Origin of the sequence: Dysosmobacter welbionis, assembly GCF_005121165.3 — a bacterium.
In the GTDB taxonomy this organism is placed as follows: Bacteria; Bacillota; Clostridia; order Oscillospirales; family Oscillospiraceae; genus Oscillibacter; species Oscillibacter welbionis.
This window is the reverse complement of record NZ_CP034413.3, coordinates 2540154-3450022: the sequence shown is the minus strand read 5'-3', so window position 1 is coordinate 3450022 and position 909869 is coordinate 2540154. Positions and strand designations below refer to the sequence as shown.

Here is a 909869-nt window from a genome sequence, read left to right as displayed (position 1 = left end):
ATCCCGGAGCTGGGAGACCGTGACGGAGGGCTCCTTCGCCAGCGGGTGGCTCTTGTGAAGCAGCGCCACGTTCCTCTGGGTGGAAAAATGACAGTAAGCAAAGGAGGACAGGCGTTTGGAATTGAGCGTGACGGCGATATCCACCTCGCCGCGCTCGATCCGCTGGTCGATGCGGTAGGCGCCGTCCTCAATCATCTTGATCTCAATATTGGGATACTCCATGGAGAAATTGGGGATCAAGTCGCCGAAAAAGCAGGCGCCGAACAGCGGAGAGAGGCCCAGGGTGAATTTGCCGGAGCTGTTTTTGTTGGTGGTCTTCATATCGTCCAGCGTCTCCTGATACAGGTCCAGGATCTGCTTGGCCTTGGTCCACAGGCGCAGACCCTCGTCGGTCAGGTGCTGCTCCCGGTTGAAGGCGTAAAAGAGCTGAACACCCAGCTCCTCCTCCAGTTTTTTGACCGTGACGGACAGCGTGGGCTGCGACACCGCCAGACTCTCTGCTGCCTTGGAGTAGCTGCCCGCCTGTGCCACCGCCGTAAAATAATACAACTGTTTGATATCCATAGGAACGCCTTTCTGCCCTGTGCTGGTATCGGGGCCCATTTTGTTTCATCATAGCCCAATTTTCCCAAAATGGAAACCCCAAAATGCGGAGCCGCAGTCTTTTTCGGTAACATACCGGGGTGGATCATGGCACCCTTCCGGTTTGAGAAACGGTCCCGGGCACCTACAAGGGCGGCCTTCTATGCTTGATTGGAGGCGGGCGCATGGGCCAGCGGGCCGCAGCGTCCGGGTGCTTCCAACCGGCCCTCCAGGATTTCAGCTCCCTTCCCGGCAGCTCCTGTCGGGAAGGCGGCATCCCCACAGTCTTCCGCCGCTTCCACCCAAGAAAAGCAGCCCCGCGCCGGTCCGGCGCAGGGCTGTCATTCAGACAGGAAACGGAACGCCGGGTCCGGCGGACCTCCTCCCTCACATTTGAAATCCCTGCAGCAGCTTGGCGGTAAACGACCGCGTCAGCTCCCGGACAGAAATCCGGACATAGCCGACGCCCGCCAGCTCCATAGCCGTACGCTGCTGCTCCGTTACTGCGGTATAGGGGTAAATACCGAACATGAACGGGAAAAAAGCATAGAGGAATCCCTGCACGTCCTCATCCGTCATCCGGGGGAAAAACTTCTCCAGGCAGTGGGTCACGGCCAGCAGGGAGCCGCCATACGCCTTCTTGAACGCCACCAGATTTTCGATCCGGCTGTTGGCCTCCATATCATAGTGATTCACGGCCATCAGCTTCAGCAGCCGCTCCCGCCGCTCCAGTGTGCGGGCCAGCTCGTCGGAGAAAGCATCCACGGACAGCTTCCGGTGTCCGCAGCGCAGGGCGTCCAGATCCTCGATCCATGCCTCGTACTCCCGCTGGAACAGAGCCAGAAAGATCTCCTCTTTTGTCTGGAAATAGTTATAGATCGACGTTCTGGTGAAAGAGGTCTTCTCCCCGATCTCCTTCAGCGTGATCTCCTTGAAGCTCCTGGTCTCATAGAGTACGGCACAGGCATTGACAATCTCCGCTTTCCGCGCGTTCGTCAGCTCTTCTGATCCTCTCGGCATGGCAGTTCCCTCTCTTGTTTCCATGGGTTTCCGGCACGCATTCCGCGCCTATGGTCCCAGTGCTGTTCAAACACATGATACCGGTTTCCCATCGCTGTGTCAAATAGAACACGGGGCGTCCGTCCACAGCTCTCACCCAGCCGGATGTGCCGGGTATTGGGAACGCCTGCTCAAGGCCGGTGTCCTGCGGCCCCGGCGCTTCAGCACCCCGAATTCAGCACGCTTTTGGTCCAGGCGGCCGCATCCATGTGGTTGAGCAGCTTGCCCTTCTTCCAGTTGGCCTGGGGACAGTGGGACTTCAGGCTCCGCTCCGCCTTCTCGATCCCGCTGCCGCCGGAGGTGGCGAAGGGAATCACCGTCTTGCCGGAAAAATCAGATCTCTCCAGGAACGTGTCCACGATACGGGGCTCCACATACCACCAGATGGGGAAGCCGACGAACACGGTGTCGTACTGGTCCAGATCCGCCGCCGGTGCCGCGATGGCGGGGCGGCAGGCTGGATCGTTCATCTCCAGCGTGCTGCGGCTCTTCTGGTCCATCCAGTTCAGGTCCGCAGCGGTATAGGGCTCTGCCGGACAAATCTCATACAGATCCGCTCCAGCGGCCTTTGCCATCTCCTTCGCCGTGCGGGCCGTGACGCCGCTGGCGGAAAAATAGGCGATCAATATCTTGCTCATTGCAGGTTGCTCCTTTCAATGCTTACAGTTCGGTCAGATCATACGCCCGGGAGCCGAAGCCCAATTCCGCTGCGGCCTCGATGGTGTGGATGCCGTTGCGGCTGTTCACCCGCTCCATGAAGTGTTCCCTGCCCGGATCATCGGATTGCATTACCAGGTCAATACAGGCCTGGTCGATGGCCACTGGGTCCAGAGAGGCCAGGATGCCGATGTCCTTCATGCAGGGATCCTCGGCCACGGCGCAGCAGTCGCAGTCCACGGACAGGTTCTTCATCACATTGATGAAGGCAATCTTGCCCCGAAAGTGCTCTATCACGCTGGAGGCAGCATCCGCCATGGCCTCTGGAAAGACCACGGAGCTGGCGTGCTGCTCCCAGGTCTTGAAGCGGTCATCGGTTTTCCCGGCGGAGTGGATCAGCGCCTTCCCCGCCCGGGAGGCGCAGCCGATGGCCAGTTGCTTCAGGGCGCCGCCGTAGCCGCCCATGGGGTGGCCCTTGAAGTGGGCCAGCACCAGCATGGAGTCATAATGCAGGATGTGTTTGCCCACGTGGTTCTCCTTCAGGACCTTGCCATTGGGGATGGGCCACACCACGTCGGGGCCCTCGGCGTCCATCAGGTCCACGTCGAAGTACTTGGTCCAGCCATGCTCCTGCAGCAGCTTCCGGTGGGACTCCGTATGATCCCGGACACCGCCGGCCGCATCACCATAGGCGGTATTGCACTCCACGATGGTGCCGTGGACCTCCTCTACCATGGGACACCAGAATTCCGGACGCAGGAAATTCTGGTTGCCCTTCTCCCCGGAGTGGACCTTCACGGCCACCTTGCCGGGCAGCTCCACGCCCAGGGCACGATACAGCTCCACTACTTTTTCAGGCGTGATCTCCCTTGTGAAATAGACATTCGCTCTCATATTGCAGGTCTCCTTATTGACATAGTGTCAGTATCTGCATTATAGCCGTATTCTGACACGATGTCAATAGATTTTCAACAGAAATTCCGCTCTCCACCCAGGTGATTCCCAGGATAGCCTTCTGTGTGTCATCCGTTTCTTGCATTTAAAAAATTTTTGAATAAAATGTTAACTTTTTTCTGTTTGAGGACAGAAAAATTAACCTGTGTTAATGCAATCTTCCCTGCAATTTTGTATAATTGTGGCGAAAGAAAGGAAGATGCGATGCATATTCAGGATTGTTTGGAGGAGATCCTCCACCTTGAGGATACAGATCTGGCCGCCAGTCTCGCAGATGCCTCAAGGCTTTTTTCCTGCAAAAAGAGGCAGCTTGTCGCCAAGCCGGACGCCTGCTCTGACTGGATCCCGTTTCTGGTCAGCGGAGTCATTCGGGGTTACCTGACGGATGAAAAAGGGCGGGATATCACGGATTGCTTCCTCTACCGGCCTGGAGAGGCCGTGCTGAGTCTCAGCATCTTGACAGCTTCCTTCCCGATCAACTTTGAGGCGTTGACGGACTGTGTGCTCTTGTCCATCCCTACCCAGCTCCTTGCGGAGCAGTTCCAGCAGTCCGCAGAGCTGCAGCAGCTGTATAGTTCTTACCTGCTGGAGAAACTGAAGCTGGAACGGGAGCTGAAGCTCCTTCTCGGCATCAGCTCCGCCATGGAGCGGTACCAGTGGTTTCTCCGCCGCTATCCCGAGCTGGCGGACGTGGTCAGCATCAAGCACATCGCATCCTTTTTATGTATGTCCCCAGTGTCTCTGAGCCGCCTGCGCGGGCAGCTGCGCAAGCGCGGCGAGGAGCCTCCGGTCAAGCAGAGCCGACTCTCAGAAAAGAGCGGGCTCTTTTGATGTCCGCCGCCAGAATATGGGCGGCCCAGCTTGTGGAAGATGTTCTCCCGCGCTCCCCGGCGGAACAGCGGGAGCTTCTTGAATACGGCCCTGCGGCCAACGGAAAGAAGGCGATCCCCGGAACTGAGTGACTTCCCCCTGCACCTGTGTGAAATTAGGAAAGACCAAGGAGAAAGCGAAATGAAAAAGAGATTTTTTGCACTGTTCCTGACCATGGCGCTGCTGCTGCCCGCCGTGCTGCTGTCCGGCTGCGCATCTGCCGACAGCGGCATCATGGACACCGCGAATCTGAACGCCACCGCTGCCGGCGGCGACAGCAGCCTGCCTGTCGTGACCTGGAAGATGGGTTCCGTTTGGGGCGCTGGTAACGTCCACTTCACCGTGGACCAGCGCTTCGCGGAGCTGGTGAGCCAGCTGACCGACGGCCGGTTCATCATTACCAATTACTCCGAGGGCGAACTGTGCTCCGCCAGCCAGCTGTTCGACTTTGTCAGCCAGGGCACCGTGGAGTGCGGCGGCGACTGGGGCGGCTACTGGTCCGGCAAGGACACGGCCTTTGAGCTGCTGTCCACTATCATGGACGACTTCACCGCCCTGGACTACTACACCTGGATCTATGAGGCCGGCGGAATGGACTGCTATAAGGAGATGTACGGCCAGTACAACATGGAGTACTTCCCGCTGGTTACCAACCCCTCCGAGTCCGGCATCCGCTCCGTGTCCCCCATCACCTCCATCGAGGATATGCAGCACATGAAGATCCGCCTGGGCGGCGTCATGGCCGGCAAGGCAGCGCAGAAGCTGGGTATCAACATCACCACCGTGGCCGCCTCCGAGCTGTATGAGTCCCTGCAGCGCGGCGTGATCGACGGCGGCGAGTTCTCCGGCCCCAAGGCCGACGACTCCCTGAAGCTGCAGGAGGTCGCCCCCTACTGGTGCGCCCCCGCCTGGTATCAGTCCGCCGGTGTCAACGGCGTCATGGTGAACAAACAGGCCTGGGAAAGCCTGCCTGAGGCCTATCAGGTGGCCTTTGAGAGCGCCGCCCGCCTCTGCTGCGGTGAGCAGCTCTCCCGTTACATCTACAATGATATGACCGTCACCAATCAGATGATCGAGGATCAGGGCGTCACGGTCACCAGCCTGTCCGACGAGGACATGCAGCTTATCCGCGAAACCTGCATCGAGACCTATAAGGAGGAGTGCGAGATCAACCCCAACTTCAAGATGGTCTATGAGTCCATGCAGGCCTACCGTGAGACTGCCAACAACTACCGCGACTGGACCGGCGACTACGGCTTCGGCTTCAACCGCGGCGAATGAACGCCTCTTCAACAACTGATGAGAGAGTTTATGAAAGAGGTGTGAATTTCTGATGAAAGCCATCAAAGCAATCTACAATGGCATCGACAAGTTCAACGACTTCCTGGGCCGGATCTTCTCCGTCCTGTCGCTGGCAATCCTTGCCGTCATCATGTGCGAGGTCATCCTGCGCCGTATTTTCAACCGGCCGCAGATCTGGACTCAGGACCTGATCGTGATGCTGTTCGCCTGCTATATCATTCTGATCAGCGCGTACGGCCTTCAGAAAAAGGCCTTCGTGGCGGTGGACGTGGTCTACGCCATGTTCCCTGTCCGGGTCCAGCACATCCTGCATATCGTCACATACGCGATCTTCCTGGTCCCCTTCCTGATGGGTCTCGTTCCCGCCAGCTGGACCTTCTTCCTGAACGCGTATACCACCGGTGAGCAGACCTACTCCGTGTGGGCCGCGCCCACCTGGCCGGTGAAGCTCTGCCTGTTCGTGGGGCTGGTGCTGCTCGCCATCCAGGCCGTCTCTGAGATCCTCAAGCATGTGGAGGGACTCGTCACGGCTTCCGCGAACGGAAAGGAGGCGCAGGGATGACTGCGATTTTGGAACAACTGCAGGGGCTGGTTGCAGCCGCTGAGATCCCCGCCGGCACGCTTGGCGTGGCGCTGATCCTCGGCCTGTTCGGCCTGATGGTCGTGGGCCTTGTCCTGGGCCAGGAGCTGGCCTTCGTGCTGGGCGGCGCCGGCGTCATCGTCGGCTGGCTGGCCTGGGGTACCCCCGGCGTCACCATCGCCATGACAAAGATCTACGACCAGATGCAAAGCTACTCCATGGTGGCCATCCCTATGTTCGTGCTGATGGCCAACTTCCTGACCCACTCCAAGGTGGCGGACGGCCTGTTTGAGTCCATCCGTTACCTGCTGGGGCCCCTGAAGGGCGGACTGGGTCTGGCCGTGATCCTGGTTTCCACCGTGTTCGCCGCCACCACCGGCATCGTGGGCGCCTCCGTTGTCACCATGGGCATGCTGTCTCTCCCCGTGCTGCTGCGCAGCGGCTACAAACCCTCCCTGGCCTGCGGCATGGTGTGCGCCGGCGGCTCCCTGGGCATTCTGATCCCGCCCTCCATCATGCTGGTCTCCATGGGCTCTTACGCAGAGGTCTCCGTCGGCAAGATCTTCTTCGCCGCCATGGTCCCCGGTCTGAGCCTGTCCCTGGGATACATCATCTACCTGATGGTGGTCTGCCACATCCATCCCGACTGGGGCCCGGCCATGAGTCCCGAGGAGCTGGCGGAGATGCCCCTGAAGAAGCGCATCACCGGCTCCCTGATCAACCTGATCCCGCCGCTGATTCTGATCTTCGGCGTGCTGGGCTCCATCTTCGGCGGCATCGCCACCCCCACGGAGGCCGCGGGCATCGGCGCCCTGTTCTCCCTGATCCTGGCGATCTTCTACAAGCAGTTCAGCTGGAAGATGCTCTATGAGTCTCTGATCGACACCGCTAAAACCACCGCCATGGTGTTCATCATCCTCTTCGGCGCAGCTGCCTTTACCGGCGTGTTCATGTCTCTGGATGGTGACCAGATCATCGCGGACTGGGTCCTGAGCATGGGTATCGGCAAGTGGGGCGCCTTCGCCATCATGATGGTCATCATGTTCCTTCTGGGCATGTTCATCGACTGGCTGGGCATCGTCATGATCGTGTTCCCCATCTTCTTGCCGATCATGGATACCTTCGGCTTCGACCGGCTGTGGCTGGTGGCCGTCAGCGCCACGTTGCTGCAGACCTGCTTCATGACGCCGCCCTTCGGCTTCGCCCTGTTCTATGTGAAGGGCATCCTGCCTCCGAGCATCAAAATCCAGGAGGTCTACAGGGGCGTTATACCGTTCATTATCATCATCTGTATCGTGACCGCGCTCTGCGCGGTGTTCCCGCCGCTGGTCACCTGGCTGCCCAGCATGCTGGCAAGCTGATCCCCATAAGCGAAGAGGTCCGAAGGACGTACGTCCTTCGGACCTCTTTTCTCTTTTGTCCATTTCCAGCGGACGGCCGGTCTGCCGGAGACGTTACGCCCGGGTCTGAAACACCCGGCTGCGGCGGACCAGCCGCTCCACAAAGGACGTGGCCGGGTGCGCCAGGAGGCGGCTGGGCGCGTCATACTGCTGGATCTGCCCGGCGTCCATCACCAGTGTGCGGGTCCCCAGTTTCAGGGCTTCCGCGATGTCGTGGGTCACAAACAGGACGGTGATGCCGCTCTCCCGGTGGATGCGCAGGAGCTCATCCTGCAGCTGGCCCCGGGTGATCTCGTCCACCGCGCCGAAAGGCTCGTCCATCAGCAGAAGCTCCGGACCGGCGGCCAGCGCCCTGGCGATGCCCACCCGCTGGCGCTGTCCGCCGGAGAGGGCGCGGGGATACCGCCCCGCCAGCGCCGGGTCCAGCCCCACCTGCTTCAGCAGGGCAGCGACTTTTTCTCTGCACTGCTTCCCCTTCCATTCCTCCATGCCGGAGATGGCGGGCACATAGGCAATGTTCTTCTCCACGGTCATGTGGGGAAACAGGCCCACGTTCTGGATGGCGTAGCCGATGCGGCGGCGCAGGGCCACCGGGTCGATTCGGGCCACATCCTGCCCCTGGATCAGGACTCGGCCCGTGTCCGGCGACAGCAGGCCGTTTACCAGCTTCAGCACGGTGGTCTTTCCGCAGCCGGACCGGCCGATGATCGACACAAATGCGCCCGGCTCCACATCCAAAGAGAAGTCCCGCAGAACGGTCTGGGTGCCGAAGGCCTTGGAGACGCCTTCAAAGCGAATGATCGGCTGGGTCATATCACGCCTCCAGCAGGCCCTTCTGGAGCAGGAAGTCCCTGGCCGCATCCCGCTCGTCCCGGCCCTCCACCTCCACCTGGTAGTTGAGCGCGGCCATCTCCCCGTCTGAGAGAATACCGTCCATCTGCATCAGCACCTCCTCCAGACCGGGGAATTTTTCCAATGCGTCCCGGCGGACCACCGTGGAGCAAAAGTAGTTCACCTGCAGATGCTTGTCATCCTCCAGCGTCACCAGGTCTGTGTCCGGATTCGCCAGTTGGGCGTCGGTGGTGAAGGCGTTGGTCACGTCGATATCTCCGCCGGCCAGGGCCTGGTATTTCAGGCCGATGTCGATGTCCACCACATTCCGGAAGTCCAGGCCGTAAGTCTTGCACAGGGTTGGAAAGCCGTCCTCCCGCTCCAGATAGTCCGGGTTTCCGCCGAAGGTCAGCTCACCGGCCGCCCCGGCCAGGTCGCTGGTGGTCTCCAGGCCGTACTGCTCCGCCACATCGCCCCGGACGGCGACGGTGAAGGTGTTGTTGAAGCCGTACTTCCCCACCCAGGTCATGTGGAACTTCTCCTCGTACTCCTGCTGAAGCCGGGTGAACATCTCTGCATCATCCACACCCTCGGCCTGGTGGTCCAGCACCAGTACCCAACCGCTGGAGGTATACTCCGGATAGAGGTCGAACTCTCCGCTCTCCATGGCGGGCTGGATGTTGCTGGTGCCGCCGCCCACGCCCTTAGTGATCTCCACGTCATAGCCGGCCTGCTCAATGAGAAGGCCCAGCATCTCTCCCAGGATGTACTGTTCCGTCATGGGCTTGGTGGCGATCCGGACAGGGTCGCCAGAGCCGGTCTCCCCTCCGGAGGCGGCGCCTCCGCCGCAGCCGGTCAGGGTGCCCAGCATCAGGATGGCTAGGACGGCCGCCTGCAGTCGATTCAGGATGTTCATAAGTTCAGCTTCCTCTCTTTTTGAAATAGCGCTCCAGCGCGCCCAGCGCCAGATCGCAGACAATGGCCAGCAGGGCGATCAGGATGCTGCCCGCCGCCGTCATGGCCGGATCGTAAATGGTGATTCCCCGGTAGACGGCCACGCCCAGGCCACCGGCCCCCACAAAGGAGGCAATGCCAGCCACGGAGATGGTCATGACCACCATGTTCCGCACGCCCGCCAGGATGACTCCGGCGGCCATGGGCAGCTTCACCCGAAACAGCGCCTGTGTCCCCGTACTGCCCATGCCCCTGGCTGCCTCCAGAATATCCGGGTCCAGTGTGGTGAGTCCCACGTAGGTGTTGTGCACCATGGGCATGATGCCGTAAACCGTCAGGGCAATAACGGCAGTCTTGTTGCCGATCCCGCTGAAGGGGATCAGGATGCCCAGCAGGGAGATGGCGGGAATGGTGTACAGCACGTTGCAGACGCCCATCACCGGCGGCGCGATACGGGGATGCTCCGCGATCCAGATGCCTGTCAAAAGACCGATCATGCCGGACATGGCGATGGCGGTCAGAGCCAGGCCGATGTGGGCCTGCAGCAATCCCGCGAACCAGTCTGCCCGCTGGGCGTACAGGCCCAAAATCCCTTGCAGCAGTTCCATGAGCCGCTTACGGGTGCAGGCGGCGCACTGCGTCTGCCGGACAGGCCTCCGCGCAGCGGCCGCACTGGAGGCAGTGCGCCCAGTTGATGACATAGGGCGTTCCGGGAGTGATGCACTTCTGGGGACAGGCTGAGGCACAGGCGCCGCAGCCGATGCATGCATCCTGGATCACAAAGCCGTTGTACTCCTCCGTGTCCCCGCCGTAGGCAAATGTCTCCCGGCTGATGGGATAGTGGAGCAGGTCGAACCACTCGCCATGGCCCGCGTAGATGTGGAAGGCGTCCAGGATATAGCGGCTCTCACCGGGGTAGACCTCGTTCATACCGGGATTCTGCGCAAAGACCTTGTCCACCCAGCTTTTGTCCACGACCCGCAGCTTCCCGGTGAATTTCAGGGACTGGCAGTCTGGACACATGGCTGCCAGGGCGATCTCTCCCGTCTCCACCAGCTGCTTGTAGAAGGGCTTGCCTCTGGAGGTGACAATATACATCCCATCGTCCTCTGCCAGCATCACGTTGATGATCCGGGCCTGGGGATGGCCCTCCGCATCCACCGTGGCGGCGGCTGCGATCTTCACCCGGCGGAACAGGTCCACGTATTTTTTTGCTTTTTCGTTCATGGAGAACACCCTTTCGTTTTCTGATCTGTGCCCCCATGGTAGCGCGGCAGGCGGCTTTCGTAAAGTACGCACAATCTTGTGGCATAGGCACCAACAGGTAACGAATGGGCAGCTGCAAGGTATCGCGGCATTTTGAGACCGGGAAAATTTTTCCCAGGATACGGCTTCACAGGGGCGTCTGCCTTGGCGCTTCAGGAGGCTTTCCCCGCCGCAGGCAAAAAGCCAGCCCCGCGCCTGCTGAGCGCGGGGCTGGCTCTCCTGCAAGATCGCATTTGATGCCGGTGTGTTCAATGCCATCCGGAGGCTGGTGAAGATCTCCGCGGGACCTCCGCCCCGCTCAATATCCGGCCTTGCCGCTGCCGGGCTGGCCGTAGGACCTGAATCGCTCCATGACCTCCGCCATCTGCTCATCCGTCAGGATATTGGGCGTGCCGATGCACATGGTCCGGTACTGCAGCTCCGCGACGTACTCCAGATTACAGGCCAGGCCGTAAGCACTTTTGAGGTCCCTGCCGCAGGCCACCAGGCCGTGGTTGCCCAGCAGAACGGCGTCGCTGCCGCCGCAGGCCTCTATGGCGGCCTCTGCCAGCTCCGCTGTGCCGAAGAGGCGGTACGGCGCGCAGGGGACGGTGGCTGCTCCGGTGTCGCCGATTGCATAGTGGACAGCCCGAAGGGGCTGGCCCAGCACGGCAAAGGTGGTGCAGTACATGGAGTGGGTGTGCACCACGGCCCTGGCGTGGGGCTTGTGGCGATAGAACGCGGTGTGCAGCGCCCACTCGCTGGAGGGCTTGCGGACGCCGTCCACAATGTTGGCCTCCAGGTCCGTGATGACCACGTCCTCCGGCGTGGTGGAGAAATAGTCCATGCCGGAGGGGCTGATGGCCATCAGTCCCTTTTCCGCGTTGCAGACGCTGATATTGCCGCTGGTTCCCGTGCTCAGACGGTCGGTGCTCATTTTCCTGCCGTATTCAACAACCAGCTCTCTTTCCTCCTGCATCAGCATAATTTGCTGCCTCCTGTTTTCATTTTCATTTTTAATTTCTGATATAGCTGCCCGTATGATTCCGGTTTTGCGGACACGCCGGAAAAGGCGGGCGGGGCTTCCGTCCCTTGCCTGATATGCAGCAGAGCACATTTCTCCCGGCGGAGAGGACCTACCCAGATTCCTTCCACACAGCCGGATCGGCCTGCCGGGGGTGCTCTTCGGCATCCGACCCAGCGCCGCAACCGGCATACCGTCCCCCTGCGTTTTCCAATTCTTCCGCCCGGCGGCCCTTTGCCGTCAATAGAACGGCTTGACGTCAGAGTCAAAATAGTTTCCCAGCAGATACGGCACATACACGCCCTTGTCCGTCACCACGCCGGAGATCAGATGCGGCGGCACTACGTCGAAGGAGGGGTAGATGGCCTTCACCCCGGGGAGCGTGTTGGGGATCCCCCGATAAGAGAGGACTTGGGCGGGGTCCCGCATCTCGATGACGATGTCGTCCTTCGTCCGCTTCTCCCGGTCCGGGATGCCGGTGACATAGTAGGGCACCCCGAAACACTTGGCCAGGATGGCGATCTGGAAAGTGCCGATCTTGTTGGCGATATGGCCGTCCCAGGCGATGGAGTCCGCCGCTGAGGTGAAGAGGTCGATGCCCTCCCGCTCCATGGCGTAGGCGATCATATTGTCTGTCAGGACCGTGGTATCGATGCCCATCTGGGCAAAGCAGCTGGACGTGAGCCGGGCCCCCTGTAAATAAGGCCGTGTCTCCGCGCAGTAGGCCCGGAAGGTCTTGTTCTGCCGCCTGGCGGCCCGGATCACTGTGCCGATGATGGTTTCGCCGAAGCACTGGGTCAGGATGGCGCCGCCATTGGGGATCAGATTCGCCAGATAATCCCCCACCACCTGCATGGTGCTGTACCGGCGGTTCAGGGACTCCACGGTGGATGCCACGATGGCCTCCACCGGATCCCGGCCCGCAGCCAGGGTCTCCTTCGCCACATCGGCACAGCGGCAGGTGATCTGGCCGTACCGGTTGGCGGTGGTGGGCCGGGCGTGTGCCAGGTCATAGGCCGCCTGCCGCAGGAACTCCTCCTGCTCCCGTGCGCCCTTGTCCCGGACCTGCCAGGCAGCCAGGGCCATGCCCATGCCCACGGCGGTATAGGGGCCCGCGCTCTGGGTCACCATGTCCGCGATGGCCTGTACCACCTCGTGGTAGTCCGTGCACACCACGAACCGGACCTCTGTGGGATAGACCCGGCGGTCCAGAATGCGGACTTTTCCCTTCTCAAACCACGCCACATGCTCATATTGCAGCAGGAACGGCATATCCCGGTCCATACGTTCCATCTTGCCGCCTCCTTTACGCCAGTATCCCGCGGAAAGCTCTGGTCACAGCGGAGCCATTCAGGCCGCTCTCCCGCTCCCGGATTAGGAAGATACCCATTTTAATCAGGGCCCGCTCCATGGGAATCCGGATGTCCGGGTCTGTGACGGAGGTGACCTCCATGACCTTGGAGTCGCCCACCACCCGTCGGATGATCTCCGTGCCCGCATAGCCGTAGGAGTCGGCCATGACGCCGTCCAGATACGCGCGGCAGAACCCCTCCGCCCGGTACAGGGGGAAGGTCACCAGCTCGTCGTACCTGGCGGTCAGCTTCTCCGCCGTCAGGTCGCACACGCCGCGGATGGTATCCTCCAGCGCCCGGGCAGCCGCCGTGTCCTGCGGCGCGGTAAAACAGCGGTTGGCCCAGGAGAAGAACAGGTTCCCGATGACGTTGCCGATATCATATCCCATGGGACCGTAAAAGGCGAATTCCGGATCAATGACCTTTACGCCCTGTTCGTTGGCAAAGATGGAGCCGGTGTGGAGATCCCCGTGGAGCAGCGCCTGGGCGTTGTTCATGAAGCCGTTTCGGAGCCTGCCCACCTCCCTGTGAAGGGCATCATTTTCATAGAGAAAGGTCCTGACAAAGTCCTCGTTCCCGGGGGTAACGATGTTGCGGCCCTTGTAGTTCCAGTAGGGTTCCGTCAGGACCAGATCCTCCGTGATGTCGCACAGCTCCGGATTGGTGAAGAACTGCACCCGGCGCTTTTTCTCCCGGCGGTCCAGCACCAGATCCGTGGTGGGCAGCAGGGACTGGGCCAGGAAGGTGGAGATGTTCTCCGCCAGATGGCCGTATATCCTGCCCGCCAGCAGCTCCTTGCGGAGGTTCCGATAGGCGGAGATATCCTCCATGGACAGAGCCGCCATGGTCTCGTCATAGTGGTAGACCTCCGGGATGTAATCCGGCGCCAGCCGGGACTCCAGCTGCAGGGCCTGCGCCTCGATCCTGCTCCGATAGATGTCCAGCGGCCGCCCGGAGGAGCGCAGCCGCTTGTCCGCCTGCTTGACGATGACCGAGCGGCCATCCCGCAGAGAGCGGACCCGGAAGACGTAGTTGATGTTGCCGTCGCCGATCTCCGTACAGGTGGTCTCCTCATCCGGGTCGAACCGGTGAAGAACCTCTGCCGCATAGCGCTTGACGTCATCCGGCTTCATGAGGAAAAATTCGCTGAATGCAGACATGGATCAAAGGACTCCCTTCTCATTGCGGACCGAAACGGACAGGCGCGGCTTTTACCCTCTCTTTTCAACCCGGGCAGGATTTCCCGCGTGTTTGAAAATGATGGGTAGACCGGGGCAGCGCCGTTTTGCAGCGGCCAGAGCCTGCCCGGCGGCCAGGGATGATCGGCCCTTCCCCGATTGACCATAGATACTTGTTTCTCTTGCCCCGGCCTGCCGGGATATTCCCCAGGCGTTCTGCCGGACAGGCCAAGGAAGCGTGGCATCTCCCTGTCCGTGGGCGATCAACCAAATCATACCATAAGACAGGGCCATTCTCAACAATATGTCCGGTATAACCGCTTAACTTTCAGGATTTCAACCGCCTCAATCATGCACACAAGCAGCTTGCGGCCGTCCCGCCCCGGCTGTCCGGTCCGGGATGCGATGCCGCGCCATTCCCAGGCGAGGATTCTGCTGACGGGGCCGCCTGCTTCCCTCCGGTGCCAACGCACGCTCCGGCAGCCCGGTTCCGCCTGTCATCATTCTGCCGGAACTCCTCCGGCGGAAGTCCGCCAGGACAGAGATTGCCAGGAGAATCCCCGGCCGTTGTCCGTCCATGCGGCGTGGCGCACAGCCATCCGCGAAACGCGAATCGCCGCATGAACGGCAGAAAAGGCATGGCAGCTTGCCATGCCTTTTCCGGCACCGGGTCCGGGGAACCCCAAAAGCGGCATACGGACCGCATCTCCATTCTCCGGCAGAGAGCGTGCCATATCGTGCTTTGTCTCCTCCGCACACGGCCGCAGGTCAGTGTTTGCGTCCTGCCGCAGTGCCTTTCCGCCGCCAGCGGATGAGCCAGCAAAAGCCGATCAACAGCCCGGCAAAGCCGACGGCCAGAATAACGACCGCCAGAGGACCGGCCCGCTCCGTCAGGCAGAAGGTGACCGTCCCGGTCTGGCTCTCCAGCAGCAGATACTGGCCGTCCAACCGGGCATCCGTCTTGGTCCAGCCATCCTCACTCAGCACCCAGAGGTCGTACCGCTTGCCGGGGTCCGGCAGGCGGCAGTGGACCGTGTAGGCCGCCTGTTCCAGGTCCGGGTCCTCCACCGTCACGGTATAGGCGGTGCCCGCATACTCCGCGCCGCCGTCCGTCCAGGCCACCTCTTCCGTGGTGTGGGAGACCTGTGCCCGGCTGCTGAAGCTGCCGTCCACCAGGATCTCCGGCAGCTCCCCGCCATCCGTCAGGGCGGAGGTGTAGGGGGTATACTCCGCCTCCAGGGTCTGGCTGGCGGTGAGGCAGGTGTAGTCCAGATCCGGCCAGGAGGCAGAGCAGCCCTTTTTCGCCGGAATCTCCGGCAGGGCGTCAATCCCCTCTCCGTACTGGAAGGGGACGACCTCTACCACCACGCCGTCCGCCACAAAGGTCAGCTCCAGCCGGGAGAAGGATTCCGGTACGCCGGGCGTGGTGCACAGGGTGTCAAAATCCACCGGTTCAGCATGGCCGGCGTAGCTGATCCCATCCAGAGCCCCCAGTCGTTCACTGGTAAAGGTGTTGTCGGATACGGCGGCATCGGCGTCCACATCTCCCGCCACGGCGCCCAGATAGGCGGAGCCCTCTTCGATTTCCACCAGCGTATGGCAGTTTTCCAGGGTGGCTCCCAGTCCGGCCACGCCGCCGATATAATCGCCGCCGGAGAGATGACACTTGACCCAGCTGTCCCGGATGGTCCCCCAGGAGGCGCCGGCGATACCGCCTACATAACCGCCGTCCGTGCTGGCGATGTCCCCATAGTTCTCGCAGGCGCTCACCCGCCCCAGGTCCATGAGACCCACCACGCCGCCGGCATAGTCCCGTTTTCCGGTGATGCCGCCCCGGTTCATGCAGGCGCGGACCACGGCCTTCGTCTGATAGCGGAAGTCCAGGGAGCGGTCTCCCTCTTCGATCAGGTCATCCTCGGGGTCGAAGTCGTATTCAATGGCCATGGACCCTACGATGCCGGCCACGTTGATGTCTCCCTCCACGGTCCCTGTGTTCCGGGAATTGGCGACACATCCGGTATCCGGTCCACTGGTCTCCTGGTCCGAGATGTCCTCGAAACGGTCCGACAATTCCTCTCCAGTTTGCTCCAGCAGATCCCGCAGCAGATCCGTGATAACCCGGAACTGGTCTCCGATGGCTTCCAGATCGTCCAATAGTGTATCCGTGGCCGCGGACATGGTCTCCCGCAGGGCGTCGCCGTCCTCCAGCAGACCGGCAAAGACGTCCCCCAGGGCGTCCCCCTGCTCCCGAATGGCACTGTCAATGGGACGGATGGTGATGGTGGGCTCCTCGGCCAGCTCCCAAAAGACGTCGGCCAGGTCCTCGCCGAGACGGGATGCCCGGGAAGCCACTTTCTCCAACGTCCTGCCCGGGTCCCGAAACGCTTCCGCCAGGTCTCCGCCCTGTGCCAGAAGCTTTGCCAGCAGCGCTGCCGCGTCGGTGGCGTGTCCGGCGGCGGCCCGCAGGGCCTGAGCCGCCTCTCCCAGTGCCTGCCATGCGGCCGCCGCGTCCTTCCCGGCCTCTTCCAGCTCGCCGCTGTCCATGTGGGCCGCGACGGCGTTCGCCGCCTGTTCCAGCGCATCCCCCGCCCTGGCCAGTGTATCCGCCAGGGCTTGAGCCGCCTCTCCCAGCGCCGCTTCGTCGCCGCCGTTCCACAGAATGCGGGCGATCTCTGCCAGCGTGTCGGACATGTCCCCGAGGGCGGCTGCCAGGTCCCCGGCGGCAGCCCGAACCTCTTCCATGGCCTCCTGGCTCTGGAGGGCGCTGCCCAGGGCCGCGCCCAGATGCTCCAGCGCCGACAGCAGGCGGGCAACGGCCTCTTTTCCACTGGAGGCCGCCCGGCGGAGGGACTGGACTGCCGCCCGCAGCTCCTGTTCCGCCTGATCTCCCAGCCCTGATGCCGCGCCGACTTCATCCAGCGCATTCCCAAGCTCGTCGGCCAGGTCCTCCACCAGGTCCATCACATCGACGGCGTCATCCAGGATCGGCGCCAGCTGGTCGATGAGCCAGGAGATCCGGGCCGTGAGGCTGTTGAGCTCCTCGATATTCTCATTGGTCCAGTCCGCGGCGGAGTCCGCCAGATCGCCCACTGCCTCCCGGGCCTCGTCCGTCCGGGCGGAGATGGCGTCCATCCGGTCCGACAGAGCGTCGGAAGTGCCCCGCAGATCCTGCTGCGTCTGGTCCAGCAGATCCCCCAGACCGTCCAGGGCATCCAGCAACTCCCCCATCTGCCCCTGGTCATAGAGCAGCCGCACTTCCGGCTCCAGCTGACCGGCGACGCCGCCCACGTCCTTCCGGCCCAGAATGTCGCCGGAGTTGGCACAGCCGTCCAGATATCCGGACTGCCGCCCCACGATGCCGCCGATGTTGTAGCCCACGTGGTCATAGCCCACGCTGCCGGAATTGGTGCAGCTCTGGATGATACCAGAGGAATACCCGGCGACGCCGCCGATATCGGTGCATACCGGCACGTTTTCCGCCGCGTTCAGCTGTTCCCGGTTGATGGCGTCCAGATCCAGCTCCGCATCCACCTCCGTGGTGTTGATGCTGCCGCTGTTCCGGCACTGGATAACGGCGCCGTAGTTCTGCCCGGCGATGCCCCCGGCATAATGCTCTCCCGTGACGGCTCCGGAGAAAGTGCAGTTGACGATCTGTCCCGAGCTCTCGTTGATCCCCACAAGACCGCCTATGCTGTCCGCTCCCCGCACCGTCCCGTGGAAGGTGCAGCCGGCAAGAAGGCCCCGGTTGCTGCCGGCAATGCCGCCCAGGGTATTCTTCCGGTCAGAGGGATCGACCCGTCCCTCCACCGACAGATCCCGCACTACGCCGGAGGGCTGTATGTACCGGAACAGTCCCCGGACATTGCCGCTGCCCGTGATGGACAGACCGGAAATGGTGTGGCCCTGCCCCTCAAAGGTCCCCCCAAAGGTGGGGATGGGGGTGAAGTCCGTGCCGGACAGGTCGATATCCGCCTGCAGGCGGACAATTCTTCCCTGGGACCAGCTGTCCAGGGTGCAGTTCTCTGCCAGTTGGACCAGGTCCTCCGCCGTGCGGACGAAAACCGTGTCCCCGCCTTCGGCGGCCAGGGCAGCAGGCGCCGCCAGGGACGCCAGCAGCACCGCCGCCAGAAGGAAGCTCAGGCATTTATGAATCTTCCGTCTCATGGGCGGGCTCCTCCTCTTTCTGATAAGCTCCCGTCTCCAGCATTCCGGAGACGTCCCCGTAAATCACGCCCTGGATCTGGGCATCCACTACGCCGGAAATACGGCCCCGAACCCGGCCGTTGACATAGACGGTGCCATGGGCACTCCTGGCAACCTCCGGCACCTTGAGATCGAACCGGGTCCGCTCCACGATCCCGTCGCCCAGGAACAGGATCTGGGGCAGGATGAACATGACCAGGAACATGGAGATCAGCGTCCCCCGGCACAGGCACTCGCCGATGCCCACGATGGCAGGCTCTGTGGTGATTTGGGCGATGAGGAATCCGGCAGAGGACAGGATACTCCCCGAGGTCAGTACCGTGGGGAAGGACAGATTCAGCGCCTGGACGATGGCGTCCCGTCGGGACATCTCCGCCTTCAGCTCATTGTACCAGGAGGAGATCACGATGGCGTAGTCGATATTGGCGCCCATCTGGATGGCTGTCACGATCAGATAGCTCAGGAAGAAAATGGGCTTCTGGGCCATGCCGGGGAAGGAAAAATTGATCCAGATGCTGCCCTGGATCACCAAAATCAGCAGGATCGGCAGTCCCACAGACTGGAAGGTGAACAGCAGCACGATGATGACGAACACCACCGACAGGACACTGATCATGATGTTATCCCGGGCAAAGGAGACGGACAGGTCATAGTCGCTGGTGGAATCCCCCACCAGATAGACGCTGTCCGCGTCGTAGTACCGCTCCGCCTCCCGGTGGATGGTCTGGAGGAAAGCAAAGGTCTCCGCCCCCTCCTCCGGCAGGTTCAGATTGATGAGCATACGGGTGTAGTTTTCCCCCAGCATCTGGACCCGGGCGTTGTCGAGCTGTTCATAGAGATCGTCCAGGTCCGCCTGCTGCCCCTCGTCCAGATCCACATAGCCCCCCTCCGCCTTGTCGTAGGCGAAGAAAAACATATCCATCAGAGGGACCGCATAGTCGTCCAGACCGCCCACGATCCGGCCGTAGGCCTCCTCCTCCGCCGCGTAGGCAGTGTACAGCAGGCAGACGAGCTCGTAGTCCAGGTCTGTCATTTCGGAAAACTGCCGGGGCGTCAGGGCATCGGTGAGGGTGTGTCCGTCCATCACCTCGATATTGGAGAGGCCCATGGCGTAGTCCACCTGATCGCAGGCCTCCAGCCGTTCCAGCAGGGCTTTCTCACTGTCATAGTCTCCCCGGGGCACCAGCAGAGCGATCACGTTCTGGGTGCCGAAGGTGTCGCTGACCCGCTGCTCCGCCACCTGGGACTCGTTCTGCCGCGCAGTCTCGATCTGGGTATAGCCGTACACATAGGGGCACCGGTTGGAGAGGAAAAAGCCCCCCACCAGGGCCACAATGAACAGCGGCACTCCCACATGGCGCAGCTTCAGGACAAATCCGCCCCAGCGGTCGATCCTGGGGATGAAGCTGCGGTGGCGGGTCCTCTCCATCGCCTTGGAAAAGAGCATCAGCAGCCCCGGCATCAGGGTGAACACCGACAGCATACTGAACAGAATGGACTTGATCAGCACGATGCCCATGTCGAAGCCGATCTGAAACTGCATGAACATCATGGCCGCCAGGCCGGAGATGGTGGTGAGGCTGCTGGCGGAGATGGAGGGAATGGCGGCGCTGACCGCCGCAATGCACGCCTCCCGGTCTCCGGCGTGCTCCCGCTCCTCCAGGAAGCGGTGCAGCATGATGATGGCATAGTCGATGGCCAGAGCCAGCTGGAGCACCACCGTCACAGAGTTGGAGACAAAGGAGATCTCTCCGAAGATGAAGTTCGTGCCCAGATTCAGCAGGGCCGCCGCGATAAAGGTCAGCAGCAGCACCGGAATCTCCGCATAGGAGCGGGAAGTCAGCAGCAGCACCAGCACGATGATAACCGCCGCTACCGCCAGGATGATCCCCATCTCATCGGCCAGGGAGTCCGCCTGGGAATCCCCCACAGAGCTGTCTATATAAAAGTCATAGGGGGCCAGCAGCTCCCGGATGGCCTCCATGGCGGCCAGGGCGGATTCGTCATCCTCCTCCCCCGCAAAGGTCACGGAGATCAGCGCGTCCGCGCCCTTGAAATACGATGCGATGTCCTCCGGCGTCTCGGCCTCCCCGTCCTCCTCTGCGCCGATGCTGTCTCCCAGGGACGCGGAGGAGACGCCCTCGATCTCCCCGATCTGTTCCGCCAGATCCTCCGCGATGCCCCGCGTCACGTGGGACACCATCACCCGGGCGGTACCGAAGGTGGTGAATTCCTCCTCCATCAGGGTCAGCCCCTGGCGGGTCTCTGTGGAGTCCGGCAGGTACTCCGTGATGTCGTTGCAGACGCTGACCCAGTTCCGGGAGAACAGGCAGAACAGCAGCGCACACGCGTACAGGAAAAAGATCAGCTTCCGCTTATCCACGATCACCGTGGCCAGCCGCACAAAAAAGGATGGTTTTTCAGTGTCTTTGCGCACAGTTTCAGCTCCTTCCGGCAATCCCGGTCCCATCACGGCTCAGGGGAGATCCGGCTCCCCTCCCATCGCATCCGGCAGACGTCCGCCGTGGTCACTCCAGTAAGGCGTTCCCCATGGAGCTCCAGCGCCGTCTCGCAGAAAAGGGTGCTGACCGCCGTCCGGATAGCATGAGAGAGGCACAGATGCCCATCCTCCGACCGTACGCCATGGACGGGGTTGCGGCGTCCCATCAGTTCCAGGGATCCTGTGACGGCAGAACCCTCGTATTGGAGGTCCAGGCGACCCTCCCTGGGGCCCATCTGGCTGTACAGCGTGACGTGATACTCTTCCCGCATCTTCCTCCGCTCCTTTCCGCATTTCCTCCAGCATACTGGAAACAGGCCCGGAGATGCAAGGTGCAGACCTTGGGCAGATGTCAGAAATCTGACACTTGCCCCCATTCTGCATAGATGCACTCCTCTGGAAAATGTGTTATACTGGACTGCAATGGACTGGAGTCTGCCGGTCCATGGAGGTCGATATGAAAAAACGGACATACGAGGCCAGCAATGCGGCCAAGCGGCAGATCTGCACTGTACTCAAGGAGCTGATGACCCAGAAACCCCTGAACAGGATCACCGTGGCGGAGATCATGCGGGGCTGCGGCATGGCGCGCCAGCATTTTTACTACCATTTTGACGATGTCTACGACGCGGTGCGCTGGATCTTTGAGGAGGAGGCGGTGGCGCTGCTCCGGGAACACGAGGGCGTCATGCTGTGGCAGGACGGCCTGCTCCAGCTTTTCCAATACCTGCAGGAGAACCGTGTGTTCTGCCTCTGCGCCCTTCGCTCCATGGGCCGGGACCACCTGAAGCGGTTCTTCCAGACGGATATCCGCGCCATCATCCGGAGCACGATCCGTCTGATTGCCGCGGAGCTGGGGTATGAGGCCGGGGAGCAGGAGCTCACCATGCTGACTCAGTTCTATGTGGGCGCGCTGGTAAGTATTGTGGAGGACTGGCTCCTGGGCGAGATCCAGGGCACGCCGGAGGAGCTGATCCGCTTTGTAGACCAAGTGCTGCGGGACCATGTGCGTGGCGCCGGGCTCCGGCTGTCCCAGGCAGGTCCCGGGACGGCGCCTCTTCTGGAACCGGACCACTGTGCCGGACCTGTTTCCAAATAAAAAGGCTCCGGGTTCCCAGAGAAACCCGGAGCCTTTTTCCGCTGTTCAACTCTCTGTGGGCAGGTCACTCCTGCGCATCGTGAAGCCAGAGATATCGCTCGTCCTCGTTGCGGGTGGTCTGCAGCCAGGGGTTGCCGTCCAGATGGCGGATCATCCAGCAGGTATACATCTGGAAGCCCGGCGCCACTGCCTGGGGATGCAGGCACCCGCCGGGGATGGCGGAGAAGCTGTTGTCCACGCTCTTGAATACCTGGTCCCCCACAAAACTGGCGCCGAAGCCCTCCGGCCGGTCGAACTTGAAGTAATAGCACTCCGGCTGGGGGTGCCGGTGGGGCAGATAGCCGGACCAGTTCCCCCGGTCGTTCAGCACCTCGCCCAGCACCATATTGGACCAGGGGGCGATATCCTTGTCAAAGATGGTGTTTACCCGGCGCTTGGCCACATTGCCGAACTTGCCCACGCAGGAGTAGACCCAGGGGGCGTCCTCCGGCCGGTACAGCCTGCCGGAGAACGCTGTGTCATTCTTCGTGCACTGGACCAGGATCTCCGCGTCTGTCTGCGCCTCCACGGTGATCTCCTCCCCGGCGCAGGCATGGAGGGCATAGGGGCCGTCAGTGAACACGTCTCTGCGGCTGACCGTCTCCGTCCGGCCCTCCCAGCCGAAGGTCACGGTTCCGGACAGAAGCAGCACCGCGGTCTCCTCGCCCCGTCGGCAAAAGCCTCTCTTCCGGCCGGGTTCCATCCGGTAGACCCGGATGTCCATCAGCATATCGCTGTATGCGTTGTCGTAGGTACAGAGGATTTCCTCGCCCTCCGCGTCAAACTCCGGATAGCCGAATACGTTTTTCATGTGTAATTCCTCCCAAATTCCATCATCCGGCGGGCCCGTTCAGGCGCCCGCGTTTGCTCCCTGCCGCTCCAGCAGGCGGCAGAGCATGGCGGCCAGCTCTCCCCGGGTGGCTGTCCGGTCCCCCTGATAGCTTCCCCGGACCATGCCCAGCGCCTGGGCGATGGCCGCATAGCCCAGGTCTGCCTCCGGGATGGCGGCAGCGTCGCTGTATGTGCAGGTGTAGATGCCCTGAAGCCGGGCGGCTGGACCATAACCTGCGCAGTCCAGCAGACATTTCACTGCCTGCCCGCGGGTGACGGCCCTGCCTTCATCCCGGGTTCCCCGGGGCAGAATACCCATCCGGTAGGCCACGGAATAGACGGTGTCCCGCGTGCTCTCATCCGCTGTCTCCGGGTCGATACAGTATCCCTCCAGGCTGGCCAACAGGGCCACCAGATCCCACTGGGTCAGCTGTTTGTCCGGCCGGAAGCGGCCCCCGTCATAGCCCACGCCATAGCGGGCCAGCTTCTCCACATCGGCTTTCACCCCGGAGCCCGACAGGTCCGTATAGGTGATGGCGGTATCCCCGGACTCCGGCGCCGCCGGTTTGCCGGTGGCGGCGTCAATGCCCAGATACCGCTCCTCCCGCTCCAGAGCGTAGGTCAGCCGCAGCTCGTAGAAGTGGGTAAGCCCCAGCTCCATCAGCCGGGCTTCCGTCTCGTCGCCGCTCTCCAGAGGGCGGGGCACCAGACGGTAGGCCAGGACCGTGTCATAGGTCCCCGCCCAGGCGGCCAGGGCCGCCGTCTCACCCACGATACCGGCGGAGCCGGCGAACGTCACATCCTCGTCGTACTGATAATCCAGCCGGTACACGGACCCGTCTCCGCTGTCGATGGCCACGGTATAGCGGTTCTCCGGGAAGGGAATGCCGCCTACCTGCTGGACGTATGTGAAGGTGTAGTACGGACGCCGGTCCTCCGTGTTGTCTCGGCCGTCATAGAGTGTCAGGGCACTCCACCGCCCGCCGCAGAGGGCGGACAGGAACGTCTCCGCTTTGACCTGCGCCTCCGCCTGGGTCAGGGCCGGTGTCTCCCCCTCCTCCATTCCGGGTGCGTAGGAGAATACCTCCTGGACCGCGCCGGTGCGGGCATCCACTGTGATGGTGCGGGAACGGCTGTCCTCCTCTCCGGGCCGCACATAGGACAGGACGCAGAGGACCTGATCCTCCTTCCCCTCCTGTTCCGCCAGACGGTAGGCGGCGGAGGACAGGGCGTACTCCGTCAGGCCGTAGACCGGCTCTGCCCGCAGGCTCTGGTCCAGGAACGCGGAGGACCGGACGCCCTCCATCTGGGCGATGCCCGCCTGCTCCGCCGGGCTGAGGCCGCTGTCCTCGCTCTCCGCAGCCGCGGTGTTGTCGGCACTGCCTCCGGCGCCCCAGCCGCCCATCTGGTCCTCCAGCTCCGTCAGATTCAAAAGCGCTCCTGTGGCGGCATCTACATAAAAGGTGTCCGTATCCACCGGCAGATACCGGAGCACGGCCGACGTGCCGCCCGCCTCCCGCACGTATTCCAGCTTCAGCTCCAGGGTATCCGTCAGGAGTTTGGCAGCCCGGTCGCGGCGCACCGCAGCGGCGGCAGAGGGGACGTCTCCCAGGAAGGTGTCCTCCGCTGTGGTCCGGTGGAAAGACCGGACCCGGTTGTCCGCCGCATCCACAGTGATGGAATAGGTCAGCGGCGAGGGCAGGCCGTTCAGCAGGATCACTCCGGAGTAGCGGTAGCTGTCCCCGCCCAGAATATCCATGCCGCGGGGCTCTTCCAGCTTCACGCTCTCCCCCTCCCGCAGGACCTTGTCCAAAAAGTCCCCGGCGGCCCGGGCGGCCGCGGCCTCATCCCCCTGGGGAAAGACCGGGAAATCCCCGCTGTTGGAGGCGGTGTACGGCAGACCCAGATCGTAGCTGATTACGGTCCCGTCATCCAGAGCGGAAATGGACAGTTCCTCCTCCAACTCGGTCGACCAGTACAGATCCCAGGCACCGGTCAGACCATCCTCATACCAGCTGCCCTGAAATTCGTCATAGGCATCCGTGTCCAGATCCAGGGCCGCCTTTACGGCCTGGGTCACCCTGGCCAGGGCCTCGTCTGTGGTCTCCTCTGCGGCGGACGCCGGCAGCATCAGCCCCAGAGCCGTCACCATAGCCAGCGTCAAAGAAAACAGCTTCTTCATCATTCGTCCCTCCATTGTCGGCAGTTTCCGGAATGGTGATTCCATTCTATCCCAACAGACGGAAAAATTCCAGAGATGCTGCGGATTCTCCTTATTTTTTTAAGTTCCTTGAAAGGCAGAGCGGCGGGCCGCACGGAGAATCTCCGCGCGGCCCGCCGTTTGACATGGGCTGCGTCCTGGCCGGGCGATTCAGCCGGACCTGCCTGCATCTGTCCTGGGGCCCTCTCTGTCACGCCATGGCGCGGTGGAGGAAGGTCATGATCTGCGCCCGGGTGCAGGTCGTGCCGGGCTCAAAGGTAGTGGAAGTGGTGCCCTGGGTCACACCGCTCTCCACGGCCCAGGCCACCGCGTCCGCATAGTACGCACCTTCCGCCACGTCCCGGAAGTCATGCGTCCCGGATGCTGCGGGAGAGCCCTCGGCCCGCCACAGCAGCACCGCCGCCTGAGCGCGGGTGCAGACCCGGTCCGGGGCAAAGGCAGTCTTGGTGACGCCGGAGGTGATGCCCTGCTCCACAGCCCACAGAACTGCCTTATAGTAGTAGCTGTCGGGGCTCACATCCGTGAAGGGATTCTCCTTTTCGGACGGCTCAGGAGAGCCGTTTGCCCGCCACAGGAAGGTCACAAGCTGGGCCCGTGTGCATCCGCGGCCCGGGGCGAAGGCCGTTCCGGTGACACCGGAGGCGATCCCCTGCTCCACAGCCCACCGGACCGCATCGTAATAGTACGCGCCGCTGTCCACATCCGTGAAGGGCAGTTCCGTCTGCTCCCCGGAACGGACGAAGGACGCGGACACGGTCACCCCGCCGCCGGGCATGACGAAGGTATAGCGCCCCTCCCCCGCGTTCTGGACCGGGACTGCGCCGTCCTGGCTGTCGGTGACAGTCAGCTTCTTCAGCTCGTATCCGTCATCCGGCGCCGCGGTGATGGTCACCGTCTCACCCTCGTCGGCCCGACCGGCACTCACCTCCAGGGAGCCGCCGGTGACCTGGTCCACAGTAATGAGATGCTCGCCGTCCTCGGACTTCTCAGTCCACCGGGCGTACAGGGTTGTGTTTGCGTCGAAGACGGTATCGGCAGTAACTGCAGTGCCGCCGTCGGCGGCGGTGTACCAGCCCGCGAAGGCGTAGCCGCTCCGCTCCGGCGTGGGAAGCGTCCCCACGGCTGCGCCGCTGGTGGCTGCCATGGCGGCCGCGCCGGCGGCGCCCTCGCCGAGCTCCAGGGTCAGGATGATCGTCCGGTCCGGGTCAATGAAATCCTCCAGCTCTGCAGTGGCAAAGCTGCCGCCGGTGACAGAAATGCTGCCGGAGCCGCTGTTGGCCACCTGACCGGTCACAGTGCCGCCGGAGATGGTGATCTCCGCCGCGGTGTCGTTGACTACGCTGCCCACGGTGCCGCCGTTGATGACGATGGTTCCGCCAGTGGAGCCGCCCTGCGTCTTGATATTCTGATAGCTGCCGCTCTCCACGGTCAGGCTGCCGGAGGCATCCTGCCCCTCAAAGACAATGGAATCCCCCTCGGCAATAGCAGCGTTCGCAAAGGTGACGCGGCTGCCCCGGTCGATGTTGACGCCCCACTGGTTTCCGGAGGTGGTCAGGCCGTCCACGGACAGCTCCGTGCCATTGACCACCAGGGCGTACCAGCGGCAGTTGGAGATCTCCACGTTCTCCAGGGTCACCATTCCGGCGTGGTAGATGTTCAGGCCGTGCTTGGCGGCACTGCCGCCGTCAAGGGTCACATCCCGCAGCGTCACCTCGGCGCCATCCTGAAGATTGAGGAGGCTGGGGCCGGTGCCATTGTCGCCGGAGACAGAAAATGTGCCCGCCTTCGCCCGGATGGTATGGCCGCTGCCGTCCAGAGTCAAGTCCTTGGACAGCGTCAGCGCTCCCTGGCCGTTGACCAGGCCGGAGGCGTCCAGCTCCACGTCTCGGAGCAGCCGGATGGTGGCGCCCTCTTCCGCCTGGGCCACCGCCTCCGCCAGGGTGGCATACTGGGTGCCGTCGATATCCGCGGTGTTTTCCGTTTGGACGCCGTCCTCCCCGGCCCCCTCCGTCATGGTCTGGACCTGCCCGGCGGCAGACGCACCAAACATCCCCTCCGCCGCCTGGGCATTGGCCGGCAGCATGGAGGCCAGCAGGCTCAGAGTCAGCAGTCCGGTAACAAGTTCTCGCTTCATGTGTGTAGATTCCTCCCGATTGGTTTGTAGGTATCGGCGCTTTGAAGCGGGCACTCTCCGTCCGGTCCGAAAAGGGGCCTTCCCAGATGTAGAAATTCTGCCAAATCATTGCGGATTCTGTCAAAAAGCCAAGCAGGCAGCGGAAAATCCGGCCTCAAAAGCACGGTTCACATCCTAACACAGCGGGGCAGAGCCACGCAAGGGCTTTCCGGATTTTCCAGATGACTGGAAATGCCTGGCACATCAGCCGCATCTATTGGGCCGCAGTGCATCCGGCAAAATATGCTGGAACGATCCGGGCGCCGCGCCAGACATTCCCGGCAGCGCAGAGCCGGCTCCCCAGCTTGGAGGGCTCCGGTGAGCCGGCGGGCGGCAAGGCATGTGAAAGCCCCCGGCGGACCGGAACGTGTCCGGTCCGCCGGGGGCCTGCTCTGCCTGCGAAAGAAGCCGCCGATCAGTCAGTTTCCGGCGGCCTGGGTACCGGCCTGCTCCCGGCGGAAGCGGACCATGCCGGTGCGGTCCAGAGCCACCATCAGGACGGGAATGAACACCAGCTGGAGGATGATGCCGGGAATGGCGTTCACCAGCGCCTCGGTCAGGAAGATCTGCCAGGTGAAAGGCACGCTGGCCACGCCGGTCATCACCACCCGCACCGCAGCCCAGACGATCCGGCCGCCCACCATAGCAGCCAGCAGAGCACGGTACAGGGCCACCACACACTGCCAGCGGGACCGATTGTACAAAAAGCCCGCGATGCCACCGTAAGCCGCCAGCTCAAAGGCCATGGCCACAGCGGCCACCAGCGGCGGCATTCCGAAGAGCGCCATCCGCATCAGCGGGGCCACGAATCCCACCACCGCGCCATACCGCCAGCCGCAGATCAGGCCGCAGAGGAACACGGGCAGGTGCATGGGCAGCAGCATCCCGCCGATCTGGGGGATCTGTCCGGTGAGGAAGGGCAGTACCAGCGCCAGGGCCAGGAACATGGCCGCCAGGACCAGGTTATGGACATTTGTTTTGAAATTGCTGTGTTTCATGGGGTTAAACTCCTTCTCAAAAAGTCTTTTCGCGCCGCCTTCTGGCGCCGCACCAGCCTTCTGGCTTTTTTTACGGAGTCTGCAGGGCTGTGAATACCGGCCTTCTGGCCGGGCGTTTTTCAGGGACTTGCCCCTCGTCAGGGGAAAAATTCGGTGGTGTCGATCACCAGCTGGCAGCCCTTCTCCGGGCCGCATTGGCGGATATACCGCTCCTCCAGGGGCATCCACCGGCTCTCATAGGCGGCGAAGTGGGCGCCCTCCCGCCGCTCCAGGCGGCGGCGCTGCTCCTCCGGCGCACAGGTGAGAAACATCCGCAGATCATAGCGGGCCGACAGCAGCGGGTGCTGGGAGTAGCTTCCCTCCACCACAGTGAGGGGCCGGGCCGGAAGCGTTGTCCCCTCCCTCAGCGTGCCGCTCCGGCAGTCATACGGGCGGCAGCGGATCTGCGCTCCGGCCCCTGCCGGCACCAGTACCTCCTGCAGGAAGCGGGCCAGGTCCATATTTCCAGCCGGGATCTGCTCCCAGTTCTCTGCCCGGCGGTCCGGTGGGAGATAATAGTCGTCCATGTGGACCACGTTGCAGGGAAGGAGCCGCCCCATCAGGTCTCCCAGGCCGCTCTTGCCGCTGCCGCAGCGGCCGTCAATGGCCACGACGGCTGGTCTGCCGCTCCGCGCCAGCCGGGCCGCCGCCAGCAGTGCCGGGAAGTACCCGCCGTATGCTGTCCGCAGGACCCGGTAGTGGGGGTCATACGCCTCCCGGTAGGCCGGCGAGTGGTGGACGGGCGGACAGCCCTGACGGCGGTACACCGCCAGCCAGTCCGCCATACCGGGCAGGGGCAGCGCCTCCGCCGCGGTCAGGCATTCCTCCAGGTCCGCCGCCGTCCCGTGGTGCTCCGCCGCCGTCAGAAGCAGCAGATCCGCCAGGAGCGGCGCAGCCAGCGTCCAATCCCCCGTCCCCGCCAAATGAACGCGGCACAAACCGTTCCCGATCCGCTCCGGCGGCCGGGCCTCCCGGTCTGCGGGAAGGGCGCTGCACTCCCCCAGCAGCTGCCGGAGGACATCTCCCCGTTCCCCCGCTGCATGGGCTGGACCGAACGTACTCTGATAGGCCAGCTTGGCGCAGTCCTGGGGCTCCATCAGCGGATAGCGGGCCAGGTGCTCCCGCAGGACCGTTTGAAATTCCTCATGCATCTCTTCAGCCCCCCGGCAGCCGTGGTATTGCGCATCGGTCATCCGACACGTTTATAGGATAGCACCTGGAGTACACTCAAAGTCAAGAGCAAGCGTGAAAAAATCTGAAATTTTTTCGGATGGTATCCGCACGCGGAGCAGAGTGGGAGTTTGCAGCTGGTTTTGCGCACCCGCCTTTCATCGCGCATGCCGATTCGGGATATGCCCGTTCAAGTGCGGAATCCATGCTGTGCAGCCCGCGTTCCGCATCCGTTCCCTGTCTGATCCCATGCCGGGGCGCCCGTCCCGCAGTACCTTCTGGGCTGAAAAAGCCTGTGTTCCTTCTGAACACAGGCTTTTCTGCACTCCGGCAAAGCAAGGCAGTACGTCAAGCGGTCACCGCCTCCACAGGAACCCGGAGTACAAAGGGCTGCTCCGGGTCCGTGCAGTCGTTCCCCAGCAGCTCCCGGAGCCCGTCGTCATAGGCCCGACCCCGGGCCAGATTGACGGCTGCCGCCACCGCCGCCCGGGCCTGGTCCTCCGGATTCTGGTCCACCGTCATATAGAGCTTGCCGCTCTCCAGGGCGGCGGCCCCCTCCGCCGTGTGGTCCACGCTGACGATGGGCGCCGCGCCCGGATCCCAGCCGGCGGCCTCCAGCGCCTCGATGACTCCCAGGGCCATTTCATCGTTGTCGCAGATGACGCAGTCAAAGTCCACGCCCTGCTCCAGCAGGGCCGCCATGGCTTGGCGGGCCCGCTCCCGGCTGAAGCCGCAGACCTGGTAATCTGCCGCGGCGATGGGGCAGAAGCCGTCGTCCAGCAGGCTCTGCACGGCGGTGCCGGAGCGGGCATCTGTATTCTCCTGGCCGGGCATCCCCTGGAACAGCAGATAGCGGATATCCGTCCCGTGGTCCGTCTCCCAGAAATACTCCGCCAGGGCGTGCCCCTGGAGGGCGCCGCTCCCGGCCTCGTCCATGCCCACAAACACCATCCGCTCGTTCAGGATCGCCGTCCCCGGCGCCCGGTTCAGCAGCACGACCCCTGCGTCGCCCACGATGTCTGCCACCTTTTCGGAGTCCTCCCCGTCTGCAAGGTTCACCAGCAGGGTCTCCACGCCTTCTGCCAGGGCCTCGTGGACCTGGCGCAGCTGGGTCTCCGGGTCGTTGCCCGCGTTGTAATACCGCACCGCGTAGCCCTGGGCGGCGGCCTCCGCTTCGATGTCCGCCTTCAGCTCCAACAAAAACGTATCCTCCCTAGACAGCAGCAGGCCCAGAGCCCTCGTCTCCCTGGTCCGGGACTCCACAGCCCCGGCGGCGTCCGCGCCGCAGCCGGTACCCAGCACTGCCACGGCGGCCAGCAGGGCCACAACTGCGCCGATCTTCTTCCTCCATGTCCGTTTCATCTGGATCTCCTCCCTATTCATCCGTCTTCTGCTTAGGATGCTGGACAAAGTATACAAATATACCTGACGGAATGAAATAGACAAACCTGCGGGGGGAACGGCACGGTTCCCTCCGCAGGTCTTTTTTCCGGACTTTTCTGCGGTCTCACGGCCCGATCCGGAATTTCCGGTACTCCGTGGGCGTGAGGCCGACGTATTTTGAAAAGATGCGTGAGAAGTAGCTGGCGTCCGCGAATCCCACCGCCTCGGAGATGGTCTGGACGCTGTCCTGCGCGTTCACCAGCCGCATCTGAGCCTCCCCGATCCGGCGGCGCAGGACATACTGCTTGAGGCTGTATCCCGTCTTCTGCCGGAAGATATGGGACAGATGATAGGGACTCAGATAAAACTGGCGGGCCAGCTGCTCGATGGAGAGGTCCTCCGCATAATGGCGGTCGATGTATCTGGCCACACGGCCGAAGGTGGAGTCCTCCCGGGTGACGAGATCCTCCTTCCGCCCCGCCGCCATCCGCCGGACCAGCTCCAGCGACGCCAGCATCAGGTGCTGGCACAGCTCCTGGAAGCCCGGCTCCCGCTCCGCTGCATACCGGTCCATCAGGCAGAAGAGCTCCTTCAGGTCCGCAAACTGCTCCGGCTGGTGAAACAGGGGGCAGCGGTCCGGGGAAAGCAGGCTGTATGGCGGCAGGTCCGCCAGCGCCAAGTTCCCGATGGCCACGCACAGGGTCTGATACGGCTGGTCTGCCTGGGGGAATTCGTCGTGGAGGGCGCCGCCGCTGCACAGCACCACATCTCCGGCTGCCACCTCGTACCGGCGGAGATCGACGGTGTACCGGCCGCTGCCCTTCAGGATCAGCAGCACCTCCGCCAGGCGCTCGTGGCAGTGCATCAGTGTGGCGTGCTCTCCCTCCGCCCAGTCATAGTGGCAGATGTACGCCGCATAGGGCCGGTCCTGAGGCAGGCGCGCCGCCTCCTGCGGTGTGAACACCACCCGCTGCCGATTCAGTTCCGCCTCTCTCATGCCGCCGTCTCCTCCCCGCTGGAAAGTGCGGAGCATCCGGCCATCCGCCGCTCCCCGCCGTGGGGCCGCAGGAAAGTCCGGTCCCGGCCCTTATGATACCGTTCCCAGCGGGCCGTGTCAAGGGCGGCTCCCGCTCACTCCAGCGCCGCCTTCAGGCGCTCCCACAGCTCCACGGCCTTGAATTTCAGCTGGTAGCCGCCATCCTCCTCCGTCATCAGGCTGACCTGGTCTTCCGTCAGGCCAGCGGCCAGGGCCGTCTCCGGCACGTCCGCGGAGGCAGCGGTGCACAGGGGCGGAAACACCACACACCACCAGTTCTGTCCGACGCCCTCCCCAATCAGAATCCGCAGGGCCAGATACTCCCCGGCTGGAAGAGAGAAGCCGTCATATTCCTTGGTGGGAAAGGCCGTGTCCTCCAGCTCCGCCGTCACGGCGTAGTCATAGCCGTTGGCCCGTACCGTCTCCTCGGCGATGGCCTCCAGTTCCGGCAGGCTCTCCCGCAGGCGAATCTCTGCCTCCGCCCGGTCCGCCGACTGCTCCAGAATCTCCGTGGCTCGCTCCAGCACCGCATCCCGGACCAGGAGCTTCAGTGCCTGGTCCTCCTCCGTATCAGAGTTGGCCAGCACATGGAGCCGCACCACCTTGTCCGCCAGGTCCCGCTGGGTGTTCAGCGCCCAGACGCCGGTCATCAGAAACGCCGCCGCACCCAGCAGCAGGGCCAGTTCCACGATCCGCAGAGTCTTTCGCTCACGCTTTGCAGCTGTTTTCATATCCGTTTTCCGTCCTTTGCTATGTAGCCCCATGGGGCCCGTTTCCCCCATCATGGACGGAAATTCCGGATTTTATTCCATCTTTTCCAATATTTTTACCGGCGCGGCCAGATACGTCTGCCGGTAACGTCCCTCCAGCGCCTCCTTTGCCCGGACCGCCTTCTGCCGGTCATCAAACAGGCCGAACACCGTGGGGCCGGAACCGCTCATGGCCGCGCCCAGAGCACTGTGCCGCAGCAGGGCTTCCTTGATGGAGCGGATCTCCTCCCCTTCCTCCTCCGTCAGCACCCGCTCAAAAACATTTCCAAGGCAGGCGGCCGCGGCGGCCAGATCGCCCCGGGCCAACGCCGCTGCCATGGCCGCCGTATCCGGCCGGGGGCCCAGGTCCGCCCCGTCCAGCCGGGCAAACAGCTCCGGTGTGGGCAGGCCGAAGTCCGGCTTGCACAGTACGATGGCACAGTCCGGCAGAGGCGGCAGGTCCGTCAGGAGCTCACCCCGTCCCTCTGCAAGACATGTGCCGCCCCGGACGCAGAAGGGCACATCGCTGCCCACTGCCAGCCCGATCTCCTCCAGCGCCTGCCGCGGCAGATCCGGGGCGTACAGGGTCCGCAGGCACCGCAGCACCGCCGCCACATCCGCACTGCCGCCCCCAAGCCCCGCATAAGCCGGGACCCGCTTGGCAAGGCGTACCTCCAGCCCCGGCACCGGGCGGCCCAGCCTGTGGAAAAAGGCATCCGCCGCCCGCTGCTCCAAAGTGACCTTCCCCGCCGGAAGGGAGATGCCCTCTGTCAGCAAGGAAAAGCCGCCCGCCGCCTCTGCCACCGTCACGGTGTCCCCCAGGGACACGGCCTGCATCACCATCCGCATGTCGTGATAGCCGTCTGTACGCCGCCCCAGAATATCCAGAGTCAGGTTGATCTTGGCCGGGGCCTCCAGCGTCAAAGTCTTCATCGCACCACCTCCCGCGGGCCTCCGCCCGCTGTCTGGGTCCAGTATAGCACATCCCTCCCCAAGTAGAAACAATGAATCGCCCGCAACCGGACGGTTGCGGAAAGTTGGTGGACGCAACCGGAAAAACCTGCTATGCTGAGAGCAGCGGAGCGGGAGGCGGTGCGTCATGGACATGAGCAAGGCGATTCGGGAAGGCCGGGATCGCTTGGGCATGAGCCAGGAGGCTCTGGCGGAGCGGCTGGGCGTGAGCCGGCAGGCGGTATCCAAGTGGGAGATGGGAACCTCTGTTCCCTCTCCGGAAAATCGGCGGGCGCTCTCGGAGATTTTGGGGACAGACCTTCAAGTGGAAAGAGAAACAGCGCCGCCCGTCCCTCTGCGGCGGTGGAAGCGGCTGACGCTGGCGGCAGGGCTCCTCTGCCTGGCGCTGCTGGCGGCGCTGGGCTGGATCCTTTACAGCGCGCATCAGGACGGCTGGCCGCCGCCGGAGGATCCGCAGATTACAGGCGTCTATTTCTATGATGCGGCCGGGCAGGAGATCGCCAAAAGCGACTTCGGCTGGTATCTGTTTCCGCCAGACAGCACCGTGAACGTGGCGGTCACCTTTCAGGACGGCCGGGAGCACACGGTGGATCAGGTAGTTTTGTTTCTGTATCCCACCGGCACCGGAGTGGCCGAGGAGCGGCAGCAGATCGGCGTCCGGCGGATCCGGAACGGCCGGACCTTCGCCCTGTTCCGCTGGGAGCTCCCCACCAGCCTTTATTCTCATTTGGAAGTGCAGCTGGAGTGCAAGGATGGGCAGACAGTCTCCGCCTCTCACTGGAACGTGATCGACCGGGATTCTGCCTTTTGAACGAATGCCCGGCGTCATGTAAAATTTCACAAATCTTCTTTCTTTTTTAACAGAATGCGGTGCATTTATACGCAGCACAGAGGGGGTGGAATGAATTGTTTGGGCAATCCCCCCCAACAGCACCAGAAAAGAGCATCGTATGCTGGACATCCTGTTTTTGAGCAGAAGCTCATTGCTGTACGCAGCCCTGCTCCTGCCGGCCATCACAATCCTGTCCCTCGCCCTGCTCTGTTTCGCGTATGAAGCTACCCAGAAGTTCCGGAGGCGGAGGGGCCTGTTTTAAAAAGACGCTCTCCCCAAAAGCCGCGGCGGTCCCGCGGCTTTTGCCAGGTTTCAGAAGAAACAGCGCCGCAGGCAAAAGCCTGCGGCGCTGTCTGTATCTGTGGAAATGACTTCTTACTTGATCTTCCGGGCCTCCACATAGTACCGCTTATCCTGGGCGTGGCCCATGGAGAAGGTCTTGCGGGGCAGGACGCCGTCGGCCATGACGGTCTTGAACAGCTGTTCCTTGCCCATAGCCGGGAGCTTGAAGCCGATGTTGCCAGACTTGCTGCCCAACTCGTCCGTCACTTCGTCGCCATGGATGTAGTCCACTTCGCCGCCGTGCTCCTTGAGATAGGCGTCCAGGAAGGTCTGGAGCGTGCCCACCGCCAGCTGCATCCTGGGATTGGGCACCGTGATGGTACCGGTATGCCCTGCATAGGTGTAGGCGATGGTGTGGCCCTCGCCCTCCCCTTCGTGGGCGCCGGGATAGGCGGCCTTCATCGCCTCCAGCACCTGTTCGGGCTCCACGCCGAAGAGGACACGGTGGATCGGCTCGAACTGGAGGGCGTCGTCGTGATTATTCACCACTTCCACCAGAGCATAGCGGGCGGGCAAATCGGCCCACTGGTCCTCCGGCGTGACCTTCTTCAGGTTCTCATAGCACTGCTTGGCTGTTGCCAGAGAGTGGTTGCCGTCGCCCACCGCGAACAGCAGAGGTGCCGCGTCCTTCAGGCCGTACTTTTTCTCCATGGCCTCCGGCGTGCACATAGCCGCCAGGGCGTCCGCCACGGCGTCCATCTGGGCGTCCGTCAGCTTCCAGCCCTTCAGGTGCCCGCCGCCCTGCTGCAGGTCAAAGTCATACAGCTGCTCCATCTCCCCGCTGGCGGCGGTCAGGGGCTCAATAACCGTGCGGTCCGGGTCGTCGATCAGCAGCATCACGTGGGGCAGCTCAACGGGGGCGTCCTGCCGTACCCGTACCCGGGGTGGGATGCGGGAGAGCACCGTCCCCTCCGTGGCCCGGATCAGGGCGCCGGAGCCGGGGGTGAAGTCATACTGGTCCAAATCCACCATGCCGATGAGGCCGTGGCGCACCTTGCCGTCGGACTGCGTGCGCTCAATATAGAACAGGGACCCCGGCAGGGTCTGAAAGACGCCCTCCGCCAGATAGCGGTTCATAGCGCCGTTGATGTCCGCGATATGGGCGTCCACATCCGGGTCGTTCAGCTTGGCCTCCGGCAGGATCAGCCGGAGGGTGGAAGGCGCGTCCCCCACAGTCTCCTCCACCGCCTGCCAATACTCCGGCTGGGAGGTGAACTGGTCGCAGGCCACCACGGCCCACTTGGTCATGTCCGCATCCTTGGGCAGCAGGATATCCGCCGGGTAAAAGCCCAGCTTCTGGAATTTCTCGTTCATGTCGCGTCCCCTTTCTTTCCGGAAAACTCTTACAGCGCCGCCTTGATGGCCGCCAGCAGGTCGTCAAACTCCTCAAAGGCCGGAATCTCCGGGTGGTCGGCTTTGATCTGCTCCGTGCTCTTGAAGAGGAAGCCTGCCTTGCTGGCCTGGATCATCCCCAAATCGTTGAAGCTGTCGCCGCTGGCGATGGTGTCATAGCCGATGGACTGCAGGGCCTTCACCGTGGTGAGCTTGGACTTCTCACAGCGCATCTTGTAGCCGGTGATCTCGCCGTTCTCCGCCACCTCCAGGGAGTTGCAGAAGATGGTGGGCCAGCCCAGCTTTTCCATCAGAGGCTTGGCGAATTCCTCAAAGGTATCGCTCAGAATAATCACCTGGGTGGTGGCCCGCAGCTCGTCCAAAAACGCCTTGGCGCCGGGCAGCGGATCAATCTTGGCGATGGTGTCCTGGATCTCCTTGAGCCCCAGGCCGTGCTCCTTCAAGATGCCCAGCCGCCAGGTCATCAGCTTGTCGTAATCCGGCTCATCCCGGGTGGTGCGCCGCAGCTCCGGAATGCCGCTGGCCTCTGAAAATGCGATCCAGATCTCCGGCACCAGGACGCCCTCCATATCCAAGCATACAATATTCATACTGTCTCCCCTTATCAATCGGTCTGCGCGGCTTCGCCGCGGGCGAGATCGGATCCCGCTGTTTCGATTATACAATCCCTATCTTTCCTTTGCAATGCGATTTGCAAATTTTGTCCAGGCTGGAAATTTTCCCCATCCGCATAGTTCCCGCCCCGTTGGATACACTAACGCCAAATCCCTGCTGGAAGGCATAAAGGAGGTTTTTCGCATGGTGATTGATAAGATCGCATTGGCACTGGCTATCATCGGCGCCCTGAACTGGGGCGGGATCGGCCTGTTCGGCTTTGATACGGTGGCTTTCCTCTGCGGCGGCCAGATGGCCATTCTCTCCCGCATCATCTACGCCCTGGTGGGCCTGGCGGGCCTGTGGTGCATCACGCTGTTGTTCCGCTCCTCCGACGAGGAGACGGGCCACGCCCGCCACACCGCCTGACGGCGGATACAGCGCGCTTTTCAAAATACGGGGAGCCGACCAAAAGGCCGGCTCCCCGTATTTGCGGTTCTCAGTCACCGGAGCAGATCAGCCGCGGTCCTTGTCTCCGCCGTGCTCCCCTTCTTTCAGGTATTTCTGGTCCCTGGCCAGAAGCTCTGCGGAGACGATATCCAGCTGCTCCATCTTCTCATAGTGGTCTGCCAGATTGCTGTCCGCCGCGCTGGCCGGCTGTCCGTCGTGCCGGAATACCAGCTTCAGCAGGATGGGTGTGAGGATCGTGCCGCCCACCACGGTGATGATGACCGGTGCCATCAGGGTCCCGGACAGCACTCCCAGCTCCAGACCCCGGTTGGCTACGATCAGCGCCACCTCGCCGCGGCAGACCATGCCCACGCCCACCTGCAGGCTCTCCTTGCCAGTGAAATGACAGAGCTTTGCGCCCAGGCCGCAGCCGACGATCTTGGTGGCCACAGAAATCAGCAGCAGGAGAATGGAGAACAGCACCAGGCTGCCGGTCATGCCGTCCACCTTTGCCTTGATGCCCACGCTGGCGAAGAACACCGGCGTCAGCAGCAGGAAGCTCAACGGCTCGAACTTGGATTGGATATAGGAGGACTTGGGGGTGCAGGAGATCACCAGGCCCGCCACATAGGCGCCGGTGATGTCCGCCACGCCGAAGAACTCCTCCGCGCAGTAAGCCATCAGAAGGCACAGCACAAAGGCCAGCACCGGATAGCGGCGCCGCTCCCGGCCGGGCCACAGGGCCATCAGCCAGCAGAAGAACTTGTGGGCGAGGAAGGAGACCACAGCGGAGAACACGAAGAACAGCACGATCTTCAGCAGCACCAGGGCGATGCTGTCCTGTCCGCCGGACAGGCTGCTGACGATGGTCAGGGCAATCAGGCCCAGCACGTCGTCGATCAGAGCCGCCGCCAGAATGGTGTTGCCCACCTTGGTATCCAGCTTGCCGATCTCCTTCAGTGTCTCCACTGTGATGCTGACGGAAGTTGCAGTAAGGATGGTGCCGATGAACACATCCTCCAAAAATCCGCTGGTCTCAATCATGCCGGTCCGGTCAGCGAACATCGCCAGCCCCGTACCCAGGACCAGTGGAACGATCACGCCCAGCAGGGCCACCAGGAAGCCTGCCTTGCCACTGTGCTTCAGCTCCTGGATATCGGTGCCCATGCCGGCGGAGAACATCAGTACGATCACGCCCAACTCGCTGAGCTGGGTGAGGAACTCCGTTTCTGATAGTACGTTCAGCATAGCCGGGCCCAGAATCAGTCCGGCCACCAGTGCGCCCACCACCTGTGGCATCTGGATGCGTTTCGTCAGGATGCCCAGCACCTTGGTGCTCAACAGGATCAGCGCCAGGTCCATGAGATAATGATACGTCATTGCCTCTCACTCGCTTTCTGAGGTCTGAATACTGATTGCCTCCCGTTTTCAGGAGAGCTTTATTGTAAACCTTTGCTCCCGTTTTGCAAGAGCCATTCTGCACAAAAAAGATTCCTGTTTTTGGATATTTTGAAAGAAAAAGAAGCTGCTTGACCAACAAGCAGCTTCTTTTTAACAACTTTTTTATGACAATTGAAGTTTCTTCACAAGCCCCTCCTCCGGCGCCACGTTCACGGTGCGGCAGGTGGAGTAGATCACCATGCCGGGCCGGGCACCGGCGGGCTTCTTCACGTTCTTCACCGGTGTGTAGTCCACGGGGACGTTGGCACCCTCCCGGGCCTGGGAGAACCAGGCCGCCAGCTTGGCCGCCTCCACGATGGTGTCATCGTCCACCTCACGGCCGCCTGTGCAGAGGATCACGTGGGAACCGTGGATCTTCTGGGTATGGAGCCAGATGTCCCGGTGGTCCGCGCTGCGGGTCAGCTTGTCGTTCTGGCGGTTGTTCCGCCCCACCAGCACCCGGAAGCCGGAGGTGGTGCGGAACTCCAGAGGCTTTGCAGGCCGGTTCTGTTCCTTTTTTCCCTGTCGGCGGAGGAAGCCCGCGTCCCGCAGCTCGCCGCGGATGTCCAAAAAGTCCTGTTCCGTCTCTGCCCGGCTCAACTCCTCCAGCACACTCTCCAGATAGTCCAGGTCCCGGCGGGCAAGGGCCATCTGCTCCGCCAGATACTTCTCCGCCGTCTTGGCCTTGGTGTAGCGCTTGTAGTATTTGGCGGCGTTTTGCTGGGGCGTCAGCAGCGGGTCCAGGGGAATGGCGACAGGGCGGCACTCCGGGTCATAGAAATTCTCTGTCTCCAATCTGGCCGCCCCCCGCTCCATGCGGTAGAGGTTGGCGGTGATCAGGTCACCGTAGATCCGCAGCTGGTCCCGGTTCTGTGTGGCGGCGTAGTCCTTCTCCTGCATGGCCAGTTTCCGCCGGATGCGGTCCCGTGCCGTGGTGGCAGTCCGCAGCAGGTCCGCCCCCCGCTGACGCACCCGCTCCTGCTGCTCCCGCAGGGCGTAGAAGTCATCCATCAGGGTGGAAAAAGTGTCATACCGGACGGTCTCCATAACAGGGCCGTACTGGGCGATGGGGCAGTAGGTGAAATCTGCCATCTTCCCATCTTTTTTCAGGCAGATTGGTGTAAAGTGATTTTCCTGTATATCTCTGATGAGCCCGGACAATTCCTTCCAGAGGCGGTCCTCTCCCACCGCTCCCAGGTCAAAGAGATGGGCATCCGTCTCCCCTACGGAGCGGAAGGCCAGTTCCCGGGCGATCAGGGGGAGATGCCGAAGTAGTGGTCCAGCAGAAAGGCGTCCACACTCCGCTCCGGGTTTGCGGCGGAGATCTTCTCCCGGAAGCCGTTCTCCGTCTCCTCCGTCACCGGCAGGCGGCCTACGGAGGCAGGCGGCTCATAATACAGCCCCGGCAGCACCTGCCGGGCAGCAGACATGTCCGCGTCCACCCGACGGAGGCAGTCGATGATCCGGCCCTCCCCATCCAGCAGGATCAGGTTGGACCGGCGGCCCATGGCCTCCAGCACCAGGGTCCGCCGCCCCGGCTGACCGAAGTCGTCAGTAACGTCCAGCTCCAGCCGTACCAGCCGCTCCAGGGGCGGCTGGGTGACCGCAGCCACCCGTCCCCCAACCAGATGCTTGCGCAGCAGCATACAGAACATGGGGGGCTCCGCCGGGTTGTCCCTTGTCAGGGCCGTCAGCTGGATGCGGGGAGTGTTGGCCCCGGCGTTCAGCAGCAGCCGCTTATTCCCCCGCAGCAGCAGGATCACCTGGTCCCGGGCGGGCTGCTGAACCTTATCGATCCGCAGGCCCAGCAGTTCCGACCGCAGCTCCTCCGCCACCGCCTGCATACAGATTCCATCCAATGGCATGGTCTTACTCCTCCATCATCGCGCGGAAAAGCGCATTGATCCGGTCCCGCCGGCCCTTCAGATACAGCCAGCCCAACAGGGCCTCCAGGGCCGTGGCCTCGCCGTACTGGGCCCGGGTGGCATGGCCAGGCACCGACTTCACGTGAGCGTTCCGCCCGCGGCGGAACACAGCGGCTTCCTCTTCCGTCAAAAGGGGCAGGATCCGCTCCGCCTTCTCCGCCTGGCTCTCCGCCCGCACCAGGGCAATGGTGGCCTGGTGCAGCCCCCTTCCCGTGGCCTTGCCATGGGCACAGAGCCAGGTGCGCACCAGCACCTCGAACACGGCGTCCCCCATGTGGGCCAGGCCGATGGAACTGATAGCGCGCAGCTGGTCGTCGGTGAGATTCGGTTCAAAATAGTTTTCCATAAAGGACTCCTTGGGGAACAGAAATTTTCATACCGGAATATCTTACCACACTTCCCCCGGTTTGTCACCTGGGATGCAATGTTGTCTTTTCCGCAGACGCAGCTGGAACTGCGGCCTTCTCCGCTTCTCTTCCGGCCGTATGGCCGCATGATCGTATATTGAAAAAATACTGGAATCTGTTGTAGGATTTGCCGAAAAAAACGTAGTGTACAAAGTGAAACCGGAAAGGAGGTGGAGCAACCATGGATGAGGAACAGATCATCACACTGTTCTTTGCACGTTCCGAACAGGCTATCGAGGCATTGGACGCGAAATATGGAAAACTATTCCACAGTCTCTCCTATCACATCGTGAATGACAGGCAGGACGCAGATGAGTGCGTCAATGATGCGTACCTGGGGGCATGGAATGCCATTCCCCCGGCAAAACCGGACTCTCTGCTGCCCTATATGGCGCGGATCGTCCGCAACATTTCCCTGAAGTGCTATTGGAAAAAGGGCGCTGCCAAGCGAAACAGTCCTTACACCCTTGCTTTGCAGGAAGTCGAGGAGTGTCTTCCAGACCGAAAGAGCGCCGAGGAAGAGGTGGAGGCAAGGGAGCTCGCCCGCGTCATTGCGTGCTTTTTGGATACGCTGTCCGCAGAGAACCGCGTAATCTTCATGCGGCGCTACTGGTTTTCTGACAGCTGCCGGGACATCGCCGGGCTTGTCGGGCTGAGCGAAAAAAATATCTCCGTCCGGCTGGCCCGGATCCGAAGGAAGCTGAAACAATATCTGGCAGAAAGAGAGGCGTTTTTATGAATGCAAAGAAGTTTTCCGATGCTCTGAGTGCGCTCGACGGCAGGTATGTGGAAGAGGCCGCCCGGTACAGGCGAAAGCACGGGCAGTCCTTTTGGGTCCGGTGGGGCGCCGCGGCGGCCTGCCTGTGCCTGCTGGCCACCGGCGGGGCACTGCTGATTCAGGGCAGAGGGCGCGCTGCCCCGGATCCTCAGCAGGTTCAAATCCCGAATCCCATCCTCACAGTCGCGTCCGCCGCAGAGATGGAAGCATATCTGGACTTCAAGGTCCCTGTGCTGGAGAAAGAGGTGGAGGCGTACTCCGTGTTCATCTCAGATGGGTACCCCACCATGGGACAGGTGGACTATGCGGACGGCTCCCAGTTTCGTATCCAGTATGGGAGTGGAGACATCAGCGGAATCTACGGCGGCACACTGGAGGAGAGCAGAGAGATTGCGGGCGTCAGCGTCGCATACTACCAATACGATAGTATGTCGTATGCCATCTGGGAAGTGAACGGCTTTGCCTGCAGCTATTTGTACACCAATGGCGGTGATGCTGAGGTGGATCTGTTGATCCAGCAGGGGCCATAAGTCCTCCGGGAAATGATACGAGAATGGGGCCGCAACCGGGCGCGGCCCCATTCCTGCGTTTTTTCCCTACCGCAGCAGCGGCAGGCTTCCGGTCAGCCGGTCCACCTGATGCCGGGGGCCCAAAAGGGCCATGCCCAGGTATCGCAGCTCCCCCGGCCCGGTGCGGGCCATTTTTTCGATGAACTCGCCGTAGGTACGGCAGCTCTGGGCCAGATCTGTAAAGTCCACAGCCGCCACATCTGCAAATTCCAGCTCGGCCAGCTGCCGCCGCAGGGTCTGAAAAGTCTCCGGCCTGCCGGAGAGCACCGGCACCGGCGTGCGGATGATCCCGGGGTGGATGGCTCCGGCAGCGTCGGTCACGTCCTCCCCTACCAGTTCCGGCCGCAGCCGGCCCCATGTGATGCCCAGGATGGCCGCTGTGTTGGCAGCGAGGCCCCGGGGCATGGCCTCATCAATCACCAGGACGCATTTGTCCAGTTCCTGTTTCATGGTGTGTTCCCTCTTTCCAATGGAGTTTGCCTTCAGAGAGAAGCAGCCCGATCAGGGTCAGTACCGTACCGGCTCCGGTCATCCAGGTGAAGGGTTCCCGCAGGATCAGCACGGAGGCCGCCACTGTGATCACCGGCACCAGATAGATGTACACGCTGGTTTTCACCGCCCCCAGTGCCTTCACCGCGAAGTTCCAGGTGACGAAGCACAGGGCCGAGGCCCCCAGCCCCAGAAACAGCAGATTCCCCAGGTTCACCGGGGCTGTGAGTCGCGTGAGCTCCAGCCGGACGCCAGAGACCATCAGCGCCGGCAGCATGAATGCCAGCCCGTAGAAAAAGGTTCGCCGCGTGGTCAGGACAGTGGGATGGCCCAGGGCGCTGATCTTCCGGGACAAGAGGGCGTAACAGGCCCACACGAAGGCAGCCAGCAGCGCCAGCAAATCCCCCCGGAGGTCCAGCTCCAGGGCAGAGCCGTTGAAGCTGATAAGGCAGATCCCCGCCATGGCCACCGCAAAGCCTGCGAAAAATGTGGGCCGCAGCCGCTCCTCGCCCCGCATCAGAAAATGGGTCAGCAGGGCGGTGAAGCAGGGAGACACGGAGATGATGACCCCCACGTTGGAGGCCATGGTGTACGTCAGGGCGATGTTCTCCAGCAGGTAGTACAGGCACACGCCGCACAGCCCCGCCAGGGCAAACAATCCCTCCTGCCGCCGTGTGACGCCCTGCAGGCGGCGAGGACAGACTGCCAGCAGCGCCAGAAAGCCCATCATGAACCGGATAAACAAGATCTCCACCGGCTGGAAATCCACCAGCAGCACCTTGGTGGAGATGAAGGTGGTCCCCAGATCACAATGGTCAGCAGGGCCGCCAGGTGGCCCCGTGCAGGATTCGTCTCCACGGCTGTGTCATCCTCTCTCCCATTCCTGCCGGAACAGCTCCCGGCAGGCCCCCGGCGTCAGGCCGGTGAAGGCAGTGAAATAGTTGGTGAAATGGCTCTGATCGGAAAAGCCTGTCTCCACGGCGGCCTCTGCAGAGGAGACACCCCGTTCCAGCAGGCGCCGTGCCTCGCTGATCCGCACCGCCATCAGATAGCGGTAGGGCGTGACGCCCTTGGCCTTGGCAAAGGCCCGGACCAGGGCGGATTTGCTCAGTCCCGCCTGAAGGCTGAGCTCCTCCAGCGTGATATGCCGGGCATAGTGGCTCCGGATGAACGCACAGGTCCGCTCCACCTCCACCCGGCAGGCAGAAACCGTTTCCACCATCCCGGCGTAACCCGGCAGCAGGAGGCCCCAGGCCAGCAGCAGCGCCTCCTCCCTCCGGAGCTCCGGCTCCTCCCCCAGCACCGCCCGGTGCAGGGCCCGGAGGCGGCCTGCCAGTTCTCCGTCCCGAACCACGGCCACGGAAAAGCCGGGCATTGCCCGGCTGCCCATGATCTCCTCCGCCAGGGCCAGCATGGTGCTGCGTGGGATATTCAGTCCCCGGTAGTCCAGAGACCCGTCCGCCTGGATGCAGGCATGGCTGTCTCCCGGGTTGAACAGCAGCACGTCTCCCGGGCCGATGACCTGCCGTTGGCGGCCGCAGGTGAGGGTCCGGGTCCCCCGCTCCACCACGCCGATCACATAATGGTCGTGAAAGTGGCTGGGAAAGGGCCTGTCCACCGCCCGGAGGCTGTACGCCTCCAGCCCCAGAGCCTGGTCATATCGGGCGGTCCGCGCCGCTTGTCTCATGGTTCTTCCCTCCTGTCGGCACCAGCCAGCATACCACCTGAGCGGAGCCGCCGTCTTGTAACATATCCGCGTTTTCCCCCGTCAGGCGTAATGGTAACGCCGCCGCATCAGCACCAGCAGCACCACCGAGAGCACCACCCCCAGCAGTTCCGCCGCCGCCACGGACCACCAGACGCCATCCACGCCGAAGAACACCGGCATCACCAGCACCAGTCCACCCCGCAGCAGCAGCGTGCGGGTGAAGGCGATCAGGGCCGACAGGGCGCCGTTGCACAGGGCCGTGAAGAAGGCGGATGCGTAGATATTCAGCCCGCAGAAAAGGTAGCACAGGGCAAAGATCCGGAAGCCGTGGGTGGTCAGCTCCAGCAAGTCCGGAGAGTACCCCACGAAGGCAGCAGACAGGGGCCGGCTTAAGAGCTCCGACGCCGCCACCATCGCCACGGAGGTAGCGGCGATGATGACGCCACTGCGGCGGAAGATGTTCTTCAGCTCATCATAGTTCTCCGCCCCGTAGTGATAGCTGACGATGGGGGCGCTGCCCATGGAGAACCCCAGAAAGGCAGCCACAAACACGAAATCCACGTACATCATCACCGAGTGGGCCGCCACGCCCGGCTCTCCCAGAAGGTCCATCAGCCGGATGTTGTAGAGGATGCCCACCACGGAGGCGGAGATGTTGCTCATCAGCTCCGAGGAGCCGTTGATACAGGCGTGAAGCAGTTCCCGGCCGTAAAAGTTCGTCCGCACCAGCCGCAGGCCCTCTCTTCTGGGAAGCAGGAAGTACACCACCGGGATGACACCGCCCACGCAGTAGCCCAGCACTGTGGCCCATGCGGCACCGGTGACACCCATGCCCAGCAGGGCGATGAACACGTAGTCAAAGGTGATGTTGGTGGCTCCGGCAGCCAGGGAGAGCAGTAACCCCAGCTTGGGTTTCTCCGCCACGGAAAAGAAACTCTGAAAGGCGCTCTGGAGCATGAACACGGCACTGCCGGCCAGCAGGATCCGGCCGTAGGCGATGCAGTCTTCCAGCAGCAGGTCGCTAGCCCCGGCAAAACGCATGATGGGTTCGATGAAGGCGATGGTCACAATGGAGAGCACCACGCCCAGCCCCGCCACGCACCAGATGAAGAGCGTGAAATATCGGGAGGCCAGCTCCGGCTTCCCCTCCCCCAGCGTGCGGGCCACGATGGCGCTGCCGCCGGTGCCCAGCATGAAGCCGAAGGCGCCGATGATCATAGTGATGGGGAAGGCGATATTCACCGCCGACAGGGCCAGGTCCCCCACCAAGTTGGATACGAACAGTCCGTCTACCACGCTGTACAGAGAGGTGAAGATAATCATAACGATGGTCGGCAGTGTGTAACGCAGCAGCCGTCCGTAGGTGAAATGGTCAGAAAGTTTGATCTGCATACATCAGTCTCCTATCGCAGCGGTCTGTAAAAAAGCTTCCGTCTCCGCCCGAAAGGCATCCAGCAGCTTCTGGCTCAATGCCACAAGCGCCGACCGCTCCTCCTCGGTCAGGCGGGCGGCCGCGGCGCTCTCTACGCCGAACACGCGGTCCACAGTGCGGCGGAGGAATGCCTCGCCCGCCTCTGTCAGACAGACCCGCTTGTTTTTCAGATTGCCGTCCGCCGCCTCCAAGCGGAGGACTCCCTCCTCCACCAGCTTTTTCAGGGCGGAATTCACCGTCTGCTTGGGTAGGGACAGCTGCTCGCTCAACTGGGTCTGGGTCAGGGGCGCCTCCTCCGACCGCAGGGTGTACAGCAGCCAGAAGGCGCAGTCCGGCAGGCCGCAGGCCCGGGCCAGACGGTGGTACAGCAGGGTATTCTCATTGTAGATTCGGTCATTGGATTTCCAGAAAGCATCCAGAACTTCCTGTCCCATCGAATCCCTCCCGTCTTATTTTGTCCGATTTCGGACTATTCGATTATACAGAAACCGCTCCTTTTTGTCAAGGGCTCCCCTGCGCGGCGCGTTTCGTCAAAATATCCCTTGTGTTTTTTCCAAAAATCGCATATCTTAAAAAGGCGAGAGGAGGCGTTTTATGGATTCGGACAAGCTGTTGAATCTAGCCACATCGCTGGGCTGCCTGCTGGCAGAGAGCGGCGCGGAAATCTCCCGTGTGGAGGAGTCCGTCTACCGGCTGCTGCAGGCCTACCAAGGCAAGGACGCCCAGGTGTTTGCCATCCCCAGCTGTTTGATTGTCAGTTTGATGGCGGAGGATGGCCGTCCGGTGACCCGGATGCGCCGGATCAGTGCCCACGGCACGGATCTGGAGCTACTGGAGAGCTGCAACGCTTTATGCCGCCAGCTCTGCCGTACCGTACCGCCCCTGGACGAGGCCCGGGCCATGGTGGACCGCCTCCCTGCCTCCTGCCGCCGCCACCGCCCCGCCACGGTGCTGCTGGGCTACGGTATCGCCCCCGCTTTCTTCTGTCCCCTGTTCGGCGGCGGGTTTTGGGACAGCTTGAGCGCCTTCTTCTGCGGTCTGGTGGTGGGCACCTGCCTGCTCTTTGGCGGCAGATGGCTGGGCAGCAACAGCTTTCTGCGGACGCTGGTATGCAGCGGCATCGCCTCCCTGCTGTCTCTTCTGCTGGTGCGGGCGGGCCTGGGGAATAATGTGGACCTGGTGACCATCGGCGTCCTGATGCTGCTGGTGCCCGGCGTGGCCCTGACCAACGCCATGCGGGAGATCGTGGCCGGCGACACCTACTCCGGACTCAGCCGGACGGCGGAGGCTATTCTGATCGCCACGGGTATCGCTCTGGGGGCCGCTGTGGGCCTGGGCATCGGGTATATTCTGTAAAGGGGATCTACTTTTATGGATATCTGGTCTCAATATGTTCTGCCCTGCCTGTGTGCTTTCGCCGGCTGTATCGGATTCACTCTGGTGTTCAATATCCATGGCCCCGGCAAGCTGATTGCCTGCTGTGGCGGCGCTCTGGGATGGCTGGTGTATCTGCTGGCCGGCAAGACCATCCTGGCAGGCTTTTTCGCCGCCATGGCCATCAGTCTGTTCTCAGAAGTCATGGCACGTATCCGCCGCTGCCCCGTCACCGGCTATCAGCTGGTGGCCCTGCTGCCCCTGGTGCCCGGCGGCGGCATCTACTACGCCATGGGCTACTGTCTGGAGGGCGACACAGAGCAATTCCTCAGCGCCCTGCTGGGCACTCTGGGCATGGCGGCCGCCCTGGCGGTTGGGGTCATCCTGGCCTCCTCCCTGTTCCGGGCAGTGTTCCCGCGCCTGGCTCGCGTCCCGAAGCGCATGCCCTCCGGCAGGCAAAACCCATAAATGATTTTTTCAGCAGCCCGGCGGAACACGCCGGGCTGCTTTTCTCCGCCTTGCGCTGTCGGATGGAAGAGATTATAATGGAATCGACTTGATTCGACAGAGGAGGACTTCCATGTACATTGCCGACCTCCACATCCACTCCCGCTTTTCCCGGGCCACCAGTAAGGACGGAGATCTCCCCCACCTGGACTGGTGGGCCCGGCGAAAGGGCATCCGAATGGTGGGCACCGGGGACTTCACCCACCCCGCTTGGCGCGCCGAGCTGCGGGAGCAGCTGGTGCCCGCCGGAGAGGGCGTCTATACCCTGCGCCAGGATTTGCGCCTGCCGGATGTCGCCCCGGGCGAGGCGCCCCGGTTCGTTATCACCGGGGAGATCAGCTGCATCTACAAGCGCCACGGCAGAACCCGGAAAGTCCACAACCTGATCCTGCTGCCCTCTCTGGAGGCGGCGGACGAGCTCTCCGCCCGGCTGGAGGCCATCGGCAACATCCACTCCGACGGACGGCCCATTCTGGGGCTGGACAGTCGGGACCTGCTGGAGCTGACCCTGGACACCTGCCCGGACGCGGAATTCATCCCCGCTCACATCTGGACGCCCCACTTCGCTCTGTTTGGCGCCTTCTCCGGCTTCGATACCATGGAGGAGTGCTTCGGGGATCTGACCGGCCACATCCACGCGGTGGAGACGGGCCTCTCCTCTGATCCGCCCATGAACTGGCGGGTCTCTGCCCTGGACGGACTCACCCTGGTCTCCCACTCCGACGCCCATTCCCCCTCCAAGCTGGGCCGGGAGGCGGATCTTCTGGACACCGGCCTCACCTACCCGGAGCTGGTCCGGGCCATCCGCACCGGAGAGGGATTCCAGGGCACGGTGGAGTTCTTCCCCGAGGAGGGCAAGTACCACCTGGATGGCCACCGGAACTGCGGCGTCTGCCTGACCCCGGCGGAGACAGCGGCGCTGGGCGGCGTCTGCCCCGTTTGCGGGAAGAAACTGACCATCGGCGTGGAGCACCGGGTGGAGGCCCTGGCGGACCGTCCTGCAGGGTTTCGTCCCGAGGGTGCCAAACCCTTTGAGAGTTTGGCGCCCCTGCCGGAGGTGATCGCCGCCTCCACCGGAGTCTCCGCCGCTGGGAAGAATACCCAGGCGCTGTACGAGCAGATGCTCCATGCCCTGGGGCCGGAGTTCTCCATCCTGCGGGAGGTGCCTGTGGAGGATATCGCCCACACGGCCGGCCCCTGCGTGGCGGAGGGCATCCGCCGCCTGCGGGCCGGGCAGGTGGAGCGCCGGGCGGGCTTTGACGGGGAGTACGGCGTCATCTCCCTGCTGACCCCCGGTGAGATCGCCCGGTTCAGCGGGCAGATCTCTCTGTTTGGCCTGGACCTGCCTGTGCGCAAATCCAAGCCCCGCCGGGAGCTGCAGCACGTTTTGGCGCCAGAAGCGGCCCCGGCTGCTCCCCAGCCGGAGGCGCTGAATCCCCCGCAGCTGGAGGCCGTCACCTCCACCGCGCCGGTAACCGCTGTGACGGCGGGCCCCGGCACCGGCAAGACCCGCACCCTGGTGGCCCGGATCGCCTGGCTGGTGGAGGAACGGGGCGTCCGCCCCGGAGAGATTACCGCCGTCACTTTCACCAATCAAGCGGCGGCAGAGATGCGCGCCCGGCTGGAACAGCGTCTGGGCGGCAAGCGGGCGGTGGCGGCCATGACCATCGGCACCTTCCACGCCATCTGTCTGAAACTGCTTGGCGACGTGCGGCTCATCAGTCCCGGCGAGGCCCTGACCATCGCGGAGCAGGTGCTGCGGGAGTCCGGCCGAAAGGGCGGCGGAAAAACGCTGCTCCAGTCTGTCTCCCGGGTGAAAAACGGCGTGTCCCCGGAGGATACCGGTCTGGACGCGGAGCTGTACGACGCCTATCAGGCCCGGCTGCGAGACCTGGGCGCCCTGGACTTCGACGACCTGCTGACCGAAGGACTGAAGCGGGATGTCACCGGTCTGCGGTGCTTCCGCCATGTGCTGGTGGACGAGTTTCAGGATATCAACGATATCCAGTACCAGCTGGTCCGGTCCTAGAGCCGGAGCGGGGAGCTGTTCGTCATCGGCGACCCGGACCAGTCCATCTACGGCTTCCGGGGCGCCGACTGCCGGTGCTTCCAGCGGCTTCAAGAGGAGCATCCTGGTGTAAAGGAAATTCACCTAACAGAAAATTACCGCTCTGCTCCGGCCATTCTGGATACGGCCTTGGCAGTGATCGGTCATAATCCCGGCGGGGGCCGAATACTGACTCCCCACTGCCCCGCCGGTCCTGCCGTGCGACTGGTCCAGGCAGCGGACAGCTTCTCCGAGGCCGTATTCATCGCCAAGGAGATCGGCCGTATGACCGGCGGCGTGGACATGCTGGAGGCCCAGGCCCTGGGCCACGAGCGGACGGTGCGGGCCTTTTCCGATATTGCGGTGCTCTGCCGCACCCACCGGCAGCTGGAGCTGGTGGAGAAATGCCTCCGCCACGACGATATTCCCTGTCTTGTCACCGGGCGGGAGGACTTCCTGGATGACCCGGCGGTTCGGGGGGCGCTGGGCTTCCTCCGTTCCCTGGTGGTGCCAGCAGACAACGCGGCGCTGGAGTCCGCCCTCCGGCTGCTGTGGAACTGCCCGGCAGATCTCATCCAGAAGGCCCAGACGCTCTGCCAAAAGATGGGCACGCTGGACTCGGCGGCCCTGCAGGAGGCGGTCCGGGGCCACGGCATTCTGGAAAACTGGCTGGACCGGACAGAGGTCTGGCTCCCTCTGGTCCAGACGGAAACACCCCGGAAGCTGGTGGAACAGTGGGAGGAACAGTACGGCACCTCTCCGGCCCTGGAACGCCTGCGGAACACGGCGGTATTCCACGAGGACTTCGACAGCCTCTGGGATGCTCTGGTCCTGGGCCAGGAGGCAGACCTCCGGCGGGCATCCGGCAAACACTGGGCCTCCGGCGCAGTGCGCCTGATGACGCTCCACGGTGCCAAGGGTTTGGAATTCCCTGCGGTGTTCCTGGCGGGTCTCTCCGCCGGAGCGATGCCCCTGGAGTCCCCCGGCCGCCCGGCGGATGCGGAAGAGGAGCGGCGGCTCTTCTTTGTGGGCCTCACCCGGGCCCGGGAGGAACTGATCCTCACCGCCGCGCCGGAGTTCTCTCCCTTCCTGCGGGAACTGCCGGAGCCGGTGGTCCGGGAGACCACCGGCCGCCGCCGGGTGGCGGAACAGCTGCGCCTGTTCTGAGCGCTTCCCCTTCTCCCAGTTCATACCAAAAGCCCCGGGCACACGTGTGTGTCCGGGGCTTCTCTCTTTTCCGTTGCCTTCAGCTTCGGTGTGCCCGATCCCTGACAGCGGCCAACAGCGCGTGACGCTCGTTGGGCAGGGAGTCATCCAGCACAGCGTTCAGCAGTTCCCGCAAAGTCTGTCCCACCGCGGGGCCGGAGAGTCCCATGGCCAGCAGGTCCCGCCCGTTCACCGCCAGCTGCCGCAGGGATACGCAGGCGCCCTCCACCAGCAGCTGGTCCAGGATGCATTCCGCCCTGTCGATCTCCCCCTGCAGGAAGCGGTACGCCGGGGCCTGAGCCAGATTGTCCGCTCGCTTCACATCCAGCAGACGCCGCAGGTCCCGCTCCCCCAGTGCCCCCAGTGCCCGAGCCACGCCCGGGCGGGTGCGTGGGATGTTGCGGTCATGCCAAGCCACCAGCTGCACCACCGTCTCCCGGAGAACCGTCTCGGCCCGGAGGCGACCCAGCATGGCCTCCGCCATGCGGGCGCTCTCCGCCGGATGGCCGTAAAAGTGTCCGCAGCCCAGCCCATCCACTGTAAAGCAATTTGGCTTTCCAATATCGTGAAGCAGCATGGTCAGCCGCAGCTCCGGCTCCGGTTTTACTTTCTCCATGGCATGGAGAGTGTGCTCCCACACATCGTAACAATGGTGGCCGTTCCGCTGGTCAAACCCCACCATGGGCAGAATCTCCGGCCAGAAGACGCCAGCCACATCCGGATAGGCCCGCAGGACCTCTGCGGCCCATTTTCCGGACACCAGCTTTTTCAGCTCCGCCCAGATCCGCTCCGGAGCAATGGCTCTCAGCAATTCCCGGTTCCGGTGGATGGCCACCGCTGTATCCGGATGGACAGTGACCCCCAGCTCCGCCGCGAACCGCAGTCCCCGCAGGATGCGGAGGGCATCCTCGCCGAACCGGCGGTCCGGCTCTCCCACACACCGCAGGACCTTCGCCGTCAGGTCTGCCCGGCCGCCCAGAGGGTCGTACAGGGTCCCCTGCAGGTCCGCTGCCATCGCGTTGATGGTGAAGTCCCGGCGCCGCAGATCCTCCTCCAGAGAGTCGGTGAACGTCACGGTCTCCGGCCTCCGGTGGTCCCGATAGGCACCATCCCGCCGGAGTGTAGTGATCTCCACGCCACCCTGCTCCGTCTTTACGGTGACGGTGCCGTGGCGCAGACCAGTTGGGACAGCCCGGCCGGCAAACAGGGCCATAGTCTCCTCCGGCCGGGCGGAAGTGGTCACATCCCAGTCCCCCGGCATCCGGTCCAGCAGGGCATCCCGGACGCAGCCGCCCACGCACCATGCACCATACCCCGCCGCCTCCAGTGTTTTCAGGATCTCCCCTACCGGAGCGGGGATCGTTACCGTTGTCATGTGCCCACCTCCCTTATGTCCATTCTCCTTGCGTATCGCGGATCAGCTCTGCGGGCCGTCCCATCGCCACTCCATAAGAAGTTCCGCTTCCCCAGTCTCGGGATCCACGCCCTCCTCCAGGACACGGAACCCCTCCCGCCGGTAGAAGGCTGCCGCCCGGAGGTTTTTCCGGTAGACCTGCAGGCGCAGCTGCCCGCGGCTGGTCTTCACGTGGTCCAACAGCTGCCGACCCACGCCGCCGGACCGGGCCTCCCTCCGGACGAAGATGCCGGCGATGTAGTCTCCCAGAAGTCCGATGAAGCCTGAAATTTCGGCCCGCGCCTCCGTCTCAAAGACCCAGACCTCCGCCCGGGCCAGCGCAGTCCTGACCTCTGCAAAATGTCCCAGCCAATAGGCTGCTGGGATGAAATCGTGGGCTTCCCGGTTGGCGTCCAACCAGATGGCCGCCACAGCATCCAGGTCGCCCTTCCCCATTCTTCGGATCATGGGCCTCCTCCATTCCTCCTGTACCTCGCGCTGCTCTGATGATACCACACCAAGCGACCCGCCGCAAGGCAGGGGCCACCGGATTCTGCCTTTTGAAGTATGATCGTGATTTCACGGAACAAGGAAATCTTCTGTCATTTGGGTGAAACTATGCCTGGATCTCCGCTCCTTCACAGCCGGTCATGTTTCCACCCGTGGGCAAAAGACGTGGGCAGCTGTTTTCCCCGCGGAACACAGCTGCCCATGTTGTCCAGGCGTGGAAGCAATGCCTTCCGCCCCTCAGGCTGGAATTTCGGGAACTGAATTGCACCCCAAAACAGGCCCGCTCTATGCCTTCTTCCGTGTCAGGAAAATCCCAAGGATTGCTCCTATCAAGAGCATCGGCGCAAACCTGACAAACAGCCATTCAAATGCGTGAAAAGCGACTCCAACAACGGCGGTTTCCGGATCGTGATAATTCCACCCCAGATAAGGACTCCCGCAGTAAATGAAAACTGCGGAAATAATTACGATGGCCGTACACAATCCAATAAGCAGGCAGCGAGCTGTTTTTCGCCGCAGCTCCTTCCCCTGTGCCAGCTGCAAATTTATGATCTCCAGCTTTTCGGAAACCGCTTTCAGGTCATCAGCCTTCGCCGCTGTGACAGGTTCTCCGAGCAGCGTGCTCACAGGTGTTTCAAACGCCTCTGACAGGGAGATCAGCATATCAGCATCCGGAACAGACAATCCCTGCTCCCATTTGGAGATGGTCTGCCGCACCACATTCAGCTTGATCGCAAGTTCCTCCTGCGATAGCCCTTTTGATTTTCTGATGGCTTTGATGTTTTCACATAACATAGGGAATGAACTCCTTTCTGGTTAACGCCATTGTACGAGAAACAGCCTGTTTTCGCAAGCAACGTATATTAACATTTGCGTTCAGACTGTGCAGGCGGCTTTTGGCTTCTTTCTTTTGCGGCAGGCAAGATTTGTTGATTCCTGCGGCACGTATCCAAACCGGCAAATTACGCAAAGCTGCCACAGGTATGCGGCAAATTACCTTCCTCTTACGGCTGCGCTCAGTTTGGTGAAGCCGACGGAATTGGGGCCGCCACCGCTGATCTTGAAACGGGGCCCTGGATTTCTCTGGTTGCATTTTCCGTCTTCTCATACTATAATGAAATATTTGGTAAGGAATTGCAGGTTTTTGGGCAACCTCATGGTATTCCCACAGAATCATCAGCGGCGCGCTGGCAGTGCGCTTCAGATAAGGAGTCTTTTCATGATGAACAATCTCCATCCCATCCGCGACTATATCGTCCCCGGCAAGCGGGCCCATCTGGTGGGCATCGGCGGCGTGTCCATGTGCCCCCTGGCGGAGGTGCTGCGGGGCATGGGCCTCCATGTCCAGGGCTCCGACATGACGGAGAGCGACACGGTCCGCCACCTCCGGTCCTTGGGCATCCCCGTGGCCATCGGCCACAACGCCGAAAACCTGGGGGACTGCGATCTGGTGGTCCGCACCGCTGCCGTCCACGACAGCAACCCGGAGATCGCCGGTGCCGTGGCCCGGGGTATCCCCGTGTACGAGCGGGCCCAGGCCTGGGGTGCCATCATGCAGCGGTATCCCAACGCGCTGTGCGTGGCCGGTACCCACGGCAAAACCACCACCACCTCCATGTGCACCCACATCTTCATGGCGGCGGAGGCGGATCCCACGGTGATGATCGGCGGCACCCTGCCCCTGCTCCACGCCGGCTACCGGGTGGGCCAGGGGGACACCATCATCCTGGAGTCCTGTGAGTACTGCAACAGCTTCCTCAGCTTCTTCCCCACCGTGGCAGTGATTTTGAACGTGGAGGAGGACCACCTGGACTTCTTCAAGGATCTGGCCGACATCCAGCACTCCTTCCGCCGGTTTGCGGAGCTGGTGCCCCCGGCGGGGTCCGTCATCGTCAACGCGGACAACGCCAGCGCCATGGAGGCGGTGGCCGGGCTGGAGCATCCCATCTTCACCTTCGGCCTGGACCATGCCGCCGACTGCACCGCCGCCAATCTGACGGAGGTGGACGGCAGGCCGGTATTCGACGTGATGATCCGCGGCGAGAAATACGCCCGCGTAGAGCTCCACGTCTACGGCCACCACAATGTTCTCAACGCCCTGGCGGCAGCCTCTGCGGCCTGGGCACTGGGCCTGCCGGGCCATGCGGTGGAGACGGGCCTGGCCTCCTTCACCGGCGCCGGCCGCCGATTCGAGCACAAGGGTACCTATCATGGGGCGGAGGTCTACGATGACTACGCCCATCACCCCGACGAGCTCCACGCCCTGTTCACCACCGCCAAGGAAATGGGGTATGAACGGCTGGTGGTGGCCTTCCAGCCCCACACCTACTCTCGCACCGCCAAGCTGTTCGAGCGGTTCGTGGAAGAGCTGAAAATCCCGGACGTGGCCATCCTGGCGGAGATCTTCGCCGCCCGGGAGCAGAACACCTTGGGCATCTCCTCGGCGGACCTGTGCCGCAATATCCCCGGCGCTGTGTACTGCTCCACCCTGGACAAGGCGGCGGCGGCTCTGCGGCAGGCGGCCCGGCCCGGCGACTTGATCCTCACCGTAGGCGCCGGTGACATCTACCGGGCCGGGGAAAAGCTGCTGGCGGGGGTGTGAGCCGTGGAGATCTCAGAGAGCCGCACCGCCGCCCCGGCAGAGGGCCGCGCCGCCGTGGAGCTGGAGACCTTTGCCCTGCTGGACCGGCTGCGCATCCCCTATGCTTGGGTGGCCCACGAGACCGCCGACACCATCGCCGACTGCGATGTGGTCAGCGAGGTGCTGGGCATCTCCATCTGCAAGAACCTGTTTCTCTGCAACCGGCAGAAGACGGCGTTCTACCTGCTGACCATGCCCGGCGGCAAGCCCTTCCAGACCAAGGTCCTCAGCGCCCAACTGGGCACCACCCGCCTCTCCTTCGCCCCGCCGGAGCTGATGGAGTCCATGCTCCGCTGCACCCCCGGCTCTGCCAGCGTGCTGGGCCTGGCCTATGACACGGAGCGCCGGGTCCGGCTGGTGATGGACCGGGCAGTCCATGACGCGGCCTGGTTCGGCTGCCACCCCTGCAAGAACGACGCCAGCCTCCGCCTGCGGACGGAGGACCTGCTGCATGTCTTTCTCCCCCACACGGGCCACGATGTGACGGTGGTGGACCTGTAACGGCATCTATGGAAAAACGAGGACCGGACCGGTCCTCGTTTTCTGTTTTCCCTCAGTGGGGAGAGGTCAGCTTGATGCCGACAATGCCCGTCAGCAGCAACACGGTGAAAAACATCCGGGCGGCGGTCACCGGCTCCTTGAAGATCAGGATGCCCACCGCCACGGAGCCTACGGCCCCGATGCCGGTCCAGACGGCGTAGGCAGTGCCCAGGGGAAGCGTCTTCATGGCCTGGCTCAGCAAATAGAAGCTGGCCAGCATCCCCGCAATGGTCATCACGGACCAGCCCAGCTTCGTGAAGCCATCGGACAGTTTCAGGAACGAGGACCAGAACACCTCCAGAAGTCCCGCGCATGCCAGAAATACCCATGCCATGCAAATCACTCCTCCTCTGACAGCAAAAAATAAAAGGCGCCCGCGCCCCGCATCTCCAATGGCCTACGGATGCAGGGGCAAACGCCTTTGTCCGCCCGGCGGCGGACCTATATTGATGTTTTATTTTACAGATTTCCCGGGAAATGTCAAGTCCTTTCTACCACAGAGCGGTAAAACCGCTCCCGGTCCTCCCGGAGCATCCGCAGCTCCCCGGTGGAGAGCATCTGCCGGATGCGCTCCGCCAGCCAGACGTCGCCGATGCCCGGCTTCTCCCGGCCCAGAACCTCTCCAATGATGTTGGCGATCTTCGTCTGGCCCTCGGGCAGATGGCGTCGGATCATTTCGTCGTAGAAGTCCTCCCCCACGCTGCGGACCCGGCCGTTCACCACCGCCCGGAGCGGGGCGTTCTCCTGCCGGAGCACCTCCCACCGATGGGCCATAGCGCCCAGCATCACCGGCGGCAGCGGCTCCTCCCGGGACAGGAAGCGTCCGAACAGCTCCGGCTCCACCTCGCCCCAACCCAGGTAGGTCTCCACGACGCCGTCCGGCCGCTCCCGCCAGGGCGGCAGGAACACCACGCGGACGTCGGCCTTTGTGTCTTTCAGCAGGCTGGCAGCGTGGAGCAGACCGCAGGCGCCGTATGGCGTATGGTCCACCCAAATACGGACGGCGTCCCTAGAGCCGCAGGACCTCAATCGCTCCGCTGCCTCCAAATTCCGCTGCCAGTCCCGGTCCGTGGTCTCATCATCACCATCACACCACCGGCGCAGCAGGTCCCACCGGTCCGCCCCCAGCGGTTCTCGGATATCCCCCATATCCAGTCCCAGGGACAAGACCAGTACATCACTCGGACTGCCGCCCAGGGGGATGGCCTCCCGTTCCAGGGCCGCCTGCCGCCGCTGGGCCCGCTGGATCTGGTGGATCTCTTCTCCCGCGGGCGCTTTTCCGTCATCGAAGCCGATGACCGTAGTAGATGTCACATTTCCGCCGTCCTCTGTGCGGCTGAGAACGAATCCGAAGCCTTTCCGTCCGCTCCCGCCGCAGCGCTGGGCCACCCGCAGGGCACCGCAGGTTGACATATCAAAACACAGTTCCAGCATGGTCTTGCCTCCTGGATGTCACGGCTGCTGATCTTCTCAGGGATCCAGCAATGTTTTCCCAAAGCCAAAGCCCCATTGATAGGCCCAGCCCAAGGACGTGAGCAGAAGCACCGTCAGCCCGTAGCCGAAGAGGAGCCCCGTCGCCAGCCGCCGGAGATTACCGCTCTCATAGGGCGTACAGAGCTGGAGAAGTCCGTCCGCAATCAACGGAACCAGCAGCACAGCCGCCACTCCCGCCGGGGGATGGACCGCCCACCAGGTTGCCAGCCCCGCCAGGATGCCCGCCAGCTCCCCGGTGCACCGGGCGCAGATGGGAAAGGGCGTTCCGTCCCGAAAATGGAAAGAGCGATCCGGCCGGCAGTGGCATCCGAAGAGAATCGGAAGCCACCGCCAAAGCCAGCGCCGCAGCTTAATAGGCATACACCGCTGCGCTGATGCCCAGAACCGCCGCCGCAACGTACATCAGTACATAGGCGATCACGCACACCAGGGCGCCGATGCCCGCCGCCTTGGCAGTCCGGGGCTTGGTATCCTTCCATACCAGGAACAAGATCAATCCTGCAATGGGAATACAGCAGCCCAGAAGCCCCCACAGGAAGCCGCCGTTGTCCGCTGCCGGTGGAGGATTATTCGGTCCTCCGTTCTGAGGTGTGCCGCATTTCGGGCAGACCGCCGCATAGTCATCGATCAATGCACCACATTTTCTGCAATAAGCCATCGTTTTTCCCTCCAAGACACAGTTTGCCGCGTTCGCCTCCGCGCTGTCCCAAAGCCGCGTGGCGCCCTCCACCTGAGGGAACCAGGCACCTTGATTGTATCGGTCCCCGCACCTGCTGTCAAGGCTAATCCGACAGATTCCAACCAAAAGGGACAAGGCAGGCAGCTTTCGCTGCCCGTCTTGTAAAAAGTCCGGGAGATCTTACTTCTTGCTCAACGCCTCGTCGATGGCCTTAGCCGCGGTCTTGCCGGCGCCCATGGCCAGGATGACGGTGGCAGCACCGGTGACGGCGTCGCCGCCGGCATAGACATTCTCGCGGGAGGTGAGACCGTCCTCGTTCACCACGATGCCGCCCTTCTTGTTGATTTCCAGGCCCTTGGTGGTGGACTTGATCAGGGGGTTGGGGCTGGTGCCCAGGGCCATAATAACGCAGTCCACGTCCACGTCGAACTCACTGCCGGGGACCTCGATGGGACGGCGGCGGCCGGAGGCATCGGGCTCGCCCAGTTCCATCCGGATGCAGCGGATTCCCTTCACATCGTCGTTCTCGTCCGCCAGCACCTCCACCGGGTTGCAGAGAGTCTTGAAGATGATGCCTTCCTCCTCGGCGTGCTCCACCTCTTCACGGCGGGCGGGCAGCTCCTCCATGCCGCGGCGGTACACAACATAGACCTCTGCACCCAGGCGCTTGGCGCACCGGGCGGCGTCCATGGCCACGTTGCCGCCGCCTACGACGGCCACCTTCTTGGGATGGATGAGGGGCGTGTCGGAATCGGGCAGGTATGCCTTCATCAGGTTGATGCGGGTCAGGAACTCGTTGGCGGACAGCACGCCCTTGTAGTTGACGCCGGGGATGTTCATGAACATAGGCAGGCCGGCGCCGGAGCCGATGAACACGGCCTCAAAACCCATCTCATCCATCAGCTCGTCCACGGTGATGGTGCGGCCCACCACGGTATCGGTCATGATCTTCACGCCGAAGTGTTCCAGCCGGGCCACCTCCTTGGCCACAATGGCCTTGGGCAGACGGAACTCCGGGATGCCGTACACCAGCACGCCGCCAACCTGGTGCAGCGCCTCGAACACGGTGACGTCATACCCCTTCCGGGCCAGATCGCCGGCACAGGTCAGGCCCGCAGGGCCGGAGCCTACCACAGCTACCTTGTGGCCGTTGCTCTCCGGCACGACGGGAGCGCCGCCCTGATGGCCGTGGGTATTGTGATAGTCCGCCACAAACCGCTCCAGACGGCCGATGCCCACGGGCTCACCCTTGATGCCCCGGATGCACTGGCCCTCGCACTGGTTCTCCTGGGGGCAGACACGGCCGCAGATGGCGGGCAGGCTGTTGGTGGAGGTGATGACGCCGAAGGCCTCGTCAAACTTGCCTTCCGCCACCTTGGCGATGAACTCGGGAATATGTACGTTCACGGGGCAGCCGTTCACGCACTTGGGGTTCTTGCAGTTCAGGCAGCGCTTGGCCTCGTCGATGGCCATTTCCTCAGTATAGCCCAGGGCCACCTCGTCGAAGTTCTTGTTGCGGACATCGGGCTCCTGAGAGGGCATGGGATTCTTCTTCAAAGACATATTGGCCATGATTATTCGGCCTCCTTCTTGAACAGGTTGCAGGTCTCCTCATATTTGTGGGCCTCAAAGTCCCGATACATCTGGTTCCGCTTGACCGCCAGATCCCAGTCCACCTTGTGGCCGTCGAAATCCGGGCCGTCCACGCAGGCGAACTTCATCTCGCCGCCCACGCTCAGGCGGCAGCCGCCGCACATGCCGGTGCCGTCAATCATGATGGGGCTCATGGAAACGGTGGTGGGGATGCCGTAGGGCTCCGTGGTCTTGGAAACAAATTTCATCATCACCATGGGACCGATGGCGAACACCTCATCATACTGGTTGCCAGCGTCAATCAGCTCCTTCAGCGCCTCGGTGACAACGCCCTTCTGGCCATAGGAGCCGTCGTCGGTGCAGACCTTCAGTACGCTGCTTGCGGCCCGGAACTCATCCTCCAGGATCACCAGATCCTTGTTCTTGAAGCCGATGACGGCGTGGACCTCGGCCCCGCAGTCGTGGAACTTCTTCAGCACGGGATACGCGATGGCGCAGCCGACACCGCCGCCCACCACGCAGACCTTCTTCTTGCCCTCGGTCTCGGTGGCCTTGCCCAGGGGGCCCACAAAGTCCTGGAGGCTGTCGCCCTCTTTCATGCGGCTCAGCTTTTCCGTGGTGGCGCCCACGGTTTGGACGATGATGGTGACGGTGCCCTTCTCCGGGTTATAGTCGTTGATCGTTATGGGGATTCGCTCGCCGTTCTCATCCACGCGCAGGATGATGAACTGGCCCGGCTGGGCCTTCTTGGCGACCAGGGGTGCCTCGATCTCATACAGGGTGACGGTGGGACGGAGGGCCTCTTTTCTCACGATACGATACATAGTGTTCCTTCTTTCCCGAATGATCGAATTTTGGTATTTGCGGCGATGTATCCTTCGACACGACACATTGTCTATACTTTAACACAACCCCCGAAAGCAGTCAATCCGTTTTTGCGGGGATTCTGCGAAAAAAATAACAAACTTTCCAGCGCCCCTTCTGGCCGGTCAATCATCCTGTACAAAGGGTGATGCGCCGCCCCTCGGACCGGAGGACGCCCTCCTCCTTCAATCGCTTCAGCTCCCGCATCATGGCGCTGCGGTCCGTGGCGATGTAATCCGCCAGCATACTCAGGGAGAAGGGCAGCTGGAAGGTCCGGCTCCCCTCCTTCTCCGCCAGCTGGTTGAAGTAGCACAGGAGCTTTTCCCGGATGGACCGGCGGGAGAGAACGTCCACCCGCTCGGACAGGGCCTGGGCCTTGTCTGAGATCAGCCGCAGCATATTCTGCACCAGCAGGCTATGATGGGTGCAGGCCCGCTCACACCGCTTCAGAATATGGGGATAGTCGATGAACACCACGTCGCAGGCCGTGCGGCAGACCACTTCCAAGCTGTCCCGGCCGGAGGTGGAAAACGCCAGGCTCTTGCCGAACACACCGCCGGGGCCCAGCTCCTCCAGCACAGTGGCGACTCCCTCCTCGTCGATGCGGATCAGGGATGCCTCCCCCCGCTCCACCACGCCTACGGCGTTGCCAGCCGGGCCGGAGAAGTCGTAGATCACCTCGTCCACCCGATAGCTCCGCTGCACCGCCTGAAAGCAGTCCAGCATCTGCTGGTAATTCTCGTACCCGATGTCCTGAAACAAGGGGCTCTTTTTCAGTTCCTGTGGGGTCAACATCGCGGCCGCTCCCTTCTGTTGCATATATCACATTTTATAATAACAGCCTCTGTCGAAAAAGTAAAGACCGTTCTCCGGCAGATTTCATAGATTATTCACCAATTCCCCAGGCATTTCCTGTATACTTTTTTTAGAAGGCCGGAAAGGCCGAATACGGGCGGGCCCCCGCCCTTAGAAATGAGGCAGCAAAGTGAACATAGCTTATTTTCTGCTCCCGAAGCACAGCGTCGCCTATCTGTACGATGACTGCACCTTCCGTCAGGGACTGGAAAAGATGCGGCACCACGGCTATACCGCCATCCCCGTCATCAGCCGGGATGGGAAATATGTCGGTACAGTCAGTGAGGGGGATTTCCTCTGGCAGCTCCTGTCCAAGGACTGCGAGACCTTGACTGCCTACTCCATGAAGGACATGGAGCGGCTGCAGGTCCGGGACATTCTGCGGGGCAACAGCTATCCTCCCGTCCGGATCACCGTCACCATGGAAGAGCTCCTCCACAGCGCCATGAACCAGAACTTCATCCCTGTGGTGGACGACCTGGGGAACTTCACCGGGATCGTCACCCGAAAAGACATCATCCGCTACTTTGCGGAGCAGAAGGATGCGGCGGAGCCGCTGCCTTTGCGGAAGATCGTATAAACCGACCGGGAGACGGCGGGGCACTGCCCCGCCGCCTTTTTTCTCCCCCGCTTTTATCCCATCATATCATCCAGGGAGTATTTGCGCACCTGGCCTGGCGGGCCCCCGTCCCGGGTGGCCACTCCCGCCACATAGCCCGGAAAGGTGTCCAGAAAATAGAATCGCTCCCCAGGCTGGAGCGGGGTCTCCGACGCCAGCATGGTCCCCACGCCGGCGCCGCTGCGCTTGGCCCGGGCCTCCCGCCGGACCCAGCTCTGGAAGAAGGCCCGTTCCGTGGTCACATCCGCCAGACGCCGCATGGCCCGCTCGCTCACCGGCCGGATGTGCTCGATATCCACCCCCACCGGCTCCCCGGACAGGGCCACCAGCACCGCGCCGGTGGTGTGGCTCAGATTGAAGTGGACCTCTGGGAAATCCGGGAAGTAGGGCTTGCCCAGAGAGGTGAGCCGGATAGGCGGAAGCTCCCGCCAGCGGTACTGCTCCCACAAGGCATGGCGTAGAATGAGATAGGCGCACAGGGGCTCCCGCCGCTTTTCCGACTGCTTGATCCGCAGCAGCCGCTCCTGCCGCTCCGGGGGCAGCAGGGGCAGCATGGCCTCCGTCTCCCGCTCCGTCAGCGGGCGCTCCAACCGGGCCGCCCAAAGCTCGATGGACATCTCACGCCTCCTCTCCGCCGCTTCGACGCTTTTCTACCATTTTACGCAGGCCGCGGCAGTCTGTAAACCCACTAGGCAAAAACTTTTTGAAAAAATCCAGCAAAAAAAGAGGAAATCCCAAAAGAACGGGGTATATCTAAAATGTCTCGTTTTGGGTACGCCCTCGCTTTCGGGTATGACCCTCGGGAAATCTGGCAACACTCACCGAAAGGAGGAGACCTTGACATGCCCTTTCCCCAGAGCTTTCTGGACGAGCTGATGGCCCGGAGTGACATCGTGGACGTGGTGGGCAGCTATGTGCAGCTGACCCGAAAGGGCGCGAATCTCTTTGGTCTGTGTCCCTTCCACAGTGAGAAGACCGGCTCCTTCTCCGTCTCTCCGGACAAACAGATCTACTACTGCTTCGGCTGCAAGCGGGGCGGCGGCGTTATCAACTTCATCATGGAGGAGGAGAATCTCTCCTTCCCGGATGCGGTGCGCTTTCTGGCCAAACGGGCGGGGATGGAGGTGCCGGAGGAGGACGGCGACCGGGAGGCGGGCCGCAGGCGCCAGCGTCTGCTGGACCTGAACCGGGACGCGGCCCGGTTCTACTATCAGATGCTCCAACAGCCGGAGGGGCGGGCGGTGCAGGAATATCTGGACCGGCGGAAAATTCGCAGGGCCACGGCAGTGAACTTCGGTCTGGGAGCCTCTCTGGATGCCTGGGACGCGCTGATCCTGGCCATGACGAAGAAGGGCTACACGAAGTCGGAGCTGCTGGAGGCAGGCCTGGCGGTGCAGAACCGGAACGGCGGCCTGTACGACAAGTTCCGCAACCGGCTCATCTTTCCTGTCATCGATGTGCGGGGAGACGTGGTGGCCTTCGGCGGCCGGGTCCTGGACAAGTCTGAGCCCAAGTACATGAACTCCCAGGAGACACCGGTGTACTCCAAACGGCGGGTTCTGTACGGACTGAATCTGGCCAAGAAATCCAAGCGGTCCAACATCATCCTCTGCGAGGGCAACATCGACGTGGTAACGCTCCACCAAGCGGGATTCGACAACGCAGTGGCCTCCATGGGGACGGCTTTGACAGTGGAGCAGACACGGCTCCTCAGCCGGTTCACGAAGGAGCTGGTGCTGTGCTACGACAATGACAACGCCGGCAAGATCGCCACGGAGCGGGCGCTGGAGATCCTGAACAACTCGGAGTTTTCGGTCAAGGTCCTTCAGCTGCCCCGGCGGCGGACGGAGGATGGCGAACTGGTAAAGCAGGACGCCGACGACTTCATCAAGCTCCAGGGAAAAGACGCCTTCGAGGCGCTGCTGACCGGCAGTGAGAACGGCATCGAGTTCCGCATGGCCCAGGTGGCGGGTAAGTACGACCTCTCCAGTGACGAGGCCCGTGTGGCCTACTGTGAGGAGGTCAGCGCCCTGCTGGCCGCACTTGCCAATCCGGTAGAGCGGGAGATCTACACCACCCGGGCCGCAGAGACCGCCAAGATCACGCCGGAGGTCATGAGGCTGGAGGTCCAGCGGGCCTTCAAACGCCGCCTCTCCCGGGAGAAGCGGCAGGAGCTGCGGCGGGACCTGAACCCGGCGGTCCAGCTCCAGCCCAAGGAGCGGGAGCTGCGATACGACAACATCCGCTCCGCCCGGGCGGAGGAGGGCATCCTGCGGCTGCTGATCCGGGACGAGAGCCTGTTCCCGGAGGAGCCGCCCCTGCGGGAGGAGCAGTTCTCCTCCCCACTGCTGGGCCGTGCCTTTACCACGCTGTGGCAGGCCAAGGCGGCAGGACGCGTCCCCTCCCTGGCGGCCCAGGCGGAGTTCTTCTCCCAGGAGGAGATGAACCATCTCACCGGCGTCTGCCAGCAGCCGGAGTCTCTGCGAAACGGACAACAGGCGCTGGCGGACTACATACGCATCGTACAGACGGAGGCCGAGAAGCGGCTGGGGGGCGGGACTGCCGACCCGCTGCTGGCGGCCACAGAAAAATACAAAGACAAAAAGGGTACTGGAGGAAAGCAGCATGGCAAATGAGTTTGAGTTGAGCCCCAAGGAGCTGAAGAGACAGGCAGACGCGCTCCTGGCGGCCGCAGATGCGGCGGAGAAGGCCGCGGAGAGGGAGCCGGCTGCAAAGTCTGCCAAAAAGTCCACCCGGAAAAAGGGGGAGGAGACGGCCCAGGAGGCCCCCGCCGTCATGACGGACGAGGAGGCCCGGAAGGCCGGCATCCTCCGGCTGGACGACAAGCAGGTGGCTGCGCTGCCCGCAGCCTCCTGGCTGATGAACAACGAAAAACTGCGGGAACTGCTGGCCCGCGGTAAGAAGAAGGGCAAGTTGGACTCCGCAGATCTGATGGACGCGGTGGATGACCTGAATCTGGAGAGCGATCAGATGGATCAGCTCTACGACTCCCTGGAGGCGCTGAACATCGACATCAGCGCCGACGATGCCCTGTTGGCGGACCTGCCGGATGACGAGCCCGCCGCAGAGGAGATCGCCGATGTGGAGGAAGAGGAGCTGGTGGATCCCAACACTCTGGTGAACAGCTTCTCCATCGACGATCCTGTCCGTATGTATCTGAAAGAGATCGGCAAGGTGCCCCTGTTGTCCCCGGATGAGGAGATCGACCTGGCCCAGGCCATGGGCGCGGGCAACGAGGCCGACCGGAAGCTGGCGGAGATCGACCGGCTCCGGAAGGAGGGGCAGGAGATCCCCTACTCCCAGGAGGAGATCGCCGCCTGGAAGTCCGCCCACGCCAAGGGTGAGACCGCCAAGCAGAAGCTGGCGGAGGCCAACCTCCGCCTGGTGGTGTCCATCGCCAAGCGGTACGTGGGCAGGGGCATGCTGTTCCTGGATCTGATCCAGGAGGGCAATCTGGGCCTGATCAAGGCGGTGGAGAAGTTCGACTACACCAAGGGCTACAAGTTCTCCACCTACGCTACCTGGTGGATCCGGCAGGCCATCACCCGGGCCATCGCCGACCAGGCCCGCACCATCCGCATCCCTGTCCACATGGTGGAGACCATCAACAAGGTGATTCGGGTCAGCCGCCAGCTCCTGCAGGAGCTGGGCCATGATCCGTCTCCCAATGAGATCAGCGCGGAGATGGGAATGCCGGTGGAGAAGGTCCGGGAGATCCTGAAAATTGCCCAGGAGCCCGTCTCCCTGGAGACCCCCATCGGTGAGGAGGAGGACTCCCACCTGGGCGACTTCATCCCCGACGAGGGGGCCAGTGAGCCCAGCGAAGCCGCCAGCTTCACCCTGCTGAAGGAGCAGCTGATGGATGTTCTCTCCACTCTCACTCCCCGGGAGGAAAAGGTTCTAAAGCTCCGCTTCGGCATCGAGGACGGCCGCACCCGCACCCTGGAGGAAGTGGGCAAGGAATTCAACGTTACCCGGGAGCGCATCCGCCAGATCGAGGCCAAGGCCCTGCGGAAACTGCGCCACCCCAGCCGCAGCAAAAAGCTGAAGGATTTTCTGAACTGAAAAAACACAGACAGGCGCTGTCCCGCATGGGGCAGCGCCTGTTGTCTCTTCTGATCTCCGTCACGACGGAAAGTCCTGGATCACCGTCAGAAAGTCCCGGCCGTACCGCTCCGCCTTGGCGGAGCCCACGCCGCTGACCGCACGCAGCTCCGTCGTGGTCCGGGGGCGGGAAATCGCCATCTCCCGCAGGGTCTTGTCCGAGAACACCACGTAGGCGGGGACTCCCTGCCGCCGGGCCAACTGGGCCCGCAGGGCCCGGAGGCGGCCGAACAGCTCCGCCGCATCCCCCTCCAGCTCCCCGGCCGCCGCCCGGCGGGCCGGGGCGGACCGGTCCTCCCGCAGCGTCTTCATCTGGAGCGTCGATTCGCCGTACATCACGTCCTCCGCCCGCTCCGTCAGCCGCAGCACCGGATACTGCCCCGGACTCAGCTCCAGCACGCCCTGGTCCAGCAGGAAGCGGATGCGCTCCTGGACCTCCTTCTGGGTCAGCTGACCCAAAGCGCCGTAGGTATCCTCCCGGTCCATGTGGTACTTCCGCACCCGCTCCGTGTCCGCACCGCAGAGGGTCTCCGCGATGACACCCACGCCGAAGTGCTGTCCGGTTTTGGCAATGCAGGCCACGATGGCCTTGGCGTCCCGGCTGACATCCACCTCTTCGAAGTTATGGAGGCAGTTGTAGCAGGCGCTGCAAGTGTCCGGCGCGTGCTCGCCGAAGTAGTGCAGGATATACTGCCGCAAACACCGGCGTGTCCGGCAGTAGCCGGTCATCTGCCGCAGCCGCTGCAGGTCCCGCTCCCGCAGCTGCTCGGCCGTCCGGGGATCCAAGTCCTCCCGGGGCTCGCTGTGGGTGATGAGAAACTCATTAGTCCGCACATCCTGGCCACTGTACAACAGGATGCAGCTGGAGGGCGCCCCGTCCCGGCCCGCCCGGCCCGCCTCCTGGTAGTAGCTCTCCATGTCCTTGGGCATATTGTAGTGGATGACATACCGGACATCGGACTTGTCGATGCCCATGCCGAAGGCGTTGGTGGCCACCATCACCTGCACCCGGTCGTAGAGGAAGTCCTCCTGGTTCCTCTGCCGCTCCTCTGGGGCCAGGCCAGCGTGATACCGGGCGGCGGCTACCCCCCGCTGGCGGAGGAAGTCGCACACCTCCTCCACATTCTTCCGGGTGGCACAGTAGACGATGCCGCACTTGCCGGGGCGGCCCTTCACCAGCTCCAGCAGCGCCGCCCGCTTGTCCGCAGGCTGCTGGACCTCAAAATACAGGTTCTCCCGGTCAAAGCCGGTGGTCAGCTCCAGCGGGTCCTGCAGGTCCAGCAGGCGGTGGATGTCCGCCTTCACGTCCGGCGTGGCGGTGGCGGTGAAGGCTCCCACCGGGGGCCGGTGGGGCAGGCTCTCCACAAAGGCGGGGATGTTCAGGTAGGAGGGCCGGAAATCCTGGCCCCACTGGGAGATGCAGTGGGCCTCGTCCACCGCCACCAGGGAGATGTCTGCCTCCCGCACAAAGGCCTGGAAGCCCTCGGTCTCCAGCCGCTCCGGGGCCACGTAGATGATCTTGTACCGCCCCGCCCTGGCCCGGTCCAGGGCCAGCAGATACTGGCGGAAGGTTAGGGAGCTGTTGAGAAACGCCGCCGGGATGCCCATCTGCACCAGCTGCGTCACCTGGTCCCGCATCAGGGACACCAGAGGCGAGACCACCAGGGTGATCCCCGACAGCAGCAAGGCCGGGATTTGGTAGCAGACGGACTTCCCCGCCCCGGTAGGCATGATGGCCAGCGCATCCCGCCCAGAGAGCAGCGCGTCGATGACCGCCTCCTGGCCGCCCCGGAAGACGTCGTAGCCGTAATAGGTTTTCAGTGCTTCTTCCTTGGTCATAGTCCCGTTCCCTCTGGGGCTGTCTTGCCCCTGTTTTCGCTTCCAGCATTGTAGCACATCTGTTCGCATAAGGCAAGGCCCCGGCGGTATACCGCCGGGGCCCGCATCCTGATCTGATTCAACCCAGCCAGCTGAGAAGCCGCCCCGCCTCCAGCGCCGCCAGGGTTCGGACACCGTCGAAATCCACATAGGGGTTGTAGACTGCCTCCAGCTTATCGTGGTTGGCTTTGGCGTCTTTCAGCGCCGCGGCCCCTTCCTCCCGCAGGAGTGCCGCCATCCGGGTCTGGAACCGCAGCCGGGCCTTGCCCTGAGGTTCCGTCATGGCGTCCAGCCGCACCCGGCGGAAGGGCTTCTGCCCGTACTCCATGCCGGGCCGGGAGGTGACGAAGGCCAGCCCCAGTCCGGGGATCAGCAGGTGCTCGATCCGCCCCGGCTCCTCCGGCGCGCAGCAGACGATGGTGTCCCAGCCGTTATCCGCCGCCGCCCGATGCAGCCGGGCAAGCATCTCCCCTGCCAGCTCCCAGCTGTCCGCCAGCTCATAGACCTTGGGGCACAGGGCGTCCACACTGTCAAACCGCCAGATGTACCCCTTGTGGGTAATACTGCCCAGGAAGCGGCGGGTGGTCTTCCCCGCCTCACCGCCCCGGCGGCGCAGCTCCCGTGAGAGAATGCCCGCCGTCCGGCGGTCCGCCTTCTCCCGGTCGAAGGTCTTCCGCACCGCCGCCACTGCATCCAGCTCCACCTGCCGGGCAGCCTTCAGATGGTGATAGGCCCGGATATATGCGGCCTTGTAGGCCCGGGTATGAGCCTTCACCTCCTCTGCCGCGGCCTTGGCGGCGGTGAGGTCGTAAAACCGCCCCAGGTCCACATACCGGTCCACCGCCGCAGGGTACCGGGGCTCCACCACATGAGGCGACGTACCATCCACCACGGCGCAGCGGAGCTCCGGCAGCACCACGCCGTCCAGGGAATCCGGGTCGCCGGAACACCATAAGTACTCCACCGGTGTGCCGGCCTCCTCCATGCTTCGGCCGATCTCCCGCATGAAGGTGGCCTTGCCCACGCCGGGGCCGCCTTTCAAAACCATCAGGTCATAGGTGTCTTCCAGGTCCACGATCTCCGAAAACAGGTTCTGGAAGCCGTCACCGCTGTTAGCGCCTGCGAAAAAATGGGTAACTTGAGCCATACGCTCCCCTCCAAGTGTTGTTCTTACACTCAGGCTATGCAAAAACAACTTGGCCTGACAGCGGTTTTTCACGGGTCAAAAGCCGGATGGATAAAATTCCCTCTGCCAAACCGGAAAATAGGAGATGCATTTTCTTCCATCATCTGTTATAATGAAGAGTACGAGACTGCGGCGGTGCCGGACAGGCCCGCCTTTCAGATAGGAGCGCCGATATGGACGAGGAGTACAAGCCCATTATCACGGACGAGGAGCGGGCCACCCGGCGGGCCCAGCGGGCGGAGGCCCGCCGAAAGAAGCAGCGGGAAAAGCGGCGGCGGCTGCTTCGCCGTCTGGTGCCCTGCGGGCTGCTGGCCGTTCTGTGTGTAGGCCTGGTGACCGTGGGAGCCCAGCTGATTGAAAAGCCTGCGCCGGAGATGGTTAAGGCCGAACGGCCCTTTCAGGTGACATCCGTCGCCAGCGCCCCTGCGCCGGAGCCCTATGCCAGGGCCGTGTCCGGCCCGGACACGATCCAGCTGGGAGAGGACTTTCCCAGCCGCTGCGCGGTCCTGGTTGACCTGGACACCCGGACGGTCCTGGCGGAGAAAAACGCGGATACTGTGATCTCTCCCGCCTCCATGACGAAGGTCCTGACGGTTCTGGTGGCCGCTGAGCACATCACAGAAGCGGAGCTGGACGACACCTTCACCATGACCATCGACATCACCGACTACTGCTATGTCAACGGGTGCAGCGTGGTGGGGCTGATGGTTGACGAAACGGTCCCGGTGCGTGAGTTGTTCTACGGCACCATCCTCTCCTCCGGTGCGGACGCGGCGCTGGGGCTGGCCACTTATGTGGCGGGCTCCCAGGAGGCGTTCGTGGCGCTGATGAACGAAAAGCTGGAGGAGCTTGGCATCGCGGACACCGCCCACTTCACCAACTGCGTGGGACTGTATGACGAGGCCCACAAGTGCACGGTCTCCGACATGGCGGTGATCCTGGAGGCGGCCATGGACAACGACCTGTGCCGGGAGGTGCTGGGGGCCCGGACCTATGAGACTCTCCCCACTGCGGACCACCCGGAGGGGCAGATCCTCTCCAATTGGTTCCTGCGGCGGATCGAGGACAAGGATACCGGCGGCATTGAGGTCACCGGCGCCAAGACCGGCTATGTGGTGGAGTCCGGCAACTGCGCCGCCAGCTGCGGCGAAACAGCGGACGGCAGACGCTATATCTGTGTGACGGCAGACGCTTACAGCTCCTGGCGGGCCATCTACGACCATGTGGCGCTGTACAAAACCTATTGTTCCCCCGCAGATGACACCACAGAGGATGGCGGGGCGGCGGATCCCCTTGTGGAACCGGTGGCCCCCACCATAAAAGACACCACGGAACACGAAAGCGGAGCGTCCCTGTGACGCTCCGCTTTTTTCCGCTCAAAAGCCTCTGTTTTTCAGATCCGCTACCAGGGAGACATAGAACTCCCGGACGTCGAAGCCGGGAATGTTCTCCCGATTCAGATCCACCACATCCCCGTGTGAGATGCCCCGGTGCCCCCTTGGCTCCAGCAGGGTGAACTGATCGCCCCATTTGGCGGAGTCCACCGCCACCAGCCCGTCGTTCAATCCATCAAAGTGCTTGACGATAGGATAGGTCATGTTTAGAGGGAACTTGCCGTGCTGGGCCTTTCTGCAATAGGACATGACGCTCTGGTAAAAGACGCCGGGGGCGTCCGGGGTAGCCGCGTTCCTGGCCTCGCAGGCAGAGGCGGTCAGATCTGTCACCGCCGCCAGGAAGTCCGGGGCCTCATCCCCCAGCCGCTTCAGGGCGGCGTTGTAGGTATCTGCGATCTTCTGCCGAGCCGCTGCAGGGATCTTCTTCAGCAGATATTCGGCAAAGATGCAGCCCCGGTGGGGCGTGTTGATGGTGGTGAGGCTGGCCACACAGGGGGCACATCCAGCGTGGGCGATGGCGGCCCGGCTGTCCAGTCCCCCTTGGAGTGGGCAATGATGTTCACCTTCTCACAGCCGGTCTCCGCCAGGATCTGCCGGATACGGTCCGCCAGCTCCCGCCCGCTGTCCTCCACCGCGGCGGCGGACTGCTGCTGTCCGTAGTACACTGTTGCGCCGTTGCGCTGGAGCTCCTTGGGAATGCGGCCCCAGTAATTGACATAGCGGAAGTCCCGGAAGAACACCCCGTGGACCAGAAGGATCGGGTATTTCGTCTTACAGATCTCGCTCTCCGCCCGGGCGGTGTCCAGCTCCCACTTCTCCGTCTCGAACTCCGCCTCGTCGGCGGTGATGCGGATAATCTTCCGCAGATACCAGATGTTGAGAATGGGGATCCACCCGCACAGGGCCGCCAGCACCCGGTGCTTCAGCCCCAGCTGGACGGAGGTGAGATACACCCGGATCATGCCGTTCCAGAAGACGATGGCCTCCAGCAAGACAGCCCAGAGAACACCAAAAGCCGCACCTGCAACAGCTGTTCCAGCGGCAAGGCTGTTCTCCGGCGTTATCATGGAAATCTGGCACCACAGCCATACCATCTGCACAAAGACTGTGACCGTAGCTGTAATCAAAAACAGGCGCAGCAATTCGCAGCCGCTTTTCAAATACCAGATCCGCTTTGTAGGCGCACCGCTCTTCTCAATGGGCCGCAGATTAAAATAGAGAAACTCCCCAGAAGCAGTATCGTCGTCAAGAGCCAGCTCACCGGGCCAAACGCATAGATCAGAGAAACCCAGTTGGCTGTGACCGCCATCAGAAAGGCAAGAACCCACCGCCTCACAGATACACCTCATTCTCCTTGGGTTCTGTGAAGTTCTGCTCCAGCATGGCCACGTGGGACAAAAAGGCCGGGTCATCAAAGTACTTGGCGTGCTTCGTGCACTTGCGGACGCACCGCTGGCACTTGATGCAGGTGCCGGGCACCTCCGCCACGTTGGAGGGATTGATGGCCCCCATGGGACACAGGCGGGCGCAGGCGCCGCAGTCGGTACACTTGCCCAAATCCGTCTGGGGCTTGGCCTTCAGGAACTTGACGGGCTGGCCGTCCGTGCCCTTGGGCACGTAGTAGGGCGCCGCCGCATCGCCCGGCACGGCCACCGGAGCAGGGATGTCCGTCAGGTCTTTTACCTTGTCCGCAATGCGGGCCGCGAACTCCCCCATCTGCCGCTTGTCATCCCAGTCCGGGCGGCCGTCCGCCAGCGCGTCCGTAAAGGCGTGGCGGCAGGCAAAGGCGCCCCCGGCCACGGTGTGGAAGCCGTCCGCCTCCAGCGCGGCGCACAGCTCCGCCAGGGAGTTGTCGTAGGACCGGTTGCCGAAGGTGACCACCCCCACCGCCAGGGCGCCGTTCCCGTGGATCTGCTGCTGGACATAGGGCAGCATCTTGTTGGGCAGCTTTCCCGCATAGGTGGGCATACCGAACACCACCAGGTCTCTCCCCGTAAAAGACAGATCCTCCGCCCGGTCTGACGGGCGTGTGAAGTTCCTCCGCTCCAGAGGGACGCCCAGCTTCTCCGCCAGGGTCTCCGCGATGGTGTTCACCGTCTTGTCTGTGTTGCCTGTGGCGCTCCAGTACGCCGCGCAGATCCGCTTGACTTCCATGATGTCTCCTCTCCTTCCCATTTGTGACAGCGCCCGCCCGGGGATTTTCCCCAGGCGGGTGCTGAACGCTGCTTACAGCGAAAAATCTTCCTCTTTCAGCCGTTCAGTCTCCAGCGCTGCCGGCCGGGGCGGCACCCGCTTCAAGGGGTCGTATTTGAATGCCCGGCAGTGGTGCTCCACCGCCACGATGCCCCGCTTGACGCAGGCCACCTCCCGCTCGTTGATCTGCTGGCCCCGCTGGCAGTAGGCACAGCGGGGATCCATATCCTTCCGAAACAGCATGGTCCTCCCTCTCCTCTTCCTCCGGTCACAGGGTGTACAGCCGAATGGCACCGTCCTCCACCGTGGCCTTCACCTGGGTGATGGGATGCTCGTAGCTGTCGATGATCTTTGTGGCCATGGGGTCCTCCAGCTCCTTCTGGATGGTGCGCCGCAGGTTCCGGGCGCCGTAGGTCAGGGAGTAGGACTTCTTCGTCAAAAGCTCCACCAGTGCGTCGTCGTAGATGAAGGTGATGCCTTTCTCCTTCAGGGAACCCACCAGTTCGTTCAGCATGATACGTGCGATGCCGTGGAAGTTCTCCTCGCTGAGGCGGTTGAAGGTGATGACCGCGTCCACCCGGTTGATGAACTCCGGCCGCAGGAACTGCTGGAGCGCCTTCATGGCCCGGTCGGCGTCCTGCTCGTTCACGGAGCGGCCGAAGCCCACGGTGCCCTCCTTGGTGGCGCTGCCGGCGTTGGAGGTCATGACGATGATGGTATTCTCAAAGTTCACCTTGCGGCCGTGGGCGTCGGTGATCTCGCCGTCATCCAGGATCTGGAGAAGGATGTTCAGCACATCGGGATGGGCCTTCTCAATCTCGTCGAAGAGGACCACGGCGTAGGGCTTGCGGCGGATCTTCTCTGTCAGCTGGCCCGCCTCGTCATACCCCACGTAGCCCGGAGGGGAGCCCACCAGACGGGAGACGGAGTGCTTCTCCATGAACTCCGACATATCCAGCCGGATCAAGGCATCCGGCGTGTTGAAGAGGTCTGTTGCCAGCTGCTTCACCAGCTCTGTCTTGCCCACGCCGGTGGGCCCCACAAAGATGAAGCTGACAGGCTTGTGCTTGGGGGAGATGCCCACCCGGTTCCGCCGCACCGCGGCGGCTACGGCGGACACGGCCTCGTCCTGGCCGATGATATGGCTCTTGAGCCGCACTTCCAGCTGGCTCAGGCGCTGGAACTCCTGCTCCCGGATCTTGGCCGCCGGGATTTTGGTCCACAGCTCGATAACATGGGCCAGATTCTCCATGGAGAGCTGTGGATCGCCCTTTTCCAGCAGACTGTTCAGCTCTGTGTTCAGCTGGAGTTCCTTGCTCTTCAGCTCCGCCATGCGGGCGTAGTCGCCCTCGGCCTTCTCCTCCTGCTCCTCCAGCATGGTGCGCTCTTTCTCATAGTCGTCCAGCTCCCGCTGAATCTCCATGCGGCGGGAGATATCCGGGTCTTTCAGATTCAGGTCGGAACATGCCTCGTCGATCAGGTCGATGGCCTTGTCCGGCAGGAACCGGTCGGTGATGTACCGCTCACTGAGCAGCACCGCCTGACGCAGGATCCCCTCAGAGATCTTCACCCCGTGGTACTGCTCATACTTGGGGCCAGGCCCTGGAGAATCTGCACAGAGTCCTCAATGGAGGGCTCGTTCACCGTCACCGGCTGGAACCGCCGCTCCAGAGCGGTGTCCTTCTCGATGGACTTGCGGTACTCGTTGAAGGTGGTGGCGCCAATCACCTGGATCTCGCCCCGGGAGAGGGCGGGTTTCAGGATGTTGGCGGCGTTCATGCTGCCCTCGGCGTCGCCGGCGCCCACAATGTTGTGAACCTCGTCGATCATCAAAATAATGTTCCCCAGGCGCTTCACCTCGTCGATAAGGCCCTTCATCCGGCTCTCGAACTGGCCCCGGAACTGGGTGCCGGCCACCAGAGCTGTCAGATCCAGCAGGTAGACCTCCTTGTTCCGCAGCTTGAAGGGCACGTCGCCCTTGGAGATCCGCTGGGCCAGCCCCTCCGCGATGGCGGTCTTACCCACACCGGGCTCACCGATCAGGCAGGGGTTGTTCTTCTGGCGGCGGTTCAGGATCTGCACCACCCGCTCGATCTCCTGCTCCCGGCCGATCACCGGGTCCAGCTTTCCCTCCTGGGCCCGCTGCGTCAGGGAGATGCAGTAGTTCTCCAGATATTTGCGCTTGCCGTTCTTAGGGTCCTTGCGCTCCTTTTCCCGGCTTCGGGCACCGCTTTCCTCCTGGCCGCCGCTCTCGCCGCCCTTGGCGGCCTCGCCGGAGAACAGGCGGTTCAGGAAGGGGAAGGTGGCGGTCTTGCCCTCTTCCTCCTCTTCCCCGGCGTCCTCGCCGCCGGGCAGGTCCTCGATATTCTCCACGCCGCTCATGGCCTGGAGCATCTCACTGTTGAGCGTGTCCAGATCCTCGTCGGAAATGCCCATGCGCTTCATCATATCGTCCACCTGGGGCAGGCCCAGCTCCTTGGCGCATTTCAGGCACAGGCCCTCGTTGGTGGTCTTGTCCCCCTCCATTTTGGAGATGAAGACAACGGCCACGTTCTTCTTGCATCTTGAACAAAGTGTCGGCTGCATCGTGTAAATCCCTCCAGAAATCGTGACGCCGGCGGGGCAACGGCCCCGTTCGTCATTGCAGAAGCGACAGCGCGCTCAGGGGCGTGTGTGTCGCAAAAAATCGTAAAATATGGGTGGCTGAGACGGTGTCTGTCTCAAAGGAGACGCCGAAGCGCCGCAGAACCCAGATGGCCAGAAACAGCACCAAGGCCCCCTCGATCAGGCCGATCACGGCGCCGCCCAGGGCGTTGACCAGGTGCAGCCCCGGCAGCTGCAGCACCAAGTCCATAGCCCGGATCAGCAGCTTCAGCAGGATCGTCAGTCCCACGAAGGAGACCAGGAACAGCGCCGCATAGAGAATGGACTGGGCCAGACTCTCCACCACGGCCATGACCAAGGAGACGCCGGTGTCCTGGATCTTCTCCTGCGTCTGGCTGGCCAGGGAGTTCCGCACGTCCTCGTCCAGTCCCATCAGGGCCAGCAGGTCCTCGATGGCGAAGCCCTCGTCCACGTCCTCCTCCGGCATCTGGACCTCCTGGGACTGCCGGGCCATAGCCTCGTCCACCTTCGTCTCGATTTGCTCCCGGATCAGGGGCGTCACCAGACGGGCCGCCGGGGCGGCCAGGGTATTTGCGATGATGGCCGCCCCCACCAGGGCCACGATCACCACCGCCAATCCCGCCAGGGCCCGGAAAAGGCCCCTGTGGGCACCGTAGATGACCGCAGCGATCAAAACCACAGCCATAATCACGTCTATTATAACAGGTGTTGTCATGCTTGCCTACCTTTTTGCTCGTAAACGTTTTGTGAATTCCAAGATCAATGTTTCCCACTCAAGGCAGGAACAGGTGGGCGCTCTCTGCCGCCAGCAGCAGGGCAGAGCCATCCTGGCGCATCAGAACCGACCGGGCGTAGTCCGTGCCCTCCAGCTGAGCATAGATCTCCAGCTCCTCTGTGTAGATCACCACGCTGTCCATATACAGCACCGCCAGATACCGTCCGGCAGCGGAGATGCTGAGGATCTCCTCGTTCACGTCCAGGGCGGCGATCTCCTGCCCGTCCGTGTCCACCGTCACCAACCGGCCCACACCGCCGGACTTGTACCGGTTCAGCAGCAGGGCGGTGAAGCCGTCCCCGTGCAAGTCGTATTCCCGCAGATAGCTGCCGGCATAGGAGTAGGTAGCGCGCACCTCCCCGGCCGGGGACGCGTAGGTCAGGCAGGTGTCGGACACCGTCACCAGCTGGCCGTCCTGCTCTCCGACGGCAGCCACCAGACCGTCGGTCACATCGTAGTCGGCCGCCGGGTCTACATTTCCTGCCGTCTCCAGGCTGTAAAGTACCATGTTGCTGACGAACACGCTGTTCTCCTGGCCTAAGGTCACCACCGCCAGAGTGTTATCGTCATCTGTCACCCGGGCGTCGATGACAAACCGGTCCGACGCGGTGAGTGAAAACACCTCCGTCCCCTGGCTGTTATAAGCGGTGACGCCGCCCTTGTAGCCCGGCAGTTCTGTGGTCACAGCCAGCCAACCGTCTTCATTCAGCCGGGCGGAGAAATAGGGGGCGTCCTCCGGTGCGGTGAGCGTGAGGATCTCGCCCCCCTCGTCCACCACATACAGCTCTGTGCCCCCCACGTCGTAAGCCACAGCCCGGCCGCCGCCCGTCTCCAGGGCAGGGGCGCTCATCCGCACGGATGTGGACCAGATCTCCTCTCCGCCCCGCGCCAGGACCTGCAGCTTTGTGTCGGAGAGCACCACCAGGGAATCCCCCAGGACGGCAAAGCGGTTGCTGTCGGAGGCGTCGTAGTCGTACTGGGCCTCAGCAGTGCTCTCCTCTCCGCTGCCGTAGGAACACAGCCGCCGCAGGGCGTCAAAGCCGGTGCCGTCCCGGTACGCGGCCACGAGCACCACGCCCAGCACCGCCGCCAGCACCAGAAAGAAGATCCCAAAGCGGCGCAGCCGTCCGCCCTTCCGGGGAGCCTCGTCCTCTTCCCCGTCGTTGTCGTTCCAGATGTCGTTCGTCGTATCAGCCATTGAGCCGTTCATCCTCATACCAAAGTCTTGTCAGGTACAGTCCCCCGGCGGCACCGTGGGACCGGCGGCGGTGCGGTCCCCCCGCTCCAGAATGCCGGGGATGTCCTCCGGGGTGAACTTGCCCTCCGCCGCGTACAGCACGGTGCCGGTGATGGCCCGTACCATGTTATACAAAAAGCCGTTGGCGCAGACCTTCAATTCCAGCAGATCTCCGTTCCGGGTCACGTCACAGTAATAGATGGTGCGGACAGTGGACTTCGTCTCCGTGCCCACGGAACGCACCGCCGCGAAGTCGTGGGTGCCCACGAACATCCCCGCTGCCCGGTTCAGGAATTCCTCGTCCAGGTGCTTGGGATAGAAGTAGGCCCGGTTGACGTAAAATGGGTTCTTGAACCGGGAGTTGTAGATGCGGTAGGTGTACTCCTTCTTGATGCAGGAGCCGATGGCGTTGAAGTCCTCCGCCACCTCGAAGGCCTCCTTCACCGCGATGTCCTCCGGCGTGTGGGTGTTGACGGCGAAGGGGAGCCGGTCCACGGGAATGCGGCTCTCCGTGCGGAAGTTGGCGATGTAGTGCTCCGCGTGGACACCGGCGTCGGTGCGTCCGCAGCCGGTGAGGTGTACCGGGCCGCCGCAGATGTCAGCAATGGCCTTCTCCAGGGTCCCGCAGACGGTGACCGCGTTCTTCTGCACCTGCCACCCGTGGTAGGCGGTGCCGTTGTACATGAGTTTCAGGGCAATGTTGCGCATAAGCTCTCCTTTGGCAGTTCCGCCGCCCGGGGTTCCCGGCGGGAACGCTCTTTTTATCCGGCAGGGCAACTCAGCGGTTGACCGCCGGGTTGTCTGTCCGCCCCAGCAGATAATCCACAGAGCAGTCCAGATAGTCGGCGATGCGAGCAAGGGCAATACAGGACATTTGCTTGCCTTTTGCAAATTCTGATATCGCGTTAATTCCCATGTTCAAATCAGACAGCATATCTTTTGTGCGGATGCCTTTTTCTTTGAGGCGCCATTTAATGCGGTCTGCAATGTCTTGTGTAACATACATAAAATTTGCCCCGCCTTTTGTAAAGCTCTAAAATCACGAAAAAACGTGAAAAGCATCTTGATAATCACGCTATTACATGATAAAATCCGTTTAGCGTATAAATAAGAAATACCATACCACAAAAAGGATATCGGAACAACACATATTAAGGAGGAATCCCCATGACAAGCATTTCGGAAACTCTGTTCGACACCTACGGCGACAGCCTGATGCAAGAGTATGCGCCCTATGATGAGGCGGAAATCCTGGCGGCGCTGGACCGGATGTCCATGCCGCAGGACATGCAGATCCAGGTCTGTGATCTCCTCTCCAGCTGCTATCTCCGCTGGGGCACAGCTGCCTTCGCCATCGGCCTGGGGCTGGGCCTCTCGCTGATGCAGGATTGCTCCGGTCGCCGTCTACGGATCTGACGGACTCCCCTGTGCGGCGCCGCAGTTCATGTATCCGGGGATAAGCCTTCCGGGGCGGCCGGAATCTCCTGCCGTCCTGCGCCTCTTCCGCCAGCGCCCCGTCCCGTTTACGGCCAGACCAGCACCGGGGTGTTGGTGACGGGCCAGCCCGGCGCCAGCCGGTCCTCCTTTACCGTCCAGGTCCGGACAGGGAACTCATATCCCAGGCCCAGGCCGTCCACGCAGAAGAACCGCACCTCCAGCTGGTCCCCGGCGGCGCAGGATACCGTCCCGGTGCCCTCCCAGGTGCCGGATTCCTGGCCGGAGGCGGCCGGGATGGTCTCCTCCAACTGACCGTTCCGGTACAGGCGGAATGTCTGCTCGGAGGCTGCGGCCGCCTTTTCACGCAGCCGGACGGCGGCGGTAATCCGGGCTTCTCCTTCCTGCAGGGCCGCCTCTCCGCTGCGGCTGGACAGCGCCATCGGCAACAATCCGGTGGCACGGCCCTCATAGAGCCGCTCTGTGGCCGTATCGCCGCCGGTCCGGACCGTCACCAGAATCTGGAGTGAGGTGCTGTCCGCAGGCACCGCCGCCTGACCGGAGAAGATTCCATCCCCGGACCGGGTCAGCTCCACCTGGGCCAGACGCTTGCGCTCCGCGCCGCCCTGATAGACATTCAGGGTGGCTTCCGCCGACTGGTCCGGCGTAGTCAGGGTCAGGGACACCCCAAGCTCCACCTGATGGGCCGCGGCGTCCAGCCGAAGGGGCGTCAGCTCATAGCGCTCCAGCAGCGACTCCTCCGGCTGCGGGGCGGTTTGGGCGGCCGCTCGTTCCAGCGCCTCCTCCTGCTCCTGGAGGCGGTTTTGTGTGCTTTTCAAGTCCAGGCGGAGTTCTCCCACCTCCTGTTGGAGCGCGGAATACGCCGTCTGAAGTTCCCCCAGCTGTCCTTGCGTCTCCGCCAGGGCTGCTGCCAGCAAAACCACAGCCGCAGTCAGGGCCCAAAGCCAGATGTTCTGCTTCTTCATAGGACTCTCCCCTCTCTGCCAAAACACAGCCGCTCCGAATCAGGCCATGTCCACTATCCATGATTTCCAGTCATGCGTCCGGACGGATCTCGATGATTACCAGCTCCGGGCGATTGAAAATGCGGGGCAGCCGGACGGCAGACTGTCTCCCCTACATTCCCCCCGGAGAAAATCCTCTTCCGGTGAGGCCGGTCAGCGGTTGACCGCCGGGTTGTCTGTCCGCCCCAGCAGATAGTCCACAGAGCAGTCCAGATAGTCAGCGATGCGTTCCAGCTTTTCCGCTGACGGAATCTGTCCGCCTTTTTCCAGGTCATAGATAAAATTCCGGTTGATCTGTGTCTGCTCCAGCAAATTTTTGACTGAAATTTTCTGCGCTTTGCAGCGGGCCTTAATTCTGGCTGAGGTAGTCAAAACATCCAAAGGACCATTCCCTTTCTTAAAATACAGTTTTTTCTGATCGTTCTGTTGACTTACAGAAATTTCTGTATTATACTGGTTTCATCATTCCGAAATGATACCATAAAAAGCTGTATTCGCAAAGGAGTGTCTCCTATGCCATCCGTTTTTGAGCTTCTGTTCGATACCTACGGCGACCATCTGATGCAGGAGCAGGCGCCCTATGATGAGGCGGAAATCCAGGCGGCGCTGGACCGGATGTCCATGCCGCAGGACATGCAGATCCAGGTCTGTGATCTCCTCTCCAGCCGCTATCTCCGCTGGGGCACGGCTGCCTTTGCCATCGGCCTGCGGCTGGGCCTCACCCTGGGCAGCCAGTCCGTGGACCGGCAAATCGTTACGTAAATTGCCGCAGGACGATGATCCCCGCGGTGACGGCCAGCCCCAGCGCCAGGGCCAGATAGTCCCGCCCCTCGTACTGCAGCACATGGAGCTTGGTGCGTCCCTCGCCGCCGTGGTAGCAGCGGCACTCCATGGCCACCGCCAGCTCGTCCGCCCGGCGGAAGGCGCTGATGAACAGCGGCACCAGAATGGGGATCAGGGCCTTGGCCTTCTGGATGATATTCCCGCTCTCAAAGTCCGCGCCCCGGGCCTTCTGAGCGGACATGATCTTGTCTGTCTCCTCAATCAGGGTTGGGATGAACCGCAGGGCGATGGACATAATCATGGCCAGCTCATGGACCGGCACATGGATTTTTTTCAATCCGCCCAGCAGGCGCTCCAGCCCGTCGGTGAGGCTGATGGGGCTGGTGGTGTAGGTCATCAGGAACGTGCCCATGATCAACAGCATGATCCGCAGCACCATGAACACGGCGTTCTGCAGACCCTCCGCGGAGATCCGCAGGAAGCCCAGCTCTGCCAGGATGTGCTCTCCCGGCGTGAAGAACAGGTTCAAAATGCCGGTGAACACGATGATGAACACCACCGGCTTCAGCCCCCGCACCAGGGATTTGATCCCTACTCGGGAGATGCGGACACACACTGCCAGCACCGCCGCCAGAATGCCGTAGGCCAGCAGGCTCTTGGCGCAGAACAGCGCCACGATGTAAAGGACCACCAGCAGGATCTTCGTCCGGGGGTCCAGGCGGTGGGCCACGGTGTCGCCGGGGAAAAACTGGCCCAGGGTGATGTCCTTCAGCATCCCGTCTCCCCCTTCTCAGCGCCAGCAGCTCCCGCTCCAGGGCCTCCACGGTGTAGACCGCAGGGTCGATGGCGAGGCCCTGCTCCCGCAGGCGCATGGCAATACGGGTCACCTGTGGCACGTCCAGCCCGGCAGAGAGCAGCTCCTCCGCCCGGGCGAACACCTCCGCCGGAGTCCCGCTCATCAGCACGTGAGCGGACTTCAGCACCAGGATTCGGTCTACATTCCGGGCGATCTCGTCCATGCTGTGGCTCACCAGGATGATGGTGCGCTTTTTATTGCGGTGGTAGTCCCGGATGTTGGCCATCAGGTTCTCCCGGCCCGCCGGATCCAGTCCGGCGGTGGGCTCGTCCAGCACCAGCACCTGGGGGTCCATAGCCATGACCCCCGCCAGGGCCACCCGGCGCTTCTGGCCGCCGGAGAGCTCAAAGGGGGACTTGTCCAGCTGATCGTCCCGGATGCCCACCAGGCGGGCGGCCTCCCGGACACAGCGGTCCAGCTCCTCCCCGGTCTTGCCCTGGTTGATGGGGCCGAAGGCGATGTCCTTGTACACCGTCTCCTCAAACAGCTGGTACTCCGGGTACTGGAACACCAGCCCCACCTGGAAGCGGACGTCCCGGATCTTCTTCGGCTCCGCCCAGATGTCCTTCCCATGGAGCAGGATCTGCCCCGACGTAGGCCGCAACAGGCCGTTCAGATGCTGAATCAGGGTGGATTTGCCGGAGCCGGTGTGGCCGATGATCCCTAAGAACTCCCCATCGTACACGTCAAAGCTCATGTCCTCCACCGCGCTGCGCTGGAAGGGCGTGCCCACGCTGTACGTGTGGGTCAGATGTTGTACTTGCAGTATCGGTTCCAATGTTCTCTTCCCTTCCGATTACTTGGAAACGGCGGCCAGGATGGCGTCCGCGCACTCCTCCACCGTCAGGGCGGTGAGGGGCACGTCCAGCCCGTCTTTGCGCAGCCGGTCCAGCAGGTCCACCGTGTCCGGCACCGTCAGTCCCATGGACCGCAGCCGCTCCACCTGTGTGAAGACCTGCCGGGGCGCGCCGTCCATAATGACTTTTCCGTCGTCCATGACCACAACCCGGTCGGCGTCCTCCGCCTCGTTCATGTGGTGGGTGATGAGCACCACAGTGATGCCCTTCTCCCGGTTCAGCCTGTGAACGGCGGAGAGCACCTCCCGCCGGCCCACCGGGTCCAGCATAGCGGTGGCCTCATCCAGCACGATGCATTCCGGCTCCATAGCCAGCACGCCGGCAATGGCGATCCGCTGCTTCTGGCCGCCGGAGAGCAGATGGGGCGCGTGGCGGGCGAACTCGCCCATGCCCACCGCCGCCAGGGCGTCGTCCACCCGCTGCCGGATCTCCCTGCTGGAAACCCCCAGGTTCTCCGGGGCGAAGGCCACGTCCTCCTCCACCACGTTGGCCACGATCTGGTTGTCCGGGTTCTGGAACACCATGCCCACCGTCCGGCGGATGGCCAGCAGCAGATGTTCGTCCAGGGTGTCCATTCCCTCCACGTACACATGGCCCCCGCAGGGCAGCAGAACACCGTTGAGCGTCTTGGCCAGGGTGGACTTGCCGGATCCGTTGTGGCCCAGCACCACCACGAAGGAGCCCTGCTCAATGGTCAGGTCCACGCCCTTCAGGGCCAGAACCGGCTCCGCTCCCTCGTCCGCCGGGTAGGCGTACTGTAAATTCTCCGTTCGGATGATCTCCGCCATAGCTGTCCTCATTTCGTCAGTCTTGTATTTGCCGGACCCTGAACCGCCGGGTCCAGCCGGGGGCTGCCCGGTCCAGCAGGCACCAGCTCCAGAAGCCGCAAAAGGCCCCAGGGTGTTGAGCCACAGGTCGTCGATGTCAAAGGCCCGGCCCACCAGCAGCTGCCAGCACTCAATGAACCCCGTGACACACAGGCCCGCGGCGAGCGCGCGTTTCCACGTGCACCCCCGCCACAGCAGGGCGGGGAAAAAGCCAAAGGGCAGGAACATGATCAGATTCCCCGCCAGGATGTAACCGTCGCCCAGGGTCCGGAAGGGAACCAGATTGACAGTCCCCGGAGCGAAGAAGGGATTCCCCTCCCCGTTCCAGCCGCAGCCCTGAAGCAGGCCCGCCAGGGCCTGGACGACCCATCGGGGCGTCAGGGTCACCAGGGCCATGCCGCCGCAGAACATCCAGAAGAGGGCCATCCCCGCCTCCCGGACCACCGGACTGGCAAGGCCCGCGGCGGCGAGGTGCCGCCGGCGCCGGGGGCTCAGGCACCCAAAGAGCGCCAGGGCAGGCACCGCCCCCGCTGCCAGCGTCAGCAGGTATGCCGCAGTCCGTCCCACGGCCTCACTCGCTGCACCAGCGGCCTGTGGCACCGCAGGGCAGAGCCAGGCCCGTCTCCGTCACCGGCAGGCCCAGCTCGTCCCAGGTGCACTTGCCGCCGTATTTGGCCCCCACCAACAGATGCAGCAGATACCCCAGCACCGACGGGGCCAGGCCCGTGGTGTAGGAGTTGATGAGCACGAACAGGGGCCGCTCCGACAGCACGCCGGCGCAGAGCTTCACGAAGTCGTAGAGGTTGTCCTCCAGCTTCCACACCTCGCCGCCGGGGCCCCGGCCGTAGCTGGGCGGGTCCATGATGATGGCGTCGTAGGTCTTACCCCGGCGGATCTCCCGCTCCACAAACTTGCCGCAGTCGTCCACGATCCAGCGGATGGGGGCGTCTTCCAGGCCGGAGAGTCTGGCGTTTTCCCTGGCCCACGCCACCATGCCCTTGGCCGCGTCCACGTGGCAGACGCTGGCCCCCGCCTTGGCGCAGGCCACCGTGGCCCCGCCGGTGTAGGCGAACAGGTTCAGCACCCGGATGGGCCGCCCGGCGTTCCGGATCTTCTCCATGGCGAAATCCCAGTTCACCGCCTGTTCCGGAAACAGGCCCGTGTGCTTGAAGTTCATGGGCTTCACCTGGAAGGTCAGGTCCCGGTAGCGGATCTTCCAGCTCTCCGGCAGGGTCTTCTTCTCCCAGTGGCCGCCGCCGGACTGGCTGCGGAGATACCGGGCGTTGGCCCGCTTCCAGGCGGGGTTCTTCCGGGGGCTGTCCCAGATGGCCTGGGGGTCCGGCCGCACTAGGTACTGCTCTCCCCAGCGCTCCAGCTTCTCTCCCCCGCCGCAGTCCAGCAGCTCATAGTCCTGCCATTGCTCCGCGATCCACATACCAAAATTCCTCCAGACAAACTCTTATCCATTGTAAATCATGTTATTATACCGCCTTGGGACCGTGTCCGTCAACCGTTTGGGGCGGTTTTATCCCGCCCATGCGCAGAAAAAGAGACCGCCGGGCGGCGGTCTCACAGGGGCTGTGCTTCAATGCACGGCATCCCACAGCTCCCGGGCAAAGGCCCGGGTGCGGGCCTCTTTCTCCGCGTCCATGAAGGGGACGTCATACCCCAGGTGCCGCTCCGCGTGGCTGCCCAGAAAACGGAGCTGGGCGTGCTTGCAGTACCGGCGCATCCCCTCCTCGAACAGGTCGCAGCCCCGCTCCGGGCGGTAGCCGCAGGTCAGCAGCAGAGCCAGGGCTTTCCCCGCCCACAGGGCGGGACCTTTTTCCGCCCCGTAATACTTGTCCATGCCGTACACCAGCCGGTCCAGCAATGCCTTCATGGGCGGCGTGCAGTACCAGGAATAGATGGGCGTGGCCAACACGATCAGGTCGCACGCCAGCACCTTGTCAAAGATCATGGGCACGTCGTCCCGCTGAGCGCAACCAAATGCCGTCCAGTCCCGCTGGCAGGCCCGGCAGGCCGTGCAGGGCCTGATCTCCAGAGCATGGAGCCATACAGTTTCCGTCTCCGCCCCCAGCCCTTCCAGCTCCTGCCGGAAGGGGCCCAGCAGGGCGTTGGTATTGCCCTGTTTTCTGGGGCTGCCCATCAGAATGCACACCTTCATCGAATCGCTCCCCTTCTCTGCCGGCCAATCTTGTTGGTTCCATCATACCTGGAACGGGACGGTCCGTCAAGGAGAGGACACATGCAGGGCCGGGACAGTGTGTCCCGGCCCTGCGGCACTCTGTTCAGTTCTTTTCCAGCAGTGTTTCCAGCCGCTGGAGGATCACTGCCGTCTGGGCCCGGGTGGCGGAGCCGGACGGATCCAGCGTGCCGTCGGACCGGCCCTGGAGCAGTCCAGCAGACACCGCCCAGGCCAGGGCATCCCGGGCATAGTCCGCCACAGCGGCGCTGTCGGAGAAGCGGCTCAGGTCCGTCCGGCCCGCGGTATCCGCTCCTCTGTATTCCGTGTACCGGAACAGGATGGCCGCCAGTTGCTGGCGGGTGATCCGCCCCTCCGGGCGGAAGGTTCCGTCGTCAAAGCCCCGGACGATTCCCTGCTGTTCCGCCCAGGCCACCGCATCGGCGCAGTAGCTGTCCGCCGCCACATCGGTGAAGGGAGGCGTCCCCGCCCTGGGTCTGCCCTCCAGTCGGTAGAGGATGGCGGCGATCATGCCCCGGTTGGATGCCCGGTCAGGGGAAAAGGTGCTGCCGGTGGTCCCCTGCATCAGCCCCGCCTCATACACATATTGGACCGCCTCTTCATACCACGCGCCGGGGGGTACGTCCCGGAAGGGATTGTCCCAGGTGCTGCGGAAGGCCCCGCTGGCGGCAGCGATCAGCTCTCCCCCATCGTCCTGGGAGATCTCCCAGAACCCCACGCCGCCCAGACCCAGAGACCGGGCCAGCTGTGCCTTGGCAGCGAGGGACACGGCATCGTCGTAGGAGACGAAGGTGCGGTTTCCGTAGAGCCAGGGCACCTGCGCCTCTTCATGGCGGAACTGGCGGTAGTCCGTGTTGTCCAGATAGCTCTTCTTCAGCATCTTGTAGCTGACGGATTTGGCTGATGTGTAAGTGCTGTACAGGCCGTTGTTCTGGGCCTTGACCCCCTGGTAGGCATAGCCGTACAAAGGCATCCCCAGGACGATCTTTTCCGCCGGGATACCCTTTTTCAGATAGGCCTGTACGCAATCGGAGATGCTGCTTCTGCTCTGGGGCGAGGTGCCGGAGGGCGCATACAGGGGTGCGTTGAAGTCCGCGTAGGTATCCCAGGTGCCGTGGAGGTCATAGCCCATCACGAAGATGTGGTCCACAATGGCGGCCACCTTCACGGCCTCGATCTGGTTTAAGTACCAGCTCCCGGCGGCGCCGGCGATAGTGAGGGCGTAGTCCTTCCCGTCCCGGCGGCCCTGCCGATCCAGCTGCTCCCGCAGCTCCTGAAGCAGCAGAGTGAAGTTCTGCTTGTCCGCCGGGCGGTGGATGGTCCCCGCCGCGCCGCCGGATACCGGGTACTCCCAGTCCAGGTCCACCCCGTCCAGGCCCTGCTCCACCACAAAGTCCACACAGCTGGCAGCGAAGCTCTCCCGCCGGGCCGCCGTGGCGACCGCGTCGGAGAAGTACTGGGAGTCCGACCACCCGCCCACGGAGATCAGCAGCTTGAGATGCTGGTTCTGCTGGCGCAGCTTCCGCAGGGCGGCCAGGTTCTTTTGGTCATGGGCTGGATTCTCCAGAGCAATGGTGAGGGTATCTGGGTCGATCTGGGCAAAGGCGTAGTTGATCTGAGTCAGATGCTCCGCCGGGATTTGGTCAGGGGTGAAGCCCTGGTAGGCCGCCCATCCGGCGTAGTAGCCCACCGCCTCTCCTCCGGCGGAATATGTACGCTCTTCCGCCTCCGTGGGGGTACCCAACAGCAGGGCCGCCATACACAGGACGGCCAGCGCGGCGGCGGTTCGTCTGATGAAATTTCGCAAGGGAAAACGCTCCTTTTTCAGATAATCGTCACCAAAATGCGTGTGTCGTCACGCCCTATTTTACCGGAACGGGCTGCGGGCCTCAAGGCACAAATGCTGGGAGCACGGCCAGAAAACAGCAGCGCGGCAGACCCTCTCGGGTCTGCCGCGCCGGCACTTCCAGTTATGGCTTTGTTTATACGGAGACTGTCTGAGGCTCCGCCCCGCTCTGCGGGGTCTCTGCGGGCGCCGGAGTCTCCCGGGCACTCTGGTCGGCAGTCTTCTCCGCCAGCCGCTCCCGGGCCACCGCCAGCATCAGCTTGATGCGGTTCTCCTGATTCACCCGGGTGGCGCTGGGATCGTAGTCGATGGGGGTGATGTTGGCCTGGGGGTACAGCTCCCGGATCTTGTTGATCATCCCCTTGCCGCAGATGTGGTTGGGCAGGCAGCCGAAGGGCTGGGCACAGACGATGTTCTCGTACCCGGCCCGCACCAGCTCGATCATCTCGGCGGTGAGGAGCCAGCCCTCACCCATTTTGTTGCCGGTGGAGATGACGCCGTCCGTCAGCTTCACCAGCTCCCGGAAGGGCAGGGGCGCGTGGAAGCCGTTGTCCTTCAGGACCCGGATCATCACCTTCTCCATGCCCTCGATGTAGTCCAGGATTACGCTTGACACATGCTTTTCCAGGAAGGTGCCGCCATACAGCCGGGCGGTTTCGGAGGGGTTGTAGGCGCAGTACTGCACAAAGCCCATCAGGCCCGGCAGGTTCACCTCGCAGTCCTGGGAGGCCAGGAACTTCTCCAGGTCATTGTTGCCCAGGGGGAGTATTTCACGTAGATCTCCCCTACCACGCCCACCTTCACCTTGGGTACCCGGTGAACGGGAATGGCGGCGAACTCTGCGGCGATCTTGGGCATGGCGGCCTTGATCTCCCGGCCGGACCAGCCCTTGTCCTCCATGACCCAGCCGCAGATGGTGTCCAGCCACTTCTCCTGCAAAGCGGCCGCGTCCCCCTTGTGGGTCTCATAGGGCTCCGTCTGGGCCTTCAGGGCCACCAGCAGGTCGCCGTAGTAGATGCAGGCCAGAAGCTTGCGCATCAGGGGCAGGGTCATGGGGAAGCCGGAGTCCTTCTCCAATCCGGAGAAGTTCAGGCTCACCACCGGAACCTGGCCATAGCCTGCCTTCACCAGGGCCTTGCGCAGCAGGTGGATGTAGTTGGAGGCCCGGCAGCCGCCGCCAGTCTGGGTGATAATCAGGGCGGTGTGGTCCAGATCGTACTTCCCGGAGCCCAGGGCGTCCAGGAACTGGCCGATGACCAGCAGGGCGGGATAGCAGGTGTCGTTGTGGACGTATTTCAATCCCAGCTCGCTGACCTGGCTGCCGCAGTTCTCCAGCAGCTCGCAGGTGTAGCCGGCCTGCCGCATGACGGCCGCCAGGATGCGGAACTGCACCGGGGCCATGTTGGGAATCAGGATCTTATGGGTCTTTTTCATTTCAGGGGTGAACTTGGGGTAATTCTGGAATTCCAGCTCCATGTCTCACGCCTCCTTTCTGGCAGTTTCCCGGGCCTCGTCCTGCTCATCCAGGGCAGCGAACAGGCTCCGCAGCCGGATGCGGACAGCGCCCAGGTTGGTGATCTCGTCGATCTTCAGCTGGGTGTACAGCTTGCCGCCCGCCTGCAGGATCTCCCGTGTCTCGTCGGAGGTGATGGCGTCCACGCCGCAGCCGAAGGAGACCAGCTGCACCAGGTCCATATCCCGCTGGGTGCAGCAGTAGCGGGCCGCCGCGTAGAGACGGGCGTGGTAGGTCCACTGGTTCAGCACCGTGGTGGGGAATTTCTCCACCCGGTTGGAGATGGAGTCCTCCGTGATGACCGCGGCGCCGGCGCGGGTAATCAGAGTGTCGATGCCGTGGTTGACCTCCGGGTCCACGTGATAGGGCCGGCCTGCCAACACGATGATCCGGCGGCCCTCTGCCCGGGCCTGGTCGATGATCCGCTCTCCCTCCTTGCGGATGAGGGACATGTGGTGGGCGTACTCGGCGTAGGCGGCGTCGGTGGCCTCCTTCACCTCGCCCTTGGTGATGTCCGGGAAGTAGCTGCGCAGGATGGTGAAGATCTTTTTGGTGAAGTCCTTGGGCCGGTGGAGGCCCACATAGTCATAGATGAACTTGGTCTGCTGAACCTCCGGGCAGTTGCCGGCGATGACCTCCGGATAGTAGGCCACCACAGGGCAGTTGTAGTGGTTGTCCCCCAGCCCCTCATCCAGATTGTAGGTCATGCAGGGGTAGAAGATCGCGTCCAGGCCAAGCTTTGCGAGGAACTGAATATGACCGTGGGCCAACTTGGCGGGGAAGCAGGCGGTGTCGCTGGGGATGGTGCCCTGCCCCTTCAGATACAGGTCCCGGCTGGAGAAGGGGCTGTGGTACACCGCGAAGCCCAGCTTGGTGAAGAAGGTGTGCCAGAAGGGCAGCAGCTCCCACATATTCAGGCACAGGGGCAGCCCGATCTTGCCCCGCCTGCCGGGGACGGGCTTGTAGCCCAGGATCAGCTTGCGCTTGTATTCGTAGAGGTTCCGCTCCCCGGTGTCCGCCTTGCCGGTGACGGGCCGGTCGCAGCGGTTGCCGCTGATGAAGGTGGCCCCGTCGGCGAAGGTGTTGATGGTCAGCTGGCAGTTGTTGCCGCACAGGCCGCACACCCGGCTCTCCGTCTCCTGGCGGAAGTCCGCCAGCTCCTGACGGTTCAAAAGCGTACTGGTCTGATCCGCCCGGGCCTTTCCCCGGCCGAACAGGGCGGCGCCGTAGGCGCCCATGAGGCCAGCGATATTGGGCCGGATAACCTCTACGCCCATCTCCTTCTCAAAAGCCCGCAGCACCGCCTCGTTGTAGAAGGTGCCGCCCTGGACCACGATGTTCCGGCCCAGCTCCTCGGGAGAGGAGGCCCGGATGACCTTGTAGATGGCGTTGCGCACCACGGACATGGAGAGGCCGGCAGAGATGTTCTCAATGGTGGCGCCGTCCTTCTGGGCCTGCTTCACGCTGGAGTTCATGAACACAGTGCAGCGGCTGCCCAGGTCCACAGGCCGCTCGGCAAACAGGCCCAGCTGGGCAAACTCTTTCACGTCGTACCCCAGCGCCTGGGCGAAGGTCTGCAGGAAGCTGCCGCAGCCGGAGGAGCATGCCTCGTTCAGGAAGATGTTGCTGATGGCGCCGTCCTCGATCTTGAAGCATTTCATGTCCTGGCCGCCGATGTCGATGATGAAGTCCACATTGGGCAGGAAGTGGCGGGCGGCGGTGAAGTGGGCCACCGTCTCCACCACGCCGTAGTCCGCGTGGAAGGCGTTTTTCGCCAGATCCTCTCCGTAGCCGGTGGTGGTGACGGACGCCACATGGAGGGCCGGATGCTCGTCATAGAGCTCCTGCAGCACCTGCCGGATGAGGGGCACCGGGTTGCCCAGATTGGGCCGGTAGTCGGAGAAGAGGATGCGGGCGTCCTGGTCGATGACCACCAGCTTCACGGTAGTGGAGCCGGAGTCGACGCCGATGTGCACCGGGGCGGCGTAGTCCGCGCCGAAGGGCACCTGGGGCACCGTGGCCTTGGCGTGCCGGGTCCGGAACGCCTCATACTCCTCACGGCTGCTGAACAGGGGCGGCAGGGAGCGGTAGGTCTCCGCCGCGCCGTGCTTCTGCAGGTCGTCCGCCACCTGGTTCAGGTCGAATTCCTGGTCGGAATAGAAGGCTGCGCCCAGGGCCACGTACAGCAGGCTGTTCTCCGGACAGGTGCCCTGGACCCCCAGGGTGTGGTCAAAGCTCTCCCGCAGGACTCGGGAGAAGGTCAGGGGCCCACCCAGGTACAGGACGTTGCCCTTGATGGGCCGGCCCTGGGCCAGCCCGGCAATGGTCTGGTTCACCACCGCCTGATAGATGCTGGCGGAAATATCCTCCGCCTTGGCGCCCTGGTTGATGAGGGGCTGCACATCGCTCTTGGCGAACACGCCGCAGCGGGAGGCGATGGTGTACGTCTTCTCCGCCCGCTGGGCGGCGGCGTCCATCTCGTCGGCGCTCATTTTCAGCAGCGTCGCCATCTGGTCGATGAAGGCGCCGGTGCCGCCGGCGCAGGAGCCGTTCATCCGCACCTCCATGCCGCCGGTGAGGAACAGGATTTTGGCGTCCTCGCCGCCCAGCTCGATGATGCAGTCCGTCCCCGGGGCCAGCTTGTTGGCCGCCACGCGGGTGGCAAACACCTCCTGCACGAATGGGACCTGCACGCTCTCCGCCATGCCCATGCCGGCAGAGCCGGAGATGGCCAGATCCGCTTTTGCGCCGTGCTGATCCGCCACCCGGCGCAGCAGCTCCTCCGACTTTTCCAGAATATGGCTGTAATGCCGCTCGTATGTACTGTATACCAGATTATCCGCATCGTCCAGCACCACGCATTTGATGGTGGTGGATCCTACGTCAAGTCCAACTTTCAACTCTGCTTCCTCCTTCTGGGAAAACGGTTGCGTCAGAGTTTTCAACAGCTAACCGCATGATACCACATTAGTTGACATCATACACTTTTTCCATGGGATGTTCAATCGGCAATATTCTGAAAGACTGTTAATTTTTCGTTAAGAAACTTGGTTGGGAAAGGGGCTTGGCCTTTTCTCTCTTCTATGCTATACTGGTTCCATCTCAGAACCAAAGAGAGGCATTTTCGACATGGAACGCGTTTTGCTGCACACCTGCTGCGCCCCTTGTTCCCTCAGCTGCATCGACCCTCTGCGGAGCGAGGGCATCGAGCCGGTGGCGTTTTGGTACAACCCCAACATCCACCCCTGGAAGGAGTATCAGGCCCGGCGGGACTGCCTGCTGGCGTATGCCCCCACCATCGGTATGGAGGTCCGGGTACAGGAGGACTACGGTCTGAAGGACTTTGTCCGCCATGTGGCGGGAGACATCGACCACCGCTGCGCCTACTGCTACGAACACCGGCTGGAGGGCACGGCGAAGTATGCGGCAGAGCACGGCTTTACCGCCTTCACCTCCACCCTGCTGGCCAGCACCTATCAGAATCACGAGGCCATCGCCGCCGCAGCGGAGATGTATGCCCGGCAGTACGGGGTGGAATTTCTCTACCGGGACTTCCGGTCAAACTTCCGGGCCGGCAACCAGCGGGCCCGAGAGCTGGGGTTCTATATGCAGAAGTACTGCGGCTGCGTCTTTTCCGAGGCGGACCGCTATCAGAAGCAGATCGACCGGGACCGGGCAAAATTTGACGCGGAGGAGGCGGCCCGACAGGGCTGACGAGCTTCCCTTCGATGCGCAAAAAAGACCTGCACGGCAGCTGCCGCGCAGGTCTTTTTTGCCATTTGAGACGCAGGGATTCAGAATTTGCGGATATCGTCCAGCGACACGATGAACACCGCCGCACCGCCGGCCATGACCTCCATGGGTACCGGCGGCACCGCGGACATCTCCCCGTGGGGCATGGTCACGCTCTGGTACACGGTCTCCTTCCGGTGTCCCGCATACTTCTGCAGGACGTCCAGGGCCTCTTCCAGCCGATCCTCCTCCACGCCGATCATCACCGTGGTGCTCTTTTTCTTCAAAAAGCCGCCGGTGGAGCTCAGCACCGTCACCATGAAGCCGCGCTCATTCAGGTTACGGATGGTGTTGTCGGAATCGCTTCCCTGTAAAACGGCCAGCACCAGCTTGCTCTTTTTCTCCATATTGCTCACCTCCCATGTTCCAACGCGTTGGGCACGTCGTTCCTCCTTATTTTACCTCTCGTGCGAAAAATTGCAAGCGTTCTTTTCCACCCGGCGGCAGACTCATGCCTCCCGGCAGAAGATGGGAACGCCATCCTTCCAGGTCTCCAGTACCCGAATATCCCGGAGCTCCTCCTGCGGCACCGCCAGGGGGTCCCGGTCCAGAATCACCAGATCCGCCTGCTTCCCCGGCGCCAGGGTGCCCTTGTCCGTCTCCTCAAAATACTGGTATGCAGCGTGGACCGTCACCGCCTCCAGGGCCGTCCGGACGTCCACCCGCTCTTCCCGGCCCAGGACGCGGCCCTGCCGGGTCACCCGGTTCACGGCACACCACACCGTCTCCAGCATATCGGGCCGGATCACCGGCGCATCCTGATGGAATGTGAAGGGGATCCCCTTCTCCGCCGCCGAGCCTGCGGGACTGATGGCCTCCGCCCGGCCGGGTCCCAGATTTTCCAGATGGACATCCCCCCAGTGGTACACGTGGGCCACGAAGAAAGAGGGGATCACCCCCAGCCGCCTCACCTCCGGCAGTTGGTCCCTGCCCAGCAGCTGGGCGTGGATCATCACCGGCCGCAGTGCCGCCAGATCCACGCCTTCCCGCGCCGCCGCATCCAGCGCCGCCAGATACTGGGCGCAGGCGGCATCCCCGTTGCAGTGGGCCAGCAGCTGCATTCCATCTGTCCCGGCCCGGCGGACCATGTCCAGCACCTCTGCGTCCGTCAGGGTGCCGTAGCCCCGGTATTCCTGCTCCCCCTGATAGGGCCGCCGCAGCCAAGCGGTACGTCCCTGGGGAGATCCATCCAGAAACATCTTGTACCCGCCCAGCTTGAAGCGCCGGTGATATTGCCGGACACTCTCCGGAAATGCCTGCCGGGCCGCCTCCGCTCCCTCCGGATCTCCGTAGGCAACCACATCCAGCTTCAGGGACCCGTCCGCCAGCAGGGCCTGATACAGGGGTACCAGCTCCCGGCGCAGCAGCCCTTCCTGCACGGTGGTGATTCCGTAGGAGGCGTACAGGTCCTGGGCCTTCCGGTAGGCCGCCAGAAACGACTCCAGCGGCCTCATGGGCACCCGCTTTTGGAACTCCAGAAAGGCGTTTTCCTCCATGTAGCCGGTGAGGGTGCCGTTCTCCCGTCCGATGACGCCTCCGGCGGGGGCAGGCGTCTGCGCAGTGACACCCAGCCGCTCCAGCGCCGCGGTGTTGAACACGCCCATGTGGCCGGACTGGTGGCAGATCACCACCGGGTTGTCCGGCGCCGCCGCATCCAGGCAGAGCCGATCCGGGTGGCGCCGCTCCGAGAGCAGGTTGTGGTCGTACCCCTGTGCCGTTACCCACTGCCCGGCAGGGATGCGCTCCCGCCGGATGTAGTCCCGGATCCGGTCCTGCATGTCCGCCCAGGAGGTGCAGCCCTCCAAAGACACCTGCAGAAACTGGTTGGCCACCGCCGTAAAGTGGCTGTGGGCGTCCAGAAACGCCGGCAGCAGCGTCCTGCCTGCCAGATCCACCCGGCGGACGTCGATTCCCGTCTGGTCCTCCACCGCCGTCCTGCCCCCCACGGCGGCGATCCGGCCGTTGCGCACCAACAGGGCCTGGGCATCAGGGCTGTTCCGCTCCAGAGTGCGGATGGTGCCGTTTTCAAAGAGAATGTCCATGCGATTCCTCCTTTTCTCCCAGTTTACCGCGGCAGGGCGCGTCCCATACCCCGGCGTGAAACTCCAAGTATAGGACAGTATGCCGCGAAAAGGCGTGAGCCCTGCTGCACATGAAGCTGCGGCATATCTGAACGCCTTTCCCCATCTGTATGGCAAAACAGGCCGCCCTTCCGGACGGCCCGCTGGCTCAGTTCTTCAGGCTGTGGAGGGGCGCCGGGATGCGGCCGCCCCGGGCGATAAAGTCCGCGCTGGACTCCGGGTGCACCGGCATCACCGGGGCGCTGCCCAGGAGGCCGCCCATCTCGATCCGGTCCCCCACGGTCTTGCCGGGGGCGGGCAGCAGCCGGACGGCGGTGGTCTTGTTGTTCACCATGCCGATGGCCGCCTCGTCTGCAATGATGGCGGAGATGGTCTCTGCCGGGGTGTCGCCGGGGACGGCGATCATGTCCAGGCCCACGGAGCAGACGCAGGTCATGGCCTCCAGCTTGTCCAGGCAGAGGGTCCCTGCCTCTGCGGCGGCGATCATGCCCTCGTCCTCGCTGACGGGGATGAAGGCGCCGGAGAGGCCGCCCACAGAGGAGGACGCCATGACGCCGCCCTTCTTCACCGCGTCGTTCAACAGGGCCAGCGCCGCCGTAGTGCCGTGGGTGCCGCAGACCTCCAGGCCCATCTCCTCCAGAATGCGGGCCACGCTGTCTCCGATGGCCGGGGTAGGCGCCAGGGAGAGATCCACGATGCCGAAGGGCGTGTCCAGCCGACGGCTGGCCTCCTGGGCCACCAACTGGCCCATGCGGGTCACCCGGAAAGCGGTCTTCTTCACTGTCTCCGCCACCACGTCAAAGGGCTGGCCCTTCACCGCTTTCAAAGCAGTACACACTACGCCGGGGCCGGAGACGCCCACGTTGATGACCTTCTCCGCCTCTCCCACGCCGTGGAAGGCGCCGGCCATAAAGGGGTTGTCCTCCACGGCATTGCAGAACACCACCAGCTTGGCGCAGCCCAGGCCATCCCGGTCCGCCGTGGCGGCAGCGGTATCCTTGACGATGCGGCCCATCAGGGCCACCGCGTCCATATTGATGCCCGCCCGGGTGGACCCCACGTTGACGGAGGAACAGACCAGTTCTGTCCGGGCCAGAGCCTCCGGAATGGAGCGGATCAGCTTCTCGTCCGCCTCTGTCATGCCCTTCTGCACCAGGGCGGAGTAGCCGCCGATAAAGTTGACGCCGCAGGTCTGGGCCGCCCGGTCCAGGGCCAGGGCAAAGGGCACGCAGTCCTCCGTCTCGCTGGCCCCGGCCACCAGGGCCATGGGAGTGACGGAAATGCGCTTGTTCACGATGGGGATGCCGAACTCCCGCTCGATGTCCTCGCCGGTCTTGACCAGCTTCTCCGCATACCGGGTGATCTTGTCGTAGATCTTCTCACAGGCCCGCTTCGGGTCCGGATCACAGCAGCTCAGCAGGGAGATGCCCATGGTGATGGTGCGGATGTCCAGGTGCTGCTGGTCGATCATCTCAATGGTAGATAAAATTTCCTTCTGGTTCAGCATAACGTATCTCCCAACGTACAAATTCTCTCTCAAAAGGACTCCGGAAACGGGTAAAAGAGGCTAGGGGAAAACCTCCGGTTTTCCTCAGTTCTTTTACCTCCGGCAAAAGAAGAATATTAAATCATTTTCGGCAGGGCGTGTACCTGCCGAAAATTTCTTGACCCAGCCGCCGGGGACGGCGTCCCCAGTGACCAACGTCTCACTGGGGAGGGGGAATCTAAAGGGTGGGCGCAGCTCCCTCTTGAAGTCAGATGCGATGCATGGCATCAAATATCTCCTCCCGCTGGATGCGGATAGAGATCTCCATCTTCTGCCCCAACTGCTCCAGCAGGTCCCGCAGCTCGCCCACGGAGACCTTGGCCGCTCCCACGTCCACGGCCATGACCATGGTGAAGGAGCCCTGGAGGATCGTCTGGGAGATGTCCAGGATATTGACATTGTGCTCAGCCAGCAGGGCGCAGACGGCGGCGATGATGCCTACCTTATCCTGCCCCACGACGGTGACGATGGCGTTCATAGCGAAGTTCCTCCTCATGGCCGCCCGCCGGCAAGCCCGGCGAGGCGGCATTCTCTTGTATACAGCGTCCGTATTGTACCACAGATGGGCGGGAAAGTAAATCCTCTCTCATCCCAGCGGATTGACGAATGGTCCCCAGCCCGGAGGCGTGAAGGTCAGCAGCATGTACAGCCCCGCCAGAAGCAGAGCCAGGGCTGCCCACAGCCCCGGGTGCTTTCTTCCGTCCGGGCAGAAGGCCGTGCCCGCCGCCAGCAGCACCGCCCAGACCGCCAGGCTCGCCGCGCCGTTTCCCCCGGCGGCCGCCAAGCCCCAGCACGCCGCTGTCATAGCCAGGGGCGTCAGCACCGCTGCCGGCAGATCCTGCAGCAGCGTGCGGCGCTCCCTGCCCAGCCGGCCGGTCAGCACCCAGGCGGCAAGCAGCGGCCAGAAGGCCAGCTTGCTCAACTCCCAGGGGCTGGGACACTGGGGCACGAACGCGGCAGGCAGTCCGCTTTGTGCCGTGCTGTGGAGCAGCAGCAGTGCCAGGCCGCACACCACAGCCGCCAGATACCGCAGGGCAAAACGATTGAAGGGATCTCTCATGGTTCGCCTCACCTCGCTCCACTGTATGCAGCGCGGCGGCGGAGCAGACCGGAAAACAGCACAGGGCGCGCCGGTGGGCGCGCCCTGCTGGGCTGATGCTCCAGGCGGAATCAGATCTCGCCGAAGAACTTGTCGTGGATGGCCCGGACCGCCCGGTTCACGTCCTCCTCATCCAGCAGAACGGAGACTCGGATCTCAGAAGTATTGATCATCTGGATGTTGATGCCCGCCTCATAGAGGGCCTCGAACATCCGGGCGGCCACGCCGCAGTTGCTCATGAGGCCCGCGCCCACAATGGAGACCTTGCCGATGCTCTCATCCGTCTCAATGTGGTCGAACCTCAGGGTCTCTTTATGTTCCTCCAGAATCTGCTTGGATTCCTCCAGGTCCTTCTTGTGGACCGTGAAGGTGATGTCCTTGGTGTCCTCCCGGCCAATGGACTGCAGGATGACATCCACGTTGATGTTGTGCTTGCTCAGCAGGTCAAAGACCTGGAATGCGACGCCTGGGTTGTGCTGCAGACCGATCAGGGCGACGCGGGCGATGCTGGTGTCCTTGGCGACACCGGCGATATTGGTTTTCTCCACTTTGGTGACCTCCTTGACTTTCGTGCCGGGCTTGCGCTCCAGGCTGGACACGACTTCCAAATTCACTCTGAACTTCTTGGCCAGCTCCACGCTGCGGTTGTGGAGCACCTGGGCCCCCTGCGACGCCAGTTCCAGCATCTCGTCGTAGGTGATCTCATCCAGTTTGCGGGCACTGGGGACGATGCGGGGGTCCGTGGTATACACACCGTCCACATCCGTGTAGATCTGGCACAGATCTGCACGGAAGGCCGCCGCCAGCGCCACGGCGCTGGTGTCGGACCCGCCCCGGCCCAGGGTGGTCACGTCCCCGTTGCGGTCCACGCCCTGGAAGCCGGTGACGATCACGATCCGGTGCTGGTCCAGCTCGGACTGGATACGCTCGGTGTCGATCTTCTTGATCCGGGCGTCGGAGTGGACGGAGGTAGACTGTATCCCCACCTGCCAAGCAGCCAGGGATATGCAGGGCAGGCCCATGGCCTCCAGGGCCATGGCGCACAGGGCCACAGAGATTTGCTCTCCCGTGGAGAGCAGCATATCCATCTCCCGCTTGGAGGCGTGGGGGTTGATCTCCTCCGCCTTGGCAATGAGATCGTCTGTAGTGTCTCCCTGGGCGGAGAGGACCACAATCACGTCGTTCCCCGCCAGATAGGTCTCTGCGATGATGCCGGCTACGTTGCGGATGCGCTTGGCATCTCTCACGCTGGTGCCGCCGAATTTCTGTACGATCAAGCTCATGGCATTTCCTTCTTTAAATCAGAATCAAGTCTCAAATCCCGGTTCCCGCCTGTTCCAGTATACACATCTTCCGGCGGTTTGGGGCTTATCCCAGCACCCGCAGACAGGCCAGGACGCGCAGGCCTTCGGCCTGCTTCCCTGCCTCGGCTCCGCTGATGCAGTCGGTGAGGAAGGCGGTCTCACCGCCGTCCTCGCTGAGGATCTCCACCTGGCCGAAGGCCGCGGCAGCGGCGCTGAGGCTGCCGCCGATGCGGAAGTAGTACCGGCTCCGAAGGGCCTGCGGGTCCTCAAAGCCCGCCGGGTCCGCCTCCCAGCCGATCTCCTCCCGGCGGGGGCTGGACTGAAGCGCCTCCATCACGTCCGCCACGCAGGCGGAGGCCGTGGGCAGCTCCCCGGCCCCCTGGCCGTAGAACATCACTTCCCCGGTGGCGTTTCCCCGGACCACCACCGCGTTGAACACATCGTCCACGCTGGCCAGGGGCTGCTCCTCCGGGATCAGATGGGGTGCCACATAGGCGGTACGGCCGCCGGGCAGGCGCACCGCCCGGCCCAGCAGCTTGACGCGGTAGCCCGCCCGCTGGGCGATCTTCACGTCCCGGAGAGACAGCCGGCTGATCCCCTCCATGGGCACATCCGCCGGGTCCACCTGACAGCCGAAGGCCAGATCCGCCAGGATACAGATCTTCCGCCCGGCGTCGACGCCCTCCACGTCTGCGGTGGGGTCTGCCTCCGCATAGCCCTTCTCCTGCGCCTCTTTCAGGGCGTCTGCAAAGGTGGTGCCGGCCCGGACCATCCGGGTAAGGATATAATTGGTGGTGCCGTTTAGGATGCCGTACACCTCGTCGATCCGGTTGGCAGCCATGCACTGGGTCAGGGGATGCAGCACTGGGATACCGCCGCCCACGCTGGCCTCGAACAAATAGTTCACGCCCCGCTTTTTGGCCAGGGCCAGCAGCTCTGCGCCCTTCTCCGCCACCAGCTGCTTGTTGGCGGTGACCACGTGCTTGCCGGCGTTCAGGGCCCGCTTCGTGTACTCGTAGGCCGCCTCCACGCCGCCGATGGTCTCCACCACCACCCGGATAGCATGGTCCTCCTCGATCTTCGTGAAGTCATCCGTCATCAGCTGACGGTAGGGCCCGTCCTTGAAATGCCGCACCAGAATGGTCTTCACCTGCAGGGGCTCGCCCAGCTTTCGCTCGATCTGCCGGGCGTTTTCCGCCACTACCTTGGCCACGCCGGTGCCCACCGTACCAAGGCCCATAATCGCAATCTGTATCATGCGTCCGTTTCCTCTCTCTTTATCCTGCCAGGACTTCCACCCGTACCACGCCGTCCACGGCGGCCACGTCTGCCATCAGCTTCTCCAGGGTCTCCGCCAGTCCGCTGGTCTCTGCGGAAATCGTCACCGCCGCGCAGCCGTTGGTGGGAATGCTCTGGTTGATGGTGAGGATGTTGGCCCCAGAAGTGGCAAACACGGACAGCACGCTGGAGAGCACGCCGGTGTTGTCCTTGAGCATACAGTAAAAGGTGATGATGTGCTCCGCCTTCATATCGTTGAACGGCTGCACCGCATCCTTGTACTTGTAGAACGCGCTGCGGCTGATCCCCACCTGCTTCGTGGCAGCGCCCACGGTGTCCGCCTCGCCGGTCTGCATCATCCGCTTGGCCTCCGCCACCTTCACGAAGATCTCCGGCAGGGCGTTCGCGGCCACAATGTAATACTTGATCTCTCTCGCCATCTCGTCCGCCTCCTATGGCCATTTGTCTTTACACGCAAAGCATCTTACCATATTTCCGTAGGCAATGCAACCAAATTCGCCGAAATTCTTTTGACGAAAACAGGAAAAGTTCCCCCGGTTTTCTCCCCCTCACCTGAGCAGAATGCCGGATAGAAACAGGCGCCCCGGTTTTCACCGGGGCGCCTGTTTCCTGATCTCAGCCGATTCACTTCTCCGCCTGGAATACGGCCTTCATGCCCTTATAGGTCTCGTAGCAGTCCAGCTTGGACACCGTCTCAAAGGGCGCGTGCATGGACAGGACCGGCACGCCCGCGTCCAGCGTGGTGATGTTCCGGTTGGCCATATACATGGCCACAGTGCCGCCGCCGCCGGCGTCCACCTTGCCCAGCTCTGCGATCTGCCAGATGACCCCCGCCTCGTCAAAGAGGTTGCGGATATAGGCCACCGTCTCCGCGTCCGCGTCGGAGGCACCAGACTTGCCCCGGGCGCCGGTGTACTTGCACAGGCCGATGCCGTAGTTCAGATAGGCGGCGTTGCGCTTCTCATACACGTCGGAGAAGTTAGGGTCGTAGGCCGCCGTCACGTCGGCGCTGAGGCAGAAGGACTTCTCGAAACACACCCGCACAGCCGCGCCCTGGCTCTCGCACAGGTCCTCCATAAATGTGTCGAAAGCGGCGGACTGCATGCCCGTCACACCGTCGGAGCCGATCTCCTCCTTATCCGCCAGAACGCACACCGCCGTCTTGGCAGGGGTCCCCTCCAGATCCAGCAGGGCCCGCAGGGCGGCGTAGGCACACACCCGGTCATCATGGCCGTAGGCGCCGATCATGCTGCGATCCAGGCCGATGTCCGTGGCCTTTACCGCCGGCACCGCCTCCAGCTCCGCGGAGGTGAAGTCATCCTCTGTGATGCCGTACTTTTCGTTCAGCAGCTTCATCACCGCCAGCTTCACACGGCCGGACTCCTCCGCGTCCCCGATCGGCTCGCTGCCCAGCAGCAGGTTCAGGGTCTCAGCGGGGATGGCCTCCGCCAGCGGCTTCTTGTTCTGCTCCGCGCCCAGGTGGGGCAGCAGGTCCGTGATCACCAGCCGGGGATCGTCCGCGCCCCCGCCGATGTTCACCTGTACGCTGGCGCCGTCCCGCAGGGCCACCACGCCGTGGAGCTCCAGGGGAATGGTAACCCACTGGTACTTGCGGATACCGCCGTAATAGTGGGTCTTGAAATAGGCCAGTTCCCCGTCCTCATACAGGGGGTTGGGCTTCAGGTCCAGCCGGGGGAGTCTATGTGGGCGGCAGCGATCTGAACACCCTCCGCCAACGGCTTCTCCCCGATGTGGGCCAGCAGCACGCTCTTGCCCCGGTTACAGAGATAAACCTTGTCTCCCGGCTTCACCGCCGCGCCCCGGACATAGGGCCGGTAGCCGGCCTGCTCTGCCAGGCGGACAACCTCTCCTGCGCAGAGCCGCTCGGTCTTGCTAGTGTCCAGAAATGCCTTGTAGTCCGTGCAGTACGATTCCATGGCGCTCCGCTCCGCCGCGTCCATCCGGTCGAAGCCGTTGCGGCGGCAGGAGAGCAGCTGCTCCTTCAGCGCCTTAAATTCCTTGCTTTCCATGTGCTTTTTCCTCCTTGATGGTGTCGATCAGCCGCTGGAAAAACTCCCGGGCCTCCATTTCAAAGGCCGCGGCGGTATCGGCGGCGTTATTCAGCTCACAGTCGCACTTGCCCCGGTAGTACTCGTCCGGCTGCTGGGCGGAGATCCGCAGGCGGGCGTACTGCTCTGTGATGTTGTCCCGGGCCATGATCCGCCGGACCCGCAGTTCCAAAGGCGCGGTGACGGCTATCGTCCGGTCGCACAGCTGGTCCAGCCCGCCCTCCAGCAGGTTGATGGCATCGATGGCGAAGATCTTGCTCTCCGACGCCGCCAAGCGCCGCCGCACCTCCGGCACCAGATGGCGGGCCACAATGCCGTTGAGCTGCTCCAGCCGGTCCTTGTGGGAGAAGACCTCCTGTCCCAGCTTGCGCCGGTCCAGTTGGCCGGCTGCGTCAAACGCGCCGGGGAAGGAGACACCGATCTCATCCCGCAGGGGAGCGCAGGTCTCCAGCATCTCATGGTACAGGGCGTCGCAGTCGATGACCTCGCCCCCCAGGGAGCGGATGGCCCGCAGGGCGCTGGACTTGCCCGCGCCGGTGCCGCCGGTGAGGCCCAGCACCACCCGCTCACTGTCCGCCTCCACCACATGGAAGCCGGCGGCCTTTTTCAGCCGGTTGCCGATGGCCAGACCCAATCCCCGGTTGTCCGGGCACTGGGCGAAGATCTCCGTCACATCGCTGGTGTCAAAGGTCCGCAGGGCGTCGAACACCCGCTGGGCCTGGACCAGCTTGTCGCCTACAGGCCCCAGGGTGTGGACCTCCTGCTCCCGGAACAGATCCGCAAACTCCTCGAAGCAGATGACGCCGGAAGTGGGCCCCACCCGCCGCAGGATCTCCTGGGCGGACTTCTCCGGCGCGCCGGTGATGACGGTGACCGGCGCCTTGGGGGCGTAGTGGCGGTACTTCATGCCGGGGGCTTTGGGCTTCTCGCCCTCCGCCAGGGCGCCGTTGACGGCCTTATCCACGTCGATCTTGCCGATGAGCCGCTCCAGGTCCTCCAGGGGCAGTCCGCCGGGACGCAGCAGCCTGGGCGGGTCGCAGGTCAGGTCCAGAATCGTGGACTCCACACCCACCGCACAGGGACCGCCGTCCACCACGCCGCTGATCCGGCCGTCCATATCCTCCAGCACGTCCTGGGCAGTCGTGCAGCTGGGCCGGCCGGAGAGGTTGGCGCTGGGGGCCGCGATGGGGATGCCCGCCTCCCGGATGATCGCCAGCGTCACCGGGTGGTTGGGGCAGCGCACCGCCACCGTGTCCAGCCCGGCGGTGGTCTCGTCCGGGATGATGGGCCGCCGCTTCAGGATCATAGTCAGGGGGCCGGGCCAGAATTTCCGGGCCAGCACATAGGCCAGGGGCGGCACGTCGGCGCAGTAGCGGGGCAGCCACTGGGCGCCGGTCACATGGATGATGAGGGGATTGTCCTGGGGCCGGCCCTTGGCCTCAAAGATCCGCTTCACCGCGGTGCCGTCCAGAGCGTTGGCCCCCAAGCCGTACACCGTCTCCGTGGGGATGCCCACCAGGCCGCCGTCCCGCAGGATCTTGGCCGCTGCGCCGATCTTGTCCTCGATCTCCTTCTGCTGACCCTTGGTGTCCCGCAGGTCAAAATATCGTGTCTGCATATCTCTTCGCCTCTATCTCTCTTCGCCGGAGATCTCCCCGGCCTTATTGCTTACTCTTTCTGCGTCTCCAAAGGGCTCCGCGGCGTCCCGGCAGGCTGCCGGAAGTGCAGCCCCTCCACGGCGCCGCTCTATCCGGGCCGCCGTACAGCTCTGTTTTATGGTTCCCCGCCGCCGTTCTTCAGCTTCTCCGCCTGGTCGGCGGTCACCAGGGCGTCGATGAGCTCATCCAGTTCCCCGTCCAGGACTGCGTCGATCCGGTACAGCGTCAGGCCGATCCGGTGATCCGTCACCCGGCCCTGGGGGAAGTTGTAGGTGCGGATCTTCTCGCTGCGGTCGCCGCTGCCCACCTGACTCTTCCGCTCTCTGGCGATGTCGGCATCCTGCTTTTCCCGCTCGATCTCATACAATCTTGACGCCAAAAGGCGCATGGCCTTGTCCCGGTTCTGGAACTGGCTGCGCTCCTGCTGGCATTCCACTACCAGGCCGGTGGGCCGGTGGATCAGCCGCACGGCGGAGGACGTCTTGTTCACATGCTGGCCACCCGCGCCGCTGGCCCGGTAGACCTGCATCTCGATGTCCGCAGGGTCCAGCTTCACGTCCACCCCTTCCGCCTCCGGCAGCACGGCCACCGTGGCGGCGGAGGTCTGGATGCGGCCATTGGACTCCGTCACCGGCACCCGCTGGACCCGGTGGACGCCGCTCTCGAATTTCAGCCGGGACCAGGCGCCCTCGCCCTCGATAAGGACGCTGCACTCCTTCACGCCCCCCAGCTCCGTCTCGTTCAGCTCCACGGTGTCAGTCCTCCAGCCCCGGGCGGCAGCGTACATGGTGTACATCCGCAGCAGCGACGCGGCGAACAGCGCCGCCTCCTCGCCGCCGGTACCCGCCCGGATCTCCAGGATCACGTTCTTCCGGTCATTGGGATCCTTGGGCAGCAGCAGGAGCTTCAGCTCCTGCCGTAGCCGCTCCATCTCTTCCCGTGCGGCGGTCAGCTCCTCCTGGGCCAACTCCCGCATCTCCGGGTCGGAGAGCAGCTCCTCCGCCGCGGCTCGGTCCGCCTCCGCCTGCCGGTATGCCTGGTACGCCTCTGCCACCGGAGTCAGGTCCTTCAGCTCCCGATTCACAGTCTTCAGCCGCTCCGCGTCGCCATAGACAGACGGGTCTGCCAGCTGGGCTTGCAGGTCCTCATACCGCAGGGCCAGCTCCTTCAGTTTTTCCTGCATGGGGCATCTCCTCTCCCGTTGATTTCAGAAAAGGGTCTGCCGCTACTGCCCCTCCAGAAAGGCCCGGACCTGGCGGAGAAACTCCTCCTGCCAGAATGCCCAGCCCACGTCCCCGCTCCGCAAGGACACCGCCGCCAGATGACCGGCGGGCACACAGAGATCCATCTGGCGATAAACCTCCTGGTACTGGGAGCCGCTGCTGCGGGTCAGCACATAGGCCGCGTTGCGGATCTCCCCGCCCCGGTCTTTCAGAAACGACCGCATGACGGCGCTGGATCGCCCGGCCCACACCGGTGTGCCCAGAATCACCAAGCGGTAGTCCCCCAGGGGACGGGCTGTCTCCAACGGGGCCACGGGGCGGGTGTCTTTGCGCATGGCGTCCAGCCCACAGCGCAGCCAGCCCCGCCAGCCGCTCCGGTCCGCGTTGTCCCGCAGCTCCGCCAGCTCCGCGTCCAGGGCGGCGGCAATCTCCTCCATGGCCTTCTTGGTGTTCCCCGTCCGGGAGTAATAGATACATAAGATATCGCTCATTTGGTTCCTCCGTATCCGCTCAGTCAAACAGAAAGGTCTTTACCATGGCAAAGGCCTCCCGCAGGGTGTAATTGATCTCCAAATGAACCCAGGGCAGCGGCGCTGGGATCCCGGCCACGTCTCCGTAGCCCTCCCGGGCGGCGATCAGCTCCGACCGGGCGATGTGAAAGTCGTTGGTGACAACAGCCACCCGTCCCTCCGCTGGGTCGACCCCCGCCTCATACAGCAGGGGCTTGGAGAGGGCGAAGTTCTCCGCCGTGTTGGATGCCTGATCCTCCAGAATCAGCCGCCCCGGCTCCACGCCATGGGCCGTGAGGTAGTCGTACATGCACGCCGCCTCGCTGATCTCCTCGCCATAGCCGGTGCCGCCGGTGAGCACCACCGGGATCTCCGGGTGGGCCTCCAGATAGTCCAGGGCCGCGTCCAGCCGGGTCCGCAGGGACAACGACGGCTCCGTGCCGTTGACCCCCGCTCCCAGGACGATGACCGCGTCTGCCGGCAGGGGCGTCATGTCGCTGCGCCCCCGGTTAATGATAAAGACCTCCAGCCCCAGCAGCGCAGCCAGTCCCACCGTAAGGCAGCCATAAAAGCCCCGGCGGATCAGCCGCCAGCGGTGATTTCCGGCGGCCAGGCGATCCAGCAGCCAGGAAAGCACCAGGAGCGCCGCCAGCCCCAGCAGCAGAAAGCCGGAAAACCGGATGCCCAGGCTCCGGATCAGCACCAGAAGCAGGCCGAAAACGGCGCAGCCCGCCGCCCCGATCAGCCGGGCCTGTCCTCTTCTGCGGCCCCGGTAGACATCGTACCGGTACAGGGGCCGCTGTTTAGCCCTCTGCCTCTTCACTGAGCTGCTCCCACCTTTCGTACAGGGCGTCCAGCTCCGCCTGGGCGGCGTCCTTCTGCCCCACCAGCTCGTTCAGCTTCTCATAGTCGCAGGCCGCGGCCTCCATATCTGCCTCCAGAGCGGCGATGCGCTCCTCCGCCTTGGCGATGTCCCGCTCACAGATGGTCAGCTGCCGTCGGGCCGCCTGCTGAGCCTTGTTGCCCCGCTGGGGCCGCTCCGCAGCGGGCTTTTCCCGCTCCTTCTCCGGCTTGGGAGCGGCGGCCTTCTCCGCCTCCTCCTGAGCCTTCATCTGCCGGTATTGGGCAAAGCCGCAGGGATAATCCGTGATGGTGCCATCCGTCAGCTCCCAGATCCGGGTGGCGAAGCGGTTGATGAAGTACCGGTCATGGCTGACAAACAGCAGCGTGCCGTCGTAGGCCTCCACCGCCTCCTCGATCCACTCCCGGGAGTCGATGTCCAGATGGTTGGTGGGCTCGTCCAGGATCAGGAAGTTGATCTCGTCATCCATCAGCATGCACAGCCGCAGGCGGCTCTGCTCCCCGCCGGAGAGCACCGACACCGGCTTGAACACGTCCTCGCCCCGGAAGTCGTATGCCGCCAGCCGGTTTCGGGCCGACTGGGCCGAGAGGCCCTTTTTCGCCGCCATCATATTCTCCACCAGGTTCCAGTCTGGGTGGTCGAAGCGGACGATCTGGGGCAGGTATGCCTCCTTCACCTGGGGGCCGGTTTTGATGCGGCCGTCGTCCGGATACAGCTCCCCCACGATCATCTTGATAAGGGTGGACTTTCCGGTGCCGTTGTCGCCGATGAGGGCGATGCGCTCGCCCCCCTCCACCTTCAGGCTGATGCCCTCAAAGAGGTGCTTGTCCCCGTAGGACTTGGACACGTTCCGGATGCCCAGCACCTCGTCCCCGTGGAACTCTGCGGAGGAGAACCGGGCGTCCATCTTCCGCGCCTTGGTGGGTTTGGAGGTGGTCCGCATCCGCTCGATGCGCTTTTCCATGGAGATGGCCCGGCGGTAGGTCTTGTCCATGCCCATGAAAGCCCAGACCCGCAATTGCTCCGCCGCCTTCTCCAACTGTGCGATCTTGGCCTGCTCTTTTTCGTACTGCTTCATCCGCTCCTGGTAGCGGCGTTCCTTCTCCACGGCGTAGAAGCTGTAATTCCCGCTGTAAAACTCCGCTTTCCCGTCCTGGATCTCGATGACCCGGGTGACGGTGCGGTCCAGGAAATACCGGTCGTGGGAGATGGTGACCACCGTGCCGTGGAAAGAGCGAATGTACTCCTCCAGCCACTCGGTAGCGTGGAGGTCCAAGTGGTTGGTGGGCTCGTCCAGCAGCAGGATGTCCGTGTCCTCCAGGATGAGGCGGCCCAGGTTCACCCGGGTCTTTTCCCCGCCGGAGAGGCTGTCGAACAGCTGGGACCGCTGGCTGTCCGGAATGGACAGGCCGTTGGCGATCTTATTCACCGCCACATCTGTGTCATAGCCGCCAAATGCCTCAAACCGCTCGCTTAATGTGCCGTACCGCTTCAAAATGGCAGGGTCGCTCTCCCCGGCGGCCATCCGGGCCTCCAGGGCCCGCATCTCCTCCGCCAGGCTCTCCAGCCGGGCGAAGGCGGAGCGCAGCACATCCTCTACTGTGCAGCCGGCGGGGTAGACGGGGATCTGGGAGATCAGGCCCACCCGCCGGCCCTGGCCCACCACGACGGTGCCCTCGTCGTAGTCCAGCTCGCCGGTCAGTATCTTGAACAGGGTGGTCTTGCCCGCGCCGTTGCGGCCCAGCAGCCCCACCCGCTCCCCCTGGTCCACCTGAAAGGTGAGGCCGTCCAGGACGTTCTTCCCCACCTCAAAGGACTTCACCAGGTTGTTCACTTGAATCTCAATCATACGCTTGTTTCAACTGCTCCACGATCCAGCCAAAGTGCATGGCGTGGGACGCCTTCACCAGCATGGCAGTGTCGGTGCCCAGCTGGTCAGTCAATTCGTGGACGGCCTCCTCCTTGGTGGCAAAATGGGTGACGGAGCCGCCGCTCTGGGCGGCGCCGTCGGCGATCTTCTCCGCCTTGGCGCCGATGGCCACCACCTCGTCGATGCCCAGCATGGCGGCCAGGGCGCCCATGTTGTAGTGGGCCTGGTCCGTCAGGTCCCCCAGTTCCCCCATGTCCCCCAGCACGGCCACCTTCCGGCCGCACTCAGTCTTGGCCAGGATCTCCAGGGCCGCAGTGACGGACTGGGGATTGGCGTTGTAGCAGTCATCCAGCACCAGCCGCCCGTCCCGCAGACGAAGCACCCGCATCCGGGATCCGGCGGGTTCATACGAAGCCGCGCCCCGGGTGATCTCCTCCGTGGAAAGGCCCAGCTCCTCTCCCACCGCCACGGCGATGGCGGCAGAGTAGGCCATGTGCTCTCCCGGCGCAGGGATGGTCAGGTGATAGGTGTCCCGGGGGGACACGACGGTGCAGGTAATTCCCGCCACGCCGTGGTCGGCCATGTCCATCACCCGGACGGCGCAGTGCTCCGACCGTCCGCAGCGGACGGTCCGGAAGGGCAGGTCCAGGGTGTTCAGCAGGGCGTCATCCCCGTTAAGGACCGCCAGTCCCTCCGGCTTCAGGTTCTCAAAAATCTCGCTCTTGGCCTTGAGGATCCCCTCCCGGCTGCCCAGATGCTCGATATGGGCGTCACCGATGTTGGAGATGACGGCGATGTCCGGCCGCACCATCTCCCCCAAATAGCGGATCTCCCCGAAGTGGTTCATCCCGGTCTCGATCACCGCCGCCTGATGCTCCGGCCCCAGGCCCAGCAGGGTCAGGGGCGTGCCGATGTCGTTGTTGAAGTTCTCCGGTGTCTTCAGCACCCGGAGCTTCGCCCCCAGCACCGCCGCCAGCATCTCCTTTGTGGTGGTCTTGCCCACGCTGCCGGTGACCTGGACAAAGGGGATGGCGAACCGGTCCCGGTAGGCGGACGCCAGGGCCCGCAGGGCCAGCCGGGTGTCCGCCACCTGGATATAGAACTTGTCTGGCCGCAGCAGCTCCGGCCTCCGGGCGCACAAGCACCCGGCGGCTCCCGCGTCCAGGGCCCTGTCGATGAAGTCATGGCCGTCGAACCGCTCCCCCACCCAGGGCAGGAACAGGCAGCCGGGGGCAATCTTCCGGCTGTCGGTGCACACAGCGGTGACGGGGGCCGCCCCCTTCCGGGGATTCAGCCAGGTGCCGTCCACAGCGGATATGATCTCAGGAATGGTCATTGGCTGCATGCAGTTCACCCTCTTCTCTTCACGTCGCAGGAGAGCCGCACGATCTCCTCGCAGAGCTGGTTGTAGCTCATGCCCACGGCGGCGGCCTCCTTGGGGACAAAGCTGTTGGGGGTCATGCCCGGCAGGGAGTTGGCCTCCAGCACCCACAGATTTCCGTCTTTGTCCAGAATCATGTCCGTGCGGGAGTAGACCTCCAATCCCAACGCCCGGTGGGTCCGCAGGGCCAGCTCACCGGCGGCCTGCATCACCGCGGGCGGCACATCGGCCGGACAGGTCTCCACCGCCGCGCCGGCCTGGTACTTGGCCACGTAGTCAAATTCCTTTCCGGCGGGCACGGTCTCCACCGCCGGCAGCCAGCGGTCCCCCAGGACCGCCACTGTCAGCTCCCGGCCGTAGATCCGCTCCTCCGCCAGGACCTTGGCGCCGTAGCGCAGCACCTCCTCCAGGGCCCGCTTCAGCTCCGTCCGGTCCTCCGGTAAGTACACCCCCAGGGACGAACCGCCCCCGATGGTCTTGATGACGCAGGGCATAGGCAGCGTCTGGGCCAGGGGCTCCGCCTCATCCAGTCCATAGGACAGCAGCCGCCACTTGGGGGTGGGGATGCCGCACGCGTCCAGAATCTGCTTGGAAACCGCCTTGTCCATGGCGACAGCGGAGGCCAGATGACCCGCGCCGGTGTAGGGCACGCCCAGTAAATCCAGGGCGGCCTGGATGCGGCCGTCCTCCCCGTCCATACCGTGGAGGCCCAGGAACACCAGGTCCGCCTTCTGGCAGATGTCCAGCACGTGGGGGCCGATGTGGCTGGGGCCCTGATCCTTCCGGCCGCGCTTCACCGTCTCCAGGTCCGGCGCCTCCACCTCGATCTTCGCGTCGGGGCACAGGCCGTCGGGCGCGTCAAACAGGGTCTCCAGGTCCGCCGGGACCTCCTCCAGCCCCAGGAACAGATCCACCAGGATGGCCCGATGGCCGTTTTCCCGCAGGGCGCGGCACACGCCGGTGCCCGTCACCAGGGAGACCGCCCGCTCTGTGGAGATTCCCCCGCCAATACAACGATCTTCATGCTCGTTTCCAGTCCCTTCTATCTTGACTGCTCTCCGATGGGTAGTCATAATCATCCTATTTTAATGTTCCATAGTTTAGCACAAACCGCCCCCAAATACAACTGTTAAAACGCCGCAGGCCCTCCGAAAAAGCACGGGCGCTTTTTCGGAGGGCTGTTTGTTCTGCTGGAAATTTCCGGCTCAGAGGAGCCAGTCGAAGAGGCCGGCCGGTTCTCCCTCCAGCAGGGTGCCGGCGGCGGAGAGCATCTGGGCCGCGTCCGCCCGGGTGACGGTCTCTCCCATGGCGGCGCTGCCGAAGCTGCCCGCGGCGAGGACGCTGACCGCCTCCATGTTCCCCACGGCCTGGGCTGCCCAGGAGGGCACTGCCTCCCGGTCTGCGTACCAGCTGGCCAGATCCACATCCTCCACCGCCAGGACGCGGTTGAGCACGGTAGCCGCCTCATTGAAGGTGATGGGCTCATCTCCCTGGAAGGCCACGCCCTCCGCTGTGGAGACGCCCTGAATGATGCCGTCCGCGACGCCGGCCGCGGCGTAGGCCTTGGCCCAGGTGGGGATGGCCGCGTCATCACAGAAGCCGGTCATGGTAACGGCGGTGGGTTCGTCCCCGGCGGTCTCCATTACCAGGGCCAGAAACTCGCTGCGGGAGACGGGCTTATCCGGCTCAAAGTAGTACTGGTCTCCGATCTTGGCACCGGTGAAAATCCCCGCCTCCGCCAGGTCCTGCGCGGCCACCGCGGCGGTGCTGTCCGCCGTGTCCGCATAGGTGACGCCAGACTTGGCCTTCTCAATGGTGACGCTCACCGTAGCGGGTTGAGACACGCGTCCGGCGCTGTCGGTGGCGGTATAGGTGAAGCTGTCGCTTCCGGTGGAATCCCCCTCTGGGGTATAGGTGAAGCTGGCGCCGTCAATCTGGACGGTGCCCTTTTTGGGCTCTTTCTCCACGGTGAAGGTCAGGTCCTCTCCCTCGCCGCCCGCGGCCAGAAACTGGGCGTGATAGGGAATGCCCCGGTAGGTGCGGATCTCCAGCGCCTGGGCCGTGGGGCTCCCCTCTGCCGGCTGGGCCTTCTCCTTGCCGCCGAACAGGGCGGCGGCGTTGACGGACAGGGTCAGGACTACCGCCAGGCACAGGGCGGCGGCGCGTTTCATCAGTTGGGTCTTCAAGGCGATCATACCTCCTGTATTGAATTGGGTGCACCGCTAGTTTCTTCCCGCCCGCCGGAAATATGCAGAAAAACACGGCCGGAGCGCACTCCGGCCGTGTTTGGGAGCTCCTTCCGCTCACCCCAGGGGCCTGCCCGGACGGCGGACCACAGGGGATCGCTTTTTGATGCCGGACACCACGCCCATGGCGGCATACAGCGTCAACAGCGAGGACCCGCCGTAGCTGAAGAACGGCAGGGTCAGACCGATCACGGGCATCACAAACAGGCACATACCGATGTTCACCACAGTCTGGAAGATCAGCATGGCCGCCACACCCACACAGACATAGCAGTGGAAGGGCGTCTCAGCCCGGCGGGCTACCAGCAGCACCCGGATGATGATGGCCGCCAGCAGGGCGATCACAACAAGACAGCCGATCATCCCCAGCTCCTCCCCGCAGACACAGAAGATGAAGTCCGTGTGCCGGGCCGGCAGGGACCCCTCCCCCGCCTGAGTCTGGGTGCCCTGCATGTATCCCTGGCCGAAGAGGCCGCCGGAGCCCAGGGCCAGCAGGCCCCGGGTCTGCTGCCAGCCTGCTCCCAGGGTATCATAGGAGTGGTCAAACAGGACCCGGAAACGGTTGATCATATAGTCCGGCATCAGGCCCAGAGCCACCGAGGCGGCAATGGCTGCCCCGCTGCCGGCGAACAGCAGGACGAACCACCGCAGAGCGAAGCCTGCCACAAAGGCCATGCACAGAAAGATGAAGAAAAATGTCAGGCCGTTGCCCATATCCCCGGAAATCCCCACGTACCACCCCATCAGGGCGATGGTGTGCCCCGCCACCATCAGGGCGGAGGGGAAGGATTTCAGATCCCGCTTCACCTCCCGCAGCCACTCCAACTGCTTGGCCAGCAGCAGGGTGAAGGTGATCTTCACCACCTCCGCCGGGCCGATGCTGAAGGGGAGAAAGGGAAATTTCAGCCATGCGGTGTTGCCCGTGTTGTCCGAGACGCCAAAAGGTGTCAGCAGCAGGGCGATGAACACGACGTTGAAGGCCACAAGCCACTTCCACCGTCGCATCAGCCGCTCCAGGTCCAACATGGACATGAAGATATAGGCGCAGATGCCCAGCACCATGGCCGCCCCCTGGACGCCCACATATCGCACGATGCCGCCGATGTTCAGATACCGGGTGGCGCTGGCGATCAGCGCCATGCCGTACAGGGTGGCGGCGCAGCAGAGCCCCAGCAGCACCAGGTCGGCCTGCTGGATGAAGTCTGCCAGAATGGCTTTCAGTCGGTTCCACATGGGCGTTTCCATTTCCTCCGGCGCAGAATTTGACGAATGCAGTATACCACAAATGAAAAGATGTGTAAACGCCGCAAATTTGTTTTTACAGACTGTTTAATTTCATCGAATTTCATCCAACGGCTGAAATCACTGTCTTTCCCTTGCGGCTCTAGCTTTTCGCGGCATCCGATTAAGTTACCTTATGTTACTGTAAATTACCCCTGAAATTCACAGTAAATTCACAGTTAGCGGCGCATAACGTTCACAGTGGAAAACTATGTGGAAAACTATCCATCTCTGGCGTCCATGTAAGCTCCCAGCAGCTGGGCCGCAGTTGCCTTGTGCTCTTGTCGCAGATGGGTGTAAACGCTCTCCAGAACCTCCGGTGTGTCTCCCAGTATCTCCGCAGCCTGCCGGGGGTCAAGCCCCGCCTCATAACAGATCGTGGCGAAGCTGTGGCGGAAACAGTGGGGCGTGATTGGGAATGTCTCATGGATTTTCCCGTCGCTGGTCTGGACGATTTCATTCAGCCCCACATCCTGGCAGTACCTCCGCCAGTTTTTAGCGATCTCCCCTTGTTTCATAAATCCTCCGTCTCTGCCTGGGAAGATCAGCCCCGCTCTGGTTTTGGGCAGCGCGTCCGCCAGCGGCTGCAGCAACGGAATGTCCCGTCTGCCGTTCTCGCTTTTCAAGTGGTTTTCGAGTGTCGGTGTGGTACTGTAGGCGTAGTTTAGTTTTTTGGTCACATGGATGACTCCGGCTTTCCGGTCAATGTCCGCATAGGTCAGCGCCAGGGCTTCTCCCCGCCGCATCCCAGTATAAAGCAGTAGATACGGAAACAGCCACCAGTGGGCTTTCTTCTCCCGCCCCGCTGCCTTTACGGCGGCCTCCTGCTCTTCGGTCAGCGCCTCCCGGTGCTTCACAGGCAGCCCCCGGCTCTTCTTGATCTCCGCAGCCGGGGAAATATCAATATCTCCGGAGATCACCGCATGGGCGAATATCATCTTGCAGACACACAATTCAATAGAAACGCTGTTGGCGCTCCTCCCCTGCTTCTCAAAGGCGGAGATATACCGCTGGATGTCCAGGGGCCGTATCTCCTTCGCAGGTCCGGGAAACGCCTCTTTCAGCCGCTTCACGGCGTAGGAGTAAACCCGCCGCGTGGATTCTCCAATATCCCCTTCATGCTGCACCTCCCACTCGTCCGCGATCTTTGGGAAGTCCCGCCCACGCTCTTTCTGCTCCTGGTATTCCAGGATTTTTCTGTCCACCTCCCGGCAGCTCTTTCCCCGGAATGCCACCCGCTTTCCGTTGATGGTCCGGATCGCCTCGAATAGCCCGTCCGGCCTCTGATGATACTTGCTTTTCTTCGCCATCTTCTTTTCCTCCTATTGCTTCATCAGGAGGTCTGTGCTATACTGTGAACAGACCTCCTGGCTTCGTCGTGGTTGCTGGTTGGTTGCATTGCCGTCCGGGTGCGTCAACGCCCGGACGGTCTTTCTTTTTACATTCCCGGCAACGGGAATCGCCGCTTCGTAATGACGCGCCCCAGGCAGACCAACATCTGCCCGCTGTTGCGGGTAATCACCACATCCGCGTCCGCTCTCTCCCGGTTCAGGGAAAACAAATAGGTGATCCCCAGAATCCGGTCATAGTGGTATTGCTTAATGACCGCTTCACCGTCCACGGAGAACACGCCAATATCACCATCTCGCAGCGGGTCCTTATTGCAAAAGACCCTGCTCCCATTCGGGAAATACGGCTCCATGCTGTTGCCGCTGATCCGCACAGAGAAAACGGCGCCCTTCGGGTCTCCTGGCTGCAAGGTGTATTCATCGTAATCCTCGCCCATGATGGGGGAGGCCATACCGGCCGCAGGCTCCGACCAGAAGTTTGGGATTGTTGGCTTTTCTTCCTCCGATTCGCCTGCATCCCGCAGAAATCTCTCTTCATCTTCCATCCGGGCCATCTCTACATCCGCTACATGCCGGAGCGCCTGCTTGCCCCAGCGGTCCAGCCCGTCATAGTCTTTCGCCAGCCGCATCGCCTCGCTCGAATAGAGCGGGGCTTTATTTATATCTAATCCAGTCCCCAAAAGCTGATCGCCTGTAATGCCAAGAGCATGTGCCAGCTTTTTTATTTTGGGGACATCCGGCTTCCGATTCCCTTTTTCATAACCAGTGATCGTGGTCTTTGCAACGCCGACCATTTCAGCGAGTTCCTCTTGTGTATAACCGCAGCTTTCCCGGAACTCTTTTAATCTCTCACCAAAAGTCACATTATCGCCTCCTCAGCTTCATTATAAGTTTGCATTTTGCAAATGTCAATGATAAGTTTTCGGAACGCAAACTTTTTTGCCAATATCTCTTGACAAGTTTGCAAATCGAGACTATCATATAACTAGAGTTTTCGGAACGCAAACAGTGAAAGAAGCGTGAAATATGTTCCCTAATCTCCTGGGGCAGAAAGCCCTGCATAAGCTGACAGAAGAGGATATGGCAAGGATCATCGGAGTCAGCCGAACCGCCTATCAGAGCAAAACAAAGTCAGGACGCTTCACTCCCGCAGAGTGCCGTGCCTACTGCCAGTATTTCGGGAAGAAGTTTGAATACCTATTCGCAGAGGACGGTGATGAGTACGCCAGCTAAAAAGGAGGTCCGTATGGAAACACCTGTATTTGCAAACGAAAAGGGCTGTGCCCTTCTGGCCGCCATCGACGCCGGGATCATTCCCGAAACGGAAAGCGGCTATGACACAGCCCGATTTGATAAGTTCTGGTCTCTGTATCTGCGAAATCTGGCCCAAGTCTACAGGGCCTCAGAGCAGGGCGGAAAAGAGCAGCTCCACAAGCTGCCCGATCAAGGCGCCGATCACCAGTAAGAGGACTTGATACCAGCGGTCCAGCTTCTTCCGCTTTTCCATGATCTTCTCATGGTCATAAGTGGCAAGGGCGCAAAGGCCGTCCTGCGTGGCAAAGATGGCTTCCAGGTCTCTCTGCACATCTGCGGAGCAATATCCCTTGGCTTTGCCATCAGCCACCGCAGCATGTCCGCTTCACGTTCTGTTAAGTCAGAAAACCGGACGCCCTGGATGGTCCTTCGCAGCATTTCCGCTTGTTCGGAAGTCATCATGCGGCAACACACTCCTTGTTATCAGGATACCACATATCAATAAAATCGGCAATATAAACAGATAGGAGATATGACGATCTGAAAATTTCAATGAAAAGGATTCGAGAGCAAACGTGCCAAAAGCGCCTCTTTCAATGCGATGTCTGCGGGGCAATCACTCCGGCCACAAAAATGAGACATAGAGGCGCCACCTTGCCTGGGCACAGGAAAACCATGTATTGCTTTTTCTGCAAAAAGAGAACGGATTTTACTCAGATTGAATAACAAAATGCCCCCGCCAGTGCTGACACCACCGACGAGGGCTGCGGAACCTATTGAAAGCGCCAACAGGCCCGCGAGGACAGTATACCATTCCTCCGGGCGGAAATCAATCGCAAGGAGGAATTTACTTTGAACGAAAACAGCACCATCAAAGACCTGGAGTCCCAGGCACGCAACACCAAGCGGCTCATGGACAAGCTCAACCGGGCGGCCTACGGCATGACCTTTGACGAGGCTCTGCGCCTTCGCCCGTCAGACCCGAACAGCAACCACGACCATCAAGAAAAGGAGGACCCGAATGTCTGAGTCAAGATACTACCGCGACAACCTCGCGGACATTCTAGAATTCACCGAAGGGCGGCACCTGCTGTCCCTGGAGGATGTCCGGCGATTCACCGGCATCAAGAAATACAGCACTTTGAAGAACCGCTTCCCCTTCAACGGCTCCAAAATCTCCGCCGCCACCCTGGCCCGGAGTCTTTCGGAGGTGTCGAAATGATCCTTCAAATCATCGTTCTGACCGCTGGAGCCATCTCCCTGACAAACGGTCTCTTCTGGATACTGGACAGACTGGAGGGCCACAGATGAACATTGGAGACAAGCTGTGCCTGGAACCCACCATCCCCACCAGCGCCTTTGTGACCGCAAGGACAGGCCCGCATCCCTGCCGGGTAGTCTCCATCAACGAGCGGCACCATCATTTCACCGTGGAGTTCGATTTCCCCGAAGGCAGCTTCCGGGAGACCTACAAGGAGGAATAACGCATGGACGAACAAGAGTTGAAAAATATTTTGGACAAGCACTTTAAATGGCTACGAGGCGAAAATGGCGGAAAACGGGCCAACCTGTTCGGGGCCAACCTGTCCAGGGCCGACCTGTCCGGGGCCAACCTGTCCAGGGCCAACCTGTTCGGGGCCAACCTGTTCGGGGCCAACCTGTCCAGGGCCGACCTGTCCGGGGCCGACCTGTCCGGGGCCAACCTGTCCAGGGCCAACCTGTTCGGGGCCAACCTGTCCAGGGCCGACCTGTCCAGGGCCGACCTGTCCAGGGCCGACCTGTTCGGGGCCAACCTGTTCGGGGCCAACCTGTTCGGGGCCAACCTGTTCGGGGCCAACCTGTCCAGGGCCGACCTGTCCGGGGCCGACCTGTCCGGGGCCGACCTGTCCGGGGCCAACCTGTCCAGGGCCAACCTGTTCGGGGCCAACCTGTCCAGGGCCGACCTGTCCGGGGCCGACCTGTCCGGGGCCAACCTGTCCAGGGCCAACCTGTTCGGGGCCAACCTGTCCAGGGCCGACCTGTCCAGGGCCGACTACATTGAAAAGGCAAAAAATTTATTTTATCCCATTGCCTGCCCGGAAATCGGCGCTTTTGTCGGCTGGAAAAAGGCAAGGGTCAAAACCAGCGGTCATGAGTGCATTGTAAAGCTGGAAATTACCGAAGATGCCGTGCGCAGTTCCGGAACAGGCCGGAAGTGCCGCTGCTCAAAGGCAACCGTTTTGGAGATTCAGGATTTAGAGGGGATTGTATTGGAGCAGGTCGCCGTCAGTGATAGAGATGAGAACTTCCATTACATTCCCGGAACTGTGGTCTCCGTTTCGGATTTCGACGAAAACCGCTGGAACGAGTGCAGCACGGGCATCCATTTCTATATTACCCGAGAAGAAGCGGTGAGGCATATCCTATGAAAAAGCTGACCCGCGAAGAGCGGCGGCGCCGGAGCCAGAGGCGGCAGCTGATTACATATCTCCTATTTCTGATCTTGCTGCTGGCGTGGCTGGGAAGCTACCTGATTATGACGGTGAAAGCAGATCGGCCCGCCATGCACAAGCCGGAGCCCGCCACGCAGGACGGCAGCCTACCCGGCGACGATACCCCGGCCCTGGTCCGCTGTTATCTCACCGAAGAGGAGCAGGAGGCCGCGGAAAACGAGCTGATCGAGGCGGCGCTGCTGTCCCATGCCGTCCGCCTGGATGATGTCACCGTCACCCACTACTGCACCTGCTCCCGCTGCTGCGGCAAGTCCGACGGCATCACCGCCAGCGGCAGAAGGGCCACGCCCGGCGTCTCTGTGGCCGTGGACCCGTCCATCATCCCATTGGGTTCTGATGTCCTGGTGGACTACGGAGACGGAGAACTCCACTATTACCGGGCGGACGATACCGGAAGCGCCGTGAAAGGCGCCCACATCGACCTCTGCATGGAGAGCCACGAGGCCGCCATCCAGGCCGGAGTCCGTACCGCTACAATCTATTTCATCGAGGAGGGAGCTATTTGACAAGAGAAAAACGTATCAAGGCATTCACGATGCGGATCGACGGCCACAACTGGCAGGAGATCGCCCGGGAAATCGGATACGCGGACTGCACCATCAAGAATGACCTATCGGCCTGCATCCGAATCCCGCCCCGGCCCCCGTCCGTGCTGTATCCGGTCATCCGAAGGTACATTGTAGAAAACTATGGCGGCGTGGTCAAGAGCTTCATTCAGGACGTGGGCAGCGTCTCATACGCCCAGGCATACCAGATGCTCTCCGGGCGGTTGGCTGCCTCCAAGCCATTCCGGGACAGTGTGGCTCGTCTCATGGGTATTCCCGCGGAAGATGCGTTCCGGATCGGGGGCGAGTCATGAAGCACTGCCAAATCTGCAATGCCTACTTTGACGCCCCTATGGTCCGGGAGGGCACGGACCCCACCGTATTCCCCGGCTACCGCTACCGGGAGGAGCTGTGTCCCGTCTGCGGCCAGTCCTATATCGAGGACGCCGCCGTCTGCCCCATCTGCAAAGACTATATGCCCGCTGGGGTCATCCTCTGCAAATCCTGCCGCCGCTCCCTTCTATCCCGTTTCCGGGGCTTCGCCGACACTCTCCGGGAAGAGGAAGAGGACCAGCTGGACGAGTGGCTGGACGGCCGCAGCATCAAGGAAAGGAGCGAGTTCCGGTGATCCAGTTTGATGAAAAGTCCCATACCTATACCCTGGACGGCGTGGAACTCCCCAGCGTTACCCACATCTGCCGCTTTCTGGCATACGACTACAAATCGGATAAGCCGTGGCTGGCGGAGACCGCCGCCCGCCGGGGGACCGCCGTCCATGAAGCCTGCGCCCTGATCGACTATGGCGAGACACCGGAGGAAACGCCGGAGATCGCCGGGTATCTGAAAGCCTACCGCCGCTTCCTGAAAGACTACCGCCCGGACTGGGAGCTGATCGAGCACCCCATGGGGAATCTGGAATTTGGTTACGCAGGAACGCTGGACCGATACGGGACGCTCTATGATGGCCGCAGCTGTATCCTGGACATCAAGACTGGCCAACTCCACGGCCCATCTCTCCGGGCCCAGCTGACAGCCTACCAAGAATTGATGCCCCCATGGCATAGTACCCCGGATTATCTCTATGCTCTGAAACTCTCCAAGGATGGGACCTATGAGCTCACGGAAGTCCGCTATGACCTGGAACTGCTGAAAATCTGTCTGTTCATGAATCAGGCAGTGGAAAGGAAGAACCACGCATGAGTGAAGAAATAATGCTCTACAGCTATAACGCCGCGCCCCTGACGGTGCAGCGCAAGCCCCATACCGGGGACTATGAAATCTCCGTGTTTGGCTGCCAGCCGGAGACCCTACGCCGTGGCATCGACTTCGGCGTGATCCGCAAGAAGAACGGGGAGGCCATGACGAAGCACCCCACCCTGTTCAAGGCAGGCGCCGAAAAAGTTGCTGTAGCCTACGGCCTCTGCCAGCGATACCACATGGAGAGCAAGATCGAAAACCAGGAGACTGGATTCTTCTTCTATGCCGTCCGCTGTGACCTGGTGAAGATCGTGGATGGCAAAGAGTACATCATTACCAGCTCCTACGGCTCCGCCAACACCCGGGAGGGCCGCACCGGCAGCCAGTCCCCCTACGACGGCGCCAACAGCGCCCTGAAGATGGCACAGAAGCGGGCCCTGGTGTCCGCCGCCCTGTCCCTGGGATGCATGTCCGACAGCTTCACTCAGGACATTGAGAGCGACACAGAGGATGCCGGGGCCTACTTCGCGGACAAAGACCCGGAAAAGCCCATTACCCCCGCCCAGGTCAAGTTCTTCTACACCTGCGCCAGCCGCCACGGATTTACCAAACAGGAGGCCAAGGACTTCCTGCGCTCCCACGGCTACGACAGCGCCAGCAAGATCAAGTCCGGCGACTTCGACGCCCTGGTGGACGCTCTGCAAAAGGAGGACTCCTGATGTTTATCAATGGCATTACGGACTATGACCGCAGCGGCAACGAGGTCAAGACCGGACTCGTCATCGCAAAGGCCACCTGTGACGGCGATATCCGCATCACCAGCAACGGCAAGGAGGTCGGCTCCATCTCCGTCCGGGCCTATGGCCGCAAGGACGGAACCGCCGCTTTCCTGACTGTCAAGGGCTGGGGGCATCTGGCCCGCCAGCTGTCCGTTATGGTGAAGGGCGACCGGGTCATCGCCGCCGGGCGGCTGGAGAGCCGGGAGTACAACGGCAAAACCTATACAGACCTGATAGCGGACTATGTGTGGCCCACAGAAAAGGAGTCCCACTTCCCCATCCAGAGCGGCGGCGTCAATGTCTCAGCCGCAGACTTCGCCGAGATCGGCGAAGAGGACGGCAAACTGCCGTTTTAAGGCGGGTGAACTGCTTGGAACGTGACCAATTTACCTTTTACCGCAGCTTCTGGGAGGCGTTAAAAGTGCTTCCGAAGAAGGACCAGCTTCCCTTTGTGACGGCGATTTGTACTTATGTGTTCGAGGGAGAAAGCAAGCCATTAACAGGACAGGCATCCGCTTCCTTTTTGCTTGTAAAACCGATACTTGACAAAGCAAGCAAAAAGGCAGCAAACGGGAAGCGAGGCGGAAGCAAACCGAAAGCAAACCGGAAGCAAACGGAAAGCAATATAGAGGGAGAGATAGAGGTAGAGGGTGAGGTAGAGAGAGAGGAAGAGAATGAGAACGATAGTTATACTCCCCCTACCCCCTCTTCCAGGGGGAAACGCTTTTCACCTCCGACAGTCGATGAAGTCAGGGCATATTGTCAGGAGCGGAACAACGGGGTAGACCCAGAGTCGTTTGTTGCTTTCTACGCCTCCAAGGGCTGGAAGATCGGTCAGTCTCCCATGAAGGACTGGAAACAGGCTGTAATCACCTGGGAAAAGCGCAGGAAGCAGGAAGGGAAGGAAAAACCTACTGCCCAAAGCATGAACGACGAGACGTGGAAGTACATCCGGGAAATGTATCACCACAAGGAGGAACCATGAACAGCAAACAAAAAGGCAAGCGCGGAGAGCTGGAATGGGCCAGCTATTGCCGTGGGCAGGGCTATGACTGCCGCCGCACGGCTCAGTATTGCGGGAACACCGGGGACGCCTCTGACGTTGTAGGGCTGCCCGGCATCCATCAGGAAGTCAAGCGTGTGGAGCGGCTGGATTTGGAGGCAGCCATGGCCCAGGCCAAGCACGATGCGCCTCCTTGGGAATATCCCATTGTAGCCCACCGGCGGAGCCGCTGCGAGTGGCTGGTGACGATGCGGGCGGAGGACTGGTTTTCCCTGTACCGGGAATGGGAGGCAAGTCATGACAACTAAGAAGCTGCAAACCATTCTGGAGATGGTGGACCGGGGATGCCTCCAGAAGGACATTGCCAAAGCGGTCAATGTGTCCGTTTCGACCGTCAGCATCTGGGCCCGGAAATATGGGCGTGTGCGGATACCGCGTCGCTACTGCCTGAAGATGTACACCATCTACGGCAAGGACGGGCAATACGCCTTTGAGGGCACCGCCCGAGAGTGTGCGGAATATCTGGGCATCCAATACCAGTCCTTCCGGCGGATGGCGTCCCAATACCAGCGTTACGGCAAGGGCCAGTACGCAGTCTATCCGTCGGAGGTGGAAGCATGAGAGCCGCCCGCTGGAAAGGAAGAGAGCATGACTGAGCATTTTGCATCATGGTCCGGCGGCGCAGACAGTACGGCAACAGCCCTGCTTGCTCTCGAGCACGGGGAGCCTTTGACAGCCTTGGTATACTGTGAGGTCATGTTTGATGCGCATACCAGCGGAGAGGTCCCGGAACATGCAGATTTTATCCACGGGATAGCAATCCCGTGGTTTGAGGAACATGGCGTGCGCGTGGAGGTTCTGCGATCTCAAAAGACGTTTATGGACGTGTTTTGGCACCAGATCAAAAAGGGGTTGCGGGCCGGAAAGTATCAAGGATTCCCGTCGCCGGGGTTTTGCAAGGTGCAAGATCGCTGTAAGACACCTCCGCTGGGCCGGTTTCGCCGGGCGCATAAAGGAGCAGTACAGTATATCGGATATGCAGCAGACGAGGACGAAAGACTGCTGCGCCTGGGCGGGCAGAAAATATCCCTGCTGCAGAAATACGGATACACCCAGAAGGATGCGCGCGAACTCTGCCGGAAATACGGGCTCCTCTCTCCAGCCTATGAGTTCTGTAAGCGTGGCGGGTGCTTCTTCTGCCCAAATACCAGTGACAATGAGTTCCGACATTTGCGGGCACACCATAGGGAGCTATGGGATAAGCTCTTAGAGCTCCAACACGTGGAAAACGTTGCTTTCCCTGGGCGGTTCCGGACAGATGACAACATCATTTACATGGGGTCCAGGTTTGACCTGGAAGAACGGCAGATCACATGGGAGGATTTAGGACTATGACGGATGAAAAGCGCGCCCTGCTGGGCGACAAAGAGGCGGCGAAGCTATGAGAGTGCTGGTGGCTTGTGAAGAGTCTCAGGAAGTGTGCAAAGCATTCAGGGCGCTGGGGCATGAAGCATACAGCTGCGACATTGAGCCGTGCAGCGGAGGCCATCCTGAGTGGCACATCCAATGTGACGCGTTGGAGATGCTGAAAATGCAGTGGGACATGATTCTGGCGTTTCCGCCTTGTACATATCTGTCGAACGCCGGAGCAAAACACCTGTTCAAGGGGGGCGTTCTCAATCAGGAGCGCTATCGGACAGGGCTTGAGGCAAAAGCATTTTTCTTGAGGTTTCTGAATGCCGACTGCCCGCACATCTGTGTGGAGAACCCAGTATCCAGCAAGATTTATGAAATGCCGCCGCACACCCAGGAGGTCCAGCCGTGGATGTTCGGACACCCGGTTCAGAAAAAGACCCGCCTGTGGTTGAAAGGACTTCCTCCTTTGGAGCCAACTAACATTGTTGACCCGAAATGCAGCTGTCACGAAGCTGGAACATGGTTCATGCGAGGTGGGAAAGACCGACAGAAGAATCGGGCCAAGACCTTTCCAGGCATAGCTCAGGCAATGGCAGAACAATGGGGAGGAATTTGTAATGGATGACGTCAAATTAGCCATGCTCGGAAATAAAGATGCTGCGAAGCGGCTGACGGATGCGGGGGTGCTGGTGCCATGTCCTATGTGCAGAGGACAGGCAAGGGTGCGGAACGAACGTTACTATCAGCCAAATGTCCGCAGAAATGTGATCTGCATGAAATGTTTTACGAACAGCGGATGGTATAAGACGGAACACGAAGCCCGCCTGGCCTGGAACACCCGCGCGCCGATTCTGAGCGCGGAGGAAATGGAGATGCTGGAGGGGATCAAGATGGAAGTGGAGATGGTGATGAAAAGGATGGAGGTCCTGAACGATGCGGATTGAGCGCAAGCGCTATGTGGTCATGCGGAAAAACAGAACAGAGGTCTGGTGCGGTCTAGCAAAGGCTTTTAGTTTTCGTCCCATATCCGAAATAAAAGACGTATCCGTCAAGACATATCGTTCTGAGGCGCAGGCTAGAAGCGGCTGTTCTTCGTGGGACAGAGACTTTGAAGTTGTTCCGGTAATCGAGATGATTGCGACTGAGGAGGCGCTGAAAGATGGAAGAGTTTGATTGCAAGAAGTGCCTGCACGAAAAGGTATGTGCGCTGTGGGCGAGCCGAGAATCGCAGAACGCAAGCTGTTTCTGTACGGATGGGTGTGATTACTTCACGCCCACCCTCACCCCGCCGAACGAGCCGCTGACGCTGGAGGAACTGCGGGAGATGGACGAGCCTGTGTGGGTTGCCTGCAAACCCATCGAGGGCGGGAACGGGTACTGGTGTCTGTGCCAGCATGGGCATATCATCACACCTGCAGGTAGCATTTACAATGTAAAGGAAATCCCGCATTGGGTGTTTTACCGCCGCCCGCCGGAGGGAGAGGATGAAACATGACAAACGCAGATAAAATCCGGGCCATGAGCGACGAGGAACTGGCGGACATTTTTCTCAGAGCCGACTTTTGTAAGTGTTGTGAGCATGAAAAAGGCGGAGTATGCAATTTCATCTGTGCTTATCCAAACATTCCGATTTATGAAGGGTGCAGGCAAGCTGCATTGAAGTGGATGAAGCAACCAGTGGAGGTGGACACCTGATGGACATTGAGAAGCTGATTGAGCAGCTAAACGGATATTTTGAAGGGAAGGACCTGAAAAGAGGCGTTGCACTTGATGGCGCCACCACCCTCTCCACGCTCCGGGCCGAAAACGAGCAGCTGCGGGCCGAGCTGGAACAGGTGAAGCGGTGTATTGAAATTGTAGAAAATCAGAGAGATCAGATGAAGCGGGAGAGGGATGCGGCAGTAGAGGACCTGCACAAACTTTGCCCCGCATGGAAGTGGGACGGCGAGGAGGGCTGACATGAAAAAGCGTAAATACTACCGAAAGTGCGGTATCTGTGGGGAACGGTATGAGCAGAGCGAGATGGTGAGAGATGAATGTTCTCCCACTGGCTGGATTTGCTTTGACTGTTGCATGGGCGTACACCCGGAGTATGAGGAGGACTGACATGAAGCGGCTGACATACTTTGACGGCGGGAAATGGCGGCTCAAAATTGGCAACACCGAATATAGCGGTAAAACCGTTTTCCTGACCCGCGAGGAGGCCGCACTACGGAGGGAGCAGGATGGTTGATTGGGCAGTCATTAGGAGACTTGGGCTTTCCTTCCCTGGATGGTTCATCAACGCCCAGGGGGAGTTTATCGCCCACCAAAAGGCAAATGTGTATTTCAATATCAGCACTTGCAAGAGCGAACTGGATGTAAAGTGCAAGGTGTTGGAGTGGTTTTCCCGCGCGGCTTGTAAGTCCACGCCGTTTCGCCGTGCAGTAGATAATACAGCCCTTCATATTTTCTTCCTGAATGGTATAAATCAATATCTTGACACTAGGTTCAGTGTGGAGGATATGCGAGAGATTTACACTTATCTCGGGAACGCTTGCGACCATCAAAAAACGATCCGATTTATAGAGAGCGGCTATGATATGACCGTATTGGAGGAGCAGGATGGAGAATAAAACTATACCGCCGATGTATCCCGCTGAATTTGTCGAACGGGAATTAGGGATTAGAACTGACTGCTATAACCACAGCTGCCCATTCAGGGTGAATGATACCAGCAACGCCAACCGCTGCGAGTGTACGGCCTGCCCGAATCGGTGTACGGGCGATTTTTCCATTGCGTGGAACCGGACGCTGACGGATGAAGAGCTGGAAATCATTAAACGGATTGCAGACGACCACGAACAGAGGTGGAGAGAATGAAGGAGTACATCGAGAGGGCGGAAGCACTCGACATCTGCCAGAAAGAATATGAAGATCGGCTTAGAATGGCAGACTATTGCGGCGATACCGTGGCTTGGAATATTGGCGGAGCAATCAAAGGCATCCCCGCCGCTGACGTTGCCCCGGTGCGACACGGGAGATGGAATCCAGAAATCCATCATACATATATTCCAGTTGAATATGACCAGAATGGGGATCCTATTCTCCATGAATACACATCATTTCGTTGTAGCTTATGCGGAAGAGAGGAGCTAAAAGAAGAACCATATTGTCATTGTGGTGCCCGCATGGGCAAGGAGGCCGACCATGAAGTTTCGGAGTAAGACGGGCGAAGTCGCACTTACCATTGAACAGGCATTAGCGCAGTTTTGCGATAGCAAAGAAGATTGCGACTATTGCGAGATTCGGGAACCCGTGCAGCAATACGCAGGGACAAAGAGGCCGTGTCATGAATACGTAAGAGCCAACCCTCACGAAGCCGCTCGCCTGATGGGCTATGAGGTGGTGGAAGATGGAAATGTACTTACAAAAAATGATAGCAAAGGTGAAAGTTTGGAGGCCAACATGGACAAACCGAGAATTTGCGAGGTGCTGGGGGTTGAGGTAAACCAGAACTTCCAGTTTAATGACTTCCCATTTGATGAGCCGAAAAGTTATTTTGTCGGTACAGATGGAGAGATCAGAAATGCACATGGTGGAGAAGTGACCTCCGGAGAACTTTGTTACATTATCAATAACGCTGATTGCATCATCTGCAAGCCCCGCTTCACCGAGCAGGAGGTGGAGAGGGCGAAGGCAATCAAAGTTTTGCTCCCGGAGATCAATGCAATAAAATACGATGGTGCATGGACGCAGTGCCTGGAAATTGTAGACGGCACATATTTTCAGAGAGAAGTAATCACCAGACATCTGTTCCCGTCTGTTGAAAAGGGTCAGGTATATACCTTTGACGAGATCATCGGAGGTGCCCAATGAGAGAAATCCTTTTCAAAGCCAAGCGGCTGGATAATGGCGAGTGGGCTTCTGGAAGTATCGTCAAGGCCCGGTCCGGCACAGCAAAATCCGCCCCATTCAAGAAGTACATCGAATACCGGGAGGAATGAGAAAGGCGGGGCACCCGCCCCGCCGAGGTCTCTCATACAGTTTTCTTCTTTCGAATCAGAAGCGCAAAAGCGATAATCAGCACAACATACAAAATGTAAGAAAGGATGCCGTAGGATGTTATCGGCTGTGCATTCCCAAACCCCAAATTTCCCAAAATCCCACCGGCAACTGACACGCCTTGAATAATGGCACCTGCAATCAGCCAGCCTTTTGACTTCTTCCCTTTTTTCGCTTTTGAAACCGCAATCAACCCAAACACAATCAGAATCAGGTTGTATGTGACAGCGTAAACGATGTCCAACAAAAAAGACATAAACATCTTTCATTCCTCCCTCGCCCAAAGCATACACCGATTGACAGGATTTAGCAAGACTTAACAGAAAATTATTTTTTCTCTTAGAGCCACAATCTGTCCATGATATACTGTGAATTTTCTCCTTGACTTTTCGCCTTTCATAAATTATATTAAATGCAAGGCAAAAAGTGAGGTGATGAAATGTCGCCTAGAACAGGAAGGCCGAAAGTAGATAATCCGAAGGGTGTAAACCTGACAATCAGGTTAGACCCGGGAACCGAAAAAGCCCTCAGAGAATATTGCGAGAAGCACAATATTTCTCGTGGTGAAGCCATACGGCAAGGAATCCATCTACTTTTAGCCACAAAAAAGTGAAAACAGCCCGGCACCGTGGAAAGTTACGAGCTGTTTTCTCCGCCCGGAGGTCTCCCTGCCGGTAAATCCATTCTACCTTCATGGAGACCTCCCGTCAAGAAGAAATTGAACGGAGGATTATCATGGACAAAACTGCGACGATTCAGGAGTTAATCAATCAGGCATCCAACACCCGGTATCTGGTCCTTGCGGTGGCCGCCGCCTATGTCGGCACCACCCCGGACAACATCATCATTACCACCAAAGAGCCGAAGGAGGGTGACTGATATGGATATGGAGATGGACACTGTCGCCGTGAGGCTGAAACAGATTTGCGCCATATTTCAGATCACGATGGAAGCTGCCGATCAGGATGAATTTGACTCTGACCCAGAGCGGCATGAAAACCTGGACGGGTTCAACCCGGAGGTGCTGAACGAAATGTTTTCCAAGCGTGTCCGCAGCATTTACTTCCCTGCCCTGAACGCCATCTGCGGCTCTCTAGAGCAACTGCATGAACAAGTTCAAAAATCTATGGAGGTATCACAATGAATGAACAGAAAGGTGTCCCACTGGACGCAATCTCGAAAGGACGTTCCCTGGATGAAGTTCTAGAAGAGTATATGAGAATATGGGATGGTGCAAGGAAGTCCGTCACTGCTCCCGGAAAATGCAAAGATGAAATCTTTGCAGATACAATGAAAGCAACCGTATATCGGATTTACCTGCTCGGCGTAGAGGATGGCATGAAGGAGGGCCAGTAATGAACGAACTGAGAGTTTTTAATTTCAATGACGCAGAAGTGGTCGACAGCCGGGATGTGGCTGAATGGACGGACCGGAACCATAAGGATTTGCTCCGGGATATCCGTGGATACATTGAAGTGATGGAAAAATCCGATGAAATTTCGCAGCGCAAAATTGCGCCGTCAGATTTTTTCATCGAGAGCACATTTGAAAGTCGCGGCAAACAATATCCCTGCTACCTGTTGACCAAGAAGGGCTGCGACATGGTGGCGAACAAGATGACCGGAGAAAAGGGCGTCCTGTTCACTGCTGCCTACGTCTCCGCCTTTGAGAAGATGCGGGAACATATCCAAGGCGGCAAAACAAAGCGGCTGGGAATGACCGACTACCAGATGGAGAGCATCCGCGTCCGCAAGGCCCAGCTTTTGGAGCGTCTGGCGAAGGAGTATGACGGTACTTACAGACAGGTTCTCCAGGCCCACGCTACCAAGGAGCTGACTGGGGAATACCTGCTCCCCCTGCCCTATATCGGGGAAAAGATGTACTCAGCACAGGAGATCGGCGAAAAACTGGGCATCTCCGCAAACAAGGTCGGGATGCTCGCCAACCGGAACCACCTGAAAACGAAGCAGTACGGGACATGGGTCAATGACGTTGCCAAGAACTGCCCCGGAAAGGAAGTCCCGTCCTTCCGATACTACGAAAGCGTTGTTCCGGTTCTGAAAACGATCATCTCCAAACAGTGAGAAAAGGCCCCGCCGTCTGGCGGGGCTTCTCTTATGCGTAGGGGTTATTTTTCTCCCAACTCTTGTTGATGATTGTCCAGAGGTCCGCCTTTTGCTCTTGGGTGAAATTGTGGCTATCCAGATAAGCCCTGGCCTCACTTTTGGATTTGTACCCATTCTTGTCCGCATCAATTCCGTTCTTCATATCCGCATACTGTTCGACAGTCAGACCGGCAGCCACTGCCTGCTTCGTTTTCTCATAAGCCGTCCCAGACATGATCTCGGCGCCGTACTGATGATAGAGGGCCAAGTATTCCGCTGGAGATATTCCAAGATCGTTCTGCGCTGTCTCTGCGTTGTTTACCCATGCCGGAACACTGTCGGCTCCCAGAATCGTTTTCTTTGCCCGTTGGCTGGCGTAGTCATTACAGAGGTCCAAAAGCTCCGTCTTGGTAGTATCATTCGCCCTCTTGTATGCGCTGCTGCCCATCATGGAGGACAGCGTAGTCAGTGCGACGGCGCCGCGATCCCGGAGATAGTCCTGCCGCTCCTCGTAGGTCAAGGACTTGCTATAGGTATTGCCATCTTTTGTGTACGAGAGCTCCGATGGGGCGCTCTTAGAAGGATAGAAGGAGGTCTCCCCCGTCCGCTCGCGCAGCGCTTCCATGTTTTGAGACACTTCGCTCTGGTCGTAGGTATTGACTCCCACCGGGTTCAGCAGCGCGTTCAGCAGGCGGTCCGCAGTGCTCCCCTGATACAGCTTTTCCTCCCCAGTGGGTTGACAGACCCCGGCAGGGTTTCTCGCAAACCCGGGATGCTGTTCTTCACGCTGTCCACAACCTGCTCTCCGAGCGTATCCCCGGAATAGGTATTGCGGGGTCGGTCATCCAGCCCACGGGCCGTAGACCGCAGAATGTTTGGTATCAGGGAAGAAGCTACCGTGTTTGCCCCCTCCTGCAGTAATACTTCCTGTGGGTCCTGTCCATATTTGATGATGTCCGTTGCCGCATTCCCAATGAACTGCATCACCGGAAGCTCCGCAGTTGCATCCATAAAGGATTTCGGCACAGCATTAAAAGAAGAAACGATGGGGTTCCCTTCACTCTTTGCCATCTCCGTTCCCAGGTTCATCAACAGGTTCAGCGGCTCGATGGAGGACAGGTCGATCAGGGTGTCTCCACTCTGCCATTCCGTGCTTCCACCGGACAAAGCCCGTTCCGTTGCGGAGATATTCAGTTGGGTTCCCGTGATGCCCTCGCTGGAATTCAGCGCCGCCACGTCCGGATCATCCTCGTCCCCTGCCTGAGACAGAAGCCCCGACTGGGCCAAAAGCATAAATCCGTAAGCAATGGCGGTTCCGGTGAGGCCCCGGGTAGTGTCAGAGACGGCCCGGGCCTGTGCAGCCGGGTCCACATTCTGACCGCTGACAGCCTGCGCCACGGTTTTACCCATCTCCACAATACCCTTGACAGCGTTCGCGGGAGAATACTCCAAACCGCGAGATGCCAGATTTCCGGCTACCCGAGTAAACGGCGCCACAATGTCACCAGCTCCGAAGGCATGGACTGTACGGCCGCGGATGCTCCGTCCACTGTCACCAATGCCAGCAACCATATTCAGTACATCATGTACCTGCTGGATCGCAAGAGAAAGTTTGCTGTCATCCTGGAACGTCCGGTATCGTGCAAGTGCGTCAGCTTGGTTCTGTGCATAGTCCTTGTCAGTAGTCTTGATCTTCCCTTGGTCGACCAGCGCCTGGGTACGGCTCGCATTGCTGCGGGCAAGGCCCTTGTAGAATTCGTCTGTGGCATTCAAAAGGTACGCTTGGTTCCGCTCCAGCATAGACATTACACGGTCCACAAAGTTTCCGCTGGCTTTGAAGGTCCGGCGGCTGCTGGTGCCGTACCGGCTCTGATTACCGCCCATGTCTACGTCCATGGTGATTTCTGCAATCGCCATTTGCATCGCCTTGGCTGCCTGCCCCAGATTGGAACGTTCATAGGCCACGCTGCGGGTCCCTGTTACTTTGGACAGCGCCATATCCAGCAGGGCCGCCCCCTTCATGGAAAGCGCGTCCAGGCCGTAGAAAGACGTGTTTCCGGTGATGTTCTTCACCGCCGTTTTGGGGTTGGACAGCATGTTCAGGATTTGGATAGTCTTGATCTTCTGACCCATGTTGGCCGGTGTGGAGTCGGTGCTGAGCGCAGAAGTGGAAGCATAGGCGAACTGCTTCAACTGGTCGAATGTCAGGGAGTCCAAGCTGCTGTTTGCAACCGCGGTCATAATCCGGCTCTGCCGACCAGTTAAGCCATTCAAAACGCCCCGCTGCTGTGCAACGTTCAGGATAATGTCTTTCAACTGCTGCGGCTCTGCGGCCTGCTCGATCTCCGTATCCCACTTCACAATCCGTTGGAAGGTGCTGCGCTTCTCTTCTTCGGAAAGATTGGAGTTTTGCAGATTGTCCCACGCCTCCAGCTCCGAAGATTGTCCGTTCTGGTTGTCCCGGCGGCTCCACTTGGCGTTTGCCTGAACGCCCTGACCAGTGGCAGTCTCATGCTCCCGCATGATCCGCAGGAAGTCCGTATATTCCTCAGAGGGGATCTCCAGATTTGCGGACCTGCCCTGCAGCTCCTGCTGGATCATCCGGGCGGCATCCATCTGGGGCGCATTCCATGCCGTCGCATCATCTAGGGACTGCACCAACTCATGAAAAGCCGTCTCGTCAATGTCTCGCAGGAAGGTCCGCTGGCCGTCCCGAACGGCGTACACCAGTTCTTCTGCCAGATTGAGAGAACGCCCTTCTGTTTGGCTTTCATACCGGAACAGCTTGGCATAGTCCTCCCGTGAAAGGCCGGTGGCGGCTTCTTGATATTGATTATACGGCATGGACTCCGCAAGGCGGCTGGTCCTCTCCTGCCCTTCCATGCCGGGGGTGGTGAAGCCCCGCCGGGCGCTGCCCAGGTTGTCATAGGTTGGCGGTGCCTGTGTGTCTCCGGTTTCCTGCCGGGTATCCCCAAACAGAATTTGCGCCAGAGCGTCCGAATTGACATTTTCCGCGCCGGGTGCTATAGTAGTATTAGAAGCAGGAACTCCTCGGGAGGCCCGCCCGTCTGTCACGGTGTCGACAGTGCCCGGTGTTGTTCCTGCACCATCCCCCGCGTCTACTACGGTATCGAGGTCACCCGAAAGGGCAGAAGTTCCGTCTGGTGTAGATGCGGGGGATTCGTCATTTCTAAAGATGACGTCTCCATTTGCATCCACTACCTCGTGAAGATAGTAGCGGTTGCTGGCGCTGTCCTTCGTGACAATGACACCTAAGTAAGTAGGCTGCCCCCGGTAGGTAATTGGCGCTGCGAAAGTGTAGGTATCATAGCCGAGCCCTTTCCAGTTCTGTTGATAGTCAATCTGCTGGCCGTTTCGGATTACATCCGGGACGGCCGCAAATGTCTCGATTTTGGAAGGGCCTGTCCCATGTCCGATCATGCTGGACTTGATTCTCCCCCTGGAGAATAGAACATCACCAAAGCCGGGCCGATTGACCTTATTCCCAATCGCATTGACAAAAGAGGCAAGCCGATCCACCAGTTTTCCACTTCGGGGGATTTCTGTCCCAGTAACCTCGGCAACCGGATTCATGTTTTGGATATGCGGAATAGACTGACGTACACGGCTAACAAGCGTTGGCTCCAAAAAGCCTGTAGTGCCCTCTGCAGCCTCCTGTGCCTGGGTGGTGGAAACGGGTGCAGTTTCCGTTTGCGCCGTTCCTGCGGCATCTGTGGCCCGGCGATTGGCATTTTCGGCGCTCCTGCGGCCAATGCTTCCAGCAGCTCCAAGCGCACCACCCAAAGCGCCTCCAATCAGGCCTTGATAAATGGTGTCTGCCAGATAGTCCGGGTCCTGATATTGCTGCAGGGCGTTTTTATCATAGGTGATCTGTTGCAAAACAGGCTGCACCAGTGCTTCCACGACTTCCTCGCCACCTTCGCTCAATGCGGAAAGGACCGTTTGTCCAGCCGCACTCTGGCCCAGGCGTCCGGTTGCTTTTGCGATAGCATTGTCCAGAACACCGGAACCAAAGGTCCGTCGAAGCGGAGCGGCCACGTTGGCGATCTTCTCTGTCGCTACACTGAGTGCCGCGCTCCCCGCGCCATAGGCCAGCTGTTGCCCCAGCGTCGCCCCCTCCTGCCGGGCCTGCTGCGTCCCGGAGCCAAAGCCACGGACAGCCATGGGGGCAAGGGCCGATGCGCCGCCGGTGACAGGAGCCAGGAGGGCGCCGATCAAGGCGTCCCCTGCCAGCTGCGTCCCGGCCACACCTACGTCCACGGCAAACTGCCCCAGACCGCCAAGCCCCTCTTTCGCCGCCGCGATATTCTCCGCAGACTGCTCAGATAGGCGGTCCGCTGTCTCATAGGCGGAGTTGATGGCACGGGAAATGGGGGCGTGCTGGGCCTCCGCTCCCTGGCGGTAGACGCCGGACCGCTGCTCCGCACGCGCCGCCAAGGTCTCCAGCTGTTTCCGCATAGACGCCGTGATGGGTGTTCCATCATCCAACGTCCCACGTTTCAACATCTCCCGGTAGTGGGCTGCGTTCTCAGCCTCCTGATTGGCCCGCTTTGTGGAAAAGCTGTTGGCGGTGTCCACACTGCGCATCAGGTCCAGCAAAGACCCGCCGGAAGAGGCATAGTTTGCACCGGTTCCCTGCACCGCGCCTTTAGCCATGCTCCCCAGACGGGAGGGCCGGTCCACCTGGATCACGGTGCCCGTGGTGCTGTCCACAATGTCGGTGATGTGGTCCTGCCGTGGATCAGTTGTTTTTGGGGGTTGTATAGTTGGTTGCAGTTTCTGAGAGACAGGGGCGCTTTTCTTAGTTGCCTTTGTCCTTGGGTTCGTTTCCTGCTCCCTGTCTCTCACCTGCTGGCGGCTCATTTCTTGCAACTTGTTAAGCCGGTCTTGGATGCTTGCCATAGACACCTCCGTTAAAGGCCGATAGACCGAAGCAGAAAGTCCGCTTCTGCCTCTGTAATCTGTCCACGTTCAAGTGCATTCGAAATCATTTCACCAATAGTTCCCAGCTGTGATGCCGAGTTTGACCTGCTCATGGCGTTTGCAATATTCATTGCGGCTGGGCCAAGTTGGGAGGCGTCTGTAATTTGCAGACGTCCATTCAGATTTCGAATTGTGGTGTCACGGTCTGCCTTTTTCACAGTGCCTTCTGTATCTGGGGTGCTCTCGATTTTGTTTCCTTCATCGCCGCCACTAGAATCCCCACCAGAAGTGTTTGTACTTCTCCGCCCGCCGTCCGAACCGCCAGTAGACATTGCAGCAAGCCGCATATTCAGCGCGTCGGCTGTGGAAATCCCAGCCTCGTTCAGCGTATTGGTGTCCGGCATCACGCCCGCCGCCAGCATCGTCATCGCCAGATTATAGGCATATTCCCGGTTCTGTGCCGAAAGGCTGTCCTGATACTCCTGCTGGGAAGCGTCAAACTGCTGCTGCCACTGGCTGTTTCCAGCGTTGAACTGCGCTTCCCAGTTGGCCTGCTCCTGGGCAAGCTGTGCCGTCTGCATGGCGGCGTTGTCCTGCCGCACATACTCATTGTACAGGGCCTGGGCCATCTGGTAGTTCCCTTCCGCCTGCGCCTGCACTGCCGCGTTGCGGTATTCAATCGCCAGCTGCTGCTGTTGCAGGGCGTTTTCCGCAATGGCATCGGACTCCTTTGTGGAGATGTCCGTGAGGTTGCTTTGCAGCACAGCGGAGTTTGCAAGAGCCGCCTGCCCGCTGGTTCCGGTGTTCAAGCCTCGTGCGTTTGCGTACTCATTAAAGGCCATTCGGGCAATATCATTCTGAGATGCCGCTTCATTCCGGGCGCCCTGGTAAATGCCGGGAATTTTCTCCGCGTCTGCTTGCAGACCTGCCAAATTCTGTTCGTATGCCGATTTCAGAGCCGCCAGCTGTGCGTCCGTGTAGGCTTTGTACATGTCATTCAGGTATCCAGAAAGGTCCGTGGGCTGGAGAGAGTCATAATAGGAAGAGTCTCCGCCTCCGGAATATCCGCCTCCACCATACCCCTCCTGTTCCCGTTCCTGTCTGTTTTTGACATTGATGGCCTTTTTCGCATACCCATTATCATCGTAGGTATATTCATAGTCTCCCTTCGTGACCGTCTGCCCAGCCAGTCCCTCGTTTCTGGACATATCCGGTCTGGTTTTCCCGCGGATAGACTCCTCTGCAGCTGCCATATCAATTTCACCTCAATTTCAAAAAAAATAAGCGCCAAAGCCCGGATCACTCCGAACTCTGGCGCTGAACGCTCTAGCTTGTTATCAAGTTGTACAACAATTATACAACAAAAGGGGCCGCTATGCAAGCGGCCCCCTTGTTTTGTGGGAATTATTCCTGATTGAGATGCTCCATGCACATCCGGATCGCTTCCCGCTCCCGGTCATTGGATGCATCCTCCATCATAGCGCCCAGCTGCTCCATCATGGAGTCCTTCGCCTCACTGCGGGAATAACCGCGGGCACGGGAGTAGCCGTCGCGGCTGTATCCGCCGCGCCCGTCACGGGAGTAGCCGCCGTCCCGGCTGTAGTGGCCCCGGACATAGTGCTTGCCACGGTTGGCATAGCTGGAGCCTCTGGCATAGCTGGAAGGAGAGTCCATGTCGGCTGCCTGACTGTAACCGCCCTCCTCTAGCATCATGATCTTGTCCACGTTCTTGATGGTATCCGTCAGCTTGTGGACCATCTCCAGGTCCCCGGCGTTCATGTTGCTTTTCTGGGCATATTCCTCCAGCTCCTTGCAGAGCTTTTCTTTCAGGTCATACAGATATTCCATATCGGTTCTCCTTTCACGCGATGCGCTCAACAATAAAATTACTGTTGGCAACGAGGATGGGCTGTGTGCTGGTGTTCTTTGCGGCGACAGTGACGCAGCAGCCGCGAGGGACATCTACCACAGCGGAAACATAAATATTGAAGAAATCCTCTGCGGCAGCCGGGGTGATGGTAGCGGTGGAAGCGTTCAGCGCCTCACCATTGATGGAGATCGCTGCCGTGATGGCCTCCACGGTCCCACCGGTGGGGATAGCAATATTCGCTCCAAAGGAGACTTTGAATTTCGCGCGGCACTGGTTCGTAAGCCCGCGAAGAGTCACCAGCCCAGCGCCTTCCCGATGCACAATGCAGGGCTTGCCCGTGTTGGCCTCCTCGGTAAAAGGCACGTTCTGACCAGCGGCAACGGTTACGATTGCGCTGTTGCTGTATTCAGCCATAAACTTCATTCCTTTCAAAAAGATAGCGGCGAGGCTGTTGCCCCGCCGCATGGTTCAAAATCGGCACGGGGCCGAACATGTAAGCCTTTCTTACAAGTTGATGTATTGGGTTTTAGCAGCCGCAGCCACAGGGATTGCAGCCGCATCCGGCATAAGGATTGGGCACCTGATAGGCCGGGACAGGCATGGGATTGATGCGGCGGATCAGCTCGGCAGTCTGCGCTTCCTGGTTAGCGGTAATAAAAGCATTCTGCGCCGCCTGAGAAGCCTGGAACTTCAGGCTCTGGTTTTCAGCCGTCAGAGTAGCGATCTTGTCCTGGGTCAGGAAGTCCAGGATCGCGCGGCTGTTGGCATTGGCGTTGTCGATGATGTCGCGGGTGCTGGACTGGATGGTGTTGCGGGTATCGCAAGCCTGGGTAGCCATGTCATAGCGGACACCGTCAATGCTCCGCTGAGTATCGCAGCAGCACTGCGCCAGCTGGGCGCCGAGGGCGTTAAAGCCCGCCTGCGTCTGATAGCCCAGGTTGCACACAGCGGTATCCACGCCATGGAAGCCGTTGCTCACGGCATCCCGGATGGAGGTCTGGCCGTTCTGGAGACCGTTCAGGGCGAAGCCCTCGTTGATGTCGGAGCGTGTAGCGTAACCCTGGAATCCAGGCCCGTTTGCTCCGCCAAAACCTCCGCCGAAGCCATTACCCCAGCCGCCTCCAAAGGCCCCCCAAATGAGAAACAAAATAATCCAGGCAGACCAGTCTCCACCCCACATGGAACCATTGCCGCCATAGCCACCAGCGGAATACGCAGGAGCTACCGGCATAGTCAGAGTTGCGTCATTACTAAGAGACATATAACTTTCTCCTTTGTAAAAATATTTATAAATGCGGCCGCATCTATATACTTTTTGATGTTTTTGTGCTATAATTGTTATGCGTGGATAGGGTCGCTCCCGACAAGCCGTTACCCTGACGGTTTCCACGCAATCTGACAATCAGGGCGCATGAAAGGGTAAATGCGATGGAACAAAAAAGAATCTATAAACCATATTTCGATGTGAACGAGTACATCGGAAAACGGAGCAATTACTTGACTGTAATTGGACTGGCTGAAAGAAAGCCAGACGATACCAGTTGGAGGTTGCGATGCCGATGTGATTGCGGTGGGACAATTGATGTATTGCCTTATCAATTCAAAAACGGAGCCGTAAAAAGTTGCGGTTGTCTCAGAAATACCATCTACACCAAACAAGACGGCCGCAGTAAGCATCCCTTGTATGGAATCTGGCGACAGATGATGCAACGGTGTTACAATGAGAAGTCAAAAATCTATCGCCGTTATGGTGGCCGTGGGATTTATGTTTGCGAAGAATGGCATGATTTTTTCAAGTTTGTTGAGTGGTCTGATTCTATTGGCGGTAGGCCGGAGGGTTATACGCTGGACAGAAGGGATAATGACGGCCCCTATTGTCCTGAGAACTGCCGCTGGGCAACGATGAAAACGCAGAATATAAACAAGTCCGATAACATTGTGATTGAGTACAATGGACGGACTCAAACGCTTGTGGAATGGGCAAAAGAATTAGGAATTAACTGGGTCACATTTCACAACCGATATGTGCGTGGCTGGAGCATTGAGAGAATGATGACAGAGCCAGTCCACACAAAACCTGACCGAACGGCGGGGGCTTAATGCCCCTGCTGTTTATTTCCCAAACATACCCCGCATCCCCTCAAACATGCCCTGCATCTGCTGGGCCTGCTTTTGGACTTGGTTGAGCTGATCTTGGGAAATGCGTCCAGAGGATACCATCTCTTGTATCATGGCGTTGGGGTCTTTGCCCCGCATCTGCTGCATGAAGGATTGAAACTGCTGCATCATGTTGGGCTGTCTGTTGCCGCCCATAGCCTGATAAAACGGGTTCATTCTGCATCCTCCTTATCTTTTGCCGCCAGCGCATCCAGGCGGGCCTCCAACGCTTCCAAGCGGGACAGGGGCGCATACTCTACCGTTGGAGCCTGCGGGGCCTGTACGGGCCTCTGATTGCGCTCTACAAGGTCATATATCTTCATGCTGGGCTTGCCGCTTGCGTCCGCCTGTTTGAGATAGACCACTGGGGCGTTACTGTCCCACAAGGTAACGGCAGAGTTAGGCGCCACCAGATAATTTGCCGCCTCCATCTCGCTCTGCACCCACACAATAGACGGAGATGCCGGGGCTTGCTGCGGCTGCTGCATGGGTTGATAGGACTGCCGCAGCTGCGTCAGCTGGTCCGCCATAGGCGGCTGATACGGTTGGTACGGCTGATAGTAATAGGGATAGTTCGGCATCTCACGTCATCCTTTCTGCCAGTAGTACAGCACAGTTTCGTGTTCACTGTGCCATGTATCGTAGATCACACCATCCTGCAGGCATACCACATGGCCGGACAGGGCCAGAATGTAAGTCCCGTTTGGATGCCCCATCGCAAACTCCGCCACGGTCATATCCTCGGGCGCCATGTCCCGCCGGAAGCCATGCCGCCGGAGGTAAGCGCCCCATGTGGCGTTGGCGCTTGGCATATCACCCCTCACAGCGCCCTCAATGCAGAGGCCAAGATATGTCCTGTACCAGTCCTGCTCCAGCGCCTTCGAGATGGCCCGGACGGTGCAATCCCCCACATTTTTCTCGTAGGGGTTCGGATTGTAAAATTCAAACATATTGCTTTCGGTCGTCATACAAAAGCTCATTCTGCCGGATAAACCGTTCCAATCCGGAGAAATCTCCCTCCGCCGCATACTTCTCGCAGGTGTCTCTTGCTGTGGACTCCGTGAAGCCACAGGCCACCAACCGGGCCACCAGTTCTGAACCATTCAGAATCAACTTAAAACACGTCCTTATCATTGAAATCAGGAGGCCGCAAGGAGGGCGGCGACGTGTACCAGCCCTTGTTCCTTACGTCCTCCTGATGATATTTTCGCAAAAAAAGCCCCCGCCTGGGTGGTTCCCAAGCGGGGTTTAGGTGAAATTATGTGAAATGTAGTTTTTGAGCTGTGCTTTCAACTTTGCGGAGAATCCGTTTGAGTCGATAAGAGATGGTTGACCGCTCCCAGCCGAACTCCGCTGCAATGTCGATCTGCGGGACTTGGTCGATCAGGTAGCGCCGGGCAATGTCCGTATCGTCGTTCCCAAGATTAGCTTCCCGGATGGCCGTCTCCATCTCGGAGCGCATAAGGCCATCCAGGCTATCCGGTAATCTGACACGGGCAGTTGCCACAGTTTCACGTCCTTTCGATCAGCTCCCAAAGCCGATGCAACATCGTGCACATCTGCTGCCGGGTAACGGGCTGGGAGAGCATCAGGTCTCCCTCGCTGTTGCCCGTCAGGATGCCGTTCTTTACGGCCCATTCCACGCCCTCCTTGTGGGCGCCGCTGGGTGTATTGTCCATGATCTTGACCTCCAGTCTCTTCTTGAACTCTGCCCACTTCTGGGCGTTCACCAAGTACGACGGGCAGTGCTTCCCAGTCACGTCAAAGTGACGGTACACGTTCTCAATGGGGATGTGATACTTCTCCATCAGCTCCCGGCCCAGAGCGGCAGCGTTGGCAAGGGTTGCCTCGCTGGCCTGATAGACACCGTTCCGGATGGTGTCACACATCTCAATGCTGATAGAGTTGGTATTGGTGATGACGCCGTACATGGTGCCGCCGCCAGTCTTGTCGGCGTTGGCGTACTTGCTGCCGCCGACGGACCACGCAATCTTCAGATCGGGGACGGACAGATATACGGTGGTATCGTCCACAAAGTAATGGGCACTGGCCTTGACGATGTTCCGCTGGAAGTACGCGGCGTTGTTTGCCGCCTTGTCCCCGTCATTCCCGGTGTAGTGGTACACCAGATACCGGATTTGGCTGGCATTCCGGGAACCGCCATAGTTCCCGGAGTTCGCCAGCTGCTCCTTTATCGTGTAGCTCATTTACTGTCACTTCCCAGCTGCTTGATTACCTGGTTGGCTCCGGTAGCAGCCAGACCGCTCACAATGCCCACAGCCGCCGCAGTGATGTAGTCCGTGGCCGGGAAGTCCGGCATAAGGAACATACCTACCACACCCAGCACAGCACCGCAGACACCGCAAATGATAGGGATGAACTTGCTGTCCAGAGAGGACGCTTTCACGCCCTGCCCAATCAGCAGGCAGATGACGGTGATAGCCGCCACTCCGGTGATGCCAAGAGAGGAAATGTCCATATCAGACCTCCCGATTACACTCGGATGGCCTTGACGGCATAACCGTCTGCATCATAGGTCACATCAAACTTTCCGCGCTTGGTATTCTGGCGAACCACTTGTCCGGCAAGCGCCTGATTTCGGCCCATGTCTACCTTGTCCGGAAGAGGCTCCTTTTCCTCGCCGGGAAGGAATCCCTCCGCCATCTCTGCCTCGGTCCATCCGCCATCGGGGTTCTTTTCGGGGTTCAGGGAGAATCCGGCGCCAGCCTCAACCAGCAGCTTGTTGGCATCCTCCACAGTAATCTTGCCGCTCTTGAAGTCATCGATGATGTTATTGATGGTCTTGTTCATGATTGGTAGCTCCTTTCAAATTTCCGGCTTGACCGCCGGTTGATGATGATGTAAGATGCAGGTGTGCCCCCCTCCTTATTGATGTGGTTTTACTTTTTTCCATATCGGGGCACTCGCGGCGCTCCTTCGGGGGCGTCGCTTTTTTACAGCCCAATGCGGGCCAAAACAAACGCAATCACAGCCGCCAGAACCGCCCACACGGACTTGTCCACGATGGCCTCCCACCGCTTTTTCGGCTTGGCCTGCTCGGCCTCCTGCCATGAGATCAGCCGGTCCAGCTTCTCCATGATATTGTCGTACTGCTCATTCCGGGCGGCCTCCGCCTTTTCCAGTTCCCGCATCCGGTTAAAGAGTTCTTTGTGGGTGTTGCGGGACGCCTCCCGCCATTCCGACATCTGCTTTTCCAGCATGTTGGCTTTCTGGAGGCCCAGGCAATCCCTTTGCGGGTCCAGGATGCACTTCTCGTCCATTTTACTCTGCCGCCTCCGCAGTCAGCATCTTACTGAGGGCGCTGTATTCCTCCGGGGTCAGCCTGTCGGCGGCGAGATACACGTCCATCTTCTCCTGAAGGCCGTCAGTGCGGCCCCGGTCAATCAGCAGCTTGCAAAGATTGTATACAGTTGTCATGGTCCTGCTCCTTTCCTGTCATACAGTGGTTGTGGTGAGTTCCAACATACACAGGCGTTCCTCATGGTCTGCCAGCATATCAAGAGTAATGTCCTCGGCTCCCGGTTCCGGCTCCGGCTGTCCATCGTCCTCCACGGTAATCTGCCCTTGGTATGCCTCCGCCTGGGCGATGGCGTAAGCCTCCTCTGTATAGGACACAACAACAGCAGTTAACACCGTCTCGATGTCCGGTTCCTCAGGGGTGCCGTGGTTGATCTCTGTTGCCAACTGATATTTGATGATCTTCATGGTGCCCTCCTTAATCCGTGGTTTTGGTGTACTTGATAATCGCAACAGTATTTAATTTAGATGATGTTGCTGCACTACTAAAACTTCCATTTGTATCAATCCCGACACGAGAAGTTGTTGCATATATTGAATCAACACCACCGCTCCCGACAAGATTTATAGGTCCACTAAATCCGCTGCATTCAACGCATGACTCAAAATCAGATATACCATGCTCCACACTTTTAGAAGTATTATTTTCTAGCAGCCCGAGACTCACCGCCTTGATGTGTATCGGCTTGCCGTTGTACCGCTCCACGGTGCGGTACTCGACGCCCAACTGCATGGGGGGATGCTCCCACTCAAACGGCTGCCAAGCAGACGGGTCTGACGATGATTTTTTTAATTTTATCATCCGCCATCCGCACAGCCCCGTGTCTGCACTGCCGATATTGGATAGCACTGCATAGTTGGCGTCGCCCTTATATAAGAGCGATATCGTAGTACCCGCTTTGCCGTACACCGCAGGCGGATAGGCCAGCACCAGTTTTGCGGTCTTGTCAGGCATCCCGTCCAGTACGGCGTCTACCTTGGCGCAGTATGTCTCATAGGATTCTCCTGCGCTGGTAGTTTCAATGCTCTGCACCGCATCCCCAAAGCCAAACCCGCCAGGAGCCAGACTTTCTGTCCCACGCACACACTCCAGCAGTGTCAGCGGGAAAATGTTCTTCCCATTCTGTTGCAGTTGAGCCGTGCTGCCGGTATTGGCAAACGTCGGCGCCGTCTTGGTATACGTCCACGATCTCGTCACCGTTACCACGCCGCTTCCGGGATTGGTGGATGCCGTGATCTTGATCGTGCCGCTGCCGGTCGGCAGGTCCATCACGGGGATTTTGATGGTGGCACCGTTTGTTGCCGTGAACGTTCGGGTAGTTCGTCCAGCAGATTCCGTAACCGTCAAAGCACTGGTTCCGCTGGAGGACACCGAATACTGCACATCATTTGTGAGAGTGCCCAAGCTGCCGTCGGACCCGGAAATTACCAGAACGGAAACAGGAACTACATCAACAAGGGAACTGATTGTATATTCGCCATATTTTCCATTGGCGCCAGACTTTACCCGATACTGAACCGATTCCCAGGTCCCGGCAGTTTCAGAAAAAGTCAAATCGGCTCCAGAATACACCTGCACCCAGTCAGCGTCCGTGTTTGCTTTGCGCTCCAGAATGTAGCCGTCAGCGCCGTCCACAGCAGGCCAGGAGACTGCAAGCTGTTTGCCCTGCATAGCTTGAACAGGGACAGTTATCGCATGTGGAGGAGCAGACGCCAGAGAGAGTGTCCCATCGTCAGTTACGCTCAATGTGGAAGGGACGGTAAAAGCGGGGCGGCTGCCAGCTTCTGCAGTAACGCCAGTCGAATCAGAACTTCCACCTGCATATACAAAAAAGGCAGATGTGAGATAAGATGTATTTGGTGTTCGAGTCCATTGCGAATTCGTTTCCCCGTTCAAAAAAGCTTTTTGCAAAATCGATGCGATAGGAAGAATATTTCCCTCAAAATTTGCATCAGCCGGGAGCGTAAATCCAAGCTCTGTTCTGGAAAGTTGAAAAATCGCTCGTTCTAACGTGCTTAATGTTTTATCTCCGTAACCAATGGTATATTGAAATTTTGTGGTCCCAATTACCGTCAGAAAATCAGAGTCCAGAAGATTCTTGTAATCGCTGTTGAGCCAGCTATCAAGTGCGCTAGAGGCGTATGTATTTACCTGAATGTTATTCCACACCCGATTATCATAGCATTCCTTCCGCACTAACAGCGTCCGCCCGGCTCCGTTTAAACCGCTCTCATAATCATGCTTCGCCACATAGAATTCCACCGGGGAACCATTCTCATTGAGCTTTACCAGTGTGCCGACGGCCACCTGTCCTAACTGCTGTGCCATTTAAACACCTCCGTTGTAGGTTACTTGGATTTGAGGGGTCAGAATGGACGTAAAGAACGATGGGGCCATCTTTTCAACGGTGATTGTTCTATCCGGAATCTGCCCCAGGACAAGCCCTTCCAATTCATCACGGCCAGCCTTTTCGGAGTCAATCTGCGGTGTCAGCGTCTCATTCAAAAACTGTTTGATGGCCTGACCGCCCTCGTCAAATTTGCCTTTCAGCTCCGCAGCCGTCAGGCCGCCCACGTCGTTCGGTTCATCGTCCAGAGCGGAGATGATCGCCATGTCCTTCTCAAATTTCGACAGAGCCATGTATCAGGCCCCCCTTTCCTGCGGAACTTCTCCCGTCTGGTTGATAACCCGCTGCAACGCCCCATATCCGGCGCCGCCCCGCAGCGGTGGATTTTCCTGCCCGGCAGGCGCGGGGCCTCCCCCATTCCCGGAGTTGCCGCCTGCGCCGCCCATCGCCATTGCCATCTGCCGCTGCTGGTCTGCCTGTAATACCGCAATCAACGTCTCCCGGTCTGTGATCTGACCGGCAGGCAGGCGCTTCAAATACTCCACTGTGGAAATCTTGCCCTGCATCAGCAAATTGTCCAGCGTCTGCATAGAGGCGATTTCGGACCAGTAAGAGGATGCTCCCACATCCAGGTCCACGGTAAAGTAGTAGTCCTTCAGGCTGGAAAAATCGAACGGAGCTAAGACCTTCCCATTAGACCCCGGCATGGTGAACATCACACGGTTGCCACCTAGAGCTGTCTGGTCAACAGGAATCTCCACGTAGCGGTCCCCGTAATACTCGCCCATAAACTCCATGTAAATCCTGCCCTGGTCTTCAATGGCCTGCAGCAGCGTTTGCTTTGTCAGCTCCATAGGAGTCGCCGCCGCCCGCTGCAGGGCAATGATAGCGGAGGTGTTGTCGGGCCGTGTATCGCCAAGGGCCACGTCGGAAGCGCCCAGAAACCGCTGGGTGTAGGAGATTGCCAAGTCAATGAATTGGCTGATCTGCGGAGAGATGGTGGCCGGGTCGATGATTTTCGCCACATTCTCCACGCTGCCGTTGACGGCGATGGCCGCGCCCACCCGGTTGCTCCACTTGGCGACCTTCGTCTTGTCGAAGATGATCTTGGGATATGCCAGCATCATCAGAGAGATCATGGACATGGCAAACAGTTTGTTTACGAAAATCTGGTTCGGAATGAGCCCTGTAATCATGGCCTGCCCATGGTAGCAGTCCTGTACAAAGTCCCAGGACATCCAGGAGATGGGATACAGCTTGATTCCAAGGTCCCATTCGGGCTTGATCTCTTGATTCTGCGTGCATTCATAACCATGGATGGTTCCGCTCTCGTCATCCCGCCACAGCCGCAGCAGAACCGTAACTTTATTTCCGCCCAGCTCGTCCATGCGGCTATCCCCGCTCTGCTTGCTGTCAGCAGTGATGCTGTCCGCATCATCCTCCCTGACGCCGTTTGCGATTGCCCGCTTCTTGGCCTCAGAAACCAGCATCCGGCGTTCAATCATGATATAGGGCTGACTCTGAACGTCTCGGCTGTTGGGGTTTCCAAACAGCACCTGTGTGTTCATCAAAACTTCCGTTTTGATTGCGCCCTTGCTTGGCTGCCCTGTCTCTACATCAGGGTCCCAATAGGTGTACAAGCAGCCGTCCCCATCCACCGCGGCGTTCCTGGCAAACTCGCGGATACAGGCCCCCATTTTGTTGAACTCGAAAATAGACTGGAATTGGTCATTCAAGAGGTCTGTCAAAATCTCTGCATCCTGACCTGTCAGTTTTCCGTTGGAGGGCAGCGGTTTTGCGTGGAGCTTCAGGTTGTCTGTAGACACATTCGCCACGGAAAACAAAACGACACGTTTCAGGAAATTGAAAACAGGAGTAGGCAGGCCATTGCTATGTACTCCCTCCCACTGCTTGCCAATGAAAAAGTTCTCATTGACATTCACGCAGTCATACAGCTGAATTCCCTGATTAAACTGGACCCCAGCCTGATACTCCGCAGACACCTTCTGAGGTGTCGGATCAAACTTCTTCATTGCTCAACTCCTTACTTCACGTTCCCGGCATACCGCAGTTGAATGTCCGTCTCCAGAACAGTCGCCGTCGCGGATGCGCTCTTGCTCTTGAAAATCAGCTTGTAGAAAGTCGCCTTCTTCACCTTCAGCTTCAACCGGTCCACTTGGGGTTTCCGGTTGGTTCGGAAGGACCAATGGCGGAAATCCGCATGGGTAAAGGTCGCCAAGCTGGATGCCACAACCTTCTCCGGGTAATCACTCCTCCGGTTACTCTGTGCCGTCACTGTGATCCGGGCGTTGGTTTCCGGCTGGATTGCAACGAACAGCATAGGGGAGTATTTCAGCAGCCAGTCCTTGTCAAAGTCCATGGAGCCTGTGGCGGCATAGGCATCGATCTCTTCTGTATCATCATTTCGATACTGCCGGGACAGATGCTTGATTTTTCCATCCTCCGTGATGCCGTAGGTGTCATCCTCCACATCCACCATCTGCTGGAACGGCATATTGGTGTAGTAATACCAGCTGTCATTTGCGTAGTTCAGAATGACGGCGTTTCCATTCCACAAAAACCAGTATTCGTGCTCCCGCTTTCTGTTGAAGGTTCTGACCTCCGAAAGCGCCCAACCGCTGATCGTGGCCGCGATCCGGTCTGAAATGCGCCGTGCATTCTGCTCATTGTCCGTGATATTCCCGGTACTGGACGTAGACCGCCACTGGTAGATGCTGCTGCCGTCCAGTGTCAGCGGATTGTTTTCCAGTAACCGCACCTGTCCGGGAGCGTCATTCCCGATCTGCCGGTTGACCGGCAGCACATAAAATCCGGGCGTGGTGATTCCGGTGTCCAGCGTCACGGTGCTGTAGGTGATCGACCATGCGCTGTCCCGCTTGAAGGCCAGCAGCCGGGCATAATGCCGCACAAGAGCGGTCAGCGGCGTGTTGCTGTCCCCGATGGCCGCCTCGTATAGGTCCGGGAAATAATCCGCCGACGCGAGGCCGGTGTCTCCGTTGATTCCGCTGTAGATGGTCCGGTTTGTCCCATCTCCATACAGGAACACACGGGTATCGTTGGAGCCGTTGTAGAGCTCAGAGAAGTGCATCCCAGTCACATCGCCACGGGCGCCATCGCCTTTCTTGTAGGTGATGGTCACAGTATTCGTCCCCTTGGCCGGGGCTGTGTTGAAGGTCACTTTTCCAGCCGCGGTGTCGGCGGTATACTGCACATCCGTCCCCTCTACCGCGGTCACACTGTCGATCTCTTTCTCCGGCAGGAAAAAATCTTTCGCCTCGCCGTCCGGGGAGAAGCGTACACGCCGCAGCCCCGTCAGCCGGTTCACATTCTCCAGCTGTGTTCCGCTGCCCTCCGGCGTGGTTGCTGTCTGTACCAGCGGGATATAGCCTTCCACATCCTGAAAGGTCTCCTCTGATTCTCCAGTCCAGCTCTTGTACTCATGGCCGTTCAGCAGATAAACCTTCTCGTCAAAGCCGAAAAAGGAGGTCTTGTCCTGGGTACAGGTCCCTACTGCCTTTACACTCTCCAGCAGAATGTCCACATCGAAGATCACACCGCCAAATGCGCACAGCAGATGGTATTCCCCTCCCACCATGCCATACCAGCAGCCGCAGAATACCGGGTGCTCTTCCACGCCTTCTTCCTGGCTGTCCGCCCAGCTATCCCAGGCAGAGCGAAGGGCAAGAACCGTCTGCGTACCTGGACGGATTTGGAGATGGCCGTCCCTGGTAATGGCAAAGTTCCGCATCTCAGAGAGCTCTCCAACTCTGATTTTGGTGTCGCCGTCCTGGTTTTCGTTCAACCCCAGAAACTCCTTGATTTTCAGAATGGTTAGATTGTTCGATGTGGAAATGCTTGCCACAGGTCAGTCACCCCCTCCATAGGTCAGATAATCGTCTGTCATTTCTCCGCCGGTCATCTCGTCGTCGTAGTCCGTCATCCCGGCGCTATCGAAGTCCTCCACTTTCGGCGGTGCGGGCTTCTCCGCGCTCAGTGTCCGGGTAACACAAAAATAACGGCAGGCATCGCAGATGTGGGTGATCTCATGGGGTTCCGTGGCACAGTCCGACGGGTTTTTGTCGTCGTGCTGGATGGCCGGAAGATTCGTGCAAAGCCCCTTGCAGTCCTGCGTCACCAGCAGGCCCGGCCGGTCCTTTTCGCTGTTCAGTGGTTTCAGCATCTCCTTGACTGCCATCCAGCCCTGCACACGGTTGTTGCTGGCCCGAATGATGCCAACGCCATTTTCCATGAACAGCTCTGCCATGCTCTTTCCGCTGTCCTTCTGCCGGTTCCACATATCCGGCGGCGCCGCCGTAAACTCGATCTGCTCCCAAGACGGCGTCAGGTCCAGCATCAGCTTTGCCGCCTCGGATACAATGATGCCGCTCTTCTGTACCTCGCGATACACATAGCAGCGCCCATCGAAATCAACAGCAATCCAGAGGCAGGCAAACATATCCAGGCCATAGTCGAACGCCCGGTACTTCTTCCACTCCGCAGGAATCCTCCAGAACGGTTTGATAATATGAGTCTCCGCCCGGAACTCCGGGAAGAATGTTCCGGCCAGAGCGTCCCAATCGCCATACCGCCAGGCCGCGCGCACATCATCCGGCAGCAAGTCCAGCATCTGCACATACTCTGGGGACGCCTCCAGCAGCTGGGGATTATCATCCACCGTGGCGTGAATGAAGGTATAGTCCTCTGCTTTTTCTCCGTTCTGATACTGGCGAGAGATAAACAGGCGTTTGACCCACATGTGCCCAACTCCGCCGGGGTTACAGGTCAGGTACATCCGGCGTGGAAACTTCGTAGCACCGCGCAGACAGGCGCCCAGTGTTCGGAACTGGTATTCCGTGAATTGTGTCGCCTCGTCCATGAAAATCCAGTCGTATTCCTGGCCCTGATATTCCACATCGTCCCCGCTGCTATAATGTCCGAACTTGATAACACTTCCGTTGGAGAAGAAAAACATGTGCATGGTGGCGTTATATGCTGCGATCTCTGCCGGAATCAGCTTCCGCATGGGCAGGATCATCGTCTGCTCCAGTTCCGGATATTCTTTTCGGACAATCAAAATCCGGATTCCCGGATAGGTCATCGCACCGCCAATCGCTTTAATCCGCACAACATGGCTCTTTCCGCCGCCGCGGGCGCCGCCGTATCCAACATAGCGAGACCGCGCCTGACAGAACTGCTTCTGCTTTGGGTTCAAATCTCCCAGAGCCAGATTGACGGCTCCGCTGTTGTTTCGTGCTTTCTTGTTTGCCATGCGCTCACCTTTCAGGGAATGACTAGGGGAATAGGCCCCTTGCGGGGGCCTATATTGCTTACTCGTATGCCTTGTCGGCTTCCATGCCGCAGCAGCCGTCCTTGATCTGGATGCACCGCATAACTTGGCCGGAAGTCAGCGTCACGCCGCTGGAGGGATAGGTCTCAGCAGTAGAGCTGTACCGGGGGTTGGTCCCGTCCACCGTGTACTTGTACACATTGCTGCCCGGTTCGGAAATCGTGACTTTGTGCGCAGAGATGGACAGTGTGGGAGCCGACAGAACAGCCGCGTTACTGCCGCACACTGCAACGCCGTCGCCCTTGGTTGCCAGGATGAAGCTGTCGTAGTAGGTGACGCCCTGCACCACAGGACCGGCATAGCCCTGTACCTTGGGCAGCACGTCATACTGCTGCAGCTTTACGGGGTCCACACTGGATCCCTTGTACTTGATTAGGAAGTACACGCCGGAGGGCAGATAGCTCTTGGGAATGGTGACGACTTTCGTTCCGTCCACTTCACCCACAACGCCTTTTGCCAGCGCCTTGGTGCCCAGGCCCTCCAGATTGATGAAGTCCGGGTTCTGCTTCAGCAGCTTGTAATACTCCGTGGGGATATACAGTGTCCGGTTCTCCACCGGGACAAAGGCGTCCGTCATCTGGGCGTTGACATCGATGATGTACTCCACAATGGTGCTCTTGGTAGGCGCTGCGGAGGGCTGATACTGGATGTTGGCGCCCTCACACCACTTTCTCAGCCGGTACTTATCCATGTTGGGGATAGTGACCTCGTCCAGCTGACGCCGCAGGGACTTTCCCGCTGACTTCTCGATGGCCTGATCGCTGTTATCCAGAGGCTCAATGACAAATGTAAAGGCAGGCGCCTTGTTCATCGTCATCTCCTGGATCGTGTCGCCCAGGTTCTTCGGGGTGCCAAACCGGTTGCCATCTGCAGTCCGGTTATAATCGGTCTCCGGCACAGTATCCACGGAGTAGACACGGATGGTCTTGGCTCCTACAAAGGAATATTCGTGGCCCGCGGCGGAGTCCGTGATGGATGCCTTGTGAAATCTCTCTGCGATTTTGTCTGCGTATTTGACTGTGTAATTAACTGCCATGTGGCCCTCTCTTTCTTTTCACCAGATGCGAGAAGGCCCCTGAAATCAGGAATCCCAGCCATCCAGGAACGGGTCCTTGTTCTTGTTGTCCGCACCGGCAGACTTCATGCTGCCAGTGGACCGCTCCGTATTTTTCTGGTTCTGCTTGATGGCAGAAGCATTGTGTTCTGCCTTGGCGGCCTGCTCATTCGCCCGTGCCACCTGCCATCTGGCATAACTGGCAACCAGGGAAAGGCCGCTTTTCACGCCGTCCCATACCTCTTTCGGAATTCCATTCGGGTCCTTTGCCGCATCCGGAAATGTCTTTTGAAACTCTTGAATATCCGCCATCCTGCGCTGCTCCGCGGACTGCTTCTGAGCCTCGGCGTCCCGCTGCTCCTTCTGCCTCTCCGCTTCAGCAGCTTCCTTGGCGGCTACGGTTGCCTCACGGTCCTCCAGCTCCACAGCCCTTTTGGCCTCTTCTGCATTCAGGCCTTCGGCTCTCTTAGCTTCCTGGCGGATGTGGGCAATATAGTCCGTGGTGTTCATGCCTGCCTTGTTCGCAAACTGGCTGAACAGGTCCATCACAGGCCGGAATTCCTCATACTTGCCGTGAATCCGGTCATAGTCCAGGCCCTTTTGGGCAAGGGCCGTCAGTTCCTGTTCGTTGACTGTCTTGTCCTCGCCTAAATGGCGCAGCGTCCAGGTTTTCGGTGTGGTCTCCGGTTCCTGGGCCTCCGGTGCCTCCTGCTTCTCCGGTTCAACGCTTTCGCCCGGTTTGGCGTCAGTGTTTTCGTTGCCAGCAGCAGGTGTTTCCGGCGCCTTTTGCTCTTCATCAGCAGGTGTTTCTTCATGCTTCGGCTCCTGTTCTTCCGGCTGGTCTGCCGGGCTTTCCAGAGTCTCCGCCCCGTCGAATCCATCCATGAAGGAGTCAACCGTGGTCTCGGTCTCCTGCTCCAAACCGGTGGTATTCTCTTCCATTGGTTCCTTCTTTCCCCGCCTGGTCTGGCGGCGTGTATTTCAAGCGTCCGTGGTCTCGGGCGTCTTGCTCAGAAAAAACAAAAAAGACGCCAAAGCCGGGATCATTCCCAGCTCTGGCGTCTTGCGCTCTAGCTTGTTATTTCATTTTGAACTCCGGCAAATTTCCGGTGATCTCCTGCCCCATGAAGATTGTGGGCCACCACTCCCGCCTGCACTTGCGGCAGTATACCGGCGTCCCATACAGAACCGTGTTTCCCGTCACCTTCTGGATACCCTTATGGCATTTGGGGCAGGTGTACCATCCATGTACTACCATTGGCCGAACCACCCGTATTCAATGCCGCCCCAGCGAGAAAGGTAGTTGTCTCCACCGCCTCCGCCGTACACATCCTCCACGCTCTCGATGCCGGAGGATGGCAGACGGCTTTTGGCCGTGTTCAGATTCTCCAGGTATGTCTGCCAGAAGAAGTTCGCCTGTGTGGGGTTCTCTTCCGTCAGCAGCAATCCGGCCAACCCATAGGACAGAACGTTCCGGCAGATGTAGTCATCGAGGTCCAGGTAGTCATCCAGAGACGTCACACTGACCAGAGATGGTCGGGTTTTCGTCCCATCCGACAGGTCCGGATACGTGTCACTGTAAGGATAGACCTGATCCAGCAGCGTGTTCAGGATGTTTGGCGTCCGAAGCGCATATTCGTTCGTATCTGTTGTACGGGTCGCGCCTGTGGACTCGTTCTGCGCATCCATCAAATGGATCGCCATATCAAAAACATCCTGCACAGATGCCATTACAGACCTCCTACATCAAAGCCATCTTTGCCATTGACTGAAAATGTCATCAGGTTTTGGATGCCCTCGTCGATCTCCTTGGACCGGCGCTGCTCGTCCCTGTCATCTTCTGCCTGCGGGTCCGGATTCTTCTTCGCCGCCGCTTCCTGCCGCTCCCCTCCATTTGTGAAGGAGCCGACCTTTACCCCGGTCAGGGCAACCACAGCACCAAACAGGAAACACGCCAAATACTCCATCATGCGAAATCACTCGCCTCCATGTTCTTTCCCATCTGGACACTGACTTTCACTTCTGCATTGGCTTCCACCTTGTCCTGATATCCGCCGTACCGCTTCTGTTTCAGCGCAAAGATCGGCATCGGGGCTTTCGGATTCCGGTACGCCATCTGAACAGCAGCGGCGGACATCCGCATGTAGGCCATCTGGATTGTCTCCTGCAGGTATTCGCAGCGGCGGCCATTGTACCAGTTATCCAGCGTCATGAGTGAAACACCCAAGTACACGCCAAGAGAAAATTCCTCGGGGACATCGCCGCGCTCCTCACACTCTGCAAAGTAAGCGTCCAGCTTTTCCTGCAGTTCCTCCGCAGTTGCATATTTTGCCCCCGCTCCCGTCCGCTTCTCCGCTTCCGGCTCCCCAGCCGCTTTTTTCGCTCTCGGCATGTCCTCACCGCCTTGTATCAAAATCGCCCCACCGCTGCTCTCTCCACGTAGGAACGCAGCCGTCAACACAAGCGGTAGGGCAACCGCACCGCATATCGGCTTCGATTGCGAAACTCTGGTGCGGTCCCCCAGTTTCTAGTCCCCATTATAAGCCCCGCGGTCAGGGCAGGGCTGGAGGAACACCCTGCCCGCCGCAGGTGAGAAAAGAAGATGGTAGGCTTTCGCCTATCTATACTCTACCACAGATCGCTTCCAAATCGTTCAGCATATTTTATGCACCCCTGTTTTGTACCCGATAATAGTATTTTAAGGCCGGATTTCAGAACATATCCCACCCGTTTTTCCGGTATCCCCCTGACCTGTAGAGAGTTGAGGGGATGTAGGAAATATAACCTATGCCGTTCCCAGCGAGGCCGCCCGTTTTTCCGCTACCCCTCCCCCCTTGTTATCCATCATCTACAGCCCCGGCCGCATGCCCCCAGGCCAGCCACGCCCACGCAGGCCGCGGGTCGGAGCCATGATGCACACGCAGCCAGGGCGGCCAACCGACACAAAAATTACACAGAAAACCACAAAACCATTGCAAACACTAGATTTGCATTTAAACAAATAGTTAATTCCCAGTTTTCCGAATTGCGTCCTTGTTATTTTTCTATCAATTTAATTCAATTTTTTTAAGTATTTCCAAACGGCTCTTTCTTGTACAAAATCCCCTTGCTCTTCTTATTGCCTCATTGTCTGCCCATGAAAACCACCTGATTTAATAATCAATACAGATACAGTACAGATCAGATAAAATACAGAGATAATAATTAAACTCCCCTACGGGGAGTTATATAATAATATAATAATATAATAATTAAAATACCAGGTACAAGAAGTACCTGGTATTTCTGTATAGATACAGTAAAGATAATTAAAACGGCTGCTCTGCTGGCTTCGTCATGCCCATGACTTCTTCAAAGCCACCATCAGGAGACCAGAGAAAACAACGAATGCCCTTTGCAGAAAGTGCGCCCATGATAACAAGCTGGTTCTGTTTCAGTGTGCAATTTTTGCTTGGTTTCACCTCTACAGCGCACACCTGATCCCCTTTGACGCAGAAGAAGTCCGGCCATCCTCGTTTGGTTGGCGTCCACCCATTGTCCTGCAAAAGTTTGAAACATTCTGCCTCTGCCTTGTTTGACGGCATTCTGACGCCGGAAACATCCTCCGCCATGGAGCCTCCGCCCTGTGTCCCAACCTGATAAACCAGTTCCCCGAACTCGTTGTATTGTCTTGCTTTGCGTTCCCTCATCCAAACAGCTCCTTACTCACCAACTCTAAAAGCCAAGAATTAACAGACATTCCAGCAATTCTGGCCGCCTCCTTGATCTGAGCTTTTGTCGGGCCCTTCCGCGGGTCTTTTGGCGTCATAAGTATGATTCTTTCTTGGTTTTCAGCCTGCCACTTATTTCTCCAATCAACTTTCTTTTCTTCCACAATTTCACCCACTTTCTTATTCTATATTATACGAATTCCCAAAAATCATGTCCATGATAAAAATACACAAATTATCATGTTCATGATTGTGGAGTTTGCCATCTTGTAATATCATGTACATGATGCTATGATTAAACCATCCAAAGCGGAACACCGCAGCGGGCGGCGGCACCTTGACAACCGAATATCGGCACCGTATAATGGCAGCATGAGGTGATGCAGAGTGAACAATGAGGAAAAGATCCTGCAGCTGCTTGAGGCCCAGCAAGAGGAACTTCGGAAAATCAACGACAGATTGGAAAAGCTGGAAGAACATGCAGAGGTCACAAGGGCAGGCGTTAACAGCTTGCTTGATTGGGCGGAAGAGTGCGGAAATGTCATCAAGTTTCCGCTCCCGAAGGTGAAGTGAATAACCTGATTACATAAGGCGGTGCCGGTATCCGGTGCCGCCTTTCTTTTATAGCGAACAGCAACCACGACAAATCAAACAGGAGGAACAACATATGGGAGCATTGACGCTCCCTCGGATGGATGCTACAATCAAATTTAACGGAGCCCGCATAGCGGGAGAAAGGATCAAAAGCCATGAAACAGATCAGCATTAACAACGGCGCAACCTACACCACGGCCGCCGAGGCGCTGGAGGAAATCAGCCTTGACACTATGGCTGAGTACATGGATGACGACGCCCGCGAGGCCGTGCATAACGAGCTTGCGCCCTGCTCCGATATTGAGTTTTTGGAGCGGTATCTTGAGATTGCACCTGATGACCTGATTGTAGGATAAACCGTTGCCCGCCCCGGGGCTTCCTGGGGCGGGTTTTCATGCCTTTCAAACAAAGAAAAGCCGGGGCTTTTTTGCCCTGGCCTCTCTAATTTCACAGCTAATTCACAGCAACAACACAGAACCATTGATTTTTATAGTTTCTATTTTACAGACTGTTCAAAATATGGTATACTGAATCGGATTTGGAAATATCACTGGAAAGGAGCGCTGCTTCGTGGAGTATATTTCCCACAGCGAGGCGGAGACGGAGGCCTTTGGTGAACGGTTGGCCGCCGCTCTCTCTCCCGGCGCCGTGGTGGCCTACCGGGGCGGTCTGGGCATGGGCAAGACCGCCTTTACCCGTGGCCTTGCCCGTGGCCTGGGATGCCGAGGTCGGGTCACCAGCCCCACCTTCACTATCGTCAACGAATATGAGGGCCCTACCCCTCTGTTCCACTTCGATATGTACCGGCTGAACGGGTCTGAGGACCTGTTCGACATCGGCTGGGAGGACTATCTCTCCCGGGGCGGCGTCTGCGCCGTGGAGTGGAGCGAGCAGGTGGCGGACGCCCTGCCGGAGGGCACGGTCTATGTGACCCTCACCCGCCATCCGGAGCACGACGGCTGGCGGAGCATCACCGTGGAAGGAGGTGCTGCACAATGAGGATCTTGGCACTGGAAACCTCCGCCAAGGCGGTCTCCGCCGCCGTGACGGAGGATGGGAAAGTCCTCTGCTCCGGCTATCAGGACACCGGCCTCACCCACAGCCGCACCCTGATGCCCATTGTGGAGGCCATGCTGAAAAACACCGGCCTGACCGTTCAGGACTGCGACGCCGTCGCTGTGGCGGCAGGCCCGGGGTCCTTCACCGGCATCCGCATCGGCGTCTCGGCTGCCAAGGGACTGGCCTTTGCCGCGGACAAGCCCTGCGCGGCCGTCTCCACCCTGGAGGCCATGGCCCGGAACGTGGCCCACATGGACGCCCTGGTGGTCTGCGCCATGGACGCCCGGCGTAGCCAGATCTACAACGCCCTCTTCACCTCCGAACATGGCCGCCTGACCCGCCGGACGCCGGATCGCGCCATCGGCCTTGCGGAGCTGGCGGAGGAGCTGCGGAGCGAGCCACTGCCCCTGGTGATCGTGGGGGACGGCGCCGTCCTCTGTGAGAAGGCGCTGACAGAGTCGGGACTGCCCTGCCGCCTGGCACCGCCCCAACTGGTGATGCAGAACGCCATGTCCGTGGCCCTGTGCGCCGAGGACCTGGCCCGGGCGGGAAAGCTGGTCTCCGCCCAGGAATTGCTTCCGGTCTATCTCCGCCCTCCCCAGGCCCAGCGTCTGCGGCAGCCGCCCCAGATCTGAGGGAACGGTTTAGATCGTAGGGAACGGTTTACATCAAGGATATCAGAGAAAAGGAGTTTATAAGTATGAGCGGCAAAGTGCATGTGATGGACCACCCCCTGGTGGCCCACAAGCTGACCATCCTACGGGACAAGGACACCAGCGTCAAGGATTTCCGGGAGATCGTCTCCGAGATCGGGATGCTGATCACCTATGAGGCCACCCGGGATCTGCCCCTGACCACCAAGGAGGTGGAGACCCCCATCTGCAGGACCATCGCCCCCACCCTGAAAGGCAAGAAGTTCGCTGTGGTGCCCATCCTCCGGGCGGGCCTGGGGCTGGTGGACGGTGTGCTGCGGATGGTGCCCTCCGCCCGTGTGGGCCACATCGGCATGTTCCGGGATGAGGAGACGCTGGAGCCCCATGTCTACTTCTGCAAGATGCCCAAGGACATTGCGGAGCGGGACATCATGATCGTGGATCCCATGCTGGCCACCGGCGGCAGCGCCGAGGCCGCCATCACCGAGATGAAGAAGCGGGGCTGCAAAAACATCAAGCTGATGGTTCTGCTGGCCGCGCCGGAGGGTGTGGAGCGCATCCAGAAGGCCCACCCGGACGTGGACATCTACTGCGGCGCCGTGGATGACCATCTGAACGAGCACGGCTATATTGTCCCCGGTCTGGGCGATGCCGGTGACCGGATCTTCGGGACAAAATAAGGCGCTCTCCCTTTACGTGTGTGATGCACGGCAGGCCGGTCCCGTCCGGCGGAAAGGAGCATACCATGGCCCCAGAGCAGACGAACGCCAAACGGCACGGCCCCAACCGGGCCACGACGGTGATCTGTCTGGTACTGATTCTCGCTGCCGCACTGGTCATTGCCCGCATGGTGAAATTCCGGTCACAGGTGGACGTGACACTCCCGGCGGTCCTGTGGGAGGATGGCGAGGCCACGGCCGTGAACACCACTCTGCATTTCCACGGGGAGATGGTGAAGCAGTGGGGGCAGGATGACAGCTTCAGCGGCTATCTGGAACTGGAGGAACAGCCCTTCACCTCTGAGGAAGCCAGCAAGGTCTGGCTGACCATGGCCCATGAGGGCGGCGGCCTCAACCGGGGCCTGCTCGAATACGGAAAGTTCCCCGCCCACACGTTTTTCGGGGAACTGTACACAGACCGGGAATATACGCAGTTCTTCCTGTTCCCCTTTGAGCGGGTCCCCGGCGAGGACGACGGAACGTCAACCTACGTAGCCGGCTCCTCCGTCTATGTCGCTCCGGCAGCATCTCTGGACGAGGCAAAAGCTCTGCTGGAGTCGTACGGCTTGATGGAGTCGCACGGCCTTCCGATACCGGATGAAAGCCCGCAATAAACAGCGCCAGTGTTCCAATTGCACAGATTCCAAAAGCAGCCCGGCGGATATTCCGCCGGGCTGCTTTCGTTTTCAGTCAGATTTTTCGCCACTGCGTCACAGCACATACAGATATACCGCCAGATAGTGGAAGAAAGACCCCGCCAGAATCAACAGGTGGAACAGTTCGTGGAAGGTCCACTCTGCAGAGATGTTTGGCTTCTTGACGGCGTAGAACACCGCTCCCACCGAGTAGCAGATCCCGCCCAGAGCCACCAGCGTCAGGCAGGGCTGGCCCAGAGCGGTGAAGTCCTTTGCCACAAACACCACAGACCATCCCATGATGAGATATACTGCCGTGGACAGCATCCGTGGTGCGTTGATCCACAGCATCTTCGCCAGCACCCCCGCCAGGGCCACGCCCCAGAGGATCAGGCAGAATTGTGTTCCCCTGGGCTGGGGCAGCAGCACCACGCAGAAGGGCGTGTAGCTGCCGGCAATCAGCACATAGATCATACTGTGGTCCATTTTCCGCAGCACCCGCTTCACTCCGCCGCTGGCGGCAGTGCCGGGATAGTAGTGATAGATGGCGCTGGCGGCATACAGTGCCGCCATAGACAGACAGAAGCACAGGGCCGCCGCCACCGCCGGTATGGCCGCATCCGTCCAGACGCCCCGAAGCAGATACAGCAGACCGCCCCCCAGGGCGGCCACCGCGCCGAGCGCATGGGTTTCACAGCTGATGGGGTCCTGGGCCTTTGCAAACAGTTTGCGCATGGAATGGTCTCTCCTTCTTGAAATCCGGCATCATGCCGTCCGCATCATATAATATAGTTTTCGATATTATATTAAGCGATTTCGTTTTTTATTTCAAGTAGTTTTTGTAAATTTTCTGTTTCTATTCCATTCTATGCAAAAAAAGCGGACGCCGAAGCGTCCGCTTTCAAAGCCCTGCCGTTTTTATTTCAGTTCCAGTATTCGGTCTTTTCCTTCAGGTCGATGTCCGCGGCCCGGAACACGGGGTTCTTGCCGGCCCTGCGCTGCTCGGTATAGTTCCGCAGGGCTGCCGCCGCCGGACGGGAGAGGACCGCGATCACCGGAATGTTGATGAGCACCATGACGCCCATCAGCACGTCAGACAGGTTCCACACCAGATCCAGCGTGAGGCCGGCGCCCAGGAAAATCAGTCCCATGGCAATCAGGCGGAACACCACCATGAACCGCTTGGAGGGCACGTGCCCCAGCAGATACGCCAGGGCATTGTCCACATAGTAGAGGTTTCCGATCAGAGTTGTGAAGGCAAAGAGCACCATGGCCACGGTGATGAAAACGGGACCCAGGGTGCCGAAGGAGGCGGCCAGGGCCGACTGCACATAGGGGGCGCCCTGCAGCTCCACTGCGGGCTCCACACCGGAGCACAGCAGCATGAAGGCGGTGGCGGAGCAGATCACCAGCGTGTCCAGGAAGACAGACAGCATCTGGACCAGCCCCTGCTTCACCGGATGGCTGACATTGGCAGAGGCGGCAGCGTTGGGGCGGAGCCCACGCCGGCCTCGTTGGAAAAGAGGCCCCGCTTCACGCCCTGCATCACGGCAGAGCCGGTGAAGCCGGCGAAGATGGCTTGGAAATCGAACGCCTCGGAGAAGATCCGTCCGAACACCTGGGGAATCAGCCCCACGTTCATGACGATGACCACCAGGGCCACCAGCACGTACAGTCCGCCCATGATGGGCACCAGAGTGGAGGCGAAGGCGATGATCCGCTTGCCGCCGCCCATGACGCAGTACCCGGTCAGCAGCGCCACGATGCCGCCGATGATCCAGGGCGTCCACTCCGGGGAATAAAAGCTGTATCCGGAGAAGGTGGACTGGAGGTTGTAGGAGCAGAGCATGTTGAAGCCGCCGGCGTAGGTGGCGATGAGGCTCAGGGCAAACAGCACCGCCAGGGGACGGCTGTGGAGGGCCGCCTCAATATAATAGGCAGGGCCGCCGTAACTCTCGCCGGTCTCCGGGTTCCGGCGCTTGTAAATCTGCGCCAGCGTGGATTCGGTAAAGGCCGTGGCGCCGCCCAGCAGGGCGATGAGCCACATCCAGAACACGGCGCCGTAGCCGCCCATGCAGATGGCCACGGACACGCCGATAATGTTGCCCGTACCTACCCGGGAGGCGGTGGACACCATCAGCGCCTGGAAGGAGGACACGCTTCCCTCCTTCTCCGGCCGCTCCACCACCACGCGGATGGCCTCCCGCAGCAGCCGCAGCTGCGGGAACCGGTTCCGAATGGTGAAAAACAGTCCGGCGGCCACCAGCAGAATCACCAGCAGGTAGGTATACATCCAGTTGCTCAAATCCGCAATGATCTCTCCCAGCATGTGTGCATCTCTCTCCTTTTTAATGTTGGGGAATGGTCGGGAAATCGTTTCAATCAGCCCGAATAGAATATCAGAGCTTTTGTGCCCTTGTCAATGGAAAATCCCAAGATTTTGCAGTATTCTACGGAAAAACCGGCAAACCGCCGGCCCCGCAGTCTCTATTCCGCCGGATAGCCGCAGAGATCGCCGGGATCAGTCAGTTCAGCGTCCGGCACAAAGTCAACCGTCAGCGTGCCGTCCTTCTCCGTTTCATAAGTGATGTGCAGGAGTGCTCCGGATTCCAGCCAGGAAAGGTCCCTCACTGCCGTGGCCCGGTCATCCAGCTCCCGGATGGTCCAGGACCTGCTCCATGTTCCGCTCTCCGGGTCACAGCGTATGACGCTGAATTCTGCAGGGTCCTCCGTCAGGGAAGCAGCCCGCATCCCGTCGCCTGACCAGATCCGATAGCGGGCGGTATTTTCCGCCAGCCGGTCATCTGTCATCGCCTCCGCCGCGGGTACCAGGAAGGATCCGGAGCCGGAGGGCAGCAGAAACGCCTTCTCACTGTCGTACTGTTCTGTGCTCTCCCAGTCTGCGCCGTTGGAGAGGTATACGTCCGTGCCGTCCGTCACGATGTAGGAAAATCGTTTCTCCGTGATCTCTCCGCCGGTCCGCATCCGCCAGAGAAAGCCGCGGCCGTCATAGATGACGTCGATCAGCATGGGCCAGCTCTCATAGTAGTTCTGAAGGGTCCGCAGCTGGCAGGGGATGCCCAGGGAGACCTTCTCCAAAAATATCTCCGCCGCATCCGCATTCTCCGTTCCCGCCTCGGTAAACACCACGGCACCGCCGGCGGAGAGCTCCGCCGGGTCGCCGTACTCCGGCACCTCCTCCATGGGGCCGAAGCCGTAAGGCGTCTCTGCGGAGATGACCGCCCCCTTTGTCAGGGTGAACTCCGCCGCGGCCGTATATTCTCCGATCTCTTTGATGACGCGGAACGTACTGCCGCCGGAGAAGTCGTAGTCAAACAGGGACAGGATGCACGGAAACGCCTGCTTTTCACCGGACGGCAGGGTATACAGCATGGCATCCCATCCGGCGTTCTCAGCCAGGGGCACCTGGGTCCAGCTGCCGTCCGCCTCCCGCACATCCAGCCAATAGGGCGCCCCATACTCCAGAGATTCCCCTTCCCCCTCATAGGACAGGATGCACCACACCGTCTCCACCGACGGGTCGTAAGTCTCCCACTCCGTGGTCAGGGCGGTCCGGGGCGGGTCATCTGTTTCGTATACCGTTGTCACCGCAATGTCGCCGGAATCGCCGCATCCCGTCAGCAGCGCAAAAGCCAGCAGGCAAATCCAAAGCCGTTTCATTCTGACGCCTCCTCTTTCTCTGATTCCATCGCTTTCTTTATTTCATTTCATGTAGACGGACCCGGTTGGGAATAAGTTCCGCCGCTTTCCGGCAAACTACACAAAATCCATCTGAAAATTTTTGAGCTTCCCTGCTTGCATTTTAGGCTGCTGTCCGGTAAAATACAAGTACAAGGGAAGAATGATAGCTGCAACGAAGTGCTGCGCGCACGGGCTGACACCTATCATTCCGGTCTTTTGGTAGGTGTTTCAAACCGACAGCGGTTTGAAGCGCCTTTTCTTTTTATCAGATATGCAAAAGACGGACAAAAGGAGGTCATTTTTATGATTTTACTGGCAAACGGCAAGGTCATCACCCGGGATCCGGAGGGCATCGGCTACCTGCCGGACGGCGGCGTGGTCACCGATGGCGGCAAGATCGTGGAGGTCGGCACCACCGCGGATCTGAAGGCCAAGTACCCCCAGGCGGAATTTGTGGACGCTCGTGGCGGCGTCATCATGCCGGGCCTTATCAATGCCCACACCCACATCTACTCCGCCCTGGCCCGGGGCCTCTCCATCGATGGGTACAACCCCACCAGCTTCTATGAGGTGCTGGACGGCCAGTGGTGGTACATTGACCGGAATCTGGACCTGGAGGCCACCAAGGCCAGCGCCCAGGCCCTGGTGATCGACTCCATCAAGCAGGGCGTCACCACCATTTTCGACCATCACGCCAGCTTCTGTGAGGTCCCCGGCTCCCTGATGCGGATCGCCGAGGTGACGAGGGAATTCGGGATGCGGGCGTGCCTGTGCTATGAGGTCAGCGACCGGGACGGGGAGGAGAAATCCCTTCAGTCCGTGCAGGAGAACAAGGACTTCATCGACTACTGCGAGCAGAACCCCTCCGATATGCTGAAGGCCATGTTCGGCGGACATGCCCTGTTCACCATCTCCGACAAGACCTTTGACCGGATGGCGGCGGCCAACAGCGGCCGGGTGGGCTATCACATCCACGTGTCCGAGGGCATGAACGACGTGTACGACTCCCTCCAGAACTACGGCCGCCGGCCCGTCCAGCGGCTCCAGGACCACGGCATCCTGGGACCCAAGACCATCCTGGGCCACTGCATCCATGTGAACACGGCGGAAATGGATATCATCAAGGCCACGGACACCATGTGCGTCAACAACCCGGAGAGCAACATGGGCAACGCCGTGGGTATCTCTCCGGTGCTGCAGCTCTACAAGAAGGGCATTCTGATCGGTCTGGGTACCGACGCCTACACCAACGACATGCTGGAGTCCATCAAGGTGGCCCTGTGCTCCCAGCGGCACAACGCCTGTATGCCCAACGTGGGCTGGTGCGAGGTGACGGACATGCTGTTCCGCAACAACGCCAAGATGGCGGAGCGCACCGGCTTCCCCACTCTGGGCGTGCTGAAGCCCGGCGCGGCGGCGGACGTGATCGTCATGGACTACAAGCCCTTCACACCGTTCTCTGATGCCAACATCGACGGACACATGCTCTTCGGCATGACGGGGCGGCAGTGCCAGACCACCATGATTAACGGCAGAATCCTGATGAAGGACCGGGTCCTGACGGAGATCGACGAGGAGGCCGTGAATGCCCACATTCTGGAGAGCAGCAAGCGTCTGTGGGGCCGGCTGAACCACAAGGAGTATTGATGACCGGCCGATGTGCCCCTGCGGAAGCAGTGCGCATTCGTATTTCAGGAGTTATTCTGAGGAGGAAAAACTATGTCTGAGTTAATGACCCCCATTCCCTTTCGGGAATTGATGACCTGGATCACCACCGAATACCGCCGGGACGGCGCCGTGTTCGGCGTCCACAAGCCCTACAAGGCCGGCATGAAGAAGCTCCCCATCTTCGGGGAGACCATCGAGACTCCGTTCGGCCCCGCCGCCGGCCCCAACACCCAGCTGGCCCAGAACATCATTGCCGGCTATTTCGCCGGCGCCCGGTTCTTCGAGCTGAAGACCGTCCAGAAGATGGACGGCGCGGATCTGGCCGCCTGCATCAACCGCCCCTGCATCCTGGCGGAGGATGAGTGCTACAACTGCGAGTGGTCCACGGAGCTGTATGTCCAGCAGGCCTTTGAGGAGTATGTGAAGGCCTGGTGCGCCCTGAAGATCATGGCAAAGGTCTATGGTCTGGGCGATCCCAACGGATTCGTGTTCAACATGTCCGTGGGCTATGACCTGGCAGGCATCCAGGGTGAGAAGATCGACACCTTCCTGAACGGCATGGTGGACGCCTCCAAGACGCCCATCTTCCAGGAGTGCATCGCTGTTTTGAAGGAGTTCTTCCCGGGAGAAAGCGATTATATCGACACGATCACTCCCCATGTGTCCGGATCCGTGACGGTGTCCACCCTCCACGGCTGCCCGCCGGACGAGATCGAGCGGATCGCCAGCTACCTGCTGGAGAAGAAGCACCTGCACACCTTCGTCAAGTGCAATCCCACCATCCTGGGGTACGAGACCGCCCGGTCCATTCTGGACTCCATGGGCTATGACTATATCGCCTTCGACGATCACCACTTCAAGGAGGACCTGCAGTACGCCGACGCGGTGCCCATGTTCCACCGCCTCCAGGCCCTGGCAGACAAGGAGGGGCTGGAATTCGGCCTGAAGCTCTCCAACACCTTCCCTGTGGACGTGAAGGCCGGGGAACTGCCCAGCGAGGAGATGTACATGGCGGGCAAGTCCCTCTTCCCCCTGACCACCACCATGGCCGCCATGATGGCCAAGGAGTTTGGCGGGAAGCTGCGCCTCTCTTATGCCGGCGGTGCCGACGCCTTCAACATCGACAAGCTGTTCGCCTGCGGTATCTGGCCCATCACCATGGCCACCACCGAGCTGAAGCCCGGCGGCTACCAGCGGTTCACCCAGATCGGAGACAAGCTGGACGCTCTGGACTTCAAGCCCTTCACCGGCGTGGACGTGGTCGGCATCGAGGCCCTCTCTCTGGCGGCCCGGTCCGACAAGTACCATGTGAAAGCCATCAAGCCCCTGCCCCGCCGCAAGCTGTATGACAAGGTGCCCCTGCTGGACTGCTTCACCGCTCCCTGCAAGGGCGGCTGCCCCATCCACCAGGACATTCCGGAGTATATCGAGCTGTGCCGGAAGGGCGCGTACGCCTCCGCCCTGCGGCTCATCACCGAGAAGAACCCCCTGCCTTTCATCACGGGCACCATCTGCGCCCACAACTGCATGACCAAGTGTATGCGGAATTATTACGACGAGCCCGTGAACATCCGCGCCACCAAGCTGGTGGCGGCCGAAAAGGGCTATGACGCCTACATGTCCAAGATCACGCCTCCCGCGCCGGTGACGGACGGCCGGAAGGTGGCCGTCATCGGCGGCGGTCCCACCGGCATGTCCGCGGCGTACTTCGTGGGCCGGGCGGGCATCCCCGTGACGCTGTTTGAAAAAGCGGACCGCCTGGGCGGCATCGTCCGGCAGGTGATCCCCGCCTTCCGCATCAGCGACGAGGCTATCGACAAGGACGTGGCTCTGATGGAGAAGATGGGCGTGGAGGTAAAGCTGAACACCGAGGCCCCCTCTGTGGCAGAGCTGAAGGCACAGGGCTATACCCACATCTTCTTCGCCGTAGGCGCCTGGAAGGCCGGACGGCTGGACATCCCCGGCAACGTGGTGCCGGTCATCGGCTGGCTGCGCGACATGAAGGCGGGTAAGGACGTCTCCCTGGGCCATGTGGCCGTGGTGGGCGGCGGCAACACCGCCATGGACGCCGCCCGGGCCGCTCTGCGGGCCGGGGCCAAATCCTCTACCCTGGTGTACCGCCGGACGAAGAAGTATATGCCCGCCGATGCGGAGGAGCTGGAGATGGCCATTGCCGACGGCGTGGAGTTCCTGGAGCTGGTAGCCCCTGTGGAGCAGAAGGACGGCAAGCTGATTTGTGAGAAGATGAAGCTGGGCGACCCGGACGACAAGGGCCGCCGCAAGCCCGTCCCCACCGGCGAAATGGTGGAGATCCCCTGCGACACCGTGGTCTCCGCCGTGGGCGAGAAGGTTGAGAGCGAGGTTTTCACCCGGAACGGCATCACCGTGGACGAGAAGGGCATCCCCGCCTTCAAGACCAATCTCGAGGGCGTCTACGCCGGCGGCGACGCCATGCGCGGGCCCGCCACCGTGGTGGAGGGCATTGCCGACGCCCAGTATTTCGCCAATGCCGTCATCGGCGAGGCCCACAAGTTTGCCATCCCCGCCAAGGCCGTAGCCACCCGGGAGGAGGCCGTCGCCAAGAAGGGCGTCCTCTGCGAGAGCGCCAAGTGCGAGGGCAACCGGTGCCTGACCTGCAACGTGGTGTGCCAGGTCTGCGCCGACGTGTGCCCCAACCGGGCCAATGTGGTCATCGAGCTGCCGGACGGCCGCCAGCAGATCCTCCATGTGGACCGGATGTGCAACGAGTGCGGCAACTGCGCCGTGTTCTGCCCCTACGACTCCGCCCCCTACCGGGAGAAGTTCACCCTGTTCCTGACCCGGGAGGGCTTTGACGAGAGTGTAAACAATCAGGGCTTCCTGCCTCTGGGCGGGAAGAAGGTGCTGGTGCGCCTGGACAGCAAGGTGTTCGAGGCAGATCTGGACGCCAAGAACGACCTGCCCGCCGACATCGAGGTGTTCATCTGGACGGTGCTGACCAAGTACGCCTATCTGATGGGATAACCGAACAGACACAAAGGCAGGAGGCCGGGAGACCGGCCTCCTGTTTTTGTGTTTAGTGCTTTCCCCTGCCGGACCGCCTCCAGGTTATGGCTGCAGCGCAGATGAAATACACCCCAATATGGAGCACCAGCGCCACCAGGCCAAAGCCCGCCTCCGCCGTCAGCAGGAGAAGGACTCCCTGTGCGACGGTGTATAGCAGGGCAATGATCCGTTCCTGCCGCCTGCGGGTCTCGTCCGGCTCCCCGCCCAGCCGCCAAAACTGCCGCACCGTGCACCAGACCGCCGCCGCCAGGAAAAGGGCCAGCACAGGCAGGTCTCTCAGCTTGCCCAGCTGGACATACCAGGCGGTCTGACCGACGCCGTACAGCCCTACCGCCACGCCCGCGGCGTACCAGGAGGAAAACTGGGAGGCCGTCTGTTCCCGTCGCCGGATAGGCGGCTGGGCCAGCAGCCAGAGCCCCGCCAGGGCCACCGCCGCCCAAAGGGCAAAGAGCCACTCTACGCCGTGAGCTTTCAGAAAACCAGCCAGGCCGGTGTAGATGCGGACCCACTCCACCCCCGCCGGAGCCTCGGAAACCACGACAGGAAAGACGGCGCTCAGAATCCCCATGGTCACCATACCCAAAGAACCCGCGCCGGTGACGATGCCGCCGGCGATATACCAGGGCCAGTCTCTGTGAACAGAGGGCCTTTCCGTTCCCTGCAGGAACTCCGCCGCCGAAAGCCGATCCTCCCCATCCTGTTCCTCATCCAGCAGCCATTCCACGTCCACGCTGAACAGCCGGGCGCAGGGCAGCAGTTTCGCCGCGTCCGGCAGGGCCGCCCCCTGTTCCCAGCGGCTCACCGCCTGACGGGAGACGCCCAGCTGTTCCGCCAGGGCCTCCTGGCTCAGCCCCTCCCGCTTCCGCAGCCCGGTCAGCTTCTCTCCAAAGGTCATGAGTCTTCCTCCTCCAGTCTCTTTCGCTGGTCCCATCATACCAAGCGCCGCCGGGAAAGTCCACCACAGCCACCTGACACCGCCGCAACCAAACGCAACATTCCCGCCAAAACAAATGTAATGTTTTTTCTCTTTGCAGCAATTCCGCCCTCTGCCGGGTATTCCTTACAGAAGGATGTGATCACATGCCCGATACCGCCGAAGCCGTGGCGCAATACGGCTCCGCAGTCTACCGGCTGGCCTACGCCATGACCCGCTCCCGCAGCGACGCCGACGACGTGTTTCAGGAGGTTTTTCTCCGGCTCCACCGGTCCGCTCCGGATTTTGCGAATGAGGAACACCGACGTGCGTGGCTCCTACGGGTGACGGCCAACTGCGCAAGGAGCCTGCTGGCCTCCCCCTGGCGGATGCGGACCCTCCCGCTGGAGGATGTCTATTCCTACCAAGACTCCGTGGAATCCGCTGTGGACGAGGCTCTGGCCCATCTCCCCGGCAAATACCGGGCCGTCATCCACCTGTTCTACTATGAGGGCTATCAGACGGAGGAGATCGCCCGGATTCTGGGCCGGTCTCCCTCCACCGTCCGGGCACAGCTGACCCGGGCCCGGCAGAAGCTGCGGACATTGCTGAAGGAGGATATATGAACTTTTCCAAAACCTACCGCCGGATGAACGAGCCTGTCGGCCCGTCGCCGGACCTGATCCGCAAGACTCTCTCCCACCCTGACCGACACCGCCTCCCCCTGCGCCGGCTGGCGGCGGCCGCTGCCGTGGCGGCAGTGCTGCTGGCTACCCCAGCCCTGGCGGTCCGGTCGGAGACGGGATATGCGGTTTTATACCGGATTGCCCCCGCCGTAGCCCAGTTCTTCCAGCCGATACAGGAAGCCTGCACGGACAGCGGCATCACCATGGAGGTAGCGGCCGTCCGGGTGGAGGGAGACACTGCCCAGGCGTACATCGTCCTCTCCGGCGGTCCTGTGGACGCCACCACAGACCTGTTTGACAGTTGGTCCTTCCACCTGCCCTTTGACCAGACCGGCCGCTGTGAGCGGGTGGCCTGGGACGAGGCCACCGGGACAGTCACTTTTCTCTGCACTGTGAAAACCATGGACGGCTCCCCCATTCCCACCGGCGGCAAGATGACCTTCTCCGTCCGGCAGCTGCTGACAGGCAAGAAGGCGATGGAGGGCGTGACGGTGGACCTGAAGCTGACGAACTATGCCCAAGAGGCGGAGACCGCCCTCACCTGGGGGGCTGATCCCCCTGCCGCAGGGGTGAGGGAGCCGGAGGTGACCTATTACTCTGCCACCGGTGGAAGCGGCGATCTGGCTTCCGTAATGCTGCAACCCGGTGAAGTCCTGGCGGAGCCCGCGGAGGGCCTGCCCATCACAGCCGCCGGTTACGCAGACGGCCTCTTCCACATCCAGCTGTGCCGGGGAGACGCCTCCAGGACGGACAACCACGCGTTTTTGTGGATGGAAGATGCCGACGGCAGGGAATTCCATTGTACCGGTATCTCTTATTTTACAGGTGAGACGGCTGGCGGCCGGACGGATTATATGGACTTTCTCTTTGCCGTCCCGCCGGAGGAGCTGGCAGGATGCACCCTCCACGGCAACTTCTATACCGCCGCCACCCTGACGGAGGGCCTCTGGCAAGTGACTTTTCCCCTGGAGAATACAGATTGATCCTTTCAGCGCGCCCGGTGAATGTCGGGCGCGCCTTTTTCTCTTGCCATTTTCAGGAATCATGCTATGATAGAGTCAGAAAACACGGGAGGTTCACACTATGTTGGATATGCTGGAATTTCTGCGGGATGAAGGCGTCAGCGCCGACATCACTGCGGAGATCGAAAAATTTCGGGACGCCTATCCGGAGGAGGACGAGACCCTGCGGCGCCGGGTCCCCGATCCCCGGTATCTCTATTATGGAAAGGACATCTGGGAGGAGGCCATCACCGCCATCCTCTGCGGAGAGAACCTGTTGCTGGTAGGCCCCAAGGCCACTGGCAAGAATGTGCTGGCGGAAAACCTGGCCACCGTGTTCGGCCGCCCCAGCTGGAACGTGTCCTTCTACATCAACACAGACGCCGCCACCCTGCTGGGCACGGACACCTTTGAAAACGGCGCCGTACAGCTGCGGAAGGGCCCCATCTACCAGTGTGCGGAGACCGGCGGCTTCGGCGTGTTGGATGAGATCAACATGGCCAAGAACGAGTCTTTGGCGGTGCTCCACGCCACGCTGGACTTCCGCCGCTCCATCGACATGCCTGGCTATGAACGCATTCCCCTTCACGACGCCACCCGCTTCATCGCCACCATGAACTACGGCTACGCCGGCACCCGGGAGCTGAATGAGGCTCTGGCCTCCCGGTTCGTGGTGATCGACATGCCCGCCATCACCACCGAGGGGCTCATCAAGCTCCTGAAGCGGGAGTTCCCCTCTCTGAAAGGCGTGTATGCCGAGCAGTTCGCCGGATTGTTCCAGGACATCCAGAAGAAATGCGACGGCGGAGAGCTTTCTACCAAGCCTCTGGACCTGCGGGGCCTGCTGGCCGCCGTGCGACTGATGCGCACCGGGCTGGAGGGCAACCGGGCGCTGGATCTGGGCCTTGTCAACAAGTCCTTTGATGACTTTGAGCGGCAGCTGGTGCGGGACGTGATCCGCACCCGCCTGCCGGAGACGCTCCGCCGTGAGGATGTGTTTGACTGATGGAGATCCTGGACAGTGAGAAGCGGCGGGCCCGGAACCTGATCTGGAACGCCGCTGCGGATTACTCCTTTGAGCCAGACTTCAAGGCATACGACGAGGATGGCCGTGCAGACCTGTATTGGAACAGCATCATCGGCGCCGTGCGGAAGAATTACGGAGCAGAGACCATAGAAGGGCTGTTTGAATCCCTCCACGGCTGCTCCAAGGAACAGCTCTTTGAGCAGCTGCTGTGGCTGGGGCTGGAAAACGCCGTCTACCAGCGGGAGGCTCCCCGCCGGCCGGCGCTGCCCTCCCTGCGGCGGAGCTATGCCCGCCGGGCCGTGGCTCTGGACCAGCGGGCAGATCCCGGCGACCTGCTGGCCACGCTGGAAAACGCCCACTTCTGCAGGGCCCTGGGGCAGAGCGAACCGCCCCTGCTGCCCAGGGACCGGGAAATGCTGGATGCCCTGGAGTTCCCCGGAGACCTGGACGGCCCTGCCATTGCGGAGCGGGCCCTGGCATTCCTCCACACCTATTTCCATTTCACCCCCGGCGAGACCCAGGCCCAGGAGTCGGAGGAGCGGAAACGGCGCCGCCCCCTCTTCGCCTTCCGCCGCCGGTCCGAGGCGGACCTGCTGCCCGCCGTGCGGGCCTTTGGCCACGGGTTCGGGGAGCATCTGGTGAAGGGCCAGGGCGGCGGAGCCAACGCAGAGCCGGTCCAGCGCCGCCTGACGGACTACAACCTGGCCCAGACGGAGGCCGCCCTGCGAAAATACATGCGGGGCTACTTCGGCGCCCCCTTATACGACCAGTCGCAGCTGGAGAGCCTGGAGCGGGAGCTCTGCGTGGACGAGCACCAGGGCTGCCACCTGTACTACGCCACCGGAGACGACACTCATGAAAAGCTCAAGGGCTATGTGGCCGCCCAGCGGCGCAACGCCCTGCGACAGATGGAGCTGAACCGGGCCGCCTACGAAGCCGACGCCACCCGCCACCGCACCAGCATCCGCCGCCTCACCGCCCGCATCCGCAACGCCATGCTGGCTTATCTCCAGCCCACCCCTGTCCGTGCCGCCTCCGGCGCGCTGGATGCCGGCCGCATCTGGCGGGGCGTGTACCTGGACGACGACAAGGTGTTCACCCGTATTCTCCAGTCGGATCCCGGCGACCTGTCGGTGGACATTCTTCTGGATGCCTCCAGCTCCCAGATCGACCGGCAGGCGGTGGTGGCCGCCCAAGGCTATATGATTGCCGAAAGCCTTACCCGCTGCCACATTCCGGTGCGAGTATCCTCCTTCTGCTCCCTCAGCGGATACACCGTGGTGACCCGCTATCGGGACTACTATGAGACGGGCAAAAACGACCGCATCTTCAATTACTTCACCACCGGCTGCAACCGGGACGGCCTGGCCATCCGGGCCTTGGCCAAGGGACTGGAAGACTCCCCCAGCGAACACAAGCTGGTAATCCTCCTCTCCGACGTGAAACCCAACGACGTGATCCAGATGAACCACAGCGGAAGCTTTGTGGAATACGCCGCGGACAACGGCATCCAGAACACCGCCATGGAGATCCGGTCCCTGACCTACAAGGGCATCAACGTCATGTGCGTTTTCACCGGGAATGACGACGACCTGCCCGCCGCCCACACCGTCTATGGCCGGAACTTCGCCCGCATCCGTTCCCTGGACCAGTTCGCCGACACGGTGGGTTCCCTCATCCAAAACCAAATCCGCAGTCTGTAAAGCACGCCGCCCGAAAGGGCGGCGTGCTTTACATTCATTCTTGGGCGGCGCTCAGTTCCGGGAGCACTTCTCCGCGTCGATGGCTAGCACCAGCATCAGTACGCACAGCGCGCTGCCCGGGTCCGCCACGTCGATCACGTAAGTGTCCGTCCAGTGGAGCAGCTCCTTGTGGATGGACGCCACCTGCGCCCCGCAGGCCTCCGTCACCCGGTAATCCCACTCCAGGAAGTCGCCCTCCACACGCCAGCCGTTGCAGTCGATGTCAAATTTCGGCGTGAAAAATGTGAATTCCTTTTGGATGCAGCCCACATACTGATCCTGGACGTACAATTCAAATTTGGGCAGAAAGGTCAGCACCTGCTCCCGCACAGTGCCGATGTGGTCTCCCGCCGCATTCAAAATGTGGAGGCAGTGTCCCCAGGCCAGCTTTCCCTCCACAGTGTAGACGGTGTTCCCCGCCTCGTCGTAGATGTCATAGCTGTCAAACCAGGAGAACAGCCGCTGTCTGAACAATAATCTCATAGAACCTCCTTCTGCAGTGCCGCCGGCTGATATTCCCGGAACCGCTTTGCTGTCCGGTAGAGATAGACCAGCTTCACGATCCCCACCACCAACAGGCCGATGGCGTCCGCCAGTATCGCCAGAAGACCCAGAATTGCCGAAATCAATGCCAGGAAGATGCATCCAAACAACCCCAGCAGCAGGCCGATCCACCATTTCCAAAGCAGCCGCCACTTCCCCGCCAGCTCCGGGTCAAGCTCCTCCAAAACCTCTGCATGGGCATAAAACTCCTGATATGCGGCACAGAGCTCCAGCACCATGACCGGCAGGGAGAGCAGCCACCACAGCCAGTTCCCCTCCGGAATTGCCGGAAGCAGCAGCACACCGCTGATGATGCCGCCAGCCAAATAGCACAGGGCCGCCGTGCGGTACCGGCCTGCCGCCTCCCGCAGCTGCCACAAAAGGACACCATAGGCCAGGGAAATCAGAAATGCCAGCACATTTCCAACGACTCCGGCAGTTGGAAACGCTCCCGCCACAGTATCCATGGTCAGAATGTTGCTGAAAACACTGGGAGTCACCAGCCAGAACAGCAGCCACAGCCACTTGGCCAGCACAGGGGCATTCCGGTCCAGCCGCGCCCGGCGCTCCCGCTCTGCCTCCACGGCCCACAGCCGGTTCTGGGGCATATCTCTTCGCCGCAGGGCACAGCCGGTAGAAAAGGTGCAGGTCACACATGCCGTATGCCCCTTCTCCCGGCAGCAGTCCGCAATGGGACAGCCGCCGGAAAACCGGCGCCCCGGCCCATCCTGACAGCCGGGACAGTCCAGCTGCTCTTTCCAGGTACATGCGTCGCACATTCGCCCGCAGATGCCCTCCATCGCCAGTGCCTCCCTTTGTTTTTTGAGATTATATCATAATCCGCCTTTCCGATGGGTAACAAATCTATGACATTTTTCTCCAAGACGTCCCTGCCAACAAATTTTTCCGCCAGAAAAACCGCATATTCTCCCGTCCCGGAGTCAAACTATGCTCGCGATACCCAGTAACCCACACGCAACAAATGTATGATGAAAAGGAGATTCAATTATGTCTAGCAAGAATAGCAATAAGATCAACGTTCCCGAGGCCCGTGCGGCTATGGATAAGTTCAAGATGGAGGCTGCCGCCGAGGTGGGCGTCAACCTGAAGGAAGGCTACAACGGTGACCTGTCCTCTCGTGAGGCCGGCTCCGTCGGCGGCCAGATGGTCAAGAAGATGATCGAGTCCTACGAGAAGAACCTGTAACTTCCCACTGGACACAGTGAAGCGGCCCGGCAATCGCCGGGCCGCTTTCTCATGTTCCTGTGTTGTCTCCCCAGAAACCGCTCCACCAATCGCCGCCGGCGTCTCCAAAGCCGCCGCTGGGATCGTTGGGATCCGGCTCCGTAGGCTGGTCTCCGCCGCCGGAGGGGTCCTCTGTCGGCGTATCCGGATCTATGGGCACATCAGGGTCGTTGGGATCAGGCGGCTGCCAGTTGGGATCGCTGGGATCCAGCCCCCCATTCGGGTCATCGGGGTCCGTAACTGCAGCCGACGTGTGGACGGGACATCCGCCGGGGCTGGTCTCCGTGGGGGCCACCGCCTTTTCCAGGGTGCTGATGAGATAGGCGTCGTCGGAGGCAGTGATGCTCTCGCCGTAATCCTCCCGCACATAGTCCAGATAGCCCTTCTGCACGATGGACTCCGCCGGGCAGAACTCACCGGCCAAGCAGTTACCCTCGGTGCAGATGTCCACCATCTTGTGGAGCGTGCACTCCGTCGTGGGCTCCGTGCCCACAGCCACCTCATAGGATACCGTCCGGTCCCCTCTGGAATCGGCGCGGCAGGCATCCGTCGCCAGCATGCCGCTGTCCGCGCAGACACTGACCGTTGTCAGGCCGCTACTGGGACGGTTGAAGGACTTGTCCGGCAGATCCGCATGGACCTTCTCCATCACCTGCCGCCACAGGGAGGCCGCCGGGTTCACGGAGTAGCTGATCCGCTCGTTGTTCTTGTAGCCCACCCAGACCGCCGCGCAGTAATACGGCGTGTAGCCTGTGAAATAACGGTCATAGTTGTCGTTGGTGGTGCCGGTTTTTCCTGCAATGTGCATCCCGCTGAATCGAGCGCCGCCGCCGGTGCCGCCGGACTCATTCACCGCCCGGCGCAGCATGTCCGTCATCAGATAGGCGGTGGTCTCCTTCATGGCCACCCGCTGCTCCGTCTCCTTTTCCAGCACCACGGTGGAGTTGTCGTTGGCCAGAACCTTTACGTAGGTCTTGGGCTCATTGTACACACCGCTGTTGGCGAAAGCAGCGTAGGCCGCCGCCATCTCCACCGTGCTGAGGCCGTAAGTCAGGCCGCCCAGCCCCAGCGGGCTGACGTTCATATCCTCCGGTGCCAGACTCAGCCCCAGATTTTCGGTGGCGAATTGGTAGGCCGCCGTGACCCCAACCTTTTCCAGTGTCTGCACCGCGATGGTGTTGATGGATGCCTTGACACCGTTGCGCACGGATGTCCAGCCCGTGTAGGTGTTGGGCGAGTTCTTGGGCCATGGATTCCCATTCAGCAGGCGGACCGGGTAGTTGTCAAAGGTGGTTGCCGGGGAGACTGCCCCCGCATCCAGCGCCGGGGCATAAGCCGTCAGCGGCTTGATGGAGGAACCCGGCTGCTGGATATCCGTTGCATAGTTCCACAGCAGGTTTCCGGACTTGGGTCCCATATCGCCCACCATGGCCACGATGTTGCCGGTGGAGGGCTCGATAATGGTAATGCCGGAGTGGATCAGCTGTCCGCTGGCGGAGGTGAGGTTGTTCAGACTCCCCCGGTCCTCGTAGACAGACTCCGCAATCTCCTGAATCTTCGGGTCCAGCGTGGTGTAGATGTTGTAGCCGCTGTTGTAGATCCGGTTCAGGGCCTCTTTTTCGGTGATGCCGTACAGGTCCGCCAGATCCGCGGAGACATCCCGCAGCACCTGGTCCACGAACCAGGAGTTGACATTGGCGCCGCCGGTAGCCTCCGTGACAATGTCCTGAGCGGAAGTGGTGCCGTCCGTGAAATGCAGCTCCTCCGCCTTGGCGGCCTCGGCCTCCTCCTCTGTCAGATAGGTGAGCCCGGTGACGCCCACATCGTCATTGCCGCCGGCCATCCGGGTCAGGATCATCTCCTGGCGCTCCTTGTTCAGCTCCCGGGGCGTGACGGTGCTGCCGTCCTCCCGGGTGATGGTGATGGTGGACATGGGACCATACAGGGAGGGGTTGTTGGTGATGGCGATGAGGCAGGCGCATTCCGCCGGATCCAGCTCCGACACATCCTTGCCGAAGTAGAACTCCGACGCGGTCTGGACGCCGTAGCAGCCCTGTCCCAGATAGATGGTGTTCAGGTACATCTCCAGGATCTCCTGCTTGGTGTAGTTCTTCTCGAACTCCAGGGCCCGGAAAATCTCCCGCACCTTGCGGTTGATGGTGTTGCCGTCGTCGCCGGTCATGTTCTTCAGCACCTGCTGCGTCAGGGTGGAGCCGCCGAAGGTGGCCCGGCTGCCGGTGAAGAAGTTCAGCGTGGCGGAGGCGGTTCGGGTCCAGTCCACGCCGTTGTGCTCAAAGAATCGGTGGTCCTCAATGGCTACGGCCGCCTGCCACAGCGCGTCCGGGATCTGTTCATAGTCCACCCAGATGCGGTTTTCCGTGCCGTAGACGGTCTGGTATTCCACCCAATCTCCGGTGTCCCTGTCCTGGTAATAGATGATGGAGCTGAGATTCATGGTGTAGTCGTCGGCGTTGACCTCCAGCGTAGGGGCCAGTGTGGTCCGGACGTACATCATAAAAAGCCCGGCAAGCATCGCCACTGTGCAGATGCCCACCAGCAGGACCGTCCCCAGGATGAAGACGACCTTGTGTCCCGTTCGTTTGGTGCTTTTCTGCTGTCTGGGTTCCCGGCGGGGGATCATCTCATGGGATCCCTCCCGTCTTCTGCGTTCCAATGCAGAGCACCTCCTTCTTTTGAATTTGAATTTTCTGCAAAAGCAGTCTGCCGCGCCGCCTGTCTGCGGCCGCAGAGGCTCAGAGTCCTCCATAATATGTTCTATTGTACCATCCCATGTCAATATCGAAAATGTCGTATTTTACCGAAAAAAAGTTTCTTATCCGCATGGTTTTTCTGCTTTTGGGCAGGATAAATCCATCCCCAGCGCCCCAGTTTCCCACATTTCCAAAAGTTCACCCCCTTGCAATCTTCTGGAAAGTCAGTTACAATACCCCTAGAATACAGACAGAAGGAGGACGCCCCATGGCGGATGAGTACGGCCCCACTTTCATCACAGTCACAGACGAGGACGGCCGCGAGATCGTGCTGGAGTTTGTGGACGCGCTGGAATACAACGGCCAGCAGTACCAGGCTTTCTTCCCTGCGGAGACAGAGGGAGAGGATGAGGATCCGGACAATGGACTGGTGATCCTGAAGGTCCTCCACGAGGACGGGGAGGATCTGCTGTCCACGCTGGATTCCGACGAGGAACTGGACGCGGTCTATGACCTGTTCATGGAGTCCCTGTTCGACGAGGACGGAGAGTCCTGACACTCCATACAAAAATTTCTCTCCGGGTCCGCTGGTTTCCTCTTGCATCCCGGGCCGGGATGTGATACGGTGAATATGTGCCCTGCGGGGTTTGTGATAGGTCTTTTTTTAACCCACATTTCGTTATACGGGATGCCGGATCAGCGCGTGGTTCGCAGGCCTCCCGGCTGCTGTCTGCGGCTGGAAGTTGGAAGTGGTAAAGCGCGTTGGAGGCAACCCACCTGGCCGTGAAGGTGCAGGTTATAACGGGCCTACACGGCTCTCGCGGGGCACGTTTTCTGAAGGGGCGGTCTGGCCGCTCCGCTTTTTTTTGCGGATCAGCCAAAAAATCCCCTGTTTTTGCCGATCCTGCCGGATCGCGGCGGGGATTCCGCAAATTTCTCTTGCAGAATCCGGCCATATCCAGTATAATATCAAAGTGCGTAATTTCCGGTTTCTTGCAAACCTTGCACCTGAATACTTGAGAGGACTGAAACACACATGAGCGCATCAAGAGAAAAAAAGACCCGCCAGGACCTGTCCGGCTCCGGCTGGAACGATCCCAAGACCGCCCGGGAGGCCAAGCAACGCCAGAAGGAGCACAGCACCAACCTTCTGTATGGCACCATCGGAGTGGTATTCCTGGTAATCGCCATTGCCGCCGTCATCTGGAAGTCCAACATCATTCCCAAGACGGCTACGGCGGCCACCGTCAACGGTGAGAAGTACACCGCCGCTGAGGTCAACTTCTATTTTGAGAACTACTATCAGAACTTTGTCAACGGCAATTACAGCATTCTGAGCATGATCGGGCTGGACACCGGCACGTCCTTGAAGGACCAGACCATCTCCTCCAGCGCCGTCATGTTCGTCACCGACGCCACCGAGGGCGAGACTTGGTACGACTACTTCGCGGACAAGGCCCTGGAGCAGTTGGCCGGCGTCCAGGCCATGAATGCCGCTGCAGAGGCCGAGGGCTTCACCTGGAACGACGAGATGCAGGCCGACCTGGACGACACCATGGAGTCCCTTGCCTCCGCTGCCAGCACGTACGGCTATACGGAAAAGCAGTATCTGGGTCTCATCTACGGCAGCACCATGACCCGCAGCATCTATGAGGAGCAGACCCGGCGCAGCCTGCTGGCCACCGCCTATCTCCAGTCCTATCAGGACAGTCTGACCTACTCCACCGACGAGCTGGAGGCCGCCTATCAGGAGGACCGGACCGCCTACGATCTGGTGGACTGTGCGTATGTCCGCGTCAACGGCGCCGCAGCTGATACAGATGAAGAGGGCAACTCCATCGAGGTCACCGACGAGATGAAGGCGGAGGCCATGGCCGCTGCCAAGACCACCGCAGATGCCATCTACGCCGCCTACAAGGCGGGCACCTCTCTGGAGGATGCAGCCGCAGAGTATGAGTCCACCGCCACCTATGCCTCTTCTGACAGCTTCTCGTACAGCTCCTCTGTTCTGGGTGAATGGCTGTATGACGATGCCCGGCAGGCCGGCGACTCCGCCGTGCTGGAGGACAGCGACAGCAGCAACTACTATGTGGTGGTCTTTAACGGCCGCTCCCGCAACGAATACAACACGGTGAACGTGCGCCACATCCTGATCCAGCCGGAGGCCTCCGAGCTCTCCGAGGATGACGAGGGCTATGAGGACGATGTGGCCGCCAAGGACGCCGAGGCCGCGCAGAAGGCCCAGGACATCCTGGACGAGTGGAAGGCCGGCGACGCCACCGAGGACTCCTTTGCCGCGCTGGCCAATGAGTACTCCCAGGATCCCGGGTCCAACACCACCGGCGGCCTGTATGAGCAGGTCTATCAGGGCCAGATGGTGACGGAGTTCAACGACTGGTGCTTCGATCCCGCCCGCCAGACCGGCGACACCGGCATCATTCACAACGAGAGCACCGGCTACCACGTCATGTACTTCGTGGGCTATGACCAGCCCTACTGGGAGATCCAGGTGTCCGCAGATCTGGTCAATGACGCCGTGGATACGTTCTACGAGGAGAAGACCGAGGGCTATACTGCGGAGCAGTCCTCCTTCGGCATGAGCTTTGTGGGTTGATTCCCATTCACAACACAAGACGTCCGGCTTTGAAATTTCAAAGCCGGACGTTTTCCACCTGTTTGCAACAAGGAGGTCCGTTATGGAACATCCCTTTCTCCGCAACGAGATGCTGTGGGGCCCGGAGGCCCAGGCCCGGCTTGCTCGGGCCCACGTGCTGCTGCTGGGGCTGGGCGGCGTGGGCAGCTACGCCGCCGAATGCTTGGCCCGGTCCGGAGTCGGCGAGCTGACCCTGGTGGACAGCGACACCATTGCCCTCACCAACCTGAACCGCCAGCTGGAGGCCCTCCACTCCACCCTGGGTCAGCCCAAGGCGGAGGCGGTGGCCGCCCGTCTGCGGGACATCAATCCGGATGCAGAGCTCCATCCTGTCCACGGTCTCTATGACGCCGCTCATCGGGACTGCTTCTTCCCGGAGGGCTGCCGGTACGATTACATCGTGGACGCCATCGATCTGGTGTCCTGCAAGCTGGATCTGGCAGAGACTGCCCTGAAGCTGAACATCCCCCTGATCGCGGCCCTGGGCACAGGCAACAAGCTGGATCCCACCCTCCTCCAGGTAACGGACATCTCCAAGACCTATGGCTGCCCCCTGGCCCGGGTGATGCGCAAGGAACTCCGGACCAGAGGCATTCACCATCTGAAGGTGGTGTTCAGCCCGGAGAAGCCCGTCTCTCCCGCCCAGCCGGAGGCGCCGCCCCCGGCCGCCGCAGTGTGCCCGCCAGCAATCCCTGGGTTCCCGCCACAGCCGGTCTGCTGCTAGGCAGTGCTGTTGTGCGGGACCTGATTGCCCAGGTCTCTCTGCCCTGATAAAAAGCAGCGGCCCGCAGTTTGCGGGCCGCTGCTTTATGGAAAGCGTTCCTTATACCGCATCTGTCTTCTCCACAGAAACCGCCACAGGCACCGGATCCTCGCTCCCAAGCTCTCCGGTATAGGTAACTGTGACGCTGTCCCCCTCTTCAAGACGCCCCTGATCCACATCCTCGCCAAAGTCGAAAACCTGATAAGTCCCATCGTCAGTAAGCAGAACCAGGAAATCCCCCATACAGTTCACCACACCATTGACCGTTGCGCTGTCCTCTTCCTTCCCGTCGTTGCCGGCGTCCGTCTTTTCAGAGCCGCAGGCCGCCAGCGTCAGCAGTATCAGCGCCGCCAGGATTCCTGTGAGCAATCCTCTCATGTATGTTCCATCCTTTTCCTTGTGATTTTGTACAGCGGAGCCACTGCGGACAGGCACGCCTGTCCGCACCGCCTGTACATCCATATAGATAGGTCCGGCCGCCAAAAGGTTGCCGGCATCCGGCGGCTTCTTTGAAAACATTCTGTGAACAGACCGCTGTCCAGTGCGTTGACTTTTACCGCCGCCCATGTTATGCTGAAAAAAATTGATGCTTACCCAGTGGGCAGGGCGGTGCTCTGCCGCTGGGACTTTTTATCACGGCGGGCGGTGCGCCCGCCGGAGGAGGGATCCGTATGACGGCCGATCAGGAGTCCCGCAGCCCGCTGGAAACCGAGCCGGTTCAAAAGCTGATCGTCCGCTACGCCATCCCCACGGCCCTGACGCTGATGGTCAACTGCCTCTACAACATCGTGGACCAGATCTTTGTGGGCCAGGGCGTGGGGATCACCGCCATGGCGGCCATCAACGTGGCGTTCCCGGTGGTCATTCTGGTGAATGCCGTGGCCCTGCTGCTGGGAGACGGCAGCGCCGCCAACATCAGCCTGTGCCTCGGCCGCCGCCAGCAGCAAGAGGCGGATGACACCATCGGTCACGCCGCCACCCTGATTGCCGCCAGCGGTCTCTGTGCGGCCATCGTCAGCTGGTGCTTCGCCCCCCAGATTGCCCGGCTCTTCGGCGCTACGGACACTGCCTGGCCGGAGGCTGCAGCCTATCTCCGGACCATTGCCTGGGGCCTGCCCTTCCAGCTGATCTGCCCGGCCTTCACCGCCATCATTCGGGCGGACGGCCACCCCCGGTACAGCATGGGCTGCATGATTACCGGTGCCGTCCTCAACCTGATTCTAGACCCCGTCTTCATCTTCCCTCTGGGCATGGGCGTGGTGGGGGCCGGCATTGCCACAGTCATCGGCCAGGTGGCGGCCGGGGTGCTGTTTCTGGCCTACCTGCCCCGGCTGCACACAGTCCGGCTCCGGCGCCAGGCGCTGCGCCCCACCATTAGGCTCACCGGGCGGATTCTGGCCCTGGGGGTTCCCAGCCTGCTGACCCAGATCCTCACTGCCCTGGTACAGATCACCCTGAACAACCTGCTGCGGGTTCACGGAGCGGCCAGCGTGTACGGCAGCGACATCGCTCTCTCTGTCTACGGAATGATGATGAAGGTCTATCAGATTGCCCACTCCATGTTTGTGGGCGTCTCCTCCGCCGTACAGCCTATCAACGGTTACAACTTCGGGGCGAAGCATTTTCTTCGGGTGCGGCAGACCTTCCGCACGGCCGCCGCCATCGCCCTGGTAATTTCGGGGGTGTGGTTCCTCGTGTTCCAGCTGTTTCCCCGGCAGATCGGGATGCTGTTCGTCTCTGACAGCCCCCTCTACCTGGACTGTGCCCAGCACTGCTTCCGGCTGTATATGGCCGCCTTCTTCCTGTACGGCCTGCATCTGGCCACCGCCTCTTTCTTTCAAGGGATCGGCCGGCCGGTACCCTCCCTTGCCATTCCCCTGGCCCGGCAGGGCGTGTTTCTGATTCCCCTGGCTATTCTGCTGTCCGGCCGGTTCGGCCTGGATGGTGCCCTGCTGGCCGCCCCCATTTCCGACATGCTGACCTTCCTCCTGAGCTTGCTGCTGGTCCGGCGGGAGTTTGCCGTCTGGCGGCAGAGGGACTGGATAGAAACGTGAAAGTGACAAAAACGCCCCGCCTGCTTTTGGCGGGGCGCTCTTTGCAAGTCTCACTTAATTCAACGGAATTTCTGCATCGCCAAAGCGGATAGCAACGATATCCGTCACATCCAGCGGCACCGGCCAGTCAAAGCTGACATACCATCCGCCGTCCTCCATTCTGCTTCCACCGCCGCCACGGTTCTCTACTTCGGTCCCGTCGGCCAGGATCACGGTTGCGTGGAGCCGGTCCATCAGTCCGTCGCAGTAGAAGGAGGCACCTGTTGCGGTAATTTGGAGGTTCGTTAGCGTTGCAACAGCCGGGTGAGATTTTCCCCCTGTACCCTCTAAGGCGCCGCCATCTTTGCCGGTAGCCTGATCCCAGACCATGTGATTCGACAGCACTTGAACTCTGTCGATGGTGATGGTAGGAGACAGGCTCTCTGCCGCCAAAGGAATCGAGAAAGACCACTCTCCTTCACACAAGGCCTCATCCTCTGCCCCGCCGGTACGGCGGCGGATCAGGTCGTTCAGATCGATCTCCAGCGCGTAATCTCCTCTGTTCAGCTGGTTACCAGTGGAGATGGTGGCGGAGAACTCCAGCAGCATCCGGGCTGCGCCCTCCCGGGTGATCCCGATACTGTCCAGGCCGTACCCAGCCCCACCATGCTGGCCCCCACTGGGGTCAGGGACGATCTCCGCACGCATCCTGTCAAAGGAATACTGGGCATCTCGGTCAAAGTCCCAGCCCGTCACGTCCAGCAATGCCCAGATCTGACTGCTGCCCACGGTGATACTGTCCACAGTGACGGTCACGTCCCCGCTGGTAACGCTCTCCCCCACTTTTCGGGTCAGGCCGTCGATCACCAGGGATTGGGATTCCGTCATCGAGCTGCCGGTCTCCTCCTCCCACTTCTGCTCAAACCACCACCAGAGGGTGGGACTGGCCACTGCCAGGACCGTGCCCGCCAGCGCCAGCGCCAACGCTGCGGCAATCAGCCCTGCCTTGGAAATATGGTGTCTAAACGCTGCCTTCTCCTGTTTCGGCACATTGGCTACCTCCTTTCGCAGCTGCTCGGAGGCATGGATCTGCTCAAATGTCTCCCGATAGATGTTCTGCATGGCTCACTCCTCCCTCAGCTGTGCTTTCAGTTTCTCTCTGGCCCGGGCAAGCCGGGTCCGAACGGTGGAGGGCCCCAGGCCCAGCAGCTCCCCCACCTCCGCCGCTGTGTACCCTTCATAATAATAGAGATACAGCGGCAAGCGGTACTTGGCCGGCAGGGCCATGACCTCTGCATAGAGATTCTGGTGCTCCGGCGTATTGAACACCGGCTCCCGGCAGTCGTCCAGAGGCACCATCCGCCGTCTCCAGGGCGACCGCAGGGCATCCTTGCAGGCATTCACCGTCACCCGTACCAGCCAATGACGCAGCTGGTTATCATCGGGAAACGCCTGCCCGAAGTCTTTCCTGCTCCGCCTTTACCTGAGTGTATTTGACGGGATTATCCTCCCGGATATTGTATCGCGGCATCTTCCAATATCCTCCTTGCTCAAATATTCATTCTTCATCACAATCGATACGAACGAGCGCATACGGGTCCTTCAAGTCATCTCTGTCCAGCAGATGAAGCCGCTTCATGCGAATGGCTAGGGCAACCCATTGCTTCTGCCACAGCGGCAAAAGCCTCATATTCCTTGGTTGCAAAGATTCTATTCAAAAGACGAAGCCGTTCCCCGAGTCCCGCTGTACGCATTTGATCCATTAACAGCTCCCTGGGCATTGAGAAGCTTCTGTTGGTGTGTTCTACCGGAAAAAGGAAGCTGCTCAAAAATTCGGTAATGGGAAAATTGCCCTCACGACTCGTCTGACTCTGGAAGTTCAAGGTCTGACCTACGACAACATCGAACCATTCAATACATTCATCGCCCAAGCCGGTCTTTATACTGGCGGCACGGGTTCCCGCGTCCGTCCCATCGTGGCCTGCAAAGGCACTGTGTGTATCCATGGCCTGATCGACACTCAAGAACTAGCGCGTGAACTGCACGAAACATTCTACAAGGGCTGGTATGATGTCAAACTTCCCCACAAGTTCAAAATCGGCATCGGCGGCTGCCCAAACAACTGTATTAAGCCAGGTTTGAATGATTTCGGCATTATGGGCCAGCGGGTACCTGCCTATAATCCCGATGACTGCAATGGCTGCAAGAAGTGCTCCGTCGTAGAGGTCTGCCCCATGAAAAATGCCCATCTGGACGAGGATGGCATCATGCAAATCGATTGGGATACCTGCAACAACTGCGGTAAGTGTGTGGATGCCTGTAATTTTGATTGTGTGACAGAAGCAAAAGCAGGATATAAAATTATGGTCGGTGGTATTTGGGGTAAGCGTCAGCGCCTTGGTACCGTGATTGATGAAATCTACACCAAGGAGCAGGTCTTTGAGATGATAGAACGAGCGCTTCTGCTGTATCGGGAGCAAGGCAAGACCGGAGAGCGGTTCGGTGTATTCATTAGAAAGAGCGGGCCCCCAGCTGGGTGTGAAGCGCCTGATAGGAATCCTGTTGTGTATACTATTGATGGTACGCAGGCGTAAATCCATATCTCTTGCCGGTTCTATAATATTGGCCTGCATTGGGTGGGCTTCTAGCTCACGCAATCGGACAGATTCTTCTGCTTTCTGAAATAAGTGAAAAATGCAGAACCTGCGATATTGACTCTATAAATATTTAGTCAGTATGCGAAACAGGCAGAGCATGGTTCCCTCTATATGCCAATGGTCCCCTGGGTTCTCATTGCTGTGACGCTTACTGTCTTTCTTGTGCAAATACAGAGGCGCGCACCAGACCGGGAAGAGTGGCTTTCAATGCGATGCAAGCAAAGTCGGTGCTGCTGATATCATCTAAATTCTTGAAGATCCAGAGATACCTTCAACATAGGCCTGAAAACGAATAAAGCACGCCTGGCTGGCGTGCTTTACCCGGCAATTATATTTCTAAATTAAATCTTAGTAACATCAAATAGAAATGTAAGTCTCCATACTTTACGGCCACCCACATAGGAAACAAAAGGATGCTGTCACGTCGGCGATCTTTCGCAGCGTCACTGCTTCAAATCCCTCATCCTGAATCGGATGGGCTTGCAGCCTGCAAGCCCAAAAACCTTTTGTATGTCTTACTAACAGATAGCCACAGGACTGATGACACCTTGCAGTAAAGAGCCAAGGCGAAGAAAACTCTCCGCCTCGGCTCTTTGCTGTCCGGATTTACTTGTCCAATTCAGAAAAATTGCATACACATCACATCCGCTAGCACCCGTTGCCATCTGACAACTATCCCCTTATCTGTGCTTGCCGAGATACGCCTCTTTGATCTTCTCATTGGCCAGCAGCTCCGCGCCGGTGCCGGACATGGTGATGTTCCCCGTCTCCAGCACATAGGCCAGGTCCGCGATCTTCAAGGCCATGTTGGCGTTCTGCTCGATCAGCAGTACCGTCACGCCCTGGCGGTTGATCTCCCGGATGATGGAGAAGATGTCCTGCACCACCAGCGGCGCCAGGCCCAGGGACGGCTCATCCAGCATCATCAGCTTCGGCCGTGACATCAGGGCCCGGCCCACCGCCAGCATCTGCTGTTCGCCGCCGGAGAGGGTGCCGGCGGACTGCCAGTTCCGTTCCTCCAGCCGGGGGAACAGCTCATAGACCCATTTCAGGTCCTTTTCGATCTCCGCTTTGTCCTTGCGGAGGTAGGCTCCCAGCTTCAGGTTCTCCAGCACCGTCAGGTCCGCAAACACCCGCCGCCCCTCCGGGCTCATGGCGATGCCCGCGGAGATGATCTTGTCGATGGGCTTGCCCAGCAGCTCCTCCCCGTTCCACTGGATGGAGCCGGACTCCGCCTTCACCAGGCCGGAGATGGTCCGCAGGGTGGTGGACTTGCCCGCGCCGTTGGCGCCGATCAGGGTGACGATCTTGCCGTCCGGCACCTCCAGGTCGATGCCCCGGAGAGCCTGGATGCCGCCGTAGGACACCCGCAGCTGTTGGATTTTAAGCATCTTCCGCCACCCCCAGGTACGCGTCGATGACGCGCTGATTGTTCTGGATCTCCGCCGGTGTGCCGTCGGCAATCAGCTTGCCGAAGTCCAGCACATAGATCCGGTCGGAGATGTCCATGACCAGGTCCATGTGGTGCTCGATCAGAAACACCGTCAGGCCGAACTTCGTGCGGATCTCCCCGATGAAGGCCGTCAGCTCGTCGGTCTCCTGGGGGTTCATGCCCGCAGCCGGTTCGTCCAGCAGCAGCAGCTGCGGATCCGTGGCCAGGGCCCGGGCGATCTCCAGCCGCCGCTGCTTGCCGTAGGGCAGGGAGTTCGCCTTCTCCCCGGAAACGTCGCTGAGGTTCACCTCCGCCAGCAGCTCTTCCACCCGCTGGCGCTGCCGCGCCTCCTCCTGCCGGTTCAGATGGAAGGTCGCAGTGAGGAGGTTGCACGTCGCACGGCAGTGCATGGCCGTCAGCACGTTGTCGAACACCGTCTGGTCCTTCCAAAGACGGATATTCTGGAAGGTCCGGGCCATGCCCATCCGGGTGATCTTGTCCGGGGTGGGGGCCAGGGCGTGGGTGTACTCCCCGGCGTGCTCGCCCTTGTAGAGCTTGCGCATCTTGCCCTGGGGGTAGTTTTCCACGATCTTCTCCCCCCGGTACCACACCGCGCCGTTGGTGGGCTGGTACACGCCGGTGATGACGTTGAAGGCCGTAGTCTTGCCCGCGCCGTTGGGGCCGATCAGGGAGACGATCTCCCCCTCGCCTACCTCCAGATTCATGTTGTTCACGGCGATGACGCCGCCGAACTGCATGGTGATATTCTCCAAACGAAGGATCTTCTCACTCATTTCGCCGCCTCCTTCTTTTTCGATTTTCCGGAGAGGCGGGCCCGCAGGCTCCGGGCCACATCAGAGAGCTCCCGGTCCCCCATGAGGCCACGGCGGAAGAACAGCACCACGATCATGATGATGATGGAGAACACCACCATCCGGAAGCCGGTCCGCAGGAAGGGCACCTTGAAGGCGCCGATATACGTCTCTGTGTCCAGGAATCGCAGCCACCACTCGCTGGCCGCCACGTACAGGAACGAGGCGATGCAGCTGCCGGAGATGGACCCGATGCCGCCGATCACCACGATCAGCAGGATCTCGTAGGTCATGGAGGTGGTGAAGGTCTTGGCTTGGGCCTGGTTGGCGAACATGGCGAACAGGCCGCCGCCCACGCCGGCGAAGAAGGAGCTGATGCAGAAGGCCATCCGCTTGTGCTTGGCCAGGTTGATGCCCATGGCCTCGGCGGCCACCTCATCCTCCCGGATGGCCTTGAAGGCCCGGCCATAGGTGGAGTTGATCAACAACACCATGATCCCGATGCACACTGCCACCAGCAGGAAGGGCACAAAGGTGGAAAGGCGCAGCACCACCTCCCCATTGGCGTTCTCGATGTTGAAGCTGGAGAAGGTGGGAAAGCTCTTCAGCGCGTTGGCGCCGTTGGTGACAGGGCCCAGCCGGTCCCACTGGAAGATGGCCCGGATGATCTCCGCAAAGCCCAGGGTGGCGATGGCCAGGTAGTCGCTCTTCAGCCGCAGCACCGGCAGGCCGATAAGCCAGGCGATCACCGCCGCCACACAGCCCGCCAGGATCAGCGCCGCCAGCACACCCAGGATCAGACCCAGGGCGCCGCCGCCGAACAGCTCCGGCAGGGAGAAATTCACTGCCGAGCCGCCGTAGAGGTAGTAGACGCTCTCCCGGTCGGCAGAGGGAATGGTCAGAATGGCGTAGGTGTAGGCGCCCAGCAGCATGAAGCCCGCCTGCCCCAGGGAGAACAGGCCCGTAAAGCCGTTCAGCAGGTTCAGGGAGGCCGCCACCAGCGCGTACACAGCTCCCTTCTTCAGCACGGTGAACAGCATACTGGTGGGCTGCATGGTGTTCTCCAGCACAATCACCAGGACCAGCAGGGCCGCCACGCAGCCCAGGGCGATCCACGCGCCCCGTTTGCTCTTTTTTTCTTGCAGCATCGTGACGCCCCCTTTACACTTTGTCGGTGGACTTCTCACCGAACAGGCCGGTGGGCTTCACCACCAGGATGATGATGAGCAGCGCGAAGGTGAACGCGTCGGAAAACACACTCCAGTTGGAGCTCTTGATCACCGTCTCGCTGAGACCGATGAGGAATGCCCCCACCACGGCCCCGGGAATGGAGCCGATGCCGCCGAACACTGCCGCCACGAAGGCCCGCAGGCCCGGCAGGGAGCCGGACAGCGGCACGATGGAGGGATAGTTGGTGAAGTACAGCGCAGACCCCACCGCCGCCAGGAAGGAACCGATGACAAAGGTGAAGCTGATGATGTTGTTGATCTTGATGCCCATCAGCTGCGCGGTCTCAAAATCCCGGGAGGCGGCCCGCATGGCCATGCCGATCTTGGTGTGGTTGATGAGCTGGGTCAGCACCACTACCAGCGCCACCACCAGGAATGGCGTAATCACCGTCACCATTTTGGTGGAGGTGCCGGCAATGGTGATCTGACTGGACAGGCCGGGCAGGCTGGGGTACATCTGCGGCAGTCCGCCGGTGATATAGGTGGCCAGATTCTGCAGCAGATAGCTGACGCCGATGGCGGAGATCATGACGCTCATCCGGGGCGCGCTGCGCAGCGGCTTGTAGGCTGCCCGTTCGATGACATAGCCCAGCAGCACCGTCAGCAGGATCATCAGCGGCAGCGCCACGCCGATGGGCAGGCTTGCGCTGAGATAGACCATGATCAATCCCGCCGCCATGAACACGTCGCCGTGGGCGAAGTTGATCAGGCGCAGGATGCCGTAAACCATGGTGTATCCGATGGCGATCAGGGCGTACTGCCCGCCCAGCGAGATGCCGGAGAGCAGGATGGAAATTCCGTATTGCACAGGGATACCCCCTTTTCTTTCAGAGTTGGCGAGCGGGAAGGACCGTCTCCAAAAGGGCCGGGCTGCGGCCCCTTTCGAGGCGGTCCCATCTCGCGCAAGAACAAGCCGCCTGGCGGGGGATACCCCGCCAGGCTGGCCGGATGGCAGGCTTATTCCACAGTCTGGACCGTCTCCAGCGTCCAGGCGTTGTTGGCGGTGTCTGCGGTCTTGATATAGGCGGTGTCCCGGATGGCGTCGCCCTGCTCGTCAAAGGCGATGGAGCCGGACACGCCGGTGTAGGTCACGTCAGGCAGCGCGGCCTTCACGGCGGCCTTGTCGGTAGAGCCGGCGGCCTTCAGGGCCTCCAGCGCCACATAGTAGGCGTCATAGCCCATGGCAGTGACAGCGGCGATGGTATCGTTGCCGCCGTTGTTGGTCATGGCGGTGGAATCCTCGCTCAGCCAGGCCTTAAAGCCCTCGTCAAACTCTGGAGAGCCACCCTCCTGGTAGAAGGTGGACACGTACAGCTGCACGTCGCTGCCTGCGGCCGCTTCCAGCACCATATTGCTGTCCAGGGTATCGCCACCGAGGATGGGGATTTCAATTCCCAGAGAAGCAGCCAACTTCACGATCTGAGTAGAATATGTAATGGAAACCGGGCAGAAAATCACATCTGCGTCCTCATTTACGGCCTTATTAAGATATGTGGTGAAGTCGGATGTATTGGTCGGGAAGGAATCCTTTTCCACGGTGCCGTCAAATGCCTGCTCAAAATAATTAATCAGGCCCTGGTCGTACTCGTTGCCCAGCTCACCCAGGCAGTAAGCTTTTTTCGCAGAGAATTTCTCCTGTGCGAAATTTGCCAACACCGTTCCCTGGAACGGATCCAGGAAGCAGATCCGGAAGTAATACCCGTTCCCTGCCGTAATCTGGGGATTGGTGCATCCGACGCCAATGGCGGGGACACCCGCCTCGCCAAAGACGGGGCCGCCAGCCAGAGACACGGTGGAGCCGTAGGAACCCAATACCACAGATACATCCTTGCTCACCAACTCCGCAGCGGCAGTGGGCGCCTTGGCGGGGTCGGAGCCGTTGTCCGCATAAACCAGCTCCACGGTATAGGTGGTGCCGCCGATATCCACAGTGGGGGTCTCCTTATTGGCATACTGCATGCCCAGCATCTCCTGCTTGCCGCCGGCGCCATTGTCGCCAGTGGCCGGCTCAAAAATTCCAATCCTCACCACATTTTCCCCGGATTCACCTCCTCCACTGTTGCAGGCGGCCAACCCTAAAGCTGTAGCCAATGTCAGGACCAGCGCAAAGACTCTCTTCATACTTCTTTTCCTCCCCAAAAAAATTCAAGAACGGCAGCGCCGATTCTAAACAGGAACAAAGCCCCCCCACCTATTTCTGCATTTCTGAAAAGGTATTCATTAAAGTTCCCTGGCAATAGTCACCAAGTCTAAATACATATTTCCGGGTGTGCTGGAAGCCGACGCACCGATGCAGTGGTGCACCTGCCCTCCCTGCGTTCTGGTCTGCATCCAAAGCACCTTATCGCTCCAGTGTGCCCTGGCCAGCGGATGATCTGCCGGAAGCCGTTCCGGTCCGGCAGTCAGTTTCAGGCTGCCATCCGGATTCTGGACAGCCCGGCCAACCATGCACCAAACCTCGCCCCTGGACTTCGCGTCTATCATATCTGCCTGTGTCAGGCCGCAGATACCTTGGATCGCCACATCCGCAAGCGTATATGCCTGGTCCCAATAGGTATTGGCCTGGATAACTGTTTTCATGGCCGTATCCCATCCATCGAGATCCATGGAGGGATCTGGCTCCAAAAATCCGCCTGCCTTCGCCCCCTGCACAGCCATATCAAAGGACTGTCCCTGCCCCATCGCATCAAAAACGTACATACAAGACGCGTTGAAAATCCCGCCGAACTCCAGCAGCTCTCCACAACGTCCCAACAGTTTACCCATCTCCAGAGTAGGCAGTCCTGCGCTGGCCGCTGTTCCATAGCGAATTTGGAGCCCCTGTTGTGCCGCCAAGGAAAACAGTTCTTTCCAATGAAGGGCAAGCGGCGCTTTATTTGCGGTCACCACATGCATTCCCCGTTCCAAAGCCCTTCGGATGTTAGAAGTCCCCGGCTCCCCAGTGGGCAGATATGGCGGCAATCCATCTAAATAGACATCCGCGCTGCACTGCTCGATCATCTCCAATGCCGTAAGGCCCTGAATACCCAAGCCGGGGATATCTGCCAAAGTTCCCCTGTTTTTGGCTTCCGATAACGTCACACTGGAAATTCCATTCGGTGCAATCACTCCACCTCTACTGTCCACTGCGCCAACAATTCGAAAATGGAGCCCGTATACATTCTCCATCCTCTCCCGTTCGCTAGTCAGAAGATCGACCATCGGCCTGGCAGCATTTCCCATTCCGCCAATGAGTATGCGAATTTCTTTCATAGCTGTTTCCCCCACTCTTTTCAATCTCAAATCTATTATAATCCTTGGTCTCTTGAGTGATGCAACACATTCTATTTTCTATTCAAGCAACATAATTCATACCGTTCATTCCATCACGCGCTATTCCCGTGCACGGGAATAGCGCGCTATTTTTATTGCTATCATAGAGAAAACACCATTTAAGGTATTACTCATTGATAGCAGGTAGAGAGATGAAGGACGAATATTCACAAATTATTGTCAAACGGATTTTGGAGCTATGTAGGCAACGTGACTTCACAATATATCAGTTGTCTGCCATGAGTGGTATCAGCTACTCAACACTTGATAATCTCATAAATCACAAGACATTCAATCCAAAAATAAAGACGCTTCACAAGATCGCATCTGCATTCAGTCTTACGTTATCTGAATTTTTTGACTATCCAGAACTGGAAGAATTTTCATTTGAAGATACGCATAGTGATTAAGTGAGCAGCCTGTACAGGTGCTGGCGTTCATATATTTTTGTTAGCATTGTATTATAATATCCGGTAAATGTCAACCTAATTTGACTAATATTTACATATCTTCACATCATATAACAACTATGCTGGAGGATTACAATGCATACAGGGTGACCGTATGTCGGCAGATGGAGTTTTTGATTTTGGATTAAGGTTACGTCGTCTTCGGAAAGATCGCGGGATGTCGCGTGCATCTTTGGCAAAACGGCTCGACGTGAGCAAAGAAACTGTATATCGTTATGAAGACAATTTGCAGGATCCCGCACTAAACCGTATGAAGAGGAACAACGGACTACGCTCAACGAGTTTATACGGGTGTTTGTTCATAACTGATTCAGGTGTTTAAGGAAGAGAATGATGGGCCGGCGTTCCATCGAATGGAACGCCGCTTTTAATAATTTACAGTGGATATTGAAACACAGAAGATAGATCCTCACTTTACCTTCTTGTCCCCCTCCCCTTCGCCTGTGACTTTTCCTCCACTATTTTCTCATACCTGTCTACCTGTTTTTTGTATTTGATGCTTACGTTCAGGCATCTCAACGCACCGCATCCAACCATGCCTTCAGCTCTATCAAGTTCGGAACAAAGCCTTCCAGTCGTTTTTTTCCTGATAAAATGGTAGGCACCATGTGAATACCCAGCAAATCCCGGGACAGGCGGGATTGCCGGCGGACGGTCTCTGTATAAGTCCCTGCCACCAAGGCTGCGCGGAAGTCCTGCCCTGACAGACCGCAGTTCTCTGCCAGTTCCGTCAGCACAGACAAATCTCCAATATCCCGCTCATCTACAAAATAGGCTTGAAACACCGCTTTATAGAAGGACTCTCCTCTGTCCCGTTCCCCAGCAAAGCACCAGCCCTGGAAAGCCAGGTCCGTGTATGGCCGGGGAATCACCCGGGGCGGCAGACACATCTCTACCCCTGAGCCTGACAGACGGGCCCCAGGGTCTCAGCGTATCGTACTCGTCGGACGGGATCGTTCCATACGTCTATCCGGGGCGCTGGCGGTTCTGTCAATTGGTAGGGCACATGGATAATCTCCAGCTGTTCCCCCAGCCGGTCCAGAAGTGTCTCCAGCCAGTAACAGTAGGGACAGACGAAATCAGAAACGATAATCAGCTTCAGTGCCATGTCTCTCCCTCCTCTCAAAATTGCGGAAAGCCGGTTTGCTTCAGTCCCGGTTCAATACCAGATCCGCCGTGATTTCTGTCACTGCGACCATCTCCTGAACAGAAGTGTATCCCCTGACAGGAGCGGCGACAGTGCATGGCGGAGGGCATCACGATGCCCGTGATACCATTGGCTACCGGCAATCTGTTATCGCTACCGCCGAAGGTGGTGACCGTCCAGGTCTCATACCCCCTGGCCCGGCAGGCCCGGAAGTACCGCTGGTGGGAGCCGCTGCGAATCTCCTCTCGGATCTGGCCCCGGTCCAGGACGATATTGGTGGCTGCAATGGCGCTGGCGCCCGCCTCCGGTGAAAAGCCCGCATAGGAGGCCCGGCCCAAAATCTCCGCCGCGTCGTCCTCTTCCACCATCAGGCCCAGGGCGCAGAGGCGGCTGGTCAGCCATCTGCCGTTCCCCGTAGGAGGGGCTGTCGTCGTCCACCTGGGTCGCAAAGGTCTCCTCCAGGCGGTCCGGCTGAATGCGCACAGCCGTATCCTCCCCCGCCCTCACAGATATTTTCGGATTAGTGCCGGCGTCACCGCCGCGCCAAAGCAGCCCACCGCCGTGGTGGACTTACCCGCGAAGATGTTCCCCAGCCGCACACAGCGGTCCAGGGGCTCCTCCGTCAGCAAGCCGTAAATGATGCCGGTGAGGAAGTTGTCTCCGGCGCCGGTAGTATCCACCGCCCGGAATTCATCGATGGCCGATACATAGCGGATGGAACCGTCGTGCCAGTATGCGCAGCCACCCTTGCCCAGCGTCACCACCGGGTGAGGCGTGTAGCCCGCCAGAAAGCGGACAGCTTCCTCCAGGTCATCTGTGCCGGCCAGCTTCCGTGCCTCCTTGTCATTGGGTGTGTAGACATCGATATAGGGCAGGAACGCCTTGATGCCGTCAATGGACAGGTCATCGCTCCAGCCGCTGTCGTAGACTACCTTCACTCCCTCCTCATGAAGGCGGCGGGTCACCTCCGGCTGCCCCACCGGGGCAAACACCACCTTGGCGTCCCGCAGGAAGCCATAGACGGTCTCCGGATCCAAAATGCTCTCATAGACGCCCTCATTGTGGGCCAGAAATCCCCGGTCGTGTTCCCAAGAGAACACGCTGGTCACTACCACCGGGTCCGGGTTGTCCTGGGCGAACTCGTCGTAGCTGGAGAAGCCCCGCTGGTCCAGCAGGCGGCGGCACAGGTTGCTCACATCGTCCTGCCCCAGAAACGTCCCCAGCCGGACCCGGAAGCCCAGTTGCTCCAGCACGATGGGGCAGACGATGGGGCCTCCCCCCAACTGCATGGTGAATCGCTTTGCAAAGGCCTCCTCCCCGGGCTGGGGCATCCGGTCAAAGCCTTGGAAGATCAAGTCCAGATTCATTTGTGCAAAGGTCTTGAAATCGTACATACACTCTCTCCGATCCGTCTTTAAGGCGTCTCGTTCATGTGGATAAATTCCGCGTATTTGTCAAAGAAGATATCCGTCAACGTCTCCGCCAGCTCGAAGTCGTTCACCAGCGGATGCAGGGCCAGGCCTTTGACGGCCGCATCCCGGTCATCTTCCAAGATGGCCTGGATGGTGCACCGCTCAAAGTACTTCAGCCGCTTGATCTGCTGAAGCTGAAACTCGTCGATGGCACCAATGCGGACGGGATGGGCGCCGTCGGAGCGGATATCGCAGGTGATCTCCACCACATCGTCGTCCCGCAGACCGTCGATGGCCCCGTTGTTTGGAACGGACAGCACCATCCGGCAGTTCTCCCCATCGGTGATGGCCCGGATGAACCGCAAGGCCACCGCTGCGTAGCCGCCCTCATCCGGGGCGGTGAGGAACTCCTCCACCGTGGGCGGATTCCACACCTTTTCCCGGCAGGCTCCGCTCTCCACAGAGAAATAGGCGTTTTCCCGCTTGCCGTAGGCGGTCATATACAGGCTGAACGCCTGCTCGAAATCCCGGGGCAGCTCCAGTCGGGCCAGCTGTTCCTCCAGCTCGCGGTTGATGAGGTAGATCATCTCTCCCCGGGGATGATCCGCCTTCTGGATCATGGACAGAGACTTCACCCGCCGGTAGTAGAAGTACAGATACTCGTTGAGCATGCAGTCTCCGCTGATCCGGGCCATCTCCCGGGTAAAGAGCCGCATCTCCGAATGCTCATAGGTCCGGGGATTGTCCAGCAGCTCCCGCTGCACGTCCCGGCCGTTGACTTTGGCATTGCGGAACCAGGACAGGTGGTTCAGGCCGTAGCACTCGATATCCAGCGTGCCGTAGGGGATCTCCAGAATCTCCTCCAGCTGCTTGATGAAGCCGCTGGGGGCGTCGCAGATTCCGTACACGTTGTCGAACCCTTTGGACCGCAGGGCTTGGGTGATGATCCCGCTGGGATTGGTAAAGTTGAAAATCAGATGGCCGGGGTTGGCCACCTCCCGGGCCAGGGTGCAGTAGTACACCAGGGTGGGCACGGACCGGATGGCCATGGCGAAGCCTCCGGCACCCGTGGTCTCCTGTCCCAGTACGCCGTGGGCCAGGCAGGTCTGCTCATCAAACAGCCGCCCGGCGTCCCCGCCGGCCCGGATGGTGGTGATGATGTAGTCCACTCCCGTCAGGGCGGCCCGGGCGTCGGAGGTGACCTCAAAGGTCAGGTCCGGGTCCAGCCGACGGGACAGCTCCCGGGAGATCTCCCCGTAAGTCTTCAGCTTCTGCTGGTCGTTGTCAAGCAGGACAATGTGGTCCACCCGGATGTCCCGGGTGCTCTTCACGAGAGATTTGGTCAAAAACGCGGAGCGGGCACCGGCCCCGCCGATCACACACAGTTTCACGAATAGTCCTCTCTTCTGCCGTTACCGGAATTTGCCGATCTCCGCCTTCAGATAGTCGATGGTGTCGGAGATCATCTGGCGGTTCTCTCCCGCGGGGATGCGGTCATACAGGGTGTCGGCATATTCCAGCACCATGTCCACGTTGATCTTCTTGTCCATCCGGCGGATGAACTTGTGGTAGTTGTTGAAATAGATGTCCCGCAGGGTCTTCTCCGGCAGGTCCAGGCCCACGCAGTTCTCCTCAAAGGCAACGAAGGGCTCGTCAGTCTCCATCACCCGGCGCAGGCAGGTGACGGTCTCCCTCCAGTGGTCGGAGAAGGTGTCCGTGCCGAAGAGGATCTTGTGGGAGTACTCCGAGAAGAAGCTGCGCCAGTACTCCCGGTCCTTGGCAAAGTTCTCAAACATCTCCCATCCCGGAGTGATGTCAAAGAACAGGTTGGGATAGCGGTCCAGCATCTCGCAGCACAGGCCCGGCTGGTCGGAGATGAAGAAGAAGTGCGGGATGCACAGGTTCAGATTCGGATGCTTGCGCAGGAAGCCGAAAGTCTCCTCATCGATCTCGAACTTGTGGGGGAAAGTTCCGTCGCCGTAGAAGAAGTTCTTCTCCACCGCCCACTGGGGCAGCCGATCCCGATACCAGAACTCGATGGGGTCGTTGATGTGATACAGGATAGGGAATTGGGTCCGCTGGGCGTAGTCGAACATTTTGTCGTAGTTGGGGGCGTCCAGCCGCAGATTTTGCCGACGGCGCACGCCGGGCTTGCCATCCAGCATCTTGATACCGTCGAAGCCCGCTTGGTCGAACCACTGGATCTGCCGCAACAGGTCATCCGCGTCCGGCACCACGTCCCCATTGTAGTGGAAGGAACCGAACGCCTGGCAGCGGCCGCCCTCCTTCAGCTTCATCAGGGCGCACAGCAGATTCTGGGCCAGAGCGAAGGGACTGTCGATGACCGTACAGGCCAGGAACGTCCAGTTGGTATATCCGCACTCATCCACCATGGCGATGCACTCGTCGATGTCCTTGGGGTCGAACAGGTGGATGTGGACATCATTGATCGGGTACCGGTAAAACATACGCTCACTTCCCTTTCTTTTTTCGCAGTTTGTCTCAGCCTTTGATGCCGCTGTGGGCAATGCCCTGTACAAACTGCCGCTGGAAAATCACAAACAGTACGATCAGAGGCAGCACAGCGATGACGCCGCCGGCCATGACCTGCTCATAATACGTCGTATGTTCGCCGATCAGCATGGCAAGGCCCGCTGCCAGCGTCATCTTGTCCGCCTGGGAGTTGTTGATCAGGGGCCACATCAGGTCCTTCCAGGTGTTCAGCATGCCCAGGATGGCCAGCGTGGTCAGCCCCGGCTTCACCAGGGGCAGCAGCACATTCCAGTAGGTCCGGAAGTAGCTGCACCCGTCGATGCGGGCCGCCTCGTCCAGCTCCCGCGGCAAAGTGGAGAAAAACTGCCGCATCAGGAACACGCCGAAGATATTGAACAGTCCCGGCAGCACCAGGCCCACCAGGGTGTTGGTCAGGCCCAGATTCACCATCAGCTTGAAGCGGGGGATGATGAAGATCTGACCGGGCACCATCATCAGTGCCAGCATCCCCATAAAGAGGACGTTCTTGCCCGGGAAATTCAGCCGGTCAAAGGCATAGGCGCAGATCGTGACGATCAGGATCTGGCCCACGATCATCATGATCGTCACCAGAATGGTGTTCAGATACAGCTGGGGAAAATTCAGCTTATCGGAGACGATGCTGAAATTCACCCATTGGGGAATCTCCGGCAGGAACTTCATGGGGATCTGAATGGTCTCCTCGTACGTCTTGATGGATGTGAGAAACATCCAGACGAAGGGGCCAAAGGCCAGGAACGACGCAAAGATCAGCACCACATGAGTGGTGAAGCGCGAAAGCCTGCTCTCGTCGTTCAGGCGGTCTCTTTTCTGTTTCATATGGCTGCCTCCCCCGCTCACTCGCCAGATCTGACCCAGTACTTCTTGCCGACCATCTGGATCATGGTGATCACCATGATGATGGCAGCCAGCACCACGGAGATGGCCGCCCGTATCCCCGCATGCTGCTCTTATTGAAGGCGCACTCGTAGAAGTACGTCACCAGACTCATGCTGTAGGTGTACGACAGCGTCTGCCGGTCCACCATCAGGTAGATGAAATCGAAGATCTGCAGAATGCCGATCGTCACCATGATGACGGAGAAAAAGATCATGGGGGTCAGCATGGGCAGAGTGATCTTAAAAAACACCTGACGGCTGCTGGCGCCGTCCAGACGGGCAGCCTCATAATAGGAGCTGTCAATGCCCTGCATAGCTGCCAGCATGATGATAACATAGTAGCTGACCATGGACCAGACCACCACCAGGATGATTGCCCATCGAACATATTTTACATCACCCAGCCAAGAGATCCGGGAAAAGCCCAGCTTCTCCAAGATCCAGTTGAAGATGCCGTACTGATAGTTGAGAATCCACCGCCACAAGATACCGATCGCTGCCGGGATGGTAATTGCCGGGATAAACAGCAGAGTCCGGTAGATCGTGCGGCCCCGGATCTTCTTGTTGATCTGATGGGCCAGAAAGATGGAGAAGATGATGACCAGCGGCACGCCCACCACGGCATAGAACACCGTGTTCTGCAGCGCCAGCCAGAAGGTGTCGTCCTTCAGCAGGTCCTGATAGTTCTTCAGGCCGATGAAGGTCCCTCCCCGAAGGTCCCCATCTTCCGAAAGCTGTAGAGGATATTCTGAATGAAGGGAATGATACTGAACAGCAGCAGTCCCGCAAACATGGGCAGGATGAAGATGTACGCAGTGCACATCTCCGCGCGTCTGAGCCTGCCGAAATGCCGTGCCTGATTTTTCATGGGCGTTCCTCCTGTTTCCCCGTATCGTCTCTCGGGAGGCCCTGGGCGCAAAACCGCGTTCTGAATCGGAGCGCGCTTTTGGGCCCACGGACTCCCCCTGTCCGCGGCGGCCCCGGAGGGGGCCGCCGCAAGACGGAAGGTCACGTTTTCGCCGGGTCGTCTCTGTCTCTGCCGGGCTCAGCCAAAGACCTCGTCCAGAATGGCCTGTGCCTCCGCAACCCCCTCATCCATAGCCTCGTCCACAGTCTTCACCTGACCGAATGCCTCCTGCATGGCGTCATCCACGATGGTGGTCCAGTCAAAATTGCCGTTGGAGGGATAGGCAAAGCCGTTGGCGGATGCGTCCATAAATACCTGCGCGTTGATATTTTTAAAGTTGGCCACATACCCCTCCTGTGCGGACAGGTACGCCGGGATGTCGATGCCCTCTTCCGCCTCGTGGCTCATGGCCTCTTCGCCGGTGATGTACTTCATCAACTCCCAGGCGGCTTCCTTGTTCTCGCAGTTGGCAGACATAACATAGCCCAGACCGCCCATGTTGGTCTTGTTGTCCACAGCCATGGAGGGCATCTGGATCAGCTGGACATTGCCGTCTGCCGCCAGAGAGCTGTCCTCCAGCACGCCGGACTTCCAGGAGCCGATGAAGACGATGGCCGCCTGGCCGGAGATGAAGAGGTCGGTGCCCTTGGTCTCCGTCAGCACGGAGTAGGGAGCCATCTGCTCATCGTTCATCAGGTCCACTACCTGTTGGATGGCGTCCTTGGACTCCGGCAGGGCGATGCCGCATGTCTTGCCGTCATCGCTGAGGTAGTTGCCGCCGTTCTGATACAGGAAGTTCATCCAGGACGGCTGGGCGTCCAGCTCCATGACGATGGGGTACTCGCTGCCTCCGGCGGCCGCGATGGCGTCCCGCAGCTGGGTGGCGATGTCCCGCATGTCATCCCAGGTCCAGCCCTCCTGGGGCAGCTCCACACCGTAGCGGTCAAACAGCTCGGTGTTCAGGGCCACCGCCACAGCATCCAGCCCCTTGGGCAGGGCGTACTGCTGGCCGTTCACATTGTAGGCGTTCACACGCCCTTCGGCATAGACGCTCATATCAAAGCTCTCGCCCTCAATGTAGCTGTCCAGAGGCTCCAGAACCCCGGCGTCCACATATTTCTGGACGTAGGTGTTCATCCAGAACACATCCGGGGCCTCATTGGTCTCCAGAGAGGCATCCAGCTTGGTCCAGTAGGTGTCCCAGGGGATCTGCTCGATGTTGACTTTGATCTCTCCCTCGTGAGCAGCGTTAAAAGCGTCCACATTTTCCTGGATCACCGGCAGCTGGGCCTCATCCCACAGGGACAGGGTCAGGCTGACGGGACCGTCGGAGCTTTCGCCGCTGCCGCCGCAACCGGTGAGAGCTGTTGCGGAAAGGAGCAGCGTCAGTGCCAGGAGCAATGCTGTAATCTTCTTTTTCATACCGATTCTCCTTTTGTTGATTCGTTTCCTTAAACACCCCATTCCGAGGGATCAAACAGATTTTGGCACCGGATCGCTGAGCCGGCGGCAGCTCTGCCGCTCCACAATGGAGTGAGGCAGCAGAATCTCCGAGTGGATCGACTTCGGCGGCTGGCGGAACAACTCTAGAGATTTCTCGATGAACACATCGATGGGTTGATGGATGGTGGTCAGCGCCGGACGGATCCGGGTTGCGATGGTCAGGTCGTCATAGCCCAGGACCGATATATCCTCAGGCACCCGCAGCCCCGCGTCGTACAGGGCCGCCATGACGCCCACCGCCAGCTCATCGCTGAAGGCGAATGCCGCGGTGAATTGCTTTTTCTCCCGCAGGGCTGTGGCCATGGCTTGGTAGCCGGCCTCGAAGGTGACGCCGCCCCGGAGTACCAGGGACTCCGGGAATTCCAGTCCCCGCTCCTCCATCGCCTTGCGGCTGCCGGTGATCCGCTGGAACCCAGCGCCGATCTTCTGCTCGTCGTCCGAGAGGAAGAGAATCTCCCGGTGGCCCAGATCCAGCAGGTAATTGGTACCCTCATAGGCGGCGGCGATGTCATTTACATGGACTCGGTCGGACTGGTGGTCCAGGGCCACGCCGCCGCACATCACCGTCCGCAGGCCGCAGCTTTGGAGATACTGCAGGATGCCGCTGTCGATCTCCTCCTCAAAGTAGATCACGCCAACGGGATGCATCCGGCTCACGAAGTTCCGCACTGTCTCCGGCGACTGGGGGTTATAGCGCAGCAGCATGAAGGTGTATTCGCTCTGCGGCTCCTGCTCCAGCAGCTCCGCCAAGGTGCGCCCGTAGAAGTCAAACCGCAGATGGGTTAGCAGGATCAGGATGATCTGCTTGCGGGGCCGCCGGACCACCGGACTTCCGCCCAAGGAGAACAGGGCGCTCTCCACCTTGCTGGCAATCTCAGAGCTGACGTCCTCAGATCCGTTAATATAGCGAGAGACGGAGGCCGGTGACACACCGGCTTCCTCCGCGATTTTCCGGACGGTGATCTTCATAGAGCCCTTCCTCACATTTTATTTCTGAAACAAATTTTTTTGCTAGTACTATCCTGTGATTGGTTTTGTTTTTTATCTGTTTTTTTCCTGTAAAAAGATTATAACTTTTCCTCAAAAGCCTGTCAATATTACGAATCTCCCAGTTTTTTATCTCCGTTTCCGAAATATATTTCTGAAACATTTTTGGTTTATTCCATGTTCAACCGATTTCCTCAAAAAAGCAGTCCACTGTTATCGAAAATTTTACGCAAATTTTATCTGTGCAGTTTTCCGTGCTTTTTTTCAAGATCAGCCTCTCTCTTGACATTTATTTTTCTTTCTGCAATACTTGCAGATGATAAATCAATTCTGAGGGGACTTCTCCCAAAGGGAGGAAACATTTTGAAACAAATCACATACAGTCAGCCGGATCAGTCACCGCTTTTCCGCCCCATCTTACGCTTTTCAATCCCCCTGATGCTCACCGGCCTCTTGCAGCTGGCCTATAACACGGCGGATTCCGTAGTGGTAGGCCGCTATGCCGGCAGCACTTCTCTGGCAGCAGTAGGGGCCACTACCTCTATTATCTTTTTGCTGGTGACGCTGTTCAACGGCGTATCCATCGGCACCAACTATCTCACCGCCCGGTACTACGGTGCCGGGGATCAGGAGGCCATCTCCCAGACGGTCCACTGCTCCGCCGTCCTCAGCGTGATCCTGGGGCTGATGGCCGGTGTCGTGGGGATTCTTTTCTCCACACCGCTGCTGGAGCTGGCCGGGGCTCCAATGGATGTGCTGCCGCTCTCCTCTCTTTATTTGAAGATCTACTTTCTTGGCATCCCCGCCCTGGTAGCCTATAACTTCGGCAGTGCCATCCTGCGGGCAGTGGGGGACACATTGTATCCCCTAATCTTCATGATCGTTTCCGGTGCGATGAACGTGGGACTGAACCTGCTATTCGTTATTGTCTTTCATCTGGGTGTGGCAGGTGTGGCTATCGCCACCTCCGTCTCTCAGCTGCTCTCCGCCGTTCTGGTGATCATCCGGCTGTGCACGATCAATTCCATATGCCGTCTGGACCTGCGGAAGATCCGCCTCTACCCCGACAAAGCCGCGCTCATGTTGAAGATCGGCCTCTCCGCCGGCATCCAGGGCATCATCTTCTCCATCGCCAACGTGATGATCCAGTCTGCCGTAAACTCTTTCGGCTCCGCCGTCATCGCAGGGAACTCCGCCGCCTCCGGGCTGGAGAACTTTATCCACACCGCCCAGAACACCTTCTATCAGGCTACTATCACCTTCACCAGCCAGAGCCTGGGGGCCAAACGGCCTCGGCAGGCGGTCCAGGTCTTTTGGATCTGCATGGGACTGACGGTGGGCCTGGGTCTGGTGATGTGCGTGCTGCTGCGGCTCTTCCAGCCCCAGCTGCTGGGCATCTACGTCAAGCCCGCGGATGACGCCTATGAGGCCGTGATGGCCGCCGGTGTGACCCGGGTCCTGGCTATCAGTCAGTTCCAGTGGATAGGCGGCATGATGGAAACCGCCTGCGGCTCCATCCGCGGCTTGGGCAAAACCATCAACCCCACCGTCACCACACTGATCGGTGCCTGTGGACTGCGGGTCATCTGGCTGTATACCATCTTCAAAGCTGTGGGGACCATCGAGAGCCTGTACTGGTCCTATCCCGTCTCCTGGACGCTAACCTTGGTCATCCACATCGTTTTCCTGCTGATCTACAAGCGCCAGCTGGAAGCCCTACAGAAAGGAGAAAACGCCTGTGCGCCACCTGTTTGATCTGGACTCCCCTGTGATGTCCGCCCTGTCCACCCTGCTGGACTTCTTCGTCCTCAGCATCCTCACTCTGCTCTGCTCCCTGCCAGTGGTCACCGCCGGGGCCTCCTGGTGCGCGCTATATAGCTCCATGGTAGACATGGTGGCCGGTGCCCCGATGCATATCCGGGGGTACTTTTCCCACTTCCGGCAGCTCTTCAAGCCCGCCACGAAATGTTGGGTGGCCATCCTGGCTTTGGCGTATCTGTTCTATCTGGACTTCCAGGCCATCGGCAGTCTGCCCCCTTCTGTCCAACTCTTCTTCTGGGGAGGCGTGCTGTTTCTGGTGTTCTGCCTGCTGATGGCCTTGGCCTTCCTGCCGCCGGTAATCAACGCCAATCCCTCCCTTCGCTTCCTGCAGCTGTGGAAGGCGGCCCTAGTCCAAGGCATTGGGCGGCTGCCCCGGTCTCTGGCAATTTTGGCAGTGCTGGTCATCCCTGCTGTAGTGCTGTTCTTCTCTCCCCGGTGGTTCTGGCTGCTGATTTTCGTGTGGTCTTTCTTGTGGCCAGCAGCAGCGGGCTACCTGTGGGCCCGACTTACGGTTCGGCTATTCGGGCCTCTGGTCAATTGATCAATAAAGGCCGACGGTTGACCTTCTCCAAAACGCTGAAGCCCGCAAGTCTATGCCAAAATGGCGTAGGCCGCACCCCTATTTCTATTCATTCGTTTTTTGAGCAAGGTGACATTCCCACCTCTTTACCATGCAGGAAGAGAATCGCTGTTGCACCCTTGGCAGCCGCTATCTTCACAAGGAAATAGATGACGTATCTTTTATGCGGCCAGGGAGAGTGTCACTTCGGAACTGCTGGCTGATACTATTTGGACACTGCCGAAGGAAGAATATAACAGAATCCCCCTGTATACGAAGATCCAACATCGAGTCTTATTCTGACGGCCTGTTTCGAGCGGAGGCTGTCATTCTCAAGCATTTCCGATCCCGTGTAGAACGGGCGTATCCCAGTTCATCTCAGGTACAATCCGGTGCTAGGGTGCTGATTCTAGTGAATCGGGGATACTTCGCATTGGAGGAGCACATCGGCATAGCTGCATCGGCAACATAGCAGCTGCCGGAAATAGTCTGTGACATACGACAGGAGGGATTTCATTGAAGATTATTTGTGCGAAAGACTACAGTGACTTGAGTCGCAAGGCCGCCAACATCATCTCCGCCCAAGTTATTCTGAAGCCGGAGAGTGTGCTGGGCCTGGCTACGGGTTCCTCACCGCTGGGGGTCTACCGCCAGTTGATTCTCTGGTACGAAAAAGGAGATCTGGACTTTGCGGAGGCAACCTCGGTGAATCTGGACGAGTACCGGGGGCTGTCGGCAAACAATACGCAGAGCTATCACTACTTCATGCATAAGAACTTCTTCGACTACATCAATATTGCTCCCGACCATATCCATATTCCCGATGGCATGGCTGCGGATCCGGATGCGGAGTGCCGCCGGTACGACCGTCTGATTGCGGATTTGGGCGGTATCGACCTGCAGCTTCTGGGGATTGGCCGTAATGCCCATATCGGTTTCAACGAACCGGACGATCACTTCTCCAAATACACTCACCAGGTTGACCTGACGGAAAGCACCATCGCCGCGAACACCCGCTTCTTCGAGCGGGAGGAGGACGTTCCCCGGCAAGCCATCTCCATGGGGATGCAAGCCATTACCCAAGCCAGAAAGATCCTTCTGATCGCCAGCGGTGCCGATAAGGCCGACGCCATTTACGCCAGCTGTTTTGGACCGGTGACTCCCGGAATACCAGCTTCCATTCTCCAGCTCCATCAGGATGTTACGGTCATTGCCGACAAAGACGCCCTCTCCAAATGCCCGCAGCAAGCTTGGGCGCAGAAAGCCCCGAGCAAAGAAATCCACACTGGGTTTCTTTTCAGATAAGCAGCAAGGTATTTCTCCAAATTGTCTGTCCCTGTCCACCAGCTTCAGCTCTGCTTGTTATCTTCGAACCCTAGTGATTGCCCCAATCCCGATGTTCTTTGCAAGCAGACTCATTGTAGCCATTATGACCGCTATCCTCACAAGGTGTTCGCTATGTGTTCCAAGAGCAGGTCAACACCTATCTGACCACCGGTCCAGTGAAAGGCCGGACACTCTCACGGCACAGACACACCACTCCAGCCTGTACTGTCTCCATTTTTCCGCCACTGCTTTGGAGGCGGCGAGACCAGAGGCGTATGGAATACAACTCTTCCCAAAAGAGAAAGCCGGGTTCTCCCTTTCGTGAGAGCCCGGCTTCAGATTCTTTAGATTGAGAAAGACTCAGAATTCCAAGTTCTTGCCGTCGTTGCCGAACAGGTGACACGTACTGCCGCTGAATGAGAAGTCAATCTCCTTACCAATGGTGAAAGCATCGGAATAGTTGCCGTTAATATCTGTGGTAGGGACAATGATGACCATATCTCGACCGTTCACATTGGCGTGCAGGTGGATCTCACTGCCCATCATCTCAAATACATCCATCCGGGCCTTGACAGAGCCGGACTCACACTGCAGGGAGATATGCTGCGGACGAACGCCTAGTGTGACATGCTGCCCCGCCACGCCCTTAGCAGCCAAACGTTGTTGCTTGTTCTCGGACAGCTCTACAGTCATGCCATCCAAAACGACAGCATAATGGCCGCCCCTTCCAACCAACTCCGCATCAAAGAAATTCATCTGCGGCGTACCGATGAAGCCAGCCACGAACAGATTGGCAGGATGGTCGAAAACCTCCTGAGGCGTACCGATCTGTTGGATGAAGCCATCCTTCATGATAACGATCCGGTCCCCCAGAGTCATAGCCTCTGTTTGATCATGGGTGACATAGAGGAAGGTAGTATTGATCTTCTGGCGCAGTTTGATAATCTCTGCGCGCATCTGATTACGCAGCTTGGCGTCCAAGTTGCTGAGAGGCTCGTCCATCAGCAGGATCTTGGGTTCCCGTACGATAGCGCGGCCAATCGCCACACGCTGCCGCTGCCCACCGGATAAAGCTTTTGGCTTGCGGTCCAAGTACTGCGTAATGTCTAGGATCTCCGCCGCCTCACGCACAGCTTTGTCAATCTCGCTCTTAGGGCGCTTGCGCAGCTTCAGTGGGAACGCCATATTTTCATACACTGTCATATGGGGATAGAGCGCGTAGTTCTGGAACACCATAGCGATGTCCCGGTCTTTAGGGGCTACATCGTTCATCAACTTCCCATCAATGTACAGTTCTCCGCTGGAGATCTCCTCCAGCCCCGCCACCATTCGCAGAGTGGTCGACTTGCCGCAACCAGAGGGGCCGACCAACACGATGAACTCCTTGTCCGCCACATCCAAGTTAAATTCCTGAACAGCCACAACCCCCTCATTGGTCACCTGGAGCTGGGCCTTTTTCTCCTCGCCGCTCTCGTGCTTCTTTTTGGACTTCTTGTGATCGTTCGTTGCGGGATAGATCTTCTTCACATTTACCAAAGACAGTCCTGCCATCTTTCCCGGCTCTGACCGCTCCGCCTCCGCGGATGCGTTCTCACGCGGTACCGCGATGGGCGCCGCGCTTTACAACAGGTCTCCACACTGCCGCACCGTGAGCCGTACCGGTATGTATTTCCTCCTTTTTGGCACCCGCACAGCTGAGAGATGGAGAGCATATGCAGGCTTTTCAATTTTGTTGGGAACTCCAACACCAATAGTTTACGTGTTTTTTTGCCGTCAAGGAAGATCGCAATATCAACAATTTTCCCCTTGAATTTTTGTTTAATATAAGCATTTGATTTTTCATGATCTCTCAATTCATGTGCTCACTCCTCATGGCAGATGATCCATTCCCATCCGGACAGCCTTGAACTGTAGGCGCTACCTTGTTATGACGGCCCCAAGTCTTCAATCCTTTGCTCCACTCCGCATTATCTTTGAAATCAGAGCGGATATGTCCGTGTTTCCGTCTCGAAGCACCTTTATTCTTGAGCCAGGTTGACACCGCAAAATGACGGGAACTCCGAGAAAAAGAAAGCCGCCGAAATCAGCCGGGCCTAAGCTCCTTTGATCATCCGGCGCCTTCTATTGGCAGAGCTATTGATAACTTCTCCACCTTTCACTGCGATAGAAATATCTGCCCCGGCAGGATAGCACAAGCCGCCCAGACAATATCCGTGGACCGCGCAGATCAAAAGGACCCGCAGGTCATACAATGCCTGTGCCCCGTCGTAATAAGTCTCCTGCGTACTAGTTATGTCCTTATCCAGAATACTCTGATAAAATAATTTTATATCTACTCCCACACCGAAAGTCTTCAGTACAGAATGAAGAACAACATACCCAAAGATCGTCCTCGTAGTTGATATAATCACAAATTCGTATGCATTCCAGAACTGGATGACTCCTATCTTTACGCTGATTTGCATTTTAGCAGGTTTCAAAATTGCAAAGCTTGACCCCAATAAAGGCATTACATTGGAGTGGTAGCCTTCTGTATATGCTACAAGTCACCGGACCGCGTCTTTCGATGCGACCTGGTGACTACAATGTGCCCTCAACGCTCTGTCAGTCCACTGCCATAGTCAATTGGGATAGAATCTTGCACCTTTAAGGAAACTGAGAGGGCGATCACCTCAAAGCCCTCCGGTAGTTGGACAGGCGCCATCTGTTGGCGTCCAAGATCCGCCGCGCCTTCCGCCCCGTCTCCCTGCCGCTGCCGCTGTCGATGACGCAGATATCATTGCCCCTCAACTGCGCCATGCCGAGTTGAGGATGGCGCTAGGAGCCATAGGCTGTTTCCCGTCATTCAGCACAGACAGGGTCTCTCGGCCGCCGTGGTAGAGCTGAACAAATATCCTAGCGCCGTGACAGCGGACCCGCTCCGTACTACGTATATGTTTACGGGTGGCGATACAGAGCTGATTTGGATTGCAGGCGCCGCTGGTTTCATCCATCCGAGTAAATTCCGTGAAAATCAGGCCGCAACCGCCTCTTGCTCGATCCTCATAGAATCGGATCAGTTCCAGCGATACCTCGCCGTCCCAGGACGCCAATCCGTTTCCCATAGCCGTCATTGCGACACGGTTGCGGATCTCTACTCCACCGATACATCCCTTTTCAAATAATTTCTGACAGCGCATTTCCTATGGTTCACTCCTTATCAAATTTTCCCCGGAACCGGTTTTGAGATAAGGCATGGTTTTGGCTCCTTCTGCACTCCTGCACGTCCGCTTCCCTTGGTTCTTTTTCTAAATCCGCCAGGATACCATTGATGAAATACTCCCCGCCAGATACCTGAATGAGTCCTTCAAGTCACGATACGCACTGGAGGCGGGGTAATATCCAATCGGGCGGGTGGTGAGTCGTATCTTTACGCCTTCCGAACAGGTCCCTCTGGTAAAAATATTAAAAGACCGCTATATGAGATCCTGATCGAACATACAGGGTTTCCTACATGTGATATTGATTCCCAGAATTTTTCGGATGTGGTCTTCCCGCCCCCCCATTTCACAGCTCGGGCAATCAAAGTTCCCACTACGTTCATTTCGTGTATAGGGCCGTACTTCTTAATTTCTAAAGCAGAATATGAGGGTTATATCCCCTTAAAAAGCAAGTTTATAATCCCCACACTGTATAAATACAGAGGTGAAGCAAATGATTATCTTTCATCGCCTGTGGGCTACTATGGAAAGCCGCGGTATTTCTATGTATCAGCTTAGAGAAAAATGCGGGATTGACAGCAAAACGATCCGCAGACTTAGAGCAAATGAAAATATTGAAACAAAAACTTTGGATAAGTTGTGTTCTGCTCTTCATTGCAATTTGGATGATATTGCTGAATACAAGGAATCCTAAACTGTTTTTGAGCATATAGTCACAAATCCTTTTGCAGTCCCTGCAGGCCAGCGTGCTACCAGAGCCATCAAAATAAATACCTGAGAAAGTATCGAAAGTAATCCGGTATATTTTAAAGCAGACAATGCTGAGTATCTCACAAGAAGTCTGGACCTTACTGTGGAAGTAAGAGAATTTTACGCCAAAAAAGAGTTCGCGCCATACATCACAAAAATTAGAAGAAGGAGAATAGTAACGCCATTCTCCTTCTTTGTTTTAGGCTTCAAAGCACAGGAAATATGGAGCCTATGATCCGAGTTATCAAGGAATATTTTAGATGTCAGATGGAGGGGCCCGCAGCCAAGAGAGCCCCTCCGGAACCATGTGTTGCTTCAACTCGCCGCCAGAAATCCCCAATTATTTTTCTGGTATTTCCACCGGGATCAGTCGATGTTCCAGTACATCCACCAACCCCATATCCGTCAATCCAAGTTCCGGCACTGTGGGAAGCGAGATAAAGCTCAAAGTCATGAAAGGGGCACTCCCGCGGCATCCCAGACTTCGGGCCGCAGCATTTAGCCCGTCCAATTCCCTCATAACCGTGCCAGCATCCTGCTCACTCATCAATCCGCCGATGGGTAAGCGCATTTTTGCCATCACCTCGCCGTTACGGACCACACAGAGTCCGCCCTGCATTTCCTGAATCACCTTAACACTCTGTGCCATATCCAGCTCATTGACACCTACTACCACGATATTATGGTGATCGTGGGACATGGAGTAGGCCATAGCCCCCTCCCGGAGGCCAAAGCCCCGTACAAATCCCACTCCCACACCGCCAGTTTTTCCGTAGCGCTCTACAATGGCCAGCTTTAAAATATCATGTACCGGATCTGCCAGTATTTCCCCATTAACGCAGGGCAACGTTGCGATTAGCCGTTTATTGATAATCTGCCGGTCAATCAGATCTATAACTGTAACTTGCGTCTGGGGACGATCCGTTCGAGCGGGGACCCGAAAGCTCTTTTCCGTAATCAGCTGTTTCAGCTTTACTGTATTTTTCAACCATTCAGGATATTCCCCAACTTCACATGTCTGGATCAGCTTGCAATCTTTCGCTACCAGGCGCCCCTCAAAATACACCTGGCTAGGCTTCATTTCCCGCAGATCCTCCACCAAAAGAATATCCGCTAGGCGGCCCGGCGTAATAGATCCGATCTCATCTTCCAGCCGGAAATGCCGGGCGGCGTTGAGCGTAGCCAGCTTCACTGCGTCTATTTCTCCCACACCCAATTCCATGGCCCGGGCAACATTATAGTTAATGTGGCCCTCCCGTTGGATCTCTCCAGCATGCTTATCATCTGTACAGAACATCAGATTGTCCAGAGGCAGCTTCTCTCTCAGTACACCGCCGATGAGGGCATCCAAATTGCGTTCGGTGCTGCCCTCCCGAACCAACACACTCATACCCACCCGTAGGCGTTGGAGAAGTTCCTCCTCGGTAACGCACTCGTGGTCATCAGAGATCCCAGCAGAAGCATATACATTGAGTTCCTGCCCCAGGCGACCGATGGCATGACCGTTTACGATTTTTCTCCGCGCCAAGGTATCCGCAATCTTTTCGATGTATTCGTCTTTCACCAGCAGGATTTTAGAGGGATCCAGCTCGCCCAGACTGATGGATTCCTGCCAGTCCATAATAGCGCGTACCTCTTCGGCCCCCATATAGGCTCCGTTAGTCTCTAGGCCCGGCGCTGTAGGTACTCGTGAGGAAACTTCAATAAGCATCCGGTATGGCAGGCGGGAAATAGAATCCAGCATAGCCTTCAATCCATCCGCTCCTGCAACGTTTGCAATCTCCATAAGATCCGCGCACAGTGTAGTAGTCCCTTGAGGCACCACCACTGAAGCCAGAGCTTCTGGTGAAAGCATAGTTGACTCGAAATGCATGTGAGTATCGATGAGCCCCGGCACCGCGAACTGTCCGCAACACTCCACTACTTCCTGGGCCTCCAGATTTGCTTCTGGTGAAATGGAGATAATCCGGCCGTTTTTGATATAGATATCTGTGTTATAAATCTCCGATGAATATACATTCACCAGTCGAACATTCTGTAATTTCAAATCACAAGGGTGCTTCCCAAGCCCCGTCTCAATGGTATCTTTAATTTCTTCAAAAGTGCGCATGGCTTTTTCCTTTCGTTGGATTTCCATTGCGTTAGCCCCAGCCTCCCCGATAGCTCATCATAATCTTTCGTGATAACTCCGGGAAGAGACTTGGTCCCTAGATATTTTATAGCATCTGCCTAGCGTCTTTCAGCAAGGGAAGAAAGAAGTGAATTCTTGGGGATAAGGCCAGTTATGGGTGACAGCAGAGCCTCCTTGATCCCATAAATAGTGATGCTAATGTTTTCCCAGCAGATAATACTCATGGTGCTCAGGCTACAGTGGAATACAGTGTACAGGTCCAGAAGGAATCCCAATCACTGGTGCGGCACATGCGCTGCCAGTATGCGCTCCGCATGGCCCGCAAAAAGTGTTTCTGTGATTTCGATGTTTTCTTACTCTGCCAAGATGTCTCCCCAATGGCGTGTCACTAGTTACCACAACCTGTTCACTATTTTACACAGGTAGACAGAGATATAATTAGGAATTATTCCCACCATTTTACTTTGCATTGACACCGACTACCCGCTCAACGGCGTTAAGAATATTTTCATAACCGGTGCAGCGGCACAGATGACCGGAGATTAACTTACGCAATTCGTCCCGGGTATACTTCTTTCCGGAATTGACGATTTCCACTGCGGTAAGAATGAATCCCGGAGTACAAAAACCACACTGTACTGCAGCTTCGTCCACGAACGCCTGCTGTACAGGGTGCAAGCAACCGTTTTTTGCCCGCAGCCCCTCTACTGTGATAATTTCTCGTCCATCTGCCCACAAGGTCAAATAGATGCAGCTATTAGTTGCCTTTCCGTCCAGAAGAACCGTGCATGCGCCGCACTCCCCAACCCCACAACCTTTTTTGACACTGGTGAGTCCAAGGCGCTGGCGTAATGTGTCCGTCAGGCACTCATCCTCACGGACAGCCAGCTCCACTGGTGTTCCGTTGACTATCATGTGGATCACTTTCATTCAAAATTCCTCCTGCTTGTTTGACCGCCCCTTCCACAGCTCTCTGGCTCAATTCCCGAATCAACTGCATCCGTAGCTCTCGAGATGCCCTCCAGCTATCTCTTGGGAACAATTCCCGCCCTACTGCATCTCCAAGCAGGCGCAGTGTATGTCGGTCCACAGGCAGTCCTTTCACCAGAGCTTCCACTGCCGGACAGCGCATGGGAACTGGCGCCGCCACACCAAAAGCGATCCGCACTTCCCGAAAGGTCTTTTTCCCCGCATCTAGCTCCACATACGCCGCGCAACCCAAAGTGGAAATCTCCAGGGCATTGCGCTTTCCATACTTGATGTAATAGCTGCCGCATCCCGGCCGGATTATAGGAATCCGCACCGCCGTCAGCAGTTCCCTTTTTCGGTCCAAGGCCGTGCGTCCGGGACCAGTATAAAACGCACCGATATCCAGTTGCCGCTTGGTTTGGCTGATATCGGTGAGTTCCAGCCTAGCATTGAGTACCAGCAGCGGCGGCGCACTGTCAGCACTGACTGCGCCATTACAGATATTCCCTCCCAGCGTAGCCACAGTGCGAATCTGGGGGCTCCCCACCTGGTCAGCCGCCTGCCACAAGCAAAAGGCGTGCTCCCGAATCACTCCAGTTTCATGGAGTTGGTCAAAGCAGGTACCCGGCCCTACCACCAGTTCTTCCTTCTCCCGGCGCACACCCTGAAGCTGCGGCAGGCGGTGAATACTCAGCAGAGAGCAGTCTTTCCACTTCCGCTCCCGAACCTTGATTAAAACATCCGTTCCGCCGGAGATAACAATGGCATCCGGATGTTCTGCCAGAAGTGAGAGTGCCTCTCCCAGGTCCTTTGGCTGATAAACTTGTCGAATATCATACATAGCGTATACCTCCCGCTTATGTCTCCGCTATATGCTCGCACGACAGTGGTTGTATCAGTCCAGCTTGTATAAAGGCGTGGATCAGCCGCTCCGGTGTCAGGGGCAGCTCATAGACGGCCACGCCCGTGGCATGGAGCACAGCGTTCCGGATAGCCGGTGCCTGTGGGATCATGGGCGGCTCTCCCAATGCTTTGTTCCCAAAGGGGGCGGAGGGCTCATAGGTCTCCACAAACTCCACATCAATCTGTGGGATGTCCATGGCTGTCGGGATTTTATAGTCCAACAGGTTGTCGTTTCGCATCTTACCAGTCTCGGGGTCAAAAAGCATCTGCTCCGTCAAAGCATATCCAATCCCCATAGCCACACCACCGTGAACCTGAGCTCTAGCAAGCGCCGGATTGAGAATCTGGCCGCTGTCGTGAATCGCTATCACGCGGTTGATTTTAATCTTGCCGATAGGAACATCCACCTCTAAATCAACAAAGCTTGCACCGAAGGCAAATGCGTTATGACGCATGGTGTAGGTGGATTCCGCCGTCAGATGTTCGCTGTTTATCTTTGTGCTGTTGGTGTACTGCATTCGGACTGCCACATCCCTCACCGTCCCCAGGACTGCGCCATCACGGCCTGTAATCCGTCCGCCATCAAGGGCAAGATCTTTGGAATCTGCTTCGTACAAACAGGCAGCCCTGTTCAGGATTTTCTTCCGAAGTATCTCTGCTGTCTGCTTCACCGCACTGCCGGAGACATAAGTCTGGCGAGAAGCGTATGCCCCCGCATCATGGGGAGAAACATCCGTATCCTGGCAGGAGACTACATACACGTTCTCTTCCGGAATTGTGGTAATCTCCGAGGCGATTTGGGCAAATACAGTATCGGAGCCCTGTCCCAGCTCCGTAGCACAGACCTGTATCTGTAGGCTGCCGTCATCATTGAGCAGCATCCGACAGGAAGCTGTCTCCAATTGTATGGGATAGACCCCAGTCTTATAGGCAAACACTGCCATGCCCAATCCTTTCTTGAGATTGGACGATGTATGGTTGAACGCATCATACGCCTGACGCTTCGCTTGCCAGTCCACCAACTCACACCCACGGTCGATGCACCGTTCCAGACCGTTGCTGGCACAGAGAAACCGGTCAAAGGGATCCAAGAAATGCAGGCCCATCATATTCTTTTTTCGAAATTCCACAGGATCCAAATGATACCTCAGTGCCAGATCATCCATCTGGCACTCCATCGCAAAGGCCACCTGTGGAATCCCATAGCCCCGCATAGCTCCCGCCGAGGGCATATTGGTATAGACCGTAGCGGACTCTCCCACCTGCTTGCCCAAAGCAGGATAAAGCTGGAAATAGTTAGTCACCGCATAGGCGGCCACAGCGTGGCCGTTAGAACCGTACGCGCCGCTGTATGCATTCAGGCGAATGCCCTTCTGCGTGATTCGTCCCGTATCATCCACACAGGCCGCCGCCCAGATGTCCATGGCATGACGAGTCCGGCTATTGACAAATGTCTCCTCCCGGCTCATCACAAAGGCCACGCACCGTCCTCCCAGCCGTAAGGTGAATAAAGCCGCCAGCGGCTCATAGAACATATCCTGCTTATTGCCGAATGCTCCGCCCACATAGGGCTTGACCACACGAATCCGGCCTGTGGGGATACCCAGAGCATCGGAAATATGTTTGCGTAGGGTGTGGGGTGCCTGATTGGGCGACACCACTACAATTTTCCGCCCGCTCATATAGGCAAAGCAACAGATGTTTTCAATATGGCAATGTTGCTGGGCCGGTACATGAAATTTTGTTCCTCGTAAATCGACATAGCCGCCGATACATGGATCCATGGAGAACGTTCCCTGATAAAACCGGACATTTTGGCTCTCATCAATGATAAAATCCATGCGCCCCCCCTGATTATCCGGGGATTTTTCATGCAGAGGAATCCCACTGATCACAGCAGCCTCCGGTGTCAGCAGCGGCGGCAGTTCTTCGTACTCTACCCGGATAGCCTCCAGTGCCTTCTGAGCCGCCAGATCGCTTTCTGCTACCACTGCGGCAATCTCATCTCCATAGTAGCGCACTCGTTTGGTCAGTATTCGCTTGTTGGCCACATCGGTATGTGCGGGATCCAGGGAAAGCGGATGTCCACAGGTCGCATACTCCCAGTCCGGCACATCAAAACAAGTTAAAATATCCACTACGCCCGGGATCTTCCACGCCTCGTCCACATCAATAGCGCGTACTGTTCCATTTGCAATGGTGCTGTGAAGAGTCTTTCCCACCAGTGCATTAATAGGAATAAGATCCTCTGTATACTTTGCCGCGCCGGTCACCTTATCCACAGCGTCTAGACGCGGAATGCTATTTTTGATCCCCATGTGCTTTTCTCCAATTCTAGGGCAAAGGACTCCCTCCCACAATCGGATTGGAAGCCCCTGCCCGTTTTTCGGAAACTTGATTGAAATGTACTCCCGATGAATCGTCCTGCCGGGCCTCAGTTAAAAAAGATTTCCAAAAGCAGATACAGTAGGAACACGCCTGTCAGTATCCAAGTGGAAATCGGGAGCTTTCTAGCATTGCCAGCAAAGACCTGTCCGCCAGTGTAAGCCAGCAGTCCGAAGAGGATACCATAGGCGATATTGAAGGTAAACGCCATAAAAGCCACGCAGATGAATACCGGGAAAGCAGTCTTGGTATCACTCAAGTCCACATGCATCAGCGGCTCAATCATAAAGATACCCACCATAACCAGTGCCGGGGCGGTGGCAATACTGGGGATCATCAAAAACAGCGGGGTGAAGAGCAGCGACAGCAGAAAGAACACCCCTGTGGTAATGGCAGTAAGACCTGTTCTTCCGCCCTCAGCAATACCTGTGGTACTCTCTGCACCAAACACCGTGACGGTCTGGGTGCCGAACACAGCTCCTACTGCAGCCCCTGCTGCAGACACAAACAGAGCTTTGCCCGCGCCGGGCAGTTCACCCTTTTCGTTGACAAAACCAGCCTTGATTCCCACACCTACCAGCACGCCGATACTGTCGAACATATCCACAAACAAAAAACTAAAAATGGCAAAGAGAACACCAATGATAGCCGCCACACCGCCCCCAAACAGGCCATCAAATGTCAGTTGTCCAAAGGTAGGTGCTAGCGCCTCAATGGGGTTTTCCAAAGAGACCAGACCCTGCCATTGGGTATAGGTAGCACCTGTAGCCGGGTTTTCAAAAAGCATACCTGCAAAGGTAATAGCCAATATCCCTATGAGGATGGCGCCTTTGACCCTCATAATAACCAGTCCCGCTGTCAGGAGAATCCCCAATAGAGCCAGAATGACACCGGGATCCTGCAAATTGCCCAGGCACAGCAAATTATCAGGGTCATAGGCTATGATACCAGAATTATGCAGCCCCGAGAATGCAATGAAAAAGCCGATAGCCGCAGAAATAGCCTGCTTAACGCACTCTGGAATGCCGTTAACAATGCGCTCCTGTACACCTGCAACGCTGAGGATACTGAAGGTAACACCTTCCACAAACACACAGGCCAGGGCATTTTGCCATGACAGCCCCAGCGTACCGCAGACTGTGTAGGCAAAATATGCGTTGAGTCCCATGGCAGGCGCTAAGGCAAAAGGAAAATTAGTCAAAAGGCCCATTGCGATGCAGGCGATAGCTGCCGAGATAGCCGTCGCCCATAGTACCGCCTTGGAATCCATTCCTGTTGAGGACAGAATCGCCGGATTTACCGCCAAAATATAGGTACAGGTCAAGAACGTAGTCAATCCAGCAATGATCTCAGTTCTCACATTGGTGTGGTTTTCCTTGAGATGGAATCTCTTTTCCAGAAAAGAACCGCTGTTTACAAGCTGTGTTTCTTTTGCCATTTTAGCACCCCCATTTTTGTAGTATCTATTTGTAATACAAATAGATATACATTTATAGTATCAAAGCGGCACCACCAAATCAATGCACTTTTGCGAAAAAAAAGAGAGCCGATTTTCTCGAACTCTCACAAAACTCTGGGGTATTTATATTTTTTTTCGCAGAATTGTGTGCTTGAAGATGCCGTTTGCGTAATACTCCTGAGAATACAAAATGGGTTGACCCACAAAATTGTATCCCAGTTCATCGATGTACAAAAGCGGAGAGCCCTGTGGGATCTGAAACACATCGGCCCGCTCTGCATCCGCAGCCACAGCACTAATTTCAGATAGGTCCATATAAATCTCTGTGCCGCAATATTGTTCCACAAACTCAAATACAGGACTGTCCAAAAGCGAAAGGTCATATTCTTTTGCGACGATACTCCGACGCGCAATGTGGTCTACGCAATAGATTGCTGGCGCACCATCAGCTGTAATTAGGCGGACACTGATTACTACATCCTCCCCCGCTTTAATTCCAAGCTTCTGCGCTGTACGAACATCTGCTTTCCCCATCGCATTACGGACAAATGCCACACCAGGTATATAGCCAGCGGAGCGAATCATATCCAGAAATTCCTCTTCCAGATCCAACCGCACCTTCACATCCAACACATGCTGATTGATAATAGTACCAATCCCATGCTTACGGCTGATAAATCCCTCCCGTTCCAGTGTAGAAAGGCAGTCCCTCACCATGGTCCGGCTGATGCCAAAGTGCTTTGCGATATCTGGTTCCGAGGGAAGACGGTCTGCCCGAGAATATATGCCGGACTTGATCTCTTGGAAAATCTCCTTCGTATATTTCTCCGACAACTGCTGAGGTTTGCTCATTTTGAAAGGTATCCTTTCTGTTTTCTTCACTAAGAACACCTCTCTTTCCTTCCTCTCTCGGAACACACTCGTTTAGAACCGATAAAGCTCCCCAAGAATATGCTGTTGAGGTTGGTGTTTATCATCAAGGTGTCTGTTATATTAGCAATTTTTGTATTTTTCAGTATATCACGAAAAACTCTGCTTCGCAACTTCATTTTGGGAACATGCAAATTGTGTAAAGATATCATGAAATTTTTATAGATAAAGTCTACCATTATCGGATTGATGCCTTCATTTGCATCAAAATAACGGAGTCTTTGGAAGAAAATCTTAGGGTAGGTAACCCTCTGCGTCCTAGAAGTTTTCCCAAGTTTATATTTTTTGATGAGATAGGCCAAAATGTCGCTGCCTCATTAGCTGCATTCTCCGGGAGCCAACTCCAGAAAAGGAAAACCTATTGGGACACAAGTGTTTCAGTGGGATTGCACAATTTTTGCAGTATTTGCAGGCAAGACTCGGAGGCATTGCGATGCAATGCCTCCGGGCCTTTTTACAAATAGTTGTTAAATAGCAGTCAGCAGATTATTCCTTTATACTCTCTGCTAACCCTTTTGCCGTATCCATATAGTCCTGTGCTTCTTCTTCAAAAGGACTCATTCTTCATCGGCTATGCAAACCAGTTCGCCGCACGCTTTAATGTGTTGCACTTTATTCCTGAATGCTGTCTTTTCCCGCTGAGATGGGCGAGCCCTTGCGCTCATTCCTCAAATGTGGTATCATGAAAAAATTTTGAGGAAGGGTGTGATTTGGATGGAACTGTGCAAGAGGGACGAGACTCAAGCAGAAAAGGTCTGCATGGATGTTTTACCGGAGAGCAAGGCCTCTATATCTATGATAACGGAACTGCTGGCCGAAATGCGATTGGACAGATTTGTCTGCTTCCTGAAATAAGTGCCGTTTTAAATCAGTCAGATGCTGTATGTATACCTTTGACGGCTGCCGCGTCAAGCATTCTTTCCATTTCTATATATTGTTAAATTAAGGCCGTCACAGAAATAGTCAAAAATACTCCAAAGAAATAGCGGAGCGTTTGCCATAAAGCGAAAGAAGATTAACCCCAATCGGATTCCAATCAGTCCTAAGAATTATGATCTGGAGAAAATCAGGGAGCAGGAGCTTGTTAAGATCCGGGAGCTGACTGGTGTCTCTTTATCGCTCCAGTGACCCTCCTCTGTGATTCATACCGAGGGAGATTTGACGCATTTTATCCGCACGATAACCACAATTGCTGTCTCTGCGGCATTTGCAACCATCGCAGAGCCAATGATTCGGAAAAGAATTCTTTCTTCGGAGGAACTCCGAATTGTGCTTCAACGGGCGGCTATGAATGAAGAGATCGCGGACGGCGAGATTTCTGTTCAAGACATTCAACAGATATTATTAAATGAATACAGCCTCAAAGTCATAAATGTTAGTGGGCAATGCTCTCTAGGGGGAGTGGAAAATGCAAAACCGACAATGTGGAATCTACAAATGTATATAAAAGTTATAGGATTATCGCAGAGTTCTGCATGAATTTAACCCAAAAGCTCCCCATGCCTTCCAAGGGCATGGGGAGCTTTTGGGTTAAATTCCACGTCCATTGGACAGGGAATTTCTCTCCAGTATTGTGTCTCTCCCTTCAATTCTTGCCGCATTCTCCCTCAAATTTTGACAGGATGGTGTGAAGAGATTTTATTTTGATTTGTTTCGGAAAACGGCTTGAGTACCCATATCTTCTGTTTCAGGGCACAAAAAAGGGCCCAAGGTAACGTAAATTACCTCAGGCCCAATTTCATCATCGGGTCAATATTCCAGGGAGAATCTGCCTAGGATAAAAGGCAGAAGCCCAAGTATGGAAGTTCGATTACTTCAGCTCGACCTTGGCGCCAGCCTCTTCCAGCTGAGCCTTCAGAGCCTCGGCGTCCTCCTTGGAAGCACCCTCCTTCAGGGTCTTGGGAGCGCCCTCGACAGTAGCCTTGGCCTCGGCCAGGCCCTGGCCGGTGATCTCGCGGACAACCTTAATGACCTTGATCTTGGCAGCGGCGTCGAAGCCGGTCAGGACCACGTCGAAGGAGGTCTTCTCCTCAGCGGCGGGAGCGGCAGCGCCGGCAGCGGGAGCAGCCATAGCGGCGGCGGACACGCCGAACTCCTCCTCCAGAGCGTGCACCAGCTCGCTCAGCTCCAGAACGGTCAGGCCCTTGATCTCTTCGATCATAGCGGTAACTTTCTCAGACATTGTAATAGCCTCCTAATTGTAAAATTTAAAAGTAAGAACTTGCCGCCTCAATTACTCAGCGGCGGGGGCAGCTTCCTCGGCAGCGACAGCCACGGGCTCGCCGCCCTTTTCGGCGATCTGCTTCAGGACCACAGCCAGACCGGTAATGGGAGCCAGCATAGTACCCAGGAACTGGGCGCGCAGAACGGGCAGAGCGGGGATGGAAGCCAGAGACTGGATGGTCTCCAGAGAGACGGGCTTGCCGTCCATAAAGCCGCCCTTGATCTCGAACTTGTCGTTCAGCTTCTTGGCATAGTCGCTCATGACGCGGGCGGGAGCGACTACATCCTCCTCACACAGAGCCAGAGACGTGGTGCCGTTGAGCAGATCGTCCAGCTCGTTCAGGCCGGTGTTGTTGAAGGCAAAGCGGAGCAGGGTGTTCTTGACAACGGCGTAATCGACGCCGTTCTCCCGGCACTCTCTGCGCAGCGCGGTGTCCTCCTCAACGGTGATGCCCTTGTAATCCACGAGCACGCCGGCGGAAGCTTTCTGGATCTTCTCAGTCAGCTCGGCCACGATGGCCTGCTTTTCAGATAAGACCTTTGCGTTAGGCATTCTAGTGTTCACCTCCAGGAAAATTGTCGGTGCGTTCAAAAAAAGGAACCGTCCCTGTGCGCAAAGACACAGGGACGGATAGCAAATCAAGTTTGCCGCCCTCGGCAGGATTTATGGCTCATGCCACCTGCTGTCTTTGGAACGCATCTGGTATTATATTTAATTCTCGACGATTTGTCAAGAACTAAATAACAGATTTCCCCAGATCCCACAGGACCGGGAAAAATGCCCGGAAAAACCTCCGGTTTTTTCCGGTTCTTCCGCCTGCAGCGGAAGACGAAAACCGAATCATTTTGCCGCAACATGTGTGCGGCGAAAATTCATCGTCCCGCGCACCGGGGTGCGCACGCCAGTGACCACGTCGGGCCCCAACAAAAGCCCAGCTTTTGTCGGAAAAGGAAAAACAAACGGAGCAGTATCCGGTTTCACCACAGGCAGAAACGGATGAAGCGCAGTTTGTTTTGACGCGGCGATGGGGTGTTCGGAGGAGAGCCAGCTCCCCTCCGAACAGCCTCAGATCATCTTCGCCGTGTTCATCTTCACGCCGGGGCCCATGGTGGACGCGGCTACACAGCTGCGAATATACTGGCCCTTGGCGGAGGCAGGCTTCGCCTTCACGATGGCGCCCATCAGCGCGTTATAGTTCTCAGTCAGCTTCTCGGGGCCGAAGGACACCTTGCCGATGGGGCAGTGGATGATGTTGGTCTTGTCCAGGCGGTACTCGATCTTACCGGCCTTGACCTCCTGCACGGCCTTGGCCACGTCGGGGGTGACGGTGCCGGCCTTGGGGGAGGGCATCAGGCCCTTGGGGCCCAGGACCTTACCGAGGCGGCCCACCAGGCCCATCATGTCGGGGCTGGCAACAACCACGTCGAAGTCGAACCAGTTTTCCTTCTGGATCTTCTCCACCATATCCATCTCGCCCACGTAATCCGCGCCGGCCTCCCGGGCAGCGTCGGCCTTGTCGCCCTTGGCGAACACCAGGACCCGGACGGTCTTGCCGGTGCCGTGGGGCAGCACGATGGCGCCGCGGACCTGCTGGTCAGCGTGACGGGAGTCCACGCCCAGCTTCACATGGAGCTCAACGGTCTCGTCAAACTTGGCGCTGGCAGTCTTGCAGATCAGCGCCATGCCGTCAGCAGCGTCGTACAGCATGGTCTTGTCGATCTGCTTGGCACTTTCCTTATATTTCTTGCCTCTAAACAATGTTACTTCCTCCTCATAGTGGTTCTTCGGAAATGAATCCTCCCACTGTATGGTGCGGCCCCACGGGCCGCTCGCTGTTTGAAACGGTCTGTGAAAGCCGGGCTCAGTCGCCGACGACGACGCCCATGGACCGGCAGGTGCCGGCGATCATGCTCATGGCGGACTCCAGGCTGGCCGCATTCAGGTCCTTCATCTTGATCTCAGCAATCTTCTGGATGGAGGCCTTGGAGATGGTGGCCACCTTGGTCTTGTTGGGCACGCCGGAGCCGGACTCGATGTTGCACTCCTTCTTGATCAGGACGGCCGCGGGGGGCGTCTTGGTGATGAAGGAGAAGGAGCGGTCAGCATACACAGTGATGACCACGGGGATAATCATGCCCATGTCGTTCTTGGTACGCTCGTTGAACTCCTTGGTGAAGGCGGCGATGTTCACGCCGTGCTGGCCCAGAGCGGGACCAACGGGGGGCGCGGGAGTTGCCTTGCCTGCGGGGATCTGCAGTTTCACATAACCAGTAATCTTCTGTGCCACGGAGTAGCACCTCCTAAATCTATGAATGTGGTGGCGGCACGGGGCCGTCTTTGGCGGGGCAGTTCAGCCCCTCCCACTTTTCCGCCGGAATGTCCGGCGGGCCGGCGCCCTGGGGCGCCCGGCAGATATTCGATCAGTCCTGGACCTCGACCTGGTCCAGCTCCAGCTCCACCGGAGTCTCGCGGCCGAACATGGAGACCATCACGCTGACCCGATTCTTCTCGGGCTCGATCTCCTCCACCACGCCGGTAAAGCTGGCCAGTGGGCCATCCACGATCTTCACATGGTCGCCCACATTGTATCTGACCACGATCTCATGCTTTTCCATGCCCATGGCCAGAACCTCCTCCTCCGTGAGGGGGATGGCTTTGTTGGCGGAGCCCACGAAGCCGGTGACGCCGCGGACGTTCCGCACCAGATGCCAGGTATCGTCAGTCATGACCATCTTGATCAGCACGTAGCCGGGGAATACCTTCCGTTCCACCTCTTTGGTGGCGCCAGAGTCCGTGACCTCTGTCACCGTCTCCATGGGGACCTCGATCCGCAGGATCATGTCCTCCATTCCGCGGCCTGTGACGAACTTTTCAATGCTGGTCTTAACGGCGTTCTCGTAGCCGGAATAGGTATGCACCACATACCACTTCGCGCTCTCTGACATGTTTCTACCTCAATCAGGCGAACAGGCTGAGAATCATCTGGACAGCGGTGACCATGACAAAGTCAAAGATCCAGATGCACACGCCGATGGCCAAGGAGCACAGCAGCACGGTGCCGGTGTTTTTCATCACGGTCTTCCGGTCAGGCCAGACGACCTTCTTCAGTTCGCTTTTCATTTCGCGGAACCACTGACCGCGGCTTCTTTTCTTCTTGACTTCTTCTGCCATAACGTTTACACGCCCTTTCTCATCATTCGTGACCGTTTACTTAGTCTCGGTATGGAGCGTGTGCTTCTTGCAGAAGGGGCAGTACTTGTTGAGTTCCAGCTTGTCCGGAGTGTTCTTCTTGTTCTTCATGGTGTTGTAGTTTCTCTGCTTGCACTCGTTGCATCTCAAAGTGACCTTCACGCGCATCTAACGGCACCTCCTTATTATTGGGGCTCTCTCTCCGGCGGACCGGGAGAGTCCCGATTGCCTCCCTGCAGCTTGGCGGGCAGACCTCCATGGCTGAAAAGCGAAAAAAGCGCATGAAAAGAAAACCCTTTTTCACAGGTAAGAATGATTGTAACACAGGTCAAGGCGCCGGTCAACCTCTTTTTGAAAAAAATGTCAGGTTTTTTCCGCCTTGCGCGGCCTGCCCCGATGTGGTATCCTGTGGGCAGGCAAAACGCGCCATACCGGCGTTTATTCTTCCCTGGAAAGGAGACCACCATGCGCATCATGGCCATCGACTACGGCGACGCCCACACCGGCATCGCCATCTCCGACCCCACCGGCCTGCTGGCCGGCTTCACCACCGTCATCAACGCCTACCGCCCGGACCGGGTGACGGGACAGATCGCACTTCTGGCAAAGGAGCACAGGGTGGAACGGCTGGTGCTGGGGCATCCCATCAACATGGACGGCACCCGCGGGCCCCGCTCGGAAAAGGCCCAGGCCATGCGGCAGCTGCTGAAGGAGACCACCGGCCTGCCGGTGGTCCTGTGGGACGAGCGGCGCACCACCATCGACGCTCACCAGATCCTGATGAGCAGCGGCAAGAACGCCAAGAAGCGGAAAAAGGTGGTGGACGCTGTGGCGGCATCGCTGATTCTAGAGGGCTACCTCACCTATTTAAAAACGCACCCGGAGGGATAATGGCAAGCGGTCCCGGACGTACCAGCGTCCGGGACCGCTTGCACATGTCCCTCATTCCGCCGCCTCTTCCGCACAGGCGGGTACAAGCGCCGCGGAGGGCACCAGCAGCCGGAACAGCCGCCGCACCAGCGGACCGCAGAAAAAGATCTGCCAGAAAAACGCCATGGGAAAATTGCAGACCACCGTCTGGAGCCAGGAGGGCACCAACTCGATCCCCGGCTGCTGGAAGATCACCGTAGCCCATAGGCTCATGGCCGGACACATGACGCACACCGTCATGGCGGACCGGGCCAGAACGGCGGCAAAGGGCCACTCCCGGGGCACTGCCAGCCGTGCCGCCAGGCGGGCGGCCAGGGGTTCTCCGACAACTGTGCTGGTCAGGAAGCACAGCGCAAACATCAGCGGCAGCTCCCGCAGGGCGTTCAGGATCCCGGCGTTTGTAAGACCGCCGTTCCGCAGGCCTGTGTTGTACATCTCCATGGCCAGCACCATGAAAAAGGACATCAGCAGACCGAAGATCACTTTCTGTACAGTTGTTTTTGGCATGATGATCGAAACACTCCTTGTCCTGAGCAGAAAAAGAGGGCGCAGCCTATCGCTCCATAGACTACGCCCAGCGGACTTATTTCTATCTCAGTATTTGTTTTTCCACGATGGGATTTCCATTTTATGATAGCATCTCACGGCAGTCCGCATAATAGGCACCTCTGGAGAAAATTCTCCCTGCAAACACCGAGAGATTCCGGCAGGTTGTACAAGTCTGCCCCCGTGCCGCTTCACCAGGCTGAAGCAGCTCAGCGTTTCAGCTTCAGGAGCTTCTGGATCAGTTCGTCCCGCCGGCGGCTGAATTTGTTAAGCAGGTACGCGCCCCTTGCCACAAAAAACAGCGCGGCCAGAAGTCCCGGCTCCTGAAAGCCCAACCGGGCGAACAGGGGAACGCTGAGGGCCGCCACCGCTGCCAGGGCCACCGCCATCACAGCACCCACCCGCAGCAGAAGTCCGGCGGTGGACACGGACTGGAAATACTGCTCCCAACGCTCTCCCTCTATATGCCCTAGCTTGTGGGCCAGCCAGAAGATACCCAGCAGCAGCGCCACAAATAACAGTCCGGCGGCCACCGTCAGCACCTGGCACAGCACTGCGTAGCCCAGCAGTCTGGTGAACGACATCCCGGCAGACCAGGCCCGGTGGAAATAGAGTCCCAGCAGCGCCGCCGCTCCGGCGCAGGTCAGCAGGCCCCACACCAAATAGATCCTCTCCTGGTCCTGTCTGAATCGCCAGAAGCCCTTCACGCCCCCCCAGACGAGCGTCAGGGACAGCAGCGCCATCCAGGCCGGATCATCCTGGAGCAGGCAGACGGCGGAGAGCAGCTGGCTCACCAGCACCACCGCGTTTCCCGCCCGGAGTCCGGCGGCCGCCTCCACCTCCCTGTCCCGCTCATCCCGGACCAGATGCAGGTCCCGCACCTGTTTCAAATCTTCGCTTCGATCCATACGTTCTCCTTTTCCAGAGGGCCGGCGGCCTCACATCCGTTTTTCATAGTAGACTTCAGCCCCCTGTAGGGCGGCAAAAGCCCCGATGGTCACAGCGTCCAGCGTGATGGTCACCGCCAGAGCTGCCGGGATCCGGCTGATTCCATAGACCACCAGGGCCGCAAGACTCACGATCCAGCAGCCGTTAGCCACAATCCGGTAGGCCAGCCAGGCGCTTTTCCGGCTGACGGCCTGGTCCCGCTCATCCACCCGCGGGAGCCTGGACTCCCGGGACAGAGACCACCACAGATCGAAGCCGCCAGCGGCCAGCAGGAGCACCAGGGCGATCAGCCATTTCGTCTGGAATCCCGTCACCGCCAGGACCACGCCGCAAGCCACCGCCAGAGCCAGACTGAGGATCCCGGCAGCAAAATTCCGCTTATTATAAATGCGCATCTCATTTTCACCCCTTGAACTCATAGTAGAAATCGCTGGCGATCCGGGTGATCCAGCCCACGATAAACAGCACCATGCAGGGAACAGCCGTCTGGATGTAGACTTCCTGTTCACCTGACCGCCACCAACCGATGAAGCACCCGGCCAGTATGACGAAGTTCAGGCAAAACAGCACCCGGAACGTGAGGGCCCGGCTGCGGTACGTGTTGTACCGGGTGCGCTCGTCCCGGTCCTCGTCCCGGTCCTGCCGGGCCTTCTCCCGGTCCAGGCTCCGGAGAATGCCGCTGATTCCGCTGAGGACCATGAACGTTGTCAGCACGGCGTCCTTCAGGTCGAACCGCTCCCAGCCCACGAACAAACAGGTGCCCGGCAGGGCCAGGCCCAGCAGCAGAGCTCCCACGCCGGCCCAAAATTTCTTTTTGTAATAAATTCTCATTGCACAGTTTCCTCCTTACGCTTCGCCGGAACCGCCGTTGCACCGGTACAGAAGGTCACAAGTCCCGCCGTCACCACCACCGCGGCCACCGCAGCCAGACCAATCCGCTGCCGGTCCGCCAGACAGATGTACAAGATCAGCCCCACGCCCAGCATCAGTTCCAGAATTCCGCAGGCCATACGGCCCTTATGTCCATTCCTCATTTTCCCGGTCCTCCTGTTCCTTGTTCTCCGCCAGGCAGTACAGGTCCTCCACCGTGGTGCGGAACACCAGCGCCAGTCGGTACGCCAGCAGCAGGGACGGGTTGTACTGCCCCTTCTCCAGGGAGATGATGGTGCGGGAGGACACGTGGACCAGATCCGCCAGCTGCTGCTGGGTCATGCCTGCCTCGGTCCGGAGCTCCCGTACACGGTTTTTCATGGTCTCTCTCCCCTTTCCATAAATGTGAAGGTCCCTTCTCGTGAAGCGTCTTTCACATGAAGGATACTTCATATTATACACAGGCTTCCACACTTGTCAAGTCCCTGCTCCGGTTTTCTTTCCGAATGCAAAACACGGACGGAGCCGCAGCTCCGTCCGTGTTATTTCTGCTCCCAGAGATAGGGCTCAAACAGCCGCCCCAGCCGCTTCACCGCCTGGTTGGCGCCGCCGCGGATCACCACGTCTCCGCAGCCCTCCTGCGTCGTCAGCACCACGCTCCGCTCCATGCCCAGATCCTGCTTCAGCCGCTCCAGCATGGCCTCACGTGAGGCGGATCGCTCATAGATCTTCAGGTAGCTGTATCCGGGATACTCCGCCGCAGGGTAGAACCGCACCTTCACCTGTTCCAACAGGCCCGCCTCCCCCAGTGCGTCATACAGCGCCTGCATCCGCTCCGTCAGATCAATGCCCATGAGGTACACAATGGGGCAATCCTTGTAGTAGCTTCTGCTCACATAATTCCGGTAGGGGGATGTCCGCAGCTTCTCAAAGATCGCCCGCTCCGTCTCGTGGTGGAATTCCCCGTAGTAGATCATCAGGTTATCATCCAGTACACCGTTGAGAAAGCAGTGGATGCCCTGGGCCCGGAACACCGCCTCGCACCGCAGGGCCAGCTCCCTGGGCAGGACGCAGGCATGGAGATACCGCTTCTTCTCCATGTCGTACAGCGCCGCGCCGTCCATGACGATGACGGGCAGGCGGAGCCGCAGGTCCCGGGTGGCCTCCCGCACAGAGGCGGGTGTGCGCATGGTGGACAGGGTGAACTGCATCCCGTCGTCCAGCATCCGGTTCAGGCTCACCCGGCTGTACGGTGTCAGCGTCCCCTGCTCCGTCAGCAGCAAGCCGTCCAGGCCGGAGACGAACAGCACGTCCCGCCGCTTCCGGCGGGGCAGCTGGAAGGCGTTGACGGCGATGCCCACCGCGATGCCCACCAGCGTCTCCGACGCCCGGTACCAGGCGAAGATCCAGGGGCTGGCATCCGTCACATGGGTGACGGTGATGCTGAGGAACACGATGCCTGAGAGGGCCGCCGCATTGGAGGACTTCAGCACCACGGCGATCCACAGGTTGGGCACGGTCACCGCAGCGATGACGATGTAGCCCACCAAAGTCCCCTGGATATCCAGGGCCATCTCCAGCAGCAGCGTGGCGATGCCGAACACAGAGCCGATGGCTGTGCCCACAATCCGCTGGATGGCCATGCGCTTCGTATCTTCCGCATAGGGCTGAACGCACAGCAGCGCCGCGATGGAGGAATAGATGCGCATATCCTCCCGGTCCACGGCCATGGACACCAGCAGGCAGATCAGCACTGCCGCCGCGGTTTTGATCATCCGCATTCCGATGGGCGGTACGGTGTGGTCCGTCATAAACGACCTCCTCTCTATATCAGGGCTGATCCTGCACGGCCTCCTCCGGCGGCTCGTCCAGCTGCCAGGGACCGTGGATCAGATTCTGAAAACTGTGCATGGCGACCGCGAAATAGAATCCGTCCACAATCCACTCGTCCGTGACGAAGCAGCCGTCCACCTACCTCCGCCGGGCCACCGTGCCGTCCCACTGGTACTCAAACGCCTGCCGCTTCCGGCCGAAAGACCAGAATACCGGCACATTGCCGAAATCGTACAGGCGATGGAAAATGGGCGGAATCCCCAGCGATGCCATAAATGTGATGTACAACGACCCGTGGAAGTGCGAGAGATGGGTGATGGATCCGGGCAGGCAGCCGAAGTAGTCGCTGACCTGCAGGGCCCACACCAAGAATTTCAGCAGCAGACCCGGCGCCAGATGGAACGCGCCGGCCAGCGCACCGAAGGAGGTGTCCTCCAAGACGTTCTTCACCTCCTGGACTTTGGCATTGAACCGCTGATAGACCACGTCCGCCGTGTCCGATGGGTCGAACCGGAGCTTGATGACCGTGTCCGGGGACATCTCCTTTTTGACGGTCATGTTCACCTCGATCTCCCGGTCCCGGGCACAGGTCCGTTCGCACATAGACCGCCAGCCGCACGTGCAGCAGGCCGAAGTGCTCCATCCCCGCCGCCCGCTTCTGTGTGATATCCTGTTCTGCTCGGGCGATCTCCACTGCGTCCCGGATATAGTTTTGGGCGATGTTCCGGGTCTTCATCAGATAGGGCGACACAGCGAAGATGCAGAACAGGCTCCGAAGCAGGTGGCCGTCGTCCCGGTCCCCAAAGCGGCGGACGTACTCCCCCCTCCGCCGGATACCGGCGCCGCATAGCCAGCGAACAGTACGGCAGTACCTCCATACAGCACAAGGCGCTGGCCTCCGGCAGCCAGTCATGGACAGGCCAGCCCACTTTCTGCCGGTCCTCCACCACGATGTGGTACAGCATAGGCAGGCTGAACAGAAACCACAGCGGCACCTGGAGGGCACCCGGCCGGTGACGGCGGCGGTGCAGCGCACTGCCGCCGGCGCGTTGACGTGCGGAAGTCAATAGACCACATGCTTCGTTTTCATCGTGCCTTTATTCTACCATTCTTCCAGGATTTTGCAAGCGTATGCGGAAAAAGGCGCGCCGCGAGTCAGCGGCGCGCCCGGTCTCTCTTCACTTCAGTCTTTTACAGTACCGTCTGCATGGAACACCGGCAGCTTTTCCAGAAATTTGATGTCACTGCGCTCTGCGGCCTCACCCTCCGCCAGGACGGCCACCCGGCCGGTGACGGTGCCGCCCGCCAGGGCCACCAGCTGTTCCATGGCGTGAAGGGAACCGCCGGTGGAGATCACATCGTCCATCAGCAGGATCCGCTTGCCCCGGATCAGCTCCGCATCGTCCCGGCCCAGATACAGCCGCTGGGTTCCCGCGGTGGTGATGGAGGTGTCTTCCACGTGGATAGGATCCGGCATATATGCCTTAGGACCCTTTCGTGCGATGAAATACTTCTTCGCACCGGACTGGCGGGCCATCTCATGAATCAGGGGGATGCTCTTGGCCTCCGCCGTCAGCATGTAGTCATAGTCCTCCGCCGGGACCAGCTTCAAAAGCTCCCGGGCGCAGGCCACAGTCAGCTCCGCATCGCCGAACACGATAAACGCGCCGATGTACAGGTCATCCGTCACTTTGCAGATGGGCAGGTCCCGGCGCAGGCCCGCCACGGTCATGGGATACGTCATATCAGGTGCCTCCTCTTTCTCATTCCCTCAGGTGGATGGTGCCCGGGAGGCACCGTACATTATTATATAATCTGCGCGGGAAAAGTCAAGAAGGCTCTGTGCCGCCTGCTGACCGGGCCCAGCAGGCCCTTCCCGGAGGAACGCCCCGCTTCCTCTCCGTATCCGCTACGGTAGTCCCTCTCTTTATGAAAGCTGCTTTCACCTATATCATCGGAAAACGGGAGAGGATCGTTGCGCGGATCAGAAAATTTTTCGAGAAAAAGGGCCGGCGGTCTCCCGCCGGCCCCTTGCCGCTTATTCCACAGTGATGCCTTTTTCTGCAAAGGCCACCAGCAGGCGGTCCATGTCGGAAGGGATGGAGATGGGTTCTCCCGCGGCCTTAATGGCGTTGGCCACGTCCTTGAGGCCGTTGCCGGTGACCACACTGACCACCGTGTCATCCTTGCCGATGACGCCCTGCTCGCAGAGCTTCTTCACGCCGGCGGCGCCAGTGACGCCGGCGGGCTCTCCGAACACGCCGCAGGTCCGGCCCAGCAGCTGCTGGGCGGCCATGATCTCCTGGTCGGAGACATTCACCACGATGCCGTCCGACTCCCGGATCGCCGTCAGGGCCTTGTCCGCATTCCGGGGCACGCCCACGGCGATGGAGTCCGCCAGGGTGTTCTCCTCCATGGGCTCCCAGGGCTTGTTCTCCGCAATGGCCCGGTTGATGGGGCAGCAGCCCTCCGCCTGGGCGGAGATCAGCCGGGGCAGGCGGTCAATGAAGCCAATGGCATACAGGTCTTTCAGGCCCTTCCAGAGGCCGGCGATGGTGCAGCCGTCGCCGACGCTGATGGCGATATAGTCCGGCACCTGCCAGGAGAGCTGCTCCATGATCTCCAGGGCCACGGTCTTCTTGCCCTCGGAGAGGTAGGGGTTGATGGCGGCGTTGCGGTTGTACCAGCCCCAGCGGTCAATGGCTTGCTTGGACAGTTCAAAGGTCTCCTCATAGCTGCCCTGGACGGAGATGACCGTGGCGCCAAAGGTCATCAGCTGGGCCACCTTGCCCTTGGGAGCCCGGGAGGGGACGAAGATGTAGGTCTTGAGGCCTGCCGCTGCGGCGTTGCCCGCGAGAGAGCTGGCGGCATTGCCGGTGGAGGAGCAGGCGATCACCTTCGCCCCCGCCTCCCGGGCCTTGGCCACCGCCATGGCGCTGGCCCGGTCCTTCAGACTGGCGGTGGGGTTCTGGCCGTCGTCCTTTACCCACAGGCGCTTCAGGCCCAGCTGCTCCGCCAGGCGGGGCTCCTCGTACAGGGGACTCCAGCCCACCCGCAGGGGGGTGTTGGGCGTGTCCTCCTCCACAGGCAGCAGCTCCCGGTAGCGCCACATGGTATGGTCCTGTCGGGCCGCCAGCTTTTCCTTCGTCAGCCGGGTCCTGATGTAGTCATAATCGTAGACGATGTCCAGAATGCCGCCGCATTCGCAGTTGGTCAGATCCGGCACAGCGTCGTAGGTCTTGCCGCACTTGACGCATTTGCCGTACAAAACGTGTTTCATAGCGTTACTCCTCTTTTGACGTTTCCTCCTCCAGAAGATTCTCAAGAGCCACCCGGGTAGCTTCGATCACAAAGGCGGAAAACGTACATTCTGTTCCACGAATCGCCTCCTCTACCGCGTCAATAACGCTGTTGGGGAAACGAATCGTTTTGTTCGTTGTTGATTCTGGTTTAGGAATTTTGAATTTCCGCATAGCACACCTCGCCATATTTTTATATGACGAATCGTATTGCGTTATGCGCACGTTTATAATATTGCATATTGCATTACAATTTATAGTGCAATATAATACATATTATGGAGGTGGCGGATATGGAACGCGAAAATTTCCCCCAATATTATACGATTTTGTTCAACGGCATCGCCGACGCTCTGAAGGCCCTGGACCAGCAGGAGACCAGCCGGGCCTGGGATATTCTGGTCCGCATTCAGCAGGAGGCTGAGGATGCCTATATCCGCGCGGAGGAGACATAAATAAGCAGGGCGGGGCGGTTGCCCCGCCCTGCGGCGTTTTACAGGTCTTTCAGCAGCCCGGTGGCCTCGTTGAAAGCGTTGATCAGGTCGTCCAGGTCCTTGGCCTGCGCGTGGACGGTGTCCCAGGTGCCCTCCGTGTCGTACCACAGAGCGTTCAGCTCCTCCACGGTCTTGCCCTGCTGCTCCACCCAGGTGTAATACTTCAGGTTGTGGACCCGCTTGCGGTCCGCATAGGTCAGCTCCTGCATGTTGTCCAGCTTCAGCCCCAGCATGTGGAGTGCATGGTCCATGGCCGCCTCATGGGGATTGTAGGCGCCATACCGGTCGTTCAGCTCCTGGATGCGGCTGCCGTACATGACGGCGGAGTCGGTGAGGACGGTGCCCACCACATCCCGCTCGGTGAACTCATAGTATTTCGCCATCTTGATGCAGCACAGCACGTTGGCGATGCCGGAGATGCCCAGCCAGGTGAGCTTCTCGATCAGCTCGTCGTCCAGGTGCAGCTCGTTCTTCAAATACGCCTGGCCCTCAGGGGTGTTGAACAGGCGCAGCAGCCGCTGGCTGTCCTCATCGTCGATGTCGATGACCATGTCGGTGTTCTTCACGTTGTGGATCCAGGGGATGTGCTTATCGCCGATGCCCTCGATCCGGTGGCCGCCGAAGCCGTTTTCCAGAATGGTAGGGCACTGGAGGGCCTCGCCCACCGCCAGCTTCAGATGGGGATACTTTTCCTTCAGCAGATCACCGGCGCTCATGGTACCGGCGGAGCCAGAGGTGAAAGCCGCGCCGGCGAACCGGTCACCGGGGCGCTTGATGGCCTCGTACACATCCGCCAGGGCGTTGCCGGTGACATTGTAGTGCCACAGGGGGTTGCCCATCTCCTCGAACTGGTTGAAGATCATGTACTGGGGATCCTGCTTCAGCTCGTTGGTCTTGTCGAAGATCTCCTTCACATTGGACTCGCAGCCGGGGGTGGCGATGACCTCGGCGCCGATCTCATGGAGCCAGTCAAACCGCTCCTGGCTCATCTCCGCCGGCAGGATGGCCACGCCCTGGGCGCCCAGCAGCCGGGAGTTGAAGGCGCCGCCGCGGCAGTAGTTGCCGGTGGAGGGCCACACGGCCTTGTGCCTGTTCACGTCGAACTGGCCGGTCACCAGACGGGGGGCCAGGCAGCCGAAGGAGGCGCCCACCTTGTGGCAGCCGGTGGGGAACCACTTGCCCACCATGGCCACGATCCGGCAGGGGACGCCGGTGAGCGCCGGGGGCAGCTCGATGTAGTTGGGCACCGCCTGGAACAGTCCGCCGCTCTCCTTGGCCTCATTCTTCCAGGTGATGCGGAACAGGTTCAGGGGATCCACATCCCAGAGGCCCACGGTCTTCAGCCGCTCCCGGATCTTCTCCGGGATGGTCTCCGGGTGCTGCATCTGGGCGATGGTGGGGATGATGATGCGATTTTCCTTCGCCTTGCGGAGATTGTGCTCCAGGCCCGTCTTGTTGATGGTCAGATCAATCATACTTACTTGCCCTCCTGTTGTTTTGTGTCGATATAGGAATACAAAGTGTACTTGGAGATGCCGAAATACTTGGCGATCTTGTCGCCGGACTTGGTCACCAAAAACGCGCCGTTCTGATTCAGGAAGCGGATGGCCCGCACCTTGTCCTCCTTGTTCATCAGGGCCACGGGCTTGCCCACCAGGGACACCGACTGCTGGATCAGCTCCTCCAGCAGATCATTGACGTTGACGATTTTCTCCGGTTCCTCCTGCTGGGGTTCGCCGGTGGAGATCAGATCGTGGACCGCGCTCTCCACCATCAGCAGCTTGGAGATGTCGTAGTTGATGGCCAGAATGGCGGAGACCTTGCCCTTGCTGTTACGGATATAGACTGTGGAGGATTTGAGGATCTTGCCGTCCGGCGTCCGGGTCAGGTAGGCCAAATGGTCCCGAGGCGCCGGGTCATTGGTGGTCAGCTGCTCCACCACGACATAGGAGGCCCCGTCCCCCACCTTGCGGCCTGTGACATGGCCGTTGACAATATAGACAATGGGGTGTTCCGCATTCTGCGCGGACAAATCGTGAATCACAACCTCACAGTTTGGCCCGAACTGGGCCGCCAAGGCATCTGCAATCTGCTTGAGCATCTCCAGCCGGTTGCTCTCCAAGGGGATCACCTTCTCACTTTCCAGAGCGATATTCATATCTGCATCATACCAGCATCCAGCCGAGATTGCAATGTTTTAGCAAATATTTTTTTAGGTCTGCGAAAAAAGTGTTTGATCTCCGCCGGTCCCAAAAATCAGGCGGCATCCACGTCGTTTGCGGATGCCGCCTGATGCTCTGTCCACAGCTTTCTGCGCTTGGAAGCGGCCTGTCAACGCCCAAGCGCCGCCTGACAGTCAATCCTTCCCGACATACTCAAGGGGCTGGGAGACCGGCTTGGTCTTGCTGATGTATTTGCTCTCATAATCCCGGTAAATCCTCATGAACACACCGGACAGGGCCAGCAGTGCGATGGCGTTGGGGATGCACCAGAAGCCCGAGACTATATCCACAATGGTCCAAATCACCTGGGGCGTCTTCCCCAGAGCCAGGAAACCGGGAACCAGCCACAGGATGCGGATGGCGTACTTGAACACCTTGGACTGCTTTCCCTTGGGAAACAAATAGAAGAACGCGGATTCATAATTGATCTCCCACCCCACCATAGTGGAGAATGCGAACAACGCCAGAGGAATGGTGACCAGGAGCTTGCCGACCGTGCTGCCGTACGCTGTGGAAAAGGCGGCCATGGTCAGCGCCTCCGCCTCCAGGCCGGACTGCCAGATTTCAGGGCCCGCGCAGAGAATTCCGAGGGCTGTCATCGTGCATACCACCAGCGTATCCACGAATACCTCAAAGCAGCCGTACATCCCCTCCTTAAAGGGGTGATCGGTGATGGCGGTCGCATGGGTGATGGGCGATGAGCCGCAGCCCGCTTCGTTGGAGAAGGTCCCGCGGGCGGCGCCCTGCCGCAGCGCCAGCGCAACTGTGGAGCCCGCCAAACCGCCCACAGCGGGCATGGGTGCAAACGCATAGCGGAAAATCGCCGCAAAGGCGGCGGGCACATGTTCCAGATTTATGATGATCACGCCCAGCACTCCCACCACATAGATGAGGCACATGGCGGGGGTCAGCTTCTCGCAGAAGCCGCCGATGGACTTGACGCCGCCCAGCAGAACCACGCCGCAGATGACGGCCGCCGCCACGGTGGTAATCCATGCGGGAATTCCCAGGCTGTTCTGCACAGCGGTGGACATGGTATAGGGCTGGGCGAACGCAGCGGTTCCCAGGCCGCCCAAAATGATAGTGACAGAGAAAATGACGGCCAGGGGTTTCCACTTTCTGCCCATTCCCCGCTCAATGTAGTACATGGGGCCGCCATAATAAACGCCGTCCTCTCCCTTGACACGGTAGTACTGGCCCAGCGTAACCTCAACGCATTTCGTCAGCATTCCCAGCAGGGCGACGACCCACATCCAGAACACGGCGCCAGGGCCGCCCACCACCATGGCGGTGGCCACGCCTGCGATGTTCGCCGTTCCTACGCAGCCGGCCAGCGCGGAGCTCACCGCCTGCAGCGGCGTCAGCGTTCCTTCCTTCCCTTTTGCGCCGCCGCCTTTTTTAAACATCTCGCCGGCAGTATTCTTTAAAATATAGCCGAACTTGCGAAACTGGAAAAATTTTGTCTTACATCCAAACAGCAGCCCAACGGCGGCCAGGAGGATCAGGACTGGAGCACCCCACAGAAAGCTGGAGATTGATTTCAAAATCTGTTCCATACGGTCCATTCTCCTTATCAATAATAATCAGATTTACTCCAATGCTATAACCATTCCTTTTAAATTCGTGATTTCTAGTCCGCGCTCTACTGTGTCAGCTCCCGGAGGATGCTGGCGAAGCCTCTGCATGCCTTTGTCAGCTGCTCAATTTCAATGTATTCATCCCGCACATGGGCCAGGCTCTCCAAAGAGGGGCCGTAGCCGATGCAGGGAATCCCCGCCTCGCCACAGAAGTGGCTGCCGTTTGTGCAGAAAGAGAAGTGAGAGATCGGCGCCTCGATTCCCGCTTTCTTCAGACCGGCCAGCGCCTTCTGCACATATTCATTGTCCTCATCAATGAGCCACGCCGGGAAATACCGCTTCGCGGCGATGGCCTCCCCGGTCCAGCAGACCTCCTTCCCCTCTGCCAGATAGGTCCGCGCCTTCAAGCCGGGGATCTTTTCCCTGGCGCGGGCGATTGCCTCCTCCACCTGGCCGAGAATCACGGCCTCGTTCTCCCCTGTCAGGGTCCGCCGGTCGAAGGTGGCCCGGCAGAGGGCCGGGACCACCGAGGCGCCCGGATATGGGGACGAGATGATGTCTGTCAGCTCCAGAATCCCTTTTCCCAGAATGGGGTGCTCGTTGGGGATGATCCGGCGGATCTCCTCGATCACAGCCATCATGTGGTAGACCGCATTAACGCCCTTGTCCGGATTCGAGGAATGGCAGCTCACCCCCTCTGTTTCCACAACCACCTCCGCGCGCCCTCTCTGGCCGATCTTGACAGTGGTGGACGTCGCTTCGCCAATGATGACAAAGTCCGGCTTCGCCAGCCGGGTAATCTCCCGGGAGGAGACCCCCTCAAAACACTCCTCATGAACGGTGCAGGACACACAAATCTCTCCGGCAAAGTCGCGGCCGCTGTCCTCGGCAAAGTGGGCAACCGCAGAGATCATGGCCGTCACGCTGCCCTTCATATCCGATGTGCCCCGGCCGTAAATCCGCCCCTGGTCGATTTCGCCGCCAAAGGGGTCATGGGTCCACTCGTCGGCGTCGATCACATCCACATTGTCAATGTGCCCATCCAGAAGGATGGTCTTTCCCGGCCGGCGGCCCCGCATCCGGCCCAGTACGCTGCCATACCTGTCGATGAGCACCTCGTCGAAACCATACTCTTCCATCTTGCGCTTCATCAGCTGGGCCACTTCCCGTTCCTGCCCGGAGGGACTGGGGATTCGAACAGCCTGTTGGCAAAACGCAATCAGCCGCTGGTCTCTGTCCATGTCTCTGCTCCTTTCTCAACCTCTGTCATACTTTATATGCAATATGTAATATATCGCATATTCATTATGAACCGCACTCTTGTGGAAGTCAACGAAAGCCCGGCCTCTCCAAAGGATTTCTACGGAACGTACCAGAGGCCGGATACAATTTTATGGAATTCGCCCAGAAAACGTTGAGAGGACCCGGATTCTCTCCGCGTCCTCTCTCTGGCTTTTTCTTCCCATCTTTACTTTGTCAGAACATCCTGTCCGGATTCTGCGCCGGCTCCATGGATCATGCCCGCAACATCCCGCAGGCTATTTTCCATGGAGCAGAGCCAGTGACTCCGCATCAGCTCCTTCGCGCGGGCGCTGTCCCGGGCCTGGATGGTCTGAAGGATTTCCCCATGCTGGGAAACGGAAATCTTTCGCAGCCGGTCACAGTGGAAATAATGGTATTTGATCCGCTGGATATGGAGGATCATCGTGTGGGAAAATTCCTCCACATACTCGTTGTGTGCCCCGCGGACAATCGCGTCATGGAAGAGGTTGTCCTGCGTGATCGCATCGGTGCCGTCATTACGGCCGCAGGCATCCACAAAGGCGGCGTGAATCCGCTCCAGCTGCTCCAGTTCCCGGTCCGTGAGGCTGCCGCAGGCCAGCTCCGCCGCCAGTCCCTGCAGCTCCGCCAGCGTCCGGTAGCATTTTTCAATATCCGCAGGGTCAATATCCGCCACCACCGTAGCCCGGCCCGGCACCACATAGACGAGCTTCTGTCCCTCCAGGATCTGAATGGCCTCCCGCACCGGGGTCCGGCTGACATTGAATCGCTTCGCAAGCTCGGAATCAACGATCTTTTCTCCCGGCTTCAGCACACCCGTGATGATCCAGCTGCATACCACTTGATAAATGCTGCTCTTTGCGGAAACTCTCCGCAGGTTTTCCACGTTTTCCGGTATCGGCATAAGCTCTCCCCATCCCAAATCTGCTGTTCTTTTTACTCTACCATTATATATCACAAGCCCTTTGGTTTTGCAATCATTTCGGCCGGACGGCGCATTCCGCGCCGGAGATTCAAAAAAATTTTTAGGTTTTCTCATTTTTTGTTTGACATCCTGTTTTCTTATGCTATGATAGGGATAGGTAAGCCAATCCGTGATGTGGAAATGACGGGATTCCAAACATTGATATGGAGGTCAGCGATATGGATTTTGAAGCGATCAAAGCGGCGGCCCAAGGCTATCAGGCCGACATGACCCGGTTCCTGCGAGAGATGATCTCTCACCCCAGCGAGAGCTGTGAGGAGAAGGAGGTTGTCCACTGCATCAAGGCGGAGATGGAGAAGCTGGGCTATGACAAGGTGGAGATCGACGGCCTGGGCAACGTCATCGGCTGGATGGGCGACGGCGACAAGATCATCGCCTTCGACTCCCACATCGACACCGTGGGCATCGGCAACATCAACAACTGGGAGGCCGACCCCTATCAGGGCTATGAGGACGACGCCGTCATCTTCGGCCGGGGCGGCAGCGATCAGGAGGGCGGCATGGCCTCCGCCGTGTACGGCGCCAAGATCATGAAGGATCTGGGCCTGATCCCCGCCGGCTACAAGATCATGGTGGTGGGTTCCGTCCAGGAAGAGGACTGCGACGGCATGTGCTGGCAGTACATCGTCAACAAGGACTTCCAGGGTCAGGAGGACGCCCGCAGCAAGATCGAGTTCGTGGTGTCTACCGAACCCACCGACGGCGGCATCTACCGGGGCCACCGGGGCCGCATGGAGATCCGGGTGGACGTCAAGGGCGTCAGCTGCCACGGCAGCGCGCCGGAGCGGGGCGACAACGCCATCTACAAGATGGCCGACATCCTCCAGGATGTCCGGGCCCTGAACGAGAGCGGCGACGGCCCCTCCAACCGGGTGAAGGGTCTGGTGAAGATGCTGAATCCGGAATTCAATCCGGAGCACTACGAGGACGCCCAGTTCCTGGGCCGGGGCACCTGCACCGTCAGCCAGATCTTCTACACCTCTCCCTCCCGCTGCGCTGTGGCGGACAGCTGCGCCATCTCCATCGACCGGCGCATGACCGCCGGCGAGACCTGGGACTCCTGCCTGGAGGAGATCCGGCAGCTGCCCGCCGTCCAGAAGTACGGAGACGATGTGAAGGTCAGCATGTACATGTATGACCGGCCCGCCTGGACCGGCGAGGTCTATGAGACGGAGTGCTTCTTCCCCACCTGGATCAACAAGGAGAGCGCCGCCCATGTCCAGGCGCTGGTGGACGCTCACCATGCCCTGTGGGGCGACAAGCGCATCGGCCATGCCGACGCGGACCAGAAGCGGGACGCCATGCACCTGCGGGAGGGCCGTCCCCTCACCGACAAGTGGACCTTCTCCACCAACTGCGTGTCCATCCAGGGCCGATATGGCATCCCCTGCGTGGGCTTTGGCCCCGGCGCCGAGTCCCAGGCTCATGCCCCCAATGAGATCACCTGGAAGCAGGATCTGGTGACCTGTGCCGCCCTGTACGCCGCAGTACCCGGCCTGTACAAGCCCGAGAACAAGACCGCTGACGTCACCGAGTTCCGGCAGAGCCTCACGGATAACGATATCCGGTGAGCTTCGAAGGGGGGCTGGGTCAAGGCATTTTCGCCACGTACACGCCGCGGCGAAAATGATTCGATTTGCTTGATTTGCCGGAGGCAAATCAACTGGGAAAAACCTGGGTTTTTCCCTAGACCCTTTTCCTGGTTTTTCCTTTCGCTGCGGCGGAGCCGCCATACATCTACAATTTCACATATTACAAGGAGTGCTGAATATGTCCAAGACCATCGAGCTGGCCAAGCATCTGGAAAAGCTGCACATCAACAACATGTACAAGTCCGACTTCTACTGGACCTGGGACAAGACCGACGAGGAGCTGGAGGCCATCTTCACCGTGGCCGACGCCCTGCGGGACCTGCGGGAGCGGAACAAGTCCACCCGGATCTTTGACTCCGGCCTGGGCATCTCCATCTTCCGGGACAACTCCACCCGCACCCGGTTCTCCTTCGCCTCCGCCTGCAACCTGCTGGGTCTGACCGTCCAGGACCTGGACGAGAAGAAGAGCCAGATCGCCCACGGCGAGACCGTCCGCGAGACCGCCAACATGGTCTCCTTCATGGCCGACGTCATCGGTATCCGGGATGACATGTTCATCGGCGAGGGCCACAAGTACCAGAAGACCTTCATGGATGCCGTGAAGGAGGGCTACCGGGACGGCATTCTGGAACAGCAGCCCACCCTGGTGAACCTGCAGTGCGACGTGGACCACCCCACCCAGTGCATGGCGGACATGCTGCACATCATCCATGAGTTCGGCGGTGTGGAGAACCTGAAGGGCAAGAAGATCGCCATGACCTGGGCTTACTCCCCCAGCTACGGCAAGCCCCTGTCCGTGCCCCAGGGCGTCATCGGCCTGATGACCCGGTTCGGCATGGACGTGGTGCTGGCCCATCCCGAGGGCTATGATGTGATGCCCGAGGTGGAGGAGATCGCCAAGAAGAACGCGGCGGCCACCGGCGGCTCCTACAAGAAGGTCTCCACCATGGAGGAGGCCTTCGACGGCGCCGACATCGTCTATCCCAAGAGCTGGGCGCCCTTTGCCGCCATGGAGCAGCGGACCAAGCTGTATCAGGCCGGTGACCAGGCGGGTATCGACGCTCTGGAGAAGCAGCTGCTGGCCCAGAACGCCCAGCACAAGGACTGGACCTGCTCCGAAGAGATGATGAAGCGGACGAAGAACGGCAAGGCCCTGTACCTGCACTGCCTGCCCGCCGATATCACCGGCCTCAGCTGCCCGGAGGGCGAGGTGGACAACTCCGTGTTCGACCGGTACCTGGTGCCCCTGTACAAGGAGGCCAGCTACAAGCCCTACATCATCGCGGCCATGATCCTGATGAGCAAAGTGAAGGACCCGGTCTCCGCGCTGATGGCCCTGGACCAGGGCAGCAAGCGGAAGCTGTTCTGATCGTTCTAAAAATTTCAAGTTTTGGCGGGAATAGCGCGGGCGTTCCCGCCAAAACTATCTGATAGGTTCGACCACTATCATTTGTGAAGAAGGGATACACCAACTATGGGCAAACGTATCGTTATCGCCTTGGGCGGCAACGCCCTGGGCAACAACCTGCCGGAGCAGATGGTCGCTGTGAAGCACACCGCCAAGGCCATCGTGGACCTGATTCAGGAGGGCCATCAGGTGGTGGTGGCCCACGGCAACGGCCCCCAGGTAGGCATGATCAACATCGCCATGACCACCCTCTCCCGGGAGGATCACAGCCATCCCATCGCCCCCATGTCCGTCTGCACTGCCATGAGCCAGGGGTATATCGGCTATGACCTGCAGAACTCCCTGCGGGAGGAACTGCTGAACCGCGGCATCCAAAAGCCCGTGGCCACCGTCCTCACCCAGGTGGAGGTAGACCCGGCGGATCCGGCTTTCCAGAATCCCTCCAAGCCCATCGGTACCTTTATGACTGAGGAGGAGGCGGAGGAGATGCGCCGCCGGGGCAACTGCGTCATGGAGGACGCAGGCCGGGGCTGGCGCCGCTGCGTGGCCTCTCCCAAACCCAAAGCCATTGTGGAGATCGAGACCATCCGTACGCTGATGGAGGCGGGCCAGGTAGTCATTGGCTGCGGCGGAGGCGGTATCCCCGTCTACCGGACGGAGGGCAACCACCTGAAGGGCGCAGGCGCCGTCATCGACAAGGATTTCGCCTCCGAGCTGCTGGCGGAGAGCCTGGACGCGGACGCCCTCATCATCCTCACCGCCGTGGAGAAGGTGGCCATCAACTTCGGCAAGCCGGATCAGAAGTGGCTGGATCACCTGACGCCGGAGGAGGCCCGGCAGTACGAGGCGGAAGGCCAGTTCGCCCCCGGCTCCATGCTGCCCAAGGTCCAGGCTGCCGTGAAGTTCGCCGCGTCCAAGCCCGGCCGCACAGCCCTCATCACCCTGCTGGAGAAGGCCAAGGACGGCATCGCCGGAAAAACCGGCACCGCCGTCTCCATGTAAGATCCAAAAAAGGTCAATCTGTCAATTTTCTACAAGGAGAGCGAAAAAAACGCTCTCCTTGTTTGTCTTTTTCGTCTTATTATTGTGCACACTGCCAAAGGTCGACCTATTTAGGTCGGTATTTTTTTGGTCTATCCGCCTAAAAAAAGTAAAAATCCGGTTGAATTTTTCCGTTTGACCCTGTATGATGGCAATAGAGAGGGGAAACACCCCGCTTTGTCCCTTGCAGTGATCCACCCAATTTTATTTTAAGGAGGAAAGTAGAATGAAGAAGTTCCTTGCACTGCTGCTGACGCTGGTCATGGCGCTCAGCCTGGCGGCCTGCGGCGGCTCCGACGAGGAGAGCACCGGCAGCCCCGCCGAAGACCCCGCCGCCAATGAGGAATCCAGCGGCAGCGCCGCGGATGTCAAGATCGGTTTGATCTGCGTCCACGACATCAACTCCGGTTATGACGCGGCCCATATCGAGGGCCTGACTGCCGCCTGTGAAGAGTTAGGTATTGATGCCAATTCTCAGGTTATTTTCCGCTACAACATCGCGGAGGATGAAAACTGCTATGACGCCGCCGTGGATCTGGCGGAAGAGGGCTGCAATATCATCTTCTCTGACTCCTATGGCCACCAGAGCTACATGCTGGATGCCGCCGAGGATTATCCCGACGTTACCTTCGTCTCCTGCACCGGCGACATGGCCGCCACCTCCGGTCTGGACAACTACAAGAACCTGTTCCCCTATACATATGAGTCCCGCTACGTCTCCGGCGTGGTGGCCGGCATGAAGCTGAAAGAGCTGATGGACGCCGGCACCGTCACCGATCCCAAGGTGGGCTATGTGGGTGCCTATCCCTATGCCGAGGTGGTTTGTGGCTACACCGCTTTCCTGCTGGGCATCCAGACCCAGGTTCCCGAGGCCTACATGGAGGTCCAGTACACCAACTCCTGGTATGATCCCGTGGCTGAGGGCGAGGCCGCCAATGCCTTGATGGCCCGCGGCTGCGTCATCATCGGCCAGCACGCCGACTCCACCGGTGCCCCCTCCGCCGTCCAGGCGCAGAAGGATGCCGGCTCTGTGGTCTACTCTGTGGGCTACAACATTGATATGCTGGAAGTGGCGCCCACCGCCGCTCTGACCTCTTCCCAGAACAACTGGTCCGTCCTGTACCGGGACACCCTGGAGAAGTTCATCGCCGGCGAGGAAGTGCCCGTGGACTATGCCGTGGGCATCAGTGAGGACGCTGTGATGATCTCCAAGCTGGGGCCTGAGTGCGCCGAGGGCACCCAGGAGGCCGTGGACGCCGCTTGGTCCAGCATCAAGGACGGCAGCCTGAAGGTGTTCGACACCTCCAAGTTCACCTGCCAGCCCGCTGCCGACGGGTCCTATCAGGTGGACGCCGACGGTCATGTGACATCTGCGTTCGGTCTGGACAGCGACGGCGACTTTGTCAACGACACCGGCGAGGCCATCGTGGACGGCGCCTTCCAGGAGTCCGTGCTGCGCTCCGCTCCGTACTTCTCCCTGCGGATCGACGGCATCACTGAGCTGAACAACAACTAAATATCCAACGAAAGGGGCTGCCCTTTGGCAGCCCCTTTCTCTCAAATCGCTCCATCCCCTCCGCGGCATCGGCCGCCGGGGTCTTTTTTCCCTTTTCTTTTCCCTCCGGAGGCCCGCGCCGCAGGCATGTGCCTGCGGCCATGGCGCGGAACCGACACTAAAAGAAAGGATGATCTGTTTGGAACATACCACTGCCATTGAACTGCGGCACATCACAAAGCGGTTCGGCAAGGTGGTTGCCAACGACGATATCTCCCTGGAGATCAGGCGGGGCGAAATCCTCTCCCTGCTGGGGGAGAACGGCAGCGGCAAGACCACGCTGATGAATATGCTGGCCGGCATCTACTTCCCGGACGAAGGGAAGATCCTGGTGAACGGCGAGCCCACCACCATTGCCTCCCCCAAGGACGCCTTTGCCTGCGGCATCGGCATGATCCACCAGCACTTCAAGCTGGTGGACGTGTTCTCCGCAGCGGAAAACATCGTCCTGGGGCTGGACGGAGAGCGCAAGCTGGATCTGAAGGCCGCCTCCGCCAAAATCCTGGAGATCAGTGAGAAATATGGTTTTTCCATTGATCCCAACAAGAAGATCTACGACATGTCCGTGTCGGAGAAGCAGACGGTGGAGATCATCAAGGTCCTCTACCGGGGCGCAGACATCCTGATCCTGGATGAGCCCACCGCCGTGCTGACCCCCCAGGAGACGGACCGGCTCTTCGATGTCATGCGGAATATGAAGGCAGACGGCAAGGCCCTGGTCATCATCACCCACAAGCTCCACGAGGTCATGGACGTGTCCGACCGGGTGGCGGTGCTCCGCAAGGGCCGCTATATCGGGGACGTGGCCACCTGCGACACTTCTCCCCAGAAGCTGACGGACATGATGGTGGGCCATGCGGTAACGCTGAACATCGACCGTCCCCTGGTGGAGGACCGCAACCTGCGGCTGGAGGTGAAGGATCTGACGGTCCTGACTCCCGACAGCATCAAGGCTCTGGACCATGTCTCCTTCGACGCCTACGGCGGGGAGATTCTGGGCATTGCCGGCATCTCCGGCAGCGGCCAGAAGGAACTGCTGGAGGCCATCGCCGGCCTGCGGGTTACCCAGCCCGGGTCCCACGTCATCTATCATCCCCCCGCCCCCGACGAACCCATCGCCGGTCAGCATGTGCCGGTGGACAAGGGCGGTGAGGAGCTGCTGGGCAAGAATCCCCGGCAGATCCACGACATCGGCGTGTCCATGGCCTTTGTGCCGGAGGACCGGCTAGGCATGGGACTGGTGGGTTCCATGGGCATGGCGGACAACATGATGCTCAAGACCTACCGTTCCGGCCGGGGACCCCTGCTGGACCGCAAGCCGCCCCGCCAGCTGGCGGAGCGGGTGAAGGAGGAACTGGATGTGCTGACCCCCAGCATCAACACGCCGGTCCGCCGGCTCTCCGGCGGCAACGTGCAGAAGGTGCTGGTGGGACGTGAGATCGCCCAGAATCCCTCGGTGTTGATGACCGCCTACGCGGTGCGGGGCCTGGACATCAACACCTCCTACACCATCTACAACCTGCTGACGGCGCAGAAGCTGAAAGGCGTGGCCGTCATCTATGTGGGCGAGGACCTGGACGTGCTGCTGGAGCTGTGCGACCGGATCCTGGTGCTCTGCGGCGGCCAGGTCAGCGGTATTGTGGACGGCCGCACCACCACCAAAGAGGAAGTGGGCCTGCTGATGACCCGCTTTGTAAAGGAGGCGAAGGAGGCATGACACAGGGTAAGACCCACAGGGAGCCTCTGCTCCGCATCGCCAAGCGGGACGGCATCGCCCGCCCCAAGGCATGGGCCATCCGGATCATCGCGGTGCTGCTGTCCCTGGTCGTGAGCGGCATCTTCATCTTCGCCGTCACCAAGCTGAACCCCTTCCAGGTGTACGAGGGCATCTTTGACGGCGCCTTCGGCACCCCCCGGCGCAGCTGGGTTACTGTCCGGGACGCCATGATGCTGCTGTGCATCGGCGTGGGGCTGGCCCCCGCCTTCAAGATGCGCTTCTGGAACATCGGCGCCGAGGGACAGATCCTCATCGGCGGCATCGTCACCGCCGGGTTTATGCGGGCCTTCGGCGGCGATATCTCCACCCCCCTGCTGCTGGTCATCATGGCGGTGGTCAGCCTGCTGGCTGGTGCGGCGTGGGGCATGGTGCCCGCCACCTTCAAGGCTGTGTGGAACACCAATGAAACGCTGTTCACCCTGATGATGAACTACGTGGCCATCCAGCTCACCAGCTACTTTGTGGCCCTGTGGGAAAATCCCGTGGGCTCCAATACCGTGGGCGTCATCAACCAGCGGACCAAGGACGGCTGGTTCCCGGAGCTGTTCGGCCAGGAATACGGCCTGAATGTTGTCCTGGTGCTGCTGCTGACGGTGGGGATGTTCCTGTACCTGAAATATTCCAAGCAGGGATATGAGATCTCCGTGGTGGGCGACAGTGAGAACACCGCCCGGTACGCCGGCATCAACGTGAAGAAGGTCACCATCCGCACCATGGCTATCTCCGGCGCCATCTGCGGTCTGGCAGGCTTCATCGCCGTGGCCGGCGCCAGCCACACCATCTCCACCTCCACCGCCGGCGGACGTGGCTTCACCGCCATCATCGTGGCTTGGCTGGCTCAGTTCAACACCTTTGTGATGATCCTGATCTCCTTCCTGCTGGTGTTTCTGCAGAAGGGCGCCATTCAGATCGCCTCCCAGTTCAACCTGAATGACTACGCCTCCAATATCATTACGGGCATCATCCTGTTCTTCATTCTGGGCAGCGAATTTTTCATCAACTACCGCATCATCCTGCGGGGCGGAAAGGAGGGGGCCAAATGAGCGTCGACCAAATTGTTCAGCTGATTCAGTCTGCTATCCAGTTCGGCACCGTCATTCTGTTCGGCGCCATGGGCGAGATCCTGACAGAGAAATCCGGCAACCTGAACCTGGGCGTCCCCGGGATCATGTATCTGGGCGGTATTGCGGGACTGGCGGCCTCCTTCTTCTATGAGTTCAACAATCCCGATCCCTCCGGTTTCGTGTGTCTGGTGATCTCTCTGCTGGCGGCGTTCGCCGCCTCCGCCCTGGGCGGTCTGCTGTACAGTTTCCTGACCATCACCCTCCGGGCCAACCAGAACGTCACCGGTCTGACGCTGACCATCTTCGGCGGCGGTGTGGCCAACTTCTTCGGCGGCACCCTGAACTCCATGGCCGGCGGCGTGGGCCAGATCTCCGTAGCCGCCACCAGCGCCGTGTACCGGGCCACCATCCCCGGCCTGTCGGACCTGGGGCTTCCTGGGCGGCTGCTGTTCAGCTATGGCTTCATGGTATATCTGGCCATTGTGCTGGCCGTGGTGCTGCAGCTGTTCCTCAACCGCACCCGGCCGGGCCTGAACCTGCGATCCGTGGGTGAGAATCCTGCCACAGCCGATGCGGCGGGTATCAACGTCTCCCGCAACAAGTACCTGGCCACCTGCGTGGGCGCCGGTATCTCCGGTCTCGGCGGCCTGTACTACACCATGGACTACATCAAGGGCACCTGGGCCAACGACGGCACCATCGAGTCCCTGGGCTGGCTGGCCGTGGCGCTGGTGATCTTCGCCACCTGGCGGACAGTCAACGCTATCTGGGGCTCCTACCTGTTCGGCCTGCTGTTCTGGGTGTACCTCATCATCCCCGGCCTGGGCCGGCGGGACACGTACCTCTTCAACATGCTGCCGTATCTCGTGACCATCGCGGTGCTGATTTTTGTCTCCCTGCGGAACAAGAAGGAGAATCAGCCCCCCGCCAGCCTGGGTCTGGCGTATTTCCGGGAGGAACGGTAGCTTCTCCCCATACAAATCAAGAGCGCCGCGGCCAAAAGCCGCGGCGCTCTTTTCGTCTGTTCACTTCTCCGCCTGGTGGTTCCGGGCTGCGGTGAGGATATTGCGCATCAGCATGGCCCGGGTCATGGGCCCCACGCCGCCGGGCACCGGAGTGATGTAGGATGCCTTGGGTTCTACCGCGGCGAAGTCTACATCGCCGCAGAGCCTGCCCTCGCTGTTCCGGTTCATGGCCACGTCGATGACCACGGCCCCTTCCTTCACCATACCCGGCGTGACAAGACCCACCCGGCCCACAGCGGACACCAGGATGTCCGCCTCCCGGGTGATGGCCGCCAGTCCCGGCGTCTTGGAGTGGCAGACCGTCACGGTGCCGTCCTGCTGGAGCAGCAGCATGGCCATGGGCTTGCCCACGATATTGCTGCGGCCCAGCACCACGCACCGCCTGCCCCGGACGGGGATGCCGTATTCCCGCAGCATCTCCATGACGCCGGCAGGGGTGCATGGCAGAAACACCGGATCACCGATCATCAGGCGGCCCACGTTATAGGGGTGGAAGCAATCCACGTCCTTGTCCCGGGCGATGGCGTTCAGCACCGCCTCCTCGTCCAGATGCCCGGGCAAAGGAAGCTGGCACAGGATGCCGTCCACCTGCGGGTCGCGGTTGAGCTCCTGGATCAGGTCCAGCAGCGTCTCCTGTGTGGTGTCCTCCGGCAGGGCGTGCTCAAAGCTCAAAAAACCGCACTCGGCGCAGTCCTTTTCCTTCCCGGTCACATAGACCCGGGAGGCGGGGTCATTCCCCACCAGGATCACCGCAAGGCCCGGCCGCCGGTACAGGGACTTCGCTGCCTCTGCCGTCTGCGCCTTGACCTTGGCCGCCAGCGCCTTGCCGTCAATGCGTGTTGCCATCAGTCTCTCCCCCTTCCCCGTTTTGGGTCTCCGGCGGCTGGGGGAGCTCCGGCTCCTCCTGTCCGGCAGGGACACTCTCTCCCGCTTCCGCCGTGGAAATATCCGCCTCTGCCGTCCCCTCGACGGCTTCCGCCGCCACCTGATTCACCAGCAACTCATCCCGCGAGTGCTTTTTGATCTTGATGTTGTAGAACAGCATCACCGCGGCGGTGACTGCCAGAAGCAGACTCAGCGCCTGAGACACCCGGATGGGCTGCCCCAGGAACGTCCAGTTAAAGAGATACAGGCTGTCCGTCCGCAGCCCCTCGATCCAGAACCGGCCCAGGCCGTACCACAGGAAGTAGAACCAGGTGTTCTCCCCATCGAACCGGCGGGCTTTGGAGACCACGAGCAGGATCAGCAGAAGCCCGATCAGATTCCACAGGCTCTCATAGAAAAACGTGGGATGGACCTCGATATACTCCGTGGCGCTGGTCCACAGGCGCATCCGCCAGGGCAGCGTGGTCTCGGCGCCGAAGGCCTCCCGATTGATGAAGTTGGCCCAGCGGCCGATGCACTGGCCCAGCAGCAGGCCCATCACCGCCAGGTCCGTCATGGCGCCCATCTTGATCTTCTTGTGCCGGGTGTAGAAAAATGCCACGATGGCCCCGGCAATCACCGCGCCGTAGATGGCTAGGCCGCCGTCCCAGACCGCCACCATCTCGCCCCAGTTTAAGCTGCCATCGGCGTTGCGGTAGAGGTCCAGATAGAAGATCACATAGTAAAGGCGGGCGCCGATGATGCAGCTGGGCACCGCCCACAGCACCATATCCAGCACATTGTCCTCTGTCAGGCCGTAGCGCTTGGCCTGCTTCATGCACAGCACCAGGCCCGCCAGCAGGCCGATGGCCAAAATGATGCCGTACCAGTAGATCCCATGGCCGATATGGACGGCGATAGGGTCGGGATTGAAGGACCAGTCCCCGAACAGGCCGGGAAAGCTGATGGGCATATCCTGTAATGCTCTCAAATGGGGTTCCCCCTCTTTCTCTGTCTTGGATTCAGTTCTCCCTAGGCACGATCTCGCTGAGCACAGCCCGCTCCGCGGTCAGATTGCGGCGCAGGAAGGCGGCCACGTCCTCTTTGGTGATGGAGTCGAACACCTGGGGGAAGCGGAAGGGATCATAGCCGTGGAAATACCCCTCCGTCAGGGTCACGGCGATGTTCTCAAAGGAGTTCAGCCCCCGGAGGTTGGAGCCGAAGGACGCCCGGCGCACCCGCTGGTAATAGTCCTCGTCGATGCCCTCCGCTGCCAGGCGCTCCGCCTCCCTCTGGATCTCAGCGGCGGCCCGGCGGGCGTCCTTGCTGTCGCCGCCGGCATAGAGGTATGCCACGCCCGGCATCATCTCAAAGGCGCCGCCGAAGCTGGTGTTGATGACCCCCTCCTCATAGAGCCGCTGGTACAGGTGGCTGGAATCCCCCAGCAGGATGTCGCAGGCCATGTCTCCCAGAACGGCGGTACGGAGGTAGTCCTCCCCGTCCGCCGCCGGGGCGCACTTGTAGGCCGTCAGGAACTGAGGGGCAGAGACCTCCATGGCCATGCGGGTCTCCTTTGCCGCCACCTGGGCGGGTTCCTGGCCGTAGTCCCGGGGGATCGCAGGCCCGCCCTCCCGGGGTAGGATCCGCCGGGCCAGGTCCGCCACATGGACCGGATCCACGTTGCCCACCACTGTCAAAATCATGTTGGAGGGGGTGTAGAATGCCTTGTGGCAGTCGTACAGCGTCTCCGCTGTGATGTGGGAGATACTCTCCACCGTCCCGGCGATAGAGGTGCGGGCAGTGCTCTTCTGGTACAGGGCCTGCATCATCCGGGTGTAGAGCTGCCAGTCGGGGTTGTCCTCGATCATGCGGATCTCCTGGCCGATGATGCCCTGCTCCTTGGCCACGCTCTCCTCCGTGAAATAGGGGATAGAGACGAAGGACAGCAGGATCTCCAGATTCTCCTCAAAGTGCTCCGTGGAGTCGAAGTAGTAGCCGGTCATGGCGTTGGAGGTGAAGGCATTGGGCTCCGCGCCGTTTTTCGCCAGCTCCTGGAGGGCGTTACCCTCCTTGGTGTCGAACATCTTGTGCTCCAGATAGTGGGCGATGCCCGCCGGTGTGTCCAGCCACTTACCGTCCAGACAGAAGCGGGTGTCCATCCCGCCGTACCGGGTGGCAAAGAAGGCGTACTTCTTGGCGTGCTCCGGCTTGGGGACCACGCAGACCTGCAATCCGTTGGGCAGCACCTCCCGGTAGACGGACTCGCCGATCCGCTCGTAAAACGTCTGCTTCATTCCGCAGTCTCCTTTCCCTTCAGGAAGTACACCGTATCCAGAGAGGCGGTCTGCATGGCGTCAAAGATGCGTTCCGCCGTCACGTGCCGCACCTGCTCCGCCAGCAGCTCCGGCGTGTCCTCCTGTCCGGTGGCCGCCTGGCCCAGGTAGAAGTTCTCCAGCTTCCCCTGGGAATCTCCCATGGAGGCGTAGGCATTCAGCAGCGTACTGCGGGCGCCCTCCAGCTCCCAGTCCTCCAGGCGGCCAGCCTGCACGGCGGCCAGCTGGGCCATGATCTCGTCATAGGCCTTCTGGTAGTTCTGGAACTCAATGCCGGAGGAGACGGTGATGAGCCGCTTCTGCCGGTGGTAGGCGGACGAGGCGTAGTAGCACAGGGACAGCTTCTCCCGCACGTTCAAAAACAGCTTGGAGTTGCTGCTGCCGCCAAACAGGGTATTGCCCATCAGCGCGGCGGCGTAGTCGTCGCTGCCGCAGGCAAAGCCCATACCCAGCTTGCCCTGAGTCACGTCCATGGCCTCCTCCACCCGCTTCACCTCGGTCCGGGCCGGATGGGGCGTGGACGGAGCGATGTCCCGGATCCCATCCCTGGGCAACGTGGCGAAAGCTGCGGCCAACGCCTCCCGTACCCGCTCCAGGGATGCGCTGCCGCAGTAGAACAGCTCCAGCCTGGCGGTGGCAAGCAGCTCTCCGTACAGGGCGTGGAGCTTTGGCATCTGCAGCTTCTCCGCACCCGCCTCGTCGCCCAGGCGGCTGATGCCGTAGGGCTCCCCGTCGCACATCTCCCGCAGCAATCGGGCGTAGGCATACTCCCGCTTGTCATTCACCTGGCTGCGGATGGCGTCAATCAGGTTGGTCTTCTCCCCCTCAAAATAAGCGGTCACAAAGCGGCCCCGCTCGGTCACGGGATCGCACAGCAGCTCTCCCAACAGCTCCGCCACCGGCTCCAGCAGCTGTTCCCCACCGGGGATGTAGCTGTCGTCGATAAAGCTGGCCACGAAGCCTACGCACTGATTCTCGCCCTGCTTGCGGACGGTGTAGTCCACAGAGGCACCGTACAGCCGGTCCAGCCGGGCGGACAACGCCCCCAGGTCGGGATAGCGCACCGTGCCCCGGCGCAGGATGGCCGGCAGCAGCGCATAAGCGGAGGCAGTCTCCTGCTGCAGCGGGGTGACGAACTGGGCGGAGAGCAGGCTGGTCTTGAACTTTCTGGCCGGCAGATAGGTGAGATACACCCCGTCGGCCAGTTGGATTCTGGTTCTTTCCAAGGTCTCAACTCCTCTTCTGTGGAATACAACATGGGATTATTATAGTATATCTCTTCCCATAATTCAAATTCTTTCTTGCCGACTTATGCGGTATCTGGTAAAATCAGTCTCAACAAGAGGAAAAGGTGGGATCTTCATGACCACGCCCGGCTTTGGCGGCATGGGGCTTTTAGACTCCTTTATGTTCGGCGGCGGATTCGAAATTTTGTTCTTTCTGATCTTCGCCCTGGTGCTCTGTCTCTTCATTGTGATGATCGTCCGGGGTGTCAGCCAGTGGCACCGGAACAACAACTCCCCCGGTTGACGGTGGAGGCCACTGTGGTGGCCAAGCGGATCGATGTCTCCCACCATCACCACGGAGGCGAGACCCATCACATGACCACCTCCACCCGGTACTATGTCACCTTTCAGGTGGAGAGCGGTGACCGGATGGAGTTCTCCGTCAGTGGCCGGGAGTATGGTCTCCTGGTGGAAGGGGACACGGGCCGCCTGACCTTTCAGGGCACCCGCTATCTAGGCTTCACACAGCCGTGATGCAGAAAATCAGACAGCTGCTCCGATGGGGAGCAGCTGTCTTTCTCATTGCGGCGGCAGGTCTGGCCCCGCCAGAACCCGCAGAAAATTGCCCCGGGCGACCATTTCCAGCTCCTGCCGGTTCATCCCCAGCTTTTCCAGCCAGTAGAAGAGGTTCCGGATGTGGGCGGCGCTTTCCAGGCCCTCTGCCCCTCGTTTCCAGGGCCCATAAACTCGCAGAAGTCGAAGCCGCAGCCCACATGCTCCACCCCCATGACCTCCGCCATGTGGACGGCGTGGAGGGCCAGGGTCCTGGCGGTCTGCTGCCGGGGCTCGGCGTGGACAAAGCCGTGGAAGGCGTTCAGCCCCACCACGCCGCCGGTGTCCCGGATGCGGCGCAGCTGGTCGTCGGACAGGTTCCGGCGCACATCGCACAGGGCACGGCAGTTGGAGTGGGATGCGATCACCGGCCCGGCGGCCAGGTCCATCACGTCCCAGAAGCCGCCGTCGTTCAGATGGGACACGTCCACCACCATCCCCAGTTCTCCCATCCGGCGCACCGCCCGGCGTCCCGCCTCCGTCAGCCCCGCCTGAGGATCGCCTCCGGCTCCGGCGGCCAGGGCATTGGTCTCGTTCCAGGTGAGCATCCCCAGCCGGGCGCCCTGGCCGTAGTACCAGTCCACGCCGGCGGGGTTCCCGCCGATGGCCGCCATGCCCTCCACCGCCAGGAAGGCGTAGATTTGGCCCGCTGCCCGGGCAGCCTCTGCCTCCGCTGCGGTGTGGACCGGGCGGATTTGCGGACATTCCGCCAGGTCTGCCCGGGCACAGGCAAATATCTGATGGGTGCGGCCCAAATTGGATGCAGGATCCTTCCAGGCGGTGTCCTTCCAGAACGTCTCTCGGGGACCGCTGGCCCAGACGGCCAGCACCAGCCCCTCCACGCCGCCCCGCCGCAGCCGGTCCAGATGGTGGTGCTCCAGCACCCGCCGCTCCCCCAGCAGGCGCCGCCGGGTCACATCGTACAGCAGATCCGAATGCGCGTCGAATACCATAAACTCCCTCCGTTCTGTTCAGTCCCTCTCAGTCTATGCCGCAAACGCGGATTTGGCAAGCCGTTCCGGTCTGCCGGAGGGGAATTTTTTCCGGATTTCTTTCGTTTTTCCCCTTGACTTTTCCGGCAAAATCCTGTAAACTATTTCTCGTTGTAAAGGAATACAGCTTTACAGAAATGAGGGAGTTCATGAAAAATCAGACATACCGCATGACCATGCTCTTCGATTTTTACGGCGAACTCCTCACCGAGCGGCAGAAGGAATTCTTTGACCTCTATTACAATGAGGACCTGTCTCTGGCTGAGATCGCGGAAAACGCCGGCATCTCCCGCCAGGGCGTCCGGGACGTGATCGTCCGGGCGGAGGGCGTCATGCAGGAGGTGGAGGACAAGACCGGCCTGATCCGGCGCTTCGAGCAGATGCGGGGCCATTTGCAGGCCATCGAGGATGCAGCCGCCGAGCTGAAGACCATCAACTACCGCCAGTATGAGGACCCCCGTCTGACTGAGCTGGCGGAATTGATTCACGCGGAAGCCACCGCTTTGAAGGAATGATCGCATGGCATTTGAAGGGCTCACCGAAAAACTGAACGCAACATTCAAGAAGCTGCGGGGCAAGGGCCGCCTGACAGAGAACGACGTCCGGGAGGCCATGCGGGAAGTCCGTCTGGCCCTGCTGGAGGCCGACGTAGGCTATAAGGTGGTCAAGGACTTCGTGGCTACCGTGACAGAGCGGGCTGTGGGGTCCGACGTGTTGGACAGCCTCACGCCCGCCCAGCAGGTCATCAAGATCGTCAACGAAGAGCTGACAAAGCTCATGGGCGGCGGCACCGCCCGGCTCTCCATGGCCAACAGCGGTCCCACCGTTGTGATGATGGTGGGCCTGCAGGGCGCCGGCAAGACCACCACCACCGCCAAGCTAGCGGGGCTGATGCGCCGCCAGCTTGGCAAGCGGCCCCTGCTGGCCGCCTGCGACGTGTACCGTCCCGCCGCCATCGAGCAATTGAAGGTGGTGGGTGGCCAGCTGGACCTGCCGGTATTCGAGCAGGGTCAGGGTGACCCGGTGCAGATTGCAGAGAATGCAATCCGCCATGCCCGGGACCACGGCAGTGATATGGTCTTCCTGGACACCGCCGGCCGGCTCCATGTGGATGAGTCCCTGATGGATGAGCTGAAGCGGATGAAGGCTGCCGTCCATCCCAATGAGATCCTGCTGGTGGTGGATGCCATGACCGGCCAGGATGCGGTGAACGCCGCCACTGCCTTTGACGAGGCGCTGGGCATCGACGGCGTGGTGCTGACCAAGCTGGACGGCGACGCCCGTGGCGGCGCTGCTCTCTCTATTCGGGCCTCCACCGGCAAGCCCATCAAGTTCGTGGGTACCGGCGAGAAGCTGGATATGATCGAGCCCTTCCATCCGGACCGGATGGCATCCCGCATTTTGGGTATGGGCGATATGCTGTCCTTCATCGAAAAGGCCCAGCAGACCTACGACGAAAATCAGGCCGCCAAGCTGGAGGAAAAGCTCCGGAAAAACCGCCTGACGCTGCAGGATTACTACGAACAACTCCAGCAGCTGCGGAATATGGGTGACCTGAGCCAGATCGCCAGCATGATGCCCGGTGCTCTGGGCCGCCAGATGGCCGGTGCCACCATCGATGACAAGGCCCTGGCCCACACGGAGGCCATCATCCTCTCCATGACCCCGCTGGAGCGGGAGAATCCCCAGATCCTGAACGCCAGCCGGAAAAAGCGCATCGCTGCCGGCTGCGGCCTGGAGGTGGTGGATGTGAACCGGCTGCTGAAGCAGTTCGATATGATGCAGCAGCTGACCAAGCAGATGACCCGGGGACGGCTTTCCAAAATGGGAGGCGGCGGCCTGGGCAGCCGGATGCACGGCTTCGGTCGCAAGAAGCGGCTGAAATAAAGTGGATATAAGTGCTATGCATTTATAGATAAAAAATTTCGAGTTTACTGTTGGAGGTAACAAATTATGGTGAAAATCAGACTGCGCCGCCTTGGCGCCAAGAAGGCTCCTTTCTACCGCGTTGTGGTAGCGGACTCCCGTTTCCCCCGGGACGGCCGCTTCATCGAGGAGATCGGCACTTACAACCCCTGCGTCTCCCCTGCTGAGATCAAGATCGACACGGAGCGCGCCCAGGCCTGGATCAAGTCCGGCGCCCAGCCCACCGACACCGTCAGAGCTCTGCTGAAAAAAGTAGAAGTCCTCTGATCCGGAGGATCGGGCATGAAAGAGTTGCTGCTCTACATCGCCAGAAACCTTGTGGATGATCCGGAGGCCGTCTCTGTCACTGAGGTGGAGGGTCCCCAGGAGCTGACGCTGGAGCTGCGCGTCGCCCCCGACGACATGGGAAAGGTCATCGGCCGGCAGGGCCGCATCGCCAAGGAGATCCGGACTGTCATCCGGTCCTATGCCCAGCGCACCGGCCAGAAGGTTTCCGTAGATATTGTAGATTGAACCGATCATCCGGCGGGCCGCTTCCGCCAGATCCGAAAGGAGGAGGCCAGGCCTCCTCCTTTTTCGATCATTTCGCTGCCGCTGTCCGGGCTGCGGCCCCGCCGCTTCGGCCAGCCCGTTCCACTGCTTACTTGTACTACACCGCAAGCGTCAGGTGACGCTGCCTGTGGGATTGGAGGCTTTTGGTGTCCACAGAAAAAAAGAAAAAATTCATCATTGATGTGACCTATCTAGCGCTGATTCTGGTGCTGAGTTATCTGTTGCTGCAGTATGCGCTGCCGCTACTGCTGCCGTTCGTCTTGGCGTTTCTGATCGCCTATGTTCTGCGCCGCCCCATCCGCTTCCTCTCCCGGGTGCTCCACGCGCCCAAGGGGTTGGTGGCGGTACTGCTGGTGGTCCTCACATACGGCACCATCGGCCTGCTGCTGGCGCTGGCGGGAATCCGGATCACGGCCACTATCACATCTGTGGTGCAGCAGATTCCCTCGCTCTATTCCGCCTATATTCTCCCGGAGCTCACTGACTTTTTCGCCTGGCTGGAGGAGCTGCTGGCCAAGCTGGACCCCTCCCTCATGTCCGCGTTGCAGGAGCTGCAGTCCCAGCTGCTCAATATGCTGTGGCAGTTGGTCTCCAGTCTCTCCGTCGTATTGGTGGGCGGTGTGTCCATGGCCACCTCTTTCGCCACCTCCCTGCCCGGCTTCCTGATCCGGCTGCTGCTGATGGTGATTTCCACATTCTTCATCGCCGTCGACTACCAGAAGATCGTGCGGTTTTGCCTGGGCTGCCTCCAGGGGAGCACCCGGAATCTGGTACTCCAGGTCAAGGCGTATGTGGTGGGAACGCTGTTCGTCTGCATCCGCTCCTACGCCCTCATCATGTCCATCACCTTTGTGGAACTATCCGTCGGTCTGACCCTCATCGGCGTGAACCGTGCGATTCTGGTGGCGCTGCTGATCGCTATTTTCGACATTCTCCCCGTTCTGGGCACCGGAGGTATCATGATCCCCTGGGTCATTCTCTCCGCGCTGGGCGGAGATCTTCCCCACGCCTTCGCACTGCTGGTTCTGTACGTCATCATCACCGTCATCCGCAACATCATCGAGCCCCGGATCGTGGGGGCACAGATCGGCCTGCATCCTGTGCTGACACTGATGAGCATGTTTGTGGGCAACCACCTGTTTGGCATCGTGGGCCTGTTCGGCCTGCCCATCCTGCTGTCCCTGCTGCGCTATCTCAACGACAACGGGACCATCTCTCTGTTCCCCGCCTCCGCCCTGGGAAGGGCGGACACAGAAACAAGCCAATAAACGTTGTCAGGCAGGAGGGTACGGGGCCCGCCTGCCTCCTGTCCGGGTCGGAGACGGCCCGGCGTGCCATCACTTCCCAAAGGAGCGCTCCTATGAGATTGGAAACCATCAAAATCGGCCGCATCGTCAACGCCCACGGCATCCGGGGCGAGGTGCGGGTACAGCCGGACGGCCAGGACCCTGCCTTCCTGACCCAGTTCCAGACGTTCTATTTGGACGGGGCCCCCGTCACCCCCACCGCCAACCACGTCCACAAGTCCCTGGTGCTGATGAAGTTCCCCGGCGTGGATGATATGAACGCGGCCCTGGCCCTGAAGGGTAAGAACCTGTATATCCGCCGGGCAGACGCCAAGCTGCCGGAGGGCGCCTGCTTTGATGCGGAGCTGCTGGGCATGACCGTCTGTGACGCCGCCACCGGCGAGACGCTGGGCGAGATCACCCGGGTGGACTCCTATCCCGCTCACAAGGTCTACACGGTCAGGGGAGCGCGGGAGTATCTGATCCCCGCCGTGCCGGATGTGTTTATCAAATCGGTGGACCTGGACGCCAACCGGATGGAGGTCCAGGTTTGGGAAGGGATGGCCACGGATGAGAATTGACATCATGACGCTGTTCCCAGACTCAGTGGACGCCATGCTGAACGTGAGCATCCTGGGCCGGGCCCAGCAGCGAGGCTATATCTCCATCCAGAGCCACCAGATCCGCCAATACACCACCAACAGGCAGATGCAGGTGGACGACTATCCCTACGGCGGCGGCCGGGGCGCTGTCATGCAGGCAGATCCCCTGTACCGCTGCTGGAGCCACATCGTGGAGACCTACGGCCCCGGACGGACGATCTTCCTCTCCCCCTGCGGCCGCACCTTCACCCAGGAAGTTGCCAAGGAGCTGAAAGCGCGATATGACCACTTGATCCTGGTCTGCGGCCACTATGAGGGTGTGGACCAGCGGTTCCTGGACGAGTGTGTGGACGAGGAGATCAGCATGGGGACTTCGTCCTCACCGGTGGAGAGATCCCCGCCATGGCGGTGGCGGACGCGGTGTGCCGCATGGTGCCCGGCGTTCTGCCGGATGCGGAGTGCTTTGAGGAGGAATCCCACTGGAACGGGCTGCTGGAATATCCCCAATACTCCCGCCCGGCTGAATGGCACGGTCGAGCAGTGCCGGAGATCCTGCTCTCCGGTGACCACGGTAAGGTGGCTGCCTGGCGGAAAAAGCAGAGCTACAAGCGCACTATGGAACGGCGGCCGGACCTGTTCGCCAAATTCGATAAATCCCAACTCACCACCAAGGCAGACAAAAAGATCCTGGCGGAGGCTGAGGCGGAGTTTGTCGCAGAGCATCCGGATTGTGCCGCCGAGCGCGCAGAGTCCTGAACTGCCGGTATCCCCCATAGGTGTTCAAACAGAACAGAGCCGCACGGGCTTTGCCCGTGCGGCTCTTGGCTTTTATTCGCTTACTTCGCAGCCTTGGCGGCCTTGATGGCCTCGATCAGCATGGGGGTGACCTTGAACAGGTCGCCGCAGATGCCGTAGTCGGCAATCTCGAAGATGGGCGCAGTGTCGTTCTTGTTCACCGCGATGATGCACTCGGAGTCCTGCATACCGGCCTTGTGCTGGATGGCGCCGGAGATGCCCAGGGCGATGTACACCTTCGGATGCACCGTCTTGCCGGTCTGGCCCACCTGATGGTCGGCAGACAGCCAGCCGGAGTCGATGGTGGCACGGGAGCCGCCCACGACGCCGCCCAGGACGTCCGCCAGCTCCTCAGCCAGCTTGATGCCGCCCTCGACATCCTTGCTGATGCCGCGGCCCACAGACACGATGTAGTCCGCGCCGATCAGGTCCACCAGCTTCTTGGCGGCCTTCACGACCTCCACAACCTCGGTGTTCAGGTCGCTCTCGCTCAGCTGGAAACTGGGCTTCACGATCTCGCACGCATCCGCCTTGGCCTGGTCGAAGACGTTCTTCTTCATCACGCCGGGGCGCACCGTCGCCATGCAGGGACGGAACCGCGGGCAGATGATGGTGGCCATCAGGTGGCCGCCGAAGGCCGGACGGGTCATCTTCAGGTTCCGGTCCTCCATATCCCACTTCTGGCTGTCCACGTCCAGGGTGCTGGACTCACGCAGGAACTGGATGTAGTTCGCCACATCCACGTCCAGGTGGGTGCAGTCCGCGCACAGTCCAGTGTGCAGACGGGCCGCGCAGCGGGGCCCCAGGTCACGGCCGATGTTGGTGGCGCCGATCAGGAACGCCTCGGGCTTCAGCTCCTCGATCACGTCGCAGATCACCTTGGCATAGGCATCGGTGTTGTAGACGGCCAGCAGGGGGCTCTCGCACACCAGCACCTTGTCGGCGCCGTAGCCGCCCAGCTCCTTGGCAGCGGACTCGATGCCCTCGCCTCCCAGCAGCAGGCCGCACAGGTTCACACCCAGCTCGTCGGCCAAGTCGCGGCCCTTGGAGATCAGCTCAAAGTCGGTGGGCATCAGTTTGCCCTCGCGCTGCTCGCAGAAGACCCACACATCCTTGAAAGCAGCGATATCGGCGCTGTTGAAATTAGACATATTCGTTTATCCCCTTTCTCAGATGATGTGCTTCTTCGCCAGAATGTCGGCCAGCTTCTCGCAGGTCGCCTTGTCGGCGCCCTCCAGCATCATGCCGGCGCCCTTCTGGGGCGGGGTGAAGCTCTTGAAGATGTTGGTGGGAGAGCCCTTCAGGCCGATGGTGGTGGCGTCGATCAGGGGATCGTCCTTCAGCGCCTCATAGTCGTAGGTGGTCATGGGCTTGCCGTAAGCCTCGAACACACCGCCCACGCTCATATAGCGGGGCTCGTTCAGCTCCTTGATGCAGGTGATCAGGCAGGGAGTCTTGACCTTGATGGTCATGTAGCCGTCCTCCAGCATCCGCTTGACGGTGATGGTGTCGCCGTCCTTCTGGATGTCGGCGGCGTAGGTCACCTGGGGCAGATGCAGCTTCTCGGCAATCTGGGGACCCACCTGGGCAGTGTCGCCATCGATGGCCTGCCGGCCGCACATGACGATGTCGTCAGCCTCTACGCCGATCTTGTTGATGGCCGCAGCCAGGATCTGAGAGGTGGCGTATGTATCGGAACCGCCGAACTCGCGGGCGGACACCAGCACGGCCTCGTCAGCGCCCATAGCCAGCGCCTCGCGGAGCATACCGGCAGCGGGAGGCGGACCCATGGTCACCACAACAACCTTGCAGCCGGTGGCGTCCTTGATCTTCAGGGCCGCCTCCAGGGCGTTCATATCGTCGGGGTTGGTGATGGTCTGCATGGACGCACGGTTCAGGGTGCCGTCCGGATTCACCGCCACCTTACCGGAGGTGTCGGGAACCTGCTTGATGGAAACAATGATTTTCATGTTAACCTTTACCTCCTATCTTACTTCACGCCCAGGCGGCTGGAAATAACCATCCGCTGGACCTCGCTGGTACCCTCGTAGATCTCGGTGATCTTGGCGTCGCGCATCATGCGCTCCACGGGATACTCGCGGGTGTAGCCGTAGCCGCCGAACAGCTGGACGGCGCGGCGCGTGACATCGGAGGCAGCCTCAGCGGCGAACAGCTTCGCCATGGAGGCGTCCATGGAATAGTCCTCGTGATTCTGCTTCTTCATGGCAGCAGCGTACACCAGGTACTGAGCAGCCTGCATCCGGGTGTGCATGTCGGCCAGCTGGAACTGAGTGTTCTGGAACTGGCTCAGGCGCTTGCCGAACTGGACACGCTCCTGCGTGTACTTGACAGCCTCGTTGACAGCGCCCTCGCCCAGGCCCAGGGCCTGCGCGGCGATGCCGATCCGGCCGCCGTCCAGGGTCTGCATGGCGATCTTGAAGCCCTTGCCCTCTTTGCCCAGCAGATTCTCCTTGGGAACGATGCAGTCCTCAAAGATCAGGTCGCAGGTGGAGGAGCCGCGGATGCCCATCTTCTTCTCGTGCTTGCCGGTGGAGAAGCCGGGGAAGTCCTTCTCCACGATGAAGGCAGAGATGCCGTGGTTGCCCTTGGACTTGTCAGTCATGGCGAACACCACGAAGGTATCGGCCACGTTGCCGTTGGTGATGAAGCACTTGGAACCGTTGAGGACGTAGTGGTCGCCCTCCAGCACCGCCAGGGTCTGCTGGCCGGAGGCGTCTGTGCCGGCGTTGGGCTCGGTCAGGCCGAAGGCACCGATCTTCTTGCCGGAGAGCAGGTCGGGCAGATACTTCCGCTTCTGCTCCTCGGTGCCGTGCTCAAAGATGGGGGCGCAGCACAGGGAAGTGTGGGCAGAAACGATAACAGCAGTGGTGCCGCAGACCTTGGCCAGCTCCTCCACGCACATGGCGTAGGACAGAACGTCGCCGCCGGCGCCGCCGTACTCCTTGGGGAAGTAAATACCCATCATCCCCAGCTTGGCCATCTTCTCGACGGTCTCCATGGGGAACCGCTCCTCTTCGTCGATCTCCTCAGCCAGAGGCTTCACTTCGTTCTCGGCGAATTCACGGTACATCTTCCGGAGCATCTGCTGCTCGTTTGTCAGATGAAAATCCATATACCATTAACTCCTTTTCTTGTTGGTGCTGACTTCAATTACTTGGAATAATCATAGAAGCCCTTGCCGGTCTTCTTGCCCAGCAGGCCGCCGCGAACCATCTTGCGCAGCAGCAGCGCGGGACGGTACTTGGAGTCGCCGGTCTCATTGTACAGGGTCTCCATAATGGCCAGGCACACGTCCAGGCCGATGAAGTCGCCCAGAGCCAGGGGGCCCATGGGATGGTTGGCGCCCAGCTGCATGGCCTTGTCGATGTCGGCCACGGAGGCGACGCCGGTCTCTACCAGGCCGATGGCCTCATTTATCATGGGGATCAGGATCTTGTTGACCACGAAACCGGGGGCCTCAGCCACTTCGACGGGCTCCTTGCCGATCTCCTGGGACAGCTTATAGACGAAATCGAAGGTCTCCTGGGTGGTGTTGGCGCCGCGGATGATCTCCACCAGCTTCATGCTGGGCACGGGATTGAAGAAGTGCATACCGATGACGGGGTGCTTCAGACCGTTGCCCATCTCGGTGATAGACAGAGAAGAGGTGTTGGAGGCGAAGATGGCCTCGGGCTTGCACAGGCCGTCCAGCTCATTCAGCAGCTCCTTCTTGGTAGCCATGTCTTCCTTGACGCACTCGATGATGAGATCCGCGTCGGCGCAGGCGGACTTCTCCTCCACCAGCACGTTGGCCAGCAGGGCGTCCACAGCCTCCTGGGTCATCTTGCCCTTCTCCACCCGCTTCTGCAGGGAAGCAGCCAGCTTATCCTTGTGCTTCTGCGCGGAAGCGACGGAGCTGGCATACATCAGGGCGGTGTGGCCCTTTGCCGCGAAAACCTGCGCAATGCCGCTGCCCATGGTACCTGCGCCAAAAACTGCAACCTTCATGATTTTTCCTCCTGTTATTTTTGAATAAATTGTTTGGTTTCCTTGTTTCATGCCTTTCGGCACTCCAGGGGGCCGGGCTGTGCCGCCCCTCCGGGAGAACACAGAGTCATTCCGATATTGCCAATTTACTCACAAACTTTATTATAGGGTGACTGGCGGCATTTATCAAGTATAATTTGTGCAGTTTGCGAAAAATTTCACGTTTTTTACACTTCATACAAATTGTTCGTTAAACTTTATACAATTTTGTTAATGCATTCACAAGGCCCTTCGTTCCAGTTGTATCTGCCGGAAATCTCACAGCCTCTCGGCCGCCTCGCACCGGAGCCAAAATGCCAGGATCTCCTCCTTAGCCGCCTCCGCCCGGGAAAGAATGGCAGGGTGCCCACCGGATGCAAACAAGCGCACGGCGGCATGGGGCATCTGCGCCGCCATCGCCTTGTATTCCTCTTCCAAATCCTGTCTGCACATGGGGTCCTCCCGGCTCCCCATCAGGAGCACTGGCGGCCGCATCTGCTCCAGCGGGCCGCAGAACAGCGGCCGTCCGGAGGCGGCGCATCGCAACAGGGCATCCGTGTCCCGGTCCACCACCGCCTCCCAGTCCGGTCCCTGGCACCATGCATAAAATTCCCGGGCTGCCTTGTCTCTTTTGGCGCGGTCCCGCTCTGCTGTCAAATCCCGCGCAAACCCCGGGTGAAGGCTCCGCCCGTCAAAGCTGTCCGCCACTACGGCGCCTACTGCGCCGGGTGCCAGCAGGGCCGCGTTCATGGCGGCCCAGGCGCCGCCGCTGGTTCCCAGCAGACAGGGCCTCTCATAGCCCGCCGCCCGGATCAGGGCCAGGGCCTGCCGAGCCTCTTCCTGCCACAGGTCCGCCGGAAACGACTCCACCCGGTCGGAGCGCCCGTTTCCCAGAAAGTCCAGCAGCACACACCGGAAATGAGGCGTATAGAGTGGAAGCAACGGCTCAAACAGCCGGGATGAGGCGGTATTGCCATGGAGAAAGATCAGGACCGGGCCCTCGCCCGCCTCCTGATAAAACATGCTTCTGCCGCAGTAGGGCACCTTGGGCACATCGCTCCCCCCTCCCATTTGGGCTATCATATCATCTCTTTGCTTTCCGCGCAAGCAGGAAATCCACGCCGCCATTTACAGCGCCGGGTCTGTATGGTACAATAGCATTCTGAATGTACGGAGGACTCCCCGGCGGGGTCTTCCTGAAATCGGATCGGGAACCGACCCAGGAGGATGTTGACACATGCGGATGCGAAAGAAAAAGAATCTGATCCCCCGGATGGAGCGCTGCGGCGACCGCCTGATCCGGGAGCCCTACTCCATGCCGGGCAAGTGGCGGGAGCTGATGCCCCAGGCCCGGGAGCTGCGGCTGGAGCTGGGCTGCGGCAAAGGCCGCTTCACCGCCGGCACAGCGGCGGCGGAGCCGGACGTGCTGTTCATCGCTGTGGAGCGGGTGCCGGATGCCATGGTCATGGCCATGGAGCGGTGTGCGGCCCAGGGGCTCACCAACGTGTTCTTCATCGACGCCAATGCTGACCAGCTGCCCCTGTTCTTTGCCCCGGGAGAGGCGGACCGGATCTATATCAATTTCTGCGATCCCTGGCCCAGCAACCGCCACGCCAAGCGCCGCCTGACCCACGGCAACTTCCTGCGGCTGTACCGCCAGGTGCTGAAGATGGGCGGGCAGATCCACTTCAAGACGGACAATCAGGACCTCTTCACCTTCTCCGTGGAGGAGCTGCCTCTGTTCGGCTTTGAGCTGTCCGAGGTCACCCGGGACCTCCATGCGAATGGCCCGGTGGGCGTCATGACGGACTACGAGGCCAAGTTCCATGAGCAGGGGCTGCCCATCTGCCGGTGTGTGGCCACCATGGTTCCCTGGGAGGAACCCTTCCCCACCGACATTCGGCGGGTGAAGAACCGCTGGCTGGACGTTTTTGCCGACGGCGTGTCCGACGCGGAGTTGGGGAGGCATGTGCTGTCGGATGGGAATTACCTGTGGCATCTCTTCTCCTGGAACCTGGTGCCCTGCCTGTCCGGCGACGCGGCCCGGCAGGCTCTGTCGGAGGCATCCGGTGAGAAATACCTCTTTTATTATGAAGAGCCGCCGGAGGGTGAGCCTCTGGTGCGGCCGGTGACGGCGGAGGAGCTGGTTACCCTGCCCGCAGATGCACGCGCCATTCCCGGAGCGGACTGGTACGTGGTAGACAAGGATTTCACCTGGACGTTTGCGCAGCCCCATGAGGCGGACCGCGGGCCGTACTTCTGCCGGAAAGCCTGACCGAAGGGGCACAACGGGGATTGCCTCCCCTCCGTCCTGGATATACAAAAAGCAGCGCTCTCCCATTTGGGAGGGCGCTGCTCACATAGTCTGGAAAGGGATCTTACGCCTTCTTGGCGATCTCGGTCAGCTGGGTGAAGGCGGCGGCGTCGTTGACAGCCATCTCCGCCAGCATCTTCCGGTTGATCTCAATGCCAGCGACCTTCAGGCCGTGCATGAAGGTGGAGTAGTTCATGCCGTTCATCTTGCAGGCGGCGGAGATGCGGGTGATCCACAGGGAGCGGAAATCACGCTTCTTCAGCCGGCGGCCGGTGTAGGCATAGCTCAGGGACTTCATCACGGCCTGGTTGGCCACACGGAAGTGCTTAGACTTGGAGCCCCAGTAGCCCTTCGCCATCTTCAGGATCTTATTTCTTCTCTTGCGCGTCATCATCGCGCCCTTGACTCTAGCCATTTCAAAAACCTCCTATTTGAACGTCTCGTGTCTTACTTGTAGGGGATCATCTTGCGGATGGCATCCACATTGGTGGTATCCGCATAGCCGCCGGCACGCAGACGACGAGTGCGCTTGGTATCCTTCTTGGTCAGGATATGGCTCTTGTAGGCCTTGGCGCGCTTGACCTTTCCGGTCTTGGTCAGATTAAATCTCTTCTTTGCACCACTGTGGGTCTTCAGCTTCGGCATAATGGTTGCTCCTTCCGTATCGTTGAAATCAGATTACTTGCCGGATTTGGGGGAGAGGAAGATGGACATCATCCGGCCCTCCAGCTTGGCGGGCTTATCCAGATTGGCGGTTTCGGCGCATTGTGCGGCAAACCGGTCCAGCAGGTCCCTACCGATGTCGGTATGGGCCATCTCCCGGCCGCGGAATCGGACCGAGACCTTGACGCGGTTGCCGTCGGCGATGAACTTCTGCGCGTTTTTGAGCTTCGTATTGAAATCCCCGATGTCGATGCCCGGAGACATCCGAATCTCTTTGATCTCCACCACGTGCTGGTTTTTTCTGGCCTCTTTTTCCCGCTTGCTCTGCTCGAACCGGAACTTGCCGTAGTTCATCAGCTTGCACACGGGGGGAACGGCCTGCGGCGAGATCTTGACCAGGTCCAGGCCCTGCTCGTCGGCGATCTTCAAAGCTTCCGCAGGGGGCATGATGCCGAGCTGCTCGCCCTCGGAACCGATCAGGCGAATCTCCTTGTCTCTGATCTCCTCGTTCAGTTCATGCACTACTTTACTAATGGTCGAAGCACCTCCATCTCAGAATCACAAAACGCGGATACCATGCAGGCATCCGCGCAACAACAAACCACCGCCCGGTGGTCTGATTACAGCAGTGTAAACCTCTTTGCCAAATCGCTGGAGGTGAGGCGGATGCAGTCAGCCTTCTTTGTTTTGCTGGATTAGTATAGCACCCTTTTGTCCTTTTGTCAATCCATTTTTTCCTCCGGTGACAAGGTTTTTTCCAGCCTCCGCGTATAATTTCCGCAGCTGGCGGTGAGACTATGCCATGTACTCAAGCAGGCGAAAGGAGGTGTCCTGATGAGCAACCGCGACAACCAGAACAAGCGCGATGCCGGCCAGACTCAGCAGAAGGAGAACCGTGAGAACAGCCAGCAGAACCAGAACAAGGCCCAGAAGGAAAACCGCAAGTAACTCCCCTGGAATCGCCATACGGCGGGGCAGACGCCCCGCCGTATTTCTTTTGGAGAGAAGGGCTTACCGCCGGATGAACTGGAGGTTCACATCCACGTTGCCGCCGATACCGGCCACAGAGCACTTGCTGGAATACTGCCAGTAGTCCATGTGATAGTACAGGGTGGGGTACAGAAGCTCGGAGCTCTCGCTCTTGTACTCGGGGTACCAGGAGAGATACGGCTCCAGAGCGCCCTGGTCATATTTGATGTAGCTGACATACTGCCCGGCGTAGACCATGGCGTCGTAGCCGGCCTCTTCGATGCGCTCGCAGAACGCCACTGCGCAGGCGGTGGCCATCTCCGGCGTGGTGCCGTAGACCCGGTAGGTGCTGTCGTGCATCTCCCAGTCGTAGGCCACGGGGCCGTCGATCTCGTGGCCCTCCAGCAGGCTGATGACAAAGTCCGCCTCCTCGATGGCCTCCTCCACGGTGATGGCCTGGGCGAAGAAGTAGACGCCGGTCTCGATGCCCGCCGCCATGGCCCCGTCAATATTCTGGGCGTAGAAAGCATCCTCCATGATGCTGCCGGAGCCGTAGCCCCGCAGGCCGATCCGCACCATGGCGAACTCCACGCCGTCGGCCTTGGCGGCCTCCCAGTCGATGGTGTTGTTGGCGCTGGCCCGGTTCTGATAGGCGGACACGTCGATGCCGAAGCGGGTCCGGTAGTCGTCACCGGTATAGATCAGGCGGTCCGGACGGTCCGGGTCCCACATGAAATCTCCCTGGGAGAAGCGGTTCCGCTCCACCCCGGCGTAGATGGGGATCTGTTGGTTGCTGTATGTCAGATACTCCCCTGTGGTCTCCGAGGGCGTGTACACGTCGCCGGGCTGGATGGCCGGCGGCTGCTCCGGCTCCTCCGGCCGCTGGGAGAGGTCCGTGACCACGGCGCTGCCGAAGTTCCGTACCGCGCCCTGGATGGTCACGTTCTCCAGGGTCACCGTCCCGGTGACGCCGGGGGCCAGAATCAGATCCCCCGTGATGGTCATGTCCTGGAGGCAGGCCCCCTCCGCCGCGTTGACCATCACCGTGCCCTCCACGTCCTGGGTGTAGGTGGTGCTGGTCTGGATCAGCACCTCGATCATGTTGTCCAGGATCGTCACGATCTCCGCCCGGGTGATGGCGTCCGTGGGACGGAAGTACCCGTCGGAGGAATCCGTGATGTAGCCCAGGGCGGACATCTCCGCCAGATACGGCTTCGCGTAATCCGCCACCTGGTCCGCATCCAGGTAATAGACCGTTGCGCTCTCCCCCGAGATGTTGAAGGCCCGTGCGATCATGGTCACCGCCTGCTGGCGGGTGATGGTGTCCCCGGCCAGGGCCTGCCCGTTGTTGCCCAGGTAAACGCCGGAGGCGTGGAGCTTCAGGATGGCATCCTCCCAGTAGTTCCCGCTCAGATCAGAGAACGTCCCGGCGGGCGAGGTGCTTTGGAATTTCAGGAAGCGGTCCAGAATGCCCGCAAAGGCGCCCCGGGTGATGGAGTTGTCCGGCCGGAATGTGCCGTCCTCATAGCCGTTGATGATGCTGTACTCCTCACTCCATTTCGTGATGGCGGTCTCCGCCCAGTGGCCCGTCGTATCGGTAAAGGCCGCCCGGGCCGGCAGTACCAGAGACCCCACTGTCACTGCCAGCGCCAGCAGCGCCGCAAACACCCGTTTTTTTCCCATGATCCGCTTCCTTTCCTGTTTTTTCGACATACCGTGTCCCAAAAAAGTCCCACCGCAGTGCGGAGGGACGCTATAATTGGTTTACATATTATCACAGCCGCTTCTCCCTGTCAATCTCCCGCAGGCAGAAAACGGGCTTTGCAAATTTTTCCGGAAGGTGAATAATCCGGGCAGGCTGGTCCGTGTTATGGGTGAAAGGAGCTGAGGACCCTGACTTCGTTTGGTACCGACGAATCCATCCGCCGCACGGTGGCTGCGTACAGCCCCATGCTGCTGCGGATCGCCATGACCCGCCTGTCCTCTCCCGCCGACGCGGAAGACGTGGTGCAGGAGGTCTTTTTGAAGCTGCTGACCACCCGGCCGCACTTCCGGGACCTGGAGCACGAAAAGGCGTGGCTGATCCGCACCACGCTCCACCGGGCCTGCGACATGGCCCGGGCGGCGGAGCGGCGGAATCTCCCCCTGGAGACCGCGGAGGTCCTTCCAGGCGGAGAGATGCCGGAGCCCTCCCCCATCCTTTCCGCCGTGCAGGCCCTGCCGGCGAAGTACAGCGCTGTCATCCACCTCTATTATTATGAGGGCTATTCCATCAAGGAGATTTCCAAGCTGCTGCAAATCCCCCTCCCTACCGTGGGGACCCGACTCTCCCGGGGGCGGGAGCGGCTGCGCCAACTTTTAAAGGAGGATGTGGAATGAATCGCCAGAACTACCGCGCCGCATTTGACGCCGTGGACTTCTCCCCGGACTTCGAGGAGCGGACTCTTCAAAAGCTGGCAGCCATGCGGCACGCATCTGAAAAGGAGCAGAACAAGATGTCCATGAATCGCACGAAAAAAATTACCCTGCTGGCTGCGGCGGCCGTGGCCCTCCTGGCCGTGACTGTGTCCGCCGCCGTGCTGTGGCTGACCCCCGCCCAGGTTGCGGAGGAACTGAACGATCCAATGTTGGCGGAGGCCTTCCAAAGCGAAGCCGCCGTGATCCTCAATGAGACCCAGACCGTTGGGGACTACACCGTCACCCTGATGGGGATGGTCAGCGGCGCCAACATCTCCCAGTGGTGCGCCGATGTCCAGGAAAGCCGCACCTATGCCGTGGTGTCCGTGGTCCGGACGGACGGCACACCCCTGACAGAGGAGAACTATGACGTGGTCCCCTGCGGGGCCTTCACTGTTACGCCCCTGGTGTCCGGCTATGATCCCCGGGCCGTCAACGTGTTCACCCTGAACGGTGCCTGCTCCTCCTTTCTGCGGGACGGCCGGGCCTATTATGTACTGGACACGCAGAGCCTGGAGATATTTTCGGATCACACGGTATATCTCGCGCTGTATGAGGGATTCGCCGCCCCCTCCTATGAGCGTTTCTCCCTGGCAGAAGACGGCACAGTGGATCTGCGGGACAATGTGACGGGCTGCATGTTCACCCTGCCGCTGGACACACATACAGCCGATCCGGACGCTGCCCGGGCCTTTGTGGAGAGTACCGGTATCCCATGGGAGCCTATGACGGATGCGCAGCTGGCGGTGCAGGAGGCGCATGAGGACCTGGAAGTGGAGAAATCCGCGGACGGGGTGGGGAACCAGACCTTCCTGATTCAGGAGGCCAACTGACGAATTGTATACAGCAAGGGCGGAGAGGGGCTCCCTCTCCGCCCTTGTCTTTTCTGGTCAAGCTGTTTGTGTTTGCGGGGGCCGCGGGACCGGAACCACCGCGTCCCGCAAAATGGACTCTGAGCGGAAGGCCGACAGCGCCAACCCGATCAGGGCGCAGTCCACCATGCTGTGGAGATTTCCCGTCACCAGAGGGAGCTGGGCGCTGAACAGCACAAAGCCCAGATTCAGCGCCGCCGCAAAGGCCGACTGCACCGCCAGCGTCAGGACAACGGCCAGTGCCAGCAGCTTTCCGCTCTGGCTTTGCTGGCAGGCACATCGCCGCAGCATCCACAGCAGCAGGACAGCCAAAACTGCCAGCAGGAGCAGATAGGGCAACCACCCCAGTTTGTAGACCATGGTGGTGGGCAGAAAATCGTGGTTCCACTCCGGCAGCATCATCTCCGGGAGCAGTTCCCTGCCCCAGACCGTTTGCGGCTGGATTGAGAGGTCTCCTCCCTTCCCCATCAGGCGGGATGCCCCAAGTATCCGGCGAGCCATTACAGCCTGATACCCCGCCCCCTGTGGGTCTATCTCCGGGTGCAGGAGAATCTGAATCCGCGCTGCATTATAGCCCGCCACCAACAGCATCCACAGCACCGCTCCAGCCATCACAGCAGCCAGTCCGCCCACCGCCGCCAGTCCCTGCCGCCGGGGCACGGTGAACCAGTCCATCTGGATAGCGAGCAACAGCAGAAAGCAGCCAATAACCATCAGCTGAATCATCCCCTGAATAAAGGGCGCACACATACAGACCACCGTCAAAGGGATGCCGCCCGCCACGGCAGCCAGCAGGCCCCGCCAGCCCTTTCCCCGGCAGGCATACAGCCACAGTGCGTAGACTGCCGGATAGAACAGCACCACATACCGGGTGAAATAAGAGGCGTTGTTGACATTGGGTGAGAGATGTAGGGACAATACCCCCGCCATCACCGCACCGATGTACACCCACTTGGCCCAGCGCAGCAGCCGGGAGACGTCCAGGAAGTAGGCTCCGACCAGCACAGCAGCCCCGGTCACCACTGACAGAGCACAGCGCAGCGGATCCAGATCCTCATCCCAGGGTGCTCCCGCTCGGGTGAGGGCGTACCGCAACCAGCCGCCCACCAGCAGCAGCGCCAGGGTCAGGCCCAGCATCCCCCACTGGGGCCTGGGCCGGTGGAGGCGGTCCAGGTCCGCGCCCACGGCCACCGGGTCCCCCATATCCTCCACTGCCAAGCGCTCCGCCTCTTCCGGCGGATGGCCTTCGGCCAGAAATTCCTCCTGCTGGTCCTCCAGATGAGTTTCCAGCTCCCGGGCCGCCACAGTCCGGGCCCGCTTCCAGCGGATTTGTGCCTCCACCGCGTCCAGATAGCCCCGGACGCTCTCAGGTCCCGGCACAGCAGGCACCTCCCCCCAGCACACGGCCCACGGCATCGGCATAGGTGTGCCACGCCGTCTCCTTCTCCCGCAGGGCGGCCTCCCCCGCCTTTGTCAGATGGTAGTACCGCCGGGGCTTACCGGCAGCGGCCTCCCGCTCGTAGGCGGTGACCAGCCCCTTTTCCTCCAGGCTGTGGAGGAGGGGGTACAGGGTCCCCGCTTTCAGGTGGAACACGTCCTCCGACCGCTGCCGCAGCTCGCTGGTCATCTGGTAGCCGTACTTGTCCCCGTCCTCCAGCAGCTTCAGGACCAACAGGGCCATGCTGCCGCTGACCAGACTCTTATCGGCCTCCATAGACTTCCTCCTTATATAGATATTCTATATATTTTGACAGCGCCATTATATATCGATTCCCTATATAAGTCAAGTAAAAAAACCGCCCGGACCAGATGGTCCGGGCGGCAATTCGTTATTCCACAGTCACGCTCTTGGCGAGGTTCCGGGGCTTGTCGATGTCACAGCCCCGCTGGAGCGCCACATAGTAGGCGAACAGCTGCAGGGGCACCACGCCCAGAGAGGGCTGGAGCATGGGATGGGTCACCGGCACAGAGACAGTGGCGTCGGCAGTCTTCTCCATCTTTTCCCGGAAGTCCTCGGTGGTCAGGGCCAGCACCTCGGCCCCCGGGCCTTCACCTCCACCACGTTGCTCATGGCTTTGTCAAAGAGAGGCGCGTAGGTTCCCAGGGCCACCACCAGGGTCCCCGGCTCGATCAGGGAGATGGTGCCGTGTTTCAGCTCGCCGGAGGCGTAGGCCTCCGAGTGGATATAGCTGATCTCTTTCAGCTTCAGGGAACCCTCCAGGCCCATGGCGTAGTCCAGGTTCCGGCCGATGAAGAAGATGGAGTCGTGGTTGAAGTACCGGGAGGCGTAATACTGGATGTCCTCCGTGTGGGAGAGGAACTGGCGCATCTTCTCCGGCAGCAGCTGCATCTCGGAGAGAATGGTGTCATACTCGCTCTGTTCCACCATACCCAGCAGGTCCGCCAGATAGAGGCCCACCAGATCCATCAGCACCAGCTGGGTGGTGTATGCCTTGGTGGTGGCCACGGCGATCTCCGGCCCGGCCCAAGTGTACAGCACGTCATCCGCCTCCCGGGCGATGGAGCTGCCCACCACATTGACGATGGCCAGGGTCCGGCCGCCCCGGCGCTTGGCCTCCCGCATGGCGGCCATAGTGTCCAGGGTTTCTCCAGACTGGCTGATGACGATGACCAGAGTCTTTTCGTCCACCAGAGGATCACAGTACCGGAACTCGGAGGCCAGCACCACCTCCACCGGGCGGCGCAGCAGCTTTTCCCAGCTGTACTTGCTCACCACGCCCACATGGTAGCTGGAGCCGCAGGCGATGACGTAAATCCGGGAGAGGTCGCGGACGTACTCCGCCGTCAGATGCAGATTGTCCAGCACCACACGGCCGTCCCGGATGCGGGGGGAGATGGTCTTGCGGACCGCCTCCGGCTGCTCCATGATCTCCTTGGCCATGAAGTGGGCGTAGCCGCCCTTCTCCGCTGCGGACACATCCCAGTCCACCAGACTGTGGGTCTTCTCCACCGGCAGCAGCTCGTCGTCAAACACGTCCACGCTGTCGGCGGTGAGGACAGCGATCTCCCCATCGTCCATGTACACCACGTCCCGGGTGTACTTGATGACAGCCGTCACGTCGGAGGCGATGAAGTTGCCGTTCTGACCGTAGCCGATGATGAGGGGGCTGTCCTTCCGGGCGGCAATGAGGGCGTTGGGGTAATCCGCACAGATGATGCCGAAGGCGTAGGACCCCTCGATCCGCCGCAGGCAGCGGCCCACAGCCTCCAGCATGTTGTGGCATTCGTTGTAGTGGAACTCCAGCAGCTGTGCCACCACCTCCGTGTCCGTGTCGGAGGTGAAGTGGACGCCCTGGCGCATGAGGTGCTCCTTGATTTCCAGATAGTTTTCGATGATGCCGTTGTGGACGAGGGCGATCCGCCCGTTCTCGCTGACGTGGGGATGGGCGTTGATGTCATTGGGCTCCCCGTGGGTGGCCCAGCGGGTATGCCCGATGCCCAGGTTCCCCTCCAGGTCCGCGCCGCCGTGGATCAGGTCGGATAAGACCTGAAGCCGCCCCTTGGTCTTGCGCACCTGGAGTCCCGCCGTCTCGGACCGCACCGCCACGCCGGCGGAGTCATACCCCCGGTACTCCATCCGCTCCAGGCCGTCCAGCAGAATGGGGGCCGCGGGCTCGTTTCCTACAAATCCGATGATTCCGCACATATTCGATAATCCTCCTGAAGATTCTGTAATGAATGGTCAAAAGGACAAACACGCAGTCATTTGTCACTTTCTTCACGGTCACAGCCCCCTTGTTTTGCGGTTGCCCGCATATTTGCCGGCTGTGTACGCGCCCGTGGGCACGGAAGGGCATCCGCCGAATCCTTCGATACTCCCTTCCCCTCGTCGTCCCGCCGCTGGCGGCGGGCGCTGGCGCTGTGATGGGCCGCGGCCCATAAACTCCTTTCACATCTGCGATTTTTCTTTTTTTGATTTTGATGCGGTCACTATAATATGCGCCTGATAAGCCCATCTTAAATAGGTCTGTTAAGACGATTCAGCACATATTGACCGTTGACTGGCTCTACATCTCTCAAAAATGATACTCCATGATATGTTCCCCCTTGCTATCGTATTTCCCGTTAAACCGGAAACCAATCTGTTGATAAAGCTTGATTGCATGGGGATTATTCTCATACACGCTAAGATATACCGTGCCGCTCTGATACTCTGTATGCAATCTGTCAAGAAGCGAAAGCACCGCCTGTTTTCCATATCCTTTTCCCTGATATCTTTTATCAATGAGCAGCCGATCCAGCCATAGCTGTCCCGGAGCCGGCTCTGGAAAATAGCCGTACATAGCAAAACCAATCAGCGTGTCGCTGTCATAAATACCAACAGGCCGCCACAGCTCCAATTCATCTGCCTCCCGCAAGCACTCGCTTACACTCTCAATAAAACCAGCCTGCTCAGAAAAGACAGTCAAGCCCTCAACTTCCCTGCGGTTTTCGGCGTTTACCGATTTGAAATGTAATTGTTTGTGAACACTTGAATCCATCATTATTTTTTCTTATTAATTCTCAAAACTGTTGCTGTATAACTCTATATTTTCTTTCCATGCTTTACAAGAATCTCCCCCTCCTGGGGGAGCCTTATCCCGGATAAAAATCCCGTTCCGGCAGATACTAGCGGAACGGAGGGATTTTCGCCATGATAACCGCCTTTGTCCGAACGATCATTCTCTATTTCCTTATTGTGGTCGGGATGCGCCTGATGGGCAAGCGCCAGATCGGCGAGTTGGAGCCCAGCGAGCTGGTGCTGACCATGATGATCTCCGACCTGGCCGCCGTGCCCATGCAGGACTTCGGCATTCCGCTGCTCTCTGGCCTGCTGCCGATCCTGACGCTGCTGGCCCTGTCACTGCTGCTGAGTCAGCTGTCTCTCCGCAGCCTGCGGCTGCGGGCGCTGATCTGCGGGACGCCCACGGTCCTGATCCGGGGCGGCAAGCTGCAGCAGGACGCCATGCGGAAGAACCGCTTTACCATCGATGAGCTGATGGAGGAACTGCGGGAGCAGGGCGTCACCCGCATCGAGGACGTGAAGTACGCCGTGCTGGAAAACTCCGGCCAGCTGACCGTCTTTCCCTGGACAGCCCAGCAGCCGCCCACGGCGGAACAACTGGGACTGGGGCTGGAGGATGATGTGACACTGCCCATGGTCATCATCAACGACGGGCGGGTCATCCACCGCAATCTGACCGCCTGCGGCCGGGACGAGAACTGGCTGCGCAAGCAGCTGTCCCGGGAAAAAGCCTCCTCTCCCCGCGAGATCTTCCTCCTGACCCTGGACGAACAGGGGCAGGTATTCTGCGTCCGAAAGGAGCGAGAGTCATGAGGGCGTATGGAATATCCGTCGGCATCCTGGCAGCCATCCTGGTCTTTTCCCTGTGGAACAGCTCCTACATGACCGCCAGCACCGTCCGCTGGCGGGAGCAGCTGCAGCAGGCGGACGCCCAAGCCCAGTCAGAGGCCTGGACCGAGGCCGTGGATACGCTGGCAGGCAGCTATGACGACTGGTCGGAAAGCCAGACCTACCTCCACATCGTGGCGCGGCATGATACGGTGGACGACGCGGAGGCCATGTACCGCCGGGCCCTGGCCTTCGCCGCCACCCGGGAGCTGACGGAGTTCCGGGCGGAGATCTCGGACCTGCGGGATCAGCTCCGGCTCCTGGCGGAGACGGAGCGGCTGGATATCAAGAACGTCCTCTGACGGCCTTCACCGGTTGTCGGCCAGGAGCTTGTTCAGCTCTGTCATAAAGGTGTCGATATCCTTGAATTGGCGGTAGACGGAGGCAAACCGGACATAGGCCACCTGGTCCACGTTTCGCAGCCGTTCCATCACTTTTTCGCCGATGGCCTCTGTGCTGATCTCCCGCTCCATGGAGTTCTGCAGATCCTGCTCGATCTCCTCGGCGATCTTTTCCAGCTCCGCCAAGGGCACCGGCCGCTTTTCGCAGGCGCGGATCATGCCGCCCAGCACCTTCCGCCGGTCAAAACTCTGGCGGCTGCCGTCCTTCTTCACCACCACCATAGGCAGGCTCTCCACCGTCTCATAGGTGGTAAATCGCTTGCCGCAGGAAAGGCACTCCCGCCGGCGGCGGATGCTGCTGTTTTCGTCCGCGGGCCGGGAATCAATGACCTTGCTCTCACTGTAACCGCAATAGGGACACTTCATACTGGACCTCCAAACGCTCCGCCGGCGCCCGGCCGGCAGGTCTTCCCGTGTCTGAGGCCGGGCGGAGAGCCCCTCCGCCACGGCCGTCTTGGGGTTATTATATCATACCCCCGGGAAATGTGGAACACATCATTTGGAATTTTCTGAAAATGTCTCTGTCCGCCGGACGGCTCAGAACACCGGTCGCTCCTCCCCGTTGAAGGCAAAGATGGCGTAGCTCCGGCCATGGATACGGCGGATATGGGCAAAGCAGAACAAGGCGGTCAGCGGAAAGGGGCGGCCCACGTCATAGGGCACCGCCAGCTCTCGCCGCCCCTGCTCCTCCCGGACAAGGACGCCCGGCACAAGGTGCAGCTGCTCCCGAAGCCATGGGGAACGGAGACGCACTGCCGAGCGCTCCAGCGGCGTCCAATCCTCCGGCTCCGGCGGATGGGCAGGGCGGATCTCCCCCTGCCGCAGCTTTCCTAGAGGGGCTGTCAGCCGGGCGGAAAACCGCCGCCGGATTGTGGCCCGGTCCCCACAGGGCTCCAGAACGCCCAGCCGCAGCTCTCCCCGGTCGCCCACCGCCCAGGCGCACCAGAGGCCCTCTCCCGGCAGGCGGCACCGGGCCTCAAACCAGGTGTACAGCGCCTCCTGCTCCGTGATGAGCTCCCCCACAGAGAAACAGCCCTGCATCAGTGGAAACTTGTCCATCGCTCTGCCCCCTCTCCAAACGGCCCCGCCTGGCACAACCTATGCCCAGGCGGGGCCGTTTATGCGGAGATCAGGCGACGGTGTAGCTGCCCCGGACCAGCAGCTTGGTGGTGCCGGCCGTGGCGCGGACGCCCCGGCCCTCAATGGTCATCATGTACAGGTGGTTCTGGACCAGCGCACTGCCGTTGTTCAGCGCTGTGGCTGCGGTCTCGTCAATGAGACCGGGGCTGGAGGGAGAAACGCACACAGCCGTTCCCACTCGCAGCATTACCTCACAGCCGATGTCCCCAGTGAGGACTTGTCCGCTGGTGAGGGTCACCACAGTGAAGTTGGACGCGGCACCGGCTCCGCTGCCTGCCGAAATGCCCAACTGGGCATTCCGGGCGGCGATCTTCTGGTCCACCCGCTCCATGATGGAGTCCATGAACGTCTCGTTCAGGTAGCTCAGGGTCACCAGCGGGTCGTCGGAGGATCCGGCCTCCGCCGCCGCGGTAATCGTCACGTTCAAGGCGCCGCAGAGCACCAGCAATGCCAGCAGCCGCAGATACCATCTGTTCTTTTTCATGCGCTTATGTACCTCCGTATTGATTGTCGGATCTGAAAAATCGGTACCCCTGAAAAGGGCGGAACGCCCTTTTCAGGAGGACCCTTCGATCAAACCACGCATTTCCGGGCGGCCAGGAGACGGCTTCCGCCGCAGCGCCCGGCCTGTGTATTGCCGAAGAAACGGATCTCTCAAACCATCTGGTCGTGGGGCAGTCCGAAGCTGACCGCGATGGCCAGATCGACCTTCTCCATCACATTCTCCTCCACATGGCCCATCTTTTCCCGCAGGCGCTTTTTGTCCAGGGTGCGCACCTGCTCCAGCAGGACCACCGAATCCCGGCTCAGGCCGCAGCTGTGGTCCACGGGAAGGTCGATATGTGTCGGCAGCTTGGCCTTCCCGGTCTGGGAAGTGATGGCCGCCGCGATCACAGTGGGACTGTACCGGTTGCCGGTGTCGTTCTGAATGATCAGAACCGGCCGGACACCACCCTGCTCACTGCCCACCACCGGGGAGAGATCGGCATAGTAAATATCGCCGCGCTTGACACTCGTATCCACAAAGTTCACACTCCGCCGAAAGAAGTACCCATCACCGAAGGCCCTTCGGTGAGGCCACTTTCATTCTCCCACGCAGGTACGGAATTTATACTTTGCCAATGCCGCAAAATTCCGGCGTCCTCGCCCCGCACTATCCTATGCCCGGAACAAGGCGTGTGTGTATGGATTTGTGTCCGCGCTTCCCTGCGCTCACAGCAGCCGCAGGCTCCGCTCCACGATTTTACCGCCTTCGATATATACCCGCGGCACCCGCTTGCTCACCGCACAGGTCAGGCCCCACCGCGCGTTGCGCGGCGGGGACCCCGATCTCATTTTGGTCGGCCAGGCAAAGCCCGCTCTCCCCAAGGTTTTGCCGCACGCGGCAAAACGCTTGGACGCCGCGCTGCGGCGGCTCGCTTCCCTGCGCTCACAGCAGCCGCAGGCTCCGCTCCACGATTTTACCGCCTTCGATATACACCCGCGGCACCCGCTTGCTCACCGCGCAGGTCAGCTCATAGGGGATGGTGTTCAGAATGGCCGCCAGGTCATCCACCCGCTGGCGGCGGCCGAAGATCTCCACCTCGTCCCCGACCTTGACGTCGGGCAGGTCTGTCAGATCGATCATGGACATGTCCATACAGATCCGGCCCCGCTGAGGGGCTGGGCCCTGGGCTGTCACCACCGACATCCGGTTGGAGAGGCCCCGGAAGAAACCGTCCGCATAGCCGATGGGCAACACCCCGATCCGGGTCCTTCCCTGGGTGCGGAACGTCCGACCGTAGCTGACGTCCGTGCCCGGGTCAAAGGTCTTGATGGTGGAGACGCTGGACTTCAGGCTCATCACCGGCCGCAGGTCCAGCCGCTGCGCATCGGCGCCCACGCCGTACAGGGCGATGCCCGGCCGCACCATGTCGAGATACATCTCCGGATAGCGGGCCAGAGCGCCGCTGTTGGCGCAGTGGCGGATGGCAAAGGTTCTGCCCCCTGCAGCCAATGCATCCAGCACACGGGTGAACACGTCGAACTGCGCTCTCGTATAGGCCTCACTGTCTCTGTCGTCCTCGTCGGAGACGGCGAAGTGGGTGAAGATGCCTTCCGCCTCCAGTCCCGGCAGGGCGCAGGCGGCGGCGATGGATTCCACGCCTGTGTCAAAGTGCCCCTCCCGCACCAGGAAACCCAGCCGGGACATGCCGGTGTCCACCTTGATGTGGACCTTCAGTGTGCCGCCGCTCTCCACGGCTGCGGCGCTGTACGCCTCCGCCTTGGCCAGGGCGGACACCGCCTGGGTGATGCCGTACTCGATCAGCTGGGGCACCATGGCCGGGGGCGTGTGGCCCAGGATCAGAATGGGCGCCTGAATGCCGGCCCGGCGGAGTTCTTTCGCCTCGTCCAAGCTGGACACCGCCAGATAGTCCGCCCCCAGCTGCTCCAGCTTGCGGGACACCTGAATGGCCCCGTGGCCGTAGGCGTCCGCCTTCACCACACCCAAATACTTCACGTTGGGCCCGATCTTTCTGCGGGCCTGCTGATAGTTGTGGGCCAGGGCGTCCAGGTCGATCTCCGCCCAGGTCCGTCTCAGAATCGGTTCCTCCATGTGTCGGTCACCTTCTCCGTCAGTCTATGGAAGCGGCGGGAGGAACCCTCCCGCCGAAGTCATTCCTGGTTTTCTATTGTATCATAAAAGGAAAAGCTCGTAAAGTCTGCCGTCAAAATGATTTCCCCATCCACGGCGATCTCCCCTCGGAGGGGCGTACCGTCCTCCTGCCGCAGCCAGAGGGTGGAGAGGATCTTCCCATTCTGCTCTCCGGTCTGGTCCACCGTCAGACGGAAGCAGGACGTCTCCTGCCAGTCCTCCTCGCTCTCCTCCAGCAGCCACCCGTCCCGCAGGGCGCTCATCAGCTGGGGCAGGCAGGCCATGGGGCTCACCTCCTGGCTGCTGAGGTTCCCGGCGTTCAGGCACTGGTCCTCGTACACCAGTTCCACTTCCCCGTCGGAGAGCACTGCCTTCACGCCCGCGATGGTCTCCGGTGCCAGGACCTCCACAGTGGTCTCCCCCTCCGGCACGTAGTCGCACTGGAGCGTGGCCTCCCAGGCCGCGCCGTCCTGCGTGCAGGAGACCTCCGCCTCCATGACGCAGCCCGCCATGTTCCGATAGGGCATCCGGGCATCCGCCGCATCCCCCGCCTCTCCGCCTGTGCCGCCGCAGGCCGTCAGCAGCAGGCACAGGGTCATCATTGGTATGCAAGCCCATCTGCGCACCGCAAAAACCTCCGTCTTTTATAGGATCTCCCCGATGGCCGCCGGCAGTGACGACACCACGTCCTCCGGCGTCATACCATAGGGCGTCAGGCGCTCCGCCGCCAAGTCCCCGGCCCGGCCGTGGAGCCACACGCCGACCGCCGCCGCCCGAACGGCAGTCGCCCCCTGGGCCAGCAGGGCGGCGACAATCCCCGTCAGCACGTCGCCGCTGCCGCCCTTGGCCAGGCCGGAATTTCCGGTGGTGTTCACCAGCACGTTCCCCGCCGGGGCGGCGGTGAGGGTCCGGTGGCCCTTCAGCACCAGGACACAGCCATGGGCCGCTCCAAAGGCCCGGGCGGCCCCCAGCCGGTTGCTGCCGGTGAGGTCGCCGCCGATGCGGGTGAACTCCCCGTCGTGGGGCGTCAGCACCGTGATCCGGTCTCGCCGGGCGTCCAGTACATCTATATGTCCCCCAGGGCGTTTATGCCGTCGGCGTCCAGCACCATCGGCTGCTGGATCTTCTGCAGCAGATCCAGCACCAGCTCCGTGACGCCATCTCCCCGGCCCAGTCCAGGGCCCAGAGCCACTGCGTCACAGCCGGCAGCCCGCTCCAGGATTTCCTCTTTCGCCTTGGGAGAGAGCCTCCCATGTTTGTCCGGCAGAGGGAATGGCATGGCAGAGACGCACTTGGCCGCCTCCACCGGCCAGATGGTCTCCGGCACCCCCAGGGACACCAGCCCGCACCCGGTCCGCACCGCCGCCGCGGCAGTGAGATAAGGCGCACCGGTATAGCCCACTGCGCCGCCGACGATCAGCACCTTGCCGAAGGTTCCCTTGTGGCCGTCCGCCCTCCGGGGCGGCAGGGCCGCACGGGCAAAGTCCCGCTCCACCGTCTGGGCCCGGCAGACAAGGCCCCGGACCAGATCCGCCGGGATGCCGATGTCCCGGACCTCCACGTTCCCGGAGAGGGCGGCCCCCTCCCCCACTGCCTGACCGATCTTGGGCAGTGTGAAGGTGACAGTGCGATCCGCCCGAACCGCACGGCCCAGCACGGCGCCGGTGTCCGCCGACACGCCGCTGGCAATGTCCGCCGCCACCACGGCGGCCCTGCTCTCATTCATCCAGTCCACCGCCGCGGCAAAGGGCGTGCCTGCCCCGATGGGCCGGGAGAGGCCCACGCCGAAGAGGGCGTCGATCACCACGTCGCACCCCAACACCCAGGCCCGCTGGCTTTCGTCCGCCGGGTCGAACCGCTCCAGCTCCACACCGCACTCGCTGAGACGGCGGGTCTCCTCCAGGGCGTCCGGCGTCAGCTTCTCATAGTCCCCTACCAGGAACGCCCGGACCTTCAGCCCCTTCAAAAACAGCAGCCGGGCTGCGGCGATTCCATCGCCGCAGTTGTTGCCCGCGCCGCACAAGGCCGCCCCCGACATTTCCCCGGCCGCTTGGGCAGCAGCGCCAGCGCCGCCTCTGCCACGCCTGCCGCCGCCCGCTCCATCAGGTCGATGGAGGGAATGCCCCGCTCTTCAATGGCCTGCCGGTCCAGCTCCTTCATCTGCTCCGCCGTCGTCAGCTTCATGGCCGTAACCTCCTGTGTTCCTCATGGTTTTCTGGTGCCTATTATAGGAATTCCCGCTCCGGATTGCAATCATTTGTAACCAGATCGTCATGAATTTTCCGGTGGAATGTGATATGATGCTTCAAAAAGGAACGAAAGGAGGCGCTGCCCATGAGGCGTTTTGGGGCGCTTCTTCTCCTGACCATCACGCTGCTCGCCGGCTGCGGCGGGCGGGAATCTCCGGTTTCGCCCGATGAGGCCCGGAGACCGCTCTGACGGAACAGGACGTTATCAATATGTATACCGCCGCGTCGGCGGTATACGACTGGTTTGATCTGACCACCCTGCCCCTGGACATGGAGGACGCCCGCACAGAGGGAGACCTGACCTACTACCGGGTGGATGCGGAGAATCTCTCCCTGCCCGTTTCTACCGTGGCAGAGCTCACGGACAGTGCGCTTCCCTGGCAGCCGCAGCCGGTCACGATCACGTCCCTGGCAGACCTGCGGGAGACGGCGGAGTCCTACTTCTCCCCGGAGATTGTGGACAACCTCTTCGCCCTGTCCCCGGATCACTACAAGGACTTCGACGGCGTTCTCTACGCCACCGACGGGGGCCGAGGGAGCAACCTGTACCTGCTGGACAAGACCGTGGCGGCGGAGCAGGTGGATGCGGACCACTGGACGGTGACGGTCACCTTCTACGCCGACAGCTGGGCCTTTGAGAAACCCAGTACCACCGTCGGCTACTCCCAGGCGGTGCTGGATCTGGAACACACGGCGGACGGCTGGAAATTCACTTCCTTTGTTCCCTCCGACGGGCTGGACCTGGAGGCGGAGACGGTGTTCCAGTTCACCTATGATATTGATACCTTCATGCGTGATGACGCCGGTAACCTCGACACCTGGTCCGACCTGAAGCTGGCCTGCTGGCTGCTCCACGCGGACGGAGCTTATTCCGAAGGTGCCACCGACTATTTAACCAGGCGGTTCCTGGAGGACCCGGACACCTGGTTCGATGCGTTGTCCGTCTTCCCGGACAGCCCCTGGGAGCACGCCGACATTGTGGTGGCCGCCCCGGTGAACGACACCTACGCCTGGTATGGTCAGGAGGAGCAGGACCGGCTGACAGAGATCCTGGACACCTACCAGCCGGAAAACGACGCCCAGCAGGCCCTGCTGGACGCCCTGAAGGAGGCCCGGCCCCAGGCCATCGAGCGGGCAACGGAAAACGCCACCGCCTCCTTCTGTCTGGTGACGGAGGGGCAGTTCCTCTCCCTGGGGCGCAAAGAGGGCGGATACCCCTGGGACTATGAGGGTCTCCCGGAGACGCCCCAGTCCGCCGGGACGGGGGACAACGGGGAATCGCTCTTCACGTTTTCCTTTGGAGGCGTGGATGTGGCGTATCTGGATGCGGATGGAACCGACAATATCTACCGCATGACCACCACGGTGCCGGGGCCGCGGACCCTGGGAGGCATCCAGGTGGGGGACTCGGAGGACGATGTAAAAGCCGTCTACACCGGTGCGGTGCAGATGGAGGCGGTGGGCGAGGACCAGTTCGGCGCCGACTACGCCCTGATCCACGAGCCCGGCGGCCTGTCCTACTGCAAGCACATCTCCTTTTTCATCACGGACGGCGAGGTGTCCGCCATCCAGGTGGAGGACCTGGTGGACGGCCGGCTCTTGAGCTGAAAATTTCCGCCCCGATCCGCTGAATTTCGGCGAATCGGGGCTTGCATTTGTCCCGTTTCTGTGCTATAAGTGTTAATTGTTATCAGCGATGAACGGGAAAATAACCGTGATACGCCGCCGAGAGAGGTCTGGCCACCGGCTGCAAGCCAGACTGCGGACGCCCGGTTTGGTTCGCCCGGGAGCCGCCGTGGAGACACGGCCGGTCCGCCCTCCGTTACCGGGGCCACGAGTGCGCGCCGCTTTTGGCGCGAATCCGGGTGGTACCGCGGAAGGATTCGCCTTTCGTCCCAGGGATGGGACGAGAGGCGTTTTTTGTTATCACAAAGATAGGAGATATGAGATAGAAGATAGGAGTTTTGGTATCCGGCAAAGCCGGATGATCCCAATAGAGCCGCACAGCGGCCGCCCCAGTTCCTATCTCCGATCTCCACGCTCCTAACTCAAAAAAGGAGTCTGACGTATGAAGGAACAACTGGAAGCCATTCGCGCCGGCGCGCTGGCAGCCATCGGCGCCGCCGGGAACACCGGAGAGCTGGAGGCCCTCCGGGTCCAGTACCTGGGCAAAAAGGGAGAACTGACCGCCGTTCTGAAGCAGATGGGCAAGCTCTCCGCCGAGGAGCGGCCCGTCATGGGCCAGCTGGCCAACGCCGTCCGGGCAGATGTGGAGTCCGCCATCGAGCAGCAGTCCGCCGTCCTGGCGGAAAAGGCCCTGGAGGAGCGGCTGGAGGCCGAGGCGCTGGACATCACCGTCCCCGGCAAGGCCCACAAGCTGGGCCACAAGCACCCCATGTACACCGCGCTGGATGAGATCAAGGAGATCTTCATCTCCATGGGCTTCACGGTCCTGGACGGCCCGGAGGTGGAGCTGGCCACCTATAACTTCGACAAGCTGAACGCCGGCGAGGGCCACCCCTCCCGGGACTGGAGCGACACCTTCTACTTTGACGAGGACAGCCGGGTGATGCTCCGCTCCCAGACCAGCCCCATGCAGGTCCGGGCCATGGAGACCATGGAGCTGCCCATCCGCATCATCGCCCCCGGCCGGGTGTACCGGAAAGATGAGGTGGACGCCACCCACTCCCCCATGTTCCATCAGGTGGAGGGCATGGTCATCGACAAGGGCGTCACCATGGCGGATCTGAAGGGCACCCTGAACACGGTGGTGGAGATGCTGTACGGCAAGGGCACCAAAACCCGGTTCCGCCCCCATCACTTCCCCTTCACGGAACCCTCCTGCGAGATGGATGTCCAGTGCCACAAGTGCGGCGGCGTGGGCTGCCCCACCTGTAAGGGCGAGGGCTGGATCGAGCTGCTGGGCGCCGGCATGATCCACCCCAAGGTGCTGAAGATGTCCGGCATCGACCCGGAGGTATACTCCGGCTGGGCCTTCGGCATCGGCCTGGAGCGCACCGCCATGCGGCGGTTCAAGATCGCCGACCTGCGGCTGATCTTTGAGAACGACGTGCGATTCCTGGAACAGTTCTAGTTCTTAAAGAGGGGATCCCGTCCCCCTTTAGATTCCCCCTCACCAGTGACATCGGTCACTGGTGAACGCCGCCCAAGGCGGCTGAGTCAGGGAATTTTCGGCAGGCACGTGTCCTTCCGAAAATGACTGGATATTTTTTCACGCCGGCGGCGTGAAACTCTGCGAGGCTTTTGCGGGGCACTCCCGCATTCCGATATAAAGGAGTTATAGAAGATATGTTACTGAGCAGAAAGTGGCTGGACGAGTTTGTGCACGTCGACGCCAACGATAAAGACTTTGCCGAGGCCATGACCCTCTCCGGCTCCAAGGTGGAGACCACCGAGGACCGGGGAGCCGAGATCTCCAATATCGTGGTGGGCACCATCCTCACCATGGAGCGCCACCCGGATTCCGACCACATGTGGATCTGCCAGCTGGATGTGGGCCAGAGCGCGCCCATCCAGATTGTCACCGGCGCCTGGAACATCCACCCCGGCGATATGGTACCCGTGGCCCTGGACCACTCCACCCTCCCCGGCGGCAAGAAGATCGAGAAGGGCAAGCTGCGGGGCGTGGAGTCCAACGGCATGATGTGCGGCCTCTATGAGCTGGGTCTGGATGAGCGGGACTTCCCCTACGCCGCTATCGTCCCCGCCGCCATCCTGAACGACTACCACCCCCTGGACAAGGACAAGCCCTCCATCCCCGCCGACATCCAGCCCGGTGACAAGGTGTTCGGGCCGGTGGTGTGCGCCAAGATCCTGGAGTGCGCCAGCCAGCCGGACTACACCTTCCACACCTGTCTGGACCTGGGCGGCTCCACCGCTGTGCCGGACACCATCTGCCCCAACCTCCACGAGGGGGACCTGGTGGCCTACAACACCAAGACAGGCGCCATCTGCACCCTGGAGGATCTCCACGCCGACCAGAAGGAGTTCCCCCACTGCATCCCCGACGGCATCTTCGTCCTCCACGAGGAAGGGATCCAGAACGGCGATGACATCAAGCCCATTATCGGCGCGGATGACCATGTGGTGGAGTTCGAGATCACCCCCAACCGCCCCGACTGCCTCAGCGTCATCGGTCTGGCCCGGGAGGTGGCCGCCACCTACCAGCAGCCCCTGACTCTCCACGAACCGGAGGTACAGGGCGGCGCCGACGGCGTGCTGACGGACCTGCTGGACATCGAGACCCCTGCCGCGGATCTGGTGCCCCGGTACACCGCCCGGATGGTGCGGAACGTGAAGATCGCCCCCTCCCCCAAGTGGATGCGGGAGCGGCTGCGGAGCATGGGCGTCCGTCCCATCAACAACATCGTGGACATCACCAACTATGTGATGCTGGAGTACGGCCAGCCCATGCACGCCTTTGACTACCGCTATGTGAAGGGCGGCCACATCATCGTCCGCCGGGCCGAGGAGGGCGAGGAACTGACCACCCTGGACGGCAACGTGCGCAAGCTCACCGCCAACCACCTGGTCATCGCCGACGAGCACCGGGCCGTGGGCCTGGCGGGCATCATGGGCGGATTGAACTCCGAGATCGTGGCGGACACCACCGACGTGGTGTTCGAGTCCGCCTGCTTCGACGGCACCTGCATCCGCAAGGGCGCTCTGTCCCTGGGGATGCGGACCGAGGCCTCCGCCAAGTTCGAGAAGGGTCTGGATCCCCTGAATACCCTGCCCGCCGTCCAGCGGGCCTGCGAGCTGGTGGAGCTGCTGGGCGCCGGAGAGGTAGTGGACGGCGTCATCGACATCCTCAACTACGTGCCCCAGCCCCACACCATCCGCATGGACCCGGAGCGGGTGAACGCGCTGCTGGGCACCGACATCCCCGCAGCGGAGCAGTACCGGTATCTGGCCCGGGTGGACATCCGCACAGCGGACGACAGCTGCCCCGGCGGCCCTGCCGACGTGACCATCCCCTCCTGGCGGGGCGACGTGGAGGGCATCGCCGATCTGGCGGAGGAAGTGGCCCGGTTCTACGGCTACAACAACATCCCCACCACCCTGATGCGGGGCCAGACCACCCTGGGCGGCTATGGCGCCGCCGAGATCCTGGAGCGCCGGGTGTCCAGCGTGTGCCGGGCCTTCGGGTACGATGAGATCATCACATACTCCTTCATCTCCCCGACCCAGTACGACAAGATCCGCTGGCCGGAAGATTACCAGCGGCGGAACTCCTTCAAGATCCTGAACCCCCTGGGGAGGATACCTCCATCATGCGGACCACCACCCTGCCCTCCATGCTGGAGATCCTGACCCGGAACTACAACTACCGCAATCAGGACGTGAAGCTCTATGAGGTGGGCCGGACGTACCTGCCCGGCGGCGAGGACGGCTTGGCCATCGAGTCCAAGACACTGACCCTGGGCGCCTACGGCGGCGACATGGACTTCTACGCTATGAAGGGCGCCATTGAGGCGATCCTCCAGGAACTGCGGGTGAAGGATGTGACCTTCCGCATCGGCAGCGGCCTGCCGGAGGAGCTCTCCTACCACCCCGGCCGCTTTGCCGAGGTGTGGAGCGGCAGCGACTGCCTGGGCTGGTTCGGCCAGATCCATCCCTGGTGGCCAAGAACTATGGCGTAGACGCGGAATTCTACTGCGCAGAGCTGGCCATGGACGAGCTGGAGAATGCCAAGGGGGCCGACCCGGAATATGTCCCCCTGCCCAAGTTCCCCGCCGTCACCCGGGACATCGCCGTGGTGTGCGACAGGGCCGTCACCGTGGGAGCGCTGGAGGACTGCATCCGCCGGGGCGCCAAGGGGCTGCTGAAGGATGTGTCCCTGTTCGACATCTACACCGGCTCCGGCATCCCGGAGGGCAAGAAGAGCGTGGCCTTCAACCTGACGCTCCGCTCCGACGACCGCAGCCTCACCGCTCAGGAGGCCGATGAGGATGTGAAGAGCATCCTGGAGACGCTGAAGGCAGAGCTGAACGCCGTCCTGCGGTAATATGCGGCCGCCTGCGGACTGCACAGCGGGCTTGTGTGCCGTCGCGTCCAGGTGCTATTGCGCAGACAGAAACCTTGAGCCGGGCGGATGCGTTCCGCCCGGCTCAAATCCAATCCCCCAGCAGCGCCGATGCAGACGCCGCTCCCGGAGGCGCTGTGAGGCGGGCCGAAGGCCGTTCTGCTGCACTGGACCCCCTGTTCTTTCGGTCCAGCGCCCTCCCAGCGATTACGGGGCGTATTTTTCAAATTTCATGCGGAAAACGCTTTACAGTTTTTCAAAAAACGAGTATACTAGTTTTGTATTATGAAGTGGTGCTCCCTTCGGGAAAGGTGGTGTCTGTATGGACGATTTTACCAGGAAATTCAATATTGCCACGGAGAAGGACGCAGAGATCCATCAGATTCTCTCGACCGTCTATCGGGCATTGGAGGAAAAGGGCTATAACCCCATCAACCAGATCGTGGGTTATATTCTCTCCGAGGACCCCACCTACATCACCAATCACAACAATGCCCGGACCCTGATCCGCAAGATCGACCGGGACGAGCTGCTGCAGGTGCTGGTCCGCAGATATTTGGGGCAGTAACCGTTTTCCTTCTGCATTCCCCCGCAGAGAGGGCATCCGTGCGAATGGCGCGGCGACCTTCCCTGCGGGATTTTTTGCGTCCAGGGCCGAAGGCAGGTCTCTTCCCAGGAATTGGCTGTAATTTCTTGTGACCAAACGTTGACAAAGCGGATAAAATCTGTTACAATTCGGTTACAACTTTTGAAGGAGTGTTTCCATGGCAGAGAGCAAGTCCAAGAAGGCAGAAGGTTTGACATACAAGGGCCATCCCCTTCGCCGGGTGGACAATCTGATCTACTACGGCACGATGGCTGAGAAATATATCATCATGATGCAGATCCTCAACACCAAGAAGGAGCAGGACATGGAGGTGGCCACCAAGGTCTCCATCCAGCTGCAGCTGACGGACCCGGAGCTGAAGTCCCGGGACCGTGTGGTCAAGAAGAGCGAGAAGGACAGCCTCTACGCGGCGATGGACATCGCCACCGTCTGGCTGGATCGTGCTCTTGCTGGCAAGCTGTAAGAAACAGGACCTTTTCCCCGCGCTACAAAAGACTGACGAAAGGAACGTACACCTATGACGCACTTCGCAGGCAGAGCAGGCAAGGTCCTGTTCCTCTCCGTTCTCACCGCAATGCTGCTGGCGGCCACCGCCCTGGCAGCGGACATCGCCACCGGCGCCGGCTGCACCACAGGTTCTTCCCTGCGGCTGCGGGCCGAGCCCTCTACCTCCGCCTCCGTGGTCACCACGCTGGACAAGAGTGTGGCGGTGGCGATCTTGGATGACTCCGTGGACGGCTGGTACAAGATCGCCTACAACGGCAGCACCGGCTATGTGTCTGCTGACTACCTGAACGTAGATCAGGACAATGTCTTCACTACATACGGCCGCGTCAATTCCGACGGCGTGAACGTCCGCTCCGACGCCTCTACCGACAGCTCTGTGCTGGCCACCATTGAGGAGGACGCCATCGTCACGGTCAACGGCTTGGTGGACGGCTGGTACGACGTCACCTGTGAGTACGGCACCGAGGGTTACATCCGCAGCGACTTCCTGGACCTGACGGAGTCTTCCTCCTCCAACAGCGACATCGCGGCCACCGCCAAGCAGTACCTGGGCACGGGTTATGTGTACGGCGGCGCCTCTCCCCGCGGCTTTGACTGCTCCGGCTTCACCATGTACGTGTACAGCCAGCACGGCTACTCCCTGCCCCACTCCGCCACCAGCCAGTGGCAGAGTGGCCTGGGCACCCGGGTATACTCTATCTCCGAGCTGCAGCCCGGCGATCTGGTGTTCTTCAACGATCCCAGCCGCAACGCCGGCAAGGCATGTTCCCATGCCGGTATCTACACGGGAGATGGGCAGTTCATCCACTCCTCCTCTTCCCGCAGCGGCGGTGTCATCGTCAGCAGCCTGACCAGCGGGTACTACAATACCTATTTTGTGGGCGGTATCCAGGTGTAAGTTTTAAGAGTAAATATCCAACCGGGCGGCACAGTTGTGTGCCGCCCGGTTTTTGTGTGGATTAGAATTTCTCCGCGGCCCGCTCCAGTGCCGTGAGGTCACCCCGGCGGAGCAGGGGCAGCAGCAGCTGGAGCTTCTCCCGTGGCCAGTCCCACCACCGGAGCCGCTCCAGACGGTGGATGGTCTCCGGTGTGAACCGCTTCCGGATGGGCTTCGCCGGTACGCCGCCTACGATGGTGTAGGGCTCCACGTCCCCAGCCACCACCGCCCGGGCGGCCACGATGGCGCCGTCACCGATCCGCACGCCGGAGAGGATGACGGCCTCATAGCCGATCCAGACATCGCTGCCGATGACAATGTCCCCCCGGTTGTCCCAGGTCTCCGTGATCTCCGAGACAGACGTGTCCCACGCCTCGTAGAAGATGGGAAAGGGATAGGTGGACAGGGACTTCAGCGTGTGGTTGGCGCTGGTGAACAGGAATTTCGCGCCGCAGGCGATGGAGCAGAATTTTCCGATCACCAGCCGGTCGCCGTTGATGGGGTAGTGATAGAGCACATTGTTGCGCACGAATTCCGTGGGGTCCCGGAGGAAATCGTTGTAGATCGTGTAATCCCCACAGAAATATTGGGGTCTGACACCACTGCATTCAGATAGACGGTCTCCCGGTCGCCTGTGCGGGGATAGATGGTATTCGCCGGAATCTGCATGAGGAAATTCTCCTTTCAAATTTGATTCATGCGATCCCGGCCACCACAATGCAGCGCCTCACCTGCCGCTCTCTCCTTTCCTGATTCAGTACTCTGTTTTCTCCCCGCCGCAGAGGGCGGCCAGCTCCCGGTCCAGATTCTCATAGAACCGGGCGATGTGGATGCCGTCCACCAAAGCATGGTTGGCCAGCAGCGTCATAGGCAGCAGAGTCCGGCCCTCCTGTCGGTGCCAGCGGCCCCAGGTGATGCGGGGATTGCTGTCCGCCGGCGTTGGGGTTGGCTGGGTCAGGGCCGTGTAGGACAGCCACGGGACACAGGAGACAAAGAACAGGCTCTCCCCGTCCTCTCCGTCCTCCAGGGTGGGCGCCGCCTTCACCCGCTCCTGCTCCGCCGCCGCGTAGGGCAGGAACTCCCGGAAGGGCCGGTCCACCTCCAGGCTGCAGTAGCAGTAGGTCCCGTCCGGCAGAGCCACCGTATGGGAGGAGGGGCAGCGGTCGTACTCCACCACCTGATCGCCCCGGATGCGCCGCCGCAGCTCCGGCACGCCGTTGGCCGCTCGGACCGCAGCGTACAGCACCGCCAGAAAGAAGCTCGTTCCTCTCTCCCGGCACCAGACTGCCAGCTCCGTCACATCCACCTGCACCGTCACCCCCACATAGGGGTTGGACAGGGTCTGAAAATACGCAAATTGGTCCCGCCGGGACTCCCGGGACATGTCCACCGTCCGCCAATTCATAGGTGCTCCTCCTCATTTTGATCTTTGGAGGTATGATAACACACTCCAAAGCATTTTGCACCATTTTCCGTTTTGAAAAATTTCCTCTTGCCAAGTTCTTCCGGTTGTGCTATGATTCACACTTGTGTGAAAAGTATGATTTCAAGGAGGTAGCTCCATGCCTGGAGGCAAACACATGCTGGGCATGTCCAAAAACCGGGTCTTTGGCACTGCCAAAGTGGGCGACCGGGGACAGATCGTCATCCCGCAGGAGGCCCGCCGGTTCTTTGGCATCTCTCCCGGAGACACCCTGCTGATTTTGGGCAATGAGGTCAGCGGCCTGGTGGTGACAAAGCCCCAGGTCCTCAGCGACCTGGCAGATGAAATTTTGGGAACAACGGAGGAAGACCATGGAAATTGTGACCATGTATGAACAGCTCGGCGTCAGCCGGGCGGTCTATGAATACGGCGAGGCGGTGCTCCGGGACTTGCGGCCCCGGTTCGACGTCATTGATCAGACGGCAGAGTACAACCAAGGCAAGGTCCTGGCCGCCATGCAGAAAAACCGGGTAAACGCCACCCACTTTGCCGCCACCACCGGCTACGGCTACAACGATGACGGCCGGGACAACCTGGAGCGAGTGTACGCCGATGTGTTCCACACGGAGGCGGCTCTGGTCCGTCCCCAGATCACCTGCGGCACCCATGCCCTGGCAGTGGCCCTCTCCGCCAACCTGCTGCCGGGGGACGAGTTGCTGTCCCCGGTGGGAGCCCCCTATGACACCCTGGAGGAGGTCATCGGCATCCGGGAGAGCAAATGCTCCCTGAAGGAGTATGGCGTCACCTATGCCCAGGCGGACCTGAAGCCCGACGGAACCTTCGACTACGACGCCATCCGGGAGAAGATCAACGGCCGCACCAAGCTCATCACCATCCAGCGGTCTAAGGGGTACGCCACCCGCCCCTCCTTCTCGGTCCGGCAGATCGGGGAACTGATCGCCTTCTGCAAGGGGATCAAGCCGGACGTGAAAATCATGGTGGACAACTGCTACGGCGAGTTCGTGGAGACCATCGAGCCCTCGGACCTGGGGGCCGACATGGTGGTAGGCAGCCTCATCAAGAACCCCGGCGGAGGACTTGCCCCCATCGGCGGCTACATCTGCGGCACCAAGGAGTGCGTGGACCGGTGTGCCTACCGGCTCTCCGCCCCGGGACTGGGTCAAGAGGTGGGTGCCAACCTGGGTCTGATGCCCGCCCTCTACCAGGGGCTGTTCCTGTCCCCCACGGTGGTGTCCGGCGCTTTGAAGGGCGCTGTCTTTGCCGCCAACATCTATGAGAAGCTGGGCTTCGCCTGCGTCCCCAACGCCACGGAGAGCCGCCATGACATCATCCAGGCGGTGACCCTGGGCAGTGCCGAGGCCATGGTGGCCTTCTGCAAGGGGATCCAGGCCGCCGCCCCGGTAGACAGCTACGTGACCCCGGAGCCCTGGGCCATGCCGGGCTATGACTCCGACGTCATCATGGCCGCCGGCGCTTTTGTCCAGGGCAGTTCCATCGAGCTCTCCGCCGACGGGCCCATCCGCCCCCTTACGCCGTCTACTTCCAGGGCGGCCTCACTTGGTACCACGCCAAGTTGGGAATCCTCATGTCCCTCCAGAAGCTGGTGGAGGCGGGTCTGGTAACTCTGCCGGAAAGTAAATAACGCTTTGAATACAGTGATTTAGGAGAAAAACGTAATATGTGGTTTTGGCTCTCTCTGATCGCGCTGCTCTGCTGGAGCGGCTCCGACCTCTTTTCCAAAATCGGCTGCCGCGATGCCCGGGACAAGTACAGCCACCTGAAAATGGTGATGGCCGTGGGCGTTGTCATGGGCCTTCACGCGGCCTACGAGGTCTTTGTGGGCGGTACGGTCATCAATCTGGACATCATCCTGACATACCTGCCCGTCTCGATCCTGTACATTCTCTCTATGGCCATGGGCTATGTGGGCCTGCGGTACATTGAGCTGTCCATCTCCTCCCCTATCTGCAACTCCTCCGGCGCCCTGGTAGCTGTGCTGGCTATCCTCTTTGACGGCATCGCCGGATACTCCCCCCTGGCCCTGTTCGCCGTGGCGCTGGTGTGTGTGGGCGCCGTGGGCCTGGGTGTGGTGGAGGCCCGGGAGGATGACGAACTGCGCATCGAGCGGCAGAAGGCAAGCAACTACAAGTACACCAAGAGCTTCATGGCCCTGGCCATGCCTGCGGCTTACTGCGTGCTGGACGCTGCCGGCACCTTTGCCGACAGCCGGGTGCTGGAGATCATCAGCCGCACCGTGGAGGACTACGAGGCCAGCGCCAACGTGGCCTATGAGCTGACGTTCCTGCTGGCCGCCGTGGTGTGCTTCGTCTATGTGGTGCTCATCAAGCGGGACCGGCTGGTGCCGAAGATGGAGGCCCCCAAGTATCTGGGCGCCGTCTGCGAGACCGCTGGACAGTTCGCCTACATCTACGCCATCGCGGACACGGAGCATCTGGCCATGTCCGCGCCCATCATCGCCTCCTACTGCGCGGCCTCCGTGCTGTGGAGCCGGATCTTCCTGAAGGAGAAGCTCTCCTGGAAGCACTACGCCATGATCGCGCTGATCGTGGCGGGCATTGCCATCATGGGCGTGTTCGATCTGTAATGAAAAAGTCCCCCTGTGCCGGAACACAGAGGGGACTTTTTTCATGTTTCAGGCCCTGCCGTTCTCCTGGATCCGCCGGTCCAGCCGGGCCATGAAGTAGGCCAGCAAAAAGCCGCCGATGCAGCAGACCGCCGACAGCACAATCTCCCACGCGCCCACATAACTGGTGGGGATGATAACCAATGTGGAGGCCAGCACGATGCCGAAGATCCCGTGGAAAGCGATGGAGTAGTGCTTCCGGAAGAACCAGCTCACCAGCCTTGCCAGCAGCAGGATTGTCAGCACCATCCCCGGCAGGCAGGCGGAGAGCACCAGGAAGTCCAGCCGGGCCAGCCCTTCCAGCATGGGCTGGTACAGCCCCAGGGCCATCATTACCGAGGAGGAGGTCAGCCCTGGAATCACCAGACTCATGCCCCAAAGGGCGCCGCAGAAGTTATACCACCAGAAATTGGGTTCCACGGTGACGCAAATCACTTTTCCTACGTAAAACAGACTGAAGAAGATGGCGCCGGCGCACACCGCCATGCTGACCCAAGAGCCGATGCTGCGTCCCTCCTTCCCCGCCTCCCGGAAGAGAGATGGGACCGTGCCCACGATCAGGCCGATGAACAGCCAGGTAGTGACGGTGCTGGACACGTCGATGGCCGCGGCGATGCCCTTGGCAAAGCCCAGAAAGCCGATGGCGCACCCCAGCCCGATGGGCAGAAACCACCGCCAGTATTTGGGGATGGCCTCCCGGGGATGGGTCAGCACCTCCATAAAGGGACGGTAGATGTCGAACACCACCGCCAGCACCCCGCCGGAAACCCCCGGCAGGATGGCGCCGGCCCCGATCAGGACGCCGCACAGCAGGTCCCGCAGCCAGCGTATGCCAAAATTCCGATCCCGCTTCCGCCTCAACGCCGTTCCTCCATCCTCCTGGGTCTTGTGGATTTTATGATAGCAGTTTTGCCCAGCAGTTGCAATCCGATACTGCCTCTTCTCTTGAAAAAATTCCCGGTTTCGACAGCGCCCGACGCCGCTTTGTGGAAACTCACAGAACCACATGTCTTTTGCCTGGATTTCTATGCAGGTTGCCCTGTTGACTTTTCCGGTGTTATCAGATAAACTATGAGACAGTTATTGAATAACCTGATAGCAAAAGACGATGAAGAGAAGAGTACCCAGGCAGATACAGCGCAGAGAGCCTCGTGTGGTGAGAAGAGGTCTGGAAGGGCTTGGAGAACATGGTCTCGGAGTTGCGTGGCCGACCGCCGTCCCGGCATAGGTCACGACGTGGGCGCACGTCACAGCGCAGGAGTGTGTTTGCACTCCCCAAGGCCGCTTTCGTGAGGAAGCGTGCGAATCAAGGTGGTACCACGGCGAATTCCGTCGTCCTTGAGACTTTTGTCTCAAGGACTTTTTTATTGCCAGAATTCACCGGAAAGGAGCGTTATCCCGTGTCTATCATTCAAATTCAGCACCTGTACAAGACCTTTGGAACGGGTGAAAACGCCGTCCATGCCCTGGAGGACATCAGCCTGGACATCCAGAAGGGGGAGATCTTCGGAATTATCGGTCTCTCCGGCGCCGGCAAGAGCACCCTGGTGCGGTGCATGAACCTGCTGGAGCGTCCCACCTCCGGCACCGTGATCGTGGACGGGAAGGATATGACGGCCCTTAGCGAAAAAGAGCTGCGGCTGGCCCGTCGGAACGTCACTATGATCTTCCAAAGCTTCAACCTGCTAATGCAGCGGACGGTGCTGAAAAACGTCTGCTTCCCCATGGAGCTCAGCGGTACCCCCGCTGCCCAGGCCAGAAAGCGGGCCCTGGAGCTGCTGGACCTGGTGGGCCTGCGGGAGAAAGCGGATGCCTATCCCTCCCAGCTCTCCGGCGGACAGAAGCAGCGGGTGGCCATCGCCAGGGCCCTGGCCACGGACCCCAAGGTCCTGCTGTGTGACGAAGCCACCTCCGCCTTGGATCCCACCACCACCGCCTCCATCCTGGCCTTGCTGAAGGACCTGAACGAGAAGCTTGGGGTCACCGTGGTGGTCATCACCCACCAGATGAGCGTCATCGAAGAGATCTGCTCCCGGGTGGCGATCCTGGACGGCGGTGTGGTGGCTGAACAGGGCAAGGTGGAGGACATCTTCTCCAATCCCCATACGGATGCGGCCCGGCGGCTGGTGTACCCCGGTGGCGTCAGCCTGGAACAGTATCCGGCAGGTACTCACGCCGTCCGCGTGGCCTTCAACGGCGGTACGGCGTATCAGCCCCTGATCGCGTCTCTCGCCATCGACCTGGGGGTGAAGGTCAATATTCTGGGTGCCGACACCCGCAACATCGAGGGCAGGGCCTTCGGCACCATGCTGCTTGGGCTGCCGGACAACCCCAATGAGGCCGCCAAAGCCCTCAGCTATATCCGGGCGCAGCCCAATGTCTCTGCGGAGGAGGTGGAATACCATGTTTGAGTCTATTGCAGCCTTCTGGGCCGAATACGGTAATGTGTTGACAGATGGTGTCTGGGATACCCTGGTAATGGTGGTGATCTCCACCGCATTCGCCTATCTGATCGGCCTCCCTCTGGGGGTGGCCCTGATCCTGACCCAGCCCCACGGCATCCGGCCCCACCGGGGCGTCTACCGGGTGCTGGACTGGATCGTCAACATCGGCCGGTCCGTCCCCTTCATCATTCTGATGGTGGCCATTATGCCCTTCACCCGGATGGTGGTGGGCACCACCATCGGCGTCAAAGGCGCCATCGTACCTCTGGTGGTGTCCGCCGCCCCCTTCATCGCCCGGATGGTGGAGACCTCCCTGAACGAGGTAGACGCCGGTGTGGTCGAGGCCGCCCAGTCCATGGGCGCCTCCACCCTCCAGATCGTCTGGAAGGTGTACCTGCCGGAGGCGAAGCCCTCTTTGATCCTGGGGGGCGCCATCTCCCTGGTGACGATTCTGGCCTATACCGCCATCGCTGGCACCGTGGGCGCCGGCGGCCTGGGCGACATCGCCGTCCGGTACGGCCATCAGCGGGGCATCACCTCCGTTATGTGGGTGACGGTGGTGTTCCTGATTATCCTGGTGCAGGTGGTCCAGCTGATTTTCAACTGGCTGTCCCGGCGCATCGATAAGCGGCTGGACCAGCCGTCCGGCGCCAAAAAATCCGGCCCCCTCGATCTCCTGCCCCGCTTTGCCCATACCAAGTGACCCCCGGCGTTTTCATCGTTTGTCTCTTGAAAATCCGGCAAGCGTTTGAAATACATCATAAACGATATTTTATTGGAGGAACGAAACATGAAAAAGAAGCTGCTGGCCCTGCTGCTGGGCCTGACCCTGTGCCTGTCCCTGGCCGCCTGCGGCAGCGATGCCGCTGAGACCGTCACCCTGACGGTGGCCGCCTCTCCCACCCCCACGCCGAGATTCTGAACCAGTGCGTGCCCATCCTGGCGGAGCAGGGCATCGAGCTGGTGGTCAACGAGTACAGCGACTACGTGGTGCCCAACACCGCCGTGGAGGACGGCGACGAGGACGCCAACTACTTCCAGCACCTGCCCTATCTGGAGGAGTTCAACGAGACCCGCGGCACCCATCTGGTGAGCGTGGCCGGCGTCCACATCGAGCCCATGGGCATCTATGCGGGCCGGGTCTCCTCCCTGGAGGATCTGCCCGACGGCGCCGTCATTGCCGTTCCCAACGATGCCACCAATGAGGGCCGCGCCCTCCTGCTGCTGGAGGCCCAGGGCCTGATTACCCTGGACGACAGCTCCAACCTGACCGCCACTCCCAACAACATTGTGGACAATCCCAAGAATCTGGAGTTCCAGGAGCTGGAGGCCGCCACCATCCCCAGCGTGCTTGCGGACGTGGATCTGGCCGTCATCAACTCCAACTACGCCCTGGGCGCCGGCCTGAACCCCACCACAGACGCTCTGGCCATCGAGTCCAGCGACTCCCCCTATGTCAACGTACTGGTGGTGAAGGAGGGCAATGAGAACAACGAGGCTATTCAGGCCCTGGTGGATGCTCTCCACTCCGACACCATCCGGGACTACATCACCGAGACCTTCGACGGCGCCGTAGTACCTGCCTTCTAAGATCATTTCCTTTCAATTCAGCTGTGCCGGAGAGGCTTTGTCTCTCCGGCACAGCTTTTTGAGAATTTCCAATGTTAAAATCGTGTAAAATTTTTCGTGGAAACCAGTAGCATTTCCAGACGCTCCGTGCTAGAATATGGCTTGCGTCATACAGCGCAAATTCTGGGACATATACGAGGTTTTCTGACATGGCAGGCAAGCAGCAGACTCATTATGAGATCGATATGTGCAACGGCCCTATTCTCTCCAAGATGCTGCGGTTCTCCATCCCGCTAATGTGCTCCAGCGTACTGCAGCTACTGTTCAACGCGGCGGATATCGTGGTGGTGGGCCGCTGGGCCGGGGACAACTCCCTGGCGGCAGTGGGGTCCAACACCGCGCTGATCGGCCTGCTGACCAACCTGTTTGTAGGTCTGGCCGTGGGTGCCAATACCCTGGCGGCCAAATACTACGGCGCCCGAGACAGAGACGCGCTCCACCGGGTAGTCCACACCTCCATCCTACTGAGCATCATCAGCGGCCTGGTGTTGACAGTGGTGGGCGTCTTCGGTGCCCGGACCATTCTGATCTGGATGCAGACCCCGGAGAACGTGTTGGATCTGGCCACGCTGTATCTGCGGATCTACTTCCTGGGCATGACGGCCACCATGGTCTACAACTTCGGCGCCGCCCTGCTGCGGGCGGAGGGCGATACCCAGCGGCCGCTGTACTTCCTCTCCCTGGCGGGAGTCGTCAACATCGTGCTGAATCTCTTCTTCGTCATCGTCTGCAAGCTGGACGTGGCAGGTGTGGCCATCGCCACCGTGATCTCCCAGTGCATCTCCGCCTCCCTGGTGCTCCGCTGCATGGTGAAGGATACCGGCCCGCTGCACCTGGATCTCAAGAAGATGCGGCTCCACCCCCAGGCCATGCGGCAGATCCTCCGCATCGGCCTGCCCGCCGGATTCCAGGGGATTCTCTTCTCCCTGTCCAACGTGGTGATCCAGTCCTCCGTCAATACCTTCGGTGAGGTCATCATGGCTGGCAACTCCGCTGCGGCCAACATTGAGCAGTTCGTATACGTGTCTATGAACGCCATGTATCAGGCCACCATTTCCTTCACCAGCCAGAACTACGGCGCCGGTAACTACCACCGCATCCGCAAGATCATGATCCGCGCCCAGGGCTGCGTGCTGGTGGTGGGGCTGGTGCTGGGCAACGCCGCCACGCTGGCAGGTCGGGTACTGCTGTCCATCTACACCACCAGTCCCCCGGTCATTGAGGCCGGATTGGTGCGGATGGGCATCGTCTGCACCACCTATGCCCTCTGCGGCATGATGGACGTGATGGTGGGCGGCCTGCGCGGCATCGGCTACTCCATCATGCCCATGCTGGTGTCCCTGGTGGGCGCCTGCGGCCTGCGGCTGCTGTGGATCGCCACCATTTTTCAGCTGCCCCAGTTCCACACCATCCAGACGATCTACTGGTCCTATCCCATCAGCTGGGCTATTACCTTCGGCGTCCACGTGATCTGTTTCCTGTGGGCCATGAAAAAGGTCAAGCGCCAGCTGCTGCCGGAGGGCGCGCCCGCGCCGGTGGAAGTCCCCCCACTTTGGAAGAGGAGACCGTTTCCGAATAAGAAAAAAGCGGCGGGAATCCGATGGATTCCCGCCGCTTTTCCTTTTACAGCCCTAGCCGCTGCTTGACGGCCAGCACCGCGCAGGCCACCAGGAAGATGGTCAGCGCCAGCTGTCCCCACAGCAGATTGTAGGAGATATTCTCCTTGTCCTTGCGCCGCCCCTCCAGCACGGAGAAGGAGTTGAAAATTCCCACCACGCCGAAGGCAACGGCCACCAAGTCCGCCGGCAGCTCCAGCCCCATCGCCAGCAGGGCCAGGTACAGCACGAATCCCAACCCCGTGGCGATAGCTCCGTTGTTCATCTGTTTCTTGGTCTGAAACAGCAGACCCTTTCTCTTGTCGTTCATCTTGCTCCCGCTTTCGTATCAATATCCGTTGACGATGACATCCAGAACCTTGGCGGCCACGCCGCCCGCCACAGAGGACCCGCCGCCGCCGTTCTCCACCAGCACCACAAAGGCGTAAGGCGTCTCCTCCCCCGGAGGAAGCCGGCGAACCAGGCGTGGGGCGTCTGGCCCTCCCCCACCTCAGCGGTGCCGGACTTGGCGCAGATGTCCATATTGGGAAAGCGGCTGGCGCCGTAAGTCTGGGTCACGTTGTTGGCCATCAGGTCCGCCAGCGCAGCCGCCGTATCGGCAGAAATCAGCGTGCCGGTCCTGGTGGTGAAGTGGGGCAGGGACGGCAGACCCAGGGCGCTCTCGGTCCGGAGGATCAGATACGGCTCCGCCGCCTTGCCGCCGTTTGCGATGGCGCCCATGTAGATCATCAGCGCCGCCGGGTTCACCTGGTCGTGGTACTGTCCCACGCCGGCCCAGCCCAGCTGACCGTCGGTGATGTTGTCAAAGTCAAAGGAGCCCTTTGCCGTAGGCAGGCCGCTGATGGAATAGCTGCCGGTCAGGCCCGCCTGCTCCGTGTACTTCTCCAGAGTGCCCGGCCCCAGCTCCTGGGCGATCTGGGCGAAGGCCACGTTGCAGCTGTTGGCGAAGGCGGAGGCGATGTCCTGCTCCCCGTGGGTGCCGGAGCAGATGATGGTCTCGTCCCCCATCTGGACGCTGCCGGAGCAGGTCCAGGTCCGATCCGCCAGGTCTGGGATATCCTCCAGAGCCGCCGCCAGGGTCACGGTCTTGTACACGGATCCCGGCGTGAAAGTAGAGGATAGGAAACGGTTCAGATAGGCGCCCTTGTACCGGTCGTTGGTGGTGATGTCCTCCGGCACGTTCAGGGGGTCGTAGCTGGGGGCTGAGACCATACACAGAATCTCTCCGGTTTCGTAGTTGTAGACCGCCACGGTGCCGGACTTGCCGCCAAGCGCCTCATAGGCGGTATAGTTATACCGGGCGTCAATGGTCAGATACAGGTCGTTCCCCCGCTGGGCGCCGAAGGCGCCGTTCAGCAGGCTGTACCCGGTCAGCTTGTCGGCAAAGGCATTCAGGGCCCCGGTGCCGATATTACCCTGTAGGTCCCCCACCGCATGGAGAGTGGCCTTGCGGACGGTGGCATTGTCGTAATAGGTGCGCTGTCCGTCCACCACCTCGGAGAGCACGTCCCCGTCCCGGTCCAGCACCGTGCCGCTGGCAAGCTGGCCGCTGCTATTGTACAGGTGGCGGTTGAAGGCGGAGGACGCCCAGCTGCCGCCGTCCAGGAAGTATTTCACCAGGAAGAATCCCAGGCCCGCCGCCAGCAGCAGCGCCAGCGCCAGACAGACAAAGGCCCGCCGCTCAATTTTCTTCATGGCGTTCCTCCTTTTCCGTGCCGAAGGGGTCCCCTATCGGCTCCACCCGCCGGCGGGCCGCCTGGGTCAGGCGCCGCTGGTGCTTGCGGGCGATGGCAAAGCTGGCGTTCTCCCGGGTATCTGTGGCCTTCAGATAGGCTAGGAGCCCCCACGCGGACATCATAGCGGAGCCGCCGTTGGAGACAAAGGGGAACGTGACGCCGGTGAGGGGCAGCAGGTCCACGGAACCGAACACGTTCAGGCAGGTCTGAAACACCAGCAGGGACGATGCCGCGCAGGCTGCGATGGTGTAAAAGCTGGACCTCCCCACCCGGCAGGCCCGTGCGGCGAAAAACGCCAACGTGATGATGGCGCCCACTGCCAGCACGGCGATCAGCAGCCCCCACTCCTCGCACAGCATACCGAACACCAGGTCTGTGTCCGCCGCCGCCACGTTATGGAGCCAGCCGTTGCCGGCCCCCATACCCAAAAGGCCCCCGGAGGCGGCGGCGGACATGGTGCGGGTCTGCTGGTAGCCGGTGGTGGAGGCGGCCTCCCAAGCGTGGCCCCAGGAGGCGAAGCGGCTGAGGATATAGGGCTTGAACTTCAAAATGATGCCCGCTCCAAACACAGCGCCGCCGCAGATCAAAGACAGTGTGGCGAAATCCCCGGACCGCATATAGGCGATCACCAGGAAGGTGACGAAGAAAATGGCCGCGGTGCCGAAGTCGCTCATCAGGCCCAGCAGGCCGATACACACGCCTGTCAACACGATGAAGAGGGTCAGGTTCCGCTTGTGGAACAGCCGCTCCAGTGTGGCGGCGCCGGCGAAGATATAGCAGATCTTGGCGATCTCCGACGGCTGGAAGGACATGCCGCCAATGGAGATCCAGTTGACGGCGCCGTATTTGGAGTTGCCGATCACCAGGGTGATGCCCAGCAGGCCGATGGCGGCGGCCGCCATGAGCCAGCGGTTCTTCTGCACCCGGCTGAGGTCCCGCAGGAACAGTCCCAGCACCAAAAACAGCGCCAGCCCCAGCAAAATAGCCAGGAACTGCTTGAACAGACTGCTCTGGGCACTGGAGGCAGTGATGGACAGTGACAGCGTGGAGAGGAAGAAGGCGATGGTCTCCATCTCAAAGCCCACGCAGCGAGTGGCCCGCAGGGCCGCGTAATAGAGCCACATCAGCACCGTCAGCCCCAGGAAGGCCAGGGGGATGGCGATGGTGGCCTCAGTCCCGGCGGCCACGAGCAGCTGCAGACAGGCCAGCACCTGAAACACCGTCAGCCACAGGAAAGACGGCCAGATGGCGGCGGGGCGCTCCGCCCGGCGCTTCGCCTCCTGCTCCTCCCGCTCCGCCACGGTCTGAGGCAGGAAGATCAACGGCACGCCCCCTAAAGTGATGGTATCCCCCAGCTTCACGGGAACGGAGGACGCCACCTTCTCCCCATTCACCGCCGTGCCGCCCTTGGACCCCAGGTCGTACAGCGTCCAGTTCTCATCTTCGCCCCGGCAGAGGGCGGCATGCTGCCGGGAGATGCTGGGATAGTTCAGATAGATGTCCGCCGTCTTGCTCCGGCCCAGGATGTTCTCCCAGTGGGTCAGGGGCAGGGACGTGCCGTTTGGCAGGCTCAGCTGGCCCCAGTTCTCCGGCGTGTGGGGAATCCGCAGCAGAGAGCGGACCGCCCGGTACAGGATCAGCACGGCCAGAGCCGGAAACAGAAAGCGCACAAAGGCCATATACCACTCCCCCGCCAGCGGATGTGCCGCCAGCAGGGCCGTCAGGTTGTCCAGCAGCCCCTGCAGAATCTCCATGGGTCCGCCTCCTCTCTTGAAACACAATTGCATAGTTTGTTATTATAGCATTTTCTCCGGGAAATGTACAGCCCTGCCTTCACCGGCATCTTTCCACTGGGGCGGCGCTGCAGGCGGGATTTGTGCAGGTTTTCCAGAAGTGTCAGCGTTTTTTCGGAGTTTCTCACGGGGAATTTCCCTTTTACTCTTGACCTCTGTTGAAAAATCCTTTAAAATATAACATTGTCTGCAAGACCTTCAACGCGGTTTTTGGAGACCATTTTTTCACGGATTTTCCATTTTACTCTGAAAGGCCGATCGATATGAAACATCCCTATAAGACGCGGGAGGGCGGCGCCACGGTGACGATCTTTGTCCCTTACGACTGCAAGAACCACTGCCCCTTCTGCATCAATAAAGGCGAGTATGCGGATATGACAGGTTTTTCCCTGGAGAAGATCTGCCGGAGCATCGAGCGGATGGACGCCATCACGCCCGACTGCGACTTCGTCTTCACCGGGGGTGAGCCCTTCGCCAACCTGGAGTCCCTCCAGGTGATGCTGGACAAAATCCCCACTACCCACAAGGTATATATCAACACCACCCTTCCCGTCTCCGAGCACCAGTCCGAGGCGGACATTCTGGCATTTGCGGAGCGGAACAGACACAAGATCACCTGCATCAACGTCTCCCGCCACATGCAGCACTATGTGGTGGAATCCAACGACGGCCTGCTTTCCAAGCTGCCGGTGCCCTTCCGGGTGAACTGCGTGCTGTACAAGAACTATCCCGCCGAGCAGCTGGTGCCCTATATGGAGCGGTTCCGCAAGCTCCCGGGCGCCTCCATTCAGTTCCGGTTCGACTACACCGCCACCACACCGGAGAACCTCTATGAGGAGGAGGGGGACAAAATCCTCCAGGATCTGAAGAAGGTGGCCCGGTACACGGGACTGGACGGCTGCCGGATGCGCTGCGGCTTCCATTTCGACTACAAGGGAATGGAGCTGACATACCACAAGACGCTGCCTTACTCCACCATCGTGGAGACGGACCCGGTGAGCGGCGTCACCTACGACATCCTCTACGACATCCTCATCAAGCAGAACGGCGACATCCACTCCGACTGGGACGGCACGCCCCTGGATGTGGACGCCTATGAAAAGGTCGTGTTTGAGCCCTACGATCTGCGGTGGCTGGCTCGGATCGCGTAAGCAACAGGGGCGGCGGAGCATTCCGCCGCCCTGTTTTGATGAACAGGAGGAATGATTGATGAAACCCATTCAAACAGCCGGCGTCATCGGCCTGGGTTCCCTTGGCGTCCTGTACGCCACGCTCTTCACACGGGCGCTCGGCAAGGAGCAGGTCCCCGTTCTGGCAGACGGCGCACGGATCGCCCGCTACCGGAAGCAGGGCTTTTGGTACAACGACGCACCCTGCGACTTCAATTACACCGATGCCGCCGCTCGCACAGAGCCGGTGGACCTACTGCTGTTCGCCGTCAAGTTCGGCGGTCTGCAGAACGCCATCGAGACCTGCCGCCACCTGGTGGGACCGGACACGCTCCTGATCTCGGTCCTCAATGGCATCTCCAGCGAGGAGATCCTGGGAGATGCCTTTGGTCCGGAGCATGTGGTCTGGTGCGTGGCGGAGCGGATGGCCGCCAAGAAGGAGGGCAACCGCGTCGTCTGCGACCCCATTGGGGAACTGGCAGTAGGCGTCCCCGCCGGGGAGGACACCAGCCGCCTCCAGCGGCTCACCGCGTTTTTTGACAGCATCGGCTTCCCCTATGTCGTACCGGCGGACATCCGCACCCACATGTGGAGCAAGCTGCTGTGCAACACCGGCTGCAACCAGGCCGCCCTGGTGTTCCAGTGCGATTACGGCCCGCTGCAGGTGCCCGGAAAGCCCCGGGACACCATGATCGGCGCCATGCGGGAGGTGGCCGCCGTGGCCAATGCAGAGGGTGTCCCGCTCTCTGAGAAGGACGTGGCCGCATGGGTGGACATCATTGACCACCTGCCCTCCAACGGTGAGACCTCTATGCGGCAGGACGGCAAAAACCACCGGAAGAGCGAAGTGGAGCTGTTTGCAGGCATCATTCGCCGGCTGGCCGCCAAACACGGCATTTCCGTCCCTGTCAACGACTGGCTGTACCAGCAGATCCAGGAGATGGAGCGGAACTACTGAGCCTGTCCAGCAAAGGGACAAGTGCAGGTCTTCTGTCCTGCACTCCAATGATTCCGTCCCGCTGCCTGCGGACAGGCACGCTGGAAAGCCCCGGCACGAAGGTGCCGGGGCATCTTTTATTTCCGTATCAGCCCCAGCCGGTTCAGCCGGTGGGAGCGCCGCAGGTACCAGATTCCGCACAGGAAAATCTGCACCACCGTGGAGGCAGGGGTGGCCAGCCCCAGATGGAACAGAGAGCTGTCCGCCGCCCGGCTCACCAGCAGCGCCACCGGCAGCCGGACCCCCAGGGCCCCGACCATTCCTTGCGCCATGACGAACAGCGTCTGCCCGCAGCCGTTGAAAAAGCCCACAAAGCAGAACAGGAAGCTGGTAAGCAGGCAGTCAATGGCGTAGGCCTTGAGATACTCCCAGGCGGCGGCGATCACCGCCGGGTCATCCGCGAAAATACCCGCCAGCACATCTCCGTGAAAGAATGCCGCCCAGCCCATGAGGAGGCCCGCCATCAGGGAGGACAGCACGCCGTACAGCAGCGCCCGCCGGGCCCTGGTCTCCAGCCCGGCGCCGATGTTCTGCGCCACGAAGGCGGACATGGACTGCATATAGGCAGAGGGCACCAGCATGACGAAGGCGCACAGCTTCTCCGCCACGCCCACCCCGGCGGAGGGAATGGTGCCCATAGAATTGGCGATGGCGATGATCACCAGGAAGGTGATATTCACCAGCAGGTCCTGAAGCGCCACCGGGCTGCCCAATTTCAGAATCCGTCCAATGATGGCACCGTCGAACCGGATGTCCTGCCGCCGGAGTATGAAGGCCAAGTGCTTTCCACGGATCAGCAGCAGGGACAGCGCCACGCTCATTGCCTGGGCAAAGACTGTGGCGATGGCTGCGCCAGCCACATTCAGGCCGAAGCCCCCCACCAACAGCAGGTCGCCGCCGATATTCAGAATACAGGCAATCAGCACAGTGATCAGCGATACCCGGGAGTCTCCGATCCCCCGGAAGATACTGCCCAAAAGGTTGTAGGCCACAATGAACACCGCGCCGCCGGAGCAGATCCGCACATATTCCACCGTGCCGTCAAAGGCATCCGCCGGGGCGTGCATGAGCATTGCCAGCTGAGGTGCCGCCAGCTCCAGCGCCACTGTGGCAGCCACTGCCACCACCAGAAACAGGCAGATGCCGCTGCCCACAGCCGCCCCCGCCTCCTCCGGCCTGTCCTCACCGATCTTCTGTCCCAGCAGGACCGTGATGCCCATAGCCAGACCTGTGATGACGATGGTCACGGTCTGCATGATCTGGCTGCCGGTGGAGACGGCCGAGATGTCCGCCGCAGTGCCGAATTTGCCCACCACCTGCAGGTCCACTGCGCCGTACATGGCCTGCAGCAGCAAAGCCAGCAGCACCGGCAGGGCGAATTTCAGCAGGGTCGACAGGATCGGCCCCCGTGTAAAGGTCTGTTCTGTTTCCATGATGTCCCTCCTCAACTCCGGAAAGGCGCGAAAAAAAAGCCGGACAAGAAACCGGGCGCCCCCCAGCATCTTATCCGGCTTTGTGACTGCGGCCACAAGCCCTCCGATGAACAGCCAATACTTTACCATGCCACCGCGGGGGTTGTCAAGCCCCGTTTTTCCGCCTGCGCAGAGGTTTTACCCCCGCTTTACCATTTCAAGGTGGCAGGCCGTTGGGAAAAAGACTACACTGACAGCAGAGTCCTGCCCCGGCCGTGTCCGGGCGGAGAATATCCGAGATCGGAGGAATGTCCCATGCTGCCCTGCCAAACCGGCTGTCCGTCCTACCGGGAGGGCTGCCACAAGACCTGCCCTCAGTGGCGGCTGTTTCAGGAGAAGCAGCGCGCCCAGCGCCAGGCCAAGAAACAGTATCTCCAATTTTACAACGCTCTCTGTGCCCAAGTGGTCCGCCAGTGCAGGGCCATCGAGTACCGCCGCATAGCCTGGTGAGGGCCAGCCCGCGCCCGGTGTCTCAGTCCTTTCCGTGCATCCTGCCGGGGACGGCGACTGGGCAAGGCTCACTGCGCCTCTTCACGGCCTCATAATAATCCACACAGTCCTCCGCGTCCCTGTACTCGATCATGTTGCACTCCAGCGCCGGAAGCGGCGGGATCAGCAGCGACAGCCAGGCCGTACGCCGCCCGCTCTGATCCGTACAGAGAATCAGCTGTTCGCGCATCTCCGTGTGAAAATACCTGACGAGAACTCTGCCCGGCTCCGCTTTCTGCTTCCCTGCCTTTTCCGCGGCGTCCCGCCGGATGGCCTCCAGCAGCTTCAGGGTCTCCCCGACCTCCTCGGAGATGGAGTCCGCCCCTCTGCCCTCGATCTCAGCCGCATCTTTCATATAGGCGGTTCCGGGCTGCGCCAGCAGGTATTCCACTGTCCCGCCCCTGGCCACGCAGTCGGTCAGGATGCGTCTGTATGCATGGGTGAACCCATAGCCGGACAATGCCAGAAGCTGGATCGCCCGTGCCTCTGCCAGCTGCTTTTTCAGTGTTCGGCTGTGCTCTCCCGGGGCATAGACCCGCTTGATCCCGTTATTCCGGTGGTCGATCCGGATCTGCAGCCGTGTCACAAGCGCGGACAGGAAGCCCACGGTGATCACGCTGGAGATCACCGCCGACAGGATCGTTCCCGCCAGCCACTGCATCCCATCATCCATCTGCCTCTCTCCTCTCTGTCTCTTCGGAGCTGTTGTCCTGCTGTCCTCACGCCATGCTGCAGTCCACCGCCACCTTGATGACACCGTCCCGCCGGTGCTCGAACAGGTCATAGGCCGCCGCGATATCCCGCAGAGGGACAGTGTGGGTGATGAGGGGCGTGGTGTCCAGCTTTCCCGCCGCGATCAGGTCCAGAATCTCCTGGCTGTCACAGCCGTCCACGCCGCCGGTTTTGAAGGTGAGATTCTTCCCGTACATCTCCGGCAGGGGCAGGAGCTGGGGCCTATCGTAAAGCGCCACCACCGTCACCACCGCATTGGGGCGGGCGCACTGCCAGGCCAGGCGGAAGGTCTCCTCCGCCCCGGCTACCTCCAGCACCCGGTCCGCGCCGCCGTGGTCGCTGTGGGCCTGTGTGAAGGCCAGCACCTCCTCCGGCCCCACCGTCAGCACCTGGGGATAGTGCTCCCGGACAAACCGGAGACGCGCCGGGTCCTTTTCGCAGACGATGACCTGCTTAGGCGCTTTCAGCAGCACGCACAACAGAGTGCAGATGCCTGTGGGGCCCGCTCCTAGGATCAGCACCGTGTCCTCCGGCCCGATCTCCGTGATGCGGGCCGCCCAGAAGCCGGTGGCCAGGATGTCGCCGGCAAACAGTGCCTGCCGGTCCGTAACGCTCTCCGGGATTTTCGTCAGACCCTGGTCCGCGTAGGGCACCCGGACGTATTCCGCCTGTCCCCCGTCGATCCGGCAGCCTAGGGCCCAGCCGCCGCTGGGATCCGTACAGTTGTTGACATACCCGTGGCGGCAGAAGAAGCACTCGCCGCAGAACGTCTCCACATTCACGCTCACCCGGTCGCCGGGGCGGACCGTCTGGACGCCGGGACCCACCGATTCCACCACACCTACCATCTCATGGCCCACGGTGATACCGGGCACCGCCCGGGGCACGGAGCCGTGCTTGATGTGCAGGTCGCTGGTGCAGATGCTGGACAGCGTCACCCGGACCAGCGCGTCTCCAGGTTCCCGCAGCACAGGCTTCGGCTTGTCCGTCAGCCGGAAGGTTCCTTTTTCCAAATAGGTATAAGCCAGCATACCATCTCTCCTCTCTGACTCCTATGATACGGCGGAAGCACGCCCCTGTCAAAGGCTTCTCCGCCGTTTCCCATAAAAAAGCCGGGGCTGCGACATCCGCTGCAGCCCCGGCGCTCTTCTTTTCAGATCACAGATTCTCCCGCAGCGTCTCCAGATTCTGCTCCATCAGGGACACGTAAGTGGCCCCCGCCTCCAGTTCGTCCGTGGATACATTGTGGCAGGTGTGGAACAGGGCCGTCTTGACGCCCGCGGCCTCCGCAATGCTGTCCGCCACCAGATGATTGGAGAACTCAATGTACCAGACCGTGGGGATCCCCTCTTCCCGCACCTTGTCCGTCAGGAAGGCGATGGTGGCTGCCGAGGGCTCTGTCTGGGTGCTGCACCCGGGGAAGGCAGCGTAGTAGTCGATGTCGAATTCCTCCGCGAAGTACCGCAGGGGAAATCGGTCCCCGAACACCATGGTCCGGTCCTCCACTCCGGCGAAGAAGTCCGCGAATTCCCGGTCCAGGGCCTCGATCCGGGTGGCGTAGCCCTCCGTGTTGGCGGCGTAAGTCCCGGCATTGGCCGGGTCCAGCTCCGCCAGCCTGTCCCCCACCGCCCGGGTGATGGCGGCGGCATTTTTCGGGGATGTCCACACGTGCTCATCGTAGCCCACCACTTCTCCCAGGCCGGGCCCCTCCGCATGGTCGTGGTCATGGCCCTCGTGGTCTTCCATGCCCTCCACTGTCTCCTCCTCCAGCAGGTCCACACAGTCCACCATCCGCAGGGCCTCGCCCTGCATGTCCACGGACTCCAGAATCGTCTCCACCCAGGCGTCGGATTCGCCGCCCAGATAGAGGAACAGATCGCACTCCTGCACTGCCAGAATGTCCGCCGGGGTGGGCTCGTAGGAATGGCTCTCTGCTCCCGGCGGCAGCAGAAGCCGCACCTCTGCCAGCTCTCCCCCGGCGGCCCGGGCGAAATCATAGGCGGGGAATACCGTAGCCACCACTGTCAGCCGCTCTTCCCTCTCATGCTCCGCCGGAGCCTGTCCGCAGGCGGTCAACAGAAGCACCATCGCCAGCGCGGCACACAACCGAATACGTTTTTCCACAGTCTGATCTCCTTTGAAAATGAGAATTGTTTTCAGATTATGCAGTATAGCACACCTCGTCCTCAAATGCAAGGTCCGGTTTGCGAGTCCCATGCAGCGGATTAGTCTTGGCAAACTTGCAAAACTCTGGTAAAGTTAAGAAAACGCTAAGATTTCAGAGGAGGCGCACCATGAGAAAGGCACTGGAGTTTCCCCGAATCGACGAAGGCAAGCTGGACGCGGTGGAGGCCCTGATTGCAGCCATTGCAGACAAAGAACCCGGTACCGCCGGCGCGGAGCTGGAGGACCTGGCCGCTCTCACGGGCAAAGTCCACACTGATGTGGAATTTGCGGAATACTGGAGCTGGACGGACCTGGACACATTGGCACGGCTCACACTGACGCCGGAACCGCCCTGTATCCCCGACCTGTCCCGGGAGGAACTGGTAGAGCTTGTGGAAATCATCCAGCACTGCTCTGTCACCGGCCGGGAATGGGCGATGCGCTACTACACGGCGCTGCTGCGCCGCTCCCTCTCCCTGCCCAATGTCATGGACTTTGTGGCCTCCGGTGAAGATGTAGAGGTCATTGCAGAAAAGCTGCTCCAGGCGGCCCGGTAAGCGGCTTTCAAATACATCCCGCGGCTCCCGGCGCCCACGACGGTGCCGGGAGCCGCTTTTCACCTGTGCTGCGGCTGCCCAGCCTGTCAGCCATACTGGAGTATGCTACTTCCAGCGAGCAAAGCGCCGAAAAAAAGGACTCTTTTTTGTGCAAAAAGGCAGGAATACAGAACAGAGTCCCCAGCTATTTGCGCACTTATAACAAAAAGAAGCCGCTGGCATTCACAGATTTCTATACTGTCTAATTTGTTATAGAATTGACATTCCTCGCAGAAAAGGACTATACTATACATGCTGACAAGCACTCAAAACGGCAAATTTCGAGACGGCCCCCGCTTGGGGGCCAAACCGAACGAGGAGGATCAAGCATGAAAGACATTGTAGAGATCCGATGGCACGGCCGGGGCGGCCAGGGCGCCAAAACGGCGTCGCTGCTGCTGGCGGACGCGGCGTTCAACACGGGCAAGTATGTCCAGGGCTTCCCGGAGTACGGTCCCGAGCGCATGGGCGCGCCCATCACCGCCTACAACCGGATCAGCTCCGAGCGGAGCACCGTCCATTCCAACATCTACTTCCCGGACTATGTGGTGGTCGTGGATGAGACCCTGCTGTCCGCCGTGGACGTGACCGCCGGATTGAAGAAGGAAGGCGCCATCGTCATCAACTCCAGCAAGTCCCCCGCGGAGCTGCGGCCCCTGCTGAAGGGCTACGAGGGCCGGGTCTGCACCATCGACGCCGGTAAGATCAGCGAGGAGGAGCTGGGCAAGAACTTCCCCAACACCCCCATGCTGGCCGCCATCGTGAGGGTGTCCGGCGTCATCGGGGAGGAGGAGTTCATCAAGGATATGGAGGGCTCCTTCAAGCACAAGTTCGCCAGCAAGCCCCAGGTCATCGAGGGCAATATGCGGGCGCTGAAGAGATCTCTGGAGGAGGTGCAGGTAGGATGAGCCATCTGGCGAAGGATATGACCCCGGACGTGACCTGGAAGGACATCACCCCGGGCTGCAACATTTATGAGGGCGGCACGTCCAGCGTGGTGGAGACCGGCGACTGGCGGACCATGAAGCCCGTGATCGACTGGGACAAGTGCCGGCAGTGCCTGCTGTGCGCGCCGGTGTGCCCGGATATGTCCATCCCGGTGAACGGCGAGGGCAAGCGGGAGGACTTCGACTACTTCTTCTGCAAGGGCTGCGGCATCTGCGCCAACACCTGCCCCTTCGGGCCATCACTATGGTCAAGGACGAGAAATAAGGAGGGGAAGGAACAATGGGAATCAGAGAAAGACTTTCCGGCAATGAGGCGGTCGCCTATGCCATGAAGCAGATCAACCCGGATGTGATGGGCGCGTATCCCATCACGCCGTCCACGGAGATCCCCCAGTACTTCTCTACATACGTGGACAACGGGGAAGTGGACACGCTGTTCATCGCGGTGGAGAGCGAGCACAGCGCCATGTCTACCTGCATCGGCGCGGAGGCTGCTGGCTGCCGTGCCATTTCCGCCACCTCCTCCTGCGGCCTGTGCTACATGACGGAGATGCTGTACGTGGCGGCCTCCGACCGGCTGCCCATCACGCTGGCCGTCTCCTGCCGCGCCCTGTCCGGCCCCATCAACATCAACAACGACCACTCCGACGCCATGGGCGTGCGGGATGCCGGCTGGCTGATGCTGTTTGCGGAGACGAACCAGGAGGCCTACGACAACTACCTGCAGGCCATGCGGATCGCGGAGGCGGTGAGCCTGCCCATCATGGTGTGCCAGGACGGCTTCATCACCTCCCACGCCATCGAGAACATCGAGCTGGTGGAGACAGAGAAGGTCAAGGAGTTCGTGGGTGAGTACAAGCCCGCCCACGCGCTGCTGAAGCCCGGCGAGCCCATGGCCGTGGGCGCCTACGCCACGCCCGTGTACTACATGGAGGCCAAGCGGCAGCAGGCCCAGGCCATGATGGACGCCAAGGACGTGATCCGCAAGGTGGGCAAGGAATTCGGCGAGATGACCGGCCGGACCTACGGCCTGATCGAGACCTATATGATGGACGACGCTGAGGAGGCCATCGTCATCATCGGCTCCTCCGCCGGCACCGCCAAGGAGGCCATCAACGAGCTGCGGGCCCAGGGCAAGAAGGTGGGCCAGATCAAGGTCCGCTCCTTCCGTCCCTTCCCCAGTGAGGATATCTGCGAAGCCCTGAAGAACGTGAAGGCCTTCGCCGTGATGGACAAGGACGACAGCTTCAACGCCCACTGCGGCCCCATGTTCGCGGAGGTCACGGCCAGCCTGTACGCGGCGGGCATCAGCGGCCCCAAGGGCATCAACTACATCTACGGCCTGGGCGGCCGCGACGTGCGGGTGGAGAGCATTCAGCACGTGTTCGCGGAGCTGGAGAAGATCGCGGCCACCGGCGAGGTGGGCGAGACCTATCGCTACCTGGACGTCCGGGAATAAGGAGGGAAAACAGTCATGGCATATAGTCTGAAAGAAAACCTGATGAAAGAGGACCGCCTGTCCGGCGGCCACAGAATGTGCGCGGGCTGCGGCTCTCCCATCGCGGTGCGGACGGTGCTGCGTGCCCTGAACCCGGAGGACAAGGCGGTGGTGTGCTCCGCCACCAGCTGCCTGGAGGTCTCCACCTTCATGTACCCCTACACGGCGTGGAAGGACAGCTTCATCCACAACGCCTTTGAAAATGCGGCGGCCACGATCTCCGGCGTGGAGACGGCATACCGGGCGATGAAGAAGCGGGGCAAGCTGGATGATACGTACAAGTTCATCGCCTTCGGCGGCGACGGCGGCACCTACGACATCGGCTTCCAGAGCCTGTCCGGCGCCATGGAGCGCGGCCACGACATGGTGTATGTCTGCTACGACAACGAGGCGTACATGAACACCGGCATCCAGCGTTCCTCCTCCACCCCCCACTTTGCCGACACCACCACCACGCCTCAGGGCACGGTGATCCCCGGCAAGATGCAGCAGAAGAAGAACCTGACGAAGATCATGGTGGCCCACGGCATCCCCTATGTGGCCCAGACCACGTTCATCGGAAACTTCAAGGACATCACGGAGAAGGCCCACAAGGCCATCTACACCCCCGGCGCGGCGTTCTTGAACGTGATGGCGCCCTGCCCCCGCGGCTGGCGGTATCCCAGCGAGAAGCTGATGGAGGTCACCAAGATGGCGGTGGAGACCTGCGTGTGGCCGCTGTACGAGGTGGTTGAGGGCAAATACATCCTCAGCTACAAGCCCAAGAACAAGCTGCCGGTGGAGGAGTACCTGAAGATGCAGGGCCGCTTTGCCCACATGTTCAAGCCCGGCAACGAGTGGATGATCGAAGAGGTCCAGAAGGAAGTGGACAAAAACTGGGAGGAGCTCCTCAAGCTCTGCGAGCTGTAAGCAGTCCTTCCGCACTCTCCATATCAGTACGAAGGGGTTGGCCTTTGGGCCAACCCTTTTGCTGTTTTTGGCATGATTTTTGGAGGGTTTTGCCCGCTACTCCGGAATTGACAGGCATCCTCCGGGGGGTATAATAGAATCAATGATTTTCAGGAGGATCGGATGCTATGGAAAATACTGTTTTAGAAAAATTTCACCAGGGCCGCCAGAGCCTGGGAACCTTCTCCGCCATCGGCAGCCCCCTGGCGGTGGAGAGCCTGCGTTATACCGGACTGGACTATGTGATCGTGGACACGGAGCACTCCCCCGCCGGGATCGAATCCGCTGCGGCCCAGATCGCCGCCGCCCAGGGCGCAGGCCTGACGGCCCTGGCCCGGGCCAATGAGATCTCCCGCACGGCAGTGCTGCGGCTGCTGGACGTGGGTGCCCAGGGTGTGGTGGTCCCCTGCGTGGAGACCGTGGAGGAAGTCCGGGAGCTGGTCCGGTATGCCAAGTTCGCGCCTCTGGGGAACCGGGGCTTCTGCCCCACCCGGGACGGCGGCTGGGGCCACGCCGCCCATGCGGTCTCCATTTCCGGCTATATGGAGACCAGCAACCGGGAGACGCTGCTGCTGCCCCAGTGCGAAACTGTGGGCTGCCTGGAGCACATTGAGGAGATCACCGCTATGGACGGTGTAGACGGCATCTTTGTGGGGCCCTTTGACCTGTCCATTGCCCTGGGCCACCCCGGCGAGTTCAACGCACCGGTGGTCCATGACGCCATCCTGCGGGTCCAGGCGGCCTGCAAGCGCAGCGGCAAGCTCTCCATCATCTTTACCGGCAGTGCGGCAGCCAGCCGCCAGCGGTTTGCCGAGGGCTTTGACAGCGTTACCTTGGGCATGGACTCCCTGTTCTATGTAGAGATGTACAAAAATCTGGTAGCGGACGTTTGGGGCAAGTAAGTCCCCGACGCAAAGAAACCCGGCGCGGATTTCCGCGCCGGGTCCCTTTTTATTCCGTCTCTTCCGGCTTCTGTTCCGCTGCGAACTCTCCCAGGCCAAAGTCCTTTTCCACACTGGCAGTATCCCGCTCCAGCATGGTCTCCATTACCCGGATGTCGCTGTCCACATCCATGGCGTCGGCCTTGTACAGCTCGTCCAGCTGGTGCTCAAAGCCCTTGATAATCAGGTCCATGGTGGACTCGATCCGGGCTTTGGCCTGGCGGAGGTTCTCCCCCTCCACCCCGGCAGCCTCAAACTCCGCGTAGGAGTCCAACAGCTTCTGGGTAGTAGGCAGGTAGTAGTTCAGGAAGGTATCGATCCGGTCTCGCTTCTTCGGGTCCTCCTCCACCGCCCGGAAGATCTTGGCGGTGATGGTCTCCAGCCGGTCGATCTTGGCAGAGAGTCCCGGGTCCGCGATGGCGTCGTTGGCCCGGCGGATCCTCCGCAGGATTCCGGAGCAGCCCTCCTCCGTCTCCTTGGGGGGCGGCGCCGCGGCCGCCTCCTCCTGCCGGCGCTTCTGTTTCAGGTCCGCGTCCGCCTGGCCGCTGCGGAAGAGATACCCCAGCTCCATGTTCAGATACGCCTCATCCCCGAAGTAGCCTTTATCGATCATCTTCTGCAGGTCCTTCTCCACCCGGTCCCTGGAATAGCCCAGGGTGCGGCACAGCTGTTCCACTGCCATAGCCTCGTAATTCCCAACCACGGCCAGATACTTGTTGTACCGCTTCAGACTGCGGCCGATGGAGACCCCGCTGCAGAACATAGCCCCACCGGCAGCAGCAATGGCTAAGGCCCACAGCAGCTCTTCGATATACCAAGGCTCCACGCCGCCCAGCCAAATCATCATCTCGATGGTGGACCAGCAGGCCGCCAGGCCGCAGACCGCCAGCACCGCGCCAATGATCTTCAGCCACTTGGCGTTAGACTTCTTCACCGCCGGGGACTTCATGGCGCTGCGCACGGCCTTTTTGGTCCTGCCGGCAGTCCCGGCGGATGCGGCGGCCGCCGGCTCCGGCGCCGCCGTCTGCAGCGGGGGCGGGGCCTGCCTCCGCTTCTGCCCGTCGTTTCCGAAGAGTTTGACCAGCAGCATCACCAGGGCGATGGGCCACAGGCCGACGGCGAAGAGGATTACGATGGCTATCCAAGCGCCAACGCCTTCCTGCTTCTGTTTCTTTCCGGCCACGGCACTCAGTCCTCCTTCTGCTTCAGTTTCCGCTTGTTGCCCTGGTCATCCACCACATAGGTGTGGTCCAGCTGGCTCTTCAGGTTCCCCAGCACGGAGTCGATGTACTCCCGCCGCAATGCCGCCTGCTCCATCCGCTCCCACTCCGTCAGGCCCTCCGGTGTCTTGGCCTTCCGGGCCAGCTCGTTGATGCGGTCGATCTGCTTTTGCTCCATGTTTCGCTCCTCCTGTCAGGTCTCAGGCCGCTGGCGCTCGAATACCAGGTCGATGCTCTCGATAAAGCCGTAAGGCCGGCGCTGGCTTTTGGGGATGCATCCCACATATCGCCAGCCATCCGCCGCCCGGCGGACGATGACCTCCCGATGAGCAGCGGTCTCCCGCAAGTAAAACCCGTAGACCTCGCCGCAGGATACCTCTTCAAACTCGTATTCCAGCACGCTGCACCCTCCTCTCTCAAATATATCGCTTCACCACAATGGCGGTGCGGCCCTTTTTCGTGACGCCGCCCACCGCCGCCAACTGAAATTTTCCAAATCCCCGGGCGGAGACCGTGTCCCCCTCTGTAAGCAGCTTGTCCGCCTTCGTACAGGGCCGCCAGTTCACCTGGACGTGGCCGGAAGAGATCATATCCACCGCCTTCCCTCTCGCCATCCGAAAACCGGTGGAACACACCGCATCCAGCCGCAGGGAACTGACCGTGTCCCGCACCTCCTCGCACCGCACCTCCGGGATGTGGAGGTGGGCGGCGGGGATCTCCGTCACCGTCAGCTTCGCCCGGCCGGCGCTGTTCCAGCTGGAGAGCAGGAAATCCGCCACCGTGTCCAGCACGATCAGGTCCGCACTCTCCGGGGACACCAGAATGTCCCCTACCTTCTCCCGGACGATGCCCATACCCATGAGGCTGCCCAGGATGTCCCGGTGGTTCAGCCGGTCGTCCGGCCGGAAGGCCCCCCGCAGACATCGGAGCGGGGGCTCCGCCGTCTCCGGCTCCATCCAGTCCGGCAGGAAAAGCAGGATGTTCCGCTCCGCTCCCTGGTAGCCTCCCTGACGGAGCCAAGCGGTCTCCGGGATGCCCGCAAGACGCAGCAGGTCCCCGGCCATCATCTGCTGCTGTGGGGAGAGAAAGTCCGTACAGGCGGGAATATTGCGCTCCTCCGCCTGGGCAGCCCGGTCCAGGACCTTGGCCAGCAGCAGCCGGTCCTCCCCCTCGGCCCCGCAGCGGTCCAGCAACTTACTCTTTTCCATGGCCGATCAGCTCCTGCGTCCGCACCAGCTCCGCATAAGCGCCATTTTTCGCCATCAGCTGGTCGTGGCTGCCCAGCTCCGTGATGCGGCCGTCCTCAATGACGGCGATCCGGTCCGCATTGCGGACGGTGGAAAGCCGGTGGGCAATGATGATGGTGGTGCGGCCGTGGGCCAGCTTCTCAAAGGTCTCCTGGAGCTTGGCCTCCGTCACGCTGTCCAGGGCGGAGGTGGCCTCGTCCAGAATCAGCACCGGCGGGTCCTTCAGGAAGATCCGGGCGATGGAGATGCGCTGCTTCTGTCCGCCGGAGAGCAGGGTGCCCCGTTCCCCCACATAGGTGTTGAACCCCTCCGGCAGGGCCACGATGTCATCATAGATCTCCGCCAGCTTCGCCGCCCGGGCCACCTCCTCCTCCGAGGCGCCGGGCTTGCCGTAGCGGATGTTCTCCAGAATGCTGGCGGCGAAGAGGAATACATCCTGCTGCACCACGCCCACATTCTGCCGCAGGGACTCCTGGGTCACCTGCCGGACGTCGTGGCCGTCGATGCGGACCGCGCCGTCCGTCACATCGTAGAACCGGGGGATCAGCTGGCACAGAGTAGATTTACCACCGCCGGAGGGCCCCACCACGGCGATGGTCTCGCCGGGGCGAATGTGGAGGTCCACGTCGTGGAGCACCGCCATGTCATCCTGATAGGCGAAGGACACATGGTCCACGTCGATGCGCCCCTCCACCCGGGAAAGAGTGGTGGCATCGGGGGCATCCTGCATGGCAGGCTCCTCCCGCATCAGCTCCACAAACCGGGCAAAGCCGGCGGTGCCGTTGGCAAACAGCTCCGCAAAGGTGGAGAGCTTGCGCACCGGGTTCACGAAGGTCGTGATATACAGGCTGAAGGTGATGAGGTCCACCGTGTCCATCCGGCCCTGCATGATGAGGAAGCCGCCCACGGAGATCACCGCCACGGAGAGGATGCACAGGAAGAACTCCATCACCGCGTTGAACCGGCCCATGGCCCGGTGGAACGCCCGCTTGGAGGTCTTGAAGCTGTCGTTGGACACGTCGAACTTCTCCAGCTCCGCCTCCTCATTGGCAAAGGCCTTGGCGGTCTTGATGCCCGAGAGGCCCGACTCGATGTCGGCGTTGATGGTGGCCGTCCGCTGCTTCACCTTGATCGAGGCGTCCTGCATGGACTTGCGGCACTTCCACACCACCAGGAAGAACACAGGGATGATGCAGGCGATCACCAGAGCCAGCTGCCACTGGATGGTGAACATGATGGCCAGCGCGCCCACAATGGTAACGCCGGAGATGAAGATGTCCTCCGGTCCGTGGTGGGCCAGCTCCGTGATGTCGAACAGGTCCGCCGTCAGGCGGCTCATCAGCTGTCCGGTGCGGTTGCGGTCGTAGTAGTCGAAGCTCAGCTCCTGCATGTGGCGGAACAGGTCCCGGCGGATGTCCGCCTCCACCAGGATGCCGAAGGTGTGGCCGTAATAGCAGATGATATAGGTGAACACGGACCGCAGGATGTATGCGCAGAACACCACCGCCATCACGGCGAAGAAGGTCCGGTAGGCGCTCTCAGGCAGCAGCTGGTACATGCACCACCGGGAGACGTAGGGAAACGCCAGATCGATCACGGCGATCATCAGGGCGCAGCACATATCCAGGAAAAACAGCTTCCGGTGGGGCTTGAAGTAGGACAGGAAGATCCGCAGGGCGGAGCTCTCCTGAAACTGTCGGGTCGTCATGGTACTCTCCTTTTTCTTTATCAATTCATATCTAAAAAATGATAGCACACTTTTCCCCCGCGCGCAATGAAATATCCCCGAATGTCATCCAACATCCGGGGATATCGCCATGTTGTTTTTTCAGGAATTGGACAAATACTCGCCCATCATATAGCCGGTGGTGGTTACGCCGCCGGAGGCCACAAAGCTGATCTGATACCAGCCGTTCCCGGCGCTCTGCACCACCCGGACGGAGTCGCCGTTGGAGAGGGTCGCCAGAATCTCACTGCTGGTGTTGGCCTGCGCGCGGACCCGCACGCCGTTCCCGGCGTTGACCACCACCGCGGTCCCCGCTGTCAGCGTGCTGCCGGACGCGGTGCTGCCGCCGCTGGCAGACGTAGATGTGCCGGTGCTGCCGCCCCGGACCCGCACCAGGCAGGTGCCCTTGCCGGAGCCGTCCGTCACCGTCAGGGTGGCCTGTCCGGAGGAGATGGCCGTCACCCGGCCGGTGGAATCCACGGAGGCAATGCCGTCATCGCTGCTGCTCCAGGTATAAGTGCCGCTGCCGCCGGAGACAGTCAGGGGAATGGGCTCATCTCCCACGGACATGGTGAACTCCGTCCGGGGGAACCCAGGTAGGCGATGGTCAGTGTCTCCGGCAGGGTGGAGGGATCCGTCTGGGCGGGTGTGGTGGTGCCGCCGTCATTCGGGTCTTCCATCTCGCCGGTGCCGCCGCTCTCCGGCATGGTCACGCCGTCTCCCCCCTCCGGGTCCGCCGTATCAGGGTCCGGCGGCTGGGGCGTCACATCCTCTGTGGAAGTGTCCTGGGTCTCCTCTCCGCCGGAGAGGCGCTGGGCGATCCGGTCGCCGAAGAGCAGGTAGACCAGCAGCGCCGCCATAATGACGATCAGCACAATCAGAATGGGACTCAGCAGATTGGGCTGGCGGCCGCGGGCGGCCGTCCGTTTGCCGCCCCGTCCGGGGGCGGTCCTGCGGATCTGTGCACCGCTCTGCAGCGCCTCTTCCTCCTCGCAGAAGGGGCAGCTCTTGTATGTATCGGAATACTTTTCCCCGCAGATGGGGCAGCGTTTCATGGCCATGGGTCATCCTCCCGCGTAACAGCTTTTCATAATTTACATAATATCGGCTTTTCCCAGTGCCGTCAAGACCGGAAGCGTCGATTCCCTGGGAAATTTACGCTTTTTCCGCGGTTCCGCTTGCTTTTGGGGAGCGCCTCTTCTATAATGGACGCAAAAGAACGCGGTTTTGTTTCACAGAACTGGGAGATTTTAGGGGGAATCGGGAACATGAACACCATCCTGATCGGGATTGCGGGAGGCACCGGCTCCGGAAAGACCACTCTGACCCGGCATTTGAAGGAACACTTCGGCAAAGACGTGACCGTCATCGGCCATGACAGCTATTACAAGCGCCAGGTGGGCAGGACCTATGAGGAGCGGGCCAAGGTGAACTATGACCACCCCAACGCCTTTGACACGGACCTGCTGATCCGCCACCTGCAGGAGCTGAAGGCCGGACGCTCCATCCAGTGCCCCGTCTACTCCTTTGTGGAGCACAACCGCACCGACCAAACCGTGGAGATCCAGCCCGCCAAGGTCATCATTGTGGAGGGCATTCTGATCTTCCAGAACCCCACTCTGCGGGATATGTTCGACATCAAGATCTTTGTGGAGACGGACGCGGACGAGCGGATCCTCCGCCGGGCCCTGCGGGATGTGGAGGAGCGGGGCCGGACGCTCCAGTCCGTGGTCTCCCAGTATCTCACCACTGTGAAGCCCATGCATGAGCAGTATGTGGAGCCCTCCCGGAAGTACGCGGACATCGTGGTGCTGGAGGGCGGCCACAACCTGGTGGCCCTGGACATGATCATGCAGCGGATCCAGCACCACATCGATGGGAAGTGACGGCCCGCTGCCAGATGGGCACAAGCCGCCCGCCGGGATTCTCCGGCGGGCGGCTTGTGCGTATTACAGCGGACACCAGATCACCGGTACACCATGGTCCTCCAGCAGCGCGGCCAGATCGTCCAGATTCAAAAACGTGGTAGCGGTGTTCTCCAGCGGATGGACGCCCACGGTCCGGCCCCGCAAAGACGCATCCAACACCACGGTGACCGTGCCGGCAGGCGCCCGGAGGGCCCCCAGCGGCGTCACCTGTCCCGGCAGCAGGCCCAGAAGCCGCTCCAGGTCTGCGGCGTCCGCAAATCTCAGAGGACGGCTGTCCAGTGTCCGGCGCAGGGCCTTCAGGTCTGCCGTCCGGCCGCCGTCTATGGCCACCAGATAGTACCGCCGCTTCTTGTCGTCCTGCAGGAAGAGGTTTTTCAAGATCCGCTCCTCCCCCGGCAGACAGAGTGCGTGGAGCTCCTCCATGCTCCATACCGCCGGGTGCGCCGTCTCCTCATAGGGGATATTCCGCGCCCGCAACAGGGCATACAGGTCCTGGCGGTCTATCCTCATACCCCCGCGAAGCGGAACACCACGCCCACCACGGCAGAGGCGGCGATGAACACGATGGGATGGAGATTCTTCGTGGGTTTCACCCAATTGGTCAGTGCCAGCAGCACCGCCGCCAGGATCAGGCCCGGCCAGCTGATGAGGCCCGCCAGGCCGCCGTCCCCCAGCTGGAACTGGTTGAACAGCCCCGTCTCCGGCGACGCCACCACGATGTTGGTGAGCACCTCAAGTACCACGGACACGCAGGCCGCGCCGATCAGGCCCGTAGAGGCAGGCCGCAGTCCGTAGAAGGCCCGGTCCACATATCGGTTCTCCCGGAAGTTCCGCAGCAGGGCGGCAATAATCAGGATCACGATGATGGAGGGCGTCACCTCTCCCAATGTGGCGATCACCGCGCCGGGGACACCGGCAACGGTGAAGCCCACATAGGTGGCCATGTTGATGCCGATGGGGCCGGGGGTGGACTCGGACACCGCCAGCATGTTCATGAGCTGGGCCTGGGTGAACCAGCCGGTGGCCTCCCCGATGTCGTGGAGGAAGGGCAGCGTGGCCATACCGCCGCCGATGGCAAAGAGTCCGGTCTTGAAAAACTCCCAGAACAGGCGCAGATAGATCATGCCCCCTTCACCTCCCAGTTCTTCAGCAGGATACCCAGCACTGCGGCCGCGAGGATGAACCACACCGGGGACACATCCATCACCGCGCTGCCCACCAGCACTGCCAGGAAAATCGCTGCCGTGGGCTTATCCACCACGGACTTCTTCAGCAGCTTCACCGTGGCGTTGAAAATCAGGACGCACACGCACACCTGAATGCCCGCAAAGGCGTTCTGGACCCAGGCCAGGTCCGCGAAGTTGTTGATGAGCCCCGCCAGGATGGAGATAATGACCAGAGACGGGAACACCACCCCCAGGGTGGCCACAATGCCCCCGGCGATGCCCTTGTATTTCTGGCCGATGAACGTGGCCGTGTTGACAGCGATGATCCCCGGCGTGCACTGCCCGATGGCATAGTAGTCCGTCAGTTCCTCCTCTGTGGCCCAGTGCTTGTTCTCCACCACTTCCCGCTGGAGAATCGGCAGCATCGCCATGCCGCCGCCGAAGGTCATGACCCCCATCTTCGCGAAGGTCCAAAACAATGTCCAAAGCTCTTTCAACCCTATCTCCCCCTGTCTCTCACTCTGTATATCCGTACAGGCCCCGGACGGACACCTCGCCGGACCGCACGGTCTTCACCGCGCCGTCCGGCCTCCGCACCACCAGGCCGAATTCCTCATCGATGTCCAATGCCTCCGCCGTCTCGCCGCCTCCGTCCGGGCGCAGCAGCCGCACGGTCCGGCCCAGATTCACGCACCGCCGCCGGTACTCGGCCAGATAAGGACCAGTCTCTCCTGCCGCCAGGGCTGCGCAGAGGCGGTCCACCTCCCGGATGATCTCCGCCGCCAGGGCGGGCCTGGACACAGCGTGGCCCAGGGCCTGGACCAGGGAGGTGGCGATCTCCCGCACCTCGGGCGTGAAATCCTCCGGCCGCTGGGAGACATTGATTCCGATGCCCAGCACCAGCTCCTGCACGCGGGCCGTCTCCCCCTCCAGGGAGAGCTCGGTCAAAATACCGCAGAGCTTTTTCCCATCCAGCACCGGATCGTTGGGCCATTTCAGGCCGGGGCTGACGCCGCACAGCCGCTCTACGGCCCGACACACCGCTACTCCAGCCATGGCCGTCACCGGCGACAGCCGCTCCGGCGGCAGATCCGGCCGCAGCAGGGCCGTCAGGTAGATCCCCTGGCCGCCGGGGGACTGAAAGCTCCGGCCCAGTCGGCCCCGGCCAGCCGTCTGGCGGTCCGCCACCACCACAGTGCCGTCCGCTGCGCCCTCCGCTGCCAGCTGTCTGGCCCGGAGATTGGTGGAGTCCACCTCTGCCAGACACACCAAGGTCCGGCCCACCCGGGCCGTCTCCCCCAGAAAGCGGCGGATCTCCGGCTCCGTCAGCACGTCCGGCGCATCCAGCAGACGGTAGCCCCGGCCGGTGCGGGCCTCCACAGTGTAGCCCTCCCTCCGCAGCGCATCCACCGCCTTCCAGATGGCCGCGCGGCTCAGTCCCAGCCGGTGGCTGATCTCCTCGCCGGAGACGAACGCCCCCTCCTGTTCCCGCAGCAGGGCCAGGACATCCTGTCGGCTCATGTTTCTCTCTCCTCTCCCATATTCATGGCTTCGAGTCTACCACGTTTTCCCCTGGTTGTAAACCGTGCCGGGGAGGAAAAGAACGGCGCCGCCCCGTTCTCCGGGCGCTGCGCCGTCCGTGGCTGTCTGGCCTGTTCAGATGGGGTCCGCCAACTCCGCCACCCGGGACTCTCCGTACACCGGAATGCCCTGGGCGCGCAGCAGCTCCGCCGTGACACCCTCTCCCGCCGTCAGCACGCCGGTAAAGGTGCCGTCGTAGACCATCCCGCTGCCGCAGGAGGGACTCCGCTCTTTCAGCAGCGCCGCCTCGCATCCCAGCAGGCGGCAGAGACGCAAGGCCTCTTCCGCGCCCCGGCGGTATTGGGCGGTGACATCGCCACCGTCCCGGGTCATCACCCGGTCTCCCCGCCGCTCCGCCGGCGGACGGGGTGTGGGCAGACCCCCCAGCTGCTCCGGACAGACGGGGACCAGGATGTGCCGCTCCGCCAGATCAGAGATCCAGGGCTGGAGCTTGGAGACCCCGTCGTACCGACAGCGGGCCCCCAGCAGACAGGCAGAGATTAGGATCCGCATCTTCTCACCGCCCGTTCATGGCCTGGTGCTCCCGCAGCAGCTCCTGATAGAGCTTCACAGCGGTCCAGGTCCGGTTGTGGGGCGTCAGCACCGCCTTCAGGCAGTCCCGCCCGATCCCCGCCTGACGCAGCGCCGGCAGAAGGCAGTCCACCTGGTCCTCCAGGCCGCACAGCACCACCATCCGCCCACCCAGAGGGCCGCCGTTGAACGGCAGTACCGTGCCGGGGTCATCATCCAGCCCCGCCAGCACCGCCAGGGGCTTGTTGTAGTCCTGCCGGGCCACCGGCACCACCTCCGCCCCGAAGGGCCCGGCGGCGGCCGCGGCAGCCAGAATGGTGGGCAGTTCCTCAAAGCCGAACAGCAGCAGTTTTCTGCTCATGAACATTCCTCATTTCTTCATGTTGCACGGGGCCGTCCCGGTCAGACGGTCTCCGCCGGACCAGCCCAGCGGCGGGCGTAGTCCCAGATATCCAGCATCCGCCCCTCCCGGCAGAAAGCCCTGTGGTGGACGGCGGTGCGGACAAAGCCCAGCCGCTCCAGAATTCGGACGCTGGCGGTATTCTCTGCCACCGTGTCTGCCAGCACCAGGGCCGGTGCCAGCCGTTCCAGGCGCCGCAGTGCCTCCGCCGCAGCCGCAAGTCCCAAGCCCCGGCCCCAGCAGGCGGGCAGCAGCTGGTAGAACAGCCCATAGATCCCGGCGGCCGTATCCACCGGCGGGCAGCCGGCCAGTCCCCGGAATGCCGTCCCCTCCCGGAGGGCAAAGACCGTGGAGAACGGCAACCCCCGCTGGCAGTCCAGCAGGTGTTCCAGCCGGTCTGCCGCCCCCGCCTCCGTGCAGGGGGCAGCAATATTGGTCCATCGGATCACCGCCGGGTCGGCCCACAGAACCGCCGCCTCTGGGAGATCGTCCCAGGACAGCGGCTCCAGTGTCAGAGCGGGTATCATACAATCCGCCTCCCATTCAGCACCGCCCTGTCCAGCCGGTCTCCCTGGTATTGGAGCTTCAGGGAGAAGAAGGGGACGTTCTCCTCCAGCAGGCGGAGGAAAATTTTGTCCCCCTCCCACATGGGAAGGCCCCGCAGCTCCGCTTTTTTAATCCAGGCCAGCTCTCCCTCATCGCAGGGGTGGGGCGTGCCGGTCCAGCCAGTGGCGGTGAAGAGGTGCATATACTCGGTGGGTGCCTCATCGGACACAAAGGTCACCAGGCCCCGGTAGCGGTAGTCCGTCAGCGTCAGGCCCGTCTCCTCCCAGGTCTCCCGGAGGATGCAGTCCTCGGGGCTCTCCCCATCTTCGAATTTGCCGCCCACGCCGATCCATTTGTCATGGTTCAGATCGCCCTTCTTTTTCACCCGGTGGAGCATCAGGTAAGCGTCGCCCCGCTCCAGATAGCAGAGGGTGGAATTGATCATCTGCCATCCCCCCTTCCGTGATCCTTGAAATGGTGTTATCCTATTATAGTTCATTGCCATGGAAAAAGAAAGCCTGGTTTTTTTCGTGAACCCCCTTGACCTTGCCGCAGCGTCAACTGTTATACTGCCAATCGACAGGAGGGATCTCTATGGAATACACCGTCAAGGCGCTGGCCGATCTGGCCGGCGTCACGCCCAGGACTCTGCGCTGGTATGATCGGATTGGACTGCTGAAACCTCTGCGGACCACGGAGGCCGGATACCGCCTCTACGGCCCAGCGCAACTGGATCGCCTGCAGGACATCCTGTTCTACCGGGAGCTGGGACTGGACCTGGCCTCGATCCGGACCATTCTGGACGACCCGGCCTTTGACCGCCAGGCGGCGCTGCAGAGCCACCTGGCAGAGCTGGAGGCCCGTCGGGCCCGACTGGACGATCTGATCCTGACTGTCCAGCGAACGATTAACGACATCAAGGGAGGAACGAAGATGACCGATCAGGAGAAATTTGAAGCCTTCAAGCGCCGCACGGTAGAGGCCAATGAGACCGCCTTCGGGCAGGAGATCCGGGAGAAATACGGAGATGAGGAGATGGACCGGGCCAACGCCTGCGTCCTGGCGCTGACCCAGGAGGAGTATGCCCAGTGGAAGTCCCTGGGGGGTGAGATCCACACCGCTCTCGTCACAGCCGTGAAAGCAGGGGCGGACCCCGCCGGGCCGGAGGGCCAGCGGATTGCGGCGCTCCATCGGCGGTGGCTGTCCTACTCCTGGGAGTCCTACACGCCCCAGGCCCATGTGGGCCTTGCAGAGCTGTATGTGTCCGATCCCCGGTTCACCGCCTACTATGACCGGGAAGTCCCCGGCTGCGCCGCCTTTCTGCGGGATGCCGTCCGGACCTACACCGGCGCGTAAGGAAACAGGGCCGCCCCATAAGGGGCGGCCCTGCCGCTTTGATTTGGAGTGGATTTACTTCTTGCCCATGCTGCGGATGGCTTTTAAGACCTGAATGACCACCATGGAGCCGAAGGCCAGCCCCACAATGCAGCCCACCAGTCCGATAGACAGCTCCGCCACCTGGAACAGAGGCTCCAGCGGTGGGATCAGCAGCACGGCCGCCAGCAGCAGCGCGCCGACGGCGAAGGCGCCCAGCAGGAACTTGTTGTTCCAGAAGGCCCGGGTGAAGAGCACCGGATGGCCGGACTTGCAGTTGACGCCGTGGAACAGGCGGCTCAGGCATAGGGTGGCAAAGGCCATGGTGCTGGCCACGGCAGCGCCGCCGCTGGCCAGGCCGATGTGGAAGGCAATGATGGTGGCCAGGGCGATCACCAGGCCCTCCGTGCCCACGCTCAACAGGAAGGGCTTTGTCAGGATACCCTCGCTGCGGGGACGGGGCTTTTCCTGCATCACCGCGTCACTGTGGGGCTCCAGGCCCAGGGCGATGGCGGGCAGGGAGTCCGTCAGGAGATTGATGAACAGCAGGTGTACCGCTGCAAAGGGCACCGGCAGCCCCGCGAGAGAGGCATACAGTACCGTCAGAATGCCTGCTGTGTTGCCGGAGAGCAGGAACTGGATGGCCTTCTTGATGTTGGTATAAACATTCCGGCCGTTCTTGACGGCCTGGACGATGGTGGCGAAGTTGTCATCCGTCAGCACCATACCGGCAGCGTCCTTGGCCACCTCGGTGCCGGTGATGCCCATGGCCACGCCGATGTCCGCCTGCTTCAGGGCCGGGGCGTCGTTGACGCCGTCGCCGGTCATGGCCACCAGATTGCCCCGCTCCTGCCAGGCCCGGACGATGCGGATCTTGTGCTCCGGGGACACCCGGGCATACACGCTGACCCTGGGTACGAACTCCCGCAGTTCCTCATCGCTCATGGACTCAATAACGGCACCCTCCACGGCCTCGGTGCCGGGGGTGAGGATGCCGATCTCCTTGGCGATGGCGGAGGCGGTGACCTTGTGGTCGCCGGTAATCATGATGGGCCGGATACCGGCGGCGATGCACTCACCGACGGCCGCCTTGGACTCCTCCCGGGGCGGGTCCATCATGGCGATGAGGCCCAGGAACTGGAGGTCGTTCTCATCCTCCAGGCCGATGGCGGGGGCGGTCAGCATCCGCTTGCCGAAGGCCAGCACCCGCAGGCCCTGCTGGGACAGCTCCTCGTTCATCCGCTCGATCTCCGCCTTCTCCTCCGGAGAGAGGCGAGTGCGGCCCAGCATCACGTCCACGGCCCCCTTGGTCAGCATGGTCAGGCCGTCCGGCAACTGGTGGACTGTGCTCATCAGCTTCCGGTCGGAGTCAAAGGGCAGCTCCGCCAGACGGGGATACTTGCCCCGCGCCTCCGCCTCGTCGAAGCCGTAGCTCTCGCCCAGGCGCACCAGGGCGGTCTCTGTGGGGTCTCCCACCTCTCCGGATTCGTTCACCGTGGCGTCGCTGCATAACAGGGCGGCACGCAGCAGCTCCCGCTGTTCCGGGCGAGAGAAGTCCGCCCCGTCCGCCGGGATGATCTGGCCCCCGGTGCAGAGCTTCTTCACAGTCATCTTGTTCTGAGTCAGGGTACCGGTCTTGTCGGAGCAGATGACGGACACGCTGCCCAGGCCCTCCACCGCCTGGAGCTTGCGGATGATGGCGTGCTCCCTGGCCATCTTCTGGGTGCCGAAGGACAGTACGATGGTGACGATGGAGCTGAGGGCCTCCGGAATGGCGGCCACTGCCAGGGCCACGGCAAAGAGGAAGGCGTTCATCACATTCTCGCCCCGCAGGAACACACTGACGGCAAAGAGGAGGGCGCAGATGACCAAAATGCCGATGGAGAGCTTGCGGCCGAACTGGTCCAGGCTCACCTGAAGAGGGGTCTTTTTCTCCTCCGTGCTCTTCAGCAGGGCGGCGATCCTGCCCATCTCTGTGTGCATACCGGTGGATGTCACCAGGAACCGGGCCCGGCCGTAGGTGACGAAGCAGCCGGAGAACACCATGTTCTTGCGGTCTCCCAGCGGCACGTCGCCGTCGATGTCCGCCAAGTCCTTCTCTACCGGCAGGCTTTCGCCGGTGAGGGCGCTCTCCGCGCACTTCAGGCTGGCGCACTCCAGCAACCGGCCGTCGGCGCAGATGGAGTCGCCGGCCTCCAGCACCACCACGTCGCCCACGGTGACCTCCCGGCCGGGGAGCTGGACCACCTGACCGTCCCGCACCACCTTGGCGGTGGGGGCGGACATCTGCTTCAAGCTGTCCAGGGACGCGGTGGCCTTCACCGTCTGCACCGTGCCCAATATGGCGTTCATGGTGATGACCGCCAGGATGACCGCCATGCTCTCCACATCCCCCAGGATGGCGGAGACGACGGCGGCTAAGATCAGAATGATTACCAGAAAGTCCGCGAACTGCTCCAGAAAAATCCGCAGGACGCTCTTCCTCCCGCCCTCCTGCAGCTCATTGGGGCCATAATGCTCCAGGCGGCGGGCGGCCTCCGCGCCAGTCAGGCCCTCCGGGGTGCTGCTCAACTCCTGAAACAGCTCTTCCCGGCTCTTCTGCCAGATAGTCTTTTCCGTTTTCATAAAACTCCTTCTTTCCGGCAAGACGCAAAAAAGACGAGACTTTTGCGTCAATGCCTCTGCATTGATACAAAAGTCTCGCCGTTTCAACCCGAAGCGGGGCCGAAGCCCGTACTGACGCCGTTGGGTACACAATCAAATGTGCCAGCTACTCCCTTTTGGTACTGAAGGCACTATACTCCATTTTCCCCACATTGTCAATCCCTAATCTTCCACTATTTTCATTTTTTCCGCCGGTCAAACAGCCAGCCGATGCCCATGACCGCGGCGTACACCACCAGATAGTACAGCACGGTCACTCCATACCCGGCAAAGGCGGCATACACCATAAAAGCACAGGCGCACAGGGCCAGAGCCGGCATGACGAACCGCCGGAAAGGGTTCAGGTCCGTGCTCTTCCGCATGAATTGAATGAACATGGGCACATACATGCCGTACAGGGTGATGATCGGCAGCTCCGAGGAGTCGAAGCTGAAGGCGCCGAACCAGGGTCCGCCCACATTGGCGCCATAGAAGTACACCAACCACAGTGCGGAGAGGCCCAGGCTAACCAGGGCGGAGTTGCCCGCCATATTGGTCACCGGGTCCACCTGGCGGAACAGCTCCGGCATCGGTCCTTCGTTCCGGACCGCCAGAGCGTACATCCCCCGACAGCAGGAGAGCGTTAAGCCGTTCAGGGTCCCCAGGCAGGAGATGACGATCAGCACGAACACCACTGTGCCCGCCGTCTCCCCGAACACCCGCTGGAAGGCCATCTTGGCCGCTGCCTCGCCGCTGGCCATCAGCTCCTCCGTCGTCACTGCGCCGGTGAGACCGATGTAGTAGAGAATATAGGTGAGCACCACGATAAAAGAGCCCACCACCAGGGCTCGGGGCAGGGTCCGCTTGGCATCCCGCAGCTCCGCGTTGATGGAGGTAGCCAAGATCCACCCCTCATAGGCGAAAGCTACCGCCACGGTAGAGGCCATCAGCCCCTCGCCGGTGGAGATGGCGCCGGTACTCATGGTGGCGAAGTTCTCCGCCATGCGGCCGTTCATCATGCCCACCGCCGCGCCGCAGGCGGCCATCAGCGCCAGGGGGATCATCTTGATAACAGTGGTGGACACCTGGAACCTGCCTGCCTGCCTGGGTGCCAGGGCGTTGAGCACGTGGTCCAGGCACAGCATCGCCCCGGCGATGGTCATGCAGGCGCCGCCGGTGATGTCCCAGCCCAGCAGTACACAGAAGTACCGGGCGGAGATCCAGGCCAGGGCGGACACCAGGCAGGGCGTGTACAGCACTGCCATGAACCAGCCCACGTAGTAGGCGTACCGCCGCCCCACGGTGGCCTCGGCGTAGTCCACCAGGCCGCTGACCTTTTCATACCGGGTGGCCATGGTGGCGAACACATAGGAGCAAATAATCATGATGGCGCCCACGATTCCCCACGCCAGGATCCCCAGAGGCATGTTGCCCTTGGTGGCCTGGAGCACCTTTTCCGCCTTGAAAAACACACCGGAGCCAATGACGATTCCCACTACCATGCAGATGGCCGTGGGCAGGCCGTACCGCTTTTCCATGGCTCTCCCCTTTCTCTATTTAAAGCTTTCCTGTGGCATCCCTTTAAAGGGCAGTAGAAGAAGGATACCACAACTCTGCACAAATTGCAATCTATTTTCTGCGCTTTTCGACAGCAGTATGCAAAAAAAACGCCCCCATTCCGGGGCGTGTTTCTTTGGTCATGCTGTGATCTTTTTTGTAAGCGCCGAGCTGCTTGCTCTCCCATTACTTGGAACACAATGTCCCGCATCCGGTCCCGGGTGTCGCATCCCCCAGCCGCTTGGCGCGGCCGGGGGCCCTGCATCTCACTGGTGCGGGCAGGCAGAGCCCGCCCGCGCCAAGGTCCCTGCTCCGCCGGAACGCTTGAATGCCGGACGCTCGGCACCCACGCTGCACTCACTCTCCCATCACTTGGAACACAATGTCCCGCACCCGGTCCCGGGTGTCGCACTCGATGAGGGTCAGGTTCTGCCAGGGCCCTACGGTGATTTTGCCGTTCACAAAAGGCACCGTGATGAAGGGGGACAGCAGCGCCGCCTTGATGTGGGAGGATCCATTGTCGTCATGCCAGGTCTCATGATGCCAGTAAGGCACCACCCGCCCCTTCTCATCCAGATAGGGGGAGAACACATCCAGCGCCGCCTTCAGGTCGTGGTTCACAATGCCCGGCTCGAACTCCAGGGTCGTCAGGCCCGCCACGCCGCCGGTGGTGAAGCCGGTGACCGTCCCGGCAGAGATGCCGTGCTGCCGGCATGCCTCCTCCACTGCGTGCTGAAAGTCCTCCGTCACGTCGATCATGCCCATGTGGGCCTTGGTGTGGTATGTCTTTTTCTCCGTGTAAACTGCCATCTTCCATGCCTCCTCTGTTTTTTGCATTGTAACACAGTTCCGCCCATGTTACAATGGGAGAAGAGCATTCCCCGCCCTCCGGCGGGAGAGAGGAGGCAGCCGCCCATGGAGTGCGGAATCGTCACCGTGGACCTCCACGGCAGGAACACCTATCAGGCCAAGGTCACGGTGGATGCCCTGCTCCGCCGGGCCGGGGCCGGGACGTACCGGCTCCGCCTGATCCATGGCTGTCATCAGGGCACGGCCCTGCGGGACTTTCTCCAGGTGGAATACGGGCACCACCCGCAGGTGAAGCGCCTGCTCCGCTCCCCCGACGGGGGCGCCACAGATCTGGTGCTGCGGGAAATGACGGAATGATTGAGGAGGTGCGCCTATGCGCATTGCGCTGATCCAGATGCCGGTGCTTCCAGACAAAGTGAAAAATATCCAGACCGCCTGCGGCAAAATCCGGGAGGCGGCCAAGAATGGAGCGGACTTCGCCGTGCTGCCGGAGATGTTCTGCTGCCCCTACGACAACAGCTGCTTCGGCGCCTACGGCGAACCGGAGGGCGGCGAGGCCCAGACGGCCCTGTCCCACCTGGCAGCGGAGCTGGGGCTCTACCTCGTGGGCGGGACTGTGCCGGAGCTGTCGGAGGGCCGGATCTACAACACCAGCTACGTCTACGGCCCCGACGGCCGCCAGCTGGCCAAGCACCGGAAGGCCCACCTGTTTGATATCGACGTCCAGGGGGGACAGCGGTTCCGGGAGTCGGACACCCTCTCCCCGGGAAATGCCATCACCACCTTCGAGACGGCCTTCGGCACCATGGGGCTGTGCGTCTGCTTCGACCTGCGGTTCGAGGAGCTGGCCCGGTGCATGTGCCTGCGGGGGGCAAAGGTGATCTTCGTGCCGGCGGCCTTCAACATGACTACCGGCCCCGCCCACTGGGAACTTCTCTTCCGCCAGCGGGCAGTGGACAACCAGTGCTTCACCGTGGGGGTCTCCCCCGCCCGGGACGAACAGGGCTCCTACGTGGCCTACGGCAACTCCATCGCCGTGGATCCCTGGGGCGCCGTGCTCTGCCGGGCCGGGGCGGAGGAGACAACCCTGTACGCGGACCTGGACGTGGAACGGCTGGAGGCGGTACGGGCCCAGCTGCCCATCCTCTCCGCCCGGCGGACGGATCTGTATGAGGTGCGGGAGAAGTGAGCGGCACAGTCTTCGGCGCATTCTATGACGTGGTCCGGCGGATCCCCGCCGGAAGTGTGTCCACCTACGGCCAGGTGGCGCGGCTGGCCGGGATGCCACGGAGCGCCCGGCTGGTGGGATATGCCATGGCGTCCTGTCAGGACCCAACCGTGCCCTGCCACCGGGTGGTGGACCGCTTCGGCGGCACCAAGGCGGCCTTCGACACCTTTGCCCCCGGCACCCAGCGGGCCCTGCTGGAGGCGGAGGGTGTGGCCTTTCGCCTGGACGGCACGGTGGATCTGGAACAGTGCCTCTGGACACCGGAATCATAAAAACATGAGGAGAGCGGCTTTTGCCGCTCTCCTCTGCTCGTTTCTCACAGCTTCCGGCTGTTGTATGCCTCAATGCCGTGGGCCAGGACCTCCATGGCCCGCCGCAGATCCGCCTGCTTCAGGATATAAGCCAGCCGGACCTCGTCCCGGCCCTTGCCGGGGGTGCCGTAGAAGCCCTCGCCGGGTGCGAACATGACGGTCTCCCCGTTGTCCTGGAACTCCTCCAGCAGCCAGGTCTGGAACTTGTCGGTGTCATCCACCGGCAGCTTGGCCATGAGGTAGAAAGCGCCCTTGGGGCACTCGCACACCACGCCGGGGATCTGAGATAGGCCCTCCATGCAGGTATCCCGCCGCCTGTGGTACTCCTCCCGCACGGCGGAGAAGTAGTCGGAGCCTACGCCGTACAGGGCGGCAGCGCCCAGCTGGTCCAGCGTGGCCGCGCACAGGCGTCCCTGGCAGATCTTCAGGGCCTGGGCCATCAGTTCCCGGTTCCGGGACACCAGGATGCCCACCCGGGCGCCGCAGGCGGAGAACCGCTTGGAGATGGAGTCCACCACCACCACGTTCTCGGCCGCATCGTCAAACTGGGCCATGGAGGCCAGAGGCTCGCCGCCGTAGACGAACTCCCGGTACACCTCGTCGCTGATAAGGAACAGGCCGTGCTCTTTGGCGATGTCCGCCATCAGGCGCATCTCCTCCGGGGAGAGGACCACGCCGGTGGGGTTGCCGGGGTTGGTCACCAGGATGGCCCGTGTGTGCTCGTTGATCAGGGGCTCGATTCGCGCCCGGTCGGCGTAGCGGTAGCCCTCCTCCGGAGTTGTGGGGATAGGCCGGATCACGCCGCCGGTGACACTGACAAAGGTGTTGTAATTGGGATAGAAGGGCTCCGGGATCAGGATCTCGTCTCCCTCGTCCAGAATGCAGGTCAGGGCCATCTGCAGCGCCTCGCTGCCGCCGGCAGTGGCGTAGATGTCCGATTGCTCCAGGTGGATGCCCAGGTTGGCGTAGTAGCCCTGCACCGCCGTCAGAAACTCAGACACGCCGGGGGCCGCCGCATAGGCCAGCACTGGGTCCTGGAAATTCTTCACCGCGTCAAAGAAGGCCTTGGGCGTCTCAATGTCCGGCTGGCCGATATTCAGATGATAGATCTTGCGGCCCTTGGCCTCTGCCGCCAGCTCATAGGGCAGAAACTTCCGCATGGGAGAGAGCTCACACCGCTGAATCTTGCTGGAAAATTTCATAAAAAAGACCTCCTTGGTCGGATTTTGTAATCTCATTTACGGCGGCCGGCAATAAAAAACGCCCCTGACATCTCTGTCAGGGGCGAACATTCCATTCCGCGGTACCACCCTGATCTGCCTCCGAATGGGAGGCATCTCATGTCATCCGGTAACGGGGATGGGCCGTTCCGCTCCTCGCGGACTGCTCCAGAGTGGCTGCCGTGCGGCGTGGGCTGGGGGCTTGCACCGTCTCCCCCTCGCTTCTAAGCCGGTTTCGCAGGGCTGGCTCTGTCATCGCGTTTATGATAGTCCCATTATACGTCTTTGCGGGGATTTGTCAAGCAGAGGTTTTCAGAAATCTCCGCTGAAGGCCTGCATCCGTCAGGTCTCCTCTTCCGTCGGGAAGGGAGGCTCGTCCGCCTCCGGGGCGGGCGCGCCGCCCATCTGCATCTCCTGCCACTGGGCACGGGTGATCAGCAGCTGCCTGGGCTTGGAGCCCTCGAAGGGCCCCACGATGCCCCGTTCCTCCATCTGGTCCACCAGGCGGGCGGCCCGGGAGTAGCCCAGCTTCAGCCGGCGCTGGAGCATGGAGACAGAGGCCTGCCCGGTCTCCAGCACCACCTCCACGGCGGCGGGGAGCAGCTCGTCCCCCTCGTCCTCTCCGGCCTCCGGCGCCGCGGCCGCGGCGCCCTTGCCGCCTTTCTCCTTCTCCTGCATGGACTCCTCGATCTTGGCCATGACCTCATCGGAGTAATGCGCCTCACCGGACTGCTTCACGAACTCCACCACCCGTTCGATCTCCTCCGGGGAGATGAAGCAGCCCTGGACGCGGGTGGGCTTGCCCTGGCCCAGGGGAGCGTAGAGCATATCGCCCTTGCCCACCAGCTTCTCCGCGCCGGTGTTGTCCAGGATGATTCTGGACTCCAGAGAGGATGCCACAGCAAAGGCGATGCGGCTGGGAATGTTGGCCTTCATGAGGCCGGTGATCACATCTGCGGAGGGCCGCTGGGTGGCGATCACCAGATGGACGCCGGCGGCGCGGCCCATCTGGGCCACCCGGCAGATGGACTCCTCCACCTCCTTAGCAGCTACCAACATCAGGTCGGCCAACTCATCAATGACCACCACCACGCTGGGCAGCGTCTCCAGGTCCTCACTGGCCCGGGCCAGGCGGTTGAACTCCTCCAGCTTCTTCACACCATGCTCAGAGAAGGTCTTGTACCGCTTCATCATCTCGAACACCGCCCATTGGAGGGCACCAGCGGCCTTTTTGGGATCCGTCACCACCGGGATCAGCAGGTGGGGAATGCCGTTGTAGGGGGCCAGCTCCACCATCTTGGGATCCACCATGATAAAGCGGACCTCATCCGGGGTGGACTTGTACAGCAGCGACACAATCAGGGAGTTGGTGCACACGGACTTGCCGGATCCGGTGGTGCCGGCGATCAGCACGTGGGGCAGACGCTCGATATCCCCCACGATGTTCCGGCCGCCGATATCCCTTCCCAGGGCGAAAGCCACTTTGGACTTGTGCTCTGTGAACTCCCGGGACTCGATCACGTCCCGGATCAGCACCGGCGTCACCTGCTTGTTGGGCACCTCGATGCCCACCACGGAGATCTTGTCCGGAATGGGGGCGATCCGCACGCCGGAGGCCCCCAGGGCCAGGGCGATATCATCCGACAGGTTGGTGATCTTGCTGAGCTTCACGCCCTGGTCCAGCACGAACTCATACCGGGTGACGGAGGGGCCGTGGACCACGTCTCCGGCAGTAGCGTCCACACCGAAGCTGGTGAGGGTCTCCGCCAGGCGGCGGGAGTTGTTCCGCAGCTCTGCGCCGGTCTCGGCATAGTTTTCCTCCCGGCTCTCCTGCAGCAGGGTAATGGGGGGGAACTGATAGGTGTCCGCATCCTCCGTCAGCTTCTGCTCAATCTCCGCGGTCACCGCTGCCGTAGCAGCGGCTACCTCCTGGGCCACGGCCTTCTTCCCCGCCGCCGGGGCAGGCGGGGCGGCAGGCGCCGCGGGGGCGGGCTCCGGAACGGATACCTCTTCCGCCACGGGCGCCGGGGTGGGAGCGGCCTTGGCGCGGGCCGGAGACGGCGCAGGTTCCAGCGCCGCCTGCTCCGCCTCCTTGTCGGAGAGCACCTGGTCCGGCGTCTTCATCTTGTCGGACTTATGCCGGAAGAAGCCGGTAAACCGGCCGGACTCTTCCTCCGGCTGTGCGGACGGCTCCTCGCCGTCCAGGGGAATGTCGATGGCGGGCCTGCTCTGGCGCTCTCCCCGCCGCTGGGGCGGCTCCGCAGGAGCGATGTGGACGGCGGGCGTAGGCTCCGGCTCCTCCTCGTACTCCGGCCGGTTCCGTACCATCTCCAGAACGGCGGAAGGCGTCACATGCAGGGCCGCCAGCAGCAGAACCGCCAGCAGCAAGCCGAAGAGGAAGAGAGACACCACCTTGGAGACCGCCAGCACCGCCGCCTCCGCCAGCAGGCCGGAAACGGCGCCGCCCGCCTTCAGGGCAAGGCCCGCCGTCCAGAGATTCTTCAAAACGCCCCAGCCGTTCAGCGCATAGTCTCCCCCTGCGAAAATGGTGTGGAACAGCGCTCCTGCCAGCAGCGGCAGCAGCAGGGCGCAGGTGGCCCGCAGGGTGACCGGGCGGCCCCGGTGCAGCAGCAGGATCCCTCCTGCCAGCAGCATGGCAGGGCCGGCCAGCCAGTAGCCGTAGCCGAACAGTCCCTTCAGGAGCTTGGCCAGCAGGTCGATGAGGATCGCCTGCACGCCGCAGTAGCTCACCAGCACACACAGCGCCAGCACCAGCAGTATCACGCCCCCCACCTCCCGGCGGATGGGACGCTTCTGAGGCTGCTTACCCTTGGCCGTGCGTGAGCCGGAGCGGCTGCCGCTCTTTTTCGTTGTCGTCTTCTTCTGCGTTGAGGATGCCATGCTTCTCTCCTTCGAGGTTCCAATCTCCTTTGTTTACCGTCAATGCAGCGCAACGGAGATGCGCCGCAAAATCTTCGGTTTTCCAGAGGCCCTTTCCTGAGCGGCCTGGCCGAACCTGCCCGTTCCAGGGTCTGGCTCCGCCGGACGCCTGATGCCGCTTCCGCCGCGGACGTGCTCTGCGCACCAAAGGCAAGTTACTTCAGCACAAGTGTCAGCGCCAGCACGATCAGGCCCACTGCCCAGCAGTAATACGCGAACCAGCCGAACTTGCCTTTATCGGCGATCATCTTCAGCAGGCGGATACAGATATAGCCCACCACGGCGGCCACCGCCACTCCCACCAGATACACGGGAATATCCGATACGATGATGGAATTCTCCTGAATGGCGTCCTTCAAGGTCAGGATGTTGGCCCCCAGGACGGCAGGGATGGACAGCAGGAAGGAAAAGCGCACCGCAAACTTCCGGTCAAAGCCCACAAAGCAGCCGGCGGTGATAGTGGTGCCGGAGCGGGAGATGCCGGGGCAGGTGGCGATGGCCTGGGCAATGCCCACCAGCAGCACATCCAGCAGCTTGGCGCTCCGCTCCGTCTTGCGTCCTTTTTTTACCCGGTCGCTGGCGAACAGCAGAAAGCCCGTCACGATCAGAGCCCCCGCCACGAAATAGATATTGCCGGACAGGCCCTCCACCAGATCCTTCACCGGCAGCACCACAAACAGGGGCAGCGTGCCCACGATAATCAGCAGGATCATCCGCCGTGCCGGCGGGATGGGGTTGGGTGTGGTGCCGCGAACCAGATCGCGGACGCCGTCGATCAGCTCCACGATCATGTCCCGGATATCCTGCCAGTAGGCCGCGAACACTGCCACCAGGGTTCCCAGGTGCAGCAGCACGTCAAAAAAGTCCGGCGTCGCCGGAACGCCCGCCTGGCCCAGGAAGTGCTCCGCAATGGCCAGATGGCCGGAGCTGGAGATGGGCAGGAACTCCGCCAGGCCCTGGATCAGGCCCAGCAGGATGGATGACAGCAAAGACAATGGATTCAATCCCCCAGTCATTTAAAATCGCACATACATGCTTGAGTATATCACGGCCAGGCTGAAAATTCCAGTCATATTTCCGCATAGCCCGGAGAAAAGCAAAAAACAGACCGGCCGTTCAGGACCGGTCTGCTCATTTGTATGCAGCGGCCGAAGGCGGTTCACGTCTCCTCCAGCGTCTCCAGCGCGGCCTTGGCCGCCGCCTGTTCGGCCTCTTTCTTGCTGTGGCCGGAACCGGCGCCGATGGGCAGTCCGTTGAGCTGCACCTCCGCCTGGAAGGTCTTGTCGTGGTCCGGCCCCGCCTCGCCGGTCATGTGGTAGGTGAGCACCTGATCCGCCTGGCGCTGGACCAGTTCCTGCAGAGCCGTCTTGTAGTCCCGGCGGCGCTCCTCCACTACCTCTTCCTTCTCTGCGTCCAGCAGGCAGCGGTGGATCAGGGCGGAGGCCGCCTCGATCCCCCCGTCCAGGTACACAGCGGCAAACACCGCCTCCGTGGCGTCTGCCAGGATGGAGATCCGCTCCCGGCCGCCGCCAGCCTCCTCGCCCCGGCCCAGCTTCAGATACTGGCCCAGGCCCAGCTTCTGCGCCACTTCATACAGGCTCTGCTCACACACCAGGGCCGCCCGGATGCGGGTCAGGTCCCCCTCCGGAAGGTCCGGGTGCTGGCAGAAGAGAAACTCCGCTGTCACAAAGCCCAGCACGGAGTCCCCCAGGAACTCCAGCCGCTCATTGCTGCGCAGCCCACCGGCCCGGTGCTCGTTGGCGTAGGAGCTGTGGTTCAGCGCCTCCTCGAGAAGAGCCTGGTTGCGGAAGGTGTAATTCAGTTTTTTCTCCAGATCCCGCATATCGTCCACTCCCAAAAGGAAGCCCCGCTCTGCGCGGGGCGTTCCTGCAAGTTATCCGTTCAGCTTGCCTGCCACGTAATTCACCGCGTCGCCCACGGTCTTGATGGCCTTGACCTCGTCCTCCGCCGTCTGTCCCAGCTCGAACTCCTCCTCCATGGCCATCACCAACTCCACCAGGTCCACAGAGTCGGCGCCCAGGTCGTCTTCAAAGGAGGTCTCCAGCGTCACCTCGTCCAGCTCCATACCAAACTGCTCGGACACCAAATCCTTCATGGTCTGAAAAATTTCCTCATTCGACATGTCGTTCACCCCTCAAGGAAAAATGGTTCTGTGCCTTGCTGGGGTAATCATACGGCAATCTCTACGGCGGTGTCAATAGGAAATCAATTTTTTTCCATGCCGGGCTGGACCCGCATGTGTTCGATGTTGGCCTGAATGTCCGCGATGAAACCGCTTTCCGCATACTCCTTGGCCCGCAGCACCGCATTTTCGATGGCCCTGGCGTTGGAACCGCCATGGGCCTTGATCACCGGCTTTTGGATCCCCAGGAAGGGTGTGCCGCCCACCTCGCTGGGATCCAGCAGCTTTTTCATCTGCCCCAGATCCCCTTTCACCAGACCGGCGGCCAGCTTGGTCTTGGTGCTGGAGAGGAACATCTCCTTCAGGGACTTGAGCAGGAACTTGCCTACGCCCTCCATGGTTTTCAGCATCACATTGCCGGTGAAGCCGTCGGTAACGATCACATCGGCGGTGCCCATCATGGCCTCGTTGGCCTCCACATTGCCGATGAAGTGGATGCGGCCGGCCTCCCCAGCCTCTTTCAGCAGGGCGTAGGTCTCATGGCGCAGGGTGTCGCCCTTCTCCTCCTCCGCACCGATGTTCAGAAGGCCCACCCGGGGCTTTTCGATGCCCATGACCCGCTGGGCGTAGTAGCTGCCCAGGTACGCAAACTGGAGCAGGTACTCCGGCGTGCACTCGGCGTTGGCGCCGCAGTCGCAGAGGACCGCCCGTCCCCCGGCGGTGGGAATCTGGGGCCCCATGGCGGCCCGGCGGATGCCCCGAATGCGCTTGACCACCAGCGTGGCCCCGGAGAGCAGCGCCCCGGTGGACCCGGCGGAGACAAAGGCGTCTCCCGCGCCGTCCTTCAGCAGGTTCAATCCCACGGTCAGGGAGGAGTCTGGCTTCTGCTTGAAGGCCATGGCGGGGTCATCCGCGATCTCCACCACCTCTTTGGCGTCCTTGATCTCCACCCCTGCGGGCAGGCTCTTCTGGCCGCAGGCCTCCACGGCCTTCAGCACCTCCGCCGTCCGGCCCACCAGAATGATCTCCACCCCATGGTTCCGGTTGGCGTCCAGCGCGCCCCGGACGATTTCCAGCGGCGCGTTGTCTCCGCCCATTGCGTCTACAATGATCTTCATGCTTCCCGCACCTCCTGCTTGATTTGGTCGATGATGGCCAGTGAACGGGCCGACAGCTCCGCGTTCTTATTCCGCTTCCCCTTCACCCGATGGTCCAGGGGCGGCATGATGCCGAAGTTGATATTCATGGGCTGGAACATCGTGACGGAGGGATTGGACACATACAGCCCCAGAGCGCCGATGGCGGTCTCCCGGGGGAAATCGACGGGCGGCCTGCCGGTCAGGCGCCGAGCGGTCTCCACCCCCACCAGAAAGCCGGAGGCGGCGGACTCCACATATCCCTCCACGCCGGTCATCTGGCCGGCAAAGGAGAGCCGGGGCTCCGCTTTCAGCCGGTAGTACCGGTCCAGCAGCCGGGGAGAGTTCAAAAAGGTATTCCGGTGCATGACGCCGTAGCGCAAAAACTCTGCGTCGTGGAGGGCGGGGATCATGGAGAACACCCGCCGCTGCTCCGGGAATTTCAGGTGGGTCTGGAAGCCCACCAGGTTGTACACCGTGCCGTCGGCGTTGTCTCGCCGCAGCTGCACCACGGCGTAGGGCTCCTTTCCCGTGCGGGGATCCTTCAGCCCCGGGGCTTCAGGGGGCCGTAGCAGAGGGTATCGTGGCCCCGGCGGGCCATGACCTCCACGGGCATACAGCCCTCAAATACCATCTTGTCCTCAAAGCCGTGGACCGGGGCCTCCTGGGCCGTGGTCAGCTCCTTCCAGAAGGCGTCGTACTCCTCCTCGGTCATGGGGCAGTTGACATAGTCCGCCGTTCCCCGGTCATACCGGGAGCCGAACCAGGCCTTGTCCATGTCCACGCTCTCGGCGGTGACCAGGGGGGCCGCCGCGTCGTAGAAGTGGAGGGCGGTGTCCGCCCCCAACAGGGACTGGAGCCGCTCCGCCAGGGCGTCGGAGGTCAGGGGGCCGGAGGCGATGACCACCTCCCCTCCGGGATCTCGGTCACCTCGCCGGGCACCACGGTGATATGGGGGTGGCTGCGGATCTGCTCCGTCACCATGCGGGCGAAGCCGTGGCGGTCCACCGCCAATGCGCCGCCGGCCTCCACCCGGGTGGCGTCGGCGCACTGGAGGATCAGGGAGCCCAGCCGCCGCAGCTCCTCTTTCAAAAGGCCCACAGCGTTTTCCAGCTGGTCGCTCCGCAGGGAGTTGGAGCAGCACAGCTCCGCGAAGTATTCCGTCTCATGGGCGGGGGTCTTTTTTTCCGGCTTCATCTCCCGGAGGGTGACGTCGATACCCCGCTGGGCCAGCTGCCAGGCAGCCTCCGAGCCGGCCAGGCCGGCGCCGATAACTGTTACATTCATAGTTTGGATCCTTTATCTATCGTTGGTTGATGGTGCGTCCCATGGGACGGGGAATCTGGCTCCCGCCAGGGGCCGTTTCCACGGGGGATGCGCCCCCCATTCTCTTTTTGTTCTTGACAAAAAGAGAATGCGCCGCGCCCGGTGGAAGAGAAAAAATCGCTTTTGGTCGCAACTTTGCACGTGCGTGCAAAGTTGCTGTACGGGGGTCGGCGTAAGATGGTGCCTGCGGGGTTGCGAGGGCTTCCCGACGGGCGCGGCGGAGTACGGTGCAGACTTGAACACTGACTCCCGCGGCGCGGTTCCGACAAAAATCGGGGTGCAAGGACGCATTTGACCAGATTCTCTTTCCGCGCGTTCCGCTTCGCTACGCGCTGCCCCGGCGGTCGTGGGAGCTTGCACCAGCTCCCGTCAACCGCCAAGCCAGCGGCAGCGAAAAGAGAAGCACCTCAATGCGATGACCACCCCGACGATCTCCGCACCATCCGCCACGGGACGGCAGTTACAAACTTGCAGAAGGGAAAAGCGTGCCCGAAGGCAGGCCAAAATCGGCGCTTGCACCGATCCGCCGACCCCCGTCGCGCGGAGGCGCGAACGCGCCGGAGCGCGTCTAAGCGGTCTTTTCTTTTGGACCGTGCACGGCCCGTTTTCTTTTCCACAAGAGGGAAAAGAAAATGGGGGTGCATCCCGCTGGACCAGCCCCCTGCGGGAGCAGAAGTCCCCGTGGCCGCCGGACGGCGGCCCGTATCACCTTAGCTCCTCTGGTCGCTGCGTCCCAGCAGATAGTCGGTAGTAACGCCGAAGTAGTCCGCCATTTTCATCAATCCCGGCACATCCGGATAATGCCCGCCGCCCTCATAATTTTGGTATTGGCGAGCACTGATTTCAAAAACAGCAGCCATCTGTGTCTGTGTCTTGCCAGACTCCTTGCGCAGTTGTCTGACCCGTTGTGCAAAATTTTCCATGCCCCACCCCTTGACTTGCAGTTTAATTTCGTGTATATTGTAAACACGAAATTAAACTACGATTTTGGAGATGATTCATCATGACTGACCCTCTGGACATTCTCTTCGAGAACCTCCTGGAGCACCTGGACGAAAACCTCCCCGGCACCTGCTGGCCGCTCTACCAGCGGGAGAGCCGCCTGGAGAATGCTCTGCTGGCCTCCCTGACCCCGGAGCAGATCGAACTGCTGGAGTCCTATCAGGCCGCCGCCTGGCGCTGCACGGAGCAGGAGGAGCGCTTCCTCTTCCGCTCCGGCTTCCGCCTGGCCCGGGAGCTGTCACTCCTTCCCGGCGGGCTTCTTCGCCTTTGACGCGACCGTCTTTTTGGCCGCGGTCTTTCTGCTGGATGTGGTCTTGGCCGCCGCTTTGGAGGCCGTCTCCTTCTTGGCCGCAGGCTTCTTTGCGGCAGTCTTGGCGGCTGCCGGTTTCTTGGCGGCGCTCTTTTTCGCGGCGGTCTTAGCGGTGTCCGCCTTCTTCGCTGCGGCTGTCCGCCTGGCGGGCTTCTTCTCCGCTGTCTCCTCCGCCGCAGCGGCAGACTCCGCGCCCTCGGCGCTGTCCGCGGCCTTCTTCCTGGGATAGCCCCGCTTCTCCTCCGGCAGGAAGTTGCTGCATTCCGGATTGATGCAGAAGGGCTTCTTGAATCCCCGGCCCGCCTTCTTGAACATGGTGTGGCCGCAGACCGGGCAGTCGTCCTTCACCGGCACGTCCCAGGTCATGAAGTCGCACTTCGCCGTCTCGTCCTTGCTGTTCACATGCTCACAGCAGTAGTAGGTATACTGCTTACCGGTCTTCTTGCTGTTGCCGGTGCGCTTCATCAGCCGCCCGCCGCACTTGGGGCAGCGGCCCGGCATCTCCACCACCAGCGGCATGGTGAACGTGCACTCGGGGTAGCCGGGACAGGCCAGGAAGCGGCCGAACCGGCCGGACTTTACCACCAGATTCCGCCCGCACTCCGGGCAGATCTCCTCGCTGACCTCGTCGGGCACCTTGATGCGGGCGCCGTCCAGAGCCTTTTCGGCGTTCTCCAGGTCCTGCTCAAAGTCCCCGTAGAACTCCCGCAGCACGTCCTTCCAGGCGGTCTTTCCCTCCTCCACGGAGTCCAGCCGCTGTTCCATATTGGCGGTGAATTTCAGATCCGCGATGTCGGAGAACCGCTCTTTCATCAGGGCGGTCACCACACGGCCCAGGTTGGTGATGCGGAGGTACTTGCCCTCCTTCACCACGTACTCCCGGTCCAGGATGGTGGACACAGTGGGAGCGTAAGTGGAGGGGCGGCCGATGCCCTGCTCCTCCATGGCCCGGATCAGCGTGGCGTCTGTATAGTGGGCCGGGGGCTGGGTGAAGTGCTGCTCCCGGTCAAAGTCCTTCAGGGTCAGAGGTTCGCCCTCCCGCAGGGCGGGCAAGGGGGATTCCTTCTCCTCTTTCTCCTCGTCCTTGCCCTCCTCATACACGGCGGTGTAGCCGGAGAATTTCAGGCTGGAGGAGCTGGCCCGGAAGCTGTGTCCCGCCGCCTCGACCTCCACGGCCACGCTGTCGTACACGGCGTTGGCCATCTGGCTGGCCACGAACCGGCTCCACACCAAGCGGTAGAGGCGGTACTGCTCGCCGGTCAGGTCCTTTTTCAGCTGCTCCGGCGTCCAGTTGACGTTGCTGGGGCGGATGGCCTCGTGGGCGTCCTGGGCGCCCGCCTTGGCCTTGTAGCGGTGGGTCTGGGCGTAATGTTCGCCGTAGCGGCCCGTAATGAAGGTCTTGGCGGAGGCCAGGGCCTCCTCACTGATCCGCAGGGAGTCGGTACGCATATAGGTGATGAGGCCCACGGTGCCCTCGCCCTCGATATCCACGCCCTCGTACAGCTGCTGGGCGATGGCCATGGTCCGCCGGGGCGTCATGGAGAGCTTGCGGGACGCCTCCTGCTGCATGGTGGAGGTGGTGAAGGGCGGAGAGGGGCTGCGCTGCTTGTCTGTGCGCTTCACGGTCTTGACGGTGAAGGGGGCGTGCTCCGTCTCATGGACCACAGCATCCACGTCCTCCGCCGACTTCAGCTCCGCCTTCTTGCCGTCCTTCCCGTGGTAGCGGGCGGCGAAGGGGAGCTTTTTCGCGTCGTCGCCGAACAGGTTGGCATCCAAGGTCCAGTACTCCTCAGGTTTGAACTCCTCGATCTCCCGGTCCCGGTCGTCCACCATGCGGGTGGCCACGGACTGGACCCGCCCGGCGGAGAGGCCCCGGCGGATCTTCTTCCACAGCAGGGGGCTCAGCTCATAGCCCACGATCCGGTCCAGGATGCGGCGGGCCTGCTGGGCGTCCACCAGCTTCTGGTCGATGTCCCGGGGCTCCCGGATGCTCTCCTGCACCACGTTCTTGGTAATCTCATTAAAGGTGACCCGCCGGGTCTTCTCGTCCGGCAGGTTCAGCAGCTGCTTCAGGTGCCAGGAGATGGCCTCTCCCTCCCGGTCCGGGTCGGTGGCAAGGTAGACCATCTCCGCACTCTTGGCGGACTTCTTCAGGTCGGCGATGATGTCCTCCTTGCCCTTGATGGGCTTGTAGACCGGCTCAAAGTCGTGCTCCAGGTCCACGCCCAGGGTGCTCTTGGGCAGGTCCCGCAGATGGCCCATGCAGGCCTTCACCTCAAACTCCTTGCCCAGGTATTTTCCGATGGTTTTGGCCTTCGCGGGAGACTCCACGATGACCAGGCTGTGTTTTGCCATAGTTACCTCCAAGCGCCCAGGATCGGGCGCGTGTTTATTCCGTCAAATTCACCGCGCGGGCGTACCGCTTCCCGCTGTGCTGTGTCACCAGATGCTCGATCTCCAGCACGGTCAGGGCCGACAGCACCCGCCGAGTGGGGATGCCCGTCAGCTCGATCAGGTCGTCTGCCAGCATGGGCTCCTCCGTCAGCGTCCGGAGCAGGCAGATCTGGTCGTCGGTCAGACTCAGATTATTGTGGGACAGGCTCACCGACGGAGCCACCGGCTTGGGCTCCGTCTTCTGTCGGGCCTGATAGCCCAGCACAGGGGGCGCGTCCTGCGTCCCCTCCCGGCGCAGCTTGTCCGGGAACCGGGCCTCGTATTCCCGCAGGATGTCCCAGGCGTCGGACGCCAGCCCGGCGCCGTCGCGGATCAGGCGGTTGCAGCCCACGCTGGCCGGAGCATCAATGGGTCCGGGGACAGCGAACACGTCCCGCCCCTGCTCCAGGGCGGTGCCCGCCGTGATGAGCGCACCGCTGCGCTCCGGCGCCTCCACCACCAGGGCTGCCAGAGAGAGGCCGGATAGGATGCGGTTGCGCACCGGGAAATGCCGTCCATCCGGCGGCGTGCCCGGCGGGTACTCGCTGACCAGCGCGCCAGCCGCCGCAACATCCTCATATAGGTATTGATTTTCCGGTGGGTAAATCACATCCGTGCCGTTGCCCAGCACCGCCGCCACCGTGCCGCCGGCCCGCAGGGCGCCCCGCAGCGCCGCGGAGTCGATGCCTCGGGCCAAGCCGCTGACCACCACGGCTCCGCCGGCGGCCAAGCCATGGCCCAGCTTCTCCGCACAGGAGACGCCGTAGGGCGTGCAGTCCCTGGTGCCCACCACAGCCACCGCCGCCTCATCGTCAAAAGCCGGCAGGCGGCCCCGGACATACAGCAGACAGGGCGGGTCGTAAATATTCCGCAGCCGGTTGGGATACCCCGCGTCCTGGAGGGTGAGGATGTTCACATTCAGCCGCTGGCAGTCCGCCAAAATCCGGTCCGCAGCGGCGCAGTCCTTGTTCTCCAGCAGGATCGCCTGCTCCCGGGTGATGCCCTCGGTCAGCAGCACCTCCTCCGCCTCCGCGTAGTACACGTCCTCCGGCGTGGGGAAATGCTGCAGCAGCGCCAGCCGGGTCTGGTTCGTCAGCCCCGGCAGCTCCGTCAGCCACAGCCAGTATTTCAGCGCGGACATGGACTTCCCTCCTCAGTCGTCTCTCGCCGCCTCCCACAGCAGCACGGCCGCCGCAGCAGCAGCGTTCAGGGACTCGCAGTGACCGCTCATCGGGATCCTCACCGTCAGGTCACAAGCCGCCAGCGCGTCCGCCGAGAGGCCCTTCCCCTCGCTGCCAACGGCCACGGCGCAGTGAGAGAAGTCCGCCCGCCGCACGTCCACCGTATCGCTCCGAAGGGCCGCGCCATACAAGGGCAGGCCGCTCTTCGTCAGCAGCGCCCGCAGCTCTTCCAGCCCGCAGGTCCACACCGGGCAGCGGAACACCGCACCCATGGAGGCCCGAACGGTCTTGGGATTGTATAGGTCCGCGCAGGCGTTCACCAAAAACAATCCGTCGGCGTGAAAGGCGTCCGCCGTCCGGAGGATCGTTCCCACATTCCCCGGATCCTGAACCCCGTCCAGGACCACGTACCGGCGGCCGGTCAACTGTTCCGGAAGCGTCCGGCCCGGCAGGCCGCACACGGAGAGGACGCCCTGGGGCGTCTGTGCGGGAGAGATGGATTTCATCAAATCCCCGGGTACCTGGACGCGGCGGACAGTATCGGGCAGGGCAGGCAGGGCGGCGGGGTCCGTGCAGACCACTGTCCGCAGGCCCGCTCTCCACAGCAAAGCCTCCTCCAGCAACTTGGGGCTGTCGCAAAGGAACTCCCCGCAGTCCCGGCGATAAGAAACGGAGGACGCCAGCTTGCGGAGATGGGTGCACAGCGGATTGGTCCGGCTGGTGATGATCTCCATAGGGCGCGCCTCCTTTTCCGGTCATTCTGCTCCCCGTGCGTCCATCCGTTCCAGGTGCTGTCCGGAGACGGGGATGCGCTCTATGCCCGGTGGGACATAGAGCGCGAAAGGTCCCATTCGGCAGCCCTTGGCCGCCGCAGTCCATGGAATTTCATGGAAACCGCTGTGGGGATTTATACAAAAGCAAGTATAGCATAAGCTCTTCTGTGATTCAAGTCAACGATTTTTTTCACAGCACCCTGGAATTTCATACCTTATAAATAAAAAAACACCGGCCGCTGCAGCCCGGCCGTTACAGATTCAACAGCCCGGAGCCCAGGTGGGAGCTCCGGATCCGGCCTTCTCCGGAAGGGTGCCGCCTTCGTGCTCTCCCATTTATCGCCTCCGGAATCTCTCTCCTCCCCCTGCGGCGCAGGTGCCTCTGCTTCTCAAGTCCACTGTTCGACCGCCCCGGTGCCGTACACATTCCGCTCTAAATCCAGAGCCGGTGCGCATATCCGGAGAGGATTCCGTTTTTCTGCCGGCGGTTTTTGCCTTGACAGCAGACGGAGGAGTACGCCGGCCAGCGGCGTACTCCCCCTCTTTCCGCCGGGGCAAAGGCCCCGCCGGGTCAACTTCTCCATTTGCAGCTCTCCGCAAATCCGGCCTTAGCCGGACGTTTGCCAGCACAGGCTCTCCGGCCGGATGCGCTCATTCCAGCGGCTTCATCGTGGGGAAGAGAATGACTTCCCGAATGGTGTCGGAGTTGGTCAGCAGCATGACGCAGCGGTCGATGCCGATTCCAAGGCCGCCGGTGGGGGGCAGGCCGTACTCCAGGGCGTTGATATAGTCCTCGTCCATCATGCCAGCCTCGCTGTCGCCCTTGGCCCGCAGCTCCACCTGCTTCTGGAACCGCTGCTTCTGGTCGATAGGGTCATTCAGCTCGGAGAAGGCGTTGCCCATCTCGCTGCGGCAGATGAACAGCTCGAACCGCTCCGTCAGCCGGGGATCCTGCGGGGAACGCTTGGCCAGAGGGCTCACATCCACTGGGTGCATAGTGATGAAGGTGGGCTGTACCAGCTTCTCCTCCACCTTCTGATCGAAGGTCTCATACAGGGCATTGCCCCAGGTGGGGTCCGCCGTCTCCGGCAGCTCCACGCCGATGGCCTTGGCAGCGGCCACCGCCTCCTCATCAGATGAGATAGCCATGAAGTCGATGCCGGTGTACTGTTTCACGGCCTCATGCATGGTCAGCCGGGGCCAGCCGGGGGTCAGGTCGATCTGCTCGCCCTGCCACTCCACCTGATAGGTGCCCAGGATCTTCTGGGCGGCAGAGGACAGCAGGTCCTCAAACAGATCCATCATGCCGTTGAAGTCCGTGTAGGCCTGATACAGCTCCACAGTGGTAAACTCCGGGTTGTGCTTGGGGTCCATACCCTCGTTGCGGAAGATGCGGCCGATCTCATACACCCGGTCCAGGCCGCCCACAATCAGCCGCTTCAGGGGCAGCTCTGTGGCGATACGCATATACATATCGATGTCCAGAGTGTTGTGGTGGGTGATGAAGGGCCGGGCAGTGGCGCCGCCGGAAATGGTGTTCAGCACCGGCGTCTCTACCTCCATATAGCCCCGTTCATCCAGGAAGTCCCGGACGTGCTTGATGAACTTGGACCGGATGACGAAGTTTCGCTTCACCTCCGGGTTCACGATCAAATCCACATACCGCTGGCGGTACCGGAGCTCCAGATCTGTCAGGCCGTGGAACTTCTCCGGCAGGGGCAGCAGCGCCTTGCTCAACAGCGTGATGTTCTTGGCCCGGACACTCATCTCGCCCCGCTGGGTGCGGAACACCTCACCCTCGACGCCCACGATGTCACCGATGTCGAACTTCTTGAACTTCTTATAGACCGCCTCATCCATCTCGTCCTGGCGGGCGTACAGCTGGATGCGGCCGTCCCGGTCCTGCAGGTCACAGAAGCTGACCTTGCCCATGCCCCGCTTGCTCATCAGGCGGCCGGCCACCTTCACGGCCCTGCCCTCCATCTGGTCAAAGTGCTCCTTGATCTGTGCAGAGGTGGCGTCCCAGTCGAACCGGGTCTGCTGGAAGGGATCCTCGCCTGCGGCCTGAAGGGCCGCCAGCTTCTCCCGCCGGACGCGGCGCTGCTCACTCAGCTCCTGCTCCGGCTGCTGGGTTGTCTTCTGTTCAGACATGTCCGCTCTCCTTTACCGCTCGATCTTCTGCACCGTGTAGACGATGGCGCCGCTGGGGGCCTCCACCGTAACGGTGTCCCCCTCCTTGGCTCCGACCAGGGCCTTGCCGAAGGGAGACTCCTCGGAAATGATGCCGTTCATGGGGTCGGACTCCTGAGAGCCCACGATGCGGTAGGCGGGCATGGTGTTGCCGTTCTTGTCCGCCACCGTCACCTTGCAGCCGATGGTCACCACGTTGGTGGGGGCGTTGCTCTCGTCCACGATCACCACGTGCTGCAGGATCTCCTCCAGCTCTGCGATGCGGGAATACAGCTTGCCCTGCTCGTTCTTTGCCTCGTCGTACTCGCTGTTCTCGCTCAAATCGCCGAAGCCCCGGGCCACCTTGATCTGCTCCGCCACCTCGTCAGACCGGGTGGTCTTCAAATAGTTCAGCTCTTCCTGCAGTTCCTGGGCGCGGGCCGCGCTCATCTTGTACTCTCTTTCCATGTGGACCGTATCTCTCCTATCCTTTGGCAGGGCGGCCGATGCGGCCGCCCCTGCACATAATGATGCTATATTATCATAGAGTAGTATTATAGTGTGTGGATTTGAGAATGTCAAGCGATGCCGCCTGCGGTTTTGCAAAATTCTCTGCGGTGTCAGCTCTCCGCCGTGCCCACGGTGATCTGCCCCGGCCGCAGGACGCCGCTCTCCACCAGTACGGCCAGCAGCTGAGGGCGGCAGAGGCCCGGGGGCATCTGGCCCTCCAGCACCGGCGGCAGCAGCAGCGGCGGCAGAGGCGCCGCCTCATCATACAGCCGCAGCACTGCCGGGTCCCGCCGTCGCAGGTCCGTCCGGGCCGCGAACAGCACCAGCACATCCGCCTCTTCCATCTGCTGCCGGGTGGGGGACAGCAGCAGGGAAACGCCGTACTCCCGCCGCAGCTGATTGGCCAGGGTGTCGCCGCCGTAGGGCACATCCAGCAGCACGTAACGGTTTCCCAGCGCCAGCTCCGTCACGGTCCGCACCAGCTCGCCGGAGAGCTGGTCTCCCGCCACCGCCAGCCGTGCGCTGCCGCCGGAGAGGTTCCGCCCTGCCATGACCGCCCGTGCCAGATCCGCCGCCAGCGCCCGCCGCAGAGGCAGCGTGGACACCGGCGCCACACCGACCTTCTCCAGCTGTTCCCCATAGGCAAACGCCTCCGGCACCACCAGACGGGTGACACCGGCCTTCCGCAGCCGCTTGGCGGCCGTCAGCACCCGCCGCCGCACCAGGGCCTCCGGTGTCCGGGGGCCCCTGGCCACCGACGCCCAGGCCACCCGCAGGTGGAGCAGGGCCCGCGTCTCCAGAACCACGCTCTTTTGCCGGACGCCGCCCGCAGGGGGCGTCCAAGTCATCATACCGATCATAAAATCACTCCCGCCCCATCCTACGGGGCGGGAGCGGTGTTTATGCACTTTTTGAAAGGGTATAGCCGGTGAGATATCCCATCTTGGGCTCTGCGCCGTCGTTCAGTGGATTCACCCGGACGCCGTTCTCCGTCACCTCAAAGTGCAGGTGCGGTCCGGTGGAGTTGCCGGTGGAGCCGGTGATGCCGATCACGTCTCCCTGGTTCACATACTGGCCCACAGACACCTTCCGGCTGGACATGTGGGCATACAGTGTGGTATTGCCGCTGCCGTGGGAGATGACCACATAGTTGCCGTAGGAGCTGCTGTACTGGGACACGATGACCGTGCCGGACTTGGCTGCGTAGATGGAGCTGGTGTAACCCACCCGGCCGATGTCCGTACCCTTGTGGTTGGTGGAGCCGATACCGCCGGGAGAGTTCCGTCCGCCCATGGTGGAGGTGATGTACCGGCTGTTCACCGGCCAGATGTAGCCGCCTGGATTGGACTCTGTGGACTGGCCGTTGGCGGCCTGCTGGGCCACCAGCTGGTCGCTGAGGCGCTGGGCCTCCGCCCACAGGGCGTCCTGCTCCGCCTCCAGATCTGCCAGTGCGGCCTCCGTCTCGTTCTCGTTGGCGGACAGCTGCTGGATGACGGCGTTGGCCTGGCTGCGCTGGGTGTTCAGCTCATTCTCCTTGCTGACCAGCTCCGCCTTGGCAGCCTCGGTCTCAGCCTTGCTGCTCTCCAGCGTGGCCTTCTTCTCCTCGATCTCCGCCTGAAGGGCCTTGAGGTCGTCGATGACGCCCTGGTCGTACTTCATGATCTCGTTGATGGCGTCCAGCCGGCCCAACAGGTCGGTAAAGCTGCTGGCCCGGAACAGCACCGCCCAGTAGCTGACCTCGTCCTGCTTCTCCATCTCTCGGACCCGGCTGCAGAACAGCTCGTACTGGGCCGCCTCTTTTTCCTCAGCCTCTACCAGCTCCGCCTCCGTCTGGGTGATGAGGGCGGCATACCGGTCGATCTGGGCCTGCGTATTGGCGATCTGTGCCTCCGTATTGGCGATCTGCTGGTCCAGCAGCTCTTTCCGGGCCACAGCCTGGCTCTTGTCGTCCGCCAGGGCATCCAGCTTGGCCTGGAGCTCCTTTTTCTCCGCGTCCAGGCCGTTGGCCTCATCCTTCAATTCATTCACGTCCGCCCAGGTGACGGCCGCCGCCGGAGCCAGATTGGCGCCGGTGATAGCCAAGGCCAGCGCCGCTACGAACACGGCGCGGAAGATGCGGTGGAATCGCCTGCCAGCTTTCTTCATGCCCGTCACCTCACACCTGCAAAAATTTCCGGATAGCGGAGAGGCTGCCTCCCACGCCGATCACAATGCCCGCTAGAGCGAACACCGCCGCCACTGGCGCCCAGAGCTCCGAGAAGGGCATCACCTGGATCAGCTGCAGCGTGTCGTTGCTATCCACACCCCGGGCCACTGCCGCATACAGCGCCCACTGGAGGAAGAAGGCGATCACCGCGCCCAGCAGGCCCAGCATGAAGCCCTCATACACAAAGGGCCAGCGGATGAAGCCGTTGGTGGCGCCCACCATCCGCATGATGGCGATCTCCTCCCGCCGGTCAAAGGTGGTGAGCTTGATGGTGTTGGAGATGATGAACACCGACACTACGAACAAGATGGCGATCAGTGCCACGCATACCACCGTGGCTACGTTCCGCACAGTGACAAAACCACCGGCGATCTCCTCGTAGTGGCTGACATCGGAGATGCCGGTGAGGGCCTGCACCGCCTCCACGGTCTCGCTCTGCGCCTCCAGATCCACCAGCTTGATGGCGTAGCGGTCCTCCAGAATCTCCGGGTCCAGGTCCTGGAACAGCTCCTCATCCGGGTACTGGGCCTTGAAGTCCTCCATGGCCTCATCCCTGGAAATGAAGGTGACGGAGGCCACATTGGGAATGGCCTCCAGCCGGGACTTGAGGGCCCGGGCCTGGGTCTCGGTGTAGCTGTCATCCACATAGGCCAGGATCTCATTCTCCTGTTCCAGGGTGGTCAGCAGCTCATTGGCGTTTACCGCCACCAGGGTAAAGGTACCCATAATCAGCAGGCAGGCCACCGTGATGCCGATGGCGGCAAAGGACATGAAGCCGTGGCTGAACATATTGCTCAGTCCCTCGTGGAAAAAATAGCTGAAATCGTGACGTTTAGCCATGGATATGCCCCCCACATAGCCGCCCACGCTGTCGTTGACGACATGGCCGGAATCGATGGTGACCACCCGCTTGCCGAAGCGGTCCACCAGGTCCTTCTCGTGGGTCACCACCACCACGGTGGTGCCCAGCTCGTTGATCTTCACCAGCAGGCTCATCAGCTCCAGGGACCGCTCCGGGTCCAGGTTTCCGGTGGGCTCGTCGGCGATGATGGTGTTGGGGTTGTTCACCAGGGCCCGGGCAATGGCTACCCGCTGCTGCTCGCCGCCGGAGAGCTCCGTGGGATAGCTGTCCGCCTTTTTCCCCAGGCCCACCAGCTCCAGCACATAGGGGATGCGCTTGCGGATCTCCTTGGGGCTGGCGCCCACTGCCCGCATGACAAAGGCCAGGTTGTCATAGACAGTCTTCTTCTCGATCAGCCGGAAATCCTGAAAAATCACTCCCAGAGTGCGGCGCATCAGGGGGATCTGCTTTTCTGAGATGTTGCTGACGGAAAAACCGTTGATCATAATGCGTCCGGCGCAGGGTTCCACCTCGCCGGTCAGCAGCTTGATGATGGTGGACTTGCCGGACCCCGAAGGGCCCACCAGAAACACGAATTCCCCGTCCTCGATCGTCAGGGTAATGCCCTTGATGGCCCGGGTGCCGTTGTCGTACTCCATCTCCACGTCTTTTAATCGAATCATGTCTGTACCTCGTGTTCCCTATTTTATACACGCCGGGCGCGGCCGAAAGGTTCCCCGCCAGTCGACATAATGTAAGAGCTTTTTTCATTATATCTGGTTTTCCGCCGCAATGCAACCGCCTTTTTCAAATCTTCCGATTCCGTTTTCCTCCCCGGCGGTCCGTCTCCGCCGGGCGCGAAAAACCCCGGCCGGAATTCCGGCCGGGGCGCTTGTGTGATCCATCCAGGCTCAGGAGTCGATGCCCCGGGAGGTCAGATATTTCTTGACCATCAGAGCCACCTTGAAGGTAATGGCGTCGTCGAACTCCCGCAGGTCCAGGCCCGTCAGCTTCTTGATCTTCTCCAGCCGGTACACCAGAGTGTTCCGGTGGACGAACAGCTTCCGGGCGGTCTCGGACACGTTCAGGTTGTTCTCAAAGAACTTGTGGATGGTGAAGAGCGTCTCCTTGTCCAGTGCGTCGATGGGGTTCTTTTTGAACACCTCCTGGAGGAACATCTCGCACAGGGTGGTGGGCAGCTGATAGATCAACCGGCCGATGCCCAAATTCTCATAGTTGATGACGTACTTCTCCGTGTCAAAGACCTTGCCCACCTCAATGGCGATCTGTGCCTCCTTATAGCTCTTGGCCAAGTCCCGCAGGTGGGTGGCCACGGTGCCGATGCCCACCACCACCGTGGGCTCCCCGCCGGCGCGGAGGGCCTCCTCAATAGAGGAGGCGATCTTGTTCAGCTCCTTGATGCCGGAGCCCTCCGGCATCTGGCGGATGAGGACCACGTCGCCCTCGCCGATGCTGAGGACGAAATCGTTTTGCCGGTCCGGGAACAGGGACTGGATCACGTCCGTGGGGACAGACTCCCCTTCTTCAGGGTGCGGACCACGAATACGCCCCGGGGCACGTCCGCTGTGACCCGCAGCTCCTTGGCCCGCACATAGATATCCCCCAGCATGATGTTATCGGAGATGATGTCCTTGATGAAGGACCCCCGGTCATGTTTCTCCTCGTAGTAGGATTTGGCTGCATTCAGCGCCACCGTGGCCATGGCGCAAACGGTCTTGCTGATCTCGTTGTCGCCAAAGGCGAAGGCTGCATAGTCAAACTGGGTTCCCCAGCCGTTCAGGGCCTTGAATGTCTTTCCCTCCGACGTGACGATGGCGCCGCCGGCAGCATTGATGGCAGGCACATGCTCCGCCCACCGCTGGCCGATCATCGCCAGTTCGCTGCAGGCGATGACGATGCCCTCACCGTCAATGACGCCAACCGTCCGGTCCGTATTTTCCTTCAGCTGCAGCACCACATTTTGAAAAATTCTTCCAGACATGGTCGTCCTCCTCCTCTAAAATCACACGTGGGGGCGTTGTGCAAATTGTCAATGGATATATTATATCGTTGAATTTGTCAAAATGCAAGATATATTTTCTTTTTTCAACAAAAAAACGGCTTCTTTTTTGGGCAAGATTTGAATTTTCTGATGTGGCCGTTAGAAATTTCGCAGGCTCTCTACCTCATCCTCCGTCAAATATCGGTATGTGCCGGGTTCCAGGGCCGGATCTAGTGGCAAATTGCCCATGCGGACCCGCTTCAGATAGAGGACCGGCTTTCCCCGAGCCGCCAGCATCCGCTTCACCTGATGGAACTTCCCCTCCCGCAGGGTGACCAGCCCCTCGCTGCCCTCCGGCCCGGCGGAGAGGATCTCCAGCCCCGCCGGCAGGCATTCCAGGCCGCCTCCCAGGGTCATGCCTGCCGCAAACGCCCTGCAGTCCTCCTCCGTCAGACAGCCGGCAGTGCGGGCATAGTAGACCTTGTCCACATGATGCTTGGGAGAGAGGATGTCGTGGGCCAGTCCTCCTTCGTTGGTCAGCAGCAGCAATCCCTCCGTATCCTTGTCCAGCCGCCCCACCGGAAACAGTCCCCGCCGCCGGAGCTCCGGCGGCAGCAAGTCCAGCACTGTGGCCCCCCGGCCGTCCTCCGTGGCGGAGAGGACCCCCGCAGGCTTATGAAGCATGATCCAGGTGTAGCGGCGGCAGTGCAGCACGGTCCCGTCCACCATAATCTCCACTGCCTCCGGCACCACCTTGTCCTCCGGAGACCGGGCAGGCACACCGTTCACCAGCACCCGGCCCTGGCGGACCAGGAGCCTCACTTCCCGCCGGGAGTATGTCCCCTCCCCGGCGATGATCTTGTCCAGACGCGCTTTCTCCATGCCGGCCTCCTCCTTGCTGACCTCTGCCTCTTTTTACCGCTTCTCTTCCCCCGGGACGAACACGGCAGACTCTCTTCCGACGGCTTGTTCTGCTTCATCTTATCATAAATCCGGAAAAAAATGAATAGGAAGATGCAGGAGGGATCGATATGCTGATTTGGACCGCGCGGGTTTCCAAGAAGACAAAGGCCGTTGTGGCTGTGATCCTGGCCGGCATCCTGGCGGCCGCCGTCCTGCTGCTGGTGGGCCGCTCCGGTGGCGGTCAGGACGCGGCAGCTTGGCAGCTGACCGGCAATGCCGACCGCATCGCCTATCTGGAGTCCATGGGCTGGCAGGTGGAGGAGGAACCGGTGGAGACGCTGCAGTTTCTGCTGCCGGAGAAACTGGAGGAGCCCTACCTCACCTACAACGAGCTGCAGGATTCCCAGGGCTTCGACCTTTCTGCGTGCTGCGGCAAGCAAGTGGCCCGGTACACCTACACCGTCACCAACTATCCCGGACGGCCGGAGGGTGTCCAGGCCAACCTCTACGTCTGCGAGGGGCAGCCGGTGGCCGGGGATATCCTCTGCGCCGGGGCAGACGGATTCCAGGACACACTGGTCTATCCGGAGCAGGACTGAGCCCGTTCGGAATGGCCTGCGGGCAAAAAAAGAACTGCCGCATTGCGGCAGTTCTTTTTCTTGGCTGAAAAATCAGGCCTCGGTGATCTCGGTAACAGCGCCGGAACCCACAGTGCGGCCACCCTCACGGATAGCGAAACGCAGGCCCTTCTCAATGGCGATGGGGGTAATCAGCTCCACGCTCATCTCGACGTTATCGCCGGGCATGCACATCTCAGTGCCCTCGGGCAGGGTGATGACGCCGGTCACGTCGGTGGTGCGGAAGTAGAACTGAGGACGATAGTTGTTGAAGAAGGGGGTGTGACGGCCGCCCTCGTCCTTGGTCAGGACGTAAACCTGGCCCTTGAACTTGGTGTGGGGATGAATGGAACCGGGCTTCGCCAGAACCTGGCCGCGCTCGATGCCGTTGCGGTCCACGCCACGCAGCAGGGCGCCGATGTTGTCGCCGGCCTCAGCGTAGTCCAGCAGCTTGTGGAACATCTCGATGCCGGTGACGACGGTCTTCTTCTTCTCGTCGGTCAGGCCAACAATCTCGACTTCCTCGCTCAGCTTCAGGACACCACGCTCCACACGGCCGGTAGCCACGGTGCCGCGGCCGGAGATGGTGAACACGTCCTCGACGGGCATCAGGAAAGGCATATCCTCCTTGCGGTCGGGGGTGGGGATATAGTCGTCAACAGCATCCATCAGCTCCTTGATGCAGGCATACTCGGGAGCGGCGGGATCGCTGGACTCGGAAATCAGAGCGTTCAGAGCGGAACCCTTGATGATGGGGATGTCGTCGCCGGGGAACTCATACTTGGAGAGCAGCTCACGGACCTCCATCTCCACCAGCTCCAGCAGCTCGGGGTCGTCGACCTGATCGCACTTGTTCAGGAACACGACGATGGCGGGCACGCCCACCTGACGGGCCAGCAGGATGTGCTCACGAGTCTGAGCCATGGGGCCGTCGGAAGCGGCGATAACCAGGATAGCACCGTCCATCTGGGCAGCGCCGGTAATCATGTTCTTGATATAGTCGGCGTGGCCCGGGCAGTCCACGTGGGCATAGTGACGCTTCTCGGTCTCATACTCCACGTGAGCGGTGTTGATGGTAATGCCGCGCTCCTTCTCCTCGGGGGCCTTGTCGATGGAGTCATAAGCCTCGAACTGAGCCTTGCCCTGCAGAGACAGCCACTTGGTAATGGCGGCAGTCAGCGTGGTCTTGCCATGGTCGACGTGACCAATGGTGCCGATGTTAACATGGGGCTTGGTTCTTTCAAATTTCTGCTTAGCCATTTGAAAATCCTCCTGTCAATTTTCAAAATCTGTTGGGTGCAATGCGGTTTTTCTCAGCATTGCTTATTTTACCGTATAATGGAGGGAAAATCAATCCCTTTTTCCTTACGCCTGGGGCTTATTGCGGGTCTCCACGATCTTATCCCGGATATTCTTCGGGATCTCCACGTAGTGGCTGGGCTCCATGGTGTACTGGCCGCGGCCCTGGGTGCGGGAGCGCAGATCGGTGGCATAGCCGAACATCTCGGCCAGGGGCACGTAGGCGTCGATCTGCTGGGCGCCGGGACGGGCCTCCAGCTGGATGATCTGGCCGCGGCGGCTGTTCAGGTCGCCGATGACATCGCCCATATACTCATCGGGCACGATGACACTGACCTTCATGATGGGCTCCAGCAGCGTGGGATCGGCCTTGCGGCAGGCCTCCTTGAAGGCCATGGAGCCAGCGATCTTGAACGCCATTTCAGAGGAGTCCACCTCATGATAGGAGCCGTCGTACAGGGTGACCTTCACATCCACCACGGGGAAGCCGGCCACCACGCCGGCGTTCATGGCGCCCTGGATACCGGCGTCGACAGCCGGGATATACTCCTTGGGAACGGCGCCGCCCACGATGGCGTTGACAAACTCGTAGCCCTTGCCGGACTCGTTGGGCTCCACGTGGATCTTGACATGGCCGTACTGGCCCTTGCCGCCGGACTGACGGGCATACTTGGTGTCCTGGTCCACGGCCTTCTTGATGGTCTCCTTGTAGGCGACCTGAGGTGCGCCCACGTTGGCCTCCACCTTGAACTCGCGCAGCAGGCGGTCCACGATGATCTCCAGGTGCAGCTCGCCCATGCCGGCGATGATGGTCTGGCCGGTCTCCTCATCCGTGTAGGTCTTGAAGGTGGGATCCTCCTCGGCCAGCTTGATGAGGCCCATGGTCATCTTCTCCTGGCCGGCCTTGGTCTTGGGCTCGATGGCCACGCGGATGACGGGCTCGGGGAACTCCATGGACTCCAGGATGATGGGTGCCTTTTCATCGCACAGGGTGTCGCCGGTGGTGGTGTTCTTCAGACCCACGGCAGCCTCGATATCGCCGGAGAAGACCTCCTCGATATCCTCCCGGTGGTTGGCGTGCATCTGCAGAATCCGGCCGATACGCTCCTTGACGTTCTTGGTGCTGTTCAGCACGGAGGAACCGGTGGTCAGATGGCCGGAATAGACGCGGAAGAAGCTCAGGCGGCCCACATAGGGGTCGGTCATGATCTTGAACGCCAGGGCGGAGAAGGGGGCGTTGTCGTCCGCAGGACGCTCGTCCTCCTCATCAGTCTTGGGGTTCACGCCCTTGATGGGCGGAATGTCCAGGGGAGAGGGCATATAGTCCACGATGGCATCCAGCAGCTTCTGCACGCCCTTGTTGCGGTAAGACGTGCCGCAGGTGACGGGCACCATCTCATTGGCGATCGTGGCCTTGCGGATGGCCGCACGGATCTTGGCCGTGGGAACTTCCTCGCCAGCCAGATATGCCTCCATGATAGACTCGTCCACCATGGACACGGCGTCCATCAGCTTCTCCCGGTACTCGTTTGCCAGGTCCACCATGTCCGCGGGGATGGGCTCCACGCGCATATCCTTGCCCAGATCGTCATAGTAGATGTCCGCGTCCATCTCGATCAGGTCGATGATGCCTTTAAAGGTATCCTCGCTGCCGATGGGGAGCTGGATGGGCACGGCGTTGCACTTCAGGCGCTCCTCAATCATGCGGAGCACGTTGTAGAAGTCGGCGCCCATGATGTCCATCTTGTTGACATAGATCATCCGGGGACCTTGTAGTTATCGGCCTGGCGCCACACAGTCTCAGACTGGGGCTCCACGCCGCCCTTGGCGCACAGCACGGTGACAGAGCCGTCCAGCACGCGCAGGGAGCGCTCCACCTCCACGGTGAAGTCCACGTGGCCCGGAGTGTCGATGATGTTAATCCGGGTGGGCTTGAACTGGTTCTTGGAACCGGACCAGTAGCAGGTGGTGGCGGCGGACGTGATGGTGATGCCGCGCTCCTGCTCCTGGGCCATCCAGTCCATGGTGGCGGTGCCATCATGGGTCTCACCGATCTTATAGTTCACGCCGGTGTAGAACAGGATACGCTCGGTAGTCGTCGTCTTGCCTGCATCGATGTGAGCCATAATGCCGATATTACGGGTATTTTCAAGAGGTGTTTTTCTCGGCATACTGTTTCTCCTAACTTACCAGCGGAAATGGGCGAACGCCTTGTTGGCCTCGGCTGCCTTGTGGACTTCCTCGCGCTTCTTCACGGCGCTGCCGGTGTTGTTGGCGGCGTCCATGAGTTCGCCGGCCAGGCGCTCAGCCATGGTACGCTCGCTGCGGGAACGGGCGTAGGCCGTCAGCCAGCGCAGACCCAGGGTCGTGCGGCGGGCGGGACGGACCTCCATGGGGACCTGATAGGTGGCGCCGCCCACACGGCGGGCCTTGACTTCCAGGCTGGGCATGATATTCTCCATGGCCTGGTTGAACACTTCGATGGGGTCTTTCTCGGTCTTCTCCTTGATCTGGTCGAAGGCACCGTAGACCACCTTCTGGGCCACGCCCTTCTTGCCATCCAGCATGACACTATTGATCAGCCGGGTGACCAGGACGGAGCCGTAAACGGGATCCGGCAGGATCTCTCTCTTGGGAACATTACCTCTTCTGGGCACTATGCTTCCCTCCTTCATAATAATTCTATGATCTCATAGGTACTCAAAAGGCGTATTGCAGCCTTCCGTGGATGCCTGCCAAAGAGGTCGTCCCGGCGGCCCGGAGGCCGCCATCTATATAAACCTATTCGGCAAAGCTCTCAGTTCGCAGACTTACTTCTGCTTGGGCCGCTTGGCACCGTATTTGGAACGAGCCTGCATACGGCCGGAGACGCCCTGGGTATCCAGCGTACCGCGGATGATGTGGTAACGGACACCGGGGAGATCCTTGACACGGCCACCGCGGATCATCACGACGGAGTGCTCCTGCAGGGAGTGGCCCACGCCGGGAATGTAAGCGGTGACTTCGTAGCCGTTGGTCAGACGCACACGGGCGATCTTACGCAGGGCGGAGTTGGGCTTCTTGGGGGTCGCGGTTCTCACGGCGGTGCACACGCCTCTCTTCTGGGGAGAAGGCAGATCGGTGGTCTTGTTCTTCAGGGTGTTCAGACCAAACTGCAGAGCGGGAGAAGTGGACTTGTAGGTAGCCTGTTCTCTTCCTTTACGGACCAGCTGGTTAAAAGTAGGCATTCGGTGTATTTCTCCTTTCTTTCATAATTTCGCTGCCGTGTAACCACGACAGCCCTTATTTTTTACGGAACGCGGTGAAGCTATTCCGAAAAAAACCATTTCTTTATGCGGAGAGGACGGCCACCACGGACGCGCCCACGCTGATCCGGCACGCCTGGCCCAGCTGGGACAGTGTGTAGTCCGTCTCTACGGGGATGCCGGCCTCCGCACAGCTGGCGGCCACCGGCTCGGTGATGGCGGGATCGGCGTCACAGGCGAGATAGACCCGCTTGGCCCGGCCTTCCCGGATCGCCTTGCGGGACTGCTTCACGCCGATGACCTTCTCCTGGGAAGCAAGCTCCGAGATCACGGGAAATTCCTCCTGAAACGCATGGCAAAATCCGCAGAATCCTAATATCCGCGCATTTTTGGATTATACCATGGGGAAACATATCCGTCAAGACATTTTTCGGTAAAAATTTTCCATGATCCGCAGACTTTTGGACGTTTTCCCCATCTCCCGGGCGTGCCGGATACCTGGAGACATCTTAGGAGAACTTCTCCCTGTTTCCGGGCCGTTTCTGGCCGCCGTCCGGATACGGCGCAGTGCGCCTGGGAACAAGGGAGCTTTGATATTTTAAATAAAGGGGGGCGTTGGTCATCCGCTTCTCAGCAGAACCGTTTCAGCCCCGGGCTGCGGGGCGTCTCCTTCACCCCGCCTCCCGATGCCCGGCATCTGAAAAGAGAGCCTGACCGCAAGCGGTCAGGCTCTCTCCCGGTCTTGTGTCTGCGGGATGTCCGGCGAATCACAGCTCTGCGGGAATGGGCTCCGGGGCGGCCTCAACAGGCGCCGGGCCGGGAACCAACTCCTCAGCAAAGGTGTGGTAGGCCGTCAGGCCCGTGCCGGCAGGGATCAGCTTGCCGATGATGACATTCTCCTTCAGGCCCACCAGATGGTCGGCCTTGCCCTTGATGGCGGCCTCCGTCAGGACCTTGGTGGTCTCCTGGAAGGAGGCGGCGGACAGGAAGGAGTCCGTGGCGAGAGATGCCTTCGTGATGCCCATCAGCAGCTGGGTGCCTACGGCGTGGCGCAGAGGCTCGCCGTTCTCCTGCCGCTCACCGGCGGCGTTGCGGCGGTCGATCTCCTCGTTGGCGTCGTCCAGCTCCAGGACGTCCACCATAGAGCCGTCCAGCAGCTTGGTGTCGCCGGCGTCCTCCAGACGGACCTTGCGCATCATCTGGCGGACGATGATCTCGATATGCTTATCGTTGATATCCACTCCCTGCTGGCGGTACACCCGCAGGACCTCTTGGATCAGGTAGTTGTACACGGCGTCAGCGCCGCGGATGCGCAGCACCTCGTGGGGATTCAACGCACCGTAGGTCAGCTGGTGGCCGGCCTCGATCACGTCGCCGTCCTTCACCAGCAGGCCGGTGTGAGGCACCGCGTAGGTGCGGGTGTCCCCGTCAGGTGCGGTGATGACGATGTTCACCAGGCTGCCCTTGCTGGTCTCTTCGAACTTGACCGTGCCGCCGATCTCTGCCAGAGTAGCCATCCGCTTGGGCTTACGGGCCTCAAACAGTTCCTCGACACGGGGAAGACCCTGGGTGATGTCGCCGCCGGCCAGACCGCCGGTGTGGAAGGTACGCATGGTCAGCTGGGTGCCGGGTTCGCCGATGGACTGGGCGGCAATGATGCCGACCGCCTCGCCCGGACCCACAGGCTGCTGGGTGGCCAGGTTCATGCCGTAGCACTTGGCGCACACGCCGCTGTGGGCCTTGCAGGTCAGCACGGTGCGGATCATGACGGTGGGGTGCTCGTCAACCGCCGGGTCGAAGGTGCAGCGGTCGCCGTCGCGGTAGTTGGCCTGGACCCACTTGTGGGTCTCCAGGATCTTGGCGTCGTTCTCGTCCATCATCTTGGTGCTGGACAGCAGCACCTCGCCGGTATCGGCGTCCACCACATCGCCCACCAGGAAACGGCCCCGGAGCCGGTCGGAGAACTTCTCGATCACCTGGCCGTTCTCGCTGATCTCGGAGACCTTGATGCCGTGGGTCACGTGGCAGTCCTCCTCCCGGATGATGACATCCTGGGAGACGTCCACCATGCGGCGGGTCAGGTAACCGGAGTCTGCGGTACGCAGAGCCGTGTCGGCCAGGCCCTTCCGGGCGCCTCTGGAGGAGATGAAGTACTCCAGGGCGGTCAGGCCCTCGCGGTAGTTCGCCTTGATGGGGATCTCGATGGTGCGGCCGGCGGTGTTGGCGATCAGGCCACGCATACCAGCCAGCTGGCGGATCTGCTTCATAGAACCGCGGGCGCCGGAGTCCGCCATCATGAAAATGGGGTTATAGCGGTCCAGGTTCTTCTGCAGGGCGTCAGAGACATCGTTGGTGGTCTTCTCCCACACCTGCACCACCTGCTTGTAGCGCTCGTGCTCGGTCATGAAGCCCATCTTGTACTGGTTCTCAATGTCCAGCACCTTCTGCTCGGAGGCCGCCACCAGCTCGTACTTCTTGGGGGGCACGGTCATATCCGCGATGGAGACCGTGATGGCCGCCAGGGTGGAGTGCTTGTAGCCGGTGGCCTTGATGGCGTCCAGCACCTCAGCGGCCACGGTGAAGCCGTGCTTGTTGATGGTGCGGTCTACGATCTGGCCCAGCTGCTTCTTGCCGCAGGTGAAGGTCACCTCATAGTCGCAGACGTGGGCGGGATCGGTCCGGTCCACAAAGCCCAGGTCCTGAGGGATGTTCTGGTTGAAGATGATACGGCCGGGGGTGGACTCTACCACAGCGGTGTGGCTGACGCCGTCCACGGTCATGGTGCGGCGCACGCCGATGGGGCAGTGGGGCCCAATCACATGGTCGTTGTAGGCCATGAGGGCCTCTTCCTCGCTGGCGTAGAAGTGGAGAGGGCGGTAGGCGGCCTTCTTCTGCCCCTTCTCCAGGGCGTCGTTGGCGGCCACAAAGTCATCCGCGTCCACGATGGAGTGAGCGGTGAGGTTGGTGTCGCCGGCATCCTCGCACCAGATGGTCTCGGCGCCCTTCTCCGCCTTGCCCATGCGGTCCATGGTCAGGTAGTAGGAGCCCAGCACCATGTCCTGGGTAGGCACGGTGACAGGGCCGCCGTCCTGGGGACGCAGCAGGTTGTTGGCGGAGAGCATCAGGATGCGGGCCTCCGCCTGGGCCTCGGCCGACAGGGGCACGTGAATGGCCATCTGGTCGCCGTCGAAGTCCGCGTTGAAGGCGGTGCAGTTCAGGGGGTGCAGCTTCAAGGCCCGGCCGTCCACCAGCACCGGCTCGAAGGCCTGGATGCCCAGACGGTGCAGCGTCGGAGCGCGGTTCAGCATGACGGGGTGGTCCTTGATGATGACATCCAGAGCGTCCCACACCTCGGTGACGCCCTTGTCCACCATCTTCTTGGCGGACTTGATGTTGTTGGCAGTGCCGTCCTCCACCAGCTTTTTCATGATGAAGGGACGGAACAGCTCCACGGCCATCTCCTTGGGCACGCCGCACTGATAGATTTTCAGCTCGGGGCCGACCACGATAACGGAACGGCCGGAGTAGTCCACGCGCTTGCCCAGCAGGTTCTGGCGGAACCGCCCCTGCTTGCCCTTTAACAGATCGCTGAGGGACTTCAGCGCCCGGTTGTTGGCGCCGGTGACGGCGCGGCCCCGGCGGCCGTTGTCGATCAGGGCGTCCACAGCCTCCTGGAGCATCCGCTTCTCATTGCGGACGATGATATCTGGGGCGTTCAGCTGGATCAGCCGCTTCAGTCGGTTGTTCCGGTTGATGACCCGGCGGTACAGGTCGTTCAGGTCGGACGTGGCGAACCGGCCGCCGTCCAGCTGCACCATGGGGCGCAGCTCCGGCGGGATAACAGGCAGCACGTCGATGACCATCCACTCCGGCTTGTTGCCGGACAGACGGAAGGCGTCCACCACCTCCAGCCGCTTGACGATCCGGGCCTTCTTCTGGCCGGAGGCATCCTTCAGCTCTGCGTGGAGCTGGGCGGAGAGGGCCTCCAGGTCCACGTCCTGGAGCAGCTTCTTCACGGCTTCGGCGCCCATGCCGGCCTGGAAGTCGTCCTCATACTTCTCACGGTAATCCCGGTACTCCTTCTCGGAGAGGATCTGATTCTTGGTCAGCGGAGTCTCACCGGGGTCGGTGACGATATAGTTGGCGAAATACAGCACCTTTTCCAGGATCCGGGGGCTGATGTCCAGCAGCAGACCCATCCGGGAGGGGATGCCCTTGAAATACCAGATGTGGGAGACGGGGGTGGCCAGCTCGATGTGGCCCATGCGCTCCCGGCGGACCTTGGCCCGGGTGACTTCGACGCCGCAGCGGTCGCAGATCTTGCCCTTGTAGCGGATCTTCTTGTACTTGCCGCAGTGGCACTCCCAGTCCTTGGTGGGTCCGAAGATGCGCTCGCAGAACAGGCCGTCCCGCTCCGGCTTCAGGGTGCGGTAGTTGATGGTCTCCGGCTTTTTCACCTCGCCATAGGACCAGGCGCGGATCTGCTCCGGAGAGGCCATGCCGATCTTAATCGCGTCAAAGGCAATGTTGTTGCCAGTGTTGTTGTCGATCATCTTGCGATTTCCTCCTTACATGATCCAGAATTGTTGAGTTGACGAACAATACGATCCTGGATCATTCGTCGTCGAAGTCCACGTCGATGTCCGCGCCGGCATCCTCCGGGGCGTCCTCGATGTCAAAGCCGGAATCCTGGAACTCCGCCTCTTCGGAGAAGGCGCGGTGCCGGTCATCGTCGGCGTCCATCCGGGCCAGGTTGAAGGTGTCCATAGCGTCCTCGTCTTCCTTCAGTTCGATGACGTTGCCGTCCTTGTCCAGCACCTGAATGTCCAGGCACAGGGACTGCAGCTCCTTCACCAGCACCTTGAAGGACTCCGGCACACCGGGCTGGGGCACGTTGTGGCCCTTGACGATGGCCTCGTAGGTCCGGACGCGGCCGGTGACGTCGTCAGACTTCACCGTCAGGATCTCCTGCAGGGTATAGGCCGCGCCATAGGCCTCCAGGGCCCAGACTTCCATTTCGCCGAAGCGCTGGCCGCCGAACTGGGCCTTGCCGCCCAGCGGCTGCTGAGTAACCAGGGAGTACGGGCCGGTGGAGCGGGCGTGGATCTTGTCGTCCACCAGATGGTGCAGTTTCAGGAAGTACACGTAGCCCACGGTGACCTTGTTGTCGAAGGGCTCACCGGTGCGGCCATCGTACAGCACGCTCTTGCCCTCAGGATCCAGGCCCGCCTGCTGCAGCAGCTCCTGAATGTCGCTGTAAGACGCGCCGTCGAAGATGGGGGTGGCCACCTTCCAGCCCAGCTTCTGGGCGGCGTAGCCCAGATGGACCTCCAGCACCTGGCCGATGTTCATACGGCTGGGCACGCCCAGGGGGTTCAGCACGATGTCCAGCGGCGTGCCGTCGGGCAGGAAGGGCATATCCTCCTGCGGCAGGACCCGGGACACGACACCCTTGTTGCCGTGGCGGCCTGCCATCTTGTCGCCCACCTGGATCTTCCGGCGCTGGGCGATATACACCCGCACTACCATGTTCACGCCGGGCCCCAGCTCGTCGCCGTTCTCCCGGGTGAAGACCTTGGCGTCCACGATGATGCCGCTCTCGCCGTGGGGGACCTTCAGAGAGGTGTCCCGGACCTCCCGGGCCTTCTCACCGAAGATGGCCCGCAGCAGCCGCTCCTCGGCGGTGAGGTCGGTCTCGCCCTTGGGCGTGACCTTGCCCACCAGGATGTCGCCGGAACGGACCTCTGCGCCGATGCGGATGATGCCGTTCTCGTCCAGATCCTTCAGGGCGTCCTCGCCCACATTGGGGATGTCTCTTGTGATCTCCTCCGGGCCCAGCTTGGTGTCCCGGGCGTCGATCTCGTACTCTTCGATGTGGATGGAGGTATACAGGTCCTCCCGCACCAGACGCTCGTTCAGCAGCACGGCGTCCTCGTAGTTGTAGCCCTCCCAGGTCATGAAGCCAACCAGGATGTTCTGGCCCAGGGCGATCTCGCCCTGCTCAGTGGCGGGGCCGTCCGCCAGGACGGTGGGATCCACGGTCTGGCCGTTCTCGTCGGTGCCCCAGCCGTGAACCCGCTCGCCCACCTCCACGATGGGCCGCTGGTTGATGCAGGTGCCGTGGTTGGACCGGAGGAACTTGGTCAGCTTGTAGTCCTTGACCTCGCCGCTGTCGTACTTGACGGTGATGTGGCGGGCGTCCACAGAGGTCACCACGCCGTCGCCCTCCGCCAGGACAGCGATCTCAGAGTCGATGCAGATCTTGTGCTCCATGCCGGTGCCCACAATGGGCGCGTGGGGACGCAGCAGAGGCACGGCCTGACGCTGCATGTTGGCGCCCATCAGGGCGCGGTTGGCGTCGTCGTTGGGCAGGAAGGGGATCATGGCCGTCGCGATGGAGACCATCATCCGGGGGGACACATCGATGTAGTCCACCCGCTCCTTGTCCACCTCCACGATCTCGTCCCGGTGCCGGGCCGTGATACGGGCGTTGATGAGGCAGCCGTTCTCGTCCAGAGGCTCAGCAGCCTGGCCGACGATGTAGTTGTCCTCCTCGTCGGCGGTCATATAGACAATCTCGTCGGAGACGTGGAAGGTCTCCTTGTCCACCGCCCGGTAGGGCGCCTCAATAAAGCCGTACTCATTGATCCGGGCATAGGTGGCGAGATAAGAGATCAGGCCGATGTTGGGACCTTCAGGGGTCTCGATGGGGCACATGCGGCCGTAATGGCTGTAATGGACGTCGCGGACCTCCATGCTGGCACGCTCGCGGGAGAGGCCGCCGGGGCCCAGGGCGGAAAGACGCCGCTTGTGGGTCAGCTCCGCCAGGGGGTTGGTCTGATCCATGAACTGGCTCAGGGGCTGGAGCCGAAGAACTCCTTGATGGCGGCAGTGACGGGGCGGATGTTGATGAGGCTCTGGGGGGTGACCACATCCAGGTCCTGGATGGTCATGCGCTCCCGGATTACCCGCTCCATCCGGGAAAAGCCGATGCGGAACTGGTTCTGCAGCAGCTCGCCCACGCAGCGCAGGCGGCGGTTGCCCAGGTGGTCGATGTCATCCTTCACGGAGATGCCCCGGGCCAGGCCGTTCATATAGTTGATGGAGGTGAGGATATCATCAATGATGATATGCTTGGGCACCAGATCGGCCCGGTGCAGGCGGATCTGGTCCTTCAGCTCCTCGCCGCTGTACTGGCCCAGCAGCTCCTGCAGCACGTCGAAGCGCACCCGCTCCTTGATACCGCACTCGGCCAGGGGATCGAAGTCCACATAATGGCTCAGGTCGCACATCTTATTGGACATGACCCGCAGGGGCGCTCCCTCCACGTCGATGGTGACCTCTCCCACGCCGACCGTATCCAGCAGGCGGGCATCGTCCTTGGTCAGCAGATGGCCCTCATCAAACAGGAGCTCACCGGTGGCAGGATCTGCCACGGGATAGACCAGCTTGTAGCCGGGGATGCGCTGCCACAGGGACAGCTTCTTGTTGAACTTGTACCGGCCCACGGTGGACAGGTCGTAGCGCCGGGGGTCGAAGAACAGGTTGTGGATCAGGGTCTCGCTGGCCTCCACCGTGGGGGGCTCGCCGGGACGCAGGCGCCGGTAGATCTCCAGCATGGCGTCCTCGTAGTTCTTGCAGGGGTCCTTCTCCAGGGTGGTGACGATGCGGGGATCGTCGCCGAACTGGTCCAGGATCTCCTGGTCCGTCTTCAGGCCCAGGGCCCGGATCAGGCAGGTGATGGGGAGCTTGCGGTTCTTGTCGATGCGGACCCAGAAGACCTCGTTGGCGTCGGTCTCATACTCCAGCCAGGCGCCCCGGTTGGGGATGACAGTGGAGGTGAGGATGGGCAGGTCGGTCTTGATGTCCGTCTCCTTGCCGTAGTACACACCGGGGGACCGGACGATCTGGGAAACCACGACGCGCTCGGCGCCGTTGATAACAAAGGTGCCGGAGTGGGTCATCAGCGGGAAGTCGCCCATGAAGATCTCCTGCTCCTTGATCTCCTCGGTCTCCTTGTTCCGAAGGCGGACCTTCACCTTCAGCGGCGCGGCGTAGGTGGCATCCCGGGCCTTGCACTCCTCCACGTCGTACTTGGGCGCCTCATCCATCTTGTAGTCGATGAAGGTCAGCTCCAGGTTGCCCTGATAGTCCGTGATCGCGCCCACGTCGTTGAACACCTCCCGGAGGCCGGTGTCCAAAAACTCCTGGTAAGACTTCTTCTGGATCTCCAGAAGGTTGGGCATGGGCATGACTTCCTCGTGCCTGGCGAAGTTCTTACGAAGGGTCTTTCCGTAGTACTTGTCTTTGGCCATCTTCTCATTCACCTTTCTTCTGTGCGCCCCGCCCTGTCCTGCCGGGCGCGTGGTTTTTCGGGTGGCGCGGCCAGGAATGATACGCACGGTATCGTTGTTAAAATTCCTGCATCCCGCTCTTGCATTGTTCTGGGAAATATGCTATCGTTATCTCAACGATAAAAAATGGCGGAATATCCTCTGCCATCATATAAGCGTCTTATTTTACCATGGTTTTTTTCCTCTGTCAAGGGGAATTTCGTTGCGGTTGGGGATTTCTTCCAGCCGTTTTTTGTTGCCCTGTGGCGGAAAAAACGCAGAAAAGGGCCCCATCCATCTGGATGGGGTCCTTTTTATGCTCTGGATTACTCGTAGAGCTCTTCGTCGGCGTAGTCGTCGTACTCGGAGCCGAATTTCCGGGCCAGCCGCTTCTTCATACCGCTGTATCCCACGCTGAGGTCATGCCAGCCGCCGATCAGCAGGCAGATAACCGCTGCGAATGCCAGGCTGGCGCCGATGATCTTCAAGACCATGCTTGCCGTTTTGTTCATAATACTCCTCCTGTTTCGGTTCTCTGGCAGTGACCGCCCTGATTTGTGATTTATCATACACCCTCAAACTGTGTTTGACAACTGTTTTATTCTTCAGTCCTTGCGGAATGATCTCTTTTGAGATATTTATGTTGGCTCCTTCTCACCAGTCTCTTCTTCAGGCAGCGTCCTCCGCCAGGCGGCAAACTTTTTCTGTTCCTCCGGGTCCAGAATCCATTTTTGCAGGATCATCATGCGGGAGAGCGGCGCAAGAAAGCTGCCATGCATCGCACAGTTTTTGACAATATAGTCTCGAATATACGCATCCTCTTCCAGCCGGGTCAGCCGCAGCGCGGCAAATCGCTCCTCCACAAGGTTCTGGTCCACTCCCAGAATCTCCGCCGCCTTTTTCATATCCCTCCGAAGCACCATGGAATAGTTCTCATGCGTCCGCTTATACCGGACCCACGCGAAAAAGAGCTTCGCGTCCGTCGTATCCGGAGATTCCGCGTGACATTGCGGACACAGCAGAAAATAATTCTCGGGTTTATCCTCTCCATTCAGGGACTTTTCCAAAATATGGGACCGCTGTAAAAGTGTGTCTCCATTCCAAAGTCCGCTGAGTGTCCGATGTGTCCCCTGTTGATACGGCGGCATCTGACAAGCCCAGCAAAAAATCTCATCAGGAAATTCTGTTATGGAAAGTGCGTCGTCCTCCTTCGTGCACGCGGACACCGGCTTGATTTCAAATTTTTTCGTGATGGCTTTGTCTTTCCAGTAGTCATAAATCCGGAATTTTGAAACTGCCATTTTGGTCAACTCCTCTCCAGCAGCACCACGCTCTCAACATGCCGTGTGGCGGGAAACATGTCCACTGCACAGGCCCGGACGGCCCGGTAACCCAGCTCTCCGAACCGCTTCACGTCCCGGCCCAGCGTGGCGGGGTCGCAGGAGACATACACCACCCGCTCCGGCCCCATGGCCGCGATGGAGCCGATCACCTCCGGCGCCAGCCCTTTCCGGGGCGGGTCCACGGTGATGACGTCCGGCCGCAGGCCCTCCGCCTCCAGCCGTGCGGCTGTCTCAGCCGCGTCGCCGCAGAAGAATTCCGCGTTTTCAATGTGGTTCCGGGCGGCGTTCTCTTTGGCGTCCCGGATGGCCGCCGGCACGATCTCCGCGCCGATGACCCGTCCGGCCCGCTTCGCCAGGCACAGCGTAATGGTGCCGATGCCGCAGTACAGGTCCAGCACCGTCTCCCGCCCCGTCAGGCCGGCATAATCCAGGGCCTTGCCGTACAACGCTTCCGCCTGATCTCGGTTCACCTGGTAAAAGGAGGGCACCGACAACTTGAACTCCAGGCCGCAGAGGGTGTCCATCAGATAGTCCCGCCCCCAGAGGGTGCGGTACTTCTCCCCCAGAATCACGTTGCCCCGCTTCGTGTTGCTGTTCACCAGCACTCCCGCGGTGTGGGGCACGGCGGCGCAGACATAGGCGGCCAGCTCCGGCTCCCGGGGGGCCTGCCTGCCGTTGATTACCACGCAGCAAAGGCTCTCGCCCTTCCGGTTCACCCGGACGTACACATGGCGCACCAGTCCCTTTCCGGTGGCCTCGTCGTAGGCGGGAACCTTGTAGCGCCGCATCCACTCCCCCACCGCCGCGGCGGTTTTGTCCGCCGCCTCGGGCTGGATCAAGCACCGCTTCACCGGCACCACCTGATGGGACCGGGCCCGGTAGAAGCCGATGGCGCCGTCCGCGCCCACGGGGTACTGGCTCTTGTTGCGGTAGTGGAGGGGGTTCTTCGCCCCCAGGATCTCTTCCACCCGGATGTCTGCGCCCCCCAGGCGGGTCAGGGCGTCCTGGACCCGCTGGCGCTTGGCCCACAGCTCCTCGGGGTACGTCAGGTGCTGGAAGTCGCACCCGCCGCACCGGCCGTAATCGGGGCACTCGGGCTGGGCCCGGTCGGGAGAGGGCTTGTGGATCTTCACGATCTCCCCTGCGGCGGCGGTCTTCATCACCTTGGTGATTTTCAGGTCGATGGTTTCCCCCCGGACGGCCTGAGGGACGAACACCACGGCGCCGTCCAGGCGGACGATGCCCAAACCCTCGCTGGAGTAGGATTCCACCGTGCCGGTGTAGATGCGGTTTTCATGAAGTCGATCCATAGATACCTCCGGGGGGTGCGTCCCATTGGACGCTGGAATTTCAGCCATGCTGATGGCTAGGCAGATGCGCCCCCCATTCTCTTTTTGGTCTTACCCAAAAAGAGAACGCGCCGCGCCCGGTGTAAGAGAAAAAGGCGCTTTGGTCGCAACTTTGCACCTCTGGTGCAAAGTTGCTGTACGGGGGTCGGCGTGAGATGGTGCCTGCGGGTCTGCGATGGCTCCCCGACGGGCGCGGCGGGGTGCGGTACAGGCTTGATGGCGGATTCCCGCGGCGCGGGTGCGTCTTGGGTCGGGGTGCAAGGACGCATTTGACCGGCTCCTCTTTCCGCGCGTTCCGCTTCGCTACGCGCTACCCGGGTGGTCGTAGGGGTTTATGCTTTCGGGCGGATGTCCACATCCGCCCGTTGCACCAGTTCCCGCGCGGGACGGCCAGCGGCAGCGAAAAGAGAAGCAGAGACAATGCGATAACCACCCCGACGACCTCCGCACCATCCGCCACGGGACGGCAGTCCCAGAAATCGCAGAAGATGATAGCGTGCCCGAAGGCAGGCCAAAATCGGCGCTTGCACCGATCCGCCGACCCCCGTCGCGCGGAGGCACGAACGCGCCGGAGCGCGTCTAAGCGGTCTTTTCTTTTGGACCGTGCACGGCCCGTTTCTCTTTTGGCAAGACCGAAAGGGGCCCCCGCCGCGCCCCGCGCGGTGGGGAGAGGAGGAGCAAGGGAGCAGGCGCAGTTTTCGCCGCAGGCGGAAACGGAGCTGAGCGGACTTTGCGACGACGACAATGGGGGGTGCATCCCGCTGGACCAGCCCCCTGCGGGAGCAGAATCCCCCGTGGCCGCCGGACGGCGGCCCATCCCATGTTACCCCCGCACGTCGCTCCGCCCCAGCAGATAATCTGTGGTCACGTCGAAGTAATCCGCCAGGGCCACCAGTCCCTCGTAATCCGGCCGGCGAGAGCCGCCCTCATAGTTCTGGTAAGACCTCAGCTTGATACCGAGGAAATCGGCCATCTTTGACTGGGTCACTTTCTTTTCTCTCCGCAGTTCGCGCAGTCTCTCCGCAAATTTTATCATAAAAACTCTCAAATCCCTTGACACGCACAATATGGGTGTATATAATGATATGTACAAAATGGGTGCTATGGTGATCGCTATGTCGGATGCAATGGAAATTTTATATGCCTATGCCAAGGAGGAGCTCCTCCCCTCCTATCTCCCCTCCCCGGAGTACCGGGAAGTCTCCCGCCTGACCGCCCGCCTGTCCCTGCGGCTCCGGGACCTGCTTCCGGATGACAGCTGGAACACCGTCGAAAAATACGAGGATGCGGCGGCGCAGCTCCACAGCATGGAGCTGGAGGCCGCGTTCCAGGCCGCCTTCTCTCTGGCAAGGGAGCTGCCTTAGCTCTCCCACTTCTCCAGCAGCTGCCGCAGCTGGTCCGCGAACCGGGCCAGGGACTTGTTGTCCCGCCCGCGGCTGCGCTTGATGCTCTCCATAAGCATGTTGCCCACGGCCACCAGCCGCTCGTAGGCCGCGCTGGCCCGCATACCGCCGGTGGTCCTGGCCTTCCGCTCAGGCAGGTAGCCGGGCTCGGTCACCTTGTCGGCGATCAGGTCGTACACCTCCGTGTACTGGGGCGCGTGGGCGGTGAAGCCCAGGCCCTGGATGGTCTTGGCGAAGAAGGGCGCCACCTCCCGGTCCCCGTGGACCACGAACACGTGCTGGGGCTTGGGGGCCTGGATGGCCTGGATCCAGGAGAGCAGGTGGTTCCGGTCCGCGTGGGAGGAGAGACCCTGGAAGTTCACGATCTGCGCATGGACGGCGATCTCCTCGCCGAAGAGCTTCACGCTCTTCACACCCTCCAGCAGGGCGCGGCCCAGGGTGCCCTCCCCCTGGTAGCCCACGAACACCACGGTGCACTCCGGCCGCCAGAGGTTGTGCTTCAGGTGGTGGCGGATGCGGCCCGCGTCGCACATGCCGGAGGCGGAGATGATGACCTTGGGGGTGGGGTCCATGTTCAGCATCTTGGACTCCTCGCTGGTCTCCGTCATGCGCAGGTTGGTGAAGTTGAACATGTGGGTGCCGTCCTGCACCAGCTCCAGCGCCGCCTCATCCAGATAGCCCCGCAGGTCGCCGGTGAAGATGGTGGTGGCCTTCTTGGCCAGGGGGGAGTCGATGTACACGGGGAAGTCCGGGTCGCTCTTCACCATCCCCTTGTCCTTGATCTCCCGGATGAAGTACAGCAGCTCCTGGGTGCGGCCCACGGCGAAGGAGGGGATCACCACGTTGCCGCCCTTGGCGATGGTCTCGTCGATGATCTTCGCCAGATCGTCGGTGTAGCTCCACACCTCCGTGTGGTTGCGGTCGCCGTAGGTGGACTCCATCACCACGTAGTCCGCGCCGGTGAGGTAGGTGGGGTCCCGGATGATGGGCTGGTCCACATTGCCGATGTCGCCGGAAAAGACGATCTGTTTGGTGATGCCGCCCTCCGTGGCGGTGACGAGGATGGAGGCGGAGCCCAGCAGATGGCCCGCGTCCACGAACTCCACCCGGACGCCCTCGCACAGGTCCAGGGGCTGGTTGTACTCGCAGGTGGTCATGTACTGGCTCACCCGCTGGGCGTCCTCGATGGTGTAAAGGGGCTCCACCCGGGGGGCGCCGGACCGCTCCGCCTTGCGGTTCTTCCACTCCGCGTCGGACTCCTGGATGTGGGCGGAGTCCTGGAGCATGATGTCCATGAGATCCGCCGTCAGCCGGGTGGCGACGATCCGGCCCTGGAAGCCCTGCTTCACCAGCATGGGGATCCGGCCGGTGTGGTCGATGTGGGCGTGGGTCACCAGGACGAAGTCGATGTCGTTCGCGGCAAAGGGAAAAGCGTCGTTGGACACCTCGTCCCGCCCCTGCTGCAATCCGCAGTCCACCAGGATGCGCCTGCCGTTGACCTCCAGACAGTGGCAGCTGCCGGTGACGCACTGGTCGGCGCCGTAAAAGCTGAGCTTCATGGGGGAACCTCCTTTTTTGCTCCTCCCCGCCGCGGCGGCGGGTGGGGCTTTTTTGTCAGTTTAACACAAAGGAGCGGGCGGGGCAAGGGGCGGCGGGGATTCCGGCGGATTTTGTAACCACTTTTGCCTTGCTTTCCCCCGCGCGGACCGGTATGCTGGGATAAAAGGAGGTGGCCGGGATGGCAGAGCGGAAGACGCTGCTGATCCCCTCCCTGCTGGACGATTGGTTCCCCCTGCTGCAGTACGCCTTTACGTCGGAGGAATGGGAGCCGGTGCTGCTGACGGAGGACGATCCCCATCTGGCGGAGCTGGGGCTGAAATATTTCCACAATGAGCTGTGCTATCCGGTGTTCCTGGTGGCGGGGCAGGTGCTGTCCGCCCTGCGGTCCGGGCGGTACGACCCGGCCCGGTGCGGGGTGCTGTTCGGCCAGGCGGGGGACGAGTGCCGGGGCTCCTGCGGCATCCGCCTGCTGCGGCGGGTGCTGGACCGGCTGGGCTACGGCCGGGTGGAGACCCTGAGTCTCAATGTCCGGGGCATCGACTGGGGCACCGGGCTGCCCATCACCGCCGCCATGGTCCGCCGCTGTCTGGCCGCTGCCGTGTGGGGGACACGCTGGCCCTGCTGCGGAACCAGACCCGGCCATACGAGGCAGTCCCCGGCACGGCGGAGGCACTCTGGCGCCGCTGGACGGAGGACCTGGGACAGGATCTGGCGGGGAATCGAGGACTCACCCGCCGGGAGATCCTGCGCCGCTGCCGGGAGATGGCGGCCGAATTCCGGGCGGTGGAGCGGGTGCCCCGTGAAGTCCAGAAGGTGGCTATCGTGGGGGAGATCTACACGAAATACTGCCACCTGGGCAACTGGAATTTGGAGCGGTATCTGGCGGCGGAGCACTGCGAGATCGGCGTGGGCGGCATCACCTGGTACGCCCTGTACTACATGGACGGCCACGCCCTGAAAGGCTCCGCCCCTGCCCGGCGGGTGTATCGGCTGCTGGCGTCGTACCTGGCGGAGATCCAGCGGGATATGCTGTCGATTTTGAATCAGGCGGGCTATCATGCCCTGCCGCCGCTGCCGGAGCTGAAGCGGCAGGCGGAGGGGTATGCTCCCCTGCGGGTGACGGTGGCGGATGGGTGGCTGATCGCTGCCGAGGCCGTGGGCTGGGCCCGGCTGGGATACCGAAAAATTCTCTGCGTCCAGCCCTTCGCCTGCCTGCCGGGCCACATCTTCGGCAAGGGGCAGTACGCCGCCCTCCAGCGCAAGCTGCCGGGCGCCCGGCTGGTAAGCGTGGACTACGACGCCTCCACCGGCGAGGGCACGGTCCTCAGCCGCATCCGGATGCTGCTGGACGAGGAGCTGGATCCGGAGCTCCTATGACTGGGCAATCGATTGCCCGGTCGGGAAGCGTTTGTTTCTTTTCGCTGATTTCCCCGCCGCGTCCTGTCGAAAAATCATGGCTTCTGCCGGACATGGGCCGCTATTTATGAACTTTTTTACAAAAGTTGTTTTTTCTTTGCATTCCACCTGCGATTGTGGTATGCTATTTCTGCTTTTTCGTGGGGACTGCCCCACCTTTTATAAATAATATGGATCAACGGGCCTTTCTCCAGCGCTCCGCCATTCCGGCGGGCCGGAGGGACCGGCCCGGAAAGGAAGTATCACAATCATGGGTCTGATGAAAAAGATTTTTGGCGATTACAGCTCCCGGGAGCTGAAATCCATCTACCCCATCGTGGACAAGATCGAGTCCATGGCCGACGAATACAAGGCCATGAGCGACGAGGCCCTGCGGGCCAAGACCACGGAGTTCAAGGAGCGCCTGCAGAATGGCGAGACCCTGGACGATATCCTGCCGGAGGCTTTTGCCACCGTGCGGGAGGCCGCGGACCGGGTGCTGGGCATGCGGCCCTACCGGGTGCAGCTGGTGGGCGGCATCGTGCTGCACCAGGGCCGGATCGCCGAGATGAAGACCGGCGAGGGCAAGACCCTGGTAGCCACTCTGCCCGCCTATCTGAACGCCCTGACCGGCCGGGGCGTCCACATCGTCACGGTGAACGACTACCTGGCCAAGCGCGACAGTGAGTGGATGGGCAAGGTCCACCGCTTCCTGGGCCTGAAGGTGGGCCTGATCGTCCACGGCCTGACCACCAAGGAGCGGCAGGCCGCTTACGCCGCGGACATCACCTATGGCACCAACAACGAGATGGGCTTCGACTATCTGCGGGACAACATGTGCATCTACTCCACGGAGCTGGTGCAGCGGGGTCATGCCTTCGCCATCGTGGACGAGGTGGACTCCATCCTGATCGACGAGGCCCGGACACCCCTCATCATCTCCGGCCAGGGGGAGAAGTCCACCCAGCTCTATGACATGGCAGAGATGTTCGTCTCCCGCCTGAAGAAGCAGGCGGTCGTCCAGGTGGACAACAAGGAGGAAGAGGATCCCGCCGAGGCGGACGCGGACTACATCGTGGATGAGAAGGCCAAGACCGCCATGCTCACCGCCCGGGGCATCGCCAAGGCGGAGGAGTTCTTCCACGTGGAGAATCTGTCCGACCCGGAGAACGCTACCCTCTCCCACCACATCAACCAGGCCATCAAGGCCCACGGCGTGATGAAGCGGGACATCGACTATGTGGTGAAGGACGGCGAGGTTATCATCGTGGACGAGTTCACCGGCCGTCTGATGTTCGGCCGGCGCTACTCCAACGGCCTGCACCAGGCCATCGAGGCTAAGGAGCACGTCACCGTGGCCAGCGAGAACAAGACCTTGGCCACCATCACCTTCCAGAACTACTTCCGCCTGTACGACAAGCTGTCCGGCATGACCGGCACCGCCATGACGGAGCAGGAGGAGTTCGGCACCATCTACGAGCTGGACATTGTGGAGATCCCCACCAACCGGCCCAACCAGCGCCACGACCACCACGACGTGGTGTACAAGACCGAGGCAGGCAAGTACCGAGCGGTCATCCAGCAGATCAAGGACTGCCACGCCAAGGGCCAGCCCGTGCTGGTGGGTACCGTGTCCATTGAGAAGAACGAGCTGCTCAGCGGCCTGCTGGCCCGGGAGGGCATCCAGCACAACCTGCTGAACGCCAAGAACCATGAGAAGGAAGCGGAGATCGTGGCCCAGGCGGGCAAGTTCGGCGCCGTCACCGTGGCCACCAACATGGCCGGCCGCGGCACCGATATCATGCTGGGCGGCAACGCCGAGTACCTGGCCCGGGCAGACCTGGTGAAGGCCGGCTACTCCGATGAGGTCATTGCCGACGCCACCGGCTACGCCGAAACAGACAACGAGGAGATTCTGGCCGCCCGGAAGCTGTTTGCCGAGAAGATGGCCCAGCACAAGGCGGTGATCGCGGAGGAGGCGGAGAAGGTCCGCGCCGCCGGCGGCCTCTTCATCATCGGCACAGAGCGCCACGAATCCCGCCGGATCGACAACCAGCTCCGCGGCCGCGCCGGCCGCCAGGGCGACCCCGGCGAGACCCGGTTCTATATCTCCCTGGAGGACGACCTGATGCGCCTCTTCGGCGGCGAGCGGATCCAGAACATGATGGAGAAGTTCGACCTGGACGAGGACACCCCATCGAGAACAAGATGCTGACCAAGGCCATCGAGAACGCCCAGACCACCGTGGAGTCCCGGAACTTCCAGTCCCGCAAGTCCGTGCTGGAGTACGACGACGTCATGAACAAGCAGCGGGAGATCATCTACCAGCAGCGCCGGGAGGTTCTGGACGGCAAGGACCTGAAGGACACCATCCTGTCCATGACCCGCAACGCCATCGCCGACCACGTGGCTATGGTCTTCGGCGAGGCCCAGGCCCTGGACGCCGCCGGCTGCCGGGAGATGCTACGCGGCCTGGAGGGGCTGTACTTCCCCAAGGACACCTTCCAGTTCACGGAGGACGACGCCGCCGACAAGACCCAGCAGGACTTCACCGACCTCTTCCTGGAGGCCGCAGAGAAGACCTACGAGGCCAAGGAGGCGGAGATCGGTACGCCCCTCATGCGGGAGCTGGAGCGGGTCATCATGCTGCGCGTGGTGGACGAGTACTGGATGGACCACATCGACGCCATGGACGACCTGAAGCAGGGCATCCGCCTGCGGGCCTATGCCAACACCGACCCGGTCATCGCCTACAAGCAGGAGTCCCTGACCATGTTCGAGGAGATGGTCTCCGCCATCCAGACCGAGACGGTCCGCCGCATGTTCTCCGTCCGGCTGAAGAAGGACGAGGAGGTCAAGCGGGAGCGGGTGGCCAAGGGCATGGTGGAAAACGTGGGCGGCGACGGCACCGCCCCAAGAAGCAGCCTGTCAAGGTCAACAAGATCGGCCGCAACGACCCCTGCCCCTGCGGCAGCGGCCTGAAGTGGAAGAAGTGCACCTGCAAGGAGTACCACGACAACTGATTTCGAGGGGGAGCAGGCTCCCCCTCGACCTCCCCACCACCAGTCTGCGGACTGGTGAACGCGCCCAAGGCGCTTAGGTCAAAGTATTTTCGCCACGTACACGCCGCGGCGAAAATGATTGGAATTTCTTGATCTGCCTTCGGCAGATCAACTGGGGAAACCCGGATGGGTTTCCCCTAGCCCCTTTCCTTTTGGGAGCATCTCCTCACTCTCCACTCTATCTTTTATCCTTTGTCTTTTCATTTTTATCTCTTCCGCTCCCTGTTCTCTCCTGCCGGAGGGCAGGGGGCGGTCTTTTCACAGAAGGGAGCTGCTTCCGTGGGTGAAAATCAGGAGAGCATCCGCCTGCTGCACACGATTCGAAATATGCTGATCGGCATAGGTCTGATGGTATCTGCCCTGGGGCTGCTGGCCTTTGGATACCTATTCGCCGAAGGCACCAACCTTTTACAGCCTTGTTCCTCGTCAGCGCCCTGCTGTTTCTGACTGGTACCATCTGGTGGTAGGGTTCCCGCCGCCTTGCGGACCCGGTGAACGATCCCCAGGAACGCTCCTGACGTCCCTTTTCATGCTCAATCAAAGGAGGTCGCCATGTCATTTGTCACCCATGAACAACAGAGTCTGGTCTGGCTCGCCTCTCCCCTGCTGGGCGGGGTGCGCCACGGATTCTCCACCCGGCGGGGCGGGGTGTCTCCGGCGCCGTGGGATACCCTGAACCTGGGCCCCGGACGCGGGGACGCGCCGGAGAACGTGGAGGAGAACTACCGCCGCTTTTTCGCCGCCCTGGATATGGACTCGGCGTACCCCGTCCTCTCCCGGCAGGTCCACCGGGATGATGTGCGGCTCTGCACCGCCGCCGACGCCGGGAAGGGTCTGATCCGGGACCGGGACTACGACGCCGACGCCCTCATCACCGCTGAAAAAGGACTGCCCCTGGTGGTGTTCTCCGCCGACTGCGGCATCCTTCTGCTCCATGACCCGGACGCCGGGTGCGTGGGAGCGGTCCACGCCGGATGGCGGGGCTGTGCCGCTGGAATCGTGGAGAAGACCGTCCGGGAGATGGTCCGCCTGCTGGGCGCCAGACCGGAACGCATCCTGGCTGCCGTGGGGCCCTGCATTGGGAAATGCTGCTTTGAGACCGACGGCGACGTACCGGAGGCCATGCGGGCCTCTGCCCTGGGGCCGGAGGCGGGGCCGTATCTGGAGCGTCGAGGGCCCAAATACCATGTAGATTTGGCGGGTCTGAACCGTCAGTGGCTGCTCCACGCCGGTGTCGCGCCGGAGCATATCGACATCTGCGGCCTGTGTACCGCCTGCCGCCCCGACCTCTTCTGGTCCCACCGGAAGATGGGCGAGGCCCGGGGCGCACAGGTGGCCGTGATCTGCCTTTGAAACACTCTTTGCCGGAGGGCCTGTGCCATGACCAAGACCAAGCGCATCCAGATCCTGTGCCTGCTGGGGGCAGTGACCCTGCTGCTGTCCGGCTGCTGGACGGAAGCCCCCGTGGAGTCCGCCAACGGCCTGCTGGGGGACCAGGAGCCCGCCGACCAGCAGGAGGAGGTGATCCTCCCTGCGGCGTTCACCCTTCCCTATGACCCGGACCAGACGCTGGACCCGGTGACCTGTGCCGACGGTATGCAGCAGGTGGCGGGCTCCCTCATCTACGAGGGACTCTTCCGCCTGGACCGCCAGCTGGAACCCCAGCCGTGGCTGTGCCAGAGCTACACCTATGACGCCGCCTCCCTCACCTACACGTTCACCCTCCGCAGCGGCGTCACCTTTTCCGACGGGTCCCCCCTGACGGCGGCGGACGCGGCGGCCACCCTGCGGCGGGCCAAGAGTTCCCAGCGGTACAGCGCCCGGCTGGCCCATGTGGCCGCTGTCTCCGCCGGGGACGGGGTGGTAATCGTAACCCTGTCCCGCCCGGACTCCAGCCTCCCGGCCCTGCTGGACATCCCCATCGTCAAGTCCGGAACCGAGGAAAGCCTCACCCCTGTGGGCACCGGCCCCTACTATTTCACCACCGATGAAGCGGGTGCCTGTCTGGCGTCCCACAGCGGCTGGTGGCGGGGAGAGTCCCGCCCCGCGGAGCGGATCGCCCTCTCCGCCGCCAGGGACCGGGAGGCCATACTGTACCAGTTCTCCTCCCACGAGGTGCAGTTGATTACTGCCGACCTGATCGGCACGGAGCCCATCACCGCCACCGGCAACATCAGCTATGAGGATGCGGATACCACAGTGCTTCAGTTCCTGGGCTTCAACACCGCCCGCGCCCCCTTTCAGGACAGCGCCGCCCGCCGGGCCCTGGGCCTGGGCATCAACCGGGAGACGCTGGTGAGCGCCGTGCTGTCCGGACACGCCCGGGCGGCCCAGTTCCCGGTCTCCCCTGTCTCCCCGCTCTACCCGGCGGAGCTGGAGTCCCTATACTCCTATGACGATTTCGCCGCAGCGATGGAGGCAGCGGGACTGAACACCGGCCGGACCCGCACAGTGACCCTGCTGGTGAATCAGGAGAACACTTTCAAGGCCTCCGCTGCGGAGCATATCGCCCAGGCCCTGTCGGATTTCGACCTTCAGATCCAAGTGGAGGCCCTGCCCTGGGAGGAGTATGCCGCCGCCCTGGCCGCCGGGAACTTCGACCTGTACTATGGCGAAGTGCGGCTGCCTGCGAATTGGGACCTTTCCGCCCTGGTGGGCACCGGCGGCAGTCTGAACTACGGCGGCTGGGCGGATCCCCAGACGGAGCAGCTCCTGGCCGCCTGCGCCGCAGCGGAGGACCGGGCCGCAGCTCTGTCGGACCTGTGTGCCTATCTTCAGCAGCAAGCGCCTATTCTGCCCTTGTGCTTTAAGTCCTCCTCCGTCCTGTACCAGACCGGGGCCGTATCCGGCCTGACCCCTACGGCGGCAGAGCCCTTCTACGATCTGCCCTCCTGCCAGATCCACCTGCGGCAGCCGTAAATCCGCGCTGTCTCCACGCGCCGCGCCCGGACCGGGATTCCCGGTCCGGGCGCGTTTTGTGTTTCCTTCCCGCCGGGGGAAACGCGGTCCCAGCTGCACGGCAGCGGGCATCCTAAGTCATGGGATAACTGCTGCCAATGGAAGATTTCCCCGGAAGGGCCGTTCCAGAGCAGCCTGCGGGCAACGGCCCTTTTCGTCCGGCGTGGTCAGGGGACCGGGCATCCGGGGCCTGCGGGGCAATCGCTGTCCTGCAAGATGGTGTGCTGACGATCTTCATAACCGCTGATGTGTCGGTCATATTCTTTTGCCAAAAGAAATGCCCCCGCCATTGAGTGGGATATGTCTCGTTGCGTGTATCAAACAAGGCGCTGTGGGATGGTGGGCCAAAGTACCTTTGTTTGATGGCGGGCGCGCAGTCAGCTTTGTCGGAGCTGTCAACGCATTCCTCCATTTTTTGTCGATTTCGCCAAAGCTCCTGGGGACGGCGGAACGATTTTAGGCGGTCCCACAAATTTTCCGTCTGTGGGGATTCCGGGCCCCCAAGTGTCTTGACAACACCGCCTTAAAGTTCGTATAATAATAGCACTGAGAGCAAAGGCGCCCTTTGGCGGTATCCTTTGCTCTTTTTTCTTTTTAAAATTTTTCGCGGAGGGGCGCTCCGCGTCCATACACGGTCACCATCGGAAAGGAGTCAGGCTCATGCGTCACTACACCAAGGAGGACATCATCCGGCTGGTCCGGGAGGAGGATGCCCAGTTCATCCGTATGCAGTTCACAGACATTTTCGGCCAGCTGAAAAACGTAGCCATCACCGCCTCTCAGATCGGGCGGGCGCTGGACAACCAGATTATGATGGATGGCAGCTCCATCGCGGGATTCGTCCGCATTGAAGAATCAGACCAGTATCTCTGGCCGGACCTGGACACCTTTGCCATCCTGCCCTGGCGGCCCCAGTACGGCAAGGTGGCCCGGCTGATCTGCGACGTCCACAACCCCGATGGTACCGCCTTCGCCGGTGATCCCCGAGGTGTGCTGAAGCGGGTGCTCCGCCGTGCCGACGCCCTGGGCTTCACCTGCAATGTGGGAGCGGAACTGGAGTTCTTCCTGTTCCAGACCGATGAAGACGGTCAGCCCACCATCCGGACTTCCGACGAGGCCAGCTATTTTGACCTGGGCCCTCTGGACCATGGGGAGGGGACCCGCCGGGAGATCTGCCTGAATCTGGAGCAGATGGGCGTGGCGGTGGAGGCCAGCCACCACGAGGTGGCAGCCGGCCAGCACGAGATCGACCTCCAGTACACCGACGCCCTGCGGGCTGCGGACAACATCATGACCTTCAAGCTGGCGGTGAAGACCCTGGCCCAGAAGAACGGCCTCCACGCCACCTTCATGCCCAAGCCCGTCAGCGGCGCCGCCGGCAGCGGCATGCACGTAAATATGTCCCTGTTTCGGGATGGGAAAAATGCCTTCTATGACGAGGCGGATCCCCGGCACCTGTCCCCGCTGGCCTATCAGTTCATCGCGGGACTGCTGGGACACGTACGGGGATGCTGTGCCGTCACCAATCCACTGGTGAACAGCTACAAGCGGCTGGTGCCCGGCTACGAAGCCCCCTGCCATCTGGCCTGGTCCACCGGCAACCGCTCCGCCTTGGTCCGCATTCCAACACCGCGGGGAAACAGCACCCGGGTGGAGCTGCGGAGCCCTGATCCCGCCTGCAACCCCTATCTGGCCCTGGCGGCGTGCCTTGCCGCGGGACTGGACGGGATCGAGCAGCAGATGACGCCCCCCGCCCCCTCACCGGCAACCTTTACGAGGTGGGAGACGCCTCCGGCATCCAGCGGCTCCCCGGCTCTCTGGAGGAGGCCGTCCGGGCCCTGGAGGCAGACAGCGTCATTACGGACGCGCTAGGTGCCCACGTGACGGAGCAGTATCTGGCCGGAAAGCGTCGGGAGTGCCGGTCGTACGCCGCCCAGGTGTCCCAGTGGGAGCTGGAACAGTATCTGGTGGCGTACTGACCTGCCGGCCCTTCTGACAGGGCCGCAGAGAGAGGAGGGGGGCAAATTCCATGGACAGGATCATATTGGCGTTTGCCTCTGAGAAAGCCCACGCCCAGATCACCCGCATTCTGGGCTCCGGCGGCCTCGCGCCGTCCATCTCCTGCTTCAGCGGCGCGGAAACCATCCGAGCCGCCCGGAAGCTGGGCGGAGCCGTCGTCATCTGCGGTTTCCGGCTGCGGGACATGACTGCGGAGATGCTGGCCGTGGACCTCACGGGCATCGCCCCGGTGCTGGTCATCTCCTCTCCCGGGAATCTGGAGCTGTGTGGGGACAGGAACCTCATCAAGTTGGCCGTCCCCTCCTCCCGGGCGGAGTTCTTCGCCTCGCTGGATCTGGCCCAGGGAGTCCTTGCAGGCGGCGCCCCGGCTCCCCGGCTTCATATCCAGCGAAGTGCCGAGGAGGAGCGGCTGATCTGCCGGGCCAAGGCGGTGCTGATGGAGGTAAACCTCATGAGCGAGGCGGAGGCCCACCGCTTTCTGCAGAAGTACAGCATGGACACGGGGCTGCGGCTTGCAGAGACCGCCCGGCTGATCCTGGAGCGGTACACAACAGGCTGAAGCCTGACGATGAAACGACAAGGGAGGCAGTCCCAATGAGTGGACCAGCGCAGAACATACACAATATCTATGATCCCTGTGGGAGCACGACGCCTGCGGCATCGGCGCCGTGGTGAATTTGAAGGGCACGCCGTCCCACGCCACAGTGGACAGTGCCCTGAAGATCGTGGAAAAGCTGGAGCACCGGGCAGGTAAAGACGCCACCGGCGAGACCGGTGACGGCGTGGGGCTGATGATTCAGGTGCCACACAAGCTGATGGTGAAGGCGGCCTCCGCCGAGGGCATCGCCCTGGGCGGCCCCCGGGATTATGGCGTGGGCATGTTCTTCTTCCCCGCAGACGCGCTGAAGCGGGCCCAGGCCCAGAAGATGCTGGAGATCATCGCGTCCAAGGAGGGGCTGGACTTCCTGGGCTGGCGGGATGTGCCCACCCATCCGGAGGTGCTGGGCCGGAAGGCCCTGGACTGTATGCCCTGCATCTGCCAGTGCTTTGTGGCCCGGCCTGTAGACTGCGCCCGTGGCCTGGACTTTGACCGGAAGCTGTATGTGGTCCGCCGGGAGTTCGAGCAATCCAATGTGAACACCTACATTTGCTCCTTCTCCAGCCGGACCATCGTGTACAAGGGCATGTTCCTGGTGGGGCAGCTGCGGAAGTTCTACACGGACCTGACGGAGCCGGATTGTGAGAGCGCCATCGCCCTGGTCCACTCCCGGTTCTCCACCAACACCACCCCCAGCTGGGAGCGGGCCCATCCCAACCGCTACATCCTCCATAACGGTGAAATCAACACCATCCGGGGCAACGTGGACCGGATGCTGGCCAGGGAGGAGACTATGCACTCGGCCGTACTGGAGGCGGACATGGACAAGATCCTGCCGGTGGTAGACCAGAGCGGCTCCGACTCCGCCATGCTGGACAACACCCTGGAATTTCTGATGATGAACGGCATCCCACTGCCCCAGGCGGTGATGATGTGCATCCCGGAACCCTGGGCCAACGACCGGAAAATGAGCCGGGAGAAGCGGGACTTCTACCACTACTATGCCACCATGATGGAGCCCTGGGACGGCCCGGCGGCCATCGTGTTCTCCGATGGGGACACGGTGGGCGCGGTGCTGGACCGGAACGGCCTGCGCCCCTGTCGGTGGTATCTCACTACCGACAAGCAGCTGATTCTCTCCTCCGAGGTGGGGGTGCTGGACATCCCGCCGGAGAAGATCGTGAAGAAGTCCCGGCTCCAGCCGGGGCGGATGCTGCTGGCAGACCTGACTGCCGGTCGACTGGTGGACGACGCCGAGGTCAAGGAGCGGTACGCCCGCCAGCAGCCCTACGGCGAGTGGCTCGATGCCCACTTGGTATACCTGCGGGATCTTCCCATCCCCAACCGGCGTGTGGAGCGGTCCTCCCAGGAGCGGCGGGACCGGCTGTACAAGGCCTTCGGCTACACCTATGAGGAGGTGAAGGACGCCATCCTCCCCATGGCCCGGGATGGGGCGGAGCCCACCTCCGCCATGGGCGTGGACACACCGCTGGCGGTGCTGTCGGAAAAGCACCAGCCCCTGTTCAGCTACTTCAAGCAGCTCTTCGCCCAGGTGACCAACCCGCCCATGGACGCCATCCGCGAGGAGATCGTCACCGACACCACGGTGTATGTGGGCTCCGGCGGCAATCTGCTGGAGGAAAGAGCGGAGAACTGCACAGTCCTCCAGATCCACAACCCCATCCTCACCTCCGTGGATCTGATGAAGATCCGCTACATGGACCGGCCTGGCTTCCATGTGGAGACCATCTCCCTGCTGTACTACAAGGGCTCTCCCTTGGCCAATGCCCTGGACCGGCTGTTCGTCAACGTGGACCGGGCCTACAAGAATGGCACCAACATCCTGATCCTGTCAGACCGGGGGGTGGACGAGAACCATGTAGCCATCCCCTCCCTGCTGGCGGTGTCCGCCTTGGAGCAGTATCTGGTGCGGACGAAAAAGCGCACCGCAGTCTCCATGATCCTGGAGAGCGCCGAGCCCCGGGACGTCCACCACTTCGCCACCCTCCTGGGCTACGGCGCCCAGGCCATCAACCCCTATCTGGCCCAGGAGTGCGTAGAGGAGCTGGTGACCCTGGGGATGCTGGATAAGGATCCCACTGCGGCCGTCAACGACTACAACAGCGCCATCCTCCACGGCATCGTGAAGATCGCCTCCAAAATGGGCATCTCCACCATCCAGTCCTACCAGTCCGCCCAGATCTTCGAGTGCCTGGGCATCAACCGGGACGTGGTGGACAAGTACTTCACCAACACAGTCAGCCGGGTGGAGGGTATCGGCCTGGCAGAGATCGAGGAGGGCGTGGAGTGGAACCACAGCCAGGCCTTCGATCCCCTGGGCCTGGGCTACGACTCCACGCTGGACTCCACCGGCATCCACAAGCTGCGGTCCGGCCCGGACAAGGAGGACCACATGTACAACCCCCGGACCATCCTGCTGCTGCAGAAGGCCGTCCGGGAGGGCAGCTACGAGACCTTCAAGGAGTATTCCGCCCTGGTGGACGAGCCTGCCAAGCCCCATACCCTGCGGGGGCTGCTGGACTTCCAGTTCGATGAGAGCGGCGGCATCTCCATCGACGAGGTGGAGCCTGTGGCGTCCATTGTCAAGCGATTCAAAACCGGCGCCATGAGCTACGGCTCCATCTCCCAGGAGGCCCACGAGTGCCTGGCCATCGCCATGAACCGCATCGGCGGCAAGTCCAACTCCGGCGAGGGCGGCGAGGACGCGGCGCGCCTGCGCGATGAGCGGTGCTCCGCCATCAAGCAGGTAGCCTCCGGCCGGTTCGGCGTTACCAGCGCCTACCTCACCAGCGCCCAGGAGATCCAGATCAAGATGGCTCAGGGTGCCAAGCCCGGCGAGGGCGGCCATCTGCCCGGGAAAAAGGTCTATCCCTGGATTGCCAGGACCCGGTGCTCCACCCCCGGCGTGACACTGATCTCTCCGCCGCCTCACCACGACATCTACTCTATCGAGGACCTGGCCCAGCTGATCTATGACCTGAAAAACGCCAACCGCCGGGCCCGGATCAGCGTGAAGCTGGTCAGCGAGGCGGGGGTTGGCACCATCGCCGCCGGCGTGGCCAAGGCCGGTGCCCAGGTGGTGCTGATCTCCGGCCATGACGGCGGCACCGGCGCCGCGCCCCGCAGCTCCATCCACGGGGCGGGCCTGCCCTGGGAGCTGGGCGTGGCGGAGGCCCACCAAGCCCTGATCGCCAACGGTCTGCGGAGCCAGGTGGCCCTGGAGGCCGACGGCAAGCTGATGACCGGGCGGGATGTGGCCATCGCCTGTATGCTGGGGGCGGAGGAATTCGGCTTTGCCACCGCGCCCCTGGTGGCCCTAGGCTGCTGCATGATGCGGGTGTGCAACCTGGACACCTGCCCGGCGGGCATTGCCACCCAGAATCCCCAGCTCCGGTCCCGCTTCTCCGGCAAGCCGGAGTACGTGGTGAACTTCATGGAATTCGTGGCCCAGGAGCTGCGGGAGTATATGGCGGCCCTGGGCATCCGCACCGTGGATGAACTGGTGGGCCGCAGTGACCTACTGCGGGTCCGGGAGAAGCTGGTGACCCACCGGGCGGAGACCCTGGACCTCCGCAGCCTGCTGGAAAATCCCTGGAGCGGCGGGCCGTCCCACTTCAATCCCGGAGATGTTTACGACTTTCATCTGGAGCGGACCCTGGATGAGAGCGTGCTGCTGGCCAAACTGGGCAAGACGCTGAAGGGGAAGCGGACCGGCCGGTTGGAGCTCACCGTCTCCTCCACGGACCGGGCCTTCGGCACGCTGTTCGGCGCCGAGATCACCCGGCAGTGCGGGGACTCCCTGCCGGATGACAGTTATGTCATCACCTGCCATGGCGGCGGAGGCCAGTCCTTCGGCGCCTTCATCCCCAAAGGACTGACCCTGGAGCTGGAGGGCGACTGCAACGATGGGCTGGGCAAGGGCCTCTCCGGCGGCAAGCTGGTACTCTATCCACCCAAGGACAGCACCTTCGACCCCGGCGAGAACATCATCGTGGGCAACGTGGCTCTGTACGGCGCCACCTCCGGCCAGGCGTTCATCAACGGGATGGCCGGCGAGCGGTTCTGCGTCCGCAACTCCGGCGCCATCGCCGTGGTGGAGGGCGTGGGGGACCATGGCTGCGAGTACATGACCGGCGGCCGCTGCGTGATCCTCGGCCCCACGGGAAAGAACTTCGCAGCCGGGATGTCCGGCGGCATCGCCTATGTGCTGGACGAAAAGCACGACCTCTATATGCGCCTCAACAAGGACCAGGTGATGACGGACACCCTGACGGAGCCTCACGACATCGCCGAGCTCCGCTCCCTCATTGAGGCCCATGTGGCCGCCACCGGCTCCCCCGGGGGAAGAAGATCCTGGCGGCCTTCCACTCCTACGTCCCCTGCTTCAAGAAGGTCATGCCCCGGGACTACGACCGGATGCTCCGGTCCATCGCCCAGTACGAGGAGAAAGGCATGACCCGTCAGCAGGCGGAGATCGAGGCGTTCTACGCCAATACCAGAGCTTGAGAGGAGGCTGGACAACATGGGAAAACCCACCGGCTTTTTGGAATATACCCGCCGGGAGGATGGCCGCCGGCCCGCGGCGGAGCGGGTCCGGGACTGGGAGGAGTTCCACCTTCCCCTGCCGGAGGAGATCCGGCGCCAGCAGGGCGCCCGGTGCATGAACTGCGGCGTCCCCTTCTGCCAGGCGGGGATGATATATGAGGGAAAGGCCTTTGGCTGTCCCCTGCACAACCTGATCCCCGAGTGGAACGACATGATCCTCTCCGGCAACTGGGGCCACGCCCTCAGCCGGCTGCTGAAGGTCAACAGCTTTCCGGAGTTCACCGGCCGCGTGTGCCCCGCCCCTGCGAAAACGCCTGCATCTGCGGCATCTATGGGGACCCCATTACGGTCCGGGACAATGAGTTGAGCATCATCGAAGCGGCCTTTGGCGCCGGGAAGCTCCGCCCACGCCGGCCGCCCCAGTGGTCGGGGAAGAAGGTCTGCGTGGTAGGCTCGGGCCCGGCGGGCCTGGCGGCAGCGGACCAACTGAACCGCCGGGGCCACATGGTCACCGTCATCGAGCGGGCGGAGCACCCCGGCGGTCTGCTGATGTACGGCATCCCCAATATGAAGCTGCCCAAATCTGTGGTCCGGCGGCGCATCGACCTGATGACCGAGGAGGGCGTCACCTTCGTCTGCGGTGTGGACGCCTCAGAGGGTGCCGTGGCAAAGCGGCTGCTGGCGGAGTACGACGCGGTGATCCTCTGCTGCGGGGCCGGAGCACCCCGGCCCTTGGGACTGGACACCACCGGCATCTCCGGCGTATGCTACGGCACCGAGTACCTGAAGGCTGCTGTGGAGCGGGCTCAGTTCGGCAAGGCGGAGGCGGCGGTTCCCTCCGCCTCCGGGCTGGATGTGGTTATCATCGGCACTGGCGATACCGCCAGCGACTGTGTGGCCACCGCCCTGCGGCAAGGCTGCCGCTCCGTGACCCAGCTGGTGCGCCGTCCCCGGACGGATTACCTGGACGCTGCGGGAAGCCTGCCGCTGGATTACGCCCACGAAGAGGCGCTGGCCGTTACGGGCCAGGATCCCCGGCGGTTCGGCGTCCAGGTCCAGAGCCTGGTGGCGGGGGAAAGCGGTTCCCTGACCGGTGTGGTCACCACGGAGGGGGATACCCTGCCCTGCCAGCTGTTGATCGGCGCCACCGGCTTTGCCGGGTGTGAGCGGGGCGTGTGCGAGGCCTTCGGTGTGGAGGCGGACAGGACGGTCCGCACAGCGCCGGGGAGCTATGCTGCCAATGCGGACAAGGTGTTCGCCGCTGGCGATATGCGCCGGGGCCAATCCCTGGTGGTGTGGGCCATCGCCGAAGGGCGCTCCGCCGCTGCGGAGGTGGACCGGTATCTGACCGGCTACACGAATCTGGTACGCTCCATTGGGTAGATGGGACATCCCCCTGACACAAGGATGGAGAAATTTCAGGAAATTTTCAGCTGGGTTTTGGGATATTCCCACATTGACAGCGGATATCCCCAGTGGTAATCTTTAGACCATAATTTTAACATCAGCAAAGGCGTTGATGGAGAAAAGTACCGCGGATGTTCCGGGCCAGTGAGCGGGGGATGGTGAGAACCCCGTACCAAAGAATCCGCGGGAAGAACACTCCGTAGCTGTGATCTGAACGCGGGAGACCGCCAGTAAGTGAAACGAGTCGTGACCGTTACCTCACGCGGGCTTGTTGGAGCCTAGTCAAAGAGGTCCCCGATCAGGGGGCAAGTCAGGTGGCACCGCGGATCGCAGCTATTCGTCCTGAAATTTCAGGACGGAGCTGCGATCTTTTTTATTTCGGAGGTGCTTCTATCTATGTGCGCAATTATGGGTTTTTCCAAAAAGACCTACACCAAGGAGGAACTTCTGCCCTTCTTTGACCGAACCCGGTCCCGGGGACCGGACATGTCTCAGATCCTCGAGACGCCGTCCGGCTGGCTGTGCTTTCACCGGCTGGCCATCATGGGCCTGACGGAGGCGGGGATGCAGCCCTTTGAGCTGGACGGGGACTATGTGGTCTGCAACGGCGAGATCTACGGCTTCCGCCCCCTGAAGCGGCAGCTGACGGAAAAAGGCTACTCCTTCCGCAGCGGCAGCGACTGTGAGATCCTGCTTCCTCTGTACCGGGAGTACGGCCTGGAGATGTTCGCCAAGCTGGACGCGGAGTTCGCCCTCATCATCTACGATTCCAAGCGGGATGAGCTCATCGCAGCCCGGGATCCCATCGGCATCCGGCCCCTGTACTACGGCTATGACCGCTCCGGCGCCATCGTCTTTGCCAGCGAACCGAAAAACCTGGTGGGGTTGTGTAAGGGGATCCGCCCCTTCCCGCCGGGACACTATTACGCGGACGGAAAATTTGTCCGCTATGCGGATCTCACCACCGTCACGCAGTACTCCCCCGATGACTTGGAGACCGTCTGCCGCAACATCCGCAACAAGCTGATCGCGGCGGTGGATAAACGGCTGGACGCGGACGCTCCCCTGGGCTTCCTGCTCTCCGGCGGGCTGGACTCCTCCCTGGTGTGCGCCATCAGCTCCGTAATTCTGGGGAAGAAGATCCGTACCTTCGCCATCGGCATGGACACGGATGCCATCGACCTGAAGTACGCCCGGGAGGCGGCGGAGTTCATCGGCGCCGATCACACGGAGGTCTATATGACCCGGAAGGAGGTTCTGGCGGCCCTGCCCGTCGTCATCGCCGCCCTGGGCACCTGGGACATCACCACCATCCGGGCCAGCATGGGCATGTATCTCTGCTGCAAGGCCATCCACGAAAAGACGGACATCCGGGTGCTGCTGACCGGCGAGATCAGCGATGAGCTGTTCGGCTACAAGTACACAGACTTTGCCCCCAGCGCCGGAGCCTTCCAGCAGGAGTCCAAAAAGCGGGTGGATGAGCTGCACATGTACGATGTGCTGCGGGCGGACCGGTGCATCTCCGTCAACTCTCTGGAGGCCCGGGTCCCCTTCGGCGACCTGGACTTCGTGAAATACGTCATGGCGGTGGATCCGGCGCTGAAAATGAACACCTATGGCATGGGCAAGTACCTGCTGCGCCACGCGTTTGAAAAGGACCGCCTGCTGCCGGACAGCATCCTCTGGCGGCAGAAGGCCGCCTTCTCCGACGCAGTGGGCCACTCCATGGTGGACGACCTGAAGGCTTACGCGGAGGAGAAGTACACGGATTCTGAGTTTGAGACCCGACGCAAACAGTATGACTACTGTCCGCCCTTCACCAAGGAGAGCCTGCTGTACCGGGAGATCTTTGAGCAGTGTTACCCCGGCCAGGCCCGGATGATCCGGGACTTCTGGATGCCCAACCGGTCCTGGGAGGGCTGCGACGTGGACGATCCCTCCGCCCGGGTCCTCTCCAACTACGGTCAGAGCGGAATGTGAGAAAGCTCTCCGCATTCCTTTTTGATACAGAACGAATTTGAGACAGGAGGTTTTGTGTGATGTGTGAGACGAAGAAATTGCCGGAGCTGTTTGGGAGTCTGGTATTTAACGAAGGCACTATGAAGGAGCGTCTCTCCTCGGCGTCTTACAGCGCCTGGAAGAAGTGCGTGACGGAGGGGACGCCCCTGGACCTCTCCACCGCCAATGAGATCGCTGAGGCCATGAAGCAGTGGGCCGTGGAAAAAGGCGCCACCCATTTCACCCACTGGTTCCAGCCCATGACCGGCGTCACGGCGGAGAAGCACGACAGCTTCATCGCCCCTGTGGGCGGCGGAAAGATCATGATGGAATTCTCCGGCAAGGAGCTGATCCGGGGTGAACCGGATGCCTCCTCCTTCCCCTCCGGCGGTCTGCGGGCCACCTTTGAGGCCCGGGGCTACACCGCCTGGGATCCCACCTCCTTTGCCTTCATCAAGGAGGGCAGCCTGTGCATCCCCACCGTCTTCTGCTCCTACTCCGGCGAAGCCCTGGACAAGAAGACGCCTCTTCTGCGGTCCATGGACGAGGTCAGCCGCCAGGCGGTCCGCATCCTCCGGCTCTTCGGCGACACAGAGACGAAGCGGGTCACTGCCCAGGTAGGGCCGGAGCAGGAGTATTTTCTGATTGACAAGGCCCTCTATGAGAAGCGGGAGGACTTGCGAATGTGCGGCCGGACCCTGTTCGGCGCAAAGCCCCCCAGGGGGCAGGAGCTGGAGGACCATTACTTCGGTGCCATCCGCCCCAGAGTGGCCGCGTATATGAAGGATCTGGATGAGACGCTCTGGGCTCTCGGCGTCCTGTCTAAGACCAAGCACAACGAGGTAGCCCCTGCTCAGCATGAGATGGCGCCGGTGTTCTCCGATGCCAACTCCGCCTGCGACCAGAACCAGCTGGCCATGGAAATGATGAAGAAGGTGGCCGACCGCCACGGACTGGTGTGCCTGCTCCATGAGAAGCCCTTCGCGGGCGTCAACGGCTCCGGCAAGCATGACAACTGGTCCCTCTCCACCGACACGGGCAAGAACCTGTTCAAGCCCGGCTCCACCCCCCGGCAGAATGCCCAGTTCCTGCTGTTTTTGGCGGCCTTCGTCAAAGGTGTGGACGACTACCAGGACTTTCTCCGGGCCACGGTGGCCTTCCCCGGCAACGACCACCGGTTGGGCGCCCAGGAGGCACCGCCCGCCGTGCTCTCCATCTTCCTGGGAGACGAGCTCTCCGCTGTGGTGGACTCCATCATCAACGACACGGATTTCCAGAGCACCGGCAAGCGGACGCTGAAGATCGACGTGGACTCCCTGCCCGCTATCCCCCAGGATAACACGGATCGGAACCGCACCTCCCCCATGGCCTTTACCGGCAACAAGTTCGAGTTCCGGATGCTGGGCTCCTCCCAGTCCATCTCCGGTCCAAACATCACCCTGAACACCATCATGGCCGAGGAACTGGAACAGTTTGCGGACGAGCTGGAGGTATCCCGGGACTTCCAGGCCGACCTGGAGAAGCTGATCCGCCGGGTATTCACCGAGCATCAGCGGATCATCTTCAACGGCAACGGCTATGACGAGGCCTGGCTGGAGGAGGCCGGGAAGCGTGGCCTCTCCAACCTGACCTCCACCGCTGATGCTCTGCCCATGTACACCGCTCCCAAAAACGTGGATCTGTTTGTCAAGCACGGCATCTACACCAAGGAGGAGATCGAGGCCCGGGCGGAGATCCACATTGAGAACTACTCTACGGTCATCTGTATCGAGGCACGGACCATGACGGACATGATCCGCCGCCAAATCCTACCCGCCGTCTCCGCCTTTGCCGGGGACCTGTGCAGCCGGGCCGGTACCAAAAAGGACCTGGGTGCCTGCTGCCAGTATGAGGTCAGCACTGCCTGCCAGATCGGCAGCTTGACGGATGCCCTGATGGCCGCCTCCGACAAGCTGGAGACGGACCTGTCTGCAATTCCCGCGGACGCTGCGGAAGCTATGCGATACAGCCATGATGTGTTGATCCCCGATATGGATACCGCCCGGCGGGCTGCCGATCAGCTGGAGACCCTCACCAGCTCTGACCGCTGGCCTTTCCCCACCTACTCCGACCTGTTGTTCTCCGTCTGATCCGCAGCACAGTATTCGGCCCGGGGGCGGGAATTGCGGCGGCCTCCCCGGGTCGGCTGCCGGTGGCGGGGTGAATGTCGCCCTCCAGAAGTCTGGCCCATGTCTGGCCCCGGCCTTGGGCACCAGGGCCCCCTGGCGGCACGGGGCAGTATTTGTCATCAGAGGCGGGCAACAACCGGCCCGGGCCTTTTATGCGTACATCGGGTTCTGAATGGAAAAGCCCACCCGGCACCGGAAGCAGAACTGCCGGACCCGGACATCCAGCCCGATGTGGAGCCAATAGGCCCCTGCCCCTGTTCCTACCGTAGGCAGGCCCCCTTGTATTCCGGGAGTTCATTGCCGCGGCGGAGGCCAATCAAGAGACACAGCGACTTTTCAATTCTGAACCTGCCATTTCATGCACGGCACAGCCCTGTCCACCCAAATTGGTGGACAGGGCTGTGCTTTGGGATAACCAATCGTTTATAGCAGCACCGCGCAGTCTGTGTCCGGCCCCTTGTTGGCAAAGTGATGTCGTGACCATCTCCAGAGAGGAACGCCTTCGGAGTCGCTCTGCCAAATCGGGCGGGCACTCCAATACCCCCTTATGGAGAGGACTCAGTGCCAACACCTGGGCCAGAATGTTGCCGAAGACATCGAAGCGGCTCTCAGCATCCTTTTCCACCTCGCTGATCTCCTTGACCGGCTGCTTCATGCGCTTGGCTATCTCTTCTTCGATGTCCCGGACATAATACTGAATGGACAGCAGGTCCGCCGCCTCGCGGGCAACGGCCCTGCCAGCCTGCAGAACCGTCGCTCAGCGGAGGGCTACTTCGTTCTGGCTTCCACCTGGTATGACTTCCTGCGGGACAACAAGAACGTGCTGGAGGACTTCATGTGGCACGCCGACGAGGCGGAGACCTCCATGGCGCTGTCCCTGTACGGCGACCTGGTCCACATGGACCTGGCCATCGACGGCGGCGGCACGCCCCTGGTGGACCCCAAGTGGAAGATGGCTCCCGGCGAGGCCTCTCACCGCTGGCAGTTCTACGGCGCTGAGGGCACCTTCGCGCTGCTGGAGAAGGACGACCTGGATTACGGCGTCATCGGCAACCCCACCAAGGCCACCAAGGAGAAGGGCGACAAGCTGCTGGTGGAGGCCGTTGTGGAGGGCTACAGTGAGCTGATCAAGGAGCTGCTGGAGACCCATCCTGTGGGCAAGAACCCCCTGGGCTTCCGCAATCCCCTGGGCTACAACGGCTTCAACGGCGGCGCCTATCCCACCTTCGACAAGGACCACGACGAGAAGGGCCGACCCACCTACTACAAGAAGTAACTCCAGTATTCAGAACAGGCAGAAAGACTTTCCGTTTTCTGCCTGCTCTGGCTTTCCGAAGATGCCAGATTTCAGGTGTGCTCAGCAGACTCCCCGCTCTTCTCTCAGCGCGATGTATGATGACCGGGGTGTGTTTGACGCCTATCTGTTTTTAGATGCAAGCCCTGATATTGTTATGGTAGATCCCTGCATGATCTGCCCTCCTCCCGCAAGATTTTAGGTCGCAGGAATGGGTGACGCAATGGTGACATGGTTTGAAACCGGGGCTTGCCTGCACTCGAGAAGCAACAGCCGCGTCGGGGGGCCTCCGGCCATCGCGGATATATGGTTGGCCACCCTCTGCCGGAGAACGGCTATGCGGCAACATTCGCAGGAGAACGCAAGATCTGCACATCTGCCACGGACAACATCATTGAGGTCAGCACCCATCCATCCGGCGTCGGTTTTGAGCGCGGCATTCTAGCGGTGACTCACAGCATCCGGAAATGCTATGCCCTTATTCCTGAGCTGCACAGAATTCTCCACGGCAAGCTGATTCCCTTCTGCACGATTGTTCAGTCGGTACCCAAAAACGCACCGAAAGCAGAAATTGCAGATGCGCTCTTGACTGCAGATACGGCAGGAAGCATTTTTAAGAACAGATAACCCCCAGACTGCTCTCCTTGTTTTTCTGCAGGAAGACGATCAATAATCATCGAACACACAATATCGCTAGGTGCCTATTGCGAAAAAACCGCTCCGCGCGGTACTGCGGCTTTTCCCTGCGCAGCTAATCAAGGTTATATTCAACAATTTGTAGCTGGGCAAATTTATTCCATATTGGCATCATAACGTTGAATGGTTTTTCCTTCTGAATAGACACATGTGTGGTTCTTTTCAAGCTGCGGGTTGGACAGCGCAATTTACTTCCATAAGCAGCTCAATGTTCTCTCTGGTATGACACCGCGGGAATACCGTGCCAATCACTCCACGCAAGTATGCGGTCCTTTGATAGGGCCGGCAGTATGACAACAGTTCATACAGTCCCTTCATCGTGTTTTGGCCGCCTTTTTACTTGGTTGTACCATGGGGCCCCGTATAAACTTTATTTTTATCCTCTTTAACCGCTCTCAATAGTATCCATCTCACAGCAAAGGAAGCCTGCCCCTTTCGGGACAGGCTTCCTCCTTCTCACAGAGCCTCCAGTTTCTGCGCATACGCCTCCCAGTTGATTTGTCGGCTCTTAAAAACTTGGAACCCCAATTTCCCCATCACGCCGGATAGGCCAGACAGGCAGCAGAAACAACCGCTCTTACGTTTCTCATCAGCCGGAATGCCCTGTACCTGCGGTAAAGACCGCTGCCGGGACGCCTCTGCCTCATGAACGCCGGGGCTGTCTCTTTCGCCTTTGTCACACTGTCGGATGGGACATCCCCCGCAGCTCCAATTTGTCAGTGGGCCGTTTTTCATAGCCGCAGACAAGGACCGCCGAAAATTTTTAATTTTCGGCGGTCCTTGGTGCGCCCAGCTGCATTCGAGGCAATGGTCTGCAAAGTTGGAGTTCTCAGTCCGTCAAAGAGAAACTCATTGGAGCACAAGGGGTTCCGTGGAGTTGCACAAATTTCGGCACATTGAGGAGAAGTACCCGGAACCGTTGCACCGCAACAGCTCCGGGTTATTTACAAATAGGTGTCAAACAGTCGTCCAGGCAATTTTTTTCAATCTCGACTCATTTATGCCCATGGAATCCAGTATTTCAAGTGCCGCAAAATGCATCACACATCACATGAAGAATAAAACGATCTTTTCACTGAAATTGGAATGCATCCGCTGTTACTCCACCTTTAGCATCCGGTACCCTACTCCAATGTGCGTCTGAATATATTGCGGAGAATCCGGATCCCGTTCCAACTTCTTGCGCAGGGTGGCCATATAGACCCGGAGAGATGCCACATCGTTTTCCCAACTCCTGCCCCAGATCTGCTGGGCGATGAAGGTGTGCGTCAACACTTTGCCCACATTCTTGCACAGCAGGCATAGCAGCTTGTACTCACTGGGCGTCAGATGCAGTTCCTCTTCGCCCAGAAACGCGCACCCCGCAGCATAATCCACCTTCAGCCTGCCGTTGGTGAATACAGCGCCTTCGTTCACCACTCCGGCCTGCAGGGTAGCCAGCCTGCGCTGGGTTACCCGCAGACGGGCCAACAGTTCCTCCACGGAGAACGGCTTGGTCAGATAGTCATCTGCCCCGGCATCCAGCGCCTCAATCTTATCCGTGTCCTCGCTGCGGGCGCTAATCACAATAATCGGCAGATTCGACCAGGTGCGGACACGGTGAATCACCTCTACGCCATCCAGATCCGGCAGTCCCAAATCCAACAGCATGATGTCCGGATTGTGCGAACTGGCTTCCAGAATAGCGGATTCCCCGTTGGCCGCAGAGAGAAAACGGTAATCGTGCGCCCGCAGAGTCGTTGTGATCAGACTGCGGACAGGCGCATCGTCCTCCACGACCAAAATCAAGGGTTTATTCATGCAATTCAACCTCCTCAATTGGTATGGTAAACGTAAAAACTGTCCCATGGGGCGCGTGGTCAGCCACCGTGATCTCCCCGCCATGGGCCGTGATGATAGACTTGCACAGCGCCAGCCCCAGCCCCATGCTGCGACGGCTGTCGGCAATCCGGTTCGAGGCGCTGTAGAACATGTCAAAAACGCGGGGTTTTGCCGAGTCAGGAATGCCCGGGCCGTTGTCAGCAACCGACAGTGCGGCGAACCGCCCCTGCCGCTCCCAGCTAATCTCAATGTCAGAGCCAGGCGGCGTGTACTTGATCGCATTGTCCACGATATTGATGATGACCTGCACGATCAAATGCGCGTCCATCTGCGCCAGCAGGTACTCGTCGCCGCTCTGGATATGCAGATGGTGCTCCGCGCTTCTGCGGTTGATGTGCCGCAGCGCCTCAGCCACCACTTCACCTATCAGCTCTGTGGACAGGTGCAGATTCATCTGCCCTCCCTCCAGGCGGCTGACGGATAATAGATTCTCCACCAGATTGATGAGCCACATGGCGTCGTCATAAATATCCACATACATCTGATGCTTGGTCTTTGCGTCAAACATATCTCCGTTGGAGAGAAGGTTGCTGGCATTTCCGGAGATGGAGGTGAGCGGTGTGCGCAGGTCGTGGGAAATCGAGCGGAGCAGATTGGCCCGCAGCTGCTCGTTCTTGGCCAGGACCGCAGCCGCCTCTTTCTCCTCCAGGTTTTTCTGGTTTTCCATAGCGAGGGCGCACTCCCCCAGGATCGAGAGGAGCAGTCCGCCTTCAAAGGAATCCATCTCCTCGCCAGAGGCCGCGACGCCTATGACCCCATATACCTGTTCTGCGGTCCGGACGGCCAGATATGTGCAGCACGCATCCGAAAACGTCTCCGTCCCGGCGCCCGCCCGCTTGTTGTTGGTCAGAACCCACTGGGCCGCCTGATGCTCCGATGCGGCGGAGTATTTGCTTTCGGAAAACGCATCATCAACCGGAAAGATCTTCGGCGCGTCCAGCTGTCCCTGATCTGACCGATAGGTGACAATATCGCGCTGAAAAATCTTCAGCAGCTGCCGTGCGGTGACAGAAAGGATCTCGTCCTGGGTTCCGGCCTTCTGCAATTCCTGATTCGTTTCAAACAAAAGCTTGGTCCGCCATGCCAGCTGGGCTGAGTGCTTCGCCAGAGATTTTAGCTTGGCGGCCAGAGAGCCTGTAAGAAGGGATGCCAGAAACATGACCAAAAATGTGACCATATAGTCGCTGGCGTAGATATGCAGTGAAAATCTTGGCTCCGTAAAAAAGAAGTTAAACGCCAAGACGCCCACAACCGAGTTCAGAAAGCTGCAAACCGCGCTCTTTGTGAAGATAGAGGTCAGCATCACCCCCAGGATATAGACTGTGATGATATTGGCCTCGCTCAAGCCCAGATAATAGAAGATAAGGCCCACCAGCGTAGACAGCACCAGGAGCAGAGTGCTTTTCAGCAAATCCAGGAGGGGGACCGCGGGTGCATACAGCTCTTTTTTGTAATGGGAGGCAAACCGCCTTGCTGTTCCAGTGTCAGGAATGATGTGGATGTCCAGTTCCGGTGTGAGCTCAACCAGCCGTTCCGTCAGCGAGGGCTTCCAAAACAGGATGCGGTTGGAAGTCTCTCCACGGCCCAGCACAATCTTGGTCACGCCGGACAGCCTGGAAAATTCGGCGATCTGGTAGGCCACGTCATCGCCATATACCGTCTCGACGGATGCACCCAGTTGTTGAGCCAAACGCAGATTGGCCCTCAGACGGTTCCGATCCGGCTGCGGTATGGACTGAAAATTTTTTGTCTCAACAAACAGCGCCGTAAAGCCGCAGCGGAACGCGTCGGCCATCCGGGCAGCCGTTCGGATGACACGTTCATTGGAAGGTGCTGCGGAAAGGCAGACCAGGACATGCTCCCGGGTCCGGTACCTCTCTCCGCCCCGGCTCTTTTGTGTATCCAGAGCCGTCCGGTCCGCGCAGCGGCGAAGGGCAAGCTCCCGAAGCGCGCTCAATTTGGGCTGTGAATATTCAGACAGCAGATCCGTCCGGTCCTGCCGGATCAGGCGTTCCCGCAGGTCTTCCGGTTCACAGTCCACGAATTCCACGCGCGCGGCCTGATCGAACACCCTGTCCGGAATCCGCTCCTCGGCCGGAGCGCCCAAAATTTCGGAAACGGTGTCCTGAATACTCTCAATGTGCTGTACATCCAGCGTCGTATAGATATCAATCCCTGCCTGCAGCAGTTCTTCAATATCCTGGCAGCGTTTTCTGTGGCGGGAGCCGCCCGCGTTTTCATGAGAGAGCTCGTCGATCAAGAGAAGCCTTGGGCCGCGCTTCAGACAGGCATCCACGTCAAGCTCATAAACGGTCTTCCCCGCCTCCGAAAACGCTTTGAGCGGCAGCGTCTCAAAGCCATCCGCCAAGATCTGCGTCTGCGGCCATTGGCTGCAGGAGAGCAGGCCGACGGCAACATCCTCTCCAGCCCGCACGGCGCGGCCGGCAGCCTCCAGCATCCGGTAGGTCTTTCCCGTGCCGGAGAAATAACCGGCAAAAATCGTAAGGGATCCTTTCCGCCTCCGCTCTCCCCGTCCGACCTGCGCAGAAGTCTCCATATTACCGCCTCCCTTCAAACGGCTCTATTATAGCACGTTTCTACGGTTTCTGTTCACAAATTCTCTGAACAAATTCCGCAGCCAGGGAAGCAGATGTATTCTGTTTCAGCAATATCCTTTGCCGCCGCACGCTTGTGTCGATAGATGACAAGGTCGTGCAATCCTCCACCGCCCGGAAAGAAACCGGCGAAAACAGAAAGTCTCTGCTTTCAAACGCCGCTCCGCCCCCTGTCTCACCGGGGAGAATCGCAACGTCCACATTGCCTGTGCTGAGACATCCCAAAACCTCCGCTTCTCTTCCGAAGGACAGCTCACACCACAAGTCCGGGTGCTGCTCCTTAAGCGCCGACACAGTTTTAAAAACAGGCTGCATCACACAGGGGTCCGATGCCGCGATCTTCAAGCACTCGGCATGCTGCCGCCCCTCCTGCTCTGCCCGCGCCGCATTCAGAAACCTGTCAACCCTTCCCATCATCCAGAAACCGACCAGCGCAAACACGAGAAGGCCGCCAAGCAAAATCATATACTCCATCCCAACCTGTCCTTTCCATGCCTGGAGCCGCAGCCGCTAGATGTGGAAGCATTTTTGAACGTTCTGGTTTGTTCCCAAAACCAGCATGGTGCTGTTGGCCGGGAGACAGGTCTCCGGCGTAATGACCGTCATGGCGAAGTGTCCGTTCTGCTTGATGGCCAGTATGCTCACATGATGCCGTTTCCTGACATCCAGCTGGCCGATGGTCTTGCCGACCCAGTTATCCGGAACCTGAATCTCAAAGATGGCATGATCGTCCCCCAGCGCGATATAGTCCGAAATATTATCCGAGCTGTATCGGATGGCGGTCCAGACCGCGATCTGCCGCTCTGGGTAGACGACCTCGTCCGCCCCGTTTCGCAGCAGGAATTTGGCCTGAATGTCCCGTGCGGCCCGGGCCACCACCTTTTTCGCCCCCGCCTCCTTCAGCAGGGAAGCCGTCTCCAGAGAACTCTGGAAATTATCGCCGATAGCGACGATACATACATCAAAGTTTCGCACCCCCAAAGAGGCCAAAAATTCCTCGTTTGTGCTGTCTCCGATCTGGGCGCTGGTCACATAGGGCAAAATCCGGTTGACTTTTTCCTCGTCCTGATCCACCGCCATCACCTGATGGTTCAATTCGTGGAGCTTCATGGCCACATGGCGGCCGAAGCGGCCTAAACCGATCAGCAAAATTGTCTTCATGTATTTCATCCTCTTTATTTACAGATTCACCCTACCGTAATCCGCTCCTGCGGCAGTCGGGCGCTGGAATTCTGGGTGCTGGAAAGGGCAGCGAATATCAGCGTCAGCCCCCTACCCGTCCAAAGAACATCAGGCCGATCAAAATCAGGCGTGAGACCGTATGCAGCTGCGGCGTCAGTCCCAAGGACAGGCCCACAGTTCCGATGGCCGAAGCCGTTTCAAACAGGCTGTCCAGAATAGGCTGCCCCTCCATTCGGCTGATTACCAGTCCTCCGGCCAGAAACAGCCCCAGATACATCGCAAAAATTGTCGCCGCTTGGGAGATGGTCTCTTTGGAGATCCGGCGGTTAAAGAAATGCGGATACTCATTGCGCCGAAAAACCGCCAGCGCGTTCGCCAGAAGAACCGCCAGCGTTGTCGTTTTCATGCCGCCCGCAGTGGAGCCTGGCGAACCACCTATGAGCATCAGCATGGTGATAATCGTCTGCCCGCTTTCGCTCATAGCGGTCAAATCCGCCGTATTAAAACCCGCAGTTCGGGGCGTGACCGCCTGGAAAAAGGATAAGAGGAGTCGCTTCCCCACAGGCTCCCGCGCAAACTCGAACAGGAAGAAATAGATGCCGGGAAGCAGAATCAGACTGCCGGTGACCACCAGAATCACCTTGCTCTGCATCCGGTATCTGGTTATGTGCAGGCGGTTCGTACGGATGTCATCCCAAGTCAAGAATCCAATGCCGCCGATGATAATTAGCAGCGGGATCGCAACGGAGACCACCGGGTTGTCCGCGTAATCCACAAGAGACGAAAAGGGCTCCTTGATCCCCATCAAGTCGAATCCCGCATTGCAAAAGGCGGAAATAGAGTGAAACAGGGCATACCAAAGTCCCTTTATCAAGCCGAATTCCTGCCAGAAAACGGGGAACAGCGCGGCAGCCCCCAACAGCTCTACCACCAAGGCAGTTTTCAGGATAAAACCTGTCAGGCGCACGACCCCGCCCACATTCGGCGCAGCGATGGCCTCCTGCATCGTGCTGCGCTGCATCAGGCCGATCCGGCGCCCGGAGAGGATACCGAAAGCACCGGCCACGGTTACCACCCCAAGGCCCCCGATCTGGATAAGCAATACGATGATGAACTGTCCGAAATTCGACCAGTAAGTAGCAGTGTCGTGAACAACCAGGCCTGTCACGCATACCGCCGACGTGGCAGTAAACAGAGCATCCGAAAACGGCGTGACAACACCTTCTTTTGTGGCAACCGGAAGCATCAGCAGGAAGCTCCCCAGCAGAATCACCAAGAGAAATCCGAATATGATGATCCGAAACGGAGACGACCAGCTTTTATGAAAAGGCCGCTGCGTAAGCCCCACCCCTTAATATGTCTTTATGGAGTCTTAATCACATTATCCACTTTTCGTCTTAAAGGGGCATTAATTTTTAAGGGCTCGTATTAAAATTGTATTAAGGTCCTCTTCACAGGTACCCAAACGCCAAGGCCAGCGGCAGTACAAGAACGGTGGAGCAAATACATACTGCCGACAGCGTCACCAGAGGCATCCCAATAAAAATCAATAGAAATCCAAGGATCTTGTGTTGAAGCAGGAAATGCTCCACGAGCCCATCACACATGCGCTCAAAATGCAGGAGCCTCGTTTTCCAGGTCATCATAATCATCCCTTCCTTTGGCCTTATCATACTGCTTTTCAGCTTAAATCGGGAAAAAGAAAGCGTTTCCCGTATTAAGGAATCATAAGAGGCTGAAAGGCGAACCGGATGTACCGGTCCGCCTTTCAGCCTTATTTCAGAATCTCTCGGTCATTGGTTGAGCGGGAACAGGACTTTCATCAGCACCTGCTCTGCCGCCTCGGAATGGTCTACACCGAAATAGATGCGGTGTCCTTCCTTGTCCAGCAGCTCAAATTGTCCGTCCTTACAGAAAAAGCGAATGTTCTCTTCCTCCAGAACACGATAGAGTGCTAAATGCCACTCGATCCAGTTTGGAACAGCTCCCTGGAGCATTGCATCTCTGAGCCATTCGAATTCCGGCAGAAATAGCCGCTTTCCCAAAAACATCCGCCACAGTTCGCATTTCTGCTGAAGCGTCAGTCCGGAAAGCCATCCGACCGGGTCCGCGCTCTCCTCTTCTTCAAGGGAGACATAGCAATAGGAGAGTGTCCGGTCAATTCTTGCCAGCCGCTGCTGTTCCAGAAAATCGGCGTACTCCCACTCCAGGGCCACGGCAGCAGACTTTTTCTCCACCGCGTCCAGCAAACGGAACATACAGTCCGCCGCCAGAGGATCCGGGAACTTCACGCAAAAGTACAGGTCTCTCAATTCCGCACATGGAATCCCGGAGACGTTCTTCTGCTGGATAGTGGGGGCTGTCCCCTCCTTTGTGAAGGACAGCTCGACCAGCTCATCCTGGCTTCCCATTCCAAATACCTGCACAGGCCATGCCTGATTGATCGCATAGATCAGCGGGCCGAAAATCTGTGCAAACTCCGCAACCGGGAACGTCAGCACCTCATAGCCGAACTGCAGGTACGGCTCCTCACTTTTGCAAAAGATTCTGGGACTCTGGCCGATCCAGTCCTTTATGGACTCCGCCAGGCAAATCATCAGCCACGCCGGGGTCTCGTTCGTAACAGTGACCTGCGGCTCATACCGCTTTTCCAGCGTTTTCTCAAAATGAAACTGCATACCAGTGTCCTCTGCCCAAGAAGGCATCCGGGGCCCGTGATTACTTGGAGATCTCACCCACCAGGCCCATGGCCAGGGCGATGTCCAGATTCACGCCCAGCACGTTGACGGTCTCCTCTCCGAACACGCCCAGGGTCTTGCCCTTGGTGTTGTCGGCGATGATCTGGCGCACCTCATCCTCACTCAGGCCGGAGGCCTCCACAATGCGGGGAATCTGCACCTCCGCAGAGGCGGGAGAGATGTGGGGATCCAAGCCGGAGCCGGAGGCAGTCATCAGGTCAGTGGGGATATCCTCCCGGCTGACACCGGGATTCTTCTCCAGGAATTCCTCGATGTCCGCTTCCACCCGCTCCGTCAGGGCGGGGTTGGAGGGGGCGTAGTTGTTGGAGCCGGAGCTCAGGCCGGCGAATTCAGAACCGTCGTTGTAGTACTGCTCCACCTGGCCGTCGCCGTCGGTGTCCTCTTCATAGTAAGTATTGTAATTGTACGCGGAGGGACGGCACCACATAAAGTAATCCTCGGTGAAGTCCTGACCCACGTTCTTGGCGCCCACGGCGATGCCGTCTGCCGTCACCAGAGAGCCCTTGGCCTGGCTGGGGAAAATCACAGCAGAGAGGCCGCTGAGCAGCACCGGAAATACCAGGCCGCACAGCACCAGCAATACCACGGTGACCAGAACGGCCTGCCGGATATTGTGGCCAATGCCATGTTTCTTCTCGTTCATCATTCAGGTTCCTCCTTACATACCAAAGCCGAGGGCAGCCAGCACCGGGGCGATGATCAGGTCAATGATCTTGATGCCCACGAAGGGGGCGATGATGCCGCCCAGGCCGTAGATCATCATGTTCCGGCCCAGCATCTTCCCGGAGGACATGGGGCGGTACTTGACGCCCTTCATGGCCAGGGGGATCAGACAGGGGATGATAATGGCGTTGAAGATCAGCGCGGACAGGATGGCGCTGTAAGAGGTCGCCAGCCCCATGATGTTCAGCACGTTCAGCTCAGGAACAGCCAGCTTGAACATGGCCGGGATGATGGCGAAGTACTTGGCCACGTCGTTCGCGATGGAGAAGGTGGTCAGGGAGCCGCGGGTGATCAGCAGCTGCTTGCCGATCTCCACCACTTCCAGGATCTTGGTGGGGTCGGAATCCAGGTCCACCATGTTGGCCGCTTCCTTGGCGGCAGTGGTGCCGGAGTTCATGGCCAGGCCCACGTTGGCCTGTGCCAGGGCGGGGGCGTCGTTGGTTCCGTCGCCGGTCATGGCGACGATCTTGCCCTCGGCCTGCTCCTTCTTGATCAGGGCGATCTTGTCCTCAGGCTTGCACTCTGCCACAAAGCCGTCCACGCCGGCTTCCTTGGCGATGGTGGCCGCGGTCAGGGGGTTGTCGCCGGTGCACATGATGGTCTTGATGCCGATGGCCCGCAGGCGCTCGAACCGCTCCACCATGCCGGGCTTCACCGTATCCTTCAGGTAGATGACGCCCAGGACCTTGTTGTTCTCGCACACCACCAGAGGCGTGCCGCCCAGGGAGGAGACCTCCTCCACATGGGTGCGGAGATCCGCGGGGACCTTGCCGCCGTTTTCCTTCACATACTGCTCAATGGCGTCGCTGGCGCCCTTGCGCACCTTGGTGCCGTCAGGCAGGTCCACGCCGCTCATGCGGGTCTGGGCCGTGAACTCCAGGAAGCTGGAACCCGCGGGCTCCACGCTGTTATCGCCGAGGCGGCGGGCCAGCTCCAGAGTGGACTTGCCCTCCGGGGTGTCATCGTGGAGACTGGTGAGGGCCGCGCAGCGGATCAGATCGCTGCGGCTGGCGCCCTCCACCGGGAAGAAGTCGGCGGCCAAGCGGTTGCCGAAGGTGATGGTGCCGGTCTTATCCAGGATCATGGTATCCACGTCGCCGCAGGCCTCCACTGCCTTGCCGCTCATGGCAATGACGTTGAAGCGGGTGACACGGTCCATGCCCGCGATGCCGATGGCGGACAGCAGGCCGCCGATGGTGGTGGGGATCAAGCAGACCAGCAGGGCGATCAGGGTGGAGACGGGGATCTGTACGCCGCTGTATACGGCGAAGGGATACATGGTCACCACCACGATCAGGAAGATGATGGTCAGGGACACCAGCAGGGTGTTCAGTGCGATCTCATTGGGGGTCTTTTTGCGGCTGGCGCCCTCCACCAGGGCGATCATCCGGTCCAGGAAGCTGTTGCCCGGCTCGGAGGTGATGCGGATCTTCAGCCAGTCAGACACCAGCGTGGTGCCGCCGGTGACGGAGCAGAAGTCGCCGCCGCTCTCGCGGACCACGGGGGCGGACTCGCCGGTGATGGCGGACTCATCCACGGAGGCGATGCCCTCAATGACCTCGCCGTCGCCGGGGATGACCTCGCCAGCCACCACCAGAACGATGTCGCCCTTTTTCAGCTCACTGGAACGGACGATGGTCTCGCTGCCGTCCTCATGGAGCAGGTGGGCTTCCGTGTCCTTCTGTGTCTTTTTCAGGCTGGCGGCCTGGGCCTTGCCCCGGCCTTCCGCCACAGCCTCGGCGAAGTTGGCGAACAGCACCGTGATGAACAGGATCACGCATACGATGATGTCGTAGATCCGCAGGGAGCCTGCGTCCACGTCCCCGAACAGGCCGGGGAAGAAGGAGAGCAGCAGGGTGATGAAGCAGCCGATCTCCACCACAAACATCACGGGGTTACGCATCATATAGCGGGGATTGAGCTTGACGAACGCGCCCTTCACCGCCCCCGGAGGATCTCCGGGGTGATAAATTTCTTATTTTGTTTCTTACTCATATGAAAACGCCCTCCTTAGGCCCACAGGGTCAGATGCTCTGCGATGGGGCCAAGCGCCAGCGCGGGGAAGAAGGTCAGCGCTGCGAAGATGTAGACTACGAACACCAAGATCACAGCGAAGGACAGGGTGTCCGTGCGCAGGGTGCCCACGGTCTCGTTGACAAACCGCTTGCGCATCAGGGAACCGGCGATGGCCAGCTGGATCACGATGGACAGGTACCGGCCGAAGAACATGGCCAGGCCTGCGGTGATGTTCCAGAAGTAGCTGTTGTCTGCCAGACCCTCAAAGCCGGAGCCGTTGTTGGCCGCGGAAGAGGCGTACTCATACAGCACCTGGCTCAGGCCGTGGAAACCCGGGTTGGTGATTCCCTCCAGGCCGCCGGAGGTGGAGACCGCCAGCGCGGAGAAGAACAGGATCAGGAAGGGATGGATGATGATGCACAGCGCGGTGAGCTTCATCTCCCGGCCCTCGATCTTCTTGCCCAGGTATTCGGGCGTACGGCCAATCATCAGGCCGCAGATGAACACTGCCAGGATGGCGTACATAATCATGTTCATCAGGCCGACGCCCTTGCCGCCGAAGACCACGTTCAGCATCATGTGCAGCAAGGGGATCATGCCGCCCAGAGGCGTCAGGGTATCGTGCATGTTGTTGACGGTGCCGGTGGTGAAAGAGGTCGTGGTGGTGGTGAACATGGCCGACTGGGCGATGCCGAACCGGACCTCCTTGCCCTCCATGCTGCCCATGGACTGATCCAGGCCGATCTTTGCCAGAGCCGGGTTGCCCTGGAGCTCCGACCAGTAGCACACGCCCAGGCCGACCAGGAAGATGATACCCATGGCCAGGAAGATCGTGCGGCCCTCCCAGCCGTAGATGGACGCCGTCAGGCTGTGGTCCTTCAGGCGGGGCCCTGCTCAGCTCCGCCCGCAGACAGCTGGCCGGCGGATTCGCTGCCGGCCAGCGCCTTGTCGCCGGCGGCATCCTTCTTCTTGCGGCCGCGCACCATCTTGCCGAAGGTGATGACGCAGGCGCCGGGGAAGAGCATCATGGAGTACAGCTCGATCATGTCAGAGATGATCGTGGGGTTCTCCAGCGGGGTGGTGGAGTTTGCGCCCAGGAAGCCGCCGCCGTTGGTGCCCAGGTGCTTGATGATCTCAAGTGCGGCGATGGGACCCATGGCGATGGTCTGGAAGGTGCCCTCCAGTGTATTCACCACGATGTTGGCGTCGAAGTTCTGGGGCACGCCCTGCCACACCAGCAGCAGGCCGCCCACGATGGAGAACGGCAGCAGCAGGCGGGTGGTGATGCGGGTCAGGTCGGCGAAGAAGTTGCCCACGTCGTCCTTGGTCTTGCCGGTCAGCCCGCGGATGAACGCGATGCAGGCAGCGTAGCCGCTGGCGGCAGAGACGAACATCATGAAGATGATGACCAGCATCTGGCTTAAGTAGCTCAGTCCGGACTCGCCGGAGTAATGCTGCAGGTTCGTGTTGGTCATGAAGCTGATGATGGTGTTGAACGCCAGGGTCGGCTCCATGTTGCCGATGCTGTTGGGGTTGAAGATCCCGACGCTCTGAATGCGCAGGATCAGGTAGCCGATGGCCACCATGACCGCGTTGGTTCCCACCAGAGCCAGAGCGTACTGTCTCCAGTTCATACCCTGATGGGGATTCACGCCGCCGATTTTGTAAATGACGCCGTCCAGACGGTCAAAGACCGGGTCGGCCAGTGTGTGGTTCCATGTGGCGATATGATACATATACCGTCCAACCGGAATGACAATGATCAGAAAGATGATGATTGTCAGCGCCAGCTGCAACATATCGTATTCCTCCTATTTTCTGCGGTATCAGGCATCTCAGAAACGCTCCGGATGCACCAGCGCGTAAACGAGATAAGCGCCCAGCAGCAGAACGATAATTCCAAGTGCAATCATGGTTATGATCTCCTTTCTGCGCTTACGACTCCGGGTCGTCCAGCTGTTTCTGACACCAGCGGATCAGCAGCCATACCAGGCCGAAGCTGACCGCCAGGGTGCCTACCATCAATACATCCATCATCTTGAAAACTCCTTTCTTCTTTGGAGCTGCCCGCAGGCTGCACACATCATCGTCTCCGGAAGAGTCCGCCACGCGGCGATCCCAATGGCAGCAGCGGCGGCCACTTGAATCAGCAGATACTCCTTCATAAGATTCTCCTTTCGCTCCGGGTAGCAGGCACAGATGCCCCCTATTCTCCCGTTCGCGTTTTCTAGAATAGCGCAGCGCGTTATAAAAGGGGATTAAGAAATTTCTGGCGGTATTAACAAAACATTAATGAAAAACCGCCGTCCTGGACGCTCATTTCACGCCGTCTGTCCGAACTGCGGGCAGGGTGAACCGGAAGGTTGTCCCCGATGGTGCGTGATCGGAGACGGTGATCGTCCCCCCGTGGGCATTGACGATAGACTGGCAGAGATGCAGTCCCAGCCCCAGTCCCCGCTTGCTGTCAGGCTTTCCCTGCTCCGCGGTATAAAACAGATCGAACAGGTGCTTTTTCGCCTCATCCGGGATCCCGGGGCCATCATCAGAGACGCTGATCTCCACCCAGTCCTTCCTGCGGGTCCCGCTCAGAATGATATGGGAGTCCTTGGGCGTATATTGGATCGCATTGTTCATCATGTTGATGATGACCCTCTGAATCATCCCCGCGTTCATGGACGCCATGAGCGTCTGGTCCTCCAGATCAACTGAGATGTGGTGGTCCCTTGCCCGCCGGTCCAACTGCCGGACAGCACTTTGAAACAGATCCTCCAGCAGTTCGGGAGCGGTTTTCAGCTTGGTCCTGTCAGTTTCCAGCTGTGTGGCTGCCAGCAGATTTTCCGTCATGTTGATGAGCCAGTTCGTGTCATCGTCAATCGCGGTATACAGCTGCTCGCGCACTTCCGGCTTGAGCGTCTGATCCTTCCCCATCAGGATGCCCACACTGCCGTTGATATTGGTGAGCGGTGTGCGCAGATCGTGTGAGACCGCCCGGAGCAGATTGGCCTGGAGGCTCTCCCGCTGGGTCTGGAGCGCGATCTGGTTCCGCTCCTCCTCCAGACGAATACGCTCCTGGCTGAGGCCGCACTCTCCCAGGAGTGCCACCATCAGGTTTTTTTCAAAAGCGTCCGGGACCACATAACCAGCAATGGGAACTCCTACGATCCCCATCACGCCGCGGGTGCCCCGCACGGAAAGAAACAGCCATTTTGAGTCCGGAAGCGTATTCGTGGTGGCGCCGGCGTGCTTGTTGTTTTTCTGCACCCATTTGGCGACGCCGATCTCTTCCGTGCTCAGCTTTTCCAGAAGCGTGTGTTCGTCCGCCGGCTCGATCCGGAAGTCCAGCTCCTTGTCGGCGTCGTTCAGGGCATAAATGACCGGCCGGTCAAACATGCGGCTGAGCTGCTCCGCCGTCAGGCGCAGACAGTCCCACTCCGTCCGGATGGTCTGCAGCTTTTGGCTGCTTCCCAGCAGCAGCTCCGTATAGTAGCTCTTTTCCGCCGCCATGCGGGCCTGCTCCTTCACGCGGCTGGCCAGAGAGCTGGCGATGATGCTGGATGAGAGCATAATCAGGAACGTGACGGGATAGCTGGGCCCGTCAGCCTGGAGGGTGAAGCGCGGCTCGGTAAAAAAGAAGTTGAACGCCAGCACGCTCAGCAGGGAGTTGGCTGCTCCATACAGATGCCCGCTGGTGCTGACTGCTGTCACCAATACGCCCAGAATGTAGATCGTGATGATGTTGGATTCGCTGAAGCCCGCCCAATCAAAGGCAAACCCCACCGCTGTGGAGATCGCCAGGCACAGCAGCGTGACCACGGCGTCTCTCCAGGAAAAGCGGACTCTGGACTTCCGGAGCTTTCCAAGGGGCTTTTTATAGAGCGGCTGGCGGTCCGGAATGATATACACATCCAGGTCCGTCCGCTCGATCAACCGGTCGGCCAGACTTTTCTGCCCGATCCAGGGGTGCTGCCGGTGATTCACGCGCCCCATGACGATTTTCGTGATACCGCTGACCCGGGCGTACTCCGCGATCTGTTCCGCCGGGTCCGCGCCATAGACGGTGGCGATCTGTGCGCCCAGCTGTTCCGCCAGGCGCAGGTTGCTCCGCAGGCGTTTGATATTCTCTCCGGACAGCTCCTTGGTCTCCGGTGTCTGGACAAAGAGCGCCGTGAAGCCGCTGTGGAACGCCTCGGCCATCCGGGCGGCCGTGCGGATCACCTTGGCGTTGGAGGGGGCTGAGGACAGGCAGATCAGAATATGGTCTCCCGCCCGCGCGGCCTTCCCCTTTTTCTCCTGGACCGCCGTGCGGTTGAGCTGGTCCGCTGTCCGGCGCATGGCGATCTCCCGCAGGGCCGTCAGATTCTCGGCGGTAAAAAAATTCTCCAGCGCCTGCTTCGCCTGGCGCTGCCGGTAAATCTTCCCCTCCTCCAGCCGCTTTTCCAGGTCAGCGGGCGCAATGTCCACCAGTTCCACCTGGTTGGCGCGGTCAAACACGTGATCCGGGATCCGTTCGTTCACCACGATCCCTGTGATGGAGGTGACAAGATCGTTCAGAGATTCCAGGTGCTGCACGTTTACTGTGGTATAGACATTGATCCCCGCCTGCAGCAGCTCCTCCACATCCTGATACCGCTTGGTGTGGCGGCAGCCCGGGGCGTTGCTGTGAGCCAGTTCATCCACCAGGATCAACTGTGGTCTGCGCGCCAGGGCTCCGTCCAGGTCAAACTCCCGCAGCCGGATCCCCCGGTAGTCCACCTCCCTGCATGAGAGGACCTCCAGCCCTTCCAGCAGCGCCAGTGTATCCGGCCTGGCGTGGGGCTCCACATAGCCGACCACCACGTCGACGCCTTCTTTCTGCGCCTGATGGGCTGCCTCCAGCATAGCGTAGGTCTTGCCCACGCCTGCCGCGTACCCGAAAAAGATCTTCAGTCTTCCGGTGCCTCCGGTCTCCGCCTCTCCGTACCGGGGGGAATAGGGAGTGCTGTTCTCTGTTTTTTCCATATATCTTCATCTCCCATGATTCTGGATCGGAATTCAACAGCCTTATCCTATCATGCAGGATACCATAATTATATAAGTATTTCGCCCACAGCATTAAGATTGGATTAAGAGGCGTGTAGGCGGCGTATATCCCAGCTTTCGCATTTCCTTTCTGGAGCCCATTCAGAAGCTCCGCCCCCACCTCACACGCAATGAAATGGAATCTTAATGCCCGCTGAGCAGAACTTAATCCCATTTTAATAAATCACAGCCCATAATATGGGCAAACCAGCGCTCGATTCAATTACGATGTGAAGATGGAGGAGACATGATCGAATTTGAAGACGTTCGCATCGCCTACAAAGATAAGCCTGTGTTGGACGGTGTTTCGCTGACAATCCATGACCGCGAATTTTTCGTTTTGATCGGTTCCAGCGGATGCGGCAAGACCACCCTGCTGAAGAGCATCAACAAGCTGCTTCCCCTGCGGGGAGGCTCGCTTTCCATCGACGGCATTCCCGTAGAACAGATCAAGGTCCAGGACCTTCCCAAAAAGGTTGGATATGTGGTACAGTCGGGCGGCCTGTTCCCCCACCTGACGGTGGAAGAAAACATCGCCCTCACCATGCAGATCGCCCGTTTTTCCAAAGAGGCCATCCGGGACCGGGTCGATAAGATGCTGAAGATGGTCAATCTGGACCCGGAAATCTACCGGGGCCAGTACCCATCCCAGCTCTCCGGCGGTCAGCAGCAGCGGGTGGGCATCGCCCGGGCTTTTGCCGCCAATCCGCCCATCGTCCTGATGGATGAACCTTTCTCCGCCCTGGATCCCATGACCCGGGCGGAGCTGCAGAACGAAATCCATGATCTGCAGACCAAGGCGCAAAAAACGGTGGTCTTCGTCACGCACGACATGGACGAAGCCATCAAGCTGGCCGACCGCATCTGCATCATTCAGGATGGAAAAGTCGCCCAGTGTGACACCCCGGAAAACATTCTAAAGCACCCTGCGAACCAGTACGTCACAGAGTTCATCGGCGCCAACCGGCTGTGGGCCAACCCGGAATATATCCGCGCAGCGGACATCATGCGCCGCCGTCCCTTCACTATTTCAAAGGGGCGCACCGTCATCCAGGCCCTGCAGATCATGAGGCACAACAGCGTGGACAGCCTGCTGGTGCTGGATAAGGGGCAGACGCTCCTGGGTGTCGTCTGGCTGGAGGAGCTGATCGGAAAGCGGGAGGCCGACCCCATAGAATACTACATATCCGATGATTACATCGCCGTGGAGGGGGAAACTTCCCTGAAAGAGATCATCGCCACCATTGATTACGATGTGTCCGGCATTATTCCCGTGATCCAGCATGACCGGAAGCTGCTCGGCTATTTGACGAAGAGCATCATTCTGGCCACCATGAGCAAGCAGTTCGTTCCGGAACATACCGCCGGAGAAAGGAGCGGAGTGATATGTCCCGCTACACTTTGATGGATTATTTCTCCATTTATGTGGAGGAGTGGGACAGTCTGCTGGAGGAGTTTCTCCGGCACCTGGCCATGACCAGCTTCTCCGTGGTGCTGGCCCTGATCATCGCCGTTCCCCTCGGCATCTTCATCACCCGGAACAAAGCGGTATCCAATGTGGTGATCGGAATCGCCAACGTGATGCAGTCCATCCCCTGTATGGCGCTGCTCGCCATGGGCATTCCCTTTCTGGGCGTGGGTGAGACGCTGGCCATTTTCATGGTATTCGTCTATGCGTTCCTTCCCATTTTGAAAAATACATATACCGGCATCTCCGGCATTTCCCCCGTTTCCATGGAAGTGGCCCGGGGCATCGGCCTGACCCGGATGCAGCAGCTGCGCCGGGTGGAGCTGCCCATGGCCATGCCGTACATCATGTCCGGCATCCGCATCGCCGCGGTGAGCTCTGTGGGCACCATGACCATCGCCGCCTTCGCCGGTGCCAACGGCCTGGGCTCCTTCATCCAGCTGGGCATGAACTCCCTGAATTACCCCATGACGATCATGGGAGCCGTGGCCGCCGCGCTGATGGCACTGACTCTGGATTTCCTCCTGGGCCGCGTGGAGCGGGCCTTCACCAGCGAGGGACTGCTGCCTCAGGACCAGATCAAAAACCTGAGCCTGTCGGTCCGGTCCCGCCGGAAGGCGATGGCCGCCGCGCTGTGCGGAGCCCTGCTGGTGGTTTCTGTGGCATCCTACGCCTCTATCATCGCATGAGTCCTCTGTGAGGCAGATTCGATATCTCAACCATATCAACACCCCATTCTGAAAAGGAGTCTATTTGTATGAAACACTTGAAACGATTCACCTGTATGGCGATGGCCGCCGCCATGGCCCTCTCTCTGGCCGCCTGCGGCGGGACCCCCTCTGATGCGGGCGGCAGCGGGTCTGAAGCTGGCAGCGGCGATCAGAAGACCATCGTAGTGGGCACCTCCAACTTCACCGAGGTCAACATTCTGGGTGAGATCTACACGGAGCTGATCGAGGCAAATACCGATTATGAGGTGGAACAGCGTTTCGGCCTGTCCGGCGCGGCCATGTGCTTTGACGCCCTGGAGCAGGGCAGCATCGATATGTTTGTGGAGTATACTGGAACGGCGCTGCTGAACCTGCTGGCCCAGCCTATGGACACCGATAAGGACCGGGTGTGGCAGACCGTCCACGATCTGATGCTGGAGGAGCACGGGATCCAGACCTCCAACCCCCTGGGCTATAACAACACCTATGTGATGAGCGTCAAGCCCGAGACTGCGGAGAAATATGGCCTGACCTCTCTGTCTGACCTGATTGAGAAGTCCCCGGAGCTGCGTCTCGGCTGCACGGTGGAGTTTATGGACCGCGAGGACTGCCTGCCCCTGCTGGAGAGCAAGTACGGCACCGCTTTCCAGGACGTGAAGGGCCTGGACGCCAGCCTGCGCTATACCGCCATTGAGAACGACGAGGTGGACGTGGTGGACGCCTTTGCCACCGATGCTCTGCTGTCCAAGCTGGGCCTCACCATGCTGGAGGACGATCTGAGCTTCTTCCCGCCTTACTACGCTGTGAACTTTGTGGATGCCGAGCTCCTGGAGTCCGACCCCGAACTGGCCGAGATACTGTCCAGACTGGACGGTGCCATCGACGAGGCGACCATGGCTGCCATGAACGCCCAAGTGGACGTGGACGGCATGAGCGCCCAGGAGGTGGCCCACCAGTTCCTGGTGGAACACGGCCTGGCGACTGAGTAAGATCAAGTTGTGGAGAAGCCCTGGCACAGATTGTGCCAGGGCTTCTCCACAGAGCGAAAAGGAGAGATGAGAAATGGAGCAAACGCATGACAGCCCCACGGCACTGGAGCTGTACAAGGGACATCCGGTGCAGGAAGCCGCTCAAATCATCCTGGGTTCCCTGCTGTTTTCCGCCTCCATGAACTGGATCATTCTGCCGCATGATATGTACAGCGGGGGATTCCTGGGAATCGCGCAGCTGCTGCGAATGCTGCTGCTGCATTTCTTCCCTGCCATCCAGCAGATCGGCGACTTGGCGGGCATTCTTTATTTTCTGCTGAATATTCCTCTACTGCTGATTTCCTGGTTCCGGTTCGGGCACTTTTTCTTTGCAAAGACCGCCCTTTGCATCGTCTGTTACAGTGCCTTTTTGGCCCTAATCCCGATCCCGGCGGAAGGATTGTTTGACGAGACAATCGCGGCCTGCGTCATCGGCGGGCTGGTATGCGGCGTCGGGGCGGGCATGACGCTGACAGCGGGATGCTCCGGCGGCGGCGAGGAGATCCTGGGGTTGCTGTGCGTCCAGAAAAAGCCGGATTTCAGCGTGGGGCGAATCGCCATGATCCTGAATGTGTTCGTATACGGGATCGGCCTCCTCCTGTTTGAACAGGACGTGGTGGTTTACAGCATCATCTTCGGCTGCACCACCTACCTGACTCTGGACCGGATGCACTTGCAGAATGTAATGGTCACCATGCTGATCATCACCAAATCTGAGGCCATGGAGCAGTTGGTGTTCCGATATGCCGGCCGCGGCGTGACGAAGTGGACTGGCGTCGGAGCTTACAGCAACGAGCCGTCCGACTTGCTGCTGACAGTAGTTTCTAAGAAGGAGGCGCTCCACCTGCGGAAAATCCTGCGGGAAGAAGATCCCAATTCCTTTATTATCATGGATGAGGATGTTTCCGTGGCGGGCAATTTTCAGAAACGGTTGTGAGGATGACGGTAACAGCAGTGTGTGCCCAACAGGTTAGGCGCTTTCACCCGGCAACGGCTTTCTGCCCGGATATTCTTCCCTCACGCGCAAATCACCGGATATCGGCAGTATCCTTGCTTCTCCATTTCCCAACCGGTTATCCGTAAAAAGGATGGGGTCGCTTACTAGGGCTTATTCGAAAAAAGGCGGAGATTGTGCTAAAGTAACAAAATAGCGATGGCGGCAAAATACACAAAGGCCAAGAGGGAAGCATCCGGCTTGTCATATCGGGTGGCGATTCTGCGAAACCACTTGATTTTCTGGGAAAAACACTTCACCAGATGGCGCTCTTTATACAGATGCCAGTCAACCGGCCAGGGATCGGAAACATTGCTTTGCGGCGGGATCACATAGCTGGCCCTGTGCGCTGAGATATATTCCCGAATCGTCCGGGCACCATAGGCCCGGTCTGGCGGCACGGCACTCCTGCCGATTCTGACCTTTTGCGGCAGTTCAACAGCGTGAACCGAATCGTGGCCATTTCCAGCGGAGATCCGGAACTCCAGCGGGTTTCCCAGACCGTCTACAACAGCGTGGAGTCTTGTGTTCCATCCGCTTTTGGTACGGCCAACCGCCTTATCTGCCGTTTTTTCCTCGCCATTTGCGCTTTCATGCACCCTTACGCAGGTGGAGTCCATGTTCAGGTTCTCCATATCCGCGTCCGTAGACAGTGTGTGGAATACCACTTCCAGAGTGCCGTCATCCCCCCATTTAGCGAATTGGGCGTATATAGACTGCCAAGGGCCATAAGTCTCCGGCAGTTCACGCCACTGCGCACCGCTCCGGACGATCCAGAGCATTCCGTTGAGCATAATCGGGTTATCCTTCCGGGGGCGCCCCCGCTTTCCCATTTCTTCTGGTGGCAGCAGCGACTTGATCCGTTCCCATTGTTCTTTTGTTAATTCATATCGTTTCATGCTCATAGCTTCGCATAACTTGGTTTCTTGTGTAACTTTTATTTTTCAAACAAGGCCTAATCTTCCCGACGGGCTCATTCTGGACCTCTTTATCGTAAGCGGCATGGAATTCTTCCTCAGTATCTCCGGGTAATCTTCTGCATTATAAACCCCTGTCCAACTGTCCCCCCGATCAATGATATTCTCCATGTCCTCCACATACGTGTAGGGACACACTCCGAATAAATCTCAGGACCATCCAGGATCACGATCTGGACGCCGACAGCCTGCAGAACCTCTAGTATACCTGAAAGGTACCAAGCCTCATTAGACGTCTTACAGAGGTATGCAAGGCAGCCTAACTTATCAAAGCTTTTCGCCACAATATAGTCTTTTATTACCCAAGATCATGCCTTCAATTCTTTATTCCAAATTGTGTTCAATTTTTAGGTACAGCCCCTTGCACCGTCATATATTTCTGGCTGTGGCTCTGAGGTTTATCGGGAAGGGTCATCTTCAGCATCCCAAGGTTCAGCAAAAGTTTAAGATACTTCTGCGTGAAATGTTTGAAATCCTGAAAACCACAGTGTTGCATAATCCTCGCTTTAGAGCGCAGTTCCGTTCAAAAAACAAGGATACGCTCAAGCAGGGTATCATGTAGGGTCACATGGGTGACGTCCTGCGGTCCAACCATTTCAGCCGTAATTGGAGCAAGCGGCATGACTGTGTGGAACACGTCACCCTCAATAAATTCCGGGCTCCCGCCGGAGTAGAGCTTTGTGTACTTATAAGTATTCCCCATCCCGGATCCCTGTTCGTCCGCCAGCCCAATCTCCCGGAACACTTTGGAGATGGGCGGGTTTTGGGAGCAGAGCTCACGCAGGATGCGATTTCTGGTGCTGATGCTCTGGATGCCCTCCTGCACAAAGGGGGTGCTGAGGTTCTTTTGACCAAACGCAATCAGACGGTCGTAGGTCTCCAGCAGATTGATGATATTAACATTCCAGTCATCGTACTAAGCAGATAATGGTTTCGTCAATTTCTTCAAAATGGGCACGCCCTCTTTGTCAAGCCAACAGGAAATATTTTCTGAGATACAGACGATATAAGTTAAGATCGGCCTTTCGGCGGGATAGCCTCATATTCTTATAATCGTTTTACACTTACAACGTTCCCTATGTAATAAAGGTAGTTCGCATATGCAAACTGGATGATGACAGAAGGCGCCGAGTATGTACTCGGCGCCCTGTTACAGCATTGATAGGAAATTGATCAACATCGTCTCTTATACATCCGTGAAAGTTCAAGGAGTTCATCCCGATTGCAATCCTCTTCTTATGATCTTTTCAAGAGGTCATATCCCAAACCATAGGGTTTGCCGGGAATAAACTTGCCGTTGGCGCTGGTGCATCCCTGATAGGTAATGCCGTCAGCCACAACTTCTGTAACTTCACCCAGATACCTGCCGTTTTCCACCACGACGCTGCCGCGCAGCAACACCGTATCAGCGCGGCCGATTTGCTCCAGGCCCTCGAACACGTTGTACTCCACGCCAGTGGGGTTGGTCTCCAGCGTGATCGTCCCCTTGTAGTCCGGGTCGAACAGCACCAGGTCCGCGTCAGCGCCCACCTGGATGGTCCCCTTGCGGGGATAGATGCCGTTCAGCTTGGCCGGCGTGGTGCAGCACACATCCACAAACTTCTGCCGTGTCATGCGGCCGGCGGCAACGCCATAGGTCCACAGGGCATTCATGCGGTCGCCGGCGCCGGGGCAACCGTTAGGGACCATCCGGAAGTCGCAGCGCTGATGCTCCTCGTCCCAGCCCCAGTTCTTCTGTGCCTGGGGGATGCCGGAATTGTCAGAGCCGCAGATGGACAGCCAATCCTTATTCAGCGCCTTCCATAGGTAATCCTGGTCCTCCTTGTCCCGCAGGGCCGGAGAGCAGATCCACCGGGCGGCGATGTGCCAGTCCGGATGGTCCATCTTGTGCTTGTCCAGCACCAGATAGTGGGGACAGGTCTCGCCGATCACCGCCTTGCCCTCCGCACGAGCCTTGCGGATCTCCTCGCCAGCCTCGATGCAGCTGACATGGACAATGCACATGGGACAGTGCATGGCATCCGCAAACCGGATGGCACGGGAGACGGCTTCCGCCTCGCCGTAGGGGGGGCGGGTCATGTAGTGGTATTTTGGCTCATAGTGTCCGGTAGCGGCCGCATCATTGCGGCACTTATCCAGAACGTCCGGATTCTCCGCATGGACCATCATCGTCATGCCCTGCTTGCCAGCCTCCTCCAGGCAGGCCAGCAGCTTGCTGTCATCCATGTAGAGGGAGGTGCCCTTATAGGCCAGGAACAGTTTCATGGTGGGAACACCCATCTCCACCAGCTTTTTGATCTCACCGACGGTCTCATCCGTGAAATCGTTGCAGCAGGCGTGAATGGCGATGTCGGGAGCCACCTTGCCTTTGGCGCGGACATTCAGGCGGTAGTTGACGGAATCCACCAGGTTCATGCCGGGTTCATTGGTGCAGAAGTCCACAATGGTAGTCGTTCCTCCCTGCAGGGCCACCCAGGTAGTGGCATAGGGCTCGTTTGTGGTGATGCCGTCCGTATTGAGCGCCTCAAAGTGGGCGTGGTTGTCCACACCGCCGGGGAGCACATATTTGCCCTCTGCATCCAGGATTCTATCAAAGGGGCCTTCTAGATTGGTGCCGATTGACGTGATCTTTTCATCGACAATGAGAATATCTGCTTTGTACTCACTCTCTGCTGTGACAATGGTCCCGTTTTTTACCAGTGTTCTCATACAAGTATTCTCCAATCCTTCGTTAATTCTTGTGGCTCTTCTGAACCGAGGTGATAATAACGGCGGCGAGAATAATCAGGCCAGTCGCAATATCCTGATAGTAGTAGGAGACATTGAGGATCGTGAGGCCGTTGGCCATTGTTCCGATAATCAGAGCGCCCAGCAGTGTACCAGCCAGATTCGGCTCACCGTCTTTGAAAGCGGTGCCGCCCAGCCATACGGCCGCAATAGCATCCAGCAAGTAATCCTCCGCAGCCTGAGGATGCGCAGAGCCCAGTCTGGAAGTCAGCATCACGGCCGTGACGCCGCAGGCAATGCCGCAGAAAACATAGGCCCACACAATGGTGGAGCGCGTATTGACGCCGGACATCAGAGATGCCTCTTCGTTATCACCCACGCCATATATGTATCGTCCCAACTTTGTCTGGTTGAGGATAATGCTAGACACGACCAGTACAATCAGCATGATGATAACCGCGTTCGGGATCACACCGCCCAGTCGCTGAGCGCCAAAGATCTCAAAGTCCGCCGGGAGATTGGAGATGGGGTGGCCTTTGGTATAGGCCTGATTGATGCCAGCCACCACGTAACCGACTCCCAAAGATGCAATAAAGTCCGGAACTCCTAGATAGGCGATCACAACGCCGTTGATCAGTCCAATCAGTGCGCCGAGAAGGACCGTGATCAATGCAGCAAGCCATATGTTCATTCCAGCCCTGACCAGGAGCGCAGCCACTACGATCCCGAGGAAGCTTGTGCTGTAGCCGATGGACAGATCCGAGCGCTTGGTGATCAGGACGAAGGTCAGGCCCAGGCTGATGGTGGCCAGCATGGCGATCTGCCGCAGGATGCTGATCACGTTGGAAAGCGTCGGGAAAGCACTCGGCGCCAGGATCGAGAACACCAGCAGCATGATGATATAAGCGAAAAGCGTCCCGTAATTCCGGGCAATTCTGGAAACATTTAATTTGGCGTTCATCAATGAACTCCTCCCTATCCTCATATTCCGATTGCATTCCGCAGAATATTATCGGAATCCGCAAATTCAGAACGATCGATCACGGTCGTCACTTTCCCCTGGCTCATGACGCAGATGCGGTCGCACATCAGCTGCAACTCCGGTATCTCAGAAGAGATCACGATCACTGCCATTCCCTGCTGTGCCAGGCCCTCAATGATTTCATAAATCTGATCTTTCGCACCGACATCAATGCCGCGGGTGGGTTCGTCGAGGATCAGCACGCGGATATTGCGGTCAATATACTTGGAAATGACTACCTTCTGCTGATTACCGCCACTGAGATTTCCCACATTCTGGAATACGGAGGAGCAGGCGACGCCCAGTATCTCCGTGCAGTGCTTGGCGTATTCCAGTTCCTTCTTCTTGTCGATCAGGCCCAGACGCGACAGCGCCTTCAGATTGCAGATGGACACATTCTTGTAAATCGGCGTGTTGGGAAGGATCCCCTGCTTCCGCCGCTCCTCCGGCACAAGCGCGACGCCAGCGGCTAGGGCCTGTCCGATGTTTTTGAATACGACGGGCTTACTGTCCAACCGGATTTCCGCCGTGTCATACCGGTCAACCCCCAGCATGGCGCGGACCGCTTCTGTCCGACCGGCGCCCACCAGGCCGAACATCCCCAAAATCTCACCCTTGTGGACTTCAAACGAGACGTCCCGCAGCACACCCTTTTTCGAAAGTCCCTTTACAGAGAGGACGGTCTCGCCGATGCTGCTCTTCCGGGTCCGGGTGGTGTTGACTTTGATCTGCCGGTTGACCATCAGGTTGATCAGCTTGTCGCTGTCCATCTGGGAGGTGGGAGCGGTCTGAATCGTCTCGCCGTCGCGCAGGACTGTGATGGTATCGCAGATCTCGAAAATTTCCTCCAGACGATGGGAGATGTAAATAATGGTCTTCCCGCAGGTTTTCAGATATTGAATATATTTCAGCAGCTTCGTCACTTCTCCATGACCAAGGCGCGCCGTCGGTTCATCCATGATAATGATGTTGGCATTCTTTGCCAGTACGCGAGCGATGACCATCATCTGTTGATCGGAGACATTCAGCTTTCCGGCCTGCATTTTGCTGGGCAGATCGATTTTCAGCTCTTTGAGCTTCTCATCACAGGCGGTATACAGCTTTTTCCAGTCGATCAGCAGAGGCAGAGGACGTGTAGGCTCTTCGCCATAGAAGATGTTTTCCGCCACCGTAAAATAGCTGATAAAGGACAGCTCCTGCGGAACGATGGCGATGCCCAGCTCCTCTGCATGGCGGAGGCTCTGGATCTGGACCTCCTCCCCATTGAGCAGGATCTTTCCGCTGTCTTTTGCAATGATACCGGTCAGGACCTTCATCAAGGTCGATTTGCCAGCGCCGTTCTCGCCCAGAAGGGCGTGGCAGCTTCCGCGCTTCACCTGCAGATCAATGTTACGCAGCGCCTTGACGCCGCCAAAGCTCTTCTGGATGCCGTGCATCTCAATGATATAGTCGTTTTTCTCGCTCAAAAAATTCACCTCCCGGGTGTTTCAAGGCGATCGATGTCACACAGGGCGTGCAAGAGGACATTTGCTCCATTGGTCACATCGTCCCACGTCGTGAACTCCTCTTTGCTGTGGCTGATTCCCTTGACGCTTGGGACAAAAATCATGCCGACCCTCGTCACCTGCGAGAGGCTCATGCTGTCGTGACCGGCTCCGCTGTCCATAGTCATCGCCGCAAGTCCCAGCTTCTGGGCCGCGTTCCGGACGCTCTGCTGCACGGTTTCCGACATATGGAAGCAGGGCTGTTCCATCGTCAGCCGGCAGGAGACGATGTCCTTCCGGAACTCCTCCATCAGCATCTGATAAACGGACTCCAGCAGATCCTCCCGCAGTCCCCGTAGCTCCAGCGTCAAAGCCACACGGCCCGGAACCACGTTCATGGCGTTGGGCTGCACCTCCAGATGCCCTACCGTACCCACCATGTGGGGGTCGGTCTCCATGACCACCTGGCGGACCCGCATGATGAACCTGGCCGCCTTGACCAACGCGTCATTCCGCAGCGTCATGGGCGTCGTGCCGGCGTGATTGGCCACGCCCGCAAACTCCACGATATAGCGCCGGAGGGCAATGATCGAGCGGACCACGCCGATATCCTTCTTCTGGGACTCCAGCACACCGCCCTGCTCAATATGCAGCTCAAGGGAGTAATCGATGTCTCCCGTGTATTTCGCCTCTGCCAAGTCCTGAAGGGTAAATCCGAACTCCCCCATCTTCTCTAGCACCGGCTCTGTGGGTGGCAACCCACAGTAAGCACGGCTGCCGATCAGTCCGGTGATCACAATGCCCTCCTCCTCGGCAAAGGACACCACGTCGATGCTGTGTTCGGGGACGATCCCCTTTTCAGATAAGGTGTGGACCGCTTCGATCCCCGCGAGAACGCCCAGGCAGCCGTCAAAGATCCCGCCATTTACTACAGAATCGATGTGAGAGCCTATGGTAATCTTTGTCGGAGACCTGCCAGGATAAGTGCCCACCACATTTCCAACTGGATTGGTGGTGACGCTCATGCCAGCCTCCCGCATCAGCTGCGCCACATAGGCGTTGGACTTCCAAAAGCTGTCAGAATAGGAGAGTCGGCAAATCCCGTCCGGGGTTCGGGCAATATCCGCCAGGGCCTCAAGATGTGCTTGGAGCCGCTGGCCATTCACGGTCATCATAGCCATCATTTCCTCTCAAGCCTGCATACACAGGTCCAAAACAGCTTTGTCGATATTTCCACCGGAGCAGATCAGAACCGTTCCGGGACTGAGCGGACACTTTTTCTCCAGCAACGCCGCCAAGGCCAGGGCACCGGAGCCCTCCAGCGTCAGCTTTCCATACAAGCACGCTGTTCTGACCGCCTGCCGGATGCTGTCCTCCGTGACTGTAAAGATGTCATCCACATATTTTTCAATGTAAGGATACAGGTATTCCTCGCCGGTTTTCCGTACAACTGCATCCGCCATAGAGGAACAGTGATCCAGCGTCACCAGCTGGCCCTGCCGACGGGATTCCACATAGACAGCCGACCCTGCCGGCATCACACCATAGATCTTGACGGAGGGCTTCAGCGTCTTCATGGTCAGAGCGATCCCCGTGATGAGGCCGCCGCCCCCGATGGGCACCACGATCTGCTCTACTTGGGGGCACTGGTCCAGAATCTCCAGGGAAATGGTCCCCTGGCCGCCCACAGTATACCGGTCAGAGGTGGGGTGCACGTAGTACAGATGCTCTTTTTCTGCCAGTTCACAGGCAGAGACGAAGGACTCGTCATATGTCGCGCCGACTTCCACCAAATTGGCCCCCAGTGCGCGGATGCTGTCCTTTTTGATCTGGGGCGTGGACACGGGAACCACGACATTTGCTTGGACCCCCAGATTCCGGGCGGCCAGTGCGCAAGCCATGCCATGATTTCCGGAGGAAGCTGTGACGATCCGAAGCTCCTTGCCGTACCGCTCGATCAGAGAAGTGATCTTGTTCATGGCGCCGCGGTATTTATAGGCCCCCGACGGCAGAAGGTTCTCCGCTTTCAACCAGACTTGCGCACCCAGCTGCTGGTTCAGGAATTCCATGTTCAGCAGCGGAGAGGGCGGAAAGACTTTCCGGAGTCTCTGTTCTGCCGCGAAAATGTCCGCGATCTCTACAGGGCTAACATCCCTTCCCAGCATTGTTCAGGCCTCCTCGATCTCAAAGATGGATTCCACTTCCACGGCCAAGCCCAGCGGCAGGGCGTTGGAGCCGATGGCGGATCTGGCGTGCCGCCCCTCTTCTCCAAAGGCGTCTATAAAGACCTGAGACGCGCTGTTGATGACCTGCGCCTGCTCATGGAAATCATCTGTGCTGGCCACGAAACCCAGGATTTTCACGCACCGCTTCACCCTGTTCAGATCCCCCAGATAGGCCTCCAGCGCGGCCAGTGTGTTGATCGCGCAGATCCGCGCAGCTGCGGCGCCCTCTTCCACGCTCAGGTCAGCGCCCACACGGCCGGTGATCTTCGTATCATCCACCATGCTGCCCTGGCCGGAGATGAACACCAGATTCCCGGCCTGATTCACAGGCTTATAGAGTCCGGCCGCAGCCAGCTGCTTGGGCAGCTCGATCCCATGTTCTTTCAAATTCTCATACACGCTCATTGGTCAGTTCCCCTTCATTTTCTAAAAATATTTCATAGATGGCATCGGGCCGCCCCATTCCGGAGCGCAGGGCGGCCCAATGTTCTCTATATCAGCCTTATTCCGCGTACTTCTCAGCCTCAGCAGTAGCCTTCTCCAGGAACTCATCCACATTTTCTTTTGTGACGACGGCGTACGGGATTTCGTGGTACTTCGCCACATCCTCGCCGGCCATCAACGCCTCACAGGCATCTACGACATTGACATTGGCGCTGTCCAGATCGGACACCACCGTGGCAATGCAGGAGCCGTCGGCCTTGATATCATTGAGGATGTCTACCTCGCCGTCAACGCCTATGCACTTTACCTGAGGATAGAGATCGTGCTCCTTCAAAGCCTGGATCGCACCCATGGCCTCCAGATCCTGAGATGTGAAGATCGCAACCACATCGGGGTTGGCTGTCAGCGCAGAGTCTACGCCGTTATAAGTCACTTCGGTCGTACCAGGGAAGGTTGTCTGTACATGAGCTACAACATCAAATCCATATTCTTCTACAAATGCGTCATGGATGTAGGAGCCAGCCCTCAAAGCAAAGTTGTCCTGATGCCCCGTTGTGATGATCTTGCCGCTGAAGCCCACCTCAGCCGCCAGGATCATGTTAATGTCTGCCTGGACAGCAATGCTGTTCAGCAGGAACATGGCGTCGATGCCGTCAATCCAGCCGGTGTCTTCGCAGATCACGCGGATGCCTGCCATTCTGGCCTCCTGAACCGCATTCTTCAGAGAGAAGTTGTCCGCGTTCTGAACGACGATGACATCGCATCCGGCCTGCACCAGATTTTCAATGTCGTTGGCCTGTTGCGTGGGGTCACCATTGGCGTTTGCCGTGACGACAGTATGGCCGCGCCCCTCCGCCTCTTCTCTCAGTCCCTCAAACATATGCCGGTTGTGGATATTGGAGAGCGCGTTTGTCGAAATACCAATGGTCAGACTGCCGGTCTTCGCAGGAATCTCCGGGTAAACTACGGTGTCGGTCTCAGAGGAGCTTTGACCCTGGTCTGTTTCCTGGGTCTGCTGGGTGCCTCCGCTTTCGGTACCGCCGCATCCAGTCAGTGTTGCGAGCATCATCATTGCCGCAAGAGCGAGAGCAAACCATTTTTTCATCGTTTTTCCCCCTGTCAGTTTTTATATGCTTCAGAAGTTGGCCTCTGATAGCAGACATACTTTATGTTTTTTATACAGACATTCTGTTTTGTCAAAGGGTAAAAAAATTCGCAGAAATAAACTCTCAATTTTGAGAGGAAAACATGATCGGATTCGTCTCTACCGTTGTTCTTATTTCTGCGTTTTAAGTTTGATTGTATTTTAACACAATAATCCGTTCTATGTCAAGACAAAAAATGTGTCTTTTAGACAAACATTTTATTCTACAGGAGTCCGGCTTTCCCCACGCATTTTCCTCCCCTGCTCCAGATATGTATAGAATGTGTATCGGGAAATCCCAAGCAGCGAGTAGACGCGATCGCTGGCCTTCGTGATCACAAAGGCCCCCTTCATATCCAGATCCGCGATAAACTGAATTTTTTCCTCTTTGGTCAGGAGCTTCGGAGGCTTTCCATATTTTTGGATGCACTGGTCGATCAGGCGATTCAGCAGCTCATGGACGTCCGGCATGAAGACCTCCTTCGGAGAAGCATCTTCCCTGTTTTCATAGTCGTGGGTATTGTTGTATTCCCGCAGCATCTTTTCAAAATACGTGGTATCCGTAATATCCGTGTTGATGCACAGGGAACCGATGGGCTGTCCAGCGCTGTTGTGAAAATAGATGGAGGAAGACCGCAGAAGATGCCCATTTTCAGCATAGGTGGCATAATTGAATGCATCCTCCGCCGGTTTTCCGTTGAGGATCTCCAAGCCCAGATTCGTAACGCATCCGCCAATCTCCCGGCCCGTTACCTCCCCATTTTCAATTCCGATGATTGTATGGTTGTCAGGCGCCATAAAATCATGAAGCACGATCTCGCAATTTTTCCCGAAATGCTCTGCCATCAGCTTCATCACGTGTTCCAACAGTTCTTTCTCCTCATTCATGGACTCCATTCCGTTTTCTCTCCTTTCTGATAATCCCATGCCAAATTGGCCTGTAGTTTCACTTTGGTGCTCCACAGCAAAACACTTGATTCATCTACTGACCGCAAAGAAATATCGCCAGCCGCTGCATATTTGAACAAAAAGTGTATTGTTCTCACCAATGTGTTAGTTATATTTTAACATCAACGCACAAATTTTACAATCCATTGTTTACAATAAATGACAATGCTGCAAGGGCTCCCCAAGCAGGACCACACCTATGCTGCCTATTCTGATAACCATGTAGAGTTCTTGTTTACACCCCCGCAAAAAAATAGGATCGCCTGAAGATGATGAAGCACCTGTCCCACAGCCATAAAACACCGGACAAATTACATGGAGCAGAGCGCAACCGTCCTATATAATACACAATACCAATGGCGCCAACGTCTCTCTGCCAATGCCTGCTCGGCTCAAAGTTTTTCCACAAATGTACCAAGGCAGTCTCTAGGATTGACTTCCGTGCAAAACAACTAGACCTTGACTCTTATATCGAGATTCCACTGTTATTTGATCCATGTCTCTTGTGGCGTGCAGTAACAGAACTCCTGCTGTGCCTTCTGGAGAGGTCTCTGGATGTCCGGCCACACTCCGCCGTGGACGTGTTGTTTCAGTTTTGGGATAACACGCTTGAATGCCCTTTCCACTCCACTGGGGCCGTTGTAGTTCATCCAGATGGCCAGCCCATGGAACGTCATGCCCTGCTTCTCCGGATGGCCGATCTACAACAAAATCAGATGGTGCTTAACAAAAAAAGCTAAATATAAAAGGATGCGGAGCCGCGTGGCTCCACCTCTCCCTTATTGTCAGTATCCCTACCTGTGTGTCTACGACGGCAACAGTAACTTCAATCCCAAGACCGATGCGGACGGCTGTGGGAGTCGGCAAGAAGGTTTCCGAATCATCTTCACGGATGGATTATTTCCCCCACCACACCGGATAGGATAGACAGGCAGTGGAATCTCCTGCCCTCGCATTCCTCATCAGCCGGAAGGCCCTGCGCCAGCGGTGGAGATCACTTCCGGGACAGCGTTGGCGCAGGTGCCCCAAGACTGTCTTTCTCGCCTTTGTCATGTTATCGGAGGAGAGCATCTCCTGCAGGCCCAGTTTTCATCAGCAGATAGCTGTTCATAGCCGTATACCCCCGAAGGTGTGGCCCAGAATAGAGCGGTTTTTGACGCTTAGCAAGCAGAGCAGTAGCTCCAGCAGTTCCAGGTGCACCTTTTGGTAGACGATCTGCTCCACAGACGTTCCTTGCTCATGCTCCTCTAGTTACTCAAATGGATCACCCTCCTCGCCTTCCCTCTACAAATCAAATACAGATAGGAAATGGATATGGTATCCGACCAGTCTTGCGGCTGACATCCCGGAGATATATAACAGTGTCGCGATCTCGCCGATGGCCTTTCCCTCCGCATGGCAGAGTTTCTGGGGTAGTCGTACACGTTCCATCTCATCCTTGCTCAAAGCTATGACGCCCAAATTAGTCTTCAGATAGCAGTACATTCTTCCCCGCAAAAGGGGTTGAGATAGGTGGTTAATTTCCCGCATGCTCATCATGGCTGCCGACCTGAATCCAATCCCACAACTCCAGGTTTCCTTCGGCACATAGAGCTTCTATCAGCAATGTCGCTGCAGTGTCTGTACATTCAAAATGCCTAGCCGCATCCAGAGCAATTCTTCGGATGAAGTTTTCCATCTGTCTGTGGAGCTATTCAAAGGCGGTGGAGTCACCGATCCGACATTTCTGATACAGTTCCTCGTTTGTCACAGGCCACCGCCCACTTCCTTCCAAGATGAAAGATCAACGTTCTTTTTCTTCCTCTGGATCTGCTTTTTCACTGAACGGCACAGAGCGGATACAGTTTCTTATTAGACAGAGATGTGTTAAATGCCTCATAGAACATACTCGGTTTTGTTCTTGCTACGCGGTAAATCTCTTGTGCTTTCTCTCGCAGCAGCTTTCGCTCCTCCGCTGTAATGGCACCTCGGGACCAACCCTTGTCGATCCGCTGATAGCAGTGGTAAAGATCCTGGGACAGCGAACTGTCCTCCGCCTCCTCCTTGACGCCTCTGATCCGGTAGCCCAGCTGGGCGCAGGTGTACTTGGGGTTGGTGGAGTTGGGCAGGTCGCAATATCTGATGTGGTAACCTTTTTACAGCAGAAAATACCGTCCACCGTTCTCACACCTGCGGATTAGGTGCCCGGCCTCCAGTGCCTTATAGAAATCCAGCTTCATCATGGTCTGGAGGAGGTCTGCCAACTAGTACTCGTAGACTTTGAATGCGCCGGAGCCAGGAGCCGTTTCCTGGAGGCGAAGATGAATCCGCACGTCATCCATGTAGGTGTAAAATCCGGTCCCTTCCGCGGGATTTGTAACCCACTTATGGGCTCGCTCATGAAACAAAAATTCATGCAGTGATGCCACATAGTTATTGGGCGTCAGCTTTTCCAGCGACGAGAATCCCATACGAACGAACGCCCGAAGTGTCTGACAGACCGACGCGATGTCTTCCAGGAGTCTTTTGTAGTTATATATAATATTTTTTATAGGCGGCCCACTTCACGTTCAGCTGCCCATAGGCAACCAACAGCGCCCTCGTCTTTTCCGGTGACTCCGGCGGTATCGGCGTTCGAGGAACAGACGAAGTATAATACTCATCGCCAAATTGATAGACGATGTGATCTTCCCCACCATAGTCCTCTGGGTACTCCAAGTAGTCTTTATATGCTCCGATTGCGGCCAGGCCCTCTCTGTCCCGTTCTCCGAGTTCCAGATCTTCTTCTGGGAAAAGAGAATTCTGCTCCGGGAATGTTCTCGCTTCTGATAGGATCTCATCCTTCTCTTGGATCAGTCGAAATATCTGGCGGCAGCACAGGGCGTCATGGAGCAGGATCATCTCCTCGTTGGCATCGAACCAATCCCGTATCCAGTGATCTTCCTCATAGCGGTCCATGCTGTCATTGCCCTATCCAGCATCTGCTGCAGCTCATGGTACTCCTCCGGAGAGATGTTCAGTGCCTCTGCTATCAATTCTCCCAGGGGGATATTCCCAGGGTTGTTCAGACTCAAGACATTTTCTCTGGTGTAGAGGGCGTGGATCGATGGCCGTCGATCCGCGCCTTTATTTTGGGGAAAGGGAGATTTTCGGATGAAAAAATTGAATACCATTAATGCAGATACCCAGCAGATCATTCCCCATGCCCCTCTGGTTCGTCGTGGAGGAGACCTGCTGCCCCAGGGGCTCCACCTGCTGGCAGGAGCACCGAAGATCGGCAAGTCCCGGCTGGCCCTGTAGATATGTCTCTGTGCCGCACAGGGCAAATCGCTCTGGAGCTTCGCTATATACCCGTGCGAAGTCTCTACCTCTACCTGGAAGACAGCTTCCAGCGTATCCAGAGCTTGCTCTTTGATCTCACGCCTCCGTCGCTGCACTTCGCCATGATGGCGGAGCAGCTCCACAGCGGACTGGTGGAACAGATCGCGTAGTTTCTCAAAGTGCATCCGGCTATTGGTCTGGTAGTCATCGATACCCTCCAGCGCATTCGCGCGGCTGGGAACAAAACAAATCCCTACTACCAGGACATCGGTGTCCTCAAAGATCTGGCAGACCGGCACTACATTGCCGTCTTGTTGATCCATCACCTGCGGAAGCTGAATGATGACGACCCTATGGACATGATCTCCGGCATCACAGGCTTGAGTGGCGCCACAGGCTCCAACTTCGTGCTCCGCAAGCGCAGGCGGGGAGAGAACGCCGCCACCCTCTACTGTACCGGCCGGGACATCATCTACCGGGAGCTATTCCTGGAGTTCGATGGTAAAAGTCACATCTGGAATCTGCTCAGGGACAACTGAGCGGAAGCGGAACCGTCCAATAGTCGGATTGTCTTTCTTCTCTCCGCCTTGCTATGGGAACAATCGGAGATCTGTGTCTCTGCCAAGGCGCTGCTGGAAAAGATTGATCCTGCCGACCTCGAAGGGCTAACACGCAACAGCCTCTCCCATCAAATTTGGAAAAACATTGGGGCTCTAAGGAACAGTGGCATCGTCGTGTCATTTCGCAGGTGGAGCAGAGGCAGACTCATCTGCCTGAAAAGTGTCGATGGTGTCGATGATCTCGCTACCGAAAAGATCGTCACCATCGACCCATATGAATAATTTGCTGGGTGTGGTGTTCACAGCTCCGGCAGGGAAAAACCTCCCATATGGGAGGGCAAGCATCGCGTCCGGGGCTATACACCGGCCGCAGTTTCGGGGCCCTGCCCCGCCCCCAGCCCCTTCGTCGACACAAGCTCCATATCATTTGCCCCGCCGCGAGCGGCAGGGCGCATTCATTCCGCTGTGTCTCCTCTCCAAACGAAACCCGCTTCGCTGGACTTTCGTTTGGTTGGGGCGAAAGTTTGAAAGGAGTACGAATGCCGAGAGAAAAGAAAACGGAAATCATCACGCTCCGAGTGACGCCCCCGGACAAAGGCCGTCATCCAGGCGCGTGCGAAAAGCGTAAACAAAACCGTCACCGATTGCCTGTGCCTCTGCGGCCTGGGTAAGGAGATCGTGCAGGTGGAGGGGCTGGACAAGGTGCTCTCCGAGCTGAAGGCTCAGGGGCGGAACCTGAACCAGCTCACCACCCTGGCCAACATGGGCAAGGTCACGATTCTGCGCGGCGACGCCTTAGCGGACAAGTACGAAGCGATCTGTGGGCAGCTCTGCCATCTGCTGCGGGAGGTGAACTGAGATGGCTACCTTCACCACCATCAAGAACCGGGGCGGTGGCCGGGGCGCGCTCGCCGGAGTGCTTCAGTACATCCGACAGGACGAAAAAACGCTGTGGGAAGGACATCGGCTGGTGTCAGGCTGGAACTGTACTGCCCCGACGGCGTGGCAGGAGATACAGCTCACCAAGGAGCGGTTCGTTAAAACAGATGGCTGGCAGTACTACCACTTCGTCCAATTCTTTGCGGCAACGGATGGCCTGACGCCCCAGGAGGCACATGCTATTGGCTTGGAGTTGGCCCAGCGGAAGTTTCCAGACTTCGAGGTGCTGGTGGCGACTCACATCGACACCGACATTCTGTACAGCCACCTGATCGTAAACAGTGTCAGCTTCCAGAACGGCCGCAAGCTCCACCAGAGTGCCGCCGACCTGCAGGCCCATCGGCTGGCCAACGATGAGATCTGCGCCGCCCACCATCTGTCGATCCTTCCACCTCCGCAGAAGCAGGTCCAGCAGAAGTGGATGGACACCCGGGAGTATCGCTCTGCCGCCAAGGGCGAGAGCTGGAAATTCCGACTCATGAATGCCATCGACCAATGTATGCGGTTCGCATCTACCAGGGAAGACTTCATCTCCCTGATGGAGAGCGAGGGGTATCAAGTTCGATGGTCGGCCACTCGGAAGTCCATTACCTACACCACACCCCAGGGCATGAAGTGCCGGGACGACCGGCTCCACGAATTGAAATACACGAAAGAGATCATGGAACGTGAGTTCCGAATCCGAGAGAAGATTATCTACATCTGCAGGGCCAAGACTATCCGGGTGCCGGAGAGCATTCCCAAGCGCGATATCCGGCAGTATGTGGCTCACGAGGCGGAAGAACTGTAACGGCAGTTCAAATCTGGTTACAGCGAGGACGGGAATCTGCCCTTTCAGGAGTACGCCGAACGGTGGCTAGCCCGGCAGGTCCGGTATGCCCCCAGCACGTTGGAGAGCTATCGGCGGATGCTTGGAAGGGTGTATCCCTTTATCGGGGCCATCCAGTTGAACCGGCTACGGCCGATTGCTCTGGAGAATATGCTGGTAGAACTGCGGAAGCGGAAATACCGTGGCAAGCCCATTGGGGAGGCCACGGTGCAGAAATACCTGACTGTGGTCTCCGCTGTCCTTAGCGACGCCAAGCGGAATGAGATCATCCAGAAGAACCCGGCCCGGATGATCGATCTGCCTCTAACACGCCGCACTACACAGTACATTCCCTCCCCCGTGGAGATTCAGAAACTGCTGGATGCTCTGGCAAAGGAGCCTCGGCACTACCGGATGTTCTATCTGCTCTCCATGTGTACCGGCTGCCGCCGGGGGGAGCTGTGCGCCCTCAAGTGGGAGGATTTCAAGTTCAGCAGAGGCGGTCTGCTCCTGACCATCAGCCGCTCCCGCAGCGTTGTCCCTGGAAAAGGTGTCGTGGAAGGCTCTACTAAGAACGGCCGCAACCGTGAGATCGTTCTCTCATCTGATATCCGAGGAATCTTTTTGAGCTACCGCCGGCGGAAACAGCTGGAAGCCCGGCTGGCGCATCGGGAACTTGGTCCCTATCTCTTCACGGATGCCCTCGGGCAGCTCATTCACCCGGATACCTTCACCAAACGGCTGCGGAAAATCTATGAGTCCATTGGATTTCCAAAGGAATATCACCTGCACACGCTTCGCCATTACTATGTGACCTCCCTGCTCCACTCCGGCGTGGACAAGCAGACAGTGGCGGATCTGGTAGGGCACGCGGACACGGGCTTTCTGGAGCGCACCTACTGCCATCCGCAGCAGGAGCAGAAAGAGCAGGCCGCCGGGGCCATGCGCGCCATGCTCCGCCCGGAGGGCGAAGTCCTGTTCAATCTGGCCGCCGCGTGTCCCGCCAAATCCCGCAGCGCCTGATTGTTGCTTTCGTAGAAAATGTTCTTTCCAGGAAGTTTCAATAGCTTTACTTCCCCACTTGCGGTATGTTGTGTTTGCAAAACCGGCCTCAACTGGAGTGAGGCCAGCGAAAGAGAGGTCAACACAACATGGCAAGTATCCGAAAACGGGGCAGCAGCTACCTGCTGGTGGTCTCTATGGGCTATGACTACGAGGGCAATCGCATCAGGCCCAAGCAGAAAACCGTTCATCCACCGGAGGGTCTGACCCCAAAACAGCGGGAAAAATGGTTGAAGGAGCAGGCGGTCCTGTTCGAGCGGGAGTGCAGGTCACTTCCCCAGGAGGAAGTGGATCGGAGCATCACACTGGCGAAGTACACGGAGCTGTGGCTCCGGGAGATCGCCCCCGGCAAGTTGGCCAAGTCCACCCTGGCCCGTGACCGGCAGGACATTGACCGCTTCCTGCCGATTCTGGGGCACTACAAGTTGGCAGAACTCCGCCCCGAGCACTTCCGTAACTTCTATGCGGATCTGCGAAAGGTCATCAGCCTTGAAACTGGAAGGCCGCTCTCCGAGCATACCGTGGAGGGCGTACACGCAACGCTGTGTACGATCCTCTCCGATGCCATGGAGGGCGGCTTTCTGAATCACAACCCCGCCTGGCGGACATACCGCTATGCGGGGAGGAAAACGGAAAAGAAGATCGCAGATCTGGAAACCCTGCAAAGGATCATCTCCGCCCTGGAGGAAGAGAGTCTCAAGTACGAGACCTACTTCAAACTCATCATCGCAACCGGGATGCGTCGTGGCGAGTGCTGTGGCCTGCAGTGGGGTGACATCAACTGGCACGAGCGGTCCATCCACATCCAGCGGAATGTGGTAAAGGTCACCGGCGAGGACATTATCGTCAAGGAAACAAAGACTGTGGCCGGGGACCGATACGTGTACTTCTCACTGGAGATGGAGTCCCTGCTGAAAGAGTTCCAGCGGGAGTGTGCCTGGGAAACGGAGACGTATGATGGGAGGGAATTGGAGACTTCAGACTACATCTTCCGCCGCCATGGAGAGCGGCTCCCCATGACGCCCTCCACTTTCACCTGGCGGTTCAAGCTGATTCTGAAGAAGCATGGTCTGCCCTCTGCCCTGAATGTCCACTCCCTGCGCCACACCAACGCCAGTCTGCTGATCGCCGGCGGGGCCGACGTGGCCACCGTAGCGGGCCTGCTGGGCCACAGTCAGCCGTCCACCACGCTGGACATCTATACACACGCTTTCGATAAGAACAAAAAGGCAGCCAGTCAGGTGCTGCAGGAGGGGTTGGAGATATAATGATCTACAGAGAGGAAAAACAGCCGCAGATTCCCGTCAACCATTGCGCCTGGTGCGGATCGTATGACCTGGGGATCGGCTGGCAGCAAAATGAGGCCATCGTGACCTTCCGGCGGAACGGACTCCTGGGCAACCGGCTGAAGTATGTGATCTGCCGGAACTGCGGTGCGGTTCTGTACCAGTATGTGGCGGAGCCGTGGAGGTTTCCTCCGGCGGAATAGAGGGCTGTAGAAGTACCAACGCCCTACCGCAAAATATGAAACTTCTATAACGTAAAAACCGCCGAAAGCAAATTGCTTTCGGCGGTTTTGGTACGCTTAGCCAAATTTGGGTCAATAGCCTACAGAGATGGGGTTATCAAGCGATCAAGCAGGAAGTCGTTGGGCCCTAGGTATTTTGTGGGTTTTGGCCATTTTTTAGGAAAATTGCCAAATTTCCAAAAATACCCAGAGCCGTTGCAACACAATGACTCCGGGTGTTTTCCGGATAGTGGTCTTCGTATGACACTGTACGATTTACTGGTCAGAAGTGCCAGTTGGGAGCTCCCATTCTCTTACCTGGGTGAAAAACGGGCGTTGCAGGCGATCACGAAAATCTTCCAGATCAGACTCCGACCAGATGTACAGACCCTGTCGGGCTTTTTGCCCAGTTTTTCCGAAAGCAATTCCATCTGCCACAAGTTGCTGCACAGATCTCGCATTGCACAATGTGGGATAGATATTTCCGGCGATGGCTGCCTCCAATTCATATCCGACGGCATCGAAATATTCCAGCAGGCCAATGGATGCATACCGCATACCCACGGCGTAACGTACAGCTCTGTCGATATCGGCTGGTTCCGCAACTCCCCGCTCAATGAGGTCAATGCATTCCCTATACAGAGCCTGAGCCAGCCGATTGACTATGAACCCGGGAACGCTGTGGTTGAGGATTATTGTCTGCCGGTGCAGAGAGTCCATCAACGCCTTGGCCCGCCGCAGCGTAGAGGGGCTCGTTGCCTTGCATCCCACCAATTCCACCAGCGGCTGCAGATGAACCGGCTGAAATGGGTGGGCAATCAGAAAGCGGTCGGGATTGGGAATATCAGCTGCGAGTTGGTCCGCGTCCATGGAAGACGTACACGATGCAAAAATAGTATCCGGCCTGCAGATGGAGGCAATCTTAGCATAGACCTCCCGCTTGACATCCGGGTCTTCCGATACCGCTTCCAGAATAAAGGTGCAGTCCTTCAGCGCCTCCAATTCATCGGAAAAGATCAGCAGATTCATTGCTGCCGCCTTATTTTCTTCGGACGCTAGACCCTCGGCAATAAGATCATCCCAGTTATGCTCAATTGCGCGTTTGCAGCGGCTGATTCCTCTGGCGGAGTGTCCAACTACCACAACTGCATACCCATTACCTGTAGTCAAGGTAGCCTGACCGGAGCCAATGGTACCCGTTCCGTAAACACCAATGATTTCTTTTCTTATCATATTGTACCTCTTGTGATATGTGTTGCGGCCTGGATATTCCAGGCCGCAATTTTTTGTTATGCCAGGCCGAACATTGCACATAGAGGGATCAGCAGCAATGTTTCAACAATAGGCGCAATGACGGACACCACGCAGACGTGCCAGTAGCCCTGTCGATGAGTGGTGTGGCTGTGGTTGAGGATATTGCACACAAAGCCGCTTTGCGGAGTGGAATCCAGAGTGCTGGATGCAACCACGATCACCCGGTGCAGCGCCTCGGCGTTGACACCCATGGCCAGGAACCTCTCACCCAGGATGGGACAGACAATGGCCATACTGCCGGAGGAGGAGTTCATAACTCCCGCCATCAGCATGGTGGCAATGCCGGCGATCAGCAGGGGATTGCCGTCCAGATTGAGGACAAAGTCTGTAATTTCCTGGAAAGCCGGTGTCGCGGCGACCACAGCACCGTAGCCCGCTGCGGCGGCAGTAATGGAAATCGTCTTCAGCCCAGAGAACACACTGTCCTGCACCTCGGCGCTGATCTCCTTCAGGCTGTGGGGCATATGCTTGAAGTAGAACACAAATGCTGCCACAATACCAGCCAGCAAGGAGGTGACAATGGGCTGCTTGGCCACATTCAGCACCAGCAGGATCACCAGCATGGGCAGCACAGATGCCAGCACGGAGGGGCCAGAGCTTTCCTTACCCACCTCAGTGGCGGGAGCCTCTCCCTCCAGCTCTTCAAAGTGTTCCCCGCGATTCTTGGCCCGTTTGACGACCCACATCACATAAGCAGTGCAAAACACCAGCTTCAACACAGTAGAGATCATGCCCGGAACAGCGGCGGCGGCCACTGTGGTGCCAAGATAGACAGTGGGTGTCGCGTTCTGGATAGACGGTGTGAAGGGCGCGGTCATCGTCGCACCGACACAGCCCACAAAATAAGCGGCAGCAAAGAACTTGCGGGGGATGTCTGCCCTGCGGAACATAGCCATGGCCAGGGGGTACATGGTAAACATGGCCACAAACAGGTTGACCCCGCCCAATGTTAAGATAATGCCCATGATGATCAGGCCGATGATTGCAAAGCGATCTCCAAAGGCTCGGAAGATAAATGTAGAGATGCTGTTGGCCGCGCCGCTGATCTCCACCAGCTTTCCAAAGAGTGCACCCAGCATAAATAATAGGAAGAAATCTCTTACGTAGTCTCCAAAGCCTGTCATGTATGTGGCGGTAATTCCATCATACAAGTCCATCTGCTGTGTCAGCAAGAGAAAGATAGAGGACAGGATCGTGGCGATGACGATGGGAACATTTTTCAGAACCAGCGCAATGAACAGTGCAATGGCCAATAATAAAAACAGGATATTCATTCAGAACCCTCCTCGACGGATACAGGATAGACTTTGTGATCCAGTACGTGTACATCGTGACCAGGGATGATCTTGATATGTTCTGTCTGTTCCAGCGCCTCTATTTTCTCATAGGTCTTGAAATATGCTTTTACATCGGAATGCAGCCCGCCGATGATGTGCCGGAGCTTTCCGTTGCCCTCCCAGTTCTGATACAGGTTGATGCAGTCGCCTGCCAGCAGATACGGGCCGTTCTCCGTGGAGACCAGTACACCCTGGATACCGTCAGAATGACCGGGTAGCAAAATCAGGCGGATGCCGTCATCAATCTCAGTATCTCCGTCCACGGTGACCAGCTGATCCCTAGCTCGCATCCAGCTAGACACCACACCGTATTGCGGAGATTCGTAGGTGGCACGGTGGATGGGCAGTGGATCCAGTGCATATTCCAATTCCGATGCCTGTACATAGATCTTTTTGCCAGGAAACTTGTGGTTGCCGCAGCTGTGGTCCCAGTGGAGATGGGTGTTGATGATATAGTCCAAATCCCCCGGCGCAAGGTCAAAGTCTCTCCTCAGAACCTCCACGATCTCACACCCGTCCGGAATATTTAGGGGCATATGATACTTGGCACCCCATTCGGCATCGCAGGGGCCGGTGTCCACCAGGATTTTTCTACCGTTGCTGCCCAGAAGCAAAAAGGAGATGAATGGACAAGTCATTTTGACGCCGGGATCCACCATATAAGTAAAGCTGGACTTATCATGTACTGGAATTTCCCCCAGATATATGGGAAAAATCTTGTAGGTTGTAAGCATATGGTTCTCCTCCTCAGTAGGGATATACGCTGTGCTCCAGCACCTTCATATCATGACCTGGAAGGATGACCTTGAAATCGATCTTATCCATCTTTTTGAAGGTCTCTTCATACTCTCTCAGGTCTACATGGATACCTGCAGGCACATGGTGGTATTTGGCATTGCCTTCCCAGTTTTCATAAATATTGACTGTGTCGCCGGCAATGAGATAATAGCCATCCTCTGTGTTGACACGTACGCACTGAGAACCGGGAGTGTGTCCGGGAGTCAAGAACACTTCGATGCCGGGAATAATCTCTTCATCGCCGTCCAGGACAACCAGCTTCGTGCCGGCAGAAGCCCAGACAGGTGTCAATCCGCACTGCGGAGACTCGTAGGTATACCAGTGTAGTTCCACAGGATTGATGGCATACAGGACTTCCCGCTTCTGGGTATAGACTTTTTTGCTGGGGAAGCAGTCATTGTTCTGGCAGTGGTCCCAATGCAGATGCGTGCAGATGATGAAGTCAATATCTTCCGGTTTCAGTCCGTGCTTTTCCAAGACCTTGAGCAGGTGAACCTCTGGGGGCACGTCTGCCTCCACATGGCTGTGATATCTTTTAATGACCTCCAGATTTTTGGGGCCGGTGTCCACCAGAATGTTCTTCCCATCACCCTGTACCAAAAAGGCCAGATAGGGAGAGTGCATCTTGACACCATAGTCAAAGGTGAATGTGTGCATGGATTTTTCATACCTGGTCATCTCGCCCAGGTACAGCGGTTTGATGGTATAGGTTGGTTTGTTCATAGCTGGCCCTCCATTCACACGTTATCCAGTTCCACATCCAGCAAATAGGAGCAAAGGCACTTCCCGTGGGTATCCAGCCGCAGGCTGCGGGTCACACCGCCACCCAGGGTTTTGGTCAGGACGAAATTCAGCGCGCCGATCTTGGGTAGCTCATACCGGGTGACTGTCCCGCGGCAGTATCCGGCAAATACCTTGGCTACCAGCTCAACCGTGACTTTTTCTTTGATGAACTCGTAATCCTTCATATCGTAGGCGATGACAGAAATATTGGAGATATCGCCTTTATCGCCGGTTCGGGAGTGTGCGATTTCCAGCAGCTTCATCTTACAAAACCTCCTCCACATAAGAGATCTCGATATCTTCACGAGGCACCAGGACAGACAACACCGCGACCAGCTCCGTGATATGGCGTTCCATACCGCCGCAGTTGGCGGGGCCGTCAATAGTAAAGGCATCCACCTCATTGAAGATCATGGTGAGCATCTCTTTTTCGGCATCGCGTACGGCAACCCGCATCCGCAGCTCCAGCGGCTCGGCTCCGCCGGGGAACCCCTCCGACAGGTCCCGGGGATACAGGGAGTTGTAGCCGATAATATCCACCCGGTGCTCTGCAGGATGGTAGTAGGTCTCAATGATCTTCTCCATGGTCTGAACAGCCAGTACCATCCGTTCAAAACACTTGGGGCCTCCGAAGCTCAGTCCGCAGCTCCCGATGTACCCGTCTTTGTATCCCACACTGACTTTCAGCGTGTCGGTCCGGGGGCGGCCGGTAGCGCCTGTTACCCGAACACGGTCCTTTCCGACCTGTTCAAAGGCGACTTGGGAGAAGTCCGCCACACAGTCTGGCGTATAGTAGCTGGAGGGATCGTGGATCTCGTAAATCAGTTGCTCTGAGCAGGTCTGCACGTCTACGCGTCCGCCGGTCCCCTCCAACTTGGAGATCTCGATGGTGCCGTCCTCACTGACATCCGCATAGGGAAACCCCAGATGCCACAGATCTTCTACATCCTTATATCCGGGCACGCAGAAGTTACCGCCGCTGACCTGTCCGGAGCACTCCAGAAGATGTCCCACAACAGTCCCCTTGCCCATCAGATCATAGTTATCCATGGGCCAGTTGAACTCGTATACCAGCGGCCCGAGAAACAGCGCGGGATCGGAGCAGCGGCCTGTGATGACGATATCTGCACCGTCCTTAAGAGCCTGCACGATGCCGGCGCAGCCCAGATAGGCGTTGGCGGCCACTTTGTTCTTCAAATCGCCAAGCCGCTCACCAGTTTCAAAAATGGGGTAGTCCGCGTACCGGTCCAAACGGTCAAAAATGTCATCTCCCAGCACACCTACAATTTTTAGGCCGGAGATTCCTGCACTTCTGGCAATCTCTGCGGTTTTTTCAACAGCTTTCTGAACATTTGCGCCACCCATGTTGGTAATGACTTTCACATGTTTTTCCGCGGCGATAGGCAGGATCTTCTTCATACGATATGCGAGATAAGGATTGTAACCAATGTTGGGGTCTAGATTTTTCTCCTTTTGTGCAATGGCTATGGTCCGTTCTGCCAGACACTCCAAGCAGAAATAGTCCAGCTGTCCCTTCTCAAGCAATTCAATTCCGGGTTCTACCCGATCATTGCTGAAGCCTGCGCCAGAACCGATGCGAATTGTCCGCATTTGAAAAAATCCCTCCCTCTTAATGTCATTTTTTGATGGCTGGTTTTGTTAGGACCTCTCAAATTAGTATCCTCTGTAAATAATTTAGCATTGCGAAAAAAGGGACTCAATGTTACAATGGTATCAATTTGATGGCTGGATTTGTACTCATAGAATAAACCCATTCTACAGAGGAAAGGTGAAACTGTGCAAAATGTGCAAAATTGACTATGAGACGATCCAAGAATTTCTGAGCTTTTCATTTCATTACAACAATATGGATCTGCTGGTAGATCGGGCAGCGGAGGTGCTGAAAAATCCCATTGCAGTGTTTGACAAGAACTACTACACGGTATCATATTCTGATACCACTGATGTTCAGGATGAGGTGTGGACTGCCGGAAAGAAGCGAGGATACTGTCTTTTTGAATATGCGGCTATGCTCCATGGGGTGGAGAGTATGCGGGGAACTCCGCTGCCCTTTCAAATCTTTGATGACTGGGGGCCCCATCGGAGGCGAATATGTCCTCTGATCTCCAACTCTCTGACCATCGGGTATCTTTCCGTGCTGGAATACCATACCGCTTTTGATGCGGTCCCTGGGGAGATCTACGATCTCGTGGCAGGCGTTTTGGTAAAGGAGCTTACCATCGAACAGGCAATCAGGCTTAGCCACCAGCATGACTCCGCAGAAATGCTGCTATCCAGCATACTGAATGAAGGCTTTGCCAATCGTGCGCTTTTTCTCCAGAGAATTTTGGGAACAGTTTTCGAGCAGGCCGGTCCTTATTCCCTGATCGGTATCAATATGCACGCGTTTTCTTCTCGAGTCTCCGGAGAGCGGCATTTCAAGGCACGTTTGGGAACGATCTTTCCAAAGGCGTGGTCCCTGTTTTTCCGAGAATATGTGGTCTTACTGGTGGAGTGCGGAAAAAGCAGGCAAATTCCGCAGGACGGATTGCAGCAGTTGGAGGGATACCTGTCAGAGCATGATCTGTGCGCCGGTATCAGTGATACATTCTCAGACCTGTATGAGATCCGGCGTTACTTTAATCAGGCTGCCATGGCAGAAAAAATGGCCAGGATCTCCGGGAGTGATGCCAGGATCGCCCAATATGATGACTACAGGCTTTGGCGGCTTGCTGCCTCGATCCCCGCAGAACAGCGGACGGACTATGTCAGTGCTTTTTTGCGTAATCTGATGGCATACGATATAGACAATCAGTCCGACTATGTAAAAACATTGTTTATCTATCTGAAAAACGGACAGAGCTTGGCTTTGACGGCCCAGGAACTGCATGTACATCGAAATACAGTCGTGTACCGGATTGAAAAAATGCGTGAAAGGTTCGGCGGTGTGTTTGATTCTCCTTACCATAATTTTCAGAATTTTTTTGGTTGCCTGCTTTTGCTGACCTCTGATGGGCAACCCGGATCCACGGATTATTTTGATACCATTTAACAACATCTTGTCTATTACTCCATATATTGGGACGATCTTGCGACAGCGTTCTCCGCAAATTCCGTTGAACGCTGGAACTGGTCAAAAGCCAATTCTCTGTCAAAATACTGATAAGCGTTAAAAGCAAGAAAGCCTCCGCAATGCAAGGATTTCAGTGAATTTGTACAAGTTTCTCGTCATTTGCAAAAAGGCCCGGAGCCATTGCGATGCAATGGCTCCGGGCCTTTTTGCAAATAGTGGTCAGGCTCACACAGCTCGGTTCAACCGGCTCGCCAGATCAATGAAATCTTTTATATCCTCCCGTATTTGACGTTTATGAAAGCAATATGCTTTCGGCAGTTTTTGTCAAGTGTTGCAGGTCGCTTCCTCAGGAAGAAGTGGAGTGGAGTATTACACTGGCGAAGTACACGGAGCTGTGGCTCCGTGAGATCGCTCCCGGCAAGCTGACCAAGCCTACCCCGGCCAGGGACCGGCAGGACATTGATTGCTTCCTGCCAGTCCTAGGGCACTACAAGCTGACGGAACTTCGGCCGGAGTATTTCCGGCAGCTCCACTCCGGTCTTCGGAAAGTGAAGAATCAAAGAACGTGAAAGCCGCTCTCCGAGTGCACTGTGGAGGGTGTACACGCAACGCTGTGTACGATCCTCTCAGATGCCATGGAGGGCGGCTTTCTGGACCATACCCCGGCTTGGCGGACATACCACTATACCGGGAAAAAGAAAGAGAAGGTGATCGCTGGCGAGGCCACCGCCCAGCAGCTCATTGCCGTACTGGAGGAGGGGAACCTCAAGTACGAGACCTACTTCAAGCTCATCATCGCCACCGGGATGCGCCGGGGCGAATGCTGCGGGTTGCAGTGGGGCGACATCAACTGGGATGAGCGGTCCATTCACATCCAGCAGAATGTGGTAAAGGTCACCGGCGAGGATATCATCGCCAAGGAGACAAAGACTGTGGCCGGAGGCCGGTATGTTTACTTCTCTCTGGAGATGGTGTCCCTGCTGCAGGAGTTCCAGCGGGAGTGCGCCTGGGAGACGGAAACGTATGATGGGCGGGAATTAGAGGATACGGACTATATCTTCCGCCGTCACGGAGACCGGCTCCCCATGACGCCCTCCACCTTCGCCTGGCGGTTCAAGCTGATCTTAAAGAAGCACGGCCTGCCCCCTGCCCTGAACGTCCACTCCCTGCGGCACACCAACGCCAGCCTCCTGATCGCGGGCGGGGCCGACGTAGCCACAGTGGCGGGACTGCTGGGCGCCACAGTCAGCCCTCCACTACGCTGGACATCTACACACACGCATTTAATAAGAACAAGAAAGCGGCCAGTCAGGTTCTGCAGGAGGGACTGGAGATTTGATGAAATACAGAGAAACGAAACAGCCGCAGATCCCCGTCAACCACTGCGCCTGGTGCGGATCGTATAACCTGGGGATCGGCTGGCAACAGAACGAGGCCATCGTGACCTTCCGGCGGAATGGACCCCCGAGCAACCGGCTGAAGTATATCATTTACCGGAACTGCGACGCTGTGCTGTACCAGTGTGTGGCGGAGCCGCGGAGGTTTCCTCTGGCTGAGTGAAAGCGGCAACAGAAAGAAATCCCCCGTCCTTTGGACGGGGGGTAATTCTTCGATGGCAGCTCATTTTTGTTGGACAGCCCCGACAAACGCCTCAAAAATTTTCCTGCTGGACTCTTCCTGCAGGGACATCTCCGGATGCCACTGGACGCCCCAGACAAAGGTCTTGCCGGGCAGATACATCGCCTCGATGAGGTCATCTGTGCTGCGGGCCATTTCTACGAGACTGGGGGCTAAACTCCTGATCGCCTGGTGGTGACAGCTGTTCACCTCCAGTTCCGTCTTTCCCAGCAGAGAGGCCAGAGGCGTCATCGGCCATATATGCACCGTGTGGGCCATCCGGTCGTAGGGCGGCTTCATGGAATGCCCGATCTCTGACGGGTGCTCCGTGGGCAGGTCCTGATAAAGGGTTCCGCCCAAGGCTGCATTTAGGAACTGAATACCCCGGCAGATGCCCAGGATGGGCTTGTCCCGCTCCAAAGCCTGTCGGAGTAACTCCTGCTCCAGAGCGTCCCGGGCAGGGCACAGCTCGCCGCAGAAGGGCTCCATGGCCTCCCCGTACAGCTGGGGATCGACATCCTGCCCACCAGTAAAGAGAAAACCATCGCAGAGATCCGCGAGCTGGGCAATATCCGCCCCATTGGTTGTCAGCGGCAGGATGACGGGGATGGCACCGGCTTCCTTCACTCCTTCCAGATACCCCGGCAGCATCCAGTAGGACTTCTTTTCCTCGTCCCACAGGGGCGTTACCCCGATGATGGGTTTCTCCATAGTTCATCACCTCTGATTGATAAAAGCAAAGAGGCACTCGAAATTCGAGTGCCTCTTTGCACGTGGTACGCCCGACTGGATTCGAACCAGCGGCCTTCAGAGTCGGAGTCTGACGCGCTATCCAACTGCGCCACGGGCGCATACCTAAACTATGTTCTATTATAACACGGGATTTTCAAAATTGGTAGTCAAATAGTAGTCAACGGAAACAGAATTTTTTCTCTCTGCCCGTTAAAACCAAAGACTCCCAACGCTTTGCGCCATCTCTCAACTGAACGAGCCTGAAATGTCGGAGTCTGACGCGCTATCCAACTGCGCTACAGGCGCATACATCAACATCTTCTTCAAACAGCTTATTTAGTATACCAACATTTTTCCGCTTTGTAAAGCTTTTCTTGAAAAAATTTTTCTCAAAAAGATTGTTAAAAAAATTGACAAGTCCCTGATTTTGGTCTAAACTTAATTGAGAATGATTTAACAAATAGCAAGGAGTGACTTATATGCGAAAGGAAAACATCTCCGACGCCGTGATACGGCGTCTGCCCAGATATTACCGCCAGCTCACAGACCTCTGCAACCGCGGCGTCGTGCGCATCTCCTCACACTCCCTGGGGCAGGAGATGAACATCACCGCCTCTCAGATCCGCCAGGATTTCAGCTGTTTCGGTGAGTTCGGCCAGCAGGGCTACGGCTACAATGTAGAAGAACTGCGGGCCGAGATCGGTCATATCCTGGGCGTGGACAACAACCACCACCTCATCATGATCGGCGTTGGCAATCTGGGCCACGCACTGCTGCAGAACTTCCCATTCTCCCAGAGTGGGTTTACGGTGGACGCAGCCTTTGATGTCTCCCCCGCCGTGATCGGGACTGTGGTGAATAATGTGCCGGTATACGCCATGTCCGAGCTAGATCACTTCCTACAGGACCACCCGGTGGACGTGGTGGTGCTGACCATTCCCCAGTCCGTGGCCCAGGACACCGCCAGCCACCTCATCAATCTGGGCGTCAAGGGCTTTTGGAACTTTACCAACATTGAGCTCAGCAGTCAGCTCCCGGATGTGCAGTTTGAGAACATTCACTTCGCAGACAGCCTCCTGACCCTCAGTTACCGCATCGCCAACCGCTGACGCTCCAGCGTGGAAGGGAATCATCTATGACAAGGAAGACCAAGACTGCCCTCATCACCGTCTGCCTCTTACTTACCGTCACCGTTGTGTACGCCTTGGCCGCGGCCGGCGGGGCCTCCGATCCGCTGGCCTCCCTCTCCTATCTCACCGGCACTTTCACCGATGCGGTAGACCAGCGGGTGGAGGAAAAACTGGACGCCTCTGACCAAGCGCTGCTGAACGGAGACGCGGCTCCTTCCGACGGCGGGGCCGCCACGTGGATGGAGACCCGTCTGAAGGCAGGCGACGCCCTGACCGGCTCCACCGGCACGGGCGTCCTGTTGCTGGCGGGCGGTATGCAGGTCACGTTCAACTCCGGCGCTGTGGTGGATGTCACCACAGGGACCATCGTTACCAGTGGCAGTGCCCTTACAGCCAGCCACCGGTATCTGGTGGCTGAGGAAACCACCGCCGTGTTTACCGTCACCTCCAAGACGGCGGTTGTGGATTATCAGGGCCCCTACGCCTTCAGCTACTCCACCAACACGGACTACAACGCCATTGCTGTCGCGCTCAAGACCATGCACCTGTTTCAAGGCAGCTTCACCGGCTACGGAGATGGATATGACCTGGAGGTCGCCCCTACCCGCCTGCAAGCCCTCATCATGTTCATCCGCGTCCTGGGCGAGGAGAATGATGCGCTGGCCTACACCGGCTCCACTCCCTTCACGGACATCACCTCCGGGACCCAGAGCGAGAAATACGTGGGCTACGCATACAGCAAGGGCTACACCAACGGATACTCCGCCACCACCTTCCGGCCCAGCCAGACGGTGACAGCCAGCCAATACATGGAGTTCATCCTCCGGGCACTGGGATACAGCTCCGCGGACAACAAGGACCTCTCCGGCACACTGACCAATGCCTTGACCAATGGCGTCATCACGGAGGGCGAGCTGGCCGCCCTGCAGGGCGGCACGTTCCTCCGTGCGGATCTCGCATACGTCTCCTACTACGCGCTGGATGCCGCGGTGTCCGGCAGCAGGCAGACACTGGGAGACACGCTGATGGACAAGGGCGTCTTCACCGTGCGGGAGAAACAGGCGGCCGACGCACTCGTCACCAGCGGCCGGAAATAAAACCGGAACCCCTTTGCCGGTCCGGCATACTATGGATTGAGACCGGTTCGGTCGGTCTACGATTTCATAGGAGGTTCCGGTATGTGCAATAACGGCTTTGGCGGCGGCAACTGCTGCTGGATCATCATTCTGCTGATCATCATTTGGTGCTGCTGCGGCAACGGCAGCTGGGGCGGCAACGGCTGCGGCTGTGGCTGCAACAACAACTGCGGCTGCAATCCCAATCCCTGCTGCTGAGATTTCATAAGATAACCAGCGCCCCGGGCCAAATGGCCCGGGGCGTTTTCCACTTCGCTGTTTTTTATAGGCGCTTACAGGATCCCCAGGTGCTCCAGAAGAATCTTTCCACCCAGAAGGATCAGGATCACACCGCCGGCGATCTCCGCCCAGCACTGGAGGCGGGCGCCGAAAAAGGTCCCGATCACCACACCCGCCAGGGAGATCACAAAAGTCGTGCAGCCGATGACCGTCACAGCAGGCAGGATGTCCACGTTCAAAAATGCAAACGTGACCCCAACAGCCAATGCGTCGATGCTGGTAGCCACCGCCATCAGCAGCAGCTGCTTATAATCCAGCGTCACACTCACCGCACAGGCCGTCTCCTCCGCCTCCCCTTTCAAAGACTCCCACACCATCTTACCGCCGATGAATGCCAGCAGAAAAAAAGCCAGCCAGTGGTCCAGATGTTGGATGTACCCGGCAAATTGGGCGCCCAGCAGCCAGCCGGCATAGGGCATCAGCGCCTGAAATCCGCCAAAAAACAGCGCAATCACAGCCGCATAGCGCAGATTCAGTTTTGGCATACAGAGTCCCTGGCACACCGCTACAGCAAAGGCGTCCATCGAGAGCCCCACGCCGATCAACAGCAATTCCAAAAATCCCATATTGCCGCTCCCTTATAATACCACCGGCACCGGCTGGTGGATAGTTAAACTGTCCGGCGTCACCAGGCAGTCATAGGCGTACACTTGGACACCCCAGGCAGCTGCCTCCCGAAGGGCCGCACCGAAGGCCGGATGGGTGGCGTCGTTGGGAGAGAAGCGATCCACGCCGTGCATCTGGATCACAAAAAACAGGGTAGCGCCCATTCCCTCCCGGACAGCCCGCTGTAACTCGTGAATATGCTTCACGCCCCGTTCTGTCGGCGCGTCCGGAAATCGGACAACACCGTTTTCCTCCAGGGTAACACCCTTGACTTCCACCAGGTGCAGCCCGGCTTCTGTTGTCAGCGCAAAGTCCAGACGGGACTCTCCATAATGATATTCCGGTTGAATGGACTTTAGATCTGGCAGGAAATGTCCTTGGGCGGCCCACTCCTGAAAAACACGATTTGGGGCCTGCGCATCCATATTGATCAGCAAGGCCCCTTTCTCCACGGCGATAAGGTCATACGCTGTCTTTCTCGCAGAATTTGCGGCCTTTTCCAGATAGACCGCTGCTCCCGGCACCAGCAACTCCCGGCAGCGTCCGGTGTTTTTTACATGGCAGATCTGCAGCCCGTCTTCTGTCTCCACATGAGCGATAAAACGGTTGGGCCGCCGTAGAAATCTTCCTTTGACCACTTGATGATATTGCAAAACGATGCCTCCCATGCGACGAAAAAAGGCCACATCAAACGATGTGGCCTCTCAGTGTTGGCGCTACCTATCTTCCCGGGCCGTCGCCAGCCAAGTATTGTCAGCAGGAACGAGCTTAACTGCCGTGTTCGGAATGGGAACGGGTGGACCCTCGCCCTAATCAGCACCAACTCTATGTCATCCGGTCTTGCCGGAGAACAAACTGTATTATATTGTATTTCGCTTCCCTTGTCAAGAACTTTCGCCCTTGAAAAGTCTGGTGACCCGTACCGGATTCGAACCGATGTTAACGGCGTGAGAGGCCGCTGTCTTAACCACTTGACCAACGGGCCATGGTGCACCTTCACGGACTCGAACCGGGGACCCACTGATTAAGAGTCAGTTGCTCTACCAACTGAGCTAAAGGTGCAAATCCCTTGAGCATGCTTCCCTGCACCCTCAAAACCGAACAATGTGACGCTGCTTTCAGGCTCGCCTGCTTTCTCGTAGGTCAAGCCCTCGGGCTATTAGTACCGGTCAGCTCCATACATTACTGCACTTCCACCTCCGGCCTATCTACCAGGTAGTCTTCCTGGGCCCTTACCCTCTTTCGAGGTGAGAGATCTCATCTTAGGGGGAGTTTCACGCTTAGATGCTTTCAGCGTTTATCTCGTCCGTACTTAGCTACCCAGCTATGCCCTTGGCAGGACAACTGGTGCACCAGAGGTACGTCCATCCCGGTCCTCTCGTACTAAGGACAGCTCCCTTCAAATCTCTTCCGCCCGCAACAGATAGGGACCGAACTGTCTCACGACGTTCTGAACCCAGCTCGCGTGCCACTTTAATCGGCGAACAGCCGAACCCTTGGGACCGAATTCAGCCCCAGGATGTGACGAGCCGACATCGAGGTGCCAAACCTCCCCGTCGCTGTGGACGCTTGGGGGAGATCAGCCTGTTATCCCCAGGGTAGCTTTTATCCGTTGAGCGATGGCATTTCCACTCACATACCACCGGATCACTAACTCCAACTTTCGTTACTGCTCGACCCGTCGGTCTCGCAGTTAGGCTGGCTTCTACGTTTACACTCACTGCACGATTTCCGTCCGTGCTGAGCCAACCTTTGAGCGCCTCCGTTACTCTTTAGGAGGCGACCGCCCCAGTCAAACTGCCCGCCTAACAGTGTCCCCCGACCGGATTCACGGCCGCAGGTTAGAAATTCAGCAATCCAAGAGTGGTATCCCACCGGCGGCTCCACAAGAGCTGACGCCCCTGCTTCCAAGCCTCCCACCTATCCTGTACATGGGTTACCGAATTCCAGTATTAAGCTGCAGTAAAGCTCCATGGGGTCTTTCCGTCTAGTTGCGGGTAACTGGTATCTTCACCAGTACTACAATTTCGCCGGGCGGGCTGTTGAGACAGTGCCCAAATCATTACGCCTTTCGTGCGGGTCAGAACTTACCTGACAAGGAATTTCGCTACCTTAGGACCGTTATAGTTACGGCCGCCGTTTACCGGGGCTTCAATTCAATGCTTCGCTTGCGCTGACATCTCCTCTTAACCTTCCGGCACCGGGCAGGCGTCAGCCCATATACGTCATCTTTCGATTTAGCATAGACCTGTGTTTTTGGTAAACAGTTGCTTGGGCCTTTTCACTGCGGCCTCTTGCGAGGCTCCCCTTATTCCGAAGTTACGGGGTCAACTTGCCGAGTTCCTTAACAACCCTTCTCCCGTTGGCCTTAGGATTCTCTCCTCATCTACCTGTGTCGGTTTGCGGTACGGGCACCTTAGTATCCATCAGAGCTTTTCTCGCCTCTCAGCATCGCGGACTTCGCTACTATATTTTCGCTCCCTTTCGCCCGGGTCAACCAACGCCCGGGTTCCGCTATCCAAAAGTGTCCCTCTGACTTAAAGTTCGGTGGCTACGGAATTTCTACCGTATGTGCATCGACTACGCCTTTCGGCCTCGCCTTAGCTCCCGGCTTACCTTGGGCGGACGAACCTTCCCCAAGAAACCTTAGATTTTCGGCCATTATGATTCCCACATAATTCTCGCTACTCATTCCGGCATTCTCACTTCCATGCAGTCCACCGCTGCTTCCGCTGCGACTTCACCCCACATGGAACGCTCCCCTACCACTGTCTTACGACAATCCTAAGCTTCGGTTAGATGCTTAGCCCCGTTACATTTTCCGCGCAGAGTCACTCGACCAGTGAGCTATTACGCACTCTTTTAATGAGTGGCTGCTTCTAAGCCAACATCCTGGTTGTTTTCGCAACTCCACATCGTTTTCCACTTAGCATCTATTCGGGACCTTAGCTGTAGGTCTGGGCTGTTTCCCTTTTGACAATGAAACTTATCTCACACTGTCTGACTGCTATGCATCAATTAGCCGGCATTCTTAGTTTGATAGGCGTTGGTAACCTTATCGGCCCCGCTACCATTCAGTGCTTTACCTCCGGTAATCTAACATAACGCTAGCCCTAAAGCTATTTCGGGGAGAACCAGCTATCTCCGAGTTCGATTGGAATTTCACCGCTACCCACAAGTCATCCGCCACCATTGCAACGGGGGTCGGTTCGGTCCTCCATGGGGTTTCACCCCCACTTCAACCTGCTCATGGGTAGGTCACCCGGTTTCGGGTCTATGGCAACGAACTTTACGCCCTATTCAGACTCGCTCTCGCTTCGCCTCCGGCACTGAATGCCTTAAGCTCGCTCGTTACTATAACTCGCCGGACCGTTCTACAAAAAGTACGCCATCACACGTTAACGTGCTTTGACAGCTTGTAAGCACAAGGTTTCAGGTTCTCTTTCACTCCCCTCCCGGGGTCCTTTTCACCTTTCCCTCACGGTACTGCTCCTCTATCGGTCATCAGGTAGTATTTAGGCTTGGAGGGTGGTCCCCCCTGTTTCCCACGGGGTTTCACGTGTCCCGCGGTACTCTGGATTCAGTCGCACGGCCTTCTCTTTCGGATACGGGGCTCTCACCCTCTATGGCGGGCCTTCCCAGACCCTTCTCCTAGATAACTTCCGCTAAATGACTGTCCGCAACCCCGAGGAATAAATCCCTCGGTTTGGCCTCTTCCGCGTTCGCTCGCCACTACTTGCGGAATCTCGGTTGATGTCTCTTCCTCGCCCTACTTAGATGTTTCAGTTCAGGCGGTTCCCTTCCTACGCCTATTTTGTTCAACGCAGGATGACTGGATATTGTCCAGCCGGGTTGCCCCATTCGGATATCCCGGATCAATGGATATTTGCTCCTCCCCGAGGCTTTTCGCAGCTTGTCACGTCCTTCTTCGGCTCCTGATGCCAAGGCATTCCCCTTGCGCTCTTTCCAGCTTGACCTATCGCCGTTCTCACAGCGACTTGTCAGAGAATTCTTGGTTCTCTTTGAGAATTATGCAGGCTTTACAAAGATCGAAATTGTATGTCACCCTGCATCCTTTCGGATGCTGTTCCACAATCAATTTGTTTCCTCTGTGTCTCCACAGAGAAACCTCTCTGTTGCCTTACTTGCTTTTGTCACATTGTTCAGTTTTCAAGGTGCAGATCGCCGTCCGCAAGCTTTCGCTTGTCTCCGGCACAGCTTCCAACCGCTTTTGCAGTCAGATTTGAAGATCCGATCTTTCGATCAGGTCTTCAAATCCAAAGGCAAATCGCCTGGTGGGCCCGAGTGGGCTCGAACCACCGACCTTACGATTATCAGTCGTACGCTCTAGCCAGCTGAGCTACGGGCCCTCGTCTTGGACGAGGTGACGCTTTATTCTCTTGGTGGAGATAGTCGGGTTCGAACCGGCGACCTCCTGCTTGCAAGGCAGGCGCTCTCCCAGCTGAGCTATATCCCCTTCTATCTCCCGGCGTACGCCCTCTAAATTAAACAACGTAACTCTTTTTCCGCTCCAGCTGACCAGGAATTCCAGGCAGAGCTTGCTCTGCCCAGGTCTCCTTAGAAAGGAGGTGATCCAGCCGCACCTTCCGATACGGCTACCTTGTTACGACTTCACCCCAATTATCGAACCCACCTTCGGCCGCGCCCTCCTTGCGGTTAGGCTACGGACTTCGGGTGTTCCCGACTCTCATGGTGTGACGGGCGGTGTGTACAAGGCCCGGGAACGTATTCACCGCGGCATGCTGATCCGCGATTACTAGCGATTCCGACTTCACGCAGGCGGGTTGCAGCCTGCGATCCGAACTGGGACGGCTTTTGGGGGTTTGCTCTGCCTCGCGGCTTTGCCTCCCTCTGTTGACCGCCATTGTATTACGTGTGTAGCCCAGGACATAAGGGGCATGATGATTTGACGTCGTCCCCACCTTCCTCCGTTTTGTCAACGGCAGTCTCGCTAGAGTGCTCTTGCGTAGCAACTAACAATAGGGGTTGCGCTCGTTGCGGGACTTAACCCAACATCTCACGACACGAGCTGACGACAACCATGCACCACCTGTCTCTACTTTCCCCGAAGGGCACCTGATGTATCTCTACTTCGTTAGTAGGATGTCAAGCCCTGGTAAGGTTCTTCGCGTTGCTTCGAATTAAACCACATAATCCACCGCTTGTGCGGGCCCCCGTCAATTCCTTTGAGTTTCAACCTTGCGATCGTACTCCCCAGGTGGGATACTTATTGTGTTAACTGCGGCACGCAGGGGGTCAGTCCCCGCACACCTAGTATCCATCGTTTACAGCGTGGACTACCAGGGTATCTAATCCTGTTTGCTCCCCACGCTTTCGCGCCTCACCGTCAGTTGCCGTCCAGTTATCCGCCTTCGCCACTGGTGTTCTTCCTTATATCTACGCATTTCACCGCTACACAAGGAATTCCGATAACCTCTCCGGTACTCAAGACCTACAGTTTCAAATGCAGTTTGGAGGTTAAGCCTCCAGATTTCACATCTGACTTGCCGGCCCGGCTGCACGCCCTTTACACCCAGTAAATCCGGACAACGCTTGCCACCTACGTATTACCGCGGCTGCTGGCACGTAGTTAGCCGTGGCTTATTCGTCAGGTACCGTCTTCTACTCTTCCCTGACAAAAGAAGTTTACAACCCGAAAGCCTTCTTCCTTCACGCGGCGTTGCTGGGTCAGACTTGCGTCCATTGCCCAATATTCCCCACTGCTGCCTCCCGTAGGAGTCTGGGCCGTATCTCAGTCCCAATGTGGCCGGTCAACCTCTCAGTCCGGCTACTGATCGTCGCCATGGTGGGCCGTTACCCCACCATCTAGCTAATCAGACGCGAGGCCATCTTCCAGCGATAAAATCTTTGACATGCCCGGGATGCCCCGGTCATGCGTCATGCGGTATTAGCAGTCGTTTCCAACTGTTGTCCCCCTCTGGAAGGCAGGTTCCTCACGCGTTACTCACCAGTCCGCCACTAAGCATTCCTATCATTTGGCCGAAACCTCAGTCAAGGGTGCTCCGTTCGACTTGCATGTGTTAAGCACGCCGCCAGCGTTCGTCCTGAGCCAGGATCAAACTCTCTATAAAATGGTATCTAAACGAACCGTAGTCCGTTCAAACCTTCATAGAGCTATTTGTCATAGCTTCATTTCTCCATCCCACCGGTAATTGACTCAACCCAGTGAGACGGCTTTGTCCTTTGGCAAACTCATCTAAATGAGCTCGCCTTCTGGTGCTTCCTTTTCGTTACGTTGTTTAATTTACAAGGTGCACGCCGTTCCCGGCGGAACATTGCTATTATACTCGATTTCATTTCGTTTGTCAAGAACTTTTTTCAGAAGTTTTTTGACATCCGATCCATCTCGTATCAGCAGCAACCTGTTTAGGTTACCACATCTCAGCCTTGCTGTCAAGAACTTTTTTCATTTCTTCCCGGCCCGGCTCATCACCGCGCCGACAGCTTTGTTAGAATACCAAATCCTTCCCCTTTTGTCAATACCTTTTTCCTCTTTTCTCGATTTTTTTCGACCGTCTTCCCACTGACGTGGATTTCGCAGGTTCTGCATGGTTTTCCGCACATTCTCTGCTTTTCATTCTCAGTTCTCGCTGTTATAATAATGTATATACAAGAAGGAGGTGGAAACTTGAGATTTTGGAAAATGAACGGCGCGGGAAATGACTTTGTGATTCTGAACAACCTGGAGGAGCACCTCCCCCTGGAGCAGCTGCCACAAATCGCCCGGACGCTGTGTGAACGGCACATGTCCATCGGGGCGGACGGGTTGATGGTTGTGGATGCCCCCTCCCAGGGCGGAGATTATCGGATGCTGTTCTATAATTCTGATGGCAGCGTAGGTGAGATGTGTGGGAACGGTGCCCGCTGCATCTGCCGGTATGGCTACGAAAACGGGCTGGCCGGAGAGACGCAGACTGTGGAGACCACGGCAGGCATCGTCACCGGCCGGCGGATCGACCAGCGGCTGTACCGCATCCGGCTGAACGACCCCACCACCGTACGACTGGATAGCCCGGTGGAGGCAGACGGCGTGACATACGTCTGCTCCTATGTGGAGCTGGGAAATCCCGGCATCCCCCACGCCGTGGTGCCATACGCCGGACTGCGCCAGGCGGACGAAAACGAGCTGCGGGAGCTGGGCCGGGCTATTCGCTGGAACAAGGTCTTTCCCAAGGGTGCCAATGTGAACTTCTACGAGATCACCGGTGAAGATCTGATTTTCGAGCGGACATTTGAACGCGGCGTGGAGGACTTCACCTATGCCTGCGGCACTGGCACCGGATCTGTGGTGACCGTGCTGACTCTGCAGGGCAAAGTCTCCGGCCACGGCGTACAGGTGGATATGACCGGCGGCCGCTTGGTGATCGATGCGGAGCGGGTCCACTCCCATATCGCCAGCCTTTATCTGACAGGCCCCACCAACGTGGTGTGCAGGGGTGAAGTTACGGATGAGGACCTTATTATAATGTAAGGCCGGAAGGCCATATAGGTCAGCAGCTATTTCAATATGTATTGGAGGAGAGAGAATGAGTACACAGCTGAGCAAAAAGTCTGTTGCCCGGAACTACGCATTTCTGGCCGTCATGCTGGGGGCCATGATCCTGGGCTCCATCGTGGGCTGGATCTTCCCCCAGGAGCTGGATGCGGAGGGCAACGTCATCAGCGCCGGCGCCACGGTGCTGGAACCTCTGGGCACCCTGTTCCTGAATATGATGTTCTGCATCGTGGTGCCCATGGTGTTTTCGTCCATTGCCGGGTCTGTGGCTACCATGAAGAGCCGCAAACGGGCCGGCAAGATCATGGGCACCACCGTGCTGACCTTCGTCATCACCGGCGCCATCGCTGCGGTCATCATGATCGTCATTATGAAGATCTTCCCCCCGGTTCTGGAGCCCTGGACCAACCTGACTGAGGGCGTGGTGGAGGATCCCATCTCCATCCCGGACCTGATCGTGAACTTCTTCACGGTGAGCGACTTCTCCGGCCTGCTCAGCCGCAGCGCCATGCTGCCCCTGATCGTCTTCTCCATTCTGTTCGGCTTCGGCGTAAATCTGGGGCCGGGTCCTGACAGCCTGATTGCAAGATTCCTCACCAGCCTGTCCGAAGCTATGATGAAGGTCGTTCAGCTAGTCACCTACTACGCCCCCATCGCCTTCTTCGGCTTCTTCGCCAACCTGGTGGCCACCTACGGCTCCCAGATCGCTACGGACTATGCCCGGGCTCTGGTGGTGTACTATCCCCTCTGCTTCATTTATATTTTTGTGGCCTTCCCCTTGTTCGCCTGGTTCGGCGGCGGCAAGGGAGCGGTCAAGGAAATGTTCCGGCACATCGCCAAACCTGCCATCACTTCCCTGGGCACCTGCTCCTCCGTGGCCACCATCCCCACCAACATGGAAGAGGCGGAGGCCACCGGTATCTCCAAGGATGTCAGCGAGATCGTGGTTCCTCTGGGCGCCACCATGCACATGGATGGCTCCTGCTTCTCTTGCATTCTGAAGATCACGTTCCTCTTCGGCGTGTTCGGCCGGCCCTTTGACAGCATCGGCGACATGGCACTGATGGTGATTGTGGCCGTGCTGTCCTCCGTGGGCATGTCCGGCGTCCCCGGCGGCGGCTACATCGGCGAGTTCATCATGTGCTCCGTGTTCTTCCCGGACCAGCTGGCCATCGCCTATCCCATCGCCATCACCATCGGAAACCTGGTGGATCCCCCCGCTACCATGATCAACTCCGCCGGCGACTATGTGGTGAGCTTTTTGGTCTCCCGCTTTGTAGACGGCAAGGACTGGTTCCAGAAAGTCCTGGCCAGCCGGAACGCCTGATCTTCCCTTTCGCAAAAAGAAGGACCTGCCGCAGGGCAGGTCCTTCTTTCGTCCTCACAGCTCCTGTTCCTGGGAGCGGCGCTCTTCCCGCTTTGCCTTCACGCTCTGTCCGAATGGTGTGGCGGCGAGACCGCCCAGAGCGGTCTCCCGCAGCTCTACCGGCAGCCGGCGGCCCACGTCGCCCATGCAGTCGATCACCTGGTCCACAGGCACCCGGCTCTCAATGCCCGCCAGGGCCATGTCCGCCGCGCTGACGGCATTCACCGCGCCGATGACGTTTCGCTTGACGCAGGGGACCTCCACCAGTCCCGCCACCGGATCGCACACCAGGCCCATCAGGTTCTTCAGCGCCATCGCCACGGCGTGGCCGATCTGCTCCGGCCCGCCGCCCCGCAGGTCCACCAGGGCCCCCGCCGCCATGGCCGCAGCCGTGCCTACCTCCGCCTGGCAGCCGCCGGAGGCGCCGGAGATGGACGCCCGGTAGCCAACCACCGCGCCGATACCGGCAGCCACATACAGCGCCCGGACGATGGCCTCCTCATCTACAGCGCCCCGGCGGTACAGCGGCACCAGCACAGCCGGCAGCACGCCGCAGGCCCCCGCCGTGGGTGCCGCCACGATCCGGTGCATGCAGGCGTTGGACTCCGCCACGCACAGGGCCGTAGCGATCACCTCCTGCAGATAGGGGCCGCAGAGCGTCTCCTGCTGGGCGGCGTAGTCCCACATCCTCTGGGCGTCGCCCCCCACCAGGCCGCTGACGCTGCGCCGGTCCGCCCGGTAGGTGTCCACGGACTCCACCATGGCCCGCCAGGTGGCGTGCATCTTCTCAAAGGAGGCCTCCGCCGTCACCTGCCGCTCCTCCACGTCCGTATCCCGCACCACCTGCCAGAAGGGCTTCCGCCCCGCCTGGATCTTGTCGAAGATCTCCTGCATGGAATCCAGAGCCATTTCAGTCTTCCTCCTTCTCGTAGTAGGTGGCGCCCAAGACGCCGTAGAGCGCCTGGATACGCTCCAGGGCATCCGCCGGGATCTTCTGGTCCGTCTCCACCACCGTCAGGGCAGCGCCGCCCCGGCGGTCCCGGTTCAGGCTCATGTTGGCGATGTTCACCCCGCTGACGGAGAGCTCATTGAGAATCCGGGACAGCTCTCCGGCCACGTCCTGGTGGCGGACCACCAGGGTGTTGAAGATGCCGGTGAAGCTCACCTCCACTCCATCCAGCCGATCCACCCGGATGCGGCCGCCGCCGGTGGAGGCCGCCTGCAGCTCCAGCTTCCGCCCGTCGGCACTCTCCACCGTCAGCACCGCCGTGTTGGGGTGGGCATCCCGCAGACGGGCCGTGTGGAAGTGGAATTCCAACCCCTGGTTGGCGGCGATCTCAAAGCTCTGAGGAATGCCCAGATCGTCCGGCTTCATCCCCAGGAGGCCCGCCACCAGCGCCCGGTCCGTGCCGTGGCCTCGGCCGGTATCGGCAAAGGAGCCGTGGAGGCCGATGTCCGCCCGCGCCACTTCCGCCCCCAGCAGGGTCCTGGCCATGCGGCCGATCCGCACCGCCCCCGCTGTATGGGAGCTGGAGGGGCCCACCATCACAGGGCCCAGAATATCAAAGATGTCCAGCATAACCGTGTTCCTCCCGGTGATCCGAAATTGCTCTCAGCGTATCACATCCTCCCCGTTTCCGCAAGAAGTTTTCCCGGGAAAGTTGACCTTTCTCCCGCCGTCCTTTATACTGGGAGCAGAAAGGAGCGTGACCGCCATGTCCTCTTTGCTGCTGCGCAATCTGCGGACCATCCTCACCTGTGATGACGGCGACGCCGTGCTGGAGCACGCCGACCTCTATTGCGAAAACGGCATCATCCGCGGTCTGGGCCCAGACCTGCCCCAGACCGCAGACACTGTGATCGACGGGTCCCATTACTGGTGCTATCCCGGCCTCATCAACACCCACCACCACCTGTATCAGGTGTTCTCCCGGAACCTGCCCCAGGTGCAGAATCTGGAGCTGTTCGACTGGCTCACCGCCCTGTATGAGATCTGGAAGGGCCTGGACGAGCAGGTGGTGCGCCTCAGCTCCCTCACCGGCATGGGGGAGCTGCTGAAGCACGGCTGCACCACCTGCTTTGACCACCACTATGTCTTTCCCGCCGGATGCGGAGACCTGATCGGCGCCCAGTTCGCCGCCGCGGAGGAGCTGGGGATGCGGATGTTCGCCTCCCGGGGCAGCATGGACCTCTCCCGCAAGGACGGCGGCCTGCCGCCGGACAGCGTGGTCCAGACGGTGGACGCCATCATGAAGGACTCCGCCCGGGTGATCGAGGCGTACCATGACCCGTCCTTCGGATCCATGCGGCAGGTGGCCCTGGCCCCCTGCTCCCCCTTCTCCGTCAGCGGAGAGCTGCTGCGGCAGAGCGCCATCCTGGCCCGGCAGTACGGCGTCCGGCTCCACACCCACCTGTGTGAGACGAGGGACGAGGAGCACTACACCCTGGAGCACTACGGCGTCCGGCCGCTGGAGTACATGGCATCTCTGGGCTGGACAGGCCCGGATGTGTGGTACGCCCACGGCATCCACTTCAACGACGAGGAGCTGCGGGAGCTGGCCCGCACCGGCACCGGCGTGGCCCACTGCCCCATCAGCAACATGAAGTTGGCCTCCGGCGTCGCCCGGGTGCCGGAGATGCTGGCGCTGGACGTCCCGGTGGGATTGGCGGTGGACGGCTCCGCCAGCAACGACGGGTCGTCCCTGATGGAAGAGCTGCGGGTGTGCTACCTGCTCCACCGGCTGACCTCCAGCGAGAAGGCCCCCTCCGGGTATCAGGTGCTGAAGATGGCCACCCGGGGCAGCGCCCGGCTGCTGGGCCGGGAGGACATCGGGCAGCTGGCCGTGGGCAAGTGCGCGGACTTCTTCCTGGTGGATTCCCGCCGACTGGAGCTGGTGGGCGGCGCGTACAGTCCCGCCGACGTGCTGGCCACGGTAGGCCTCCGCGGCCCGGTGGACTACACGGTGGTGAACGGCCGGGTCGTGGTGAAGGAGGGGCATCTCGTCACCATCGACGAGGAAAAAACCGCCGCCGATGCCCGGAATGCCTGCGGGGCGTATCTGGCAAAGGCGTAAAAAGAGCCGCTGCATCGGTTGATGCAGCGGCTCTTTTCTATTTATAAATTATAAAGGAGCGGTTGTTCAATTCCGGATTTCAGTCTCGTCCGCCCGCATCAACTGGATATACCGCAGCAGATGGCCACACTCCGCCTCTTGCAGACGTCTGACCTCGTGGAGCAGCGCCGTCCGATTCTCTCCCGCTTCTCCCTTCCGCCGGTTGTATTCCAGACTCTCCCCCAACATATAATCCACGCTGGCGTGGTAGAGATTCGCCATGCCCAGCAGGACAACAGTAGAACAGATATCTCGTCCCGTCTCAATATTGGACACATAATTTGGGCTGATTCCCAGAGTCTCCGCCGCTTGCTCCTGGGTCATACCAGCCGCCCTGCGGAGTGCCTGAATCCGTTTTCCGATAGCTTTTGTATCAATCATCACCATACCCCATTTCAGGTACAGTGTATAGTATGAGTTATTCCAGTTTGAACATCCTATATTTCATATAAATATTGACTATATTCTGGAATTTTAGTATGATAGAACCGCAAATTGTCGAAAAAGGAGGATGTCAGATATGAAAAACGTGGGAATACCGAGAAGGCTGGACGAGCTGGGACGGATTGTGATCCCGATAGATGTGCGCCGGGCTCTGTCTCTAAATGAGCGGGACACCGTAATGTTTTTTCTGGATGAAAAATCCCGCACGGTAATCCTGAAGAAAGAATTCCCCTCCTGCATCTGCTGCCATGCTGCGGATTCTCTCAGGCAGCTCCCCCATGGGATCTATGTGTGCGAAAGCTGTCTTGCGCAGCTGTCCTGAAAAAATCCAGGCGCCGGACCGCGGGTTTCCGCAGTCCGGCGCCTGTGTCAGTTCTCTTTCCACCGCCCCAGTGTGGGCAGAAGGCTCCGCATATAGGCGCGGCACGCCTCCGGATCCGTCCGGCCCAGGGGCATGTGGGGCAGGCAGTGCTCCACCATCTCCTCCATGGTGCAGTCCTGGGCAAAGCCCTCTCCATCCCAGCACCACATGCAGTACTGCTCATTGAAGCTGCCGTCTGTGTTTTTGGCCAGGATGTCATCGTTCAGCGGCATTCCACAGCTCTGGCAGACCAGGGTCCGGGGACTGCCCAGCAGGGTGTTGATGGACACGCCGAACAGCCTTGACAGCGCCTGAAGCGTCTCCACCTCCGGGATCGTCTCTCCCCGTTCCCAGCGGCTCACTGCCTGCCGGGTGACAAACAGCCGCTCCGCCACCTCGCTCTGGGACAGACCCGTCCGCTGCCGCAGCTGGGCGAACACCTCTTGAAACTCCATTCCCATCACCTCGGGACCAGTCTATCACAGCAGGGCAGCGGCGTAAAGCAACCGTCGGTTGCCTGCCGCTCATGCGGCGGCGGGCGCCGTCTCCGCAGGCAGGGGCGGCACCTGGAAGCGGAAGTAGTCGTAATTATAGGTGCGGTTGGGCTCCACCTCGTCCCCAAAGCGCAGCTGGATCAGCTCGCTGACCGTCACCAGCTGGTAGCCCTGCTCCAGCAGCCAGGGCACCAGGACCTCCGTGGCCGCCACCGTGCTCTCGTAGATGCTGTGGAGCAGGATCACCTGTCCGTCCAGATTCCCGGCGTTCTCCACGCCGGCCACCACCTTCTCCGCGTCCTTGGAGCGCCAGTCCTCCGTGTCGATGGACCAAGTGACGATGCTCCGGCCGGAGGTGGTCTTCAGCGTCTTGTTCATGGAGCCATAGGGCGGCCGCAGCAGCGCGGGCGTGGTCCCCAGCACCTCCTGAAACAGCGCGTCCGCCGCGGCCTGATCCGCCTGCTGGGCGGCCTGATCCATCTTGCCCAGGTTTGCGTGGCGGTAAGAGTGGCTGCCGATCTCGCAGCCCATGTCCGCCGCCCGGCGGACTGCCTCCGGCGCCTTGGGGAGATTCCGCGCCACTTCGAAGAAGGTAGCCACCGCGCCGTGCTCCTCCAGAATATCCAAAATCTGGTCCGTGTAGACCGCGTGGGGACCATCGTCAAAGGTCAGGGCCACCATGGGGCGGGTGGGATCCACCACCCGCTGGGGCTCCGGCAGCGTCTCCACGGGAGTTCCGCCACCCTCTTCCAGGGAGGGCTCCGAAGCATTCTCCCCGCCTGCCTCCTGGCTGTCCGGGAGGAGCTCCGGCATCTCGCCGGGAGCGGGGAGAACCTGAGCCGGGGGCGCCTCTGACACCAAATGCTCCGGCGGGGTCTTGGCGGGGGTCACAATGGTGCCGCAGGAGCTCAGCAGCAGGCAGGACAGCAGAAGGGAAACCAGTCGTTTCATGATGGGATACCTTTCTTTCATCTCTTATTTGAGTCTATCATACGGAATGCCCCGGGAAAAATCGGGTCAAAACGGATACAAAAAGGTCAAAAAGAGTGACAAAAGAAACGAAGAGTGACAAACGCCGGAGCGGGAAAGGTCCCGCTCCGGCGTTCTTTACATCCGCTGGTCCTTGCCCTCCGCGTACCAGAGGTTCCAGGTCCGGCGGTAGACCTCTGCCGCCTGCTCCGAATGGCAGACCATCCGCACCCGCTCCGGCAGGGCATGGTCCGCCAGGAAGTCCATGATGGCCCGCAGGGCCACGGTGGCCGCCAGCGGCAACGGATACCCGTAGACTCCCGTGGATATGGAGCAGAAGTCTAGGGTGCGGATGCTGTGGGCCTCCGCCAAAAGCAGGCAGCTGCGGTAGCAGGAGGCCAGCAGGGCCGCCTCCCCCTGCTCCCCGCCCTGCCAGACGGGACCCGGCGTGTGGATCACATACCGGGCCCGCAGGCGGTAGCCCGCCGTCAGCTTGGCCCGCCCCCGCTCGCAGCCCCCCAGCGTCCGGCACTCCGCCAGCAGCTCCGGCCCCGCCGCCGCGTGGATGGCCCCGTCCACCCCGGCGCCGCCCAGCAGCGTGGGATTGGCCGCGTTGACAATGGCCTCCGCGTCCGAACGGGTGATATCTCCCACCAGAATGGAAAAGCGATCCATAGCCGTCCTCCTGTTCCCCTGTGCCGTCCCGACACATCTCGTCTCTTAACAGTATATCTCCCGCCGGAAAAAAAGCAAGCCCGGATCCGGGCTTGTCCCGCGTGGCTTCCTGCGGTATAATTTGCCTGTGAACAACCACCTGTGCCCGGCGGTCTGCCGCCAGGAGAAAGGAGTCCCTATGGCAAAACAGGTCCCCTCCTACACTGGGACGCTGCGCAATCACTCCCTGACCATCCCCGCCTGCGTCAGCGAGTGCAGCGGCATCCGCATTTTCGGCCGGCGCATCAAGTCCCTGGCCTTTTCCACCGATGTAGCCATCATCAAGAACATCAACGCGGACGCCATCATCGCCGTCTATCCCTTCACGCCCCAGCCGGTGATCTCCCAGGCCATCATCAGCGTGTCCGACGTGCCGGTATTCGTGGGCGTGGGCGGCGGAATCACCACCGGCTCCCGCTCCGTCCGGCTGGCCATCCAGTCCGAGCACCAGGGTGCCTACGGCGTGGTGCTGAATGCCCCCACCTCCGACGATGTCATCCGCCAGATCAAAAAGGTGGTGGACATTCCCGTGGTCATCACGGTGGTCTCCGCTCACACGGACATCGGCAGCCGCCTGGAGGCGGGAGCCGACTTTCTCAATGTCTCCGGCGCCGCCGCCACGCCGGAGATCGTGGCGGAGATCCGCCGGGACTTCCCGGAGGTTCCCATCATCGCCACCGGCGGCCCCACAGAGGAGTCGATCCTCCGCACCATCCAGGCCGGAGCCAATGCCATTACATACACCCCGCCCTCCAACGGCGTGCTGTTCGCCCGTATCATGAACCAGCACCGGAAGGCGCTGTGAGGCCATGGCGAAAAATTTTTTGAGGCGACGGGGTTGACAAACGTCCGTCCAGGCGGTTATAATGACGGCGAATCGGTAGGTGAGGCTACCACGGGGATTCGGAATCATCCAAAGACTGCTGCCGCACAGTTGTGGAGACACAACCAGCTGGTCAACAGGCCGCGTCGACAACAAGGCGCCGCTTAACGCAGTTGCTACGCCCCGTGAAGCTAAAGCTTGGACGAAGACGCCCATTGTGTGCAGCTCTCCCTGCCGGATTTCCGGCAGGGATTTTTTTGCTGCGGAAAAGCACGGCCAAAAATTCAAACGCGCCATTTCCCCGTCCCTTCGGGGCAGCTGGAAAGGATGCGCAAAACCTCACACAGCCGATGTTCCTAACGCGCGAGCGCGCATAGAGTTTTATGCAGAAAGGAGGTGCGGACCATGGAAAGTGCCAGTCAGCCACCCAGACAATACAGACGAAAGCGAGGTAACGACTATGACCATGTTCAACAAGGATCAGATCTTTCAGCTTTTGGAGAGCCGGGACGGCGAGGCGCTCCGCGCCCTTTGGCAGGGCCGCGGTGCCGTGGACATCGCCGCCCTCCTGGACTCCGTGGAGGACGGTGCCCGGCAGGCGGCGGTGTTCCGCACGCTGCCCAAGGACCTGGCGGCAGATGTGTTCTCCTATCTCCCCGGTCCCACTCAGGCCACCCTGGCCCGCTCTTTCGCGGACGGGGAGCTGCAGCAGATTTTTGACGCCCTGCATCTGGACGACGCGGCGGATTTTCTGGAGGAGCTTCCCGCTAACCTGGTGACCCGCATCCTCCGCTCCGCCAGCCCTCAGCGCCGTATGGCGGTAAATGCCCTGCTGCGCTATCCGGCGGACAGTGCCGGCAGCGTCATGACGCCGGAGTTTGTCTCCCTCCGGCCGGGCGATACGGTCCGGCAGGCGCTGGATACCATCCGCCGCACCGGAATCCACAAGGAGACGGTCTACACCTGCTATGTGCTGGAGCACCGGCAGCTGCTGGGCGTGGTGTCGGCCAAGGACCTGCTGACAGCCGCGGAGGATGCCGCTGTGGCGGACCTGATGGTCACGGATGTGGTATCTGTGGGTACGCTCACAGACCGGGAAGAGGCCGCCCGGCTCCTGGCGAAATATGACCTGCTGGCCTTGCCGGTGCTGGATGGAGAGGAGCGGATGGTGGGCATCGTCACCGTGGATGATGCCATGGATGTCCTGACGGAGGCCGCCGCAGAGGATCTCTCCATCATGGCGGCGGTGACGCCGGACGAGAAGCCCTACTTCGCCGCCTCCGCCTGGGAGCACGCCCGCCATCGGGTAGTGTGGCTGCTGATTTTGATGCTGTCCGCCGCCATCACCGGCTCTATCATCACCCGGTACGAGGACGCCATCTCCGCCGTGCCCCTGCTGGTGGCCTTTCTACCCATGCTGATGGACACCGGCGGAAACTGCGGCTCCCAGAGCGCCACGCTGGTGATCCGGGGGCTGGCTCTGGAAGAGATCCGCCCCCGGGACGCGCTGCGGGTGATCCGCAAGGAGCTGGCGGTAGCCGCCATCGTCAGCGCCGTCCTAGCCGCGGCCAACGGCCTGCGGATCTACCTTCAGTACCATGACAGCGCCATCGCCCTGGTGATCTCCCTGTCCCTGGCGGCCACGGTGGTGCTGGCCAAGCTGGTGGGCTGTATGCTGCCCATTGCCGCCAAGCAGCTCCACATGGATCCGGCCATCATGGCCTCCCCCCTCATCACTACCATTGTGGATGCCGGGGCGGTGCTGATCTACTTCCAGGCCGCCGCCGCGCTCCTGCGCCTGCCCGTTTAAGGGTTCCGCCCGGTACGGGCGCAAAACAGGTGCCTGCCAGAAATCCGGCAGGCACCTGTTTCCCATTTTCGACTTTCACCGCAGGAAGATGCGTTTCCCGCCTCGGTAGGCCTTCACGACGCCGATCCGCTGGGCACTGGGGACGCAGCCCTGCAGCTCCCGATACAGCGCCTCCGCGTCCGCCGGGTCCACGGCCATGAGGAGGCCCCCAGCGGTCTGGGGATCATAGAGCAGGTCCTGTCTGCACAGCGCGGTCTCCCCTGCATCCACGCCCGCCTCCGCAAAGGCGCGGTTACGGTACATCCCCGCCGGCAGCAGACCCATGTTTGCAAACTCCAGCGCCTCCGGAATCAGGTCGATGGCGTCCACCTCCAGCTCCAGCTCCACATCGCTGCCCTGGGCCATCTCATAGCTGTGGCCCAGCAGGCCAAAGCCCGTTACATCCGTGCAGGCGTGGACGCGGTACTTCACCATGGCGTCCCGGGCGGACTTGTTCAGGGTGGTCATCAGTTCCTCTGCCAAAGCCCGCCCCTCGACCGACAGCATCTCCGCCTTCTGTGCAGTGGTGAGGACGCCAATGCCGATGGGCTTCGTCAGCAACAGCACGTCCCCCGGCCGGGCGCCGGAGTTGGTCAGCACCCGGTCCGGATGGACGAAGCCGGTGACCGCCAGGCCGTACTTGGGCTCGTCGTCCAGGATGCTGTGGCCGCCGGTGATGAGCGCCCCCGCCTCATACACCTTGTCATAGCCGCCTCGCAACAGCTGGTGCACCGCCTCTTTCGGCATGGACTCCGGCACGGCCATGATGTTCAGGCACAGCTTGGGCTCGCCGCCCATGGCGTACACATCGGAGAGGGCGTTGGTGGCCGCGATCTGTCCGAACAGGTACGGGTCGTCGGCAATGGGCGGGAAGAAATCCACCGTCTGCACCAGGGCCAGATCGTCGCTGACCTTATAGACCGAGGCGTCGTCGCTCTTGTCGAACCCCACCAGCAGATTGGGGTCCCGATGCACCTGGATGCCGTCCAGCAGCTGGGCCAGCACACCGGCCCCCACTTTGGCGCCGCACCCGGCACACTTGGCCAGCTTCGTCAGCTTGACATCATTTTCAGGCATGATTCTTCCTCCCGTTTCCTCAGTTTGATCGTCCCCGACAGGCTGCACCTAACCGGAATACCCACCTGCGCGGTCTTTCAGCGCTCCCGTCAGGTCCAAAATCGCCTCCAGCACACCGCCGCCAATGGCCAGGGCCTTGTCGCTGGCGGTATAGCAGTGCTCCACCTTGCAGCGGGGGTCGATGTCCCCGGCCTTCATCCCTTTGTGCACCGGGGTATCATCCGGCAGGATACCCCGCAGGACGCCGTCCAGGGTGCAGGTCATGGGCACGCCGTTCACCGTGGCGGCCACATCCCCCTGCCGCACCTGGGCGCCAATGTCCAGCAGCTGGTGAAACACGCCGTCCGCCGGGGCCCGCAGCACTCGTTCCCCGGCAAAGCCGCCGATGAGCCCCGGGATCCCGGTATTGGGCAGCGCGCTGCCTGCATGGATCACCCGGCCCAGGCTGTGGCCCCGCATGGTCTCCACCACCGCGTGACAGTCCACCCCGGCAGTGAAGCCCGGCCCCACGCCGATGACCACCGGGGCATCGGTGATCCGGGTGCCCAGATTCCGCTTGGCCAGGATGGCGTCCACCACCACGTCCGGCTTCAAAACTGGGATACAGATCCCCTCCGGGTCCGCCAGCACCGGGACTACATTCTCTTGCAAAAGGGCCATAGCCGCCTCCGGTGTCTCCGCCCGGCGGGCGGTGACATCCTCCACCTTTGTCTCTCCCAACACGATGGCCTGGGAGAAGGCTACGGTCCGCCGGATGGCAGTTGGGGCCGGTATATCGGTCATAATCACCGATATATGCGCCTTTTTCAGCCGCAGAGCAATACCGGTGGCCAAATCACCGGCGCCTCGGATGATTACCAGCATGGAAAATACTCCCTCCTCCACAGACTGCCGGCCAGAACCGGACAGTCCATCAGGCGCGCCAGAACCCTGGCATCTGCCAGATTCCACAGCGTCTCCACCTGATTGACATAAACTTTCGTGTGCAGATCTTCGGATCGAAGCACCCTCGCCTCGGCCTCCGGCGTGGCCTCCGCCGCCTCCGGCACACCCGCAAGAAGCGCGTACCGCTCCGGCCGGTGAGCGGCCGCAGCGATGGGACGGCCGAAGCCGGAGGCCCCCACCACGCAGATGGTCTGATTGGCCTCAGTTGGGATCACCGGCTCGTGGGGGGCGTGCGCCTTCAGGGGACGGCGGGCAGCGCCGTCCGCCTCCACCAGAATGTAGTCGAATTGCTCCGCCAGCACCGCCATGGGCGTCTCTGGGGCCGTCAGCTTACCCGTTCCCGGTACGTCTGTCCCGGCACACAGCAGCTGATGCGCCCTGCGCAGTTCGTCCAGCTCCGCCGCTGTCCGGGCGCAGGGCAGGTCCGAAAACGGGAGAATCTTGGTGGTGGTGCACAGCAGAACCGGATGCTGTCCGGCCAGCTCCTCGCCCAGGGTCCGCAGGAGAGTGGTCTTTCCCCCGCCGCCGATGACGGCAGTGACACCGGGACGGATGTCAAGCAACTCCGCCAGCTTCAAAGCAATCCCTCCCGTCGTTCTTCTTTTATTAGAATAGCACCTCCTCTGTTTCTCGTCAAGCAAGGCCGACGGGACTGCCTGTTTTTCGGGCTTTTGGCAATGTGCAACTGGCAGTTGCCAAATTTTCAGGTCCCCTTGGTGGACTTTTGCCCACCCTCCCGCTATACTGGAACCACAAAGGAGGGCGCGGTATGAGCCTTGGAACCAACATCAGCCGCCTGCGGGCGGAGAAACGCCTGTCTCAGGGGGACCTGGCGGAAGTGCTGGAGGTGAGCCGCCAGTCCGTCAGTAAGTGGGAGACGGATTCCAGTGTGCCGGACCTGAACAGGCTGATGAAGCTGAGCCAGCTCTTCGGTGTGACGCTGGATGAACTGGTGACGGGAGCAGAGCCCCCAGTGAAGGTGGAGACGCCTCCGGTCATGGTGTCTCCGTCAATGCCGGGTCGGAAGATCGCCGGGATCATCCTCTTCTGCATGGCCTTTCTGGCGTTTCTGATCCCCACGGGGCTGGGGGGATCCTCATCGGCCTGATCCTGGCCGTTCCGTTTCTGGTGTGCGGGATCATCTGCTTTCTCGTCCGAAAGCGGCCGGGGCTGTGGTGCGCCTGGGCAGCGTACTTGACGGCTTACATCTTCTTGTGTCAAGTAGGGACTAAAAAAATTTTGAGAATTTACAAGCCGTTCATAGGTGGACAACCACCCATGAACGGCTTGAGTTTTCTCTACGCTCTTGTGCCGTTCTTTGTGCGACGCTTCTTATACGCCGCCGCAAATGCCTCCAACATCGGAGTGACCGGAAGCTCGTTGTCAGGCTTGGACAGATACTCGAACCGGATGCCGTTCTCCCGGAACTTTCGCTCAAACCTCATGAAAGAGGAAGTGTCCCGGCTGATTCGCGAGGTGTCGCGGGTGAGGATCGTACCGATGTCCTGACGCTTGGCTTCGTTCAGCAGGAAGTTCATGATACCTTCCGTATGGACGGCGGAGATGCCGTCTGCCGCCACAGCAGCAGCCACCTCATAGCCTTTGTCCTTCGCATAGCGTTCCAGCTCTTCCCACTGGTCTGCTGCCGCAAGCTGATCCGCACAGGCAACGCGGATATAAAGAAATACTTTCATTTGGCTTCTCCTTCTGATGTAGTGAGGAAGTCCTTGAACTTCCAGACGATTTCTATGTTGTCAAGATCGTAAATGTAGACCGCAGAAATGAATGCGTGGGTCAGCTCATAGGTCAGAGCTTTGCAGTCGGCGTACTGTTCGCAGACCGCATCCAGCTTTTCATCTGAACAGGCGGTCTCGGAGTCAAGCTCCTTCATCCGCTCGTGACCGCGCTGGATTGCTCCATCGTTTTCAGCAATCTTCACATCCGCTGCCGCCTTCTGCTGAATGTACGCCTCCTTCGTGATGCTTCCGGCTGCATACTTCTCGTAGAGCCTCAGCTTGGACGCCTTGTTCTGCTCGTTCTGCTTTTGCAGAGTGCGGATTTTATCAGCACATTCCTTGATGGCAGATTTCCGCAGATCACCGACTTCGCGGTTCTGTATTGCTTCCTTCTGTGCCAAAGCAAGAAACTGAGTAAGGGCATGGAAGACAACCTTCTCAATATCCATTTCCGGAAAGCTCCTGCCAACCGGACAGTCTGTGTTTCCGTTGTTGACCGAGTGAATGCACTGGAAGTACCGAATGCCAGCCTTGTTCTTTCGGCGTGTCATAGCACGTTTACAGTTACCGCAGCGGACGAGTCCCTTGAGCGGATAGTCATGCTGCTTGCGCGTGGGATTCCGTCCTCCGCCTCGAATGACCTTCTGAGCAAGCTCAAAGTCTTCCTTGCTGATAATAGCTTCATGCGTTCCTTCTACGATAATCGGCTCATTGACAACACGCTTTTTTGAGCCGACACCGCAGGACTTCATTTTGCGGCTGACCAGTGTTCCGGTGTAAACAAGGTTTTTGAGGATGTTATAGACCATCACGGTTTCCCAACTGATTTTCTCGCTCATGTTACTGAACTTCTTCTTGTCGGGATGCTTGCTCTTGAAGTATTGCCCCGGCGTCGGGATGCCGTCATCATTCAGGCTGCGGGCGATCTGAGAGGTGTTGCTGCCTTCCAGCGCCTCGCGGAAAATACGACGGATCACATCAGCCGCCTCCGGGTCTACGGCAAGTTTGTTCCGAATGGTGGGATGCAGGACGTAGCCGTATGGGGCGTAGCCACCGACATACTTGCCCTGCTTCATCATCTGGATTTTTGCCGATGTGGTCTTTACGGAAAGGTCTTTGCTGTATGCGGCGTAGATGATGCTGCGCATAACCACTTCCAGGCCGCCCGTTGTGCCTTTGTAATCGTCACTGTCATAGCCGTCGTTGATGGAAATAAAGCGGACGCCCATGAATGGAAAAGTGCATTCCAGATAGTTTCCCGTTTCAATGTAGTCACGAGAAAAGCGGGAAAAGTCTTTGACGCAGATCAGATTGATTTCGCCGCGCTTGACCTTCTCCATCATCTGCGTGAACTGAGGACGGTGAAAGTTCGTGCCGGTATAACCGTCATCCGCAAACTCAGACCGCTGACAGTGAGACAACTCCGGATGATTGTCGAGAAAGCGATTGATGAGCATACGCTGGTTGCCGATGCTGTCACTTTCCGCCTTGCTGCCATAACCGGTATCTTCATCAGCCATTGAGAGGCGGATGTAGATGCCGATGTTGTATTCCTTGCTCATTTACATCGCCTCCTGCACTTCCTTGATACTCTGAATGGTCAGAGCGTAAATATCGCCGTATTTCATGACCAGCTCGATTGAGCCGTCCTCATGGACTTTCACAAGCTCTACGGACTCGTCAACCAACTCCTGAGAGAGCTTTTCTGCACCGCTGACGGATTTCATCAGCGTGAGCCACTTGTTGTCCTCGGACATTGCCTCGGCAAACTTCACCTTCCGCTGAACCGCTTCATCCAACCGCCGGGAAAGATCGGCATACTGCTCATCGTAGGCTTTCTTGGCAAAGGCGTATTCCTCTTCATCGAGAACGCCTTCCGTGAAGTCCTCATAGAGACGGGTACGCTTCTTGGAAATACCGCTGAGTTTCAGATTCAGGCTTGTAATGAGCGCATTCTGCTGATTTCGGATGCTGCGTTCACCTTCGCTGTTTCTCAGTTTGGCAAGCAGCTTGTCGTAATTGAGAGCCGCCTTGACTTGAAGCTGGATCGCCGCAAGCACATCGGCTTCGAGTTTGTCCTGCCGCGTATAGTGTGGCGTACAGAGATTGCCGCGCTTGACGGATGAGCTGCACTCATAGAAGGCGTACCATGCGCCGTCCTTACGCTTGTCAACGCGCTTTCGATGGAAATAGAGTTTCCTGCCGCAATCTGCACAGATGATTTTGTCTTCAAAGAGATTGATCAGTGTAGCACGGATTTTCTCCGTGCGCTCCATCTTCTCAATCCTTGTCCTTGCAGCAGCGTCGCGCAGCTCTTGTACCTTTTGGAAGTCCTCGCGGGAAATAATCGCCTCGTGAGTATTGGGAAAAACAATCCATTCCTCGCGGTCGATATGCTGATTCTTGACGCCCTTATAGATGGCGTTCAGCGTCCGTCCGAGAACGGTATCTCCGACGTAATGGGGATTATCCAGAATGGTAGTCAGTGAAGACTTGTTCCAAATCTTCTTTGCCGTAGCATTGCCTGTGCGGACGCCGACCTGATACTTCTGAAACTCCGGATTGGGCGCGTTCATTGCATCAAGCCGGTCTGCAATCGCAGGAAGGGACAGCCCTTCAATCTTCCATTGGAAAATCTTCCGGACAATCGGTGCGGTTTCCTCATCGAAGACCATATTGCTGTGTTCTTCATCCCAGCGATAACCATACGGGAGATTGCGCTTCTTGAACTCTCCGCTTTCCATCTGTGCCTTGAGCGCGGTAGAAACCTTGCGGGAGATGTCCTTCGAGTAAAGGGTGTTGATCATGTTTTGCAGAGGGATGATGAGGCTTTCGCCGGAGCCGTCCGTATCAAAGTTGTCGTAGTTCTCTTTGATGGCGATAAACCGAAGCCCGATCTGCGGAAAGACCCGTTCCAGATAGGTTCCAGCCTCGATGTAGTCACGCCCGAACCGGCTGAGATCACGAACTACAAGGCACTTGATCCTGCCGGTGCGGATGTCGTTCATCAGCCGGTTGAACTCCGGTCTATCAAAAACCGTTCCTGTTCGTCCGTTGTCCACATAGGTATCTATCAGATTCAGGTAGGGACGCTCTGCAATGTAGGACTTGCAAATCTCAACCTGATTTGCGATGACATCCACCTTTTCGGACTTGCCGCTGTTTTCAACGGAAAGACGGGCATAGATGGCTGTTGAGAAGACCTCGGAAGAGCCAGATTCGATAACCGGCTCTTCAACTGCAATTTGCTTTCTGCTTTTTCTTGCCATTTGCTCATTCCTCCTTTATACGGCAATATCCAGTTCGTCGGCATAACCGAGAACGTATTCAAGTGTCTGCTGGTATTCGTCCTTGTATTTGAAGACGATTTCGATTGCATGGTTTTCGTGAATCAGAATGCGGTCAACAAGGGACATCAGCACACGGCGGTTCAGCTCTTCGACGTTTTCATACTGCTTAAAAAGCGTTACCCAGTTCCGTTCAGTCGTGCCGGTTGTCACCGTCTGCTTCATTTCTTTTTTAACCCGCAGAAGCGCGTCCTGCTTGCCCTCAATGGTTTTGGTGTAGCTGTTGCGGAACTCGAAGTATTCCGTTTTATCAATGACGCCGCCGATGAAGTTCTCGTAAAGCCCCAGCTTGAGCTTTTGGTACCGTTCAATCTCTTCCTCGATTTTGGCGATCTGAGCTTCGTAATTGAAAGCCTTACGGCTCTGAGACGGAAGCCGTTCTATCATCGCAAGCGCGTGTTCCAGATTGATGACAAGCTCAATCTGGTCATGAATGGCACGGAAGACCTTCTCTTCAACCTCTTTTGCGGCGATGCTATGCGGGCTGCACGTCCGGCTGTGCTTATTGGTGGAGCAGACGTAGTAGATATACTTTTTCGTCTTCGACGGGACGGTCTTGCGGATCATTGGCTGCTGACAGTCTCCGCAGAACAAGAAGCCGGAAAACAGGTGTGCTTCGTTTTGATCGGGTGAGCAGCGCATATCCCGCTGCATCATGACCTTGACTGCCATGAAGTCCTCGTAGGACACAAGAGCTTCATGCGCGTTCTCAACCTTGACCCACTCGGATTCGTCCTTGCTCTTCACGACGCGGACTTTGTAGTTGGGAGTGCCGCGCTTGCCTTGAGCCAGAACGCCGATATAAACCTCGTTGGTGAGAATACGCTGGACGGCTTTGTACGTCCATTTTGCGGTATCGCCGGTTTTGAAGACGGTATCGAACTTCACACCGGCGGAATGCTTGTATTCCATCGGGGACAGGACGCCCATCTGGTTCAGACGCTTTGCAATGCGCCCAATGGAGAACCCGTCCTTGTACATGGAGAAGATCATCTGCACATATTCGCTGACCGCTTCATCCACGATGAGCTGGTTTTTGTTCTCCGGCGATTTCATGTAGCCGTAAGGCGCGAACGAGCCGACGAACTCACCACTTTTCTGTTTGACTTCCAAACTGCTTCGGATTTTCATGGAGATGTCCTTGCAGTAAGAATCGTTAATCAGGTTTTTGAACGGGATAACAAAGGAGTCGGACTGCGGATCACCGGTCAGACTGTCATACGCATCATTGATTGCGATGAAGCGAATGCCAAGCTGCGGGAAAATCTTTTCAATGTAGCGCCCGCCGTCGATGTAGTTTCTTGAGAAGCGGCTGAGATCCTTGACCACGATGCAGTCAAGCGCACCCTTGCGGATTGCCTCTTCCAGCTTTTTGAACTGAGGACGATTGAAGGAAACGCCGCTGTAACCGTCATCCACAAACGGCTCACAGACAAGCTCCAAATCCTCATGCCTTGCGATATAGTCCTCGCAGATGGCTCTCTGGCTGGCGATGGAGTTGCTTTCTACTTTGTCTCCATCTTCACGGGACAGACGGCAGTAGATCGCCGTGCGGTAAACCTTGTCTGGCATAAAAATAACCTCCGTTTTTCTGTTTGGTGTGGTACATCAAATCAGAAAGACGAAGGCTTGCTTCAACTCTTATGAAGAGAAACACGAAAACGCCACATGACCATCAGGGCAAGCGGCTTAATCCGTATTCTTCTTTTTTGACCGATTTCATTATACCACAGGCTCAATCGCTTGTCCATAGAACCGGGTGAAAAGATTCAGACTGTTCATAAATCAGAGACCTCTCAGATAGTGTTCCAGACAATCTTCCATTGTCGTGTCCGTCGCGGCGAAGCTGATCTTCACCACAGTTTTCCCGTCCAGATAACAATAGGGATTTCTGATCTGCTTGATGAACTCCCTCAGCCTGTCCTCTCGCGGTGCCGCAGGATCAAGCCGGATGCTGCTTCTCTGAACGAGTGTGCTTCGGTCAACCGTTTTCGGACTGACGCTTTTCATTGTTTCAATGCCCATCATATTCTAAGCACCTCCTGTTTCGTGAAATATTCAGGACAAAAGGATATGGCAGAGCATCTTGTGAAGATACCCTGCCACATAGTTTTCATCCTGAAACTATATAGTAAGTTTCTTTTGGGTTTGTTTCATTGTCCGGCATATTTGCAGCTCGCGCCCCTGCCAGAAGAACTTTGCAGTTCCGGGAATGCTGCGGACTACCAATGGTCAATCGGTATCATGGGACTCTCACCCCTCCGAGGATCGCTCCGAGCCGCCCATTCAAAGAAAAGACGGAAGTATCATTATACCCGGCATCTGCATCGTCGCAAGCAGCCGCACCACACGACTGTTATAGCTCTCCGGAGGTCGCTCACTCCCTTTCGGGAGGTCTTGGCGTCGGAAGCTGTGTTGCTTCGCAGAAGCGGAAAGATCCGCAGCACTGAACTATTCAGTTTTCAAGGAGCAGTGAAGTGGTCTGATTGACCCTTTCACTTTACAACGGACATCTTTTTGCCGTTTGTTGAGTACCGCTCAAAAAATTCTTTGAAATTTTTTCTGCACCGCTGCTTTGAGGTCAAATGCAGCTCTGATGCCGATGCCTTTCCTTCGGGCAAACTCTCGAAGAGTCAGTCCTTCACGGGTCATCGCAAGATACAATTCGCGCTGCTTCTCGGTCAGAATGGAAAGAAGCTCCTTCTCTTTGAGGGCGGTGATCAGTTCCTCCATGCAGTCGCGGGAGTCTGCCAGCCATGCAGCGGACTTCACATCGTCCTCCGGCATAGCGTCAAGGGACAGCACGGTGTCAGAAATTTTCTCTGCGCCGTCCTCATCCTCAGAGGTGTTGTCAGAGCCATACGAGCGTCTGATCCGCTTTTCCTCTGCGCGAAGGATTCTCATAACCTTGCGGTCAACCTCGGAAACTTCGCCGGTTCGTTTCACGCGCACCATGCACTTGCCGTCCTCCGTAGTCCAGAGGTCGTAATCGAACGCGATAGGGGTCTTAGGGATTTTCATTGTTCATCCTTTCCGCTGCGCGGGAGCAGCGGGAAGGGTGAAGACAGAAAAAGAGCCGCATGACGGTGAGGTTTGAATCCCATGCCGATAAAACAGAGCAATTAAACTCTGTCTCATGCGGCATTAGGATGACTTCACCTATCAGGCGGCTCCACAGCTCAGCTATGACATATATTTTATTTTAGAACAGAGGCTTGTCCTCCGGTTCTTACTTGGTACGCGGTCGCAGTCTTCTCATATTCAGCACATCAAAGACTGTGATCCGCCCGCATTTCTTGCACTTGGATTCTACATGACCCCTCGTGTCCTCGTAGACAGCAATGGCATTATGCTGACAATAGGGACATTTCAGGTATCGGGGCTTCTGCTGGGAAATGGCAACTCTTGCCCTGCGGATTTTTTCGATCAGCTCCGGCGTCGGTTCCTGAACCCGAATGGATGCTCTCTTCATTACCACACCTCCAATGGGTCAACATACTCACTGAATGGACGATCTACCATGTAGCCGAGCTGACGAAGGCGGATAGACGCCGTTGTCTTGGAGACACCGAACAAACGGCAGAAAAGGCGCAGCGTTAAGTGATCACCATACGAATACCTCCCCTCGTAATTGATCAGCGGCGTTTCTGCAAACCGACGCATTGCCAGGTCAACCTCTTTTTGAGGAAGCAGGATCGCCGCGCCCAAGACATTTGCTTGCCACTCGTTCCAGTCCTCGCGGGTTTTCAGCTCTCGCGGCGTATAGGCTGTCCGTGCGGAATATTTCATTTCGCAGGACGCCTTTACCTCTTCCGATTCCAGTTGGAAGAGAATCTGATGGGCGCACTCGTGGGCAAGGGTAAATCTGCGCTTGGCGCAGAGCCGCTGCACGTTGCCGGATCGAATGAAGCTCTCGTCCAAGATAATTTGATTACGCTTCAAAGCCAGTGTGCGCGTAATACCAAGTTCCGTGATCTTGTACTCAGTGTCGGCATAGGCAGTGACACCGCAGATGCTTCCGTCCGGCGAGAGACGGGCGAATGATACGCGAAGACCGAGATAGTTCTTTGCAAACTGATCAATGGGTGTTGGCAAAGCTGATCGGTCGGGCTTGTCCGCCTCATCCCCGAAAAAGAACCGGTTGAAGTCCTTCGTTGTTGAGGCTGCAATTTCTTCAAGTTGGCGCTGGGATAAAATCATGAGCAGTTGTCCTCCTTTGCTTCGACGAACCACTTGTCTCCTTCGTGGAAAAGAAATGACTCCTTTCCGCGAATCTGAACTGTGTAACGGATGCCTCCGCCCCCAACCTTTTTGGATGTGGCGCGGCATTTGTATAGAATCTGGTCGATTTGAAAGATTACACCGTTGTCCCACCAGATAAGGCGAGGGAGGATTGCCCCCTCCTTGTCCACATCCAGCGTAACCGGGACGTATGCTTTTCTGTACTGTGTAGCCATTTCTGTTTTTCTCACTCCTGTTCCCTCATACCGGTGTATGCCGGTACGGATAATCTTCGGCAGCATAAATGCCTGTCCATTTGAACTGCTCAAAAGATGTAACTTTTTCGTGTACAACTACTCATGCCCCTTGACAGGATGAGCAATTCAAGATATACTATGAGTAGTTAGATTGCTCAGTCATTATTATACGCACTTCAAGTGCCTTTGTCAATAGACTTGCGCAATTTGATGTCGCAAACTTTTTGTGAACAGGAGTGATTACCAAAATGACGTTTGGAGAGAAATTCAAGGCTGAACGGGAGAAGCGGAAGCTGACCCAGCAGGAAGTAGCCGATGCACTGGGAATCAACAGACGTATGATTACCCGGTACGAGAACGGCATTTCCTTTCCCCGTACCAAGGACGCTTACAGAAAAATCGCGGAATACTTCAAGGTGGATGTGAACTATCTGCTGACCGAGGACGAAGAGTTTGTGGTTCAGGCATCCGAGCAGTACGGCTCCCGTGGCATGAAACAGGCAAAGGACCTGATTGAAGGGATGTCCGGCTTGTTTGCGGGCGGTACGCTGTCTGAGCAGGACAAGGATGCGGTGATGAAGGCGTTGCAGGATATATATTGGGAATCCAAAGCCCGGAATGTTGAGAAATACACGCCGAAGAAATACAAGAAGACCGGTACGGACGCAGAGGAATAACTGTCTGCGTCTCGGTTTCTTGACGGATTTACTTTGACTGTTTTCAACATGAAAGGGGTGAAGGTCCCGTGATAATTCGCTCCGAGGAAATATACAAAAAGGCGAACAGCATTGTCAAAAGCTGTGGAACAAGAGATACCTTGAAGATTGCCCGTGAGCTGGGCATTCATCTCCATTTTCTTGACAATCTGAACGATCTGCTCGGAATGTACACCTACCGCCATAAAGAGCGGCATATTCTTCTGAACTCCAACATGGAGTATCTGATCATGCAAATGGTTTGCGGTCACGAGATCGGGCATGATACCTTTCACCGTGATCTTGCCAAAGGAAACGAACCGCTCCCGGAGTTCGTGCTGTTCGATATGCGCACAAAACACGAATATGAGGCGAATGCGTTTGCCTCACACCTGATCATTGACGATGATGAGCTGATTGACCTGATGAAGCAGGACTACGATGTGGTGCAGCTCTCGGCTGCAATGGGAACAAACATCAACCTGATGCTGATCAAGCTCAACGAGCTGAACCGCATGGGCTGGCAGCTCAACTTGCCTTATGTACCGCACTCTGACTTCCTGAAAAATGTCAGACCGGAGGGTTGAATGAGGATGAAGGATAGTAATTAGATGAACGATAACGACTATAAAGAAGCCCTTTTCTATGCCGCTTCCATCTTTAACGAACGCTTGGGGCAGAGTTCAGCGAGGACAACCTTGTGCTGTGCTGCTTTCAGGCGGAAAACCAGCAGGAAGTCTTTGAGCAGTTCTGCAAGCAGTATTTCCCTGACCGGCTGGAAGACCGATATACAGAGGACGGCTATTTTGACTTTCACGCCTCTGCATTCGTCGGCACAGGAGACGGCGCGGACGGAATCCTTCTGCGCACAGACATAGCGCGTCATCCGGCAGAGTTGAAACACATTCTTCTGCATGAGCTGGCGCATATCTTCTGCACCCGCAACGAGATTGACGGAGATAATTTCTTTGAGCGATACTGCATGGACGATACCATCAGCCGCGAAGAGGACGGAACCATTAACGCCGGTTATGCGGTCTGGCGGGAACTGATTGCGGAGCTGATTGCATTTGAGCTGGATGACAACTGCGATGTAGTTCCGCTTCGACGCAAGAAAGACCTACTCAGCTATTACGAAGGAGAACTCCTGACCGGCAACGGAAAAATGGGCGTCAGCATGATTCTCTGTGAGGCAATGACCAGTGCTGAGGGCGAAGCGTCTATGACATGGGACGCTGCCAAAAGCAAGTTTACGCGGTTCAAGCCCTTTGATGATCCGCTGTACAGGGACTTGCTGGAACTGGTTTTTACACACGTTAGAGAATACTTTATCGTGATCGACCGCGACTTTATCTATGAAATTGGAGTTTTGTATCTGAGCATTGCCGCACAAGCGATGATTGCGTCCCTAAAGAACAGATTTCAGGAAGAATAGGCAGACCGAAAGAGAGAAAGGACGGGCAACGATATGAAATATAAGCTGTTTCGCTCCCCCGGTAATCTGGACAAGGCAGTCCGGAAGCACGAACTGGTTGCCGTGGAGACCGGCAAGAACATTGATGATGTGGCAGAAGCGCTTATCCGTGATGTTCGGGATGATCTTGCGGAAATGCCGGAGTATGCGCACTGTGAAACCGCTGCGTATGCACCGGAACCAATTCAGGAGCATCGCCGCGTAAGACGTTATCAGTATGAGATGATGGGTGTTGTTTACCCGCAGTATGCGGAGAAGAACATCCTGATTGATTATGGCGTGATTGAAGAGGCGGAGTAATGTCAAAGAGATATGCCAGACAACTACATAGTGCAGATGGTTTGATTGCCGCCGTCGAACAATACGGCTTTCTGCCCTTCTTTCGGAACGAGATTCACGGCTTCTCCATCGAGGAACTTTGCCCACCTGAGTTATGGTTTGCGGATGATGTAGATGGTCCGTGGGAATGGAAAGGACCGGCTGCGCGGAGCGGCAAATGTCTTTACGGCAAACTTTTCAACAAGAAGGCTGGATTTGTGAGTCGGGAGTGGATTCCGGACTTTGCGAACTTCCGGCGTGACGGCTATGACTTTGACGCCCGTTGGGATGACGGCTTGGCGTCCTACAAGGACAAGGAGCTTTATGAAGCCATAGCCGGTGAAGGCAGAATGCTTTCCAAACGGCTGAAAGAGGCTCTGAACTACCGCAAGGGCGGCAACACCGGTTTTGAGACGTGCATCACGCGGCTGCAAATGCAGAGCTATGTCTGCATCGCGGATTTCGTCTATATGCAGGACAGATACGGAAGACCTTATGGCTGGGGTGTCGCAGAGTATGCGACGCCGGAAGAACTTTTCGGGTACGACCTTATCACATCTGCCTATCAGCGAGACCCGCAGGAATCCAAAGAACGCATTCTAAAACATCTGCAATCACGTCTGCCTAACGCGACCGAAATGCAGCTTGAGAAAATCATAAAGGGGTAACGCAATGGACGATATTATCTTTGAGAAGGATTACCGGGAAACCGAGTCTGCCGAATACGATAAATGGTGCGATGAGGTGTTTGACCGCGCAGTTAATTGTGGTATGCTGAAAGCGTACTCCGAAGCAATGGACAAGATACCAAAGATCATTGTACCGGAGGACAAGAAGAACTACGAGTATCTTCTGGAACGCTGTGATGCGTTTGTCAAGCAACACCGCGGGTATATCAAGGGAATCGTGGACTATCATCGTTGGCACGCGGAAATCAATATGTTTCTTCCGTTTGCGGAGTTCGATGACTCAGAAGACCTTGCATTTTTGAAAGAAATTGCAGAAAAATCGCAAACCGTCTGCTTCTCCCCGGACGAAGAAGGTGGCATTCGCGTTCATATTTTTATCAACTACTTTGAAGAATTGATGTCAGCCGAACACAAGTCATACATCGAATACGATGCTATTATGCAGGACAAGAAACTATCTGAGTTACTTGGCATACCGGAGCTTTCTGACGAGGAAAAAGAACTCGCCCTGAAAATGAAGGGCATACTTGACCGCATTGATGATGAAACAAGGATTGACCGTACCACGGCTTTTCGAGCCGTGCTTGATAAGATGACAAAAGAGCCGGAAGAAAACTGGTCGCTTCATTATATGGCAACATTGCTGGAAGCTCTGCTATACTTCATGCTGAATGAAGGAAATGAAAAGATTGATGAGGAAGAACACAATGAGTAAGAAACTTGTAGCGTATTTTTCTGCGTCCGGCGTGACCGCAAAGGTTGCCGAGACGCTGGCAGAGGCAATCGGCGCGGACATCTTTGAGATTGAGCCGAAAGTGCCTTATACGGAAGCCGATCTGAACTGGATGGACAAGAAAGCCCGCAGCACGATTGAGATGAACGATCCTGTTTCCCGTCCAGAGATTGCCATAAAGCGGGACAACATGAAGGACTACGACACAATTTTTGTGGGCTTCCCGATCTGGTGGTACGTTGCGCCGACGATTATCAATACGTTCCTTGAGAGCTATGATATGACCGGCAAGACGATCATCCCGTTTGCAACCTCCGGAGGAAGCGACATTGGCAAGACGAACGAACGCCTTGCGCCGAGCTGCAAAGGCGCAAAGCTGATGGACGGCAAGGTTTTCAAGGGCTGCGTCGGGCATCAGGAGCTTGCGGCGTGGGTTGAAGGACTTGGACTTTAAGGGGCAGACAAATCGGAAGTTGTGGAGGTGCTTTATGAACGAGAGAGAAAAAATTATCCGATTATGGTTTGATATGTGGATTAAGAAAGCAGATTTAGGAATTGACAATATTTTTACAGATGATGTTGTATATACTGAGAGTTGGAGTCCTAAATATGAAAACCGCAAAACGGTAAAGCACTGGTTTGACGAATGGAATACACGCGGAAGTGTTCTTGTCTGGGAGATTAAGCAATTTTTTCATCAAGGCAATCAAACAATCGTGGAGTGGTATTTTAAAAACAAAATGAATAATGGAAATGTTGAAGAATTTGACGGAATATCTTTAATTGTATGGACACAGGATAACAAAATAAAATCATTAAAAGAGTTTGGTTGCAATCTTCATAATTACAATCCATATCGAGATAGTGATATTCCCGTATTTCGAGAAGAAAAAGCAAATTGGTTTTGAGAGGACTATAAATTCCAGTTTAACGAACAGGAGATGATGATCGCATGAAAATACTACATGAACTTTCGTGGCTATGGGAAACGCTGGGCATTGCACTTGTGGCTGCGGCTGTCTGCGTGGCTTGCGCTGCGCTGATTGGCAAGGCAGCAAAGAAGAAACTCAGCAAAAAGTTGTTGGCGGTCATAGGGGCTGCGGCATTTGTGGGTGCGATTCTGGCGGTCATTCTGATCGCCCGGACACCGATGCCGCTTTGACAGAATAGGAGAAACTGACAATGATTGTTCTTACAGAGCAGATAGAGATTCCGGCTTCCTATGAAAAATTAAAGGCATGGACTGCTAACTTTGAGGAAGAGTTTGTGAAATGGAGTCCCTACCACATCGAATGCAATCTCTATAACGGAAACTATAACGCAGGAAGCAAGATCCGCTTCCGCGAGATCGTCATGGGGCTGGACTACGATGTGACCGGCACAATTACGGAATGCGAACAGGATGAGAACCACTTCCGCATTGTATTCCGGAGCGACAAGAAAACGGCGTTCATCACCTTTGAAGGGAAAAGAACCAAAACAGGATGCCATTTCTCTCACACCGAGGCTTTCGGCATGACCACGCCGGTAATTGGGGCGATTATGAACTTCCTGATCTTCAAGGTGTTTTTCAGGAAAAAGGCAAACTGGCAGCTTATCCGGGATGATATGATTCTGGATAACAGGTATTTATATGACATTCTGACCGAAGGAAAATACCCGGAAAGAATCCCGCTGGACAAACTGCTGACCGGCGCGAAGTAACCGAATGGGAGGGCTTGATCATGCCGCTTCAAATCGTCAGAAATGACATCACAAAAATGAAGGTGGACGCCATCGTCAACGCTGCCAACGAGTCGCTGCTGGGTGGCGGCGGTGTGGACGGCTGCATTCATCGTGCCGCAGGACCGGAGCTGCTGGCAGAATGTGAAACGCTCCACGGCTGCGAAACCGGGAGCGCAAAAATCACGAAGGGCTATCGTCTGCCCTGCAAATATGTCATTCACGCAGTCGGTCCGCGCTGGTATGACGGGCGGCATGGTGAGCGCGAACTGCTGATCTCCTGCTATCGGACATCGCTCATGCTGGCGAAGGAATACGGATGTGAATCGATTGCGTTCCCGCTGATTTCCTCCGGCATTTTCGGCTATCCAAAGGATCAAGCCCTCAAGGTTGCGATTGACACCATCAGCAGTTTCCTTCTTGAAAACGAAATGACGGTGTACATCGTTATTTTCGACCGCAAAGCCTATCAGATCAGCGGCAAGCTGTTTGCCGACATTGCAGCGTACATAGACGACCGCTATGTGGATGAGCATACCGATCCTCGTTCTGAGCGGCTGCGCAGGATGAACGCCTTCCGGATGGAAGAACCCATGCCTTGCGAGGCATCCGTTTGTGAAGAGGCAATCGAACAGCTCATGCCTCCCGTCTTTGCGGCGGCTGCCCCCAAAAAGGCAGCAACACTCGACGATGCACTGGAACAGATCGACGAGAGCTTTTCCGAGATGCTGCTGCGGAAGATTGACGAACGCGGCATGACGGACGCGCAGTGCTATAAGAAGGCGAATATTGACCGGAAGCTCTTCTCGAAGATCCGCAGCGACAAGCTCTACAAGCCGAGCAAGCCCACAGCGATTGCTTTTGCCATCGCTCTTGAGCTGCCACTTTCCGAAATGAAGGATATGCTCATGAAGGCGGGCTTTGCACTCTCCCACTCCAACAAGTTTGACATCATTGTGGAGTATTTCGTGGAGCATGGGAACTATAACGTCTTTGAGATCAACGAGGCTCTGTTTGCCTTTGACCAAAGTTTAATAGGAGCATAAGGTCTATGGATAAAGTGTTTCAGAAATTTTTGCGAAGTGGTATTGACCTCTCTTCCGTAGGAGTGAAGCGTCGTGAAGATAACAACCCATACTTTTGCACGCCAAAAGGTGCATCTATTTTTGGCTGGGCGGGTGTGGACGGCATCCACTTCTGCTTTGTTCGAGGCTTTGGCGGTATGGTATTTTCCGTCAGTCCCATGAACTCGGCTCCGGATTTTGTTCATCCGCTGGCAAACGATTTTGAAGACTTTCTGAGGTTGCTCCTTGCTTGCAGTGATTCGGCAGCGCTGGAACAGGCGTGGATGTGGGATAAAGCCCAGTTTGAAGCCTTTTTGCAGGACAACCCTCCAACACAGGATCAGCAAAGAACGCTATCAGAGCTTGCTGAGAAAATGAAATTGACGCCTATGGAACAGCCGTGGGTATACATCAAAAAGCTGCAAGCATCTTTTGATTATAGCAAGATCAAGTACACCGAGGACTATTATGATGTTGATATGAACCCAGAAGCAGAACCGACCATGCCTGAGTGGAAGGTCTACTTTGAGGGAAACTTCTGGGGACATTCGGGAAAAGACCATGCCGGAACGGAAATCCGGTTGAATAAGCAATTTGACTGGGCGAGGCATCATTGGGTTATTCCTGCGGCGTATTCTTGCAGCAAGGGACTCGTCATGGACTTTTGTATGCGCACCCCGGAAGAAGACATTCGCAAGTTCATAACTAAATGGGATTTACACCCCGAAAACGACTCCTGCGAATACTTCACGCAGGAGCAGCAAATGCAGATAGATTTAGACAATCCACTTTGCCTTGACTTTATTCCTCGTTTGGAATTGAACGGGAAAACAATGCTGACCTCCCACGGCTGTTCCGTGGTCTTTAATCCATGTTTGCCAGACGGGGTGATCAATGAAGCGGAAGCAAAGTGGGCATTGGAACACTATGATTTGGATACATCCTATGGATGGATGATTTTTCGGGCAGCTTTTCCGTGGACAAGCAAACGCCGTCCTGAAATAAAAGCCCTCTCCCTTACAATGGAGCAGCAGTCGTGTCGTGTCCCGGGACCACATTTCAAGGCACACGCTCCCGGTGATTCGTTTTCTTTCCTCCATCCGGTCAGTGGAAAAAAATACACATTGACCGTACAGGAATTGGAGCGGCAGACAATTTCCGAAAAGCGTTTCGGTTCTGACCGCTGGCTTTATCCGACGCATTTTACCGCCATGAGCTATACGTTTTCTCCTGAACCAGACGATGATATTTCAATCTGTGATTGCGCTGAGGGGGACAAACCTTTGAAAATTGCGCCATGCTCTGACCGCTATGCACCAGAGGCACGAAACGATATTGCTTGTATTGGCATTATCGGCGGAGCGGACGGTCCAATCGCAATCGTGTGTGGAGGCAGCTCAAAAGAAAAACTTCATGCAGTTTGTTCCTCTCTACACTTTGAGCCGGTGGAGGGTGATATTGAATGGCGTATCGTATTCAACATTAAAAGCTCCAATGAAATGTCATTAGGGATGATCTAAGAAGAAAGCGGAGGCAAAGAAGGTGAAACAACTCACTTACATCGCAATCGACCTGAAATCCTTCTACGCCTCCGTGGAGTGCCGGGAGCGCGGCTTAGATCCTCTGGACACAAACCTTGTTGTCGCAGACGAAAGTCGGACGGACAAGACCATCTGTCTTGCCGTTACACCCTCCCTCAAAAGCTACGGTATCTCCGGACGCGGACGGCTGTTTGAAGTCAAGCAGCGCGTGAAGGAATCGAATGTCGGACGGCAGCACGACGCGCCGGGACACAGGCTGGACGGCACATCGCACTTCTTCTCAGAGCTGCAAGCAAACCCGTCTCTGGCGATTGACTTCATCATCGCGCCGCCCCGGATGGCGTACTACATGGAGTACAGCACCCGCATCTATCAGGTTTATCTCAAGTACATTGCGCCGGAGGACATCGTAGTCTACTCCATCGACGAGGTGTTCATGGACGTGACGGACTACCTGAACACCTACAAGCTCTCAGCACATGATCTCGCCATGAAGATCATCCTCGATGTGCTTGAAACAACCGGCATCACAGCAACCGCAGGAATCGGCACGAATCTTTTCCTCTGCAAAGTGGCAATGGACATTGTGGCGAAGCACATCCCCGCCGACAAGAACGGCGTCCGCATTGCAGAGCTGGATGAGATGAAGTTCCGGCGTGAGCTTTGGACGCATCAGCCCCTCACGGACTTCTGGCGCGTAGGTCGAGGCATTGCCAAGAAACTTGAGCAAAACGGGATGTTTACGATGGGCGATGTTGCACTTTGTTCAGAGCGAAACGAGGACTTGCTTTACAAGCTGTTCGGCAAGAATGCAGAATTGCTCATCGACCATGCGTGGGGTTGGGAACCTACGACCATTGAAGCGATCAAGGCGTACCGTCCCAGCTCCAACAGCATCAGCTCCGGTCAGGTATTGCACTGCCCATACGAGACGGATAAAGCAAAGCTGGTTGTCCGAGAGATGACGGATTTGCTTGTGCTGGACTTGGTGGACAAGGGGCTTGTCACCGACCAAATGGTTCTCACAGTCGGCTACGACATTGAGAACCTGACCGATCCGGCACGACGGGCAAAGTATCACGGCGCGGTTGAGACAGATCATTATGGGAGGCAGATTCCGAAACAGGCGCACGGCTCTATCAATCTCGACGGTCACACATCATCTACTCGCAAAATAATGTGTGCTGTGTCAGAACTCTTCGACCGGATCGTGGATAAGAATCTGCTTGTCCGCCGTATGTATGTTGTTGCAAATCATGTCCTGCCGGAAGCTGATGTACCGAAGAAAAACGACGGTGCAGTCCAGCTCGACCTCTTTACCGACTATGCCGCCGAAGAGGAAAAACAGAAAGCCGAAGATGCCGCTTTGGAGCGTGAGCGGAAGATACAAGCCGCCACGCTTGCCATCAAGAAGAAGTATGGAAAGAACGCCATCCTCAAGGCAATGAATCTTGAAGAAGGTGCAACCGCGAAAGACCGCAATGCGCAGATTGGAGGGCATAAGGCGTGAACGGAAAATACGACGAGATCATGGGACTTCCTCACCACGTTTCCAAAACGCGACCACAAATGCCGATGTCAGATCGTGCAGCGCAGTTTGCGCCCTTTGCCGCCCTCACCGGCTATGATTCTGCAATCAAGGAAACCGGACGTCTGACCGACGAAAGGATTGAGCTTGATGAGGGAGCCTTGACCGCTTTGAACATGAGGTATCAGCTTCTCATGGATGCCCTTGATGAAGAGCCGGAGGTTGAAATAACCTACTTCAAACCTGATGAGCGCAAAGCTGGCGGTGCGTATGTAACTGCAACCGGCGCAGTCATAAAGGTTGATGACTTTGAGCGCCTGATTACCATGCAGGACGGCACGAAGATTCCGATGGATGACATCCTAAGCATTGACGGAGAGCTGTTCTTGTCCTTAGAATAATGTCGCTTGCCATGCGACCAAATGAAGTGAATACCGAAGTACAATATGACTGTAAGGTGAGACACCAAGCAGTCATATTTTTATATACGGAGGTACAAAACATGAGAAAGAACTTGACGGAGATCGTATTCATCCTTGATCGCAGCGGCTCTATGAGCGGACTGGAAATAGACACCATCGGAGGATTCAACTCCATGATTGAAAAGCAGAAAAAAGAGAATGGCGAGGCATTGATCTCTACCGTTCTCTTTGACAACGTGAGCGAGGTTATCCATGACCGTGTGCCGGTTCAGAAGGTGGAGCCGATGACCGACAGGGACTATTCCGTTCGCGGCTGCACCGCGCTTCTGGATGCTATCGGCGGAGCGATTCATCACATTGGGAATGTCCATAAGTACGCAAGAAAAGAGGATGTCCCTGAACACACACTGTTCGTCATCACAACGGATGGCATGGAGAATGCAAGCCGCCGTTATGACAGCGAGAAGGTCAAGAAGATGATTGAGCGACAGAAGGAAAAGTACGGCTGGGAGTTTCTTTTCCTCGGTGCAAACATTGATGCAGTTGAGACGGCAAAGCATTTTGGAATTGGAGCAGATCGAGCGGTCAATTACCACTCTGACCGCGAGGGAACGCAACTCAACTATGAAGTTCTGAGCAAAGCGGTTTCCGCTGTCCGATGCAGCGTACCGCTGGGTACGAATTGGAAAAAACGTATTGATGAGGACTTCAATTCCAGAAAGGACGGGAGAAAGTAATGAGAACAATCACCGTAAAAGGGACAGGCAATGTCTCCACAAGACCGGATTACATCATCCTATCCCTGAACATTGAAGTCTTATCTGAAACCTATGACCGCGCAATGTCGGAAGCTGCCGAGAGAATCGAAAGACTGCAAGGTGCCGCAGTCCGCGTTGGGTATCGCAAGGAAGACCTGAAAACCACGAGCTTTGATGTCCAGACAAGGTACGAGAATGTCAAGGATCGGCAAGGAAATTACAAGCGAGAGTTTGCCGGATATGCTTGCAGCTATCGCTTGAAACTTGCCTTTGACTTTGACAGCAAGCAGCTTGCAAAGGTCATTTCTGCGATTGCGGATTGTGGGGCGCAACCAGAACTCAGCATTGCGTTCACCGTGAAAAACCCGGCAAGAGTCTGCGAAGAGCTGCTGATCAATGCGACGGAGAACGCCAGGGCAAAGGCGGAGATTCTTTGCAAAGCATCAGGCAGTACGCTTGGGCAGTTGCTCAACATCGACTACAACTGGGGCGAACTCAATGTTTTTTCCAGAACAAGCTACGATGTTGAAGACTGCATTCAGCCTCTCATGGCGATGAGCAAGTGCGCCGCACCTGAGATTGAGCCGGTTGATATTGATGTGACAGACACATTGGCTTTCACATGGGAAATCCAATGATTTTTTAACTTTTTTGAAATCCGGTACTCAACAAACGCCCTTTTTGTGTCCGTTGTAAAGTGAAGGGACATTTCACGGAGGAATCTTCGGGGAATACGATTTTGGGAGATTAGCAAGCAAATCCGGTGAGTACCCACCGGAGAAAAATCAGTTAAGGAGACCCTGCCCTTAACATCAGATTTTTGCTTGTTGGGATAGTCCCAAACCCTTCTAATCTTTACGACGGAGGGCGCAGCATGGTACGAAGAACACGAGACATTCAGAAGAAGATTTGGCTGACACCACAGGAAGAACGGACGATTGCAAAGAAGATGGAAATGATCGGCACGGAGAACTTCGGTGCGTATGCAAGGAAGATGCTGATCGACGGCTACATCATCGTTGTGGACTACACGGAGCAGAAAAAGCTCGCCGCCGAAATCAACAAGATCGGTGTGAACATCAATACCGTCTGCCGCAGGATCAACTCGACGGGACGATTCTATCAGGACGATATTGACGAGCTGAAAGAAAAGATGGACGCGGTATGGCAGTTACTAAAATCAAAGCAATCCGAGGAACTTTGAGCAAGGCAATCGCGTACATTCTGAATCCCGAAAAGACAGACGAGAAGCTGCTGGTCTCGTCCTACGGCTGTGCCAGCGAGACCGCAGCGCGGGAATTTGAATGGACGCGGAAGATAGCCGAGCAAAAAGGGATGAATCCGGTCAGGATCATAGCCCGTCATGTGATCCAGTCCTTTGAAATCGGAGAGGTCACACCGGAGCTTGCCCACGAGATCGGCAAGCAGTTTGCAGATGAAATCCTCGGAGGAAAATATGAGTATGTGCTGACCACTCACATTGACAAAGACCATGTTCATAACCACCTGATTTTCAATGCGGTTGACTTCGTGGACTACCACGCATATAAGAGCTATAAGCGGATTTACTATGATATGCGCGAGGTCAGCGACCGGCTCTGTAAGGAAAACGGTCTCTCTGTTATTCCTCCCTCTCAGAACAAAGGCATGGGCTACAAGGAGTACACCGAAGCCAAACGCGGCACGAGCTGGAAGCAGAAACTCAAGCAGACCATCGACCGGCTCGTCATCACGGCGAAGGACTACGATGATTTTCTGCGGCTCATGCAGGAAGCCGGATATGAAATCAAGACTGGCAAATACATCTCCTTCCGTGCTGAAGGTCAGGAGCGGTTTACCCGGTCTAAAACTATCGGAGAGAACTACACCGAGGAACGCATCAAGGAGCGGATTGCCGGACGGACGCCCCGAAGAAGCCAAAGACAGACCACGCCGAAGGGCATCTCTCTCATCGAAGATATTCAGGAGCGGATCAGGCTTATCGACAGCAAGGGTTACGAGCATAAAGCAAAGCTCACTATCCTCAAGGAAGCGGCACGGACACTCAACTATCTCACGGAAAACAATCTGCTTCAATACGCCGATCTTGAGAAGAAGGTTGAGGATGTTCACGGTTCCTATGACCGTACCGGCAAGGAACTGAAAGGCGTTGAAGCACGTCTGCGGGAAGTCCAGCCGCTCATCAAAAATATCTCCAACTACCAGCGGCTCAAGCCTGTATATGATGCCTTCCAGAAGGCAAAAGACAAGCCGGGGTTCAAGGCAAAGCATGAGGCAGAGCTTGTGATCTTTGAGGCGGCGCGGAGTACGCTTCTTGCCATGCAGGGCGATGAAAAACTGCCGAGCTTGAAGACACTGCAAGCGGAACAGCAGCGACTTCTTGAAGAGCAGCAACGGCTCTATGATGAACGCGCGAAGCTCAAAAAAGAAGTAAAGCAAATAGAGACGATCAGGTCTAATGTTGATGCGTTTCTCGCTCCTTCTGTTGACCATGACCGTGATCATCTGCGCAGCACACAGCGCGAATAGTCCTTTCAAAAGCAGGGCATCTCCTGTTGACCGGAGATGCCCTGCATCCTTGAGAGAAGGTTCGAGAAATTGAAACTTTTTCTTTAATTTCTGCATCAACGAATTGCTTTTGAGAATGAAATCCAGTATAATATTATAAGCGATGTTGAATGCAAGCAAGCGAAAGGATGGTTGCCGTGCGCATAAGCTATAAGAAACTATGGATGCTTCTTCTGGAACGCGACATAAAGAAGGCTTCTCTACGACATGAAGTAGGGCTGTCTGCCGGAACATGGACAAAACTGAATAAGGGGGAAGAAGTGTCCCTCTCTATTTTGCTGCGCATTTGTGATTACTTGAACTGTGACATCGGAGATATATGTGAGGCTGTGCGAACGGACAAGAACTGAGTCCGGTTTTTCGTACAGCTCTTTTTGTAAAATAGGTTAGATAAATACACAGGGAGGATTTTGATATGGCACGAGCCGCATCGGCACCGAAGAAGGAGATTTCTATGGAGGAAGCTCTGTGGAAGTCCGCAGATAAACTCCGTGGTTCTGTTGAGCCAGCGGAATACAAACACGTCGTTCTCAGTCTCTTCTTTTTGAAGTTTGCCAGCGATAAGTTTGAGGCACAAAGGAAAGCTATTTCTGAAAAATACGGTGAGAAGTTTGTTGACAATGTTGCCTTCTACACGAAGGACAACGTGTTCTTCCTGCCTGAGATCAGCCGTTGGTCTTTCATTATGGAGAATGCGAAACAGGATGACATTGCGCTGAAAATCGACACCGCCCTCTATACGATTGAGAAAGCGAATCCCGCACTGAAAGGCGCACTGCCGGACAACTACTACTCACGTCTTCACATCGACACAGCAAAGCTGGCATCACTGCTGGACGAGATTGATAAGATCAACACCGGCGATAAAGAGAATGACATTATCGGACGAGTCTACGAATACTTCCTGAGTAAGTTTGCACTTGCAGAAGGCAAAGGTAAGGGCGAGTTCTATACGCCGAAGTGCATTGTCAATTTGATTGCGGAAATGATCGAGCCGTATGACGGTATTCTCTATGACCCTTGCTGCGGTTCTGGCGGTATGTTCGTGCAGTCAATGAAGTTCGTGGAGGCACATCACGGCAACAAGAAGAAGGTCTCTATCTATGGTCAGGAATATACAAACACGACGTACAAGCTGTGCAAAATGAATCTGGCTATTCGCGGCATCTCTGCAAACCTCGGAGAAATGGCAGCGAACACTTTCACCAATGACCAGCACAAGGACCTCAAGGCAGATTACATTATGGCAAACCCGCCTTTTAATCAGAAAGAATGGCGTGGTGATAATGAGCTGATTGATGATCCGCGCTGGGACGGCTATGAAGTTCCGCCCACGAGTAATGCAAACTATGGCTGGATTCTGAATATTGTTTCAAAGCTCTCTCAAAACGGTGTTGCCGGTTTCCTGCTTGCAAACGGCGCACTGTCTGACGATGGCACAGAGCTGAAAATCCGCCGTCAGCTCATCGAGAACAATCTCGTCGAAGCAATCATCATCCTTCCCCGCAACCTCTTCTACACCACCGACATCAGCGTTACGCTTTGGATTCTAAACAAGAATAAAAAGGCTCGTGTGGTTGAAGAAAACGGAGAGGTAAAACGCTTCCGTAACCGTGAGCGCGAGATCCTTTTCATGGACTTGCGGCAAATGGGAAGCCCCTATGAAAAGAAGTACATTGAACTGACAGAAGAAGACCGTGCGAAGGTCACGAGCGTCTACCACGCATGGCAGCAGGAAGGTTATGAAGAAACTTATCAGAATGTGCCTGAATTTTGTTACAGCGCATCCTTCGATGAGGTTGCAGAAAAGGGCTTTACCCTTGTTCCGAGCCGTTACATCGAGTTTGTAAATCGTGATGAGAACATCGACTTTGATACGAAAATGAAGACGCTGCAAAGTGAGCTTCGTGATCTGCTTGTTGCAGAAGAGAAGTCGAAGGCTGACCTGTTGACCGTGTTTAAGGAGCTGGGCTATGAAATCGAATTATGAACCCCTTGGTAAACATATTCAGCTTGTTGATTATCGGAACTCCGAGGAAGTCACCAGCACTGTTCTTGGCATAAGCATCGACAAAGAGTTTATGCCTTCCGTCGCAAATGTAATTGGCACAGATTTGAGCCGGTATAAGCTAATCAGCAAGGGATTGTTTGCCTGTAACCCAATGCACGTTGGGCGCGATGAGCGTCTTCCGATTGCACTCTATGAGAAAGACAGCCCCGCAATAGTTTCTCCGGCGTATTTCATGTTTGAGATTATTGACCGCGATGTCTTAAATGAAGAGTATTTGATGATGTGGCTTCGTAGACCGGAGTTTGACCGTGAATGCTGGTTCATGACGGACGGCAGTGTTCGAGGCGGAATTTCATGGGACGATCTTTGCCGTATAAAGCTCCCTGTTTCCTCCTATGCGAGACAATGTGAGATCGTTGGGTCCTACCGTGCAATTACCGACCGCATTGCTTTGAAGAGAGCGGAAAATGATAATTTAGTGGAACTCTGCAAAACAGAGTTCATGCGGACGTTTGCTACCCATCCCGAATATCGTGACGAGCAGAGTGATTGGTTCTCACAACCCTTGGGAAAATCATTGTCCCGCGTTGCAATGGGACCTTTCGGCTCTAATATTAAAACTGACTGCTTTGTTGATCGTGGTGTTCCAGTGTTAAACGGAGATAACATCTCTGGCTACTTGCTTTCTGAACGATCATTCCGATATGTCGAGGAAGAAAAAGCAAACCAGCTAAAAAATTCGATAGCCTTCTCTGGTGATATTGTGATCACTCATCGTGGAACGCTGGGGCAAGTTGCACTTGTTCCGGACAAAACGAAATTCGACAGGTATGTCATTTCCCAAAGTCAGTTTTTACTTACTTGTGACCAGCGTGCGCTATTACCTGAGTATGTTCTCTTCTACTTTCACACTGATGCCGGGCGCAGAAAATTACTCGCAAATGATAACACAACCGGCGTTCCATCAATCGCAAAGCCCACAAGTTATATCAAAGCATTACACATTCCCATTCCGCCGATTGAATTGCAGCAAAATTGGGCTGTGTTGGTGAGTGCAACTCTTGCTGCCGTTGCTGACAATAATCTTGAGATAGAAAAACTTACAGGTTTCGCACAGACCTTGCTTTCAGGGTTAAGCCGCTAAATTATCATTTACCGTCCATTACTCTCACCAGTGGCGAGAGTTTTACCCTAAGAACTGCCACTGAAAAGTCGTTCTCTGAGAATAATCAAAGGAGACACGACAATGAAAAAACAACTGATTCAAGAAGTGCAGCGACAGATGCTTCCGTATCTGAACAATGCACAGTTAAAACAGCTTCAAGGCGTCCTTGAGGGGGTACTGAGTGGCGTAGAGCTAAGTCACAGCGCGGGCATGGAAGAAAGCGCAAAGGTCGATACGGTTGCCTGTTTTATCAACGCAAAACGCATTGAAGGCTGCTCAGAAAAAACCTTGAGCTATTACCGTCAGACAATTGTGTCAATGTTGTCCGGCATTGAAAAAGAGCCTCAAGAGATTGTAACTGAGGACTTGCGGAAGTACCTAACAGTGTATCAGATGAGCCGGAAGTCAAGCAAGGTCACGATAGATAACATCCGCCGCATCCTATCCAGCTACTTTTCGTGGCTTGAAGATGAGGATTACATCGTAAAAAGCCCGGTACGCCGGATCCACAAGGTGAAAACGGCAAAGGTGATCAAGGAAACCTATACCGACGAGGCATTGGAAATCATGCGGGACAACTGCTGCAATGTCCGCGATCTTGCGATGATAGACCTTCTTGCGTCCTCTGGAATGCGTGTTGGTGAGATGGTTGCCCTTAACCGCGATGACATCAACTTCAATGAACGGGAATGCGTTGTTTTCGGAAAAGGAAGTAAGGAACGGATCGTTTATTTCGATGCCAGGACAAAAATCCATCTCCAAAACTATCTGGAAAGCCGCACAGACACCTGTTCAGCGTTGTTTGTCTCGCTGACCGCACCGCATGACCGTTTGCAGATTGGCGGCGTAGAAAGACGGCTTCGAGATTTGGGAAAAAGGCTGAATCTGCCTCGTGTCCACCCACATAAGTTCCGAAGAACATTGGCAACATCAGCCATAGATAAAGGAATGCCCATAGAGCAAGTCCAGCAGCTCTTAGGGCATCAGAAGATCGACACGACCATGCACTATGCTATGGTTAAACAGCAAAATGTCAAGCTGGCACACAGAAAATACATAGGGTGAGGTGTCACGATGAAAGAAAGATATAGGCTGCTTGGAAATTTCATTCGCCAAGTCGATGTCAGGAACACAGACGGAAAAGAGGAAAACCTTTTAGGTGTTTCCGTCCAAAAGATGTTCATTCCCTCCATTGCAAACACGGTTGGTACCGACTTTACGAAATACAAGGTAGTCAAACGGGGGCAGTTTACCTACATTCCAGATACTTCTCGGCGTGGAGACAAAATTGGTATCGCTCTTCTGACGGATTATGATGAGGGGCTTGTCAGCAATATCTATACCGTTTTTGAAGTGAAAGATGAAAACGAGTTACTACCCGAATACCTAATGCTCTGGTTCAGCAGACCGGAGTTTGATCGTTACGCACGTTTTAAGTCTCACGGCAGCGTCCGGGAAATAATGGACTGGGATGAAATGTGCAAGGTAGAGCTACCTGTCCCCTCTATTGACAAACAGCGCAGCATTGTGAAGGCGTACCAGACCATTACGGAGCGGATCGATCTAAAGCGGCGGATAAATGATAATTTAGCGGCTTAATCGGACAGTTTTGCAAGGAGAACGGATCGAAGCTCATTAAGTTTCTGGATTTCCATTGTATTTGCTTCAATTTGCTCGTCCAAAGCGTTCATTTTCTTCTGAAAATCACTGATCACCTTGGTCGGAGGGACAAGGATTTTCATAGATTGGATGTTGTACATAGGCAACTTTGCTTGAACCGCACCGACTGTCAGAAGGTCAATCTCCTTAATTTGCTTTTTATAGCAAAGTGTGTAATAGAGATAGTCGGAAGTAACCGTATGAATACCTGCGAGTTTAACGCAGTTTTCAGTAAGGTTTGCTTTGTCAAGAGAGGAATGAATCTTGCCGAGCAATCCGATTGTACCAACAATCGAAATGACAATATCTCCGGTGTTTACTATATATCGTGAGATGGCTTGATGCGTTTCTTCATCAATATATTGGAATTGGTCTGTGAGACAGACATAGCGACTTCCGCCAACATCACGAACACGAATATAAGGGTGTTCTGTTGGATCATCAAGTAATTCACAGTCGGCAGGAAGGCGTTTGCCACCTTTGACTGTACAGAGGCTATCCAAACTGACAATGCTATAACCTTCGGGAAGCTTGTCACACCCATAGTAAGAAGAAAATTGATCTTGGAATACTGCTTGTGCAGTTGCTTCTAAATTATCATTTACCTACGAAGGGAGGAATGAAAATGGACAAGGAAACGCTGATCAAAATTGCCGAGGAACTTCATCATGGAGCTTTTGACGCAAATGCCTATTACCTCATATTGCAGCAGTATCGCAAAAACCAGCGCGAATATGCGGAAGAAATGAAGATGTCACCAGCGTTCTATCAAACGATCCACGGAGCTTTGATGAAAGCCTGTTTTATGGAGATCGCCAAACTGTATGATAGCTCAAATGGCGTCGTGTCCATTGGAACCCTCCTTGCAAAATGCGCGGAAAATCAAGACCTATTTCCTGAATACAGAGAAACAATGACCGTAGAGCATGATGGAACAGCGTTTTCCTATCAAATCCCGTACCAGCATCAGCTCAAGCCACAAGAAGAGCGATTTTTCAAGGCTCAGGTTGAATCTGACAGGACACTCTTTGCGATATTTAACATTCCGGATGCAGAGAATGCTCCGGTTCGGGTGGATTTGACTTTTCCTGAGTTTTTAGCCCTGTACCAAAAGCGGTTCTGTGCGCTGAGTAAAAAAAGAGAGGACATCCGAATGCAGAGGAATAAGCTCTATGCCCACAACGATAAACAGCGTATATTGAGCAACGAGAACCTAACGGATCGTCATCCTGTTTTATATCCGGACATACAGGAAATGATAGACTTTGCACTCGATTGTACAGGGCTGATCCTCGGTGTTCTCACAGACGTAAACCGTGCAACGCAATACTCAAACATTGATGACTGGGAAGGTACACTCATGCTGGCACGTCTGGGTTTGAAGTATCAGGAGTACGACTTCCAGCAAAGTGAAAAAGCCTTTGAAGCAGAAATGCAGAGGCAGTTAGGGGGAAATGATAATGGCGAACTTCAATGAGCATTCTCTTGAAATGTCCATCATGGAGCTTTTTCAGGATGAAGGTTATATTTATCTGAATGGAGAACAGATCCACCGTGAACGTTCTGAGGTCCTGCTTATTGATGATTTGCGGAAGTACCTCCTGGACAGATACGCCGCAGATGGACTTACCCCCAGCGAAGTTGATAGCATCATCCTTCGCCTGAGGTCTATTTCCGGTACGATCTACGAAGCAAACAAAGCAGTCTGCAAAATGATTTGTGACGGCTTCATCTTCAACCGTGAGGATCACACAAAGAAAGACATTTACATTGAGCTGATTGACTTTGATGAGCCAGAGAAAAACGTGTTCAAGATCGTCAATCAATTTGAAATTGAAGGCATCAACAACCAGCTACGCATACCGGACGGGATTGTCTTCATCAACGGCATTCCTGTTGTTGTGCTTGAGTTCAAGAGCGCAGTCAAAGAAAACACAACGATCATGGACGCCTATACTCAGCTTACCGTGCGTTATCGCCGTGATATTCCTGAACTCTTCAAGTATAACGCCTTCATCGTCATAAGCGATGGTGCAAATAATAAATACGGTTCCTTCTTCTCCCCGTATGACTTCTTCTATGCGTGGAGAAAGATTGAAGCTGACGATAAGGAATTGGACGGCATCAATTCCCTTGTAACTATGGTGAGCGGACTGTTCCGCAAAGAACGGCTTTTGGCAGTCATCAAGGATTTTGTCTATTTCCCTGATAGCTCGGACAAAGACCTCAAAATCGTCTGCCGCTATCCTCAGTATTTTGCTGCGGTCAAGCTGTTTGAGAATATCAAGGCACATCTCAGACCGGAGGGGGACGGCAAGGGCGGCACATACTTCGGCGCGACAGGCTGCGGAAAAAGCTATACTATGCTCTTCCTCACAAGAATGCTTATGAAGAGTACCTTCTTCCATAGCCCTACAATCCTGATTATTACCGACCGAACGGATTTGGATGACCAGCTCTCAAAGCAGTTTGTAGCATCCAAGAAGTACATTGGTGACGAAACCGTTGTGAGCATTGATTCCCGCGAAAAGCTGCGTCAGGAACTTCAAGGCAGGACAAGCGGAGGGGTGTACATGACCACCATCCAAAAGTTCACCGAGGACTTGGAGCTTCTGACGGATAGAGCGAATGTGATCTGCATATCCGATGAAGCACACCGTAGTCAGATAAACCTCGATCAGAAAGTCAAGGTCACTGCCGAAGGTGTAGAGCGAAGCTATGGATTCGCAAAGTACCTACACGATTCTCTCCCCAATGCTACCTATGTCGGTTTCACCGGCACGCCCGTAGATGGCACGATTGAAGTCTTCGGTCCGGTTGTCGATGCCTACACAATGACAGAGGCGGTCAAAGACGGTATCACAGTCAACCTTGTCTACGACGGACGCGCTGCACGGGTCACTCTTGATCAGGCAAAGGTTCGGGAAATTGAAGATTATTATGACCGCTGTGCTGTTGAAGGCGCAAATGAGCATCAGATTGAGGAAAGCCAGAAGGCGGTTGCTCATATTGATGCGATCATCGGTGATCCTGACCGACTTCACGCAGTTGCGGAGGACTTCATTAACCACTATGAGACCCGCGTTGCCGAAGGAGCTACCGTTGCAGGAAAAGCAATGTTTGTCTGCTCTAATCGCAAGATTGCATACGCTTTTTATCAGATTATAGTTGGAATGAGACCGGAATGGGCAGAGAAAAAGGTTTGCCCTGACGGGGTTCAACTGACGGAAAAAGAGAAAAAGGAACTCAAACCCATCGAGAAGATCAAGCTCATCATGACGCGAAATAAAGATGATGAGCCTGAACTATATGAAATGCTGGGAACGAAAGACGATCGCAAGGAGTTTGACCGTCAGTTTAAGAACGTTAAATCAAACTTCAAAATTGCCATCGTTGTTGATATGTGGCTTACCGGCTTCGACGTACCGGCACTCGACACAATCTACATCGACAAGCCCATCCAGCAGCACAGCCTTATCCAGACGATTTCCCGCGTCAACCGCGTCTATACCGGCAAGGACAAGGGCTTGATCGTGGACTACATCGGCATTAAGAAAAACATGAATCTCGCCCTCAAGAAATACACCAACTTTGAGAGCGATGAGTTTGAAGGCGTCGAGCAGTCTATCACGATTGTTAAAGACCAGCTCGATGTCTTAGCTCAGATGTTCCACAACTTCAATAGCACGGATTACTTCAACGGCTCACCGAAAGAGCAGCTTGCTTGCCTCAATCGGGCTGTTGAGTATGTACAGCTCACAGAAGATTTGGAAACTCGCTTTATGGCGGCAGTCAAACGCATGAAACAAGCGTTCAACCTATGCAGTTCAAGTGAGGCTATCTCTGATAAAGAAAAGGACTATCTGCACTTCTACTGTGCTGTGCGCTCTATTCTTTTCAAACTCACAAAGGGTGATGCCCCTGACATTTCACAAATGAATGCCCGTGTCCGTGAACTTCTTGAAGGTGCAATTCAATCTGATGGTATAGAGGAACTGTTTGAGACGGGGAAGCACATCTCTGTTGATATTTTCAGTGACGAGTATCTGGATAAGATCAATGCAATCCAACTTCCAAACACAAAGATAAAGGTGTTGCAGAGGCTTCTTTCTCAAGCGATTGATGAGTATAAAAAAGTCAACCGCATTATGGGCATGGAGTTCTCAGACCGCCTCAAGCGGGTTGTTGATGAGTACAACAATCGCCGTCGTGATGAGGCTTTTGCTAATGAAGTTCTTGACGATGTGGCGGAGCAGCTTGCGAAGCTCCTTGAAGAACTCAAAAAGGAAAAAGACTCCTTCAAGGGCATGGGAATTGACTACGAGGAAAAAGCCTTTTATGACATTCTCAAGGCGGTTGCCAAGAAGTATGAGTTCGAGTACCCGGACGATAAGATGATTGAATTGTCAAAGCGGATTAAGATTATTGTCGATGACAAAGCTAAATACACCGACTGGTCTACCCGTGATGACATTAAGGCAAATCTGCAAGTTGACCTCATACTGCTACTGGATGAATTTGACTATCCCCCGTAACCATTGATGATGTCTACAAGGAGGTTCTGGAACAAGCTGAAAACTTCAAAAAGTACGCTCAATAACCCACGTTCCATCGAAAGGAGTAGATCATGGGCAATTCAGTCATGTTGAATGGCGTCGAATATGCCGGAGAGCAGATTGCTTATAAAGACAGCACCTATGAGCTTGTGTCAAAGGTAGCCTACCTGATCGGCGTCCCGCTTCGTATTTTCCAAAATGAACACGAGCCGCCGAAGATAGAGATATACAACCGGCTTGAGCAAGATAAGAACGCCCGCATTATCCGCAATCTCTGTATCATCCGCACCGCCATTGAGCGCAATTATCGGAAAATAAATGACATCATGCGGATGGAATACCGTGGGCTGCTTTCAATGCCAGAGATCATCCCGGCTTCCAGTATGCAGCAGCTTTCGAATGATGGAATCAGCTTTATAAAAAAGTCGAGTACAAAGCTCTGCCACCACATTATCGAGATCAACCGGCTGATTTCAGACCGCATTAACAACTGCAAAAGCCTCTTTCCAATCTGGATTAACTGGGCGTACATAAAAGAGCTGTTCATTATGCCAAACGGTTTGACAGAGGACGGAACGAAAGATGCTGCGGACATCTATTACGCAAGTCTCTCCTACTACCCCTATCAAATGTACATCAACTGGGTACCGATGGACGAGGGCAATGTCCTCTATAATGATAAGAAGTTTGCTACCCTGCTTTATCAATGGCATTGCGACGCCTTCACGGAATACAGTAAAGTCTCCGATGCAGGGGCTTTTGTAAAAAACAATATCTACGACTTCATAGATGACAGTGAGAAGACCGTATTGGTAGTGGACTGCGAAAACTCTGACCCGTACAAGCTGTGCGCCACGCTCAAAAACCTTGATTATGAGGTCATGCAGAAAATTACGGCGATCATTCTCTTTGATGACGTACATACCGCTACGGCATGGCGGATTCTTGAAAACTACACCCGCATCCCCGTTGAACATATCATGATTGAGCGGATCAAGCAGAACAAATCACTGGTAGACATCAAGCTCACCGCAAGAGCCTGTCAGGAACACTACCAGAAGCAAGTGGATTCCTTCGTCATCGTCTCAAGCGATTCCGACTACTGGGGGCTGATCTCTTCTTTACCGGACGCCAGATTCCTTGTCATGATTGAGCGGGAAAAATGCGGACCGGATATGAAGGCGGCACTTGCAGAATCTGGGATATTCTACTGCTATCTGGATGACTTCTACTCCGGCAACAGCGAGGACATCAAGAAAAACGCACTGTTCAAGGAGATGTACCGCTGGATTGACAACTCCGTTCACCTGAATGTCAACGATATGTTTGATGCAGCTCTGCGAAACACGAGGATCGAAATGTCTCCCGCAGAGCGGCGGCAGTTCTATGAGAAGCACATCAGGCACATGACGCTGACCATCGACGAGAACGGAAACGTCAGCATTGAGCTGAAACGCAGATAGCCTTGGTTTCTATTCCGGGAGGAATGTGGATGGATAATAGATTTTATTTTGGATTCAATACATCGGAGGAACGGAAAAAGCGCAGAAAAGCAGAGCTGTACTCCATGAGTGAGCAAGTCAGCACCTTCTTTTGGGATGAAGCCCCGCAGCATGGCTTGGAAATGCGTGAAGGGCAGCAGGATATGTCCTTTGAGATTGTGGACGCCCTCATAAACGATCAGCACTTTGCGATTGAAGCTGGCGTGGGCATTGGCAAGTCCTTTGGCTATCTTGTGCCGGTGCTGCTGTACAGCAAACGCATGAACAAGCCGGTTATCATTGCAACCTCGACCATCGCGCTTCAAGAACAGCTCTGGCGTGATGTCCACGCAGTAATGCCCCTTCTTGGGCTGAACAGAGATGTCATCCTCGCAAAAGGACAGACCCATTATCTCTGCAACAAACGCGCAGATGAATATATGTGTGATCCGAAAGCAGACCCACCGGACGCGCTTAAAGAAGGAATCAAGCAAAAGTATGAGGAACGCAAGGATTTCCCGGAGGTTTTGCCGCAAGGCGTCTGGGACAAGGTAAACGTGCAGCGGTTCAGCATGAAGAATTGTGGCTCCTGTGAAAAGAAGTGCAAGTATTACAAGGTCCGCGCAGCATTAAAGTATACGGAGGGCGTTGTTCTGTGCAATCAGGACTTTCTCACCCAGCATCTCATGAAGCTCCGGCGCGGTCAGGACGGGCTGATTAACGCCGCCGCTGATCTGCTTGTCGTGGATGAAGCGCACAACTTAGATGATAAGGTGCGTAGTGCTACAACGGAACGTTTCGGACAGGGTATGCTCTTTGGGATGATCAAGAGTGCATTCTATGAGCTGCGGTCCTCTGACCAGAGCAGTGTGTCCGGTGAAAAGCGAGAGGCAGAGAGCGCGATCATCGCCTTCTATAACTGCCTGAAAGCGCAAGTCCAAAAGCAGATCAACGAGGCAGAACAGGATATGCGCTATGCTGACCGCTTTTTCTTCGACCAAAACGGCAGTGCGGTTGAGCTGCTTACCGAGATGAACGCCGCCATACATAACCTTTCGTCCAGCATTCAGATTTATTCCAGCATGGATTTCAGAAACAACCGTTCCTTTGCTGCCTCTGACGATCTGGATGCGGTCAGCGAGTCCCTTTCGGAGCTTCTTGACCGGATAGATGATATGTTGATCTGGATTGAGCAGCGCGGTAGTAACACGGAGCTTGTCTATTGCCCTAAAAACACAAGGGAAATTGTTAGCCGCCTATACTTCAATGGTGATGAAAGAACCATCTTGACCTCTGCCACGCTGACGAACGCCACGAGCGGGTCTCTGGAAGAACAGTATTCCTACTTTATCAGCAATACCGGCTTTCCGGTTGGTGAACGCGGCTGCTTATCCGAACCGAAGCCTTCCCCATATCCATACGATGAACACGCCATGATCTACTACTGCGACGATCTCCCGCATCCGACCAAGGAACACGAAGCCTTCATTGAAAAGGGCGTGGAGCGGCTGCTTGAGATCCTGAACATTTCCAACGGGAAGGCACTCGTGCTGTTTACGGCGAAGACCGACATGGAAGAGGTCTACTCCATTCTCAGTGAGAAAAATCTTCCGTACAAAATCCTGATGCAACAGCCGGGATCGTCGCAGGACAAGGTGCTGAATGAGTTTAAGGAAGATACGAACTCCGTGCTTCTGGGGACGGGCGCATATTGGGAAGGTATCAGCATTGAAGGAAAAAGCCTTTCCAATGTGATCATTTTCCGGCTTCCGTTCCCTGTCCCCGATCCAATTATCGAGTATAAGTGTTCCGTCGCAAAGGACGCTCTGATGGATGTCCGCGTTCCCGAAATGATTATCAAGCTCAAGCAAGGTATCGGGCGATTGATCCGCAATTTCACAGACACCGGCATTGTCTGCATTATCGACCGAAGACTGCGGGACGAGCCGCCGGAACGCTATCATGACATTACATGGGACTCACTGCCTATCAAAAATCGGACAAGCAGTTTGGACGAACTGAGGAAGTTTTACGAAGGTCTGCCCTCAGCCAAGGAATGATGATACAAACGGCAGTCTCTTCGGAAACATAGAGCAGCCCCCCCCAAAAAAACGACAATCAGAAAACGGAGGTGTATCATGTTGTACAATGAAAATCTGCACGAAGAAGAACAACATCTGATCCAGCAGATTGCCGAGCAAACAGAGAGAGGAAAAATCGACTGGGAACTGACGGAGTATAATCCGCTGTCCTTTCTGAATGAGGACAAGATAGACAAAAACCCAGCAGTAATCTGTCAGTCCTTCTCCTTTGAAGCGATCATCGGCGGATCCCGTTACGAACTTGATGTCATGGAGAATATTGATGTGCCGTCCGGTATGGGAGACTACACCATAACCTTGACGCGGGATGAAATCGAAAATTATCTAAAAATTGAGGATGCGCTTTCCTTTGACTGTGACCGCTATGAATGCACACCGGAGGAAGTCGCAGAGCGATTTACGGACAGCCCCATTGTCCGTCTCTGCAACGCCATCATTCCTGCCACGCTTGGGCAGGAGGATTTAGAAGAGGTCTTCACATGGGCAAGGTTTTTCAACGAGACTGGCATTTCTGCAAAGCTGATGAATCATCCGCTGACCAAGCTTTGTGAAAAGCTGTTCGACGAACACCGTCTGATGGACTTCCATCGCTGCGTCTTGGATGTGGACTATCGAAAGCTGCTCCTAAATGAACTGGCTCATAACTAAGACACGGAAAAACGCCCCCGACACTGTGCCAGACGCACAGTGCCGGGGGCGTTCCCGTTTCCAGCGATTTATTTTTCTCTCGGCAAGGGACTGTTCATAAGGTGACACTTTCCGTTTTACGAAGCCGTGAAAATTCGATGTGTTCCGTGGAGATGTTCACTGGGCAGCATACGCCGTACACGTTTCCAATAATCACCGAGTAGTGCAATGTGTATTCACTATCGGGAAATACTTCACGGTTTTCACAACTCTTGATTCAGGAGTGGGATTTTTGCCTTATTCCCGCGTGACATCAAGGGAAACCGGATTGATAACGATGATAGATTTGCCCTTTTTGTGGGCATATCTCACGGTGTTCCCGGTACCGCTGGGGCATCCATTCCATACTGCGAGAATATAATCGGCGTGATCGACCATGTACCGATTTCTCTTGTCCATGCAGTCCGTCGTGTACTCCCGTTGCAGCATGGTCTCCTTGTCACACTTTGCCGCGATATTATAATACCGTTCCCGTGAAGCCACAGACCATTTGATCGCTTGTGTCTCACAAGGGATTGCACTTTCCAGAGTAATGTGAGGGTATTTTGATTTCAAATCGAGTACAATTTCAGCAGCGTACATATCGACGCCAAGAGCCATGCCGGTAATAAAATGCGTGACGCCCTCGTTCTCGATGAGTGCTACAATCTGATCCCGCATAACAGATTTCAAAGAAGTACAACGCTTATCGGATTCATCAAAGCCGAACGGAAGACTCTGCGGTCTATGACCGGTAAACGCACAAGTCTTGCCTTGAACGGATTGCTTTGCAGCTTTTTGAGCAGACTTTCTAAACTCAATAATGCGTGACATGACACCCCTTCTTTCACTCTTTTGGTAGGTAACTCCATTCTATCACCCTCATCACGGACAGTCAACGCATTGTCGTTAGCAAAATCAACGACGGCGTACCGTGGATAATGACACCGCCGTTAGGTACACTAAATGCAAAGGTGGTGAGGCTATGCGAGAGAAGAAGGACATCAATATTGAAATCGGCGGCAATATTCAAGTGGCAAGAGAACAGGCGGGCTATACGCAGGACACGCTCTCAGAAATGCTTGGCATGACGCCGAATCACCTGAGCGCTATTGAGCGTGGTGCTTCCGGTATTTCTCTTGAAGCCTTGCAGCGTCTTTGCCGTTTGCTGGGCGTCAGTGCGGACCGAATTATCTTTGGGACCGACGAGCCAGAAACGGAAGCCCTTGCGCTTGCCAGACGTATTTCGGATATAAAGCCGGAATACCGGCAACAGGTTCAAGAGTTGCTGTCCGCTATTTTGAATATGTCATAAAAAAAGAGCCTCTGCCGACACCCAAAACGGGCATCGACAGAGGCTCTTGGTTCGTTTTCCGGGCATTCAAACAAGTGCCGAAATCGACACTTATTTCCGCGCTAAAGAAGAAACTGCGCAGGGAATACAATCACTTAGGCTGGTCAATTTGCGTCGCTCTGAGGCTTGCAATCACAGGCTTTTTCGACCCCTAACTGTCTACACCTCGATGCCTTGCGGGAGAAGTGCGGACAGGCGATGAGATCCGCACGGAAACTCTGCTTGCAGCTATGGACGCAGCGGACGCAAAAGCGGTTATACTTCCGGCGTCCGCTGTCCCCGATGAAGAACGACCACTCCTGCCTCCATTTCTGACTTCTGCTCACAACTCAATCTCTCCTTTGTGCTTTTTGGGAGGGCAGCATTCCTTCTGCTTTTCAGCCTTTGCAGACTTGAGCCTGTCCATGATGGAGGACTTCTCGCCCCTTTCGGGGACTTTGGCATCAAGGGTCTTGTCCTCCTTCGGACCGTTGTTGATGATCCCGTCAATCATGCCGTAGTCATCCTCCATCGACATCTCCGCTGCCTTGAGATAGTTTTCCTTCTCAAGAGCCGCCATCCAGCTTTCCTTGCTGATACCGAGCATTCCGCCCTTTGCCGCATGGTCGGCAATCTCCTTTGCATCCACGCACAAGCCCTCGGTGTTATCCGAATAGAGACGGTAAACCTCGCAGCCCTTCTTCATCGCCTTTTCAGCCGCGTCCTGACCGGCGGGCAGGACGCCAGCCCATGCGTAGCCGTAGTCCTTCATATCCTGAACGGAGAGCGCAGGATCGGGCATTTCCGGCACTTCCTTGACCTCAAGGTCGAGAAGGCGGAGCGTGTCATCGTCGAAGCCGTTGTAGACATCATCAAGGACGAGCTTGCCGCGCTCATCGACAATGATGCAGGCAGCCTCATCGCCGTAGGTGTCATGCTCCATAAGGTAAAAGCCGTGACCGCCGACTTCATGCCGGTCAATGGTGTGCCATGTCCCGATGTGACCGGCAACCGTCAGACCGGAGGTGTCGGCATTCATCTCAAAGTCCTTCTGCTCGGTAGCTTCCTGCTTCTGCTGCTCCTTCGAGATCATGGGGATCGCAACAATCTTATCGCCCAACTTAACAAACTGTTCCGGCACTTTGAAGAGGTCAGAGAACTTCTGCATCTGCTCTACGGTCAGAGAACCGAAGCTGTCATCCGTCAAGCCGACTACCATGAATGTTCCGGCAACAACGTCATAGATGTCACCGTCCTCATCACGCAGAGCGCGGTTCAGGGGCAGACCTTCCAGCTTGCCTTCCTCATTACAGACTAAGGCAACCGGGTCTTCGTAGGGGTAAATCGCCTCGATGCAGCCGCCGACCTCATGCTGCAAGGACTCCAGACCGGAGTCAATCTCCTTCACATAAGGCTCCTTTCCCGGCTCGACGATAAGAACAGCGATGGTGCTGTCATGCTCGGCGGCTTCTCCTGAGCCGGTAATCCGGTATTCGTCGGGAATATCATCAAGCTCACCGTCAAACTGCCTGTCCCAGCGTTCGCTTGCAACACGGACATAGCCCTCGTCGGTGAAGCGTCCCTGCTCATCCATCGCAATGTCGCGCCCATAGCGTTCATAGTCGATGTAATTTGCCAGAGGACCGAGATCCTTTTCAGAGTAGATACCGGCTTCGTGGGCGCAATAATAGCCGAGGTCGGATTCGTCGTTGATACCGGGCATGATGTCGTAGCAGTCCAGATTGAACGTCAGGTTGATGAGATCGTCGATGTCGCTGACCTCATCGCAGCCAGCCTCCATAATGGCAACGAGCTTTTCCTGATCGCTCAGGGAAAGCTCGTCAATCAAAGCGGCAAGGTAGTTGAGCTTATCAAGGCTCTCGTACTCGCCAAGCATCTTCTGAACACCGTAGATCGGACATTCGTAGTCGGTGATAAACCACTCTTCATAGGGCTGACCGAACTCATCCTGCTTGCCGATCCCGATGCGCTCAAAGACCTTCTGCATCTCTTCTTCGGTGGTGGGCAGCTTTACCCACTCACCGACCAGCATACCCTCGTTGTACTTGCCAAGGTTTGTGACGAAGGCTTCAAAATCACCGTCTAATACGGGCATAGGCATCCTCCTTTCAGTCATCTACCATGCCGTCCGGCATGATATACAGTTCCTCAAACTCCGCGTCGCTCATGGATTCGAGCTTCCGGACGGTTTTGTACATCAGCTCCGCGATCTCACCGTCCACGTCGTTCAGAGTGACGCTCTTCATATCGTCAATCAGCCGCTTCCGGCTGGACGTGTTGAAGCAGCACATCAGGTTGATTTCTTCCACGGTAAAGTTTTTCATATCAGAGTTCCATATCCTTTCCTTTTGATTTCTGCGGTTTCGGCGTGTGGGGCGGCTGTCCTTTCTGCGCGGATTTCAGCTTGTCGCGGATGGATTCACGGGCAGTGGGCTTCTTCGGGATGGTGTCGTAGATGGCTGTTCCGGCATCTTCCACATAGGAGCGGACATACTGGATGCTTTCCGAAAAGCGGATGGGGCGGTTCTTGTCCTCGATGTTCGTCAGCCGGACTTCATCAGCGGCAAAATCAACCGCTTCGATTCTGCACTTGATGCCATCCACATTCAGCGTCGCGCCGACAGGAATGTAATCTGCGGCTTTGAGTTCCTTGAAGGTCTCGCCGTCCTTGCTGAGAAAGACATCCACGCCGGACTTCCAGAGCTTATGAGAACCGGCTACCCATGCGCTTTCACGGAAACCAGTAACCGGCACGGAAGGCTTGCCGCGCACCTTCTTTTCAAGGAGTTTTGTGCCGAGAAGCGGCGCGGCTTTCTTTGCGTCCTTGCCGTACAGCTCAAAATAGCCGTTCTGAGCAAAGCAGACCAGCGCATCCGGATGAGCCTTTTTGACTGCCTCATATTTGCGGAGTTCTGCGACGGGGAGCGGCGAAAGCACCTCTGTCCTATCTGCCTCCGGCAGTCTGACACGGCGGCTTTTCTGCTTAGACAGCACTTCCACCAGAGCATCCGCGTCCTTCGGGAGCGTCTGGTGGGTCTTGACGCCGCCATGCTCACCGATCAGAGCCATTGCTGCATCGAAGCTGCTGCGGCAGGGGGCTTCCAGCACAAAGCCGTCTGCAAAGGTCAGCCGGTCGTGATCCGGCGCAACCGAGTTCTGCGCCACATTTGCCGCCTGTTCCCGGTAGTTGATCTCAAAGACATCTCCGAAGACCTTGCCGCGCTTAACGGCTTTCGGGACAATGACACGAGCAATGCACTCGTCGTAGGTCTGTTCCGCGTAAAAACGGAAGGTGTTGTGATCTCGCGTTCCCTGAATAAAGACTTGATTTTCATTGAGGCAGTGCGTTCCATGCGGACGGCAGAACCACATCAGCGTTTTCTCTTCGGGATTCCGGCTTTCGGCAGCGCGGCGGATGATGCGCTTGTCGATGTCGAAGTCTTCCTTGTAGCTGTCTACATGACTGTCCACGAGCCTCTGCAGCTCCGCAACGATGTCAACGTCTGTGTATTTCTTCATGCTTCTCCTTTCTCACAACTCCATGTCGCGTGTTTTGGATTTGACCGGGGACTTCTTCTCCGGCTGCGTTTTCGCGGCAGCTTTGAGCTGATCGCGGATAGAGGGCTTTTCCTGCTTCTGCTCCTGCTTGACGTATTCCAGCGTCGGCATCAGCTCACGATAGCAGCCCTGTGTTTTCCGCGTCGCATGACGGCGATGGATTTTGAACAGCGGCTCACCATTCTGCGTAACCGTGTTGCCCTCGATCCTGACGCCGTTCCGTGCCAGCAGATTGAAGGAATGGTTAGAGGCGCGATAGGACGCCCGCATACCGTCGTTGTTATAGGCGATCTGCCCCTTGAGCGTGTCCATGACGGCGGCTTTGATCTCCTTTTCTTCGGCAGTCAGGCGGTGTGTCTTCGGTGCTTTTGCTGCTTCCTCCGGCAAGGGGGCAAAGGGAGACTTGACCTCCACGGTTTTTACCTCAATAGAGGTAATCTCATCATTCTCCCATGCAACAACCTCCGGGTCACTTTCCTCTGTTTTTTCAGGCATGACTTCCTTCTGGGGTTCGGTCTGCTGACGGAACGCATCCACGAAAAGGGCGGTCAGTCCGGGATTGGGTTTATCCACAAGGAAGCGGGAGGCGTTTTCGGGGCAGACATCAACGCTCTTCGCCCATTCCTTGAGGGGCTGCGGAATACGTCCGTCAAAGTCTTTCTGCTGAATGGTGTTTGCGAGGACATACCGGACGCGCTCCGGAGAGAACTGCTCAAGGACGCTCTTCACGGCAGCATCCGCATCCAGCCGGTTATCTCCGTAGTTGGAGCTGATCGCCGCTTCAATCGCTTTGCGGCATTCCACGTTTGCGGCGAGAGAAGCACGATATGACTCCAGCTCACCGGCTTCATAGGCGTAATTCGCCGTCTCGCGGTAAATGGGGGCTTCCGGTTTTTTCTCCGGAACAGCTTCCTGCTCGACGGACTGTGCTTTCTCTGCCAGCAGCACCTTGAGCTTGGCGTCAATGCCCTCGATCATCTCAGCCGCCGTCTTGCGGATGGTGTCCAGAGAGCTTTTCAGTTCCTTGGTTTCCTTGCCGGATGACCAACCGGCAATGTAGCCGAAGGAATAGTCCGAGGTTTCAATGCCGTAACGCTGGCAGACGGTGTAGGCAACGCTCTCCGCTTCAACCTCCTTGGTGTGCCGATCCTTCTTATCTTCTGGCGCGGCTTTTTCATCCGGCTTGACGGCGTGGAGCTTTGCGTGGGCGATCTCGTGAATGGCGGTTTTGACCGTCTGGATTTCGCTCATGCCCTCCTGAATGGCAATGCGGCTTTCAACCGGCGAGAAGAATCCCTTTGCACCGCCCGGAATGTCCTCAAAGGAAATAGGGACGGGAGATTCCTGCTTGAGCGCATCGAAGAATGCCTCGTAGTTTTCGACGGTGCCTTTCAGCTCATCGACGATGATGTCCGGAAGCTCCTTGCCGTCCGTCTGGGAAACATCAAAGACACTCACCACCTTAAAGGCTGGACGCAGAACCTCAACCGTTTCCGTGACAGCCTTCCCATCTGCGCCGATCACCGGCTTCTGCGTCAAAGGATCAATCTTCTCATGCTCTTCCTGCGCCTTGTACGGCGCGGGTGCAAGAATCTTGATGCCCTTTTCGCCCTTCATGACCTGACGGTCAAAGTTGCGCTGCCACGAGGTATAACCGGCAACATAGGTTGCCTCCGGCTTCTGCATCGCAATGAGCAGCGTGTTGTTGAAGGAATAGTTGTAGAACTTGGACATCGTGCGGAGATATTCCTTGAACCGCTCGGATTCAAAAAGCTCCTTGATGCCCTGTTCCAGCTTGTCCGTGATTTCGCGGACTTGCTGTGCATTTTTGTTTTCAGCCATCTCAAACCTCCATTTCTTATTTGCTTTTGGGCGAAGAAAACCCCGTCTGGGATTTGCTCAGTAAACGAGCCTTTACCTCAGACGGGGTTTCTCTGCGTGTCATTCGACGATGGAATATGTTGTCTTCCTTCTCCCATTCAATCAGCCGGTCAAACATCTCCGGATAATTTGTGACCATGTGCAGCAGCTCCGAGTCACTGGCGTTGGGACAGAACCAGCAGCCGTTCCTCCGGCAGTGAGCGTAGATTGGAGAGAGCAGCCCGTGTTCCTGACAGAGCTTGTAGGCGTCAACCTCAGTCATGCCATGCTTGGCAAGCAGACTGACATTCTTCACACCGTCCAGACGCGCAAGTCGTTTTGGTTCATCCTCCGCGATGCCGACATAGCTCACAGTGTCCGGTGAGAGTGCGGCATTGTACTTGCGGACTGGCGGGATTTTGCAGTCACGATTGACTGCACACATACCAGCCCATGCAAAGCCGCGAACCTCGCCCTTGTGCGGTCCGCGGGTGATGACATGATGGAACACCTCATCGTAGGTCTTGTCCGCGTGGAGAATGGTAAACTTGATGCCCAGCTCCTTTTCGCAGAAGGGCTTGAGCCGGTCATAAATGAAGTCCCGGTGTTCCGGGACTTCGCCGCTTGTGTCTTTGTCGAACATGACCTCACTGAAAACCGCCTCGTCAAGCGGCTCATTGTGCTGTGCAGCCAGCAGGAGCGTCGCTACGCTGTCTTTGCCTCCGCTGCATGAAGCAACATACTTTGGGCGGGTCATCGATCAAACTCCATCTTGAAGCTGACGTATTTGCCGCCGCTGTCATCCAGCCGGATCACCGCATCGTAGAGCTGAGGCTTCTTCGGCGTGTAAAGCCCGGTCACGCGGCACCAGCCCTTGTCCAGCAGCTCCTTTGCAATCTTCTTGGTCAGCTTCTTTTTCTTGCTGGAAAAGAACTTGTTGTCTTCCCACAGGCAGAAGGAGCATTCCTTGTTCGAGCAGTAGAAATTGCCCTTGCCGACGTAGACCGGAGAGCCGCAGCGGGGACATTTGCCGATTTCCTCCTTACCCGTGCCGAAACGCTGGGCTTCGGCATCGGAGAGGAAGGGATAGGCTTTCACGAGATCCCCGGTCATCCGGACAATGCCGCTGAGGAAGGCGTCCGCATCTGCCTTGCCGCGTTCAATCTCCATGAGCGTGTTTTCCCATTCCGCCGTCATTGCGGGAGATGTGATCTGTTCCGGCAGAACACAGACAAGGTTGCAGCCGTCCTTCGTGGGAATGAGGGATTTGCCTTTGCGCTCTGCAAAGCCGGATTTCACCAGCTTTTCAATGATACCGGCGCGGGTTGCAGGTGTGCCGAGTCCTTTCTTCTCGGTGTCATCGTCGAACTGATCGTTTCCGGCAGTCTCCATTGCAGACAGGAGCGTGTCTTCCGTGTACTGCTTCGGAGGCGTCGTGAAGTGTTCCGTAACGCTGGCGGACACATTATCCAGAACATCGCCCTCATGGACTTCGGGCAGGGACTTCATGGGATCGTCCTTTTCCTTCGTCTTGAGAGATGCCTTAAACAGCTCTTCAATGGCTTTCCATCCGTTTTGAACGACGGTCTTGCCCTTGGCTTTGAACTCGTAGCCCTCGCAGGAGAGCGAGATCTGCGTTTCTGCGTAGGTGTGCTTCTCGCCGGTCGCACACAGAAGGCGCATCCCGATAAGATTGAGGATTTTCTGCTCCGACTGAGGAAGCGCCGAAACATCCTGCTTTTCAAGCTGGACGGTCGGGAGAATGGCATGGTGATCTGTGACCTTGCTGTTGTCGGTTACGCGGGCAATGTCCGGAGTGACCGAAACGCCGGAGAAAAGCGGAAGCTGGCGGCAGACAATAGAAATGACCTGACGGGCGGTGTCTTCCATATCGTCCGTGATAAACTGACTGTCCGTGCGCGGATAGGTCAGGAGCTTCTTTTCATAGAGCGTCTGAACGAGATCGAGCGTCTGCTGGGCGGTAAAACCGTAGTATCGGTTTGCCTCGCGCTGCAAGGTGGTCAGATCATAGAGCTTCGGAGGATTGACGGTCTTCGTTTCCTGCTTGAGAGAAGAAACGACGGCTTGCTTTTTCTCGCAAGCCGCCGCAATCTTCTTTGCTTCCTCTTCGGTTTTGACCTTTTCCAGATCGGCGGTCAGATCGCCCTTGCCGACATGGACGTTGAAATACTTCTCCTTTTGGAACGTGGAGATTTTCCCGTCGCGCTCCACCAGCATTGCAAGGGTCGGCGTCTGGACGCGCCCGACCACCAGTTTCTTGTGATAAAGCGTGGTGAACAGGCGGGTGCCGTTGATGCCGACAATCCAGTCCGCCTTCGAGCGGCTGAGTGCCGCTTCATAGAGGCGGTCATATTCCTTGCCGTCCCGGAGATGGTTGAAGCCTTCGCGGATGGCGGAGTCCTCCAATGAGCTGATCCACAGACGCTTGAAGGGCTTGGTGCATCCGGCTTTGTTGTAGACCAGCCGGAAGATCAGCTCACCCTCGCGTCCTGCATCGGTTGCGCAGACCAGCTCGGCGACGCGCTTGTCCTTCATGAGAGCGGACAGCACCTTGAACTGCTGTGCTTTGTCCTTCGTGACCTCAAACATCCAGCTTTCCGGAACAATGGGCAGATCGTCATACCGCCACTTGGCATACCGCTCATCGTAGGAGCTGGCGTCTGCCAGCTCCACCAGATGACCGAAGCACCACGAAACGATGTAATTGCCGCCCTCCATATAGCCGTCCTTTCGGGACGTTGCGCCCAGAACCTTTGCGATGGACTGGGCAACGCTGGGCTTTTCAGCAATGACTAAGATCAATCCTCATCACCGTCCGTTTCCTCGTCTACCACAATTTGCGGCTCTTCATCCTCGTTGATGTACGGCTCTTCCTCGTAGCCTTCATCGTCGAAGAAGTCCAGATCCTCGTCCTTGGGCTTTCTGCCCTTGACGAACTTGATGTAGTAATACGCCGCGCCCGCAGCTCCAACAAGGACGAAGACGATAAGAACCATACCGACATTGGATTTCTTTTCGGGCTTGGGAGCAGGAACGTCGGTTTCTGCATCCTTGTCCGGCTCAGGTGTAACGGGGGCTGTGCCGGCGCATTCGCTCATGTTGGTCTTGCAGACCGGGCAGTCGGTGTTGACCTGACCGGCAGCGCATTTCTCTTTGCAGTTACAGGTGGTCAGCGCAGCCGCAGTATCTTCATCCAGCAGTGCAAGCAGATCGCTCTCATCGACCATGTTGAGGAAGTACGTCTGATACTGTTCCTCATCCTCGTTGATGGGCGCATCGTAGTCGATGACAATGAAGAAGGTGTTGCCGTTCTTCGTCTGGACAGTGATGAACTGCTTGTTGGTTGCCTTGTCATAGAGCAAGTCGCGGGTGTAGGCGTTACCCTCATCGTCAATCGGCTCACCCTTCGGCTTTTCCGGCGCGGGAGTGACTGCGGGCTGCTGTTCGGGCTGAGTTGCCTCCGTAACGGGAAGGTTCTGCTCGGTATCATCGGCGTAGGCAAACGCCGTGACAGAGAAGCAGGACAGAACCATGACGCAGACCGCAAGGATGGTCAGAAAACGAAACTTCTTACGCATTGTCGATTACCTCCGTATTTTCAGCGGGCTTGGTGCCGCTCTTCATGGAAGACAGGAACACCATGATCTGATCCTTGTCCATCACCATAGAGCGCACGGTATTGATGATTTCAAGGTTTTCCAGCTCCGTCTTCTTGTCGTACAGCTCCTTGAGCTGTCCTTCAATTTCGGACTTCTTCTTTTCAGCCTTCTCAATGTCGGAGAGGACTTTCTGATACTTGGGATTCATGCAAAACTCCTTTCTTTTAATAGGCGGGTCTTCCGAAGGCGTAGAAATGCTGCTGCCAATAGGAAGAGTTGATGGATGTGTACTGAATGGGATCGCCACAGTGAATCATGACGCCATCACCGACGTAGATTCCGACGTGGGACACACCGGGGGTGTCATACGTCCCGACGAAAAAGATAAGATCACCGGGCTGTGCATTTGCCTTTGAAACCGGCGTACTGATGTTGTAAAGCCCCTGTGCGCCCAACCGCCCGGTATTCACAAGTCCGCTGTTTGTGAGAACGTAGCTGACGAAGCCGGAGCAGTCGAAGGACGTGTCGGGATTGGAGCCGCCCCACACATACGGATAGCCGAGATACTTTTCCGCCTCGGTAATCAGCGCTGCAAACTTCTCGTCGTTCAGGTATTCCGGGTTGACATCGTAGTCGGCGGGAGGATTGGTGATGTACTTGTCCACATAGGGAGAGTCACCGAACAGATCCTCGCGGTTGCCCAGCACCGACATATACGTTGCGTACATGGAGAGCTGTTCCTGAGACATGATGTAGACCGGGACGTGGGAGAGATTGAAGTTTTCGAGCTTCACGTTGCAGATGTAGTAGTCATACGGGACGCGATAGGTTTCCGTGTGCGTGTTGCCGTCTGCGTCCGTCCATGTGTCGGTCTCCGTGCGGTATCTGGTTTCAACAAAGACCTCTTCGGTGAGGATATACTGCTTTTCAAACAGCATTTGGAGCGTACCCTGCACCTCATCCAGCGTGAACTCGCCCTCATGGAGAGCCGAGAGAATGGAGATCAGCACATAGGGGTCATGCTCAATATCGTCCAGATCGAAGTGATACTCGTCGTAGCTGTGAGTGCTTTCGTAGGTGTCGAGATAGCGTTGCAGCTCCTGCTCCATCCGGCAATACTGCGCCTCCGCACCCAGCATCGCGTCATCCTCGCTGAGATAAGAGGAAGCGATAACCGACGAGCCGGTAGAGGTGAGCATCGAACACGAGCTGATACCAGCACCGAGCAACACGAGAAGGGCAATTCCGACGCCGATCCAGATGAAGACCTTCTTGTTCTTCTCAAAGAACTCCTTGATCTTGTCGGACACCTTTTCACCGAGCTTCTTGCCGGTATTCTTTGTGGCAGTCCCGGCAGTCTGAGAACCGGCATTTCGAGCGGCGGCATATTCCTTCTTGATGTTCTGCTTCTGATAGTGCTTGTTCATGTTCTGCTTCTTCATCTCAGGATGCTCCTGCTGATTTCTCTCATATTGGAGCTTCGCATCAGCAGCATCCGCCTTGTGTTCCAGCTTAGAAACCTTCTCATAGGGCTTGTTGACGCTTTTTTCTCTGTGATGACTGAAATGCCTTGCGGCGGTCTCTGCGACAATCTCTGTTTTGTGCGCCCCCTCGACCGCCGAGTTTTCCTGCTCGACCTCATGGATTTTGCCGTGAATGCCGGAGGCGAGAGTGTCACCGACCTTGCGGACGGTTTTGTCTGCCTCGAATTGCAGCTTGCCCTTGCCCTTCGGCTTTTTCAGCTCATCCTCAAAATGAAGGCGGGTTTTGCCCTTGCCGGTTTCCTCATCAAAGACACGCTCTTTCTTGAGAACCTTGTGCGTGGGCAGCTTCTGGCGGGCAGCGTCCAGACGCTCATGCGCCTTTTCGGACTTCCTTTCGAGCTTCTGAATCCGCTTCGTGGGCGGGACGGCATCGTCCGAGACCGGCTTTGCGGAGGAAGTCTCTGCCGCTTGGGAGAGAACGGCATCCGCGTCAACGGCTTCAACCGCAGAGGTCTTGCGTAGCTTGTGCGTGACAACCGTTTCGGCAATCACCGTGCCGGTATGAGAAGAAACACCGTGCTGCTCCAAAACAGGAGGCTTGAACGGCGTTTCCGAAGGCAGCGGTTCGGGTACATTCTGGGGTAGAGTTTCTGTCCTTTTCTCTTCTGTGACAGACGTTTCCGAGGGCGGCTGTGTGTCGTTATCCTCGGCGTGTTCCGCCTGAAACTGACGCTGCTGACGGCGCATCTGCACCTTTTTCTGTTCCTCCGCAGAAAGAGCTTCGGAAGGCTCGACTGTCTCACCGGGCTTCACCAGCTCCGCATCTTCCAGCCTCTTTGACACACGCTGCTCGGTGCCAGCCGTCAGGTTTTCCTCAACCGCGCCTTCCCGCGTCATCCGCACGACCACCTTGTCACGGGCTTTGAGTTCCGGTTCCTTGGACATCAGATTTCACCTCCAATCCGCTTGTAGGCAAGCTCGGTGTATTCCGGGTTCAGCTCTACGCCTACAAAATGCCGCCCCATCTGCGCGGCAACCATGCCGGTTGTGCCGCTTCCCATAAAGGGGTCAAGCACAATGCCGCCTTCTGGACAACCGGCGAGAAGACAGGTTTCAACCAGCTTTGGAGGGTAGGCGGCATAGTGACCGCCTTTGAAGGGGACGGTGTTGATCTTCCAGACATCGCGCTTGTTGCGGAGCGGATTGATGTCACTGTCCTTGATCTCACCATGCTCGCGGGGGCGGTTGATGGACTGCGGCTGAGGCTGACCGGGAACGGGCTTTCCGTACTTGTTGCCGCCCCTCATGCCGCGCTTGAGACGTTCTGCCGTTGCAGAGGCAATCGGCTCGGAGATTGCCTTGTAGTAAAAGAAATACTTCTTGGACTTTGAGAACAGGAAAATATGCTCATAACAGCGGGCGCAGCGGTCTTTCACGCTCTCCGGCATGGGGTTATCCTTCATCCAGATGATGTCGTTGCGCAGATACCAGCCGGTATCGCGGAGGGCAAAAGCCAGCATCCACGGAATGCCGATCATATCCTTCGGCTTGCAGCCCTCAACCTTGTTGTTGAGAGCCACAGCCTGACCGTTTCTGCCGTAGGGGTTCTTCGGGTCAATGAAATCTCCCTGATTGCCCTTTCCAGCGTAGGTGTCCGAGATGTTCAGCCAGAGCGTTCCATCCGGACGCAAAACGCGCCTGACTTCGGTAAACACTTCCGTCAGGCGCGAGATATATTCCTTCGGCGTTGTCTCTCTGCCGATCTGAGCCTCCATGCCGTAATCGCGGAGCGCGTAATACGGAGGGGACGTCACACAGCAATGAACGGTGTCATCGGGCAGAGTTTTCAGGATTTTAAGGCAATCGCCGGTATGAATGATGTCAAGTTGTATGGTGGTGTACCTCCTGTTCTGTTGGATTTGCGTTTCCGTTGAAATGTTGGCTGTAAAACCCGATAACATTTCAATGGGCATCAATCGGAGTAATACTCGTCCGGCTCGTAGTCCTCGTCTTCCATGAAGTCCTCGTCGAGATCGTCAATCTCGTCCGCCCAACGGTCGAAGATTTCCTCTGCTTCCTTCGCCGCGTCGCGGTAGAGGCTCAGGCGGTTCTTCTCAAAGGCGGCAAAGGCGGGGACGAACTTGCCGAACTCGCGGATTGCCTTCACATCCTGCGTGCGCATATCTGCGACGCTCTGAATGATTTCGGACATCGTGAGCAGATCGTCGATCATCAGCTCATACTCGCCCTTGGGGATAGAAACGGTTTCATCATCCGCCGCGTCAGCGAAGGGGGTATTCTCATCGTTGTTGCTGCACTCAGAAACATCAACATTGAAGTAAAAGCCGATCATATCCACGGCTACTTTGGTCATAATCTGACGCGCTTCCTTGACCTTTTCGTCGATGTCCTCCCTCACATGGAGATAGGCGCGGTGATGCTTCTTGAGGTCGCTTTCCAGTCGGATCAGATCGGTCAGCTCCCACAGAGCCTTAAACAGCGCGGAGGTGTTCTCTCCGTATTCGATAGCGTCCGCGTAGGGAATGGTAATCATCTTGTTGTTCATATTCAAAAATCCTCCTTAGTTCTGTACGGTTTCTTCTAAACGGGTGGTCATGATACGGTAGAGCTGGGTGTCCTTCGGGAAATCGTCCTTGAAGGGAACGATGGTCGAGCCGTAGAAGATCAGCCCCTCACCGGCATTGGAATTGGTGATGTAGTTCTGCTGGCTGGGCGAGATGTTCAGCGCCTTCGAGAGAATCTGCCGGTCGCCGGACGCCTGATTCAGAAGGTAGACAAAATCCGAGTTTTCAAAAATGTTCTCCACCTCGCGGGAGGCAAGAAGATCCTTGACGTTCTGCGTGATTCCGGTCGGGATGCCGCCCCATTTTCTGAAACGCTTCCAGATTTCCACGCTGTACGCGGCGGTCTGTTCCTCTTTCAGCAAAAGGTGGAACTCGTCCATGTAGTAGCGCGTTGCCTTGTGCTGGGCGCGGTTGATGGTAACTCTGTTCCACACCTGATCCTGCACGATCAGCATACCGAGTTTTTTGAGCTGCTTGCCAAGTTCGCGGATGTCATAGCAGACAAAGCGGTTGTTGACATCCACATTCGTTCTGTGATTGAAGACGTTCAGAGAGCCGTGAACATAGATTTCAAGGGCAGTTGCAATGCGCTGTGCCTCCGGCTCCTTCTGATTTCTCAGAATGTTGTAGAGGTCTTCGAGGATCGGCATTTTCTCCGGCTTGGGGTCTGCAAGAAACTCCTGATAGACCATGCGGACACTGCGGTCAATGATGGTCTTCTCAACCGGCTGCAAGCCGTCCTTGCCGCCGACAATCAGCTCACACATAGAGAGGATGAAGTCGGATTTCAGCGTCAGCGGGTTTTCCTCTTCGGAGTAGTTCGTGTTGATGTCCAGCGGATTGATGTAATCCGTGCTGACCGGCGAGATGCGGATGACCTGACCGCCGAGCTTCTGCACGAGGGGAAAATACTCGGCTTCGGGGTCGCAGACGATGATGTCATCCTCTGTGATGAGGAAGGCGTTCGTCATTTCACGCTTGGCGGAGAAGGACTTACCGGAACCGGGCGTACCCAAGATCAGCCCGTTGGGGTTCTTGAGCTGCTTGCGGTCCACCATGATCATGTTGTTGGACAGCGCATTCAGCCCGTAGTAGAGAGCTTCGCCGCCCTGAAAAAGCTCCTGCGTGGTGAACGGCACGAAAACCGCTGTGCTGGAAGTGGTCAGTCCTCGTTCGATTTCCACCTGATTGACGCCGATAGGCAAAGAGGACATCAGCCCTTCCTCCTGCTGGAAGTCAAGACGCTTGAGCGCACAGTTATACTTTTGAGCAATGGCGGCGGTCTGGAACACCGCGTTTTCGAGCTTCTGGCGGTTGGTTGCCGTATTCATGATGAGGATGGTCACAAGGAACAGTCTCTCATTGCGGGTCTGGAGATCCTGCAACAGACGCTTTGCCTCACCGCCGAAGGTGGCAAGATCGGACGGGATGATGTCCATATCGTAGCCGGAGCGGACCGCCTTTTTCTGCTCTTCGATCTTCATCTTGTCGAGGTCGGTGATCTTCATCTTGATGCTCTTGATTGCCTTTGCCTGGTCAATCGTCCGGATATGAAAATTGACCGTGATGTTGCTGTCCATCTCAAGGAAGTCGGCAAGCATACGGTCATTGAGTTCCGGCGCGAGGATTTGGAGAAAGCTCACCGCACCGATGGTTCTGCCCATCTTGAAGCACTTGCCTTCACGGAAGTCAAAGGAAGTGGGCGCGATGAAATCCTTCGTGCTGAGTCCTGTCCGGGCAACCATGTCAAAGGAAAAGCGGAACGGCTCATTGGTGTCCATGTTGAATACGTCATGAAGCACTTTCAGCCGCTCGTAGCCGGACAGCGGCTCGGTTCTCACACCGAGGGTTTTGAAGTTATTGAGAATGTCGGTTTCAATGCGTTCGAGCTTCGGCTTTGCCGTGCGGAGGGAGTCCGCCTCAATGCCGAAGGTGATGTACTTCTTCTTGACCAGTCCGTTGTTGCCCTTGGTGAGCTGACTTTGCAGCATACCGGAATACTCGGAGCGGATGTCGTTGAAGGCGTCCTCCTGTGCCGGAATGTTGATGCGCTTGCGAAACTCATTGAGACTTGCCTTCTGATTGATGAAGGAGAGCTGGACAAAGATCGAGCTGTCAAAGTAGTTCAGGAAATCGCACCAGTTCTCGAAGATGGCAGTTTTGTCCTCGTTCTGCGCAAGCTGGTAGTTGATGTCCTCAAAGGCGATGGACTTCGTGTAGAGGCGGCTGTTCACCTTGCAGATACCGTCGCGGCACATTTCCACATAGGGAATGGTCTGCTGGGCGGACTTGCGGACTTTCTTTGCCTTCCTATCCTTTTTCTTCTGCATGACAATCCGCTTCTTTTCCTGAGCGGAAAGGGCATCGCCGTAAATGACGCCGTTTTTGACCGTCATCTTAGGCTTTGCCTTTGCTGTGCTGTTGTTCAAGCTGCAATTCCTCCTGTTCTTTGATTTTCTGCTGAATTTCAGCGTAGAGATTGTTTGTGCGATAGGGACGCACCTTGTCCCGGATAAACATGGACTGTACGATGTGGTACAGATACTTTTCGGCGGGCTGACCGTCCTTCTCGTAAAGCGCGAAGAAGATGAACGGGAGCATGATGACCACCATCAGCATTGCCGCCGTAGACAAGTCGAGATGTGCCTTCGCCAGAAAGAAGATCGGGACGCCGACTGCCGCAGCGACGGAAAAACAAATGAGCTGCCGCTTGGTCAGGTTGAACATGACCTTCGTTTTGACGCGGTTAAGATCCTTCGGGACCGGAACAAATGCCATTGACTGTTTCCTCCTTTCTAAGCTGCCTTTCGTAGCGCAGCTTCATTTGTGCGGGATATTGATCCTCCTTCGGCTGACGCTTGCCCGTCCAGCGAAGCCCACCCGCTTTGCCTTGACAGATCCAGCCGGAAGCCCGAAGGCTTGCACCGTTTTCGCTTTCCAGCGTGTAGGTGATGATGCGCTTATAGCCCATAGCCGCAGCAGCTCTTGCCGCCGCGCCGTAGAGAAAGCTGCAAGCGTTCTTCGCCCCGTTGGTGCATAGCCTTGTAACCTCCAATGTGAAGCCGTCATCCAGATACCGGCTGACGGGACGCCCGGCGATGATTACACCGACCAGCTCACCGTCTGCTTCACAGCCGATGGAAAACTTGTGACCGGCAACCGGCTTGTGATGCCGGTGATGCTTCCGGACATACTCGTTGGCGTCTCGAAGAGAGATAGGTCTTAGCCGCAGCATGGTGTTTCCTCCATTGGAAGATGTGCCGTGCATTCGACCTCGTTGCCCCAAACGTCCCAGCCTTCGGGAGACTGACGGGCAAAAAGCTCTACGCGGGGAAGGTCTCCCATGAGCCGAACAATGCGTTCCCGCGCTTCATCCGGCTTTTTGGAATGCTCTTCGATGTGGCTGAGGATGACCTGACGCACACCGGCGTCAACTCGCTTCGGGTGCCCCTTTGTGGCAAGGATGCAGATTTCGGCGTTCGCCCTTGTCCAATACCCCATGCCGGTGAAGAGATCGTCGTTCCTGCGGTTTTGCTTCACCCATACAAAAGCCACGGTCTTATAAGAAAAGCCCCATGCCGTCAGCACTTCGAGTGCTTCACAGAGGCACGGGAACGTGATCCAGAGGAACAGGGCGCAGTCCTTCGCAGCAAGCTCACCGACCGGAAGTGCCTTGATGTCCTCAATGCACATTGTTGGGTAGTGGCTTTCTGCCGACCGTCCCTGTCCCTTCTTGGAGTAAGTCCGATACGCCCAAGGGGGATCGGCGTAGATGATGCTGTACTTCTTCATGCTGCCGACCTCCTTAGTGCGCATGGAAAATGGATTTTGCGAGGCTTCCGGTCTTGAACAGGGAGAAGCACAAAATGACCGTGTACGCTGCCACAGAGAACAGAGCCGAATGAATGTTGTCTGCGATGATCATGCCGTTGATCAGCACTGCATAGATGCCGACGCAGACCATGATGAGAAAGCCCTGAAATGCCAGAGCGAACAAGCCTTTCAGATAGTTCGTGCCGATGCTGCCCCATTCGCGGTTGCTCATGGTCGCGATGGGAATAGGCGCAATGCTCACGGTGCAGTAAATCTCAATCATGCGCCCGTAGAGAATGACCGTAATGAGGATCGCCATGATTTTGAGGCACAAGCTGATCAGAAGAGTTTCTATCGACAGTCCGAGCAGTTCTCCGACGCCCATGTTCTCCATGCCGGTACGCATCTGCGCAATCGTCGAATCAATATCAATACTGGTGTTGCCGTGAATGACACCGGCTGCACCGGAAACCACGTTCTGCCCGATGTCGAATACTGCCATCACGATGTCAAACGTGTGTGTCACGAGATAGATCGCCACAGCCGCCTTGAAAAACCACTTGAAGAACATCCAAGTGTCCATGTCGTGAAGGTTGTTTTTCTCGGTGATCATGGAAATCAGCTCATAGCACAAAACAAAGGTGATGATAATACCAGCGATGGGGACTATCACGTTTTCGGATAGTCCCCGGATCATCTGGTACACGCCGCCGTTCCAGCCGGACGGTGTTTGCCCGACCTCGGCGGCAATCGTTCCCACCTTCTCGTTGACATCGGTGAACATATTGGTCAGGTTGCTCTCGATCCATCCGATCAGCATATCCTTGAGAGCCTGTTCGATCTTTTCTAAAATGCTGCCCAATATTTCACCACCCTTCGGTTAAGCTGGGCTTGCCGTGGATTAGCCGAACAAACCGGAGAGCAGGGGGATGAGGGTCGTGCCGATCAGCACCACACCGCCGCCAGCCATGAGCTGCTTAATGCCCTGAGATTTAGCCGCCGGATTGTCGTTGCCGTAGCCTTCCATGAGGTTGATAACACCCCACACCGCGAGACCGGCACCGAGGGCGATAACGAGCGTCTGAAGAACCGTGACAGCCTGATTGATGAAAGCCATAGATTTTCCTCCTTGATTTGAAAAAGATTGGTTGTGTATTTTTGAAAATGGGCATAAAAAAAGAAGCCCCGGCGCTGTTCTGCTTTGGGAGCCATCAGGCTTTACCCACTGCGCAGTGCAGCGACGGGGCTTTAATCCGCTTCGACCTCGCCCATATCATAGAGGTCGAATGTGTCATCGGGCTTGACTACCAGCTTGTGCTGCCGATACTCCTCGATGTCAAAGGCGTTCCGCTTGTCGTAGTCGGAGAGCTGCCGGTACTTTGGATGCTTCGTAATGTCGTATTTGTTACTGAGAAAAGGTCTCACGCCTCGAAGCTGCAAAATACACTTGGCTCCGTCCATGACGGCGATCTCATCCTGAGACATCAGTTCCTTGCCGGTTTTCTGGTAATTCAAGCCGTAGGAGTTGTTGCTGGAACGGGTTTCTGAGGTGTTGTAAAGGTCGATTGTCTCCTTGCCCAGCACCTCGCTGATTTCCTTGAGGGTCGATTTCTCCTTGCCACCAAGAAAAAGTGTGCAGTCGCAGTTGCCCGTGATGGTGTCCGCCGCGTCCTTGTAGATGGTCTTGAGCTGAGACTGGGACTGCAAGATGATTGACGCCGAGATTTCCCGGCTTCGGATGGTGGCGATGAGCTTATCAAACTTCGGGATTTGACCGATGTTCGCAAACTCATCGAGCAGACAGCGCACATGAACGGGAAGCCGACCGTTGTAAACGTCATCTGCTTTATCGCACAAAAGGTTGAAGAGCTGGGAATACATGATTGCCACGACGAAATTGAAGGTGTCATCGGTATCGGAAATGATGACGAACAGCGCCGTCTTCCGGTCTCCGATGGTGTCCAGCTCCATCTCATCGTAGCTCATCAGTTCCCGCAGCTCTGCGATGTCGAAGGGCGCAAGCCTTGCACCGCAGGAAATCAGGATCGACTTCGCGGTTTTGCCAGCCGCCAGCTTGTATTTGCGGTATTGCTTGACCGCAAAGTGGTCAGGATCGCGGGCTTCCAGCTCATCGAACATGACATCCACGGGGTTCTTGAAGGTCTCATCGTCCTCTCTGGCTTCTGAGGCATTGATCATTTCGAGCAGGGTAGTAAAGTTTTTCTCGTGGTCGGGTGCCTCGTACCAGATGTAGCCGATGAGAGCTGTGTAGTAGAGCTTTTCCGCCTTTACCCAAAAATCTTCGCCGGACTTATCGCCGTCTCCCTTCGTGTTGACGATGATCGTATTGACCAGCTTGAGGATGTCCTTCTCGCTGCGGATGTAGCTAAAAGGGTTGTAGTGCATGGATTTCCGGAAATTGATGGTGTTCAGCGACTTGATGACATAGCCGCCCTTTTCGAGCATCTTGCCGCACTCCACCAGTACCGTACCCTTCGGGTCAGTCACAACATAGCTACTGTGCATCTGCATCAGGTTCGGCTTCACGAAAAAGCGTGTCTTACCTGAGCCGGAACCGCCGATGACAAGGATATTTTTGTTGCGGGCGTATTTCGGCTGCTTCGGGCGGCTGTTCATGGTCAGGAACTCCGTCTGCGTCAGAATGACGTTGTTGGAGAACTCCGGGTCCATGTACGGCTTGATGTCCTTTTCGTTTCCCCAGCGGGCAGATCCGTATTCTTCGCCCTGCCGTAACTTCTTGCGATTCTTGCCTTTGACGTAGACCGCCAACTTGAGCAGCGCACCGGCAATCAGACCGATGAGCAGATCGACGGGCTGAAAGCTGGGCAGCGGATTTGCGAAGGCTGTGCCGAACACGGCAAAACCGTTTGTCAGCTTGTCGATGAACTCTGTGCCGGGTGCGAGACGGAACACGGCGGCGATCTTATCTGCAAAGTAGAAGGCGAAGATATACGGAAGGTTCAGAAGAACGAGCTTCTTCACATCGGGTTTGTTCACAGCTCCACACCCCGATCCTTGGTTTTGACCTTGACCTTCTCCTTGTGCTGCGCCTTGCTCTGAGCTTTCTCCTGATCCAGCTTGTGCCGGATGGACGGCTGTTCCTTCTGCTTGACGGTTTTGGCGGAGAACTCCTTGAACGCGGCGGTCATAACATCAACGTCCCGTCCCTTGAAGAAGACAAGATAGCTGGGCGGCTCAACGGAAACGTCCTTCTTGAGCGCAAAGTCCAGACCGTATTTGCTGGCAGTCCGCTCAAAGGACTTGATGTTGCCGTCCGTCACTTCGATGTTGGAGATGGCGGCGTTCTGGCTCATCAGATGCTTGATGGACTGCTTGCCGCGATAGGCTTTGGGCTGCTGCATCTGCTTCTGTGCCTTCTCAATTTCCTGAACGAACTTGTCCAGCGCCTTTTTCAGTACCTCGGCAGAGATTTTGCCGCCCTTGATCATGATTGCAACAACTTTGGTGTTGACTTCATCCTGCATTGCAGTGATACCTCCTTTCCTTGGAATGATTGTGGGAATGCTGCATCAGCTAAGGCGGCACAATCCGGCGATAGATGATTTTCATTTGCAATGTCCTCCTTTCCGAGCAATGCTCACGATGGTATTCAATAAAAAGTATCTTCACAAAGGCTATAATCGTAGGTCTTGGGCTTCTTTGACTCTGCTGATCTGTCCTGCCCGTAGAAATCATGGTTGACAAGCGCAGAGTAATAATTGTCTATCGTCAGAGAGGCGTTATACAGAGCGGTCAACAGGTACGCCCGGATATTGCGGATGTCTGACGGATTCTTGTTCATTGCTTCCAGAACGTACTCAATGTGGCTGCTATTCAGTTTGAGAAAGCGGGACTTGACCACTTGCTGCGGCATATCCTCGCCGTTGATACGGATGGTCGGAGCGGTAGAGCAGACAGCATCCAGCATGATGTCCATGATCTCCCGGAAGCGGTCTTTATCGAACTTCGGATCCTGACAGAGAATGTCGTAATCAAGATTCTCTTTGATAATCTCTTCATACTCGCTTCGCTCATCCATCCTGTCCATCCCATCAAGATTGATGGATTGATAGTTCTTTGAGAGAGTATTTCTTTCTTGGGTAATTACTTGATTAGTATTTATTTGTGCGGACTTATCCCCGCGTGGATTATCCACATCTGGCTTCTCCACACATGGATTTTCCGTGTGTGGCATTTCCTGTTCTGGCGTGGACTCCTGCGGCTCTTCGTATATCTCAAAGATTGTACTGCTCATCCTGCCTTTACCGTCTCTCTGCCGGTGCCTGACGAGGTAGCCGTGTTTTTCAAGCTCACGAAGCGCGGAGAGAATGGCATCCGGACCTTCCTTGCAGATTGCGGAAAGTCCCTTGGTGGAGAACTTCCAGCCGTCATTGAATGAGAGCATCTTTGAGAGAAGCCCGACTGCCTTGAGTGACAGGCTCTTGTCGCGGAGGTGAAAGTTCGCCATGACCGTATAGCCGCGATTCTTGTTTACGCGATAGACTGCCACAGAAATCACCTTGCCATCTTGGGAAGCAGCTCTTCGGCGCACTTTTTCTGGAACTTCACTCGGATGACCTCCTTGCCCTTCGGCGTGAAGTAGGTCTGAGAACCGGTGTAGCAGTACGTCACGAAATCGCGGACGATGAACAGTCCGGCATTGCTGTCCTTGTTGTAGGGAAGAAGCTGCCCGGAGGGAGAGCGGAACAGGTACTTCTCCCTGAGAAGAAACTGGACGAACTTGCGCTCCGGGATTTTCAGTTCCTTCGCCGTCGTTCGGATATTGGTGCAGTCATCCGGATTGATGAAGGCGTCGTAGTAATCAGCTTTAGGCTTCGCTGTGTTCAGCTCACACTCAAGAGCCTTCACACGATTCTTTTCCAGAATCAACGCCTGAGCAAACTCCACAATGACCGCCGGTTCCTTCTGAATACGTTCCAGAAGGGAGTCCGTCATGTAGCCGCCTGTCTTGCGGATGGTGGGGACAACTTCATCGAACAGCCAGTGTTCAAACTTCTCAGCAGCAGGGAGTTTGCTGTGAACAATCAGTCGGTAAACATCGCCCTCCGGTATATAGGAAAGGGACTGCATACCACCGCTTGTAAGGGTGTCCCGTTTTAGGACACCCTTGCAGTGATCAATAATTGCCTTTCCGGGTCGGGCATATCCAAGTGCTTTCGCAATATCTGAACCGCAGAACAGGAGTGTTTCCCCTTCGAGGATCGTTCGCACCTCACCGAACTGTTCATTCTTGAAGACTTCGATTTTGTTATCCATGACTGACTTCCTTTCCGGCAGCAGATGTGCCACTTTGATTTTTGAGGGTTGAAACGGGATTGCAGCAGTAAGGACACTCTGCAAACACGCAGGATTGATATTTCCAGTGAGGACGGTGAAAGCGGCAGCTTCGGCACTCAGGGAGAATGCCATCCGCGCCGCTGTCAAAATGCTCAAAGCCGGGTGTGGTCTGCATCAGCAATTCCAGTGCTTGCAGATCACCGGCTGTCATGCGTTTCATACTTAAAAACTCCTTTCCTTCGCCGCATCGCCAGCAAATATTCCGGCTTTTGGGCAACAAAAAAAGAGGGTTTGCTTCTTACTCCAAATTGGAGAAGAAACAAACCCTCTTCGTTTACGATGTAGTTCAGATTATTTCTCGGATGGTATGAATGACACCGAGCAGCAGCCCGATGAAGAAGGCAAGTCCTCCGATAAGACCGCCTATGATTAAGTTCAATGCGAAGATGCCGACTGAGCCGGAGATACCGTAGCCGCTGGGAACGAGCCAGAGGCACATCCTCCGGATGCCGAACGGTAATCCAACGCAGATCCACATAAGAAAGTAGTCGCATACGCCGTCAGGCATATAGATCGGCTTGAGAAATGACGCGAGGCAGAACGCAAGCGCGATTGGAAGCAGAACCTCCTTCAAGAAGACTTTGATAGCACCCACTATATCCTCCTTCTGCCGGAAGTGTGCAGCAGCACCCTCCGGCTTGCTTGATTATTGTGAAAGTCCTTTGTTTTCGGTCAAAAAAAGAAGGGACTAAGCCAGAATGCCTTGGTTTTCAAGGTCTTTCTGATTTAGTCCTATTATCGCACAATAATCTTTTGCTACTATGGCACCGGCATCAGCTGGAATCTTTTCTTTTTCACGTTCTCTTGGGAGGAAGTCGGAACCCCCGTCTATACCTTTGCAGCGTGGATCCAATCGCTGATGATACTGGCTCTGCTGATTGGGACTGTCCGCTCCTTCTGCACATTCTCCTTTCCTCCCACCCGGCGGAATGGAGTGATTCTGGTCGTGCTATGGATTGAATTCCTGGCGTACCGATTGCTGACCGCGCCCATCGCCGACTTGCTCTCAGCACCGGAAATTCCTGTGACCTCCATGTGGGCCTTGATGGCTCTGATTCTTATGGCAGGCATCGCCTCCCTCATCCTGCTGGCCATTGCCTTGACGCTGTCGGTGCGGATGGCTGCCGCCTGGAGGGCCTCTCACCGCTGATACTTTTCGGTTCACGCCCCGACATTGGCCGGGGCGTTTTTCTTGACTTTTCCCGCAGGGCGCTTATAATATAGTATATCGTTTATCTCACTTGAGTATCACGGTTGGAGGACATTATGCGGGACAGCTGCGGACGGACAATCGACTACCTGCGGCTTAGCGTCACGGATCTGTGCAACTACCGGTGCCAATACTGTATGCCGCCCGAGGGCGTGGAGAAGCGGCTTCACAGCGATATTCTCTCCATCGAAGAGCTGGCGGAGATCGCCGCGGCGGCGGTTCGGTGCGGGGTAAAGAAGATCCGCCTCACCGGCGGGGAGCCTCTGGTGCGGCGGGGATTGCCGGACCTGTGCCGGATGCTGCGGGCCATCCCCGGGTTGGCGGAGCTGTGCCTCACTACCAACGGCTCCCTCCTGCCCCAGCTGGCAAGGCCCCTGCGGGATGCGGGGGTGGACCGGCTGAACATCAGCCTGGATACGCTGCGGCCGGACCGGTTCGCCGCCATGACCCGGCTGGGGACCCTCCAGGACGTGCTTGCGGGCATTAAAGCTGCGGAGGCGGCTGGATTCCGGAATCTAAAATTTGACACCGTCCTCATCGGCGGGTTCAACGACGATGAGATCGAAGATTTTGTGAATCTCAGCCGGGAGCATCCCTGGGAGATGCGGTTCATCGAGCTGATGCCCATGGGCCCCTGCGCCGGGTGGGATCGGAACCGCTTCCTGCCTGCAGAAACGGTGCTGGACCGGATGGCAGAGCTGGAACCCATCGAGGCCCAGGGCGTGGCCCGGCGGTACCAGCTGCCCGGCGCGCTGGGGACAGTGGGGCTCATCTCCCCAGTGAGCCACGACTTCTGCGCGGACTGCCGCCGGATTCGGGTGACGGCGGACGGCAAGCTGAAGGGCTGCCTCCACAGCCGGGAAGAGATCCCCCTCCGGGGCCTCCACGGCCAGGCGCTGGAGGACGCCGTCCGGCGGGGCATCCTCCACAAGCCGGAGCGCCACCATCTCACAGAACGGTCCAGCGACACGCCCCGAAACATGAATCAGATCGGAGGATGACCACCATGGCGGAATTGACCCATTTCAATGAACAGGGCCGGGCCAGGATGGTGGATGTGACGGAGAAGGCCGTCACCCACCGCCGGGCAGTGGCTGCTGGGGAGATCCACATGGCCCCGGAGACATTGCAGAACATCAAGGACGGCACCTTGAAAAAGGGCGACGTGCTGGCGGTAGCCCAGGTGGCGGGCATCCAGGCGGCCAAGCACAACTGGGAGCTGATCCCCATGTGCCACCCCCTGCCCCTGACAGGTATCGACATCACCTTCGCCCTGTCCGATTCCCCCTGCATGGTGGAGATCCAGGCCGCCGTCACCTGCACCGGCGTTACCGGGGTGGAGATGGAGGCCCTGACAGCCGTGTCCGTGGCGGCGCTGACCATCTATGACATGTGCAAGGCAGTCCAAAAGGACATGCGCATTGAAAACATCCGCCTGCTGTCCAAGTCCGGCGGCAAGAGCGGAGATTACCAGATCAAGGAGTGAGCCTGTTGGCAAACGTGGTATCGGTCAACATCAGCGAGCGGAAGGGGGAGCAGAAGCACCCCGTCCCGGAAATCCAACTAAAGTTCCGCCACGGCATCGTGGGGGACGCCCACGCCGGGGACTGGCACCGGCAGATCTCCCTGCTGGCGGAGGAGAGCGTGGACACCATGCGGGCGAGCTGCCCCATCCCACTGGATCCGGGGGTGTTTGCGGAGAACATCAACACCGAGGGCATCGACCTGAAACACCTGCCGGTGGGCACCCATCTGCGGATCGGTGAGACGGAGGTGGAGGTGACCCAAATCGGCAAGGAGTGCCACAGCGACTGCGCCATCAAGCAGGCGGTGGGCAGGTGCGTCATGCCCACGGAGGGTATCTTCGCCGTGGTGGTCCGGGAGGGCGTGGTCCGTCCCGGCGATGAGATCGAGATTCTGGAGGCGGAAGCATGAAGCTGATACGGACGGAGGATGCGGTGGGCCATGTGCTGTGCCACGACCTGACCCAGATCATCAAGGACCAGTACAAGGATGCCCGGTTCCGCAAGGGCCATGTGGTGGCGCCGGAGGACATCCCGGTGCTGCTCGGCATGGGCAAGGAGCACCTGTACGTGTGGGAGATGACGCCTGGGATGCTCCACGAGGATGAGGGGGCGGAGCGCCTGCTGGCCCTGTGTGCCAACGAGAATATGGAGCGGAGTGGCGTCAAGGAGGGCAAGATCGAGCTGAAGGCATCCTGCGACGGGCTGTTCCTGGTCCGGTCGGAATCCCTGCGGGCGGTAAACGCCATCGATGAGCTGATGATCGCCACCCGGAAGGGGGTACAGCCGTCAAAAAAGGTGACAAGCTGGCGGGGATGCGGGTGATCCCCCTGATCATCGCGGAGGAGAAGCTGACAGCCGCCAAAGCGGCCGCCGGAGATACCCCCCTGCTGGAGCTACGGCCCTGGGTGCGAAAAACCGCCGCCATCGTGGCCACCGGCAGCGAGGTGAAGAAGGGATTGATCCAGGACACCTTCACTCCGGTGGTGAAGGACAAATTGAGCGCCTATGGCATCGAGACCATCTCCGTCTCCTATTCCGGCGATGGGGTGGAGAACGTGGCAGGCGCCATCTCCCAAGCCCGGCAGACTGGGGCGGAAGTCATCCTCTGCACCGGGGGTATGAGCGTGGACCCCGACGATAACACCCCCGGCGGGATCAGGCAGAGCGGGGCGAAGATCGTCACCTACGGCGCCCCGGTGCTTCCCGGCGCTATGTTCCTGCTGGGCTACTACGATGACGGCACCCCCGTCATGGGCCTGCCTGGCTGCGTCATGTACGCCGGGGCCACCATCTTCGACCTAGTGCTGCCCTGGGTGGCGGCGGATGTAAGCGTCACCAAGGAGTGGATCGTCTCCCTGGGGGAGGGCGGCCTGTGTCTCGGCTGCCAGCCCTGCCGCTGGCCCATCTGCCCCTTTGGAAAGTAAAAATCAGCCCGCGCCGGAGCGTCCGGCGCAGGTTTTTTCCATCCGTTATCCTCATTTGAATATCACGTCAGTTTGACACCGGACTTGCAAAGCCGGGTTCAACATATTATCATCAAGAAAGGAAGATTTCGCCATGAAAAAGCTTTTCTCCCTCGTTCTGGCCCTGTCCATGGCGCTGGCCCTGACCGCCTGCAGCGGCAGTGCGGACACCGACAGCACCACAGACGACACCACAGAGACCACCGCCGAACCGGTAGAGCTGCACGTCTTTGCCGCGGCCTCCATGCAGGAGTCCCTGGATCAGGTCATCGAGGCCTACAAGGCCGTGGCTCCGGAAGTCGCCGTCGTGGCGACTTATGACTCCTCCGGCACCCTGAAAACCCAGATCCAGGAGGGAGCCGACTGTGATGTGTTCATCTCCGCCGCTCCCAAGCAGATGAACCAGTTGGACGCCGAGGGCGGCGAGGAGAACACCGAGGGCCTGGACCTGGTGAATAGCGCCACCCGCCTGGACCTGCTGGAGAACAAGGTGACCCTGGCCGTTCCCGAGGGCAACCCCAAGGGCATCGAGTCCTTTGACCAGCTGGCGGAGCTGCTGGCCAGCGGCGATGTGTTCCTGGCCATGGGCAACAGCGACGTTCCAGTGGGCCAGTACACCCAGAAGATCTTCACCTACTACGGTCTGAATGAGGAGACCCTGGCCAGTTCCGGCGTGCTGACCTACGGCTCCAACGTGAAGGAGGTCACCACCCAGGTCTCTGAGGGCACCGTGGACTGCGGCGTGATCTACGCCACCGACGCCTTCTCCGCCGGTCTGACCGTGGTGGACGAGGCCACCGCTGAGATGTGCGGCCAGGTGATCTACCCCGCCGCCGTCATGAAAAACAGCGCCAATCCCGATGCTGCCAAGGCCTTCCTGGACTTCCTGTCGACCGACGAGGCCATGGCCTGCTTCGAGGCGGTAGGCTTCAGCCCCATGGTGTGAGTTCAAGCAGATTGGAAATAGGCGTCTGATAAGGCTGGATCGTTTAAAATGCTTTCTGACAGCCCTTGATCCCCTCATTCCAAACTCCGGATTTCTTATTTTCCAAAGGAACCTTATGGCCTGGTCCCCTCTTTACAACTCATTGCGGATCGCCGCCATCGTTCCCATTGGGACTTGGCTCAATGGGAGCCCTTGATTTGATTTTGCTCGACCAGGCAAAGCCCGGCCTCTCCAAGGTTTTGCTTTGCAAAACGCTTGTACGCCGCTTCTGCGGCGGCCCGCCTCTGGCGGGTCGGGATGGCAGACGCCCCCTTTCCCCAGGAGGTTTTTTGAAATGGACTGGTACCCTCTCTACAACTCATTGCGGATCGCCGCCATCGTTCCCATTGGGCCTTGGCCCAATGGGAGCCCTTGATTTGATTTTGCTCGGCCAGGCAAAGCCCGGCCTCTCCAAGGTTTTGCTTTGCAAAACGCTTGTACGCCGCTTCTGCGGCGGCCCGCCTCTGGCGGGTCGGGATGGCAGACGCCCCCTTTCCCCAGGAGGTTTTTTGAAATGGACTGGTACCCTCTCTACAACTCATTGCGGATCGCCGCCATCTCCACGGTGGCGGTATTCTTCCTGGGGATCCTGGCGGCGTACTACATCGCCAAGCTGCCCCGGCTGGTGAAGGGCGTGCTGGATGTGGTGCTGACCCTGCCCCTGGTGCTGCCGCCCACCGTGGTGGGCTGGCTGCTGCTGGTGCTGCTGGGGCCCAACCGCCCCATCGGCGCCTGGGTGCAGGCCCACTTCGGCCTGAGGCTGGTGATGACCTGGTGGTCCGCTGTCTTTGCCACGGTGGTGGTGGCCTTCCCCCTGATGTACCGTACCGCCCGGGGGGCCTTTGAGAGCTTCGATCCTACGCTGGCGGAAGCTGCGGCGACCCTGGGCCGGTCCAATATCTGGATCTTCTGGCGGGTGCGGATGCCCGTGTGCCGCCAGGGCATCCTGGCGGGGACTGTGCTGGCCTTTGCCCGGGCTCTGGGGGAGTATGGTGCCACCTCCATGATCGCCGGCTACACCCCCGGCCGCACCGCCACCATCTCCACCACCGTCTATCAGCTCTGGCGGACCGACAATGACACAGAGGCCCTCCGCTGGGTGCTGGTGAACATTGCCATCTCCGCTGTATTCCTGTTGGCAGTGAACCTGCTGGAAGCCCGCCAGAAACGGGCCGGAAAAGGGGGCAGACGGTAATGGCGCTTTCCGTGGACATCCGAAAGGCCCTGGGAAATTTTCATCTGGCGGTCCAGTTTGACGCCGGGGATGAGACGCTGGCCCTGCTGGGGGCCTCGGGGTGCGGCAAGTCTGTGACCCTCAAGTGCATCGCCGGCATTCTGACGCCGGACGAGGGACACATCGAGCTGGACGGTGTTACCCTTTACGACAGCGCCTCCAGAATCAACCTGCCGCCCCAGCGGCGGCAGGTCGGGTACCTGTTCCAGCAGTACGCTCTGTTCCCCAACATGACGGTGCGGCAGAACATCGCCGCAGCCGTGCGGGACAAGGCCCGCCGCCAAACAGAGGTGGCGGAGAAGCTGCGGCAGTTCCGGCTGGAGGCCGTGGCAGACCAGAAGCCGGGGCAGCTCTCCGGCGGGCAGCAGCAGCGGTGCGCCCTGGCCCGAATCCTAGCGTCGGAGCCCACGGCCATCCTGCTGGACGAGCCCTTCTCCGCCCTGGACAGCTACCTGAAATACCAGCTGGAACTGGAGCTGGCAGAGACACTGGGCGGATTCCCGGGCACGGTGCTGTGGGTCTCCCATGACCGGGGGGAGGTGTTCCGGAACTGCCGCCGGGTGTGTGTCATAGACCGGGGCAGATCCCAGCCTGTGACCACCCTGGGGGAGCTGTTCCGCAGCCCCGGCACAGAGGCCGCTGCCCGGCTCTCCGGCTGCAAGAACTATGCCGACGCCCGGCCAAGGGAGGATGCGGTGTTTCTTCCGGACTGGGGACTGACGCTCTCCTGCAGCCGTCCGGTGCCGGAGGGCGTCTGCCGGATCGGCATCCGGGCCCACCATGTTCAGCTGGCCGGTCCCGGGGCGGAAAACGCCTTCTCCTGCACGGCAGTAAAGGTGGTGGAGGACGTGTTTTCCACCATCGTGCTGCTGCGGCCGGAGGGCGCGGCGCCGGAGGCGCCCCTGCTGCGGATGGAGCTGGACAAGGACAACTGGCAGGCGGTGCCGGACAAGGACCGCCTCACCGTCTCCGTTCCGCCGGAGGCCATTCTGCTGCTGGAATCGTGAAGGAGTGATCTACCATGTTCAAAGCCGCTGTCCTGACCGTCAGCGACCGGAGTTTCCGGGGAGAGCGCCCTGACGCGGGCGGGCCTCTGGTTGTGGAAATTCTGAAAAACGCCGGGTACGCGGTGACGGAGACCGCCATTGTCCCGGACGAGAAGGGCCGGATCGAGGCTGCCCTGCGGCAGTGGTGCGACCGGGAGCCGGTGGATCTCATCGTCACCACCGGAGGCACCGGCTTCGCCCCCCGGGATGTGACGCCGGAGGCCACCCTCGCCGTGTGTGACCGGCTGACCCCCGGCATTCCGGAGGCCATGCGCTACGCCTCCATGCAGGTGACGAACCGGGCCATGCTGTCCCGGGCCGCGGCGGGCATCCGGAAGGGGACGCTCATCGTGAATCTCCCCGGCTCTCCCAAGGCGGCCAGGGAAAACCTGGAGGCCGTCCTCCCCGCGCTCGCCCACGGGCTGGAGATGCTCTCCGGACGGCCCGCCGACTGCGCCGGGCTGACGGACTGACCTGCTTTTCAAACAAACGCCGGCCTCTATATGAGGCCGGCGTTTTGCCATTCAGTCTGTGGAGGGTCGGGACGCTCTCCCCTGTTTCTCCAATTCCTCCCGCACCAGATCCGCCAGGGTGAAGCGGTCTACATATTCGTTCACGGCCGCATACAGGCCCGTCCAGAAGTCCAGGGTCGGGCAGACGCCGCACCGCTCGCAGGCGTTCTCCTCCGTCTCCAGGCAGGCCACCGGGGCCAGATTTCCCTCTGTCAGCCGGAGGATACTGCCCAGGGTATACTCCTCCGGCGCTTTCGTCAGACGATATCCCCCCAGGGCGCCACGCCCGCTGCGGAGGAATCCCGCCTTTCCCAGCAGACCCGCGATCTGCTCCAGATACTTCATGGAAATGCCCTGCCGGGCGGCCACATCCTTCAAGGAGACGAACTCCTCCCCGCCGTGGACCGCCACATCGATCATCAGGCGCAGGGCGTACCGCCCCTTGGTCGAAATCTTCACGAAACCGCCTCCTTTTCTGTCCCATCTATTTTGCCACAGGCGCTTCCGGAATGCAAGAGACCGCTTGGATTTTCCCCGCCCCGCCGGCACCGGAAATTGACAACCGTCCGCTTTTCCCGTACAATAAAAACAACTTTTGAGCGTTATGGAGAGGAGTACCGATCATGGATTACGCAAAGGAATCCCTGCGCCTGCATTCCGAGTGGAGGGGCAAGCTGGAGGTGACGCCCCGGGCCCAGGTGGACAGCAAGGAGGCGCTGTCCCTGGCCTACACCCCCGGCGTGGCCCAGCCCTGCCTGGAGATCCAGAAGGACATCAGCAAGAGCTACGAGCTGACCCGCCGGTGGAACACCGTGGCGGTGGTCACCGACGGCTCCGCCGTCCTGGGGCTGGGAGACATCGGCCCGGAGGCGGGGATGCCCGTCATGGAGGGCAAATGCGTCCTGTTCAAGGCCTTCGGCGGCGTGGACGCCATTCCCCTGTGCGTCCGCAGCCACGACGTGGACGAGATCGTGAACACCGTGGCCCTGCTGGCCGGGTCCTTCGGCGGCGTGAATCTGGAGGATATCGCCGCCCCCCGGTGCTTTGAGATTGAGCGGAAGCTGAAGGAGCGGTGCGACATCCCCATCTTCCACGACGATCAGCACGGCACCGCCGTCATCACCCTGGCGGGGCTCACCAACGCCCTGAAAGTGGTGGGCAAGCGGCTGGAGGATGTCCGAATCGTTATCAACGGTGCCGGCGCCGCCGCCGTCTCCATCACGAAGCTGCTGCTCTCCGCCGGGGCAGGGGACGTGACCCTCTGTGACCGGAAGGGCGCCATCTACGCCGGCCGCAGCGACGGCATGAACTGGATCAAGGAGGAGATGGCCCAGGTGACGAATCCGGAGAAGCGGACCGGCTCCCTGGCGGACGTGCTGGCGGGAGCCGATGTGTTCATCGGCGTGTCCGCCCCCGGCGCCGTGACCAAGGAGATGGTGCAGACCATGAACGCTGGAGCCGTCATCTTCGCCTGCGCCAACCCCACGCCGGAGATCTTCCCCGACGACGCCAAGGCCGGCGGTGCGGCGGTGGTGGCCACCGGCCGCAGCGACTATCCCAACCAGATCAACAACGTGCTGGCCTTCCCCGGCATCTTCCGGGGCGCCCTCGATGCCCGGGCCAGCGACATCAACGACGCTATGAAGATCGCCGCCGCCCATGCCTTGGCGGAGCTAGTGGGAGACGACCTCTCTGCCGACTATATCATCCCCGCCGCCTTCGATCCACGGGTACGGGACGCGGTGGCCTCCGCTGTGGAGCAGGCCGCCCGCGCCTCCGGCGTGGCCAGAGTCTGAGTCCTCCGCTGCTGTTCACGTATGCAGAAGGCCCCGGCTGTCCTTTTGGACAGCCGGGGCCTTTTTCGTCAGGTTCAAATGTCCACGCTGGGGACCGCTTTCACCTCTCCGTCGTGGGGGCCCTCCCGGAACCAGCGGACGATCTCATCCAGCGCCTCCTCCCGGACAAAGTCGCCGCCGTGCTGAAAGATCTCCGCCATCCGGCGCTCCTGGTCCGTGGCGGCCTCTCCCCGGGCCTGCACCTGACGGACAACGGAGCCGGCCATGGGCTTCATCATCATGCGATAGAAAAAGCCCAGCTTCTCCGGTGCGTAGCCGCCCTGGAGATAGAACAGCCGCCCGCCGCTGTCGCTGTATCCCCCGTTGATCCGGGCCTCGGTCCAGAGGTCGCCGTTCCCCTGAGGCGAGACCCCTACAATGGCTGCCCCCCGGATGGTATAGCGGTCCATGGCGCTCTGGAGGCCCTTCACCGTGCCGGCCATCAGCCAGCCCATGTAGAAGATCTCCTCGCCCCGCCGCAAGCTCTTTCCGGCCTCCTTCAGGCTGTATGCCGGCACGCCGGTCCTTTCCGCCAGCATCTGGGCATACCGCTGGGTGTGCCCGGTCTGGGATGTGTAGACAATGGCTTTCATCGCTTCCCCTCCTTGTGGAACGGCGGTGGGCCGCCGGATTCATGGCTTTATTATATACGCATTCCGCCCCGGAGGCAAGGACCTGTTCCGCCGCCGGGGATTTTCAGGTCTATCCCGGCCGCGGCTCTCATAAGGTGTACCATCACGACCGAGAGGTGGACAACATGACGACTCAGACCCGCAACGAGGTGCTGCTGGAGGGGATTGCTCTGGAGGCGCCTGCACTCTCCCATGAAAACCACGGCACCCGGTTTTATCGCTTTCCCCTGCAGGTGCCCCGGCTCTCCGGCACTCCGGACACGCTGCCGGTGCTGGTGCCGGAGGCCCTGCTGACTGCGGTGCGGCTGGAGGACCCGCTCCGGGTCCGGGGGCAGCTGCGGTCCTTCAACAACCGCTCCGGCGTTGGGAATCGGCTGGTGCTGACGGTGTATGCCCAAGCCATGGAACCCGGGTCCGGAGAGCCCTGCAACCGCATTCTGCTCTCCGGCGCCCTGTGCAAGCCCCCCATCTTCCGCCGCACCCCTCTGGGCCGCAGCATCTGCGACCTGATGCTGGCGGTGAGCCGCCGGTACGGCCGGGCGGACTATCTGCCGGTGATTGCCTGGGGACAGCTGGCGGTCCAGGCGGCCCGGCTCCAGGTGGGGGACACGCTCAGCCTGGAAGGCCGGGTCCAGAGCCGGACCTACCGCAAGGTCCTGGAGGACGGCACCGCCCAGGAACGGGTGGCCTACGAGGTCTCCGCCATGCACCTGCTGGAGCCGGAGGCGGCAGAGTAAGCCACCCGCCGGGCCGCCGCAGCGACGATCATGGCCCCGCAGGCCGCGCCCAGCAGCACCCAGCCCTCGCCCCCGGCCAGCTGCTCCAACAGGACCCCGTAGAGAGCCTGCCCCGCCGGCTGGGCGCATAGGGAGACGGTCAGCAGCAGAGATACCACCTTCCCCACCAGCGTGGCCGGCGTCTGAGCCTGAATGTGGGCCAGCATGGTCACGGTGAACAGCGCGGCGCAAGCCATCAGAACGAAGCCCGCAGCCGTCAGCACAGCAAAGGCCGCGACAGCCCCCACGCCTGCCAGCAGGCAGAGCCCCATGGGGATGAGGCAGACCCCGCAGGCCAGCAGCGTCAGCCAGGACCGGCGGACTGTCAGCCGGGGACCCAGCAGTCCCGCTGTCAGGCCCCCGGCCAGGCTCCCTGCCGCCATGGCGGTCTGGTTGAGGCCGTACCAGGTGTCCCCCAGCACCAGGGTCTGTTTGATGAGCACCGGCATACTCACCACCAGCAGCGCGCTCAGCAGCAGGTTGAAGGCGCTGACCAGGGCGATGTACTTCAGGATCTCCGGCCGTTCCTGCCAGAGGAAGGTCCCGCTCTCCGCCAGATCCGCTCTGGCGGTCTGCCAGACGCTGGCTCCAGTGTGTCTTGGCGTATGGGGGATATGGATGAACAGTTCCATCACCGCCGAAGCAAAAAAGCAGGCGGAGGCCCCCGCCAGGACCGGTGTCACGCCGAAGGCACCGTAAACCAGGCTCCCCAGCAGCGGTCCCAGCAGGCTGGACAGGGCGCTGACCTGGTTGATGACGGCGTTGCCGTCCACCAGCCGATCCGGCGGGCACAGCAGGGGCATGCTGGCCTGCACCGCCGGCTGGTATGCCCCGGAGATACCATACAGCAACATCATGGCCGCCACCAGCACCGGCACCAGGGGCAGATGTCCCAAGGCCAGCGCCGTCAGGGCCACCAGGGCGCAGGTGAAGAAGTCCAGCGCCACCATGATCCGCTGCTTATGGAGACGGTCCGCCACCACGCCGCCCAGGGGCGTCAGCACCACCATGGGCACGAACGCCGCGGCGGAGCACAGGCCGAACAGGCTCCGGGAACCGGTGACGTCCAGCAGATACAGCGGCAGGACGAATCGCAGCACGGCGTTACCCAGCAGGGAGATGATCTGTCCAATCACCACCAAGGTGAAGTCCCGGTGAAACAGCTTTTCCCGCATCTCAATTCCTCCTCCCGTTCTCTCCTGCCAGCAGGGCCAGACCCAGCAGCCACAGACAGGCGGCCAGGTCCTGGGGCAGGAGCCGATCAGTTTGTCTCATACGCTCCTCCTTTTCATACATTTGGTTGGTATGTATTTATGTGAAAAAGAAGCTGCCCTGTCGGGCAGTTTCTTCTGTTGTTTACAGCCGTTCCTGGGACAGGCGGCAAAATCGCTCCCACTGATTCAACAGCTCCTGATCCAGCAGGTCCAGGCCCATGCTCCGCAGCATCTGGTCGTATAGCTCCATGCGGCGGCGGGTCTTCTCCGGCGTGGCAGGGTAGATCATGGGATTCAGCCACACGTTTGACAGGAGAAGCAGCAGCTCCCCCAGTTCCTCCGGGTAGTCCGTCCGGATGGAGCCGTCCGCCACCGCCTCCCGCAGGACGGGCTCCATGTAGTTGGGCAGGACCTCCCCGATCATGCTCTCCAGCAGGATGCTCATCAGCTTGGGGTTCTTCAGCATATTGGGCGCCAGCACGAACAGGTCCGTCTGGTCCGAGTTCTCCAGGGATGCCCGGAACATCTTCTGCAGCTTCTCCGCTCCGGTCAGGCCGGGATCGTCCCGGACCGTCCGCATCCAGGCCTCCGTCTGCTCTCCCATCCGGTCCGCGATGGCAAGGAGGATCTCCTCCTTGCCCTTGAAGTGGTGGTAGATGGCCCCCTTGGTCAGTCCTCCCAGATTGTCAATGATGTCCTGGAGGGTGGTGTGCTCATATCCCTTTTCCATAAACAGCTTCGCGGAGACCGCCAGGATCTTTTCCACCGTCTCCTCCGGGTGCTTGTTTCGGGCCATACCGGTCCCCCCTTATATACATACCATCAGTATGTTTTGTTTATACCATGTCTAACGTCCCCTGTCAAGGCCGTTTTCCGAAAAAGCACTGAAGCTTCGGTCCAGGCGGAGCTTCATTTGGTGCAGAAGCCGAAGGTCCCCCGCATGTCGAACAAAAACGCCAGAAAGCTTTTGGGATAGTCGATGAACTCCCCCCGGTCCACCATGTCCAGGATTTCCGGCAGCTCCGCCCAACGGGCCCGGGCCACCTCCTCCTTTTGGAGCGTCAGCTCCTCCAGGCCAAGGTCCCGCTCCACCAGGAAGAAGTCATCAAAGCCGCCGTCGAAGTTCACGGTGCAGGAGGGCCGCACTCCCGTCAGGTCCAGGGCCACGCCCAGCTCCTCCCGGAACTCCCGCTCCGCCGCCTGGCGGCTGGTCTCTCCGGCATCCACGCCGCCGGCGGCAGACACATCCCATGCCTCCGGCCAGACGGCCTTTTCCCGAGACCGCTGCTGGATCAGCAGGCGGCCCCGGCTGTCGAACACGCAGATATGGACCACCACCCGGTATTCTCCCTCCCCCTTGGGGGCGTAACGCTCCGCCGTCCGGCCCAGAGGGAGCCGGTTCTCGTCGTACAAATCCACCATTTCCATTGCAAAGTGCCTCCCTGCCGCCCGTTGCGGTCTTGTTTTCCACTCTTTATCTTGACCGCCCCGCTCCCCGCTGTCAAGAGGATTCTTCCGTGTTTCCCGGAAGATGTGGCAAATCCCTCTTTACAGCGGCCGGAAAACCCGGTATGATGGCGCCATGACTTCATATTCAGGAGGATGTCCCCATGGGCTTTTCCATTGAGACCAGCGTATCCGCCGTCACTGTCTTTCTGCAGGGCGCGCTGAGCTTCTTCTCCCCCTGCGTGCTGCCGCTGGTGCCGCTGTACGTCAGCTATCTGGCCGGCGGCGCCGCTGTGGTGGGCGAGGACGGCGTCCGCCGCTATCCCCGGGGAAAGATCTTCCTCAATACCCTCTTTTTCGTGGTGGGCATCAGCTTCGCCTTCTTCCTGCTGGGGCTGGGCCTCACCGCCCTGGGGGAGTTCTTCCACAACTACCAAGTGTGGTTCGCCCGGGCCAGCGGCGTCATCATCCTGCTGTTCGGCCTGTACCAGCTGGGGCTGGGCAAGCGGACCATGCTGCTGGAGCAGGAACACCGCCTCCCCTTCCATCTGAACAAACTGGCTATGAACCCGGCGGTGGCCCTGGTGATGGGCTTCACCTTCAGCTTCGCCTGGACGCCCTGCGTGGGCCCCACCCTCAGCAGCGTCCTGCTGATGGCCTCCTCCGCAGAGTCCTCCGCTGCGGGATTTCTGCTGATCGGCGTGTACACCCTGGGCTTCGTACTACCCTTCCTGGCAGTGGGACTCTTCACCGGCACGGTGCTGGATTTCTTCAAGTCCCACCAGAATGTGGTGCGCTACACGGTGAAGATCGGCGCGGTGCTGCTGATCGTCATGGGCATCCTGACCCTCACCGGCGCCACCGGCGGCATCTCCGCAGATCTGGCTGCCGGCTCCGGCACGGTGCAGGAAGAGCCCGCCGGGAACAGCGGCGAAGAGGCGGCCCCCTCCGGCGATTCTCAGGAGGAGCACAGCGGGGCGGACAGCCAGGAGATCCCCGTGGTCCCCGCTCCGGACTTCACCCTGACGGACCAGTACGGCCAGTCCCACACCCTCTCGGACTACCAGGGGAAGACGGTGTTTCTGAACTTCTGGGCTACTTGGTGCGGCCCCTGCAAGATGGAGATGCCGGACATCCAGGCCCTGTATGAGGACTGGGACGAGAACGCCGGGGAGCTGGTGGTGCTGGGCGTGGCCGGGCCCAATATCGGCCAGGAGGGCAGCGCCGAAGACATCACCGCCTTCCTGGAGGAAAACGGCTACACCTATCCCGTGGTGATGGACGAGACGGGCACGCTCTTCTACCAGTACGGCATCAGCGCCTATCCCACCACATTCATGATCGACACGGAGGGCAACGTCTTCGGCTACGTCCAGGGCGCCGTCAGCCGGGAGGTCATGGACGACATCGTGGAGCAGACCAGGACCGGGCAGCGCAGATGATCCATCCAGGCCGCCGGGGCCGCACATTCGCGGTTCCGGCGGCTTTTTCCCGTGCTGCGGAGAGCGCTTGCAAAAAAGTTGTAAACCTGCGGCAATTTGTGTTAGAATCAAATTCGTACCGCGGCCCGCTCCGGCGGCGCGGCACCCCGATAGATAGAAAGAGAAGGGGGACGCCTATGGCGCATAACGATTCTTTTGATGAACCGCGATTTGAAGCCCTCTACCGGAAGCTGTATCCGGACCTGCTCCGCTGTGCGGAGATCGCCCTGCGGACTGGCGGAAGCTGGTACGTCTCCGTCGCCGGGCGTGCGGAAGAGGTGGTGCAGGAGCTGTTCGCCTTCGCTTGGGAGCATCAGGCAGATCTTTGGAGCAGCGCCTCGCCCACGGGATGGCTGTACCGGGTCCTGCGCTATAAGGTCCTGGAGCTCCTGAAAGAGGACCGCTTCTGGCGGAAGCACCTGATCCGGGCCGCCGGCGAGATGCCCGCTTCTCCGGAGGATGATTTCCAGCAGCGGGCGGAGATCACCAGCATCCTCACGCCGGAGGAGTACGAGATCCTGCGGAAGCTCTATCTGGAGAAGTACACCTACGAGGAGCTGGCGCGGGAGATGGGGTTGAAGAAGTCCGCCCTGGCCATGCGGGTCAAGCGTTCAAAGGAGCGGTTCGTCAAACAGTGGAACCGGCACTAAAAGTTTTTTCGCCGCCCCTGTGAACAAGCGGGGCCGAAACGGTCATTATAGATACAGAGGAGGTTCCCGGAGATGCCATCAGATCGAAATACGGCGTATCCTTTCCTGGAACAAATGCGCACCGAAGAGCTGGAGGCTCTGCTCCAGCAGGAATTCACGGCTGCGGACGGCGGTGAGCCGGACGTGGACTACATCATGGCGATTATGGAGGTGATGAAGCAGCGGGATGCGAATCCCCCGGCGGCGGAGGTCGACGTGGACGCCGCATGGCGGGATTTCAAGGAAAATTATCAAGGACAGGCTTCTGCCTATGAGACTGAGGTCCTCCCGGAACGTGACTCATCCCATCTTGACCAAATCACCTCCCCTTCCCCCAAAAAGAAAAGCCGCCGGATTCTGCGGGCAGCCGTCATCACGGCCGCGTGCATTGTGATTCTGTGCGGCGCTGCCTCCGCCTTTGGGTTCGACATCCTCCAGGCGTTCGCGGACTGGACCGCGGAGACCTTTGGATTTGTGACGCCGGGGCAGGAGGAAGCAGAAGCGCCGCAGGATGATCCGTATAATACTCTGCGTTTAGCGGTTTCTGAAAGAACTGATCTCCCAGTTGTTCCCACATGGTTTCCAGAAGATACAGAACTAGTCGGAAGCATTAGTGTTGTTGAACAAATTGGTATGATCAGACTCCAAGGAACATTCGAAAACAGTCAAGAGCAATTTACAATTCGAATTCAAATTTATGACTCTGTACCAGAAAAATACGATGATACATATCAAATTGATAGTAACTCATTCGAACTTTATGAGGTGGACGGGATTACTTATTATTTAATGAGTAATAATGATACAAACAGTGTAGCTTGGTTGAATGGGGTGGTCGAAGGGCACATTCAAGGCCACGTTTCTTTTGATGGATTGAAAAAGATGGTCGATTCTATACAATAGGGGTAGTCTTCACATGAAGCAGAAATTCATTCGTTTAATTATTTTTACTTTGACTTTTGTAATACTTCTGGGTACAGTATCTGCAAGTGCTCAATCTCAAAGAGCTAGCGATTATTTTTCATATACGAGAGTTGTGGCAACTCCTTTAGGAGATGGTGAATTTGCCGTAGAATTTGACATCAATGCCACTCATATTATGGATAGACTTGGTGCTACAGAGATTGTAATTTGGGAACGCCAAAGCAATGGTTCTTATGAAGATGTAAAAACATATACAAGTGGTCTAATTGATACGAATACTTCAGCCGCATATAGAAGAGTGGACTACCAGGGCACACCCGGCGTGCGTTACTATGCAACGGTTGCGCTCTATGCAAAAGACAGTTCCGGCAGCGAAACCCTTTACAGCAACACATCCGTCATCACCGCCTAAACCGAAAACAAATCGGGGGAAGCAATGCTTCCCCCGGTTCTTTTTTACACCGTCGGATATTCGCCGTCCCACAGCACCTTGCGGAACTTCATGGGATCCGTGTTGCCCTCCGTGGAGAACAGCAACACCTGGCTGAACCGGTCCAGGCCGATGGCCTCCCGCAGGTCCTGGTACTCGTCCGTCTCCATCAGGGCCGCGATCAGGCCCATGCCCACCGCGCCGGACTCGCCGGAGATCACCGTGGGGTCGCCCTTCACCGGCACGCCCAGCATCCGCATGCCCCGGGCGCTGACCCAGTCCGGGCAGGAGACGAAGGCGGAGACATGGTTGCGCAGAATGTCCCAGGAGAGGATGTTGGGCTCTCCGCAGGCCAGGCCCGCCATGATGGTCTTGAGATCGCCTTCCACGATCCTCGGCTGTCCATCCCCTGCCAGGGCGCCCTGGTACAGGCAGTCCGCCGCCCGGGCCTCCATCACCACGAAGGTGGGGGGATCGTTGGGGAACAGGTTGGTGAAATATCCGATCACTGCTCCGGCCAAACTACCCACACCGGCCTGCACGAACACGTGAGTGGGGCGGTTGATCCCCACCTGCCGCAGCTGCTCCGCCGCCTCATTGGCCATGGTGCCGTAGCCCTGCATGATCCAGGCGGGGATCTCCTCGTACCCTTCCCAGGCGGTGTCCTGCACCACCACGCCGTGCTTGGTCTCGGCGGCCTCCGCCGCAGCCATGCGGACGCAGTCGTCGTAGTTGACTTCCTCGATGGTGACCTGGGCGCCCTCCTTGGCGATATTCTCATACCGGGCCTGGCTGGAGCCCTTGGGCATGTGGACCACTGCCTTCTGGCCCAGCTTGTGAGCCGCCCAGGCCACGCCCCGGCCGTGGTTGCCGTCCGTGGCGGTGAAGAAGGTGGCGTGGCCGAACTCCTGGCGGAATGCCTCGCTGGTCAGGTAGTCGTAGGTCATCTCGCTGACGTCCCTGCCCATCTCCTTGGCGATGTACCGGGCCATGGCGAAGGAGCCGCCCAGCACCTTGAAGGCGTTGAGGCCGAAGCGGAAGGACTCATCCTTCACGAACAGGCCGCCCAGGCCCAGGTACTTGGCCATGCCGTCCAGCCGGGCCAGAGGCGTGATGGAATACTGGGGAAAGCTGCTGTGGAAGAATCGAGCCTTGGCCACGTTCCCCAGGGACATGATGGAAAGCTGCCGGTCGTCGCTCTTGGGCATCCGATTGGCGACCCATTTGATCGAATCTCTCATAATCCTCACCATACAAAATTTTTTAGTTTCACAAATTTTTTGTTAGATTTCATATTCATCATACCATAGTTCCCCCGGTTGTCAAGGGGTTTTCCGGATTCCACGGCATTTTTTCACAGCCGAAAATTCCCCTCTTGACAAATACCCCCAGGGGTATATAGTAGGTCTCAGAAAGAATACCCCCGGAGGGTATCTCTCCGGCAGATTGGAGGTTCCTATGCGAGAAGAAAAATACGACATCTCCGGGATGCACTGCGCCGCGTGCAGCGCGTCCGTGGAGCGGGTCACCCGGAAGCTGCCCGGCGTGGAGCGCAGCGAGGTGAATCTCACCACCGGTATCATGACCATTGCATACGATGAAAGTCAATGCACCCAGGAGCAGATCGTGGCCAAGGTGGAGAAGGCAGGCTTCGGCGCCGCCCTGCACCTGGAGCACCCGGCCCCCGCCACGGTCCAGAATGCTGAGGATGCAGAGACCGCCGCCCTGAAGCGGCGGAAGATCGAGCTGATCGCGGCGGCGGTGTTCTCCGCGGTGCTGCTGTATGTGTCCATGGGGCAGATGCTGCCTTTCGGGCTGCCAGCTCTGCCCCTGCCGGACCTCTTCTCCATGCACACCCATCCCATGAATTTTGCGGTGCTGCAGCTGATCCTGGCCGTGCCGGTGCTGTACTGCGGCCGGAACTTCTTCCAAGGGGGCTTCAAGTCCCTCTTCCACGGCAACCCCAACATGGACTCCCTGGTGGCCATCGGCTCCGGCTGCTCCTTTGCGTACAGCCTGGTGATGACCTTTCTGATCTCCGACGATCCCAGCTACGTCCACAATCTCTATTATGAGTCCGCCGCCGTGGTGCTGACTCTGGTGTCCCTGGGCAAGTTCCTAGAGAGCCGGAATATGCAGAAGACCAAAGGCGCCATCACCGCCCTGATGCAGCTGTCCCCGGATACCGCCATCCTGGCGGACACGGGCCGGGAGGTGCCCACCAGCCAACTGAAGGTGGGCGACGTGGTGCTGGTGAAGCCCGGCGCCCGGGTCCCGGCGGACGGCACCGTCACCCAGGGCGAGAGCAGCGTCAATGAGGCCATGCTCACCGGCGAGAGCCTGCCGGTGGAGAAGGCCGTGGGCAGCGAGGTCATCGGCGGCAGCGTCAATGAGAACGGCGTGCTGTACGTCCAGGTGACCCGTACCGGCGACGACTCCACCCTCTCCCGCATCATCCGGTTCGTGGAGGACGCCCAGGGCCGGAAAGCCCCGATCTCCAAGACCGCCGACAAAGTGGCCGGTGTGTTCGTGCCGGTGGTCATGGGCATCGCGCTGCTGGCCGCCGTCATCTGGGCCATCGCCGGGCAGCCCTTCTCCTTTGTGCTGCGGGTGTTCACATCGGTGCTGGTCATCGCCTGCCCCTGTGCCCTGGGGTTGGCAACTCCCACCGCCATCATGGTAGGCACGGGCCTGGGGGCCAAGCATGGTATCCTGATCCGCTCCGGCGAGATTCTGGAGATCACCCACAGCGTGGACACGGTGGTGCTGGACAAGACCGGCACCGTCACCGAGGGCACCCCCGCCGTGACGGAGGTCCTCCCCCATCGGTGTGAGGCATCCGACCTGCTGTCCGCCGCGGCGGCGGTGGAGGCGGTGTCCGCCCATCCCCTGGCAAACGCCATCACCGCCTACGCCCAAGAGCATGGCTACGGCGGCACCGTCCGGCCGGAGAGCTTTGAGAACCTGTCTGGCCGGGGCCTGAAGGCCGTGCTGGGCGGCGAGACCGTCCTGGCCGGCAACCGCCGATTGCTGGAGGAGCACGGCGTGGACGTCTCCTCTCTGGCATCTGATGCGGAGCGCCTCTCCGCCCAGGGCCAGACCCCCATGTACTTCGCCAGGGGCGGCACCCTGCTGGGCCTGATCTCTGTGGCCGATCCGGTGAAAGAGACCAGCGCCGCCGCCATCCAGAAAATGCGCGGGCAGGGCATCCGGACCGTGCTGCTGACCGGCGACAACCGGGCGGCGGCGGAGCACATCGGTTCCCTGGTGGGTGTGGACGAAGTCATCGCCGAGGTGCTGCCAGAGGAGAAGGCCGGCGTGGTGGAGCGGCTCCAGTCTCAGGGCCGCAAGGTGATGATGGTGGGCGACGGCATCAACGACGCCCCAGCCCTCACCGCCGCCACCGTGGGCTGCGCCATCGGCAGCGGCAGCGACATCGCCATCGAGTCCGCGGACATTGTGCTGATGCGCTCGGACCTGCAGGATGTACCCCGGGCCATCCGGCTCTCCCGGCTGACCCTGCGGGACATCAAGCAGAATCTCTTCTGGGCCTTCTGCTACAACACCATCGGTATCCCCATCGCGGCGGGCCTGCTGTTCGCCTTCGGCGGCCCTCTGCTGTCCCCCATGTTCGCGGGGGCGGCCATGAGCCTCAGCTCCGTCTGCGTGGTAGGCAACGCATTGCGGCTGGGCCGGGCCAAACTGTGATTTGACGGGAAACGGGAAAAAGGAGTATTCTATATGGAAGATCAGACTTTGCAAGCAGTCCCCGCCGCCGAGGCACCGGCGGAGGAGACAGCGGCAGGCTGTCCCTGCCGCCACAAGCACCGGGAGGCCCCGGAGTACGACTCCCTGATCCGGCGGCTGAACCGGATCGAAGGCCAGGTCCGAGGCGTCCGGGGCATGGTGGAAAAAGAGTGCTACTGCACGGACATCCTCACCCAGGTCTCCGCCATCCAGTCGGCGCTGAACGCCTTTTCCCGGGAGCTGCTCAGCAACCATATTCACTCCTGCGTGGTGCAGGACATCCAAAACGGACATCTGGAGGTCGTGGACGACCTTCTGGTCACCATTCAAAAACTGATGAAATGAAAAGGAGCACTCAATATGACTACGATTTCTGTCCCTGATATGATGTGTGAGAACTGCGTCAAGCGCATCACCAACGCCCTCACCGCCGCGGAGCTGAAGTTCTCTGTCTCTCTGGACACCAAGACTGTCACCGTCGACGGCTGTGACAACTGCGTCAAGACAGCCGTCAGCGAGCTGGAGGATCTGGGCTTCACGCCGGAGGTCCGCTGAATCCCTTGAAAACAGAGGGGGTTCCCCAACAGGTCCCGCGTCTGAACAGACAGGCGCGGGGCCTGTTTTTTTGCGTCGGTTTTATGTCACCAATTTGTTACTTTTTTTATTTTTTCTCCAGACTTTTGCACAGCTCGACCGCGTTGTTTTTCTGCAAAGTGGGAGACATAACACCGTAACCCCCACAAAAACTTGACAAAAGTGGGAAGCCGGTGTATACTAGCCCCAGTTTTCCAATCGGTAACAAAAGTTACAAGTTGTTTTCATTCAGGAAAACACCGAGGTATAGACCTTCCAAAACCAGGGAAGACTGGCATGGAAGACCTTTTCTGAGGAGGTATCTGATTTTGAACACACATGCTTTTGAGAAAAAGCTGCACAGCCTCAAGGCCCGGTTCGGTCTGCAGCTCTTTGTGCTGGCCGCCGTTGTCTGCACCAGCTGGATCGTCACCGATCACGCAAACGCCGTGTATATTCTCACCGGTCCAGAGGACGCCGCCATCGTGCTGAACGAGGAGGAAGTCCGGGAGGGCGAGATGTCCTCTCAGCTGGTGTACCTCTCCAGCGGCCAGAGTGGCTATGACATGGCCCTGACCGCCGGACAGGAGGTCACGGTCACGCACGACGGCAGCACCGTCACCGCCAAGGCCCGCAGCGAGACTGTGGCAGAGCTGCTGGAACGGCTCCACATCACCCCCAGTCCCCTGGAGATGGTAGCCGTGGATCTGGACGAGGACAGCGCCGAGCTGACCATTGCCTCCGAGCTGACCTATTACGACCAGGTGGAGGAGCCCGCCACCTACGAGACAGTGCGGGTGGCCAATCCCTCCCTGCCCAAGGGCACGGAGAAGGTGGTCCAGGAGGGCGCCGACGGCGTCCGCACCTCCATCTATGAGGTGGTCTGGTCCGGCGGCGAGGAGATCTCCCGCCAGTTCGTGGAGGAGCTGGAGAGCACCGCCGTGAATGAAGTCGTGGAGTACGGCACCGCCGTCGCTTCCACCAGGGCGGGCGTCGCCAGCGTCTCTAAAAACGCCGACGGCAGCGGCATCCTGACCCTGACAGACGGCACCACTCTGAACTTCTCCGGCGTGAAGTCCATGACCGCCACCGCTTACACCGCGGGCCACGGCGGCGCTGACTACACCACCGCCACCGGCACTCTGGTCAAGGTGGGCACCGTGGCTGTGGACAAGAACGTTATCCCCCTGGGCACTAAGATGTATATCGTGGCGGCCGACGGCTCCGTGGTCTACGGCACCGCCGTGGCGGCGGATACTGGCGTGCGGGGAAATATCGTGGACCTGTACTACGACACCTATCAGCAGTGCATCAACTTCGGACGGCGGACGTGCAATGTCTATATCCTGGAGTGATGAAACTGCCCGCAGAGGCACATTCTGAAAAGAGGTCCCCCGCCAAAAGCGGGGGACCTCTTTTCAATCGCGCTCACAGCCGCTCCAGCAGGGGTGGAAGCTCCGGCAGGGCCCCGATGGTATAATCCGCCGGGATGTCCGGCCGGGGCGGCAGGTACTGGGGATTGTACCAGCAAGACCGCAGGCCGACGTTCCGGGCGCCCCGGATGTCGGAGGTCAGGCTGTCCCCCACCATCATGGCCTCCGCCGCATCAAAGTCCGGGATCGCCGCAAAGCAGGCGTGGAAGAAGGCCGGGCTGGGCTTATAGGCCCCCATCTGTTCGGAGATGAAGATGTTTTGGAAATAGCGGGCGATGCCTGCGCTCTCGATCCGGCTGTTCTGGACCTCGGGAGTGCCGTTGGTGGCCAGATACAGCTCATATCTTGTGTGCAGGGCCTCCAGCAGTTCCTGGGCGCCGGGCACGAAGAAGTGGCCCTGGGCCAGTTGTTCCTCATAAAGCTGGCAGACCTCCTGCGGAGCAGCACGGACCCCCAGCTCATCAAACAGCAGCTGGAACCGCCGGACCAACACCTGGGGCCGGGTCAGCTTCCCCTCTTCCAGCAACTCCCACTGTCGGCGGTTCAGGACGTGATAACGGTCCAGAACGGCGTCCGTGGGGTCTACATGAAAGTGCCGCAGGGTCTGGGAGAGCGCCTGCCGCTCCGCCCGGTGGAAGTCCAGAATGGTGTCGTCCAGGTCCAGAAAAATGAATCGCATCTGCATCCCTCCTGGGGATTTTTTGATGCCACCAGTTTACCGGATCAGGCGGTATTTTGCAAGGACCATTCCCTCGCCGGGATGGGGTTGGCAGACCCGCAAAAATTTGATATACTGCTGAAGAAAGGCGGGATCAGGTATGAATCTCTGTGACTACAACACCATCCGGGACCTGCTGGCCCGGCATGGGTTCCATTTCTCCAAATCCATGGGACAGAACTTTTTGATCGATCCGGAGGTGCCCCGCCGGATCGCGGAGGCTTCCGGCGCGGACGCAGGCTGCGGCGTGCTGGAGATCGGCCCGGGCATCGGCCCCCTGACGGCGGAGTTGGCCCAGCGGGCCGGGAAGGTGGTGGCCGTGGAGCTGGACCGGGCCCTGCTGCCGGTGCTGGCGGAGACCATGGCCCCCTATCCGAATGTGGAGGTCGTGCCGGGGGACGTGCTGAAACTGGACCTCACGGCCATCACGGCAGAGAAGTTCCAGGGCCTCACGCCTATAGTCTGCGCCAACCTGCCCTACAACGTCACCTCTCCCATTCTGGAAAAGCTGGTGGAGTCCCCCTGCTTTACTGCCTTCACGGTGATGATCCAGCGGGAGGTAGCCCGGCGGCTGTGCGCCCCACAGGGCTCCTCTGAGGGCGGCTCCTTCTCCCTGTTCCTCCAGTACTACATGAAGCCGGAGCTGCTGTTCGACGTGCCGCCGGAGAAGTTTCTCCCCGCTCCCAAGGTGACCTCCGCCGTGATCCGCTGCGTCCGGCGGGAGCGGCCCGCCGTGGATGTAGCGGACGAGAGCTTTTTCTTCAAAGTGATGCGGGGCGGCTTCCTGCTGCGGCGCAAGACCCTGGCCAACAGCCTCTCCGCCGCCCTGCCGGGGATTCCCAAGGAATCCATCCAACAGGCCATCGCCGATATGGGCCTGCCTGCCGCCGTCCGGGGGGAACAGCTGACGCTTGAGGACTTCGCGGCCCTCTCCGCCGCGCTGGGGCGGGAGGCGGATGGAGATTGACTTTATCTCCCGCACCGTGTATGATATTGATACGAAAAATGCCCCTCCGCCGCGCCGGCTGGAAGATTATTCAGAAACGAGGTCATTCAAATGGCAACCATTGATCTGAGTAAATATGGTATTACTGGTACCACGGAAATTATCCGCAATCCCTCCTATGAGTTCCTGTTTGAGGAGGAGACCAAGGCCGGCCTGGAGGGCTATGACAGGGGACAGGTCACCGACCTGGGGGCCGTCAACGTCATGACCGGCATCTACACCGGCCGCTCCCCCAAGGACAAGTTCATTGTGATGGACGACACCTCCAGGGATACCGTGTGGTGGACCTCCGACGAGTTCAAAAACGACAACAAGCCCGCCTCTCAGGAGGCTTGGGATGCCTGCAAGAAGCTGGCGCAGGAGCAGCTGTCCAACAAGCGTCTGTTTGTGATGGATGTGTTCTGCGGCGCCAACCACGACTCCCGCATGGCCATCCGCTTCATCATGGAGGTGGCATGGCAGGCCCACTTCGTCAAGAATATGTTCATCCAGCCCTCTGCTGAGGAACTGGAGAACTTCGAGCCTGACTTCATCTCCTACAACGCCGCCAAGGCCAAGGTGGAGAACTATCAGGAGCTGGGCCTGAATTCCGAGACCGCCGCCATCTTCAACCTCACCTCCCGGGAGCAGGTCATCCTGAACACCTGGTACGGCGGCGAGATGAAGAAGGGCATGTTCTCCATGATGAACTACTACCTGCCCCTGAAGGGTATGGCCTCCATGCACTGCTCCGCCAATACTGATATGAACGGCGAGAACACCGCCCTGTTCTTCGGCCTGTCCGGCACCGGCAAGACCACCCTGTCCACCGACCCCAAACGCCTGCTCATCGGCGACGACGAGCACGGCTGGGATGACAACGGCGTATTCAACTTTGAGGGCGGCTGCTACGCCAAGGTCATCAACCTGGACAAGGACGCCGAGCCCGACATCTACAACGCCATCAAGCGCAACGCCCTGCTGGAGAACGTGACTGTGGACGAGAACGGCCACTGCGACTTCGCCGACGACTCCGTCACTGAGAACACCCGCGTTTCCTATCCCATCGACCACATTGAGAAGATCGTGCGACCCGTGTCCGCCGGACCCGACGCCAAGAATGTGATCTTCCTGTCCGCCGACGCCTTTGGCGTGCTGCCCCCTGTTTCCATCCTGACCCCGGAGCAGACCCAGTACTACTTCCTGTCCGGCTTCACCTCCAAGCTGGCCGGCACCGAGCGGGGCATCACCGAGCCCACTCCCACCTTCTCCGCCTGCTTCGGCCAGGCCTTCCTGGAGCTGCATCCCACCAAGTATGGCGAGGAGCTGGTAAAGAAGATGCAGAAGTCCGGTGCCAAGGCCTACTTGGTGAACACCGGCTGGAACGGCACCGGCAGGCGCATCTCCATCAAGGATACCCGCGGCATTATCGACGCCATTCTGGACGGCTCTATTCTGACTGCTCCCACCAAGACCATCCCCTACTTCAACTTTGAGGTGCCCACCGCTCTTCCCGGTGTGGACCCCGCCATCCTGGACCCCCGGGACACCTACCCGGACGCCGGCGAGTGGGATACCAAAGCCAAGGATCTGGCCTCTCGCTTTGTGAAGAACTTCTCCAAGTATGCCGCCAACGAGGCGGGCAAGGCTCTGGTAGCTGCCGGCCCCAAGGCAGAGTAAGTAAAAAACGAAAAGCCAGATGAGGGCGCCGCGGAAGCAGCGCCCTCATCTGATGGAACACACTGCCGCTTGTTCCACACAGCCGCAAGGCCGCTCTGCAAATGCAGAGCGGCCTTGTTTTGCCAGTATAACAGGATTTTTACCGAATGTACTCCCCACACTCCGGGCAGTAGTGGGGAATGCCGCCCCGGGGATCCCAGTGTCCGCCGCAGTACGGACACCGGAAGAACAGCAGCGTCTGGAGAACATCCGCCATAACAACCACCGCTCCCGGCCACAGTAGCCATCCAATCTCCAGAAACACGCCGATGAGCATCAGGACGAATCCGGCAATCAGCCCCACCCACAGCAGCGTATAACTCTTCTTGTAGTCCATGGCCGCCCTCCGTTCAGTCCAGGGGCTTCTTGCAATAGGGGCAGGTTTTGGGCAGGGTCCGCTTGGGCAGATCCCGCTTGCAGTGGGGGCAGTGGTAGAAGAAATTCATCTGAAGCGTCCCAACCAGCACACAGATGATGCCCAGCACGCCGATGACGGTTCTGCCGGTGATCCCGCCGATCAGCATCACCAGAATGCCGCCGATGCCCAATATCCGCATCAGCCAATAGCTCGTCTTATAGTTCAAGCCTGTTCACCTTCTTTCCAACCGGGGCTCCGGGGTTTTTCAGGTCCGATCCGGGAATTTTTCGCAGAGCCGGTCCAGTTCGCCGATCAGCGCCTCCATCTCCTTCTGGTCCATGGTGCAGGTGATCTCAGCGGTGTCGTCCCCGTCCATGGTGTTGGGCAGATAGAAGGACACCACCACTTCAAAGGTCCCGTCTCCCAATGCCCGGGCGCCGACGGAGAAGTAAAAGTTCTCCTGAAAGTCACTGACGTACACATCCCGGATTCCAGCCTTCAGCACTTTCAGCCCGGCGCTCATGCTCTGGAGCTCGTGGGTCAGCAGGCAGCTGTTGGAATCCTTCACCACGTCTCCGTCCTCCTTGTTCCAAGTGGCCCGGAGCACCAGCCAGTTCCGGTCGTCACTGGTGGGGTCGCCGCCGTCCGGCGGAAATTCATAGTTCACGATATCCAGCCTCAGGCTGGACTCCTCATTGCGGAAGAGCATCTGGGGTTCTCCTTTTCAGTCGTTGTGATGGGCGGCGTAAAACGCGTCGTAGTCCGCCAGCTGCTTCTGCAGCAGGGCCGGGGTGTCCAGCCCATAGGGACAGCGGGACTTGCAGGCGTTGCAGTGGATGCAGTTTTTGATCTGGTGCATCTTCTCCCGCCACTCGTCGCTCAGATAGGGCTTGTAGGGTGCCCGCCGCAGCAGCTGGGCCATCCGGGCCGCCTGGGGGATGTCGATGCCGGCGGCGCAGGGCAGGCAGTAGCCGCAGGAGCGGCAGAAGTCCCCCGACAGCTCCGTCCGGTCGTGGTCGATCACCGCCTGGAGCTCCGGCGTCATGCGGGGATTCCGCTCCGTCAGCTCCAGCCACTGGTCCAGCTCCCACTCATGCTGGATGCCCCAGATGGGCACCACGTCTGGATGCTCCTGCATAAAGGCGTAGCAGGCCTCCGCATTGTTCAGCAGGCCGCCGGAGAGGCCCTTCATGGCGATGAAGCCCATGTCGTGCTCCCGGCACAGCTCCACCAGCTCCAGGTCCTTCTCCGTGGCCAGATAGCAGAAGGGGAACTGCAGCGTCTCAAAATTGCCGGACTCAATGGCCTCGTGGGCCACCTTCAGCCGATGGTTGGTGATGCCGATGTGGCGGATGTAGCCCTTCTGCTTGGCCTCCAGTGCGGCGGCAAAGGGCCCGTCCGGGTCATGGATATCCGGCAGCACCGCCGGATTGTGGAACTGGAACAGGTCGATGTAATCCGTCCGCAGGCTGCGGAGGCTCTGCTCAATGTGGGCCTGGACCGTCTTTTTGTCTCCTCCGCCGCTCTTGGTGGAAATCACCACGTTCTGCCGCACGTCGTGGAGGGCCTCTCCCAGTTTTTCCTCGCTGTCAGTGTACATATTCGCGGTGTCGAAATAGTTGATTCCCGCCTCACAGGCCCGGCGGACCAGCTTCACTGCATCCGCCTTGGAAATCCGCTGGATGGGCAGGGCACCGAACGCCGTCTTGGTCACCAGCAGGCCGGTACGGCCCAGTCTGATTTTCTCCATAATAGTTCCTCCTTCCCGCACAGAGCGGGTCACTCCCCTGCATTGGATTGTATCACATTTTTCCAGGTTTGCAAACCGCAAATCCTGTGATATGATAGAAGCAGAATATCGCTTCGGAGGGACATGATCTCCCGTCCGGGACCCCGGCACCCCTGTCCTCAGCCTATTGGGGTCTCGCCCGGCAGGTCGGGCCCCGGATGGGTGTCCGGACGGTCCCGGCGGGGGATTGGGACAGAAACAGAGGAGGCGCCCTATGGCACAGAATGAGCTCCATTTGAAAGTGACGCTGCGGATTTACAGCGACGATGACCAGCGCTGCTTCGGCCCCGGCATCGCCACCCTGCTGCAGCGGGTGCGGGAGCACCACTCCCTCCGGGCCGGAGCCGCCTCTATGGAAATGGCCTACTCCAAGGCGTGGCGTATCATCCGCACAGCTGAGACAGTGTTTGGGTGCAAGCTGCTCTCCTCCACCATCGGAGGTGCCCACGGCGGCGGCGCGGTGCTGACGCCGGAGGCGGAGCGCCTTCTGGCGGCCTATGAGGCCTACTGCGCCGATGTGGGCACCTACGCCCAGGGGAAATTCGAGGATGCCTTCCGCTTCTACCGGGATCTGGACCATCGGCCATGACCCGGTGCGGCGTGAGCCGCCGTGCCTGCCCAGGAGTTATCCTCTCTGAACAGGAAAACGGGACCGGAGCCTGTGCGGCTCCGGTCCCTCCGTGTTTTGCGGCGCTTACGTCCGGGGACGGGTGGGATCCTCCTCCGTGGGGCTGGGGATCGGATGCTCCTTGTGGGCCACCATGGCCTGGATCAGCTCCACGGTCCGGCCCAGGCCCAGATAGCTGGAATCGATGCAGAAGTGGTAACTGTCCACACTGCCCCACTTCTTGGAGGAATAGTACTCGTAATAGGACGCCCGGCGCTTGTCGGTCTTGAGGATCAGCTGGCGGGCCTTCTCCGGCGTGAGGTTCTGCCGCTGGGCCACGCGCTGGATACGGACCTCCAGAGGTGCGCTGATAAACAGGCTCAGGTGGTTGGGATAGTCCGCCAGGGCGTAGTCCGCGCACCGGCCGATGATAACGCAGGGCCCTTGGTCCGCGATGTGCCGGATGGTGTTGAAAGTCGCCAGATACACCTGTTGTTCCAGAGAGTCACCCACACCGCTGCCGGGCAGGGCAAACATATAGGAATCCATGGCGATGGAGTACAGGAGGCTCTTGGGCCGCTCGTCGAAGTTTTCAAAAATCTTCTCGCACAGGCCGCTCTTCTTGGCGGCCTCCTGCAGCAGCTCCTTGTCATAGAAGGGAATGCCCAGCTCCTTGGCCACGCGGATGCCGATCTCCTTGCCGCCGCTGCCAAACTGCCGGCCGATGGTGATGATGGTTTTCATAGAGAACCCTCCTCTCCTTGTTGGTTTTATTATACCGCAAGAAGAGGCCGCCGTCAAACAGTACCGGGCGGACCGTCGCCGGAATCGCCCTCATCCGGCGGAAGGGGATGCCAGGGCTCCCGTTTTCCGGAAAAAAAGCGGCGGGCAATAGCATCCTTCACCATCTCCACCAGTGCATACCAGAGGTGTCCCGCCACAAAGAGAATCACCAGGGCCAGCAGGACGGCACCGACCTGCTCCAGGGAAAGCGACATGGCACGCGCTCCTCACTTCGTGGCGTAACAGGTCTTGAAGAAAGTCTCAAAGGCCTGCTCTTCCGGTCCCTGGTCCACGTAGATGAACAGCTTCTCATCCTCCAGCCACTCGAAGGTGTTGATGGCCAGATAGTGACGCCCATCCGGGTAGATGATGAAGGCGTCCGTGGGGTACTTATTCTGATAGGCCTTTTTGACTGCGGAACGGGGGCAGATTTCCGGATCGCCGCAGCCGGAGAGGTCCGGAACTGTGGGCACGACCACCACCGTGGGGTCCGCCCCCTCCTTCCAGCCCACGATCAGGCTGCCGTAGGTAGTCTTGCTGCCGTGGACCAGGCCGTAGTTGAACCGCTTCGCATCCTCCGTATAGGCGGCCACCAGCTGGTACTGCCCGCCGTCGGGCACCACGCTGTCAAACAGGCGGCGCATCTTCTGCTTGCTGTCCGCGCTTTTGGCCTGGTCAATTTCAGGTCCCTTGAAGAGTTTTCCGAAAATTCCCATGACAATCCCTCTTTAATATCTCAATTTTATATTGACCATTTTATTTTATCTGGTCAATATATGAGATATCATACCAAAAGAAACCGGATTGCGCAACTGGGTAATTATCAGCGCACAAAAAAAGACCGCCCATCAGCGGTCTTTTTTTGCGTTGCGCAGGGAGCCCAGATAGTTCACCAAAAATTTCACGTGCAGCGCCGCCGTCTCCTCCAGGTGCGAAGGAAACAGAAATGGCATGGATTCCGGCGCGGAGTTATAGATCAGGAGGCAGGAGAACACCAGGTTCGCCAGCACCTCAGGGGCGCAGTCCTCCTGCCGGATGTCCAGCAGCGCCATCAGGCGCAGAAAGAAATCCCGCTGCCCGGGCCGGAAATCCTGGAATCGCTCCGGCGTCAGGCGGCTGTGCAGATCCGCCTCCTCCCCCTGGGTCATCACCAGGATGCCGTTTTCCCGGTGGCGGAGGATCGTCCGGAAAAAAGACTCCACGTGCTCCTCCCAGGTCCCCTCCGGCCGGGCCAGCTCCTGTTCCAGCAGCCGGAGCAGACGGCAGCGCTGCTCCTCCATCATCTGGAGGGAAAAATCCTCCAGCGAGTCAAAAAACGTGTAGAAATAGGGCTTGGAAATCCCCACCGCCGCGGCGAGCTCCGCCAAGTGCAGCCCCTTCAGACCCTTGCTTACGGCCATATTCAGCCCCGTGTCCAGCAGAGCCTGCCGCACCCGGGCCCGGTCCTCCTCCGTATAGGTCTTGCGGGCCATGGCATTCCCTCCCCTTTTTCATCTGGTGCCAGTATAACACAATTCCCGGGAAAAGAAAACCGTTCTGCCGCGCATCCCCCAAAAAGCAACCCGGCCGCTGTGCGCGGCCGGGTTGCTTTTGAAGATCTCACGCCTCCGGCATGGGCTTGCCTAGGCGCTTGTACATGGTCTTTTTCACCGCCCGGAGGATATTCTCATACCCGGTGCAGCGGCACAGGTGGCCGGAGAGGAGTTTTCTCAATTCATCGTCCGTGTACTCCTTGCCGCTCTCCAGGATCTCCACTGCCGTCAGGATAAAGCCCGGCGTGCAGAAGCCGCACTGGATGGCCGCCTCGTCCACAAAGGCCTGCTGGATGTCGCTGAGCTCGCCGTTAGGGCCCAGCAGCCCTTCCAGGGTGCGGATGTGCTTGCCCTCCGCCCACACGGCCAGATAAATGCAGGAGTTGTATGCCTCCCCGTCGATCAGGACGTTGCAGGCGCCGCACTCCCCCACCTCGCAGCCCTTCTTCACGGAGGTCATCCGGAAGTCGTTGCGGAGCATGTCCGTCAGGCTGGCCCGCACGTCCACCGTGCGTTCCACGTCCTTGCCGTTCAGATTGAAGTGAACAGTCTGATACTGCATCACATGCTTTTCCATCACAGGTCACCTCCCGCCAGCTTCACCGCTTCGATGAACGCCCGCCGGGCGCTCTCCACCGCGATGTGCATCCGGAAATCCTTGGCCGCCCGCCAGGAGTCCCGGGGATTGATGTCCTCCTTCACCGCCTGGGCAAAGCGATCCGCCAGCTCCAGGCTCACCGGCTGTCCGGCGGCCAGCTCCTCCGCAGCCGCCGCCCGCAGGGGCACCGGCCCCGCCACGCCGAAGGCCACTCTCGCCCGCTCCACGGTCTTTTTGTCGGCGGAAAGGCGGACGTTCACAGAGGTTCCCAGGGTGGCGATGTCCATGGCATTCCGCATGGCATACTTTATATAGTGGCCAAATGTGTCAATATAACTGTCTTTTTCGATCAGGATAGCCGTTTGGATCTCGCCGGGACGGATATCCACCTTGCCTGCCCTGATGTAGAACTCCCGGATGGGCTGGCGGCGGATACCGTCCGGTCCCGTCAGCTCCACAATGGCGTCGTAGGCGTGGAGAGTGGAGGCGGAGTCCGCGGAGGTGACACCGTTACAGGTGTTGCCGCCGATGGTGCCGATGTTGCGGATCTGGGGACCGCCCACCTGGTCCACGGCCTCTCCCAAAACATGGAGGTATTTCTGGATCAGGGGATCCCGGGTAATGAGGGAAAAGCTGGTGAGGGAGCCGATCCGCAGGGTGCCGTCTGCCTCCAGGGTCACGCCCCGGAGTTCATCCAGCCCGTAGATGGAGATCAGCTCCACCCCGGCCCGCTTGCCCTCCCGCATCTGCACCAGCACGTCGGATCCGCCGGCGATGATCTGGGCATCCGGATGGGCCACCCGGAGGGCCACCGCGTCCTGAACGCTCTCCGCCTGATACAGGGCTTTCATATCATACATGAGTGGTTCCCTCCTTTAGTCTTCGATCAGCCCAGCCTCTTTGAATCCGCGGTAGAGGACATGGGGCGTGATAGGGCATGCGTCAAAGGCCACACCTGTGGCGTTCAGGATGGCGTTGCGGATGGCCGGCGCCGGCGAACAGGCCGGGGGCTCGCCCAGGGCCTTGGTGCCGTAGGGAGAGGTGGGCTCCGGGTTTTCCACGAACGCCGCCTGGAGCGTGGGATGGTCCATAAAGGTGGACAGCTTGTAGTCCAGCAGATTGTTGTTCAGGGGCTTTCCGGTCTTCTCGTCGAACTTCAGCTCTTCACTGAGGCCGTAACCGATGGCCATGGACATGCCGCCGTGGACCTGGGCCTCTGCCAGCGCCGGGTTGATGAGGGTGCCGCAGTCGTGGACGTTGACCAGATTCAGCAGCTTCACCTTGCACAGAGGGACGTCCACCTCCACCTCTGCGAAGGAGCAGCCGAAGGAGTAGGCGTTGGACTTGATCTGGGCCGTGGTCTCGGCGGTGATGTGCTGACTGTGCTCCAGGGAGTAGAGGCTCTCCGTTGCCAGCTCGCCCAGAGTCTTGAGGACCCGGCCGTCCTCCTTGCGGATGATCTTGCCGTCCACCAGATCCAGAACAGACACCGGCATCCGGGTCTGCTCGTGGGCGATCTGCAGAATCCGCTCCCGCAATGCTTGAGCCGTCTGCATGATGCTGAAGCCGCCGATGTACGTCTGCCGGGAGGCGTAGGCACCGGTGCCGAAGGGCGTCACGTCCGTGTCCTGGGTGGACACCACATGGACGTCCTCCACCGGGATACCCACCGCGTCCGCCACCATCTGGGAATAGGCGGTGTCGCAGCCCTGTCCAATCTCCGTCTCACCGGTCTGGAACTGGAGGGAACCGTCCTGGTTCAGCACCATCCGGCAGGAGGAGGACTCCAGCGAGATGGGCCACACAGCCGTGTTGTACCAGAACACCGCAAGGCCCACGCCCCGACGGACAGGGCCAGTCTGGTTCTGGTATTCCCGATATTTCCGCTGGTAATCCAGCATCGCCATTCCCTTGTCCATGCACTGGTTGAAGGTGTCGGCGTACAACTCGTTTCTGGAGAAGCCGTCGGTATACCCCACCGGCATCAGATTCTTCCGGCGGAATTCCATAGGCTCCATCCCGATAGCCTGACAGATATCGTCGATGTGGCACTCCCCGGCCCACATGGCCTGGGGATCCCATAACCACGCATGGCGCCGGCGGCGGGGCGGTTGGTGTAGACCGTCCAGCAGTCGCACTCCAAATTGTCGCAGGGGTAGAGCTGGGGGAAGGCGCCCATGCCCTTGGCCACGATGCTGTGGCCGTGGGAGGCGTAGGCCCCCTGGTTGGACCAGGCCTCAAACTTCCGGGCCACCAGGGTGCCGTCCGGCCGGACGTAGGAGATGATGTGGGTGCGGATGGCGTGGCGGACCCGGTTAGAGACAAAGGTCTCCTCCCGGCTACACTCCAGATGCACCAGCCGTCCCCCCACCTGGGTGGAGAGCCAGGCGCACAAAGGCTCGTACAGAGCGTCCTGCTTGTTGCCAAAGCCGCCGCCGATGTAGGGCTTGATGATCCGCACCTTGCCCCAGGGCAGACCCAGTGCCTGCCCCACCACCCGGCGGATGATGTGGGGGATCTGGGTGGAGGTGACCACCACCACCCGGCCCGCCTCCTCATAGGCGAAGCAGCCGTGGTTTTCAATGTGGCAGTGCTGGACAGTGGGGGTGTCGTACCAGCCCTCCACCCGGATCAGGCCCGGCTCCTGGATGGCGGTCTGATAGTCGCCTCTGCGGATATCTGTGTGCTTCAGAACATTGCCGGGGCAGTCCTCGTGGATCTGTGGGGCATCCGGCTCCATGGCCTTCTGCACGTCCAGAACGAAGGGCAGCTCCTCATACTCCACCTTCAGCGCCCGGACGGCCTGAGCGGCAGCTATCTCGTTCTCCGCGATGACGGCGGCGATGTCGTCGCCGTAATACCGCACGTGACGGTTCAGCAGCAGCCGGTCCGCCACGTCCTGGTGGGCGGGATCTGTGGACCAGGGGTGTCCCGCTGTGGGGAAGCGGTAATCGGGCACGTTGAAGCAAGTCAGGACCTTCACCACACCGGGAACGGCCTCAGCCTCCGTAGTGTCGATGGACTTCACGTAGCCGTGGGCGATGGTGGCGTGCAGGATCCTGGCCACCAGGGCGCTTTGATCGCACAGGTCCGCCACATACTTGGCGCGGCCCGTGGCTTTTTCATAGGCGTCCACACGGGTGACGCTTTTGCCGACGCTTTTGCTCATCAGGCAAGCCTCCTTTTTTGATCAAAGTTCCGCCGCCCATTGACTGGACACGGCGAAAGCGGATATACTACTGATAAAATGAGGTGATGGATGTGGAAAACAAGCCGAAAATCGGTTGTGTGGTCATGGCCGCCGGCAACGCCCGGCGGTTTGGGGAAAATAAGCTGGCCGCCCAGCTGCGGGGCAGGAGTCTCATCCTCCGGGCGCTGGAAGCCGTCCCGGCCGAGAAGTTTGACAAAGTCGTGGTGGTGACTCAATACCCGGAGGTCATGCGGCTGGCCGGGGAGTTCCACTTCGCCGCCATCCACAATCCCCACCCGGATTACGGCATCAGCCACACCATCGAACTGGGCCTGACGGCTCTGCGGGACTGTGACGGGGTGCTGTTCCAGGTGAGCGATCAGCCCCTCCTGCGGCGTGAGAGCGTGGCAGAGCTGGTGGACCGCTGGCGCACCCGGCCGGAGAAGATCGTCGCTCTGGGCCACGGCGGCGTGCGGGGCAATCCCTGCCTCTTCCCTGCCCGGTTCTTTCCGGAGCTGCTGGAGCTGCGGGAGGACCACGGCGGCAACACCGTTATCCGGCGGCACGAGGCGGATCTCCTCCTTCTGGACGTCCCGGCGGAGGAGCTCCGCGACGTGGATACCGCCCAAGCCCTGGAGGAATTGAAAGCGGAGGAGCAGGTATGAATCCAACCGTCTATGAATTCGATGCGGTGATCCGGAAAGTTCCGGACATCGACGGAGCCTATGTAGAATTCCCCCATGACGTACAGGCGCTATTCGGTAAGGGCCGAGTCAAGGTGGCTGCCACCTTTGACGGCGTCCCCTACGCGGGGAGCCTGGTGCGGATGGGCACTCCCGGCCACATCCTGGGGATGCGCAAGGACATCCGGGCCCAAATCGGGAAGCAGCCCGGAGACACCGTCCATGTGACAGTGCGAGAGCGGGGGTAACGCAGATTCGGACAGGCCGCGGCGGAAGTACCGCCGCGGCGCTTGTTATTTACGGCTGTAAGGCGTGCCCTCCAGGGGCAGACTGGTACGGAACTTGCCGTCGTAGCGGTAGTAGGCGTCCGCAATGGCTGGGGCTGTGGGGATGGAGGTGATCTCGCCGATACCGATGGCGCCGCAGGCCACGTTCAGTCCCGCTTTTTCCACGATGATGGGGGTGATCTCCGGGATCTGGTTGGCCCGGAACAGGCCCAGCGTGCCGTATTTGGCGGTGGGCCTGCAGTCCGTGAGGGGATACCGCTCCGTCAGGGCAAAGCCCATGCTCATCACCACGCCGCCCTCGATCTGCCCCTCGATGGACAGGGGATTCACGGCCTTGCCCACATCGTGGGCAGCCACCATCTGGCGGATTTTCCCCTCGTCGTCCAGGATGCACACCTGGGTGGCGTAGCCGTAGGCCACGTGGCTGACGGGGTTGGGCACCGGGGCCCCCAGAGGGTCCGTCTTTCCCAGGTATTCGCCATAGAACTCCTGACCGTTCAGGGCGTCCAGACCGCCGGAGGCCCCCATGGCCTCCTTCAGATCCTGGCAGGCCCGGCGGACCGCCTCGCCGGTGAACAGCGTCTGGCGGGAGCCGGAGGTGGTGCCGGAGTCCGGCGCGCAGTAGGTGTTGGACCGCTCGTAGACGATCCTGTCCCGGGGAATGCCCGTCTGCTCGTAGACCATCTGTGTCAGCACCGTGCCCAGGCCCTGGCCGATGCAGGAGGCACCGGCAAAGATGTGGAGCCTGCCGTCCTCCACCACCAGGCGGCACCGGCCGGTGTCCGGGATGCCCACGCCCACGCCGGCGTTCTTCATGGCGCAAGCCAGGCCCACGTACTGGTTATTCTCCACATAGGGCTTCACCGCCTCCAGCGTCTCCACCAGGCCGGTGGAGTTGTCTACGATCTGGCCGTTGGGCAGCTCCTGTCCCGGGCGAATGGCGTTGCGGTAGCGGATCTCCCAGGGGTAATGCCCACGATGTCCGCCATCTGGTTTAAGAGGCTCTCGATGCAGAAGCAGGTCTGGGTGACACCGAAGCCCCGGAAGGCCCCGGCGGGAGGGTTGTTGGTATAATAGGCCCAGCCGTCGATCTCAAAATTCTGGTAGTTGTAGGGACCGGCGGCGTGGGTGCAGGCCCGCTCCAACACCGGCCCGCCCAGAGAGGCGTAGGCCCCGGTGTCGGCGATGACCTCGGCGGCCACGCCCTGGATGATGCCGTTCTCGTCGCAGCCGATGGAGAACTCCATCTCCATGGGGTGACGCTTGGGGTGGATCAGAATGCTCTCCGCCCGGGTGAGCTTCACCTTCACCGGGCGCTTGGTCAGGTACGCGATCAGGGCGGCGTGGTGCTGGACCGTCACGTCCTCCTTGCCGCCGAAGCCGCCGCCCACCAGGCAGTTGCGGACCTTCACTTTTTCCGCCGGCAATCCCAGCATCCCCATGGTCTCGTGCTGGGTGTCGTAGGCGCCCTGGTCTGTGGAGAGGATCATGACCCCGTCCCCGTCGGGATAGGCCACGGCGCACTCCGGCTCCAGGAAGGCGTGTTCCGTCCAGGGTGTGGAGAAGTGCTGGGTCAGCACATGCTTCGATTTGGCGATGGCCTCTGCCGGGTTGCCCCGCTGGATGTGCTTGTGGGTCAGCAGGTTCCCGGTCCGGTGGACCAGGGGAGCGTCTGGCAGCATGGCCTCCCGGGGACTGCGGACCATGGGCAGCTCCTCATAGTCCACTTTCACCAGGGCCTTGGCCTGGGCCAGGATCTCCGGTGTCTCCGCCGCCACCAGGCAGATGGCGTCACCCAAGTAATGGGTGATATCCCCCACGGCGATCATGGTGTCCCAGTCTTTCACCAAATGGCCCACCTTGTTCTGCCCGGGGATGTCCTCCGCCGTAAAGACCCCCACCACACCGGGCAGGGCCCTGGCCTCCTCCGTGTGGATGGCCAGCACCCGGGCCCGGGGGTATTGGGACCGGACGGCGCTGCCGTAGATCATGCCGTCCAGATAGATGTCGTCGGGATAGATGCCGGTGCCAGTGACCTTCTCCTCCACGTCCACCCGGGGCACCCGCTGCCCCAGGGACCAATCAGCGGGAGCCGGCGGCACCTCGCCCTTGCGGAACAGCTCGGCGGCCAGCAGAATCGCATCAATGATCTTCACATAGCCGGTGCAGCGGCAGATATTGTTTCGGATGGCGTAGGCCGCCTCCTCCCGGGTGGGATTGGGATTCATATCCAGCAATCCCTTGGCGCTCATCACCATACCGGGGATGCAGAAGCCGCACTGAACCGCCCCCGCCATGCCGAAGGCGTAGGTATAGACCTGCTTTTCAAAATCGGTCAGCCCCTCCACCGTGACGATGGACTTGCCCTCCAGCTTATCGGTCTGGGGGATGCATGCCTTGGTGGGCTTACCGTCGATCAGCACTGTGCAGGTGCCGCAGGCGCCCTCGCTGCAGCCGTCCTTTACACTGGTGAGATGCAGGGTATCCCGCAGGTAGCGGAGCAGCTTCTGGTTGTTTTCCACTGTCACGGCCCGGCCGTTCACGGTAAATTTTGCCATGGCAAGTTCCTCCTTGACTGCCGTGCCCAACCCTGGTCCCACGGTCATCGGTGTTCTTTCGGAAAGGTCGACCTTTCCGCTGTCTCTATTATACAATAACTTTCTTGCCGCCGCAACTGAACTTTGTCCGGCACGCTATTTTATCTCGGAAACAACGCCACCAGACGGCAGCTCCCACCCCACGATCAGGGCGCCCTTCCGGACGGTGATCCGGGCCTTGGGCTCGATGATGTGGTTGCTGACGCCCAGGGGGAACTCCGCCGAAAGGGAGGCGTGGGAGAGGGGATACTGCACACCCTTCTCGTCAATGCCGGAGGCCGGTGCACCCAGGCAGAAGACGGAGAGCAGGCCCCACTCCACCGTCTGCTCCACAGTGATGGTCTCATTCTCCACAGCCGTCCACACAAAATCATTGTCATAGAGGTATCCCCTGGCCCCATGGCGGCGCAGATACAGCAGTGTCTGCAGATTGGCCAGGGTGTGGTCCAGCCGCCTGCCGCCGGTGCCGCCGTAAATGTAAAACTCGCCGCAGCCCTGCTCCAGCCCCGTCTTCACAGCCAGCATGGTGTCCGTGTCATCCTTCTCCACCGGCACCCGGCGGACATGGTCAAAGTCCGCGGGCTGATCCATGGAGTCAAAGTCTCCCAGCAGCAGATCCGGGGTGATCCCCGCCTGGCGGCAGGCCAGATACCCGGCATCCGCCGCCAGCACCAGGTCCCCTGTCTGGGGCCGCTCCCGCAGGCCGTAATAGGTGCCTGCGGCAAAAATGAAGCATCGTTTCAATGGGTCCACTCCCCGTCTTGTTCATTGAGATGTCACGCGGCCGCCGTGCCGTGAAATCCAGCGGCTGTCCTTACAGCCATTGTACCATGATTCCGCGCCCATGACAAACAGAACTTCCTGACAGAAGAGCCGCATCCAGGCAGCGCCCGGACACGGCTCCTCCGTTTACTGGATATGCTCCTCACAGAAGTTGTCCAGCACCCGATAGCCCATCTCTTCCGGCTCCGCCACCGGGAAGGTGGCGATGCTGACCGGGTCAAAGGCCGGACAGAGCCGCTTTTCCGGCTCGATCCGCAGGGCGGGCGTTCGGCTGGGGGACTTCCTCTGCGGAGCTTGTGCCTGCCGCATACAATCACCCCGGCTCTAGCATTTGTGAAATCTGCGGAATCATGCGGCGGCGTTTCCGGAAAAGCCCGGAAACGCCGCCGCATTCTGGAAACCCTATATTTTAATAATGTATCAGGTCTGCCCCTCCAGCTTTGCAAAGCGGTACAACACCGCTGCCAGCTGCTGCCGGGTGACGGGCTGGGAGAGCATCAGGTTCCCCGCCTCGCTGCCCTGCAAAAGGCCGTTTTCCACGGCCCAGGCCACTGCTTCCTCCGCATACGCGCTGGGGATGTTGTCCATGACTGCTTCCTCCTTGGGCCGCCAGCCGGGCCAGCCGGAGACGGCCACCTCCCGTCCGCTCCGCTGGTCCCATCTGGCTCGTGCGGTCCGGGTGTCCACATGGGTGAAGGTCTGATAGACGCCGATCCCACCGTGTCCGCCCAGATAGTATTCCGCTATCTGCCCCACCAGCAGGGGCGAGGCACCGCTCACCTGAATATCCGCCGCCCTGCCCAGCAGGTGCTGGCTGGCTCTGGCGCCGCCCACCTTCTGATTGTAAGAAGCGGTGCGGTACCCGCTGTTGACGGTCACCGCCCCGCAGGCGGCAGTGCGGATCCGCTCCAGCAGCTCCACCAGATCCGTGTCGATCTTCACCAGGTCTGCCCCGTCCCGGCAGGCGAACTCCCGCACCCGGAAGTGGGGGGACAGCAGCTTGTCCCCCTCCCGGGCAAGGCTGTATGTCCCCACGCTCATTCCCGGGCCCGCTTTTCCGCCTGCGTGCCGAAGTAAAAAGCGATCACCACGGTGAACACGGTCAAGAACTGCTCCGCGGTCACCCGGCCCGTTCCGGCCATGGCAGCAAATACCGCCGTCAGAATCACCGTCACCAGACTCTTCACCGTCAGCAGGCTGGCCAAGCGCTGTGTCAGCAGCTCCATCTCAGTCCTCCTCCGTCAGCACATCGCCCCGCAGGCGGTATCGCTTTCCGGGCATATAGACATAGGCGGTCTCCTGGCCCATGTCCACGTCCACCGTGCGGCCGTTCACCACATGGACCTTTTCCAGGCTGCCCACACCGTGGTCCAGAATGCCCCAGCCGTTGGCCTCGTCCGGCGTCTCTCCCGCCCGGGTCTCCAGCAGCTCCCGGGCGGAGAAGAGATTGCGGGTGGGGTCCAGGGTGAGCCCGCACCCCAGCTCCTTCAGGGCCTTGTTGGCCTCCTCCAGAGTCTTCTCTCCTCTGGTGTAATCGTACAGCACTTCCTCCAGGGTTTTCATCTTATGTACCATCCTCTCTCCGGGTCCTGCCCGGCTCAAATTTTACTGACGCTGTGGGCCGCCTCGCTGCGGACGAAGCCGATATACGCCGTGCGGGCCGTCTCCGCTGCACGCATGGCCTCCTCCACGTCGCCGTTGGTATGTTGACCCGCCAACTTTTTGGCCGTGGTCAGGGACAACGAACAGGTGGCGTACATCAGATCCATAGCCAGCCTGCTCTCCGTAGCCCGGCGCGCTGCCCGGGCCTCTGCTCGCCTGGCACTCTTCCGGGAGCGGTATTCCGCCCCAGCCGCCAGTACGGTAGCCGCTCCGGCGATCAGCGCGCAGAGCACCTCCGTTCCGATCCTGCATCCCTCCTCTCAGATCCAGCGGTAGTGGGGCCGCTCCTCTTGAAACAGCCAGTGCCGCATCCAGTCGAACAGCACGATGGCGGTCCCCGCCAGCACCACCCACAGCAGGGCGTACTTCAGGCACACCTGTCCCCACAGGTTCCCCGGCAGGCGGGAGTAGTCCCAGATGTCCAGCTTCAGCCAGACGTTCAGGATCAGCCCGGCTCCCAGCTCCGCCAAGGTAATGACGCTGCCCCCGATCAGCGCCTGGAGCCACAGGGGCCGCTCCCAGGCCATGTGCTCGTTGGCCAAATCTAGCGGCAGACTCAGCATCGCCGCCAGCAGAAACATGCTCCAGTGGGTGTGCCCCCGCCAGATCAGCTCCACCATGCAGTAGAGATCCCCGCCCATCAGCGATAGGATCAAGGCCTTGTGCCATCTCTTCACGTTCGTGTCCTCCCTGCTCTGAAATTCGCTTGGCTTCAACCGCTATCGTGCCTTTCCGGCGGCTCCGCTATGCATAGCCGGAGCCGTCAACCATATCCTTTATTTCCCGGCCGGCGCGCACGGCGGCGTGCAACGCGGCGGAAATTTCTTTTCCCGCCTTCCTCTCTTCCAGGTTATATGCATCTCTCCCTCCGCTCACCACAAAAAGCGCCGCGGGCAGGAATGCCCGCAGCGCAGAGAAAACGCCCCGGCGCCGTAACCGGCGCCGGGGCATCTGTATTTGATCTGTTCCTTCGGAAATCAGTCCTCCGCCATCTTGCGGTACTTCTGGTACCGGGCCTTGACGTCGGCGATCTCCTTCTGGTACAGGGCGTCCGCCCGCTCGGGGAAGTTGTTCTTCAGAGAGGCGAAGCGGTTCTCGCCCATGAGGAAGTCCATGAGCTTGTCAGTATCGGGCGCGGGAGAGTCCAGCTGGAAGGGGTTCTTGCCCTCGGCGATGCGCCGGGGATCATACCGGTACAGGTGCCAGTAGCCGCACTCCACCGCCTTCTTCATCTCGTCCTGGGTACAGCTCATGCCGGCTTTGATATGCTGCTCCAGGCAGGGGCAGTAGCAGATGACGATGGCGGGGCCGGGATAGGACTCCGCCTCCCGCAGGGCCTTCAGGGTCTGGGCCTGGTCATAACCCATGGCCACCTGGGCCACATACACATAGCCGTAGGTCATCAGGATGGCGCCCAGGTCCTTCTTGGCCACCTGCTTGCCGCCGGCGGCGAACTTGGCCACGGCGGAGGTGGGGGTGGACTTGGAGGACTGGCCGCCGGTGTTGGAGTACACCTCGGTGTCCAGCACCAGCAGGTTCACATCCCGGTTCTGGGCCATGACGTGATCGATGCCGCCGAAGCCGATGTCGTAGGCCCAGCCGTCGCCGCCGATGGCCCAGATGGACTTCTTGGAGAGATACTCACGGTTCTCCAGGATATAGGACACATCTTCGGTCTGCTCGCACTTCTCCAGGGCGGCGATCAGGGCGTCGGACACGGCGCGGGACTTCTCTCCGTCGTTCCAGTTGTTGATGTAGTCCTCGATCTCCGCAGGGGCGATGTCGGCGTCCTTCATGCTCTCCAGCCGGATCAGCAGCTCCTTGCGGATGGCATCCTGAGCGTGGAAGAAGCCGTAGGCGAACTCGGCGTTGTCCTCAAACAGGGAGTGCTCCCAGGCGGGGCCGCGGCCCTGGCTGTCCTTGCAGTAGGGCAGGATGGGCGCGCCGCCGGAGATGGCGGAGGAGCAACCTGCGGCGTTGCCCGCGTACATCCGGTCGCCCACCATCTGGCTCAGCAGCTTGATGTAGGTGGTCTCGGCGCAGCCGGCGCAGGCGGCGGAGAACTGGAAGTACGGCTTGGCGAACTGCATGTTCTTGACGGTCTTGCTGTTGATCACATCCTTCTTCAGGTACTTGTCGTTCATGGCGACCTCGTCGAAGTTCGCCTGTTCGGACTTCATCTCCTCGAAGGGGGTCATCACCAGGGCGTCCGCCGTCTTGTCGCTCTGATTGGCCGGGCAGGCGGTCAGGCACACGCCGCAGCCCAGGCAGTCATAGGGAGAGACCTGCATCCGGAAGAAGTAGCTGGGGGCGTCCTTGCCCAGGCCCTTGGCGGGCACGGTCTCAAAGGACGCGGGCACCTGGGCCTTCTCCTCCTCGGCCAGCAGCACGGGCCGGATGGCGGCGTGGGGGCAGCACATGGCGCAGCGGTTGCACTGGATGCAGCTCTCCGCGTTCCACTTGGGCACCTTGGTTGCCACGCCCCGCTTGGAGAAAGCGGAGGTCCCGTTTTCCCAGGTGCCGTCCAGCACGCCGTGCTTCTGGAACACAGACACAGGCAGCTTGTCGCCCTGCTGCCGGTCCATGGGCAGCACGATGTCACGGACAAAGGCAGAGGCGTTCTTGGGCTCGGCCATGGGAGTGTCAGGCGCGTCCGCCCAGGAGGCGGGGATCTCCACCTTCACAGCGGCGCTGATGCCCAGATCCACGGCCTTGTCGTTCAGATCCACGATCTTCTGGCCGGCCTTCTTGAAATAGGAGTTGTAGTTGTTCTTCTTCATGTCCTCCACGGCCATATCCAGGGGGATGACCTTGGTCAGGGCAAAGAAGGCAGCCTGAAGGATGTTGTTGGTCCGCTTCTCGCCAAGGCCCACCTGCACCGCCAGCTTGGCGGCGTCGATGATGTAGAAGTTGGCGTGCTTCCGGGCCAGGTCCCGCTTCATCTTGCCGGGCAGGCGGGTCTCCAGCTCCTCCGCGCTCCAGGGGCAGTTCAGCAGGAAGATGCCGCCGTCCTTCAGATCCTCGGTGGTGTCGTACTTGTTGACATAGGTGGGGGCATGGACCGCCACAAAGTCCGCGGAGGACACCAGATAGGTGGAGCGGATAGGCTCGTCACCGAAGCGCAGATGGCTCTGGGTCAGGCCGCCGGACTTCATGGAGTCATAGGAGAAATACGCCTGTGCGTACTTGTTGGCCACCAGGCCGATGGTGGAGATGGCGTTCTTGTTGGCGCCCACCGTGCCGTCGCCGCCCAGGCCCCAGATCTTGCAGGAAACCTCGCCGGGATGAGGCAGCTCCACCTCCTTGTAGTCCAGAGAGGTGTGAGTCACGTCGTCGTTGATGCCGATGGTGAAGCTGTTCTTGGGATTCTCCAGCTTCAGATTGTCATACACGGCGATGAACTGGCCCGGGGTGGTGTCCTTGGAGCTGAGACCGTACCGGCCGCCCACCACACGGATGTCGCCGCGGCCCGCCTGATTCAGGGCGGTGACCACGTCCAGATACACGGGCTCGCCCACGGAGCCGGTCTCCTTGGACCGGTCCAACACGGCGATCTTCTTCACCGTGGCGGGGATGGCCGCTGCGAAGTGCTTCACGGAGAAGGGCCGGTACAGGTGGATCTGCACCATGCCCACCTTGCGGCCCTTGGCGTTCAGGTAGTCCACGGTTTCCTTCACGGCCTCGCTGGCGGAGCACATCACCACGATGACCTCCTCCGCGTCAGGCGCGCCGTAGTAGTTGAACAGCTTGTAGTCCCGACCGGTGAGCTTGTTAATCTCGTCCATGTAATGCTGGACCGTGTCAGGGATGGAGGCGGCCTTGACGTTGGCGCCCTCCTTGCACTGGAAGTACACGTCGGGGTTCACGTTGTTGCCCCGGTTGGTGGGGTGCTCCGGGTTCAGGGCGTGGCGGCGGAACTCCTGCAGGGCCTCCTGGTCTACCAGAGGACGCAGGTCCTCATAGTCCAACGCCTCGATCCGCTGCATCTCATGAGAGGTGCGGAAGCCGTCGAAGCAGTGCATGAAGGCGTACTTGCCGCTGATGGCGGACAGGTGGGCCACCGCGCCCAGGTCCATGGCCTCCTGGGGGCAGGAGGACATCAGCATGGCGTAGCCGGTGGTGCGGCAGGTCATGAAGTCGGTGTGATCGCCGAAGATAGAGTGGTGGTTGCTGGTCACCACGCGGGAGGCGATGTGCATGACGCTGGGCAGGAATTGGCCGCCCATGGCGTACATGGCTGGGATCATCAGCATCAAACCCTGGGAGGATGTAAAGGTGGTGGTCAGAGCGCCGGCCTGCAGGGAGCCGTGGCAGGTGCCCGCGGCGCCGGCTTCAGACTGCATCTGGATGACGTCCACCGTGGAGCCGAACAGGTTCTTCCGCCCCTTGGCGGACCACTCGTCCACCTTCTCCGCCATGGGAGAGGACGGGGTGATGGGATAGATCGCCGCGACCTCTGTGAACGCGTATGCCACATGGGCCGCGGCCGTATTGCCGTCCATGACGGCAAATTTCTTTTTCATCGGTATACTCATCTCCTGTTATAAAATGCGCCGCATTTCCCTGCGGCGATCCCGCCCGGCAGATGGGTGGGTGCTTGTGAAAAGCCGCGGCGGCACGATAAGGGGGGATTTGCATATCGTACCGCCGCGGCTGCATGATGGATTCTCTTTACTTCTATGCGCGACGTCCAGCAGAGCTTACACGAAGTTGCACACGCGAGCGATGGCCATCTCGGTATAACCCAGAGACTCGGCCTTGGTCTGCTTGCCGCAGGCCACTTCCTGCGTGAGCTTCAACAGCTCCTGCCCCAGCTCCTCGATGGTCTTGGTACCGTAGATCAGGGGAGAGGCATCCACATCGATGTTGTCAATCATATTGGCGTAGGTCAGCTTGTTGCCGGTGATCTTGATGACGGGGGCCAGGGGATTGCCGGTGGGGGTGCCGCGGCCGGTGGAGAACACCACAATCTGGGCGCCGCCGGCCACCATGGCCGCCACAGAGGAGGGGTCGTTGCCCGGGGTATCCATGATGACCAGGCCCTGCTTGGCCTCCACCTGCTTGGCGTAGTCATAGACCGCCATGACAGGGCTATGGCCGCCCTTGTGGATGCAGCCCAGGGACTTCTCCTCCAGGCAGGTCAGGCCGCCGGCCTTGTTGCCGGGAGAGGGGTTGCCCTCACGGACTTCCTCGCCCACCAGGCGCAGGGAGTCCTCATAGCGGTGGACGATCTCAAAGATGCGGTCGTGAACCTCCTTGTTGATGGCGCGGCGGGCCAGCAGGTGCTCGGCGCCGATGAACTCAGTGGTCTCAGACAGGATGGAGGTGCCGCCCTCCTTGACAATCAGGTCGCTGAGCTGGCCGATCAGGGGGTTGGCCGCCAGGCCGCTGGTGGGGTCAGAGCCGCCGCACTCCGTGCCGATAATCAGCTCGGACATGGGGAACTCCTCCTTCTGCAGCAGGGAGGCCTCCTCCACCATCTCCTTGGCGTAGCGGACGGCCATGTCGATGGCCTTCAGGGTGCCGCCGGCCTCCTGGATGATGACCTGCTTCAGGGGCTTGTTGGTGCGCTCCTGGATGGCCTTCACCACCAGGTCCATCTGGCAGTTCTCGCAGCCCAGGGACACCACCACGGTGCCGTAGACATTGGGGTTGGCGGCATAGCCGGCCATAACGTCCATGGTGAACTGCTGGTCGGGAGCCACCTGGGAGCAGCCCAACTGGTTGTTGAAGGTGACGGAGCCCACCACCTGCTGGGAGATGATACGGGTGGTATCAGAGGCGCAGACACTGGCAGGCAGGATCAGGACCTTGTTGCGGACGCCCACGCGGCCGTCCGGACGCTTGTAACCGTAGAAATTCATACTCGTATCCTCCTTCTCAGCCCTTGCTGTCCAGGTTTTCCCGGTGCTCTTCCAGGTTGTGGCAGTGCACGTGCTCGCCGGCCTTGATGTCCCGGGCCGCCAGGCCGATGTGCTCGCCGTACTTGACGATGGGCTGGCCTTTGGCGATGTCGCAGGCAGCCAGCTTGTGATAGATGGTGATGTCCTCCGCCGCAGTCAGGCGCTTCTCCTCGCCCGCGCACATGTAGGTGACGGTCTCGCCCTTCTTCACGGGCTCGATGGCGACCACCACGTTGTCCACGGGCTCAACGATCATGCCGTTCAACATAATGTAATACTCCTTTCGTTCCTCAACGAATATGTGTAATGGGAATCAGTGCTTCTCAAACAGGGCTTTCTGTGCCTCGTCTTTCGGGAACTTGGGGCAGCCGAACTTCTTGGCCCACCAAGAGGTAATGATGGGGACCAGAATGGCGGTCAGGATGGCAGACGCCGCCACCTGAGAGGTGGCCACATCCGCCCACTGCGCCCAAGAGGGATCCGCCTCGGCGATAACGGCGGGCACTGCCACGGCGTTGCCTGCGGTGGTTGCCACAGCCCAGCCGGCATAGCCGGGACGGCGGCTGATGAAGCGGTCGCACAGCACAATGAAGGCGCCGCCGATGAGGCAGGTGACAAGGCCCAGCAGAATGCCCTGCGCGCCGCCCTTGGCGATGTTGGTCAGGTTCATGCCAGCGCCCAGGCAGAAGCCCACAAAGGGCAGCAGGATGGTGCCGGCGGGGGCCAGGAAGTCAGACAGGTCCTTGTCGATGTTGCCCAGGATCATACCCACCAGGATGGGGCCGATAGCAGCCACAAGGGCCATGAAGGGGATATCGGCCAGGCCGCCGATGCCCATAGCGATCATGGTCAGCATGGGGCCGTCGTTGATGGCCAGCAGAGGCATGGCCGCCTGGTCCACGGTGTCACCGTAGGAGTTCATCAGGGCCAGATAGATGGAGCCGTTGGAGTTCGTGACGGCGGAGATGATGGCCAGAGAGCTCAGGCCCAGCACACCAGTGGGGCCGAACACCTTGCCCACCACAATGCCGATGGCGGCGCCGATGACGAACTTGGAGATCAGCAGCACACCGCCCCGCTTGACAACGCCGCCCATGTCCCGGACCCGCAGCGTGGTGCCCAGGCAGAACAGCTGGATACCGATGGCGGTGTTGGCGCCGGCACTGGTGAAGACGGCGGTGGTGAAGGAGCCGATGTTGGTGACCTCCGGAAGGAAGGTATTGATAATCGCGCCGAGCAGCATCGGGACGACCATCATACCTGCGGGGATCTTTTTCAGGAATCGCATGATCATGGTCTTTCTTCCTCCTCAATTTGTTTGCTGGGGGGGCAGAGGGCCTCTCCCCTGGCCATTTGCGAGCATTCCCCGCATGAGCGGCCGATCATGCGGGCCGTCACACCAAAGGGATTTATCTTAAAAAAGCCCCGTTGTCAGGGACTCTGGCCACGGATCCTGTCCCAGCCGCCGGACGGCTCTGGGACCGCACACAGATCTCCGTGCAAGGGGGACACCAAGACAGACTCTTGTCAGCGCGGCGCCCTTTTCTGTTCCTTATGTCGAACTCAGTTCTTATTTTGGAATTTTCGGTCGCATTATATCATGCCGTTCCCAGTTTGTCAATTCTCAGACAAGCCAAAGTTTCGCGTTTCGGCCAGCTTTTCGATCTCCGCCTGGGCAGTCAGGAGACTGCGGCGGACCAGCTCGATCTTCTCTTCCCGGCAGCGGAACAGCGGTACGGAGATGCTGAGAGCCGCGAACACCGTTCCCTTCCGCCGCAGCGGCGCGGCCCAGCAGGCCAGCTGGTCCGTGGATTCCTCCCGCTCCATAGCCAGTTCCCCGCGCCGGACCGCCTCCAACTGGGCCAGCAGGGTCTCCACATCCGTGATGGTCTGCTCTGTCAGCCGGGGCAGGCCCCCGGCATACAGCGCCCGCACCTCCTCGTTCGTCAGGCCGCTGAGCAGAGCCTTACCGACGGCAGTGGCGTTGGCCGGCAGGCGGGTCCCCACCCAGGAAATCAGCCGGATGGGCTGGGGAGAATCCTCCCGCGCCACATACAGCACCCTGTCTTGGTCCAGAATGCCCATCTGGCATGTCTCCTGGCATTTGGAAGCCACCTCCTTCATCACCTGGGTAATGGGTGCCAGCCCCCGGTCCGCCGAGAAGGCCGCTCCCAGCACCAGCGCCCGGGGACCCATAGTATACCGGCCCGTCCCATCGTCCTGCCGGAGGTATCGCCGCTCCTCCAGCGTATGTACGATGGGAAACAGGCTGCTCTTCGGGGCATCCAGGGCCTGTGACAATTCTGTCAGCGTCAAGCCCTCCTCTGAGCCGGACAGGCTCTCCAGAATATCCAAAACCCGGGCTGTGGCCCGATGCTGTCCCTGTGTCATATCGTGCTCCTTCCACGCCGGCGCTCTCCGCCGCCGATTGATTTCTCCAGGCCGATCATATCAGATGCCGCTTCGTTTGACAAGCGGGCATGCGCCGCCGCCCTGTTTTCCAACCGGCGGGATTTTACCAGATCTTCTCTTGACATTCAGCGCCGTTTTGTTATACTAAAGCCTGTTTTTCGCGCCCCGCCCGTGCGTTTTCAAAATCTCACCCCGCGGGTTTGGAGCCAGCGGTCCCGGGGCCGTATGAAGGAGGACTTTTCTATGAACGCAGCATATCTGACGCCGGCCATCACACTCTTCAACGAGGATGGCACGCTGGACCTGGCCAGCCAGGAGCGTCTGTTCAACAATCTCATCGACCAGGGCGTAGACGGCATCCTGGTGGAGGGCAGCAGCAGCGAGTTTTTCGCCATGCCCATGAACCAGCGCCGGGAGATGGCCAAATTCGCCATCGAGAAGATCGACCACCGGGTGAAGCTGATCATCGGCACCAGCCACATGGTAGCGGACGAGATCATCAGCTTTTCCAACTTCTGCCTGGACGCAGGAGCCGACGCCGTTATGATCCTGCCGCCCTACTACTTCCACTTCGGCCCCTCCGCTCTGCTGCAATACTATGACCGCCTGGCCGAGCAAATTCACGGCGATATCTACATCTACAACTTCCCTGACAACACCGGCTACACGATCCCGCCTGAGACGGTGCTGGCTTTGGCCAAGATGCACCCCAACATCGTGGGCATGAAAGACACCGTTCCCGGCATGGACCACACCCGGGAGCTCATCAAGGTCGTCAAGTCCCAGATCCCCCAGTTCGAGATCTACTCCGGCTTTGACGACAACTTCGCCCACAATGTACTCTCCGGCGGCAACGGCTGCATCGGCGCCCTCAGCAACGTGGTGCCGGAGATCTGCGCCGCCTGGGTCCGCGCCTTCCGGGAGAACGACCTGGCCGGCATCGCCAGAGGCCAGCAGACCATCGACCATCTGATGGACCTGTATGCCATCCGCAGCCCCTTCCTGCCCGTCATCAAGGAGGCCTGCCGCCTGCGGGGCATCGCCGCCACCAGTGCGGGCACCTTCCCCATGCCCAGCGCCACGGTGGAAGATGACGCCAGAATCCTGGAGCTGCTGAACCGGGAGGGCGTGCAGTAATCTGCTTCCCCCTGAAGCCGCACCGCCCCAGCCGCCGTTTTGAAAACGGCGGCTGGGGCGGTCTCTTTTTTATCAGAGAACTCCTCATGGCAGCTCTATATGGACGGACGTGTGGAACACCGGCTCCACCAGGCCGGGGATCTCCACCGCATCGGTGAAATGGACATCTTCCGTAAATTCCTTCAGCAGGGAGACGATATAAGGATGGGGCCGCTCGTCCGGACGTCCGGCGGCCACGCAGACCACGGCGGCTTTCGGCTGGAGCAGCCGCAGCAGCTTCCGGGTGGTGGAGGACAGGGAGGCATGGTGGGGCACCTTCAGGATGTCGCAGGGGGTGGCGGTCTGCGTCTCCCACATGTGGGCGTAGGCGTCGCCCCCCAGAACGATCTCCTTCCCATGGTAGTACAGCCGCTGGCGCAGGCTGGAGACGTTCATGGACTTTCCCCAGTGAATCAGGTCATAGCCGTTCCGCTCCCCCCGGAAGGCGGCGTCGTACACCGCTCTCTGCCGGGGGTACAGGGCGGGCTCGCCGAACAGGATGTCCATGGTGAGGTCGTCCGTCAGCCGGAGACACTCCACCCGGTCCCCCGGCAGCTCCTTGATCCGGCCGATCCGGTCTCCGTACCGCCGCAGGGGGCCGGCGTACAGGTCCATACACCGCAGCACGTTCCGCGCTGCCTTGGGCAGGCCGTTGTCTCCGTCCGGGTCCAGAGGGCCGGAATCGGCGGGGGGCGCATAGGGGGTCAGCAGCTCGCCCACAGTGACGGTCTCCAGCACCCGGCCCAGACCACCGATGTGGTCCCGGTGGAAGTGGGTGACCAGCAGGATATCCAGATGCGCCACACCTTGACTTCGCAGGAAATCCCCGGCAAAGATCCGGCAGGAGCGGGGGTCCTCCACCGGCGGGTGGTCGTCCCGCTCCAGGCTGTCGTGGCCGCAGTCCACCAGCATGGAAAAACGCAGCCGTTCCCCCTCCATCTCCCGGACCAGGATGGAGTCGCCGTTGCCCACGTTGATGAAGTCCAATACCAGCATGTCCAGCCCCCCTGTTCGATTGTTGCTATTACAATATCACAAGGCGCCGCCCCAGGCAATCGAAACCGCAAACGATTGCCGCCAAATTTTTGTCTTAAATTTTGACGTTCTGATAAAAGGGACCCTGCGGCACAACGCCGCAGGGCCGCTTCTTCTCCAGTTCACAGGCTCCGCAAGGCGTCCACCAGGGCGGTCTTTCCCTCCGTCCGGGCGTCCTTCATCTTGATGATCCTGGCGGGGGTTCCGGCCACCACCGCGTTGGGAGGGACGTTCTCCGTCACAACAGCGCCCGCGGCCACCACAGCCCCGGCGCCGATCCGCACCCCCTCGATCACCACGGCGTTGGCGCCCACCAGGACGCCGTCCTCCACCACTACCGGGGTGGCGGAGGCGGGCTCCACCACCCCGGCCAGCACGGCTCCGGCGCCGATGTGGCAGTCGTCTCCCACCGTGGCCCGTCCGCCCAGGACAGCCCCCATGTCGATCATGGTGCGTTTGCCCACCACAGCACCGATATTGAGGATGGCCCCCATCATGATGACGGCACCCTCGCCGATCTCCACCTTCTCCCGAATGATGGCCCCGGGTTCGATCCGGGCCTTGAGATCTTTCAGGTCCAGCAGGGGCACGCCGGAGTTCCGGCGGTCGTTCTCCACCACGCAGTCGGTGATCTTCTCCCGGTTGTCCTCCAGGATGGGCGCCAGCTCGGCCCAGTCCCCAAAGACGATGCGGCTCTTTCCCTCACCGAACACTTCAGCGGATCCGAAGTCCACCGGAGCCGACAGGTTGACGTAAATCTTTACTGGGGTCTTCTTGGGGGAATCTGCGATATAGTTGATGATTTCCTGTGCATTCAAAGCCATCACGCTCCAAACAAGATTTTTTGCAGGTCATAGACCCCTTTGGGCCGCCCAGGCAGCAGCCGGGCGATGTGCAGGGCCCCGTTCACAAAGATCTGGCGGCTGGCAGCCCGGTGGGTCAGCTCCAGTTCCTCATCCGGCCCAAAGAAATGGACCGTGTGGGTCCCGGCCACGGTGCCGCCCCGGAGTGCGTGGATGCCTACCTCATCCTTCTCCCGGCGGCCGCAGTTCCCCTCCCGGCCATACACCGGCCGCAGGCGGTGCTGGGGATCGACAGCTTCCAGCAGCAGCTTTGCGGTGCCGCTGGGGGCGTCCGCCTTCTGGCTGTGGTGGGTCTCGGTGATCTCGATGTCAAAATCCGGCCCCAGCACCGGGGCGATGACCTGCAGGGCCCGGGCCAGCACCGCCACCCCCAGGGAGTAGTTGGCGCTCCACAGCACCGGGGCCGCAGAGCCCAGGGCAAAGAGACTCCCCTTCTCCGCCTCCGTATACCCGGTGGTTCCAGAGAGGAGTGGCGTCCCCGTCCGGCGGACATAGGAGGCGACCTCCGGCAGAGCCTCCGGGCGGGAAAAATCCATCACCACGTCCGCTACACGCCCCAGTCTGCCCAGCTGGCCCAGATCGTCCCGGCCGAAGACGGCCTCAATCTCATCCCCGGCGGCCGCAGCGGTCTCCCGGATCAGCGTCCCCATTTTGCCCCGGCCGATCAAAATGATCCTCACAGCAGTCCCGCCTCCTCCAGCGTCCGGCGGAGTGTGGCGGCGTTGGCCTCCCCCATCTCGCACAGGGGCAGCCGCATGGGACCCACGTCCAGCCCCATCATATTCATGGCGGCCTTCACCGGGATGGGGTTCACCTCCAGGAACAGGTCGTTCATCAACTGCAGGTACCGCAGGTGGTTCTCCAGGGCCCGGGCATGGTTCCCGTCCAGCCAGTCCGCCACGATCTGGCGGCACATGGCGGGCATCACGTTGGCGTAGACGGAGATGACGCCGCTGCCGCCGATGCTGAGGATGGGCACAGTGATGTCGTCGTTGCCGGAGTACAGGGCGAAATCCGGTCCCACGCAGCGAGCGATCTTCATGGCGTAGGACATATCGCCGCTGGCTTCTTTGATGCCGGCGATGTTGGGGTGCCGGGCCAGCCGTTCCACCACGGAAACCGGGATGGAGCAGCCTGTACGGCCCGGCACATTATAGAGGATGCAGGGAATGTCCACCGCGTCCGCCGTCTCGGCGAAGTGGCGGTACATCCCCTCCGCGTTAGCCTTGTTGTAGTAGGGGGAGATCAGCAGCAGGGCATCCGCCCCCATGGACTGGTACAGCCGGCTCTTCTCGATCTGGGTGACAGTGCAGTTGGAGCCGCTGCCCACCATCACCGGCACCCGGCCGTCCACCACCCGGATGGTGTGCTCCACCACAGCGGCATCCTCCTCATGGCTCATCGTGGAGTATTCGCCGGTGGTGCCCAGGGTCAGGATGCCGTCGGTACCGGCGGCGATCTGCCGCTCCAGCAGCTCTGTCAGCATATCGAAGTTGACGCTGCCGTCCTGGCGGAACGGGGTGACCATGGCGACAATGGAACCTTGCAGATGTTCAAATTTCATGTGAGTGTCCTCCGTCTTTCTTTTTGTCCGTTGGTTGAAGCAACAAAAAAGTCGGTAGAGACACGCCCCTACCGACAGCTCTTTCACACCTCTGCACCCATGCAAAAAGCGGAGTTCCCTGTAAGCGGATAGCGCCCCCGCGGAAAATTCCGCGGACAGTCCCGTGGGTATTCCCCACGGACCCACCCCCTGCCCATACCTGACCAGGGAGTTCGGCGGACTTGCCTCCCCCACGATCCTCGCCCGTCGGCTCCCATGGTCTCGTCGCATCCGCGCCTCTATCTCATTTTCTGGTATCATACCATTACATTCTCCCTTTTGGCAAGGGAAAAAACGGAAAAAAGCGCGTCTGGCAGTCCCGTTTCCTTGTCAAAAGGGACGAAAAATCCCGGTTCCTCTGGTCACCCGACCGTGTCTGTGGTATGATATGATTATTAATGTCATCTCAGAAGGGGAGGTCCTGTCCATGTCCGCCGTCGATTACCGCCGTGCCCTGCACCGCATCCCGGAGCTGGATAACCAGCTGCCGGAGACGGTTCAGCTGGTCCAGCGCATTTTGGCCCCGCTGCCCTGCCGGGTGTTCTCTCCCATCACCGGCAGCGTCTGCGCCTGGTTCGACGCAGGGAAGAGCGATGCCGTGGCATTTCGGGCGGAGCTGGACGCGCTTCCGGTGACGGAGGCCACGGACCTGCCCTACGCCTCTGTCCATCCCGGGCGGATGCATGCCTGCGGCCACGATGCCCACACCGCCATGGTCCTGACCCTGGCGGAGTATGCGGCGGAGCATCTGGCCGAGCTGCCCCGGAACGTGCTCTTCCTCTTCCAGCCGTCGGAGGAGACCACCGGCGGCGCCGGAAAGCTGTGTGAGAGCGGCGTGCTGGAGCGCTACCGGGTCCGCCGGATCTTCGGCCTGCACCTGTGGCCCGGCCTGGAGGCCGGGACCATCGCCTCCCGCCCCGGCCCGCTGATGGCACGGTCCAACGAGGTCACCGTCACCGTAGAAGGCCGCAGCGTCCACATGTCCCGGGCGGACGAGGGCTGGACGCCCTGACGGCGGGCATCTCCTACCTCCAGCGGGCCTATGACATGATGGAACAGCTGCCCCCGGACCAGCCCCGGGTGCTGCGGTTCGGCAAGATGGTCTCCGGCACAGTCCGGAACGCCATCAGCGGCCGCACCGTGCTGGAGGGGAGCCTGCGCACCTACCGGGAGGACACCTTCCGTTTCTGCCGTCAGCAGCTGAAGGACATCGGCCGGTCCGTGGCAGCGGAGACCGGCTGCAGCCTGGACGTCCACCTCAGCGAGGGTTACCCCGCCGTGTGGAACCACGAAGAGCTCTATCAGAAGATCGCCGCCCAGCTGGGCGATAACGCGCCGACCCTCATGGAAAAGCCGGTGCTGGCGGCGGAGGACTTCTCCTTCTACCAGCAGTATGTGCCGGGGCTGTTCTTCTTCCTGGGCACCGGGGATACCCCCCAGCTTCACGCCCCGGACTTCACCTTTGATGACGAGGCCGTTCTGCCCAGGGGCGTGGAATTTTTGAAAAAGCTGCTGATGCTGCCGTGAGGACAGGCTCATACGCAAAAGGCCGCCGGAGGGGATCCCCTCCGGCGGCCCTGCTTTCTCTTTCCGCCCGCGGTCAGTTTGTTGTCTCCGCCTCGTAGCGGACATAGGCCATATAGGTGGTTCCGGTCCCCTCATCCCAGCAGCTCTGATAGACATAGATCTGCCCCGGCCGCTCCGGGTCGGCATAGTAGGGACAAAGCTCCCCGGTGTCCGGCAGCTCCGCCTCTCCAGCGTAGGAGAATCCCTCCGGGCACGCCTCTGGATGGCGGCCCACGCCGCCTGCCTGCACATACACCGTGCCATCCACCGTGACAGTGATCGCCGCTGTCTCCGGCTCAGAATCGTCTGTGCCGTCTGCTGCACCGTTCACCGTTCCGCCGGACTCACCGACCTCCGCCGTGTCCTCCGTGACGGCAGAGGCGCCGCCGCTTCCAGTGGCTCCGTCCCCCATGTTCATCTGTGACAGGAAGAATGTGGAGCCCACGATCATCAGCGCCAGGCAGGCCGCCACCGCGCCGGTCCAGGGGAATTCCCGCTGCTTGCGGTACGAGGCGGGCGGCGGCGCGGCCTCCCGGATGAACGCATCCCGGATATCTCCCACAGCATCCAGCAGCTGTTCCCTTGTCATAGGGTGAATCCCTCCCTCTCCAAGTGTTCCTGCAGGTCCTGCCGCAGGCGGAACAGCGCCGCGGAGACCGTCCCCCGCCGCCTGCCGCTCCAGGCGGCCAGCTCCTCCACGGAGCAGAGATACCAGTACCGACGGACAAACAGCACCCGTTTCTCCTGGGGCAGGGATTCCAAAAAGCGGTTCAGGCTCTCCGCCAGGGCGGCGGCCTCCACCTCCTGTTCCACGCCGCCGGAGGCGGGCAGGCAGTCCCCCAGCTCCGTCAGCGCCAGTTCCGCCTGTCCCTGCCACCGCTTCTGGGCCCGCAGGGCCCGCCAGCGGTCCAGGGACAGGTTCCGGGTGATCTTCCCCAGGAACGTATCCAGCCTGCCGGGGCGGCTGGGCGGCATGGCCTCCCAGGCCCGCAGCCAGGTGTCTCCCACGCACTCCTCCGCGTCCTCCCGCAGGGCCAGGATGCGGAAGGCGATCTGGTAGCAGTAGCCGCCGTACTTGGCGCTGCTCTCCGCAATGGCCGCCTCGTCCCGCTCCCAGTACAGCTCCACGATCCGGGCATCCTCCAATGCCGTCCCTCCTCTCCACTTCTCTACACGCAGTTTCCGCACAGAGCTTACATGTTGTTTTGATTTTACCATAATCTTTTCGGAATCGGAATGGTGTTCTGACGGGAAACCTTGATTTGTTCACACTTTTCCTGTATCATGGGTTTCAATTCGGCCCATCTGAAAAAGGAGGAATTGGGTTTTTATGCCATTTTCATTTGACTTCGGAGGCTTTGACCCCAGTGCTTTCGGCGGTTTCAGCGGCGGGGACGCCTCCCAGCCCCAGCGTCCCAAGCGGGAGCGGAAGCCCCGCAAGGCCATTGGCAACGCCTTCACGCGGACGCTCATCAATCTGGGCGTGACGCTGCTGTTCGGCCTGGGGTACTTTTACTTCGAGCTGCCCGCCCTGAACTTCCACGCGGAGGAGTTCTATGTCTTCGTGTTCCTGCTGTGCGCGGTGTACTGCGTGTGCGCCGTGCTCACCTCCGGCTTTCAGGGGGAGGGCGTGAAGGGGTACTTCGGCTTTGTGAAAAAGCAGTGCACCATCCCCTTCCTGGTCCTGGTGGCTCTGATCGCCGCCATCATCATCGGCGGCCTTACCTCTTGGGTGGTAATCCGGGCCGGAAGCTACAGCAAGCTGCTTTCCATCAAAGATGGTGATTTTGCTTCCGAGGTGGAGGAGATCTCCTACAATCAGATCCCCATGCTGGACGAAGACTCCGCCGCGCGCCTGGGCAGCCGCAAACTGGGCGAACTGGCGGATATGGTCTCCCAGTTTGAGATCCTGCCCTCCTACACCCAGATCAACTACCAGGGTCGCCCGGTGCGCGTGACTTCCCTGGCCTATGGAGATCTGGTCAAGTGGTTCACCAACCGCTCCGCGGGCCTGCCCGCTTATCTGATTATCGACATGGTGACCCAGGAGGCGGAAGTGGTCCGCCTGGACGAGGGGATGAAATATACCACCGCCGAGCATTTCGGGCGGTATCTGCCCCGCCACCTGCGGTTCCACTATCCCACATATATGTTTGCCGATCCGGTGTTTGAGATCAATGAAGAGGGCGAGCCCTACTGGGTCTGCCCCCGCATGGTGAAGACCATCGGCCTCTTCGGCGGCACGGACATCCAGGGGGCCGTTCTGGTGAACGCCGTTACCGGGGAGAGCCAGTATTATGAGGAGGTCCCCAACTGGGTGGACCACGTCTATGACGCGAATCTGATTATGGAGCAGTACGATTATTACGGAATGTACCACAACGGCTTTATCAACTCCATTTTCGGCCAGCGGGATGTGACGCACACCACAGAAGGCTACAATTATATTGCCATCGGGGATGACGTGTATATGTATACCGGTGTCACCTCTGTGACATCCGACCAGTCCAACATCGGATTCATCCTCTCCAACCAGCGGACCAAGGAGACGCACTTCTATTCTGTCGCCGGCGCCACAGAGGCGTCCGCGCAGGCCAGCGCCATGAGTCAGGTCCAGCAGATGCGTTACGTGGCCACCTTCCCGTTGCTGCTGAACATCGCCGACCAGCCCACCTACTTCATGTCCCTCAAGGGTGAAGACGGTCTGGTGAAGATGTACGCCATGGTGAACGTCCAGCAGTACAACATTGTAGAGACCGGCAGCACCGTAGCGGAGTGCGAGGCCAATTACCGCCGGGCACTGGCCGACAGCGGCCTCATCTCCGACGGGGATGCGGAGGCTGTTCCCTCTGACCAGGAGGAGATCAGCGGCGCCATCGCTGAGATCCGCACCGCTGTGCTGGACGGCAATTCCTACTACTTCCTGCGGCTGGAGGGACAGGACACCTTCTACGCCGTCAACGCCGCGGAGAACCCCCTGGCGGTGATCCTGAATGCCGGGGATCAGGTGACTATCGCCTACACCGCAGGGGAGGGCGGCGGCATTCTCTCCGGCACCTCCGTCGCCCGGGCCGGAGAGACCCCCGTGACCTTCACCCCGGAGGAGGCGCCAGCTGATGCCCCCGCCGAAACGGGCCAGCCGGCAGAAGATGCTGCCTCTTCCAATCAGCCCACCTGAAAATGCAGTCTCCCAGCAGGCCCCGCCGCAGATTGCGGCGGGGCCGCTTTCTTTTCGGTGCCTCCCTTTTTGTGGAAACTGCCGTTGACATCCCTTTTTTATCCGGATATACTGAATTTCATGAACAAAAAGGAGCGTGAAAATCCATGGACCTGACTCTGAACAATGCCGTTATGGGCGTGGAGCTGTCCGGCATCCGGCAGTTCACCTATCTGGTGCGGGATACCCCCGGCGCCTGCGCCCTGACCATCGGCGAGCCGGATCTGAACACCCCCGACGTCATCAAGGAGGCCGCCAAGGCCGCTCTGGACGCCAACGATACCCACTATCCCCCGGCAACGGCTATCCCTACGCGCTGGAGGCCATCTCCAAATTCGAGGCCGAGGCCCATGGCCTCCACTACGCCCCCAGTGAGATCATCCTGACGGTGGGCGCCACGGAGGCGCTGTTCGCCTCCTTCTCCACCATCCTGAACCCAGGGGACGAGGTCATCATCCCCACCCCTGCCTTCGGCCTGTATGAGGCGCTGGTCCAGCTGCAGGGCGGTGTGCCCGTCTCCCTGCCCACAGAGCACAACCACTTCCAGATCGTGCCGGAGGAGCTGAAGGCCGCCATCACCGACAGGACCAAGGCCATCATCCTGACCTCCCCCAACAATCCCACCGGCTGCGTCTACACCAAGGAGACCCTGGACGCCGTCCACGCCATCCTCCGGGACAAGCCCATCTTTGTCCTGTGCGACGATGTGTACCGCACTCTGACCTACTGTGAGGACTACCACAGCTTTGCTGAGTACCAGGACATGCGGGACCGGATCATTGTGGTCCAGAGCTTCTCCAAGCCTTATGCCATGACCGGCTGGCGCCTGGGCTACTGCATGGCGGACGCCAAGCTGATGGACCGGATCCAGGTGTTCCACCAGTACTGTGTCACCTCCGTGCCCTCCTTTGTCCAGCGGGCCTGCGTCACGGCCCTGGAGACGGACACCAGCGATGTGGTGGAGATCTTCCGCAGGCGCCGGGACTACGTCTACCAGCGCCTGGTGGACATGGGCCTGGACGCGGAGAAGCCGGAGGGCGCCTTCTACATGTTTGTGGACATCCGGAAGTTCGGCATGGACTCCAACACCTTCTGCACCCGGATGCTGAAGGAGGGCCTGGTGGGCGTCATCCCCGGCATCCACTTCGGCACCGAGGGGTTCATGCGCCTGAGCTACTGCTACTCCGACGCGGACCTGAAAGAGGGATTGGACCGGATCGAGAAGTTCATCAAGAGCCTGTAAACGCGCAAGAAGAGCCGCGGGATCAAACTCCCGCGGCTCTTTTGATTGGTCAGAGCATCCAAGCCTCTCAGCCGGACTGAGCGCAAATCGCTCACTTCCGTTTCTTTTTCGCGTGGTGCATATTGTACAGGGACACGCAGATGGCGATGACACCGGCCATCAGTCCAACCCATACATTTTGCAGGCCGTGGCCCACAAGCCAGTTATACAGGAACGACAGAGGCGGAAAAGCCCCCAGGATCGTCATAATCACTCCGGCCGCACAGGCCAGTGCCACCACTTTGATTATATACAGAACATTCTTCATCTGAGCCTGCCCCCCAGTCTGTATCCGTCAGTTCCCTCCTGATTTCTGTATGGTATTATGCGCAGCGGATGTTGGCAAACGTTCCGCGGATTTTCCCTCCGGCCGCATTTCGCCTCCCCCATACACCCGGAGCACACACAGGATGGGAGATCACGATCCCCCGCCCCTTTCGCCGCCGCACATCACTTCTGCCGATTCGCCAGCTCTTTCCGGATGGCCTTGGTCAGGAGCTCCTGGCCCTCCGGCGTGCGGAGAGTATCCAGCACCGCGGTGCGCAGTGCCTCCTGGAATTTCTTGCTGGTGAGGAACGCGTCGAACATGGTGCCGCCCTCCCCGCCGGAGGACGCCGCCACCGCCGGCTTCACTGCCGCCCGCCTGGGGGCCGGAACCGGGGCGGGCTCGTCCAGAAACGCCCCGTCCATCCAGTCGGACATCTGGGTGGTGTCGTTGGTCTCTCCCCGGAGATAGAAGAGGGACACGCCGAAGTAGGACGCCAGCTTGTTCTGCTGGTCCTGGGTGGGGGTCTGGCGGCCCGTCTCAAACTTTTCAATCGCCGTGCGGGGGAAGCCCAGGGCGGCGGCAAGAGCCGGACGGCTCAGGCCCCTGGCGGTCCGCAGCTCCTCAATGCGCTGTGCCAAAGTTACCATAAAAATCTGCCTCCTTGCTGAATGTCTATTGTATCCGGTCCCCGCCGCTCTGTCAATGCGGCGGGACTTTTCTTTTGGCTGCGGCTGTGATATGATAGCGGTTCAGAGAAGGAGTTGATCCCATGGAGCAGGAGCACAAGCGCCGCCCCCGGTACAAGGGCACCCACCCCCGCACCTTTCAGGAGAAGTACAAAGAGCATGACCCGGAGAACTACCGCTCTGATGTAGAAAAGATCATCGAGAGCGGCAAGACCCCGGCAGGGATGCACATCCCCATTCTGGTAGACGAGATCCTGGAGGTCCTTCAGATCCAGCCGGGCCAGACCGGCTACGACGCCACGCTGGGCTACGGCGGCCACACCCGCCGGATGCTGGCACAGCTCCAGGGGCAAGGACACCTATATGCCACGGACGTGGACCCCATCGAGATGGAAAAGACCCGCGCCCGGCTGGCATCTGCGGGCTTCGGGCCGGAGCTCCTCACCATCCAGCATCGGAATTTCGCCGACGTGGACCAGGTGGCCCCCGGCGTGCTCTTCGACTTCGTGCTGGCGGATTTAGGCGTCTCCTCCATGCAGATCGACGACCCGGCCCGGGGCTTTACCTTCAAGCAGGACGGTCCCCTGGACCTGCGGCTGGACCCCTCCTCCGGCGTCACCGCGGCGGAGCGGCTGCGGCAGCTGGACCAGGAGGAGCTGGAGAACCTGCTGGCGGAAAATTCCGACGAGCCCTACGCGGACCGCATCGCAAAGGCCGTCATTCAGGTGTTCCGCCGGGGCGGCACTGTGGATACCACCCGCCAGCTGTACGCCCTCATTGAGGGGGCGCTGTCTTTCCTCCCCGCCGGGGAGCGGAAGGAGGCGGTGAAGAAGTCCTGTCAGCGGACCTTCCAGGCGCTGCGGATCGACGTGAACAGTGAGTTCGAGGTGCTGTACGCCTTTCTGGAAAAGCTCCCCCATGTGCTGAAGCCCGGCGGGCGGGCGGCCATCCTCACCTTTCACTCCGGGGAGGACCGGCTGGTGAAGCAGGCCTTCCGCCAGCAGTACCGGGAGGGGCTTTACAGCGACATCGCCCAGGAGGTCACCCGTCCCTCCCCTCAGGAGTGCCGCCGGAACCCCCGGGCCCACTCCACCAAGCTGCGCTGGGCTGTCCGGGCGGAGTGAATCCTGATTTTATGGAAAAGGAGTTGACATCCATGCTGCGGGATGAGACGATCCGTCGGGTGATCCAGTTCCGGGACGACCGGGAGTGGCGGCAGTTCCACACCCCCAAGGACCTGGCCATCTCCCTGTCCCTGGAGGCGGCGGAGCTGCTGGAGATATTCCAGTGGAGCGGCGCGGACCTGGAATGCCGGGACAAGCTGGGCCGCATCCGGGAGGAGCTGGCGGATGTGCTGAGCTACTGCGTCCTGATGGCCGATGTGTGCGGCCTGGATCTGGATGAGATCCTGAACGCCAAGGTGGATCAGAACGCCGCCAAGTACCCGGTGGAAAAGGCCCGGGGCAGCGCCGCCAAATACACAGAGCTGACCTGACTGTTCTCCGGATCCCGACCGCTCCGCGCCCTGCCGCACGGGGCGGTTTTTCCGCATCGACAGCTTTTCTCCGGAACGCACAAATTTCCTCGCCGAATTTTGGAAGACACTATGGTAAATGCAACTTTTCATCCCATATCTAGTGTGGTATGATAACAATGCTTACTAGATATATTACAATTGAGATTGATTCTACAAGAGAGGCGGAGAGTCCCATGAAAGTCATGAAGCGGAACGGCACGGAGGTCATCTTCGACATCACGAAGATCATCGCCGCCATCACCAAGGCCAACAACACTATCGAGGAGGACGCCCGGATGACCCCGGTCCAGATCCAGCGGATCGCGGAGTCCGTGGAACTCAGCTGTCAGAAGATGAACCGCTCCCCCTCTGTGGAGGAGATTCAGGACCTGGTGGAGTCCCAGATCATGGCTCACGGGGCCTATGAGGTGGCCAAGAACTACATCACCTACCGCTATGTCCGCTCTCTGGTCCGCAAGAGCAATACCACCGACGAGAAGATCCTCAGCCTCATCGAGTGCTGCAACGAGGAGGCCAAGCAGGAGAACTCCAACAAGAACCCGGTGGTGAACTCCACCCAGCGGGACTACATGGCCGGCGAGGTCTCCCGGGACCTGAGCGAGCGGCTGCTGCTGCCCGCCGACATCGTGGAGGCCCATCGGGAGGGCATCATCCACTTCCATGACTCGGACTACTACGCCCAGCACATGCACAACTGTGACCTGGTGAATCTGGAGGATATGCTTCAGAACGGCACCGTCATCACGGACACCCTGATCGAGCGGCCCCACAGCTTCTCCACCGCCTGCAACATTGCCACTCAGATCATCGCTCAGGTGGCTTCCAACCAGTACGGCGGGCAGTCTATCTCCCTGGCCCACCTGGCCCCCTTCGTGGATGTGAGCCGGAAGAAGATCCGCCGGCTGGTGGAGCAGGAGATGGAGGCCCTGGGCATCCGGCCCACCCGGGAGAAGATCGAGGAGCTGGTGGAGACCCGTCTGCGGGATGAGGTCCGCCGCGGCGTCCAGACCATCCAGTACCAAGTGCTGACCCTGCTGACCACCAACGGCCAGGCCCCCTTCGTGACGGTGTTCATGTACCTGGGTGAGGCCAAGAACGAGCAGGAGAAAAAGGATCTGGCCCTCATCATTGAGGAAACCCTGGAGCAGCGCTACCAGGGCGTGAAGAACGAAAAGGGCGTGTGGATCACTCCCGCCTTCCCCAAGCTGATCTATGTGCTGGAGGAGGATAACGTCCACGAGGATTCCCCCTATTATTACCTGACCAAGCTGGCGGCCAAGTGCACCGCCCGCCGGATGGTGCCCGACTACATCTCTGCCAAGAAAATGCTGGAGCTGAAGGGCGATGTGTATACCTGCATGGGCTGCCGCTCCTTCCTGACGCCGGACCGCTTCACAGATGCCGGCATCGGCAACATCGCAAACGCCGGCAATTATGAGCCTGGCAAGCACAAGTACTACGGCCGCTTCAATCAGGGCGTGGTGACCATCAATCTGCCCGATGTGGCCCTGTCCTCCGGCGGCGACCTGGACAAGTTCTGGAAGATCTTTGACGAACGCCTGGAGCTGTGCCACCGTGCCCTGATGTGCCGGCACAATCGGCTGAAGGGCACTCTCTCCGACGTGGCCCCGATTCTGTGGCAGTACGGCGCCTGCGCCCGGCTGAAGAAGGGCGAGACCATCGACAAGCTGCTCTACCACGGCTACTCCACCATCTCCCTGGGCTACGCCGGCCTCTACGAGTGCGTGAAGTACATGACCGGCAAGAGCCATACGGACCCCTCCGCCACCCCCTTCGCCCTGCAGGTGATGCAGTACATGAACGACGCCTGCAGGAAGTGGAAGGAGGAGAGCGATATCGATTTCTCCCTCTACGGTACGCCTTTGGAGTCCACCACCTATAAATTTGCCAAGAGCCTGCAGCGCCGCTTCGGCATCATCGAGGGCGTCACTGACAAGAGCTACATCACCAACAGCTACCACGTCCATGTGACAGAAGATATCAACGCTTTCGACAAGCTGAAGTTTGAGGCCCAGTTCCAGGCCCTGTCTCCCGGCGGCGCCATCAGCTACGTGGAGGTGCCGGACATGCAGAACAACCTGGAGGCGGTGCTCCAGGTGATGAAGTTCATCTATGAAAACATCATCTACGCCGAACTGAACACCAAGTCCGACTACTGCCAGGTGTGCGGCTGGGACGGCGAGATCCAGATCGCGGAGGAGAACGGCAAGCTGATCTGGAAGTGCCCCCAGTGCGGCAACACAGACCAGGACAAGATGAATGTGGCCCGCCGGACCTGCGGCTACATCGGAACCCAGTTCTGGAACCAGGGCCGGACTCAGGAGATCCGGGACCGGGTGCTGCACCTGTAAAATATTTCGTTCAAAAGGCAAAGCCTTTTGAACGAAGAGATTGCAGTTTGTGCGCGCACTCGCTTCGCTCGCACACTTACAAACTGAGCGGTGTTTTTCCCGAGGCGCATGTCCCCGGGAAAAACGATCAAACTCAAATGGGCGCCTGCGGGCGCCCATTTTGAAGAATAGCAGGAGGACCGCCATGTACTACGGTGAGATCAAAAACTGCGACATTGCCAATGGCGAGGGAGTGCGGGTTACCCTGTTCGTCTCCGGCTGCACCAATCACTGCAAGAACTGCTTTCAGCCCCAAACCTGGGACTTCTGCTACGGCCAGCCCTTTACCACCGAGACGGAGGATTATTTGCTCTCCCTGCTCTCCCCTGTCTACATCAACGGCCTGACACTGCTGGGGGGCGAGCCCTTTGAACCGGAGAACCAGCGGGCCCTGGTGCCCTTTCTCCGGCGGGTCCGGCAGATGTATCCGGACAAGACCATCTGGGGCTTCTCCGGCTTCACCTATGAGGAGCTTACCTCGGACGGCACTCATCCCCGCTGCGAGGTGACAGACGAGATGCTCTCCCTGTTGGATGTGCTGGTGGACGGCCGCTTCGTAGAGGAGCTGAAGGACCTGACCCTCCGGTTCCGGGGCAGCTCCAACCAGCGGCTCATCGACCTGAACGCCAGCCGTCAGGCCGGTTGCCTCTGTTTCCTGCCGGACCGCCCCCGGGGCGGCCGCTGAACAGCAGCCTCCAACCCGTTTTTTCAGAGGCGCCCCGCCCTTCGGTGTGGGGCGCCTCCTTCTCTTTCGGTGCCTGCCGAATTTTAAAGGAAGACCCGTAGAAATTTTGGCAGATTGCTTCTTGACATTTGCTAGTTTGCTAACTAAAATATAATCCTGTTCAGTTGGAGGAGGTGTTTCCATGCAGCATGAGCGGTACGTCGGGTATGAGATCAAGGCACTGTCCAATCTCCTGCGCAGACGGCTTTGGGGGCCTGCCGACCATCCCCAGAGCATGCTGACGGAGATCGAGGGCGTTTTGATCGGTTATCTCTGCCACAGCCAGGGCCGGGAAATCTATCAAAAGGATCTGGAGCGCGCCCTCTGCATCCGCAGCTCCACCGCCTCCCGGCTGCTGAAGCGGCTGGAGGACGAGGGCCTCGTCCAGCGCTCTATGGGAGTCAGGGACGCCCGGATGAAGCGGATCACGCCCACACTCCGGGCGCAGGCGCTGAATCAGGAGGCAGAGCGGCGGATCGCCGCCACAGAGGCGACGCTGACCAGAGGCATCTCTCAGGAGGAGATTGACCAGTTCCTGGCCATCGCGGAAAAGCTGAAGCAAAATCTCATTTGACCAACCGGGCCCCGCCGGGAAGCGGCTCAATCGCTTCCCCCGGCACAGCAAAGACACAAGGAGGTATTCTATGAAGAAAAAAAGGAGCCTGGCCAGCTGTATTCAGGAGTTCTGGCCAGCCGCCATCCTGACGCCCATCTTCGTCATCGGCGAAGTGGCGTTTGACGTGTTGATCCCCCTGATGACCGGCAAGCTGCTGGACGAGGGGGTCAAGGCCGGCAGCATGCACCATATTGCCGCCTACGGCCTCACCGTGGTGGGAATGGCTGTTCTGGCGCTGATCTGCGGCGGACTGTCCGGCCGTTTCGGCGCCAAGGCCTCTACGGGCTTCGCGCGGAATCTGCGGCGGGAGATGTATCGGAATGTCCAGAAGTTCTCCTTTGCCAACATTGACAAGTTCTCCACCAGCGGCATCATCACCCGCCTGACCACAGACGTGACCAACGTCCAGATGGCTTTTATGATGGTCATCCGTATCGCGGTCCGGTCCCCCATCATGTTGATCTGCGCCTGGGTACTCACCCTGCGCATCAACCCCAAGCTGGCACTGATCTTCCTGGTGGTCATCCCGATCCTGGGCATCGGCCTGGCGCTCATCATGACCAGGGCCCACCCCATTTTTGAACGGGTCTTCAAGCGCTATGACCACCTGAACAACGTGGTGCAGGAGAACCTGCTGGGTATCCGGGTGGTGAAGTCCTTTGTTCGGGAGGACCATGAAGTAGAGAAGTTCGGCAAGGTCTCCCAGGAGATCTACATGGACTTCTCCAAGGCGGAGCGCATCCTGGCCTTCAATATGCCTCTGATGCAGATCTGTGTGTATGCCTGCATGATCTCCGTGTCCTGGATCGGCGCCAACCTGATCGTGGGCGGCAGCATGACCACCGGCCAGCTGACCAGTATGTTCAGCTACATCATGATGATGCTGATGAGCCTGATGATGCTCTCCATGGTACTGACTATGATCATCATGGCCCGGGCCTCCGCAGAGCGGATCACAGAGATCCTGAACGAGGAGAGCGATCTGAAGAACGGCTCCCAGCCCATCGAAGAGGTCAAGGACGGCTCCGTGGTGTTTGAGAACGTCAGCTTCTCCTACGCCAAGGACCCCAGCAAGGAGTGCCTGAAGAACGTGAACCTCACGGTGAAGTCCGGTGAGACCGTAGGTATCCTGGGCGGCACCGGCACCTCCAAGACCACCCTGGTCCAGCTGATCCCCCGTCTGTACGACGCCACTGAGGGCCGCGTCCTGGTGGGCGGCGCGGACGTCCGGGACTACGATATGGACGCCCTGCGGGACCAGGTGGCCATGGTGCTGCAGAAGAACGTGCTGTTCTCCGGCACCATCAAGGATAATCTCCGCTGGGGCAAAAAGGACGCCACTGACGAGGAGATGGTCCGGATGTGCCAGCTGGCCCAGGCGGACTCCTTTATCCAGGAGTTCCCCGACAAGTACGACACCTATATCGAGCAGGGCGGCTCCAACGTCTCCGGCGGGCAGAAGCAGCGGCTTTGCATCGCCCGGGCCCTGCTGAAGCACCCCAAGATCCTGATCCTGGACGACTCCACCTCCGCCGTGGACACCAAGACCGACGCCCTGATCCGCAAAGCGTTTCTGGAGGAGATCCCGGATACCACCAAGTTCATCATCGCCCAGCGGGTCTCCTCCATCGAGGACGCCGACAAGATCCTGGTGATGGACGGCGGACAGATCGTGGCCATGGGTACCCACGACGAATTGCTGAAAACCTGTGATATCTACCGCGAGACCTATGAATCCCAAATGAAAGGAGGCAGTGACAATGAGCAGTAAGCAGATCCGCAGCGGCGCCAAGGCGCCCGGCCATCGCCGGCACATTGTCGGCCGCCTGATGGGCTATATCAAACGGGGGTACAAGGCCCGCTTCATCATTGTTCTGGTGTGCATTCTGGTCAGTGCTATCGCCAACGTGGCGGGCTCTCTGTTTCTGGGCAGTCTGATCGACGACTATATCACCCCCCTGCTGGGTGCGGCGGATCCAGACTTTTCCGGCCTGGTGCGGGCCCTGGTGATGATGGGTTGCCTGTTCCTGGTGGGTGCCCTGTGCGCTTACGCCTATAACCGGAACATGATCGTGGTGTCCCAGGGCGTACAGAAAACCATTCGGGACGACCTGTTCGGCCACATGCAGACCCTGCCTATCAAGTATTTTGACACCCACGCCCACGGCGACGTGATGAGCGTCTACACCAACGATGTGGACACCCTGCGGCAGATGTTCGCCCAGAGCATCCCCCAGGTCATCAACTCCTCTATGACCATCCTGGTCACCTTCCTGGGTATGCTGTTCACCAACGCCCTGCTCACGGTTGTGGTCCTGGTGTGCGTCTGCTTCGCCCTGGTGGTGACACGGTTCCTGGCCGGCCGCAGCGGCCGCTATTTCCTCCGCCAGCAGAGCACCCTGGGCGCCCTCAACGGTTATATCGAGGAGATGATCAACGGTCAGAAAGTGGTCAAGGTCTTCTGCCATGAGCAGGAGGCCCAGGACGGCTTTGACCGGGTCAACGACGAAATGTTCCACAGCGCGGACAAAGCCCACACCTACGCCAGCATCCTGATGCCTATCATGGTGAACATCGGCAATGTCCAGTACGTGATCGTGGCTATGGTGGGCGGCGCTCTGGCCCTCAGCGGGGTGGACACCACCATCACCCTGGGCGTTATTGCCAGCTTCCTGCAGCTGTCCAAGAGCTTTTCCAACCCCATCAACCAGATCTCCCAGCAGTTCAACTCCATCATCATGGCCCTGGCCGGCGCGGAGCGGATCTTCGCCCTGATGGACGAGGAGCCGGAGGAGGACCACGGCACTGTGACGCTGGTAAACGTGTCCTATGACAAAGAGGGCCACCAACTGGAGGAGTCCGAGAAGCGCACCAACCTCTGGGCCTGGAGGGTCCCCCACAGCACTGACATGGTGATGGTCCCTGTGCGGGAAGAGGCGGACGGCTCCTTCACGGAGCTGAAGGCCCCCGAGGCTGGAAAAGACGAGGCCTGGGCCTGGAAATACCAGGAGCACGGCAAGGCCTTCTACCGCCCCATCCTGGGCCCGGTCCGGAATGTCGAGAGCGAGGACTACTACCTCATCAAGCTCTCCGGCGACGTGCGGTTCGACCATGTGGACTTCGCCTATGAGGAGGGCAAGACCATCCTCCACGACATCAGCCTCTTTGCCAAGCCTGGCCAGAAGCTGGCCTTCGTGGGTGCCACCGGCGCCGGCAAGACCACCATCACCAACCTGATCAACCGGTTCTACGACATTGCCGACGGCAAGATCCGTTACGACGGCATCTCCATCAACAACATCCGCAAGCCGGACCTGCGGCGCAGCCTGGGCATCGTGCTGCAGGACACCAACCTCTTCACCGGCACCGTCCGGGAGAACATCCGCTACGGCAATCTGGATGCCACGGATGAAGAGGTGGAGGCGGCCGCCGCCCTGGCCAATGCCGACGACTTCATCCGCCGCCTGCCCCAGGGGTACGACACCATGCTCACCGGCAACGGCGCCAATCTGTCCCAAGGCCAGCGGCAGCTGCTGGCCATTGCCCGGGCAGCCGTGGCAGACCCGCCGGTGATGATCCTGGATGAGGCCACCAGCTCTATCGACACCCGGACGGAGGCCATCGTTCAGCAGGGCATGGACTCCCTGATGTATGGCCGGACGGTGTTCGTCATCGCCCACCGGCTCTCCACCGTCCGCAACTCCAACGCCATCATGGTGCTGGACCACGGCCGGATCGTGGAGCGGGGCGACCACGACGATCTGATCCGCCAGCACGGACTGTACTATCAGCTGTACACTGGTGCCTTCGAGCTGGAATAAGCGAACATCAAAGCCACCGGAGCATTTGCTCCGGTGGCTTTTTTTCTGTTCAGCGCCCCGCTCACGATTCCAGCATCTCCCCCACCAGCGCCTGGAAGGCCCGGCCCAGCTCCTTGGAATCCGCTCCTTCCAATGCCTCCGCCCGGGCCATGATCCGCCGCAGGGTGTCCAGGTCCTGCTGCAGGAACAGCTCGCAGAGATACCGCTTCATCCTGCCGTTGTTGTACCGCTCCAGCGCCACCGTCAGCAGGTCCGCCTTTTCCTCATACTCCGCCAGCCAGGCGGGCAGGCCCTCCGCCGCCACGGCCCGGCAGGTCCGCTCCTTCACGCGGCCCGTATCCAGGTCCCGGAAATCCCCCATCTTCCCCAGCTTCGGGCAGGGGAAGTCCCCGCACTGTCCGCAGTGGTCCAGTCCCTTTTCCCGGACGCAGCGGTGGACCTTGCAGGGCACGGTGTAGTATCCGTCGCAGGAGCAGCCGGGACACCGGCTGCTTCCCTCTGTCCGGCAGCGGGTACAGAGGGCGCAGGGCATCCCGCAGTATCCGTAGGCATAGTGGCTCATAGGTCCTCCTTCCCTTCCGGACCGGGAATCTCCGTCCCGTCCATCTCCCGGTCGATCAGCGCCAAGGCGATCCGGAACGCCCGGATGCGCCGTACCGTCAGCGTGTGGGGCGACGTGCCCGGTCGCAGCTTCTCCAGCGCCTTCTCACACTTGCGCAGGGTGGAGTCGATGGATCGCCGGGCCTCCGCCAGCTCTTCCCGTGTGTATCTCATCGCTTGCTCTCCGCAAAGTCCCATGCCTCCCGCAGCCAGCCCATCAGCTCTTCGTCGATCTGGTCCGCCTCTGTCACCAAGACATGGTGGGTCCAGCGGCCGGGATACGGCTCCGAGGCCGCCACCACCCGGGGCGAGTCCAGCCGGTACGGCAGTCCAACGGTCACCATCAGGCACATCTTCGGCCAGTCCTTCCGCCGCCGCACCGGCAGAGATGCCGCAGCGAACAGATGCCGGCCGTAAAAGCTGATCTGGCTTTTCTGCACCTTGACGGTTCCCTCCGGAAACGCCCCGTCCATCCGCCGGAACAGCGCTTCATACAGCGCCAGCTCCGCCGGATGGCCGTCGAAGAACATCCCCGCATCCGCTGTGCAGTGCTCTGGTACGCGCATAGTGCCTCTCCTCTTCCGGCCTCTTAATCTCCATCAGCGCCAGTTACAGGCCGTTGACCACCCGTTCCGGACGCTTGCCGTCCATCAGCTTTTCCAGATCCGCAAACACCATCCGCGCGGCCTCCCGGAACGCCGCATGGCTGATCCCGCCCTGGTGGGGCAGAGGATCAGCCGGTCCGGGCACTCCGCCGCCAGCCGCACCAGCGGGTGCTCCGCCGTCACAGGCTCCGGGTCATAGGCGTCCAGCGCCGCCCCCGCCAGACGGCCGGAGCGGATAGCCTCGCACAGGGCCGCATCGTCGATCACCGCGCCCCGAGCGGTGTTCACCAGATAGCTCCCCGGCCGCATCCGGCCGAAGAACGCCCGGTCCAGCAGGTGGGTGCTCTCCGGCGTGGCGGGCAGATGGAGGCTGATGATGTCACAGGTCTCCGCCAGCTCGTACAGGGGCAGATACCGGGCGCCGTACGCCTCCTCCACAGCCGGATCCTGCCGGTGCCGGGCGTAGTAAAACACCTCGCTGCCGTTGGCCCGCAGCCGCTGCGCCGTAGCCTGGCCGATGGCGCCGAAGCCCACCAGCCCCACCCGGCAGGTGGACAGATCTTCCGGCACATGGGCTGCCAGCTCGTTCACCGCCTCATGCTGCTGCCCGGCCCGCACCATCCGGTCTCCCCACAGCGTCCGGTGCAGCAGCATGCTCATCAGCGTCACCGCCAGCTCCGCCACGGGGCCTGCGTTGCACCCGGCGCAGTTGCACACATAGATGCCCCCCTCCCGGGCCGCCGCCAGGTCAATCCGGTCGTAGCCCACCCCGTCGCTGTGGATCAGCTTGAGATGCGGCATCCGGGCGATCAGTTCCTCTGTCACCGGCGTCACCGGTGCGGCCACCAAAGCCTCCGCATCGCCGCCGGCTGCCAGCCAGCGCTCCTCCGGCCCCTCCCGGTCCGTGAACACCAGCTCCATCCGCCCCGCAGCGGGAATATCGGGCAGATACCGGTCATATCGGCTGCTGGGATGTAAGATCAAAACCTTCAACGCTCTTTCGCCTCCAAATCATTTGCCCGGCCCACTGCCTCCACATCTGCGGCGGTGATCCGCGTCAGGTCCTCCCGGTTGACGGACGCCTGTCCCGCCAGACGGCCCGCCTGCCGGACCAGGATCTGCTCAAACAGGTTTCGCACGCCCCGGGCGTTGCCGAAGGAGGCCGCATCCGCCATCCGCCTTTCCAGCAGGGAGCGCAGCGGCGCCTCCGCCTCCGGCTCCAGAATGTAGCACCCTTTTTCACACTGCATCCGGAAGATGGCCAGCAGTTCCTCCGCCGTGTAATCTGCAAAGTGGAGGAAGCGGTTGAACCTGGACTCCAGTCCCGGATTGGAGTGGATGAACTCGTCCATCAGCCCGTCGTAGCCCGCGACGATCACCACCAGGTCGTCCCGGTGGTCCTCCATGGCCTTCAGCAGCGTGTCGATGGCCTCCTGGCCGAAGTCGTTGGCCCCGCCGCCGTTGAGGGCGTATGCCTCGTCGATGAACAGCACACCCCCCAGAGCGGAGTCGATGACCTTCCGGGTCTTGATGGCTGTCTGTCCCACGTAGCCCGCCACCAGCCCGCTGCGGTCTACCTCCACCAGCTGCCCCTTGGACAAGATGCCCAGGCTGTGGTAAACCCGTGCCATCAGCCGGGCGATGGTGGTCTTTCCCGTGCCGGGATTGCCGGAAAACACCATGTGGAGACTCATGTCCGCTGTGGGCAGGCCGTGCTGCCGGCGCAGACGCTCCACCGCCGCCAGATTGATGAGGTCTTTCACCTCCCGCTTCACCGCACTGAGGCCCACATAGCTGTCCAGCTCCTTCTGCAGATCCTCGATGTTCTCTTTGGGGGGAGCTTTGGCGGTGTCTTCCTGTTTCTGTTCTGCCGCCTCTGGCGCCTTTTTCTCCCCGCCGTCTGCCGGCGGGATCCTTTTTTCTTTCTCCGGCAGCGGAGCCACAGGCACATGCTTCTCCGGTGTCGGAGTGCCCCAGAAGTCCGCGCCCATGCGGCTGAGGTTGTGCTCCGTCATAGAGCGGATCACCTCCAGCTGCCGCAGGATGATCTCGTCCTTTTTGCTCTGATCCCGCTTGTCCATCCGCTCACACCCCCCACAGTCTTGTATGTGCCAGCGCCCGGAACAGGCAGGCGGCGATCAGCCCCGTCAATGCCCCGGTAAAGAGGGACACCCCCAGCAGCACCGGCAGGTAGTACAGCGGCGCCGTGTTGCCCAGCGTCAGCACAGCTGCGGCCACCTGGCCGCAGTTGTGGGCCGCTGCTCCGCCCACAGACACTCCGTAGACGGAGAGGCGCTTCAGCCGGGAGAGGGCGATCATCACCCCCATGGCCGTCACGCCCCCCAGCAGGGAAAAAATCAGCGCGTTCATGTTTCCTGCAAAGACCGCCCCCAGCAGGCACCGGGCCAGCAGGATCAGCAGCGCCTGCCCCGGTCCCAGGGCGTACAGGGCGAACAGCGTCACGATGTTGGCCAGTCCCAGCTTGATCCCCGGAATGGGGATGGCCAGGGACAAGGGGAAGAAGTTCTCCAGATAGCTGAGCGCCAGCGCCATGGCCGTCAGCACCGCGCACAGCGTCAACTGTCTCGTCGTCAGTTTCATGGCGCCTCCTTATCCGATCACCAGATCCACGCCGTCATCCGCCGCCGCGCCGCCCTCCAGCTGCACGACGATCCGGGCGGGCAGGCACACGATGCTCTGTCCCCCGCGGGTGATCTCCCCCATGTGGACGCAGTCCTGGGTGGGGCAGTCGGACACCGTCACCTGGGCAGACTCTGGCCCAAAGGCCACCCGGAGGGTGTAGCCGTTGGACGTATAGGTCCGCTCCTCCGGTCCCGACAGGTCCGCCAGCACCACCCGATCCACCGGCTCGCCGTTCGCAGACACTACCGCCGTCAGCGGGCCTATTTCCTCTCCCCCAGTCCAGAACAGAGCCGCGCAGGCCACCGCCAGCGCCAGCACAGCGGCCGCCGCCAACGCATCCCAGCCGTTTGGCCGCAGCTTAGGAGACGATTTCATACGCATACCCCGCCGAATCGTCCGGACGGAACCGGTCCGCGATGCCCGCAGTCGCCAGCAGCCGGCCGTCCTCTGTCACCAAGATCAGGTCAAAGTCATAGACGCCGCTGCGCCAGAGCTCCAGCGCCCGGTCCTCCCCCATGACGAACAGGGCCGTGGAGAGGGCGTCGCACATCGTGCCGTTGCCCGCGGCCCCATCCGCCACCACGGTGACGGAGGTAAGTCCGCTCTCCGCCGGGCGGCCGGTGGCAGGATCAATGATATGGTGATAGAGCTGTCCATTTTCCTCAAAATACCGCTGATAGCCGCCGGAGGTGACGGCAAAGGCGTCCGACGCCTCCAGGATCCCCGCCAAAGCCCCCGCGGACCGGGCCGGGTCCTGAATGCCGATCTGCCAGGGCTCCCCCTCCAAGTTCCCGCCGCAGACCCAGGTGTTCCCACCCAGGTCCACGATGCCGTGGGTGATGCCGTGCTCCTGGTAAATCGCAGCCATCCAGTCGCTGGCATACCCTTGGCAATGGCTCCCAGGTCAATCCGGGTGCCCTGGTCCAGCGAGACAGCAGTCCCCTCCTCCAGGTGGACATGCTCCGCCCCCACGCAGGGCAGCAGCAACGCCAGTTCAGCGTCCTCCGGCACCCGGTAGGTGTCCTCCGTAAAGCCCCAGGCAGAGGACACCGGCGCCAGGGTGATGTCAAAGGCCCCGTCTGTGGCAGCGCTGAAATCCAGGGCCCGGGCAATCAGGTCGCGGAGTTCCTCCCCCACATCCACCGGCGTCCCCCCCGCCGCGCTGTTCAACCGGGACACTGCGCTGTCCTCCCGGGTGCGGGAGAGCGCCTCATCCAGGCGGTAGATCTCGTCTTCCGCCGCCGCAAGCGCCGCCTCCGTCTCCCCGCCGCAGGCCCGCAGGCCCATCACCGTGTCCATGGCGAAGACCTGTATGCTCTGCATCTCCTGCGCCGCAGTGCCGCCGCAGGCGGTCAGGCTCCCCGCCAGCAGCAGTGACGCCAGCAGTGCGCCCAAACGTTTCATAAGCAAATTCCTCTTGTCATCAGTATTTTTCGCAAAAAATCTCATAATAGAGGAGTATACCACGCCCCCGGGCAAATCTCAACCGGCAATCCTGACTCCTGTTGGAAAAAAGGGAAAAGTCTGGCTCCTTCCCCTTGCAAAGGCACGAAATATCTGCTATACTATCATAGTATGCCAGCGGAAGCGCATGTTTTCCCGCGGCTATTTTCGGAACAAACACCCTGGAGGTTGTCCTATATGTCCAAAAATCCTGTCAGTAAATCCAAGCCGGTAAAGCGGAACGAGCCCATGCACAACGCGCTCAAGTTTTTTCTGGCCGGCTGCGTGGCGGAGATCTATCTGTTGGTCATCCGCCGCTTCTATGTGAACGGCACCGCCAATGAGCTTCTCGCATGCGACGCCGCACTGCCCTATCTGATGGCCGCGGGTGCGGCAGTGGCTGTGATCGGTCTGGTCCTGGGCATCGTCTGGCGCCAGCAAACCAAGCGCCGCTGGATCGGCTGGTCGGTGTTTGCCGCCGGCGTTTTCCTGGGCGGTTCCGCCTGGATGATCCGCACCTTCTACGACTCCGCTCTCACCTTCCTGTGCGTGGTGGTTCCGGTGGTCATGCTGCTGGGCATTCTGTGGAATCTGTACGATCGGGAGTGCTCCTGGTCCCTGACCATCCTGGGTGCCTCCCTGATCGCCCTGTGGGTCTGCCGGCGGGTGCTGGACAGCATCTTCCTGGGTACCTATGTCCGGATCGCTGCGGTAGTCTATATCGTGGTACTGATCGTAGCGGCTTTCCTCACCAACAAGGCGGACAAGAATGGCGGCAAGCTGGGCAATCTTCAGGTGTTGACTGCCGGCGCGGATCCCATGCCCATCTATGCGGCCTGCGGCCTGTCCGTCGTGGCGCTGGCCATCGCTCTGTTCAGCAGCACCATCGCCTATTACGCCATGTGGGCCCTGGCCATAGTGGTCTTTGCCCTGGCGGTGTATTACACGGTCAAGCAGCTCTGATAGATCCGCAGCCCCCCTTCGGGCATTCCGAAGGGGGGGCTGTTTTGTTCTCTCGCGTCCCGACAAAGGGAACCCCTTTCCGCCGCCTTGCAGCGCAGTATGTCCCGCAAGGCAAAAGCCGCTTTTCGTGGGAAGAAACCGCTCTGCCGCCCTAAACGGCTCAATACGCACGGCGGAAGAGGCGTATGGTATTTCTTATAAGAGCCAGCCGCCAAGGCAGACGGTTGTTCTTCCGGCGGGAGGGTCCGGACTTTGCGGCATGAAAACTGCGCATCGGTGAGCGGAAAATTCGTTATCAGCGATCCGAATCCCAAAGCAGCAGGCCACTCTTCCACCAACCGCCGCTGGGCACTGCCGGAATTATAAAAAGCTTCTTCTCTGGCTTGACGTCCCTTCCAGGTCAAGCTGGAACAGTCCGCCGCCCCGGCACATGTCTGTGAGCAGATTCCAGCCATTGGGGACTGGACAGGATGCTGAAGAGTGCGGCCCCATGATCTGCGCTGCAATAAACAAAAGAGGATTCCCCGTACGAGGAATCCTTCCGATAATCAAAGCAAAATCCGTCTGTGGTCAAGCCATAACCGCCGGTTAAGCCGGAGGCTTGCGTAGGCCCTATAAGAGCCTATTACCGGCAAGCGTCTCAAGATACATGGAAATTTATTCCGCTTGCATCACTTGCCATACAGCCCGTAAACGGGCAATCACCGTTCTAATAGCAGATTTCTATTAGTGGAAGGTTCATGTTAGCGGCTCACTTCACTCGATGTTTGATATTAAAGCTCTTTTTACGGGCCGCCCCACCGGCAGAGCTGATGGGGCGATCCAATGAGAAATCGCCGCAGTAAAAACTGCAGCGATTTCTAGTTTTGTATTGTGTGGACAAAAAAGATGCAGTTGCAAAGCATTTACCCCAAAATTCCATATCTTCATTATTGACCAAATCTTATAAATTTATTCAAAGCATTAGGAACAGTACACAGTTCATCACCTCCACTTTCAAAGGCGCAAGGATGTAACTCAATTCTGAACTTGAACTTCTGTTCTACAATGGTTAGGGGCACAATATGCCTTCCATCGTTTCTGGCAGTTACTTTATGAGCATGCAATGGTACAGTCATTTTCTATCTCTGTAACCCCCATAACAATGCAGTCGCCAAATCATTTTTCGCATCGTTCAAAACGGAATAACTTTATCGAAGGGATATGCCTCTGAAACAGGATTCAAGAGAGATTGACTCTTCCATCAAATCCTATATACAGGGCAACCTCATCGCATATTGAAAAACCGGATACCATATCAAATGGCGAAAGTGTATTAAAGGTGAGCCATGTATTCATGCTACATAGGGGTTCGGATTCCGAAAATTTCAGTTTTGAAAGCTGATTTCAAACTTTTTGTGCCTTTATATTTCATTTCCATCGTAAATATGAAAATGGCCGAAAACCTTGCTATGATAAATCTTTCAGTCATAAAACGCCCCACCTAATCCGTCAGTTTCATGGGAACTGTTCGGATTAGGTGGGGGTGTTCATAATCGCAGCCATTGGGTTACAAAATCAATATGCTCCTCCAATCCGCGGTAAAGTGCGGACTGCCATGAATTTAAGAACAACTGTTCCCTGCTAACCGCCTCGTCATGAAAGGATGCCGCAAGGAAATCTTCACCACATCTATCGAGAAAGACATGCCATATACCCGATCGGCCTGTAATTTCTTCGGCGGCATGCACTGCGTAGGATGTGTATAGATTATATAAAACCATATGATTCTCAACCCGCCTGAACAGCAAGTCGTTCCACGCTACAGGTTTCCGCACAAAATAGGTAGGAACTAACTCTTTGCCCGCAACTTCAAATCTCACGGACAGCCAGATATCCTGTTCAACATCGTCAAAATACGGATGTAACGGTTCCTCCTCTGAGTTCTGAGGAGAAAATGTCCTTTTCTTTCCCAAATTACAGTCCCGACAGGCCGGGATCATATTTTTAGGTGTGATTGCCAGTGCAGGATATTTGGATTTCGGCAAATAGTGATCCAACGTGCTCACAGTGCCAATCCCACAGAATGGACATTTTCCATTCGTGGGGAGCGACATATATTTATCGTAATATGGCCGGCCAGTCCCCTTTACAAACTTGGATTCATAAATGTCCAACATCTCAGCCTTGCTAACCACCCCGCCTACATTGTCCGCCGTTGGAATAGTATGGGTCTTTGATGTTAATACACAGTCTTCAAAGCGCGATGCCTCATCAGAGAGAACAGGAACTATCGATCTGAGCCGGTTTTTTAACGCGGCATCCCGATAGCTTTCAATACACGTCGAAAATACATCTTGAACCGAATCGCCGGGAGCGTTCAGTTTTCTCATTCGGTACCTCCATACTCTCTATTTGCAAGCAGGATGCGCAAAATCGATCTCGCTTCCATACCGACCCGAAAATCGAATTTATTTAATATTTCCTCGTATGTTAAGCCCGCTTCAACCATCTGAAGTAACATACCATGAAAGCCAGAATGGGTCACTTCAAGCCCAAAGACATCGTTTATGAGGACTCCAACATTCTCACCGAATGTTTCTCGCTCTGGTCGTACCGCACGCAGTATTGTGTTGTTTCTGTAAAGCTGCCAGATGCAGTTTTTAGGTACTTCCTGCAAAATAACAGGCGAGTGCGTAGAAATAATAGCCAGTCCGTTTTTTTGAATCAGCAACGCAGATAACGCCCGAACAAATGCAGAGAGCAACGGTGGGTGCAGATGATTTTCCGGCTCATCCATGAGCACAAGAGTGCGTTCCATCGTAATCGCTACCAGACAGGTCAAGGTCAGCAAAATCACCTTATGGCCAGAGCTTAGACGGCTAAATAGCTCTTGCGCAGAGACAACCAGTTCACCTTCCTCTGTTCCTTGTGGAGACAGCAGCGCGGAGGCACCATTGTTCGCAAAAATGGGGTCTGAGTTCAGTAGCGTCATAGTAGCAATCCATAATGTGCGCTTTTCTTTATATTTATTACATGACCGCAGCGCCGCAATAAACTGCTCCTCCAGCCGCTGCATCCGTATCTCCTGCCCGCTGCCTAAACCAATGTATGTGTATTTTCCACTATATTCATCCTCTTCTATGTCATCCGGCATTGGGTAGGTATCAAACGGGCTAAAAGCTACACATACAAAATTTGAAAATTTTGTGCGATGCTCAAAGCTGAATTTTCCATATTGCCCATCCTGGTTGCCTGTTGAAAGGCAACGTATCATTGACGTAAGCATATGGGTCTTTCCGACGCCGTTTCTCCCAATCAATACATGGATGTTAGTCGGTGGGTTGGAATCCGGGACTACATGAAACTCCAGTTGGTAATCGGTTCCGACCTGACCTGGGAGCTTGTAGGATATATCAAAAGGGGTCAATTTCGCGCCCCCGTTAGCGATTCGATGAAATTGTTCCCTGATGATTCTGGAGCCAAGATCGCGCATAAGAGATTCACGCGTGACATTTTCCTGTTTCACTGCCTCAAAAATTGTCAGATTATACGCAATATCTCTTAACGCAGTTAAAATATCCTCTCGTAGTTCTCCGTGTTCCAGTTTTTTGACATTTTCATAATAATCTTCACTTTGCCCCAGTGTAAAAAACGAATCGGTTAACGTTTCAAAAGTTTTCGGCAAATCAGGGGTCCTCTGCTCCATTCCTATCTGACCGATCTTAATGCTCCCCAACTCCACTGTATTCCCTTTTTCATCAGAATAGGAAAGATAAAACATCGTCTCATATTTAAACCAGTCATTCCAACCGTCTTTGTGGAGGTATATCACATTTTTTGTAAAAACACGTTCGATTTGTCCTCGTTGAACTACTTCAAATCTCATATTCAACACCACTCCACTAAACTATCTGTCAAACTCTGGCACATACTGAGATTTCCAAATTTAGTTGTTTAAAATCGTTTTGTAATGATTTCTTTCACATTGGTAGATGGAGCAGCTGCTCCCTCCATAATTAACAAATAAGTAATGTATCAGCTTTTAGTATTTGAGACGTTCCTTTTATGTGATACTCTAATATCTTGTTCACTTGATAGTAGCGCGAAAATTATCTCAGCGTCTTCCAGTATAATGCGAATGGAAATACGCCGTTCTAATTCAGAGATATTACCCATATTTCACGCCTCAGTAATCCTGCGGATATGCATACCGGGCAATCGAATACTCACTGCTTAAGAAAAGTGCATTGTGGAAAAGAAGCAAATCGTACCCATACTCATAAGCAGGTGGAAGGAGTAAACTGGTTTGATACGAAACATACCATTCTCCATCCACTCATGCACTTTAATCAATTTCTGTTTTACATATGTTTCCTAACGATTGCCAACCGAACCTTCGGATCTATCCATAGCTGGAAGCCTGCAGCAATTTCAGGGTAAGCACTCACGCCTCCACCTTTACCTTGCTTTACCTGTATCCCAACAGCGTGAGTCTTTCGAATCCACAGAGATGGTGTAATGGTCAGTGATGTCGTATGTCCCTGATGAATCAGTTCCTCACAGGCCCTATCATCAAAACCTTCATTCATGTCATTTTCCCATTGGCGGAGAAACTCTAATGTGTTGCGGCTGCGCATCCAGCTTTGGATTACATATCCCGGCGACTCATCGGAATACTGCCTTGCCAATTCTGTCAGGGAGACCATGCCATCATAGGCCAGCATCCTCATATACAGGCTGATGGTCTCATGATAGTCCCTGATTTTTTGTGTGGTCCGCAGCTTTTCCTCATTCAATGTATCATAGAATCTCTCTTTTGCGGCGTCGGCCGCTTCTATATCGACCAATCCTTTTGTCAGAAGGGCATCAATGGCAGACTCATATTGAAATGCCAAGCGTATGTATCGCTCATGTAGTTCATTCTCGTTCATGGCCCATTCTCCTTTTTATTTAGTATAACAAGAGAAATGGGTTCTGTATAGTCTCATTTTGTATCAAAAACTGGAGACTGATACCTGACTGCCTTTCGTGGATACCCGGCTTTATCATAGTCTACATTGCAACGTCGAGCTTTCTCAAACTGAGTATCCATGTATATCTTAATACCAACCAGGGGGATATATTTTTTGTTCGCCAGAAGTTTATCCACGGCCGCCCTCGTCCATTTTACTTTTCCAGTTGGAGAAACCACCCCTTTTTTGAAAAGCAGATCAACAATCTTGCCTAAGCTGGCTCCGGCAAGGTAATCATCAAAAATGCTACGGACAACATCCGCCTTTTCTTCATGAATAACGATTTCCTTGCCAATCAAAACATAGCCATATGGAAGTTTCATAGTTGCCTCACTTTTTAAAACATAAATAAAAGCAGGTTTAAGGAAGATACCTTTTCCTTAAACCTGCTTGTTGACACATGTGATATGTAATTATAACTAATTTGTATCTCGCCATTTTGTGCTATATCGCCAAGTAAAAACAAAACCTGCGTATAACTATCGTTAAACGCAGGCTTTGTCTACAATGGAATGTGTAGACAAAAAGATGCAGTCTGCACCAACTCCAAACTAGGGCCTAGCGTAGCGGGGCCGGTGTGGAAGTGAGGCGTAGTCACCTTTTCCCCCAAAAATAATATGATATGAAAAGCTAGCGCAAGGGGCGATCTAATATAGTGAGTCAATACTTTTTATACCCCATTTAAATCTCAATCGAAAGGTCATTCAACAATGCAACAAAGGATTCTACAAAAGCACCATCAAGGATCTTGCTTGGAGTATGAGATTGATAATTTATATGATTCACATCTGGAAGGTCGTCATATTTTCCTATCTCTTCATGCTTTAATGTTGTTGTCAGTATTACTTGCTTATCAATTGATTTTGAGATTTCAAGCACCGTATTTTCTTTTCCAGTCGATAAGTCTTCTGCTCGGAAGGAGTCAATTACTATTGGGAAACTGTGCCGCAACACAAATTGTAAGGCAAACAATTTCACCACATGAAAAATAGTCGCCTCGCTTCCAGAATACACCTCATTTCGCTGAGTAAATAAGCTTGAATATATTATATTACCATCCGGATCAATCTGATGGTAAAGTTCATTCATTTTGCCTATAATTGCTGATAACAAAGCTACTCTTTGCTCTTGCGTTTCAATCGATGCATTTTCACTGGCTAACAGTTGACTCTTTAATGTAGCGACTTCCATGTCTATCTCTTTAATTCTGGCTTCTGCATCTGAAGCCGAAAAAATATCTTTCTTGTAAGCGACAATAGATTCAAGAGAGACGCTTTCATCATCCATTAAAGATTGCAAACGTTCTTGCTCTATAATTATTTCTGCAGAAAGCCGTTCAATTTCTTCGCTATAAGCAGAAATTTTTTCTGAAATAGAATGAATGATTTCATTTCGCATTTCAACTGTAGACACATCAAACGAGTAGGATGTTTGAACTGACTCTCCAGTACTAAACGAGATATTTGTAGAGTTGCAATCCATGCATCGTAATTCTCCACACGATATTGTGCGATTTAAAGAGCGAAGTTCGTTAATCGTATGCTCCCATTTACTCTTACGAGTAGATACACTATTACGAGCCTTCCGTAATTCCGCAATTTTATTTTGGACTCTTTCAAGACTCTCTATTTTTTTACCAAATGCGAGGCGGTCACTCTCCGCGCTAAGATATGAAACAGGTGTTTTTTTCGATTTAAGTATTTTATGTTGTTGTAGCAATAGCTTTTTCTCGTCAGAAAGAGTTATTATATGACTCTTTATCTCATCAATCCTCTCTTGTGGAAGTTGCTCTCCAATTAAACCAGCATATGCGTAAAGCATATCGATAAAATCTTGTTTATTATAGAAGCCGTGATTGGCGATATTGGACGTGTCCTTCTTATCTTGTCCAATAAAGAAAAGCTGGACATATAGTACTGGATCTACAATCCTTAAAAGTTGATTTTTTGCTATTGACGGAAGTGGAAATATATTCCTGTTCCAATATCTTTTAAGTTCAGAAACATTATCAAAAATAAGTACAGTAGATTCACGCTTTAATACAAATCCATCGCCAGATCGGCAAAGTTTGAATATAATCCCAGCTTCTTCAAATTCGATATAGTAATAATACTTCTGAAATTCAAATGATGTAGGGAATGTTGGTTCATTTCCTAAAGCATACATCATTGATTGGATTACAATCGTCTTTCCCTTATTATTATCGTCGCTCGAAATGATGTTCACACCATTTGTGAAATTTCCTTCAATAAATGCTTCAGCAGCATTTCCTACAGCTACTTTCCGTATCTTCATTGTTGAACACCATCCTTGACTACAGAGATAAAGTACTTAAGTGATAGGGCGTCAAAGTCAGGACACCGAACAATACAATTAGGTATTGCCTGAATTTTTGTAAATAGAGACTGCACAGAGTCATCTGGATGTTCGACAATCAGTTGATATGTATTCTCAAATAGATACCAAAAACCATCTGCCGCATTTTTATTGAATAATGCCCTACATAAGGCACCTTGGCAATCTTCGAGCATTTCCCTCTGCCTTTCTGGTGGCCAAGTATTATAGATACTTACAAAAGATGGTGGTATTCCTTGACCCAGCGGATCTCTATTGATAATACGCTGTAAAGTCATTAAACGAATTTCATTATTAGTTAAGTGCCTGCAATAGTTTAACGCTTCATCAGTCGTTTCAATCACAATCCCCTCGACTGAAGAAATATTTTTTTTGCTTGCCTGTTTATCTCTTATCTCATTAAAAATAGCGTTAAGTATTTTTTCTTCTGGAATAATATTCGGATGTTGCCTTATAATTGCTTTTACATATTCACTTGGTTTTTTACCATCATCAATGACAAAAAACACTTTTCTCAGGAAACCATTAATGTTCTCATCGGTCAAGTCGGTGCTATCAATATATTCTTTTGCGGAACCTTCTTCATGTAAGCCTAACTTAATCTGTTCTATCGCTGCATCCTTTACATTTTCAATCCCAAAAGTTGTAAGAGAAGAATCTTTGCGAAGAGATCCGGTCACACTGCCAATAAATAGAATATATGCCTCAAAGGTTAATGGGCTCATATAATTCTTGAACAATGTGACAAGTTCTTTCCCGATAGCTTTGGGACTAACATGATGTGCGCCTTTTGATTGCACATCCCACAATCTGGATGCCATGTTGTCCATCCCAGTTAAGTCATTAAAGAAATCTACAACAAAGTAGTATATGTCATCACTATCGGGTCTGAAATTCATTAAATAAAGCAATGCCTTGGTTTCTGCCTCTGAACCAGATTTCCTTAATCTTTCAGATGATTTTACAGTGTATGACATATTCTCATCTCGCATTCATTTTCAGCTCATGCCAATCTAATGTTCTTTTATTTTTATATTATATCACAATTTTTCCACTTCTCAACAAAAAAGCAGGCACAGAGAGACACAGGCAGCACCCAAGCTGTCCACATTTTTCTGTGCCTGCTTCTTAGTAAGGAGATGGGTGATTTCAAAACTACAGACGAATCGGATGAAAATTTTTCTTTGGAGAGCATGCTTACTCGCTGAATCACCCTATATAACATGGATTCCAAATACTCCATAAGGTCGATATTTTTTGTAGAAATGAGTTCCATGATTTCCGTGACTTTGTTTTCTCGGCCTATATCGTGCCGGGCATCCAGTTCTGTACGCTTTTTATTTATCACAACAGGGCGTATTTCATTGATGATATCCTTGATTTGCAGGTTCACAACTTCACTCCCTGACACCAAAGCAGTCAGTCCAATTCCTTGACCAGTTCTTGAAGTTTGCTTTTTATAAAATAGACTGATTATAATAATTCCTTTGTCAATACCAGGCTCAAGTATTGTTAGCAGGGCAGGCGGCCTCTCTTCGTGTTAATCTTTTTCTACATGCTACACTAGTAGCATATTACAAGAAAGGGGCAAACATCATGACCTACACAGATCAAGAGAAAACCGATATCATCGCACAGTACAGGCAGGGCAAGCCAATCCAGGAATTATGCGCAGAATACAGTGTCTGCGTACGGACGATCTATCGCTGGGCAAAACTATACTGCCCAGCGGTTCCCGATGAAAGACGCACCTGCACCGTCAAAGAGTATGATGCACTTCTACACAAAGTCTCTAAATTGGAAAACATGGTCGCCGTTTTGCAAACCGTCGGCTGCACCGTCCATGCTCCGTTGAAGGAGCGACTGACGGAGCTAGAATTACTGTACGGCCAATATGATGTCCATACACTTTGTGAAGCTCTGAATGTTCCCCGCGGGACTTTCTATAACCACATTCTCCGAAATAAACGGAGCAACGCTTGGTTCGAAAAGCGGCGGGAGGAATATCGTATTCTGATTCAGAAGATATTTGATGAGTACCGCCAGGTGCTGGGTGCTGAAAAGATCCGCACAATACTTGTCCAACATGGCCATCAAGTCAGCACAGAATATGTGGCAAAACTGATGAGAGAGATGGGCCTAGCTAGTATCCGCAGCACTGCAAAACAGGACTACATGAAACTTCATGAACCGGAAAAGAAACGGAACATCCTCCAGCAGCAGTTTCAGGCGGACAAGCCCAACCAAATCTGGGTCAGCGATGTTACTTGTTTTAAGCTGGGGGAGTTCTATCTTTACACCTGTGTGATTTTGGATTTGTTTTCCCGCAAAATTGTCGCATACAAAGTATCCAGAAAGAACAGCACCCAGTTGATCACATCTACTTTCAAAATGGCATGGGCACAAAGAAACCCAGAAACAAAACTCATCTTTCACAGTGACCGAGGTGCTCAATACACCTCGCATCGATTCAAACAGCTACTACATGAGCACGCTGTGGTACAATCTTTCTCCAATTCAGGGCGGCCTCATGACAACGCTGTTGCTGAATCGTTCTTCGCTACACTCAAAAAGGAGGAGCTTTACAGGAAGGACTACACTTCCGAAACAGATTTCAAACGATGCCTTGCATCTTATATCGAGTTTTACAACACACAGCGGCCACATCGCACATTGAAAAACCGAACACCTTGTCAGGTAGAAGAGTTGTTCATGAACGGCAAATGAGGAGAGCAACTTACTGACATAACAGGGGTTCGAATCTCGTCGATTACACGTTTTGTGTTTTGATTTTACCCTGTTTGTATTTTTCAGGTGACACAAGACATGAAATACAGAAAGGCCTGAACCCCTTGCAATGCAAGGAGTTCAGGCATAAAATGACCCCACCCGTTCTGAACAACGACAAGCGTTTGTTCAAATTGGGTGGGGTCATTCATTTGGTGGACCCAATCGGGATCGAACCGACGACCTTACGGATGCGAACCGTACGCTCTCCCAGCTGAGCTATGGGCCCATATTGGCCATTTTCCATCGAAAAAAGTTATGAAAAACGGATTTTCAGGATATTCGATTTTGAGGGAAAATCATGGAAAACCAGACTAGTGAATGGGAAGAGAACCAGCGCTGCGGGATGTAGTTTTATATGGCTGCAAACGCAGCGCCCTCCCCGTTGAACTATGAGTCCATCATTCCTGTCATGCAACGGCAGATAATATTATACCATAATTTTCTCTGTTGTAAAGACTATTTTTTTCAGAAAGCGGAAAATTTTTTGTTGCCAATTTGCAGAGGATATAGTAAAATAAATAAGCTATAACGTTACAGTCCTCCGCATGCAGCTGCGGAGCCGGTCTCGCGCAATGGATGCCCGCGAATCATGTCAGGCGGGGAACCGAGCAGCATTAAGCGGGATGTTCCATGTGCCGCGAGGGCGCCGGTTCCGCAGCTGCATGCGGAGGACTTTTTTCGCTTGGAGGTGATTTCTTGTATCAGGCCCTGTACCGCAAATGGCGGCCCAAAACGTTTTCGGATGTCATCGGCCAGTCCCACATCACCCAGACTCTGCGTAAGCAGGTGGCGGAGGGCCGCACCTCCCATGCGTACCTCTTCACAGGCACCCGGGGCACCGGCAAGACCACCTGTGCCAAAATCTTGGCCAAGGCCGTCAACTGCGAGCACCCGATGGACGGCGATCCCTGCTGCCAGTGCCCCTCCTGCGTGGGCATCGAAAACGGCAGTTTTCTGGATGTACTGGAGCTGGACGCTGCCTCCAACAACGGTGTCGACCAGGTGCGGGCCTTGCGGGACGAAGCCATCTACGCCCCGGCCAATGTGAAGAAGCGGGTGTACATCGTGGACGAGGTCCACATGCTCTCCACCCCGGCCTTCAATGCTCTGCTGAAGATTCTGGAGGAGCCGCCGGAGCACCTGATGTTCATTCTGGCCACTACGGAGCTCCACAAGGTGCCCGCCACCATCCTCTCCCGGTGCCAGCGGTTTTCCTTCAAGCGCATCACGCCTCAGGACATCGCGGCGCGGCTGCTGTATGTGGCCGGACAGGAGCAGATCGACCTGACGGCGGATGGCGCGGAGCTGTTGAGCCGTCTGGCGGACGGCGCTCTGCGGGACGGCCTGAGCCTTTTGGACCAGTGTGCCGCCGTAGGCGGAACCGTGGACAGCCGGGCCGTGCTGGAGGCGCTGGGCCTGGCGGGAAACCTGCAGACGGCCCAGCTGATGGAGTTTATTCTGAGCCGGGACGCCAAGGGCGCCCTGCTGCAGCTGGACCAGCTGTACCAGGGTGGCAAGGATGTAGGCGCGGTGCTGGGTGAGCTCAGCACGCTGGTCCGGGACCTGCTGCTGCGACGTACAGCGCCGGAGGGGGGGCAGCCCTGCTCTCCGGCGGCTATGACAGCGCCACGCTGGACAGGCTGGGCAGGGAGATTCCCGCTACCCGGCTGATCTACCTGGCCACTACGCTGCAAAGGGCCACGGCGGACCTCTATTACAGCTCCAACCGCCGCACGGATGCGGAGCTCTGCCTCCTGCGGCTGTGCGACGAGTCCCTCTCTGGGACCTGACGGCCCTGGAGGCCCGGGTCCAGCGGCTGGAAGACAGTGCCCAACGGGGGCAGCTTCTGCGGGCGGCCGCCGCAGAAAGCGGCGGCACGGTGAAGCTGTCCTCCGGCCCCGTACCGCCCCCGGCACCTGCGCCGGAGGATGCCCCGCCTCGGGAAGAACCGCCGGCACGGGAGGAGCGCCCTCCGCTTCCCGAGGAGCCGCCTCTGCCGGAGGAGCCCGGAGCGCGGGTGTTCGACGTACCGGAGGCGCAGCCCGCCGCCCCCTCCCCTGCTGCGGCATCCGCTGTGGGGGGCAGTTGGTGGCGGGCGCTGGCAGAGGGTTGCAAGGGCCGCCTGCCGCCTATGTACCGGGTGTTTCTGGATATGTGCACAGGTGTTCTGGAGGGCGGCCTGCTGACGGTTTATGCCCCGGATGACATTACCTTGGGACGTCTGGACAATGACCGGGTGCGAAATGCCCTGATGGAGGAAGCCGCCAGCGGCGGCGTGACGGTGCGCCTGGTCTTTCAGGTGGGAGAGCCCCCCAAGGCCACGCCCCGGGAAAATCTGCAGAACCTGCTGAAATTCGGCAGTCAGTTCGATAATATCGAGATCAAGTAATACAAAGGAGAGACCAGTTATGGGATACAGCGCACGCCGTGGATTTACCAACGGCAGCATGAAGATGACCGGCGCTCAGCGCCAGGCGGAGATGCAGGCCCGCATCCAGCAGATGCAGGAGCAGGTGAATGCGGCCCAGGAGGCCGTAGAGGCCCAGGAGTTCACCGCCAGCGTGGGAGGCGGCGTGGTAGAGGCCAAGGTCAACGGCAAAAAGGAAGTGCTGGCCGTTACCATCAAACCGGAGGCCGTGGACCCGGAGGATGTGGAGATGCTCCAGGACCTGGTGGTATCCGCTGTAAATGAGGCCCTGCGCCAGGCCGGGGAGGCCATGGACAAGAGCATCGAGCAGGCCACCGGTGGGTTGGACCTGGGAGCATTCGGACTGTGAGGGAATTCGGAGGGGAGCAGGCTCCCCTCCGAGCCACCACGGCGGTCACTGGAGACGCCGCCCAAGGCGGCTGAGTCCATGTATTTTCGGCAGGCGCATATCCTGCCGAAAATGGTTTCAGATTCTTGAGCTGCCGGAGGCAGATCAACTGGGGAAAACCGAAGGTTTTCCCCTGCCCCTTTTCCCGTCCCGAGAGTGTGGGGCAGGACAGAACAGATGGAGCGGAGCCGATGGCTCCGCTCTTTTGGAAACAGGAGAACATACCATGAGAAGACGGATGTTGGCAGCGGCGCTGGCCTGTACGCTTCTGGCAGGGTGCGGGCCGGTGCGGACGGAGCCTGTGGAACAGGAGACCCCCCGGGCCGGTGCGCCGGTGATCGCCTACGTACCTCTGGATGACCGGCCAGACAACGCCGAGCGGGTGGTATACCTGGCGGAATCCTTGGGCTACGAGTTGGCCATGCCGGAGCGGGACCTGTACCGCACCCGGCTGGACGGCCAGCCCCCGAATGAGAACGGGACCCAGTACGGGGACCGGGGAGCACTGTACGAGTGGGTGGCTAAGCAGGAGGCCGCCGGGTGTGACCGGTACATCCTGTCCCTGGATCAGCTGCTCTCCGGCGGGCTGGTCAGCTCCCGGGCTATGACTGGGGAGAACCCGGTGACGCTTTCCTCCGGAGAGACACTGGTGGAAGCGGAGCTGCTGACGGCGGTGATCGACCTGCTGGCAGCGGATGAGAACAACCGGATCTGGTTGCTGGACACAGTCATGCGGCTGGCGGCCACCACCGGCTACGGCGGGTTCGGCCTCAACGAGTACAATGCCCTGCGGACTTACGGCATGGCACCCCGTCCCCACCTGGAGGGCACGGATCTGACCATCGGGAACATTGTGGCGGACTACCCCCTGGGGGCGGACGGAACCCCCGTCCCGGTGGAGGCGGAGGAGCCGCTGCCGGAGGGAGCCGTGGAGAACTATCTGGCCTCCCGGGAGCGGAAGCTGCGGCTTAGCGACGCCATGTTCCAAGCTCTGGAGGAGACGGCGGACGGGCAGTTCCGGGTATTGATCGGCATCGACGACTCCTCGGAGGAGGACAGCATCCAGAAAAACGAGATCGCCTATCTCCGGGCGCAGCTGCGCCAAGGGGACGCCCTGCTCTCCGGTGTGGACGACCTGGCCTTTAAGGCGGTGACGAAGCTCTGCCTGGAGGAGTGGGGCTGGGAGGGTGCCGCGGTATCCGTCCAGTATTTCGGCGGTACTGAGGACCGGCCTGCCTGCGCCTATGACTACCAGCCTCTGGAGGCCATCGTGGCAGAGCACTTCGACTTTTTCGACCTGACGATGGCGGAACCCGGCGGCGAGGAACTGGCAATGCTGGTGCTGACCCAGCCGGCAGACCCGGCAGCCCAGGAGACGTATATCAACGCACTGGTCCAGTGTCTGAACGACAACCGGGCTGCCGGGCTGCCTACCATCCTCATCGACGCGGGAAACGGCACCTACGGGACCGCCTTCCATAAGGCGCTGACAGATCAGGCAGAGCTTGGCTGGCTTTTGAGCTATGCGGGTTTTCTGGATATGGCCATCGTCACCGGCACGGCCCTGAGCCATGGTGTGGCCCGGTATGCCTTCCTCCAGCACGGTGAGCAAACAGATGCCACAGAACAGGCATTTCTCCGGACCTTGGCGGACAGCATTCTGAAGGACTTCTGCTACAAGAACATCGTGCGCAACGACATTCTGAGCTTTGTCCGGAACGACCTGTCGGGCAATGCCGACAACTTCTGGATGCCGGACATCGACCGGGTGTCCATCCTGGAGCGGCTGGAGGCCGGCATGGCAGCGGCCGTGGCCCCGGTGATCGAAAACCTGGAGCGGAGCAACTTCATCTCTTCCCTTTCCGCCACCCGGGAGTATGCCGAGCGGGGCTGGGGCGGCGTGGAGCTGACGGGATACGGCTTCCCCTGGGACCGGGCCTTCGAGATCAGCATGGAGATCCGGCTGGGGGCATTCACAGAGCCTCATAAGGCGCTATTGGGAATTTATTATAAGTAAGGTGCATGGATTCCCGGCGGAGCGCGGCAGGAAGCACGCGCAAAGCCGTGGAGCTTCCGGTCGAAACGGACATTGAGAACCTCATGGGCCCCGGTGCAGATTCCGCACCGGGGCCCTCTTTCGCTCGAAGGAAGCCACACGGTCTTCCGTCTCCTCTTTGCGTTTTGAATTTCTCTGCTCCAGCCGCTCACAGGGGCATCCTCCCTCCGAGAGGCCCTCTGGCAGTATGCAGGCCGCACATGGTCGGGGTTCTCGTTCACCAGCCCCGGCCTGCCGCCAGTGCGCGCAGATGCCTTAGGCAGCACAGGTTCTGCGCTCATCAATAACAACGATCCGGGCCGCCTCCAGCCGGAGATGCACAAGCTAAATGACAGTTGCTACCACATTACCACCGTTATACAACATTTCCAGAAAAAGAGAAGCCCCAAGGCCGTTGGACCTCAGGGCTTCTTTTGGAGCTAATGATGTGACTCGAACACACGACCTGCTGATTACGAATCAGCTGCTCTACCGACTGAGCTACATTAGCTTATCAATTCATGACATGGTGTTTTTGGAAAGGCACATCCAGAACAGGATATATTTTATCATATTTTTTGACCGACGTCAACAGATTCTTTTGATTTCCTGCCACACCCTCTGCATGGCAATTCCTGTATATTACATTTTGTATTTTGAAGGAATTCCTTCAAAATATTTTCAGGCGATTAGCCTATTTCCTACGCTTTTCCCCCGAATTCCGCCCATTACAACAGGAAATTCTGTTGTGATTTTCCCAAGAAACTTCGACAAATTCTGTCATTATTTTCTGTTGACTCCCTTCTTTTTGCAGTCTTCCGTTCTTTTCAGCATTTACATAATTTATTTGATAATTTCTTTTTACAAAGAGTTATTCACATTTTCCACATGATTTTCCACACGCGAATTTTCTATTTATTTTCAATATTTTTTTGTAAATTGTATAAATTTACCATCTTCTCTTTTTGCGCTTTTCCACCGCCCAAAAAAGCGTCTAAACTTTACATAATGTTTTGCCTTCAAAAACTTCTCCGTCTCTCCTGCCTGTTTTTCCAAAAGTGAACGGCAAATGAAGACCACCCGAGCTGCGCCTTCACAAAAAGCAAGGTATCTGGCTTTACAGATGCAGCCTGCATAAGCTCGTTATGCATTTTCCAATAAATCAGGCGGCCGCTGACGCGGCCGCCTGATTCAGTCTGCAATGTCCCGTGTAGCATAGGCGTTCAGCTCCATGCCAGCCGTATGCCCTGCCAGATATTCATAATACCCCTGGGCGCCGATCATGGCACCGTTGTCGCCGCAGAGTTTCAGCGGCGGCAGGTATAACCGGATGTCTGCCGCCTCGCAGGCCCGACGAAGATCCTCCCGGATGACGGAGTTGGCCGCTACGCCGCCGGCGGCGCAAAGCACAGTGCGGCCAGTCTGCTTTGCCGCCTCCATGGCCCGGGGCACCAGTGTATCGCTGACAGCCTGGGCGAAGTCCCGAGCCAGCGCTGCCCGGTCCAGAGACTCCCCCACCTGCTGAGCATGGTGGGCCAGGTTCACCACCGCCGTCTTGAGGCCGGAGAAGCTCATGTCCAGCTCTGCCCCGTCCACATGGGCGTGAGGCAGGGTGTACACCCCGCCCGGGGACTGCCGGGCCAGGGCGTCCATGGGGGCGCCGCCGGGATAGGGCAGGCCCAGCACCCGGGCCGCCTTGTCGAAGCACTCCCCTGCTGCGTCATCCCGGGTGGCGCCCAGAATCTCCATATCCGTGTAGTCCCGGACGTCCACGATCATTGTGTTGCCTCCGGAGATGGCCAGGGCCAGGAAGGGCGGCTCCAGTTCCGGAAAGGCCAGGTAATTGGCGGCGATGTGGCCCCGGATGTGGTGCACCGGGATCAGGGGCACCCCCAGGGCAAAGGCCACCGACTTGGCGAAGCTGAGGCCCACCAGCACCGCGCCGATGAGCCCCGGGGCATAGGTCACTGCCACCGCGTCGATGTCGGACTTCTCACAGCCCGCCTGCCGCAGAGCCTGGTCCGTCAGGGCGGCAATGGCCTCCACATGCTTGCGGGAGGCGATCTCCGGCACCACGCCGCCGTACAGGGCGTGGAGGTCCGCCTGGGAGGCGATGGCATCGGACAGGACCGTGCGCCCGTCCTCCACCACGGCCACCGCTGTCTCGTCGCAGGAGGACTCAAAGGCCAAAATTTTCATGATCTGTCCCTCTCTTTTCCGTCACTGCTGCCAGGATACTCTCTCGCCCGGCGTCCCATTTGGATCAAAGGGGATGCGGACATATCTGCGGAATTTATCCGGCGCAAAGGTACTGGCATAGATAAAGCGGTGCTCCTCCATCAGGGCGGACTCGTCCACTTTCCCCTCCGCCCAGTACAGGGTCTTGTAGGGTACGCCGAACATCTCCGTGTCATACCCGGCGGTCCGGGCGCCGTTGCGGGCATAGAAGCCCAGCCGCCGCTCTGCCATGGCCGGGTCCGGGGCGTAGCAAGGGATCTCACTCTCTCCGAAGATCACATTGCCCCGCTCCGCCTCCCGGAGCTTCTCCAGGATCACGGAGCCCAGGCCGCCGTTCCGGCGGTCTGCGGCCACGCACAGATAGTCCAGCAGGGCCCAGCCGGGGTGGCCCAGCCATAAAAATGCCTCGCCGGCGATGTCGTCCCCGTCAAAGAGGCACCAGGGGCGGTACCGCCCCTCGGCCCACATCTCCTCCATATTCTTCAGGGGCTTCAGCTCCGCTGCGGGAAATGCTGTCCGCAGGTCCCGGTCATAGACCGTCCGCAGCTGCTCCAGTGTCGGGATCCTCAGTTCCATCGGTAAACTCCTTTGTCATGATGATGGCATCCTCCTTCGGATGCTCGTAATAGTTTTTCCGCCTGCCCACGCTGCGGAAGCCCCGGCTGCCGTACAGGGCGATGGCCCCGTAGTTGGAGGCCCGGACCTCCAGCGTCAGAAACGCCAGCTTGTGGGCCTGGGCAAAGTCCAGGAACACTTGCAGCAGCTTCTGGGCGATGCCGTTGCGGCGGCACTCCGGCCGCACGGCCACATTGGTGATGTACCCCTCGTCCAGCACCACCAGCAGGCCGGCGTAGCCCGCCACGTGGTCCTCGTCATCCAGGGCCACCAGGAAGGCGGCGCAGTCGTTCTGCAGCTCCTCCACCAGCATGTTCCGGGACCAGGGGGTGGTGAAGCAGATCCGTTCCAGCTCCGCCACCTCGTCCAGATGGTCCCCGGTCATGGGGACGATGCGCACGTGCATCTGTTCTCTCATGGTTCTCTCTCCTCTCGTTTTCCGGCATCCCCGCCGATGGTACGGGCATACAGCCCCACGCCCAGAAGGACCGCCGCGCCTCCGGCAACCGTCAGCCAGCCCGGCCGCTCGCCAAAGAGCAGGAGTCCCCAGACAGAGGCGAACACCGGCTCCATCAGCTTGACCGTGGCGATGAAGGCCGGCGGCAGATATTTCAGCCCCCAGCTGAACACATTGTGTCCCAGCAGGGTGCAGCATACCGCCATGCCCAGGGCCGTCAGCCCGTTCACCGGACCGTAGCCGGCCAGCGGCGTTCCGCTCAGCAGGGCCGCAGCCAGCAGCGTGGCCGCGGCGGACGTATACACCAGAAAGGTGTACACTGACGTGGAGAGCCGCTGCCGGCAGACCGTTCCGATCATGGTATAGACCGCCATGGCGGCGGCGCCGGCCAGGGCAATCAAATCTCCCAGCAGCGCATTCGTCCCGGCGGCGCTGTCTGCCAGCGCCACCACCGCGCTGCCTGCAAAGGCAAGCAGGACCGCGGGCCAGGTCCGGCGGGGCAGCCGCTGCCCCAGAAACAACGCCGAGGCCGCTGCCACAAAGAATACCTCCGTATCCACCAGCACCACCGCCGAGGCGATGGAGGTGGCCCGCAGGGCCCCAAAATACGCCGCGAAGTGGATGCCCAGAAACAAGCCGCTGGCAAGGCACAGCAGCACGTCCCGCCGGGTCAGGGATTTCAGCTCCCGCCTTCGTCCCGCCAGTACCGGGACCGCCATCAGCGCCGCCGAAAAGGCCATCCGGTACAGCGCCAGGATCAGGGACGGCGCCGTGGACCACCGGACAAACACCGCCGACAGGGACACCCCAGCCACGCCCAGCAGGACGATCAGCCGCTTCATGCGCCGCCCTCCCTTCGGATGCACTCCGCCGTCTCCCGGGGCGTCAAAGCCGTCACATCCAGGTGCCGGATGTCCAGGGCATCATACAGCGGCAGGTAGGCCAGGCTCCGGTCCAACACATCCGGTATTCGCTTTCCGGCGAGGATATCTCCCTCCAGCCGGGACCGCAGGGTCTCCGGTGTGCAGACCAGGGAGACGGCCCGCAGGACATACGGCTCCGTCAGGCGGCGGAGCAGGTCTTCCCAGATTTCCCGCCGGTGCAGGACCCAGCAGAAAATCACATGGTCATAGGCGGAGCAGCGGAGGAAGCTGTTCAGGAGAAAAGAGATGTTCTCCAACACCATCTCCCGGGTCTCCTCCGTCACCTGAAAGGGGTGGGCATCCCAGCACCAGTCCCCGTCCAGGAACACGCTCCGGTCCAGCAGCTGCTGCAGCTGGCGGCAGGCGGCGGTCTTTCCCACGCCCATAGGACCGCCGATCATATACAGGCGCTTCATGCGCCCATCTCCGGCGCACTGTCCGCCCAGGCCTGGAGGCGGTTGAAGAACCGCCCCACGTGAAAGCCGTCCGTGACGCCGTGGTGGACCTGCATGGCCAGAGGCAGCAGGGTGCGGCCGTTCTCCTTCCGGTAGCGGCCCAGGGTGAAGATGGGCAGCAGGTAGTCGTTGGCCTCCGGCAGCTCCAGGTGCAGACTTCGGAAGGAGGCCCAGGGCACGGCGGAGATGTTGAAGAGTCCCTGTCCCGCCTCCGGCGGGCGGGCTTCAAAGGTGTGGATGTCCCCATAGCGGGTCCGGTCCGCCTCCCAGTCCTGGCAGAAGGCCCGCAGATCCGGCTGGTAGGCGGTCCAGAGGACGGAGAAGGTCTCATCGTCCTTGTGAAAAATCGTATAAGTGGGGTCCACCCGGTCGTAGACGCCGATGGCCCCCGTCTCGTCCATAGCCATGCGGAGGGCCGGGTCCGCGTTGACCATCCGGGAGATGCCGTGGATCACCGACGGATAGAACCGGAGTCCCGACCCCCGCAGGCGGGGCAGTAGGGCGGAGATGTCCACGTCCACCGTCATGCTGTACCAACAGGGCACGTCCCGGTGGTAATGCTCAAAATACGGACGGCGGGGCCACGCGGCGTAGTCGATCTTCTGAAATCCCATCAGCCCTTGGCCTCCAGCCAGTTTCTGCCCCAGTGGGCGTCCGCCGTTAGGGGGACGGAGAGGGACACCACGTTCTCCATCTCCTCCTTCAGCAGCGCCGCGGCGGTCTCCGCCTGGGCCTCCGGGCACTCCACGATCAGCTCGTCGTGGACTTGCAGCACCAGACGGGCCTCCGGCAGTTCCTGCCGCAGGCGTTTCCGCACCGCCACCATAGCCAGCTTCATGATGTCCGCCGCGGTGCCCTGGATGGGCATGTTCAGGGCCACTCGCTCCCCGAAGGAGCGGAGGTTGAAGTTGGAGGACTTCAGCTCCGGCAGGTCCCGCCGCCGGTGGAACAGCGTCTCCACATAGCCCTGCTCCCTGGCCCGCTCCACAATGGCGTCCATATACGTCCGGACGCCTGGGAAGGTGGCGAAGTAGGCCTCCATATACGCCTTGGCCTCCGCCACGCTCACGCCGATGTCCTGGCTCAGAGAGAAGGCGGAGATGCCGTAGACGATGCCGAAGTTCACTGCCTTGGCCTGGCGGCGCATCTCATGAGTTACCTGGTCCGGCGCCACGTGGAACACCTTGGCCGCCGTCTCCGCGTGGAAGTCCCCGCCGGAGCGGAAGGCGGCGATCATGGCCTCGTCCCCAGCCATGTGGGCCAGCAGCCGCAGCTCGATCTGGGAGTAGTCGGCGTCCACTAGGACGCAGCCCTCCGCCGGGATGAACATCCGCCGGATCTCGCTGCCCAGGTCCGTGCGGGTGGGGATGTTCTGGAGATTAGGCTCTGTGGAGGAGAGGCGGCCCGTGGCCGTCACCGTCATCTGGAAGCTGGTCCGCACCCGGCCGTCCGGGTCCATGGCCTTCAAAAGGCCGTCGGCATAGGTGGATTTCAGCTTGGCGTACTGGCGATACTCCAGCACCGCCCCCACGATGGGGGCCTCGTACCGGAGCTTTTCCAGCACATCGGCGTTGGTGGACCAGCCGGTCTTGGTCTTTTTGCCATGGGGCAGGCCCAGCTTGCCGAAGAGGATCTCCCCCAGCTGCTTGGGGGAGTTGATGTTGAATTCCTCCCCCGCCATGGCGTAGATCTGCTGTTCCAGCTCGGCGCTCCGCCGGGCCAGCAGATCCCCGAAAGCACCGAGGGCCTTGGCGTCTACCCTGCATCCGGCGGTCTCCATCTCCGCCAGCACGGCGCAGAGGGGCATCTCGATCTCATGCAGCAGGTCCATCTGGCCCCGCTCCGCCAGTCTTTCCGCCAGGGCGCCGTACAGGGAGTCCACGGCGGCGGCGTAGCTGTCGAAGCTGGCCTCCGCCGCGGCGGCGTCCCCCAGCAGGGAGAAGGCGTCCGGTTCCAGGTAGAGGGCCTTTGGCAGCTCCTCGTTGAAATAGGCGACGAACAGGCGGGCAAGGTCATAGCTCCCCGCCGTGGCGTCCAGCAGGTAGGCAGCCAGGGCGGTGTCGAAGACGAAGCCCTCCGCCCGCAGGCCGTTTTCCAGCAGCGTCCGCGTCAGGTCCTTGACATTGTGGGAGACCTTGCGGACGTCCGCCGCGAACAGGGCGTTCAAAAGGGCGTTCCAGTCCCCCTGATACTTGTCGAAGAACAGCTCCGCCGTGACGCCGGTGTCCGCCCCGGTCCGGCAGACCACAGAGAGGCCCGTCAGGTCCGGCAGGGCCAGCACCGATACATGGTCCGCCGCTCGCCAGAGGGCCAGCAGCCGCTCCGTCTGAGCAGGCTCTGTGACCTGCTCCACGGTCATGGTGAAGTCCGCCCTTTCCGCCGCTGGCTGCTCCGCCGGGGACAGGCCGAACTTCTCGATCAGCTTGGTGAACTCCAGCTTCAAAAACAGCGGGTAGGCGTCCGGGCCGGGCTTCCGGCACAGGTTCTCCTCGGGATGGAAGTCCAGAGGCGCGTCGGTAACGATGGTGGCCAGCCAGTAAGACTCCCGGGCGCTCTCCTCCCCCTCCGCCAGCTTGCGGATGGCGGCAGGCTTGGCCTCGATGTCCGGCATTTTGGCGTACAGGTTGTCGATGCTCTCGTACTGCTGGATCAGGGCCATGGCGGTCTTCTCCCCGATGCCGGGGACGCCGGGGATGTTGTCGGAGCTGTCCCCCATCAGGGCCTTCAGGTCGATCATGTGGATGGGGGCGAAGCCGTACTGCTCTTGGAAGGCGGTCTCCGTCATATCCTTGGTGGTGGTCTGCCCCATGCGGGTGGACACCAGCTTCACCATGGTGTGGTCGGTAATGAGCTGCAGGCTGTCCTTGTCGCCGGTGACCACCACGCAGTCCCAGCCGTCCGCCTCGCACTTGCGGGAGATGGTGCCGATCAGGTCATCGGCCTCCCAGCCCTCCTGCTCATAACGGGGAATGTTCAGGGCGTCCAGCACCTCTTTCAGCACCGGCACCTGGACCCGGAGCTCCTCCGGCATGGGCTTGCGGGTGGCCTTGTAGGCCTCCGACGCCTGATGGCGGAAGGTTGGAGCGTGGACGTCGAAGGTGACGCACAACGCGTCCGGTGCCTCCTCCCCCTCCAGTCGAAGGAGCGTGGTGAGAAATCCGAAGATGGCGTGGGTGTAAAGCCCGTCCCGTGTGGTGAGAGGACGGATGCCGTAATAGGCCCGATTCAGGATGCTGTTGCCGTCGATGACCATGAGCTTCATGGGGAGTTCCTCCTGCCCGCAGGCTGATTTTTCCATAGAGATATAGTATATCCCAAATCCGGCGTTTACGCAAGGCGGGTTTGCCTTGCAATGGGCCGCCGTCTGTGATAGATTGATGGAGAGGCGGTCCTGTTTTCGGATCATGGAAAGGAGGGCTACATCATGATGAAGTGCCGTCTGTTTTCCGCCCTGCTCCTGCTCTTTACTCTCATGGCGGCGGGCTGTTCCGGCCAGCCGGCAGCGGTAACCGCCGACGACCTCGCCGACCAGGTCTACATCTACGAAAAAGAGGGGTTTGGGAGCGATTTCTATATCGCCCTCAACAGTGACGGAAGTATGCGATGTTCCGAAGGAGCCCTGAGCAGCTATTTTGGGCTCGGCACCTGGAAACTGGACGGAGACACCGTGATCCTCACCACAGATGATGAAAAATTCGTCAACCGCTTTGCCGTCGAGGACCGTACGCTGGTGTACCAATCAGCGGATTCCACAGGCTTTATGTACCTGACAGTGTCCGACGGCGAAAAATTTCTGCCCTCCGGGGCTCCCGTCGGCAGCCTCGACATCGACGAGGGGTAACACGACGCCCCCACACTATTCCCGCCGGGCGGCAGATTGCCGCCCCTACATTTTTACGAGCTCTTCGTTTTTGCAAGTCCAAGGCCCAGATAAAAGAATAAGAGATACTTCCCGGAGAGGGGCATCTCTTATCCCCCTTTTTATTTCTTATCTTCATTCTGCCGCCCCGCGGCGCAAGGAGGCACCATGAACCGTCATCCCGCCCACATCCTGTTGTTGAAGGCCGCCCGTGCTTTGGAGCTGCTCATCGCCGCCGTGATCCTGCTGGTGATCGTCTGCGGGGCGGTATTTTTGTTCCGGGAGACTGGCCGGACCCTGCTCCTCTCCCCAGAGGCCTTCGCCCTGGGGGATTTCCTCTCCGCCACACTGCTGCTGGTGATGGGAATTGAGTTCGTGAAGATGCTGGCCCTGCACACCGCCGACGCGGTGGTGGACGTGCTGCTGTTCACCATCGTCCGGCAGATGATCGTCAGCCACACCGACGCGGCGGAGACGCTACTGGGCGTGGCAGCGGTGGCGGGCATCTTCGCTGTGAAGAAATATCTTCAGGCCAGGGAGAACGCCGCGTGAAGCCGCACGGACCGGACGGCAAGCCGTCCGGTCCGTTTTTTCCGCTATGCCCTGCGGCCCAGCCGCTCCCGCCTGCGGCGGAGGGCGTCTGCCAGCCGCGCGCCTGCCCAGCCTGCGGCGGCGCCCACCAGAATGCCCCCCAGCACGTCGGTGGGCCAGTGGACGTACAGGTACAGCCGGGAGAAGGCGATCCCAGCCGCCAGTACCAGGGCAGGCTTCCACAGGGGGCTGCCGGAGGCCCGGAGGGCGAACACCGCCGCAAAGGACGCCGCCGTGTGCCCCGAGGGAAAGGATGCGTCCGCCGGGGGTGCTGTCAGCAGCTCCACCGCGGTATTCACCAAGAAGGGCCGGACCCGGCCGACCAGGGGTTTCAGAACGATATTGCAGCAGATCAGATCCAGAATCAGCGCAAAGGACAGGGACATCCCTGTCCAGCGGTGCTTCCACAGAAGCAGCAGCACCGCCGCCAGCAGGATCCAAATCTCTCCGTGGTCGCAGATCCGGCTGATCCACGGCATCACCGCGTCCAGAAAATCGCAGCGCAGATGGGCCTGGAGCCAGTCCAGCACCGCCAGTTCCGCCGCCTGCATCATACTTCCACACTCCTCTCCCGGCGCTTGCGCCGTGTGTGCAGGGAGCATCATACCACATTTTCCCCACAGTGCGCAACGGTTTTGGCATTTTCTTCTATGATCTGCACAAATCTGCGGGATTTTTGGCATTTTTCTGGGAAGGGGCGTTGACATCTCCCCGAGAACGTGATAGGATACCTTCAAAATTGGATCGCTCAGATAGAGGCGCGGCGTTCATCAGTACCGCTCCGGCAAGGCCAGGCAGCCGCCGGACGGGGAAGGGTCCGCCGCCGAAGTGCCGGGACGATGCCTGTCCTTCTGGTGCTGGGCCGTCAGGGAATACCTGCCGGACTGTCACAAACCTTTGTGAAGCGCTATCAATGGCTGTTCGGGATCGTCCCTGCCGGGGGCTTCTTTCCGTATTTTCCATGGACCGCTTGACAAAGCGGTCCATTTTTTCTCCTCTCCGCCGGCGGCAGGCGCGGAGGAGGTCTGTGACCGCCGCGGAATCTTTTTTGAGATGAGAAAGGTGAAGAAACATGAAGAGATTGTTGACCTTGCTGATGGCTCTGGCCATGACAGCGTCCCTGGCCGCCTGCGGCGGCACCGGCAGCTCCGGCGACACTGCCGACTCCGGCAATTCCGGCACCACCGCTGAAGGCGGGGAGACCGCCGGCTCCTCCGGCGTGGAGGACGGCGTGCTGACCATCGCCATGGAGTGCGCCTACGCCCCTTACAACTGGAGTCAGAGCGACGACTCCAACGGCGCTGTGCCCATCTCCAACGTGCCCGGCACCTATGCCAACGGCTACGACGTGATGATCGCCAAGCAGATCTGCGAGGCCAACGGCTGGAAGCTGGAAGTGGTTCAGTCCGACTGGGACTCTCTGGTTCCCGGCGTGCAGACCGGTACCTTTGACGCCGTCATTGCCGGCCAGTCCATGACTGCCGAGCGCAGCGAGCAGGTGGATTTCGCCGGCCCCTACTACTACGCCTCCATCGTCTGTGTGACCAAGACGGACAGCCCCTATGCCAACGCCGCCGGCATCAGCGACCTTTCCGGCGGCACCTGCACCGCGCAGATCGCCACCATCTGGTATGACTCCTGCCTGCCTCAGATCGAGGGCGCCCAGGTCCAGACTGCCGCGGAGACCGCCCCCGCCATGCTGATGGCCCTGGAGACCGACGCCGTGGACTTCATCTGCACCGATATGCCCACCGCTATGGGTGCCGTGGCCGCCTATCCCGACATGAAGATTCTGGACTTCACAGACTCCGACGACAACTTTGAGGTTGACGAGGGCGAGATCAACATCGGCATCTCCGTGATGAAGGGCAACACCGAGCTGAAGGAGGCCATTGACAGCGTGCTCTCCACTATGACGGCGGACGATTTCAACACCCTGATGAACGAGGCCATCGCCATTCAGCCCCTGAGCGAGTAAACACTTTCCAGAATGACCCGCGGCGGGAGGACAGTCTGTCCTCCCGCCTGCTTCCCGCATATCAACTCTTTACCGAAGGGAGTCTGCCTCCATGGAGAAACTGTTCCAGCTGGCATCCGACATTGCCAAGCTCTGGTCGAACTACGGCGTGTCCCACTATCTGCCCGGCATCCGCAATACCTTGATTCTGGCACTGGTGGCCACCGCCATCGGCTGCCTGATCGGATTCGTCTGCGGCATTCTGAACACCATTCCCCACAGCAAGAACGCCCCGCCCGTCAAGCGGTTCTTTCTGGCGCTGATCCGGGCAGTGGTCCGGATCTACGTGGAGATCTTCCGGGGTACCCCCATGGTGCTGCAGGCGGTGTTCCTCTATTACGGCCTGCCCTATTTTACGGACAACGCCGTGCGGTTTGACAGCATCTGGATGGCCGCCATTCTGGTGGTGTCCATCAACACCGGCGCCTACATGGCCGAGTCCGTCCGGGGCGGCATTATCTCCATCGACCCCGGCCAGACCGAGGGCGCCAAGGCCATCGGCATGACCCATGTGCAGACCATGCTGCATGTGATCCTGCCTCAGGCCATCCGGAATATCCTGCCCCAGATCGGCAACAACTTCATCATCAATGTGAAGGATACGTCCGTCATGTTCATCATCGGCTTCCCCGATTTCTTCTCCGCCCACCGGGCGGCGGTGGGCGCCAGCTACCTGTACTTCCCCTCCGCCGTGGTGGAGATGGCCGGGTACCTCACCATGACGCTGATCGCCTCCTTCCTGCTGCGCTGGTTGGAAAAGCGAATGGACGGCAGCAGCGATTACAAGCTGGCACAGACGGACCATCTGACCATGGCCGCCGGCACATACAGCCACCCGGACCGGGGCACTCCCTTCGATGAGCGGAGCAAAGAGTACCGGGATCGGGTCCGTCAGGAATTGCAGCACGGCCGTACGAGAGGAGATCGCTGACAACATGGACGATATGATTTTAGAGATCCGGCATCTGAGCAAGTCCTTCGGCAGCCACGAAGTGCTGCGGGACATCGATTTCACCGTGAAAAAAGGCGATGTCACCAGCATCATTGGTGCCTCCGGCTCCGGCAAGAGCACCCTGCTGCGGTGCATCAACCTGCTGGAGACCCCCACCAGCGGCGAGATCCTCTACCGCGGCCAGAACGTCACCGGTCCCAAGGTCAATGCCCCCAGTACCGCTCCCATGTGGGCATGGTGTTCCAGTCCTTCAACCTGTTCAACAACATGACCGTGCTGGAAAATTGCATGGTCGGGCAGATCAAGGTACTGAAAAAGGACAAGGAGACCGCCCGGAAGCGGGCCATGGAGTATCTGGAAAAGGTGGGCATGGCGCCTTACATCCAAGCCAAGCCCCGGCAGATCTCCGGCGGCCAGAAGCAGCGGGTGGCCATTGCCCGGGCCCTGGCCATGGAGCCGGAGGTGCTGCTGTTCGACGAACCCACCTCCGCCCTGGACCCGGAGATGGTGGGAGAAGTCCTCTCCGTCATGCAGGACCTGGCCCAGGAGGGCATGACCATGCTGGTGGTGACTCATGAGATGGCCTTTGCCCGGGACGTCAGCAGCCATGTGGTGTACATGAACCAGGGCGTCATCTGCGAGGAGGGCACGCCGGAGCAGGTTTTCGGCAATCCCCAGAAACAGGAGACGCAGGACTTCCTCTCCCGGTTCCGCAAGAATTGAATCCCGTCTTTCCCGTTCCCGGAGGCTCTGCCTCCGGGAACTTTTTTGTCTTTGTTGCGTCCACCACTTGTTCTTGTGGAAAAATCAGTTTAGAATAGCAACATCTTGTGCTTATGGAGGGATCCGGCCATGCACATTCACGGACTTCAGAAACTGGCCATGGTGGACTACCCGGGAAAGCTGGCGGCCACGGTGTTCACCGGCGGCTGCAACCTGCGGTGCCCCTTCTGCCACAACGCATTGCTGGTGACCCGGCTGGCGGAGACGCCGGAGATCCCGGAGCAGGAGGTGCTGGACTTCCTGGCCTCCCGCCGGGGGCTTTTGGACGGGGTGGTCCTCACCGGCGGGGAGCCGCTGCTCCAGCCGGACGCAGCGGATTTTCTGCGGAAGGTGCGGGAACTGGGCTTTGCCGTGAAGCTGGATACCAACGGCTGTGATCCTGCCCGGCTGGCGGAGATCCTGAACCAGGGCCTTGTGGACTATGTGGCCATGGACGTGAAAAACGCTCCGGCGCGGTATGCCGAAACCGTCGGCATACCGGGCTTCAACCCCGCCCCGGTGGAGGAGAGCATCCGTCTGCTGCGGAAAAGCACCGTGGACTATGAGTTCCGCACCACCCTGGTGCGGGAGCTCCACAGGCCGGAGGACCTGGACGCCATCGCCGCCTGGCTGGCAGGGGCACCCCGGTACTATCTTCAGAACTTTGTGGACTCCGGCAATCTGATCGGCCGGGGATATCACGGCTTTACAGCAGAGCAGCTGCAGGGCTTTGCGGAGCGGGTCCGGCCGTTCTTTGGAGCTGTGGAGCTGCGCGGCATTGACTAGATATGGAAAAATTCAGCGTTTTCACAGAAAATGCATACAAGATATAGTGGCATTTCTAATTGACAAGCCCCCAGGAAGTGGTAGAATGGGAAATACGGGGCGCGTCAGCGCCCATTGACTTGTCAGGAGCAGGGAATTGAATTTATCATAGAGAAAGCAGGGGTTTCATGTATCAGGTTGTCAAGCGGGATGGAAAGATCGCCTCTTTCGACATCTCCAAGATCAGCACCGCCATCACCAAGGCCTTTGAGGCCACCCACATGGAGTACAATCCGGACATCATTGATCTCCTGGCCCTGAGGGTCACGGCGGATTACCAGGATAAGATCCATGACGGCAAGATCACCGTGGAAGACATTCAGGACAGCGTGGAGGACATTCTCAGCAAGGCAGGCTATGCCGACGTGGCCAAGGCCTACATTCTCTACCGCAAGCAGCGGGAGAAGATCCGCAACCTGAACTCCACCATGCTGGACTACAAGGAGCTGGTGGACAACTACCTGCATATCAACGACTGGCGGGTGAAGGAGAACTCCACCGTCACCTACTCCGTGGGCGGCCTGATCCTCTCCAACTCCGGCGCCATCACCGCCAACTACTGGCTCTCTGAAATCTATGACCAGGAGATTGCCGACGCCCACAAGAGCGGCGCCATCCACCTCCACGACCTCTCCATGCTCACCGGCTACTGCGCCGGCTGGAGTTTGAAGCAGCTGATCCAGCAGGGCCTGGGTATCCCGGGCAAGATCAACTCCACCCCGGCCAGCCACCTCTCCACTCTCTGCAACCAGATGGTGAACTTCCTGGGCATCATGCAGAACGAGTGGGCCGGCGCCCAGGCGTTCAGCTCCTTTGACACCTATCTGGCCCCCTTTGTGAAAGTGGACAACCTCTCCCAGAAAGAGGTTAAACAGTGTATCCAGTCCTTTGTGTTCGGCGTGAACACTCCCTCCCGCTGGGGTACCCAGGCGCCGTTCTCCAACATCACCCTGGACTGGACCGTGCCTCGTGACCTGGAGAACCTGCCGGCCATCGTAGGCGGCAAGGAGCAGGATTTCACTTACGGCGACTGCAAGAAGGAAATGGATATGGTGAACAAGGCGTTCATCGAGATCATGACCGAGGGCGACGCCGACGGCCGGGGCTTCCAGTATCCCATCCCCACCTATTCCATCACGCGCGACTTTGACTGGTCCGACACGGAGAACAACCGCCTCCTGTTCGAGATGACCGCCAAGTACGGCACCCCCTATTTCTCCAACTACATCAACTCTGACATGGAGCCTTCTGACGTGCGCAGCATGTGCTGCCGCCTGCGGCTGGATCTGCGGGAGCTGCGGAAGAAGTCCGGCGGCTACTTCGGCTCCGGCGAGTCCACCGGGTCCGTGGGCGTGGTGACTATCAATCTGCCCCGGATCGCCTACCTCTCCCAGACGCCGGAGGAGTTCTATGAGCGGCTGGACCACATGATGGACATCGCCGCCCGGAGCCTGAAGGTGAAGCGCACCGTCATCACCAAGCTGATGGATGCGGGATTGTACCCCTACACCAAATACTACCTGGGCACCTTTGACAACCACTTCTCCACCATCGGCCTCATCGGCATGAACGAGGTGGGTCTGAACGCCAAGTGGCTGCGGAAGGACCTGACCCATCCGGAGACCCAGGCCTTTGCCAAGGACGTGCTGAACCACATGCGGGAGCGACTGATGGACTATCAGGAGCAGTACGGCGACCTCTACAACCTGGAGGCCACCCCCGCCGAGTCCACCACCTACCGGCTGGCCAAGCATGACGTGGCACTGTATCCCGATATCATCACCGCTGCCAAGAACCCCGGTGACACGCCTTATTACACCAACTCCTCCCACCTGCCGGTGGGCTACACCAACGACATCTTCGAGGCCCTGGCCATCCAGGATGACCTGCAGACCCTGTACACCTCCGGCACTGTGTTCCACGCCTTTTTGGGTGAGAAGCTGCCGGACTGGAAGGCGGCTGCCAATTTGGTGCGGAAGATCGCGGAGAATTTCAAGCTCCCCTACTACACCATGTCCCCCACCTACTCCATCTGTCCGGACCACGGCTATCTCTCGGGCGAGCACTTTACCTGCCCCAAGTGTGGGAAGACCTGCGAGGTGTGGAGCCGCATCACCGGCTATTACCGCCCTGTCCAGAACTGGAACGACGGCAAGGTCCAGGAGTTCAAGGACCGGCAGGAGTACCAGGTGGAGAACTCCCGGCTGGAGGGCCGCCGCCTCTGCGACCGGGATGCTGCGACGGAGCCCGCAGCCGGCACCGCGCCCAGCACACCGGCGGAGTGGGGCGAGGACGGCCTGTTCCTCTTCACCACCAAGACCTGCCCCAACTGCAGCATCGCCGAGCGGGAGCTGGAGAAGGCGGGCATCGCCTATCAGGTGATGGACGTGAACGAGCATCGGGAGCTGGTGGCCCGGTACGGTATCCAGCAGGCCCCCACCCTGATCGTCCGCCACGGAGAGCAGGTGGAGAAGCTGGTGAACGCCTCCACCATCAAAAAATTCGCCACTTCGCAGAGCGTGTAAACAACGAAAAAGGAGGGACTCTCGTCCCTCCTTTTCCGAGCTCCAAAATGCCGTCTCTGCGGAGCAGCACCCGCGGTACAGCGGTTACTATGCGGGGGACTGCGAAGTCTCCCTTATCTTCTGTCAGTCATCAGAGAGGAACATCTATGGACCAGTATTTCGACATCATTATCGTGGGCGGCGGCCCGGCCGGGCTCACCGCCGCCGTCTACGCCCGCCGGGCAGGAAAGTCCGTTCTGCTGCTGGAACGGGAGAGCTTCGGCGGGCAGATCGCCTCCTCTCCCAAGGTGGAAAACTTTCCGGGCCTGCCCGCCGTGTCCGGCGCTGAACTGGCGGAGCGGCTGTACAGCCAGGCCGAGGCCCTGGGGACCCGGATCGAACTGGAGGAGGCGCTGGAGATCCAGAGCGGCACGCCCAGCCGGGTGGTCACCGACTACGGTGCCTATACCGCCGGGGCGGTAATCCTGGCCGCCGGGATGCGGCGCCGGACCCTGGGCCTTGCGGGCGAGGATCGTCTGGCCGGCATCTCCTTCTGCGCTGTGTGCGACGGAGCCTTTTACGCCGGACAGGATGTGGCAGTGGCCGGAGGCGGCAGCACCGCCCTGCAGGATGCGCTGTATCTGGCAGACATCTGCCGCCATGTGACGGTGATCCACCGGCGGTCGGACTTCCGGGCGGATCCCATTCTGGTGGAGCGGGCGGAGAAGACCGCCAACCTCACGCTGCTGCGGTCCACCGTGGTGGAGGCCCTGGAGGGATCGGAACGCCTCACCGGCCTGACCCTGCGGAACACCGCTGTGGGAGAAGTCTCCCACCTGCCGGTCTCTGCGCTGTTCCAGGCGGTGGGTCTGCTGCCGGAGAGCCGGCTGGCCCGGTCTCTGGGGGTGCCGGTGGACGAAGCGGGCTTTATCGCCGCCGGGGAGGACTGCCTGACGCCGATTCCCGGCATCTTTGCGGCAGGGGATCTCCGCGCCAAGGAGGTCCGCCAGCTGACCACCGCCTGCGCGGACGGCGCTGTGGCGGCCCTGGCGGCCTGCCGCTTCTGTGTTTGACGCCGGGCCACCTTCTCAAGAATCCGTACAGGCCGCCGGGCGTTCCCGGCGGCCTGTGCTGTTCTCTTCACTCCTCCAGAAGAGGGGGAGATTTTTCGGTCTGGGCGGGATCGCAAGACACCGTTCACCCAATGGAAAGGCGGCCGCCGGTTTTTCGGCGGCCGCCTGGCGTTTATTTGATGGCAAAGGTGACGGAGACGGTGACCTGCTGTTCTCCCAGCAGCCCGCCCTGCGCCACGCAGTAGGTCCCGGCGGGCAGGACGCCGCCCCAGTCCAGCTCTCCCCAGCTGAGGGTAAGCTTCCGGCTCTCTCCCGGGGCCAGCTCATAGGCAATGGCGATGGTGTCCATTTCCTTGTTCATCTGATACCAGCCGCCGTTCACCTGCCGATAGAGACCGTAGTCCGCCCCATAGGAGAAGGTCTCCTCCGCCGCATTTTGCAGTACCACAACCGCGCCGGTGGTAGTGCATTGCTGCAGCTCCATCGTCAGCCCCTCCGGCGCCGCAGACAAGGCAGCCGCGGGCATCCCGCCCAGGAACAGCCGCTGGGTCAGAACGGCCAGCTCCTCCCAGGAGACGTTCTCCGCCGCCTGCAGCTCCGTGGCGCTGCCGGAGAACCACAGGCCGTTCCGCACGGCCCATTGGACAGCCTCCCGACTCCAGGTTGGGATGGTATCCACGTCCCGGTATCCGGCCAGATCCCGGTCGCTCCCCTTCTCCAGCGGCAGGTCCGTGGTCTTGGCATAGCGGTACAGCATCACCGTCGCCTGCTGGCGGGTCACCGGTGCCGCAGGACGGAAGGCACCGCCTGCATAGCCCCCTGCGATGCCGCTGGCCTTAGCCCAACAGAGCGCCTCGAAATACGGAGACCAGGAGCCCACATCCCGGAAGGGTGCGGAGCTGCCCTCGCTGACCACAGGAGCGCCGCCGTGGGCCACATGGGCGTCATACAGGGCGTCTGCAAAGGCCCCGCGGCTCACCGCGTCCGGCGGTGTGCTTCCAGTCCCGCTGGCGGCACCGCACAGCAGCAAGCAGGCGCACAGGCACAATATCCAACCTCTCCAGATCCGACGTCTCATTCGGCGTCACGCTCCCCTTCTTTGTTTTTCCTGACTCCATGCGCCGTGCGGGCCATGAGAACAGGCAAGCCGGTTGGCGCATGAGGGTTTTCCGCATACAGACCCACAGCTCGCGCGCAGGACTTTCAAACCGCACATGGTCCTTCTACCATAGGTCTTTATAGGAATTAGACGATTTTTCCATAGGTTTTGTTTCATCTCCGGCAGAATTTTTTACCGTCGGCGAGCATCACAGGCCGTTGACGATGTTGTCCGGCCGCTCTCCCGCAGCCAAATGCTCCACATTTCGCCACATGTGGGCATGGGCCCGACGGAAGGATGCCTCTGTAATGCCGCCCAGGTGGGGTGCCAGGACCACTTTCCGATGGACCTCCGGCGGCAGCGCCGTCAGGGGGTGCCCCGCCGGCACCGGCTCCGGGGACAGCGTGTCCAACCCCGCTCCAGCGATTCGCCCCTCCAGCAGGGCCTGCCGCAGGGCCTCGTTGTCCACAAGGTCTCCCCGGGCGGTGTTGATGAGGTACGCTGTGGGTTTCATCCGCCGCAGCAGAGCGGCATCCACCAGATTCCGGGTCTCCTCCGTGACAGCGCAGTGGAGGCTGACGATGTCGCTCTTCTCCGCCAGCTCCTCCAACGGCAGGTAGGTGACGTGGTATTTTTTCTCCTCTTCCGGCAAGCGGCGGTGCTTGGTGTAGTAGTACAGCTCGCAGCCGAAGGGGACCAGCCGCTCCGCCGCGGCCCGCGCAATGTCTCCAAATCCTACCAGGCCCACCTTGCAGGCAGAGAGCTCCGTGATCCCCTCCACCATGCACCGCTCTTTCATCTCCATCTGCCGTCCCGCCCGGACGGCCTCGTCCCCCTCCAGGGCATGGCGCAGGAGCATCAGTATCAGCAGGACCGTCTGCTCCGCCACGGCCCCGGCGTTGCAGCCCTTGTTGTTGCAGACGTAAATGCCCCGCTCCCGGGCGGCGGAGAGGTCAATGCGGTCAAACGCCACCCCCTCCGAGTGAATCAGCCGCAGGCAGGGCATGTGTTCCATCAGAGCAGCGGACACCACCGTGATGGCGTCCACGAACAGCACCTCCGCATCAGCGCCGGCGGCCAGAATCTCTGCCTCCGTGCTGTCCTTGTCCAGAAATACCAGCTCCTGCTGCTGGATGAAGGGCATCGCGGGCTGATAGGCCCGGTAACGGGCCTCCGCACCCAGGATCACAATCTTCACGGATAACGCCTCCCTCTTTCGTTCAACTCCATTATAACATCCCCCCGGCGGTTGTCCACGGTGAAAACCCACGAAATCCGGCCGTACAAACGCCTCCGGCCCGTGCGTCCTGCCGTCAACAGCAGACTGGATATGCCGGGGCAAAAAAGGAGGGCGGAATCTGTCAAATCTGCCAGTTGCGGCGCCGGAGAAAATCCGGTACAATAGGTATGACTTTTATGGTATTACCTATTTTAAGATCAGAAAGAGGTGTGACTATGAGCGGTCAGCCGGCCCAGACCAAGACCATCCGCTCTCAGCTGCTTGCCGACATGAAGGACGGTGCCTACGCCAGCTGCGAGCGCCTGCCCCGGGAGAGTGTCCTGGCAGAGAAGCTGGGAATCAGCCGCACGCAGCTGCGGGACATTCTGGCCTCTCTGGAGCGGGAGGGCTTCATCACCCGCCGCCACGGAGTTGGCACCATCATCAACCGCCATGTGCTGAACGTCCAGACCCGCATGGACATTGAGGTAGAGTTCCTGGACATGATCCGCCAGAGCGGACATGAGCCGGCGGTGGCCTTTGTCCGGGTTTCCGATGGGACTGCCGATGCCCAGGTGGCCGCTCAGCTCCGCATTCCGGAGGACACCCCCATCATCCGCATCGCCCGGCTGTGCACCGCGGATGGCCGGCCCGCCATCTACTGCGAGGACGTGGTGGAAAAGGCCCTGGCCAAGGGGGATTACACCATCCAGGACTTCAAGCTCCCCATCTTCCACTTCCTCCAGCGGTTCTGCGGCATCTATCCCTATCTGGATCTGACAGACGTGCGGCCCGCCGCGGCGGATGCCGCCCTGGCGGAGATCTTCCAGGTGCCCATGGGCACGCCGCTGCTGAACATGGAAGAGGTGGACTATGACATCGACGGACGCCCCGTGTTCTGCTCCAGCGAGTATTTTGTGGACGGCATCTTCCGCCACACCGTCATGCGGAAAAAACTCTGAGCCGCAGAAAGGAGCGCTTGCGATGAAAAAAGTTGCCGTCATCATGGGCAGCGACAGTGACTGGCCCGTGGTCAAAGGGGCCTGTACCCAGCTGGACGCCCTGGACATCCCCTATGAGGCCCATATCCTCAGCGCCCACCGGACGCCGACCCAGGCGGCTGAGTTCGCCAAGTCCGCCCGGGAGCGGGGATTCGGCGTGGTCATCTGCGCCGCCGGCATGGCTGCCCATCTGGCGGGGGCCTTTGCCGCCAACACCACCCTGCCTGTCATCGGCATTCCCATGAAGGGGGGCGTCCTGGATGGACTGGATGCCCTGCTGGCCACAGTCCAGATGCCCGGCGGCATCCCGGTGGCTACGGTAGCACTGAACGGCGCGAAAAATGCTGCTGTGCTGGCCGCCCAGATCCTGGCGGTGGAGGACGAGGCCCTGACCCGGCGCCTGGAAGCGGAGCGGCGGAAGATGGCGGAGCAGATCGCCGAGAAGGACGCCAAGCTCCAGGAGGAACTCCTGAAATCGTGAGAAATCGGAAATGAGGAATCGGAAAGTCTTGAGTCCGTCCTGACCGGACGGCTCAAAGTTCCGTATCCGCGCCATCCCGCGGCCGGATTTCTGATTTCTCATTTCTATTTTCTCTTTCCCTTCCGTTTTTCTAATGGTTTATCAATTGCCTATTCAAATATCTAATCTCTCAACAGAAAGAAAGGACGAACGCACCATGCAGAAGCTGGAACAGCTCTATGAGGGAAAGGCCAAGAAGGTCTTCCGCACCGACGACCCGGAACTTTACATCGTGGACTACAAGGACGACGCCACCGCCTTCAACGGCCTGAAGAAGGGCACCATTGCGGGCAAGGGCGTCATCAACAACCAGATGACCAACCATCTGATGCGGCGGATCGAAAAGGCCGGCATTCCCACCCACTTCGTTCAGGAGCTGAGTGAGCGGGAGACCCTGGTGAAGAAGGTCTCCATCGTGCCGCTGGAGGTTATCATCCGCAACCTCTCTGCCGGGTCCTTCGCCAAGCGGTACGGTGTGGAGGAGGGCATCGTATTCGACGCTCCCACCATCGAGTTCTCCTACAAGAACGACGAACTGGGAGATCCCCTGCTGAACAGCTATCACGCCCTGGCGCTGAAGCTGGCCACAGCGGAGGAGATCGAGACCATCAAGAAGTACGCCTTTGCCGTCAACGACATTCTCAAGGCCTTCTGGGCAGAGTGCGGCGTCACGCTGGTGGACTTCAAGCTGGAGTTCGGCAGACTGACCGACGGCACGATCGTTCTGGCGGACGAGATCAGCCCCGACACCTGCCGCCTCTGGGACGAAAAGACCCATGAGAAGCTGGACAAGGACCGCTTCCGCCGGGACCTGGGCGGCGTGGAGGGCGCCTATGCCGAGGTCATGCAGAGACTGCTTGCCCATGATGCCGACTGAGCTGAGCGCCGTGCTCCCGGCCCGCCACATCCAAGAGGAGTGCGGCGTGTTCGGCGTGTACGCGCCGGAGACGACGGATGTGGCCCCCCTGGCCTATTACGCCCTGTACGCCCTCCAGCACCGGGGCCAAGAGAGCGCCGGCATCGCGGTGAACGATGATGGCGTGTTCACCGCGTACCGGGATGTGGGGCTGGTGAACGAGGTGTTTCCGGCGGAGCGGCTCCGCTCCCTGGGCACGGGCACCATCGCCGTAGGCCACGTGCGCTACGGCACCACCGGGTCCGACAACAAGCGGAACGTCCAGCCCATCCTGGTGAACCACTACAAGGGCCGCATGGCCCTGGCCCACAACGGCAACCTCACCAACTCCCACGCATTGCGCCAGGAGCTGGAGAGCCAGGGCTCCATCTTCCAGACCACCACGGACTCCGAGGTCATCGCCTACATCATCGTCCAGGAGCGTTTGCGCGCCCCCTCCATCGAGGAGGCGGTCTCCGCCGCCATGGACCGGATCGAGGGGGCCTACTCCCTGGTGATCTCCTCCCCCACCAAGCTCATCGCCGTCCGGGACCCCCACGGCTTCCGGCCGCTGTGCATGGGACGACTGCGGGACGGGGGCGTGGTGTTCGCCTCCGAGTCCTGCGCCCTGGACGCCATCGGCGCCCGGTTCGAGCGGGACATCCTGCCCGGGGAGATCGTGGTGGCGGACAAGTCCGGCGTCAAGTCCGACACCCGCCACTGCGGCAAGGTCCCCAAGCGGCTCTGCGTGTTCGAGTTCATCTACTTCGCCCGGCCGGACTCCGTCATCGACGGGTCCAGCGTCCACGTGGCACGGCAGCGGGCCGGGGCCTTCCTGGCCCTGGAGCACCCGGTCCAGGCGGACATCGTCATCGGTGTGCCGGACTCCGGCCTGGACGCCGCCCTGGGCTACGCCCGGCAGAGCGGTATCCCCTACGGCATGGGGTTCATCAAGAACAAGTACATCGGCCGCACCTTCATCTCCCCCACTCAGGCCATGCGGGAAAACGAGGTCAATATCAAGCTGAACCCCATCCGCTCCGTGGTGGAGGGCAAGCGGGTGGTGCTGATCGACGACTCCATCGTCCGGGGCACCACCTGCCGCCGGACCATCGACCTGCTGCGGAAAGCCGGGGCGAAGGAGATCCACATGCGGGTCAGCGCGCCGCCCTTTGTGGCCGCCTGCTACTACGGTACGGACATCGATGACCCCAGCAAGCTCATCGCCAACAACCACTCGGTGGAGGAGATCGCAAAGATCATCGGTGTGGATTCCCTGGGGTATCTGAGCCTGCAGGACGTGGTGAAGCTGGCGGACAATACCCAGTGCGGCTTCTGCACCGCCTGCTTCGGCGGGGGCTACCCCACCGCCGTGCCCCAGGACGGCGGCAAAGACCGATTCGAGTGCAAGATCAGTGAGAGGGAGAGGACCTGATATGGAGAGTTATTCGGAGAGCTACCGGAAGTCCGGCGTGGACATCACCGCAGGCTACGCCGGTGTGAAGCTGATGGCCCCCCACGTGGCCCGGACCAGGATCCCCGGGGTAGTGTCCGGCATTGGAGGCTTTGGCGGGTTGTTCGCCCCGGACCTGACCGGCATACGTGAGCCGGTGCTGGTGTCCGGCACCGATGGGGTGGGCACCAAAATCCGCATCGCCCAGCTGCTGGACCGGCACGACACCGTGGGCGTGGACTGCGTGGCCATGTGCGTCAACGACATCATCTGCTGCGGGGCAAAGCCCCTGTTCTTTCTGGACTACATCGCCATCGGCAAGAATGTGCCGGAGAAGGTGGCCGCCATTGTCTCCGGCGTGGCAGAGGGCTGCGTCCAGGCGGGCTGCGCCCTCATCGGCGGCGAGACTGCCGAGCACCCCGGCATCATGGCGCCGGAGGAATACGACCTGGCGGGCTTTTCCGTGGGCATCGTGGACAAGGGCGATATCATCGACCCGGACCGGGTCCGCTCCGGGGACGTGGTGCTGGCCCTGCCCTCCTCCGGCCTCCACTCCAACGGATTCTCCCTGGTGCGGAAGGTCTTTCACGTGGAGCATGCCAATCTGACGGTCTACTGTGAAGATCTGGGGGAGAGCCTGGGCGAGGCCCTGCTGACCCCCACCCGCATCTATGTGAAGCCGGTGCTGGCCGCCATCGACGCGGCAGAGGTCCACGGCATCAGCCACATCACCGGCGGGGGCTTTTATGAGAACATCCCCCGGTGCCTGCCGGATGGGATGACGGTGAAAATTGAGAAGGCTGCCGTCCGGACGCCACCCATCTTCAAAATGCTCCGGGAGACCGGCCACATCCCGGAGCGGGACATGTTCAACACCTTCAACATGGGGGTCGGCATGGCGGTGATCGTCTCCCGGGACACGGCGGACCAGGCCCTCTCCGCCCTGGCCCAGCACGGCTGCCCCGGCTATGTGATAGGTGAGGTGATCTCCGGAGAGGAACGGGTGATCCTATGCTGAACAAGGCCCGTATCGCTGTGCTGGTCTCCGGCGGCGGCACCAACCTGGAGGCGCTGCTGAACGCTCAGGAAGCAGGCGCCCTGCCCCACGTGGAGATCGTGCTGGTCCTCTCCAGCAATCCCGAAGCCTACGCTCTGGAGCGGGCAAAACGCCGCGGCGTGCCTGCCATTCCCCTGTCCCGGAAGCAGCTGGGGCAGGAGCCGTTTGAGGCGGCGCTGATGGAGGCGCTGACGCAGTACCGGGTGGATCTGGTCGTGCTGGCCGGGTTCCTGTCCATCCTGTCCGCGGACTTCGTCCGTCGCTGGCCGGACCGGATCGTCAACGTCCATCCCTCCCTGATCCCCGCCTTCTGTGGGAAGGGGTATTACGGGCTGAAGGTCCATGAGGCAGCCCTCCGCCGTGGCGTCAGGGTCACCGGCGCTACCGTCCATCTGGTGAACGAGATCCCGGACGGGGGGCGCATCCTGCTGCAGAAAGCGGTGGACATTCTGCCCGGCGACACGCCGGAAACCTTGCAGCGCCGGGTCATGGAACAGGCGGAGTGGGTGCTGCTGCCCCAGGCCGCAGAACAGCTGGCCGCCCACATCGCCACGGAAAAGGAGGAGCATCTGTGAAACAGGATTTATGTGCCCTGCTGCGGGGCAATCCCTATCCCGGCCGTGGGATCGTGCTGGGCATGACGCCGGACGGCAAGTCGTCCGTGGCCGTCTATTTCATCATGGGCCGCAGCGCCAACAGCCGCAACCGCGTCTTCGCGGAGGAGCCGGACGGCATCCGTACCCAGGCGGCGGACCCCGCCAGGATGGAGGACCCCAGCCTCATCATCTACCACCCGGTACGGCAGATGGGCCGGGGACTCATCGTCACCAACGGGGACCAGACGGACACCATCCTGGAGTTTTTAAAGCAGGGCCTTCCCATGGAGCAGGCCCTCCGCACGCGGGAATTCGAGCCGGACGGTCCCAACTGGACCCCGCGGATTTCCGGGCTGCTGGGGCCCAACGGCAGTTACAAGCTGTCCATCCTGAAAGCCGCCGACGGGACCGGCAGACGCTGCCTGCGGCAGACCTTCGAGTATCCCGGCCAGCCGGGGACCGGCCACTTCCTCCACACCTACGCCGGAGACGGCGATCCCCTGCCCTCCTTTGCCGGAGAGCCGGAGCAGGTGGCCGTGGAAGGGGACATTGACAGCCTCGCCAGCGCCGTTTGGGACGCTCTGGACGAGGCCAACAGGATCTCCCTCTTCGTCCGCTTCACAGACCTGGAGACCCGGGACTTCCAGCAGCGCATCGTCAACAAGTATTCCGGAAAGGAGACCCAGGCATGAACGAACTGGAACTGAAATACGGCTGCAATCCCAACCAGAAGCCCGCCCGCATCTTCATGCGGGACGGGTCCGACCTGCCCCTCACGGTGCTGAACGGCAAGCCGGGATACATCAACTTTCTGGACGCGCTGAACGCCTGGCAGCTGGTGCGGGAACTGAAAGAAGCCACCGGCCTGCCCGCCGCCGCGTCCTTCAAGCACGTGTCCCCCGCCGGGGCCGCCGTGGGCAACCCCCTCAGGGATGTGGAGCGGCAGATGTACTTTGTGGAGGAGGGCGCAGACCTTTCCCCCATCGCCTGTGCCTACATCCGGGCCCGGGGTGCGGACCGGCTGTGCTCCTACGGGGACTGGGCGGCCCTCTCCGACGTGTGCGACGCCGCCACCGCCCGGTATCTGAAATATGAGGTGTCCGACGGCATCATCGCCCCCGGCTACACCGACGAAGCCCTGGAGATATTGAAAACCAAGAAGAAGGGCAATTACAACGTCGTGCAGATCGACCCGGACTACGTCCCCGCCCCCCAGGAGTACAAGGACGCGTTCGGCGTCACCTTCCAACAGGGGCGGAACAACTTTGAGATCAATGAGGCGCTCCTCACCAACCTTGTCACGGAGAACAAGGACCTGCCGGAAGCGGCCAAGCGGGACATGATCGTGGCCCTCATCACCCTGAAATACACCCAGTCCAACTCCGTCTGCTACGTGAAGGACGGACAGGCCATCGGCGTGGGAGCGGGCCAGCAGAGCCGCATCCACTGCACCCGCCTGGCGGGCACCAAGGCGGACACCTGGTGGCTCCGCCACCATCCCAAGGTGCTGGGCCTGCAATTCGTGGAGAACATTCGCCGCCCGGACCGGGATAACGCCATCGATGTATATCTCTCCGACGAGTATGAGGACGTGCTGGCGGAGGGCATCTGGCAGAAGACCTTCGCCGTGCGCCCCGATCCTCTGACGGCGGAGGAGAAAAAAACCTGGATCGCAGCCCTCACCGGCGTCACATGCGGCTCCGACGCCTTCTTCCCCTTCGGCGATAATGTGGAGCGGGCGAGAAAATCCGGCGTCCAGTACATCGTTGAGCCCGGCGGTTCCATCCGGGATGACCATGTCATTGAAACAGCCAACAAATACGGCATGGTGATAGCGTTTACAGGGATGCGGCTGTTCCACCACTGAGCGTCTTTGAAGAGAAGCGGGCCTGTCCGGCATCCTGCCGCCGGGTCTGCCGAGTCTGGGCCCGGATAGGGGCAATGAAGTTTCCTTTTCTGATTTGCGATGGCAAATCAACCGGGAAAGCCTGTCCGGTTTTCCCCGGTCTCTCTTCACACTGTTTTATACACGAAGCAAGGAGGACGATTCGATGGATCTTCTCGTAGTAGGCGGCGGCGGCCGGGAGCACGCCATCATCAAAAAACTGAAAGAAAATCCGGTGGTGGAGACGATTTACGCCCTGCCGGGCAACGGCGGCATCGCCGCTGACGCCGTTTGTGTGCCGCAGATCAGCGCCACAGACATCGGCGCTATTGTGGACTTCGCCGTCTCCCACGCCGTGGGGTTCGCGGTGGTGGCGCCGGACGATCCTCTGGCTCTGGGGTGTGTGGACGCCCTCCACGCCGCGGGCATCCCCTGCTTCGGGCCGGACGCCAGAGCCGCCCGGATCGAGTCCAGCAAGGTCTTTGCCAAGGACCTGATGAAAAAATATCACATCCCCACCGCCCGATATGAGGTGTTCGATACGCCCGCTGCGGCGCTCGCCTATTTGAAAACCGCCTCCTTCCCCATCGTCATCAAGGCGGACGGTCTGGCCCTGGGCAAGGGCGTGCTGATCTCCCGGTCCTATGAAGAGGCAGAGGATGCCGTCAGGACCATGATGGAGGACCGGGCCTTCGGGGACTCCGGCAGCCGGGTGGTGATCGAGGAGTTTTTGACTGGCCCGGAGGTCAGCGTCCTGGCTTTCACCGACGGCACCGCCATCGCCCCCATGGTGTCCTCCATGGACCACAAGCGGGTGGGGGACGGAGATACTGGCCCCAACACCGGCGGCATGGGCACCGTGGCTCCCAACCCCTGCTACACCGAGGACATCGCCCGAGTGTGCATGGACACCATCTTCCTGCCCACTCTGGCCGCCATGCGGGCGGAAAGCTGCCCCTTCAAGGGCTGCCTGTACTTCGGTTTGATGCTGACCCCGGACGGGCCCAAGGTCATCGAGTACAACTGCCGCTTCGGGGACCCGGAGACCCAGGTGGTGCTGCCCCTGCTGAAAACAGACCTGCTGACGGTCATGCAGGCGGTGGAAAGCGAGACCCTGGGATCGCTCACCGTGGAATGGCGGCACGCCTCCGCCGCCTGTGTGATCTTGGCCTCCGGCGGGTATCCAGGGCACTACGAAAAGGGTAAGCCCATCTCTCTGCCCGCGTCGGCACCGGGAAACGTGACCATCTACCACGCCGGGGACAGACTGGACGAGAATGGGCAGCTGGTCACCAGCGGCGGCCGGGTACTGGGCGTCACCGCCACCGGTCCCACTTTGCGGCAGGCTTTGCACGACGCCTACGCCGCCGCCAGGGCGGTGGACTTTGACGGCAAATACCTGCGCCATGACATCGGCCAGCGGGCTCTGGCGGCTCTGGCGGACTGAAACGCATATTTTGATGAGCGCCCAACCGGCGCCGGGAGGTCATACGATGGTAAGACGGATCTATGTGGAAAAGAAGCCGGGGCTCCGGCAGGAGGCCCGGGGCCTGCTGCACGAGCTGCAGACCGTGGTGGGCGTCTCCGCCTTGGAGGACCTGCGCCTGCTGAACCGCTATGACGTGGAGGGCCTGGACGAGGCCGCCTTCCGCCGGGCGGTGGGGACAGTGTTCTCTGAGCCTCAGGTGGACGATACTGCCGCAGCCCTGCCCGCCGGGGACTGCATCGCCTTCGGCGTGGAGCCCCTGCCGGGACAGTTCGACCAGCGGGCGGACTCCGCCGCCCAGTGTATTCAGCTGATGACTCAGGAGGAGCGGCCCACGGTCCGCACCGCCAGGATCTATCTGCTCTTCGGTCCCCTGACGGCGGCGGATGTGGACGCGGTGAAGCGGTATGTCCTCAACCCCGTGGAGTGCCGGGAGGCGTCTTTGGACCTGCCGGAGCGGCTGGCGGCAGAGACCGCCGTCCCGGCAGACGTGGAAACGGTCACGGGCTTCACTGCCCTGGACCGGGCGGGCCTGGATACCCTGCTGGCGCGGCTGGGTCTCGCCATGGACCTGGAGGACCTGTCGTTCCTCCAGGCATACTTCCGGGACTCGGAGCGCCGGGACCCCACCCTGACGGAGATCCGGGTGGTGGACACCTACTGGTCCGACCACTGCCGCCACACCACGTTCTCCACCCATCTGGACCACGTGGAGATCAACGATCCGGCGGTCCAGGCCGCCTATAACCGGTATCTGGCCGCCCGGGAGGAGGTCTATGGGACAGAGAAAGCTGCCCAGCGGCCACAGACCCTCATGGATATCGCCACCATCGGCGCCAAGGTGCTGAAGCGACGGGGGCTTCTGCCGGAAATTGACGAGAGTGAGGAGATCAACGCCTGCTCCATCCATGTCGCCGCCCAGGTGAACGACAAGCCCCAGGACTGGCTGCTGATGTTCAAGAACGAAACCCACAACCACCCCACGGAGATCGAGCCCTTCGGCGGCGCGGCCACCTGCATCGGCGGCTGCATCCGGGATCCCCTGTCCGGCCGGGCCTACGTCCACCAGGCCATGCGGCTCACCGGCTGCGGCGACCCCCGGACGCCGGTGGCGGAGACCCTGTCCGGCAAGCTGCCCCAGCGCAAGCTCGCCCAGACCGCCGCGGCGGGCTACTCCTCCTACGGCAACCAGATCGGCCTGGCCACAGGGCTGGTCAGCGAGGTATATCACCCCGGCTACATCGCCAAGCATTTGGAGTGCGGCGTGGTGGTGGCCGCCGCCCCGGCGGAGAATGTGGTCCGCGAACGGCCCCAGCCCGGGGACGTGGTGATCCTGCTGGGGGGGCGCACCGGCCGGGACGGCATCGGCGGCGCCACCGGCTCCTCCAAGAGCCACAACAGGCAGTCTCTCACCACCATGGCCAGCGAGGTCCAGAAGGGCAACGCCCCGGAGGAGCGGAAGATCCAGCGGCTGTTCCGGGATGGGAATGTCACCCGGCTCATCAAGCGGTGCAACGACTTCGGCGCAGGCGGCGTATCCGTGGCCGTGGGTGAGCTGGCGGACGGCCTGGATATCGATCTGGACGCAGTGCGGAAGAAGTACGACGGCCTGGACGGCACAGAGCTGGCCATCTCCGAGTCCCAGGAGCGAATGGCAGTGGTGGTGGCCCGGTCAAACGCAGACCGATTCATCGCCGCCGCGGAGGCGGAGAATCTGGAAGCGTACCCCGTGGCGGTGGTGACGGCGTCCCCCCGGATGGTGATGCGCTGGCGGGGCAGGACCATCGTGGACCTGAGCCGGGACTTCCTGAACACCAACGGCGCCGTGAAGCACGCCCGGGCGGCGGTTCCTGCCCCCATTCCCGCGTCCCCGGTCTCCCAGGATGCCGAAAACTCCTCCCTCCGCTCCATAGCCTCCAGTCTGGCGTCCGCCTCCCGCAGAGGGCTGGCGGAGCGGTTCGATTCCACCATCGGCTGTGGCAGCGTGTTGATGCCCTTCGGCGGCAGAAATCAGAGAACCCCCGCCCAGGTGATGGCCGCCCTTCTGCCGGTGCTGCCGGGGCAGGAGACGGACCAGGCCAGCGTTATGGCCTGGGGCTTCGACCCGGAGGCTATGGCGGCGGACCCCTACCGGGGGGCCTATAACGGTGTGGTCACCTCCCTTGCCAAGCTGGTGGCCGCCGGGGCAGACTATCGAAGGGCCTACCTCACCCTCCAGGAGTTCTTTGAAAAGCTCCGGGAGGACCCCGCACGCTGGGGCAAGCCCTTCGCCGCCCTGCTGGGGGCTCTGGACGCCCAGCTGGACTTCGGCGCGGCGGCCATCGGCGGCAAGGACTCCATGTCCGGCACCTTCAACGATCTGGACGTGCCCCCTACCCTCATCTCCTTTGCCATCGCCCCCATCCGGGCCGGGGAGGTGCTCTCCCCCGAGTTCAAGGAGGCGGGACATCCGGTGTACCTCTTTGCTCCCGCCAACGGCGGCGCCCAGAGCCAGAGGGAAGCCTGGGAGACCTTCCACCAGCTTTGCCGGGCGGGCAGGGTGTGCTCCGCCTGGGCGGTGGAGCACGGCATCGCCGAGGGGATTATGCAGATGTCCTTCGGTAACTCCATCGGCTTTCAGGCCGAGGGGCGTGAGATCGCCTGGGACCTGCCGTGCCCTGGCGCCATTGTGGCGGAGCTGACGGAGGACACAGACCTCCTCTGCGCCGTCAGGCTGGGCACCACCACGGCGGAGCCGGTCCTCACCACCGGCGCTGACAGCGTCTCCATCGACGAGCTGCTCTCCCTGAACGAGTCCGTGCTGGAGGATGTATACCCCAGCCGAGTCCCTGCCGATCCTGCGCTGGTGCCGGTACTGGAGGCCCCGGCCTTCTCCCGCGCCGCTCCCCGGACAGGCACGGCAAAGCCAAAGGTGCTGATTCCTGTGTTTCCCGGCACCAACTGCGAGTACGACAGCGCCCGGGCGGCGCTACGGGCTGGCCTGGAGCCGCAGATCCTGGTGCTGAATAATCAGACACCGGACCATGTGGCGGCATCCGCCGCCCGGTTTGCCCAGGCAGCCCGGAGCAGTCAGATCCTCTTCCTGCCCGGCGGCTTCTCCGGCGGCGACGAGCCCGACGGCTCCGGCAAGTTCATCACCGCCTTTCTCCGGTCCCCCCAGGCCGCAGACGCGGTGATGGACCTGCTGCAAAACCGGGATGGCCTCGTCCTGGGCATCTGCAACGGCTTCCAGGCCCTCATCAAGCTGGGGCTGGTCCCCTTCGGAGAAATCCGGGACACAGATGCCGCCTGCCCCACGCTGACTTACAATGTCATCGGCCGCCACCAGTCCCGGATCGTCCGGACCCGGGTGGCCTCCAACCGGTCCCCCTGGCTGACCAAGGTCCAGGTGGGGGACATCGTCAGCGTCCCCATCTCCCACGGGGAAGGGCGGTTCCTCTGCCCGCCGGATCTCTTGGCACAGTTGGCGGAAAACGGCCAGATCGCCACCCAGTACGTGGATCTGGACGGCCATCCCACCATGGATATCGACGGCAACCCCAACGGCTCCGTCTGGTCGGTAGAGGGCATCACCTCACCCGACGGCCGGGTCTTCGGCAAGATGGGGCACGCCGAGCGGGTGGGGCCCTGCCTGTACCGAAATATCCCGGGGAATTACGATCTTGGCCTGTTCGATGCCGCAAAGGACTATTTTTCTCTCTAACGGTTGACAGACCGGCCGGAACCGGGTATCATATCTGAAACATCCGCCGGGAGGTGCTTGAATATGGATTCAACCGTTGTGATCGAACCGGCCTATAATGCCCTCTCAGACGTTCGGGCCCTGTTTGAGGCGTACACCGCCATGCTGGTGACGCACGACCCAGCTTTTCAAATCTATCTGGACATCCAGCACTATGCGGACGAGCTGCGCGCCCCCGCCGCCAAGTACGCCCCGCCGGACGGACGGCTGTACCTGGCCCGGGTGGACGGGCGGGCGGCGGGCTGTATCGCCCTGCGGCGGCTGGACGGCGAGCGATGCGAAATGAAGCGCCTGTACGTCCAGCCGCAGTACCGGGGCCGGGGGCTTGCCCGGCAGCTGATCCGCCGGATCACAGAGGACGCGCGGCAGATCGGCTACCGCTGTATGCTGCTGGACACCCTGCCGGTTCTGGAGGATGCCGTCCGCCTCTACCGGCAGCTGGGATTTTACGAGATCCCCTGCTACAACGACAGTCCTGTGGAGTCCACACTGTTTTTCCAGCTGGACCTGTAAATCCAGCTTCCACTTGAAATCTGATGAAATGAGGTGGCCCTATGGCTTATTTTTTCTCCGAGCCCTCCCGTACCTTCAGTGAGTACCTGCTGGTGCCCGGCTACTCCTCCGCGGAGTGCATTCCCGCAAACGTCTCCCTCAAGACCCCGGTGGTGAAGTACCGGCGGGGGGAGGAGCCCGCTCTCACCATGAACGTGCCCATGGTCTCCGCCGTCATGCAGGCGGTATCCGGAGAGCAGATGGGCATCGCCCTGGCGAAGGAGGGCGGCATCGCCTTCATCTATGTCTCCCAGCCCATCGAGCAGCAGGCGGAGATGGTACGGAGGGTGAAGAACTACAAGGCGGGCTTTGTCATCAGCGACTCCAATCTCCGCCTGGGGGACACGCTGGCGGACGTGCTGGCCTTGAAGGAACGGACCGGCCACTCCACCATGGCGGTCACGGATGACGGCACCGGCACCGGAAAGCTGCTGGGCCTCGTCACCAGCCGGGACTACCGGGTGAGCCGCATGGACCCGGCCACCCCGGTCAGCGAATTCATGACCCCGGCGGAGAAAATCGTCTCCGCCCCGGAGGGCACCAGCCTGAAGGCCGCCAATGATATCATCTGGGACCACAAGCTCAACGCCCTGCCCATCGTCTCCGCCGGCGGGCATCTGGTGAGCTTCGTGTTCCGGAAGGACTACGACTCCCACAAGGGCAACCCCCTGGAGCTGCTGGACAGTCAGAAGCGGTATGTGGTGGGCGCCGGCATCAACTCCCGGGACTATGAGGAACGGGTGCCCGCCCTGGTGGAGGCCGGCGCGGACGTGCTGGTGATCGACTCCTCCGAGGGCTACTCCGAGTGGCAGAAGCGGACCCTGGCCTGGATTCGCTCCCGCTATGGCGACACCGTGAAGGTGGGCGCCGGCAACGTGGTGGATGGCGAGGGCTTCCGCTTCCTGGCGGATTGCGGTGCCGACTTCGTGAAGGTGGGCATCGGCGGCGGCTCCATCTGCATCACCCGGGAGACCAAAGGCATCGGCCGGGGCCAGGCCACGGCGGTCATCGATGTGGCGGCAGAGCGGGACCGGTATTTTGCCGAGACCGGCGTCTACGTGCCCATCTGTGCCGACGGCGGCATTGTCCAGGACTACCACATCACCCTGGCCCTGGCCATGGGCGCGGACTTCTGTATGCTGGGGCGGTATTTCTCCCGGTTCGACGAGTCCCCCACCAGCAAGGTGCTGATCGGCGGCAGCTATATGAAGGAGTACTGGGGCGAGGGCAGCGCCCGGGCCAGGAACTGGCAGCGGTACGACCTGGGCGGAGCGGCCAAGCTCTCCTTCGAGGAGGGCGTGGACTCCTACGTGCCCTATGCCGGCAAGCTGTCGGACGGCATGGCCACCACCCTTTCCAAGGTGCGGTCCACCATGTGCAACTGCGGCGCGCTGACCATCCCGGAACTGCGGGAGAAGGCCAAGTTGACCCTGGTGTCCTCCGTCTCCATTGTGGAGGGCGGAGCCCATGACGTGCTGCTGAAGGACACCACCAATTCGGGGAATCAGCGGAGCTGAGAGATTTTTCCTGCCAGAAAATACGAGGCGGCTGGACGGAAGGCCAGCCGCTTTTTTATGGGTCCCACATAGGGGGATTCAGCCGCGATGACGGCTTGTCCCAATGCACATTCCAAAAGAACGCCTTTTGTCGCGCTCCGGCACGTGCATGCAAAGTTGCTGTATGGGGGCGGCATGAGAGGGTGCCTGCGGGTTTACGATGGCATCCCGGCGGGCGCGGCGGAGTGCCGCAGAGACTTGGCAGTTGATTCCCGCGGCGAAGTGCCGACCAAAATCAGGGTGTAAGGACGCCTTCGATCTGCCTCTGTTTTTCTGTCTCGCGCTGCGGCGCTCTCAGTATTTGCGACACCAGTGTTCCGCTGGTTTCCCTCCTTCTGCGCGCTCCGCTTGCCCGCATCGGGCACGCCGCAACCGTAAGGCGGCACAGCCGTCAACGGATGCGCAGTCGCTGCGCGCTCCCCTGGCGGTCGTAGGGGCCGCCCTTTTTGGGAGGGAAATAACGGGACGTTTCCGCATCAGCCCTTCCTGCGCCCTTACGGGGATAAGGTCTTTAATAGTTCTTCTCCTGTGACCCCCAGCTGCGCTTCATCACTTGCAAACGGGATCCGCAGCAGTGCTTCTCCGTCTACTTTATAAATATATATGTAAATGCCGGAACCGATGTCCTGGGTATCGCCCAAAAATGAAAGGACCTCTTCTCGCGTCATGGTCGGTGTCAATTCCCTGACCTGTTCTGATGTCACCTGTGTTGGCCTTTGTATCGGTTCTCCGCTATCTGGCAGCAGGTTCAGAATTTCTTCCGTCAGCAGGCTGCTTTCTCCCGCATCCATCGTTTTCACGGCCTCTTTGATTTCCGTGCGGGAGTAGTCGCTCAGATCTTCAACGGGGATCCCGAGGGAACGCAGATAATCCACTGCCGCATGATACTGAATGGTATCCATGGCGAATACGGTCAGCGGCGCCGCAAGCAGCAGGCATAAACAGGCCGCGATCACTTTCCACTTAAACCGCCTCCGCTTCTCGGCTTTGGGATTTGCTCCGGCCTCTTTCACATAGTTCTCATTGATGTCACCGAGGACTTCGCAAAATTCCTCTCTTTTCACAGGTCAAAGCCCCTTTCCTGAAGATAGTTGTGTAATTTCAGCCGGAGGCGATTCAGTGTTACGGATACATGGTTCTCCGTCATTCCAAACCGGGACGCGATCTTGGAAACCGGATCGAAATACCAGTACCGGCAGACAAAAATGCGCCTCTTATCCGCTGGAAGCCTCTCCAAAAAAGTGTCGATCGCCCTTACAAGTTCCCTGCGGTCCACTGCCCGCTCCACGTTGTCCGTGTCGGATACGAGCTCCGCAATTTCATCCAGCACAGCCGGGGCCTCTCCGCCGCCTCGTTTCTCCGCGATATGATGCTTGTATCGGTTCAGGGACAAGTTTCTCGTGAGCTTCCCCAGGAATGCGGACAGAACCCTGGGCCTGTGGGGCGGCATAGAGGTCCATGCACACAGATAGGTATCATTGACGCATTCTTCGGCGTCTTCCCGATTGCCCAGGATGTTCCAGGCGATCGAGTTACAGTAGTTTCCATATTTGCCGGATGTGGCGGGGATGGCCCGCTCATCTCGATCCCAGTATAACTGGACGATTGTTGTGTCATCCATCGGCTTTCACCTCGCTTCTTATTTACCCCTTCACTGATATACACAAGGTTTGCGATCAAATCTTACAGCTTGTTTCGGTCCCTTTTATCATATCATACGACCGCCGCGGCTGATGGGAAAAGGGACGCTTTGTCTCCCGGCCTTGCCATCCCGCGCCCGCTGTGGTATGCTGATAGCGCAAAGATAAAAACACGTCCCGGTTGGTAGTCCGGGAGCGGCCCATGTGCCGTCAGTAACCTGCCTCCTTGGTTGTCCGTTCTTTGTGCGAGACCTTTAAAGGAGGACACACGCATGGGCACAAGCAGGCTCACCATCCTGTTCGACGATCCCTTCTGGATCGGCCTGTACGAGCGGGAGGATGACACGGAGTACTCCGTCTGCCGGATCGTCTTCGGCGCGGAGCCCCGGGACCAGGAGGTCTACGCCTATCTTCTGGAACACTGGCGGACGCTGCGATTCAGCCCGCCCCGGCCAGGGACAGAGCATCTGCCCCCTCCCAAAAGCCCCAAGCGGCGCCAGCGGGAGGCCCGGCGGATGACCCAGGCCGCAGGGATCGGCACCAAGGCCCAGCAGGCCCTGAAGCTCCAACAGGAGCAGGGGAAGCAGGCCCGTCTCGCCCGCACCCGCCAACAGCGGGAGGCGGAGGAAGCGCGGAAGTTCCAGCTGCGGCAGGCGCGTCGAAAGGAAAAGCACAGAGGTCACTGACCTCTGTGCTTTTTTCGGGAACCGTTTTCATACGGGGGTTGCGAAGGCGGCAAACTCTGTTATAATAGCGGTGTTGAAAAATCGCCGCTCCGCTGGATACCGGGGCGAACTGGAAGGAGAACTGCGGGTATGAAGATCATCGACGCCCACCTGCACCTGTTTTCGGAAGATTCTGCCGAGGAGATGGCCCGGCAGGTGGGCCATCACAACAACGTAGACCATCTGCGGGAGGTCTATGGAGAACTGCACATTGCCCACGGCGTGGTGATGGGAAATCACAGTCTGGAGCTCCGGCGGCACGACTACCCCACAGACCTGTTCCACTACTGCGTGGGCCTGGACAGCAGCCTGCTGGAGGACGGGAGCCGGGTGATCCCGGACCTGGCGGACCGGGTGGAGGCGCACCTGCGGCGGGACAACTGCTGCGGCGTGAAGCTGTACCCCGGGTACAACAAGATCGCTCTGTCGGACCCCATGTACCAGCCCATCTACCGCCTGGCAGCCCGTTACGGTAAGCCGGTGGCCGTTCACATGGGGCTGACCGCCTTCTCCCGGGCCCATCTGAAATACTGCCACCCCCTGGCCCTGGATGAGGTGGCGGCAGACCATCCGGATACCCAGTTCGTCATGTGCCACTTCGGCAACCCCTTTCTGGAGGCCGCGGCGGCAGTGGTGGAGAAAAATCCCAATGTGGCCGCCGACCTGTCCGGCCTTCTGGAGGGGCGGGTGGACCTGGACGCCTATTTCCGGGAGCAGGCGGGCTACGTGTTCCTGCTGCGCACCTGGCTGACGGCCATCCAGTGCTGGGACAAGGTGATGTTCGGGACCGACTGGCCCATTGTCAACCTGGGAGAATATATCGGCTTTATCCGCCGGCTGGTGCCGGAGACACACTGGGAGCCGGTGTTCTTTGACAACGCCAACCGCATCTACGGCCTGGGGCTGTGAGACGGCAGCAAAAGAGGAGGCGCCGAAGGGCGCCTCCTCTTTTCTGATTTACGGATCGGATGCTCACTGATTCAGGATCTCCATGAACTCGTCACCGGTAATCGTCTCCTTTTCGTACAGATACCGGGCCAGCTCGTCCAGCTTCTCCCGGTTCTCCGAGAGGATTCGGTTGGCCTTTTCGTGCTGGCGCTTCACCAGCTCCACCACCTGCCGGTCGATCTCCGCCGCAGTCTCGGCGGAGCAGGCCAGGGAGGCGTCGCCCCCCAAGTACTGATTTTGCACTGTCTCCAGGGCCACCATGTCAAAGTCAGGGCTCATGCCGTACCGGGTAATCATGGCCCGGGCCAGCTTGGTGGCCTGCTCGATGTCATTGGAGGCGCCGGTGGAGGCGGAGTGGAAGACCAGCTCTTCCGCCGCCCGGCCGCCGGTAAGCGTGGCGATCTTGTTCTCCAGCTCCTCCTGGCTCATCAGGTAGTGGTTGCCCTCCTCCACCTGCATGGTGTAGCCCAGGGCGCCGGAGGTCCGGGGCACGATGGTGATCTTCTGTACAGGGGCGGAATTGGTCTGCTTGGCCGCGACCAAAGCGTGGCCGATCTCGTGGTAGGCCACCACCTTCTTCTCCTGGTCTGTCAGGATGGCGTTCTTCTTCTGGTAGCCTGCGATGACCACCTCGATGCTCTCTTCCAGATCTGCCTGGGCAGCAAAGCGGCGGCCGTCCCGGACAGCCCGCAGCGCCGCCTCGTTGACGATGTTGGCCAGCTCTGCGCCGCTGGCGCCGGATGCCATTCGGGCCACCTTGCCCCAATCCACGTCCTCCGCCACCTTGATCTTCTTGGCGTGGACCTTCAGAATATCCTCCCGGCCCTGTAGGTCCGGCAGCTCCACCGGCACCCGCCGGTCAAACCGGCCGGGCCGGGTCAGGGCGGGGTCCAGGGACTCCGGCCGGTTGGTGGCCGCCAGGATGATGACGCCGGTATTGCCCTCAAAGCCGTCCATCTCGGTCAGCAGCTGGTTCAGGGTCTGCTCCCGCTCGTCGTTTCCGCCATAGGCGCCGGAATTCCGCTTCTGGCCGATGGCGTCGATCTCGTCGATGAACACGATGCAGGGGGCCTTCTCCTTGGCCTGCTTGAACAGGTCCCGCACCTTGCTGGCGCCCATGCCCACGAACATTTCCACGAAGTCGGAGCCGGAGATGGAGAAGAAGGGCACGTTGGCCTCGCCTGCCACGGCCTTGGCCAGCATGGTCTTGCCGGTGCCGGGAGGGCCTACCAGCAGGATGCCCTTGGGCATGGTGGCGCCGATCTCCTGATACTTCTTTGGGTCGTGGAGGTACTCCACGATCTCCTTGAGATTGTCCTTGGCCTCGTCCTCTCCGGCCACGTCGGAGAATTTGATGCCCTCAGAGGACTTGACATACACCTTGGCGTTGGACTTGCCGAAGGCCATGGCGTTGGGGCCGCCCATGTTCTTCATCATGCGCCGGGAGAGATACTGCCCCAGGGCAACAAAGATGACGATGGGCAGGATCCAGGTCAGCAGAAAGCTGAGGATGGGATCCGTCTGCTGGATGACTTGGCCGGAGAACTCCGCGCCGGAGTCCTTCAGCATCTGTTTCAGGTCCGGATCCGGGATCATGCCGGTGGAGTAGACGGCGGTCTCATCCTTGTTGGTAAAGACGATCTGGTTCTCCTGCTCCTGGATCTCCACTTGGCCCAGATCCTGGTTTTCCGCCATGTCCATGAAGGTGCCGTAATCCACCTCCTGGATCTGCTGGCGGGCCATCCAGGGCATGGCCAGGAAGTTGAACAGCAGCAGAATCAGCATGGCCACGCAGTAGTAAAAAATCAAGGGCCGTTTCGGGGGTCTGACTTCTTTCATACGGGATGTTCCTTTCCTTGTTGTTCCTCACAGTTCATCTGTTGGTCCATGGCGGCCAGGGCCGCCAGCAGGGCGCTGCGCACGCCCTGGGCCGCGAAGTCGATGGCGTACTCCGCGAAAAGGGCCGCTGCCTCCGCCCGCTCCTCCTGCGGGTCCTCTTCCCCGTGCATCAGGCGGGGCAGCCTGTCCCGCAGCAGCTCCTCCATCCGTTTGGAGTAGTCCCGCTGGACGCCCGCCAGCTCCGCCACTGCCGGGGAGCGGCAGCCCTCCGCGCTCTGCTCCAGCAGCAGGGCGTTTTCCCGATAGTCATCCAGCACGTCCGCCAGCAGGTGCCGGATCTTCTCGTGGTCCGCCCCCTGGCACAGCTCCAGGCGGCTTCTCAGCAGGCCGTACTGATGCTCCAGCTCGCAGAGCTTCACGGCAAACATTCCATCTCTCAATTCCATGCGCGCACTCCTTTCCGGTCACTGCGCTGTCTCCGCTCTCATGCTGTGGTTATACCACGTCCGCTCCGTGCGCGCCACTGGCAGAGGAGGCTGTCTGTCCTGACAAAAATGCCCGCGTGTCAAGCTCTTTGACACGCGGGCACATCTGTCAGGTTTCCGGAGGGCGGACCATCTCGCCGGACAGCAGGCGGAACAGCTGATCCGCCAGCTCCTGCCGGTCCAGATCCCGCTGGCGGCAGTTCTCCAGCAGCAGTCCGGTCATCCCATAGGCATAGAAATCCAGGGCAATCTTCCAGTCCCCGGCCCGGAGGGCGGGCGTTCCCCGCCGCTCCCGCAGGCTGTCCGCCAGGTATGTACGGGTGGCGTCCACCATGATCCGCTCTATGGCCTCCCGCCGCTGGGAGTTCAGCAGCCGCTGAACCAGGGGCTGGGATTCTACGGCAAAATCCACGAAGACGCCCAGGGCCTCCTGGGGGGTGGCGGCGTTCAGGCTCTCGCGCACCAGTCGCTGGACTCCCTGCTGAGCCGCCCACTCCACCACATCCACAATGTCCTTGAAGTGGTAGTAAAACGTCTGACGGGAGATCCCACAGACCTCCACCAGGTCCTTCACGGTGATCTTGTCTGCATCCTTCCGGCGAATGAGCTCCAGCAGTGCATCCGCCACAGCGGCCTTCACATCCAGCGGCACGGTCTTTCCTCCCTTTCAGATCCTGTGTTTTATCATACCGGAAATCCGCCGCCTTTGGCAAGTCCTCTCGCTACAAAATTTCACCAGTAGACAGGAACGGGCTTCCTGTTCCCCTACGGGGATTTTCCTCTTGATTTTTACGGTAGCATTCCATATACTAGGTTATATTGATATGGTGTGACGGAATGGGCACACCATATCATCCGATCCGGCGGACAGGTCTGCCGGCCCTGCATGAGAGAAAGGTTTGGAGATGTGACCATGACACCCCAAAAAATCGCCCTGCTCACGGATTCCTGCGCGGACCTCTCCCCTCAACTGGCGGCGGAAAACCAGGTCTTTGTCGTGCCCCTGCGGATCCTGTGCAAAGACGGAGAGTACCGGGACGGCGTAGACATCCACGCCGCCGACATCTATGCCCGGCTGCGGTCCGGAGAGCTGCCTCAGACCTCCCTGCCCGCCGCTCAGGACATTTCGGACGCCTTTGACGCCATCGCCGCGGCGGGGTATGACGGGGTCATCGCCCTGATGCTCTCCGGCGGCCTATCCGGCACCTACAACATGGTGCGGCTGCTGGCGGAGGAGCGGAGGGACCTGACCATTCGGGTGTATGACTCCGTCAGCGGGTCTCTGGGCACCGGTATGATGATCCTCCAGCTGGCAGAGGAGCTGCGGCAGGGGATGGACTGGCAGACGCTGACAGAGCGCCGGGTGCCTTGGTTGATCCAGAACACCTTCCCCTTTTTCTCCGTGGACACGCTGGAATATCTACAGAAAGGCGGCCGCATCGGCAAGGTGACGGCCATGGCGGGCACCATGCTCCAGATCAAGCCCCTCATCACCTTCGCCGCCGACGGGCAGCTCCAGTCCATTGCCAAGGTCCGGGGCCGGAACCTGGTGATCCGCAAGCTCATCGAGCTGGTGACGCAGTCCCACAACGGCGCGGCGCGGTACAATCTGGCGGTGGCCAACGGCGGCGCTCCGGCGGAGATGGAGATTCTGCAGGGCAAGCTCACCACCGCCCTGCCAAACTACGACCACATCTGGAGCGGCGAGCTGGATGGTACGTTGAGCGTCTACATCGGCGACGGCGTGCTGGGAGCCGCGGTACAGAGACTGGAATAGAGCGTGAAGATAAAGGATCGGAAACAAAAGGACCTGGCGGCCCAATGGCCCCGGGTCTTCTCAAAATATATCATATCTCTTTTATAGTTCTATGCTCAAGAAAAGAGGCAGTCCTGCGGCAAAAGCCGCAGGACTGCTTTTTTAAGGCGTGGCACATCCCATTGTCCCGCCGGATTCGGTCGTGCAGAGCTTTCGGAGACAGTGCTCCGGCAGGACTGAGGCCAGGGCCCCCGCCACGGCGGCGGTCTCTTCCCGGTCCAGGTCCAGGCCCAGGGCCGGCAGCCGCCGCTCCAGGTCCCGGAGGCCCGCTTGCAGCTGATGGGCCAGGGCCGCCCCCGTCTCCGTCAGGGTGATCTTGCCGTAGCGTTCCTTGGTCACCAGGTCCTTTTCCGCCAGGACAGCCAGCATCCGGGTGACGGAGGGGCGGGACACCTGGAGGACCCGGGCCACCTGGGTGGAGCTGACCGCCGCCTTTCCCTGGGACAGCTCGCCAATGGCCAACAGATACCGCAGATGCGCTTGGCTCAGTTCCATGAAATGGAACGCCTCCTTCCGCCCGGTGGGGCCGGGCTTCCGCTCGTCAGGAATGACGGGTATTTCCGCAGTGGCATCCGCCGCAGGCCCCGCAGTCGCCGCCGCAGGAGCAGCCGCCCTTTCCGTGACGCCGGTTGTAGATGCCCTTGCCTACGATGGCCGCAAAGACCACCAGGACGATGAGGGCCGCGATGATAGTGGGTGCGTTCATTGGCTGCTTCCTTTCTTATTTCAGGGCGGCGCGGCGTCCGGCGGCATCCACCGAGCGGATGGTCAGCCGCTCGTCCTCGTACTTGTTCTTACGGAACAGCAGGTACACAATGCCCACAACCAGGACCACGGCCACCACAGTGCCGATGCCGAAGGAGACCTCGCCGGTGATGAGGCCGCCGATCTGATAGACAATCAGGGAGACCACATAGGCGAACACGCACATATAGCCGATGGCAAAGGCGGTCCACTTGGCGTTGTTCATCTCCCGCTTGATGGCGCCCATGGCCGCGAAACAGGGGGCGCACAGCAGGTTGAAGATCATAAAGGAGTAGGCGGAAATGGCGGTGTAGTCCTGTGCCACCAGAGCCCAAATCTCGTCGCCGTTCTCACTGAGCTCCCCAGCGAAGTTGTACAGCACGCCGAAGGTGGCCACTACGTTCTCCTTGGCGATCAGGCCCGTGACCACGGCCACAGTGGCCCGCCAGTTGCCGAAGCCCAGGGGCACGAAAATGAAGGCCACGGCACTGCCGATAGCGGCCAAGACGGAGTTATTCATGTCCTCCACCAGGCCGAAGGCGCCGTTCTCCCAACCGAAGCCCTGGAGGAACCACAGGATGATAGAGGAGGCCAGGATCACCGTGCCGGCCCGCTTGATGAAGGACCAGCCCCGCTCCCAGGTGGCCCGCAGTACGTTGCCCACGGAGGGGATGTGGTAAGCAGGCAGCTCCATGACGAAGGGCGCCGGGTCGCCGGCGAACATCTTGGTCTTTTTCAGGATGATACCGGAGATGACGATGGCCGCCACACCGATGAAGTAAGCGGATGCGGCCACCAGGCCGGAGCCACCGAACAGGGCGCCGGCGATCAGGCCGATGATGGGCATCTTAGCGCCGCAGGGGATGAAGCAGGTGGTCATGACCGTCATGCGGCGGTCCCGCTCGTTCTCAATGGTCCGAGAGGCCATGACGCCGGGGACACCGCAGCCGGTGCCCACCAGCATGGGGATGAAGCTCTTGCCGGAGAGGCCGAACTTCCGGAAGATCCGGTCCATGATGAAGGCGATTCGCGCCATGTAGCCGATGTCCTCCAGAATGGCCAGCATCAGGAACAGTACCAGCATCTGGGGCACGAAGCCCAGCACCGCGCCGACACCGGCCAGGGCGCCGTCGCAGATCAGGCCCACGACCACTTCGTTGACGCCCCAGCCCTCCAGGGCGGCACGGGGGATCTCCACCAGCCAGGCAGTGCCCAGCACATCGTTGGTCCAGTCCGTCAGGAAGGTGCCGAAGGGACCCATGGCGATCCAATACACCGCGAACATCACCACGGCGAAGATGGGCAGGGCCAGGATCCGGTTGGTGACGATCTGGTCGATCTTGTCGGAGGTGGAGAGGCGATGTTTCTCGCCCTTCTTCTTGACGGCCTTCGTCACCAGATCGTTGATGTACGCATACCGCTGGTTGGTGATGATGCTCTCCGCGTCGTCATCCAGCTCCTTCTCGCAGTCCACGATGTGGTCCTCCAGGTGGGCCCGGAGGTCTGTGCTCAGGTTCAGGTCCGCCAGGACCTTCTCGTCCCGCTCAAAGACCTTCACCGCGTACCAGCGGAGATATCGGTCGTCCACCATACCCTGGATGGACTCCTCGATGTGGGCGATGGCGTGCTCCACGCTGCCCGTGAACACGTGGGGCAGTTCAGCGGCGCGCTTCTGCTGGGCCATCTTGGCAGCCAGCTCCGCAGCCTCCACGCCGCCCTCGCCCTTCAGGGCGCTGATCTCCACCACCTGGCAGCCCAGGGCGTCACTCAGCTTCCTGGCGTCGATCTGGTCGCCGTTTCTGCGGACCAGGTCCATCATGTTCACCGCCACCACCACGGGCAGGCCCAGTTCGATCAGCTGGGTGGTCAGGTACAGGTTCCGCTCGATATTGGTGCCGTCCACGATGTTCAAAATGGCGTCGGGCTTCTCCTTCACCAGATAGTTCCGGGCCACCACTTCCTCCAGTGTATAGGGGGACAGGGAGTAAATGCCGGGCAGGTCCTGGATGACGATATCCTTGCGTCCCTTCAGCCGGCCCTCCTTCTTTTCCACTGTGACGCCGGGCCAGTTGCCCACGTACTGGTTGGAGCCGGTCAAGTCGTTGAACAGCGTAGTCTTGCCGCAGTTCGGATTGCCGGCCAGTGCGATCTTCATGTCCATCGTTCTCTCCTTCCAAAGTGTTAGTTTAGGCTAACTTTCATCCTGAAAAACAGCGGCAACAGCCGCCATTGATATTTCCACCGTCCCCGCATCATCCGGGAAAGGGGGGCCAGGGGAAACCTCCGGCTTCCCCGGTTCTTTCGCCAGTGGCGAAAGAACAAAATGAAATCATTTTCGGCAGGGCGTGTACCTGCCGAAAATCCCCCGACCCGTGCGTCCCTGGGGCGCACACACCAGTGGCCACCGTCACTGGTGTGGGGGAATAGTGGAGGCAGACCGCAGGTCTGCCGGAGCGTAAAGGGGGACGCAGTCCCCTCTTTAAGAGACCTCGATCTTCTCCGCGTCGGCCTTCCGCACACTGAGCTCATAGCCCCGCACATTCAGCTCCATCGGATCGCCCAGAGGCGCAACCTTGCGGACGTGGATCTCCACGCCCTTGGTAATGCCCATATCCATGATCCGGCGCTTGGTAGCGCCCTCTCCGTGGAGTTTGACCACTGTGGCGGTCTCCCCCACCTTGACATCTTTCAGGCTCTTCATATTCTTCCTCCTACTCTGCTCTCAAATCATGATCCGGTTCGCCATGGTCTTGTCCAATGCCACCCGGCTGTCCTTCACCTGCAGGATCAGATTGCCGGCCAGCTGGCTGACCACCGTGACATCACTGTTCACCACGAATCCCAGCTCCGCCAGATGCTGCCGGACCTCATCCCTGCCGGTGATCTTGCGGATCGTAACAGTCTCTCCCGGCCGGGCCATTGTCAGAGGCATCATAAAACCTCCCTCCTCTGCAAGACACTTCTTCCACTTGGATCTGTTCTGTGGTTAGCTTTTGCTAACCTTCTTTCGGTTTTGTAGTTTATCATGGCTAACCATGGCTGTCAAGCCCTTTTTCGGAAAAATTTGAAAGCCGTGAAAAAGGAGTCGGCCCCCGCGCGGCAGGCACACCGCGCGAGGGCCATGTTGAGGGGAAAAAAGGAGATAAGTATCAAAGAAAGATCTTTGATGAGCAAATGTTACCAGGCCGCCAGCTTGCGGCCCAACTCCCGGCAGGCCTCTCGGGCCTCTTCATTGGGAGAATCATTGGCGATCAGGCCCGCTTCGTCATACAGGTTGGCGCCCGCCGCCTCGCAGCGGCTGCACCACTCCCGCATCCATTGGCCGTCGCCCCAGCCGTAGGAGCCGAACAGGGCGATCTTCTTTCCGCCCAGAGAGTCCTCCAATCCGGCGAACATGGGTTCCACTTCGTCCTCCTCCAGCTGCTCGGCGCCCATGGCGGGGCAGCCGAAGGCCACGACACCAAATTCAGAAAACCGGGCGGCAGAGAACTCCCCAGGGGGCAGCATGGCGACCTCCGCACCGGACTCCCTGGCGCCGTCTGCGATGCAGTTGGCCATGGTCTCCGTGTTGCCGGTACCGCTCCAGTATACGATGGCTAATTTGTTCATAGCATTGCTTCCTTTCCAGCTTGTGTTGGAGCTCACGCTGCGATCAGCTGCGTGATGGCCGTGCCCTTCCGGAACTGCTCACAGCAGGCGGCAGTGCAGCGGCGGTATTGATCGAAACGCTTTTGTGCCGCCTCCGGGTCGCCGTAGGCCTTCCAGTATCCGCAGCAGGTGTAGTTCCTGCCCCGGTTCCGGATGAAGCCCACCACATCCTCCAGGGGGTAGCCCAGAAAGACGCCGATCTCATGGGGGAATTCCCGCTCCAGGCACAGCCGCCTGGAAAGCTGCCTCAGCAGCTCCTGACAGCTCTGATCCGCCCCATACCCCTGCCCCGCCAGAAAGGCGCGGGTGGATGGCTCCGAGAGGATCGACCGAAGCCATCCGGCCCGGTACAGGTAGATCAGACAAGCACCCGTCTGCGGACAGTATTTCAGGACCCGGATGGTGATGCCGTAAGGGGCCAGCTCTTTGGCCCAGCGGGCCGCGGCCTCCCGGGGCTGCCGCTTGTCAGCGCCCTGATACCGGAACAGGCTGGCCGGCTTCACACCCGCCAGCGTGGTGGCACATTGTTCCACCAGCACCGCTTCAAAGCTCCGTTCCATGACTGCCCTCCGTTCCTGCCGCCGAAGTTAGTTTTAGCAAACCCCGGCGTTGAAAGTATGGGCCGCTCCCGGCCCGCGCCGTTAGTTAGTTTTAACTAACCACAGGTAGAATATACCATAGCCGCTCTGCTCTGTCAAGCCCCTTTTTCAATTTTTCCGCATCCGGGAAAGCGCGCCGGGGATCCACGCAAAAAATTTGCAAAATCTGCCGCCGTCCTCTATACTGAACCAAAAGACCTCTCCGGAAAGGAAATGCCTATGAAAATTCTGGTACTCTCGGATTCCCATGGCGCCGTCAGTCCCATGGAGCAGGCCGTGGAGCAGACCTCCCCGGACCTGATTCTGCATCTGGGGGACTGCTGGCGGGACGGGGAACGGCTCCACGACAGGTTTCCCTCCATCCCCCTGGAACAGGTTCCGGGCAACTGTGACTTCCGTCCCACAGAGCCGGCGGAACGGCTGCTGGAGCTGCGGGGCAAGCGTATTCTCCTGTGCCACGGCCACACCTACGGCGTGAAGCAGTCCCTGGTGACCGCGGGGTTTGCCGCGGAGGAACAACAGCTGGACCTCTTCCTCTTCGGCCACACCCACAGACCTCTGGTGGACCGGCGGGGCCGGACACTGTTCCTGAATCCCGGCAGCATCGGTGCCCCCACCCGCCCCTCCTATGGCGTAGTGACCATCCAGGACGGACAGTTGGACGGCCGGACATGGTGGCTCGCGTGAACACCCCTTGTCAAACCGGCGGTTTTCCTGTATAATGATCGTACTCAGTTGGACATGGGAGGAGAACCCTGCATGGATATCGCCTCAATCGCCCTCCATTTTCTGTGCGCGGCTGTCGCCGGTTTTCTTATCATGAGCATCTTCGGCGTTCAGGCCCTGGTGGCGCTTTGCTCCTCCATCTCCCTGGCCAGACGCCGGAAGCACCAGGTCCCGGCCTTTGATCTGGCGCTGGCACTCCGCCGGATCGCCTGGCGCACGGTGATCGGCTTTCTGGGCGTGGCCGTGATTTCCGCGCTGATGATCTGGCTCACCGCCGCCCCCGGCACCTTTGGATATCTCTTCGGTATGATTTTGTCCTTTCTGAAGAATCTGAATCGGATGACGCCCAACGACCGGAAGAATCAGCGCCGGTTTGAGAAGATGTTCGCGGACTGCTACCCGTACGAGGACGAGCTAGACGGGGACGATGATTTTTGATTGGGAGAAACAACGCCCCGGAGCATTGCTCCGAGGCGTTTTCTTAATGTCCGCAGGTATCGCAATGTCCTTCGCAAGCCCGCAGTTCCTCTCCGTAGGGGATGCTGTTCCGGTCGTAGTAATCCCGGATAGCAGCCCGCACCGCCTCTTCCGCAAGGACAGAGCAGTGGAGCTTATGGGCCGGAAGGCCGTCCAGAGCCTCCACCACTGCCCGGTTGGTGAGCTGCAGGGCCTCGGAAACAGGCTTGCCCTTGATCATCTCCGTAGCCATAGAGCTGGTGGCGATGGCACTGCCGCAGCCGAAGGTGTTGAACTTTACATCGGTAATCACTTGGGTCTCCGGGTCCACCTGGATATACATCCGCATGATATCCCCGCACTTGGCGTTGCCCACCTCGCCCACGCCGTCGGCGTCGGGCAGCTTCCCCACGTTCCGGGGATGCTGGAAGTGGTCCATCACTTTATCACTATATAAGGCCATAGTCATTGTCTCCTTTCAGATCAGATGCGGCCGCAGGCCGGTCTCCAGCTCGTCCCACACAGGGGACATGCCCCGCAGATAGGACACGATCCCCGGCAGGACCTCCAGGATATAGTCGATCTCCTCCGGCCGGTTCTCATGGCTCAGGCTCAGCCGGAGGGAGCCGTGAGCCACCTCGTGGGGCCGCCCCAGGGCCAGCAGCACATGGCTGGGGTCCAGGGAGCCGGAGGTACAGGCGCTGCCGGAGGAGGCGGCGATGCCCTTTTCATCCAGCAGCAACAGCAGGGACTCCCCTTCGATCCCCTCGAAGCACACGTTCACATTCCCCGGCAGCCGCCGGGCCGAATCGCCGTTCAGCGCGGTGTGGGGGATGGCGGTAAGGCCGGCGATCAGCCTGTCCCGCAGAGGCGTGAGGTAGGCGGCGTTCTGTTCTATGGTGGCACAGGCCTCGTCAAAGGCGGCCGCAGCGCCGCAGATGCCGGGGATGTCCTCCGTGCCGCCCCGCTTCCCCCGCTCCTGGGCACCGCCATGGATCAGCGTAGCCAGAGGAATACTGCGCCGGGCGTACAGCACTCCCACGCCCTTGGGCCCATGGAACTTATGGGCGGAGAGGGACAGCAGGTCCACCTGCATCGCCTCCACATCGATGGGCAGGTGGCCTGCCGCCTGGACCGCGTCCGTGTGAAACAGGACCCCCGCCTGGCGGCAGACGGCGCCGATCTCAGCAATGGGCTGGATGGTGCCGATCTCGTTGTTGGCAAACATGACGCTCACCAGACAAGTGTCCGGCCGGATGGCATCCCGGACCTGCTCCGCCGTCACCACGCCGTCCGGCGGAATGTCCAGCAGGGTTACTTCAAAGCCCTCCCGCTCCAGGGCCTGGAGGGTATGGAGCACGGCATGGTGCTCGAATTTCGTTGAGACGATATGACGTTTGCCCCGCTTCTCCCCCAAGGCCGCCGCGGTACGGAGGGCCTGGTTGTCCGCCTCGCTGCCGCCGGAGGTGAAGGTGATCTCCCGGGGATCCGCATGCAGGTTCCGTGCAAAGATCGCCCGGGCGGCCGCCAGCTTCTCCGCCGCCCGCTGTCCCGGCGTATGAAGGCTGGAAGGATTGCCGTAGATCTCCTGAAAGCAGGGCGTCATGGCCGCCAGCGCCGTGTCGCTCACCCGAGTGGTGGCCGCGTTGTCCGCGTAAATCTTCATCTGGTTCACTCCTTTTCCCAGTTAATTACTATGGTATAGTTATCTCACAAAAAATCCTATTTGTCAAGTAGGAATTCAGGGAAAATATACACGGCGGGTTTCCCCGCCGTGTATGTGGATGCAGTTTCAGATGGCCGCCGCCCCCTGCGGCGCGGTCTCCATAGAGCCGGATGCCGGGGCCGCCTGCCGGATTGTCTGCGCAGGCGCCAGCTCCGCCTCCGGCCCCTCCTGGCTCAGATACTCCTCCAGGCAGACGCCGGTGCGGTAGATGTCCGCTGCCGCCGCCTTGCCCACGTAACGGTAGTGCCAGGGCTCGTACCCGATGCCTGTGATGTCGCTCTTCTCCGAAGGATAACGGAGGATGAAGCCGTACTTCCAGCTGTTCTCCATCAGCCACTTCTGCTCCGCCGTGTCCTCCTGTTCCTCGTCCAGGATCTGATAGCCGGCGGCTACAATGTCCAGAGCCAGGCCGGTCTGGTGCTCGCTGGTGCCGGGCTTGGCCACCCACCGGGCGGCCTCCGCCTCCACCCGGTCCTCCGGCACACCGGAGGCCCGGACCCGCGCCACCTTGTTCCGGTACAGCCGGGTCTGGGTGGCCTCTGTCCGGTAAGCGGAGCAGACGATGGGGTTCAGGCCCGCCTCCCGGCAGTCGGAGAGCATGTCATCCAGATCATCATAGATCCGTTCGTCCACCTGGAGTCCATTGGATAACGTGGCCAGCTTGATCTCATATCCCTCCGGCACCGTGTGCCAAGGGTTCACCAGCAGCAGCTGCCAGTCCTCCTGCCCCCTCTGGTCTGCCGGAGCAAGCTGGGCCGCCGGGACAGTCTGGGGGATGTACGGTATCTCAGCCTCCGCCGCCAGGGCGGTTGGGGCCAGCACCAGAACCGCCGTCAGCAGGGCGCCGCAGCGAGTCAGGATTTTCTTTCGTATGTTCATATCGTTCCTTTCCGGCCGCGGACGGCCGTCTGATCTTCTTTGTTCTGTTTTTATGGTACAGCCTTCCGACCGCGAAAACAAGGGAGATTTTGTGAACGATTGGAAACAAAAAGAAACAAGTCCTCCAACAGAGCAAAACGTGAGGGGTGGAAATCAGAGATACGAAGAGGCAGCTTCTATCCAAACAGCAGCGCTCTTCGTTCTCAACTCTCGACCCTTCACGCTTCCCAGGGGATCCCCGCAAAAAGGCCGCCCGGGAGGGCGGCCTTTTTGCGCTTGATTTTGCAGATTACTTGTACATTTCCGGCTTTTCCATGGTCTCCACCTTCAGGAACTGAGAGGTTCCGCGGGAGGCGTTCAGAGCGTCGCCAGCCACGCAGGCCACGTAGCCGTCCCAGGAGGAGGGGCCGGTGAGCTTGCCGGCATGGACGGACTCCACCCACTTGCAGAACTCAATGTCATAAGCCTCGATGAAGCGCTCCTTCCAGTCGGTCATGATGGGCATGGACTCGGCGGGCTTCACGCTGTCCCAGCCGGCGGGACGGGAGCGGCACACCACGGCGTAGGGATCGGGCAGCTTGACGGTGCCGTTCTCGCAGACCACCTCGCACTGGATGTCATAGCCGTAGCCGTCGGCCACCTGGACCTCCACATCGATGAAGCAGCCCTTCTTGGTGCGCATCAGCATCACCTGGGGGTTATCATAGCCCTTGTCGGAGTTGGAGGACTGGCGGACCTTCACGCACTGCACGTCCTCATACTCGTCATCCAGCAGCCAGCGGCAGATGTCCAGCTCGTGAATGGCGACGTTGGTGACACCGTTCTCGGTCTTGAAGCCCGGGCCCTGGGAGACGTTGCGGTGGCAGGCCTTGATGATGAGGGGCTTGCCCAGCTCGCCGGAGGCGATGATCCGCTTCATCTCAGCGTAGCCCCGATCATAGTGGCGCATGAAGCCCACCTGCACCAGCCGCTTGCCGATCTCCTGCTCCCGGCGGATGATCTCCTCGCAGTCCTTGGCGTTCTGGCTCAGGGGCTTCTCACAGAAGCACCACTTCTCCTCTGCCAGAGTCTTCATGACGTAGTCGTGATGGGTAGGATCGATGGAGGTGATGACCACGGCCTCCACCTCAGGGTCCTTGATCATGCCGTCGCAGTCGTTGCCATAGGACTTGATGCCGTACTTGGCGGCAGTCTCGTCGGCGGCAGCAGCCACATAGTCGCTGACGGCCACGACCGTGGCGCCGGGGACCGTCTCGATAATGCGGCGGCAGTGATCCTTGCCGATGGCGCCGCAGCCGATGATGCCGATTTTCAGAACCTTATCCATGATTGTGTACCTTCCTTTATTTGAAAATGAGGATATGCAGTTGTAAGGCCGCCCGTTTCAGCGGGGAAAGGCAGCTATGATGATGTCTGGCAGATGCGCCCCCCATTTTCTTTTTGAGACATCAAAAAGAAAATGCGCCGCGCCCGGTGGAAAAGAAAACATGTTCGGCGGGTCGGTCTGCGCAGGCGCAGACCTCCTGCCGCCGGCGGGGGATGGTTGACGGTCCCTTGCGGCAGTCAGGGACGGAAACGCGCTACCCTTGGGGAAACCACCAGCCCGGGGAAGTCAGGGATACATCCTGCGCCGCTTTTCGCTGCCGCTCTCCTGGCAGTTCGGGAAAGCCCGGAGATCTTCCTGTAGGGGCGGTTATCAACCGCCCGCCGCACCGTGGCCCGGACGGTCATAGACGTGCCGACCGGGGCGGCAGCTCAGTAATCAAGAATAATCTTCCGGCACTTGGTACAGCGGGAGGCTGGGATATAAGGTGGCGTAATAAGCGGGGTATCCTGCCTGCTCAAATGCTCTGCATCCTTAGACAAGTCCGGTGGTCCGGCTTTCCGAGGCTTTGGCAGCCAATAGATTCCATAGTTGCTTTGCAAAGCGCCGCTCCCCATTTCCGCGCCGCAAAAAGGACAATTCAAACGAATCTCCTCCTCTTTCGATACCCGCAGGAAAGGGACTTGGGGAAACCAAGTGTTTTCCCAGTTCTTTCGCCAGCGGCGAAAGAAGATCTTTCAATCATTTTCGGCAGGACATGCGCCTGCCGAAAATTCCCCGCCCCAGGCGCCTGGGGCGCCGTTCACCAGTGACCGATGTCACTGGTGGTAGGGAGGTCGAGGGGGAGCAAGCTCCCCCTTGAGAGGATCAATACTTCCGGGCGTCCCTCACGTGGTCCAGGTGATCCTGATAGGCCGCCAGGTTCTCCGGCCGCTCGGACACCTCCGTGTCGCCCACGCGCCACCAGGAGCCGTAGCCGTCGGTCATGGTCTTGGGCAGCACCTTGATGTCGAACAGCACCGGGCGGTCCTTCACCTTCTTGGCGTCCTCGAAGGCCGCCGCCAGCTCCTCCATGGTGCGGATGGAGTAGCTCTTGCAGCCGTAGCCCTCCGCTACCTTGGCGTAATCGATGTTCAGGAAGTCACCGAACAGGCCGTCCTTGCTGCGGTACCGCAGCTCCGTGCAGAGCGTCACGTTGCCGTGGCCCACCTGCAGGTTGTTGATGCAGCCGAAGGAGGCGTTATCGAACAGGCAGATGTTGATCTTCTTGCGCTCCATAACAGCGGTGACCAGCTCGCCGTGGAGCATGTTGAAGCTGCCGTCACCGCACATGGCGTAGACTTCCCGCTTGTCGCCAATGGCCAGCTTCACGCCCAGGGCACCGGCGATCTCATAGCCCATGGTGGAGTAGCCGTACTCCATGTTATAGCAGTCGATGCCGGTGGGCCGCCACATCCGCTGCATGTCGCCGGGCAGGGAGCCGGCGGCGCCGATAGCCACGTCGCCCTCGCTCATCATGGCGTTGATGGCGCCCAGCACGGTGGTCTGGCACAGGCCTGCGTCCAGGTCCTTGGCGAACCGCTTGGCGGAGTCGGCGTTGGCGTCGTTGATGATGGGTTTCCAGCTCTTCTTGTCCTCAAAGGTGATATGATCCAGGCGCTCCAGCTCCTTGGCCCACTTCTCGCGGGCGGCGGACACCTCAGTGGTGTAGGGAGCCTTGTAGCCGTCCAGCTTCGCCAGCAGGCGGGGCAGGGCATCCTTGGCGTCGGCCACCACGGGCACGGCGTCCATCTTCAGGGCCTGGAACTCGGACACATTGATGTTGACGAACTTGCAGGTGTCCTTGAACAGCCACTTGGAGGCGGTGGTGAAGTCGGTGTAGCGGGTGCCCACGCCGATGACCACGTCCGCCTTCTTGGCAATATCGTTGGCGGCGGAGCAGCCGGTGACGCCCAGGCCGCCCAGGTTCAGGGGGTGGGTCCACTCGATGGCGCTCTTGCCGGCCTGGGTTTCGCCGAAGGGGATGCCGGTGGCCTCTGCGAAGGCCCGGAACTCCTCGTGGGCCTCAGAGTAACGGACGCCGCCACCGCAGACCAGAATGGGCCGCTTGGCCTTCTTGATGACCTCCGCCGCGTCGGCCAGAGCGGCCTCGGTGGCGGGACGGCGCTCCAGACGCCAGACGCGCTTCTTGAAGAAGCTCTCGGGATAGTCATAGGCCTCGCCCTCCACGTCCTGAGGCATGGCGATGCAGACGGCGCCGGTGTTGGCGGGGTCCGTCAGCACCCGGAAAGCGGAGATCATGGCGCTCATCAGCTGCTCCGGCCGGACGATGCGGTCCCAGTAGCGGCAGACGGCCTTGAAGGCGTCGTTGGTGGAGATGGAGAGGTTGTTGGTCTGCTCCACCTGCTGGAGCACGGGGTCCGGCTGGCGGCAGGCGTACACGTCGCCGGGCAGCACCAACAGGGGGATGTTATTGGCGGTGGCGGTGCCGCAGGCGGTGACCATGTTGGCCGCGCCGGGGCCCACGGAGGAGGTGGCCACGCAAATCTGCTTGCGCTTCATCTGCTTGGCGAAGGCCACGGCTGCCTGGGCCATGCCCTGCTCATTCTGGCCGTGCCAGATCTCCAGGTGCTTGGCCTCCTGGCTCAGGGCCTGGCCCAGGCCCACCACGTTGCCGTGGCCGGGGATGATGAATACACCGCGGACGAAGCGGCTCTGTTCGCCGTCCACTTCGATATACTGGTTCTCAAGGAAACGGACCAAAGCCTGCGCCATGGTCAAACGAACGGTTTTCATGGGGTGATTACCTCCTGTCAGTGATTGGGATAGATGTGGTCGTTGGCATCGGCCTTCCACAGCCAAGCGTGCTCCGGATCGTCGATGCGGGTCTTGTCCCAGGGATCCCCCTCCAGGTGCCGGATGCCCCAGGCGTAGCACATGGCATAGCCCGGCGCGGCGGTCTGGGAGTGGAAGCCATGGTTGATGACGGCGCAGCCATTGTGCTGCGTCTTGAAGATCTCGCCGTTGGCAAAGCCCGCGCCGAAGCCGTCGGGATAGTCGAAGCGGTAGAAGTACACCTCCGGCTGGGGATGGTGGTGGGGCGGATAGGAGCTCCACTTGCCGGGCAGATTCAGCACCTCGCCCAGGACCATCTTGGAGAAGGGGGCGTTGTCCAGGTCGAAGAAGGTCTTGATCTCCCGGGACATGCAGCCCATCAGCTCGCCGCCAAAGCCCTTGTGCTCCACCTGGACCTTGTCCGGGGTGTACATGACGGCCTCATAGGGCGTCTCGTTGACAGTGGCCTGGATATACAGCTCACTGTGGGCCTTGGCGGTGATGGTCACCTTCGTGCCGCAGCCGGCCAGCAGGCAGTAGGCATCGTGGTGGAAGCAGTCCGGCCGGTCGGCCTCCACCTTCTTGCCGTCCCACTCATAGGTGACAGAGCCGGAAAACAGGAGGATTGCCACCTCTTTTTTGGCATCCTCATAGACGTAGGTATCCCCCGCCTCCATCAGCAGCAGGCCCACGTCCATCTGGGTGCCCATGTCGTCCACAGAGGAGTCAATATAGGCATTGTACCCGTTCTTCAGCTCGGCGTTCTTGTTCATATAGGCCATTGGAGTCATCTCCTAAATAAAGATTGTTGCTCAAATTCCATTCGCGCCAGCGGCGCGATGCATTTCAACCATTTTCGGCAGGACATGCGCCTGCCGAAAATACATTGACTTAGCCGCCCTGGGCGGCGTCCCCAGTGACCGACGTCACTGGGGAGGGGGCGGTCGAGGGGGGACGCAGTCCCCCTTCGAATTAGAGTCCCGTATGCTCCCGGATGTACTTCCGTGCCTTCATGGCATACTCCAGCGGATTGGCCTTGGCAGGATCCTGTTCCGCCTCCACCAGCAGCCAGCCCTGGTAGCCGGCATCCGCCAGCACCTTGAACACAGGATCGAAGTCCACGTCGCCGTCACCGGGGACGGTGAAGGCGCCATTGCGGACGGCCTGCAGGAAGGACCAGTCATTCTTCCGGGCCTCTTCCACCACGGGCAGCCGCATATCCTTCAGGTGGACGTGGCCCACCCGGTCCACGTACTTCTTCAGCATAGCCAGGGGGTCCTCGCCGGCGAAGGTGAAGTGGCCGGTGTCATAGCACAGGAACACATACCGGGGATCGGTGTTGGCCATCATGCGGTCCGTCTCCTCGCTGGTCTGGACCACGGTGCCCATGTGGTGGTGGAAGCACAGCTTGAAGCCCCGGTCCGCAGCGATCTTGCCCAGCTTGTTCAGGCCGTCGCACAGGAGCTTCCACTCGGCGTCGTCCATCACATGCTTGTGGCCGCCGGTGAGCACGGGTACGTCCATCTTGCCCTGGATGGAGTAGCTCTGCTCGCTGACGTTGATGCGGTTGGCGCCCACAGCAGCCAGGAAGTCCAGGTTGGCGATGAAGTCCTTCTCCTCCTCCTCAAAGGGGCGGGTCAGGAGGAAGGATGAGTACCAGCGGCTGGCGATGCGCATGCCGCGCAGGTCCAGGGCCTTCTTCAGCTCGGCAGGATCCTTGGGATACTTGTTGCCGATCTCGCAGCCGGTGAAGCCCGCCAGTGCCATCTCGCTGACGGTCTGCTGGAAGGTGTTCTCCCCGCCCAGCTCCGGCATATCGTCGTTGCACCAGCCGATAGGTGCAATGCCCAGGAATACGTGGTTGGAATCAAACATTGGAATTTCCCCCTTGTGAAGCCTCAGAATTTTTCCAGCGGTCCCGTGAGAGCGGGCCGCATGTTTTGCACACTTCTCTCCATTCTGTGTTCGTTCACAGAAATGTGGAAAGCAATCACACGCCTCTCTGCGTGCTCTCTTACAAACTATCATTTTTAGGGAGAAAAATCAACTTCTTTTCCAGGGCCTCCGCCATTTTTTCTATTTTAGCCAAACGGCTCCTCTCTTTTTCGTAGATATAACCGTACTGTCTCCAACCCCCGCAGCGGATGTGCCCGATTTCTCCCTCGTTTCGTCCACAAAAGACTCCGTCCGCCGGAAATCCGGCCCCCAAAACATCATGGAGAAATTGCAGCTGGCTGTACGCTCCCGGAAAAAGGCATCGGCGAAATCGACACTCTGAAAACCGGAATGTCACCCGATAGTCGGCGGCACATTCGCGCCATACCCCCGAAAGATTGCTGTCCCCAAGAGTACGACAGGCACGGAAAACAGTGAATGAAGGCCACCCGTCCGGAGCCTTTCTCTGTTCAGCAGAATCTACGTTTTCTCTATGGAGTAATAAATTTTTCTAAAATCGGAAATGACTTCTATTTTGCGGTAATGTGCATAAACTAACAATGGCCTCTTGTCATTTGCCGCTGCCAAAATATAGCCATGCAGCTCATCTAAAGACGCTTTCCCGCAAGGTTTCCGACATCACGTTGCCAGTCCGCATACTGGAGAAATCAAACGGAGCTGCCCGAAAAATCCTCCATACTGCAGTTCCGATTGGCCACTGGCCTTGAGTTTGTGGCCACGCGCACGAGGTTCTTCACGAATACCTTGGCAAGGAGCTCCGTCATCCGCATACCGGATGGGAACTGTTGTTTCCGGCGTTCAGCATTGTGCATGCCTAATCAGGGAGGATGGGAAACGGATAATTTTTTTGAGGGGGACGTATCATGCAGCTGCTTTGGCATATATTCCGATGGTTCTGCGGCGGAGTCGTTTTCTGCGCTTTACAGCTTCTTTTGACCGGAAACTGCCATTGGACCGATCTTGCCGTATTCTCCCTCCTGTGTATCCCTTTGGACGCTGTCAACGAACGAATGCCCTGGACATTTCCGCTGTGGCTCCAGGCAGTTTTGGGAGGGATCGTGCTGATTGTTTCCCAGTTGACCGCCGGGCTGGTTTTCAATGTCTGGCTTGGTTTGGGGCTTTGGGATTACACTTCTCTTTTCGGCAATTTTTTGGGGCAGATTTGTCTCAGATATGCGCTTTTATGGCTGCTGTTGGCCGGCCCGCTCTTGATTCTGTTTGATATGATCGGATTCCGATCTGGCGGTCCCTGGCCGCACTATAAGCTTATTTGAAAGAGCACGAAGCCCGTTGGGGCTTCGTGCTTACATCTGGAATTCTTTATGGAGAAGCAGCGCTTTGCTTTTCACAATTAAAATGCAGCTGGCCCAAACCATGCTTCCCAGAAGGACACTCATGGCTATAGATAAAAGTCCCGGGATCAAGCAGCAACTATGCAGCCCCGCAAAGAAGACCGCTGCCAGCGCAGCAGTTGACACCGATACCGTGATCGAGCGCAGCAGCGGCCATCCCCGCATTGCCAGCGTCAGGATAGTCATCAGCCCCAACAGCCCCGCTGTTCCCGCATATAACATCTCCTTCATAACAGGAGAGATCCCCTCTAATACAGCGATCTTTCCGGCTGCGTCAAGCGTTTCCCAATTTTCCAGGAACCGCTGACAGAGGCGCTCAAAAACCGGATGGCTGAAGGCGGATTGTGTAAGGTGCGGCAGAATACAGGCACTGAGAAGGCCAATCCCTGCGGGCATCCATGTTCGGATTGCAGACAGCCGGCGCCGGTCTCTTCGCGCGGCTCCTACCCATCGCAGTAGAAACCAAATACCATACGCGATTGCGGCTCCCGCCAAATCGACCGCCACATCTCGTGCAGCTCCACTGCGCCCTGGAACAAACGTCTGATGAATCTCATCCAGGGCTGCCAGGACGGCACAGAAAACTCCCGCGGCAGCAGACCGGCGCAGGATGTTCCGGACAAAGGGCGCAAGCGCCGCTAACAACAGGATGACCAAAAGGAAATACAAAAACATGTGGGCGGCTTTTCTCTCAAAAAACGAGAGCACCTCAACAGCTGCCCCCTGAATATCGGCCTCGGACCGGGCATACGCAGGCGACAGCACAATTAAGATGCGATGCAGAAGTCCATCAGATACTTTCCCGGAGGCAGACGCTGTCTGGGCGGAAAATCCCCAAATGATTCGATACCAGAGCAATGGAGGAATCCAGAGCAGGAATCTGGCAAGGGAAAAATGATTGGTCATAGAACTCTCCTTATATCGTGTAGGAAATCTGTCCTGAAAAAACCGCCATGCGCTGACATTTCGCATGGCGGTTTTTTGAAAATTCTGATCTTTATCTGAAAGCAGCCTGTTGCGGAATGCGGACCTCGGCGCCTTGCCCGCAGTTCACCTCTTCCGGCTCATGGAAAGTTGGCACAACCCTGTGCAGCGCCTCCCGAATGCAGGAGGAATCATCCTTCTCCAGGGCCTCCTGGAGAATCTCCAGCTTCTCTCTCAGCTCACCGGGAGTAATCGCCGGCTGCCGCTCGATAAAAATCTGGCTGTTCTCCGTCTGCTCAATGTCCCGGCTGGCAATCAACAGCTCCTCGTACAGCTTTTCGCCGGGCCGCAGCCCCGTCTCCACAATGTCAATGTCCCGATACGGCACATACCCGGAGAGTCTGATCATATTTTCCGCCAAATCCAGGATTTTTACAGGTTGTCCCATATTCAGAACAAACAGCTCGTTCTTCCGGGCCATGGCACCGGTCTGCAGCACCAACTGCGCAGCTTCCGGAATTGTCATAAAATAACGGATAATGCGCTTGTCTGTTACCGTGATCGGTCCCCCCGCGGCGATCTGCCGCTGGAACAGCGGTACTACGGAGCCGTTGGAGCCCAGGACATTTCCGAATCGAACCGCCACGAAATCTGTGCCGCTGTGTCCTTTCATGGACTGAAGAATCATCTCGCAAAGCCGTTTGCTGGCGCCCATTACAGAGGTGGGATTGACCGCTTTGTCTGTGGAGATCAGCAGGAACTTCTGAACACAGAACTCATCCGCGGCCCGCACGAGGTTTAGTGTGCCAAATACATTGTTGCGGATCGCCTCCTGAGGGCTGTTTTCCATAAGCGGCACGTGTTTGTGCGCAGCGGCATGAAAAACCACATCCGGCCGGTATGTAGCGAAGATCTGCCGCATCCGCCTCCTGTCCCGTATAGAAGCGATCTCCACTTTCAGATTGAGCCGCCCACCATACTGGTACAGCAGTTCCTGCTGAATATCATAGGCGTTATTCTCATAGATATCCACGATCACCAGCTCTTTGGGATCGTGCTTGACAATCTGTCGGCACAGCTCTGAACCGATAGAGCCGCCGCCTCCAGTGACCAATACGGTTTTTCCAGAGAGATATGCATCCACAGGCGCTGGGTCCAAGTACACCGGCTCACGGCCCAATAAGTCCTCAATGCGGACCTCGCGCAGTTGAGAGCGCATCGGCTTTTGGCGGATCATGTCCAGTGTACTGGGCAAAACAGAAATTTTGATCCGCTCGAGGCCGGACAGTTTCTGTAAAATCTCGTGGCGGCGGTTTTCCCCCGCAGATGGAATCGCCACAATGATCTCCTGAATATCCATCGCGCGCAGGCGCTCCTGCACTTGGCTGATCGTCCCCTTCACTTCCACGCCATGGATTCGTTTTCCCAGCTTGCCAAGGTCGTCATCAAAAAAGCATTGCACACTGTATCGGCTGTCTGGATTGCTCTGGAGCTCATCCAGCAGCTGAACGCCAGCTGCTCCTGCACCGACAATGGCCACAGGGATTTGATGGCTGCCCTTACTAAATAGTACCCGACTGCGGTAAACACGGTAGGCAAAGCGCAGCAACAGCATTCCCAAGACCCAGAGGCTGGCCACACAAGTCAGGAGCATAAAGGAAATTATGCTCTGTAGAAAAATGCGGCTCAAGACCTCGTAGAGGAAAAATCCGCAAAATGCAGCCATGAGCAGCGACAGGTATTCCTTACTCTCAGCGTACCGCCAAAGGCTGTCATACGTGCGGAATAAAAGTTGGAAAAGCACTGTGCAGGCATAAAGCAACGCAAAATTTTGAATCAGCTGAACGGATTGTCCAACTGCATCCGTCAGATTATATCGCAGAGAAAACCACGAGAAAAAAGTCGAAAAAACAATTAAAATCAGACTGTCACACAAAAAGAGAATCTGTTTTCGCAGATGATTCATCTTGCCCATACGCTCCTAATTGCATTATGTGTCGTTCCCCGCTTAATTTAGGTTACGATCATATAACAAATTATACAGCGTTATGGCCGAAATTTAAAGTGGCAAATATATCTTTCTGCCATCTATTTTTTCAAATCCATTTTTCGGCTAGATTTTTTTAATTTTGTGTTTGTCATAGAAAAATGGATAAAATGGCGCAAAAAATCAAGTGTAAGCAACTCCTGCTATCGGAGTGCGCACAGGAGGACGTGAGTTTGTTTAGCGCCCCAGCGTGGAACTTTTCATATCCATTTTCAATTAACAAAAGTTCCTAGGCGCCACTCATTTTTTGCTTTTTTACCGCTAAGGACATCCTGTAATTCTGTTTCTACACTTCTGTAGTCAGTAACTTATTTTTACTTTTAACACAGGTCATGCGGATCTCCCCTCTTGTTTGTCCGGATGCGAATATATATCAATATTCGCACCAAAAAGCGAAATAGCCTCCACCACCCGAAAAACTATATCAAAGCAGTTTTCCCCTGTAATGTCCCATACTTATGACACATCAAACTGCCGTGCAAAAAGTTCAACCGCGAGAAATTCATAGATAGACGGTTCCGCTTGATTGCGGGTTACCATCTGTGCAAGCGCCTCTTTTTTGAAGTACTTCTCTGTACGGCAATCCTCAATGTACGCCAACAGATAATCCCGCGAAAACCTCCTGCCCCACTGTGTCACAGGCGCTCCAAAGCCCATTTTATTCGTGCGCCAGGTAACTTCCCGAGGCATTCTTCTGTCAAATGCCTGCCGCATCAGATACTTGGTGTAACCATTTTTGATCTTGTACTCAGGTGGAATCCGACAGCACAGTTCCACGAACTGATAGTCCATAAAAGGAATCCGGCTTTCAATTGAAGCCGACATATACAACCGGTCGTCATAGCGTACAATATGTGTCAACTGGGTTGCCGTCAACTCCGTGTATTGGAGATTTTCCAGTATTTTTGGATACAGCAACTCCCGCAACTCCACACGATTGCGCTGGTCTAACAGGTCGGGGTTGATGAACCGGCCGGCACGATGAAGCTGCCGTGAGTCCCGCACCACTGGCTGATTAAAGTAGAGCGCATAAGCGGCCAGATCTCTCACAGATAATTTGGAATGGCGACTGGCCTGACGAAATTCTGACACCAGAGTCTTCCACTGCTTTCTCTTGATCAGGGATGCGAAAAAGAATGCATAATAACGCTCGTAGCCAAGCATCAATTCATCACCACACTGGCCATTGAGAATCACCTTATAGCCGCGGCGATTGATTTCATCCAACAAAAATTTGCTGCCTAAAAGAGAGAGTCCACAGCTCCCTTCTACATGCCACACCAAATTCTCAAAACGCTTTTCAATGTCCTCGGCATCCGGTAGGATCTGGTTACCTGTACAGCCGCAGGAACGGTTGATAAGATCGGCAAAGAACCACTCGTCACAGGAGTTGTTACCAGGATAACTGGTAGTAAACGTTTGCAACCGTGAGGGGTCTTCCATCTGCGAACACATCTCAGTAACCATGCAGGAGGAATCCAGCCCTCCGGACAAAAGCGCCCCCAGGGGGGCGTCGCTACGCATACGCCAGCGGCAAGACCTGGAAAACTCCTCTGTCACCAACCGCACCCACTCCGCCTCGGTTTTACTGTTATCATAATGAACATGCAACGTCCAATAGGAAGAAATGGTAAAGGAGTCGATGGTGTTATGACCGGCCCCCAGCTGCACAACAAGCTTATGGCCAGGTCGGAGGGTCTTCATGCCTTCAATCAGAGTCTGATCGTTATAATCACTGATATGATATATCAGGTTAGCTGCCAAATAAGAGGTGTCAAACCGCCGTTGTACGGCACCATCCTGACAAAGCTGCTTCAGTTCTGATCCAAACATGATACGGTTTCCCTGGCGCCAGTAATGGAACGGTTTGGCTCCCAGCCGATCTCTGGCGCAAAACAGCTTATTTTCCTGTCCATCCCACAAAGCAAACCCCCACATGCCGTTGAACTGTGTGAGACAATCTTCACCCCATTCGCAGTAGGCATACAGTAAAACTTCCGTGTCGCTGGTGGTGTGGAAGGTATACCCCAGAGCTTCCAGTTGGGCGCGAAGTTCCATGTAGTTATATAACTCCCCATTGTAGATGAGGGTGATATCCCGTTCCGGCAAATACATCGGCTGATGACCACCAACGCTCAGATCCAAGATGCTCAGGCGGCGATGACCAAATCCCAAAAAGGAAGCGGTCCCCACGGCAGTTTCCAGCGGAGGGACCTCCAGCCCTTTTACTGTATCGTTCCCCCCGAAAAAAGATGTCCCACCGGGGCCAATCAAAGCATATCCCTCGTCATCCGGCCCCCGGTGACGGATGACATCCGTCATACGCCGCAAGATTCCAATATCCACTCCACGGTCTAGATCCAGATAACCACTGATGCCACACATAAAATAATTCCCTTCATTTGATATTCGTTGCCCGTGGCAATGCACACAGAGATACAACTGCTTTCTGCGAAGATAGCCCCAAATTGAGGCCAGCATTCGAGGCAGAATGCCTGCACGGCTCCAAAAAAGCTGAGTGGGGACAGGCAAAGAATCATAGCGTGAGCGCGCTAGCAGACCACTCAAAAAAGAGGCTACTCTGCATATGGGACGCGCCGCTTTCTTTCTGATCTCTGCAGAGCGTCCTTCCTCGGACTATAAAAATTACCAGCCGCTAATAGAAGGCTCCTCTTCAGTAGCGATATTTTTCCTGCTCATCTTTGTTTGCGCGAAAAATGACATGGCTTGATAAGCCCGGTTTTCCATACCGCAGGGATGACCAAAACACTATATCCAGAGAACACAAAGAAAGTGGTCAAGCACAGCCGAATCAGCAGCGGCAGTTCTGCAAGCCATTGCTTGCAGCCCCACGTCAAAAGGATGGACAGGATTCCACCTATCAATATGTTCGGTGTTAAGTTCCAAAGAGATTTCAACGACAGGAATGATGCGGTCCGGCGAGCAGACTGCACATTCAGCATGCCGATTACTAGGGTGGCTACGCTGCTGGCAAGGGTCACTCCAAATACACCGAACTTTCGACAAAGCAAAATGCTCAATGTAACATTGCAGGCGATGCCGATGACACTGTTTACCGCGGGGTGCTTAGAGTCCTGATATCCGTATTGGACCCGGCTATATACCTCACGTAACGCCAAAGGGATAAAACTCAGGCTGTAGCCCATCAATGCCTGGGCTGTCATAGCCGCCGCTTCCGCGTCAAATGCGCCGCGGCCATATATGAGCAGGACTATGTCTTCCGCCTGGCTTACTGCGATCACAGTGACAGGCAGCAGCAGAATCACCAGAACCAAAATCGCCCGTTCTGTCAGTTGGGCCACAGCCTGTTCCTTTTCCTGCGAAATATATTCTGTTACATGGGCATAAAGCACGGAGCAGAGGGAGCAAATCAGTGTCCCTACCAGATTGGAAAGTGTAGCGGCATAGCTCATGGCAGTGACCGTCCCATCCGCCAGTCCGGATACCAGGATTTTGTCTACCATTTGGTTGATATAAACTGCACCATAGCCGATAGAAAGTGGTCCAACCATTGCGAGAAGCGAACGGACCTGCGGATTACGGAACGGATTTCTACTGCTCTTCCTCAAATAAGTCCGCGCCTGATAACCCAGAAACCCGGCGCTGAAGGTTGCATACAACCAATATCCAATGACTAGGGAGTCCACGCCCAGATAGGGCGCTCCCAAAATAATCACGATAACCAGGATCACGCTTTGGTACAATCCCTCCAGTTGACCTGGGATAAAGCGTTTGTTGGAGTTGAGAAGTGCATGAAAAACCGCCATCCAAACCAATGGAATGAGGATCGGGGAAAATAGGCGAATATAGCCCCCGAGCTGGCTACTCAATTCCTGGGAATAGCTTGGGGCCAGCAATTTTGAGATCCAGGGGGAAAGCATAAAAATGGTCGCTGAAATCGCCGCTACAACGATGGTGCCTGCGCAAAGGGTGTCGCTGGCAAACTGCCCGGCTTCATTCTGGGTCTCTTCCTTCACATGAATATAAACAGATACCACTGCGGTAAGCATCACTTGAACCAGCAGATATTGGATGTCGCCGATAAATCCATAGGACAGATTGATCAGGTCAGTCTCGGCATTGGCGCCAAAAATGCCGGCGATTACCATCTGCTTGAAAAAACCCAGCGCCTTGACCAAAATCAGCACGCCACTGACAGAGAGAATATTTTTCAGCAAACGAGACTGCATCCCAGAGTATCCTTTCAAATCTTCAAATCACTGCTGCAGAGACTCCTTTTTGTAGGAAGAAGTCTCCCGGCATAGGACAAAAAAGCCGCCAGCACAGATACCCACAAGTCCAAAGAAGATCACAAAGGCCGTAAATGCCTCCTGTCGGGTGGCGGGCCGGGTAGTGTGGCCGATCTGGACCGTCACGTCCTCCTGCTCCGCCGAGAAGGTGATATTCAGATGGTTTTCCTGCGCAATCTCCTCCAGCAGGGCCACTGCCTCTTCCGCCCGCGCATCCAGCGCCCGGGCGGCGTCATCGAGGCGCTGCGCCATTTCTTCACTGGCCTGGCGCAGCGCGGGATACTCGTTTTCCAGCAGATTCAGCCGGGTATCCAGCTGTTCCAGATCCAGCTGCAGCTGGCGGTATTCCGCTGCCTGGGAAAGAATGGAGGCGTAGATCTCATTGACGGCGGCGTCGCTGGTACTCAGGCCGCCCACGGTATCCAGCAGAGATCTGGCATACTCGGATTTGCTGATATTTTGCAGCAGCGTCTCCCGCTCCCGCCGATACTGAGCCAGAGTGCTCTGACGTAGCTCATCGGGCAGGTAAAACGCATCCGGGGCGTTCAGATCCCAGTAGATAGGAACAAGCTCGTCCTCATCAAAGATCAGGATTTCTTCTTTCATCTCTAGGAGCTGCTCTTGCTGCGATTCCGTAATAGAGGAATCGTTCCGCACACCGTCAATGTACGAACAGAGGACCTTGCGCTGCTCCTTGATGTAGTCGTAACAGTCCACATAATAGGTGATACCCATGGGGACCTCCGCAAAGTCCACCGGCTCCCATGCCTGGGCGCTGCCGGACCCTTCCGCCGAGGCCCGGCCGGAAAAGAAGAATCCAGCAGCAAGACCCAGCAGGAGGAACCCGGCCACAATGACCAAAAATAGTTTCCAATCGCGCCGGAACCCGGAAATAAGGTCCTGAACGCGCAGTTCACGATTGTTCATTCTTTACGTGCTCCTCTTTTTGTACAGGAAATAGATACAGGAAGATACAGGCCATCAGGAATCCTCCGGACAGCAGGACGGTACTCCAGGAACCGTTGCAGAAACTCATAGCAAAAAACACACACAGCCCGATATAGATCTTTTGGGGGATGTCTCTGGCTGCCGCATCCAGCAGCCGGAACAGGATCACCAGGATCAGCGGCATCAGGAAAACCCCCAGCACGACCGGCAGATTGGCATACATATCACCCACCAGACCGTTGTTGGCGCTGGATCCGGTCCCCATATATTCTCCGATCACCTTGGGGATCTTAATGGAATAGACCGGGTCATAGGACAGCTTCCCCAAAATCCCGTCCCGGAACAGATTCAGCGGGTGCTCCCGGAAAAATTGGGCGTACACCTCGCTGAGCTGGACAGGCACGTACATGAGCCTGCGCACAAACAGGGACATGGGGGTGAGAAACTGGGCCCCGGCCTCCAGCACCCAGCAGCCCATGACTCCCAGTGACAACAGCCCGGCGCACCAGCGGTACATCCATTTCCGGTACAGCAGGTAGCAGAACAGCAGTAAAAAGAGAAACAAAAACACGGACTTCTGTGCGCTGATGGAGTAATAGAACAGATAGACTACCACCAGCACGCCTACCGCCACGTACCGGCGCTTTTGCAGCCAGTACAGGATCAGCACGGACAAAATGACCGTCATCCAGGAGAGAACGTAGGCAAAAAGACCGGGAATATCGTAGGCTGCTGCCTCTGCCCGGATCCCATAGACATCTGAAAGGTTCAACTTCAGCCGGAATCCGGTATAGATCCCCGAGATCCCCATAACGAACAGGCACGCCCCCACACTCACGAGAAAAAATAACAAGGAGGTATGCCGGTGGGGCAGTTTGGGCACCAAGATGGTGGGCATACGCAGCTGCACCGCCAGCAGCACCAGCCAGTACACCGCCACTGCGCAGAAGAAGCCCAGATCACTTCCCTTGCATCCCAGATAGGACGTCATCGGGAGAAAGTAAACATAGTTCATCAGCGTCACCAGGATGGAGGAGGGACGTTCCTCCTGTCCCTGGAGCCCCACCACCAGGGGCAGACACACCAATACCAGCAGCCAGGAAAGGGCGTATTTGATCCACACCAGATCCGTGGTAAAGCCGCTGTAGGCGTAGATGGGAGAGAGCTGCGTAAGGTACATGAAGTCCAGCACCAGCCGGTAGAGGAGGATCAGTCCGCACTGGAACAAAAACTGATGCCTCCGGCTTACGCGGGAGAGCTTCTCCAGGGATTGGGCCGCCCGGCTCCCACGCAGTTTTTCTGTGACAGATGGCAGCTTCATTTACCCGTTTGTCTCCTCTTTTTTGTCAAACCGGCCTGTGAAGTCCAGGGAGGCCACGTCCTTGAGCGGCAGTTTCACCGGCATTCCGGTGGCCGCGGACTGATACATGGCAAGGATCATCTCCAGCGCCCGGCGGCCGGCCTGAGCGTCGATATACGGGGCCCGGTCATGGACGATGGCGTCCATCATATCCGCGTAAACGGCGGTATGGCCGTTGCCGTAGACATTGCTGGTGGCCTCCTGAAGCCCCTGCAGGGCTGCGTCCTCCTCCCGTTGGTCGGCAAACTGCCAGACGTCGATGTTATTGGTGGAGGTACCGCCGATCTTCACCGTTCCCGTCTCACCGAAGAGATACAGCGTCTCTTCCAGGTTTTTGGGGTAGACGTTGGTGGTGCCCTCGATGGTGCCGATGGCGCCGTTGGCGAATTTCACCACCGCCATGCCCACGTCCTCACATTCCAGATAGTGATGGAACTGCTGAGCCGTCTGGGCATAGACCTCCACCACATCATCCCCCATCATCCAGCGCAGAAGATCCACGCCATGGATGCACTGGTTCATCATGCAGCCTCCGTCCTGGGCCCAAGTGCCGCGCCAGGGGGCCTGGTCGTAATAGCCCTTGTTCCGGTTCCAGCGCACATGGATGGAGCCGTGGGAGAGCTTGCCGAACCGGCCCTCCTCCAGGGCCTTCCGGGTGGCCTGGACCGCCGGATTGAACCGGTTCTGGTGGCAGGCGCACACCTTGACATGGTGGGCCTGGGCAGCCTCCACAATGGCGTCGGCATCCGCCATGGACATGGCCATGGGCTTTTCGATGATGACGTTGACGCCGTGGGCGATGCAGTAGAGGGCGATCTCCGCGTGGATTCCGCTCTCCGTGGCAATGGCCGCCAGAGTGGGCTGCTCCGCCTCGATCATCTCCCGATAGTCGGTATAGCGGCGGATGGAAGTGTCCTTCTCCAGGCCGTGCTTGGCCAGGAGGGTCTCCATGGCCTCCGGCTTGACGTCGCACACAGCGGCCAGTTCCAGGTGGTTGTTCAGCACGGCTTTGATGTGGTTGACGGCGATCCGGCCGCAGCCGATGAGCACGTATTTCATGTTGATGGTCCCCTTTTATTCCTTGAAAATTTCCTCGTACAGGGCCAGAAGCTTTTTTTCCTCCACGCCCCAGTTGAATTCTTCCCGCACGGCCTGACGGCCATTCTCTCCCATCTGCCGGGCCTCCTCCGGATGATCCAGCAGATACCGGATAGCGGAGGCGATCTCCTCCACGTTCTCCGAGTCCACACAGATGCCGCAGTGCCAGCGCTCTACGAATGCCCGGTTGTAGGCAGACCCGTTCATCACCACCGGCAGCCCCATGGCCAGATACTCACAGATCTTGGTGGCCAGATTCTCAGCCTTCCAATACTGGCCCTGGTTCAAAAGCGGAGAAAGGCCCACCCGGCTGGTCTGCAGAAGCGCTGCCACCTGGTCCTTGGCCAGGACGCCCCGGTAATCTACGCTGGAAAATTCCGGCATCTTCCGGAGCTGGGCCTCATAGTCCGCCGGAGAGATCGGGCCAGCCAGCGCAAGTGTACACTTTGCCGACGCCGCAGCCCGGATCGCACTGGTGATGCCCCGGGCCTCCGTCAAAGAACCTGTCAGGCAGATCTGATCCTGGTTCCGTACGGCTTCCGGATCATACCGCTCATAAAAATCCTCCAGCTTGACGCTGTTGTCTACCAGCGCTGTGTGGGGACACCTTCCCGCAAAGGGGTCCTCTCCGTTCACGGTGCAGGGAAAGATGGCCCCGTCCAGGCGCCGGAGGACGTAACGCTCATACCGCGCATATCCAAACGCAATGATCCGCGTGCACCAGCCCGGCAGATAGGGTTTTTGCCGCAGCTGCACGGCATAGAGCTCGTGACTGTCGAAAATCACCTTTTTCCCCCGGCGCTTGAGCTTGATTCCGTAGGGAAGCAGCTCCGGATCATGAAGGTGATAAAGGTCTGCGTCTACGGCCAGTGCCGCCTCATACACTTTGCGGGCAAAGGAGGTCATCCGGGTAAGCCGCCCGCCGGAGGGCTGTCCCACATCGATGATCCGGACACCGGAGTTCTCCCCGCTCTCTCCCCGCTGCACCAGAAAAACCTGGTAACCGGCCTTTGCCAGAGAGACGCACTCCTTTTGAAAAATACGCGTGTCTCCCGGCTGATGGGCACTGGTCATATGGCATACTTTGATCATTCCTGAAACTCCTTCATACGGACGCGTTCCCAAAAGAGAAGCTGCCGGCTTTACAGAACCTCGATGTTCTCCCGGTTTTGAATGTGCTTGGTCACATTCTTGCAGTCAAAGACCGGCACGCCGCACTCGGCCACCATCTGGTAGTCCACCTTGGTGTGGGCCGTGGTGATGATGACCAGATCATAGGCTTTGACGGTCTCCGGCGTCAGCGCCTCCAGGCCCTGATACCACTGGCCTTCATGACGGTACTTGGGGATAAAGGGATCATAGAAATCCGTCATGGCCCCCGTTTTATGGAACTCCTCGATGACCCGGATGGCGGGGCTCTCCCGGTAGTCGTCGATATCCTGCTTGTAGGCCACGCCCAGCACCAGGACCTTGGAGCCGTTCAGAGCCTTCTTATAGCGGTTGAGGATCTTTCCGGCCCGCTCCACCGTGTACTCAGGCATCCGGTCGTTGACCATCATGGACGCTTCGATCATGGAGGTGTGGAAGCCGTACTCCCGGGCCTTCCAGCTGAGGTAATAGGGATCCAGGGGGATGCAGTGGCCGCCCAGGCCGGGACCGGGATAGAATGCCTGGAAGCCGTAAGGCTTGGTTTTGGCGGCGTCCACCACTTCCCAGATGTCAATGCCCATTTTATTGCACAAAATGGCCAGCTCATTGATCAGACCGATGTTTACGTTCCGATAGGTGTTCTCCAGGATCTTCTCCATCTCTGCCACGGCGGGAGAGGATACGGTGGTCACGTCCCCATCCAGAATGGAGCGGTACACCATGGAGATCACCTCCGTGGCGTCAGCACCGATGGCACCCACAACCTTGGGGGTGTTGCTGGTCTTATAGATGAGGTTGCCCGGATCCACCCGCTCCGGGGAGAAACCCAGGTAAAAGTCCTCCCCGCACTTGAGGCCGCTGCCCTCCTCCAGGATGGGGCGAATCAGCTCCTCCGTGGTGCCGGGATAAGTGGTGGACTCCAGCACTACCATGGATCCCCGTCTGAGGTGCTTGGAGATGGCGATGGTGGAATCCCGGACGTAGCTGATGTCCGGCTGCTGGTGCTTGTCCAGCGGCGTGGGCACGCAGATGGCGATGAAATCCACATCACACACCCGGGAGAAATCCGTGGTGGCGCTGAGCATCCCGGCATTCACCAGCTTTTCCAGATCCGCGTCCACCACGTCGCCGATGTAGTTTTTCCCGGCGTTCACCATGTCCACCTTTTCCTGTTGGACATCAAAGCCGATGGTGCGGAACCCGTGTTTCGCCTTATCCACCGCCAGGGGCAGTCCCACGTATCCCAGACCGCAGACACCCATACACAGGGTCTTGTTTTGGATCTTTTCGATCAGTTCTTCTTTCATGGACATATCAATTATTCCTCCAAAGACTTTTTCAAGTTGGATAAAAATTTCTGATGATCAATTGCAAAGTTGCCGGAGACTGTCTGCCCGGCGGGAACTTCTTTCGTCACGACAGACCCGAGGGATACCCGGGCGCCGTCGCCCACGCGCACGCGGTTGGACACAATCGCCCCGACGCCGACCCAGACGTGATCTCCCACCCGGCTGTTCCCGCAGCAGCGGCTGCCATTCGCCAGCAGGCAATTCCGACCGATATGGGAGCCGTGCGCAATGAAACACTGGGCATCCACTTTTGTATTTTCTCCAATCCGGGTCTCTTCCCAGGGAAAAATCCCGGTACTGATGGCTACCTGTTCAAAAATTTCCACATGGTCTTCGATGATGATCCGGGCAGTATCCTCCACAGAGACATTTTGACCCTGTGTATCCTTTGAAAAAGAGAATCCCTTGCAACCGATCACCGCACCGCTGCGGATGGTCACATCATTTCCGATGATCACGCGTCCCTTGATGACCACAAAGGGTTCAATTGTCACGCGGTCTCCGATGACGACGTTTTCACGGTCAATGGCTGCCAGGGGACTGATGGAGCACCCCTCCCCCACCACAGTAGCCGCAGAAGCGCCCACATAATCCGGATGGCGAGCCAAGCGGTTGTGAATCTCAAAGAGTGCAGCCTTGGGCCGGTCACAGAGGAACACACCTTTGATATGGGGCGGGATCTTTTCCGCCAATGCGGAGGTAGTCAGCACACAGGAAATCTTGGAATTATCCAGAGCCGGGAGGAATTTTTCCTTTTCCAGAAACGTCAGAAACTGGGACTGCTCCTGTTCCGTGGCAAATGCGATGCAGCTGAACTCCCCATCTGCAGCCAGCGTACCGGAAACGCCCCGGACAGCTTCAGATAATTTCATCACAGACCCTCCAAAACCGCGTCGATAACCTTGCGCTGCTCCGCCTCTTCCAGATAGGGATGCATGGGCAGGGAGAAGGTCCGGGCACAGTAGTCGTCCGCGTTGTGGAAGGTCTCTCCGTAATGAGGCTCGTCCCGGAACACCGGCAGCGCGTGCTGGGGCGTGGGATAGTAGATCATATTGGGGATCCCGGCCTCCTTCAGGTAGGCCACGATGGCGTCTCGCTGGGCGGTGTCCTTCGCCAGCAGGGCATACTGGGCCCAGGCGCTGACGCAGCCCTCCGCCACAAAGGGCGTCACAAACCGGCCGGCAAACGCCTCGTTGTACCGGTGGGCCACCATCTGTCGGGCGTCCATCTCATAGGTGCCCAGGGCCCTGAGTTTGGGCAGCAGCACGGCGGCCTGCATAGCATCCAGCCGGGAGTTCATGCCTACCCGCACATTGTCGTACTTGCCGCCGGGGCCCTTGCCGTGGACGCACAAAGACCGGCACAGCTGATCCACCGCGTCGTCATCCGTAAAGATAGCGCCGCCGTCACCATAGCAGCCCAAAGGCTTTGCCGGGAAGAAGGACGTGGTGGCGATATGGCCGAAGGCGCAGGCCTTTTTCCCATGGTAGGAGGCGCCGAAACTCTGGGCCGCGTCCTCGATGAGGAACAGACCGTATTTCTCGCAGATGGCCCCGATGGCATCATAGTCACAGGGATTTCCCAAAATATCCACTGCCACCGCAGCCTTGGGGGTCAGCTTTCCCTCCGTCAGCACGGCCTGGATCTGCCGCTCCAGGCCCGCCGGGCTCAGGCAGTAGGTGTCCGGCGTGATGTCACAGAATACAGCAGTGGCCCCAAACATTTTGGCCGGCTCCGTGGAGGAGATGAAGGTCATGTCCGGGCAAAACACCGCGTCCCCGGCACCCACACCTGCCACCATATAGGCGATCTGTAGGGCATCCGTACCGTTGGCGCAGGTGATGCAGTGCTTCCGGTCGGTGAAGGCCGCCAGCTGCGCCTCCAGCTCCTTCACATAAGGGCCGCCGATAAACTGGGCAGAGTCCAGCACGCCCCGGATATTGGCATCAATCTCATCTTTTAGTGCACGATACTGTGCTTTTAGATCAATAAATTGCATATTCTTCACGCTTTCTTTTGATAAAGGGCTTTGCAGGGTTTCCCACCACGGTCTGACCGGGGGCAACATCTTTCACAACAACGGCACCCAAGCCTACAAACGCATTCTCTCCGATGGTGCACTGATTGCGGATAATATCGCCGGCGAGATAGGCATTCTCTCCCACATGCACGCTGCCGCTGACACTGCACGGAACTGGCATTGCCGCATTTCTTCCAAACCAGCAATTATGCGCGATATGCCCCAGCGCATCGATCTTGACTCCGTCCTCCAGAACGGTGTCATCAATGGTTCCACGGCTGATACAGACGTTTTCACCGATCAGAACATCGTTGCCGATACTGACGCCGCCAAAATGCTTCACCATGACCTTGTGATGCCCGGCATCCTCGGTATAGGCATATCCATCGTGACCAATCACAGCACCGGAGTGAATATCACACCGGCTTCCCACCGTCACCCGGTTCAACAGCACCACACTATTCCAGATGACCGTATCATCCCCGATGGTGATGTCCCCATCCAGCGTGCAGTTGTGGCCGATCCGGACGTTTCTTCCCAGCTTGACCCGCGGACCGATATAGGTAAACTGCCCCACGGCGGGCCGCTCCTCTGGTTGGGCATAAAAATGCTCAATCGAAGAAAAAAATGCGTGCTTGCTTTCCGGTGTCCGGATCACATTGGGAGCGTTACCGCCATCGACATCCTCCGCAACGAATACCAGAGCCAGACCCGTCAGATCCATTCCCAGCGGGATGTTCTCCTGCTTTTTGATCCAGGTGAAGGACCCCTCCCGGTAGTGGGAGAGAGAAGAAAATCGGTCCACTTCCCTCTCCGGGTCACCTGTAAAAGAAAACGGGATCCGGGCCGTCTGCAGAAAATCCAGAATTTCCTTAATTTTCATAAACACCGATCCCTCATCACAATGCTCGCCAAGTCTGTGATATTTTCCTGCATCTGTCCATAGCGTTCCGCATTTGCGGAACGGATAAACGCACTCACGGTTTCTGTGATGGATTCGTCTGCTTTGTGGTACCAGAAGGCATGGGTCAGAATGTGCAGGCGGTCATATGTTCCGGAACGGATGATTTCCTCCACTGGTTCCCGCCATCTCCGGCGGCTGTCCGAGAGGTATTTGAAATCATGGAAAAACGTCTGCCCATAGGAATTGATCATGCCGGGAATCTGAAGGTCCGACTCCAGCGTGGCTTGGGAAGGCCGGTGCATAGAGACGGTAGTCACCGGCGTCTCCAGAATGGAAGCCAGGATATCACGCTCATGGAGGATGCGGGACACTGTCTCCTCCGGTGTCCCTTCCAGATAGGCCTTTTCGTCAAAGTGCAGCCCAACTTCGTGCCCCATGGATTGGATGGACCGGAGCTTTTCCACGCTCCCTTTGGAGGCCGGGTTATAGAAATCGCTTGTAAGCAGCACGAAATAAGTACTGCTCACACCCAGCTCCCGCTCCACCCGGGCTAGTGCCATCGCTTGGCCCAAGCTGCTGTCAATATCATGCCGCAGGATCACACAGCGAGCTGTATCCTGCCAGTTGTGATAGGAACAGACCCGATATCCGCCCGTCTGAAGCAGGTGTATCAGGTTTTTGTATGCCGAATAGGTAAATTCCACACGGCTCATCCCCTTTTTTCCAAAATCTCCATCAGTTCCTGTGTTAAAACTCGGAAATCAAACCGTGCGGCAGCTTTCCTGGCATTGCCGCAAAGGCTCTCATAGGCCTGGGGCGAAAGCACCTGAATCTGCCGGATGGCGGCAGGAATCTCCGATACACTCGAAAGACAAATCCCGGCTTGAAATTGCTCCACTGGATTATATTTTGCAGGGAGATCCATCAGGATGGGCCGCCCGGCCGCAAAGCAGTCGAACATCTTGTTGGGGCTAATACCAAACCGGAACAATTCCTTTCCCTGATCTCCGCCATGGATCAAGTTGATATCGGCCCGGCTGACGATGCTGGGGATATACTTCTTCTCCACCTTTCCCTTGAACACCACATTTGAGATCTCTTCCTCCCGGACCCGCTGCTCCAGCGCTGCCCGCTGATCTCCGTCTCCCCAGATCAAAAATTTTACCCTGGGGTCTGTAACCTCTTTGGCGGCGTCCAGCAGCAGACCCAGATGATTTACCTTCCGGATGGAGCCGGTGTAGACGACCTTGAACACGGAGGGATCCTCCAGGTCCGGGTCCTGCACCGTATAGCGCGCCCGGTTCTCATCAAAGACTGCCAGATCCACGCCGTTATTGATATAGTGGATCTTGGCACGGGGGATCCTCCCCTCCCAGCCCTGCTCGACGATATAGTCATATCCGCCCTCGCAGGTGAACACCACGTCATCCGCCTTTTCATAGATCCACTTCTCCAGCCGCCGAAGGGCCAGCACCGCGGGATTCCGGGGTCCGGCGATCCCATAGGCCACAATGGACTCCGGCCAGAGATCTGCGATCTCCGCCACGCCCCGGCAGCCGTATTTCCGGGCCAGATGAATCCCCATGGCACAGGACGTGGGGGGCATAGAGGTGGCCACAATGGCATCGGGTCTGGGGAACTTCCGGCACACACCGGGCAGCTTCCAGGCGAACTCGCAGATGTTGTAAATCCGCTTGAGCCCGTTGCCCTGGTAATCCATGCACCGGATGTAGACATAGTGCACGCCGTCCACTACCTCATCCCGCCAGGGAGCTCCGTCGGTAATGAGATTCATGTTGGAGTTGTGAACGGTACTGGCGGCGAAGATCGTCACCGTGTGGCCCATGGCCATCAGATACCTGGCAAAGCAGGTCTGCCGGGCCAGGGGATAATATTTCGGAGGCACCGCGTAGTGGTTGATGAGCCAAATATCCATGGAGCAACGATTGTCCTTTCTTTTGCTTATCCCCGGATCACAACCGCCAATGTTTCAAAAATCAGGGCGATATCCTGAACAACACCGGCCCGAGGGATGTACGAGAGATCCAGACGCAGCTTTTCCGGCAGGATCTCCTGAATATACGTACGGTTGGGATCGTCGCTGGCGGCAAGCAGGTCGTTTTCATTACGATAGCGGATGGATGCCACCCCCGTGATCCCCGGACGGACCAGAAACACCTGCCTCTGCTCCTCTGTGTACAAATCGGTATACTCCTGTACCTCCGGCCGGGGGCCTACAAAACTCATATCCCCCGCAGCACGTTGAACAGCTGGGGCAACTCGTCCAGCTTGGTCTTGCGCAGGATTCGGCCCACCGGTGTGATCCGGTCATCCCCGGAAGCCGTGATCTTCAATCCGGAATTTTCCTTCCGCATGGTACGGAACTTATAGATGATAAACGGTTTGCCTCCCAGCCCGATCCGTTCCTGACAGAACAGGATACCGCCCGGAGACGTCAGTCCTACAGCCAACGCCGTGATCAGGAACAACGGACTGAGGACCACCAGCCCGCAGGCCGCACAGACGATATCAAAGAGCCGCTTGGCGGCCATTGCACCCCGTCCGGGCGGGGCAAGGCGCTGGAACGTTTGGGTATTTGCCATGATTCCTCCTACAGGATCTCCCGCAGTGCCCCGCAGATCCGCTCTGCCTGGGCCTGGGTCAGTGTGGAATACAGCGGCAGCGTCAGCTCCCGCTCATACAAGCCATAGGCGTTGGGATAATCCTCCATCCGGAATCCCAGATCCCGGTATGCCGTCAGCAGAGGCAGTGGTTTATAGTGGACATTAGAGGCGATTCCCTGCTGGGCCAGAGCATCAATGACGGCATTGCGCTGGGAAAGGGTCTTCCCCTCCAGCTCCGTCAGATACAGGTGGCAGCTGGAGCGGCCATCCTCCGTCAGGTGCCGGGCGGGGCGAATGGCCGTACTCGCCAGCAGCTCATGATACTGCTCCACCAGGGCATACCGCTTGGCCAGCAGTTCCTCATACCGGTGCAGCTGGGCCAGGCCAATGGCGGCCATGATGTCCGTCATGTTGCACTTGTAAAGAGGCGCCACAATGTCATATTCCCACGCGCCGGCCTTGGTCTTAGCCAGGGCATCCTTGTCCTGGCCGTGAAGGCTCAGCAGCATATAGCGACGATAGAGCGCCGCATCATCCAGACCCAGATCCCTGCGCCAGGTCACTGCGCCGCCCTCTGCGGTGGTGAGATTCTTCACCGCATGGAAAGAAAAGGTGGTGAAATCCGCCCATGCACCGCTGCGGATGCCGCCGCGGACCGCACCGAAGCTGTGCGCGCCATCCGCGATCACCGCGATCCGCCCCAGCTGCGCCTGCAGAGGAGATGCCGGTGAAAAGTCTCCCCGGCGATCTTCCACGATGGAAAAAATACGGGTGTAATCACACAGGATCCCCCCCACATCCACCGGGATGATGGCCTTGGTGCGCGGCGTAATGGCTTTTTCAAGCTGTGCATAATCCATCTCATAACAGTCCGGCTGGCTGTCCACCATCACCAGCGTGGCGCCTACATGACATACCGGGCTGGCTGTGGCTGTATACGTATAAGCCGGTACGATCACCTCGTCCCCGGGGCCGATCCCCAGTACACGCAGCGTCAGCTCCAGGCTGGCGGTAGCGGAGTTGAGACACACCGCGGTATCCGTTCCGCAATAGGCCGCGATCTCCCGCTCAAACTGTTTGCTCTTGGGACCGGTGGTGATCCAGCCGGACCGCAAGGTATCCACCACTTCATCGATCTCCGCCTGGGTAATATCCGGCGGGGAAAACGGGATCTTTTCCATATAAACAACACATCCTGCTTTTGATTTGACCGGCTGGGTCCGTATCGCACGCCAGTCCGGCGGTACTTCCCAGATTCTAGATGCTACCCACAGATAAACTTCTGAATGAGAAAACATCTTCTCGTCATTTTTCCTAGTTAATCAGCTTATATTTTAGCACATTTTTCGACGCAGCTCAAGTTTTTGGGTAACTTTTGATAAGTTTTCCGGCTTATTCTTTTTCCTTTTTGCCATAATTCTGTAAAAGCAGGATAGTTCCGATGGATTCAGGACCATTCTGTTTTCTTTTCCACTTATTCCTGCTGCCCGGCAAATACCGCAGAGAGCAGCGCATACGCGGCAGAGGCATCCAGGTCCTCCGTCTCCACGGTGGTCACACTATCCGCGAGAGCCTGATTGGCCTCATCCAGCGCCACCGGAACCAGCAAATACTCGTTGGCCTGCTCCATCTGTTCCATGGTTGCCAAGACGCCTGCCACAAACGCATCCATCTGCGACTCGTCCAGTTGCGCAAAGGCCTGTCCGTACAGATCAAAGGCACTGTTCCACGCATCGGCATTAGACCGCTCCTGAGCCAGTCCCTCCTGCATGATCTCAAAGAAGCCGGAGAGATCCTGCAGGGGCAGATAATAGTAAGCGGCGACTTTATAACAAGCGTCAAAGTCCCCGGTCTCCCGCAGTTCCCGGGCACAGCGGGACGCCACACCCAGATTGAGGCTGCCCCCCTCCTGCAGTGCATTGACCATCCGGTTGACCTTATAATCCTGATCGGTATAGGCGTCCATCCGATCCAGCTTTTCCATGCTGTCCAGGAATTCCGACCGGGTCATATCCGTCGTATCGAAGTCCCTGAATTGCGCCTGTGCCATCTGGCTGCCCAAAAGCATCGCAAAGGAAACGACCAGCCAGAGTGCGGCGGCCAGGGTCCCTACGACCCGGAGGATCCGCACGCCGCTTCTCCCCTCCGCGGGCTCCCCACAGGAGACAACACTCATAAGGACCAGGAAAAACGCGGCACACTGGAACATCCGCACGGAGAAGGAGATCTCCATCAACCCGTGGAGATTCATCATCACCCAGCAGGCAAGCAATACCGCAGCCATACCATCCTGCTGTGTCCGCAGCCGCCGCACCAGCAGCCATGCCGCACCCAGCATCAGCGCCAGGAACGCCGCAAGACCCAGCAGACCCGTCTCGTCCATCACCTGCAGGATATGGTTATGCAGATAGAGGGACTGGTAGAAGAAGGGCTGCACCGAGGTCAGCAGACCCTCCGTAGCGCCCAGGCCGTGCCCCGTCAACGGTGATTGCGTAAACAGGGTCCAGCCGTCCTTGAGATACTGCACCCGCAGCAGGAAGCTGCGGTCCTGAAACAGATTCTTCTGGAACCGGCTCACCAGGTTTTCCGGCAGCAGCGTATAGGATGTGGGGATCTTCGTACCGTCGGAGAGGGACAGAGAGCGGATCTGAGTCCCCTCCGGTCCCCGGAACTGGAAGAGTACCCGGGTAATCCCCTCCGGCACGGTAAAGGAGGCCTCGGACAGCGGTCCGCTGTAATAAGTCTCCGTCCGGTTTTCCATCTCCTGCGCCTGGGTGGAGCCATAGGCCATCAGAGTGATCTCATCGCCGTTGTCCCAGTCGCCGGTGATGGTATAGGTCTCCCCGGAGGTGACGTCCGCGCCCCGGTAAAGAACATTTTCCTCCGTGCAGACGAAGGGCTCCGTCAGCGTAAAAGCGGCCACCGTTCCCGCAGCGCAGAGCACCACCAGACCGGTAGCAATCCCCGCGATCAGGCGGGGGTGTCCATTGAGAACCTCTGCCGCCTTCTGGCCCAAACCTTCATACAGGCCCCAGAGCACAAGTCCGCATGGCAACGCGGCCAATGTCCCAAGAACAGAGCCGGAGGAGAGCAGCGTCATAGACAGCAGACCGAATGCGCCCATGGATAACGCCGTGAAAAACAGGAGCAGGAACAGCTGGCCCCGCTGCCCTTTTCCCACAAACAACAGATAGCAGAGGACTGTCGCGCCAAAGCAGAGAATGGCACCACGGCTCATCGCGGTAAAAAAGGCCACTGCGGACAGTCCGGTCAGAAAGCAGGCCGCAAATCGCTCCCACGGTTTCCGTCCTGTACGGATCAGGTAGAGTCCCACCAAGACCGCCAGCGCCATCAGGCTGCCGGTCAGGTTTGCGTCGTTATAGATGCCGTCAAACCGGGCGCCCGTATAGGTCGCTTGATCCAGGCTCTGATAAGCTGCATCCCCAAGCCCCTCCATAAAAGAGGCAAAGCCGCGAAAGAGCGGTCCCCGGCACCCGGCATCGATACATAGAAGCCCAATCACTCCGCACACGGCAGAGAAGCTGAACAGGAGTCCGCCGGCGTTCTGTTCCCGTCCGCGTGCCAACAGCAGCAGGCCCAGGGCTCCGGACGCCAGCAGCTTGGCATATTCTCCGTAAGCGTAGGCGCCGAAGCTCGTATACAGGCTGGCGGCCCCGCAGAGGATCAAAAAGGCCAGAAACCCCAGGACCGGGATTCCCAGGCGGCCGCGAAACCGTGCATAGCCCCCCCTGCCAAAGGACAGCGCCAATGCCACAGCCGCCAGAATCAGGCTCATGGGAACCGTCTGCACCGTCATGGCAAAAAACAGCAGCACCGCAAATCCCACAACAAACAGGCGGTCATACAGCGGATGGTCTTTCTCCGGCACAGGCGCCGCATCATTCACCGGTTTTGGAACCACCTCTGCCGGCACGGTTTTTTTTCGCTTCATGAAATTGCTCCTCTCGCGAGAATAGTCTTTTACCGCGCAAAATTATATCAGATTTCTTGTTCATTGTCTATTCCAATGGTTTCATTTATGTATCAAATTAGCAGATTATATTTGTCACTCATTTTTAATCATCCTTCGCTTTTCAGTCCGCAGTCCGGACAAAGGGAATCCACCTCTGCGAGGGGCGGAATGCCTGTGTATTTTTATTTTTCAACGATGTGACATCCGTTTCAAGAAAGCGCGGGCCCGCCTTTCAGACCAAATCATTCAGAGAAAGAGCGGTACCGGAAAGCGCATTGGATGTCATCACAATCCTCGGCTGATCTGATGCATCAAAAAATTTCCATAATTGGCTGCTACCAAATCTTTAATTTTGCTACCAGACTTTCCAGGGTTTCCAAGCTTTGCAGCCGTTTGGTAGCATGAAAACTCAAAATGCTACCGAAGTTGTTCGGAAAACCGCTGGCCCACAAGGGCCGCAAGCCGTTGTGCGAGGAGTGTATCTCTCCAAACGAAAACGGGAGCGGAAGGCGGAAATTTAAAGGAGGTAAACACCCAATGAAGAAGTTCCTTTCTCTGGTACTGGCTCTGGTGATGACCATGTCTCTGGTCACCGTCAGCGCCGGCGCCAAGGACTTCAGTGATGACGGCAGCATCACCTACAAGGAAGCTGTCGACGTCATCAGCGGCATCGGCGTTGTCGACGGTTATTCCGGCGGCGACTTCAAGCCCACTGAAGTCCTGACCCGCGGTGCCGCCGCCAAGATCATCTGCAACCTGATCCTGGGGCCCACCACCGCTTCCTACCTGAGCGCTGACACCGCTCCCTTCAAGGATGTGCCCGTGACTAACGTGTTCGCAGGCTACATCACCTACTGCTCTCAGCAGGGCATCATCAACGGCTACGCCGACGGCACCTTCCGTCCCACCGCCACCCTGAGCGGCAATGCGTTCATGAAGATGCTGCTGGGCGCTCTGGGCTATGACAGCGCCATTGAGGGCTACACCGGTGCCAACTGGACCGTGGCCGTCATCAAGCAGGCTGCCGGTATCGGCCTGGACGACGGCAACGACGAGTTCGTCGGCTCCAAGGCCGTGACCCGTGAGGAGGCTGCCCTGTACGCCTTCAACATGCTGCAGGCCACCATGGTCGAGTACGACGCCAAGACCTCTGTTGACATCAACGGCGCTACCGTGACCATCGCCGGCGACAAGGCCAAGGAAGTTGCGCAGGGCTCCTACGACAACAACATGCACAAGCCCAACCTGCAGTTTGCCGAGCGCTACTTCGACAAGCTGGACAAGACCGAGACCACCGACGACTTCGCCCGTCCCGCCACCAAGTGGACTTTCAAGGGCGACAAGATCGGCACCTATGCGGACGCCGCTGATGTGACTTACACCAGCAACGTGAAGCTGGGTGATATCTACAGCGATCTCGACATGAGCGAGAAGGACAAGAACGCCGAGGTCTATTACAACGGCGTCGAGGCCGATGATGTTGCCGTGTCCAAGGGCAACACCGTCAAGGTCTCCAGCTCCAGCGCCAACAACAAGCTGGTGGCTGACGGCAGCACCGTTGAGGTCTTCTACGATGAGGACAACAACGATGTCACCATCTGCATCATCGACACCTATGTGGGCACCATCTCCTCCAAGGAAGAGAAGGTCTCCGATCCCTATGTTGTCGTGAACTCCGAGAGCCTCGTGACCGAGAAGGACGCTTCTACCTCTGTGTCCATCTCCGGCAGCAAGGCCCGCTTTGAGACCAATACCGACAACTTCGAGGAAGACGATGTGGTCCTGTTCACCTACTCCCAGAGCGCGGACGAGATCAAGTCCGTTGTGAAGGCCGAGTCCGTGGAGGGCACCCTCGACAAGTACACCCTGGGCAAGAACCTGACTCTGGCCGATACCGAGTACAAGTACTCCAAGAACATTGCGTTCTCCTTCGGCTCTGAGACCAGCATGACCACCAAGAGCGACTATGTCATCTATCTGGATACCAACGGCATGGTCATCTATGTGGATGAGCAGGAGTTCGACGCCTCTCAGTACGCGTATGTGCTCTACACCCAGAGCAGCAACAGCCGCTTCGGCAAGGATCAGGTTCAGCTGGTCATGTCCGACGGCTCCGTGAAGACGGTGGATACTGACGACGATTACACCTCTCTGGAGGGCACCATCGTCTACTACCGCGCTGACGACAAGGGCGAGTACGCTCTGCGTCAGGCCGCCAATGTTCATAAGAATGGCAACCCCACCATCACCACCACTGCCGATGCCAGCATTGCTACAAATGGCGTTCTGTCCGGCGGCGCTGACACCTTCGAGATGAAGAACACCCGCGCGGCTATCACCACCAAAACCGGCACTACGGTGTATGGCAACAGTGAGACCGTGTTCGTGGTGGCTGAGAGCGATGCCCGCGGCAAGACTGACTATTCCGTCTACAAGGGCATCAAGAACGCTCCCACCATCATGTCTGATGATCCGACCACCTCTCCCGCTGTGGAGACCAAGGCTGTTGAGATGGTCTACACCACCAGCGGCTCCAGCGATGTGGTGACCTTCGCCTTCATCGACGCCACCGGCGCCTATGTCACCAACGGCAAGCGCGATGTGGTGTTCCTGGCTGCTGAGTCCGCCACCAAGATGATCACCGATGGCGACAACAACCAGTACTACCTGTACAACGCAGTTGTGGACGACGAGATCACCACCGTGAAGGTCAAGGCCGCTCAGGATGCTGGCTCTGTGGTCGTGGCTGGCAACGACACGGTCAACCAGGTTGTGACCAATGCTGACTACAACAACAAGGGTCTGCTGACCTCCGCTGATGATATCTCCACATCTGATTACACCACCCTCAAGGGCACCGGCGTGTGGAAGCTCTCCGGCTCCTACAGCATCGGCCTGAACGGCACGACGGCTTCCGCCAGCGTCCGCTACACGGTTGCCTCTGACGCCAAGATGTACTACATCGATACCGATGGTGTTATCACCAAGATCGACGATGTGAAGAACATCAGCTCCGACTCCACTGCTACCTACATCGGCCTCCTCGATGTGACTGACGGCGACATCGCCTACCTGTTCATCCAGGAAGTTGACAACGGCAAGCAGGAGGGCGCCGGTAGCAGCGGCGTGGTCCTGAGCGGGATCAGCGCAAGCTACAGCAGCGGCACCGTCACTGTCACTCTGACCGGCACGAACGCCGGACAGGTCTACCCCGTGACCATCTCCCTGGTCAACGGCGGCACCCTGGTGAAGCTGACGACCGCCAACGTGACTGGCGCCGCGACAACGACGACCGCCACCATCTCTGCCGCTCTGTCTGCGGGCTCCACCTACATGGTGACCTGCGGCGACCAGAGCTTTGTGTTGGGTGTCTGATTACCCGCCAGAAGGGTGATTGTACCCGCGGTTGAAAATTCCCCCGGACTTCGGTCCGGGGGAATTTTTTGTTGCACGAAATTCTGCAATTTCTTCCGGTCAGGGGGGATTGGATAGCGGGAGTTTTCCCGCCACAATTTTCGGGAAAGGGTGAAGAATTTGCAGCAGACCAGTCAATTTCATCTCAACCAGTGGGAGCTGACGGACCGCATCCGGATGGAGGATTTCAACGGGGACAATCAGAAGCTGGAGACAGCCCTGGCCTCCCTGGCAGCCGCGGACGCGGCGGAGCAGCAGGCGAGAACGGCTCAGGATGCCGCCATCCGCCGGGAGGCAGCCGCAGCCGCCGAGGCCGTCCACTGGTAAAACTTCTGGAAGTGCCTGTCACGCAGGAAGCAGCGCAGGTGGATGTGGATGTATCACAGATCGACTTCACGCAGTACACGGAGGTGTGGATCGTCCCCATCCTCTCCACAGCCTATCACTATATCTATCTGCGCTGCAACAATATTGCGACAGACAGCTATTTCCATCCGGGCACGCACCAAAACTACCTGTGCCGCCTGGAGATGAGCGGCCTCCTGGGTCAAGGCAAAGCAAAGATCCGTCTGGCAACTTATCTCTCCCCCATTGCCTGTATCTGTGAGCATATCTATGATACATCGAACCCGCCCTATTACAGCACCATCCCCTCCATCGCGCCGAAGGACCTGAAGACGCTGAACTTTATGACGGACGCCGGAACCATCAACGGGGAAGGGAAAATCATCCTCTGGGGCTGGAAACTGTAACCCAAAGGAACGCCCCCGGACAAAAGTCCGGGGGACCTTCGACTCTTCCGGTGCTGGCGGCGAAGGAACGGCTCATTCACCAGTTCGTTTCCTCTGCCAACTGGGCCAAAGCCTGTGCAAATCCTCGCAAGCCGTGTGTCCGTGCAGAGAGAAGCTATCAGAGGGCGTGCCGACCGGCTTTGACTATGCCTGACACATAAAAAGGATTCCCGGACAGAAGTCCGGGAATCCTTTTTGTCTTAGTGCATCAGCACGTTGACACAGTTCCTTAGGCAGTGAACGTTGCGTTCTGACCGCCGCAGGAGACCATGTAGATACCGCCGCTGGCAGCGATGCTGGCCAGAGTGCCCACGGACAGGACAGCGGTGGTGCTGGTAGCGCCGGTGGCGCCGGTGACCGTGTAGGTGCCCAGCTCAGTGGTCACACCGGCAACGATCATCTTCAGGGTGACCTTGTAGTTCTGGCCGGCGTTGGTGCCGTTCAGAGTCAGGGTCAGGTTGGGAGCAGAATAGGTCACACCAGTGATGCTGGTCAGCTCCTGTCTGCCGCCGGAAGAGGACTGGTCGTTATCCTCGAAGTACTGCTGGATGAACAGATAGCTGATCTGGCCATCCTCCAGGACGTAGGTCACGACATCCTCGTCGGAGCGGCGGATGTTGCTCACCGCACCCTCGGTAATGGTGCCGTCATCGTCGATGAAGAAGATCTTCGCATCGTCGGCGACCACATAGGTGGACTCAGAGCCGTTGCCGTAGCCAAGCACGACGTTCTCATTGTTCACCTTGTTGATGCCGGTGACGGTGCCGGAGTTGCCCAGTTTGTCCAGGCCGGTGATCACACCGTCGTCATAATCGGCGCCAGTGAAGACCACGTTGCTGCTGAAGGAGCCGTTGGAGGTGCGGTTGTCGATCTTCACGCTGGCATCGACCTTGACGCCCTCAACGATCTTGCCATCCACAACTGCGTTGTAGGTGTAGTACTCGTTGTCGGAGTCCTCGATCTTCTTGCTGCCGGACTCGAAGGCGAAGAAGATCACGTCGTTGTTGCCGCCGGTGACCTTGTAGTCAGCCTCGTCCACGCTCAGGTACACGATGGTGGCAACGCCCTTGTTGCGGCAGTAGTAGCTCATGCCGATGGCATTGGTAGCCGGGCTGCTGTCGTTGTCGTCCACGATGGTGGGAGCGTTGTTGATGCCGGTGTAGGCGCGATAGGTAGCATCCTTCCAATTCTCGCGAGCACCGCTGTCATAGGTGCCCACCACGAACACCGTCTTGCTGTCGGCATAGATGTAGTCGGTGCCCTGCTTGGCATCGGAGGCGTTGGTCACGCCCTTGTTAGTCAGGTTGATCCGGGCCACGCCGTTCCGCAGCTCGAAGGAGTCCTCGGCCTTAGCAATGCTGGGATTCTTGGTGTCGAGATCCTTCAGGCGATACTCGCCTTTGGAGGTCTCCTTCACCAGGACAATCTCAGATTTGGGATTACCAATCTGCAGCTCAGAACCATAGCCAGCGAAGTCGTTGGTGTAGTCCTCCTTGGTGTCGACGGTCTTCATCTTGCCGTCATAGGTGATCAGAGCGGCCTTGTCAGAGGCGAAAGCAACGCTGGAACCCTGCAGAGCGCGCAGATAGGCGTAGTCAGCGATGTTGTACTCAGTCTCCTCGACGTAGATGGCATAGCCGTTGGCATCCAGGTACACGACATACTCGCTGTCGATGCCCAGGCTGCTCTCGCCGCCGTCCACAGAATACATCTTGGAGAAGTCATACTTGGTCTCACCCAGGTTGATGGACTTGCCGGAAACCTTTCTGGTCAGAGTGCCCTCAGCGGACTCAGCAGCCTTGACAGACTGGATCTCGTTGTTGGCATAGGTGAAGAGGACGATCTGGTCGTTCTCGAAACCAGTGGTCTCGAACTCGTCGTTGGCACGCAGGCCGGAGGTGGCGCCGTTCTCAGCAGCCAGCTCGGACAGGGTGATGTAAGCATCCTTGGAGTTGGTCTCGGCCACAACCTTGTTGACCTCAGCCACGTAGGTGTTGATAGCCACGATGGTGACATCGTTGGTATCCTCATCCAGATAGGCCTCGACCAGAGTGCCGTTGCCGACGTTGCACTTCGCAACGGGAGAGTTGGTGAACTTCAGCTCGCTGACCTTCAGGTCGTTGCCCTTGGAGACCTTGGCGGACTCGCTGGCCTCAACGCCGTCCACGAAGACGGGAGCAGCCTCGTCCTTGTCGGACATGCCCAGGTCAGAGTAGATCTGGCCCAGCTTCACGTCGGCGGTGTAGGTGGCGTCAGCGGTCTTGGCGAAGGTGCCAACCTCAACGCCCTTGAAGCGCCAGGTGTTGGCGGGACGGCCGAAGTCATCGGTGGTGTCGGTGGTCAGGCGCAGGTCGGTGAAGTATCTCTCAGCGAACTGCATCTTGTTGTCGTCGTCGATGTAGCCGTCGGTACGAGAGGTGTTCTCGATCTCCTTGGCCTTGTCGCCGGCGATGGTCACGGTAGCGCCGTTGATGTCGACAGAAGTCTTGGCGTCGTACTCGACCATGGTGGCCTGCAGCATGTTGAAGGCGTACAGGGCAGCCTCCTCACGGGTCACGGCCTTGGAGCCGACGAACTCGTCGTTGCCGTCGTCCAGGCCGATACCGGCGGCCTGCTTGATGACGGCCACGGACCAGTTGGGACCAGTGTAGCTCTCGACAGCGCTGTCATAGCCCAGGGCGCCCAGCAGCATCTTCATGAACGCGTTGCCGGTCAGGGTGCCGGTGGGACGGAAGGTGCCGTCGGGATAGCCGTTGATGATCTTCTCCTGGGCGCAGTAGGTGATGTAGCCTGCGAAGGTGTTGCTCACGGGCACATCCTTAAAGGGAGCGCTGCTGGCGCTCAGAGCGGAAGCGGTGGTGGGCCCCAGGATCAGGTTGCAGATGATCTTGGCGGCGGCACCGCGGGTCAGGACATCAGTGGGCTTGAAGTCGCCGCCGGTGTAACCGTCGACAACACCAATCTCGGAGATGACGTCAACAGCTTCCTGATAGGTGATGCTGTCGTCATCACTGAAGTCCTTAGCACCGGCGCTGACGGTGACCAGAGACATGGTCATCACCAGAGCCAGTACCAGAGAAAGGAACTTCTTCATTGGGTGTTTACCTCCTTTAAATTTCCGCCGTTCCCTCATTTTGGCAAATTGGAGAGATACACTCCGCAAACGCGGCCCCCCCCAAACTACCTCGGTGAGCGTTCGGCTTTAGAAGTTCAGAACGCCTGAGTGAAGCCTCTTTTTTACACGGTACACATACCGTGGCTAGCCATTCCTGTATCTGTACCGGGCAGCCAAGAGCGATTCCTCATTTGTTCTAGACGCATCATATCAGATCAATTTTCTGTTTGCAATAGATTTGCAGCTCTTGTAATATAACCGTAACATTCCGGCAGATCGTCTGCGATCCATGCACTTTGATACGCTCTGTCCCAATATATATAATGTATGGCTTGCCAGATGTTCCTCCCGACCCCCCTCCCGGTTTGGGCCGTTCTTCTTTTAGGGTAAGGCTGTACCGTCTGCCCTCTATTGCTTACCGCCCACATACATGTTTCGATTTCGTACAGATAAAAATAAACATTGCTGCATCTGGCGCTCTATGGTAGAATGCAATCGTTACATTTGTTATACAAAAGGTGTAGTCTATGGATTTGTTTGATACTTTTTTCGGTGAGCTCCTCATGACATTCCTCATTGCCATGGTGCCTGTGCTGGAGCTGCGCGGTGCAATTCCGGCCGGTATAGCCGCCGGCCTGCCGCCAGCCGCAGCGGCGGCTGCCGCCATCCTCGGCAATCTCGTTCCAATCCCCTTTCTCATTCTTTTGCTCCGCCGTATTTTTGACTGGCTGCGCAAATCCAGCTGGGTTGGACCGAAAATCGACTGGCTGGAGCGCCGGGCACACCTCAAGGGCCGAATCGTGAAAAAGTATCGCACCATCGGCCTGATCATCCTCGTGGCAATCCCGCTGCCGGGGACCGGGGCCTGGACCGGCGCCCTGGTGGCCGATGTGCTGGACCTCCGGCTCCGGACAGCCCTCCCCGCCATCGCGCTTGGCGTCCTCATCGCCGGAATCATTACCACCACCGTGACCTGCGGTGTCATTCGAGTCTTTTGGTGAGTTTCGCTGTACGTGTGTAATCAGCCGCCTGCGGCGGCTGATACTCCTTTCTATACAGGAACTTCCCCATGTTCGATGGGGCAGTGACCGGAATGACCCTGCGCCGCATTCGCCCGGAAATGTACAACTGGTGGAAATGGCTTCCGGCAGGTATTCATGCAGCAGGAAAATAAGGTCCTGCCGTTTTTCAGGAGATGCGCAGAACTATCCTCTATTTGAAAAGCAGTCGTAACTTCAAGCAGCCTGCCAGCGTCGGTTTTCTGCCGCTTTAAGAGGAAGGTCCCGGCAGATCAAACATTTTTTAAAAGAGTGGGCCGGAGCTGGCCTGTACTCCATGGCTGATGCGTTGCTGCGAAGGATGTCCGGTGCGAGGGAGCGACAGTCCGGCCGCCGCATCCGTTTCATATTTTGCGCTTTCATTTTGCTCCGTTTGTATTTAGCAGGCAACATAGGACTCCTATTCAGAAAAGTCCAAAGCCATTGCGCAGAAATGGCTTCGGACACAAAACGCCCCTGCCGATCAGAACAACGACAACTCTCTGTTCTAATCAGGCAGGGGCATTCAGACGGACCGGATGAAGCTGAAGCTGTAAGTACCCTGTCCCGCTCCCTTGCACCCACGCCGTTGACAGTGACTCCCCAAATTTTCTGATTTGTTCCGGCTAAGGGAAGGCGCCGCCTGTTTTCATCAATTCGGATCGGCTTTAACAGTCCCAATGGCCGGAACTGTTTACAGTTTTTTTACAAAGGCTACGTTCTTGATTTCCCCGCCGGATATGATAGGATTATGCTCTGAGAAAGGAAGGTCCAGATGAACTTTTATCAGGCGATGCAATTAGATGTCTCTGTATGTAAGGGGAAAATCAGAAACGCAGCGAATCCGTCTGAACGGCACAAATTGATTGCGGCCTTGATTGTGAAGGATATCCTCTGTGTTCTCTTTGCAGTCGTTTTTATTTCTATTCTAAACTTTCTGTTTGGAGATGAAAACAGCTCTGCCGCCGTGGTAATCTTCTGCATTCTGCTGACGGTCCGGTTTGTTGACTTCGGCTACTGCCTCAAAAGCTCCCTGATAAACTTCTTTATTGTCTTTGTGCTGCTGACCTTCAGCCCTTGCATTGCGCAGTCCGTAAATCCGGCGTGGGGGTTTCTGATCAACTTCTTGAGCATCGGCTTTATCGTGATCTCCGCCTGCCACGAGCCGTTATACGGAGGGGCGGGCCTGTACCTGTTTGCCTATATGTTCCTATACGGGAATCCGGTTGGCGGACATCTGCTCGTGCTCCGGGTATTCGAAATGCTGCTGGGATGCCTGCTGTGCGGAATCATTTTCTACATCAATCACAGGAAGAAAGATTACGGCAAAACGTTCTCGCAGATCGTGAAAGACTTTTCCCTCTTTGATCCCCTCGGAAAATGGCAGTTTCAGGTGACGCTTGGATTATCGCTTGGAATCCTTGTCGGAGAACTACTTCAGGTAGACCGGATCATGTGGGTGGGCTGTGCCTGCCTGACGGTCCTATCGCAATATGGCGAGCGCCCAAACAAACGGGCATTTCAACGCCTGGGCGGCGTCGTGGCTGGGAGTGTTTTATTTGGGATCGTATACCAACTGCTTCCGGCTTCCGCCCACTCGTATCTGGGAATCTATTCAGGATTGCTGCTCGGCCTCTGCGCCGCCTATCATTGGAAAACCCTTCTGAACTGTTTTGGCGCGCTTCTTATGGCTACAAATATCTTTGGGGTAAAATCAGCAATTATCCTCCGTATTATAAACAACATCATCGGGTGTTGTTTCGGCGTCCTTTTCTATTATGTATATAACTTTATAGTCGACCGGTTTGCCAATGCCAGAACGGGACGGAGTTGACAATCATAACGAACAGCCGCTGTGGGAACCTCCACAGCGGCTGTCTTGAATTGTTGACCAGAGGATGAAAATATATAGAAACCTGCCCTGTCCCATACTTAGTTACTCATTTTGGTCTAGGATTTTTCCACCTCTCTTTTGGTCAAGTCACGTCGGCGCTAACAGCGCAGGCACCTCAGCCGTATTCTATCTTCCAGATATGGAATGCTTGGCCTCATTTGACGGAGTCCACTCCAGGGTCATGTCCTCAAACTGCTTTTCGTGGAAAATCATCCGCTATTCCACATTCTCCGCCGAAACGAAGCAAGGAACAGGCCATCCGAAGTTTTCCCTGCTCCTCTCCAACAAAAGCGGATGCCGGGCCATCCGCACCGCCGATAAACCCGCTCCCTGCTACATACGAAGTAGTCTTCGGCTGATCCGGGGCGCAGGGCGCCTGTCTGGGGCGATCCCCGTCGCCGCGGTCCGCAAGGGTCATAGCGCCGTCCTGCAGTTCCAGCGTAACGGTATAACTCATGGCGGCACAGTGCTCCGGATACTCCGTTCCTGCCTATGATCCCGGCTTTTCTGGGTGTGCAGAAATAGGCACGGTCATCCGCCCATTTCTCGATCCCCAGCAGCGCAAGGTCAATTTCCTTTTTGAAACGCTTGGTATGCAATATCCCGCAACCGTACAACCTCCTGCCGGTGGATTTTCGAGGCATTGTATCCTGGCACAATACCCAAAATCAGCCTGCGGACAGTCACTCCAGTCCGTCAACTCCCTGCGCCTGCCGGTGTGTATAACGGCGCAGGATCACCACAAACCAGGTGAACACGACGATGCCTTTTGCAATGCTGGAGATGCTGATGCTCCACCAGACCCCATCCAGCCCCAGTACCGTGGCGCTGAGGAATACAGCCAGAGGGATGCGGGCGGCGTTCCCGATGATACCGGCCAGCGTGGGCGGCATTGGGCGGCCCAGTCCCTGGAACGCGCCGGAGGAGGTGATCTCCAGGCACATCAAGATCTGGGAGTAACCCATGATCCGCAGATAGCTCACGCCGGTCTGCAGCACGTGGTCATCCGGAATGAATATCCGGAACAGCGGAACAGGAAAGACCACCAGCATAAGTGTGGTGAAGCCGCTCCAGACAACGATCATACCGATGGCTGTCCAATACCCCTTACGGATGCGCTCCATCCGGCCCGCGCCGAAGTTTTGTGCGATAAATGCGTTGACCGCCGTGGCAAATCCCTCCGCCGTGGTATAGGAGATGGACTCGATCTGCGAACCGACCTTCTGAGCCGCGATAGCGGCGTCCCCCCAACCCGCGACGAGCCTGGCGAGGATCATGGAGAGGCCGGAGAAAAACATGCTCTGGATGGAGACAGGCAAACCGATTTTCAAAATCTCCGCCCAGGCCCTCCACTGACTGGCCTGGAATATATGGATTTGCGGAAAAACGGTCATCTCGCGGCGGGCTGCCAGAAGGAACATGGCTGTTACGATGGCCTGGGCCAGAACGGTGGCTGTGGCGGCTCCGGCCACGCCCATCTGCGGGAATGGGCCGATCCCAAAGATCATAAGCGGGTCCAGAATGATGTTCCCCACCAGCCCGATGGCCGTGGAGCGCAGAACCACCACGCTTCCCCCCATAGCGGTGAACATCCCCGTAAAAATCTGATTGAAGAATGAGAAGAAAAATCCGGCCGCCACAATTACCAGATAGGTGCGTGCGTCCGCGATCACAGAGGGCGTGTTCAGCCTGAAAAATGCGATCAGCGGCCCGTTGAGTGTGATACAAAGCGTTGTAAACAGAACCACCAGCAAGGCCCCGAGATGGAATGCCGCCTGCCCATAAGAGGCCGCACGTTCTATATTTTGCGCGCCCAGCTCATGCGCCACTTTGACCTGCCCGCCCAGGCGCGGGATCATGGCAAGGCCGTTGGCGAGCCACAGATACATTCCCGCGGCGCCCACCGCCGCCACCGCATTGGCTGATACGCGGCCGATCCATATCATATCCGTCATATTGTAGGCCATCTGGATCAAAGACGTGGCCATGATGGGCAGGGCTAAACTGGTCAGGCTCCGAACAATGGAGCCCTCCAGCAAATCAACTTTCTGCATAGCGGGGGATCACCTGCCTTTGTGGAAGTAGTCTGAAAAAATGATATTCCGGCCCTTAGAAATAGTCGGATATATAGGGCGGCTGCTGCTCAATCGCGTCCTCCAGCATGTCAATCGTCTCCCCGCCGGCGTGGATTCTCCCGATTTTGGCGAGGTAGTCCGGGCGCTTATAGCCCATCAGCATGGTCGTCATGGTCTGGATGCTGATGCTGTCGGCGCACGGCTCGGAGATCTTCACAGCCGTCCCCCTGCCGTCCTTTGATATCTTCAGCAGGAACGAGCCCTGGTTGCACTCCATGATTGGGTCCGTCATGGAGAAGCGCCACTCCCGCTCCGTACCGTCCGCCTTGAAGGGATAGTCCGCGACGAACGCGGGGAAATCCACAATCCTCGCCATATAGTAGGGAGAGATGGACTCCTTGATGCTGGCGTCCTCCAGCAGGAAGGCCAGCGGCTCGTCCGTATAGGTGCTGCCCTCCACCCGGTCGATCATGGAGAAGTGGGCGGAAACAAAGTTCCACAGCCCCGTGCGGGCCTCCTCATGATTGAAAATCATGTCCTTGATATAGAACACTTCATTTTCGATCCAGTAGATGATATACCCGTCCGGCTCCTCATTCTCGTTATAGTAGATTGCCGCCATGATATCGTCCCGGTCCCAGAGCCAGTATTCGTTCCAGGCCAGCTCATCCCGGAGGATGGCTCCGTGGGTATGCTCGGCAAAGCGGGCGTAGGTCTCCTTCAGTTCCTCGCCGTCCGCCTTCACCCGGCGCACGCTGCCGGCGACCTGGTGGTTTTTCGGAAGCTGATAGTCCTTGATCTCATACGAGATCTTGTCCGAGATCAGTTCCCAGCCCTTTCGCCGGTAATAGGGGATCGAATAGGGGTAGAGATAGCAGATATACTGCTTTTTCTCCCTCATGTTTTTCAGGGCCTGCTCCAGCAGCTTGTGCATCAGGCCCATATTGGAGTATTCCGGGTAGGTCCCCACTCCCGTCAGGCCGCCCATGGAATAGGTCTTCCCAAAAACCTTGACGCGCATCGGATAGACCGCCACCTGGGAAACCAGGGTGTCGCCGTCAAACCAGCCGATCACGTCCGCTTTCTGCATGGTTGGAAATTTCGCCCGGATGATCTCCTTCTCCTGCCAGCCCACGGAACTGAGCTCCTGATCCGTCACCTGGAATACATAGCGCAGCAGGGCGTTATATTGTTCCAGATACTCATTGCCTACCGGCCGCATTTTCAAATCTTTTTTATTCATCAAGAATCACCAAATTCTCCGTTTCATACAAAATATATCCATCGTTATAGTATAGGGGAAGTTCAAATAAAAGACAAGCCGCCCCATGGCCCAACACAATCCCAGTTGTCTCAAAGCAGGATTACGCCCCAACAAGACAGCGCCGCCAGAAATCCGGAAGCGGCCGCCTTGTTGGGGCTGTCCACAGTCGCTATTCTCATTGAGCCAAAGAGGCCGGAACCTCTGCCGCAATCAGCAGGCCGCATCATTGCCTTTCCGCCGGGACAGGCGCTTCAGGATGGCCGCTTCGATCTGATCCCCATATTTCATCCCCAGAAGAAACAGGACTAACCCCGCTACACCGATCAAAACCATCGCCCACGGAGAGACATGAAAGGCGGCGCCGCCCAGGGCGCTGGCAAAGAGCAGTCCCCAGGGGCGGGCAAGCAGGACGATCACCGCAAAGCAACGGAATGAGAGCGAGGACAGGCCGGCCAGGATGCACAGAAGATCGTCTGGGAAAAAGGGGAAAAGGAACGCCAGAGTGAGGAACACCGGAGCCTTGGTCTGGAGGATCTGCTGATATTTTTCAGACAGCCTCCGGCTGACAAAACGCCCGGCAAAGTCCCGGCCCAGCACCCGGGCCAACCAGAACAACAGCAGGGAACCGGCGACTACTGCGGCGAAGGTGAGGAAAAAGGAAGGCCATGTTCCAAAGAGAACACCGCCCGCGGCAGCGGTAATATTGCTGGGGATCGGAGCCAGCACGACAGAGAGAAATTGGAGCAGGAAAAAACACAGGTGGGAGTATGGCGCAAAGTCGTCAATGTAGGCCCGCAGGGATTCCTGAGAGGACGCCGCCTGGAAAAAGCCGGTGGAGTATAGGAACCATCCACCTCCGACAATCAGAAGCCCCGCTGCGGTCAGGAAGAGAATACGCTGTCTGGATTTCGTAAAAGACACCTCTTTATCGTTGAGCCGTGAAAGGCATTTTATCACACGTGAAGGGGAAAACGACAGAAACTGTCTTAACATTCTATGAAGGAATCGTAAATAAACATGGTCAGGGTCCCGGATTTTCTCTTTGCCGCAAAGGTGTGGACGCGCTCCCCGCGGCGCTCCATGCCCCGGCACTCATAAAACGGGTAATTGCAGGTGGTGTCTGTGAACAGGAAGAAATTGCTGATCCGCCGGTTCCTCATGTAATCCCGCGCGGCATCAAACAGCTTCTTCCCCAGGCCGATGCCCCGGTATCTGGAATTGACCGCAAAGAAGGCAATCTCTCCCTGGTACTCGGTCTGGGTGTCCTGGAGGAGCTGCTGGTCGATCTCTTCCACGCCGGAAAAGAACCTAGTGACCATACGCCCCTCTTTGGACAGGAACAGCGACGCCACGGAGAGGAGCATCCGCAGTCTGAGGCGGAACGGGCATCTCTTCTCCCTGCGGTCTTTGACCATGATAATCCCCACCGGGACTTCATCCACCAGCGCGACCTGGGTAAAGGTCTGATTGGTGAGGCAGCTGTCCAGATAGGCCCGCGCCAGCTTCTGCGCCGCCTTGGGGGAGGCAAACTTGTCATACTGCCACGTCTCCCGGATGATCCCGATCAAAGCCGGGCGGTCTGATGTCTGGTATTCTCTCAATACGATCTGTCCATCCATTTTGTTTTCTCCATTTCTTCTTTCCAAAATCGTCTGCGGGATCTCCTGATACCGCTTCAGCACATAGTCCCGCTTTTTTGTGAACCACCGGTACTCTGTAATCAAGGCTCCGACCACAAACAGCGCACCTGCGATCAAAAGACTGTGCTGGAAGCCCGCCCATTTCAGGACACAATAGCTGATGCCGGACGAGAGCAGCGCGGCGGCCAGATAAATACCAATCGCGTACTGCTCCACCTTTTGCGGCGGCAGGGTGAGAAAGAAATCGTCCCATTTTTCGCTATTACCCCTGAACTGCTTCCCTTTCAGCCAAAAGAGCAGGAAAACCAGGCCCAGGCCGCTCCACAGGCACAGAAGCCATTTTCCTGCGATTACGGCCAGCAAAATCACCAGCTTCAAAATACTCCCCCCTGGAATCAATAGCAGTAGCGCCGCCGGTATTTCAGGAGCATGACGGCGGACAGGACGACTGCCGCCAGCTCCGCGGCCGGTGTCGCCAGCCAGATCCCGGTGACGCCCAGAATGACCGGGAGGACCAGCATGGCGATCAGTGTAAAGACAAAGGTGCGGGAAAACGCCAGCACTGCCGAAATGAGCCCATTGGAAAGTGCGGTGAACATCCCGCTTGCAAAAATGTTGAAGCCCACAAAGAGCAGGGCCAGGGAACAGATCCGGTTTCCTGCCACAGCCAGGTCATAGACAGGTGTTCCGGGCCGGGCGAAGATGGACACCAGCGGCTCTGTGACAGCCAGAGAAACGAGCACGGTGGCCGCCGCGATCGCGCCGATGATTTTCAGGCTGGTGCGGACCAGCTTCCTGAGCTTCTCATGGTTCTGTTCCCCGTAATAAAAGCTGAGCATGGGGGCCACCCCGTAGGCATAACCGGCATACAGGGACCCGGCAAAGGCCAGCACATAGGAGATGATGGTAATTGCGGCAACGCCGTCCTCCCCTACATATTTGAGCATCGTCCAGTTGAACATCAGCGTGATGATGCCGTTGACCAGCGCGGTGGCCATTTCAGAGCAGCCGTTCGTGACGGCTCTCCCGAGCGTTTGGGGCCGGCAGACCGGCCTGACAAAATGGAGCAGGCTGTTCCGGTTGGAGAACACCAGCAGGCCCACGATGGCTGTGATGGAGTACCCCAGGCCGGTGGCAACCGCCGCCCCGCCGATCCCCCAGCGGAAAACGGCGATAAACAGGTAGTCCAGCACGATATTGGTCACGCCGCCGGCGACGGAGCAGAGCAGGGAAAGGGACGCCTTGCCTGCTGCGATCATATAGAGGGTGAAGTTATTCATCAGAAGAATAGGGACGGTGAACAGCAGGTAACGGCTCAGATATTCCCAGCAATAGGCGGAGACCTCCGGGGACAGGGACATGGAGCCGAAGATCTTCCCCATGAACAGATAGCCCAGCCCGCACATCACAAGGCCGGTCAGGACATTGACCAGGATCAGAAACGTAAAGTCCTGCTTTGCTTCATCGGGCTTTCCCTCTCCCATCTTTCTCATGATAGCCGCGCTGCCGCCGGTTGCGAGCATGGTGGAGATGGCCGTCACCAGCGCGATGACGGGATAGACCAGATTGAGGGCAGACAGGGCACTGGTCCCGATCAGGTTTGAGACGAACAGCCCGTCCACCATCGTATAGAAGGACATGAATACGCTCATGGCGATGGTGGGGACTGCAAATTTAAGAATGTTTGTCAGGGTGACGGGTCTGCTGTATGCAATTTCATTCTGCACGGAAATTCCTCCTGCTTCTTGTGGTAGTTACCGGCATGGAGTATCATAATCCCTACAGTTACTGTACGGTCAAGGGGGTTTTTGAAAATGCTGCGGGAAAAACCGAAGCTGTTTACCATCGGCCAGTTTGCCGCTCTGCATGGGATCAACAAAAAGACACTCATGTGGTATGATGAGATCGGGCTGTTCAAGCCTGCGTTTATCCACGAAGAAAATGGGTACCGGCTATACAGCTATTACCAGAGTACGGAGCTGGAGGTGATCCTGCTGCTCCGGGACATGAACGTGCCCATCCGGGATATTCAGGAATTTATGAAAAACAGGTCCGCTGGGAGCATGGCGGACCTGCTTCGGGATAAAATCTCAGAACTGGACCGGACGATCCAGGGGCTGAAGGCCGTCCGGTCAAAACTGTGCAGCCGCCGCCAGGAGATGACCGAACTTTTGGACCTGGACCTCTCCGAGATCTCCCTCATTGAGCGGGAACCGCAGTATCTGGCGACGGTGCAAACATCACCGGAAAAGTCCCTGGAGGAGGAGATCGAGCTGATTCTTGAGCAGACCAAGAAATATCAGCTTCCGCGTATGTACCAGACTCCCTACGGCTCCATGCTCCCGGTGGAAAACCTCCTGGCCCGGAGGTTTGAGGACTACTCCAAGCTGTTTATCGAACTGCCGGACACGCAGAACAGGATGGGACTCCACAGGCGCCCCGGCGGGGTCTATTTGCGGGCATTCTGCATTGGGAATTGGGACAGGCTGCCTGCCCGCTATGAAGCGATCCTCCGCTACGCAGAGCAGCACCATTTACAGTTCTCCGGCTATGCCTATGAGATTGGGATCAATGAACTGGTGATCGACAGAATCGAGGACTATATTACAAAAATTGAAATCCCGGTTTTGAATTTCAATTGACAACAAAAAGCCAGGGTGCAGCAATCTGAAAAGATCACCGTTCCCTGGCTTCTTCATACTCTATTCGCTGGACTATGCGTTTTAATGCCGCATTATCCCAGATATTCAATTATCCGAGGAAATTCTTAAATATTGCTGATATTAAAGGCTTTCAAAGAAATATCCTCGGATAATGTAATGGCTATTTCAGAAAATCAGGCAACTGATTTTCCTTCTGATTAGCAGGGGTTTCCTTTTGATGTGAAAACCATTTCTCGTTCCAATCTCGGATATACCTGTTCACGGTACTCTGGGAAAGCTCTGCGTACCGTTCAGTCGTAGAAATCGAGGAATGTCCGAGAAAGTTTTTGATTGCTATGATCGGGACTCCGGCTTCTAACATATGTGTGGCGGTTGTATGTCTCATGGTATGCGGGGTATAACACTTTTCAAGAAACATCTTCGGATACTCCGCCTTGGCAAGGGCAACATATTTTTTATAAATTTCCTCAATGCAGGAGATAGTCATCTGCGGATGTGTCTGGCTGGAAAAGATATAGGCATCTAACCGTCCAGTTCTGCCTGTTTCTTCCAGATACCGTTTCAGGAGGATTCCGCTAGGTTTAGCGATTACAATCCTGCGGGTCTTATTCCCTTTTCCTGTGATTGTCAGCTTGTACAGATTTTTTTCAACAAGGAAATCTCTGACTTTAAGATCACAGATTTCCTGTGCCCTGGCTCCGCTTGCATACATCAGGTTTAAAAGAACCTGGTCACGGAAGCCCAAGCGTTTTTCAGTGTCAGGAAGCCGGAGCAGGGCTGACACTTCATCAAGCGAAAAAATAATCCTTGGCTGGCTGGATGCCTTTTTTACAGGAATCCTCCTTACAGCATTCGCAAACACAGTCGCCGCTTCAAAATTTCTGTTCTGTGCGTAAGCGGCAAAGGATGTGAGTGCCGAAAGCCGGAGGTTCCTTGTGGATACCGAGCAGCCCCGTTCTGTTTCGATCCATTTCAGGAAACTGTCGATTGTTTCAAAATCGAGATCCTGAAACACGATTTCTCCGGCATCTTTCTTTTTCACTTGATAAACATACTGGAACAGAAGCCGAAAAGAATGCTTATACGATCGGACGGTGTTAGGAGAAAGACCTGATGAGAGCGGCATATATTCCGTAAAAAACTGTTCCAGCAGAAGCATGAAGTCGGGAAGTTTATTTTTCCTCATCGCCCACCTCCATGAATACGCTGACAGCATAGTCTTCAAACAATTCCGTGTATTCGGGGAACATGTCGCTGCTGAATTTCAGGTACTTCTCAGTCTCGTTCATGTCATGGTGTCCAAGATAAACGGACAGGAACGGTACAGAATCATTTACCGGACGTCCTTTTTTCTCTGCCTGTACAAAAGAATGGATGGCAAAGTAATGACGGAAACAATGAAGACATTGACCTCTGGAATGAGCCTTTCCAGGTACACACAGGTTGGTTTGCTGTAACAGCTTCCTGAACCGTAATCCGAAAGTTCCTTTTGTAACAGCTGCCCCTTTTTTCCTGACCGATGGAAACAGGTGGCTTTCCGGCTCTGTTTTGATTGCCATCGCAATGCAGTACTTTTCCAGCATTCTGGTTAATGTTACATCCATCGGAACGACACGCTGCTTGTTATTCTTGGCATGGCGGATCAGGATAGTTCCGCGGGAAAAGTTTATATCCTTCACCCTGGCAGCAAGTGGTTCCCCCAACCGGAATCCGCAGCCCAAAAGCATCCGCAGTAACATACAGAACTCCATGTCCATCTGTCGCGTTTGCGGGTCTGTGTGCCTACTGCCCCAGCTATCGGCACTGGCCAGAAGCATTTGTATTTCCTCATCCGAAAAAATATATGGGACATAGCTGTCTGATGTTTTAGGGCAGTCAGGCATAAAAACACTGTAGCCTTCATACTGGAGATACCTTAAAAATTTCCGGAGATAGCTCACCTTGTCGCTGACTGTTTTAGGTGCGTTAGTCTGGAGAAGTCTGCCAATCCAACGATTCACTGTCCTTTCTGAGATTTCGCCGGTATTTTCTTCTGCCAGCAGTGAGTCGAACGAAAGCAGGATTCTGCGTGTATTCTGTAAAGTACCGTCACTGATTGTGCCCTGGCTGATTGCAAGGTATTCCGCCAGCTCGTTTTTGAAAATGCTTTTAAATTCATTCATGACAAAGACCACCTTCCTTCCAGAAAACCGGCAAATGTACCTGCTGCTTCCGGTACAGGGAGTGCGTAGCCCCGAAGCTGCTCAATGTCCAGACTGGCATAAGAACGGATGGCATTTTGGTCTGTATGTCCAAGAGTTTTTCTTACGACTTCATAAGGGATGTTGTCATTGACCATGGAACTTGCAAGGGATGCCCGGAAGGCATGTGCTCCCTGCTTGCGTTTACCTGGATCGATTCCTGCTGTTTCAATGGCAGTCCTTACAATCTTAGTGATTGCCTGTACTGAGATATGGCTGTAAGGCGGAATAATTCGGAGAAACACATATGGACTTTCATTGTCGGCACGCTCTTCCTGTAAATATCTCTCCAAAGCAGTTTTTACATCGGGAACCATGGGAAGTTCAATAGTGACACTGGTTTTATGCTGGGTAAGCAGGATCAGGTCCCTGTCAAAATCCAGCTCTTTGAATGTCATGGATGAAATGTCCCCGCTTCTGATTCCGAGCCGCGTCGCAAGGAGCAGGGCTGCATAATCACGCTTTCCGTGTGGGGAAGTCTGGTCTATGCTGCTTTCGATTTTTAGAATTTCATCTGTTGTGTATACAGAAGGGTATGGCTGCGGTCTTTTAAAAAGAGGGACAATACCACTGTAATCCCTGTCGGTATGACCGGACTGATAAGCATACCGGAGAAATGTCCGGATGTGGGAAAGATACCACTTGCTGCTGACTGATAAGCATACGGTTCCTATATTTTGGGGATTCATTTCCTGCGGTTTCACACAACCGATTCTGGTTAGGGCGGATAAAAAGTAATGTCCAATCTTATCATGAAGATGAATTGTACTTTCCTGTAGCCCCTTACGTCGTCCGTCTTCAAGATATTCCGACAAAAAAGCATCCATCTCGGGATTCAGTTCCTGATACCTGCATGATGCAATGTCGTTTTCGTTTGTCTGTTGACACATGGTTAAAACCTCCTCGTTATTTTAGTGGCTTTAACTGTACCATACATGAAAAACGTTATCCGAGATTTTCTGTTCAAAACCCAGAATACCAAACGACATTTGAAGTTTACCTCGGATAATTGAATATCTGGGATAATGCGCCCTATCCCAGAACTCGGATAGGGCGCAATTTCATACCCGGTTTTAAACAGAATGAGGCCGCAAGCACTCTGCGGCCCATAGGGTTCAATCGTAAACCAGGATTTGATTGAGGGCTACGCTACGTCGTCAGTAACATGAAATGTAACTTTACATGCCGTCGCATCAATCTCGCAAATCATCGCATAATAAGTTCTTTCTGTGCAAATATTCCCGTCAGGAGTAAGACTGACAAGCACCAGAGCGGTTCGCTCATCATCAATGTCAACAGCTGTAACGGCATCCTGAACAATTCCTGTATTTTTTCGTAAATTCCGATCTCCACGGACCAAGGTTATAGGAACGCAAAGGCGCTGTCTTCACAAATTCTGTTCTATCTTGCGCGTATATATGCAGCCCCTTTATCACTGCGTCTTAAAAATTATTTTATCGCAAACGTTGAACTGCCCAGCGGCGGCAATGTCCCTTACTAAAACAGAGCAACGGCAGCGGATAACCTGATCTTCCAGCTGTTCCTGGGCGTGTTCGATCGTCTCCCGCGCAGTCACCCCCTGACCCGTCAAATGACAGCAAATAGAATGGGCCACTGTTTTGACGGAATCCACATACAATATCTCAGAAACCGGCAGCCGTACCGTTTCATCGATCCCGATGGGCAGTTCGACGGTGTCCCCGTCCGCGCTGTTTTGCTGCTCCGGCACCGCCATTTTCAAATATCGAATATACTCCCGAACCATCTCATTCTGATCCACACATTTTCAATAAACCCAAAGGGCCGCACGCCGCTGCGCAGAATATCCATGCCCTTCTCCCCATGGCCGGTAACAAAGACGATTTTCCCGCCGGGGTCCGTGTGGTAGATCTGCCGGACAAGGTCCACGCCGTTGGGGGGAATCCCTTCCCAGGTCATAATCGAGAAAATAGAGATAGCTTCCACCGCTGCGGATAAACTGGAGCGGCTCCTGACCAGCAGAGGCCAGACAGACAAGTTGGCCTCTGCTTTGCTTTGCCGGATCGCCCGTTCCAGCAGCTCGGACAGAAGCTGCAATGTGAAGGGATCGTCGTCGCAAAGAACGATCGGTACCATAGGCGGAATCCTTTCTTGTCCATCTTTTCCCGCAGTATATCAGATTGAAAGGTTTTGTCCTGAATAAATGCAATTTGTCCTGAACGCATAGGACTAACTCGCATTTAAAGCCGAGGACGCACATCTGGGGCCAAAATCCAGCCTATCGCTCTTCATTCATGCTACAATGCCGCCGATAACAAGAGGGGATAAAAACCAAGGATGTCCCCATGAATCAAAAGGCAACACGAAAAATTACCCCCGCGGCTGTCAGGCTGCTGGCATTGGATGCCGTCCGGGGGGCCGTGATTGGAATGCTGATCGGGACAGGCGGGAGCAAGGTTCTGCTGGCGGCGGCGCTGCCGGAAAGGAAGCTGAACTTGTTGTATCGTCCTTTTGCAAAGGTCGGAAAAGCTGCGCTGATGCTATACAGCGTTCCATTTGTATTGGCATGGATTTTGATGCTGTTTGGACTGACACCTTCTCTTCCCTCGCACAATTTCCCGGCGGGGATGTTGTGGTCATCCTCATCACACTGGCTGCTGGCTGGATAGGATATTTGATAAGGCCTATCTAATGTGAAGCGAGATGGTAGATATAAGAATCAGAAACAAACGCATATAGCATCTTGTTGGCATTTTTAACAATAATTTCTTGTAACCCCTTGTGAATTTATCATGAATTTTCGCCGCCCAATAAATGACACTTCTATTCCCTATTGTTTTTTTCTCTGTTCTCGATTACACTTATTTTAACTGGAGGAAGAATTCCATGAAAGTAAAGAATAGCCTGGACGAAATTTTGTATGAGCATATTGTTGAGAGCCTCATTAATGGTGATTATGAGATGGGACAAAACCTGACCTTGGACGAACTGGCTCATCGCTTCGAGGTCAGCCGAACGCCGGTGGTTCAGGCCGTTAAATTACTGGCCAATGACGGGATCCTTCAGATCATGGGTAATGGCCGCATCTATGTGCCGGAGTATGACCAGGAGCATGTGCGCCAGATGTGTGAAGTCCGTCAAATGGTAGAGGGACATGCGCTGGAGCGGTTTATGTCCGGCCTTGGGCTGTCGGCAGAAACCGTATTAGCCCAGTTGAATCGTTACAGTGAAGAGGGTGTCCGCCTCACCGGCAGTTCTTTTTCTCCAAAAGAATTCGCCATGTTGGACCGCCGCTTTCATCGGTTGCTTGTAGAAGCGTCAGGGAACAGGATTCTGCTGGAGACGTATGACCGGGTACAGGGGCGCTTTCTAGTGTCCAACTATCTGCTTTGCCCTTTGCGGCTCCGGGACTTTAGCGGCACAGCCAGAGATCACGTTCGCCTAGTAGAGTCCATCCGTTCCGGAGATATCACGAGGGCCCAGCACTGTTTACAGCAGCATATCGAAGGTGTGCTTCGCCGGTTGTAAGGATGGGGCCATTTTTTAATTATTTATTTTTAATTAAAAATAAATAATTAAAATCAGGATGCTATTTCCAGTTTCCAGACGCCGCCTCTCCCGGCAGCAGGACACATCTGCGGTGCCGCTGGTACAGGATGAAATTTGTAGTCAATGACGAAATGGAGTGAATATGATGGAGCCTATGATCTGCGAAACATTCCTGCAATTCCGATATCTCAGCGACCTGGGTCTCTCGCCGGACGGTCGGTACACTGCCTATATCCGCCAGCAGGCGAATTTGGCCTCCAATGGCTATGACGCCCGGCTGTGGGTCTATGACCACAGTACGGGGGCGGACCGTCCCCTCAGCTCCCTGAGTCCGGTGCGGGCTTTTTCTTGGATGGATAACCGGACCATCCTCTTTTCCGGGATGCGAGGCACAGCCGGTTCCGCTTCTCAGGATACCACTACATATTACGCGCTGCCGGTGGATGGCGGCGAGGCGCAGCCCCTGTTCACCGTCCCCATGCGGGCGGGCAGGGCCCGGCGCTTAACGGACGGGCGGTTCGTTTTCACCGCCACCGTGGACATGAACCGCCCAAATCTGGACAGTCTGAGTCCCCCGGAGGAAGCTTCGGCCCTGGAGGAATACAAAAACCGCACCTATGATGTGCTGGAGGACATTCCCTTCTGGGCCAACGGCCTGGGCCTCACCAGCGGGCAGCGGTCCCAGTTGTATATCCACGACCCTGCGTCCGGCGTAACCACCCCCCTCACCGCGCCGCCCTTCAAGGTTACAGGCTTTACCGTGGAAGATGGCCGGATCCTCTATACCGGTCATCGCTTCACGGATGTCCAGACTCTGCGCCACGGTGTTTTTATCTGGGACGCGGCCAGTGGAGAGACCCGGTGCCTCCTGGAACAGGACCGGTATCTGGTGAAGCTCTTTGCCCTTTGGCGGGACCAGGCGGTTCTCTGTCTTACCGACGGGCTTGGCTATGGAAATGGGGAAAATGGCGATTTCTACACCATCCCTCTCTCCGGAGGAGAACCAGAGCTGCTCCTCCGCCACAGCCATCATTGTGTGGGCAACACCGTGGCCACCGACAGCCGCCTTGGTGCCGGAGAGACCTGGCGCGTCTGCGGAGACACGCTCTATTTCCTCTCCACCGTGGACCGGGACAGCCGGATTGAGGCTTTGGATCTGACCTCCGGCGAGGCCCGCCCCCTCACCGGGCCGGGCAGTGTGGAGTATTTGGATGCCGCGGCAGACCGGCTGGTGTACCTGGCGTTTCGGGAAAACCGGATCGGAGAGATCTACACTCTGGAGCATGGCCGGGAGATCCGTCTGACCCACGCCAACGACGGGATCTATGACCGCTGCGCCGTCTCCACGCCCCAGCCGCTGGAGGTGGATACCGGAGGTCCGCTGCCGGTCCAGGGGTGGGTACTCCCGCCGGTGGCCTACGTTCCCGGCAAAAAATACCCAGCCATTTTGACCATCCATGGCGGGCCCCGCCTGAGCTACGGCTCGGTGTTCTTTCACGAGATGCAGGTCCTGGCGGGAGCCGGATACTTCGTTCTGTTCTGCAACCCCCGTGGAAGCGAGGGCCGTGGAAATGACTTTGCCGATATCCGGGGCCGGTTCGGGACCATCGACTATCAGGATATCATGGCTTTCTTGGACGGAGCCCTGGCCCGCTGGCCGGACATCGATCCCACCCGTTTGGGCGTTGGCGGCGGGTCCTATGGCGGTTTCATGACCAACTGGATCATCGGCCACACGGACCGGTTCCAGGCAGCCTGCTCCCAGCGGTCCATCGCAAACTGGACCGGGATGGAGGGCACGGCGGACATCGGCTACTACTTCGCCAAGGGGCAAACCGGCGCTTCCCACCGGGAGGATCGGGATCTCCAGTGGCAGCAGTCCCCTCTTCGCTATGCCGATCATGTGACCACGCCCACATTGTTCCTCCACGGTGAGGAGGACTATCGCTGCTGGAAACTGGAAGCGATCCAGATGTTCACCGCTCTCCAGCTGCGGGGAGTTCCCTCCCGGCTGTGTCTTTTCCCAGGGGAAAACCACGAACTCTCCCGCTCCGGCCGGCCCCGTCAGCGGCTCCGGCGACTGGAGGAAATGCTCCGCTGGTACCAGCGGTATCTCAATAAACAGGAGGCATAATTATGGAACGCATCAAAGCAGATGACTTGTACGCATACCGATTCCTCTCCGAGGTGGCGGTCGCACCCGACGGGGCTCACGCAGCTTTTGTGTCCCGCCGGGCCAGAGATGATGGAAAAGGCTATTACGCCTGCATCCATCTGCTGGACACCGCAACCGGCGCCGTTCGCCCCCTGACCGGCAACGGCGACGAGGCCGCTTTTCGCTGGCTGGATTCAAATACGCTGATCTTCCCCTCCTGCCGGACCGGGGATCAGCCTGGTAAAACCGCCTTTTACCGGCTGGACATCCGGGGAAGCGAAGCAGAACGGGCTTTCACCATTCCCCTGTCGGTAAAGCAGTTTCACCCCCTGCCCGACGGAAGATGGTTCGTCCTGACCCGGCGGCCCATGACCCCTCCGGAGGACCTGCCTGCGGACCAGCCTCAGCCCGGCCGTGACTATACGGTTTTTGACGAACTGCCCTTCTGGGCCGACGGTCTGGGGATGATTAACGGCACCCGGATGAGCGGATGGATTTTCGATCCTGCCGACGGCTCCGTAAACCAGATCACCCCTCCCACCTATGACATGGAAGGAGCGGCAGTCTCTCCGGAAGGCTCTCGGATCCTCTATTGGGGTGTGAGCTTTGAGGGAATCCGGCCTGACTACCGGCAGCTGATGCTCTACGATCTGGCCACCGGCCAAACCCGGTCACTGGTCCCCGATAGGAAATATCGGATCACCCAGGTGGGCTGGTGGGGCACGGATATCTGGTTCGAGGGCGGCGACCCACACACCAGCGTCTCCCGAAGCCCCAAGCTCTATCTGCTGAATCCGGCCACCGGGGACTGCCGGACCTTCTGCGCCCCGGACGGTTTTTTGGGTACCTCCGCCATCGGGGATATGTCTTTGGGCGGCGGCAAGGTCTGTGCCGTCCAGGGAGACAGTCTCTATGCCGTCCGTCTCCAGCGCGACGTCACCGCCCTGCTGCGCTTCGACAAGGCGGGGAACTTTGCTCCTGTGGCCTCCTATGAGGGGATTGCCTGCTTTGATATCATTGGAGAGAACGCCTATCTGGCAGCTTTCCGGGATCACCGGCCTCAGGAGCTGTACCGCCAGCCCCTCTCCGGCGGGGAACCGGAGAGGCTCACCCAATTCCACGACGCCTTTCTGGAGACCCGCCAGATCTCACGTCCGGAGCACATCACGTTCCGCAGCCGGGACGGTCAGGAGGTGGATGGCTGGGTCATCCGCCCCTCCGGATACGAGCCGGGGAAGAAGTATCCCGGCGTATTGAACATTCACGGCGGCCCCAAGGCGGCCTACGGTTCCCAGTACTACCATGAGATGCAGCTGCTGGCCGCTGGCGGTCGGTTCGTGTTCTATACAAATCCCCACGGCAGCGACGGTCGGGGCAGGATTACTTCGATCTGGTAGGTCGGTGGGGCACCATCGATTACCAGGATCTGATGGACTTCACCGATGAGGTGCTTCGCCGTTATCCGGACGTGGACGCGGATCGGTTGGGCGTGTGCGGCGGGTCCTATGGCGGCTACATGACCAACTGGATCATCGGCCACACCCAGCGGTTCAAGGCTGCCTGTGCCATGCGGAGCATTTCCAACTTTGTCACCTCCATCTCCACCTGTGACAAGGGGTATCTGTTCCTGCTGGAGCACATGGGCCTCAATGCCCTGGAGCGGAAAGGCGTCATCTGGGACGAGAGCCAGATCCTCTGGGACAAGTCTCCCCTGAAGTACGTCCGCAATGTCACCACTCCCACCCTGTTTATCCACTCCAACACCGACTACCGCTGCTGGATGGACGAGCCCCTGCAGATGTTCACCAGTCTGCGTCAGCAGGGTGTTCCTTCCAAGGTGGTCCTGATTCATCAGGAGGGCCACGAGCTCAACCGGTCCGGGCGGCCGGTCAACCGTCTGATCCGGCTCAACGCTCTGTGCGACTGGTTCGACCAGTATCTCTAAAAGGCTGCGCCGGGCGGCCCTTTCAATAAACAGATAGAGAAAGGATGAATGACAAGTGTTTGATATGTTGCTGTGGTTCGCAGTGGTGATGGTTCTCTTCGCTGTCGGCGACGTAGTGGCCAAGCTGACCAAAGCCCGGATCTCCTCGGTGTTCGCCACGCTGATGCTGTTCCTGGTCCTGTTCGTCGCCGGCGTATTGCCCGCCGACATCATCGAAAAGGCCGGTCTCAGCGCCGCTTCCAGCTGGAGCGTGCCAATGCTGCTCTTCGCTATGGGGTCCATGATTAACCTGCGCCAGTTCATGGATGAGTGGCGGACTGTGGTCACTTGCTGGTTCGGTATGCTGGCGGTAATCATCGGCGTCTCACTGACCATCCCTATCATCGGCAAGGAGATGGCCCTCAGCGCCATCCCGGTAGTCAACGGCGCTCTGCCCGCAACGCAGATCATGACGGAGGCTGCCACCAAGGCTGGCTATCCTCTGGCCGCCGCGCTGGCTGCCATTACCTTCGCCGTGCAGAAGTTCGTGGGTACGCCCTTTGCCTCCAGCGCCAGTCTCCGCTATGCCCAGGGCCTGATCGGCGAATACCGGAAGGCCAAATCCAGCGGCACCCTGGACGAGTTTATGGCCGCCGCGGGCAAATCCGAGAATCGGAACAGCGAGGCAAAGACAGCGTCCAAGAGGATAACATTGGCCGAGAAATTTGACGGCTTTTATTCCAGCAATGTGTGCATTTTGCTGGCAGTAGTCGGCGGCCTGCTCTCTGTATGGCTGGGTGAGCTGACCCACATCAACTACGCCATCCTGGGGCTGGTGTTGGGCGTGATCTTCACCCAGCTGGGTGTGGTGCCCAAGAACCTCCTCCAGAAAGCCCAAGCCAGCGGTTTTATCAACATGGTGGTGTTCGCTGCCATCATTCCCGCCCTGGCCAACATCTCCATATCCGACCTCATCGACCTGATCCTCCCGCTGGTGGTTGTGTTCGCGGTGTCGGTACTTTCCATCTTTGTTATGATGAAAGTCCTGCCGGTGTGGAAGATTCTGGGGGATAAGTCCATGGCCTTCGGCGTAGGCTTCTGTCAGATGCTGGGGTTCCCCTCCACTTACCTAATCTCTGTGGAGGTATGCAATGCTGTGGCGGAGGATGAGGATGAAAAGGCCTTTCTGATGAGCCGGGTCATGCCTCGCCTGGTAGTGGGCGGTATGGCCGCAATGGTCTCTATTTTGGTGGCCGGTGTGATGGCCGGTATGCTGTAAATTGCAGCCGATCAGATCCTAAAAACTCGGATTCCCTTTAAGATGTTTTCGGGTGAGGACATGGCGGATCACTTCTAAACTCGAAAAGCGACTCATTCCCGCTTGATTGAAGTTCTCAAAATTCGTGACACCTCCCTGAAATTTGTTATAGCAATATAAGCGTCAAACAGGAAACCGCCAAGCATCAAAAGAGGCTTGACGGTTTCTTGTTTGCTGCTCACTCTAAAGGGCCGGAAAGCCAAAAACTTCTAAAGCCCCGCCCGGCAGAGCCGAAAAGCAAATCACAGCAGAAATCTTTTAAGAGAATAAACAGAAGATCTGCCAGCGTGCCGGTCAGGAGACGTTCCAATCGGCTCTTGCGAAATGCAGTCTGTTTTATGGGGGAGATGACACCTTCTCGACGCCATGCATTTACATAAAGGAACAGGAAAGATTGCTTCATGCAAGCTTTAGCGCAACTGCTTAAAAAACCGAAGAAGATGTCTTTGAGCCAATTCGCCGTAGTTCTCCCCCAGCTATGCACTACGGGTCAGCTTTGGTTTATTCATTGTCAGTCAAAACAAGATATCCACCATCATGCGGTTTATCAATAGAATATTCACTGTGGAGAAAGGGAACGGATCACAGCCCGTTCCCTTTCCTCACATAACGATATCGTCAAATATTAGTTTACGATTGCAGGAATCCAATCATTTGTTGCCAAAGAGCTGCCCAAAACCGAGTTCCGCTCTGTAGCGGATAAAGTTAGCGTACCATCGTCTGCAACATATACATTTGCGCCATAACGGAAATGAACTCCCATCATACCAGCCATTCCTCCAACACTGACCATGTGAATCTGCTGAAGTGCTTCTCCAATGGTCCATGTTTCCGTATTCAACTGGTACAGGTATGCATAATCCGCAAATGTCACACCCTCGCTTGGCGACCAAAGCCCTATCATATAAATATCATTTGTCCCATCCTCAGTAATCAAGCCAAAACCTTGAAAGTCCTTATCAGATTCAAAACTTCCAACTTCGGAGAACCGGGCGTTTTCAATGCCATTTGATGCCAATGCACGATAGACATGGTACACAGTATTCTCGCCATCTAAATGGGCAACTATCATCACGTAATACTCAATGCCGTTTTTATCCTCATAAGAAGTAATCCCCAAAGCACCAGCCTTATGGCTTACAGCTAAGTCAAATGTCTCAACTCTTCTTAGTTCTTTTACGGCCAATGAACGCAAATCATATAAAGCTATATGCGCGGAAGCATCTTGTTCAGAGGGAACCAACAGATAATCTCCCATTACTTGAACGCCACCAGGATGTCTCCAATTCTGAAGGTATGTTTTGAACCCCCACTTGTCACTGCCCGTTTTGGGGCCGGCGACAATATGCGCATAGGGCGCAGTTCCTACACTATGCGTCAGAATAGAATATCGAGTATGATCGCAACTATCATACTGCGCATATCCCTGGATATGATTTACGGTAGGGTCATAGCTGCCGGGGAAACCTTCCAAATTGCTTTGAACACCATCAATCGGAAGCGCAGCAAATTTATTTTTAACATCGACAACTTTATTCGCACTATCCGCAGCAGCTTCTACCACGTGAATGGCTTCCAGAGAAATCTCATTAACCTCGTTGCCGCCTCTCAAAAACGATGCATAAACTGTTCTTCCCTCTGTCGTACTTCCAATTGCCAATACAGTGTCGGGGCCGTCACTATCTCTTGTATGCTGGCCAGAGCGTTGACCAAACCACCAATTATTTCTAAACAAGGTGCTCCCCTGAGCAATAACAACATCAGGAAATGTAACACTTAGACCCTGCGGATCATCGGCAGTATCCACAACCAAATTCAAATCACCGACAAAGGCAAAATTCAAATCATCAGCAGTCTGGTCAAATGTTGTTCTATCTCCGTTCACAGAAGGATCATTATATCCTGAGATCTTTGAATTGAACCATGATGCAACGCTTTCAGAGGCACTGCGCCCAACGCTGAATGTAAATTCCCCATTTTCAAGTGTATGCACCTGTCCAACATAGTTGCGACCATCAGGATCTTGCCCGTTTGTAATACTGAGATCCTTTATTACGAATGTTCCACTTACGATGCCAAGTCCGTCAGCTGCTGATATTGTAACGGCATTTGACCGGTAAGCCATATAAGTGGAGGTTCCTTCTGCCCCCGCAGTACTCATTAACATCACAACAGCGATAGCCAAGCAGAAAAGCCTTTTCAAAATTTTCTTCATCTCAAACACCGTCGCTCTTCAAATTGTATGAATTTGGCAATGCTCAAATAAGGAGATGTCTCAGTACTTGCGCAGATCTGTATTATTTCTGTGTGGTTTTTACCTTTGCCTTGTGATTTTTCCAGGCAAACAGCAAAATAGAACCTACAGCAATCAAGATAAAGGCACAGCTGATAGGACGGGTAAAGAAAATGTCCAGACTCCCGTCAGACAGCACCAGTGCCCGGCGGAAGTTTTTCTCGGCCAAAGGCCCCAGCACAATGCCGAGCAGAATGGGAACCAACTGAAAATCCATCCGGCGCAGGAAATACGCTACAATGCCGAAGATCAGGATGATGTAGATATCATACATCCGGTTATTGGTGGAATACGCACCCGCAATGCAAAAGGTCAATACAATAGCCGCCAAAATCTCGTAGGGAATACGGGTGATATGCGCGTAAAAACGGGTAAAGCCACTGCCCAGAATATACATAAACACATTGACCACGATCAGGCCCAGCATAATGGCATATAGAATATTGCCCTGCTCTTCGAACAGCGTGGGGCCGGGGATCATGCCGTGGATCATGAATGCACCCATCAAGATAGCGGTGGCGCCGTCCCCTGGGACCCCCAGCGTCAGCATGGGGATCATCGTTGCGCCGCAGGCGCCATTGTTGGCGGACTCGGAGGCGGCCACACCCTCGATCTCGCCGTGGCCAAAAGTCTCGGGATGGCTGGAGGATTGCTTCACCTGGTTATAAGAGATGAACGCCGCCAAACCACCGCCAGTTCCAGGGGTTGCGCCGATAATGACACCGATCAGGGAGCCAATGCCGATTGGTTTGCGGCATCGCCGATACTCGTCCTTCGTGATTTTATCTCTGGTGATGGCTGAAGAACTGATAGTCTTGTGGTCGGTCCTTGGATCATACTGGGACTTCATCATAATCTCAGAGATAGCAAACAGTCCAATGAGGGCGATGATCAGGTCGATACCACTCATGAGCCGATTGCTTCCAAAGGTAAAGCGGGCGGTGCCGCTGATATTGTCCATGCCGATGGTAGCCATGAACAAGCCGATGCAAGCGCCGATCAGTCCCTTGAAAATACTGTTGTTAGAGACGCCCGCAATCACGGATAGTCCAAAAACTGCCAAAGCAAAATATTCGGCAGGGCCAAACAGCAGTGTGATTTTTGCGATCTGGGGAGCCAGAAACAGTAGGGCAAATGCGCTTATAAGGCCACCGATGGTTGATGCGTACAGTGCCATTTGCAGTGCCTTGAACGCTTGTCCTCTTTGGGTCATGGGATAACCGTCAAACAGCGTTGCCGCATTGGCCGAGGTACCCGGGGTGTTGATGAGAATCGCAGTGATGGAACCGCCGTAGGTACCGCCGCAGTAGATGGCCAGCAGCATTAAAATAGCCATCGTGGGATCCATGCCATAGGTCAAGGGTATACAAAGGATGAGACCTAAATCGGAGGTCAGTCCGGGGATAGCACCCACAATAATACCGATTGCCAGCCCCACCGGAATAATCAAAAAGTTCTGCCACTGCAGCAGAACTTGCAGTCCGCCTAAAAATTGTTCCATAAGTATTCTCCTTTTCGATCAGGGCAGGGAAATATGAAGAAGCACCTTGAATACGTAGTACACGATGCCCACCATCCCCAGAGGAATCGCATAGTAGTACCACTTTCTGGCTTTATAGAACATCATGACCGCCAGTACCAGCAGGATTGTGGAGACAATATAGCCCAGATGTCCAATCAGGAAACAGTAGGCGATCAAAAGCAATGCGAACACTACGGAACGCATTTCTTTTTTAAAGGCATTGGAGCGAAAACTCTCTTTCGTCACATACAACTCCTGCTTCTCCCGGACGAAGATCCCCTCCAGCAGCAGACCGACAGAGCAGAGGAACATACCACCAATGGCGATACGGGGGAAGGTCTGTGCGTTGATTGGCGTTTTCTCCAGCGTCTGGACCTGTACGGGAATCAGGAACCACAGCACTGCGCTCAGAACCACAAAAATAGCGCCCGATATTATTTCTCTGTTATATCTGATTTTCATAATTCAATACCTCTTTTTAAAATGGGTGCCCCATATCTCGGCGATATGGGGCACCGCAGAGTGTCACTGCACCAGAGGAATATACTCGGTCATCGCCTCGGTCTGAGCTTCTACCATATCAACGATCTCGCTCTCAGTGGCCTCCCAGGCTTCCATGCCCATGCCTTTCATAAATTCCTGGAACTCGGGATCAGCATAAACCTCCGCGATGAAGTTGGTCAAAACTTCCTTCTTGCTGTCATCCACAGAGGAGCGGACCGCAAAGTAGTCCATGCCGGTGAAGTCCACGTCGACTCCCTGATCCCTAAAGGAACTGATGTGGCCAATGCCTTCCACCTCCAGCCCCTCGGGAATGAAGGTTCCCAGGCAGTTCAATTCGCCGTTGATCACATAATCGCGGTAAGTCGGGGGAGAACCGATAGCCACGTCAACATGGCCGCCCACCAACGCATTGATGGCCTCCTGGCCGCCGTCGTAGGGAACAGGCTCAGCGGGGATGTCCAATAACTTGAACAGGACGGAAATCATAGTATAGCTGTCGTTGCCAGGGCCGCCTGTGGTAGCGTACTTGATTGTGTTCCCCTCTGCGGCATAGGCTTTCAGCTCGTCGATATTGGTGATGCCGCTCTTAGAGTTAGTCAGAACAACGAACTCCGTGATACGCATACCAATCAGAGGCGTAATATCATCCAGTGTGTAGTTGACATTAATGAAGCTGGGAGTCAGTGAGAACAAGGGGCCGTTGGCAACCACCATGGTATAACCGTCATCCTCCGCCTGCAATGCATCGTTCATGGCGATAGTTCCGGAACCACCGGTATGGTTTTCCACAATCACGGGCACACCCAGATACTTCTCACCATAGGAGGCAACCTGGCGGGCAATGGTATCGGGTCCGCCGCCAAGGCTCCAGGGCATAATAATAGTGATCTGCTTTTCAGGGAAAGCGCCGTCCGAAGTCGCGGGAGTTTCCTGCTGGGAATCGCCTGCGCTGTCAGGTGACGTTCCCGTGGTTTTGCCGCCGCAGGCAGCCAAACTCAGAATCATAGCGAGTGCGAGGACCAGCGACATGAGTTTTTTCATTGTTTTCTCTCCTCTTTTCATTGAATTCTAATAAACTCCGGTATAACCATCCCGGAATCCATTACAAGTTTGATAGCCTGAAAGCCTTCGGGCTGTGAGAAATAAGGCGGATACTCTCGCTCATCCGAAAACAAAAAGTGTGGTGGATGCTCCGCCGGAAAGATTGCGGCCAGCTTCTGATATACCGCCTGATTCGCGCTATGATACCGTCTATCAGATGCCGAGGTCGTAATAATATACTCCAACGGCATATTTTTCATAAAAGATTCCGAAATTGAATCTATTTGTCCATGATGTGGCAATTTGAGAACGTTTACATTTTTGAAAAAAATTTCAGGCACCTCATCCCATTCAGATGGACAGCTATCCGCCGCGCTGAGAAAAACGATGTCTCCCAGTTCGAAGCGCAACAGCATACTGGTGTGATTGGATGTAGCGTCCAACCGGATCAGGCACTCAGTCACGGCATTTGTATCCGCCTCAAGACTGTATGCCCGTTCCACGATCTCCATATATGCATCTACAACACAGCTTTTGGGTGCCAGTATCCGCATCTTCGTGTCTATTCCAAATTTCAGTACCTGTCCTGCTTTCAACACGGTAACAGGAATGCCTTTTTCCTTCGCATGAAGCAAAATCCTCCGATACGCATTCAAGGCCGCAACATATAGCGGTACACTGCGGGGAGCGTTACTGGCTGGAGTCAGTTCACAGCCTTTTAAGAAAGGCTCTACCGGGTACGGAACATAGAGATGATCTACCACTGTCTGCTGTAATACCGCCTCCAGCCCGCATACATGATCTTCATGGATATGCGAAATAATCACAGCATTCAAATGCTCAATCTGCTGTCTGGCAAGATAATCTGCTGACCGAATGCGATAAGAATCGCCTTCAAATTCTGACTCCAGGGCACTTCCTCCATCCAGCAGTGCAGTATACCCATTCTTTAACTGAAAGAGGATTGCGTCTCCGTAACCGACATTGATGACTGTAACACACATGGCATCACATCCTTCCGCACTTTGACTTCACCATTTAAAACGCTCTATCAGGAGCGTGTCAAATTTCTACATAGCATCAAGCGGTTCCCCGCACTATAAGCTCCGTAGGAATTTGAATATGCGCCTTTTCTACCGGCATCCCCGCAATTAAGTCAAATAACGTTTGCATGGCAAGGCATCCCATCTTAGCAGCATCAATTCGAACAGTGGTCAACTCGGGTTCCACCACACGGCTGATATAGCTGTCATCAAACCCTATGATCGCTATATCTTCCGGCACTCTCAGCCCTGCCCGGGTAACTGCCTTCATGGCGCCTGCGGCAATGGTGTCATTGGTGCAGAAAAAAGCTGTGGGGCGATCCACCCCCCGCAGCATCCGGGTCATGATTTCCTCGCCATCTTCCAGCGCCGGCTCAATATCAGCAATAAAACGATCATCAACGGGAATATCATACTTAGCAAGAGTTTTAACGAAGCCCTCTATACGAGCTTCACTAACTTGTGGTGAAAACCGGCCGGACAACAGGCCGATTTTACAATGTCCCAGCTTGCAAAGATATTCCGTAGCCTGCACAGCACCGCCATAGTGATCTGCCGAAATGCACACTAAGCCATCCATATCCAAATAGTTGTTTACCAACACTACCGGAATGCTCTGTTTACGAAACTCTTCAATGACCCGGATATCAACCTCGCCAGCAAAAATCACTCCATCCATGTGCTTTTTGATATAAATATCTCCATTGGGCAGGTGGATATCCTGACTGGTCGTTACGAACAGGCTGTAATTCCTTCGGGTTCCCTCCTGCATGGCTGCTTCCAGCATCGGAGAATAAAAAGGATTCAAAATAGCGGGATACTGCTTTTCGTGGATAATAAATGCAATATTTTCTGTCTGTTGCCGAACCATCGCCCTTGCGATGGCATTAGGCGCATAGTTCAACTGCTTCGCTGCCGCATATATCTTTTCACGCGCCTTCTCACTGACTGCTTCCGGAGACGCATATGCTCTGGAAACTGTTGCCTTTGAGTAACCACATAACCGTGCGACGTCAATGATTGTTGCTGCCATGTATGTATCCCACGCCCTCTTGAAAACGTTCTCATTTTTAAGGTCAAAAAAACACTGGCACTCTATTGTGAAAAATAAACAACCAGTATCGCCGCGTCCTCTTTTCTTAACATGTTTTTAACATAAAGCCGCCATCAAAAAAAGTCAACACTTTTTTTGACAAACCACACTATTTTGGAATCATTCCCAAATTTTGCATGTCTTTTTTTGCAATTTTGACTTAAGCAGTAGGCCCTGTTATTGCTGCACAAACAAACTCATTCCCAAATAGTATTATATGGATTTGGCGCGCTTTAACGGCAGTATCAGGAGCTGACACAGGATCTCCGAAGAAAACGAGCCGTACATATTACGGGCTCTCTTCCCTGCCCCGCACAGATGAACCACGGGAATGCTTTACAGAGTTCTCATTCGTCTGCCTGTGGAATGATGGGACATTTGTACGCTCTGGGGGCAGCTACGGCGTGCAGACGAGCCAACATCACATTCGATAATATCCAGGCCCTTCACTTTCATGTCCTTCGCCACACCTTCACAAGCAACATAATTTATGGCGGAGCGTCTTTAAAGATGTCCGAGAGCTGCTGGGCCTTTCCAGCGTGAACACCACCATGAACATCTACGCCCATGCAAAGAAAGGAACCACAGGTTCTTCCGCCCGGTTTCTGGATAAGGGTGCGGGTGAAAGCTGAGAGCTTTCCCTTACAGACATCTCGTAAGGAAAAAAGCAAGGGAAATGGCCAAGAAAATATCCCCGGAAACCTTGAAAACACAAGGATTTCCGGGGAGCGCGGCCCAAATGTATTAGAAAAATGACAGGAGGAATTCAAAATGTGCAGAACCGAAAAAGGTGGTCATCCTGAAAATCCGTTCGAGCAAGCCGGGAGAAAGCCGGATACACCCAAGCGGCCGCAGCAAAGCACGTACACTTGTTGTATGAGGCAGGGACTTCTGCCCCTCCATTTGGCATCGTGTGCCGCATGGCCGATCTGTACCATTGCAGTCCAGCTGACTTCCGTCTTATGGAATACAGGCCGAAGTGATGGATGGAGTCTGTACCGATGTGACATTGATTCCAGCCGTTTCCTGCGACAGGGACTTCGTTGATTCACTTGCCAGCGTTATGACAGAGGGCAGCTTAACCCTATGCATCTGTTCGATGTGGTGTTGGATGCGCTGTCCTGATATTTTCCGCCGCTGGAGGGCGTGGCAGAGCCACGCCCCCCTCTTGGCTTCTCAATCCGCCATTTTCAGGCTCGGTTTATTCCTCTTCATCAAAAAGTCTGAAGTTCGGATCAACGGTACCGATTCCCAGATAACGAGCCTTGTAGTCCTTAAGCAATTGGAAGAACTTTCCGCTCAGTATGACAATGACAATCAGGTTTACAAAGGCAGGTATTCCCGTTGTCAAATTGGCGATTTCCCAAATATCCGCACCAGAAATATCGTTTCCCACCGCAGCCAGAAGCACTACAAGGAACCCGGGAATGGGGTAGATTACCTTAAATACGTTAATCAAGGTCCGCTTGAGCTTTTCATTCGTGCCGCACAAATGGCGCAACAGCACTTCGAAATAAGCCCACCATCCGGTAGTAGTAGAAAGAGCAAAGAGGAAAATGGCCACCGTGATGATGATAGTTCCAACAGGCCCAAGCACTGTTTCGAAAGCCGCCAAGGTCAATGGAGCACCATCCAGGCCGGAATCCCACAGGCCGGTAACGACGATAACCAAGGAGGTAACCGTGCAGATACACATCGTACCGACAAAAACCTCAAATGCCCCCCACAATCCCTGCTTCACCGGATGCTCCGTTTTGGCGGAGGCGTGAATCATAGGCGATGTACCCCAGCCAGCCTCGCTGGAGAACATGGCGCGGGATAAGCCGGTTCGGATAATCAAAGCCACGCCCGCTCCCATGAAAGCGCCGGTGGCTGCGGTCCCGGTAAATGCATCGCTGATAATCAGTCCAAGTGCTGCGGGCAATTGTGTGATATTTACTATGATAATCACGATTCCGCCTACCAGGTAAAAGACGCACATGGGGGGAACTACTTTCGCCGCCAGCTTGCCCAGCCAAGGAATTTCACGGACAGTAGCCAAATAGGTGAGACCAACATAGACTAAACCTACCGCCAGCATGGGAATGCCAAAAGTGGCGTTGACGGACTGTGCGACCGTGAAGTTTTGCATGGAAAAGACATTTCCAAAAATGCCGATCCCGAAGATAACCGCCAGCACGCCCCAGAATTTGAAGCCCTTATCCCGTCCCAACCCTTTCTCCATATAGTATGTAGGCCCACCATAATAGCCGCCCTTTTCATCCTTTGAACGGTAGTATACCGCCAGGGAAACTTCGGCCATTTTCATCATCATGCCCAAAAAGGCCGCAACCCAAATCCAAAAGGCTGCACCCGGTCCGCCCACCGCGATAGCGGTCGCTACGCCGCCGATATTGCCAACACCCACTGCTCCGCCAACGGCAATGCTGATTACTTCCAAGGGTTTCATCATGCCCTTACCGTTGTCCTTTTTTGAAAAAAGTGTTCCAATGGTGTTTTTCAGAATATGCTTTAAGTGTGCGATTTGAAAGAATTTGGAGCCGACCGTAAAGATAATGCCAGCCAACAGAATAAGTACGATGAGAGGCATTCCCCACAGAAGGTCCGAGATCGTCTTAATAATGGCCATAACAAGTTTTCTCCTTTTTCTATATGTCTGTCATCACACTCGTGTATAGTGCAGGCTCACTGTCCGGATTACCTGCTCAAAGGCCGGTACATCAGTTTCATTGGATACCAATACCAGAACACAGGGTTCTCTCCCATATAGAATCCCCACATCATTCGTAATCCCCTCATCCTCGCCGGTCTTGTGCTCCACCCGCACGGTGGGCGGAAGCAGGCTGGGGATTTTATGGTTAATCTGCTGTTGCGATAGCATCGCCCGCATTCGCTCAGACGCATTGGCACTCACGCAGCGTCCGTGGTAGATTTCCTCCAGAAGGCTACCGATCTCCTTCGGTTGACATAAATTCTCCTTTCCCTGACGTGCGGCCTCCGTGTCAAACAGAAAGCGAAAAATCTTGGTTTCCTGAAGGCCGAGCACCCGGAATCGCTCATTCAGGAACTCAATGCCAAAGCGGCGGATTAACACATTCGTAGCCGTATTGTCACTGATAGTAATCATCAGCTTACAGAGGCTTTCTATGTCATACGCCTGCGTACCGGAGATATGCTGCAATGCGCCGCATCCGGGCACTTTGTCGCCGTCCCGGACCAAGAGCCGCTCCTGCAGCACACCGGGATGCTCCCGCTCCTCCAGCAGGATGGCCGCCAAAATTGGCAGTTTAATTACGCTGGCCGCTTGGAACAACTCCGTTTGGCGGCTTCCGTCCGTTTCTCCCGTGACTAGGTTTTTGTAGTAAAATCCGATATGCCCCGGAACTGAGGAAAGCTGCCGCTTCACATATTCGTCCATGCCGTCTCTCCCTCCTGCTCCATTGCTAAGCGCGAATGGCTCGTCCTAGACTTGACTGCTTGACTGTTCCGTGTTCCACAGCGATTTTTCCCCCAATCAAGACCCATTCTATCCCTTCCGGAGGACGGTCGGGATGCTCAAACGTAGCACAGTCCCGGATCCGATCCATATCAAAAATTACGATGTCTGCATCTGCGCCCTTGCGTAAGGTCCCCTTTCTCGTCAGCCCCAGTTTTTGGGCCGGCATGGCACTCATCTTGGCGACCGCATCATCCAAGTTCATCTTCCCGGCTGCAACATACCGGCACAGCAGGCGTGGAAACGCCCCTGCACCTCTCGGGTGTCCTTGCCCCCGATCCATCAGCCCATCACTGGCCAGCATAATGGCCGGATGAGACAGGGCCAAAGCTACATCCTCCGCCTTCATAACATGGCAGACCGTCAATGTGTCCGGTGCTGTCTGACGCAGTTCATGAAACAATCTCTCCGTGCATCGTTGTCCCTTGTACATACCCTCGCAGATTTCTATCGCAGAATACTGTGTGCAGTAACGCTCCAAAAATCCCTCATCGTAGGTTGTTTCCCCTATTCGCGTGCTGAAAGCGTCATACGGATAGCAATCTCCGCTCAGTTCCATACCGGAGGCGCGATATCTATCTATGAGGGCCAGCAGTCGTTCCATCTGCCCAAATCCCCCATGCTTCCCACATGGGAAACTTGAACCGGAAGATCCAGCTGCCGCCCTATGGAAACCAACTCCTCCACCGCGCCGAATACATTATCCGCGTCATCTCGCACATGGGCGGCCACAAGACGGCCATGGCTTTGGCAGAAGCAGGCGGTTTTCACCATCTCATCCCGTGTCACACCGGGTACATAGCGAATACCGAAGGACACCCCAAAGCAACCTGCTTCCAGAGCCTCTTTGACCAGCCTTGACAACCGTTGTTGTTCATCGGGCCGAATTGCACTGTACTTGTCCCGGTGCCCGGCCTGCTCCCGCAGGAAGGTATGGCCAGCTAGTAGTCCCATATTGATCGGGCCGCCATCACGGTCCATCAATTCTAAATACCGCAGAGGCGAGACCGTATTGATACCGCAGTTTCCACCAATCGCTGTAGTGACTCCCATGCGAAGCATGGAGGTCATAATGCTGGGAATCAGTCGCCCCTCCTCTGGGTCATAAGGATCCTCGTGCATGTGGATATCCACAAAACCAGGTGAAACCACCATCCCTTCGGCATCCAAAATCACATCAGCTTCCGGCTCTTCAGCAGTCAGCCCCTGAATACGCCCGTCTTCCACTAGCAGATTATTTTTGGAGTGAACATGACTGGCCGGGTCTACAATCAGTCCGTGTTTAATCAGTGTGCGCATCACTTTGCCCCCTTTCTCCGTCCGTCAGCCATTCAGGCAGGCCCGTATTTTGCGGCACGCCTTCATATCCTTGGCGGCGGACAACCAGCGCATCCTCTCCGAGGTTCAACAGCACAACCATCGGCATACAATGCATATTGTAATTCTTCTTCATCCGTGCTTCTACATCCGCCCAGACAAAAAGATAGCGCCCATCGGCGCCGAACAGTACCACTTTGCGGTGATTCACTCACATTACAGAGGGGGATTCATTCTAGAAATTATGCTCTGGACAGCGTAAGGGTATCATACCATAAGATCACGAAAAAGCCAATTATATAATGAAGTTATTTTCCATCTCCTGACTCCAGTATTCTGAGCACTTCCTTGTTAGAGTCGGAGACCATTTTCCGGGTCTTGTTGAACGCATCATGCTCCTTGTCTGCCTTGACGACGGCCGCTTGTCTGGGGGCGCGCCCTTATCCCAAAATATCCTATCGGCGGAAAACCAGAAGCTCACTGACACAGGCGGCAAATTTCCACATGGCGAAGGTGCTCTGGCGCTCGATCAGATACTCAATGCAGTTGGAATACCCGCTCATCGTACGCCCATCCAGCACGCGTTTCCAGGCGATCAGGTCCATTGGTCTTGCTGCGGTCCGCACTGGCACAAATGATCTCTGCCCGGCTGTGCCCTGTGACGGCGTAAAAGCCCGCAGAACTGTTTTATACCATGGTGTATAGAAGTCCCGCGCGGTGGGCGGCCCGCAATGACGGATACGGGTTGTAAAAGCGTGCCTCCCTTGTTTTGGTCTTTCTCCCCATCGCTCCGCAGGGCGTGCTTGTTGTATTTTTGCAATGACTTCTTCCTGCAATTCGCCTTTCTGAACGATATTAGTTTCCTTTCTGAGAATGGCTTGGAATGGCGAGAAGGCAGATGTCGCTCTGCTGACAAATCCGCATGGGATATGTCGCGTCACACGGCAGGATATCGGTCTGCTGAAGCTGTGCTCCGGACAAATCAGGATCACTTCTCAGCCTTTGCCATCATCCGGTTCCGCAGCAGAAATCCAGTAACCTTTGTTGTTGCAAAGATGGTCCATGGCCAGGCGCACAAGCGCAGGCCACCGTCCCGCCATGTAGTTGATGCGTGCAGGACAGGATTTTGGGATGCAGAAGATGAAGAACTGCCATACGCTGTCGGAAGCTCTGAGGACGGAGCGCTGACCGCCGCATTGGTGACGCGATCTGAAAAAGCGGTGTGTGCCATTGGTATTGGGGCAAAGACAGCAGTGGCGAGGTCTGCTGTCTGATCGGAGACTTTTTATCTATCAGTAATACGCCAAAACAAAGCCAGCCGGGGATCTTCAAAATTTCCGGCTGGCTCTTATAATGTTCACTCCATTGCTTTCCGATATGGGGATGCAGCAGCTCCCTATCAGCTCTGCTTTTCAGCTTTCAGGAATACGGACGGTGCGCGCTTATAAGTCGCAAGGCTCACAACGACCAGTGCGATACCGCAGGCAACCGTGCCCGGCACCGCCGCCCCAAGGCCGAAGGGCTGGCCTGCCAGCTTCCAGCCAACGCAGACAACAAACCCGCCCAGCAACCCGGCCATGACGCCGGTCTTGGTTGCCTTCTTCCAGAACAGCGCTGCAAATGCGGGAATCCCAGCCGATGCGGCATAGAAGCTCCAGGCGAACATGAGGATGTTGTATGCATTGTGGATGTACAACGCGATCACCAGCGCGCCCAGGGGCAGGACAATGGAGAAGATGCGGGAGAGGGAGATCTCGGTCCGCTCCGGCATTTGGGGACGGATGGTCTTTCCGATGTCGTGGACGCAGGTCTGCACAGATACCAGCAGATAGCTGTCCGCCGTGGACATGATGACCGAGAGCATACCGGCCAACGCAAGTCCCGTCAGACCGGCGGGAAGGATCCGGATCGCCAGGGCCGGAACGACAGCGTCCGTCGAGCCATACTGCGCCAGGATGTCGCCGCCGAGGATCTGACGGCCCACAACACCCATGAAGTAGACCAGCACAATGGTCACGCCGTATACGGCCGTACCCAGGAACATCCCGCGCTTTGCCGCCCTTCGGCTCTTGGCGGCAAATGCGCGCTGCCACATTTCCGCACCTGCCATGGTGAAAACCAGATAGGTGATGATGTCTCCCAAAATGCTGCCGTCAATATGCGGCTCCACCAGCGCCGGGTCCAGGTTGGCCGCAAAGTTCGCAAAGCCGCCCACGTTGAACAGGGCCGCCACCGGGATCAGGATATACACGAAGACGATCAGCATATAAAATTGCAGCACGTCGGTGTATACCACGCCGAACAGGCCGGAGGTGGCTGTGTAGACCATAAAGACCACTGTTGCGATCAGCGCGCCCATCTCATAGGAGAGGCCGAACTCTCCCCCCAGCATCCGGATGATCGTGGCCGTGGCGGTGACCTGGGAGGCCACCGTCCCCATCATGGCGAACGCGATCAGCACAGAGAGGGTGATCTTGGCTGCCCGGCCAAACCGCCGTTCAAACAGCTCCGGGATAGAGGTGATCCCGTACTGCATCCCGATATCCGAGATCTTCCCGGCGATGCCGGAGAAAATGAACATTCCCAGAAGGTATGGAATTGCGGTAAGGACCGCCTTGAAGCCGTCGGTATAGGCCACACCTGCCCGGCCCATCAGACCGCTGCCGCCGATGATCGTCGCGCAGACGGTGGCCATCAGCACCATCGGCCCAAAGGACCGGCCCGCTACATAATAATCCTTTGTGTTCTGGATCCGCCTGACGGAATAGACCCCCACCAGGACCATGATGACAAGGTATGCCGTAATGATTCCCAGATCCAAAATCGTCAATACGCTGTGATCCATCAAAAATGCCCTCCTTTTCTTTGTTTGCTCCAGAGGGCCGCACCTGCATACCTTTGTCCGGCAAGATCTTCAGCAGCTGTCTGCTTCCATTCACACCCACATTATATATGTTTCGGCGCAGCCCTCTACCCATAAGGGCAGATCCTGATCCATATTCTTCACCCCTTCTAACCACGTCCTCTTGTGGCAGTGAATATATGAACATTATAATGTTACTTGAAAAAAATGTCAATTTGTCCGATATGTATCAGAAATTCTTTATTCAAAAAGTATATATGCCATCCCGCCAGTTTTGCCAATCATGATACCTGGACCAAGGGACGCTGTATACTGCACAAAGAAAAACTGCGCATCCATACAAGCCCCTGCCTGCTGGATGCGCAATTTCCTATATCATCTACCATCATTCATGCGTCAGCAAATACTCTTTCAGTCCGCTGAGAGACGCCCTGCCGGCCTCTGCCCCGAGGTCATAAACAGCCTGCAGCTTGGCGGGGTCCTTTTCCACACGCCTGATTGGGAGTGGGCCATTGGGCCGAACCACGAAGAGCTCCCCGCGCTGCTCCATCCCTATGATCTCCTCCACCTGCCGGTTATAGACTTCCCACCGCCGGTTCAGACTCTCCGCAAAGGCCGGATAGCGATGGTAATAGAGGCGGTTGAATCGCTGAAGCCATGCTGCGGGCCGCTCTTTCCGATACTCCAAGGGACGTGTGAGCACGAGAACGGTCTTGTCGTAGCCCAGACTCTTGCAGAAATGGACTGGAATACTGTCGCTGACCCCGCCATCCAGGTAGAATCTCCCATCCAACTCCACAGGCCGGGAGACATAGGGCATGGCAGAGGTGGCCCGCAGGACCTCCATCTGACGGAACGGCTCTGTGATCCGGATATACTCCGGGGCGCCTGTGTGCAGATCGGTGACCGCGGCATAGAAGTCAACGCCCGATCTCTGAAAGGCCGCTTCATCAAATATATCCAGCTTGGAGGACACCTCATAGAAGGCGAAGTCGGCGTTGATCAGATTGCCCGTGGTCAGCAGCGAGCGCAGCCCCATGTACCGCTTATCCCGGATATACTTCAAATTATACCGTATGGCGCGTCCCTTCTGACCGGCGGGAGCATTGATCCCAAACAGCGCACCGGCCGACACACCGACGATTCCATCAAAGGATATCTGTTCATCCATCCAGGAGTCCAGAACGCCTGCGGTAAACATTCCGCGCATGGCGCCGCCCTCCAAGACCAAGCCCGTTTTCATCCCTGTCCTGCCTCCTGTGATTTTGTCGATTTTGATATTTTACCACAGGAAAAGCCAAAATGGAATGCCTTGTACGAGACACAGGATATCGATCAGAAAGCGCAGAAGTTGATACGGCGGGAAGGACATTTTCCTTGACGGTTCTTTTATTTAATGATACATTTAGGTATGTAAGTTTTCTTCGGAAACGAGATATTTCTCTACTGGCGGTAACAGTCCGCGAGCGATCAGCTAATCCGGTGGAATTCCGGAGCCAACAGGTTCGGTCTGGAGGGGAGAAGAAGGCTTTCTGGTGCCGTGCCGGATGCCCATCCTCCTCAAGCAAAAGTGTATACTCTAAGCACCCGGTACAGCCATCTCTCTGCGTCAGGGAAATGGCGCCGGGATTTTTTATTTCCGGCGGCTTCTCCCTCGGAAGCGTCCAGTATGAATACGGAAGGAGCCTTGCTATGGAGCCAAACCTGCAGCCAAACCCATTGGAAACGGATCCCATACCCAAACTGATCGTTCGATACGCCGTTCCCACCTCACTGACACTGATGGTCAACTACCTCTATAACATCGTGGATCAGATCTTTGTCGGACAGGGCGTGGGCATTACAGGAATGGCAGCCACTAATATCGCGTTCCCGCTGACCATTCTGGTCAATGCTGTGGCATTGATGCTGGGAGACGGATGTGCCGCCAATATCAGTCTGTGCCTGGGTCGGAAAGAGCAGCGGGAGGCGGACAGCACCATCAGTCACGCCCTCACCCTGATCTTGGCCAGCGGTCTGCTGGCCGCTCTGGCCTGCGGCATCTTCGCCCCGCAGATCGTAGTCCTTTTCGGCGCGACGTCGACTGCCTATGCAGAGTCTCTGTCCTATATGCGCGCCATCGCATGGGGGATCCCGTTCCAGCTCCTTTGTCCCGCCTTCACCGCCATTATCCGGGCAGACGGCTCCCCGCAGTACATGATGAAGTGCATGATGACAGGGGCGGTCATCAATCTGATCCTGGACCCTATCTTTATCTTTCCGCTGAAGATGGGCGTTGTGGGCGCCGGGATCGCCACGGTGATCGGGCAGGTGGCTGCTGGATGCCTGGCCCTGCTCTACCTGCGCCGCCTCAAAACCGTTCATATCCGGCGGGAGGACCTGCGCCCTACACGGAAGCTGACCTGTCGTATTCTGGCACTGGGCCTCCCCAGCTTGCTTACGCAGATGCTCTCCGCTCTGGTGCAGATTACCCTGAACAATCTGATGCGGGCCTATGGAGCCGCCACAGTCTATGGCAGTGACATTGCCTTATCCGTCTACGGCATGATGATGAAGGTCTACCAGATCGCTCACTCCATGTTCGTCGGGGTGTCCTCTGCCATCCAGCCCATCAACGGCTATAATTTCGGCGCCAACCACTATGCGCGGGTCCAAAAGACATTCCATATAGCTTCTCTTATTGCAGTAGGCATTTCAGTGGTGTGGTTTCTCATTTTCATGGTGTTCCCGCGGCAGATCGCAAGCTGCTTTGTATCGGACAATGCGCTCTATCTGGATTGCGCACAGCACTGCTTCCGGCTCTATATGCTGGCCTTTTTCCTGTATGGCCTTCACATGACCTCAGCCTCCTTCTTCCAGGGGATCGGCCGGCCTGGTAAGTCCCTGCTGATTCCTCTGGCCCGGCAGGGCTGCTTCCTGATCCCTCTGGCGCTTCTGCTATCCCGCTCCTTCGGGCTAGACGGCGCACTTCTGGCCGCACCGATAGCCGATGCTCTTGCGTTCCTGCTCTGCCTGCTGCTGGCCCGCTGGGAATTTCGAAGTTGGAGAAGAAAGGGCTGGCTGTGCAAAGGAGAGCGCAAATATCGCGCATCATAAGCGCACATGTTCCGAAGCCCCTGGATCGAGCATTTATAAATGAAAATCTATCATTGGGAGGACGATTCCCATGACAACGCGGACCCTTTCATTGCAGTTGGAGGAAGATTTCACCACACATACAGCCGCACTGTTTGTAAGCCATGTCAATGTCTTTCAGAGCACCATCCGCATAATCGCCGGTGAGCGAAGCATCAATGCGAAAAGTCTTCTCGGGGTCGTCTCCTTCGGCTTTCGTCAGGGACAGCAGGTACAGGTCGCTGCAGACGGCCCTGACGAAGCCGAAGCTGTAAACGCGTTGTCGCAATTTTTCCAGTCTTCTGCTTCCGCATGACTTGTCTGCATATAGGAGATGGAGAAGAACCTCAATGAAGCCATTCAACACAAAAGAGAGATTCTCTATTCCGAACCTGATGGGATATTTTCGGCTCCTCCTCATTCCGGTATTCTGTTACCTCTATCTGGCAAAAGAAGCGTACCATTGGGCCGCAGGTGTTGTCCTCCTCTCCAGTCTCACGGATCTGTTTGATGGGATGATCGCAAGAAAGTTCAACATGATCACAAATTTGGGCAAGGCGCTTGACCCGATCGCGGACAAACTGACACACGGTGCATTGGCTCTTTGTCTGGCCTTCCGCTATCCCCAGATGTGGGTCCTGTTTGGTCTTATGGTGCTCAAGGAGGGCTACATGGTGGTTATGGGCCTGCTCTTTTTCAGAAAAGGGAAAATGCTCAATCTGAAAATATCTTAGGCATACGAATTCCTCCACACCCGTGTGACTTTTCTATCAAATGATCCATTTGAAGATGTGAACGGTTTTCCCTTTTGGGAGAAACAAAAATGTAACACGAGCGCATACTTACTTTTACAGGCCGGCTCCGTATGGAGCGAATACACATGCATTAAGACAACCATTTTATTTATTTGGTCATTTTTGATGGACATTTTATGTAAGGAGATCCGGTAGAATTTCCGGTCCTGATGGCTGCGTTCTACGGCCTGCGTAGAAGTGGGGTTATGGGACTGCGGTGGAGCGCAATCGACTTTGAGGGAAATATTCTCACGGTCGATCATACCGTGGTCCAGTATCGTTCCGATGGCAAGAGTGTGATCGAAGGCAAGAACCGGATGAAAAACAAATCCAGCTGCAGAACGATGCCGCCGGTTCCCCAGTACCGGGAACTTCTGCTGCGGATGCAGGAACGGAAAGCCACTTGTAAAGAGTTCTGCGGAAACTGCTACACGGAGTCGGAGTACATCTATGTCAACGAGCTGGGTATCCCATATAAGCCTAATTTTGTGTCCGACCATTTCAAACGGGTCCTGAAGCAGCACGGCCTTCGTCCGATTCGTTTCCACGATTTCAGATATACGTGCGCATCCCTGCTTCTGAAAAACGGAGTCGCGGTGAAGGATATTCAGGATTGGCTGGGACTCAGCAGCTACGCTACAACCGCCAATATCTACGCGCACCTGGACACGGATTCCAAGAAACAGCCTGCAACGAAAATGAACCAGACAGTCAGCATCACCCCTGGCATCTCAGCCGCGATTCAAGCCGGAGGAGAGAACTCCAGGAGAGAACCGGGCTTCAAAAAGAAAATACTCAGGTTTTCAATTCATGAAAAACCTGAGTATTTTCAACTGGTGCCAGTGGTGGGACTCGAACCCACACGGTGTCGCCACCAACGGATTTTGAGTCCGTCACGTCTACCAATTCCATCACACTGGCCGGTGGATACTGGTTTATTATACAGGAGGTCGGAGCGAAATTCAAGTCCTTTTTCTCACGCCCTGACGCCGTACCGCTCCGCACGCAGGAGGATCCGCCGGGCCCAGCGGCTATGGGTGTTGTACTCGTTCATCCGGCCGCCGTCCTCACTGGCAGAGACCAGACTGCCGCTGCCGGTATCCCAGTTCAGGATAGCCCGGGCGTCCGCGTAATCCTGACGGGAAACGCGGAGCATTTCGTTCACCACGGGGATCTGATTGGGATGGATGACGGTCTTGCCGGTGAAGCCATTCAGCAGATCCAGCTCCATCTCCCGGCGCAGCCCCTCTTCCCATCCCTCGCCGGAGTAATACTCCCATACCGGGCCGGACACCACGTATTGAGTGCCGAAAGCCGCCACGATGTCGATGAGGATATCCGCCACCGGGCGCAGGTCGTAGATGGTCCGATTTGCCGGACGGCGCAGGCCGAAGGCGTGGGAGAGGTCGTTCCCCCCCACCCGGATGTTTAAAATAGAGCCAGACACGGTGTCCAGCTGGGCCCGCACCTCCGTCAGAGCCTCCCGGCGAGTCTGCGGGGGAATCATGGCCGCAGACTCAAACACCGGCATATAGAAGTACTCCTCCGTCCGGCCGATGGAGCGGATGGCTGCAAGATAGGCCCCGCAGTTCTCCAGGAAAAACTTGGGCAGGATGAATCCACGGAGAATGGAGGAAAACGGGGCGTACTCCTCCGCCAGCCGCAGCAGCTGCTCCGGTGACCGGACCCGGACAAAAATGGGCGGCAGAAAAAAGGAGCCGCCCTCCGCAGCGGACGCGATCCGGGACAGCGTCCCCCGCAGCATCCGCTCCGCGTCCGCCACGGCGTCCTCCCGCACCGTGTCCTCCAGGCAGAACGCCAGAGAATACGGCGTTGGAAACCGCTGCTCCACAATCGCGCCCACAATCGACCCGTGGGCGTTGGCAGGGCAGTAGAGCAGTGCTCCCACGTCATATCCAGTCAACTTGCTTCTCATGCTCATCCTCTTTTACCTTCAGATCAGCGGCCGGCTTCGGCCGGGCACTTATGGGCGCTATTATAGCACTTCCCGCCGGAGAAGAAAATACCCGCGCCATGCTGACGAATGTAAAATTTTTGTGGATTCTCAAGCTATGCTCCATGCATCTGTTGAAAATCCTCTCCAAAGCCGCTATAATGAGAAACACAAATCTTGTGATGAGAAAGAGACTGGGCTGCGATGTTTCAACAGGCGGGAACGGCACAACTGAATGATTATTTCCGCCCGCTCTCGGAACGGGGCGGGTCCCGCGTGTTTTTCTGCCGGATCGCCGGGTACGGGGAGACGGTGGCCGCTTTTCTGCGCCGCTACTATGAGGCGGCCCGCCGGTCCGGCGTCATCATCGACGGGCGCATCCCCAACCCCACGCCCGACAACCTGTCCTATTTCAATGAGATGATGGGGTCCGGTTTCCAGATGGACCGGGATTTTCTCTCCCAGCGGCTGAAAAAATGGCTGCCCCGGATGACGGACGGGCAGCGGGACGCTGTGGTGACGGCCATGTATGCCACCCTGGACGATATGCGCCGGGCGGGCAAAAACGACAATATGCTCCGCAATGCCTACATGAAATACATGTGCTGGCTCTACTACAAGTTCGAGCGGATCGTCAACGTGCTGGGCGGCGAGACGCTGCCCAAGATCCTCTATGCCGGGGACGTGAGCCATTATGAGCTGCAGCTGCTGACGGTCCTCTCCCGGGCGGGGGCGGATATCGTCCTGCTGGAGTGCGGCGGCGACCAGGCATATCTCACCGTGGACCCCCAGTCGGCCCTGTCGCACCTGTATCAGGCCCCTGGCCTGGGGCCCTTCCCGGCGGGCTTCGGTGTCAAGCAGCTTCAGGCGGAGCTGGAGCGGGAGGTGCGCCGCCAGCGGCTCTACGGCACGCCGCCCTCCCTCTCTCCCTGCACCAACGCCTGGGTGCAGAAGGCAGAGCTGAACGCGGCGCTGACGGCTGTGCAGGCCCGCGGAAACGATCCCCGCTTTTTCTGCAACCTCTTCCTCTGCCAGTACGGTGTGGAGGACAATCTCACCTATACCAACGACCTCTTCGCGTTTTATCAGTCCCTCCAGGGCGGCGGCCGCCGGATCTGCGTGGTCAACGGAGACCCCGCGCCCCCCGGGCCGGAGGAGATCGCCGCGGTCAAGCGGGGCAACTACGCCTCCGCAGAGCAGCTGGCGGCGGGTCTCGCCGCCAACATCCGGTATCCGGCCAATGTGGAGCTCCAGCGCCTGATGACCCGAGCTTTCATCGATCTGGTGCTGGAGGAGGGGGAGCGGTGCGGCGGCAGCGTCTCCAAGCTCACCAGCCGGGCAGTGTACCTCCTGTGCTGGCTGAACCGGTATCAGAAGGACCTCTTTCCGGACTGGAAGGCGCCGGAGGTGGCGGTCTTTCTCCAGTTTGGCAGATGCGCGTCGGACACCGGAGCCCTGTTCCTGCGGCTGCTGGCCCGCCTGCCGGTGGATGTCCTGTTGCTGCTCCCCAATCTGAATGAGGGCAGCGCCCTCCACACCCCGGATCTGCTGGAGGTCCACTGTCCCCAATCCGTCTCTCTGGACCGCTTCCCGGTGGACCAGAACCAGGCCCGGGTCACCACCGCCGCCTATCAGGCGGAGCGGGACCTGGACCGGCTGATGTACCAGGACACGGGACTGTATCGGAACCAGCAGTACGCCAAGGCCTCCACGGTCCTGCTGCAGACCATGTACGAGGAGATCCCGATTCTGTGGGACCAGGAGATGAAATACCGTCCCAGCTTTTCCGCCGCCGGGGACACCGTCACCCTGCCGGTGATCTGCCAGAAGATCTGCGGCGTGAAGGACGGCAACGCCTCCCAGTACTGGCTGGACATCAAGAAGCTCATCACGCCGGACACGGAGGTGGTCCGGTCTGTCCCCTGGGTCCAGGGCACGGATCCCAACCCCGTGAAGCCGTACGCCACGCAGTTTTTGAAGAACGGCAAGCTGCTGCGCGGCAAGATCAAGTCCCACAGCGCCTATCTCTACGGCATCCTGCGGGCGGAGATGCAGGAGCACCTGCTGGACAAATTGCAGCTTCTGCTGGACCAGAAGCTGATCCGCGGCACCTTTGAGAACGGTACGGAGTACACGGTGATCGCCACCGCCCTGAATCTCCCCAAGGACCTGCTGCGGAAGATCCAGAAGTTCGACTTCACCAAGAAGAACCCCAAGCTCATCTACATCAACCCCACGGAGGAGAGGATCTCTCTGGAGGACAGCATCCTCGCCGCGTTTTTGAGCCTAGTGGGCTTCGACGTGCTATTCTTCGTCCCCACCGGCTACCAGTGCATCGAGCAGCACTTCACGCGCCCCTTTGCCAGCGAGACGCAGATCGGGGACTATCTTTACGACCTGCGGATTCCTGATTTCAACACCGTGCAGGAAAGCGGACTGCACTCCATCAGAAAACTATTTGGAAGGAGTATATGACTTATGGGCCTGAATCTCAGCAGACCGACCCCATCCCAGCCTCAGCCCTCTCAGGGACAGGCACCTGCCGCCCCCCAGGAAGAAGAGAGCTATCAGCAGTACGACATCTCCGCCGACCGGCAGATGATGACCCAGACGCTGGTCAACTCGCCGGAGGTGGATGCCCTGGCCAGCCAGATCGAGGTATACAACCTGGAGTCCATTGTCTCCTTCGGCGCCGGAGCAGCAGACGAGATCTCCAAGTGCTCCGACGTGGTACTCAACAGCATGAACCTGTCCCAGCTGGATGACTCCAGCGCGATGCTGAACACGCTGGCCAAGATCATGGACAAGTTCGACATCGAAGAGATCAAGGAGAACCCCGGCCTCTTCGGCAAGCTGTTCGGAAACCTCCGCAAGCAGCTGGACAAAATCCTCGCCAAGTACCACACCATGGGCGATGAAGTGGACAAGATCTATGTCCAGCTGAAGCAGTACGAGGCAGACATCAAGCAGTCCAACCGGAAGCTGGAGGAGATGTTCCAGGCCAATGTGAACTACTACCACGAGCTGGTGCGTTACATCCTGGCCGGTGAGCAGGGGTGCCGGGAGCTGGAGGCATACATCGCCCAGCGCCAGGCGGATATGGAGGCCACAGGGGACAACTCCATCCAGTTCGAGCTGACCACCCTGAATCAGGCCCTGATGATGCTGGAGCAGCGGACTCAGGACCTGCGGACGGCGGAGAACGTGGCCATGCAGTCCATCCCCATGATCAAGACCATGCAGTTCAGCAATATGAATCTGGTGCGGAAGATCAACTCCGCCTTCATCATCACCCTGCCGGTGTTCAAGCAGGCGCTGACCCAGGCCATCATGCTCAAGCGCCAGCGGCTGCAGGCGGAGGCCATGAGCGCCCTGGACGCCAAGACCAATGAAATGCTGATCCGCAACGCCCAGAACACGGCGGAGCAGGCCAAGATGACCGCCCGTCTGGCCTCCGGCAGCTCCATTAAAATCGAGACGCTGGAGCAGACCTGGCGCACCATCGTCAGCGGCATCGACGAGACGAAGCAGATCCAGGAGAACGCCCGCAAGCAGCGGGTGGAGGACCAAAAGCGACTGGAGGCCATCAAGGCCCAGTTCGACCAGATGTATCACATGCCGGACAAGGGGTCCGTGAATCATTAAATATTGGGAACGGAGGAAATCACTATGCCGATCAATCTTTCCAAGGGACAAAAAGTCGACCTGACCAAGGGCAACCCCGGCCTCACCAAGATCATGGTGGGCCTGGGCTGGGACGTGAACGCCTTTGACAGCGGCAGCGCCTTTGACCTGGACGCGGCTGCCTTCCTGCTGGGCGCCAGCGGAAAGTGCCCCACGGAGCGGGACTTCATCTTCTATGGCAACCTCAAGCACAGCACCGGCGCGGTGGAGCACATGGGCGACAACCTGACCGGCGAAGGCGACGGCGATGACGAGCAGATCATGGTGGATCTGGCCAAGGTGCCCGCCAGCATCGAGCGGATCGCCTTCACCTGCACCATCTATGACGCGGAGAACCGCCGCCAGAACTTCGGCCAGGTGTCCAATGCCTTCATCCGCATCGTGGACCAGTCCACCGGCACGGAACTGATCCGCTACGACCTGGCGGAGGACTTCTCCATCGAGACGGCCATCGTGGTGGGTGAGCTGTACCGCCACAACGGCGAGTGGAAATTCAATGCCATCGGCAGCGGCTTCCAGGGCGGTCTGGCAGCCCTGTGCGGCCACTACGGCATTGACGCTGAGTGATTACAAGGAGGAATATCATGCCTATCAGTTTACAAAAAGGACAGAAAGTCAGCCTGACCAAGGGGAATCCCGGCCTGACCAAGGTGGTCGTGGGCCTGGGCTGGGACGTGAACAGCTTTGACACCGGCGGGGATTTTGATTTGGACGCGGCGGCCTTCCTGCTGGGAGAGAGCGGCAAAGTGACCTCCTCCGGGGACTTCGTGTTCTACGGCAATCTCAAGCACAGTTCCGGCGCGGTAGAGCATCTGGGCGATAACCTGACCGGGGAGGGTGCCGGGGACGATGAACAGATCCGCATCGACCTGACGAAGGTGCCCGACAACATCCAGCGCATTGCCTTCACCGTGACCATCTACGAGGCGGAGAGCCGCCGGCAGAACTTCGGTATGGTGAACAACGCCTTCATCCGCATCTTCGATGAGACCAACGGCCAGGAGATGCTCCGCTATGACCTGGGCGAGGACTTCTCCATCGAGACGGCAGCGGTGTTCGGTGAGGTCTATAAGAACAACGGCGAGTGGAAGTTCAACGCCATCGGCAGCGGCTATCAGGGCGGTCTGGCGGCCCTGTGCGCCAACTACGGCGTGGACGTGGAATAAGCATCCCGACAGGGAGCATCAGATCTCTCCGGCCGCGCCCGGGGGCGCGGCCGGACATTTTGAAGGAGGAAATATATATGTCTGTGAGTCTGCAAAAGGGCCAGAAGATCAGCCTGACCAAGGGCAACGAGGGTCTTTCCAAAGTCATCATCGGTCTGGGCTGGGATGAGGCCGCCAAGTCCAAGGGCGGTTTGTTCGGCAGCCTGTTCGGGTCCTCTGGCCCCGCCATCGATTGCGATGCCTCTGCCTTTGTGCTGCAGAACGGCAAGCTGACGGACAAGAAGGACATCGTCTACTTCGGCAATCTGAAGCACTACACCGGCACTGTCCAGCACATGGGCGATAACCTGACCGGCGCCGGCGAAGGCGACGATGAGCAGATCGTGGTGGATCTGGCCCGCGTCCCCGCGGAGTATGACCGCATTGTCCTGGTGGTGAACATCTATCAGGCAGTGCAGCGCCGCCAGCACTTCGGCATGATCCAGAACGCGTTCATCCGCATCGTGGACGCCCGGAACAACCAGGAGATGTGCCGCTACAACCTCTCCGAGAACTACGACAACATGACCGCCATGATCTTCGGCGAGGTCTATCGCAACAACGGCGAGTGGAAGTTCAACGCCATCGGCCAGGCCACCACGGATCCCGGCCTGGTGGAGCTGGCCCGGCGCTATATGTGAGCGGCGGCCCCAAAAAAAGATATTGAAAATTTGAACCGCGGGAGGGGTCTGCTGTGCGCAGGCCCCCCTTCCCGCAGCGAATGGGTGTAACAATCATGCATTTTAATGGACTGACTGACAAACAAGTTGAGGAATCCCGAAAAAAATACGGGTCCAATGTGATCCCCGACTCCGAACCCACCACCTTCTGGGCGGAGTTCAAGGAGACGTTCAAGGACCCCATGATCCGGATCCTGCTGGCTATTGCGGCCCTGATGATCGTCATGTGTGTGCTGGGCTATGCGGAGATCTATGAGCCCATCGGCACTGTCGTGGCCGTGCTGATCGTGGCATTCGTCTCCGCCAAGACCGGCGTGGCCAGCGACACGAAGTACCGCCAGCTGAAGGACAGCACCAAAAAAGATCAGTGCAAGGTCTACCGCAACGGTCTGGTCACCGTCATCGACGTGGATGACGTGGTGGTGGGGGACAAGGTCCTGCTCCAGTCCGGCGACAAGGTGCCGGCGGACGGCGTGCTGATCCACGGAACTTTAAGGGTGGACAACTCCGCCCTCAACGGCGAGGCGGAGGAATGCCCCAAGACCGCGGCGGACGAGTCCTTCCCCCTGCCGGAGGACATCACCGGCGACACCTTCGTGGACGCCCACTCCCTGTTCCGGGGCGCCGTGCTGTTTGACGGCGAGGGCGTGCTGGATGTGCGCAAGGTGGGCCTTGCCACCATGATGGGCAAGATGGCCGAGGAGATGCAGGACGACGAGCCGGACTCTCCCCTGAAGGTGAAGCTCGGGAAGCTGGCGGACATGATCTCCCGCTTCGGCTACATCGGCGCCGTGGTTATCGCCATCATGTACTTTGGCTACTTCATCCTCTCCGCCGGCGGGTTTGCGGCGTACTTCTCCTCCGGAGCCCCAGTCATCATCCAGGACATCGTGGAGGCTGTGTCCCTGGCGGTGGTCATCATCGTGTGCGCCGTGCCGGAGGGGCTGCCCCTGATGATCTCTCTGGTGCTGATGCAGAACACCAGCAAGATGCTGGACCACAACGTGCTGGTCCGCAAGGCGGAGGGTATCGAGACCGCCGGCTCCCTGAACATCCTGTTCAGTGACAAGACGGGCACCATTACCAAGGGCCACCTGGAGGTGGTGGAGTTCTTCACCGCAGACGGCGTGGCTATCCCTCTGGATCAACTGGCCCAGCAAACCAAGCTCAAGGGCCTGATCGATCTGGCCATCGGCAAGAACAGCCAGTCCATGTATGACGGCAGCGGCCGCGTGGTGGGCGGCAACGCCACGGACCAGGCGCTGATGCGCTTTCTGGGGCAGGAGACCTTCCACAAGCTGGATGAGGTCTCCTCCTATGCCGTCACCAAATCCCAAAGCTTCAACTCCGCCAATAAGTTCAGCCAGGCCTACATCGCCGGGGCGGGCCGCACCTTCTACAAGGGCGCGCCGGAGAAGTTCCTGGCCGTGGCCCAGAAGTACCTCAGCCTGGACGGGGACGAGCATCCCCTGGACCTGGAGTCCCTGAACGCCAAGATCGACGAGCTGGCAGGCAAGTCCATGCGGGTGCTGGCCTTCGGCTACTCCCCCAGCGAGATGACGGAGAACGCCATCAACGCCGACACGGTGCTGATCGGCCTGGTGGGCATCCGGGACGACGTGCGTCCCGAGGCCCGGGAGGCCATCGCCGAGGTGCAGAAGGCCGGCATCCAGGTGGTCATGATTACCGGCGACCGGCTGGAGACCGCCGTGGCCATCGCCCGGGAGGCCGGGCTGCTGCGGACCCGGGACGATGTGGCGCTGACCTCCACCCAGCTCAACGAGCTGTCCGACGACGAGGTGAAGAAGATCATCCCCCGCATCCGGGTCATCGCCCGCGCCCTGCCCACGGACAAGTCCCGGATGGTGCGCCTGTGCCAGGAGCTGAACCTGGTGGTGGGCATGACCGGCGACGGCGTCAACGACTCCCCGGCCCTGAAGCGGGCGGACGTGGGCTTCGCCATGGGCAGCGGCACCGAGGCCGCCAAGGAGGCCGGCAAGATCGTCATCCTGGACGACAACTTCAAGTCCATCAAGGACGCCATCTGGTACGGCCGGACCATTTACCACAATATCCTGAAATTCTGCAGGTTCCAGCTGGTCATCAATGTGGCCGCCGTGGTGGTCAGCGCTATCGCTCCCTTCTTCGGCGTGGAGGAGCCCCTGAAAGTCACCCACCTGCTGTTCGTGAACCTGGTGATGGACGGCTTGGGCGCCATCATGCTGGGCAATGAGCCCGCCCAGGAGCGGTATATGTCCGAGCCGCCCCGCCGCCGGGATGAGAGCATTGTCAGCAAGTCCATGATGGCCCAGATCGTCACCATGGGCCTGTGGCTGACGGCGTTGAGCTTTGTCTTCCTGAAAGTGCCTTTCTTTGACAGCTTCTTTGCCAGCACGGAGCAGAAGCTCTCCGCCTATTTCGTGCTGTTCATCTGGAGCGCCCTGTTCAACGCCTTCAACGTGCGCAGCGACAGCTTTGACATCTTTAAGGATCTGAAGCTGAACCCCGGTTTCATGCGGGTGTTCGTTATCATCGTCCTGGTGCAGGCGTTCATCGTCAACGCTGCCCTGATCCCCGTGCCGGTATTCGGCTGGATCAGCAATATGTTCAGCTGTGTGCCCTTCCCGCCCGCCGGGTGGGCTGCCGCCATTCTGCTGGCGTTCACCATGATCCCCGTGGACATCCTCCGCAAGGTGATCGTGGGACGGAAGTAAACCGAAAAAAGAGGCAGGCATCCAAAATGCCCGCCTCTTTTTTCTTCACCGCCTTTTTGCCAGCACCACGCCGAATACCGTGCCGGTGACGCCGCCCACCAGATGCATGAAGTTGGCCACGTTGTCCCGCAGGGCCACCATGGCGTACACCTCCTGCCCCAGATACAGGACCGCTGCCAGGATCAGCGTCAGGGGGATGCGGCCGTCCTTCATGCCCGCCAGGGAGGCCAGCATAATCAGCATGAACACAATGCCGCTGGCCCCCAGCAGGGCGGAGCCGGGGAAGAACACGCATTGCAGGATGCCGGAGACCCCCGCCGTCAGTAGAATGCCGGCCAGCAGCGTCCGGCTACCGTACTTCTCCTCCAGCGGCGGGCCGATCACCAAAAGCAGCAGCATATTGCCCAGGAAATGGTCGAAATCCGCGTGGCCCAGCACATGGCCGAACAGCCGCACATAGAACAGCGGATCTGCCAGGGAGGAGCGGTAGACACAGAAGGCGTGCAGGGTCGTCCATCCTCCGGTGATCCAGTCCAGCAGCAGGACACCCAGGGACAGCAGGAAAAAGGTCAGGATCACCGGAGAATTGTATTGCAGCTTTTTCATGGCGCGCTCCTCCCCGCCGGCCGCGGCGGTGTTGTTTTTCCCATCTTACCACAGATTCTCCGGCGGCGCAATTTGAAATGGCCGAGGCGCGGGAAAGAGGTTTCTTTGGGGTGGAAGCTGTGCTATAATCAAAGTCTCACCACGATTTCATGACACGACGAAGGGAGGGTGCCGCAATGCACCCATATACGGCCGCAGACACGCTGCGGATCGCCAAGCGATACAACAACCCCAAGCGGAGCTACCTGCTGGTCAATCCCCTGCAGGCCAAGCACATCCCTGTGAGCCCCGCGGCGGCTCTGGAGATGATGGGTGCCCTGGGGGACCAGGTGGCCGCCAAGTACCCGGAGGCCCGGCTGGTCATCGGCTTTGCCGAGACGGCCACCGCCATCGGCGCCGCCGTGGCAGCCCGGCTGGGGCCGGACTGCCTCTATGTCCACACCACCCGGGAGGCGTTGGACGGAGATTGGATCCTCTTTCGGGAGGAGCACAGCCACGCAGCGGAGCACCGGCTCTGTGCCGACCAGCTGGCGGACTGGATCGACCGCAGCCCCGCCATCGTATTCGTGGATGACGAGTTCTCCACCGGGCGGACCCTCATCAACATGGTCCAGCAGCTGCGGGAGCGGTATCCCCGGCTGGGCGAGCGGCGGCTGGCAGCTGCGTCCATCCTCAGCCGGGTCTCTCCGGAGAACCAGGCCAGGCTGGCAGAGGCCGGCATTGCCTGTGAGTGCCTGGTGCGGCTGGAACATCAAGACTATGAGCGGATGGTGACCGGGATCCCTGTAAAGGAGGCGGCTCCCCCTGCCCAGGGCCCCCTGCCGGACCTGCGGACGCTGTACACGGCGGAGCCTCTGCCGGACCCACGCCGTGGTGTGGCCGTCGGCTGCTATACGGACTGCTGCCGCGCCGCCGCGGAAGAGCTGCTGTCCCGCCTCCGGGAGGAGCTGCCGGACCAGGGCGCCCTGCTGGTGCTGGGGACCGAAGAGTGCATGTATCCTGCCCTGACGGTAGGGTCGCTGGCGGAGCAGACGGGTCTCTGTGCCACAGTACGCTGCCATGCCACTACCCGCAGTCCCATCGGCATCTGCCCCGACTCTGCCTACCCCATCCGAAACGGGGTGCTGCTGCCCAGCTTCTACGGTGGGGACCGGAAGACATATCTCTATGACCTAGCCGCCTATGACGCCGCTCTGGTGGTGACGGATGCGCCCGCGGCGGTGGACGGGACCGCCTGCACCCGGCTGGCGGCGGCCCTGGGGCAGCTGGGCTGTCCCCGACTCTATCTCTGCAGAATTTGAGAGGATCTTATGTTCAGCACATATCAAAGTCAGGATGTGACCATCCTGCTGAAAGACATCACCGGCCTGGTGACGCCCCTGGGCACCCGGGAGCGGGAGGCCAGGATCCAGAGCGGTGTCCACTACTCGGAGATGCTGCCCCTGGAGTATGAGCCCTCCCCGGCCTATCTGGCCGCCTATCACGACGCCCTGGAGCGGTACGCCGGCATCACAGCGGAGGCTGTGGCCCGGGCGGCGGAGCAGATCTGGGAGAGCAGGGGAAGGCAGTGCGCCCTGGTCTCCCTGGCCCGGGCAGGGACGCCCATCGGCATTCTGATCCGCCGCTATCTCCAAGGCCGGTACGGTGCCGACCTCCCCCATTACACCATCTCCATCATTCGGGGCCGGGGCATCGACCGCAATGCCATGGCCTATCTCCTGAACCGCCACGCCCCTGGAGATATCCAGTTCGTGGACGGCTGGACCGGCAAGGGCGCCATCCAGCGGCAGCTGGACGCAGCCATGACGGACTACCCCGGCGTCTCGCCGGGGCTGACAGTTTTGTCGGACCCGGCCAACGTAGCGGCCATCTGCGGCACCCATGACGATTTCCTCATCGCCAGCTCCTGCCTGAACTCCACCGTGTCCGGCCTGTTGAGCCGGACGTTCCTCCGCGGCGACATCATCAGCCCCGGGGACTTTCACGGCGCTGCCTTCTACCGGGAGCTGAAGGACCAGGACCTGACGTACCAGTTCATCGACACCATCCAGGCCCATTTCCCCGCCTGTGCCGACGCCGTTCCCCCGCCCCGGCGCAGCGGCCGGGCCGGACTGGAGGAGGTGCACCGGATCGGGGCGGACTTCGGCATCCGGGACATCAATCTCATCAAGCCCAGCATCGGGGAGGCCACCCGTGTCCTGCTGCGGCGGGTGCCCTGGAAGGTGCTGGTCCACAGCCTCCGAGACGAAGCCCATCTGGGGCACATCTACCAACTGGCCAGGGAGAAGGGCGCGGAGCTGGTGGAGTATCCCCTGGAGAACTACCGGGCCTGCGGCCTGATCCGGGACCTGGCGGACACATAGCCATGGGAACGATTCTGTTTGCCAGCGACCTGGACAACACGCTCCTCTTCTCCCACCGGCACCGGCAGCCCGAGGACCGGTGTGTGGAGCGTCTGAACGGGGCCGAGCAGGGCTTCTTCACCCGGGAGACGCCAGACCTGCTGCCCCAGGTCGTCCAGCGGGTCCATCTGCTGCCCATCACCACCCGGTCCATCGAGCAGTACCAGCGCATCCAGTGGCCGGACGGCACGGCGCCCAGGATTGCCCTGACCGCCAACGGCGCCGTCCTGCTGCGGGACGGTCAGGTGGACCGGGCGTGGTACGCCGCGTCCCAGGCGCTGGTCCGGGACCACCGGGAGGCGCTGGCCGCGGTCCTGGATCATCTGACCCGGCAGGGCGGGGCCACCTCCGTGCGGTGCGTGGAGGGTGTGTACGTCTACGCCGCTTATCCGGACATCCCGGCGGCGGAACGCGTGGCCCGGGATTGGTGCGGCGGCTCCGCCCTCCAGGCGGTGGTCTCCGGCCGGAAGGTCTATTTCTTTCCACCGGGGATCGACAAGGGGACCGCTCTCCGCCGGGCGGTGGAGCGGTTCGGCCCGGAGCGGGTGATCGCCGCCGGGGACAGCGTCATCGACGTGCCCATGCTCCGTCAGGCGGACCTGGCCCTGATCCCGGACGCGGAGCTGCTGCCCCGGCTGCCCCGGGAGCGCACGCGGGTGTGCGGCAGGGACTGCCGCTTTCCCGACTTTGTACTGGAGAACGTGCTCCGCTATGCCGCCTCTCTGGAGAACACTTGATTTTTCCACCCAAAGATTCTATACTGAGGTTATCAAAATAAGGGGAGGATCTGTCTATGAGCGAGTATTCCGGCAACATCCGGGATCTGCCGGTGGTGACCGGCGGACACTTCATTGAAAATTCCACCAAGAAGATCGTCTTCGGGCCTGACGGCCGGTTCTGGAACGACTATGTGATGCGCCTCTTCACTCTGGAGCCGGAGGCCGAGAGCAGTGTCCACTCCCACCCCTGGCCACACTGGTTCCTCTGCATCCAGGGGGAGGGCTATTTCCTCATCGACAAGGAACGGGTGCCCCTGGAGTTCGGCACCTGGGTCCATGTGCCCGGCGGCGTGCGCCACAACTTCGGCAATACCGGCAAGGGGCAGCTGATGGCCCTGTGCATCGTGCCGCCGGAGGGGGATGTGAATCCCCTGAACGGGTGCTGAACCGTTTGCCTGACCCTGCCAAAAAGAGACCGGACAGAAATCTGTCCGGTCTCTTTTACCGTGTGCGATTAGAAATAATGCCCAAAAAGCTTCATGTACAGCGGCATTTGCCGGTATTCCCGGTGCGCCGGATCATGCGGGAATCGCTGTGCCCGTTCCGGCCCCTTTCCGGGGAGCCTGCCAAATCACTCTGCCTCGAAGCCCCATGCCTTTTCAAAGCCATCCCGGGTAGCACCGGCAATGCGGCCCGGCATCTCGGCGCTGCCCACCAGAATGGCGTTCAGTCCGGCGGCCCGGTAAGACGCCTCCATGGCCTCCTGGCTGTGGGTGCCCATGGCCAGCACCACGGTGTCCGCGGCGATGGTCTTGGTCTCACCGGTAGCCATGTCCTCCACGGTCACGCCGGTATCAGTGACGGCAGTGAGCCTGTGGCTGGTGTAGACCTCCGGATCATAGGGCTTGATACGGCTGTAAATGTCGTTGAACACCACGCCGAAAATCCCCTGGCCCACGGTGGGGTTCATCTCCACCATGGCGAGGCTGTGGCCCTGCTCCAGGATCATCTCCGCGCACTCCAGGCCCGTCAGGCCGGTGCCCACCAGCACCACCTTGCCGGTGCAAGGGGCCTTACCCAGGATGACGTCCTCCGCCAGCACGGCCTTGTCGATGCCGGGGATGGACTTCGGCACCACCGGCGGCGCACCGGCAGCCAGAAACACCCCCACGGGGTGCAGGGCCGCCACGGTCTCCGGCGTGGCCTCGGTGTTCAGCTTCACGGTGACGCCCAGCTCCCTGGCCTCCAGCGCCAGCACGTCGGTGACGTCCTGGAGGTTGGCCTTGTGGGGCGGCAGCTTGGCGATGTTCAACGTGCCGCCCAGGGCGGCCTCCTTCTCCAGCAGCGTCACGGCGAAGCCCCGCTTGGCCAGGATGACGGCGCACTCCAAGCCGCCGGGGCCGCCGCCCACGACTACCACGGGGCGGCTGTTGCCGTTCTTCTGGAGGTCCTGCCAGCGGTAGCGGTACTCCCGGCCCAGCCGGGGGTTCAGGGAGCACTCCACCGGCATGGCGTTGCCCAGCAGCCGCTCCCGGCAGTACATGCAGCCGATGCACTTACGGATGCTCTCCGGCTTGCCGGCCCTGGCCTTGTTCATGAACTCCGGGTCCGCGAACTGGCTGCGGCCCAGGGCCACGAAGTCGCTGACGCCCTCCTCCAGCAAAGATTCGGCGAAATCCGGGTCCTTGATGGTGTTGGTGGCGATGACGGGAATGGACAGCGCCTCCTTGAAGGCCTTGGCCACGTGCTTCTTCCAGCCGGGGGTGTAGGAGAAGGGCTCGCAGTTGGCGTTGCCGTTCCAGGAGCTGCCATTGGAAATGTTGATGCAGTCGATGCCCTGGGCCTCCAGGTGGCGGCCGATCTCCAGGCCGTCCTCCAGCGTGAGGAAGCCGGGCTCGTCGGTCATCTCGTCGCCGCAGATGCGGACCGAGATGGGATACCGCCCCAGCTTGGCTCGGATGCCGGCGATGATCTCGTCGATGAAGCGGCAGCGGTTCTCCAGGGAGCCGCCGTACGCGTCGGTGCGGCGGTTGTAGTACTTGCTGAAGAACTGGGCGATCAGATAGGAGTGGGCGCCGTGGAGCTCCACACCGTCATAGCCCGCCTTCTTGCAGCGGATGGCGGCGGCGATGAACTTCTCCTGCACCCGCTTGATGTCCTCCAGGGTCATCTCCCGGGGCACCTCGCCCCGGGCGCCATGGGGACACCGCTGGGGCTCAGGTTCTGCCGACCGGTGAAGGCGCTTTTGGAGGTGGCGCCGCCGTGGTGGAGCTGGGCGAAAATCTTGGCGCCGTAGGCGTGGACGGAGCGGGTCAGCTCCTCCGCCTCCTGGACGTTGTAGTCCTGGGCCATCCGCAGGTTGTGCTGGGTGGGGATGGAGTCCACGTCGTCCACTCCGGTGTACTCGTTGATGATGAGGCCGATGCCACCCTTGGCCCGCTCAGTGTAATAGGCGATCAGACGGGGTGTGGCGTTGCCCCGAATGTCCGCCAGGTCTGTGCCCATGGGGGACATGACGGCCCGATTCCGGATGGTGAGGCCGCCGATGCGGCCAGGTTCAAAGAGCTTTTTGTACGCCATGGGTCAGCCCTCGAAATTGCGGTTGTGGCTGAAGTGACCGGGATTGGCCACTGGGGCGATGGTAGAAACCCAGCGGTTGGTGTAGTTGAAGAAGCCGGCCACAAAGGCGGCCTCCAGGATCTCGTGGTCGTTGAAGCCCGCCTTGCGCAGGTTCTCGATCTGGGTCTCGTCGATCTCGTCGGCGTGCTTGGTGACATACCAGGCATACTCGCACAGGGCATACTGCTTCTCCGTCAGCAGATCCTTGGCGGAGCGGAAGTTGTAGCAGAGCTTATCCACCAACATGGGATTCTTGGTATAGCCCCGCAGCGCATCGCCGTGGGTGGTCAGGCAGTAGGAGCAGCAGTTGATGGAGGAGACTACCACGCCGATCATCTCTTTGTCCGCGTTGGTGAGGTAGCAGGTGTCCGGGTTGAACAGGGATCCCTTGAAGTCCAGGAAGCCGATGTACTGGGATGCGTTCAGAGGCAGGACCTTGAACAGGTTGTTGATAAAGCCCCAGTTCTTCTCCATGGTCTCCACGTTCTCGTTAAAGACGGCATATTCCTTGTTGGTCATCTCATTGCGGTTGGGCTTTTCCAGCCGGGAGAGCTGTTCATCAAATTCCAGTGCCATAGTGCGATCCTCCTGTAAAAATAAGCTGGTTTCATGATAGCATAAAAACGTTTGAGTGTAAAGAAGCGCAGGCGCGGCAGAGTGCAGCTCTGCCGCGCCTGTTGGGTCCGGATCAGTCCACCGGGCAGATGGCGAAGCATCTAGTGGGGAATCCGGTGCCGTCCTTCAACTTGGGAAAGCCGATGACAATCAGGCTGCCCACGGGCGGGACCTGGTCCAGATTCCGCATGACCTCAATCTGGATCCGGTCCACCTGGAGGATGTACTGCTCACCGGGATAGGGATAGGCGCCCTCCTTGGTGGTGACGAAGCCGGGATCGGTGTCCGCCGGCTCGTGGCCGATGGCTCCGATGTTCCGCTCCTCCACCAGCCACTGGATGGCCGCCTTGTCCCAGCCGGGATAATGGGGCACGCCGTTCTCATCGGGATTGTCCAGGTTGGGCTTTTTGTACCAGTCGGACCGGAAGGCCACGAACGCTCCCTCGGGGATCCTGCCGTACTGGGCCTCCCAGGCCTTCAGGTCGTCCACCGTCAGCATGAAGTCGGGGTTGGCGGCGCACTCGGCGGACTTGTCGATGACCACCAGGGGATACATCAGCTCCTGGACGGTGATCGCGCTCATGTCCCGGCCGCTGCCCCAGAAGTGCCGGGGCACGTCGGTGTGGGTGCCGTACTGGCTGGCCACGCTGTACTGGATACAGCGCATAGGGGCCATCATGTCCTCAGGCGTGCCCTCCGCATAGTCGAACAGCAGGTCCGCCTGCAGGGGCTTGAAGCCGAACCAATGGGGCGTCTCAGGACTCAACTCATGGGTCAGGTCCACCCACTTGTACTTGGGGGACTTCAACTCTTTGATCTGCTCCCACAGTGTCAAATTCGCCATAACGTGTTTCCTCCTTTTCATGTGACGGGGTATGCTTGTCTCCAAACGCGGTATGCGTCTCGATAGATGCAGTATACAGGGAAATCCCAGAATTTGCAATCTGCGAAGTGTAAAAAAATATTGTCCGCGCCACAAAACCATTTGTCTTTTTCTGCTTTGATGTGGTTTTCAGACAGCAGCCCGCCCAGTCTCTTCCGGCGCAGAGAAAGGCCGCCGCCCGTAAGGGCAGCGGCCTTTTTTCGTTGCGCTATCGCTCCGGCGGTACCGCCAGCTGGAAACTCTCCCAGGTGTATTCCGCCGCCTCCACCTGGCCCCAGGTGTACCCGGCGGCCTCGCACTCCGCCCAGGTGAGATAGCGGAAGTAAAACTCCACTTCCAGGTGACAGGGCAGGATGTCCAGAATGATCTTTCGGATCTGGTCGAAGTCCTCCGGCTCCCCGGCCACCTCCGGGAAAATCACCCGCAGCTGTCCCCCGCCCATCTCCAGCGCCCGGGCGCGGATTCCGCAGCCCCGGATCGTCCGGTCGATGGCCGCGGGCGTCAGGCTGTCCCCGTCAATCTGCAGAAGGGCCGCGATGGCGGCCCTCCGGTCCTCTGCCGTGACGGCGGCGGGGCGGCGGGCAAACAGGGCCTCCCGCCGGGCCAGCCCCTCTCCCTCCGCCGTGGCAGTCAGCGCCTCCCGCTCGATCTCCTCCAGCCGGCGGCTGACTGTGTCCAGCCCTGTTCCCAGTGCGCAGACGGCCGCGCCGCTGGCGGAGTGCTCTTCCAAGTCATAGATTCCCAGCGGTGAGAGCAGGCTGCGCAGGTGCGCCTCATACATCGTCGTCCGCCTCCATTTCCGTCACCGTCACCCGGCCCAGCATGGGCAACGTTCCGTCCTCCGCCGCCAGATCGGCGGCAGGGGCCAGCAGGCGGTAGTTCTCCACGCCCTCCACGTGGTACAACAGGTCCCCCAGCTCCGCCAGCAGTACCGGCCCGCCCAACCTGCGGCCGCTGAAAAAGCTCGCCAGAGCCTGCTCTGCGGCGGCCTTCACCGCGGAGAAGTCCGCCCCCTCCCGGACGGCCAGCTCCGCGGACACGTCCATCTCCACCGCCGCCGGGGCCTTGACCTGCACGTCCACGGCGATCTCCCGCCGCTCCTGCAGGTCCGCCTGGACCGCCGCCAGCAGTGTCCCATTCGGCAGTCCGGCCGCCGTGGCGATGTATACATCCACTGTGCCGATCCCCCGGGCCCGGCCCACTGCCCGGGCTGCCGCCACGCCCTCATGGCCCATGGCGGTCTGCTCGTACCAGGCCGCGTTGGCCCCGTTGGGCAGCCGCTGATAGCTCTCCAAAATCCGGCTCCGCAGGCTCGCGTCGTCCTCCTGGTCACTGCCGCCGGTAAAGGGCGCCGGATTGGTGCATCCGGTGATCCCCACCGGGCAGGCGGTGAGGATCACGATGGTCCCCGCGGCGGCATTGCCGCTCCGCCCAGGCTCCAAGGCCTCCGCCGGAGCATCCACGGACAGCTCCCCTGCTGCCAGCACCGCCTCCGCCGTGGTTTGGAACCGGGTCTCTCCCTCCGTCATGCAGGCCGTTCCGGCGGCGATGCTCAGAGCCGTGGACGGCGCCCGCTCCACAGAAAAGCGGAGCGTTCCCACCGCCTTCGTGGCCGCCGTCCGGGCGATGCCACGCATCTGGGCGTGGTAGTCCAGATACACGCCCCGGGCCGTCTGGGGAAAGCTCTGGTCCAGCACCCACTCGCTCTGGATGCCCAGGGCCTGCAGCTCCGCTGCCGCAGCGTACAGCCGCACGGCCAGATCGCAGTCTGCCTCCGGTGTGAAGCCCGCCCGCTGGGCGAAGGCCGCCAGCAGCGTCTGGTAGATCTCCTCTGTCGTTTTCAAACAACCGCTCCTCTCACGATACCTCCACGGTGACGGACAGAGCCTCTCCCTGCCAGGTGAGGCCGACCGTCACCTGTGCCCGGCCGCCGCCGGATTCCGTCAAAATCACCTGCTCCACCGTCAGCCCCGGTTCCGCCGCCAGGGCCTCCGCCACATATTGTTCCGCCGCGCTCTGCCGTCTGGCGGCGGGCAGCTGTCCCAGCTGCCACAGCCGGCTCCCCAGCTCCGGCAGGAATGGGAAGGTCCCCCGCCGCGCTGTCAGGCGGAAGAGAACCTGCTCCAACAGGGCCTCCCGGCCCTCGGTCCGCCGCAGGCCACCGGTCCCGTCAGGCACATAATCTCCATTCCGCAGGGAAAGTCCCATCTCCATCCCCCCTCAGCTCTCGCAGGGCGCATAGGGCTCCCCGTTCACCGTCAGGCTGCCCTGGATGCGCACTTTGCCCTGCAGCTCGATCTCGCCGCCGCTGCGCAGGTACACGCTGTTTCCGCCGGGGGTGAAGAGATAGACCTCCCCCGGTCCCATGCCTTCCGGGATCAAAGCCTGCTGCTGTCCTGCCACGCACTGCTCCTCCCCGCCAGGGCCACCTTTGATAACCAGTACCGCAGCGCCGCTCTCCGGCATCCACACATAGCCGCCGGGGCCATACACTGGAAGCGCCCGTACCTCCCCCGGGTGACCACGCCCACGCTGTCTCCGGTGATGGTGGTCATGCCCAGATCCGCGTCCGCCGTGGGCGCCGGCGCTTTCATCTGTCTCGATAGCCACATCTCATATCCGCTCCCTCAGTATCAATGTACAGACCTCTCCCGTCTCCGGGGAGGCCGTGTTTTCCGCCTCGGCCACCCGGTACTCGCCGGAGAGGCCCATGGCCTCCAGTTCCAGCCGGACCGTGTCCCCGGGAAACGCCGGGAAACACCCGGCTAGCCCCAGCTCAATGGTCAGTTCCTCCTCCCGGGACCGCCGGATCTGATACTCCCCGGTATACCGCATGGCAGCCCAGGTGCTCTGCCCCGGGGTGTAGACCACCCGGCGGCACTGGCCGCCCCGGTCCAGCATGTCCCGGTTCTGCACGCTGTAGGACACGTTCCGGGTCTTGTCGATGACCAGCACCTCCGTCAGCACACCGTAGTGGTCCTCCCGCAGGGTGCAGGAGAGGATCGGGCTGGTCCCGTCGATGACGATCCGCCGCCCGTCGTCCCGCTCCGGCGCCGCCACCAGCAGCCCGTCCCGCCGGAAGCGGGGCGAAAAGCCCCCATAGGTCCGGCAGAAACCCTCCAACGCCTTCCACTGACTGGTGCCGGCGGCCACGGTGTAAACAGAGTCCGCCGACACCGGCGCGATCTCCGCGCTGGAAATGCCGTAGGGCGCCGCATGGCACCGGACGATCTCGGCCAGCGTGGCTCCCTGGTACGTCACCGGCCGGGACTCATTGTCCAGCAGCCGGGCGGCGTATCCCCGGCCGCAGATGGTCACCGCCAGTCCCGCCGCCGTCAGCTTCACCTCGTACTCGTCCACGATGCCCCGCAGCAGCACCCCGCCGTTCTCGTCCAGCGCCAGGAAACCCGCCGCCAGATGCAGCAGCTCCGCCATGGTCCTGTCGTACACGCAGGTGACCTCATAGCTGTCGCAGGGCACGCCGCCGGTGTAGGTGATATTCCAGCGCAGCAGCACCGGCAGCTCAAAAATCCGGTGGTCGCTGGTGATGATCCGTCCTCTCATGGTATCCTCACCTGATCCCCCGGGTAGATCAAGTTGGGGTTCTTGATCTGGGGATTGGCTGCGATCAGGGCGGTCAGCGCCACGCCGTACCGCCAGGCGATCCCCCACAGGGTTTCTCCTTTCCGCACTGTATGGACGGCACCCCAGCCTCCGGCGGGAATCTCCGGGTCCGTTCCGCCCTCTGGCTCCCCTTCTACGGGCACTTCCACCAGCCCGCCGGAGGCCGTGCTGTCCTCCCAGAAGGAAAAGCGGTAGCGCACATAGTCCGGCAGCGGCTCCTCCATCAGCTCCAGGGTCACGAAATAGGCGCTGACCGTCCGCCAAACCGGGTGCACCAGCAGCCCCGGCCCGGTCTGGTCAAAGACCTCCGCCAGCGTCTGGAACTCCTCGTAGGCCCGCTCCCCTGCAAAGGTACCCTCTCCCCGGAAAATGCGGTATGTCCGCCCCAGATCCTGCAGGTACCAGCCCCCCAGGGGGATCTTGTGGGCTGCTATCTGCCGCCGGTACTCCACCGCGCAGCTCTCCGGGTTGTGAGGCCAGGTGTAGTCCTTATAGCGCATGGGTTTCAGCAGCAAATTCTCACCTCCTCAGTCATACAGCGGGAATCCGCCGTCATACCGGCGGGCGTCCCGCTGCACCGTGCGGGACAGCGCCCTGGCGCTCTCCATCATTCCTGCCGCGCCGGAGTCCCGGCGTCCCGGCAGAAAATAGAACGTCTCCTCCGCTTCGCCTCCGCCGGGCATTGTTGCCCCGCCTCCATCAGACAGACCGCCATCCTCCGTCATGGGATTCCGCCTCCCGGCAGAATCGGCGGTCTCTCCGGTGCCAGCCGGTCCGAAGGCGGCCGTATACTGCCATTCTGCACGCTTCCGGGCCAGGACCAGCCGCAGCGTCTCCCCCGCCGAAGTGGGGCCAGTCTGCCTGTCGGCCCCAGCGCCCGCGAAGCTGTTCCCACGAATCTCCCATCCGCCGGTCCCAGACGCCGTCCCGTCCGTCTCCCATGGGGCAGGCGCTGCCGGAGACGTTCTCTCCGTGGCTGGAGAGGCGGCTGCGGTCTCCGGCTCTTCCGCGCTTCCGCCGCCCAGCATCAGCCGCCCCAGGGCGGTCCGCTGCCGCAGCAGCATCTCCCGGATGTATTCCATCTCAGCCCTCCTTCAACGCCTGGAACCGCCCCTGATCAAAGTCCCGGTTCACCGCCGCCGGAGCGGGGGAGGGTTCCTCCCCCGCCAGACGGCGCAGCAGTGTTTCCATCTCCCCGGCGGTCAGCCCGACCAGGACCGCCGCGCCGTCGGGGAACACCGGCTTCCCCTGGCGCAGGCAGCTCTCTGCCAGCACCTGGGCGTTGCACAGCAGGGCGCGTTCCAGGGGCTCCTCTGCCAGCTCCCGGGTCCCCCGCCAGATCTCCAGCAGCCGCCAGGCCGTGGGCGGCCGCAGCTCGTCCAGTTCCTCCATCATGCCGTGGTCTCGATCCGCTTGGAGGCCACCACGGTCACCTTCTCTGCCACCATGGCATTCAGCTGGCCCTCTTCCTGAATGGCGCTCCACTGGCAGCTGCTGTAAATGACCTTCCGGTCCGGCTTGCAGATCACCAGGGAGAAATCCCGCAGGTCATAGAAATTGATGCCGTCCGTCACCGCGTCCTCAGTGGCGTACAGCCGTGTCAGCTCCAGGGTGTACTTCCGCTGACCCTCGATGGTGGCCACCGGCTCGCTCTCGCCGAACGCCTCTACGCTCTGGCTGGATTTGCTGGCCCGGGCGGTGTAGCCCTGCACCACCGCGATCTTTCTCCCATCCAGCTCCAGATAGATGTCCGCGCTGGTGGGAAATCCCGTTGCTTCCATACCGTCTCCTCCTTACACCGTGATGTGGACCGTCAGATAGATCTGGTTCAGCCCATGGGCCACCGCGAAGCTGAACTCCACCAGACACACGGTGGGGTCATCCTCCGAGGCCGTCACCGTCACCTCGCCATAGCTGTCGATGATCTCCTCGGCCACCTTCTTCTCCAGCTCCACAATCACCTGAGAGCGGATGGCGCTGCGGCTTTGGGCCGTGTTTTTGGCCCGGGCGAACTTGCTGCGCAGGGCCTGCCGTACTGCCGGGATCACATCGTCCACGATCAGGATGGTGGTCAGCTCCCGCCAAGTGGTGTCCGCTGCACCGCCGGTTGTGGTCCGGGTGGTGATCCCCCGCACCGGGGATACTGTGCCCGCCGTGCTCTCCAGGGGCGTCACGCCGCCCCGCACCAGCAGGTCGATGTCATTGTCGGTGTATGCGGTGCCCAGGCCCCCCAGCCCCCGGATCTCCGCCCCGTTGAGCGGCACTCCCGGGTCCCGTCCGGAGGCGATGACCCCTGCCAGGGCCGCTGCGGCGAACACGCCGGGCAGCGTCTTCCCGCCGCTGTCCAGGGCATCGGGCCCCACCAGCACCATTCGCTCGCTGTTTAGCGCCGCCGCGTGGGTCACCAGCTCCGCTGCCGACTCACCGTCGCCGCCCACCACGGCGATCCGCTCCATCCGGGCGGCAGAGGCATCCTCCACCGCAGTCCGCAGCGCCTGCTGCACCGTCTCCTCGGCGCTGTCGCACACCAGAATCCGGGCCTCCTCCCCGCCCAGGGCCGCGAAGGCGTCCTGGTAGTCCTTCACCGCGCCGGCCTCCGCCACCCGGACCGCCGCCACAGTGGAGGCACCATTGGCAAACAGCAGCCGCAGGATGGTGCTCATCCCCGGCGTATCCGCTGCGTCCTCGCCGAAGGCCGCCACGCCCGCGGCATAGCCCGTCAGGGTCACCACCTCTCCGGCGGTGCCCTTCACCGCCTTGGCCGCCACGCCAATGACCTTGGCGGCCCGCCCGGCGGATACCACCGTTGACGCGTCATAGCTGGAGTACACCCCCGGCCGCTCATGCATTGTCTCGCTCAAGTGGTCACTGCTCCCTTCAATCGAAAGTCCAAAAATACCGTGTCGCCCTCTTCCGCCCGGGCCAGGAAATACGCCCGGCACCGGAGCCTTCCCCGCCGCAGGAACAGCCCTGTCTCCCGCTCCCAAGTCAGGGCTTCCCAGTTCAGCTCACCGGGGCGGATGCCGGCGGGCAGCCTTCCCAGCAGCACCTCCGCCGCCGTCTCACAGCCCTGTTCACAGTCCGCAGCCCGCTGTCCCCGGATCTCTATGGAGATCACCGCCTCCAGCTGCTTTCCATACAGCTCCCGCGGTGCGCCGGCCCCGGTATCGAAGACCTCGCCCAGATAATTGCAGAATCCCACGGTCCGGCTCTCTGCGGTCTCCACAGCCACCGCTGCCACCGGGCAGCCATACCGCCTGGCCCGCTGGTCCGGGTAGGCGTCCAGCGCCGCCACCCCCTCCGCCGCCAGGGCGGAGACCACTGCATCCCGGATCTGACTCAGCTCCCGCATTCCGCCGCCTCCCGCTCCTGTTCCAGCGCCGCCCAGTAGTGGGACAGCGCGTTACCAATGTAGTAGGGCCTGCAGCTGCGCACCCGGAAGCGCGTGGCCTCCCAGGCCAGGGCTTCCCCCTCCTCCAGGGCCGTCTGCCCCAGATACAGCCACAGCCGCCCATCCACCCAGCCGATGGAGGTAACGTCACTTCGGGCCCGTTCATCCCGCTCCGTCATCGGCTGTAAAAACGCCCGCACGGTCCGCTCTCCGTCCGCCGTGTCCACGGTGACATCCTGTCCATATCGCTCCAGGACCTGCCGCACCCAGTCTGTCATCCTCTCACTCCCCGAAAGCAAAAATCGTCCGGCACCGCAAAGGGTGCCATCAGCCGTTCCGCCGTGCGCCGCAGGCTCTCCGCCAAAGCGCAGCTCTCCGCCGCGCCGCGGATCCGCACGGACACGCTGCCCGCTGTGAAGCCGGACACGCCTTCACCGCCCCGCGCCGCCGCCAGGTCCGCGGCGGCGGTGAAGGCCACGGCGCAGGGGAACGCCTTGCCGCAGTCCTCCGCCGTCATTCCCGGCCGCAGCCGCTTCTCCCACTGCTGCTCCGCCGCCTGACAAAGCAGTTCCAGCAGAGCCTCTTCCGCCTCCCCGGCCCCGGAGAGTTCCCGGGCCAGGGTCAGGACCGTCTCCTGTGCCCCGCTCATACCACCAGGACCTTGGATGCCTCCGTGAACAGCTTGGCAAATCCGGAGATGGAGGTGATGGCCGCCCGCTCCAGCTGGCGGTCAATGAGCTTGTCATACTCCACCGTGATCTCGCTGCCGCAGATCTGCTCCAGGGCGTAGTTCCTGTCCAGGCCGATCAGGATCCCCGCCGGCATGGCAGAGGTCCGCAGCAGTTTTGCCCCCAGGGGCGTGGTCAACGTGCCGGTGCCCTGGAAGTTCAGCCCCGTCAGGGGATTCTGGAACTCATCCAGCTTCAGCATGGCCAGCATCACGTCGCTGCCCACCAGCATGGTGTTCATGGTGTAGGGGTCGAACTGGCTCCAGAACTCCAGCAGGGCGTCATAGGTCAGCGTCCCCTTGGTTCCGGTGATAGGCTTCGTGCCGATGGTGTACTGCTGTGCGGCATTCTGATTTCCGTCACCGTTGCGCAGCACCTCGATGGCGTCCTCCAGGTGCATCCGGCCGATGTAGGCGCCGATCTGCCGCAGAGTCACAGAAAACAGGTCCAGCCGCTGGAACCGGATAGCCTCATAGGAGGCTACCAGCATCCGCCCCCGCTTGTAGAGGTGCACCAGGTTCTCCTGGGTGCGGACGGTGGTCTCCGGGATCCGGGCGCCCTCCTCCACCCGGCGGAGCTTTTTGTCCTCCTCGCTGGGCACGGAGGCGATGGACCGGTAGTCCATGCCGTCGAACTTGGTCACCGTGGCGGTGATGGCCGGCAGGATGCTCTCTTCCTCCATCCCCTGCCGCACCACCCGGGAGACGAACTCCGGGAACAGCACGGCGGAGTCGGAGGTGTGGAAGAACTTCTCTACCATGTCGCTGCCCGCGCCCTTTACATGGATGTCAAAGCGCTTCAGCTGCCGCTGAAAGGCGTCCAGCCCCTCCAGAGGCGTACCCCGGTAGTGTTCGCTGGGGTCCAGCTCCTCCAGGGCCTGGGAAAAGCTTCGGCTGCTGCGGCCGTACATTCCCTTTTCCAGCTTGATGTTCTCAAAATGATATGCCATCGTCTCTCTCCTCCTCACAGTACAAAGGTCACGGTCTTGGCGGTGGTGTCCACATCCACCACCAGATAGGTGCTGCCGTCCGCGTCCGCCTGGACGCCGCCCTCGCCGTCGGCGCTGAGGCCGCTCCAGCCCAGGGCCGGTGCCGCTCCTTCTGCCGGTACGGTGTACCCGGCGGTGACCATGCCGCCCAGGGCCACGGCGCAGGCGTCGCCGCCCCGGCCGACAGAAAGCACCATGCCGCAGAAATCGTCGCCCGCCGCGCAGGCGGCCACCGTGCCGTTGGCACTGACCTTCACCAGCTCCCCCTCCGCCAGATCATCACAGGCGAAGGTGGCGGCCCACTGGCCGATCCCCTCATAAGAAAGCTTCATGCTTCATCCTCCCTTAGATCAGAAATTCTGTCTCGTCCTCTGTTTTTGCCGCTCCCCGGCTCCGCAGCTGCGGCACAGGCGGGAACCGGCGGGCTGCCTGGGCCCCGTAGACCCGCTTCAGCTCCAGCAGCTCCGGCTCCTCCAGATGCTCCGCCGCCTTGGCCAGGGCGCCGCCGTCCATGCTGTCGTCCGCCAGCATGGCAAGCCGCGTCACCTCCCGCCGCAGCTCCCGCAGGTATTTCCGCCCCAGCTCCGCCTGGGCCCTCAGCTGTGCCATCCCCTGGTTCTCGTGGCCGTACCGCTTCAGGACCCCCGCCTTCCGCTGGGCTGGCACCGCCACGAAGGACCACTCGTATGCGTCGGTGGGATCCCGCAGCTCCAGGTAGCACAGCTGCTCCCCGTACCGCTGCCCTGGCGTGTGCTGGCAGGTGCCGCCCTCTGCGCCGCAGATGGAGCACACCCGCCGGGCCACGCTGCACCCTACGCTGACCTCCCGCTTGATGCCTCCCTCGATCTCCGCGATCAGATCCGCGTTTTTCTCCGTCCGCAGCAGATAAGCCCAGGCCTTCAGCCAGCAGTAGCCGTCCCCTACCGCGGTCACCTGGGCGCCCTCCCGCACCATCTCCGTCCGGTAGATGCGGGCGGTCTGCCCCTCCGCCGTCCACTGGTGGTCAAAGATGCCGCTCTTCCCCACGAACAGGTCGCCCAGTGTGTTGAGCGCCGCCGTATCGAACCGCTCCCAGTCCCGGTCCACCTCGTTGTCGCACAGTCGCAGGGAAAAGGTGTACACCTCCTCTGCCCGCAGGGGTGACTTGGCAAAGCGGTTGATCGCCGCCAGCTCTGCCTCCGCCGGCACGCCTCCCGTTGCCTCCAGATTTTTTTCGAGTTCTTTCATACCTCTCTCCTTGTATGGAACGCGGCCGCCTCCGCCGCGTCGTTCTCAAGCCGCAGCTTCCGCGCCTGCTCCAGATAGAGGGCCGCACGGGCGTCCTCCACCTCGTCCTGGAGGTTGATGTCCTCCCACAGGACTTCAAAGCCGCAAGTATACCCGTGCATCCGCAGCCACAGCCGGCAGATCCGCTCCACCACCGGCGTAATGGTCCGCCGGATGGCCGTGATCTCCGTGGTGAGCATGTCCGCCTGCTGGGAGCTCATCCGCTCCGTGGAGCTCCAGCTCAGTCCCAGCATAAAGGGCGGGATCCCCGTCTTGGCCACCACCTGTTCCAAAATCTGCCGCACCGGCACCTCGCTGTCCAGGACGGGCGCGTCAGCGCCGATGACCTGGATATCCACATCTCCCACAGCCACAAAGTCCCGCACGCTGCCGCTCCTGGTATCCTGCATGGCCCGGGACCACTCTCCTGCCAGCATCCGGCTCCGCTCCTCCGCTTGGCCGTTTCCGTCGTCCCGGCAGGTGACGGCGAAGCGCAGGCTGCCGCATCGCTCCCAGTTAATCCCGATGGTGTGGTAGATCTTCATCAGGATATCCGTCAAAAACGGGAGCCCCCGCAGAAGGGACACGCCATAGGGGCTGTCCGCCTCAGGATTCAGAGGCGTGAACAGCAGCAAGTCCTGACAGGGCAGCGGCCCCATCCGCCCCTGCTCGTCGGGGCCGCAGATTGTAAATGCCAGGGGATGGTCTCCCTCCCGAATCTCAATATCCTCCACCCGGCCCCACAGCACGGCCGCAATCTCCCGGTTTCCTGCTGCGGGCACGATCTCCCCGATGGCTCGCCCGCAGGTCAGCAGAGCGTCCAGGTAGCCCTCCAGAAAGGCATCGACCCCATACTGCCCCCGTCCAGCCGGGACCGTGCGGAGGAATTCCCCCAGCCCCCGCTCTGCCGCCGGGTCGGAACAGGCCGCCGTCACACCGCCCACCATCCGGATCAGCTTGTAGATGGCGGCGTCCACCACCGGCACCGCCTCCCGTACTGCCCGGTACAGCCGGATCTCCCCACTGCGCATGGGCACATACTGCCCCAGCAGTCCAAATGGGTGGTATCCCGTCTCCCGCAGCTGGACCGACGCTCCCGCCGGCGCCGTCTGTTTCCGAAACCACTTCAACTTCCAAACCTCCCGTCCATTCCTTACCGCGGTCCCTCAGGCCCGTCTCTCCACCCAGGTGGCCGCAAAGCCATTCTGCTCTTCCGCCGCCAGATCCATAGCGAAGTACCGCAGATCGTCCATGGCGTGGTCCTGCTCCTTTTTCGGAGCGTCCCGCCGCCCCTTGTCGTCCCAGCAGTACGTTTCCATCTCCCGCAGGCAGTCGGCGCAAGCGCCGCAGATCATGATCCGCCGCCGCTTCAGCAGGTCCGCCGTCACCCGGATGCCGTCGGCCACATCGTTGTCCGCCCGGACCACCCGGAATCCCTCCCGCCGCAGCGCCTCGATGAAACTTGCCGCCGACGGGTCCACGATCACCCTTGTGATCTCCCTGCCCTCCGCCAGCTCCCGCAGGTCCCGGACATACTCTGCGTCGGTCTTCTGCCGTCCCTCCCGGCGGGAGTCGTAGTAGAACTCTCCCACCCGGTACCAGATCTCTCCCTGCCGGCCCCACAGGCCGAAGGAGGCCGGGTTGGCGGTGCCGTAATCCACAGAAATCCGCCACTCCTGAAAATCTCCCTCCGGCACAGGCACGCTGTCCCGGTCCCGGTCGAAGAAGTCGTACACCCGCCCCTGGGCGGCTGTCCACTCCCCCAGCACGAATCGCCGGTAAAAAACGCCGGAGTAGGCGCTGCGATAGCGGGCCCGGATCCGGGGCGACAGGGCGGGGTTGTCCTCCATGGTGAAATGAAGGTACAGGGCCCGCCGTTCCCGCGCCCTCAAAATCCACTCTCGGTAAAACCAGTGCTGAGGGTTCTCCGGATTGCAGTTGAACCACAGGCGGCTCCCCGCCACGCTGCACCGGGCGACGGCCTGCTCCACAAAGCTCCGGGGCATCAGGGCCGCCTCGTCCAGCAGCACCCCCGCCAGGGTGCTGCCCTGGATCAGCGCCGCGCTGGACTCGTCCCGCCCGCCAAAGAGCAGGAAATGGTTTTCATGGCCCCCCAGCCGCACGGTCAGCAGGTTCTCCGACCGCCGCTCCCAGCAGTCGAAGCCCAGCCGCCGCAGATAGGGCACCAGCTCCGCCAGCAGGTTCCGCCGCAGGGAGGTGATGGTCTTTCCGCACAGTCCCAGCTGCCGTCCGTTGAACCTGGCCATGGCCCAGAGGAAGAAGGAGAGCCCCATGGAGAAGGTCTTGCCGCTGCGGACGGCCCCGTCGCAGATGATGGCCTCCCAATCTCCCGGGCGGCACCACCAGGTCAGCACCCTTCGCTGCTTTTGGGAAAACCGCATGATCTCAGCCGTCGTCCCACCCTCCTTCCTCCCCGGCAGCTTCCGTCAGCACCCGGTACAGCTCTCCGGCCCCCTCCGCCTTTTCCTCGCTCAGGAGTCCGTACAGAGCCTCCAGAGCCCGGATGCGGTCAATAAGCTTCACTTCCACGCCGCCCTTGTCCGTCACCTTCAGCTCCGCCACGGCAGACAGATCCAGCGTCTCCAAATCCGCCTCTTCGCTGTGCAGGGCCAGCCGCGCCGCATCATTCACCCGGCCGAAAGCCAGCTGGGCCAGACGCCGTACCACATCCTCCCGGTGCACCTGCCCAGCCGCTGCCTCCCGCATCCGCTCCAGCCGCCTGCGCACCATCTTCGTCTCCAGCACGGCGTATCCATCGGCGCAGCCAGCCATTGCCGCTGCCTGGTCCGGGTCCATGCACTGGAGATACTTCCGGCAGAATGCTTCGGCCTGCCCCTTCAATTTCTCCAAGGACGCGTACCTCCTTTCTCAGTCGTTCGATAATAACCGCCTTCCGGCCAAAAGTTGCACGCCGCCGGGCATCTCTTTTGACTTAATAATAAAAAAACGCTGTACCGCGGGCAGGAGATCCCCGCGGTACAGCGTGTTGCGCTCCAGATTCAATTGTATGGCTGGGTGAGCCGCCGGTTGGAGCCGGTCAGGCTGCCTCGCCGTCTCTGCCCTGTCGCAGCAGCTCCGCCGCCGCTTCGGCTCCCTGGACGCCATAGAAAATCATCCCCAGGGCCCGGTCCGTCTCGTCATGGCTCTGGACGTCGACCTTGGGATGGCAGGCCCGCCAGCGGAGCAGCTTCTTGGCCTCCTCAAACAGGCATCTGCCCAGAACCAAGCTCTTTCCCTTTGTGGTTCCACCCACTACCTGAAGATCGTCGATGTCAGACAGTTCCATGTAGAAAAACGTCTTGTCCCGGGTCATCAGAATGGCCCGCTGGTTGGTGATCCAATACTGCTCCCCCATGAGGTTCCGGCGCTCCGCCACGGGCGAGATCAGAATCACCGCAGCCACCAGCAGCACCAGGCCGATAAATCCCATACTGGGCGCCTCGGTCCCGGAAAGATACACGGCCAGCAGCCCGCCGCCCAGTGCCACCGTCAGTCCCCACTTCAGCAGGATCTGCTTTTTTGCCTCTGCCTCCAGAAGCGAAAACGGGGCGGGACGGCCCTGCCAGCGGACCTGCTCTCCCGGCCGCAGATATGTTTTGAGTCTTTCCTCCATACTGATACACACTCCTTTTGTTTTTCGGCAGCTCCCTGCCATCCATTATTATACGCATTCCGTCGTTCAACCGCTGACAAGGTCCATTTGGGGCTTGTTAAACGTATGCAAAAATCCACAGGTTTCCCGCCTATGTTCTTTAACGTTTTTTAGTGGAATCTTAACACCTCTTTCTGCTATAATAATGTTTCAAGCCCCACAGATGTAAGGAGGACCTGCTGTGAAGATCACCCGTTCCAGTTTGAAGCGTACCTTTTCCTTCTCCTGGCGCGACCTTCTGGTCTCCGCCGCCATTCTTCTATGCGCCACGGGGGCCTGCGCCCTTCTGCACCAGACGGCGGACACCATCGACGGCTTTGCCTCTCCGGTCTATGTGCTGGCCGTGCTCCTGATCTCCCGCTTCACCAGCGGATATCTCTTCGGGCTGATTGCGGCGGTGCTGGGTGTCATCGGCGTCAACTATGTGTTTACATATCCCTATATGGCGTTTAACTTCACCATTTCCGGCTATCCGCTGACAATGTTCACCTTTCTGGTGGTCTCGCTGGTCACCAGCACCCTGACCACCAAGACCAAGGAGCAGGACCGCCTCCGGATGGAAAACGAAAAGGTGAAGATGCGGGCGGATCTGCTCCGCTCCGTCTCCCACGACATTCGCACCCCTCTGACCTCTATCATGGGTGCCACCTCCGCCATTTTGGAAAATCCCGCCCTCTCCCCGGCCGAACAGCAGTCCCTTCTGGTGGATGTGCGGGATGACGCCCAGTGGCTCATCCGCGTGGTGGAAAATCTGCTCTCCATCACCCGGATCGGCAACGAATCGGCCAAAATCACCAAGGAGCCGGAGGCTGCGGAGGAAGTCCTGGACGAGGCGGTCCGCAAATTCCGAAAACGGTTTCCCGCCGTGTCCGTGGAGGTCCACGTGCCGGATGAGCTGCTCCTGGTCCCCATGGACGCCATCCTCATCATGCAGGTCCTGTCCAATCTGATGGAGAACGCCGTGTTCCACGGCGGAACCACCACGCACATCGCCCTGTCCGCGCAGCGGGATGGCCCCTGGGCCCGCTTTTACGTGCAGGACAACGGCCAGGGCATTCCCCCCCAGAAACTGCACACCCTGTTCAGCGGTGCGCTTCGCTGTGAGGACTCGTCCCCCGGCGACGGAAAGCGGAACATGGGGTTGGGCCTATCGGTCTGCATGGCTATCATCCGTGCCCACGGCGGCACATTGGAAGCAAAAAATCTGGAGTCCGGGGCGGAATTTTCCTTCTGCCTGCCGCTCACTAAGGAGGAAGTATCATGACGATTCGTGAAAAAATTCTGGTAATTGAGGACGAGAAGAGCATCTCGCACTTCATTTCCACGGTCCTCAACAACAACGGCTATGAAGCCATGCAGGCCCAGACCGGCGAGGAGGCGCTTTCCATGATCTCCTCCCACTGTCCCGACCTGGTCATTCTGGACCTCGGCCTGCCGGACATGGATGGTCTGGACATCCTCCGCAGCCTGCGCAGCTGGTCCAGCCTGCCGGTGGTGGTGGTCTCCGCCCGCTCCCATGAGCGGGACAAGGTCGCCGCATTGGATCTGGGGGCGGATGACTACCTCACCAAGCCCTTCGGCACGGACGAACTCCTGGCCCGGGTCCGCACCGCGATCCGCCACACCCGCACCATCTCCGGTAATGACGAAATCGCCCGGAACGGCACCTATACAGTGGGAGAACTGGTCATCGACTACAATAAGCACCAGGTCCGTGTCCGCGGTGAGAATGTCCACCTCACCCTCAGCGAGTTCCGCATCGTGGCCCTGCTGGGCAAATACGCTGGCAAGGTTCTGACGTATGATTTCATCATCAAGGAGCTGTGGGGCCCCCGGGCCAGCGGCGACAACCAGATTCTCCGGGTAAACATGGCCAACATCCGCCGGAAGATCGAAAAAAATCCCGCCGAGCCGGAGTATCTCTTCACAGAGATGGGCGTCGGCTACCGCATGGCGGAGGGCAGCTGATCCGCTCCGCCGTCCGCACAGGCGCATGAAGAGCTCCCAACCGGGCTTCTTCATGCGCTTTTTGTGCATCGCTCCCCAAAAGTAAGCGCATTCTTGATAAGGCTGTCGTTTTCTTAGCGACATCTTAATTTCCGTGAACTATTTTTTAACGCTTATGCGGCCAAAAATCTGCTATGCTTATAGCCAGAAGCCCGCGTGTCCAAATCGAGGACCTGGCCGCGGGTTAAGGAAAAGGAGTGTGTGTTTTTATGGCAACTTTCTTGATCGGCCTCGTGGTCTTGTTCGTAGGCGCAGCCATCTATGGCAAGTTCTGCGAAAAGGTCTTCGGCCCCGATGACCGGGAGACGCCCGCTTATTCCAAGCAGGACGGCGTGGACTACGTTCCCATGCGGGGATGGAAGAACAGCCTCATCAACCTGCTGAATATCGCAGGCACCGGCCCCATCATCGGACCCATTCAGGGCATCCTGTTCGGGCCCATCGCATTCATCACCATCCCCATCGGCAACGTAATCGGCGGCGCTATGCACGACTATTTCTCCGGCATGATCTGCCTCCGCGACGGCGGCACCCAGATGCCGGACATGGTCCGCAGATACTCCAACAAGGGTGTCTTTACCGTCTATAACATCTTCCTGAGCGTGTTGCTGCTGCTGGTCGGCGCGGTGTTCATCTATACCCCCGGCGACATCGCCGCCACCCAGGTCTTCGGCTTCTCCGGCGCGGTGAATGATCCCACCACCTGGATCATCTACGGTGTTATCTTCGTCTACTATCTGATTGCCACCGTGTTCCCCATCGACGCCATCATCGGCCGCATTTATCCCATCTTCGGCGCCATCCTGCTGTTCTCCGCCGTGGGTGTGTTCATCGGCCTGTTCGTCAAGGGCTATCCCCTGCTGAACCTGTGGGATGACTGGCATGGCATCGCGTTCGACGCGTGGGCTGTTGATGCAGCCACCGGTGAGCAGGCGGCCTTCAGCTATGGTCAGTACTTTGACGCCAACCACTTCATCCCCATCTTCTTCATCACCGTGGCCTGCGGCATTCTCTCCGGCTTCCACTCCACGCAGACCGCTATCATCTCCCGCACCATGAAGAGCGAGCGGCAGGGCCGCATGACCTTCTACAATATGATGGTCCTCGAGGGCTTCATCGCCATGATCTGGGCCGCCGCCGCCATGGGTGTGTACAACCTGGGCCTGCAGGAGGTCAATGCCTCTCTGGCTACCGGCACCATCGGCGTGATCTGCAAGGATATCCTGGGGCCTGTGGGCGGCATCATCGCTCTGCTGGGCGTTATTGTTCTGCCCATCACCTCCGGCGATACCGCGCTGCGCTCCCTGCGCCTGTCTGTTTCTGAGTCCCTGCACATCGACCAGAGCTCCAAGGCCAAGCGCCTGGGCCTGTCCGCCATCATCTTTGCGCTGGTGGCTGTGATCCTGGTCTTCGCAAAGAGCAGCCCCAGCGGCTTCAACACCCTATGGCGTTACTTCGCATGGTCCAACCAGACCCTGTCCCTGTTCGCATTCCTTGGCATCTCTGTGTGGATGTTCGAGAACAGCAAGGCCAAGTGGGTGTGGATCCCCCTGATCCCCGCTGCCTGGTACACCTTCGTCACAGTGACCTACATCGCCAACGCGCAGATCGGCTTCCATATTCCCTGGACGCCCGCTTACATTATCGGTGTCTGCGCTGCTGTGGCCTATGTTGGCATCGTTGTCTGGTACGGCAAGAAGCGCGCTGCCCGGCTCCAGAAGCTGTAAGCTGCAGTGTCTTCCAAAATCAAACCCGTCCCGCCAAAAGGCGGGACGGGTTTTTTACTGCCTGAACTCCCGCATATTTTCAGGTCCGTCCAGCACAAATATTCGTGTTCACATCCGGTCCTTAAAAAATTTCTCCCTTTTAAGTTAATTGTTGCTACTGCTTGGGTAGCCAACTTCAATGTAGATTTATTCATCAGAAGACATAATAAGAGGCAGGAACCATAATGGTTCCTGCCCCTCTCACTATTTACCATCTTTTGAACAAACCAACCTTCTTTGGTTTCTCCCCCTTAATACTTAACTCGCTATAGACAAAGCCAAGCATCTCTGTAAGCACATTTTCAAAATCTCGTGTGTTATCTGCATAACCAGATACATAATGTGCAAATTCGTGCATAAGCACGCCGGCAAATGTTTCTTTAGACTTCAAAATACTTCTCTTGATGATTATAGCATTCTCTGCCGGATCCCATATGCCATGAGTTACAAAGCCAAATTCATCCATACGAATAGTCTCGGAAATTTTAATGCTTGGTATCTTTCTCCTGTATTTCTTATTAACGAGTTCAGTAATTGGTGTTACAAGGTCAAAAGTTTCTTTTTCATCACCTGTTAAGTTTTTGTACTCAATAAATCTGTATTTGTATCCCTGCCTATATTCATCGGATACAGTCTTAAATGTATTAACAACATCTGATATTTTCCCGAATACTGCATCAGTTACCATGATGAGTTCTCTTCCGCTGTGCGCTAATATCTCGACTTGATCATTTGTAAGTTGTGCCCGCTCAGATGGTGTCATAAAAACTACATTTCCGGATTTGTTTAGAGTCTTCGCTGCATAGGCTGCAATATCAACCCATCCTGTTTCGTCTTTATTTGCCCCAGTCATTACATTCCCTATGTCGGCAACGAGCGGTCGCATGACTTTGGTAGAAACGCAGTTCTTCAAAATATTTTTTATTGTTTCCGAATAAGCAGTACGCCCCAAATTTGATCTTTCACGGTTTAGAGCTTTCTTCATTTGCGCATTCATGCTTGTAATATTGTAGCTAAATAGGAAATTATCTTCTGAAGCTATTTGGACACCGTTGGCATATATGAAAGACTTACCATCACCTTTATTTGTATATACTTCGCCATAATTTGTTTTTTCCAAAAGTTCCAAATCACTATTAAATACCAAAAACATAGATTTCGCTTTTTGCAGGTCAGCTTGTTTTACACCAGTAAGCACTACATCTGTGCCTACCATTGTAGGATACTTGGGTTCAAAAAAGACTGCGTGCAAAGTTTGTATGTCAAATCCTGCCTTTTCAGCCATAGTAAGAGATATAGTTGAGTATTTGGAATGGATTGTAACTCCGATATGGTTTCTGTAAAATACGCCAAGTGCGTCTTTCAATCCCACGCCAAATTTACCAATCAAGTTAGTTGCAACAAGTTTTTCTTTGTTTTCATTCTGAGTAAAATGTATGTATTGCAACCCGCGTCCGTAGTCTCTAATATGACACACACCATCAGAATAAGAAATCTCGATTTCTTTCGTCCCTGTTAAAGTCATTTCGTCCAAAGCATTGGCAATTATTTCTCGAATTGCATGCTCAACACCCCAATGCTCAAGAACTTTTTCAATGTTCAAGTCAAATAAATTATCCATTTGAACTCCTCCATGCACAATAGCTCTTTGTGAAAGTATATCATATTTAGCGAATTAGTGGCAATGTATCTGCACCTCCCAATCCTTTGATTTGAAATTTATATTTCTTCTGACCACAAAGCCAAATGAAAAGAGGATACCCTGTTTCAAAGGGTATCCTCGTGCAGATGTGACTATTTATTCACGTATTTCAAATTTTATTCACGATTATACATAGCAACACTTATCTTGAAAAGGGACAAAAATTTTGGAACTTTGTTAGGTGAGGTAAACGAATTTTTAATTGTTTTCTCTGCGATATTAACAAATTCTTTATAAATATGAATAAATTATTTACAACTCCTTTCTTCAGTGCTATGATAAAGCCAGAATCTGTCCGGGAAACTGGGCATAAAGGAGTGTGTGTTTTCTATGGCAACCTTTCTCATCGGCCTGGTGATTCTGTTCGTAGGCGCAGCCATCTATGGCAAGTTCTGCGAAAAGGTCTTCGGCCCCGATGACCGGGAGACGCCCGCCTATTCCAAGCAGGACGGCGTGGACTACGTTCCCATGCGGGAATGGAAGAACAGCCTCATCAACCTGCTGAATATCGCAGGCACCGGCCCCATCATCGGACCCATTCAGGGCATCCTGTTCGGGCCCATCGCATTCATCACCATCCCCATCGGCAACGTAATCGGCGGCGCTATGCACGACTATTTCTCCGGCATGATCTGCCTCCGCGACGGCGGCACCCAGATGCCGGACATGGTCCGCAAGTACTCCAACAAGGGTGTTTTCACTGTTTACCAGATTTTCCTGAGCGTACTGCTGCTGCTGGTCGGCGCGGTGTTCATCTACACCCCCGGCGACATCGCCGCCACTCAGGTGTTTGGTTTTGACGGTGCTGCCACCTCTGTCTCCACCTGGGTGATTTACGGTGTCATCTTCGTTTATTATCTGATCGCCACCGTGTTCCCCATCGATGCCATCATCGGCCGCATCTATCCCATCTTCGGTGCTATCCTGCTGCTGTCTGCCGTGGGTGTGTTCATCGGCATGTTCGTCAAGGGCTATCCCCTGCTGAACCTGTGGGACAACTGGCAGAGCGCCACCTTCAATTATGGTGAGTATTTCACCGCGCAGCACTTCATTCCTGTGTTCTTCATCACTGTGGCCTGCGGCATTCTCTCCGGCTTCCATTCCACGCAGACCGCTATCATCTCCCGCACCATGAAGAGCGAGAAGCAGGGCCGCATGACCTTCTACAATATGATGATTCTGGAAGGCTTCATTGCCATGATCTGGGCCGCCGCCGCTATGGGCGTGTACAACCTGGGTCTGCAGGAGGTCAATGCCTCTCTGGCCACCGGCACTGTCGGCATCATCTGCCGCGATCTGCTGGGCCCCGTGGGCGGCATCATCGCCCTGCTGGGCGTCATCGTTCTGCCCATCACCTCCGGCGATACCGCGCTGCGTTCTCTGCGCCTGTCCATCTCTGACTCTCTGCACATCGATCAGAGCTCTAAGCCGAAGCGCTTGGGCCTGTCCGCCATCATCTTCGCGCTGGTGGCGGTGATTCTGGTCTTTGCGAAGAGCAGCCCCGATGGATTCAATCTGCTGTGGCGTTACTTCGCATGGTCCAACCAGACCCTGTCCCTGTTCGCATTCCTGGGTATCTCCGTATGGATGTTCGAGAACAGCAAGGCCAAGTGGGTGTGGATCCCCCTGATTCCCGGTGCTTGGTACACCTTTGTTACAGTGACCTTCATTGCCAATGCACAGATCGGCTTCCATATTCCCTGGACGCCCGCCTACATCATCGGTGTCTGCGCTGCTGTGGCTTACGTTGCTATCATTGTCTGGTACGGCAAGAAGCGCGCTGCCCGGCTCCAGAAGCTGTAAGCTGTAACTATTTTCTGAAACAAACCCGTCCCGCCAAGTGGCGGGACGGGTTCTTTTTATCCCAAAACCACGCCCATGCCTGTTAGAACCCCCAGCACCGCCGCCATCACGGGCGCTGGGGATCGGCACAGGCGGAAGGACTCCGGCAGCAGTTCACCGAATACCACGTACAGCATCGCCCCGGATGCTCCGCCCAGTGTGAGCATCTGCAGGCCCGGCCCCATCGTTCCCAGGCAGAAGCCCAAAACCGCCCCCAGCACCGTGGGCGCGCCGGCTACCGCTGTGGTCAGGACTGCCCGTCCTCTGCTGGCACCGCCTGCCGCCAGGGGAACTGCAACAGCCATTCCCTCTGGAATGTTGTGGAGCCCGATCACCAGTGCCATCATTCGCCCATCCTCTCCCGCTTCGGCCAGATCCGCAGCGTAGGAGGCGCCGATTACCATCCCCTCTGGCAGGTTGTGCAGGGCAATAGCGGCTGCCATCACCACACCTGCCAGAAAGAGCCCTCCCCGCTTCGCACCTGCCTGCAGCCCGCTTACCAGCTCCTCCAGGAGCCAGATCCCCCCGCAGCCCGCCAGTACGCTGGCAGATGCCGCAGGAAGCGCGGAGAGCCCTGGCCCCGCCTGAATGGCATCGGTCAGCAGGTCTGCACACACCACAGCAAGCATCATGCCCGCCGCAAAGCTCAGCAGCACACTCACGGTCCTGTCCGTACCTCTGCGGAACAGATAGGCGGCCAGGCCCCCCAGCCCGGTCCCTCCCATGCCTGCCGCGGCCGTGACAGCTATGATCGTACCCACAATCTTCTCTCCCTCCCATAAAGATGGGCCAGGAACACCGCATAAGCGGCATTCCTGGCCTTTCGCGTTCTTCTGTATCCGTTGTCGACTCACAGCAGCATATACAGCAGCAGGAAGATCAGCCCTCCGCCTGCCAGCATGAGATCAAAGGAGAAGGTCTCTTCCGTTAGGAAACGGAGGGGTTTCCGTCCGTATGTGCCGAAGTTCTCGGCCCGCTTCGGCACAAAGATGCCGGGGGCCTTGGTAAAGAGGATCCGCTCCCCCAGCAGCACCAGCCAGTCGCCTACGGAGGCGGCCACCCGGGCGCAGAGGGCCCCCACAAAGGTCAGGGCCGACAGCAGCGGGCGGTATACCAGATTCTCCAAATCCAGCCGGGCCGGCCAGCGGTCCAGATAAACCATGCCATCCGCCTCCCGCCGCATCAGCAGCCCTCGGACCACCAGGAGATAGACTGCTGCGCCAATAGCTAGGGAGATGCATGCGCCCTTCAGGTTGACCCAGGCAAAATAATGGACGCTGTGACCAGGATCTGCCCGCAGGAATCGCCCCGCCCATTGGGCCAGAGGCTCCATGGTCAGTCCCGGAGTCAGGCCCAGCACCAGCAGCAGGGCTGCGCCCACACTCAACGCCGCATGGGTGCCCGGGACATATAGTCCTTCAAGGCCGGCCGTTGGCCAACAGCACGGCTGGAGACAAAAATCGCCACGAACAGCTTTGTCATGTACGCCGCTGTCAGTCCGCCGGAGAGCAGAAACAGCCACTCCACCGTCGTGAACCAACCTGCGGCGGCCCCCGCGTGCTCCAGCACATGGATGTACTCCACGATGCTCTCATGGAGCAAGGTCTTGCTCACATAGCCGGAAAAACCCGGTACGCCTGCAATGGAGGCCGCCCCCACGAAGAACAGGACCTTCAAAACCGGCTTGTTCCGCCCCCAGCCCCGGATGTCATTGAGATTCAGCGAGTGAGTTCCCAGATACACCACACCTGCCGCCACAAACAACACCAGCTTGATGAGGGAGTGGTTCAGCATGTGCAGCACCGTGCCCCAGGCCGCCAGGGCGTTCTCGCCGTTCAGGAAGCCCTGCATGGCTGTGCCCACCAGAATAAAGCCGATCTGGGACATGGAGGAGCAGGCCAGCGTCCGCTTCAAATCGACGGAGAACAGCGCCAGCACAGCTCCCAGCACCATGGTCACCACGCCCAGGGCCAGTACCACTGTATTCCAGGGAAGCTCTGTCCAGAACAGATACCGGCAGAGAATGAGCACACCGAAAACACCGCTCTTGGTCAGGATGCCGGACAGCAGGGCAGACGCCGGTGCCGGCGCCACGGGATGGGCTTTTGGCAGCCAGATGTGCAGGGGGAACATCCCGGCCTTGGCGCCAAATCCCACCAATGCGCATCCACCGGCCACGTACAGGGACCCGCGCTTCTCCGCAGGCAGCGCGGATACCGCCTCCGCCATAGCAGAAAACTCCAGCGTCCCCAGCAGCTGCTGGAGGAGCAGCAGGCCCGCCAGCAGCGCCATGCCGCCGATCACAGCCACAGCCAGATACGTCTGTCCGGCCTGCCGGGCCTCCTCCGTCTCGTTTTGCACCACCCATACATAGGAGGTGAAGGACATCATCTCAAAGAACACGAACAGCGTGAACAGGTCCGCTGCCAGAAACACCCCCATCAGAGCCCCCAGCGTCAACAGCCAGAAAAAGTAGAAACGATTACAGCCCTCGGCGGCGGCAAAGTAGCTGGGGCAGTTGAGGCCGGTGGCCGCCCACAGGAAGGCGCTCACCAGCGCCAGCAGGCTCCCCAGACTCCCGGCCTGAAGCCGCAGGCCAAAGCCAAAGACCCCCGGCAGCTCCAGGGCAGCCCCGGGCCACAGCAGAAGCAGCAGTGCAGCGGCCAGCTCCACTGCGGGAATGATCTGGATCAGCCAATTCCGGTATCTCCTGTCCCGCCGCCGCAGCGGGAACACCCAGGCAGAGAGCAGCATGGGGAACAGGACCAGAAACAGCAGCAGAATGTTTCCCATCGTCTCCCTCCCTTACCAGTTCCGCGGAACCGCGTTCCATAAAAAGCCGATCACTTCGTTGGACAGCAGCGCCAGAATCACACCGGAGGCGGTCAGCAGCACCAGCGGGATCCACATGGTCCTGGCCGGGTCGTGTACCCGGGCCAGTGCCGCACGGTCCAGCTCTCCCACCGGGAAATAGGCCCGCACCACAATAGTCAGCATGTACAGCGTCGTCAGCAGCGTGGACAGAATCAGCGCGGCGATGCCCGCGTAGGCCAGCGGATTCACCGAGGCCACTGCCGCCTCCGCAATCATCCACTTGCCTGCGAAGCCTCCCAACGGCGGCATTCCGATCAGCGCAAAGGAGGAGACGGTGAATGTGGCAAACACCACCGGCATGGCCCGGCCGAAGTCCTCCATCTCATAGATATACTCCTTCCCGCTCTTGAGAATAATGGCGCCGGCGCAGCAGAACATGGTGATCTTGGTGAATGCGTGGTAGACCATGTGGGTCATGCCGCCCACCATCCCTGCCGGGGTCATCAACGTCAGGGCAAAGAGGATGTAGGAAAGGTTGCTCACCGTGGAAAACGCCAGCCGCCGCTTCAGATGGGGTGTCCGCAGCGCCCGAGCGGAGCCGTAAACAATGGTCACGATAGCCGCCGTCATCACCACCGTCTGGGCCCAGCTTCCCCGCAGGAAATCCGCCCCGAAGCCGTAGTAAATTAGCCGCAGCACTGCGAAGGCGCCGGCCTTGACCACCGCCACTGCATGGAGCAGTGCAGACACCGGCGTAGGTGCCACCGAGGCGTCCGGCAGCCAGCCGTGGAAGGGAAATACTGCCGCCTTCACCCCGAAGCCGAAAAAGGCCGCCACAAACACCAGCTCCAGCGTCCGCTCGTTTCCCGCCGCCAGACTCTGATCCAGAATGCCGCCGTAGGTGAAGTTCAGGTGTCCCACGCCGTAATTCAGCAGAAAGACGATCCCGATAAAGGCAAACGCCGCGCCGGAAAGGGAGTACACCAGATACTTCCGCCCGGCATACCGGGCCTTCTCGTCCATGGCGTGCATCACCAAAGGCAGCGTGGTCAGCGTCAGGACCTCATAGAAGAAATACAGCGTCAGAAAATCCTCGGAATAAGCGATACCCAGCACCACACCGTAGGCCATCAGCCAAAAAGCGAAGAACCGGTTCTCATGCCCCTCGTGGGACATATAGTCCAGCGAGTACGCCGTCACCAGCGGCCACAGCACGGACACGATGGCCCCATAGACCATGGACGCCCCGTCGATCCGCAGGGAGATGGAGAACGCCTCGTTGAATCTCACCATGATACAGGCCAGAAAGCCGCTCCCATAGAGATAGGTCAGCACGATACAGGCCAGAGACAGTGCTGTCGTCGCCAGGGATGCCGCCATGATATAGATGCTCCGCACCCTCCGGCTCTTGGGCTGCAGGATCAGCAGCGCGATTCCCAGCACGATGGGAACCAGAATGGGCAATGTCAGAAATTGGCGCACAGACGTACCTCCCTTCTCAAAGCTTCCCCACTGTCAGGGGAACAGCCGGGCCGCCAGAAGACCCAGCCAATGCAGCAGGCCGCCGGGCAGCAGACCCATCAGCACCACAGCCGCGGCAAAGGCAATCATGGGCCATGTCATCTGGACTCCCACTTCCCGCCGCTCCGTAATAAAATCCCGGCCGGGGAAGAATCCCTCTGTCACCACCGGCAGCAGGTATCCCGCCGTCAGCAGGGCGGAGACCACCAGCACCACCAGCCCTGCGACGCCAAAGGCCTGGATCGGTGCCTCCAGGCTGGCGGTGAGCAGGTACCACTTGCTCACGAATCCCGCCATGGGCGGAATCCCGATCAGGGAGAGGGCCGCCAGGGTGAAGCACCACATGGTTACCGGCATCCGCCGGCCGATGCCCCGCAGTTGATCCACCCGGGTGCAGTTGGTGGAGAAGATGATGGCGCCCGCCGCCAGGAAGAGCGTATCCTTGGCCAGGGCATGGAAGACCATCTGCAGAAGAGAGGCCTGGACGCCATCCGGCGTCAGCAGCATCAGGCCGAACAGCACATAGGACACTTGGCTCACCGTGGAATAGGCCAGCCGCCGCTTCAGCTGCTTTTCCCGATAGGCCAACATGGACCCCACGAACACCGTGGCCAGCGTCAGCGTCAGCAGCACATATTGGGGCCAGCTGCCCGCCAGAAACTCCGGTCCAAACATATAATAAGTAACCCGGATCACAGCCACCACGCCACCCTTGGTAATGACACCGGAGAGCACGGCTGAGGCTGGGGCCGGCGCCACCGGATGGGCGGCAGGCAGCCAGGACTGCATGGGCATCATGCCCGCCTTGGCCCCGAAGCCAACGATCATCAGACAGTATGCCACCAGCAGCAGCGGCTGGTGCTCTGCAGCCCGGGAGAAATCGATGGCCCCACCCGGCTGAAAATCCGGCACCGTCAAGTAATAGGCGATAAAGAAGTAGCCGGCCAGGGCCATGCCCGCGCCGAATACGGAATACCCCAAGTATTTGAAGCCTGCCCGGCGGGCCGCCGGCGTGGCATTGTGCAGCACCAGCGGCACCGTAATCAGGGACATCATCTCGAAGAACATATACATGGTCACGAAGTTGGCCGCCTGAGCAAGGCCCATCAGTACCCCCAGCGTCATGGTATAAAATCCCATGAACTGATTGCCCTGCCCCGCATGGCGGATGTAGGGTTTTGTAAAGACCACCACCGGCGCCCAGATGCACACTGCCAGCACCATGAAGAACTTGGACAGCCAGTCGCTGTTCAGCACCAAGCCCAAGTCCCCCTGGATGGTCAGCAGCCACAGCCGCTGGGTGGGCATCGTGCAGTTAGCCAGCACCATCACGGCGGTAATCACGATCAGCGTCACCACCAGCCAGTCACGGTAAGTCTCATTTTTCTGCCGGAATACGAAGATCCCGCCGATCAGCGGCACCAGAATAGGCAGCAGCAACAGCATGGGCGCACTCCCTCACAAACAACAAGTCTCAAATCAGCCGGACACCCGCCTCGATCAGGTCTGTGATCGGGTGGTAAAAAATGCCCAGCACAAAAATTCCCACGATCAGGATGGCGGCAGCCGCGGTGAAGGCCCGGTCCGCAGCCAGATCCCCCGGATGCACGTCGGCTAGGACCAGCGCCTCATCCTCCGCCGGGGGCTTCACCCAGATGGCCAGCAGCGCCGGAACATAGTACAGTGCGTTCAGCACCGTGGACAGGGCGATGGTCAGCAGGATCATCGCCGTCATACCGGTGGGCACGGCCGCGCTGGCAAAGTAGAGCTTGGAGACAAAGCCGCCGAACAGGGGGATGCCGATCATGGACAGGGCCCCCACAGTGAAGCCCAAGCCCGCCCCAATGTCCCGGTAGGCGCTGCCCCGCAGGTTCTTCAGGCTCTTGTGGTGGCCGCTGACGGCGGAGAGTCTGCCGGCGCAGAGAAACAGCAGCGGCTTGCAGCAGGCATGGACCAGGATATGGAAACAGGAGGCGATCAGCCCCTCGATGCTCCCCAGGCCCACACCCATGAAGATATACCCCACCTGCGCCACGGAGGAATACGCCAGCATCCGCTTGATATGGTTCTCCCGCATAGCAGCCAGAGAGCCCAGAATCATTCCCAGCAGCCCAAAGGCCAGGATCACGTCGGTGACTCCCAGCTCCACCATCAGCTCCATGGAGAAAACCCGCAGGATCATCACCAGCAGCAGCACGATGTACCCCTTCAGCACCAAGCCGGACAAGATGGCGGAGGACGCTGTGGTGGCGCCGCCGTGGGCATCCGGCAGCCACAGGTGGAAGGGGAACATGGCGCTCTTGACGCCCAGTCCCGCCACCAGCAGCCCTACAGCCACCGTCAGCGGGAGCGTGTAGCTCTCCGAGAGCCGCAGCTCCGCCACTGCCTCCGCCAGAGAGGGCATCAGCAGATAGCCGGTGATGCTGTTCAAAATGGTCAGCCCGATCAGGAACAGCCCGGACCCCACCAGGCTCATGAACAGGTACCGGATGGTGGCGATCAGATTGGGGCCGTTGTCCTTGGCCATCACCAGCGCGCAGGCCGCGATGGTGCTGGTCTCGATGAACACATACCCGGTGAACATGTCGTTGGTGTAGGTCAGTGCCAACAGGGACGCCTCCAGCATGTTCACCATGACAAAGTAAAACTTCTGCTTCTCCGGCAGGATGTCCTGAAACAGGTCCCGCCGCCCGCCCGCCAGAGCAAGGGCCATCACCAGGGAGAACACGGCGGCCAGCAGTGCCTGAAGCGGCCCGCAGTTGATGGCGTTGCCGTACGGCGCCAGAAATCGCCCCATGGCGTAGGTGAAGCTCACTCCCTCTGCATAGGTGTATTCCAGTACCCAGCCGTTCAGCAGCGCGGATGCAGCGCACACTCCGATGGTGATCCAGTAGCTGATCCGCCCGCTGCGGATGGCCGCGGTCACGATGGCCGCCAGGATAGCCAGAAAAATCGAAAAGAAGGGAAAGTTCTCCACAAACGGCCGCATCAGTCGTCCTCCTTCTTGGCCCGCTCCAGCAGTTCCCGCATCTCAATGGTGCCATAGCGGCGGTAGATCCGCTGGATCAACGCCAGGGAAAACGCCGTGATGGACACAGATACCACAATGCCGGTCAGCACCAGGCCGCTGGGAATCGGATTGATGTACAGCGGGTCGAAGCCCCGGTCCCCCACGATGGGCGCGACGCCCCCGTCAATATACCCCAGCGAGGCCAGCAGCAGGAAGACGGCCGAGTCCATGATGTTGAATCCGATCACCTTGCGCAGCAGATTCTGCTGCAGCATCAGATTCGTGAAGCCGATGCCAAACAGGATGACAGCAGTGACCGCGTAGCGGTTCTGGATGATCTCCTCCAGCATTCTCTTCTCCGCCTCCTCTCAGATCTCTCCCCTGGAAAACAGGGCGTAGAATCCATATACGGTGCAGGCCACCACCAGCCCCACCGCCAGGTCGATCAGCAGGATCATCCCGGTGAGGTAATTGGGCAGGCCGTTGGCCCCGATGAAGATGTAAACGCCGTACAGCACAGCATACAGCAGCAGACCGAAGGTCCGCACCGCGCTGTACCGCCTCTGGTTCATCAGCACCCGCGTGTGTCCGGGGCCAAAGGCAGCGGAAAACAGGATCAGTCCCGCCCCCAGGATAGTCCCGCCGGAAAACCCGCCGCCCGGCGACGTCTCGCCGTTCAGCAGCACATAGATGGCAAAAAGGAAAATAAAAGGAAGCAGCACCCAGGCCACCTGCTTGAGGATCAGGTCAGAGCGGCCCTGCACGGCGGTCTCCTCCCGCTCCATCTGCTGGAGCTCATGCTCGCTGGTGTTCTTCCGGTCCCGCAACAGCAGGATCATCACCGCCGACACCGCCAGAAACAGCACGCAGCTCTCCCCCAAAGTATCGAAGCCGCGGTAGCCGATAATCATGGCCGTCACCACGTTCTCAGAGCCCGTCTCCTCTTCGCTGTGCTCCAGATATCGCTCCGCCACCTCGTTGTTGATGGGGTTGTCTTCCTGGCCGAATCCGGGCATGTTCATCACTGTGGTGAACAGGATAATTCCCAGCGCCACGCAGATCACCGCCGCGGCGATGGGATACCAGTTGAAAAACTTCCGCAGCCGGTCCTTTTCCCGCCGCTCGAACTCCTCCTCTGACGGGCGGAATTCCCGGTGGGGGCGCTGCTCCATGACGAACAGTGTCCGGTCCTTGGGCTCCCGATCTCCGTCCACCCAGGAGATAAACTGTTTCAGCCGGTCCGGCTGCTCCTCTTTTTTACTCATCCCGTGTCCCCTTCAGCGCGTGGATCTTCTTCAGCGTCAGGAAAAAGAGGATGCTGGTCACACCGGCGCCCACAGCCGCCTCCGTAATGGCCAGATCCGGGCTCTGGAGCAGGCTCCACAGCACCGCCATCATCAGGGACAGCGCCATATACACGATTACCGATGCCAGCAGCCGCTTGCACAGCGGCGCTGCAATAGCACACACGATCACCCCGACCAGCAGGATGTATTCCAGAACGATCATCGTACCTCCACCTCGCATTCCTTTTCCAAATCCGGGACTGTGGATACCTCCATCTCCGCGACCAGATGGCTGCACACCGGACTGGTCAGCCATAAAAACACAAAGATCAGCAGCGTCTTTGCGGCGGACAGGGACCAGCCGTGCAGCAGCATCAGCCCGATCAGAACGCAGAAGATACCCAGGGAGTCCCCCACTGCGGCGGCGTGCATCCGGTTGAGCACATAATCGAACCGGAACAGCCCCAGCACAGCGGAGAAAAACACGAACAGGCCGAACAGGAAACATGCCAGCCCGGCTGCGGTCACCAGATTATCGATCATGGGCGTTTCCTCCCGTCTTCTCCCGCTCCGGGCGTTTCCGCCGCCGGGCCGCCACCAGACGGGAGACCACCACCACCGCCAGAAAGCTCAGCAGCGCGAACACCAGGGCCACATCCACCAGAAAGTCCTCCCGCAGCCAGACGGAGAGCAGCACCAGCTCCGCGATCACCAGCGTACTGATGACATTCACGGCCACGATGCGGTCCGTAAACCGGGGGCCCAGCACCGCCCGCACCAGCGTCGCCAGGATCAGCAGCGCCAGCACCACGGCGCCCGCGGTCAGCACCCAGGTCCTCACTTGTTCCATTGGGCCGCCTCCATCCTCTCCAGCCGCTGCTGGAAGGAACTGTCCTCAATCCCCTCTGCCAGCGGCGTGTCCAGTGTGTGCACCAGCATCCGGCCGTCCTCGGCCCGCACGGTGATTGTCCCCGCGGTGAGCGTGATCGAGTCTGCCAGCATTGCCCTGCGGCGGTCTGTCTTCAGCGGGGTGTGGAACCACACCAGCTTGGGTTCGATGCCCTTGGGGCGGGTGTAGATGATCCGCATGATTACCAGTCCGGCCTTCAGCATCTCCGCCAGCAGGTGAGCAAAATACCGCGCCATGGCCCAGATTCTGGAAGGACTGCCGCAGAACACCCGCCACTGATAGCCCAGCACCCGCTTGCAGAACCAGGAGATCAGCGCCGAGACTGCAACGCCCCACAGGCAGGTATGGACACTGATCCCGCCGGACAGCAACAGCCACAGCAGGAAAAACAGCAGGAACATCGCTTTGCCTCCCTCTTTGCGCTGTATACAAAAAGAGACGTCTCAGCAAGTGGTGTGTTTCCTCCCTCAACGGCGGATGGCACACGCTTGTTGGACGTCATCGTCTACCCGTTTTTCGTTAAAAAACGCACAAGCTTTAACATTATTTTAACGATTCTCCACGTCTCTGTCAACTATTTCAGCGGTTTTGACCCTCCTGGCACGCCGGAAAATATCCACAAATCTCTGAATCAAATTTCGGCGTTCTGACAAAGCGTCACAATTCTTCCAAATGTGCTCTGTCAAGCAGCCGTCTCTTCCGTCATATTTTCCAACTCCCTCCAGTGGGCACCGCATATCCCCACCCCGGCCTGCATAGTCTCCAAAGGAGGTGATGTCCAACATGACGATCCATGTGGTCCAAGCCGGCGAGACGGTCGGCTCCATCGCGGAATCCTACGGCGTCGATCCCGCCCGCCTGGCCGCGGACAACGCCGTGCCCCCCAGCGGCGCCCTGGCGGTGGGACAAACTCTGGTGGTCCGCTTTCCCCGCCAGGTCCACGCTGTCCGGGCCGGGGAGACCCTGGCTTCCATCGCGGAGGCATACGGCACCACAGTCCGCCGCCTCTGGCAGAACAACTGGCCTCTGGGCGGCGGAGCAGCCCTCCAGCCCGGACAGGTCCTGGTGATCTCCTACTTTGACGAGCCCCTGGGCGCCGCCGCCTTCAACGGTTATGCCTACCCCTACATTGATATGTCCCTTCTGAATGCGGAGCTTCCCTATCTCACCTATCTGACCCCTTTCACCTACGGGATCACCGCCGACGGCGATTTGCTCCAGCTGGAGGATGACGCTCTCCTCTCCGCTGCCCGTCAGCGGGGCGTCCGCCCGGTGATGCATCTGTCCACCATGACAGAAACCGGTCAGTTCGACACCCAGCGGGCCACCCTGGTCCTGACAGACAGCGCCGTCCAGGACCGCCTAGTGGATCAGGTCCAGCAGACACTCCGCCGCCGTGGCTACGCCGGGCTGGATGTGGACTTTGAATTTCTCCCCGGCCAGCTGGCGGCGGCCTACGCCGCCTTTCTCGCCCGCCTGCGGCGGCTCCTGAACTCCCAGGGCTTCTTTCTCTGGGCCGCTCTAGCCCCCAAGACCTCCGCCCGGCAGGCGGGACTTCTGTACGAGGGGCACGACTATGCCGCTGTGGGTGCCGCTGTGGACGGCGTGCTTCTGATGACCTATGAGTGGGGCTACACCGCAGGACCGCCCATGGCGGTATCCCCCCTGCCCAACGTCCGGACCGTGCTGGACTACGCCGTGACGGAGATCCCGCCGGAGAAGATCTTCTTGGGCCTTTCCAACTACGGCTACGATTGGCCCCTGCCCTTTGTCCAGGGCGTCACCCGGGCGCCCTCCATCTCCAATCAGCGGGCCATCGAGCTGGCCATTGAACATGACGTGGCCATCCAGTACGATGAGACGGCCCAGGCCCCCTTCTTTCACTACACCGCAGCAGACGGCACAATTCACGAAGTCTGGTTTGAAGACGCCCGCAGTCTTTCCGCCCGTCTGTCCCTGATCGCGGAATACGGTTTCCAGGGTGCCGGCATCTGGAACCTGATGCGCCCCTTCTCCCAGCTCTGGCTGGTCATATCCTCTCTGTATCATATTGAGGATTGATTCCCCTGCGGAGTATTTGAAAAAGCACTTGACTTGGAGTAGACTCCAAGTGCTAAAGTGTTCTCATCAAAAGACAGCGCCCCGCAGGCGCAAAGGAGGCTTTTCAGTATGGCGCTTTCCGCATCTGCCAAAGACTATTTGTCCCGTTTCTTTCCCGGCCCTCCTTCCCCGCTGTGGGAAACGGATCCGGAGTTTATGGAGCTCTTCGCCAATTTCGCCCTGGACGAGGTGGTGAACCAGGGGGACCTGGATGACGCCGCCAGGATGATGGCCATTCTCGCTGCCCTACTGGGCTGCCAGGGTGTGGAGGAATACCGCGTGCTGCTGCCCGCCGCCCTGCGGGCCGGCATCACCCCTGTCCAGGTAAAGGAGATTCTCTATCAATCCGTGGCCTATCTGGGGATCGGCCGGGTGCGTCCCTTTTTCTCCGTGACGAATCAGGTGCTGACGGAGCAGGGCGTCGCCCTGCCGCTGGAGCCCGGCTCCACCACCACGGCAGAGACCCGGCTGGCCGCGGGCAACCAGGCCCAGGTGGATATCTTCGGTGAGGGGATGCGGGGCTTTCAGAACAGCGGCCCGGAGGAAAGCCGCCACATCAACCGCTGGCTGGCGGACAACTGCTTCGGCGACTACTACACCCGCGGGGGCTGGACTATAAGCAGCGGGAAATGATCACCTTCTGCTTCCTGGCCGCCCTGGGCGGCTGCGAACCCCAGCTCACCAGCCACGCCGGTGCCAATCTGAGGATTGGAAACGACAATGCCTTCCTGATCCAGGTCATCTCCCAGTGCCTGCCCTACATCGGCTATCCCCGCAGCCTGAACGCCCTGCGGTGTGTGAACGACGCGGCCCAGGCCGCCCGCTGAGAGGAGAACGGCCATGACCATCGCCGAAGTGAGCAGGAAGTATGATATTTCAGCGGACACCCTTCGCTACTACGAGCGCATCGGCCTGATCCCGCCTGTCCCCCGCACCAGGGGCGGCCTGCGGGACTACGGGGAGGAGTCCTGCGGCTGGATCCAGCTGATGAAGTGCATGCGGGCCGCCGGGGTGCAGATCGAAGCCCTGATCGAATATGTGGACCTGTTCCAGCAGGGAGACGCCACCCTGGACGCCCGCAAGGCCCTGCTGGTAGAACAGCGGGACCAGCTGGTGTCCCGGATGGCGGAGATGCAGGCCTCTCTGGACCTGCTGAATCAGAAAATCGACCGGTACGAGCAGGGTATGATGACAGCTGAACAGCAGCTCCGCCGTCTTCACGCGGAGCGCGAAGGCGCCTGAGAGGCCCAAAAAGGACAATATACTGTCGAAGTTCGACAATATATTGTCCTTTTATCCTTTATTGGAGCGTTTCAGCGGCCGTCTGCTCCAGGCCAGCCACAGCGCCCAGGACGCCGCCGCGCTGGAGGCCAGCACGGCCAGGAAATGCCCCATGCTGTTCTCCACCAGCGGACCTTCCAGGCCCAGCACCTCCGCGCCGCCCCGGACCAGCACGATGCACCAGGGGTGCAGGACATAGATCAGTGAAGAGAGCTTGCGGCAGCTCCGCCTTTCTCCGCGATTCAGCCCCAGCAGAAGGGAAAACAGGCAAACCATCACCAGCGGCAGCAGCATGTACATGCTGTCGTGCCGCTGGACCTGAAGCCCATGGAGCCAAAGCCCCTCTGCGGTCATGGCCGCGAAGGCGGCGCACAGGCCTGCAGCGGAGGTCCTCACGCTCCACCGCACACCGGCGGCTCCCAGCAGCAAAAATAGCGGCGTGAAAAACAGTCCGTTCCGCGTATAGGCAAAGATTTGGAAAATCTCCCCGTACAGCGCCTCCAGCGCCGGGAGCTGGCAGGTCAGTCCATAATAGCTGTCTCCGCCCAGGCCCACCAGGTAAAGGAGCCCGGCCGCGGTCAACGCCGTCCGGGAGCCCAGCCGGAGCAGCCCCCTGGCCACTAGAACACCCAGAATCACGCCTGGAAAATACCACAGGTGATAGAAGGTCCCATCCAGCAGGAGCTTTTTGACCCACTCCGCTGGCCCATAGCCGCCGTTGTACCAGTTCAGCGGCAGATACAGCAGCACCGCCGCCCCGTAGAGCAGACAGGTCTTTTTCAGAAAGACGCCGGTCCTGCGCCACTGGTCCTTTGCCAGAAAATAGCCGCTGACCATCAGGAAAAACGGCACCGCCACCCGGGCCAGCACCCGGGTGAACCAGAAGTCCCACAATGGGGAAACAGACACCAGCGGGGAGGTGTGGTTCGCCACCACCAGCATCACCGCCGCCAGACGGAAGAGATCCAACGCCGCGCCCCGGCGTCCGTCTGCCATACCTACACCTCCCAAACTGTCACGACAAATCCGTTCCGGTTGTCGCCGGAGACCTGGCAGCAGCCCTCCGGCAAGCGGAGCTCCGTCTCATCGCCGGCGCAGGGCATGTAAAACACCCGTGCGCTCCGCCCATGTTCCAGGCGGCACGTCCTGGGCGCTGTCTGCACCCAGTCCAGATACTCCTCCAGGCACAGGCCCTCCCGCTCCATCAGCAGGGCATGAGGCGTCCCCACATACCGATAGTGCCACGGCTCACAGGCGATACCGGTCAGGGACTCCTTTTCCCGGTGGTACCGCTGGATGAAGCCATACCGGGGCGCCAGTCGCCGGAACCGCCCGCAGGCGCCTTCCTCCGGAAAATCGGGCCGGATGAAGTCGATCTCCCGCGCTGCCCGGCCCAGGTCGATGGCAAGCCCCGTCTGGTGCTCGCTGCACCCGGGGACCGCCACATACTGCCGGGTGAACGCCTCTCCCCGTCTTTGCAGGGTGTCCTCCCAAATGGCCTGCTGCTCCGCCTGACTGCGCCAGCCGGAGACCGGCACGATCTCCCGCGCCCCGCCTGCTGCCTGGATGCAGGCGGCCAGCAGCCGGGCGGCCTGCCGCTCCAGCAGGATATTGGGATACCGCTCGTCCGCTGCTGTCAGCAGCTGCCGCGGCTCCTCCGCCAGGGGATGCTGACGGTTCACCAGCACCAGCGGCCCGGAGCGCATCTGCCGCCGGCTGTACCGCGCCGCCCTCATAGCTCGGCCCCCAGCTGGATCAGGCGGCTCACCAGCTCCCGGAAGGGGATGCCGGCGGCACGCATCATGGCAGGATAGCGGCTGTGGGGCGTGAAGCCCGGGATCGTGTTCACCTCGTTGAACACAATCTCCCCCCAGGGGGTGAGGAACAGGTCCACCCTGGCAAATCCCCGGCAGCCCAGTGCCCGGTAGAGGACCTTCGCCGTCTCCCGGATCTCCGCTGCCTTTTGCGGGGCGATCCGGGCGGGGCAGTGGATGGCCGATGTCTGGAGGGTGTATTTCTCCGTATAGTTGAAGAAGCCCCGGGACAGCTCCACCTCATCCACCGCCCCGACGGTGAGCTCCCGGTTCCCCAGCACCGCACAGCCCACCTCAAAGCCGGGAATGGCCTCCTCCAGCAAAATCTCGCCGTCGTGGCGGAAGGCCGCCTCCACCGCCGGAGCCAGCTGTGCCGGCTCCTCCACCCGGCTCACGCCGAAGGAAGAACCCGCCCGCACCGGCTTGACAAACAGCGGCCAGCCCAGTGTTTCGGCTGCCGTCCGGAGCTCCTCAAAGGCACAGTCCTCCGGGAAGAGACGGCTCCGGGGCACCCGTACCCCCGCCAGAGCCGCCAGCTTGTGGGCTCGGTCCTTGTCCATACACAGGGCGCTGGACAGCGTCCCGCAGCCTACCAGGGGCACACCGGCCAATTCCAGCGCCCCCTGAACCGTGCCGTCCTCACCGTTCCTGCCGTGGAGAACCGGGAAGGCCAAGTCAAAAGCCACTTCCCGGCCGGAGCCGTCCAACAGCACCAGGGCCTGGTTCCCCCGGTCCAGCCGCAGAGTGCAGGGCACGCACGCCGCCTCCCGCTGCCATCTTCCACCGGGAATGGCATCCAGCGGCCCTGTGTAAACATACCACGCCCCCTCCCGGGTGATCCCTACCGGGATGGGGCAGTACCGCTCCGGGTCCATGTGCGTCAGCACGCCGTGGGCGGACTGCAGAGACACCTCATGCTCTGAAGAGCATCCGCCGAACAGCACCAATATCCGCAATCTTTCCATCTCATGTCCTTTCCGGCGCCCAGCGCCTTTCCTGATGGAAAGATCGTATCAGATTCGCTTCCCGCAGATCTGTGGACGTTCCTGCAAACCTCCTGTGATTTTCCTGCGGAAATCTTACGAATTTCTTGCGGCGGCCCCCTGCAGGGGCAGGCGGACGGTAAAGGTGATCCGGTTGTCCGCGCTGGCAGCCCGGATCGTCCCGCCGTGGAGGGCAATGATTTCCTTGGCTATGGCCAAGCCAAGGCCCGCGCCGCCCGTGCGGGTGGCGCGGGAGCTGTCCAGCCGGAAGAACTGGTCGAAGATGCGCTCCAGCTTCTCCGCCGGAATGGTCCGCCCCTCGTTGGTAAACGTCAGGACCACGGTATCCGCCTCCTGCTGTCCGGTGATCCGGACTGTGGACCCCGGGAAGCTGTAATGGAAGGCGTTGCGCAGCAGGTTATCGAACACCCGGGCCAGCTTGTCCGGGTCGCAGTCGTATGCCAGACGGGGCGGCAGCTCCAGTTCACACCGCAGGTCCTTTTCCGCGAACTGGGGGGCAAACTCACTGGCCACCTGCTCCAGCATCCGGGTCAGGTCCGTAGGCTGCTTCTCCAGCTCCAGATGGGTCAGGCTGAAGCGGGTGATGTCAAAGAACTCATTGATGAGGTCCTCCAGCCGCTCCGCCTTCTCCAGGGCGATGCCGGTATACCGGCTCCGCAGCTCCGGGGAGAGCTGCGGCTCGTCCCGCAGCAGCGTAAGGTAGCCGATGACGCTGGTGAGCGGCGTCTTCAAATCATGGGCCAGATAGACCACCAGATCGTTTTTCCGCTGCTCTGCCTCCCGGGCAGCCCGGGCGTCCCGCAGGGCCCGTTCCCGGACGGCGTTCAGCTGCCCCTCCAGATCCTCCATGGGCTCCGGCAGCTCAATGGGCTCCTCTCCCGGCTGGGCCAGCTGCTCTGCCGCCGCGGCCAGCGTGTCCACCAGCCGCATGGGGCGGGCAATGAAGGAATAGCTGATAGCCACCCAGCCCAGCAGGATGACCAGCATACACACAAAGACGATGTAATCCCGTACCCAGTTGAGGAACTGGTAGAGCGGATCCCACGCATACCACGTAAAGGCGCTGCATACCAGATACCCCAGGAAGACCGCCGCCAGCACCACCGTCACCCAGGCCGTCAGTGCCAGCAGATAGAATCCCCAGGTCCGCAGGGCCCGGCGGCGGCCCCGGTCCGACAGCGGGGGCCGTTCTCTTCTCTTATTCAATGGTATACCCCACCCCCCAGACCGTCTTGATGAACTTCGGCTTCCGGCTTGGCTCGTGCATCTTCTCCCGCAGGCGGGCGATGTGGCTCATGACCGTGTTGTTGCTGTCCATGTACTTCTCGCCCCACACCGCCTCAAACAGCTCCTCACTGGGCACCACCTGTCCCCGGTGCTCGCAGAGATACCAGAGAATGGCAAACTCCAGCGGCGTCAGCGCCAGCTCCTCGCCGAAGAGAACGCACTTATGCGTGGTCCTGGAGATCTGCAGCCCCCGGAAGTCATGCTCCGCGGTCTCCCTGGGTTCCGCCGCCTCGCCGGTGTTGTACCGGGTATAGCGCCGCAGCTGGGTCTTCACCCGGGCCACCAGCTCCAGCGGATTAAAGGGCTTGGTAATGTAGTCATCCGCCCCAGGGTCAGGCCCATGATCTTGTCCATGTCCTCCACCCGGGCGGTGAGCATGAGGATGGGAAAGAGGTGTTCCTCCCGGATCTTCTGGCACAGGGTAAAGCCGTCCAGGTCCGGGAGCATCACGTCCAGAATGGCCAGGTCCAAATGCTGCCGCGCCACGCAGGTCAGCGCCGTCTCCCCGCTGCCGCACTTGTACACTGTGTAGCCCTCATTTTTCAGGCAGACCTCCACCAGATCCGCAATCGCCGCTTCGTCATCCACCACCAGGATCTCCGCCATGCCTTCGCCTCCGCTCTTTTCTTGCGTGATACATCCATTATACCAGACCCGACAGGGAATGCAAACCGGCCTTTTCCGTCCCGGCGTGAAAAAGGCAGAGCCGCCAACAGACGGCTCCGCCCAGCTGCGTCAAAAGTGCAGGAACTTCTGTACATCCCGGTCCGCGCCCAGAACCAGCATCGTCTCCCCCTCCCGGAAGCAGTAGTCGCCGCCCGGAATGGGGATGAGCTCCTCTCCCCGCTTGGCGGCCAGGATGTTGATATTGTGCCGCTGGCGCACCCCCAGCTGGCCGATGGTCTTGCCCACCCAGGCCGGCGGCACCGCCGTCTCGTAAATGGCGTGGTCCGGCGTCAGCTGGATGTAGTCAAAGATATGGTCGGAGCTGTACCGCACCGCCGCCCAGCTGGCGGTCTCCCGCTCCGGATAAACCACGTCATCCGCGCCGTTGCGCAGCAGAAATTTGGCGTGGACATCCCGTGCCGCCCTGGACAGGACGAAGCGTGCGCCCTGCTCCTTCAGCAGGGCCGTGGTCTCCAGAGAGCTCTGGAAGTCGTCTCCAATGGCCACCACGCACAGGTCAAAGTTCCGCACCCCCAGGGAGGCGATGAACGCCTCGCTGGTGCTGTCCCCGATCTGCGCGTGGGTCACCAGGTCCAGCGCCTCGTTGACCCGCTCCTCGTTTTTGTCCACCGCCAGCACCTCGTGGTGCAGCTCCTGAAGCTTGGCGGCCATGTGCCGCCCGAAGCGGCCCAATCCGATCAGCAGTACCGATTTCATCCTCACACGTCCTTTCTCAAGCGTACCGCTCAGCCCACAGTGACCCGCTCCTGGGGCAGCTGCGCCGGGGCGGCGCCGCTGTCCGGCAGGACGGCGTAGATCAGCGTCAGGCCGCCCACGCGGCCAAAGTACATCAAAAAGATCAGAATCAACCGGGAGACGCCGCCCAATCCCGGGGTCACCCCCAGCGTCAGCCCCACGGTCCCGAGGGCGGAGGCGGTTTCAAACAGCGCCGCCTCCAGGGAGATGTCCTCCACGCAGCAGATGGCCATACCGCCCAGCAGAAACAGCCCCAGATACATCATAAGGACCGCCGCGGCGCTGCGCAGTGTCTCCGTGGGGAGGCGGCGGCCGAAGCACTGGAGATCCGCCCGCCGGCGGAACACCGCCCGGGCCGCCAGCACAAATACCGCCAGAGTGGTGACCTTGAATCCGCCGGCTGTGGAGCCGGGGGAGCCACCCACCAGCATCAGCAGCGTAATCAGCAGCCGGGAGGGCTCGCTCAGCTGGGAGAGGTCCAGGGTGTTGTACCCTGCGGTCCGGGGGGTGACCGCCTGAAACAGCGCCCCCTGGACCTTCTCCCCCAGGGTCAGCGTCTGCCACTGGGGCAGCCGGAGCTCATAGAGCAGGAAGAACAGCGCCGGCAGCAGGATCAGTGCCGCAGTCACCGCCAGCACCAGCTTGCTCTGAAGGCAGTAGGCCCGCAGGTGCCACTTGTGCTCCCGCACGTCTCCCCAGGTGAGGAATCCGATGCCGCCCAGGACAATCAGCCCCATCACGGTGAAATTCACCAGTGGGTCCCCGCATAGCCGGTCAGGGAGACGAAGGGCGTGCCCGCCGCCCCCATCAGGTCGAACCCGGCGTTGCAGAAGGAGGACACCGCATGAAACACCGCGTACCAGAGTCCCCGGAACAGCCCCATCTCCGGGCAGAACCGCAGAGCCAGCAGCAACGTCCCCGTCCCCTCCAGGACCAGCGTCACCGCCAGAATGAAGCGGGTCCGGCGAACGATGCCCCCCACCTGGGGTGCGGAGATGGACTCCTGCATCACCCACCGCTCCTTCAGCCCGATCCGCCGCCCGGCCAGCATGGAGATGGCCGCCGCCGCGGTCACCACACCCATGCCGCCAATCTGAATCAGCATGAGGATCACCGCCTGGCCGAAGCCGGACCAGTACAGCGCCGTGTCCTGGACCACCAGTCCTGTCACGCAGGTGGCGGAGGTGGCGGTGAACAGCGCGTCGAAAAAGGCGGCGCCCTGCCCGTCCCGGGTGGAGATGGGCAGGGTCAGCAGTAGTGCTCCCGCCAAAATCAGCAGCGCAAAGCCGATCAGGATGATCCGCGCCGGCGCCATGTGGTTTTTTCTGCGCATGAACACAGCGATCCCTCTTTCCGTTTTATCAGAAGCCGCCCGTGGACAGCAGGACCATGATAACACGGATGGGCCCGCCGGTCTGTAAAAAGGCGGCCCCTGCCGTTTGGTTCCCGTTAAAGTTTTCCCAAAAAGGGACTTTGCAGCACGCCCATTGTAGCACAGCGCCTCCCGCCCGTCCACCGCTTTTTTCCCGGCTGCCGTTGCATTTTCTGCAGTCCGTGATATAATGGTTAGATAGAACAAACAAGGACATTTCGTCCGCTGCAGAAAGGAAGCGCATACAATGCTGAACGAAAAAGTATCCCAGCTGTTGAACGATCAGGTGAACAAGGAATTCTACTCTGCGTATCTGTATCTCCAGTTCTCCAATTTCTATGTGGAGCAGGGCCTTGCCGGTTTTGCCAACTGGTACAAGGTCCAGGCCCAGGAGGAGCGGGACCACGCCATGCTGATGCTCCAGTATCTCCAGAACAACGACGTGCCCGTAACGCTGGAGGCCGTCGCCAAACCGGATGCGGAGCTGAAAGCCAACATGGACCCCCTGAAGGCCGGTCTCGCCCACGAGCAGTATGTCACCTCCCTGATCCACGCCATCTATGAAGCCGCGTACGAGGCCAGGGATTTCCGCACCATGCAGTTTTTGGACTGGTTCGTGAAGGAGCAGGGTGAGGAGGAGACCAACGCCACCGATCTCATCAAGAAGATGGAGCTGTTCGGCTCGGACCCCAAGGGGCTCTATATGCTGGACCAGGAGCTGGCGGCCCGGACCTATGCCGCCCCCTCCCTGACCCTGTGACCCGCGATCCCGCGACCCACGCACGGCGGCCTGTCCGCCGTGCGTTTCTTCTGCCCGCTCTGGACGGCGGCGGCCGCCCGTGGTATACTGGGCGCAGTTTGATCCCAAGGAGGTTCCCCGATGAAAGACCTGCTGATCGTGGAGGATGACCCGACTCTGGGCGAGGGTATCCGCCTGGCCCTCCAGGCGCCGGAGCTCCGCCCCCAGCTCTGCCGGTCCCTGGCGGATGCCGGGGAGCTGCTCTCCCGCCGGAGCTTCGACCTGCTGATCCTGGACATCAACCTGCCTGACGGCAATGGACTGGACCTCCTCCGTGCCCTCCGGCGGGAGAGTGAGGTTCCCGTAATCCTGTTGACTGCCAATGACCTGGAGACAGACATCGTGGCAGGTCTGGAGCTGGGGGCGGATGACTATATCACCAAGCCCTTCTCTCTGGCGGTGCTGCGGGCCAGGGTGAATACTCAGCTGCGCCGGACCGCCGCCCCCCAGGCGGAACGGGTGCAGCTGGACGGCTTCACCTTCGATTTCGGCCGGATGGAGTTCTCCCGGAACGGCGTTCCGGTGGAGCTCAGCAAGACGGAACAGAAGCTGCTGCGGCTGCTGGTGGAGCACCGGGGCCAAACCCTTACCCGGGCCGCCCTGGTGGACCGGATCTGGACGGACGGGGCGGAGTATGTGGACGAAAACGCCCTCTCCGTCACAGTGAAGCGGCTGCGGGACAAGCTGGAAGACATGCCGTCCAAGCCCCGCTATATCAAGACCGTGTACGGCCTGGGCTACACATGGGCGGTGAACTGACATGACAGTGGAATACACCCTGCTGGCCCTGGCGGTTCCGGCCCTGCTGGCAGCGGCAGGATTCGCCGTCTGGACCCGCCTGCGGACCCGCCGGATGCTGGACACTCTGGGCAAGATGCTGGATGACGCCATCCGGGGCGAGTTCCGGGAGTCCCTCTATGACGAGAGCCGCCTCTCCGCCCTGGAGACCCGGATGGCCCACTATCTCTCCGCATCCGCCGTATCGGCCAAAAATCTGGCGGAGGAGAAGGACGCCATCAAGACCCTGATCGGGGACATCTCCCACCAGACCAAGACTCCCATCGCCAACCTCCTGCTGTATGCCCAGCTGCTGGAGGAGCAGGACCTGCCGCCGGAGAGCCGGGAGTATGCCTCCGCTCTGGAGCATCAGGCGGAGAAGCTGCGGTTCCTCATCGACGCGCTGGTCAAAACCTCCCGGCTGGAGAGCGGCGTCCTTGCCATGACGCCCAAGCGTCATGGCATCCAACAGCTGTTGGATGCCGCCTCGGCCCAGGCCGCTCCCGGAGCGGAGGCCAAAGCGATCACCCTGACGGTAGAGCCCACGGACCTGACCGCCCGGTTCGACCCCAAGTGGACAGCGGAGGCCCTGTATAATCTGGTGGACAACGCGGTGAAATACACCCCGGCAGGCGGCGCCGTCACCCTCCGGGCCGTGGGGTATGAGCTGTTCTGCCGCGTGGACGTGACGGACACCGGCCCCGGCATCCCGGAGTCCGAGCAGGCCAGGATCTTCCAGCGGTTCTACCGCTCCCCCTCCGCCAGCGAGGCGGAGGGCGTGGGAATCGGCTTGTATCTGGCCCGCCAGATCGCCGCCGGTCAGGGCGGATACCTGAAGGTCAGCAGCCGCCCCGGGGAGGGGAGCACCTTCTCCCTGTTCCTGCCGAGGGCGGAGGAGAGGACGTAGAAGGCGGCGCGTTCCGGCCCGGACATCCCAAATCTTTCAGAACTGTTAGATTTCAGAAAGAATGTGGAAAGATTTCTTTGGTACAGTCTGTATTGTCGAAAGGCAATACAGACTCAGCTTGTCGAAAAAGTCTTTTCGCCAAGCTGCTTGCGTTTTTAGAACTTTTAAAGTTCTCAAAACGATTGATTGAAAACGAAAGACACCCCTCCTGGGTTATCTCCGCGCTAAGTGCCGCCGCTTTGCGGCGGTTGCGCTCTGAATCGCGCCTGCGGGCGCAGTCTTTCGTAGCTATCTTCCTTCCCGTCAAATAAGCCCTCCGGGTTTATGGAGATAGCCGAAGTCTGTATTGCCTTCTGGCAATACAGACTTTTCCTTGGAGGAATGAACAATGACGATCTTGGAAACAAAGGATCTGCGGAAGGTATATGGCTCCGGCGATACGGAGGTCCGGGCCCTGGACGGGGTCGATCTGACCGTGGAAAAGGGCGAATTCGTGGCGGTGGTGGGCACCTCCGGCTCCGGCAAGTCCACCCTGCTCCACATGCTGGGCGGGCTGGACCGCCCCACCGGCGGCACCGTCACGGTGGACGGCAAAGAACTCTCTGCCATGCGCGATGAGGAACTGACCATCTTCCGGCGGCGGAAGATCGGCTTTGTGTTCCAGAACTACAACCTGGTGCCGGTGCTGAACGTGTATGAGAACATCGTCCTGCCCATCCAGCTGGACGGCAACGCGCCGGACAAAGCCTATGTGGAACGGATCATTGAGACGCTGGGGCTGGAGGCAAAGCTCCAAAACCTGCCCAACAACCTCTCCGGCGGCCAGCAGCAGCGGGTGGCCATCGCCCGGGCTCTGGCGGCCAAGCCCGCCATCATCCTGGCGGATGAGCCCACCGGCAACCTGGACTCCGCCACCAGCCTGGACGTGATGGGACTCCTGAAGGTCACTGCCCAGAAGTTCAGCCAGACCATCGTCATGATCACCCACAACGAGGAGCTGGCCCAGATGGCGGACCGGATCATCCGCATCGAGGACGGGCGGATCGTGGTGCGGGGGTGAGCGCCATGATGAAGGTATCCAACGGCAAGACCATCCGCCGTCTGGGCTGGCGGTCCATGAAGGCGGCCAGGACCCGCAACCTCATCGCCGTTCTCGCCATCGCCCTGACCACGGTGCTGTTCACGTCCCTCTTCACCATCGCCATGTCCATCAACGACGGGTTCCAGCAGTCCAACTTCCGTCAGGTGGGCGGCTTCTCCCACGGCGGCTTCAAGTACCTGACGGAGGAACAGTTTAACGATCTGAAGGATGACCCCCTCATCGACCAGTGGGGAATGCGGCGGTTTATCGGAATGCCCACGGAGGTGCCGTTCAACAAATCCCACGTGGAGGTCAGCTACGCCGACGCCAATGAAGCCCACTGGATGTACTGCGACCCGGTGGAGGGCCGTCTGCCCCAGGAGGGCACCGACGAGGCCGCTACCGACACCCACGTGCTGGAGCTGTTGGGGGTGGAGCCGGAGATCGGCGCCAGGTTCACCATCTCCTTTGACGTGGACGGCCATACCACCACCCAGACCTTTACCCTCTGCGGCTGGTGGGAGTATGACGAGGCAATTGTGGCCAACCACATCCTGATTCCGAAGAGCCGGGCGGACGCCATTCTGGACGAGGTGGGAACCGTCCCGCCCGGAGAGGATGGCATGACCGGTTCCTGGAACCTGGATGTGATGCTGAAAAGCGGTTCCCGCCACATTGCGAACGATATCGCTCAAATTCTGGAAAATCACGGCTATCAGGATCAGAGCGCCGGAGCGCCGGATTATATCCACACTGGCGTCAACTGGGGCTATACCGGCGCCCAGCTCAGCGACAATCTGGACCCCTCTGTGGTGATTGCTGTGGCCGCCATGCTGCTGCTCATCATCTTCACCGGCTATCTCATCATCTACAACGTGTTCCAGATCTCCGTCACCAACGATATCCGGTTCTATGGCCTGCTGAAGACCATCGGCACCACGCCCCGGCAGCTGCGGCGGATCATCCGCCAGCAGGCGCTGACGTTGTCCCTGGCGGGCATCCCCCTGGGGCTGGTGCTGGGTTGGTTGATCGGCGGCCAGCTGACGCCGGCCATTGTGTCACAGCTGAACGGCGTGGTGCCCATGACCTCCGTGAGCCCGGTGATCTTCATCGGCGCGGCGCTGTTCTCTCTGGTGACGGTGCTGCTCTCCTGCCGGAAGCCCGGCCGCATCGCCGGCAAGGTCTCTCCCATCGAGGCAGTGCGCTACACCGAAGGCGGCGGCATCAAGCGCAAGACGAAAAAAGGCCGCAGGGGCGTGTCCCTGCTGTCCATGGCCTGGGCCAACCTGGGCCGCAGCCGGGGCAAGACCGCCGTCACCGTCACGTCCCTGTCTCTGGCGGTGGTACTGCTGACAGTGACGGTGAACTTCACCAACGGCTTCGACATGGACAAGTACGTGTCTCATTTCGCATCCAGCGACTTCATCGTGGCGGACGCCGGCCAGTTCCAGACCGGCGGGGACATCTTCAACACGGATATGGGCATCCCCCAGTCCGTCATTGACGAGATCAATGCCCAGGGCGGCATTACCGACGGCGGCGTGATCTACGGCAAGACGTTCGATGCCCTGGAGTACGTTACCGAGGACTGGTTCCGGCAGAACAAGGAGCACTTCTATACCCAGGAGCAGATGGACAATCTGATCCGCCTGACCGGGCGGAACGAAGAGGGCCTGCTGGCCGACCGGATCCAGCTCTCCGGCATGAGCGATTTCGCATTGGACCACCTGACGGTACTGGAGGGAGACCTGTCCAAGCTCTATGAGGACGGCGGGCGGTATGTGGCCGCTGTGTACAGTGATGATGATTACGGCAATCCGGAGATGGACTCCCACTGGGCCCGGCTGGGGGACATCGTCACCGTCCGGTACGTGGAGGAGACGGAGTATGTAGATCCGGACACCGGCATCGCCTACGCCAGCCCGGAGGACGTGCCCGCCAGTGCCAACTATGTGGCGCAGCCGGTGAAATACCGGGATGTGGAATACGAAGTAGCCGCCCTGGTTGCCGTGCCCATCTCTCTCAGCTACCGCTACTACGGCGCGGACGAGTTCATCCTGAATGACCAGACCTTCATGCAGGACAGCGGCACAGACAGCGTGATGTACTACGCCTTTGATACCACCGACGAGGCCAACGGCGCCATGGAGAAGTTCCTGGCAGACTACACAGAGAACGTGAATCCCCAGTTCGACTATGAGAGCAAGGCGCTCTACGCATCGGAGTTCGAGGGGATGCGCTCCATGTTCCAGCTGTGCGGCGGGGCCCTCAGTTTCATCGTGGGGCTGGTGGGCGTGCTGAACTTCTTCAACGCCATCCTCACCGGCATCATCGCCCGCAAGCGGGAGTTCGCCGTGCTCCAGTCCATCGGCATGGCCGGCAAGCAGCTCAAGACCATGCTGGTGTATGAGGGGCTGCTCTATGCCCTGGGGGCGGCTGGGATCTCCCTGGTGCTGACCCTGATTTTCGGCCCGGTGGCCTTCAAGGCGGTGGGGAGCATGTTCTGGTTCTTCACCTACCGCCTGACGCTGACCCCGTTCCTGATCGTGGCCCCGGTGTTCGCCCTGCTGGGCGTCCTGGTTCCCCTGGCGGTGTACCGCTCCGTCTCCAAGGCCACCATCGTGGAACGGCTGCGGGAGGTGGACTGATCCCCAGGGACCACTTTCCCGCAAAACAGCGGCACGGCTCTCAAGAGCCGTGCCGCTGTTCAAGTTCTTTGGCAGTATCCAGCTTTCAAGGCAGGTCCCGCTTGTATTTTTGGGGGATTAGACTATACTGTAAAATTGAAAACCCAGAGAGAAGGTGCTATATGGAATCTGTTAAAATCGGCTCTGTCGGCCTGGGCCGTCTGGGCTACGAACATGCAAAAAACTTAGCCGCATCCATTCCCGGCTGCGTCCTCCACGCCATCTGTAACGTGGATACCTCCCGTCTCCGGGCGGTGGCAGAGGAATTGGGCGTTCCTCATACTTACACCGATTTTGCCGCCATGTGCGCCGATCCGGAGTTGGACGGCATCGTCATCGTCTCCCCCTCTTTTCTTCATGTGGAGCAGATCAAAATTGCCATGGAGCACGGCAAGCACGTTTTCTGTGAAAAGCCTCTGGGCACCAATGTGGCTCAGTGCAAGGAAGCTGAAAAGGTTGTTGAGGCCCATCCGGAACTGGTGTTCCAACTGGGCTTCATGCGCCGGTTTGACCCCTCCTATGCTGAGGCCAAGCGCCGTGTGGACGCCGGTGAAATCGGCAAAGTGGTGCTGGTCCGCTCCTGCACCCAGGATCCCCGCAGCACCATTGAATCCACACTGAAATTCCTCCCCCACTCTGGCGGCCAGTTCCTGGACATGTGCGTCCACGATCTGGATCTGATCCGCTGGTTCACCGGCTCTAACATCCGTAACGTCTGGGCCATCGGTGGTGTCTTTGAGTTCGACCTCTGTCGGGAACTGCATGACACAGACAATGCCGCCGCCATGGTCCAGTGCGAAAACGGCGCCATGGGCTTTCTCTTTGCCAACCGCACCCATGCAGCAGGCTGCAATGTAGAGACGGAAATCGTCGGAACCCACGGCACGCTGCGCATCGCCCCCGTGGGCGCCCGGAACCTGCTGCAGGTCGTGGATGAGCATGGTGCGCGGCAGGAGTACTATCCGGACTTCATGTCCCGCTGGCACACCGCTTTTCTGGCTGAGATGCAGGCGTTTACGGACCACATCCGTACCGGCACACACCCTGCGGACCTGACGGTCTACGACGGCACCGCTGTATCCGAGGCGGCCTATCGCTGCAAGGAATCCTTTGAGACCGGCAAAATGCTCCCCATCCGCTGAGCCGCACCGCAAAAGTAATACTTCTTCCAACGCAAAAGCAGGAGGATCGTCCCGGAACTCCGGGGGATCCTCCTGCTTTTCAAATGGCATACAGGCCCCGTTATATCTGTCTCTTACCGGCGCCCGCCGCTGCGGAAGGAGCCTCCGCCAAAGCCGCCGCGACGGCCGCCGCTGCCCCGGAAGGTCCCTCCGCCGAGGCTGCCCCGGGACCCTCCGGCACTCCCGAAGGAGCCTCCGCCGAACATGCCTCCCCGGCTGCCGCCGAAGCCGCCCCCGCCGAATGTTCCGCCGGAGGGCGGCCGGCGCGGTGGCTTTGGCGGTCTTGGAGGACGGGGTGGCCTGGGCCGCTGGGGCCGTCCCCAGAAGATGGGGTAGTACAGCACCGTGGGCCGTCCCATACCGGGCCGCAGATACCGCCGGCGGTAGCGGGAGTACCGCATTCCGTCCAGGATCACCCACAGCACCAGCAGCACCACTAGCAGCACCACAACGCCGCTCACCAGGGACCCAAAGGCCGGCGCCACATAGCCGTGGGTCTCCGTATAGTAGTACCCGCTGCCGCTGGAATAGGTCTCCCGGACGGCAGGGATATACCCCTCCCGGATCGTGACGCCGTAGAAGTCGGCAAACCAGGCGATGAAGGCATCAAAAGTCGCCTTCACACCGGCGTCGTACTCCCCGGCAGCGAAATCATTCTCCAGGTAATAGGACTGCAGACTCATGAAATCGTCCGCGTGGCTCTCCAGCCCGGTCCCCACCACCACGCAGTAGTCGCCCATCAGGCCGCTTTGGGAGATGTTGTCCAGCGCCAGCAGCATCACCACGCCGTTGTTCCGCTCTGCGGAGCCTACGCCATAGCTGTTCCCCAGATCCGAGGCATAGTCCATGATGTCCGCGCCGCCAGTGGAGTTCACCACACTTACCAGGATCTGGGCCCCGGTCTGGGCAAACAAGGAGGCGTTCATGGCGTCGATATGCTCCATGGTCTCATCCGTCAGCACCCCGGCGTAGTCATATACATACGTATAGGACCCCACAATGGCGGTGGACGCCTGGCCTCCGGTGTCCGGCTTCTTGGCCTGCCCAATCACCACCCCGGCCACGATGGCTAAAATCAGCACCACCGCCGCCACGGCCCGTTTCTGAAAAAACTTCATAAGCGTATGTCCTCTCCGTCCCTTCCCTGTAAGCGGGAAAGGGGGCTAAGGGAAAGCCTCCGGTTTTCCCCAGTTCTTCCGCCATTGGCGAAAGAAGAAATTTGAATCATTTTCGCCGCAGCGTGTACGTGGCGAAACTACCTTGATCCAAGCGCCCCGGGCGCGTTCACCAGTCCGCAGACTGGTGGGGATTCCAAAGGGGGATCCTGCTCTCCCTTTAATTTCTCAGCTCCAACAGCTTTTGCTTCAGCTCGCCCTCGATGCGGCCCAACTCCGCCTCGGCGGCCCTGCGCTTCTGGGCGCCCTCCCGCTGGATGTTCAGCACCTCGTCCAGCGTGGAGATCAGCTGCTGGTTGGTGTGCTGCAGCGTCTCAATGTCCACCACGCTCCGCTCTGCCTCCTTGGCGGTCTCAATGGTGCCCATCTTCAACAGATCCGCGTTCTTTTTCAGCAGCTCATTGGTCATCTCCGTCACGGCGCTCTGGGCCGCCGTGGCCTGGCGGCCGTGCTCCAGCCCCAGGGCCAGCACCATCTGACTCTTCCACAGGGGGATGGTGTTCACCAGGGAGGACTGGATCTTTTCCACCATCAAGGTATCGTTGTTCTGCAGCAGCCGAGTCTGGGGGCCCATCTGCACAGAGATCATCCGGGTCAGCTCCAGGTCGTGGAGCTTTTTCTCAAACCGCTCACACATCTGGACCATGTCGTTGTATGCCTGGGCGTCCTCCTGAGCGCCGGACTGTTCTGCCTTGGCCTTCAGAGCAGGCAGTTCGCCCGCCCGCATGTCCTCCAGCTTCTTCTTGCCCGCCAGAATGTACATGGTGAGCTCCTTGTAGTATTTCAGGTTCAGCTCATACATCTGGTCGAACATGGCCACATCCTTCAAAAGCGTGACCTGATGCTGCTCCAGCTCCCGGGCGATCTTGTCCACGTTGGACTCCACCTTGGCGTACTGGGCCTTCATGGCCTCCAGCTTGCTACCCGTCTTTTTGAAGAGGCCGAAGAGCCCCTTCTTCTCCTCTTCCTCGCCGAAGCCCTTCAACTCCACCACCAGCTCGCTGAGGGACTTGCCCACCTCTCCCAGGTCCTTGGTGCGCACAGAGTTCAGGGCGTTCTCAGAAAAGCTGGCCACGTTCTTCTGGGCCGCCGCGCCGTACTGCAGGATCAGGTTGGAGTCCGTCAGGTCGATCTTCTTGGAAAACGCCTCCACCGCCTGTTTCTCCGCGTCGTTCAGCAGGTTCTCGTCCAGCCGCACCGGCGTCGCCTCCGGCTTGGCGGCCTCCGGTGCGGGGGCGGCGGGCGCTGCCGGGTCCAGAGTCAGTTGGGGCACCGCATCCGTCCGGCTGGGATCCAGGGTCAGTTCAGGCATCATGCTCTTCTCGTCTGCCATTGTGTCATCCTCCATCATAGTATCATTCACTCTCTGCCATTTTCTTCATTCCGGCGGGCTTCTCCCGCCGCCCGCACACCGCAGACAGCATAAACCACTGCGTACACCACCCCCAGCACACCGCAGAGGGTACAGATGCCCGGGGCCTGCTTCATAAAACCGATACCAAGCAGCAGCCATATCACGGAAGAGAAAAAGTGATGGGCAGCCTCTCCCCACCTTCCCGCCTGTTTACAGGCCTTGTCCAGCCGAAGGCCCAAAGCCACCGCCCCCGCCAGCCATGCCAGCGGCAGCAGGAGCTCCGCGTTATGCAACCCGCCACGCTCCAGTTTCCAGAACAGAAGGACAAATCCTGCGGCCATATAGAAAACCAGGCCCGCCATTCTGATGGCGATCTTTCTCATGGCGTTTCCTCCGATCACAGCTCCAGCCGGATATCGGTCTCTTTCTTCTCGTCCGGCTCCGCCTTCAGCGGGCTGTCCACCAGTCCCTCCCGGGCCATCATGTTCTCCAGCACCGTGATATCCGTGGAGATGTCCAGGGCCTCGGCGCCGTACAGGCTGTCCAGCTGCTTTTCAAAGGCCGCCACGATGGTCCGCATCATCCCCTCCACCTTGGCCAGGGTGGTGTCGATGTTCTCTCCGGAGACCCCGGTACCGCTCATGCGGTCATAGGCATTCAGCAGCTTCAGGGTGGTGGGCAGGTAGTAGTCCAGAAAGCGCCTGATCTGGGGCAGCTTCTCCGGGTGCGTGCGCACCTCGTCGAAGATTCGGGCGCTCACCTGCTCCAGCCGCACAATGTCGGCGGAGATGCCGGGGTCCGCGATATTCTCATCCAGCCGTTTCATCTCCCGGATGGCCATCTCCCCGTCGCGGACCATCTTGTCCAGCTCAGGATTTCCTGTAGAGGCCGGTTTCTTTTCAACGGGCTCCTCGGCCTTTTCCGGCGGCGCCTTGCCAGCCTCCTCTCCTACGGGGCCGCCCCGGCACAGGGCGGCCGCCGCCGCGAACGCCAGAAGGGAGGCCCCCGCCGCCAGGGCATAGTGCAGCGGCTCATACAGCGGCAGCACCAGCGCGTAGGCCAGCCATACCGCCGCAGCGGCGTAAAAAGGCGCCGCACGCTTCTGTCTTGTGGTCTTCATCCGCTTCAGCCTCCCCAGGTCGCTTTTAACAATATTATACCCCGCCGGAGAGAGCCGGTCAACGGCAGGGACAGAAAATCCCCGGAAGCAAAGCGGCGCCCCTCTCGAAAGAGGGGCGCCTGCTTTCATTTGGGGAGCCCATAGCCCAGCGTCACCGGGTCCTGCCATAGCCCCAGCTCCGGCGGATGGAACGTGCAGTAGACGAAAAGGAACGCCAGCCCCCACAGCGCCAGCAGGCCCAGGATCTGCTGCCAGAGAGAGGTGAACCGCCCCCGCCGCAGAAGCCGGAAATCCAGGGCGAATGCCCCCAGCACGGAGAGGTAGAACACGGCGATGTCCGCCCAGAGCAGATGCCGCCCCAGCACGCCGGTGTACGTATAGAACAGCACCGGGATCAGCGCGACCCCTGTCACCGTGCTGACGCCCCGGGCCGCCAGAAAGTTCGGATAGTTTCGTCCCAGGCAGCACACCTGTACCACGGAAAACAGGAACATGGGGAAAAACAGCAGCTTCATATGTTCCCAGGTGGACTCATTCACCGCGGAGAAGGCAGCCGCCGCGCCCCATCCGCCGCTCCAGTCGTAGGCAAAGTGCAGCAGCGTCCCCAGCGCCGCCGTGAACAGCGCACCCGCCAGCTCCCAGTAAAACAACCGCTTCCCCATATCCGCCTCCATGACAAAACAAAAGGACTGCGGCCAGGCCGCAGTCCCAGTTTATACCGGCGTTGGCAGATTTATGCATCCAGATACGCCCCATAGCTTCCCAGAGTCTCCGCCAGCGTCTCCGGCGCCCAGTCCCAGTAGTCGGCGTCCCGCAGGCACCGGCCCAGGACGGCACACAGCTCCCGGGCCTCTGCGTCTGTCCGGTCATCCAGCAGGGCGGGCAGGGCCGTCATGTCCTCTGCCGGGTGGTCCAGGATGTAGTTGGGCAGCAGCCAGTCATGGGAGAACCCCTCCGTCAGAAAGAATGCGTCCACCAGCTCCGAAAGCGGGGCTTCCTCCCCAGAGCCGGACAGTGGCAGCGTCACGGCGCTGCCTCCGGTGGCCAGACCGTCGCAGGTCCAGTCGCCGTCCTCATTTTTCTGGATACTGGCCTCGCCGCCATAGCCGTAGTACCCGTCCGCATCCGGTTCTCCCAGCCCTGCGCCCGCCTGCCAGCTGTTGGCCATCTCTCCATACGGGTCATCCACCAGCAGCCGGAAGCCCAGCCCGGCACAGAAGTTCTCCGGCTCACCGTAATAGGCGTCAAACACGCTGGCGCCGTTGGCCTGGAAGTCCAGGGGCTTCCAGCTGACCCAGTCCGGCACATGGCGGACATTCTCCGCCACGGCCTCGTTCAGCTGCCGGGCGATCTCTTCGTAGTCCGTCTCTGCCCCATCCACCGTGGGACCGCAAAACGCCGCGTCCCACAGGGCGTCCTCGGCGATCCCCTGCAGCAGACCGCTCAGGCCGGATTCCCCCTCCGCCGCAGCCGTCACACAGGCATAGTGGGTCTCCCCGTCCACGGTCCACAGCACCACGTCCCCGCCGGTGCAGCACTGGAGGGTGGTCTCCCCGTCCGGGGCGGTCATGGCAAAGAGCCGTCCTCTGCTTTTGATGTCGCTCCACTGGTCTCCCCAGGCCTCCGCCGAGGCCGGCTCCCACTGGTAGCCGATGGAGAACAGGTTCTCCCGCCCCGCCACGTTCCGGGCGGCCTCCGGGGTGATGGAGAGGCTGATGCCTGTGGCATCTTCCTCTTCCACATCCAGGGTGAAAGTCAGGTCCTTCGTGATCTCAGCGTACGCCGCCATGGCGGAGGCCGTCAGCTCCTCGCCGGAGAGGGGCTCCGTCTCTTCCGGGACTTCCTCCGGCAGCTGCTCCCCGGCAGTGCCGCAGCCGGCCAGCAGCGCCAGCAGCACCCCGCAGAGAAGAAATCGCTTCATGTTCGCACCTCGCTTTCCAGGTCCTGGTTTTTGCGCTCCGTTCTCTGCATTTCATGCCCAGAATACCCTGATTTTTTGCAAAAATCCACTCAGTTTCACAACAAATTGTAACGATTCGGAAACAAGGAAGCCTCCCCCGGCACTGAAAAATGCCGGCCGGGCTTCCGCCGGCCGGCATCTCTTCTCTTTTCTCAGACAAACACCGCCTGTACCAGCACCATGTACAGCACAGTGCCCCCGGCGATGGACAGCAGCACATTCCGCTTCCAGAGGTGGAGCCCCGCCACCGCCGCAATGGCGATCAGCTCCGGCGCCCCGTGGGGCGCCGACAGCCAGGAGACGCTCCGCAGGCAGTACACCACCAGCAGGCCCATCATGGCGGGCGGAAGGACTTTCCCCAGGTATGTCACCACGGCGGGAGGCCGTTTCTTCTCCGGAAACAACCAAAAGGGCAGCCATCGGGTCAGCTGGGTCCCGGCGGCCACCGCCAGGATGATGCCCAGCGTCTGCAAAGGCGTCAGCGTCACAGGGCTCCCTCCTCTCCGCTGCGGTCCAGGCGGCGCCGTGCACTCAGCAGCACCGCCAGCACCAGCACCATGGCGGGGATCACCATGTTGTCCGCTCCGAACACCGCCAGGCTGGCGGCGGCGCAGAGGATCCCCATCACCCCGGCGGGCCGGTTCTCCGGCTTCTTCCACTGCTCCAGGAACAGCACCACAAACAGCGCCGTCAGAGCAAAGTCCAGGCCCGTGGTGTCAAAGGTGAGGAAACTCCCCAGCAGGCCGCCCAGGGCTGTGCCCGTAATCCAGTAGAGGTAGTCCAGCAGGGAGATCCAGAAGTAGAAGTCCTTCCGGGCCACGCCCTCCGGCGGCTCCAGAGTGGACACCAGGGAAAACGTCTCATCGCACAGCACGTAGATCAGAAACGGCCGCACCTTCCCCAGGCCCTTGTACTTGTCCAGCAGGCTCAGCCCGTAGAACATGTGCCGGGCATTGACCATGACGGACAGCAGAAACGCCTGCACAGGGTCAAAGGCCGTGGTCAGCAGCGTGACGGCCACAAACTGCATGCTGCCCCCAAAGGCGATGGCGCTCATGAGGACGGACCATCCCGGCCCATACCCCTTGGACTGCATCAAAAGGCCATAGGCAGTCCCCAGGCACAGAAAGCCCGTCATCACCGGGATGGTGGCGGGAAACGCCGCCCGGAGGGCCATGCTGCTCCCGCCGGCACGGCGGCTCTCGTCGTCTCTCAGGGGCACAGCAGATCGGCCTCCTCCGGGTGCTTTTCAAACCAGATCTTGGCATAGGAACAGGTCGCCCTGGCGCGCTTTCCTTCCGTGCGGATTTGGTCGGCCGCCGCCCGGAGCAGCTGTCCTGCCACGCCCTGGCCCCGCAGGGTGTCATCCACAAAGGTGTGGTCGATCTCCGCCACTCCGTCCCGGTCGGGGAACATCACCTCGGCGATCAGGCGCCCATCCTCCATGGCGTAGATGCGTCCCGGCTCTCTCTGAAATTCCATAGGTCTCCCTCCTGCGCCGCGCGCCGTCTCGTCACATCTTCTCCGGCGCGTCCACGCCGATGAGCTTCAAGCCGTTCCGCAGGACGATCCGGGTGTCGTCCGCCAGCTTCAGCCGGGCGTCCCGGACCGCCGGCTCCTCGCCCTTGATGCGGCAGGCGGTGTAGAACCGGTGGAAGCAGGCTGCCAGCTCCTGGAGATAGCGGTTGATGTGGCTGGGGTCGTAGTCCCGGGCCGCCAGCTTGATCTCCTCGCAGAACTGGGCGATCTGCTTCAGCAGGGCCCGTTCCGCCTCACCGGAGAGCAGGGACATGTCCACGTCCGCCTGTCTGGGCACGGAGACGCCCTCCTCCGCCAGAGCCCGCAGCAGCGAGCAGATCCGGGCGTGGGCGTATTCCACGTAGTAGATGGGGTTTTCGCTGTCCTCCCGGACCGCCAGGCCCAGGTCGAACTCCATCTGGGTGTCCGGCTTGGCGTTGAAGTACCACCGGGCTGCGTCCACGCTGACCTCGTCCAGCAGATCCGAGAGGGAGATGGCCTTGCCGGTGCGCTTGCTCATCCGCACCACCTCGCCGTCCCGCAGCAGCTTCACCAGCTGCATCAGCACGATGTCCAGCCGCTCGCTGCCGTTGAGGCCGAGCGCGTCCAGGGCGCCCTTCAGCCGGGCCACGTGGCCGTGGTGGTCCGCCCCCCAGATGTTGATGACCTTGTCGAAGCCCCGGACAGCGAACTTGTTCCGGTGATAGGCGATGTCCGCGGCGAAGTAGGTGTAAAACCCGTTGGCCCGGCGCAGTACGTCATCCTTCAGGTCCAGCTTCTCGATGTCCGCCTCTTTCTTCCCCTGCCTGCGGTAGTGGTCCCGTAGGATGTCGGCCGTGCGGAGCCACAGGGCGCCGTCCTTCTCATAGGTCCAGCCCCGCTCCGCCAGCAGATCCACTGTCTCCTTCACATAGCCGCTCTCATGGAGAGAGGACTCGTAGAACCAGTTGTCATAGTGGATCTTGTACCGCTCCAGATCGGTCTTCATCTTAGGCAGGTTGATGGACAACCCGAACTGGGCCAGCGCCTCCTGGCGCTCCGCCTCCGGCACATCCAACAGCTTATCTCCGTTTTTCTCATAATAGGCCCGGGCCAGGTCCTTGATGTCCTCACCCTGGTATCCGTCCTCCGGGAAGGGCACCGCGTCCTCCCCCGGATGATCTGGAGATACCGGGCTTCAATGGAGTGGGCGAACTTATCGATCTGGTGGCCCGCGTCGTTCACGTAAAACTCCCTCGTCACGTCGGCGCCGCACGCCGCCAGCACGCTGGCCAGGGTGTCTCCCAGCACGCCGCCCCGGGCATTGCCCATGTGCATGGGGCCCGTGGGGTTGGCGGAGACGAATTCCACCATGATCTTCTGCCCCTTCAGGTGGTCGGCGGTGCCGTAGCCGGCACCCTCGCTCTCCACCGCCTCGCAGACGGCAGCGTACCAGCTGTCGTTGAGACGGAAGTTCAGAAAGCCCGGTCCCGCAATCTCCGCGGAGGCAAAGTAGCTCCCCGCCAGGTCCATGTGGTCCAGCAGTGCCTGGGCGATATTACGGGGCGGCTGCCGCAGCGCCTTGGAGGCCGCCAGGGCAAACGTGGTGGTGAAGTCGCCGTTGGCGGTGTCCTTGGGGATCTCCACCGGGGCGGTCTTCACCTCCGCCTGGGGCAGCGTCCCGTCCGCCACTGCCGCCTGATAGGCGGCCATGGCCAGCGCCGCCGCCTGGTCCTTCGCGTTTTGTACCATGTTGATCATATCGTTCCCTCTTTCGTGAATGAGGAATTCAGAATGAGGAATTTTGGTGTCCGGCAAAGCCGGACAGATTCCAATTGCCACCTGCGGCGGCACCGCAATTCCTAATTCCCAACCCCTGTTTTTCCCGTTTTACCCGGGTCTTAAAGCTGTTTTTCCCTGTCACCGTGCGCTTCCCACGGGACAGATCCCGGGGACCCCTTTTCTCGGAATCCCCGGGCGAAATGAATTCGCCCTCCGCCAAAGATTTTGGCTCCTCCAAAATACTTGGACGCGCTGCCGCACGGTTTGCCGGAACGCTCTCTTACTTTCGCTTTACCCGGATCTTGAAGCTGTTTCTTCCTGTCACCGTATGCTCGACCGCGATGGAGTACTTGATCTCCAGCAGGCCGCCCCGCTCGCTGAGGTTGTGCCGCAGGGCGCTGGTCTGGATATCCACCGACAGCTCCCCGTAGGGGGTCTCATACAGGGACGTGTGCTGCCGCCCCTCCTCAAACACCATCTGGGAGTTCACACTGCCCACCCGGCGCAGGATCACCTGGGGCCCGCTGACCTCAAAGGTGGTGGTCGTCCCCTCCATGCCGGTGAGGGCTGTCTCCTGATAGGTCAGCAGCAGGCCCTCCTCCGTCAGCTCCAGGGTCCCCTCCGTCGTCAGCTCCGTGGCATCCGGGTCCACATCGTCAAAATACTGCTCTCCCCGGATGAAGAGCAGCACCGGCAGCTTCTTCTGCCGCGTCTCAATATCGCTCAATGTCAATCCTCCGTGCTGTATGGCGCAGGTCCTCCTGCAGAAACAGCGAGGCCGTCCGCTCAAAATCCTCCACCCGGTCACTGACGTAGAACTCCGTCTCGCCGCGGCGGCGCTCGTCCGCCCGCAGCTCCCGGGCCTTCAGCATCCGTTTCAGCTCAAAGGCGGACTCCTCCCCGGCGGACACCAGCTCCACGCCCGGCCCCATCACGTCCCCGATCACATCCGTCAGCAGCGGGTAATGGGTACAGCCCAGAATCAGGGTGTCCACCCCCGCATTCTTCAGGGGCGTCAGATACTCCCGGGCCACGGTCTCGATCACCACGTCTCCCCGCCGGATGCGCCCGGCCTCCGCCAGGGGCACGAACAGGGGGCAGGCCCGGCTGAACACGGTCACCTCCGGGTCCAGCCGCCGGAGAGCCGCCTCGTAGGCACCGGAGCGGACGGAGGCCGCCGTGGCAATGAGCCCTACCCGCTTGTTTTGGGTCATCAGCACCGCCCGGCGGCAAGTGGGCTCTACCACGCCTACCATGGGCAGGTCGTTTTCCGCCTGCAGCGCCGCCAGCGAGGTGGTGGTCACCGTCCCGCAGGCGATGAGGATGGCCTTCAGATCGAAGGAGCGCAGGAAACGCACATCCTGGCGGGCGTATTTCAAAATGGCCTCCCGGGAACGGCTGCCATAGGGCACCCGGGCGGTGTCGCCGAAGTAGATCAGGTCCTCCTCCGGCAGGATGCGCCAGAGGGAGTGCACCGCCGTCAGACCCCCCAGGCCTGAATCGAATACCCCGATGGGACGCTGGTCCATCCCGCTCCGCCTCCTTCTTCTCCCGCCGCCGGACCGGCGGCCGCTTCATGCTCATTTTGCATCTGGATTACATATTATACTATGCGGCGCCTTCTGCCGCAAGACAGATTTTAGTCTTTTTGCCCTGTTTTTTATGTGGAATTCTGCGTATGTCTCTGCTATAATCGTGACAGTATCATCTATTTGGGAGGTGTCTGCCCCATGAAGATCGAACTGACGGAACAGCAGTTCCGGTATCTGCTGGATCTGGTATACATAGGAAACTGGGTCATCAATTCCACCCGGGAGAACGACCGCATCCAGGAATACGACCAGGTGGAGAGCCTGATTTTCTCCCACTGCCTGCACCACAAGATGAGCAAGCTGGTGGAGCTGTACCGGGGGGAGCTGATCCCCTCCCGGGCCTTTGCGGACGGCGGCATCCACGAGGCCATCGAGCAGTATGAGGACGTGGTGTTCTATGAGATCCTGGCGGAGGAGCTGGCCCTGCGGGACATGGATGGGGAACCCCTGACCCGTGAAAACTATGGGGAGCTGATGGAGCGGATCGACGCTTATCTCTCCGAGTTTGACGAGCACGGCACCGACAACATCTCTGTGGACCTGCCGTAAGGCGGAAGGCACGCCGCCCCGGCACCGGAGAGGTTTCTCTCCAGGCTTGTTTCAAAGAACAGAAAGAGAAAAAGGAGCAACGAGATCATGGCTGAAAAATCCAAAGTCTACTTTGCGGACTTCCGCGCCCCCAGCTGGCGGGAGAACCTGCCCCAGAAGCTGGCCCGGCTGATGATGACCGCCGGCTTCGGCGATATCGATATGGACGGCAAGTACGTGGCCATCAAGATGCACTTCGGCGAGCCGGGCAACCTGGCCTACCTCCGCCCCAACTGGGCCCGGGCCGTGGTGGACCTGGTGAAGTCCCACGGCGGCAAGCCCTTCTTGACGGACTGCAATACCCTGTATGTGGGCGGCCGGAAAAACGCCCTGGACCACATCGAATCGGCTTATATCAACGGCTTCACCCCCTACTCCACCGGCTGCCACATCCTGATCGCCGACGGCCTGAAGGGCAACGACGAGGTGGAGGTTCCCGTGGAGGGCGGGGAGTATGTGAAGTCCGCCAAGATCGGCCGTGCGGTGATGGACGCGGACGTGTTCATCTCCCTGACCCACTTCAAGGGCCACGAGCAGGCCGGCATGGGCGGCGCTCTGAAGAACATCGGCATGGGCTGCGGCTCCCGGGCCGGCAAGATGGAGCAGCACAACTCCGGCAAGCCCTTCGTCAAGCAGAAGAAGTGCATCGGCTGCCGGGCCTGCGCCAGGATCTGCGCCCACGGCGCGCCCCAGTTCGGTGCCGACGGCAAAGCCACCATCGACACGGACAAGTGCGTGGGCTGCGCCCGGTGTCTGGCGGTGTGCCCCAAGGATGCCATCCAGTGCCTGTATGACGAGGCGCCCGCTATTCTGAATAAGAAGATCGCCGAGTACACCAAGGCCGTGGTAGACGGCCGCCCCTGCTTCCACGTGTCCCTGGTGGTGGATGTCTCCCCCAACTGCGACTGCCACGCGGAGAACGATGTCCCCATCGTCCCGGACGTGGGCATGTTTGCCTCCTTCGACCCGGTGGCTCTGGACCAAGCCTGTGCCGACGCCGTGCTGGCCCAGACTCCCGCGCCCAACTCCGCCCTGTTTGACGAGGGCTGCGACTGCTCCTCCGGTGACTACTTCCACGCCGCCCATCCGGACACGGACTGGGCCGTCTGCCTGGAGCACGCGGAGAAGATCGGCATCGGCACCCGGGCATACGAGCTCATCAAAATCTGATCGGAACGAAACGAAGCAGGACTTAAAAAGTCCTGCTTCGTTTTCCGCATTGCGGGACCCCACTCAGGCGAACAGGGCGTTGAACTGCTCCACCACCGCGTCCGCGCCGGTGTGCGCCACCAGCATCACAAAGTTGCCATTGGAGACAATCCGGGACTCGTTCCGCCACATCTCCGTGGGCGCGGGGTACCAGGCACCGCCGGGGCTTGTGCCGTCCCCCACCTGATAGTCGATTCGGGCCTGGAAGATGTCCTTCACCGCCTGGACATCGCCGCTGTTCTCCACCTCTACCAGGGCAATCTCGTCACCGGAGGCGGAGATCATGGCCATCTGCACCAGACACTGCTGGGTGGCGATGGCGGAGAGTCCCGCATAGAACGTATCCAGCGTCTCACCCTCCACGGCCATCAGGGCGGGCCACGTCTCCTGGTCCCCGGTCACGGAAGCGCAGAAATCCGCTAGATCCACGCCGGAAGCAGACTCCGCTGGAGGGGCAGGGGCGGGCTGGGCCGGCGTCTCCGGCTCCTTGTCCGGCTGCTGGGGCTTTGTGTCCTCCACCGGCTGGTATATCGGCTTCTCCGCCGGGTCTGCCGGACGGCTCCCCGTCTCCGGCTCCTTCGCCGGGTCCGCGGGGCGGGAGCCCAGATCCGGCTCGTCCTCCTGGAGCTGCTGGGAATCATCCGCCGTCTCAGGGCCCTCTATGGTCACAGGGACGCCGTCCTCCCCATCGGTTTCCGAAGTCTCTTCCTCCTGGGGCGGCGCAGCTTCCTCCATCTTCTGGTCCTGGGCGGCGTCCTCCTGCGCCTCCGTTCCTCCACAGGCACCCAGCGCCAGTATCAGCGCCAGAGCCAGCAATCCTGCAAGTCCTCTCTTTTTCATGTTTTTCTCCTAACCTCTCACGGGATTTCACGGCGCTCCGCCGCGGTCTGAGAGGTTAGACGGGCTCTACGGAAAAAAGTTCCCGCTCCGGCGATTTTTCTCCGCTGCTCCGCCCATGACCGCCTCGGTGTGTATAACATTGACTTTTTTCGGAAATTCAAATATAATTGTTTCAAGCATAAACATCAAATAAATACACAGGCCGCGCGTCGTCCGCGCGGCCGCTTTGCCCTTATTCAGCGGACATCCGTCCACCTGCAAGGCAAGAGGAGGTCTCCTATGAAGAAACACCTTCAGGACAGCTTGGTCATCGGTTTCGCCCTGTTCTCCATGTTTTTCGGCGCAGGTAATGTCATCTTCCCCCCTTATCTGGGACTGGAATCGGGTCCGGAGTGGCTGGCCGGCTTTTTCAGTTACTTTATGGCCGACATCGGACTGGCCCTGCTGGCTATGTTTGCCATTCTCCGGCAGGGAAGTCCCGACGGGATCACCGCCCGCATCGGCAGGATTCCCTCCACAGCGCTCATGTGCGCCATTGTGCTGTGCATCGGTCCCATGCTGGCCATTCCCCGGACTGCCGCCACCACCTACGAAACCTCTCTGGCCCCGCTGGTGTCCGGCTTCAGTCCGGCGCTCTTCTCCATCCTCTTCTTTCTGCTGATCCTGCTGCTGTGCGTGCGGGAAACAGCGGTGGTGGACATCGTGGGAAAGATCCTGACCCCCGCTCTGCTGATTGGCCTGTTGATCCTGATCGTGGTGGGTGTGGTGAATCCCATCGGGCCGGTGGGTGAGCAGCCGCTGGTGGAGAATGTGGCCGCCACCGGCGTGGAAGCCGGCTATCAGACCATGGACGTGCTGGCGGCCATCGTGTTCGGCTATATCATTCTGAAGAGCGCCCGGGAGAAGGGACACACGACTCCCGGCGCCCAGCTCCGGGTGGTGTCCGGCGCCAGTCTGGTGGCAGGCATCGGCCTGCTGGCGGTCTATCTGGGGCTGACTTATCTGGGCGCCACCACCGCCCGCTTCTTCGACATCACCGTGGACCGCACGTTCCTGGTGGTGTCCATTGTCCGGAACCTGCTGGGGCAGGCGGGCATCATCCTCTTTGCCGTGGTGGTGGCTCTGGCCTGCGTCACCACCGCTGTGGGGCTGGTCAGCGCATGCGCCGATTACTTCTCCGGCCTCTCGGGGGGCCGCGTTTCCTACCGCACGCTGGTGTGCGTCATCTGCGTGTTCAGTGCCGTGGTATCCAACTTTGGTCTCAATGAGATCATCGCCATCGCCTCCCCCATCCTCAGCGTGGTCTATCCCCCCACGCTGGTGCTGATCGTGCTGGCCCTGTTCGGCAGCCGCATCCGCCGGGACTGGGTGTTCCGCCTGGCGGCCCTGGGCGCCCTGGCAGTGAGCCTGCTGGAGGTAGTCCGCACCTACACCGGCGTGGAGCTGGCCTTTCTGGACCTGCTGCCCCTGGCGTCTCTGGATTTCGGCTGGGTGTTGCCCGCCGCTGTCTGCGGCGCAGTGGGCGCCCTGATCCCCGGCGGCCGGACTGCCGCCTCCTGATGCCATATTTTCATTTTTCACATACTGGAGGACTGATTGTATGAAACAGCACTATCAAGGTCTCGGCCACATTGCCGTGTATACGGCGGATATGGATGCCAGCATCGCCTTTTACGAGAAGATCGGCGGCAGCCTGCATCTCCGGGCCCCCGCCTGCTCGCCGGAACAGCAGCGGGAGCTGGCCCTTGTGGAGTTCGGCGGCTTCCTGGTGGAGTTGATCGCCGCCCCTGTGCCGGAGGGTGCGGGCTGCATCCCTCATTTCGCCGTCTATGTGGACGATGTGGACCAAGCCGCCGCGGATCTCCGCGCCGCCGGCGTGGACACCTTCCAGACCGCAGAGAAGTGCGTGATGCCCAACACCTTCGGCGGGTTGGAGAACTGGTTCTTCACTGGCCCCTCCGGGGAACAGATCGAACTTTTGAAGATGCTTTGAGTCCGCTTTGGCTGCGGAGCAGGGAGACCGTCCATTGGACGGTCTCCCTGTTTTTCTGTGCAAATACACCGCAGATATGGAAAATCGAGCTCTCTCCTGTGTCTGCGGCGGCCGTCAGCGCATGGGGATTTACAGTGTTTCGGCCTGCCCTGCCAGGGGCAGGCACACCACCAGCTCGAACCCGTTGTCCCGGACCCCGGCGTCCAGGGTGCCGCCATAGCGCTCCGCGATTTCCCGCATCCCGGGGATGCCGAAGCCGTGGGCGGCCTTGTCCGTCTTGGTAGTTGCAAGATCCGGCTGCACCGCGCCGCCCAGGGTGTTCTCCACCCGCAGCATGAAGAGTCCCTTGTCCGCCTTGCAGCGGATGGTGATTCGCCGTTCCCCGGCGCCCCGGCTGCCCTCGATGGCGTTGTCCAGAGCGTTGCCCAGCAGGGCGCACAGATCCATATCCGCCACAGGCAGGTCCCGGGGCAGGAAGACGGCGAAGTCTGCGGCGACTCCCTCCCGCTCCATGGCCTCCGCCTTGGCGGTGAGGACGGCATTGGCCGCCTCGTTTTCACAGAGCCGTCTGGTTCCCCGCAGGGCCGGGGAACCGGCTATCTGGTCCAGATAGCCGATGGCCCCCTGTTCATCTCCCTGCTCCAGAAAACCCCGGACCGCCGTCAGGTGATTCCGCAGATCGTGGCGGAGACGGCGCACCTGGGTCTCCTGCTGCCGGAGGCCCTGATAGTAGACCTCCCGCAGACCTGCCAGGCGATTTGCCTGCTCCAGCCGCTCGTGATCCGCCAGAATCAAAATGGCGAACAACAGGACCAGAGAGGTCAGAAATACAAAGGGCAGCACCACCATGCCCTGGTACATCGCCACGGTATTGACCTCGATAGAGTCATACCGCCGGAAGGTCAGCAGCACCACGGCAATCAGGGCGCACAGGGGCATGGCCGCTAGACCCAGCACCAGCTTCCACAGCCGCCGGGAGAGCACCACCGGCTCCCGGGGCAGGCGGCGGCGCAGCAACAGCCACAGCGGGCCGAACACCAGCGGGCGGGCCAGGCGCACCAGCACGTCATAGAGCGCATTCCTGTTGATCCGCTCCACATAGGTGTCCAGCAGGGCACACACGGACATCTCCAGGCAGAAGAGGATGATGCACACCGCCACCCGCCCTATCCGGTCACCCCGGGTAGAGAGGAGGAACAAGGCGAAAAACGCCGGCAGCGTATAGAGCAGGTTGGGGTCGCCGATCCAAATCACCATGCCGGTGGACCCCGCCAGGGTCAGAAAGAGCAGCACCCTCCAGAAGCGCCCATTCCGGGGGCGGACAAAGGGGGCACAGAGCTTGTAGAGGAAAAAGCCGCTGGCCGCCACGGTCAGAAAATAGCCGCAGTTGAGCCAGATCTGCCAGAGAACATCCCGCATCCTCATCCCTCCAGCTCCGCCCGGGTAAAGGCCAGCAGGGCCGAGGGCTGGCAGGACCGGCTGACCGGCAGCCGCCGGCCGTCCCGCAGCACCACCTCGCCGCCCTCCATCCGGTCCACAGCTCCTGTCCGAACCAGATACCGCTGGTGGATGCGGACAAAGTCCGCCCCCACCTCCGCCGCCACCGTGTCCAGCTTGCCGTAAAACGTGTACTCCCGTCCGGCGGTGACACAGGCCACCTGCCGCCGGTCCGAGACGAAATACAGAATGTTGGCAATGGGGATCCGGTAGTGGGTGTCCCCGCTGCGGCAGATGTAGGCCCGGTCCAAATCCCGGACCAGCGCCGCCTGTGCCCGGTCCAGCACCTCCTCCAGCTGTTCCGCCTTCGGGGGCTTTAAGAGATACCCCAGGGCCCCCACGGAGTACCCGTCAAAGACGTGCTCTGCATACCCGGTGACGAACACCAGCTGCAGTCCGGCGTCCGCCGCCCGGAGCCGCCGGGCGGTCTCCATGCCGTCCAGCTCCCCCATCTCCATGTCCAGAAACACCAGGTCCAGCTCCCCGGCGTGGCTCTCCAGCCAGCGGAGCAGTCCCTCGCCAGAGGAGAACTCCCGGAACTGCCCTTGAACGCGCCGCTTTTCCAGGACCCGCTCCAGAGCGGCCCGAAGCACCAGCCTGGCGTCGTAGATATCGTCACAGATGCCGATCCGCAGCATCCCCATCACCTCAAACCGAAAACTGCCCGCCGGGGTCCGGCAGGGGGCGCTTTTCGCCCTAAACTACCTGCCCATTCTACCACAGGAACCGCCGTCTGCCAAACCAAACTTGACGGCAAATCCGCCAAACTTGACATCCCCTCCCCTCCCAACGCAAAACTTGACATCCAGGCCGCCGCAGATGACACCCCCGTTTGCGGCGGCTCTTTTTTCGCGGTACGCTGGTGTCAACAAGGAGGGAAACACCATGACAAACGCCACTGCCATCTCCCGCTCCCGTGTGTGGAGCGTGCTCACCACTCCCGCCGCCATCCCCCAGACGGGGCCACGGCTGAAAACCAATCTGGACACGGATCTGCTGAAGCTCATCGCCATCGCCGCCATGCTGATCGACCACATCGGCGGCGCCTTTTTCCCGGAGGTGGGCGTGTTCCGCTGGATCGGCCGACTGGCCTTCCCTATCTTCTGCTACTGCCTGACGGTGGGCCTGCTGTACACCCACGACGTGCGGAAGTACCTGACCCGGCTGGGCATCTTCGCCCTCGTCAGCCAGCCCTTTTACATCCTGGCCTTCCACCCGGTCGGCGAATTCTGGGCCAACCTCACCAACTGGAACATCTTCTTCACCCTGTTCCTGAGCCTGCTGGGCATGTACGGCCTGAAGGAACGGAAATGGTGGCTGTTCGCCCTGGCGCTCTTCACCGTCAGCTGGTGGAACTTCGATTACTCCGGCACCGGCATCCAGCTGATGCTGATTTTCTACCTCTGCCGGAACCGGCCCCGCCTGGGCGCGGCCCTCTACCTCCTCAGTTATCTTCCGGCCCTGATGAACGGCTGGCCGGAGGATCCCCTGTGCCTGACGGTGGGCGGCCTCTGCATCGACTGGTCCATTTTCGCCGTGTTCGCCGCGCCCCTGATCTTCTGCGCCACGCACTCCCGCATCAAGATCAACCGCTGGTTCTTCTACGCCTTCTATCCCGCCCATCTGGCGGCCATCGCCCTGGCGGGGAATATCCTGTGAGACAGAAAGGAAGAGTTTTATGTTAACAGTCAAAGATCTGCACAAATCCTACCAAGTGGGCAAGACCACCTATGAAGTCCTCAAGGGCGTGTCCCTCACGGTGGAGAAGGGGAGTTCGTGGCTGTCATGGGCCCCTCCGGCTCTGGCAAGACCACGCTCTTAAACTGCATCTCCTGCTACATCCCCATCGACAGTGGGGAGATCATGCTGGGGGATCGGCAGCTGGCAAATCTCAGCGAGGACGCTTTGGCAAAGGTCCGCAACCGGCAGCTGGGCTTTGTGTTCCAGGACTTCCTGCTGCTGGACGGTCTGACGGTCCGGGAGAACATTCTCCTGCCCGCCATCATCGGCGGCGCCGTCACCGGCCAGACGGAGGCCCGGGCGGACCAGCTGTGCGATGTATTCGGTATCTCCGCCATCCGGGACAAATACCCGGCGGAGATCTCCGGCGGTGAGAAGCAGCGTACCGCCGTGGCCCGGGCGCTCATCAACCATCCCCTGCTGATCCTGGCGGACGAACCCACCGGCAACCTGGACAGCAAGTCCAGCCGGGCGGTGATTCGCTCCTTTGAACAGGCCAAGGAATCCCTGGAGGCCACCATCTTCATGGTGACCCACGACTCCTTTGCCGCCTCCTTCTGCGACCGGGTGGTCATCCTCCGGGACGGAGTGGTGTGGCGGACCCTGGAAAAGGGCGCCACGGACCGCACCGCCTTTCAGGACCAGCTGTTGGACGCCATCCGGGACATGGGGAAGGAGTGAGACCATGCGGCACTTTTCCGACGCCTACGCGGCCCTGCGCCGCAAAAACAGGGGCCAGTACGCCTTGCTGGCAGGGTGCAGCTTCTTCTCCGTGCTGCTGATCACTGCCTATGTCTGCATGATGCGCTCCCCCACCATCCTCTCCGTCTTGCCGGAGGGCGGCGACAGCCGCAAGCAGGTGATGATGGTGTTCGTTCTGGCGGTCATCGGCTGCGCCGTGTTCACCGCCTATGCCGCCGGGCTGTTCTTCCGGCAGAAGTCCCGGGAGACCGGCGTGTTCCTGGCCCTGGGGGCCACCCGCCGCCAGCTGCAGCGGGAGATGGGCAAGGAGCTGGCGGTGATCTCCCTGGGCTCCTGCGCCGCCGGGGCGGCCTTAGGCGGCCCTCTGGCTTGGGGCGTGTGGCAGCTGTTCCGCCTGTTCCTGGTGGACTCCCAGGAGATGGCCCTGTCCTTCGATCCCCGGTCCTATCTGCTGTCCATGGTCTTTGCCGCCTACGTGGTGGGGATGCTGTTCTTCCTGGGCGGCCGGTCCATCCGCCGCACCAACATCATCGACATCGTCCAGGAGTCCCACAAGTCCGAGCCTATCCGCGAGGTAAAGCGGTGGTATGGAAGCGTGGGCATCGTCCTGGTGGTGATCGGCGCCCTGGCGGGGTATCTGATGCCGTCGTTCTTTGTCACAGTTCTCCAGTGGTATCCCCCCTCTGGGGTGGAGGCCGTCTTTTACCTGCCGGCGCTGGTCGGCATGTACATGATCCTGCTCCACACGGTGGTGAACGGCTGGCGGAAGCGCCATAAATACCGGGACATCATCGCCACGTCCATGATGAAGTTCCAAGGCCGCCAGACGGTGCGGAACATGCTGGTGATGACGCTGCTGATCGCCGGTGCCTATTTCGCCTCCTTTTACGCCCCCATGCTGAATACCAGCTCCACTTACAGCTTCTCCACCCGGCCGGTGGACTTCGAGTACCACTGGCGGAATGATCAGAACTGGCCGGAGCGGGGTGAGGTGGAATCTCTGGCGTCGAAGCATGGTGTTGACATCACCTCCTGGACCCAGGTGGACGCCGCCACCCTGGGCTGTGACGGCACCGTCTCCATCGAGCAGAGCGCCGGAGCTCTGGGCACCACCTACACCAAGGAATACCGGGAGATCCAAGGCGGGGCCACCTATTTTTCCGAGAGCGCCTGGAACGCCCTCACCGGCCAAGCTGTGGACCTGGCCCCCGGCACCTGTGCCAATGTGCTGGATGATGAAGGCGGCAGCGACTACCTCTCCGGCGGCGACGTGACGCTGGTCACCAATATGGTCACCGGGGCCAGTCTGTCCGTTACCCCGGCGGAGCCTCTGTGTTTCACCATGCTGCTGGGCTGCTACGTGCTGGATGACGCCGACTACGAGATCCTCACCGCCGGACTCACCGACCTCTGGCGGGAGACCTGGGTATTCTTCAACGTGGCGGATGCGGAGGCCAGCTATCCCTTTGCCGACGCCCTGTTCAACGAGATCGTGGACCGCTCCGGCGACGATGTGCTGCAGATGTACGCCTACGACCTGGTAAGTGCGGCGCTGGCGGAGGAGGCCGGCGAGGTCTATGACTACGACCGGGCACATATCGCCGCCCATGGCTTCCCGGTGATAGAGCGGGAGGACCGGGACACCTCGGAGTTCCGCAACTACTGGCTCTACATGCCCCAGTTCCGGGTGCTGGATCAGAACGACTTCGTCACCACCATGGCGGTGTTTTTGGTGCTGTTCATCTTTATCGCCCTGATCTGCTTCGCGGCGGTCATCGTCATTGCCTTTACCCGGTGCATGACCATCGCCCTCACCAACGCACGGGTGTACGACGACCTGCGGCACCTGGGGGCGCCGAACCGCTATCTGTTCCGGTCCGTAAAGGGGCAGGTGTCCAAGGTGTTTCTTGTGCCCGCCATCGTGGGCACGGCAGTCATCTCCGCCTTCTACCTCATGATTATGTACTTCAATGATAACCGCTTCACCCCCGGCGAGATGGCCGGCATGGCCGTCTGTGCTGCGGTGATCGCCGTGCTTTCGGCGGTGCTCTATGGGGTATACCGCATCACCCGCCGCAGCGTCTGCCGCGCGCTGGGAATCCAAGGCAAGTGAAGCTTCCGCGCTGCCGGAAATTTGGTCCGGGGGCACAGGGATATTCCCTGTGCCCCCGGACCTTTTTGTTTATTTTCCGCCGCTGCCGGCGATCTTTCTCCACAAGGTGCTTCGGCCGATTCCAAGCCGCTTGGCCGCAGCGGACTGATTCATGTTCTCCTCCCGCAGCACCTGTTCGATCACTCTCCGCTCGATGTCCTCCAAGGTCCCGGAGAGATCCACCGCCGGCGGAAGGGCACTCACTTTCCGCATCTCGTTCTGCAGGACCGCGGCCACCTCAGCGGCAGTGATATAAAATCCCGAGGACGCCGCGATCATCTGGCGCAGCACCTTTTCCAGCTGCACCAGATTCAGCGGCCACTCAAATTCCACCATCAGCTCCATGGCATCCGGCTCCATGCCCACGGTGGATTTGGCCAGCGCGGTATTGTACTGGGGAATCATCATATTGACAAAGGCGGGAATATCCTCCTTCCGCTGGGCCAGAGACGGCACATTGATGGTGAATCCGCTGAGCTGCAGATAGAGCCGGCTGGAGAACTGTCCCCGGGCCACCTCGGCAGACAGGTCGCAGCAGCTGGAGCTGATTACCCGATGGCGGTGGGTCATCTTGGTATCCTCAATATAGGTCCCCACCTGCTGCTGCAGATCCTTCGGCAGCGTATCCACGTTTTCCAGATATACCGTGTATCCCGTGGCGTGAATGGGAGACGCGGCATTATTCAACAGCATGTCCCAGTTTTTCTCCGTCAGGTCCCTGCACTGCAGGCGCATCAGCGTGGTCCCCTCCGTGGCGCTTTTGGTGTGAATGCGACGGGCCACCACGCCCTTGTGGGTCCCCACCGCCCCTGGATCAGAACGGGCAGCGCGGAACTGCCGGCAGTCTGGATGAGCTTGTCCATTGGGCGCAGATACAGCTCGCTGGAAGCCGGCAGGCTCTGCGCCTGGCGGATGTCCTCCGGGCCCTGGGCGATGGGGAGGCGATCGACGGCCATCTGGATTTTGTCTCCAAGCTGGATTATGAAGTGGAGCTGGCCGTTGTCCTGGGCAGGGACGCGCTCCATGTCCGGGAGGAAGATGTGGGCGACTACATCTTCGGATACAGCGTGGCCAACGACGTCAGCGCCCGGGACGTCCAGTACCGCCACAAGCAGAACTTCCTCGGAAAAAGCCTGGATACCTTTTTTGCCATGGGGCCGGTCATTGTCACTGCGGACGAATTCCCCTGCCCGCCCGCGCTATCCATCAGAAGCTTTGTCAACGGAGAGCTGCGGCAGAACAGCGTGACGGACCAGGTGTTCTTCAATATCCGCCACATCGTCAGTGAGCTCTCGCAGGGCATGACGCTGCCGGCGGGCACCATCCTCATCACCGGCACCCCCGCCGGAGTGGGGATGGGAATGGATCCCCCTGCTTCCTCAAGCGCGGAGATGTGGTCACCTGCGAGATCGACGGGATCGGTCGCATCTCCAACCCCATCCGCTAGCGTTCTGTTTTGAAACGATTCCTGTCCAATCCCTTCAAGGGGCCCCGGAGGTTTTGCCATTGTCCTCCGGGGCCCCGCTCTTTTGATTCCACAGCTCCGCCGGGGTGCAGCTTCTTCTCGCCCATCAGGATCCGGGCCGGGCGTCTCTCCAGAGCCCGCCTCTGTCCGGATGCCGCCGTCTACTTGCCTCCTCTTCGTATCCGTCAGCCGATCCTTTAGCCGCCGTGATGCCCGAAGCCCATCCCGCGGGACGCCGCTCACAGCGTCCCGCAGGCCCTCCTGTCCGCTTGCCGGTGGGGCGGCGCTCCGGGGAAACATATTCCTCTGTTTGGGGCGGGCAGCTTTGGAGACGCGGTTGCCGGTGGCCGTTGTCCCGCGCTGCCCGGCAATTTCCCCCCACCGCAGAAAAAAAGCGCCCTCCGCGGCGGCGGGCGCTTGACAGGACGGCAGGACTGCCGCAGATCTCCGCGGCGGTCCTGTTCCGTTGGATTTGATTTTCAGGCAAGTCAGTCCACCAGCCTGCGGGACGGCAGCCGCCGTTTCCAGATGGAAGGGGCGAACAGAAGCAGCATGGGGAAGATCTCCAGCCGTCCCACCAGCATGTCGAAGGACAGCAGCAGCTTGGACCAAGGGGAGAAGCTGGAGAAGTTACCCATGGGACCTACAATCTCCAGACCGGGCCCCACGTTGTTGATGCAGGCAGCCACCGCTGTGAACGTAGTCACCAGGTCCAACTGCTCCAGAGACACCAACAGGCAGGACGCCACGAAGACCATCAGGTACACCGCCAGAAACAGATGGACGCCCCGGATGCTCCGCTCGTTCAGGGGCTTGCCCTCGAACTGGATGGCGGGCACCGCATTGGGGTGGAGCATCCGCCGCATCTCGCTGACAGACACCTTCTGCAGGATCACCACCCGGGCCACCTTGATGCCGCCAGCGGTGGAACCGGCGCAGCCGCCGATAAACATCAGCGCCACCAGAATGGCCTTTGAAAAGGTGGGCCAGGTGTTGAAATCCACCGTGGCATAACCGGTGGTGGTGATGATGGAGGACACCTGGAAAAACGCGTGCCGCAGGCTGGTGCCCACCGACTCGTACATGTGCACGATATCCAGGGTGATGGCAGCCACTGCCGTCGCCACAATGAGGACATAGGCCCACAGCTCCTCGGACCGGAACACGTCCCGGAACCGCCGCACCAGCAGGAAGTAATACAGATTGAAATTGATGCCGAAGAGCAGCATGAAAATGCCGATCACAATTTCAAAATAGGGGTTGTTATAAGCTCCCACACTGAGATTCCGGCTGCTGAAGCCGCCGGTGCCCGCACTGCCGAAGGAGTGGATGCAGGCGTCAAACAGCGGCATCCCGCCCGCCAGCAGTAGCACGATCTCAATGACAGTCATCACCAGGTAGATGCCGTAGAGGATTTTGGCGGTGTCGCTCATGCGGCTCACCAGCTTTCCCACCGCGGGTCCAGGCATCTCCGCCCGCAGCATGTGCATCCCGTGGCCATCCCCGCCCATAGGCAGAATGGCCATGACGAACACCAGAACACCCATGCCGCCCACCCAGTGGGTGAAGCTGCGCCAGAACAGAATGCCCCGGTTCAGCGACTCCACCTCCGTCAGGATGGTGGCCCCCGTGGTGGTGAAGCCGGAGACTGTCTCAAAGAAGCAATCTACAAAGCTCTCTATGGAGCCGGAGATGTAAAAGGGCAGCGCACCGAAGAGGGACACGGCAATCCACGCCAGCGCCACTACCGCCAGGCCGTCCCGTGCGAACAGAGACGCCTGCCGCGGCTTTTTGAAGCTCAGCAATCCTCCGCACAGCACCAGCAGCGCCGCAGGGAGCAGATACGGGACAGGGGATTCCCCATATCCCAGAGCCACCGCCATGGGAAGCAGCAGCAGCGCCGCCTCCACCAGCAGGATACGGCCAATGGCAAAGCCGATCATTCGATAATTCACAGAACTTACCTGCCTTCTCACTCTGCAAGGATATCCCGAAGATCCTCCAGCTGGGTGTCCGTGGTCACTACGATCACATCGTCGTGGAGGTGCAGGACATCATTGCCGGAGGGGATGACGATCTGCCCGTTCTGCCGCACGATACCTGCCAGTAGCAGGCCCCGCTTCAGATTCAGATCCCGCAGGGGCACGCCGGCGAAGGAGATGTCCGGCGTCACGCTGAACTCCAGAGCCTCCACCTTCTCATCCACGATGCGGTGCAGCGTTTTCACCTTGGAGGCGGAGGCGTTCTTCATGGCCCGGATATACTGGAGGATCAGCTCTGTGGTCACCGCACCGGTGGACACCACACTGTCGATCAGGCTCTCGGTGGAGACCAGCTCCAGCAGGGACTTGCGGTTGATCTTCGCCACCACCTTACAGCAGTCGCCGGACTGCTTGGCAGCGCTGAGTGCCATGAGGATGTTGGCCTCGTCCAGGCCCGTGATGGCCACGAAGGCGTCCGTCTGGCTGATTCCCTCCTCGCTGAGGAGCTCGCTGTCCGTCCCGTCTCCCACGATCACCAGCGCGCGGGGCAGTTTCTCGCTCATCTCCACGCACCGCTGCTCGTTTTGGTCGATGATCTTTACGGACATGCCCATCTCCAGCAGCTCAGATGCCAGATAGTAGCACATTTTGCTGGCGCCCACGATCATGACCGAAGAGGCCCGGGCCCGGAATACGCCCAGAAGCCGGAAGAACTTCTCCAGTTCCCGGGGTGCGGCGGTGAGATAGATCTTGTCTCCCGCCCGCAAGGTGAAATCGCCGGAGGGAATGATCGTCTCCCCCTGCCGGGCCACGGCGCAGATCAGCACCCGGACCTTGAAATTCCGGTACAGTTCCGAAAGCCGGGTGCCGTCCAGGGCCGTGTGCTCCGCCACCCGGTACTCCACCAGCTCCAGCCGCCCCTTGGAGAAGGACTCCAGCTTCATGGCGGTGGGGAACCGCAGCACACGGGCGATCTCACGGGCCGTTGCCGCCTCCGGATTGATGGCCATGGACAGCCCCAGCTCACTGCGCATAAACCGCAGCTGGCGGCCGTATTCCGGGCTGCGGATACGGGCGATGGTGTGCTGCACACCCATTTTCTTCGCCACAAGGCACGTGAGGATATTAATCTCGTCGCTGGAGGTAGTGGCGATCAGCAGATCGGCCTGCTCCACATCCGCCTCCTTCTGCACATCGTAGCTGGCGCCGTTGCCGCACACGCCCATCACATCATAGATGTTGATGATGTTCTCAACCAGATGTGGATTTTGGTCGATCACTGTGACCCTGTTCTCCACGGCCAGATGGCGCGTCAGGGCCACGCCCACCTTGCCCGCGCCCACAATGACGATCTTCATGCGGTCCTCCATCCTTTCTTCCGCCGGGACAGGTTCCGTTGGGGATCCTCCGGCGCAATCCTCCCACATTATAGCGGATATATCGGCAAAAGCAAATATCTTTTTCGTCAAATCTCCAAAAAATAGGACGCCGTCTTTCCCCCTGCCTCCCCTTGTGGTATGCTGTTCTGCGGAATATGGGCCCCGCCCGGAGAATAAGGAGACGATGAAATGAGCACCCCTGTCAAACTGCGCCTGTACTGTTCCATCTGTGCCCGGAACGACTTCTACATGGACCGCATCCGGGCCGTTGCCGACGGTCTCGGCCTGGACTACACTCTGGAGAAAATCACAGACGACGATGTGATCGACCGGATGGACCTGCTGATGCCCTGCCTGTACGCCTACTGCCCCGGCTGCCGGGTGCTGAACGAACAGGTGACGAGTGAGCATCCGGAGACCCTCTGCACTCCCGCCCTGGAGATCAATGGAACACTCCGGTTCTGGGGCGTCCCCGCCAGCGACGACGCGCTGCGGCAGGCGCTGTCTTCCTTATAATTAAATAAGGTGCGGCTGCCACGTCCCGGAGAAGGCGGGCGTTCTCCAAAATTTTACTTGACAAACCGGCATAAACCGCATAAAATCAACGTGAAATTATTTTAGTTAAATTATTTTAATTAAAATAATTTCATCATTTTTCGACATAAGGAGTACCAATATGGAATTCGAGCAAGTACGTGATATCATCGTGGAGACCCTGGGCTGCGACGCGGAGCAAGTCACAATGGACGCCTCCCTGGCTGACGATCTGGGTGCTGATTCCCTGGCTTCCGTGGAACTGGTGATGGCTCTGGAAGAGGCCACCGGCATCTCCATTGAGGATAGCGCCCTGGCGGAGATGAAGACCGTCGGCGACGTGATGAACTACCTGAACGCCCACAAGCAGTAATCCCTGCCCCGCCGGCGGGCCCGCGCCCTCCGGCGGGTTCACTTTCCGCTGAGAAAGGAATGCGCTATGACCAACCAAGAGTTTTTTGAGATTGTCGCCTGCTTCGACCGCAGCACCGCTCAGACGATGAAGCTGTCCACGCAGGAGTTCACCATAGAGCTGACCCGTGGCGGCGCGTCTGCGCCTGCGGCCAGCGCACCTGCGGCCGCTCCGGCTGCCGCCGCTGCTCCGGTGCCTGCGCCCCAGAGCAGCTCCTCCTCTATTGACGCGCCTCTGGTGGGCACGTTCTACGCGGCGCCCGCCCCGGACCAGGCCCCCTTTGTCCTGCCCGGCGACCGGGTGTCCAAGGGCCAGACCGTCTGCCTGATCGAGGCTATGAAGATGATGAGCGAAGTTCCCGCTCCCTGTGACTGCGTCATTGAGAGCGTGTGCAAGAGCAACGGCGAGCTGGTGGCCTTCGGCGAGCCGCTGTTCCGTTATCGGCCATGCTGAGGCGGGTATTGATCGCCAACCGGGGAGAGATCGCCCTGCGGGTCCTGCGGGCCTGCCGGGAGCTGGGGATCGAGACGGTGGCCGTATACTCCCAGGCGGACGCGGACGCGCTCCATGTCCAGCTGGCGGGACAGGCGGTGTGCATCGGCCCTGCCCGGGCGGCAGACAGCTATTTGAATCAGGATGCTCTTCTGACGGTGGCCAAAGCCACCGGGTGCGACGGCGTCCATCCCGGCTATGGCTTCCTCTCTGAAAACGCCGACTTTGCAGACGCCTGCGCCGCAGCTGGCCTGACCTTCATCGGCCCCTCCGGCGACGCCATCCGCAAGGCCGGCTCCAAATCTGCCGCGCGGGACCTGATGCGCGCCGCCGGCGTGCCCGTGACCCCCGGCTCCGACGGCCCGGTCGCCTCTGTGGAGGAGGCGCTGACCGCGGCAGAGTCCGTAGGCTATCCTGTGCTGCTGAAGGCGTCCGCCGGCGGCGGCGGGCGGGGCATCCGCCGGTGCGACCGGCCGGAGGATCTGTCCGCGGCCTTTGCGGAGGCCAAGGCAGAGGCCCAGGCCTGCTTCGGCAATGACGAGATGTATCTGGAGAAACTGGTGCTCCGGCCCCGGCACATCGAGTTCCAGGTGCTGGCGGACCGCTACGGCAACGTCATCCATCTGGGGGACCGGGACTGCTCGGTCCAGCGGCGGAACCAGAAGCTCATCGAGGAGGCCCCTGCCCGGTGTTTGACGCCGGAGCTGCGGGAGCGGATGGGCGCCGCCGCCGTAAAGGCGGCCAAAGCCGTTGGCTATGAGAATGCCGGCACAGTGGAGTTCCTGCTGGACCCGGACCGGGAGCATTTCTATTTCATGGAGATGAACACCCGCATCCAGGTAGAGCACGGCGTCACCGAGCTGGTCACCGGTGTGGATCTGGTGCGCCAACAGCTGCGGATTGCCTCCGGCCTGGCGCTGCGCCTGCGGCAGGAGGATGTGACGCTCCAGGGCCATGCCATCGAGTGCCGCATCAACGCCGAAGACCCTGTGCAGGGGTTCCGCCCCTGCCCCGGACGGGTGGATTTCCTCCATTTCCCCGGCGGCCCCGGCGTGCGGGTGGACTCCTGCCTGTACAGCGGGTGCGAGCTGTCTCCTTACTACGACTCTATGGCAGCCAAGATCCTGGCCTACGCCCCCACTCGGATGGAGACCATCCGGCGGATGCGCCGCTGCCTGGAGGAGTTCACTCTGGAGGGCTTCCCCACCAATGCGGAGCTCTCCTATCAGATTCTGTACCATCCGGAGTTCATTCTGGGAGAGTGCACCACTGCCTTCCTGGATGAACACCTGTCGGAGCTGCTGGAATTCAGCCGCAAGCTCAGTGAAAGCGGGGTGGATGCATGAGTGGGATGAACGGCGTCTTCGCCAAGCGCCGGGCGCGCCTGCTGGCCATGAAGGCCATCCGGGACAATCACATTCCCGGCGATAAAGCCATCACCTGTCCCAAGTGCGGGCAGGACAGCGACCGCAAATCCGTGGCGCAGAACCTGTCGGTCTGCCCCAAGTGCGGCTACCATTTCCCCATCGGCGCCTACTATCGACTCAGCACGATTCTGGACCCCGGCTCCTTCCGGGAGCTGTTTGAAAAGCTGCCTGCGGCGGACCCGCTCTCCTTCCCCGGCTACCGGGCCAAGGTGGAGGCCGCCCAGCGCAAGACCGGCCTGACGGAGGCCGTGGTCACCGCCACCGGCACCATCGGGGGCCGCAAATGCGTAGTGGGTGTGCTGGACAGCCGCTTCTTCATGGGCTCCATGAGTGCCGCCGTGGGTGAGAAGATCACCCTGGCCATTGAGTACGCCACCAAGAACCGCCTGCCCCTGATCCTGTTCGCCGCCAGCGGCGGTGCCCGGATGCAGGAGGGCATCCTCTCCCTGATGCAGATGGCCAAGACCAGTGCGGCGCTGGCCCGCTTCTCGGAGAAAGGGCTTTTGTATATTTCCGTCTTTACGGACCCCACCACTGGTGGGGTCACTGCCAGTTTCGCCTCTCTGGGCGATATCATCCTGGCGGAGCCCGGCGCTCTGATCGGCTTTGCCGGTCCCCGGGTCATCCAGCAGACCATCGGCCAGACCCTGCCGGAGGGCTTCCAGCGGGCGGAGTTCCAGGAGGAGCACGGCTTTGTGGACGCGGTGGTGCCGCGCCTTCAGATGCGGGACACCCTGTCCCAGCTGCTGCGGCTCCATGAGAAAGGGGGACGCACATGAGCGAACCGCTGACCGCCGCCCAGCGGGTGGCCATTGCCCGCCACCCCCAGCGGCCCAATATCACAGATTATATTCAGGCGCTGTTCACAGACTTCTTTGAGCAGAAGGGCGACCGCCTCTGCGGCGAGGATGCCGCGATCTTGGGCGGCGTGGCCCTGTACCACGGCCGCCCTGTGACCGTCATCGGCACCCGGAAGGGCAAAACGCTGGAGGAGAACCTCAAGTGCAACTTCGGCATGCCCAATCCGGAAGGGTACCGCAAGGCTCTGCGGCTGATGCGCCAGGCGGAGAAGTTCCGCCGCCCCATCCTCACGTTTATCGACACCTCCGGCGCCTATCCTGGCCTGGAGGCCGAGGCCCACGGCCAGGGCGAGGCCATCGCCCGGAATCTCTATGAGATGAGCCGCCTCACCGTCCCCGTCATCGCCCTCATCACCGGCGAGGGCAACAGCGGCGGCGCGCTGGCGTTGGGCGTTGCCAACCGGGTGCTGATGCTGGAGAACTCTGTGTACGCCATCCTCTCTCCGGAGGGCTTCGCCTCCATTCTGTGGAAGGACTCCGCCAGACATGAGGAAGCCTGTGAGCTGATGAAGCTGACGGCGCCGGACCTGCTGGAGCTGGGCGTCATCGACGGCATCATCCCTGAGCCGGAGGGCGGCGCCCATCTGGCTCCCGCCGCCCACATGCGGCAGGTGGATCGGGCTCTGAGCCGCTGCCTGGCGGAGCTCTCCAAAGAGAGCGGAGCCGCTCTGGCCGCAGGCCGGTATCAAAAATTCAGACGCATGGGCGCAGCACCCCAGAAGGAGGAAGCATGAGCGGAATCAAAATCAGAGGCACCGGCCGGTTCGCCCCTGCGAAAATCGTCACCAACGACGACCTGGCAAAAATCGTGGATACCAGCGACGAGTGGATCACCACCCGCACCGGCATCCAGACCCGCCACCACTGCACCACGGAGACCCACACGGATATGTGCGTGGGCGCCGCCCGGCAGGCGCTGGAAAACGCCGGGATTTCCCCGGAGGACATCGGCGCCTGCGTGGTGGCCACTTTCTCCTCCGACTACCTGTCCCCCTCTGCCGCCTGCATGGTGCAGCGGGGGCTGGGGCTGCCCCACGACGCGGTGTGCTTTGACCTGAATGCCGCATGCAGCGGCTTCCTGTTCGCCATCCACACCATGGAGTGCCTGCTGGCCCAGGCCCCCCGGAAGTACGGCCTGGTGATCGGCGCAGAGATGCTCTCCCGGTTCATCAACTGGGAGGACCGGGGCACCTGCGTCCTCTTCGGAGACGGCGCCGGCGCTGTGGTGGTGGAGTGGCGGGAGGACTATCCCTCCATCCACGCCGTTCTGGGCTGCCACGGCGACCCGGACATGCTGGGCGTCACCGGCGCGGAGAAGCCGGCGCCGGCCCGCATCTTCATGCACGGCCAGCCCACCTTCAAGTTCGCCGTTAAGGCAGTGCCCTACTGCATCGACCAGGTGCTGGAAAAGGCCGTCATGGCCATTGAGGACGTGGACTTCTTCGTCTTCCACCAGGCCAACGCCCGGATCATCGACCTGGCAGCCAAAAAGTACCACATCCCCCCGGAGAAGTACTACAAGAACATCCAGAAATACGGCAACACCTCCGCCGCCAGCATCCCCCTGGTCATCAGTGAGCTCCATGACCTGGGAAAGGTGGGGCCCGGCTCCCGGGTCCTGGTGGTGGGCTTCGGCGGCGGCCTCACCTGGGGCGGCGCCCTGGTGGAGTTCGCCTGACTCCCTGCACGTCAAGCAGGCGCTCTGGACGCAAGCCTGTTACCGGCGAAAACTTCAGCTTTATTTAGGCCGCGCACAGCGGCGAATGGGAGATTTTTATGAAAAAGCTCAATGAAATCCTGGGAACCAAGTACCCCTTTATCCAGGGCGGTATGGCCAACATCGCCACCGGCGAGTTCGCCGCCGCCTGCTCCAACGCCGGGGCCCTGGGCATGATCGCCACCGGCGGCTGGGACGGCGACCGTCTCCGCCAGGAGATCCGCCGGGCCAAGGAGCTGACGGACAAGCCCTTCGGCGTCAATCTGATGCTGATGAGCCCCTATGCCGACGACATCGCCCAGATCATTCTGGAAGAGGGCGTGAAAGTGGTCACCACCGGCGCCGGCAATCCCGGCAAGTACATTCCCGCCTGGAAGGAAAAGGGCATCAAGGTGATGCCCGTAGTGGCGGCGGCGGTTCTGGCCAAGCGGCTGGATCGCTATGGCGTGGACGCCATCATCGCCGAGGGCACGGAGTCCGGCGGCCACGTGGGCGAGATGACCACCATGGCCCTGGTGCCCCAGGTCATCGATGCGGTAAGCGTTCCCGTGGTGGCGGCCGGCGGCATCGCGGACGGCCGTCAGGCGGCTGCGGCCTTTGCCCTGGGTGCCTGCGGCATCCAGGTGGGCACCTGTTTGCTTGCCAGCGAGGAGTGCCCCATCCACCCCAATTACAAGCAGGCTGTGCTGAAGGCCAAGGACAGTGATACGGTGGTCACCGGCCGCTCCATCGGCGGCCCGGTCCGAATCCTGAAGAACAAGATGGCCCGGGAGTATCTGGCCCTGGAGAAGCGCGGCGCCTCTCTGGAGGAGCTGGAGAAGGTCACCCTGGGCGGCCTGCGCCGGGCCGTGCTGGAGGGCGATGTGGAAATGGGTAGCGTCATGAGCGGCCAGGTGGCTGGTATGCTCCACGAGATCCGGCCCGTGGCCGAGATTTTCCGTGATCTGTATGAGAGCGGTATCGCACGGGCGAAGGCCACCGCCGCAGAATGGAGCGACGCAGAATGAAACTGGGCTTTTTGTACGCCGGTCAGGGCAGCCAGCATGCCGGCATGGGCGCCGATCTGTACGAGGCGTTTTCCGCTTTCCGGGCTGTTTACGACCATGCGGAAGTGGATTTTGACCTGAAGAAGGTCACCTTTGAGGACCCGGACGGCATCATCAACCAGACCCGCTACACCCAGCCCTGCATGGTGGCCTTTGCCGCCGGTATGACGGCGGTGCTGCGGGAGAAGGGCATCACCCCCGCTGTGGCGGCGGGCCTCTCCCTGGGTGAGTACTCCGCCCTTCACGCCGCCGGTGTGTTCGACGCCGCCACAGCTATCCGTCTGGTGGCTTTCCGGGGCAAGGCCATGGAGGAGGCGGCTGCCGGCCGGGAGAGCGCCATGATGGCCGTCCTGAATCTGGACCGCAGCCCCCTGCAGGATGCCTGCGACGCGGCCTCTGACCTGGGGTGCGTGGTAATCGCCAACTACAACTGTCCCGGCCAGCTGGTCATCGGCGGTGAGAAGGCCGCTGTGGAGAAGGCCGCCGCCATTGCCAAGGAGAAGGGCGCCCGCCGGTGCCTGCCCCTGAAGGTCAGCGGCCCCTTCCACACCCCCCTGATGGCCCCTGCCGGGAATGCCCTGCGGGAATACTTCCAGGGCGTGGCGTTTGCGGATCCCCAGATCCCCGTGATCTTCAACTGCCTGGGGGATGTGAAGGATGACAGCACCCCCATCCAGGAGCTGTTGGTGAAGCAGGTGCAGAGCAGCGTGTTCATGGAGGACTCCATCCGGAAGATGGCCGACATGGGCGTGGACGCCATCGTGGAGATCGGCCCGGGCAAAGCCCTCAGCGGTTTTGTGAAAAAGACCGTTCCCGGCATACCGGTCTGCGCGGTGGAGACCGCAGCGGATGTGGAGAACCTGCCCGACACGCTGGAACAACTGATAAAGGAGAAGGCATGATGAATTTTGCTGGAAAGACCGCCGTGGTCACCGGCGGCAGCCGGGGCATCGGCCGGGCCATCTGCGAGGAGCTGGCCCGGGGCGGCGCCAATGTGGTGCTGTGCTACGCCGGCCGGGCGGAAGCTGCCCAGGAGACCGTGACCGCTTGCGAGGACCTGGGTGCCAAGGCCCTGGCCGTGCAGTGCAACGTGGCGGACGAGGCCCAGGTGAAGGCCCTGATGGATGCCGCTGTGAAGGAATTCGGCCGGATTGACATTCTGGTGAACAATGCCGGCGTCACCCGGGACGGCCTTGTGATGATGATGAAGGAGGCCGACTTCGACGCGGTGATCGACACCAACCTGAAAGGCACCTTCCTGTGCATGAAGGCCGTGTCCCGAATCATGATGAAGCAGCGGTACGGCCGGATCGTGAACCTCTCCAGCGTGGTGGGCCTCCGGGGCAACGCCGGCCAGGTGAACTACGCCGCCAGCAAGGCGGGTGTGGTAGGCATGACCAAGTCCCTGGCCAAGGAGCTGGCCTCCCGGGGCGTGACGGTCAACGCCGTGGCCCCCGGCTTCATTGAGACGGACATGACCGCTGCCATGCCCCAGGCCGCCAAGGACGCCATGATGCCCACCATCCCTATGCAGCGGCTGGGTGCACCGGAGGATGTGGCAAAGGCCGTGGCCTTCCTGGCCAGCGACGAGGCCGCCTATGTCACCGGCCAGGTCCTGGCCGTCGACGGGGGCATGGCGATGTGAAGCATTCAAGGGGACAGTGTCCCCCTTGGACGCTCCGCCGGTATGCCACCGGCTCCGCTGAACCCCCATCACCAGTCTGCACCCCAAGGGCACTTCTGCGCCGCTTTCAGCGGCTTGGGTCAAAGTATTTTCGGCAGGTACAGAAGGTGAATTGCCCCGCAGGGGCAAGAGAAGCCGCCCTGGGGTGCGCCCTGCCGAAAATGATTGGAATTTCTTGATCTGCCTCTGGCAGATCAACCGGGGAACCCCGAATGGATTTCCCCAGCCCCCTTCCTTTTGCGGGGCCTTTTGGAACACCTTTTCCGGGTGCTCCCAACTCTATCTACAGGAGGTATACTATGGAACGACGGAGAGTCGTGATCACCGGCCTGGGGGCCGTGACCCCCATTGGCCTTACCGCGGCAGAGAGCTGGCAGGCTGTGAAGGACGGTGTGTGCGGCATCGCTCCCATCACCCAATTCGATCCCACCGATCTGAAGGTCCATCTGGCCGCGGAGGTCAAGGGCTTCGTGCCGGAGAACTACATGAGCAAGCCAGAGGCCAAGCGGATGGGCCGCTTCACCCAGATGGCCGTCGTCTCCGCCAAGGAGGCACTGGACGGTGCTGGCTTCACGTTGGATGAAGCGGAGGCGGATCGCTGCGGCGTCATTGTCTCCAGCGGCATCGGCGGCCTCTCCATCACGGAGGCAGAGCACGACAAGGGCAAGGAGAAGGGCTGGGACCGGGTCTCTCCCTTCTATATCCCCACCGGCATCTGCAACATGGCCGCCGGCCAGATCGCCATCCACACCGGCTTCCGGGGCATGTGCTCCTGTCCGGTGACCGCCTGTACCGGCGGCACCAATGCCGTAGGCGATGCCTTCCACTATATCCGGGACGGTTATGCTGATGTGATGCTCTGCGGCGGCACGGAGTCCGCTGTGACACCTCTGGCCATCGGCGCCTTCACCTCCATGAAGGCCCTGACCCAGAATCCCGATCCCAAGCGGGCTTCCATCCCCTTTGACGCGGAGCGCAGCGGCTTCGTGCTGGGCGAGGGTGCGGCCATCCTCCTGCTGGAGGAGCTGGAGCACGCCAAGGCCCGGGGCGCCCGAATCCTTGCGGAGGTCGTGGGCTACGGCGCCACCTGCGACGCCTATCACATGACCGCTCCCCGGCCCGACGGCAGCGGGGCCGCCAAGGCCATGGAGATGGCCCTTGCAGACGGCGGCGCCAAGCCGGAGGATGTGGACTATATCAACGCCCACGGCACCTCCACCCCCTGAACGACGCCGGCGAGACGGCCGCCGTCAAGACTGTGTTCGGTGACCACGCCTACAAGCTGGCCATCAGCTCCACCAAGTCCATGACCGGCCACATGCTGGGCGCCGCCGGTGCTGTGGAGGCCATGTTCTGCGCCATGGCGCTGCATGACGGCTATCTTCCCGCCACCATCAACTATCAGGTGCCGGATCCCGCCTGCGACCTGGACGTGGTGCCGGGTCACGGCCGCAGCGCCGATGTGCGCTACGCCATGTCCAACTCTCTGGGATTCGGCGGCCACAACGGCAGCCTGCTGTTCAAACGATGGGAGGCGTGAGACCATGGCAAACGAATTGAATTCCAACCAGATCGCGCAGATCCTACCCCACCGGTTCCCCTTTGCTCTGGTGGACCGGATCACCGATTACGAGCCCGGCCAGTGGGCCAAGGGCCGCAAGTGCGTCAGCGTCAATGAGCAGTTCTTCTGCGGCCACTTCCCCCAGGAGCACGTCATGCCCGGTGTGCTGATCTTGGAGGCCATGGCCCAGGTGGGCGCCGTGGCCATCCTCTCCCTGCCGGAGAACCAGGGCAAGATCGCCCTGTTCGGCGGCGTGAAAAACGCCCGCTTCCGCCGGAAGGTGACCCCCGGCGACGTGCTGGAAATGGAGTGCGTTCTCACCAAGCGCCGCGGGCCGGTGGGCATCGGCGAGTGCAAGGCCACGGTCAACGGCGAACTGGCCTGTACGGCGGAACTGACCTTCGCCATCGGTGCGGAATGACAGCCGACGCTTTCCCGCCATGCGGGCAAGGCGCGGGAAAGAGGGCTTGCAGCCATGCTGAAAGACGCTTTTTTAACGTGTACACCAAGTTCAAGCTGCACTTTTACCAGGAGATCTTCAGCCGCTTTCAGGATCGTGAGGCCAGTCTGACGACGGTGGAGACCTTCTGCATGGAGGCCATTCAGGCTCTGGGCAGTCCCACGGTGAATGAATTTGCCACCTTCATGCGGATCTCCCCTCCCAACGCGGCATACAAGGTCAACAGCCTCATCAAGAAAGGCTACATCCGCAAGGTCCAGTCTTCCGACGACCGGCGGGAATACCATCTGGAGATCACTCAGAAGTATATCGACTACTACAACATCAGCACGGCCTACATGACCGCCGTCATGAACCGCATCACGCAGCGGTTTACCCCGGCGGAGTGCGCCAAGCTGGAGGAGATGCTCACCATCATCAGCCGGGAGCTGATGGCAGAAGTGGAGATTCCAGACGCCCTTTCGGGACAAAGCAACTAAAGAAGCGGCACAGGCTGTCAGCCTGTGCCGCTTCCTTTTCAAAACAGTCCCTCCGGAATGCGGATATCCGCTCTGGGGACCTTCTCCCAGGCAAAGTCCTCCAGCAGGCTCTCCCCGCTTCTGGGTTCTGCCGAGGGGTTGAAGCCTGCGAGATATGCCAGCTTTCCCAGGATTTCCGGTGCCGTATACCGCTCTCCCAGCGTGTCCAGCCCTGCATCCGCGTTCCGCTTGCTGAGCCGCTGTCCATCGCTTCCCAGAAGCAGCGGGAAATGGTAAAACGCCGGTGCCTCCAGTCCCAGCAGCCGATACAGCAGCAGCTGTCTGGGGGTGGACGCCAGCAGGTCCGCCCCCCGCACTACTTCTGTGACGCCCATGGCCGCGTCATCCACCACCACCGCCAGTTGATAGGCAAATATGCCGTCCGACCGCCGCAGCAGAAAATCCCCGCAGTCCGCAGGCAGCCACTCCCTGTACTCCCCCATGTGGCCGTCGGTGAAAGTGATCTCCTCCTCCGGCACCCACAGCCGCAGGGCGGGGGCGCGGCCTGTGCGCCGGGCCCGCTCTGCCGCCTGCTCCGCGGTCAGACCGCGGCAGGTCCCCGGGTAGACCACCTGTCCATCCTCCCGGTGGGGAGCACTGGCGGCATGGAGCTCCGCCCGGGTACAGAAGCAGGGGTAGACCAGCCCCTGGGCCTCCAGTCGCCTCAGAGCAGCCTGATACAGCGCCGTCCTCCGGCTCTGCTCATAGGGGCCGCTGGGGCCGCCGATGACAGGTCCCTCGTCCCAGTCCAGTCCCAGCCACTGGATGTCCCGGCACATCTGCTCCCCATAGCGCCGCGGACATCGCGCGATATCCAGATCCTCGATCCGCAGGATCACTCTCCCGCCCTTCTGCCGGGCGCTGAGCCAAGCCAGCAGGCAGCACAAAATATTCCCCAAATGGATGCGCCCGCTTGGCGACGGCGCAAACCGTCCGGTCACCGCCATGGTCTCCTGCCCTCCTTGTCCGTTCATGCCACCCCATTATAGCGGGATTTCTCCGCTTCTTCAAGGCCGTTCCTCCCGTTTCTCCATGGTGAAATGTATCAGATGCAAAACATGCGCAATATCTTCACTCTATTTATGATATAACCATAACGACAGGCAGGTATATGCCAGAAAAGCGTGAACATGACAGTTGAATCCCCCCGCCTCATCCCATGCTTCAGCGTTCAGCGTGCATCTCCTGATCGGCATTTCTCATAAAAGATCGGCGTGGACAAGCAAAGGAGAAAATGAAACGCCCCGTCTTTCCCGACCGGTACAGTACCCCCTGCAGCTCCACACGCTGTATTCCTGTTACGCTGTCAGGCAAATCTGGAGGTATACGGGGGCTTCCCGCATTTATATCCTCCTGGACTGCACACTGGAGTTTTGCCGCGCCATTTAGGCACCATACCGTTCTTCACGCAGCAACAAGGGCCGCCGCTTGATAGCGGCGGCCCTTGTCATCGGGAAACGCAATCAGTTCTTGATGTGGATGGCGCGCTTCTGGACGTTCAGAGCGCACTCCCGCACGGACTCGGAAACCGTGGGATGAGAGTGGATCGTGGAGATCAGCTCATCCACGGTGGCCTCCAGCCGCAGAGCCAGAGCACCCTCGGCAATCAGGTCCGTAGCCCGGGGCCCGATGATGTGCATACCCAGCACTTCCTCGTACTTGGCGTCAGCGATGATCTTCACCAGACCCTCGCCGCCATTGATGATGAGGGACTTGCCGTTGGCCACCAGCGGGAACTTGCCCACCTTGTAGTCGATGCCCTTGGCCTTGCACTGCTCCTCGGTCAGACCGACAGAGGCAGCCTCCGGCTCCATATACACACAGGTGGGGTTGGTCTTTTCGTCATACACGGCAGGGATCCCCATGATGTTCTCCGCAGCCACTTCGCCCATGGCGCTGGCGGTGTGGGCCAGCTGGGCCTTGCCGAAGACACAGTCGCCGATGGCGTACACGCCGGGCACGCTGGTCTCCATCTTGTCGTTGACGATGATCCGGCCCCGGTCGTTGGCAAGGCCGGCAGCCTCCAGGTTCAGGCTGGCGGTATTGGCCTTCCGGCCGATGGCCACCAGCACCTTCTCCGCCTCAAAGCTGACGGTCTCGCCGGCCTTGTTCTTGCAGACCACCTTGGCGCCCACGGGAGAGGCCTCCACGGCCTGCACCGGGCACTCCAGGTTGAACTCCATGCCCATCTTCTTCATGTGCTTCACGCCGATGGCAGTCAGGTCGCCGTCCAGCATGGGCAGCATGTGGTCCAGTGCCTCCACCACGGTGATCTTGGTGCCGAAGGCCGCGTAGGCGCAGGCCAGCTCCAGGCCGATGACGCCGCCGCCGATGACCACCATGCTCTTGGGCAGCTTCTCCAGGCTCAGCGCACCGGTGGAGTCGATGCAGTTGGGATTCTCCTTCAGCCCGGGGATGGGCGGCTGGGCGTTGACGGAGCCGGTGGCCACGATGATGGCGTCGGCGGTCATCTCCTCCACGGAGCCGTCGGACTTCTTCACAGAGAGGGTCTTGGGGCCGGTGAAGCTGGCCTCGCCGTCCACGCGGGCGACCTTGTTCTGCTTCAGCAGACCGGCAACACCCTGGGTCAGCTGCTTGCTGATGGCGTTCTTGTGGGCGATCACCTGGGGGAAATCCACTTCCACACCGGAGACCTTCACGCCGATGTCAGCACCCTGTTCCTTGATCTCGGACACCAGCTCCGCGCTGTGCAGCAAGCACTTGGTGGGGATGCAGCCGATGTTCAGGCAGGTGCCGCCGATGTGCTCGCGCTCCACCAGGGTCACCTTGGCGCCCAGCTGGGCCGCCCGGATGGCAGCCACATAGCCGCCGGGGCCGCCGCCCACGACGATAACGGTCTTCTGGCCAGCTGCGGCGGGGGCTGCAGCCGGGGCAGGTGCAGCAGGAGCGGCGGGAGCGGGTGCGGCGGGAGCCGCGGCGCCGGCAGCATCGGGAACCGCCTCTCCGGCGGCGCCGATCCAGGCGATCACGCTCTTGCAGGGGGCGGTCTCGCCCTCCGGCAGCAGGATCTTCAGCAGGGTGCCGTCCTCCTCGGCCTCCACGTCGTTGGTCAGCTTATCGGTCGCCACGGAGAACAGGATGTCCCCCTTCTTGACGGTGTCTCCCTCTTTGAACTTCCACTCTTCAATGGTGCCCTCGGTCATCGTCAGACCCAGCTTGGGCATCAGAACTTCAGTTGCCATAATTTCTGTCCTTCTTTCATGAACTTACCCAAAAACCGCCTCTAATTCGGCCTTTGAGTTGTTTGGATCGTCAAATTTTGGACAATGACCCCTCAAAGGGAACCCGGCACAGGCCGGGTTCCCTTGAATGGGTTGTTTGATCTCACACCAGGAGCATGTAGGGGTTCTCCAGCAGCTCCGCGATCCGCTTGAGGAACTTGGAGGCCATCACGCCGTCGATCACGCGGTGGTCGGCAGTCAGGCTCAGGTTCATCATGGTCCGGATCACGATCTCGCCGTTGCGCACCACAGGGGTATCCACCATGTCGCACACGCCCAGAATCGCCAGCTCAGGCTGGTTGATGATGGGAGAGAAGCTGGTGATGCCATAGGGCCCGAGGCTGGAGATGGTGAAGGTGCCGCCGGTCATGTCCTCCATGCCCAGCTTGCCGGTGCGGGTGGCCTCGATCAGAGCCTCCGTCTCCTGGGCGATCTGTGCCAGGGACTTCTCCTCGCAGTTCTTCACATTGGGCACGATCAGGCCATCGCCCTTGGCGACCGCCAGGCCCATGTTCACGTGCTTGTGGCGGGTCAGCATATTGTCCGCGAAGCTGGCGTTCACGTCGGGGAACTCGGTCAGGGCCTTGGCAACCACCTTCATCAGGATGTGGTTGTAGGTCAGCTTGATCCCCTGCTCCTTCAGGCCGTCCTTCAGCTTGGCCCGCAGGTCCTTCATAGCCGTGACCTCCACCGGACGGGTGTAGGTGACCCGCGGAGAGGTGTGCCAGGAGTTGGTCATGTTGGCAGCGATGCTGCGGCGCAGCGGATTCACCTTCACAGGCTTCTCGTCGTTGCTCTCAACAGCGGCAGCGGCCTCAGCGGCGGGAGCTGCGGCTGCACCCACACCGGCGGCGGCCAGCACGTCCGCCTTCATCACGCGGCCCTGGACGTCCAGCTTGCTGACGTCCACGCCCAGCTCGGCAGCCAGCTTGGCAGCCATGGGGCTGGTCTTGGGACCGGCCACAAAGTTCTCCACGTCCTTGGCCACCACGGTCCCGTTGGGGCCGGTGCCGGGGATCTGGGAGAGGTCATAGCCCTTTTCCTTCGCCAGCTTCTTGGCGTAGGGAGTCGCCAGCACGTAGGCACCGGCGGGACGGTCCGCATGGGCCGTGGGGGCGGCGGCAGGAGCCGCGGCAGAGGCTGCGGACGGCGCAGCGGCAGGAGCAGCAGGCGCGGCCGCGGCGGGCGCGGCGGCACCGGAGGCATCCGGAATCGCCTCGCCGGGCTGGCCGATCCAGGCGATCACGCTCTTGCAGGGGGCGGTCTCGCCCTCCGGCAGCAGGATCTTCAGCAGGGTGCCGTCCTCTTCGCACTCCACGTCGTTGGTCAGCTTATCCGTCGCTACGGAGAACAGGATGTCCCCCTTCTTGACAGCGTCGCCCTCTTTATATTTCCACTCTTCAATGGTGCCCTCGGTCATCGTCAGGCCGAGCTTGGGCATCAATACTTCAGTTGCCATACTTGAAAATCTCCTTTTCAACAGGCATTAAAACATGCCCTTGATGCCCTTTACCAGGTCCTCCGGAACCACTTTCACCATCTTCTCCAGGGTGGGAGCGAAGGGGATCGGGCAGAAGGGAGCGCCGTACCGCAGGATGGGGGCATCCAGATACTCCATGGCCTCCTCCGCGACGGTGGCGGAGATCTCCGCGCCGAAGCCGCCCTGCTTGACAGCCTCGTGGACGATGCAGAGGCGGTGGGTCTTCTTCACACTGTTCAGCACGGTCTCCTTATCCCAGGGAGACAGGGTGATCAGGTCGATGACTTCGGCCTCAATGCCCTCCTTGGCCAGCAGGTCCGCAGCGCCGCGGGCATTCTTCATGCCGATGGAGTAGGACACGATGGTCACATCCTTCCCCTCACGCTCCACGCGGGCCTTGCCCAGGGTGTAAGGCTCCTCCTCGCCGATCTCGGGCACTTCGCCTTTCTCCTTGTACAGGATCTTGTTCTCGAAGTACAGCACGGGGTCATCGCACTCGATGGCGGCCTTCAGCACCATCTTGGCGTCATAGGGATTGGAGGGCGCCACAACCTTGATGCCGGGGATGTGGGCGAACCAGGACTCCACGCACTGGGAATGCTGTGCAGCGCCGCCGCCGGCAGAACCGTCGGGCGCACGCAGGACCAGGGGCACCTTGGCCTGGCCGCCGAACATGTAGCGGACCTTTGCCATCTGGTTGAAGATCTCGTCCATGGGCACGCCGATGAAGTCGGCGAAGTGCATGTCCACCACGGGACGGGCGCCGGCCAGAGCCGCGCCTACGCCGCCGCCGATGATAAAGGTCTCGGAAATGGGGGTATCAATGATCCGGCCGGGGAACTGCTGGGGCAGGCCCTTGAACTGACCGAAGATACCGCCCTGACGGGCCAGGTCCTCGCCCATTGCGAATACAGTGGGGTCTTTCGCCATCGTCTCGGCCATGGCCTCTTGAGTGGCCTGAGAAAAAGTGATCTTACGCATCGTATTTGTCCTCCTTCGCCTTAGTCATCCACGTAGACGTACTTCATGTACTCGGACGCATCGGCGTACTCGCTCTGCATAGCGTACTCCTTGGCGTCTTTGATCTTCTGCTCACACTTGGCATCGATGGCGTCGCACTCCTCGGCGGTCATCAGCTTCAGCTTGGCGGCCTTGGCGCGGAACATCTTCAGAGGATCGGTGTCGTGATAGATCTTCTGGGTCTCGGCGTGGTCACGATACAGTTCAGGGTCGCCCACGAAGTGGCCCTCAATGCGGTAGGTCTTGGCCTCGATGAACGTGGGGCCTTCGCCGGCACGGGCACGGGCAACAGCCTCCTTGGCGGCCTCATACACAGCAAAGACATCCTGGCCGTCCACGATCACACCGGGCACATGATAACCCGCCGCGCGGTCGGAGATGTTCTCCACATTGCAGGTGGTGCGGTAAGGCGTGGTGGAAGCCCAGCAGTTCATCTCGTTGACGAAGATCACGGGCAGCTTCCAGGCGGAAGCGACGTTCATGGCTTCGTGGAAAGTGCCGCGGTTGGAGGCACCGTCACCGAAGAACACCACGGAAACCCGGTCGTTCTTCAGGATCATCTTGCTGGCCAGGGCAGCGCCGGTGGCCAGGTTGTAGCCGCCGCCCACGACGCCGTTGGCGCCCAGCATACCCACAGAGAAGTCGGCAATGTGCATGGAGCCGCCGCGGCCCTGGCACAGGCCGGTCTTCTTGCCGAAGATCTCAGCCATCATGCGGTTCACATCCGCGCCCTTGGCCACACAGTGGCCGTGGCCGCGGTGAGTGGACTCGATCATATCGTCCTTCCGCAGAGCGGAGCACACACCAGTGGCGATGGCCTCCTCACCGATGTACAGGTGCACGAAGCCGGGAATCTCACCATTCAGGAAGTCGTGCTTCACGCTCTCCTCAAACTTGCGGATGGTGCACATGGTCTCATAAAAGTGCTCCGCCAGTTCCTTGGTGTATTTTGCTGCCTTTGTTGCTGCCATAGGAAAAACTCCCTTCTGCCGACTCTCCTGTCGGCACTCTTTGAAATTTGCTGGGACAGATGCGCTGGGCGGTGAAATCGTCAAAATTTTCACCTATGTTCTCTGAAAAGACGTGGCAACAGTTTCCTGCAGCCACGTCCTCTCAGCTAACGCAACTTACGAAACCTTAACCGTTGTTTATACGGAAACGCAGGCTGCCTCTTCAATTAGGCGGCGGGCTCAGTGGTGCCAGCATCAGCCTGAGTGACGCTGGTGAAAGCCTCGATCAGCTCGGGGGTCAGCTCGTCGGCGAACTCGTCGTACACGGGGGCAGAAGCCTCAGCGAACTCAGCAGCAGCCTCGGGAGTCAGCTCGGTGATCTCAACGCCAGCCTCGGCCCACTTGTCCATGATCTCCTGATCCTGGCTGCGGTTCAGCTCACGCTCGTACTCGCAGGCAGCCTGGCCGGCCTCGTCAACGATGGCCTGCAGCTCGGGAGACAGGGAGTTGTACAGCTCAGCGTTCATGCAGAAGAACAGGCAGTCATAAGCGCCGGTCCAATAGGTCAGATAGCTCTGGACCTCCTGGATGGAAGCGGCATCAGCGGTGGGCAGGGGGTTCTCCTGGCCGTCGTAGGTGCCGGTCTGCAGAGCGGTGAACACCTCGGACCAGTTGGCGTTGGTGTAGTCGGCGCCCCACAGCTCATAGGAGCGGTTCAGCAGCTGGGAACCCGCGACACGCATCTTCAGGCCGTTCATGTCAGCCTTGCTGGCGATGGCGTGCTTGCTGTTGGTGATGTGGCGGAAGCCGTTCTCCGCAATGCCCAGCAGGTGCACGTTGTAGGTGCTCTCCAGAATCTCGCCCAGAGCCTCGCCGCCGGCGCCGTCCAGGGCCGCGTCAGCCTCTTCCGTGCTGCTGAACAGGAAGGGCAGGGAGACCACGTTGAACCGCTGGTCGAAGGAGGACCAGATCAGGTTGGAGTGCATGGACAACTCGGTGGTACCGTCCATCAGGGCCTGGATGCCGTCGGTCTGGTTGCCGGCGGTCAGCTGGTCAGCGGGATAGTACTGAACGGTGATGGCACCGCCGGTCTTCTCGCCCACGATCCGGGCGAACTCCTTGGCGCCGTCCACCCAGGGAGAGGTCTCCGTGGCGGAGCAGGCGAACTTCCAGGTCATTTCCTCGAACTCGCCAGTGGAAGCGGCAGCATCATCGCCGCTGTCGGCAGTGGTATCGCTGGCAGCGTCATCGCCACCGCCGCAGGCCACCAGGGCCAGAGCCATGGTGAGCGCCAGGAGCAGTGCAAGAAACTTTTTCATTGTTTTGCCTCCTTAAAATAGTTGTAGCAGGTATTATCTGAAACCGCAAAGCGCGGTTACAGCCAAGTCAGGAGATGCTTATTTGCCGAACAAGAGCACGGTAGAGAACCAGGGCACATAGGTGATGAGCAGCAGCGCAATAATGCATGCCACAATCTGGGGCCACACAGCCTTGGACATAGAGACAATGGTGACCTTGGTCTTGTCCCGCAGGCCCTGAAGCTTCTCGGACACACCGATGGCGACGAACAGGTTGACACCCACGGGAGGAGTCACCTGGCCGATAGCCAGGTTCACTGTGGCGATCACGCCGAAGTGGACGGGGTCGATGCCCAGCTGGGTGGCTACGGGGTACATGATGGGGATAAAGATGTACATGGCGGAGTTGGCGTCCACGAAGCAGCCTGCAATCAGGAAGATCACGTTGACGATCAGCAGGAAGATGTACTTGTTGCCGGAGATCTCCAGCAGCAGAGCCTGGGCCGCCTGCGCAATGCCGAACACCGTGCACACATAGGAGAACAGGGTGGCCGCGCCGATGATCAGCATGATGCCGCCGGTGGTCTTGCCGGAGTCGACCAGGATATCGATCATATCCTTCATCTTGACCTCACGATAGATGAAGACGCCGACCACCAGACCGTATACCACGGAGACGGCAGCCGCCTCGGTGGGGGTGAAAACGCCGCCGTAGATGCCGCCGATGATGATGACGGGCATCAGGAAGCCCCAGAAGGCCTCACGGAAGGACTTCCAGCGCTGGCCCCAGGAGGACTTTGCCTTGGATGCCTGGATGCCCTTCTTGCGGCACTCGATCATGATGATGATCACCAGGGACAGGCCCATCATGATGCCGGGAATCCAGCCGCCCATGAACATATCGCCCACGGAGACGCCGGTGATGGAGGCGTACACCACGAATGCGATGGAGGGCGGAATGACGATGGCGATGGAGGAGGCGCTGGCCATCAGGGAAGAGGCGAAGGGGGCGGAGAAGCCGCCGCGGTTGATCATGGCGGGAATCAGGATAATGCCCAGAGCCGCCACGGTGGCGGGACCGGAGCCGGAGATGGCGCCGAAGAAGCAGGCCACGATAACAGCCACGATGGCGATGCCGCCGCGCCGATGGCCGACGCAGTCATCAGCAAACGCCACCAGACGGCTGGAGATGCCCGCCTTGGCCATGATGTTGCCGGACAGAACAAAGAACGGAATAGCCAGCAGCAGGAACTTTGCCATGCCGCTGTACACGTTGGTAGGGACGACCGTCAGGGGGAACTGCTGAAGAGCAGGGCGAAAATGGAAGACATACCCAGGCTGACGGCAATGGGGATATTCAGCAGCAGCATCACGAAGAAGCTGCCGAACAGGATCAAGTTAATCATACAGTCTCTTTGCCTCCCTCTGTCTCAGCCGGCTTCACACAGGCGGCCTTGTTGCTCATCACGTCGACCAGATACTCGATCGCATGGAGCACCAGGAAGATGGAGCCGATGGGCAGCAGGATGGTAAACACCCATTCGGGCCAGCCCAGAGAGAAGGTCTCTTTGCCGGTGCTGATCTGATCGAACACCTTGTTAAAGCCGGTGTAGATCAGGATGGCGTAAAAGATCAGGTTCACGACCGTGTCAATCACGGTCAGAATCTTTTTACCCCCGACGCCCACATTGTCGAAGATCAGGGACAGCGTAATCATGCTGCCGTCTCTGGTAGCTAGGGCGCAGCCCAGCATGATCATCAGGATGAACACGTTGATGACCAGCTCCTCGGACCACGCGAAGTTGGAGTGGAAAACATACCGAGAGAGCACGTTGATAAACGTGATCGCTGTAACCACGACGGTAATCACGCAGAGCACGAATTCCTCGACTTTGGTGAGCCCGTTCATGATCGTCTTGTAGGTTTTCATTCGATCAATCCCTTCAGTTAGTGTGGCGCCCCGTCTTAACAGAATATTTATACGTCTCCTGCGCATGAATAGTTGCCTGTCTATCATGCCGTATGAATAAACTGCCGCAAAGCCGCCTGTTTCACAGAAATACATATTAAATTTCTGTTAACGGAGACAAGTATATCACTTTGCCAATTCAATATCAATCAGCAATCGGAAATTTGTCATTTTGCCCATTTTTGTTCTGTGGCTCTTTGCCAATTTTGTACAAACAGCAAAAATATGGCAATTTTAACAGAAAAATAAATTATTTTTGGACTTTTTGCTGATTTTTCGGAAAAAGTATGGTATAATCAACCATAAAACCGCAAAGCGCCGATTCTTACGCAAGCCTTACGCAAATCATGGCATTTTGAAATTTTATTCTGAAAGACGTTTGTCCCGCAAGTAAAAATCCTGTACACACAAGGAGCGACATCATGTCCCATTGCCAAATCACACTCAGCGTCAACGCCGGGGTCGCCCTGCATCTGGGTGCCATGCGGGTCTGGTCCGACGCGCTCCACGACCATCGGGTTGTGGGGTTCTCCACTGTCACCCCTGAGCGCTGGAACATTCTTCAGGCTCATCCGGACTTCGCCAGCCCGGATCTGCTCTTTTTCACCCACTGCCATCCGGACCATTACTCCCGCGCCCTGACAGAGCAGGTGATTGCCCAAAATCCGCAGGTGGCCCTGGTGCTGCCGGAGCAGGAGTTTGACCGCCAGCTGGTGCTGGCCGGTCCCAGCAGCCATCTCACCCTGGAGGGGCTGCACATGGACTTCATGCGCCTGACTCACGAGGGTGCACAGTACCGGGAGGTCCCCCACTACGGCTGTATCCTGGAATATGACGGTTTCCGGGTCCTGATCGCCGGAGACTGCGCCGTGGCGGACCCGCAGCTGCGGGATTTCATCGGCAACCGCCCCATTGATCTGGCCCTTTTGAACTTCCCTTGGGTGACTCTTCGGAAGGGCCGTCACTTCATCGAACAGGCCATCCGGCCGGAGCATCTGGTGGTATACCATCTCCCCTTCTCCCACGATGACCGCTGGGGATATCGGGATGCCGCCGTCAAGGGTGCGGGCCAGCTCCAGGGGGTGCCGGATGTCCGGCTGCTGCTGGAGCCGTTCCAGCGGGAAATCCTGACCTGACAGAATCAAAAAGAGAGACGCGCCGGGCGCGTCTCTCTTTTTGATTCTGCGGACGCTGTCTCAGTCCACATAAAATATTGTATCCAGCACCTGGTCCCGGGTGATGGTTCCGAAATAGTCCCGAAGGGGGAAGCGGTCCAGCACCGCCCCCACGTCCTCCCGCCGGAATGGCGTGCCCATCAGGGCGCCGGTCACCTCGTCCATGGGGCTGACAGCCAGAAAATCTCCGTAGAACACGATCTGGCGGATGATCCCCTGGTCCACCTCCACACAGGGCTCCAGGGTGCCGCCGTCCCAGCGGCGCTTGTTCCGCAGGTTGTACTTGGGGAACGGCCGAAGTTCCACTCCCAGGTGTCGTACTTGGTGCGCTTCAGCTCATCCACAGCAGCCAGTTCCTCATCTGTCAGGTGATCCTCCACCAGACCGCTGCCGGCCAATGTTTTCTTCAGATAACTCCAGAAGGCGGGCATATCCATATCCGTCTTCAGGAACTCCCGGATGTTGCCGATCCGACTGCGCACGGATTTTGCACTCTTGGACTCGAACTTTGCCGGGTCCACATTCAGCGCCCCGGACACCATGCCGGGGTTGGCGTCGAACAGCAGTGTCCCATGATACAGGAAGCGCCCGCGGAGCAGCCGCTGGGCTGTGCCGGACACCTTCCGCCCCTCCACCAGGATGTCATTGCGGCCGGAGGCCTCCGCCTGCAGGCCCAATCCCTGCAAGGCCTCCACAATGGGACGGGTGAACCGCTCCATGGTCAGCCGCTCCGCGTCTCCCACGTCGGTGATGAAGGAGTAGTTCAGGTTGCCCAGATCATGGTACACGGCGCCGCCGCCGGTGGTGCGGCGCACCACATGGATTTGATGGGCCTCCACAAAGGCCCGGTTGATCTCACCCTCGGCGTTCTGGTTCTGCCCGATGACGATGGTGTTGTCGTTCTGCCACAGGAGCAGATACTCCCCCGACCGCCGGCTGCGGAGTACCGTCTCTTCAAACGCCAGATTGTAAAAAGGGTCCTGGGATCCGGTCTCCAAATAGTGAATCTCCTGACTCATAGCCGCCTCCTCTGCAAAAAGTGCCGGATGTTTTTTCTATTGTATACCGTCCGGGCGGTCCCGGCAATGTGCAGAACCACCGAAAATGCCCGCCATCTTTCCGCTGCCCGGATGCGGGAGCGCCCGTTGCGGAATCGGACACAGCGGTCCGGGTTCGGCCCCGGGCCGCTGTGAGGGGAACGCATTTTTACCAGATGGCCTTGGTGTCCACGTCCTGCTTCAGCCGGGCGGCAAAATCCGCCACGGACATGGCGCCCAGATCCTCACCGGTCCGCAGGCGGACGGAGACGGTCTGGTTTTCCATATCCCGGTCGCCCACTACCAGCATATAGGGGATCTTCTCCAGGGTGGCCTCCCGGATCTTCTTGCCGATCTTCTCGTTGCGGCCGTCCACCTCCACCCGGAAGCCGGCGGCATCCAGCTGCTTTGCGATCTGATCGGCGTATTCCAGGGCGCGGTCTGTAATGGGCAGGACCTTCACCTGCACCGGGTTCAGCCACACCGGGAACGCGCCGGCAAAGTGCTCGGTGATGACGCCGATGAACCGCTCCACGCTGCCCAGAACCACCCGATGGACCATGACGGGGCGGTGCTTCTGGCCGTCCTCTCCGGTGTACTCCAGTTCAAACCGCTCCGGCAGCTGGCTGTCCAGCTGGATGGTGCCGCACTGCCAAGTGCGGCCCAGGGAATCGGCCAGATGGAAGTCCAGCTTGGGGCCATAGAAAGCGCCGTCGCCCTCGTTGACCTCGAAGGTCTTGCCCATGTCGGTGATAGCGTTTTTCAGGATGTCCTGGTTATGCTCCCACTCCTCCACAGTGCCGATGTGATCCTCCGGCATGGTGCTGAGTTCAATGGTGTAGCTGAGGCCGAAGGTGGAGTACACTTCGTCGAACAGGCGGACCGTCTCCTGGATCACGTCCTTCATCTGGTCCGGGGTCATGAAGATGTGGGCGTCGTCCTGGGTGAAGCAGCGGACCCGGAACAGGCCGTGGAGCGCACCGGACAGCTCGTGCCGGTGTACCAGGCCCAGCTCGCCCACCCGCAGGGGCAGCTCCCGGTAGGAGTGAGGCTCGCTGGCGTAGACCAGCATGCCGCCGGGGCAGTTCATGGGCTTGATGGCGTAATCCTCTTCGTCGATAACAGTGGTGTACATGTTCTGCTTATAGTGGTCCCAGTGGCCGGAACGCTCCCACAGCTGACGGTTGAGGATGATGGGGGTGGAGATCTCCACATAGCCGTACTTCTTGTGGACCTGGCGCCAGTAATCCAGCAGGGTGTTTTTCAAGGTCATGCCCTTGGGCAGGAAGAAGGGGAAGCCAGGCCCCTCGTCCCGCAGCATGAACAGGCCCAGCTCCCGGCCCAGCTTCCGGTGGTCCCGCTTCTTAGCCTCTTCGATCCGCTGGAGGTAGGCATCCAGCTCGTCCTTCTTCGGGAAGGCGATGCCGTAAATCCGCTGGAGGGTCTCCCGGTTGGAATCACCCCGCCAGTAGGCGGCGTTGCAAGCGGTGAGCTTGAGGGCGTTGCCCTTGATGCGGCCGGTGGAGTCCAGATGGGGGCCGGCGCAGAGATCCGTGAACTCGCCCTGCTTGTAGAAGGAGATATGGGCGTCTGCGGGCAGGTCGTTGATAAGCTCCACCTTGTAGGGCTCTGCCTTCTCCTCCATGAACTTCAAAGCCTCCTCCCGGGGCAGTTCGAACCGCTCCAGCTTCAGCTTCTCCTTGCAGATCTTCCGCATCTCTGCCTCGATCTTCTCCAGGTGCTCCGGCGTGAAGGCGAAGGGGGCGTCCAGGTCGTAGTACCAGCCCTCGTCGATGGAGGGGCCGATGGCCAGCTTCACCTCCGGCCACAGGCGCTTCACGGCCTGGGCCATCACGTGGGAGCAGGTGTGCCAGTAGGTCTGGCGGTACGCCGGATTCTCAAAGGTAAACTCGTTGTTCTTCACTTCTTCAGACATGGTTGATCCTCCTTTTGTTCAAGGGGCAGAAAACAAAAATCCCACCCCTGAAAAATCAGGGGTGGGATACAAAATCGTATTCCACGGTTCCACCCTGCTTGCATCCCCGGAGGGATGCCGCTCGTGTCCTCTATAACGGGAGGTCCCGTCCCAGCCTACATATCGGTGGGCGGCTCCAAGGCGGTGGCTGTGTTCCGGGCTCTGGCGGGGTCCGCTTTCAGCCAGCGGCGGTCCCTCTCTGCTGTCGAGTCCCGGACAGCGTCCTTTTCAATGCTTTTTTCAGTAAAAATAAATATATCACGGGCCTTTTTCCTTGTCAAGTGGGGGAACCTGCCTTTTTCCGGACGTCGGTTCCCTCTGTCTTTACAGGCCGGGCCAGAGGATGTCCCGGGCCACCGGTGTGTAGAACAGCCGCTCCACTTCCTCCCGCCGCCGGGTCTGCCCCAGGATCCACATGAGCTTGGCCACCACGGCCTCCGTGGTCATGTCGTAGGCCTCCAGCACCCCCAGATCGCTTTTGAGGCGGTAGCCCACGTGATACACCCCCAGGTCGCTGCCCTCATTCTCCACCTGGGTGGTGAGAACGACGACCCGCCCCGCCTCCATCCAGCGGCGGACGCAGTCGTAAAAGCCGCCCGCCTCCGGCAGGCCGCCCACGCCGAAGCTCTCGATAATCAGGGCGTCGTTCCGCTCCAGCAGGAAGTCCGCCGCATCCCGCCCGGTGCCGGGCACCAGCTTCAGCAGGGCCACCCGCGGGTCCAGGCGGTCGTAAAACACCGGGGCCTCCCGGCAGTCCTGGCGGATGTACCGCAGCAGCACGCCGTCCCGCAGGACGCCCAGCTCCGGGTGATTGATGCTGGAAAAGGCCTGGAAGCTCTTGGAGCGGGTCTTCTTGGCCCGGGTCCCCAGGATCACCCGGCTGTTGAACACGATAGAGACCCCCGGCAGGTCCTCCGCCGCGCAGCGGAAGGCGTCCGCCAGATTTGTCTTGGAATCCGTGGAATCAAATCCGATGGGTCTCTGGGCGCCGGTCAGCACAATAGGCTTAGGACTACCCTGGATCAGATAGCTCAGGGCCGCCGCCGTATACGCCATGGTGTCCGTGCCGTGGGTGATAACAAAGCCGTCATAGCAGCCGTAGTGGTCCCGGATACAGGCGGCGATCTCCAGCCAGTGAGCCGGGGTCATGTTGGTGCTGTCCAGGTTCAGCAGCTGGAGGCAGTCCACGCCGCAGATGTCCGAGATCCCGGGAATATGGGAGAGCAGCTGCTCCGTGGTCAGCTCCGGCGCAAGGCCGCTGTCCGTCACGTCCGAGGCGATGGTGCCGCCAGTGCCGATCAGCAGAATCTTCTTCATCTCATTCATTTCATCCGCTCCTCCGCTCACCCCAGATCCCGGTGGTCCAGCGCCGCCAGGCCGAACCGGGCCGCCAGGTCGATCTCCGCCCGTTCCGCTTCCGTCTCCGCCTGCTTCCGCCGCTGGCGCAGCTCCCGGAGAAACAGGCCCCGGAGGGAGTCCTCCTCCGCCCGCCGCCACAGGTCCTCCGCCATACGGGTGCGGTCCCGGACCTCCAGGGCGTAAAACCGGTCCGCCAGCGCCTCCTGGATGGCCGCGGCGCCAGCGCCGCCCTCTCCGGTCTCGCCGGTGAGGAGGATGCGGTACAGGTCCCCGGCCGTCTCCGGCGGCAGAGCTGCCTCCACGGCGGCCCGGGGCTCTTTTCCGGTGACGTCCACCTCTAAAACCTCATACCGGTGCCGGGCAAAGGGCACAAAGGTCAGGGAGACCTCTCCGCCGTCGGAGATCGTCCCCTCGTAAAAACCTTTCTCCCCCAGCTCGTCGAACCCCCGGCCCTCCGGACAGCCGGGCCAGGCGCAGACCGTCCGCCCCAGTGTCAGGGGCGCCGTCCGCTTGTGGACGTGGCCCAGTGCCAGATAGCAGAGGCCGCTGGCCGCCGCCTCTTCCCGGCGGATGGGGCCGTACCGCGCCTCCGCCCCGTCCAGCTCCCCATGGAGCAGGCCGATGTGACACTTTCCGTCTGCCGGGGCGGTGAAACCCGCCAGCAGGCTCTCCGGCTGTTCCGGGCCGGAGAATGCCGCCCCGTGGATCACCAAGTTCCGCTCCGGCACCTCCACGGCCGTGAGCCTGTTCTCTTTGAATACGTACACATTCTCCGGCCAGTCCACCGTCTCCCAGGGACTGCCGGGTCCGTACCAGTCGTGGTTGCCGGGGGAGATGAACACCCTGGCCCGCATCTGTCCCAGAGCGGCGGCCAGCTGTTCCCCCGTCTCCCGGAAGGGGCTGGCGCTGTCGAACAGATCCCCCGCCAGCAGCACCAGATCGATGCCGTGTTCCTTCACGTAGTCCGCCAGACGGAGAGCCAGCTCCCGGCTCTCCCGGCGGCGGGCCGCCGCCTGTCCGGGCGGCAGGGCGCCAAAGGCGCTGTCCAGGTGGAAGTCCGCGCCGTGCAGAAACCGGATCATCCCTGCTCCTCGGGCCGCCAGCCCTTGCACACATCCACCCACGCGGCAAAGTTGGAGGCGTACCGCTCCAGCTCGTCGCAGGTCATCTCCACGGCGCTGTTGCTGCTGCCTGCGGCGGGGAACACCGTCTCGAACCGCTTCATGGACACATCCAGGTACACCTTCACATCCTCCGGCAGGGCAAAGGGGCACACGCCGCCCACGTCGTGGCCGATCAGCTCGTGGGCCTCCTCATGGGTCAGCATTTTGGCCTTGGTGTGGAACTGGGCCTTGTAGCGGCTGTTGTCCACCTTGGCGTCCCCCGCCACCACAATGATGATGGGCTTGTCCTCCACCTTGAAGCTGAGGCTCTTGGCAATGCGGGCGCCCTCCACACCCACGGCCACCGCCGCCAGCTCCACCGTGGCGGAGGAGACATCGAACTCCCGGATTCGCTCTTCGATGCCGAGGGGCTTGAAATGTGCTCTGACTTTTTCAATGGACATGATGGTTCGTTCCTCTCTATCTGAAATTTTAACCAGCCGGTTTGAAATCGTCCCGGTCACCGTACGTCGATCCGCTCCACGGCGGTGCACAGTCCGGTGGCGCTGTCCAGCGTGAAGATGGCCCCCTGGAGCTTGGCGGGTCCCTCCGGCGCCCGGTAGCGGCCCGGCAGGCCGCCCAGGAATCCCTCCACGGACTGCCGGGGGTCGATGCCCAGCACCGACTCGATGGACCCGGTCATTCCCAAATCCGTAATATAGCCCGTGCCCCTGGGACACACCCGCTCGTCAGCGGTGGGCACGTGGGTATGGGTCCCCCACAGGGCGGACACCCGCCCGTCCAGATAGTAGCCCATGGCCAGTTTCTCACTGGTTGCCTCCGCGTGGAAGTCCACCAGGGTGAAGTCCGCCGCGTCTCTCTCCAGCAGCCGGTCCGCCGCCGTGAAGGGGTTGTCCGCCCCCCAGGCCAGGTCGCACCGGCCGATCAGGTTCAGCACCCGGATCCGGACGCCGCCCAGGTCGTAAACACCGCAGCCCCGACCCGGGGCCCGGCCGGTGTAGTTGGCGGGCCGCAGCAGCCAGGGCGCGTCCTCCAGGAAATCCGCAATCTGGCTCTTGCCGAAGGCGTGGTTCCCCAAGGTCACCACGTCGGCACCGGCGTCGTAGATCCGCTCCGCCTGGTCGCGGGTCAGCCCCACTCCGGCGGCATTCTCGCCGTTCACCACCGTGAAGTCGATGGCCTTCCACTTCTGGAGGGGACGCAGGTGCCGCTCCAGATGGCGGAGGCCGGGCTCCATCACCACGTCGCCCACTGCCAGAATGTGATACAGCATAGCGCGCCTCCCGTCTTTACAATCTAATGTGTTAGTATACCAAAAACCATCCCGCTTGCAAAGAAAAACCGAAAATTTTTCCGCCGCCGTTGCGTTTCCTCCAGTCATCCCTTATAATGATTCCGGACACTATAAGAAATTCTGATTGCTGGAGGGATGATCCATGGCGGTCAAGCTGGAGCTGTACCGAGTGTTCAAAGAGGTGGCGGAGACGGGCAACATCTCCCTGGCGGCAAAAAACCTCTACATCTCCCAGTCGGCGGTGAGCCAGTCTATCAAGCAGCTGGAGACGGCGCTCCAGGCCCGCCTGTTCGCCCGCAGTCCCCGGGGCGTCTCCCTCACCTGGGAGGGGCAGATGCTCTACCAGTATGTCCGCAGCGCCCTGGGCCTGCTGGCCACAGGGGAGGACAAGCTGTCCCAGGCCCAGCAGCTGTTGCTGGGCACCCTGACTATCGGCGCCAGCGACACTGTCACCAGCTTTTTCCTGACGCCATATTTGGAGGCCTTCCACCGCCAGCACCCGGGCATCCGGCTGAAGATTGTCAGCGGCCGCAGCGCCAAGGTGCTGAGCATGCTGAAATCCGGCGCTGTGGACATCGCCTTCGCCTCCTCCCCCACGGACCCCGCCGCGCTGCATACCTGGTCCTGCTTCGCCACCCACTCCGTCTTTGTGGCGGGCAGCGGCTACGACTGTGACTTCGACCACGTGTATACCCGGCAGGAGATCGCGGAGTTCCCCCTGATCCTGCTGGAGCGCAAGGCCAGCAGCCGGGTGTTTCTGGAGCAGTACTTTCTGCAAAGCGGCATCACCCTGACGCCGGAAATCGAGCTCTCCTCCCGGAGCCTTCTGGTATCCCTGGCCCGGATCGGCCTGGGGGTGGCCGGTGTGACGCTGGAGTTTGTGCAGAAGGCCCTGGACAGCGGGGACATCCGCCTGCTGAAAACCGACTTCACCATTCCTGCCCGCAGCGTGGACATGTGCACCCTGCGGGACGTGACGCCCACCGCCGCGGCCTCCGCCTTTATGGAGATGGTCCGGCAGGACGCCCGGTGACGGCCATGGAACAGCTGTTTCTGATCCTGGAGCTGGTTGGGACGCTCGCTTTTGCCGCCTCCGGCGCCATCACCGGCCTGAAAAAGAACATGGACGTTTTCGGCGTCTGCATTCTGGGCCTCACCACCGCGGTGGGCGGCGGCGTCATCCGGGACCTGCTCTTGGGCATCACGCCGCCGGGCACCTTCCAGGATCCCATCTACGCCGTGGTGGCCCTGCTGACCTCCCTGGTGCTGTTTCTGCCCCGCATCCGGCGGCTCCTCATGTGGGACCAGCGGCTCTACGACTTGGTGCTGCTGATTATGGACTCCGCGGGCCTTGGCATTTTCACTGTGGCGGGCATCCGCATTGCCTATGAACACGCGGCCCGCCCCACCCTGTTCCTGCTGGTGTTTGTGGGCGTGGTTACCGGCGTGGGCGGCGGCGTGCTGCGGGACGTGCTGGCCGGGGACACGCCCTACATTTTCGTCAAGCATGTCTATGCCTCCGCCTCCCTGGCCGGGGCGCTGGCCTGCGTGGTCCTCTGGCCCCTGGCGGGAGAGATGGCCGCCATGCTCTGCGGCAGTGCGCTTGTGGTCGCCGTCCGCATCCTCTCCGCCCACTTCCGCTGGAACCTGCCTCACGCCCATGACTGAACAAACGGCCTCTCCGGATCGGGAGAGGTCGTTTTCTGTCCGGGGGACTCTTTTACAGGCCGTCAATGTTCGAGCCCGGATCCGCCGCTTTTCCCACGCCGCCCAGTGGAGATGCCAGGTTCTCTTCTCCATCTCTGCCATCCATGCCGGGATCGTATCTATACCCTCCGCCTTCCTGACAAAATAAACAGAAATTGAAATCAGGTTTCTAAGCAGCGGAAATGGGCACTCTGTTGCAAAAGAGGGTTGTGCTGTCCCAGTTTTTTTGATATACTAGATTAGTTTTCGGCCATTTCGGGCGGTCTTTCCGCCGAATGGCCCTGCACAACAGTTCACCAAGCAAAGGAGCGCGTATATGAAGCAGAAAAAAATTCCTCTCTCCCTCCAAATCTTTCTGGCGCTGGGGCTAGGCATCGCGGTCGGCATGGCCTTCACGGGAAATCCCACCTTTGCCGTCAGCTATATCAAGCCCTTCGGCACCATTTTCCTGAACCTGCTGAAGTTCGTGGTGGTGCCCATCGTCTTTTTCTCCATTCTCTCCGGCATCATCTCCATGAGCGATATCCGCAAGGTGGGTTCCATCGGCGTCAAAACGCTGGTGTATTATACCTGCACCACTGCCGGGGCCATCGTGCTGGCCATGTTCCTGGCCAACCTGTTCAAGGGCTTCTTCACGGTCATCGACCCCACCGGTGTCACCTTTGAGCCCGGTGAGACCGCCAGCTTCATGGACACGCTGGTGGACATCTTCCCCTCCAACATCATCGCCCCCTTTGCCAACGCCTCCATGCTGCAGGTGATCGTGGCGGCGCTGCTGTTCGGCTTCGGCATCCTGGCCGCCGGAGAGAAGGGACGGCCCGCAGCGGCGCTGGTCGACAGCCTTACAGAGGTCTGCATGAAGGTCATGGACATCATCCTGCGCCTCTCCCCCATCGGCGTGTTCTGCCTGATCCTGCCGGTGGTGGCGGAAAACGGTCCCCAGATCCTGGGCAATCTGGGCCTGGTGCTGCTGTGCGCCTATATCGGGTACTTCCTCCACGCCGTCATCGTCTACTCTGCCACGGTAAAGGCCCTGGGCGGCGTGAGTCCGCTGGCCTTCTTCAAGGGGATGTTCCCGGCCATGGCCATGGCGTTCTCCTCTGCCTCCTCCGTGGGCACCCTGCCTTTGAACCTGGAGTGCACGGAGCGGCTGGGCGCCCGGCGGGACATCGCCAGCTTCGTCCTGCCCCTGGGCGCCACCATCAACATGGACGGCACCGCCATCTACCAGGGCGTGTGCGCCGTGTTCATCGCCACCTGCTACGGAGTGGACCTGACCCTGGGCCAAATGATCACCATTGTGCTCACCGCCACCCTGGCCTCCATCGGAACCGCGGGTGTCCCCGGCTCCGGCGTGGTGATGCTGACCATGGTGCTGGAGAGCGTGAATCTGCCGGTGGCAGGCATCGGCCTGGTCATCGGCGTGGACCGCATCTTCGACATGGGCCGCACCACGGTGAACATCACGGGCGACGCTGCCTGCGCCCTGGTGGTCTCCAACCTGGAGAAAAAAGCGGAGGCCCGACGGGCTGCCCGCAGGCCCCGGGCCTGACCCCAGCCGAAAACGAGCGCGGCGCGGAACAAATTCCGCGCCGCGCTCACTGTTCTTTTCACAGAGGACCGGTCAGCCCATGCGGAGGGTGTCCCGCACGTCGCTGTCAAAATAGGCCACCGGGTTCTGGGGCTCTCCGTCCTGGCGGACCTCAAAGTGGAGATGGGCCCCTGTTGCCATGCCGGTCTTCCCCACGGCACCGATCATCTCCCCGGCCCGGACGGTGTCGCCCTCCTCCACCGTAAAGTCCCGGCACTGGCCATATAGGGTAGAAAGGCCGTCCCCGTGGTCGATCACCACATAATTGCCTCGCTCCACGTCATAGCCGGACTCCACCACAGTGCCGCCCGCTGCGGCCAGGACTGCCTCGCCCTCCGGCGCGGCAATGTCGATTCCGGTGTGAGTTTCACAGGTCTTGCCGCCCGGCTGCCACCGGGGGTACCATAGGGGTTGGAGAGGCTGATGGTGTTGGCTCCCTGCACCGGCCACTGGAGGAAACGGCTGGCCGTCTCATCCACCGCATAGACGCCGTAGAGCCACGGGTCTTCATCACCGGCCAGCTGGGGCAGGAGGATCCCGCCGGGGCTGTTTGCGTCATATTCCACCTTCAGCCGCCCTGTGGACAGCGTGTAGGTCTTGGTCTGCTCCGAACCGTCAGTGAAGGTCACCGTCACCGTCAGCCGAGCGCCGTCCATCCGGTCGATGCTCTCCTGATTCGCCACCCGGGGATCCCTGTCCCAGTCGATATCGCCGGTGTCCGGAATCAGGAATCCATAGCGCACCTCCGGGTCATAGCCCTCCGTGACGGCAGCGCCCAGATCCGTCACCACCTCCATGGTCAGGGGCCCCTCTTCCTCCTCGCCATAAACGGCATGGATCACTCCTTCGCCGCTGGAAAGCCGGTACTCCGTGCCGTTGGCCTCGGCATCGAGATAGTTCTGCACCTCTTCTCTGGAGAGGTTGGTCAGAGTTCTGCTGCGGTACAGCGCCTCTCGGTCAATGGCAAGGGAAATGGTTCGAATGTTCTCCCCGGTCACCTGGAACAGACAGCCGGTGTAGTGGCCGCCCTCGGCAGACCAGGAGACTTGACCGGCTGTGCTGAAGGCCAGCCCCCCGTTGGCGTTCGCCTCGTAACGCTCCCCCGTGTCAGCGGCATAAGCCGTCAGGCCGAAGGAGAAGCTGGGCAGGGCTGTTACCGGCGCGCCGCTCTCTCCGGGCTCTCCGCCGCCAATGGGCCCCAGCGTTACAGAACCTACCACCAGCGCCAGTGCACAGGCGGCGCATACTGCCGCCCGGAGCACCGGGCGCCGCTTTCCGGGCGCCAGATGTTTGGGGCCGGTCGTCTCCTTCTGCGCTCCCGCCGTCTGCCGGGCGGCGGACAGCACCCGGTCATTCAGCCCGGCGGGGGCTGGATATGCTCCATCAAATTCTGATAGTCGTTCTTCTTCATGGTCGTCTCCTCCCAGCAGGTCTTTGAGTCTTTTTCGGGCCCGGCGGAGCCGGGTGCGGACTGTGGCCGCCGGAATGTCCAGCAGCCCGGCGATCTCCTCCGTGGAATATCCCTCGGCATAATACAGGTGGATGGGGACGCGCAGCTTTTCCGGCAGGTGGGCCACTGCGTCCCACAGCTCTGCGGCGCCGCTGTCCGCTTCCGCGGCCGTCTCCGGCAGGTCCGCCAGCGCCAGCACCGGACGCCGCAGGCGGAAGCGGTGCAGGTCATGGCACCGGTTCACCGTGCACCGCAGCAGCCAGGCCCGCAGATGCTCCCCGTCCCAGGCAGATGCCTCCTGGCCCAGCAGCCGGAGAAACACGTCCTGGTACACGTCCTCTGCGTCCTGGACGCTCTGCATCCGGCACAGGGCCAGCCGGTAGACGGCGGCACCGTGGTGTTCCATGGCATTGCGCAGCAGGATTTCAGCCTCTTCCATGCAATGCCTCCTTTCTCTCGTTTGAAAAGCGCTTTCAACCTATATACGCCGGGGCGGGCCGAAATGTTTCCCCCTGGGAATTTTTCTGCCGGACAGCGGACGGCCGCCCGCTATATGGAATGCTGTCCTGCCAGACGCCCGGTCCCTTTTGCCCATGGGACCGGCCTGCCGTCAGGAGATCCCTCTCCGCAGGCAAAACAGGCAGGCGCATTTGCGCCTGCCTGTCCCTCACACTTCTTTGATTCCGTAGATCTCAAACCGGCCGATCAGGTTCTGAACCGTCAGCTTCTGGGCCAACAGCTGCTGGTAGGTGGTTCCCCGATTCCTTCCCGCGGCGCGGAGCTTGTCCATGTCCGCCAGGACCTTGTCCCGTTCCTTCAGCAGGTCGGCGTACATGCGGTCATAGGCCGCCAGTCTCTCCGCCTCCGTCATCATACGTTGAACCGGAAGTAGACCATGTCTCCGTCCTGAACCACATACTCCTTGCCCTCGCTGCGGAGCAGCCCTTTCTCCTTGGCGGCGTTGACGCTGCCGCAGGCGATCATGTCATCGTATGCGATGACCTCCGCCCGGATGAAGCCCCGCTCGATGTCGGAGTGGATCTTGCCGGCGGCTTGGGGGGCCTTGGTGCCCTTCTTGATGGTCCAGGCCCGGCACTCGTCCTTGCCGTAGGTCAGGAAGGAGATCAGGCCCAGCAGAGCGTAGGAGCACTTGATGAGCCGGTCCAGGCCGGACTCCTCCACTCCCAGCTCCTCCAGAAACATCAGCTTCTCCTCGCCCTCCAGCTCGGCGATGTCCTGCTCCATCTTGGCGCAGATGGGCAGCACCTGGCTGTCCTCCGCGTCGGCAATGGCCTTCACCTGCTGGTAGTACTGGTTATGCTCCAGATCGGCGAAGCCCGCCTCGTCGGTGTTGGCGGCGTAGATCACAGGCTTCAGGGTCAGCAGGTCGGAGGTGGCGATCAGGGCCGCGTCGTCCTCGTCACAGGCAAAGGTCCGGGCCAGATTGCCCCCGTCCAGATGCTTCTGCAGTGCGGTGAACACGTCCACCTCATGCTGGAACTTCTTGTCGCCCTTCAGGGCTTTCGTGGCCTTCTCCACCCGGCGCTGGACCATCTCCAGGTCCGCCATCACCAGCTCCATGTTGATGATGTCGATGTCCCGCCTGGGGTCCGTGCTGCCCTCCACGTGAATGACGTTCTCGTCGTCAAAGCAGCGGACCACGTGGACGATGGCGTCGGTCTCCCGGATGTTGGCCAGGAACTTGTTGCCCAGGCCCTCGCCCTTGCTGGCGCCCTTCACCAGTCCGGCGATGTCCACGAATTCGATGACCGCCGGGGTCTTCTTATCCGGCTGATACATCTCCGCCAGCTTGTCCAGCCGCTCGTCCGGCACCGCTACCATGCCCACGTTGGGGTCGATGGTGCAGAACGGATAGTTGGCGCTCTCGGCGCCGGCGTTGGTGATGGCGTTGAACAGGGTCGATTTGCCCACATTGGGCAGACCCACGATTCCTAATTTCATAAAAGCAGCGCTCTCCCTTGCTGATATTTTCGGACAATTATTGTACCATTTCAGGCCCAAAAGTGCAAGGGTCAGCCTGCGTTCCCCGACGTTTTTCTATCCTCTTTGCAAAAATGTAAAACACTATTGACATTTCGCATCTGCCGTACTATTCTAAAAATGTCAAAAGAACTTGACAATTCAAAGCAAGGAGGCAGTTCTATGAAATTCTTTCGGAACATGGATGAGATGGAACTTCACCTCTCCCTGAACGCCATCCGGGTGGCCTGGTTCTTCACGGTGATGGCCCTGTTTATATGGGGGATCTGGGACTGCGTCCAGACCGGCCGCGTCACCGCGCCCATGTACCTGTTGATCTTTCAGAATCTCCTGTATTTTCTGGCCCTGCAGGTGGGGAGATGGCGCGCCGGGGACCGGGACGGCGCCAGGAGCTTCCTGCTGTATGTCCCGCTGCTGGTAGTCTTCCTGCTGGCCTTCGGCCTGCTGCTGCGGTGCGCGGGGCTGTGAGCTATGGAAAACCGGATTCGGGAGCTGCGGAAGGCGGCGGGGCTCCGGCAGGAGGACCTGGCACGGGAGCTGGGCGTCACCCGCCAAACCATCAACGCCATTGAGAACAACAAGTACGATCCCACCCTGGGGCTGGCCATGCGGCTGGCCCGGCTGCTGAAAACCCCTGTGGAGGATATCTTCCATCTGCCGGACTGACGCAGAACACCCCCGCCGCGATGCGGCGGGGGTGTTTCAGGATCGTTCAGCATCTCCGGGCCGGGTCAGGGTCCGCCGCAGAATGGGCACAGTCTCCTCCTGCCTGTTCTGCGGGGCGGGATCAGGGATACAGGATCATCTTGCCGGGCACGCCGCTGTGGATCTGCGCCAGAGCGGCCTCAAAGTCCTTCATGGGGAAGCGGCCACCGATGACCTGATCCAGCTTGAAATAGGGTCCCTTCATGACCTTGGCGAAGTCCTCCCAGGTCTCCCAGATCTTCCGTCCGGAGACGCCGGTCAGCTGGACCTCCCGATAGACCAGGTCGTCGGTCATGTCGTGGAAGGTGATGGGCTTGGTGGGCAGTCCCACGCACACCAGACGGCCCGCAGCCCGCAGGCACTTGAGGGCGCTGTTGAGGGCGGGCTCCGCGCCGGTGATGTCGATGGCCGCGTCCACGCCCACGCCGCCGGTCAGAGTCCTGACCTCCGCCGGCAGGTCGCACTTGGCGCTGTTGAGCACCGCGTCGGCGCCCATCTTCTTGGCCACCTCCAGCTTCTCATCGATCAGGTCGCAGGCGATGACCTTGACAGCGCCGAAGGTCTTGCTGGCGCTGATGGCTGTCAGACCGATGGGGCCGCAGCCGCTGACCAGCACGGTCTTTCCGTTGACCTCCGCCGCCTCCACGCCGTGAATCCCAGCGCCCATGGGCTCGAACATGCAGGCCGCCTCGTCGGTGACGTCATCCTCCAACAGGAACGTGCAGTCCCAGCGGATCTTGGCGTATTCGGCGAAGGCTCCGTTCTGGGTGCAGCCGAACAGCTTCACGTTCTTGCAGATGTGTGGCATCCCGTTCTTGCAGAAATAGCACTCGCCGCAGGGAATATGGGACTCGCAGGACACCCGGTCGCCCACCTTGCGCTCCGTGACGTTTTTTCCCACCGCCACGATCTCGCCGGCTGTCTCATGGCCCACGGTAACGGGGGCCTTGATCCGCTTCTGGGACCACTCGTCCCATTCCATGATGTGCAGATCCGTGCCGCAGATGGCCGAGCAGTGGACCTTGATGAGGACTTCATCGTCATTGATCTCCGGGATCGACAGGTCAGTGTGATAGACCAGGCCGGACGGGGCGTTGACCTCCTTGACAAGGCCGCACATGGTATCCTTCATTGTCAGCTCCTCCTTTTTGATCCGCGCCGCGCGGCATTCTGACCGAGCCGCTCAGTCGGGATATGCTTATTGTAAAGGGAGAGCCGGCGGCCAGATTGTAACAGGTGATACAAATGCATCTTGTGGAATGGGAGAAAATCTGCTACTATTTTTGTTGATGTTGATATGGAATCCTCTCAGGAAAGGAGGCGGGATGCCCCGTGTCCGGCGACATCCAGATCAGCCCCCACGTGGGGGAGCTTTTTGTCAAATACGGCGTCAGACGCCAGTACCGCAGCGGCGAGGTCCTGCTGGAAAAGGGTGCGCTGTCCGCACAGGCAGGCTTTCTGGTCAAGGGGCAGCTCCGCACCTTCTGCCTCGGTCCCAGCGGAGATGAGATCTCCCTCTTTTACCTGGGACCCGGCAATCTGTTCGGCAGCAGCGCCCTGGTGTATCACGCCAAGGTCATGGTCAGCGTGTCCGCCATCTCTCCGGCGGAGGTCTATCTGCTGGCGGCAGACCGCTTTTGGAAGCTGTGGCAGGAGCACGGCTATCCTCCCCAGGACCTGATGGCCCATTTTGTGCGGCGGATCACCATGCTGTCCGACTATATCTGCTGTTCCCACTTTCTGGAGGATGACAAGCGGGTGGCCTATTTCCTGCACACCTGCTGCGCCAGCTCCGGTCCCTCCATTCCGTACACCCACGAGCAGATCGCGGCCATCACCGGTATGAGCCGTGTCTCCGTCACCCGCATCCTCAAACAGTTTCGGGAGGCCGGCATCCTCCGCCAGTCTTACCGCAGGATCGAGATTCTGGCCCCCAGCGGCTGTCTGAGGTCTTTGCCTCCCTGGGATATTTTCTGGACTGAGCCCCTTTCGGAAAGCGCAAAAAATTTTTCCGAAAAGGGGCTTGCTTTTTTGGCTCATTGGCGCTAAGATATCGTTAAGAGGTCGTTAAGAATCCGTTAATATTTTTATATTCATGACAACTTTTCGTAAATAAATCCTCGAATCCGAATCGGGAAGGAGGTGTCCTCTCATGGAAGTCGGCGGCTATGTGATGCTCGCAATCGTTGCTGTCTTGGCGCTGGGCTGCATCAACAGCTCCATCAAGGCCCACAAAAACAAGCAGTCTGCTAAAGAGGAGGAGCCTGCCTCCAAATGATTCTGCTTTCCATCTCTCCCTTCATTTTTATTCAGTGCGGAAGCGGCGTCCATTTCGATGGACGCCGCTTCCATACTGGAAAGGCGCACCGCGGTTCCGCGGTGCGCCCTTTTCGTTCTATCTGAAATCTCCGCCGCCCGCCGCATCCGGCGGCTTTTTGCCCTTCCGCAGCATCTGCCGCAGAGCCGCCACCGGGCCGCAGAGTTATTTCTGGCTGCGGGAGTCTCCCGCCATCAGCCGAAGAAGTACTCGAAGAGGTCGTAAGGATTGGTGTACCCGCCGCCGTTCTGGGTGTTCTGATCCTGCTCCGTCTGGCCCTGCACAGCGGACTGCTGATCGGCAGACACGGCGCCCCAGGTCAGCTCCAGAGTGATGGTCTCACCCTGGCGGTAGACGGTCAGTGTGGAGGTATCGCCGGCCGCATAGCCCTTCTTGGCGGCGGTCAGGTCCTCCAGGGAGGTGATCTCCGTGCCGTCGATGGCGGTGATAACGTCGCCCAACTGCAGGCCCGCCGCAGCCGCCGGACTGCCGTCCTCCACAGAGTATACGAAGGCACCCTGGCTGATATCATAGCGGTACTGCTGGGCCATGCCGCTGGTCAGGGTGCCGATGGTGGCGCCCAGATAGGCCTTGTTGCTCACATAGCCGTTGGTCATGATGTCCTGGATCATGCTGATGACGTCATTGATGGGGATAGCGAAGCCCAAGCCCTCCACACTCTCGCCGGAGCTGCCGTAGCTGGAGTATTTGGCGGACACGATACCCACCACCTCACCGTAGCCGTTCAGCAGCGGGCCGCCGGAGTTGCCGGGGTTGATGGAGGTATCGGTCTGGATCATATTGAAGGGCGTGCCGTCCACGTTGATGGTGCGGTTCACGCTGGAGACCATGCCGCCGCTCATGGAGAACGTCAGGTCCCCCAGGGGGTTGCCAATGGCCAGAACCCGGTCGCCCACATTCAGCTTCTCACTGTCGCCCAGGGTGACGGCCTGCAGGCCGGAGGCCTCGATCTTGATGACCGCGATGTCGTAGTCCTCATCGCCGCCCACATACTGGGCGTTGTATTCATCGCCGTTATACAAGGTGACCTTCACGGTCTGTGCGTCCTCCACCACATGGTAGTTGGTGACAATATAGCCATCCGTGGTGAGAATGAAGCCGGAGCCGGAGGATGCCGTTTGTACCGGCTGGCCGAAGAAGTTGTTGCTGTTGGTCCCGGTGACATTGATAGACACCACGCTGTTGACATTGGCGGCGTAAACCTCCGCGTCGCTCATCGCCGTCTTGCCGTCCACGGTTTTCAGTGCGACCTGACTGACGGTGCGGCCGCTGACGTTGACCGAGGTCTCGTCGCCGCTTCTGCCGACGCCCCAGACAATGCCGCCGCCCACGGCGCCGCCCAGCAGGGCGCAGCACAGGGCCAGGGCCGTCACCTTCAGTCCAATGCGGTTTTTCTTCACAGGCTTCATCTCCTGCACGGGCTGCTGCGGCCCGCTGTTATGGTCCTGTACCGGGCCGGGCTGGGGAGCCGGATGCGCCTCCGCCTCGCTGCCGTCCTTCCGGTAGGTGTAGTGATAGAGATTGTGTTCGTCGTTATACATAATGATTGCCTCCTATTATGTATCCCGCTCATCCATTGTTTAGAACAGAGGATAACATGGGATCGTGTCAAAAGTATGAAGTTTCTGATTCCAATTTTTGAATTGTCCTGGACGGCGCTCCGGAAAAAACCGGAAGCTTTTCAGGGGCTCTTCCTTGAACCTTTGACTGAAGTATAGTATGCTTATCTTAAACACATCTGAAAGGAACTTTGAACAAGGTGTTAAGAATCGATTCCATCAAGCTCCCGCCGGAGGCCGGCATGGCGGAGCTGGCCGCTGAGGCCGCCCGGCTGCTCCGGATGCGGGAGAAGGACATTCTCTCCCTGCGCTTACTCCGCCGCAGTGTGGACGCCCGGGAAGAAGTCCGCCTGGTCTACACGGTGGAGGTCGCGGTCAAGGAGGAGTCCGCTATTCTCCGCCGAGCCAGGAGCCGGAAGATCAGCCGGGCCGCACAGGCCCCGGCGTACACGCCGCCGTCTCCCCTGCCTGCGCCGGCGGTGCCTCCCGTGGTGGTGGGCGCCGGGCCCGCGGGGCTCTTCGCCGCCCTGGTGCTGGCCCAGGCGGGGCTGCGCCCCATCCTGCTGGAGCGGGGCCGCCCGGTGGAGCGGCGGAAGGCGGATGTGGAACGGTTCTGGGCCACGGGAGAGCTGGACCTGACCTCCAATGTCCAATTCGGCGAGGGCGGCGCAGGAGCCTTCTCGGACGGGAAGCTGAACACCGGCACACGCGACCCCCGCCACCGCTTTATCCTGGAGACGTTGTTATCCTGCGGCGCTCCGGAGGATATTTTGATCGATGCCAAACCCCATGTGGGCACGGATTATCTCCACACCGTTCTGGTAAACCTGCGCCGCCGTCTGCTGGAACTGGGAACGGACATCCGGTTTGAGAGCCGGCTGGCGGATCTGGACATCCGGGACGGCGCCCTGCGGGGCATCACCGCGGAGGGGCCGGAGGGCGTTTATACCCTTCCCTGCTCCCACCTGCTCCTCTGCCCAGGGCACTCCGCCCGGGACACCTTCGCCATGCTCCATAAAAGGGGTGTGCCCATGGAGGCCAAGCCCTTCGCCGTGGGGGTGCGGATCGAACACCGGCAGGCGGACTGCGACGCCGCCCAATACCGGCAGTACGCCGGGCATCCCGGGCTTCCGGTGTCTACCTACAAGCTCTCCTGCCATCTGCCCGGCGGCCGGGCGGCCTACTCCTTCTGCGTCTGCCCCGGCGGGGAGGTGGTGGCGGCCGCTTCTGAGGCGGAGCGGGTGGTCACCAACGGCATGAGCGAATTCGCCCGGGACAAGGAGAATATCAATGGCGGCCTACTGGTGAACGTGACGCCAGAGGACTATGGCGGGGCGGAAGATCCCCTGGCGGGTATCGCCTTCCAGCGGAAGCTGGAGTCTGCAGCCTACGCTCTGGGGGTGGGGACTACCGGGCCCCGGCCCAGCGGGTGGGGGACTTTCTGGCGGGGCGCCCCTCCGTCGGCCCAGGCCGAGTGCACCCCAGCTACCGCCCCGGCGTCACCTGGACGGACCTGCGCCGGTGCCTGCCGCCCTTCGTGGCGGATACCATTGCCGGGGCGCTCCCCCTGCTGGGGCAGAAGCTCCGGGGCTACGACGATCCGGACGCCGTCCTGACGGCGGTGGAGAGCCGTTCCTCCTCCCCTGTGCGCATCCCACGGGATGGGACCTGCCAGTCCTCTCTCCGGGGCCTGTACCCCTGCGGCGAGGGAGCCGGCTATGCCGGCGGCATCCTCTCCGCCGCCGCGGATGGGATGCACTGTGCCGAGCAACTCTGTCAATCCATTCAAAAGGAGTCTGATTGTTTATGAATCGCAATATCTGCATCTATCAGGAATTCCTCACGGAAGCCCACAAGGACCGGATCCGGGAGACCGCCCGCCGGACGGGCTTCACCCCCCATTTCTTCAACCTGGACCAGTTTGAGGAGGCGAAGGACTGCCTCCAGCACTGCGAGGTTCTGTACGCCCATTCCGCTGACCTTCTGCGCGCCGCTCCCGCTACGCTGAAGTGGTACTGCTGCTCCTTTGCCGGGGTGGACCTCTACTGCAAGGACCCTGGCCTGTTCGCCAACCCGGACTGCCTGCTGACCAACTCCAACGTCTACGGCGTTACCATCGCCGAGCATGTGGTGATGGTGACCCTGATGCTGCTGCGGCGGATGCCGGAGTACATCGAAATCGTCCGAGGCCACGGCTGGTCCAATCAGTTGCCCGTCCGCTCCATCCGGGACAACGAATTCACCATCCTGGGCACCGGGGATATCGGACGCCATGTGGCGGACCGGCTGCGGGGCATGGGGGCCGCGAAGATCGTGGGTCTCAGCCGCAGCGGAAAGCCCCACCCCGCCTTCGACGAGGTGTATCCCATCTCCGCTCTGGACGACGTGCTGCCCCGCACAAAAATCCTGGTGATGGCCCTGCCCAGCACGCCGGAGACCGTTCACATCCTGAACCGGGAGCGGATCGCCCTGCTGCCCGCCGACGCCTGCGTCATCAACGTGGGCCGTGGCACCGCTCTGGACCAGAAGGCCCTGGCGGAGGCCCTGAACAGCGGAAAGCTGGCAGGCGCCGCCCTGGACGTGATGGACCCGGAGCCTCTGCCCCAGGACGATCCTCTGTGGGACGCCCGGAACATCATTCTCACCCCCACGTCTCCGGCAACATGACCCTGGGCTACACCTGCGACGAAAACGTAGCCCGCTTCTGTGCCGATCTGGAGAACTACGCCGCCGGGCGCCCGCTGGCGGGACTGGTGGACCGGAACCGGGGATATTAAGCAGTCCGCCGGGGCAGGCCAGTGATATACGAAAGCTATTTGCGAAAGGAGTTTTCCCATGACCATCGGCGAAAAAATCACCCAGAGGCGGCTGGCTGCCCACCTCTCTCAGGAGATTCTGGCAGAGCGGCTGGGCGTCTCCACGCAGGACGTCAGCCGCTGGGAGAGCGGCGAGGTCCTTCCTGATGCGGAAAAGCTTCTCCAATTGTGCCGCGTCTTCGGCATCTCCGCCGATGAACTGCTGGGGGAGAATGCCAAGGCTGATGATGCGTCCGACTTCCTGTCTCTTCCACTGTGGCGGTGGAGTCTCCGGGTGATCTCTCCGCCTCTGGCCTTCGCAGGAACAGCAGCCGCCTTGACAGGGCTGACCGGAGCTGTCTATCATGCACTGACCGCAGACCAGTGGTACACCGATTTCGGCCGCTTCGGCACTGCTCTGCGCAGCACCTGGTGCGGGGCCGTTCTCTCAGCGGGGCTTCTCCTGCTGGCGATAGCTCTGGCCCTGCTGGTATTTGAGGTGCTTCTATCCAAGCGGGACTGATTATGTTGTTGAATTTTTAAGGAAAGGAACTTCATCCATGAACAACTTCACCTTCTACTCCCCCACCCTCTTCACCTTCGGCGATGGAGAAGAGAAAACACCGGCGCGCTGGTGCGCCGGTTCGGCGGCAGCCGGGTACTGCTGGTCACCGGCGGCGGGTCCGTCCGCCGCAACGGCGCCTATGACGCCGTCACCGCCTCCCTGGAGGCCGCGGGCATCCCCTTTACAGAGCTCTCCGGCGTCCAGGCCAACCCCCGCAGCGGCAAGGTATACGAGGGCATCGACCTGGTCCGGCGGACCGGCGCGGACTTCCTGCTGGCACTGGGCGGCGGCAGTGTCATCGACACCGCCAAGGCCATCGGCTTCGGCGCGCTGTACAAGGGGGATTTCTGGGATTTCTTCACCGGCGCCGCCAAGATCGAGAAGACGCTGCCCGTGGGCGTGGTGCTGACTATCTCCGCCGCCGGCAGCGAGGGGTCCGACAGCTGCGTCATCACCCAGGAGCGGGGCAACCTGAAGTGGGGTTGCCCCAAGACGGATGTCATCCGCCCGAAATTCGCCGTGCTGAACCCCCGGTTCACCTGTTCCCTGCCTGCCTACCAGACCGCCAGCGGCGCGGTGGACATGATGGCCCACATCATGGAGCGGTACTTCACCAACACTCCCGACGTGGGGCTGACGGACCGGCTGTGCGAGGCCCTGCTGAAGACCGTGCTGGACGCGGCCCCCAAGGCCATTGCCGATCCCAATGACTACGCCGCCCGGGCGGACCTGATGTGGGCAGGGATGCTGGCCCACAACAACTCCTGCGGCGTGGGCCGGGAGCAGGACTGGGCCAGCCACCAGATCGAGCATGAGCTCTCCGCCTTCTACGACTGCGCCCACGGCGCGGGTCTTGCGGTGATCCTGCCCGCCTGGATGGAGTACGTGCTGCCCCATGATCCCGTCCGGCTGGCCCAGTTCGCCGTGCGGGTCTTCGGCTGTGAGATGAACTTTGCGGACCCGGAGGCCACCGCCCGCCAGGGCATCGAGAAGCTGTGCCTCTTCTTCCACTCCCTGGGGATGCCCATCACCTTTGACGAGCTGGGAGCCAAGGCCAAAGACATCCCGGACATGGTGGCCCACCGGGCGGAGAAGCCCGGCGGCTTCCCCTTCGGCGGCTTCGTGAAGATCCAGCCCGCGGACATGGAGGCTATCCTCCGCCTGGCAGCCGGCGAGGCCCAGTAACAGCAAGCCCGCCCGGGGAGCGATCCCCGGGCGGGCTTTTGCCGTATCCTCGTCACCGGAACTCCCGGGGACTCATGTGGAAGGTGCCGCGGAAGGCCCGCAGGAAGGTGGAATACTCCTCAAATCCGGCCTGCTCCGCCGCCTTCATCACCGGCACGCCGGCGCGGATCAGCTCCCCGGCCCGCAGCAGCCGCTTCTGGCTGATGTACTGGTGGACCGTGTAGCCGGTGACGGCCTTGAACCGGTGCATCAGATAGTACCGGCTGATGAAAAACCGCTTGGAGAGGGACTCCACCGTCAGCTCCTCTCCCAGATGGTCCAGAATGTACCGGAGCACCTCCTCCATCTTGGGGTCCACCCGGTAGCTGTCCCGCTCCTCCTGGGCGGTGCGGGAGCGCAGCACATCCCGGTTCACGTCGATCAGCATCTGCTGGCAGAGGGTATCCGCCATGCGGGCGGCGCCGAAGCTCCGGTCCCGCAGGGCCTCCTCCAGCTGCTGGATGCGCTGCATATAGTGGAGCCGCCGCTCTGCGTCGAAGCGCAGCAGGTGGAACCCCCGCTCCCGGGTGGTGTCGAAGCAGGTGTCCAGCGCCTCGCCGGGGTCGCTGCGCCGCTCCAGCCACTCCCGTCCCAGCCAGATCACCACCCGCTCATAGGGCTCCGCCGGGTCGATGATGGGCCGGTGGATCAGGTCGTGTCCCACCAGCAGCAGGTCCCAGGGCTGAAGGAAGTAGGTGACGCCCTCCACCACATAGGTGACCTTTCCCCCAGGAGAAGGATCAGCTTGTCAAAGGCGTGGTAGTGATAGTCCACCTTCTGGGCCCGGCTGTCCTTCAGGTGGAACAGCCGGAAGTCCTCCTTTAGATAGCCCCGCTTGTTGATCTCCTTCCGGTCCGGCATCTCCCGCCTCCTTTTCCGCCCGCCGGAGCATCCGCCGGGTCACTCTTCGGCCGTGGAACCGGGCGCCGCGCCCGATGAGGCAGGGCCCGTTTTGCAGGTATTCTACCACACATAGCCGATTTTCACAACAGGCACAGGAAAAGACGCCCCCAATTTGGCGGCCGGGGCTTCATCTGCCGATTGTGTTTTTCTCCCGGATTTGCTATACTGAAAAAAATACCCAACGCTGAGGAGGGACCCCCATGAGCCGTGCCGATGCGCTCTTTCTGCAAAACTGCCGGGACATTCTGGACCACGGGGTCTGGGACACAGACCTGCCCGTCCGTCCCCATTGGGAGGACGGTACTCCCGCCCACACTGTGAAAAAATTCGGGATCGTCAACCGCTATGACCTTCAGGAGGAGTTCCCCATCCTGACCCTCCGCCGGACCTACTGGAAGACCGCGGTGGACGAACTGCTGTGGATCTGGCAGAAGAAGTCCAACAACATCCACGACCTGAACGGCCACATCTGGGATGAGTGGGCGGATCCGGACGGCTCCATCGGCAAGGCCTATGGCTATCAGCTCTCCATCAAGCACCAGTATCCCGAAGGGGAGATGGACCAGGTGGACCGGGTGCTGTACGACCTGAAGCACAACCCCGCCTCCCGCCGCATCCTCACCAGTCTCTACAACCACCAGGATCTCCATGAGATGAATCTGTACCCCTGCGCCTGGTCCATGACCTTCAACGTCTCCGGGAATGTCCTCAACGCCATTTTGAACCAGCGGAGCCAGGACATGCTGGCCGCCAACAACTGGAATGTAGTGCAGTACGCGGTGCTGGTCCACATGCTGGCCCAGGTCAGCGGCCTGGTGCCCGGCGAACTGGTCCACGTGATCGCGGACGCCCATATCTACGACCGCCATGTGCCCATCATTGAAAAGATGCTGGCCCAGACGCCGTCCCCGGCGCCGGTGTTCCGGATGGACCCGTCCGTGACGGACTTCTACGCCTTTACCCGGGACAGCTTCTCCCTGGAGGACTACATCCCCGCCCCTTCGAGGACCAGATCCCCATCGCTATTTGAGGAGGCCTGCGCTGTGAATGCCATCGTCGTCGTCGATCAAAACTGGGCCATCGGCCGGGACAATGATCTGCTCTTCTCCCTGCCTACGGACATGAAGCGCTTTCGCTCCCTCACCCTGGGGGGCACGGTCATCCTGGGCCGCCGGACGCTGGACTCCTTTCCCGGCGGGCGGCCCCTGCCCAAGCGGCGGAACATCGTCATCACCCACTGCCCGGACTTTTCCCGGGAGGGAGCGGAGACCGTCTCCAGTCTGGCGGCCATGCGGGAGGCCACAGCCGGTACCCCGCCGGACCAGCTGTGGGTCATCGGCGGCGGCAGCATCTACGCCGCTCTGCTCTCCCAATGTGCACGGGCTTACGTGACCCGGGTGGACGCCGCCGCGGAGGGCGCGGACTCCTTCTTTCCCAATCTGGACAAGCTGCCCGGCTGGACTGTAAGAGCCGTCAGCGAGCCGGTGACGGAGAACGGGCTCACCTATCGGTTCTATGACTATGTGAATACGAAGCTGTGCGATTGAGCAGCGGCCCGCCGGGAGATCCCGGCGGGCCGCCTGGTTTTTGCTCCATGGCCTGTGAGTCACGGCAGGCCCCAGATCTCCCGGGCCCGGGACAGCAACGTCTCCACGTTCTCCTGGTGCTCCGCCAGCAGCTGCGCATTGGCCGCGTCCTCCGCCGCATCTCCATAGGGGCGGTACTCTCCCGCCGCCGTAATGTAGAGCTGGTGGCCGGCACAGGTGACGCCGTCCTCCTGAAAGTCATACTCAAAGAGAAGGACGCCCAGTTCCGGCTCGCCGGTCATCCGGGGCCAGATCAGGAGGGAATCTGTGAAGCCCACCTCCTCCCCGTTTTCCAGCGTCAGGTTCGGCATGCCAATCCCCAGATTCCCCGTCCAATGGAGAAATCCAGGCCGGGCCACATTACAGTTGTAACCCTCCCCATCCGTGCCGCACCCCGGGAGGGCCGGAGCCTCCCGCCACCCGGGCTGGGCCCGCAGGGCCTCCATGTAAACATCATAGGGCCGGTAGGCTGTGAAATACCACACAGCGGAGAGCAGGGCGAAGGCGGCGAGGAGCAGGGCCAGAAGACGGAGGAAACGCCGCGGGCTGCGCGGCCCGCCCTGTGCATCTTCCACTGGAATGACATCTTTTCTCATTCCTGCGGCACCTCCTGCGGTGGCAGTTCCGCAATCGCCCACATCTCCTCCTGGGCGGCGGTGGCGGCGGGCAAGTCCACTTCCTCGCCCTCTTTCCACAGCAAGACGGCATCCTCACCCAAGCCGAAGTAGATCGCTTCGGTCTCCATGGCATCATCCGACCAGCTTTCAAACATGGCGTCCCCGCCCCGGTTATAGTTGCTGTCAAAGTCAAACAACTCCACCCGGAGAATGGGCCGCTCCAGATAGTAGTGAAGTCCGTCCGCCTCCTCCCGGAATGTCAGGGCATACCAGGTCTCCCGGCCCTCCCGAAAATCCCAGTGGACCCCCACGCCTCCGCTCCTCAGCCGGTAAACATCCAGCGTATAGTCCCCGCCATCCATGGGGATGCACGTCCATGTAGTGAGGGTCCAAATCCCCACTGCGGCGGCCGCGCATACCACCACGGCAACAATCACGCCAATGATATGGGCCCGGCGCTTGCCCCTCTTCCACTCACCGGATATTTTTTTCACTGCTACCGCCGCGTCATCGGCGGCCTTTTCCACCTCCGGCAGGGGCGCGTCCATAGCCGTTAGGGCGGCCCGGCAGTCCTCACAGGTCTTCAGATGTTCTTCCACCGCCGCCCGGCTCTTGTCCGAGCAGACGCCGTCGTGGTACAGGGGCAGCAGGTCCTGTACGATATCATGGTCCAGCTGGTCCATCAAATCCCTCCTTCAATTTCTGGCGGGCCCGGAAGTAGGTGACCCGGACCCAGGACTCCGTCTTGCCGAAGAGCTCCCCGATCTGGGCAAAGGGCAGCTCCCCGAAGGTCCGCAGGGAGAACACCTCCTTGTAGGGTTCCGGCAGGTCATGGAGCAGCCGGTGGAGCCGCTTGGCGGCGTCCCGGTCCGCAAAGTCGCACTCCAGCCCGTCGTCCCCCGGCTCCTGCTCCAGCTCTCCCCGGTGCTTTCGCTCCCGGCACAGCGAGAGGTACTGGTTCCGGGCGATCTGGCACAGCCACACCCGCAGCTGGCAGTCCCCCCGGAACTGGTCGATGGAGGCCAATGCCCGGAAGAAGGTCTCCTGGGTCACCTCCTCCGCCGTGTGGGCGTCCCGGCTGAGGGCCAGGATGTAGCGGTACACGTCGGCGAAATACGTCTGATAGATCTCCTCAAAATCCGGCACGGCCTCCCCTCCTCTCTGCCATAGGACGCATGGGCAGTAGTTTTGTTACAAAAAAGTGCCCGGGATTCCGGGCTCTTTTTTATAGCTCTTTTCTGCGGCATTCCTCTACGGGAAGCATCGCTCCACAACTGCGGCAATGCATCAGTCCCATCCGGACTCCACCTGGATGATCGGAAGTCCTGTCCCGATAACTCTGCGCCGCAGGAGGGGCACACAAACACCGCTGATATCGCCTGCTCCACAGGACCAGCCCCCAACACCATCATCACTGCTGCTGATCCAATGGGTCCCAGGGGCCACAGGCCGGTTCCAGCCGCGATCATCCCGCCGAACAAACCCACACATCAGACTCCGCGGGCCGCCCACTTCTTCCAGGTGACCATGCGCCCATCTCCTTGTTTTTTCTCCGGCGCCATTATATAATGGAGACCAATAATTTGCAAGGCGGGAGGTGATTCCATGGCGGACCTGAACACAGATGTGCGGTACATCAAGGGCATCGGGGAGCAGCGGGCCAAGGCCCTGGGCAAGCTGGGCATCGCCACCCTGCGGGACCTGATCTCTTACTTCCCCGGGCCTACGACGACCGCTCTGCCCTGCGGCGCATTGCGGACCTGGTGCCCGGCGAGACCGCCGGCGTGGCCGCCATGGTGGCGTCCCCGCCCACCATCTCCCACATCCGCAAGGGGCTGGATCTGGTGAAGCTCCGGGCGGTGGACGACACCGGCACCCTGGATGTGACCTTTTTCAACCAGGCGTGGCTGAAAAACAGCCTGCACCAGGGAGAGACCTATATCTTCTATGGCCGGGCGGAGGGCTCCCTCCTCCGGCATCAGATGGCCAATCCTGTGGTGGAGCCGGAGGGGCGGCGGGAGGTCACCGGCCGCATCGTGCCCATCTATCCCCTTACCGCCGGAGTCAGCCAGCTGATTTTGTCCCGGTCCATCCGCCAGGGGCTGGACGCCTGCGCGGACATCCTGCCGGACGTGCTGCCGGACCGTGTGCGGCGGGACCATCAGCTCTGCCGCATCGAGTACGCCTATGAGAACATCCACTTCCCGGAGAGCGCGGAGGCCCTGGACCTGGCCCGGCGGCGGCTGGCCTTTGAGGAGCTGTTCCTCTTCACCATCGGGCTGGAGCGGCTCCGCTCCCGCCGGGAGGTGGTCCACGTGCCCCCTTGCGGCGGCGTGGACATGGAGCTTTTCTACCGTGCCCTGCCCTTCACCCTGACGGACGCTCAGCGCCGCTGTGTGGAGGAAGCACTGGCGGACATGCGCTCCGGCACGCCCATGAACCGGCTCTGTCAGGGAGACGTGGGTTCCGGAAAGACCATGGTGGCCGCCGCCTGCGTGTACTTCATGGTGAGGAATGGCCGCCAGGCGGCCCTGATGGCCCCTACGGAGATCCTGGCCCAGCAGCACTACCAGGGCCTGGCCCCTCTGCTGGAAAATTTGGGTATCCGGTGCGCCCTGCTGACCGGCTCCACCACCGCCAAGACGAAACGGTCCATCACTCAGCAACTGGAGAGCGGGGAGATCGACTTTGCCATCGGCACCCACGCCCTCATCACCGGCAGCGTGGCCTACCGCGACCTGGGCCTGGTGGTGACGGATGAGCAGCACCGCTTCGGTGTGGCCCAGCGGGCGGAACTGGCCGCCAAGGGGGACCACCCCCACATTCTGGTCATGTCCGCTACCCCCATCCCCCGGACCCTGGCCCTGATCCTCTACGGAGACCTGGACGTGTCCATCATCGACCAGCTGCCCCCCGGCCGCCAGCCGGTGCAGACCTTCGCCGTCACCGGGGGCTATCACCAGCGGGTGTACCGTTTCATCCGCAAGCTGGTGGGCGAGGGCCGCCAGGCCTATATCGTCTGTCCCATGGTAGAGGAGAATGACCAGCTCCCCGACGAGCGCAAGGCGGTGACGGAATACGCCAAAAAGCTCCAGTCCGAGGTGTTTCCGGATCTCAAGGTGGCCTTCGTCCACGGCAAGATGAAGCCCAAGGAGAAGGACGCCGTCATGGCCGCCTTCGCTGCCCATGAGACGGACATCCTGGTGTCCACCACCGTCATCGAGGTGGGGGTGGATGTGCCCAACGCCGCGGTGATGGTGATCGAGAACGCGGAGCGGTTCGGCCTCTCCCAGCTCCACCAGCTGCGGGGCCGGGTGGGCCGGGGGAAGCATCAGTCCTACTGCATCCTGATCTCCGACAACCGAAACGAGGAGACGAGGCAGAGGCTGAAGGTCATGACCAAGACCACTGACGGTTTCCAGATCGCGGAGGAGGACCTGCGGCTCCGGGGCCCCGGTGACTTCTTCGGAGCGCGCCAGCACGGCCTGCCGGGGCTGAAGGTGGCGGATCTGGGCTGCGACACCCAGCTGCTGCAGGAGGCCCGTCAGGCGGCGGAGCAGCTGCTGGCACAGGACCCGGCGCTCACCTCCTGCCCCGCCACGGCAGAGCGGGTGACGGAGCTCTTCACACAGCAGGCGGATGCCCTGAACTGAAACTCCCCGGCAGAAGCCGGGGAGTTTTTGCAGTTCTTTGTGACCTTTTGCCCCGCTCACTCGTAATCACAGCAGAAGGAGGTGAGGCCAGTGACCGAAGCGGAGCAGCTCTTTGAGCAGGTATACCGGACCTATGGGCCGTCCCTGTACCGATTCTGCCTGATCCAGATGAAGAACCCGGCGGATGCGGAGGATATCTTGCAGGAGGTGTTCTGCAAGCGGCTGTACCGGGCGCCGGTCTTTGCCTCGCCGGACCACGAGCGGCGATGGCTGTTCCGGGTGGCCCTGAACCAGTGTCGGGACGCCTGGAAGCGATCCAGCCGGTCCGAGCTGCCGCTGGAGGCCGCCTCCGCCGCCGTCACGCCGGAGGAGCTGGGCCTGTTGGACCACGTGGCCGCCCTGCCGGAGTCCCAGCGGACAGTCCTTCACCTCCACTACTACGAGGGCTACACCCTCCGGGAGATCGCGCGGCTCCTGGGGGTGACGGTGCCCACGGTGAAAATGCGGCTGAAGCGGGGCCGGGACGCCCTGCGGAACACATGGGAGGAGAGCTTATGAATCGCTATCACGAGTCAATGGAACACTGCGCGCCCCCGCCGGAGCTGGAGGAACAGCTGCGGGAGGCTGTTTTGTCCGCGGAGCCGGAACCTCAGGCCCGGACCGCCGTCTACCGCCCCCGGGGATTTTTCCGAAAGGCGCTGCTGGCTGCGGTGCTGGCTGTTGTACTGACGCTGTCCGTGGGGGCAGCGGTGCTGGTGGACTGGGATGATATTTTCACCGGCTACTTTGGCCCCGACGCGGCGGAAACCCCCATGGCGGAGAAGGCCTTCCAGAAGGTGAATGTCATCTCCGTCTGCGACGATGTGGCCGTGACCATCCGGGAGGCCCTGGTCTCCGAGAAGAACCTTTATCTGATTCTGGACTACCGGCTGCCGGACACAGTGGACCGGGAGCTCGTGGAGATGGCCTATGAAAGCGAGGACTGGCAGGCAAATTGTATCGACCTGCCAGATATCTCCTACTATCTCACCGGCGACATTTCCTGGGAGGAGCTGAAGGCCGCCGACCAGGACAGGTGGGCGGACATCGACTGGACAGACTACACCTCATATTGCGGCTACGTGGAAAGAGCTGGGAGCAGTTTGGCGGATTTCCGCCTGATCAACTACACCAGCGGCAGCTCCGGCGGCTCGGAGAGCCAGGGCTATGACATGGAGACCAATACCCTCACCTATCTCTTTCATATCGCCGTGAAATCCGGCAGCGCCGACTTCACCGCCCAGCCGGTGACGGTGCTGCTGACGCCCCCTGTCCTACGGGTGGACGGCGTGGACACCGCTGTGACAGACCATCCGGCCCTGGTGACTTTCCAGCCGACGGGATCCTCCCAGACGCTGACGGCCTCCTACCAGCAGGACGGTGTCTTTGTCCAGACGGTCCTGTCCCCCTTCTCCATCCATGTGCAGCTCACCGGTAACACCGTTTATGAGGGTCTCGAAGATCTGCGGGCGGCCACCTCCCTGGTCCTGACGGACGGCAATGCCCTGCCGGTACAGGAGCTGACCCGGAGCGGACTCAGCGGCAGCACCGGCAGCCGTCCCGACGAGGCGCTTCCCTTCTCTCTGTCCTTCAGTTGCTCCTTCCAGCATCTGCTGGACGTGAGCCAGGTCGCCGCCGTGCAGGTGGGAGACATCCAAATTCCCCTGGAATGACCATCCTCCCGTCCCGGGGCATTGCCCCGGGACGGCTTGTTTTTGGGGAATTGAGTTTTCCCGCCTGGTGTGGTATACTGAAACGATCAAATCACACAGCGGCGCGCCGGAAGGGCGCGCCCTTGAAATGGAGGACAGCGCAGAATGGTGCCTTATGCCAAGCGTATGGAAAAAATGGCCTTCACGGCCAATGTGGTCAAAGGACTGTTCGGGTCCATGACCAACCCGGACATCATCTCCTTCAGCGGCGGTTCCCCCGCCAGAGAGGCCCTGCCGGTGGACACCATCCGCCAGCTGGCCGACGAGGTGCTGCGGACGGACACCCGGGGCGTGGAGGCCCTGCAGTACGGCCCCATTGAGGGGATCCGGGACCTGCGGGAGGTGGTGGTCCGGGAACTGCTGGCTCCCAAGGGCATCGACTGCGGCGTGGACAACGTCATAATCATCACCGGCGGCCTGGAGGGCATCAACCTGGCCTGCCAGGCGTACATCGACCCCGGCGACGTGATCCTGGTGGAGGCCCCCACCTTCGTCCAGTCCGTGGAGATCTTCGATATGTTCGAGGCCAGGTGCGTGGGTGTGGCCATGGATGACAACGGCCTGATCCCGGAGGATCTGGAGCGGAAGATCCGGCAGTGCCATCCCAAGATGATCTATGTCATTCCCACCTTCCAGAACCCCAGCGGCCGCACCCTCAGCCTGGAGCGGCGGAAGGCCGTGGCGGAGCTGGCCGCCAAATACGACGTGCTGGTGCTGGAGGACGACCCCTATCGGGATATCCGGTACAGCGGAGAGGACCTGCCTCCCATCAAGCACTTCGACACCACAGGCCATGTGGTGATGGCGGGCAGCTTCTCCAAGATTTTCTCCCCCGGCTCCCGCCTGGGCTATGTGGTGGCGGATACGGAGACCATCCAGCATCTGGTGGACGTGAAGTCCGCCACCAACTCCCACACCTCCATGCTGCCCCAGATCCTCTGCGCGGAGTTCTTCAAGCGGGGCTGTTACCCGGCCCACCACCAGATGATCTGCGACCTGTACCGCAGGCGCCGGGACGTGATGCTCCAGAGCATCGACCGGTATTTCCCCGCCGGTACCAAGCACAGCAATCCGGACGGCGGCCTCTTCACCTGGGTGGAGCTGCCCGGCGGCATCGACACCTCCGCCCTGCTGCAGGAGTCTTCCACAGACCCGGCTGTGAACGTGGCTTTTGTGGCGGGAGAGGGCTTCTTCTCCGACCGGGACGGCCAGGGGAAGAACTGTATGCGCATGAGCTTCGGCAACACGCCGGAGGACCTGATCGAGGAGGGTGTCCGCCGCCTGGGCGGGCTGATCTGCTCCAAGCTGAACAAGTGAACAAAGAACCGCCCTGGCGCTGTGCGCCAGGGCGGTTCTTTGTTCACTGCAGCTCGTCCAGGGTCAGGGAGAAGCTGTCCATAAAGGTCTCCAGAAAGTACGTCACTTCCGGCAGTTCGTAGCCCTCCAGGGCTTTCCGGGTCTGGCCGGCGGCCTGCCGGAATTCGTTGTTGCCGGCTTTCAGCTCCTCTACACACTTGATATAAGCGGAGAGCTTGTCCGCCGCCTTCACCACCTGCCGCACCTCCGGGTCGGACTGCGTCAGGATGGGCCCGTACACCCCCTGAAGCTCCGGCGGCAGCATGTGGAGCAGCTTGCCCTCCGCCACCGCCTCCACGTCCTTGTAGGCGTTTCGGATGGCCGGGTTGTCGTACTTGATGGGGGTGGGCATGTCGCCGGTCAGGATCTCGCTGGCGTCATGGTACAGCGCCGCCACCGCCACGGCGCCGGGGTCCAGGCGGCCGCCGAACTTCTCGTTGCGGATCACCGCCAGAGCGTGGGCCAGGACGGCCACCTGATGACTGTGCTCCTGGACGTTCTCCGGCGCGGTGTTGCGCATCAGGGCCCACCGCTGGATGAACCGCATCCGGGAGATGTAGGCAAAGAAATGGCTCTTCATGTCAGTCCTCCAAAAGCTCACCCAGCAGGGATGCTCCGTCAGTGCCGGTGACTTTCACATTCCGCACCTGGTTATGCAGGTCCGTCCCGTCCGCCAGCACCTCCATATAGTTGGGTGCGTGGCCGAAATACCTGCCGTCCTTGGGCTGTTCAAAGAGGACGGGATACACCGCTCCCACACAGGCCGCGAGATAGTTCCGGTGGAGCGCCTCCGCCACCGCCGCCGCCTGGCGGGCCCGCTCTTCCTTCACGGCCTTCGGCACCTGACGCATCTTGGCCGCCGGGGTGCCGGGCCGGACGGAGTAGGGGAAAATGTGCATCTGGGCAAAGCCGCACCGGCGGATGAAGTCCAGCGTCTGGGCAAATTCCTCCTCCGTCTCCTCCGGAAACCCGGTGATGAGGTCCGTGGTGACAGCGGGGTGGTCAAAATATTGATTTAAAAGTGCAACGGACTGCGCATATCGAGTGGTATCGTATTTCCGGTTCATTCGCTTCAGGGTGTCGTCGCATCCGGACTGCATAGACAAGTGGAACTGGGGGCAGAGGTTCGGCAGGGCGGCCGCCCGGCGGCAGAACTCCTCTGTGATGGTCCGGGGCTCCAGGCTCCCCAGCCGGATGCGGACAGCCGGTGCGGCGGTGCAGACAGCCTCCAGTAGGTCGATCAGGGTCTCTCCGTTCTTCAGGTCCTGGCCCCAGGAGGAGATCTCGATGCCCGTCACCACGATCTCCCGGTAGCCCTCTGCCGCCAGGGCCCGAGTCTGCTCCACGGCAGTGGGGACGGGCAGGGACCGCACCCGTCCCCGGGCGTATGGAATGATGCAGTAGGTACAGAAGTTGACGCACCCGTCCTCCACCTTCAGCATGGCCCGGGTGCGGCCCCCCAGGCCGCCGGCGGGCAGGACCTCGAACACCCGCCGCTCAAAAGGCTGGTCGATGGCCTCGATCTGCCGCTTCTCCGCCGCGGCCTCTTCCAGAAGGCGGATAAAACCCGTCCGGTCGCCGGTGCCGGAGATCAGGTCCACCCCCAGCTTCCGCACGTCGTCCGCGTGGGTCTGGGGATAGCAGCCGCACACCGCCACCACGGCGCCGGGGTGCTTCCGCTGGACGCCGTGGATCACCTGCCGGGACTTCTGGTCGCTGACTGCCGTGACGGAGCAGGTGTTCACAATATAGGCATCCGCCTCATCGGAAAACTCCGTGAGCGTGTGCCCCCTTGCCAGCAGCTCCTGCTCCATGGCCTGAGTCTCATATTGGTTCACCTTGCAGCCCAAGGTATAGATGGCAACTTTCATGGAATCTCCTTGCACTTTCCGCAAAACCTTTATATAATAACTTGATGCGTTTCGATTATACTGTAATTTTTACTGTTGGGCAAGGCCCAACTGCAAGGAGATCGTTTTTCATGATTTATCTGGACCACGCCGCCACTACGCCCGTTCCCCGGGCGGTGGCGGATGCCATGTATGAGGTGCTCACCGAACAGTTCGGCAACCCCAGCTCCCAGTACCCCATGGGGCTGGAGATGAAGCGCCGGGTGGAAGTCTGGCGGAAGACCGTGGCGGACGCACTGGGCTGTGGGGCCAAGCAGCTGTTCTTCACCTCCTGCGGCACGGAGGCGGACAACTGGGCTGTCACCGCCGCCTGCTGGCAGAACCGCCACCTGGGCCGCCACATCGTTACCACCGCAGTGGAGCACAGCGCCGTGCTGGAAGCCTGCCGCTGGATGGAGCGGCAGGGATACGAGGTGACGTATCTTGTCCCGGCTCAGGACGGCTCCCTCTCTGCGGAGCAGGTCCTCGCCGCCGTCCGGCAGGACACGGCGCTGGTGTCCTGCATGCTGGTGAACAACGAGCTGGGAAACATCTATCCCATCGCTGAGATCGCCCGGGGCCTGGCGGTGAAGAACCCACAGACGTTGCTGCACACCGACGCGGTCCAAGGCTTTTTGAAGGTCCCATGCTCCGCAAAAACGCTGGGGGCGGACTTCCTCACCATCTCCGCCCACAAGATCGGCGGGCCCAAGGGCATCGGCGCTCTGTACATCGGTCCCCGGGTCCGGAATCCAAAGCCGCTGCTGGCCGGCGGCGGGCAGGAGGGCGGCCTCCGGGCCGGCACCGAAGCCACGGCCCAGATCGCGGGCTTTGCCAGGGCTGTGGAGCTGCGGCGGGAAAATTTGGAGGAGAAACTCCTCTGCATGGCGAAAATCCGGGACTATGCCGCAGAGCGGCTGTCTGCCATCCCCGACTTGAAAATCCTCTCCGCTCCCGGCGGCGCGCCCCATATCCTCTCCATCTCTCTCGTGGGCTGGCCCAGCCAAAATATTGTCAATGACCTGGGCAGCCAGGGCGTCTGCATCTCCGCCGGCTCCGCCTGCCATCAGGGCAAGCCCAGTCACGTGATCGCGGCCTTGAAGCTATCCAAGAAGGTCTCCGGCGGGGTGATCCGCCTGAGCTTCGGCCCGGAGACTGACAAGGGCGACATCGACGCCTGTGCGGACGCCCTGCGGCGCCACCACGACACGCGGATGCCCATGCTGTAAGGCAATTTTACTTTTCAGTTTCAAGAGGTTTCGTCTTTTATGTTTCGTCATCTTCATCGGGAGCCCGGCTTCTACAAGCGGCTGTTCTTGCTGGCTCTGCCGCTGATCCTGCAGAATCTCATCACCACTTCCCTGGGATTTGTGGACACCTTCATGGTGGGTATGCTGGGGCAGAATGAGCTGTCCGCTGTCACTGCCGCCAACACGCCCATCTACCTGCTCCAGATCATCATCCTGGGCCTGCTCAGCGGACTCTCCGTCCTGGCCAGCCAGTACTGGGGCAAGGGGGACACCGACAGCATCAACCGCTGTATGGGCGTCAGCCTTTACGCCGGGCTCATCATTGCGGTTTCCGTGGCCGCTGTGCTGTTCTTCTTCCCCCTCCATGTGATGGCTCTGGTGACCAACAACGACCTGCTCATTGAGTTGGGCGCCCCCTATCTCCGGATTGTTGGCCTCAGCTATATCTTCAACACCATCAGCTCCGTCTACATCGGCATGCAGCGCAGCACGGAGAATCCCGCCATGGGCATGATCGTCTTCGGCATCTCCATGCTGACCAACACGGGCTTGAACTACATTCTTATTTTCGGCAAGTTCGGCGCGCCTGCGCTGGGGATCACCGGTGCTGCCATTGCCACCCTGACCTCCCGGGTGCTGGAGTTCGTGATCGTCGCGGTCTATGCCCCCCGCTACCGCCGAGTGCCCCTGATGCTCCGCCTGCTGCTGCGGCCCGGCGGGGCCATGGCGCGGAGCTTCCTGAAATACGCCACCCCCGTTCTGGTGAACGAGGTGCTGTGGGGTCTGGGCGTCAGCGTTATGACCGCCGTCATGGGCCACATGGCCATCAGCACGGATATGCTGGCGGCCCACGCCATCATGGGCAACATCGACAAGTTCTCCACTGTGGCCTGCTTCGGCATCGCAGGCGCCACCGCCGTGATTGTGGGCAAGCGGATCGGTGAGGGCGCCGGCCGGGAGGAGGTCTACTCTCTGGGCTGCTGCCTGCTGACGGTCTCCTTCGGAGTGGGTCTCGTGGTGTCGGTGTGCCTGGCGGTCCTCCTGCCTACGGTGTTCATCCCCTATCTCTATCCTCTGTTCCATTTGGAGGGGCTGGCGCTGGAGATCGCCGTCACCATGTGCGTCGTATATCTCTTCATGCTGCCGCTGAAGGCCTTTGACATCACCAACATCACCGGCCTGCTTCGGGCGGGCGGCGACTCCCGCATGGCCTCCATCATCGACCTGAGCTGCCAGTGGGTCATCGCTGTACCTCTGACCTTCCTGACTGCCCTGGTGTTCAACGCCCCGGTAGCGGTGGTGTGCCTATGCATCCAGTCGGAAAATGTGTGCAAGTGCCCCTGGGGTATCCTGCGGCTGCGGAGCCGGAAGTGGATCAACGATGTGACGGGCGAGGACACGTGATGGAAAGTCTTTTCCGCTGCCCCGTCTGCGGGGCGCCGCTGGACCGCGGAGACCGGGCCTATCGCTGCCCGGCCGGACACAGTTATGACATCGCCCGGGAGGGCTACACCTATCTGCTGCCCCCCAATCAAAAGCACTCCGCCGCGCCGGGGGATGACCGGGATATGGCCGCCGCACGGCGGGATTTCCTCTCCAAGGGGTATTATGACCTGCTTCTCAATACGCTCTGTTGTCAGATTTTGTCTCTTTCCGGCGAATCGCCGGTGATCTGGGACGTGGGCTGCGGCGAGGGATTCTACACCTCCGGCATCTTCCGGACCCTGGCCGCCGCGGGAAAATCCCCCCGGATGGCGGGAACCGACATTTCCAAGCCCATTCTCCGATCCGCCGCCAAGCGGGAGAAAGGCATTGCGTGGGCTGTGGCCTCCTCCTTCCACCTGCCGGCGGCGGACGGCGCGGCGGACATTCTGCTGGACTGCTTCTCCCCCCTGGCGCTGGAGGAATTCCGGCGAGTGCTGAGGCCGGGCGGGCACTTCCTCTACGTGGTGCCCGGACCGGACCACCTCTGGGAGCTGAAGCAGGTCCTCTACGACCGTCCCTATCCCAATGAGGAAAAGGAGACCCCCTATGAGGGGTTCGCCTATCAGTCCATCGTGCCGGTGGAGGGCACCATCACCCTCCCCTGCCAGGCAGACATCCGCGCCCTGTTCCAGATGACGCCCTATTACTGGAAGACCCCCAAGACAGGTGCAAAGCGTCTGGCGGACCTGGAGTCTCTCACCACCCGTATCTCCTTTCGCATCCATATTTTTCAAAAACTCTGACAGGAGGTTCTGCTGATGAAACCCAATCCCACCCGCTCCGCCCTGCTGGTCATCGATATGGAAAACGGCTTTGTTCATCCGGAGGGCGGACACTGGATCCGCTTCGCCCAGTCCATGGTCCCCAACTGCGTCCGGGCCGTGGAGCTGGCCCGGGCCAAGGGCATTCCGGTATTCTTTGTCAAGCGGCTCTACCGCGCTGACGGCAGCGATGTGGAGCTGACCCGTTACCCCGGCTGGGTCGCTGGCGGCCGGGCCTGCCGCCCCGCCTCCACCGGTCCCAACAGCGCCCAGGCACCGGAGGGCCTGCGCCCCCAGCCCGGGGACTACACCATCATCAAGCCCAGGTGGAGCGCCTTTTTCCAGACGGAGCTGGACCTGATCCTCCGGCGGCTGGACGTGCGGACGGTGATCCTCACCGGCACCACCACCCCCAACTGCATCCGCACCACCTGCTATGACGCCATCGCTCTGGAGTACAACACCGTGGTGCTGACGGACTGCTGCTCCTCCCATACCGAGGAGATCCAGCGGGTGAATCTGGAGGACATGGCCCGGGCGGGCGCCATTTTGATGGACTCGGCGTCCTTTGCCGACTACGGCCCCGGCACAGTGGAGGACCTCTCCGCCGCCATCCGGGCCCGGATGCTGGAAGAGGACACGGTGCCCGAGCCCTTCCGGTCGGAGGACGGCCAGGTATTCTGGCCCGACCTCTGGTAATCACAAAGGAAAACGGACGCCCTCCGCACAACTGCGGAGGGCGTCTTCTTGTTTCGAGTCATTCCCTCTGGATCCGGATGCGCCGGGTGGCGATCTCGTCGCAGAAGCGGGCGTCGTGCTCCACGAACAGCAGGGTCGGCCGACAGGCCAGCAGCAGATCCTCCACCTGCATCCGGGAGATGACGTCGATAAAGTTCAGCGGCTCATCCCACACGTACAGGTGTGCCTGTGTGCAGAGGCTTGCGGCCAGCAGCACCTTTTTCTTCTGGCCGCTGCTGTAATCTGCCAGGTCCTTCTCAAACTGCTCCCGTGGAACATCCAGCTTCCGCAGGATGGTCCGGAACCGGCTGCCGTCCAGACCCTGGGTCCGGACAAACTCCGTCAGGCTGCCCCGCAGGTGGTCCGTATTCTGGCTGACATAGGACACCACCAGGCCGCTCATGGTCTCCACCGTGCCGCTGTGGGGGATCTCTTCCCCCAGCAGCAGCTTCAGCAGGCTGGACTTGCCGCAGCCGTTTGCGCCCTGGAGGGCGATCCGCTCCCCCGCCAGCACCTCGAAGGTGATCTCCCGGCAGACCCTGCGACCGTTGTAGCACACGGCTACGTCCCGGAACTCCGCCAGCCGCGCACCCGTCCGGCAGGGCAGGGGCGTAACCGCCAGCGCCTCCTGCCGCTCCAGGTTCTGCAGCAGCTGCTTCTTCTCCTCCACTGCCTCCTCCCGGCGGCGCTGGATGGATTTGGACCGCTGCATCAGCTTGGCCGCCTTGTGGCCCACAAAGCCCCGGTCCGCTGCCTTGGCCCCGGTCTTGTCCACACCGAACTTGCTCTTCTCCGTCCGGTCCGACCAGCCGGAGGCACGGCGGGCGGACTCCGTCAGCCGCCCGATGTCCTTCTGCAGCTTCTCCTGCCGGGCCAGTTCAAAGGCGTCCTGCCTCCGGCGGTTCTCCCACCAGGAGGAGAAATTCCCCCGCTGGATCTCAATATTGGTCCGGTTGATGGCCAGAATATGGTCCACACACTGGTCCAGGAACGCCCGGTCATGGGATACCAGCAGAAATCCCCGCTTCCGGGCCAGATAGCTCCCCAGCTTCCGCCGTCCCTCCAGGTCCAGATGGTTGGTGGGCTCGTCGATCAGCAAGAAGGCATTCTCCTTCAAAAACATGGCCGCCAGCAGCACCTTGGTCCGCTCCCCGTTGGAGAGGCTGGAAAAGGGCAGCTCCAGTGATCTCTCTGCCAGGTCCAGAAGCCCCAGCTCCCGCTGGATCTCCCAGTCCTCCGCCTCCGGCGCGATCTCCCGCACCACCTCCAGGCCCGTCCGGGACAGGTTCGCCACCTCGTAGGGGAAGTACTCAAATTCCACAGAGGCGGAGATGGTGCCGCTGTACGGGTACTCCCCCTGGAGCAGCCGCAGGAAGGTGGTCTTTCCCCGGCCGTTCCGCCCGGTAAAGCCCAATTTCCAGCCGCTATCGATCTGAAAGCCCACATGGTCAAAGATGAGCTCCGGACTGCCCTCGTATCCAAATGTCAGATTCGAGACGTCGATCATGGACATATCGCATTCCTCCTTTGCGCAGACCCTCATGTGCGGTCTGGCGCACCGCAGACTTCGGCAAATGCCGCGCACATGAGCGTCTCATCCGTCATTTCCGATTCGCCGTGCTTTTGCGCAGCAAAAAACGGCCGCGGGAGAGCAGACCTCTCCCGCGGCCGGGCATACGGCATTCACCCCGCATCCGGGGCTGTGCGATACCTGGGTGAGATCAGCGGTCTGCCTTCCCTGCAATGGCATGGAAAAAGACGCTGCGTCTTCGCCGCAGCAACCCTCTATGCCAAAACACGAAGGTCAGATCCGCATCTTCACACCCCTCCAATCATTCATCAATCTCCGGTTATCCTAGCACACTTCCGCCGGGATTGCAAGCCCCCCCTCATGCTCCCGCCTTCGGAAAGGTAAGCGTAAAGGTGCTGCCGTGGCCCGGTTCGCTGTGGAGCTCCACCTGGGCACCCAGATAGGCCGCCCCGTGCTTGACGATGGAGAGCCCCAGTCCCGTGCCGCCGGAGGAATGGCTCTTGTCCACCCGGTAAAACCGCTCGAATACCCGGCCCTGGGCCTCCCGGGGAATGCCGATGCCGGTGTCCGCCACCGTGATCCGGGGGCCGAAGGCGGTATTTTCCACCGTGACGGTGACGCTGCCGTTCGCCCGGTTGTAGGCGATGGCGTTGTCGCAGAGGTTGTAGACGATCTCCTCCACGATCTGGGGTACGCCCCGCACCAGAGCCTCGCCGCCCTGGAGCCGGGTGGTCACCTGTTTCCGCTGGGCCGCCGGAGCCAGCTGCTCCAGGACGGCTCGCGCCTCCTCGTACAGATCCACGGTCTCCCACTGGCCCAGGCCGCCGCCCTCGTCCAGGCGGGACAGCTTGATGATGTCGTTCACCAGCCCGATGAGCCGCTCCGTCTCCCGGTGGATGTTCCCGGCGAAGTGGGGGACGTCCTCCGGCTTCACCAAACCGTTCTGCAGGATCTCCGCCGTACCCAGGATGGAGGTCAAGGGCGTCTTCAGCTCGTGGGAGACGTTGGCGGTGAACTCCCGCCGCAGCCGCTCCCGCTGCTCCTTCTCCGTCACATCCAGGATCACCAGCACCGCACCCGCGATCTGGCCGTCCTGTTCCACAGGACTGGCGATGATCTGGCGGCAATCATCGTCCTTTTCCAGCAGCTGCTCACACCGCCGACCGGCCAGAGCCTCCTCCACGCAGCGGCGGAAGCCCGCCTCCCGGTTCAGGGCGTAGACGCTCTCTCCCTCCTCTGTGGGGACCTGCGCGTAGAGCAGCCGCAGCACGGCGGAATTGTAAGTCAGCACCCGCGTCTCCTGGTCGATCACCAGGAAGCCCTCGCTCATGTTCTCCGTGATGGCGGTGAACTCCTCCTGCCGGCGCTTTAAATCCCGCATCTGCCGCTGGATCTGCCTCTGCTGGCTGCGGAGCTTGGACAGCAGGGGCGTCAGCTCCTCATAGGTCTCGCTGCCGGCGGGGTCATTGAGGTCGATGGCGTTGATGGGCTCCACCAGCTGCCGCGCCACCCGGGAAGCCAGCGCCATGGCCAGGATGAAGGCCAGCAGCATCATCAGCGCCACCGGCTGCAGCGCCTGCAGTACCAGGACCCAGACGGAATACTGGGCGCTGGACACCCGCAGCACCGTTCCGTCAGCAAGCCGCTGGGCCGCATACAGCGTCTGCTGGGAAAGCGTGTCCGAATAGCGGACCGCATGTCCCTTCCCCAGGATCAGCGCCTCCCGGATCTCCTCCCGCTGGGCGTGGTTCCCCATCTCCTCCGGGTCCTGCCGGTTGTCGAAGAGCACGGTGCCGTCCGCATCCACCCAGGTAATCCGGTAGCTGCCGGGCAGATCCTCTGTGAGATAGTCCGTGCCATTCTCCTCTACCCCATGGGCGATGTACTCTGCCAGACTCTCCAGCTCACCGGAGACCCGATCCTGGAAATAACCGTGGAGCACGCCCACGATCAGCACCAGGCTGGCCAGCAGCACTGCCAGGGACACGCCCAGGATGGAGCGAAAGATCCGTTTCGTCATGTCTCTCCAGCCCTCCTGTCAGTTCACAGGGCTGATCTTGTAGCCATAGCCCCGGACCGTCTCGATGTAAACGCCCGCCTCTCCCAGCTTCTGGCGGAGGGTCCGCACGTGGACGTCCACGGTCCGGCTCTCGCCGGTAAAGGCGTAGCCCCAGACGTTCTCGATCAGCTGCTCCCGGGAAAGCACCTGGCCGGGGTTGCGCAGCAGCAGGCACAGCACTTCAAACTCCTTCTGGGTCAGGATGGTCTCCTGTCCCCGGACCCGGACGATGTGCTGCCCCGGATCCACCTCCAGAATGCCGCAGCGGAGGGTGCCGTTCTCCGTCTCCGTCCGCCGCAGCAGCGCCCGGATGCGGGAGAGCAGCTCCATCATGCCGAAGGGCTTGGCCACATAGTCATCGGCGCCGCCGTCCAGACCCACCACCTTGTCGTACTCCGTGCCCTTGGCCGTCAGCATGATGACCGGCAGCTTGGCCGTGCGGGGCGTGGCCCGGAGCTTTTTCAGGACGCTGAGTCCATCCTCCTCCGGCAGCATGATATCCAGCAGCACCAGGGCAGGCATCTGCTCTCCCACGGCCTGCCAGAACAGGGAGGGCAGCGGAAAGCCCCTGGCCTCCATACCCTGGCTGTTCAATGTATAGATCACAAAATCCCGGATACTGTCGTCATCCTCCAGCAGATAGATCACAGATATCCCTCCCCATTCAATCTCTCCGCCCCGCTGGAGGGACGGAGGGTGTCTCCCTCCGGCGGCCGGTCAGATCAGCTGCTGCTCGTTAATCATCAGCTTGAACTGCAGGCCCAGCTTCTCCGCTGCCTTTCGACAGAGGAGCATCCGGCCCATGAAGATCTCAAAATAGTCCATGACAGAGCCGTACTTCGTGTCCACGGACAGCTTCAGCTTGATGAGCGTGTGCTCCTCGTTGATCTTCAGGACGGACTTCTTCACCGAGTAGTTCACCCGGTCATGGATGTCGAAGCTGGCCATATCCGGATTCCGGACCCGGCTGCGGCGGACGTCGGACTTGTCCGCCAGGATCAGTGCCGCCGCCACGGCGTTCACCGGCATGCCGGTGCCCTCGTCGTGGTTGCCGATGGCGGTGACGATGGTGGCGATCTCCTCCGGAGGACAATCCATGTTGTCCAGAATGCGGAAGGCCATGACCGCACCGGACTGGGAGTGATCCACCCGGTTCACCAGGTTGCCGATGTCGTGAAGAAACCCGGCGATCTTTGCCAGCTCCACCGTCCGCTCCGGATACCCCAGGGTGGAGAGGATATAGGCGGCGTTTTCCGCCACCGCCGTCACGTGGGCAAAGCTGTGCTCCGTATAGCCCAGAGCGGTCAGAGACTCGTCCGCCCTCTGGATATAGGTCCGGACCGCAGAATTGTTTTTCACATCCTCATAGGTAAGCATGGCCCCTCCCCCTTTTCAATATCGGCGCCGCGCCTGTGCGCAGGCCGCTCAGTTGTTGGAGGGGTGATTCCCCGTAATGGAGTACTCCACCCACTCCGCCACGTTGGTGGCGTGATCGCCGATCCGCTCCAGATACTTGGCCACCATGATGAGATCCAGCCACAGCTCGCCGGAGTCGGCGTCTGCGGCGATCAGCCCGATCAGCTCCTTTTTCACCTGGTTGAACAGGTCGTCCACCTGGTCGTCTTCCCGGCAGACCTCCCGGGCCAGCTCCAGATCCCGCTTTACAAAGGAGTCCACACTGTCTGTCACCATCCGGATGACGGCCTTGGACATCTCCTCGATCCGCTGGCGGCCGGGGCCGTCCGGCAGACGCACGAACCGGGTCAGCTCCGCGATGTCCGCCGCCTGGTCCCCGATCCGTTCCAGATCGGAAATCATCTTCAGCGCAGAGGAGATCTCCCGCAGGTCCCGTGCCACGGGCTGCTGCTGCAGCAGCAGCTTCAGGCAGAGGTTCTCCACCTCCCGCTCCTTCTGGTCGATCTCCCGCTCCGCCTCCCCGGCGGCGCGTGCCAGGTCCTCGTCACCCTTCATCAGGGCCTGGGCCGCGGCAGAGATGGCATCCTCACACAGGGCGCCCATCTGGATCATTTCCACGTGCAGCCGCTCCAGCTGCTCGCCAAATCTGTTTCTCACCTTACGTCCCTCCTTAGCCGAACCGGCCGGTGATGTAGTCTTCTGTGCGCTTGTCCGTGGGGGTGGAGAACAGTGTCTCCGTCCTGCCGAACTCCACCAGATCCCCCAGCAGGAAAAACGCCGTGTTGTCGGAGACACGGGCGGCCTGCTGCATATTGTGGGTCACCATGATGACAGTATACTTGCTTTTCAGTTCCACTGCAAGGTCTTCGATCTTGGAGGTGGAGATGGGGTCCAGGGCGCTGGTGGACTCATCCATCAGCAGGATCTCCGGCTCCACTGCCAAGGCACGGGCAATGCACAGCCGCTGCTGCTGGCCGCCGGAGAGGCCCAGGGCACTCTTCTTCAGCCGGTCCTTCACCTCGTCCCAGATGGCGGCGGAGCGGAGAGAGTTCTCCACGATCTCGTCCAGCTTGGCCCGGGAGCGGATGCCGTGGGTCCGGGGGCCGTAGGCCACGTTGTCATAGATGCTCATAGGGAAGGGATTGGCCTTCTGGAACACCATGCCGATCTGCTTGCGCAGCCAGGTGGTGTCCACATTGGGGGCGTAGATGTTCTGCCCGGCGTAGTTGACCTCCCCCTCAATGCGGATGCCCGGTACCAGGTCATTCATCCGGTTCAGGGTCTTCAGAAAGGTGGACTTTCCGCAGCCGGAGGGGCCGATCAGGGCGGTGATCTCATGCTCCGGAATGTCGATATTCACACCGTGGAGGGCATGGTGCGCCCCGTACCACAGATTCAGGTCCTTTACTTGAATGATGGTGGACATTTCGTATCCTCCTCGTCAGTTTTTCTTCAGCTTCCGGCCCACCAGATTGGCGGACAGGTTGATGACCAGCGTCAGCAGCATCAAAATGGTGGCGATGGCGAAGGCGATGTCTGTCTCGCCCCGCTCACTGGCATACACATACAGGG

The 909869-nt window shown here is 59.6% G+C and carries 892 protein-coding genes, 8 tRNA genes, 3 rRNA genes, 2 other RNA genes, 43 pseudogenes, 4 riboswitches and 3 other annotated features (2 of these 955 cut by a window edge); of the genes and pseudogenes, 362 read left to right on the top strand and 586 right to left on the bottom strand.

Annotated features, from left to right (window positions below; translation table 11 throughout):
* The 4 genes from EIO64_RS18010 to EIO64_RS17995 all read right to left on the bottom strand — a co-directional run.
* Positions 1 to 564: the 5' portion of a LysR family transcriptional regulator gene (locus EIO64_RS18010; protein ID WP_025544428.1), read on the bottom strand. Its footprint begins 330 nt before the window's first position; only the first 564 of its 894 coding nucleotides appear in the window; the start codon lies at positions 562 to 564; the stop codon falls past the left edge of the window.
* A 405-nt stretch (positions 565 to 969) separates the two neighbouring features.
* On the bottom strand, positions 970 to 1602 hold the full coding sequence (locus EIO64_RS18005; RefSeq protein WP_025544429.1) for a TetR/AcrR family transcriptional regulator: 633 nt from the start codon (positions 1600 to 1602) through the stop codon (positions 970 to 972).
* A 200-nt stretch (positions 1603 to 1802) separates the two neighbouring features.
* Positions 1803 to 2279 (bottom strand): flavodoxin, encoded by a 477-nt coding sequence (locus EIO64_RS18000; protein WP_021748829.1) that lies wholly within the window; start codon positions 2277 to 2279, stop codon positions 1803 to 1805.
* Between the two features lie 22 nt (positions 2280 to 2301).
* Positions 2302 to 3192 (bottom strand): DUF362 domain-containing protein, encoded by an 891-nt coding sequence (locus EIO64_RS17995; protein WP_119310912.1) that lies wholly within the window; start codon positions 3190 to 3192, stop codon positions 2302 to 2304.
* Positions 3193 to 3456: 264 nt separating this feature from the next.
* Between EIO64_RS17995 and EIO64_RS17990 the strand changes: the two genes are divergently transcribed.
* From EIO64_RS17990 to EIO64_RS17975, 4 genes are all read left to right on the top strand, one after another.
* Positions 3457 to 4083, top strand: a complete 627-nt coding sequence (locus tag EIO64_RS17990) for a Crp/Fnr family transcriptional regulator (protein WP_158629838.1) — start codon at positions 3457 to 3459, stop codon at positions 4081 to 4083.
* Between the two features lie 180 nt (positions 4084 to 4263).
* On the top strand, positions 4264 to 5403 hold the full coding sequence (locus tag EIO64_RS17985) for a TRAP transporter substrate-binding protein (protein WP_021748834.1): 1140 nt from the start codon (positions 4264 to 4266) through the stop codon (positions 5401 to 5403).
* A gap of 52 nt (positions 5404 to 5455) precedes the next feature.
* Entirely contained in the window at positions 5456 to 5986 is a 531-nt protein-coding gene (locus tag EIO64_RS17980) for a TRAP transporter small permease subunit (RefSeq protein WP_021748835.1), read from the top strand.
* Positions 5983 to 7365 carry a TRAP transporter large permease gene (locus EIO64_RS17975; RefSeq protein WP_197714238.1) on the top strand — a complete coding sequence of 461 codons (1383 nt, stop codon included), beginning with the start codon at positions 5983 to 5985 and terminating at the stop codon, positions 7363 to 7365. Before EIO64_RS17980 ends, EIO64_RS17975 begins: the two co-directional genes overlap by 4 nt.
* A 93-nt stretch (positions 7366 to 7458) precedes the next feature.
* Here EIO64_RS17975 and EIO64_RS17970 read toward each other — a convergent pair whose 3' ends face one another.
* From EIO64_RS17970 to EIO64_RS17925, 10 genes are all read right to left on the bottom strand, one after another.
* A complete protein-coding gene (locus EIO64_RS17970) occupies positions 7459 to 8217 on the bottom strand; it encodes an ATP-binding cassette domain-containing protein (RefSeq protein WP_119310910.1) in 759 nt (252 codons plus the stop codon).
* A gap of 1 nt (position 8218) precedes the next feature.
* On the bottom strand, positions 8219 to 9151 hold the full coding sequence (locus EIO64_RS17965; RefSeq protein ID WP_119310909.1) for a glycine betaine ABC transporter substrate-binding protein: 933 nt from the start codon (positions 9149 to 9151) through the stop codon (positions 8219 to 8221).
* 4 nt (positions 9152 to 9155) lie between these two features.
* A complete protein-coding gene (locus EIO64_RS17960) occupies positions 9156 to 9797 on the bottom strand; it encodes an ABC transporter permease (RefSeq protein WP_119310908.1) in 642 nt (213 codons plus the stop codon).
* Between the two features lie 7 nt (positions 9798 to 9804).
* A complete protein-coding gene (locus tag EIO64_RS17955; protein ID WP_021748840.1) occupies positions 9805 to 10416 on the bottom strand; it encodes a 4Fe-4S binding protein in 612 nt (203 codons plus the stop codon).
* Between the two features lie 337 nt (positions 10417 to 10753).
* Positions 10754 to 11419 (bottom strand): class II aldolase/adducin family protein, encoded by a 666-nt coding sequence (locus EIO64_RS17950; protein ID WP_025544432.1) that lies wholly within the window; start codon positions 11417 to 11419, stop codon positions 10754 to 10756.
* 279 nt (positions 11420 to 11698) lie between these two features.
* Complete coding sequence (locus EIO64_RS17945; protein WP_119310907.1) at positions 11699 to 12751, bottom strand: S-methyl-5-thioribose-1-phosphate isomerase; 1053 nt, start codon at positions 12749 to 12751, stop codon at positions 11699 to 11701.
* A gap of 13 nt (positions 12752 to 12764) precedes the next feature.
* Complete coding sequence (gene mtnK / locus EIO64_RS17940) at positions 12765 to 13943, bottom strand: S-methyl-5-thioribose kinase (RefSeq protein ID WP_249390733.1); 1179 nt, start codon at positions 13941 to 13943, stop codon at positions 12765 to 12767.
* A gap of 813 nt (positions 13944 to 14756) precedes the next feature.
* Positions 14757 to 18152: a GLUG motif-containing protein gene (locus tag EIO64_RS17935; protein ID WP_136891722.1), complete on the bottom strand. Its 3396-nt coding sequence runs from the start codon at positions 18150 to 18152 to the stop codon at positions 14757 to 14759.
* The gene (locus EIO64_RS17930) at positions 18133 to 20628 is read right to left on the bottom strand and encodes an efflux RND transporter permease subunit (protein ID WP_249390732.1); all 2496 of its coding nucleotides are present in this window, start codon (positions 20626 to 20628) and stop codon (positions 18133 to 18135) included. Before EIO64_RS17930 ends, EIO64_RS17935 begins: the two co-directional genes overlap by 20 nt.
* Before the next feature lie 32 nt (positions 20629 to 20660).
* Positions 20661 to 20963, bottom strand: a complete 303-nt coding sequence (locus EIO64_RS17925) for a hypothetical protein (RefSeq protein WP_021748849.1) — start codon at positions 20961 to 20963, stop codon at positions 20661 to 20663.
* A 185-nt stretch (positions 20964 to 21148) separates the two neighbouring features.
* Here EIO64_RS17925 and EIO64_RS17920 point away from each other — a divergent pair, with 185 nt between their 5' ends.
* The gene (locus EIO64_RS17920; RefSeq protein WP_036630019.1) at positions 21149 to 21790 is read left to right on the top strand and encodes a TetR-like C-terminal domain-containing protein; all 642 of its coding nucleotides are present in this window, start codon (positions 21149 to 21151) and stop codon (positions 21788 to 21790) included.
* A 64-nt stretch (positions 21791 to 21854) separates the two neighbouring features.
* Here the strand turns inward: EIO64_RS17920 and EIO64_RS17915 are convergent, their stop codons facing one another.
* The 9 genes from EIO64_RS17915 to ispE all read right to left on the bottom strand — a co-directional run bounded on the left by EIO64_RS17915 (position 21855) and on the right by ispE (position 33362).
* The gene (locus tag EIO64_RS17915; RefSeq protein WP_021748851.1) at positions 21855 to 22640 is read right to left on the bottom strand and encodes a 5-deoxy-glucuronate isomerase; all 786 of its coding nucleotides are present in this window, start codon (positions 22638 to 22640) and stop codon (positions 21855 to 21857) included.
* 39 nt (positions 22641 to 22679) lie between these two features.
* Positions 22680 to 24845: an S-layer homology domain-containing protein gene (locus tag EIO64_RS17910; protein WP_136891720.1), complete on the bottom strand. Its 2166-nt coding sequence runs from the start codon at positions 24843 to 24845 to the stop codon at positions 22680 to 22682.
* Positions 24846 to 25071: 226 nt separating this feature from the next.
* Entirely contained in the window at positions 25072 to 27015 is a 1944-nt protein-coding gene (locus EIO64_RS17905; RefSeq protein WP_136891719.1) for an S-layer homology domain-containing protein, read from the bottom strand.
* A 458-nt stretch (positions 27016 to 27473) separates the two neighbouring features.
* Positions 27474 to 28052, bottom strand: a complete 579-nt coding sequence (locus tag EIO64_RS17900) for an ECF transporter S component (RefSeq protein WP_021749481.1) — start codon at positions 28050 to 28052, stop codon at positions 27474 to 27476.
* A 137-nt stretch (positions 28053 to 28189) separates the two neighbouring features.
* Complete coding sequence (locus tag EIO64_RS17895) at positions 28190 to 29242, bottom strand: uridine kinase family protein (RefSeq protein WP_249390731.1); 1053 nt, start codon at positions 29240 to 29242, stop codon at positions 28190 to 28192.
* Positions 29243 to 29609: 367 nt separating this feature from the next.
* Positions 29610 to 30623 (bottom strand): substrate-binding domain-containing protein, encoded by a 1014-nt coding sequence (locus EIO64_RS17890; protein ID WP_158629837.1) that lies wholly within the window; start codon positions 30621 to 30623, stop codon positions 29610 to 29612.
* A gap of 145 nt (positions 30624 to 30768) precedes the next feature.
* On the bottom strand, positions 30769 to 31641 hold the full coding sequence (locus tag EIO64_RS17885) for a helix-turn-helix transcriptional regulator (protein ID WP_025545721.1): 873 nt from the start codon (positions 31639 to 31641) through the stop codon (positions 30769 to 30771).
* Between the two features lie 134 nt (positions 31642 to 31775).
* Positions 31776 to 32411, bottom strand: a complete 636-nt coding sequence (gene spoIIR / locus EIO64_RS17880; protein ID WP_136891717.1) for a stage II sporulation protein R — start codon at positions 32409 to 32411, stop codon at positions 31776 to 31778.
* Between the two features lie 72 nt (positions 32412 to 32483).
* Positions 32484 to 33362 carry a 4-(cytidine 5'-diphospho)-2-C-methyl-D-erythritol kinase gene (gene ispE, locus EIO64_RS17875; protein WP_136891716.1) on the bottom strand — a complete coding sequence of 293 codons (879 nt, stop codon included), beginning with the start codon at positions 33360 to 33362 and terminating at the stop codon, positions 32484 to 32486.
* 166 nt (positions 33363 to 33528) lie between these two features.
* Here ispE and EIO64_RS17870 point away from each other — a divergent pair, with 166 nt between their 5' ends.
* Positions 33529 to 34212: a helix-turn-helix transcriptional regulator gene (locus EIO64_RS17870; RefSeq protein ID WP_181446417.1), complete on the top strand. Its 684-nt coding sequence runs from the start codon at positions 33529 to 33531 to the stop codon at positions 34210 to 34212.
* Between the two features lie 396 nt (positions 34213 to 34608).
* On the opposite strand, the gene EIO64_RS17865 is transcribed toward EIO64_RS17870, so the two are convergent.
* The gene (locus tag EIO64_RS17865; RefSeq protein ID WP_021749471.1) at positions 34609 to 35889 is read right to left on the bottom strand and encodes a DUF1015 domain-containing protein; all 1281 of its coding nucleotides are present in this window, start codon (positions 35887 to 35889) and stop codon (positions 34609 to 34611) included.
* Positions 35890 to 35918: 29 nt separating this feature from the next.
* On the bottom strand, positions 35919 to 36518 hold the full coding sequence (gene thrH, locus EIO64_RS17860) for a bifunctional phosphoserine phosphatase/homoserine phosphotransferase ThrH (protein WP_021749470.1): 600 nt from the start codon (positions 36516 to 36518) through the stop codon (positions 35919 to 35921).
* Positions 36519 to 36726: 208 nt separating this feature from the next.
* Here thrH and EIO64_RS17855 point away from each other — a divergent pair, with 208 nt between their 5' ends.
* The gene (locus tag EIO64_RS17855) at positions 36727 to 36951 is read left to right on the top strand and encodes a DUF378 domain-containing protein (RefSeq protein WP_036630419.1); all 225 of its coding nucleotides are present in this window, start codon (positions 36727 to 36729) and stop codon (positions 36949 to 36951) included.
* An 87-nt stretch (positions 36952 to 37038) separates the two neighbouring features.
* Here EIO64_RS17855 and EIO64_RS17850 read toward each other — a convergent pair whose 3' ends face one another.
* From EIO64_RS17850 to EIO64_RS17835, 4 genes and pseudogenes are all read right to left on the bottom strand, one after another.
* Entirely contained in the window at positions 37039 to 38352 is a 1314-nt protein-coding gene (locus EIO64_RS17850) for a cation:proton antiporter (RefSeq protein ID WP_119310896.1), read from the bottom strand.
* A 183-nt stretch (positions 38353 to 38535) separates the two neighbouring features.
* Positions 38536 to 38865 carry an NFACT RNA binding domain-containing protein gene (locus tag EIO64_RS17845; RefSeq protein ID WP_249390924.1) on the bottom strand — a complete coding sequence of 110 codons (330 nt, stop codon included), beginning with the start codon at positions 38863 to 38865 and terminating at the stop codon, positions 38536 to 38538.
* 105 nt (positions 38866 to 38970) lie between these two features.
* Positions 38971 to 40256: pseudogene (locus tag EIO64_RS17840) on the bottom strand (Rqc2 family fibronectin-binding protein); the annotation flags it as partial.
* Positions 40257 to 40281: 25 nt separating this feature from the next.
* A complete protein-coding gene (locus EIO64_RS17835; RefSeq protein ID WP_025545004.1) occupies positions 40282 to 40683 on the bottom strand; it encodes a Mini-ribonuclease 3 in 402 nt (133 codons plus the stop codon).
* Between the two features lie 242 nt (positions 40684 to 40925).
* Between EIO64_RS17835 and EIO64_RS17830 the strand changes: the two genes are divergently transcribed.
* A complete protein-coding gene (locus EIO64_RS17830; protein WP_136891715.1) occupies positions 40926 to 41483 on the top strand; it encodes an RNA polymerase sigma factor in 558 nt (185 codons plus the stop codon).
* Positions 41480 to 42052 carry a hypothetical protein gene (locus tag EIO64_RS17825; RefSeq protein ID WP_136891714.1) on the top strand — a complete coding sequence of 191 codons (573 nt, stop codon included), beginning with the start codon at positions 41480 to 41482 and terminating at the stop codon, positions 42050 to 42052. Before EIO64_RS17830 ends, EIO64_RS17825 begins: the two co-directional genes overlap by 4 nt.
* A gap of 66 nt (positions 42053 to 42118) precedes the next feature.
* Here EIO64_RS17825 and EIO64_RS17820 read toward each other — a convergent pair whose 3' ends face one another.
* The 5 genes from EIO64_RS17820 to EIO64_RS17800 form a co-directional block, all read right to left on the bottom strand.
* Positions 42119 to 42541 carry a DUF2000 domain-containing protein gene (locus EIO64_RS17820; protein ID WP_021749463.1) on the bottom strand — a complete coding sequence of 141 codons (423 nt, stop codon included), beginning with the start codon at positions 42539 to 42541 and terminating at the stop codon, positions 42119 to 42121.
* Positions 42504 to 43358: a DMT family transporter gene (locus EIO64_RS17815; protein ID WP_346730055.1), complete on the bottom strand. Its 855-nt coding sequence runs from the start codon at positions 43356 to 43358 to the stop codon at positions 42504 to 42506. The genes EIO64_RS17820 and EIO64_RS17815 overlap by 38 nt, the downstream gene beginning before the upstream one ends.
* A gap of 87 nt (positions 43359 to 43445) precedes the next feature.
* A complete protein-coding gene (locus EIO64_RS17810) occupies positions 43446 to 44267 on the bottom strand; it encodes an AraC family transcriptional regulator (RefSeq protein ID WP_021749461.1) in 822 nt (273 codons plus the stop codon).
* A gap of 81 nt (positions 44268 to 44348) precedes the next feature.
* Positions 44349 to 45680, bottom strand: coding sequence for an MATE family efflux transporter (locus tag EIO64_RS17805; RefSeq protein ID WP_021749460.1), 1332 nt, complete (start codon positions 45678 to 45680; stop codon positions 44349 to 44351).
* A gap of 3 nt (positions 45681 to 45683) precedes the next feature.
* Entirely contained in the window at positions 45684 to 46154 is a 471-nt protein-coding gene (locus EIO64_RS17800) for a MarR family winged helix-turn-helix transcriptional regulator (RefSeq protein ID WP_025545150.1), read from the bottom strand.
* Between the two features lie 160 nt (positions 46155 to 46314).
* Between EIO64_RS17800 and EIO64_RS17795 the strand changes: the two genes are divergently transcribed.
* From EIO64_RS17795 to EIO64_RS19085, 4 genes and pseudogenes are all read left to right on the top strand, one after another.
* Positions 46315 to 47076 (top strand): threonine/serine exporter family protein, encoded by a 762-nt coding sequence (locus tag EIO64_RS17795; RefSeq protein WP_021749457.1) that lies wholly within the window; start codon positions 46315 to 46317, stop codon positions 47074 to 47076.
* A gap of 15 nt (positions 47077 to 47091) precedes the next feature.
* Positions 47092 to 47562: a threonine/serine exporter family protein gene (locus EIO64_RS17790; RefSeq protein ID WP_119310892.1), complete on the top strand. Its 471-nt coding sequence runs from the start codon at positions 47092 to 47094 to the stop codon at positions 47560 to 47562.
* A 112-nt stretch (positions 47563 to 47674) separates the two neighbouring features.
* Positions 47675 to 49672: pseudogene (locus EIO64_RS17785) on the top strand (endonuclease Q family protein); the annotation flags it as partial.
* 132 nt (positions 49673 to 49804) lie between these two features.
* Positions 49805 to 50815, top strand: a complete 1011-nt coding sequence (locus tag EIO64_RS19085; RefSeq protein ID WP_429835902.1) for a 3'-5' exonuclease — start codon at positions 49805 to 49807, stop codon at positions 50813 to 50815.
* 79 nt (positions 50816 to 50894) lie between these two features.
* On the opposite strand, the gene EIO64_RS17780 is transcribed toward EIO64_RS19085, so the two are convergent.
* The 4 genes from EIO64_RS17780 to EIO64_RS17765 all read right to left on the bottom strand — a co-directional run bounded on the left by EIO64_RS17780 (position 50895) and on the right by EIO64_RS17765 (position 53994).
* The gene (locus EIO64_RS17780; protein WP_119310890.1) at positions 50895 to 52229 is read right to left on the bottom strand and encodes a CCA tRNA nucleotidyltransferase; all 1335 of its coding nucleotides are present in this window, start codon (positions 52227 to 52229) and stop codon (positions 50895 to 50897) included.
* Between the two features lie 42 nt (positions 52230 to 52271).
* Complete coding sequence (locus EIO64_RS17775) at positions 52272 to 52715, bottom strand: GNAT family N-acetyltransferase (RefSeq protein ID WP_021749453.1); 444 nt, start codon at positions 52713 to 52715, stop codon at positions 52272 to 52274.
* A gap of 327 nt (positions 52716 to 53042) precedes the next feature.
* Complete coding sequence (locus tag EIO64_RS17770) at positions 53043 to 53552, bottom strand: helix-turn-helix domain-containing protein (RefSeq protein ID WP_021749451.1); 510 nt, start codon at positions 53550 to 53552, stop codon at positions 53043 to 53045.
* Positions 53542 to 53994: a hypothetical protein gene (locus tag EIO64_RS17765; RefSeq protein ID WP_145985064.1), complete on the bottom strand. Its 453-nt coding sequence runs from the start codon at positions 53992 to 53994 to the stop codon at positions 53542 to 53544. Before EIO64_RS17765 ends, EIO64_RS17770 begins: the two co-directional genes overlap by 11 nt.
* Here EIO64_RS17765 and murC point away from each other — a divergent pair.
* Together murC and EIO64_RS17755 are read left to right on the top strand one after the other, a co-directional pair.
* Positions 53977 to 55359 (top strand): UDP-N-acetylmuramate--L-alanine ligase, encoded by a 1383-nt coding sequence (gene murC / locus EIO64_RS17760; RefSeq protein ID WP_036630415.1) that lies wholly within the window; start codon positions 53977 to 53979, stop codon positions 55357 to 55359. The two genes, EIO64_RS17765 and murC, sit on opposite strands and share 18 nt — an antisense overlap.
* 3 nt (positions 55360 to 55362) lie before the next feature.
* Entirely contained in the window at positions 55363 to 55899 is a 537-nt protein-coding gene (locus tag EIO64_RS17755; RefSeq protein WP_136891713.1) for a prolyl-tRNA synthetase associated domain-containing protein, read from the top strand.
* A gap of 52 nt (positions 55900 to 55951) precedes the next feature.
* Here EIO64_RS17755 and EIO64_RS17750 read toward each other — a convergent pair whose 3' ends face one another.
* From EIO64_RS17750 to EIO64_RS17720, 7 genes are all read right to left on the bottom strand, one after another.
* Positions 55952 to 56272, bottom strand: a complete 321-nt coding sequence (locus EIO64_RS17750; protein ID WP_136891712.1) for a DMT family transporter — start codon at positions 56270 to 56272, stop codon at positions 55952 to 55954.
* Positions 56273 to 56418: 146 nt separating this feature from the next.
* Positions 56419 to 57372, bottom strand: coding sequence for a DUF3658 domain-containing protein (locus EIO64_RS17745; protein WP_021749446.1), 954 nt, complete (start codon positions 57370 to 57372; stop codon positions 56419 to 56421).
* Positions 57373 to 57408: 36 nt separating this feature from the next.
* Positions 57409 to 57792 carry a DUF2085 domain-containing protein gene (locus tag EIO64_RS17740; RefSeq protein ID WP_021749445.1) on the bottom strand — a complete coding sequence of 128 codons (384 nt, stop codon included), beginning with the start codon at positions 57790 to 57792 and terminating at the stop codon, positions 57409 to 57411.
* The gene (locus EIO64_RS17735; RefSeq protein ID WP_036630414.1) at positions 57782 to 58090 is read right to left on the bottom strand and encodes a zinc-ribbon domain-containing protein; all 309 of its coding nucleotides are present in this window, start codon (positions 58088 to 58090) and stop codon (positions 57782 to 57784) included. Before EIO64_RS17735 ends, EIO64_RS17740 begins: the two co-directional genes overlap by 11 nt.
* A gap of 201 nt (positions 58091 to 58291) precedes the next feature.
* On the bottom strand, positions 58292 to 59683 hold the full coding sequence (gltA, locus tag EIO64_RS17730; RefSeq protein ID WP_021749443.1) for an NADPH-dependent glutamate synthase: 1392 nt from the start codon (positions 59681 to 59683) through the stop codon (positions 58292 to 58294).
* Between the two features lie 2 nt (positions 59684 to 59685).
* Entirely contained in the window at positions 59686 to 60528 is an 843-nt protein-coding gene (locus EIO64_RS17725; protein ID WP_025545016.1) for a sulfide/dihydroorotate dehydrogenase-like FAD/NAD-binding protein, read from the bottom strand.
* 169 nt (positions 60529 to 60697) lie between these two features.
* A complete protein-coding gene (locus tag EIO64_RS17720; RefSeq protein WP_021749441.1) occupies positions 60698 to 61387 on the bottom strand; it encodes a Crp/Fnr family transcriptional regulator in 690 nt (229 codons plus the stop codon).
* 166 nt (positions 61388 to 61553) lie between these two features.
* On the opposite strand from EIO64_RS17720, the gene EIO64_RS17715 reads away from it, so the two are divergent.
* Complete coding sequence (locus EIO64_RS17715) at positions 61554 to 62003, top strand: CBS domain-containing protein (RefSeq protein ID WP_021749439.1); 450 nt, start codon at positions 61554 to 61556, stop codon at positions 62001 to 62003.
* Between the two features lie 53 nt (positions 62004 to 62056).
* On the opposite strand, the gene EIO64_RS17710 is transcribed toward EIO64_RS17715, so the two are convergent.
* Positions 62057 to 62659: a 4'-phosphopantetheinyl transferase family protein gene (locus EIO64_RS17710; RefSeq protein ID WP_021749438.1), complete on the bottom strand. Its 603-nt coding sequence runs from the start codon at positions 62657 to 62659 to the stop codon at positions 62057 to 62059.
* Positions 62660 to 62884: 225 nt separating this feature from the next.
* Here EIO64_RS17710 and dnaG point away from each other — a divergent pair, with 225 nt between their 5' ends.
* Positions 62885 to 64678, top strand: a complete 1794-nt coding sequence (gene dnaG / locus EIO64_RS17705; RefSeq protein WP_136891711.1) for a DNA primase — start codon at positions 62885 to 62887, stop codon at positions 64676 to 64678.
* Positions 64668 to 66128 (top strand): RNA polymerase sigma factor RpoD, encoded by a 1461-nt coding sequence (rpoD, locus tag EIO64_RS17700; RefSeq protein WP_136891710.1) that lies wholly within the window; start codon positions 64668 to 64670, stop codon positions 66126 to 66128. The genes dnaG and rpoD overlap by 11 nt, the downstream gene beginning before the upstream one ends.
* Before the next feature lie 60 nt (positions 66129 to 66188).
* Here rpoD and recQ read toward each other — a convergent pair whose 3' ends face one another.
* Together recQ and EIO64_RS17690 are read right to left on the bottom strand one after the other, a co-directional pair.
* Positions 66189 to 68006 (bottom strand): DNA helicase RecQ, encoded by a 1818-nt coding sequence (gene recQ / locus EIO64_RS17695; RefSeq protein ID WP_119310883.1) that lies wholly within the window; start codon positions 68004 to 68006, stop codon positions 66189 to 66191.
* 118 nt (positions 68007 to 68124) lie between these two features.
* Positions 68125 to 69192, bottom strand: coding sequence for a hypothetical protein (locus EIO64_RS17690; RefSeq protein WP_119310882.1), 1068 nt, complete (start codon positions 69190 to 69192; stop codon positions 68125 to 68127).
* A gap of 212 nt (positions 69193 to 69404) precedes the next feature.
* On the opposite strand from EIO64_RS17690, the gene EIO64_RS17685 reads away from it, so the two are divergent.
* Positions 69405 to 70589, top strand: coding sequence for a D-alanyl-D-alanine carboxypeptidase family protein (locus EIO64_RS17685; protein WP_119310881.1), 1185 nt, complete (start codon positions 69405 to 69407; stop codon positions 70587 to 70589).
* Positions 70590 to 70607: 18 nt separating this feature from the next.
* Here the strand turns inward: EIO64_RS17685 and EIO64_RS19080 are convergent, their stop codons facing one another.
* The 9 genes and pseudogenes from EIO64_RS19080 to EIO64_RS17645 form a co-directional block, all read right to left on the bottom strand.
* Entirely contained in the window at positions 70608 to 71114 is a 507-nt protein-coding gene (locus tag EIO64_RS19080; protein ID WP_346730054.1) for a hypothetical protein, read from the bottom strand.
* A complete protein-coding gene (locus EIO64_RS19075; RefSeq protein WP_346730053.1) occupies positions 71051 to 71974 on the bottom strand; it encodes an esterase/lipase family protein in 924 nt (307 codons plus the stop codon). The genes EIO64_RS19080 and EIO64_RS19075 overlap by 64 nt, the downstream gene beginning before the upstream one ends.
* Complete coding sequence (locus EIO64_RS17675) at positions 71958 to 72779, bottom strand: EFR1 family ferrodoxin (RefSeq protein WP_119310880.1); 822 nt, start codon at positions 72777 to 72779, stop codon at positions 71958 to 71960. Before EIO64_RS17675 ends, EIO64_RS19075 begins: the two co-directional genes overlap by 17 nt.
* 72 nt (positions 72780 to 72851) lie before the next feature.
* Positions 72852 to 73061 (bottom strand): hypothetical protein, encoded by a 210-nt coding sequence (locus EIO64_RS17670; RefSeq protein ID WP_021749426.1) that lies wholly within the window; start codon positions 73059 to 73061, stop codon positions 72852 to 72854.
* Between the two features lie 25 nt (positions 73062 to 73086).
* Positions 73087 to 75404 (bottom strand): annotated as a pseudogene (locus EIO64_RS17665) (ATP-dependent Clp protease ATP-binding subunit).
* Positions 75405 to 75456: 52 nt separating this feature from the next.
* Positions 75457 to 76128: a CvpA family protein gene (locus EIO64_RS17660; protein WP_207754060.1), complete on the bottom strand. Its 672-nt coding sequence runs from the start codon at positions 76126 to 76128 to the stop codon at positions 75457 to 75459.
* A gap of 88 nt (positions 76129 to 76216) precedes the next feature.
* Positions 76217 to 77416 carry a DUF5711 family protein gene (locus tag EIO64_RS17655; protein ID WP_021749423.1) on the bottom strand — a complete coding sequence of 400 codons (1200 nt, stop codon included), beginning with the start codon at positions 77414 to 77416 and terminating at the stop codon, positions 76217 to 76219.
* A 30-nt stretch (positions 77417 to 77446) separates the two neighbouring features.
* Entirely contained in the window at positions 77447 to 78163 is a 717-nt protein-coding gene (gene truA / locus EIO64_RS17650) for a tRNA pseudouridine(38-40) synthase TruA (RefSeq protein ID WP_136891708.1), read from the bottom strand.
* A 70-nt stretch (positions 78164 to 78233) separates the two neighbouring features.
* Entirely contained in the window at positions 78234 to 78461 is a 228-nt protein-coding gene (locus tag EIO64_RS17645; RefSeq protein WP_021749421.1) for a helix-turn-helix domain-containing protein, read from the bottom strand.
* A 161-nt stretch (positions 78462 to 78622) separates the two neighbouring features.
* Between EIO64_RS17645 and EIO64_RS17640 the strand changes: the two genes are divergently transcribed.
* On the top strand, positions 78623 to 78871 hold the full coding sequence (locus tag EIO64_RS17640; protein ID WP_025544875.1) for a hypothetical protein: 249 nt from the start codon (positions 78623 to 78625) through the stop codon (positions 78869 to 78871).
* Between the two features lie 107 nt (positions 78872 to 78978).
* On the opposite strand, the gene EIO64_RS17635 is transcribed toward EIO64_RS17640, so the two are convergent.
* Positions 78979 to 79875 (bottom strand): L,D-transpeptidase, encoded by an 897-nt coding sequence (locus EIO64_RS17635; protein ID WP_021749419.1) that lies wholly within the window; start codon positions 79873 to 79875, stop codon positions 78979 to 78981.
* 192 nt (positions 79876 to 80067) lie between these two features.
* Entirely contained in the window at positions 80068 to 80226 is a 159-nt protein-coding gene (locus EIO64_RS17630) for a helix-turn-helix domain-containing protein (RefSeq protein WP_249390730.1), read from the bottom strand.
* A gap of 201 nt (positions 80227 to 80427) precedes the next feature.
* Between EIO64_RS17630 and EIO64_RS17625 the strand changes: the two genes are divergently transcribed.
* On the top strand, positions 80428 to 80676 hold the full coding sequence (locus tag EIO64_RS17625) for a hypothetical protein (protein ID WP_119310876.1): 249 nt from the start codon (positions 80428 to 80430) through the stop codon (positions 80674 to 80676).
* Here EIO64_RS17625 and EIO64_RS17620 read toward each other — a convergent pair.
* From EIO64_RS17620 to EIO64_RS17580, 9 genes and pseudogenes are all read right to left on the bottom strand, one after another.
* Positions 80669 to 81472: an energy-coupling factor transporter transmembrane component T family protein gene (locus tag EIO64_RS17620; RefSeq protein ID WP_021749416.1), complete on the bottom strand. Its 804-nt coding sequence runs from the start codon at positions 81470 to 81472 to the stop codon at positions 80669 to 80671. The genes EIO64_RS17625 and EIO64_RS17620 overlap by 8 nt on opposite strands.
* 82 nt (positions 81473 to 81554) lie before the next feature.
* Positions 81555 to 82259 (bottom strand): annotated as a pseudogene (locus EIO64_RS17615) (energy-coupling factor transporter ATPase); the annotation flags it as partial.
* Positions 82260 to 82349: 90 nt separating this feature from the next.
* Positions 82350 to 83198, bottom strand: a complete 849-nt coding sequence (locus EIO64_RS17610) for an energy-coupling factor transporter ATPase (RefSeq protein ID WP_025544872.1) — start codon at positions 83196 to 83198, stop codon at positions 82350 to 82352.
* Positions 83199 to 83354: 156 nt separating this feature from the next.
* Positions 83355 to 83465 (bottom strand): annotated as a pseudogene (locus EIO64_RS19380) (VanZ family protein); the annotation flags it as partial.
* A gap of 343 nt (positions 83466 to 83808) precedes the next feature.
* Complete coding sequence (locus tag EIO64_RS17600; protein WP_025544755.1) at positions 83809 to 84672, bottom strand: class I SAM-dependent methyltransferase; 864 nt, start codon at positions 84670 to 84672, stop codon at positions 83809 to 83811.
* A 150-nt stretch (positions 84673 to 84822) separates the two neighbouring features.
* The gene (locus EIO64_RS17595) at positions 84823 to 85404 is read right to left on the bottom strand and encodes a flavodoxin family protein (protein ID WP_136891706.1); all 582 of its coding nucleotides are present in this window, start codon (positions 85402 to 85404) and stop codon (positions 84823 to 84825) included.
* A 124-nt stretch (positions 85405 to 85528) separates the two neighbouring features.
* Positions 85529 to 87250 carry a glycosyl hydrolase family 18 protein gene (locus EIO64_RS17590; RefSeq protein ID WP_136891705.1) on the bottom strand — a complete coding sequence of 574 codons (1722 nt, stop codon included), beginning with the start codon at positions 87248 to 87250 and terminating at the stop codon, positions 85529 to 85531.
* Positions 87251 to 87425: 175 nt separating this feature from the next.
* Positions 87426 to 88765 (bottom strand): annotated as a pseudogene (locus EIO64_RS17585) (2-hydroxyglutaryl-CoA dehydratase).
* Between the two features lie 3 nt (positions 88766 to 88768).
* Positions 88769 to 91702 (bottom strand): acyl-CoA dehydratase activase, encoded by a 2934-nt coding sequence (locus tag EIO64_RS17580; RefSeq protein WP_136891704.1) that lies wholly within the window; start codon positions 91700 to 91702, stop codon positions 88769 to 88771.
* A gap of 229 nt (positions 91703 to 91931) precedes the next feature.
* Between EIO64_RS17580 and EIO64_RS17575 the strand changes: the two genes are divergently transcribed.
* Positions 91932 to 92516, top strand: coding sequence for an epoxyqueuosine reductase QueH (locus EIO64_RS17575; RefSeq protein ID WP_136891703.1), 585 nt, complete (start codon positions 91932 to 91934; stop codon positions 92514 to 92516).
* 80 nt (positions 92517 to 92596) lie between these two features.
* Here EIO64_RS17575 and EIO64_RS17570 read toward each other — a convergent pair whose 3' ends face one another.
* From EIO64_RS17570 to EIO64_RS17475, 20 genes and pseudogenes are all read right to left on the bottom strand, one after another.
* Positions 92597 to 92941 carry a cyclic-di-AMP receptor gene (locus EIO64_RS17570; RefSeq protein ID WP_021749406.1) on the bottom strand — a complete coding sequence of 115 codons (345 nt, stop codon included), beginning with the start codon at positions 92939 to 92941 and terminating at the stop codon, positions 92597 to 92599.
* 102 nt (positions 92942 to 93043) lie between these two features.
* Complete coding sequence (locus tag EIO64_RS17565) at positions 93044 to 94636, bottom strand: amidohydrolase (RefSeq protein ID WP_119310871.1); 1593 nt, start codon at positions 94634 to 94636, stop codon at positions 93044 to 93046.
* Positions 94637 to 94823: 187 nt separating this feature from the next.
* Positions 94824 to 96179, bottom strand: coding sequence for a PFL family protein (locus EIO64_RS17560; RefSeq protein WP_333635502.1), 1356 nt, complete (start codon positions 96177 to 96179; stop codon positions 94824 to 94826).
* Between the two features lie 250 nt (positions 96180 to 96429).
* On the bottom strand, positions 96430 to 96699 hold the full coding sequence (locus EIO64_RS17555) for an ACT domain-containing protein (protein ID WP_025544749.1): 270 nt from the start codon (positions 96697 to 96699) through the stop codon (positions 96430 to 96432).
* Positions 96700 to 96807: 108 nt separating this feature from the next.
* Positions 96808 to 97281 carry a hypothetical protein gene (locus tag EIO64_RS17550; protein WP_021751668.1) on the bottom strand — a complete coding sequence of 158 codons (474 nt, stop codon included), beginning with the start codon at positions 97279 to 97281 and terminating at the stop codon, positions 96808 to 96810.
* Between the two features lie 110 nt (positions 97282 to 97391).
* Positions 97392 to 98603, bottom strand: coding sequence for an aspartate kinase (locus EIO64_RS17545; RefSeq protein WP_021747792.1), 1212 nt, complete (start codon positions 98601 to 98603; stop codon positions 97392 to 97394).
* Positions 98604 to 98688: 85 nt separating this feature from the next.
* A complete protein-coding gene (locus EIO64_RS17540; protein ID WP_025545204.1) occupies positions 98689 to 99882 on the bottom strand; it encodes a homoserine dehydrogenase in 1194 nt (397 codons plus the stop codon).
* Positions 99883 to 99901: 19 nt separating this feature from the next.
* Positions 99902 to 100342 (bottom strand): ACT domain-containing protein, encoded by a 441-nt coding sequence (locus EIO64_RS17535; RefSeq protein WP_021747794.1) that lies wholly within the window; start codon positions 100340 to 100342, stop codon positions 99902 to 99904.
* A 205-nt stretch (positions 100343 to 100547) separates the two neighbouring features.
* Positions 100548 to 101953 (bottom strand): annotated as a pseudogene (locus tag EIO64_RS17530) (aminopeptidase).
* On the bottom strand, positions 101934 to 103610 hold the full coding sequence (locus EIO64_RS17525; protein WP_119310867.1) for an L-threonylcarbamoyladenylate synthase: 1677 nt from the start codon (positions 103608 to 103610) through the stop codon (positions 101934 to 101936). Before EIO64_RS17525 ends, EIO64_RS17530 begins: the two are co-directional and overlap by 20 nt.
* Positions 103611 to 103765: 155 nt before the next feature.
* The gene (prfA, locus tag EIO64_RS17520) at positions 103766 to 104833 is read right to left on the bottom strand and encodes a peptide chain release factor 1 (protein WP_119310866.1); all 1068 of its coding nucleotides are present in this window, start codon (positions 104831 to 104833) and stop codon (positions 103766 to 103768) included.
* Between the two features lie 42 nt (positions 104834 to 104875).
* The gene (locus tag EIO64_RS17515; RefSeq protein ID WP_021747798.1) at positions 104876 to 105364 is read right to left on the bottom strand and encodes a flavodoxin family protein; all 489 of its coding nucleotides are present in this window, start codon (positions 105362 to 105364) and stop codon (positions 104876 to 104878) included.
* 19 nt (positions 105365 to 105383) lie between these two features.
* Positions 105384 to 106205, bottom strand: a complete 822-nt coding sequence (locus tag EIO64_RS17510; RefSeq protein ID WP_136891701.1) for a YdcF family protein — start codon at positions 106203 to 106205, stop codon at positions 105384 to 105386.
* A complete protein-coding gene (abc-f, locus tag EIO64_RS17505; protein ID WP_119310864.1) occupies positions 106186 to 108093 on the bottom strand; it encodes a ribosomal protection-like ABC-F family protein in 1908 nt (635 codons plus the stop codon). The genes EIO64_RS17510 and abc-f (EIO64_RS17505) overlap by 20 nt, the downstream gene beginning before the upstream one ends.
* Positions 108086 to 109450 carry a UDP-N-acetylmuramoyl-tripeptide--D-alanyl-D-alanine ligase gene (locus EIO64_RS17500; RefSeq protein WP_249390729.1) on the bottom strand — a complete coding sequence of 455 codons (1365 nt, stop codon included), beginning with the start codon at positions 109448 to 109450 and terminating at the stop codon, positions 108086 to 108088. Before EIO64_RS17500 ends, abc-f (EIO64_RS17505) begins: the two co-directional genes overlap by 8 nt.
* A gap of 14 nt (positions 109451 to 109464) precedes the next feature.
* Positions 109465 to 110574: a D-alanine--D-alanine ligase family protein gene (locus EIO64_RS17495; protein ID WP_249390728.1), complete on the bottom strand. Its 1110-nt coding sequence runs from the start codon at positions 110572 to 110574 to the stop codon at positions 109465 to 109467.
* A 126-nt stretch (positions 110575 to 110700) separates the two neighbouring features.
* Positions 110701 to 111681 (bottom strand): Ig-like domain-containing protein, encoded by a 981-nt coding sequence (locus EIO64_RS17490; protein ID WP_119311894.1) that lies wholly within the window; start codon positions 111679 to 111681, stop codon positions 110701 to 110703.
* 117 nt (positions 111682 to 111798) lie between these two features.
* A complete protein-coding gene (locus tag EIO64_RS17485) occupies positions 111799 to 112986 on the bottom strand; it encodes an FtsW/RodA/SpoVE family cell cycle protein (RefSeq protein WP_249390727.1) in 1188 nt (395 codons plus the stop codon).
* A 257-nt stretch (positions 112987 to 113243) separates the two neighbouring features.
* Positions 113244 to 114332 (bottom strand): tyrosine-type recombinase/integrase, encoded by a 1089-nt coding sequence (locus tag EIO64_RS17480; protein ID WP_136891700.1) that lies wholly within the window; start codon positions 114330 to 114332, stop codon positions 113244 to 113246.
* Positions 114333 to 114460: 128 nt separating this feature from the next.
* Complete coding sequence (locus EIO64_RS17475) at positions 114461 to 115234, bottom strand: XRE family transcriptional regulator (protein ID WP_136891699.1); 774 nt, start codon at positions 115232 to 115234, stop codon at positions 114461 to 114463.
* Between the two features lie 217 nt (positions 115235 to 115451).
* On the opposite strand from EIO64_RS17475, the gene EIO64_RS17470 reads away from it, so the two are divergent.
* On the top strand, positions 115452 to 115604 hold the full coding sequence (locus EIO64_RS17470; protein ID WP_158629836.1) for a hypothetical protein: 153 nt from the start codon (positions 115452 to 115454) through the stop codon (positions 115602 to 115604).
* A 169-nt stretch (positions 115605 to 115773) separates the two neighbouring features.
* Here the strand turns inward: EIO64_RS17470 and EIO64_RS17465 are convergent, their stop codons facing one another.
* A complete protein-coding gene (locus EIO64_RS17465) occupies positions 115774 to 115995 on the bottom strand; it encodes a hypothetical protein (RefSeq protein ID WP_136891697.1) in 222 nt (73 codons plus the stop codon).
* A gap of 482 nt (positions 115996 to 116477) precedes the next feature.
* On the opposite strand from EIO64_RS17465, the gene EIO64_RS17460 reads away from it, so the two are divergent.
* The 27 genes from EIO64_RS17460 to EIO64_RS18905 all read left to right on the top strand — a co-directional run bounded on the left by EIO64_RS17460 (position 116478) and on the right by EIO64_RS18905 (position 127043).
* Positions 116478 to 116654: a hypothetical protein gene (locus EIO64_RS17460; RefSeq protein WP_158629834.1), complete on the top strand. Its 177-nt coding sequence runs from the start codon at positions 116478 to 116480 to the stop codon at positions 116652 to 116654.
* Entirely contained in the window at positions 116647 to 116847 is a 201-nt protein-coding gene (locus tag EIO64_RS17455; RefSeq protein ID WP_136891142.1) for a hypothetical protein, read from the top strand. Before EIO64_RS17460 ends, EIO64_RS17455 begins: the two co-directional genes overlap by 8 nt.
* An 85-nt stretch (positions 116848 to 116932) precedes the next feature.
* Positions 116933 to 117109, top strand: coding sequence for a hypothetical protein (locus EIO64_RS17450; protein ID WP_158629732.1), 177 nt, complete (start codon positions 116933 to 116935; stop codon positions 117107 to 117109).
* A 3-nt stretch (positions 117110 to 117112) separates the two neighbouring features.
* Complete coding sequence (locus EIO64_RS17445) at positions 117113 to 118033, top strand: pentapeptide repeat-containing protein (protein ID WP_136891141.1); 921 nt, start codon at positions 117113 to 117115, stop codon at positions 118031 to 118033.
* Complete coding sequence (locus tag EIO64_RS18915; RefSeq protein WP_136891140.1) at positions 118030 to 118623, top strand: 3D domain-containing protein; 594 nt, start codon at positions 118030 to 118032, stop codon at positions 118621 to 118623. Before EIO64_RS17445 ends, EIO64_RS18915 begins: the two co-directional genes overlap by 4 nt.
* Complete coding sequence (locus EIO64_RS17435) at positions 118620 to 118976, top strand: hypothetical protein (protein ID WP_136891139.1); 357 nt, start codon at positions 118620 to 118622, stop codon at positions 118974 to 118976. The genes EIO64_RS18915 and EIO64_RS17435 overlap by 4 nt, the downstream gene beginning before the upstream one ends.
* On the top strand, positions 118973 to 119290 hold the full coding sequence (locus tag EIO64_RS17430; RefSeq protein WP_136891138.1) for a hypothetical protein: 318 nt from the start codon (positions 118973 to 118975) through the stop codon (positions 119288 to 119290). The genes EIO64_RS17435 and EIO64_RS17430 overlap by 4 nt, the downstream gene beginning before the upstream one ends.
* A complete protein-coding gene (locus EIO64_RS17425) occupies positions 119287 to 119862 on the top strand; it encodes a metallophosphoesterase family protein (RefSeq protein ID WP_136891137.1) in 576 nt (191 codons plus the stop codon). Before EIO64_RS17430 ends, EIO64_RS17425 begins: the two co-directional genes overlap by 4 nt.
* Positions 119859 to 120578: a hypothetical protein gene (locus EIO64_RS17420; protein ID WP_136891136.1), complete on the top strand. Its 720-nt coding sequence runs from the start codon at positions 119859 to 119861 to the stop codon at positions 120576 to 120578. Before EIO64_RS17425 ends, EIO64_RS17420 begins: the two co-directional genes overlap by 4 nt.
* Positions 120578 to 120994, top strand: coding sequence for a single-stranded DNA-binding protein (locus tag EIO64_RS17415; protein WP_136891135.1), 417 nt, complete (start codon positions 120578 to 120580; stop codon positions 120992 to 120994). Before EIO64_RS17420 ends, EIO64_RS17415 begins: the two co-directional genes overlap by 1 nt.
* Before the next feature lie 14 nt (positions 120995 to 121008).
* Positions 121009 to 121623, top strand: coding sequence for a DUF6291 domain-containing protein (locus EIO64_RS17410; RefSeq protein WP_136891134.1), 615 nt, complete (start codon positions 121009 to 121011; stop codon positions 121621 to 121623).
* Positions 121620 to 121949: a hypothetical protein gene (locus EIO64_RS17405; protein ID WP_136891133.1), complete on the top strand. Its 330-nt coding sequence runs from the start codon at positions 121620 to 121622 to the stop codon at positions 121947 to 121949. Before EIO64_RS17410 ends, EIO64_RS17405 begins: the two co-directional genes overlap by 4 nt.
* The gene (locus EIO64_RS17400) at positions 121939 to 122262 is read left to right on the top strand and encodes a helix-turn-helix domain-containing protein (protein ID WP_136891132.1); all 324 of its coding nucleotides are present in this window, start codon (positions 121939 to 121941) and stop codon (positions 122260 to 122262) included. The genes EIO64_RS17405 and EIO64_RS17400 overlap by 11 nt, the downstream gene beginning before the upstream one ends.
* Before the next feature lie 27 nt (positions 122263 to 122289).
* Positions 122290 to 123036 carry a phosphoadenosine phosphosulfate reductase gene (locus EIO64_RS17395; RefSeq protein WP_136891131.1) on the top strand — a complete coding sequence of 249 codons (747 nt, stop codon included), beginning with the start codon at positions 122290 to 122292 and terminating at the stop codon, positions 123034 to 123036.
* A 46-nt stretch (positions 123037 to 123082) separates the two neighbouring features.
* Entirely contained in the window at positions 123083 to 123682 is a 600-nt protein-coding gene (locus EIO64_RS17390) for a DNA cytosine methyltransferase (RefSeq protein ID WP_136891130.1), read from the top strand.
* The gene (locus EIO64_RS17385; RefSeq protein ID WP_136891129.1) at positions 123675 to 124001 is read left to right on the top strand and encodes a Lar family restriction alleviation protein; all 327 of its coding nucleotides are present in this window, start codon (positions 123675 to 123677) and stop codon (positions 123999 to 124001) included. The genes EIO64_RS17390 and EIO64_RS17385 overlap by 8 nt, the downstream gene beginning before the upstream one ends.
* A complete protein-coding gene (locus tag EIO64_RS17380; RefSeq protein ID WP_136891128.1) occupies positions 123991 to 124230 on the top strand; it encodes a hypothetical protein in 240 nt (79 codons plus the stop codon). The genes EIO64_RS17385 and EIO64_RS17380 overlap by 11 nt, the downstream gene beginning before the upstream one ends.
* Entirely contained in the window at positions 124217 to 124552 is a 336-nt protein-coding gene (locus tag EIO64_RS17375) for a hypothetical protein (protein ID WP_136891127.1), read from the top strand. Before EIO64_RS17380 ends, EIO64_RS17375 begins: the two co-directional genes overlap by 14 nt.
* A complete protein-coding gene (locus EIO64_RS17370) occupies positions 124549 to 124752 on the top strand; it encodes a hypothetical protein (RefSeq protein WP_136891126.1) in 204 nt (67 codons plus the stop codon). Before EIO64_RS17375 ends, EIO64_RS17370 begins: the two co-directional genes overlap by 4 nt.
* Positions 124752 to 125015 carry a hypothetical protein gene (locus EIO64_RS17365; protein WP_136891125.1) on the top strand — a complete coding sequence of 88 codons (264 nt, stop codon included), beginning with the start codon at positions 124752 to 124754 and terminating at the stop codon, positions 125013 to 125015. The genes EIO64_RS17370 and EIO64_RS17365 overlap by 1 nt, the downstream gene beginning before the upstream one ends.
* A 1-nt stretch (position 125016) precedes the next feature.
* Positions 125017 to 125163: a YlxR family protein gene (locus EIO64_RS17360; RefSeq protein WP_158629731.1), complete on the top strand. Its 147-nt coding sequence runs from the start codon at positions 125017 to 125019 to the stop codon at positions 125161 to 125163.
* A 1-nt stretch (position 125164) separates the two neighbouring features.
* The gene (locus tag EIO64_RS18910) at positions 125165 to 125290 is read left to right on the top strand and encodes a hypothetical protein (RefSeq protein WP_283251950.1); all 126 of its coding nucleotides are present in this window, start codon (positions 125165 to 125167) and stop codon (positions 125288 to 125290) included.
* A complete protein-coding gene (locus EIO64_RS17355; protein ID WP_136891124.1) occupies positions 125283 to 125672 on the top strand; it encodes a hypothetical protein in 390 nt (129 codons plus the stop codon). Before EIO64_RS18910 ends, EIO64_RS17355 begins: the two co-directional genes overlap by 8 nt.
* An 88-nt stretch (positions 125673 to 125760) precedes the next feature.
* Complete coding sequence (locus EIO64_RS17350) at positions 125761 to 125919, top strand: hypothetical protein (RefSeq protein WP_207754059.1); 159 nt, start codon at positions 125761 to 125763, stop codon at positions 125917 to 125919.
* Positions 125916 to 126263, top strand: coding sequence for a hypothetical protein (locus tag EIO64_RS17345; protein ID WP_136891122.1), 348 nt, complete (start codon positions 125916 to 125918; stop codon positions 126261 to 126263). The genes EIO64_RS17350 and EIO64_RS17345 overlap by 4 nt, the downstream gene beginning before the upstream one ends.
* Positions 126247 to 126915, top strand: coding sequence for a hypothetical protein (locus tag EIO64_RS17340; RefSeq protein ID WP_136891696.1), 669 nt, complete (start codon positions 126247 to 126249; stop codon positions 126913 to 126915). Before EIO64_RS17345 ends, EIO64_RS17340 begins: the two co-directional genes overlap by 17 nt.
* Positions 126912 to 127043 carry a hypothetical protein gene (locus tag EIO64_RS18905; RefSeq protein WP_283251949.1) on the top strand — a complete coding sequence of 44 codons (132 nt, stop codon included), beginning with the start codon at positions 126912 to 126914 and terminating at the stop codon, positions 127041 to 127043. Before EIO64_RS17340 ends, EIO64_RS18905 begins: the two co-directional genes overlap by 4 nt.
* Positions 127044 to 127075: 32 nt before the next feature.
* Here the strand turns inward: EIO64_RS18905 and EIO64_RS17335 are convergent, their stop codons facing one another.
* Positions 127076 to 127363: a hypothetical protein gene (locus EIO64_RS17335; RefSeq protein ID WP_207754058.1), complete on the bottom strand. Its 288-nt coding sequence runs from the start codon at positions 127361 to 127363 to the stop codon at positions 127076 to 127078.
* Between the two features lie 473 nt (positions 127364 to 127836).
* On the opposite strand from EIO64_RS17335, the gene EIO64_RS17325 reads away from it, so the two are divergent.
* From EIO64_RS17325 to EIO64_RS17310, 4 genes are read left to right on the top strand one after another with little or no spacing between them, the layout of a single operon-like run.
* Positions 127837 to 127980: a hypothetical protein gene (locus EIO64_RS17325; RefSeq protein ID WP_158629833.1), complete on the top strand. Its 144-nt coding sequence runs from the start codon at positions 127837 to 127839 to the stop codon at positions 127978 to 127980.
* A gap of 1 nt (position 127981) precedes the next feature.
* Positions 127982 to 128245, top strand: coding sequence for a hypothetical protein (locus EIO64_RS17320; RefSeq protein WP_136891694.1), 264 nt, complete (start codon positions 127982 to 127984; stop codon positions 128243 to 128245).
* Positions 128242 to 128457 carry a hypothetical protein gene (locus EIO64_RS17315; RefSeq protein ID WP_136891693.1) on the top strand — a complete coding sequence of 72 codons (216 nt, stop codon included), beginning with the start codon at positions 128242 to 128244 and terminating at the stop codon, positions 128455 to 128457. The genes EIO64_RS17320 and EIO64_RS17315 overlap by 4 nt, the downstream gene beginning before the upstream one ends.
* Complete coding sequence (locus EIO64_RS17310; RefSeq protein ID WP_136891692.1) at positions 128457 to 129185, top strand: Rha family transcriptional regulator; 729 nt, start codon at positions 128457 to 128459, stop codon at positions 129183 to 129185. Before EIO64_RS17315 ends, EIO64_RS17310 begins: the two co-directional genes overlap by 1 nt.
* Before the next feature lie 31 nt (positions 129186 to 129216).
* Here EIO64_RS17310 and EIO64_RS17305 read toward each other — a convergent pair whose 3' ends face one another.
* From EIO64_RS17305 to EIO64_RS17280, 6 genes are all read right to left on the bottom strand, one after another.
* The gene (locus EIO64_RS17305; protein ID WP_136891691.1) at positions 129217 to 129831 is read right to left on the bottom strand and encodes a hypothetical protein; all 615 of its coding nucleotides are present in this window, start codon (positions 129829 to 129831) and stop codon (positions 129217 to 129219) included.
* 59 nt (positions 129832 to 129890) lie between these two features.
* Positions 129891 to 134129, bottom strand: coding sequence for a hypothetical protein (locus EIO64_RS17300; protein WP_136891690.1), 4239 nt, complete (start codon positions 134127 to 134129; stop codon positions 129891 to 129893).
* A gap of 11 nt (positions 134130 to 134140) precedes the next feature.
* The gene (locus EIO64_RS17295) at positions 134141 to 135358 is read right to left on the bottom strand and encodes a hypothetical protein (protein WP_158629832.1); all 1218 of its coding nucleotides are present in this window, start codon (positions 135356 to 135358) and stop codon (positions 134141 to 134143) included.
* Between the two features lie 196 nt (positions 135359 to 135554).
* On the bottom strand, positions 135555 to 135998 hold the full coding sequence (locus EIO64_RS17290; protein WP_136891688.1) for a hypothetical protein: 444 nt from the start codon (positions 135996 to 135998) through the stop codon (positions 135555 to 135557).
* A 13-nt stretch (positions 135999 to 136011) separates the two neighbouring features.
* The gene (locus tag EIO64_RS17285; protein ID WP_158629724.1) at positions 136012 to 136485 is read right to left on the bottom strand and encodes a hypothetical protein; all 474 of its coding nucleotides are present in this window, start codon (positions 136483 to 136485) and stop codon (positions 136012 to 136014) included.
* Positions 136486 to 136546: 61 nt separating this feature from the next.
* Positions 136547 to 137281, bottom strand: a complete 735-nt coding sequence (locus tag EIO64_RS17280) for a hypothetical protein (protein ID WP_249390726.1) — start codon at positions 137279 to 137281, stop codon at positions 136547 to 136549.
* 167 nt (positions 137282 to 137448) lie between these two features.
* On the opposite strand from EIO64_RS17280, the gene EIO64_RS17275 reads away from it, so the two are divergent.
* On the top strand, positions 137449 to 138120 hold the full coding sequence (locus EIO64_RS17275) for a hypothetical protein (protein WP_136891687.1): 672 nt from the start codon (positions 137449 to 137451) through the stop codon (positions 138118 to 138120).
* A gap of 12 nt (positions 138121 to 138132) precedes the next feature.
* On the opposite strand, the gene EIO64_RS17270 is transcribed toward EIO64_RS17275, so the two are convergent.
* The 24 genes from EIO64_RS17270 to EIO64_RS17155 form a co-directional block, all read right to left on the bottom strand.
* Positions 138133 to 138354 (bottom strand): hypothetical protein, encoded by a 222-nt coding sequence (locus EIO64_RS17270; RefSeq protein WP_136891090.1) that lies wholly within the window; start codon positions 138352 to 138354, stop codon positions 138133 to 138135.
* The gene (locus tag EIO64_RS17265) at positions 138351 to 138758 is read right to left on the bottom strand and encodes a hypothetical protein (protein ID WP_136891091.1); all 408 of its coding nucleotides are present in this window, start codon (positions 138756 to 138758) and stop codon (positions 138351 to 138353) included. Before EIO64_RS17265 ends, EIO64_RS17270 begins: the two co-directional genes overlap by 4 nt.
* 6 nt (positions 138759 to 138764) lie before the next feature.
* Entirely contained in the window at positions 138765 to 139145 is a 381-nt protein-coding gene (locus EIO64_RS17260; protein WP_136891092.1) for a hypothetical protein, read from the bottom strand.
* Positions 139120 to 139290 (bottom strand): hypothetical protein, encoded by a 171-nt coding sequence (locus tag EIO64_RS17255; RefSeq protein WP_158629725.1) that lies wholly within the window; start codon positions 139288 to 139290, stop codon positions 139120 to 139122. Before EIO64_RS17255 ends, EIO64_RS17260 begins: the two co-directional genes overlap by 26 nt.
* 145 nt (positions 139291 to 139435) lie before the next feature.
* Positions 139436 to 139639 (bottom strand): hypothetical protein, encoded by a 204-nt coding sequence (locus EIO64_RS17250; RefSeq protein WP_136891093.1) that lies wholly within the window; start codon positions 139637 to 139639, stop codon positions 139436 to 139438.
* A 49-nt stretch (positions 139640 to 139688) separates the two neighbouring features.
* Positions 139689 to 140384, bottom strand: a complete 696-nt coding sequence (locus tag EIO64_RS17245; protein ID WP_136891094.1) for a peptidoglycan recognition protein family protein — start codon at positions 140382 to 140384, stop codon at positions 139689 to 139691.
* On the bottom strand, positions 140381 to 140656 hold the full coding sequence (locus EIO64_RS17240; RefSeq protein ID WP_136891095.1) for a phage holin family protein: 276 nt from the start codon (positions 140654 to 140656) through the stop codon (positions 140381 to 140383). Before EIO64_RS17240 ends, EIO64_RS17245 begins: the two co-directional genes overlap by 4 nt.
* A gap of 14 nt (positions 140657 to 140670) precedes the next feature.
* A complete protein-coding gene (locus EIO64_RS17235) occupies positions 140671 to 140988 on the bottom strand; it encodes a hypothetical protein (RefSeq protein ID WP_136891096.1) in 318 nt (105 codons plus the stop codon).
* Between the two features lie 143 nt (positions 140989 to 141131).
* Positions 141132 to 141458 (bottom strand): hypothetical protein, encoded by a 327-nt coding sequence (locus EIO64_RS17230; protein ID WP_136891097.1) that lies wholly within the window; start codon positions 141456 to 141458, stop codon positions 141132 to 141134.
* Between the two features lies 1 nt (position 141459).
* Positions 141460 to 141615 carry a hypothetical protein gene (locus EIO64_RS17225; RefSeq protein ID WP_170180090.1) on the bottom strand — a complete coding sequence of 52 codons (156 nt, stop codon included), beginning with the start codon at positions 141613 to 141615 and terminating at the stop codon, positions 141460 to 141462.
* An 18-nt stretch (positions 141616 to 141633) separates the two neighbouring features.
* Positions 141634 to 141903 carry a hypothetical protein gene (locus EIO64_RS17220; RefSeq protein WP_249390725.1) on the bottom strand — a complete coding sequence of 90 codons (270 nt, stop codon included), beginning with the start codon at positions 141901 to 141903 and terminating at the stop codon, positions 141634 to 141636.
* Between the two features lie 10 nt (positions 141904 to 141913).
* Positions 141914 to 143824, bottom strand: a complete 1911-nt coding sequence (locus EIO64_RS17215) for a DUF6273 domain-containing protein (RefSeq protein ID WP_136891686.1) — start codon at positions 143822 to 143824, stop codon at positions 141914 to 141916.
* On the bottom strand, positions 143825 to 144136 hold the full coding sequence (locus tag EIO64_RS17210) for a hypothetical protein (protein ID WP_136891685.1): 312 nt from the start codon (positions 144134 to 144136) through the stop codon (positions 143825 to 143827).
* 3 nt (positions 144137 to 144139) lie between these two features.
* Entirely contained in the window at positions 144140 to 145876 is a 1737-nt protein-coding gene (locus tag EIO64_RS17205) for a portal protein (RefSeq protein ID WP_136891684.1), read from the bottom strand.
* Positions 145877 to 145887: 11 nt separating this feature from the next.
* Positions 145888 to 147726: a hypothetical protein gene (locus tag EIO64_RS17200; protein WP_136891683.1), complete on the bottom strand. Its 1839-nt coding sequence runs from the start codon at positions 147724 to 147726 to the stop codon at positions 145888 to 145890.
* Between the two features lie 3 nt (positions 147727 to 147729).
* Entirely contained in the window at positions 147730 to 149133 is a 1404-nt protein-coding gene (locus EIO64_RS17195; protein WP_136891682.1) for a phage terminase large subunit, read from the bottom strand.
* Between the two features lie 58 nt (positions 149134 to 149191).
* Positions 149192 to 150247: a hypothetical protein gene (locus tag EIO64_RS17190; RefSeq protein ID WP_136891681.1), complete on the bottom strand. Its 1056-nt coding sequence runs from the start codon at positions 150245 to 150247 to the stop codon at positions 149192 to 149194.
* A gap of 45 nt (positions 150248 to 150292) precedes the next feature.
* Positions 150293 to 151207, bottom strand: coding sequence for a hypothetical protein (locus tag EIO64_RS17185; RefSeq protein WP_136891680.1), 915 nt, complete (start codon positions 151205 to 151207; stop codon positions 150293 to 150295).
* Between the two features lie 136 nt (positions 151208 to 151343).
* Positions 151344 to 151523: a cysteine-rich KTR domain-containing protein gene (locus tag EIO64_RS17180; protein WP_136891679.1), complete on the bottom strand. Its 180-nt coding sequence runs from the start codon at positions 151521 to 151523 to the stop codon at positions 151344 to 151346.
* Positions 151517 to 151996: a hypothetical protein gene (locus EIO64_RS17175; RefSeq protein ID WP_136891678.1), complete on the bottom strand. Its 480-nt coding sequence runs from the start codon at positions 151994 to 151996 to the stop codon at positions 151517 to 151519. Before EIO64_RS17175 ends, EIO64_RS17180 begins: the two co-directional genes overlap by 7 nt.
* Complete coding sequence (locus EIO64_RS17170) at positions 151996 to 152235, bottom strand: hypothetical protein (RefSeq protein ID WP_136891677.1); 240 nt, start codon at positions 152233 to 152235, stop codon at positions 151996 to 151998. Before EIO64_RS17170 ends, EIO64_RS17175 begins: the two co-directional genes overlap by 1 nt.
* Positions 152232 to 152657, bottom strand: coding sequence for a hypothetical protein (locus EIO64_RS17165; RefSeq protein ID WP_136891676.1), 426 nt, complete (start codon positions 152655 to 152657; stop codon positions 152232 to 152234). The genes EIO64_RS17170 and EIO64_RS17165 overlap by 4 nt, the downstream gene beginning before the upstream one ends.
* Before the next feature lie 916 nt (positions 152658 to 153573).
* Positions 153574 to 153954, bottom strand: a complete 381-nt coding sequence (locus EIO64_RS17160) for a hypothetical protein (protein ID WP_136891675.1) — start codon at positions 153952 to 153954, stop codon at positions 153574 to 153576.
* On the bottom strand, positions 153951 to 154139 hold the full coding sequence (locus EIO64_RS17155) for a hypothetical protein (RefSeq protein ID WP_136891674.1): 189 nt from the start codon (positions 154137 to 154139) through the stop codon (positions 153951 to 153953). Before EIO64_RS17155 ends, EIO64_RS17160 begins: the two co-directional genes overlap by 4 nt.
* A 223-nt stretch (positions 154140 to 154362) precedes the next feature.
* Here EIO64_RS17155 and EIO64_RS17150 point away from each other — a divergent pair, with 223 nt between their 5' ends.
* The 6 genes from EIO64_RS17150 to EIO64_RS17125 all read left to right on the top strand — a co-directional run bounded on the left by EIO64_RS17150 (position 154363) and on the right by EIO64_RS17125 (position 157614).
* The gene (locus EIO64_RS17150) at positions 154363 to 154548 is read left to right on the top strand and encodes a hypothetical protein (RefSeq protein ID WP_136891673.1); all 186 of its coding nucleotides are present in this window, start codon (positions 154363 to 154365) and stop codon (positions 154546 to 154548) included.
* Between the two features lie 176 nt (positions 154549 to 154724).
* Positions 154725 to 154925, top strand: coding sequence for a hypothetical protein (locus EIO64_RS17145; RefSeq protein WP_136891672.1), 201 nt, complete (start codon positions 154725 to 154727; stop codon positions 154923 to 154925).
* A gap of 214 nt (positions 154926 to 155139) precedes the next feature.
* Positions 155140 to 155568 (top strand): tRNA (adenosine(37)-N6)-threonylcarbamoyltransferase complex ATPase subunit type 1 TsaE, encoded by a 429-nt coding sequence (gene tsaE / locus EIO64_RS17140; RefSeq protein WP_021747806.1) that lies wholly within the window; start codon positions 155140 to 155142, stop codon positions 155566 to 155568.
* Positions 155565 to 156263 carry a tRNA (adenosine(37)-N6)-threonylcarbamoyltransferase complex dimerization subunit type 1 TsaB gene (gene tsaB / locus EIO64_RS17135; RefSeq protein WP_021747807.1) on the top strand — a complete coding sequence of 233 codons (699 nt, stop codon included), beginning with the start codon at positions 155565 to 155567 and terminating at the stop codon, positions 156261 to 156263. The genes tsaE and tsaB overlap by 4 nt, the downstream gene beginning before the upstream one ends.
* Positions 156264 to 156328: 65 nt before the next feature.
* On the top strand, positions 156329 to 156961 hold the full coding sequence (upp, locus tag EIO64_RS17130) for a uracil phosphoribosyltransferase (RefSeq protein ID WP_021747808.1): 633 nt from the start codon (positions 156329 to 156331) through the stop codon (positions 156959 to 156961).
* 65 nt (positions 156962 to 157026) lie between these two features.
* The gene (locus EIO64_RS17125; RefSeq protein ID WP_036629516.1) at positions 157027 to 157614 is read left to right on the top strand and encodes a hypothetical protein; all 588 of its coding nucleotides are present in this window, start codon (positions 157027 to 157029) and stop codon (positions 157612 to 157614) included.
* A gap of 96 nt (positions 157615 to 157710) precedes the next feature.
* On the opposite strand, the gene trhA is transcribed toward EIO64_RS17125, so the two are convergent.
* From trhA to EIO64_RS17110, 3 genes and pseudogenes are all read right to left on the bottom strand, one after another.
* Entirely contained in the window at positions 157711 to 158370 is a 660-nt protein-coding gene (gene trhA / locus EIO64_RS17120) for a PAQR family membrane homeostasis protein TrhA (RefSeq protein ID WP_021747810.1), read from the bottom strand.
* 188 nt (positions 158371 to 158558) lie between these two features.
* Positions 158559 to 159928 (bottom strand): annotated as a pseudogene (locus EIO64_RS17115) (alanine/glycine:cation symporter family protein).
* A gap of 194 nt (positions 159929 to 160122) precedes the next feature.
* Entirely contained in the window at positions 160123 to 161316 is a 1194-nt protein-coding gene (locus EIO64_RS17110; protein WP_119310860.1) for an immunoglobulin-like domain-containing protein, read from the bottom strand.
* A gap of 324 nt (positions 161317 to 161640) precedes the next feature.
* On the opposite strand from EIO64_RS17110, the gene ssnA reads away from it, so the two are divergent.
* Positions 161641 to 162984, top strand: coding sequence for a putative aminohydrolase SsnA (gene ssnA / locus EIO64_RS17105; RefSeq protein WP_021747815.1), 1344 nt, complete (start codon positions 161641 to 161643; stop codon positions 162982 to 162984).
* A gap of 72 nt (positions 162985 to 163056) precedes the next feature.
* Positions 163057 to 166008 carry a putative selenate reductase subunit YgfK gene (gene ygfK / locus EIO64_RS17100; RefSeq protein WP_119310859.1) on the top strand — a complete coding sequence of 984 codons (2952 nt, stop codon included), beginning with the start codon at positions 163057 to 163059 and terminating at the stop codon, positions 166006 to 166008.
* A 52-nt stretch (positions 166009 to 166060) separates the two neighbouring features.
* Here ygfK and EIO64_RS17095 read toward each other — a convergent pair whose 3' ends face one another.
* Positions 166061 to 166945, bottom strand: a complete 885-nt coding sequence (locus tag EIO64_RS17095; protein ID WP_158629831.1) for a helix-turn-helix domain-containing protein — start codon at positions 166943 to 166945, stop codon at positions 166061 to 166063.
* Between the two features lie 185 nt (positions 166946 to 167130).
* On the opposite strand from EIO64_RS17095, the gene EIO64_RS17090 reads away from it, so the two are divergent.
* The 4 genes from EIO64_RS17090 to EIO64_RS17075 all read left to right on the top strand — a co-directional run bounded on the left by EIO64_RS17090 (position 167131) and on the right by EIO64_RS17075 (position 171380).
* Positions 167131 to 167589, top strand: a complete 459-nt coding sequence (locus EIO64_RS17090; RefSeq protein ID WP_119310857.1) for an RNA polymerase sigma factor — start codon at positions 167131 to 167133, stop codon at positions 167587 to 167589.
* On the top strand, positions 167586 to 168632 hold the full coding sequence (locus tag EIO64_RS17085; RefSeq protein WP_119310856.1) for a DUF4179 domain-containing protein: 1047 nt from the start codon (positions 167586 to 167588) through the stop codon (positions 168630 to 168632). The genes EIO64_RS17090 and EIO64_RS17085 overlap by 4 nt, the downstream gene beginning before the upstream one ends.
* A gap of 100 nt (positions 168633 to 168732) precedes the next feature.
* The gene (locus tag EIO64_RS17080; protein ID WP_021747821.1) at positions 168733 to 169656 is read left to right on the top strand and encodes an AAA family ATPase; all 924 of its coding nucleotides are present in this window, start codon (positions 168733 to 168735) and stop codon (positions 169654 to 169656) included.
* On the top strand, positions 169656 to 171380 hold the full coding sequence (locus EIO64_RS17075; protein ID WP_136891671.1) for a vWA domain-containing protein: 1725 nt from the start codon (positions 169656 to 169658) through the stop codon (positions 171378 to 171380). The genes EIO64_RS17080 and EIO64_RS17075 overlap by 1 nt, the downstream gene beginning before the upstream one ends.
* 51 nt (positions 171381 to 171431) lie before the next feature.
* Here the strand turns inward: EIO64_RS17075 and EIO64_RS17070 are convergent, their stop codons facing one another.
* Positions 171432 to 171902 carry an LURP-one-related/scramblase family protein gene (locus EIO64_RS17070; RefSeq protein ID WP_021747823.1) on the bottom strand — a complete coding sequence of 157 codons (471 nt, stop codon included), beginning with the start codon at positions 171900 to 171902 and terminating at the stop codon, positions 171432 to 171434.
* The gene (locus EIO64_RS17065; protein WP_136891670.1) at positions 171899 to 172762 is read right to left on the bottom strand and encodes a DUF3795 domain-containing protein; all 864 of its coding nucleotides are present in this window, start codon (positions 172760 to 172762) and stop codon (positions 171899 to 171901) included. The genes EIO64_RS17070 and EIO64_RS17065 overlap by 4 nt, the downstream gene beginning before the upstream one ends.
* A 208-nt stretch (positions 172763 to 172970) precedes the next feature.
* Here EIO64_RS17065 and EIO64_RS17060 point away from each other — a divergent pair, with 208 nt between their 5' ends.
* Complete coding sequence (locus EIO64_RS17060; RefSeq protein ID WP_021747825.1) at positions 172971 to 173168, top strand: alpha/beta-type small acid-soluble spore protein; 198 nt, start codon at positions 172971 to 172973, stop codon at positions 173166 to 173168.
* A 49-nt stretch (positions 173169 to 173217) separates the two neighbouring features.
* On the opposite strand, the gene EIO64_RS17055 is transcribed toward EIO64_RS17060, so the two are convergent.
* Complete coding sequence (locus EIO64_RS17055) at positions 173218 to 175881, bottom strand: transglycosylase domain-containing protein (RefSeq protein ID WP_158629830.1); 2664 nt, start codon at positions 175879 to 175881, stop codon at positions 173218 to 173220.
* Positions 175882 to 176186: 305 nt separating this feature from the next.
* Here EIO64_RS17055 and EIO64_RS17050 point away from each other — a divergent pair, with 305 nt between their 5' ends.
* The 4 genes from EIO64_RS17050 to EIO64_RS17035 all read left to right on the top strand — a co-directional run bounded on the left by EIO64_RS17050 (position 176187) and on the right by EIO64_RS17035 (position 179295).
* Positions 176187 to 176474: a DUF1292 domain-containing protein gene (locus tag EIO64_RS17050; protein WP_025544603.1), complete on the top strand. Its 288-nt coding sequence runs from the start codon at positions 176187 to 176189 to the stop codon at positions 176472 to 176474.
* A gap of 76 nt (positions 176475 to 176550) precedes the next feature.
* Positions 176551 to 176749, top strand: a non-coding RNA gene (gene ssrS / locus EIO64_RS17045) — 6S RNA.
* A 205-nt stretch (positions 176750 to 176954) separates the two neighbouring features.
* Positions 176955 to 178532 carry a peptidylprolyl isomerase gene (locus EIO64_RS17040; RefSeq protein ID WP_119310852.1) on the top strand — a complete coding sequence of 526 codons (1578 nt, stop codon included), beginning with the start codon at positions 176955 to 176957 and terminating at the stop codon, positions 178530 to 178532.
* A gap of 82 nt (positions 178533 to 178614) precedes the next feature.
* A complete protein-coding gene (locus tag EIO64_RS17035; RefSeq protein WP_346730051.1) occupies positions 178615 to 179295 on the top strand; it encodes a tRNA threonylcarbamoyladenosine dehydratase in 681 nt (226 codons plus the stop codon).
* A gap of 99 nt (positions 179296 to 179394) precedes the next feature.
* Here EIO64_RS17035 and EIO64_RS17030 read toward each other — a convergent pair whose 3' ends face one another.
* Positions 179395 to 179712, bottom strand: a complete 318-nt coding sequence (locus tag EIO64_RS17030) for a hypothetical protein (protein WP_119311893.1) — start codon at positions 179710 to 179712, stop codon at positions 179395 to 179397.
* Positions 179713 to 180005: 293 nt separating this feature from the next.
* On the opposite strand from EIO64_RS17030, the gene EIO64_RS17025 reads away from it, so the two are divergent.
* On the top strand, positions 180006 to 181388 hold the full coding sequence (locus tag EIO64_RS17025; RefSeq protein WP_119310850.1) for an MATE family efflux transporter: 1383 nt from the start codon (positions 180006 to 180008) through the stop codon (positions 181386 to 181388).
* Between the two features lie 54 nt (positions 181389 to 181442).
* Here the strand turns inward: EIO64_RS17025 and EIO64_RS17020 are convergent, their stop codons facing one another.
* Entirely contained in the window at positions 181443 to 182489 is a 1047-nt protein-coding gene (locus EIO64_RS17020; protein WP_119310849.1) for a DUF4179 domain-containing protein, read from the bottom strand.
* A 3-nt stretch (positions 182490 to 182492) separates the two neighbouring features.
* The gene (locus EIO64_RS17015) at positions 182493 to 182771 is read right to left on the bottom strand and encodes a sigma factor-like helix-turn-helix DNA-binding protein (RefSeq protein WP_249390724.1); all 279 of its coding nucleotides are present in this window, start codon (positions 182769 to 182771) and stop codon (positions 182493 to 182495) included.
* A gap of 395 nt (positions 182772 to 183166) precedes the next feature.
* Between EIO64_RS17015 and EIO64_RS17010 the strand changes: the two genes are divergently transcribed.
* A complete protein-coding gene (locus tag EIO64_RS17010; RefSeq protein ID WP_025544613.1) occupies positions 183167 to 183961 on the top strand; it encodes a 4Fe-4S dicluster domain-containing protein in 795 nt (264 codons plus the stop codon).
* A gap of 743 nt (positions 183962 to 184704) precedes the next feature.
* On the opposite strand, the gene EIO64_RS17005 is transcribed toward EIO64_RS17010, so the two are convergent.
* The 6 genes from EIO64_RS17005 to EIO64_RS16980 all read right to left on the bottom strand — a co-directional run bounded on the left by EIO64_RS17005 (position 184705) and on the right by EIO64_RS16980 (position 190749).
* Positions 184705 to 185415, bottom strand: a complete 711-nt coding sequence (locus tag EIO64_RS17005) for an ABC transporter ATP-binding protein (RefSeq protein ID WP_021750258.1) — start codon at positions 185413 to 185415, stop codon at positions 184705 to 184707.
* Positions 185408 to 186250, bottom strand: a complete 843-nt coding sequence (locus EIO64_RS17000) for an ABC transporter ATP-binding protein (RefSeq protein WP_119310847.1) — start codon at positions 186248 to 186250, stop codon at positions 185408 to 185410. The genes EIO64_RS17005 and EIO64_RS17000 overlap by 8 nt, the downstream gene beginning before the upstream one ends.
* The gene (locus EIO64_RS16995) at positions 186247 to 187416 is read right to left on the bottom strand and encodes a branched-chain amino acid ABC transporter permease (RefSeq protein WP_119311652.1); all 1170 of its coding nucleotides are present in this window, start codon (positions 187414 to 187416) and stop codon (positions 186247 to 186249) included. The genes EIO64_RS17000 and EIO64_RS16995 overlap by 4 nt, the downstream gene beginning before the upstream one ends.
* 13 nt (positions 187417 to 187429) lie before the next feature.
* Entirely contained in the window at positions 187430 to 188311 is an 882-nt protein-coding gene (locus EIO64_RS16990) for a branched-chain amino acid ABC transporter permease (RefSeq protein ID WP_418440893.1), read from the bottom strand.
* Between the two features lie 143 nt (positions 188312 to 188454).
* Positions 188455 to 189618: an ABC transporter substrate-binding protein gene (locus tag EIO64_RS16985; RefSeq protein ID WP_119310844.1), complete on the bottom strand. Its 1164-nt coding sequence runs from the start codon at positions 189616 to 189618 to the stop codon at positions 188455 to 188457.
* A 99-nt stretch (positions 189619 to 189717) separates the two neighbouring features.
* Positions 189718 to 190749, bottom strand: coding sequence for a hypothetical protein (locus tag EIO64_RS16980; protein ID WP_119310843.1), 1032 nt, complete (start codon positions 190747 to 190749; stop codon positions 189718 to 189720).
* A 212-nt stretch (positions 190750 to 190961) separates the two neighbouring features.
* Between EIO64_RS16980 and EIO64_RS16975 the strand changes: the two genes are divergently transcribed.
* Positions 190962 to 191219, top strand: a complete 258-nt coding sequence (locus tag EIO64_RS16975; protein ID WP_025544623.1) for a helix-turn-helix domain-containing protein — start codon at positions 190962 to 190964, stop codon at positions 191217 to 191219.
* Positions 191220 to 191373: 154 nt separating this feature from the next.
* Positions 191374 to 191601, top strand: a complete 228-nt coding sequence (locus tag EIO64_RS19315) for a helix-turn-helix domain-containing protein (protein ID WP_081692158.1) — start codon at positions 191374 to 191376, stop codon at positions 191599 to 191601.
* 193 nt (positions 191602 to 191794) lie between these two features.
* Here the strand turns inward: EIO64_RS19315 and EIO64_RS16970 are convergent, their stop codons facing one another.
* The 10 genes from EIO64_RS16970 to EIO64_RS16925 form a co-directional block, all read right to left on the bottom strand.
* Positions 191795 to 192169: a DsbA family oxidoreductase gene (locus EIO64_RS16970; protein ID WP_136891667.1), complete on the bottom strand. Its 375-nt coding sequence runs from the start codon at positions 192167 to 192169 to the stop codon at positions 191795 to 191797.
* A gap of 2 nt (positions 192170 to 192171) precedes the next feature.
* Positions 192172 to 192387, bottom strand: a complete 216-nt coding sequence (locus EIO64_RS16965) for a hypothetical protein (RefSeq protein WP_136891666.1) — start codon at positions 192385 to 192387, stop codon at positions 192172 to 192174.
* Positions 192388 to 192401: 14 nt separating this feature from the next.
* Positions 192402 to 192875, bottom strand: a complete 474-nt coding sequence (locus EIO64_RS16960) for a hypothetical protein (protein ID WP_249390723.1) — start codon at positions 192873 to 192875, stop codon at positions 192402 to 192404.
* A gap of 54 nt (positions 192876 to 192929) precedes the next feature.
* The gene (locus EIO64_RS16955; protein ID WP_136891665.1) at positions 192930 to 193820 is read right to left on the bottom strand and encodes a carbohydrate kinase family protein; all 891 of its coding nucleotides are present in this window, start codon (positions 193818 to 193820) and stop codon (positions 192930 to 192932) included.
* A gap of 20 nt (positions 193821 to 193840) precedes the next feature.
* Positions 193841 to 195229 carry a family 4 glycosyl hydrolase gene (locus tag EIO64_RS16950; protein WP_136891664.1) on the bottom strand — a complete coding sequence of 463 codons (1389 nt, stop codon included), beginning with the start codon at positions 195227 to 195229 and terminating at the stop codon, positions 193841 to 193843.
* Positions 195230 to 195250: 21 nt separating this feature from the next.
* Positions 195251 to 196306, bottom strand: coding sequence for an amidohydrolase family protein (locus EIO64_RS16945; RefSeq protein WP_119310839.1), 1056 nt, complete (start codon positions 196304 to 196306; stop codon positions 195251 to 195253).
* 34 nt (positions 196307 to 196340) lie between these two features.
* Complete coding sequence (locus EIO64_RS16940) at positions 196341 to 197189, bottom strand: carbohydrate ABC transporter permease (RefSeq protein WP_025544629.1); 849 nt, start codon at positions 197187 to 197189, stop codon at positions 196341 to 196343.
* 70 nt (positions 197190 to 197259) lie between these two features.
* A complete protein-coding gene (locus tag EIO64_RS16935; RefSeq protein ID WP_158629829.1) occupies positions 197260 to 198069 on the bottom strand; it encodes a carbohydrate ABC transporter permease in 810 nt (269 codons plus the stop codon).
* A gap of 224 nt (positions 198070 to 198293) precedes the next feature.
* Positions 198294 to 199577, bottom strand: coding sequence for an ABC transporter substrate-binding protein (locus tag EIO64_RS16930; protein ID WP_158629828.1), 1284 nt, complete (start codon positions 199575 to 199577; stop codon positions 198294 to 198296).
* A gap of 51 nt (positions 199578 to 199628) precedes the next feature.
* Entirely contained in the window at positions 199629 to 200627 is a 999-nt protein-coding gene (locus EIO64_RS16925; RefSeq protein WP_025544633.1) for a LacI family DNA-binding transcriptional regulator, read from the bottom strand.
* 381 nt (positions 200628 to 201008) lie between these two features.
* Here EIO64_RS16925 and EIO64_RS16920 point away from each other — a divergent pair, with 381 nt between their 5' ends.
* From EIO64_RS16920 to nagB, 3 genes are all read left to right on the top strand, one after another.
* On the top strand, positions 201009 to 202400 hold the full coding sequence (locus EIO64_RS16920) for an MATE family efflux transporter (RefSeq protein ID WP_025544635.1): 1392 nt from the start codon (positions 201009 to 201011) through the stop codon (positions 202398 to 202400).
* Positions 202384 to 203007, top strand: a complete 624-nt coding sequence (locus EIO64_RS16915; RefSeq protein WP_119310837.1) for a DUF624 domain-containing protein — start codon at positions 202384 to 202386, stop codon at positions 203005 to 203007. The genes EIO64_RS16920 and EIO64_RS16915 overlap by 17 nt, the downstream gene beginning before the upstream one ends.
* A 534-nt stretch (positions 203008 to 203541) precedes the next feature.
* Entirely contained in the window at positions 203542 to 204330 is a 789-nt protein-coding gene (gene nagB / locus EIO64_RS16910; RefSeq protein WP_025544637.1) for a glucosamine-6-phosphate deaminase, read from the top strand.
* A gap of 381 nt (positions 204331 to 204711) precedes the next feature.
* Here nagB and EIO64_RS16905 read toward each other — a convergent pair whose 3' ends face one another.
* From EIO64_RS16905 to EIO64_RS16900, 4 genes are all read right to left on the bottom strand, one after another.
* Complete coding sequence (locus EIO64_RS16905; protein ID WP_136891662.1) at positions 204712 to 205902, bottom strand: ABC transporter ATP-binding protein; 1191 nt, start codon at positions 205900 to 205902, stop codon at positions 204712 to 204714.
* 542 nt (positions 205903 to 206444) lie between these two features.
* On the bottom strand, positions 206445 to 206816 hold the full coding sequence (locus EIO64_RS19310) for an enoyl-CoA hydratase-related protein (RefSeq protein ID WP_160117410.1): 372 nt from the start codon (positions 206814 to 206816) through the stop codon (positions 206445 to 206447).
* Positions 206817 to 207018: 202 nt separating this feature from the next.
* A complete protein-coding gene (locus EIO64_RS18900) occupies positions 207019 to 207150 on the bottom strand; it encodes a hypothetical protein (RefSeq protein WP_256264456.1) in 132 nt (43 codons plus the stop codon).
* Complete coding sequence (locus EIO64_RS16900) at positions 207138 to 207455, bottom strand: oxidoreductase (RefSeq protein ID WP_249390722.1); 318 nt, start codon at positions 207453 to 207455, stop codon at positions 207138 to 207140. Before EIO64_RS16900 ends, EIO64_RS18900 begins: the two co-directional genes overlap by 13 nt.
* Before the next feature lie 589 nt (positions 207456 to 208044).
* Here EIO64_RS16900 and EIO64_RS16895 point away from each other — a divergent pair.
* Complete coding sequence (locus EIO64_RS16895; protein ID WP_081692058.1) at positions 208045 to 208245, top strand: helix-turn-helix domain-containing protein; 201 nt, start codon at positions 208045 to 208047, stop codon at positions 208243 to 208245.
* A 396-nt stretch (positions 208246 to 208641) separates the two neighbouring features.
* On the opposite strand, the gene ade is transcribed toward EIO64_RS16895, so the two are convergent.
* From ade to EIO64_RS16865, 6 genes are all read right to left on the bottom strand, one after another.
* A complete protein-coding gene (gene ade, locus EIO64_RS16890; protein WP_333635542.1) occupies positions 208642 to 210438 on the bottom strand; it encodes an adenine deaminase in 1797 nt (598 codons plus the stop codon).
* A gap of 453 nt (positions 210439 to 210891) precedes the next feature.
* The gene (xdhC, locus tag EIO64_RS16885) at positions 210892 to 211362 is read right to left on the bottom strand and encodes a xanthine dehydrogenase subunit XdhC (RefSeq protein WP_025543849.1); all 471 of its coding nucleotides are present in this window, start codon (positions 211360 to 211362) and stop codon (positions 210892 to 210894) included.
* Positions 211307 to 212242: a xanthine dehydrogenase subunit XdhB gene (gene xdhB / locus EIO64_RS16880; RefSeq protein ID WP_025543848.1), complete on the bottom strand. Its 936-nt coding sequence runs from the start codon at positions 212240 to 212242 to the stop codon at positions 211307 to 211309. Before xdhB (EIO64_RS16880) ends, xdhC (EIO64_RS16885) begins: the two co-directional genes overlap by 56 nt.
* Positions 212243 to 212258: 16 nt before the next feature.
* Entirely contained in the window at positions 212259 to 214622 is a 2364-nt protein-coding gene (xdhA, locus tag EIO64_RS16875) for a xanthine dehydrogenase subunit XdhA (RefSeq protein ID WP_119310835.1), read from the bottom strand.
* A gap of 116 nt (positions 214623 to 214738) precedes the next feature.
* Positions 214739 to 216127: an NCS2 family permease gene (locus EIO64_RS16870; RefSeq protein ID WP_249390721.1), complete on the bottom strand. Its 1389-nt coding sequence runs from the start codon at positions 216125 to 216127 to the stop codon at positions 214739 to 214741.
* Between the two features lie 144 nt (positions 216128 to 216271).
* On the bottom strand, positions 216272 to 217039 hold the full coding sequence (locus EIO64_RS16865; RefSeq protein ID WP_249390720.1) for a GntR family transcriptional regulator: 768 nt from the start codon (positions 217037 to 217039) through the stop codon (positions 216272 to 216274).
* Between the two features lie 1176 nt (positions 217040 to 218215).
* Between EIO64_RS16865 and EIO64_RS16860 the strand changes: the two genes are divergently transcribed.
* Positions 218216 to 218557 (top strand): hypothetical protein, encoded by a 342-nt coding sequence (locus EIO64_RS16860; protein ID WP_158629827.1) that lies wholly within the window; start codon positions 218216 to 218218, stop codon positions 218555 to 218557.
* Positions 218558 to 218888: 331 nt separating this feature from the next.
* On the opposite strand, the gene rplL is transcribed toward EIO64_RS16860, so the two are convergent.
* The 7 genes from rplL to rpmG all read right to left on the bottom strand — a co-directional run bounded on the left by rplL (position 218889) and on the right by rpmG (position 222659).
* Entirely contained in the window at positions 218889 to 219260 is a 372-nt protein-coding gene (gene rplL, locus EIO64_RS16855) for a 50S ribosomal protein L7/L12 (protein ID WP_021747848.1), read from the bottom strand.
* Positions 219261 to 219311: 51 nt separating this feature from the next.
* Positions 219312 to 219854 (bottom strand): 50S ribosomal protein L10, encoded by a 543-nt coding sequence (gene rplJ, locus EIO64_RS16850; protein WP_021747849.1) that lies wholly within the window; start codon positions 219852 to 219854, stop codon positions 219312 to 219314.
* Between the two features lie 33 nt (positions 219855 to 219887).
* Positions 219888 to 220012, bottom strand: a sequence feature (ribosomal protein L10 leader region).
* Positions 220013 to 220367: 355 nt separating this feature from the next.
* Positions 220368 to 221060 (bottom strand): 50S ribosomal protein L1, encoded by a 693-nt coding sequence (gene rplA / locus EIO64_RS16845; RefSeq protein WP_021747851.1) that lies wholly within the window; start codon positions 221058 to 221060, stop codon positions 220368 to 220370.
* 103 nt (positions 221061 to 221163) lie between these two features.
* Positions 221164 to 221589, bottom strand: a complete 426-nt coding sequence (gene rplK, locus EIO64_RS16840; RefSeq protein ID WP_021747852.1) for a 50S ribosomal protein L11 — start codon at positions 221587 to 221589, stop codon at positions 221164 to 221166.
* A 133-nt stretch (positions 221590 to 221722) separates the two neighbouring features.
* Positions 221723 to 222247, bottom strand: coding sequence for a transcription termination/antitermination protein NusG (gene nusG, locus EIO64_RS16835; protein WP_021747853.1), 525 nt, complete (start codon positions 222245 to 222247; stop codon positions 221723 to 221725).
* Between the two features lie 13 nt (positions 222248 to 222260).
* Positions 222261 to 222473 (bottom strand): preprotein translocase subunit SecE, encoded by a 213-nt coding sequence (secE, locus tag EIO64_RS16830; RefSeq protein WP_021747854.1) that lies wholly within the window; start codon positions 222471 to 222473, stop codon positions 222261 to 222263.
* A gap of 36 nt (positions 222474 to 222509) precedes the next feature.
* Entirely contained in the window at positions 222510 to 222659 is a 150-nt protein-coding gene (gene rpmG, locus EIO64_RS16825) for a 50S ribosomal protein L33 (RefSeq protein ID WP_021747855.1), read from the bottom strand.
* Between the two features lie 297 nt (positions 222660 to 222956).
* On the opposite strand from rpmG, the gene ruvX reads away from it, so the two are divergent.
* Entirely contained in the window at positions 222957 to 223382 is a 426-nt protein-coding gene (gene ruvX, locus EIO64_RS16820; protein WP_136891659.1) for a Holliday junction resolvase RuvX, read from the top strand.
* 51 nt (positions 223383 to 223433) lie between these two features.
* Here ruvX and EIO64_RS16815 read toward each other — a convergent pair whose 3' ends face one another.
* The 12 genes from EIO64_RS16815 to EIO64_RS16760 form a co-directional block, all read right to left on the bottom strand.
* Entirely contained in the window at positions 223434 to 223928 is a 495-nt protein-coding gene (locus EIO64_RS16815) for a DUF2798 domain-containing protein (RefSeq protein WP_136891658.1), read from the bottom strand.
* Positions 223929 to 224176: 248 nt separating this feature from the next.
* Entirely contained in the window at positions 224177 to 224875 is a 699-nt protein-coding gene (locus EIO64_RS16810; RefSeq protein ID WP_136891657.1) for a DUF6442 family protein, read from the bottom strand.
* A 30-nt stretch (positions 224876 to 224905) separates the two neighbouring features.
* Positions 224906 to 225310: a DUF2178 domain-containing protein gene (locus EIO64_RS16805; protein WP_136891656.1), complete on the bottom strand. Its 405-nt coding sequence runs from the start codon at positions 225308 to 225310 to the stop codon at positions 224906 to 224908.
* A 7-nt stretch (positions 225311 to 225317) separates the two neighbouring features.
* The gene (locus tag EIO64_RS16800; protein ID WP_021747861.1) at positions 225318 to 225746 is read right to left on the bottom strand and encodes a hypothetical protein; all 429 of its coding nucleotides are present in this window, start codon (positions 225744 to 225746) and stop codon (positions 225318 to 225320) included.
* Entirely contained in the window at positions 225743 to 225949 is a 207-nt protein-coding gene (locus EIO64_RS16795) for a hypothetical protein (RefSeq protein ID WP_136891655.1), read from the bottom strand. Before EIO64_RS16795 ends, EIO64_RS16800 begins: the two co-directional genes overlap by 4 nt.
* Positions 225933 to 226166: a helix-turn-helix transcriptional regulator gene (locus EIO64_RS16790; protein WP_025543840.1), complete on the bottom strand. Its 234-nt coding sequence runs from the start codon at positions 226164 to 226166 to the stop codon at positions 225933 to 225935. Before EIO64_RS16790 ends, EIO64_RS16795 begins: the two co-directional genes overlap by 17 nt.
* A 161-nt stretch (positions 226167 to 226327) precedes the next feature.
* Positions 226328 to 227596 carry an HAD hydrolase family protein gene (locus tag EIO64_RS16785; RefSeq protein ID WP_136891654.1) on the bottom strand — a complete coding sequence of 423 codons (1269 nt, stop codon included), beginning with the start codon at positions 227594 to 227596 and terminating at the stop codon, positions 226328 to 226330.
* A gap of 19 nt (positions 227597 to 227615) precedes the next feature.
* The gene (locus EIO64_RS16780) at positions 227616 to 227756 is read right to left on the bottom strand and encodes a hypothetical protein (protein ID WP_021747865.1); all 141 of its coding nucleotides are present in this window, start codon (positions 227754 to 227756) and stop codon (positions 227616 to 227618) included.
* Entirely contained in the window at positions 227757 to 228221 is a 465-nt protein-coding gene (locus EIO64_RS16775; RefSeq protein ID WP_119310829.1) for a hypothetical protein, read from the bottom strand.
* A gap of 580 nt (positions 228222 to 228801) precedes the next feature.
* The gene (locus EIO64_RS16770; RefSeq protein WP_021747868.1) at positions 228802 to 229362 is read right to left on the bottom strand and encodes a phosphoribosyltransferase family protein; all 561 of its coding nucleotides are present in this window, start codon (positions 229360 to 229362) and stop codon (positions 228802 to 228804) included.
* 294 nt (positions 229363 to 229656) lie between these two features.
* On the bottom strand, positions 229657 to 230898 hold the full coding sequence (locus EIO64_RS16765; protein ID WP_119310828.1) for a threonine synthase: 1242 nt from the start codon (positions 230896 to 230898) through the stop codon (positions 229657 to 229659).
* 4 nt (positions 230899 to 230902) lie between these two features.
* Positions 230903 to 231091 carry a YlcI/YnfO family protein gene (locus EIO64_RS16760; RefSeq protein WP_021752180.1) on the bottom strand — a complete coding sequence of 63 codons (189 nt, stop codon included), beginning with the start codon at positions 231089 to 231091 and terminating at the stop codon, positions 230903 to 230905.
* Positions 231092 to 231210: 119 nt separating this feature from the next.
* On the opposite strand from EIO64_RS16760, the gene EIO64_RS16755 reads away from it, so the two are divergent.
* Positions 231211 to 231372, top strand: a complete 162-nt coding sequence (locus tag EIO64_RS16755) for a hypothetical protein (protein WP_155979266.1) — start codon at positions 231211 to 231213, stop codon at positions 231370 to 231372.
* Positions 231373 to 231410: 38 nt separating this feature from the next.
* Here EIO64_RS16755 and EIO64_RS16750 read toward each other — a convergent pair whose 3' ends face one another.
* From EIO64_RS16750 to EIO64_RS16730, 5 genes are all read right to left on the bottom strand, one after another.
* On the bottom strand, positions 231411 to 232886 hold the full coding sequence (locus EIO64_RS16750) for a pyridoxal-phosphate dependent enzyme (RefSeq protein ID WP_136891653.1): 1476 nt from the start codon (positions 232884 to 232886) through the stop codon (positions 231411 to 231413).
* Between the two features lie 2 nt (positions 232887 to 232888).
* Positions 232889 to 233569 (bottom strand): helix-turn-helix transcriptional regulator, encoded by a 681-nt coding sequence (locus EIO64_RS16745; RefSeq protein ID WP_021747874.1) that lies wholly within the window; start codon positions 233567 to 233569, stop codon positions 232889 to 232891.
* A gap of 198 nt (positions 233570 to 233767) precedes the next feature.
* Entirely contained in the window at positions 233768 to 235189 is a 1422-nt protein-coding gene (locus tag EIO64_RS16740) for an alanine/glycine:cation symporter family protein (protein WP_025543835.1), read from the bottom strand.
* An 86-nt stretch (positions 235190 to 235275) separates the two neighbouring features.
* The gene (locus tag EIO64_RS16735) at positions 235276 to 236451 is read right to left on the bottom strand and encodes a YgeY family selenium metabolism-linked hydrolase (protein ID WP_136891652.1); all 1176 of its coding nucleotides are present in this window, start codon (positions 236449 to 236451) and stop codon (positions 235276 to 235278) included.
* A gap of 227 nt (positions 236452 to 236678) precedes the next feature.
* A complete protein-coding gene (locus EIO64_RS16730; protein WP_021747878.1) occupies positions 236679 to 237395 on the bottom strand; it encodes a GntR family transcriptional regulator in 717 nt (238 codons plus the stop codon).
* 239 nt (positions 237396 to 237634) lie between these two features.
* Here EIO64_RS16730 and EIO64_RS16725 point away from each other — a divergent pair, with 239 nt between their 5' ends.
* From EIO64_RS16725 to EIO64_RS16695, 7 genes are all read left to right on the top strand, one after another.
* On the top strand, positions 237635 to 239047 hold the full coding sequence (locus tag EIO64_RS16725) for a YgeY family selenium metabolism-linked hydrolase (protein ID WP_036629531.1): 1413 nt from the start codon (positions 237635 to 237637) through the stop codon (positions 239045 to 239047).
* Positions 239048 to 239246: 199 nt separating this feature from the next.
* Positions 239247 to 240437, top strand: a complete 1191-nt coding sequence (gene ygeW / locus EIO64_RS16720; RefSeq protein WP_021747880.1) for a knotted carbamoyltransferase YgeW — start codon at positions 239247 to 239249, stop codon at positions 240435 to 240437.
* Between the two features lie 105 nt (positions 240438 to 240542).
* A complete protein-coding gene (gene arcC / locus EIO64_RS16715; protein ID WP_021747881.1) occupies positions 240543 to 241478 on the top strand; it encodes a carbamate kinase in 936 nt (311 codons plus the stop codon).
* A gap of 265 nt (positions 241479 to 241743) precedes the next feature.
* The gene (locus tag EIO64_RS16710; protein ID WP_119310824.1) at positions 241744 to 243033 is read left to right on the top strand and encodes a BMP family ABC transporter substrate-binding protein; all 1290 of its coding nucleotides are present in this window, start codon (positions 241744 to 241746) and stop codon (positions 243031 to 243033) included.
* A gap of 178 nt (positions 243034 to 243211) precedes the next feature.
* Positions 243212 to 244789 (top strand): ABC transporter ATP-binding protein, encoded by a 1578-nt coding sequence (locus EIO64_RS16705; RefSeq protein WP_333637354.1) that lies wholly within the window; start codon positions 243212 to 243214, stop codon positions 244787 to 244789.
* Positions 244786 to 245892, top strand: a complete 1107-nt coding sequence (locus EIO64_RS16700; RefSeq protein WP_119310822.1) for an ABC transporter permease — start codon at positions 244786 to 244788, stop codon at positions 245890 to 245892. The genes EIO64_RS16705 and EIO64_RS16700 overlap by 4 nt, the downstream gene beginning before the upstream one ends.
* Entirely contained in the window at positions 245889 to 246878 is a 990-nt protein-coding gene (locus EIO64_RS16695; protein WP_021747887.1) for an ABC transporter permease, read from the top strand. The genes EIO64_RS16700 and EIO64_RS16695 overlap by 4 nt, the downstream gene beginning before the upstream one ends.
* A 60-nt stretch (positions 246879 to 246938) precedes the next feature.
* Here the strand turns inward: EIO64_RS16695 and folD are convergent, their stop codons facing one another.
* From folD to yfmF, 4 genes are read right to left on the bottom strand one after another with little or no spacing between them, the layout of a single operon-like run.
* Positions 246939 to 247784, bottom strand: a complete 846-nt coding sequence (gene folD, locus EIO64_RS16690) for a bifunctional methylenetetrahydrofolate dehydrogenase/methenyltetrahydrofolate cyclohydrolase FolD (protein WP_136891651.1) — start codon at positions 247782 to 247784, stop codon at positions 246939 to 246941.
* Entirely contained in the window at positions 247768 to 248793 is a 1026-nt protein-coding gene (gene lgt, locus EIO64_RS16685; RefSeq protein ID WP_083491052.1) for a prolipoprotein diacylglyceryl transferase, read from the bottom strand. Before lgt ends, folD begins: the two co-directional genes overlap by 17 nt.
* 31 nt (positions 248794 to 248824) lie before the next feature.
* Positions 248825 to 250096: an EF-P 5-aminopentanol modification-associated protein YfmH gene (yfmH, locus tag EIO64_RS16680; protein ID WP_136891650.1), complete on the bottom strand. Its 1272-nt coding sequence runs from the start codon at positions 250094 to 250096 to the stop codon at positions 248825 to 248827.
* Complete coding sequence (gene yfmF, locus EIO64_RS16675) at positions 250093 to 251361, bottom strand: EF-P 5-aminopentanol modification-associated protein YfmF (RefSeq protein WP_136891649.1); 1269 nt, start codon at positions 251359 to 251361, stop codon at positions 250093 to 250095. Before yfmF ends, yfmH begins: the two co-directional genes overlap by 4 nt.
* A gap of 136 nt (positions 251362 to 251497) precedes the next feature.
* Between yfmF and EIO64_RS19065 the strand changes: the two genes are divergently transcribed.
* Entirely contained in the window at positions 251498 to 251665 is a 168-nt protein-coding gene (locus tag EIO64_RS19065) for a DUF2500 domain-containing protein (RefSeq protein ID WP_346730050.1), read from the top strand.
* The gene (locus EIO64_RS16670; protein WP_346730049.1) at positions 251635 to 251895 is read left to right on the top strand and encodes a DUF2500 domain-containing protein; all 261 of its coding nucleotides are present in this window, start codon (positions 251635 to 251637) and stop codon (positions 251893 to 251895) included. The genes EIO64_RS19065 and EIO64_RS16670 overlap by 31 nt, the downstream gene beginning before the upstream one ends.
* Positions 251896 to 252017: 122 nt before the next feature.
* Here the strand turns inward: EIO64_RS16670 and EIO64_RS16665 are convergent, their stop codons facing one another.
* Positions 252018 to 252926: a dipeptidase gene (locus EIO64_RS16665; protein ID WP_136891648.1), complete on the bottom strand. Its 909-nt coding sequence runs from the start codon at positions 252924 to 252926 to the stop codon at positions 252018 to 252020.
* 188 nt (positions 252927 to 253114) lie between these two features.
* Between EIO64_RS16665 and ylxM the strand changes: the two genes are divergently transcribed.
* From ylxM to trmD, 7 genes and pseudogenes are all read left to right on the top strand, one after another.
* Complete coding sequence (ylxM, locus tag EIO64_RS16660) at positions 253115 to 253480, top strand: YlxM family DNA-binding protein (RefSeq protein WP_036630187.1); 366 nt, start codon at positions 253115 to 253117, stop codon at positions 253478 to 253480.
* Positions 253481 to 253484: 4 nt separating this feature from the next.
* Positions 253485 to 254852 (top strand): signal recognition particle protein, encoded by a 1368-nt coding sequence (ffh, locus tag EIO64_RS16655; protein WP_021749088.1) that lies wholly within the window; start codon positions 253485 to 253487, stop codon positions 254850 to 254852.
* 66 nt (positions 254853 to 254918) lie between these two features.
* A complete protein-coding gene (gene rpsP, locus EIO64_RS16650; protein WP_021749089.1) occupies positions 254919 to 255158 on the top strand; it encodes a 30S ribosomal protein S16 in 240 nt (79 codons plus the stop codon).
* A 15-nt stretch (positions 255159 to 255173) separates the two neighbouring features.
* Positions 255174 to 255404 carry a KH domain-containing protein gene (locus EIO64_RS16645; protein ID WP_021749090.1) on the top strand — a complete coding sequence of 77 codons (231 nt, stop codon included), beginning with the start codon at positions 255174 to 255176 and terminating at the stop codon, positions 255402 to 255404.
* Between the two features lie 185 nt (positions 255405 to 255589).
* Complete coding sequence (gene ytvI / locus EIO64_RS16640; RefSeq protein ID WP_119310817.1) at positions 255590 to 256711, top strand: sporulation integral membrane protein YtvI; 1122 nt, start codon at positions 255590 to 255592, stop codon at positions 256709 to 256711.
* Between the two features lie 92 nt (positions 256712 to 256803).
* The gene (rimM, locus tag EIO64_RS16635; protein ID WP_021749093.1) at positions 256804 to 257310 is read left to right on the top strand and encodes a ribosome maturation factor RimM; all 507 of its coding nucleotides are present in this window, start codon (positions 256804 to 256806) and stop codon (positions 257308 to 257310) included.
* Positions 257300 to 258087 (top strand): annotated as a pseudogene (gene trmD / locus EIO64_RS16630) (tRNA (guanosine(37)-N1)-methyltransferase TrmD). Before rimM ends, trmD begins: the two are co-directional and overlap by 11 nt.
* Positions 258088 to 258167: 80 nt before the next feature.
* Here trmD and acrA read toward each other — a convergent pair.
* The 5 genes from acrA to EIO64_RS16605 all read right to left on the bottom strand — a co-directional run bounded on the left by acrA (position 258168) and on the right by EIO64_RS16605 (position 263205).
* Positions 258168 to 259277, bottom strand: coding sequence for an acryloyl-CoA reductase electron transfer subunit beta (acrA, locus tag EIO64_RS16625; RefSeq protein ID WP_119310815.1), 1110 nt, complete (start codon positions 259275 to 259277; stop codon positions 258168 to 258170).
* An 18-nt stretch (positions 259278 to 259295) separates the two neighbouring features.
* Positions 259296 to 260096 carry an acryloyl-CoA reductase electron transfer subunit gamma gene (gene acrB / locus EIO64_RS16620; protein ID WP_119310814.1) on the bottom strand — a complete coding sequence of 267 codons (801 nt, stop codon included), beginning with the start codon at positions 260094 to 260096 and terminating at the stop codon, positions 259296 to 259298.
* Between the two features lie 20 nt (positions 260097 to 260116).
* Complete coding sequence (locus EIO64_RS16615; protein ID WP_021751625.1) at positions 260117 to 261259, bottom strand: acyl-CoA dehydrogenase; 1143 nt, start codon at positions 261257 to 261259, stop codon at positions 260117 to 260119.
* A 38-nt stretch (positions 261260 to 261297) separates the two neighbouring features.
* A complete protein-coding gene (locus EIO64_RS16610) occupies positions 261298 to 262137 on the bottom strand; it encodes a 3-hydroxyacyl-CoA dehydrogenase family protein (protein ID WP_429835899.1) in 840 nt (279 codons plus the stop codon).
* Between the two features lie 294 nt (positions 262138 to 262431).
* Complete coding sequence (locus EIO64_RS16605) at positions 262432 to 263205, bottom strand: alpha/beta fold hydrolase (protein WP_333635546.1); 774 nt, start codon at positions 263203 to 263205, stop codon at positions 262432 to 262434.
* Between the two features lie 184 nt (positions 263206 to 263389).
* Here EIO64_RS16605 and trmB point away from each other — a divergent pair, with 184 nt between their 5' ends.
* The gene (trmB, locus tag EIO64_RS16600; protein ID WP_119310813.1) at positions 263390 to 264427 is read left to right on the top strand and encodes a tRNA (guanosine(46)-N7)-methyltransferase TrmB; all 1038 of its coding nucleotides are present in this window, start codon (positions 263390 to 263392) and stop codon (positions 264425 to 264427) included.
* 103 nt (positions 264428 to 264530) lie between these two features.
* Here the strand turns inward: trmB and rplT are convergent, their stop codons facing one another.
* From rplT to infC, 3 genes are read right to left on the bottom strand one after another with little or no spacing between them, the layout of a single operon-like run.
* Positions 264531 to 264881, bottom strand: a complete 351-nt coding sequence (gene rplT, locus EIO64_RS16595) for a 50S ribosomal protein L20 (protein WP_021750187.1) — start codon at positions 264879 to 264881, stop codon at positions 264531 to 264533.
* A 32-nt stretch (positions 264882 to 264913) separates the two neighbouring features.
* Entirely contained in the window at positions 264914 to 265111 is a 198-nt protein-coding gene (gene rpmI / locus EIO64_RS16590) for a 50S ribosomal protein L35 (RefSeq protein WP_021750186.1), read from the bottom strand.
* A gap of 33 nt (positions 265112 to 265144) precedes the next feature.
* Positions 265145 to 265651: a translation initiation factor IF-3 gene (infC, locus tag EIO64_RS16585; RefSeq protein WP_021750185.1), complete on the bottom strand. Its 507-nt coding sequence runs from the start codon at positions 265649 to 265651 to the stop codon at positions 265145 to 265147.
* On the opposite strand from infC, the gene EIO64_RS16580 reads away from it, so the two are divergent.
* A complete protein-coding gene (locus EIO64_RS16580) occupies positions 265646 to 265828 on the top strand; it encodes a hypothetical protein (protein WP_021750184.1) in 183 nt (60 codons plus the stop codon). The two genes, infC and EIO64_RS16580, sit on opposite strands and share 6 nt — an antisense overlap.
* 312 nt (positions 265829 to 266140) lie before the next feature.
* Here the strand turns inward: EIO64_RS16580 and EIO64_RS16575 are convergent, their stop codons facing one another.
* Entirely contained in the window at positions 266141 to 267781 is a 1641-nt protein-coding gene (locus EIO64_RS16575; RefSeq protein WP_136891647.1) for an S-layer homology domain-containing protein, read from the bottom strand.
* A gap of 249 nt (positions 267782 to 268030) precedes the next feature.
* Between EIO64_RS16575 and EIO64_RS16570 the strand changes: the two genes are divergently transcribed.
* Together EIO64_RS16570 and EIO64_RS16565 are read left to right on the top strand one after the other, a co-directional pair.
* Positions 268031 to 268477, top strand: a complete 447-nt coding sequence (locus EIO64_RS16570; protein WP_249390719.1) for an RNA polymerase sigma factor — start codon at positions 268031 to 268033, stop codon at positions 268475 to 268477.
* Positions 268474 to 269388 (top strand): hypothetical protein, encoded by a 915-nt coding sequence (locus EIO64_RS16565; protein WP_021748704.1) that lies wholly within the window; start codon positions 268474 to 268476, stop codon positions 269386 to 269388. Before EIO64_RS16570 ends, EIO64_RS16565 begins: the two co-directional genes overlap by 4 nt.
* Positions 269389 to 269445: 57 nt before the next feature.
* Here the strand turns inward: EIO64_RS16565 and EIO64_RS16560 are convergent, their stop codons facing one another.
* From EIO64_RS16560 to EIO64_RS16545, 4 genes and pseudogenes are all read right to left on the bottom strand, one after another.
* A complete protein-coding gene (locus EIO64_RS16560) occupies positions 269446 to 270807 on the bottom strand; it encodes a permease prefix domain 1-containing protein (RefSeq protein ID WP_136891645.1) in 1362 nt (453 codons plus the stop codon).
* Positions 270794 to 271141 (bottom strand): PadR family transcriptional regulator, encoded by a 348-nt coding sequence (locus EIO64_RS16555; RefSeq protein WP_021748702.1) that lies wholly within the window; start codon positions 271139 to 271141, stop codon positions 270794 to 270796. Before EIO64_RS16555 ends, EIO64_RS16560 begins: the two co-directional genes overlap by 14 nt.
* A gap of 115 nt (positions 271142 to 271256) precedes the next feature.
* A pseudogene (gene glmS, locus EIO64_RS16550) lies at positions 271257 to 273094 on the bottom strand (glutamine--fructose-6-phosphate transaminase (isomerizing)).
* 370 nt (positions 273095 to 273464) lie between these two features.
* Positions 273465 to 273932 carry a GNAT family N-acetyltransferase gene (locus EIO64_RS16545; RefSeq protein WP_021748700.1) on the bottom strand — a complete coding sequence of 156 codons (468 nt, stop codon included), beginning with the start codon at positions 273930 to 273932 and terminating at the stop codon, positions 273465 to 273467.
* 149 nt (positions 273933 to 274081) lie between these two features.
* Here EIO64_RS16545 and EIO64_RS16540 point away from each other — a divergent pair, with 149 nt between their 5' ends.
* Entirely contained in the window at positions 274082 to 274765 is a 684-nt protein-coding gene (locus EIO64_RS16540) for a DUF421 domain-containing protein (protein ID WP_021748699.1), read from the top strand.
* On the top strand, positions 274762 to 275142 hold the full coding sequence (locus tag EIO64_RS16535; protein WP_021748698.1) for a DUF4363 family protein: 381 nt from the start codon (positions 274762 to 274764) through the stop codon (positions 275140 to 275142). Before EIO64_RS16540 ends, EIO64_RS16535 begins: the two co-directional genes overlap by 4 nt.
* 6 nt (positions 275143 to 275148) lie before the next feature.
* Here EIO64_RS16535 and nrdR read toward each other — a convergent pair whose 3' ends face one another.
* From nrdR to EIO64_RS16490, 9 genes are all read right to left on the bottom strand, one after another.
* Positions 275149 to 275607, bottom strand: a complete 459-nt coding sequence (gene nrdR / locus EIO64_RS16530) for a transcriptional regulator NrdR (RefSeq protein ID WP_021748697.1) — start codon at positions 275605 to 275607, stop codon at positions 275149 to 275151.
* Between the two features lie 171 nt (positions 275608 to 275778).
* Positions 275779 to 276300, bottom strand: coding sequence for a hypothetical protein (locus EIO64_RS16525; protein WP_119310809.1), 522 nt, complete (start codon positions 276298 to 276300; stop codon positions 275779 to 275781).
* A 70-nt stretch (positions 276301 to 276370) separates the two neighbouring features.
* The gene (locus EIO64_RS16520; protein WP_119310808.1) at positions 276371 to 276865 is read right to left on the bottom strand and encodes a hypothetical protein; all 495 of its coding nucleotides are present in this window, start codon (positions 276863 to 276865) and stop codon (positions 276371 to 276373) included.
* Between the two features lie 170 nt (positions 276866 to 277035).
* Positions 277036 to 277404, bottom strand: coding sequence for a type II toxin-antitoxin system PemK/MazF family toxin (locus tag EIO64_RS16515; RefSeq protein ID WP_025544461.1), 369 nt, complete (start codon positions 277402 to 277404; stop codon positions 277036 to 277038).
* 406 nt (positions 277405 to 277810) lie between these two features.
* A complete protein-coding gene (alr, locus tag EIO64_RS16510; protein WP_119310807.1) occupies positions 277811 to 278977 on the bottom strand; it encodes an alanine racemase in 1167 nt (388 codons plus the stop codon).
* Between the two features lie 59 nt (positions 278978 to 279036).
* Positions 279037 to 279618 (bottom strand): hypothetical protein, encoded by a 582-nt coding sequence (locus EIO64_RS16505; RefSeq protein ID WP_249390718.1) that lies wholly within the window; start codon positions 279616 to 279618, stop codon positions 279037 to 279039.
* 42 nt (positions 279619 to 279660) lie between these two features.
* Positions 279661 to 280050, bottom strand: a complete 390-nt coding sequence (locus tag EIO64_RS18895) for an ADP-dependent NAD(P)H-hydrate dehydratase (protein ID WP_158629826.1) — start codon at positions 280048 to 280050, stop codon at positions 279661 to 279663.
* A gap of 32 nt (positions 280051 to 280082) precedes the next feature.
* Positions 280083 to 281054: an NAD(P)H-hydrate epimerase gene (locus EIO64_RS18890; RefSeq protein ID WP_136891643.1), complete on the bottom strand. Its 972-nt coding sequence runs from the start codon at positions 281052 to 281054 to the stop codon at positions 280083 to 280085.
* Positions 280979 to 281200 carry a hypothetical protein gene (locus EIO64_RS16490; RefSeq protein ID WP_136891642.1) on the bottom strand — a complete coding sequence of 74 codons (222 nt, stop codon included), beginning with the start codon at positions 281198 to 281200 and terminating at the stop codon, positions 280979 to 280981. Before EIO64_RS16490 ends, EIO64_RS18890 begins: the two co-directional genes overlap by 76 nt.
* A gap of 275 nt (positions 281201 to 281475) precedes the next feature.
* On the opposite strand from EIO64_RS16490, the gene EIO64_RS16485 reads away from it, so the two are divergent.
* The 7 genes and pseudogenes from EIO64_RS16485 (at position 281476) to EIO64_RS16460 (ending at position 289323) form a co-directional block, all read left to right on the top strand.
* On the top strand, positions 281476 to 282873 hold the full coding sequence (locus EIO64_RS16485) for a hypothetical protein (RefSeq protein WP_136891641.1): 1398 nt from the start codon (positions 281476 to 281478) through the stop codon (positions 282871 to 282873).
* Between the two features lie 460 nt (positions 282874 to 283333).
* On the top strand, positions 283334 to 284359 hold the full coding sequence (gene pheS / locus EIO64_RS16480; protein ID WP_021747627.1) for a phenylalanine--tRNA ligase subunit alpha: 1026 nt from the start codon (positions 283334 to 283336) through the stop codon (positions 284357 to 284359).
* A gap of 215 nt (positions 284360 to 284574) precedes the next feature.
* Positions 284575 to 286928: pseudogene (gene pheT, locus EIO64_RS16475) on the top strand (phenylalanine--tRNA ligase subunit beta).
* Entirely contained in the window at positions 286907 to 287293 is a 387-nt protein-coding gene (locus EIO64_RS19305) for a phenylalanine--tRNA ligase subunit beta-related protein (RefSeq protein ID WP_429835232.1), read from the top strand. The pseudogene pheT and the gene EIO64_RS19305 overlap by 22 nt, the downstream one beginning before the upstream one ends.
* 340 nt (positions 287294 to 287633) lie before the next feature.
* A complete protein-coding gene (locus EIO64_RS16470; RefSeq protein ID WP_021747624.1) occupies positions 287634 to 287879 on the top strand; it encodes an IreB family regulatory phosphoprotein in 246 nt (81 codons plus the stop codon).
* 196 nt (positions 287880 to 288075) lie between these two features.
* The gene (locus tag EIO64_RS16465; protein WP_021747623.1) at positions 288076 to 288381 is read left to right on the top strand and encodes a hypothetical protein; all 306 of its coding nucleotides are present in this window, start codon (positions 288076 to 288078) and stop codon (positions 288379 to 288381) included.
* A 54-nt stretch (positions 288382 to 288435) separates the two neighbouring features.
* Entirely contained in the window at positions 288436 to 289323 is an 888-nt protein-coding gene (locus EIO64_RS16460; protein WP_136891640.1) for a C40 family peptidase, read from the top strand.
* 61 nt (positions 289324 to 289384) lie between these two features.
* Here the strand turns inward: EIO64_RS16460 and EIO64_RS16455 are convergent.
* Positions 289385 to 290031, bottom strand: a pseudogene (locus EIO64_RS16455) (CatB-related O-acetyltransferase).
* Between the two features lie 85 nt (positions 290032 to 290116).
* Positions 290117 to 290767 (bottom strand): CatA-like O-acetyltransferase, encoded by a 651-nt coding sequence (locus EIO64_RS16450; RefSeq protein WP_025544178.1) that lies wholly within the window; start codon positions 290765 to 290767, stop codon positions 290117 to 290119.
* 157 nt (positions 290768 to 290924) lie between these two features.
* On the opposite strand from EIO64_RS16450, the gene EIO64_RS16445 reads away from it, so the two are divergent.
* The 3 genes and pseudogenes from EIO64_RS16445 (at position 290925) to EIO64_RS16435 (ending at position 293411) form a co-directional block, all read left to right on the top strand.
* Entirely contained in the window at positions 290925 to 291179 is a 255-nt protein-coding gene (locus tag EIO64_RS16445; RefSeq protein ID WP_249390717.1) for an AbrB/MazE/SpoVT family DNA-binding domain-containing protein, read from the top strand.
* Positions 291157 to 292448 (top strand): annotated as a pseudogene (locus EIO64_RS16440) (methionine gamma-lyase family protein). Before EIO64_RS16445 ends, EIO64_RS16440 begins: the two are co-directional and overlap by 23 nt.
* A 36-nt stretch (positions 292449 to 292484) precedes the next feature.
* The gene (locus EIO64_RS16435) at positions 292485 to 293411 is read left to right on the top strand and encodes an EamA family transporter (RefSeq protein ID WP_119310800.1); all 927 of its coding nucleotides are present in this window, start codon (positions 292485 to 292487) and stop codon (positions 293409 to 293411) included.
* Positions 293412 to 293459: 48 nt separating this feature from the next.
* On the opposite strand, the gene EIO64_RS16430 is transcribed toward EIO64_RS16435, so the two are convergent.
* On the bottom strand, positions 293460 to 294311 hold the full coding sequence (locus EIO64_RS16430) for a DUF368 domain-containing protein (protein WP_036629893.1): 852 nt from the start codon (positions 294309 to 294311) through the stop codon (positions 293460 to 293462).
* Between the two features lie 238 nt (positions 294312 to 294549).
* Positions 294550 to 294793, top strand: a binding site (T-box leader).
* A 63-nt stretch (positions 294794 to 294856) separates the two neighbouring features.
* On the opposite strand from EIO64_RS16430, the gene EIO64_RS16425 reads away from it, so the two are divergent.
* From EIO64_RS16425 to EIO64_RS16410, 4 genes and pseudogenes are all read left to right on the top strand, one after another.
* Positions 294857 to 295861, top strand: a complete 1005-nt coding sequence (locus EIO64_RS16425; protein ID WP_136891816.1) for a methionine ABC transporter ATP-binding protein — start codon at positions 294857 to 294859, stop codon at positions 295859 to 295861.
* Entirely contained in the window at positions 295854 to 296597 is a 744-nt protein-coding gene (locus tag EIO64_RS16420; RefSeq protein ID WP_136891639.1) for a methionine ABC transporter permease, read from the top strand. The genes EIO64_RS16425 and EIO64_RS16420 overlap by 8 nt, the downstream gene beginning before the upstream one ends.
* Before the next feature lie 87 nt (positions 296598 to 296684).
* Positions 296685 to 297484: pseudogene (locus tag EIO64_RS16415) on the top strand (MetQ/NlpA family ABC transporter substrate-binding protein).
* A 188-nt stretch (positions 297485 to 297672) separates the two neighbouring features.
* Complete coding sequence (locus EIO64_RS16410; RefSeq protein WP_136891638.1) at positions 297673 to 299169, top strand: MATE family efflux transporter; 1497 nt, start codon at positions 297673 to 297675, stop codon at positions 299167 to 299169.
* On the opposite strand, the gene EIO64_RS16405 is transcribed toward EIO64_RS16410, so the two are convergent.
* Genes EIO64_RS16405 through EIO64_RS16395 form a run of 3 tightly spaced genes read right to left on the bottom strand, consistent with a single transcriptional unit; the run spans position 299147 to position 302629 of the window.
* Positions 299147 to 299449: a hypothetical protein gene (locus EIO64_RS16405; protein ID WP_021748572.1), complete on the bottom strand. Its 303-nt coding sequence runs from the start codon at positions 299447 to 299449 to the stop codon at positions 299147 to 299149. The genes EIO64_RS16410 and EIO64_RS16405 overlap by 23 nt on opposite strands.
* Positions 299446 to 300834, bottom strand: coding sequence for a penicillin-binding transpeptidase domain-containing protein (locus EIO64_RS16400; RefSeq protein WP_249390715.1), 1389 nt, complete (start codon positions 300832 to 300834; stop codon positions 299446 to 299448). The genes EIO64_RS16405 and EIO64_RS16400 overlap by 4 nt, the downstream gene beginning before the upstream one ends.
* Positions 300821 to 302629 carry an FtsW/RodA/SpoVE family cell cycle protein gene (locus tag EIO64_RS16395; protein WP_136891637.1) on the bottom strand — a complete coding sequence of 603 codons (1809 nt, stop codon included), beginning with the start codon at positions 302627 to 302629 and terminating at the stop codon, positions 300821 to 300823. Before EIO64_RS16395 ends, EIO64_RS16400 begins: the two co-directional genes overlap by 14 nt.
* Before the next feature lie 302 nt (positions 302630 to 302931).
* Here EIO64_RS16395 and EIO64_RS16390 point away from each other — a divergent pair, with 302 nt between their 5' ends.
* Together EIO64_RS16390 and EIO64_RS16385 are read left to right on the top strand one after the other, a co-directional pair.
* Positions 302932 to 303819: a 4Fe-4S cluster-binding domain-containing protein gene (locus EIO64_RS16390; RefSeq protein ID WP_025544173.1), complete on the top strand. Its 888-nt coding sequence runs from the start codon at positions 302932 to 302934 to the stop codon at positions 303817 to 303819.
* A 58-nt stretch (positions 303820 to 303877) separates the two neighbouring features.
* Positions 303878 to 304795, top strand: a complete 918-nt coding sequence (locus tag EIO64_RS16385) for a ketopantoate reductase family protein (protein WP_119310795.1) — start codon at positions 303878 to 303880, stop codon at positions 304793 to 304795.
* A gap of 116 nt (positions 304796 to 304911) precedes the next feature.
* Here EIO64_RS16385 and EIO64_RS16380 read toward each other — a convergent pair whose 3' ends face one another.
* Positions 304912 to 306267 carry an MATE family efflux transporter gene (locus tag EIO64_RS16380; RefSeq protein ID WP_119311890.1) on the bottom strand — a complete coding sequence of 452 codons (1356 nt, stop codon included), beginning with the start codon at positions 306265 to 306267 and terminating at the stop codon, positions 304912 to 304914.
* A 294-nt stretch (positions 306268 to 306561) separates the two neighbouring features.
* Here EIO64_RS16380 and EIO64_RS16375 point away from each other — a divergent pair, with 294 nt between their 5' ends.
* Positions 306562 to 306756 (top strand): hypothetical protein, encoded by a 195-nt coding sequence (locus EIO64_RS16375; protein WP_021748579.1) that lies wholly within the window; start codon positions 306562 to 306564, stop codon positions 306754 to 306756.
* Positions 306757 to 306778: 22 nt separating this feature from the next.
* Here EIO64_RS16375 and EIO64_RS16370 read toward each other — a convergent pair whose 3' ends face one another.
* From EIO64_RS16370 to EIO64_RS16360, 3 genes are all read right to left on the bottom strand, one after another.
* Positions 306779 to 307468: a hypothetical protein gene (locus EIO64_RS16370; RefSeq protein WP_136891636.1), complete on the bottom strand. Its 690-nt coding sequence runs from the start codon at positions 307466 to 307468 to the stop codon at positions 306779 to 306781.
* Between the two features lie 46 nt (positions 307469 to 307514).
* Complete coding sequence (locus EIO64_RS16365; protein ID WP_136891635.1) at positions 307515 to 308558, bottom strand: alcohol dehydrogenase; 1044 nt, start codon at positions 308556 to 308558, stop codon at positions 307515 to 307517.
* Positions 308559 to 308685: 127 nt separating this feature from the next.
* The gene (locus EIO64_RS16360; protein WP_249390714.1) at positions 308686 to 309651 is read right to left on the bottom strand and encodes a metal ABC transporter substrate-binding protein; all 966 of its coding nucleotides are present in this window, start codon (positions 309649 to 309651) and stop codon (positions 308686 to 308688) included.
* Between the two features lie 170 nt (positions 309652 to 309821).
* Between EIO64_RS16360 and EIO64_RS16355 the strand changes: the two genes are divergently transcribed.
* The 6 genes and pseudogenes from EIO64_RS16355 (at position 309822) to EIO64_RS16330 (ending at position 314584) form a co-directional block, all read left to right on the top strand.
* The gene (locus tag EIO64_RS16355) at positions 309822 to 310250 is read left to right on the top strand and encodes a hypothetical protein (protein ID WP_025544166.1); all 429 of its coding nucleotides are present in this window, start codon (positions 309822 to 309824) and stop codon (positions 310248 to 310250) included.
* Between the two features lie 368 nt (positions 310251 to 310618).
* A complete protein-coding gene (locus EIO64_RS16350; RefSeq protein ID WP_021748585.1) occupies positions 310619 to 311197 on the top strand; it encodes a 2-oxoacid:acceptor oxidoreductase subunit gamma family protein in 579 nt (192 codons plus the stop codon).
* Positions 311194 to 311501: pseudogene (locus EIO64_RS16345) on the top strand (4Fe-4S binding protein). Before EIO64_RS16350 ends, EIO64_RS16345 begins: the two are co-directional and overlap by 4 nt.
* A gap of 15 nt (positions 311502 to 311516) precedes the next feature.
* Complete coding sequence (gene porA, locus EIO64_RS16340) at positions 311517 to 312695, top strand: pyruvate flavodoxin/ferredoxin oxidoreductase thiamine diP-binding domain protein (protein WP_021748587.1); 1179 nt, start codon at positions 311517 to 311519, stop codon at positions 312693 to 312695.
* 15 nt (positions 312696 to 312710) lie between these two features.
* Positions 312711 to 313643, top strand: a complete 933-nt coding sequence (locus tag EIO64_RS16335; protein ID WP_021748588.1) for a thiamine pyrophosphate-dependent enzyme — start codon at positions 312711 to 312713, stop codon at positions 313641 to 313643.
* 167 nt (positions 313644 to 313810) lie between these two features.
* On the top strand, positions 313811 to 314584 hold the full coding sequence (locus EIO64_RS16330) for an HpcH/HpaI aldolase family protein (RefSeq protein WP_119310792.1): 774 nt from the start codon (positions 313811 to 313813) through the stop codon (positions 314582 to 314584).
* A gap of 49 nt (positions 314585 to 314633) precedes the next feature.
* On the opposite strand, the gene EIO64_RS16325 is transcribed toward EIO64_RS16330, so the two are convergent.
* From EIO64_RS16325 to EIO64_RS16290, 7 genes are all read right to left on the bottom strand, one after another.
* On the bottom strand, positions 314634 to 315806 hold the full coding sequence (locus EIO64_RS16325; RefSeq protein ID WP_119310791.1) for a 5-bromo-4-chloroindolyl phosphate hydrolysis family protein: 1173 nt from the start codon (positions 315804 to 315806) through the stop codon (positions 314634 to 314636).
* Positions 315807 to 315811: 5 nt separating this feature from the next.
* Positions 315812 to 316021, bottom strand: a complete 210-nt coding sequence (locus EIO64_RS16320; protein ID WP_025545125.1) for a DUF896 domain-containing protein — start codon at positions 316019 to 316021, stop codon at positions 315812 to 315814.
* Between the two features lie 15 nt (positions 316022 to 316036).
* Complete coding sequence (locus tag EIO64_RS16315; RefSeq protein WP_021748592.1) at positions 316037 to 316243, bottom strand: DUF4177 domain-containing protein; 207 nt, start codon at positions 316241 to 316243, stop codon at positions 316037 to 316039.
* Between the two features lie 16 nt (positions 316244 to 316259).
* The gene (locus EIO64_RS16310; protein WP_136891634.1) at positions 316260 to 317051 is read right to left on the bottom strand and encodes a YlmH family RNA-binding protein; all 792 of its coding nucleotides are present in this window, start codon (positions 317049 to 317051) and stop codon (positions 316260 to 316262) included.
* Positions 317038 to 318798: an ABC transporter ATP-binding protein gene (locus tag EIO64_RS16305; protein WP_036629895.1), complete on the bottom strand. Its 1761-nt coding sequence runs from the start codon at positions 318796 to 318798 to the stop codon at positions 317038 to 317040. Before EIO64_RS16305 ends, EIO64_RS16310 begins: the two co-directional genes overlap by 14 nt.
* Before the next feature lie 120 nt (positions 318799 to 318918).
* On the bottom strand, positions 318919 to 319386 hold the full coding sequence (locus tag EIO64_RS18880; RefSeq protein ID WP_158629825.1) for an SH3 domain-containing protein: 468 nt from the start codon (positions 319384 to 319386) through the stop codon (positions 318919 to 318921).
* Positions 319356 to 319877, bottom strand: a complete 522-nt coding sequence (locus EIO64_RS16290) for a SpoIIIAH-like family protein (protein ID WP_136891633.1) — start codon at positions 319875 to 319877, stop codon at positions 319356 to 319358. The genes EIO64_RS18880 and EIO64_RS16290 overlap by 31 nt, the downstream gene beginning before the upstream one ends.
* 207 nt (positions 319878 to 320084) lie before the next feature.
* Here EIO64_RS16290 and udk point away from each other — a divergent pair, with 207 nt between their 5' ends.
* A complete protein-coding gene (gene udk, locus EIO64_RS16285) occupies positions 320085 to 320702 on the top strand; it encodes a uridine kinase (RefSeq protein ID WP_025545130.1) in 618 nt (205 codons plus the stop codon).
* 63 nt (positions 320703 to 320765) lie between these two features.
* Here the strand turns inward: udk and EIO64_RS16280 are convergent, their stop codons facing one another.
* The 8 genes from EIO64_RS16280 to EIO64_RS16245 all read right to left on the bottom strand — a co-directional run bounded on the left by EIO64_RS16280 (position 320766) and on the right by EIO64_RS16245 (position 325413).
* Entirely contained in the window at positions 320766 to 321254 is a 489-nt protein-coding gene (locus EIO64_RS16280; protein WP_136891632.1) for a YbaK/EbsC family protein, read from the bottom strand.
* Positions 321251 to 321868 carry a chromate transporter gene (locus EIO64_RS16275; protein WP_021747363.1) on the bottom strand — a complete coding sequence of 206 codons (618 nt, stop codon included), beginning with the start codon at positions 321866 to 321868 and terminating at the stop codon, positions 321251 to 321253. The genes EIO64_RS16280 and EIO64_RS16275 overlap by 4 nt, the downstream gene beginning before the upstream one ends.
* Complete coding sequence (locus EIO64_RS16270) at positions 321865 to 322407, bottom strand: chromate transporter (RefSeq protein ID WP_021747364.1); 543 nt, start codon at positions 322405 to 322407, stop codon at positions 321865 to 321867. Before EIO64_RS16270 ends, EIO64_RS16275 begins: the two co-directional genes overlap by 4 nt.
* 19 nt (positions 322408 to 322426) lie before the next feature.
* Complete coding sequence (locus EIO64_RS16265) at positions 322427 to 323431, bottom strand: biotin--[acetyl-CoA-carboxylase] ligase (protein ID WP_021747365.1); 1005 nt, start codon at positions 323429 to 323431, stop codon at positions 322427 to 322429.
* A gap of 135 nt (positions 323432 to 323566) precedes the next feature.
* Positions 323567 to 324004 (bottom strand): 2-thiouracil desulfurase family protein, encoded by a 438-nt coding sequence (locus EIO64_RS16260; protein WP_025545878.1) that lies wholly within the window; start codon positions 324002 to 324004, stop codon positions 323567 to 323569.
* A gap of 4 nt (positions 324005 to 324008) precedes the next feature.
* Positions 324009 to 324383: a DUF3783 domain-containing protein gene (locus EIO64_RS16255; protein ID WP_158629824.1), complete on the bottom strand. Its 375-nt coding sequence runs from the start codon at positions 324381 to 324383 to the stop codon at positions 324009 to 324011.
* A gap of 41 nt (positions 324384 to 324424) precedes the next feature.
* Positions 324425 to 324949 carry a GNAT family N-acetyltransferase gene (locus EIO64_RS16250; RefSeq protein WP_021747368.1) on the bottom strand — a complete coding sequence of 175 codons (525 nt, stop codon included), beginning with the start codon at positions 324947 to 324949 and terminating at the stop codon, positions 324425 to 324427.
* Complete coding sequence (locus tag EIO64_RS16245; protein WP_025545201.1) at positions 324946 to 325413, bottom strand: NUDIX hydrolase; 468 nt, start codon at positions 325411 to 325413, stop codon at positions 324946 to 324948. Before EIO64_RS16245 ends, EIO64_RS16250 begins: the two co-directional genes overlap by 4 nt.
* A gap of 149 nt (positions 325414 to 325562) precedes the next feature.
* On the opposite strand from EIO64_RS16245, the gene EIO64_RS16240 reads away from it, so the two are divergent.
* Positions 325563 to 326324 (top strand): MerR family transcriptional regulator, encoded by a 762-nt coding sequence (locus EIO64_RS16240; RefSeq protein ID WP_021747370.1) that lies wholly within the window; start codon positions 325563 to 325565, stop codon positions 326322 to 326324.
* A gap of 54 nt (positions 326325 to 326378) precedes the next feature.
* On the opposite strand, the gene EIO64_RS16235 is transcribed toward EIO64_RS16240, so the two are convergent.
* The 3 genes from EIO64_RS16235 to EIO64_RS16225 form a co-directional block, all read right to left on the bottom strand.
* Positions 326379 to 328967, bottom strand: a complete 2589-nt coding sequence (locus EIO64_RS16235; RefSeq protein WP_136891631.1) for a cation-translocating P-type ATPase — start codon at positions 328965 to 328967, stop codon at positions 326379 to 326381.
* 218 nt (positions 328968 to 329185) lie between these two features.
* On the bottom strand, positions 329186 to 330523 hold the full coding sequence (locus tag EIO64_RS16230) for an APC family permease (protein WP_136891630.1): 1338 nt from the start codon (positions 330521 to 330523) through the stop codon (positions 329186 to 329188).
* Positions 330524 to 330899: 376 nt separating this feature from the next.
* Entirely contained in the window at positions 330900 to 331352 is a 453-nt protein-coding gene (locus EIO64_RS16225; protein WP_025545446.1) for a YjbQ family protein, read from the bottom strand.
* 105 nt (positions 331353 to 331457) lie between these two features.
* Here EIO64_RS16225 and EIO64_RS16220 point away from each other — a divergent pair, with 105 nt between their 5' ends.
* Genes EIO64_RS16220 through EIO64_RS16210 form a run of 3 tightly spaced genes read left to right on the top strand, consistent with a single transcriptional unit; the run spans position 331458 to position 332852 of the window.
* Positions 331458 to 331709: a Smr/MutS family protein gene (locus tag EIO64_RS16220; protein ID WP_025545444.1), complete on the top strand. Its 252-nt coding sequence runs from the start codon at positions 331458 to 331460 to the stop codon at positions 331707 to 331709.
* Between the two features lie 16 nt (positions 331710 to 331725).
* Positions 331726 to 332541, top strand: a complete 816-nt coding sequence (locus tag EIO64_RS16215) for a carbon-nitrogen hydrolase family protein (protein ID WP_119310786.1) — start codon at positions 331726 to 331728, stop codon at positions 332539 to 332541.
* Positions 332538 to 332852 carry an MGMT family protein gene (locus tag EIO64_RS16210; RefSeq protein ID WP_021747376.1) on the top strand — a complete coding sequence of 105 codons (315 nt, stop codon included), beginning with the start codon at positions 332538 to 332540 and terminating at the stop codon, positions 332850 to 332852. The genes EIO64_RS16215 and EIO64_RS16210 overlap by 4 nt, the downstream gene beginning before the upstream one ends.
* Before the next feature lie 44 nt (positions 332853 to 332896).
* On the opposite strand, the gene EIO64_RS16205 is transcribed toward EIO64_RS16210, so the two are convergent.
* From EIO64_RS16205 to EIO64_RS16170, 8 genes and pseudogenes are all read right to left on the bottom strand, one after another.
* On the bottom strand, positions 332897 to 334093 hold the full coding sequence (locus EIO64_RS16205) for a pyridoxal phosphate-dependent aminotransferase (protein ID WP_036629202.1): 1197 nt from the start codon (positions 334091 to 334093) through the stop codon (positions 332897 to 332899).
* A 360-nt stretch (positions 334094 to 334453) separates the two neighbouring features.
* Entirely contained in the window at positions 334454 to 337012 is a 2559-nt protein-coding gene (locus tag EIO64_RS16200) for a DNA translocase FtsK (RefSeq protein ID WP_136891629.1), read from the bottom strand.
* A 194-nt stretch (positions 337013 to 337206) separates the two neighbouring features.
* Positions 337207 to 338046 (bottom strand): undecaprenyl-diphosphate phosphatase, encoded by an 840-nt coding sequence (locus tag EIO64_RS16195; RefSeq protein ID WP_036631136.1) that lies wholly within the window; start codon positions 338044 to 338046, stop codon positions 337207 to 337209.
* A gap of 164 nt (positions 338047 to 338210) precedes the next feature.
* Positions 338211 to 338894, bottom strand: coding sequence for a ribonuclease III (rnc, locus tag EIO64_RS16190; RefSeq protein WP_021750890.1), 684 nt, complete (start codon positions 338892 to 338894; stop codon positions 338211 to 338213).
* 51 nt (positions 338895 to 338945) lie between these two features.
* Positions 338946 to 339194: an acyl carrier protein gene (acpP, locus tag EIO64_RS16185; protein WP_021750891.1), complete on the bottom strand. Its 249-nt coding sequence runs from the start codon at positions 339192 to 339194 to the stop codon at positions 338946 to 338948.
* Between the two features lie 83 nt (positions 339195 to 339277).
* Positions 339278 to 340312 carry a phosphate acyltransferase PlsX gene (plsX, locus tag EIO64_RS16180; RefSeq protein ID WP_021750892.1) on the bottom strand — a complete coding sequence of 345 codons (1035 nt, stop codon included), beginning with the start codon at positions 340310 to 340312 and terminating at the stop codon, positions 339278 to 339280.
* Positions 340309 to 341617: pseudogene (trmFO, locus tag EIO64_RS16175) on the bottom strand (methylenetetrahydrofolate--tRNA-(uracil(54)-C(5))-methyltransferase (FADH(2)-oxidizing) TrmFO). Before trmFO ends, plsX begins: the two are co-directional and overlap by 4 nt.
* Positions 341618 to 342366: 749 nt before the next feature.
* On the bottom strand, positions 342367 to 342579 hold the full coding sequence (locus tag EIO64_RS16170; RefSeq protein WP_021750751.1) for a helix-turn-helix domain-containing protein: 213 nt from the start codon (positions 342577 to 342579) through the stop codon (positions 342367 to 342369).
* Between the two features lie 80 nt (positions 342580 to 342659).
* Between EIO64_RS16170 and EIO64_RS16165 the strand changes: the two genes are divergently transcribed.
* On the top strand, positions 342660 to 342929 hold the full coding sequence (locus tag EIO64_RS16165) for a hypothetical protein (protein WP_021750752.1): 270 nt from the start codon (positions 342660 to 342662) through the stop codon (positions 342927 to 342929).
* Here the strand turns inward: EIO64_RS16165 and topA are convergent.
* The 11 genes and pseudogenes from topA to EIO64_RS16110 all read right to left on the bottom strand — a co-directional run bounded on the left by topA (position 342897) and on the right by EIO64_RS16110 (position 355965).
* A complete protein-coding gene (gene topA, locus EIO64_RS16160; protein WP_136891628.1) occupies positions 342897 to 345323 on the bottom strand; it encodes a type I DNA topoisomerase in 2427 nt (808 codons plus the stop codon). The two genes, EIO64_RS16165 and topA, sit on opposite strands and share 33 nt — an antisense overlap.
* Before the next feature lie 34 nt (positions 345324 to 345357).
* Entirely contained in the window at positions 345358 to 346542 is a 1185-nt protein-coding gene (gene dprA / locus EIO64_RS16155; RefSeq protein WP_021751600.1) for a DNA-processing protein DprA, read from the bottom strand.
* 12 nt (positions 346543 to 346554) lie between these two features.
* Positions 346555 to 347316 (bottom strand): TrmH family RNA methyltransferase, encoded by a 762-nt coding sequence (locus EIO64_RS16150; RefSeq protein WP_025545358.1) that lies wholly within the window; start codon positions 347314 to 347316, stop codon positions 346555 to 346557.
* Positions 347317 to 348006: 690 nt separating this feature from the next.
* Positions 348007 to 349506 carry a lysine--tRNA ligase gene (lysS, locus tag EIO64_RS16145; RefSeq protein ID WP_025545356.1) on the bottom strand — a complete coding sequence of 500 codons (1500 nt, stop codon included), beginning with the start codon at positions 349504 to 349506 and terminating at the stop codon, positions 348007 to 348009.
* 12 nt (positions 349507 to 349518) lie between these two features.
* Positions 349519 to 349992 carry a transcription elongation factor GreA gene (greA, locus tag EIO64_RS16140; RefSeq protein WP_021750729.1) on the bottom strand — a complete coding sequence of 158 codons (474 nt, stop codon included), beginning with the start codon at positions 349990 to 349992 and terminating at the stop codon, positions 349519 to 349521.
* A gap of 152 nt (positions 349993 to 350144) precedes the next feature.
* A complete protein-coding gene (locus EIO64_RS16135) occupies positions 350145 to 350894 on the bottom strand; it encodes a hypothetical protein (RefSeq protein WP_119310780.1) in 750 nt (249 codons plus the stop codon).
* A 40-nt stretch (positions 350895 to 350934) separates the two neighbouring features.
* On the bottom strand, positions 350935 to 352179 hold the full coding sequence (locus EIO64_RS16130; protein ID WP_136891627.1) for a murein hydrolase activator EnvC family protein: 1245 nt from the start codon (positions 352177 to 352179) through the stop codon (positions 350935 to 350937).
* Positions 352180 to 352189: 10 nt separating this feature from the next.
* Positions 352190 to 353053, bottom strand: a pseudogene (gene ftsX / locus EIO64_RS16125) (permease-like cell division protein FtsX); the annotation flags it as partial.
* Between the two features lie 19 nt (positions 353054 to 353072).
* A pseudogene (gene ftsE, locus EIO64_RS16120) lies at positions 353073 to 353764 on the bottom strand (cell division ATP-binding protein FtsE).
* Positions 353765 to 353992: 228 nt separating this feature from the next.
* Positions 353993 to 355083, bottom strand: a pseudogene (locus tag EIO64_RS16115) (PucR family transcriptional regulator).
* 159 nt (positions 355084 to 355242) lie between these two features.
* Positions 355243 to 355965: a pseudouridine synthase gene (locus EIO64_RS16110; RefSeq protein ID WP_136891625.1), complete on the bottom strand. Its 723-nt coding sequence runs from the start codon at positions 355963 to 355965 to the stop codon at positions 355243 to 355245.
* A 149-nt stretch (positions 355966 to 356114) separates the two neighbouring features.
* Between EIO64_RS16110 and EIO64_RS16105 the strand changes: the two genes are divergently transcribed.
* A complete protein-coding gene (locus EIO64_RS16105; protein WP_021750736.1) occupies positions 356115 to 356585 on the top strand; it encodes a DUF4830 domain-containing protein in 471 nt (156 codons plus the stop codon).
* Between the two features lie 72 nt (positions 356586 to 356657).
* On the opposite strand, the gene tuf is transcribed toward EIO64_RS16105, so the two are convergent.
* The 12 genes and pseudogenes from tuf to EIO64_RS16050 all read right to left on the bottom strand — a co-directional run bounded on the left by tuf (position 356658) and on the right by EIO64_RS16050 (position 373160).
* The gene (tuf, locus tag EIO64_RS16100) at positions 356658 to 357863 is read right to left on the bottom strand and encodes an elongation factor Tu (RefSeq protein WP_021750737.1); all 1206 of its coding nucleotides are present in this window, start codon (positions 357861 to 357863) and stop codon (positions 356658 to 356660) included.
* A 105-nt stretch (positions 357864 to 357968) separates the two neighbouring features.
* A pseudogene (gene fusA, locus EIO64_RS16095) lies at positions 357969 to 360073 on the bottom strand (elongation factor G).
* A gap of 15 nt (positions 360074 to 360088) precedes the next feature.
* Positions 360089 to 360559: a 30S ribosomal protein S7 gene (gene rpsG / locus EIO64_RS16090; protein ID WP_036631091.1), complete on the bottom strand. Its 471-nt coding sequence runs from the start codon at positions 360557 to 360559 to the stop codon at positions 360089 to 360091.
* A 153-nt stretch (positions 360560 to 360712) separates the two neighbouring features.
* Positions 360713 to 361129, bottom strand: coding sequence for a 30S ribosomal protein S12 (gene rpsL, locus EIO64_RS16085; RefSeq protein ID WP_021750740.1), 417 nt, complete (start codon positions 361127 to 361129; stop codon positions 360713 to 360715).
* A 103-nt stretch (positions 361130 to 361232) separates the two neighbouring features.
* On the bottom strand, positions 361233 to 361478 hold the full coding sequence (locus tag EIO64_RS16080; protein ID WP_025544826.1) for a ribosomal L7Ae/L30e/S12e/Gadd45 family protein: 246 nt from the start codon (positions 361476 to 361478) through the stop codon (positions 361233 to 361235).
* Positions 361479 to 361914: 436 nt separating this feature from the next.
* Complete coding sequence (gene rpoC / locus EIO64_RS16075; RefSeq protein WP_021750742.1) at positions 361915 to 365700, bottom strand: DNA-directed RNA polymerase subunit beta'; 3786 nt, start codon at positions 365698 to 365700, stop codon at positions 361915 to 361917.
* 61 nt (positions 365701 to 365761) lie between these two features.
* A pseudogene (gene rpoB, locus EIO64_RS16070) lies at positions 365762 to 369462 on the bottom strand (DNA-directed RNA polymerase subunit beta).
* A gap of 344 nt (positions 369463 to 369806) precedes the next feature.
* Complete coding sequence (locus EIO64_RS16065) at positions 369807 to 369992, bottom strand: hypothetical protein (RefSeq protein WP_021750746.1); 186 nt, start codon at positions 369990 to 369992, stop codon at positions 369807 to 369809.
* Positions 369993 to 370118: 126 nt separating this feature from the next.
* Positions 370119 to 370403: a hypothetical protein gene (locus EIO64_RS16060; RefSeq protein ID WP_136891624.1), complete on the bottom strand. Its 285-nt coding sequence runs from the start codon at positions 370401 to 370403 to the stop codon at positions 370119 to 370121.
* 114 nt (positions 370404 to 370517) lie between these two features.
* A pseudogene (locus EIO64_RS19300) lies at positions 370518 to 370628 on the bottom strand (hypothetical protein); the annotation flags it as partial.
* Positions 370629 to 370786: 158 nt separating this feature from the next.
* Positions 370787 to 372133 (bottom strand): 23S rRNA (uracil(1939)-C(5))-methyltransferase RlmD, encoded by a 1347-nt coding sequence (rlmD, locus tag EIO64_RS16055; RefSeq protein WP_136891623.1) that lies wholly within the window; start codon positions 372131 to 372133, stop codon positions 370787 to 370789.
* 862 nt (positions 372134 to 372995) lie between these two features.
* A complete protein-coding gene (locus tag EIO64_RS16050; RefSeq protein ID WP_249390713.1) occupies positions 372996 to 373160 on the bottom strand; it encodes a helix-turn-helix domain-containing protein in 165 nt (54 codons plus the stop codon).
* A 97-nt stretch (positions 373161 to 373257) separates the two neighbouring features.
* Between EIO64_RS16050 and EIO64_RS16045 the strand changes: the two genes are divergently transcribed.
* Positions 373258 to 373536 (top strand): DUF6809 family protein, encoded by a 279-nt coding sequence (locus EIO64_RS16045; RefSeq protein ID WP_136891622.1) that lies wholly within the window; start codon positions 373258 to 373260, stop codon positions 373534 to 373536.
* On the opposite strand, the gene EIO64_RS16040 is transcribed toward EIO64_RS16045, so the two are convergent.
* On the bottom strand, positions 373533 to 375134 hold the full coding sequence (locus EIO64_RS16040; protein ID WP_025545630.1) for an MBL fold metallo-hydrolase RNA specificity domain-containing protein: 1602 nt from the start codon (positions 375132 to 375134) through the stop codon (positions 373533 to 373535). The genes EIO64_RS16045 and EIO64_RS16040 overlap by 4 nt on opposite strands.
* Positions 375135 to 375313: 179 nt before the next feature.
* Here EIO64_RS16040 and EIO64_RS16035 point away from each other — a divergent pair, with 179 nt between their 5' ends.
* From EIO64_RS16035 to EIO64_RS15960, 15 genes and pseudogenes are all read left to right on the top strand, one after another.
* Positions 375314 to 376093 (top strand): hypothetical protein, encoded by a 780-nt coding sequence (locus EIO64_RS16035; protein ID WP_249390712.1) that lies wholly within the window; start codon positions 375314 to 375316, stop codon positions 376091 to 376093.
* On the top strand, positions 376003 to 376512 hold the full coding sequence (locus EIO64_RS16030) for a hypothetical protein (protein ID WP_249390711.1): 510 nt from the start codon (positions 376003 to 376005) through the stop codon (positions 376510 to 376512). The genes EIO64_RS16035 and EIO64_RS16030 overlap by 91 nt, the downstream gene beginning before the upstream one ends.
* 289 nt (positions 376513 to 376801) lie before the next feature.
* Positions 376802 to 379553 (top strand): annotated as a pseudogene (gene secA / locus EIO64_RS16025) (preprotein translocase subunit SecA).
* A gap of 231 nt (positions 379554 to 379784) precedes the next feature.
* Entirely contained in the window at positions 379785 to 380039 is a 255-nt protein-coding gene (locus tag EIO64_RS16010; protein WP_207754056.1) for a hypothetical protein, read from the top strand.
* 105 nt (positions 380040 to 380144) lie between these two features.
* The gene (pgeF, locus tag EIO64_RS16005) at positions 380145 to 380945 is read left to right on the top strand and encodes a peptidoglycan editing factor PgeF (RefSeq protein WP_136891621.1); all 801 of its coding nucleotides are present in this window, start codon (positions 380145 to 380147) and stop codon (positions 380943 to 380945) included.
* Positions 380946 to 380972: 27 nt separating this feature from the next.
* On the top strand, positions 380973 to 382511 hold the full coding sequence (locus EIO64_RS16000; protein ID WP_119310772.1) for an ABC transporter substrate-binding protein: 1539 nt from the start codon (positions 380973 to 380975) through the stop codon (positions 382509 to 382511).
* Between the two features lie 699 nt (positions 382512 to 383210).
* Positions 383211 to 384529: pseudogene (gene glnA, locus EIO64_RS15995) on the top strand (type I glutamate--ammonia ligase).
* A 50-nt stretch (positions 384530 to 384579) separates the two neighbouring features.
* Entirely contained in the window at positions 384580 to 385128 is a 549-nt protein-coding gene (locus tag EIO64_RS15990) for an ANTAR domain-containing response regulator (protein WP_021750771.1), read from the top strand.
* A 76-nt stretch (positions 385129 to 385204) separates the two neighbouring features.
* Positions 385205 to 389694 (top strand): annotated as a pseudogene (gltB, locus tag EIO64_RS15985) (glutamate synthase large subunit).
* A 16-nt stretch (positions 389695 to 389710) separates the two neighbouring features.
* Positions 389711 to 390100 carry a hypothetical protein gene (locus tag EIO64_RS19060; RefSeq protein WP_346730048.1) on the top strand — a complete coding sequence of 130 codons (390 nt, stop codon included), beginning with the start codon at positions 389711 to 389713 and terminating at the stop codon, positions 390098 to 390100.
* A complete protein-coding gene (locus EIO64_RS15980) occupies positions 390025 to 391116 on the top strand; it encodes an FAD-dependent oxidoreductase (RefSeq protein WP_346730047.1) in 1092 nt (363 codons plus the stop codon). The genes EIO64_RS19060 and EIO64_RS15980 overlap by 76 nt, the downstream gene beginning before the upstream one ends.
* A 124-nt stretch (positions 391117 to 391240) precedes the next feature.
* Positions 391241 to 391488 (top strand) — a binding site (T-box leader).
* A 48-nt stretch (positions 391489 to 391536) separates the two neighbouring features.
* Entirely contained in the window at positions 391537 to 393120 is a 1584-nt protein-coding gene (gene asnB, locus EIO64_RS15975; RefSeq protein ID WP_136891620.1) for an asparagine synthase B, read from the top strand.
* Positions 393121 to 393179: 59 nt separating this feature from the next.
* Positions 393180 to 395267, top strand: coding sequence for a glutamine synthetase III family protein (locus EIO64_RS15970; RefSeq protein WP_119310768.1), 2088 nt, complete (start codon positions 393180 to 393182; stop codon positions 395265 to 395267).
* Between the two features lie 586 nt (positions 395268 to 395853).
* Positions 395854 to 396582, top strand: coding sequence for a creatininase family protein (locus EIO64_RS15965; RefSeq protein WP_249390710.1), 729 nt, complete (start codon positions 395854 to 395856; stop codon positions 396580 to 396582).
* Between the two features lie 267 nt (positions 396583 to 396849).
* Positions 396850 to 397227, top strand: coding sequence for a dehydroquinate synthase/iron-containing alcohol dehydrogenase family protein (locus tag EIO64_RS15960; protein ID WP_136891619.1), 378 nt, complete (start codon positions 396850 to 396852; stop codon positions 397225 to 397227).
* A 1167-nt stretch (positions 397228 to 398394) separates the two neighbouring features.
* On the opposite strand, the gene EIO64_RS15955 is transcribed toward EIO64_RS15960, so the two are convergent.
* The 13 genes and pseudogenes from EIO64_RS15955 to EIO64_RS15905 form a co-directional block, all read right to left on the bottom strand.
* The gene (locus tag EIO64_RS15955) at positions 398395 to 399096 is read right to left on the bottom strand and encodes a response regulator (protein ID WP_021750429.1); all 702 of its coding nucleotides are present in this window, start codon (positions 399094 to 399096) and stop codon (positions 398395 to 398397) included.
* A complete protein-coding gene (locus EIO64_RS15950) occupies positions 399089 to 401734 on the bottom strand; it encodes a sensor histidine kinase (protein WP_025543701.1) in 2646 nt (881 codons plus the stop codon). Before EIO64_RS15950 ends, EIO64_RS15955 begins: the two co-directional genes overlap by 8 nt.
* A 40-nt stretch (positions 401735 to 401774) precedes the next feature.
* Positions 401775 to 402266 carry a LysR family transcriptional regulator gene (locus tag EIO64_RS15945; RefSeq protein ID WP_119310766.1) on the bottom strand — a complete coding sequence of 164 codons (492 nt, stop codon included), beginning with the start codon at positions 402264 to 402266 and terminating at the stop codon, positions 401775 to 401777.
* A 36-nt stretch (positions 402267 to 402302) separates the two neighbouring features.
* Positions 402303 to 402953: a potassium channel family protein gene (locus tag EIO64_RS15940; protein ID WP_025543703.1), complete on the bottom strand. Its 651-nt coding sequence runs from the start codon at positions 402951 to 402953 to the stop codon at positions 402303 to 402305.
* Positions 402954 to 402979: 26 nt separating this feature from the next.
* Positions 402980 to 404322 (bottom strand): annotated as a pseudogene (locus EIO64_RS15935) (TrkH family potassium uptake protein).
* A gap of 103 nt (positions 404323 to 404425) precedes the next feature.
* Positions 404426 to 404620, bottom strand: a complete 195-nt coding sequence (locus EIO64_RS15930) for a hypothetical protein (protein WP_025543705.1) — start codon at positions 404618 to 404620, stop codon at positions 404426 to 404428.
* A gap of 147 nt (positions 404621 to 404767) precedes the next feature.
* A complete protein-coding gene (locus EIO64_RS15925; RefSeq protein ID WP_025543706.1) occupies positions 404768 to 405652 on the bottom strand; it encodes a hypothetical protein in 885 nt (294 codons plus the stop codon).
* Between the two features lie 40 nt (positions 405653 to 405692).
* Positions 405693 to 406376 (bottom strand): K(+)-transporting ATPase subunit C, encoded by a 684-nt coding sequence (kdpC, locus tag EIO64_RS15920; protein ID WP_025543707.1) that lies wholly within the window; start codon positions 406374 to 406376, stop codon positions 405693 to 405695.
* A gap of 15 nt (positions 406377 to 406391) precedes the next feature.
* Positions 406392 to 408451: pseudogene (gene kdpB, locus EIO64_RS15915) on the bottom strand (potassium-transporting ATPase subunit KdpB).
* Between the two features lie 15 nt (positions 408452 to 408466).
* A pseudogene (locus EIO64_RS15910) lies at positions 408467 to 410271 on the bottom strand (potassium-transporting ATPase subunit KdpA).
* Between the two features lie 36 nt (positions 410272 to 410307).
* Positions 410308 to 410385 (bottom strand): K(+)-transporting ATPase subunit F, encoded by a 78-nt coding sequence (kdpF, locus tag EIO64_RS19295; RefSeq protein WP_081692053.1) that lies wholly within the window; start codon positions 410383 to 410385, stop codon positions 410308 to 410310.
* A gap of 120 nt (positions 410386 to 410505) precedes the next feature.
* Positions 410506 to 410637: a hypothetical protein gene (locus EIO64_RS18875; protein ID WP_021750419.1), complete on the bottom strand. Its 132-nt coding sequence runs from the start codon at positions 410635 to 410637 to the stop codon at positions 410506 to 410508.
* A gap of 151 nt (positions 410638 to 410788) precedes the next feature.
* On the bottom strand, positions 410789 to 413470 hold the full coding sequence (locus tag EIO64_RS15905; protein ID WP_021750418.1) for a sensor histidine kinase: 2682 nt from the start codon (positions 413468 to 413470) through the stop codon (positions 410789 to 410791).
* Between the two features lie 307 nt (positions 413471 to 413777).
* Here EIO64_RS15905 and EIO64_RS15900 point away from each other — a divergent pair, with 307 nt between their 5' ends.
* The 4 genes from EIO64_RS15900 to EIO64_RS15885 all read left to right on the top strand — a co-directional run bounded on the left by EIO64_RS15900 (position 413778) and on the right by EIO64_RS15885 (position 417673).
* Positions 413778 to 414935 carry an ABC transporter ATP-binding protein gene (locus EIO64_RS15900; protein WP_021750417.1) on the top strand — a complete coding sequence of 386 codons (1158 nt, stop codon included), beginning with the start codon at positions 413778 to 413780 and terminating at the stop codon, positions 414933 to 414935.
* The gene (locus EIO64_RS15895) at positions 414917 to 415687 is read left to right on the top strand and encodes an ABC transporter permease (protein ID WP_025543709.1); all 771 of its coding nucleotides are present in this window, start codon (positions 414917 to 414919) and stop codon (positions 415685 to 415687) included. Before EIO64_RS15900 ends, EIO64_RS15895 begins: the two co-directional genes overlap by 19 nt.
* 68 nt (positions 415688 to 415755) lie before the next feature.
* Entirely contained in the window at positions 415756 to 416697 is a 942-nt protein-coding gene (locus tag EIO64_RS15890; RefSeq protein WP_136891618.1) for a glycine betaine ABC transporter substrate-binding protein, read from the top strand.
* 73 nt (positions 416698 to 416770) lie between these two features.
* The gene (locus EIO64_RS15885) at positions 416771 to 417673 is read left to right on the top strand and encodes a YitT family protein (RefSeq protein WP_021750414.1); all 903 of its coding nucleotides are present in this window, start codon (positions 416771 to 416773) and stop codon (positions 417671 to 417673) included.
* A gap of 197 nt (positions 417674 to 417870) precedes the next feature.
* Here the strand turns inward: EIO64_RS15885 and EIO64_RS15880 are convergent, their stop codons facing one another.
* The 15 genes and pseudogenes from EIO64_RS15880 to EIO64_RS15825 form a co-directional block, all read right to left on the bottom strand.
* Positions 417871 to 418629 (bottom strand): IS5 family transposase, encoded by a 759-nt coding sequence (locus EIO64_RS15880; RefSeq protein ID WP_158629822.1) that lies wholly within the window; start codon positions 418627 to 418629, stop codon positions 417871 to 417873.
* Between the two features lie 116 nt (positions 418630 to 418745).
* Positions 418746 to 418991 carry a DUF6718 family protein gene (locus EIO64_RS19290; RefSeq protein ID WP_429835198.1) on the bottom strand — a complete coding sequence of 82 codons (246 nt, stop codon included), beginning with the start codon at positions 418989 to 418991 and terminating at the stop codon, positions 418746 to 418748.
* A 56-nt stretch (positions 418992 to 419047) separates the two neighbouring features.
* Positions 419048 to 419206: a Fic family protein gene (locus EIO64_RS19285; RefSeq protein WP_353734004.1), complete on the bottom strand. Its 159-nt coding sequence runs from the start codon at positions 419204 to 419206 to the stop codon at positions 419048 to 419050.
* A gap of 24 nt (positions 419207 to 419230) precedes the next feature.
* Entirely contained in the window at positions 419231 to 419533 is a 303-nt protein-coding gene (locus EIO64_RS15875) for a putative DNA binding domain-containing protein (RefSeq protein WP_207754055.1), read from the bottom strand.
* A gap of 410 nt (positions 419534 to 419943) precedes the next feature.
* Complete coding sequence (gene hydA / locus EIO64_RS15870; protein WP_119310762.1) at positions 419944 to 421416, bottom strand: dihydropyrimidinase; 1473 nt, start codon at positions 421414 to 421416, stop codon at positions 419944 to 419946.
* 22 nt (positions 421417 to 421438) lie between these two features.
* Positions 421439 to 422395, bottom strand: a complete 957-nt coding sequence (locus EIO64_RS15865) for an ABC transporter permease (RefSeq protein WP_025543713.1) — start codon at positions 422393 to 422395, stop codon at positions 421439 to 421441.
* Positions 422396 to 422415: 20 nt separating this feature from the next.
* Positions 422416 to 423921: a sugar ABC transporter ATP-binding protein gene (locus EIO64_RS15860; protein WP_025543714.1), complete on the bottom strand. Its 1506-nt coding sequence runs from the start codon at positions 423919 to 423921 to the stop codon at positions 422416 to 422418.
* A gap of 5 nt (positions 423922 to 423926) precedes the next feature.
* Entirely contained in the window at positions 423927 to 425114 is a 1188-nt protein-coding gene (locus EIO64_RS15855) for a Zn-dependent hydrolase (RefSeq protein ID WP_025543715.1), read from the bottom strand.
* Positions 425115 to 425129: 15 nt separating this feature from the next.
* Positions 425130 to 426104: a threonine ammonia-lyase gene (locus EIO64_RS15850; RefSeq protein ID WP_025543716.1), complete on the bottom strand. Its 975-nt coding sequence runs from the start codon at positions 426102 to 426104 to the stop codon at positions 425130 to 425132.
* A gap of 3 nt (positions 426105 to 426107) precedes the next feature.
* Positions 426108 to 426569 (bottom strand): RidA family protein, encoded by a 462-nt coding sequence (locus EIO64_RS15845; protein ID WP_025543718.1) that lies wholly within the window; start codon positions 426567 to 426569, stop codon positions 426108 to 426110.
* 97 nt (positions 426570 to 426666) lie between these two features.
* A complete protein-coding gene (locus EIO64_RS15840) occupies positions 426667 to 427713 on the bottom strand; it encodes a sugar ABC transporter substrate-binding protein (protein ID WP_025543719.1) in 1047 nt (348 codons plus the stop codon).
* Between the two features lie 258 nt (positions 427714 to 427971).
* Positions 427972 to 428649, bottom strand: a complete 678-nt coding sequence (locus EIO64_RS15835; protein WP_158629821.1) for a helix-turn-helix transcriptional regulator — start codon at positions 428647 to 428649, stop codon at positions 427972 to 427974.
* Positions 428650 to 430216: 1567 nt separating this feature from the next.
* Positions 430217 to 430378 (bottom strand): hypothetical protein, encoded by a 162-nt coding sequence (locus tag EIO64_RS15830; RefSeq protein ID WP_158629820.1) that lies wholly within the window; start codon positions 430376 to 430378, stop codon positions 430217 to 430219.
* Positions 430379 to 430517: 139 nt separating this feature from the next.
* A pseudogene (locus EIO64_RS19280) lies at positions 430518 to 430919 on the bottom strand (DUF6076 domain-containing protein).
* A gap of 292 nt (positions 430920 to 431211) precedes the next feature.
* Positions 431212 to 431637 carry a hypothetical protein gene (locus tag EIO64_RS15825; protein WP_136891616.1) on the bottom strand — a complete coding sequence of 142 codons (426 nt, stop codon included), beginning with the start codon at positions 431635 to 431637 and terminating at the stop codon, positions 431212 to 431214.
* Positions 431638 to 431832: 195 nt separating this feature from the next.
* Between EIO64_RS15825 and EIO64_RS15820 the strand changes: the two genes are divergently transcribed.
* From EIO64_RS15820 to EIO64_RS15785, 8 genes are all read left to right on the top strand, one after another.
* Positions 431833 to 431979 (top strand): hypothetical protein, encoded by a 147-nt coding sequence (locus EIO64_RS15820; RefSeq protein ID WP_158629819.1) that lies wholly within the window; start codon positions 431833 to 431835, stop codon positions 431977 to 431979.
* A 53-nt stretch (positions 431980 to 432032) separates the two neighbouring features.
* Entirely contained in the window at positions 432033 to 432170 is a 138-nt protein-coding gene (locus EIO64_RS15815; protein ID WP_207754054.1) for a hypothetical protein, read from the top strand.
* Between the two features lie 9 nt (positions 432171 to 432179).
* Entirely contained in the window at positions 432180 to 432539 is a 360-nt protein-coding gene (locus EIO64_RS15810; RefSeq protein ID WP_025543725.1) for an AAA family ATPase, read from the top strand.
* A 624-nt stretch (positions 432540 to 433163) separates the two neighbouring features.
* Positions 433164 to 433418: a plasmid mobilization protein gene (locus EIO64_RS15805; protein ID WP_455722576.1), complete on the top strand. Its 255-nt coding sequence runs from the start codon at positions 433164 to 433166 to the stop codon at positions 433416 to 433418.
* A gap of 1 nt (position 433419) precedes the next feature.
* Positions 433420 to 434289, top strand: coding sequence for a relaxase/mobilization nuclease domain-containing protein (locus EIO64_RS15800; protein ID WP_119310758.1), 870 nt, complete (start codon positions 433420 to 433422; stop codon positions 434287 to 434289).
* A 99-nt stretch (positions 434290 to 434388) separates the two neighbouring features.
* A complete protein-coding gene (locus tag EIO64_RS15795; RefSeq protein WP_119310757.1) occupies positions 434389 to 435330 on the top strand; it encodes a tyrosine-type recombinase/integrase in 942 nt (313 codons plus the stop codon).
* A 128-nt stretch (positions 435331 to 435458) separates the two neighbouring features.
* Complete coding sequence (locus EIO64_RS15790) at positions 435459 to 436637, top strand: tyrosine-type recombinase/integrase (protein WP_119310756.1); 1179 nt, start codon at positions 435459 to 435461, stop codon at positions 436635 to 436637.
* The gene (locus tag EIO64_RS15785) at positions 436637 to 436858 is read left to right on the top strand and encodes a hypothetical protein (RefSeq protein WP_119310755.1); all 222 of its coding nucleotides are present in this window, start codon (positions 436637 to 436639) and stop codon (positions 436856 to 436858) included. Before EIO64_RS15790 ends, EIO64_RS15785 begins: the two co-directional genes overlap by 1 nt.
* 294 nt (positions 436859 to 437152) lie before the next feature.
* Here the strand turns inward: EIO64_RS15785 and EIO64_RS15780 are convergent, their stop codons facing one another.
* The 6 genes from EIO64_RS15780 to EIO64_RS15755 are packed head-to-tail and all read right to left on the bottom strand — an operon-like array spanning position 437153 to position 442719.
* Positions 437153 to 438109 carry a 3-hydroxyacyl-CoA dehydrogenase family protein gene (locus tag EIO64_RS15780; RefSeq protein ID WP_158629817.1) on the bottom strand — a complete coding sequence of 319 codons (957 nt, stop codon included), beginning with the start codon at positions 438107 to 438109 and terminating at the stop codon, positions 437153 to 437155.
* A gap of 56 nt (positions 438110 to 438165) precedes the next feature.
* Positions 438166 to 439464 carry a GntP family permease gene (locus EIO64_RS15775; protein ID WP_119310753.1) on the bottom strand — a complete coding sequence of 433 codons (1299 nt, stop codon included), beginning with the start codon at positions 439462 to 439464 and terminating at the stop codon, positions 438166 to 438168.
* Positions 439461 to 440261, bottom strand: a complete 801-nt coding sequence (locus EIO64_RS15770) for an N-acyl homoserine lactonase family protein (RefSeq protein ID WP_119310752.1) — start codon at positions 440259 to 440261, stop codon at positions 439461 to 439463. Before EIO64_RS15770 ends, EIO64_RS15775 begins: the two co-directional genes overlap by 4 nt.
* Positions 440262 to 440274: 13 nt before the next feature.
* Entirely contained in the window at positions 440275 to 441048 is a 774-nt protein-coding gene (locus EIO64_RS15765; RefSeq protein WP_119310751.1) for an N-acyl homoserine lactonase family protein, read from the bottom strand.
* A 14-nt stretch (positions 441049 to 441062) separates the two neighbouring features.
* The gene (locus EIO64_RS15760; RefSeq protein WP_119310750.1) at positions 441063 to 441371 is read right to left on the bottom strand and encodes an AtuA-related protein; all 309 of its coding nucleotides are present in this window, start codon (positions 441369 to 441371) and stop codon (positions 441063 to 441065) included.
* 1 nt (position 441372) lies between these two features.
* Positions 441373 to 442719, bottom strand: a complete 1347-nt coding sequence (locus EIO64_RS15755) for an acyclic terpene utilization AtuA family protein (protein WP_119310749.1) — start codon at positions 442717 to 442719, stop codon at positions 441373 to 441375.
* A gap of 256 nt (positions 442720 to 442975) precedes the next feature.
* Between EIO64_RS15755 and EIO64_RS15750 the strand changes: the two genes are divergently transcribed.
* The 4 genes from EIO64_RS15750 (at position 442976) to EIO64_RS15735 (ending at position 445741) form a co-directional block, all read left to right on the top strand.
* On the top strand, positions 442976 to 444160 hold the full coding sequence (locus tag EIO64_RS15750) for a PucR family transcriptional regulator (RefSeq protein WP_207754053.1): 1185 nt from the start codon (positions 442976 to 442978) through the stop codon (positions 444158 to 444160).
* Between the two features lie 377 nt (positions 444161 to 444537).
* Positions 444538 to 444750: a tyrosine-type recombinase/integrase gene (locus EIO64_RS15745; RefSeq protein WP_136891614.1), complete on the top strand. Its 213-nt coding sequence runs from the start codon at positions 444538 to 444540 to the stop codon at positions 444748 to 444750.
* Between the two features lie 21 nt (positions 444751 to 444771).
* Positions 444772 to 445587, top strand: a complete 816-nt coding sequence (locus EIO64_RS15740) for a site-specific integrase (RefSeq protein WP_136891613.1) — start codon at positions 444772 to 444774, stop codon at positions 445585 to 445587.
* On the top strand, positions 445520 to 445741 hold the full coding sequence (locus EIO64_RS15735) for a hypothetical protein (protein WP_119310745.1): 222 nt from the start codon (positions 445520 to 445522) through the stop codon (positions 445739 to 445741). Before EIO64_RS15740 ends, EIO64_RS15735 begins: the two co-directional genes overlap by 68 nt.
* 60 nt (positions 445742 to 445801) lie before the next feature.
* Here the strand turns inward: EIO64_RS15735 and EIO64_RS15730 are convergent, their stop codons facing one another.
* Positions 445802 to 446509, bottom strand: coding sequence for a gamma-glutamyl-gamma-aminobutyrate hydrolase family protein (locus tag EIO64_RS15730; protein WP_119310744.1), 708 nt, complete (start codon positions 446507 to 446509; stop codon positions 445802 to 445804).
* 63 nt (positions 446510 to 446572) lie between these two features.
* Positions 446573 to 446649: transfer RNA gene (locus EIO64_RS15725), tRNA-Arg, on the bottom strand.
* Positions 446650 to 447009: 360 nt separating this feature from the next.
* Between EIO64_RS15725 and EIO64_RS15720 the strand changes: the two genes are divergently transcribed.
* The 3 genes from EIO64_RS15720 (at position 447010) to EIO64_RS15710 (ending at position 448994) form a co-directional block, all read left to right on the top strand.
* The gene (locus tag EIO64_RS15720) at positions 447010 to 447639 is read left to right on the top strand and encodes a redox-sensing transcriptional repressor Rex (RefSeq protein ID WP_021750403.1); all 630 of its coding nucleotides are present in this window, start codon (positions 447010 to 447012) and stop codon (positions 447637 to 447639) included.
* A 26-nt stretch (positions 447640 to 447665) separates the two neighbouring features.
* Complete coding sequence (locus tag EIO64_RS15715) at positions 447666 to 448757, top strand: S-layer homology domain-containing protein (RefSeq protein WP_136891612.1); 1092 nt, start codon at positions 447666 to 447668, stop codon at positions 448755 to 448757.
* Positions 448758 to 448838: 81 nt separating this feature from the next.
* Complete coding sequence (locus EIO64_RS15710) at positions 448839 to 448994, top strand: hypothetical protein (protein WP_170180093.1); 156 nt, start codon at positions 448839 to 448841, stop codon at positions 448992 to 448994.
* A 74-nt stretch (positions 448995 to 449068) separates the two neighbouring features.
* On the opposite strand, the gene EIO64_RS15705 is transcribed toward EIO64_RS15710, so the two are convergent.
* The 9 genes from EIO64_RS15705 to EIO64_RS15665 all read right to left on the bottom strand — a co-directional run bounded on the left by EIO64_RS15705 (position 449069) and on the right by EIO64_RS15665 (position 455794).
* Positions 449069 to 449641 carry a manganese efflux pump MntP gene (locus tag EIO64_RS15705; protein WP_136891611.1) on the bottom strand — a complete coding sequence of 191 codons (573 nt, stop codon included), beginning with the start codon at positions 449639 to 449641 and terminating at the stop codon, positions 449069 to 449071.
* Positions 449642 to 449653: 12 nt separating this feature from the next.
* Positions 449654 to 450334: a DNA/RNA nuclease SfsA gene (gene sfsA / locus EIO64_RS15700; RefSeq protein WP_136891610.1), complete on the bottom strand. Its 681-nt coding sequence runs from the start codon at positions 450332 to 450334 to the stop codon at positions 449654 to 449656.
* A gap of 55 nt (positions 450335 to 450389) precedes the next feature.
* Positions 450390 to 450505, bottom strand: a 5S ribosomal RNA gene (rrf, locus tag EIO64_RS15695).
* A gap of 86 nt (positions 450506 to 450591) precedes the next feature.
* Positions 450592 to 450666 (bottom strand) — tRNA-Glu (locus EIO64_RS15690).
* Position 450667: 1 nt separating this feature from the next.
* Positions 450668 to 450743: transfer RNA gene (locus tag EIO64_RS15685), tRNA-Lys, on the bottom strand.
* 77 nt (positions 450744 to 450820) lie between these two features.
* Positions 450821 to 453658 (bottom strand): 23S ribosomal RNA (locus EIO64_RS15680).
* A 316-nt stretch (positions 453659 to 453974) separates the two neighbouring features.
* Positions 453975 to 454051 (bottom strand) — tRNA-Ile (locus EIO64_RS15675).
* Positions 454052 to 454082: 31 nt separating this feature from the next.
* Positions 454083 to 454158: transfer RNA gene (locus EIO64_RS15670), tRNA-Ala, on the bottom strand.
* Positions 454159 to 454263: 105 nt separating this feature from the next.
* Positions 454264 to 455794: ribosomal RNA gene (locus tag EIO64_RS15665) — 16S ribosomal RNA — on the bottom strand.
* Together the 16S, 23S and 5S rRNA genes with 4 tRNA genes alongside form the textbook arrangement of a ribosomal RNA operon.
* A gap of 557 nt (positions 455795 to 456351) precedes the next feature.
* Here EIO64_RS15665 and dapF point away from each other — a divergent pair.
* Complete coding sequence (dapF, locus tag EIO64_RS15660) at positions 456352 to 457194, top strand: diaminopimelate epimerase (RefSeq protein WP_051320066.1); 843 nt, start codon at positions 456352 to 456354, stop codon at positions 457192 to 457194.
* Positions 457195 to 457249: 55 nt separating this feature from the next.
* Positions 457250 to 458545 carry a dicarboxylate/amino acid:cation symporter gene (locus EIO64_RS15655; RefSeq protein ID WP_021747575.1) on the top strand — a complete coding sequence of 432 codons (1296 nt, stop codon included), beginning with the start codon at positions 457250 to 457252 and terminating at the stop codon, positions 458543 to 458545.
* 54 nt (positions 458546 to 458599) lie between these two features.
* On the opposite strand, the gene sdaAA is transcribed toward EIO64_RS15655, so the two are convergent.
* On the bottom strand, positions 458600 to 459493 hold the full coding sequence (sdaAA, locus tag EIO64_RS15650; protein WP_119310742.1) for an L-serine ammonia-lyase, iron-sulfur-dependent, subunit alpha: 894 nt from the start codon (positions 459491 to 459493) through the stop codon (positions 458600 to 458602).
* A 1-nt stretch (position 459494) separates the two neighbouring features.
* Entirely contained in the window at positions 459495 to 460163 is a 669-nt protein-coding gene (gene sdaAB / locus EIO64_RS15645; RefSeq protein WP_174232994.1) for an L-serine ammonia-lyase, iron-sulfur-dependent subunit beta, read from the bottom strand.
* Positions 460164 to 460299: 136 nt separating this feature from the next.
* On the opposite strand from sdaAB, the gene EIO64_RS15640 reads away from it, so the two are divergent.
* Entirely contained in the window at positions 460300 to 461658 is a 1359-nt protein-coding gene (locus EIO64_RS15640; RefSeq protein ID WP_119310741.1) for an 8-oxoguanine deaminase, read from the top strand.
* Between the two features lie 66 nt (positions 461659 to 461724).
* Here the strand turns inward: EIO64_RS15640 and EIO64_RS15635 are convergent, their stop codons facing one another.
* A complete protein-coding gene (locus tag EIO64_RS15635) occupies positions 461725 to 462078 on the bottom strand; it encodes a helix-turn-helix domain-containing protein (RefSeq protein ID WP_158629814.1) in 354 nt (117 codons plus the stop codon).
* A gap of 139 nt (positions 462079 to 462217) precedes the next feature.
* Between EIO64_RS15635 and EIO64_RS15630 the strand changes: the two genes are divergently transcribed.
* The gene (locus tag EIO64_RS15630; protein ID WP_119310740.1) at positions 462218 to 462463 is read left to right on the top strand and encodes an AbrB/MazE/SpoVT family DNA-binding domain-containing protein; all 246 of its coding nucleotides are present in this window, start codon (positions 462218 to 462220) and stop codon (positions 462461 to 462463) included.
* Between the two features lie 47 nt (positions 462464 to 462510).
* On the opposite strand, the gene EIO64_RS15625 is transcribed toward EIO64_RS15630, so the two are convergent.
* The 3 genes from EIO64_RS15625 to EIO64_RS15615 form a co-directional block, all read right to left on the bottom strand.
* A complete protein-coding gene (locus EIO64_RS15625) occupies positions 462511 to 462957 on the bottom strand; it encodes a zinc ribbon domain-containing protein (protein ID WP_036629574.1) in 447 nt (148 codons plus the stop codon).
* Positions 462958 to 463026: 69 nt separating this feature from the next.
* Complete coding sequence (locus EIO64_RS15620; RefSeq protein WP_158629813.1) at positions 463027 to 463947, bottom strand: polysaccharide deacetylase family protein; 921 nt, start codon at positions 463945 to 463947, stop codon at positions 463027 to 463029.
* A gap of 156 nt (positions 463948 to 464103) precedes the next feature.
* Positions 464104 to 464640, bottom strand: coding sequence for a macro domain-containing protein (locus EIO64_RS15615; RefSeq protein ID WP_136891608.1), 537 nt, complete (start codon positions 464638 to 464640; stop codon positions 464104 to 464106).
* A 178-nt stretch (positions 464641 to 464818) separates the two neighbouring features.
* Between EIO64_RS15615 and EIO64_RS15610 the strand changes: the two genes are divergently transcribed.
* Together EIO64_RS15610 and mgtE are read left to right on the top strand one after the other, a co-directional pair.
* Positions 464819 to 465484: a beta/alpha barrel domain-containing protein gene (locus EIO64_RS15610; RefSeq protein ID WP_136891607.1), complete on the top strand. Its 666-nt coding sequence runs from the start codon at positions 464819 to 464821 to the stop codon at positions 465482 to 465484.
* Positions 465485 to 465548: 64 nt separating this feature from the next.
* A riboswitch (M-box (ykoK) riboswitch) is annotated at positions 465549 to 465719 on the top strand.
* Positions 465720 to 465962: 243 nt separating this feature from the next.
* The gene (mgtE, locus tag EIO64_RS15605) at positions 465963 to 467312 is read left to right on the top strand and encodes a magnesium transporter (RefSeq protein ID WP_025545283.1); all 1350 of its coding nucleotides are present in this window, start codon (positions 465963 to 465965) and stop codon (positions 467310 to 467312) included.
* Between the two features lie 75 nt (positions 467313 to 467387).
* Here mgtE and selD read toward each other — a convergent pair whose 3' ends face one another.
* From selD to yqeC, 3 genes are read right to left on the bottom strand one after another with little or no spacing between them, the layout of a single operon-like run.
* Positions 467388 to 468428, bottom strand: a complete 1041-nt coding sequence (gene selD, locus EIO64_RS15600; RefSeq protein ID WP_119310737.1) for a selenide, water dikinase SelD — start codon at positions 468426 to 468428, stop codon at positions 467388 to 467390.
* Between the two features lie 48 nt (positions 468429 to 468476).
* Positions 468477 to 469292: a selenium-dependent molybdenum cofactor biosynthesis protein YqeB gene (yqeB, locus tag EIO64_RS15595; protein ID WP_136891606.1), complete on the bottom strand. Its 816-nt coding sequence runs from the start codon at positions 469290 to 469292 to the stop codon at positions 468477 to 468479.
* Complete coding sequence (gene yqeC / locus EIO64_RS15590; protein ID WP_136891605.1) at positions 469283 to 469951, bottom strand: selenium cofactor biosynthesis protein YqeC; 669 nt, start codon at positions 469949 to 469951, stop codon at positions 469283 to 469285. Before yqeC ends, yqeB begins: the two co-directional genes overlap by 10 nt.
* A 191-nt stretch (positions 469952 to 470142) precedes the next feature.
* Between yqeC and EIO64_RS15585 the strand changes: the two genes are divergently transcribed.
* On the top strand, positions 470143 to 470481 hold the full coding sequence (locus EIO64_RS15585) for a helix-turn-helix transcriptional regulator (protein WP_136891604.1): 339 nt from the start codon (positions 470143 to 470145) through the stop codon (positions 470479 to 470481).
* A 190-nt stretch (positions 470482 to 470671) separates the two neighbouring features.
* On the opposite strand, the gene EIO64_RS15580 is transcribed toward EIO64_RS15585, so the two are convergent.
* The 9 genes from EIO64_RS15580 to EIO64_RS15540 all read right to left on the bottom strand — a co-directional run bounded on the left by EIO64_RS15580 (position 470672) and on the right by EIO64_RS15540 (position 478979).
* On the bottom strand, positions 470672 to 471067 hold the full coding sequence (locus EIO64_RS15580; RefSeq protein ID WP_136891603.1) for a recombinase family protein: 396 nt from the start codon (positions 471065 to 471067) through the stop codon (positions 470672 to 470674).
* Positions 471064 to 472671 (bottom strand): recombinase family protein, encoded by a 1608-nt coding sequence (locus EIO64_RS15575; protein ID WP_136891602.1) that lies wholly within the window; start codon positions 472669 to 472671, stop codon positions 471064 to 471066. The genes EIO64_RS15580 and EIO64_RS15575 overlap by 4 nt, the downstream gene beginning before the upstream one ends.
* Positions 472672 to 474378: a recombinase family protein gene (locus tag EIO64_RS15570; protein WP_136891601.1), complete on the bottom strand. Its 1707-nt coding sequence runs from the start codon at positions 474376 to 474378 to the stop codon at positions 472672 to 472674.
* Positions 474379 to 474393: 15 nt separating this feature from the next.
* Positions 474394 to 476028, bottom strand: coding sequence for a recombinase family protein (locus EIO64_RS15565; protein ID WP_136891600.1), 1635 nt, complete (start codon positions 476026 to 476028; stop codon positions 474394 to 474396).
* A 213-nt stretch (positions 476029 to 476241) separates the two neighbouring features.
* Positions 476242 to 476484 (bottom strand): DUF6870 family protein, encoded by a 243-nt coding sequence (locus EIO64_RS15560; RefSeq protein WP_008816138.1) that lies wholly within the window; start codon positions 476482 to 476484, stop codon positions 476242 to 476244.
* A 510-nt stretch (positions 476485 to 476994) separates the two neighbouring features.
* Positions 476995 to 477411: a hypothetical protein gene (locus EIO64_RS15555; protein WP_226928003.1), complete on the bottom strand. Its 417-nt coding sequence runs from the start codon at positions 477409 to 477411 to the stop codon at positions 476995 to 476997.
* 274 nt (positions 477412 to 477685) lie between these two features.
* Complete coding sequence (locus EIO64_RS15550; protein ID WP_005934741.1) at positions 477686 to 477928, bottom strand: hypothetical protein; 243 nt, start codon at positions 477926 to 477928, stop codon at positions 477686 to 477688.
* Positions 477928 to 478656, bottom strand: a complete 729-nt coding sequence (locus EIO64_RS15545; RefSeq protein WP_071699575.1) for an ImmA/IrrE family metallo-endopeptidase — start codon at positions 478654 to 478656, stop codon at positions 477928 to 477930. Before EIO64_RS15545 ends, EIO64_RS15550 begins: the two co-directional genes overlap by 1 nt.
* Positions 478653 to 478979 (bottom strand): hypothetical protein, encoded by a 327-nt coding sequence (locus EIO64_RS15540; protein WP_005934743.1) that lies wholly within the window; start codon positions 478977 to 478979, stop codon positions 478653 to 478655. Before EIO64_RS15540 ends, EIO64_RS15545 begins: the two co-directional genes overlap by 4 nt.
* Before the next feature lie 203 nt (positions 478980 to 479182).
* Between EIO64_RS15540 and EIO64_RS15535 the strand changes: the two genes are divergently transcribed.
* The 23 genes from EIO64_RS15535 (at position 479183) to EIO64_RS15425 (ending at position 497221) form a co-directional block, all read left to right on the top strand.
* Positions 479183 to 479611, top strand: a complete 429-nt coding sequence (locus EIO64_RS15535) for a helix-turn-helix domain-containing protein (protein ID WP_005934745.1) — start codon at positions 479183 to 479185, stop codon at positions 479609 to 479611.
* 140 nt (positions 479612 to 479751) lie between these two features.
* Positions 479752 to 480216 carry an ImmA/IrrE family metallo-endopeptidase gene (locus EIO64_RS15530; RefSeq protein ID WP_223385148.1) on the top strand — a complete coding sequence of 155 codons (465 nt, stop codon included), beginning with the start codon at positions 479752 to 479754 and terminating at the stop codon, positions 480214 to 480216.
* 113 nt (positions 480217 to 480329) lie between these two features.
* Positions 480330 to 481064, top strand: a complete 735-nt coding sequence (locus EIO64_RS15525) for a hypothetical protein (protein WP_249390707.1) — start codon at positions 480330 to 480332, stop codon at positions 481062 to 481064.
* A 33-nt stretch (positions 481065 to 481097) separates the two neighbouring features.
* On the top strand, positions 481098 to 481403 hold the full coding sequence (locus EIO64_RS15520) for a hypothetical protein (protein ID WP_008816144.1): 306 nt from the start codon (positions 481098 to 481100) through the stop codon (positions 481401 to 481403).
* The gene (locus EIO64_RS15515) at positions 481403 to 482089 is read left to right on the top strand and encodes an AlkZ-related protein (protein WP_050005986.1); all 687 of its coding nucleotides are present in this window, start codon (positions 481403 to 481405) and stop codon (positions 482087 to 482089) included. Before EIO64_RS15520 ends, EIO64_RS15515 begins: the two co-directional genes overlap by 1 nt.
* Before the next feature lie 4 nt (positions 482090 to 482093).
* Entirely contained in the window at positions 482094 to 482825 is a 732-nt protein-coding gene (locus EIO64_RS15510) for a hypothetical protein (protein ID WP_071699572.1), read from the top strand.
* A complete protein-coding gene (locus EIO64_RS15505) occupies positions 482818 to 483297 on the top strand; it encodes a flavodoxin (RefSeq protein WP_120136751.1) in 480 nt (159 codons plus the stop codon). The genes EIO64_RS15510 and EIO64_RS15505 overlap by 8 nt, the downstream gene beginning before the upstream one ends.
* A 34-nt stretch (positions 483298 to 483331) precedes the next feature.
* A complete protein-coding gene (locus EIO64_RS15500) occupies positions 483332 to 483751 on the top strand; it encodes a nuclear transport factor 2 family protein (protein ID WP_006573504.1) in 420 nt (139 codons plus the stop codon).
* Positions 483752 to 483795: 44 nt separating this feature from the next.
* Positions 483796 to 484005: a hypothetical protein gene (locus EIO64_RS15495; RefSeq protein ID WP_136891599.1), complete on the top strand. Its 210-nt coding sequence runs from the start codon at positions 483796 to 483798 to the stop codon at positions 484003 to 484005.
* A 20-nt stretch (positions 484006 to 484025) separates the two neighbouring features.
* Positions 484026 to 484547 carry an SRPBCC family protein gene (locus EIO64_RS15490; protein ID WP_110441594.1) on the top strand — a complete coding sequence of 174 codons (522 nt, stop codon included), beginning with the start codon at positions 484026 to 484028 and terminating at the stop codon, positions 484545 to 484547.
* Positions 484548 to 484567: 20 nt separating this feature from the next.
* Positions 484568 to 485611 carry an O-acetyl-ADP-ribose deacetylase gene (locus EIO64_RS15485; protein ID WP_136891598.1) on the top strand — a complete coding sequence of 348 codons (1044 nt, stop codon included), beginning with the start codon at positions 484568 to 484570 and terminating at the stop codon, positions 485609 to 485611.
* A gap of 5 nt (positions 485612 to 485616) precedes the next feature.
* On the top strand, positions 485617 to 487149 hold the full coding sequence (locus tag EIO64_RS15480) for a sodium ion-translocating decarboxylase subunit beta (protein WP_136891597.1): 1533 nt from the start codon (positions 485617 to 485619) through the stop codon (positions 487147 to 487149).
* 22 nt (positions 487150 to 487171) lie between these two features.
* On the top strand, positions 487172 to 488680 hold the full coding sequence (locus EIO64_RS15475; protein WP_136891596.1) for a Y-family DNA polymerase: 1509 nt from the start codon (positions 487172 to 487174) through the stop codon (positions 488678 to 488680).
* Complete coding sequence (locus EIO64_RS15470; RefSeq protein ID WP_008396798.1) at positions 488677 to 489099, top strand: YolD-like family protein; 423 nt, start codon at positions 488677 to 488679, stop codon at positions 489097 to 489099. Before EIO64_RS15475 ends, EIO64_RS15470 begins: the two co-directional genes overlap by 4 nt.
* Before the next feature lie 101 nt (positions 489100 to 489200).
* Entirely contained in the window at positions 489201 to 489857 is a 657-nt protein-coding gene (locus EIO64_RS15465; protein WP_136891595.1) for a vWA domain-containing protein, read from the top strand.
* A complete protein-coding gene (locus EIO64_RS15460; RefSeq protein ID WP_136891594.1) occupies positions 489857 to 490516 on the top strand; it encodes an SIMPL domain-containing protein in 660 nt (219 codons plus the stop codon). Before EIO64_RS15465 ends, EIO64_RS15460 begins: the two co-directional genes overlap by 1 nt.
* 236 nt (positions 490517 to 490752) lie before the next feature.
* Complete coding sequence (locus tag EIO64_RS15455; protein WP_005934759.1) at positions 490753 to 491082, top strand: plasmid mobilization protein; 330 nt, start codon at positions 490753 to 490755, stop codon at positions 491080 to 491082.
* Positions 491043 to 492407, top strand: a complete 1365-nt coding sequence (locus EIO64_RS15450; protein ID WP_181446412.1) for a relaxase/mobilization nuclease domain-containing protein — start codon at positions 491043 to 491045, stop codon at positions 492405 to 492407. Before EIO64_RS15455 ends, EIO64_RS15450 begins: the two co-directional genes overlap by 40 nt.
* Before the next feature lie 149 nt (positions 492408 to 492556).
* The gene (locus tag EIO64_RS15445; protein WP_006573514.1) at positions 492557 to 492796 is read left to right on the top strand and encodes a helix-turn-helix domain-containing protein; all 240 of its coding nucleotides are present in this window, start codon (positions 492557 to 492559) and stop codon (positions 492794 to 492796) included.
* A gap of 65 nt (positions 492797 to 492861) precedes the next feature.
* Positions 492862 to 494436 (top strand): type I restriction-modification system subunit M, encoded by a 1575-nt coding sequence (locus EIO64_RS15440; protein WP_136891593.1) that lies wholly within the window; start codon positions 492862 to 492864, stop codon positions 494434 to 494436.
* The gene (locus EIO64_RS15435) at positions 494420 to 495601 is read left to right on the top strand and encodes a restriction endonuclease subunit S (protein ID WP_136891592.1); all 1182 of its coding nucleotides are present in this window, start codon (positions 494420 to 494422) and stop codon (positions 495599 to 495601) included. Before EIO64_RS15440 ends, EIO64_RS15435 begins: the two co-directional genes overlap by 17 nt.
* Before the next feature lie 102 nt (positions 495602 to 495703).
* A complete protein-coding gene (gene xerA / locus EIO64_RS15430) occupies positions 495704 to 496687 on the top strand; it encodes a site-specific tyrosine recombinase/integron integrase (RefSeq protein WP_136891591.1) in 984 nt (327 codons plus the stop codon).
* A gap of 9 nt (positions 496688 to 496696) precedes the next feature.
* On the top strand, positions 496697 to 497221 hold the full coding sequence (locus EIO64_RS15425) for a restriction endonuclease subunit S (protein WP_136891590.1): 525 nt from the start codon (positions 496697 to 496699) through the stop codon (positions 497219 to 497221).
* Here EIO64_RS15425 and EIO64_RS15420 read toward each other — a convergent pair.
* Positions 497218 to 497784, bottom strand: coding sequence for a restriction endonuclease subunit S (locus EIO64_RS15420; protein WP_158629812.1), 567 nt, complete (start codon positions 497782 to 497784; stop codon positions 497218 to 497220). The two genes, EIO64_RS15425 and EIO64_RS15420, sit on opposite strands and share 4 nt — an antisense overlap.
* A gap of 122 nt (positions 497785 to 497906) precedes the next feature.
* Between EIO64_RS15420 and EIO64_RS15415 the strand changes: the two genes are divergently transcribed.
* The 5 genes from EIO64_RS15415 to EIO64_RS15395 all read left to right on the top strand — a co-directional run bounded on the left by EIO64_RS15415 (position 497907) and on the right by EIO64_RS15395 (position 506068).
* Complete coding sequence (locus EIO64_RS15415; protein WP_136891588.1) at positions 497907 to 498758, top strand: AbiU2 domain-containing protein; 852 nt, start codon at positions 497907 to 497909, stop codon at positions 498756 to 498758.
* The gene (locus tag EIO64_RS15410) at positions 498742 to 501816 is read left to right on the top strand and encodes a type I restriction endonuclease subunit R (protein WP_249390706.1); all 3075 of its coding nucleotides are present in this window, start codon (positions 498742 to 498744) and stop codon (positions 501814 to 501816) included. Before EIO64_RS15415 ends, EIO64_RS15410 begins: the two co-directional genes overlap by 17 nt.
* Before the next feature lie 92 nt (positions 501817 to 501908).
* Positions 501909 to 503300, top strand: coding sequence for an NYN domain-containing protein (locus EIO64_RS15405; RefSeq protein ID WP_136891587.1), 1392 nt, complete (start codon positions 501909 to 501911; stop codon positions 503298 to 503300).
* Between the two features lie 29 nt (positions 503301 to 503329).
* Positions 503330 to 505378 (top strand): ATP-dependent DNA helicase, encoded by a 2049-nt coding sequence (locus EIO64_RS15400; RefSeq protein WP_071430951.1) that lies wholly within the window; start codon positions 503330 to 503332, stop codon positions 505376 to 505378.
* A gap of 78 nt (positions 505379 to 505456) precedes the next feature.
* Complete coding sequence (locus EIO64_RS15395) at positions 505457 to 506068, top strand: hypothetical protein (protein WP_071430953.1); 612 nt, start codon at positions 505457 to 505459, stop codon at positions 506066 to 506068.
* Between the two features lie 276 nt (positions 506069 to 506344).
* On the opposite strand, the gene EIO64_RS15390 is transcribed toward EIO64_RS15395, so the two are convergent.
* Positions 506345 to 506920: an SLOG family protein gene (locus EIO64_RS15390; protein WP_071430955.1), complete on the bottom strand. Its 576-nt coding sequence runs from the start codon at positions 506918 to 506920 to the stop codon at positions 506345 to 506347.
* A 151-nt stretch (positions 506921 to 507071) separates the two neighbouring features.
* On the opposite strand from EIO64_RS15390, the gene EIO64_RS15385 reads away from it, so the two are divergent.
* Positions 507072 to 507401, top strand: coding sequence for a helix-turn-helix domain-containing protein (locus tag EIO64_RS15385; RefSeq protein WP_118564820.1), 330 nt, complete (start codon positions 507072 to 507074; stop codon positions 507399 to 507401).
* 361 nt (positions 507402 to 507762) lie between these two features.
* Here the strand turns inward: EIO64_RS15385 and EIO64_RS15375 are convergent, their stop codons facing one another.
* The 23 genes from EIO64_RS15375 to EIO64_RS15265 form a co-directional block, all read right to left on the bottom strand.
* Complete coding sequence (locus EIO64_RS15375) at positions 507763 to 509535, bottom strand: antirestriction protein ArdA (protein ID WP_249390705.1); 1773 nt, start codon at positions 509533 to 509535, stop codon at positions 507763 to 507765.
* Between the two features lie 13 nt (positions 509536 to 509548).
* Complete coding sequence (locus EIO64_RS15370) at positions 509549 to 509764, bottom strand: transposon-transfer assisting family protein (RefSeq protein ID WP_136891584.1); 216 nt, start codon at positions 509762 to 509764, stop codon at positions 509549 to 509551.
* A 1-nt stretch (position 509765) separates the two neighbouring features.
* Positions 509766 to 510959 (bottom strand): MutS N-terminal domain-containing protein, encoded by a 1194-nt coding sequence (locus EIO64_RS15365; RefSeq protein ID WP_136891583.1) that lies wholly within the window; start codon positions 510957 to 510959, stop codon positions 509766 to 509768.
* Between the two features lie 12 nt (positions 510960 to 510971).
* Complete coding sequence (locus EIO64_RS15360; RefSeq protein ID WP_136891582.1) at positions 510972 to 512840, bottom strand: DUF3849 domain-containing protein; 1869 nt, start codon at positions 512838 to 512840, stop codon at positions 510972 to 510974.
* 16 nt (positions 512841 to 512856) lie between these two features.
* Positions 512857 to 513615 carry a phosphoadenosine phosphosulfate reductase gene (locus tag EIO64_RS15355; protein ID WP_136891581.1) on the bottom strand — a complete coding sequence of 253 codons (759 nt, stop codon included), beginning with the start codon at positions 513613 to 513615 and terminating at the stop codon, positions 512857 to 512859.
* Positions 513612 to 515681 carry a DNA topoisomerase 3 gene (locus tag EIO64_RS15350; RefSeq protein WP_136891580.1) on the bottom strand — a complete coding sequence of 690 codons (2070 nt, stop codon included), beginning with the start codon at positions 515679 to 515681 and terminating at the stop codon, positions 513612 to 513614. The genes EIO64_RS15355 and EIO64_RS15350 overlap by 4 nt, the downstream gene beginning before the upstream one ends.
* Positions 515678 to 516457, bottom strand: coding sequence for a DUF4366 domain-containing protein (locus EIO64_RS15345; RefSeq protein ID WP_136891579.1), 780 nt, complete (start codon positions 516455 to 516457; stop codon positions 515678 to 515680). The genes EIO64_RS15350 and EIO64_RS15345 overlap by 4 nt, the downstream gene beginning before the upstream one ends.
* Complete coding sequence (locus tag EIO64_RS15340; RefSeq protein WP_136891578.1) at positions 516450 to 516686, bottom strand: DUF4315 family protein; 237 nt, start codon at positions 516684 to 516686, stop codon at positions 516450 to 516452. Before EIO64_RS15340 ends, EIO64_RS15345 begins: the two co-directional genes overlap by 8 nt.
* 16 nt (positions 516687 to 516702) lie before the next feature.
* The gene (locus tag EIO64_RS15335; protein ID WP_136891577.1) at positions 516703 to 518907 is read right to left on the bottom strand and encodes a C40 family peptidase; all 2205 of its coding nucleotides are present in this window, start codon (positions 518905 to 518907) and stop codon (positions 516703 to 516705) included.
* Complete coding sequence (locus tag EIO64_RS15330; RefSeq protein ID WP_249390918.1) at positions 518907 to 519737, bottom strand: DNA methyltransferase; 831 nt, start codon at positions 519735 to 519737, stop codon at positions 518907 to 518909. The genes EIO64_RS15335 and EIO64_RS15330 overlap by 1 nt, the downstream gene beginning before the upstream one ends.
* Before the next feature lie 197 nt (positions 519738 to 519934).
* On the bottom strand, positions 519935 to 520528 hold the full coding sequence (locus EIO64_RS15325; protein WP_071430977.1) for a nitrogen fixation protein: 594 nt from the start codon (positions 520526 to 520528) through the stop codon (positions 519935 to 519937).
* A gap of 15 nt (positions 520529 to 520543) precedes the next feature.
* Positions 520544 to 522943 (bottom strand): VirB4-like conjugal transfer ATPase, CD1110 family, encoded by a 2400-nt coding sequence (locus tag EIO64_RS15320; protein ID WP_136891812.1) that lies wholly within the window; start codon positions 522941 to 522943, stop codon positions 520544 to 520546.
* Between the two features lies 1 nt (position 522944).
* Positions 522945 to 523325: a PrgI family protein gene (locus EIO64_RS15315; protein WP_117452847.1), complete on the bottom strand. Its 381-nt coding sequence runs from the start codon at positions 523323 to 523325 to the stop codon at positions 522945 to 522947.
* A complete protein-coding gene (locus EIO64_RS15310; protein ID WP_136891576.1) occupies positions 523294 to 523782 on the bottom strand; it encodes an XF1762 family protein in 489 nt (162 codons plus the stop codon). Before EIO64_RS15310 ends, EIO64_RS15315 begins: the two co-directional genes overlap by 32 nt.
* The gene (locus EIO64_RS15305; RefSeq protein WP_081365654.1) at positions 523770 to 524363 is read right to left on the bottom strand and encodes an MT-A70 family methyltransferase; all 594 of its coding nucleotides are present in this window, start codon (positions 524361 to 524363) and stop codon (positions 523770 to 523772) included. Before EIO64_RS15305 ends, EIO64_RS15310 begins: the two co-directional genes overlap by 13 nt.
* Complete coding sequence (locus EIO64_RS15300) at positions 524353 to 525222, bottom strand: VirB6/TrbL-like conjugal transfer protein, CD1112 family (RefSeq protein WP_007046101.1); 870 nt, start codon at positions 525220 to 525222, stop codon at positions 524353 to 524355. Before EIO64_RS15300 ends, EIO64_RS15305 begins: the two co-directional genes overlap by 11 nt.
* A gap of 39 nt (positions 525223 to 525261) precedes the next feature.
* Complete coding sequence (locus tag EIO64_RS15295) at positions 525262 to 525477, bottom strand: Maff2 family mobile element protein (protein WP_130869802.1); 216 nt, start codon at positions 525475 to 525477, stop codon at positions 525262 to 525264.
* A 131-nt stretch (positions 525478 to 525608) separates the two neighbouring features.
* Positions 525609 to 527378 (bottom strand): VirD4-like conjugal transfer protein, CD1115 family, encoded by a 1770-nt coding sequence (locus tag EIO64_RS15290; RefSeq protein WP_136891575.1) that lies wholly within the window; start codon positions 527376 to 527378, stop codon positions 525609 to 525611.
* Positions 527375 to 527866, bottom strand: a complete 492-nt coding sequence (locus EIO64_RS15285; protein WP_136891811.1) for a PcfB family protein — start codon at positions 527864 to 527866, stop codon at positions 527375 to 527377. Before EIO64_RS15285 ends, EIO64_RS15290 begins: the two co-directional genes overlap by 4 nt.
* A gap of 125 nt (positions 527867 to 527991) precedes the next feature.
* Positions 527992 to 528900: a DUF6017 domain-containing protein gene (locus EIO64_RS15280; RefSeq protein WP_058967232.1), complete on the bottom strand. Its 909-nt coding sequence runs from the start codon at positions 528898 to 528900 to the stop codon at positions 527992 to 527994.
* Entirely contained in the window at positions 528897 to 529658 is a 762-nt protein-coding gene (locus EIO64_RS15275; RefSeq protein WP_058966951.1) for a phage antirepressor KilAC domain-containing protein, read from the bottom strand. Before EIO64_RS15275 ends, EIO64_RS15280 begins: the two co-directional genes overlap by 4 nt.
* Positions 529651 to 529899 (bottom strand): hypothetical protein, encoded by a 249-nt coding sequence (locus EIO64_RS15270; RefSeq protein ID WP_058966949.1) that lies wholly within the window; start codon positions 529897 to 529899, stop codon positions 529651 to 529653. The genes EIO64_RS15275 and EIO64_RS15270 overlap by 8 nt, the downstream gene beginning before the upstream one ends.
* A 126-nt stretch (positions 529900 to 530025) precedes the next feature.
* Positions 530026 to 530334 carry a DUF6050 family protein gene (locus tag EIO64_RS15265; protein ID WP_005934801.1) on the bottom strand — a complete coding sequence of 103 codons (309 nt, stop codon included), beginning with the start codon at positions 530332 to 530334 and terminating at the stop codon, positions 530026 to 530028.
* Positions 530335 to 530598: 264 nt separating this feature from the next.
* Here EIO64_RS15265 and EIO64_RS15260 point away from each other — a divergent pair, with 264 nt between their 5' ends.
* The 9 genes and pseudogenes from EIO64_RS15260 to EIO64_RS15220 all read left to right on the top strand — a co-directional run bounded on the left by EIO64_RS15260 (position 530599) and on the right by EIO64_RS15220 (position 537676).
* Positions 530599 to 530889 carry a hypothetical protein gene (locus tag EIO64_RS15260; protein ID WP_136891574.1) on the top strand — a complete coding sequence of 97 codons (291 nt, stop codon included), beginning with the start codon at positions 530599 to 530601 and terminating at the stop codon, positions 530887 to 530889.
* A gap of 116 nt (positions 530890 to 531005) precedes the next feature.
* The gene (gene moaA / locus EIO64_RS15255; protein ID WP_136891573.1) at positions 531006 to 531950 is read left to right on the top strand and encodes a GTP 3',8-cyclase MoaA; all 945 of its coding nucleotides are present in this window, start codon (positions 531006 to 531008) and stop codon (positions 531948 to 531950) included.
* A 5-nt stretch (positions 531951 to 531955) separates the two neighbouring features.
* Positions 531956 to 532435, top strand: a complete 480-nt coding sequence (gene moaC / locus EIO64_RS15250; RefSeq protein ID WP_136891572.1) for a cyclic pyranopterin monophosphate synthase MoaC — start codon at positions 531956 to 531958, stop codon at positions 532433 to 532435.
* A 5-nt stretch (positions 532436 to 532440) separates the two neighbouring features.
* Complete coding sequence (locus EIO64_RS15245; RefSeq protein ID WP_025544848.1) at positions 532441 to 532884, top strand: MOSC domain-containing protein; 444 nt, start codon at positions 532441 to 532443, stop codon at positions 532882 to 532884.
* Positions 532881 to 533899, top strand: a pseudogene (locus EIO64_RS15240) (molybdopterin-binding protein). The gene EIO64_RS15245 and the pseudogene EIO64_RS15240 overlap by 4 nt, the downstream one beginning before the upstream one ends.
* 133 nt (positions 533900 to 534032) lie before the next feature.
* The gene (gene modA / locus EIO64_RS15235) at positions 534033 to 534884 is read left to right on the top strand and encodes a molybdate ABC transporter substrate-binding protein (RefSeq protein WP_136891571.1); all 852 of its coding nucleotides are present in this window, start codon (positions 534033 to 534035) and stop codon (positions 534882 to 534884) included.
* Between the two features lie 553 nt (positions 534885 to 535437).
* On the top strand, positions 535438 to 536118 hold the full coding sequence (gene modB, locus EIO64_RS15230; protein WP_119310732.1) for a molybdate ABC transporter permease subunit: 681 nt from the start codon (positions 535438 to 535440) through the stop codon (positions 536116 to 536118).
* Entirely contained in the window at positions 536118 to 537164 is a 1047-nt protein-coding gene (locus tag EIO64_RS15225) for a sulfate/molybdate ABC transporter ATP-binding protein (protein ID WP_136891570.1), read from the top strand. Before modB ends, EIO64_RS15225 begins: the two co-directional genes overlap by 1 nt.
* A gap of 14 nt (positions 537165 to 537178) precedes the next feature.
* Complete coding sequence (locus EIO64_RS15220) at positions 537179 to 537676, top strand: MogA/MoaB family molybdenum cofactor biosynthesis protein (RefSeq protein WP_021749836.1); 498 nt, start codon at positions 537179 to 537181, stop codon at positions 537674 to 537676.
* A gap of 51 nt (positions 537677 to 537727) precedes the next feature.
* On the opposite strand, the gene EIO64_RS15215 is transcribed toward EIO64_RS15220, so the two are convergent.
* Positions 537728 to 538174 (bottom strand): RrF2 family transcriptional regulator, encoded by a 447-nt coding sequence (locus EIO64_RS15215; protein WP_021749835.1) that lies wholly within the window; start codon positions 538172 to 538174, stop codon positions 537728 to 537730.
* A gap of 164 nt (positions 538175 to 538338) precedes the next feature.
* On the opposite strand from EIO64_RS15215, the gene EIO64_RS15210 reads away from it, so the two are divergent.
* Complete coding sequence (locus EIO64_RS15210) at positions 538339 to 539511, top strand: NAD(P)-dependent malic enzyme (protein WP_136891569.1); 1173 nt, start codon at positions 538339 to 538341, stop codon at positions 539509 to 539511.
* Between the two features lie 74 nt (positions 539512 to 539585).
* Here the strand turns inward: EIO64_RS15210 and EIO64_RS15205 are convergent, their stop codons facing one another.
* Positions 539586 to 540143 carry a hypothetical protein gene (locus EIO64_RS15205; RefSeq protein WP_025544844.1) on the bottom strand — a complete coding sequence of 186 codons (558 nt, stop codon included), beginning with the start codon at positions 540141 to 540143 and terminating at the stop codon, positions 539586 to 539588.
* Positions 540144 to 540184: 41 nt separating this feature from the next.
* Between EIO64_RS15205 and EIO64_RS15200 the strand changes: the two genes are divergently transcribed.
* Positions 540185 to 540919 (top strand): single-stranded DNA-binding protein, encoded by a 735-nt coding sequence (locus EIO64_RS15200; RefSeq protein WP_249390704.1) that lies wholly within the window; start codon positions 540185 to 540187, stop codon positions 540917 to 540919.
* Here the strand turns inward: EIO64_RS15200 and EIO64_RS15195 are convergent.
* From EIO64_RS15195 to EIO64_RS15185, 3 genes are all read right to left on the bottom strand, one after another.
* Positions 540871 to 542133 carry an MFS transporter gene (locus tag EIO64_RS15195; protein ID WP_136891568.1) on the bottom strand — a complete coding sequence of 421 codons (1263 nt, stop codon included), beginning with the start codon at positions 542131 to 542133 and terminating at the stop codon, positions 540871 to 540873. The genes EIO64_RS15200 and EIO64_RS15195 overlap by 49 nt on opposite strands.
* Before the next feature lie 181 nt (positions 542134 to 542314).
* Entirely contained in the window at positions 542315 to 542968 is a 654-nt protein-coding gene (locus EIO64_RS15190) for a TetR/AcrR family transcriptional regulator (RefSeq protein WP_021749829.1), read from the bottom strand.
* Between the two features lie 113 nt (positions 542969 to 543081).
* Entirely contained in the window at positions 543082 to 543600 is a 519-nt protein-coding gene (locus EIO64_RS15185) for an NUDIX hydrolase (protein WP_021749828.1), read from the bottom strand.
* Between the two features lie 182 nt (positions 543601 to 543782).
* Between EIO64_RS15185 and EIO64_RS15180 the strand changes: the two genes are divergently transcribed.
* The 4 genes from EIO64_RS15180 (at position 543783) to EIO64_RS15165 (ending at position 547124) form a co-directional block, all read left to right on the top strand.
* Positions 543783 to 545060, top strand: a complete 1278-nt coding sequence (locus EIO64_RS15180; RefSeq protein WP_136891567.1) for a redoxin domain-containing protein — start codon at positions 543783 to 543785, stop codon at positions 545058 to 545060.
* Positions 545061 to 545236: 176 nt separating this feature from the next.
* The gene (locus tag EIO64_RS15175; RefSeq protein WP_021749765.1) at positions 545237 to 545749 is read left to right on the top strand and encodes an RNA polymerase sigma factor; all 513 of its coding nucleotides are present in this window, start codon (positions 545237 to 545239) and stop codon (positions 545747 to 545749) included.
* 72 nt (positions 545750 to 545821) lie between these two features.
* Positions 545822 to 546691 carry a DUF4367 domain-containing protein gene (locus tag EIO64_RS15170; RefSeq protein ID WP_136891566.1) on the top strand — a complete coding sequence of 290 codons (870 nt, stop codon included), beginning with the start codon at positions 545822 to 545824 and terminating at the stop codon, positions 546689 to 546691.
* A gap of 13 nt (positions 546692 to 546704) precedes the next feature.
* Positions 546705 to 547124 carry a hypothetical protein gene (locus tag EIO64_RS15165; RefSeq protein WP_136891565.1) on the top strand — a complete coding sequence of 140 codons (420 nt, stop codon included), beginning with the start codon at positions 546705 to 546707 and terminating at the stop codon, positions 547122 to 547124.
* A 44-nt stretch (positions 547125 to 547168) separates the two neighbouring features.
* Here the strand turns inward: EIO64_RS15165 and dpaL are convergent, their stop codons facing one another.
* A complete protein-coding gene (gene dpaL, locus EIO64_RS15160) occupies positions 547169 to 548383 on the bottom strand; it encodes a diaminopropionate ammonia-lyase (protein ID WP_119310724.1) in 1215 nt (404 codons plus the stop codon).
* A gap of 217 nt (positions 548384 to 548600) precedes the next feature.
* Here dpaL and EIO64_RS15155 point away from each other — a divergent pair, with 217 nt between their 5' ends.
* The 4 genes from EIO64_RS15155 to EIO64_RS15140 all read left to right on the top strand — a co-directional run bounded on the left by EIO64_RS15155 (position 548601) and on the right by EIO64_RS15140 (position 552817).
* On the top strand, positions 548601 to 550850 hold the full coding sequence (locus tag EIO64_RS15155) for a heavy metal translocating P-type ATPase (protein WP_136891564.1): 2250 nt from the start codon (positions 548601 to 548603) through the stop codon (positions 550848 to 550850).
* Positions 550851 to 550883: 33 nt separating this feature from the next.
* Positions 550884 to 551234: a metal-sensing transcriptional repressor gene (locus tag EIO64_RS15150; protein ID WP_021749760.1), complete on the top strand. Its 351-nt coding sequence runs from the start codon at positions 550884 to 550886 to the stop codon at positions 551232 to 551234.
* 15 nt (positions 551235 to 551249) lie between these two features.
* The gene (locus tag EIO64_RS15145; protein WP_021749759.1) at positions 551250 to 551444 is read left to right on the top strand and encodes a heavy-metal-associated domain-containing protein; all 195 of its coding nucleotides are present in this window, start codon (positions 551250 to 551252) and stop codon (positions 551442 to 551444) included.
* 347 nt (positions 551445 to 551791) lie between these two features.
* Positions 551792 to 552817 (top strand): G5 domain-containing protein, encoded by a 1026-nt coding sequence (locus EIO64_RS15140; protein ID WP_136891563.1) that lies wholly within the window; start codon positions 551792 to 551794, stop codon positions 552815 to 552817.
* A gap of 73 nt (positions 552818 to 552890) precedes the next feature.
* Here the strand turns inward: EIO64_RS15140 and EIO64_RS15135 are convergent, their stop codons facing one another.
* Positions 552891 to 553574 carry a YjjG family noncanonical pyrimidine nucleotidase gene (locus EIO64_RS15135; RefSeq protein WP_051319996.1) on the bottom strand — a complete coding sequence of 228 codons (684 nt, stop codon included), beginning with the start codon at positions 553572 to 553574 and terminating at the stop codon, positions 552891 to 552893.
* Positions 553575 to 553713: 139 nt separating this feature from the next.
* Here EIO64_RS15135 and rsmA point away from each other — a divergent pair, with 139 nt between their 5' ends.
* Positions 553714 to 554580: a 16S rRNA (adenine(1518)-N(6)/adenine(1519)-N(6))-dimethyltransferase RsmA gene (gene rsmA / locus EIO64_RS15130; RefSeq protein WP_136891562.1), complete on the top strand. Its 867-nt coding sequence runs from the start codon at positions 553714 to 553716 to the stop codon at positions 554578 to 554580.
* Between the two features lie 90 nt (positions 554581 to 554670).
* Positions 554671 to 556278 carry a phosphoenolpyruvate carboxykinase (ATP) gene (pckA, locus tag EIO64_RS15125; RefSeq protein ID WP_136891561.1) on the top strand — a complete coding sequence of 536 codons (1608 nt, stop codon included), beginning with the start codon at positions 554671 to 554673 and terminating at the stop codon, positions 556276 to 556278.
* A 139-nt stretch (positions 556279 to 556417) separates the two neighbouring features.
* Here pckA and EIO64_RS15120 read toward each other — a convergent pair whose 3' ends face one another.
* The 4 genes from EIO64_RS15120 to EIO64_RS15105 are packed head-to-tail and all read right to left on the bottom strand — an operon-like array spanning position 556418 to position 558425.
* Complete coding sequence (locus tag EIO64_RS15120; RefSeq protein WP_021749750.1) at positions 556418 to 556654, bottom strand: hypothetical protein; 237 nt, start codon at positions 556652 to 556654, stop codon at positions 556418 to 556420.
* Positions 556655 to 556667: 13 nt separating this feature from the next.
* Entirely contained in the window at positions 556668 to 556901 is a 234-nt protein-coding gene (locus EIO64_RS15115; protein ID WP_025545071.1) for a hypothetical protein, read from the bottom strand.
* Between the two features lie 39 nt (positions 556902 to 556940).
* Entirely contained in the window at positions 556941 to 557384 is a 444-nt protein-coding gene (locus EIO64_RS15110) for a WapI family immunity protein (protein ID WP_021749748.1), read from the bottom strand.
* Positions 557385 to 557399: 15 nt separating this feature from the next.
* Positions 557400 to 558425 (bottom strand): aldo/keto reductase, encoded by a 1026-nt coding sequence (locus tag EIO64_RS15105; RefSeq protein ID WP_119310717.1) that lies wholly within the window; start codon positions 558423 to 558425, stop codon positions 557400 to 557402.
* 253 nt (positions 558426 to 558678) lie between these two features.
* On the opposite strand from EIO64_RS15105, the gene EIO64_RS15100 reads away from it, so the two are divergent.
* On the top strand, positions 558679 to 559053 hold the full coding sequence (locus EIO64_RS15100) for a winged helix-turn-helix domain-containing protein (protein ID WP_021749746.1): 375 nt from the start codon (positions 558679 to 558681) through the stop codon (positions 559051 to 559053).
* Positions 559054 to 559158: 105 nt separating this feature from the next.
* On the opposite strand, the gene EIO64_RS15095 is transcribed toward EIO64_RS15100, so the two are convergent.
* The 7 genes and pseudogenes from EIO64_RS15095 to xdhA (EIO64_RS15065) form a co-directional block, all read right to left on the bottom strand.
* Positions 559159 to 559815 carry a cytidylate kinase-like family protein gene (locus EIO64_RS15095; RefSeq protein ID WP_021749745.1) on the bottom strand — a complete coding sequence of 219 codons (657 nt, stop codon included), beginning with the start codon at positions 559813 to 559815 and terminating at the stop codon, positions 559159 to 559161.
* A 53-nt stretch (positions 559816 to 559868) separates the two neighbouring features.
* A complete protein-coding gene (locus EIO64_RS15090) occupies positions 559869 to 560069 on the bottom strand; it encodes a hypothetical protein (protein WP_136891560.1) in 201 nt (66 codons plus the stop codon).
* A 12-nt stretch (positions 560070 to 560081) separates the two neighbouring features.
* Complete coding sequence (locus tag EIO64_RS15085; protein ID WP_021749743.1) at positions 560082 to 560570, bottom strand: hypothetical protein; 489 nt, start codon at positions 560568 to 560570, stop codon at positions 560082 to 560084.
* 132 nt (positions 560571 to 560702) lie between these two features.
* Entirely contained in the window at positions 560703 to 561326 is a 624-nt protein-coding gene (locus EIO64_RS15080) for a TetR/AcrR family transcriptional regulator (RefSeq protein WP_021749742.1), read from the bottom strand.
* 127 nt (positions 561327 to 561453) lie between these two features.
* Entirely contained in the window at positions 561454 to 561963 is a 510-nt protein-coding gene (gene xdhC, locus EIO64_RS15075) for a xanthine dehydrogenase subunit XdhC (RefSeq protein ID WP_021749741.1), read from the bottom strand.
* Positions 561963 to 562844: a xanthine dehydrogenase subunit XdhB gene (gene xdhB, locus EIO64_RS15070; RefSeq protein ID WP_136891559.1), complete on the bottom strand. Its 882-nt coding sequence runs from the start codon at positions 562842 to 562844 to the stop codon at positions 561963 to 561965. Before xdhB (EIO64_RS15070) ends, xdhC (EIO64_RS15075) begins: the two co-directional genes overlap by 1 nt.
* Positions 562845 to 562859: 15 nt before the next feature.
* Positions 562860 to 565153 (bottom strand): annotated as a pseudogene (gene xdhA, locus EIO64_RS15065) (xanthine dehydrogenase subunit XdhA).
* Between the two features lie 86 nt (positions 565154 to 565239).
* Here xdhA (EIO64_RS15065) and EIO64_RS15060 point away from each other — a divergent pair.
* On the top strand, positions 565240 to 565839 hold the full coding sequence (locus EIO64_RS15060) for a nucleotidyltransferase family protein (protein ID WP_119310714.1): 600 nt from the start codon (positions 565240 to 565242) through the stop codon (positions 565837 to 565839).
* Positions 565836 to 566105 (top strand): DUF1905 domain-containing protein, encoded by a 270-nt coding sequence (locus EIO64_RS15055; RefSeq protein ID WP_021749737.1) that lies wholly within the window; start codon positions 565836 to 565838, stop codon positions 566103 to 566105. Before EIO64_RS15060 ends, EIO64_RS15055 begins: the two co-directional genes overlap by 4 nt.
* Before the next feature lie 45 nt (positions 566106 to 566150).
* On the opposite strand, the pseudogene xdh reads toward EIO64_RS15055, so the two are convergent.
* From xdh to EIO64_RS14990, 13 genes and pseudogenes are all read right to left on the bottom strand, one after another.
* A pseudogene (xdh, locus tag EIO64_RS15050) lies at positions 566151 to 568702 on the bottom strand (selenium-dependent xanthine dehydrogenase).
* A gap of 135 nt (positions 568703 to 568837) precedes the next feature.
* Positions 568838 to 569485 carry a thiamine diphosphokinase gene (locus EIO64_RS15045; protein ID WP_119310712.1) on the bottom strand — a complete coding sequence of 216 codons (648 nt, stop codon included), beginning with the start codon at positions 569483 to 569485 and terminating at the stop codon, positions 568838 to 568840.
* 165 nt (positions 569486 to 569650) lie between these two features.
* Positions 569651 to 569833, bottom strand: a complete 183-nt coding sequence (locus EIO64_RS15040) for a hypothetical protein (protein ID WP_136891558.1) — start codon at positions 569831 to 569833, stop codon at positions 569651 to 569653.
* A gap of 111 nt (positions 569834 to 569944) precedes the next feature.
* On the bottom strand, positions 569945 to 570565 hold the full coding sequence (locus EIO64_RS15035) for a YcbK family protein (RefSeq protein WP_136891557.1): 621 nt from the start codon (positions 570563 to 570565) through the stop codon (positions 569945 to 569947).
* Positions 570562 to 570750, bottom strand: coding sequence for a hypothetical protein (locus tag EIO64_RS15030; protein WP_021749732.1), 189 nt, complete (start codon positions 570748 to 570750; stop codon positions 570562 to 570564). The genes EIO64_RS15035 and EIO64_RS15030 overlap by 4 nt, the downstream gene beginning before the upstream one ends.
* A gap of 1 nt (position 570751) precedes the next feature.
* Positions 570752 to 571087 carry a hypothetical protein gene (locus EIO64_RS15025; RefSeq protein WP_136891556.1) on the bottom strand — a complete coding sequence of 112 codons (336 nt, stop codon included), beginning with the start codon at positions 571085 to 571087 and terminating at the stop codon, positions 570752 to 570754.
* A 35-nt stretch (positions 571088 to 571122) separates the two neighbouring features.
* Complete coding sequence (locus EIO64_RS15020; RefSeq protein WP_025544505.1) at positions 571123 to 571419, bottom strand: hypothetical protein; 297 nt, start codon at positions 571417 to 571419, stop codon at positions 571123 to 571125.
* Between the two features lie 27 nt (positions 571420 to 571446).
* The gene (locus EIO64_RS15015) at positions 571447 to 571863 is read right to left on the bottom strand and encodes a putative ABC transporter permease (RefSeq protein ID WP_025544504.1); all 417 of its coding nucleotides are present in this window, start codon (positions 571861 to 571863) and stop codon (positions 571447 to 571449) included.
* 300 nt (positions 571864 to 572163) lie between these two features.
* On the bottom strand, positions 572164 to 575709 hold the full coding sequence (gene nifJ, locus EIO64_RS15010) for a pyruvate:ferredoxin (flavodoxin) oxidoreductase (RefSeq protein ID WP_136891555.1): 3546 nt from the start codon (positions 575707 to 575709) through the stop codon (positions 572164 to 572166).
* Positions 575710 to 575886: 177 nt separating this feature from the next.
* Positions 575887 to 577050, bottom strand: coding sequence for a UxaA family hydrolase (locus EIO64_RS15005; RefSeq protein ID WP_021749725.1), 1164 nt, complete (start codon positions 577048 to 577050; stop codon positions 575887 to 575889).
* A gap of 16 nt (positions 577051 to 577066) precedes the next feature.
* Positions 577067 to 577357 carry a UxaA family hydrolase gene (locus tag EIO64_RS15000; protein WP_021749724.1) on the bottom strand — a complete coding sequence of 97 codons (291 nt, stop codon included), beginning with the start codon at positions 577355 to 577357 and terminating at the stop codon, positions 577067 to 577069.
* 45 nt (positions 577358 to 577402) lie between these two features.
* Positions 577403 to 578383 carry a 2-keto-3-deoxygluconate permease gene (locus EIO64_RS14995; RefSeq protein WP_021749723.1) on the bottom strand — a complete coding sequence of 327 codons (981 nt, stop codon included), beginning with the start codon at positions 578381 to 578383 and terminating at the stop codon, positions 577403 to 577405.
* A 323-nt stretch (positions 578384 to 578706) separates the two neighbouring features.
* The gene (locus EIO64_RS14990; RefSeq protein WP_021749722.1) at positions 578707 to 579480 is read right to left on the bottom strand and encodes an IclR family transcriptional regulator; all 774 of its coding nucleotides are present in this window, start codon (positions 579478 to 579480) and stop codon (positions 578707 to 578709) included.
* A gap of 264 nt (positions 579481 to 579744) precedes the next feature.
* Between EIO64_RS14990 and EIO64_RS14985 the strand changes: the two genes are divergently transcribed.
* A complete protein-coding gene (locus EIO64_RS14985) occupies positions 579745 to 580638 on the top strand; it encodes a dihydrodipicolinate synthase family protein (protein ID WP_158629810.1) in 894 nt (297 codons plus the stop codon).
* An 84-nt stretch (positions 580639 to 580722) separates the two neighbouring features.
* Here EIO64_RS14985 and EIO64_RS14980 read toward each other — a convergent pair whose 3' ends face one another.
* The 4 genes from EIO64_RS14980 to dapA all read right to left on the bottom strand — a co-directional run bounded on the left by EIO64_RS14980 (position 580723) and on the right by dapA (position 584139).
* Positions 580723 to 581673 carry a ComEC/Rec2 family competence protein gene (locus EIO64_RS14980; protein WP_136891553.1) on the bottom strand — a complete coding sequence of 317 codons (951 nt, stop codon included), beginning with the start codon at positions 581671 to 581673 and terminating at the stop codon, positions 580723 to 580725.
* A gap of 161 nt (positions 581674 to 581834) precedes the next feature.
* The gene (dapD, locus tag EIO64_RS14975) at positions 581835 to 582536 is read right to left on the bottom strand and encodes a 2,3,4,5-tetrahydropyridine-2,6-dicarboxylate N-acetyltransferase (protein WP_021748598.1); all 702 of its coding nucleotides are present in this window, start codon (positions 582534 to 582536) and stop codon (positions 581835 to 581837) included.
* Positions 582536 to 583255, bottom strand: coding sequence for a 4-hydroxy-tetrahydrodipicolinate reductase (gene dapB, locus EIO64_RS14970; RefSeq protein WP_021748599.1), 720 nt, complete (start codon positions 583253 to 583255; stop codon positions 582536 to 582538). Before dapB ends, dapD begins: the two co-directional genes overlap by 1 nt.
* The gene (gene dapA / locus EIO64_RS14965) at positions 583252 to 584139 is read right to left on the bottom strand and encodes a 4-hydroxy-tetrahydrodipicolinate synthase (protein ID WP_036629911.1); all 888 of its coding nucleotides are present in this window, start codon (positions 584137 to 584139) and stop codon (positions 583252 to 583254) included. The genes dapB and dapA overlap by 4 nt, the downstream gene beginning before the upstream one ends.
* 121 nt (positions 584140 to 584260) lie before the next feature.
* A riboswitch (Lysine riboswitch) is annotated at positions 584261 to 584428 on the bottom strand.
* A 177-nt stretch (positions 584429 to 584605) separates the two neighbouring features.
* Between dapA and EIO64_RS14960 the strand changes: the two genes are divergently transcribed.
* Together EIO64_RS14960 and EIO64_RS14955 are read left to right on the top strand one after the other, a co-directional pair.
* Complete coding sequence (locus EIO64_RS14960) at positions 584606 to 585190, top strand: M20 metallopeptidase family protein (RefSeq protein ID WP_249390703.1); 585 nt, start codon at positions 584606 to 584608, stop codon at positions 585188 to 585190.
* A gap of 35 nt (positions 585191 to 585225) precedes the next feature.
* The gene (locus EIO64_RS14955) at positions 585226 to 585705 is read left to right on the top strand and encodes a M20/M25/M40 family metallo-hydrolase (protein WP_249390702.1); all 480 of its coding nucleotides are present in this window, start codon (positions 585226 to 585228) and stop codon (positions 585703 to 585705) included.
* A gap of 73 nt (positions 585706 to 585778) precedes the next feature.
* Here EIO64_RS14955 and EIO64_RS14950 read toward each other — a convergent pair whose 3' ends face one another.
* Together EIO64_RS14950 and EIO64_RS14945 are read right to left on the bottom strand one after the other, a co-directional pair.
* Positions 585779 to 586333 carry a hypothetical protein gene (locus tag EIO64_RS14950; RefSeq protein WP_025545012.1) on the bottom strand — a complete coding sequence of 185 codons (555 nt, stop codon included), beginning with the start codon at positions 586331 to 586333 and terminating at the stop codon, positions 585779 to 585781.
* Positions 586330 to 586932, bottom strand: a complete 603-nt coding sequence (locus tag EIO64_RS14945; protein WP_249390701.1) for an RNA polymerase sigma factor — start codon at positions 586930 to 586932, stop codon at positions 586330 to 586332. The genes EIO64_RS14950 and EIO64_RS14945 overlap by 4 nt, the downstream gene beginning before the upstream one ends.
* A gap of 142 nt (positions 586933 to 587074) precedes the next feature.
* On the opposite strand from EIO64_RS14945, the gene EIO64_RS14940 reads away from it, so the two are divergent.
* The 3 genes from EIO64_RS14940 to EIO64_RS14930 all read left to right on the top strand — a co-directional run bounded on the left by EIO64_RS14940 (position 587075) and on the right by EIO64_RS14930 (position 590204).
* Entirely contained in the window at positions 587075 to 588922 is a 1848-nt protein-coding gene (locus EIO64_RS14940) for a hypothetical protein (RefSeq protein ID WP_021748605.1), read from the top strand.
* Between the two features lie 146 nt (positions 588923 to 589068).
* Entirely contained in the window at positions 589069 to 589347 is a 279-nt protein-coding gene (locus EIO64_RS14935) for a hypothetical protein (RefSeq protein WP_249390926.1), read from the top strand.
* On the top strand, positions 589278 to 590204 hold the full coding sequence (locus tag EIO64_RS14930; RefSeq protein ID WP_249390917.1) for a pyridoxal phosphate-dependent aminotransferase: 927 nt from the start codon (positions 589278 to 589280) through the stop codon (positions 590202 to 590204). Before EIO64_RS14935 ends, EIO64_RS14930 begins: the two co-directional genes overlap by 70 nt.
* A 91-nt stretch (positions 590205 to 590295) precedes the next feature.
* Here the strand turns inward: EIO64_RS14930 and EIO64_RS14925 are convergent, their stop codons facing one another.
* Both EIO64_RS14925 and EIO64_RS14920 read right to left on the bottom strand, forming a co-directional pair.
* The gene (locus tag EIO64_RS14925; protein WP_021748608.1) at positions 590296 to 590511 is read right to left on the bottom strand and encodes a hypothetical protein; all 216 of its coding nucleotides are present in this window, start codon (positions 590509 to 590511) and stop codon (positions 590296 to 590298) included.
* A gap of 182 nt (positions 590512 to 590693) precedes the next feature.
* Complete coding sequence (locus EIO64_RS14920; protein ID WP_021748609.1) at positions 590694 to 591158, bottom strand: helix-turn-helix domain-containing protein; 465 nt, start codon at positions 591156 to 591158, stop codon at positions 590694 to 590696.
* A 122-nt stretch (positions 591159 to 591280) separates the two neighbouring features.
* Here EIO64_RS14920 and rsmH point away from each other — a divergent pair, with 122 nt between their 5' ends.
* The 7 genes from rsmH (at position 591281) to EIO64_RS14885 (ending at position 600306) form a co-directional block, all read left to right on the top strand.
* Entirely contained in the window at positions 591281 to 592321 is a 1041-nt protein-coding gene (gene rsmH, locus EIO64_RS14915; protein WP_136891552.1) for a 16S rRNA (cytosine(1402)-N(4))-methyltransferase RsmH, read from the top strand.
* A gap of 11 nt (positions 592322 to 592332) precedes the next feature.
* Positions 592333 to 592692 (top strand): nucleotide pyrophosphohydrolase, encoded by a 360-nt coding sequence (locus tag EIO64_RS14910; RefSeq protein ID WP_021751859.1) that lies wholly within the window; start codon positions 592333 to 592335, stop codon positions 592690 to 592692.
* A gap of 215 nt (positions 592693 to 592907) precedes the next feature.
* Positions 592908 to 595106 carry an anaerobic ribonucleoside-triphosphate reductase gene (nrdD, locus tag EIO64_RS14905; RefSeq protein ID WP_036628056.1) on the top strand — a complete coding sequence of 733 codons (2199 nt, stop codon included), beginning with the start codon at positions 592908 to 592910 and terminating at the stop codon, positions 595104 to 595106.
* Positions 595107 to 595290: 184 nt separating this feature from the next.
* Complete coding sequence (nrdG, locus tag EIO64_RS14900) at positions 595291 to 595830, top strand: anaerobic ribonucleoside-triphosphate reductase activating protein (protein ID WP_021748614.1); 540 nt, start codon at positions 595291 to 595293, stop codon at positions 595828 to 595830.
* Positions 595831 to 596011: 181 nt separating this feature from the next.
* Positions 596012 to 596443 carry a MarR family winged helix-turn-helix transcriptional regulator gene (locus EIO64_RS14895; RefSeq protein WP_021748615.1) on the top strand — a complete coding sequence of 144 codons (432 nt, stop codon included), beginning with the start codon at positions 596012 to 596014 and terminating at the stop codon, positions 596441 to 596443.
* 70 nt (positions 596444 to 596513) lie between these two features.
* The gene (locus tag EIO64_RS14890; RefSeq protein WP_136891551.1) at positions 596514 to 598256 is read left to right on the top strand and encodes an ABC transporter ATP-binding protein; all 1743 of its coding nucleotides are present in this window, start codon (positions 596514 to 596516) and stop codon (positions 598254 to 598256) included.
* The gene (locus tag EIO64_RS14885; RefSeq protein WP_021748617.1) at positions 598246 to 600306 is read left to right on the top strand and encodes an ABC transporter ATP-binding protein; all 2061 of its coding nucleotides are present in this window, start codon (positions 598246 to 598248) and stop codon (positions 600304 to 600306) included. Before EIO64_RS14890 ends, EIO64_RS14885 begins: the two co-directional genes overlap by 11 nt.
* Before the next feature lie 61 nt (positions 600307 to 600367).
* Here the strand turns inward: EIO64_RS14885 and EIO64_RS14880 are convergent, their stop codons facing one another.
* The 8 genes and pseudogenes from EIO64_RS14880 to EIO64_RS14845 form a co-directional block, all read right to left on the bottom strand.
* The gene (locus EIO64_RS14880; RefSeq protein WP_119310704.1) at positions 600368 to 600868 is read right to left on the bottom strand and encodes a DUF3795 domain-containing protein; all 501 of its coding nucleotides are present in this window, start codon (positions 600866 to 600868) and stop codon (positions 600368 to 600370) included.
* Positions 600865 to 601080 carry a hypothetical protein gene (locus EIO64_RS14875; protein ID WP_021748619.1) on the bottom strand — a complete coding sequence of 72 codons (216 nt, stop codon included), beginning with the start codon at positions 601078 to 601080 and terminating at the stop codon, positions 600865 to 600867. Before EIO64_RS14875 ends, EIO64_RS14880 begins: the two co-directional genes overlap by 4 nt.
* The gene (locus EIO64_RS14870) at positions 601077 to 601472 is read right to left on the bottom strand and encodes a DUF5655 domain-containing protein (protein ID WP_119310703.1); all 396 of its coding nucleotides are present in this window, start codon (positions 601470 to 601472) and stop codon (positions 601077 to 601079) included. The genes EIO64_RS14875 and EIO64_RS14870 overlap by 4 nt, the downstream gene beginning before the upstream one ends.
* A gap of 84 nt (positions 601473 to 601556) precedes the next feature.
* On the bottom strand, positions 601557 to 602495 hold the full coding sequence (locus tag EIO64_RS14865) for a 2-hydroxyacid dehydrogenase (RefSeq protein ID WP_136891550.1): 939 nt from the start codon (positions 602493 to 602495) through the stop codon (positions 601557 to 601559).
* A gap of 5 nt (positions 602496 to 602500) precedes the next feature.
* On the bottom strand, positions 602501 to 603592 hold the full coding sequence (locus tag EIO64_RS14860; protein WP_119310701.1) for an AAA family ATPase: 1092 nt from the start codon (positions 603590 to 603592) through the stop codon (positions 602501 to 602503).
* A gap of 4 nt (positions 603593 to 603596) precedes the next feature.
* Positions 603597 to 604112: a Gx transporter family protein gene (locus EIO64_RS14855; RefSeq protein WP_119310700.1), complete on the bottom strand. Its 516-nt coding sequence runs from the start codon at positions 604110 to 604112 to the stop codon at positions 603597 to 603599.
* Positions 604113 to 604121: 9 nt separating this feature from the next.
* Entirely contained in the window at positions 604122 to 604529 is a 408-nt protein-coding gene (locus EIO64_RS14850) for a NusG domain II-containing protein (RefSeq protein WP_021748624.1), read from the bottom strand.
* Positions 604513 to 605441 (bottom strand): annotated as a pseudogene (locus EIO64_RS14845) (FAD:protein FMN transferase). Before EIO64_RS14845 ends, EIO64_RS14850 begins: the two are co-directional and overlap by 17 nt.
* A gap of 354 nt (positions 605442 to 605795) precedes the next feature.
* On the opposite strand from EIO64_RS14845, the gene EIO64_RS14840 reads away from it, so the two are divergent.
* Entirely contained in the window at positions 605796 to 606560 is a 765-nt protein-coding gene (locus tag EIO64_RS14840; protein WP_021748627.1) for a hypothetical protein, read from the top strand.
* A 1529-nt stretch (positions 606561 to 608089) separates the two neighbouring features.
* Here EIO64_RS14840 and EIO64_RS14835 read toward each other — a convergent pair.
* The 7 genes from EIO64_RS14835 to EIO64_RS14805 form a co-directional block, all read right to left on the bottom strand.
* Positions 608090 to 608932 (bottom strand): HNH endonuclease, encoded by an 843-nt coding sequence (locus EIO64_RS14835; protein WP_119310698.1) that lies wholly within the window; start codon positions 608930 to 608932, stop codon positions 608090 to 608092.
* The gene (locus EIO64_RS14830) at positions 608929 to 610428 is read right to left on the bottom strand and encodes an AAA family ATPase (protein ID WP_136891548.1); all 1500 of its coding nucleotides are present in this window, start codon (positions 610426 to 610428) and stop codon (positions 608929 to 608931) included. The genes EIO64_RS14835 and EIO64_RS14830 overlap by 4 nt, the downstream gene beginning before the upstream one ends.
* Before the next feature lie 475 nt (positions 610429 to 610903).
* The gene (locus EIO64_RS14825; protein ID WP_119310696.1) at positions 610904 to 611473 is read right to left on the bottom strand and encodes a KilA-N domain-containing protein; all 570 of its coding nucleotides are present in this window, start codon (positions 611471 to 611473) and stop codon (positions 610904 to 610906) included.
* A gap of 53 nt (positions 611474 to 611526) precedes the next feature.
* The gene (locus EIO64_RS14820; RefSeq protein ID WP_119310695.1) at positions 611527 to 611877 is read right to left on the bottom strand and encodes a recombinase family protein; all 351 of its coding nucleotides are present in this window, start codon (positions 611875 to 611877) and stop codon (positions 611527 to 611529) included.
* A 358-nt stretch (positions 611878 to 612235) separates the two neighbouring features.
* Entirely contained in the window at positions 612236 to 613849 is a 1614-nt protein-coding gene (locus tag EIO64_RS14815) for a hypothetical protein (protein WP_119310694.1), read from the bottom strand.
* Positions 613846 to 614901, bottom strand: a complete 1056-nt coding sequence (locus EIO64_RS14810) for a hypothetical protein (protein WP_249390700.1) — start codon at positions 614899 to 614901, stop codon at positions 613846 to 613848. Before EIO64_RS14810 ends, EIO64_RS14815 begins: the two co-directional genes overlap by 4 nt.
* 38 nt (positions 614902 to 614939) lie before the next feature.
* Positions 614940 to 615302: a hypothetical protein gene (locus tag EIO64_RS14805; RefSeq protein ID WP_119310693.1), complete on the bottom strand. Its 363-nt coding sequence runs from the start codon at positions 615300 to 615302 to the stop codon at positions 614940 to 614942.
* A gap of 203 nt (positions 615303 to 615505) precedes the next feature.
* On the opposite strand from EIO64_RS14805, the gene EIO64_RS14800 reads away from it, so the two are divergent.
* Complete coding sequence (locus tag EIO64_RS14800) at positions 615506 to 616636, top strand: IS3 family transposase (protein WP_119310692.1); 1131 nt, start codon at positions 615506 to 615508, stop codon at positions 616634 to 616636.
* 213 nt (positions 616637 to 616849) lie between these two features.
* On the opposite strand, the gene EIO64_RS14795 is transcribed toward EIO64_RS14800, so the two are convergent.
* Positions 616850 to 616925, bottom strand: a tRNA-Ala gene (locus tag EIO64_RS14795).
* 330 nt (positions 616926 to 617255) lie between these two features.
* On the opposite strand from EIO64_RS14795, the gene ffs reads away from it, so the two are divergent.
* From ffs to EIO64_RS14770, 5 genes are all read left to right on the top strand, one after another.
* Positions 617256 to 617355, top strand: an RNA gene (gene ffs, locus EIO64_RS14790) — signal recognition particle sRNA small type.
* Positions 617356 to 617395: 40 nt separating this feature from the next.
* Positions 617396 to 618370 (top strand): DNA polymerase III subunit gamma/tau, encoded by a 975-nt coding sequence (dnaX, locus tag EIO64_RS14785; RefSeq protein WP_249390699.1) that lies wholly within the window; start codon positions 617396 to 617398, stop codon positions 618368 to 618370.
* A 91-nt stretch (positions 618371 to 618461) separates the two neighbouring features.
* Positions 618462 to 619088, top strand: a complete 627-nt coding sequence (locus EIO64_RS14780; RefSeq protein ID WP_158629807.1) for a hypothetical protein — start codon at positions 618462 to 618464, stop codon at positions 619086 to 619088.
* 19 nt (positions 619089 to 619107) lie between these two features.
* The gene (locus tag EIO64_RS14775) at positions 619108 to 619476 is read left to right on the top strand and encodes a YbaB/EbfC family nucleoid-associated protein (protein ID WP_025544956.1); all 369 of its coding nucleotides are present in this window, start codon (positions 619108 to 619110) and stop codon (positions 619474 to 619476) included.
* Between the two features lie 265 nt (positions 619477 to 619741).
* Positions 619742 to 621532: a DUF4127 family protein gene (locus EIO64_RS14770; protein WP_158629806.1), complete on the top strand. Its 1791-nt coding sequence runs from the start codon at positions 619742 to 619744 to the stop codon at positions 621530 to 621532.
* Between the two features lie 453 nt (positions 621533 to 621985).
* Here EIO64_RS14770 and EIO64_RS14765 read toward each other — a convergent pair.
* From EIO64_RS14765 to polA, 8 genes are all read right to left on the bottom strand, one after another.
* Positions 621986 to 622061: transfer RNA gene (locus EIO64_RS14765), tRNA-Thr, on the bottom strand.
* A 680-nt stretch (positions 622062 to 622741) separates the two neighbouring features.
* Positions 622742 to 623749 carry a tRNA (adenosine(37)-N6)-threonylcarbamoyltransferase complex transferase subunit TsaD gene (gene tsaD / locus EIO64_RS14760; RefSeq protein ID WP_025544958.1) on the bottom strand — a complete coding sequence of 336 codons (1008 nt, stop codon included), beginning with the start codon at positions 623747 to 623749 and terminating at the stop codon, positions 622742 to 622744.
* Positions 623750 to 623770: 21 nt separating this feature from the next.
* Positions 623771 to 624364 (bottom strand): GNAT family N-acetyltransferase, encoded by a 594-nt coding sequence (locus EIO64_RS14755; protein WP_136891545.1) that lies wholly within the window; start codon positions 624362 to 624364, stop codon positions 623771 to 623773.
* On the bottom strand, positions 624318 to 624821 hold the full coding sequence (gene rimI / locus EIO64_RS14750) for a ribosomal protein S18-alanine N-acetyltransferase (protein WP_021749326.1): 504 nt from the start codon (positions 624819 to 624821) through the stop codon (positions 624318 to 624320). Before rimI ends, EIO64_RS14755 begins: the two co-directional genes overlap by 47 nt.
* Positions 624818 to 625702 carry a DMT family transporter gene (locus EIO64_RS14745; protein WP_025544961.1) on the bottom strand — a complete coding sequence of 295 codons (885 nt, stop codon included), beginning with the start codon at positions 625700 to 625702 and terminating at the stop codon, positions 624818 to 624820. Before EIO64_RS14745 ends, rimI begins: the two co-directional genes overlap by 4 nt.
* Complete coding sequence (locus tag EIO64_RS14740) at positions 625699 to 626199, bottom strand: AAA family ATPase (RefSeq protein WP_136891544.1); 501 nt, start codon at positions 626197 to 626199, stop codon at positions 625699 to 625701. The genes EIO64_RS14745 and EIO64_RS14740 overlap by 4 nt, the downstream gene beginning before the upstream one ends.
* Positions 626196 to 626852 carry a chloramphenicol acetyltransferase gene (locus tag EIO64_RS14735; RefSeq protein WP_025544963.1) on the bottom strand — a complete coding sequence of 219 codons (657 nt, stop codon included), beginning with the start codon at positions 626850 to 626852 and terminating at the stop codon, positions 626196 to 626198. Before EIO64_RS14735 ends, EIO64_RS14740 begins: the two co-directional genes overlap by 4 nt.
* The gene (gene polA / locus EIO64_RS14730; protein ID WP_136891543.1) at positions 626852 to 629500 is read right to left on the bottom strand and encodes a DNA polymerase I; all 2649 of its coding nucleotides are present in this window, start codon (positions 629498 to 629500) and stop codon (positions 626852 to 626854) included. Before polA ends, EIO64_RS14735 begins: the two co-directional genes overlap by 1 nt.
* Positions 629501 to 629662: 162 nt before the next feature.
* On the opposite strand from polA, the gene EIO64_RS14725 reads away from it, so the two are divergent.
* Together EIO64_RS14725 and EIO64_RS14720 are read left to right on the top strand one after the other, a co-directional pair.
* Complete coding sequence (locus tag EIO64_RS14725; protein ID WP_136891542.1) at positions 629663 to 630079, top strand: hypothetical protein; 417 nt, start codon at positions 629663 to 629665, stop codon at positions 630077 to 630079.
* Positions 630080 to 630265: 186 nt separating this feature from the next.
* Positions 630266 to 630649: a hypothetical protein gene (locus EIO64_RS14720; protein ID WP_021749332.1), complete on the top strand. Its 384-nt coding sequence runs from the start codon at positions 630266 to 630268 to the stop codon at positions 630647 to 630649.
* A 44-nt stretch (positions 630650 to 630693) separates the two neighbouring features.
* On the opposite strand, the gene EIO64_RS14715 is transcribed toward EIO64_RS14720, so the two are convergent.
* Positions 630694 to 631242 carry a phosphatase PAP2 family protein gene (locus tag EIO64_RS14715; protein ID WP_309469879.1) on the bottom strand — a complete coding sequence of 183 codons (549 nt, stop codon included), beginning with the start codon at positions 631240 to 631242 and terminating at the stop codon, positions 630694 to 630696.
* 191 nt (positions 631243 to 631433) lie between these two features.
* A riboswitch (Lysine riboswitch) is annotated at positions 631434 to 631606 on the top strand.
* 154 nt (positions 631607 to 631760) lie between these two features.
* Here EIO64_RS14715 and EIO64_RS14710 point away from each other — a divergent pair.
* The 6 genes and pseudogenes from EIO64_RS14710 to EIO64_RS14685 all read left to right on the top strand — a co-directional run bounded on the left by EIO64_RS14710 (position 631761) and on the right by EIO64_RS14685 (position 638821).
* A complete protein-coding gene (locus EIO64_RS14710) occupies positions 631761 to 632666 on the top strand; it encodes a transporter substrate-binding domain-containing protein (protein ID WP_119310686.1) in 906 nt (301 codons plus the stop codon).
* A 91-nt stretch (positions 632667 to 632757) separates the two neighbouring features.
* Positions 632758 to 633636: an amino acid ABC transporter permease gene (locus tag EIO64_RS14705; protein WP_119310685.1), complete on the top strand. Its 879-nt coding sequence runs from the start codon at positions 632758 to 632760 to the stop codon at positions 633634 to 633636.
* A 4-nt stretch (positions 633637 to 633640) separates the two neighbouring features.
* Positions 633641 to 634380 (top strand): annotated as a pseudogene (locus EIO64_RS14700) (amino acid ABC transporter ATP-binding protein).
* Positions 634381 to 634509: 129 nt separating this feature from the next.
* The gene (locus EIO64_RS14695; protein WP_021749338.1) at positions 634510 to 635205 is read left to right on the top strand and encodes an anaerobic ribonucleoside-triphosphate reductase activating protein; all 696 of its coding nucleotides are present in this window, start codon (positions 634510 to 634512) and stop codon (positions 635203 to 635205) included.
* Positions 635206 to 635372: 167 nt separating this feature from the next.
* On the top strand, positions 635373 to 637769 hold the full coding sequence (locus EIO64_RS14690) for a ribonucleoside triphosphate reductase (RefSeq protein ID WP_136891541.1): 2397 nt from the start codon (positions 635373 to 635375) through the stop codon (positions 637767 to 637769).
* Positions 637770 to 637915: 146 nt separating this feature from the next.
* Positions 637916 to 638821: an NAD(P)/FAD-dependent oxidoreductase gene (locus tag EIO64_RS14685; protein WP_136891540.1), complete on the top strand. Its 906-nt coding sequence runs from the start codon at positions 637916 to 637918 to the stop codon at positions 638819 to 638821.
* Positions 638822 to 638993: 172 nt separating this feature from the next.
* Here the strand turns inward: EIO64_RS14685 and EIO64_RS14680 are convergent, their stop codons facing one another.
* Together EIO64_RS14680 and EIO64_RS14675 are read right to left on the bottom strand one after the other, a co-directional pair.
* The gene (locus EIO64_RS14680) at positions 638994 to 639899 is read right to left on the bottom strand and encodes an S-layer homology domain-containing protein (protein ID WP_136891539.1); all 906 of its coding nucleotides are present in this window, start codon (positions 639897 to 639899) and stop codon (positions 638994 to 638996) included.
* A 229-nt stretch (positions 639900 to 640128) separates the two neighbouring features.
* On the bottom strand, positions 640129 to 641118 hold the full coding sequence (locus tag EIO64_RS14675) for a 2-hydroxyacid dehydrogenase (RefSeq protein WP_136891538.1): 990 nt from the start codon (positions 641116 to 641118) through the stop codon (positions 640129 to 640131).
* Positions 641119 to 641375: 257 nt separating this feature from the next.
* On the opposite strand from EIO64_RS14675, the gene EIO64_RS14670 reads away from it, so the two are divergent.
* The 12 genes from EIO64_RS14670 to EIO64_RS14615 all read left to right on the top strand — a co-directional run bounded on the left by EIO64_RS14670 (position 641376) and on the right by EIO64_RS14615 (position 655843).
* Complete coding sequence (locus tag EIO64_RS14670; RefSeq protein WP_021749345.1) at positions 641376 to 642101, top strand: GntR family transcriptional regulator; 726 nt, start codon at positions 641376 to 641378, stop codon at positions 642099 to 642101.
* A gap of 22 nt (positions 642102 to 642123) precedes the next feature.
* On the top strand, positions 642124 to 642621 hold the full coding sequence (purE, locus tag EIO64_RS14665; RefSeq protein ID WP_021749346.1) for a 5-(carboxyamino)imidazole ribonucleotide mutase: 498 nt from the start codon (positions 642124 to 642126) through the stop codon (positions 642619 to 642621).
* A 196-nt stretch (positions 642622 to 642817) separates the two neighbouring features.
* Positions 642818 to 643537: a phosphoribosylaminoimidazolesuccinocarboxamide synthase gene (gene purC, locus EIO64_RS14660; RefSeq protein WP_025544893.1), complete on the top strand. Its 720-nt coding sequence runs from the start codon at positions 642818 to 642820 to the stop codon at positions 643535 to 643537.
* On the top strand, positions 643527 to 644990 hold the full coding sequence (purF, locus tag EIO64_RS14655; RefSeq protein ID WP_136891809.1) for an amidophosphoribosyltransferase: 1464 nt from the start codon (positions 643527 to 643529) through the stop codon (positions 644988 to 644990). The genes purC and purF overlap by 11 nt, the downstream gene beginning before the upstream one ends.
* 1 nt (position 644991) lies before the next feature.
* Positions 644992 to 646026: a phosphoribosylformylglycinamidine cyclo-ligase gene (gene purM, locus EIO64_RS14650; protein ID WP_119310680.1), complete on the top strand. Its 1035-nt coding sequence runs from the start codon at positions 644992 to 644994 to the stop codon at positions 646024 to 646026.
* The gene (purN, locus tag EIO64_RS14645) at positions 646020 to 646640 is read left to right on the top strand and encodes a phosphoribosylglycinamide formyltransferase (protein WP_119310679.1); all 621 of its coding nucleotides are present in this window, start codon (positions 646020 to 646022) and stop codon (positions 646638 to 646640) included. The genes purM and purN overlap by 7 nt, the downstream gene beginning before the upstream one ends.
* On the top strand, positions 646637 to 647353 hold the full coding sequence (locus EIO64_RS14640; protein WP_025544891.1) for an IMP cyclohydrolase: 717 nt from the start codon (positions 646637 to 646639) through the stop codon (positions 647351 to 647353). The genes purN and EIO64_RS14640 overlap by 4 nt, the downstream gene beginning before the upstream one ends.
* On the top strand, positions 647350 to 648528 hold the full coding sequence (locus tag EIO64_RS14635; protein ID WP_136891537.1) for a phosphoribosylaminoimidazolecarboxamide formyltransferase: 1179 nt from the start codon (positions 647350 to 647352) through the stop codon (positions 648526 to 648528). The genes EIO64_RS14640 and EIO64_RS14635 overlap by 4 nt, the downstream gene beginning before the upstream one ends.
* A 184-nt stretch (positions 648529 to 648712) precedes the next feature.
* A complete protein-coding gene (gene purD / locus EIO64_RS14630; protein WP_025544890.1) occupies positions 648713 to 649993 on the top strand; it encodes a phosphoribosylamine--glycine ligase in 1281 nt (426 codons plus the stop codon).
* A gap of 46 nt (positions 649994 to 650039) precedes the next feature.
* The gene (locus tag EIO64_RS14625; protein WP_136891536.1) at positions 650040 to 653735 is read left to right on the top strand and encodes a phosphoribosylformylglycinamidine synthase; all 3696 of its coding nucleotides are present in this window, start codon (positions 650040 to 650042) and stop codon (positions 653733 to 653735) included.
* A 63-nt stretch (positions 653736 to 653798) separates the two neighbouring features.
* The gene (locus EIO64_RS14620) at positions 653799 to 654287 is read left to right on the top strand and encodes a GNAT family N-acetyltransferase (RefSeq protein WP_021749356.1); all 489 of its coding nucleotides are present in this window, start codon (positions 653799 to 653801) and stop codon (positions 654285 to 654287) included.
* Positions 654288 to 654328: 41 nt separating this feature from the next.
* Positions 654329 to 655843 carry an IMP dehydrogenase gene (locus EIO64_RS14615; RefSeq protein ID WP_021749357.1) on the top strand — a complete coding sequence of 505 codons (1515 nt, stop codon included), beginning with the start codon at positions 654329 to 654331 and terminating at the stop codon, positions 655841 to 655843.
* A 533-nt stretch (positions 655844 to 656376) separates the two neighbouring features.
* Here the strand turns inward: EIO64_RS14615 and EIO64_RS14610 are convergent.
* Both EIO64_RS14610 and EIO64_RS14605 read right to left on the bottom strand, forming a co-directional pair.
* The gene (locus tag EIO64_RS14610; protein ID WP_021749358.1) at positions 656377 to 656946 is read right to left on the bottom strand and encodes a hypothetical protein; all 570 of its coding nucleotides are present in this window, start codon (positions 656944 to 656946) and stop codon (positions 656377 to 656379) included.
* A complete protein-coding gene (locus tag EIO64_RS14605; RefSeq protein ID WP_025543485.1) occupies positions 656943 to 657503 on the bottom strand; it encodes an RNA polymerase sigma factor in 561 nt (186 codons plus the stop codon). The genes EIO64_RS14610 and EIO64_RS14605 overlap by 4 nt, the downstream gene beginning before the upstream one ends.
* Positions 657504 to 657794: 291 nt before the next feature.
* Here EIO64_RS14605 and EIO64_RS14600 point away from each other — a divergent pair, with 291 nt between their 5' ends.
* The gene (locus tag EIO64_RS14600) at positions 657795 to 658208 is read left to right on the top strand and encodes a YjdF family protein (RefSeq protein ID WP_025543487.1); all 414 of its coding nucleotides are present in this window, start codon (positions 657795 to 657797) and stop codon (positions 658206 to 658208) included.
* Between the two features lie 129 nt (positions 658209 to 658337).
* Positions 658338 to 659156, top strand: a complete 819-nt coding sequence (locus EIO64_RS14595) for an amidohydrolase family protein (RefSeq protein ID WP_021749362.1) — start codon at positions 658338 to 658340, stop codon at positions 659154 to 659156.
* A gap of 63 nt (positions 659157 to 659219) precedes the next feature.
* Here the strand turns inward: EIO64_RS14595 and ftsH are convergent, their stop codons facing one another.
* From ftsH to EIO64_RS14580, 3 genes are all read right to left on the bottom strand, one after another.
* A complete protein-coding gene (gene ftsH / locus EIO64_RS14590) occupies positions 659220 to 661034 on the bottom strand; it encodes an ATP-dependent zinc metalloprotease FtsH (protein ID WP_021751877.1) in 1815 nt (604 codons plus the stop codon).
* Entirely contained in the window at positions 661031 to 661480 is a 450-nt protein-coding gene (locus EIO64_RS14585) for a hypothetical protein (RefSeq protein WP_136891535.1), read from the bottom strand. Before EIO64_RS14585 ends, ftsH begins: the two co-directional genes overlap by 4 nt.
* Positions 661481 to 661628: 148 nt before the next feature.
* Positions 661629 to 662171: a TetR family transcriptional regulator gene (locus EIO64_RS14580; RefSeq protein ID WP_021749366.1), complete on the bottom strand. Its 543-nt coding sequence runs from the start codon at positions 662169 to 662171 to the stop codon at positions 661629 to 661631.
* A gap of 261 nt (positions 662172 to 662432) precedes the next feature.
* Here EIO64_RS14580 and EIO64_RS14575 point away from each other — a divergent pair, with 261 nt between their 5' ends.
* Positions 662433 to 663296, top strand: a complete 864-nt coding sequence (locus EIO64_RS14575; protein WP_036630382.1) for a DegV family protein — start codon at positions 662433 to 662435, stop codon at positions 663294 to 663296.
* Between the two features lie 141 nt (positions 663297 to 663437).
* Here EIO64_RS14575 and EIO64_RS14570 read toward each other — a convergent pair whose 3' ends face one another.
* The 7 genes from EIO64_RS14570 to EIO64_RS14540 form a co-directional block, all read right to left on the bottom strand.
* On the bottom strand, positions 663438 to 663830 hold the full coding sequence (locus tag EIO64_RS14570; protein ID WP_021749369.1) for a metal-dependent transcriptional regulator: 393 nt from the start codon (positions 663828 to 663830) through the stop codon (positions 663438 to 663440).
* Between the two features lie 46 nt (positions 663831 to 663876).
* Positions 663877 to 664041 (bottom strand): FeoB-associated Cys-rich membrane protein, encoded by a 165-nt coding sequence (locus EIO64_RS14565; RefSeq protein ID WP_021749370.1) that lies wholly within the window; start codon positions 664039 to 664041, stop codon positions 663877 to 663879.
* Positions 664042 to 664056: 15 nt separating this feature from the next.
* Positions 664057 to 666240, bottom strand: a complete 2184-nt coding sequence (gene feoB, locus EIO64_RS14560; RefSeq protein WP_136891534.1) for a ferrous iron transport protein B — start codon at positions 666238 to 666240, stop codon at positions 664057 to 664059.
* A 318-nt stretch (positions 666241 to 666558) separates the two neighbouring features.
* Positions 666559 to 666780 (bottom strand): FeoA family protein, encoded by a 222-nt coding sequence (locus EIO64_RS14555; RefSeq protein WP_021749373.1) that lies wholly within the window; start codon positions 666778 to 666780, stop codon positions 666559 to 666561.
* Between the two features lie 21 nt (positions 666781 to 666801).
* Positions 666802 to 667014: a FeoA family protein gene (locus EIO64_RS14550; RefSeq protein WP_025543494.1), complete on the bottom strand. Its 213-nt coding sequence runs from the start codon at positions 667012 to 667014 to the stop codon at positions 666802 to 666804.
* 242 nt (positions 667015 to 667256) lie between these two features.
* Complete coding sequence (locus EIO64_RS14545; RefSeq protein WP_119310673.1) at positions 667257 to 667688, bottom strand: flavodoxin; 432 nt, start codon at positions 667686 to 667688, stop codon at positions 667257 to 667259.
* 32 nt (positions 667689 to 667720) lie between these two features.
* The gene (locus EIO64_RS14540; RefSeq protein ID WP_021749377.1) at positions 667721 to 668287 is read right to left on the bottom strand and encodes a DUF3793 family protein; all 567 of its coding nucleotides are present in this window, start codon (positions 668285 to 668287) and stop codon (positions 667721 to 667723) included.
* Positions 668288 to 668545: 258 nt separating this feature from the next.
* Here EIO64_RS14540 and EIO64_RS14535 point away from each other — a divergent pair, with 258 nt between their 5' ends.
* Both EIO64_RS14535 and EIO64_RS14530 read left to right on the top strand, forming a co-directional pair.
* On the top strand, positions 668546 to 669013 hold the full coding sequence (locus tag EIO64_RS14535; RefSeq protein ID WP_025543495.1) for a metallophosphoesterase family protein: 468 nt from the start codon (positions 668546 to 668548) through the stop codon (positions 669011 to 669013).
* A gap of 72 nt (positions 669014 to 669085) precedes the next feature.
* On the top strand, positions 669086 to 669490 hold the full coding sequence (locus EIO64_RS14530) for a hypothetical protein (RefSeq protein WP_021749380.1): 405 nt from the start codon (positions 669086 to 669088) through the stop codon (positions 669488 to 669490).
* Positions 669491 to 669533: 43 nt separating this feature from the next.
* Here EIO64_RS14530 and nifU read toward each other — a convergent pair whose 3' ends face one another.
* The 9 genes from nifU to iolE form a co-directional block, all read right to left on the bottom strand.
* Positions 669534 to 669971 carry a Fe-S cluster assembly scaffold protein NifU gene (gene nifU / locus EIO64_RS14525; protein ID WP_025543496.1) on the bottom strand — a complete coding sequence of 146 codons (438 nt, stop codon included), beginning with the start codon at positions 669969 to 669971 and terminating at the stop codon, positions 669534 to 669536.
* A 15-nt stretch (positions 669972 to 669986) separates the two neighbouring features.
* Positions 669987 to 671174, bottom strand: coding sequence for a cysteine desulfurase family protein (locus EIO64_RS14520; RefSeq protein WP_119310672.1), 1188 nt, complete (start codon positions 671172 to 671174; stop codon positions 669987 to 669989).
* 126 nt (positions 671175 to 671300) lie between these two features.
* On the bottom strand, positions 671301 to 671834 hold the full coding sequence (locus tag EIO64_RS14515; protein WP_394802910.1) for a M15 family metallopeptidase: 534 nt from the start codon (positions 671832 to 671834) through the stop codon (positions 671301 to 671303).
* Between the two features lie 568 nt (positions 671835 to 672402).
* Positions 672403 to 673440: a Gfo/Idh/MocA family protein gene (locus tag EIO64_RS14510; RefSeq protein WP_021748895.1), complete on the bottom strand. Its 1038-nt coding sequence runs from the start codon at positions 673438 to 673440 to the stop codon at positions 672403 to 672405.
* 428 nt (positions 673441 to 673868) lie between these two features.
* The gene (locus tag EIO64_RS19275; RefSeq protein ID WP_369522167.1) at positions 673869 to 674054 is read right to left on the bottom strand and encodes a PF20097 family protein; all 186 of its coding nucleotides are present in this window, start codon (positions 674052 to 674054) and stop codon (positions 673869 to 673871) included.
* Entirely contained in the window at positions 673972 to 674178 is a 207-nt protein-coding gene (locus EIO64_RS14505) for a hypothetical protein (RefSeq protein ID WP_158629805.1), read from the bottom strand. The genes EIO64_RS19275 and EIO64_RS14505 overlap by 83 nt, the downstream gene beginning before the upstream one ends.
* Before the next feature lie 126 nt (positions 674179 to 674304).
* The gene (gene iolD, locus EIO64_RS14500; protein WP_119310671.1) at positions 674305 to 676233 is read right to left on the bottom strand and encodes a 3D-(3,5/4)-trihydroxycyclohexane-1,2-dione acylhydrolase (decyclizing); all 1929 of its coding nucleotides are present in this window, start codon (positions 676231 to 676233) and stop codon (positions 674305 to 674307) included.
* Between the two features lie 17 nt (positions 676234 to 676250).
* On the bottom strand, positions 676251 to 677054 hold the full coding sequence (locus EIO64_RS14495) for a 5-deoxy-glucuronate isomerase (RefSeq protein WP_021748900.1): 804 nt from the start codon (positions 677052 to 677054) through the stop codon (positions 676251 to 676253).
* Between the two features lie 190 nt (positions 677055 to 677244).
* The gene (iolE, locus tag EIO64_RS14490) at positions 677245 to 678147 is read right to left on the bottom strand and encodes a myo-inosose-2 dehydratase (protein WP_021748901.1); all 903 of its coding nucleotides are present in this window, start codon (positions 678145 to 678147) and stop codon (positions 677245 to 677247) included.
* A 944-nt stretch (positions 678148 to 679091) separates the two neighbouring features.
* Here iolE and EIO64_RS14485 point away from each other — a divergent pair.
* Positions 679092 to 679502 carry a putative ABC transporter permease gene (locus EIO64_RS14485; protein ID WP_025543501.1) on the top strand — a complete coding sequence of 137 codons (411 nt, stop codon included), beginning with the start codon at positions 679092 to 679094 and terminating at the stop codon, positions 679500 to 679502.
* A 30-nt stretch (positions 679503 to 679532) separates the two neighbouring features.
* Here EIO64_RS14485 and EIO64_RS14480 read toward each other — a convergent pair whose 3' ends face one another.
* The 17 genes and pseudogenes from EIO64_RS14480 to EIO64_RS14400 all read right to left on the bottom strand — a co-directional run bounded on the left by EIO64_RS14480 (position 679533) and on the right by EIO64_RS14400 (position 702226).
* Positions 679533 to 680486, bottom strand: a complete 954-nt coding sequence (locus EIO64_RS14480) for a VanZ family protein (protein WP_025543503.1) — start codon at positions 680484 to 680486, stop codon at positions 679533 to 679535.
* Between the two features lie 91 nt (positions 680487 to 680577).
* Entirely contained in the window at positions 680578 to 682470 is a 1893-nt protein-coding gene (locus EIO64_RS14475; protein WP_025543504.1) for a polysaccharide biosynthesis protein, read from the bottom strand.
* A 537-nt stretch (positions 682471 to 683007) separates the two neighbouring features.
* A complete protein-coding gene (asnB, locus tag EIO64_RS14470; protein ID WP_249390698.1) occupies positions 683008 to 684873 on the bottom strand; it encodes an asparagine synthase (glutamine-hydrolyzing) in 1866 nt (621 codons plus the stop codon).
* Between the two features lie 374 nt (positions 684874 to 685247).
* Positions 685248 to 686750 carry a murein biosynthesis integral membrane protein MurJ gene (murJ, locus tag EIO64_RS14465; protein WP_158629804.1) on the bottom strand — a complete coding sequence of 501 codons (1503 nt, stop codon included), beginning with the start codon at positions 686748 to 686750 and terminating at the stop codon, positions 685248 to 685250.
* A 39-nt stretch (positions 686751 to 686789) separates the two neighbouring features.
* Complete coding sequence (locus EIO64_RS14460) at positions 686790 to 687749, bottom strand: flagellar basal body-associated FliL family protein (RefSeq protein WP_136891533.1); 960 nt, start codon at positions 687747 to 687749, stop codon at positions 686790 to 686792.
* Positions 687736 to 689091, bottom strand: a complete 1356-nt coding sequence (locus EIO64_RS14455) for a hypothetical protein (RefSeq protein WP_136891532.1) — start codon at positions 689089 to 689091, stop codon at positions 687736 to 687738. Before EIO64_RS14455 ends, EIO64_RS14460 begins: the two co-directional genes overlap by 14 nt.
* A complete protein-coding gene (locus EIO64_RS14450; protein WP_136891531.1) occupies positions 689092 to 690189 on the bottom strand; it encodes a Gfo/Idh/MocA family protein in 1098 nt (365 codons plus the stop codon).
* Between the two features lie 15 nt (positions 690190 to 690204).
* Positions 690205 to 691320 (bottom strand): glycosyltransferase family 4 protein, encoded by a 1116-nt coding sequence (locus tag EIO64_RS14445; protein ID WP_136891530.1) that lies wholly within the window; start codon positions 691318 to 691320, stop codon positions 690205 to 690207.
* A 50-nt stretch (positions 691321 to 691370) separates the two neighbouring features.
* Positions 691371 to 692690: a nucleotide sugar dehydrogenase gene (locus EIO64_RS14440; RefSeq protein ID WP_336303862.1), complete on the bottom strand. Its 1320-nt coding sequence runs from the start codon at positions 692688 to 692690 to the stop codon at positions 691371 to 691373.
* A 5-nt stretch (positions 692691 to 692695) separates the two neighbouring features.
* Positions 692696 to 693598, bottom strand: a complete 903-nt coding sequence (locus tag EIO64_RS14435; RefSeq protein ID WP_136891529.1) for a UDP-3-O-(3-hydroxymyristoyl)glucosamine N-acyltransferase — start codon at positions 693596 to 693598, stop codon at positions 692696 to 692698.
* Positions 693598 to 694725: a DegT/DnrJ/EryC1/StrS family aminotransferase gene (locus EIO64_RS14430; RefSeq protein ID WP_136891528.1), complete on the bottom strand. Its 1128-nt coding sequence runs from the start codon at positions 694723 to 694725 to the stop codon at positions 693598 to 693600. The genes EIO64_RS14435 and EIO64_RS14430 overlap by 1 nt, the downstream gene beginning before the upstream one ends.
* Positions 694712 to 695629 carry a UDP-3-O-(3-hydroxymyristoyl)glucosamine N-acyltransferase gene (locus EIO64_RS14425; protein WP_136891527.1) on the bottom strand — a complete coding sequence of 306 codons (918 nt, stop codon included), beginning with the start codon at positions 695627 to 695629 and terminating at the stop codon, positions 694712 to 694714. Before EIO64_RS14425 ends, EIO64_RS14430 begins: the two co-directional genes overlap by 14 nt.
* A complete protein-coding gene (locus EIO64_RS14420) occupies positions 695626 to 696363 on the bottom strand; it encodes a polysaccharide deacetylase family protein (RefSeq protein ID WP_025543521.1) in 738 nt (245 codons plus the stop codon). Before EIO64_RS14420 ends, EIO64_RS14425 begins: the two co-directional genes overlap by 4 nt.
* On the bottom strand, positions 696360 to 697586 hold the full coding sequence (locus tag EIO64_RS14415) for a glycosyltransferase family 4 protein (RefSeq protein WP_025543522.1): 1227 nt from the start codon (positions 697584 to 697586) through the stop codon (positions 696360 to 696362). The genes EIO64_RS14420 and EIO64_RS14415 overlap by 4 nt, the downstream gene beginning before the upstream one ends.
* A 26-nt stretch (positions 697587 to 697612) precedes the next feature.
* Positions 697613 to 698202: pseudogene (locus EIO64_RS14410) on the bottom strand (sugar transferase).
* Positions 698203 to 698261: 59 nt separating this feature from the next.
* Positions 698262 to 699455: a DegT/DnrJ/EryC1/StrS family aminotransferase gene (locus EIO64_RS14405; protein ID WP_119310664.1), complete on the bottom strand. Its 1194-nt coding sequence runs from the start codon at positions 699453 to 699455 to the stop codon at positions 698262 to 698264.
* 293 nt (positions 699456 to 699748) lie between these two features.
* Complete coding sequence (locus tag EIO64_RS14400) at positions 699749 to 702226, bottom strand: O-antigen ligase family protein (RefSeq protein WP_119310663.1); 2478 nt, start codon at positions 702224 to 702226, stop codon at positions 699749 to 699751.
* 558 nt (positions 702227 to 702784) lie between these two features.
* Here EIO64_RS14400 and EIO64_RS14395 point away from each other — a divergent pair.
* From EIO64_RS14395 to EIO64_RS14385, 3 genes are all read left to right on the top strand, one after another.
* Complete coding sequence (locus EIO64_RS14395) at positions 702785 to 705622, top strand: S-layer homology domain-containing protein (RefSeq protein ID WP_158629803.1); 2838 nt, start codon at positions 702785 to 702787, stop codon at positions 705620 to 705622.
* A gap of 150 nt (positions 705623 to 705772) precedes the next feature.
* Positions 705773 to 705988: a hypothetical protein gene (locus EIO64_RS14390; protein ID WP_158629802.1), complete on the top strand. Its 216-nt coding sequence runs from the start codon at positions 705773 to 705775 to the stop codon at positions 705986 to 705988.
* A gap of 38 nt (positions 705989 to 706026) precedes the next feature.
* Positions 706027 to 706413 (top strand): hypothetical protein, encoded by a 387-nt coding sequence (locus EIO64_RS14385; RefSeq protein ID WP_136891524.1) that lies wholly within the window; start codon positions 706027 to 706029, stop codon positions 706411 to 706413.
* 268 nt (positions 706414 to 706681) lie between these two features.
* Here EIO64_RS14385 and EIO64_RS14380 read toward each other — a convergent pair whose 3' ends face one another.
* Positions 706682 to 709546 (bottom strand): S-layer homology domain-containing protein, encoded by a 2865-nt coding sequence (locus EIO64_RS14380; RefSeq protein ID WP_158629801.1) that lies wholly within the window; start codon positions 709544 to 709546, stop codon positions 706682 to 706684.
* A 548-nt stretch (positions 709547 to 710094) separates the two neighbouring features.
* Between EIO64_RS14380 and EIO64_RS14375 the strand changes: the two genes are divergently transcribed.
* Together EIO64_RS14375 and EIO64_RS14370 are read left to right on the top strand one after the other, a co-directional pair.
* Positions 710095 to 710568 carry a COG2426 family protein gene (locus EIO64_RS14375; RefSeq protein ID WP_119310659.1) on the top strand — a complete coding sequence of 158 codons (474 nt, stop codon included), beginning with the start codon at positions 710095 to 710097 and terminating at the stop codon, positions 710566 to 710568.
* 811 nt (positions 710569 to 711379) lie between these two features.
* Complete coding sequence (locus tag EIO64_RS14370; RefSeq protein ID WP_119310658.1) at positions 711380 to 712438, top strand: FUSC family protein; 1059 nt, start codon at positions 711380 to 711382, stop codon at positions 712436 to 712438.
* A 743-nt stretch (positions 712439 to 713181) separates the two neighbouring features.
* On the opposite strand, the gene EIO64_RS14365 is transcribed toward EIO64_RS14370, so the two are convergent.
* From EIO64_RS14365 to EIO64_RS14345, 5 genes are all read right to left on the bottom strand, one after another.
* Positions 713182 to 714552, bottom strand: a complete 1371-nt coding sequence (locus EIO64_RS14365; RefSeq protein ID WP_119310657.1) for an MATE family efflux transporter — start codon at positions 714550 to 714552, stop codon at positions 713182 to 713184.
* Between the two features lie 55 nt (positions 714553 to 714607).
* Positions 714608 to 715816: a GNAT family N-acetyltransferase gene (locus EIO64_RS14360; RefSeq protein ID WP_025543535.1), complete on the bottom strand. Its 1209-nt coding sequence runs from the start codon at positions 715814 to 715816 to the stop codon at positions 714608 to 714610.
* A gap of 231 nt (positions 715817 to 716047) precedes the next feature.
* Positions 716048 to 716758: a TVP38/TMEM64 family protein gene (locus EIO64_RS14355; protein ID WP_249390697.1), complete on the bottom strand. Its 711-nt coding sequence runs from the start codon at positions 716756 to 716758 to the stop codon at positions 716048 to 716050.
* Between the two features lie 65 nt (positions 716759 to 716823).
* Entirely contained in the window at positions 716824 to 717846 is a 1023-nt protein-coding gene (locus tag EIO64_RS14350; protein ID WP_249390916.1) for a GNAT family N-acetyltransferase, read from the bottom strand.
* A 26-nt stretch (positions 717847 to 717872) separates the two neighbouring features.
* Positions 717873 to 719204 (bottom strand): MATE family efflux transporter, encoded by a 1332-nt coding sequence (locus tag EIO64_RS14345; protein WP_136891520.1) that lies wholly within the window; start codon positions 719202 to 719204, stop codon positions 717873 to 717875.
* Positions 719205 to 719291: 87 nt separating this feature from the next.
* On the opposite strand from EIO64_RS14345, the gene EIO64_RS14340 reads away from it, so the two are divergent.
* Positions 719292 to 720119: a MerR family transcriptional regulator gene (locus tag EIO64_RS14340; RefSeq protein ID WP_021748948.1), complete on the top strand. Its 828-nt coding sequence runs from the start codon at positions 719292 to 719294 to the stop codon at positions 720117 to 720119.
* 181 nt (positions 720120 to 720300) lie between these two features.
* Here EIO64_RS14340 and EIO64_RS14335 read toward each other — a convergent pair whose 3' ends face one another.
* The 5 genes from EIO64_RS14335 to EIO64_RS14315 all read right to left on the bottom strand — a co-directional run bounded on the left by EIO64_RS14335 (position 720301) and on the right by EIO64_RS14315 (position 724495).
* A complete protein-coding gene (locus tag EIO64_RS14335) occupies positions 720301 to 721326 on the bottom strand; it encodes a tyrosine-type recombinase/integrase (protein ID WP_136890968.1) in 1026 nt (341 codons plus the stop codon).
* Complete coding sequence (locus EIO64_RS14330; protein ID WP_136890969.1) at positions 721313 to 722302, bottom strand: tyrosine-type recombinase/integrase; 990 nt, start codon at positions 722300 to 722302, stop codon at positions 721313 to 721315. Before EIO64_RS14330 ends, EIO64_RS14335 begins: the two co-directional genes overlap by 14 nt.
* Positions 722299 to 723270: a tyrosine-type recombinase/integrase gene (locus EIO64_RS14325; RefSeq protein WP_136890970.1), complete on the bottom strand. Its 972-nt coding sequence runs from the start codon at positions 723268 to 723270 to the stop codon at positions 722299 to 722301. The genes EIO64_RS14330 and EIO64_RS14325 overlap by 4 nt, the downstream gene beginning before the upstream one ends.
* Before the next feature lie 542 nt (positions 723271 to 723812).
* Positions 723813 to 724160, bottom strand: a complete 348-nt coding sequence (locus tag EIO64_RS14320) for a LytTR family DNA-binding domain-containing protein (RefSeq protein WP_158629800.1) — start codon at positions 724158 to 724160, stop codon at positions 723813 to 723815.
* Entirely contained in the window at positions 724118 to 724495 is a 378-nt protein-coding gene (locus EIO64_RS14315) for a response regulator (RefSeq protein WP_025543542.1), read from the bottom strand. The genes EIO64_RS14320 and EIO64_RS14315 overlap by 43 nt, the downstream gene beginning before the upstream one ends.
* Before the next feature lie 209 nt (positions 724496 to 724704).
* On the opposite strand from EIO64_RS14315, the gene EIO64_RS14310 reads away from it, so the two are divergent.
* From EIO64_RS14310 to EIO64_RS14285, 6 genes are all read left to right on the top strand, one after another.
* Positions 724705 to 725028, top strand: coding sequence for a hypothetical protein (locus EIO64_RS14310; protein WP_021751682.1), 324 nt, complete (start codon positions 724705 to 724707; stop codon positions 725026 to 725028).
* A 217-nt stretch (positions 725029 to 725245) separates the two neighbouring features.
* Positions 725246 to 725887, top strand: a complete 642-nt coding sequence (locus EIO64_RS14305) for a GntR family transcriptional regulator (protein ID WP_025543544.1) — start codon at positions 725246 to 725248, stop codon at positions 725885 to 725887.
* Positions 725888 to 726050: 163 nt separating this feature from the next.
* Positions 726051 to 728042, top strand: a complete 1992-nt coding sequence (locus EIO64_RS14300; RefSeq protein ID WP_136891518.1) for an alpha/beta hydrolase family protein — start codon at positions 726051 to 726053, stop codon at positions 728040 to 728042.
* 2 nt (positions 728043 to 728044) lie between these two features.
* Positions 728045 to 729460: an alpha/beta hydrolase family protein gene (locus EIO64_RS14295; RefSeq protein WP_136891517.1), complete on the top strand. Its 1416-nt coding sequence runs from the start codon at positions 728045 to 728047 to the stop codon at positions 729458 to 729460.
* A gap of 32 nt (positions 729461 to 729492) precedes the next feature.
* Complete coding sequence (locus EIO64_RS14290; protein ID WP_249390696.1) at positions 729493 to 730008, top strand: alpha/beta hydrolase family protein; 516 nt, start codon at positions 729493 to 729495, stop codon at positions 730006 to 730008.
* A 55-nt stretch (positions 730009 to 730063) separates the two neighbouring features.
* The gene (locus EIO64_RS14285) at positions 730064 to 731266 is read left to right on the top strand and encodes a hypothetical protein (RefSeq protein ID WP_051319936.1); all 1203 of its coding nucleotides are present in this window, start codon (positions 730064 to 730066) and stop codon (positions 731264 to 731266) included.
* 217 nt (positions 731267 to 731483) lie between these two features.
* On the opposite strand, the gene EIO64_RS14280 is transcribed toward EIO64_RS14285, so the two are convergent.
* From EIO64_RS14280 to EIO64_RS14220, 13 genes are all read right to left on the bottom strand, one after another.
* Positions 731484 to 731708 (bottom strand): hypothetical protein, encoded by a 225-nt coding sequence (locus EIO64_RS14280; protein ID WP_158629798.1) that lies wholly within the window; start codon positions 731706 to 731708, stop codon positions 731484 to 731486.
* 222 nt (positions 731709 to 731930) lie between these two features.
* Positions 731931 to 733520: a hypothetical protein gene (locus tag EIO64_RS14275; RefSeq protein ID WP_136891515.1), complete on the bottom strand. Its 1590-nt coding sequence runs from the start codon at positions 733518 to 733520 to the stop codon at positions 731931 to 731933.
* A gap of 82 nt (positions 733521 to 733602) precedes the next feature.
* The gene (locus tag EIO64_RS14270) at positions 733603 to 735099 is read right to left on the bottom strand and encodes a tripartite tricarboxylate transporter permease (protein WP_119310648.1); all 1497 of its coding nucleotides are present in this window, start codon (positions 735097 to 735099) and stop codon (positions 733603 to 733605) included.
* 18 nt (positions 735100 to 735117) lie between these two features.
* On the bottom strand, positions 735118 to 735537 hold the full coding sequence (locus tag EIO64_RS14265; RefSeq protein WP_249390695.1) for a tripartite tricarboxylate transporter TctB family protein: 420 nt from the start codon (positions 735535 to 735537) through the stop codon (positions 735118 to 735120).
* A gap of 108 nt (positions 735538 to 735645) precedes the next feature.
* On the bottom strand, positions 735646 to 736665 hold the full coding sequence (locus EIO64_RS14260; RefSeq protein WP_249390694.1) for a Bug family tripartite tricarboxylate transporter substrate binding protein: 1020 nt from the start codon (positions 736663 to 736665) through the stop codon (positions 735646 to 735648).
* Positions 736666 to 736682: 17 nt separating this feature from the next.
* Positions 736683 to 737669 (bottom strand): ComEC/Rec2 family competence protein, encoded by a 987-nt coding sequence (locus EIO64_RS14255; RefSeq protein WP_119310647.1) that lies wholly within the window; start codon positions 737667 to 737669, stop codon positions 736683 to 736685.
* Positions 737670 to 737745: 76 nt separating this feature from the next.
* Positions 737746 to 738741, bottom strand: a complete 996-nt coding sequence (locus tag EIO64_RS14250; protein WP_136891514.1) for a LacI family DNA-binding transcriptional regulator — start codon at positions 738739 to 738741, stop codon at positions 737746 to 737748.
* A gap of 1261 nt (positions 738742 to 740002) precedes the next feature.
* Positions 740003 to 741430: an alanine/glycine:cation symporter family protein gene (locus EIO64_RS14245; protein ID WP_021749396.1), complete on the bottom strand. Its 1428-nt coding sequence runs from the start codon at positions 741428 to 741430 to the stop codon at positions 740003 to 740005.
* 33 nt (positions 741431 to 741463) lie between these two features.
* Positions 741464 to 742219 carry a serine hydrolase gene (locus tag EIO64_RS14240; RefSeq protein ID WP_136891513.1) on the bottom strand — a complete coding sequence of 252 codons (756 nt, stop codon included), beginning with the start codon at positions 742217 to 742219 and terminating at the stop codon, positions 741464 to 741466.
* Positions 742220 to 742244: 25 nt separating this feature from the next.
* Positions 742245 to 742901 (bottom strand): amidohydrolase family protein, encoded by a 657-nt coding sequence (locus EIO64_RS14235; RefSeq protein WP_136891512.1) that lies wholly within the window; start codon positions 742899 to 742901, stop codon positions 742245 to 742247.
* Entirely contained in the window at positions 742877 to 743596 is a 720-nt protein-coding gene (locus tag EIO64_RS14230) for an amidohydrolase family protein (RefSeq protein WP_136891511.1), read from the bottom strand. Before EIO64_RS14230 ends, EIO64_RS14235 begins: the two co-directional genes overlap by 25 nt.
* A complete protein-coding gene (locus EIO64_RS14225) occupies positions 743580 to 743825 on the bottom strand; it encodes a hypothetical protein (RefSeq protein ID WP_145985052.1) in 246 nt (81 codons plus the stop codon). The genes EIO64_RS14230 and EIO64_RS14225 overlap by 17 nt, the downstream gene beginning before the upstream one ends.
* A gap of 244 nt (positions 743826 to 744069) precedes the next feature.
* Positions 744070 to 744246: a hypothetical protein gene (locus EIO64_RS14220; protein ID WP_158629797.1), complete on the bottom strand. Its 177-nt coding sequence runs from the start codon at positions 744244 to 744246 to the stop codon at positions 744070 to 744072.
* A 171-nt stretch (positions 744247 to 744417) separates the two neighbouring features.
* Between EIO64_RS14220 and EIO64_RS14215 the strand changes: the two genes are divergently transcribed.
* Positions 744418 to 744888, top strand: a complete 471-nt coding sequence (locus tag EIO64_RS14215; RefSeq protein ID WP_136891510.1) for a hypothetical protein — start codon at positions 744418 to 744420, stop codon at positions 744886 to 744888.
* A 125-nt stretch (positions 744889 to 745013) separates the two neighbouring features.
* On the opposite strand, the gene EIO64_RS14210 is transcribed toward EIO64_RS14215, so the two are convergent.
* Together EIO64_RS14210 and EIO64_RS14205 are read right to left on the bottom strand one after the other, a co-directional pair.
* The gene (locus EIO64_RS14210) at positions 745014 to 746459 is read right to left on the bottom strand and encodes a sodium:solute symporter family protein (protein ID WP_119310646.1); all 1446 of its coding nucleotides are present in this window, start codon (positions 746457 to 746459) and stop codon (positions 745014 to 745016) included.
* Positions 746460 to 746862: 403 nt separating this feature from the next.
* The gene (locus tag EIO64_RS14205) at positions 746863 to 747720 is read right to left on the bottom strand and encodes a patatin-like phospholipase family protein (RefSeq protein WP_021748552.1); all 858 of its coding nucleotides are present in this window, start codon (positions 747718 to 747720) and stop codon (positions 746863 to 746865) included.
* A gap of 173 nt (positions 747721 to 747893) precedes the next feature.
* Positions 747894 to 748007: riboswitch (FMN riboswitch) on the top strand.
* A 162-nt stretch (positions 748008 to 748169) separates the two neighbouring features.
* Between EIO64_RS14205 and EIO64_RS14200 the strand changes: the two genes are divergently transcribed.
* From EIO64_RS14200 to EIO64_RS19270, 4 genes and pseudogenes are all read left to right on the top strand, one after another.
* Positions 748170 to 749573 (top strand): MATE family efflux transporter, encoded by a 1404-nt coding sequence (locus EIO64_RS14200; protein WP_136891509.1) that lies wholly within the window; start codon positions 748170 to 748172, stop codon positions 749571 to 749573.
* A 70-nt stretch (positions 749574 to 749643) separates the two neighbouring features.
* Positions 749644 to 749907 (top strand): HPr family phosphocarrier protein, encoded by a 264-nt coding sequence (locus tag EIO64_RS14195; protein ID WP_119310643.1) that lies wholly within the window; start codon positions 749644 to 749646, stop codon positions 749905 to 749907.
* 34 nt (positions 749908 to 749941) lie between these two features.
* Complete coding sequence (locus EIO64_RS14190) at positions 749942 to 750325, top strand: CDP-alcohol phosphatidyltransferase family protein (protein ID WP_119310642.1); 384 nt, start codon at positions 749942 to 749944, stop codon at positions 750323 to 750325.
* A gap of 230 nt (positions 750326 to 750555) precedes the next feature.
* Positions 750556 to 750996 (top strand): annotated as a pseudogene (locus tag EIO64_RS19270) (site-specific integrase); the annotation flags it as partial.
* Between the two features lie 223 nt (positions 750997 to 751219).
* Here EIO64_RS19270 and EIO64_RS14180 read toward each other — a convergent pair.
* Together EIO64_RS14180 and EIO64_RS14175 are read right to left on the bottom strand one after the other, a co-directional pair.
* Positions 751220 to 751306: transfer RNA gene (locus EIO64_RS14180), tRNA-Leu, on the bottom strand.
* Positions 751307 to 751361: 55 nt separating this feature from the next.
* The gene (locus EIO64_RS14175) at positions 751362 to 752321 is read right to left on the bottom strand and encodes an HpcH/HpaI aldolase/citrate lyase family protein (RefSeq protein WP_136891508.1); all 960 of its coding nucleotides are present in this window, start codon (positions 752319 to 752321) and stop codon (positions 751362 to 751364) included.
* A 222-nt stretch (positions 752322 to 752543) separates the two neighbouring features.
* On the opposite strand from EIO64_RS14175, the gene EIO64_RS14170 reads away from it, so the two are divergent.
* The 6 genes from EIO64_RS14170 (at position 752544) to EIO64_RS14145 (ending at position 760622) form a co-directional block, all read left to right on the top strand.
* Positions 752544 to 754814, top strand: a complete 2271-nt coding sequence (locus EIO64_RS14170) for a YceG family protein (RefSeq protein WP_136891507.1) — start codon at positions 752544 to 752546, stop codon at positions 754812 to 754814.
* A 3-nt stretch (positions 754815 to 754817) separates the two neighbouring features.
* On the top strand, positions 754818 to 755984 hold the full coding sequence (locus EIO64_RS14165; protein ID WP_021748542.1) for a toxic anion resistance protein: 1167 nt from the start codon (positions 754818 to 754820) through the stop codon (positions 755982 to 755984).
* A gap of 24 nt (positions 755985 to 756008) precedes the next feature.
* Complete coding sequence (locus EIO64_RS14160; RefSeq protein ID WP_021748541.1) at positions 756009 to 756590, top strand: TerD family protein; 582 nt, start codon at positions 756009 to 756011, stop codon at positions 756588 to 756590.
* 17 nt (positions 756591 to 756607) lie between these two features.
* Entirely contained in the window at positions 756608 to 757189 is a 582-nt protein-coding gene (locus tag EIO64_RS14155) for a TerD family protein (RefSeq protein WP_021748540.1), read from the top strand.
* Positions 757190 to 757266: 77 nt separating this feature from the next.
* The gene (locus EIO64_RS14150) at positions 757267 to 757869 is read left to right on the top strand and encodes a TerD family protein (RefSeq protein WP_025545042.1); all 603 of its coding nucleotides are present in this window, start codon (positions 757267 to 757269) and stop codon (positions 757867 to 757869) included.
* A gap of 95 nt (positions 757870 to 757964) precedes the next feature.
* On the top strand, positions 757965 to 760622 hold the full coding sequence (locus EIO64_RS14145) for a calcium-translocating P-type ATPase, PMCA-type (protein ID WP_025545043.1): 2658 nt from the start codon (positions 757965 to 757967) through the stop codon (positions 760620 to 760622).
* A gap of 45 nt (positions 760623 to 760667) precedes the next feature.
* Here EIO64_RS14145 and EIO64_RS14140 read toward each other — a convergent pair whose 3' ends face one another.
* Complete coding sequence (locus tag EIO64_RS14140) at positions 760668 to 761228, bottom strand: rhomboid family intramembrane serine protease (protein ID WP_119310638.1); 561 nt, start codon at positions 761226 to 761228, stop codon at positions 760668 to 760670.
* 176 nt (positions 761229 to 761404) lie between these two features.
* On the opposite strand from EIO64_RS14140, the gene EIO64_RS14135 reads away from it, so the two are divergent.
* Genes EIO64_RS14135 through EIO64_RS14120 form a run of 4 tightly spaced genes read left to right on the top strand, consistent with a single transcriptional unit; the run spans position 761405 to position 764795 of the window.
* A complete protein-coding gene (locus tag EIO64_RS14135; protein ID WP_119310637.1) occupies positions 761405 to 762529 on the top strand; it encodes a phosphoribosyltransferase domain-containing protein in 1125 nt (374 codons plus the stop codon).
* A 9-nt stretch (positions 762530 to 762538) separates the two neighbouring features.
* Positions 762539 to 763591: a cysteine protease StiP family protein gene (locus tag EIO64_RS14130; protein ID WP_119310636.1), complete on the top strand. Its 1053-nt coding sequence runs from the start codon at positions 762539 to 762541 to the stop codon at positions 763589 to 763591.
* Between the two features lie 2 nt (positions 763592 to 763593).
* Positions 763594 to 764367 carry an HAD family hydrolase gene (locus tag EIO64_RS14125; protein WP_119310635.1) on the top strand — a complete coding sequence of 258 codons (774 nt, stop codon included), beginning with the start codon at positions 763594 to 763596 and terminating at the stop codon, positions 764365 to 764367.
* Positions 764368 to 764423: 56 nt separating this feature from the next.
* On the top strand, positions 764424 to 764795 hold the full coding sequence (locus EIO64_RS14120; protein WP_021748532.1) for a cupin domain-containing protein: 372 nt from the start codon (positions 764424 to 764426) through the stop codon (positions 764793 to 764795).
* Positions 764796 to 764980: 185 nt separating this feature from the next.
* Here EIO64_RS14120 and EIO64_RS18870 read toward each other — a convergent pair whose 3' ends face one another.
* From EIO64_RS18870 to EIO64_RS13995, 25 genes are all read right to left on the bottom strand, one after another.
* Complete coding sequence (locus EIO64_RS18870; protein WP_136891506.1) at positions 764981 to 766519, bottom strand: oxidoreductase; 1539 nt, start codon at positions 766517 to 766519, stop codon at positions 764981 to 764983.
* Positions 766516 to 766929, bottom strand: a complete 414-nt coding sequence (locus EIO64_RS18865; RefSeq protein WP_136891505.1) for an oxidoreductase — start codon at positions 766927 to 766929, stop codon at positions 766516 to 766518. The genes EIO64_RS18870 and EIO64_RS18865 overlap by 4 nt, the downstream gene beginning before the upstream one ends.
* Positions 766930 to 766932: 3 nt before the next feature.
* On the bottom strand, positions 766933 to 767544 hold the full coding sequence (locus EIO64_RS14105; protein ID WP_021748530.1) for a peroxidase-related enzyme: 612 nt from the start codon (positions 767542 to 767544) through the stop codon (positions 766933 to 766935).
* 112 nt (positions 767545 to 767656) lie between these two features.
* Positions 767657 to 768427, bottom strand: coding sequence for a cyclase family protein (locus EIO64_RS14100; protein WP_036637186.1), 771 nt, complete (start codon positions 768425 to 768427; stop codon positions 767657 to 767659).
* 247 nt (positions 768428 to 768674) lie between these two features.
* Positions 768675 to 769247: a hypothetical protein gene (locus EIO64_RS14095; protein ID WP_119310633.1), complete on the bottom strand. Its 573-nt coding sequence runs from the start codon at positions 769245 to 769247 to the stop codon at positions 768675 to 768677.
* Positions 769240 to 770310 carry a baseplate J/gp47 family protein gene (locus tag EIO64_RS14090; protein ID WP_119310632.1) on the bottom strand — a complete coding sequence of 357 codons (1071 nt, stop codon included), beginning with the start codon at positions 770308 to 770310 and terminating at the stop codon, positions 769240 to 769242. Before EIO64_RS14090 ends, EIO64_RS14095 begins: the two co-directional genes overlap by 8 nt.
* Positions 770311 to 770323: 13 nt before the next feature.
* Positions 770324 to 770674, bottom strand: a complete 351-nt coding sequence (locus EIO64_RS14085; protein WP_036628517.1) for a hypothetical protein — start codon at positions 770672 to 770674, stop codon at positions 770324 to 770326.
* A gap of 12 nt (positions 770675 to 770686) precedes the next feature.
* Positions 770687 to 770869, bottom strand: a complete 183-nt coding sequence (locus EIO64_RS14080; protein WP_249390692.1) for a hypothetical protein — start codon at positions 770867 to 770869, stop codon at positions 770687 to 770689.
* Entirely contained in the window at positions 770845 to 771060 is a 216-nt protein-coding gene (locus EIO64_RS14075; RefSeq protein ID WP_249390691.1) for a hypothetical protein, read from the bottom strand. Before EIO64_RS14075 ends, EIO64_RS14080 begins: the two co-directional genes overlap by 25 nt.
* Positions 771061 to 771079: 19 nt before the next feature.
* The gene (locus EIO64_RS14070; protein ID WP_119310630.1) at positions 771080 to 772030 is read right to left on the bottom strand and encodes a hypothetical protein; all 951 of its coding nucleotides are present in this window, start codon (positions 772028 to 772030) and stop codon (positions 771080 to 771082) included.
* A complete protein-coding gene (gene safA / locus EIO64_RS14065; protein ID WP_309469980.1) occupies positions 772027 to 772605 on the bottom strand; it encodes a SafA/ExsA family spore coat assembly protein in 579 nt (192 codons plus the stop codon). Before safA ends, EIO64_RS14070 begins: the two co-directional genes overlap by 4 nt.
* A 12-nt stretch (positions 772606 to 772617) precedes the next feature.
* Positions 772618 to 773172 (bottom strand): hypothetical protein, encoded by a 555-nt coding sequence (locus EIO64_RS14060; protein ID WP_119310629.1) that lies wholly within the window; start codon positions 773170 to 773172, stop codon positions 772618 to 772620.
* A 1-nt stretch (position 773173) separates the two neighbouring features.
* Entirely contained in the window at positions 773174 to 773485 is a 312-nt protein-coding gene (locus tag EIO64_RS14055; RefSeq protein WP_025545237.1) for a hypothetical protein, read from the bottom strand.
* Positions 773482 to 773871, bottom strand: a complete 390-nt coding sequence (locus EIO64_RS14050; protein WP_021748518.1) for a hypothetical protein — start codon at positions 773869 to 773871, stop codon at positions 773482 to 773484. Before EIO64_RS14050 ends, EIO64_RS14055 begins: the two co-directional genes overlap by 4 nt.
* Before the next feature lie 12 nt (positions 773872 to 773883).
* The gene (locus EIO64_RS14045) at positions 773884 to 774951 is read right to left on the bottom strand and encodes a phage tail sheath C-terminal domain-containing protein (RefSeq protein WP_119310628.1); all 1068 of its coding nucleotides are present in this window, start codon (positions 774949 to 774951) and stop codon (positions 773884 to 773886) included.
* A complete protein-coding gene (locus EIO64_RS14040; protein WP_119310627.1) occupies positions 774948 to 775442 on the bottom strand; it encodes a hypothetical protein in 495 nt (164 codons plus the stop codon). Before EIO64_RS14040 ends, EIO64_RS14045 begins: the two co-directional genes overlap by 4 nt.
* Positions 775430 to 775759 (bottom strand): hypothetical protein, encoded by a 330-nt coding sequence (locus EIO64_RS18860; protein ID WP_025545867.1) that lies wholly within the window; start codon positions 775757 to 775759, stop codon positions 775430 to 775432. Before EIO64_RS18860 ends, EIO64_RS14040 begins: the two co-directional genes overlap by 13 nt.
* Entirely contained in the window at positions 775756 to 776130 is a 375-nt protein-coding gene (locus EIO64_RS14030; RefSeq protein WP_158629794.1) for a hypothetical protein, read from the bottom strand. The genes EIO64_RS18860 and EIO64_RS14030 overlap by 4 nt, the downstream gene beginning before the upstream one ends.
* Positions 776127 to 777158 (bottom strand): phage major capsid protein, encoded by a 1032-nt coding sequence (locus EIO64_RS14025; protein ID WP_119310626.1) that lies wholly within the window; start codon positions 777156 to 777158, stop codon positions 776127 to 776129. Before EIO64_RS14025 ends, EIO64_RS14030 begins: the two co-directional genes overlap by 4 nt.
* A gap of 14 nt (positions 777159 to 777172) precedes the next feature.
* Entirely contained in the window at positions 777173 to 777529 is a 357-nt protein-coding gene (locus tag EIO64_RS14020; protein WP_021748512.1) for a hypothetical protein, read from the bottom strand.
* Positions 777530 to 777542: 13 nt separating this feature from the next.
* Positions 777543 to 778424: a hypothetical protein gene (locus EIO64_RS14015; RefSeq protein WP_119310625.1), complete on the bottom strand. Its 882-nt coding sequence runs from the start codon at positions 778422 to 778424 to the stop codon at positions 777543 to 777545.
* Positions 778421 to 779593 (bottom strand): phage portal protein, encoded by a 1173-nt coding sequence (locus tag EIO64_RS14010; protein WP_136891504.1) that lies wholly within the window; start codon positions 779591 to 779593, stop codon positions 778421 to 778423. Before EIO64_RS14010 ends, EIO64_RS14015 begins: the two co-directional genes overlap by 4 nt.
* 36 nt (positions 779594 to 779629) lie before the next feature.
* Complete coding sequence (locus tag EIO64_RS14005) at positions 779630 to 780865, bottom strand: PBSX family phage terminase large subunit (RefSeq protein WP_136891503.1); 1236 nt, start codon at positions 780863 to 780865, stop codon at positions 779630 to 779632.
* A 4-nt stretch (positions 780866 to 780869) separates the two neighbouring features.
* Positions 780870 to 781334: a terminase small subunit gene (locus EIO64_RS14000; RefSeq protein ID WP_021748507.1), complete on the bottom strand. Its 465-nt coding sequence runs from the start codon at positions 781332 to 781334 to the stop codon at positions 780870 to 780872.
* A 187-nt stretch (positions 781335 to 781521) separates the two neighbouring features.
* Positions 781522 to 782097, bottom strand: a complete 576-nt coding sequence (locus tag EIO64_RS13995; protein ID WP_119310623.1) for a hypothetical protein — start codon at positions 782095 to 782097, stop codon at positions 781522 to 781524.
* Positions 782098 to 782317: 220 nt separating this feature from the next.
* Between EIO64_RS13995 and EIO64_RS13990 the strand changes: the two genes are divergently transcribed.
* The 3 genes from EIO64_RS13990 (at position 782318) to EIO64_RS13980 (ending at position 785870) form a co-directional block, all read left to right on the top strand.
* Positions 782318 to 783400: a sensor histidine kinase gene (locus EIO64_RS13990; protein ID WP_021748505.1), complete on the top strand. Its 1083-nt coding sequence runs from the start codon at positions 782318 to 782320 to the stop codon at positions 783398 to 783400.
* Positions 783397 to 784104 (top strand): response regulator, encoded by a 708-nt coding sequence (locus tag EIO64_RS13985; RefSeq protein ID WP_021748504.1) that lies wholly within the window; start codon positions 783397 to 783399, stop codon positions 784102 to 784104. The genes EIO64_RS13990 and EIO64_RS13985 overlap by 4 nt, the downstream gene beginning before the upstream one ends.
* A 248-nt stretch (positions 784105 to 784352) precedes the next feature.
* On the top strand, positions 784353 to 785870 hold the full coding sequence (locus EIO64_RS13980) for a carbon starvation CstA family protein (protein ID WP_119310621.1): 1518 nt from the start codon (positions 784353 to 784355) through the stop codon (positions 785868 to 785870).
* A gap of 247 nt (positions 785871 to 786117) precedes the next feature.
* On the opposite strand, the gene EIO64_RS13975 is transcribed toward EIO64_RS13980, so the two are convergent.
* Positions 786118 to 787530 (bottom strand): ATP-binding protein, encoded by a 1413-nt coding sequence (locus tag EIO64_RS13975; protein ID WP_136891502.1) that lies wholly within the window; start codon positions 787528 to 787530, stop codon positions 786118 to 786120.
* 411 nt (positions 787531 to 787941) lie between these two features.
* On the opposite strand from EIO64_RS13975, the gene EIO64_RS13970 reads away from it, so the two are divergent.
* Positions 787942 to 789414: a carbon starvation CstA family protein gene (locus EIO64_RS13970; RefSeq protein WP_119310620.1), complete on the top strand. Its 1473-nt coding sequence runs from the start codon at positions 787942 to 787944 to the stop codon at positions 789412 to 789414.
* A 56-nt stretch (positions 789415 to 789470) separates the two neighbouring features.
* On the opposite strand, the gene EIO64_RS13965 is transcribed toward EIO64_RS13970, so the two are convergent.
* The 12 genes from EIO64_RS13965 to EIO64_RS13910 all read right to left on the bottom strand — a co-directional run bounded on the left by EIO64_RS13965 (position 789471) and on the right by EIO64_RS13910 (position 799395).
* Positions 789471 to 790214: a ZIP family metal transporter gene (locus tag EIO64_RS13965; protein WP_136891501.1), complete on the bottom strand. Its 744-nt coding sequence runs from the start codon at positions 790212 to 790214 to the stop codon at positions 789471 to 789473.
* A gap of 89 nt (positions 790215 to 790303) precedes the next feature.
* Positions 790304 to 790834 carry a hypothetical protein gene (locus EIO64_RS13960; protein ID WP_136891500.1) on the bottom strand — a complete coding sequence of 177 codons (531 nt, stop codon included), beginning with the start codon at positions 790832 to 790834 and terminating at the stop codon, positions 790304 to 790306.
* A 2-nt stretch (positions 790835 to 790836) separates the two neighbouring features.
* Positions 790837 to 792246, bottom strand: coding sequence for a complex I subunit 5 family protein (locus EIO64_RS13955; RefSeq protein WP_136891499.1), 1410 nt, complete (start codon positions 792244 to 792246; stop codon positions 790837 to 790839).
* Between the two features lie 12 nt (positions 792247 to 792258).
* Positions 792259 to 793749: a complex I subunit 5 family protein gene (locus tag EIO64_RS13950; RefSeq protein ID WP_021749253.1), complete on the bottom strand. Its 1491-nt coding sequence runs from the start codon at positions 793747 to 793749 to the stop codon at positions 792259 to 792261.
* Between the two features lie 33 nt (positions 793750 to 793782).
* A complete protein-coding gene (locus tag EIO64_RS13945) occupies positions 793783 to 795234 on the bottom strand; it encodes a complex I subunit 5 family protein (RefSeq protein ID WP_249390690.1) in 1452 nt (483 codons plus the stop codon).
* Between the two features lie 28 nt (positions 795235 to 795262).
* Positions 795263 to 796777, bottom strand: coding sequence for a complex I subunit 5 family protein (locus EIO64_RS13940; protein WP_021749255.1), 1515 nt, complete (start codon positions 796775 to 796777; stop codon positions 795263 to 795265).
* Positions 796777 to 797148 carry a sodium:proton antiporter gene (locus EIO64_RS13935; RefSeq protein ID WP_021749256.1) on the bottom strand — a complete coding sequence of 124 codons (372 nt, stop codon included), beginning with the start codon at positions 797146 to 797148 and terminating at the stop codon, positions 796777 to 796779. The genes EIO64_RS13940 and EIO64_RS13935 overlap by 1 nt, the downstream gene beginning before the upstream one ends.
* A gap of 18 nt (positions 797149 to 797166) precedes the next feature.
* Positions 797167 to 798063 carry a hydrogen gas-evolving membrane-bound hydrogenase subunit E gene (gene mbhE / locus EIO64_RS13930; protein ID WP_021749257.1) on the bottom strand — a complete coding sequence of 299 codons (897 nt, stop codon included), beginning with the start codon at positions 798061 to 798063 and terminating at the stop codon, positions 797167 to 797169.
* On the bottom strand, positions 798056 to 798307 hold the full coding sequence (locus EIO64_RS13925; protein ID WP_021749258.1) for a hydrogenase subunit MbhD domain-containing protein: 252 nt from the start codon (positions 798305 to 798307) through the stop codon (positions 798056 to 798058). Before EIO64_RS13925 ends, mbhE begins: the two co-directional genes overlap by 8 nt.
* Positions 798304 to 798627, bottom strand: coding sequence for a monovalent cation/H(+) antiporter subunit G (mnhG, locus tag EIO64_RS13920; protein ID WP_021749259.1), 324 nt, complete (start codon positions 798625 to 798627; stop codon positions 798304 to 798306). The genes EIO64_RS13925 and mnhG overlap by 4 nt, the downstream gene beginning before the upstream one ends.
* Positions 798617 to 798934 carry an MrpF/PhaF family protein gene (locus EIO64_RS13915; RefSeq protein ID WP_119310617.1) on the bottom strand — a complete coding sequence of 106 codons (318 nt, stop codon included), beginning with the start codon at positions 798932 to 798934 and terminating at the stop codon, positions 798617 to 798619. Before EIO64_RS13915 ends, mnhG begins: the two co-directional genes overlap by 11 nt.
* Positions 798922 to 799395, bottom strand: coding sequence for a Na+/H+ antiporter subunit E (locus tag EIO64_RS13910; protein ID WP_025544339.1), 474 nt, complete (start codon positions 799393 to 799395; stop codon positions 798922 to 798924). The genes EIO64_RS13915 and EIO64_RS13910 overlap by 13 nt, the downstream gene beginning before the upstream one ends.
* Before the next feature lie 373 nt (positions 799396 to 799768).
* On the opposite strand from EIO64_RS13910, the gene EIO64_RS13905 reads away from it, so the two are divergent.
* The 4 genes from EIO64_RS13905 to EIO64_RS13895 all read left to right on the top strand — a co-directional run bounded on the left by EIO64_RS13905 (position 799769) and on the right by EIO64_RS13895 (position 802336).
* Complete coding sequence (locus EIO64_RS13905; protein ID WP_021749264.1) at positions 799769 to 801055, top strand: glycosyl hydrolase family 18 protein; 1287 nt, start codon at positions 799769 to 799771, stop codon at positions 801053 to 801055.
* Between the two features lie 108 nt (positions 801056 to 801163).
* Positions 801164 to 801727, top strand: coding sequence for a carboxymuconolactone decarboxylase family protein (locus tag EIO64_RS13900; RefSeq protein WP_429835073.1), 564 nt, complete (start codon positions 801164 to 801166; stop codon positions 801725 to 801727).
* Entirely contained in the window at positions 801724 to 801921 is a 198-nt protein-coding gene (locus EIO64_RS19265; RefSeq protein ID WP_429835071.1) for a carboxymuconolactone decarboxylase family protein, read from the top strand. The genes EIO64_RS13900 and EIO64_RS19265 overlap by 4 nt, the downstream gene beginning before the upstream one ends.
* A 13-nt stretch (positions 801922 to 801934) precedes the next feature.
* Complete coding sequence (locus EIO64_RS13895; RefSeq protein WP_021749267.1) at positions 801935 to 802336, top strand: MerR family transcriptional regulator; 402 nt, start codon at positions 801935 to 801937, stop codon at positions 802334 to 802336.
* 51 nt (positions 802337 to 802387) lie between these two features.
* Here the strand turns inward: EIO64_RS13895 and EIO64_RS13890 are convergent, their stop codons facing one another.
* From EIO64_RS13890 to EIO64_RS13860, 7 genes and pseudogenes are all read right to left on the bottom strand, one after another.
* Complete coding sequence (locus EIO64_RS13890) at positions 802388 to 803371, bottom strand: acyltransferase family protein (protein ID WP_119310615.1); 984 nt, start codon at positions 803369 to 803371, stop codon at positions 802388 to 802390.
* Between the two features lie 2 nt (positions 803372 to 803373).
* Positions 803374 to 804111, bottom strand: coding sequence for a M15 family metallopeptidase (locus EIO64_RS13885; protein WP_021749269.1), 738 nt, complete (start codon positions 804109 to 804111; stop codon positions 803374 to 803376).
* Positions 804108 to 805154 carry a D-alanine--D-serine ligase VanG gene (gene vanG / locus EIO64_RS13880; protein WP_119310614.1) on the bottom strand — a complete coding sequence of 349 codons (1047 nt, stop codon included), beginning with the start codon at positions 805152 to 805154 and terminating at the stop codon, positions 804108 to 804110. Before vanG ends, EIO64_RS13885 begins: the two co-directional genes overlap by 4 nt.
* Positions 805155 to 805268: 114 nt before the next feature.
* A complete protein-coding gene (locus tag EIO64_RS19055; RefSeq protein WP_174232992.1) occupies positions 805269 to 806399 on the bottom strand; it encodes a sensor histidine kinase in 1131 nt (376 codons plus the stop codon).
* Positions 806392 to 807086 (bottom strand): annotated as a pseudogene (gene vanR, locus EIO64_RS13870) (VanR-ABDEGLN family response regulator transcription factor). The gene EIO64_RS19055 and the pseudogene vanR overlap by 8 nt, the downstream one beginning before the upstream one ends.
* A gap of 129 nt (positions 807087 to 807215) precedes the next feature.
* On the bottom strand, positions 807216 to 807863 hold the full coding sequence (locus tag EIO64_RS13865; protein WP_119310613.1) for a potassium channel family protein: 648 nt from the start codon (positions 807861 to 807863) through the stop codon (positions 807216 to 807218).
* Between the two features lie 29 nt (positions 807864 to 807892).
* A pseudogene (locus tag EIO64_RS13860) lies at positions 807893 to 809235 on the bottom strand (TrkH family potassium uptake protein).
* Positions 809236 to 809521: 286 nt separating this feature from the next.
* On the opposite strand from EIO64_RS13860, the gene EIO64_RS13855 reads away from it, so the two are divergent.
* The 6 genes from EIO64_RS13855 (at position 809522) to EIO64_RS13830 (ending at position 816667) form a co-directional block, all read left to right on the top strand.
* Positions 809522 to 810034, top strand: coding sequence for a ferritin (locus EIO64_RS13855; protein ID WP_021749276.1), 513 nt, complete (start codon positions 809522 to 809524; stop codon positions 810032 to 810034).
* A 120-nt stretch (positions 810035 to 810154) separates the two neighbouring features.
* Entirely contained in the window at positions 810155 to 810832 is a 678-nt protein-coding gene (locus EIO64_RS13850) for a response regulator transcription factor (RefSeq protein ID WP_025544799.1), read from the top strand.
* 1 nt (position 810833) lies between these two features.
* The gene (locus EIO64_RS13845; RefSeq protein WP_136891498.1) at positions 810834 to 811757 is read left to right on the top strand and encodes a sensor histidine kinase; all 924 of its coding nucleotides are present in this window, start codon (positions 810834 to 810836) and stop codon (positions 811755 to 811757) included.
* Positions 811758 to 812145: 388 nt separating this feature from the next.
* A complete protein-coding gene (locus EIO64_RS13840; protein WP_021749279.1) occupies positions 812146 to 812817 on the top strand; it encodes an ABC transporter ATP-binding protein in 672 nt (223 codons plus the stop codon).
* 5 nt (positions 812818 to 812822) lie between these two features.
* Positions 812823 to 815486 (top strand): ABC transporter permease, encoded by a 2664-nt coding sequence (locus EIO64_RS13835; RefSeq protein ID WP_136891497.1) that lies wholly within the window; start codon positions 812823 to 812825, stop codon positions 815484 to 815486.
* A 161-nt stretch (positions 815487 to 815647) separates the two neighbouring features.
* Complete coding sequence (locus EIO64_RS13830; protein WP_036630325.1) at positions 815648 to 816667, top strand: Gfo/Idh/MocA family oxidoreductase; 1020 nt, start codon at positions 815648 to 815650, stop codon at positions 816665 to 816667.
* 113 nt (positions 816668 to 816780) lie between these two features.
* On the opposite strand, the gene EIO64_RS18855 is transcribed toward EIO64_RS13830, so the two are convergent.
* From EIO64_RS18855 to murI, 12 genes and pseudogenes are all read right to left on the bottom strand, one after another.
* Complete coding sequence (locus EIO64_RS18855; protein WP_136891496.1) at positions 816781 to 817824, bottom strand: TPM domain-containing protein; 1044 nt, start codon at positions 817822 to 817824, stop codon at positions 816781 to 816783.
* 217 nt (positions 817825 to 818041) lie between these two features.
* Positions 818042 to 819214: a toxic anion resistance protein gene (locus EIO64_RS13820; protein ID WP_051320049.1), complete on the bottom strand. Its 1173-nt coding sequence runs from the start codon at positions 819212 to 819214 to the stop codon at positions 818042 to 818044.
* Between the two features lie 26 nt (positions 819215 to 819240).
* On the bottom strand, positions 819241 to 819618 hold the full coding sequence (locus EIO64_RS13815; protein ID WP_119310608.1) for a hypothetical protein: 378 nt from the start codon (positions 819616 to 819618) through the stop codon (positions 819241 to 819243).
* A 14-nt stretch (positions 819619 to 819632) separates the two neighbouring features.
* On the bottom strand, positions 819633 to 820355 hold the full coding sequence (locus EIO64_RS13810; protein WP_136891495.1) for a 5-bromo-4-chloroindolyl phosphate hydrolysis family protein: 723 nt from the start codon (positions 820353 to 820355) through the stop codon (positions 819633 to 819635).
* Between the two features lie 125 nt (positions 820356 to 820480).
* Positions 820481 to 821017: a DUF6512 family protein gene (locus EIO64_RS13805; RefSeq protein WP_136891494.1), complete on the bottom strand. Its 537-nt coding sequence runs from the start codon at positions 821015 to 821017 to the stop codon at positions 820481 to 820483.
* A gap of 71 nt (positions 821018 to 821088) precedes the next feature.
* A complete protein-coding gene (locus tag EIO64_RS13800; protein WP_136891493.1) occupies positions 821089 to 822276 on the bottom strand; it encodes a hypothetical protein in 1188 nt (395 codons plus the stop codon).
* A 191-nt stretch (positions 822277 to 822467) separates the two neighbouring features.
* Positions 822468 to 822803 (bottom strand): branched-chain amino acid transporter permease, encoded by a 336-nt coding sequence (locus tag EIO64_RS13795; protein ID WP_136891492.1) that lies wholly within the window; start codon positions 822801 to 822803, stop codon positions 822468 to 822470.
* Entirely contained in the window at positions 822800 to 823537 is a 738-nt protein-coding gene (locus EIO64_RS13790; RefSeq protein ID WP_346730045.1) for an AzlC family ABC transporter permease, read from the bottom strand. Before EIO64_RS13790 ends, EIO64_RS13795 begins: the two co-directional genes overlap by 4 nt.
* Positions 823528 to 823797, bottom strand: coding sequence for a GNAT family N-acetyltransferase (locus EIO64_RS13785; protein ID WP_136891491.1), 270 nt, complete (start codon positions 823795 to 823797; stop codon positions 823528 to 823530). Before EIO64_RS13785 ends, EIO64_RS13790 begins: the two co-directional genes overlap by 10 nt.
* A gap of 31 nt (positions 823798 to 823828) precedes the next feature.
* Positions 823829 to 825573, bottom strand: a pseudogene (gene argS, locus EIO64_RS13780) (arginine--tRNA ligase).
* Positions 825574 to 825874: 301 nt separating this feature from the next.
* Positions 825875 to 826321: a YwiB family protein gene (locus EIO64_RS13775; protein ID WP_119310600.1), complete on the bottom strand. Its 447-nt coding sequence runs from the start codon at positions 826319 to 826321 to the stop codon at positions 825875 to 825877.
* Positions 826308 to 827123 carry a glutamate racemase gene (murI, locus tag EIO64_RS13770; RefSeq protein WP_021751452.1) on the bottom strand — a complete coding sequence of 272 codons (816 nt, stop codon included), beginning with the start codon at positions 827121 to 827123 and terminating at the stop codon, positions 826308 to 826310. The genes EIO64_RS13775 and murI overlap by 14 nt, the downstream gene beginning before the upstream one ends.
* A 201-nt stretch (positions 827124 to 827324) precedes the next feature.
* Here murI and EIO64_RS13765 point away from each other — a divergent pair, with 201 nt between their 5' ends.
* Positions 827325 to 827735, top strand: coding sequence for a hypothetical protein (locus EIO64_RS13765; protein WP_021751450.1), 411 nt, complete (start codon positions 827325 to 827327; stop codon positions 827733 to 827735).
* Between the two features lie 87 nt (positions 827736 to 827822).
* Complete coding sequence (locus EIO64_RS13760) at positions 827823 to 828944, top strand: DUF362 domain-containing protein (protein ID WP_021751449.1); 1122 nt, start codon at positions 827823 to 827825, stop codon at positions 828942 to 828944.
* Positions 828945 to 829007: 63 nt separating this feature from the next.
* Here the strand turns inward: EIO64_RS13760 and EIO64_RS13755 are convergent, their stop codons facing one another.
* Entirely contained in the window at positions 829008 to 829823 is an 816-nt protein-coding gene (locus EIO64_RS13755; RefSeq protein WP_119310599.1) for a DUF4358 domain-containing protein, read from the bottom strand.
* 279 nt (positions 829824 to 830102) lie between these two features.
* Between EIO64_RS13755 and brnQ the strand changes: the two genes are divergently transcribed.
* Both brnQ and EIO64_RS13745 read left to right on the top strand, forming a co-directional pair.
* Positions 830103 to 831383, top strand: coding sequence for a branched-chain amino acid transport system II carrier protein (brnQ, locus tag EIO64_RS13750; protein WP_021751446.1), 1281 nt, complete (start codon positions 830103 to 830105; stop codon positions 831381 to 831383).
* A gap of 40 nt (positions 831384 to 831423) precedes the next feature.
* Positions 831424 to 831816, top strand: coding sequence for a VOC family protein (locus tag EIO64_RS13745; RefSeq protein ID WP_136891490.1), 393 nt, complete (start codon positions 831424 to 831426; stop codon positions 831814 to 831816).
* Between the two features lie 129 nt (positions 831817 to 831945).
* Here the strand turns inward: EIO64_RS13745 and EIO64_RS13740 are convergent, their stop codons facing one another.
* Together EIO64_RS13740 and EIO64_RS13735 are read right to left on the bottom strand one after the other, a co-directional pair.
* A complete protein-coding gene (locus EIO64_RS13740) occupies positions 831946 to 833235 on the bottom strand; it encodes a sensor histidine kinase (RefSeq protein ID WP_136891489.1) in 1290 nt (429 codons plus the stop codon).
* Positions 833236 to 833237: 2 nt separating this feature from the next.
* Complete coding sequence (locus EIO64_RS13735) at positions 833238 to 833957, bottom strand: LytR/AlgR family response regulator transcription factor (protein WP_021751443.1); 720 nt, start codon at positions 833955 to 833957, stop codon at positions 833238 to 833240.
* A gap of 241 nt (positions 833958 to 834198) precedes the next feature.
* On the opposite strand from EIO64_RS13735, the gene EIO64_RS13730 reads away from it, so the two are divergent.
* From EIO64_RS13730 to EIO64_RS13720, 4 genes are read left to right on the top strand one after another with little or no spacing between them, the layout of a single operon-like run.
* Complete coding sequence (locus EIO64_RS13730; protein WP_025544916.1) at positions 834199 to 834972, top strand: TraX family protein; 774 nt, start codon at positions 834199 to 834201, stop codon at positions 834970 to 834972.
* Between the two features lie 19 nt (positions 834973 to 834991).
* On the top strand, positions 834992 to 835135 hold the full coding sequence (locus EIO64_RS19050) for a hypothetical protein (protein ID WP_346730044.1): 144 nt from the start codon (positions 834992 to 834994) through the stop codon (positions 835133 to 835135).
* Positions 835099 to 835734 (top strand): ABC transporter ATP-binding protein, encoded by a 636-nt coding sequence (locus tag EIO64_RS13725; RefSeq protein ID WP_346730097.1) that lies wholly within the window; start codon positions 835099 to 835101, stop codon positions 835732 to 835734. Before EIO64_RS19050 ends, EIO64_RS13725 begins: the two co-directional genes overlap by 37 nt.
* 4 nt (positions 835735 to 835738) lie before the next feature.
* Complete coding sequence (locus tag EIO64_RS13720; protein WP_136891488.1) at positions 835739 to 837868, top strand: FtsX-like permease family protein; 2130 nt, start codon at positions 835739 to 835741, stop codon at positions 837866 to 837868.
* Positions 837869 to 837937: 69 nt separating this feature from the next.
* On the opposite strand, the gene EIO64_RS13715 is transcribed toward EIO64_RS13720, so the two are convergent.
* Positions 837938 to 838711: a helix-turn-helix domain-containing protein gene (locus EIO64_RS13715; protein ID WP_025544912.1), complete on the bottom strand. Its 774-nt coding sequence runs from the start codon at positions 838709 to 838711 to the stop codon at positions 837938 to 837940.
* A gap of 182 nt (positions 838712 to 838893) precedes the next feature.
* Between EIO64_RS13715 and EIO64_RS13710 the strand changes: the two genes are divergently transcribed.
* Entirely contained in the window at positions 838894 to 839367 is a 474-nt protein-coding gene (locus EIO64_RS13710) for a fumarylacetoacetate hydrolase family protein (RefSeq protein ID WP_429835059.1), read from the top strand.
* 493 nt (positions 839368 to 839860) lie between these two features.
* On the opposite strand, the gene EIO64_RS13705 is transcribed toward EIO64_RS13710, so the two are convergent.
* On the bottom strand, positions 839861 to 841327 hold the full coding sequence (locus tag EIO64_RS13705) for a TrkH family potassium uptake protein (protein WP_025544910.1): 1467 nt from the start codon (positions 841325 to 841327) through the stop codon (positions 839861 to 839863).
* 17 nt (positions 841328 to 841344) lie between these two features.
* Positions 841345 to 842712 (bottom strand): Trk system potassium transporter TrkA, encoded by a 1368-nt coding sequence (gene trkA / locus EIO64_RS13700; RefSeq protein ID WP_025544909.1) that lies wholly within the window; start codon positions 842710 to 842712, stop codon positions 841345 to 841347.
* A gap of 210 nt (positions 842713 to 842922) precedes the next feature.
* Between trkA and EIO64_RS13695 the strand changes: the two genes are divergently transcribed.
* The 13 genes and pseudogenes from EIO64_RS13695 to EIO64_RS13635 all read left to right on the top strand — a co-directional run bounded on the left by EIO64_RS13695 (position 842923) and on the right by EIO64_RS13635 (position 853405).
* Positions 842923 to 843249 (top strand): thioredoxin domain-containing protein, encoded by a 327-nt coding sequence (locus EIO64_RS13695; protein WP_021751427.1) that lies wholly within the window; start codon positions 842923 to 842925, stop codon positions 843247 to 843249.
* A 160-nt stretch (positions 843250 to 843409) separates the two neighbouring features.
* Entirely contained in the window at positions 843410 to 843640 is a 231-nt protein-coding gene (acpP, locus tag EIO64_RS13690; protein WP_021751426.1) for an acyl carrier protein, read from the top strand.
* 66 nt (positions 843641 to 843706) lie between these two features.
* Positions 843707 to 844132, top strand: a complete 426-nt coding sequence (locus tag EIO64_RS13685; RefSeq protein ID WP_021751425.1) for an acetyl-CoA carboxylase biotin carboxyl carrier protein — start codon at positions 843707 to 843709, stop codon at positions 844130 to 844132.
* Positions 844126 to 845517 carry an acetyl-CoA carboxylase biotin carboxylase subunit gene (accC, locus tag EIO64_RS13680; RefSeq protein ID WP_021751424.1) on the top strand — a complete coding sequence of 464 codons (1392 nt, stop codon included), beginning with the start codon at positions 844126 to 844128 and terminating at the stop codon, positions 845515 to 845517. The genes EIO64_RS13685 and accC overlap by 7 nt, the downstream gene beginning before the upstream one ends.
* Before the next feature lie 5 nt (positions 845518 to 845522).
* Positions 845523 to 846377, top strand: coding sequence for an acetyl-CoA carboxylase, carboxyltransferase subunit beta (gene accD, locus EIO64_RS13675; RefSeq protein WP_036628633.1), 855 nt, complete (start codon positions 845523 to 845525; stop codon positions 846375 to 846377).
* The gene (locus EIO64_RS13670; RefSeq protein WP_021751422.1) at positions 846374 to 847192 is read left to right on the top strand and encodes an acetyl-CoA carboxylase carboxyltransferase subunit alpha; all 819 of its coding nucleotides are present in this window, start codon (positions 846374 to 846376) and stop codon (positions 847190 to 847192) included. The genes accD and EIO64_RS13670 overlap by 4 nt, the downstream gene beginning before the upstream one ends.
* Positions 847189 to 848136, top strand: a complete 948-nt coding sequence (locus EIO64_RS13665; RefSeq protein WP_021751421.1) for a beta-ketoacyl-ACP synthase III — start codon at positions 847189 to 847191, stop codon at positions 848134 to 848136. The genes EIO64_RS13670 and EIO64_RS13665 overlap by 4 nt, the downstream gene beginning before the upstream one ends.
* A 98-nt stretch (positions 848137 to 848234) precedes the next feature.
* A complete protein-coding gene (locus EIO64_RS13660) occupies positions 848235 to 849182 on the top strand; it encodes a DUF561 domain-containing protein (RefSeq protein ID WP_119310593.1) in 948 nt (315 codons plus the stop codon).
* On the top strand, positions 849179 to 850123 hold the full coding sequence (gene fabD, locus EIO64_RS13655) for an ACP S-malonyltransferase (protein WP_119310592.1): 945 nt from the start codon (positions 849179 to 849181) through the stop codon (positions 850121 to 850123). The genes EIO64_RS13660 and fabD overlap by 4 nt, the downstream gene beginning before the upstream one ends.
* A complete protein-coding gene (fabG, locus tag EIO64_RS13650) occupies positions 850123 to 850866 on the top strand; it encodes a 3-oxoacyl-[acyl-carrier-protein] reductase (protein WP_036631366.1) in 744 nt (247 codons plus the stop codon). Before fabD ends, fabG begins: the two co-directional genes overlap by 1 nt.
* 338 nt (positions 850867 to 851204) lie before the next feature.
* A pseudogene (gene fabF, locus EIO64_RS13645) lies at positions 851205 to 852445 on the top strand (beta-ketoacyl-ACP synthase II).
* Positions 852446 to 852449: 4 nt separating this feature from the next.
* Positions 852450 to 852887 carry a 3-hydroxyacyl-ACP dehydratase FabZ gene (gene fabZ / locus EIO64_RS13640; protein WP_119310591.1) on the top strand — a complete coding sequence of 146 codons (438 nt, stop codon included), beginning with the start codon at positions 852450 to 852452 and terminating at the stop codon, positions 852885 to 852887.
* A gap of 77 nt (positions 852888 to 852964) precedes the next feature.
* On the top strand, positions 852965 to 853405 hold the full coding sequence (locus EIO64_RS13635; protein WP_249390689.1) for a MarR family winged helix-turn-helix transcriptional regulator: 441 nt from the start codon (positions 852965 to 852967) through the stop codon (positions 853403 to 853405).
* Positions 853406 to 853443: 38 nt separating this feature from the next.
* Here the strand turns inward: EIO64_RS13635 and gluQRS are convergent, their stop codons facing one another.
* The 8 genes from gluQRS to EIO64_RS13595 form a co-directional block, all read right to left on the bottom strand.
* Positions 853444 to 854418, bottom strand: a complete 975-nt coding sequence (gene gluQRS / locus EIO64_RS13630) for a tRNA glutamyl-Q(34) synthetase GluQRS (protein ID WP_119310590.1) — start codon at positions 854416 to 854418, stop codon at positions 853444 to 853446.
* A 489-nt stretch (positions 854419 to 854907) separates the two neighbouring features.
* Complete coding sequence (gene lpdA / locus EIO64_RS13625) at positions 854908 to 856647, bottom strand: dihydrolipoyl dehydrogenase (RefSeq protein ID WP_119310589.1); 1740 nt, start codon at positions 856645 to 856647, stop codon at positions 854908 to 854910.
* A gap of 142 nt (positions 856648 to 856789) precedes the next feature.
* Complete coding sequence (locus tag EIO64_RS13620; protein WP_119310588.1) at positions 856790 to 858145, bottom strand: dihydrolipoamide acetyltransferase family protein; 1356 nt, start codon at positions 858143 to 858145, stop codon at positions 856790 to 856792.
* 27 nt (positions 858146 to 858172) lie between these two features.
* Entirely contained in the window at positions 858173 to 859147 is a 975-nt protein-coding gene (locus EIO64_RS13615; RefSeq protein ID WP_021749712.1) for an alpha-ketoacid dehydrogenase subunit beta, read from the bottom strand.
* A gap of 20 nt (positions 859148 to 859167) precedes the next feature.
* Positions 859168 to 860157, bottom strand: coding sequence for a thiamine pyrophosphate-dependent dehydrogenase E1 component subunit alpha (locus EIO64_RS13610; RefSeq protein WP_021749711.1), 990 nt, complete (start codon positions 860155 to 860157; stop codon positions 859168 to 859170).
* 206 nt (positions 860158 to 860363) lie between these two features.
* A complete protein-coding gene (locus EIO64_RS13605; protein WP_021749710.1) occupies positions 860364 to 861455 on the bottom strand; it encodes a DctP family TRAP transporter solute-binding subunit in 1092 nt (363 codons plus the stop codon).
* 78 nt (positions 861456 to 861533) lie between these two features.
* Positions 861534 to 862706, bottom strand: a complete 1173-nt coding sequence (locus tag EIO64_RS13600; RefSeq protein WP_346730043.1) for a TRAP transporter large permease — start codon at positions 862704 to 862706, stop codon at positions 861534 to 861536.
* 130 nt (positions 862707 to 862836) lie between these two features.
* Positions 862837 to 863364, bottom strand: coding sequence for a TRAP transporter small permease (locus tag EIO64_RS13595; RefSeq protein WP_036630559.1), 528 nt, complete (start codon positions 863362 to 863364; stop codon positions 862837 to 862839).
* A gap of 461 nt (positions 863365 to 863825) precedes the next feature.
* Between EIO64_RS13595 and EIO64_RS13590 the strand changes: the two genes are divergently transcribed.
* Positions 863826 to 864539 carry an MBL fold metallo-hydrolase gene (locus EIO64_RS13590; protein ID WP_136891486.1) on the top strand — a complete coding sequence of 238 codons (714 nt, stop codon included), beginning with the start codon at positions 863826 to 863828 and terminating at the stop codon, positions 864537 to 864539.
* A 60-nt stretch (positions 864540 to 864599) separates the two neighbouring features.
* On the opposite strand, the gene EIO64_RS13585 is transcribed toward EIO64_RS13590, so the two are convergent.
* From EIO64_RS13585 to EIO64_RS13555, 7 genes are all read right to left on the bottom strand, one after another.
* Complete coding sequence (locus EIO64_RS13585) at positions 864600 to 864809, bottom strand: lipoate protein ligase C-terminal domain-containing protein (protein ID WP_249390687.1); 210 nt, start codon at positions 864807 to 864809, stop codon at positions 864600 to 864602.
* A complete protein-coding gene (gene lplA, locus EIO64_RS13580) occupies positions 864731 to 865597 on the bottom strand; it encodes a lipoate--protein ligase (protein ID WP_249390686.1) in 867 nt (288 codons plus the stop codon). Before lplA ends, EIO64_RS13585 begins: the two co-directional genes overlap by 79 nt.
* Positions 865598 to 865784: 187 nt before the next feature.
* A complete protein-coding gene (thrS, locus tag EIO64_RS13575) occupies positions 865785 to 867551 on the bottom strand; it encodes a threonine--tRNA ligase (protein WP_021749704.1) in 1767 nt (588 codons plus the stop codon).
* A gap of 363 nt (positions 867552 to 867914) precedes the next feature.
* Complete coding sequence (locus tag EIO64_RS13570; protein ID WP_021749703.1) at positions 867915 to 868916, bottom strand: asparaginase; 1002 nt, start codon at positions 868914 to 868916, stop codon at positions 867915 to 867917.
* A 17-nt stretch (positions 868917 to 868933) separates the two neighbouring features.
* Positions 868934 to 870031 carry a metallophosphoesterase family protein gene (locus EIO64_RS13565; protein WP_136891485.1) on the bottom strand — a complete coding sequence of 366 codons (1098 nt, stop codon included), beginning with the start codon at positions 870029 to 870031 and terminating at the stop codon, positions 868934 to 868936.
* The gene (locus EIO64_RS13560; RefSeq protein WP_136891484.1) at positions 870028 to 870516 is read right to left on the bottom strand and encodes a YbaK/EbsC family protein; all 489 of its coding nucleotides are present in this window, start codon (positions 870514 to 870516) and stop codon (positions 870028 to 870030) included. The genes EIO64_RS13565 and EIO64_RS13560 overlap by 4 nt, the downstream gene beginning before the upstream one ends.
* A gap of 56 nt (positions 870517 to 870572) precedes the next feature.
* Positions 870573 to 871346 (bottom strand): TIGR00282 family metallophosphoesterase, encoded by a 774-nt coding sequence (locus EIO64_RS13555; protein WP_119310586.1) that lies wholly within the window; start codon positions 871344 to 871346, stop codon positions 870573 to 870575.
* 163 nt (positions 871347 to 871509) lie between these two features.
* Here EIO64_RS13555 and EIO64_RS13550 point away from each other — a divergent pair, with 163 nt between their 5' ends.
* The 3 genes from EIO64_RS13550 (at position 871510) to EIO64_RS13540 (ending at position 874626) form a co-directional block, all read left to right on the top strand.
* Positions 871510 to 872400 carry a LysR family transcriptional regulator gene (locus tag EIO64_RS13550; RefSeq protein WP_021749699.1) on the top strand — a complete coding sequence of 297 codons (891 nt, stop codon included), beginning with the start codon at positions 871510 to 871512 and terminating at the stop codon, positions 872398 to 872400.
* 5 nt (positions 872401 to 872405) lie between these two features.
* Entirely contained in the window at positions 872406 to 873035 is a 630-nt protein-coding gene (locus EIO64_RS13545) for a trimeric intracellular cation channel family protein (RefSeq protein WP_021749698.1), read from the top strand.
* 355 nt (positions 873036 to 873390) lie between these two features.
* Positions 873391 to 874626 carry a dicarboxylate/amino acid:cation symporter gene (locus tag EIO64_RS13540; RefSeq protein WP_119310585.1) on the top strand — a complete coding sequence of 412 codons (1236 nt, stop codon included), beginning with the start codon at positions 873391 to 873393 and terminating at the stop codon, positions 874624 to 874626.
* A 72-nt stretch (positions 874627 to 874698) separates the two neighbouring features.
* Here EIO64_RS13540 and EIO64_RS13535 read toward each other — a convergent pair whose 3' ends face one another.
* The 4 genes from EIO64_RS13535 to ychF form a co-directional block, all read right to left on the bottom strand.
* Positions 874699 to 874986, bottom strand: coding sequence for a M23 family metallopeptidase (locus tag EIO64_RS13535; RefSeq protein ID WP_249390913.1), 288 nt, complete (start codon positions 874984 to 874986; stop codon positions 874699 to 874701).
* Positions 874920 to 876554 (bottom strand): RNA polymerase sigma factor, encoded by a 1635-nt coding sequence (locus tag EIO64_RS13530; protein ID WP_136891482.1) that lies wholly within the window; start codon positions 876552 to 876554, stop codon positions 874920 to 874922. Before EIO64_RS13530 ends, EIO64_RS13535 begins: the two co-directional genes overlap by 67 nt.
* Positions 876555 to 876782: 228 nt before the next feature.
* Complete coding sequence (locus EIO64_RS13525) at positions 876783 to 876989, bottom strand: hypothetical protein (RefSeq protein ID WP_136891481.1); 207 nt, start codon at positions 876987 to 876989, stop codon at positions 876783 to 876785.
* Positions 876986 to 878077, bottom strand: a complete 1092-nt coding sequence (gene ychF, locus EIO64_RS13520) for a redox-regulated ATPase YchF (RefSeq protein WP_136891480.1) — start codon at positions 878075 to 878077, stop codon at positions 876986 to 876988. Before ychF ends, EIO64_RS13525 begins: the two co-directional genes overlap by 4 nt.
* A 201-nt stretch (positions 878078 to 878278) precedes the next feature.
* Here ychF and EIO64_RS13515 point away from each other — a divergent pair, with 201 nt between their 5' ends.
* Complete coding sequence (locus tag EIO64_RS13515; protein WP_119310581.1) at positions 878279 to 878584, top strand: hypothetical protein; 306 nt, start codon at positions 878279 to 878281, stop codon at positions 878582 to 878584.
* 3 nt (positions 878585 to 878587) lie between these two features.
* On the top strand, positions 878588 to 878782 hold the full coding sequence (locus EIO64_RS13510) for a helix-turn-helix transcriptional regulator (RefSeq protein ID WP_021749689.1): 195 nt from the start codon (positions 878588 to 878590) through the stop codon (positions 878780 to 878782).
* 121 nt (positions 878783 to 878903) lie between these two features.
* On the opposite strand, the gene EIO64_RS13505 is transcribed toward EIO64_RS13510, so the two are convergent.
* Entirely contained in the window at positions 878904 to 879953 is a 1050-nt protein-coding gene (locus EIO64_RS13505) for a zinc-binding dehydrogenase (protein WP_021749688.1), read from the bottom strand.
* A gap of 200 nt (positions 879954 to 880153) precedes the next feature.
* On the opposite strand from EIO64_RS13505, the gene EIO64_RS13500 reads away from it, so the two are divergent.
* Complete coding sequence (locus EIO64_RS13500; protein ID WP_136891479.1) at positions 880154 to 880870, top strand: Crp/Fnr family transcriptional regulator; 717 nt, start codon at positions 880154 to 880156, stop codon at positions 880868 to 880870.
* 103 nt (positions 880871 to 880973) lie between these two features.
* The gene (locus tag EIO64_RS18850) at positions 880974 to 881099 is read left to right on the top strand and encodes a hypothetical protein (RefSeq protein ID WP_256264416.1); all 126 of its coding nucleotides are present in this window, start codon (positions 880974 to 880976) and stop codon (positions 881097 to 881099) included.
* Between the two features lie 233 nt (positions 881100 to 881332).
* Here EIO64_RS18850 and EIO64_RS13495 read toward each other — a convergent pair whose 3' ends face one another.
* A complete protein-coding gene (locus EIO64_RS13495; protein WP_136891478.1) occupies positions 881333 to 882700 on the bottom strand; it encodes a S1C family serine protease in 1368 nt (455 codons plus the stop codon).
* A 260-nt stretch (positions 882701 to 882960) separates the two neighbouring features.
* On the opposite strand from EIO64_RS13495, the pseudogene EIO64_RS13490 reads away from it, so the two are divergent.
* From EIO64_RS13490 to EIO64_RS13470, 5 genes and pseudogenes are all read left to right on the top strand, one after another.
* Positions 882961 to 884528, top strand: a pseudogene (locus EIO64_RS13490) (NAD(P)/FAD-dependent oxidoreductase).
* Positions 884525 to 885385 carry a D-2-hydroxyacid dehydrogenase gene (locus EIO64_RS13485; RefSeq protein WP_249390685.1) on the top strand — a complete coding sequence of 287 codons (861 nt, stop codon included), beginning with the start codon at positions 884525 to 884527 and terminating at the stop codon, positions 885383 to 885385. The pseudogene EIO64_RS13490 and the gene EIO64_RS13485 overlap by 4 nt, the downstream one beginning before the upstream one ends.
* Complete coding sequence (locus EIO64_RS13480) at positions 885337 to 885495, top strand: hypothetical protein (RefSeq protein ID WP_249390684.1); 159 nt, start codon at positions 885337 to 885339, stop codon at positions 885493 to 885495. Before EIO64_RS13485 ends, EIO64_RS13480 begins: the two co-directional genes overlap by 49 nt.
* Positions 885496 to 885553: 58 nt before the next feature.
* Positions 885554 to 886036: a helix-turn-helix domain-containing protein gene (locus EIO64_RS13475; protein WP_021749681.1), complete on the top strand. Its 483-nt coding sequence runs from the start codon at positions 885554 to 885556 to the stop codon at positions 886034 to 886036.
* Between the two features lie 111 nt (positions 886037 to 886147).
* On the top strand, positions 886148 to 887263 hold the full coding sequence (locus EIO64_RS13470) for an iron-containing alcohol dehydrogenase (protein WP_346730041.1): 1116 nt from the start codon (positions 886148 to 886150) through the stop codon (positions 887261 to 887263).
* A 52-nt stretch (positions 887264 to 887315) separates the two neighbouring features.
* On the opposite strand, the gene EIO64_RS13465 is transcribed toward EIO64_RS13470, so the two are convergent.
* Together EIO64_RS13465 and EIO64_RS13460 are read right to left on the bottom strand one after the other, a co-directional pair.
* A complete protein-coding gene (locus EIO64_RS13465; RefSeq protein WP_249390683.1) occupies positions 887316 to 888014 on the bottom strand; it encodes a helix-turn-helix domain-containing protein in 699 nt (232 codons plus the stop codon).
* Positions 887951 to 888163: a hypothetical protein gene (locus EIO64_RS13460; protein WP_249390682.1), complete on the bottom strand. Its 213-nt coding sequence runs from the start codon at positions 888161 to 888163 to the stop codon at positions 887951 to 887953. Before EIO64_RS13460 ends, EIO64_RS13465 begins: the two co-directional genes overlap by 64 nt.
* A 242-nt stretch (positions 888164 to 888405) precedes the next feature.
* On the opposite strand from EIO64_RS13460, the pseudogene thyA reads away from it, so the two are divergent.
* Both thyA and EIO64_RS13450 read left to right on the top strand, forming a co-directional pair.
* Positions 888406 to 889235: pseudogene (gene thyA, locus EIO64_RS13455) on the top strand (thymidylate synthase).
* A 13-nt stretch (positions 889236 to 889248) separates the two neighbouring features.
* Positions 889249 to 889752, top strand: coding sequence for a dihydrofolate reductase (locus EIO64_RS13450; protein ID WP_021749675.1), 504 nt, complete (start codon positions 889249 to 889251; stop codon positions 889750 to 889752).
* Positions 889753 to 889811: 59 nt separating this feature from the next.
* On the opposite strand, the gene EIO64_RS13445 is transcribed toward EIO64_RS13450, so the two are convergent.
* Genes EIO64_RS13445 through EIO64_RS13435 form a run of 3 tightly spaced genes read right to left on the bottom strand, consistent with a single transcriptional unit; the run spans position 889812 to position 891554 of the window.
* On the bottom strand, positions 889812 to 890387 hold the full coding sequence (locus EIO64_RS13445; RefSeq protein WP_021748890.1) for a hypothetical protein: 576 nt from the start codon (positions 890385 to 890387) through the stop codon (positions 889812 to 889814).
* A complete protein-coding gene (locus EIO64_RS13440) occupies positions 890384 to 891091 on the bottom strand; it encodes a zf-HC2 domain-containing protein (protein ID WP_136891476.1) in 708 nt (235 codons plus the stop codon). Before EIO64_RS13440 ends, EIO64_RS13445 begins: the two co-directional genes overlap by 4 nt.
* Complete coding sequence (locus EIO64_RS13435; RefSeq protein WP_136891475.1) at positions 891072 to 891554, bottom strand: RNA polymerase sigma factor; 483 nt, start codon at positions 891552 to 891554, stop codon at positions 891072 to 891074. The genes EIO64_RS13440 and EIO64_RS13435 overlap by 20 nt, the downstream gene beginning before the upstream one ends.
* Positions 891555 to 892013: 459 nt before the next feature.
* Between EIO64_RS13435 and recG the strand changes: the two are divergent.
* The 4 genes and pseudogenes from recG (at position 892014) to EIO64_RS13410 (ending at position 897129) form a co-directional block, all read left to right on the top strand.
* Positions 892014 to 894061 (top strand): annotated as a pseudogene (recG, locus tag EIO64_RS13425) (ATP-dependent DNA helicase RecG).
* Between the two features lie 90 nt (positions 894062 to 894151).
* Positions 894152 to 894619: an RNA polymerase sigma factor gene (locus EIO64_RS13420; RefSeq protein ID WP_158629792.1), complete on the top strand. Its 468-nt coding sequence runs from the start codon at positions 894152 to 894154 to the stop codon at positions 894617 to 894619.
* Entirely contained in the window at positions 894616 to 895773 is a 1158-nt protein-coding gene (locus tag EIO64_RS13415) for a hypothetical protein (protein ID WP_136891474.1), read from the top strand. Before EIO64_RS13420 ends, EIO64_RS13415 begins: the two co-directional genes overlap by 4 nt.
* Before the next feature lie 165 nt (positions 895774 to 895938).
* Positions 895939 to 897129 carry an aminotransferase-like domain-containing protein gene (locus EIO64_RS13410; RefSeq protein ID WP_249390679.1) on the top strand — a complete coding sequence of 397 codons (1191 nt, stop codon included), beginning with the start codon at positions 895939 to 895941 and terminating at the stop codon, positions 897127 to 897129.
* Between the two features lie 43 nt (positions 897130 to 897172).
* Here EIO64_RS13410 and yfbR read toward each other — a convergent pair whose 3' ends face one another.
* Together yfbR and mtaB are read right to left on the bottom strand one after the other, a co-directional pair.
* Positions 897173 to 897748 (bottom strand): 5'-deoxynucleotidase, encoded by a 576-nt coding sequence (yfbR, locus tag EIO64_RS13405; RefSeq protein ID WP_021748882.1) that lies wholly within the window; start codon positions 897746 to 897748, stop codon positions 897173 to 897175.
* Position 897749: 1 nt separating this feature from the next.
* Entirely contained in the window at positions 897750 to 899039 is a 1290-nt protein-coding gene (gene mtaB / locus EIO64_RS13400; RefSeq protein ID WP_119310574.1) for a tRNA (N(6)-L-threonylcarbamoyladenosine(37)-C(2))-methylthiotransferase MtaB, read from the bottom strand.
* A 110-nt stretch (positions 899040 to 899149) separates the two neighbouring features.
* Here mtaB and EIO64_RS13395 point away from each other — a divergent pair, with 110 nt between their 5' ends.
* The 4 genes from EIO64_RS13395 to EIO64_RS13380 are packed head-to-tail and all read left to right on the top strand — an operon-like array spanning position 899150 to position 903252.
* The gene (locus tag EIO64_RS13395) at positions 899150 to 900286 is read left to right on the top strand and encodes a cysteine desulfurase family protein (RefSeq protein ID WP_119310573.1); all 1137 of its coding nucleotides are present in this window, start codon (positions 899150 to 899152) and stop codon (positions 900284 to 900286) included.
* A 39-nt stretch (positions 900287 to 900325) separates the two neighbouring features.
* Positions 900326 to 901711 carry an MATE family efflux transporter gene (locus EIO64_RS13390; protein ID WP_021748879.1) on the top strand — a complete coding sequence of 462 codons (1386 nt, stop codon included), beginning with the start codon at positions 900326 to 900328 and terminating at the stop codon, positions 901709 to 901711.
* Positions 901711 to 902535 carry a putative RNA methyltransferase gene (locus EIO64_RS13385; RefSeq protein ID WP_021748878.1) on the top strand — a complete coding sequence of 275 codons (825 nt, stop codon included), beginning with the start codon at positions 901711 to 901713 and terminating at the stop codon, positions 902533 to 902535. Before EIO64_RS13390 ends, EIO64_RS13385 begins: the two co-directional genes overlap by 1 nt.
* Positions 902536 to 902550: 15 nt before the next feature.
* A complete protein-coding gene (locus EIO64_RS13380) occupies positions 902551 to 903252 on the top strand; it encodes a cysteine hydrolase family protein (protein WP_021748877.1) in 702 nt (233 codons plus the stop codon).
* 58 nt (positions 903253 to 903310) lie between these two features.
* Here EIO64_RS13380 and abc-f (EIO64_RS13375) read toward each other — a convergent pair whose 3' ends face one another.
* The 7 genes from abc-f (EIO64_RS13375) to pstA all read right to left on the bottom strand — a co-directional run.
* A complete protein-coding gene (abc-f, locus tag EIO64_RS13375) occupies positions 903311 to 904804 on the bottom strand; it encodes a ribosomal protection-like ABC-F family protein (protein WP_025544789.1) in 1494 nt (497 codons plus the stop codon).
* Between the two features lie 376 nt (positions 904805 to 905180).
* Positions 905181 to 906842 (bottom strand): sensor histidine kinase, encoded by a 1662-nt coding sequence (locus EIO64_RS13370; protein ID WP_021748874.1) that lies wholly within the window; start codon positions 906840 to 906842, stop codon positions 905181 to 905183.
* Between the two features lie 18 nt (positions 906843 to 906860).
* Positions 906861 to 907529, bottom strand: a complete 669-nt coding sequence (locus EIO64_RS13365; RefSeq protein ID WP_136891473.1) for a response regulator transcription factor — start codon at positions 907527 to 907529, stop codon at positions 906861 to 906863.
* 69 nt (positions 907530 to 907598) lie between these two features.
* Positions 907599 to 908258, bottom strand: a complete 660-nt coding sequence (locus EIO64_RS13360) for an HD domain-containing protein (protein WP_021748872.1) — start codon at positions 908256 to 908258, stop codon at positions 907599 to 907601.
* A gap of 48 nt (positions 908259 to 908306) precedes the next feature.
* On the bottom strand, positions 908307 to 908954 hold the full coding sequence (gene phoU, locus EIO64_RS13355; RefSeq protein WP_025544788.1) for a phosphate signaling complex protein PhoU: 648 nt from the start codon (positions 908952 to 908954) through the stop codon (positions 908307 to 908309).
* A gap of 13 nt (positions 908955 to 908967) precedes the next feature.
* On the bottom strand, positions 908968 to 909723 hold the full coding sequence (pstB, locus tag EIO64_RS13350; RefSeq protein ID WP_021748870.1) for a phosphate ABC transporter ATP-binding protein PstB: 756 nt from the start codon (positions 909721 to 909723) through the stop codon (positions 908968 to 908970).
* A gap of 15 nt (positions 909724 to 909738) precedes the next feature.
* On the bottom strand, positions 909739 to 909869 hold the 3' portion of the coding sequence (pstA, locus tag EIO64_RS13345) for a phosphate ABC transporter permease PstA (protein ID WP_021748869.1). 724 nt of this gene lie beyond the right edge of the window; 131 of the gene's 855 nt are visible here — the last part of the coding sequence; its start codon lies beyond the right edge, outside the window; the stop codon is at positions 909739 to 909741.

Coding starts and splice junctions, on each gene's coding strand:
- EIO64_RS16940 (WP_025544629.1), bottom strand. CDS start 197,189: ATGAAACAGAAAAGAGACCGCCTGAACGACGAGAGCAGGCTTTCGCGC.
- EIO64_RS14755 (WP_136891545.1), bottom strand. CDS start 624,364: ATGGAACTGAGGATCCCGACACTGGAGCAGCTGCGGACGGTCTATGAC.
- EIO64_RS16310 (WP_136891634.1), bottom strand. CDS start 317,051: ATGGAAAAGAGTAAGTTGCTGGACCGCTGCGGGGCCGAGGGGGAGGAC.
- lplA (WP_249390686.1), bottom strand. CDS start 865,597: ATGAGTCAGGAGATTCACTATTTGGAGACCGGATCCCAGGACCCTTTT.
- nrdG (WP_021748614.1), top strand. CDS start 595,291: ATGTACTACGGTGAGATCAAAAACTGCGACATTGCCAATGGCGAGGGA.
- EIO64_RS17990 (WP_158629838.1), top strand. CDS start 3,457: ATGCATATTCAGGATTGTTTGGAGGAGATCCTCCACCTTGAGGATACA.
- EIO64_RS13905 (WP_021749264.1), top strand. CDS start 799,769: ATGTCCAACATGACGATCCATGTGGTCCAAGCCGGCGAGACGGTCGGC.
- EIO64_RS14060 (WP_119310629.1), bottom strand. CDS start 773,172: ATGGAATACATCCGGGAGATGCTGCTGCGGCAGCGGACCGCCCTGGGG.
- abc-f (WP_025544789.1), bottom strand. CDS start 904,804: ATGTCCATGATCGACGTCTCGAATCTGACATTTGGATACGAGGGCAGT.
- EIO64_RS15360 (WP_136891582.1), bottom strand. CDS start 512,840: ATGGCTGAAAACAAAAATGCACAGCAAGTCCGCGAAATCACGGACAAG.
- EIO64_RS15955 (WP_021750429.1), bottom strand. CDS start 399,096: ATGAATAAACCCTTGATTTTGGTCGTGGAGGACGATGCGCCTGTCCGC.
- EIO64_RS15835 (WP_158629821.1), bottom strand. CDS start 428,649: ATGGAGTCCATGAATGAGGAGAAAGAACTGTTGGAACACGTGATGAAG.
- EIO64_RS15325 (WP_071430977.1), bottom strand. CDS start 520,528: ATGAACAACAAGATGATTACCATTCCCTACGCGGACGCTATCGAATAC.
- EIO64_RS16895 (WP_081692058.1), top strand. CDS start 208,045: ATGATTATCTTTCATCGCCTGTGGGCTACTATGGAAAGCCGCGGTATT.
- EIO64_RS16135 (WP_119310780.1), bottom strand. CDS start 350,894: ATGATCGGTATGATGACTTGGACGCCCCCTGCGGGCGGCGTCCGGCAA.
- EIO64_RS15930 (WP_025543705.1), bottom strand. CDS start 404,620: ATGATGACCTGGAAAACGAGGCTCCTGCATTTTGAGCGCATGTGTGAT.
- EIO64_RS15185 (WP_021749828.1), bottom strand. CDS start 543,600: ATGGAAATGGTGGATTTGTACGACGAGAACCGGCTCCCTCTGGGCCGG.
- EIO64_RS14985 (WP_158629810.1), top strand. CDS start 579,745: ATGAACGCAGCATATCTGACGCCGGCCATCACACTCTTCAACGAGGAT.
- EIO64_RS17110 (WP_119310860.1), bottom strand. CDS start 161,316: ATGAAACGGCTTTGGATTTGCCTGCTGGCTTTTGCGCTGCTGACGGGA.
- EIO64_RS16925 (WP_025544633.1), bottom strand. CDS start 200,627: ATGAAGATCACCGTCCGGAAAATCGCGGAGGAAGCCGGTGTGTCACCG.
- yfbR (WP_021748882.1), bottom strand. CDS start 897,748: ATGAAGAGCCATTTCTTTGCCTACATCTCCCGGATGCGGTTCATCCAG.
- EIO64_RS16545 (WP_021748700.1), bottom strand. CDS start 273,932: ATGATGGATTCAAGTGTTCACAAACAATTACATTTCAAATCGGTAAAC.
- EIO64_RS13985 (WP_021748504.1), top strand. CDS start 783,397: ATGACGATTCGTGAAAAAATTCTGGTAATTGAGGACGAGAAGAGCATC.
- xdhB (WP_136891559.1), bottom strand. CDS start 562,844: ATGTATGATATGAAAGCCCTGTATCAGGCGGAGAGCGTTCAGGACGCG.
- EIO64_RS13840 (WP_021749279.1), top strand. CDS start 812,146: ATGACGATCTTGGAAACAAAGGATCTGCGGAAGGTATATGGCTCCGGC.
- EIO64_RS13725 (WP_346730097.1), top strand. CDS start 835,099: ATGGGCCCCTCCGGCTCTGGCAAGACCACGCTCTTAAACTGCATCTCC.
- EIO64_RS16975 (WP_025544623.1), top strand. CDS start 190,962: ATGAAGGACGAATATTCACAAATTATTGTCAAACGGATTTTGGAGCTA.
- EIO64_RS14870 (WP_119310703.1), bottom strand. CDS start 601,472: ATGCGCGTACCAGAGCACTGCACAGCGGATGCGGGGATGTTCTTCGAC.
- EIO64_RS16370 (WP_136891636.1), bottom strand. CDS start 307,468: ATGGATGATGGGATGCAGTGGCTGGCGGGAACGATCCTGTCGGCGGTG.
- EIO64_RS19265 (WP_429835071.1), top strand. CDS start 801,724: ATGATCACCTTCTGCTTCCTGGCCGCCCTGGGCGGCTGCGAACCCCAG.
- EIO64_RS14235 (WP_136891512.1), bottom strand. CDS start 742,901: ATGGAACGACTGCTGGCCCTCATAGATAGATATCGCGCCTCCGGTATG.
- EIO64_RS17685 (WP_119310881.1), top strand. CDS start 69,405: ATGGACGAGGAGTACAAGCCCATTATCACGGACGAGGAGCGGGCCACC.
- EIO64_RS13915 (WP_119310617.1), bottom strand. CDS start 798,934: ATGGAACAAGTGAGGACCTGGGTGCTGACCGCGGGCGCCGTGGTGCTG.
- rpoC (WP_021750742.1), bottom strand. CDS start 365,700: ATGATCGACAACAACACTGGCAACAACATTGCCTTTGACGCGATTAAG.
- EIO64_RS16995 (WP_119311652.1), bottom strand. CDS start 187,416: ATGCTGCAAGAAAAAAAGAGCAAACGGGGCGCGTGGATCGCCCTGGGC.
- EIO64_RS15465 (WP_136891595.1), top strand. CDS start 489,201: ATGAGAAAGAACTTGACGGAGATCGTATTCATCCTTGATCGCAGCGGC.
- rsmA (WP_136891562.1), top strand. CDS start 553,714: ATGAATCTCTGTGACTACAACACCATCCGGGACCTGCTGGCCCGGCAT.
- EIO64_RS15060 (WP_119310714.1), top strand. CDS start 565,240: ATGGATGTGGAAAACAAGCCGAAAATCGGTTGTGTGGTCATGGCCGCC.
- EIO64_RS15580 (WP_136891603.1), bottom strand. CDS start 471,067: ATGAAAGTATTTCTTTATATCCGCGTTGCCTGTGCGGATCAGCTTGCG.
- EIO64_RS15500 (WP_006573504.1), top strand. CDS start 483,332: ATGAACGAGAGAGAAAAAATTATCCGATTATGGTTTGATATGTGGATT.
- EIO64_RS17820 (WP_021749463.1), bottom strand. CDS start 42,541: ATGAAACAGGAACTGGACAAATGCGTCCTGGTGATTGATGAGGCCATG.
- sdaAB (WP_174232994.1), bottom strand. CDS start 460,163: ATGCTGGACATCTTTGATATTCTGGGCCCTGTGATGGTGGGCCCCTCC.
- EIO64_RS14085 (WP_036628517.1), bottom strand. CDS start 770,674: ATGGGACTTTCCCTGCGGAATGGAGATTATGTGCCTGACGGGACCGGT.
- EIO64_RS16900 (WP_249390722.1), bottom strand. CDS start 207,455: ATGGGAAACGGATTGGCGTCCTGGGACGGCGAGGTATCGCTGGAACTG.
- EIO64_RS15560 (WP_008816138.1), bottom strand. CDS start 476,484: ATGATGGGCATTGAAACAATGAAAAGCGTCAGTCCGAAAACGGTTGAC.
- EIO64_RS14120 (WP_021748532.1), top strand. CDS start 764,424: ATGAGCGAGTATTCCGGCAACATCCGGGATCTGCCGGTGGTGACCGGC.
- ispE (WP_136891716.1), bottom strand. CDS start 33,362: ATGAAGACTTTGACGCTGGAGGCCCCGGCCAAGATCAACCTGACTCTG.
- EIO64_RS13385 (WP_021748878.1), top strand. CDS start 901,711: ATGGAAAGTCTTTTCCGCTGCCCCGTCTGCGGGGCGCCGCTGGACCGC.
- EIO64_RS16980 (WP_119310843.1), bottom strand. CDS start 190,749: ATGAAAGAAATTCGCATACTCATTGGCGGAATGGGAAATGCTGCCAGG.
- EIO64_RS17535 (WP_021747794.1), bottom strand. CDS start 100,342: ATGGCGAGAGAGATCAAGTATTACATTGTGGCCGCGAACGCCCTGCCG.
- EIO64_RS18005 (WP_025544429.1), bottom strand. CDS start 1,602: ATGCCGAGAGGATCAGAAGAGCTGACGAACGCGCGGAAAGCGGAGATT.
- EIO64_RS14155 (WP_021748540.1), top strand. CDS start 756,608: ATGCCTATCAGTTTACAAAAAGGACAGAAAGTCAGCCTGACCAAGGGG.
- EIO64_RS17080 (WP_021747821.1), top strand. CDS start 168,733: ATGTTGGATATGCTGGAATTTCTGCGGGATGAAGGCGTCAGCGCCGAC.
- EIO64_RS17610 (WP_025544872.1), bottom strand. CDS start 83,198: ATGGCGGAGATCATCCGAACGGAGAATTTACAGTACGCCTACCCGGCG.
- EIO64_RS16970 (WP_136891667.1), bottom strand. CDS start 192,169: ATGTGTCTGCCGCCCCGGGTGATTCCCCGGCCATACACGGACCTGGCT.
- EIO64_RS17660 (WP_207754060.1), bottom strand. CDS start 76,128: ATGGCTGTGGTTTTGATCGCTGCGGTCATCTACGGTGCCCACAGGGGC.
- EIO64_RS15490 (WP_110441594.1), top strand. CDS start 484,026: ATGATTGTTCTTACAGAGCAGATAGAGATTCCGGCTTCCTATGAAAAA.
- ftsH (WP_021751877.1), bottom strand. CDS start 661,034: ATGAAAGAAGTCAGACCCCCGAAACGGCCCTTGATTTTTTACTACTGC.
- EIO64_RS17455 (WP_136891142.1), top strand. CDS start 116,647: ATGTCTGAGTCAAGATACTACCGCGACAACCTCGCGGACATTCTAGAA.
- EIO64_RS13910 (WP_025544339.1), bottom strand. CDS start 799,395: ATGTTCCTGCTGTTTTTCCTGCTGTGGCTGTTGCTGTCCGGCGGGATC.
- EIO64_RS14885 (WP_021748617.1), top strand. CDS start 598,246: ATGAGCAGTAAGCAGATCCGCAGCGGCGCCAAGGCGCCCGGCCATCGC.
- EIO64_RS16320 (WP_025545125.1), bottom strand. CDS start 316,021: ATGGAGCAAAAGCAGATCGACCGCATCAACGAGCTGGCCCGGAAGGCC.
- EIO64_RS13550 (WP_021749699.1), top strand. CDS start 871,510: ATGGCGGTCAAGCTGGAGCTGTACCGAGTGTTCAAAGAGGTGGCGGAG.
- EIO64_RS15030 (WP_021749732.1), bottom strand. CDS start 570,750: ATGGAGCTGCTGACACAGCGCTTGGCCAGCCTGCTGACGGTGAAGAGT.
- EIO64_RS13555 (WP_119310586.1), bottom strand. CDS start 871,346: ATGCTGTATCACATTCTGGCAGTGGGCGACGTGGTGATGGAGCCCGGC.
- EIO64_RS17835 (WP_025545004.1), bottom strand. CDS start 40,683: ATGGAAAACTATTTTGAACCGAATCTCACCGACGACCAGCTGCGCGCT.
- EIO64_RS17185 (WP_136891680.1), bottom strand. CDS start 151,207: ATGGAAGAGAATACCACCGGTTTGGAGCAGGAGACCGAGACCACGGTT.
- brnQ (WP_021751446.1), top strand. CDS start 830,103: ATGAAGAAACACCTTCAGGACAGCTTGGTCATCGGTTTCGCCCTGTTC.
- EIO64_RS14565 (WP_021749370.1), bottom strand. CDS start 664,041: ATGAACGCACCCACTATCATCGCGGCCCTCATCGTCCTGGTGGTCTTT.
- rplL (WP_021747848.1), bottom strand. CDS start 219,260: ATGTCTGAGAAAGTTACCGCTATGATCGAAGAGATCAAGGGCCTGACC.
- EIO64_RS17865 (WP_021749471.1), bottom strand. CDS start 35,889: ATGAACGAGAAATTCCAGAAGCTGGGCTTTTACCCGGCGGATATCCTG.
- EIO64_RS19060 (WP_346730048.1), top strand. CDS start 389,711: ATGGGAAAACCCACCGGCTTTTTGGAATATACCCGCCGGGAGGATGGC.
- EIO64_RS17550 (WP_021751668.1), bottom strand. CDS start 97,281: ATGAGAGATCCCTTCAATCGTTTTGCCCTGCGGTATCTGGCGGCTGTG.
- EIO64_RS13605 (WP_021749710.1), bottom strand. CDS start 861,455: ATGAAAAAGTTTCTTGCACTGCTCCTGGCGCTCACCATGGCTCTGGCC.
- EIO64_RS14040 (WP_119310627.1), bottom strand. CDS start 775,442: ATGCGGGAGCTGAGTCAGATCCGGGATGCAGTGGTCTCCGCCCTGGCG.
- EIO64_RS15195 (WP_136891568.1), bottom strand. CDS start 542,133: ATGCGGGAAAAGCTGTTTCACCGGGACTTCACCTTGGTGGTGATTGGA.
- EIO64_RS15315 (WP_117452847.1), bottom strand. CDS start 523,325: ATGGCATTTGTTCCGGTCCCGAAGGATCTTAACCGCGTCAAAACGAAG.
- EIO64_RS15800 (WP_119310758.1), top strand. CDS start 433,420: ATGGCTACCTTCACCACCATCAAGAACCGGGGCGGTGGCCGGGGCGCG.
- EIO64_RS15585 (WP_136891604.1), top strand. CDS start 470,143: ATGAGCCTTGGAACCAACATCAGCCGCCTGCGGGCGGAGAAACGCCTG.
- tsaD (WP_025544958.1), bottom strand. CDS start 623,749: ATGAAAATTTTGGCCTTTGAGTCCTCCTGCGACGAGACAGCGGTGGCC.
- EIO64_RS17910 (WP_136891720.1), bottom strand. CDS start 24,845: ATGATGAAGAAGCTGTTTTCTTTGACGCTGGCTATGGTGACGGCTCTG.
- EIO64_RS17810 (WP_021749461.1), bottom strand. CDS start 44,267: ATGAGACAAGCGGCGCGGACCGCCCGATATGACCAGGCTCTGGGGCTG.
- EIO64_RS17295 (WP_158629832.1), bottom strand. CDS start 135,358: ATGTCCAGAAACGAGGGACTGGCTGGGCAGACGGTCACGAAGGGAGAC.
- EIO64_RS15295 (WP_130869802.1), bottom strand. CDS start 525,477: ATGGCTTTCATCAATCAGGCTGTCACGGTTCTTCAGACGCTCGTTATC.
- EIO64_RS14890 (WP_136891551.1), top strand. CDS start 596,514: ATGAAGAAAAAAAGGAGCCTGGCCAGCTGTATTCAGGAGTTCTGGCCA.
- EIO64_RS16575 (WP_136891647.1), bottom strand. CDS start 267,781: ATGGGAAAAAAACGGGTGTTTGCGGCGCTGCTGGCGCTGGCAGTGACA.
- fabD (WP_119310592.1), top strand. CDS start 849,179: ATGAAACTGGGCTTTTTGTACGCCGGTCAGGGCAGCCAGCATGCCGGC.
- EIO64_RS15850 (WP_025543716.1), bottom strand. CDS start 426,104: ATGCTGGGAAGGGATGTTAGCCCTGTAGAGATCGCGGACATTTTCGCG.
- fabZ (WP_119310591.1), top strand. CDS start 852,450: ATGGCAAACGAATTGAATTCCAACCAGATCGCGCAGATCCTACCCCAC.
- purF (WP_136891809.1), top strand. CDS start 643,527: ATGCCGACTGAGCTGAGCGCCGTGCTCCCGGCCCGCCACATCCAAGAG.
- rpsL (WP_021750740.1), bottom strand. CDS start 361,129: ATGCCTACTTTTAACCAGCTGGTCCGTAAAGGAAGAGAACAGGCTACC.
- EIO64_RS17370 (WP_136891126.1), top strand. CDS start 124,549: ATGACAAACGCAGATAAAATCCGGGCCATGAGCGACGAGGAACTGGCG.
- kdpF (WP_081692053.1), bottom strand. CDS start 410,385: ATGATTGCACTTGGAATTATCGTTCTGCTGCTGGGCGCTTATCTCGTT.
- EIO64_RS17005 (WP_021750258.1), bottom strand. CDS start 185,415: ATGCTTAAAATCCAACAGCTGCGGGTGTCCTACGGCGGCATCCAGGCT.
- xerA (WP_136891591.1), top strand. CDS start 495,704: ATGAAAAAACAACTGATTCAAGAAGTGCAGCGACAGATGCTTCCGTAT.
- EIO64_RS15275 (WP_058966951.1), bottom strand. CDS start 529,658: ATGGATAACAAAATCGAAGTCTTCAAGAATGAACAGTTCGGTGAGGTG.
- EIO64_RS18890 (WP_136891643.1), bottom strand. CDS start 281,054: ATGTCGGGGGCGGCCTTGTGCGGCGCGGGCAACAACTGCGGCGATGGA.
- acpP (WP_021750891.1), bottom strand. CDS start 339,194: ATGTCGAATGAGGAAATTTTTCAGACCATGAAGGATTTGGTGTCCGAG.
- EIO64_RS16580 (WP_021750184.1), top strand. CDS start 265,646: ATGCACTACTTTACTAATGGTCGAAGCACCTCCATCTCAGAATCACAA.
- EIO64_RS15765 (WP_119310751.1), bottom strand. CDS start 441,048: ATGAACAAACCAACCTATACCATCAAACCGCTGTACCTGGGCGAGATG.
- EIO64_RS17570 (WP_021749406.1), bottom strand. CDS start 92,941: ATGGAGAAAAAGAGCAAGCTGGTGCTGGCCGTTTTACAGGGAAGCGAT.
- EIO64_RS17870 (WP_181446417.1), top strand. CDS start 33,529: ATGGACATGAGCAAGGCGATTCGGGAAGGCCGGGATCGCTTGGGCATG.
- EIO64_RS13785 (WP_136891491.1), bottom strand. CDS start 823,797: ATGGAATTTCAGAGAGAGCCGGGACGCATCTACGCCATGGAGGATGGG.
- topA (WP_136891628.1), bottom strand. CDS start 345,323: ATGGCAAAACACAGCCTGGTCATCGTGGAGTCTCCCGCGAAGGCCAAA.
- EIO64_RS14715 (WP_309469879.1), bottom strand. CDS start 631,242: ATGATGCAGGCGGCGGAACTGGCGGTGCTGGACTGGCTCCAGGCCCAT.
- rpoD (WP_136891710.1), top strand. CDS start 64,668: ATGGCAAATGAGTTTGAGTTGAGCCCCAAGGAGCTGAAGAGACAGGCA.
- EIO64_RS14570 (WP_021749369.1), bottom strand. CDS start 663,830: ATGGAACTGAGCCAAGCGCATCTGCGGTATCTGTTGGCCATTGGCGAG.
- EIO64_RS14520 (WP_119310672.1), bottom strand. CDS start 671,174: ATGAAGATTTACGCGGACAACGCGGCCACCACTCGGGTGAGCGACACG.
- trmB (WP_119310813.1), top strand. CDS start 263,390: ATGCGGATGCGAAAGAAAAAGAATCTGATCCCCCGGATGGAGCGCTGC.
- ylxM (WP_036630187.1), top strand. CDS start 253,115: ATGAAAAATCAGACATACCGCATGACCATGCTCTTCGATTTTTACGGC.
- EIO64_RS14190 (WP_119310642.1), top strand. CDS start 749,942: ATGAAGCCATTCAACACAAAAGAGAGATTCTCTATTCCGAACCTGATG.
- EIO64_RS14625 (WP_136891536.1), top strand. CDS start 650,040: ATGGTAAGACGGATCTATGTGGAAAAGAAGCCGGGGCTCCGGCAGGAG.
- EIO64_RS14195 (WP_119310643.1), top strand. CDS start 749,644: ATGACAACGCGGACCCTTTCATTGCAGTTGGAGGAAGATTTCACCACA.
- EIO64_RS15205 (WP_025544844.1), bottom strand. CDS start 540,143: ATGAAAGCCATTGTCTACACATCCCAGACCGGGCACACCCAGCGGTAT.
- EIO64_RS13560 (WP_136891484.1), bottom strand. CDS start 870,516: ATGTCCATTGAAAAAGTCAGAGCACATTTCAAGCCCCTCGGCATCGAA.
- EIO64_RS15705 (WP_136891611.1), bottom strand. CDS start 449,641: ATGGGATTTTTGGAATTGCTGTTGATCGGCGTGGGGCTCTCGATGGAC.
- EIO64_RS15270 (WP_058966949.1), bottom strand. CDS start 529,899: ATGAAACGCATGACAGCCGGTGATCTGCAAGCACTGGAATTGCTGATG.
- nrdD (WP_036628056.1), top strand. CDS start 592,908: ATGAAAGTCATGAAGCGGAACGGCACGGAGGTCATCTTCGACATCACG.
- EIO64_RS14960 (WP_249390703.1), top strand. CDS start 584,606: ATGTCCGCCGTCGATTACCGCCGTGCCCTGCACCGCATCCCGGAGCTG.
- EIO64_RS14535 (WP_025543495.1), top strand. CDS start 668,546: ATGAAAATTCTGGTACTCTCGGATTCCCATGGCGCCGTCAGTCCCATG.
- EIO64_RS15035 (WP_136891557.1), bottom strand. CDS start 570,565: ATGAGCGTGGGGACATACAGCCTTGCCCGGGAGGGGGACAAGCTGCTG.
- EIO64_RS17600 (WP_025544755.1), bottom strand. CDS start 84,672: ATGTGGATCGCGGAGCAATGGCAGGACTATGAGCTGCTGGACTGCGGC.
- EIO64_RS14555 (WP_021749373.1), bottom strand. CDS start 666,780: ATGAAGAGCCTGAAAGATGTCAAGGTGGGGGAGACCGCCACAGTGGTC.
- EIO64_RS17050 (WP_025544603.1), top strand. CDS start 176,187: ATGGCGGATGAGTACGGCCCCACTTTCATCACAGTCACAGACGAGGAC.
- EIO64_RS15410 (WP_249390706.1), top strand. CDS start 498,742: ATGGCGAACTTCAATGAGCATTCTCTTGAAATGTCCATCATGGAGCTT.
- EIO64_RS13360 (WP_021748872.1), bottom strand. CDS start 908,258: ATGCTTACCTATGAGGATGTGAAAAACAATTCTGCGGTCCGGACCTAT.
- greA (WP_021750729.1), bottom strand. CDS start 349,992: ATGGAAAGAGAGTACAAGATGAGCGCGGCCCGCGCCCAGGAACTGCAG.
- EIO64_RS13695 (WP_021751427.1), top strand. CDS start 842,923: ATGAGCACCCCTGTCAAACTGCGCCTGTACTGTTCCATCTGTGCCCGG.
- EIO64_RS15625 (WP_036629574.1), bottom strand. CDS start 462,957: ATGGAGTTTCAAGAGGTGTTCGCCCAGCTGCGGCAGCGGACGGGTCTG.
- EIO64_RS13620 (WP_119310588.1), bottom strand. CDS start 858,145: ATGGCAACTGAAGTATTGATGCCCAAGCTCGGCCTGACGATGACCGAG.
- EIO64_RS14075 (WP_249390691.1), bottom strand. CDS start 771,060: ATGAAAGCGCCGGCGCCCACGGCGGACGCGGATCTGGGCATGACCACC.
- EIO64_RS15895 (WP_025543709.1), top strand. CDS start 414,917: ATGTCCCGCTACACTTTGATGGATTATTTCTCCATTTATGTGGAGGAG.
- abc-f (WP_119310864.1), bottom strand. CDS start 108,093: ATGATTGAGATTCAAGTGAACAACCTGGTGAAGTCCTTTGAGGTGGGG.
- ruvX (WP_136891659.1), top strand. CDS start 222,957: ATGCGCATCATGGCCATCGACTACGGCGACGCCCACACCGGCATCGCC.
- EIO64_RS16245 (WP_025545201.1), bottom strand. CDS start 325,413: ATGATCAATTCCACCCTCTGCTATCTGGAGCGGGGCGACGCTTACCTG.
- EIO64_RS16955 (WP_136891665.1), bottom strand. CDS start 193,820: ATGTACGATTTCAAGACCTTTGCACAAATGAATCTGGACTTGATCTTC.
- EIO64_RS13735 (WP_021751443.1), bottom strand. CDS start 833,957: ATGGGGATGCTGCGGATCGGCATCTGTGACGATATCTACGACGCCAGG.
- EIO64_RS16385 (WP_119310795.1), top strand. CDS start 303,878: ATGAAACCCATTCAAACAGCCGGCGTCATCGGCCTGGGTTCCCTTGGC.
- EIO64_RS18855 (WP_136891496.1), bottom strand. CDS start 817,824: ATGAAGTTTTTTCAGAAACGGGCCGTGGCGGCGGTGGTGCTGATTTTA.
- EIO64_RS15730 (WP_119310744.1), bottom strand. CDS start 446,509: ATGGAGAAACCCATCATCGGGGTAACGCCCCTGTGGGACGAGGAAAAG.
- tsaB (WP_021747807.1), top strand. CDS start 155,565: ATGAGGATCTTGGCACTGGAAACCTCCGCCAAGGCGGTCTCCGCCGCC.
- EIO64_RS14925 (WP_021748608.1), bottom strand. CDS start 590,511: ATGAAGAATGTTCTGTATATAATCAAAGTGGTGGCACTGGCCTGTGCG.
- EIO64_RS17180 (WP_136891679.1), bottom strand. CDS start 151,523: ATGGTAGTACATGGATGGTACACCTGCCCCAAATGCCATAAGGGTATC.
- EIO64_RS15105 (WP_119310717.1), bottom strand. CDS start 558,425: ATGGAGAAAATCAGACTGGGCCGTACCGGCCTGCTGGTGACCAAGACG.
- EIO64_RS18910 (WP_283251950.1), top strand. CDS start 125,165: ATGAAGCGGCTGACATACTTTGACGGCGGGAAATGGCGGCTCAAAATT.
- udk (WP_025545130.1), top strand. CDS start 320,085: ATGAACACCATCCTGATCGGGATTGCGGGAGGCACCGGCTCCGGAAAG.
- EIO64_RS15520 (WP_008816144.1), top strand. CDS start 481,098: ATGAAATATAAGCTGTTTCGCTCCCCCGGTAATCTGGACAAGGCAGTC.
- EIO64_RS15720 (WP_021750403.1), top strand. CDS start 447,010: ATGCGAAAGGAAAACATCTCCGACGCCGTGATACGGCGTCTGCCCAGA.
- EIO64_RS14935 (WP_249390926.1), top strand. CDS start 589,069: ATGGACCTGACTCTGAACAATGCCGTTATGGGCGTGGAGCTGTCCGGC.
- EIO64_RS15440 (WP_136891593.1), top strand. CDS start 492,862: ATGGCACGAGCCGCATCGGCACCGAAGAAGGAGATTTCTATGGAGGAA.
- EIO64_RS13885 (WP_021749269.1), bottom strand. CDS start 804,111: ATGAGGGCGGCGCGGTACAGCCGGCGGCAGATGCGCTCCGGGCCGCTG.
- EIO64_RS16390 (WP_025544173.1), top strand. CDS start 302,932: ATGAAACATCCCTATAAGACGCGGGAGGGCGGCGCCACGGTGACGATC.
- EIO64_RS15925 (WP_025543706.1), bottom strand. CDS start 405,652: ATGCAGTTTCATTTTGAGAAAACGCTGGAAAAGCGGTATGAGCCGCAG.
- modA (WP_136891571.1), top strand. CDS start 534,033: ATGAAAAAGCTTTTCTCCCTCGTTCTGGCCCTGTCCATGGCGCTGGCC.
- EIO64_RS17980 (WP_021748835.1), top strand. CDS start 5,456: ATGAAAGCCATCAAAGCAATCTACAATGGCATCGACAAGTTCAACGAC.
- EIO64_RS15615 (WP_136891608.1), bottom strand. CDS start 464,640: ATGGATCGCTTTTCCATTCTGGTGGGAGATATCACCCGTTCGGACGCG.
- EIO64_RS15845 (WP_025543718.1), bottom strand. CDS start 426,569: ATGAGCGTGTATGAGAATTTGAAAGAACATGGGATCGAGCTGCCCAAG.
- EIO64_RS16735 (WP_136891652.1), bottom strand. CDS start 236,451: ATGGACAGAGACCAGCGGCTGATTGCGTTTTGCCAACAGGCTGTTCGA.
- EIO64_RS15775 (WP_119310753.1), bottom strand. CDS start 439,464: ATGAATATCCTGTTTTTATTATTGGCCATTGCACTGTTCATTGCGCTG.
- EIO64_RS16130 (WP_136891627.1), bottom strand. CDS start 352,179: ATGAAGAAAGCTGGCAGGCGATTCCACCGCATCTTCCGCGCCGTGTTC.
- EIO64_RS15000 (WP_021749724.1), bottom strand. CDS start 577,357: ATGTTGAACGGCATGATCGTTGAGCCCGTGGACAACGTGGTGGTCGCC.
- EIO64_RS13670 (WP_021751422.1), top strand. CDS start 846,374: ATGAGCGAACCGCTGACCGCCGCCCAGCGGGTGGCCATTGCCCGCCAC.
- EIO64_RS18000 (WP_021748829.1), bottom strand. CDS start 2,279: ATGAGCAAGATATTGATCGCCTATTTTTCCGCCAGCGGCGTCACGGCC.
- EIO64_RS15285 (WP_136891811.1), bottom strand. CDS start 527,866: ATGCAGGATGAAGTCAACACCAAAGTTGTTGCAATCATGATCAAGGGC.
- EIO64_RS14170 (WP_136891507.1), top strand. CDS start 752,544: ATGTTTCAACAGGCGGGAACGGCACAACTGAATGATTATTTCCGCCCG.
- EIO64_RS17670 (WP_021749426.1), bottom strand. CDS start 73,061: ATGCTGTTTCGGAAGGATATGGATCCCCGCTGTGCCTACTGCCAGCGG.
- spoIIR (WP_136891717.1), bottom strand. CDS start 32,411: ATGAAAACAGCTGCAAAGCGTGAGCGAAAGACTCTGCGGATCGTGGAA.
- pckA (WP_136891561.1), top strand. CDS start 554,671: ATGGCAACCATTGATCTGAGTAAATATGGTATTACTGGTACCACGGAA.
- EIO64_RS17920 (WP_036630019.1), top strand. CDS start 21,149: ATGAAAAAACGGACATACGAGGCCAGCAATGCGGCCAAGCGGCAGATC.
- EIO64_RS17725 (WP_025545016.1), bottom strand. CDS start 60,528: ATGTATCGTATCGTGAGAAAAGAGGCCCTCCGTCCCACCGTCACCCTG.
- EIO64_RS14005 (WP_136891503.1), bottom strand. CDS start 780,865: ATGCGGTTTTCCCAAAAGCAGCGAAGGGTGCTGACCTGGTGGTGCCGC.
- EIO64_RS17415 (WP_136891135.1), top strand. CDS start 120,578: ATGTTTATCAATGGCATTACGGACTATGACCGCAGCGGCAACGAGGTC.
- EIO64_RS16800 (WP_021747861.1), bottom strand. CDS start 225,746: ATGAGAATTTATTACAAAAAGAAATTTTGGGCCGGCGTGGGAGCTCTG.
- EIO64_RS14875 (WP_021748619.1), bottom strand. CDS start 601,080: ATGAGATACACACGGGAAGAGCTGGCGGAGGCCCGGCGATCCATCGAC.
- EIO64_RS14825 (WP_119310696.1), bottom strand. CDS start 611,473: ATGAACGAGAATGAACTACATGAGCGATACATACGCTTGGCATTTCAA.
- EIO64_RS17395 (WP_136891131.1), top strand. CDS start 122,290: ATGACTGAGCATTTTGCATCATGGTCCGGCGGCGCAGACAGTACGGCA.
- EIO64_RS13460 (WP_249390682.1), bottom strand. CDS start 888,163: ATGCCGGACCGGAAGGAGATCAACAAGCGGGGCTATCTAAAGGAGGAC.
- EIO64_RS15830 (WP_158629820.1), bottom strand. CDS start 430,378: ATGGAAAACTTCATCCGAAGAATTGCTCTGGATGCGGCTAGGCATTTT.
- EIO64_RS13665 (WP_021751421.1), top strand. CDS start 847,189: ATGAGCGGAATCAAAATCAGAGGCACCGGCCGGTTCGCCCCTGCGAAA.
- EIO64_RS14125 (WP_119310635.1), top strand. CDS start 763,594: ATGGGAACGATTCTGTTTGCCAGCGACCTGGACAACACGCTCCTCTTC.
- EIO64_RS13545 (WP_021749698.1), top strand. CDS start 872,406: ATGGAACAGCTGTTTCTGATCCTGGAGCTGGTTGGGACGCTCGCTTTT.
- EIO64_RS14695 (WP_021749338.1), top strand. CDS start 634,510: ATGCACATTCACGGACTTCAGAAACTGGCCATGGTGGACTACCCGGGA.
- EIO64_RS17375 (WP_136891127.1), top strand. CDS start 124,217: ATGGAAGAGTTTGATTGCAAGAAGTGCCTGCACGAAAAGGTATGTGCG.
- EIO64_RS14690 (WP_136891541.1), top strand. CDS start 635,373: ATGTATCAGGTTGTCAAGCGGGATGGAAAGATCGCCTCTTTCGACATC.
- EIO64_RS14070 (WP_119310630.1), bottom strand. CDS start 772,030: ATGAGAGGACGGATCATCACCAGCGACCACCGGATTTTTGAGCTGCCG.
- EIO64_RS15365 (WP_136891583.1), bottom strand. CDS start 510,959: ATGAAGAAATACACAGACGTTGACATCGTTGCGGAGCTGCAGAGGCTC.
- EIO64_RS17740 (WP_021749445.1), bottom strand. CDS start 57,792: ATGCCTATTAAGCTGCGGCGCTGGCTTTGGCGGTGGCTTCCGATTCTC.
- EIO64_RS14455 (WP_136891532.1), bottom strand. CDS start 689,091: ATGAAGCTGCCATCTGTCACAGAAAAACTGCGTGGGAGCCGGGCGGCC.
- EIO64_RS14270 (WP_119310648.1), bottom strand. CDS start 735,099: ATGGAACAATTTTTAGGCGGACTGCAAGTTCTGCTGCAGTGGCAGAAC.
- EIO64_RS13970 (WP_119310620.1), top strand. CDS start 787,942: ATGGCAACCTTTCTCATCGGCCTGGTGATTCTGTTCGTAGGCGCAGCC.
- EIO64_RS14895 (WP_021748615.1), top strand. CDS start 596,012: ATGCAGCATGAGCGGTACGTCGGGTATGAGATCAAGGCACTGTCCAAT.
- EIO64_RS17675 (WP_119310880.1), bottom strand. CDS start 72,779: ATGGAAGTCAAGCGGATCTGCGCGGCGTACTGGAGCGCCACAGGCAAC.
- EIO64_RS13530 (WP_136891482.1), bottom strand. CDS start 876,554: ATGGAAGAGGCTGAAATCCTGCTGCGCAATGCCATGGAACACCACGGT.
- EIO64_RS16815 (WP_136891658.1), bottom strand. CDS start 223,928: ATGCCAAAAACAACTGTACAGAAAGTGATCTTCGGTCTGCTGATGTCC.
- EIO64_RS17075 (WP_136891671.1), top strand. CDS start 169,656: ATGGAGATCCTGGACAGTGAGAAGCGGCGGGCCCGGAACCTGATCTGG.
- purD (WP_025544890.1), top strand. CDS start 648,713: ATGGATCTTCTCGTAGTAGGCGGCGGCGGCCGGGAGCACGCCATCATC.
- ffh (WP_021749088.1), top strand. CDS start 253,485: ATGGCATTTGAAGGGCTCACCGAAAAACTGAACGCAACATTCAAGAAG.
- xdhA (WP_119310835.1), bottom strand. CDS start 214,622: ATGGGGATCAAAAATAGCATTCCGCGTCTAGACGCTGTGGATAAGGTG.
- polA (WP_136891543.1), bottom strand. CDS start 629,500: ATGAAGCTCATGGTCATCGACGGCAACAGCATCCTGAATCGGGCCTAT.
- EIO64_RS17795 (WP_021749457.1), top strand. CDS start 46,315: ATGGATTCGGACAAGCTGTTGAATCTAGCCACATCGCTGGGCTGCCTG.
- EIO64_RS14420 (WP_025543521.1), bottom strand. CDS start 696,363: ATGAGCCGTGTGGAATTTACCTATTCGGCATACAAAAACCTGATACAC.
- nifU (WP_025543496.1), bottom strand. CDS start 669,971: ATGGCCTTATATAGTGATAAAGTGATGGACCACTTCCAGCATCCCCGG.
- EIO64_RS15435 (WP_136891592.1), top strand. CDS start 494,420: ATGAAATCGAATTATGAACCCCTTGGTAAACATATTCAGCTTGTTGAT.
- EIO64_RS16555 (WP_021748702.1), bottom strand. CDS start 271,141: ATGGAGGCCGATAAGAGTCTGGTCAGCGGCAGCATGGCCCTGTTGGTC.
- EIO64_RS13940 (WP_021749255.1), bottom strand. CDS start 796,777: ATGCGGCCGTTTGTGGAGAACTTTCCCTTCTTTTCGATTTTTCTGGCT.
- moaA (WP_136891573.1), top strand. CDS start 531,006: ATGCGGGACAGCTGCGGACGGACAATCGACTACCTGCGGCTTAGCGTC.
- EIO64_RS14150 (WP_025545042.1), top strand. CDS start 757,267: ATGTCTGTGAGTCTGCAAAAGGGCCAGAAGATCAGCCTGACCAAGGGC.
- EIO64_RS14400 (WP_119310663.1), bottom strand. CDS start 702,226: ATGAAGCGAAAAAAAACCGTGCCGGCAGAGGTGGTTCCAAAACCGGTG.
- EIO64_RS17160 (WP_136891675.1), bottom strand. CDS start 153,954: ATGAGGGAACGCAAAGCAAGACAATACAACGAGTTCGGGGAACTGGTT.
- EIO64_RS14605 (WP_025543485.1), bottom strand. CDS start 657,503: ATGGATGACACAACAATCGTCCAGTTATACTGGGATCGAGATGAGCGG.
- xdhC (WP_025543849.1), bottom strand. CDS start 211,362: ATGAAAGTGATCCACATGATAGTCAACGGAACACCAGTGGAGCTGGCT.
- EIO64_RS15565 (WP_136891600.1), bottom strand. CDS start 476,028: ATGCCAGACAAGGTTTACCGCACGGCGATCTACTGCCGTCTGTCCCGT.
- fabG (WP_036631366.1), top strand. CDS start 850,123: ATGAATTTTGCTGGAAAGACCGCCGTGGTCACCGGCGGCAGCCGGGGC.
- EIO64_RS16105 (WP_021750736.1), top strand. CDS start 356,115: ATGCTGATTTGGACCGCGCGGGTTTCCAAGAAGACAAAGGCCGTTGTG.
- rimM (WP_021749093.1), top strand. CDS start 256,804: ATGAGATTGGAAACCATCAAAATCGGCCGCATCGTCAACGCCCACGGC.
- EIO64_RS15610 (WP_136891607.1), top strand. CDS start 464,819: ATGGCAAAACAGGTCCCCTCCTACACTGGGACGCTGCGCAATCACTCC.
- EIO64_RS14330 (WP_136890969.1), bottom strand. CDS start 722,302: ATGAATGAATTTAAAAGCATTTTCAAAAACGAGCTGGCGGAATACCTT.
- EIO64_RS16535 (WP_021748698.1), top strand. CDS start 274,762: ATGAGGGCGTATGGAATATCCGTCGGCATCCTGGCAGCCATCCTGGTC.
- EIO64_RS17805 (WP_021749460.1), bottom strand. CDS start 45,680: ATGCAGATCAAACTTTCTGACCATTTCACCTACGGACGGCTGCTGCGT.
- EIO64_RS17620 (WP_021749416.1), bottom strand. CDS start 81,472: ATGCTGAAGGACATCACCCTGGGCCAGTTTTTCCCCGGCGACACCGTG.
- EIO64_RS17595 (WP_136891706.1), bottom strand. CDS start 85,404: ATGAAGGTGTGCATTCTGATGGGCAGCCCCAGAAAACAGGGCAATACC.
- EIO64_RS14300 (WP_136891518.1), top strand. CDS start 726,051: ATGATGGAGCCTATGATCTGCGAAACATTCCTGCAATTCCGATATCTC.
- EIO64_RS14990 (WP_021749722.1), bottom strand. CDS start 579,480: ATGACACAGGGACAGCATCGGGCCACAGCCCGGGTTTTGGATATTCTG.
- EIO64_RS15780 (WP_158629817.1), bottom strand. CDS start 438,109: ATGATAAGAAAAGAAATCATTGGTGTTTACGGAACGGGTACCATTGGC.
- ychF (WP_136891480.1), bottom strand. CDS start 878,077: ATGAAATTAGGAATCGTGGGTCTGCCCAATGTGGGCAAATCGACCCTG.
- EIO64_RS16540 (WP_021748699.1), top strand. CDS start 274,082: ATGATAACCGCCTTTGTCCGAACGATCATTCTCTATTTCCTTATTGTG.
- EIO64_RS17770 (WP_021749451.1), bottom strand. CDS start 53,552: ATGTTATGTGAAAACATCAAAGCCATCAGAAAATCAAAAGGGCTATCG.
- EIO64_RS16260 (WP_025545878.1), bottom strand. CDS start 324,004: ATGCGGATCCTAATCTCTGCCTGTCTGCTGGGGGCCCGCTGTCGGTAC.
- EIO64_RS14335 (WP_136890968.1), bottom strand. CDS start 721,326: ATGAGGAAAAATAAACTTCCCGACTTCATGCTTCTGCTGGAACAGTTT.
- EIO64_RS16445 (WP_249390717.1), top strand. CDS start 290,925: ATGCCTGGAGGCAAACACATGCTGGGCATGTCCAAAAACCGGGTCTTT.
- xdhC (WP_021749741.1), bottom strand. CDS start 561,963: ATGGAAAAGCATGTGATGCAGTATCAGACTGTTCACTTCAATCTGAAC.
- EIO64_RS16765 (WP_119310828.1), bottom strand. CDS start 230,898: ATGAAACACGTTTTGTACGGCAAATGCGTCAAGTGCGGCAAGACCTAC.
- EIO64_RS13900 (WP_429835073.1), top strand. CDS start 801,164: ATGGCGCTTTCCGCATCTGCCAAAGACTATTTGTCCCGTTTCTTTCCC.
- EIO64_RS17380 (WP_136891128.1), top strand. CDS start 123,991: ATGCGGATTGAGCGCAAGCGCTATGTGGTCATGCGGAAAAACAGAACA.
- EIO64_RS14530 (WP_021749380.1), top strand. CDS start 669,086: ATGGATATCGCCTCAATCGCCCTCCATTTTCTGTGCGCGGCTGTCGCC.
- EIO64_RS17325 (WP_158629833.1), top strand. CDS start 127,837: ATGGACAAAACTGCGACGATTCAGGAGTTAATCAATCAGGCATCCAAC.
- nifJ (WP_136891555.1), bottom strand. CDS start 575,709: ATGAAAAAGAAATTTGCCGTCATGGACGGCAATACGGCCGCGGCCCAT.
- EIO64_RS13390 (WP_021748879.1), top strand. CDS start 900,326: ATGTTTCGTCATCTTCATCGGGAGCCCGGCTTCTACAAGCGGCTGTTC.
- EIO64_RS16645 (WP_021749090.1), top strand. CDS start 255,174: ATGAAAGAGTTGCTGCTCTACATCGCCAGAAACCTTGTGGATGATCCG.
- EIO64_RS16985 (WP_119310844.1), bottom strand. CDS start 189,618: ATGAAGAGAGTCTTTGCGCTGGTCCTGACATTGGCTACAGCTTTAGGG.
- EIO64_RS17205 (WP_136891684.1), bottom strand. CDS start 145,876: ATGAAGAAGTTTGATCCGACACCTCAGAAGGTGTCTGCGGAGTATCAG.
- EIO64_RS15575 (WP_136891602.1), bottom strand. CDS start 472,671: ATGAGCAAGGAATACAACATCGGCATCTACATCCGCCTCTCAATGGCT.
- EIO64_RS13475 (WP_021749681.1), top strand. CDS start 885,554: ATGACCATCGGCGAAAAAATCACCCAGAGGCGGCTGGCTGCCCACCTC.
- EIO64_RS17515 (WP_021747798.1), bottom strand. CDS start 105,364: ATGAGCGATATCTTATGTATCTATTACTCCCGGACGGGGAACACCAAG.
- EIO64_RS14710 (WP_119310686.1), top strand. CDS start 631,761: ATGAAGAGATTGTTGACCTTGCTGATGGCTCTGGCCATGACAGCGTCC.
- EIO64_RS16520 (WP_119310808.1), bottom strand. CDS start 276,865: ATGAAAAAGAACAGATGGTATCTGCGGCTGCTGGCATTGCTGGTGCTC.
- EIO64_RS17260 (WP_136891092.1), bottom strand. CDS start 139,145: ATGACGACCGAAAGCAATATGTTTGAATTTTACAATCCGAACCCCTAC.
- EIO64_RS17750 (WP_136891712.1), bottom strand. CDS start 56,272: ATGGCATGGGTATTTCTGGCATGCGCGGGACTTCTGGAGGTGTTCTGG.
- EIO64_RS14360 (WP_025543535.1), bottom strand. CDS start 715,816: ATGAATAAAAAAGATTTGAAAATGCGGCCGGTAGGCAATGAGTATCTG.
- EIO64_RS13865 (WP_119310613.1), bottom strand. CDS start 807,863: ATGAAATCGGTACTGCTGATCGGATTGGGCCGCTTCGGGCGGCACATG.
- EIO64_RS16525 (WP_119310809.1), bottom strand. CDS start 276,300: ATGGACAAGTTTCCACTGATGCAGGGCTGTTTCTCTGTGGGGGAGCTC.
- thrH (WP_021749470.1), bottom strand. CDS start 36,518: ATGAATATTGTATGCTTGGATATGGAGGGCGTCCTGGTGCCGGAGATC.
- EIO64_RS14980 (WP_136891553.1), bottom strand. CDS start 581,673: ATGCTGGTATTGGACTTCATCAACGTGGGCAACGGCGACTCCATCCTG.
- ygfK (WP_119310859.1), top strand. CDS start 163,057: ATGTCTGAGTTAATGACCCCCATTCCCTTTCGGGAATTGATGACCTGG.
- EIO64_RS14240 (WP_136891513.1), bottom strand. CDS start 742,219: ATGGACGAATATGTGAAGCGGCAGCTTTCCTCAGTTCCGGGGCATATC.
- EIO64_RS15655 (WP_021747575.1), top strand. CDS start 457,250: ATGAGTACACAGCTGAGCAAAAAGTCTGTTGCCCGGAACTACGCATTT.
- EIO64_RS15385 (WP_118564820.1), top strand. CDS start 507,072: ATGCGAGAGAAGAAGGACATCAATATTGAAATCGGCGGCAATATTCAA.
- EIO64_RS13415 (WP_136891474.1), top strand. CDS start 894,616: ATGAATCGCTATCACGAGTCAATGGAACACTGCGCGCCCCCGCCGGAG.
- EIO64_RS14340 (WP_021748948.1), top strand. CDS start 719,292: ATGCTGCGGGAAAAACCGAAGCTGTTTACCATCGGCCAGTTTGCCGCT.
- EIO64_RS17310 (WP_136891692.1), top strand. CDS start 128,457: ATGAACGAACTGAGAGTTTTTAATTTCAATGACGCAGAAGTGGTCGAC.
- EIO64_RS16905 (WP_136891662.1), bottom strand. CDS start 205,902: ATGGCAGGACTGTCTTTGGTAAATGTGAAGAAGATCTATCCCGCAACG.
- EIO64_RS13410 (WP_249390679.1), top strand. CDS start 895,939: ATGGAAAAAATGGCCTTCACGGCCAATGTGGTCAAAGGACTGTTCGGG.
- EIO64_RS19310 (WP_160117410.1), bottom strand. CDS start 206,816: ATGCAAATCAGCGTAAAGATAGGAGTCATCCAGTTCTGGAATGCATAC.
- EIO64_RS14370 (WP_119310658.1), top strand. CDS start 711,380: ATGAACTTTTATCAGGCGATGCAATTAGATGTCTCTGTATGTAAGGGG.
- EIO64_RS18900 (WP_256264456.1), bottom strand. CDS start 207,150: ATGGCGCAGTTGAGGGGCAATGATATCTGCGTCATCGACAGCGGCAGC.
- EIO64_RS17275 (WP_136891687.1), top strand. CDS start 137,449: ATGGAACAAAAAAGAATCTATAAACCATATTTCGATGTGAACGAGTAC.
- EIO64_RS15480 (WP_136891597.1), top strand. CDS start 485,617: ATGGATAAAGTGTTTCAGAAATTTTTGCGAAGTGGTATTGACCTCTCT.
- EIO64_RS16035 (WP_249390712.1), top strand. CDS start 375,314: ATGGCAGAGCGGAAGACGCTGCTGATCCCCTCCCTGCTGGACGATTGG.
- EIO64_RS15120 (WP_021749750.1), bottom strand. CDS start 556,654: ATGGACTACAAGAAGAGTTATACGCTGCTGTGGGTGGGGCTGATTGCC.
- lysS (WP_025545356.1), bottom strand. CDS start 349,506: ATGTCTGAACAGAAGACAACCCAGCAGCCGGAGCAGGAGCTGAGTGAG.
- EIO64_RS16810 (WP_136891657.1), bottom strand. CDS start 224,875: ATGGATCGAAGCGAAGATTTGAAACAGGTGCGGGACCTGCATCTGGTC.
- mtnK (WP_249390733.1), bottom strand. CDS start 13,943: ATGAAGCCGGATGACGTCAAGCGCTATGCGGCAGAGGTTCTTCACCGG.
- EIO64_RS17000 (WP_119310847.1), bottom strand. CDS start 186,250: ATGAGTGAGAAGATCCTTCGTTTGGAGAATATCACCATGCAGTTCGGC.
- EIO64_RS14375 (WP_119310659.1), top strand. CDS start 710,095: ATGGATTTGTTTGATACTTTTTTCGGTGAGCTCCTCATGACATTCCTC.
- EIO64_RS13760 (WP_021751449.1), top strand. CDS start 827,823: ATGGCTGAAAAATCCAAAGTCTACTTTGCGGACTTCCGCGCCCCCAGC.
- EIO64_RS14275 (WP_136891515.1), bottom strand. CDS start 733,520: ATGAAGAAAATTTTGAAAAGGCTTTTCTGCTTGGCTATCGCTGTTGTG.
- EIO64_RS17315 (WP_136891693.1), top strand. CDS start 128,242: ATGAATGAACAGAAAGGTGTCCCACTGGACGCAATCTCGAAAGGACGT.
- EIO64_RS14395 (WP_158629803.1), top strand. CDS start 702,785: ATGAAGAAGTTCCTTTCTCTGGTACTGGCTCTGGTGATGACCATGTCT.
- EIO64_RS14860 (WP_119310701.1), bottom strand. CDS start 603,592: ATGGACAAGCGGGATCAGAGCAAAAAGGACGAGATCATCCTGCGGCAG.
- EIO64_RS15715 (WP_136891612.1), top strand. CDS start 447,666: ATGACAAGGAAGACCAAGACTGCCCTCATCACCGTCTGCCTCTTACTT.
- EIO64_RS16205 (WP_036629202.1), bottom strand. CDS start 334,093: ATGAAATTTTCCAGCAAGATTCAGCGGTGTGAGCTCTCTCCCATGCGG.
- EIO64_RS16405 (WP_021748572.1), bottom strand. CDS start 299,449: ATGAACGACAAGAGAAAGGGTCTGCTGTTTCAGACCAAGAAACAGATG.
- rimI (WP_021749326.1), bottom strand. CDS start 624,821: ATGAGAGAACAGATGCACGTGCGCATCGTCCCCATGACCGGGGACCAT.
- EIO64_RS15150 (WP_021749760.1), top strand. CDS start 550,884: ATGGAAGATCAGACTTTGCAAGCAGTCCCCGCCGCCGAGGCACCGGCG.
- EIO64_RS17970 (WP_119310910.1), bottom strand. CDS start 8,217: ATGACCCAGCCGATCATTCGCTTTGAAGGCGTCTCCAAGGCCTTCGGC.
- EIO64_RS14685 (WP_136891540.1), top strand. CDS start 637,916: ATGGACCAGTATTTCGACATCATTATCGTGGGCGGCGGCCCGGCCGGG.
- EIO64_RS15395 (WP_071430953.1), top strand. CDS start 505,457: ATGTTGTACAATGAAAATCTGCACGAAGAAGAACAACATCTGATCCAG.
- EIO64_RS17355 (WP_136891124.1), top strand. CDS start 125,283: ATGGTTGATTGGGCAGTCATTAGGAGACTTGGGCTTTCCTTCCCTGGA.
- EIO64_RS13935 (WP_021749256.1), bottom strand. CDS start 797,148: ATGCTGGAGGAGATCATCCAGAACCGCTACGCGGTCACTGCTGTCATC.
- EIO64_RS15180 (WP_136891567.1), top strand. CDS start 543,783: ATGGGCTTTTCCATTGAGACCAGCGTATCCGCCGTCACTGTCTTTCTG.
- EIO64_RS15965 (WP_249390710.1), top strand. CDS start 395,854: ATGGAGAGGACTCAGTGCCAACACCTGGGCCAGAATGTTGCCGAAGAC.
- EIO64_RS15940 (WP_025543703.1), bottom strand. CDS start 402,953: ATGAAGACAATTTTGCTGATCGGTTTAGGCCGCTTCGGCCGCCATGTG.
- EIO64_RS14510 (WP_021748895.1), bottom strand. CDS start 673,440: ATGGATAAGGTTCTGAAAATCGGCATCATCGGCTGCGGCGCCATCGGC.
- purE (WP_021749346.1), top strand. CDS start 642,124: ATGAAAAAAGTTGCCGTCATCATGGGCAGCGACAGTGACTGGCCCGTG.
- EIO64_RS13895 (WP_021749267.1), top strand. CDS start 801,935: ATGACCATCGCCGAAGTGAGCAGGAAGTATGATATTTCAGCGGACACC.
- EIO64_RS14725 (WP_136891542.1), top strand. CDS start 629,663: ATGATGAAGTGCCGTCTGTTTTCCGCCCTGCTCCTGCTCTTTACTCTC.
- EIO64_RS15425 (WP_136891590.1), top strand. CDS start 496,697: ATGAAAGAAAGATATAGGCTGCTTGGAAATTTCATTCGCCAAGTCGAT.
- EIO64_RS14745 (WP_025544961.1), bottom strand. CDS start 625,702: ATGAAGCGGCTGATCGTCCTGCTGGGCGTGGCTGGGGTGTCCCTGTCG.
- EIO64_RS14160 (WP_021748541.1), top strand. CDS start 756,009: ATGCCGATCAATCTTTCCAAGGGACAAAAAGTCGACCTGACCAAGGGC.
- EIO64_RS17300 (WP_136891690.1), bottom strand. CDS start 134,129: ATGGCAAGCATCCAAGACCGGCTTAACAAGTTGCAAGAAATGAGCCGC.
- EIO64_RS17245 (WP_136891094.1), bottom strand. CDS start 140,384: ATGAGCTACACGATAAAGGAGCAGCTGGCGAACTCCGGGAACTATGGC.
- EIO64_RS15190 (WP_021749829.1), bottom strand. CDS start 542,968: ATGGCCCGAAACAAGCACCCGGAGGAGACGGTGGAAAAGATCCTGGCG.
- EIO64_RS16795 (WP_136891655.1), bottom strand. CDS start 225,949: ATGAGGAATGGACATAAGGGCCGTATGGCCTGCGGAATTCTGGAACTG.
- EIO64_RS16060 (WP_136891624.1), bottom strand. CDS start 370,403: ATGGTGCTTCGGAGGGATATGAAAAAGGCGGCGGAGATTCTGGGAGTG.
- EIO64_RS15005 (WP_021749725.1), bottom strand. CDS start 577,050: ATGAATTTCTACGGTTACAAGCGTCCGGACGGCCGCGTGGGCGTCCGC.
- EIO64_RS15260 (WP_136891574.1), top strand. CDS start 530,599: ATGATACTGGCTCTGCTGATTGGGACTGTCCGCTCCTTCTGCACATTC.
- EIO64_RS17830 (WP_136891715.1), top strand. CDS start 40,926: ATGGATGAGGAACAGATCATCACACTGTTCTTTGCACGTTCCGAACAG.
- EIO64_RS15335 (WP_136891577.1), bottom strand. CDS start 518,907: ATGTCCAAGGAACCGGAACTCAAAGCCCGTGACAAGGTGGTCGTGCGG.
- EIO64_RS17190 (WP_136891681.1), bottom strand. CDS start 150,247: ATGGCAGTTAATTACACAGTCAAATACGCAGACAAAATCGCAGAGAGA.
- EIO64_RS17230 (WP_136891097.1), bottom strand. CDS start 141,458: ATGGACGAGAAGTGCATCCTGGACCCGCAAAGGGATTGCCTGGGCCTC.
- EIO64_RS16485 (WP_136891641.1), top strand. CDS start 281,476: ATGTATACCGCCGCGTCGGCGGTATACGACTGGTTTGATCTGACCACC.
- EIO64_RS14130 (WP_119310636.1), top strand. CDS start 762,539: ATGTTCAGCACATATCAAAGTCAGGATGTGACCATCCTGCTGAAAGAC.
- EIO64_RS16785 (WP_136891654.1), bottom strand. CDS start 227,596: ATGACGGACCACACCGTACCGCCCATCGGAATGCGGATGATCAAAACC.
- EIO64_RS16000 (WP_119310772.1), top strand. CDS start 380,973: ATGACCAAGACCAAGCGCATCCAGATCCTGTGCCTGCTGGGGGCAGTG.
- EIO64_RS13525 (WP_136891481.1), bottom strand. CDS start 876,989: ATGATGACGGAGGCGGAGAGACTGGCGGCCTATGACCGCATGTACGCC.
- EIO64_RS17800 (WP_025545150.1), bottom strand. CDS start 46,154: ATGGGACAGGAAGTTCTGGATGCTTTCTGGAAATCCAATGACCGAATC.
- EIO64_RS17850 (WP_119310896.1), bottom strand. CDS start 38,352: ATGACGTATCATTATCTCATGGACCTGGCGCTGATCCTGTTGAGCACC.
- EIO64_RS16220 (WP_025545444.1), top strand. CDS start 331,458: ATGGAGTGCGGAATCGTCACCGTGGACCTCCACGGCAGGAACACCTAT.
- EIO64_RS16170 (WP_021750751.1), bottom strand. CDS start 342,579: ATGGAAAATTTTGCACAACGGGTCAGACAACTGCGCAAGGAGTCTGGC.
- EIO64_RS15710 (WP_170180093.1), top strand. CDS start 448,839: ATGTGCAATAACGGCTTTGGCGGCGGCAACTGCTGCTGGATCATCATT.
- alr (WP_119310807.1), bottom strand. CDS start 278,977: ATGGAGGAACCGATTCTGAGACGGACCTGGGCGGAGATCGACCTGGAC.
- gluQRS (WP_119310590.1), bottom strand. CDS start 854,418: ATGAACGGACAAGGAGGGCAGGAGACCATGGCGGTGACCGGACGGTTT.
- EIO64_RS13570 (WP_021749703.1), bottom strand. CDS start 868,916: ATGAATGAGATGAAGAAGATTCTGCTGATCGGCACTGGCGGCACCATC.
- EIO64_RS17305 (WP_136891691.1), bottom strand. CDS start 129,831: ATGGAAGCGCTGCGCGAGCGGACGGGGGAGACCTCCTTCTATCCTTCT.
- EIO64_RS14840 (WP_021748627.1), top strand. CDS start 605,796: ATGTCCAAAAATCCTGTCAGTAAATCCAAGCCGGTAAAGCGGAACGAG.
- EIO64_RS14460 (WP_136891533.1), bottom strand. CDS start 687,749: ATGAACAATCGTGAACTGCGCGTTCAGGACCTTATTTCCGGGTTCCGG.
- EIO64_RS16165 (WP_021750752.1), top strand. CDS start 342,660: ATGACTGACCCTCTGGACATTCTCTTCGAGAACCTCCTGGAGCACCTG.
- EIO64_RS17625 (WP_119310876.1), top strand. CDS start 80,428: ATGCCATCCGTTTTTGAGCTTCTGTTCGATACCTACGGCGACCATCTG.
- EIO64_RS17125 (WP_036629516.1), top strand. CDS start 157,027: ATGGCCCCAGAGCAGACGAACGCCAAACGGCACGGCCCCAACCGGGCC.
- EIO64_RS16770 (WP_021747868.1), bottom strand. CDS start 229,362: ATGACGTATCCCATGACCGTGGCGGGCCTGCGCCGGGACCTGCCCATC.
- EIO64_RS15455 (WP_005934759.1), top strand. CDS start 490,753: ATGGTACGAAGAACACGAGACATTCAGAAGAAGATTTGGCTGACACCA.
- EIO64_RS15345 (WP_136891579.1), bottom strand. CDS start 516,457: ATGCGTAAGAAGTTTCGTTTTCTGACCATCCTTGCGGTCTGCGTCATG.
- murC (WP_036630415.1), top strand. CDS start 53,977: ATGATGAACAATCTCCATCCCATCCGCGACTATATCGTCCCCGGCAAG.
- EIO64_RS17360 (WP_158629731.1), top strand. CDS start 125,017: ATGAAAAAGCGTAAATACTACCGAAAGTGCGGTATCTGTGGGGAACGG.
- EIO64_RS17480 (WP_136891700.1), bottom strand. CDS start 114,332: ATGGCGAAGAAAAGCAAGTATCATCAGAGGCCGGACGGGCTATTCGAG.
- EIO64_RS17645 (WP_021749421.1), bottom strand. CDS start 78,461: ATGTATGTTACACAAGACATTGCAGACCGCATTAAATGGCGCCTCAAA.
- EIO64_RS14260 (WP_249390694.1), bottom strand. CDS start 736,665: ATGAAAAAACTCATGTCGCTGGTCCTCGCACTCGCTATGATTCTGAGT.
- EIO64_RS15540 (WP_005934743.1), bottom strand. CDS start 478,979: ATGCTGCCGAAGATTATCCGTACCGGCATACACCGGTATGAGGGAACA.
- EIO64_RS16065 (WP_021750746.1), bottom strand. CDS start 369,992: ATGAACAAAACGGCAAGCATGGTCTTGAAGATCATCGGCGCCAGCCTG.
- EIO64_RS17090 (WP_119310857.1), top strand. CDS start 167,131: ATGCCCGATACCGCCGAAGCCGTGGCGCAATACGGCTCCGCAGTCTAC.
- EIO64_RS17225 (WP_170180090.1), bottom strand. CDS start 141,615: ATGACAACTGTATACAATCTTTGCAAGCTGCTGATTGACCGGGGCCGC.
- EIO64_RS16230 (WP_136891630.1), bottom strand. CDS start 330,523: ATGGAAAAGCGGTACGGCCTGCCCACGGCCATCTGCATGGTAGTGGGA.
- EIO64_RS13595 (WP_036630559.1), bottom strand. CDS start 863,364: ATGAAAACCTACAAGACGATCATGAACGGGCTCACCAAAGTCGAGGAA.
- EIO64_RS13615 (WP_021749712.1), bottom strand. CDS start 859,147: ATGCGTAAGATCACTTTTTCTCAGGCCACTCAAGAGGCCATGGCCGAG.
- EIO64_RS16805 (WP_136891656.1), bottom strand. CDS start 225,310: ATGCGCATTTATAATAAGCGGAATTTTGCTGCCGGGATCCTCAGTCTG.
- EIO64_RS14855 (WP_119310700.1), bottom strand. CDS start 604,112: ATGAAACTGACGACGAGACAGTTGACGCTGTGCGCGGTGCTGACGGCC.
- EIO64_RS17775 (WP_021749453.1), bottom strand. CDS start 52,715: ATGATCCGAAGAATGGGGAAGGGCGACCTGGATGCTGTGGCGGCCATC.
- EIO64_RS17540 (WP_025545204.1), bottom strand. CDS start 99,882: ATGATACAGATTGCGATTATGGGCCTTGGTACGGTGGGCACCGGCGTG.
- EIO64_RS16725 (WP_036629531.1), top strand. CDS start 237,635: ATGGATTTTGAAGCGATCAAAGCGGCGGCCCAAGGCTATCAGGCCGAC.
- EIO64_RS14820 (WP_119310695.1), bottom strand. CDS start 611,877: ATGAAACTTCCATATGGCTATGTTTTGATTGGCAAGGAAATCGTTATT.
- gltA (WP_021749443.1), bottom strand. CDS start 59,683: ATGGCCAATATGTCTTTGAAGAAGAATCCCATGCCCTCTCAGGAGCCC.
- EIO64_RS15100 (WP_021749746.1), top strand. CDS start 558,679: ATGGCACAGAATGAGCTCCATTTGAAAGTGACGCTGCGGATTTACAGC.
- EIO64_RS15545 (WP_071699575.1), bottom strand. CDS start 478,656: ATGATTTTATCCCAGCGCCAACTTGAAGAAATTGCAGCCTCAACAACG.
- plsX (WP_021750892.1), bottom strand. CDS start 340,312: ATGAAGATCATTGTAGACGCAATGGGCGGAGACAACGCGCCGCTGGAA.
- mnhG (WP_021749259.1), bottom strand. CDS start 798,627: ATGATCGATAATCTGGTGACCGCAGCCGGGCTGGCATGTTTCCTGTTC.
- EIO64_RS16755 (WP_155979266.1), top strand. CDS start 231,211: ATGGAACGCGAAAATTTCCCCCAATATTATACGATTTTGTTCAACGGC.
- tuf (WP_021750737.1), bottom strand. CDS start 357,863: ATGGCTAAGCAGAAATTTGAAAGAACCAAGCCCCATGTTAACATCGGC.
- EIO64_RS13855 (WP_021749276.1), top strand. CDS start 809,522: ATGCTGAACGAAAAAGTATCCCAGCTGTTGAACGATCAGGTGAACAAG.
- EIO64_RS16275 (WP_021747363.1), bottom strand. CDS start 321,868: ATGATCTATCTGCGCCTGTTCTGGGAGTTTTTCAAGACCGGACTCTTT.
- EIO64_RS15340 (WP_136891578.1), bottom strand. CDS start 516,686: ATGAATCCCAAGTATCAGAAAGTCCTCTCCGACATTGAGAAGGCTGAA.
- EIO64_RS17265 (WP_136891091.1), bottom strand. CDS start 138,758: ATGCCGAACTATCCCTATTACTATCAGCCGTACCAACCGTATCAGCCG.
- EIO64_RS17070 (WP_021747823.1), bottom strand. CDS start 171,902: ATGAGATTATTGTTCAGACAGCGGCTGTTCTCCTGGTTTGACAGCTAT.
- EIO64_RS16490 (WP_136891642.1), bottom strand. CDS start 281,200: ATGAAGCTGACGACGGCGGAGCAGATGAAGGAGCTGGACCGGCAGGCC.
- EIO64_RS16470 (WP_021747624.1), top strand. CDS start 287,634: ATGGACGATTTTACCAGGAAATTCAATATTGCCACGGAGAAGGACGCA.
- EIO64_RS14575 (WP_036630382.1), top strand. CDS start 662,433: ATGACACCCCAAAAAATCGCCCTGCTCACGGATTCCTGCGCGGACCTC.
- EIO64_RS14475 (WP_025543504.1), bottom strand. CDS start 682,470: ATGAATCATCTGCGAAAACAGATTCTCTTTTTGTGTGACAGTCTGATT.
- EIO64_RS14680 (WP_136891539.1), bottom strand. CDS start 639,899: ATGAGACGTCGGATCTGGAGAGGTTGGATATTGTGCCTGTGCGCCTGC.
- EIO64_RS13565 (WP_136891485.1), bottom strand. CDS start 870,031: ATGATCCGGTTTCTGCACGGCGCGGACTTCCACCTGGACAGCGCCTTT.
- EIO64_RS14140 (WP_119310638.1), bottom strand. CDS start 761,228: ATGAAAAAGCTGCAATACAATTCTCCGGTGATCCTGACCTTTTTCCTG.
- EIO64_RS14835 (WP_119310698.1), bottom strand. CDS start 608,932: ATGAGAAAACTGAACGCTCCCGGCGATTCGGTTCAAGATGTATTTTCG.
- EIO64_RS17500 (WP_249390729.1), bottom strand. CDS start 109,450: ATGACCATTCCTGAGATCATATCCGCTGTGGACGGCACCTGGCTGAAT.
- accC (WP_021751424.1), top strand. CDS start 844,126: ATGCTGAGGCGGGTATTGATCGCCAACCGGGGAGAGATCGCCCTGCGG.
- EIO64_RS19050 (WP_346730044.1), top strand. CDS start 834,992: ATGTTAACAGTCAAAGATCTGCACAAATCCTACCAAGTGGGCAAGACC.
- EIO64_RS14585 (WP_136891535.1), bottom strand. CDS start 661,480: ATGGAATTGAGAGATGGAATGTTTGCCGTGAAGCTCTGCGAGCTGGAG.
- EIO64_RS16775 (WP_119310829.1), bottom strand. CDS start 228,221: ATGTGCGAACGGACCTGTGCCCGGGACCGGGAGATCGAGGTGAACATG.
- EIO64_RS16250 (WP_021747368.1), bottom strand. CDS start 324,949: ATGATACCCGCTCTGACACTGGAGCCGCTGTCCTGGGACGATCTCCCA.
- EIO64_RS14815 (WP_119310694.1), bottom strand. CDS start 613,849: ATGAAGATACGGAAAGTAGCTGTAGGAAATGCTGCTGAAGCATTTATT.
- EIO64_RS16565 (WP_021748704.1), top strand. CDS start 268,474: ATGAATCGCCAGAACTACCGCGCCGCATTTGACGCCGTGGACTTCTCC.
- porA (WP_021748587.1), top strand. CDS start 311,517: ATGGGAATCAGAGAAAGACTTTCCGGCAATGAGGCGGTCGCCTATGCC.
- EIO64_RS16740 (WP_025543835.1), bottom strand. CDS start 235,189: ATGGAACAGATTTTGAAATCAATCTCCAGCTTTCTGTGGGGTGCTCCA.
- EIO64_RS17470 (WP_158629836.1), top strand. CDS start 115,452: ATGGCAAGGATCATCGGAGTCAGCCGAACCGCCTATCAGAGCAAAACA.
- EIO64_RS14280 (WP_158629798.1), bottom strand. CDS start 731,708: ATGAAGCAATCTTTCCTGTTCCTTTATGTAAATGCATGGCGTCGAGAA.
- EIO64_RS13380 (WP_021748877.1), top strand. CDS start 902,551: ATGAAACCCAATCCCACCCGCTCCGCCCTGCTGGTCATCGATATGGAA.
- EIO64_RS16240 (WP_021747370.1), top strand. CDS start 325,563: ATGGAATACACCGTCAAGGCGCTGGCCGATCTGGCCGGCGTCACGCCC.
- EIO64_RS13720 (WP_136891488.1), top strand. CDS start 835,739: ATGCGGCACTTTTCCGACGCCTACGCGGCCCTGCGCCGCAAAAACAGG.
- EIO64_RS16395 (WP_136891637.1), bottom strand. CDS start 302,629: ATGGAGATTCTGCAGGGGCTGCTGGACAACCTGACGGCCCTGCTGGCG.
- EIO64_RS14480 (WP_025543503.1), bottom strand. CDS start 680,486: ATGACCAATCATTTTTCCCTTGCCAGATTCCTGCTCTGGATTCCTCCA.
- EIO64_RS15375 (WP_249390705.1), bottom strand. CDS start 509,535: ATGCCCGTATTAGACGGTGATTTTGAAGCCTTCGTCACAAACCTTGGC.
- EIO64_RS18860 (WP_025545867.1), bottom strand. CDS start 775,759: ATGACAGACTGGGTGCGGCAGGTCCTGGAGCGATATGGACAGGATGTC.
- EIO64_RS13830 (WP_036630325.1), top strand. CDS start 815,648: ATGGAATCTGTTAAAATCGGCTCTGTCGGCCTGGGCCGTCTGGGCTAC.
- EIO64_RS17710 (WP_021749438.1), bottom strand. CDS start 62,659: ATGTCCATCGAGCTTTGGGCGGCCCGGTTGGAGCGCCCGCTGACGGAG.
- EIO64_RS17565 (WP_119310871.1), bottom strand. CDS start 94,636: ATGGACATTCTCTTTGAAAACGGCACCATCCGCACTCTGGAGCGGAAC.
- EIO64_RS14705 (WP_119310685.1), top strand. CDS start 632,758: ATGGAGAAACTGTTCCAGCTGGCATCCGACATTGCCAAGCTCTGGTCG.
- selD (WP_119310737.1), bottom strand. CDS start 468,428: ATGCCTGAAAATGATGTCAAGCTGACGAAGCTGGCCAAGTGTGCCGGG.
- sdaAA (WP_119310742.1), bottom strand. CDS start 459,493: ATGGCTCTGGATTCCATGCAGGAGATCTTCGACAAGATCCAGGCGGGG.
- EIO64_RS16615 (WP_021751625.1), bottom strand. CDS start 261,259: ATGGATTTTCATCTGACAAACGAGCAGCAGATGCTCCGGAAGATGTAC.
- EIO64_RS13945 (WP_249390690.1), bottom strand. CDS start 795,234: ATGCTGTTGCTGCTGCCTATTCTGGTGCCGCTGATCGGCGGGATCTTC.
- rnc (WP_021750890.1), bottom strand. CDS start 338,894: ATGCGGGATCTGGAGAAAAAACTGAATTACACCTTCCGCAACCAGGCT.
- EIO64_RS14425 (WP_136891527.1), bottom strand. CDS start 695,629: ATGAAAATTAAGGAAATTCTGGATTTTCTGCAGACGGCCCGGATCCCG.
- EIO64_RS16945 (WP_119310839.1), bottom strand. CDS start 196,306: ATGTTTTACCGGTACCCGATCAATGATGTCCACATCCACCTGTTCGAC.
- EIO64_RS16760 (WP_021752180.1), bottom strand. CDS start 231,091: ATGCGGAAATTCAAAATTCCTAAACCAGAATCAACAACGAACAAAACG.
- EIO64_RS15415 (WP_136891588.1), top strand. CDS start 497,907: ATGGACAAGGAAACGCTGATCAAAATTGCCGAGGAACTTCATCATGGA.
- EIO64_RS14635 (WP_136891537.1), top strand. CDS start 647,350: ATGAACGAACTGGAACTGAAATACGGCTGCAATCCCAACCAGAAGCCC.
- EIO64_RS16435 (WP_119310800.1), top strand. CDS start 292,485: ATGTGGTTTTGGCTCTCTCTGATCGCGCTGCTCTGCTGGAGCGGCTCC.
- EIO64_RS13740 (WP_136891489.1), bottom strand. CDS start 833,235: ATGCGGGATGTTCTCTGGCAGATCTGGCTCAACTGCGGCTATTTTCTG.
- EIO64_RS18875 (WP_021750419.1), bottom strand. CDS start 410,637: ATGAAGGAGTATCTGCTGATTCAAGTGGCCGCCGCTGCTGCCATTGGG.
- EIO64_RS14325 (WP_136890970.1), bottom strand. CDS start 723,270: ATGTGTCAACAGACAAACGAAAACGACATTGCATCATGCAGGTATCAG.
- EIO64_RS14310 (WP_021751682.1), top strand. CDS start 724,705: ATGAATCAAAAGGCAACACGAAAAATTACCCCCGCGGCTGTCAGGCTG.
- EIO64_RS14600 (WP_025543487.1), top strand. CDS start 657,795: ATGGGCACAAGCAGGCTCACCATCCTGTTCGACGATCCCTTCTGGATC.
- rplJ (WP_021747849.1), bottom strand. CDS start 219,854: ATGCCTAACGCAAAGGTCTTATCTGAAAAGCAGGCCATCGTGGCCGAG.
- EIO64_RS17445 (WP_136891141.1), top strand. CDS start 117,113: ATGGACGAACAAGAGTTGAAAAATATTTTGGACAAGCACTTTAAATGG.
- rsmH (WP_136891552.1), top strand. CDS start 591,281: ATGGAGCAGGAGCACAAGCGCCGCCCCCGGTACAAGGGCACCCACCCC.
- EIO64_RS16335 (WP_021748588.1), top strand. CDS start 312,711: ATGGCATATAGTCTGAAAGAAAACCTGATGAAAGAGGACCGCCTGTCC.
- mbhE (WP_021749257.1), bottom strand. CDS start 798,063: ATGAGTAAAAAAGAGGAGCAGCCGGACCGGCTGAAACAGTTTATCTCC.
- lpdA (WP_119310589.1), bottom strand. CDS start 856,647: ATGGCAACTGAAGTTCTGATGCCCAAGCTGGGTCTGACGATGACCGAG.
- EIO64_RS17640 (WP_025544875.1), top strand. CDS start 78,623: ATGACAAGCATTTCGGAAACTCTGTTCGACACCTACGGCGACAGCCTG.
- EIO64_RS14015 (WP_119310625.1), bottom strand. CDS start 778,424: ATGAAAGAACTCGAAAAAAATCTGGAGGCAACGGGAGGCGTGCCGGCG.
- EIO64_RS17890 (WP_158629837.1), bottom strand. CDS start 30,623: ATGAAACGGACATGGAGGAAGAAGATCGGCGCAGTTGTGGCCCTGCTG.
- EIO64_RS15445 (WP_006573514.1), top strand. CDS start 492,557: ATGCAAGCAAGCGAAAGGATGGTTGCCGTGCGCATAAGCTATAAGAAA.
- EIO64_RS17145 (WP_136891672.1), top strand. CDS start 154,725: ATGAAACAGATCAGCATTAACAACGGCGCAACCTACACCACGGCCGCC.
- EIO64_RS14250 (WP_136891514.1), bottom strand. CDS start 738,741: ATGGCAGCAACAATCATTGACGTCGCACGGTTATGTGGTTACTCAAAG.
- EIO64_RS15025 (WP_136891556.1), bottom strand. CDS start 571,087: ATGAAAACCCTGGAGGAAGTGCTGTACGATTACACCAGAGGAGAGAAG.
- EIO64_RS14145 (WP_025545043.1), top strand. CDS start 757,965: ATGCATTTTAATGGACTGACTGACAAACAAGTTGAGGAATCCCGAAAA.
- EIO64_RS17495 (WP_249390728.1), bottom strand. CDS start 110,574: ATGATTATGACTACCCATCGGAGAGCAGTCAAGATAGAAGGGACTGGA.
- EIO64_RS15570 (WP_136891601.1), bottom strand. CDS start 474,378: ATGGCAAGAAAAAGCAGAAAGCAAATTGCAGTTGAAGAGCCGGTTATC.
- EIO64_RS17195 (WP_136891682.1), bottom strand. CDS start 149,133: ATGGCAAACAAGAAAGCACGAAACAACAGCGGAGCCGTCAATCTGGCT.
- EIO64_RS16730 (WP_021747878.1), bottom strand. CDS start 237,395: ATGCCGATACCGGAAAACGTGGAAAACCTGCGGAGAGTTTCCGCAAAG.
- EIO64_RS16305 (WP_036629895.1), bottom strand. CDS start 318,798: ATGACGACCCGACAGTTTCAGGAGAGCTCCGCCCTGCGGATCTTCCTG.
- secE (WP_021747854.1), bottom strand. CDS start 222,473: ATGGCAGAAGAAGTCAAGAAGAAAAGAAGCCGCGGTCAGTGGTTCCGC.
- EIO64_RS15370 (WP_136891584.1), bottom strand. CDS start 509,764: ATGAAAAACTTTACCGTGGAAGAAATCAACCTGATGTGCTGCTTCAAC.
- murI (WP_021751452.1), bottom strand. CDS start 827,123: ATGGACCAGCGTCCCATCGGGGTATTCGATTCAGGCCTGGGGGGTCTG.
- EIO64_RS14245 (WP_021749396.1), bottom strand. CDS start 741,430: ATGGCCATTATTAAGACGATCTCGGACCTTCTGTGGGGAATGCCTCTC.
- EIO64_RS15550 (WP_005934741.1), bottom strand. CDS start 477,928: ATGAAGAGAGCATCCATTCGGGTTCAGGAACCGACGCCGGAGCTGATC.
- EIO64_RS15170 (WP_136891566.1), top strand. CDS start 545,822: ATGCCATCAGATCGAAATACGGCGTATCCTTTCCTGGAACAAATGCGC.
- EIO64_RS17420 (WP_136891136.1), top strand. CDS start 119,859: ATGAGTGAAGAAATAATGCTCTACAGCTATAACGCCGCGCCCCTGACG.
- EIO64_RS17905 (WP_136891719.1), bottom strand. CDS start 27,015: ATGAAGCGAGAACTTGTTACCGGACTGCTGACTCTGAGCCTGCTGGCC.
- EIO64_RS17430 (WP_136891138.1), top strand. CDS start 118,973: ATGAAGCACTGCCAAATCTGCAATGCCTACTTTGACGCCCCTATGGTC.
- rpsP (WP_021749089.1), top strand. CDS start 254,919: ATGGTGAAAATCAGACTGCGCCGCCTTGGCGCCAAGAAGGCTCCTTTC.
- EIO64_RS17400 (WP_136891132.1), top strand. CDS start 121,939: ATGACAACTAAGAAGCTGCAAACCATTCTGGAGATGGTGGACCGGGGA.
- recQ (WP_119310883.1), bottom strand. CDS start 68,006: ATGACCAAGGAAGAAGCACTGAAAACCTATTACGGCTACGACGTCTTC.
- EIO64_RS15145 (WP_021749759.1), top strand. CDS start 551,250: ATGACTACGATTTCTGTCCCTGATATGATGTGTGAGAACTGCGTCAAG.
- vanG (WP_119310614.1), bottom strand. CDS start 805,154: ATGGAAAGATTGCGGATATTGGTGCTGTTCGGCGGATGCTCTTCAGAG.
- EIO64_RS14810 (WP_249390700.1), bottom strand. CDS start 614,901: ATGCGAGATGAGAATATGTCATACACTGTAAAATCATCTGAAAGATTA.
- EIO64_RS16350 (WP_021748585.1), top strand. CDS start 310,619: ATGAAAGACATTGTAGAGATCCGATGGCACGGCCGGGGCGGCCAGGGC.
- iolE (WP_021748901.1), bottom strand. CDS start 678,147: ATGTTTGATTCCAACCACGTATTCCTGGGCATTGCACCTATCGGCTGG.
- EIO64_RS15090 (WP_136891560.1), bottom strand. CDS start 560,069: ATGTCGCTTTCCCTGGAGCAGGTCGGTGCCGTCCTGCTGGCCCTGGTG.
- EIO64_RS15400 (WP_071430951.1), top strand. CDS start 503,330: ATGGATAATAGATTTTATTTTGGATTCAATACATCGGAGGAACGGAAA.
- EIO64_RS15640 (WP_119310741.1), top strand. CDS start 460,300: ATGTCCTCTTTGCTGCTGCGCAATCTGCGGACCATCCTCACCTGTGAT.
- EIO64_RS19315 (WP_081692158.1), top strand. CDS start 191,374: ATGTCGGCAGATGGAGTTTTTGATTTTGGATTAAGGTTACGTCGTCTT.
- EIO64_RS17285 (WP_158629724.1), bottom strand. CDS start 136,485: ATGCGGCGGGGCAACAGCCTCGCCGCTATCTTTTTGAAAGGAATGAAG.
- EIO64_RS15760 (WP_119310750.1), bottom strand. CDS start 441,371: ATGAAGCTGCTGGAAATCGCACACTCCCGAACCGGCGATAAAGGCGAT.
- EIO64_RS14940 (WP_021748605.1), top strand. CDS start 587,075: ATGCCATTTTCATTTGACTTCGGAGGCTTTGACCCCAGTGCTTTCGGC.
- EIO64_RS15630 (WP_119310740.1), top strand. CDS start 462,218: ATGAAAAACGTGGGAATACCGAGAAGGCTGGACGAGCTGGGACGGATT.
- EIO64_RS17210 (WP_136891685.1), bottom strand. CDS start 144,136: ATGGCTCTGTCGAAATTTGAGAAGGACATGGCGATCATCTCCGCTCTG.
- EIO64_RS16150 (WP_025545358.1), bottom strand. CDS start 347,316: ATGGAGATCATCACCAGCCGGACCAATCCGCTGTGCACCCATCTCCGC.
- EIO64_RS16465 (WP_021747623.1), top strand. CDS start 288,076: ATGGCAGAGAGCAAGTCCAAGAAGGCAGAAGGTTTGACATACAAGGGC.
- acrA (WP_119310815.1), bottom strand. CDS start 259,277: ATGTCTAATTTCAACAGCGCCGATATCGCTGCTTTCAAGGATGTGTGG.
- pstB (WP_021748870.1), bottom strand. CDS start 909,723: ATGTCCACCATCATTCAAGTAAAGGACCTGAATCTGTGGTACGGGGCG.
- EIO64_RS14405 (WP_119310664.1), bottom strand. CDS start 699,455: ATGGAAAAGATCCCGTTTTCCCCGCCGGATATTACCCAGGCGGAGATC.
- kdpC (WP_025543707.1), bottom strand. CDS start 406,376: ATGAACGAGAAGAAACATGGCATTGGCCACAATATCCGGCAGGCCGTT.
- EIO64_RS16400 (WP_249390715.1), bottom strand. CDS start 300,834: ATGAAGAAAATTGAGCGGCGGGCCTTTGTCTGTCTGGCGCTGGCGCTG.
- arcC (WP_021747881.1), top strand. CDS start 240,543: ATGGGCAAACGTATCGTTATCGCCTTGGGCGGCAACGCCCTGGGCAAC.
- EIO64_RS15175 (WP_021749765.1), top strand. CDS start 545,237: ATGGCGCATAACGATTCTTTTGATGAACCGCGATTTGAAGCCCTCTAC.
- EIO64_RS17385 (WP_136891129.1), top strand. CDS start 123,675: ATGGATGACGTCAAATTAGCCATGCTCGGAAATAAAGATGCTGCGAAG.
- EIO64_RS16665 (WP_136891648.1), bottom strand. CDS start 252,926: ATGGTATTCGACGCGCATTCGGATCTGCTGTACGATGTGACCCGGCGG.
- rplT (WP_021750187.1), bottom strand. CDS start 264,881: ATGGCTAGAGTCAAGGGCGCGATGATGACGCGCAAGAGAAGAAATAAG.
- EIO64_RS17240 (WP_136891095.1), bottom strand. CDS start 140,656: ATGGACATTTCCTCTCTTGGCATCACCGGAGTGGCGGCTATCACCGTC.
- EIO64_RS16235 (WP_136891631.1), bottom strand. CDS start 328,967: ATGAAAACGGAAAAGACTATCTGGCAGAAGAGCCGGGAAGAGCTGTTT.
- EIO64_RS14595 (WP_021749362.1), top strand. CDS start 658,338: ATGAAGATCATCGACGCCCACCTGCACCTGTTTTCGGAAGATTCTGCC.
- EIO64_RS14205 (WP_021748552.1), bottom strand. CDS start 747,720: ATGAAAACGGGCTTGGTCTTGGAGGGCGGCGCCATGCGCGGAATGTTT.
- EIO64_RS15320 (WP_136891812.1), bottom strand. CDS start 522,943: ATGACGGTCAAAAACGGCGTCATTTACGGCGATGCCCTTTCCGCTCAG.
- EIO64_RS15095 (WP_021749745.1), bottom strand. CDS start 559,815: ATGAAAACCATCATCACCATCGGCCGGCAGTTTGGCAGCGGCGGCAAG.
- EIO64_RS17985 (WP_021748834.1), top strand. CDS start 4,264: ATGAAAAAGAGATTTTTTGCACTGTTCCTGACCATGGCGCTGCTGCTG.
- EIO64_RS13890 (WP_119310615.1), bottom strand. CDS start 803,371: ATGGCAGACGGACGCCGGGGCGCGGCGTTGGATCTCTTCCGTCTGGCG.
- EIO64_RS15110 (WP_021749748.1), bottom strand. CDS start 557,384: ATGCTCTTCCGCAATGAGGAGTCCAGCCTGAGGCTGGATATCGTGAAC.
- EIO64_RS14450 (WP_136891531.1), bottom strand. CDS start 690,189: ATGAAATACGTGCTCATCGGCTGCGGCCGGATCGCCGTCAACCACATC.
- EIO64_RS14670 (WP_021749345.1), top strand. CDS start 641,376: ATGAGCGGTCAGCCGGCCCAGACCAAGACCATCCGCTCTCAGCTGCTT.
- EIO64_RS18880 (WP_158629825.1), bottom strand. CDS start 319,386: ATGTCCGTGGGAGATGAGCCCATTCCCCTGACTGTCTCCGGCGGCAGC.
- EIO64_RS15225 (WP_136891570.1), top strand. CDS start 536,118: ATGGCGCTTTCCGTGGACATCCGAAAGGCCCTGGGAAATTTTCATCTG.
- EIO64_RS15755 (WP_119310749.1), bottom strand. CDS start 442,719: ATGCGGACAATTCGCATCGGTTCTGGCGCAGGCTTCAGCAATGATCGG.
- EIO64_RS14735 (WP_025544963.1), bottom strand. CDS start 626,852: ATGGGATTTCAGAAGATCGACTACGCCGCGTGGCCCCGCCGTCCGTAT.
- acrB (WP_119310814.1), bottom strand. CDS start 260,096: ATGAAAATCATTGTTTCCATCAAGCAGGTTCCCGACACCTCCGGTAAG.
- EIO64_RS15750 (WP_207754053.1), top strand. CDS start 442,976: ATGGATCTGCTGGTAGATCGGGCAGCGGAGGTGCTGAAAAATCCCATT.
- EIO64_RS14830 (WP_136891548.1), bottom strand. CDS start 610,428: ATGAGATTTGAAGTAGTTCAACGAGGACAAATCGAACGTGTTTTTACA.
- EIO64_RS16790 (WP_025543840.1), bottom strand. CDS start 226,166: ATGAAAAACCGTGTACGGGAGCTCCGGACCGAGGCAGGCATGACCCAG.
- dapD (WP_021748598.1), bottom strand. CDS start 582,536: ATGGCTTTGAATGCACAGGAAATCATCAACTATATCGCAGATTCCCCC.
- EIO64_RS14995 (WP_021749723.1), bottom strand. CDS start 578,383: ATGATCATGCGATTCCTGAAAAAGATCCCCGCAGGTATGATGGTCGTC.
- yfmH (WP_136891650.1), bottom strand. CDS start 250,096: ATGAAGCAGACGTTTTACGAGCGGATCGGCGAGTCCGTCTACCGGGAG.
- EIO64_RS17780 (WP_119310890.1), bottom strand. CDS start 52,229: ATGACAACGGTAACGATCCCCGCTCCGGTAGGGGAGATCCTGAAAACA.
- EIO64_RS15905 (WP_021750418.1), bottom strand. CDS start 413,470: ATGGAAAAAACAGAGAACAGCACTCCCTATTCCCCCCGGTACGGAGAG.
- folD (WP_136891651.1), bottom strand. CDS start 247,784: ATGGCAACACGCATTGACGGCAAGGCGCTGGCGGCCAAGGTCAAGGCG.
- EIO64_RS16710 (WP_119310824.1), top strand. CDS start 241,744: ATGAAGAAGTTCCTTGCACTGCTGCTGACGCTGGTCATGGCGCTCAGC.
- EIO64_RS17035 (WP_346730051.1), top strand. CDS start 178,615: ATGGAACATCCCTTTCTCCGCAACGAGATGCTGTGGGGCCCGGAGGCC.
- EIO64_RS13745 (WP_136891490.1), top strand. CDS start 831,424: ATGAAACAGCACTATCAAGGTCTCGGCCACATTGCCGTGTATACGGCG.
- EIO64_RS13590 (WP_136891486.1), top strand. CDS start 863,826: ATGTCCCATTGCCAAATCACACTCAGCGTCAACGCCGGGGTCGCCCTG.
- EIO64_RS17060 (WP_021747825.1), top strand. CDS start 172,971: ATGTCTAGCAAGAATAGCAATAAGATCAACGTTCCCGAGGCCCGTGCG.
- EIO64_RS15535 (WP_005934745.1), top strand. CDS start 479,183: ATGACGTTTGGAGAGAAATTCAAGGCTGAACGGGAGAAGCGGAAGCTG.
- EIO64_RS15785 (WP_119310755.1), top strand. CDS start 436,637: ATGATCTACAGAGAGGAAAAACAGCCGCAGATTCCCGTCAACCATTGC.
- trhA (WP_021747810.1), bottom strand. CDS start 158,370: ATGCGCAAACTGTTTGCAAAGGCCCAGGACCCCATCAGCTGTGAAACC.
- EIO64_RS17030 (WP_119311893.1), bottom strand. CDS start 179,712: ATGAGAGGATTGCTCACAGGAATCCTGGCGGCGCTGATACTGCTGACG.
- EIO64_RS14165 (WP_021748542.1), top strand. CDS start 754,818: ATGGGCCTGAATCTCAGCAGACCGACCCCATCCCAGCCTCAGCCCTCT.
- EIO64_RS15865 (WP_025543713.1), bottom strand. CDS start 422,395: ATGAACGCCAAATTAAATGTTTCCAGAATTGCCCGGAATTACGGGACG.
- EIO64_RS14380 (WP_158629801.1), bottom strand. CDS start 709,546: ATGAAGAAGTTCCTTTCTCTGGTACTGGCTCTGGTGATGACCATGTCT.
- EIO64_RS16290 (WP_136891633.1), bottom strand. CDS start 319,877: ATGGCCATGAAACGCTGCCCCATCTGCGGGGAAAAGTATTCCGATACA.
- EIO64_RS13850 (WP_025544799.1), top strand. CDS start 810,155: ATGAAAGACCTGCTGATCGTGGAGGATGACCCGACTCTGGGCGAGGGT.
- EIO64_RS16700 (WP_119310822.1), top strand. CDS start 244,786: ATGACACAGGGTAAGACCCACAGGGAGCCTCTGCTCCGCATCGCCAAG.
- EIO64_RS17390 (WP_136891130.1), top strand. CDS start 123,083: ATGAGAGTGCTGGTGGCTTGTGAAGAGTCTCAGGAAGTGTGCAAAGCA.
- EIO64_RS15155 (WP_136891564.1), top strand. CDS start 548,601: ATGCGAGAAGAAAAATACGACATCTCCGGGATGCACTGCGCCGCGTGC.
- EIO64_RS16450 (WP_025544178.1), bottom strand. CDS start 290,767: ATGAATTGGCGGACGGTGGACATGTCCCGGGAGTCCCGGCGGGACCAA.
- EIO64_RS17365 (WP_136891125.1), top strand. CDS start 124,752: ATGGACATTGAGAAGCTGATTGAGCAGCTAAACGGATATTTTGAAGGG.
- EIO64_RS13755 (WP_119310599.1), bottom strand. CDS start 829,823: ATGAAAAAGAGAGGACTTGCAGGATTGCTGGCTCTGGCGCTGATACTG.
- EIO64_RS17340 (WP_136891696.1), top strand. CDS start 126,247: ATGAAGTTTCGGAGTAAGACGGGCGAAGTCGCACTTACCATTGAACAG.
- EIO64_RS15790 (WP_119310756.1), top strand. CDS start 435,459: ATGGCAAGTATCCGAAAACGGGGCAGCAGCTACCTGCTGGTGGTCTCT.
- EIO64_RS14485 (WP_025543501.1), top strand. CDS start 679,092: ATGCAGCTGCTTTGGCATATATTCCGATGGTTCTGCGGCGGAGTCGTT.
- trkA (WP_025544909.1), bottom strand. CDS start 842,712: ATGAAGATCGTCATTGTGGGCGCGGGCAAGGTGGGCGTGGCCCTGACG.
- EIO64_RS13440 (WP_136891476.1), bottom strand. CDS start 891,091: ATGGACCAGCTGGACCATGATATCGTACAGGACCTGCTGCCCCTGTAC.
- yqeB (WP_136891606.1), bottom strand. CDS start 469,292: ATGCTGGTAATCATCCGAGGCGCCGGTGATTTGGCCACCGGTATTGCT.
- EIO64_RS17165 (WP_136891676.1), bottom strand. CDS start 152,657: ATGCCGAGAGCGAAAAAAGCGGCTGGGGAGCCGGAAGCGGAGAAGCGG.
- dnaG (WP_136891711.1), top strand. CDS start 62,885: ATGCCCTTTCCCCAGAGCTTTCTGGACGAGCTGATGGCCCGGAGTGAC.
- EIO64_RS17170 (WP_136891677.1), bottom strand. CDS start 152,235: ATGATGGAGTATTTGGCGTGTTTCCTGTTTGGTGCTGTGGTTGCCCTG.
- ade (WP_333635542.1), bottom strand. CDS start 210,438: ATGGAAATCCAACGAAAGGAAAAAGCCATGCGCACTTTTGAAGAAATT.
- EIO64_RS13820 (WP_051320049.1), bottom strand. CDS start 819,214: ATGGCAGACGAGAAGAGCATGATGCCTGAACTGACCCTGGATCCCAGC.
- EIO64_RS17855 (WP_036630419.1), top strand. CDS start 36,727: ATGGTGATTGATAAGATCGCATTGGCACTGGCTATCATCGGCGCCCTG.
- EIO64_RS14050 (WP_021748518.1), bottom strand. CDS start 773,871: ATGGAAGCAACGGGATTTCCCACCAGCGCGGACATCTATCTGGAGCTG.
- rpmI (WP_021750186.1), bottom strand. CDS start 265,111: ATGCCGAAGCTGAAGACCCACAGTGGTGCAAAGAAGAGATTTAATCTG.
- EIO64_RS15355 (WP_136891581.1), bottom strand. CDS start 513,615: ATGACCCGCCCAAAGTATGTTGCTTCATGCAGCGGAGGCAAAGACAGC.
- EIO64_RS17485 (WP_249390727.1), bottom strand. CDS start 112,986: ATGGAAACGCCCATGTGGAACCGACTGAAAGCCATTCTGGCAGACTTC.
- EIO64_RS13955 (WP_136891499.1), bottom strand. CDS start 792,246: ATGGGAAACATTCTGCTGCTGTTTCTGGTCCTGTTCCCCATGCTGCTC.
- EIO64_RS17250 (WP_136891093.1), bottom strand. CDS start 139,639: ATGCGCTCCGAGATGGAGACGGCCATCCGGGAAGCTAATCTTGGGAAC.
- EIO64_RS14175 (WP_136891508.1), bottom strand. CDS start 752,321: ATGAGAAGCAAGTTGACTGGATATGACGTGGGAGCACTGCTCTACTGC.
- EIO64_RS15555 (WP_226928003.1), bottom strand. CDS start 477,411: ATGGTGCGCGTGAAACGAACCGGCGAAGTTTCCGAGGTTGACCGCAAG.
- EIO64_RS15135 (WP_051319996.1), bottom strand. CDS start 553,574: ATGCGATTCATTTTTCTGGACCTGGACGACACCATTCTGGACTTCCAC.
- EIO64_RS17955 (WP_021748840.1), bottom strand. CDS start 10,416: ATGAACGAAAAAGCAAAAAAATACGTGGACCTGTTCCGCCGGGTGAAG.
- EIO64_RS17220 (WP_249390725.1), bottom strand. CDS start 141,903: ATGAAGATCATCAAATATCAGTTGGCAACAGAGATCAACCACGGCACC.
- EIO64_RS14020 (WP_021748512.1), bottom strand. CDS start 777,529: ATGAAGCTTTCTTATGAGGGGATCGGCCAGTGGGCCGCCACCTTCGCC.
- nusG (WP_021747853.1), bottom strand. CDS start 222,247: ATGTCAGAGAGCGCGAAGTGGTATGTGGTGCATACCTATTCCGGCTAC.
- EIO64_RS14495 (WP_021748900.1), bottom strand. CDS start 677,054: ATGGCCTATATGAACAAGAACGCCGAGCTGAAGAACGGGTACAATGCC.
- EIO64_RS16265 (WP_021747365.1), bottom strand. CDS start 323,431: ATGAGCCGACAGGATGTCCTGGCCCTGCTGCGGGAACAGGAGGGGGCG.
- EIO64_RS14025 (WP_119310626.1), bottom strand. CDS start 777,158: ATGGCATATCATTTTGAGAACATCAAGCTGGAAAAGGGAATGTACGGC.
- EIO64_RS14740 (WP_136891544.1), bottom strand. CDS start 626,199: ATGAAGCGCCTGTATATGATCGGCGGTCCTATGGGCGTGGGAAAGACC.
- EIO64_RS15210 (WP_136891569.1), top strand. CDS start 538,339: ATGGATTACGCAAAGGAATCCCTGCGCCTGCATTCCGAGTGGAGGGGC.
- EIO64_RS15040 (WP_136891558.1), bottom strand. CDS start 569,833: ATGCGGCAGGCACAAGCTCCGCAGAGGAAGTCCCCCAGCCGAACGCCC.
- EIO64_RS16280 (WP_136891632.1), bottom strand. CDS start 321,254: ATGAGGATAGACCGCCAGGACCTGTATGCCCTGTTGCGGGCGCGGAAT.
- EIO64_RS13660 (WP_119310593.1), top strand. CDS start 848,235: ATGAAAAAGCTCAATGAAATCCTGGGAACCAAGTACCCCTTTATCCAG.
- EIO64_RS16930 (WP_158629828.1), bottom strand. CDS start 199,577: ATGAAAAAGAAGATTACAGCATTGCTCCTGGCACTGACGCTGCTCCTT.
- purC (WP_025544893.1), top strand. CDS start 642,818: ATGCAGAAGCTGGAACAGCTCTATGAGGGAAAGGCCAAGAAGGTCTTC.
- EIO64_RS15840 (WP_025543719.1), bottom strand. CDS start 427,713: ATGAAAAAATGGTTTGCTCTCGCTCTTGCGGCAATGATGATGCTCGCA.
- EIO64_RS17965 (WP_119310909.1), bottom strand. CDS start 9,151: ATGAACATCCTGAATCGACTGCAGGCGGCCGTCCTAGCCATCCTGATG.
- EIO64_RS17040 (WP_119310852.1), top strand. CDS start 176,955: ATGAGCGCATCAAGAGAAAAAAAGACCCGCCAGGACCTGTCCGGCTCC.
- EIO64_RS15080 (WP_021749742.1), bottom strand. CDS start 561,326: ATGGCCCGCAAGACCTATACGGAGGAGGACCGGGCCCGGGTGCGGCAG.
- iolD (WP_119310671.1), bottom strand. CDS start 676,233: ATGAAAACCGTTCGTTTGACCATGGCGCAGGCTTTGGTCCGTTTCCTT.
- EIO64_RS17735 (WP_036630414.1), bottom strand. CDS start 58,090: ATGGCTTATTGCAGAAAATGTGGTGCATTGATCGATGACTATGCGGCG.
- EIO64_RS15390 (WP_071430955.1), bottom strand. CDS start 506,920: ATGTCACGCATTATTGAGTTTAGAAAGTCTGCTCAAAAAGCTGCAAAG.
- EIO64_RS13730 (WP_025544916.1), top strand. CDS start 834,199: ATGACAAACGCCACTGCCATCTCCCGCTCCCGTGTGTGGAGCGTGCTC.
- dapA (WP_036629911.1), bottom strand. CDS start 584,139: ATGAAATTTGAACATCTGCAAGGTTCCATTGTCGCCATGGTCACCCCG.
- EIO64_RS13815 (WP_119310608.1), bottom strand. CDS start 819,618: ATGAGAAAGATCGCCATCAGAATGGCGGGCCTGGTTTTCTATATGGCC.
- EIO64_RS15945 (WP_119310766.1), bottom strand. CDS start 402,266: ATGGAGTATATGATTTTGCTTGGCGGCCTTCTCGTGTTTGCGCTGGTC.
- EIO64_RS14255 (WP_119310647.1), bottom strand. CDS start 737,669: ATGTGTGTTACAGTCATCAATGTCGGTTACGGAGACGCAATCCTCTTT.
- EIO64_RS15825 (WP_136891616.1), bottom strand. CDS start 431,637: ATGGACCGCTATGAGGAAGATCACTGGATACGGGATTGGTTCGATGCC.
- EIO64_RS19075 (WP_346730053.1), bottom strand. CDS start 71,974: ATGAGGTGTATCTGTGAGGCGGTGGGTTCTTGCCTTTCTGATGGCGGT.
- purM (WP_119310680.1), top strand. CDS start 644,992: ATGGAGAGTTATTCGGAGAGCTACCGGAAGTCCGGCGTGGACATCACC.
- ssnA (WP_021747815.1), top strand. CDS start 161,641: ATGATTTTACTGGCAAACGGCAAGGTCATCACCCGGGATCCGGAGGGC.
- feoB (WP_136891534.1), bottom strand. CDS start 666,240: ATGGACATGAAGATCGCACTGGCCGGCAATCCGAACTGCGGCAAGACT.
- EIO64_RS14135 (WP_119310637.1), top strand. CDS start 761,405: ATGCACCCATATACGGCCGCAGACACGCTGCGGATCGCCAAGCGATAC.
- EIO64_RS16040 (WP_025545630.1), bottom strand. CDS start 375,134: ATGAAGCTCAGCTTTTACGGCGCCGACCAGTGCGTCACCGGCAGCTGC.
- EIO64_RS17790 (WP_119310892.1), top strand. CDS start 47,092: ATGGATATCTGGTCTCAATATGTTCTGCCCTGCCTGTGTGCTTTCGCC.
- EIO64_RS17720 (WP_021749441.1), bottom strand. CDS start 61,387: ATGCAACAGAAGGGAGCGGCCGCGATGTTGACCCCACAGGAACTGAAA.
- EIO64_RS15770 (WP_119310752.1), bottom strand. CDS start 440,261: ATGCTTACAACCTACAAGATTTTTCCCATATATCTGGGGGAAATTCCA.
- accD (WP_036628633.1), top strand. CDS start 845,523: ATGAACGGCGTCTTCGCCAAGCGCCGGGCGCGCCTGCTGGCCATGAAG.
- EIO64_RS17320 (WP_136891694.1), top strand. CDS start 127,982: ATGGATATGGAGATGGACACTGTCGCCGTGAGGCTGAAACAGATTTGC.
- EIO64_RS15890 (WP_136891618.1), top strand. CDS start 415,756: ATGAAACACTTGAAACGATTCACCTGTATGGCGATGGCCGCCGCCATG.
- EIO64_RS13505 (WP_021749688.1), bottom strand. CDS start 879,953: ATGAAGGATACCATGTGCGGCCTTGTCAAGGAGGTCAACGCCCCGTCC.
- EIO64_RS13835 (WP_136891497.1), top strand. CDS start 812,823: ATGATGAAGGTATCCAACGGCAAGACCATCCGCCGTCTGGGCTGGCGG.
- EIO64_RS13515 (WP_119310581.1), top strand. CDS start 878,279: ATGAAATTCTTTCGGAACATGGATGAGATGGAACTTCACCTCTCCCTG.
- mgtE (WP_025545283.1), top strand. CDS start 465,963: ATGACCATGTTCAACAAGGATCAGATCTTTCAGCTTTTGGAGAGCCGG.
- EIO64_RS17215 (WP_136891686.1), bottom strand. CDS start 143,824: ATGGCACAGCAGTTAGGACAGGTGGCCGTCGGCACACTGGTAAAGCTC.
- EIO64_RS16045 (WP_136891622.1), top strand. CDS start 373,258: ATGTACAAAATGGGTGCTATGGTGATCGCTATGTCGGATGCAATGGAA.
- EIO64_RS14365 (WP_119310657.1), bottom strand. CDS start 714,552: ATGCAGAAAGTTGATTTGCTGGAGGGCTCCATTGTTCGGAGCCTGACC.
- hydA (WP_119310762.1), bottom strand. CDS start 421,416: ATGAGAACACTGGTAAAAAACGGGACCATTGTCACAGCAGAGAGTGAG.
- EIO64_RS16355 (WP_025544166.1), top strand. CDS start 309,822: ATGAGAAAGGCACTGGAGTTTCCCCGAATCGACGAAGGCAAGCTGGAC.
- EIO64_RS15220 (WP_021749836.1), top strand. CDS start 537,179: ATGTTCAAAGCCGCTGTCCTGACCGTCAGCGACCGGAGTTTCCGGGGA.
- EIO64_RS17405 (WP_136891133.1), top strand. CDS start 121,620: ATGAACAGCAAACAAAAAGGCAAGCGCGGAGAGCTGGAATGGGCCAGC.
- EIO64_RS14430 (WP_136891528.1), bottom strand. CDS start 694,725: ATGCAATTTATTGATCTAAAAGCACAGTATCGTGCACTAAAAGATGAG.
- EIO64_RS16410 (WP_136891638.1), top strand. CDS start 297,673: ATGGCAGGCAAGCAGCAGACTCATTATGAGATCGATATGTGCAACGGC.
- EIO64_RS15450 (WP_181446412.1), top strand. CDS start 491,043: ATGGCAGTTACTAAAATCAAAGCAATCCGAGGAACTTTGAGCAAGGCA.
- EIO64_RS14545 (WP_119310673.1), bottom strand. CDS start 667,688: ATGAACAAATTAGCCATCGTATACTGGAGCGGTACCGGCAACACGGAG.
- EIO64_RS15880 (WP_158629822.1), bottom strand. CDS start 418,629: ATGAAACGATATGAATTAACAAAAGAACAATGGGAACGGATCAAGTCG.
- EIO64_RS17575 (WP_136891703.1), top strand. CDS start 91,932: ATGGAACGCGTTTTGCTGCACACCTGCTGCGCCCCTTGTTCCCTCAGC.
- EIO64_RS17825 (WP_136891714.1), top strand. CDS start 41,480: ATGAATGCAAAGAAGTTTTCCGATGCTCTGAGTGCGCTCGACGGCAGG.
- EIO64_RS16750 (WP_136891653.1), bottom strand. CDS start 232,886: ATGATTGATCTGACCATCAACAAGACGGGCCTGGAGCACAATCTCCGC.
- EIO64_RS15330 (WP_249390918.1), bottom strand. CDS start 519,737: ATGGAGGCTCAGATCGGCAGAGAGACAACGCCGAAGGAATATATCTCG.
- EIO64_RS16215 (WP_119310786.1), top strand. CDS start 331,726: ATGCGCATTGCGCTGATCCAGATGCCGGTGCTTCCAGACAAAGTGAAA.
- EIO64_RS18915 (WP_136891140.1), top strand. CDS start 118,030: ATGAAAAAGCTGACCCGCGAAGAGCGGCGGCGCCGGAGCCAGAGGCGG.
- EIO64_RS15885 (WP_021750414.1), top strand. CDS start 416,771: ATGGAGCAAACGCATGACAGCCCCACGGCACTGGAGCTGTACAAGGGA.
- EIO64_RS13495 (WP_136891478.1), bottom strand. CDS start 882,700: ATGTATAACGACGAACACAATCTCTATCACTACACCTACCGGAAGGAC.
- mtaB (WP_119310574.1), bottom strand. CDS start 899,039: ATGAAAGTTGCCATCTATACCTTGGGCTGCAAGGTGAACCAATATGAG.
- EIO64_RS14770 (WP_158629806.1), top strand. CDS start 619,742: ATGAGAAGACGGATGTTGGCAGCGGCGCTGGCCTGTACGCTTCTGGCA.
- EIO64_RS14540 (WP_021749377.1), bottom strand. CDS start 668,287: ATGGAACGGAGCTTTGAAGCGGTGCTGGTGGAACAATGTGCCACCACG.
- EIO64_RS14920 (WP_021748609.1), bottom strand. CDS start 591,158: ATGGTAACTTTGGCACAGCGCATTGAGGAGCTGCGGACCGCCAGGGGC.
- EIO64_RS14305 (WP_025543544.1), top strand. CDS start 725,246: ATGAAAGTAAAGAATAGCCTGGACGAAATTTTGTATGAGCATATTGTT.
- dpaL (WP_119310724.1), bottom strand. CDS start 548,383: ATGAGAGATTCGATCAAATGGGTCGCCAATCGGATGCCCAAGAGCGAC.
- EIO64_RS17525 (WP_119310867.1), bottom strand. CDS start 103,610: ATGCAGACACGATATTTTGACCTGCGGGACACCAAGGGTCAGCAGAAG.
- EIO64_RS14230 (WP_136891511.1), bottom strand. CDS start 743,596: ATGCGCACACTGATTAAACACGGACTGATTGTAGACCCGGCCAGTCAT.
- rlmD (WP_136891623.1), bottom strand. CDS start 372,133: ATGGATCGACTTCATGAAAACCGCATCTACACCGGCACGGTGGAATCC.
- EIO64_RS15990 (WP_021750771.1), top strand. CDS start 384,580: ATGGACAGGATCATATTGGCGTTTGCCTCTGAGAAAGCCCACGCCCAG.
- EIO64_RS16965 (WP_136891666.1), bottom strand. CDS start 192,387: ATGGCACTGAAGCTGATTATCGTTTCTGATTTCGTCTGTCCCTACTGT.
- EIO64_RS14775 (WP_025544956.1), top strand. CDS start 619,108: ATGGGATACAGCGCACGCCGTGGATTTACCAACGGCAGCATGAAGATG.
- EIO64_RS16365 (WP_136891635.1), bottom strand. CDS start 308,558: ATGCTGGCTTATACCTATTTGGAAAAAGGAACCTTCCGGCTGACGGAC.
- EIO64_RS16255 (WP_158629824.1), bottom strand. CDS start 324,383: ATGAGCAGAAAACTGCTGCTGTTCGGCTTTGAGGAACTGCCCACCATT.
- asnB (WP_249390698.1), bottom strand. CDS start 684,873: ATGACGGATGTCATCCGTCACCGGGGGCCGGATGACGAGGGATATGCT.
- EIO64_RS14315 (WP_025543542.1), bottom strand. CDS start 724,495: ATGGTACCGATCGTTCTTTGCGACGACGATCCCTTCACATTGCAGCTT.
- EIO64_RS14295 (WP_136891517.1), top strand. CDS start 728,045: ATGGAACGCATCAAAGCAGATGACTTGTACGCATACCGATTCCTCTCC.
- EIO64_RS15515 (WP_050005986.1), top strand. CDS start 481,403: ATGTCAAAGAGATATGCCAGACAACTACATAGTGCAGATGGTTTGATT.
- EIO64_RS13810 (WP_136891495.1), bottom strand. CDS start 820,355: ATGAAGACCACAAGACAGAAGCGTGCGGCGCCTTTTTACGCCGCTGCG.
- EIO64_RS13995 (WP_119310623.1), bottom strand. CDS start 782,097: ATGGAGGAAAGACTCAAAACATATCTGCGGCCGGGAGAGCAGGTCCGC.
- EIO64_RS14210 (WP_119310646.1), bottom strand. CDS start 746,459: ATGGATCACAGCGTATTGACGATTTTGGATCTGGGAATCATTACGGCA.
- EIO64_RS15200 (WP_249390704.1), top strand. CDS start 540,185: ATGGCTTTATTATATACGCATTCCGCCCCGGAGGCAAGGACCTGTTCC.
- EIO64_RS17895 (WP_249390731.1), bottom strand. CDS start 29,242: ATGCATGAGGAATTTCAAACGGTCCTGCGGGAGCACCTGGCCCGCTAT.
- EIO64_RS16225 (WP_025545446.1), bottom strand. CDS start 331,352: ATGGCAGTTTACACGGAGAAAAAGACATACCACACCAAGGCCCACATG.
- EIO64_RS17960 (WP_119310908.1), bottom strand. CDS start 9,797: ATGGAACTGCTGCAAGGGATTTTGGGCCTGTACGCCCAGCGGGCAGAC.
- EIO64_RS13485 (WP_249390685.1), top strand. CDS start 884,525: ATGAATCGCAATATCTGCATCTATCAGGAATTCCTCACGGAAGCCCAC.
- EIO64_RS15635 (WP_158629814.1), bottom strand. CDS start 462,078: ATGATTGATACAAAAGCTATCGGAAAACGGATTCAGGCACTCCGCAGG.
- EIO64_RS14200 (WP_136891509.1), top strand. CDS start 748,170: ATGGAGCCAAACCTGCAGCCAAACCCATTGGAAACGGATCCCATACCC.
- EIO64_RS17635 (WP_021749419.1), bottom strand. CDS start 79,875: ATGAAGAAGCAGAACATCTGGCTTTGGGCCCTGACTGCGGCTGTGGTT.
- EIO64_RS13765 (WP_021751450.1), top strand. CDS start 827,325: ATGAAGATCGAACTGACGGAACAGCAGTTCCGGTATCTGCTGGATCTG.
- EIO64_RS17065 (WP_136891670.1), bottom strand. CDS start 172,762: ATGGAGGGCATCTGCGGGCGAATGTGCGACGCATGTACCTGGAAAGAG.
- modB (WP_119310732.1), top strand. CDS start 535,438: ATGGACTGGTACCCTCTCTACAACTCATTGCGGATCGCCGCCATCTCC.
- EIO64_RS15620 (WP_158629813.1), bottom strand. CDS start 463,947: ATGAAACGACTGGTTTCCCTTCTGCTGTCCTGCCTGCTGCTGAGCTCC.
- EIO64_RS15505 (WP_120136751.1), top strand. CDS start 482,818: ATGAGTAAGAAACTTGTAGCGTATTTTTCTGCGTCCGGCGTGACCGCA.
- ygeW (WP_021747880.1), top strand. CDS start 239,247: ATGTCCAAGACCATCGAGCTGGCCAAGCATCTGGAAAAGCTGCACATC.
- EIO64_RS15510 (WP_071699572.1), top strand. CDS start 482,094: ATGGACGATATTATCTTTGAGAAGGATTACCGGGAAACCGAGTCTGCC.
- EIO64_RS17270 (WP_136891090.1), bottom strand. CDS start 138,354: ATGAACCCGTTTTATCAGGCTATGGGCGGCAACAGACAGCCCAACATG.
- EIO64_RS17020 (WP_119310849.1), bottom strand. CDS start 182,489: ATGCAGAACATCTATCGGGAGACATTTGAGCAGATCCATGCCTCCGAG.
- EIO64_RS14955 (WP_249390702.1), top strand. CDS start 585,226: ATGATGGAACAGCTGCCCCCGGACCAGCCCCGGGTGCTGCGGTTCGGC.
- EIO64_RS15310 (WP_136891576.1), bottom strand. CDS start 523,782: ATGCTGCGGCTAAGACCTATCTCTCTTCGAGACGCCAACGAGTATGTC.
- EIO64_RS14435 (WP_136891529.1), bottom strand. CDS start 693,598: ATGAAATTATCTGAAGCTGTCCGGGGCGTTTCCGGTACGCTGGCTGCA.
- EIO64_RS17555 (WP_025544749.1), bottom strand. CDS start 96,699: ATGAACGCCATCGTCACCGTCGTGGGGCAGGATAAGGTAGGCATCATC.
- EIO64_RS16870 (WP_249390721.1), bottom strand. CDS start 216,127: ATGGCAAAAGAAACACAGCTTGTAAACAGCGGTTCTTTTCTGGAAAAG.
- EIO64_RS17950 (WP_025544432.1), bottom strand. CDS start 11,419: ATGCTGATGCAGGAGGAAAGAGAGCTGGTTGTTGAATACGGCAGGAAA.
- xdhB (WP_025543848.1), bottom strand. CDS start 212,242: ATGTATGATATTCGACAAGTTTATCAGCCAAAGGACCTGGGAGAGGCA.
- EIO64_RS17765 (WP_145985064.1), bottom strand. CDS start 53,994: ATGGAGATTGTTCATCATGAAAAGACTCCTTATCTGAAGCGCACTGCC.
- pgeF (WP_136891621.1), top strand. CDS start 380,145: ATGTCATTTGTCACCCATGAACAACAGAGTCTGGTCTGGCTCGCCTCT.
- EIO64_RS17900 (WP_021749481.1), bottom strand. CDS start 28,052: ATGAAACACAGCAATTTCAAAACAAATGTCCATAACCTGGTCCTGGCG.
- EIO64_RS14415 (WP_025543522.1), bottom strand. CDS start 697,586: ATGGATATTTGGCTCATCAACCACTACGCGGTGCCTCCGAAATATTAT.
- EIO64_RS13395 (WP_119310573.1), top strand. CDS start 899,150: ATGATTTATCTGGACCACGCCGCCACTACGCCCGTTCCCCGGGCGGTG.
- EIO64_RS15460 (WP_136891594.1), top strand. CDS start 489,857: ATGAGAACAATCACCGTAAAAGGGACAGGCAATGTCTCCACAAGACCG.
- EIO64_RS14950 (WP_025545012.1), bottom strand. CDS start 586,333: ATGACAAGGGAACAGCTGCTGGATGCTGTGGGAGATATCCGGGATGCG.
- acpP (WP_021751426.1), top strand. CDS start 843,410: ATGGAATTCGAGCAAGTACGTGATATCATCGTGGAGACCCTGGGCTGC.
- nrdR (WP_021748697.1), bottom strand. CDS start 275,607: ATGAAGTGTCCCTATTGCGGTTACAGTGAGAGCAAGGTCATTGATTCC.
- moaC (WP_136891572.1), top strand. CDS start 531,956: ATGGCGGAATTGACCCATTTCAATGAACAGGGCCGGGCCAGGATGGTG.
- EIO64_RS15970 (WP_119310768.1), top strand. CDS start 393,180: ATGTGTGAGACGAAGAAATTGCCGGAGCTGTTTGGGAGTCTGGTATTT.
- EIO64_RS15055 (WP_021749737.1), top strand. CDS start 565,836: ATGAATCCAACCGTCTATGAATTCGATGCGGTGATCCGGAAAGTTCCG.
- EIO64_RS14880 (WP_119310704.1), bottom strand. CDS start 600,868: ATGAGCCACTATGCCTACGGATACTGCGGGATGCCCTGCGCCCTCTGT.
- EIO64_RS13685 (WP_021751425.1), top strand. CDS start 843,707: ATGACCAACCAAGAGTTTTTTGAGATTGTCGCCTGCTTCGACCGCAGC.
- EIO64_RS15305 (WP_081365654.1), bottom strand. CDS start 524,363: ATGCGCACTAAGGAGGTCGGCAGCATGAAGAAGTACAGCATCATCTAC.
- thrS (WP_021749704.1), bottom strand. CDS start 867,551: ATGTCTGAAGAAGTGAAGAACAACGAGTTTACCTTTGAGAATCCGGCG.
- pheS (WP_021747627.1), top strand. CDS start 283,334: ATGAAGGAACAACTGGAAGCCATTCGCGCCGGCGCGCTGGCAGCCATC.
- EIO64_RS17925 (WP_021748849.1), bottom strand. CDS start 20,963: ATGCGGGAAGAGTATCACGTCACGCTGTACAGCCAGATGGGCCCCAGG.
- EIO64_RS13925 (WP_021749258.1), bottom strand. CDS start 798,307: ATGATCGTTCTGGAATACATCCTGCTGGTCGGGGTGATCGTGTGTGCT.
- EIO64_RS17345 (WP_136891122.1), top strand. CDS start 125,916: ATGAAGGAGTACATCGAGAGGGCGGAAGCACTCGACATCTGCCAGAAA.
- EIO64_RS13610 (WP_021749711.1), bottom strand. CDS start 860,157: ATGGCAGCAACAAAGGCAGCAAAATACACCAAGGAACTGGCGGAGCAC.
- prfA (WP_119310866.1), bottom strand. CDS start 104,833: ATGCAGGAAAAACTGAAGGAGCTGGCCCTGCGGTATGAGGACCTGCAA.
- EIO64_RS14445 (WP_136891530.1), bottom strand. CDS start 691,320: ATGATCAAAGTATGCCATATGACCAGTGCCCATCAGCCGGGAGACACG.
- EIO64_RS16505 (WP_249390718.1), bottom strand. CDS start 279,618: ATGATGACCCTGTGCCTGCTGCTGACGGCCTGCGGCGGCACAGGCGGA.
- EIO64_RS14030 (WP_158629794.1), bottom strand. CDS start 776,130: ATGAGCGGGGCACAGGAGACGGTCCTGACCCTGGCCCGGGAACTCTCC.
- EIO64_RS17975 (WP_197714238.1), top strand. CDS start 5,983: ATGACTGCGATTTTGGAACAACTGCAGGGGCTGGTTGCAGCCGCTGAG.
- rpmG (WP_021747855.1), bottom strand. CDS start 222,659: ATGCGCGTGAAGGTCACTTTGAGATGCAACGAGTGCAAGCAGAGAAAC.
- EIO64_RS15085 (WP_021749743.1), bottom strand. CDS start 560,570: ATGGGAATTTTCGGAAAACTCTTCAAGGGACCTGAAATTGACCAGGCC.
- EIO64_RS18905 (WP_283251949.1), top strand. CDS start 126,912: ATGAGAGAAATCCTTTTCAAAGCCAAGCGGCTGGATAATGGCGAGTGG.
- EIO64_RS17655 (WP_021749423.1), bottom strand. CDS start 77,416: ATGGCTGATACGACGAACGACATCTGGAACGACAACGACGGGGAAGAG.
- EIO64_RS16110 (WP_136891625.1), bottom strand. CDS start 355,965: ATGGAGAAAGCGCGTCTGGACAAGATCATCGCCGGGGAGGGGACATAC.
- EIO64_RS18865 (WP_136891505.1), bottom strand. CDS start 766,929: ATGGCGTACAAAAAGCTCTTTGAACCTGGCCGCATCGGCGGCCTCACC.
- EIO64_RS14290 (WP_249390696.1), top strand. CDS start 729,493: ATGGACTTCACCGATGAGGTGCTTCGCCGTTATCCGGACGTGGACGCG.
- EIO64_RS17690 (WP_119310882.1), bottom strand. CDS start 69,192: ATGGCTCAAGTTACCCATTTTTTCGCAGGCGCTAACAGCGGTGACGGC.
- EIO64_RS15735 (WP_119310745.1), top strand. CDS start 445,520: ATGAAATACAGAGAAACGAAACAGCCGCAGATCCCCGTCAACCACTGC.
- EIO64_RS17545 (WP_021747792.1), bottom strand. CDS start 98,603: ATGAGCTTGATCGTACAGAAATTCGGCGGCACCAGCGTGAGAGATGCC.
- EIO64_RS14100 (WP_036637186.1), bottom strand. CDS start 768,427: ATGGCGAATTTGACACTGTGGGAGCAGATCAAAGAGTTGAAGTCCCCC.
- EIO64_RS15900 (WP_021750417.1), top strand. CDS start 413,778: ATGATCGAATTTGAAGACGTTCGCATCGCCTACAAAGATAAGCCTGTG.
- EIO64_RS17085 (WP_119310856.1), top strand. CDS start 167,586: ATGAACTTTTCCAAAACCTACCGCCGGATGAACGAGCCTGTCGGCCCG.
- truA (WP_136891708.1), bottom strand. CDS start 78,163: ATGCGCAACATTGCCCTGAAACTCATGTACAACGGCACCGCCTACCAC.
- EIO64_RS17935 (WP_136891722.1), bottom strand. CDS start 18,152: ATGAGACGGAAGATTCATAAATGCCTGAGCTTCCTTCTGGCGGCGGTG.
- EIO64_RS18850 (WP_256264416.1), top strand. CDS start 880,974: ATGGAAGTCGGCGGCTATGTGATGCTCGCAATCGTTGCTGTCTTGGCG.
- EIO64_RS15950 (WP_025543701.1), bottom strand. CDS start 401,734: ATGGAGACTTCTGCGCAGGTCGGACGGGGAGAGCGGAGGCGGAAAGGA.
- EIO64_RS17025 (WP_119310850.1), top strand. CDS start 180,006: ATGACGGCCGATCAGGAGTCCCGCAGCCCGCTGGAAACCGAGCCGGTT.
- EIO64_RS14850 (WP_021748624.1), bottom strand. CDS start 604,529: ATGAAATCGTCTCCTAAGCTGCGGCCAAACGGCTGGGATGCGTTGGCG.
- EIO64_RS19275 (WP_369522167.1), bottom strand. CDS start 674,054: ATGGGGAGCGGCGCTTTGCAAAGCAACTATGGAATCTATTGGCTGCCA.
- EIO64_RS14910 (WP_021751859.1), top strand. CDS start 592,333: ATGGAAAAGGAGTTGACATCCATGCTGCGGGATGAGACGATCCGTCGG.
- EIO64_RS13800 (WP_136891493.1), bottom strand. CDS start 822,276: ATGAAGCGATTTCTTCTCTGCGGGGTGCTGCTGGCGCTGCTGGCCGGC.
- EIO64_RS14105 (WP_021748530.1), bottom strand. CDS start 767,544: ATGGCACTGGAATTTGATGAACAGCTCTCCCGGCTGGAAAAGCCCAAC.
- EIO64_RS17175 (WP_136891678.1), bottom strand. CDS start 151,996: ATGGCATCTGTGCAGGATGTTTTTGATATGGCGATCCATTTGATGGAT.
- EIO64_RS14095 (WP_119310633.1), bottom strand. CDS start 769,247: ATGTATGAGGCGCACCTGCGCAGCCTGCTCTCACCGCTGGGAATCTAT.
- EIO64_RS16380 (WP_119311890.1), bottom strand. CDS start 306,267: ATGGAAACAGAACAGACCTTTACACGGGGGCCGATCCTGTCGACCCTG.
- EIO64_RS17995 (WP_119310912.1), bottom strand. CDS start 3,192: ATGAGAGCGAATGTCTATTTCACAAGGGAGATCACGCCTGAAAAAGTA.
- EIO64_RS16420 (WP_136891639.1), top strand. CDS start 295,854: ATGTTTGAGTCTATTGCAGCCTTCTGGGCCGAATACGGTAATGTGTTG.
- EIO64_RS17290 (WP_136891688.1), bottom strand. CDS start 135,998: ATGGAATATCTGTATGACCTGAAAGAAAAGCTCTGCAAGGAGCTGGAG.
- EIO64_RS13980 (WP_119310621.1), top strand. CDS start 784,353: ATGGCAACTTTCTTGATCGGCCTCGTGGTCTTGTTCGTAGGCGCAGCC.
- EIO64_RS16695 (WP_021747887.1), top strand. CDS start 245,889: ATGAGCGTCGACCAAATTGTTCAGCTGATTCAGTCTGCTATCCAGTTC.
- EIO64_RS13845 (WP_136891498.1), top strand. CDS start 810,834: ATGACAGTGGAATACACCCTGCTGGCCCTGGCGGTTCCGGCCCTGCTG.
- EIO64_RS16375 (WP_021748579.1), top strand. CDS start 306,562: ATGCTGCCCTGCCAAACCGGCTGTCCGTCCTACCGGGAGGGCTGCCAC.
- EIO64_RS13805 (WP_136891494.1), bottom strand. CDS start 821,017: ATGGGGAAGCGGTTGTTTTACTGGGAGCTGGCGGGTGCGCTGTTCACG.
- purN (WP_119310679.1), top strand. CDS start 646,020: ATGCTGAACAAGGCCCGTATCGCTGTGCTGGTCTCCGGCGGCGGCACC.
- EIO64_RS17450 (WP_158629732.1), top strand. CDS start 116,933: ATGAACATTGGAGACAAGCTGTGCCTGGAACCCACCATCCCCACCAGC.
- EIO64_RS19065 (WP_346730050.1), top strand. CDS start 251,498: ATGACCACGCCCGGCTTTGGCGGCATGGGGCTTTTAGACTCCTTTATG.
- EIO64_RS14550 (WP_025543494.1), bottom strand. CDS start 667,014: ATGATGCCTCTGACAATGGCCCGGCCGGGAGAGACTGTTACGATCCGC.
- EIO64_RS14620 (WP_021749356.1), top strand. CDS start 653,799: ATGGATTCAACCGTTGTGATCGAACCGGCCTATAATGCCCTCTCAGAC.
- EIO64_RS17280 (WP_249390726.1), bottom strand. CDS start 137,281: ATGTCTCTTAGTAATGACGCAACTCTGACTATGCCGGTAGCTCCTGCG.
- EIO64_RS16330 (WP_119310792.1), top strand. CDS start 313,811: ATGGAAAATACTGTTTTAGAAAAATTTCACCAGGGCCGCCAGAGCCTG.
- EIO64_RS17945 (WP_119310907.1), bottom strand. CDS start 12,751: ATGGAACGTATGGACCGGGATATGCCGTTCCTGCTGCAATATGAGCAT.
- EIO64_RS13510 (WP_021749689.1), top strand. CDS start 878,588: ATGGAAAACCGGATTCGGGAGCTGCGGAAGGCGGCGGGGCTCCGGCAG.
- EIO64_RS13540 (WP_119310585.1), top strand. CDS start 873,391: ATGAAGCAGAAAAAAATTCCTCTCTCCCTCCAAATCTTTCTGGCGCTG.
- EIO64_RS14515 (WP_394802910.1), bottom strand. CDS start 671,834: ATGCTCTCCGACTGCCGGGAGGCGGGCCTGAACCCCATCGTCTGCTCC.
- EIO64_RS16745 (WP_021747874.1), bottom strand. CDS start 233,569: ATGAATATCGCTCTGGAAAGTGAGAAGGTGATCCCCTTGGAGAGCAAC.
- EIO64_RS17095 (WP_158629831.1), bottom strand. CDS start 166,945: ATGACCTTTGGAGAGAAGCTGACCGGGCTGCGGAAGCGGGAGGGGCTG.
- EIO64_RS15495 (WP_136891599.1), top strand. CDS start 483,796: ATGAAAATACTACATGAACTTTCGTGGCTATGGGAAACGCTGGGCATT.
- EIO64_RS18870 (WP_136891506.1), bottom strand. CDS start 766,519: ATGACCCTGGAGGACATCAAGCGGGTGCAGGAGAAGTTCATCGCCGCC.
- EIO64_RS15405 (WP_136891587.1), top strand. CDS start 501,909: ATGGGCAATTCAGTCATGTTGAATGGCGTCGAATATGCCGGAGAGCAG.
- EIO64_RS16460 (WP_136891640.1), top strand. CDS start 288,436: ATGACGCACTTCGCAGGCAGAGCAGGCAAGGTCCTGTTCCTCTCCGTT.
- asnB (WP_136891620.1), top strand. CDS start 391,537: ATGTGCGCAATTATGGGTTTTTCCAAAAAGACCTACACCAAGGAGGAA.
- upp (WP_021747808.1), top strand. CDS start 156,329: ATGAGCGGCAAAGTGCATGTGATGGACCACCCCCTGGTGGCCCACAAG.
- EIO64_RS15855 (WP_025543715.1), bottom strand. CDS start 425,114: ATGATGACCGTGAATGGCCAGCGGCTCCAAGCACATCTTGAGGCCCTG.
- EIO64_RS15165 (WP_136891565.1), top strand. CDS start 546,705: ATGAAGCAGAAATTCATTCGTTTAATTATTTTTACTTTGACTTTTGTA.
- EIO64_RS16200 (WP_136891629.1), bottom strand. CDS start 337,012: ATGGCATCCTCAACGCAGAAGAAGACGACAACGAAAAAGAGCGGCAGC.
- EIO64_RS14800 (WP_119310692.1), top strand. CDS start 615,506: ATGACCTACACAGATCAAGAGAAAACCGATATCATCGCACAGTACAGG.
- EIO64_RS17745 (WP_021749446.1), bottom strand. CDS start 57,372: ATGCTGGAACTGTGTTTTGATATGTCAACCTGCGGTGCCCTGCGGGTG.
- dprA (WP_021751600.1), bottom strand. CDS start 346,542: ATGTCCGCGCTGAAATACTGGCTGTGGCTGACGGAGCTGCCGGGGCTG.
- EIO64_RS17335 (WP_207754058.1), bottom strand. CDS start 127,363: ATGTTTATGTCTTTTTTGTTGGACATCGTTTACGCTGTCACATACAAC.
- EIO64_RS17235 (WP_136891096.1), bottom strand. CDS start 140,988: ATGAACAAGACCATCAATAACATCATCGATGACTTCAAGAGCGGCAAG.
- EIO64_RS14055 (WP_025545237.1), bottom strand. CDS start 773,485: ATGATGGAGGAACTGGACGAGCTGCGGCCGCCCACGGCCTGGCGGCTG.
- EIO64_RS13975 (WP_136891502.1), bottom strand. CDS start 787,530: ATGGATAATTTATTTGACTTGAACATTGAAAAAGTTCTTGAGCATTGG.
- EIO64_RS14440 (WP_336303862.1), bottom strand. CDS start 692,690: ATGTCCATGAAAGAAGAACTGATCGAAAAGATCCAAAACAAGACCCTG.
- EIO64_RS17915 (WP_021748851.1), bottom strand. CDS start 22,640: ATGAAAAACGTATTCGGCTATCCGGAGTTTGACGCGGAGGGCGAGGAA.
- EIO64_RS15485 (WP_136891598.1), top strand. CDS start 484,568: ATGCCGCTTCAAATCGTCAGAAATGACATCACAAAAATGAAGGTGGAC.
- EIO64_RS14720 (WP_021749332.1), top strand. CDS start 630,266: ATGAACCGTCATCCCGCCCACATCCTGTTGTTGAAGGCCGCCCGTGCT.
- EIO64_RS14615 (WP_021749357.1), top strand. CDS start 654,329: ATGGCTTATTTTTTCTCCGAGCCCTCCCGTACCTTCAGTGAGTACCTG.
- EIO64_RS17885 (WP_025545721.1), bottom strand. CDS start 31,641: ATGAGAGAGGCGGAACTGAATCGGCAGCGGGTGGTGTTCACACCGCAG.
- EIO64_RS13370 (WP_021748874.1), bottom strand. CDS start 906,842: ATGACGAAACGGATCTTTCGCTCCATCCTGGGCGTGTCCCTGGCAGTG.
- EIO64_RS13445 (WP_021748890.1), bottom strand. CDS start 890,387: ATGAGAAAAGATGTCATTCCAGTGGAAGATGCACAGGGCGGGCCGCGC.
- EIO64_RS15820 (WP_158629819.1), top strand. CDS start 431,833: ATGAAAAAATTGAATACCATTAATGCAGATACCCAGCAGATCATTCCC.